648 protein-coding genes, 5 tRNA genes, 1 other RNA gene, 7 pseudogenes and 1 riboswitch are annotated in these 681,192 nt (G+C 60.6%); of the genes and pseudogenes, 319 read left to right on the forward strand and 342 right to left on the reverse strand.

All coding sequences use genetic code 11. The features are described from left to right. Positions 1-248: 248 nt before the first annotated feature. On the forward strand, positions 249-1,238 hold the full coding sequence (locus HGP12_RS03620) for a glutathione S-transferase family protein (RefSeq protein ID WP_168838575.1): 990 nt from the start codon (positions 249-251) through the stop codon (positions 1,236-1,238). A 15-nt stretch (positions 1,239-1,253) separates the two neighbouring features. Here the strand turns inward: HGP12_RS03620 and HGP12_RS03625 are convergent, their stop codons facing one another. Continuing rightward, a complete protein-coding gene (locus tag HGP12_RS03625; RefSeq protein ID WP_168838574.1) occupies positions 1,254-1,745 on the reverse strand; it encodes an NUDIX domain-containing protein in 492 nt (163 codons plus the stop codon). Between the two features lie 50 nt (positions 1,746-1,795). Here HGP12_RS03625 and HGP12_RS03630 point away from each other — a divergent pair, with 50 nt between their 5' ends. The 6 genes from HGP12_RS03630 (at position 1,796) to HGP12_RS03655 (ending at position 7,387) form a co-directional block, all read left to right on the forward strand. Continuing rightward, the gene (locus tag HGP12_RS03630; RefSeq protein ID WP_168838573.1) at positions 1,796-2,734 is read left to right on the forward strand and encodes a metallophosphoesterase family protein; all 939 of its coding nucleotides are present in this window, start codon (positions 1,796-1,798) and stop codon (positions 2,732-2,734) included. A 109-nt stretch (positions 2,735-2,843) separates the two neighbouring features. Beyond that, positions 2,844-3,392, forward strand: coding sequence for a tetratricopeptide repeat protein (locus HGP12_RS03635; RefSeq protein ID WP_409526806.1), 549 nt, complete (start codon positions 2,844-2,846; stop codon positions 3,390-3,392). Positions 3,393-3,601: 209 nt separating this feature from the next. Next, positions 3,602-4,117, forward strand: a complete 516-nt coding sequence (locus HGP12_RS03640; RefSeq protein WP_168838571.1) for an RNA polymerase sigma factor — start codon at positions 3,602-3,604, stop codon at positions 4,115-4,117. 3 nt (positions 4,118-4,120) lie between these two features. After that, positions 4,121-4,963 carry an anti-sigma factor gene (locus HGP12_RS03645; RefSeq protein ID WP_205926333.1) on the forward strand — a complete coding sequence of 281 codons (843 nt, stop codon included), beginning with the start codon at positions 4,121-4,123 and terminating at the stop codon, positions 4,961-4,963. A 101-nt stretch (positions 4,964-5,064) separates the two neighbouring features. Further along, a complete protein-coding gene (locus HGP12_RS03650; RefSeq protein ID WP_168838569.1) occupies positions 5,065-5,268 on the forward strand; it encodes a hypothetical protein in 204 nt (67 codons plus the stop codon). A gap of 274 nt (positions 5,269-5,542) precedes the next feature. Then, positions 5,543-7,387, forward strand: a complete 1,845-nt coding sequence (locus HGP12_RS03655) for an ABC transporter ATP-binding protein (protein ID WP_168838568.1) — start codon at positions 5,543-5,545, stop codon at positions 7,385-7,387. A gap of 120 nt (positions 7,388-7,507) precedes the next feature. Here HGP12_RS03655 and leuA read toward each other — a convergent pair whose 3' ends face one another. Both leuA and HGP12_RS03665 read right to left on the reverse strand, forming a co-directional pair. Then, on the reverse strand, positions 7,508-9,214 hold the full coding sequence (gene leuA / locus HGP12_RS03660; RefSeq protein ID WP_168838567.1) for a 2-isopropylmalate synthase: 1,707 nt from the start codon (positions 9,212-9,214) through the stop codon (positions 7,508-7,510). 327 nt (positions 9,215-9,541) lie between these two features. After that, the gene (locus tag HGP12_RS03665) at positions 9,542-10,726 is read right to left on the reverse strand and encodes a benzoate/H(+) symporter BenE family transporter (protein WP_168838566.1); all 1,185 of its coding nucleotides are present in this window, start codon (positions 10,724-10,726) and stop codon (positions 9,542-9,544) included. A 190-nt stretch (positions 10,727-10,916) separates the two neighbouring features. Here HGP12_RS03665 and HGP12_RS03670 point away from each other — a divergent pair, with 190 nt between their 5' ends. Genes HGP12_RS03670 through HGP12_RS03680 form a run of 3 tightly spaced genes read left to right on the forward strand, consistent with a single transcriptional unit; the run spans position 10,917 to position 13,258 of the window. Beyond that, complete coding sequence (locus HGP12_RS03670) at positions 10,917-11,702, forward strand: DeoR/GlpR family DNA-binding transcription regulator (protein WP_168838565.1); 786 nt, start codon at positions 10,917-10,919, stop codon at positions 11,700-11,702. A 22-nt stretch (positions 11,703-11,724) separates the two neighbouring features. Then, positions 11,725-12,909 (forward strand): MFS transporter, encoded by a 1,185-nt coding sequence (locus tag HGP12_RS03675; protein ID WP_168838608.1) that lies wholly within the window; start codon positions 11,725-11,727, stop codon positions 12,907-12,909. Continuing rightward, positions 12,875-13,258: a VOC family protein gene (locus tag HGP12_RS03680; RefSeq protein WP_168838564.1), complete on the forward strand. Its 384-nt coding sequence runs from the start codon at positions 12,875-12,877 to the stop codon at positions 13,256-13,258. The genes HGP12_RS03675 and HGP12_RS03680 overlap by 35 nt, the downstream gene beginning before the upstream one ends. A 147-nt stretch (positions 13,259-13,405) precedes the next feature. Here HGP12_RS03680 and HGP12_RS03685 read toward each other — a convergent pair whose 3' ends face one another. Beyond that, the gene (locus tag HGP12_RS03685; protein WP_168838563.1) at positions 13,406-13,981 is read right to left on the reverse strand and encodes a TetR/AcrR family transcriptional regulator; all 576 of its coding nucleotides are present in this window, start codon (positions 13,979-13,981) and stop codon (positions 13,406-13,408) included. Between the two features lie 66 nt (positions 13,982-14,047). Between HGP12_RS03685 and HGP12_RS03690 the strand changes: the two genes are divergently transcribed. Further along, positions 14,048-14,752: a DUF4336 domain-containing protein gene (locus HGP12_RS03690; RefSeq protein ID WP_168838562.1), complete on the forward strand. Its 705-nt coding sequence runs from the start codon at positions 14,048-14,050 to the stop codon at positions 14,750-14,752. Between the two features lie 89 nt (positions 14,753-14,841). On the opposite strand, the gene HGP12_RS03695 is transcribed toward HGP12_RS03690, so the two are convergent. Next, positions 14,842-15,429 (reverse strand): ATP-dependent Clp protease proteolytic subunit, encoded by a 588-nt coding sequence (locus HGP12_RS03695; protein WP_168838561.1) that lies wholly within the window; start codon positions 15,427-15,429, stop codon positions 14,842-14,844. A gap of 230 nt (positions 15,430-15,659) precedes the next feature. Here HGP12_RS03695 and HGP12_RS03700 point away from each other — a divergent pair, with 230 nt between their 5' ends. Next, complete coding sequence (locus HGP12_RS03700; protein ID WP_168838560.1) at positions 15,660-16,463, forward strand: DUF2076 domain-containing protein; 804 nt, start codon at positions 15,660-15,662, stop codon at positions 16,461-16,463. 59 nt (positions 16,464-16,522) lie between these two features. Here HGP12_RS03700 and queF read toward each other — a convergent pair whose 3' ends face one another. Both queF and HGP12_RS03710 read right to left on the reverse strand, forming a co-directional pair. Beyond that, complete coding sequence (gene queF, locus HGP12_RS03705; protein ID WP_168838559.1) at positions 16,523-16,987, reverse strand: preQ(1) synthase; 465 nt, start codon at positions 16,985-16,987, stop codon at positions 16,523-16,525. Position 16,988: 1 nt separating this feature from the next. After that, entirely contained in the window at positions 16,989-17,903 is a 915-nt protein-coding gene (locus tag HGP12_RS03710; protein ID WP_168838558.1) for a cation diffusion facilitator family transporter, read from the reverse strand. 404 nt (positions 17,904-18,307) lie between these two features. Here HGP12_RS03710 and bluB point away from each other — a divergent pair, with 404 nt between their 5' ends. Then, positions 18,308-19,048, forward strand: a complete 741-nt coding sequence (bluB, locus tag HGP12_RS03715; RefSeq protein ID WP_246703246.1) for a 5,6-dimethylbenzimidazole synthase — start codon at positions 18,308-18,310, stop codon at positions 19,046-19,048. A 39-nt stretch (positions 19,049-19,087) separates the two neighbouring features. On the opposite strand, the gene HGP12_RS03720 is transcribed toward bluB, so the two are convergent. From HGP12_RS03720 to HGP12_RS03735, 4 genes are all read right to left on the reverse strand, one after another. Then, on the reverse strand, positions 19,088-19,723 hold the full coding sequence (locus HGP12_RS03720; protein ID WP_168838557.1) for a glyoxalase superfamily protein: 636 nt from the start codon (positions 19,721-19,723) through the stop codon (positions 19,088-19,090). Between the two features lie 118 nt (positions 19,724-19,841). Continuing rightward, entirely contained in the window at positions 19,842-20,624 is a 783-nt protein-coding gene (locus HGP12_RS03725; protein ID WP_168838556.1) for a TIGR02117 family protein, read from the reverse strand. 54 nt (positions 20,625-20,678) lie between these two features. After that, positions 20,679-22,868: an anthranilate synthase gene (locus tag HGP12_RS03730; protein ID WP_168838555.1), complete on the reverse strand. Its 2,190-nt coding sequence runs from the start codon at positions 22,866-22,868 to the stop codon at positions 20,679-20,681. Positions 22,869-23,134: 266 nt separating this feature from the next. Then, positions 23,135-23,500, reverse strand: coding sequence for an antibiotic biosynthesis monooxygenase (locus tag HGP12_RS03735; RefSeq protein WP_168838554.1), 366 nt, complete (start codon positions 23,498-23,500; stop codon positions 23,135-23,137). Between the two features lie 124 nt (positions 23,501-23,624). On the opposite strand from HGP12_RS03735, the gene HGP12_RS03740 reads away from it, so the two are divergent. Beyond that, a complete protein-coding gene (locus HGP12_RS03740; protein ID WP_168838553.1) occupies positions 23,625-24,524 on the forward strand; it encodes a LysR family transcriptional regulator in 900 nt (299 codons plus the stop codon). A 15-nt stretch (positions 24,525-24,539) separates the two neighbouring features. Here the strand turns inward: HGP12_RS03740 and HGP12_RS03745 are convergent, their stop codons facing one another. Both HGP12_RS03745 and HGP12_RS03750 read right to left on the reverse strand, forming a co-directional pair. Then, a complete protein-coding gene (locus tag HGP12_RS03745; RefSeq protein ID WP_168838552.1) occupies positions 24,540-26,063 on the reverse strand; it encodes an ABC-F family ATP-binding cassette domain-containing protein in 1,524 nt (507 codons plus the stop codon). Between the two features lie 419 nt (positions 26,064-26,482). Continuing rightward, positions 26,483-28,708: a TonB-dependent hemoglobin/transferrin/lactoferrin family receptor gene (locus HGP12_RS03750; protein WP_168878679.1), complete on the reverse strand. Its 2,226-nt coding sequence runs from the start codon at positions 28,706-28,708 to the stop codon at positions 26,483-26,485. A 274-nt stretch (positions 28,709-28,982) separates the two neighbouring features. On the opposite strand from HGP12_RS03750, the gene HGP12_RS03755 reads away from it, so the two are divergent. After that, positions 28,983-29,825: an extensin family protein gene (locus HGP12_RS03755; protein WP_168838550.1), complete on the forward strand. Its 843-nt coding sequence runs from the start codon at positions 28,983-28,985 to the stop codon at positions 29,823-29,825. A 163-nt stretch (positions 29,826-29,988) separates the two neighbouring features. On the opposite strand, the gene HGP12_RS03760 is transcribed toward HGP12_RS03755, so the two are convergent. Next, entirely contained in the window at positions 29,989-30,834 is an 846-nt protein-coding gene (locus HGP12_RS03760) for a methyltransferase domain-containing protein (protein ID WP_312862852.1), read from the reverse strand. Positions 30,835-31,011: 177 nt separating this feature from the next. Then, positions 31,012-32,691, reverse strand: coding sequence for a formate--tetrahydrofolate ligase (locus HGP12_RS03765; protein ID WP_168838549.1), 1,680 nt, complete (start codon positions 32,689-32,691; stop codon positions 31,012-31,014). A gap of 167 nt (positions 32,692-32,858) precedes the next feature. Here HGP12_RS03765 and HGP12_RS03770 point away from each other — a divergent pair, with 167 nt between their 5' ends. Next, positions 32,859-33,368, forward strand: coding sequence for a TIGR00645 family protein (locus HGP12_RS03770; protein WP_168838548.1), 510 nt, complete (start codon positions 32,859-32,861; stop codon positions 33,366-33,368). 15 nt (positions 33,369-33,383) lie between these two features. Here HGP12_RS03770 and HGP12_RS03775 read toward each other — a convergent pair whose 3' ends face one another. Next, positions 33,384-34,331, reverse strand: coding sequence for a hypothetical protein (locus tag HGP12_RS03775; protein WP_168838547.1), 948 nt, complete (start codon positions 34,329-34,331; stop codon positions 33,384-33,386). A gap of 588 nt (positions 34,332-34,919) precedes the next feature. On the opposite strand from HGP12_RS03775, the gene HGP12_RS03780 reads away from it, so the two are divergent. Continuing rightward, complete coding sequence (locus HGP12_RS03780; RefSeq protein ID WP_168838605.1) at positions 34,920-35,651, forward strand: LuxR C-terminal-related transcriptional regulator; 732 nt, start codon at positions 34,920-34,922, stop codon at positions 35,649-35,651. A gap of 89 nt (positions 35,652-35,740) precedes the next feature. Here HGP12_RS03780 and HGP12_RS03785 read toward each other — a convergent pair whose 3' ends face one another. The 4 genes from HGP12_RS03785 to HGP12_RS03800 all read right to left on the reverse strand — a co-directional run bounded on the left by HGP12_RS03785 (position 35,741) and on the right by HGP12_RS03800 (position 39,277). Continuing rightward, positions 35,741-36,874, reverse strand: coding sequence for a DUF2333 family protein (locus HGP12_RS03785; protein ID WP_168838546.1), 1,134 nt, complete (start codon positions 36,872-36,874; stop codon positions 35,741-35,743). Between the two features lie 198 nt (positions 36,875-37,072). Then, positions 37,073-38,095, reverse strand: a complete 1,023-nt coding sequence (locus HGP12_RS03790) for a hypothetical protein (RefSeq protein ID WP_168838545.1) — start codon at positions 38,093-38,095, stop codon at positions 37,073-37,075. A gap of 159 nt (positions 38,096-38,254) precedes the next feature. Next, a complete protein-coding gene (locus HGP12_RS03795) occupies positions 38,255-38,641 on the reverse strand; it encodes a c-type cytochrome (RefSeq protein WP_168838544.1) in 387 nt (128 codons plus the stop codon). Between the two features lie 54 nt (positions 38,642-38,695). Next, the gene (locus tag HGP12_RS03800) at positions 38,696-39,277 is read right to left on the reverse strand and encodes a thymidine kinase (RefSeq protein ID WP_168838543.1); all 582 of its coding nucleotides are present in this window, start codon (positions 39,275-39,277) and stop codon (positions 38,696-38,698) included. A gap of 232 nt (positions 39,278-39,509) precedes the next feature. On the opposite strand from HGP12_RS03800, the gene HGP12_RS03805 reads away from it, so the two are divergent. From HGP12_RS03805 to HGP12_RS03845, 9 genes and pseudogenes are all read left to right on the forward strand, one after another. Next, on the forward strand, positions 39,510-40,466 hold the full coding sequence (locus tag HGP12_RS03805; RefSeq protein ID WP_168838542.1) for a choline ABC transporter substrate-binding protein: 957 nt from the start codon (positions 39,510-39,512) through the stop codon (positions 40,464-40,466). A gap of 180 nt (positions 40,467-40,646) precedes the next feature. Next, positions 40,647-41,492, forward strand: coding sequence for a choline ABC transporter permease subunit (choW, locus tag HGP12_RS03810; RefSeq protein WP_168838541.1), 846 nt, complete (start codon positions 40,647-40,649; stop codon positions 41,490-41,492). Then, positions 41,489-42,538, forward strand: a complete 1,050-nt coding sequence (gene choV / locus HGP12_RS03815) for a choline ABC transporter ATP-binding protein (protein WP_168838540.1) — start codon at positions 41,489-41,491, stop codon at positions 42,536-42,538. Before choW ends, choV begins: the two co-directional genes overlap by 4 nt. Positions 42,539-42,574: 36 nt before the next feature. After that, positions 42,575-43,162 (forward strand): annotated as a pseudogene (locus HGP12_RS03820) (HugZ family protein); the annotation flags it as partial. Between the two features lie 271 nt (positions 43,163-43,433). Next, positions 43,434-43,751, forward strand: a complete 318-nt coding sequence (locus tag HGP12_RS03825) for an ArsR/SmtB family transcription factor (RefSeq protein ID WP_004116664.1) — start codon at positions 43,434-43,436, stop codon at positions 43,749-43,751. Positions 43,752-44,117: 366 nt separating this feature from the next. Further along, complete coding sequence (locus tag HGP12_RS03830) at positions 44,118-45,446, forward strand: aspartate aminotransferase family protein (RefSeq protein ID WP_168838538.1); 1,329 nt, start codon at positions 44,118-44,120, stop codon at positions 45,444-45,446. 104 nt (positions 45,447-45,550) lie between these two features. Then, the gene (locus HGP12_RS03835) at positions 45,551-45,955 is read left to right on the forward strand and encodes an endonuclease domain-containing protein (protein ID WP_168838537.1); all 405 of its coding nucleotides are present in this window, start codon (positions 45,551-45,553) and stop codon (positions 45,953-45,955) included. A 163-nt stretch (positions 45,956-46,118) separates the two neighbouring features. After that, the gene (gene ade, locus HGP12_RS03840) at positions 46,119-47,816 is read left to right on the forward strand and encodes an adenine deaminase (protein ID WP_168838536.1); all 1,698 of its coding nucleotides are present in this window, start codon (positions 46,119-46,121) and stop codon (positions 47,814-47,816) included. A gap of 177 nt (positions 47,817-47,993) precedes the next feature. Further along, positions 47,994-48,722: a DUF2066 domain-containing protein gene (locus tag HGP12_RS03845; RefSeq protein ID WP_168838535.1), complete on the forward strand. Its 729-nt coding sequence runs from the start codon at positions 47,994-47,996 to the stop codon at positions 48,720-48,722. 18 nt (positions 48,723-48,740) lie between these two features. On the opposite strand, the gene HGP12_RS03850 is transcribed toward HGP12_RS03845, so the two are convergent. After that, positions 48,741-50,387 (reverse strand): alpha-glucosidase family protein, encoded by a 1,647-nt coding sequence (locus HGP12_RS03850; protein WP_168838534.1) that lies wholly within the window; start codon positions 50,385-50,387, stop codon positions 48,741-48,743. A gap of 292 nt (positions 50,388-50,679) precedes the next feature. Between HGP12_RS03850 and HGP12_RS03855 the strand changes: the two genes are divergently transcribed. The 8 genes from HGP12_RS03855 to HGP12_RS03890 all read left to right on the forward strand — a co-directional run bounded on the left by HGP12_RS03855 (position 50,680) and on the right by HGP12_RS03890 (position 59,069). Beyond that, the gene (locus HGP12_RS03855; RefSeq protein ID WP_168838533.1) at positions 50,680-52,260 is read left to right on the forward strand and encodes a peptide ABC transporter substrate-binding protein; all 1,581 of its coding nucleotides are present in this window, start codon (positions 50,680-50,682) and stop codon (positions 52,258-52,260) included. A gap of 51 nt (positions 52,261-52,311) precedes the next feature. Continuing rightward, on the forward strand, positions 52,312-53,235 hold the full coding sequence (locus HGP12_RS03860) for an ABC transporter permease subunit (protein ID WP_168838532.1): 924 nt from the start codon (positions 52,312-52,314) through the stop codon (positions 53,233-53,235). Continuing rightward, positions 53,232-54,149, forward strand: coding sequence for an ABC transporter permease (locus tag HGP12_RS03865; RefSeq protein WP_168838531.1), 918 nt, complete (start codon positions 53,232-53,234; stop codon positions 54,147-54,149). The genes HGP12_RS03860 and HGP12_RS03865 overlap by 4 nt, the downstream gene beginning before the upstream one ends. A 1-nt stretch (position 54,150) precedes the next feature. Continuing rightward, the gene (locus HGP12_RS03870) at positions 54,151-55,146 is read left to right on the forward strand and encodes an ABC transporter ATP-binding protein (protein ID WP_168838530.1); all 996 of its coding nucleotides are present in this window, start codon (positions 54,151-54,153) and stop codon (positions 55,144-55,146) included. Further along, a complete protein-coding gene (locus HGP12_RS03875) occupies positions 55,139-56,125 on the forward strand; it encodes an ABC transporter ATP-binding protein (protein WP_168838529.1) in 987 nt (328 codons plus the stop codon). The genes HGP12_RS03870 and HGP12_RS03875 overlap by 8 nt, the downstream gene beginning before the upstream one ends. Positions 56,126-56,218: 93 nt before the next feature. After that, positions 56,219-57,136 carry a sugar kinase gene (locus HGP12_RS03880; protein WP_168838528.1) on the forward strand — a complete coding sequence of 306 codons (918 nt, stop codon included), beginning with the start codon at positions 56,219-56,221 and terminating at the stop codon, positions 57,134-57,136. 123 nt (positions 57,137-57,259) lie between these two features. Then, positions 57,260-58,360 carry a glycosyltransferase family 1 protein gene (locus tag HGP12_RS03885; RefSeq protein WP_168838527.1) on the forward strand — a complete coding sequence of 367 codons (1,101 nt, stop codon included), beginning with the start codon at positions 57,260-57,262 and terminating at the stop codon, positions 58,358-58,360. Between the two features lie 268 nt (positions 58,361-58,628). Then, complete coding sequence (locus HGP12_RS03890; RefSeq protein ID WP_168838526.1) at positions 58,629-59,069, forward strand: MarR family winged helix-turn-helix transcriptional regulator; 441 nt, start codon at positions 58,629-58,631, stop codon at positions 59,067-59,069. 36 nt (positions 59,070-59,105) lie between these two features. On the opposite strand, the gene der is transcribed toward HGP12_RS03890, so the two are convergent. The 3 genes from der to HGP12_RS03905 all read right to left on the reverse strand — a co-directional run bounded on the left by der (position 59,106) and on the right by HGP12_RS03905 (position 62,023). Further along, positions 59,106-60,533: a ribosome biogenesis GTPase Der gene (gene der / locus HGP12_RS03895; protein WP_168838525.1), complete on the reverse strand. Its 1,428-nt coding sequence runs from the start codon at positions 60,531-60,533 to the stop codon at positions 59,106-59,108. Positions 60,534-60,544: 11 nt separating this feature from the next. After that, on the reverse strand, positions 60,545-61,228 hold the full coding sequence (locus HGP12_RS03900) for a tetratricopeptide repeat protein (RefSeq protein ID WP_168838524.1): 684 nt from the start codon (positions 61,226-61,228) through the stop codon (positions 60,545-60,547). A gap of 213 nt (positions 61,229-61,441) precedes the next feature. After that, positions 61,442-62,023 carry an NnrU family protein gene (locus tag HGP12_RS03905; RefSeq protein WP_168838523.1) on the reverse strand — a complete coding sequence of 194 codons (582 nt, stop codon included), beginning with the start codon at positions 62,021-62,023 and terminating at the stop codon, positions 61,442-61,444. A 180-nt stretch (positions 62,024-62,203) separates the two neighbouring features. On the opposite strand from HGP12_RS03905, the gene HGP12_RS03910 reads away from it, so the two are divergent. After that, entirely contained in the window at positions 62,204-63,184 is a 981-nt protein-coding gene (locus HGP12_RS03910; RefSeq protein WP_168838522.1) for a polysaccharide deacetylase, read from the forward strand. Between the two features lie 191 nt (positions 63,185-63,375). On the opposite strand, the gene sbmA is transcribed toward HGP12_RS03910, so the two are convergent. After that, positions 63,376-64,641, reverse strand: coding sequence for a peptide antibiotic transporter SbmA (gene sbmA / locus HGP12_RS03915; RefSeq protein ID WP_168838521.1), 1,266 nt, complete (start codon positions 64,639-64,641; stop codon positions 63,376-63,378). A 423-nt stretch (positions 64,642-65,064) separates the two neighbouring features. Here sbmA and HGP12_RS03920 point away from each other — a divergent pair, with 423 nt between their 5' ends. Beyond that, positions 65,065-65,649 carry a PadR family transcriptional regulator gene (locus HGP12_RS03920; protein WP_168838520.1) on the forward strand — a complete coding sequence of 195 codons (585 nt, stop codon included), beginning with the start codon at positions 65,065-65,067 and terminating at the stop codon, positions 65,647-65,649. Positions 65,650-65,658: 9 nt separating this feature from the next. Here the strand turns inward: HGP12_RS03920 and map are convergent, their stop codons facing one another. From map to glpK, 9 genes are all read right to left on the reverse strand, one after another. Further along, positions 65,659-66,411 carry a type I methionyl aminopeptidase gene (gene map / locus HGP12_RS03925; protein ID WP_168838519.1) on the reverse strand — a complete coding sequence of 251 codons (753 nt, stop codon included), beginning with the start codon at positions 66,409-66,411 and terminating at the stop codon, positions 65,659-65,661. A 148-nt stretch (positions 66,412-66,559) separates the two neighbouring features. Continuing rightward, complete coding sequence (locus tag HGP12_RS03930) at positions 66,560-67,072, reverse strand: GNAT family N-acetyltransferase (protein WP_168838518.1); 513 nt, start codon at positions 67,070-67,072, stop codon at positions 66,560-66,562. A gap of 149 nt (positions 67,073-67,221) precedes the next feature. Next, on the reverse strand, positions 67,222-67,650 hold the full coding sequence (locus tag HGP12_RS03935) for a DoxX family protein (protein ID WP_168838517.1): 429 nt from the start codon (positions 67,648-67,650) through the stop codon (positions 67,222-67,224). Between the two features lie 30 nt (positions 67,651-67,680). Next, positions 67,681-68,151 (reverse strand): SRPBCC family protein, encoded by a 471-nt coding sequence (locus HGP12_RS03940; RefSeq protein ID WP_168838516.1) that lies wholly within the window; start codon positions 68,149-68,151, stop codon positions 67,681-67,683. A 99-nt stretch (positions 68,152-68,250) separates the two neighbouring features. Further along, positions 68,251-69,507, reverse strand: coding sequence for an RNA polymerase sigma factor (locus tag HGP12_RS03945; RefSeq protein WP_168838515.1), 1,257 nt, complete (start codon positions 69,505-69,507; stop codon positions 68,251-68,253). After that, positions 69,504-69,878: a YciI family protein gene (locus HGP12_RS03950; protein ID WP_168838514.1), complete on the reverse strand. Its 375-nt coding sequence runs from the start codon at positions 69,876-69,878 to the stop codon at positions 69,504-69,506. The genes HGP12_RS03945 and HGP12_RS03950 overlap by 4 nt, the downstream gene beginning before the upstream one ends. An 81-nt stretch (positions 69,879-69,959) precedes the next feature. After that, positions 69,960-70,907 carry an LD-carboxypeptidase gene (locus tag HGP12_RS03955; protein WP_246703247.1) on the reverse strand — a complete coding sequence of 316 codons (948 nt, stop codon included), beginning with the start codon at positions 70,905-70,907 and terminating at the stop codon, positions 69,960-69,962. 50 nt (positions 70,908-70,957) lie between these two features. Next, positions 70,958-71,761 carry a membrane-anchored protein gene (locus HGP12_RS03960; protein WP_168838513.1) on the reverse strand — a complete coding sequence of 268 codons (804 nt, stop codon included), beginning with the start codon at positions 71,759-71,761 and terminating at the stop codon, positions 70,958-70,960. A 180-nt stretch (positions 71,762-71,941) separates the two neighbouring features. Beyond that, positions 71,942-73,438, reverse strand: coding sequence for a glycerol kinase GlpK (glpK, locus tag HGP12_RS03965; RefSeq protein WP_168838512.1), 1,497 nt, complete (start codon positions 73,436-73,438; stop codon positions 71,942-71,944). A 334-nt stretch (positions 73,439-73,772) separates the two neighbouring features. Between glpK and HGP12_RS03970 the strand changes: the two genes are divergently transcribed. The 3 genes from HGP12_RS03970 (at position 73,773) to xdhB (ending at position 78,431) form a co-directional block, all read left to right on the forward strand. Next, entirely contained in the window at positions 73,773-74,549 is a 777-nt protein-coding gene (locus HGP12_RS03970) for a 3-hydroxybutyrate dehydrogenase (protein WP_168838511.1), read from the forward strand. A 69-nt stretch (positions 74,550-74,618) separates the two neighbouring features. Further along, positions 74,619-76,088: a xanthine dehydrogenase small subunit gene (gene xdhA, locus HGP12_RS03975; RefSeq protein ID WP_168838510.1), complete on the forward strand. Its 1,470-nt coding sequence runs from the start codon at positions 74,619-74,621 to the stop codon at positions 76,086-76,088. Positions 76,089-76,091: 3 nt separating this feature from the next. Next, the gene (gene xdhB / locus HGP12_RS03980) at positions 76,092-78,431 is read left to right on the forward strand and encodes a xanthine dehydrogenase molybdopterin binding subunit (RefSeq protein ID WP_168838509.1); all 2,340 of its coding nucleotides are present in this window, start codon (positions 76,092-76,094) and stop codon (positions 78,429-78,431) included. Positions 78,432-78,462: 31 nt separating this feature from the next. Here xdhB and HGP12_RS03985 read toward each other — a convergent pair whose 3' ends face one another. After that, the gene (locus tag HGP12_RS03985) at positions 78,463-78,666 is read right to left on the reverse strand and encodes a hypothetical protein (protein ID WP_168838508.1); all 204 of its coding nucleotides are present in this window, start codon (positions 78,664-78,666) and stop codon (positions 78,463-78,465) included. 102 nt (positions 78,667-78,768) lie between these two features. On the opposite strand from HGP12_RS03985, the gene HGP12_RS03990 reads away from it, so the two are divergent. Next, positions 78,769-79,665 (forward strand): LysR substrate-binding domain-containing protein, encoded by an 897-nt coding sequence (locus HGP12_RS03990; RefSeq protein WP_205926335.1) that lies wholly within the window; start codon positions 78,769-78,771, stop codon positions 79,663-79,665. 78 nt (positions 79,666-79,743) lie between these two features. Here HGP12_RS03990 and HGP12_RS03995 read toward each other — a convergent pair whose 3' ends face one another. Beyond that, on the reverse strand, positions 79,744-80,079 hold the full coding sequence (locus HGP12_RS03995; protein WP_168838507.1) for a hypothetical protein: 336 nt from the start codon (positions 80,077-80,079) through the stop codon (positions 79,744-79,746). A gap of 217 nt (positions 80,080-80,296) precedes the next feature. On the opposite strand from HGP12_RS03995, the gene HGP12_RS04000 reads away from it, so the two are divergent. The 3 genes from HGP12_RS04000 to HGP12_RS04010 are packed head-to-tail and all read left to right on the forward strand — an operon-like array spanning position 80,297 to position 84,026. Beyond that, positions 80,297-81,535 carry a urate hydroxylase PuuD gene (locus HGP12_RS04000; RefSeq protein ID WP_168838506.1) on the forward strand — a complete coding sequence of 413 codons (1,239 nt, stop codon included), beginning with the start codon at positions 80,297-80,299 and terminating at the stop codon, positions 81,533-81,535. Further along, positions 81,532-82,839: a guanine deaminase gene (guaD, locus tag HGP12_RS04005; protein WP_168838505.1), complete on the forward strand. Its 1,308-nt coding sequence runs from the start codon at positions 81,532-81,534 to the stop codon at positions 82,837-82,839. Before HGP12_RS04000 ends, guaD begins: the two co-directional genes overlap by 4 nt. 47 nt (positions 82,840-82,886) lie before the next feature. Continuing rightward, complete coding sequence (locus HGP12_RS04010; protein ID WP_168838504.1) at positions 82,887-84,026, forward strand: alpha-hydroxy acid oxidase; 1,140 nt, start codon at positions 82,887-82,889, stop codon at positions 84,024-84,026. A gap of 48 nt (positions 84,027-84,074) precedes the next feature. On the opposite strand, the gene HGP12_RS04015 is transcribed toward HGP12_RS04010, so the two are convergent. From HGP12_RS04015 to HGP12_RS04050, 8 genes are all read right to left on the reverse strand, one after another. Beyond that, positions 84,075-84,815, reverse strand: a complete 741-nt coding sequence (locus tag HGP12_RS04015) for a metallophosphoesterase (protein WP_168838503.1) — start codon at positions 84,813-84,815, stop codon at positions 84,075-84,077. A gap of 3 nt (positions 84,816-84,818) precedes the next feature. After that, on the reverse strand, positions 84,819-85,175 hold the full coding sequence (gene uraH, locus HGP12_RS04020) for a hydroxyisourate hydrolase (RefSeq protein WP_168838502.1): 357 nt from the start codon (positions 85,173-85,175) through the stop codon (positions 84,819-84,821). Next, positions 85,172-85,672, reverse strand: a complete 501-nt coding sequence (locus HGP12_RS04025; RefSeq protein WP_168838501.1) for an ureidoglycolate lyase — start codon at positions 85,670-85,672, stop codon at positions 85,172-85,174. The genes uraH and HGP12_RS04025 overlap by 4 nt, the downstream gene beginning before the upstream one ends. A gap of 7 nt (positions 85,673-85,679) precedes the next feature. Further along, positions 85,680-86,042 carry a DUF86 domain-containing protein gene (locus HGP12_RS04030; RefSeq protein WP_168838500.1) on the reverse strand — a complete coding sequence of 121 codons (363 nt, stop codon included), beginning with the start codon at positions 86,040-86,042 and terminating at the stop codon, positions 85,680-85,682. Between the two features lie 59 nt (positions 86,043-86,101). Then, positions 86,102-86,599: a 2-oxo-4-hydroxy-4-carboxy-5-ureidoimidazoline decarboxylase gene (gene uraD, locus HGP12_RS04035; protein WP_168838499.1), complete on the reverse strand. Its 498-nt coding sequence runs from the start codon at positions 86,597-86,599 to the stop codon at positions 86,102-86,104. A gap of 1 nt (position 86,600) precedes the next feature. After that, entirely contained in the window at positions 86,601-87,524 is a 924-nt protein-coding gene (puuE, locus tag HGP12_RS04040; protein ID WP_168838498.1) for an allantoinase PuuE, read from the reverse strand. 105 nt (positions 87,525-87,629) lie between these two features. After that, a complete protein-coding gene (locus HGP12_RS04045) occupies positions 87,630-88,337 on the reverse strand; it encodes a DUF1045 domain-containing protein (RefSeq protein WP_168838497.1) in 708 nt (235 codons plus the stop codon). Between the two features lie 102 nt (positions 88,338-88,439). Continuing rightward, entirely contained in the window at positions 88,440-89,624 is a 1,185-nt protein-coding gene (locus HGP12_RS04050; protein ID WP_168838496.1) for an NAD(P)/FAD-dependent oxidoreductase, read from the reverse strand. Between HGP12_RS04050 and mnmD the strand changes: the two genes are divergently transcribed. Further along, the gene (gene mnmD / locus HGP12_RS04055; protein ID WP_168838495.1) at positions 89,623-90,357 is read left to right on the forward strand and encodes a tRNA (5-methylaminomethyl-2-thiouridine)(34)-methyltransferase MnmD; all 735 of its coding nucleotides are present in this window, start codon (positions 89,623-89,625) and stop codon (positions 90,355-90,357) included. The genes HGP12_RS04050 and mnmD overlap by 2 nt on opposite strands. Positions 90,358-90,399: 42 nt before the next feature. Here mnmD and HGP12_RS04060 read toward each other — a convergent pair whose 3' ends face one another. Further along, positions 90,400-91,329: an AraC family transcriptional regulator gene (locus tag HGP12_RS04060; RefSeq protein ID WP_168838494.1), complete on the reverse strand. Its 930-nt coding sequence runs from the start codon at positions 91,327-91,329 to the stop codon at positions 90,400-90,402. Between the two features lie 77 nt (positions 91,330-91,406). Here HGP12_RS04060 and HGP12_RS04065 point away from each other — a divergent pair, with 77 nt between their 5' ends. Next, the gene (locus HGP12_RS04065; RefSeq protein WP_168838493.1) at positions 91,407-92,234 is read left to right on the forward strand and encodes an oxidoreductase; all 828 of its coding nucleotides are present in this window, start codon (positions 91,407-91,409) and stop codon (positions 92,232-92,234) included. Positions 92,235-92,301: 67 nt separating this feature from the next. Here HGP12_RS04065 and HGP12_RS04070 read toward each other — a convergent pair whose 3' ends face one another. Continuing rightward, a complete protein-coding gene (locus HGP12_RS04070; protein ID WP_168838492.1) occupies positions 92,302-95,550 on the reverse strand; it encodes a response regulator in 3,249 nt (1,082 codons plus the stop codon). 216 nt (positions 95,551-95,766) lie between these two features. On the opposite strand from HGP12_RS04070, the gene HGP12_RS04075 reads away from it, so the two are divergent. The 4 genes from HGP12_RS04075 to HGP12_RS04090 all read left to right on the forward strand — a co-directional run bounded on the left by HGP12_RS04075 (position 95,767) and on the right by HGP12_RS04090 (position 100,902). Then, the gene (locus tag HGP12_RS04075) at positions 95,767-97,353 is read left to right on the forward strand and encodes a trimethylamine methyltransferase family protein (protein ID WP_168838491.1); all 1,587 of its coding nucleotides are present in this window, start codon (positions 95,767-95,769) and stop codon (positions 97,351-97,353) included. 231 nt (positions 97,354-97,584) lie between these two features. Further along, on the forward strand, positions 97,585-98,238 hold the full coding sequence (locus tag HGP12_RS04080) for a TetR/AcrR family transcriptional regulator (protein WP_168838490.1): 654 nt from the start codon (positions 97,585-97,587) through the stop codon (positions 98,236-98,238). After that, a complete protein-coding gene (locus HGP12_RS04085) occupies positions 98,235-98,738 on the forward strand; it encodes a DUF1772 domain-containing protein (protein ID WP_168838489.1) in 504 nt (167 codons plus the stop codon). Before HGP12_RS04080 ends, HGP12_RS04085 begins: the two co-directional genes overlap by 4 nt. A 511-nt stretch (positions 98,739-99,249) precedes the next feature. After that, positions 99,250-100,902, forward strand: coding sequence for a DEAD/DEAH box helicase (locus HGP12_RS04090; RefSeq protein ID WP_168838488.1), 1,653 nt, complete (start codon positions 99,250-99,252; stop codon positions 100,900-100,902). A 210-nt stretch (positions 100,903-101,112) separates the two neighbouring features. Here the strand turns inward: HGP12_RS04090 and HGP12_RS33910 are convergent, their stop codons facing one another. Together HGP12_RS33910 and HGP12_RS04100 are read right to left on the reverse strand one after the other, a co-directional pair. Beyond that, complete coding sequence (locus HGP12_RS33910) at positions 101,113-101,331, reverse strand: DUF6500 family protein (RefSeq protein WP_312862853.1); 219 nt, start codon at positions 101,329-101,331, stop codon at positions 101,113-101,115. A gap of 38 nt (positions 101,332-101,369) precedes the next feature. Then, positions 101,370-102,263 carry a DMT family transporter gene (locus tag HGP12_RS04100; RefSeq protein ID WP_168838486.1) on the reverse strand — a complete coding sequence of 298 codons (894 nt, stop codon included), beginning with the start codon at positions 102,261-102,263 and terminating at the stop codon, positions 101,370-101,372. Positions 102,264-102,661: 398 nt separating this feature from the next. Here HGP12_RS04100 and HGP12_RS04105 point away from each other — a divergent pair, with 398 nt between their 5' ends. The 3 genes from HGP12_RS04105 to HGP12_RS04115 are packed head-to-tail and all read left to right on the forward strand — an operon-like array spanning position 102,662 to position 105,850. Then, positions 102,662-104,071 (forward strand): circularly permuted type 2 ATP-grasp protein, encoded by a 1,410-nt coding sequence (locus HGP12_RS04105; protein ID WP_168838485.1) that lies wholly within the window; start codon positions 102,662-102,664, stop codon positions 104,069-104,071. 6 nt (positions 104,072-104,077) lie between these two features. Continuing rightward, complete coding sequence (locus HGP12_RS04110) at positions 104,078-105,019, forward strand: alpha-E domain-containing protein (protein WP_168838484.1); 942 nt, start codon at positions 104,078-104,080, stop codon at positions 105,017-105,019. A 12-nt stretch (positions 105,020-105,031) separates the two neighbouring features. Further along, positions 105,032-105,850, forward strand: coding sequence for a transglutaminase family protein (locus HGP12_RS04115; RefSeq protein ID WP_168838483.1), 819 nt, complete (start codon positions 105,032-105,034; stop codon positions 105,848-105,850). 65 nt (positions 105,851-105,915) lie between these two features. Here the strand turns inward: HGP12_RS04115 and araD are convergent, their stop codons facing one another. The 6 genes from araD to chvE all read right to left on the reverse strand — a co-directional run bounded on the left by araD (position 105,916) and on the right by chvE (position 114,253). After that, positions 105,916-107,661: an L-arabinonate dehydratase gene (gene araD / locus HGP12_RS04120; protein ID WP_015340744.1), complete on the reverse strand. Its 1,746-nt coding sequence runs from the start codon at positions 107,659-107,661 to the stop codon at positions 105,916-105,918. Positions 107,662-107,724: 63 nt separating this feature from the next. Further along, positions 107,725-109,158 carry an aldehyde dehydrogenase family protein gene (locus tag HGP12_RS04125; RefSeq protein WP_168838482.1) on the reverse strand — a complete coding sequence of 478 codons (1,434 nt, stop codon included), beginning with the start codon at positions 109,156-109,158 and terminating at the stop codon, positions 107,725-107,727. Positions 109,159-109,223: 65 nt separating this feature from the next. After that, positions 109,224-110,222, reverse strand: coding sequence for an AraD1 family protein (gene araD1, locus HGP12_RS04130; protein WP_168838481.1), 999 nt, complete (start codon positions 110,220-110,222; stop codon positions 109,224-109,226). Between the two features lie 117 nt (positions 110,223-110,339). After that, the gene (gene mmsB, locus HGP12_RS04135; protein WP_149634652.1) at positions 110,340-111,548 is read right to left on the reverse strand and encodes a multiple monosaccharide ABC transporter permease; all 1,209 of its coding nucleotides are present in this window, start codon (positions 111,546-111,548) and stop codon (positions 110,340-110,342) included. Beyond that, on the reverse strand, positions 111,545-113,083 hold the full coding sequence (gene mmsA / locus HGP12_RS04140) for a multiple monosaccharide ABC transporter ATP-binding protein (RefSeq protein ID WP_168838480.1): 1,539 nt from the start codon (positions 113,081-113,083) through the stop codon (positions 111,545-111,547). Before mmsA ends, mmsB begins: the two co-directional genes overlap by 4 nt. 105 nt (positions 113,084-113,188) lie before the next feature. Next, positions 113,189-114,253: a multiple monosaccharide ABC transporter substrate-binding protein gene (chvE, locus tag HGP12_RS04145; protein ID WP_168838479.1), complete on the reverse strand. Its 1,065-nt coding sequence runs from the start codon at positions 114,251-114,253 to the stop codon at positions 113,189-113,191. A gap of 274 nt (positions 114,254-114,527) precedes the next feature. Here chvE and HGP12_RS04150 point away from each other — a divergent pair, with 274 nt between their 5' ends. Together HGP12_RS04150 and HGP12_RS04155 are read left to right on the forward strand one after the other, a co-directional pair. Beyond that, on the forward strand, positions 114,528-115,535 hold the full coding sequence (locus tag HGP12_RS04150; RefSeq protein ID WP_168838478.1) for a LysR family transcriptional regulator: 1,008 nt from the start codon (positions 114,528-114,530) through the stop codon (positions 115,533-115,535). A 75-nt stretch (positions 115,536-115,610) separates the two neighbouring features. Then, a complete protein-coding gene (locus HGP12_RS04155) occupies positions 115,611-116,081 on the forward strand; it encodes a hypothetical protein (protein WP_168838477.1) in 471 nt (156 codons plus the stop codon). On the opposite strand, the gene HGP12_RS04160 is transcribed toward HGP12_RS04155, so the two are convergent. Next, the gene (locus HGP12_RS04160) at positions 116,082-116,342 is read right to left on the reverse strand and encodes a hypothetical protein (protein WP_168838476.1); all 261 of its coding nucleotides are present in this window, start codon (positions 116,340-116,342) and stop codon (positions 116,082-116,084) included. 231 nt (positions 116,343-116,573) lie between these two features. Between HGP12_RS04160 and iolG the strand changes: the two genes are divergently transcribed. From iolG to HGP12_RS04180, 4 genes are all read left to right on the forward strand, one after another. Continuing rightward, positions 116,574-117,566: an inositol 2-dehydrogenase gene (gene iolG / locus HGP12_RS04165; RefSeq protein ID WP_168838475.1), complete on the forward strand. Its 993-nt coding sequence runs from the start codon at positions 116,574-116,576 to the stop codon at positions 117,564-117,566. Between the two features lie 173 nt (positions 117,567-117,739). Next, on the forward strand, positions 117,740-118,054 hold the full coding sequence (locus tag HGP12_RS04170) for an ArsR/SmtB family transcription factor (RefSeq protein WP_112340583.1): 315 nt from the start codon (positions 117,740-117,742) through the stop codon (positions 118,052-118,054). Beyond that, a complete protein-coding gene (locus HGP12_RS04175; protein WP_168838474.1) occupies positions 118,051-118,410 on the forward strand; it encodes an SRPBCC domain-containing protein in 360 nt (119 codons plus the stop codon). The genes HGP12_RS04170 and HGP12_RS04175 overlap by 4 nt, the downstream gene beginning before the upstream one ends. A gap of 44 nt (positions 118,411-118,454) precedes the next feature. Then, entirely contained in the window at positions 118,455-119,078 is a 624-nt protein-coding gene (locus HGP12_RS04180; RefSeq protein WP_168838473.1) for an ATP-dependent Clp protease proteolytic subunit, read from the forward strand. Between the two features lie 54 nt (positions 119,079-119,132). Here the strand turns inward: HGP12_RS04180 and HGP12_RS04185 are convergent, their stop codons facing one another. After that, positions 119,133-120,374, reverse strand: a complete 1,242-nt coding sequence (locus HGP12_RS04185) for an ROK family transcriptional regulator (RefSeq protein WP_168838472.1) — start codon at positions 120,372-120,374, stop codon at positions 119,133-119,135. 222 nt (positions 120,375-120,596) lie between these two features. Between HGP12_RS04185 and xylF the strand changes: the two genes are divergently transcribed. From xylF to HGP12_RS04205, 4 genes are all read left to right on the forward strand, one after another. Next, positions 120,597-121,637, forward strand: a complete 1,041-nt coding sequence (gene xylF, locus HGP12_RS04190) for a D-xylose ABC transporter substrate-binding protein (RefSeq protein ID WP_168838471.1) — start codon at positions 120,597-120,599, stop codon at positions 121,635-121,637. 291 nt (positions 121,638-121,928) lie between these two features. Continuing rightward, the gene (locus tag HGP12_RS04195; RefSeq protein ID WP_168838602.1) at positions 121,929-123,242 is read left to right on the forward strand and encodes a sugar ABC transporter permease; all 1,314 of its coding nucleotides are present in this window, start codon (positions 121,929-121,931) and stop codon (positions 123,240-123,242) included. 15 nt (positions 123,243-123,257) lie between these two features. Further along, the gene (locus tag HGP12_RS04200) at positions 123,258-124,040 is read left to right on the forward strand and encodes an ATP-binding cassette domain-containing protein (protein ID WP_168838470.1); all 783 of its coding nucleotides are present in this window, start codon (positions 123,258-123,260) and stop codon (positions 124,038-124,040) included. Between the two features lie 161 nt (positions 124,041-124,201). Further along, positions 124,202-124,278: transfer RNA gene (locus tag HGP12_RS04205), tRNA-Arg, on the forward strand. Positions 124,279-124,426: 148 nt separating this feature from the next. Here HGP12_RS04205 and HGP12_RS04210 read toward each other — a convergent pair. The 3 genes from HGP12_RS04210 to HGP12_RS04220 form a co-directional block, all read right to left on the reverse strand. After that, on the reverse strand, positions 124,427-125,329 hold the full coding sequence (locus HGP12_RS04210) for a GNAT family N-acetyltransferase (RefSeq protein WP_168838469.1): 903 nt from the start codon (positions 125,327-125,329) through the stop codon (positions 124,427-124,429). A 360-nt stretch (positions 125,330-125,689) separates the two neighbouring features. After that, positions 125,690-126,001 carry a hypothetical protein gene (locus HGP12_RS04215; RefSeq protein ID WP_168838468.1) on the reverse strand — a complete coding sequence of 104 codons (312 nt, stop codon included), beginning with the start codon at positions 125,999-126,001 and terminating at the stop codon, positions 125,690-125,692. 285 nt (positions 126,002-126,286) lie between these two features. After that, positions 126,287-127,387 carry a porin gene (locus HGP12_RS04220; protein WP_168838467.1) on the reverse strand — a complete coding sequence of 367 codons (1,101 nt, stop codon included), beginning with the start codon at positions 127,385-127,387 and terminating at the stop codon, positions 126,287-126,289. Positions 127,388-127,764: 377 nt separating this feature from the next. On the opposite strand from HGP12_RS04220, the gene HGP12_RS04225 reads away from it, so the two are divergent. After that, on the forward strand, positions 127,765-128,226 hold the full coding sequence (locus HGP12_RS04225; protein ID WP_168838466.1) for a cupin domain-containing protein: 462 nt from the start codon (positions 127,765-127,767) through the stop codon (positions 128,224-128,226). A 60-nt stretch (positions 128,227-128,286) separates the two neighbouring features. Here the strand turns inward: HGP12_RS04225 and HGP12_RS04230 are convergent, their stop codons facing one another. Together HGP12_RS04230 and HGP12_RS04235 are read right to left on the reverse strand one after the other, a co-directional pair. After that, positions 128,287-128,802 (reverse strand): GNAT family N-acetyltransferase, encoded by a 516-nt coding sequence (locus HGP12_RS04230; protein ID WP_168838465.1) that lies wholly within the window; start codon positions 128,800-128,802, stop codon positions 128,287-128,289. A 19-nt stretch (positions 128,803-128,821) separates the two neighbouring features. Further along, entirely contained in the window at positions 128,822-129,817 is a 996-nt protein-coding gene (locus HGP12_RS04235; RefSeq protein ID WP_168838464.1) for a LysR family transcriptional regulator, read from the reverse strand. Positions 129,818-129,937: 120 nt separating this feature from the next. Between HGP12_RS04235 and HGP12_RS04240 the strand changes: the two genes are divergently transcribed. Continuing rightward, positions 129,938-131,338 carry an MFS transporter gene (locus HGP12_RS04240; RefSeq protein ID WP_168838463.1) on the forward strand — a complete coding sequence of 467 codons (1,401 nt, stop codon included), beginning with the start codon at positions 129,938-129,940 and terminating at the stop codon, positions 131,336-131,338. A 32-nt stretch (positions 131,339-131,370) separates the two neighbouring features. Here HGP12_RS04240 and HGP12_RS04245 read toward each other — a convergent pair whose 3' ends face one another. Both HGP12_RS04245 and HGP12_RS04250 read right to left on the reverse strand, forming a co-directional pair. Continuing rightward, a complete protein-coding gene (locus HGP12_RS04245; RefSeq protein ID WP_168838462.1) occupies positions 131,371-132,642 on the reverse strand; it encodes an RNA polymerase sigma factor in 1,272 nt (423 codons plus the stop codon). A 49-nt stretch (positions 132,643-132,691) separates the two neighbouring features. Then, positions 132,692-133,084: a YciI family protein gene (locus tag HGP12_RS04250; RefSeq protein WP_168838461.1), complete on the reverse strand. Its 393-nt coding sequence runs from the start codon at positions 133,082-133,084 to the stop codon at positions 132,692-132,694. On the opposite strand from HGP12_RS04250, the gene HGP12_RS04255 reads away from it, so the two are divergent. From HGP12_RS04255 to HGP12_RS04265, 3 genes are all read left to right on the forward strand, one after another. Then, positions 133,074-133,334: a hypothetical protein gene (locus HGP12_RS04255; protein ID WP_168838460.1), complete on the forward strand. Its 261-nt coding sequence runs from the start codon at positions 133,074-133,076 to the stop codon at positions 133,332-133,334. The two genes, HGP12_RS04250 and HGP12_RS04255, sit on opposite strands and share 11 nt — an antisense overlap. 109 nt (positions 133,335-133,443) lie before the next feature. After that, complete coding sequence (locus tag HGP12_RS04260) at positions 133,444-133,821, forward strand: VOC family protein (protein WP_168838459.1); 378 nt, start codon at positions 133,444-133,446, stop codon at positions 133,819-133,821. A gap of 212 nt (positions 133,822-134,033) precedes the next feature. Continuing rightward, the gene (locus tag HGP12_RS04265; RefSeq protein WP_168838458.1) at positions 134,034-134,819 is read left to right on the forward strand and encodes a phosphatase PAP2 family protein; all 786 of its coding nucleotides are present in this window, start codon (positions 134,034-134,036) and stop codon (positions 134,817-134,819) included. A gap of 11 nt (positions 134,820-134,830) precedes the next feature. On the opposite strand, the gene HGP12_RS04270 is transcribed toward HGP12_RS04265, so the two are convergent. Beyond that, entirely contained in the window at positions 134,831-135,217 is a 387-nt protein-coding gene (locus HGP12_RS04270) for a response regulator (RefSeq protein WP_168838457.1), read from the reverse strand. Positions 135,218-135,443: 226 nt separating this feature from the next. Here HGP12_RS04270 and HGP12_RS04275 point away from each other — a divergent pair, with 226 nt between their 5' ends. The 6 genes from HGP12_RS04275 (at position 135,444) to HGP12_RS04300 (ending at position 141,279) form a co-directional block, all read left to right on the forward strand. After that, positions 135,444-137,123, forward strand: a complete 1,680-nt coding sequence (locus tag HGP12_RS04275; protein WP_168838456.1) for a phosphoethanolamine transferase — start codon at positions 135,444-135,446, stop codon at positions 137,121-137,123. A gap of 264 nt (positions 137,124-137,387) precedes the next feature. Beyond that, the gene (locus HGP12_RS04280) at positions 137,388-138,425 is read left to right on the forward strand and encodes an LLM class flavin-dependent oxidoreductase (protein WP_168838455.1); all 1,038 of its coding nucleotides are present in this window, start codon (positions 137,388-137,390) and stop codon (positions 138,423-138,425) included. Between the two features lie 158 nt (positions 138,426-138,583). Next, the gene (locus HGP12_RS04285; protein WP_168838454.1) at positions 138,584-139,483 is read left to right on the forward strand and encodes a MurR/RpiR family transcriptional regulator; all 900 of its coding nucleotides are present in this window, start codon (positions 138,584-138,586) and stop codon (positions 139,481-139,483) included. Between the two features lie 133 nt (positions 139,484-139,616). Beyond that, the gene (locus tag HGP12_RS04290; protein WP_168878680.1) at positions 139,617-140,363 is read left to right on the forward strand and encodes a COG4280 domain-containing protein; all 747 of its coding nucleotides are present in this window, start codon (positions 139,617-139,619) and stop codon (positions 140,361-140,363) included. Continuing rightward, positions 140,360-140,566: a hypothetical protein gene (locus HGP12_RS04295; RefSeq protein ID WP_168838452.1), complete on the forward strand. Its 207-nt coding sequence runs from the start codon at positions 140,360-140,362 to the stop codon at positions 140,564-140,566. The genes HGP12_RS04290 and HGP12_RS04295 overlap by 4 nt, the downstream gene beginning before the upstream one ends. A gap of 131 nt (positions 140,567-140,697) precedes the next feature. After that, the gene (locus tag HGP12_RS04300) at positions 140,698-141,279 is read left to right on the forward strand and encodes a histidine phosphatase family protein (protein ID WP_168838451.1); all 582 of its coding nucleotides are present in this window, start codon (positions 140,698-140,700) and stop codon (positions 141,277-141,279) included. A 157-nt stretch (positions 141,280-141,436) separates the two neighbouring features. Here HGP12_RS04300 and HGP12_RS04305 read toward each other — a convergent pair whose 3' ends face one another. Continuing rightward, positions 141,437-142,372, reverse strand: a complete 936-nt coding sequence (locus HGP12_RS04305; RefSeq protein WP_168838450.1) for a phytanoyl-CoA dioxygenase family protein — start codon at positions 142,370-142,372, stop codon at positions 141,437-141,439. Between the two features lie 134 nt (positions 142,373-142,506). Between HGP12_RS04305 and HGP12_RS04310 the strand changes: the two genes are divergently transcribed. Continuing rightward, positions 142,507-143,370, forward strand: coding sequence for a helix-turn-helix domain-containing protein (locus HGP12_RS04310; protein WP_168838449.1), 864 nt, complete (start codon positions 142,507-142,509; stop codon positions 143,368-143,370). Here HGP12_RS04310 and HGP12_RS04315 read toward each other — a convergent pair. Further along, on the reverse strand, positions 143,360-144,787 hold the full coding sequence (locus tag HGP12_RS04315; RefSeq protein ID WP_168838448.1) for a PLP-dependent aminotransferase family protein: 1,428 nt from the start codon (positions 144,785-144,787) through the stop codon (positions 143,360-143,362). The genes HGP12_RS04310 and HGP12_RS04315 overlap by 11 nt on opposite strands. Positions 144,788-144,881: 94 nt before the next feature. Here HGP12_RS04315 and HGP12_RS04320 point away from each other — a divergent pair, with 94 nt between their 5' ends. Together HGP12_RS04320 and HGP12_RS04325 are read left to right on the forward strand one after the other, a co-directional pair. Beyond that, on the forward strand, positions 144,882-145,565 hold the full coding sequence (locus tag HGP12_RS04320; RefSeq protein ID WP_168838447.1) for a pyridoxamine 5'-phosphate oxidase family protein: 684 nt from the start codon (positions 144,882-144,884) through the stop codon (positions 145,563-145,565). A 29-nt stretch (positions 145,566-145,594) separates the two neighbouring features. Further along, positions 145,595-146,257 carry a GNAT family N-acetyltransferase gene (locus HGP12_RS04325; RefSeq protein ID WP_168838446.1) on the forward strand — a complete coding sequence of 221 codons (663 nt, stop codon included), beginning with the start codon at positions 145,595-145,597 and terminating at the stop codon, positions 146,255-146,257. 26 nt (positions 146,258-146,283) lie between these two features. Here the strand turns inward: HGP12_RS04325 and aac(6') are convergent, their stop codons facing one another. Beyond that, complete coding sequence (aac(6'), locus tag HGP12_RS04330) at positions 146,284-146,724, reverse strand: aminoglycoside 6'-N-acetyltransferase (protein ID WP_168838445.1); 441 nt, start codon at positions 146,722-146,724, stop codon at positions 146,284-146,286. Between the two features lie 131 nt (positions 146,725-146,855). Between aac(6') and HGP12_RS04335 the strand changes: the two genes are divergently transcribed. Then, on the forward strand, positions 146,856-147,851 hold the full coding sequence (locus HGP12_RS04335; protein WP_168838444.1) for a sterol desaturase family protein: 996 nt from the start codon (positions 146,856-146,858) through the stop codon (positions 147,849-147,851). 225 nt (positions 147,852-148,076) lie between these two features. Continuing rightward, complete coding sequence (locus HGP12_RS04340; RefSeq protein ID WP_168838443.1) at positions 148,077-151,400, forward strand: thiamine pyrophosphate-dependent enzyme; 3,324 nt, start codon at positions 148,077-148,079, stop codon at positions 151,398-151,400. Between the two features lie 187 nt (positions 151,401-151,587). On the opposite strand, the gene HGP12_RS04345 is transcribed toward HGP12_RS04340, so the two are convergent. From HGP12_RS04345 to HGP12_RS04410, 14 genes and pseudogenes are all read right to left on the reverse strand, one after another. Further along, the gene (locus HGP12_RS04345) at positions 151,588-152,433 is read right to left on the reverse strand and encodes an aspartyl/asparaginyl beta-hydroxylase domain-containing protein (RefSeq protein ID WP_168838442.1); all 846 of its coding nucleotides are present in this window, start codon (positions 152,431-152,433) and stop codon (positions 151,588-151,590) included. Between the two features lie 302 nt (positions 152,434-152,735). Then, a pseudogene (gene crcB / locus HGP12_RS04350) lies at positions 152,736-153,124 on the reverse strand (fluoride efflux transporter CrcB). Between the two features lie 24 nt (positions 153,125-153,148). Continuing rightward, on the reverse strand, positions 153,149-154,519 hold the full coding sequence (locus HGP12_RS04355; RefSeq protein ID WP_168838441.1) for a voltage-gated chloride channel family protein: 1,371 nt from the start codon (positions 154,517-154,519) through the stop codon (positions 153,149-153,151). 115 nt (positions 154,520-154,634) lie between these two features. Next, positions 154,635-154,722: riboswitch (Fluoride riboswitch) on the reverse strand. A 64-nt stretch (positions 154,723-154,786) separates the two neighbouring features. Further along, the gene (locus tag HGP12_RS04360; protein ID WP_168838440.1) at positions 154,787-155,614 is read right to left on the reverse strand and encodes a class I SAM-dependent methyltransferase; all 828 of its coding nucleotides are present in this window, start codon (positions 155,612-155,614) and stop codon (positions 154,787-154,789) included. 143 nt (positions 155,615-155,757) lie between these two features. Further along, positions 155,758-156,801: a Gfo/Idh/MocA family protein gene (locus HGP12_RS04365; RefSeq protein WP_168838439.1), complete on the reverse strand. Its 1,044-nt coding sequence runs from the start codon at positions 156,799-156,801 to the stop codon at positions 155,758-155,760. 8 nt (positions 156,802-156,809) lie between these two features. Beyond that, a complete protein-coding gene (locus tag HGP12_RS04370; protein ID WP_168838438.1) occupies positions 156,810-157,595 on the reverse strand; it encodes a ThuA domain-containing protein in 786 nt (261 codons plus the stop codon). 164 nt (positions 157,596-157,759) lie between these two features. After that, complete coding sequence (locus tag HGP12_RS04375; protein ID WP_168838437.1) at positions 157,760-158,101, reverse strand: SMR family transporter; 342 nt, start codon at positions 158,099-158,101, stop codon at positions 157,760-157,762. A gap of 19 nt (positions 158,102-158,120) precedes the next feature. Continuing rightward, on the reverse strand, positions 158,121-158,684 hold the full coding sequence (locus HGP12_RS04380; RefSeq protein ID WP_168838436.1) for a TetR/AcrR family transcriptional regulator: 564 nt from the start codon (positions 158,682-158,684) through the stop codon (positions 158,121-158,123). A gap of 96 nt (positions 158,685-158,780) precedes the next feature. After that, entirely contained in the window at positions 158,781-159,869 is a 1,089-nt protein-coding gene (locus HGP12_RS04385; RefSeq protein WP_168838435.1) for an ABC transporter ATP-binding protein, read from the reverse strand. Positions 159,870-159,961: 92 nt separating this feature from the next. Beyond that, positions 159,962-160,837, reverse strand: a complete 876-nt coding sequence (locus tag HGP12_RS04390; protein ID WP_168838434.1) for a carbohydrate ABC transporter permease — start codon at positions 160,835-160,837, stop codon at positions 159,962-159,964. 1 nt (position 160,838) lies between these two features. Further along, the gene (locus HGP12_RS04395; RefSeq protein ID WP_168838433.1) at positions 160,839-161,744 is read right to left on the reverse strand and encodes a carbohydrate ABC transporter permease; all 906 of its coding nucleotides are present in this window, start codon (positions 161,742-161,744) and stop codon (positions 160,839-160,841) included. A 71-nt stretch (positions 161,745-161,815) separates the two neighbouring features. Next, on the reverse strand, positions 161,816-163,084 hold the full coding sequence (locus HGP12_RS04400; RefSeq protein WP_168838432.1) for an ABC transporter substrate-binding protein: 1,269 nt from the start codon (positions 163,082-163,084) through the stop codon (positions 161,816-161,818). A gap of 234 nt (positions 163,085-163,318) precedes the next feature. Beyond that, positions 163,319-164,212, reverse strand: a complete 894-nt coding sequence (locus HGP12_RS04405; RefSeq protein WP_168838431.1) for a sugar phosphate isomerase/epimerase — start codon at positions 164,210-164,212, stop codon at positions 163,319-163,321. 4 nt (positions 164,213-164,216) lie between these two features. After that, the gene (locus tag HGP12_RS04410) at positions 164,217-165,260 is read right to left on the reverse strand and encodes a Gfo/Idh/MocA family protein (protein WP_168838430.1); all 1,044 of its coding nucleotides are present in this window, start codon (positions 165,258-165,260) and stop codon (positions 164,217-164,219) included. 136 nt (positions 165,261-165,396) lie between these two features. On the opposite strand from HGP12_RS04410, the gene HGP12_RS04415 reads away from it, so the two are divergent. The 3 genes from HGP12_RS04415 (at position 165,397) to HGP12_RS04425 (ending at position 167,304) form a co-directional block, all read left to right on the forward strand. Then, on the forward strand, positions 165,397-166,440 hold the full coding sequence (locus tag HGP12_RS04415; RefSeq protein ID WP_168838429.1) for a substrate-binding domain-containing protein: 1,044 nt from the start codon (positions 165,397-165,399) through the stop codon (positions 166,438-166,440). Between the two features lie 89 nt (positions 166,441-166,529). Then, positions 166,530-166,919, forward strand: a complete 390-nt coding sequence (locus tag HGP12_RS04420; protein WP_168838428.1) for a group II truncated hemoglobin — start codon at positions 166,530-166,532, stop codon at positions 166,917-166,919. A gap of 7 nt (positions 166,920-166,926) precedes the next feature. Continuing rightward, on the forward strand, positions 166,927-167,304 hold the full coding sequence (locus HGP12_RS04425; protein ID WP_168838427.1) for a DUF423 domain-containing protein: 378 nt from the start codon (positions 166,927-166,929) through the stop codon (positions 167,302-167,304). Positions 167,305-167,340: 36 nt separating this feature from the next. Here HGP12_RS04425 and HGP12_RS04430 read toward each other — a convergent pair whose 3' ends face one another. From HGP12_RS04430 to HGP12_RS04450, 5 genes are all read right to left on the reverse strand, one after another. Then, complete coding sequence (locus HGP12_RS04430; protein WP_168838426.1) at positions 167,341-167,655, reverse strand: antibiotic biosynthesis monooxygenase family protein; 315 nt, start codon at positions 167,653-167,655, stop codon at positions 167,341-167,343. A gap of 18 nt (positions 167,656-167,673) precedes the next feature. Then, the gene (locus HGP12_RS04435) at positions 167,674-167,949 is read right to left on the reverse strand and encodes a hypothetical protein (protein WP_168838425.1); all 276 of its coding nucleotides are present in this window, start codon (positions 167,947-167,949) and stop codon (positions 167,674-167,676) included. Then, complete coding sequence (locus HGP12_RS04440; protein ID WP_168838424.1) at positions 167,946-168,344, reverse strand: DUF2325 domain-containing protein; 399 nt, start codon at positions 168,342-168,344, stop codon at positions 167,946-167,948. Before HGP12_RS04440 ends, HGP12_RS04435 begins: the two co-directional genes overlap by 4 nt. 135 nt (positions 168,345-168,479) lie before the next feature. Continuing rightward, the gene (locus HGP12_RS04445) at positions 168,480-169,724 is read right to left on the reverse strand and encodes a cell envelope integrity protein TolA (RefSeq protein WP_168838423.1); all 1,245 of its coding nucleotides are present in this window, start codon (positions 169,722-169,724) and stop codon (positions 168,480-168,482) included. Positions 169,725-169,728: 4 nt separating this feature from the next. Then, on the reverse strand, positions 169,729-170,196 hold the full coding sequence (locus HGP12_RS04450) for a hypothetical protein (RefSeq protein WP_168838422.1): 468 nt from the start codon (positions 170,194-170,196) through the stop codon (positions 169,729-169,731). 192 nt (positions 170,197-170,388) lie between these two features. On the opposite strand from HGP12_RS04450, the gene hemP reads away from it, so the two are divergent. The 7 genes from hemP (at position 170,389) to HGP12_RS04485 (ending at position 175,416) form a co-directional block, all read left to right on the forward strand. After that, on the forward strand, positions 170,389-170,562 hold the full coding sequence (gene hemP, locus HGP12_RS04455; protein WP_168838601.1) for a hemin uptake protein HemP: 174 nt from the start codon (positions 170,389-170,391) through the stop codon (positions 170,560-170,562). 9 nt (positions 170,563-170,571) lie between these two features. Continuing rightward, positions 170,572-171,627 carry a hemin-degrading factor gene (locus tag HGP12_RS04460; protein ID WP_168838421.1) on the forward strand — a complete coding sequence of 352 codons (1,056 nt, stop codon included), beginning with the start codon at positions 170,572-170,574 and terminating at the stop codon, positions 171,625-171,627. A 10-nt stretch (positions 171,628-171,637) separates the two neighbouring features. After that, the gene (locus HGP12_RS04465) at positions 171,638-172,570 is read left to right on the forward strand and encodes a hemin ABC transporter substrate-binding protein (protein ID WP_168838420.1); all 933 of its coding nucleotides are present in this window, start codon (positions 171,638-171,640) and stop codon (positions 172,568-172,570) included. A 19-nt stretch (positions 172,571-172,589) separates the two neighbouring features. After that, the gene (locus HGP12_RS04470) at positions 172,590-173,681 is read left to right on the forward strand and encodes a FecCD family ABC transporter permease (protein WP_409526805.1); all 1,092 of its coding nucleotides are present in this window, start codon (positions 172,590-172,592) and stop codon (positions 173,679-173,681) included. A gap of 7 nt (positions 173,682-173,688) precedes the next feature. Next, positions 173,689-174,480: a heme ABC transporter ATP-binding protein gene (locus HGP12_RS04475; RefSeq protein ID WP_168838418.1), complete on the forward strand. Its 792-nt coding sequence runs from the start codon at positions 173,689-173,691 to the stop codon at positions 174,478-174,480. 171 nt (positions 174,481-174,651) lie between these two features. Further along, a complete protein-coding gene (locus HGP12_RS04480) occupies positions 174,652-175,002 on the forward strand; it encodes a glycine zipper domain-containing protein (protein ID WP_168838417.1) in 351 nt (116 codons plus the stop codon). 9 nt (positions 175,003-175,011) lie between these two features. Then, the gene (locus HGP12_RS04485) at positions 175,012-175,416 is read left to right on the forward strand and encodes a hypothetical protein (protein WP_168838416.1); all 405 of its coding nucleotides are present in this window, start codon (positions 175,012-175,014) and stop codon (positions 175,414-175,416) included. A 150-nt stretch (positions 175,417-175,566) separates the two neighbouring features. Here HGP12_RS04485 and HGP12_RS04490 read toward each other — a convergent pair whose 3' ends face one another. After that, positions 175,567-176,118 carry an RNA polymerase sigma factor gene (locus HGP12_RS04490; protein WP_168838415.1) on the reverse strand — a complete coding sequence of 184 codons (552 nt, stop codon included), beginning with the start codon at positions 176,116-176,118 and terminating at the stop codon, positions 175,567-175,569. A gap of 12 nt (positions 176,119-176,130) precedes the next feature. Beyond that, on the reverse strand, positions 176,131-176,337 hold the full coding sequence (locus HGP12_RS04495) for a NepR family anti-sigma factor (protein WP_168838414.1): 207 nt from the start codon (positions 176,335-176,337) through the stop codon (positions 176,131-176,133). Positions 176,338-176,596: 259 nt separating this feature from the next. Here HGP12_RS04495 and HGP12_RS04500 point away from each other — a divergent pair, with 259 nt between their 5' ends. The 4 genes from HGP12_RS04500 to preA all read left to right on the forward strand — a co-directional run bounded on the left by HGP12_RS04500 (position 176,597) and on the right by preA (position 181,754). Beyond that, positions 176,597-177,391 (forward strand): response regulator, encoded by a 795-nt coding sequence (locus HGP12_RS04500; protein ID WP_112340415.1) that lies wholly within the window; start codon positions 176,597-176,599, stop codon positions 177,389-177,391. Between the two features lie 147 nt (positions 177,392-177,538). After that, entirely contained in the window at positions 177,539-178,570 is a 1,032-nt protein-coding gene (locus HGP12_RS04505) for a sensor histidine kinase (RefSeq protein ID WP_168838413.1), read from the forward strand. 498 nt (positions 178,571-179,068) lie between these two features. Continuing rightward, on the forward strand, positions 179,069-180,427 hold the full coding sequence (locus HGP12_RS04510) for an NAD(P)-dependent oxidoreductase (RefSeq protein WP_168838412.1): 1,359 nt from the start codon (positions 179,069-179,071) through the stop codon (positions 180,425-180,427). Positions 180,428-180,440: 13 nt separating this feature from the next. Continuing rightward, positions 180,441-181,754, forward strand: coding sequence for an NAD-dependent dihydropyrimidine dehydrogenase subunit PreA (preA, locus tag HGP12_RS04515; protein ID WP_168838411.1), 1,314 nt, complete (start codon positions 180,441-180,443; stop codon positions 181,752-181,754). A 57-nt stretch (positions 181,755-181,811) separates the two neighbouring features. On the opposite strand, the gene HGP12_RS04520 is transcribed toward preA, so the two are convergent. The 3 genes from HGP12_RS04520 to HGP12_RS04530 form a co-directional block, all read right to left on the reverse strand. Then, a complete protein-coding gene (locus tag HGP12_RS04520) occupies positions 181,812-182,165 on the reverse strand; it encodes a helix-turn-helix domain-containing protein (RefSeq protein ID WP_246703248.1) in 354 nt (117 codons plus the stop codon). Positions 182,166-182,223: 58 nt separating this feature from the next. Further along, the gene (locus tag HGP12_RS04525; RefSeq protein WP_168838410.1) at positions 182,224-182,574 is read right to left on the reverse strand and encodes a hypothetical protein; all 351 of its coding nucleotides are present in this window, start codon (positions 182,572-182,574) and stop codon (positions 182,224-182,226) included. Between the two features lie 147 nt (positions 182,575-182,721). Beyond that, positions 182,722-183,372 (reverse strand): TetR family transcriptional regulator C-terminal domain-containing protein, encoded by a 651-nt coding sequence (locus tag HGP12_RS04530; RefSeq protein WP_168838409.1) that lies wholly within the window; start codon positions 183,370-183,372, stop codon positions 182,722-182,724. A 297-nt stretch (positions 183,373-183,669) separates the two neighbouring features. Here HGP12_RS04530 and HGP12_RS04535 point away from each other — a divergent pair, with 297 nt between their 5' ends. Next, the gene (locus tag HGP12_RS04535) at positions 183,670-184,923 is read left to right on the forward strand and encodes a Zn-dependent hydrolase (protein WP_168838408.1); all 1,254 of its coding nucleotides are present in this window, start codon (positions 183,670-183,672) and stop codon (positions 184,921-184,923) included. Between the two features lie 48 nt (positions 184,924-184,971). After that, positions 184,972-186,426 (forward strand): dihydropyrimidinase, encoded by a 1,455-nt coding sequence (gene hydA, locus HGP12_RS04540; protein WP_168838407.1) that lies wholly within the window; start codon positions 184,972-184,974, stop codon positions 186,424-186,426. Positions 186,427-186,561: 135 nt separating this feature from the next. On the opposite strand, the gene HGP12_RS04545 is transcribed toward hydA, so the two are convergent. After that, positions 186,562-186,975 carry a cupin domain-containing protein gene (locus tag HGP12_RS04545; protein ID WP_168838406.1) on the reverse strand — a complete coding sequence of 138 codons (414 nt, stop codon included), beginning with the start codon at positions 186,973-186,975 and terminating at the stop codon, positions 186,562-186,564. A gap of 121 nt (positions 186,976-187,096) precedes the next feature. Between HGP12_RS04545 and HGP12_RS04550 the strand changes: the two genes are divergently transcribed. The 7 genes from HGP12_RS04550 (at position 187,097) to HGP12_RS04580 (ending at position 196,393) form a co-directional block, all read left to right on the forward strand. After that, complete coding sequence (locus HGP12_RS04550) at positions 187,097-187,888, forward strand: ABC transporter ATP-binding protein (protein ID WP_168838405.1); 792 nt, start codon at positions 187,097-187,099, stop codon at positions 187,886-187,888. 204 nt (positions 187,889-188,092) lie between these two features. After that, positions 188,093-188,428 carry a hypothetical protein gene (locus HGP12_RS04555; protein WP_168838404.1) on the forward strand — a complete coding sequence of 112 codons (336 nt, stop codon included), beginning with the start codon at positions 188,093-188,095 and terminating at the stop codon, positions 188,426-188,428. Positions 188,429-188,430: 2 nt separating this feature from the next. Beyond that, positions 188,431-189,318: an ABC transporter permease gene (locus HGP12_RS04560; RefSeq protein WP_168838403.1), complete on the forward strand. Its 888-nt coding sequence runs from the start codon at positions 188,431-188,433 to the stop codon at positions 189,316-189,318. Continuing rightward, entirely contained in the window at positions 189,315-190,448 is a 1,134-nt protein-coding gene (locus HGP12_RS04565) for an ABC transporter permease (protein ID WP_168838402.1), read from the forward strand. Before HGP12_RS04560 ends, HGP12_RS04565 begins: the two co-directional genes overlap by 4 nt. Positions 190,449-190,504: 56 nt before the next feature. Beyond that, complete coding sequence (locus HGP12_RS04570; protein ID WP_168838401.1) at positions 190,505-191,473, forward strand: ABC transporter substrate-binding protein; 969 nt, start codon at positions 190,505-190,507, stop codon at positions 191,471-191,473. Positions 191,474-191,864: 391 nt separating this feature from the next. Next, complete coding sequence (locus tag HGP12_RS04575; protein WP_168838400.1) at positions 191,865-193,055, forward strand: efflux RND transporter periplasmic adaptor subunit; 1,191 nt, start codon at positions 191,865-191,867, stop codon at positions 193,053-193,055. 14 nt (positions 193,056-193,069) lie between these two features. Beyond that, positions 193,070-196,393, forward strand: a complete 3,324-nt coding sequence (locus HGP12_RS04580) for an efflux RND transporter permease subunit (RefSeq protein WP_168838399.1) — start codon at positions 193,070-193,072, stop codon at positions 196,391-196,393. Positions 196,394-196,434: 41 nt separating this feature from the next. Here HGP12_RS04580 and ureG read toward each other — a convergent pair whose 3' ends face one another. From ureG to urtA, 16 genes are all read right to left on the reverse strand, one after another. Further along, the gene (gene ureG / locus HGP12_RS04585; RefSeq protein WP_168838398.1) at positions 196,435-197,046 is read right to left on the reverse strand and encodes an urease accessory protein UreG; all 612 of its coding nucleotides are present in this window, start codon (positions 197,044-197,046) and stop codon (positions 196,435-196,437) included. A 208-nt stretch (positions 197,047-197,254) separates the two neighbouring features. Further along, positions 197,255-197,935, reverse strand: coding sequence for an urease accessory protein UreF (locus HGP12_RS04590; protein ID WP_168838397.1), 681 nt, complete (start codon positions 197,933-197,935; stop codon positions 197,255-197,257). A gap of 6 nt (positions 197,936-197,941) precedes the next feature. Further along, the gene (gene ureE / locus HGP12_RS04595; RefSeq protein ID WP_168838396.1) at positions 197,942-198,418 is read right to left on the reverse strand and encodes an urease accessory protein UreE; all 477 of its coding nucleotides are present in this window, start codon (positions 198,416-198,418) and stop codon (positions 197,942-197,944) included. A 78-nt stretch (positions 198,419-198,496) separates the two neighbouring features. Next, a complete protein-coding gene (locus tag HGP12_RS04600; RefSeq protein ID WP_168838395.1) occupies positions 198,497-199,357 on the reverse strand; it encodes a GGDEF domain-containing protein in 861 nt (286 codons plus the stop codon). Between the two features lie 276 nt (positions 199,358-199,633). Further along, complete coding sequence (gene ureC / locus HGP12_RS04605; RefSeq protein ID WP_168838394.1) at positions 199,634-201,346, reverse strand: urease subunit alpha; 1,713 nt, start codon at positions 201,344-201,346, stop codon at positions 199,634-199,636. A gap of 3 nt (positions 201,347-201,349) precedes the next feature. Further along, positions 201,350-201,973 carry a Urease operon accessory protein gene (locus HGP12_RS04610; RefSeq protein ID WP_168838599.1) on the reverse strand — a complete coding sequence of 208 codons (624 nt, stop codon included), beginning with the start codon at positions 201,971-201,973 and terminating at the stop codon, positions 201,350-201,352. Positions 201,974-201,990: 17 nt separating this feature from the next. Then, entirely contained in the window at positions 201,991-202,422 is a 432-nt protein-coding gene (locus HGP12_RS04615; protein ID WP_168838393.1) for a lysozyme inhibitor LprI family protein, read from the reverse strand. Positions 202,423-202,444: 22 nt separating this feature from the next. Further along, complete coding sequence (locus HGP12_RS04620) at positions 202,445-202,750, reverse strand: urease subunit beta (protein WP_168838392.1); 306 nt, start codon at positions 202,748-202,750, stop codon at positions 202,445-202,447. A gap of 10 nt (positions 202,751-202,760) precedes the next feature. Continuing rightward, the gene (locus HGP12_RS04625) at positions 202,761-203,015 is read right to left on the reverse strand and encodes a DUF1272 domain-containing protein (protein WP_168838391.1); all 255 of its coding nucleotides are present in this window, start codon (positions 203,013-203,015) and stop codon (positions 202,761-202,763) included. A 7-nt stretch (positions 203,016-203,022) separates the two neighbouring features. Beyond that, a complete protein-coding gene (locus tag HGP12_RS04630; RefSeq protein ID WP_168838390.1) occupies positions 203,023-203,325 on the reverse strand; it encodes an urease subunit gamma in 303 nt (100 codons plus the stop codon). 142 nt (positions 203,326-203,467) lie between these two features. Further along, positions 203,468-204,289: an urease accessory protein UreD gene (locus tag HGP12_RS04635; protein ID WP_168838389.1), complete on the reverse strand. Its 822-nt coding sequence runs from the start codon at positions 204,287-204,289 to the stop codon at positions 203,468-203,470. Between the two features lie 164 nt (positions 204,290-204,453). Next, positions 204,454-205,149: an urea ABC transporter ATP-binding subunit UrtE gene (gene urtE, locus HGP12_RS04640; RefSeq protein WP_168838388.1), complete on the reverse strand. Its 696-nt coding sequence runs from the start codon at positions 205,147-205,149 to the stop codon at positions 204,454-204,456. A 1-nt stretch (position 205,150) separates the two neighbouring features. Beyond that, the gene (gene urtD, locus HGP12_RS04645) at positions 205,151-205,906 is read right to left on the reverse strand and encodes an urea ABC transporter ATP-binding protein UrtD (RefSeq protein ID WP_069613981.1); all 756 of its coding nucleotides are present in this window, start codon (positions 205,904-205,906) and stop codon (positions 205,151-205,153) included. Between the two features lie 4 nt (positions 205,907-205,910). Next, complete coding sequence (gene urtC, locus HGP12_RS04650; protein ID WP_168838387.1) at positions 205,911-207,071, reverse strand: urea ABC transporter permease subunit UrtC; 1,161 nt, start codon at positions 207,069-207,071, stop codon at positions 205,911-205,913. Next, positions 207,068-208,693 carry an urea ABC transporter permease subunit UrtB gene (gene urtB / locus HGP12_RS04655; RefSeq protein ID WP_168838386.1) on the reverse strand — a complete coding sequence of 542 codons (1,626 nt, stop codon included), beginning with the start codon at positions 208,691-208,693 and terminating at the stop codon, positions 207,068-207,070. Before urtB ends, urtC begins: the two co-directional genes overlap by 4 nt. Positions 208,694-208,765: 72 nt before the next feature. After that, entirely contained in the window at positions 208,766-210,055 is a 1,290-nt protein-coding gene (gene urtA, locus HGP12_RS04660; RefSeq protein ID WP_168838385.1) for an urea ABC transporter substrate-binding protein, read from the reverse strand. 230 nt (positions 210,056-210,285) lie between these two features. On the opposite strand from urtA, the gene HGP12_RS04665 reads away from it, so the two are divergent. Together HGP12_RS04665 and HGP12_RS04670 are read left to right on the forward strand one after the other, a co-directional pair. After that, positions 210,286-213,675 (forward strand): ATP-binding protein, encoded by a 3,390-nt coding sequence (locus HGP12_RS04665; RefSeq protein ID WP_168838384.1) that lies wholly within the window; start codon positions 210,286-210,288, stop codon positions 213,673-213,675. Next, positions 213,668-214,591, forward strand: coding sequence for a response regulator transcription factor (locus HGP12_RS04670; protein WP_168838383.1), 924 nt, complete (start codon positions 213,668-213,670; stop codon positions 214,589-214,591). Before HGP12_RS04665 ends, HGP12_RS04670 begins: the two co-directional genes overlap by 8 nt. Positions 214,592-214,728: 137 nt before the next feature. On the opposite strand, the gene HGP12_RS04675 is transcribed toward HGP12_RS04670, so the two are convergent. The 13 genes from HGP12_RS04675 to HGP12_RS04735 form a co-directional block, all read right to left on the reverse strand. Beyond that, entirely contained in the window at positions 214,729-215,700 is a 972-nt protein-coding gene (locus tag HGP12_RS04675; RefSeq protein ID WP_168838382.1) for a 2-hydroxyacid dehydrogenase, read from the reverse strand. A 158-nt stretch (positions 215,701-215,858) separates the two neighbouring features. Continuing rightward, a complete protein-coding gene (locus HGP12_RS04680) occupies positions 215,859-216,980 on the reverse strand; it encodes a branched-chain amino acid ABC transporter substrate-binding protein (protein ID WP_168838381.1) in 1,122 nt (373 codons plus the stop codon). 183 nt (positions 216,981-217,163) lie between these two features. Further along, a complete protein-coding gene (locus tag HGP12_RS04685; RefSeq protein ID WP_168838380.1) occupies positions 217,164-217,517 on the reverse strand; it encodes a DUF6867 family protein in 354 nt (117 codons plus the stop codon). A 24-nt stretch (positions 217,518-217,541) separates the two neighbouring features. After that, positions 217,542-218,270: an ABC transporter ATP-binding protein gene (locus tag HGP12_RS04690; protein ID WP_168838379.1), complete on the reverse strand. Its 729-nt coding sequence runs from the start codon at positions 218,268-218,270 to the stop codon at positions 217,542-217,544. Continuing rightward, positions 218,270-219,145: an ABC transporter ATP-binding protein gene (locus HGP12_RS04695; protein ID WP_168838378.1), complete on the reverse strand. Its 876-nt coding sequence runs from the start codon at positions 219,143-219,145 to the stop codon at positions 218,270-218,272. The genes HGP12_RS04690 and HGP12_RS04695 overlap by 1 nt, the downstream gene beginning before the upstream one ends. Beyond that, positions 219,145-220,479, reverse strand: a complete 1,335-nt coding sequence (gene livM, locus HGP12_RS04700) for a high-affinity branched-chain amino acid ABC transporter permease LivM (RefSeq protein WP_409526804.1) — start codon at positions 220,477-220,479, stop codon at positions 219,145-219,147. Before livM ends, HGP12_RS04695 begins: the two co-directional genes overlap by 1 nt. Positions 220,480-220,540: 61 nt before the next feature. Next, on the reverse strand, positions 220,541-221,443 hold the full coding sequence (locus tag HGP12_RS04705) for a branched-chain amino acid ABC transporter permease (RefSeq protein ID WP_168838376.1): 903 nt from the start codon (positions 221,441-221,443) through the stop codon (positions 220,541-220,543). A gap of 309 nt (positions 221,444-221,752) precedes the next feature. Further along, the gene (locus tag HGP12_RS04710; RefSeq protein WP_168838375.1) at positions 221,753-224,179 is read right to left on the reverse strand and encodes an FAD-dependent oxidoreductase; all 2,427 of its coding nucleotides are present in this window, start codon (positions 224,177-224,179) and stop codon (positions 221,753-221,755) included. Between the two features lie 73 nt (positions 224,180-224,252). After that, a complete protein-coding gene (locus HGP12_RS04715) occupies positions 224,253-224,390 on the reverse strand; it encodes a hypothetical protein (protein WP_168838374.1) in 138 nt (45 codons plus the stop codon). An 8-nt stretch (positions 224,391-224,398) separates the two neighbouring features. Further along, the gene (locus tag HGP12_RS04720; RefSeq protein ID WP_168838373.1) at positions 224,399-224,953 is read right to left on the reverse strand and encodes a sarcosine oxidase subunit gamma; all 555 of its coding nucleotides are present in this window, start codon (positions 224,951-224,953) and stop codon (positions 224,399-224,401) included. Between the two features lie 7 nt (positions 224,954-224,960). Next, the gene (locus tag HGP12_RS04725) at positions 224,961-227,918 is read right to left on the reverse strand and encodes a sarcosine oxidase subunit alpha family protein (RefSeq protein ID WP_168838372.1); all 2,958 of its coding nucleotides are present in this window, start codon (positions 227,916-227,918) and stop codon (positions 224,961-224,963) included. Then, positions 227,915-228,193 (reverse strand): sarcosine oxidase subunit delta, encoded by a 279-nt coding sequence (locus tag HGP12_RS04730; RefSeq protein ID WP_168838371.1) that lies wholly within the window; start codon positions 228,191-228,193, stop codon positions 227,915-227,917. The genes HGP12_RS04725 and HGP12_RS04730 overlap by 4 nt, the downstream gene beginning before the upstream one ends. Positions 228,194-228,206: 13 nt before the next feature. Next, positions 228,207-229,457 (reverse strand): sarcosine oxidase subunit beta family protein, encoded by a 1,251-nt coding sequence (locus HGP12_RS04735; RefSeq protein WP_168838370.1) that lies wholly within the window; start codon positions 229,455-229,457, stop codon positions 228,207-228,209. A gap of 328 nt (positions 229,458-229,785) precedes the next feature. On the opposite strand from HGP12_RS04735, the gene cysQ reads away from it, so the two are divergent. The 3 genes from cysQ (at position 229,786) to HGP12_RS04750 (ending at position 231,673) form a co-directional block, all read left to right on the forward strand. Further along, on the forward strand, positions 229,786-230,580 hold the full coding sequence (cysQ, locus tag HGP12_RS04740) for a 3'(2'),5'-bisphosphate nucleotidase CysQ (protein WP_168838369.1): 795 nt from the start codon (positions 229,786-229,788) through the stop codon (positions 230,578-230,580). Positions 230,581-230,881: 301 nt separating this feature from the next. Continuing rightward, complete coding sequence (locus HGP12_RS04745; protein ID WP_004107124.1) at positions 230,882-231,157, forward strand: DUF1153 domain-containing protein; 276 nt, start codon at positions 230,882-230,884, stop codon at positions 231,155-231,157. Positions 231,158-231,391: 234 nt separating this feature from the next. Then, positions 231,392-231,673, forward strand: a complete 282-nt coding sequence (locus HGP12_RS04750; protein ID WP_168838368.1) for a GNAT family N-acetyltransferase — start codon at positions 231,392-231,394, stop codon at positions 231,671-231,673. Positions 231,674-232,009: 336 nt separating this feature from the next. On the opposite strand, the gene HGP12_RS04755 is transcribed toward HGP12_RS04750, so the two are convergent. After that, complete coding sequence (locus HGP12_RS04755) at positions 232,010-232,366, reverse strand: flagellar export protein FliJ (protein WP_149634533.1); 357 nt, start codon at positions 232,364-232,366, stop codon at positions 232,010-232,012. Between the two features lie 441 nt (positions 232,367-232,807). Here HGP12_RS04755 and ctrA point away from each other — a divergent pair, with 441 nt between their 5' ends. After that, positions 232,808-233,509 (forward strand): response regulator transcription factor CtrA, encoded by a 702-nt coding sequence (gene ctrA / locus HGP12_RS04760; protein ID WP_069611718.1) that lies wholly within the window; start codon positions 232,808-232,810, stop codon positions 233,507-233,509. Positions 233,510-233,701: 192 nt separating this feature from the next. Here the strand turns inward: ctrA and HGP12_RS04765 are convergent, their stop codons facing one another. After that, a complete protein-coding gene (locus tag HGP12_RS04765; protein ID WP_168838367.1) occupies positions 233,702-234,064 on the reverse strand; it encodes a PleD family two-component system response regulator in 363 nt (120 codons plus the stop codon). Between the two features lie 204 nt (positions 234,065-234,268). Continuing rightward, positions 234,269-234,916 (reverse strand): histidine phosphotransferase ChpT, encoded by a 648-nt coding sequence (gene chpT / locus HGP12_RS04770; protein ID WP_168838366.1) that lies wholly within the window; start codon positions 234,914-234,916, stop codon positions 234,269-234,271. Positions 234,917-235,219: 303 nt separating this feature from the next. Here chpT and HGP12_RS04775 point away from each other — a divergent pair, with 303 nt between their 5' ends. Both HGP12_RS04775 and HGP12_RS04780 read left to right on the forward strand, forming a co-directional pair. Beyond that, positions 235,220-235,831, forward strand: coding sequence for a DUF1134 domain-containing protein (locus HGP12_RS04775; RefSeq protein WP_168838365.1), 612 nt, complete (start codon positions 235,220-235,222; stop codon positions 235,829-235,831). A 185-nt stretch (positions 235,832-236,016) separates the two neighbouring features. Continuing rightward, positions 236,017-237,225, forward strand: a complete 1,209-nt coding sequence (locus HGP12_RS04780; RefSeq protein ID WP_168838364.1) for a hypothetical protein — start codon at positions 236,017-236,019, stop codon at positions 237,223-237,225. Positions 237,226-237,260: 35 nt separating this feature from the next. Here HGP12_RS04780 and HGP12_RS04785 read toward each other — a convergent pair whose 3' ends face one another. After that, positions 237,261-238,091 (reverse strand): RNA methyltransferase, encoded by an 831-nt coding sequence (locus HGP12_RS04785; protein WP_168838363.1) that lies wholly within the window; start codon positions 238,089-238,091, stop codon positions 237,261-237,263. A gap of 10 nt (positions 238,092-238,101) precedes the next feature. Beyond that, a complete protein-coding gene (locus HGP12_RS04790; protein ID WP_168838362.1) occupies positions 238,102-238,479 on the reverse strand; it encodes a hypothetical protein in 378 nt (125 codons plus the stop codon). Positions 238,480-238,529: 50 nt separating this feature from the next. On the opposite strand from HGP12_RS04790, the gene HGP12_RS04795 reads away from it, so the two are divergent. Then, positions 238,530-239,555, forward strand: a complete 1,026-nt coding sequence (locus HGP12_RS04795) for an RluA family pseudouridine synthase (RefSeq protein WP_168878681.1) — start codon at positions 238,530-238,532, stop codon at positions 239,553-239,555. Positions 239,556-239,927: 372 nt separating this feature from the next. After that, positions 239,928-240,836: an RNA polymerase sigma factor RpoH gene (gene rpoH / locus HGP12_RS04800; protein WP_168838360.1), complete on the forward strand. Its 909-nt coding sequence runs from the start codon at positions 239,928-239,930 to the stop codon at positions 240,834-240,836. An 88-nt stretch (positions 240,837-240,924) separates the two neighbouring features. On the opposite strand, the gene HGP12_RS04805 is transcribed toward rpoH, so the two are convergent. The 3 genes from HGP12_RS04805 to HGP12_RS04815 form a co-directional block, all read right to left on the reverse strand. After that, positions 240,925-243,306 (reverse strand): hypothetical protein, encoded by a 2,382-nt coding sequence (locus HGP12_RS04805; RefSeq protein WP_168838359.1) that lies wholly within the window; start codon positions 243,304-243,306, stop codon positions 240,925-240,927. A 61-nt stretch (positions 243,307-243,367) separates the two neighbouring features. Beyond that, positions 243,368-244,663: an adenylosuccinate synthase gene (locus tag HGP12_RS04810; RefSeq protein WP_168838358.1), complete on the reverse strand. Its 1,296-nt coding sequence runs from the start codon at positions 244,661-244,663 to the stop codon at positions 243,368-243,370. A 346-nt stretch (positions 244,664-245,009) separates the two neighbouring features. Then, positions 245,010-245,867, reverse strand: a complete 858-nt coding sequence (locus HGP12_RS04815; protein WP_168838357.1) for a GNAT family N-acetyltransferase — start codon at positions 245,865-245,867, stop codon at positions 245,010-245,012. Positions 245,868-246,205: 338 nt separating this feature from the next. On the opposite strand from HGP12_RS04815, the gene HGP12_RS04820 reads away from it, so the two are divergent. The 3 genes from HGP12_RS04820 to HGP12_RS04830 all read left to right on the forward strand — a co-directional run bounded on the left by HGP12_RS04820 (position 246,206) and on the right by HGP12_RS04830 (position 249,383). Next, a complete protein-coding gene (locus HGP12_RS04820) occupies positions 246,206-247,528 on the forward strand; it encodes a UDP-glucose/GDP-mannose dehydrogenase family protein (RefSeq protein ID WP_168838356.1) in 1,323 nt (440 codons plus the stop codon). Between the two features lie 71 nt (positions 247,529-247,599). Beyond that, positions 247,600-248,604 (forward strand): NAD-dependent epimerase, encoded by a 1,005-nt coding sequence (locus HGP12_RS04825; protein ID WP_168838355.1) that lies wholly within the window; start codon positions 247,600-247,602, stop codon positions 248,602-248,604. Between the two features lie 5 nt (positions 248,605-248,609). After that, positions 248,610-249,383, forward strand: coding sequence for an alpha/beta fold hydrolase (locus tag HGP12_RS04830; protein ID WP_168838598.1), 774 nt, complete (start codon positions 248,610-248,612; stop codon positions 249,381-249,383). A gap of 18 nt (positions 249,384-249,401) precedes the next feature. On the opposite strand, the gene rutF is transcribed toward HGP12_RS04830, so the two are convergent. The 4 genes from rutF to HGP12_RS04850 all read right to left on the reverse strand — a co-directional run bounded on the left by rutF (position 249,402) and on the right by HGP12_RS04850 (position 252,266). Beyond that, positions 249,402-249,941 carry an NADH-dependent FMN reductase RutF gene (rutF, locus tag HGP12_RS04835; RefSeq protein ID WP_168838354.1) on the reverse strand — a complete coding sequence of 180 codons (540 nt, stop codon included), beginning with the start codon at positions 249,939-249,941 and terminating at the stop codon, positions 249,402-249,404. A gap of 180 nt (positions 249,942-250,121) precedes the next feature. After that, entirely contained in the window at positions 250,122-250,850 is a 729-nt protein-coding gene (locus HGP12_RS04840; RefSeq protein WP_168838353.1) for a bifunctional 2-polyprenyl-6-hydroxyphenol methylase/3-demethylubiquinol 3-O-methyltransferase UbiG, read from the reverse strand. A 68-nt stretch (positions 250,851-250,918) separates the two neighbouring features. Beyond that, positions 250,919-251,308 (reverse strand): RidA family protein, encoded by a 390-nt coding sequence (locus HGP12_RS04845; RefSeq protein WP_168838352.1) that lies wholly within the window; start codon positions 251,306-251,308, stop codon positions 250,919-250,921. A 61-nt stretch (positions 251,309-251,369) separates the two neighbouring features. Further along, the gene (locus HGP12_RS04850) at positions 251,370-252,266 is read right to left on the reverse strand and encodes a DMT family transporter (protein ID WP_168838351.1); all 897 of its coding nucleotides are present in this window, start codon (positions 252,264-252,266) and stop codon (positions 251,370-251,372) included. 370 nt (positions 252,267-252,636) lie between these two features. Between HGP12_RS04850 and HGP12_RS04855 the strand changes: the two genes are divergently transcribed. Next, positions 252,637-253,062: a hypothetical protein gene (locus HGP12_RS04855; RefSeq protein ID WP_168838350.1), complete on the forward strand. Its 426-nt coding sequence runs from the start codon at positions 252,637-252,639 to the stop codon at positions 253,060-253,062. 48 nt (positions 253,063-253,110) lie between these two features. On the opposite strand, the gene HGP12_RS04860 is transcribed toward HGP12_RS04855, so the two are convergent. Together HGP12_RS04860 and HGP12_RS04865 are read right to left on the reverse strand one after the other, a co-directional pair. Further along, positions 253,111-253,722 (reverse strand): alpha/beta hydrolase, encoded by a 612-nt coding sequence (locus tag HGP12_RS04860; RefSeq protein ID WP_168838349.1) that lies wholly within the window; start codon positions 253,720-253,722, stop codon positions 253,111-253,113. A gap of 13 nt (positions 253,723-253,735) precedes the next feature. After that, positions 253,736-254,668, reverse strand: coding sequence for a VOC family protein (locus HGP12_RS04865; protein ID WP_168878682.1), 933 nt, complete (start codon positions 254,666-254,668; stop codon positions 253,736-253,738). A 219-nt stretch (positions 254,669-254,887) separates the two neighbouring features. Here HGP12_RS04865 and HGP12_RS04870 point away from each other — a divergent pair, with 219 nt between their 5' ends. Together HGP12_RS04870 and HGP12_RS04875 are read left to right on the forward strand one after the other, a co-directional pair. Next, positions 254,888-255,142 (forward strand): type II toxin-antitoxin system Phd/YefM family antitoxin, encoded by a 255-nt coding sequence (locus tag HGP12_RS04870; protein WP_168838347.1) that lies wholly within the window; start codon positions 254,888-254,890, stop codon positions 255,140-255,142. Then, positions 255,142-255,552: a type II toxin-antitoxin system VapC family toxin gene (locus HGP12_RS04875; protein WP_168838346.1), complete on the forward strand. Its 411-nt coding sequence runs from the start codon at positions 255,142-255,144 to the stop codon at positions 255,550-255,552. Before HGP12_RS04870 ends, HGP12_RS04875 begins: the two co-directional genes overlap by 1 nt. A gap of 64 nt (positions 255,553-255,616) precedes the next feature. On the opposite strand, the gene ung is transcribed toward HGP12_RS04875, so the two are convergent. After that, a complete protein-coding gene (ung, locus tag HGP12_RS04880) occupies positions 255,617-256,315 on the reverse strand; it encodes a uracil-DNA glycosylase (RefSeq protein ID WP_168838345.1) in 699 nt (232 codons plus the stop codon). A 300-nt stretch (positions 256,316-256,615) separates the two neighbouring features. Between ung and HGP12_RS04885 the strand changes: the two genes are divergently transcribed. Next, positions 256,616-257,086: an AAA family ATPase gene (locus HGP12_RS04885; protein WP_246703249.1), complete on the forward strand. Its 471-nt coding sequence runs from the start codon at positions 256,616-256,618 to the stop codon at positions 257,084-257,086. Between the two features lie 61 nt (positions 257,087-257,147). Here HGP12_RS04885 and HGP12_RS04890 read toward each other — a convergent pair whose 3' ends face one another. Both HGP12_RS04890 and HGP12_RS04895 read right to left on the reverse strand, forming a co-directional pair. After that, complete coding sequence (locus tag HGP12_RS04890; RefSeq protein WP_168838343.1) at positions 257,148-259,595, reverse strand: FAD-dependent oxidoreductase; 2,448 nt, start codon at positions 259,593-259,595, stop codon at positions 257,148-257,150. 9 nt (positions 259,596-259,604) lie between these two features. After that, positions 259,605-260,483 carry a choline/ethanolamine kinase family protein gene (locus HGP12_RS04895; RefSeq protein ID WP_168838342.1) on the reverse strand — a complete coding sequence of 293 codons (879 nt, stop codon included), beginning with the start codon at positions 260,481-260,483 and terminating at the stop codon, positions 259,605-259,607. Between the two features lie 313 nt (positions 260,484-260,796). Here HGP12_RS04895 and HGP12_RS04900 point away from each other — a divergent pair, with 313 nt between their 5' ends. Continuing rightward, complete coding sequence (locus tag HGP12_RS04900; RefSeq protein WP_168838341.1) at positions 260,797-261,606, forward strand: DeoR/GlpR family DNA-binding transcription regulator; 810 nt, start codon at positions 260,797-260,799, stop codon at positions 261,604-261,606. A 102-nt stretch (positions 261,607-261,708) separates the two neighbouring features. Here HGP12_RS04900 and HGP12_RS04905 read toward each other — a convergent pair whose 3' ends face one another. After that, positions 261,709-262,632 carry a LysR substrate-binding domain-containing protein gene (locus tag HGP12_RS04905; RefSeq protein ID WP_168838340.1) on the reverse strand — a complete coding sequence of 308 codons (924 nt, stop codon included), beginning with the start codon at positions 262,630-262,632 and terminating at the stop codon, positions 261,709-261,711. A 116-nt stretch (positions 262,633-262,748) separates the two neighbouring features. On the opposite strand from HGP12_RS04905, the gene HGP12_RS04910 reads away from it, so the two are divergent. Continuing rightward, positions 262,749-263,771, forward strand: a complete 1,023-nt coding sequence (locus HGP12_RS04910; protein WP_168838339.1) for a YeiH family protein — start codon at positions 262,749-262,751, stop codon at positions 263,769-263,771. On the opposite strand, the gene HGP12_RS04915 is transcribed toward HGP12_RS04910, so the two are convergent. The 6 genes from HGP12_RS04915 to HGP12_RS04940 all read right to left on the reverse strand — a co-directional run bounded on the left by HGP12_RS04915 (position 263,734) and on the right by HGP12_RS04940 (position 274,306). Further along, positions 263,734-265,560, reverse strand: a complete 1,827-nt coding sequence (locus tag HGP12_RS04915; RefSeq protein ID WP_168838338.1) for an EAL domain-containing protein — start codon at positions 265,558-265,560, stop codon at positions 263,734-263,736. The two genes, HGP12_RS04910 and HGP12_RS04915, sit on opposite strands and share 38 nt — an antisense overlap. Before the next feature lie 240 nt (positions 265,561-265,800). After that, positions 265,801-267,585 (reverse strand): IlvD/Edd family dehydratase, encoded by a 1,785-nt coding sequence (locus HGP12_RS04920; protein WP_168838597.1) that lies wholly within the window; start codon positions 267,583-267,585, stop codon positions 265,801-265,803. 7 nt (positions 267,586-267,592) lie between these two features. Beyond that, positions 267,593-268,477: an NAD(P)-dependent oxidoreductase gene (locus HGP12_RS04925; RefSeq protein ID WP_168838337.1), complete on the reverse strand. Its 885-nt coding sequence runs from the start codon at positions 268,475-268,477 to the stop codon at positions 267,593-267,595. A 333-nt stretch (positions 268,478-268,810) separates the two neighbouring features. After that, positions 268,811-272,008, reverse strand: coding sequence for an efflux RND transporter permease subunit (locus HGP12_RS04930; RefSeq protein WP_168838336.1), 3,198 nt, complete (start codon positions 272,006-272,008; stop codon positions 268,811-268,813). Positions 272,009-272,136: 128 nt separating this feature from the next. Continuing rightward, positions 272,137-273,324, reverse strand: coding sequence for an efflux RND transporter periplasmic adaptor subunit (locus HGP12_RS04935; protein ID WP_168838335.1), 1,188 nt, complete (start codon positions 273,322-273,324; stop codon positions 272,137-272,139). Positions 273,325-273,493: 169 nt separating this feature from the next. Beyond that, entirely contained in the window at positions 273,494-274,306 is an 813-nt protein-coding gene (locus HGP12_RS04940) for an alpha/beta hydrolase fold domain-containing protein (RefSeq protein WP_168838596.1), read from the reverse strand. A 232-nt stretch (positions 274,307-274,538) separates the two neighbouring features. Here HGP12_RS04940 and HGP12_RS04945 point away from each other — a divergent pair, with 232 nt between their 5' ends. Then, a complete protein-coding gene (locus HGP12_RS04945; protein WP_168838334.1) occupies positions 274,539-275,450 on the forward strand; it encodes a LysR family transcriptional regulator in 912 nt (303 codons plus the stop codon). Positions 275,451-275,509: 59 nt separating this feature from the next. Here the strand turns inward: HGP12_RS04945 and HGP12_RS04950 are convergent, their stop codons facing one another. Continuing rightward, positions 275,510-275,968, reverse strand: a complete 459-nt coding sequence (locus tag HGP12_RS04950; protein ID WP_168838333.1) for a carboxymuconolactone decarboxylase family protein — start codon at positions 275,966-275,968, stop codon at positions 275,510-275,512. A 134-nt stretch (positions 275,969-276,102) separates the two neighbouring features. On the opposite strand from HGP12_RS04950, the gene HGP12_RS04955 reads away from it, so the two are divergent. After that, positions 276,103-276,987 (forward strand): sigma-70 family RNA polymerase sigma factor, encoded by an 885-nt coding sequence (locus tag HGP12_RS04955; RefSeq protein WP_168838332.1) that lies wholly within the window; start codon positions 276,103-276,105, stop codon positions 276,985-276,987. A 3-nt stretch (positions 276,988-276,990) separates the two neighbouring features. On the opposite strand, the gene HGP12_RS04960 is transcribed toward HGP12_RS04955, so the two are convergent. Next, positions 276,991-277,752 carry a helix-turn-helix domain-containing protein gene (locus HGP12_RS04960; RefSeq protein ID WP_168838331.1) on the reverse strand — a complete coding sequence of 254 codons (762 nt, stop codon included), beginning with the start codon at positions 277,750-277,752 and terminating at the stop codon, positions 276,991-276,993. 137 nt (positions 277,753-277,889) lie between these two features. Between HGP12_RS04960 and HGP12_RS04965 the strand changes: the two genes are divergently transcribed. From HGP12_RS04965 to HGP12_RS04995, 7 genes are all read left to right on the forward strand, one after another. Further along, positions 277,890-278,849 (forward strand): DMT family transporter, encoded by a 960-nt coding sequence (locus HGP12_RS04965; protein WP_168838330.1) that lies wholly within the window; start codon positions 277,890-277,892, stop codon positions 278,847-278,849. Between the two features lie 82 nt (positions 278,850-278,931). Then, positions 278,932-279,654, forward strand: coding sequence for a GntR family transcriptional regulator (locus tag HGP12_RS04970; protein ID WP_168838329.1), 723 nt, complete (start codon positions 278,932-278,934; stop codon positions 279,652-279,654). Between the two features lie 102 nt (positions 279,655-279,756). Further along, a complete protein-coding gene (locus HGP12_RS04975; RefSeq protein ID WP_168838328.1) occupies positions 279,757-281,037 on the forward strand; it encodes a cysteine desulfurase-like protein in 1,281 nt (426 codons plus the stop codon). Between the two features lie 171 nt (positions 281,038-281,208). Beyond that, positions 281,209-281,991 carry an HpcH/HpaI aldolase/citrate lyase family protein gene (locus tag HGP12_RS04980; RefSeq protein ID WP_168838327.1) on the forward strand — a complete coding sequence of 261 codons (783 nt, stop codon included), beginning with the start codon at positions 281,209-281,211 and terminating at the stop codon, positions 281,989-281,991. Positions 281,992-282,179: 188 nt separating this feature from the next. After that, a complete protein-coding gene (locus tag HGP12_RS04985; RefSeq protein ID WP_168838326.1) occupies positions 282,180-283,388 on the forward strand; it encodes a pyridoxal phosphate-dependent aminotransferase in 1,209 nt (402 codons plus the stop codon). An 80-nt stretch (positions 283,389-283,468) separates the two neighbouring features. Then, positions 283,469-284,266: an ABC transporter substrate-binding protein gene (locus tag HGP12_RS04990; protein ID WP_168838325.1), complete on the forward strand. Its 798-nt coding sequence runs from the start codon at positions 283,469-283,471 to the stop codon at positions 284,264-284,266. A 92-nt stretch (positions 284,267-284,358) separates the two neighbouring features. After that, positions 284,359-285,033 (forward strand): amino acid ABC transporter permease, encoded by a 675-nt coding sequence (locus HGP12_RS04995; protein WP_168838324.1) that lies wholly within the window; start codon positions 284,359-284,361, stop codon positions 285,031-285,033. A gap of 71 nt (positions 285,034-285,104) precedes the next feature. On the opposite strand, the gene HGP12_RS05000 is transcribed toward HGP12_RS04995, so the two are convergent. Both HGP12_RS05000 and HGP12_RS05005 read right to left on the reverse strand, forming a co-directional pair. Beyond that, positions 285,105-285,620 (reverse strand): MarR family winged helix-turn-helix transcriptional regulator, encoded by a 516-nt coding sequence (locus tag HGP12_RS05000; protein ID WP_168838323.1) that lies wholly within the window; start codon positions 285,618-285,620, stop codon positions 285,105-285,107. Positions 285,621-285,718: 98 nt separating this feature from the next. Next, on the reverse strand, positions 285,719-287,287 hold the full coding sequence (locus tag HGP12_RS05005) for an NAD(P)/FAD-dependent oxidoreductase (protein ID WP_168838322.1): 1,569 nt from the start codon (positions 287,285-287,287) through the stop codon (positions 285,719-285,721). 394 nt (positions 287,288-287,681) lie between these two features. Between HGP12_RS05005 and HGP12_RS05010 the strand changes: the two genes are divergently transcribed. From HGP12_RS05010 to HGP12_RS05020, 3 genes are all read left to right on the forward strand, one after another. Continuing rightward, a complete protein-coding gene (locus HGP12_RS05010) occupies positions 287,682-288,464 on the forward strand; it encodes a cyclase family protein (protein ID WP_168838321.1) in 783 nt (260 codons plus the stop codon). Between the two features lie 74 nt (positions 288,465-288,538). Next, on the forward strand, positions 288,539-290,128 hold the full coding sequence (locus HGP12_RS05015; RefSeq protein ID WP_168838320.1) for an NAD(P)/FAD-dependent oxidoreductase: 1,590 nt from the start codon (positions 288,539-288,541) through the stop codon (positions 290,126-290,128). Between the two features lie 24 nt (positions 290,129-290,152). Further along, a complete protein-coding gene (locus HGP12_RS05020; RefSeq protein ID WP_168838319.1) occupies positions 290,153-290,659 on the forward strand; it encodes a MarR family winged helix-turn-helix transcriptional regulator in 507 nt (168 codons plus the stop codon). 173 nt (positions 290,660-290,832) lie between these two features. Here the strand turns inward: HGP12_RS05020 and HGP12_RS05025 are convergent, their stop codons facing one another. Both HGP12_RS05025 and HGP12_RS05030 read right to left on the reverse strand, forming a co-directional pair. Continuing rightward, positions 290,833-292,392 (reverse strand): indolepyruvate oxidoreductase subunit beta family protein, encoded by a 1,560-nt coding sequence (locus tag HGP12_RS05025; protein WP_205926340.1) that lies wholly within the window; start codon positions 292,390-292,392, stop codon positions 290,833-290,835. Between the two features lie 9 nt (positions 292,393-292,401). Then, on the reverse strand, positions 292,402-294,555 hold the full coding sequence (locus HGP12_RS05030; RefSeq protein ID WP_168838318.1) for an indolepyruvate ferredoxin oxidoreductase subunit alpha: 2,154 nt from the start codon (positions 294,553-294,555) through the stop codon (positions 292,402-292,404). Between the two features lie 376 nt (positions 294,556-294,931). Between HGP12_RS05030 and HGP12_RS05035 the strand changes: the two genes are divergently transcribed. The 6 genes from HGP12_RS05035 to HGP12_RS05060 all read left to right on the forward strand — a co-directional run bounded on the left by HGP12_RS05035 (position 294,932) and on the right by HGP12_RS05060 (position 300,954). Further along, complete coding sequence (locus tag HGP12_RS05035; RefSeq protein ID WP_168838317.1) at positions 294,932-296,467, forward strand: ABC transporter substrate-binding protein; 1,536 nt, start codon at positions 294,932-294,934, stop codon at positions 296,465-296,467. A gap of 226 nt (positions 296,468-296,693) precedes the next feature. After that, positions 296,694-297,701: an ABC transporter permease gene (locus tag HGP12_RS05040; protein ID WP_168838316.1), complete on the forward strand. Its 1,008-nt coding sequence runs from the start codon at positions 296,694-296,696 to the stop codon at positions 297,699-297,701. After that, positions 297,694-298,587 (forward strand): ABC transporter permease, encoded by an 894-nt coding sequence (locus HGP12_RS05045; protein ID WP_168838315.1) that lies wholly within the window; start codon positions 297,694-297,696, stop codon positions 298,585-298,587. Before HGP12_RS05040 ends, HGP12_RS05045 begins: the two co-directional genes overlap by 8 nt. Beyond that, a complete protein-coding gene (locus HGP12_RS05050) occupies positions 298,584-299,456 on the forward strand; it encodes an ABC transporter ATP-binding protein (RefSeq protein WP_168838314.1) in 873 nt (290 codons plus the stop codon). Before HGP12_RS05045 ends, HGP12_RS05050 begins: the two co-directional genes overlap by 4 nt. Beyond that, on the forward strand, positions 299,453-300,307 hold the full coding sequence (locus HGP12_RS05055; protein ID WP_168838313.1) for an ATP-binding cassette domain-containing protein: 855 nt from the start codon (positions 299,453-299,455) through the stop codon (positions 300,305-300,307). The genes HGP12_RS05050 and HGP12_RS05055 overlap by 4 nt, the downstream gene beginning before the upstream one ends. An 83-nt stretch (positions 300,308-300,390) precedes the next feature. Next, on the forward strand, positions 300,391-300,954 hold the full coding sequence (locus HGP12_RS05060; protein WP_168838312.1) for a VOC family protein: 564 nt from the start codon (positions 300,391-300,393) through the stop codon (positions 300,952-300,954). Between the two features lie 33 nt (positions 300,955-300,987). Here HGP12_RS05060 and HGP12_RS05065 read toward each other — a convergent pair whose 3' ends face one another. Next, the gene (locus HGP12_RS05065) at positions 300,988-302,601 is read right to left on the reverse strand and encodes an AMP-binding protein (RefSeq protein ID WP_168838311.1); all 1,614 of its coding nucleotides are present in this window, start codon (positions 302,599-302,601) and stop codon (positions 300,988-300,990) included. Positions 302,602-302,899: 298 nt separating this feature from the next. Between HGP12_RS05065 and HGP12_RS05070 the strand changes: the two genes are divergently transcribed. The 8 genes from HGP12_RS05070 (at position 302,900) to HGP12_RS05105 (ending at position 312,127) form a co-directional block, all read left to right on the forward strand. Beyond that, complete coding sequence (locus HGP12_RS05070) at positions 302,900-305,218, forward strand: bifunctional salicylyl-CoA 5-hydroxylase/oxidoreductase (RefSeq protein ID WP_168838310.1); 2,319 nt, start codon at positions 302,900-302,902, stop codon at positions 305,216-305,218. Between the two features lie 7 nt (positions 305,219-305,225). Then, on the forward strand, positions 305,226-306,005 hold the full coding sequence (locus HGP12_RS05075; RefSeq protein WP_168838309.1) for an SDR family NAD(P)-dependent oxidoreductase: 780 nt from the start codon (positions 305,226-305,228) through the stop codon (positions 306,003-306,005). Between the two features lie 3 nt (positions 306,006-306,008). Further along, a complete protein-coding gene (locus tag HGP12_RS05080) occupies positions 306,009-306,860 on the forward strand; it encodes an enoyl-CoA hydratase family protein (protein WP_168838308.1) in 852 nt (283 codons plus the stop codon). A gap of 4 nt (positions 306,861-306,864) precedes the next feature. Next, positions 306,865-308,043: an acyl-CoA dehydrogenase family protein gene (locus HGP12_RS05085; RefSeq protein ID WP_168838307.1), complete on the forward strand. Its 1,179-nt coding sequence runs from the start codon at positions 306,865-306,867 to the stop codon at positions 308,041-308,043. A gap of 112 nt (positions 308,044-308,155) precedes the next feature. After that, entirely contained in the window at positions 308,156-309,337 is a 1,182-nt protein-coding gene (locus HGP12_RS05090) for an acyl-CoA dehydrogenase (protein WP_168838306.1), read from the forward strand. Between the two features lie 8 nt (positions 309,338-309,345). Then, entirely contained in the window at positions 309,346-309,777 is a 432-nt protein-coding gene (locus HGP12_RS05095; protein WP_168838305.1) for a thioesterase family protein, read from the forward strand. Continuing rightward, on the forward strand, positions 309,755-310,150 hold the full coding sequence (locus tag HGP12_RS05100) for a RidA family protein (protein ID WP_120664857.1): 396 nt from the start codon (positions 309,755-309,757) through the stop codon (positions 310,148-310,150). The genes HGP12_RS05095 and HGP12_RS05100 overlap by 23 nt, the downstream gene beginning before the upstream one ends. A gap of 21 nt (positions 310,151-310,171) precedes the next feature. Then, positions 310,172-312,127, forward strand: coding sequence for a 3-hydroxyacyl-CoA dehydrogenase NAD-binding domain-containing protein (locus HGP12_RS05105; RefSeq protein ID WP_168838304.1), 1,956 nt, complete (start codon positions 310,172-310,174; stop codon positions 312,125-312,127). 19 nt (positions 312,128-312,146) lie between these two features. On the opposite strand, the gene HGP12_RS05110 is transcribed toward HGP12_RS05105, so the two are convergent. The 3 genes from HGP12_RS05110 to HGP12_RS05120 all read right to left on the reverse strand — a co-directional run bounded on the left by HGP12_RS05110 (position 312,147) and on the right by HGP12_RS05120 (position 315,242). Beyond that, entirely contained in the window at positions 312,147-313,358 is a 1,212-nt protein-coding gene (locus HGP12_RS05110) for an adenylate/guanylate cyclase domain-containing protein (protein ID WP_168838303.1), read from the reverse strand. 154 nt (positions 313,359-313,512) lie between these two features. Further along, positions 313,513-314,415 (reverse strand): SDR family oxidoreductase, encoded by a 903-nt coding sequence (locus HGP12_RS05115; protein WP_168838302.1) that lies wholly within the window; start codon positions 314,413-314,415, stop codon positions 313,513-313,515. 86 nt (positions 314,416-314,501) lie between these two features. Then, positions 314,502-315,242: an SDR family oxidoreductase gene (locus HGP12_RS05120; protein WP_168838301.1), complete on the reverse strand. Its 741-nt coding sequence runs from the start codon at positions 315,240-315,242 to the stop codon at positions 314,502-314,504. A gap of 122 nt (positions 315,243-315,364) precedes the next feature. Here HGP12_RS05120 and HGP12_RS05125 point away from each other — a divergent pair, with 122 nt between their 5' ends. From HGP12_RS05125 to HGP12_RS05135, 3 genes are all read left to right on the forward strand, one after another. Continuing rightward, the gene (locus HGP12_RS05125) at positions 315,365-316,276 is read left to right on the forward strand and encodes a LysR family transcriptional regulator (RefSeq protein WP_168838300.1); all 912 of its coding nucleotides are present in this window, start codon (positions 315,365-315,367) and stop codon (positions 316,274-316,276) included. A gap of 149 nt (positions 316,277-316,425) precedes the next feature. Beyond that, entirely contained in the window at positions 316,426-317,772 is a 1,347-nt protein-coding gene (locus HGP12_RS05130; RefSeq protein ID WP_168838299.1) for an LLM class flavin-dependent oxidoreductase, read from the forward strand. A 23-nt stretch (positions 317,773-317,795) separates the two neighbouring features. After that, a complete protein-coding gene (locus tag HGP12_RS05135; protein ID WP_168838298.1) occupies positions 317,796-318,359 on the forward strand; it encodes a carboxymuconolactone decarboxylase family protein in 564 nt (187 codons plus the stop codon). A 162-nt stretch (positions 318,360-318,521) separates the two neighbouring features. On the opposite strand, the gene HGP12_RS05140 is transcribed toward HGP12_RS05135, so the two are convergent. Further along, complete coding sequence (locus HGP12_RS05140) at positions 318,522-318,950, reverse strand: OsmC family protein (protein WP_168838297.1); 429 nt, start codon at positions 318,948-318,950, stop codon at positions 318,522-318,524. Between the two features lie 151 nt (positions 318,951-319,101). Between HGP12_RS05140 and HGP12_RS05145 the strand changes: the two genes are divergently transcribed. Further along, positions 319,102-320,367 carry a glycerate kinase gene (locus HGP12_RS05145; RefSeq protein ID WP_168838296.1) on the forward strand — a complete coding sequence of 422 codons (1,266 nt, stop codon included), beginning with the start codon at positions 319,102-319,104 and terminating at the stop codon, positions 320,365-320,367. 20 nt (positions 320,368-320,387) lie between these two features. On the opposite strand, the gene HGP12_RS05150 is transcribed toward HGP12_RS05145, so the two are convergent. Next, positions 320,388-320,570 carry a hypothetical protein gene (locus HGP12_RS05150; protein ID WP_168838295.1) on the reverse strand — a complete coding sequence of 61 codons (183 nt, stop codon included), beginning with the start codon at positions 320,568-320,570 and terminating at the stop codon, positions 320,388-320,390. Between the two features lie 339 nt (positions 320,571-320,909). Between HGP12_RS05150 and ggt the strand changes: the two genes are divergently transcribed. Beyond that, positions 320,910-322,652, forward strand: coding sequence for a gamma-glutamyltransferase (gene ggt / locus HGP12_RS05155; RefSeq protein ID WP_168838294.1), 1,743 nt, complete (start codon positions 320,910-320,912; stop codon positions 322,650-322,652). 194 nt (positions 322,653-322,846) lie between these two features. Here ggt and HGP12_RS34735 read toward each other — a convergent pair whose 3' ends face one another. The 3 genes from HGP12_RS34735 to HGP12_RS05165 are packed head-to-tail and all read right to left on the reverse strand — an operon-like array spanning position 322,847 to position 323,537. Then, positions 322,847-323,095, reverse strand: coding sequence for a GNAT family N-acetyltransferase (locus HGP12_RS34735; RefSeq protein WP_409526801.1), 249 nt, complete (start codon positions 323,093-323,095; stop codon positions 322,847-322,849). Next, entirely contained in the window at positions 323,008-323,328 is a 321-nt protein-coding gene (locus HGP12_RS05160; protein WP_246703250.1) for a hypothetical protein, read from the reverse strand. The genes HGP12_RS34735 and HGP12_RS05160 overlap by 88 nt, the downstream gene beginning before the upstream one ends. Then, entirely contained in the window at positions 323,325-323,537 is a 213-nt protein-coding gene (locus HGP12_RS05165; protein WP_168838293.1) for a hypothetical protein, read from the reverse strand. The genes HGP12_RS05160 and HGP12_RS05165 overlap by 4 nt, the downstream gene beginning before the upstream one ends. Positions 323,538-323,694: 157 nt before the next feature. Here HGP12_RS05165 and HGP12_RS05170 point away from each other — a divergent pair, with 157 nt between their 5' ends. Then, positions 323,695-325,149, forward strand: a complete 1,455-nt coding sequence (locus HGP12_RS05170; protein WP_168838292.1) for an MFS transporter — start codon at positions 323,695-323,697, stop codon at positions 325,147-325,149. A gap of 233 nt (positions 325,150-325,382) precedes the next feature. On the opposite strand, the gene HGP12_RS05175 is transcribed toward HGP12_RS05170, so the two are convergent. Continuing rightward, complete coding sequence (locus HGP12_RS05175; protein WP_034503699.1) at positions 325,383-325,592, reverse strand: cold-shock protein; 210 nt, start codon at positions 325,590-325,592, stop codon at positions 325,383-325,385. 425 nt (positions 325,593-326,017) lie between these two features. Here HGP12_RS05175 and HGP12_RS05180 point away from each other — a divergent pair, with 425 nt between their 5' ends. Then, on the forward strand, positions 326,018-326,257 hold the full coding sequence (locus tag HGP12_RS05180; RefSeq protein ID WP_168838291.1) for a hypothetical protein: 240 nt from the start codon (positions 326,018-326,020) through the stop codon (positions 326,255-326,257). A gap of 131 nt (positions 326,258-326,388) precedes the next feature. Next, positions 326,389-327,942 (forward strand): VOC family protein, encoded by a 1,554-nt coding sequence (locus HGP12_RS05185; protein WP_168838290.1) that lies wholly within the window; start codon positions 326,389-326,391, stop codon positions 327,940-327,942. A gap of 69 nt (positions 327,943-328,011) precedes the next feature. Here the strand turns inward: HGP12_RS05185 and HGP12_RS05190 are convergent, their stop codons facing one another. Both HGP12_RS05190 and HGP12_RS05195 read right to left on the reverse strand, forming a co-directional pair. Further along, positions 328,012-329,289, reverse strand: a complete 1,278-nt coding sequence (locus HGP12_RS05190; RefSeq protein WP_168838289.1) for an L-fuconate dehydratase — start codon at positions 329,287-329,289, stop codon at positions 328,012-328,014. 43 nt (positions 329,290-329,332) lie between these two features. Beyond that, on the reverse strand, positions 329,333-330,493 hold the full coding sequence (locus tag HGP12_RS05195; protein WP_168838288.1) for a CaiB/BaiF CoA-transferase family protein: 1,161 nt from the start codon (positions 330,491-330,493) through the stop codon (positions 329,333-329,335). A gap of 238 nt (positions 330,494-330,731) precedes the next feature. On the opposite strand from HGP12_RS05195, the gene HGP12_RS05200 reads away from it, so the two are divergent. After that, on the forward strand, positions 330,732-331,145 hold the full coding sequence (locus tag HGP12_RS05200) for a carboxymuconolactone decarboxylase family protein (protein WP_168838287.1): 414 nt from the start codon (positions 330,732-330,734) through the stop codon (positions 331,143-331,145). Between the two features lie 59 nt (positions 331,146-331,204). Here HGP12_RS05200 and HGP12_RS05205 read toward each other — a convergent pair whose 3' ends face one another. Beyond that, on the reverse strand, positions 331,205-331,594 hold the full coding sequence (locus tag HGP12_RS05205) for a hypothetical protein (protein WP_168838286.1): 390 nt from the start codon (positions 331,592-331,594) through the stop codon (positions 331,205-331,207). Between the two features lie 331 nt (positions 331,595-331,925). Between HGP12_RS05205 and HGP12_RS05210 the strand changes: the two genes are divergently transcribed. The 4 genes from HGP12_RS05210 to HGP12_RS05225 all read left to right on the forward strand — a co-directional run bounded on the left by HGP12_RS05210 (position 331,926) and on the right by HGP12_RS05225 (position 335,590). Beyond that, entirely contained in the window at positions 331,926-332,429 is a 504-nt protein-coding gene (locus tag HGP12_RS05210) for a cupin domain-containing protein (protein WP_168838285.1), read from the forward strand. 214 nt (positions 332,430-332,643) lie between these two features. Beyond that, positions 332,644-333,492, forward strand: coding sequence for a MetQ/NlpA family lipoprotein (locus HGP12_RS05215; RefSeq protein ID WP_168838284.1), 849 nt, complete (start codon positions 332,644-332,646; stop codon positions 333,490-333,492). 366 nt (positions 333,493-333,858) lie between these two features. Further along, a complete protein-coding gene (locus HGP12_RS05220; RefSeq protein WP_168838283.1) occupies positions 333,859-334,944 on the forward strand; it encodes a methionine ABC transporter ATP-binding protein in 1,086 nt (361 codons plus the stop codon). Then, entirely contained in the window at positions 334,934-335,590 is a 657-nt protein-coding gene (locus HGP12_RS05225; protein WP_168838282.1) for a methionine ABC transporter permease, read from the forward strand. The genes HGP12_RS05220 and HGP12_RS05225 overlap by 11 nt, the downstream gene beginning before the upstream one ends. Positions 335,591-335,652: 62 nt before the next feature. On the opposite strand, the gene HGP12_RS05230 is transcribed toward HGP12_RS05225, so the two are convergent. Together HGP12_RS05230 and HGP12_RS05235 are read right to left on the reverse strand one after the other, a co-directional pair. Further along, a complete protein-coding gene (locus HGP12_RS05230; protein ID WP_168838281.1) occupies positions 335,653-336,684 on the reverse strand; it encodes a hydroxyacid dehydrogenase in 1,032 nt (343 codons plus the stop codon). Between the two features lie 55 nt (positions 336,685-336,739). Further along, a complete protein-coding gene (locus tag HGP12_RS05235) occupies positions 336,740-337,435 on the reverse strand; it encodes a DNA-3-methyladenine glycosylase I (protein ID WP_168838280.1) in 696 nt (231 codons plus the stop codon). A 258-nt stretch (positions 337,436-337,693) separates the two neighbouring features. On the opposite strand from HGP12_RS05235, the gene HGP12_RS05240 reads away from it, so the two are divergent. The 4 genes from HGP12_RS05240 to HGP12_RS05255 all read left to right on the forward strand — a co-directional run bounded on the left by HGP12_RS05240 (position 337,694) and on the right by HGP12_RS05255 (position 339,404). Further along, complete coding sequence (locus HGP12_RS05240) at positions 337,694-337,954, forward strand: DUF982 domain-containing protein (protein WP_168838279.1); 261 nt, start codon at positions 337,694-337,696, stop codon at positions 337,952-337,954. 235 nt (positions 337,955-338,189) lie between these two features. Then, positions 338,190-338,441, forward strand: coding sequence for a DUF982 domain-containing protein (locus HGP12_RS34740; RefSeq protein ID WP_409527203.1), 252 nt, complete (start codon positions 338,190-338,192; stop codon positions 338,439-338,441). 332 nt (positions 338,442-338,773) lie between these two features. Then, positions 338,774-339,031 (forward strand): DUF982 domain-containing protein, encoded by a 258-nt coding sequence (locus tag HGP12_RS05250; RefSeq protein ID WP_312862855.1) that lies wholly within the window; start codon positions 338,774-338,776, stop codon positions 339,029-339,031. Positions 339,032-339,152: 121 nt separating this feature from the next. Continuing rightward, positions 339,153-339,404, forward strand: a complete 252-nt coding sequence (locus HGP12_RS05255) for a DUF6074 family protein (protein ID WP_168838277.1) — start codon at positions 339,153-339,155, stop codon at positions 339,402-339,404. Between the two features lie 4 nt (positions 339,405-339,408). Here HGP12_RS05255 and HGP12_RS05260 read toward each other — a convergent pair whose 3' ends face one another. Continuing rightward, on the reverse strand, positions 339,409-339,723 hold the full coding sequence (locus tag HGP12_RS05260) for a hypothetical protein (RefSeq protein WP_246703251.1): 315 nt from the start codon (positions 339,721-339,723) through the stop codon (positions 339,409-339,411). On the opposite strand from HGP12_RS05260, the gene HGP12_RS05265 reads away from it, so the two are divergent. From HGP12_RS05265 to HGP12_RS05275, 3 genes are all read left to right on the forward strand, one after another. Beyond that, a complete protein-coding gene (locus HGP12_RS05265; protein ID WP_168837992.1) occupies positions 339,629-340,045 on the forward strand; it encodes a hypothetical protein in 417 nt (138 codons plus the stop codon). The two genes, HGP12_RS05260 and HGP12_RS05265, sit on opposite strands and share 95 nt — an antisense overlap. Continuing rightward, the gene (locus HGP12_RS05270) at positions 340,042-340,296 is read left to right on the forward strand and encodes a PilZ domain-containing protein (RefSeq protein ID WP_168838592.1); all 255 of its coding nucleotides are present in this window, start codon (positions 340,042-340,044) and stop codon (positions 340,294-340,296) included. The genes HGP12_RS05265 and HGP12_RS05270 overlap by 4 nt, the downstream gene beginning before the upstream one ends. 522 nt (positions 340,297-340,818) lie before the next feature. Then, the gene (locus tag HGP12_RS05275) at positions 340,819-341,022 is read left to right on the forward strand and encodes a hypothetical protein (RefSeq protein WP_168838276.1); all 204 of its coding nucleotides are present in this window, start codon (positions 340,819-340,821) and stop codon (positions 341,020-341,022) included. Between the two features lie 98 nt (positions 341,023-341,120). Here HGP12_RS05275 and HGP12_RS05280 read toward each other — a convergent pair. From HGP12_RS05280 to HGP12_RS05315, 8 genes are all read right to left on the reverse strand, one after another. After that, a tRNA-Met gene (locus HGP12_RS05280) sits at positions 341,121-341,197 on the reverse strand. Between the two features lie 164 nt (positions 341,198-341,361). Next, complete coding sequence (gene mnmA / locus HGP12_RS05285; protein WP_168838275.1) at positions 341,362-342,561, reverse strand: tRNA 2-thiouridine(34) synthase MnmA; 1,200 nt, start codon at positions 342,559-342,561, stop codon at positions 341,362-341,364. Between the two features lie 274 nt (positions 342,562-342,835). Further along, entirely contained in the window at positions 342,836-343,489 is a 654-nt protein-coding gene (locus tag HGP12_RS05290) for a CDP-alcohol phosphatidyltransferase family protein (protein WP_168838274.1), read from the reverse strand. Positions 343,490-343,495: 6 nt separating this feature from the next. Next, the gene (locus HGP12_RS05295) at positions 343,496-343,897 is read right to left on the reverse strand and encodes a hypothetical protein (RefSeq protein ID WP_168838273.1); all 402 of its coding nucleotides are present in this window, start codon (positions 343,895-343,897) and stop codon (positions 343,496-343,498) included. Next, positions 343,894-344,844: a phosphatidate cytidylyltransferase gene (locus tag HGP12_RS05300; RefSeq protein WP_168838272.1), complete on the reverse strand. Its 951-nt coding sequence runs from the start codon at positions 344,842-344,844 to the stop codon at positions 343,894-343,896. Before HGP12_RS05300 ends, HGP12_RS05295 begins: the two co-directional genes overlap by 4 nt. 2 nt (positions 344,845-344,846) lie before the next feature. Then, positions 344,847-345,494 (reverse strand): lysophospholipid acyltransferase family protein, encoded by a 648-nt coding sequence (locus HGP12_RS05305; protein ID WP_168838271.1) that lies wholly within the window; start codon positions 345,492-345,494, stop codon positions 344,847-344,849. Positions 345,495-345,702: 208 nt separating this feature from the next. Then, positions 345,703-347,298 carry a phosphoglycerate dehydrogenase gene (serA, locus tag HGP12_RS05310; RefSeq protein WP_168838270.1) on the reverse strand — a complete coding sequence of 532 codons (1,596 nt, stop codon included), beginning with the start codon at positions 347,296-347,298 and terminating at the stop codon, positions 345,703-345,705. 144 nt (positions 347,299-347,442) lie between these two features. Continuing rightward, positions 347,443-348,621, reverse strand: a complete 1,179-nt coding sequence (locus HGP12_RS05315; protein WP_168838269.1) for a phosphoserine transaminase — start codon at positions 348,619-348,621, stop codon at positions 347,443-347,445. A gap of 265 nt (positions 348,622-348,886) precedes the next feature. Here HGP12_RS05315 and HGP12_RS05320 point away from each other — a divergent pair, with 265 nt between their 5' ends. Continuing rightward, positions 348,887-349,672 (forward strand): glycosyltransferase family 25 protein, encoded by a 786-nt coding sequence (locus HGP12_RS05320; protein ID WP_246703252.1) that lies wholly within the window; start codon positions 348,887-348,889, stop codon positions 349,670-349,672. Between the two features lie 111 nt (positions 349,673-349,783). On the opposite strand, the gene HGP12_RS05325 is transcribed toward HGP12_RS05320, so the two are convergent. Beyond that, positions 349,784-350,617 (reverse strand): outer membrane protein, encoded by an 834-nt coding sequence (locus tag HGP12_RS05325; RefSeq protein ID WP_168838268.1) that lies wholly within the window; start codon positions 350,615-350,617, stop codon positions 349,784-349,786. Between the two features lie 242 nt (positions 350,618-350,859). Beyond that, positions 350,860-351,708 (reverse strand): outer membrane protein, encoded by an 849-nt coding sequence (locus HGP12_RS05330; RefSeq protein ID WP_168838267.1) that lies wholly within the window; start codon positions 351,706-351,708, stop codon positions 350,860-350,862. Positions 351,709-352,026: 318 nt separating this feature from the next. Between HGP12_RS05330 and HGP12_RS05335 the strand changes: the two genes are divergently transcribed. Next, positions 352,027-352,581 carry an SH3 domain-containing protein gene (locus HGP12_RS05335; protein ID WP_205926341.1) on the forward strand — a complete coding sequence of 185 codons (555 nt, stop codon included), beginning with the start codon at positions 352,027-352,029 and terminating at the stop codon, positions 352,579-352,581. Positions 352,582-352,663: 82 nt separating this feature from the next. Here the strand turns inward: HGP12_RS05335 and glmM are convergent, their stop codons facing one another. The 12 genes from glmM to ybgC form a co-directional block, all read right to left on the reverse strand. After that, entirely contained in the window at positions 352,664-354,016 is a 1,353-nt protein-coding gene (gene glmM / locus HGP12_RS05340; protein WP_168838266.1) for a phosphoglucosamine mutase, read from the reverse strand. Between the two features lie 306 nt (positions 354,017-354,322). After that, positions 354,323-354,547, reverse strand: a complete 225-nt coding sequence (locus HGP12_RS33915; RefSeq protein ID WP_246703253.1) for a GDCCVxC domain-containing (seleno)protein — start codon at positions 354,545-354,547, stop codon at positions 354,323-354,325. Between the two features lie 286 nt (positions 354,548-354,833). Next, positions 354,834-356,777 (reverse strand): ATP-dependent zinc metalloprotease FtsH, encoded by a 1,944-nt coding sequence (gene ftsH / locus HGP12_RS05345; RefSeq protein WP_168838265.1) that lies wholly within the window; start codon positions 356,775-356,777, stop codon positions 354,834-354,836. Between the two features lie 116 nt (positions 356,778-356,893). Further along, positions 356,894-358,228, reverse strand: a complete 1,335-nt coding sequence (gene tilS / locus HGP12_RS05350) for a tRNA lysidine(34) synthetase TilS (RefSeq protein ID WP_168838264.1) — start codon at positions 358,226-358,228, stop codon at positions 356,894-356,896. A gap of 5 nt (positions 358,229-358,233) precedes the next feature. Next, positions 358,234-359,253: a tol-pal system protein YbgF gene (gene ybgF, locus HGP12_RS05355; RefSeq protein ID WP_168838263.1), complete on the reverse strand. Its 1,020-nt coding sequence runs from the start codon at positions 359,251-359,253 to the stop codon at positions 358,234-358,236. 160 nt (positions 359,254-359,413) lie between these two features. After that, positions 359,414-359,947: a peptidoglycan-associated lipoprotein Pal gene (gene pal, locus HGP12_RS05360; RefSeq protein ID WP_168838262.1), complete on the reverse strand. Its 534-nt coding sequence runs from the start codon at positions 359,945-359,947 to the stop codon at positions 359,414-359,416. A 153-nt stretch (positions 359,948-360,100) separates the two neighbouring features. Next, complete coding sequence (tolB, locus tag HGP12_RS05365) at positions 360,101-361,405, reverse strand: Tol-Pal system beta propeller repeat protein TolB (protein ID WP_168838261.1); 1,305 nt, start codon at positions 361,403-361,405, stop codon at positions 360,101-360,103. 20 nt (positions 361,406-361,425) lie between these two features. Next, complete coding sequence (locus tag HGP12_RS33770; protein WP_205926342.1) at positions 361,426-361,785, reverse strand: hypothetical protein; 360 nt, start codon at positions 361,783-361,785, stop codon at positions 361,426-361,428. Positions 361,786-361,856: 71 nt separating this feature from the next. Next, positions 361,857-363,041 (reverse strand): hypothetical protein, encoded by a 1,185-nt coding sequence (locus HGP12_RS05375; protein WP_168878683.1) that lies wholly within the window; start codon positions 363,039-363,041, stop codon positions 361,857-361,859. 9 nt (positions 363,042-363,050) lie between these two features. Next, positions 363,051-363,512: a protein TolR gene (gene tolR / locus HGP12_RS05380; protein WP_168838259.1), complete on the reverse strand. Its 462-nt coding sequence runs from the start codon at positions 363,510-363,512 to the stop codon at positions 363,051-363,053. A 27-nt stretch (positions 363,513-363,539) separates the two neighbouring features. After that, the gene (gene tolQ, locus HGP12_RS05385) at positions 363,540-364,262 is read right to left on the reverse strand and encodes a protein TolQ (RefSeq protein WP_168838258.1); all 723 of its coding nucleotides are present in this window, start codon (positions 364,260-364,262) and stop codon (positions 363,540-363,542) included. 417 nt (positions 364,263-364,679) lie between these two features. After that, positions 364,680-365,135 (reverse strand): tol-pal system-associated acyl-CoA thioesterase, encoded by a 456-nt coding sequence (gene ybgC / locus HGP12_RS05390; protein ID WP_168838257.1) that lies wholly within the window; start codon positions 365,133-365,135, stop codon positions 364,680-364,682. 136 nt (positions 365,136-365,271) lie between these two features. Between ybgC and HGP12_RS05395 the strand changes: the two genes are divergently transcribed. The 3 genes from HGP12_RS05395 to HGP12_RS05405 are packed head-to-tail and all read left to right on the forward strand — an operon-like array spanning position 365,272 to position 368,305. After that, the gene (locus HGP12_RS05395; protein ID WP_168838256.1) at positions 365,272-366,492 is read left to right on the forward strand and encodes an NAD-dependent epimerase/dehydratase family protein; all 1,221 of its coding nucleotides are present in this window, start codon (positions 365,272-365,274) and stop codon (positions 366,490-366,492) included. After that, entirely contained in the window at positions 366,492-367,355 is an 864-nt protein-coding gene (locus HGP12_RS05400; protein WP_246703269.1) for a glycosyltransferase, read from the forward strand. The genes HGP12_RS05395 and HGP12_RS05400 overlap by 1 nt, the downstream gene beginning before the upstream one ends. Next, a complete protein-coding gene (locus HGP12_RS05405) occupies positions 367,352-368,305 on the forward strand; it encodes an NAD(P)-dependent oxidoreductase (protein WP_168838255.1) in 954 nt (317 codons plus the stop codon). Before HGP12_RS05400 ends, HGP12_RS05405 begins: the two co-directional genes overlap by 4 nt. Here HGP12_RS05405 and HGP12_RS05410 read toward each other — a convergent pair. The 8 genes from HGP12_RS05410 to ruvC all read right to left on the reverse strand — a co-directional run bounded on the left by HGP12_RS05410 (position 368,250) and on the right by ruvC (position 373,292). Beyond that, positions 368,250-368,813, reverse strand: coding sequence for a DinB family protein (locus HGP12_RS05410; protein ID WP_168838254.1), 564 nt, complete (start codon positions 368,811-368,813; stop codon positions 368,250-368,252). The genes HGP12_RS05405 and HGP12_RS05410 overlap by 56 nt on opposite strands. Positions 368,814-368,822: 9 nt before the next feature. Further along, positions 368,823-369,335 carry an NUDIX hydrolase gene (locus HGP12_RS05415; protein ID WP_205926343.1) on the reverse strand — a complete coding sequence of 171 codons (513 nt, stop codon included), beginning with the start codon at positions 369,333-369,335 and terminating at the stop codon, positions 368,823-368,825. A gap of 3 nt (positions 369,336-369,338) precedes the next feature. Then, the gene (locus tag HGP12_RS05420) at positions 369,339-370,241 is read right to left on the reverse strand and encodes a metallophosphoesterase (RefSeq protein ID WP_168838253.1); all 903 of its coding nucleotides are present in this window, start codon (positions 370,239-370,241) and stop codon (positions 369,339-369,341) included. Further along, on the reverse strand, positions 370,242-371,282 hold the full coding sequence (gene ruvB / locus HGP12_RS05425; protein ID WP_168838252.1) for a Holliday junction branch migration DNA helicase RuvB: 1,041 nt from the start codon (positions 371,280-371,282) through the stop codon (positions 370,242-370,244). 154 nt (positions 371,283-371,436) lie between these two features. After that, a complete protein-coding gene (ruvA, locus tag HGP12_RS05430) occupies positions 371,437-372,051 on the reverse strand; it encodes a Holliday junction branch migration protein RuvA (RefSeq protein ID WP_168838251.1) in 615 nt (204 codons plus the stop codon). Between the two features lie 12 nt (positions 372,052-372,063). After that, positions 372,064-372,483: a type II toxin-antitoxin system VapC family toxin gene (locus HGP12_RS05435; protein ID WP_168838250.1), complete on the reverse strand. Its 420-nt coding sequence runs from the start codon at positions 372,481-372,483 to the stop codon at positions 372,064-372,066. Then, positions 372,461-372,724, reverse strand: coding sequence for an AbrB/MazE/SpoVT family DNA-binding domain-containing protein (locus HGP12_RS05440; RefSeq protein ID WP_168838249.1), 264 nt, complete (start codon positions 372,722-372,724; stop codon positions 372,461-372,463). Before HGP12_RS05440 ends, HGP12_RS05435 begins: the two co-directional genes overlap by 23 nt. A gap of 55 nt (positions 372,725-372,779) precedes the next feature. Next, on the reverse strand, positions 372,780-373,292 hold the full coding sequence (ruvC, locus tag HGP12_RS05445; protein WP_168838248.1) for a crossover junction endodeoxyribonuclease RuvC: 513 nt from the start codon (positions 373,290-373,292) through the stop codon (positions 372,780-372,782). A gap of 190 nt (positions 373,293-373,482) precedes the next feature. On the opposite strand from ruvC, the gene HGP12_RS05450 reads away from it, so the two are divergent. Continuing rightward, a complete protein-coding gene (locus HGP12_RS05450; protein WP_168838247.1) occupies positions 373,483-374,481 on the forward strand; it encodes an LLM class flavin-dependent oxidoreductase in 999 nt (332 codons plus the stop codon). Between the two features lie 60 nt (positions 374,482-374,541). On the opposite strand, the gene HGP12_RS05455 is transcribed toward HGP12_RS05450, so the two are convergent. The 3 genes from HGP12_RS05455 to HGP12_RS05465 form a co-directional block, all read right to left on the reverse strand. Continuing rightward, complete coding sequence (locus HGP12_RS05455) at positions 374,542-374,979, reverse strand: DoxX family protein (RefSeq protein ID WP_168838246.1); 438 nt, start codon at positions 374,977-374,979, stop codon at positions 374,542-374,544. 216 nt (positions 374,980-375,195) lie between these two features. Further along, complete coding sequence (locus tag HGP12_RS05460) at positions 375,196-375,657, reverse strand: tetratricopeptide repeat protein (protein WP_168838245.1); 462 nt, start codon at positions 375,655-375,657, stop codon at positions 375,196-375,198. 24 nt (positions 375,658-375,681) lie between these two features. Continuing rightward, positions 375,682-376,656: an MBL fold metallo-hydrolase gene (locus HGP12_RS05465; RefSeq protein WP_168838244.1), complete on the reverse strand. Its 975-nt coding sequence runs from the start codon at positions 376,654-376,656 to the stop codon at positions 375,682-375,684. A gap of 321 nt (positions 376,657-376,977) precedes the next feature. Between HGP12_RS05465 and HGP12_RS05470 the strand changes: the two genes are divergently transcribed. Then, positions 376,978-377,733, forward strand: coding sequence for a sigma-70 family RNA polymerase sigma factor (locus HGP12_RS05470; protein WP_168838587.1), 756 nt, complete (start codon positions 376,978-376,980; stop codon positions 377,731-377,733). Further along, positions 377,730-378,533 (forward strand): anti-sigma factor family protein, encoded by an 804-nt coding sequence (locus HGP12_RS05475; protein ID WP_168838243.1) that lies wholly within the window; start codon positions 377,730-377,732, stop codon positions 378,531-378,533. Before HGP12_RS05470 ends, HGP12_RS05475 begins: the two co-directional genes overlap by 4 nt. A gap of 151 nt (positions 378,534-378,684) precedes the next feature. On the opposite strand, the gene HGP12_RS05480 is transcribed toward HGP12_RS05475, so the two are convergent. The 8 genes from HGP12_RS05480 to HGP12_RS05515 form a co-directional block, all read right to left on the reverse strand. Beyond that, a complete protein-coding gene (locus HGP12_RS05480; RefSeq protein ID WP_168838242.1) occupies positions 378,685-379,431 on the reverse strand; it encodes a YebC/PmpR family DNA-binding transcriptional regulator in 747 nt (248 codons plus the stop codon). A 123-nt stretch (positions 379,432-379,554) separates the two neighbouring features. Beyond that, positions 379,555-380,397 carry an MBL fold metallo-hydrolase gene (locus tag HGP12_RS05485; RefSeq protein WP_168838241.1) on the reverse strand — a complete coding sequence of 281 codons (843 nt, stop codon included), beginning with the start codon at positions 380,395-380,397 and terminating at the stop codon, positions 379,555-379,557. Positions 380,398-380,620: 223 nt separating this feature from the next. After that, on the reverse strand, positions 380,621-381,445 hold the full coding sequence (locus HGP12_RS05490; protein ID WP_168838240.1) for a YmdB family metallophosphoesterase: 825 nt from the start codon (positions 381,443-381,445) through the stop codon (positions 380,621-380,623). 3 nt (positions 381,446-381,448) lie between these two features. Beyond that, positions 381,449-382,036: a 5-formyltetrahydrofolate cyclo-ligase gene (locus tag HGP12_RS05495; RefSeq protein WP_168838239.1), complete on the reverse strand. Its 588-nt coding sequence runs from the start codon at positions 382,034-382,036 to the stop codon at positions 381,449-381,451. 104 nt (positions 382,037-382,140) lie between these two features. Further along, positions 382,141-382,815, reverse strand: a complete 675-nt coding sequence (locus tag HGP12_RS05500; RefSeq protein ID WP_246703254.1) for an HAD family hydrolase — start codon at positions 382,813-382,815, stop codon at positions 382,141-382,143. A gap of 193 nt (positions 382,816-383,008) precedes the next feature. After that, positions 383,009-384,406, reverse strand: coding sequence for a virulence factor family protein (locus HGP12_RS05505; protein ID WP_168838238.1), 1,398 nt, complete (start codon positions 384,404-384,406; stop codon positions 383,009-383,011). Next, positions 384,403-387,012 (reverse strand): bifunctional lysylphosphatidylglycerol flippase/synthetase MprF, encoded by a 2,610-nt coding sequence (gene mprF / locus HGP12_RS05510; RefSeq protein ID WP_168838237.1) that lies wholly within the window; start codon positions 387,010-387,012, stop codon positions 384,403-384,405. The genes HGP12_RS05505 and mprF overlap by 4 nt, the downstream gene beginning before the upstream one ends. A gap of 439 nt (positions 387,013-387,451) precedes the next feature. Further along, positions 387,452-387,934 (reverse strand): SRPBCC domain-containing protein, encoded by a 483-nt coding sequence (locus HGP12_RS05515; RefSeq protein ID WP_168838236.1) that lies wholly within the window; start codon positions 387,932-387,934, stop codon positions 387,452-387,454. Between the two features lie 73 nt (positions 387,935-388,007). On the opposite strand from HGP12_RS05515, the gene HGP12_RS05520 reads away from it, so the two are divergent. Beyond that, positions 388,008-388,331: an ArsR/SmtB family transcription factor gene (locus tag HGP12_RS05520; RefSeq protein ID WP_168838235.1), complete on the forward strand. Its 324-nt coding sequence runs from the start codon at positions 388,008-388,010 to the stop codon at positions 388,329-388,331. A 36-nt stretch (positions 388,332-388,367) separates the two neighbouring features. On the opposite strand, the gene HGP12_RS05525 is transcribed toward HGP12_RS05520, so the two are convergent. Next, positions 388,368-389,231 carry a helix-turn-helix transcriptional regulator gene (locus HGP12_RS05525; RefSeq protein WP_168838234.1) on the reverse strand — a complete coding sequence of 288 codons (864 nt, stop codon included), beginning with the start codon at positions 389,229-389,231 and terminating at the stop codon, positions 388,368-388,370. A 102-nt stretch (positions 389,232-389,333) separates the two neighbouring features. Here HGP12_RS05525 and HGP12_RS05530 point away from each other — a divergent pair, with 102 nt between their 5' ends. After that, positions 389,334-390,152, forward strand: coding sequence for an SDR family NAD(P)-dependent oxidoreductase (locus HGP12_RS05530; RefSeq protein WP_168838233.1), 819 nt, complete (start codon positions 389,334-389,336; stop codon positions 390,150-390,152). 56 nt (positions 390,153-390,208) lie between these two features. Further along, entirely contained in the window at positions 390,209-390,925 is a 717-nt protein-coding gene (locus tag HGP12_RS05535) for an SDR family oxidoreductase (RefSeq protein ID WP_168838232.1), read from the forward strand. A 73-nt stretch (positions 390,926-390,998) separates the two neighbouring features. Here the strand turns inward: HGP12_RS05535 and HGP12_RS05540 are convergent, their stop codons facing one another. Beyond that, complete coding sequence (locus HGP12_RS05540) at positions 390,999-391,436, reverse strand: MarR family winged helix-turn-helix transcriptional regulator (RefSeq protein ID WP_168838231.1); 438 nt, start codon at positions 391,434-391,436, stop codon at positions 390,999-391,001. 324 nt (positions 391,437-391,760) lie between these two features. Here HGP12_RS05540 and HGP12_RS05545 point away from each other — a divergent pair, with 324 nt between their 5' ends. After that, positions 391,761-393,560, forward strand: a complete 1,800-nt coding sequence (locus HGP12_RS05545; protein WP_168838230.1) for a chloride channel protein — start codon at positions 391,761-391,763, stop codon at positions 393,558-393,560. A 93-nt stretch (positions 393,561-393,653) separates the two neighbouring features. On the opposite strand, the gene ssrS is transcribed toward HGP12_RS05545, so the two are convergent. The 3 genes from ssrS to HGP12_RS05560 all read right to left on the reverse strand — a co-directional run bounded on the left by ssrS (position 393,654) and on the right by HGP12_RS05560 (position 394,579). Beyond that, positions 393,654-393,812, reverse strand: a non-coding RNA gene (gene ssrS, locus HGP12_RS05550) — 6S RNA. Positions 393,813-393,878: 66 nt separating this feature from the next. Continuing rightward, complete coding sequence (locus HGP12_RS05555) at positions 393,879-394,256, reverse strand: cell division protein ZapA (protein WP_168838229.1); 378 nt, start codon at positions 394,254-394,256, stop codon at positions 393,879-393,881. A gap of 47 nt (positions 394,257-394,303) precedes the next feature. Then, complete coding sequence (locus HGP12_RS05560) at positions 394,304-394,579, reverse strand: DUF4164 domain-containing protein (protein ID WP_015341018.1); 276 nt, start codon at positions 394,577-394,579, stop codon at positions 394,304-394,306. A gap of 402 nt (positions 394,580-394,981) precedes the next feature. Here HGP12_RS05560 and tkt point away from each other — a divergent pair, with 402 nt between their 5' ends. From tkt to HGP12_RS05600, 8 genes are all read left to right on the forward strand, one after another. Then, positions 394,982-396,964 (forward strand): transketolase, encoded by a 1,983-nt coding sequence (gene tkt / locus HGP12_RS05565; protein ID WP_168838228.1) that lies wholly within the window; start codon positions 394,982-394,984, stop codon positions 396,962-396,964. Between the two features lie 64 nt (positions 396,965-397,028). After that, positions 397,029-398,039, forward strand: a complete 1,011-nt coding sequence (gene gap / locus HGP12_RS05570) for a type I glyceraldehyde-3-phosphate dehydrogenase (protein WP_168838227.1) — start codon at positions 397,029-397,031, stop codon at positions 398,037-398,039. A 2-nt stretch (positions 398,040-398,041) separates the two neighbouring features. Beyond that, a complete protein-coding gene (locus tag HGP12_RS05575) occupies positions 398,042-398,626 on the forward strand; it encodes a putative glycolipid-binding domain-containing protein (RefSeq protein WP_168838226.1) in 585 nt (194 codons plus the stop codon). Positions 398,627-399,113: 487 nt separating this feature from the next. Further along, positions 399,114-400,964 (forward strand): potassium/proton antiporter, encoded by a 1,851-nt coding sequence (locus tag HGP12_RS05580; protein ID WP_168838225.1) that lies wholly within the window; start codon positions 399,114-399,116, stop codon positions 400,962-400,964. A 72-nt stretch (positions 400,965-401,036) separates the two neighbouring features. Further along, complete coding sequence (locus HGP12_RS05585) at positions 401,037-402,239, forward strand: phosphoglycerate kinase (RefSeq protein WP_168838224.1); 1,203 nt, start codon at positions 401,037-401,039, stop codon at positions 402,237-402,239. A 213-nt stretch (positions 402,240-402,452) separates the two neighbouring features. After that, positions 402,453-403,478, forward strand: coding sequence for a class I fructose-bisphosphate aldolase (locus HGP12_RS05590; RefSeq protein ID WP_168838223.1), 1,026 nt, complete (start codon positions 402,453-402,455; stop codon positions 403,476-403,478). 306 nt (positions 403,479-403,784) lie between these two features. Further along, a complete protein-coding gene (locus HGP12_RS05595; RefSeq protein ID WP_246703255.1) occupies positions 403,785-404,969 on the forward strand; it encodes a serine hydrolase domain-containing protein in 1,185 nt (394 codons plus the stop codon). 160 nt (positions 404,970-405,129) lie between these two features. Continuing rightward, positions 405,130-406,047, forward strand: coding sequence for a PhzF family phenazine biosynthesis protein (locus tag HGP12_RS05600; RefSeq protein ID WP_168838221.1), 918 nt, complete (start codon positions 405,130-405,132; stop codon positions 406,045-406,047). Positions 406,048-406,095: 48 nt separating this feature from the next. On the opposite strand, the gene HGP12_RS05605 is transcribed toward HGP12_RS05600, so the two are convergent. Continuing rightward, on the reverse strand, positions 406,096-406,257 hold the full coding sequence (locus tag HGP12_RS05605; RefSeq protein ID WP_168838220.1) for a hypothetical protein: 162 nt from the start codon (positions 406,255-406,257) through the stop codon (positions 406,096-406,098). A gap of 226 nt (positions 406,258-406,483) precedes the next feature. On the opposite strand from HGP12_RS05605, the gene HGP12_RS05610 reads away from it, so the two are divergent. The 4 genes from HGP12_RS05610 to HGP12_RS05625 all read left to right on the forward strand — a co-directional run bounded on the left by HGP12_RS05610 (position 406,484) and on the right by HGP12_RS05625 (position 411,095). Next, positions 406,484-407,758: an MFS transporter gene (locus tag HGP12_RS05610; protein ID WP_168838219.1), complete on the forward strand. Its 1,275-nt coding sequence runs from the start codon at positions 406,484-406,486 to the stop codon at positions 407,756-407,758. 28 nt (positions 407,759-407,786) lie between these two features. Then, on the forward strand, positions 407,787-407,978 hold the full coding sequence (locus HGP12_RS05615) for a DUF1192 domain-containing protein (protein WP_168838218.1): 192 nt from the start codon (positions 407,787-407,789) through the stop codon (positions 407,976-407,978). A gap of 385 nt (positions 407,979-408,363) precedes the next feature. Further along, positions 408,364-408,879, forward strand: coding sequence for a DUF1465 family protein (locus HGP12_RS05620; protein ID WP_168838217.1), 516 nt, complete (start codon positions 408,364-408,366; stop codon positions 408,877-408,879). Between the two features lie 278 nt (positions 408,880-409,157). Then, positions 409,158-411,095 carry an elongation factor G gene (locus HGP12_RS05625; RefSeq protein WP_168838216.1) on the forward strand — a complete coding sequence of 646 codons (1,938 nt, stop codon included), beginning with the start codon at positions 409,158-409,160 and terminating at the stop codon, positions 411,093-411,095. A gap of 75 nt (positions 411,096-411,170) precedes the next feature. On the opposite strand, the gene rpmE is transcribed toward HGP12_RS05625, so the two are convergent. Continuing rightward, on the reverse strand, positions 411,171-411,392 hold the full coding sequence (rpmE, locus tag HGP12_RS05630) for a 50S ribosomal protein L31 (RefSeq protein ID WP_015341030.1): 222 nt from the start codon (positions 411,390-411,392) through the stop codon (positions 411,171-411,173). A gap of 175 nt (positions 411,393-411,567) precedes the next feature. Between rpmE and HGP12_RS05635 the strand changes: the two genes are divergently transcribed. The 4 genes from HGP12_RS05635 to HGP12_RS05650 all read left to right on the forward strand — a co-directional run bounded on the left by HGP12_RS05635 (position 411,568) and on the right by HGP12_RS05650 (position 415,526). After that, positions 411,568-413,388 (forward strand): ABC transporter transmembrane domain-containing protein, encoded by a 1,821-nt coding sequence (locus HGP12_RS05635; RefSeq protein ID WP_409526803.1) that lies wholly within the window; start codon positions 411,568-411,570, stop codon positions 413,386-413,388. Positions 413,389-413,497: 109 nt separating this feature from the next. Continuing rightward, the gene (locus tag HGP12_RS05640) at positions 413,498-413,686 is read left to right on the forward strand and encodes a YegP family protein (RefSeq protein ID WP_015341032.1); all 189 of its coding nucleotides are present in this window, start codon (positions 413,498-413,500) and stop codon (positions 413,684-413,686) included. A 248-nt stretch (positions 413,687-413,934) separates the two neighbouring features. After that, positions 413,935-414,273, forward strand: a complete 339-nt coding sequence (locus HGP12_RS05645) for a YciI family protein (protein ID WP_168838214.1) — start codon at positions 413,935-413,937, stop codon at positions 414,271-414,273. Between the two features lie 5 nt (positions 414,274-414,278). Further along, on the forward strand, positions 414,279-415,526 hold the full coding sequence (locus HGP12_RS05650) for an RNA polymerase sigma factor (RefSeq protein WP_168838213.1): 1,248 nt from the start codon (positions 414,279-414,281) through the stop codon (positions 415,524-415,526). A 4-nt stretch (positions 415,527-415,530) separates the two neighbouring features. Here the strand turns inward: HGP12_RS05650 and HGP12_RS05655 are convergent, their stop codons facing one another. From HGP12_RS05655 to HGP12_RS05675, 5 genes are all read right to left on the reverse strand, one after another. After that, the gene (locus tag HGP12_RS05655) at positions 415,531-416,562 is read right to left on the reverse strand and encodes a peptidoglycan -binding protein (RefSeq protein ID WP_168838212.1); all 1,032 of its coding nucleotides are present in this window, start codon (positions 416,560-416,562) and stop codon (positions 415,531-415,533) included. Positions 416,563-416,565: 3 nt separating this feature from the next. Further along, the gene (locus HGP12_RS05660) at positions 416,566-417,609 is read right to left on the reverse strand and encodes a MotA/TolQ/ExbB proton channel family protein (RefSeq protein ID WP_168838211.1); all 1,044 of its coding nucleotides are present in this window, start codon (positions 417,607-417,609) and stop codon (positions 416,566-416,568) included. 135 nt (positions 417,610-417,744) lie between these two features. Next, complete coding sequence (locus HGP12_RS05665) at positions 417,745-418,545, reverse strand: inositol monophosphatase family protein (RefSeq protein WP_168838210.1); 801 nt, start codon at positions 418,543-418,545, stop codon at positions 417,745-417,747. Positions 418,546-418,741: 196 nt separating this feature from the next. After that, positions 418,742-419,980 (reverse strand): tetratricopeptide repeat protein, encoded by a 1,239-nt coding sequence (locus tag HGP12_RS05670; protein ID WP_168838209.1) that lies wholly within the window; start codon positions 419,978-419,980, stop codon positions 418,742-418,744. A gap of 9 nt (positions 419,981-419,989) precedes the next feature. After that, complete coding sequence (locus HGP12_RS05675; RefSeq protein ID WP_168838208.1) at positions 419,990-420,643, reverse strand: thiamine phosphate synthase; 654 nt, start codon at positions 420,641-420,643, stop codon at positions 419,990-419,992. 222 nt (positions 420,644-420,865) lie between these two features. Between HGP12_RS05675 and HGP12_RS05680 the strand changes: the two genes are divergently transcribed. After that, positions 420,866-421,126, forward strand: coding sequence for an ArsR/SmtB family transcription factor (locus HGP12_RS05680; protein WP_168838207.1), 261 nt, complete (start codon positions 420,866-420,868; stop codon positions 421,124-421,126). Positions 421,127-421,297: 171 nt separating this feature from the next. On the opposite strand, the gene HGP12_RS05685 is transcribed toward HGP12_RS05680, so the two are convergent. Beyond that, on the reverse strand, positions 421,298-421,471 hold the full coding sequence (locus HGP12_RS05685) for a YdcH family protein (protein ID WP_168838206.1): 174 nt from the start codon (positions 421,469-421,471) through the stop codon (positions 421,298-421,300). Positions 421,472-421,702: 231 nt separating this feature from the next. Between HGP12_RS05685 and HGP12_RS05690 the strand changes: the two genes are divergently transcribed. The 6 genes from HGP12_RS05690 (at position 421,703) to HGP12_RS05715 (ending at position 425,631) form a co-directional block, all read left to right on the forward strand. Then, positions 421,703-421,906, forward strand: a complete 204-nt coding sequence (locus HGP12_RS05690) for a YdcH family protein (protein WP_075851912.1) — start codon at positions 421,703-421,705, stop codon at positions 421,904-421,906. A gap of 19 nt (positions 421,907-421,925) precedes the next feature. Further along, positions 421,926-422,420, forward strand: coding sequence for a 5-(carboxyamino)imidazole ribonucleotide mutase (gene purE / locus HGP12_RS05695; RefSeq protein WP_069613329.1), 495 nt, complete (start codon positions 421,926-421,928; stop codon positions 422,418-422,420). Then, a complete protein-coding gene (locus HGP12_RS05700; RefSeq protein ID WP_168838205.1) occupies positions 422,417-423,475 on the forward strand; it encodes a 5-(carboxyamino)imidazole ribonucleotide synthase in 1,059 nt (352 codons plus the stop codon). The genes purE and HGP12_RS05700 overlap by 4 nt, the downstream gene beginning before the upstream one ends. Before the next feature lie 152 nt (positions 423,476-423,627). Beyond that, positions 423,628-423,753 carry a type B 50S ribosomal protein L36 gene (gene ykgO, locus HGP12_RS05705; RefSeq protein WP_003582204.1) on the forward strand — a complete coding sequence of 42 codons (126 nt, stop codon included), beginning with the start codon at positions 423,628-423,630 and terminating at the stop codon, positions 423,751-423,753. A 90-nt stretch (positions 423,754-423,843) separates the two neighbouring features. Further along, positions 423,844-424,473, forward strand: a complete 630-nt coding sequence (locus HGP12_RS05710) for a hypothetical protein (protein WP_168838204.1) — start codon at positions 423,844-423,846, stop codon at positions 424,471-424,473. 108 nt (positions 424,474-424,581) lie between these two features. Further along, positions 424,582-425,631 carry an alpha/beta fold hydrolase gene (locus HGP12_RS05715; protein ID WP_168838203.1) on the forward strand — a complete coding sequence of 350 codons (1,050 nt, stop codon included), beginning with the start codon at positions 424,582-424,584 and terminating at the stop codon, positions 425,629-425,631. Here HGP12_RS05715 and HGP12_RS05720 read toward each other — a convergent pair. Next, positions 425,610-426,551 carry a LysR substrate-binding domain-containing protein gene (locus tag HGP12_RS05720; RefSeq protein WP_168838202.1) on the reverse strand — a complete coding sequence of 314 codons (942 nt, stop codon included), beginning with the start codon at positions 426,549-426,551 and terminating at the stop codon, positions 425,610-425,612. The genes HGP12_RS05715 and HGP12_RS05720 overlap by 22 nt on opposite strands. A gap of 111 nt (positions 426,552-426,662) precedes the next feature. Here HGP12_RS05720 and HGP12_RS05725 point away from each other — a divergent pair, with 111 nt between their 5' ends. From HGP12_RS05725 to HGP12_RS05740, 4 genes are all read left to right on the forward strand, one after another. Continuing rightward, the gene (locus HGP12_RS05725) at positions 426,663-427,055 is read left to right on the forward strand and encodes a tautomerase family protein (RefSeq protein ID WP_168838201.1); all 393 of its coding nucleotides are present in this window, start codon (positions 426,663-426,665) and stop codon (positions 427,053-427,055) included. Between the two features lie 5 nt (positions 427,056-427,060). Further along, positions 427,061-427,456, forward strand: coding sequence for a cupin domain-containing protein (locus tag HGP12_RS05730; RefSeq protein WP_168838200.1), 396 nt, complete (start codon positions 427,061-427,063; stop codon positions 427,454-427,456). Between the two features lie 3 nt (positions 427,457-427,459). Then, entirely contained in the window at positions 427,460-428,032 is a 573-nt protein-coding gene (locus HGP12_RS05735) for a DUF4865 family protein (RefSeq protein ID WP_168838199.1), read from the forward strand. Between the two features lie 89 nt (positions 428,033-428,121). After that, the gene (locus HGP12_RS05740; RefSeq protein WP_168838198.1) at positions 428,122-429,093 is read left to right on the forward strand and encodes a threonine/serine dehydratase; all 972 of its coding nucleotides are present in this window, start codon (positions 428,122-428,124) and stop codon (positions 429,091-429,093) included. A 1-nt stretch (position 429,094) separates the two neighbouring features. Here the strand turns inward: HGP12_RS05740 and HGP12_RS05745 are convergent, their stop codons facing one another. The 4 genes from HGP12_RS05745 to HGP12_RS05760 form a co-directional block, all read right to left on the reverse strand. After that, positions 429,095-429,730: a LysE family translocator gene (locus HGP12_RS05745; RefSeq protein WP_168838197.1), complete on the reverse strand. Its 636-nt coding sequence runs from the start codon at positions 429,728-429,730 to the stop codon at positions 429,095-429,097. A gap of 129 nt (positions 429,731-429,859) precedes the next feature. Next, positions 429,860-430,741, reverse strand: a complete 882-nt coding sequence (locus HGP12_RS05750) for an NAD(P)-dependent oxidoreductase (protein WP_168838196.1) — start codon at positions 430,739-430,741, stop codon at positions 429,860-429,862. A gap of 131 nt (positions 430,742-430,872) precedes the next feature. Continuing rightward, positions 430,873-432,312 (reverse strand): pyruvate kinase, encoded by a 1,440-nt coding sequence (pyk, locus tag HGP12_RS05755; protein WP_168838195.1) that lies wholly within the window; start codon positions 432,310-432,312, stop codon positions 430,873-430,875. Beyond that, positions 432,312-432,800 (reverse strand): DUF1036 domain-containing protein, encoded by a 489-nt coding sequence (locus HGP12_RS05760; RefSeq protein ID WP_112343349.1) that lies wholly within the window; start codon positions 432,798-432,800, stop codon positions 432,312-432,314. The genes pyk and HGP12_RS05760 overlap by 1 nt, the downstream gene beginning before the upstream one ends. A 202-nt stretch (positions 432,801-433,002) precedes the next feature. Here HGP12_RS05760 and HGP12_RS05765 point away from each other — a divergent pair, with 202 nt between their 5' ends. The 3 genes from HGP12_RS05765 (at position 433,003) to HGP12_RS05775 (ending at position 434,553) form a co-directional block, all read left to right on the forward strand. After that, positions 433,003-433,797, forward strand: coding sequence for an N-formylglutamate amidohydrolase (locus tag HGP12_RS05765; protein ID WP_168838194.1), 795 nt, complete (start codon positions 433,003-433,005; stop codon positions 433,795-433,797). 27 nt (positions 433,798-433,824) lie between these two features. Continuing rightward, positions 433,825-434,130, forward strand: coding sequence for a DUF1244 domain-containing protein (locus HGP12_RS05770; protein ID WP_168838193.1), 306 nt, complete (start codon positions 433,825-433,827; stop codon positions 434,128-434,130). 171 nt (positions 434,131-434,301) lie between these two features. Then, positions 434,302-434,553, forward strand: a complete 252-nt coding sequence (locus HGP12_RS05775) for a DUF2312 domain-containing protein (protein ID WP_015341059.1) — start codon at positions 434,302-434,304, stop codon at positions 434,551-434,553. A gap of 78 nt (positions 434,554-434,631) precedes the next feature. Here the strand turns inward: HGP12_RS05775 and HGP12_RS05780 are convergent, their stop codons facing one another. The 4 genes from HGP12_RS05780 to HGP12_RS05795 form a co-directional block, all read right to left on the reverse strand. Beyond that, positions 434,632-435,684, reverse strand: coding sequence for a nitronate monooxygenase family protein (locus tag HGP12_RS05780; RefSeq protein ID WP_168838192.1), 1,053 nt, complete (start codon positions 435,682-435,684; stop codon positions 434,632-434,634). Between the two features lie 67 nt (positions 435,685-435,751). After that, the gene (locus HGP12_RS05785; RefSeq protein WP_168838191.1) at positions 435,752-436,678 is read right to left on the reverse strand and encodes an NAD(P)-dependent oxidoreductase; all 927 of its coding nucleotides are present in this window, start codon (positions 436,676-436,678) and stop codon (positions 435,752-435,754) included. A 96-nt stretch (positions 436,679-436,774) separates the two neighbouring features. Further along, positions 436,775-437,872, reverse strand: coding sequence for a branched-chain amino acid aminotransferase (locus HGP12_RS05790; RefSeq protein ID WP_168838190.1), 1,098 nt, complete (start codon positions 437,870-437,872; stop codon positions 436,775-436,777). Between the two features lie 180 nt (positions 437,873-438,052). Next, entirely contained in the window at positions 438,053-439,315 is a 1,263-nt protein-coding gene (locus HGP12_RS05795) for an NAD(P)/FAD-dependent oxidoreductase (RefSeq protein ID WP_168838585.1), read from the reverse strand. A gap of 345 nt (positions 439,316-439,660) precedes the next feature. On the opposite strand from HGP12_RS05795, the gene HGP12_RS05800 reads away from it, so the two are divergent. After that, on the forward strand, positions 439,661-439,930 hold the full coding sequence (locus HGP12_RS05800; RefSeq protein WP_168838189.1) for a hypothetical protein: 270 nt from the start codon (positions 439,661-439,663) through the stop codon (positions 439,928-439,930). 127 nt (positions 439,931-440,057) lie between these two features. Here HGP12_RS05800 and HGP12_RS05805 read toward each other — a convergent pair whose 3' ends face one another. The 6 genes and pseudogenes from HGP12_RS05805 to HGP12_RS05825 all read right to left on the reverse strand — a co-directional run. Beyond that, positions 440,058-440,759 (reverse strand): polysaccharide deacetylase family protein, encoded by a 702-nt coding sequence (locus HGP12_RS05805; protein ID WP_168838188.1) that lies wholly within the window; start codon positions 440,757-440,759, stop codon positions 440,058-440,060. Next, a complete protein-coding gene (locus tag HGP12_RS05810; RefSeq protein ID WP_168838187.1) occupies positions 440,756-441,613 on the reverse strand; it encodes a glycosyltransferase family 25 protein in 858 nt (285 codons plus the stop codon). The genes HGP12_RS05805 and HGP12_RS05810 overlap by 4 nt, the downstream gene beginning before the upstream one ends. 120 nt (positions 441,614-441,733) lie before the next feature. Continuing rightward, a complete protein-coding gene (locus HGP12_RS05815; protein ID WP_168838186.1) occupies positions 441,734-442,351 on the reverse strand; it encodes a hypothetical protein in 618 nt (205 codons plus the stop codon). 252 nt (positions 442,352-442,603) lie between these two features. Further along, a complete protein-coding gene (locus tag HGP12_RS05820) occupies positions 442,604-444,556 on the reverse strand; it encodes a DUF882 domain-containing protein (protein ID WP_168838185.1) in 1,953 nt (650 codons plus the stop codon). A gap of 175 nt (positions 444,557-444,731) precedes the next feature. Further along, a pseudogene (locus tag HGP12_RS34745) lies at positions 444,732-444,944 on the reverse strand (helix-turn-helix domain-containing protein); the annotation flags it as partial. A 116-nt stretch (positions 444,945-445,060) separates the two neighbouring features. Continuing rightward, positions 445,061-446,312 (reverse strand): annotated as a pseudogene (locus tag HGP12_RS05825) (sigma-54-dependent transcriptional regulator); the annotation flags it as partial. Between the two features lie 220 nt (positions 446,313-446,532). On the opposite strand from HGP12_RS05825, the gene HGP12_RS05830 reads away from it, so the two are divergent. From HGP12_RS05830 to hemH, 9 genes are all read left to right on the forward strand, one after another. Further along, on the forward strand, positions 446,533-448,377 hold the full coding sequence (locus tag HGP12_RS05830; protein WP_168838183.1) for a M3 family oligoendopeptidase: 1,845 nt from the start codon (positions 446,533-446,535) through the stop codon (positions 448,375-448,377). A 276-nt stretch (positions 448,378-448,653) separates the two neighbouring features. Continuing rightward, the gene (locus tag HGP12_RS05835; RefSeq protein WP_168838182.1) at positions 448,654-449,814 is read left to right on the forward strand and encodes an aminodeoxychorismate synthase component I; all 1,161 of its coding nucleotides are present in this window, start codon (positions 448,654-448,656) and stop codon (positions 449,812-449,814) included. Continuing rightward, positions 449,799-450,440 (forward strand): aminotransferase class IV family protein, encoded by a 642-nt coding sequence (locus HGP12_RS05840; RefSeq protein ID WP_168878685.1) that lies wholly within the window; start codon positions 449,799-449,801, stop codon positions 450,438-450,440. Before HGP12_RS05835 ends, HGP12_RS05840 begins: the two co-directional genes overlap by 16 nt. A gap of 4 nt (positions 450,441-450,444) precedes the next feature. Then, positions 450,445-450,729, forward strand: a complete 285-nt coding sequence (locus HGP12_RS05845; RefSeq protein WP_168838180.1) for a YciI family protein — start codon at positions 450,445-450,447, stop codon at positions 450,727-450,729. Between the two features lie 238 nt (positions 450,730-450,967). Next, entirely contained in the window at positions 450,968-452,419 is a 1,452-nt protein-coding gene (locus tag HGP12_RS05850) for a homospermidine synthase (protein ID WP_168838179.1), read from the forward strand. Positions 452,420-452,600: 181 nt separating this feature from the next. Then, a complete protein-coding gene (locus HGP12_RS05855; RefSeq protein ID WP_168838178.1) occupies positions 452,601-452,987 on the forward strand; it encodes a hypothetical protein in 387 nt (128 codons plus the stop codon). A gap of 28 nt (positions 452,988-453,015) precedes the next feature. Beyond that, on the forward strand, positions 453,016-453,339 hold the full coding sequence (locus HGP12_RS05860) for a hypothetical protein (protein WP_168838177.1): 324 nt from the start codon (positions 453,016-453,018) through the stop codon (positions 453,337-453,339). 146 nt (positions 453,340-453,485) lie between these two features. Beyond that, positions 453,486-455,600: a 5'-nucleotidase C-terminal domain-containing protein gene (locus HGP12_RS05865; RefSeq protein ID WP_168838176.1), complete on the forward strand. Its 2,115-nt coding sequence runs from the start codon at positions 453,486-453,488 to the stop codon at positions 455,598-455,600. 97 nt (positions 455,601-455,697) lie between these two features. Next, the gene (hemH, locus tag HGP12_RS05870) at positions 455,698-456,732 is read left to right on the forward strand and encodes a ferrochelatase (RefSeq protein ID WP_168838175.1); all 1,035 of its coding nucleotides are present in this window, start codon (positions 455,698-455,700) and stop codon (positions 456,730-456,732) included. Positions 456,733-456,849: 117 nt separating this feature from the next. On the opposite strand, the gene HGP12_RS05875 is transcribed toward hemH, so the two are convergent. Then, a complete protein-coding gene (locus tag HGP12_RS05875) occupies positions 456,850-457,758 on the reverse strand; it encodes a S1C family serine protease (RefSeq protein ID WP_168838174.1) in 909 nt (302 codons plus the stop codon). A gap of 302 nt (positions 457,759-458,060) precedes the next feature. On the opposite strand from HGP12_RS05875, the gene HGP12_RS05880 reads away from it, so the two are divergent. Next, positions 458,061-459,077, forward strand: a complete 1,017-nt coding sequence (locus HGP12_RS05880) for an SPFH domain-containing protein (RefSeq protein ID WP_168838173.1) — start codon at positions 458,061-458,063, stop codon at positions 459,075-459,077. A 1-nt stretch (position 459,078) separates the two neighbouring features. After that, the gene (locus HGP12_RS05885; RefSeq protein ID WP_168838172.1) at positions 459,079-459,537 is read left to right on the forward strand and encodes an NfeD family protein; all 459 of its coding nucleotides are present in this window, start codon (positions 459,079-459,081) and stop codon (positions 459,535-459,537) included. Here HGP12_RS05885 and HGP12_RS05890 read toward each other — a convergent pair whose 3' ends face one another. Beyond that, positions 459,538-460,533 carry an SIS domain-containing protein gene (locus HGP12_RS05890; protein ID WP_168838171.1) on the reverse strand — a complete coding sequence of 332 codons (996 nt, stop codon included), beginning with the start codon at positions 460,531-460,533 and terminating at the stop codon, positions 459,538-459,540. It lies immediately after the preceding gene. A 197-nt stretch (positions 460,534-460,730) separates the two neighbouring features. On the opposite strand from HGP12_RS05890, the gene HGP12_RS05895 reads away from it, so the two are divergent. Next, complete coding sequence (locus HGP12_RS05895) at positions 460,731-462,257, forward strand: outer membrane beta-barrel protein (RefSeq protein WP_168838170.1); 1,527 nt, start codon at positions 460,731-460,733, stop codon at positions 462,255-462,257. A 202-nt stretch (positions 462,258-462,459) separates the two neighbouring features. Here HGP12_RS05895 and galU read toward each other — a convergent pair whose 3' ends face one another. Further along, positions 462,460-463,347, reverse strand: a complete 888-nt coding sequence (gene galU / locus HGP12_RS05900) for a UTP--glucose-1-phosphate uridylyltransferase GalU (protein WP_168838169.1) — start codon at positions 463,345-463,347, stop codon at positions 462,460-462,462. A gap of 202 nt (positions 463,348-463,549) precedes the next feature. Between galU and HGP12_RS05905 the strand changes: the two genes are divergently transcribed. From HGP12_RS05905 to HGP12_RS05915, 3 genes are all read left to right on the forward strand, one after another. Then, a complete protein-coding gene (locus tag HGP12_RS05905; RefSeq protein ID WP_168838168.1) occupies positions 463,550-464,773 on the forward strand; it encodes a lytic murein transglycosylase in 1,224 nt (407 codons plus the stop codon). 79 nt (positions 464,774-464,852) lie between these two features. Then, on the forward strand, positions 464,853-466,043 hold the full coding sequence (locus HGP12_RS05910; RefSeq protein WP_168838167.1) for a DUF459 domain-containing protein: 1,191 nt from the start codon (positions 464,853-464,855) through the stop codon (positions 466,041-466,043). A 237-nt stretch (positions 466,044-466,280) separates the two neighbouring features. Continuing rightward, a complete protein-coding gene (locus tag HGP12_RS05915) occupies positions 466,281-467,030 on the forward strand; it encodes an aminoacyl--tRNA ligase-related protein (protein WP_168838166.1) in 750 nt (249 codons plus the stop codon). A gap of 67 nt (positions 467,031-467,097) precedes the next feature. Here the strand turns inward: HGP12_RS05915 and HGP12_RS05920 are convergent, their stop codons facing one another. Further along, complete coding sequence (locus tag HGP12_RS05920) at positions 467,098-468,552, reverse strand: glutamate synthase subunit beta (protein ID WP_168838165.1); 1,455 nt, start codon at positions 468,550-468,552, stop codon at positions 467,098-467,100. Between the two features lie 176 nt (positions 468,553-468,728). Further along, positions 468,729-473,468: a glutamate synthase large subunit gene (gene gltB, locus HGP12_RS05925; RefSeq protein ID WP_168838164.1), complete on the reverse strand. Its 4,740-nt coding sequence runs from the start codon at positions 473,466-473,468 to the stop codon at positions 468,729-468,731. Positions 473,469-474,034: 566 nt separating this feature from the next. On the opposite strand from gltB, the gene HGP12_RS05930 reads away from it, so the two are divergent. Then, a complete protein-coding gene (locus HGP12_RS05930) occupies positions 474,035-475,081 on the forward strand; it encodes a low specificity L-threonine aldolase (RefSeq protein WP_168838163.1) in 1,047 nt (348 codons plus the stop codon). A 403-nt stretch (positions 475,082-475,484) separates the two neighbouring features. Here the strand turns inward: HGP12_RS05930 and HGP12_RS05935 are convergent, their stop codons facing one another. After that, positions 475,485-476,342 (reverse strand): LysR substrate-binding domain-containing protein, encoded by an 858-nt coding sequence (locus HGP12_RS05935; RefSeq protein WP_168838162.1) that lies wholly within the window; start codon positions 476,340-476,342, stop codon positions 475,485-475,487. A gap of 110 nt (positions 476,343-476,452) precedes the next feature. Here HGP12_RS05935 and HGP12_RS05940 point away from each other — a divergent pair, with 110 nt between their 5' ends. Continuing rightward, positions 476,453-477,472 carry a bile acid:sodium symporter family protein gene (locus HGP12_RS05940; RefSeq protein WP_168838161.1) on the forward strand — a complete coding sequence of 340 codons (1,020 nt, stop codon included), beginning with the start codon at positions 476,453-476,455 and terminating at the stop codon, positions 477,470-477,472. Between the two features lie 116 nt (positions 477,473-477,588). Here the strand turns inward: HGP12_RS05940 and HGP12_RS05945 are convergent, their stop codons facing one another. Then, complete coding sequence (locus HGP12_RS05945; protein WP_168838160.1) at positions 477,589-478,053, reverse strand: Hsp20 family protein; 465 nt, start codon at positions 478,051-478,053, stop codon at positions 477,589-477,591. Positions 478,054-478,467: 414 nt separating this feature from the next. Beyond that, positions 478,468-478,884, reverse strand: coding sequence for a DUF2000 domain-containing protein (locus HGP12_RS05950; RefSeq protein WP_168838584.1), 417 nt, complete (start codon positions 478,882-478,884; stop codon positions 478,468-478,470). A 136-nt stretch (positions 478,885-479,020) separates the two neighbouring features. Here HGP12_RS05950 and HGP12_RS05955 point away from each other — a divergent pair, with 136 nt between their 5' ends. The 3 genes from HGP12_RS05955 (at position 479,021) to HGP12_RS05965 (ending at position 481,858) form a co-directional block, all read left to right on the forward strand. Continuing rightward, complete coding sequence (locus tag HGP12_RS05955) at positions 479,021-479,500, forward strand: Lrp/AsnC family transcriptional regulator (RefSeq protein ID WP_168838159.1); 480 nt, start codon at positions 479,021-479,023, stop codon at positions 479,498-479,500. 114 nt (positions 479,501-479,614) lie between these two features. After that, on the forward strand, positions 479,615-480,682 hold the full coding sequence (locus HGP12_RS05960) for a cyclic nucleotide-gated ion channel (protein ID WP_168878686.1): 1,068 nt from the start codon (positions 479,615-479,617) through the stop codon (positions 480,680-480,682). Positions 480,683-480,883: 201 nt separating this feature from the next. Continuing rightward, positions 480,884-481,858, forward strand: coding sequence for an alpha/beta fold hydrolase (locus tag HGP12_RS05965; RefSeq protein ID WP_168838157.1), 975 nt, complete (start codon positions 480,884-480,886; stop codon positions 481,856-481,858). Between the two features lie 196 nt (positions 481,859-482,054). Here the strand turns inward: HGP12_RS05965 and hisN are convergent, their stop codons facing one another. Both hisN and HGP12_RS05975 read right to left on the reverse strand, forming a co-directional pair. Further along, a complete protein-coding gene (gene hisN / locus HGP12_RS05970; protein WP_168838156.1) occupies positions 482,055-482,828 on the reverse strand; it encodes a histidinol-phosphatase in 774 nt (257 codons plus the stop codon). A gap of 597 nt (positions 482,829-483,425) precedes the next feature. Then, positions 483,426-484,325 carry an N-formylglutamate amidohydrolase gene (locus HGP12_RS05975; protein ID WP_246703256.1) on the reverse strand — a complete coding sequence of 300 codons (900 nt, stop codon included), beginning with the start codon at positions 484,323-484,325 and terminating at the stop codon, positions 483,426-483,428. Between the two features lie 273 nt (positions 484,326-484,598). On the opposite strand from HGP12_RS05975, the gene cpdR1 reads away from it, so the two are divergent. Together cpdR1 and HGP12_RS05985 are read left to right on the forward strand one after the other, a co-directional pair. Continuing rightward, a complete protein-coding gene (gene cpdR1, locus HGP12_RS05980; protein ID WP_004117561.1) occupies positions 484,599-484,961 on the forward strand; it encodes a response regulator CpdR1 in 363 nt (120 codons plus the stop codon). Positions 484,962-485,045: 84 nt separating this feature from the next. Next, a tRNA-Val gene (locus HGP12_RS05985) sits at positions 485,046-485,120 on the forward strand. Positions 485,121-485,259: 139 nt separating this feature from the next. Here HGP12_RS05985 and HGP12_RS05990 read toward each other — a convergent pair. Continuing rightward, entirely contained in the window at positions 485,260-485,568 is a 309-nt protein-coding gene (locus HGP12_RS05990; RefSeq protein WP_168838155.1) for a hypothetical protein, read from the reverse strand. A gap of 212 nt (positions 485,569-485,780) precedes the next feature. Between HGP12_RS05990 and HGP12_RS05995 the strand changes: the two genes are divergently transcribed. Together HGP12_RS05995 and HGP12_RS06000 are read left to right on the forward strand one after the other, a co-directional pair. Beyond that, positions 485,781-486,023 (forward strand): hypothetical protein, encoded by a 243-nt coding sequence (locus HGP12_RS05995; protein ID WP_168838154.1) that lies wholly within the window; start codon positions 485,781-485,783, stop codon positions 486,021-486,023. 172 nt (positions 486,024-486,195) lie between these two features. Further along, positions 486,196-486,666 carry a hypothetical protein gene (locus HGP12_RS06000; protein ID WP_168838153.1) on the forward strand — a complete coding sequence of 157 codons (471 nt, stop codon included), beginning with the start codon at positions 486,196-486,198 and terminating at the stop codon, positions 486,664-486,666. A 47-nt stretch (positions 486,667-486,713) separates the two neighbouring features. Here HGP12_RS06000 and HGP12_RS06005 read toward each other — a convergent pair whose 3' ends face one another. Beyond that, on the reverse strand, positions 486,714-486,965 hold the full coding sequence (locus tag HGP12_RS06005) for a hypothetical protein (protein ID WP_168838152.1): 252 nt from the start codon (positions 486,963-486,965) through the stop codon (positions 486,714-486,716). Positions 486,966-487,384: 419 nt separating this feature from the next. Between HGP12_RS06005 and HGP12_RS06010 the strand changes: the two genes are divergently transcribed. The 13 genes from HGP12_RS06010 (at position 487,385) to HGP12_RS06070 (ending at position 510,455) form a co-directional block, all read left to right on the forward strand. Beyond that, entirely contained in the window at positions 487,385-488,497 is a 1,113-nt protein-coding gene (locus HGP12_RS06010; RefSeq protein WP_168838151.1) for a DUF475 domain-containing protein, read from the forward strand. Positions 488,498-488,789: 292 nt separating this feature from the next. Next, on the forward strand, positions 488,790-490,217 hold the full coding sequence (locus HGP12_RS06015) for a mannose-1-phosphate guanylyltransferase/mannose-6-phosphate isomerase (RefSeq protein ID WP_168838150.1): 1,428 nt from the start codon (positions 488,790-488,792) through the stop codon (positions 490,215-490,217). A gap of 182 nt (positions 490,218-490,399) precedes the next feature. Continuing rightward, positions 490,400-493,720 (forward strand): DUF2126 domain-containing protein, encoded by a 3,321-nt coding sequence (locus HGP12_RS06020; RefSeq protein WP_168838149.1) that lies wholly within the window; start codon positions 490,400-490,402, stop codon positions 493,718-493,720. A gap of 13 nt (positions 493,721-493,733) precedes the next feature. After that, positions 493,734-496,151 carry a circularly permuted type 2 ATP-grasp protein gene (locus tag HGP12_RS06025; protein ID WP_168838148.1) on the forward strand — a complete coding sequence of 806 codons (2,418 nt, stop codon included), beginning with the start codon at positions 493,734-493,736 and terminating at the stop codon, positions 496,149-496,151. 4 nt (positions 496,152-496,155) lie between these two features. Further along, positions 496,156-497,034, forward strand: a complete 879-nt coding sequence (locus HGP12_RS06030; protein ID WP_168838147.1) for a transglutaminase family protein — start codon at positions 496,156-496,158, stop codon at positions 497,032-497,034. Positions 497,035-497,181: 147 nt separating this feature from the next. Next, a complete protein-coding gene (locus HGP12_RS06035) occupies positions 497,182-498,384 on the forward strand; it encodes a vWA domain-containing protein (protein ID WP_246703257.1) in 1,203 nt (400 codons plus the stop codon). Positions 498,385-498,681: 297 nt separating this feature from the next. Further along, positions 498,682-501,144, forward strand: a complete 2,463-nt coding sequence (locus HGP12_RS06040; protein WP_168838146.1) for a glycogen/starch/alpha-glucan phosphorylase — start codon at positions 498,682-498,684, stop codon at positions 501,142-501,144. Then, positions 501,141-503,348 (forward strand): 1,4-alpha-glucan branching protein GlgB, encoded by a 2,208-nt coding sequence (glgB, locus tag HGP12_RS06045; protein ID WP_168838145.1) that lies wholly within the window; start codon positions 501,141-501,143, stop codon positions 503,346-503,348. The genes HGP12_RS06040 and glgB overlap by 4 nt, the downstream gene beginning before the upstream one ends. Before the next feature lie 26 nt (positions 503,349-503,374). Next, on the forward strand, positions 503,375-504,637 hold the full coding sequence (gene glgC / locus HGP12_RS06050; RefSeq protein ID WP_168838144.1) for a glucose-1-phosphate adenylyltransferase: 1,263 nt from the start codon (positions 503,375-503,377) through the stop codon (positions 504,635-504,637). A gap of 3 nt (positions 504,638-504,640) precedes the next feature. Further along, entirely contained in the window at positions 504,641-506,083 is a 1,443-nt protein-coding gene (glgA, locus tag HGP12_RS06055) for a glycogen synthase GlgA (RefSeq protein WP_168838143.1), read from the forward strand. A gap of 4 nt (positions 506,084-506,087) precedes the next feature. Continuing rightward, positions 506,088-507,716, forward strand: coding sequence for an alpha-D-glucose phosphate-specific phosphoglucomutase (locus HGP12_RS06060; protein WP_168838142.1), 1,629 nt, complete (start codon positions 506,088-506,090; stop codon positions 507,714-507,716). 212 nt (positions 507,717-507,928) lie between these two features. Beyond that, a complete protein-coding gene (glgX, locus tag HGP12_RS06065) occupies positions 507,929-509,899 on the forward strand; it encodes a glycogen debranching protein GlgX (RefSeq protein ID WP_168838141.1) in 1,971 nt (656 codons plus the stop codon). A gap of 67 nt (positions 509,900-509,966) precedes the next feature. Further along, positions 509,967-510,455 (forward strand): MaoC family dehydratase, encoded by a 489-nt coding sequence (locus HGP12_RS06070; protein ID WP_168838140.1) that lies wholly within the window; start codon positions 509,967-509,969, stop codon positions 510,453-510,455. Positions 510,456-510,465: 10 nt separating this feature from the next. Here the strand turns inward: HGP12_RS06070 and HGP12_RS06075 are convergent, their stop codons facing one another. The 6 genes from HGP12_RS06075 to HGP12_RS06100 all read right to left on the reverse strand — a co-directional run bounded on the left by HGP12_RS06075 (position 510,466) and on the right by HGP12_RS06100 (position 516,518). After that, positions 510,466-511,038, reverse strand: a complete 573-nt coding sequence (locus HGP12_RS06075; RefSeq protein WP_168838139.1) for a sarcosine oxidase subunit gamma — start codon at positions 511,036-511,038, stop codon at positions 510,466-510,468. Continuing rightward, positions 511,031-514,027 carry a sarcosine oxidase subunit alpha gene (locus tag HGP12_RS06080; RefSeq protein ID WP_168838138.1) on the reverse strand — a complete coding sequence of 999 codons (2,997 nt, stop codon included), beginning with the start codon at positions 514,025-514,027 and terminating at the stop codon, positions 511,031-511,033. Before HGP12_RS06080 ends, HGP12_RS06075 begins: the two co-directional genes overlap by 8 nt. Next, positions 514,024-514,389, reverse strand: coding sequence for a sarcosine oxidase subunit delta (locus HGP12_RS06085; protein WP_168838137.1), 366 nt, complete (start codon positions 514,387-514,389; stop codon positions 514,024-514,026). The genes HGP12_RS06080 and HGP12_RS06085 overlap by 4 nt, the downstream gene beginning before the upstream one ends. Before the next feature lie 15 nt (positions 514,390-514,404). Next, a complete protein-coding gene (locus tag HGP12_RS06090) occupies positions 514,405-514,824 on the reverse strand; it encodes a hypothetical protein (RefSeq protein WP_246703258.1) in 420 nt (139 codons plus the stop codon). Next, positions 514,824-516,077 carry a sarcosine oxidase subunit beta family protein gene (locus HGP12_RS06095; protein ID WP_168838136.1) on the reverse strand — a complete coding sequence of 418 codons (1,254 nt, stop codon included), beginning with the start codon at positions 516,075-516,077 and terminating at the stop codon, positions 514,824-514,826. Before HGP12_RS06095 ends, HGP12_RS06090 begins: the two co-directional genes overlap by 1 nt. A gap of 162 nt (positions 516,078-516,239) precedes the next feature. Next, the gene (locus HGP12_RS06100; protein ID WP_168838135.1) at positions 516,240-516,518 is read right to left on the reverse strand and encodes a hypothetical protein; all 279 of its coding nucleotides are present in this window, start codon (positions 516,516-516,518) and stop codon (positions 516,240-516,242) included. Between the two features lie 351 nt (positions 516,519-516,869). Here HGP12_RS06100 and rpsU point away from each other — a divergent pair, with 351 nt between their 5' ends. The 4 genes from rpsU (at position 516,870) to HGP12_RS06120 (ending at position 521,195) form a co-directional block, all read left to right on the forward strand. Next, positions 516,870-517,082 (forward strand): 30S ribosomal protein S21, encoded by a 213-nt coding sequence (gene rpsU, locus HGP12_RS06105; protein ID WP_004117638.1) that lies wholly within the window; start codon positions 516,870-516,872, stop codon positions 517,080-517,082. Between the two features lie 141 nt (positions 517,083-517,223). Then, entirely contained in the window at positions 517,224-518,099 is an 876-nt protein-coding gene (locus HGP12_RS06110) for a tetratricopeptide repeat protein (protein WP_168838134.1), read from the forward strand. A 116-nt stretch (positions 518,100-518,215) separates the two neighbouring features. Beyond that, complete coding sequence (locus HGP12_RS06115) at positions 518,216-519,286, forward strand: NAD(P)/FAD-dependent oxidoreductase (RefSeq protein WP_168878687.1); 1,071 nt, start codon at positions 518,216-518,218, stop codon at positions 519,284-519,286. Positions 519,287-519,539: 253 nt separating this feature from the next. Then, positions 519,540-521,195: a sensor histidine kinase gene (locus HGP12_RS06120; protein WP_168838132.1), complete on the forward strand. Its 1,656-nt coding sequence runs from the start codon at positions 519,540-519,542 to the stop codon at positions 521,193-521,195. A 142-nt stretch (positions 521,196-521,337) separates the two neighbouring features. Here HGP12_RS06120 and HGP12_RS06125 read toward each other — a convergent pair whose 3' ends face one another. The 7 genes from HGP12_RS06125 to HGP12_RS06155 all read right to left on the reverse strand — a co-directional run bounded on the left by HGP12_RS06125 (position 521,338) and on the right by HGP12_RS06155 (position 529,670). After that, positions 521,338-522,732 carry an NAD(P)(+) transhydrogenase (Re/Si-specific) subunit beta gene (locus HGP12_RS06125; protein ID WP_168838580.1) on the reverse strand — a complete coding sequence of 465 codons (1,395 nt, stop codon included), beginning with the start codon at positions 522,730-522,732 and terminating at the stop codon, positions 521,338-521,340. Between the two features lie 10 nt (positions 522,733-522,742). Then, positions 522,743-523,141, reverse strand: coding sequence for an NAD(P) transhydrogenase subunit alpha (locus HGP12_RS06130; RefSeq protein ID WP_168838131.1), 399 nt, complete (start codon positions 523,139-523,141; stop codon positions 522,743-522,745). A 1-nt stretch (position 523,142) separates the two neighbouring features. Beyond that, positions 523,143-524,306, reverse strand: a complete 1,164-nt coding sequence (locus tag HGP12_RS06135; protein ID WP_168838130.1) for a Re/Si-specific NAD(P)(+) transhydrogenase subunit alpha — start codon at positions 524,304-524,306, stop codon at positions 523,143-523,145. A 110-nt stretch (positions 524,307-524,416) separates the two neighbouring features. Next, positions 524,417-524,641: an aa3-type cytochrome c oxidase subunit IV gene (locus HGP12_RS06140; protein ID WP_149634285.1), complete on the reverse strand. Its 225-nt coding sequence runs from the start codon at positions 524,639-524,641 to the stop codon at positions 524,417-524,419. Positions 524,642-524,916: 275 nt separating this feature from the next. Continuing rightward, complete coding sequence (locus HGP12_RS06145) at positions 524,917-525,672, reverse strand: N-acyl amino acid synthase FeeM domain-containing protein (RefSeq protein WP_168838129.1); 756 nt, start codon at positions 525,670-525,672, stop codon at positions 524,917-524,919. Positions 525,673-526,029: 357 nt separating this feature from the next. Further along, positions 526,030-528,333 carry a putative bifunctional diguanylate cyclase/phosphodiesterase gene (locus HGP12_RS06150; RefSeq protein WP_168838128.1) on the reverse strand — a complete coding sequence of 768 codons (2,304 nt, stop codon included), beginning with the start codon at positions 528,331-528,333 and terminating at the stop codon, positions 526,030-526,032. A 230-nt stretch (positions 528,334-528,563) separates the two neighbouring features. Next, the gene (locus HGP12_RS06155; RefSeq protein WP_168838127.1) at positions 528,564-529,670 is read right to left on the reverse strand and encodes a TRAP transporter substrate-binding protein; all 1,107 of its coding nucleotides are present in this window, start codon (positions 529,668-529,670) and stop codon (positions 528,564-528,566) included. 298 nt (positions 529,671-529,968) lie between these two features. Between HGP12_RS06155 and HGP12_RS06160 the strand changes: the two genes are divergently transcribed. Next, a complete protein-coding gene (locus tag HGP12_RS06160; protein ID WP_168838126.1) occupies positions 529,969-530,757 on the forward strand; it encodes a gamma-glutamyl-gamma-aminobutyrate hydrolase family protein in 789 nt (262 codons plus the stop codon). On the opposite strand, the gene HGP12_RS06165 is transcribed toward HGP12_RS06160, so the two are convergent. The 3 genes from HGP12_RS06165 to HGP12_RS06175 all read right to left on the reverse strand — a co-directional run bounded on the left by HGP12_RS06165 (position 530,758) and on the right by HGP12_RS06175 (position 533,437). Next, positions 530,758-531,741, reverse strand: coding sequence for a 2-hydroxyacid dehydrogenase (locus HGP12_RS06165; protein WP_168838125.1), 984 nt, complete (start codon positions 531,739-531,741; stop codon positions 530,758-530,760). A 41-nt stretch (positions 531,742-531,782) separates the two neighbouring features. Next, a complete protein-coding gene (locus tag HGP12_RS06170; RefSeq protein WP_168838124.1) occupies positions 531,783-532,802 on the reverse strand; it encodes a LacI family DNA-binding transcriptional regulator in 1,020 nt (339 codons plus the stop codon). Positions 532,803-532,921: 119 nt separating this feature from the next. Next, entirely contained in the window at positions 532,922-533,437 is a 516-nt protein-coding gene (locus HGP12_RS06175; protein WP_168838123.1) for a MarR family winged helix-turn-helix transcriptional regulator, read from the reverse strand. A gap of 86 nt (positions 533,438-533,523) precedes the next feature. Between HGP12_RS06175 and HGP12_RS06180 the strand changes: the two genes are divergently transcribed. From HGP12_RS06180 to HGP12_RS06215, 8 genes are all read left to right on the forward strand, one after another. Further along, entirely contained in the window at positions 533,524-534,315 is a 792-nt protein-coding gene (locus HGP12_RS06180; RefSeq protein ID WP_168838122.1) for a creatininase family protein, read from the forward strand. 71 nt (positions 534,316-534,386) lie between these two features. After that, on the forward strand, positions 534,387-534,647 hold the full coding sequence (locus tag HGP12_RS06185) for a type II toxin-antitoxin system Phd/YefM family antitoxin (protein WP_168838121.1): 261 nt from the start codon (positions 534,387-534,389) through the stop codon (positions 534,645-534,647). Beyond that, positions 534,644-535,039: a type II toxin-antitoxin system VapC family toxin gene (locus HGP12_RS06190; RefSeq protein ID WP_168838120.1), complete on the forward strand. Its 396-nt coding sequence runs from the start codon at positions 534,644-534,646 to the stop codon at positions 535,037-535,039. The genes HGP12_RS06185 and HGP12_RS06190 overlap by 4 nt, the downstream gene beginning before the upstream one ends. 103 nt (positions 535,040-535,142) lie before the next feature. Further along, a complete protein-coding gene (locus tag HGP12_RS06195; protein WP_168838119.1) occupies positions 535,143-536,240 on the forward strand; it encodes a CobW family GTP-binding protein in 1,098 nt (365 codons plus the stop codon). Beyond that, positions 536,240-537,229, forward strand: a complete 990-nt coding sequence (locus HGP12_RS06200; protein WP_168838118.1) for a WD40 repeat domain-containing protein — start codon at positions 536,240-536,242, stop codon at positions 537,227-537,229. Before HGP12_RS06195 ends, HGP12_RS06200 begins: the two co-directional genes overlap by 1 nt. 119 nt (positions 537,230-537,348) lie before the next feature. After that, positions 537,349-538,164 (forward strand): serine O-acetyltransferase, encoded by an 816-nt coding sequence (cysE, locus tag HGP12_RS06205; protein ID WP_168838117.1) that lies wholly within the window; start codon positions 537,349-537,351, stop codon positions 538,162-538,164. Between the two features lie 321 nt (positions 538,165-538,485). After that, a complete protein-coding gene (locus HGP12_RS06210) occupies positions 538,486-540,114 on the forward strand; it encodes a phospholipase C (RefSeq protein ID WP_168838116.1) in 1,629 nt (542 codons plus the stop codon). A 19-nt stretch (positions 540,115-540,133) separates the two neighbouring features. Continuing rightward, complete coding sequence (locus HGP12_RS06215) at positions 540,134-541,492, forward strand: cytochrome-c peroxidase (RefSeq protein WP_168838115.1); 1,359 nt, start codon at positions 540,134-540,136, stop codon at positions 541,490-541,492. Positions 541,493-541,549: 57 nt separating this feature from the next. Here HGP12_RS06215 and HGP12_RS06220 read toward each other — a convergent pair whose 3' ends face one another. Together HGP12_RS06220 and odc2 are read right to left on the reverse strand one after the other, a co-directional pair. Next, the gene (locus HGP12_RS06220) at positions 541,550-542,140 is read right to left on the reverse strand and encodes a GNAT family N-acetyltransferase (protein ID WP_168838114.1); all 591 of its coding nucleotides are present in this window, start codon (positions 542,138-542,140) and stop codon (positions 541,550-541,552) included. A gap of 112 nt (positions 542,141-542,252) precedes the next feature. Next, the gene (gene odc2, locus HGP12_RS06225) at positions 542,253-543,386 is read right to left on the reverse strand and encodes an ornithine/lysine decarboxylase (protein WP_168838113.1); all 1,134 of its coding nucleotides are present in this window, start codon (positions 543,384-543,386) and stop codon (positions 542,253-542,255) included. A 529-nt stretch (positions 543,387-543,915) separates the two neighbouring features. On the opposite strand from odc2, the gene HGP12_RS06230 reads away from it, so the two are divergent. The 3 genes from HGP12_RS06230 to HGP12_RS06240 all read left to right on the forward strand — a co-directional run bounded on the left by HGP12_RS06230 (position 543,916) and on the right by HGP12_RS06240 (position 546,660). Then, entirely contained in the window at positions 543,916-544,809 is an 894-nt protein-coding gene (locus HGP12_RS06230) for a LysR family transcriptional regulator (RefSeq protein WP_168838112.1), read from the forward strand. 91 nt (positions 544,810-544,900) lie between these two features. Continuing rightward, positions 544,901-545,560, forward strand: a complete 660-nt coding sequence (locus HGP12_RS06235; RefSeq protein WP_168838111.1) for a DUF1007 family protein — start codon at positions 544,901-544,903, stop codon at positions 545,558-545,560. Then, on the forward strand, positions 545,554-546,660 hold the full coding sequence (locus HGP12_RS06240) for a nickel/cobalt transporter (RefSeq protein WP_168838110.1): 1,107 nt from the start codon (positions 545,554-545,556) through the stop codon (positions 546,658-546,660). Before HGP12_RS06235 ends, HGP12_RS06240 begins: the two co-directional genes overlap by 7 nt. Positions 546,661-546,702: 42 nt before the next feature. Here the strand turns inward: HGP12_RS06240 and HGP12_RS06245 are convergent, their stop codons facing one another. The 3 genes from HGP12_RS06245 to HGP12_RS06255 all read right to left on the reverse strand — a co-directional run bounded on the left by HGP12_RS06245 (position 546,703) and on the right by HGP12_RS06255 (position 548,481). Further along, on the reverse strand, positions 546,703-546,918 hold the full coding sequence (locus HGP12_RS06245; RefSeq protein WP_205926345.1) for a hypothetical protein: 216 nt from the start codon (positions 546,916-546,918) through the stop codon (positions 546,703-546,705). 81 nt (positions 546,919-546,999) lie between these two features. Then, complete coding sequence (locus HGP12_RS06250) at positions 547,000-547,713, reverse strand: tellurite resistance TerB family protein (protein ID WP_168838108.1); 714 nt, start codon at positions 547,711-547,713, stop codon at positions 547,000-547,002. 129 nt (positions 547,714-547,842) lie between these two features. Continuing rightward, positions 547,843-548,481, reverse strand: a complete 639-nt coding sequence (locus tag HGP12_RS06255) for a 2-dehydro-3-deoxy-phosphogluconate aldolase (RefSeq protein ID WP_168838107.1) — start codon at positions 548,479-548,481, stop codon at positions 547,843-547,845. Positions 548,482-548,639: 158 nt separating this feature from the next. On the opposite strand from HGP12_RS06255, the gene HGP12_RS06260 reads away from it, so the two are divergent. The 3 genes from HGP12_RS06260 to HGP12_RS06270 all read left to right on the forward strand — a co-directional run bounded on the left by HGP12_RS06260 (position 548,640) and on the right by HGP12_RS06270 (position 551,109). Then, the gene (locus HGP12_RS06260) at positions 548,640-549,125 is read left to right on the forward strand and encodes a CYTH domain-containing protein (protein WP_168838106.1); all 486 of its coding nucleotides are present in this window, start codon (positions 548,640-548,642) and stop codon (positions 549,123-549,125) included. Further along, positions 549,103-550,014: a CHAD domain-containing protein gene (locus tag HGP12_RS06265; protein WP_168838105.1), complete on the forward strand. Its 912-nt coding sequence runs from the start codon at positions 549,103-549,105 to the stop codon at positions 550,012-550,014. The genes HGP12_RS06260 and HGP12_RS06265 overlap by 23 nt, the downstream gene beginning before the upstream one ends. 162 nt (positions 550,015-550,176) lie before the next feature. Continuing rightward, on the forward strand, positions 550,177-551,109 hold the full coding sequence (locus HGP12_RS06270; protein ID WP_409526802.1) for a rhodanese-related sulfurtransferase: 933 nt from the start codon (positions 550,177-550,179) through the stop codon (positions 551,107-551,109). A 5-nt stretch (positions 551,110-551,114) separates the two neighbouring features. Here the strand turns inward: HGP12_RS06270 and HGP12_RS06275 are convergent, their stop codons facing one another. The 3 genes and pseudogenes from HGP12_RS06275 to HGP12_RS06285 form a co-directional block, all read right to left on the reverse strand. Continuing rightward, complete coding sequence (locus HGP12_RS06275; protein WP_168838103.1) at positions 551,115-553,328, reverse strand: putative bifunctional diguanylate cyclase/phosphodiesterase; 2,214 nt, start codon at positions 553,326-553,328, stop codon at positions 551,115-551,117. Positions 553,329-553,437: 109 nt separating this feature from the next. Next, a pseudogene (locus HGP12_RS06280) lies at positions 553,438-553,985 on the reverse strand (NADPH-dependent FMN reductase). Positions 553,986-554,054: 69 nt separating this feature from the next. Further along, positions 554,055-555,428: a GH1 family beta-glucosidase gene (locus HGP12_RS06285; RefSeq protein WP_168838102.1), complete on the reverse strand. Its 1,374-nt coding sequence runs from the start codon at positions 555,426-555,428 to the stop codon at positions 554,055-554,057. A gap of 249 nt (positions 555,429-555,677) precedes the next feature. On the opposite strand from HGP12_RS06285, the gene HGP12_RS06290 reads away from it, so the two are divergent. Then, positions 555,678-556,082: a DoxX family protein gene (locus HGP12_RS06290; RefSeq protein WP_168838101.1), complete on the forward strand. Its 405-nt coding sequence runs from the start codon at positions 555,678-555,680 to the stop codon at positions 556,080-556,082. Between the two features lie 60 nt (positions 556,083-556,142). Here the strand turns inward: HGP12_RS06290 and HGP12_RS06295 are convergent, their stop codons facing one another. From HGP12_RS06295 to HGP12_RS06315, 5 genes are all read right to left on the reverse strand, one after another. Then, on the reverse strand, positions 556,143-557,330 hold the full coding sequence (locus tag HGP12_RS06295; protein WP_168838100.1) for a Gfo/Idh/MocA family protein: 1,188 nt from the start codon (positions 557,328-557,330) through the stop codon (positions 556,143-556,145). Between the two features lie 220 nt (positions 557,331-557,550). Beyond that, positions 557,551-558,603, reverse strand: a complete 1,053-nt coding sequence (locus HGP12_RS06300; RefSeq protein WP_112343252.1) for a sugar phosphate isomerase/epimerase family protein — start codon at positions 558,601-558,603, stop codon at positions 557,551-557,553. 259 nt (positions 558,604-558,862) lie between these two features. Then, positions 558,863-559,810, reverse strand: a complete 948-nt coding sequence (locus tag HGP12_RS06305) for a substrate-binding domain-containing protein (RefSeq protein WP_168838099.1) — start codon at positions 559,808-559,810, stop codon at positions 558,863-558,865. A gap of 69 nt (positions 559,811-559,879) precedes the next feature. Continuing rightward, positions 559,880-560,890, reverse strand: a complete 1,011-nt coding sequence (locus HGP12_RS06310; protein ID WP_168838098.1) for an ABC transporter permease — start codon at positions 560,888-560,890, stop codon at positions 559,880-559,882. Positions 560,891-560,950: 60 nt separating this feature from the next. Beyond that, a complete protein-coding gene (locus HGP12_RS06315) occupies positions 560,951-562,474 on the reverse strand; it encodes a sugar ABC transporter ATP-binding protein (RefSeq protein WP_168878688.1) in 1,524 nt (507 codons plus the stop codon). A gap of 166 nt (positions 562,475-562,640) precedes the next feature. Here HGP12_RS06315 and HGP12_RS06320 point away from each other — a divergent pair, with 166 nt between their 5' ends. Together HGP12_RS06320 and HGP12_RS06325 are read left to right on the forward strand one after the other, a co-directional pair. Then, the gene (locus HGP12_RS06320; RefSeq protein WP_168838096.1) at positions 562,641-563,666 is read left to right on the forward strand and encodes a LacI family DNA-binding transcriptional regulator; all 1,026 of its coding nucleotides are present in this window, start codon (positions 562,641-562,643) and stop codon (positions 563,664-563,666) included. Positions 563,667-563,678: 12 nt separating this feature from the next. Then, entirely contained in the window at positions 563,679-564,035 is a 357-nt protein-coding gene (locus tag HGP12_RS06325) for a VOC family protein (protein WP_168838095.1), read from the forward strand. A 39-nt stretch (positions 564,036-564,074) separates the two neighbouring features. Here HGP12_RS06325 and xylA read toward each other — a convergent pair whose 3' ends face one another. The 5 genes from xylA to HGP12_RS06350 form a co-directional block, all read right to left on the reverse strand. Beyond that, positions 564,075-565,385, reverse strand: a complete 1,311-nt coding sequence (gene xylA, locus HGP12_RS06330) for a xylose isomerase (RefSeq protein WP_168838094.1) — start codon at positions 565,383-565,385, stop codon at positions 564,075-564,077. Positions 565,386-565,623: 238 nt separating this feature from the next. Next, entirely contained in the window at positions 565,624-567,081 is a 1,458-nt protein-coding gene (gene xylB / locus HGP12_RS06335) for a xylulokinase (protein ID WP_168838093.1), read from the reverse strand. Positions 567,082-567,118: 37 nt separating this feature from the next. Continuing rightward, positions 567,119-568,144, reverse strand: a complete 1,026-nt coding sequence (locus tag HGP12_RS06340; RefSeq protein WP_168838092.1) for a LacI family DNA-binding transcriptional regulator — start codon at positions 568,142-568,144, stop codon at positions 567,119-567,121. 151 nt (positions 568,145-568,295) lie between these two features. Then, entirely contained in the window at positions 568,296-569,897 is a 1,602-nt protein-coding gene (locus tag HGP12_RS06345; RefSeq protein ID WP_168838091.1) for a DHA2 family efflux MFS transporter permease subunit, read from the reverse strand. A 26-nt stretch (positions 569,898-569,923) separates the two neighbouring features. Next, the gene (locus tag HGP12_RS06350; protein ID WP_168838090.1) at positions 569,924-571,144 is read right to left on the reverse strand and encodes an HlyD family secretion protein; all 1,221 of its coding nucleotides are present in this window, start codon (positions 571,142-571,144) and stop codon (positions 569,924-569,926) included. A 174-nt stretch (positions 571,145-571,318) separates the two neighbouring features. On the opposite strand from HGP12_RS06350, the gene HGP12_RS06355 reads away from it, so the two are divergent. The 3 genes from HGP12_RS06355 to HGP12_RS06365 all read left to right on the forward strand — a co-directional run bounded on the left by HGP12_RS06355 (position 571,319) and on the right by HGP12_RS06365 (position 573,847). Beyond that, positions 571,319-571,999 carry a TetR/AcrR family transcriptional regulator gene (locus tag HGP12_RS06355; protein WP_168838089.1) on the forward strand — a complete coding sequence of 227 codons (681 nt, stop codon included), beginning with the start codon at positions 571,319-571,321 and terminating at the stop codon, positions 571,997-571,999. A 116-nt stretch (positions 572,000-572,115) separates the two neighbouring features. Beyond that, complete coding sequence (locus tag HGP12_RS06360; protein WP_168838088.1) at positions 572,116-572,955, forward strand: GyrI-like domain-containing protein; 840 nt, start codon at positions 572,116-572,118, stop codon at positions 572,953-572,955. A 148-nt stretch (positions 572,956-573,103) separates the two neighbouring features. Continuing rightward, on the forward strand, positions 573,104-573,847 hold the full coding sequence (locus HGP12_RS06365; RefSeq protein ID WP_168838087.1) for a TerC family protein: 744 nt from the start codon (positions 573,104-573,106) through the stop codon (positions 573,845-573,847). Positions 573,848-573,894: 47 nt separating this feature from the next. On the opposite strand, the gene HGP12_RS06370 is transcribed toward HGP12_RS06365, so the two are convergent. Next, entirely contained in the window at positions 573,895-574,305 is a 411-nt protein-coding gene (locus tag HGP12_RS06370; protein ID WP_168838086.1) for a hypothetical protein, read from the reverse strand. Between the two features lie 363 nt (positions 574,306-574,668). On the opposite strand from HGP12_RS06370, the gene gltX reads away from it, so the two are divergent. Continuing rightward, a complete protein-coding gene (gene gltX, locus HGP12_RS06375) occupies positions 574,669-576,126 on the forward strand; it encodes a glutamate--tRNA ligase (RefSeq protein WP_168838085.1) in 1,458 nt (485 codons plus the stop codon). 15 nt (positions 576,127-576,141) lie between these two features. Beyond that, complete coding sequence (gene lysS / locus HGP12_RS06380; protein ID WP_168838084.1) at positions 576,142-577,638, forward strand: lysine--tRNA ligase; 1,497 nt, start codon at positions 576,142-576,144, stop codon at positions 577,636-577,638. A gap of 181 nt (positions 577,639-577,819) precedes the next feature. On the opposite strand, the gene HGP12_RS06385 is transcribed toward lysS, so the two are convergent. Beyond that, complete coding sequence (locus tag HGP12_RS06385) at positions 577,820-578,653, reverse strand: hypothetical protein (protein WP_168838083.1); 834 nt, start codon at positions 578,651-578,653, stop codon at positions 577,820-577,822. Between the two features lie 195 nt (positions 578,654-578,848). Here HGP12_RS06385 and HGP12_RS06390 point away from each other — a divergent pair, with 195 nt between their 5' ends. The 8 genes and pseudogenes from HGP12_RS06390 to HGP12_RS06425 all read left to right on the forward strand — a co-directional run bounded on the left by HGP12_RS06390 (position 578,849) and on the right by HGP12_RS06425 (position 586,517). After that, complete coding sequence (locus HGP12_RS06390) at positions 578,849-579,757, forward strand: LysR family transcriptional regulator (protein WP_168838082.1); 909 nt, start codon at positions 578,849-578,851, stop codon at positions 579,755-579,757. A 42-nt stretch (positions 579,758-579,799) separates the two neighbouring features. After that, positions 579,800-580,413, forward strand: a pseudogene (locus tag HGP12_RS06395) (3'-5' exonuclease). Between the two features lie 200 nt (positions 580,414-580,613). Continuing rightward, a complete protein-coding gene (locus tag HGP12_RS06400) occupies positions 580,614-581,774 on the forward strand; it encodes an ABC transporter substrate-binding protein (protein ID WP_168838081.1) in 1,161 nt (386 codons plus the stop codon). A gap of 203 nt (positions 581,775-581,977) precedes the next feature. Then, a complete protein-coding gene (locus tag HGP12_RS06405; protein ID WP_168838080.1) occupies positions 581,978-582,964 on the forward strand; it encodes an ABC transporter ATP-binding protein in 987 nt (328 codons plus the stop codon). Further along, positions 582,961-583,935, forward strand: coding sequence for an ABC transporter permease (locus HGP12_RS06410; RefSeq protein ID WP_168838079.1), 975 nt, complete (start codon positions 582,961-582,963; stop codon positions 583,933-583,935). Before HGP12_RS06405 ends, HGP12_RS06410 begins: the two co-directional genes overlap by 4 nt. Then, complete coding sequence (locus tag HGP12_RS06415) at positions 583,925-584,740, forward strand: ABC transporter permease (RefSeq protein WP_168838078.1); 816 nt, start codon at positions 583,925-583,927, stop codon at positions 584,738-584,740. The genes HGP12_RS06410 and HGP12_RS06415 overlap by 11 nt, the downstream gene beginning before the upstream one ends. Positions 584,741-584,753: 13 nt before the next feature. Further along, positions 584,754-586,181 carry a gamma-aminobutyraldehyde dehydrogenase gene (locus tag HGP12_RS06420; RefSeq protein ID WP_168838077.1) on the forward strand — a complete coding sequence of 476 codons (1,428 nt, stop codon included), beginning with the start codon at positions 584,754-584,756 and terminating at the stop codon, positions 586,179-586,181. Between the two features lie 162 nt (positions 586,182-586,343). After that, a complete protein-coding gene (locus HGP12_RS06425; RefSeq protein WP_015341190.1) occupies positions 586,344-586,517 on the forward strand; it encodes a DUF1328 domain-containing protein in 174 nt (57 codons plus the stop codon). Positions 586,518-586,549: 32 nt separating this feature from the next. Here HGP12_RS06425 and HGP12_RS06430 read toward each other — a convergent pair whose 3' ends face one another. The 11 genes from HGP12_RS06430 to HGP12_RS06480 form a co-directional block, all read right to left on the reverse strand. After that, on the reverse strand, positions 586,550-587,224 hold the full coding sequence (locus HGP12_RS06430; RefSeq protein ID WP_168838076.1) for a DUF1345 domain-containing protein: 675 nt from the start codon (positions 587,222-587,224) through the stop codon (positions 586,550-586,552). 106 nt (positions 587,225-587,330) lie between these two features. After that, complete coding sequence (locus HGP12_RS06435) at positions 587,331-588,062, reverse strand: SDR family oxidoreductase (protein ID WP_168838075.1); 732 nt, start codon at positions 588,060-588,062, stop codon at positions 587,331-587,333. 106 nt (positions 588,063-588,168) lie between these two features. Then, entirely contained in the window at positions 588,169-589,302 is a 1,134-nt protein-coding gene (locus HGP12_RS06440; RefSeq protein ID WP_168838074.1) for an extracellular solute-binding protein, read from the reverse strand. After that, on the reverse strand, positions 589,299-589,760 hold the full coding sequence (locus tag HGP12_RS06445; protein WP_168838073.1) for a MaoC/PaaZ C-terminal domain-containing protein: 462 nt from the start codon (positions 589,758-589,760) through the stop codon (positions 589,299-589,301). The genes HGP12_RS06440 and HGP12_RS06445 overlap by 4 nt, the downstream gene beginning before the upstream one ends. A gap of 3 nt (positions 589,761-589,763) precedes the next feature. Further along, positions 589,764-590,837, reverse strand: coding sequence for a Gfo/Idh/MocA family protein (locus HGP12_RS06450; RefSeq protein WP_168838072.1), 1,074 nt, complete (start codon positions 590,835-590,837; stop codon positions 589,764-589,766). A gap of 339 nt (positions 590,838-591,176) precedes the next feature. Continuing rightward, the gene (locus HGP12_RS06455) at positions 591,177-591,506 is read right to left on the reverse strand and encodes an L-rhamnose mutarotase (protein ID WP_168838071.1); all 330 of its coding nucleotides are present in this window, start codon (positions 591,504-591,506) and stop codon (positions 591,177-591,179) included. A 13-nt stretch (positions 591,507-591,519) separates the two neighbouring features. Beyond that, complete coding sequence (locus tag HGP12_RS06460) at positions 591,520-592,632, reverse strand: mandelate racemase/muconate lactonizing enzyme family protein (protein ID WP_168838070.1); 1,113 nt, start codon at positions 592,630-592,632, stop codon at positions 591,520-591,522. Between the two features lie 11 nt (positions 592,633-592,643). Continuing rightward, on the reverse strand, positions 592,644-593,741 hold the full coding sequence (locus tag HGP12_RS06465; RefSeq protein WP_168838069.1) for an ABC transporter ATP-binding protein: 1,098 nt from the start codon (positions 593,739-593,741) through the stop codon (positions 592,644-592,646). Positions 593,742-593,746: 5 nt separating this feature from the next. Next, complete coding sequence (locus tag HGP12_RS06470; protein ID WP_168838068.1) at positions 593,747-594,613, reverse strand: carbohydrate ABC transporter permease; 867 nt, start codon at positions 594,611-594,613, stop codon at positions 593,747-593,749. A gap of 2 nt (positions 594,614-594,615) precedes the next feature. Continuing rightward, the gene (locus HGP12_RS06475; RefSeq protein ID WP_168838067.1) at positions 594,616-595,509 is read right to left on the reverse strand and encodes a carbohydrate ABC transporter permease; all 894 of its coding nucleotides are present in this window, start codon (positions 595,507-595,509) and stop codon (positions 594,616-594,618) included. A 189-nt stretch (positions 595,510-595,698) separates the two neighbouring features. Further along, on the reverse strand, positions 595,699-597,015 hold the full coding sequence (locus tag HGP12_RS06480; RefSeq protein WP_168838066.1) for an extracellular solute-binding protein: 1,317 nt from the start codon (positions 597,013-597,015) through the stop codon (positions 595,699-595,701). A gap of 179 nt (positions 597,016-597,194) precedes the next feature. Between HGP12_RS06480 and HGP12_RS06485 the strand changes: the two genes are divergently transcribed. The 4 genes from HGP12_RS06485 (at position 597,195) to HGP12_RS06500 (ending at position 600,630) form a co-directional block, all read left to right on the forward strand. Further along, positions 597,195-597,989, forward strand: a complete 795-nt coding sequence (locus HGP12_RS06485; RefSeq protein WP_168838065.1) for an IclR family transcriptional regulator — start codon at positions 597,195-597,197, stop codon at positions 597,987-597,989. A 64-nt stretch (positions 597,990-598,053) separates the two neighbouring features. Continuing rightward, positions 598,054-598,890 (forward strand): amidohydrolase family protein, encoded by an 837-nt coding sequence (locus HGP12_RS06490; RefSeq protein ID WP_168838064.1) that lies wholly within the window; start codon positions 598,054-598,056, stop codon positions 598,888-598,890. Positions 598,891-598,919: 29 nt separating this feature from the next. Then, positions 598,920-599,465, forward strand: coding sequence for a MaoC family dehydratase (locus tag HGP12_RS06495; RefSeq protein WP_168838063.1), 546 nt, complete (start codon positions 598,920-598,922; stop codon positions 599,463-599,465). 1 nt (position 599,466) lies between these two features. Continuing rightward, positions 599,467-600,630 (forward strand): CaiB/BaiF CoA transferase family protein, encoded by a 1,164-nt coding sequence (locus tag HGP12_RS06500; protein ID WP_168838062.1) that lies wholly within the window; start codon positions 599,467-599,469, stop codon positions 600,628-600,630. Positions 600,631-600,777: 147 nt separating this feature from the next. Here HGP12_RS06500 and tal read toward each other — a convergent pair whose 3' ends face one another. Next, positions 600,778-601,743, reverse strand: a complete 966-nt coding sequence (tal, locus tag HGP12_RS06505) for a transaldolase (protein WP_168838061.1) — start codon at positions 601,741-601,743, stop codon at positions 600,778-600,780. Positions 601,744-602,244: 501 nt separating this feature from the next. Here tal and HGP12_RS06510 point away from each other — a divergent pair. Next, positions 602,245-603,234: a sugar-binding transcriptional regulator gene (locus HGP12_RS06510; RefSeq protein ID WP_168838060.1), complete on the forward strand. Its 990-nt coding sequence runs from the start codon at positions 602,245-602,247 to the stop codon at positions 603,232-603,234. Between the two features lie 263 nt (positions 603,235-603,497). On the opposite strand, the gene HGP12_RS06515 is transcribed toward HGP12_RS06510, so the two are convergent. Further along, complete coding sequence (locus HGP12_RS06515) at positions 603,498-604,370, reverse strand: methylated-DNA--[protein]-cysteine S-methyltransferase (RefSeq protein WP_168838059.1); 873 nt, start codon at positions 604,368-604,370, stop codon at positions 603,498-603,500. 111 nt (positions 604,371-604,481) lie between these two features. Continuing rightward, on the reverse strand, positions 604,482-604,985 hold the full coding sequence (locus HGP12_RS06520; protein ID WP_168838579.1) for a DUF2244 domain-containing protein: 504 nt from the start codon (positions 604,983-604,985) through the stop codon (positions 604,482-604,484). Positions 604,986-605,007: 22 nt separating this feature from the next. On the opposite strand from HGP12_RS06520, the gene nth reads away from it, so the two are divergent. Continuing rightward, a complete protein-coding gene (gene nth / locus HGP12_RS06525; protein WP_168838058.1) occupies positions 605,008-605,787 on the forward strand; it encodes an endonuclease III in 780 nt (259 codons plus the stop codon). Here nth and HGP12_RS06530 read toward each other — a convergent pair. After that, positions 605,784-606,506, reverse strand: coding sequence for a sulfate transporter family protein (locus HGP12_RS06530; RefSeq protein WP_168838057.1), 723 nt, complete (start codon positions 606,504-606,506; stop codon positions 605,784-605,786). The two genes, nth and HGP12_RS06530, sit on opposite strands and share 4 nt — an antisense overlap. Positions 606,507-606,761: 255 nt before the next feature. Between HGP12_RS06530 and HGP12_RS06535 the strand changes: the two genes are divergently transcribed. Next, entirely contained in the window at positions 606,762-607,613 is an 852-nt protein-coding gene (locus tag HGP12_RS06535) for a MurR/RpiR family transcriptional regulator (protein ID WP_168838056.1), read from the forward strand. Positions 607,614-607,619: 6 nt separating this feature from the next. Here the strand turns inward: HGP12_RS06535 and HGP12_RS06540 are convergent, their stop codons facing one another. The 9 genes from HGP12_RS06540 to HGP12_RS06580 form a co-directional block, all read right to left on the reverse strand. Continuing rightward, positions 607,620-609,203 carry an FGGY-family carbohydrate kinase gene (locus HGP12_RS06540; RefSeq protein WP_168838055.1) on the reverse strand — a complete coding sequence of 528 codons (1,584 nt, stop codon included), beginning with the start codon at positions 609,201-609,203 and terminating at the stop codon, positions 607,620-607,622. A 20-nt stretch (positions 609,204-609,223) separates the two neighbouring features. Next, a complete protein-coding gene (locus tag HGP12_RS06545) occupies positions 609,224-609,898 on the reverse strand; it encodes an HAD family phosphatase (RefSeq protein WP_168838054.1) in 675 nt (224 codons plus the stop codon). A 97-nt stretch (positions 609,899-609,995) separates the two neighbouring features. After that, the gene (locus HGP12_RS06550) at positions 609,996-611,477 is read right to left on the reverse strand and encodes a mannitol dehydrogenase family protein (RefSeq protein WP_168838053.1); all 1,482 of its coding nucleotides are present in this window, start codon (positions 611,475-611,477) and stop codon (positions 609,996-609,998) included. A gap of 148 nt (positions 611,478-611,625) precedes the next feature. Further along, on the reverse strand, positions 611,626-612,624 hold the full coding sequence (locus HGP12_RS06555; RefSeq protein WP_168838052.1) for an ABC transporter ATP-binding protein: 999 nt from the start codon (positions 612,622-612,624) through the stop codon (positions 611,626-611,628). An 11-nt stretch (positions 612,625-612,635) separates the two neighbouring features. After that, positions 612,636-613,478 (reverse strand): carbohydrate ABC transporter permease, encoded by an 843-nt coding sequence (locus tag HGP12_RS06560; RefSeq protein ID WP_168838051.1) that lies wholly within the window; start codon positions 613,476-613,478, stop codon positions 612,636-612,638. Position 613,479: 1 nt separating this feature from the next. Continuing rightward, positions 613,480-614,352, reverse strand: coding sequence for a carbohydrate ABC transporter permease (locus tag HGP12_RS06565; protein WP_168838050.1), 873 nt, complete (start codon positions 614,350-614,352; stop codon positions 613,480-613,482). Between the two features lie 148 nt (positions 614,353-614,500). After that, positions 614,501-615,817: an ABC transporter substrate-binding protein gene (locus tag HGP12_RS06570; RefSeq protein WP_168838049.1), complete on the reverse strand. Its 1,317-nt coding sequence runs from the start codon at positions 615,815-615,817 to the stop codon at positions 614,501-614,503. 145 nt (positions 615,818-615,962) lie between these two features. Next, complete coding sequence (locus HGP12_RS06575; RefSeq protein WP_168838048.1) at positions 615,963-616,916, reverse strand: sugar-binding transcriptional regulator; 954 nt, start codon at positions 616,914-616,916, stop codon at positions 615,963-615,965. A gap of 42 nt (positions 616,917-616,958) precedes the next feature. After that, positions 616,959-617,414 carry an RbsD/FucU family protein gene (locus tag HGP12_RS06580; RefSeq protein WP_120665128.1) on the reverse strand — a complete coding sequence of 152 codons (456 nt, stop codon included), beginning with the start codon at positions 617,412-617,414 and terminating at the stop codon, positions 616,959-616,961. Between the two features lie 223 nt (positions 617,415-617,637). Here HGP12_RS06580 and HGP12_RS06585 point away from each other — a divergent pair, with 223 nt between their 5' ends. The 6 genes from HGP12_RS06585 to HGP12_RS06610 all read left to right on the forward strand — a co-directional run bounded on the left by HGP12_RS06585 (position 617,638) and on the right by HGP12_RS06610 (position 624,127). Continuing rightward, positions 617,638-618,297 carry a response regulator transcription factor gene (locus HGP12_RS06585; RefSeq protein WP_168838047.1) on the forward strand — a complete coding sequence of 220 codons (660 nt, stop codon included), beginning with the start codon at positions 617,638-617,640 and terminating at the stop codon, positions 618,295-618,297. Continuing rightward, positions 618,294-619,646, forward strand: coding sequence for an ATP-binding protein (locus HGP12_RS06590; protein WP_168838046.1), 1,353 nt, complete (start codon positions 618,294-618,296; stop codon positions 619,644-619,646). Before HGP12_RS06585 ends, HGP12_RS06590 begins: the two co-directional genes overlap by 4 nt. Before the next feature lie 86 nt (positions 619,647-619,732). Further along, complete coding sequence (locus HGP12_RS06595) at positions 619,733-620,659, forward strand: ROK family protein (protein ID WP_168838045.1); 927 nt, start codon at positions 619,733-619,735, stop codon at positions 620,657-620,659. Beyond that, the gene (locus HGP12_RS06600) at positions 620,649-621,359 is read left to right on the forward strand and encodes a copper homeostasis protein CutC (protein WP_168838044.1); all 711 of its coding nucleotides are present in this window, start codon (positions 620,649-620,651) and stop codon (positions 621,357-621,359) included. Before HGP12_RS06595 ends, HGP12_RS06600 begins: the two co-directional genes overlap by 11 nt. Before the next feature lie 238 nt (positions 621,360-621,597). Beyond that, the gene (locus HGP12_RS06605; protein ID WP_168838043.1) at positions 621,598-622,491 is read left to right on the forward strand and encodes a DUF6030 family protein; all 894 of its coding nucleotides are present in this window, start codon (positions 621,598-621,600) and stop codon (positions 622,489-622,491) included. Positions 622,492-622,675: 184 nt separating this feature from the next. Further along, positions 622,676-624,127 (forward strand): DHA2 family efflux MFS transporter permease subunit, encoded by a 1,452-nt coding sequence (locus tag HGP12_RS06610; RefSeq protein ID WP_168838578.1) that lies wholly within the window; start codon positions 622,676-622,678, stop codon positions 624,125-624,127. A gap of 11 nt (positions 624,128-624,138) precedes the next feature. Here HGP12_RS06610 and HGP12_RS06615 read toward each other — a convergent pair whose 3' ends face one another. The 13 genes from HGP12_RS06615 to HGP12_RS06675 all read right to left on the reverse strand — a co-directional run bounded on the left by HGP12_RS06615 (position 624,139) and on the right by HGP12_RS06675 (position 635,525). Beyond that, positions 624,139-625,686: a SpoVR family protein gene (locus HGP12_RS06615; RefSeq protein ID WP_168838042.1), complete on the reverse strand. Its 1,548-nt coding sequence runs from the start codon at positions 625,684-625,686 to the stop codon at positions 624,139-624,141. Further along, on the reverse strand, positions 625,686-626,957 hold the full coding sequence (locus HGP12_RS06620) for a YeaH/YhbH family protein (RefSeq protein WP_168838041.1): 1,272 nt from the start codon (positions 626,955-626,957) through the stop codon (positions 625,686-625,688). The genes HGP12_RS06615 and HGP12_RS06620 overlap by 1 nt, the downstream gene beginning before the upstream one ends. A gap of 18 nt (positions 626,958-626,975) precedes the next feature. After that, positions 626,976-628,922, reverse strand: coding sequence for a PrkA family serine protein kinase (locus HGP12_RS06625; protein ID WP_168838040.1), 1,947 nt, complete (start codon positions 628,920-628,922; stop codon positions 626,976-626,978). Positions 628,923-629,259: 337 nt separating this feature from the next. Next, positions 629,260-629,335: transfer RNA gene (locus tag HGP12_RS06630), tRNA-Phe, on the reverse strand. Between the two features lie 196 nt (positions 629,336-629,531). Further along, complete coding sequence (gene yacG / locus HGP12_RS06635; RefSeq protein WP_168838039.1) at positions 629,532-629,747, reverse strand: DNA gyrase inhibitor YacG; 216 nt, start codon at positions 629,745-629,747, stop codon at positions 629,532-629,534. Between the two features lie 5 nt (positions 629,748-629,752). Then, positions 629,753-630,373, reverse strand: coding sequence for a Maf-like protein (locus HGP12_RS06640; protein WP_168838038.1), 621 nt, complete (start codon positions 630,371-630,373; stop codon positions 629,753-629,755). Between the two features lie 91 nt (positions 630,374-630,464). Next, positions 630,465-630,683 (reverse strand): translation initiation factor IF-1, encoded by a 219-nt coding sequence (gene infA / locus HGP12_RS06645; RefSeq protein WP_004117876.1) that lies wholly within the window; start codon positions 630,681-630,683, stop codon positions 630,465-630,467. Between the two features lie 142 nt (positions 630,684-630,825). After that, positions 630,826-631,293, reverse strand: coding sequence for a low molecular weight phosphatase family protein (locus HGP12_RS06650; protein ID WP_168838037.1), 468 nt, complete (start codon positions 631,291-631,293; stop codon positions 630,826-630,828). A gap of 5 nt (positions 631,294-631,298) precedes the next feature. Continuing rightward, the gene (locus tag HGP12_RS06655) at positions 631,299-631,772 is read right to left on the reverse strand and encodes a UPF0262 family protein (protein ID WP_168838036.1); all 474 of its coding nucleotides are present in this window, start codon (positions 631,770-631,772) and stop codon (positions 631,299-631,301) included. A 3-nt stretch (positions 631,773-631,775) separates the two neighbouring features. After that, complete coding sequence (hisD, locus tag HGP12_RS06660) at positions 631,776-633,074, reverse strand: histidinol dehydrogenase (RefSeq protein WP_168838035.1); 1,299 nt, start codon at positions 633,072-633,074, stop codon at positions 631,776-631,778. A gap of 58 nt (positions 633,075-633,132) precedes the next feature. Continuing rightward, positions 633,133-633,576 carry a DUF2948 family protein gene (locus HGP12_RS06665; protein WP_168838034.1) on the reverse strand — a complete coding sequence of 148 codons (444 nt, stop codon included), beginning with the start codon at positions 633,574-633,576 and terminating at the stop codon, positions 633,133-633,135. Positions 633,577-633,814: 238 nt separating this feature from the next. Beyond that, complete coding sequence (gene murA / locus HGP12_RS06670; RefSeq protein WP_168838033.1) at positions 633,815-635,107, reverse strand: UDP-N-acetylglucosamine 1-carboxyvinyltransferase; 1,293 nt, start codon at positions 635,105-635,107, stop codon at positions 633,815-633,817. A gap of 145 nt (positions 635,108-635,252) precedes the next feature. Further along, positions 635,253-635,525, reverse strand: coding sequence for a hypothetical protein (locus HGP12_RS06675; RefSeq protein ID WP_246703259.1), 273 nt, complete (start codon positions 635,523-635,525; stop codon positions 635,253-635,255). Between the two features lie 156 nt (positions 635,526-635,681). Here HGP12_RS06675 and HGP12_RS06680 point away from each other — a divergent pair. The 4 genes from HGP12_RS06680 to HGP12_RS06695 all read left to right on the forward strand — a co-directional run bounded on the left by HGP12_RS06680 (position 635,682) and on the right by HGP12_RS06695 (position 638,736). Further along, positions 635,682-635,756, forward strand: a tRNA-Thr gene (locus tag HGP12_RS06680). 243 nt (positions 635,757-635,999) lie between these two features. Continuing rightward, positions 636,000-636,296: a helix-turn-helix domain-containing protein gene (locus HGP12_RS06685; protein ID WP_168838032.1), complete on the forward strand. Its 297-nt coding sequence runs from the start codon at positions 636,000-636,002 to the stop codon at positions 636,294-636,296. Beyond that, positions 636,293-637,483, forward strand: a complete 1,191-nt coding sequence (locus tag HGP12_RS34610) for an ATP-binding protein (RefSeq protein ID WP_168838031.1) — start codon at positions 636,293-636,295, stop codon at positions 637,481-637,483. The genes HGP12_RS06685 and HGP12_RS34610 overlap by 4 nt, the downstream gene beginning before the upstream one ends. A 176-nt stretch (positions 637,484-637,659) precedes the next feature. Beyond that, positions 637,660-638,736, forward strand: coding sequence for a D-alanine--D-alanine ligase family protein (locus tag HGP12_RS06695; RefSeq protein ID WP_168838030.1), 1,077 nt, complete (start codon positions 637,660-637,662; stop codon positions 638,734-638,736). A gap of 24 nt (positions 638,737-638,760) precedes the next feature. Here HGP12_RS06695 and HGP12_RS06700 read toward each other — a convergent pair whose 3' ends face one another. After that, on the reverse strand, positions 638,761-639,108 hold the full coding sequence (locus tag HGP12_RS06700; protein ID WP_168838029.1) for a CAP-Gly domain protein: 348 nt from the start codon (positions 639,106-639,108) through the stop codon (positions 638,761-638,763). Between the two features lie 492 nt (positions 639,109-639,600). On the opposite strand from HGP12_RS06700, the gene HGP12_RS06705 reads away from it, so the two are divergent. The 4 genes from HGP12_RS06705 to HGP12_RS06720 all read left to right on the forward strand — a co-directional run bounded on the left by HGP12_RS06705 (position 639,601) and on the right by HGP12_RS06720 (position 643,455). Beyond that, complete coding sequence (locus HGP12_RS06705) at positions 639,601-640,800, forward strand: four-carbon acid sugar kinase family protein (protein WP_168838028.1); 1,200 nt, start codon at positions 639,601-639,603, stop codon at positions 640,798-640,800. After that, on the forward strand, positions 640,797-641,810 hold the full coding sequence (gene pdxA, locus HGP12_RS06710; RefSeq protein ID WP_168838027.1) for a 4-hydroxythreonine-4-phosphate dehydrogenase PdxA: 1,014 nt from the start codon (positions 640,797-640,799) through the stop codon (positions 641,808-641,810). Before HGP12_RS06705 ends, pdxA begins: the two co-directional genes overlap by 4 nt. A gap of 173 nt (positions 641,811-641,983) precedes the next feature. Continuing rightward, positions 641,984-642,457, forward strand: coding sequence for a VOC family protein (locus HGP12_RS06715; protein ID WP_168838026.1), 474 nt, complete (start codon positions 641,984-641,986; stop codon positions 642,455-642,457). 227 nt (positions 642,458-642,684) lie between these two features. Next, entirely contained in the window at positions 642,685-643,455 is a 771-nt protein-coding gene (locus tag HGP12_RS06720; protein WP_168838025.1) for a metallophosphoesterase, read from the forward strand. 22 nt (positions 643,456-643,477) lie between these two features. Here HGP12_RS06720 and HGP12_RS06725 read toward each other — a convergent pair whose 3' ends face one another. From HGP12_RS06725 to HGP12_RS06745, 5 genes are all read right to left on the reverse strand, one after another. Then, positions 643,478-646,636: an efflux RND transporter permease subunit gene (locus tag HGP12_RS06725; RefSeq protein ID WP_168838024.1), complete on the reverse strand. Its 3,159-nt coding sequence runs from the start codon at positions 646,634-646,636 to the stop codon at positions 643,478-643,480. A 23-nt stretch (positions 646,637-646,659) separates the two neighbouring features. Next, entirely contained in the window at positions 646,660-647,808 is a 1,149-nt protein-coding gene (locus HGP12_RS06730) for an efflux RND transporter periplasmic adaptor subunit (RefSeq protein WP_168838023.1), read from the reverse strand. A gap of 61 nt (positions 647,809-647,869) precedes the next feature. Next, positions 647,870-648,478, reverse strand: a complete 609-nt coding sequence (locus HGP12_RS06735; RefSeq protein ID WP_168838576.1) for a TetR family transcriptional regulator — start codon at positions 648,476-648,478, stop codon at positions 647,870-647,872. A 229-nt stretch (positions 648,479-648,707) separates the two neighbouring features. Next, positions 648,708-649,187, reverse strand: a complete 480-nt coding sequence (locus HGP12_RS06740; protein ID WP_168838022.1) for a hypothetical protein — start codon at positions 649,185-649,187, stop codon at positions 648,708-648,710. A gap of 121 nt (positions 649,188-649,308) precedes the next feature. After that, on the reverse strand, positions 649,309-649,740 hold the full coding sequence (locus HGP12_RS06745; protein ID WP_104824404.1) for an OsmC family protein: 432 nt from the start codon (positions 649,738-649,740) through the stop codon (positions 649,309-649,311). A 332-nt stretch (positions 649,741-650,072) separates the two neighbouring features. Between HGP12_RS06745 and HGP12_RS06750 the strand changes: the two genes are divergently transcribed. Beyond that, the gene (locus HGP12_RS06750) at positions 650,073-650,882 is read left to right on the forward strand and encodes a FadR/GntR family transcriptional regulator (protein WP_168838021.1); all 810 of its coding nucleotides are present in this window, start codon (positions 650,073-650,075) and stop codon (positions 650,880-650,882) included. 30 nt (positions 650,883-650,912) lie between these two features. After that, positions 650,913-652,061 carry a galactonate dehydratase gene (gene dgoD / locus HGP12_RS06755; RefSeq protein WP_092712672.1) on the forward strand — a complete coding sequence of 383 codons (1,149 nt, stop codon included), beginning with the start codon at positions 650,913-650,915 and terminating at the stop codon, positions 652,059-652,061. 340 nt (positions 652,062-652,401) lie between these two features. Here the strand turns inward: dgoD and HGP12_RS06760 are convergent, their stop codons facing one another. From HGP12_RS06760 to HGP12_RS06785, 6 genes are all read right to left on the reverse strand, one after another. Continuing rightward, a complete protein-coding gene (locus HGP12_RS06760; RefSeq protein ID WP_168838020.1) occupies positions 652,402-653,118 on the reverse strand; it encodes a Bax inhibitor-1/YccA family protein in 717 nt (238 codons plus the stop codon). Positions 653,119-653,140: 22 nt separating this feature from the next. Further along, a complete protein-coding gene (locus HGP12_RS06765; RefSeq protein ID WP_168838019.1) occupies positions 653,141-653,908 on the reverse strand; it encodes an anti-sigma factor family protein in 768 nt (255 codons plus the stop codon). Beyond that, the gene (locus tag HGP12_RS06770) at positions 653,895-654,434 is read right to left on the reverse strand and encodes a sigma-70 family RNA polymerase sigma factor (protein ID WP_168838018.1); all 540 of its coding nucleotides are present in this window, start codon (positions 654,432-654,434) and stop codon (positions 653,895-653,897) included. Before HGP12_RS06770 ends, HGP12_RS06765 begins: the two co-directional genes overlap by 14 nt. Before the next feature lie 65 nt (positions 654,435-654,499). Beyond that, complete coding sequence (locus HGP12_RS06775) at positions 654,500-655,423, reverse strand: bestrophin family protein (RefSeq protein ID WP_168838017.1); 924 nt, start codon at positions 655,421-655,423, stop codon at positions 654,500-654,502. Between the two features lie 123 nt (positions 655,424-655,546). Next, positions 655,547-656,299 carry a peptide-methionine (S)-S-oxide reductase MsrA gene (gene msrA / locus HGP12_RS06780; protein ID WP_168838016.1) on the reverse strand — a complete coding sequence of 251 codons (753 nt, stop codon included), beginning with the start codon at positions 656,297-656,299 and terminating at the stop codon, positions 655,547-655,549. 118 nt (positions 656,300-656,417) lie between these two features. After that, a complete protein-coding gene (locus tag HGP12_RS06785; RefSeq protein ID WP_120665174.1) occupies positions 656,418-656,627 on the reverse strand; it encodes a SlyX family protein in 210 nt (69 codons plus the stop codon). A gap of 236 nt (positions 656,628-656,863) precedes the next feature. Here HGP12_RS06785 and HGP12_RS06790 point away from each other — a divergent pair, with 236 nt between their 5' ends. The 5 genes from HGP12_RS06790 (at position 656,864) to HGP12_RS06810 (ending at position 662,013) form a co-directional block, all read left to right on the forward strand. Further along, the gene (locus HGP12_RS06790) at positions 656,864-657,700 is read left to right on the forward strand and encodes a metallophosphoesterase (RefSeq protein ID WP_168838015.1); all 837 of its coding nucleotides are present in this window, start codon (positions 656,864-656,866) and stop codon (positions 657,698-657,700) included. After that, a complete protein-coding gene (locus tag HGP12_RS06795; protein WP_168838014.1) occupies positions 657,697-658,860 on the forward strand; it encodes an ABC transporter ATP-binding protein in 1,164 nt (387 codons plus the stop codon). Before HGP12_RS06790 ends, HGP12_RS06795 begins: the two co-directional genes overlap by 4 nt. Next, positions 658,853-659,776: a carbohydrate ABC transporter permease gene (locus HGP12_RS06800; protein WP_168838013.1), complete on the forward strand. Its 924-nt coding sequence runs from the start codon at positions 658,853-658,855 to the stop codon at positions 659,774-659,776. Before HGP12_RS06795 ends, HGP12_RS06800 begins: the two co-directional genes overlap by 8 nt. After that, positions 659,773-660,609 carry a carbohydrate ABC transporter permease gene (locus HGP12_RS06805; RefSeq protein ID WP_168838012.1) on the forward strand — a complete coding sequence of 279 codons (837 nt, stop codon included), beginning with the start codon at positions 659,773-659,775 and terminating at the stop codon, positions 660,607-660,609. Before HGP12_RS06800 ends, HGP12_RS06805 begins: the two co-directional genes overlap by 4 nt. A 138-nt stretch (positions 660,610-660,747) precedes the next feature. Further along, entirely contained in the window at positions 660,748-662,013 is a 1,266-nt protein-coding gene (locus HGP12_RS06810; protein WP_168838011.1) for an ABC transporter substrate-binding protein, read from the forward strand. Positions 662,014-662,079: 66 nt separating this feature from the next. On the opposite strand, the gene HGP12_RS06815 is transcribed toward HGP12_RS06810, so the two are convergent. Then, a complete protein-coding gene (locus tag HGP12_RS06815) occupies positions 662,080-663,069 on the reverse strand; it encodes a substrate-binding domain-containing protein (protein WP_168838010.1) in 990 nt (329 codons plus the stop codon). Here HGP12_RS06815 and HGP12_RS06820 point away from each other — a divergent pair. Both HGP12_RS06820 and HGP12_RS06825 read left to right on the forward strand, forming a co-directional pair. Further along, positions 663,068-663,250 (forward strand): hypothetical protein, encoded by a 183-nt coding sequence (locus HGP12_RS06820; protein ID WP_168838009.1) that lies wholly within the window; start codon positions 663,068-663,070, stop codon positions 663,248-663,250. The genes HGP12_RS06815 and HGP12_RS06820 overlap by 2 nt on opposite strands. A gap of 72 nt (positions 663,251-663,322) precedes the next feature. After that, a complete protein-coding gene (locus tag HGP12_RS06825) occupies positions 663,323-664,243 on the forward strand; it encodes a YncE family protein (protein ID WP_168838008.1) in 921 nt (306 codons plus the stop codon). Positions 664,244-664,456: 213 nt separating this feature from the next. Here the strand turns inward: HGP12_RS06825 and HGP12_RS06830 are convergent, their stop codons facing one another. Continuing rightward, on the reverse strand, positions 664,457-666,043 hold the full coding sequence (locus HGP12_RS06830; RefSeq protein ID WP_168838007.1) for an aldehyde dehydrogenase (NADP(+)): 1,587 nt from the start codon (positions 666,041-666,043) through the stop codon (positions 664,457-664,459). Between the two features lie 225 nt (positions 666,044-666,268). Between HGP12_RS06830 and HGP12_RS06835 the strand changes: the two genes are divergently transcribed. After that, positions 666,269-667,783 carry a mechanosensitive ion channel family protein gene (locus tag HGP12_RS06835; RefSeq protein ID WP_168838006.1) on the forward strand — a complete coding sequence of 505 codons (1,515 nt, stop codon included), beginning with the start codon at positions 666,269-666,271 and terminating at the stop codon, positions 667,781-667,783. Between the two features lie 109 nt (positions 667,784-667,892). Here HGP12_RS06835 and HGP12_RS06840 read toward each other — a convergent pair whose 3' ends face one another. Continuing rightward, positions 667,893-668,510, reverse strand: a complete 618-nt coding sequence (locus HGP12_RS06840; RefSeq protein ID WP_168838005.1) for an NAD(P)H-dependent oxidoreductase — start codon at positions 668,508-668,510, stop codon at positions 667,893-667,895. A 79-nt stretch (positions 668,511-668,589) separates the two neighbouring features. On the opposite strand from HGP12_RS06840, the gene HGP12_RS06845 reads away from it, so the two are divergent. Then, positions 668,590-669,195, forward strand: a complete 606-nt coding sequence (locus HGP12_RS06845) for a TetR/AcrR family transcriptional regulator (RefSeq protein ID WP_168838004.1) — start codon at positions 668,590-668,592, stop codon at positions 669,193-669,195. 54 nt (positions 669,196-669,249) lie between these two features. Here the strand turns inward: HGP12_RS06845 and HGP12_RS06850 are convergent, their stop codons facing one another. After that, the gene (locus HGP12_RS06850) at positions 669,250-670,779 is read right to left on the reverse strand and encodes a S10 family peptidase (protein ID WP_168838003.1); all 1,530 of its coding nucleotides are present in this window, start codon (positions 670,777-670,779) and stop codon (positions 669,250-669,252) included. 217 nt (positions 670,780-670,996) lie between these two features. Here HGP12_RS06850 and HGP12_RS06855 point away from each other — a divergent pair, with 217 nt between their 5' ends. Then, entirely contained in the window at positions 670,997-671,728 is a 732-nt protein-coding gene (locus HGP12_RS06855) for a dienelactone hydrolase family protein (RefSeq protein ID WP_168838002.1), read from the forward strand. Positions 671,729-671,811: 83 nt separating this feature from the next. On the opposite strand, the gene HGP12_RS06860 is transcribed toward HGP12_RS06855, so the two are convergent. Together HGP12_RS06860 and HGP12_RS06865 are read right to left on the reverse strand one after the other, a co-directional pair. Further along, positions 671,812-672,516 (reverse strand): cysteine hydrolase family protein, encoded by a 705-nt coding sequence (locus tag HGP12_RS06860; RefSeq protein WP_246703261.1) that lies wholly within the window; start codon positions 672,514-672,516, stop codon positions 671,812-671,814. Positions 672,517-672,637: 121 nt separating this feature from the next. Further along, on the reverse strand, positions 672,638-673,120 hold the full coding sequence (locus HGP12_RS06865; RefSeq protein WP_168838000.1) for a MarR family winged helix-turn-helix transcriptional regulator: 483 nt from the start codon (positions 673,118-673,120) through the stop codon (positions 672,638-672,640). A gap of 78 nt (positions 673,121-673,198) precedes the next feature. On the opposite strand from HGP12_RS06865, the gene HGP12_RS06870 reads away from it, so the two are divergent. The 3 genes from HGP12_RS06870 to HGP12_RS06880 all read left to right on the forward strand — a co-directional run bounded on the left by HGP12_RS06870 (position 673,199) and on the right by HGP12_RS06880 (position 677,843). Beyond that, positions 673,199-674,062: a haloalkane dehalogenase gene (locus tag HGP12_RS06870; protein ID WP_168878689.1), complete on the forward strand. Its 864-nt coding sequence runs from the start codon at positions 673,199-673,201 to the stop codon at positions 674,060-674,062. 147 nt (positions 674,063-674,209) lie between these two features. Continuing rightward, positions 674,210-675,100 carry an amino acid ABC transporter substrate-binding protein gene (locus HGP12_RS06875; RefSeq protein WP_168837998.1) on the forward strand — a complete coding sequence of 297 codons (891 nt, stop codon included), beginning with the start codon at positions 674,210-674,212 and terminating at the stop codon, positions 675,098-675,100. Between the two features lie 181 nt (positions 675,101-675,281). After that, positions 675,282-677,843 carry an FAD-dependent oxidoreductase gene (locus HGP12_RS06880; protein ID WP_168837997.1) on the forward strand — a complete coding sequence of 854 codons (2,562 nt, stop codon included), beginning with the start codon at positions 675,282-675,284 and terminating at the stop codon, positions 677,841-677,843. Positions 677,844-677,892: 49 nt separating this feature from the next. Here HGP12_RS06880 and HGP12_RS06885 read toward each other — a convergent pair whose 3' ends face one another. Further along, on the reverse strand, positions 677,893-678,756 hold the full coding sequence (locus HGP12_RS06885; protein ID WP_168837996.1) for an alpha/beta fold hydrolase: 864 nt from the start codon (positions 678,754-678,756) through the stop codon (positions 677,893-677,895). Between the two features lie 237 nt (positions 678,757-678,993). Here HGP12_RS06885 and HGP12_RS06890 point away from each other — a divergent pair, with 237 nt between their 5' ends. Continuing rightward, the gene (locus tag HGP12_RS06890) at positions 678,994-679,770 is read left to right on the forward strand and encodes a class I SAM-dependent methyltransferase (RefSeq protein ID WP_168837995.1); all 777 of its coding nucleotides are present in this window, start codon (positions 678,994-678,996) and stop codon (positions 679,768-679,770) included. A 234-nt stretch (positions 679,771-680,004) separates the two neighbouring features. Here the strand turns inward: HGP12_RS06890 and HGP12_RS06895 are convergent, their stop codons facing one another. Both HGP12_RS06895 and HGP12_RS06900 read right to left on the reverse strand, forming a co-directional pair. Next, entirely contained in the window at positions 680,005-680,367 is a 363-nt protein-coding gene (locus HGP12_RS06895; protein ID WP_168837994.1) for a type II toxin-antitoxin system RelE/ParE family toxin, read from the reverse strand. Between the two features lie 2 nt (positions 680,368-680,369). Beyond that, positions 680,370-680,621 (reverse strand): type II toxin-antitoxin system ParD family antitoxin, encoded by a 252-nt coding sequence (locus HGP12_RS06900; protein WP_168837993.1) that lies wholly within the window; start codon positions 680,619-680,621, stop codon positions 680,370-680,372. A gap of 378 nt (positions 680,622-680,999) precedes the next feature. Between HGP12_RS06900 and HGP12_RS06905 the strand changes: the two are divergent. After that, a pseudogene (locus HGP12_RS06905) lies at positions 681,000-681,192 on the forward strand (ABC transporter ATP-binding protein); the annotation flags it as partial.

A 681,192-nucleotide genomic window follows, 5' to 3' on the forward strand; every position in this document is an offset into this window, starting at 1 on the left:
ATGCGCTATCCGCGCCCACTGTTCGTCCCGAAGGATCAGACGATCCAAAACACCCATGACTGCCTCCAAAAGACAGTCTTGAATCTGATTCGCTCAGCCTTGGAAACCCAAGAGTCCACACCTCCTAGTCCGGCCCCTCCCGACCGTGTATGGGACGCAGTGTTCAGCATTTGCCGCCTCGAAATCTCCCGCGCATGCCGTATCTTTCCCTATAAGTTACTCGGCAGTTTCCCTGAAAGGATTGAGCAATGGGCATGTTGGTGGACGGCGTCTGGCATGACGTTTGGTATAATACGGAAGAAACAAAGGGCCATTTCAAGCGCGCCGCGTCGCAATTCCGCAACTGGGTGACCGCGGATGGCAGCCCCGGCCCGACCGGCACCGGCGGCTTCAAGGCAGAGGCCGGACGTTATCATCTCTACGTGTCGCTCGCCTGCCCCTGGGCGCATCGAACCCTCATCTTCCGCAAGCTGAAGAAGCTCGAGGAGCTGATCTCGGTCTCGATCGTCGATCCGCTGATGTTGGAAAACGGCTGGGAATTCAAAGGAAAGGACGGCGGCACCGTCGACCATCTCTTCGGCGCAAAGGCGCTTTGGGAAATCTACACCAAGGCCGATCCGCATTATTCCGGCCGGGTGACCGTTCCCGTTCTCTGGGACAAGCAGACCGGTATGATCGTCAATAACGAATCAGCCGAAATCATCCGCATGTTCAACAGCGCCTTCGATGGCCTGACCGGCTCCAAGGCGGATTTCTATCCCGCCGATCTCAGCGCCGATATCGATGCCTTGAACGAGCGCGTCTACGACACGGTCAACAATGGCGTCTACAAGGCCGGCTTTGCAACGGCCCAGGAGGCCTACGAGGAAAATGCCCGACGCCTCTTCGAAACCCTCGATATGCTGGACCAGCGGCTGGCGACAAAACGCTATCTGTTCGCAGACCGGTTGACGGAAGCCGACTGGCGGCTGTTCACGACGCTCGTTCGCTTCGACGCCGTCTATGTCGGCCATTTCAAATGCAACATCCGCCGCATCGCCGATTATGCCAACCTCTCGGCCTATCTGCGCGATCTCTATCAGGTTGCCGGCGTTGCTGAGACGGTGAACCTCGCGCATATCAAGAACCACTATTATCGTAGCCACAAGACGATCAATCCCACCGGCATCGTGCCGATCGGCCCAGATCTAGACCTCGGTCGCCCGCATGGCCGTGAGCAATTGGCAAAAGCCGCGTAATTCGAATGCCGGTCGCTACCAGTGGTTGGAAGGAGCCTCTGCTCCTTCCAATTCCTTCAGCCTGCGATAGGTTGCCTTCGTCGTTCCAGGCGGCAGCGCATCGATCGCAAAGAAACCGCTTTCGATGATCTCGCGATCCGGCTTGCGCGGCGCGGCCTGGGTGACCTCGACACGGTAGAAAACGACATGATCCCGCTTGCTGGTGCGATTGTTGAAATAGACGTGGAAGAGCTGCGGCCGGCCTAAGATCACCAGATTGCCCTCCTCCCGCAGCTCCTTGGCCAGCGCCTGCTCCACCGTCTCATGGCGCTCGACACCGCCGCCGGGCATGTGCCAGCCGGCGATGTAGGAGTGCCGCACCAGGAAAATTCGCCCCTCCCGGTCGAAACAGGCCGCGCGCACGCCAAGCGTCATGCTGCGGGTCAGGCCGAAATAGACATGCAGCGCCCGACCGAACAACCGCACCGCCAAACTCTGCTTTTCGTCCCTCGAAATCTCGTCGCTCATGCGTGAAACCCGATGCCCCGGTCTGCAATGAGGTCGGGGATGTATTTGTTTTGACAATAGACTGGGCTATGTCTCATCCCATGTTCAAGCTCGCGCATATTTCCGATGTTCATCTTGGTCCGCTGCCACGCCTTTCGATCAGAGAACTCGCCTCCAAACGCATTACCGGATTTGTGAACTGGCATCGGAACCGGCGCAAGCACCTTTTTGGCGGTACGCTCGATCTCCTTCTTGACGACATCAAGGCGAAGCAGGCCGATCATCTGGCCGTAACCGGCGATCTCGTCAATCTTGCGAGCGGCATGGAGATCCAGGCCGCAGCCGCATGGCTGAAGACGGTCGGCGATCCCCTTCATACTTCCGTCGTCCCCGGCAATCACGATGCCTATGTGCCCGGCGCATACGAAAAGGCCATGCGCGCCTGGTATCCCTATGTCAGCGGCGACAGCGCTCCCGCCGAGTGGCCGGAAAACCAGCGCATTTTTCCTTATCTGCGCATCCGGGGCCAGGTTGCATTGGTCGGCTGCTCGACCGCCGTCGCCACGCCACCCTTTGCCGCAAGCGGCTTCTTCTCCGCCCGCCAGGCGCGCGAGACGGTAAACATCCTGCGCGCGGCCGGGGATGCCGGGCTCTTTCGCGTCATCATGATCCACCACCCGCCGATTCGCGGCGCAACCAGCTTCTACAAGCGCATGATCGGCATTCGCCGCTTTGCGGCGGTCCTCTCGACGGGCGGCGCGGAGTTGGTCCTGCATGGACACACGCATCTTAACACCTTGCATTGGCTGCGCGGCCATATGGGTCCGGTGCCCATTGTCGGGATCGCCTCAGCCTCGCAAGGGGTTGGCGGCCTGAAGCCGCGCGCCGCCTATAATCTCTTCACGATCGACGGTCGTCCGGGCGCCTGGGAGTTGACGGCCGAACGCTACAGCCTCAATGACCAGGGCAATGGCGTCGATCCGGAAGGCGTCGATATTCTGGCGACATGATCGGCATTTTCGGATGCCGCACGCATCGTTTCGGTAGCGTTTTCTAGGATACGGAGCTACAATCGAACCATCGGAATCCCGGGAGGATAGGATGGGTTTCAAGGCCGCAATGAAAAGCTCCTCGACTGTGGCGCTCACCGTCGGATTCTTGTTTGCCGCCAGCCTGCAGGCCATCGCCGCCGGCTCCGAAAGTGACGAAACAGCCCCGCCGCCAAAGAGCAAGACCACGATCAAATGCACGGACGGCAAGGTTTGGGACAAAGACAAGAAGGAATGCGTGAAGCCGAAGCAAAGCGGCTTCAATGACGATCAGCTGTTCCAGGCGGCGCGCGAATTCGCCTATGCGGGCCAGTACGACAATGCCATCACCGTCCTGAAGCTCGCAAGGAACCAGGACGATCCCCGCATTCTCAACTATCTTGGTTACGCCAATCGCAAGGCGGGCCGCATGGAGCTCGGCATGAGCTACTATCGCAAGGCGCTGCAACGCGACGAGAACTATATCCTTGCGCGCTCCTACATGGGGCAGGCCCTTCTCGATCAGGGTGATGTTCAGGGCGCGCGCGTCCAGCTGGTCGAGATTCGCGATCGCGGCGGCGAAGACACCTGGGCTTACCGCTCGCTGCTGCAATCGCTGAAGGGCCAGGTCGCCTATTGAGGCGGCGCGGGTCAGGCATATGCCGATCGCCGCCCGGAGAAAGACAGTTGAGTGCGCGAGTGTTTTGAAGGCTTGCGAAACGGCACGGAAATGGTTCATACCAACACAGGACGATCATTCTGCTCGCGTCACCTTTTCCAAGGGAGGGGTCATTATTTGCGGAAGCATGTCGACCATGTGACAACCTCCAACGCTTCTTTGGAAAGACCATGCCAACGCCGGTAGCAGCCATCGATATCAGACGCGATCTGGTCGGCCTTCTTCCGAAGCTTCGACGCTTCGCGGTGACGCTGACCGGCGATCTGGCCGAGGCGGACGAGCTCGTCCAAAGCGTCTGTCAGCGTGGCATCGCCAAGTTCCATCTGTGGAACAGCGGCGGCAAATTGGAAAGCTGGCTTTACACCATGGCTCGGCATCAATGGGTCGACGAAGCACGGCGCCACAAGCTGCGCCCCACCGCCGGCAAGGGCAATGCCCTGGAACAGGGCGACCCTGCATCCGGAACACATTTAAATCCGGTGGAAGCCGGAGAAGCGCATCGCCTCGTCACATCTTTGCCCGAAGGACTGGCCAGTGTCTTCCTGCTGGTCGATGTCGAAGGACACAGCTACAAGCAGGCGGCCGATATCCTCGGCATTCCGCTATCGGCAGTGATGTCGCGGCTCTCCAGCGCACGTCTTTACCTTGCTTCTCAGGGTCATAGTCGCTCGCCTCGAAGGTTTTAAGCATTGCAAGACATGAAAAAAACGCCGCTCGAAGTCCGCTTGTCCGCTTTCATGGACGGCGAAACGAGCCGGGAAGAAAAGGAAGAGCTGGAAAAGCTCATTGCTTCCGATCCGAATGCGCAGCGCATATTCAATGAGCTGAAGCACGGTTCCGATGTCGGCCGCAAGGCTTTCGACGAGGTTTTGAAAGAGCCGGTGCCGCTTGCGCTCGTTCGTTCCATCAAGAGCGCCCAGCCTCCGAAGACTCGCGACCCTTCCCCCCGTCTTGCCCGGCCATCCCTGAAATTGGCGCCGAACGGCAGGCAGTCGCTGGCGGCAGCCCTGATCCTCTTCGCACTCGGCGGCGGCATAGGTTATCTCTTCGGCACTCAATCCGCCAATGCGCCGGAGGCGGCGCCCGTCACCCCGGCCCAGGTCGCGACGCGAAACTGGCTGGATGATATAGCCGCCTATCATCGCATCTATTCGCGCCAGCCACGTCATATGGTCGAGCTGCAGGCAAGCGAACTGGACGAAATCAGCAAGTGGCTGGCAAGCACGGTCGGCGTGAAATTCAATTTCCCGGATCTTGCCGCCGACGGCCTCGTCTTCCAGGGCGCGCGGATGTTCATCGCCGGCGGCAAGCCTGTCGGCCAGCTGATCTACAAGAACTTCGATGGAGAGGTCGTCGCCGTCTGTTTCACCAAAACCGACGGCGTCGCCAACGACAACGATTTCAACGAGACCATCAAGGACGATATCAGCATCGTGTCCTGGCATCGCAATGGCGCGACCTACGCTGTCGTCGGCCCTTCCTCGGATGCGATGCTCGACCAGATCGCCAACCGGGTATCGTCGGAGATCTGACCGCTCCTCCTCCCTTTTTGCAGCTTGCGGCCGAATGACGGTCGATGGATAATGATCCTGCGGCAATGGCACCGGTCCGCTAATCATGCTGGAGTTTCGACATGTCCGACATTCTGCTGACCATTCCAGAAATCGACAGGCGCATTGCGGTGATAAGGGGAAATCTTCGCGAATTGATCGAGCAGGCCGCCGCCTTTTCCGGCGCAGCCGACGAAGAACGGACATCGGAACGGATCGCCGAACAGGAAGAAGAGCTCGAGCGCCTGACGAAGCAGCGCGATGAACTTACCAAGGGCAAAGCCTGAACAAAACATACACCGAAGCACATGTCGTCGGCAGGTTTCGACGTCTGCCGCTTCGGCGCGGACAGCGTTCCACGCCCGCAACGCCGCACGATCATGGTACAATTGCTGCTGACATCGACCCCGATACACGCTATAGCTGTTGCAGCGACCTATGAGGAGAGCACTCGGATGAAAAATCACGGCACAGGAAATCACCGCTGAAAAGCAGTGCCGTGAAGGGCTGCTTTATCGGCCCGATCATCAGATTGTTATCTTTCGCCCGCGGAGGGCACTTATGTTTCGTCGCTTTGAAGAGCTTGTCGATCCGTTCCAGGATCATGACGGGCAGCAACCATCATCCGGGACCTGGCGCTATCTTCTAACCAACCTTCGTCCGTTTCGCACAGTCATGGCGATCAGCCTCGGCTTGACCATGATCGGCGCCATTATCGAGATCTGGCTCATCGGCTATTCCAGCCGGCTGGTGGACAATCTCGCCACCGCCCGCCGGGAGGATTTCTGGGCATCCGAAGGGCTGGGCTTGCTGGCGGCCGCAGCCCTTGTGCTGATCGGACGGCCTCTTGCCGGATATCTCCGCGAAAGTCTTGATGACATCGCATTCCGGCCCAATGCAGAGACCTTGTTCCGGTGGCAAGCCCATCGTCACATCCTTCGGCAATCGGTCGGCTGGTTTCGTCAGGATTTTTCCGGCCGCATCGCCAGCCAGGTGCGCGACATCGGCACGGAGGCAACGGGTGCCACCTATGCAATCCTGCACACGCTCTCCTTTGTCACGATCTACGTGGCCGGCTCGCTCTGGCTGATGGCCTCGATCGACCCGCGTCTGATCTGGCCTCTCATCGCCTGGCTCCTCTGCTATCTCGCCCTGATGGCCTATGTCATCCCTCGCCTGCAGAGAGCCTCCGCGTGGTATCAAGGAGCCTATGCCGAGCTGACGGGCATGTTGGTGGACAGCTATGCCAATATCGACCTCATCAAGCTTTTCGCCGATGCGAAGGCGGAAGACAAAGAAGCCCGGCATCGTTTCGCTCTAACGCGCGAAACATTCGTTCGGGTGCAGAGGCTGGAAGTGCTTGTCAATTCGAGCATGCTGTTCCTCGGCAGTTTCCTCATCGTCACGCTTGTCGGCTATGCGGTGGTCCTATGGCAGTCCGGCGGCGCGCCGCTCGGGCTCATCGCCGCATCTCTCGCGCTGAGCTTCCGCATAACCGGCATGGCCGAATGGATGCTGGACGCGGTTTCCTCGCTCTTTGCGCATCTCGGCGCCATGCGGCAATCCCTGTTGACCATCTCACAGCCGCTCACCATTACGGACGCGCCGGCAGCTCAGCCGCTTGCCGTTACAAGGGGCGAGATAGTCTTCCATCATGTAACGCATCACTACGGCAAGGGAGACGGCGGGCTGGATGGCGTTTCCCTGCGAATTGCGGCAGGCCAGAAGGTCGGCCTTGTCGGTCGCTCCGGCACCGGCAAATCGACCCTCGTCAACCTCCTGCTGCGCTTCTTCGATCCGGAAGCCGGCACCATCGAAATCGATGGGCAGGATATTCGGCAGGTGACGCAGGATAGTTTGCGCCGGCAGATTGCCGTGGTCAGCCAGGAGGCGTCGCTCCTTCACCGCTCCATTCGCGATAACATCGCGCACGCGAATCCCCGCTTCTCGGAAAATGCAATTATCGCCGCGGCCGAGAAGGCAGCCGCGAGCGACTTTATCGCAAAGCTAAGGGATCAGGAGGGACGTACGGGCTTCGACGCCCATGCGGGCGAACGTGGCGTTCAGCTCTCCGGCGGTCAGCGGCAACGTGTGGCGATCGCGCGCGCCGTCCTCAAGGACGCTCCGATCCTGGTGCTCGACGAGGCAACGTCGGCCCTCGATTCGGAGGTGGAAGCTGCCATCCAGGACACGCTCTATAGCATCATGGAGGACAAGACAGTCATCGCCATTGCGCATCGCCTGTCAACCATCGCGCGCATGGACCGTATCGTCGTGCTGGATCAGGGCCGCATCGTCGAGGACGGGACGCATTCAGAGCTGATCGCCCAAAACGGCATCTACGCAACGCTGTGGTCCCATCAATCCGGCGGCTTCATCGAAGGCGACGAGCCGGCAGCCGGCTGACGCGCAACAAAAAGCTCCCTCGAAAACTGAACTGACCCCCGAAGTTGTCGTCCAACTTTCGGGGGCCAGTTCAAACCGAGGGAGCTTTTTAAAATCAGCGCTGCAGAGACCGTCTCAGCCTTACGCCGCCCTGATCGCGAGAACACGGTTCGCGGCCGATACGATCGCCTCGAGAGACGCCGCGACGATGTTGGTGTTGATGCCGGCACCGAAGAGCTTGCCGCCCGGATGGGAGACTTCGACATAGGAGATCGCCGAAGCGTTGGAGCCGTGCTGCAGCGAGTGCTCGGAATAATCCTCGACCGACATCGGGATACCGAGATAGATCGAAAGCGCATTGATGAAACCGTCGATCGGGCCGTTGCCTCTGCCCTCGATGCGCTTCACCTCGCCATTGTCGGTGATCTCGGCCGCGACGATGCGCTGCCCCCTGTGCTCCGGGTCAGCGAAGGTGTGATGGTCGACGAAGCGGAGCCGCGCATCGGGCTGCGTCACGTAACGCTCGATGAAATGCTCATAGATGCGCTTGGACGGCAGTTCCTTGCCTTCTTCGTCGGTGATGCGCTGGATCTCCTCGCGATATTCCACCTGGAGATTGCGTGGCAGGTTCAGCCCGTAGTCCTGCTGCATGATATAGGCGATGCCGCCCTTGCCGGACTGCGAGTTGATGCGGATGATCGCCTCATAAGTGCGGCCGACATCCTGCGGGTCGATCGGCAGATAGGGCACTTCCCAGACCGGATCGTTGGCGACCTTGGCGGCCTTCATGCCCTTGTTGATCGCATCCTGATGCGAGCCGGAAAAGGCGGTGTAGACCAGCTCGCCGACGTAAGGATGACGCTCGCCAATCGCCATCTGGTTGGAATATTCGAAGACTTCCTTCATGCGCTCGATGTTCGAGCAATCCAGTTCCGGATCGACGCCCTGCGTGAACATGTTCAGCGCCATCGTGACCACGTCGACGTTGCCGGTGCGTTCGCCATTGCCGAAGAGCGTGCCTTCGACGCGGTCCGCGCCGGCCATCAGCGCCAGCTCGGCGGCTGCGATGCCCGTGCCGCGGTCATTGTGCGGATGCAGCGAGATGATCAGGTTTTCGCGGTTGTCGAGATTGCGGCACATCCATTCGATCTGGTCGGCATAGATGTTCGGCGTCGCCATTTCCACCGTCGACGGCAGGTTGATGATCAGCTTGTTGTCCGGCGTCGGCTTCATGACGTCGATCACCGCGTTGCAGATCTCCAGCGCCACGTCCAGCTCGGTGCCGGTGAAGCTCTCCGGCGAATATTCGAAACGATAGCCGCCGCCGGCCTTGGCCGCCATGTCGCTGATCATCTTGGCCGCATCGACGGCGATCTGCTTGATACCCTGCACATCCTTGGCAAACACTACGCGGCGCTGCAACTCGCTGGTGGAATTGTAGAAATGCACGATCGGCTTGTTGGCGCCTTCCAGCGCCTCGAAGGTCCGGGTGATCAATTCCGGACGGCACTGGACGAGAACCTGCAACGACACATCGGCCGATACGTTGCCCTGCTCGATGCACCAGCGGGCAAAGTCGAAGTCGGTCTGCGAAGCGGAGGGGAAACCGATCTCGATTTCCTTGAAGCCCATATCCAGCAACAGCTGAAACATGCGCGCCTTGCGGTCGTGACCCATCGGATCGACGAGCGCCTGGTTGCCGTCGCGCAGGTCGACTGAACACCAGATCGGCGCCTTGGTGATGACCTTGGACGGCCAGGTCCGGTCGGGAATGTTGATTTGCGGATAGGCGCGGTATTTCACCGCCGCTTCGGGCATGCCTTTGGGGGAATGGCTGTTCGCGTCCATGGTCTCGTCTCTTCCTTTCCCGTCATTTCGTCCCGCGTCTTAGCCGATCGGATGCGGCTTGGCGATGATAAATGCGGACCCTTGCGGGTGATCTGTCGATTTTAGGGTAAGTCGCGAGGAGCGATGGCCAGCGGGCTTTTCGGCCGCCGGGCGCTCCTCAAAGGACCCGGCAACCGCGCGTAAGGCCGAGGAGGAGAAGCGAGGTAAGGGCGCGCGTATTGTCACGCAGGGCAACGCGCCCACGTGCAATCTGTTCGGAAATCTTTGCGCCAGTCAACTTCATGGTGGCGCTTATAGCCGCCGGACCGAAAAGAAGCAACCCCTTGCTCACCTCTTCAGCATTTGCACGCCGCGCGACAGCGCCAGCATCAATCCGCCGGCAATCAGCCCCCAGAAGGCGCCGGAAATCCCGCCGAAGGAAACGCCCGATGCCGTCACGAGAAAAGTAATCGCGGCTGCCTCACGCGATTCCGGTTGCTGGAAGGCATTCAAGGCGGAGTTGGAGAATGCACCGACAAGAGCCAGGCCGGCCACCGCCTCGATGAGGATCGACGGCGCGAGCGCCACGAAAGCCGTAACCGCGCTCGCCAGCAATCCGAAGACGATATAGCCAAGTCCGGCGACGATCGCCGCCCAATAGCGCCTCCCTGGATCGGCATGCGCATCCTGTCCGGCGCACATGGCGGCCGTGATGGCCGCAAGATTGACGGCATGGCCGCCAAAGGGAACGGCAAGCAACGAGAATACGCCGGTCACGGCAAACAGAGGGCCGGGCTTGGGATCGTAATCATGCACCTTCAGCACCGCGATGCCGGGAATATTCTGTGACGCCATCGTCACGATGAACAGCGGCAGCGCGATGGAAACGATGCCGGCGAGCGTGAAGACCGGCTTGACGAATTCGACCGTCGGCAGCAGCGAATGTTCGAGCGAGGCAAACGCACCGTCCGGTATCTTCACGCCGAAGGCCAGCACCAGCGCGAAGGCTGCAAGTGCCGCCGGCACGGCCCATAGCCGCTTGAACGCGCCGACGACGATCCAGGCGAGGATGATGGGCAGGCCAAAGGCCGGATTGAAAGCAATCGCCTTCACAGGCGCAAAGCAAAGGCCGAGCAGAACGCCGGCCAGCATGGCATTGGCGAGCGGCGCCGGGATCGACGCGACCGCCCGTCCAAAAGGCCGGAACAGCCCGGCAATGACGATCAACAGGCCGCAAATGAAGAACGCCCCGACAGCTGCTGGAAAGCCACCCTCGATCGCCCCCGCACTTGCCAGCAACGCCGCGCCCGGCGTCGACCAGGCAATGCTGATGGGAAGCCTCGTCGCCACGCTGAGCACGATGGCGCAAACGCCCATCGCCACCGAAAGCGCTGTCAGCCCGGATGCCGCCTGAGCGTCCGTGGCACCCACGACCTGCAGGCCGTGGAAGACGACGGCGAAGGAACTGGCAAAGCCGACAAAAGCCGTGAGGCATCCCATGAACAGGCTTTGGATGGAAAAATCTTTGAGCATGGCGGCGGAGACTCGGGGGCGACGATCGATTGAGCTCGCATGGAGCATCACAAGCATCGGACGTGCAAGTGCAGTTTCCGGACGAAGTGACGGCGGCAAGGCGAACCGAGATCGCATATATCAAACGCGATTCAAATCGTGCATAAATGCGCAGATTGACTCTCTTATTTATGCACGTTATTACATGATTATGAGCAATTCACTTCCATTGTCCCGCCGGGATGTTATCGAATCGCGGCTTGCAGAGGGGCGGCAGATCATCGCCGCATCGCTCGCGGCCGAGTTCAACGTGTCTGAGGATGCCGTGCGCCGCGATCTGCGGGCGCTTGCAGCGGAAGGCAAATGCCGGCGCGTTTATGGCGGCGCGCTCCCTCTCCTGACGCCGTCGCAGCCCATGGCCGTACGCGTCGGACAGGAATCCGGTCGCAAGAGAGCCTTGGCGAAAGCCGCTGTCGCGATGATCGAGCCCGGCGAATTCCTGTTTTTCGACAGCGGCAGCACCAATCTCGCGATGGTGGATCTTCTGCCGAAGAACCTGGAAGCGACGATCGCGACGAATTCCATCGACATAGCGAGCGCCGTCATGAAACGCGGCGACATCCCGCTCGTCCTGATCGGCGGCGCGGTCGATCCCATCGTCGGCGGCAGCGTCGACGCGTCAGCGGTTGCGGCCATCGACGCCATGAACATCGACCGCTGTTTCCTGGGTGTCTGTGCCGTTTCGGCAAGAAACGGCATCAGCGTGTACGAACATGCGGATGCAATCTTCAAACGGATGCTCCTCAAGAGAAGCGCATCGCGCATCGCATTGATTACCTCGGAGAAATTCCACGAACGCGCGCCGCATCGCATCGGCGCCGCTGGCGATATCGATTGGCTTGTTGTCGAGGATGATCTGCCTGCCGACGACGAAAAAACAGCCGTCGAGGCCGGCTTCTCGCTCGTGAAGGCGAGCAACGTCACCTCATCCTCCTGATCTCGAAAGACAAGCAATGTCCATGCAATCCACCGATCGACCGGAAACCCGGCTGGCAACCCGACTTGCCTTTCTGGTTGGGGGATTTGCCCTCGCCTGCTGGGCTCCCCTCGTCCCCTTCGCCAAGGATCGCCTCGGGGTCGATGACGGCGTGCTGGGCATGCTGCTGCTTTGCCTCGGCCTGGGTTCGGTGGCGGCGATGCTGGCGACCGGAATGCTGAGCGCGCGATATGGCAGTAAGCCGATCATCATCGCCGGCGGCCTCGGTCTCGCATTGATTCTGCCGACGCTCGCGGTCGCCGGCACGCCGTTCACCCTCGGCCTTGCGCTGGCAGCCTTCGGCGCCTGCTTGGGATCACTCGACGTGGCCATGAACATCCACGCCGTCGAGGTCGAGAAAGGCGCGAACCGGCCGCTAATGTCCGGCTTCCATGCACTCTTCAGCATCGGCGGCTTCATCGGCTCCCTGCTCGTCACGCTGTTGCTGTCGATCAAAGCTGGTCCCCTCGCCGCGACGCTTCTAAGCTCGGCCGTGATGGTCGTCGCCATGATCGTCGCATGGCCACGGCTGCTGCGGACCGTCCCAGCAGAGGACGCGCCGCTTTTCGTCATGCCACGCGGCTTCGTGCTGCTGCTCGCCGCGCTGGCAGCAACCACCTTCCTTGTCGAAGGTGCGATCCTAGATTGGAGCGCTCTGCTTCTCACCACGCAAGGCCAGGTCGATACGAGCCATGGTGGCCTTGGCTACATGCTGTTCGCAATTGCGATGACGGCGGGCCGCCTGAGTGGCGATGCCATCACGGCAAGGGTTGGAGACAGGACCGTCATGCTGTGGGGCGGCATCGTCGCGGTGGCGGGCTTTGTCATCCTCCTCCTCAGCCCGATCGCGATCCTCGCCATGAGCGGTTTCCTGCTGATCGGTCTTGGCGCTGCCAACATCGTTCCAGTCCTCTTCCGCAAGGGCGGCGCGCAGAAAGCCATGCCGGCGGGCCTTGCCGTCGCGGCTATCACCATGACGGGATATGCCGGCGTGCTCGTCGGCCCCGCTGGAGTCGGTTTCGTCGCGGATCACATTGGCCTGCCCGGCGCTTTCTGGGGGCTCGCCCTGCTCCTCTGCGTCGCTCCTCTCTGCGCTGGGATCGTGACCCGCAATCGAGAACAGGGAGAGACCGATGCGCATCGCTCATACCGCTCTATGGACGCGTGATCTCGATGCCGCAGCCAATTTCTGGAAGACCTATTTCGGTGCAACCGTCGGCGAACCCTATCAAAGCCTTCGCCGCCCGGGCTTCATCTCCCGCTTCGTCCATCTGGCCGGGAGTGGCGATCAAATCGAGCTGATGACCGGCCCCTGGCTTGCCGCCGACAGGCAGGATGAGCGCATCGGCTGGGATCATATCGCCGTGTCGCTTGGGGATAGGGCATCCGTCGACGCGCTGGCCGAGCGATGCCGGACGGATGGCTGCCTGAAATCCGCGCCCCGCACGACAGGCGACGGTTTCTATGAGGCTGTCATCACCATGCCGGACGGAACGCCGGTCGAGATTACCGCTTAGGAAGAGCCATTCGCACCACAAGCGATTTTCAAGCTCGCTGCTCTTTGGAACGTTGCAACCTCCCGAGCAGCGAAAAGCTGGCGGCGGCGGCGTCCGTCGCCAGCACCCAACGTACGATTGGAAATCGTACGCAAGAGATATCGATATCTAGGACTGAGAGCCGATTCCCTCGACGACAATACGGATGATATGCCTGATCTCATCCGCACTGAACGATCCGACGGCCAGAGCCGTCAACATCGCCTGTCCGTAAATGCCGAGCAGCACCAACGACATGAAATTGGGATCCTCGTCGCTCCGAATAACGCCCTGCCGCTGGCCAAGCATGAGAAGGTCCCTAACCAGCCCTTGAAAAGACGGCCGATCCGATGGCGGCTCCAGCGACGGTCTTTCGGCAGGGGCAAGCGCCAGCTTTGCAAGCGACGGATTTGCCAGGCACCATCCCGCGCTATCGAGAAAAACCTGTTCGAGCAGAATAAAAACATCCTCGTTCGCGTCGATACGAGCCCGATAGATGGCATCGCCCGCTTCCACGCGAGCAATCAGCTGCAGAGCTATGTTTTCCTTCGAGTCGAACAGATTGTAGACCGTCTTGCGCGTAAGACCCGCCCGCAAGGCGATCTCCTCGACGGAGGTTTCGGCAAAGCCCAGTTCCCAAAATGCCCCGTCGGCAGCATCCAGAATAAGAGCACGGGATCGTTCCGTCCGCTTCAGTCTTGGCATTTTTATACATTAGTGTAAATTTACTCACATGTAAACTTTCGGCAACAAAATGGGGACGGTGTGAAAATGCCTGCAATCCTCAGGGAATTCGGTCCGGATATCTGGATCGCGGACGGCCCGATCGTCACGGCGGCGGGTGGCTTTCATTACCCCACGCGCATGGTTGTTATCCGACTGGTGGATGGAAACCTGTTTTTATGGTCGCCGACGCGGATGTCGGATGAACTTCGTGCTGACATCGATACCTTGGGCAGCGTGCGCTATTTGATCCCACCCAACTCGCTGCATCACGTTTTTCTCGGCGATTGGCAACGGACCTATCCGAACGCCAAGGCATACGCGCCGCCCGGTCTGATCCAGAAACGCGGCGATATTCGATTTGACGGCAATCTCGATGAAACTGCGCAAGAGGATTGGGCGGGCGAGATCGATCTGGTCGTCATGCGCGGCAACCTGATTACGACGGAGGTCGTCTTCTTTCATCAAATGAGCAAGACAGTGCTCTTCACCGACCTCATCCAGCACTTTAAGCCAAACTGGTTCAGAGGCTGGCGCGCATTGATCGCCAAGCTCGACCTTATGGTTGGCCCCGAGCCTTCCGTGCCGCGAAAATTTCGCGTTGGATTTACCAATCGCCGCGCGGCGCGCACATCCGTCGAGCGCATTTTGGACTGGCCATCGGAAAAGGTGCTGATGGCCCATGGCGATCCGATCACCGAAAATGGACAGGCCTTCATGGCCCGCGCTTTTCGCTGGCTCACGCGCGGCTGAAGGCTCTAACAAGGCGCCCGGAACGAAAAACGTCCTCGCCTGCCTATCGGCAAGCAAGGACGCTCAATCAGTAAGGCAGATCCGCTGGATCAAATATCCGTCTGCGAGGTCACGATGCGCGAGACCAAGCCGTAGGCCTTGGCTTCCTCGGCGGAGAGCCAGTAGTCACGGTCCGTATCCTTGGCGATCTTTTCGATCGGCTGGCCAGTGGCTTCCGAGAAAATCTTGTTCAGGCGCTCGTTCATCTTGATGATTTCGCGTGCCTGGATTTCGATGTCGGAGGCCATGCCGCGCGTGCCACCGGACGGTTGGTGCAGCAGGAAGCGCGTGTTCGGCAGGCAAATGCGGCGCTCCTTCGGAGCGGAGACATAGATCAGCGCACCGGCGGAAGCGACCCAGCCCGTGCCGATCATCCAGACCTTCGGCTTGATGAACTTGATCATGTCGTGAATGGAATCGCCTGACTCGACGTGGCCGCCGGGCGAATTCACATAGATGCGGATGTCCTCGTCGCTGGCGGCGGCAAGGGCAACGAGCTGCGAGCAGACCTTCTGCGCCAGCTCCTGCGTGATGCCGCCATAGATGAAGATCGAACGCGACTTGAAAAGATTCGCCTCCGCGTCCTTGCCCAAAGGCAACTCGGTCTTCTTGTCTTCCTGTTCGTCTTCGTCGTTCATTCAACTCTCCAGCAGATGCGTCGTTCACCGCACATAGTGCGACTCAATGCGTAAAACAATGCTGGAAAAAGACAAGGCGGGAATAGCACTGGAGAACATGGCGCATTGGTTGCGGATTACCGAAATGTAACTTGAATGGCTTTGAAAAGCCGAGATTGGATCCTACGTCAGGTCAGCGCGATGAGGATCGCGCCCCGAATTTGCAGCAACAGATAGCCAAGGAGGCCATCATGTCGCCTGAAGAACGTCAATTGCTTACTTCTCTCTTCGATCGCGTGCGCACGGCATCCAGTACCCAGCGCGACGCCGATGCTGAGACCTTCATCAACCAGTCGGTCCGCGACCAGCCCTATGCGCCCTATTTTCTGGCGCAGGCCGTCATCATGCAGGAACAAGGCATGAAGGCGGCGGCCGATCGCATCCAGCAGCTCGAAGCCCGCGTGCACGAGCTCGAGCAGCAGGGTGCCGACAATCACCAGCAAGGCCAGAGTGGCGGTTTCCTCGGCGGGATCGGCTCCCTCTTCGGCGGCGGCCAGCAACAGCAGCGCGCCGCCGCACCGCAGGGCGGCAATCCGCAGCAGCAGGGCCGCCTTTACGACGATTATGCCCGGAATGCGCCTCAGCCCGGCCCCTGGGCTGGCCAGCCGCAACCGCAGCCCTCAGGCCCTTGGAGCCAGCAGGCCGCAGCGCCTTCGGCTGGCGGCAGTTTTCTGCGCGGCGCGCTCGGCACGGCAGCCGGTGTCGCCGGCGGCGTGATGCTGGCGGAATCTCTCTCCAGCCTGTTCAGCCCGCATCTGGGCGGCACGGCGGCAGGCGCGGGTCTCGGCGGCCTCTTCGGCGGGACCGCGGCCAATGCAGCCGAACAGCCTGTTCAGGAAACGATCATCAACAACAATTATTTCGGCAACGACGACAATAGCGGCCAGAATGATCAGAGCGCGGCCGATTACGCCCAGGACGCTGCCCAAGACGCTCAGGACGATGATTATGACGACTCGTCCTATGACAATGGCGACGACAACTCGTTCGCCTGAGTCGCAGTCTCATCGAATCTATCAGAAAGCCGCCACCCCCGGATGGCGGCTTTTTTCATTCAGCCGCGGCCGCGATAGGGCTGAACGCCCTGGTCGGGCAGCCAGACACCCTCCGGCGGCTTGCCGGTCTGCCAGAAGACGTCGATCGGAATGCCACCGCGCGGATACCAGTAGGCGCCGATGCGCAGCCACTTCGGCTGCAGCAGATCCACCAGACGCTTGGCGATATAGATCGAGCAATCCTCATGGAACGCGCCGTGATTGCGGAAGGAATGCAGGAAAAGCTTGAGCGACTTCGATTCCACCAGCCACTCGTTCGGGATGTAGTCGATGACGATATGGGCGAAATCCGGCTGGCCCGTCATCGGGCAAAGCGATGTGAATTCGGGCGCGGTGAAGCGCACGACATAATCCGTGCCGGCATGGCCGGACGGCACTTTTTCGAGAACGGCCGCTTCGGGGTTTGCAGCGGTCTCTGTCTGGCTGCCGAGCATCGACAGGCCGGAAACATCGGTTTGGGGCATCTCAGGTCTCCTTGATCACTTTGACGCGGATGCCATGGGCCTTTTCGCCCTCCGGCTCCACGTGAATGGTTATTTCGGCGCCCGCATGGATCGCCCGTATGGCATCTTCAAGGCGGTCGCAGATGCGATGCGCATCGCGCACCGGCATGGCGGCGGGCACGACCATGTGAAAATCGACGAATGTCACAGCCCCTGCCCTGCGCGTCTTCAGATCGTGAACGCCAAGCGACCCGTCGGCATTCTTGGCGATCGCATCCTTGATGATCTCCTCCTCCTCCGGCAACACGGCCTTGTCCATCAACCCGTCGATGGAACTGGAGATGACCTTCCAGCCCTGATAGAGAATGTTGATGGCGACGAGAATGGCAAGCACGGGGTCGAAGATCGGCTGTCCGGTACCAAGTGCCAGCAGCAGGCCAATAAGCACGCCGATCGAGGTATAGACGTCGGACATGATGTGCTGACCGTCCGCCGTCAGTGCCGGCGAGCGGTGCGTCCGTCCGGCCCGGATCAAGGTCAGTGCCCAGGCGCCGTTGATGACGCCTGCGACGAAGTTGATTGCCAGGCCGAGCACCGGCGCCTGCATCGGCTGCGGATTGCCGAGATGCCCGACCGCCTCCTGCACGATCATCACCGCCGCAACGACGATCATCACGCCTTCGGTGACGGCGGAGAGATATTCCGCCTTGTGGTGGCCGAACGGATGATCGTGGTCTGCCGGCTTCTGCGCGTAGCGGATGACGAAGAAGGCGATGAAGGCTGCCACGACATTGACGAGCGATTCAAGCCCGTCGGACAGGAGTGCCACCGAGCCCGTCAGCCACCAGGCCAGCATCTTCAGCCCCATCACGCCGAGCGACAGCGGAATACCCCAGAGGGCGAGCCGCCTGATCGTATCGTTTCCCTGACTGTTCATGCCCTTCCCCAATGTCTTCCGCGCCTGCTCATGCGAATGAATTGCAAGAAAGGCGCCGTTGAAATGCAAAACCGCCCACGCGAATTTCGCGCAGGCGGCTCATTGGCGGTCCATATGGGACAGAATGCCGAGTTTGTCAAAGGAGGCGGCCATTTTCCGCGCGACAATTCGTCCTCAATATACGGCTTGAACGAAGCGCGGTCTTGGAATGCAAGCCGGAGCGCGAGCAAGATTTGCCGCAAACCGACGTTCCGCGACAACAGGAAGCCGATTACCCGCTCGCCTGTGGAAAATCCTGCTGGTAATTTCGTCCGTGATTGCGCACTAAGCTGGGCCTCAGCCTGATGTGCAAGACTCCGATATCGGCCGATGAACCGCCGCTCTTTATGAAACCATGGTTGAACATGCCCTCTTTTAAAAACGATGCCGATGCGGCGCCCGTCACTGCTGACACCCCTGCCGGCGCTTCGGAGCATCTGGTTGCCGCCGGCGCATTCTCCGAAGAAGAGCGCAACGCCGTTTATCGTGCCATCGAGACCCGTCGCGACGTGCGCGACCAGTTCCGCTCCGATCCCCTGCCCGACGATCTCGTCAGGCGCTTGCTCGAGGCGGCCCATTCGGCTCCGTCGGTTGGATTCATGCAGCCATGGAATTTCATCCTGATCCGTCAGCCCGAGACGCGCGAGCGCGTATGGCAGGCGTTTCACCAGGCAAACGAAGAAGCCTGCGCGATGTTCGAGGGCGATCGTCGCGCGCAATATCAGCGGCTGAAGCTCGAGGGCATCCGCAAGGCGCCGCTCAGCATCTGCATAACCTGCGACACCAAGCGCGGCGGCCCGGTCGTGCTCGGCCGCACGCATAATCCGGACACCGATGTCTATTCGACCGTCTGCGCCGTCCAGAATCTCTGGCTTGCCGCACGAGCCGAGGGCGTCGGCATCGGCTGGGTCAGCATCTTCCACGAGGAGGCCATCAAGGCGATCCTCGGCATACCCGAGCATGTGAAGATCGTCGCCTGGCTCTGCGTCGGCTATGTCGACGAGCTCTACGACATGCCGGAACTCGCCGTGAAAGGATGGCGCGACCGGCTCCCGCTCGACAAGCTCGTCTTCGAGGAAGGCTGGCAGGTCTGCGACGACATGTAAAGGCCGCCGTTCTTCAGCGGCCCACGACGGATGCAAACATCACGATCTGAACGCGACGAACGAGATCACATTACCATCCGGGTCGCGCACATGGAAATCCGTACCGCCCCATGCCTGCTTGGTGAGCGGCTGGGCGAACTCCACGCCTTTCGCCTTGAACTCCTCGAACAATCCCTGGACGTTCGAAACCTCGATCGACGCCAGGATCAGCGACCCCTCTTTCGCCGCAGCAGCTGCAAAATAGGGTTCATAGACGAGCCGCAAGTGGATCCAGATGCCATCACGCGACACCGCACCATAGAATGGCGGCAACCCATGCAGGAACTCCGGCGCGAAGCCAAGCTTCTCCCGGAAGAAGGCCGCGCTGGCCGTCACATCCCGCACGAAAAGAATCGGAACGACACTCTTGAAAACCGGCGGTTCCGCAGATGCCGCCGGCATCTTCGGCGCATCCGCCGCCATGGCCTTCAATTCGGCCCAATTCTTGTGGCCTGCTTCGACCGCGACGATCTCCTGCGCCAGCGTCAAAGGGAACTTCATCGCTAGGATCTCACGATCCGTCAAAGCCTTGAGACGATCGAGCGTTCGAACTCTCCCGCCGATGGAATAGTCGCGCTCGCGGTGCCAGCGCATCAAGAGCTTGGCTTGTTTGCGATAGGTATCGAGGGTGGGCATGGGCAGACTCCTGCTGAGGATAATCAGCGGGCGGGCCTAGCCCTTTCGGCCTCCATGCCGATGTGCCCCACAGGAACGCGAGAAGATTAATTTACAACCCACGGCAAGTCAAACCACCTCACGGCAGAGCCTGGCTTGCAACGAAACGCTCGTCCTCGTTGTGCAGGTTTAGAGACAAGCGCAGCATTATGGGCAACGCCGTCCAAAAGCCCGAGGTCAAACCCGCCTGTCTCAATGCCGCCGCCGTCCAGGTATTGCAGCCCACCAATGCGTTGAAATAACCCCGCGCTTCGAAGAACGTATCGTTCGGTCCGTAATTGCTGCCAGGCAGGGGCATCGGCCCATTGTCGGCCTGCTCGAAGCTACCGAGAATGAATTGCTTGAGCCCCTCAAGACCCGCAGCATCGATGTTGATGACCGTGACAGCCGGCGCATCAAGCGGAATATCGCCCGCCAGTTCCGCATGAATGACGGAGCGGTCGAGAGCAAAGCTTTTCAACACAGGACCTGCCTTCAAATCGGCCCAAGTCCGCGTCTCCGTATAAAAGCTCCGGCCGCCCCAGCCGAAGACGAGATAGCGCAAGTTCGGATTGTCGAGATTCAGCCCAGCCGACCGCAGGAATGCGAAACGAGTGATGAGATCACTATCAACGGGAATGGCAATGTCCGTATGGATAGGGTTGCTGAGCATGAGGATCTGCCGGGAGCGCCCGGTACGCGCGGGATCATCAAGCCAGAGCGGTCGCGGCACAACGATGCCAAGGCCGACGAGGAGCACGACAGCAAGAAGGGCGAAGAAGATGCCTTTGAATATCCCTGAGATCACCGACTGAAAGCCCCCGCCATCGATCAATCTCTTGAGTGGTTTGTTGGCTCTTTCAAGGCAGAAAAATAGCCCCATGCACTTTTTCCGAGTACATAGGGCTATCAAACTTCCGAGCTCTAAACGCTCGCCTCAGGCGGCCTTCGTCTTCACCCGCCGCGCCAGATGCGCCACGACGTTCTCGATCATCCGCATGCCGGCATCGCCGCCGAGCGTCATGATCGATTCCGGGTGGAACTGCACGGCCGCGATCGGCTCCTTCACATGCTCGATGCCCATGATCGTGCCGTCTTCACTTTCGGCCGTGATCATGAAGTCGCGCGGCAGGCTCGACGGATCAGCAAAGATCGAATGATAGCGGCCGACCGTCACTTCGCGGCCGAGGCCCGAGAAGACCAGACCCGGCTCCAGCACGCGGATGCGGGAGGGCTTGCCGTGCATCGGGATCGCCAGATGGCGCAACTCGCCGCCATAGGCCTCTGCCAGCGCCTGCAAGCCCAGGCAGACGCCGAAGATCGGCAGGTTGCGCGCCCTCGCCTTCTTGATGGTCGCCTTGCAATCGAAATCCTTCGGATTGCCGGGACCTGGCGACAGCACGACGAGATCCGGATCGAGCCGGTCGAAGACCTCTTCCGGCACCGGCGTACGCACGGTCGAAACCGTCGCGCCCGTCTGGCGGAAGTAGTTGGCAAGCGTATGGACGAAGCTGTCCTCGTGGTCGACGAGCAGGATCTTCACGCCCTTGCCGACGGAAGCGACGTCACGTTGTTGTTTGCCGGAATTGCCGGTCTTGGCGTCACGGATGGCGGAAAGCATGGCGGAGGCCTTCAGTTCGGTTTCGGCTTCTTCTTCCTCGGGGATCGAGTCGTTGAGCAGCGTCGCGCCGGCGCGCACTTCGGCAATGCCGTCCTTGATGCGGACGGTGCGCAGCGTCAGGCCGGTGTTCATGTCGCCATTGAAGCTGACCATGCCGATCGCCCCGCCATACCATGCGCGCGGGCTCTTCTCATGGCTCTCGATGAAGCGCATCGCCCAAAGCTTCGGCGCGCCGGTGACGGTGACGGCCCAGGCGTGGCTGAGGAAGCCGTCGAAAGCATCCATGTCATCGCGCAGGCGGCCTTCGATGTGGTCGACCGTGTGGATGAGGCGCGAATACATCTCGATCTGGCGGCGGCCGATGACTTTGACCGAGCCCGGCTCGCAGACGCGGCTCTTGTCGTTGCGGTCGACGTCGGAGCACATGGTCAGCTCGGATTCGTCCTTCTTGGAATTCAGCAGCTTCAGGATCTGTTCGCTGTCGGCGATCGGGTCATCGCCGCGCTTGATCGTGCCCGAGATTGGGCAAGTCTCGATGCGGCGGCCCGACACCCGCACGAACATTTCGGGCGATGCGCCGACGAGATACTCCTGATTGCCGAGATTGATGAAGAAGGAATAGGGCGAAGGATTGATCGCCTTCAGCCGCTTGGAGATATCGGACGGCTTGCTCTCGCAGCGCTCCATGAACTTCTGGCCGGGCACGACTTCGAAGAGATCGCCCTTGCGGAAGCTCTCCTTCGCCTTGACCACCAGTTCGGCATATTCGCCGGGGCGGTGATCGCTCTTCGGCGGAATGGCATCGGTGTGCCGGAACGGCTCGGGCGCGATCTCGCCCGACTTGCCTTCCGTCGATACGTCGCCCTTGGCGAAATCGTACCGGTCGATCCAGGCCTTGGCGGAATAATTATCGACCACCAGGATTTCGTCCGGCAGGTAAAGCACCATGTCGCGCTGGTCGTCCGGGCGCTTGAGCTTCAGGTTGATCGCGTCGAACTGGAAGGCGAGATCATAGCCGAAGGCACCGTAGAAGCCGATGCTGGCATCCGCCTGCGAATAGAAGAGATCGGTCACGGCGCGCAGCACGGTGAAGACCGTCGGCATTTTCGAGCGCTCTTCCTCGGTAAAGACGCGATCCGGCGTCTTTACGGCCAGATCGAGCCGGCGCGGCGTCGAAGCGCCAAGAACGACCTCTGAAACCGTCTTCAGCTTTTCCGCGATGAAGCCGAGAATGACTTCGCCGCGCTCGTTATAGGCTTCGATCCAGACATCGCGCCCATTGCAGGACAGGCCGAGCGGCGGATCGACGATGGCGGTATCCCAACGCGTGTAGCGGCCAGGATATTCGTAATTGGAGGAGAAGACAGCGCCACGGCGCTCGTCGAGCTTGTCGATATAGGACAAAACCGCATCCGCATAGGGCGTCGGCCGACGCTGCCGGGTGACGGTGATGCCGCCCTTCGTCTCGTAGATTTCCGCACCATCATCCCGAAGGATCGTTACCATTGTTCCTCACTCCGTTATCGGGCCCGGACGACAGGCGGCCAATATAACAAAAAAGCCGCCTCGAAATCTCGGGCGGCTCACTCGTCGTCTTTGAACACGATTGGTCGAGGCCGCCTCAGCGCGCCCACCACCAAACCGCAATGTTGTTCAAGGACATGTTCATGGCGGGAATTGTTAGCGTGAGATGCCACGATGCGCAAGCGGAAGATGGAAGGAAAGTTTCCGGCATGAGAAAGCACCGTCCGCTCGCGATCGATCAAGGTTCGTCAGACGCGACCACTTTCAGAATGGCCGAGCTTCGGCAAAACCAGATCACCAACGGTGTAGGTGTGGAATTCGCTCTTCGAAACCTGGTCGAGCCTGCGGAATTTCTCGACAAAGACCGGATCGGAGAAGAATTCGTCGACATTGCCAGCGCCTTTGATGGCTTCGATATTCACAACCGTCAGACCGTCCGTGCTTTTGGCGAGATTGCTCCAGAGGAACCCTTCTTTCCGTTCGGCGACATAGTGAACGACATCCTGGATCACTCGGAAAGCCTCCTCCTGCTTGCCGGGATGAACGTGGATGACATTGACGATGAAGGTGGTCGGCTGCGGTTGGGTGATGAAATGTGCGGAGTTCGTATTCATTGCGGTTCCTTTTGAAAAAGCGGCGTCATGTGCCGCGCCGACACTGGATATCGGGGTTGAGATAGCGGATAAATGATCCGGTATTCTCATGAGATCGGAATTATATTCCGCAATTGGAGCGACGATGGATAGGCTTGGAACGCTCGGCATCTTTGTGCAGACGGCAGAGGGCGGCAGCTTCGTCGCAGGCGCGCGACGGCTTGGCCTCTCCAGCTCCGCCGTCGGCAAGGCGATCGCCCGCCTCGAACAGGAGATGGGGGTTCGCCTCTTTTACCGCTCGACCCGCAGCATGACATTGACCGAAGAAGGCAGCTTCTTTCTCGACACCTGCCGGAGGATCATATCCGAGCTCGATACCGCTCAGGCGGAGCTTTCGAAATCGCGTACGGCTCCTCGCGGCCATCTTCGCGTCAGCCTTCCCTTGGCGGGGATGCTGTTGATGCCGGCCATATCGGCTTTCATGCGCGCCTATCCCGATATCACGCTGGATCTGGATTTTACCGATCGGCTGGTCGATGTGATCGAGGAAGGTTTCGATGCGGTCATCCGGACCGGCGACGTCAAGGATACGAGGCTGATGAGCCGCAAGCTCGGCACGTTCCGCTTCCAGATCGTCGCCTCACCGGACTATCTGGAGACGGAAGGCATGCCGCTTGCACCTGAAGACCTGCTTCAGCACAAATGCCTGCATCACCGCTACCCAAGCACGGGCAGGCTGGAGCCGTGGCCTCTGGTGCGCAATGGGGAGGAGTTGCGGCTCGCCTTGCCAACGACGACGATCGCCAGCACCATTGAGCCGCTCATCCACCTTGCCGAGAACGGCTTCGGCATAACATGTCTGCCGCCCTTTGCCGTCAGGACGCAAATCGCCGACGGCCGGCTTCTGCCATTGCTCGAAGACCACATCGCGAAGACAGGCATCTTCCGCGTATTGTGGCCCACAAGCCGCTATCTCTCTCCGAAAATACGGGTCTTCGTGGATTTCATGGCGGCCAATCTGTTTTCGGGTCAGTTGGCCGCCTGAGCATTCCGTGCTCGTCTACTCTTGCGCTCTGGCGGCTTCGAAGAACTCCTCGGGGCCGTCCACCTCGACCAGCCGCTTCCGGTCGATCAGCCAGAAGCGATTGCCGACCGATCGCACGAAACTGCGATCGTGCGAAACGAGAAGGCAGCTTGCCTCGTTCGCCGTCAGCTCGCCCTCCAATGCTTCCTGGCCGTCGATATCCAGATGGTTTGTCGGCTCGTCCAGGAGGTAGAAGTTCGGATTGGTCAGCCGCAGCAACAGCATCGCAAGCCGCGCCTTCTGCCCGCCGGACAGACGGCCGATCTCCCGACCCTGCATATCGATGCCGATACCGACACCGGCCAGCAGGGTGCGGGCGCGCTGTTCGCCGAGCTCGAACAGGCGCGTGATCATCCCGAGCGGCGTGTCTTTCTGACCGAGATTGGAGAGCGCCTGATCGCTGTAACCGAGCACGAGGGACGGCGTCGGCTTGATCGCGCCGCCGGCGGACGGATCGGCAATCGCCCTGAGGATCATCTCGACGAACCGCGTCTTGCCGGCTCCGTTCTGCCCGAGCAGCACGATGCGGTCGCCCTGGCAAATCCATTGCTGGCCGGTTTTGAACAGCAGCGTGCCGTCCGGCGTCGTCACCGAGGCATCCTCCAGCGTCAGAAGTACCTTGGCCTGGATGCCACGATTGGCGAGCTTGATCGAGCCGGAGGAGCGTTCGCGATAGCCCGGCTTTGCACCGTCCTCCAGCTTCTCGGCACGCGCCTTTAACTGCTTCGTCTTGACTGTCAGCAGATCGCTGCCCGAGTTGACGCCAAGATTGTAAAGCTTGGCCGCCTGCTTGCGCAGTTGCTGCGCCGTCTTCATCTCCTTCTGATAACGGCGCTCATCCGAGGCATCGACCTCGTCCAGCGCCGCCCGCGCGCGGCTATATGGCAGTGCATAGGCCTGCGACTGGTCTTGACGCAGGAACAGGGTCCGGCTGCAGACAGCATCGAGGAAAGCGCGGTCATGACTGGCGATGATGACGGGCACGTCACGCGGCAAGGCATTCAGCCAATCTTCCAGCAGCGCGATCTTGGCAAGATCGAGATGGTTGGTGGGTTCGTCCAGCAGCAGCACGTCCGGCTCGGTCACCCAGACGCGGGCAAGCATGGCAAGCCGCTGCCAGCCGCCGCTAAGCCGGGTAAGCGTCCTCTCCCGCATCGCCGCAGGTACGTCGAGGGAATCGAGGGTGACATCCACGCGCCAGCTTTCGCTCTCAACCAGGTCCTTGGGCAAGGCGCGCAGGACGGCATCGTAGAAGGAAACGTCCAGCAGTTCCGCCGGCACATTCTGCTCGACATAGCCGACGCGGAGGCCGCGAGCGCGGGTGATATTCCCCGATGTCGGCTCCTGCCTGCCCGCTATGCAGTTGAGCAGCGTGGTCTTTCCGCGCCCGTTCGCGGCGACGATGCCGACACGGTCACCGGCATCGACGGTGACGTTGAGATTGGAAAACAGCGGCGCACTCATGGTGACGCCCAGATTGCGGAGATTGATCAGAGTCATGGTCTCTTCCGGTCTCTATCGAGCATCCCGTGACATCGCCGACGGCTCCTTTTGCCGCGCTACGCCGATGTCGATGGCCACAAGCGGGCCAATGCTCGAAAACATGTCATGACGCGGCCGCGCAAATGCGCGGCTCACGTCGCCCAAAGGGCAGACCAGAAGGAATGAGTGAGTAACAGCCTCTGATCAGCCCTGCAAACGCATCTGCAGGGCACGAGTCGGACCGAACTGGCGAATATGCCAGACTATCTTGGTCATATGGTCCTCCTCTCTTTTCTCTTGGCGGGTGAAAGACTGCGAGCCTCGAATAACACCGAACGTTGCGATTTACAATTACGCAATTTTCCCGATGTTACGCCAGGTGCAAAAAAGAGGCGATACCGAAGCATCGCCCAAGTTTGCTGCATCGATGAGACGGCTTAGAAGCGTTGCGTCAGCGTCAGCTTGAAGGTCCGGCCGGGCTCGGAATAGTAGGATGCAGGCTGTGTCTGCGAAACACTGTAAGAAGGCGAGTTCAGCGCATCGTAGTAGGTCTTGTTGAAGATGTTGTAGACGCCGCCGCGAATGCTGAGGCCCTGCTCCGGCTCCCACCAGGCTGTGAGATCGAAGATGCCATAGGCAGGGGTCTGCAGCGTATCGCCCGTCTTCTTCGCCTCGCGAGCCGCGGTGATGAAGGTCAGGTCCGTTCCCCAGACTTCGGTCGCGTAGCCTACCGTGAAGGCAGCCTTTGCCGGAGCAACGGAGTTGATCCACTGGTCCGTATCGGAATCCTTGCCGTTCACATAGGCAAGTGCGCCCTTGATATGGATGCCGTTGTCGAACTTCTTGTGTGCGTTGACCTCGACGCCGAACATGCGGACGTTGGCGCGGTTGAAGTATTCGGTGATCCCGAGCGGATAGGTGCCTGTGGGATCGCGATAGTTCAGCGTGTCGATGAAGTTCTTGTACTTGTTGTAGAAGGCGCCGACATGGCCGCCGAAATCGTCATCACCGAGGTTGGTGCCGATTTCGATGCCGTTGCTGGTTTCCGGCTTCAGATTGGGATTGCCGTAGCTGACATAGCCACCGGGGACACCGTAGTTCACGTAGAGCTCGCTAACGTTGGGTGCACGGAAGGCCATCGCCCACTGGGCATAGATCTCGACATTGTCCTGCGGCTGATAGGAAGCACGCAGCTTCGGCGAGATACGGCTGTCGGACTGACCTGACGGCAGCCCATTGTAGTTGGCGCTATCGCGATAGGCGGCCGTGTTCTTCGGAGAATAGTCATACCAGTCGAAGCGCAGGCCCGGCGTCAGATAGAAATTGCTGGAGCCCAGTTCGATCTTGTCATCGATAAAGGCGCCGACGCGCTTGCCCTCGACATCGGGCATGTCGGACTGATTGGTGTGCAGGAATGCGCAAGTAGCGCGCCAGCGCGGGTTGCTGCAGCTATCCTTACCGGCCGAATACTGATGTACCTTGTCGAAGGCGACATCGAGACCGAACGTGACCTGGTGATGCAGGCTGCCGGTGTCGAAAGACTTCGACGCATCGCCGCTAAAGCCGATGCTGCGGTCTTCCATTTCGTTAAGGCGTGAATAGTCGCCGATAACGGACGTATACCGATAACCTGCGGTACCGGTTTCGCGCACAAGATTCTGCCAGTAGAAAACGGCATTGGCGGTATCGAGCAGCGAATCGGCGCTATCGGCTTCATATTTATAATCGAGCGACAGGCGATTGCGCTCGATATTGTCTGTCCCATCGTAGTTGCCGGGCCGGAAGTTTCCGGTCGGGCTTTGCAGGGTCATCAGGTCTGTGTCTTTATCCTTGTTGTAGTGCTCGGCCGTGATGCCGAAAGTGCCGATGTCGGTATATTGGCGGATCTTGAACAGGCCGCTTCTCTGATTGTAGTCGGCCGGGTTAGCCTCGCTACGCTTGGTCGAATAGCCGCCGACATCGCCATTGTTCTCAAGCTCGTGACCGTGAGTGTAGCCGCCCTGAAAGAGAACGGCCGTATTGTCGATGCGCTTGGCAACGGCGGCCGCACCGCCGACGCTCCGATCGTCACCATTATAACCGAACTTGAAGACGCCACCCCAGGTGGAGCCGGGCGTGATCAGATCTTCCGGTTCCAGCGTACGCAGCACGAAGGCGCCGCCGAGAGCCCCCGAACCGGCCCGGCTCGAATCTGCACCGCGCACAACGTCAACGCTTGAAAGCGCGTTGAAATCGAAGCTGTTAATACCACCATCAGAGTCGCGAGACGCATCGAGAAGAAAAGGAATCTGGATGCCGTCGACCGTCGTCAGCACCCGGTCGTCGCCGAGACCACGAATATTGACGCCGCCGGTAGTGCGGTTGAAACCGACGCCGACTTCCGTGCTGCGGCCGAGATCCTCGATGCGCGTGATCTGGTTGTCATCGATCTCCTTGGCCGTCGTCTCGCTGGCGGTCGGGGAGTCGGCAAGCACATCCTTGTTCGCCGTGCCCTTCCCCTTCACAACGATCGGTTTCAGGTTGGTAACGCGATCGCCCTTGGCGGCCTCGCCCGTCGCCTCATCATTCTGTGTTGCTGTTTGCGCAAGAGATGTCGTCGCCAGCCCGAGAGCCAGAAACGCAGTGCATGCCAAAAGAGCCGAACGGGAGCGCCGGACAACCATAACCATTCCTTTCGAAGGCTTCACCGGGCTGGCTGGTTGCTGCGTCGAGGCAGGCAAGGGGCTGGCTAGGTCAGTTTTGTTAATGAGACGGAAATATCCCGCCTTCTTTCTGCCGCATAAAAAACATGAGTATTATTGTCAATATATCCCATCCACGGAATCATGAATAAAATTATCATGTTTAAAGACAGAGGACGAACGTTGCTGAATTGCAACGAAATGGCGACCTCAAGCGTTCTAGTGACACCATCATTAGAATTGGCTGATTTACTTGATGTTGTTTAGAACCATTTCACTAACCTCTGCCGTCATCGTGCTCATGGCCGCTTCTCTTCCCCAGACCGGCCCGATACCAGAACAAAAACCGGATCAGGAACAGGCTGAGCCGAGCGGCGCGCCCCCAATCCCGGCAGAGAAGCCCGTGACATCTCCGGACAAACCCGTCGTTCCGGCGGAAAAGCCGAGTGTTGAACCAGAGGAAAAACCGGTAACCCAGCCAGAAGAGCAGACGACGGGCGAGATGCAAGGTCCCCCTCGCCCACCTCTGACCGTCGCCACCGAACCGGACGAGGAACACCAGGCATGCCTGAAGGAACTGACCGCGATGGGAGCGGCCTTCAAGGAAATTCCCCGCATTGACGACGGCAACGGCTGCGGCATCGACAAGCCGATCTCGCTTGCTTCGCCGTTGCCGGGGATCGAGTTCAAGCCTCAAGGGACGATGCGCTGCGAAGCGGCCCTGGCTCTGGCCCAATGGATGAAGGAGAGCGTGATTCCATCAGCCGCCGCATTGGACGACGGCAAGATCGTCACCGTCAATCAGGCTTCGACCTATATCTGTCGCCTGCGCAACAATGCCTCCGCCGGCAAGATCTCGGAGCATGCCCGCGGCAATGCCATCGATGTCGCAAGCTTCACGTTCGAAAACGGCAAGACCATCGCAATCGAGCCTCGGCGCGAAGATCCGACGCTGACGGGCGCGTTCCAGCGCGCAGCCAGTGCCTCCGCCTGCCTCTATTTCACCACTGTCCTCGACCCGGAGAGCGACGCCGCGCACGAAACGCATTTCCATCTCGATGTCATCGAAAGGAATGGCGGCTTTCGCTACTGCCACTAGAGCCGGATGATTTTAGGTCTGTTCGACCTAAAATCTGAATCCGCTCTAGAAACAAAGAAATGGAGCGTGATGTCGTCCGAAAACCGCCTACACTTTTCGGCATCACGCTCTAAAAGCACGTCGATCAATCGATGGTTCGACCATCGTTAAAATTCGGGGCCGATCATGCTCCAATGCCGGCATTCGAAAACCAGACCTCGCGGTAGATCGCAACGGCCGTTTCATCGGGCGCATGCTCCTCGGTCAGCCAGATGGACTGGATGGATCGAGCCTGGCCTCGATTTGGGATTCTAATAGATTGCGCCGGATCCGATGCACCGATGCATGGAATGAAATAAGCAGGCATCAAAACGTGAGCGCTGAACCCGATATCTCCGCGCGTGATCAGGACGGCAAGCCCGACCCTGTCGTTCGCCTGCCAGGGCACGATGAGCCGGCCTCCGGGCCGCAACGCCTGCAGCCATGACTTCGGCGGCGCCACCACGCCGGCACTCACATAGACCAGGTCCGCATCAGGAAGCTCGAACGAAGTCGCGTCGGCGCAGACGACGGAAACCTCTTTAAAGGCGGCGAGATTGTCGCGCGTGCGGCCGGCTAAAGCTTCATCGATCTCGATGGCATGGACATGACCGCCCGGCGTTACCAGCGTCGAGAGAATGGCGGTGTAGTACCCGGTCCCCGTCCCGATCTGAACGACGGTTTCGCCGGGCTTGGGTGCGACGGCGCCCAAGAAGGCGGCATGGAGAAATGGCTCGCCGTTGTTGATGCCCTTCGATCTGTCCAGGGAGACCAAAACATTCTGATAGAGAAAGGTTGGGTCGTCGCTCGGCGTTTCGATATAGCGTCCGTTGACCACGATCTCCCAGGGTCCCGGCCCCATGAAGGCTTCGCGTCGCACCAGACGAAAGGCGCGCTCCAGCCTTTCATCCGCCGAGTGGCTGGCGGCTGCCATCATTCTCGCATGGAAAGCGCGTATATCGTCCAGGCTGGCACGGCTATCTGCAGTCACGATCCGCCTCCGCTCTCGTATCCGATGATGCCGATGTCCGTTGTCGATCGTGTTGCCGGTGGCGTCAAGCGAATGGATGCCCTTTCTGCTTCGAACGGCATGGGAATCCGCGGCAGATCATGTCAGGCTGGCAGGGATCTTGAGTTCAAACGACATCACTTGAAGCGGATTCTGAACTTAAAACAGTCCCTCGATGTAGCCGTGATCATTGAGGAAAATTCTTTCGGCCGACGGTGATTTCGGCAGGCCTGGCATGGTCATGATCTCGCCGGTGATGACGACGACGAAGCCAGCACCGGCTGAGAGCCGCACTTCGCGAACGGGCACGATGTGCCCCTCCGGCGCGCCGCGAACGTTCGGATCGGTCGTGAAGGAATATTGCGTCTTCGCCATGCAGACCGGCAGGTGTCCATAACCCTGGTCCTCCCAGGATCGCAGTTGATCGCGCACGGATTTGTCGGCCGTGACTTCGCCGGCATGATAGATCTTCGAGGCAACGATCTCGATCTTCTCCAGCAGGGAAAGATTATCGGGATAGAGCGGCTGGAATTTTGCCTGGCCGGATTCGGCGAGCTCCACCACCTTGTGTGCGAGATCGACGATCCCCGCCGACCCCTCGGCCCAGTGCCGGCAGAGGATCGCCTCGGCGCCGAGCCGCGCCACATAATCCTTCAGTGCCTCGATTTCGGCGTCGGTATCGGAGACGAAATGATTGATGGCCACGACGACAGGCACGCCGAATTTGCGGACATTGGCGACGTGCCGGCCGAGATTGGCGCAGCCCTTGACGAGGGCATCGACATTCTCCTTGCCGAGATCGTCCTTCTTGATGCCGCCATTCATCTTCAGCGCCCGCACGGTCGCGACGATAACGGCTGCGGCTGGCGAGAGGCCGGCCTTTCGGCATTTGATGTCGAAGAATTTCTCAGCGCCGAGATCGGCGCCAAAGCCGGCTTCCGTCACCACATAATCGGCAAGCTTCAACGCCGTGCGCGTGGCGATCACCGAATTGCAGCCATGGGCGATGTTGGCAAAGGGGCCGCCATGAACCAGCGCCGGATTATTCTCCAGCGTCTGGACGAGGTTCGGCTGCATCGCATCCTTCAGAAGCACGGCCATCGCGCCGTCGGCCTTCAGATCGCGGGCATAGACGGGGGTCCGGTCGCGGCGATAACCGATGATGATGTTGCCGAGCCGCTTTTCCAGATCCTTGAGATCCGAGGAAAGACAGAGGATCGCCATGACTTCCGAAGCAACCGTGATGTCGAAGCCGCCTTCCCGCGGAAAGCCGTTGGCGACGCCACCGAGCGAGGAGACGATATCGCGCAATGCGCGGTCGTTCATATCCATCGCACGCCGCCAGGTGATGCGCCGAATATCGATATTCTGCTCGTTGCCCCAATAGATGTGGTTGTCGATCAGCGCCGCGAGCAGATTATGGGCCGAAGTGACCGCATGGAAATCGCCAGTGAAGTGGAGATTGATGTCTTCCATCGGAATGACCTGCGCGTAACCGCCGCCGGCCGCCCCGCCCTTCACGCCGAAGCAGGGGCCGAGCGATGCCTCGCGCACGCAGACGACAGCCCTCTTGCCGATACGGTTGAGGCCGTCGCCAAGGCCGACCGTCGTGGTGGTCTTTCCTTCGCCCGCGGGCGTTGGATTGATCGCCGTGACAAGGATCAGCTTGCCATCCTTCTTGTCGGCTTGCGCCGCGATGAACCCGGCACCGATTTTGGCCTTGTCGTAGCCGTAGGGCGCGAGATCTTCCGCGGGAATGCCGAGCTTGGCGCCAATCTCGATAATCGGCAGTTTCTTCGCCGCACGAGCGATTTCGATATCCGATGCCACCGCCGCCATTAGATTCGCCCCAAACACACGGTCATTTCCTTGTCGGGATAAACCAATAAGTATCAAGTGTGAATAGCAACTGCTGACTGTCTTCTGCGAAACACTCCGCCTTGTCGCGCGACAGGGACGTGCTTATTTTCGGCTTCCAAATGCGAATCGAGAAAGAAGGAAAAGATATGAAGTCCCTGGAATTGCTGGTCGAGCGCATCATTCTCTCCAGTCGCTGGCTTCTCGTGGTCTTCTATCTCGGCCTTGCCGCCTCGCTCGCCGTCTACGCCGTGTCATTTGCCTATAAGTTCTACAAGGTGGCGATCAACGTGCTGGCCTATGACGAAGCCGACATGATCCTGGCGATCCTCGGCCTTATCGACGCCGCCCTGGTGGCGAGCCTGATCGTCATGGTGATGATTTCCGGCTACGAGAACTTCGTCAGCCGTTTCGACGAAGCCGAAGACGAGGTTTCCTTCCTTGGCAAGCTCGATTCAGGCAGCCTCAAGATCAAGGTTGCCTCCTCGATCGTCGCCATTTCTTCGATCCATCTGCTGCAGATTTTCCTGAACGCCACTCAATACGACAATGCCAAGCTGATGTGGTTCACGATCATCCATCTGGCATTTGTCATCTCGGCGCTACTTTTGGGCTTCCTGGAAAAGATCATGGCGAAAGCCAAAGCCAAGGACGCCTGACGCTGGAAACCGCGCCTATTTGCCGGCCATGGCCGAGGCGCTGGTCATCGGCGGCGGCGGTGCGGCACAATCGGAGATCGATTGCCCGTCCTTGCAGTTGCGTGCGGAAACCAGCGCGTCCGCATCGGCAAGCTCCGTCGTCAGCTTCAGTCTCAGCGCCTCCATCTGCGACATCAGATGAATTCCGCTCGGATCGGTTCCAAGCATCACATCGACCAGTCCCTTGTCGACGCCCATCTTGTCGAGGAAGCGGACCAGCCGCGCCCGCTGCGCCTTGTCGAGCTTCGTCGTGTCGTATTTGCCGACGAATTTTCGCCCGATCTCCTTCTTGGAAAGCACCTTGCGCTTGCCATCCACCATTTCATATTCGGTGCGATATTGGACGCGCACTTCGCTGTAGGTCGTGGTGATCTGGTGAACGCCCAGCAATGCCAAGGGACTGGAAACACGCTGGACACCGCCCGCCAAAAACAGCGGGCAAGCCGAAAAGCAGATCGCGCCCGCGGAAAAGGCCTGTCCCTTGATCGAGCCGTCCGCGGCAAAGGCTGCCGGGCAGATCGGCTCGGCATAGGGGCATGCCCGCGAGCGGGTGCGGCCGACGGCGATCGAAAGCTTCTGTTTGCGGATGGTGCGCGCCATCTCCATCGCCGCCTTGACATCGCCGCCCGGCGAACTGACGACGATCGGCAATTGCCGATTGCCGAGCTGCTTCAGGAACTTCTGCAGCTTTCTCGGCGTGTCGGACATGATCTGCCCCTCGGCGGAGATCCAGTCCGGACACGTGTTGTCGGCGCGGCATTGACCCATTTCGCCATGGACAAGCAGGAAGCGCATCGGCGTGCCACCGGCGACGCCTGCTTCGGCAAAGGCGGGCGCAACGAGCAGAAGCGAAACGGCCGTGATAAACCACAACACCGTTCGGCAACACCGCACCGCAAGCTGCGGGAAAAAACGAAAATCCATGAGGTACACGCCTGGAAGCGATTGCTTTGGCAAGACCGATAGCAACCGCTTTGGGCCTTCGCAAGGCGTGCCGGCGCAATGCCGCATCATTTGCCGAAACGATCAGTCTTGCGTGGCGAGAGCCGCCCGCTGGAGAACGGCTGCGAGATGAAAGCAGACGGCCATGCGTGCATGTTGTGCAGGCACCATCTCAATTTGCTCTTCCATCTGTCGCAACACTTAAGGCGGCAACTATCGCGCTGCAGGACGCCACCTCCTGTATCAAATCGCAACCCTCAGACGGTTGCCATCGTGGCACCCGAAGCGTCGATTCAGATAGATTTTTGCTATCCCCATGCCCTCCTCAGCGCTCCGTCCTTGACACTGCGGCATCGGCATATGTACAGCGCCGTCGTAATAAGACCAGCTGAACGGCATTTTTTGCGTTTAATGCCCGTTTTGGGCGAAGATTTATGTAAATCTACATGTCTGAATATTAAAATATATGAAAATGAAATTATTTCTGGTCCTGTGATATTTTTGCGTCTAGCATTCACTCATAAATCCGGTATTTGATAACGATAACACGCTGTGGGCGCTTCAACCTATATGTCCTATATCATCACCGCCGAGAGACAATTGCTGCTTTCTGCCGAGCTCGCTTCCGCTCGGACACAAACAGCGTTTGCGCTGGCGCTGGAGCAGGCGGGGTTGGCTTTCGGCTTCAGCTATATGGCTTTCATGAATGCCCCGGTTCCCGACGATACGATGATGACGCCGCTGCTGATCGAAGGCACCGTGCCGGCGCAATTCGTGCGTGATTTCGATCGACAGCAGCTGGTGCGGCGCTGCCCAATGCTGCTGCGCACGCGGGACTCGGTGTTGCCGCGCTCCTGGCATCTGTTGGAAAAGGACATCGAGCTCGACAGCGATCTTCCGCGCGAGCTCCATACGCTTTTGATCAACCACAATTGCCCGACGAGCGTAATCGTCCCGGTCAATTCACCGGATGGACAGCGTCTTCTCTTCTGGTTCATGGGCAATCGCAACAGTCTCGGTCAGAGCGAAATCAACGAGCTCACCCTGATCATGCTGCAGGCGCTGGATTCCTATAATTGCCTGAAGCGCAGCGATAGCGCCGTGCCGCATTCGCTCTCGGCCCGCGAACTCGAAGTCGTTCGCTGGACGGCCCAGGGCAAGACCTCGGTCGAAATCGGGCAGATCCTTTCCCTCTCCGACCATACGGTCAACGCCTATATGATGAACGCGATCAAGAAGCTCGATTGCGTCAATCGCACGCAGCTGGTCGCCAAGGCCATCCGCCTCAAGTTGATCAGCTAGAGCATTTCGCTTTCTTCGAATAGCGAAAGCGCTCCACCTTCTCGTTTTGACGCATTCCCTATGCATCACGGCGAATGCCCGGCTGGCACTCAGCGGCCACCCAAAACCGTGCGGATTTCGACGAGATTGGAACGCACCCGCAGGATGTGAAAGCCCATCGTCGCAAGGTGGCTTGGCATGAACGAGCTGTCCTCGCGGCCGTTGGAGATGATCATCGGCTGAATGCGGAGTGCCGTCTGCAGCATCCCGAGCGTGTCGTTCCAGAGCCTGCCGACATTGCGCTCGGCGATCACCTGCTGAAAATCCGCGCCGGCCGCGCTCAGAATGCCGTAATTGGCATAAAGCTGGCCATAGGCAAACCAGAACCGATCGTCCGCGCGCATGTCGAACCAGCCGTAGCTGTAGTTTTGCGACCGGTCCGCCAATATATTTGCCGTGCTGCCAAGGTCGCCAGCGACATGGTCGAGAAACTGCAGGAGATTGTCCGCGCGTCCATCGAAAACCGCCTTGCAGTTGCTGAGATCAGTATTGAAGCTGCGCAGGTTGGTGATCGCGGCGCGATAATAGCTCGGGGTTGGCGTCTTCGGCCCGAACGGATGCAGACCGAAATACCAGCTCGATTCGTCGAACTGCAGGTTGCCGCGGGCCTTCTGCAGGTCGCCGTTGATGCCGGAGGTCCCGCGCACGCGGCCGATCGTGTCGACCAATTCCGCCGAGGTGCGGCGAACCACCGAGTTTATGCCTCTTTGAAAGGACGCCTTGTTGTCGAGGAAAGGCGTGTCGTCCCATGAAATGCTGAAGAACCCGAGCTTGTAAAGCAGCATCGAGGAGATCCAGGCATTCTGGTTGACGTTGAAATCGGTAAGATCCGCGGCGACATCCACGACTGCCGAGGTCTGGCAGGCCTTTGACGCCGCAGCCTGCTGCCCTTGCGCCGCCGGCAACTCTTCTCCGGCGGAGAATTTGCGTTCGGAGAACTTGTAGACGTCGGGATAGACCGGATTGAACCCGGACCAGATCTGCGTCTGCCAGATGAAATAGATGTAAAGCACCGCCAGCAGCGTCACGAAAGCGATGACCGGCAGCTTGATCAGCCAGTTGCTGTGGCGATACCAGCCGCGCGCGGCAAGAAACGGCCATGCGAGCCCGACGAAAACCAAGCCCAGCCATCGTATGATGGCGGCCCAGATCCGCTTCAAGAACGCCGTGATCGAGTCAAGCATGGACACGCCTCCTAAACCGCAACCGCGCATCCTGCCCACACGCGAAGGACGCACCACACTGAACCTGCGCACCGGCCCTTCCGAAAATCCCTTTCGATTTTCATAGGATAGGCCTTATCGCCATTCGCGTTCCAGCAAATATGTGTTCTTGAGAAAAACAACAACCGTCTGCGCCGAATTTTCGATGCTGGCCGGAATTCATCTCTCCGGTTGCGCGTCGCCGGCAGTTTCACCCGCATCCTCGGCCACGGGCAGCGGTCGAGGTTCCAGCCGTCTCGTGAACACGGCATCGGCATGCGCCTTGCGCGCAGCTAGGTCATGCCCGGCCAGCACGTTTGCCTCGAAGGCCTGGATCAAGTTCTCGACCGCGGCCGTTCGCGCAGCCACGACCGCAGGGCCATCCGCATTTGACGCCAATGCCTTGAGCAGGGCGATCCGTTGCTCGATATCGACGGCCGATTTGGCTGTCATGGCGCTGACGGCGGCAACCTGGACATTCAAGGAGGCAGCCATGCCCTCATAGATGTCGATCAGGCGCTGGCCTGCCGTTCGATCCGACTGAAGCCCGGCCTCCTGCCGCCGAATATCCTCCTGCTCGGCAAGCAGATCGCCATAATCCGTCTCCAGATCGGATTGCAAATCGGCATGGCGCGATGAGGGACGATTACGCCGCTGATACGTGAGTTTTGCCGTCAGGGCATCGGCTCGGCGCTGGACTTCCTCAATATCGAAATCGAGTTTCCGCCGGTGCTCGATCAAGCCTTCGAGATGGAGCTCGCAATCATGAAAGCATCGCGACAAGGCGGGCCTAGCCTGTTTGAAGAGGAGATCGAGTTCGGCCGAAACATCCAGAACCGCTTCGAGATCGGTGATGATAGCCTGAGGCTTCGCAGGCCCGCGCGCCATCCTCCTCGCGAGCAGGCTCGCATCTTCAAGGCCGATCTTCTCGTCAAACAATCGTCGATGCTGCAGATCGGCCTCTTGCGTTGCGCGATCGAGCTCCTTCACCAACGAAAGTGCGAGCGATTTCCAGCGGTCGAGCAGCTCGACGGCCTCGCGCACCAGCACTTCCTCCATGGGAAAGTTGATGGCGGCGCTGCGCCCCTCGCCCTTCGCGTGGCCGGCCAGCGTCGCGACGGCCGCGTTTACGCCATTGATGGCATCATCGAGTGTCGCGCTTGCCTTGTCGAGCATGCCATCGAAGGAATGAGGCCTGACCATGCATCTCTCTCCTGCCTTTGGAGTGAGACTAAAGCATGTCGCGCAAAAGTGTGTAGCGGTTTTGCGATAACGACATGCAAAAACCGGGAGCTTAAAGCGCACGGAGCGAACCTGAAAGCTCGCGCCGCGCTTTAAGCGCTTCCGGCTGTGAAGAAAACGCTATTGCGCAGCCGCGGGATTCTTCAGATAGGTGATGAGATTGTCGAGATCCCTGTCGCTCTTGAGGCCCGGAAACGTCATCCGGGTACCCTTGACCAGGAATTGCGGCCCCGGCAGGTATTTCCGCAACAGGGCCTCGTCCCAGACCTTGCCATCGGCGCCGAACGCCTTCATCGCCGGCGAATAGGCATAGTCGGGCGCACTTGCGACGGGCCGGCCGACAACGCCCATCAAGGAAGGGCCGATGCGATTTTCAGGCGCGGTCGCCGTATGACAGGCGCCGCATTTCCTGAAAACGATGGCACCCGCAACCGCACCTCCGTCAGCAAGCGCCGAAGACGCGGCGACAAGCATGATGACGGCCGGCGCCACGCAAAGCAGTTTCATCGTCCCTCCCGATCGAATTCCAACTCTTCCCACCGGCCACGCAGCGAAATGCCGTCACTCGCAGATGATCGCCTCTTCCCAATGATGTCGGCAGAGCGAAACATATTTGTCGCTGCCGCCGATCTCGATCTGCGCGCCTTCGCGCACGACCTCGCCGGCGGCATCCAGCCGCACCACCATCGTCGCCTTGCGGCCGCAATGGCAAATCGTCCGCACCTCGCGCAATTCGTCCGCGATGGCCAACAGCTCCTGCGACCCTGGAAACAAGCGTCCGTGGAAGTCCGTGCGCAACCCGTAGGCCATGACCGGCAGGCCGAGGCGATCGACGATATGGGCGAGCTGCCATACCTGCTCGCGCGTCAGGAACTGGGCTTCATCGACGAAGACGCAATTCAGAGGCTCGCTCGCATGCATTTCGCCGACCAGCGCATAAAGATCGTCGCCGATCTCGAAGGGTATGGCATCCATCGTCAGGCCGATGCGGGAGGCGATCGTGCCGCGGCCGGCGCGATCGTCGAGAGCTGCGATGAAGGCGGCGGTGCGCATGCCGCGCTCCTGATAGTTGTAGGCCGCCTGCAGCAGCATGGTCGATTTGCCTGCATTCATCGTCGAATAATGGAAATAGAGCTTGGCCATGACATTCTCCTTGAATGCTTCATGGGTGCTGCGAGATGATAAGAAAAGATATCCACGGCAAAAACCACAGGATTCAGGAGCGGTGGGTTTACGGCAAATGCTCTGAAAACGATCGGGCGGAAAAAGGCAGGCGTCGCAATCAGCCCCCTTAAACCGCCGCAAATACACTGTGGTCGCTTGAAAATGTCGGTTATTGATGGTTGCTTGGGAACGTTAGACTGGGAGTCACGCAATGATAAAAAAGACCCTTACTGTATTCGCTTTCGCATCAGCCCTTTCCACACTGACATTGGGCGCCACGCCCGCGGCGGCCGCTGAGCCGGCAAGCTGTAGCACCGTGCATTTCGCCGATGTGGGCTGGACCGACATCACCTCCACCACGGCTACCGCCTCCGTCCTCCTGAAGGCGCTTGGCTACGACACCGACGTCAAGGTGCTCGCCGTGCCGGTGACCTATCAATCCCTCAAGAACAAGGACATCGATGTCTTCCTCGGCAACTGGATGCCCTCCATGGCCGAGAACATCAAGCCGTTCGCCGCGGACAAGTCGGTCGAAACCGTCCGCGCCAATCTGGAAGGCGCCAAGTACACGCTGGCGACCAACGAAAAGGGTGCCGCGCTCGGCATCAAGGACTTCAAGGACATCGCCGCCCATAAGGATGACCTTGACGGCAAGATCTACGGCATCGAGCCGGGCAATGACGGCAACCGCCTGGTTATCGACATGCTTGACAAGAACACCTTCGGCCTCAAGGGCTTCGAAGTGGTCGAATCCTCCGAGCAGGGCATGCTTGCCCAGGTCTCGCGTGCCGACAAGGAAGGCAAGCCGATCGTTTTCCTCGGCTGGGCGCCGCATCCGATGAACACCACCTACAAGATGACCTATCTTACCGGCGGGGACGATGTCTTCGGACCGAATTTCGGCGGCGCAACCGTCTATACCAACGTCCGGGCCGGCTACCTGCAGGAATGCCCGAACGTCGGCGCCTTCGTCAAGAATCTCGTCTTCTCGCTGCCGATGGAAAACGAAATCATGGGCAAGATCCTGAATGACGGCAAGGATCCGGAAGTGGCTGCCACGGAATGGCTGAAGGCCAATCCGGCGGCGGTCACGCCGTGGCTTGCCGGCGTCACCACCAAGGACGGCGGTGACGGCCCGGCGGCGGTAAAGGCCAAGCTTGGCTTGTAACATGGGTGGACGGAGGGGCGGCTAAACCGCCCCTTTCTCTTCCTTGCATGGACTGCTTGCTTTCGCGTCCCGCCACCGCCCGGACAACGGCCCGTGTGGCGTGACAGACCGTATTCTTCGGCGGCACCTCCGGCATCCTAAGTAACAATCGGAAACGCCGCCCCAAACGTGGGCAAAGACGTGAACTGGTTAACCGATTACCGCATTCCCATCGGGCCGTGGGCCAAAGCCGTCGTCGATTGGCTGACGACCAACGTCACATGGTTCTTCGACGGTCTTTCCTTCGTCGTCGCGCATGTGATCAACGCGATGCTGTTCCTGCTGCAGAAACCGCACCCGCTGATCGTCGTCGTCGTCTTCGCCGTCATTGCCTATTGGATGCGCCGCAGCGTTGCGGTCACGGCCCTGACATTCATCGGCCTGCTCATTACCATCAACCAGGGTTACTGGAAGGAAACGACCGAAACGCTCGCGCTGGTGCTGGCCTCCACCTTCGTCAGCATGCTCGTCGGCGTGCCTCTCGGCATTGCAGCGGCGCGGCGCCCCTGGCTCTATGCTTTCATGCGCCCGATCCTTGATCTGATGCAGACCATCCCGACCTTCGTCTATCTGGTGCCGGCAATGATCCTGCTCGGCCTCGGCATGGTGCCGGGTCTGGTCGCCACCGTCGTCTTCGCCATTCCCGCTCCGATCCGCATGACGCGTCTCGGCATCATTTCCACACCGCCTTCTCTGGTGGAAGCGGCCGAATCCTTCGGCGCGACGCCGCGGCAGGTGCTTCGCAAGGTCGAGCTGCCCTTCGCCACGCCGCAGATCATGGCCGGCCTGACACAGACCATCATGCTGTCGCTCTCGATGGTGTCGATCGCGGCTCTCGTCGGCGCTCCCGGCCTTGGTGTGCCGGTTCTGCGCGCGCTGAACAGCGTTAACGTTGCAAAAAGCTTCGATTCCGGCGCCTGCATCGTCATTCTGGCGATCATTCTCGACCGCATGTTCCGTGCCCCCGGCGAAGGAGATCGCTCATGACCGTCGCTGTCGGCTTCAAGAATGTCAGCATCATCTTCGGCGATCGCCCCGACGCCGCGCTGAAACTCGTCGACGCAGGTAAATCCCGCGATGAGATCGGCAAGACAACGGGCATGGTGCTCGGCGTCGCCAACGCCTCGCTGGAGATCGAGGAAGGCGAAATTCTCGTGCTCATGGGTCTCTCGGGCTCGGGGAAATCGACCCTGCTGCGCGCCGTCAACGGCCTTGCGCCGGTCGTGCGCGGCGATGTCGTCGTCAACACCAAGAACGGTCCGATCAACCCTTACACCTGCAGCCCCAAGGCGCTGCGCGATCTGCGCATGCATACCGTCTCCATGGTATTCCAGCAGTTCGCGCTTCTGCCCTGGCGCACGGTCGCCGACAATGTCGGCTTCGGCCTCGAGCTTGCCGGCGTGCCGGACGCTGAGCGCAAGAAGCGCGTCGACGAACAGCTTCAGCTCGTCAATCTCGCGCAATGGGCCAATCGCAAGGTGAACGAGCTTTCAGGCGGCATGCAGCAGCGCGTCGGTCTCGCCCGCGCCTTTGCGACCGGCGCACCGATCCTGCTCATGGACGAGCCGTTCTCCGCGCTCGACCCCTTGATCCGTACCCGCCTGCAGGACGAGCTTCTGGAATTCCAGCGCCGCCTGAAACGCACCATCCTGTTCGTCAGCCACGATCTGGACGAGGCATTCCGCATCGGTAACCGCATCGCCATCATGGAAAGCGGACACATTATCCAGTGCGGTACGCCGCAGGAGATCGTCAAGAATCCGGCCGATCAGTATGTTGCCGATTTCGTGCAGCATATGAACCCGATCAGCATGCTGACGGCACGCGATGTCATGCAGCAAGGCGTCGGCCATTCCGCCAACGCCGGCTCCGTCACCGCCACGGCAACCGCCGCCACGCCGCTCGTCGATATCCTCGACGCCCTGACGCGCCAGCCGGGCAATATCGGCGTCGTTGACAACGGCACGATTATCGGAACGATCTCGGCGCAAGATGTGGTGGCCGGTCTCACCAGCCACCGGCGTAAGGAGTAGCCGTTCACGGCTGCTCCCCAATTCACGGAGCAGTTCATGAACGATAAGCCCTCAGTGATCAGGGAAACGGACGAGGAAGCGCGCAAACAGGCGCGCGACCTCATGCATACGGCCGCGCATGCGGCGCTGGCCGTCATCGACCCTGAAAACGGCTTTCCTTCAGTAAGCCGCGTTCTGATTGCGATGGATACCGACGGCGTTCCGGTCATTCTCGTCTCCGGCCTTTCCGCGCATACCAAGGCCCTGGGGAAGGACCCGCGTGCTTCGATGCTTTTCGGTGAAGCCGGCAAGGGTGATCCCCTCGCCCATCCTCGCTTGACCGTGCGATGCAACGCACAGCGCATCGACCGGCAAAGCGAAGCGCATGAACGCATTCGAGGTGGCTTTCTCGATCGTCACCCGAAGTCCAAGCTCTATATCGACTTTCCGGATTTCTGCTTCTTCCGCCTCGTTCCGCTTGACGCCAGCCTGAACGGCGGCTTCGGGAAGGCATATATTTTGTCATCAAGAGACCTGACGATGCCTCAAACCGAAAGCAAAATCGGCCGGCCATAAAATCATACAATAGTGCGAGAATTAGTAGGCGGCCACTCCGACGCGGCGTCGACCATTATTGGTAGGATACAGCCCTGTTTGACCAAAGTTGGCATATTTGCAGTCGGGAACGCCAATAATCGACCTATTTTGGGCTAATTCAGGCCGTGTAGGGCATATCAAGCGGCCTTTACGCCATTGCCGCAGCGTCATACATACATACCTAAAATAGCATACTCGATACCTTAAATTTAGGTATATACAATCTTCGACCGGTCTTGGTATTGTTAGATATCGGTTAGGTGCCGGTTTAAAAACAGCACAATTTCTGATGTACGCTCCGCATTGGGAAGATTAACACATGAAGACAAGAAATTTGGCCGAACACTCTAATGTTGCGGCAGCATTACTATCAGCAATGGCGAACCCAAAGCGTCTTTTGATCCTTTGCAGTCTTGTTAAAGGCGAAGTTCCCGTTGGCGTTTTGGCCAATCAGGTCGGATTAAGCCAGTCGGCACTGTCCCAGCATCTTTCGAAGCTGCGCGCTCAGAAGCTGGTGAAGACGCGTCGTGATGCGCAGACGATTTACTACTCCAGCACATCGGAATCCGTCATTCGGGTTCTTGAAACGCTGGAAGACATTTATTGTGAGCCGGAAAAAAGTAGATCGGCTGCTTAAGAGCTTTCAATAGCTCTGCGTCCGCCGACGAACGATCCGTAAGGGACACTTAAAGACCCCGAAAGATCGACTTCCTTTCATTACCAGGTGTTTTACCAATTTGGCTGGCAAGTCTTCGGACTTGCCAGTTTTTTCGTATTTGCACCAAGATGGGCCGCCCCAAGGCGGGCTTCAGCCTATGGGACGGGGGCGTGCCTTGGCGTCTATCGATCCCGCCTGTGATCCATGGCCTCTCCCCCGCTTTCGGCGCCATCTTTGCCTTGACGCAAAAAGGTCGGCTGATAATTTGACCAGCTAGTAAATATAATCACGCGGCGCGGCGCCGCGATCGGGAAAATGGCCCCCGAATGGCCGTTGGAGAACAGCATGTCGGACCGTTTGAATGCCACCCCTAATGATTTGCGTGCCTTCTGGATGCCGTTTACGGCCAACCGCCAGTTCAAGAAGGAACCGCGCCTGTTCGTCAGCGCCAAGGACATGTATTACACCACCCATGACGGCCGCCAGGTTCTGGATGGAACCGCGGGCCTGTGGTGCGTAAACGCCGGGCACTGCCGCCCGAAGATTACCGAAGCGATCAGCCAGCAGGCGGGCGAGCTCGATTATGCCCCCGCCTTTCAGCTCGGCCATCCCAAGGCTTTCGAGCTGGCGAACCGCCTGGTCGACATCGCGCCCGAAGGCCTGGGTCATGTCCTCTATACGAATTCCGGTTCGGAGTCGGTCGAGACGGCCTTGAAGGTAGCGCTTGCCTATCACCGCGTGAAGGGCAACGGCTCGCGCTTCCGCCTCATCGGCCGCGAGCGCGGCTATCACGGCGTCAATTTCGGTGGCATCTCCGTCGGCGGCATCGTCTCGAACCGCAAGATGTTCGGCACACTGCTGACCGGCGTCGATCACATGCCCCACACGCATGTTCCCGGCAAGAATGCCTTCACACGCGGCGAGCCCGAGCATGGCGGCGACATCGCAAGCGAACTCGAGCGCATCGTCACGCTGCATGACGCCTCCACGATCGCCGCCGTCATCGTCGAGCCGGTTGCCGGCTCCACCGGTGTGCTGATCCCGCCGAAGGGCTATCTGCAGAAGCTGCGCGAAATCTGCACCAAGCACGGCATCCTGCTGATCTTCGACGAAGTCATCACCGGTTTCGGCCGTCTCGGCACACCGTTTGCCGCGCAATATTATGATGTCAAACCGGACATGATCACGACCGCCAAGGGCCTGACCAACGGCGTCATTCCCATGGGCGCGGTCTTCGTTACCTCGGAAATCCATGACGCCTTCATGCAAGGACCCGAGCATATGATCGAGTTCTTCCACGGCTACACATATTCCGGCAATCCGATCGCCTCTGCCGCAGCCCTTGCGACGCTCGACACCTACAAGGAAGAGGGCCTCCTTACCCGCGCGGCGGAACTTTCCGACTACTGGGCCGATGCCGTGCATTCCCTCAAGGACTGCCCGAATGTCATCGACATCAGAAACACTGGCCTGATCGGCGCCATCGAGCTGGACCCCATCGCCGGCGAACCCACCAAACGCGCCTTCACCGCCTTCCTGAAGGCCTATGAGAAGGGCCTGCTGATCCGCACCACCGGCGACATCATCGCGCTTTCGCCGCCGCTGATCATCGAAAAGCATCACATCGACGAGCTGTTCGGCAAGCTGAGAGAGATCTTGCAGAACAATATCTAGTTCGCCTTTTATGGATCGCGATGCGATTCCCGAACTCGAAAAGTCCCCTCTCCCCGCCTGCGGGGAGAGGGTTAGGGTGAGGGGCCGATCACGAGGACGATAAGATGCGCGGCCCAGAGCCTAAGACCACACAGCGCGCACGCAGCCTCCGACGATCAGACAATGATGCGGAAGCAAAATTATGGTCGGAACTCCGAGACCGCCGCTTGAATGGCATTAAGTTCGTACGGCAATTTCCGATCGGACCTTATTTCGCAGACTTTGCGTGTCGCGGAAAACAGCTCATCCTCGAGGTTGATGGAAGCCAGCATGCCGATAGTCCGCGAGACGCAGCGCGTGATCGCTACATGCTCGACAACGGCTGGTCTGTCGCACGCTTCTGGAACGTTGACATCCTTACGGCCATGCCATCCGTTCTCGAAACCATCGTGGCCATCTGCGACGGCAGATTGACAGAAACTGTTATAGCTCGCGATTTTAGATTCTTTCCAGCGGCATCTATGAAATAGCCCCTCACCCCCAACCCTCTCCCCGCAGGCGGGGAGAGGGAGCCTATCGAGCCTAGAAACACAGCCCTATCAACAAATTCGGACAGATCCCCTCTCCCCGTAAAACGGGGAGAGGGCTAGGGTGAGGAGCTATACGGAATCACAGCGAACGCAGGAAAACACCATGACCACCAAACTCGAACGCTATATCGACCAGGGCGTCGGCCGGGAGCCTGCGGACATCGTTCTGAAAAATGGACGCTTCTTCGATCTGGTGACGGGCGAGCTGGTCGCGTCGGACATCGCCATCTGCGACGATCGCATCGTCGGAACCTGTGGCGATTATCAGGGTCGCGAAGAAATTGATATTTCCGGCCGCATCGTCGTGCCGGGCTTCATCGACACGCACCTCCACATCGAATCCTCGCTGGTGACGCCGCTCGAATTTGACCGCTGCGTCCTGCCCTATGGCGTCACCACCGTTATCTGCGACCCGCATGAGATCGCCAACGTGCTCGGCACGGACGGCATCCGCTATTTCCTGGATAGCTCGCTGGAAACCATCATGGACATCCGCGTCCAGCTTTCCTCCTGCGTGCCGGCAACACATCTGGAAACCTCCGGCGCCGATCTGCCGATCGAGAAGCTCCTGCCCTTCCGCAATCATCCGAAGGTGATCGGCCTTGCCGAATTCATGAATTTTCCCGGCGTGATCCACAAGGATCCTGTCTGCATGGCGAAGCTCGAAGCCTTCCAGGACGGCCATATCGACGGCCATGCCCCCCTGCTGCGCGGCAACGACCTCAATGGCTATCTCTCAGCCGGCATCCGCACGGAGCATGAATCGACGACATCAGAAGAGGCTCTGGAAAAGATCCGCAAGGGCATGCATATCCTGGTGCGGGAGGGCTCCGTCTCCAAGGACCTGCACGCGCTGATGCCCATCATCACGGAGCGCCTGTCGCCTTACCTCGCGCTCTGCACGGACGACCGCAACCCGCTCGACATCGCCGAACAGGGACATCTCGACTATATGATCCGCACGGCGATCGCGCATGGCGTCGAGCCGCTGGCTATCTACCGCGCCGCCTCCATCTCCGCCGCCCGCGCCTTCGGCCTGCGGGATCGCGGCCTGGTGGCGCCCGGCTGGCGCGCCGATCTCGTCGTCATCGATAGCCTAGAGAACTGCAAGGCCGACATTGTCTTCGCCGCAGGCAGGCAGGTGACGGCCGAGCTCTTCGCGACCCGCAATTCCGTTGCCCCGGTCGGCCTCGACAGCGTCAAGGCCCGCCCGATCAATGCCGCCGATTTCGGTGTGCCGGCCAACGAAGGAGAAAGCTCCGTCATCGGCGTGACTCCGGGCAAGATCATCACCCAACATCGCCGCTATCGTCTGCCCGCAAAGGGCAATCAAACCGATATCGACCTCGGCAACGATGTCATCAAGGTCGCCGTCATCGAGCGGCACGGCAAGAACGGCAATCATGCCAACGGCTTCGTCCAGGGTTTCGGGCTGAAGAAGGGCGCCATCGCCTCGACCGTCGGCCATGACAGCCACAATATCTGCGTCGTCGGCGTTAGCGAGGACGACATGGCGCTTGCCGCCAACCGCCTGAGCGAGATCAACGGCGGTTTCGTCGTCGTCGAGGATGGCACCGTCACAGGCGAGATCGCCCTCCCCATCGCTGGCCTGATGAGCCTGGAACCCTATGAAAGCGTCCGCGATACGCTGCACCACCTGCGCCAGGCGGCCTACGCCCTTGGCGCGACGCTGGAAGAACCCTTCCTGCAGCTCGCCTTCCTGCCCCTGCCCGTCATCCCGCATCTGAAGATATCGGACAAAGGCCTCGTCGATGTCGACAAGTTCATGCTGATCGGGTGACAGCGACAATTATTCGTCCATCCTTGTCTCGATCCCCGAGCCTGTCTTATCGTCTCTGCTTACAGGCTCGGAAGCCGCAGGGAGGGAATGGTGCGAAATCTCGCTTATGCGACGAGTTGGCAGCTACTTGCGTTGCTGTTGACCGCATCTCTTCCTGCATCTCAGGCCCAAGCCTTCATGCCTGACGATGTCTACACGAGCGTCTGTGTCGTTACCGGCCAGGGACCGGAAAATCGAGCCAAGGGCTTTGCCGATTGTCTGGATAAGGTTCTGCCCCGCGTTTCCGGCAATTCGCGATTGGCTGACGGCCCTCTCATGCGGACCGCTCGCGAGCATGCGGCCGACTACGTCGAGGAATTCACTTATCGCGACAGGCTCGCGGGCCGTCCTATCCATGATGAGCAAGGCACCCACGACCGACCCTTCGACCTCACATGCCGCTTTCGCAAGGAACGCATCGACGATCTGCTCAAGAGGCTCGGCACCCGCCCTTGGCTCGCCAAGCGGCCGGTGCTCGAAATCCTGTTGACAGTCCGTCGTGGTGACTTGAGCTATCAGGTAACGGCCGAGAGCGGTCGCGATTTGGCCATGCGCGAAGCATTCACGGCAGCGTCCGATCTCACCGGCATCGACGTCGTTTTCCCTGCTGAGGGGAAGTTCCAAGCCGGCTCAACAGCGGGCGCCATTCCCTTATCGGGCGATTTGGAGTGGAATGGGAGCGCTCTAGGCTGGGTCGCGACATGGACGCTAAGCGATCAACAAAGCGGCATTGAACCGCATGACGTGACATGGCAGGTGCGAGGCGTCAGTTTCGACGATGCGTTCCGTACGGCCCTTAGGGGTGCCGCGCAGATTCTATCGGTAAACGGCGAACCCGGCGGCGCCTTGGTCCCTGTCAAACAATAGGCCTTCGGCCAACTTCGATTATTCGACCCGGCCGCAATAGACGTCCAGTGCGGCAAGCGCCACCGCCGCTCCGGCATCCGCCGTGCCAAACCCCGGCATGGCGATCGTCCTGCCGAGTTTGATATCCTTGGGAAGTGCAACTTTCACCGGCTTGCGAGAGAGATTGAAGACGAACAGAAGCGTCTCGTCGCCCTTGGAGCGTGTGAAGGCGAGGACATCTTCTGCCGTGTCGAGGAAGGTCATGTCGCCGTCGCGCAAGGCCGAATGTTCGGCGCGGAAGGCCAGTGTCTGCCGATAGTGGTGCAGCACCGAATCTTCGTCGGCCTCCTGCTTGTCGACCGCGAGCGCCGCATGCTGATAGGGTACCGGCAGCCATGACTTGTCGGCGGTGGTGAAGCCGGCATGGGCGCGGCTCGCTTCCCAGGGCATCGGCGTGCGGCAGCCGTCGCGTCCCTTGAAGGCCGGCCAGAAGCGAATGCCGTAGGGATCGCGCAGATCCTCGAAGGCAAGCTCCGCCTCGGGCAGGCCGAGCTCTTCGCCCTGATAGAGGCAAATCGAGCCGCGCAGGGTTGATAGCAGCGAGATCGCGAGCTTCGCGACGCGTGGCTGCTCTTCCTCCGTCTCGGCAAAGCGGCTGACATGGCGCTGGACATCATGGTTGGAGAAGGCCCAACAAACCCAGCCGTCGACGACATTATCCTGAAAATCGCCGACACAACGGCGGAAATGCGCCGGGGTGAAATCCGGCCCCAGCAGGTCGAAGGTGTAGCACATATGCAGCTTGTCGCCGCCGCTGGTATAGGCGGCAACGGTCTGCAGCGACCGCGCACCATCCCCCACTTCGCCGACGGTCGCGCGATCCTCATATTGGTCGAGCAACGCCCGGAACCGCTTCAGGAAACCGATATTCTCCGGCTGCGTCTTGTCGTAGAGATGGTTTTGCATCCCGTAAGGGTTGCTCTCGGGGGCATCGAGCCCGCCAGTCGCGACGAGCGCCGGCGGGTTGTCGCGTAGCTTCTTATCGCAAAAATAATAGTTGACCGTATCTAGGCGGAAGCCGTCGACGCCGCGGTCGAGCCAGAATTTCACCGCCGCCAGCACCGCATCCTGAACCTCCGGATTGTGGAAGTTCAGGTCCGGCTGCGAGGTCAGGAAATTGTGCTGGTAATATTGCCGGCGTACGCCATCCCATTCCCAGCCGGGACCGCCGAAGATCGACAGCCAATTGTTCGGCGCCGTGCCGTCCGGCTTCGGATCGGCCCAGACATACCAATCCGCCTTGGGATTGTCGCGGCTTGCACGGCTCTCCACGAACCAGGAATGCCGGTCCGACGTATGCGAGATGACCTGATCGATAATGACCTTGAGCCCCAGCCCATGCGCCGCCGCCATCATCTCGTCGAAATCGGCAAGCGTGCCGAAGATCGGATCGACGTCGCAATACTCGGCGACGTCATAGCCCATATCGGCCATCGGCGAGGTGAAGAACGGCGCCAGCCAGATCGCATCGACCCCAAGTGCGGCAATGTGAGGCAGGCGTCGGGTAATTCCCTTGATGTCGCCGAGCCCGTTGGCATCCGTATCCTGAAACGACCGCGGATAGACCTGATAGATCACGGCCCCGCGCCACCAGTCGGCTCCCGCCGCTTTATTCGTCGATTTCATCAAACCGCCTCGATATCGCACCAGCCCGCTCAGTTTGCACACTCCGCCTCAAGCGGCAAGCCGCAAACAGCCATGCGGCAAACTCGACTACCTGGGCGGGTAAATTCGCGGTATCAATTTTAGAGAATTATCAATATGAAAGTTCACACATGAAGCTCCTGCGTCTTTTAGGGGCTTGAAAGCGACGTCGCTTTCGATAACTTCGCGCATTGACCTGCACGTACAGGTCACCTGCGGATCAAAAACACCCTTGTAAAACAAGGACAATAACTCCAGAAAGGTGGGAAAACATATGGCGCATATCACCAGAAAATTTATCGCTGCGGCTTTCGTCAGCACGATATTGAGCGTTTCCGCGCATGCCGCGACCCTCAATATCCACAACGGCGGCGACCCGACTTCGCTCGATCCGCAAAAAATTTCCGGCGATTGGGAGAACCGCATCGACGGCGATATCTTCGAAGGGCTGGTGACCGAAGATCCTAAGGACAACCCAATTCCCGGCCAGGCTGCAAGCTGGACCATTTCGCCCGACCAGAAGGTCTACACCTTCAAGCTTCGCGACGGCATCAAGTGGTCTGACGGTCAGCCGGTGACGGCTCAGGACTTCGTCTTTGCTTTCCAGCGCCTGATGGATCCGAAGACCGCCGCGCAGTACGCCTATCTGCAATACACGATCAGGAACGCGGAAAAGATCAACAAGGGTGAGATCAAGGATCTGACCCAGCTCGGCGTCAAGGCGATCGACGACAAGACTCTCGAAATCACGCTTGAGAACCCCACCCCCTACTTTCTCAACGCCTTGATGCACTACACGGCCTATCCGCTGCCGAAACACGTCGTCGAAGCCAAGGGCGACCAGTGGGTCAAGATCGGCAACATCGTCACCAACGGCGCCTACAAGCCAACCGAATGGGTGCCTGGTTCGCATGTCAGCATGGTCAAGAGCGACCAGTATTACGGCGCCAAGGACATCAAGATCGACAACGTCAACTATTACACGCTAGAAGATCAGGCTGCCGCCCTGAAGCGCTACCGTGCTGGCGAATTCGATATTCTGACCTCGTTCCCCGCCGATCAGTATGAGTGGATCCAGAAGAACCTCCCCGGTCAGGCGCATGTGGTGCCGTTCCTTGGCACCTATTACTACGTCATGAACGCCGCCAAGCCGCCCTTCAACGACAAGCGCGTCCGCCAGGCGCTCTCCATGGCCGTCAACCGCGAAGTCATCGGCCCGAAGATCCTCGGCACCGGCGAACTGCCGATGTATTCCTGGGTGCCGCCGGGCACGGCCAATTACGGCGAACCGGCCTATGTCAGCTGGAAGGACGAGCCCTATAAACAGAAGGTCGAAGAAGCAAAGAAGCTCTTGAAGGAAGCCGGCTTCGGCCCCGATCATCCACTGAAGGCACAACTTCGCTACAACACCAACGACAACCACAAGCGCATCGCCGTTGCGATCGCCGCCATGTGGAAGCCGCTCGGCGTCGATATCGAGCTCTACAACACCGAAACCAAGGTGCATTACGATGAAATGCAGCGCGGCGAGGTGCAGATCGGCCGTGCCGGCTGGCTTGCCGACTACAACGACCCGATCAACTTCCTGAACCTGCTCTCCACCGGCGTGGAAATGAACTACGGCCGCTGGAGCAACAAGGACTACGATGCTCTGATCAAGCAGGGCAACGAAGAAATCGACCTGAAGAAGCGCGCCGAAATCTACAAGAAGGCCGAGCAACTGGCCCTCGATGACAGCGCCGCGATCCCGATCTACTATTACGTTTCCCAGAACATCGTCGCCCCGAAGGTCCAGGGCTTCGTCGACAATATCCAGGACATCCATCGCACGCGCTGGCTGTCGGTCAAAGAATAATTGGGAACAGGCTCCCTCCCGGACACAACCGGGAGGGAGCCGTCTAAGATCATGTTTGGCTATGCTCTCCGTCGTTTGCTGTCGACAATCCCTGTCTTGTGGATTGCCGTGACAGTGTGTTTTTTCATTTTGCGCCTCGCTCCCGGCGGCCCCTTCGATGGCGAAAGGCCATTGCCGCCGGAAGTCAAAGCCAACCTCGCGGCTCACTACAACCTCGATAAGCCTCTGGTTGAGCAATACCTGATCTATGTCGGCGACGTCATGAAGGGCGACCTTGGCCCCTCCTTCGCCAATCAGGACTTCACCGTCACCCAGCAGATCATGTCCGGCTTTCCCTATACGCTGACCATCGGCGGCACCGCCTTCGTGCTCGCGACTGTCGTCGGCGTATTGATAGGCTGTCTTGGGGCGCTCTATCAAAACCGCAGCGCCGATTACTGGCTGGGCGGCGGCCTGCTGATCGGCCTCGTCATGCCGAACTTCCTTATTGCCCCGATCCTCCAGCTCGTCTTCGGCAATACGCTCGGATGGCTGCCAGTCGGCGGCTGGGGCGATGGCTCGATCAAGTTCCTGATCTTGCCTATCGTCGTCCTGACCCTGCCGCACGCTGCCCGTATTTCGCGCCTGATGCGCGGCTCAATGATAGAGGTGATGGGCCAGAACTTCATCCGCACGGCCAAGGCCAAGGGTATCGGTCCGCGGTTGACGGTTATGCGGCACGCATTGAAGCCGGCCTTGATGCCCGTCGTGTCCTATCTCGGACCGGCGGCCAGCTACCTGCTCACCGGTTCGCTGGTCGTCGAAAGCATTTTCGGCCTGCCCGGCGTCGGCCGCTATTTCGTCGGCGCGGCGCTCAACCGCGACTACGGCATGGTCCTCGGCACGGTCATTTTCTACATGGTCCTGATCGTGGTCCTCAACCTGCTGGTCGACATCGCGTATGCCTGGCTCGATCCGAAAGTGAGAATGCGATGATCCTCAATTCCGCCAAGAGAGAATTGCTGGAAGCGGAATTGCTTTCGGCAGAGGGGCTCGCACCCAAAGGGCGTTCCCTAACCGGCGATGCGATGCGTCGCCTGCTCCGCAACAAGGCCGCGGCACTGTCGTTGGTCGTACTGACAGTACTGGTTCTGGTCGCTATATTCGGCCCGTATTTCCTGCCGTTCAACTACGAGGATCCGGACTGGAATTCGTTTCGAGGTGCGCCGGACTTTGCTGCTGGCCACTATTTCGGCACCGACGGCAATGGTCGTGATCTATTGTCGCGTACCCTCTATGGCACGCGGGTCTCGCTGACCGTTGCCCTGGTGGCAACCCTCGTTTCGGTCATCATCGGTGTGCTCTATGGCGCCGTTGCCGGCTATTTCGGCGGCCGTGTCGATGCAATCATGATGCGCTTCGTCGATATCATGTACGCCCTGCCCTACGTCCTCTTCGTCATCCTGCTGATGGTGATCTTCGGCCGTAACGTCTATCTGCTGTTTGCGGCGATCGGCGCGCTCGAGTGGCTCACCATGGCCCGTATCGTGCGCGGCCAGACCCTCTCGATCAAGCAGCGGGAGTTCATCGAAGCCGCAAGGGCCTCCGGGCAACGATCGTTCAAGATCATCCTAAAGCACATCGTGCCGAACCTCGTCGGTCCGGTCGTCATCTACGCGACGCTCACCATCCCGGAAATCATCGCGACGGAAAGCTTCCTCTCCTATCTCGGCTTCGGCGTTCAGGAGCCGCTGACATCGCTCGGTACGCTGATTGCCGAAGGCTCCGCCGGCATGGAGACGACGCCCTGGCTGCTGTTCTTCCCGGCCGGATTCCTGGTCGCGCTGCTGATGAGCCTACTCTTCATCGGCGATGGCCTGCGCGACGCATTCGATCCGAAGGATCGCTGACATGACAGAAACACTTCTCGAACTCAAAGACTACTCCATCACCTTCCGCACGCCGGAAGGCGAGGTGGCGGCCGTCTCGAAAATGAACCTCAAGATCGGCCGCGGCGAGCGCATCGCCATCGTCGGCGAATCCGGCTCCGGCAAGAGCCAGACCTTCCTCGGCCTGATGGGCCTGCTCGCCAAGAACGGCCGCACCAGCGGCCAGGCGCTGCTCGACGGCAAGGACCTGCTGACGCTGAAACAGCGCGAACTCGACCATGTGCGCGGCAAGGACATGGCCATGGTCTTCCAGGACCCGATGACCGCGCTCAACCCGTCGCTGCGCATATCGCGGCAGTTGACGGAACAGCTCGAGGTTCACGGCGGGCTTTCGGCGCGCGCGGCTTCGGCTGCGGCGCTCGATATGCTGAAACGCGTCGGCATTCCCGACCCGACGCGCCGCTTCAATCTCTATCCGCACGAGCTTTCGGGCGGCATGCGCCAGCGCATCGTCATCGCCATGGCGCTGCTCACCAAGCCGAAACTCCTCATCGCCGACGAGCCGACAACCGCGCTGGACGTGACGATCCAGGCACAGATCCTCGATCTCTTCAACGAGCTGACGGCGGAAATGCACACGGCGCTCGTCATGATCACTCATGACCTTGGCGTCGTTGCCGGCCTCGCCGATCGCGTCGCCGTTATGTATGCCGGCCGCATCGTAGAGGAGGCGCCAGTCGAGGAGCTGTTCGAAAGCCCGGCCCATCCCTATACGGCAGCGCTTCACGCCGCGATCCCGCGGCCCGACCAGGATGTCGACGATCTCGCCGTCATCCCGGGACGGCCGCCGAACCTGATGCACCTGCCGCGCGGCTGCTCCTTCTCGCCGCGCTGCGCGCATGTCCAGGACGACTGTCTGGACGCGGCGCCACCGCTCGATCCGCTCGCGCCGCGTCGCTGCGCGGCCTGCTTCCACCCCCTTTCGGCTGACCAGGAACGGAGCCGCGTCCATGGCTGAACAAACCCTTCTGAAGGTCGAGCATCTGACCACCGAATTCGAACTGCCGTCGAAATCCCTCTTCAAGCCGCCGCTGGTACTGACGGCGGTCAACGACGTCAGCTTCGAGCTGAAGACCGGCCGCACGCTCGGCATCGTCGGCGAGTCCGGCTGCGGCAAGTCCACGCTCGGCCGCTCCATCCTGCGGCTGATCAGGGCGCAGAAAGGCCGCATCCTCTGGCAGGGCGGCAATCTCCTCGATCTCTCCGATGAGGAGATGCGTGCCGCCCGCCGCGACATGCAGATCATCTTCCAGGATCCAATCGCCTCGCTCGACCCGCGCATGACCGTCGGCGACATCATCGCCGAGCCGCTCACGGTCTTCGAACCGAAACTGACACGCGCGCAGCGGCAGGATCGCGTTCGCGAAATCATGGCCGCTGTCGGTCTCGTTCCCGAGATGATCAATCGTTACCCGCATGAGTTCTCAGGCGGACAGGCGCAGCGCATCGGCATTGCCCGCGCGGTCATCACCCGGCCGAAACTCATCATCTGCGACGAGCCGGTTTCGGCGCTCGACGTCTCGATCCAGGGGCAGGTCATCACGCTCCTGCGCCGCTTGCGCAAGGAATTCGGCCTGACCCTGATCTTCATCAGCCACGATCTTTCCGTCGTGCGCCTGATCTCGGACGATGTGCTGGTGCTCTATCTCGGCAAGGTGGTGGAAGCGGGCGAAGCCGCGACGGTCTTCGACCATCCGGCTCATCCCTATACGCAGGCATTGTTCTCTGCCGCCCCCATCCCCGACCCGAAGCTGGCGCGGGGCCGCGAGCGCATCCGCCTCCAGGGCGATCCGCCCTCGCCGCTCAATCCGCCGCCGGGCTGCGTCTTCTCGCCCCGCTGCTGGAAGGCGACGGATGTCTGCCGCACGAAGATGCCGCCGACCGAGCATGTGCGCCCGGGCCAGACGGCCGCCTGCTATCATATGGACCGGCCCTAACATCGCAAAAGTGGATGGCGGCTGCCGCCGTCCGCCTTGCTCCAGCCGCGGCTTGCGGGTATGCAGCACCAGGACAAAATGCAGGAGGAAGTCTTGGGCGGGCGTTTTCTATCGATCGGCGAATGCATGGTGGAATTGTCGCAGGCCGATGACGGACACCTGCGCAAGGGCTTTGCCGGCGATACCTTCAACACCGCCTGGTACGCCCGCGCCTGCCTGCCGAAAGACTGGTCGATCGACTATTTTACCGCGCTCGGCGACGACGCCATGTCGGACGAAATGATCGCTTTCATGTCCCGCGCCGGCATCGGCACGGCAAGCATCCGCCGCCTTCGCGGCAAGACGCCCGGCCTCTACATGATCAATCTGAAGGACGGCGAACGCTCTTTCAGCTATTGGCGCGACAGCTCCGCCGCCCGCCAGCTCGCCGCCGATGGCGACGCCTTGCGCACGGCAATCGAGGCATCCGACGTCCTTTATTTCTCTGGCATCACGCTGGCGATCCTCCAACGCGAAGACGCCTTCACCCTGCTGGCGGAACTGCGCCGTGCCAAGGCGGCCGGCAAGCTCGTCGCCTTTGATCCGAACCTGCGCCCGCGCCTGTGGTCGAGCCTGGACGCCATGCACACCATGATTGCGGAAGGCGCGCGCGCCGCAACACTCGTCATGCCGAGCTTTGACGACGAGGCCGTGCATTTCGGCGACGATTCCATTGCCACGACCATTCGCCGCTACCGGCAGCATGGTGCCAACATGATCGTCGTCAAGAACGGTGCGGAAGGTGCGACCATCGGCGAGGGTACCGACGAGACGCTTGTCCCCGCGGTCAAGGTCGCCAAGGTCGTCGATACCACCAGCGCCGGCGACAGCTTCAACGGTGCATTTCTGGCGCATTATCTGCAGCATCAGGATGCGGTTGCCGCCGCCGGCTTCGCCGCCGAAATCGCGGCAAAGGTCATTCGTGAATATGGCGCGCTCGTTTCTCCCCAGAAGCTGAAAGTCGCCAAATAAACACTGTAATATTTCCATCATGGACAGCCCCCACAATAAGGTGGGCGCGGGAATCATGTTTGAAGCACCGCAATCGCTGGCACCGTCATCATGAGGATGTGGTGCGGATGGACTGTTTTGGGCATGTTGCAACGCTTGTCGGACATCGATCAAACCACCTGGAACCAGGCGGCGACACCTGTCGCAGTACCTGAACGGCTGCTCATCGTCAGCGATGCCTGGCATCCGCAGGTCAACGGCGTCGTCCGCTCGATTGAGAACACCAATCGCGAACTGACCCGCATGGGGATCGAAGTCTCCATGATTACGCCCGACGGATTTCGCAACATTCCCTGCCCTACCTACCCCGAAATCCGGCTCTCGATTGCCAGCTATCGCAAGGTTGCCTCGAGAATAGAAGCGATACGGCCGACCTATGTGCATATCGCGACGGAAGGTCCCCTCGGGCTCACGGCGCGGCGCTGGTGCGTGCGAAACGCCATGCCCTTTTCCACGAGCTATCACACCCGCTTTCCCGAATATGTGTCCGCTCGCCTGCCGATACCGCAAAGCTGGCTCTATGCTTTCGTCAAATGGTTTCACAACGCCGGCTACGGCTGCATGGTGGCAACACCAAGTCTCGCAAACGAGCTCAGGCAGCGTGGTATCCACAATCTTCTGCCCTGGAGCCGCGGCATCGACTCCTCTCTCTTTCGGCCGCAACCTCAGGAAGACAATCCCTTCGGCCTGTCCCGCCCGATTTTCATGACCGTCGGCCGCGTGGCGCTCGAAAAAAACCTGCCCGCCTTTCTCGATCTCGACCTGCCGGGGTCCAAGGTGGTCGTTGGCGACGGGCCTGCGCGCGCGGAACTGCAGAAGCTCTATCCCGATGTGCATTTTCTGGGAGCGAAGTTCGGCGAGGAGCTGGCATACGCCTATTCCCAGGCCGACGTCTTTGTCTTTCCGTCAAAGACCGACACGTTCGGCAACGCCATTCTGGAAGCGCTTGCCAGCGCCGTTCCGGTCGCTGCCTATCCCGTCACCGGCCCTGCGGATATTCTCGCCGGCGACAGGGCAGCCGGCGTCGTGGATGCGGATCTGGCAACTGCCTGCCTTGCCGCCCTCTCCTGCTCGCGCGAGGCCGCCCGTTCCCTGGCGCTCAGCTATTCCTGGGAAGCCGCCACCACGCAGTTCATCGGCAACGTCCGGATCGCCAACCATCGGGGCCGGGCTCACAGGCATTGAGCCTTGGTTGCGCTCAAATTCGATGTTGAATTTCCTGTCACCTTGCGCCAGATAATTGATGACGTCCATATGCGGTCGCAACCCGGTCCTCTGGCCGGCGGTCCTCATTGTGCCTGCCATGGAGGAGAACATGGCGACAGGGCTTCGAAGAGCGCCTCCTCCGAGCTCGGCTTTTCAAAACCAGAAGAAATCCGTAGCCCTAGCGCCTTTTTAGGTGTACAATTATTTATCGCACGACTTACATAAGACTTCTCAGGGAGGACTTGAGATGACCGACGACCTGTTAAAGCTGGATAACTTCATCTGCTTCGCCCTCTATTCGGCGAACCACGCCATGAATCGGCTGTACAAGCCCATGCTTGATGCGCTGAACCTTACCTATCCGCAGTATCTCGTCATGGTGACGTTATGGGAAGAAGATGGCCAGACCGTCGGTGGTATCGGTGAAAAGCTGTTCCTTGAATCGAGCACGCTGACGCCGCTTTTGAAGCGCCTTGAGGCCGCCGGCTTCATTCATCGCATCCGCAGCAAGGAAGATGAGCGCCAAGTGCTGATCCACCTCACCACCGAAGGCAAGGCGCTGAAAAAAAAGGCGGCGACCGTCCCTCCATGCATTCTGGATGCTACGGAGCAGACGCCTGCCGAACTGGCTCGTCTGAAGGCGGAAATCACGATGCTGCGCGAGGCGCTCAGCAAGAACGCAGCCTGAGCGAAGCCACTCCGCCCGGCGGGGCGTTCAAGAAAATTACCGCTTCTTCTTGTTCTCGTAAGGATTTTCCGACGTACGGAAATGGATGCGAATGGGCACGCCGGGCATGGCGAAATCCGTGCGCAAGCCGTTGATCAGATAGCGGACATAGGATTCCGGCAGCGCATCGGAGCGCGTGCAGGAAATCATGAAGGCCGGAGGCCGTGCCTTCACCTGCGTCATGTACTTCAGTTTGATACGACGGCCGGAAACCGCCGGTGGCGGATGCTGGACCTGCTGCGTCTCCAGCCAGCGATTGAGACGGGCGGTCGACACGCGCTTGTTCCAGACCTTGTCGGTATCGACGATCGCCTGCATCAAACGGTCCAACCCTTCGCCGGTCTGGCCGGCAATCGGTATGGCGCGAATGCCGCGCGCCTGCGGCAGCAGCCGGTCGGTCTTTTCGCGCAGATCGGCAAGCACCGCCTGGCGATCCTCGATCATGTCCCACTTGTTGAAGGCAAGCACGGCGGCGCGGCCTTCGCGGATCACGAGATCGACGATCTGAAGATCCTGCTTCTCGAAGGGAATGGTCGCATCGAAGACGATGACGACGGTTTCGGCAAAACGGATGGCGCGCAGCGCATCGGCAACGGAGAGCTTCTCGAGCTTTTCGATGACCTTCGCCTTGCGGCGCATGCCGGCCGTGTCGAACATCTTCACGGTGCGGCCGCGCCAGCTCCAGTCGACGGAGATGGAATCGCGGGTAATCCCGGCTTCCGGGCCGGTCAGCAGCCTGTCCTCGCCAAGGAAGCGGTTGATGAGCGTCGACTTGCCGGCATTCGGGCGGCCGACGATCGCAACGCGCAGCGGACGCGTCTCGTCATAGACAGGCTCTTCGTCGATCTCCTCGCCATCCTCGCCGATGCCAGGACGCGGAATGCTGACATTCGTTTGCGCCTCGTCTTCTTCCGGCGGAAAGGCGCGTTCATGGCCGAGCGTCTCGACGATCGCGTCGCGCAGATCCATCATGCCCTGGCCGTGTTCGGCCGAGATCGGGCAAGGCTCGCCAAGACCGAGCGTATAGGCGTCATAGAAGCCGCTATCGGAACCGCGTGCTTCGGATTTGTTGGCGACGAGCACCACGGGCCGGCCGCGCTTGCGCAGCATTTCGGCGAGCGTCTTATCGACATGGGTCAGGCCCATCTTGGCATCGACGACGAATAGCGTCAGATCGGCCTCGTCGATCGCCGCTTCCGTCTGCGCGCGCATGCGGCCCTGAAGCGATTCATCCTGGGCCTCTTCAAGACCGGCGGTATCGACGATGTGGAAACGCAGATCGATCAGCTTGGCGTCACCGGGGCGGCGGTCACGCGTGACGCCCGGCGTATCGTCGACGAGCGCCAGCTTCTTGCCAACCAGGCGGTTGAACAGCGTGGACTTGCCGACATTCGGGCGACCGACGATCGCGACCGTGAAACTCATTGAGTGATCCTTCAGCCTTTTGCGACCGGAGCCTTGCCGGATGCCGTAATGAGATCGAGCAGCATCTGGGCACGGTTGGCAACGTTGCGCGGGCTCTGCGGATCGTCGACGATCGCCTGGAACCACTGGCGGGACTTGGCGAAATCGCCGGCCTTATAGGCAGCAAGGCCGAGAACGTCGCGCGCGGAATGGCGGAAAGCATCCGCCGGCACCGCCAGCTCCTGTGCCTCGGCGGCAACCTGATCGTAAGTGCCGGTGTCGACAAGAAGATAGGCGGCACGCAGGCGCGCTGCATCGCGGACGACGACGGGAATATCCGTCTGCTTGCCGATCGCGGAGAACGTGGCGATGGCGCCGGCCTTGTCGCCCTTTTGCGCCTGCAGCGTCGCCGCGCGCAGACGTGCGAGCAAGGGATAGGAACCAGGGCCGCTCTTTTCGATCGTTGCCAGCGCAGCGAGCGCTTCGTCCGTCTTGTTCTGATCGGCCAGCGTCAAAGCGGCGATAAACTGATCGCCGCCGCTACCGGCCTGATTGCCTGCCCAATAGCGATAGCCGCTATAGGCCGCGGTGCCGAGAACGATAAGCACGGCCCCGCCGATGATCAGCCTGCCAAAACGGCGCCATACGAACCGTAGCTGGTCCGAACGCAGTTCCTCGTTCACCTCGCGGATGAAGCTATCGTCATTGAATGCCATTCTCGTCTCCGGCCCAGGCCAAATTATACCAGAAGCTTAGAGCATGATGCCGAAAAGTGTCAGCGGTTTTCGGGCGATATCACGCTCTATCTATTAAATTCCGAGAGCAGCTTCAGATTTCAGGTCGATCTGACCTGAAATCATCCGGCTCTACCATTAGTGGGGCCTTCTACTCCATTTTGCGGCTGATGTAAGGGGGAACGGCAGAAATCGTCACATAACGAGCGGCGAAACCCCGATAATCCACGCATGAAGCTTCCAAATGATCAAAGCCCAGACAATGGCGCCGATGACAACAGCGTAGAGATCGTATTTCGCCGAGACGAACGGACGCAGGGTGATTTCGCCGGCGCGCTCGCGCCGCTTCAGCGAAATGCGAAGGATCACGCCCCAGGCGAGGAAAGCGGCAAAGAGCAGCATCGCTGCGCCGTCGCCATTGGAGAGCAGGTGCGCCAAGGCCCAGATCTTCACGGACAGCACCATCGGATGCTTCGTCCTGACGGCGATATGCCCCGCCGGCAGCAGCGAGGCGGTGAGACAGATCATCGCGAACAGCATCAGCAGGATGGTGATATGGCTCATCCAGAAAGGCGGCGACCAGATCGGCGTCATGTCGCGCGCCTGGCCGAAGCCGTAAACGAGGATAATCAGGGTTACGATGCTTGCGATCGAATAGGCGATTTTCCAGCCGGATTCACCGAGGCTTGCGATCATCGAGCTTCGCAAGCCTGGAGCGACGACGCGGATCAGATGGATGCCGAGAAAGAGAACAATACCAAGAATAAGCAATGCCATGAATGAAGTCCCCTACGGTCTTGTAAATGACATCCTTATCGGCTGTGGCAAAAAAATGCCAGCATCACCGCAGCTTCGCCTTATTTACACGAAAGGAAGGAGGCCATCTGGAGCACGCCATCCGATAGCGCGGATCGACCTTCGCAAACTCGTGCTCGATCAAATCAATATTCGGTGCCCATGTTTCGTTTAGCTACCTGTTTCTCCGTCGCGTTTTCTCTTGTTCTTCCCGCTGCAGCTTATGCGGATGGCAAGCCCAAGCAGCTCGTCATGATTTCCTTCGACGGCGCGCACGACAATGCGCTCTGGACCAGGAGCCGTGAGATCGCTTCGCGCAACGGCGCCCATTTCACCTATTTCCTGTCCTGCACATTCCTGATGAACAAGGCACAGGCCAAGGCCTATCAAGGGCCGAAGCAGCGTCCCGGCAAATCCAACGTCGGCTTCGCCAAGAGCGAAGACGATGTGCGCACCCGCATCGCCAATATCTGGGGCGCCCATCTGGAGGGTCACGATATTTCCAGCCATGCCTGCGGCCATTTCGACGGCAAGGGCTGGAGTGCGGCCGACTGGAGCCAGGAATTCACGAATGCGCGCATTGCGCTTCGCGATGCCTGGAAGAATGTCGGCCTTGCCGACAAGGAGCCGCAAGGCTGGGAAGATTTCGCCACGAACGGCGTCAAGGGGTTCCGCGCGCCCTACCTCTCCACTAGCGACGGTCTCGTGCCGGCGGAGAAGGAGACGGGCTTCCAGTATGATGCAAGCCTCGTCACCAAGGGGCCTGCCCTGCCGCAGGTGATCGACGGCATTTATCGTTTCGGCCTGCCCTTGATCCCCGAAGGTCCGGAACATCGCCTGGTCATCGGCATGGACTACAATCTCTACGTCCGCCATTCGAAGGGCGCCGAGGACAAGGCGAATGCCAAGACCTATGAGGACCGCACTTTCGACGCCTTCGAAGCCGCCTTCAACAAACAATATGATGGCGAACGCATCCCTTTGCAGCTCGGCTTCCATTTCGTCGAGATGAACGACGGCGCCTATTGGCGCGCGCTGGACCGCTTCGTCAGCGATGTCTGCCACAAGCAGGACGTCGCCTGCGTCAGCTATTCCGAAGCCATCCCGCTGATCGCCGCCAGAGGCAAGTCCCAGCAGGGGTGAGGAGCGGTCGGGCAGAGCCCGAGCAATCGACCCAGTGGGTCGATTGCAGCGACGAACGCCCTGAGCCAAGGCGAAGGGCCGGCGGTGCGGCAAACGGAAGTCCTTCCGTTACCCTACAAGCCACCGAATTGCTGCTTCCCTGCCATTATCGTGATTGAAAAGGCCCCGTTCCCGGGACCTTGTTTCTTTCATCAGCCGTCCGCGTGGATGACACCCGCTTCGCGCTCCAGATAGGTCTGGTCGATCGTCGGCAAAGGCTCGTCGTCAATGGCCGCCTCGAAGGCTTTCAGACGCTTATGGATCGACAGGAGCTCGATGATCGTTGTCCAGGAGCTGACGAGATACTGGAAGGAATTGCTGACCTGACCGAAAGCCGTAGCGATCTGCTGCCAGATGCCGAGCGTGATCTTGTGTGCGACGAAAGTCGGCACCAGCACGAAGTAGAGGAAGATCGCGTCGAGCTGACCGTAGGAATAGCGCGCCACATTGAAATACGCATAATGGAAATACATGCGGAAATAGTTGCGGCGGACGTTGGAGAAGAGTTCCTTCACAGTGGGGGGCTGCGCACGGTCGTCGCGATCCTCGCCGTAGACAAGTTCCTTTCGATAGGCCGCCTCGACACGCTGATTGCGGAAGTTCAGCCCCGGAAGCTTGATCCCGAAGAGTGCAAGCAGGAAGGTTCCGAACACCGACCAGATCAGCGCCAGCCAGACGAGCGAGTACGGAATTGCGCCAATGATTGGCAGATCAGTCACATATTTCGACAGTTCCAGCAGGATCGGCAGGAAGACAATGAGTGTCATGACAGAGCCGATCAGGCTGACGCCGAGCCCTTCTAGATTGGTCGCAAAGCGCATCGTGTCTTCCTGGACACGCTGCGATGCGCCTTCGATGTGTCGAAGCTTCTCCCATTTCGACATGTAGAAATTGTTCATCGCCCAACGCCAGCGGAAGAGATAGTGGCTCAGGAAAAACGATGAAACGACGCTGACAGCTACGCCCACCAGACCGAGCTGCGTGAACGCCCACAGCAATCCATAGAAATCCCCATCCGTAACGCCGGGCTTTCCGCCGAGCGCATTTTGCAGGAGATCAAAGAAAGGCCGGCGCCATACGTTTACCGCTACGTCGATCTGAACACCAAAATAGGTGATAAAGACGATGAAAGCAGAGCCCCACACGGACCAGGCGATCCAAGGGTTGCTCTTCGAAACCGCGTGCCAAAAGCCGCAAAAGACGGCGGCGCAGAGAATAAAGTAAAGGTAAAACACTAAATTAGTGGGAGCAACAAAGAAGGCCGCTCCGACCGGTTGCTGTTCTTCCGATAGCGGCGGATAGCCCATGGACGCCACGACATGCGCGCCGGCAAAATACCACAGGAACACACAGACGAGCGCCCAGATGACCGCTGAGGAAAAAAACAATCTCGGATTCGGGAAGAAAGAATGGAACACGACGGTTAGGCTTCCTATTGGTTCGGACGACCACGAATGACGTCAATTTGCGGGGAGCCTAGGACAGTTCGCCAATAGCGGCAACCGCCAGGGCCTATTCTTACGTAGATGTAATCGCTTATCCCATGATCGTGATGCAGTTGTTCAGCATCGAATTTTCACCCATTGGGTGAATTCCCTCCCCATATGGGCGTATTTTCCATCGAACCCTCCCATTTCGAAGCCACCCCTCTTGCAGAATACTATCTTACGATATATATCTTACGACATGACGAACGATATAAACTCTCACACTTCACAAGGAGAAACGATATGAGAGGTTTCAGAGATCGCATGTTTGGAGATAGCTTTGACATCGTCGAGGCATATATCCTACGACATGGTCGAGGCCGTGAATCACATGGCGAGCACAGGAGAGACTTCATGAGAGGCTTCAAGGGCGGCATGTTCGGCGGCGGGTTTCGCACCGGACGCAAGTTCGATGCGGCCGACCTGCAGCTCATCATCCTCGCCCTGCTTTCCGAGCAGCCGCGCCACGGCTATGAACTGATCAAGACCTTCGAAGAGCGCTCCGGCGGCTTCTACGTGCCGAGCCCGGGCGTCATCTATCCCGCCCTCACCTATCTCGAAGAGACCGGTCAGGCCGAAGTCGAGGCGGCTGGCACGAAGAAACTCTACCGCATCACCGAAAGCGGCCAGAAACGCGTCGATGATAACCATGATCTGGTGGAGGCAACGTTTGCCAAGCTTAGCGCCATCGGCGAGAAGATGGCCCGCGTCCGGCAGGTTTTCGGCGGCGAAGACGAGGACGAGCGTGACAATCCGTTCGACCGTCACGGCACCGGCGACGTGCATCGCGCCCGCCACCTGCTGCGCTCAGCGCTTCGCTCGAAATTCCCGTGGAGCAAGGCCGAAGGCGCGCGCATCGCGGCAATCCTCGAGCGGGCCGCCGCCGATATCATCCGCGGCGAAACAAAAACCCAGGAAGACCCGAAGTCCGGCGATTGAACCGCGGCGTCACTTGTCCGGCAATGTCAGGACGATGGGCCCGTTGCGGGTGGCGATGATCGTGTGTTCGTACTGGACCGTTGGCGCCTGCGGTTCGGCATAGAGCGTCCACGCATCGTCGCCCCCCTCCGCCCAGCTCGCGCCGAGCGAGAGAAACGGTTCAACGGTGAAGACCAGGCCATCATCTATGATCCGGGTCTCGTCGGGGTCCGCCCAGGTGGAAACCTCGGCGGGCTCTTCATGCAAAGAGCGGCCGATGCCATGGCTGGCGAGATTGGCGATCAGCGTGTAGCGGTTCTTCTGCGCGAAGGCACCGACCGCCTGCCCGATCTTCGCAAGCGGCGCGCCACTGCGCACCTGATTGAGGCCGACCCAGAGAGCCCGCTTGCCGTCGCGACAAAGGCGCTCGATCTTCGGCTTGACCGGCGGCACGGCAAAGGATGCGCCGGTATCGGAAAAGAAGCCGTCCTTCTCGGCCGAAACGTCGAGATTGACCAGGTCCCCCGCCTGGATCACGCGCGGGCCGGGAATGCCGTGCGCCACTTCCTCGTTGACGCTGATGCAGGTCGCGCCAGGAAACTTGTAGACCAATTCCGGTGCCGATTGCGCACCGGCATCCTCCAGCACCTTGCGGCCGATCGCGTCCAGCTCCAGCGTGGTGATGCCCGGTTCGAGCGCGGCGGCCATGGCCTGCAACGCATTGGCGCAGATGCGGCCGATATCTTTCAGCTTGGTCAGTTCTTCTTCGGTCGAAACGATCATTTGCGGCTTCCGGCACCCTCTCTCTCAGCAACGGTTTGGCGAGAGGCTCAAAGTCGCTTTCGCCCCTTCCCTTTGCGCAGTCAACGCTTTTCTGGGGTCTTTCCGAGGCTTTCTGGCAGATAGCGCAAATTTGGAGTTCCGAAAAAGGTCACGAGCGCGGCTCGTCCGACAGCAATGCCCAGCGCTCGTGATCGCACCAGACGCCGCCGATCTTCAGATATTTGGGCGAGAACCCTTCCTTCCGGAAGCCCAACCGCTCGACCAGCGCGATCGAGGGGTAGTTGCCCGGCTGGATATTGGCCTCCAGCCGATGCAGGCCGATAGCATCGAAACCATGCGCCACAGCCAGACGAACCGCCTCCGTCATGAAGCCCTTGCCGGCAAAACCGACCATGCCGTGATAGCCGAGAAAGGCACTGCGGAAACCGCCCCAAACCATCTGGCTGATATTGACGACGCCGACGATCCCGCCGGAGCTGGGATCGCGCGCCACCAGACCCAAATTCGGTCCCGTGACCGTCTGGCCGAACCATGCGTCGAAACCGTCACGATCGAGAAAGGGATAGGCCCAGGGTACATGATGGGCGCGGCTGGCGATGTTGGCGGCGATCAGCTCGTCCGCGTCCGATTGCCTGACCGGTGCGATGATCACTTGCGGCATGGCTCGCTCCCCTCTCCAAAGCAATTCCAGGAAAAGTGTGCAGCGGTTTTCCCGGAATTGCGCAGAAACAGACAGATAGAGCACCTCGGCATCTCCATGGAATACCGAGGTGCTCTGGATGAGCGAGCCTTAGCAAATCGAATCCGGAATCAAAAGCTTCGATCAAAGAACGGAATCATTTTGCGAACGCCTTCATAGCGAAGATAAAGTCCGCCCCAGGCGATCACGCCGAGATAGACGCCGAATAGCAGATGCGAGAAGATCGGACTGCCGACCCGTAGGTGCGTCGCGATTGCGCCGCCGAGCAGGCCTGTCAGTAGGATGGCGCCGAGAACCGAAGTTCTCGGGATCGCATAGAGAACGGCGCAGCCGAGCGTGATGACGCCGAGCAGCCGTGCGAGCGCCGGATCGGCCGAATAGCCGAGTGCCGCCATCGTCTCCGTGACGACAGGAAGCGGAACGAGCTTGATCACGCCGTCGAACAACAGGAAGGCAATGACCAGTCCGCTGAGGATCATGCCCGCCACGCGCTGAGCCCGCGTGACCGAAGGCATGGATGAATCGACTGCATAAGACATGTTCGTATCCCCCGGAATTGACTAGGAAATTCAGATCTTGGCCGCCAGCGCGGCGAGCTGATCGGCGCACTGGCTCCATCCCTGATGGAAACCCATCTTCTCATGCGCTTCTCGATCCTCGGCCGACCAGTGCAGGACAGTCGCGGTATAGCGCGTCTTGCCACCGCCGAGATCGTCGAGCTGGATCGTCACGACCATGAAAGGCTTGGCCGAGGGAACCCAGGCGCTGGTGAAGGCGTCCGTGAAAACGATCCGCTCGTTCGGAACGACTTCGAGATAAACGCCGTTGCCCGGATAATCCTCGCCTTCAGGACTGCGCATCGTGACCGAGCTCGAACCGCCCGCACGAGCATCGATGCTGGCGGCGGACACCGTCCACGGTCGCGGCGCGAACCACTGCTTTAACAGCTCCTCCTCCGTCCAGCAGCGGAAGATCTTGTCGCGCGGCGCATCGATGATGCGGGTCAGCGAAAGTTCATGGCGCTGGGTTTGCTCGGTCATGGTCCTCTTCCTCTTTTAGTTTGACGCGACCTGCGCGGCCTATACTCCAACGACGTTCGTAACCATCGTTTCCCGACAACGCAGACACAAATTTTCCGATTATTTTGCAGCCGCAAGAGCATCCGCGTTCAGACGATCGAGCTGATGGCGGATATGGGCTGCCTCGGCGGGCGAGCGGGCAAGCGCGATGGCCCTGTCGAAGGCGACACGTGCCTCCTGCGAACGGCCCAGCTGTGCAAGCAGGCCGCCCCTCACCCCATGAAAATAGAAATAGCTGTCGAGCTGCGCTTCCAGCGTCGCAATCAGCGCCAGAGCCGCCTCCGGCCCCTTCAGTTTGGAGAGCGCGACCGAGCGATTGAGCGTGACGACGGGAGACGGCGTCAGCCTCTCCAGCATTTGATAGAGAAGGTTGATCTCCTCCCAGTCCGTATCGACTTCCCGTTTTGCTCGGGAATGCAGCGCCGCGATTGCCGCCTGCACCTGGTAGGGACCAGGCCGACGATGACGGATCGCCTTGTCGAGCAGCGCCAGCGCCTCGTCGATCAGCGTCCGGTCCCAACGCAAGCGGTCCTGGTCTTCCAGCAAGATGATCTGTCCGTCCGCATCGAACCGCGCATCCTTGCGCGATTGCTGCAAGAGCATCAACGCCAGCAGCGCCATGGTCTCCGGTTCGGAGGGAAAGATCCGCAACAGCAGCCGGCCAAGCCGGATCGCCTCGTCGGCGAAGGCGGCAGCCTCGCGATGCGTACCGCCGGCCGAATAGCCTTCGTTATATATGAGGTAGATCATGGCGCTGACGAGCGCCAGCCGTTCGCTGCGCTCGACCGCGCCCGGTGTCTCGAAAGCAACGCCGGCGGCCGCCACACGCGCTTTCGCTCGCGTAATGCGCTGCTCCATCGCACTGTCACTAACGAGGAAGGCACGGGCGATCTGCTGCACCGAAAGGCCGGAGACGATGCGCAGCGCCAGGGCGATCTGCTGCGTCGCCGGCAAATCCGGATGGCAGCAGATGAACAGCAACCTCAAAATATCATCGCGATAGCCGGAGCCATCGAGCCGTTCGGCCAGATCGCTCTCGGCATCGCTCGTATCGGAGATCGCCTCCTCGTCCGGCAGGCTCTGCAATTTCGCCTGTTTGCGCACGGTATCGATGCCGCTGTTGCGGCCGACGAAGATCAGCCAGGCAATGGGATCACGCGGCGGCCCTTTGTCGGGCCAGGTCTTCAAAGCTCGGAGGCAGGACTCCTGAAAGGCCTCCTCGGCAATATCGAGATTGCGGAAATAGCGCAGCAGCGCCCCGAGCACCTGCGGCCGGGCATTGGTGAGCGCGATGTCGATCCAGGCAATATCCGTCATGTCGCAACCGCTCCTGGCCGGAAGACGTAAAGCGGGCGGATTTCATAGGAGCCGACACCGGGATTGGCCGCGGCAAGCTCCTTCGAGAAATCAATGGCTTCGTCGAGGGTTTCGAAATCGACCACATAGAAACCGAGCAACTGCTCTTTCGTTTCCGCAAAGGGACCGTCGATGACGATCGGTTCGTTCTTGCCCTTGCGCAAGGTCGTTGCCGCCGTCGTCGGCATCAGTCGCGCCACCGGGCCAAGCTTGCCGGCCTGTCTTAGCGGCTCCTGCACGGCAATCAGCCGCGCCATGGTTGTCTCCTCCTGCTCCTTGGACCAGGCGAATACGGTATCTTCGTCGTTGTAGCATAGGATCGCATAGAGCATGAGGATTCCCTTCTCCCTTTAAAGACGAAGGAATATCATCCGGACCGACAGGCTACGTCAAAAAAATATTGCAGCAGGCGGTCAGGCCTTGCCGCGCCGGATCACCAAGGTCCCGGCCCTCGCGTCGAGTTCCGCGACAGCGCCGATCAACGCACTTGCCGGACGATCGCCATGCCCAAGCGGCAAACCGCCGAGGATCGGCACATTCAGCGCCGTCAAATGCTCGCGCAGGATATCGATCACCGAATAAGGACGATCGAACTCGAAGTCGGTAAACTGGCCAATGGCGACACCTGTCAGACCATCCAGATGCCCCGCCTTGCGCAGCATCGTCATCTGCCGGTCCACCTGACCGGGATACAGGCCGATCGCTTCGAGCAATAGAATTTCGCCGTGCAGATCCGGCAACGCCCAGCCGGCGGATGTGGCCACCATATCGAGATTGCCGCCGATCAGCCGGCCTTTGGCCACACCGTCTGTCGTCAGCCGCGAGGTCGGCTCTTCCGGGCGCCCGGCAATGATGATGTCCTCGGTTGCCATCAACGCCTGCCGCAGCGAGTCATGCGTGTAAGGGCTGACACCGTCTTCATTTGGCCCGATAGAAAACGCGCCGTGAATGCCGACCTGATGACAATGCCTCAGCAAGCTCAAATGCAATGCGGTGATATCGCTGAAGCCGATGACGAATTTCGGGTTGCGCCGCGCCGCTTCAAAATCCAGCTGATCGGCAATTCGATAAGATCCTTTGCCGCCACGCGTGGCGAAGATCGCCCCAACACCGGGATCGCGAAGCGCGGCGTTGAGATCCGACAGCCGCTCTTCATCGGTGCCGGCAAGATAATTCCACTTGCGGAAGACGTGTTCGCCGAAGTCGACGCTCAATCCCCAGCCTTTCAGGATTTCGGCATGCTTCTGAACCCTGTCCCTATCGGGCGAGCTTGCGGGCGACACAAAGCGCACCTTGTCGCCCGGCCGCAATGGCGGCGGCATTGATATCCGACTGGTCTCTGTGCGATCGAGTGATTCCATGCTGCGATCTTGGCATGGAATCATCGCATGCGTCAGCCGCCGGCAGTCCTTTAGCTCAAGGATGGATTGACAGCCCCTGCCGTTATCGGCGCAGGCCGCTTGACATCGGCTTCGATCGCCCGACCGGTCCTCGCCTTGCCGGTCCACAGCGGCAGACCGATGGATTGCGAAACGCCCGGATCCGAGGTGAACACTGGATAGCCCCGTTGGATCAGCCGTTCGAGAACTTCGCGGTCCTTGCGGACATGGAGGCGGGCGAGATTTTCCGTGTTGTAGACATGCCCGCCGGAATCGGGATTGATGCCGGTGATGATCACTTCGGTTGCGCCGTTATAGAGCGCGAACAGGACGGCGTTGATGCCGTTGGAGCATTTGTCGTCAGCGCCGAGTTCGCTGCACTTCACCCCGCCGACCCGGTCCAGCAGCGCCATGCGCTTGTAGCGATCGACGATTTCAAGCTTGTCGTAGCCGTAATTGAAGGCTCTCAGCCCGTCTTCCAGCCGTCGACGTTCCTTCCGCCACAGCAGCACATAGAGCATCTTCGTTCGTTCGCCGTTCAGAACGCGGCGCACCTCGACGGCATTGGTGTTCGTGCCTTCGATCTGGTTGAACTGAACGAGCGTCACGTCGGGCGCCTCTATTCCCCAGCCCTTCGTCACCGTCTGCGATCCGTTGATGGTGATCACCCGGAAGCTCTTGTCGAAATCCGCCGGCTTGTTCGACACTGGCGCCGATCCGACGACAAGAACAGGCCCATCGAACCGCTCGGCCAGCACCGGGGGCCTCGGTCGGGTCAGATGATACTTGATCTGCCGGTAAAAGTGTTTCTTCAGTTCGCTAAATTGAGCAGCCATTATCCCGTCGTCGTCTCTCAGAAGGCATTCATTCCAAAGGGAAAAACTTTCAAAGATGGCTCGGAACATCCCCTCCGAACCACGAACGGCGTGAGTATCGCTGCGTGCCCTTATATAAGCAAAATAAAGAAATCTTACACGGCATAACCTAAGGTGAGCGGCGCATCATGGCGATCGCCTCTACCGTGCACTCAAAGTGCGCGACACCGCGTTCTTCCACCCCTTCATTTTCGTATTTCGCGTCTTGTCATCCATTTCAGGCTCGAACCGCCGGTCTCGCGCCCATGCCTTGGCGAAGCCGGTGCGATCCGGCCAGACGCCGGCGCGGCTGCCGGCAAGCCAGGCAGCACCGAGCGCGGTCGTTTCCAGAATGGTCGGACGGTCGACCGGCGCATTGAGCAGATCGGCAAGACGCTGCATCGTCCAGTCGGAAGCGACCATGCCGCCATCGACGCGCAGCACCGTGTCCTGCCCGCTGCCATTGCGCCAATCCTTGTGCATCGCATCCAGAAGGTCGCGCGACTGATAGCAGACGGCTTCCAGCGCTGCCCTGACAATTTCTTCCGGTCCGGTATTGCGCGTGAGGCCGAAGATCGCGCCGCGGGCATCCGGATCCCAGTAAGGCGCGCCAAGACCGGTGAAGGCCGGCACGAGATAGATCTCCTGCAGCGGATCGGCCTTGGCTGCGAGTTCGCCGGAATCCGAAGCGCGCTGGATGGCCTTCAGGCCATCGCGCAGCCACTGCACCGCGGCGCCCGCGATGAAGATCGATCCTTCGAGCGCATAAGTCGTCTCACCGTTCAGCCGGTAGGCGATGGTGGTCAGCAGGCGGTTCTTCGAGCGCACCATGTCCGCGCCGGTATTGAGCAACGCGAAGCAGCCCGTGCCATAGGTGGATTTCATCATGCCGCGTTCGAAGCAGGCCTGGCCGATCGTCGCCGCCTGCTGGTCGCCGGCAACGCCGAGGATCGGGATTTCGGCACCGAAGAGCGAGGGATCGGTCACGCCGAAATCGGCGGCGCAATCCTTCACCTCTGGCAGCATCGCAGCGGGGACCTGCAGAATATCCAGCAGCTCTTCGTCCCATTCGTTGGCGCCGATATTGTACATGAGCGTCCGCGAGGCGTTGGTGGCATCGGTAACGAAGCTTTTGCCCCCGGTCAGCCGCCAGATCAGGAACGTATCGACGGTGCCGAAGCAGAGGCCGCCCCTGGCAGCGCGGGCACGGGCGCCCTTCACATTGGTCAGCAGCCAGGAGAGCTTGGTGCCGGAGAAATAGGGATCGAGCAGCAGGCCGGTGCGGCGAGTGAAGAGCTTTTCCAGGTCCTGGCGCTTGAGCTTCTCGCAATAGCTTGCCGTGCGGCGATCCTGCCAGACGATGGCATTGTGGATCGGCTTGCCTGTCTCGCGATCCCAGACGACGACGGTCTCGCGCTGATTGGTGATGCCGAGGGCTGCAATATCCTTGGCGGTTATGCCTGCGGCCTCGATCGCCTTGCGGACGGTGACGAGGACAGACGACCAGATCTCCTCTGGATCGTGCTCGACCCAGCCGGGCTTCGGATAATACTGAGTGAATTCCTTTTGCCCGACACCGGCAACCTTCATCTTGCCGTCGAAAACGATAGCCCGCGTCGACGTCGTTCCCTGATCGATCGCCAAGACATAACCGCTCATGCGTTCCTCCCGCTAATGCATCCCGAAACAACAGATACGCGAGCAAAACGAATGTGAAAAGAAAGCAAAACGAAATTTTTCGCTGAAGGAAGCGCTTTCCTGTTCACAGCATCGTGGGTCAAGGTGCCGCAAAAGGGACTTGCAGCAATGCGATTGCCATATCCGCGGGTTTGGGACTACAGCGCCGCGCGTCACATGTGACGCGCAAAGGTCGCCGTAGCACTTTAGATGCTGCATAATTTTATCCTTAAATCGATCCCGATTTAAGGAATTATGCAGTAAGCTCAGTCCGTTTTGCACTGCAGCAGGAGCTGCGCTGTCTAAGGAGAAGATCATGGCAAGAACAGTTGTCGTCACCGGTTCCACGAGCGGTATCGGCCTCGCCATCGCGACCGCCTTCGCCGCCACGGGTGATAACGTCGTCATCAACGGCTTCGGGAAGCCCGAGGAAATCGACGCGATCAAGAACGAGCTCGAAGCCTCGGGCGGCGGCAAGGTGATCTACCATCCCGCCGACATGACGAAGCCCGCCGAAATTGCCGACCTGATCGCAACGGCCAATTCCACCTTCGGCAGCGTCGATGTCCTCGTCAACAATGCCGGCATCCAGCATGTCGAGAAGATCGAGGACTTCCCGATCGAGAAATGGGACCAGATCATCGCGATCAACCTCTCCAGCTCCTTCCATACCATCCGCGCCGCCATTCCGCTGATGAAGGCCAAAAAATACGGCCGCATCATCAACATCGCCTCGGCGCATGGCTTGGTCGCCTCACCCTTCAAGTCCGCCTATGTCGCGGCAAAACATGGTATATTGGGGCTGACCAAGACGGCAGCGCTTGAGCTTGCCGAATTCGGCGTCACGGTGAATGCCATTTGCCCGGGCTACGTCCTGACCCCGCTTGTCGAAAAGCAGATCCCGGACACGGCCAAGGCCCGCGGCATGACCGAGGAGCAGGTCAAGAACGAGGTCATCCTCAAGGCCCAGCCGACGCACGAGTTCGTCAAGGCCGAGGAGATCGGCGCCCTGTCGCTCTACCTTGCAAGCGACGAGGCGCGCCAGGTGACCGGCACGCACGTCTCGATTGACGGTGGCTGGACCGCGGAATAACCATAGACGGTTAGGGCCGGATTCGTCTGCGTATCCGGCCCGGCCAACAGATCGAAAAACGGGAACGACATGAGCGACTGCATTCGCTTCATCCTCAACGGTGAGGATATCACCCTATCCAGCCTGCGCCCCACCGAGACGCTGCTCGACTTCCTGCGCCTCAAGCAGCGCCTCACGGGCACGAAGGAAGGATGCGCGGAAGGCGACTGCGGCGCCTGCACAGTTCTCGTCGGCCGCCTGATCGATGGCGGACTGCACTACGAATCCATCAATGCCTGCATCCGCTTCGTCGGCTCGCTGCATGCGACCCATGTCGTGACAGTCGAGCATCTTGCCGCCCAGAACGGTACGCTTCATCCGGTGCAGCAGGCCATGGTCGATTGCCACGGCTCGCAATGCGGCTTCTGCACGCCGGGCTTCGTCATGTCGCTCTATGGCCTCTGGCTGACGACGGAAAAGCCGAGCCGGGCGCAGATCGAGAAGTCGCTGCAGGGCAATCTCTGTCGATGCACGGGCTACGAGCCGATCGTCAAGGCCGCCGAGCAGGTCAGCCAGAAACGGCCGAGCGCGCTCTTCGACCCGCTCGAAAAGACCAGGGCCGATATCATCGCCCGCCTCTGGGCAATGCAGGGTGGCGATACCATCGAGATTTCCGAGGGCGAGGATCGTCTCATCGTGCCCGGTTCTGTATCGGCACTGGCGCAGGTGCTTGCCGACGAGCCGACCGCGACCGTCGTCGCCGGCTCGACCGATGTCGGCCTCTGGGTCACCAAGCAGATGCGCCGGCTGAACCCGGTCGTCTTCATCAACCATCTGACCGATCTGCAGAAAATCACTGTTGAAGATGCGGGCCTCACCATCGGCGCCGGCCTCACCTATAGCCGCGCCTTTGCGGTGATCGGCGAAAAGATCCCGGCATTTGCCAACCTCATCAACCGCATCGGCGGCGAGCAGGTTCGCAACATGGGCACGATCGGCGGCAATATCGCCAACGGCTCGCCGATCGGCGACATGCCGCCGCCGCTGATCGCGCTCGGCACAACGGTGAAACTGCGCTCGACGGCAGGCACGCGCAGCCTGCCGCTGGAAGATTTCTTCATCGATTACGGTAAGCAGGATCGCAATCCCGGCGAGTTCGTCGAAAGCATCTTCGTGCCATACCCAGCCGACGATGCGCATTTCGCCGTCTACAAGATCTCCAAGCGTCGAGACGAGGATATTTCGGCCGCCTGTGGCGCCTTCCATCTGTCGTTGGACACCGCCGGTAACGTCGCCGATATCCGCATCGCCTTCGGCGGCATGGCCGGCACGCCGAAGCGCGCTCGTACCGTCGAGGCGGAATTGCTCGGCAAACCCTGGACGGACGCGACGGTCACCGCCGCACGCGATGCCTTCGACAGCGATTACACGCCGCTATCCGATTGGCGCGCTTCAGCCGAATACCGGCAGCTGACCGCCAAGAATCTTCTCATCCGCTTCTATCTTGAAACGTCGGGTGCGCCTCAGGAGCTGAAGCGTTTTGCGACGGCGGAGGCCTGAGCCATGGATAAATCCGCTTTCGAAGAGCCCAAAGTCGTCATCAACGGGTCCATGCATGGCTCGCTGCGCCATGATTCCGCACACAAGCACGTGACCGGAGCAGCCGATTACATCGACGATATTCCCGAACCCGCCGGCCTATTACACGGCGCACTCGGCCTTTCCGACCGCGCCCATGCCGAGATCGCCGGCATCGATCTTTCGGCTGTTCGGGCCTATCCCGGCGTTGTCTGGGTCTTCACCGGCGCCGATATCCCCGGCGTCAACGACACCAGCTCCAACGGCATGCACGACGAACCGCTGCTTGCCGAGACCAAGGTCGAATTCCACGGTCAGCCAATCTTCGCCGTCATCGCTGAAACCCGCGATGCGGCTCGTCGCGCCGCACGCCTCGCCAAAATCGACTATCGCGACCTGCCGCATTGGAGCGATATCGACGGTGCGCTCGCCAATGGCGCACCGCTCGTCTACGAACCGATGACCTTGAAGCGTGGCGAGCCCGAAACCGAGATGGCGAATGCCATCAATCGCATCAAGGCGCAGATGCGCATCGGCGGCCAGGAACATTTCTATCTCGAAAGCCATATCGCCATGGCGATCCCTGGCGAAGACGACGAAGTAGCCGTCTGGTCGTCGACGCAGCATCCGAGCGAAATCCAGCACATCGTCGGCCATGTCCTCGGCATTCCGTCCAATGCAGTGACGGTCAACGTGCGCCGCATGGGCGGCGGCTTCGGCGGCAAGGAAACGCAGGGCAACCAGTTTGCGGCGCTCGCGGCCATCGCTGCCAAGAAACTCGGCCACGCCGTGAAATTCCGGCCCGACCGCGATGAGGACATGAGCGCCACGGGCAAACGGCACGACTTCCTGGTGGACTATGAAGTCGGCTTCGACGACGAGGGCCGCATCCACGCCGTCGATGCCACCTATGCCGCACGTTGCGGCTTCTCCTCCGATCTTTCCGGCCCGGTCACTGACCGCGCGCTGTTTCACGCGGATTCGAGCTATTTCTACCCGCATGTGCATCTGGTCTCGAAGCCGCTGAAGACGCATACCGTCTCCAACACCGCCTTCCGCGGCTTCGGCGGCCCGCAGGGCATGGTCGGCGGCGAACGCATGATCGAAGAAATTGCCTATGCGCTCGGCAAGGACCCTCTGGAAGTCCGCCGCGCCAATTTCTACGGCCAGCCGGGCTCCGGCCGAACGCTGACCCCCTATCACCAGGAGGTCACCGACAACATCATCGACCGCGTCGTCGATGAGCTTGAACAGACGTCCGACTATCAGGCACGGCGCAGCGCCATCATCGAGTTCAACCGTTCCAGCCGCTTCATCCGCAAGGGCATCGCGCTGACGCCGGTGAAATTCGGCATCTCCTTCACCATGACTGCCTTCAACCAGGCTGGCGCGCTGGTGCACATCTATCAGGACGGCTCCATCCACCTTAACCATGGCGGCACCGAGATGGGCCAGGGCCTTTATACCAAGGTGGCGCAGGTGCTGGCCGACAGTTTCCAGGTCGATATCGATCAGGTGAAGATTACCGCGACGACGACCGGCAAGGTGCCGAACACCTCGGCAACGGCTGCGTCTTCCGGCTCCGACCTGAATGGCATGGCAGCCTATGACGCCGCGCGCCAGATCAAGGAGCGGCTCGTTGCCTTCGCGACGGAGAAATGGGGCGTGGGCACCGAGGAGGTACAGTTCCTGCCGAACCGCGTGCGCATCGGTGAAGTGGAAATCCCCTTCCCCGATTTCGTCAAGCAGGCTTATTTCGCCCGCGTCCAGCTTTCGGCCGCCGGCTTCTACAAGACGCCGAAGATCCATTGGGATCGCAAGGCCGGTCGGGGCACGCCCTTCTATTATTTCTCCTATGGTGCCGCCTGCTCGGAAGTGTCGATCGATACGCTGACCGGCGAGTATCTGATCGACCGCACCGACATCCTCCACGACGTCGGCCGCTCGCTCAATCCGGCCATCGATATCGGCCAGGTCGAAGGCGCTTTCGTACAGGGCATGGGCTGGCTGACGACCGAAGAGCTCTGGTGGGATGCAAAGGGCCGGCTGCGCACCCACGCGCCATCGACCTACAAGATCCCGCTCGCCTCCGACCGGCCGAAGATCTTCAACGTGCGGCTGGCGGAATGGTCCGAAAATACCGAGGCCACCATCGGCCGCTCAAAGGCGGTCGGCGAACCGCCCTTCATGCTCAGCATATCCGTGCTCGAAGCATTGTCGATGGCGGTTGCAAGCGTCGCGGACTATCGCATCTGCCCGCGCCTCGATGCCCCGGCAACGCCGGAGCGGGTGCTGATGGCGGTCGAGCGGCTCAAGGGGATGTGATTGTCCTTCCCGGGCTTGCGCCCATTGCCACTTAGAGCAGCCGGTTATCGTCATAACGCGGCTCGCGCCCGTCGAGAAATCCGAGGTCACGCTTCAGGCGGTCCGGCATCTCATCTAGATCGAGATGCGGCGACGGCTCCGCATGTTTGACGAAGGCCCGCGTCAACGATTCCAGAAGACGCTCCAGAACCGTGGGCCTGGCTGCTTGCACCTGTTCCACAACATAGCAATCCATGACAACACCTCAATCAGATCAGTGATATGGGTTGTAGTCTGGAGCGAAAAATGCTGAAATTCCAATCGAACTATCGTCTGCATACATAACGAGAACTTATCCATGAAATTGTCCATGCGCTTTCCGCTGAATGCGCTCCGCGTCTTCGAGGCCGCCGCCAGGCACGGCAGTTTCACGCGGGCTGGCGAAGAACTTGGCATGACGCAGACGGCGGTCAGCTATCAGATCAAGCTGCTAGAAGAGACTTTGGGCGAGCCGTTATTCCTACGTCGTCCGCGGCAGATCCTGTTGACCAAGGCCGGAGAGCAGCTTGCACCGAAAGTGGCGGAAGCCTTTGCCATGCTGCAGGAGGCCATGACCTCGATCCGCGGCGATGCCGAAGCGACGCTGTGCATCCATTCGACCCCCACCTTCGCCTCGCAGTGGCTAGCCCGCCATATCGGTTCGTTTCAGCTGAAGCATCCCAATATTGCCGTCCGGCTGGATACCTCGGGCTCGATCATAGACTTCGCCCGAGAGCCCTCCGATATCGCCATCCGCGCTGGGCGTGGCCAGTGGCCGGGACTGCGCGCCCACCTATTGATGAAGGTCTATTTCACGCCGATGCTGAGCCCGGCTCTTGCGGAGACGGTCGGCGGCATACACGAACCGGCCGATCTCCTGAAGCTCCGCATCATCGACGCAGGTGACCCATGGTGGGTCCAATGGTTTAAGGAGGCTGGCGTTCCCGACCCCGGCCTACAGGGCCGGCCGCGCAGCAGGCTAGGCGCCCAGTCCTTCGAGGCAAGCGCGGCATTGGCCGGTCAAGGCGTCGCCATCCTGACCCCGGAGTTCTATACGGATGATCTGGCTTCCGGCCGGCTGATTCAGCCCTTCGATATTCTTTCGTCCGACAATACGGACTACTGGATCGCCTATCCGGAAAACCGGCGTCATACGCCGCGAATCCGCGCCTTCAGGGATTGGCTCCTCTGCGAATTCGGCATGCCGCTGGAGTAGTTCCAGGAAAACTGCGCAGCAGCTCTCCGTCCGGAGCAATGAGATAAAGTCGTTCAGAGCTGCGCCACTCTCCGGTGTTCAGTAGGCCATGTCAGGGGCATAGAAACAGCGCGGTGTGTTTTCATCCGGAAACAGACAGAGATGGTAGGCTCCGTCAGGCGAACGCATCGTTTTCCGCTGCGGCAGATTGAAGATATGCGCGTGCGTTACGTAGCGATGGTCGCCAGGATTGAGCGTCACTCGATAGCCGCCCGGCACGATGGTGACGGTGCGCGACGGGATCATCTCGCAATCGCCTGTCTTGCTGTCGCCATTGCAGCAATAGGGGTCGTAGGACCAGCCGGAGGGCGCCTCATGCGCCAAAGCGAAGGCTGCGGAGGGAAGAAAAAATACGAACGCCAGAATACCACGCATGGGCAATTCTCCGTCGAAAAAAATAGACGGCCGCCGCGGACATGGCCCGCTCCAAGCAGCCAAGGGCATTTTATTAAAAAACTGCCATAATCTGATCTAATGCGTCCGGGGCGCTAGACAAGGCCGCGCTTTTTGCCCGCACATCAAACGCCCCCCTCTTCCATACGCTCTCAACATTCTGCAAGGTGTCGAGTCGGAGGAAGAAAAGGGGAACTGAATGTATGAATACGCCATAGCGTGGGAGTGGCTCACATTTGCTGCCCGCTGGTTCCACGTCATAACCGCCATTGCCTGGATCGGTTCGTCCTTCTACTTCATCGCGCTCGATCTCGGGCTGGTGAAGCGCCCCCATCTTCCGCCTGGCGCCTATGGCGAGGAATGGCAGGTTCACGGCGGCGGCTTCTATCATATCCAGAAATATCTCGTTGCCCCGGCGCAGATGCCGGAACATCTGACCTGGTTCAAATACGAGAGCTATTTCACCTGGCTTTCCGGCTTCCTGATGCTGTGCATCGTCTATTACGGCGGCGCCAATCTCTTCCTCATCGACCGGCATGTGCTCGACGTCGGCGTCCCCGTCGCCATTCTGATTTCGCTGGCCTCACTTGCCGGCGGCTGGATCGTCTATGACCTTCTCTGCAAATCCCCGCTCGGCAACAATACCTGGGGACTGATGATCGTGCTTTATGCCGTGCTGGTCTTCATGGCCTGGGGCTATACGCACCTCTTCACCGGCCGCGCCGCCTTCCTGCATCTCGGCGCCTTCACCGCGACGATCATGTCCGCCAACGTCTTCATGATCATCATTCCCAACCAGAAGATCGTCGTCGCCGATCTCATTGCCGGCCGCACGCCGGACCCCGAATACGGCCGCATCGCCAAGCAGCGCTCGCTGCACAACAACTATCTGACGCTGCCCGTCATCTTCTTCATGTTGTCGAATCATTATCCGCTGGCCTTCGGCACGGCCTATAACTGGGTGATCGCGGCGCTGGTGTTCCTGATGGGCGTCACCATCCGCCACTGGTTCAACACGACGCATGCCCGCAAGGGCCGCCCGACCTGGACCTGGATCGTCACCGTCGTCATCTTCATCGCCATTATGTGGCTTTCGACCGTTCCGAAGGTGCTGACCGGCGAGAAGGATGCGAATGCAGTCGCTCCCGCCTTCCAGCAGTTCGCCTCGGACGCGCATTTCCCAGCCGTCAAGCAGATGGTGTCGACGCGCTGTTCCATGTGTCATGCGGCAGAACCCGTCTATGAGGGAATTGTCCGCCCGCCGAAAGGCATGACGCTGGAAAATGACGCGGAAATCGCTATGCATGCCCGGGAGATCTATATCCAGGCTGGCCGCAGCCACGCCATGCCTCCCGGCAACGTCACGGACGTCACGCCAGAGGAGCGCAAGCTGCTGGTCGCCTGGTTCGAAAGCTCCATCGGAGAAAAGAGCCAATGACCACCCTTCTGCGCGGCCGCCTGCTTTCCTTCAAGCGCCTGCCGCAAAGCCTCGACGACACGGACAGCTACGCTTATGAAAGCGATGGCGGCCTGCTGGTCGAGAACGGCACGATCGCCGCAACCGGCCCCTATGCTGATATCAAGGCGCGGGCGCCGGAAGGCGTCACCGAAATCGACCACCGTCCGCACTTGATCCTGCCGGGTTTCATCGACATGCACCTGCATTTCCCGCAGATGCAGGTGATCGCCTCCTATGCCGCCAACCTCCTGGAATGGCTGAATACCTATACTTTCCCGGAGGAATGCCGCTTCGTCGAAAGCGCGCATGCGCAGCGTATCGCCACCCATTTCTATGACGAGATGATCCGCCACGGCACGACGACGGCGGTTGCCTATTGTTCGGTGCACAAGACCTCCGTCGACGCCTATTTTGCCGAAGCCATGCGGTGCAACATGCGCATGGTCGGCGGCAAGGTCATGATGGACCGCAACGCCCCGCAAGGCCTGCTCGACACGCCCGAAATGGGTTACGACGAGACCCGCGAAGTGATTGCACAATGGCACGGCAAGGGCCGCAACCATGTTGCCATCACGCCGCGCTTCGCCATCACCTCCACGCCCGCGCAGATGGAGGCGACCGCCACCCTCGCCCGCGAATTCCCGGATCTGCACATTCAGACGCATCTTTCCGAGAACCACGATGAGATCAAGTTCACCTGCGAACTCTATCCCGACGCGATCGACTATACCGATATCTATGCGCATTACGGTCTGCTTGGCCCAAAGAGCCTGTTCGGTCATGCGATCCATCTCTCGGAGCGTGAAGCCGACGCCATGAGCGAAGCAGGCGCAGTCGCGGTGCATTGCCCGACCTCGAACCTGTTTCTCGGCTCCGGCCTCTTTCCGCTGAAGGCGCTGGCGCGCCGCGAGAAACCCGTTCGCATCGGCGTCGCCACCGATATCGGCGGCGGCTCCAGCTATTCCATGCTGCGCACCATGGACGAGGCCTACAAGATCCAGCAGCTGCTGGGCGAGCGCCTGAACCCGCTGGAAAGCTATTATTACATGACGCGAGGCAATGCCGAGTCCCTCTCGCTCGTCGACAAGATCGGCACGCTCGACGCCGGCACCGAAGCCGACCTCATCGTCCTCAATGCCGCCGCAACGCCGGCCATGGCGCTGAAGATGGAAGTGACGAAGAGCCTCACCGAAGAGCTGTTCCTGCTGCAGACCATGGGCGACGACCGCGCCGTCGTCGAAACCTATGTCGCCGGAAAGCCGATGAAATCGACCCTGCAATAAGGCAATCCAACCCCATCGCCATGTAACCGTCCAGAGGGCAGACAGCCATGACCGCGCCGCTTACCATCGCAGAACTGAAGAAGCTCGCTCGGCGGCGCGTGCCGAAAATGTTCTTCCAATATGCCGATTCCGGTTCGTGGACGGAATCGACCTATCAGGCGAACGAGGCGGATTTCGCCAGGATCAAGCTGCGTCAGCGCGTTCTCGTCGACATGTCCGACCGGTCGCTGGCAACCAGCATGGTCGGCCAGAAAGTCTCCATGCCGGTCGCCCTGGCGCCGACCGGTCTCACCGGCATGCAGCATGCCGATGGCGAGATGCTGGCGGCGCGCGCGGCGGAGGAATTCGGTATTCCCTTCACGCTGTCGACGATGAGCATATGTTCGATCGAGGATATCGCCTCGGTAACGAAGCAACCCTTCTGGTTCCAGCTCTATGTCATGAAGGACCGCGATTTCGTCCTGAACCTGATCCACCGCGCCAAGGCGGCGAAATGCTCGGCGCTGGTGCTGACGGCCGACCTGCAGATCCTCGGCCAGCGCCACAACGACATCCGCAACGGATTGTCGGCACCGCCGAAAATGACCGTGAAAAATCTCTGGCAGATGGCTACGCGACCAGGCTGGTGTATGAATATGCTGAAGACGAAGCGCCATTCCTTCGGCAACATCATCGGTCACGCCAAGGATATTTCCGACATGACGACGCTGTCGCACTGGACGCATTCGCAATTCGACCCCAAGCTCTCCTGGAGCGATGTCGGCTGGATCAAGGAGCAATGGGGCGGCCCGCTGATCATCAAGGGCATTCTCGACGCTGAGGATGCGAAGGCGGCCGTCGATACCGGCGCCGACGCCATCATCGTCTCCAACCATGGCGGCCGCCAGCTCGACGGCGCTCATTCCTCCATCAGCATGCTGCCACGGATCGTCGATGCGGTGGGTGATAAGATCGAGGTGCATATGGATGGCGGCATCCGTTCCGGCCAGGACGTGCTCAAGGCCATTGCACTCGGCGCCAAGGGCACCTACATCGGCCGCCCTTTCCTTTATGGTCTGGGCGCCATGGGCAAGGAAGGCGTAACGCTCGCGCTCGAGATCATCCGTAAGGAGTTGGATATCTCCATGGCGCTGTGCGGCAAGCGGGATATCAAAGCGGTAGATCGATCGATCCTGGCTGATCTTTAAAGCGCAGTCGTTGCCGCAAAAGCGCTGCACATTTTTGCGCGACGTGCTCTAACGCAGCCAGCCCGTTGCCAAGCCGCTTGCCCACTCCGTACGGTCATTCTCAGCCGCGAGCTTCGCCATTGCCATGTGATCGTAGGCCACCTGCCGGAAGACCGGCAGCCAGTTATCGCCTGTCTTTTTCAGAATGGCGTAGGAGGCGAAGGGATGGCCGGCTTCCACCTTGTGATGATAGGGCAGAACATCGTCATAGGCCGGGCAGCCGACGCTGCCGGGATTGACGATTAGGCGGCCGCCTGAGAGACGGACGGCTCGCGGAATATGAGTATGCCCGCACAGGATCAGCCGAAAATCGACACCGACGGCAAGCGCTTCGATCTCCTCCAGCGGCTTCAGATAGACATAACCGTCCGGTGAGACGGATTCGAGCCAATAGACATTGTCGTCGGTCGGCGTGGCGTGGCAAAGATAGGCTTCGTTCCGATAGGTCGTACTGAACGGCAGGCGGCGCAGCCATTCCAGATGGCGTTCGGTCAATTCGTCGTAAGCCGCCTTGTCCGAAACATGCATGGCCTCCGGCGCCTGCTCGATCAGATACCGATCATGATTGCCGCACACCGTCAGCGCATTCAGTTCCAGCAACATATCGGCGGCCTTGCCAGCCGTCAGCGGCCCGCTGAAGCAATCGCCGAGATTGACGATCTCGGTGACGCCCTGCTTGCGGATATCGTCCAGTACCGCCTCGAGCGCCAGATGATTGCCGTGAATGTCCGCGATCGCAGCAAAACGCAAGTCTCAGCTCCCTCGATAGGTGGAATAGCCATAGGGCGAAATCAGCAGCGGCACATGGTAATGCGCCGTTGTATCGGCAATGCCGAAGCGGATCGGCACGAGGTCGAGAAACGCCGGCTCCGGCAGCTTGGCGCCGTTGGCACGAAGATAGTCTCCGGCCCGAAACAGCAGTTCGTAGGTGCCGGCAACGAAGCTGTCGCCGATCAGGATGGGGCCGCCGTCCACACGTCCGTCGGCATTGGTCGTGACCGTCTTCAGATGCGTGCGCGCATCGCCCTCGATCCTGAAAAGATCGATCACCAGGCCTTCGGCCGGCTTGCCGAGGGCGGTGTCGAGCACATGGGTGGTCAATCCGGTCATAGCGCTGGCGCTCCGATGATGTAGGGCGTTTCGAAGAAATATTCCTCTAGATTATTTCCCGGCCCATCACGATCGACAACAAGGAAATCGCTCTGCTCGCCGAGTGCCATCAGCGGATAATGCCAGGCATTGACCCGATAGTTCACGCCCTGATCGCCCCGGGCCAGGAAGACCTGCGGCCTGCCGGGCCTGCCGCCCTCATCCTGCGCGACGACCACGAGAAACGGCCGGCTTTTCAGCGGCACGAAACACTGGCTGCCGAAAGGGTGGCGCTCCATCATCTCGATCGAGAAGGGGAAGGCGCGCGGCTGACCGCGAAACAGGTTCAGGATAACCCGTGCCCCGTCGCCGATGGCTTCGGCAGCCGACAGCGCATGGAAGCGCTCCGTCGTGCCGCCATTGATGAACCGCATGGTTGCCGGATCGGCCTCGATCACATCGCCGAAAGGAGCGAACGCGGCCTTCGTTAGTGGGTGAATTTCAAGATGCTGTGTCATTCTATGATCATTCGCCTTCCGCCCGCCAACGGCGAATGGAATCCAGTTGTGAGAACAATTCCGGAAGAGATTTTTGCGCGATGTCCCACAGGACCGTCAGCTCGATGTCGAAATAACCCTGCGCAATTCTGCTCCTGAAGTCGTGCATCTCATGCCAAGGCAGCTCCGGATGGTCAACGACAAACTCCGGATATTCCTCCGCAATGCGCGCGGCCGCCTCGCCGATCATCAGGAGAGTCATACCGACGGCGCGCTGCTTCTCGACATTCTTGAAAAATGCGCCTTGATCAATTCCACGAAGGAACTGACCTGCCTCGGACACGGCCCGCTGCATGTAATCAAGGTGGGCGATTAGCCGATCCAAGCTCATATGACACAGCCCCAGTTTGTGAAATACTAAGTCATGAGCGGCGTGGAAACAGCTCGCTATCAGCCCTCGGGAAACATGGATTGCAGCCGCAGCAAAGCGATCTTTTCAACCTGGGCCGCGGCGGCCGCAAATTCCGCATCCCGGCCATTGTCGACCCGCGTTTCGAAGGCAGCGAGGATATCGTCCTTGCCAAGCCCTTTGACCGCAATGATGAAGGGAAAGCCGAATTTCGTCACATAGGCGGCATTGAGTTCGGTGAACCGCGCATGCTCCGCGGGGCTCAGCCGATCGAGCCCGGCGCCGGCCTGCTCCTTGCGGCTGTCCTCGGTCAATTCTCCGGCAACCGCCAGCCGGCCCGCAAGGTCCGGATGGGCTCGCAACACGCCAAGCCGCTCCTGCTCGCTGGCAGCGCGGAAGCCCCTCACCAAAGCGGCATGCACGCCGCCCGAGGTCAGCGGTTCGGCGATGGTACCAGCGTCGTAGGCGCGCTCGGCAATGAAGGGAGAATGCTCGAAGACGCCGCCGAAACGGCCGATAAAATCGGCTCGCGATATCATGTCAGCGCTCGCCCCCCGGCGTATGATTCTGATGCCAGTGGTTGGCGATCTCGATACGCTTCGGGATCCAGACCTTGTCGTGCTTCTGCACATATTCGATAAAGCGCCGCAGGGCCGCAGCCCGGCCCGGACGGCCGACCAGGCGGCAATGCAAGCCCACGGACATCATCTTCGGGCTACCCTGTTTGCCTTCTTCATAAAGCGTGTCGAAGGCATCCTTGAGATAGGTGAAGAACTGGTCGCCGGAATTGAAGCCCTGCGGTGTGGCAAAGCGCATATCGTTGGTTTCGAGCGTATAGGGGATGATCAGGAACGGCTTGCCGTTCAAGCCGTCGACCCAGAAGGGCAGATCGTCGGCATAGGAATCGGAGGAATAGAGGAAGCCGCCCTCCTCCATGACCAGCCGCAGCGTATTGTCCGATGGCTTGCCCTGATACATGCCGTAAGGCCGCTCGCCGGTCAGTTCGGTGTGCAGCCGCACGGCCTCGAGAATATGCTTGCGCTCCAGATCCTCCGAAAAATCCTTGTATTCCAGCCAGCGATAGCCGTGGCTGGCGATCTCCCAGCCGGCTTCCTTCATAGCCGCAACCGCTTCCGGATTGCGCGCCATCGCAAGCGTCACGCCATAGACGGTCGCCCGCACCTTGAGCTCTGTGAACATGCGCCACAGCCGCCAAAAGCCGGCACGCGCGCCGTATTCGTAGATCGATTCCATATTGAGATTGCGCTGGTTCGGCCAGGGTGCCGCCCCAACGATCTCGGAGAGCAGGTTTTCAGAGGCCGCATCACCATCGAGAATGCAGCTTTCCCCACCCTCTTCGTAGTTGATCACGAACTGCACCGCGATGCGTGCATCGCCGGGCCACTTCGGATCCGGTGTATTGCGGCCATAGCCGATGAGATTGCGGGAGTAGTTTTCCGACATTGAAGCACCTTCTCTGATCAGCGGACGGTAGCACCCACACAGCGAAAGTCGAGACGGAAAGTGGGAAAATCACTTTCTCTTCAATGGTAAGCCCGTCGCGCTATCCTAGGCGATCTTCCGGGCGCTGACCTTTCCCATCGGATGCAAGGAATGCACGCGGAAGGGGCCGCCGGAACCGTCTTCCATCATCAGCGCGATGTTGGATACGGGAACCGGCGCGGCAAGCGCCGGCTCGAAGAAGTCGCGCAATGCCCGCTCCATGCGCTGCAGATCAGCCGGGCCGACAGTGCCGGTCAGCATCATCTGAAAGCGGAATTCGTCCATCACGTGCGGATGGCCCCAGCGGTGCAAATTGGCGAACTGCGCCGCCGAAAGGCCGTCCGGATCGATGCGCTCGATCTCCGCTTCGGTCAATGGCGCGCGATATTGGTCGAAAGCCTGGACCAGGGATGCCGCCAGGAAATGCATCTGCTGGCTGGGTGCGGACGCGACGAGGCCCAGCGCACCGCCGAGGCGCGCGACCTCCAGCCGTGGAATTTCAAAAGGCGCGACCGAGCCGGAAAACCGCATGAGATCGCGCAACAGTGCGGCCTCGGACATATTCTCCGCCAGCCGGAAGGGCGCCTTCAGCAAGCCCATGAAACCATAGCGACGGGGAACGGCGGTATAGAAGGCGATCTCGTGGATGCCGAGCCCGCGGACCGCGGGCGGGTCGACCATCTCGCCGGAATAGACATTGCGGCCGAGCCAATTTGCCGCCACAAGCGTCAGCGGATCGCTCGCGGACGGCGTGAAGCAAATGGCGTAACGCATAAATTCCTCCAAGGCACGATAAACCGGCTGACCGGCAAGGGCTAACGGCCAAGGAGATAGGTGATTTGCGTGACAGATTGACGACCCGAAAGGGGCGTGAATTCACGTTTTATGTGATATGACTGAAATATGACTTGCTAAAGTGAAACTCTGCGGCAACTTGAAGCTACAAGGCATATCCGCCGCCTCCCGTACCGCCGCCTCGGCCAGCCGATGCGCCAGTCCAAAGCTCACCTTGAAGCCGCCGGTCAATGCAATCAGCGAGGGATGGTCGGGGTGTACGCCCACCATCGGATCGCGATCGACCGCCTTCGGCCGCAGTCCGGCCCAGCGTTCCATCACCTCCGCGCCGGCCAACATCGGCGCCAAGGCACGGGCCGCAGCCAGAAGATCGTCAAGCTGCCCATCGGTCGACAGCGGGTCGCCGAAACGATTCTCGCTCGTGCTGCCGACCGCGACCAATCCATTTTCATGCGGAACGATGTAGAGGCCATCCCGGAAGATAACCGGGAAGCCGCCGTCGATATCGGCCTTGAGCATAGCCGCCTGCCCCTTGACCGGTTGGCCAAGTGAGGATTTGCGGCCTTCCGTCAGCCCGTCGAGGATTGGAAACGACCGATAGCCGGCGGCAAGAATGCAGCGTCCAAACCGGATATCGCCCTCGTTCGTGGTCGCCACGGCCTTCTCAGGATCGATGCCTTCGACGCTCAGCCCCTCGGCAAGCCGCACATGCTGGGCTCCGGCAAGAAATCTCTGAAGCACATTCAGCAAGGCACGTGGAGCAACCCGCGCAGCAAGCGTATCGAAGACGAAACCGCTTTCGCCGGCGGTAGGATCGATCCAGCCTGGAATGGGCGCAGCGTCGAGCACATGCCAGTGAAATTCACGTTCATCCTTACGCCAATGCGCTTCAGCATCCCGCGAATGACCAAGCGCGATCTGCCTGAGATGCGGCTTCGGCAGCGGGATCAGCCGGCCGGCGCGACGGTAGCCCGCCGAAAGCCCGGTCCCCGCCTCCAATGCTGCGATTTCCTCCTCCAAGGAGACCAGCGCATCGAATTGAAACTGCTTCTTGTCAGACCATTTGTCCGGCATATGCGGCATCAGCGCGCCGAGCAGGCCGCCACTCGCCCCTTGCCCGAAATAGCCGGCTTCGACGAGCAGGGCCTGAATGCCGAGGCGCTCGGCATGGACGGCCGCCCACAGGCCCATGATCCCGCCGCCGACGATCAACAGATCGACGGATGATTGACCGACGGGCCGTGTGGGATTATCGGCTCTTTCCATGACAGATCCAGTTTCCGATCGGACTGAGGCGTCCGAAACCAGTGCGGCAAGCCCGGAGCTCGAATGGCGCGACGGCGATATGCCCTATTCGACGGCTTTTGGCGACCATTTTTATTGCCAGACCGACGGCCGGCTGGAATGCGGCCACGTCTTCCTGGCCGGCAATGGCCTGCCCGCCCGCTGGCAGAAGCAGCAAAACCTCCTCATCGGCGAGCTCGGTTTCGGCACCGGCCTGAACTTTTGCGAGACGTGGCGCCAATGGCGACAGCAGGCGACACCGGGCTCGGAACTGCATTTCATGTCGTTCGAACTTTATCCCATGCGTGCGGATGAGATCGACCGCGCGTTGTCGCACTGGCCCGAGATCGACATAGAACGTCAGGCCCTCGTCGCCGTCTGGCCGGACGATCCGCAAGGCTCGGTATCGCTGCGGCTTGACGCCCACACGCGCCTGACCATCGTTTGCGGCCAGGCGCTCGAAGGCGTGAGCGATGCGCAGCCAGGCTTCGATGCCTGGTATCTTGACGGCTTCGCACCCTCGCGCAATGCCGACATGTGGTCGTTGGAGCTGATGCAGGCGCTTTACGACAAGACGGTTCCGAACGGCACCTTCGCCACCTACGCGGCTGCCGGTTTCGTGCGCCGAAACCTGCAGGCCGCGGGCTTCGTCGTCGAGCGACGGCAGGGTTTTGCCGGCAAGCGTGAAATGCTCTGCGGAATCAAGCCGGACTGAGGCCGAGGCCCGTTTCTCAAACCGGACGATGACCGCGGGGGATCAAGCCAGCTCGCCAAGATGCCGGCGAACCCAATTGGCCTCTTCCGATGCCGTACGCCGAAAGTGTCGCTTGAAGTCGCGGCTGAACTGGGCGGGACTGGCGTAGCCGACCGATGTCGCGACCTCCGCGATCGTCTTGTCCTGGCGCGCGAGCATCAGCCGCGCCTCGTGCAGCCGCATCGCCTTCAGATACTGTATCGGACTGCTGCCCGTCAGGGCCTTGAAACGGGCGTGGTAGGAGGGAACGCTCATGCCTGCCTCGTGCGCCAGCGCGGCGACCGAAATCTCGGAGCTGTAGGTCTCGCGCAACCGGGCCAGGCTTCGCACGATCCTCCCAGAGGTGCCCCGCTGCTGCAGGGCTGAGATCATCGCGCCGCCCTGCAGGCCGACGAGCACCCGGTAATGCAGCTCGCGCAGGATGCCCGTCCCCATGACCGCGAGCTCGACGGGATCACACAGCGCGCGCAGCAAACGCAGCACGACATCCTCGATAACCGGCTCCATTCTGCTCGATACCAGACTTCGCACCTTGCCGGCTTTCGGCTCGGAACGTCTCATCCCCACTTCCGAGACGATCTCCGCAGCCAGAAGCATGTCGAACTCGACGTAGACCGCAAGCAGGGGACGTTCTGCGCTGGCCGAGGATTCCATGCGGAACGGAACGGGGACCGAAACAGCCAGATAATGCTCCTCATCATAGAGATAGACCTCGCCTTCAAGCATGCCCTGCTTTCGGCCTTGCAACACGAATACCGCACCCGGCTTGTAGAGCACCGGGACGTCGTGAAGGATCGCTTCGGTTCTGAGAATGCGCACGCCGGCAAGCCCGGTCGGATTGTATCCCTGGCGAGGGGAAAGAATCCCCGCCAACTCCACCAGCTCCCGGCGCCTCTCACTCTCCATCTTCATAGGATTTGGCAAGCTATTCATAGTTTTCACAATCGCTGGCGACACTTTTGAAGATTATTAGTCAGTGACACTCACCAATCAAGAAGAGAACGCCAATCATGTCACGAAAAACCTTCTTCATCACCGGCGCGAACTCCGGCTTCGGCTTCGCAATCGCAGCGGCCGCGAGCAGCCAAGGCCATAAAGTTATCGGCACCGTCCGCTCGGAACAGTCGCGGGCTGCTTTTGCGGAACGCCTGCCGGCGACGCGCTCCGTCCTGTGCGATGTGACGGACTTCGACCGGATAGCCGATATCGTTCAGCAAGCCGAAGAGGACCATGGGCCGGTCGACGTGCTGATCAACAATGCCGGCTACGGCCACGAGGGAATTCTCGAAGAGTCGTCCCTCGAGGAGATGCGGCGTCAATTCGACGTGAACGTCTTCGGCGCCGTCGCGGTCGCCAAAGCCTTCCTGCCGCGCTTTCGCGAAAGGCGGAGCGGGTTCATCGTCAACGTGACCTCGATGGGCGGCATGATCACCATGCCCGGCATCGCCTATTACTGCGGAAGCAAGTTCGCCCTTCAGGGCATTTCGGAAGTCATGGGCGCGGAGATGGCGCCGTTCGGCGTTCGAGTGACCGCTTTATGCCCCGGCTCCTTCCGGACGGACTGGGCGGGACGTTCGATGATCCGGACTAAGCGCTCGATCGCGGATTACGACGCGTTGTTCGATCCGATCCGGCAGGCTCGGCATGCCAAAAGCGGCAAGCAGCTCGGCGATCCGGACAAGCTTGCAGCCGCCGTATTGGACCTGCTCGAGTCCGACGCACCTCCACCGCAACTCCTGCTCGGCAGCGATGCCCTTGGATTTGTGACGGACAGGATCGAGCGCCTCAAACAGGAGATCAAGGCATGGAAATCCGTTACCGTTTCGACCGATGGCTGAGAGCGCCGACCAGCGCAATGGCTGTAAGCGTCATCCCGGCCTTGGGCTCAGTCCATCGATCTCAACTCTAGCTGTTGGAACGATCGGCCTGGAAAACGGCGTCACCGAGATAGCGCTGGATCTTCGCCTCGAGAAGTTCGGGGCTGATCGGTTTCGACAGGCAGTCGTCCATACCAGCCTGCATGCATGCGATGCGATCGACATCCAACGCCTGTGCCGTTACCCCGATGATGGGCACATGCCATCCCTGCTCGATTTGCGCCTCGAATTGCCGGATCATGCGCGTCGCCTGATGACCGTTCATGACTGGCATGGAAACATCCATCAGGATCAGCGACGGCCGCAATTGACGCCAAGCGTCCACCGCCGCCTGGCCGTTCTCCACGACAAGGAAGCGAAGTCCGGTCGCCTGCAGGATCTGCGTGAAGACGATCTGGTTCACCTCGTTATCCTCGGCGACGAGAACGTCGATGGCGTTACCAGGTCTAGCACGCGTCATCCGGTCGGCGGCTTCGATCGCGGCTGCGGCCTCAGCCTCTATCGGCAACGGCCGGGCGATGGAGCCCGGCTGCTCGCCCGCGTTCTTGCGCCGCGACGCGCGCACGACGTCGATGATCGTGTTGCGCAGCACATTGGCACGCACGGGTTTCATGAGATGCGCCTGGCCATTGACGGCGGTGAAATCCTTGTCGCGACCGGCGACGCCCATCGAGGTCAGAAATACGATCGGCAGCGCGTCGAAACGTGGATCGGCGCGCACGGCGCTTGCGATCTGATAACCGCTCATGGCGGGCATGCCGTAGTCGACGATGATCGCGTCGACCGATACGCCCATGTCGAAAGCGGCATCCAAAATGGCAAGCGCGGTCTTTCCGTCCTCTGCCGCGTGGCTGTCGAAACCCCATCGCGCCAATTGCTCAGTCAATATGCGCCGATGGATCTCGTCGTCTTCCACGATCAGGATCCCGGCTCGCTTTACGTTGGCCGGCAGCTCCGGAACCTTGCCACGCGACGCGACCAGCGGCATGGGCAGATGGACCGTGAAAACCGATCCCTTGCCCCATTCGCTTTCGACCGAGAGCGAACCGCCGAAAAGATCGACGAGACCCGCCGTAATGGCAAGGCCAAGGCCCGATCCATCGAGGCGCCGCGCAAAGGAAGAATCCGCCAACGAGAATTTGTCGAAGATCGTATCGAGCTTCTCGTCCGGTATGCCGATCCCGGTATCTTCGATGCGGAGCATGAGCAATATATTGTCGTCCGGCGCGGACTGGCTGTCCAGTTCCACCAGCACGTGGCCGCGTTCGGTGAACTTGATCGCATTGCCGACGAGATTGGTCACGATCTGGCGGAAACGGCCGGCATCGCCGAGCATCGCCGCCGGCACGCCGGGAGCGATGCGCACCATCAGCTCGATATTCTTCTCCGATGCGGCGGCGGCCAGCAGCGTCGCTATGTCTTCGACAGCTTCAGCGGGGTCGAATGCCATCTTGCGCAGATTCATATCGCCGGTGTCGATGCGCGAGAAATCGAGAATGTCGTTGATGATGGTCAGCAATGCATTGCCCGACTTGACGATGATATCGACGAAGGTCTTTTGCCTCGGATCGAGATCTGTTTTGCCCAGCAGCTCGGCCATGCCGAGCACCCCGTTCATCGGCGTGCGGATTTCGTGGCTCATATGGGTCAGGAATTCGGATTTCGCCCGGTCTGCCGCATTGCTGCGCGCCAGCAGCAGCTGTAGGTCCGCCTCGCGTTCCTTCATCTCGGTGACATCGGTGAACACCACCGTCCAGCGGCGCTGCTCGCCGATCGCGGCGCCAAGCTGTATCCAGCGGTCGCCGACGACCTGGAATACGCAGGAGATCGGCTTGCCCGCCGCAACGCTCTCCGCCCATGATTCCCGCAGACCCCCGGAACCATTGCCAAAGTCGCCGCGTTCCGCGCAATAGTCGAATGCCGCGGACCAGTCCCTGCCTACCTCTAGAAGCTCGGCCGGAAGTTTCAGCATGTCCTTCAGCCGATCGTTGGCCAGCAGGATCGCGCCATCCTGGACGATCAGCAGGCCTTGCGACATCGCCTGCATGGCATCAGCCATCAACTCGCCGAGATGCTCCAGCGCCAGCCGGGTCTCGGTAATCTCCCTGGATTGCTGCTTCACGGAAGAAATATCCGTGTAGGACATCAATGTCCGGCCATTGGAAATCTGGCGCGCGTCGATGATGACGGATTTGCCGTCGGCAAAATTTACTTCCGTCTGCAGATGCTCGCCGCCCTTGCGCAGCTTGGCCAGCCACGCCTGATATATATCGTCGATGCTGCGGCCATCGGCGCCGAAGCGTGCCAGCTCGTAGTGCTTGGCGATGATATCGCGATAGGGGCGGCCTCCGAAGCGCTCGTCCCTTGAATATTCCCAGATGTCGTAGAAGGCATCGTTGACGTATTCGACGATATGGTCGCCGTTATGGATAAGGACACCGATCGGCATCGAGCGGAGGATGTTGTCGAGATCCTGGTGCAGCGCTTCGGCACGAGCCTGCGCCTCAATAAGCTGCATCTCACGCTGCTTCAGCACAGATGTATCGGTGACCGAACCCACGGCATAATGCTTGCCCTCCGCCGTCGTCGTTCGGTTGAGGCAAATCTTTACCGGATGCTTCACCTGCTGTCGGTCGACGATTTCGCTTTCGAATTCATGCCTGCGCCCCTCCTGCAGCACGGCTTCGTTTTCCACGAAGAAGTCGTCGGCGCCGGCGTCGAACATTTCATGCTCGGTCTTTCCGAGCATTTCGTCACGATCGAGGCCGGTAATGTCGGCATGGGCCGTATTGGCATAAATCAGGCGATGGCCGGAATCGCGCACGAAGGTGGCAACCGGCAGGCCCTCCAGAATGCTGCGGAAAAAGCCGGCTTCATCGGCCTCCCTTCGCACTGCCCCGTCCGTGGAAGCATCGCGCACAACGGCTGGTGCGGCAAGGAACACCCCGAATATGTAGACACGGTCTTCCGATGGGGAAAAGCTCTCGATTTCCACGAGAGAACGTTGGCGGCCCGACGCATCGAAGCACAGCGCGACCTCTTCCGAACCGAAGACAAGGGCGCGACGCTCCTTGTCCTCCCTGTCGGCACTCTCGTTGGCATCGAGAAGATCCTGGCTGCGGTTGCCGATGAAATCGGAAATATCGCGGCCGAAAAAACGCGCATAGGCATCGTTGACGGCGACGTACCGAAGCTCGCTGTTCTTGATGTAGGCGGGCCTGTCCAGATTGGCGATCCGGCGGCACGCTATGTCAAGCAGTTCACCGTCCAGGGTCAAACGGAGCCCCTCTTCTCACCGCGCATGATAGTTCGTGAAACAACGCTCTAACACGGATCGATTTAATAAGGTGTTAACCATGTTTAACCAGTCGGGCGGCGTCGCGTTCAGACCACGCACTATCCTATAACGGCCATGTCTTGGTCGCAAACGACGGCGGCACGCCGAGGCAAACTCTGCCAAGAATCCGTCAACGGATCATTGGGAGCGAGCGCCATGAGCGACGAAGCAAGCCTGACCTTGAACGAAGCACAGGCCGCGACAGCGACGGGCGAACGGCGGCGGCGGGCCGGAGGGCGCGGGGCCGAGCGCAGCCGCAAGCCGAGCGGCACGAAGTACCTCAATCTGGTGAATAATCTCGCTCGCACGGAACTCCTGTCGCCCGAGGCCTTGGACGATATTCACGAGGCGTCGCTGACCATCCTTGAAGAGATCGGCATGGACATCATCCTGCCGGAAGCGCGCGAGCGCATGAAGGCCGCCGGCGCCGATGTCACGCCGGGAAAGGAGCGCGTCCGCTTCGACCGCGACTTGATCATGGAGCTGATTGCCTCCGCCCCCTCGACCTTCACCCTGCACGCCCGCAATCCGCTAAGAAACGTTGAGATCGGCGGCCGTAATCTCGTTTTCGCGCAGGTCGCGTCCGCCCCCTTCGTAGCCGACCGCGAAGGCGGCCGGAGAGCCGGAAATCAGGAGGATTTCCGCAAGCTCATCAAGCTCGCCCAGTCCTACGACGTCATCCATATGACCGGCGGCTATCCGGTCGAGCCCATCGATATCCATCCCTCGGTGCGCCATCTCGATTGCCTCTCCGATATCGTGAAGCTTACCGACAAGGCCTTCCACTGCTATTCGCTCGGCCAGCAGCGCAATCTCGACGCGATCGAGATCGCCCGCATCGGCCGCGGCATCAGCATGGCGCAAATGGACCACGAACCTTCGCTCTTCACCATCATCAACTCCTCGTCACCGTTGCGCCTTGACGGGCCGATGCTGCAGGGCATCATCGAAATGTCGTCGCGCGGCCAGGTGGTGGTGGTCACCCCGTTCACCCTGGCGGGCGCGATGGCGCCGGTGACGATTGCCGGCGCGGTGGTGCAGCAGAACGCCGAAGCGCTTTGCGGCATCGCCTTCACGCAGATGGTGCGCAAGGGCGCGCCGGTCATGTATGGCGGCTTTACCTCGAATGTCGACATGAAGACGGGTGCACCCGCTTTCGGCACGCCGGAATACATGAAGGCCGTGATCTGCGGCGGCCAACTCGCCCGCCGCTACGGCATCCCCTACCGCACCTCGAACACCAACGCCTCCAACACGCTCGACGCACAAGCCGCCTATGAATCGGCCCTTTCCCTCTGGGCCTTGACCCAGGGAGGCGGCAATTTCGTACTGCATGCGGCCGGCTGGAGCGAAGGCGGCCTCACCGCCTCCTTCGAGAAATTCATCCTCGACGTCGACATGCTGCAGATGGTCGCCGAATTCCTGACGCCGCTCGATGTCAGCAGCGACGCGCTGGCGCTCGACGCCGTGCGCGATGTCGGCCCCGGTGGCCACTATTTCGGCACCGCGCACACGCTCGCCCGCTATGAAACCGCATTCTATTCGCCGATCCTCTCCGACTGGCGCAACTACGAGACCTGGACGGAAGCAGGACGGCCCACGACCTACGATCACGCCAACCGCGTCTTCAAAGAAACGCTCGCCCGCTATGAAAAACCGCCGCTCGATCCGGCGGTGGAGGAAGAGCTCGACGCTTTCGTCGCCAAGCGCAAGGAGGAAGGTGGCGTTCCCACCGATTTCTAGTTGAAAATCAAAGGCTTTACGCCTGAAATCATGAACGAAATTTAATGTCGCGGACCTCATTCAGACCGTCCGAAAACCCAGGCGCAAGCTAACCTTCGGAATTACTGCTCGGGTTTTCGGATGGTCTGTAGGAGTTGCGCGACAGCCGCCGTTCCGCCGATCCTTCCTTCGACCATACCTCGTTGACAAAACCGTATATTTCTGTACGATTTTGTCAACGAGGTAGGTATAGTGGCTACACCCAAGCAGATCGCTCGGCGCGAACGGATAGAAGAAGCCGCTTATGCGGTGCTCAAGGAATCCGGGTACAAGGCCACGTCCCTGCTTGCGATCGCCCGGCGCGCATCGGTTTCCAATGAAACGCTCTACAACTGGTACGGCAACAAGCAGGCCCTGTTTCGATCGTTGATCGAATCCAACGCCAGAGAGGCCAAAGAGCTGCTGGCGGCCGCCCTTCAAGGGAAAAGCGATCCGCTCGATACGCTGGCCGCGCTCGGTCCCATCCTCCTGTCTCTCGTGACGGGCGACAAGGCCATTGTGCTAAATCGCGCGGCGGCCGGCGACGTCAGCGACACGAGGACGCTCGGCCCGGCGATCGCCCAATTCGGACGCGACGCCATAGCGCCTTTGCTTCGCGACCTACTGCAAGCCGCGAGCCGATCCGGCCTCATCGCCTGCGGCGACCCGACCGAGGCCGCCGACATCTATTTTCGCCTGCTGATCGGCGACCTTCAGGTTCGCCGCGTCATCTGCACCCTGGACGAGCTGCCGCGTTCGGAAATCGAGCGACGGGCGAGCGAGGCCATGGCCCTGTTCCTCCAGCTCCACGCGCCCGCCGACAGCGAACGTCCCCTGCCGTCCGCCGACAGGAAACCTTCGAGATGATTCCGGCTCTTTACGCGTTTTCCCTCCTGTCGCTGCTGTCGAGCGGCGCGATCTTCGGCTTCTTCTATGCGTGGATCTGTTCGACGATGTGGGGGCTCGATGCAGCCGATCCGGCGCTTGCGATCGGTGCGATGCAGGCCATGAACGCATCAGTGCGAAACACGGTGTTCGCGCCGGCGTTCTTCGCGACGCCCTTCGTCCTCATCGCGACCGCAATGTTCGCCTGGTTCTGCCGGTTGAAAGCCGCAAGCCTGATCTTCGCGATCGCCGGCCTGCTTTACCTGTCCGGCGGCGTGATCCTCACCATGACCGTAAACGTCCCGATGAACGAAGCGCTCGCTGCCGTCGTCATTCCGCAGGATGCAGCCGAGGCGCGACGCATCTGGGAAAACTATTCGGGGCCGTGGCAGTTCTGGAACACGGTCCGCACGATCGTCAGCGGCCTCACGCTGGCACTGACCGGCATCGCCATCTTTATATTGAACCCAAGGACGGCATGATCGTCTGTCGGGTAAATCCTAGAGAGATCGCCTCAAAACTCCAGTGAGAATTCCGGCGTATAGGCGGCTGTGGTATATTTTGGCATGGCCTATCTCTCTGAACAGACCGCTCGCAATTGCTAGTTCTGCCGGAAGCGGTTGACGATTACGTGGGGCTGGACAACCCGGTCCGCTTTATCGGTGCCGCCGGATTTCCGGCGGCATTTTCGGCCGCCTGTTGAAAAGCTTTTTGCCCATACCCCTTGACATTCGCGGCAATTAAGACCAAATCCGCGACAGCTTTCACCTTCCGGCCGCCGCGTGAGCGTGCCATGCGGGACAATTTGTACGCAGGAGAAGGACAAAAGCGCTTTTGTTAATGAGGCCGCGCCCAACGCTGCGGCCGGATGCGCTGGAAAGCTATTTCCAACTTACAAGTTCCCACTTCACGCGGGGTTCTTGACGCCAGAGACAGACCGGACCGCATGGTGCGACCCGGCCTATTTGCTTTGGCGCCCCGAAAGGTATTGAATTGACCGATTTTCACTCGCTTGGCCTCTCCAAGCAGATTGTCGATACGCTGTCGCAGAATAACTTCGCCATACCGACGCCGATTCAGGCGCAGGCGATCCCGCTCGTTCTTGAGGGCCGCGATCTCATCGGCCTCGCACAGACCGGCACCGGCAAGACGGCCGCCTTCGGCCTGCCGATCATCGAAATGCTGTTGAAGGACGCCAAGCGTCCGGACAACCGCACCGTCCGCACCTTGATTCTCGCCCCCACCCGCGAACTGGTCAACCAGATCGCCGACAACCTCAAGCTCTTCGTCCGCAAGACGGCGCTGAGGATCAATGTCGTGGTCGGCGGCGCTTCGATCAACAAGCAGCAGCTGCAGCTCGAGCGCGGCACCGACATTCTGGTTGCTACCCCCGGCCGCCTGCTTGATCTCATCAACCGCCGCGCCCTGTCGCTCGGCCAGGTCAGCTACCTCATCCTCGACGAAGCCGACCAGATGCTCGATCTCGGCTTCATCCACGATCTGCGCAAGATCTCGAAAATGGTCCCGGCCAAGCGCCAGACCATGCTGTTTTCAGCCACCATGCCGAAGGCGATCGCTGACCTCGCCGCCGACTATCTGACCAACCCGGTCAAGGTCGAAGTCTCGCCTCCGGGCAAAGCCGCCGACAAGGTGGAGCAGCATGTCCACTTCGTTTCCGGCCAGAACCATAAGACCGAGATCCTGAAAGAAACGATTTCCGCCAATCCGGATGGCCGCGCCATGGTCTTTCTGCGCACCAAGCATGGTGCCGAGAAGCTGATGAAGCATCTCGAACACGTCGGCTTTGCCGCCGCCTCCATCCACGGCAACAAGAGCCAGGGTCAGCGCGAGCGCGCCCTCAAGGGCTTCCGTGACGGCGAAATCCGCGTTCTCGTCGCGACAGACGTTGCCGCGCGCGGCATCGACATCCCCGGCGTTTCGCATGTCTACAATTACGACCTGCCGGAAGTGCCGGATGCCTATGTCCACCGTATCGGCCGCACCGCGCGCGCCGGTCGAGACGGCATTGCCATCGCCTTCTGCGCTCCGGACGAAATCCGCCTGCTGCGCGACATCGAGCGCCTGATGGGCATCGAGATTGCCGTTGCCAGCGGCGAGGCTCCGGCCGATCGCGGCCGTCCGGCCCGTGGCAACAACAACCGTGGCGGTGGTCAACCCCGTGGTGGTCAAGGCCAAGGTCGCGGTGGCGTAGGCCAGGGACGTGCCGAAGGCCGCCCTGCTCGCCCGGCCCGTCGCCCTCTTCGCGAAGGTGAAGCCGGCGAATCCCGCGCCCACAATGGCGAACGCCAGGAACGTCGTCCGCAGCGCGAAAACAATCGCAATGCCGACTTCCGTGGCCAGCGCCGCGACGAACGCACGCCGCGCCCGGAAGTGGACAATGATCTCGCTTCGACGTCCGATTTCCGTCCAGCCAAGAAGCCGCACCACAACGGCCCGGCAAACGCCAATGGCGCAGCCCACGAAGCCGGCGCCCATCGCGGTGGCCGTCATGCTCACGGCCGCCCCTCGGGTCGCCATGAAGACCGTGGCCAGAATGCTCAGGGCGAACAGCGCCACGACCGCGGCAACGGCGGCATGAAGCGCCGCGGTCCCGGCAACGGTGGTCAGCGTCGCGAACGCGCCTGATATAAAATCGGGATGGGGGCCGGTTTACCTGGCCCCCATCCCAAACTGAAATGTGGAATAATTATCGCCGCAAAAATCCGTCGCGAAACTCGACGTTATGTGATCGCTTTTAGCGGTAACAGCGCGTCAGCTTTTAAGAAAAAGTCGTTCCTCACAAAATTTTGCAGTTGTCGTCACCATTTCAGAGTTGCCTCAATTACCGACCACAGCCTACTTTCCGGATTGAATCATATCCCGAATTTTGACTGCTTTTTCGAAGTGATCCAAACAATGCGTTTTGATCCACCACTCGGTCGCTTCCATGAGCAGGGTAGGATCATCATTCCTGTTGGCGAAAAATGCATAGAACGACAGCCCGACGGCGTCTCCCTTCTTCTCGATCTTGTCATTGCAGACTGAGATCGCTTTCAACCTGAGACTTGGCCTCACGGGACTGATCCTCCTTTAACAATAGAAGTGCGCCGATATTATTCCGGCACCACATCCGCCGCGCGCCGGTTGGTGAGATAGACACCAATCACGACGATGACGGTGCCTATGATGATCGGCAGCGTCAACGGTTCGCCAAAGGCGATCGCCGCTTCGATGGCGACGGCTGGCGGCATCAGATAGATCAGCGATGCCGCGCGCGACACCTGCCCTCTCCGGATGAGATAGAGCAGCAGGCCGACGGCTCCCATCGACAGACCGAAGACCGACCAGAGCATTGCGAGAATGACCTCATGCGTGCCGTCGAAACGCAGACCTTCAAACAGGAAGGCAAGTGGCACGGTGACGATCAATGCGCCGACATATTGCAATGTTGCGATGGTGCGCAGATCGCCGGTCTGCAGGTGACGCTTCTGGTAGAGCGTGCCGTAAGTCACAGACACCATCGCGAGCAGATTGACCACCAGCGGCAGCGCAGACTGCCAGAGATTGGCCGTATCCGTCGTCAGGAGCTTCGGCGAAATCGCAATAGCAATGCCGAAGAAACCGAGCAGCAGGCCGACCTTCTGGATCGGCTGCAGCCGCTCGCTGACGAGGAACGGCGCGGCCATAGCGGTCATCAGCGGTTGCAGCGCCGCGATGACGCCGGAGATGCCGGCCGGCACGCCCTCGGCGATCGCCCACCAGAGACCGCCCAGATAGATGCCGTGCAGGAAAATACCGGAATAGATGGCCCGAAACACGCTGGACCAGTCGCGCGGCCAGCGGGCACCCGTGACCGAACAGACCAGCACGAAGGCAAGCGCCGACAGGCTGTAGCGGATCATCAGGAAGGTGAACGGGCCGGCATGCAGCGAGGCGTACTTGGCAACGATCCAGCCGGTGGACCAGAGAAAGACGAAAATCACCGGCGCGAGTTTATCGAGGGACATAGAAATCGGACCGATATGTTTGGCGCTTCGGAGCCGGAATCCTGGTCGAACTCGGAGTGTCGCGCGGAGAGGTTGAAGGCTGATAGCCGATGGCGGCGGAGCGGTCAAAATCGATCTGCTGAAAACAGCAATCAATTTTTCTTCACGTCCGGCGAGCCATCGCTCTGGTTTCAGGAACCTCAGTCACTACCCAGGCGTTCAGTCCGCAAAAGAAGCAGATGCTCAAATTTTGACCCGAGCGTTGCGGCGAAACCCGGCGAGTAACGGTCAGATTATTCTTAAATGCCTGTAACTCCGGCATTTTTCGACGTTGCGAAATTCGCAATGGCAACTGCGCATAGTTCTTGCATTGTAAAAACCATTGTATTCAAATGGGTGAAAACACGGGGACCGCACCTTTGGCATTTGATGAAATGATTACTGCGGATGAAAGTCCGCGCGCGCCTTACGAGAAATACTTCGAGTGGTACTCAGGCCAGGACAGGGGCCATCTCATTGCCAAATCCCGCGACGCGGAAACCATCTTCCGGAAGACGGGCATTACCTTCGCGGTCTACGGACACGCAGACTCCTCCGAAAAGCTCATCCCCTTCGACATCATCCCCCGCATCATATCCGGCCGTGAATGGCGCAAGCTTGCCCAGGGCATCGAACAGCGGGTCATCGCGCTCAATGCCTTCCTTCACGACATCTACCACAAGCAGGAAATCATCCGCGCCGGCCGTATCCCGCGCGAGCTGATCGAGAAGAACGACGCCTTCCTGCCTGAAATGATCGGCTTCCGCCCGCCAGGCGGCGTCTATACCCACATCGTCGGCACCGATATCGTCCGCACGGGCGAAGACCAGTTCTATGTGCTTGAGGACAATGCCCGCACGCCTTCCGGGGTCAGCTACATGCTGGAAAACCGCGAAACGATGATGCAGATGTTCCCCGAGCTGTTCCATCAGAACAAGGTGCAGCGCGTCGAAGACTATCCATTGCTGCTGCGCCAGAGCCTGGCGTCGCTCGCCCCTCCCGGCTGCAAGGGCAAGCCGCGCGTCGCGGTGCTGACGCCCGGAATCTACAACTCCGCCTATTACGAGCATTCTTTCCTCGCCGACATGATGGGCGTGGAGCTGGTCGAAGGTTCGGATCTGCGGGTCATCGACGGCAAGGTGAAGATGCGCACGACGCGAGGCTATGAGGCCATCGATGTGCTCTATCGCCGCGTCGACGACGATTTCCTTGATCCCCTCACCTTCCGCCCGGAATCCGCGCTCGGCATTCCCGGCATCATGGATGTCTACCGCGCTGGCAACATTACCATCGCCAATGCGCCCGGCACCGGCATTTCCGACGACAAGGCGATCTATTCCTACATGCCGGAGATCGTCGAATTCTATACCGGCCGCAAGCCGATCCTCGAAAACGTGCCGACCTGGCGCTGTTCGGAGCCGGACAGCCTGAAATATGTGCTCGACAACCTTGCCGATCTCGTCGTCAAGGAAGTCCATGGCTCCGGCGGCTACGGCATGCTTGTCGGACCGACGGCCACCAAAAAGGAACGGACGGCCTTTGCCGAAAAGCTCAAGAGCAAGCCGAACAACTACATCGCGCAGCCAACCCTTTCGCTGTCGACCGTGCCGATCCTGGTCAATAAGGGCATTGCGCCGCGGCATGTCGATCTGCGGCCCTACGTCCTCGTCTCCGACAAGGTACGGATCATCCCCGGCGGACTGACCCGCGTGGCGCTGAAGGAAGGCTCGTTGGTGGTCAACTCCAGCCAGGGCGGCGGCACCAAAGACACCTGGGTTCTGGAGGACTGAACGGACATGCTGGGAAGAACCGCAAATGGCCTCTACTGGATGTTCCGTTACATCGAGCGTGCCGAAAACATAGCCCGTCTGGTCGACGCCGGCCAGCGTATGTCGCTGACGCGCAGCGACGCCGTCGATGACGATTGGGACGGCGTCCTGCAAAGCGCAGGTGTGCGCGAAGCCTATAACGAAGTGCATGGCAAGCTGACCGGTGCCGACGCGATCGACTATCTGATGCGCGATCGCTCCAACCCGTCGAGTGTCATGTCCTGCATCGAATACGGCCGCAACAACGCCCGCATGGTGCGCACCGCGCTGACCCGCGACACCTGGGAAGCAACCAACGAATGCTGGATCGAGCTGAAGTCCATCCTCGGCAAGCGGCTGAAGACGGCCGAACTGCCCGAGATGATCGACGTCATCAAACAGCGTGCCGGATTGATCCGCGGCGCCTTTCACGGCTCGATGCTGCGCAACGAGCTTTATAACTTCGCCCGCATCGGCACCTTTATCGAACGTGCGGACAATACGGCCCGCATCCTTGACGTGAAATATTACGTCCTGCTGCCATCAGTCTCGCATGTCGGCTCCTCGCTCGACAACGCCCAATGGGAATCGATCCTGCGATCCGTTTCGGCGCACCGGGCCTATAAATGGGCCTACGACCCCGAATACAAGCCGGCCAACATTGCCGACTTCCTGATCTTGAACGGCCAGATGCCGCGTTCGCTCGCCTATTGCTACGACAAGATCGTCAGCAATATGAGCTACCTCAGCGCCGAATATGAAAAACGGCTGCCGGCCCACGACACGGCGGAAGCCATCCGCCAGTCACTGCAGCGCCTGACGATCAAGCGCATCATGGATCAGGGCCTGCATGAATTCCTCGAAGATTTCGTCGCGCACAGCAATAAACTCGGCGCCGAAATCTCCGACGGCTATCGGTTCTACGAGTAGGCGGGCGGTATCATGAGACTGACGATCAGCCATATTACGGAATATCGCTACGACGAGCCGGCGCAGTTTTCACTGCAGCGGCTGCGTCTGACCCCGCTGACAGGCATCGGGCAAACGGTCATCGACTGGAAGCTGACGGTTGAGGGCGCCAAACCCGAAGTGGAGTACGACGACCAGTTCGGCAATCGCATCACGCTCGTCTCGCTTGACGGCCAGCAGGACGCGACAAAAATCATCGCCTTGGGCGAAGTCGAAACACAAGATCTCAATGGGGTGCTAGGACAGCATCTCGGCTTTGCTCCGCTCTGGCTCTACTTGCGGGAATCGCCGCGCACCAAGGCCGGCAAGCTCACGAAGAATCTGCTGCGCGACGTTTCCGGCGACGACGAGCTTGCCAGGATGCATGTACTGATGAAGGCAATCCACGAGACCGTGGAATACAAGCCGGGCACCAGTGACACAGAGACAACGGCAGAACAGGCTCTGGAGGCGAAGAGCGGCGTTTGTCAGGACCATGCCCATATCTTCATCGCCGGCGCCCGCGCGCTGAATATCCCGGCGCGTTACGTCTCCGGCTACCTGATGATGGAGGGCAAGAACGAGCAAGCGGCCACGCATGCTTGGGCGGAGGCGCATATTCCCAGCCTCGGCTGGGTCGGCTTCGACCCGGCGAACGATGTCTGCCCCGACGCCCGCTACGTCCGCGTCGCAACCGGCCTCTGCTATCGTGACGCAGCCCCGGTCTCCGGCATGCGGGTCGGCACACCAGGCGAAACTCTTACGGTCAAGGTGACGGTGGCAAGCCAGGGGCAAAGTCAGAGCCAGAGTTAGCGGCTCACAGAAGAAAAAGGGCGGAGCTTTCGCCCCGCCCCCTTTCTTAATTCAAAACACAAATCTTAGTGACTGTCGCGATTGTTCGGGATTTCCGAGCCGCGCGGGCCGACGAGGAAGTCCAGGTCGGCGCCGGTGTCGGCCTGCATGACCGACTTTACATAGAGACCGCCATAACCGCCGGTGAGCGGCTTGACCGGGGAAACCCAGGCGGCGCGGCGCTTTGCCAGTTCCTCGTCCGAGACCTCGAGCTGGATGGTACGGGCGGGAACGTCGACCGCGATAATGTCACCGTTCTGGACCAGCGCCAGCGGGCCGCCATCGGCAGCTTCCGGAGCGGTGTGCAGGATGACGGTCCCGTAGGCCGTGCCGGACATGCGCGCATCCGAAATGCGGATCATGTCGGTAATGCCCTTCTTCAGCACCTTCGGCGGCAGGCCCATGTTGCCGACTTCTGCCATGCCCGGATAACCCTTCGGGCCGCAGTACTTCAGCACCATGACGCAGTTCTCGTCGATGTCGAGATCGTCGCGGTTGATGCGGGCGTGGTAGTCCTCGATGCTTTCGAAGACGACGGCGCGGCCCTTGTGCTGCATCAGATGCGGCGAAGCGGCCGACGGCTTCAGGACGGCGCCCTTGGGCGCGAGGTTGCCGCGCAGAACGGCAATGCCGCCCGACTGTGTCAGCGCCTTCTCTCTGGGAACGATGACGTCGTCGTTGTAGTTGACGACATCCTTGACGCCGGCCCAGATCGTATCGCCGGTGACGGTGATGGCGTCCTTGTGCAGCAGGCCCATCTCTCCCACAGCCTTGATGACGACGGGCAGGCCGCCGGCATAGTAGAACTCTTCCATCAGGTGCTTGCCCGACGGCTGCAGGTTGACGATCGTCGGCACTTCACGGCCCAAGCGATCCCAATCGTCCAGCGAGAGATCGACGCCGATACGGCCGGCAAGCGCCAGCAGGTGCAGCACCGCATTGGTCGAACCGCCAACGGCGCCATTGACACGGATAGCGTTCTCAAAGGCTTCCTTGGTCAGGATATCCGAAGGCTTCAGGTCTTCCTTGACCATGTCGACGATGCGGCGGCCTGACAGTTGCGAGATGACGCGGCGGCGGGCATCGACAGCCGGGATGGCCGCATTGCCTGGCAGCGTCATGCCGAGCGCTTCGGCCATCGACGCCATGGTCGAGGCCGTGCCCATGGTCATGCAGCTGCCGGCCGAGCGGGCCATGCCCTGCTCGGCATCCATGAACTCGTCCAGCGACATCTCGCCGGACTTCACCATTTCCGAGAACTGCCAGATCGCCGTGCCGGAACCGACATCCTTGCCGCGCCACTTGCCGTTCAGCATCGGACCGCCGGAAACGAGGATCACCGGGATGTCGACGGAGGCAGCACCCATCAGCAGGCTCGGCGTGGTCTTGTCGCAGCCGCCAAGCAGCACGACGCCATCGACCGGATTGCCACGGATCGCTTCTTCGACGTCCATGGCCGCCAGGTTGCGGAACATCATCGCCGTCGGGCGGAGCGTGCTTTCGCCGACGGAGAAGACCGGGAACTCCACGGGGAAACCGCCCGCTTCGTAAACACCACGCTTCACGCGCTCCGCAAGATCGCGCAAGTGCGCGTTGCAGGGCGTCAGCTCCGACCAGGTATTACAGATGCCGATGATCGGCCGGCCGTCGAAGGTGTCGGCCGGCAGGCCCTGGTTCTTCATCCAGGAGCGATGCATGATCGCATTCTTGCCGGTGCCGCCAAACCAGTCATAGGAGCGCAGCTTGCGCGGCCATTCAGCTTTCTTTTTCATTGTCTCAGTACCCTTTGCGTCGCCCAGGCCGCCTCGTCCGCGCCCAGGCTTTGGATTCGATCGTCAGGCGAGCGTGTAAGCGGTCTTGACGGTTGTGAAGAATTCGGCGGCATATTTGCCCTGCTCGCGCGAACCGAAGGACGAACCCTTGCGGCCGCCGAACGGCACGTGGAAGTCGACGCCCGCCGTTGGCAGGTTCACCATCACCATGCCCGCTTCGGCATTTCGCTTGAAATGCGTCGCATGCTTCAGGCTTGTCGTGGCAATGCCGGAGGACAATCCGAACGGCGTGTCGTTGGCCGTTGCCAGCGCCTCTTCGTAATCTTTCACCCGGATGACCGAGGCGACCGGCCCGAAGATCTCTTCGCGGCTGATGCGCATTTGGTTCGTCGCCTCGGTGAACAGCGTCGGCTGCAGGTAGAAGCCGGGCGTGTCGCGGTTGACGAGTTCGCCGCCGAAGGCAAGCTTGGCGCCTTCCTGCCTGCCGATCTCGATATAGTCGGTATCCGTCTTCAGCTGCTTGGCATCGACCACCGGGCCGATATGCGTGCCCGATTTCAGGGCATTATCGACGTTCAGCGTCTTCAGCTTCTCCGTCAGCGCCGCCACGAACCGGTCGTGAACGCCTTCGGTGACGATCAGCCGCGACGAGGCCGTGCAGCGCTGGCCGGTCGAGAAGAAGGCGGAATTGGCAGCCGCCTCGACGGCAACCGTCAGGTCGGCATCGTCAAGCACGACCATCGGGTTCTTGCCGCCCATTTCCAGCTGGTACTTGCGGCCATGCTCGACCGAAGACAGCGCCACGCGCTTGCCGGTACCGACCGAGCCAGTGAAGGTGATGCCGGACAGAACCGGGCTGTCGAGCATCGCCTGGCCGACGACCGAGCCCTTGCCCATGACAAGGTTCAGCACGCCCTTCGGCAGGCCGGCGCGGTGGAGGATATCGACGATTGCCCACGAGCAGCCGGGCACGAGATCGGCCGGCTTGAAGACGACGGTGTTGCCATAGCAGAGCGCCGGCGCGATCTTCCAGGCAGGAATGGCGATCGGGAAGTTCCAGGGGGTGATAACGCCGATGACGCCGAGCGGCTCGCGGGTGATCTCGACACCGATGTTCGGGCGCACGGAGGGCACCACCTCGCCTGCCAGGCGCAGCGCCTCGCCAGCGAAGAATTCGAAGATCTGCGCGGCGCGGATGGTCTCGCCGATCGCTTCCGGCAGCGTCTTGCCCTCTTCGCGAGCCAGCAGCGCGCCGAGCTCATCCTTGCGCGCCAGAATCTCCTCGCCGGCCTTCTTCAGGATCGTATGGCGTTCCAGAATGCCGGAGCGCGACCAGGCCGGGAACGCAGCCTTGGCAGCTGCGATCGCATCGGCAACATCCTGCGCATTCGCGCTGGCATAGAGGCCGACGACCTCGTTCGTGTCCGACGGGTTGATATTCTCGCTACCCGTCGTCCCGGTCCACTCGCCGGCGATCAAATTCTGATGAATGCTCATGGCGTCATGCCTTCCTGGATCGTATTGAAAATGCCCGGCCGAACCTTGCGGCCGGGCTCGACGAATTACAGCTGGCGAACAGCCACGTTTTCCTCGGCGTCAACCGCCAGCGGATTGCGCAGCGGCAGGCCGAATTCGGCAACCTCGATTTCAAAGACGTCACCGGCTTCCGGCTTGATACCTTCCGCAAACGAAAGCGTCGCCGTGCCGAACATGTGCACGTGCACATCGCCGGGAACGCGGAAGAGGCCGTACTTGAAGTGGTGATATTCAAGATTGGCAAAGGTATGCGACATGTTCGCTTCCCCGGAAAGGAAAGGCTTTTCGAAGATCACCTTGTCGCCGCGCTTGATGCGGGACGTTCCGCGGATATCCTCGGGCGCCGCACCAATACGGATCTCGGGGCCGAAGCTTGCCGGACGCAGCTTGGAATGGGCGAGGTAGAGATAGTTGATCCGCTCGGTGACGTGATCGGAAAACTCGTTCGAGAGCGCAAAGCCGATGCGAAACGGCGTGCCATCCTTGGCTATGACGTAGATGCCGGCCATCTCCGGCTCCTCGCCGCCGTCGAGCGCAAAGGAAGGCGACACCAGCGCGGCACCTGGGGCCGCGGCGCCATAGCCGTTGCCCTTGTAGAACCATTCGGGCTGAACGCCCTTCTCGCCCGCCTTCGGCTTACCGCCCTCGATGCCCATCTTGAACATCTTCATGGAGTCGGTCAGCGTCTCTTCAGCCGCTTCCGTCGTCTTCTTGTGCATGGAATCGCGCGTGGCGGCCGAGCCGAGATGCGTCAGGCCCGTGCCGGTCAGATGCAGATGGGCAGCATCTGGATGCGTGATCGGCGGCAGGAAGCGGCCTTCGGCATAGACCTTTTCGAGGTCGACCGTTTCGCCGAGACCATGTGCCTCGATGACCGACGCCAGCGATTTGCCGCTGTCGGCTGCTTCCATCGCAAGCTTATAGACGCTGCCGGCATTGACGACGGCCTTGGCAGCTTCGCCGGGTCCGTTGCGCACGACAACGACGATATCGCCGTTCGAACCCTTGATCTGCGAGATAAGCATGTCTTTCATCCTTTCCTAACAGACAGAGATCGGATGCAGTTTACCGTTCCGGCTCTCAGCGAGAGCCGGACTCTGTCATGGATTTGGTTTTAAAGTCTCGGCTGGTCGCTTAAGCGATCAGCCCTTGTTCTTGTTGTAGACGTCGATGAACACGGCGGCGAGCAGGACAGCGCCCTTGATCATCTTCTGCGAGTCCGTCTGGTATCCGAGGATCGACATGCCCTGGTTCAGCACGCCCATGATCAAGGCACCGATAACGGCACCCGTCACCTTGCCGACGCCGCCGGAGGCAGACGCGCCACCTATGAAGCAAGCCGCGATCACGTCGAGCTCAAGGCCGTCGCCGCCCTTGGCCGTTGCCGAATTCAGGCGCGTGGCGATGATGATGCCGGCGATGCTGGCAAGAATGCCCATGTTGATGAAGGTGTAGAACGTCAGGCGGCGGGTATCGATACCCGAAAGCTTCGTCGCCTTCTCATTGCCGCCCATGGCATAGATGCGGCGGCCGATCGTGGTGCGCTGGGTTGCGAAACCGTAGAGGGCGATCAACAGCAGCATGAGAACCAGAACGTTCGGCAGTCCTCTGTAGGAGGAGATCTGGTAGCCGATGAAAATGGTCGCTGCGGCGATCACCAGATTCTGGCCGATAAAGAAGCTGAAAGGCTCGACATCGATGCCATGCTTCTCGTTCACGCTGCGACCGCGCCACGCGAGGAGGAACATCACAATCGGGATGGCAATGGTCAGGAAGATCGATGTCGAATGGATGCCGCCCATATCGACGAAATCGGGAATGAAGCCGGTCGCGACGATCTGGAACGCCGGTGGGAAAGGACCGATGCTGCTGCCGTTGCCCGTGGTGTTGATGATCGTATAGGTCAGGCCGCGGAAGACCAGCATGCCGGAAAGCGTGACGATAAACGATGGGATGCGGTGGTAGGCGATGAAATATCCGTGCCAGGCGCCGACCGCGGCGCCCATCAGAAGACAAATGACCGTCGCAAGCGCCAGGTTCATATGCATCTGCACGACCAGCACGCCTGCAACCGCGCCGACGAAGCCGACAACGGAGCCCACGGAGAGATCGATATGGCCGGCCACGATGACCAGCAGCATGCCGAGCGCCATGATGACGATGAACGAATTCTGCAGCACGATGTTGGTCAGGTTCTGCGGCCTGAACAGAACGCCGTTGGTGAGATACTGGAACAGCAGCATGATGACGACGAGCGCGATCAACATGCCGTATTCGCGGATGTTGTTGCGGATGTGATCGCCGATGGAAACGACGTGGCTGCTTTCCGTGGCTGGGTTGGCCGAACTCATTGATGCTTCTCCCCTGAGCGCATGATAGCGCGCATGATACTCTCCTGGCTTGCCTCTGCCTTCGGCAGCTCGGCAACGATTCGACCCTCATTCATGACGTAGATGCGGTCGCAGGTACCGAGAAGCTCGGGCATTTCCGATGAGATCATCAGAACGCCCTTTCCGTCGGCGGCAAGCTGGTTGATGATGGAATAAATTTCGTATTTGGCGCCGACATCGATGCCGCGCGTCGGCTCGTCGAGGATCAGGACATCCGGATCCGAGAACAGCCACTTCGACAGCACCACCTTCTGCTGGTTGCCGCCGGACAGGTTGCCTGCCTCCTGGAAAACACCGGACGAACGGATGCGCAGCTTGGCGCGATAGTTCGTCGCCACCTGCAGCTCGCGTACGTCGTCGATGACCGTTGCCTTGGAGACGCCCATCAGGTTGGCAAGCGTCGTATTGTGCAGAATATTGTTCGTCAGAACGAGGCCGAGTTGCTTGCGGTCTTCCGTCACGTAGGCGAGACCGGCGTCGATCGCCCTGCGAACGGTGCTGGTATCGACCTGCTTGCCGTCGACGAAGACTTCACCGCTGATCTTGTGGCCGTAGGACTTGCCGAAGACGCTCATGGCGAATTCGGTGCGCCCCGCGCCCATCAGGCCGGCAATGCCGACCACTTCGCCCTTGCGCACATTGACGTTGATGTCGTGCAGGACCTGGCGGTCACGGTGCTGCTGATGGAACGCATTCCAGTTCTTGACTTCGAAGATCGTCTCGCCGATCGGCACCGAGCGCGGCGGATAGCGGTCGGCCAGCTCACGTCCGACCATGTTGCGAATGATGATGTCTTCGCTGATCTCTTCCTCGCGACAATTCAGTGCCTTCACCGTCATGCCGTCGCGCAATACCGTGATCTGATCGGCCACCTTGCGCACTTCGTTGAGCTTGTGCGTGATGATGATCGAGGTGATGCCCTGGTTGCGGAACTCCATGAGGAGATTGAGGAGAGCATCGGAATCGCTTTCGTTGAGCGATGCCGTCGGCTCGTCGAGAATGAGAAGCTTGACGCTCTTCGACAAGGCCTTGGCGATCTCGACGAGCTGCTGCTTGCCGACGCCGATGTCGGTCACGAGCGTATTCGGAGATTCCCTGAGACCGACCTTGGCAAGGAGTTGCTTGGTGCGGGTGAAGGTTTCCTGCCAATTGATCATCCCATTGGCGACGACCTCGTTGCCCAGGAAGATATTTTCGGCAATCGAAAGAAGCGGAACGAGCGCCAACTCCTGATGGATGATGATGATGCCGATTTCTTCGGAGTCCTTGATGGTCCTGAACTGGCGGACCGCGCCATCATAGTAGATGTCGCCGTCGTAGGTGCCGGCCGGGTAAACACCCGAGAGCACCTTCATGAGAGTGGACTTGCCGGCTCCATTTTCGCCGACCAAAGCATGAATCTCGCCCTGACGGACCTTTAAATTAACATTTTCCAGGGCGTTCACACCGGGGAACGACTTGGTAATGCTCCGCATTTCGAGGATGGTATTGTCCATTGTCCGTATCCAACGCCGCGACCGAGCATAGCAGACCGCGCGATCGTCTTAAATATCAAAGCCAGGGCTCGCGTTTCAGCGAGCCCTGACCGCTATGTTGGAAAATTACTTCAGCTGATCAGCCTTGTAGTAACCGCCTTCGACGAGGATCTTCTCGTAGTTGGTCTTGTCGACTGCGACCGGGGTCAGCAGGTAAGACGGAACAACCTTGACGCCGTTGTCGTAGGTCTTGCTGTCGTTGACTTCAGGCGTCTTGCCTTCCATCAGAGCGTTGACCATGCCGACGGTGACCTTAGCGAGGTCACGGGTGTCCTTGAAGATCGTGGAATGCTGCTCGCCGGCGATGATCGACTTGACCGACGGAATTTCGGAGTCCTGACCGGTAACGATCGGAAGCTTCACGCCGCCGGAACCGTAACCAACGCCCTTGAGCGAGGAGAGGATACCGATCGACAGGCCGTCATACGGAGACAGAACGGCATCGACGTGGGAGTCGGTGTAATAAGCCGACAGCAGGTTATCCATACGAGCCTGGGCCGTTGCCGGGTCCCAACGCAGCGTACCGACCTTGTCCATGCCCATCTGGCCGGACTTCACGACCAGCTTGCCGCTGTCGATGTAGGGCTTCAGAACCGACATTGCGCCGTCATAGAAGAAGAAGGCGTTGTTGTCGTCCGGAGAACCGCCGAAAAGCTCGATATTGAACGGACCCTTGCCGTCCTTGAGGCCGAGAGCGTCGACGATCGAGCCGGCCTGGAGAACGCCGACCTTGAAGTTGTCGAAGGTCGCATAGTAGTCGACGTTGCCGCTGTTGCGGATCAGGCGGTCGTAAGCGATGACCTTGATGCCGGCATCGTGTGCCTTCTGCAGAACGTCGGACAGCGTGGTGCCGTCGATCGAAGCGATGACGAGAACCTTGTCGCCCTTGGTGACCATGTTTTCGATCTGCGACAGCTGGTTCGGAATGTCGTCGTCGCCATACTGCAGGTCGGTGCCGTAACCGGCAGCCTGGAGCTGCTTGACGATGTTGTTGCCGTCGTCGATCCAGCGGGCCGAAGCCTTGGTCGGCATGGCAATGCCTACTGTGCCCTTGTCCGCCGCGAAGGCAGGTACCACCAGCGTGGCGACGCCGAATGCAGCGCCGGCCATCAATGAGATAATGGATTTCATTACTCTCTCCCTTGTTGTTTAATGTGGCGGACAAAAAATGCCCGCCCGAAACTGCGGCAGGTTCCGTAGAAGGAATGGTTTACTTCTAATTGTGAGAAACGAAGTAGGTCTCCTCCACGCTCTCACGGTCTATGAGCTGTACCCAGCGCACGATCGGCAAACTCGTACGATTTCGTATATCTGTCAAATAGAATAACTGGTAAAACATATACCAACTTTGATATAATGGTAAAAAATAGTACTTTTTTGCCGACGAATGGGAAATTTGGCCGTCATGGAGAAAATATATAACGATTATTTGAGCGATGGCATTGAGATTCATTCCGACAATTTTCGCGACGACACGTTGTTGAAAGCCGGTTTGAAGCTCAATCACCTGCGAATGATTGTCACAATCGAGGACCATGGGCAAATTTCGGCCGCCGCCGAGTCCATGAACATGTCACAACCAGCGGCTTCACGCATGCTCTCCGAAATGGAGTCAATTGTCAAAAGTCCGCTCTACGAGCGCGTCGCCCGGGGCGTCGTGCTGACCCCATTCGGCCTTGCGCTCGCCAAACGGGCGCGCAAGATCCTGCTCGAGTTGCGTGAGGCGGGCCGCGAGCTCGGCGCCTTGCGGACCGGCAAGGGCGGCTCCGTCTTTCTGGGCGCGGTAACCGCCCCGGCGATCAGCCTGGTGGTGCCGGCAATCCAGCGGGTAACGCGCACCTATCCGGGCATCGAGATCAATATCGAAGTGGAGAACAGCAATGTCCTAGCGCGCGAGCTGCTGACCGCCCGCCACGACTTCATCATCAGCCGCATTCCCGACGATCTCGATCCGCGCCTCTTCACCGCCCATGAAATCGGCGTCGAGAAAGCCTGCCTCGTGGTCCGCAACGGACATCCACTGCTCGAAAAGGGAGTGGCCAGCCTGCCGGACCTCGCCGGCTACGACTGGGTCTTCCAGCCACCCGGCACGTTGCTGCGGCGCAAGGTGGAGGACATCTTCCTTGCGGCAGGCGTGCCCCTGCCGGAAAATGTCATCAACACCTCGTCCCTGCTGTTGACGCTTGCCGTGGTCTGCAAGACGGATGCCGTTGCTCCCATTGCGCTGGACATGGCGCAATTCATCTGCGGGCAGACATCGCAGGCCGGCGAATCCTCCATCCTGCCGATCGACTTCGACATCGATGTCAGGCCCTACAGCCTGATCACAGCGCGCGAACGCGCCATGCCGCCGAGCGCCCGGCTGCTGCACGACATGATCCTGGAAGAGAGCAGGAATCTTGCGCTGACATAACGTTACGTTCGCGGATGCATGCCCATAAGCTCCACGCCAACTTCCGCTCCTATGAAACTTGGCGTGGAGGCTCGCATGTTGTTCAGGCAATCATTGTTTCAATCCGTGCTCGACCGCCTCGATACCGAGGAGGATGCGCCGGAAAAGGAAGAGGCGCACCGCATCCGCGGCCTCAATGTCAGCTTTGCCGCGACGGTGCTCGGCGGCGAGGCGCCGGAAACGCACCGGCCCGACGAAGCCTATCGCGACAATCTCGGCGATCCGATTATCCCGCCCGAACCGGAACCCGAACCTGCGCCGCAGGAGCCGGAGCCGGAGCCGCCGGTCATGCCGAAACATCTGGCACGAACGTCACGGGAAGAGATCGCCGCGGAGCTTGCAATCACCTCGGACCTTACGCGCGAAGCTCTGCAGGAAAAACGCCGCAGCTTCGCCAAGGCCAATCACCCGGACAGCATCGCCGCCCTCTTCCGCGAACAGGCGACGACCCGCATGACGCTTGCCAATCAGCTGATCGACGAAGCCATCCGCCGCCTAAGGCGATGATTATTTCTTATCTTCCGCAGGCCCGTCATCCTCGGCGACATCGTCCCGCGCGGGCGCATCATTGGTTGCCGCAGGCGGTTGAGGCTTGAAATTCAGAAGCAGCATCCAGGCCGAATAGACACCAAGCGCTCCTGACAGCATGGCCCAGAACGGCTGCGAGCCAAAGGTTTCGACGGCTGCCCAGCCAAAACAGACAGCCACGATGAGGATGCGCACCCAAAGCGGCTTATAGAGCGGGTGACTGGGATCGATCAGTTGCATGGGTCTCTTTTGCCTATTCAAGAAGACTTGTCTTTAGCGCATCATTGGGAAAATTGTGAAGCGGTCCGGATAAAATAAGGTTTTGCGGGCTGATTTCGGCTAGGCCGAGATCGAACAGCATTTTTGAGAATTGTGAAGTCCAGGCGGCTTGACGCCGTCGCCGGAAAATGGAATGAAAATTCCATAGAGGTAGATATTCGGTCCATTTATTCCGAATTCAGGGAGGTAAGAATGACTGTCAGATTTGGCCTGCTCGGCGCCGGACGCATCGGCAAGGTGCATGCGAAGGCCGTCAGCGGCGATGCCAACGCCAGGCTCGTTGCCGTCGCGGATGCCTTTCCGGCGGCAGCGGAAGCAATTTCAGCCGCCTATGGCTGCGAAGTGCGCACCATCGAGGCCATCGAAGCGGCAAACGATATCGATGCCGTCGTCATCTGCACGCCGACCGATACCCATGCCGATCTTATCGAGCGCTTCTCTCGCGCCGGCAAGGCCGTCTTCTGCGAGAAGCCGGTGGATCTCGACGTCGCCCGCGTCGAGGCCTGCATCAAGGTCGTCAAGGAAACCAAGGGCAAGCTGATGGTCGGCTTCAACCGCCGCTTCGACCCGCATTTCATGGCCGTCAAGAAGGCCATCGACGAAGGCCGCATCGGCACTGTGGAGATGGTGACGATCACCTCGCGCGATCCGGGCGCCCCGCCCGTCGATTACATCAAGCGCTCCGGCGGCATTTTCCGCGACATGACCATCCATGATTTCGACATGGCCCGCTTCCTGCTCGGCGAAGAGCCTGTGGCCGTGACCGCAACCGCGGCCGTGCTGGTCGACAAGGCGATCGGCGAAGCTGGCGATTACGACAGCGTTTCCGTCATCCTCCAGACGGCGTCGGGCAAGCAGGCGATCATCTCCAATTCCCGGCGCGCCACCTACGGCTACGATCAGCGCATCGAAATCCACGGCTCGAAGGGCATGGTAGCAGCCGAAAACCAGCGCCCCTTCTCGATCGAAGTCGCCAATGGCGATGGCTACACCCGCCCGCCGCTGCATGATTTCTTCATGACGCGCTACACGGAAGCCTATGCTAACGAGATCGCAAGCTTCATCGCCGCAGTCGAAAAGGGCGCCACCATCACTCCCTCGGGCACCGATGGCCTCGCCGCCCTGAAGCTGGCGGATGCCGCCCTGCAGTCGGTCAAGGAAGGCCGCCTGATAAAGGTCGGCTAAGCAGCCGCAATTCCTGCAAGAAATACGATCCTCCCAAAAGGTCCGCCGCGAATCGCTTCGCGGCGGACCTTTTCTTTGGCCGGAAGGCCCGTGCCAGCCTCGCCTTTCGAGGCTGCCGTTCTCCGTTGTCGAAACCTCTTGCGAATCGCATAAGTACGTGCTTATCTGTTCTCATGATAGAGAACGAGATATTCCGGGCTTTGGCGGATCCGACCCGCCGCGCCATTTTTGAAAAGCTCGCCGCCGGTGGCATGAATGCCAGCGCCCTTCGCGAAGGCATTGATATCAGCCAGCCGGCCATGTCCCAGCATCTCGCCGTTCTGCGCGGCGCCGGGCTGGTCAGGGAAGAACGACAGGGGCGGTTCGTGAATTACGAAGTCGATCCGGAGGGGCTTGCCCTCATTGCGCAATGGCTGGCGAAATACCGCGCCTACTGGCCCGCCCGCATCGAAGCTCTCAAGGTCTTGCTGAAGGATATGGACCAATGAACGACCGGAAAATCCCTGCCCGCAAACCCGGCATCGAACTTGAGTACGATCTCAACGAGCCCCCTCAGAAGGTGTGGCGCGCGGTCAGCACTCCCGAACTTCGCGAAAACTGGCTGCCGAAGGAAGCCTTGGCCGATCCCCAGGCAATATCCGTCACGCCAGGTGAAGAGGTGCGCTACCGCCTGCGCGACGACGCGCCGCCATTCCTCGAAAGCACCGTAACCTTCAGGATAGCTCCGAACGCAAACGGCGGCACGAGCCTGCGGATCATCCACGAACTTGATGATGTGCGGCTTCGCCAGGCTGAAAAGGCTGCGGCAAACAATAACAGCCTGACCGTCATGCGCGCCGCCTGACGCTCTGAATAGATCAACAATTTCAAGAATATTGGAGTTCGCCGATGCGCGAAGCGATGCAACTCGTCCCCATGGTCGTGGAACAATCCAGCAGAGGAGAGCGGTCTTTCGACATCTATTCCCGCTTGCTGCGCGAGAGGATCATCTTCCTGAATGGCGAGGTGAACGATACCGTCTCAGCCCTCGTCTGCGCCCAACTCTTATTTCTCGAGGCGGAAAGCCCGAAGAAACCGATCAGCCTTTATGTCAATTCGCCCGGAGGCGTCGTGACCAGCGGCCTCGCCATGTACGATACCATGCGCTACATCCGCGCGCCGGTGCATACGCTCTGCATGGGGACGGCTCGTTCAATGGGGTCTTTTCTGCTGATGGCCGGCGAACCGGGCCAGCGCACCGCGCTGCCCAATGCCAGCATCCATATCCATCAGCCCTTGGGCGGCTTCCAGGGGCAGGCATCGGACATCTTTATCCACGCTGAAGAAATGAGACGAACGAAACACCGCATGACACGGCTCTACGCCGAGCATTGCGGCCGCTCCTATGAGGAATTCGAGCGCGCCATGGATCGCGATCACTTCATGACGGCGGAAGAAGCGCTGGAATGGGGATTGATCGACCGCATCCTGCACATTCGCGAGGAAGAGCAACCCTTGGGCCTGACGGATTGAGTCCAACAGCGGCGCTGCAGCCAGTCGCAGTGCCGAACTTTCGCGTCGTGGCTCTCAACCGGCCCGGTCGCGCAATTCCACGACCGATCCGCTCCTTTTCACGATATCATTGTCGATGATCGAAAATGCACGGTTCAGATGCCCTTCGAAGACGAGCGTCGGCTCGTCGACGATGACGCGCAGCTCCGGCATGCCCTCCATGCGCACGACATGCGATTCCGCCAGTCCCTCGGTTATGCCCTCGATCAGCAGATCATAATAGCGTACGCCCGGACCGGTGATGACGATCGGCATCCGCTCGTGCAGGCTCAGGACGCGCGAAAGGCCATTGCCGAGCGCCAGGCCGGCCTGACGGAAGGCCAGCACATTGCGGCGCCCGCCATGGCGCGCGCTCGCTGCGATCTTGTCGAGTTCGGCGATAGGAACGAACTTCGCCGGGATCGTGTCGAGCGGCACGTCGAAAGCCGTGCGCAGCATGGCATAAAAGCCTGCATAGGCCTCAATGCAGCCGCGTGCGCCGCAGCGGCAAAGACCACCGCCCGGTACATGCATCATATGCCCGAAATTCGGCGCCGAGATATGATGATTACCCTCCTGATCTCGGCGCACGATGCCGAGCCCGATGCTGTGGCCAAGCGACAGCGCCGCCATTGCGCGGAAACCGCCACGCGTGCTGATTTCCTCCTGCCGCCCGAGGGCCGCGGCCACCAGCAGGGTCTCGTTGCCAAGAATGACTTGCGCTGTCCATTCGTCACGAAGCACGGCGGCGAAATCGATCTCGGCGCGCCCGAAGATCGGCGACCAGCGCAGCACTGGTTCGGACGCATCGACGAGCCCCTTGCTGCTGATCGAGATCATCAGCACCTTGTCGCGCGACAATTGCGAACGGGTGACGATCCGGTTCAAGGCATCGCGCAATCCGGCCACGAAGCGATCGACATCGACGACGTTCTGCTGCCTGTCCTCGGTGAAACGGTCGATCAGGCGGCCGGTATAATCGACAAGGGAATATTGCACGGCATCCGACGAGATGACAACGACGATGAGATAGCCGCAATCACGCCGCTGCGAAAACAGCACGCGCGGCCGCCCGCGGCCACTGGCGGCCTGCTGCTCCGCCTTTTCGATGATCTGCGCCCGTTCGAGATCGGCTGTGATGACCGACACGGTCGCGGAGGAGAGTTTCGTAAAGTCAGAAAGCTCGGTATGGGCAAGCGGGCCGTGCCGGCGCAGCGCCGACAAGACCAAAGCGCTGTTCTTTTGACGGACCAATTCGGTGCTCGATTTGGCCAGCATCGGCAAGCTCCCCGCTCATCAACCCTCCCCTTCCGCAGCCCTGATAGCCCATTTCGGATGACCGATGAAAGCCGGCAATGCGGGTGTTGACAGTTGAAAAAATCTCTGACACTAAATTTCTCGACTGTCGAGAAAAAAATCCAAAGCTTTTCTTGTCAGCATTTTCGCCGCGGCCGACGGGAGTTAAGGATACGTGCGGCCGCATTCAATCGGGAGGATCACATGAAAGCTTTCATCAAGCTGGCTGCGGGCGCAGCCATCGTTTTGACCATGCAGACGGCCGCCTTCGCCAAGGATCTCGTCGTCGGCGTTTCCTGGTCGAACTTCCAGGAAGAGCGTTGGAAGACCGATGAAGCCGCCATCAAGAAGGCGCTCGCGGCAGCCGGCGCCAAGTACATTTCCGCCGACGCCCAGTCGTCCGCTTCCAAGCAGCTGACCGACGTCGAGTCGCTGATTTCCCAGGGCGCCAACGCCCTCATCATTCTCGCGCAGGATTCCGACGCCATCGGCCCGGCCGTTGAAAAGGCCGCCGACGAGGGCATTCCAGTGGTCGGCTACGACCGCCTGATCGAAAATCCGGCCGCCTTCTACATCACCTTCGACAACAAGGAAGTGGGTCGCATGCAGGCTCGCGACGTGCTGAAGGCAAAGCCGGAAGGCAACTACGTCTTCATCAAGGGCTCGTCGTCCGACCCGAATGCCGACTTCCTCTTCGCGGGCCAGATGGAAGTGCTGAAGTCCGCCATCGACGCCGGCAAGATCAAGAATGTCGGCGAAGCCTACACGGATGGCTGGCTGCCGCAGAACGCGCAGCGCAACATGGAGCAGTTCCTGACCGCCAACAACAACAAGGTTGACGCGGTCGTCGCCTCCAACGACGGCACCGCCGGCGGCGCAGTCGCTGCACTCGACGCCCAGGGCCTCGCAGGTTCCGTGCCGGTTTCCGGCCAGGACGCCGACAAGGCCGCTCTGAACCGCATCGCGCTCGGCACGCAGACCGTTTCGGTCTGGAAGGACTCGCGCGAGCTCGGCAAGCGCGCCGCTGAAATCGCCCTCGCTCTTGCCGGCGGCAAGACCCAGGACCAGATCGATGGCGTACAGACCTTCAACGGTGGCCCGAAGCATGTTGCGATGAAGTCGGTCTTCCTGACCCCGATCCCGATCACCAAGGACAATCTGAACGTCGTCATCGACGCCGGCTGGATCTCCAAGGCTGAAGCCTGCCAGGGCGTCAAGGCCGGCAGCGTCGCTGCCTGCAAGTAAGCACTTGGCTGACGAGTTGACCCGAAGATAATGCCGACGCCGCAAGGGGCTCTCCGTTGCGGCGTCGAATGCGGATAAGAGGCCCGCAACTCCACCCAGAATGGAGACGCAAGGCTTCCCGCATGTGTTGCGTCATCGCATATCCGATCGGCCTGCCGGACGGCGGTCGTGGAACCGGCAGACGCCGGATGGGCGAGCGATGGCGTCTATTGTGACCAGCGCGGATACTGCCCAGCGATCAATGAAAAGCATTCGCGGGCCTGCGCCCAACAGTGGGAGAACGGCAAAGCGATGGCCGACCTGACGCATTCCACAACATCGAGCGGTCCGCGCAATGCAGAGGAAGGCGCAATCACGCGCTTTCTGCGTGCCACCGAAATCGATACCCGCCTGCTCGGCATGGTCGGCGCGCTGCTGATCATCTGGATCGGCTTCGATCTTTATACCGGCGGCCTGTTCCTGACACCCCGAAATCTCTGGAACCTTTCCGTCCAGACCTGTGAAATTGCGGTACTTGCCACCGGCATGGTGCTCGTAATCGTCACCCGCAATATCGATCTTTCCGTCGGCTCGATGCTCGGTTTCGTCGCCATGGTCATGGGCGTCGTCCAGGCGAAATATCTGCCGGCCTATCTCGGCTTCGACAGCTCCTGGACCTGGGTCATCACGCTGATCTGCGGCCTCGTCGTCGGCACGCTGCTCGGCACTTTCCAGGGCGTGATCATCGCTTTCTTCAATGTCCCCTCCTTCATCGTCACCCTCGGCGGCTTCCTCGCCTGGCGCGGCCTTGCCTGGTACGTCACCAGCGGCCAGACGGTTGCCCCGCTCGATGCCACCTTCCGCATCATGGGCGGCGGCGCCGAAGGCTCGATCGGCGCGACATGGAGCTGGATCCTCGGCGGTCTCGCCTGCCTCTTCATCGTTCTCGGCATCATCGGCGGACGCCATCAGCGCAAGCGCTTCAACTTCCCGCGCCGGCCGCTCTGGGCGGAATATTTCCTCGCCGTCCTCGGCTCCGCCCTCGTCCTCGTGACGATCTACGTTTTCAACATCTATTACTGGCCCATCGGCATCGCGAAGAAATACGCGACCGAGCACAATATTCCCTGGCCGGAAACCGGGCTCGATATCCCCTACGGCATCGCCGTGCCCGTGCTGATCGCCGTCGGCATCGGCATCGTCATGACCTTCATCGCCACCCGCCTGCGCTTCGGCCGCTATGTCTTCGCCATCGGCGGTAACCCGGAAGCAGCCGAACTCGCCGGCATCAAGACCCGCTGGGTGACGGTGCGCATCTTCGCGCTGATGGGCTTGCTTGCGGCGGTTGCCGCGGCGATCTCCACGGCGCGCCTCAACGCCGCCGCCAATTCGCAGGGCACGACCTACGAGCTTTTCACCATCGCTGCGGCGGTCATCGGCGGCACGTCGCTTGCCGGCGGCAGCGGCACGATCGCCGGCGCTATGATCGGCGCCCTGGTCATGCAGTCGCTGCAATCGGGCATGGGGCTCGCCAATGTCGACACGCCGATCCAGAACGTCGTCGTCGGCGTCGTCCTGGTCATCGCCGTCTGGCTCGACATCGTCTACCGCTCGCGCGCCAAGTAAAAGGAATTCGGAACCATGACGGATCAAACCACTCCGCTTGTGGAAATGAAGAACATTTCCATCTCCTTCGGCGGCATCCACGCGGTGGACAATGCCTCGGTGGATCTCTACCCCGGCGAAGTCGTCGCACTTCTCGGCCATAACGGCGCCGGCAAATCGACGCTGATCAAGATCCTCTCCGGCGCCTACAAGCGCGACAGCGGCGATATCCTGATCAACGGCGAACCCGCCGATATCCGCACCCCGCGCGACGCCAAGAAATACGGCATCGAGACGATCTACCAGACGCTCGCCGTCGCCGACAATGTCGACGCCGCCGCCAACCTCTATCTCGGCCGCGAGCTGCAGACCCGCTGGGGCACGCTGGACGACGTCGCGATGGAAGCAAAGGCCCGCGAAGTCATGGGGCGCCTCAACCCCAACTTCAAGCGCTTCAAGGAGCCGGTAAAGGCACTTTCCGGCGGCCAGCGCCAGTCGGTCGCGATCGCCCGCGCCATCCTCTTCGATGCCCGCATCCTGATCATGGACGAGCCGACCGCGGCACTCGGCCCGCAGGAGACGGCGCAGGTCGGCGAACTCATCAAGCAGCTGAAGAAGGAGGGCATCGGCATCTTCCTCATCAGCCACGACATCCACGACGTTTTCGACCTCGCCGACCGTGTCTCGGTCATGAAGAACGGCCAGGTCGTCGGCCACGCCCGCACCGAAGACGTCACCAAGGACGAAGTCCTCGGCATGATCATCCTCGGCAAGGTCCCCCCGAAAGCCACCCCCGGCCCCGGCGCCATGCGGGAATAAGCCGAAACGGCCAACAAAAACGAGGCCGCGCGCCAAAAGCCCGCGGCCTCAGTCCACCAAAACGTCCGATCTCACGCTTTCCTGAATTTTCCTCATTGAAGCCAAACGCTTCCTAGGCTAAGAACCAGCCATCGGACAGGCGATTCAAACCGCCACGGCATGCACCCGTAGCTCAGCTGGATAGAGTGTTGGATTCCGATTCCAAAGGTCACAGGTTCGAATCCTGTCGGGTGCGCCACCGTTTTCCCAAATGCCCATGCCAATACGGAATAAATTCGGAACCAATAGCCGAGGTGGCACGCAACCGTCATCTGCCGCATCCCGATGATCGAGAAGACTCGCAACCGAGCTAGCCATTCCGCTCTGCAACACCCGCAAACGTCTGATCACATAAAGCCTGGATTTCGCGGCAGATATTGCGTCCAGTCGCCATAGCCGGGCGATGCCATCAGCAGCATTGGGAAGGTGATCCGCATGCCTTGATTGATCGCAAGGCTCAAGGCGCTGTCGCATGTGCCTGGCAGGAATGCCGATATCTTCTCGGCGGAGCCGTCTGTCGCCAGCTTCAGCATGGTCGCAAAGGCATCACGGAGAAGGTCAGGCCGCGTGACCGCGAGGGGACCGATGTGTCCGTTGGAGCCGATATAGCCGTAGCCGACAATATCATTGCCAGCGTGGAGCAAAATCCCTGTGATCACGGGATCGTCGAGCAGATAGCGGTGATGCTTCTCCCGCGAGACGCCGATGGCGCGGGAATCGATATCGACGAGATTTTCCATGGTCGCGGCGCCGTTGTCGATCGCGATGGCGCGCAATTGCGGTTCCGGCAGGGTCTGCTTTATCCGTTCGCGCTCGACGTTGAAAAAGTAAATCGGCATCTTGGGAAAGAGGCCGTGCCGCATGTAAAGGCCCTGCGAGACACGATTGAAGGTGAAGGTAATCAATGCCTTGTGAGCCGCTCCCGATTTCCGGGCGTGCTCCATGGTTCGCTCCAGCAGTTCATTTCCGATGCCCTGCCCCTGTCGGGCGGGGTCGACGAACAGCTGGGCGAGGAACCAAACATCGCCGCAAACCCAACTCCAGGCAAAGCCGAGAATTTCGCCCTCGTCTTCCGCGACCCATAATCCATCAGGGTCGTCCTTCAGCGAAAACAGCTGAAAGCCAGGAGGGCTTGCCGTCGCCATCGCGCCGAAGCCATGGCGAACGGTAAGATCGTTGATGCTGGCAACCACCAGCGCATCGGTCGCGGCCAAATCATCCGCGCAAGCAGGTCTGTAAACAAGCGGCATTGGATAACCCCGCAAATTTTTCCGCGTCAAAGCGCAAGACCGCAACACCCGTCATATCGGCCATTCATGACCGCCGTCTAAGATACCGCCGCTTCGCTTTCTGCACTCCTGATCCAGATAAGAGGAACCCGATGCTTGATGCTCCCCCCGGGCATATCCCGCGATCCTGAGATTTCGATAATAACATACGCGTTTTCAATATCATCCTGCCGGATGCGCGGCGAGATACTCTTTGGCAGCCGGCTTCGGCCTGAAAGCCTAAAAAGAATATCGGACGGCAGGAGCTTTCCTGCCGTCCGATAGTGCTATTCGGGAAGGCCTGGCGGCTGATCTCTAATGATAATCGGCCCTGCTTTCGGCTTAGTGGTTCTTGTTCGGACCCTTGCCCGTCGCGAAGCTGCAGGTCTTGATCTTGCATTTCGGATCGTCGCTCGTGGGCACGCTGGCGCTGGCCATCGCACCCTGTCCGAGGCAAGACATCGAATTCAATACGGTCCGATGGTACATCATCAGGCCCGGATGGTGCGACGGGTATCTCAGCACGATCGACCCTTCCTGAGCCATCTTTTCGTGCACGGCCGCGCAGGTCATCGACTTGGAATTATAAGCCGACATTGCCATCGCATTCGTGGAGAACATTGCAATTGCGGCAAGTATGATGATCGTCTTCATGGGTCTTCCTTTGGTCGCGCCGAAAGGCGCTGTCGAAAATGAGATAGTCCTTGATTAGCATCGGATTTATGACAGTGAGCCGACTTCCCTTATCGGCTGTTCAACCACTGCCAGGGGTGACCGGAGCGCCCGTTTAGGTACGATTGCGCCAGGGTCACTTGCGCCTCATGCTGCCCATAGGCAGATGCGGGCCGAGCGGAGATTTTAGAAATCGTCCGGCAAGATATGAGGCCCGATATGAATACCGGGCCTATTCAAGATGAAGGTCAGATTAGACCGAAAGCGTCAGAACGTCCGTTCGAAGCGAAGGATACCCGAGAAGGTGTCGTCACCCGGCAGGTCATAGTGAACGTAAGTCACTTCCGGCTCGATGAGCAGGTTCTTCACCGGGTTGAACTTGATGTTGGTGGTGGCCTCGAAAATCTTCGAGTCGGTATAGGCGAGCTGCAGGTTCCACTTCAGCTTGTCGTTGAACGGAACGCCGACACCGCCCCAGACAGCCCAGTCACCCCAGCCGCAATCCGCGCCGTGAACAACGCCGTCGGACGTCGTGCAGGCCGAGACGTTCTGGTTCGAGCCGGCATACTGGTTGAGCTTGTCGCCGTCGGTGTTCCAGCCGCCCATCAGGAAGGCCGAGAAAGCGCCGAAGTCGGCATCGATACGGGCCTTGATGGCGCCTTCCTCGACAATCGAGTCATAGCCGCCGACAACACGGAACTGCCACGCACCGGCCTTGTAGCCGAGGCCGGCGACGACGTTCGGAGCATAGTGGTCGGTCTCGGACAGCTGCCAGCTGCCGCCATAGGCGCTGGTGGTCGATCCGGAATTGCTGTCTTCGACCGAGATGACGCCGGTGAAGCCGGTGCCGCTATCATAGTTGTAGGTGATCTGGTTCAGTTCGTACGGGCCGTCATAGATCACGTCGTCCTGGATGACATCGCCAGCATAGCCGGTGAATTGGTTGTACTGCGAGTCCGTCTTACCGACAGTAAAGCCGCCGAGAGTGATATAGGCCCACAACAGGTTGGTGGAGGTGGCGTTGCCGTCGTTCCAGTCCCAGCGAACGATGGTTTCGGTCTTCAACGGACCATACTCGGTATCGGTCGCGGTATTGAGGTCGAGCTCGGCGCGGGTATGCCACTTGGTACCGAAGTTGCTATCGCGATTATAGGGATCCTTCCACTGGCCCTCGGTGCGGACCTTGCCGCCGACCCGCAAGCAGGTCTCCGTGCCGGGAATGAAGAAGTAGCCAGCGCCGAACGCATCGCAGATGCGGACATATTCCAGCGGCTCCGGTTCTGCAGCAACGATAGCATCAGCCGCATGCGCGCCGGATACGACGCAGAGGGCAGCAGCGGAACCGATAAGCAAGCTCTTGATGTTCATGGTAACTCCATCCGTCAAATGAACTTGCGCGATGGACGAACCTGGGGGACCGCTCGACATCAAGTTCCAGTGCCTAGTTCGAAGCACAACGCTTCACTTCTGATTAGTAAGCTGCATTTACTATTTCATTTTTACAAGGATTTAAGGGGAGCCTAAACATATGTGACAGCACCGACATATGACGTGTTGCTCAAACGACGCACATGTGTACGAGCGATGACAACTAGATGACAGCCAAGTGACAACAACGGCAAATGGCCCTCGTCTGCCACGCACTCAAGCGACATACATTGCTGGACTGACAGTGATGAATCTTGATAGAGTTTGAAGCGGACAGACAGCGCATCCATCCATGGCAAATCGCAGGCAGGATCATCATGCCGAAGATCGATATTGCAGCCATACCCGAAGTCAAAGGCACGCGTTATCCCGCCCCATTCAATGCCCCCTGCGCCGAGCGTATACGCCAGCGGCTGGGCAATGCCGGCGGCCTCAGCGATTTCGGCGTCAATCTGATGCGGCTGCCGCCGGGCAACTGGTCGAGCCAGCGGCACTGGCATTCCGAGGAGGATGAATTCGTCTATGTGCTGGAAGGCGAACTGACGCTGATCGAGGATGATGGTGAAACCATCTTGCGCGCCGGCGATTGCGCCGCCTTCCCGAAAGGCTCGGGCAACGGCCATCACATGATCAACAAATCGAACACGACGGCAATCTATCTCGAGGCCGGCACGCGCTCACCAACGGACCTTATTACCTGTTCGGACGTCGACATGATGAGCTCCAGCACGGACGGACGTTTCGTGCACAAGGACGGCATGCCCTATCCGGACGGTTAAGGCAATTCCAGCGAAAGTACGCAGCGGTTTTCCGTCCGGAATTGCGTAAGACAAACCGTTCTATCCTCGTTCGTCCGTCGTCACAGCCAGCCGATAGGACAGGAGATGCGTCGGCGCGCCATGCAGCATGACTTCACGCTCGAAACCGAAGCCGCATTTCTCCAGTACGCGCCGCGAGGCGACATTGACGGGACGCACAAGCCCGACAACGCGCTCTGCATGCAGATCATTCTGGGCGAAAGCCAGCGCCTCCGTTACCAGCTCCGTCGCATAGCCGCTTCCCCAATCATCGGGATGCAGATGATAGGAGAGATTGAGGCCCTCGAACTCCGTCGAGACGGTAACGCCGCCGAAGCCGATCAGCCGCTCTTCTGTTTCGATCGCCCAGCGCCCGAACCCGTGCAAACGCCAGTGTGCCCGGTCACGCGCCAGCCGCCGGACACTCTCTTCGGGAGAATCCGGTCTCGGATCCGGCCGATGGGCGACCAACTCCTGCCGCGAAAACAGGGCCGTGAGGAAGTCGAGATCCCGCTCTTCCGGCATACGCAGGGAAAGGCGCGATGTATGCCGGATCATGGTCCATTCCCTTGAAAGATCAGACCGCTTCGGCAAGAACCGGCGGATCGTAGCAGCAGGCATCCGTGGAAACCCCCATGCGGCATCCACTCGCCTCAAGCGCTTCCGTCACCACCTCCACGAACAAGCGGCGGAACCATACCGAGCGGCTGTCGGCCTGATCGACGCGCCGATAGAGCATCGTCACCGGATCGGCAGACAGCTCGAACGGCGGCTCCGAAATCGTAAGATCATGCAGTTGCGCCATGCAGCGGGCAATGGCTTCCGGAACCGTCGCGATGGCGGGAATGGCCCGCAGCGTCGTCGGCAGGGCGGAGAAGCGGGGAACGGTCGCCACCACTTGCCGGCGATGGCCGAGGCGGGCGAGAGCGACGTCGACACTGGTGGATATGGCGCCTTCAAGCGAAACGGTCACATGCGGCGCGTTGGCAAAATGCTTCAGGCTCAGCGGCGTCGCGCATTTGAGATGCCGGCCATCGTAGATGCAGAGCGAAGCCTGTTCGAACAGCGGCGCGCGAACGTGCCAAGAGGCCGGCTCATCATGCACGGAGATGCTGAATTCAAAGGCGCCCTCGTCCAGCAGCCGCACGGCATCACGCCGGTCGAAGGCAACGCTGGTCAGCCGGGCATTGGGCGCGAGCTGGCGCAACCGCGCGGCCAGCAGCCCGAAGAAGGACGATTCGAGATTGTCGCAGAGCCCGATACGGAATTCTCCCTGCCAGCTTCCCGGATCGAAGGCGGCCGGCGGACGAATGGCGCGCTCGATGCCGGAGAGAGCATCCTCGATCGCCGGCGCAATGGAAAGCGCCCGCGGCGTCGGCTGCAGCCCGCGCCCGACACGCACGAACAACTCGTCATCCAGCGTCTCGCGCAGCCGGCGGAGCGCAGCGGAAAGACCCGGCTGGCCAAGCAACAGGCGCTCGGCGGCACGGCTCACATTCCGCTCCTGCATCAGCACGGAGAAGGCGAGCAGCAAGTTGAGATCTATTTTTCGCAGGGTCGCATCATTCATCATCGTCAGTAATACCTGACATGGTTACTATCAATTTGCAATAGGGTTTGAAGATGTACATTTTCTCGTTCCCTGCCGCTTTCAACCTCCCAAGAGGCGGCAGCCTAGAAAGGAACGATCCCGATGACTTCTTCCCAAACCCGAAGCGGGGCCGGATTGGCGTTGCTGCTGCTATGCGCTGCCAACTTCCTCGACGCCATGGACGTCTCCACCATTGGCGTGGCCCTGCCCGCAATCCAGAAAGAGCTCGGCATGCAGGCCACATCCCTGCAATGGGCGGTCAGCGCCTATGTGCTCGGCTATGGCGGCTTTCTGCTGCTTGGCGGCCGCGCTGCCGACCTTTTCGGCCATCGCCGCGTCTTTCTCTGGTCGCTCGCCGTCTTCGCCGCCGCCAGCATCGCCGGCGGTTTCGTCGATAGCGCTCCCACCCTGATCGCCGCGCGCCTGATCAAGGGCATTGCCGCCGCCTTCACCGCCCCCGCCGCGCTTGCCCTCCTGCTCTCCGTCTTCGGAGAAGGCAACGCCCGCGCCAAGGCGCTTGGCGTCTTCTCCTCCACCGGTGCCGCCGGCTTCGTGCTAGGCATGGTGCTTGGCGGTGCCGCGACCATCATCAGCTGGCGCGCGACCCTGGTCATAGGCGCTCCCATCGCCATCCTCGCGCTCATCGTCGCGCCGCTCGTCCTGCCCGCCGATCATAAGCGAAGCGGCCCACGCGCCCGCTTCGATTGGGCCGGAGCATTGACGATCACCCCCGGCCTGCTGCTCTTCGTCTTCGGTGTCACCAATGCCGCAGCCGATGGTTGGCAGGCATTTGCGACCTGGGGCTCCCTGGTGGCCGCGCTTGTTCTGATCCTGCTGTTCCTGGTCGTCGAGTCCCGCCATCGGGATCCGATGGTGCCGCTCGCCATGTTCCGGCGCGCCAAGCTCAGCCATGCCAATGCCATTGCCGCGCTATACCAGGGAGCCTATGTCGGCTTCCAGTTCATTGCGACACTCTACTATCAAACCGTCGTCGGCTGGTCGGCCTTCGCCACGGGTCTTGCTTTCGCCATCGGCGGGACCTGCGTCATGTTCCTCGCTCCACGCTTCGCCACGATCGGACAGAACCGCGGAACGACCCTGTTGATGACCGTCGGTGTCGGATTGCAGGCCATCAGCTATCTTTTCTGGGTGCTGTCGGCCGGCCAGATCGATACGATCGTGCTCGTCATCATCTCGCAGCTGTTGCTCGGCGTCGGCTATGCCATGACCTATCCGTCGATCCAGGTCGCCGCCCTGTCCGAAGTTGGAGATGACGAATCCGGACTGGCTTCGGGTATGCTGTTTGCCTCCTTCCAGATCGGCGGCGGCATCATCCTGGCGGCGGCATCGGCCGTCTTCAGCGCAGCACCGAGCTTCGGCTGGAACCCCTACATCGCCGGCATCGGTTTCGTGACGATCCTCGCGGCCGCCATCACGCTGCTTGCCGCCGTCGGTCCGCGCTCATCCACCGCGAGAGCCACGAATTATCAAGCTGCGGAATAGTTCAAGGCAAGACGACCCGTCCGGTGGACGGGTCAATCCTTCTCCACACCGGCAGCTTCGGCGGCACGGCGCAGCAGGAGATCACGCTCCCTCCGATTTTCGGCAAGCGCGGCGGCCATTTCGAAGACCTGCCGCGCTTCGTCGTATCGGCCAAGCTTGTAAAGAAGATCGCCGCGAACACTCGGCAGGAGATGATAGTCCCTCAAAGCAGGCTCGGCGCCAAGGCTTTCAACGATGCCCAATGCCGCCTCGGGACCTTCGACCATGCCGATGGCGACTGCGCGATTAAGTTCGACAATCGGCGAACGCGTAAGCCCGGCAAGTTCCGCATAGAGATCGGCAATCCGCCGCCAGTCTGTTTCTTCAGCCGTTCTTGCGCTGGCGTGGCATGCGATGATCGCGGCCTGCAAGGCGTAGACCCCACCAGCGCCGCCAAGCTCCTGTACCCTTATCAGGGCCTTCAAACCGCGCTGAATCTGCAATCGATCCCAGCGGCCGCGATTCTGTTCGAGCAGCAGGATCGGGTTGCCGTCGGCATCCGTCCGGGCCGCCGCGCGGGATGCATTCAGCTCCATCAGAGCCAGTAGCGCATGCGCCTCCGGCTCCAACGGGGCAACGGAGGTCAAGACCCGGCCAAGCCGCAGCGCCTCGTTGCACAATTGCAGCCGAAGCCAGTTCTCGCCGCGCGCGGCCGTATAACCCTCGTTGAAGATCAGATAGACGACCTCCAGCACCGCGGCCAGGCGCTCCGACAATTCCTCGCCATGCGGCGTCTCGTAGGTAAGCCGCGATTCCGACAATGTCCTCTTGGCGCGGACAATGCGCTGGGCGATCGTCGCTTCCGGCACCAGAAAGGCTCTGGCAATCTCTTCCGTCGTCAGGCCGCAGATCATCCGCAGGGCAAGCGCCACGCGTCCCTCGCGCGAGATCAGTGGGTGGCACGCCGTGAAGATCAGGCGCAGCATTTCATCGCCGATATCGTCATCCAGAGGTGTATCCAGGTCGGGCATGATCTGCTCGTCCTCTTCCATTTCCCGAACGATCATCTCGTGCTTCTGGTCGAGCATCCGGCGACGGCGCAAATGGTCCAGCGCCCGGCGCTTGGCAGTGGTCATCAGCCACGCGCCGGGGCGCTCGGGGATGCCCGTTTCCGGCCACCGCTCCAGGGCGACGATCAGAGCTTCCTGGGTCAGATCTTCCGCAAGCGGCACATCGCGCAGCAATCGGACCAGGCTGGTGATGAGCCGTGGCTGTTCGATCCGCCAGACGGCCATCATCGCCCGATGGGTACCGGCGGCCGTCACGGCCGCCCGCCCTTATGACAGGTTAAAACCATATGACAGGTTGAAACCATCACGCCCTTGCTTCGGCGAGCGGATCGCATATCCCCTCCGCACCCGGTTCAAAATAGGCACGCACTTCGCACGTGCCTTCCCAGCCGGGCATGAAATCCTTGTGCAGCTGCATGAACTCGACCGCCAGAGCCACGGCCTCTTCCTTGCTTTGCAGCTCGAAGATCGCATAGCCGCCGACGACCTCCTTGGCCTCCACGAAGGGGCCGTCGACGACGCTCAACTTACGGTCCTTGATCGTGACGCGGGCGCCGGTCGCAAGCGGCATCAGCCCCGCCGTATCGAGCATGCGGCCGGCCTTGATTTCCCGATCGGCAAGCTTGCCCATGGCTTCGATAAGCTCCGGCGTCGGATGCATGTGATCACTAGAGGTGACAATAGACATGAAACGCATGGAAGTTTCCTCCGGAAGCGGGACGCCGGCACCATTGCCGCTGAAAAAGCCCGCTCATATTGACGACGAAGCAGCCATTGGCAAATCGACAGCCGTCTTAAAAAAATTCGGATTGCAGCCGTACGCCGGCAGATCCTACGTCCGGCCCGCGCATCTCATCAAGATTGGCGGCATCGAGGCGATTTTACGACTGAAATTTTGGATCGAACGATGCCACAATCCATCGCTTCGCTTTGTTGACTTCCCATAACCATTGCAAGATGGTGAGGCGAAATTGAACCTGCGGGCTTCGAAAGCTGGCGTCTTCCAGGGACACGGCCTTCCGCAAAGCCCGCGAAACGTGGCGGGAGCTTGTTTTCATGTTCGACCATATCTCGATCGGCGTCAAAGACCTAACGCGGGCGCAGAAGTTCTATGACGCAGCGCTTTCGCCGCTTGGTTATGAGCGCCTGACCAATTTCGACGGCACGGTCGGATATGGCGCGGAACGCGCGCAATTCTGGGTCAGCGAGGTGGAGCGCCCGGTGCCCGCCGATCGCGGCTCCGGCCTGCATTTCTGTTTCGTCGCCCCGAGCCAGGCTGCCGTCGACGCCTTCTATGCCGCGGGCATCGCCAATGGCGGCGAGGACAATGGCAAGCCGGGCATCCGGCCGGACTACAGCCAGTTCTACTATGCCGCCTTCGTCATCGATCCCGACGGCTATCGGCTGGAAGCCTATTTCCAGACCGGCGAATAGAGCGCAACCAAAGGCAACATGAGGACCCATTGACCTATCGGGATCGACCTGACCGGCGTGGGTCCTGTCGCTTGATTTTCTTAAGCATTTTATCTTTCAGGCTGCTGTCAGCCTTCTGTCGTACTGGACGCTCGATGGTGGCCGTCCTGGCGTTTTGCAAAACGCGGACGGGCGCTCGTTTTGAACTTGTTCAGACCGTGGCCGGCTTCCCGATGTTCGATAATTCCATTGCCTACACAAAACGGACCGCGCCGGTAAGCAGATCTCTCGTCGCGTTTCTCGCGCTCTTCACGCTTTGGTGGCTGCTGCTGTTTGTCTTCTACCGGTTTCCCGGTATCGATCTCCTCGTCGCCAAGCGCGTCTTCACCGCGACACCCTGCGCGCCAGCCATCCTTCCCGGACCAGCCAGCTTTCCCGGAAAAGTGTGCGGGGTCTTTGCTCTCGCCAAGAATCCTCTTTTCGAGATCATGCGGGCTGTGACGCTTGCTCTGCCCTACATCGCTGCCGTCACCCTGGTCGCGACCGTGATTTCGTCCTGGCGCAAACGTGGCGCCGACTGGCGCACACTGAAAACGGATCGATATGTCGCCGCCTTGATATCGCTGACAATCGGCTGCGGGCTGATCGTGAACACGTTGCTCAAAAGCTATTCCGGCAGGCCGCGGCCGCGCAGCACTGATCTCTTCGGCGGTTCGCTCGATTTCGTCCAGGCAGGTTCGTTTGCCGGCCGGTGCCTTGGAAATTGCTCCTTCGTTTCCGGGGAAGCATCGTCAGGCGGCTGGCTGCTCTGTCTCATACTGCTGCTGCCGCCACAGCTGCGCCTCCGGCTCGGCATTCCGCTCGCGATCGTCTCGATCATGATGCCCGTCATGCGCGTGATGACCGGGGCGCATTACTTGTCCGATGCTGTCCTGGGTTGGCTGCTGTCGCTTGTCGTCTTTGCCGCAGTCATCGCGATGATCGACTTCCTGCGGTCGGCAAGATCGACTCAATCCTGAAAAACGCTCACTCAGCTGACATTGCGCATGCTGATCAGCCCGCTGCGCGAGGCTGCCTTCCGCACACGAACCGCCATCTCGGCGAGCGCAAAGGGCTTCACCAGATAGTCCACGGCGCCGATGCTCATGGCGGTCATCTGGTCCGATAGCTGATCATAGGCCGACATGACGACGACCGGTGTCGTATCGCCACGCGCCTCCATAAGCTTCAGCACGTCGAGGCCGCTTCCATCCGGCAATCGAAGGTCGAGAAGAACCACATCATGGTTTTTTACCGCGACCGCGGCGGTTGCGGATTCCAGATTGATCGACCAGTCGACCGACCAGCCGTCGGCATGCAGATGATCCTGCACGGCATTGCCTATGGCCGGATTGTCTTCGATCAATAAGAGCCGCACGATTGCCCCCGTTGCAATCAGGCAGCTATGATGCCTATTTCTGACGATGACCTGAACTGCGGGCGAGAGGCCGGCAAAAAGCAAAGATAATCCGAACAGGGCTCGAAACAGCCCTGCACAACAACTCGCCGTTCAGGTAGATGTCAGGATCGATCACCATGGTGGCCGGCTTTGGCAGCCAAAACGCACCCTGCAGTAGTGGCATTTCCGCCCCGACCGGCAGCAGATGCGCGGAGAAAGACTATTGACCAACAGAAACGCCACGCCCGGCCGGCAAATATTCAGGCCAGCCATCGGGAGCGTCACGCTTTGTTTCATAGCCGCTTCTTATGTACTCCTTGTGACAAACCGGATGTTTTGGATCAAGGCATACGGCTATTTCATTGCTGAACCTGCCGCTTTCGCCGCCTTCGTGATTGGCATTTCCGCCGGCATCATGGCGCTCTTCACGTTCTTTTCCGCCAAATATCTCACCAAGCCCGCCCTGATCTTCTTCGTGCTGGTGGCATCGGTATGTTCCTGGTTCAACGATCAGTTCGGTGTCATCATCGACAAAGAGATGATCCGCAATGCAGCGGTGTCGACGGGGGCGGAAAGTGCGCACCTGATCACGACACGCTTCGTGACATATGTTCTGCTGACGGGCATCTTGCCCTCGCTTGTCATCATGTGGATCCGGATCGTTCATCGCCCCATCCTCAAGAAGCTTGCCTACAATACCGCCGTCATTCTCGCCTGCTCGGCGATCCTTGTCGCTGCCGGCACCAGCTACTACAAGACCTATGCCGGCGTCGGCCGCGCTCATCGCGACCTGATGGATACGCTTAATCCGGTCGTCCCGATCACCAGCGCCGTGCGTTACGCAATCGATGCCCAAAAGAACGCAAACGTCGTCGCGCAGCCGCTGGGCACGGATGCTCGCAGGGTCGGCGTGGTCGATAGCGGCAAGCCGCGCGTCACGATCATCGTTGCCGGCGAAACCGCCCGCGCGCAGAGCTTCTCGCTCGGCGGCTACGCCAAGATGACCAATCCGGAACTGGCAAAGCGCAATGTCGTCTACTTCCCCAATACCAGCAGTTGCGGTACGGCGACGGCAACCTCCATACCCTGCCTGTTTTCGGTCTACACGCACGGGCAGTACACGCACCGCAAGGGGCTTGAGACGGAAAACCTGCTCGATGTGCTGACCCATGCGAAGGTCGATGTGACCTGGCTCGACAACGACACCGGCAGCTACAATGTGACCAATCGTGTCTCCTACACCTATCTGCCGCCCTCGGCCGATCCGCGCTTCTGCAAGGATGGCGAATGCAGGGACGAGATCCTCGTCGACAAGATCGACGGCTGGCTGGACAAGGTGAAGGGCGACAGCGTGCTGGTGTTGCATCAGCTCGGCAGCCATGGCCCGGCCTACTATCAGCGCTATCCCGAGGAATTCCGCCGCTTCCGCCCGGATTGCCGTTCCAACGATTTCAGCGCCTGCTCGCAAGAAGAAATCACCAATGCCTATGACAATACGATCCTCTATACGGATCACGTCGTCTCGATGGTCATCGACAAGCTGAAACAACGCTCGAATTCGGTATCCGGCTCCGTGCTCTATTTCTCCGATCACGGCGAATCTCTCGGCGAGAACGGCATCTACCTGCACGGCACACCCTATATCATCGCCCCGTCGCAGCAGACGCAGGTGCCGATGCTGGTGTGGATGGCAGACGATCTCGCCAAGGCAGCCGGTTTCGACATGGCCTGCCTCTCCAAGCGCGCTGCCGAGGGCACTTACTCCCACGACAACATCTTCCACAGCGTTCTTGGCATGATGGACGTGTCGACGAAAGTCTACGATCCCAAGCTGGACGTCTTCGCCGCCTGCCGCACGCCATCGAACAAGCTCGCGCTGAACTGACGGACTGCACAATAGCCGGCGGCCCCTGCTTCGATGGGGCCGCCGAGCTTTCAATATCCCTCAAAGCCGCTTCGGCTCGCGGATCGTCCGCTCGTTTTCCACATTGCCAATATTGACGCCGGCTTCGCCGAAGGCAACGCCAACCCGTATCCTGGCATATCGAATTCCTCGAAGGTTTCAGCCGAAACTTTCCGGGTAGTTGATGAGCAGCGACGGCACTACATGCTGTCTCAACATCATCTTCGACACATGACAGGAAAAATCATGCCGACACACAATGTCGAATTCGGACTCGATACTTTTGGCGACGTGACCTTTGACGACAAGGGTACGCCGCTGCCGCATGCGCAGGTGCTGCGCAATGTCGTCGAGGAAGGCGTCCTTGCCGATCAGCTTGGGATAGACTTCTTCGGCATCGGCGAGCATCACCGCGAGGATTTCGCGGTCTCCTCGCCCGAGACGATCCTGGCTGCCATTGCCAGCCGAACCTCGAAAATCCATCTGGGATCGGCCGTGACGGTGCTGAGCTCGGACGATCCGATCCGCGTGTTCCAGCGCTTCTCCAGCCTGAACGCGGTTTCGAACGGCCGCGCCGAAGTCATTCTCGGCCGCGGCTCCTTCACGGAGTCCTTCCCGCTATTCGGCTTCGAGCTGTCGCAGTATGAGCAGCTGTTCGAGGAAAAGCTCGATCTGTTCGCAGCCCTGCTCAAGAACGAGCCGGTGAACTGGGAGGGCAGCATTCGCCCGCCGCTGCGCAATCAGAAAGTCTTTCCGACCATCGAGAGCGGCCAGCTGAAGACCTGGATCGGCGTCGGCGGCAGCCCGGAATCGGTGGTGCGCGCGGCGCACTACGATCTGCCGCTGATGCTGGCGATTATCGGCGGCAGCCCCTACCGCTTCCAGCCCTATGTCGACCTCTATCACCGCGCCTTCGAGCAACTGGGCAAGCCTATCAAGCCGATCGGCATCCATTCGCCGGGCTATATAGCCGAGACAGACGAACAGGCCCGCGAGGAATTGTGGCCCTGCTTCAAGGCAATGCGCGACCGCATCGGCCGCGAGCGCGGCTGGCCGCCCATGACGCGGGCCGAATTCGACAGCGAGATCGAAAAGGGCTCGCTCTATGTCGGCTCGCCGGAAACGGTCGCCGCCAAGCTCGCCCCCGTCGTCAAGACGCTCGGCATCAGCCGCTTCCAGCTGAAATACAGCGCAGGCGCACTCCGTCATGACAAGATGCTGCGCTGTATCGAACTCTATGGCCAGAAGGTGATCCCGGCCGTGCGCGCCGCGCTGGCGGGATAGTCGCAGCCGGGTGCCTCACCCTCGCCTTTGATGATCGATCGGATCAGCGGGCGCTTCGCAATACAGCGAGGCGCCTGTTGTTTTTGCGCTGTCATTTTCATGCAGTAAATGCTACGGATAGTGTTATTGGTAGCATTTACTACGAGCCAAAGTCGCCGATGGAAGAGAAGACGCAGAAGCCTCACACGTTCGACGACCGCATTCTCGGCGTGATCGAAACGTTGGCGCCTGCGGAGCAACGCATTGCCCGCTTCTTCATTGACCAGAAGCAGGCAACCTTGCTGAACTCGGCTGCCCAGATCGCGCAGCTCGCCGGCGCCAGCGACGCAACCGTCGTACGCACAGCGCGCACCCTCGGCTTCGAAAGCCTGTCGGCGCTGCGGGCCGCCGTGCTTGCGGAGCTGACGGGAACGCCTTCACCCGGAACGCGGATGGAGCGTACGTTGGCTGAAACAGGCAATCAGGCGAACGACGCGCTTCGCCACGTTATCGGCATGCACGAACAGGCCCTGGACGTCCTGCGACATGAGGAATTTGCCGCAAGCTTCGAACGCAGCGTCGATATTCTGGCAGGCGCTGGGGGGCGCCATGTCTTCGGCATCGGTCCTTCGGGCGCGATGGCGGATTATGTCAGCCTGCAGTTCAACCGCATCGGCCTTCCGACCCACGCGCTTTCGGCGTCGGGCATCGCTCTGGCGGACCGCCTGCTCTGGATAGGCAAAGGTGACGTCGTGCTGATGATGGCCTACGCCCCGCTCTATCGCGAGGTCGAGGTGCTGCTGGAACACGCCGGCAAGCATGGCGTGCCGGTCATTCTTATCAGCGATGATCTTGGCCCGTTCACTGTCGATAAGGTCGCGGAAGTTCTCCCGGTCCCACGCGGCAATGCCGGCCACCTCGCCATGCATGCCGGCACGATGGTGCTGATCGAGGCATTGATCGTCGCGCTGGCGGCCAAGGGCAAGAAAGCAGCCATCGACAGTCTTGACCAGCTCAGCCAGTTGCGCGGCGCGATCGACAAGGCGTGGAGCAAGCGCGGCACGAGGAAACGCAAGTGAGCCGCGGACCAACCGCTGGGCTCGAAGCAGGTCGACCCTCTACCCTGTGCAAGCTGGTCCAGGACATCAAGAAGAACTTTCGGGGAAATATTTCGCAAATTCAAATCCCTAACCGCCATCCAGGATTCATTTCATGAACAGCCTAACACCTATTCTTTCCACCGTGACGGCATCCTTCCTTGCTTCGTTCGTCGAGGTCGTGGAGGCCTTCACCATCGTGCTTGCCGTCGGTGTCACGAGAAGCTGGCGTCCGGCTCTTACGGGTGCAGCGCTTGCCCTTGCCGTGCTGGCGGTCCTTGTTCTCATCTTCGGGCCGTTGCTGGCGCTGGTGCCGATCGAGATGCTGCAATTCGTCGTCGGCGTCCTCCTCATCCTCTTCGGCATGCGCTGGCTGCGCAAAGCCATCCTCCGCTCGCTCGGCGTCATCGCCTTGCATGACGAGGAAGCGGCCTTCTCCAAGGAAACCGCCGCATTACAGGCGCAGTCCACCGATCGCCGCGCCGATTATCTCGCCGGCCTCGCCGCCTTCAAGGCGGTGCTGCTGGAAGGCGTCGAAGTGGTGTTCATCGTCATCGCGGTCGGCGGCGCCCATGGCCTCACGCTCTATGCCGGCCTCGGCGCACTTGCCGCCTTCGTGCTTGTCATGCTGATAGGGCTGCTGGTCCACCGCCCGCTTGCCAGCGTGCCGGAAAATACCCTCAAATTCGTCGTCGGCCTCATGCTCACCAGCTTCGGCATCTTCTGGACCGGCGAAGGCATCGGCGCGCATTGGCCGGGAGAGGATCTGGCCTTGATCGCCATCTTCGCGATCGTCTCCCTCGCCTCCTACGCCATCATCCGCGGCCTGCGCGGCAACCCGACAGCAAAGGCAGCCCAATGACCATCCTCCGCATCGCCCTGTCCGAGCTCATCGGCATGTTCATCGACGACGGCAGCCTTGCAACGCTCTGCCTCATCCTTATCCTCGTCATTGCCGGAGCGGTGGAGTTTCTCGCCATGCCGCCGCTCGCGGGCGGCCTTCTCCTGCTGATCGGCTGCCTCGCCATCCTGCTCTACAGCATCCGGCGCGCCGTGAAACGATGAGATTCACATCCGCCTGCAAAGCCTTGGATTTGCAGGCGGATGTGATGTTTCGCGCCGATCGGCCTTAGTTCTCGACAGAAACTTTGGCAGATGCGAAGAATCCCGCACGTCAAGCGAAAAGGAGAAACGGCATGAGCAGCGCCTATCCCGAAGTCTACCTCGTACGGCACGGACAGACGGAGTGGAGCCTTTCCGGCAGGCACACCGGCCGGACCGATATTCCCCTGACCGCCGCCGGCGAGGAAGCTGCCCGCAAGCTTGTGGGTCGCCTACCCCTAATCGATTTCGCCGCCGTCTGGTCCAGCCCATCGCAACGCGCGCAAAACACCTGCGCGCTAGCCGGCTTCGGCGACCGGCGCGTCGTCAAGGAGGATCTGGCGGAATGGGATTACGGCGCCTATGAGGGCATCACCACCAAGGCGATCCTCGCCGAACGCCCCGGTTGGCAGATCTTTCGCGATGGTTGCCCGAATGGCGAAATGGCGGCCGATGTCGGCGCGCGCGCCGACCGGATCATCGGCGAACTTCGCGGCATCGGCGATTCCGTCCTGATCTTCTCCAGCGCCCATTTCCTGCGCGTCTTCGCCGCCCGCTGGGTCGGCCTGCCGCCGGAAGGCGGCGCGCATCTGGCCCTTGATACCACAAGCATCAGCGTGCTCGGCTACGAGCATGACCTGACCGAGCCGGTCATCCGCCGCTGGAACCAGATGTGACGGACGCACACCGACCCGCCGCATCTCCACAAACGTTTCGAGCGGCCCTGGAGGGGATTCTGGAAATTGGAGCATGATGTTGTCCGGAAATCGTTCACACTTTCCGGCATCATGCTCCAGGCCGCTCGATGTTTTCCAGACGTCATCTTGCAGCCGCTTACCAGGCCTTGAGCCCCAGCAGCTTCTCGCCCAGCGGCGTCAGTTGGGCCGTCGTCGCATTGTGCTTTTCCCATTCGCGGGGGTCGCCGGGAAAGGCATCGCGCTTCGGATGGTCGAGCTCGCGCCACAGACGGATGCGTTCCTCGCGCTCGGCGACGTTGTCGTATTCCGCCGGATGCATGGAGATGTACTGCGCCATGCGAACGCGATTGTCGGAATGGTTGGGACGGACCCCATGCGCGAGTAGCGAGTTGAAGATCATCAGATCGCCAGGCTCCATATCGATATTGACGACAGAAAGGCTCGTCGTATCGGGATGCATCGGATCACGATCTTCCGGCTGCGTCTTTTCCCATTCCTCGAAATGCTCGAAGAGCTCCGGCACGCACTGGAATCCGCCGACATCGCCATCCTGCTTCTTCAGGCTCAGAACACCCTGGACGCCGATCGGCAGCGGGCGGATCGAGGTGTCGACATCCCAGTGGATGAAGCCGTTCGGATTACCCTTCACCTTCTTCGGCGGATTGAGGTTGGCACGATCGATCGTGACCCAGAGATCTTCCCGATCCCATATATCGACGAAGACATCGTAGATCCGCTTTTCCATGCGATTGTCCCAGAGATACTGGTGATTGTAGATCTCCAGCATCCCGGTATTGTTGAGCTCCTTCATCTTGTGCTCGCGCCGCTGCGGCGCATACCAGGTGGAAGGGTCACTCGGGTCCTTCTCGTCAAAATGCCATAAAACGTCGGCAAGCCGCTCGACATTCACCGCCGGCACCGCCTGACGCACGATCACATAACCCCTGGTGATCCAATGCTGCCAATCGTCCTTCGACAGCACCCTGAGCGGCAAGGTCTTCCGGATATCCTTCAATTGCGCCGTGACCGCTGATGCGGTCGGGTGAGCGTCTCGTTTCAAGGCAGGCTGCATCGGTTTCCTCCATCTCGCTGGCCCCTTTGGTTTCGGGTGACGGAGAAAGTTGTAGCTGTAAGCGCCGCTTCGATGTTGCTTGGCTCTGGCCAATTCTGATACTATTCTGGCCTCTCTAGCGCTATGGACGCCCAATGAGGCCCTATCTCGAAGTTTTGCCCCGTTCGCCGGAAGCATCCTGGAGCATGCTCAATCGCCGGCTCGACGACTGCATCCCCTTCCAATGGCATCATCATCCGGAATTCGAGCTGACGCTGACGCTGAACTCCATCGGGCAGCGCTTCATCGGCGATCACAGTGGCGACTATGCCGACGGTGACCTCGTTCTTGTCGGACCTAATCTACCGCACAGCTGGGTTTCGCGCGCCAAGATCAAGGAACAGACGCCGCATATCGCGCTCGTGCTCTGGTTCAATCGCGAATGGCTGTTGCAGATGACGGACGGTGCCGTCGAATTCCGATCGATCGAGGCGATGCTGCAGCGTGGAGACAACGGCCTGCACTTTTCCGAGACGACCTCCGCCGCCGTCCGCCCCGCCTTCGAAACCATTTTCGAAAGGCCGCCCGTGGAGCGCCTTTTAGCGTTGCTCGGCATTCTGGTGAGGGTTGCGGAAGACCGGCAGGCAACGCCACTCGCCAGCGCGCCGGCACAGGCACCGGATCTCAAGGAAAGCCGTGAGCGCATCGACCGCGTACTGACGCATATGCATCTTCACTATGCCCGCGCAATCAGCCTTGATGAACTCGCCGATGTCGCGGCCCTCAGCGTCTCCGGCCTGCACCGCATGTTTCGCCGCCACACCGGCGGGACGATATCGGACTATCTCATGCGCATGCGCATCGGCGACGCCTGCGCTCGCCTCTCCTCCACCGATCAGGCGATCCACCACGTCAGCGATGCCGTCGGTTATGCCTCGCTTGCCAATTTCAACAGGCAGTTCAAGGCGCTGAAGGACATGACCCCGCGCGAATATCGGGCAATGTTTCTTAGGCGCTGACGGACACTGTCGCGAGCAACCTGCCAATTTTGGCAGCCGCCGTATCCGCAGCCTGCGCCTCCATGCGGGCGATGCCGAGCAGCAATCCAGGCCTTGCGGGGCCGAGGCACAGCGCCGATATAGGCCGCACAGCGAAACCGTTGGCGTTGATGGTCCGCGCGAGGGCGACATCATCGGTCTTTATATCGCGGAACCAGCTCGCCAGCTGCAACCCGCCGCCGCCTGCTCCCACCTCCAGCTGGGTGCCACAGTGACGCTTGAATGCCGAGACAGTCGCCGCCATGCGCTCCGCATAGATCGCGTTCATCTGCCTCAGATGCGCGCGAAACCGTCCCTCGCGCATGAAATCGGCAAGGGCCGCCTGGATATGAACAGGCACGACGGCGCCCCTCAGCCGCTGCGCCGCCTCGGTCGCCGCCACCAGACGGGAGGGCACGACGGCATAGGCAACACGCAAGCCTGGCGCGAGCGTCTTCGAGAAAGTGCCGACATAGACGACCACCTCGCCGCGATCGATGCCCTGCAAGGCGGCGATCGGGCGCGACGCATACTGGAACTCGCTGTCGTAATCATCCTCCAGCACGATCGCGCCGTTGGCCCGGGCAAATTCGAGCAGAGCGAGACGACGCGGCAGGCTCATGGTGACGCCGGTCGGATATTGATGCGAGGGCGTTACATAGATCAGCCGTGGAGACGGCCCGGCAGCTCGCGCGATATCGATGCCCTCGGCATCGCAGGGCACCGGCACGAGGCTGGCTCCAGCCATCCGCAGGATCGCCTGCGCAGTGGCATAGCCGGGATCCTCCATCCAGACCACGTCGCCGCCCGGCTCACGGGCGCGGATCAGCACGCTCGAAAGCAGCCCGATCGCAGCACCCGTCGACGGCACGATCAAAACCTGTTCGGGGCGGGCAACCACGCCGCGCGTCGCCGCAATATGATCGAGGATGGCTTCGCGCAACTCGCGAACGCCGCCATGATCGCTATAGCCGAGATCATGCACCCGGAGAGAACGGCCGCGAGCGCCGAGACAGCGCGCCCAGGCAGCGTGAGGAAAAGCCGACACATCCGGCACGCCGGGTTCGAACAATCCTCCGGTCTTGAATTCCGTAACGCGGGGCTGGTTCGGCGGCGGTGCGGCGACCTCTCCAGACAACGGTGCAGCCGGGAAGGCCGCGACGCGCGTTGCAGCACCCGTCGCCGAGAGCAGATAGCCCTCCGCTTTCAGGCGATCATAGGCGTTGACGACGGTCGAACGCGCAACGCCAAGCGAGATTGCCATTGCCCGCGTCGAAGGCACGCGCTGCCCTGTCGGGATCTGTCCGTGAAGGACACGATCGCGCATCAGGCGATAAACTTGGCCCTCCAAGTCACCCGAAGTCCGATCGAGTGCCGGCCATTGCGCCACCGATGCCATGAAACCTCAACTGGTCTGCTCAACATCAAGAAACTGGCTGTTTATAACCTACCTCTTTGCTGGCAGAGATCAACGGTCAATCGACGAGGAAGACATGACCGATCACTATCCGCTCGCATCCGACACCTATCCGACGACCGAGCGCACCCGCGTGCGGCGTAGCCCGAAGCGCGGCAGCCATGCCCATGCCGACGTTCACGCCATTCTGGATGCCGCCCCGCTCTGTCATGTGGGCTATGTCGTCAACGGCGCGCCCTATGTGACGCCGACCCTGCATTGGCGGGAGGACGATCACGTCTATTGGCATGGCTCCGCCGCCAGCCGCTTCCTGCGCGCTGCCGAAGATATGCCGGTCTGCCTGACCTGCAGTATCATGGACGGCTATGTGCTCGCCCGCTCCGCCTTCAACCATTCGGTCAACTATCGCTCTGCGATGGTCTTCGGCACGGCCCGCCTGGTCGACGACCTCGAGGAAAAGACCGATGCGCTGCGCCGTTTTGTCGAGGACCTGTTTCCTGGTCGCTGGGACAGCTTGAGGCCGATGACCAGGCAGGAAGTCAAGGCGACCTCGGTGCTGCGAATGAAAATCGACGAGGCCTCAGCCAAGATCCGCAACGGCCCGCCTGGCGATATGGACGAGGCCAATCATCCCGTCTGGGCCGGTGTCCTGCCCATCGAAAGCCGTCTGTTGCCGCCGCAACCGGCGCCTGGCTTGCCCGACGGGATGGAACTGCCACAATCCCTCGCGGACTTGATACAATCCGGCCGGCTCGGCTAGGCTGCATTTGATGACCAAAGGACTTTGACATGGATCTTGCAAACTGGAAGGGCGTTCCCCGCCCCGAACGGATTACCCTTGAAGGCCGCTATGTGCGGATCGAGCCGCTCGATCCGGCGCGTCATGGCGAGGATCTCTATGCCTCGGCTCGAGCCCACGGCGCGGAGGACCGTTTCCGTTATCTTTTCGAAGACGCGCCGGCCAATCACGCCGCCTTTTCTCCCTGGCTCGAAAAAGCCGCCTCCAGCGCCGACCCGCTCTTCTTCGCGTCCATCGACAAGCGCACGGGACGCGCGGAAGGCCGGCAGGCACTGATGCGCATTGATAATGCGCATGGCGTCATCGAGATCGGCAGCATCCTTTGGGGACCCGCGATCGCCCGCAGCCGCGTGACGACGGAAACCCTCTATCTGTTTGCATCCTACGTCTTCGATACGCTCGGCTATCGCCGCTTCGAATGGAAGTGCAACAATCTCAACGAACAGTCGAAGCAGGCGGCCGGACGCTTCGGTTTCGTCTTCGAAGGTATCTTCCGCCAGCACATGGTTGCCAAGGGCAAGAACCGCGACACCGCCTGGTTTGCCATCACCGACGCCGATTGGCCGCGCCTGAAGGCCGGCTACGAACGCTGGCTAGCCCCGGAGAATTTCGACGCGGCTGGACAGCAGAAGACCAAGCTGACATTCGCTTGAGTACAATTGCTCTCCGAGGCTCCCGACTATAGCAGCTTGCGGAAATAAACCACGCGCCTGGTTTCGACGAAGCCGAGCGCGGCGTGAAAAGCGTGGCTCGCGAGATTGTCGATCAGCGCATCCGAGGCAAATTCCACGCAGCCGGCATCTCGCCCCCAGGCGGCGATAGCCTGGCAAAGCGCCTGCGCCACGCCTTCGCGCCGATTTTCCGGGCGCACATAAATGCCCTCGAGGAACAGAACCGGAGATGTCTCGCAGCCGTTGACGTAATCGTGCCGCAATGTCGCTTCGGCAAAACCGACAATATGACCCGCAGCATCGATCGCCACGAAGGCAATACCGTTTTCATTGGAGCGAAACTGCGCGAGTTCCGCGCGGTGATGTTCAAGCGAATCGTCTGGCCAAAGCGCCGCGCGCAGGCCCACCCAACCCTCCAGATGCTCGTGTCCCGCCTTCTCTATCCGCATGCTTCGGCCTCCCTTCCAACTACCCGTCGCCAGCGAATGGAAAAATTTCGCTTTCGACTCCACAATCATCACGCTACATATCGCGCATACTCACGCGCAATTTTCGCTGATCATAATCTGAGGATGATGGAATGACATTTCAAAGCAGTTCGCGTCTCTACGCTGCTGTTTCAGCTCTGTTGTGGCCGGCAATCTTCTGCGCCGGATTGGTCGGCGCCTATTTCGCCTTCGAGTCGAACATGCATCTCCTCTGGTTCAACGTCGTCTATCTTGCGACCGTGGCGGTGATTGCGGTCTTCGAATGGCTCATGCCCTATGAAAAAACCTGGCTGAAACGCGACGGAGAAACCTTCAACGATGTCGCCCATACCCTGCTGAGCAAAGGGGGTGTGCAGATTGCAGCGGCAATCGGTACCTCGTTTCCCATGGCGGTGGCGACAGTCGCACAGCCTGTCCTCAGCTATCACTCGCATTTCTGGCCGGATCGATGGCCGCTGATATTCCAGGTAGCGCTTGGCCTCTTTATCGCCGAGTTAGGCCTCTACATGGCGCATCGTCTTGCCCACGAACATCTGTCGCTTTGGCGTTTCCATGCGCTGCATCACAGCGTCGAGCGCCTCTGGGTCATCAATACGGGCCGGTTCCATTTCATGGACTCGCTCTTCAAGATCGCGCTCAGCCAGATCCCGCTTTATCTGCTCGGCGCACCATTACCCGTCTTTCTATGGATTGGTGCCGTCACGGCCTTTATCGGCCTGCTCACGCATTGCAATGTCGATATGCGGACCGGCCCGCTCGATCTCATATTCTCGACGCCGCGCCTGCATCGTTGGCATCATTCGAAGGTGCTTGCCGAAGGCAATACGAATTATGGGGAAAACCTCGTGATCTGGGATCAGCTTCTCGGCACCTTTTACAATCCGACGCGTCCTTCCTCCACGGATATCGGCATCACCGGCAAGGTCGCCAAGGGCTTCCTCGCCCAGCTCGCGCAACCCTTCTCCAGGAAGGGCCGCAAGGAGATCATCGGCAAGAAGCCGAAGGAATTGATCCTTCAGGAAGAACAAGCCGCAAAGGCAGCTGCGGCAAGGCGGAACAGCAACGCTAAGATCCGCAAATCGAGCTAAGATCGCTTTCGATAAACGCACCAGCCGCTCAGCGCGCGGACGGGTGCGTTGATCGTTGCATGCCTGTGGATAGAAACATCACGAAAAACTCCAGCCCGGCAATCCACGTATTTCGATTTCAAACTGAGAAGATATTGTCATTTAACGTGTATTGAAAAAGGCAGCCTAGGGGTCTACCTAGGTCCCTGCAGTTGATTTAGACGAAAGATTAGGAAAATCATTAAGATGGAAGGGAGGCTTACGACAGAATACCTCAAGCAACTTCACAGAATATTTTTCGTCTCCAGAGAAATAGACCGGCTTGAGCGAGAATTCATCAAGCAGGGCATAGCACATTTCCATGTTTCCGGCGCCGGACACGAGTCCACGGCGCTGCTTAACGAGTTTCTCCAGGACGACGACTGGCTGCATCTCCATTATCGCGACAAGGCATTGATGCTGGCGCGCGGAATGCCCATTCGTGAGTTCTTCTCCAGCCTTCTCGCCACAGCCAGCTCTCACTCCGCCGGTCGGCAGATGAGCGCGCATCTTTCCTCCCGCGCTCTCAACATCACCTCCATCGTCGGCCCCGTCGGCAACAATGCGCTGCACGCCGCCGGCGTTGCCGCATCCCTGAAGCACAAGCCCGGCATGCCGATTGCCGTCTGTTGCGTCGGCGACGGCACCACCCAGCAGGGCGAATTCGTCGAAGCGGTCGCCGAGGCCGTGCGCGGCCAGTATCCCGTCGTCTTCGTCATCGAGGATAACAGCTTCTCCATTTCGACGAGAACGAACAAGCAGACTTTCTTCGACCTGCCCGGCGGCCCGGCCGCGAGCTTCTATGGCGTCGAGATCATCCGCACCGAGGGTGACGATCTGCGGGCGTCGCGCGAGGCCTTTCATAAGGCAGTCCGCCACAGCCGCAACAATCGCACACCGAGCATCGTGCTCCTCAATGTCGAGCGGCTGTCCGATCATACGAATGCCGACGATCAGAAGACCTATCGCACCCTGCTCGAAATCGAGGCCGGCTCCTCGCGCGACCCGCTGCCGAACTTGCGGGCCATGCTGCAGAAGGCGGGCATCGACGCCGACACGCTTCTGAAGATCGAACAGGACCTGACGGCCGAGGTCCAGGCGGAAGCCGCCCTCGCCCGCAAGGAAGACGCCCCCAAGGTCGAGCCGGACGCGAAGGCTCCCTATCCCGCTTCCTTCAAGGGAAAAGCGGAATATCGCGGCAATGAAAAAGTATCGACCTTGACGATGCGCGAAGCGCTGAATGTCGTTCTCGACAAGCAGCTTGCCGCCAACCCGGACGTCGTCCTGTTCGGACAGGATATCGAAGATCCGAAGGGCGATGTCTTTGGTGTCACCCGAGGCCTCAGCACGAAATATCCCGATCGCGTGCGCAACGCCGCGCTCAGCGAATCCACCATCGTCGGCACAGCCGTCGGCCGCGCGCTGGCCGGGCAACGCCCGGTCGCCTTCCTGCAGTTCGCCGATTTCCTGCCGCTTGCCTACAACCAGATCGTCTCGGAAATGGGCAGCATGTTCTGGCGCACCCGAGGCGCATGGGAAGCCCCCGTCATCCTGATGGTGAGCTGCGGCGGCTATAAGCCCGGCCTCGGCCCATTCCACGCCCAGAGCTTCGAGGGAATGCTGGCGCATACGCCGGGTATCGACGTCGTCATGCCCTCCAGCGCCGGCGATGCGGCCGGGCTTCTCAACGCCGCCTTCGAGTCGCGCCGCCCCACGGTGTTCCTCTATCCCAAGGCCGTTCTCAACAATTCCGACGGCCGCACCTCCGAGGATCTCGACAAGCACTTCGTCCATCCCGGCCTGTCGCGCCATGTCGCCAGAGGCCGAGACATCACGCTCGTCAGCTATGGCAATACGGTTTCGCTCTGCGCCAATGCCGCAAGCGCCTTCGAGGCTCAGGGCTTTTCCGTCGAGGTGATCGACCTCCGCTCGATCTCGCCTTGGGACGAGAAGGAAGTGCTGGCGAGCGCACGGCGCACCCGCCGCCTGATCGTCGTTCATGAGGACAATCGCACCGTCGGCATGGGCGCGGAAATCGTCGCCACTGTTACAGAAAAGACCGATGTGCCCGTTGTCGTGCGCAGGCTCGCCCGCTCGGACGCCCATATCCCCTTCAACTTCCGCAACCAGCTCGAGACCCTGCCCTCTTACCGCAAGCTGGTCGATCTGATGGCCGAAGTCCTCGAATGCGAGGTGACCTGGCATGAAGAGGACGATAGTGGCCCGACGGCCGCCATCAAGGCGATCGGCTCCGGCCCTGCCGACGAAAACGTCCTGGTGACGGATCTGCTCGTCAAGCCCGGCGACAAGATCGAAGTCGGCCAACTCGTTGCCGTCGTCGAGGCGACGAAAGCCTCTGTCGAGATTTGCGCCAACATAGGCGGCGTCGTGCAGGAGGTCTTCGCCAAGGTCGGCGACCAGATCGCCACGGACAGTCCGCTTCTGACCGTTGACGCCAATCGCGATCTGAGCGAGCAGAATTTCGCACTCGCCTCCGAAATCCAGAACAAATTCGTGCTGCGCCGTCTGAAGTCGCATGTCATCCCGGCGCTGCGCCGCCATACCGGTAGCTTCTCCGAAGTTGTCATCAACGGCATCGGTTTCGCGACAGGCGCCCGCCGTATCACCAATGAAGAGATCATCCACAACTGGCCGAACCGCCGCGCTGACGAGATTCTCGCGCTGACCGGCATCAAGAGTCGCTTCTGGGTCGGGCCTGAGGAAGGCACGCTGAGCCTCGCCACGAAGGCTGCGCGCGATCTCCTGCGGCAGAACCAGATCTCGATCCACGATATTGATCTGGTGATTGCCGCCACCGGCACGCCCGATATCGCCACGCCGTCGCTCGCAAGCCGCGTCGCGGTTGCCGTTGCCGAAGATGGCGTGCGGCCTTCGCTTGCCGCCTACGATATGGGCGCAGCCTGCTCCGGCTATCTCTACGCGCTGCAGCAGGCCTATGATTTCATTGCGCAGCAGAACGATGCCAAGGTGCTCATCATCACCTCGGAAGTCTTGTCGCCGCTGCTCGACATGAACGACTTCTCCACGGCGATCCTCTTCGGCGACGCCGCCACGGCCAGTCTCGTGACCAGCCGCGACATGGCGCGCAATCCGCTCTTCACCGCAAGCCGACCGATCGTCAGCGGCCGGCCGGAGCCGGGCGATCTGCTCTACGTTCCGCTGCCGGACGACGGCGTAATCGCGATGAACGGCCGCGCGGTCTTCACCGAAGCTGTGCATTCGATGACCCGCTCGATCGAAAACGCCTGCGTCGATGCGGGCATCGAGCTTGCCAATCTCGATCTGCTGGTGCCGCATCAGGCCAACCAGCGCATCATCGATACGATTGCCAAGCGCAGCGGCCGCCCGGCCCTGAGCGTCATCGAGACCTATGGCAACACCAGCTCATCCAGCATTCCGCTTGCCATGCTGCATGTCGCCAGCGAACACTCCGAGCCGCTCAATCTCGGCCTCGTTGCCTTCGGCGGCGGCATGACGGCGGGCGCTGCAATTGTGCGGACGGTGAAGTAGCCATTTCGGCGCTGCTTGGCAATCTCGACGGTAAAGCCGCTGCGGCTGAGCCGGAAGAAGAGTGCTACGAAGAAGAAGACACGAAGAGGCGAATAAGCCTGCTTAACCGCTGCGTCTGATCGACAAAATAAAACCCCGGAATCCTTACGGATTCCGGGGTTTTTACTAGAGTCATCAGCCGATGAAATTAGGGCTTCGGCCGATTCCTGAGCGCCTCTGCTTCGGCGTAGAACTTCTTTTCCCATTCCTTGTGATTGTCGAGACCTTCCTTGATGAAAGGCGTGAAGATCGCCAGGTTCATCAAAGCCCAGTTGACGATACGGGCCGGGAACTTCAGCGGCTTGACGAAATCGACGAAGAGCACGACGCGGGTCTTGTCGGAGTGGTTCCAGGCTTCATGCTCATAGGCGTCGTCGAAGATCAGCGCCTTGCCTTCCTGCCAATGGCAAACCTGCTTGTCGACGCGGATGGCGAGCTTCTCGTTCGGCTCCGGTACGATGAGGCCGAGATGCAGGCGAAGCACGCCGTTATAGGGGCCGCGATGGGCGGGAAGATGTTTGCCCGGCTCGAAGATCGAGAACATCGCCGTCGTCAGGCCGGGAATCTTCTGCACGGCTGCCCAGGTATTCGGGCATGCCTTGATGTTCTGCTCGGACTTAACCCCGAAACCGAGAAGGAAGAAGGTCTTCCAGCGCGTATCCGTCGAAATGGTCTTCACGTCGGTCGAGATGTCCTGGAAGGTCGGCAGCTCGCTCTGGCGCAGCAGCACCTTTTCCAGCTCGGCGCGGATGGCCGGATAATCCTTCTCGATCTCGGCCGCCCAGGGGAAGGTCGCGGTGTCATAGACCGGCGGATTGCCGAGCTTGGCATATTTCAGATTGAGGCTTTCGGCCCAGGCAACAATGCCCATGAAAAAGCGCGTCATGGCGCTCGCGCGCTCCATCGGCGCGATGCCGGCGGTGCCAAAGGTTTGTTCCGGAACAGGAGATTGGTTGGAAGTGGGAGCAGGTGCGCTCAAGGGACTCTCCGTCATGTCTGTCTTTTGGGGCGGTGCGGTCCGGGAGGAAATTTTGCCGGGGAATCCGCATGCGAATCCCGGAGCGAGAACAGGCTTGTCATTGGGAATGCTTGCCCGTCTTTATCCTGATCGACGCCCGACTCCTTGTGTTATGCGGTGATCTTAATAGGCGTTTATATGAGTTGATAAGTCGAATTTCGCAAGAGAGTCCGTTCGCGACGAGCGGTGGTTTGTCGTGGAATGAATCCCCGCGATTCTCGAGAGGGTTTCACCTCGGAATCGGCAAAAATGCGGCGAAATCTGCCGACCCCCAATCACTATGCCGTTTGAGCCTGAATTATTAGCCGGACAATTGCAAGTCCTGCCATCAGAGCCCCGATCGGCAGGAAAACGGACAGGCCGATATAGGCGATGGCGGCATCCATTGGCCGCGCCCCATGGAACGACGCTCTCCAGCGCAAAGGTCGAAAACGTCGTGAAGCCGCCGAGAACGCCCGTCGTCAGAAACAATCGCACCTCCTGCGACATACCGCCGCGAAAGGCGAAATATTCCGTCAGCAGCCCCCATGACGAAGGCTCCGAGGATATTGATGATGAGCGTGCCGAATGGAAATTCGACCCCGAGCAGGCGGGCGACGAGTTCGTTGATACCGAGACGGAATGCGCCGCCCAATCCGGCACCGAGAAACACGACAAGATAGAGCACGACAACTTCCAGCCGTCCTTGGCGTCAAACCTTTCCGGTCTTATGGGCATTTTCTCGCCGCGTCTCCAAACCGCGCTCCCGAATATGGCGAAGCGGCGTGTCGGCGGGGACATTACCGGCGGCGGCCCCCTTGGCGACGCCAAGCCGTTGCGACAGGTAGATGCTGGTATGACCGCTGCAGATATAGGCAAGGAAGCAGGCGACGGCGAGATAGACCGTGTGCGTCGCGCCGAAGAGCTCGATACCCATGATCATACAGGCAAGCGGCGTATTGGTGGCCCCGGCAAAGACGGCGACGAAGCCCAGCCCGGCAAAGAGATCGGCCGGCGCGCCGAGAATGGCGGCAAGCGCATTGCCAAGTGCAGCACCGATGAAGAACAAGGGCGTCACTTCGCCACCCTTGAAGCCGGCACTCAACGTCACGATCGTGAAGACGGCCTTCCAGAACCAGCTCCAGTAATCGGCATGGGCGGGATCGAAGAAACCTAGGATCGTCGCATCGCCAGGATTGGGCGACCAGACACCTAGTCCGAGATATTGCCGCGTGCCGAGCAGGTAGACGAGACTGATCAGGATTGCACTGGCGATGACAGGCCGCAGCGGCGCATAGGCGCACAACCGCTTGAACGCCGCGGACGCCCGATGCGAGACCTCGCTGAAGCAGCGCGCCATCAGGCCGAAGATCACGCCGGCGATGCTGACCTTGACGAGCAGCAAGGCATCGAGATGGAAGGTGCTGGCCGGTGTGCCGGCTAGGTAGCCGATCTGATACTGGATATGCTCGATACCCCAGGCATGGCAGGTCCAATCGGCTGTGATCGCCGCCGCAAGGCTCGGGATCAGCGCTTCATATTGCATGCGCCCGATCGTCAAGACTTCGAGAGCGAAGACTGCACCAGCGATCGGCGTGCCGAAGACCGCGCCGAAGCCGGCGGCGATGCCCGCCATGAGGAGAATGCGGATCTCGGCATGGCTGAGCCGGAAGACTTTGGCAAAGGCGCTGGCAATGCTGCCGCCGAGCTGCACCGCCGTCCCTTCGCGCCCGGCCGAACCGCCAACCAGATGCGTCAGGACCGTCGAAACCAAGATGAAGGGCGCCATGCGTAGCGGCACGCCACCACCGGGCTCGTGGATCTGGTCGACGATCAGATTGTTGCCGCCTTCCGACCCGCGGCCGAAGTGCTGATAGACCAGCACCATCAGGAAACCGGCAACCGGCATCAGGAAGATCAGCCAGGGATACTCGAAACGCGCCGTCGTCGCCTCGTCCAGGCTCCACAGAAACAGGGCGCAAAGCGAGCCGACGACGACCGCCATCGGCACGACGAGAAGGATCCATTTGAAGAGGCTGCGAAACTGCTGAAAGCGATGATGAAAATAGGCGGATGCGGACATCAGTTTGCCCCTCCCGCGAAGCCGACGGACGGTCTTCCGGGGACAGTGCATAAGAAACATAGGCGGGATAACGGCAGGAAGACAGGCATGACTCTACTCCTTCGCCTTTTAGGCGCGTTGAGTAGGAGTCATCAGCTTCCCTGGAAAATCAGAGCAGCGGTTCGGCCACCATGGCCCGGCAGAAATCCATTACCGTCGGAATTTCCATATAGAAATAGGCCCACCGCTGTCAATGTACCGTGACGAACTGCATTCGGCGCAATCGCCTCAAATGGCTCTGGAGATCATCTCGATCGGAGCAAGCAGGCCACCCTCCACCGACATATTGACGTTGCTCATGCGCTCACCAGCCCGCGGCCCCATCAGGATACGGCCCCCCTGGTTCCGCTCCTCGCCCGCCGCAGCCTTGGCGCGCGCTTCATGGGCCAGCCGGATTGCGAGAGCACTGCGATCCTGCTCCAGCTCCACCTTGAAGCCGGCTTCATCAAGCAGATTTCGATAGACATCGGGGCTGCAGACGAAACTCGTCTCCGGCTCCATCGCCCAGGGCATCGGATAGGGCAGCGCGCCTTCCCGCATCTGCATGATCTCATAGAGGCCAAAGCGGCCGCCCGGCTTGAGAATGCGCCTGACCTCGGAAAACAGCCTCGCCTTGTCCTCGATGTTCATGCCGACATGAATGAGCGTCGTCCGGTCGAAGCCGCCACTCTCGAAGGGCAGTGCCAAACCGCTCCCCTGCCGGAAGGAGACTTGATCCGCCAGACCGCAGCGGGCCGTCAGCGAATTGGCGACTTGGACGAACTCCTCGGTGAGATCGATGCCCGAGACGATGCATCCATAGGAATCGGCAAAATGGCGCGCAGGCCCGCCGAGCCCCGATCCGATATCGGCAAGCCGCAGGCCGGCGGAAAGATCGAGATCCCTCGCGAAATCCACCGTCGCCGCATGTCGCCCCAGATGGAACTCATCGACACCGGCCAGATCGCGAATGCGCAGGTTTTCGATGTCTTTGCCGTCGGCCGCAAGGGTTTGCAGGATCGCCGTTTCCAGCGATCCGTGCGTGTAGTGGCTGGCAACTTTTTCCTCGGTAGACATGCATCACTCCCAAGGCTTTGCCTGAAGGTGGCCTACTGCATATTTCCTTAAACCGGAATCGATTTAAGGATAAAATTATGCGGCAGATTTAAAATACTACAGCGACCTTTGCGCGTCACATGGGATGCGCGGCGCTGTAGCCATCAGACCTTCAGTTCGCGCCGCTCGGTTTCCGTTACCATGGCAAGATCCAGCACGCGCTGCAAGTTAGCCGCATGGCGGAAGCTCGGGTCCTGGCTGCTGCCGGTCGTGACAGCTTCGGCGAAGCGCTGGTAGTTGGTCAGGACCGGTGGCACCTCGAGCACCCTCCACGTCGCCGTTTCGGTGTCGTCGCCAAGGCAACCGCGCAATTCGGAGCCGTTCGGGCTGTGGGACACTTCCAGGCCGCCGCGCTCGCCGTAGATGCGCAGCTTCAGCTCGTTCAGATGCCCCGTCGCCCAGCGGCTCGCATGCACGACGCCGAGCGCACCGTTGGCGAAATCGACCGACATCGAGAAACTGTCGTTCGCGTCGAGCGTATATTCGCCGATGCGCTCGCCGGGCGCCTTGGCGAAGGTCTTGAGGCGGGCGAAGACGTGATCGATATCGGTCGCTGCGCCATAGGCGGCGAAATCGAGGATGTGGATACCGATGTCGCCCAGAACACCATTCGAACCGTGGCCGGTCGACAGGCGCCAGAGCCATTTGGATTCGCTGCGCCAATCGCCCCAGGCCTTGGAGACGAGCCAGCTCTGCAGGTAGGACGCCTCCACATGCTTGACCGTGCCGATCTCGCCTGAGATCACCATCTCGCGCGCCTTCTGCAGCTGCGCGACATTGCGATAGGTGAGGTTGACCATGTTGATGACCCCTGCCCTTTCGGCAGCTTCCGTCATCTCAAGTGCCTTTTCGTAATTCTCCGCGAGCGGCTTCTCGCAGAGAACATGCTTGCCGGCGGCAAGCAGCGGCAGGGTCGTCGGATGGTGAGCCTTGTCCGGCGTGACGTTGGTCGCCGCATCGAACTCGCCCCAGGCGATGGCCTCGTCCAACGACAAAAAGCGCTTCTTAATATCGAACGTATCGCAAAAGGCGGTGAGTCTTGTCGCGTCCGTATCGACGGCGCCCACGACTTCGACGCCAGGGATGCGGGCGAAATGCTCCACTTGGTTCTTCGCCATGCCGCCCGTGCCAACTACTATGAGACGCATATGATACCTCAGCGATAACCGGCTTCGCCGGCCTGGTGCAATTTCGGGCCGCGCTCGACGATCGGCTCCAGCGCCTTTTCGACGGGAACGTTCGGCGCATCATGGATGCTGGCCTGGGTGCCGAGCGGGTTATGAGCCCATTTCACGGAATTGATCAGAACCTTCTGAACGGTGCCGTTGTGATAGGTCGGATAGGTTTCGTGGCCAGGACGGAAATAGAAGATGTTGCCGGCACCACGGCGCCAAGTCATGCCCGAGCGGAAGACTTCGCCGCCCTGAAACCAGGAGATGAACACGGTTTCCAGCGGCTCGGGAACGGAGAACTGCTCGCCGTACATTTCCTCGTTCTCAAGCTCGAAATGCTCGCCGAGGCCGGCTGCGATCGGATGGCGGGGGTTGATGACCCACAGACGCTCGCGCTCACCGGCTTCGCGCCATTTCAGCGCGCAGGGCGTGCCCATCAGGCGCTTGAAGACCTTGGAGAAATGGCCGGAGTGCAGGACGATCAGGCCCATGCCTTCCCACACGCGCCTGGCGACGCGCTCGACGACCTCGTCCTTGACGGCGCCATGATCCTTGTGGCCCCACCACAAAAGGACATCGGTATCCTTCAGACGGGCTTCGCTGAGACCGTGTTCCGGCTCCTGCAACGTTGCGGTGGTCGCCTCGATACCGGCATCAGCATTCAGTGCCTTGGCGATGGTGTTGTGCATGCCCTCCGGATAGATCTCGGCGACGACCTTGTTTGTCTGCTCATGAATGTTCTCGCCCCAAACGACGGCACGAATAGTCATTACGGCACTCCTCTTATACCATTGAAATTGAATGGGTTATGCGATCCAAAGCGCTTTGGGAAAGCGCCGTACTTCAAGACTCCATCAGCCCAGTCGGGACAAGAGATAAAGCCTCCCCGTGAATTTGACAAAGACAAAAACGACCATAGACAACACCTGTGTTTTCAGTGCGACACGGACTTTGAAAAGAGATTGACGACCAGGACGCCGGCAATGATCAGACCCAGGCCGATGACGGCGGCAAGGTCGAGTTTCTGGCGGAAAAGCACGACGCCCACCATCGAAATCAGCACGATGCCGAGCGCGCTCCATATGGCATAAGCAATGCCCACAGGGATGACCCGCAACGTCACCGAGAGACAATAGAAGGCTGCGGTATAGCAGACCACCAGAACCACTGTCGGGCCGAGGCGGGTGAACTGCTGCGACATCTGCAATGCCGTCGTGCCGATCACCTCCAGCACGATCGCGACCAGCAGCATTGCATAGACCGATGCGTTCGCCATTCCATTTTCTCCGATAAGGTTAGAGCTGCGTCAGCTCGATCAGCCGGTCGATCAGCTTTTGACGGGCGCTCTCGTCCATGTCGTGGCTACCGAGCAAATCCGCGAGCCAGATTCCATCGGCTGCCAGCCTGACGATTGCCGCATCCACCGAGGAGTCCGTGCCGACATATTCCTCGCTGCGCTCGCGCACCCAGGCGTGCCACCGCTGCCGCAATTGCGGCTCGGTGAGCAACACCATCGTCACCTGCGCCCAGTCCTTCGTGCCCTCGGGCTGATCGCGCAGCGCCAGGCAGGCATGCAGGTAACCGCGGGTGAAGCGGCCATGCGGCAACGGATCGGCGCGCATCGCTTCCTCGATTGCCGCGTCCAGCCGCTCCAGCAGGCTTTCGAACAGTGCCTCCAGAAGCATGTTCTTGCTGGGAAAATGATGCAGCAAACCGCCCTTGCTGACGCCGGACGCGCCGGAAACGGCATCCAGGGTCACGGCCGTCATCCCTTTTTCGGAAGCAAGCCGCGCCGCCACCTCCAGCAATTGCTGGCGGACGAACAAGGGCTGCTTCTTCCTATGGTGCGCAGTGGACATGGCGACATAACATACCAGTTGGACGGTTTCGTCAACGACCTAGTTGATTGCCTCTGAACCTTATTGAGTGTGGCTGATCTTCGTGTTGCTCCCTTCTTAGTTTACCGAATGATAGGCTGCATCCTTCTCGTCGAAGATGCTCACCTTTGCTGCATCGACGGTGAAGGCGATCGGCGAGCCGGTCGCGATGGTCGTCATGCCAGGATCGGTGCCGATGATCTTCGAGCCGTCCTTGAGCCTGACATGAACGAGGGAACGGTCGCCCAGACGCTCCACCGTCTCGACCTGGCCGTCAATGTCGCCCTTTTCCGCCGCCGTGACAACCAGATGCTCAGGGCGAATGCCGAGCGTCAGCCCGGAGTTCGAAAGGCCGTCGAGCGCTATCGCCGTCCTGATGACCGATCCGTCCGGCAGCGCTGCCGTCGCCAGCCCGCCCGCCTCGCCGACACCGGCTATGTTGATGAAGTTCATGCCCGGCGATCCGACGAATTGCGCGACATAGCGCGTCGCGGGGCGCGTATAGATCTCGACGGGCGTGGCCACCTGCTCGATCTTCTTGTTGTTGAGCAGGACGATACGGTCTGCAAGCGTCATCGCCTCCACCTGGTCGTGGGTGACGAACACCATCGTCGCGCCCAGCCGCTCATGCAGCTGAGCCAGCTCGACGCGCGTGCGCGTGCGCAGGCCGGCATCGAGGTTGGAGAGCGGCTCGTCAAAGAGGAAGACGTCGGGCTCGCGCACGATGGCGCGGCCGATCGCGACACGCTGGCGCTGGCCGCCGGAGAGAGCCGAAGGCTTGCGATCCAGCAGATGCGGCATTTCAAGGATCTTCGCAGCCTCTTCGATGCGCCTGTTGATCTCGGCCTTTGGCGTTTTGATGTTGCGCAGGCCGAAGGACATGTTGTCGCGAACGGTCATGTGCGGATAGAGCGCATAGGATTGGAAGACCATCGACACACCGCGCTCGCCGGGCGGCAACTGGTCGACGCGCTTTCCGCCGATCCAGATCTCGCCGCTGGTGATCGACTCCAGACCCGCGATCATACGTAGCAATGTCGACTTTCCACAGCCCGAGCCGCCGAGAAAGACGACGAACTCGCCGCGTTCGATCGTCAGATCGATGTCGTTGAGAACCTGCACGGCACCGAAATGCTTAGTGAGGGACTTGATGTTGATTCCTGCCACTTTACGCCTCCTGCGGAAAATCGAAGTCGTCTGACTTGCCATTCATCGCGCCCCGCCCGACGACGACAGTCGGACCGGGACTTCCGCATTGGTTATTTGACGGCACCGACCGCAACACCGCGCGTCAGGGTCCGCTGGAAAATAAGGAAGAAGATCACCGTCGGCAGGATACCGAGCAACGACGCTGCTGCAATCGCGGTCGGCTCCTGCGTATTGGCTCCCGACAGCACGCCCATGGCGACGGAAACCGTCTGATTGTTGTTGGAGACCAGGAAGACCAACGGGATCAGGAACTCGTTCCAGGTCCAGATGAAAAAGAAGGTTGCGAGCACCGCAAGCGTCGGCCGCAGCACCGGCACGATCACCATCCAAAGGATCTGCCATCGGCTCGCATTGTCGATCTGCGCCGCCTCGATGATCTCGCGCGGGAAGGTCGCCATGACAGACGACAGCAGGTAAGTGCCGAATGCGGTATGCAGGACACCGATGATCAGGATGACCGAGAGCATCGAGTCGAACAGGCCGACCTGCTTGGACATATAGTAGAGCGGATAGACGAGCGCCTCCTGCGGCGCCATGATCGAAATCAGCAGGATGACGAGCATCACCTGTCCGCCGCGCACGCGGCCGATGCCGATGGCATAGGCGTTGAGCAGGCTGAGTACGACGGCCAGAATGGCGGCGCATCCGCTGATGACAATGCTGTTGAAGAGCTTGCGCGGGAAATCGACGGTCGCCCAGAAGTTCTTGAGCGCCGTCAGATCAAAGCTCTGCGGAAAGGCGAGCGGACCGTTGGCGGCATAATCGGACGGCGTCTTGATGGCATTGACGGCGGCCAGGAAGAACGGAAAGAGCGTACCTGCAAGGAAAACCAGCAGGATGGCCAGGACGACCCATCGGCCTATCCCTTTCTTCTGGCCATGATGCACCGAAACAGCCTGGGCGGAAAGCGAAGACGTGGCCGTCATATCAGTGACCTCCCTCGGTTTGCTTCGATTGCATGCGCAGAAACACGACGCCGAGTAAGATGGTCACGGCCGTCTGCAATGTTGCGATCGCCGCGGCATAGCCGACGCGATTTGTCGTGAAGAAGTGATAATAGGACAGATAGGACGGTACCGTCGTCGCATTGTCAGGACCGCCCGACGTCAGAACGTAGATGGGCGCGAAGACCTTGAGCGCCGCGATCAGCGTGGTCAGCGCAACTACGAAGATTTCAGGCATGAGCATCGGGATCGTGATGGAACGGAAGCGCCCGAACCAGCTTGCATTGTCGAGCTCAGCAGCCTCATAGAGCGAGGGGTCCACGCGCGCCAGCCCGGACATGAAGACCACGAGACAATAGCCGACCTGCACCCAGACGATGACGGCTGAAACCGCCCAAAGCGCATAACTTGCATCCCCCAGCCAGTTCTTGGCGAGGAAATCGAGCCCGATCGCCTTCAGCACCGCGTTGATGATGCCGATCGGATTGAGGATCCATGCCCAGAGAACACCGGCGGCGGTTAGCGGCAGGATCTGCGGCAGATAGAAGCCCGCGCGAAAGAAGCTCGACCATCTCTCGCTGAACTGCGCGCTGATATAGTCAAAAAGCACCGCCGCCAGCAGCAATCCCAACAGAATGGGCACGATGGTCATCGAAATGATGAACAGCAGCGTATGCTGGATCGACCCCCAAAAGAGGGTATCCTGAAGCAATCTTTGATAGTTCTCCAGGCCGACATAGCGCGGCGGAATAACGCCCCCCTTCCACGTCGTGAAGCTGATTGCGAGATTGGCAATCAGGGGAATGAGCACGATCAGAACAAAGCCCAACACACCGGGGATCATATAGAAATAATACCCCGCCTTGCCGGCGTTCTTCGACTTATCCATCGAAATCCTCCAGTCCGATACGGCAAGGCAGCATCAAAGCCGTCTTGCCGTTGTGATTGTCGCCGATGGTGTTACTGCGCTGCCTGCACGTCGTCATAGGCCTTCTTCAGGCGCGCCGCGAACTGATCAGGCGTGGTCGAACCGTTGACAAGACCCGTGGTCGCCTGGATCAGCAGTTCGTAGTAACCAGGCACCGGCCAGTCCGGATAGAAGCCGAGGCCGCCCTTGCTGGAGATCTGGTTGAAGAGCTCAACGTTGCGCTTGCCGACTTCGTCAGTGACTGAGGCCGGATCGGCGGCGATGGCAACACCACCGAGATTGGCCTGCTGGTTCTGGTTTTCCTTGCTCAGAACAAGATCGATGAACTCGTAGGAGAGATCCTTGTTCTTCGCGCTCTTCGGCACCATGAACAGGTTGCCGGTCGAACCCACGCTGTACTTTGTGGTCGGGAAGATGAACTGGCTCCACTTGAAGTTCTTGATCGAGCTCGCGAAGTTGCCGTTGTTCCAGGTGCCGCTGACAAACATCGGAGCTGTGCCCGACGAGAAGAGATTGTCGGCGCCGCCGGTACCCTTCAGGCCGGTCGAATCCTTCGAAATATAACCCTTACTCACCCAGTCGGCGATCTTCTGGGCGGCGAACAGGAAGGGTTTGGTATCAAGCGGTGCCTTCAGCCCCTGATAATTCTTGACCCAGGTATCGTCAGCCTGCGTCAGTGCAAGCGTATAGACCAGGTGCTGCGCGTTGGAATCCACCGTACCATAGGCAAGCGGCGTAATGCCTTTCTTCTTGAAAGTATCGAGCGCAGCTTCGAACTCGTCCAGCGTGGTCGGCACTTTCACGCCATTGGCTTGGAACATGTCGATATTGTAGAAAACCGAAACGAATTCGCCATAGACGGGAATACCGATAATTGGACCGGAACCGTAGATGCCGTTGCCATCGTATTTGCTGAGCTGGCTATTCGTTTCGTTGAGGATCTTATCCCATCCGCGCGATTTGAATTGATCGTCGAGCGGTGTCAGCAGGCCCTGCGAGGCGACGAGGCCAGCCGTGGCATTGCCCTTGTTGTACTCCAGAACATCCGGGGCCTGATCCGAATTGAGAATGAGGCTGCCTGCCTTCTGCAATTGCTCGAAGGTCTTCTGCTCGAAATTGATCGTAACGTCAGGATGCTTGGCTTTCAGCTCTTCGAGCGCCTTGGTCCATGCCTTGGCTTGCGAAGTATCCGGCAGTTCGAACCACCAGACGTTAAATGTCTTGCTCTGCGCTTGCGCCACACCGGCGGCAAGCAGAAGCGACATGCCGGCGGAGATCGCCAGCTTCGAAAAAATATTCATACATTCTCCTCCACCATGCGAACCGTGACGGTATCTGTCCGATAACATGGCCCGCGCTGCCATCGGCGTTTTCCTCTTACCTGCGCCAAGCGCCCGCCTGTCCCATAGGGCAAGGTGCAGACGCTCGGGTTCCTCCGTTCGGGTTTCCGTCATGCCCTAAGCGTCGATAACTTAGGGCATTTCATTAACGCACAACTTGCCTCCTAAATCGATGCAGTTCTGCAAATGCATGCGTTACTCGACGAAGTCCCCACCCCGGCTTGCCTTGAGATAGTTCAGACCGTGAACCTGGCCAGTCATCTCAAGCGCATCGCGGTAAACCGGGTCATGCCAGCCTTCGATGTCGATGGAGCCAGACCAGTCTGCAAGGCGCAGCTCGGAGATGATATCGGTCCAGTTGCTGTCGCCGAAGCCCGGCGTGCGCATGAACACGAACTTCTCCTTGCCGAAGATGCCGTGCTCCTTGATGACATCCCAGCGGATCGTCGCATCCTTGCCGTGAACGTGGAAGATCTTGCTTGCCCATTTGCGGATCTGCGGCAGCGGCTCGATCAGATAGACCATCTGATGGCACGGTTCCCATTCCAGGCCGATATTGTCGTCAGGCGTCTCGTTGAACATCAGCTCCCAGGCATCCGGGTTGTGAGCGATGTTCCAGTCGCCGGTCGCCCAGTTGCCATCCATGGCGCAATTCTCGAAGGCGATCTTGATGCCCTTGTCGGCGGCACGCTTGGCAAGCTCGCTCCAGATCTGCTTATAGCGCGGCAGACTGTCGGTGAGCGGCTTGTCGCGGATACGGCCAGTGAAACCGGCAACGCAAGTCGCGCCGAAATGATGGGCGTTGTCGATGCAATCCTTCCAGCCCTGCAGCGTCTGCAGGTCCATCTCGCGCTCTTCGAGCGGATTGCCGAACATGCCGAGGGTCGAGATGGTGATATCGCGATCGCCGATGGCGTCGAGGCAGCGCTTGCCGAGCTCCGCAAGGTTCTGGCCGTTGGTGGTCTGCCAGAAGAAGGGCTCGAAGCTTTCAAAGCCAAGATCGGCGATCTTCGCGATGCCCTTGGCGGCGTCCTCGTTCGCCGCCCTGATCATCGTGCCGATGCGGATGGCCTTTGCCGGATTTGTCATGATGTCACTGTCCTTGTGCTGAAATATCGACGCGCCGGCCCGTCTTGGCGCTTTCAATCGCGCCTAAAACCATGGCGAGGCTGCGAATGTTGTCACCGCTTGCAGTTTCGGGCGGCTTGCAGGTCTTGATCGCTTCGATGAAGGAGGCGATGACGCTGGCATGGCCATGCGTCTCTTCCTCATGCTTCGGTCCGGGAACCTCGATCGGCGTAAAGCCATGCAGCAGCCCCGGATCGTTGCCGGCGACACCAGCCTCGAAATTCTCCTCGCCGTCCCAGGTCAGCATGCCCTTGCTGCCGGTCAGCCGCCACTCACTTTCCCAGCTCGTGCGCTGGCCCTCGGCACACCAGGAGCCGCGATAGCTGAAAACGACGTCATCGGAAAAATCGAACAGCGCATGGGCCGATGCGCCATGCTTGTACCAGGACCCAACAGGATTCTTTTCGACGCAGTAGACCGAAAGCGGCACCTTGCCGGACACGAAGCGGGCGGCATCGAAGGTGTGGATCGCCATGTCGAGCAGCAGGACATTGTCCATCTCTTCGCGGAAGCCGCCAAAATGCGGACCAAGGAAGAAATCGCAATGAACGCCCGTGAGCTCGCCGATCGCCCCCTCTTCCACCAAGCGTCGCATGCGACGGATGCCGGAGATGAAGCGGCGGTTCTGGATGATGGCATGGACCTTGCCGGCCTCAGCTGCAAGATCGATGAGAGCGGCACCTTCGGCGAGCGACGTCGCCATCGGCTTTTCGCTCAAGACATGGCAGCCGGCCTTCAGCGCCGTCGAAACCACGCCGAAACGAGCGGCCGGAATGACGACGTCGAAGACCAGATCCGCCTTGGTCATCGCAATGACCTCGGCGAGATCGGAGCCGATGACGGCATGCTCGAGAGAAAACTCTTTCGCAAGGTTTTCAGCAGTGGCGCGATTGAGATCGACCAGACCGACGATCTGAATGGATTCGGCAAGGTCTGGCGTCGAGGCGATGGCCCTGAGCCAGCCCTTGGACATAGCTCCGCACCCACACAAAATGGCATTAAATTTCACGATGTCCTCCAGCGGGCGGTGCGTAAACCCCTCATGACACGCGCTCCGTAAACGTTTACGATACTATGCGAAAAGATTTTCCTGTGTCAATAGAGGAGGACAACGGAAAATGGCGCATGGAGGAAAACCGCGGCCGATGAAGGGAATTCGTCAGCTTGCCGAACATCTCGATATCTCGATCGGCACAGTATCACGGGCGTTGAACGGCAAACCTGATGTCAACGAGGAAACCCGCAAGCGCGTTCTCGCCGCCGCCGAGCAGCTGGGTTACGTGGCCAATCAATCGGGGCGCAGCCTGCGGCAGGGCACGACGAATGTCATCGGCCTGATGATCCAGTCCAGCCGGGAAACGGTCGAAAACAGCGACAATTTCTTTCTCACCGTGACCGGGGGGCTGCAGAGCGTATTTTCGCGCCACAAGCTCGATCTCATCATGCTGCCCTGCCCGCATGACGAAGATCCGTATGAATATCTGAAGCGCATGGTGGCAAGGCGCGTCGTCGACGCCCTCATCATTTCGGAGACGCAGCGCGTCGACAAGCGCTTCGACCTGCTCGCCAAGGCCAAGATCCCCTTCGCAGCACTCGGCCGCAGCCTTTCGGGCACGCAGCATCCCTGGGCCGACCTCGATTTCGACGGCGTCGTCAATTGCGCCGTCGACCGGCTCGTGGCGCATGGACATCGCCGCATCGCCGTCAGCGCGCCGTCGAGCGACATCAACCTCGGCTTTGTCTTCCTCGAGGGCTACCGCCGGGCGCTTGAGCGGCATGGCATCGCCTACGATCCTGCACTCGTCATTCGCGCCAAATCGAGCGAACAGGGAGGCTATCAGGTTGCCGACGAACTGCTGAGCCTCGAAAACCAGCCGACGGCCGTGATCCTGATCTACGAATTGATGGCGATCGGCTTCTATCGGCGCGTGATGGAAGCCGGCATCATTCCGGGACGTGACATTGCCGTCGTCAGCTTTCGCGAGGCGCCGCGTGCCAAGTTCCTGCAGCCGGCGCTGACCTGCTTTCGCACGTCCGTGCACGATCTCGGCGTCGAGCTGGCGGAGATCCTACTTTCCAGCATGCCCGCCTACAGCCAGGAATATCCCCGGAAGACACGCCAGACGGTCTGGCCGCTCGAGCTCATCCCGGGGGAAAGCGATGCTTTCCAGCTGAAGACCGCAAAATAAGCAGCGCCGAAACGCCGCAGCGACCGCTTCGACGGTTGCGGCAGCGCCCGTCAGTTGCCACGTAGGACATCGCAAACAGGGGCTTGGGCTTGAGCGAAGAAACCATCACACTTTACGAAGCGATCGGCGGCGACCGCACGGTGCGAGCGCTGACATCACGCTTTTACGAACTGATGGATACGCTGCCCGAGGCAGCCAATTGCCGCGCGGTGCACCCGCCAAGCCTCGCAGGCTCGCAGGAGAAATTCTACGAATATCTGACCGGCTATCTCGGTGGGCCGCAGCTCTATACCAAAAAGCGCGGCCACCCACGCTTGCGCAGCCGGCATTTCGTCGCCGCCATCGGTCCGATGGAGCGCGACGAGTGGCTACTTTGCTTCCGCCGCGCCATGGATGAAACCATCGAGAATGAAAAGCTGCGGGCCACTATCTGGGAGCCGGTCGAGCGCCTGGCCTTCCATATGCAAAATAGGGAATAAAGAAAACATGAGCATGAGCGCCGCAATCCGTCCGGCCACCCTGTTTATTGCCGGCATTCTCGGCGGTGGTGGTATCGCGCTTGCCGCGGCCGCCACCCACGGTGGTGATACGCATTTCCTCGGCGCGGCCTCTACCATGAGCCTCGCCCACGCCCCTGCCCTGCTTGCGCTTTATATCGGCTACGACCGCATCCGTACCGCGCCGATCGCCGCTATCCTGCTGGGATTGGGAGCGCTGATCTTCGCCGGCGATCTGATCAACAGGCATTACGGTGGCGGCTCGCTCTTTCCGATGGCCGCGCCGATAGGCGGAATGGGGATGATTGCCGGCTGGGCCGCGATAGCGCTCGGCGCTTTCTTCAGAACCACTGCGACCAAAGCCTAAGAGAGAATTACCGTACGCGAAACAGACCGCGCTGTCTCAAATCCCCGGAACGACAGCAAAGCCTTCGAATTGCGGCGGCCCCCAATAGAGCCGCTTGTTATCGCCCGCATTGCGGTGCGACGTGCGGAAATGTTCGGATTTCGTCCAATTGATGAAATCCTCTTCGCTACGCCAAATGGTGTGCGAGGAAAACAACGTATAGCCCTCTTCGACATCCGCCTTGCCGCGCAGGAGCCTGAACTCCAGGAAGCCGGGCACTTCCGACAGCCGCGAAGCGCGCCCTCTCCAAACCTCTTCGAATTCGCCCTCCAAACCGATGACGACCTTGAAGCGGTTCATGGCGATATACATGGCAACCTCGTTCGACGATTAGAACTTCTTGCGGCGCGCGACAGTCTTATCGACGTCAGGCGCAAAGGCAACGACATTCGCGCCATCACGGCTCGTCTCGTCCAGCGGCTGATCCGGCGCTTCCCCGGGCTGCCGCGCCTTCCATGCCGGGAAGGAGGCGATATTGGCCGCGCGCTGTTCTTCGGCACGACGCATCAACAATTCATAGAGTTCGGGCACGAGCCCGTCGCCATTCTGTGCGGCCAGCTTGTGCAGGCCGATCAGCAAAAACCCGTCAGGGCCGTTATCGATCATCTTGAAGCGTCTCGTTCGTTCATGGTCTGCAGTGCCCGCTCGAGGCTGGACTTGCTGCCGTTGCGCAAGGGAATGAAGGCCTTGCCGAATTTCTTGCAGCCCGTCTTTACCCGCAGGCAGGCATCATGGCTGATGCAATCGATCGGGCAGAAGACACAGTCGACGGAAGGAAGCACCGTATCGATACGTGATACCGCTTCGCGCAGGCCGCCATCGTGATGGATGAGCTCGGCGCCGAAGCTGCTGGCAATCTGGCGCAGATGCGCCACCTGGCAATCGCGACCGCCCACATAGAGGAAACTGCGCCCATCAAGCGTGGATTTTCCGGAAGCCTGTGCCATCGCCTGCGTTTCGCGGCTCTCGCGGCCAGAATCCTTCTTCCCCTTACGCGCCATGCATCACCCGTTTGCTGGTTGCTCCTATGCACTCGATTCCATCGAGCGCGAGGCGACCATATTAAACTTGATTTTTACAGTAAAGTATAAAGTTGATAATTTTTATCATATTTTAAAGCGACACTGGCCGGAAGGCTAGCGCCCGCCGACCTGAACCGCTTGCATGAACGGCCAGGTCGGCCTACCCCACTCCGAGGGCAGCGGTGGAAATGGCGCCGCATTCCGGATTTGCTCCATCACGGCTTGATCCAATGCAGAGTCTCCGGAGCTGCGCGTCAGGGAAAGAGATCGGAGCTCGCCGCCGGAACCAATTGTCAGATTTACAACGAGTATCAGGCCCTTCTCATATTTTGAGGAGACACGTTGAACGTAGCGGCGGATACGGGATTGTATTTTGCCCTTGTAGTTCGCGACGGCAGCATCGCCTGAACCCGTACGGCGAGCATTCACTTGCGAATTTGTGTCGGCCTGCGCCGCCTCAATACCGTCGGCGGCCCCTCGTTTGGTATCCTCCCGGCTCTCCCCTAGCGACCCCGACTTTGCCTTCGCAACCTTTGCAACCGGCCTCTTGACCTCCTTCGGCTTCTCGATTGGCTTCGGCTTTTCTACAGGCGTTGCTACTGCCGCGGGCGGCTCTACTGGTTGGGCTTCGACGACCTCGGTCTCCACGGGCTGCACCGGTTCGGCGGGCTGGACCACCGTCGTCTCGGCCGGTACCTGCGTCGCCAAAATCTGCGGCTGCTCCGGTACGACTGTCGTTGGTTGAGCCTGCTCGACGGGCTCGGCCGTTTGCGCCTGCTGCGTCTCGACTTCCTGTGGCTGAACGATATCCGGCTGCGGAGGCTGGGTCTCTTCCGGCGTTACCTCGGTCGGCTGAACCGTTTGCGGCTGCACGGCCTCGGCCGTCACCTGTTCCGGTTCGGTCTGCGGCGTCTCCTCGCCGGCGGCCATCTGATCCGCATCGGAATTGCCGATCATAATGACACTGACAGAGTCACCGGCTTCCTCCTGCGCATCTTCCGGGGTCGCGACGAAGGTCAGCAGCAACACGGCAACGATCACGGCATGGAACAGGCAGGACCCCATTCCGGAGAAAAGAAGCGATGTCTTGCGCCCTGCAATAGCCTCGCGCCGCCTTTCGGGCAGCGCGTCCATCGGCAGACGCTCCGCCGTCTCGACCGACGCGGCTTCACTTGGATTGTCCGGAAAAGAACTGATCTCAGTAACGCGACTGTAATGCGCGACCGCTTCGCCAACCGGCGGTCGCGGCACACCTTCAAGGCCGGCCAGTTCGTGGCCCGGCAGCACACTCGGATAATTGTCATTCAAGCCGCCGTTGGCGCGGCGCTCCATGGAAACCCTCGCCGAGCGCACCGCCATGGCTTCAACCCTCGAAGGGAACGGATATCTGCGAACGGGTCGTCAGAGCCGCCTTGCATTCGCCGGCGGCCGGGCCGTCGCAGACCGGCGTGTCATTGATGATGATGCGCGATACGGTCTCGCACTTCACGCCGGGCATGTCGAATTGCCGCACGCGCTTCTTGCCGAGCGGCAGATCGCGGAAGTCGAGAACGGTGACACGATCGACCGCGTTCTTATCGTTGAAGAAGGCGAGTTCGAAGGAAATCTTGTTGATCGCCGTCGCCATGTCGTTTTCGGCGACGAAGGTCATCATGCAGCCCTTCTGCGAAGGCGCCAATGCATTGAGTTCGATGTTGAGCTTATGTGCGGCGGCCGGAACTGCCGATGCGGGTGCCGCCGCTGCAGTCGCATCCTGGGCGAAGGCGGGAATGGAGGATGCCGCGGCAAACAGCCCCGAGGTAGCGAGCGCCAGGATCGTTTTCGTCAGCATCGGCATGCCTCCTGAATATGTTTGACACGTACCTTCCCGGCCAACGGCCCTGGCGTGTAGCGTCGAAATTTTTAAACTTGACTTTAACAGTCTCCTATTGCGTCTTTATGAAACCATGAGTATGAGAGTCAAGATAAATTTGGCCGGACGAGGGTTCGGCCCCCGATGAATTTTCAGGCAAAACTAAACAGGATGATTGCTGAGAAGACCCCAACGCCGCCGGTGCAATGCACGGCCGCACCGCAGATAAGAATTGTCGAGAGCACGGATATTTTCCGGGGCCAGACCGAAATCATGATCAAGCACGAGGGCGTCATCTACCGCATGAAGATTACGCGCCAAGGCAAACTCATACTCAACAAATAGGCATGACAGATGACTGAGACGACCCGACCGACCCCCGCCGAAATCCGCACCTTCCGCGCCGAAAACCCGAAAATGCGCGAGCGCGACATCGCTGCCCGCCTCGATATTTCCGAAGCTGCCCTGGTTGCGGCCGAAGTCGGCATCTCGGCCATCCGCATCGATGCCAGCGTCGATCGCTTCCTGGAGCGGATTGCCTCGCTCGGCGAGATCATGGCGCTGTCACGCAACGAAAGCGCCGTGCACGAGAAGATCGGCGTCTATGAAAACATGAAGTTCGGCGTGCAGGCGGCCATCGTGCTGGGCGAGAATATCGACCTGCGCATCTTCCCGAAGCGTTGGGTGTACGGCTTCGCCGTCACCAAGACCGATGGCGATCAGAAAAAGCTGAGCCTGCAGTTCTTCGACAAGGCCGGCGATGCCGTCCACAAGGTGCATCTGCGCCCCGACTCGAATGTCGATGCCTATCACGCCATGGTGGCCGAGCTGCGTATCGAAGACCAGGCGCAGGAATTCATCGAAGATCGCTCGGGCTATGACAATGGCGCGACGGATGGCGACGTCAGCCGCGACGAATTGCGCGACCGTTGGAGCCGCATGACGGACACGCACGAATTCTTCGGCATGCTGAAGAAGCTGAAGATCGGCCGCCAGGAAGCGATCCGCACCGTCGGCGATGATTATGCCTGGAAGCTGGAAACCGCCGCTGTCGCCGAGATGATGCATGCTTCCGTGCGCGAGGGCCTGCCGATCATGTGCTTCGTCGCCAACGAGGGCACCGTGCAGATCCACTCCGGCCCGATCCACAACGTGCAGGCCATGGGACCGTGGATCAATGTGATGGACCCGACCTTCCATCTGCATCTGCGGATGGACCACATCGCCGAGGCATGGGCCGTGCGCAAGCCGACCAAGGACGGCCATGTCACCTCGCTCGAAGCCTATAATGCCAAGGGCGAGATGATCATCCAGTTCTTCGGCAAGCGGAAGGAAGGCCTCGATGAGCGCCCCGATTGGCGCGCTATCGTGGAAAATCTGACAAGAGCCGGCACCAGCGTCGCCGCATGAGGGATGGTTCATGACGATGTTTAGGAACTTCAAGCGCATCAGGCCGTGGGAAGTCGCCCTGACCATGGTGGTGATGGCCTTGCCGCTCGTGCCGGCCAATCCGATTGCCGGTTTCGGCAGCCTCGTACGCCACGCGCATGCGGCCGAAACGCCCAAGCCGGATACGTCGCGCCTCGTCTCCATCGGCGGCGATGTCACCGAGATCGTCTATGCGCTGGGCGAGGAAAAGCGACTCATCGCCCGCGACTCCACGAGCCTCTATCCCAAGGAAGCAACCAAGCTTCCCGATGTCGGCTATATGCGCGCTTTGTCGCCAGAAGGCATCCTCGCCGTCAATCCGACAGCCATCATCGCCGTCGAGGGCTCCGGCCCGCCGGAGGCGCTTGCCGTGCTGCGCAACGCCAGCCTGCCCTTCGAAACCGTGCCGCAGCAGTATGACCGCGACGGCATTCTGAAGAAGATAGAGATCGTCGGCGCGCTGCTCGGCGTACCCGAAAAGGCAAAGGCACTGGAAGACAAGGTCGCGGCCGATCTCGATGCGGCAATTGCCGATTCCGCCAAGCGTCCGCAAACCGCGCGCAAGCGCGTGCTCTTCGTGCTCAGCAACCAGAACGGCAAGATCCTTGCATCGGGCAGCAACACGGCTGCTGACGGCATCATCAAGCTCACCGGCGCCGTCAATGCGATCAGTGGCTTTTCCGGTTACAAGTCGGTGACGGATGAAGCGATCATCGAAGCCAAGCCCGACGTCATCCTCATCATGGATCGCGAGGGACCGCTGTCGATATCGAACGAGGATCTGCTCAAGCAGCCGGCGATTTCGCTGACGCCGGCCGCCAGCCACAAGACGATCGTGCGCATGGACGGCCTGCACCTGCTCGGCTTCGGACCGCGCACCGCAAGCGCCATTCGCGAGTTGAACACGGCGATCTACGGAGGCTGACGTGGCATTCAACGATGCCATGGCAGGATTGAAGCAGATGTCGCAAACCACGGCACGCCGTCGCGAGGGGGATCGCACCACACTTGCGATCCTCGTCATCGCCGGCCTCGCTCTGGTTTCCGCCGCTGCATTTTTCTTCTCCATTACGACAGGCGCCTCGAATGCTTCGGTCGTCGACGTGATGACAGGCATGCTGGGCGGCGGCGCGGAAAGCGCGCTCAGCAATCGCGACCGTATCGTCATTTTCGACATCCGCCTGCCCCGCGCCATTCTCGGTTTCCTGATCGGCGGCGGATTGGCGGTATCGGGGGCGGTCATGCAGGGTCTCTTCCGCAACCCGCTGGCCGATCCGGGCCTGATCGGCGTGTCCGCCGGCTCCGGCCTCGGTGCCGTGTCCATGATCGCTCTCGGCGGCGGCATTCTTGGTCCGGTCGCGCATTTCTTCGGTATCTTCGCCCTGCCCCTCGCAGCCTTCATCGGCGGCCTGGTGACGACCATGTTGCTTTATAAAGTCGCAACCAGGCAGGGGCAGACGTCCATCGCGACCATGCTGCTTGCGGGCATTGCGCTCGGTTCCCTCGCTCTCGCGGCAACGGGAATCCTCATCTACATGGCCGACGACCGGCAATTGCGCGACCTCACCTTCTGGAGCATGGGCTCGTTGGCGGGCTCGACCTGGAGCAAGGTCGGCGGTGCCGGCCCCATCATCGTCCTTTCTCTCCTGCCGCTTCCCTTCATGGCACGCGGCTTGAACGCACTGACGCTTGGCGAGGCTGCCGCCTTTCACATGGGGATATCGGTGCAGCGGCTGAAGAATATCGCCGTGGTCAGCGTGGCCGCGGCCGTCGGCGCCTCTGTCGCCGTCAGCGGCGGCATCGGCTTCGTCGGCATCGTGGTGCCGCACATCCTGCGCATGGTCATCGGACCCGACCACCGCTTCCTCCTGCCGGCTTCCGCGCTGCTCGGCGGCGCATTGCTGATCATTGCCGATGTGGCGGCGCGCACCGTGGTTTCCCCGGCGGAATTGCCGATCGGCATCCTGACGGCGGGCGTCGGCGGTCCCTTCTTCCTGTGGATGCTGCTGCGGCAGCGCTCGCGCCTCAGCCTGTGAGCCTGCGATGATCGATGTCTCCAATCTGAGCGTCCGGCTTTCCGGCAAGGCCGTCGTGCAGGACATATCCTTCACGGCCGAGGCCGGGACGCTGACGGCGATCTGCGGCCCGAACGGCTCCGGCAAAACCACCACGATGAAAGCGGTCTCCGGCGAACTGGCCTATCGCGGCTCCGTGCAGATAAACGGCACCGAAATCGGCAAGCTGGAAGCCTGGCAGCTTGCCGAAATGCGGGGCGTCCTGCCACAGGCAAGCTCCATCTCCTTCCCCTTCACCGTCCGTGAAATCGTACGAATGGGCCTTACCAGCGGACGCAACCGTCAGCCGGAACAGGCAGACCGCACGGCCGCCGAGGCCCTTGCCGCCGTCGATCTTGGCGGCTTCGAAGGGCGCTTCTACCAGGAGCTTTCCGGCGGCGAACAGCAGCGCGTGCAGCTTGCCCGCGTGCTCTGCCAGATCCCGGAACCCGTCATCGACGGCATGCCCTGCTGGCTGCTTCTCGACGAGCCGGTCTCCAGCCTCGATATCAGCCACCAGCTCACCATCATGACGCTTGCCCGGCAATTCTGCCGGCGCGGCGGCGGCGTCATCGCCGTGATGCATGATCTCAACCTGACTGCGCTCTTTGCCGACCGGATGATTCTGCTCAAGAACGGCCGGCTGCAGGCCGAGGGCGCTGTCAAGGACGTGCTGACGGACCGGCATCTTCAGGACGTCTTCGGCTGCAACCTGCAGGTCAACCGCATTCCGGCCGATGGCGCCCCCTTCGTTCTAGCCCACAGCGCGCTGATCGACTGACCTTGCTTCCATCGCGCATTCTGGAACTTTTTGTTGCATCCGCGCGTTGAAACCATGCGATCGGAATCGATGTTTCGAACGCTCGATCGTCTGGTCCGTTGGATGACCTCCGATCACCGCGAACTATAGGTGTCCGACAGGGCGCCCAAGCAAAGCGAAAGGGAGCTGAACATGGCTACATCCATTCTCCATTCGGTGCGCGGCAAGCGCAATGGCAGCAGCCTGCAGGATGTCGAGGCAAGCATTGAGCAGCAGATCGAATCGCTGCGCGAGGAAGTTGCAGCTTTCGCCAAGCTGGTTAGTGACAACAGCGCCAAGCAGAGCAGGAAACTGCGCGCCAGCGCCGAGTCCGGTTTCGATGACCTGACGGTTCGTGGCGAGGAACTGCTGCGGGATCTCCAGCGCGGCTATGCAAGGGGCTCGCGCGAAATGCGCAGAACTGTGCGTCAGCATCCAGTCGCCACCATCGGCGCGGCTGCTGCATTCGGCCTTGCCGTCGCCCTGCTTCTGTCTCGCCGCTAGGGTGGCGGGATGATCGCTCCGATCCTTGGCCTGCTTCTGTCGGGCACCTTCAACCGCACCGTTGCGCGGACTAAGCGCAACGGTATTTTCATCGCCATTGCGGCCCTCCTGTTGTTGACGGCCTATGCCTTCGCGCTGATCTCCGCAGCCATCTGGCTTGCGACGATCTACGGCGCAGCCGTCTCGGCACTGCTGATTGCGGCGGGCGCATTGCTCCTCGGGCTCATCGTCCTTGTCATCATGGCCATCATCAACCAGCAGGAGCAGCGCCGGGCGCGCGAACGCCGGCTGGCAATGGAGTCGATGGCGGCAGCGGCCCTCGGCCTTGTGCGCAAGCAGCCGCTGCTGACAGCAGCCATCGCAGCAGCCCTCGTATTCGGCAACGTCTTCGCGACGAAAGACGACGAGGATTGATCCGCCGGCCTTCAAAGCCTGCCCTTCAAAGCCTGCAAGTAGGATTGAAGAAAATCGGGAGCAATACGCCTCGGTTGGGCAAAGGGAAGCACAAATCCCCGTGTGAAATGATTCAATGAAAGAAACCCGGTCGAGAGACCGGGTTTCTTGTCAGAAGGCGAATGCCTTGGAGGTCAGCGGCGCTGACGTGGCATCCGGACCGAAATCCGCCTCGCCGGAAATATCCAGCAGCTCCTGCAGGCGCTGGCGGGCGCGGTTGACGCGGCTCTTGATGGTACCGACCGCGCAGCCGCAAATTTCGGCGGCTTCCTCATAGGAGAATCCGGACGCACCCACCAAGATGATGGCTTCACGCTGATCCGGCGGCAACTGCTCCAGTGCCTTGCGAAAATCCTGCAGGTCGACCGCCCCATATTGAGAGGGGTGAGTTGCCATGGATTCGGTAAACACGCCGTCGGTATCCTGCACCTCGCGGCCGCTCTTGCGCATCTGGCTATAGAGCTCGTTTCGCAGGATGGTGAAGAGCCAGGCTTTCATATTCGTGCCCATCTCGAAATGATCCTGCTTGGCCCATGCCTTCATGATCGTGTCCTGGACAAGATCGTCGGCGCGATCGTGGCGGCCGGTCAGGGAAATAGCGAAGGCACGCAGGCTCGGAAGGGCCGCGAGAAGTTCGCGCTTGAAGCTCGATTGGGTTTCCATGACGCCCACCTCCTATTCGGAGACCTTTGCGGAAGCCAGGCGTTCGGCCTGATCAAGCTTCTCGAGCAGATCGAGAAAGCGATCGGGAATGGCTTCGTCCTGCATGGTAGCATAGAACGAACGCAGCCGGTTGCCGATTTGATTATTAGGGTCGAGGATATCTACCGCGCGCAGGTCGGATGCCTTCTTGTCTGCGTCCTCGTGATTTTGGATAGTCATTATAGCCCGCTCGCTTCTCAATTGTCTCGCGTTCATGGATAAGCGCACCTTTGTCTCCGTCAGGAGAGCGATTGACCTCATTCAAATCTGTTGCCTAACGAATCGTAAAGGATGAGGTCTACAGATTGTAAGCATTGTAATGCGACTGCCTAAAAAAAGTTCCGCCAAAGAGGAACTTTTTTACTCAACTGACGTTTATTAGTCATTGCAGCGTCCGCGCTGTATTTAATTAGAATTTGATAAAAGGCGGGAGCCATTGATGACACTTTCCACACGCATTGCGCCGCATCTTCCGTATTTGCGGCGTTATTCACGTGCTTTGACCGGAACGCAGACGTCGGGGGACGCCTATGTTGCTGCGGTTTTGGAAGCCATCATCGCTGACATCTCCATCTTTCCCGACACGGACAGCGACCGTGTCGCCCTATATAAACTGTTCACGAAGCTGTTCGGTTCCGTGACGCTTCAGATTCCCGAGCCAATGTCGCCCTTTGCCTGGGAACAGCGTGCCTCGGTGAACCTTTCCAAGGTGTCGCCGCTTGCCCGCCAGGCGTTCCTGCTTGCCTCCGTTGAAAGTTTCCGCCTCGGCGAGATCGCCGATATCCTTGACGTCTCGGAAAGCGAAGCCATGCATCTTCTCGACACGGCCTCCCAGGAAATCTCGCGCCAGGTGGCGACGGATATCATGATCATCGAGGACGAACCGCTGATCGCGATGGATATCGAGCAGATGGTGGAAAGCCTGGGGCATCGCGTCACCGGCATTGCCCGCACGCACGCCGAAGCCGTCGCTCTCTATAATGCGACAAAGCCGAACATGGTGCTTGCCGACATCCAGCTTGCCGACGGCAGTTCGGGTATCGACGCCGTCAACGACATTCTCAAGACGGCCAGCATACCGGTGATCTTCATCACCGCCTTCCCGGAGCGGCTGCTGACGGGCGAGCGGCCGGAGCCGACCTTCCTCGTAACCAAGCCGTTCAATCCCGATATGGTTAAGGCCCTGATCAGCCAGGCCCTTTTCTTTAACGAAACCACAAAGGTGGCTGCCTGATCGAAGTCCCCCCTCCGAAGCGGAACAAAGATAACGACCGGACGTTGGCGTACAGAACGGCCGGTTTACCGACTGTTATGCAGGGTCATTTTATAGGTCGGCTCGAGTTCTTGGGAATGAGAATGCCCTATCGGCGGGCTTCTCAAAATGCGAGTGAAAGGCAAGCCGGTGAATACGTCTGAACCATTACCCGGCGCGCCTTTGAGTTTGGAAGGCAAAGCGGCTCTGATGGAGCGGGCGCTTACAAGCGCCAACGTGTCGATCCTGTTTCAGGACGTGAATCTAGCAATCCGTTTCGCCGACAACCTGCCGGACCAGCTGCGGCCGTCCCTTGTCGTCGGAGGCAACGACTCGCATCTGTTCGGCGAAAAGGACGGCGAGCATCTTTTGCGCCTGAAGCAGGGCGTGCTCGAAAGCGGCAAGTCCGCGACCGCCGAAGTTGAGATGGCAAGCGGCGACGGCGCTCGCATCTACGAGCTGAAGATGGAGCGCATCGGCGGGCGAAAGCCGCAAGGCGTGCTCTCGGTCATTTCCGAAATCACCGAGAGCCGCCATCGCGAAAAAGTCCTGAAATCGCTGCTGCGCGAACTGTCGCATCGCTCCAAGAACCTGCTGGCGATCATACAGGGCATTGCCACGCAGACTGCGCGCCACACGCTTTCCGTCGACAATTTTCTCATCAAGTTCCGTGGGCGCCTGCAATCCCTCTCGAATTCGCAGGATCTCATCACGGATTCGAGCTGGCGCGGTGCATATTTGTTCGAACTCGCGGAAAAGCAGTTCGCTCCCTACTGGCCCGATGCCGGCGTGCCGTTGCCGATCTATGGCATCAATGCCCATCTGACGCCCAATGCCGCAGTGCACCTGGGACTGGCGCTGCATGAATTGATCGTCAATTCCGCCTCGCATGGCGCGATTTCGACGGGCGCCACCAGCATCACACTGAATTGCAAGGAGGCCGAACTCGACGGCAAGAAGGCAATCGAGGTGGCCTGGTCGGAGCGCTTCTATACGCCCTCCGATCATGAATTCGAAGATAACAGCTTCAGCCGCACCGTGCTCGAGCGCGTCGTGCCGACCTCGATGAACGGCCACGCCGATTTCGCCATCACGGACGGCAGCATCGGCTATCGCCTCACCATTCCTGAGACTGAATACGAGATCCTGCGACGCCGCTGAGGCGCTGTAACGCCTTGGAAATTATGCAGGAGACAAAGGAAAACAGCCAGTGCGAGGGCGGCGCACTGGCTGCTTTGCACTCATCGGGAGGGGACCGTGAGTATAATCCTGAGATGTTATTGGGCGTGCATCAGGAGATGCGATCATCGTCAGGATACGGTCATAACGACGCTGCGGACCCTTGGTTCCATGCCGCCGCGAAAAAATTCACCTGTTCTTCATATTCTCCGGAATGCCCGCGCGGCGAGGGTCGCACCTCGGTCGATGCCTGCTGTCGCAGCGACATGGCCGCCTCATCGGAATCCTCCTCCGGCAGCAGAATAAAATCCATTAAAAACATATAGTTGAACGACTGCGATCGATCGAAACCGCATGCTTCCTCGCGCGGCTCAGCACACGTTGGACACCTCGTGCGACGACAAAAATTTACCGTTTGATAAATTTTTTAACCTGAGTTACCGTTTCAGTACTAGCCGTTTACTATAAGAGGGAACTTCAATGGGACGACTGGAAACTGGGATTCATAAAGGCAGGCTCACGCCAGCCGAATATGATGCGAATTTTTCCGATCTTCATCCGCGCCTGAACAAACACGAGGCGCTGGTCGCATCCGACCGCTGTTATTTCTGCTACGACGCGCCGTGCATGACGGCCTGTCCCACCTCCATCGACATTCCGATGTTCATCCGCCAGATCTCGACGGGCAACCCGATCGGTTCGGCCAAGACGATCTTCGATCAGAATATCCTCGGCGGCATGTGCGCCCGCGTCTGTCCCACCGAGCAGCTCTGCGAGCAGGCTTGCGTGCGCAACACTGCCGAAGAGCGTCCGGTCGAGATTGGCCGGCTGCAGCGCTATGCGACCGACACGGCGATGGCCGAGAACAAGCAGTTCTATTCACGCGCCGAATCCACCGGCAAGAGGATCGCCGTCATCGGCGCCGGACCTGCCGGTCTCGCCTGCGCCCATCGTCTTGCCGTGAAGGGTCATGACGTCACCATCTTCGACGCCCGCGAAAAGGCCGGCGGTCTCAACGAATATGGCATCGCCACCTACAAGACGGTCGACGATTTCGCCCAGAAGGAAGTCGACTACGTTCTCGCCATCGGTGGCATCGAAGTTAAGAACGGCCAGGCGCTTGGCCGCGATTTCAGCCTTTCCGACCTCTCCCAGCAATATGACGCCATCTTCCTCGGCCTCGGCCTTGCCGGCGTCAACGCGCTGCGCGCCGAAGGCGAAGATCTCGATGGCGTTGCAGACGCCGTCGCCTATATCGCCGAGCTCCGCCAGGCAAGCAGCAAGGCCGATATCGCCATCGGCCGCCGCGTCGTCGTCCTCGGCGGCGGCATGACCGCGATCGACGCGGCCGTACAGGCCAAGCTGCTTGGCGCCGAAGAGGTGACGATCTGCTATCGCCGCGGCAAGGAGCATATGAACGCCTCCGAGTTCGAGCAGGATCTCGCCGCCTCGAAGGGCGTCATCATCCGCCATTGGCTGGCCCCGAAGCGCATCCTCGACAAGGACGGAAAGGTCGCCGGCATCGAGGTCGAATATACCGAGCTGCGCGACGGCAAGCTTGCCGGCACCGGCGATGTCGGTGTCATTGCCGCCGATCAGATCTTCAAGGCGATCGGCCAGACGTTCGAGGCATCAGGCCTTGGCGCCCTGCGCATGGAATCCGGCCGCATCGCCATCGATGGCGAGGGCCGGACCTCGATCGAAGGCGTATGGGCCGGCGGCGACTGCGTGCTCGGCGGCGATGACCTGACAGTCTCGGCCGTAGCGCAGGGTCGCGACGCGGCCGAATCCATCAACCGCGCGCTTGGCTCCGTGAAGCCGGCCGCTGCAGTCGCCTGAAAGGAGAACCGACATGGCTGATCTCCGCAATAATTTCGTTGGTATCAAATCCCCGAACCCGTTCTGGCTGGCCTCCGCGCCGCCGACCGACAAGGCCTACAATGTCGAGCGCGCCTTCAAGGCGGGCTGGGGCGGCGTGGTCTGGAAGACCTTGGGCGAAGAAGGACCGCCGGTCGTCAACGTCAACGGCCCGCGCTATGGCGCGATCTGGGGCGCCGACCGCCGCCTGCTCGGCCTCAACAATATCGAGCTGATCACCGACCGCGACCTTTACACCAACCTGCGCGAGATGAAGCAGGTGAAGATGAACTGGCCGGATCGCGCATTGATCGCCTCGATCATGGTTCCCTGCGAGGAAGAGGCCTGGAAAGCCATCCTGCCGCTGGTGGAAGAAACCGGAGCCGACGGCATCGAGCTCAATTTCGGCTGTCCGCACGGCATGTCCGAGCGCGGCATGGGCTCCGCTGTGGGACAGGTGCCCGAGTATATCGAAATGGTCGTGCGCTGGTGCAAGCAGTACACCCGCATGCCCGTCATCACCAAGCTGACGCCCAACATCACCGATATCCGCAAACCCGCCCGCGCCGCCAAGGCCGGCGGCACCGACGCGGTGTCGCTGATCAATACGATCAACTCGATCGTGTCGGTCGACCTCGACAATTTCGCCCCTAATCCGACGGTCGGCGGCAAGGGCAGCCATGGCGGCTATTGCGGTCCGGCGGTGAAGCCGATCGCACTCAACATGGTGGCCGAGATTGCTCGCGATCCTGATACCTACGGCCTGCCGATATCAGGCATCGGCGGCATCACGATCTGGCGCGATGCGGCGGAATTCCTGGTGCTCGGCGCCGGCAACGTGCAGGTCTGCACCGCTGCGATGACCTACGGCTTCAAGATCGTCGAGGAGATGATCACGGGCCTTTCCGACTGGATGGACGAAAAAGGGCACCGCACTCTGGACGATATTATCGCCCGCGCCGTGCCGAATGTCTCCGACTGGCAATATCTCAACCTCAACTACATCGCCAAGGCGAAGATCGATCAGGATGCCTGCATTAAGTGCGGCCGCTGTCACATCGCCTGCGAGGACACCTCGCACCAGGCAATCACCAACTTCGTCGATGGCGTCAGGCGCTTCGAGGTGATTGAAGAGGAATGCGTTGGCTGCAATCTCTGCGTCAACGTCTGCCCCGTCGAGAACTGCATCACCATGGAAGAACTGCCGGCCGGCGCCCTCGACAAGCGCACCGGCAAGATCGTCGACCCGAACTACGCCAACTGGACGACCCATCCGAACAATCCAATGGCGCGGCAGGCGGCGGAGTAATAGCGGCAGATGCGAAAAGCATACCCGTCCGGCACGTCCGGGCGGGTGTTTCCGTTGTTAAAACTTGAGAATACGGTCTTCCTGAGCCGCCTGGATTTCTTCCGGCATCCGTTCTATGGCGCGCAGATAGCTTTGCGCTGTTTTGTCCGGCGACCGTTTGCCCTGCTCCCAATTGCGGAGCGTTTCCAGATCGATGCCAAAGCGAAGCGCGAACTGCTCCTGGGTTAGACCGAGTTTCCGGCGAATTTCCCTGACATCGATCGGACGGAAGGCGACCGCCTTCACGACGAGCCCAGTCTCCTCCAGTTCGCGTGCAAGATCGGCCTGGCTGTCGACATGCGGGACGAGCATGGTCGCCTGTCCCTTTTCCATCGCTCGCTCGATAGCTTTCTTCGCCGCCAGCATGGACATTCCGCCTTTCACCAAGGCATGGACCGCGGAAATAGATCGGAAACCCTTTACGGGTTGGTCAAAATGCAGGGATATCGCGACGGGTGAACCGGATTGGCCGCAGCGTACGTCCTCGACCGGCCCCAGTCGTTCGAACCGCTCCTTCAACGACGAGTTCATGACACTCCATTTCCTCCATAGCGATCTCCGCCAGATTTCTGAGACGATGCGCTCCAAGGTCGTTCATTAAAATGTCCTCGCCTTGGATATGGAAGCCGCGAAGATAGAGCGCGTTCCCGACCATCTGAGGCTCAGCCATCACCGAAATCACACCATCCGGCGTTTGAATTTCGACCGTGCATACGGGATGAAATGTGGCTTCATTCACAAAACGAAAAGCAACATCCGTCTTGATCCCTATCTTTTTCATAGGCCAATGACCGACTAAAATCAATATCTATGTTATGCAGCAACCAGCCATATAGGGTGCGAATCGATACCACACCCTTAACGCGAGAAAAATTCTAAGAATTTGGAAAAATCCAATAAAATCAGCGCCGTTTGGACATGCGGCGCTCTAGCCGTGTGGTCCTCGAATGCGAAGCCCATCGACGAAAAGCTGCTCCAGATAGCGGGCGGCGTCCTCGAAACGCCCCTCGCCCGAATGTTCCGGCCCCAAGACCGCACGCACCTGCACGTCGAAATCCGCATAATGCTGCGTGGTCGACCAGATCGAGAAGATCAGGTGATAGGGATCGCATTTGGCGATCTTGCCGTTCCTGGCCCAGACACGGATGACCTCCGCCTTTTCGTCGACAAGGGCTTTCAACGGTCCACGCAGCTCGTCCTCCACATGCGGCGCGCCCTGCAGCATCTCATTGGCGAAGAGCCGGCTTTCGCGCGGGAAATCACGGGCCATCTCGAGCTTACGGCGGATATAGGAGCGAATCTCGCTTTCGGGATCGCCATTGGCGTCGAAGGCGCGCAGTGGTTCCAGCCAGGTAAACAGCACCCGGTCGATCAGAGCCCGATGCATGGCCTCCTTGGTGCGGAAATAATAAAGTAGATTGGGCTTCGACATGCCGGCGACTTCGGCGATCTGGTCGATGGTCGAGCCACGAAAGCCGCTGACAGAAAATACGTCCAGCGCGGCTTCCAGTATGATTTCCTCTTTCTCTTCCTGGATACGGGTGCGGCGCTGCGTCTTGGCGGCTCTCGGGATGGCCATGTGTGCTCTGTTTCTCCTTGAAATCCAAGCCTTTCGGCCGCGCCCTCATCCACCCTGCCGATGCATCGGATTTAAGCAATCGCCTGAAATTTTATCGGAAATTTTCGTGCTTTTCGTCTTGAGCCGCGCCACGGAAGTTGTAATGTTTACCAATCGGTCAAATTATCCGTCAGATGTTTCTTAAAGGCAACTGGGGATTTTCCGGGCGAGAAAAACAAGACACCGCTCTGAATAGACCACGGGAACAATCGGGCATGCGCCTTGCATGCTTCGGGACAAACAGGTGAGGATTGCATCATGGTGGCAGCGCCAGGAGAAAACATGCGTATCAATGGCGATCGCCTTTGGGATACGCTGATGGATATGGCAAAGATCGGTCCCGGCATTGCCGGCGGCAACAATCGTCAAACCCTGACGGATGCCGATGCCGAGGGACGCAGCCTTTTCAAGACATGGTGCGACAAGGCCGGCTTGACCGTCGGCGTCGACAAGATGGGCACGATGTTCGCAACCCGCGCCGGCACCGACCCGAACGCGCTGCCGGTTTATGTCGGCTCGCACCTCGATACCCAGCCGACGGGCGGCAAGTATGATGGTGTCCTCGGCGTGCTCGCCGCCCTCGAAGTCGTCCGCACGATGAACGACCTCGGCATCAAGACCAAGCACCCGATCGTGGTCACCAACTGGGCCAACGAAGAAGGTGCGCGCTTCGCGCCCGCCATGCTCGCCTCCGGCGTCTTCGCCGGCGTGCATTCGCTGGAATTCGCCTATGGCCGCAAGGATCCGGACGGCAAGACCTATGGCGAGGAGCTGAAGCGCATCGGCTGGCTGGGCGATGAAGAAGTCGGCGCCCGCAGGATGCACGCCTATTTCGAATATCATATCGAGCAGGGTCCGATCCTCGAAGCCGAAGACAAGACCATCGGCGTCGTCACGCACTGTCAGGGCCTGTGGTGGCTGGAATTCACGCTGACCGGCAAGGAAGCACATACCGGCTCGACGCCGATGAACCTGCGCGTGAATGCCGGTCTTGCCATGTCGCGGATCGTCGAGATGGTGCAGAGCGTGGCGATGGAAAGCCAGCCGGGCGCCGTCGGCGGCGTCGGCCAGGTCTTCTTCTCGCCGAATTCGCGCAACGTCCTGCCCGGCAAAGTGGTCTTCACCGTCGACATCCGCACGCCCGACAAGGAAAAGCTGGACCGCATGCGCGCCAGGATCGAAGCGGAAGCGAAAGAGATCTGTGACGCCCTCGGCGTCGGCTGCTCGGTGGAAGCCATCGGCCATTTCGAGCCGGTGACCTTCGATCCCAAGCTCGTCGCCTCCGTGCGCGACGCCGCCGAAAGGCTCGGCTACAGCCACATGAACCTCATCTCCGGTGCGGGCCACGATGCCTGCTGGGCTGCCAAGGTCGCTCCCGCCACGATGGTCATGTGCCCCTGCGTCGGCGGCCTCTCGCACAACGAAGCCGAAGAAATCTCCAAGGAATGGGCGACCGCCGGCGCGGATGTGCTGTTCCACGCAGTCGTCGAGACGGCGGAGATCGTGGCTTGACGGCCACGATTCCCAACATCGGAACCTCACACATCTGGAGCACGCACCATGAGCACAGTCATCAAGGGTGGAACCATCGTTACGGCCGACCTGACCTATAAGGCGGACGTCAAGGTCGAAGGCGGCAAGATCGTCGAGATCGGGCAGAATCTCGCGGGCAGCGAAGTGCTGGATGCCTCCGGCTGTTATGTCATGCCCGGCGGCATCGATCCGCATACGCATCTCGAAATGCCGTTCATGGGCACCTATTCTTCCGACGATTTTGAGAGCGGCACCCGCGCGGCTCTTGCCGGCGGCACGACGATGGTGGTGGATTTTGCGCTTCCCTCGCCCGGCCAGTCACTGCTCGAGGCGCTGACCATGTGGGACAACAAGTCGACGCGAGCAAACTGCGACTATTCCTTCCACATGGCGATTACTTGGTGGGGCGAGCAGGTCTTCAACGAGATGGAGGCCATCGTCCGCGACAAGGGCATCAACACCTTCAAGCATTTCATGGCCTATAAGGGCGCATTGATGGTGGATGACGACGAGATGTTCTCCTCCTTCCAGCGCTGCGCCGAGCTCGGTGCGTTGCCGCTCGTCCATGCGGAAAACGGCGACGTGGTCGCGCAGATGCAGGCGAAGCTGCTGGCCGAAGGCAATAACGGCCCGGAAGCGCATGCCTATTCCCGCCCGGCCGAGGTCGAAGGCGAAGCGACGAACCGCGCCATCATGATCGCCGACATGGCTGGCTCGCCGGTCTATATCGTCCATACCTCCTGCGAACAGGCGCATGAAGCCATCCGCCGCGCCCGCCAGAAGGGCATGCGCGTCTATGGCGAACCGCTGATCCAGCACCTGACGCTCGACGAAAGCGAATATGCCAATGCGGATTGGGATCATGCCGCCCGCCGCGTCATGTCACCGCCCTTCCGCAACAAGCAGCATCAGGACAGCCTCTGGGCCGGCCTCGCATCCGGCTCGCTGCAGGTGGTCGCGACCGACCATTGCGCTTTCACGACCGAGCAGAAGCGCTTCGGTCTTAACGATTTCACCAAGATCCCGAACGGCACCGGCGGACTTGAAGACCGCATGCCGATGCTCTGGACCCATGGCGTCAACACCGGCCGCCTGACGATGAACGAATTCGTCGCCGTCACGTCGACCAACATCGCCAAGATCCTCAACGTCTATCCGAAAAAGGGCGCCATCCTTGTAGGCGCCGATGCCGATATCGTCGTCTGGGATCCGAAGCGTTCGAAGACCATCGCCGCCAAGACACAGCAGTCGGCGATCGACTACAATGTCTTCGAAGGCAAGGAAGTGACCGGCCTGCCGCGCTATACGCTGACGCGGGGCGTCGTCGCCATCGAGGAAGGCACGGTGAAGACGAAGGAGGGCCATGGCGAGTTCGTCAGGCGCGATCCCTTCACCGCCGTCAACCGCGCGCTTTCGACTTGGAAAGAAGTCACAGCGCCGCGCAAGGTGCAGCGCAGCGGCATCCCCGCCAGCGGGGTATGACGCTTGGGCACGGCGCTTCGGCTCATCGGCCGCCTAGAGCAATACCAGGAAAAGTGCGAAGCGGTTTTCCATCCGGAATTGCGTAAAAACAAAGAGATAGATCATTTTCGCGATTCGAAGAAAAGCGAAACGGCTCTAGCGCGGCACGTACCGCTCCAGATCCGGCAGCAGGACGACGCCTTCCTGTTCGTTCGGATCAGTGCGGGCGATGACCGCTATCGCCGGCCGATCGCTGAGATTGGCTGGAAGATGCGGAACGCCGGCCGGAATATAGAACATCTCGCCTTCGCGAACGATGACGTGTTCTTCCAGTTCATCGCCGAACCAGCAATGTGTCTCGCCGGAAATCGCATAGATCGCCGTCTCGTGCGAGACGTGAAGATGCGCCTTGGCGCGAGCACCCGGCGGTATCGTCAGGAGATGCATGCAAATCCCCGTCGAGCCCACTGTCTCGGCAGCAATCCCTTCAAAATAGCTGAAGCCCTGTTTTCCGGCATAGGCGCCGCCGGGCCGCACGACACGGCAGGTGGGGTTCGATGAAACACTCATGGCATTGCTCCCCTGGATCCAGCAGCAAGGCACCCTCGCCCCTTCGAGCTGCAGCAATGCCAAGCAGGATAACACGCAATCCGCCCCAACCATGCGGCGAAATCAGGACTGGTAGGTGTTAATGACGTCATCCGCTTCCTCCGTCGTCTCCGCGCGGAATCTCTGTCTCACCTACGATACGAATGACGGGCCGGTGCATGCGCTGAGCAATGTCGATCTCGATGTCCGCAAGGGTGATTTCATCTCCTTCATCGGCCCGTCGGGCTGCGGCAAGACCACTTTCCTGCGTGTCATCGCCGATCTCGAGCGGAAGAGTTCAGGCGATATTACCGTCAACGGCATGTTGCCGGAGGAAGCACGCAAGGCCCGCGCCTATGGCTATGTCTTCCAGGCCGCCGCACTCTATCCCTGGCGCACCATCGAGAAAAACATTGCGCTGCCGCTCGAAATCATGGGTTACGACAGGCAAGAGCAGGCCAAGCGCATTGCCCGGACCCTGGAACTCGTCAATCTCAGCGGCTTCGAGAAGAAATTCCCCTGGCAGCTTTCGGGCGGCATGCAGCAGCGTGCCTCGATCGCTCGCGCGCTGGCTTTCGATGCCGACCTCTTGCTGATGGACGAACCCTTCGGCGCGCTTGACGAAATCGTCCGCGACCACCTCAACGAACAGCTGCTGAAACTGTGGAAGCAGACGAACAAGACCATCTGCTTCGTCACCCACTCCATCCCGGAGGCGGTCTATCTCTCCACCAAGATCGTGGTCATGTCGCCCCGTCCGGGCCGCGTCACCGATGTCATCGAATCGACGCTGCCGCTCGAACGCCCGCTCGGCATTCGCGAAACGCCGGAATTCCTGGAAATCGCCCATCGCGTCCGCGAAGGCTTGCGGGCCGGACATAGCTATGAGGAATAGGACCATGGATAGCTCCGTCGCACGGCAGCCCCTCACCCTAGCCCTCTCCCCGTGCACGGGGAGAGGGAACGACCTCGACACGACCGCCAATCTCGTTCGCTGGAGGGAAGGCTGTGGGCGCTACTATCCCCTTCTCCCCGTCATGACGGGGAGAAGGTGGCCAGCAGGCCGGATGAGGGGCTTTGCCACAACGGGAGGGGCATCATGAACCCGCAATTCCTCCTCTGGCTTACCGGCGCCATGGCGATCTTCATCAGTGGTGCCACAGCCTCGCGCGCCTATGTCATCAACAACAACGTTCTGGTGCTGATCCTGGCGCTTATCCTCTATTGCATCGGCAATCTGATGATGGTGCGGCTGATGCGCGAGGGCGGGCTTGGCTTGGCGATCTCCGCCTCCTCCATCGCCCAGCTCGTCGTCGTCAACGTCATCGCCTTCATTATTTTCGGCGAGCGACTAAGCCTGCAGCAGCTCGCCGGCGTGGGTCTCGGCATCGTCGCCATGGTCTTGATGCTGTTTCCTGCGCAAGGCAGGGCATGATCATGGAAAGGGAACAGTTCTTCAAGCACAAGTTCCTGCCCGTCACGACCATCGTCCTGGCAATCCTGGTTCTCTGGTATGTCTTCGCGGTCATCCTCAATTCGCCGTTCCAGCGCGATCTCGACAGGCGCGGCAATCTCTCCCCGACGGCGATGGAATTCATTGGCAAGACGCTGTCGCAGCCAAAGCCGATCCTGCCGGCACCGCACCAAGTGGCCCAGAATGTTTTCGAAAACACCTTCCTTCGCGCTCCCACAAGCAGCCGCAGCCTCGTCTACAATGCCTGGGTGACCCTGTCCTCGACCGCTGTCGGCTTCGCCTTCGGTACCGTTCTCGGCATCCTGATCGCGGTCGGCATCGTGCATGTGGTCGCTCTGGATCGCAGCCTGATGCCATGGATCATCGCTTCGCAGACCATACCGATCCTTGCGATCGCGCCGATGGTCGTTGTCGTATTGGGTTCGATCGGCGTTACCGGCCTCATTCCCAAGGCACTGGTCTCGACCTACCTCTCCTTCTTCCCCGTCGCCGTCGGCATGGTCAAGGGATTACGATCGCCGGAGGTCATGCATCTCGACCTGATGCGTACCTACAATGCCAGCGCCACGCAGACTTTCTGGAAACTGCGCGTGCCCGCCTCGATCCCTTTCCTCTTTACCTCGATGAAAGTCGCAATCGCCGCGAGCCTCACCGGCACGATCGTTGGTGAATTGCCGACAGGCGCAGTCGCCGGCATCGGCGCCAAACTTCTCGCAGGCTCGTATCAGAGCCTGACGATCGACATATGGGCGACGCTCGTCGCCGGCTCGATCCTGGCGGCCGCGCTGGTTGCCGCCGTCAGCATCGCGGCGCGCATCGTCGATCGTGCCATGGGAGGCCGTGCGGCATGAGGAATTTTCATTCGTCGTGGCAAGGTACGCTCTCCCTGCTTCTCTGCCTCGCTGCGCTTCCGATGCTGCCGCTGCTCGCCGCCGATGCCGCCACGCCCTTCAGTAGCGGCACCACCTTCGTCATTTTCATTCTTATTGCCGCCGCAGCCACGATTTCCTTCATGAACCTGCCTGCAACCCTCTGCGCGGCGATCCTCTTCTTCGCCGCGCACGCGGCCGCCTGGCTGTTGCTGGCTGGAATATCGGGCAACGAAGGCAGTGCGGCGGCCTCATTCTTTATCCTCCTCGCCGCGGCGTGGCTGCTTGCCTGGCGTTGCGTTTCCATCCTGTCGGCCATTCGGGTGAAATCGACCGCCGACAGCTATACATTACGGTTGCTGATCCCGGTGATCTTCGGGGTCTGGATCATCATCATCTGGGAAGCGGTGACACGCGGGGCCGGTATTCCATTCATCCTCCTGCCGCCGCCGAGCGCCATTGGCGCCCGCATTGCCGGCTCCATATCGATCCTCTGGACGGATGTTCAGCAGACGATCTTCCGATCGGTTCTGATCGGCTACATCATCGGCTGCTCCAGCGGCTTCATCGTCGCCATCCTTGCCGACCGCTTCGCCTTCCTGCGCCGCGGCCTGCTGCCGATCGGCAATCTGGTCTCCGCTCTGCCGATCATCGGCGTTGCGCCGATCATGGTCATGTGGTTCGGTTTCGATTGGCAATCGAAGGCGGCCGTCGTCGTCGTCATGACCTTTTTCCCGATGCTGGTGAACACTGTGGCGGGCCTTGCCGCGGCGGGCAACATGGAGCGTGACCTGATGCGCACCTATGCATCGAGCTACTGGCAGACGCTGTTCAAGCTGCGCCTGCCGGCCGCCGCTCCCTTTATTTTCAATGCGCTGAAGATCAACTCGACCTTGGCCCTCATCGGTGCCATCGTGGCGGAGTTCTTCGGCACTCCCATGTCGGGCATGGGCTTCCGCATCTCGACCGAAAATGGTCGGTTGAACCTCGACATGGTCTGGGCCGAGATCGCGATTGCAGCGGTTGCAGGTTCCGTCTTCTACGGTATCGTCGCCATTGTCGAGAGAATGGTGACGTTCTGGCATCCGTCTATCCGCGGTGGGCAGACGTAATCCGGGGTCTCCTCAAGGGATCAAGGCATAACTTCAGAGGGAAAAGGGTAAAGAACATGAAAAAACTGATGTTCGCATTGATGGCAAGTACGATGACGCTGGCTGCTACGCAGGCCGCGATGGCCGCCGACAAGGTGACCTTGCAGCTGAAATGGGTGGCCCAGGGTCAGTTCGGAGGCTATTTCGTCGCCAAGGACAAGGGGTTCTACAAGGAAGAAGGCCTTGACGTCGACATCAAGCCGGGCGGCCCGGATATCGCCCCGGAACAGGTGATCGCCGGCGGCGGCGCCGATGTCATCGTCGACTGGATGGGTGGCGCGCTGGTTGCCCGCGAAAAGGGCGTGCCGTTGGTCAACATCGCCCAGCCCTTCGAGAAATCCGGCCTCGAACTGATCTGCCCCAAGGATGGCTCGGTCAAGACGGAGAAGGATTTCAAGGGGCATACGCTCGGCGTTTGGTTCTACGGCAACGAATATCCCTTCTTCGCCTGGATGCACAAGATCGGCCTGAAGACCGATGGCGGCAAGGACGGCGTCACCGTGCTCAAGCAGAGCTTCGACGTGCAGCCGCTCGTCCAGAAGCAGGCCGACTGCATCTCTGTCATGACCTACAATGAATACTGGCAGGCAATCGATGCCGGTTTCAAGCAGGAAGACCTGACCGTCTTTAATTACACCAAGCTCGGTGTCGACCTTCTGGAAGACGGCCTCTATGTCAAGGAAGACAAGCTGAAGGATGCGAAGTTCAAGGCCGATATGGTCAAGTTCGTCCGCGCCTCGATGAAAGGCTGGAAATATGCCGTCGAGCATCCGGATGAGGCCGCCGGGATTGTGATGGACAATGGCGGCCAGGACGAAAACCACCAGAAGCGCATGATGGGCGAAGTCGCCAAGCTGATCGGCAACGGCAAGCTCGACACGAAGCTTTACGACCGCACGGTCGAAGCCCTGCTCGACCAGAAGATCATCAACAAGAAACCGTCCGGCGCCTATACGCATGAGGTCACGGACGCTGCTCTGAAATAAGCCCGGAGTACTCTTAGAGACTAAAACGCGCGGGGTTTCAGGCCCCGCGCGTTTTTTTCATTTTGTAACAGCGGCAACAAAAGGCTGGCTTTCGCGCAAAACTTGGCGGAAAAGCCCTCGGTTATCAACTATTCGAATGCTGACATCACAATGCCGTGATTGCTTCGCAAGGTTGCGAAGGATAGAAATACCCGCGAAATCATTTTCTCGTGATCTTGTGAGAATTGAAAAACGCTCCCATCTATAGGTGCGATTTTAGGATGAGGGACCTGCAAGGCATGACAGACGGATATTGATCCGCCGGAGAAGCCGGCACGCATGCATCGATCCCCGTGTTCGCGACGGAAAACAGCGAAATCCATTTTGCCAACGCTGAACTGGAACTGGACGCATGGCCCCCACGCCGTTTAGACTTCTAAGCACGACCGCCATCCTGCTTTCCCTGCTGGCGGCACCCGCCGCGCTGGCCGAGCAATCCGCCGTCACGACGCCGAAGCAGAACCTGCCGGCGATCGTCATCACCAAAGCTACGATGCGCCACCTGACCGACAAGGTCGTTGCGACCGGCACGGTCAAGGCCGTCGAGGAGGTTTACATCCAGCCGCAGGTGGATGGTCTCTCGATCCGCTCGCTCAATGCCGATGTCGGCGACAAAGTCGAGGCGAACAGCACGCTTGCCACGCTGAACGACGATGCATTGATCCTTCAGAAGAGCCAGATGCAAGCGACAAGAGCAAAGGGCGAGGCCAGTCTTGCACAATTGCGCGCGCAGCTGACCGAGGCGCACGCCAACGCTGAAGAAGCGGAACTACAGCGCGTCCGTGCCGTCGCAATGGGTGCCAAGGGCACAATGTCGACCTCCTCCGTCGAACAGGCGAATGCGTCCGCCGCCGCCAACAAGGCACGCGTGGTTTCAGCAGAGCAGGCAATCGCCGTTGCCGAAGCGGATCTCAAGGTCACCGACAGCCAGATCGCCGACACCGACCTGAAGCTTGCCCGCACCGGCATCAAGACGCCTGTCGCGGGCACCGTCGCCTCGCGCAACGCCCGCGTCGGCGCGATCGCCAACGGCAGCGGCGATCCGCTCTTCACCATCATCCGCGACAGCCGGCTCGAACTGGTGGTCGATGTGTCCGAAAGCGATATCACCAAGATCGTCATCGGCCAGAAGGCTCTCATCGCCCTTTCCGGCAGCCGCGAGAAGCTTACCGGAACCGTCCGCCTCGTCGCCCCCATCGTGGATTCCCTCACCCGCCTCGGCGCGGTGCACATCTCGATCGACGACGGCGAGAAGGCGCGCGCCGGCATGTATGGCAGCGCCGAGATCATCATTCGCCAGGAGGATGGCGTCGCCCTGCCGCTGACGGCAGTCAACAGCGAGGAAAACGGCTCCTCCGCCCGCAAGGTCGAGAACGGCGTGGTCAAGTTCGTGAATGTCGAGACCGGCATTCAGGACGCAGGTTATGTCGAGATTCTCAAGGGCCTGAAGGCCGGTGACGAGGTCGTCGCCAAGGCCGGTGCCTATGTTCGCGACGGCGACCATATCACGCCCGTCCGCGATGCGTCGCAAGCCTCCAACTGAGCGAGAACGGCAAGATGAACTTCTCCGCCTGGTCAATCCGAAATCCGGTCGCCCCGCTCCTCGGCTTCTTCCTGCTGATGGTGGTGGGCGCACACGCCTTCTTCAACCTGCCCATCACCCGGTTCCCGAATATCGACGTGCCTGTGGTCAATGTCACCGTGACGCAGAGCGGCGCCTCCCCGGCCGAACTCGAAATGCAGGTGACGAAGGAGATCGAAGACGCCGTCGCCAGCATCAACGGCATCGACGAGATCCAGTCGACCGTCACGGACGGCCAATCGCAGACCGTCGTCATCTTCCGCCTGGAAGTGCCGACGCAGCAGGCGGTTCAGGACACCAAGGACGCCATCGACCGCATCCGCGGCAACCTGCCGTCGACGATCGATGAACCTATCGTTTCCAAGGTCGATGTCGAAGGACAGGCGATCCAGAGCTTTGCCGTTTCCTCGCCGAACATGACGCTGGAAGAGCTGTCCTGGTTCGTGGACGATACGGTCAAGCGCGCCCTGCAGGGTCAGGCGGGCATCGGCCGCGTCGACCGCTATGGCGGCGCCGACCGCGAAGTGCGCATCGAACTCGACCCCAACAAGCTGAACGCCTACGGCATAACAGCGCTTTCGGTGAGCCAGCAGCTGCGCAGCACCAATATCGACCTTGGCTCCGGCCGTGGCCAGGTAGCCGGCAGCGAGCAGGCGATCCGTGTGCTCGGCGACGCCCGCGATGTCGCCCAGCTTACCGACACGACGATCGCGCTCACCAACGGCCGCTTCGTCAAGCTCTCCGCTCTCGGCGTGATCAAGGATACCTATCAGGAGCCGAAATCCTTCTCCCGCTTCAACAGCACGCCCGTCGTCACCTTTGGCGTATTCCGCGCCAAGGGCGCCAGCGAAGTGACCGTCGCAAAGACGGTGAGCGATACGCTCGACAAGGTGCGGACCGAAAACCCGAACGTCTCGATCGAGATGATCGACGATTCCGTCTATTACACCTATGGCAACTACGAGTCCGCGATGCATACGCTGCTCGAAGGCGCCATACTCGCCGTCATCGTGGTGTTCCTGTTCCTGCGGAACTGGCGCGCGACGCTGATATCAGCGGTTGCGCTGCCGCTGTCCGCGATCCCGACATTCTGGATCATGAGCCAGATCGGTTTCTCGCTGAACCTTATCAGCTTCCTGGCGCTGACGCTGGCGACCGGCATCCTCGTCGACGACGCCATCGTCGAGATCGAGAATATTGCCCGCCATATCAAGATGGGCAAGACGCCCTATCGCGCCTCCATCGACGCCGCCGATGAGATCGGCCTGGCCGTCATCGCGACGACCTTCACCATCATCGCGGTCTTCGTGCCGGTCTCCTTCATGCCTGGTATCCCGGGCCAGTACTTCATTCAGTTCGGCCTGACCGTCGCCTTCTCGGTGTTCTTCTCGCTGCTGGTGGCGCGTCTGATCACGCCGATGATGGCTGCCTATCTGATGCGTGCCGAAGACGGTGTCGACGATCATCACGACAATGACGGCCGCTTCATGCGCGGCTATAGCTGGCTGGTGCGGCAGACGACGAAGCGCTGGTACACGCGCTATCCGACGCTGCTTGCCGCCTTCGCCTTCTCGATCGCCTCCGTCGCCGCCCTAGTGATATTCGTTCCCGGCAGTTTCATTCCGCCTGACGATTCCTCGCGCATCGTGCTCTCGGCCGAACTGCCGCCGAACGCACGGCTCGACGATACCGAGCAGGCGACCAATGAGATCTACCGGCGCGTCAAGGGCATCGACGGCGTTGAAAATGTCTTCGTTCTTGGCGGCGCTTCGCCGAAGGGCGATCTGGAACTGCGCCGCGCCACCGTGACGCTGACGCTCGGCAAGCTCGATCAGTCGCTGACGAAGAAGTTGGTGAACGACGTCCTTGGCTCGCTGCCCGTCATCGGACCTTACCTGCCGAAGGTCACCGTGCATGGCCGCGAGCGCCCGCAATGGGACGTGGAAAAGGAAGTCTTCGCCAAGCTTCACTCGATCCCCGACGTCCGCATCACCAAACTGAACGACCGTGGCGACCGCGACCTGACCTATAACTTCCTCTCGCGCAGCGAGAAGGATCTGAACCGGGCAGTGGGCATTTTGGAGGCCAAGCTTCGCACCGATCCGGCGCTTGCCAATGTCAGCGCCGACGGTGCCCTGCCGCGTCCCGAACTACAGATCTATCCGCGCAAGGACGAGGCGGCACGCCTCGGCATCACGCCGCAGATGATTTCGGACACGATTCGCGTGGCAACCATCGGCGATATCGACGCTTCGCTTGCGAAGATCTCGCTCGACGATCGCCAGATCCCGATCCGCGTGCAGGCCTCGCTCGGCATGCGTCGCGATCTCTCGGCGATCCGGGCGCTTCGCATCAAGACCGCTTCGGGCATCACGGTGCCGCTGTCGAGCGTCGCCGACATCGACTATTCGGAAGGACTGTCGTCCATCAAGCGCAACAACCGTTACCGCGTCGTTTCCATCGGCGCTGACCTGCCGCAGGGCGTGGCGCTGGATACGGCATCGGAACATTTCCTCAATATCGTCAACAGCGCCAAGATCCCGGCAACCGTGCATCTGGCGGAAAGCGGCGACACCAAGATCCAGAAGGAAATGCAGCAAAGCTTCGGCAACGCTATGCTGCTCGGCCTTCTGCTCGTCCTGACCGTGCTGATCCTGCTGTTCAAGGACGTGATCCAGCCCTTCACCATTCTGCTGTCGCTGCCGCTGGCGATCGGCGGCGTGGCACTGGCCTTGATCATGACCGGCAATGCGCTTTCGATGCCCGTCATGATCGGCATCCTGATGCTGATGGGCATCGTGACGAAGAATGCCATTCTTCTCGTCGATTTCGCCATCGAGATGATGCATCAGGGTATGCCGCGCCTGGAGGCCGTCGTCGAGGCCGGTCGCAAGCGCGCCCGCCCGATCATCATGACCTCGATCGCCATGTCGGCCGGCATGCTGCCATCCGCTCTCGGTGTCGGCGAAGGCGGCTCCTTCCGCGCGCCGATGGCGATTGCCGTGATCGGCGGCATCATCGTTTCCACCGTGCTTAGCCTGGTGGTCGTCCCCTCCTTCTTCCTGATCATGGATGACCTGTCGCGCCTGCTCGGCTTCCTCTTCGGAAAGCTTGTCGGCCGGAAGGATGCGGATGACGAGGTGGTGACCAAGGAAGGCCTGGCAGCCGCCGTCAATGAAAACCGCCAATCGCTCGCCACCCTGGAAGAGCGTCTGGAAGCTATTGAAGACAGGAATGTCAGGGGCACAAAGTCTATAGGCACGAATGTGCTGAAACTGCCGCCCTTCGCGGCCGAATAGCGGTCCTCTTGACCGAGCAAAACCGATGATGACGGGGCGGCTTAAAGGCCGCCCTGTTCTTTTAGGAAACTGACGATCGCGCTGACGCCCTCGCCCCGCTTCATGTCGGAAAACACGAAGGGCCGCGCCTGGCGCATCCGGTTGGCGTCACGATCCATAACCTCGAGATCCACGTCGACGAAGGGCGCCAGATCCTTCTTGTTGATGACGAGGAGGTCGGACCTGGTGATGCCGGGACCGCCCTTACGCGGGATTTCCTCCCCCTGGCACACCGAAATCACATAGATGGTGATATCGGCAAGATCGGGCGAAAAGGTCGCCGCCAGATTGTCTCCACCGGATTCGATGAAGACCACGTCAAGATCGGGAAGCCGCTCGTTCAGGCCGGCAATGGCCTGCAGATTGATCGTCGCATCCTCGCGGATCGCGGTGTGCGGGCATCCGCCCGTTTCGACGCCGACGATGCGGTCCGAGGTCAGCGCCTGCATCCGCACCAGCGCTTCCGCATCCTCCGTCGTATAGATGTCGTTGGTAATGACGGCGACGGAATAGTCGTCGCGCATCGCCTTGCACAGCTTCTCGGTCAGCGCCGTCTTGCCGGATCCGACTGGGCCGCCGATGCCGACGCGCAAGGGTCCATGTCTCGATTTCATGCTTGCAACTCCGATAAAGCGCTAAAGCGGTTCGGCTTTTCGCAGAATCTGTGAACCGCTCTATCTCTTTGTTTTCTCGCAATTCCGGACGGAAAACCGCTGCGCACTTTTCCTGGAATTGCTCTAGCATAGCGAAGCGGTCGGCCGCCGCACAGCGGCGAATGACGTAGGTGAAGCCTCGATTGTGATATTTTCCCGATGGCGCGCATTACGAACGGAAAAGCCGCGTGCCCTGGGTTTCATGGCGCAGACTGGCGATATCCGCTTGCACACTCGCCGAACCGAGATCATCGAGGCTGGAGTGCGCCGCCCGCCGCGCCATAGCGGCAAAAAGACCCTCCAGTCGCGCGAGAATGGCGACGCCGTCCTTCTGTCCGCTGACACCGAGCCGGATGCCGGCTGACACCATCTGCGAGGCCAGCGCATGCAGGAAGGCAGCGGCCGCCTTTTCAGCTGGGATGCCATGGGCGCCAGCGATCGCCCCGACCGCAACCGGGTAGGCTGTCCTTGCCGGAAGCATGGAGAAGATCTCGTGCGGCCAGGCGGTAGCGGCCGAAAGAAAGGCATCGCCGAGCAGCATGGTCTCGTTGTGCCGCTCTTTCGAGCCGGCCAGCGCCTCCGCCAGTTCCGCAACTGCTGCAAGCCGCGGCATGTCCCCGTCTGCTCGATGAGCCTCGACCAGCAGGACCGCGTCATTCCACACCGAACCATTCTGGATCAAGGCGGAAATCCAATCTCCCAGCCCGGCGCTGTCACGCACCAGACCGTCGTGTACCGCACGCTCGAGACCGCCGGAATAGGCGAAGGACCCCACCGGAAAGGCCGGCGACAGCCAGGCCATCAGCCGCAGGAGTGCCTGCAGATCGCGATCTTCCGTCGTATCGGTCATCGATGCTCAATCATGCGAGTGATGATGGTCATGCCCATGCGAATGGCCGCCATGCGAGTGATAGGCACCCCGAGCCGGCTGAAAAGGCTCGCTCACCTCGGTCACGGCAGCCCCCAATCCTTCGAGCATGGAGCGGATCACGTGATCGCGCAGGATCAGGATGCGCTCTTCCTCGATCTGCGCGGACAGATGCCGGTTGCCGAGATGCCAGGCGAGCTCGATCAGATGCCTGCGGTCGCGCGGGCGGATTTCGAAGAGCTTTTCGTCGGCCGCGACGATTTCGATCAGCTCACCATCCTCGCGCACCAGCAGATCGCCGCTGGCAAACAGCACCGGCTCCTTGAGGTCGAGCATGACCATGTCACCATTTTCGAGATGCAGCAGCTTGCGGCGCAGATGCCGGAGATCATGCGGCAGGACGACACGATCGATCGGATTAGAAGAAGGGGTGCCGGCAGGTAGATAGGAAGTAACGCGTTGCATGGCGGTTCCAAATTATGACTTTGTCAGACCATGCAAAATAGTCACCTGCTGTGCAAGCATCAATGACGCGCCTATACGCTACATCCGCTGCACATAGCGCTGCAGTTCCCGGGGATCGGTCGTCGCTTCCTGTTCCTGCTCGGTGGCGCAGCGATGCCAGACCTGGGACAGCCGCTCGCGCTCGTGCATGACACGATTGCGGCCGAGCGTTTTGGCAAGATAAAGCGCCTTGTCGGCCGCGGCATAGACGATCTCCGTCTTGCGATCCCTGTCTATGTCGGCAATCCCCGCGGAAACGGTGATCTTCACCGAACCGCCGTCGACGGCGATCGAGTGCGCGGCGATCTGTTCCTTGATCTCCTCGATGCGGGCAATGCGTTCGGCGGTGTCACCCCCATAAACGATGGCGCCGAATTCCTCGCCGCCGAGCCGGGCAATCACGTCATCTCCCGTAAAGACGCCGGAAAATATCTGCGACACCGCAACGATCACGGCATCGCCGGATGCGTGTCCGAAGCGATCGTTGACTGTCTTGAACCGGTCGAGGTCGAAGATGACCAACGAGGCGCAGTCTCCGGCCGTATTCAGCGCTTCGGTGAAAGCGCGGCGATTGAGCAGGCCGGACAGCGTGTCGGTGCGGCTCAGCCGCTCGAACTCGGCGCGGGAGACGGCAAGCCGGTGAATCGAAAAGCCCGCCAGCACAGCCACCCCGCCGGAAACGGTGCCGCCGATGATCCACGCCAGGAGAACGCCGAAGCGCATCGCCTCCAGAATCGGTAACGGCAGGAGATCGAACCATTGCAGCAGGAAAAGCATCGCCACGATGATGCCAAGCGACATGATGACGGCGACAAAACTCATCTTAAGCGCGAAAATAAAAATCGCACGTCGCTGCTGAAAGTTACCGAGCTCGGCCTGCAGCGAAATCCATCGTCTCATGCGATTCACCTTCCTCAGCCTACCGTTTCGATCATGTGAGATAGGGGTGAAGGCGCTTCCAGGTCTTTAATGTAATGATTAAAATGCGTTGCATTTCCCAAGTTGTGAACAACCAAGGGCGCCCCATCCGCAAAATCAGGGTTGCGGATGGAAATGCGACGCGCGAGCACCGCCACACCACGCCTTCGACAAAACCGAACTCGGTGCGCAACATCGGAAAACCCCGGAAAACCGGGATTTTCTCATACCCACCGATGGTTAAGCTTGGAAGCGTCCTCAGAAGAGGAAATAGCGCTGCGCCATCGGCAGCACCGTCGCCGGCTCACAGGTCAGGAGCTCGCCATCGGCGCGCACTTCATAGGTTTCCGGATCCACCTCGATATGCGGCGTGAGGCTGTTATGGATCATCGATGCCTTGGAGATGCCACCGCGGGTGTTCCTGACCGGCAGCAGCGCCTTGGCGATACCGAGCTTGCCGGCAAGCCCGGCATCGAACGCGGCCTGGGAAACGAAAGTCACCGAGGAATTCGTCCGATTCTTGCCATAGGCGCCGAACATCGGCCGGTAATGCATCGGCTGCGGCGTCGGGATCGAGGCATTCGGATCGCCCATGGGAGCAGCAGCGATCGAGCCGCCAAGCACCACCATCTCCGGCTTCACACCGAAGAAGGCCGGATTCCAGAGTACCAGATCGGCACGCTTGCCAACCTCGATCGAGCCGACCTCATGGCTGACGCCGTGCGCAATCGCCGGGTTGATCGTATATTTGGCGATATAACGCTTTACGCGGAAATTGTCGTTGTTGCCGATCTCCTGTGCAAGGCGGCCACGCTGCCGCTTCATCTTGTCGGCGGTCTGCCAGGTGCGGATTGCCACTTCACCGACGCGGCCCATGGCCTGACTGTCGGATGAAATGATCGAGAAGGCGCCGATATCGTGAAGAATATCCTCCGCGGCGATCGTCTCCTTGCGGATTCGGCTCTCGGCAAAGGCGATATCCTCCGGGATTGACGGCGACAGATGATGGCAGACCATCAGCATGTCGAGATGCTCGGCGATCGTATTAACCGTATAGGGCCGCGTCGGATTGGTCGAAGAGGGAATGACGTTCGACTGACCGCAGATCTTGATGATATCGGGCGCGTGCCCGCCGCCCGCGCCTTCAGTGTGGAATGCATGGATCGTGCGACCCTTGATGGCGCCGATCGTATCCTCGACGAAGCCGCTTTCGTTCAAGGTATCCGTGTGGATCATCACCTGAACGTCGTATTCGTCGGCAACGCTGAGGCAGCAGTCGATCGCCGCCGGCGTCGTGCCCCAGTCCTCATGCAGCTTGAGTGAGCAGGCACCGCCGAGTACCATCTCCTCCAAGGCGGCGGGCAAGGACGCATTGCCCTTGGCCGACAGGCCGATATTCATCGGGAAGGCGTCGAAAGCCTCGATCATGCGCGCCAGATGCCAGGGGCCGGGCGTGCAGGTCGTTGCCAGCGTTCCATGGGCCGGCCCGGTGCCGCCGCCAAGCATGGTGGTGATGCCCGACATCAGGGCTTCCTCGATCTGCTGCGGGCAGATGAAATGGATATGGCTGTCCATGCCGCCGGCGGTGACGATCTTGCCCTCGCCCGCGATCGCTTCCGTGCCCGGTCCGACGATGATGTTGACATCAGGCTGCATATCCGGATTGCCGGCCTTGCCGATCGCGACGATGCGGCCGTCCTTCAAGCCGATATCCGCTTTCACGATCCCCCAATGGTCGAGGATCAGCGCATTGGTGATAACGGTGTCGACGGCACCGTTGGCGCGCGTCACCTGGCTCTGTCCCATGCCATCACGAATGACCTTGCCGCCGCCGAATTTCACTTCCTCGCCATAGGTGGTGAAATCCTTCTCCACCTCGATGAACAATTCGGTATCGGCCAGCCGAACCTTGTCGCCGACGGTCGGTCCGAACATGTTGGCGTAGGCGGCACGGGAAATCTTGTAGGGCATGGATCAGTCTCCTTGGGAGGCAGAGATGAGGTTCGTGTCGGCAAGGCGCCGCAGGCGGCCAAGGGATACGTAGGCGTCCACCAACCGTTTTTCGGCGGCAAAGGGATGTTCGTCCCAGCCCGTGTGGCTGAAACCGGTAATGGCGATGTCGTCGTCGGGATGGCGCAACAGCACATCGGCAATCACGATCATGCCGCTGCTCGGCACCACGAAGGAGCCGGGATCGTAACCCGCCAGCGCCGTGTCAACGCCTTCGTGAACGGATTGATCGATCACGACATGCCGCTTGCCCGTCGCACGGCAAAAGGCAGCAAACTGGTCGGTATAATCATCGCAGAAGTCGTCGAGTTCCGGATGCGAGGTCGCCAGTGGCGCGCGCAGTGCGGCGAATTTTCTTGGATCGCGCACGCTCCAGATTTCCGACGCGGAGGCAACGGCGGTGCTCTTGCGCCACTCGGCCGAGCCGAGCATTGCGCGCGCCGGCCGGCCCGTGTTGCAGACAGCGACAACATCGGTGCGGCTGCCGCCGGCCCCCATCGAGCGACAATCGTTGAAGCGGATCACGAGATCGGCGACATCGATGACATCCGCGGCGCCTGCCGCGATCTCACCATTGCCGACGATCATCACGGTGCGCCTCAGGCTCACTGATTGCCCTCCGGCCCAGCGGCGAGATCCTTCAATTCCTTCGTTCGCTTCTTAGTCAAATCAGCTTTGCAACCGGAAACAAGCATTGGTTCCATGGAGCCGCCGCGCGCCTGGAACCCCTGCGCCTCGCACTCGCCGTCGCGATAATCCACCCAAGCACGCTGTGCCTTGATGAGCGCCTTTTCCGCGCCCTTCATGTTGTTGTCGAGATCCGCATCGATGGCGACCATCGCGGCCCTGGTTTTCGTGCATTGCGCGTTCAACGCCTTGTCGGCCGTACCGAAATCGAGCACCGCGCAAACATTCAGGTCCGTCTGCGTCTGTGCATTGGCGCAGTCGGCCTTCGGCTCGCGCGTAGTTTTCAACGCAAAGGCAGGACCGCAGACCAGGATTGCGGCAAGAGCCGCGGCAGATGCAAGAAATTTCATCGACATTAAACTTCCCCGAGATCTAAAGCTTGCCCATGACCAATTGGCGGAAACCGTAGACTTCGCGCTTGCCCGACAGCGGGATCAGCGTCACCGAGCGTGTCTGCCCCGGCTCGAAACGCACGGCGGTTCCGGCGGGAATATCGAGCCGCATTCCCTTCGCCTTGTCGCGGTCGAAGGCAAGCCCGGCATTGGTCTCAGCAAAGTGATAGTGGCTTCCCACCTGCACCGGCCGGTCGCCGGTGTTGGAAACCTCGAGCGTCACGGTCGGCGCTCCGGCATTGAGTTCGATGTCGTCGCCTGCAGCGATGATTTCACCTGGGATCATGGTTCTCTCCTCATGCAGCCCGGACGGGCGCGCATCCCTCAGCTTTCAGAACACGCTTGGTCGAAGCGGGATATTTGGCAAGCAAGGCAGCTGGACGGATGGGACGCCGCGCGAAGTCACCGCCGCAATTCGGGCAGACGTCGCCCAATACCGTATCGACGCAATCGGCGCAGAACGTGCATTCGAAGGTGCAGATCATCGCTACCGTACTCTCCGGCGGCAAATTCCTGTCACAGCATTCGCAATTTGGCCTCAGCTCCAGCATGGCAGCCTCACCGGATCGGCTCGTGGACGGTCACGAGCTTGGTGCCGTCGGGAAATGTCGCCTCGACCTGAACGTCGTGGATCATCTCGGCGATGCCCTCCATCACCTGATCGCGGGTAATGACATGGGCACCGGCCTCCATGAGCTCGGCGACCGGGCGGCCGTCGCGCGCGCCTTCGACCACGAAATCGGTGATCAGCGCGATGGCTTCGGGATGGTTGAGCTTGACGCCGCGTTCGAGCCGCCGCCGCGCCACTATCGCCGCCATGGAAATCAGCAGCTTGTCTTTTTCTCTCGGAGTGAGGTTCATCGCCTACCTATGTGATTGCTGTTTCCAGAGCATGATGCCGAAAAGTATGAGCGGTTTTCGGAGGACATCATGCTCTACTTTTTTGATTTTGGAGCCGGGTGATTTTAGATCATGCAAGCCTAAAATCATCCGGCTCCAGGGACTACAGGTTCCAGACTTTCGGCACAGGCGCTCCATTGCGCAAGGCGGAAATGATCGGGATGAGGATTTTTCTGAGCGCGAAACCATCAGCGGCGGCGAGCCGCACAACGAGCTTCTCGCCCCAATGGCTGGCGCCTCCCATATGCGTTTCGAGGAGCGGCCTGATCCGGCCGAGATAGGTCTCGGCCTGCGGCCCGATATAAAGCAGGGTCGCGAAGGCAACCTGGCCGCTCAGGACCGCCGCCTTGGCCGTCAATGCGGCCACATCGCCATCCAGGCGCAGCTCCTCGGCATGAACCAGCCGTCCGCCGCGACGGATGCACCAGCGATCCCGGAACAGCCCCTGCGCCATAACCTCACCCATGGCTTTCCGTCCAAGCAGGATCGCTTCGACGGCGAGGAATTCGGCCGTGTCGTCAAGCTCGACATTCAACGCACGCGAAAGCGAGGCTCGGTCGAACAGGATCGTCTCCTGCGGCAGCCAATCGACCCGCGCGCCCGCGCCAATCCTTATGGATGTCTCCACCTCGGCCGTACCGGCCGAAGCCTTGTAGATTTTCTCGCAGGCCTGCGTCGTCACATCGATGCGCGTACCCGGCGCAGCGGCGACGCTCCAATCCATCCGGTCGCCACCGGTAAGGCCGCCGGCGGTGTTGATGATGACGGCTTCCATGGAATGATCGAAGGTCTCCGGCAGCCTGATCTTGGCCGCCCCTTCCTGAAAAAGCTCGGCGAGGCGCGTGCGGCCGCCAAGCGATTTGGCCGCAAGATGGCCGCGACCACGCGCTCTCTGCGGTCTTGTGCCTGCCGCCGCCATTACCATTCGCTTCTCCACACATCACACCATGCCGAAGTCAGATCATTGAAACCCGGCAAGGAATAAACGCAAGCAATTTCTGTGCCTTATGCGACGCCACGCGATATCGGCCCATTATCAGCCGCATCAGCCGCATTTTTCGTCAAACGCCGAAAAGAAAGGCAATCGTCTCAGACAGTCAGATGCCGGCGAGCCTCTGGAGTGTCCAGCGTCTCCGCCAGCCCCTCATGCACGATCTCGCCGCGATCCATGATGTAGACATAATCGGCAAGCTCGCGGCAGAAATCGAGATACTGTTCGACGAGCAGGATCGCCATGCCGGTGGAATCCCTGAGATAACGGATCGCGCGGCCGATATCCTTGATGATCGACGGCTGGATACCCTCGGTCGGTTCGTCCAGCACCAGGATCTTCGGCCGCGTCACCATAGCCCGCCCGATCGCCAATTGCTGCTGCTGGCCGCCCGAGAGATCGCCGCCGCGGCGCGACAGCATGGATTTCAGCACCGGAAACAGGCTGTAGATGTCATCGGGAATGCTGCGGTCGCGGCGGGAAAGCGGCGCGTAGCCGGTCTCGAGATTTTCCTTCACGGTCAGCAGCGGAAAGATCTCGCGTCCCTGCGGCACATAGCCGATCCCCTGCTTGGCGCGCGCGAACGGTGCCATGCCGTTCAGCGTCACGCCGTTGAAGGCAACCGTGCCGGCCGACAAGGCGTGCTGTCCGGTGACGGCGCGCAAGAGCGAGCTTTTGCCGACGCCGTTGCGCCCGAGGACACAGGTGATCTTGCCCATTTCCGCCTCGACGGAGATGCCGCGCAGCGCCTGTGCGGCGCCATAATGGAGATTTGCGTTTTCGACTGTCAGCATCTCACCGCCCCAGATAATTCTCGATCACCTTCGGATCGCTGCTGACGAAGTCGATCGACCCTTCCGCCAGAACCGATCCTTCCGCCAGGCACGTCACCTTGACGCCGAGGTCGCGGATGAAGCCCATGTCGTGTTCGACCACCACGACCGAGCGCGTCTTGGCGATCTCCTTCAGCAGCACGGCGGTTTCCGCCGTCTCCGCATCCGTCATGCCCGCCACCGGCTCGTCGACCAGCAAGAGCTTCGGCTCCTGCGCGAGCAGCATGCCGATCTCCAGCCACTGCTTTTGACCGTGGGAAAGATTGGCCGCCAGCTCGTCCCGCCGATGCGAGAGCCGTACCGTCTCCAGAATCTCCTCGATGCGATCGCGATCGGCAGGCGTCAGCCGGTAGAAGAGCGTCGCGAAGACCCCGCGATTGCGGTTGAGCGCCAGCTCGAGATTGTCCCAGACCGTATGGCTTTCGAAAACGGTCGGCTTCTGGAATTTTCGTCCGATGCCGAGCTGGGCGATATCAGCCTCGTCCTTCTTCGTCAGGTCGACCTGGCCGTTGAAGAATACCTCGCCCTCGTCGGGCCGCGTCTTGCCGGTGATGATGTCCATCATCGTCGTCTTGCCGGCGCCGTTGGGGCCGATGATGGCGCGAAGCTCGCCCGGCTCAATAACGATCGACAGCGAGTTCAAAGCCTTGAACCCGTCGAAGGATACCGAAACATTGTTGAGATAGAGCATGCTGTTGGGTTTGATGTCCGGGATCATGGTCCTACTCCGCAGCCTGCACGGACTGTTGGGCGTCATCCTTCGCAGCCTTCGGCGGCGGATTGTCCGGCCTACGCTTGCTGCCGAGATATTGCGCGATGGTGCCGACGATGCCCTTGGGCAGGAACAAGGTCACCGCGACGAACAGGCCGCCGAGCGCAAACAGCCAGAACTCGGGAAACAGGCCGGTAAAGACTGTTTTGCCGCCGTTGACGAGCACGGCGCCGATGATCGGGCCGATCAAGGTGGCGCGGCCGCCGACGGCCGTCCAGATGACCACTTCGATCGAATTGGCGGGCGCGAATTCGCCGGGATTGATGATGCCGATCTGCGGCACGTAGAGTGCACCGGCAATCCCTGCCATCATGGCCGAGACGACGAAAACGAAGAGCTTCATGTGCTCGACGCGATAGCCGAGGAAACGCGTGCGGCTTTCCGCATCCCGCACGCCCACCAGCACCTTGCCGAACTTCGAGCGCACGATCGCCGAGGACAGCATCAGCGCCAGCGCCAGGAACACCGCCGTGACAGCGAAAAGCACGGCGCGGGTGCCATCGGCCTGGATGTTGAAGCCGAGAATATCCTTGAAGTCGGTGAGGCCGTTATTGCCGCCGAAACCCATATCGTTGCGGAAGAAGGCAAGCAGCAGCGCATAGGTCATCGCCTGCGTGATGATCGACAGATAGACACCGTTGACGCGCGAGCGGAAGGCAAACCAGCCGAACACGAAGGCCAGCAGAGCGGGTGCCGCCAAAACCATGATCATGGCGAACCAGAAATGGTCAAAGCCATACCAGAACCACGGCAGCTCCTTCCAGTTCAGGAACACCATGAAGTCGGGCAGGATCGGATTGCCATAGGTGCCGCGCGAGCCGATCTGACGCATCAGATACATGCCCATCGCATAGCCGCCGAGCGCGAAGAACGCTCCGTGGCCAAGCGAGAGAATGCCGCAATAACCCCAGACGAGATCGAGCGCCAAGGCGAGCAGCGCATAGGTCAGATATTTGCCGAATAGCGACATCAGGTAGGTCGGCACATGCAGCGCGCTGGTTTCGGGCAACAGCAGGTTCGACAACGGCAGGAGAAAGGCGATGGCGATCAATATCGCGATGGCAATGCTGATACGCCGGTCGAGCGAGCGGAGGATAAAGGCCGTGATCATGCTTCCACCGCCCTGCCCTTGAGCGCGAAGAGGCCGCGCGGACGTTTCTGGATAAAGAGGATGATGAGGACGAGGACGAGGATCTTGCCGAGCACCGCTCCCGCATAGGGTTCGAGGAACTTGTTGAGAATGCCGAGCGAAAAGGCGCCGACGAGCGTCCCCCAAAGATTGCCGACACCACCGAACACCACGACCATGAAACTGTCGATGATGTAGCTCTGGCCGAGGTTCGGCGAGACGTTGTCGATCTGCGAGAGCGCCACACCCGCCATGCCGGCGATGCCCGACCCCAGCGCAAAGGTGAAGGCGTCGACCCAGGACGTGCGTATCCCCATCGAAGAGGCCATGCGCCGATTCTGCGTCACCGCCCGCATCTGCAGCCCAAACGCCGAGCGCTTGAGGAGAAGCAGGAGCGCCACGAAGACAGCGAGCGCAAAGACGATGATCCAGAGACGGTTCCAGGTGATCGAGAGATAGCCGAGGTCGAACGAACCCGACATCCACGAGGGATTGCCGACCTCCTGATTGGTCGGTCCGAAGATCGAGCGTACCGCCTGCTGCAGGATCAGCGAGATACCCCAGGTGGCGAGCAATGTTTCCAGCGGCCTGCCATAGAGAAAGCGGATAACGCCGCGCTCGATGACGAGACCGACGGCGCCGGTGACAATGAAGGCAACCGGCAGCGCGATCGCCAGCGACCAGTCGAACAGCACAGGATAGGAACTGCGGATGACACTCTGGACCATGAAGGTCGAATAGGCGCCGAGCATCACCATCTCGCCATGCGCCATGTTGATGATGCCCATGACGCCGAAGGTGATGGCAAGGCCGATGGCGGCCAGAAGCAGTACCGAGCCGAGCGACAGCCCGTACCAGACGTTCTGCACCGCATCCCAAAACTTCAACTGCTCCTGAATGCCGGCAATGGCGGCAGCGATATCAGGCTTGAGGCTATCGTCCACCGACACCGAAGATAGAATGCCGATCGCATCCCGACCGCCTTCGTTCTTGATCGTCTCGATCGCCGCCTTCTTGTCTTCCACCGGACGGTCAGAGCCAAGTATTGCAACGGCCCTTGCCCTTTCGAGCACGCCGCGAATTTCTCCGTCCTTCTCGCTCTTCAGCGCGGTCTCGACGGCTTCCAGCGAATCCGCGCTCGGCGCCTTCAGGATGGATTGCGCCGCCTCCAGCCGCGTCGCGCGATCCGGGCTCATCAGCGTCAGACCGCCGAGAGCCGCGCGAACCGTACGGCGCAGATTGTTGTTGATCTTGATCTTGCCGAGATTGTCCTTGGCTTCCTGGCCTGCGGCCTGCCCGGTCAGAGGGTCCGCCAGGTCCATCATTTCGCCTGAGGACTTGGCGATGAACACCTGGTTGTCTGATCTCCTTATATAAAGATCGCCGTCGGAAAAGGCCTGCAACGCCGGCACGACCTTGGGATCGCCTGTTTTTGCCAGATTTTGAACGATCTCTCCGGCCTTTTGGAAATTGGCCTGGCCGAGCGAATTGATCAGGCCATGCGCATCCTCCTGGGCACGCAGGCTCGTCGCCGTCAGCGCCAGCATCAGGCAGAAACCGGCGACGAGCGCCAGGGCTATGCGGTAAACGAATTTGTCGAACATTGGGCTTGTCCCCTCAAGCTGCCGCGGGCAGAAAAGCCTGCCCGCGGCGGTCTTGCGTCATTTCGGCTGATATCAGGAACCCTTGCCGCCGCACTTGCCGGTGGAAACGTTGAAGTTGCCGCAGTTCATCGGCATGCGCCAATCCGAGATCAGGTCCTTGCTGTCGGGCAGATAATTGGACCATTCCTTGCCGACCACGGCAGGGGTCTGCGACACGACGTCGAACTGGCCGTTCTCCTGCACTTCGCCAATCAGAACCGGCTTGGTGATGTAGTGGTTCGGCATCATGGTGGCGGTGCCGCCGGTGAGGTTCGGAACCGAAACGCCGACGAGCGCGTCGATCACCTTGTCCGGATCGGTGGTGCCGGCCTTCTCGACAGCCTTCACCCACATGTTGAAGCCGATATAGGCGGCTTCCATCGGGTCGTTGGTCACGCGCTTGTCGTTCTTGGTGTAGGCATGCCATTCCTTGATAAAGGCGGCGTTGGCGGGCGTATCGACGGACTGGAAGTAATTCCAGGCAGCGAGATGTCCCACAAGCGGCTTGGTATCGACGCCGGCAAGCTCTTCTTCGCCGACGGAGAAGGCGACGACCGGGATATCCTCGGCCTTGACGCCCTGGTTGCCCAGTTCCTTGTAGAAGGGCACGTTGGCATCGCCGTTGATGGTGGAGACGACGGCAGTCTTCTTGCCGCCAGCGCCAAAAGCCTTGATCTTCGAGACTTCCGTCTGCCAGTCGGAGAAGCCGAACGGCGTGTAGTTGATGATGATGTCTTCGTCCTTGACACCCTTGGACTTCAGATAGGCCTCGAGGATCTTGTTCGTCGTGCGCGGATAGACATAGTCCGTGCCTTCAAGCACCCAGCGCTGCACGCCTTCGTTCTTCATCAGGTAGTCGACGGCAGGGATGGCCTGCTGGTTGGGAGCGGCACCCGTATAGAAGACGTTGCGCTCGGATTCCTCGCCTTCGAACTGCACCGGATAGAACAGGATCGAATTCAGTTCCTTGAAGACGGGCAGAACCGACTTGCGCGACACCGAAGTCCAGCAGCCGAACACGGCGGAGACCTTGTCCTTCTGGATCAGCTCACGAGCCTTTTCGGCAAACAGCGGCCAGTCGGAGGCCGGATCGACGACAACGGGTTCGAGCTTCTTGCCGAGAACGCCGCCCTTCTTGTTCTGCTCGTCGATGAGCATCAGCATGGCGTCCTTCAGCGTCGTTTCCGAGATCGCCATGGTGCCGGAAAGCGAATGCAGCACGCCGACCTTGATGGTGTCGTCGGCTGCGAAAGCGCCGTGGAATGCGGTCGTGGACATGATGGCGCCAAGCAGCGCGCCGGAGACGATTGTCTTGAATTTCATCCGTGGTTCCCCTCTTTTTGTCTGCCGCAACGGCCGGTAAACGAAGATGAACCGTTGCCTTTCGCGACTATCCGGCAGCGCCTGGGGAAACCACATACGTAATATGACGTAGGCATCGGGGCGAAATGTGCAGCTTTGGGCACCCGCATGCCCTTAAGCACCGTATCGATCCATGTTACGACATCGCTGAACTGCCGGAATTACTATGGCAGGACCACTGAAGGGCAAGCATGGCTGCGCGGCAACGCATCATTCCGGTAAGACGCGAGTATAATCGCTGGGTCGCAAACCAGACGCTGGAAGACTATGCCCTGCGTTTCACCGCCAAGAGCGCGCGCCAATTTTCCTCGCAACGCATCTCGCAGACCGCGATTGGTGCCATTTCCTTCCTGGCGCTGGAGGCGATCGGCGGCTCGATCACGCTCTCCTATGGCACGACCAACGCCTTCTACGCCATCATCGTCGCGAGCCTTGTCATGCTCGGGATAGGGCTACCGATCAGCCGTTATGCTATTCGCCACGGCGTCGATATCGACCTGCTGACGCGCGGCGCGAGCTTCGGTTATATCGGCTCGACCATCACTTCGCTGATCTACGCCAGCTTCACCTTCATGCTGTTTGCGATCGAGGCGTCGATCATGTCCGGGGCGCTGGAGCTGACGCTCGGTATACCCGTGTGGATCGGCTATATCATCAGCGCCGTCATGGTGATCCCGCTCGTCACGCATGGCGTCCGTCTCATCAGCCGCTTCCAGCTGCTGACCCAGCCCTTCTGGATCGTTCTCAACATCTTGCCCTTCGTCTTCATCGCCTTTGCCGATTGGGGAAAATTCGATCTCTGGCGTGCCTTTGCCGGCATTCATCATGCAGCAAGCGCGCCGGGGAGCGCCGCCCCCTTCGATCTGGTGGAATTCGGCGCCGCCTCCGCCGTCATCCTCGCCTTGATGTCGCAGATCGGCGAGCAGGCCGACTTCCTGCGGTTCCTGCCGCCTGATGGTCACCGCAAATGGCGCCATCGCCTGGCCATCTTCCTTGCCGGACCGGGATGGGTCATCATCGGCGCGCCGAAGCTGCTGGCCGGTTCCTTTCTCGTCGTTCTGACGCTGACCTCGGGCGTGCCGGCCGATCGTGCCGCCGATCCCGCGCAGATGTATCTGACCGCCTTCGGTTACATGATCCCCTGGCACAATGCCGCGCTGCTGTTGATGGCGGCCTTCGTGATGATCTCGCAGTTGAAGATCAACGTCATGAATGCCTATGCCGGCTCGCTCGCATGGTCGAACTTCTTTTCGCGGCTGACACATAGCCATCCCGGCCGGGTGATCTGGCTCGTCTTCAATGTCGCCATCGCGCTGCTATTGATGGAGCTCGGGATCTACCGGCTGCTGGAGGAGACGCTCGGCATCTTCTCGATCATCGCCATGGCCTGGCTCTGCACCATCTCCGCCGATCTCTTCATCAACAAGCCGCTCGGGCTGGCACCACCCGGCATCGAATTCAAGCGCGCGCATCTTTACGACATCAATCCGGTCGGCCTCGGCGCCATGGCGCTTTCGGCAACCATCGCCCTGATTGCGCATTTCGGTGCTTTCGGCTCGATCGCGGCATCACTTGCGCCCTACATCACCCTGATCGTCGCGGTCATCGCCTCACCCGCCATCGCCTGGGCCACCGAGGGCAAATACTATCTCGCCCGCAAACCGCGCCAAAGCTGGAAGAACCTGACCACCATCACCTGCTCCGTCTGCGAGCACCCATTCGAGCCGGAGGACATGGCCTGGTGCCCGGCCTATGCCGCACCGATCTGCTCGCTCTGCTGTTCGCTCGACAGCCGCTGTCACGACATGTGCAAGCCGAAGGCGCGGCTCAATACGCAGGTCGCCACCGTCGCAAAGACCTTGCTGCCGGAAAGCATCGTCGCCAAGCTCGCCACGCGCCTCGGCCGCTACGGCATTGCCGTCGCCGTGGCATTGACTGCCGTGGGTGCGATCCTGGCAATGATCGCCCATCAGGTCGGCGCCGCCTCTCCCGAGACGGCCTCCGTGGTCAACCGCACGATCCTGATCGTCTTCTTCGTCTTTGCCGTCATCGCCGGTGTCGTCTGCTGGTTCTATGTACTGGCCCATGACAGCCGCGTGGTCGCGGAGGAGGAATCCTCGCGCCAGAACACGCTGCTCTTGAAGGAAATTGCCGCCCACAAGAAGACGGACGCCGCCCTGCAGGGCGCCAAGGAAGCCGCCGAAGCCGCCAACCGCGCCAAGAGCCGCTATGTTGTCGGCCTGAGCCACGAACTGCGCACGCCGCTCAATGCCGTGCTCGGTTACGCGCAGATCCTGGAGCGAGACGAGACCATTCCGGCACCCCGACAATCCTCGCTGAAGGTCATCCGCCGCAGTGCCGAGCATCTTTCTGGCCTTATCGATGGGCTGCTCGATATTTCGAAGATCGAGGCCGGCCGCCTGCAAGTCTATTCCAATGAGATCAACATTCGGGATTTCCTCGATCAGATCATCGACATGTTCCATCCCCAGGCGCAGGCCAAGGGGCTGACCTTCATCCATGAACGCTCCGGAGCCCTGCCCGACTATGTCCGCACCGACGAGAAGCGGCTGCGCCAGATCCTCGTCAACCTGCTGTCCAACGCCATCAAGTTCACGGATACCGGAACCGTTCGCTTCGAGGTGGGCTATCGCAACCAGGTCGCCACCTTCACTGTTTCCGACACCGGTCGCGGCATCGCCGCAAAGGACATCACCCGCATCTACGAGCCCTTCCAGCGTGGCGAAGCCGACAGCGTAAGGCCGATGCCCGGCCTCGGCCTCGGGCTGACGATCACACAACTGCTGACGAACACGCTCGGCGGCGAAATTTCCGTCGCGAGCGAGAAGGACCAAGGCTCGACGTTCAAGGTACGCCTGATGCTGTCGGCCGTGATCCGCCCGATGAAGCCGCCGGCGCAGGAACAGCGCATCGCCGGCTACGAGGGACCGCGTCGGACCGTCGTCGTCGTTGACGACAACGAAGATCATCGCGAGCTGATGCGCGAGATCCTGTCGCCGCTCGATTTCATCGTGCTGACCGCCGCCGGCGGCCCCGACTGCCTGACACTGATCGAAGGCATCAAGCCGGATCTGTTCCTCGTCGATATCTCCATGCCCGGCATGAACGGCTGGCAGCTCGTCTCGCGCCTCCGCGAAAACGGCCAGACGGCGCCCATCCTCATGCTGTCGGCCAATATAGGCGACGCCGCCGCCGCGACCGACAGCGACGACAGCCACAATGACGCCATTTCCAAACCGGTCGATATCCGCCAGCTTCGCGATAAACTTGCGCTGCATCTCGGGCTGAAATGGATCTATGCCGATGCCTCCGCTCCGGTGGCCCCGAAGCCGCCACCACCCCTGAAGAGCCCGGGGATAGAACATGTCCGGGAGCTGATGCGGCTTGGCGAAATCGGCTATATCAGGGGTATCGAGGCGAAGCTTGCGGATCTCGCCAAGCTCGACGAGAACAGGCCCTTCACCGAGGCTTTGCGCGCTCATGTCCAGGCCTTCAATCTCGACGGCTTCTTAGACATGCTGCATACCTTCGACACTGAAAAGGTAGAACAGATTGGCTGAGCCCACCCTTCCCCGCGACATAGTCTTGCTGGTGGACGATTCCCCCGAGGCACTCGGCTTCCTGACGGATGCGCTCGAGCAGTCCGGCTTCTCCGTGTTGATCGCCACCTCCGGATCGGCGGCGCTGAACATTGTCGAGCGCATCACGCCCGATCTCATCCTGCTCGATGCGGTCATGCCGGCGATGGATGGTTTCGAGACCTGCCGCCGGCTGAAGGCCAATGCCGGCATCGCCCAGATTCCCGTCGTCTTCATGACCGGGCTGACCGAGACGGAGCATGTGGTGCATGCGCTGGAATCGGGCGGCGTCGACTACCTGACCAAGCCGATCAATATCGACGAGCTACGCGCCCGCATCCGCGTTCACCTGCGCAATGCCCGCTCCGCCCAGAGCGCGCGGGTGGCGCTCGACGCCGCCGGCCGCCATCTCCTGGCGGTCAAGGGCAACGGCGCCATCCATTGGTCGACACCGCAGGCGACCCGCCTCATCAATGCCGCAACCGGCAGCGACGATGGCCTCGATCTCGCCTCGAAACATATCGCCGCCTTCATGTTGGAACGCGAGCGGCTCGGGCTGGCGCGCGACAATCTTCTTTCGATCAGCAATGGCGGCCAGGCGGCGTTGCAATTCACCTTCCTCGGCGCCATCGGCCCAGACGAATATCTCTTTCGCCTGACGGCGACCAGCCAGCGCGCCGACGACGAAGCCTTGCGCCAGCACTTTGCGCTGACGCAACGCGAATCCGAAGTGTTGCTGTGGCTCGCCAAGGGTAAATCGAACCGCGACATCGGCGAAATCCTCGGGCTATCGGCCCGCACGGTGAACAAGCATCTGGAACAGATCTATGTGAAGCTTGGCGTCGAGAACCGGGCATCAGCTGCCGTCAAGGCGGCGCATGTTCTGCACGAAGTGTAAGCGAAATTGTTCCCTCTCCCCGCTTGCGGGGTGAAGAATTCTAGAGCGGTTCAGCTTTTCACGGAATCGCTGAACCGCTCTAGCTCTTTGTTGTCCCGCAATTCCGGACGGAAAACCGCACTTTTCCTGGAATTGCTCTAGGCAACCCGATCCGGCGGCTGGCGCCCGGCAAAGAAGGCCGTGATATTGTCCACCACTTTCATGCCCATGGCCGTGCGCGTCTCTTCCGTGGCGCTGCCGAGATGCGGCACGAGCACGACATTGTTCATCGCCCGCAGGCGCTCGGGAACATGCGGCTCGGCCTCATAGACGTCGAGGCCGGCGCCGCGGATCGTCCCCTGCTCCAGCGCGGAAATCAACGCCTCCTCGTCGACGACATCTCCCCTTGCCGTATTGATCAGGAAAGCGCCGGGTTTCATGGCTGCGAAACGGGCCGCATTCATCAGATGGCGGTTTTCGGCGCCGCCCGGGCAATGCAGGGAGACGAAGTCCGAGACTTCGAGAACATCCTCCACCCTCTGCAATTGCACGGCGCCATAGCGCGCGGCTTCCATCGGATCGATGGCGGAGCGATTATGGAAGACGACATCCATGCCGAAGCCGAAATGACAGCGCTGCGCGAACGCCCTGCCGATGCGGCCGAAGCCGATGATGCCGACTGTCTTGCCGGTGACTTTGGTGCCGACCAGATGCGTCGGCCGCCAGCCGGTCCATGCCCCGGCTCTCAGCTCGCGCTCCCCTTCTCCGCCGCGTCGCGCAACGGAAAGCAGGAGCAGCATGGCGATATCCGCCGTGCAGTCCGTCAGCACGCCAGGCGTATTGGTAACGACGACGCCCTTTTCCTTGGCGGCGGCGATATCGATGTGATTGAAGCCGACACCGAAATTGCCGAGGATCCTCGTCCGGATCGCCTGACCTTCGAAGAGCGCGGCCGGAAGCTTGTCGGATACGGTCGGCAGAACCGCATCATAGGCCAGCAGCGCCTCGCGCAACTGCGCCAAATCGAGCGCGACGTCATCCTTGTTCAGCGTGACGTCGAAACGCTCCGAAAGCACCGCCTCGACCGCGGCCGGCCAGCGCCGGGTAACGAGAATACGGGGTTTGCTCATGCTGTCTTCCTCCTGCCGATACAAGGCAGATTTAAAGCAGCTCTTGCGCGAAGGGAACGGCGAACCGACTTTGCGGTTATGAAAACGACATGAGAAAAGCCCGGCCGATGGCCGGGCTCCTCAGATCACCAGCAATGCCTAAAAAGGCAGTGCAAAGATTACTTCGAGATTTCGTCGTAGTTGTACTTGCCGTCAGAACCCTTGGCCCACTTGTACATCACGTAGTCCGGGCGGGTGATATCGCCCTTGGCGTTGAAGCCAAGCTCGCCGATGGCGGTCTTGAACGGACCCTTTGCCTTCAGTGCGTCCGCTACAGCCATCGGATCGTTGGAGCCGGCAGCCTTGGCGGCGTCGGCGATAACCTGCAGAGCCGAATAGGAATAGAGCGTGTAACCTTCCGGCTCGTAGCCGGCAGCGCGGAACTTGGCAACCAGATCCTTGGAAGCCGGGTTCTTGCGCGGATCCGGCGCGAAGGTCATCAGCGTGCCGTCAACCGCATCGCCGGCGATCGAAGCCAGTTCGTTCGAGACGATACCGTCACCGGACATGAAGTGAGCCTTTACGCCCTGGTCGGCCATCTGACGCATGATGAGGCCGGCTTCGGTATGCAGACCGCCGTAATAGACGAAGTCGACGCCAGCCTGCTTCATCTTGGCGATGAGGGCGGAGTAGTCCTTGTCGCCGGGGGTGATGCCTTCGTAAAGAACTTCCTTTACGCCATCGGCGTTGAGGTTCTTCTTTGTTTCATCGGCCAGGCCCTGACCATACGGGGTCTTGTCGTGAACGACGGCAACCTTGGCGCTCTTGAAATTGTCGGCGATATACTTGCCGGCAACCTCGCCCTGCTGGTCATCACGACCGCAAGTGCGGAAAGTGTTCCACAGGCCGCGTTCAGTGAACTGCGGATTGGTCGAAGCGGGAGTGATCTGCAAGATGCCGTTTTCGGCGTAAACTTCCGAAGCCGGGATGGAAACGCCCGAGTTGAAGTGACCGATAACGAACTTCACGCCGTCAGCGACGAACTTGTTGGCGACCGAAACGCCCTGCTTGGCATCGGACACGTCGTCGCCGAGTTCGATCTTGACCTTTTCCCCGTTGATGCCGCCGGCCGCATTGATATCGGCAGCAGCCTGTTCCGCACCCTTCTGGAGCTGCGCGCCAAACGCAGCATTCGGGCCGGTCAACGGACCGCCAACGCCGATAATGATGTCGGCCTTGGCAACGCCGCCAAACGCGATCATCGCCGACAAAGCCACCGCCGACAGAAGATACTTCTTCATATTGTTACTCCCAATTTTTAAGCGGGTTCCGTTGATTTACCCTGCGCGATACCCACCAATCATCACGCCGGTAACGCTTATATTTCCGAACTCTGGAAGCATGATCCTGCCATTATCACTTACTTTTATGAGGCAGGATGACGCCTATGCTGCACGCAGACTGAGCCTAGTTTAAGCACACTGTCAATTCTTCTTCTTCCAAGAAAAGGCCGAGGTCTTTTCATAGAGCCAGTAATAATTATTCACCATCTGGTCGGTGCGCCGGTAGCGATATCCGGCCATCGAGAACACGAGCAGGAGAACGACGTCGATGATGTAGATCGTCGGATCGAACACCGGTCCGTTGAACAGCGCGTGGTGCAGGAATTGCAACCCAAGGCCGATCAGGAAGCTGTAGATGACCGCCAGCGGGTAGGAGTCCCAATTGGAAGCCACGGCACGGCCGGCGCGCCATGCGGTCCAGAGCCCAAGAATGACGATAACCGCGCGTATGACCATGCGTCCGCCGCTATCGCTGTCGAAGAAAAGTCCCTGCATATCAAATTCTCCGCGGAACGAGACTCAATGATGCCCACCTTCGAGATAGGCGGCGCGTACTTCCGGATTGGCAAGCAACTCCTTGCCCGAACCGGTCATCGTCACCCGGCCGTTGACCATCACATAGGCGCGATCGGAAAGCTTCAGCGCCGCAAAGGCATTCTGCTCGACCAGAAAGACCGTCAGCCCCTGGGTCTTGTTCAGATCCCTGATGGCCTCGAAGATACCTTTGACGATCAGGGGCGCAAGACCGAGCGAAGGCTCGTCCAGCAGCAGCAGCTTGGGACGCGCCATCAGTGCTCGGCCGATCGACAACATTTGCTGCTCGCCGCCCGAAAGCGTGCCGCCGCGCTGCGACTGGCGCTCTTTGAGGCGCGGGAAGAGCGTAAAGATCCTCTCGACGTCCTCGTTGAAATATTTGAGCTTGTCCAGGCTCGCGCCCATCTGCAGGTTTTCATGGACCGTCATGCGCGGAAAGATGCGCCGCCCTTCAGGCGACTGGGCGATGCGAAGCCTTGCGATCTCATGCGTCGGCATGCGGGTAATATCGCGGCCGTCGAACGTGACCGAACCGCTGCGTGCCTGCGGACTGCCGCAGATCGTCATCATCAGCGTCGACTTGCCAGCGCCGTTGGCACCGATCAGGCTGACGATCTCACCGCTGTTGACTTCGATATCGACACCGGCAAGAGCGCGGATATTGCCGTAATAGGTCTCGACACCCTGGACCTTCAGAAGCGGTTGCCCCGTCATCAATTTTCACCCTCTTGGAGGTGTTCGACTTCGGCAATCACCTCTTCCACTTCTTCATCCTCGACACCCAGATAGGCGGCGATCACCCGTGGATCATTCTTGACCTCATCCGGCGTGCCGTCGGCGATCTTCTGCCCGTACTCAAGCACGATGACATGGTCGGAGATTTCCATGACCACCGACATGTCATGTTCGATCAGAAGGATCGAGGTGCCGGTATCCTTGCGGATGCTGCGTAGAAACTCGTTAAGAACCAGGGACTCGCGAGGGTTGAGACCGGCAGCCGGCTCGTCCAGGCAAAGCAGTTCGGGGCCTGTGCACATGGCGCGGGCAATCTCCAGACGACGCTGGGCGCCGTAGGCAAGATCACCGGCGGGATCGTCGGCGCGATCGATGAGATCGGCCTTTTCGAGCCAGAAGCGCGCCAGCTCGATCGCGTTCTTCGCCTCTGAACGATAGCGGCCGACGCCAAGCAGGCCGAGGATCGTGTAGCCGGATGCCCGCATCAGCTTGTTGTGCTGCGCCACCAGCAGGTTCTCGAGCACGGTAAGGCCCGAAAACAGGCGGATGTTCTGGAAGGTGCGCGCCACCTTGGCTTCGCGCGTGATCCGGAAATCCGGAAGCCGTTCCAGCAGATAGTCCTTACCGCTTTTCTGGTTGAGCGTTATCATGCCCATCGTCGGCTTGTAGAAACCGGTTATGCAGTTGAACACCGTTGTCTTGCCGGCGCCGTTCGGTCCGATCAACGCTGTGATGTCGCCACGCTTCGCCTCGAAGGAGAAGTCGTTGATCGCCATCAGGCCACCGAACCTCATGGACAGGTGATCGACCTTCAGCAGGATGTCGTTGTCGGGGGTTGTGGTCACAGCGTTCATCAGCCGTGGCCCTCCTTGGTAAAGCTGCCGGAGACCGCTTTTCGCTCCTTGAGGAAGGCGGTCGGCTCGCGGGTGCCGACGAAGCCGCGCGGCTTGAAGATCATCACGACAACCATCGCAAGCCCGAAGATGAGCATGCGATAGAGTTCAGGGGTGAAATCGGCCCCGAAGAAAAGCTTGAGGAAACCCATGTTACGCAGCAGTTCGGTGCCGCCGATCATGGCGATCGCCGCGATCGCGATGCCCTTCAATGAGCCCATGCCGCCAAGGACGACGATCGCTAGGATCACAGCGGACTCGAGGAAGACGAAAGATTCCGGTGAAACGAAGCCCTGACGGGCCGCGAAGAAGGAGCCGGCAAATCCCCCGAACATCGCACCGGTGGCAAAAGCCGTCAGCTTCGTCGTCACCGTGTTGATGCCGAGCGAACGGCAGGCGATCTCGTCTTCACGCAGCGCTTCCCATGCACGGCCGATCGGCATGCGCCGCAGCCGGATCGTCACATAGGCCGTCAGCATGCAGAGCGCCAGGATGACGTAGAAGAGGAAGATCTTGTACCAGGCCGATGAGAACGGCAGACCGAAGGTGCGGATGAAGTTGTGCGGATCCTTGGTGTCGAAGGTATAGATGCCGAACAGCGATGCCTTGGTGATGTTGGAAATCCCGAAGCTGCCCTTCGTCACATCAGTCCAGTTGGTCAGAACGATGCGGATGATCTCACCGAAGGCCAGTGTCACGATCGCCAGATAGTCGCCGCGCAAACGCAGAACCGGGAAGCCGAGAATCATGCCCCAAAGACCGGCGAAGATACCGGAGAGCGGCAACAGGATCCAGAACGACAAGCCGAAATGCGTCGACAGCAGCGCGTAGGAATAGGCGCCGACCGCGTAGAAGGCGACGTAGCCAAGGTCCAGCAAGCCGGCGAGGCCGACGACGATGTTCAGGCCCCAGGCCAGCATCACGTAGATAAGAATCTGGATTCCGAAGTTGTCGACATAGGTCAGCGACCCCTGCGGACCGAAAAGCGCCAGCGCCAGCATCGGATAGATGAGCAGGAAAACCAGCGCCATCATATTGAAATTCTTGCCGACGAAGCCCTGTTCGGCGACAACGGGCGCAGCCTTGGCCTTCTCAGCCTTTCTCGCGTCCAAAAGGGGCTGCACGAACACCGTCATGACGAAGCGCCCGACCGCCGCGATGGCGACGATGGTGGCCAGCAAGCCCCAGCGCTGGACGATGACCAGCTTGTTGTCGATGTTTTGATCGGTCTTCAGGCCGATATAGAGGACGAACATGCCGAAGGCGATCAGCGCAGTCCAGAAGGCGTCGGTAATCCCTTTTTGGACAAGGCCGGGAGGGGTCTTGCCTGCAACGAAATTTGAATTTGCCATGACGTTATACCTTTTCGACTTCCGGCCGTCCGAGAATACCCGTCGGCTTGAAGATCAGCACGTAGGCCAGGATGCCATATGTTGCGACATCCTTATACGCGATGGCGAAATTGCCCGACCAGAACGACTCGATCAGGCCGATCATCAGCCCACCAAGGACCGCCCCCGGCAGCGAACCGATGCCGCCGAGAACCGCTGCGGTGAAGGCCTTGACGCCCGGCACGAAACCGTCCGAAAAGTTGGCGACACCATAATACATCAGATACATCGTTCCGGCGACGGCAGCCAATGCCGCACCCATGATGAAGGTGACGGAGATAGTGCGATCGACATTGATGCCGAGCAATGCCGCCATCTTGCGATCCTGCTCGGTGGCGCGCTGAGCGCGGCCGAGCGCCGTCTTGTTGACCAGATACCAGAAGGCCGCGAGCAGGACGACAGTGATGACGAAAACCATAATCTGCTTCAGCGACAGCGATACGGCCCCGAAATTGTAGACATCGCCTACCAGCGTCGGAATCGGCTTGTTACGCGGGCCTTGAGCGACCTGGATGAAGTTCGACAGCACAATCGACATGCCGATCGCGGTAATCAACGGCGCAAGGCGGAACGAACCGCGCAGCGGCCGGTAGGCGACACGCTCGATCACCCAGTTCCAAAGGCTCGTCATCAACATGGCGACGATGAGCATCACCAGAAGCAAGACCGCAACCGGCAAGCCGGCGACGAGCGATACGAGAACCAGATAGGTGATAAGAGCGGCAAAGCCACCGAGCATGAAGACATCGCCATGGGCAAAATTGATCATGCCGACGATGCCGTAAACCATTGTATAGCCAATGGCGATCAGGCCATAGATCGACCCGAGAGTCAGCCCGTTCAAGAGCTGCTGGATAAAATAATCCATATGTCATTTCCCCTGGATGCGGCGTCAGTCCACCGCATCTCTTATTACTTTTTTAGGTTCCTTCGCGAAGGCCCGCGGCCCCGATTCCATACCGCTTTCGAGGGAAATGTGAAGCCAAAAAGGCAAGAAATTGACAAATTCTTTTCAAATCGCTGTGCGCTGATGCGAATCCGACCAAAAATGACACAAAAGCGGCAGCTTCTGGCTCAAAAATAGCCAAAGCGATCAAGTTGGGAATGTCCGCTGAAAAGCTTTTATCAGCGGCAGACCCGAGATTGGGCCTGCCGTCCTTACTCTCGATAATGACTGCTAGGCGCGCATGCGGGCGCCGTCGGCGTCGAACAGCGGTTCAGCCTGCAACTTTGCCGGCAGAAGCTCGCCGAGCAATTCGATCGACCACCCCTGGGTCTCGTCGGCGATTTCCTTCGGCACATAGCCGACGGCAACCGAAAGGCCGGAGCCGTGGGCGTAGCCGCCCGACGTTACCCAGCCGCAGACGGCGCCGTTATGATAGATCGGCTCGTCGCCGATGACATCGGCATCCCTGGCGGTAAGGATGAAGGTGCGCAGCCGCAGCGTCCCGCCTTCCGCCTTCTCCTTGGCTGCAGCCGCCTTGCCGACGAAATCAGCCTCCTTGGACAGCGCTACGAAGCGGTTCAGTCCTGCTTCCAGCGGTCCGTAAAGCGGGCGATATTCGCGCGCCCAACTGCCGTAGGATTTGTCGAGACGCAGCGCATTCAATGCTCTCAGGCCAAAGAGTCGGATGCCGAATTCGGCCCCCTCCTCCATCAGGCGATCGAAGATATAGCGCTGATATTCCGGCTTCATCCAGATTTCATAGCCGAGATCGCCCGTATAGGAGACCCGGCCGACGATCGCCGGCGCCATGCCGAGATCCATGCGGCGGATCGACATGAAGGGGAAGGCAGCAGTCGACAGATCCTGATGGGTCAGCTTCTGCATGAGCTTGCGGGCGTTCGGACCGGCGATTGAAAGGCCGAGCAGCGAAAGACCGAGGGCCTGCAGTTCGACCGAGCCATCCTTCGGCAGCAGGCTTTCGAACCAGCGCATGTGATAGGATTCGGCAATACCCGAGCCGATAAGAAGAAAATCCCCTTCTCCCAGCTTCGCCAGCGTGAAATCGCCGATGAGCTTGCCGTCATGCTTCAGCATTGGCGCCAGCGTCATGCGGCCCACGGCCGGAATACGGCAGGCCAGCAGCCTATCGAGGAAAGCTTCCGCGCCTGGCCCCTTGACCAAATACTTGGCAAAACCCGAAGTCTCCATCAGGCCGACGCTCTCGCGCACCGCCTTGGCTTCGGCACCGACAACATCGAAATCGTTGGAGCGGCGCCAGGAGAATTGGTCGACCTCACCCTGCGGGGCGAACCACAGAGCCTGCTCCAGGCCATAATAAGCGCCGAAGACGCCGCCTGCTTGCTTCAGTCTGTCGTAGATTGGCGTCGTCAGCAGCGGACGCGCCGCCGGCAGCTCTTCATTCGGATAGCGAATCGAAAAGCGGCGGGCATAGTTCTCGCGCACCTTGGCATTCGTATAGGCGAGCGTCGCGTAGTCGCCGTAGCGGGAGACGTCCATCGCAAAGACGTCGAAACCCGGATCGCCGTAGATCATCCAGTTGGCGAGCGCGAGCCCCACGCCGCCGCCCTGGCTGAAGCCGGCCATGACGGCGCAGGCCGACCAGTAGTTGCGCAAGCCTCTGACCGGTCCGACGAGCGGGTTGCCATCCGGCGAGAAGGTGAAGGGGCCGTTGATGATCTTTTTGATGCCGGCATTGTTGAAGGCCGGGAAATGGCGGAAGCCGACCTCCAGTTCCGGCGTGATGCGCTCGATATCCTCGGCCAGCAGCTCGTGGCCGAAATCCCATGGCGTCGTTACCGGCGACCATGGGCGACATGCCTTCTCGTAGGTGCCCATCAGCATGCCTTGCCGCTCCTGACGCAGATAGATCTCGCCATCGAAGTCGACGCAGTGCATCAGCTCCCTGCCCGTCGTCTTGTTGAAGTCGATCACCTCGGGCATGTCCTCGGTGATCAGGTACATATGCTCCATGGCGAGTACCGGAAGCTCCAGCCCGACCATACGGCCGACTTCGCGCGCCCAAAGACCGGCGGCATTGACGACGTGCTCGGCGATGATCTCGCCCTGGTTGGTAATGACGCGCCAGGAACCGTCCTCGCGCTGCACCAGTTCTTCCACTTTGGTGTGCAGATAGATGTCGGCGCCGTTCTTCTTCGCCGAACGGGCATAGGCATGGGTGGTGCCATAGGGGTCAAGATGGCCTTCGACGGGGTCATAGAGCGCGCCGACGAACTGATCGGGATCGAGGAGCGGCATCATTTCATGCGCTTCCTTCGGCGTCAGCAACGTCGCCTCCAAGCCGTTGTAGCGGCCCTTGGCGAGAATGGACTTCAGCCAGTCGAAGCGCTGCGGGGTGGCCGCCAGCATCAGGCCGGAGGTCAGGTGGAGGCCGATGTCCTGACCTGAATATTCCTCGATTTCCTTGTAGAGTTCGACCGTATATTTCTGCAGCTTGGCGACATTCGGATCGCCGTTGATCGTATGCATGCCGCCCGCAGCATGCCAGGTCGATCCGGATGTCAACTCGGAGCGCTCGAGCAGCACCACATCCGTCCAACCGAATTTGGTGAGATGATAGAGCACCGAACATCCGACGACACCGCCACCGATGACGACGACCTTGGCATGGCTTTTCATCTGGGAATCCCCTGTTTTCGGCACGAAGCCGCCGGGTGTCTTCCCGCGCGACCGACCGCATTTGAGAGGAAACCTAGAGACTATCCGGTAGGCCAAATAGCCCGAACTGCGAAGCCGATATGTCTGTTTGCGCCATGGCGATTGTTCGGATCGCGCCATTGGCGATCGGCGGCACCGGCCAGCCAGTGAGGCACTCGATCTTCGCCGTCACGGGGCTTTTCAATCGGCAAACCCAGCTGTCAGCGCAAACTCCCGCCCCATCTCCATGACCTCTTCGAACACGTGGCCGGCATAGGAGCGCGGCACGATGATTTCGAAACGGTCGGGACCGGTGCGGGCGACATTGGCGGCGACATGGCAGCACAGCATGCTGGCAGACCGCCCCTCTGCAAAGACCTGCGGATGCAGATCGACGGCCACGCATTTGGCGAGAATACGGCGAACATTGGGGCCGGAAATGCGAAGCAGCACGCGGCCATCGCTCTGCTCGAAAAAGGAAAGCCGGGCCGGATCGAGCGCGAAGAGATCCCGCGCCACGCTATCGGCGCCAAGCGTGCCGGACACGACAAGCCATTCCCTCGGTCCGACATCGCGGACGGATACCACCTTGATCGCCTTCAGGCTCGCCAGAACGCCATCCTGATCCCCGGCCCTGCCGAGCACGGAAAAGATAGCGGGACGGCGCACGACGGCAAGGTGATTCGGATTGGCGGCAGCCTCGAAGCCGGAAATATGATCTTCCAGCACATGCCTGTTCTGAAACGCGACGCTCATAGATCCCTCACCCCAAAAGCTTCTTGTTATCAGGATCGACGAAGACGGGGCTGCAAACCTCGGCAGGCACTTCCTCGCCCCGCAACCCATCCCAGACGACCACGTGCTCGCCGATCCGCTCACGGCCCGATTTCAGGAAGGCCAGCGCGATGGAGTGACCCAGCACCGGTGAGAAGCAGGCCGAGGAGACATGCCCCTGGTCGTTTACGGTCGACGGCCTCGCGCCTTCCTTCAAAAGATGCGCGCCGGCATGGATTTCCTTCGTCGTATCGAGAGGCTTCAGGCCAACGAGCTGCCCACGATCAGCGGCCGTAAGACCAAAGCGGGTCGATAGCCTCTTGCCGATGAAATCCGGCTTCTGCGCCGCCATCATCCGGCCGAGCCCGACGTCGTCGGGCGTGGTGCGGCCATCCAGCTCATTATGGGTGACATCGCCTTTCTCGATGCGCAGCACGTTGAGCGCTTCGACGCCATAGGCGCAGATGCCGTGCACCTTGCCGGCTTCCATGATCGCGTCCGCCACCGCCTCGCCGTAGCCGGCGGGAACAGCAAGTTCATAGGCAAGCTCGCCCGAAAAGGAGATGCGGAACAAACGCGCCCGCAAGCCGCCCTTCAGCAGAACTTCGGCGGCAGCGAGGAACGGGAAGAACGCGTCAGAAATATCATCCTCGACGATCTGCTCAAGAACCAGCCGCGCCTTCGGGCCGGCAATCGCCATCTGCGCCCATTGATCGGAAGAGGAGACAAAGCGAACGTCAAGCTGCGGCCAAAGCGTCTGCGCTGCGAATTCCATATGGGTCATCACCTCGCCGGCCATCGCCGTCGTGGTCGTCATGAAAAAATGATCCGGAGTCAGCCGGCTCGTCGTGCCGTCATCGAAGACCATGCCGTCCTCGCGCAGCATCAAGCCATAGCGCGCCTTGCCGATCGGCAGTTTCAGGAAGGCATTGGAATAGAGCCGGTTGAGAAACTCCGCCGCATCCTTGCCGAAGATCTCGATCTTGCCGAGCGTCGACACATCGCACAGGCCGACATTGTTGCGGACGTTCAGGACTTCGCGGTCGACGCTGTCGTGCCAGCCCTTCTCACCCGGCCGGGCAAACCACGACGAGCGATACCAGAGACCTGCTTCGACGAAGGTCGCGCCATTCTTCTTCGCCCAGCCATGCAGCGGCGATTCCCTGACCGGCTGCGCGTGTTTGTCGCGTGCCGTGCCCGCCAGCGCACCGAAGGAGACCGGCGTGTAAAACGGCCTGAATGTCGTCGTTCCGACAGCGGCGGGGCTGACGCCGCGCATGCCGGCGATCATGCCGGCGGCATTCACATTGCCGAGCTTGCCCTGGTCCGTCGCCATGCCGCTGGTCGTATAGCGCTTGGCATGCTCCACATGGCCGAAGCCTTCGCGCAGCGCGAGACCCAGATCCTTGGCATGGACATCGTTCTGGAAGTCGACGAATGCCTTGTCCTTTGCACCCGGCACATGCCAGATCGCCGCGAAGGATGGATCATACTCCCCCTCGACTTCGGGCAGGTCAGCCGCATGAGCCGTGCGGCCCAGGCTTTCGACGACCCGCCGCGCCTTTTCCGTCCCATCGGCAAGGCAGCCGGAAACGCTCTCGATGCCGGCAGCAGAACCGGCAATCTCCAGTTCGCCGCCAATGAGCGGCGCCATGAAGGCCTGCTTTTCGTCCGACCATACCGGCTTTGCGCCGCGCTGGCAGGCAAGGTGGATGATCGGCGACCAGCCGCCCGACATGGCAAGCGCGTCGCAGGCAATCAGCTCATCCAGCCCGCCGCGATCGGCGATGACGCCGCCGATGCGATACTTGCCCTTGGTCGCGTGGACGCTGGCCGCATGAACCACGCGAACACCCTGCGGAGCAATGTCGGCCGATGCGGCTCGCGTATCGAGGATTGCCGAAATCTCGACGCCCGCGGCGGCCAGATCGGCGGCGGTGCGGTAGCCGGAACCGCCATTGGTGAAAACCGCCACCTTCTGCCCGGCAACGACGCCATAGCGGTTGAGGTAGCTGCGCATGGCGCCGGCCATCATCACGCCCGGACGATCGTTGCCACCGAACACCAGCGGCCGCTCCTCGGCGCCCGATGCAAGAATGGCGCGCTTGGCGGCGATGCGCCAGAGACGTTCGACCGGCAGGTCGGGCGATGGCATCGCCACATGCTTCTGCACTTTCTCGACCGCGCCGAAGACATTGCCGTCATACCAGCCGAATACGGTCGTGCGCGGCATCAACGTCACGTTGTCGAAACTCTGCAGCTCCTCCAACACCGCCTGGACGAAAACATCCGAGGAAGCGCCGCCGATCGTCAGCCGTTCCGAAAGCAGCGAGCCGCCGAACCGGAATCCTTCGTCTGCGAGGACAACGCGCAGGCCGGCGCGGGCAGCCGTCAGAGCAGCCATCAGGCCCGCAGGACCAGAGCCGATAACGAGCAGGTCGCAATGCGCCCAGGCTTTCTCATAACGATCCGGATCGGTCTGCATGACCGCCTTGCCGAGGCCGGCGGCGCGCCGGATGATCGGCTCGTAGACCTTCTCCCAGAAGGCGGCCGGCCACATGAAGGTCTTGTAGTAGAAGCCGGCACCGAGGAAGGGGGACAGCAAGCCGTTGATCGAGCCGAAATCGTACTTCAGCGATGGCCAGCGGTTCTGGCTCGTAGCCGTCATGCCTTGATAGAGCTCGGCAACGGTTGCGCGCGTATTCGGCTCGGTGCGACCATCCTTGCCTGTCGTAACAAGCGCGTTGGGCTCGGCCGAGCCCGCCGTCAGGATCCCGCGCGGCCGGTGATACTTGAAGCTGCGCCCGACGAGCAGCTGGTCATTGGCAAGAAGAGCGGCGGCGAGCGTATCGCCCTCCAGCCCCTTCATGTCCTTGCCGTCGAATTTGAAGGAAAGCGGACGGCTGCGATTGACGAGGCCGCCGGTAGACAGACGATAGGCGGTCATCGCGCCGCCTCCTTCGCCTTGTCTTCGGCATCGATAACGGAAAAGACCTCATGGGTGACATTGCTGCGGTCGACGACCAGCCAGCGGCGACACCCCGCGCCATGATGCCAATATTCCTGAATTCGGCCGCGCTCATTGTCGCGGATGAAGACATAGCGGTTCCAGTCCTCATCCGATGCGGTCGGCGCCGGACGAATGACGGAAGCAGTACCGCGAATGGAGAATTCTTCCTTGGGTCGCACGCCGCAATGCGGGCAGTTGATCAAGCTTGCCATTGGTTTCGTGCCCTCAATGCAGGTTCGGCTGCGGACCCTTGCCGCTCTCGTCGATCGCGAAGCCGCGCTCGAAGCGGTCAAGGCGCAGAAGACGGCTGACATCATGGCTTTCGCCCCTGGCGATCAGGTGCGCGAAGCAGAAGCCCGAGGCCGGCGTCGCTTTGAAGCCGCCATAGTTCCAGCCGCAATTCAGATAGAGATTTTCGATGGGCGTGCGATCGATGATCGGCGAGCCGTCCATGCTCATATCCATGACACCGCCCCAGGTGCGCAGCACGCGCACGCGCGACAGGCCGGGAATGAGCGACACGCCCTCCTCCATCGTATGTTCGACGGTGGCAAGGTTGCCGCGCTGCGCATAGGAGCTGTAGTAGTCGATATCCGCGCCGAAGACCAAGCCGCCCTTGTCGGACTGCGAGATATAGAAGTGTCCAGCGCCATAGGTGATGACGTTATCGATGACGGGCTTCAGTCCTTCGGAAACGAAGGCCTGCAGGACATGCGTTTCGATCGGTAGCTCCAGATCGGCCATGTTGCCCAGGATCGACGTATGGCCGGCGGCGGCGAGCGCCAGCCTGCTGCAGCCTATGAAGCCGCGATTGGTCTCAACGCCGGTGACAACGCCGTTCTCGCGGCGGATGCCGATCACCTCGCATTGCTGGATGAGATCGACGCCGCGGTTATCGGCGCCGCGCGCATAGCCCCAGGCGACCGCATCGTGTCGCGCCGTGCCGCCGCGTCGCTGCAGGAGACCGCCGAGGATCGGAAAGCGCGCATGGTCGAAATTCAGGTAAGGCATCATTCGCCGAACCTGCTCGCGATTGAGCAGTTCCGCATCGACGCCGTGCATGCGCATGGCATTGCCGCGCCGGGCATAAGCATCGCGCTGGCCGTCGGAATGGAACAGGTTGACGACGCCGCGCTGGGAGACCATAGCATTATAGTTGAAATCCTGCTCCAGCCCTTCCCAGAGCTTCATCGAGAACTCGTAGAAGGGCTCGTTGCCGGGCAGCAGATAGTTGGAGCGGATGATCGTGGTGTTACGGCCGACATTGCCAGAGCCGATGTAGCTTTTTTCCAGCACCGCGACATTGGTAATGCCGAATTCCTTGGCGAGGTAATAGGCCGTTGCCAGCCCGTGACCGCCACCGCCGACGATGATCACGTCATAATGTGGTTTCGGCTCCGGCGTCCGCCACACCGGCCGCCAATGGCGATTGCCCGAAAACGCCTGTTTTAGAAGCTGATAAGCCGAATAACGCATGCATTCATCCCGATCACGATCCGGCCGCACATTCGCACATGCAATAAAAACGACAAGTCCCGAAAGGACGAAAAAGCTTCGCAAACAGAACACATTCTTTCCCGATTGCGCAGGAGCGGCTGGGATTTATTTTCAGGCGAACACACTGCGGGCATGCCGAAAACGTCGGCGGCACTGAGAGTCTGACAAGTTTTGTTGCTAAACCTTCAGCCAGAGGTTAAGGCGAAAGAAACCGAGGCATCGGAAGTCTAAATTCTGTAAGCGCGACTTCTTATCTATAATGTCCAGAGACTTGAGGCGCACACGGCGCGGAAAGACGAACAGGCAGATGCTTGCAACATTCGAAAAGGCGGCGCTCGAGGCGGGACAGGCCATATTGGAGGTCTATCGCGCCGGCTATGCGGTTGCCTTAAAGCAGGACATGAGCCCGGTCACCCTCGCTGACGAGAAGGCCGAACGCATTATTCTCAGGCATCTCGAACGCGATTTCCCGCATATCCCGGCCATTGCCGAGGAGCAGGTCTCCGCCGGCCAGATCCCGGACGTTCGCGGCCGCGCCTTCTTTCTCGTCGATCCACTCGACGGCACCCGCGAATTCATCGAGCATCGCGACGAATTCACCGTCAACATCGCCTATGTCGAGAACGGCATTCCCGTGACCGGCATCGTCTACGCACCGGCACTCGGAATAGCTTTTACCGGCGAACCCGGCAGGGCGCGCAAGCTGATCGTCGACGAGCACTTTGCCGTCTCCGACCGTTTGACCATCGCCGTGCGTGAGCGCCCGGCCAAACTGACCGCGCTTGCAAGCCGCTGCAACAGCAACGCGAGGACCGAGGACTTTCTGACCGACAATGCAGTTTCCGCCTGCACGTCGATCGGTTCTTCCCTGAAATTCTGCCTCCTCGCCGAAGGCAAAGCCGATGTCTATCCCCGTTTCGGCCGTACCATGGAATGGGATACGGCCGCCGGCGACGCGGTCCTGCGCGCCGCCGGCGGCACGACCGTAACGGTTGCAGGCAGCCTTCTGACCTATGGCAAGACCGATCAGAATGAGGATGCCGATTTCGCCAATCCGCATTTCATCTGCTGGGGCGGACAGAAGCACGGCGTGTCGGCGTAAGTCTATTTTCGCAAGTAAAAAGCAATTCTTGCGCCTGCCCTGACCCTCAGGGCAGCAGGCCAAACTTCGCAATTTCGGTTCTGGAGCGTAAGTTTTTACTGACGAAAAATCATAGGACGAAAGCGATTTCCCCTGAAATAACAGAGTCTTTCTGGCATTTCACCCAGGCAGCACACACGCAAATCAGCCGCCCGCCACATTGATTAAAATTATTAGCAAAGTCTTACTAGGGGCTTAGGCAATTTTTAAATGTGGCAAGATAGAGTGCCTCTCGTGGTCTTGAGTGTGTGTAGAGAGTCCAATGACCGAAATGATACGTCCCCGAGTGAAGTATGTCATCGGCCCCGATGGCAGCCCGCTGACGATAGCAGACCTTCCGCCGCCGAATACGCGCCGCTGGGTCATTCGTCGTAAGGCAGAGGTTGTCGCCGCCGTGCGTGGTGGTCTGCTCAGCTTGGAAGAAGCCTGCGAACGTTATACGTTGACCGTCGAAGAGTTCCTCTCCTGGCAGTCGTCCATCAATACCCATGGCCTCGCCGGCCTTCGGACGACCCGGATACAGCAGTATCGCCACTGACAGCAGCGACAGCACCACCTTAATTTGCTTTTGTGTTCGGGCCTCTTTTCCAAGAAAGAGGCCCGAATTATTTGACGCGGCTGACGTCGAAGCGAACTGGTTATTGATTGCCGGGCAAGCGAACCGCTTGAAAACATTCGGCGACAGACTGATTTCTCCTAGATCATTCGGGAGTTGGCAGCGCGACGGGTGCATGCAATCTTCGCCGTCTACAACGCGATAAGGGAGAAAATCATGGATATCCGCAACGAAAACAATGCCTCCGGCGGCCGGTATGTCGCGACCGTCGAAGGCCACGAGGCGGAAATGACGTTTTCCCGCACCTCTCCCAAGCTGATCATCATCGATCATACCGGCGTGCCGGATGCCCTGCGCGGCAAGGGTGTCGGCCAGGCGCTGGCGCTTCACGCCGTCGAGGAAGCCCGGCGCGGCGGCTGGAAGATCATCCCGCTCTGCCCCTTCTTCAAGGCGCAGGCACAACGCCACGACGACTGGCGCGACGTCGTCAATCTCTAAGACACTTTCAGGAAAAGCGCGCGGCTGTTTTCCGTCCGGAATGCGTTGGGAAACAAGAGGATAGAGCGTTTTCGCGATTCAAAGAAAAGCGGAAATGCTCTAAGGACGCGTCAATACCAACCGTGCATATGCTTGCGGTAATCATTCAAGCGGAATTAATCCGTCCGGATAGACGGATTAATTTACAGAATGCAAAAGCTGCGCATGGCCGGCCCTGTCACGGCCAGTCATGCGCAGCTTTCAAACGCCTGCCGTCAAATCTTCTCCGCATTGCGAAGATTGCCCTTATATCGGGACGAAGCTAATCCGATCCCGAAAAGCAACGGGCTTGCATTGTCAGGCGCGTGCCCGCGCCGGACCCAAACCATCACGCTCCTCGAGCGCGGCAGCCTTGGCATATTCCGCCTGCATTTCCTCAAGCGAACTTTCCAGCGTTTCTTCCTGAACCTGCAGCTCACGGATCGACACCTGCAGATTGTCCGCGCGCTGGCGGGCCGCCTTGGCAAAAGTCGGGTAAGCAAAGTGGTTAGGATCGGAAATGCCGGACTTCTTCTCTTCCAGCACGATCTGGCTTTCCAGTTCCTTCGTCATGCGGTCAAATTCCGCCATCATCATCTGCAGTTGCTGCAGCTGACGGCGTTTTTCGTTCACCTGAAACTCTTTCAGGCGAACAAGGCTCTCACGTGACTTCATACGCATTACTCCCGTGATGCGAGACCCCGGCTCTCGATATTTCCGCCCGCCGAACCGCTTTGAGACGGCTTGGTTAAAAAAATTTCCAGCGATCTTAATAAAAGCCTACCGCTGGTAACCTTTCGTTTACGGGCATCGTTAATGATAGGCGCAATGATTTAAGGCTCGGTAAATGTTGTGGTCGGATTTCGACATGTTGGCATTGATGAGTCGGATGAATCACTTGGCGTAAGTTCTTAATGCGATACTTTAGGAGAAGATTTTACTGATTGTCGTTGGAAAACAGTGCAATGGAAAAATTATTTAATAAATTCGATACGACTTGCCAGAGTGAATCAGAATTTGTTAACCATTGCATGGCAGCTTCCAAATCAACCAGTGATTTGATCGGTATCGCGTAAGGGGGCTGACGACCTTTCGGCGGCGGTAAAGGGGACAATTATGCGGGTTCTACTCATTGAAGACGACAGCGCGACAGCGCAGAGCATCGAGTTGATGCTCAAATCCGAAAGTTTCAACGTCTATACCACCGATCTCGGTGAGGAAGGCGTCGATCTCGGAAAGCTTTACGACTACGACATCATTCTTCTCGATCTCAACCTTCCCGATATGTCCGGCTACGAAGTCCTGCGCACCCTGCGCCTTTCGAAGGTCAAGACGCCGATCCTCATCCTCTCCGGCATGGCCGGCATCGAGGACAAGGTTCGTGGCCTCGGTTTCGGCGCCGACGACTACATGACCAAGCCTTTCCACAAGGATGAGCTGGTCGCCCGCATTCACGCCATCGTTCGCCGTTCCAAGGGCCATGCCCAGTCGGTGATCATGACCGGCGAATTGATCGTCAACCTCGACGCCAAGACCGTCGAAGTCGGCGGCCAGCGCGTGCATCTGACCGGCAAGGAATACCAGATGCTGGAGCTGCTCTCGCTGCGCAAGGGCACGACGCTCACCAAGGAAATGTTCCTCAACCATCTCTATGGCGGCATGGACGAGCCGGAACTGAAGATCATCGACGTCTTCATCTGCAAGCTCCGCAAGAAACTGGCCAATGCCGCCGGCGGCGCCAACTATATCGAAACCGTCTGGGGCCGCGGCTATGTGCTGCGCGAGCCCGATAGCAGCGATTTCGCCGAGAGCGCCTGAGCCGCCCCGTCACACCCGCCGAAACATGGAAAATCCCGCCTCTCCAGGCGGGATTTTCTATTTCGCGCTTTACAGCGCCGCGTCTTTTAAGCCGCGCCAAGGACGCTGCAACACGTTGAAGTGCTGCGGTGAAAGTCAAAATAATAGCCGCCTCGATAGGGCGGCCATTATTGTTCGATAACTTCGATGAAATTACGCGGCCGCGGCGCGATTACCGAATATAGCCGTCAGGATCTTGCGGTCGAAAGGCTTCAGCAGAAAATCCGTGGCGCCGGCGCGCTTTCCGGCCATCAGCTTGCGAAGGTCGGCCTCGACAACGCAATAATAGATCTTCACATCCTTGCCATCAGGCATGGCGCGGATGCTGGCGATGAGATCGAGCGCCCCTTCCATGCCGGCATCGACGAGCAGGTAATCCGGGATTTCGGCCTGGCAACGCATCAGCGCCTCACGGGCGTCCCCGGCTTCGCTCACGAGAAAATCCAGCTCGGACAGGATTCGTTTGCCGACTTTTCTGACGACATCCGAACTATCCGTTATCATGAACCGCTGCATCTCTGAGCTCCCTGGCATCAGCCGCCATTGTCCAAACGACGACTTCAAATTGAAACGATAGGAGCAGCAAGCTAAGGATTCGTTACCGCTATATTGTTAATTGCGCAAACAACCATAAGATTGCACAGAATTTTCAATGCACGAAAAAATAAACCCGCAGCCGATGTTCGACCGCGGGCGAAGGACACGGGTGAACCGATCCGTTTATTGCGCCGCCATGGACGCGACGAAGGTCAATTCCTCCGGCGTCGCATTGTAGGAAAGCTCCATGCCACTCTCGTCGGCAAGAAGAACCGTGTAGTATGGCTGGATCGAATGTGCATCGATCGCCTCTTCCAGGGTGCCTGAGCAGATCTCGGCAAATTTCGGCGGCACGCGCATCAGCCGTCCCTTGACGGCGAGCGTGAACTTGGCGTCCGATTCCGGATTTTCGAGCGTTACGTCGATGTTGCCGCCGCGCGGAATCGCGCCATAGGCAACCAGGAAGAGATTGAGCAGCAACTTGACGCGGTTCTTGGCGATGATGGCGCGCGGGCCGATCCAATTGACCTCGGTCTTCTTCTCGGCGGCGGCGAAATCCTTGGCCGCCCGCTCCGCTTCGCCTGTGTCGATCGAGGCGCCGACCGAGCCCGAAGCGCCGAAGGCGAGGCGTGCGAATTTCAGGCGGACGGAGGCGTTGAGCGCGCTCGTGCGGATCAGATCCATGGCATCCGCGTCAGCACCACCCTCGTCGAGCAGCTCCAGGCCATTATTGATCGCCCCGACCGGAGAGATCACATCATGGCAGACGCGGCTGCACAGCAGCGCGGCCAGATCCGGTCCGGTCAAGGTGAGGTTCGGGTTCTTCGACATTCATTGTCTCCTGAATGCTGGCAAGGCAAAATGCAGTCGAGTCCACGTTGCCACGGTAAGGTTGCCCGAGGGTTGTCGCAGCCAGTGTACCGCGCGCCATAATGACACCATATTTGGTAAACCGATTGTTAAGACCATCGACGCAAAATGCATTCATCACCATCAGACTTTTTCGCACGCGAATCGGCCTGCGATAAATGAGCGGATTGGTCTGAGGATGGGGCGTGCCATGCGTGGCGCATTCAGGCGAATGCGTTGCTCGTTCACCCCTGTTGCACCGACCATGATGAACGGATGACTTTCATGCGCTATGAACTCCTCAAGAGAATGCCAAGCCCCGGCACCAGGACGCTCGGCCTCGGCCTGATCCTGGCCATTGTCGCATTCGTGAGCTTCGCCTTGCCGGTTCGCCAGGCCTCTGCCGCGCCCACAAATCAGTATTCGGCGCAGGAAATCGTCGATGCCGGCCATTCCTTCTTCGGCTCCACCAGCGGCGGCCTCGCCAAGGTGATCGAGCGGGCCTTCCAGCAATATGGTTTGCCGAACGGCTATATCCTCGGCCAGGAAGGCTCCGGCGCCTTTCTCGCCGGCCTGACTTACGGCGAGGGCCAGCTCAACACTAAGAATGCCGGCGAGCATCCGCTCTACTGGCAGGGTCCGTCGCTCGGCTTCGATTATGGCGGCCAGGGCACCCGCGTCATGATGCTGGTCTACGATCTGCCGAGCATCAACAGCGTCTATACCCGCTTTGGCGGCGTCAGCGGCCAGGCCTTCGTGGTTGCCGGCTTCGGCATGACCGTGCTGAAGAACAACAATATCGTCCTCGTGCCGATCCGAACCGGCCTTGGCGCCCGCCTCGGCGTCAACCTCGGCTATCTGAAGGTTACGCCCAGCCCGACCTGGAATCCTTTCTGATCCTCCACCTCATATGGTCTCCCAGGCAGCCCAGCCTTGGCCCGCGCAGATCGCGGGCCTTTTCTTTCCGTAAATTCGACCTCGTGCCGATAAACCATATCCGCGTTAAACGCTTGCCCGCATGGCTAACCCATGATTAATCCTTTTATCAAGATCGAACATAACTCCAGGATACTGGCCGCGTCGTGATTCAATTTGCTCTCTTGTTCGGATTGGGCTTTCTGACGGCCGCTCTTCTGGTCTTTCTCATCGCGCCGGCAATCCATCGCCGCATCGTCTGGTTCACCGAAAAGCGCCTGAAGGCGACCATGCCGCTGAGCCCGCAGGAAGTGCGCGCGCAGAAGGATATGGCGCGCGCCCTCTTTGCGGCCGAAAACGCCAGAACCGAGCACGCCTTGACGCAGGAGCGCGACAAGACCGTTAGCCTGCAGATCCATAATGGCAAGCTTCAGCAGGAAGCGAGCCGCCTCTCCGCCGGAAGTGCTGAGCTGCAGACGCGCATCGACGATCTGGAAGCGGAGGCGGGCGAACTGCGCTCGCGCCTGAGGCACGAGGAGAGCTATATCAGCCAGCTCAAATCGGGCATCCATACCGCCGAGCAGGCAAGTGCCGAAAAGGAAGCCGATATTGACGGATTGCGCAAGCGGATGACGAAGATGGCCGCCGACACGGACAATCTCAAGATCGACCTAGCAACCCGCGAAACCGAAATCGAGAGCCTGAAGCTGCGCATCAATACATTGCGGGACGAGCGTGATACGCTGCGCCAGGATCTGAGTGCGGCAAACCTGCGTGCCGCGGATGTTGGACAGTCGCTGCGACAGGAAAGCGACAAGAACAAGCGGCTCGAGGAGCGCCTCAATCGCGAAATCGCCGGCAGCGCCGACAAGGAAACCGCGATCGAGCGGCAGGCTCAGGATGTCATCCGCCTGAGGGAGCGGCTCGAGGCCGCCGTCAAGGAATCAAGGGAGGCCAGCAAGGCACTGCGTGCGGCCGGCCTCACGCCACCGAAAAAGCCGGCAAGAACACCGAAGCTTTCGGCTGCCTCGGTGATCGCGACGGCAGATGACCAGACAAAGACTGCAGAACCGCCGCAAGTGGCGGAACCGGGGCGCACAGTGGAAGACGAGATCGCCGAAATGACGGAAGAGGTCCGCAACCGGGCGGCGGCCCTTTCTGACCGCTTGGCGAAGACCCGCTCGCCCGCGCATGATGACGCCATGCGCGAGGAGATTGCAAAGATAGCTGCCAACATGGTGGCGCTGACGGCGCTCAAGGAGGGCGATAGCTCCCCGATCTTCGGTCTTTTACCGAAGAACAGGGAAGCCGCCGAACCGGGTGCACGCCTTAGCCTCGCCGATCGCGTCGCGGCCATGCTGCCGAAGCACTCCTGACCGCCACTGCATAATTCAAAGCCTCACAGCGCCGTTCAGATACGCCCGTTCTTCGCAGCCATCTCGAAAAGCGCGATGCCGCTGGCCGTCGCGACATTGAGGCTGTCCAGCCCCGGCGCCTGCGGGATGCGCACGCTGCCGAAGGCGGAAAGGATGCTTTCGGGCAGACCCTCCCCTTCCGTGCCGACGACAAGCGCCATGCGCTGCGAAGCCGCGACGTCACGAATATCGACCGTCCCGCGTGGCGAGAGGCTCCAGATCGCGAAGCCGCGCTCGGCCAGCGCCGTAAGCAGCTCCACGGCGCTCGATTGCCGTCGGTACGGTATGGTCAGGATCGAGCCGACCGAAACCCGCAGCGCCTTGCGATAGAGCGGATCGCAGCAGCTCTCGTCGAGCAGCACCGCATCGGCGCCGAAGGCCGCCGCATTGCGAAACATGGACCCCATATTGTCGTGATTGGAAATGCCGCAGCCGACGAGCACGAGCGACCGCTTCGGGAGGCGGTCGAGAAGGTCGTTCATCCCCTCTTCCGCCGTTCTGCGCCCCAACGCCAGAACGCCGCGATGCAGATGGAAGCCGACAATGCCATCGAGCACCTCGGCGGCCGCGACATAGATCGGGACATCCGATGGGAAGGTGTCGATGATATCGCTTAGGCCGGCAACGCGATTTTTGAGCAGCAGCACTTTCTCGGCGACGAAATCGCCACCAGTCGCATGCGCGCCGGCGAGAAGCCGCAGCACGACGGTCCCCTCCGCGATGAAACGGTTCTCTCGGCCTGTCAGATCGCGTTCGCGGATATTGCGGAATTCGGCGATACGCGGATCGTCGAGATAAGTGATCTCGATGAGCCGCTCGCTCGTCATCGTCAGCCCGTCAATTGGACAGCGATATGGTCGCCACGATGCGGCCGATACCGTAGTCGAACACGATGGCCTGGCGCTGGCCGCCGGCAAGCGTGCCGTAGAACAGCACCTGATTGCCCGACAGCGCGGTGGACTGAACCGTAAAGCCTGCCGGCAGCAGAGCCGTCGCGGCAACAGGAGCATCGGACGGGATGCCGGAGGCCGCTTGGCCTGCAGGCTTCGCCGCCGGCTTCATCGTCTTGTAGACAACGGCGCCGAAGACAGCCATAAGGCTCACCACCATGACGGCCGCAGAGACGATCTGCAGGCGGATCATCTTGCGTCGGACTTTCTCCAGGGCCGGATCGAGGGGCTTTTCCTCTTGATCGTCTGGCTCGAGATTCGTCATCGATGCGTCCTTGCTTCCAGTAGAGCGCTTTGTGCGCCGGAGAAATACGTTTGAGCGACCCCTTTAAAGAAGCCGCGAGCAATAGAAAAGTCCTTACCGCCGATGAAAATGCCGAAGGAAGGCTCGATTCATGGCTGACGGCCGAGATCGGCGAGGAATTTTCCCGCAGCCGCGTGCAGGCGCTGATCAAGGAAGGCGCCGTGATGCTCAACAATGCACCGATCACCGACGCCAAGCGCAAGGTGCGTCCAGGCGATGTCTATGAGATCACGCTGCCCGAGCCGGCGGATCCGACGCCGCAGGGCGAGGATATTCCACTCGATGTGCTCTATGAAGACGACGACGTCATCGTCATCTCCAAGCCCGCCGGCCTGGTCGTCCACCCCGCTGCCGGCAATTGGACCGGAACACTTGTCAATGCGCTGATCCATCATTGCGGCAACAGCCTTTCCGGCATCGGCGGCGTCCGTCGCCCGGGCATCGTCCATCGGCTGGACAAAGATACGACGGGCGTAATGGTCGTCGCCAAGAACGATGTCGCCCACCGGCATCTGTCGCAGCAATTTGCCGATCATGGCAGGACAACCTCGCTCGAGCGTGCTTATCAGGCAATCGTCTGGGGGCGCCCCCGCCAGCTTATCGGCACCATCGATGCGCCCCTCGGCCGGTCGAGCGGCGACCGCACGCGCCGGGCCGTCAAGCGCCCGGATTCGCAGGAAGCCGATGAGGCCATCACGCATTACGAAGTGCTGGAGCGCTTTCACGAGACGCCGGACTCGACTGCGCTTGCCTCGCTGATCGATTGCCATCTCGAAACCGGCCGCACCCACCAGATCCGCGTGCACATGGCGCATATCGGCCATCCGCTGCTGGGCGATGCCGTCTATGGCGGCGGCTTCAAGACCAAGGCGAACCTTCTGCCTGACGCAGCCAAGCAGGTCGTCAACCACTTCACCCGCCAGGCGCTGCATGCCTACATGCTGCAATTCGAACATCCGCGCACCGGCGACATCATGCACTTCGAAGCGCCCCTGCCGGACGATATGGAAGAGCTGGCGGCGGCGCTGAGGGGATAGGCGGTGAGGCTTCTCAGCCTGACCGCTGGACGCCCGCGACCTACCGCCCTATAATAGGAAACATGGAGGACCGAAGTCCGAGCGCTTGTGCCTGTCGGAAACGCGACCGCGTTTTCGGGGTCGATTTGGTCAAATCATCTGGCGCCGGAACATTCGGGAGGATAATCCCAAGGGCGACGTCACGGCGAGACCAGTGGTCACGCTGCGATAACACTTGCGTGACCATATCCTTGAATCACCGTTTCGCCGTACTTATCTTTACATTGGTTCAGTGCGGGGTTCTCGGACCCGTACGCCTTGGTCCGCTTCGCAGAAGGCGCGCAATTACGCCCCCAAGAAGGAACCAAATCTTGAATAGGAGGGTGCACAATCATGGCCCGTAATACCTTGCCGTCCATCGCCGCCGGAGAAGCCGGCCTTAATCGCTATCTCGACGAAATCCGCAAGTTCCCGATGCTGGAACCGCAGGAAGAGTACATGCTCGCCAAGCGCTATGCGGAACATGCCGACCGTCAGGCCGCGCATAAGCTCGTCACCAGCCATCTGCGTCTCGTGGCGAAGATCGCCATGGGCTATCGCGGCTACGGCCTGCCGATCGGCGAAGTCGTGTCGGAAGGCAATGTCGGCCTGATGCAGGCCGTGAAGAAGTTCGATCCGGAACGCGGTTTTCGTTTAGCCACCTATGCCATGTGGTGGATCAAGGCCTCGATCCAGGAATATATCCTGCGCTCGTGGTCGCTGGTGAAGATGGGCACGACCGCCAACCAGAAGCGTCTGTTCTTCAACCTGCGCCGTCTGAAGGGCCGTATCCAGGCTATCGACGACGGTGATCTGAAGCCGGAACACGTGACCGAGATCGCCACCAAGCTGAAGGTCTCGGAAGAGGAAGTCGTTTCGATGAACCGCCGCCTCTCCGGCGACGCGTCGCTGAACGCGCCGATCAAGGCTTCCGAAGGCGATTCCGGCCAGTGGCAGGATTGGCTCGTTGACGATCACGACAGTCAGGAAGACGTGCTGATCGAACAGGACGAGCTCGATACCCGCCGCCGCATGCTGGCGCGCGCCATGGGCGTGCTGAACGATCGTGAACGCCGCATCTTCGAGGCTCGCCGCCTCGCCGATGAGCCGGTGACGCTGGAGGATCTGTCGTCCGAATTCGACATCAGCCGCGAACGCGTCCGCCAGATCGAGGTCCGCGCCTTCGAAAAGGTTCAGGAAGCCGTGCAGAAGGATGCGCTGGAACGCGCCAAGGCGCTTCGCGTCGTCGAAGCGACAGCCTGAAACCTATCTTCGATAGATACCGAATGGGTAGAAATGAAAAGGCGGGCCGCAAGCCCGCCTTTTGCGTATTCATCGATTTCAGAAAGCCTTACTGACCGCTCGACGCAACACCGCCAAGTGCCTGCCATTCCGAAATTGCCTTGTTGAAGGCATCCGTGCCGGTCGGACCCTTTTCCATCGTCAGCAGGGCGCGTCGGCCGTTGCGATAGACGATCGGAATATCGATCCAGTTACGGCTTTTCAAAAGGTCGAGGTTGGTCTTGCGTGCATCCGGGAAATCGTTGAGCGCGATCATATAGACATCGTCGGTCACCTTGGCCGGCACCGCGATCAATGCATCGCCGCGATCCTGCTCAGTCGCCTTCAACGCAACGCGCTGGACATTATCGATCGCCCCGCCTTCGAATGTCGGGGGAACCTGGAATGCCAGCTCGATCAGATGGCTCGCCGGAAGCGAGGAATCCGAATTCCGCGAAACGGTGATCGTGGCGGTCAGGCCGCGATCCGGAACGGTGATAAGACCCTGTACCGAAGGCTCTGGCCGGCCATCGGCCCCCTTGCCTTCCTGGACGGACCAGGTGACGGTGCCCTGGAAGGCGGATGGCGACGTCTGACCGAGGCGCTCCTCATAGAGAAACACCTTCTGCCCGTCGGTAGCCGTTGCCGTCTGCTGTGTCACGGGCGGCGGCTGATTGGCGGGGGCCTGCTGCTGGCTGGCCGCGGGTGCCTGCTGGTCCGTGGAAGCGGATGGGCTCGGCGCGGCATTCGCCGGCGCCTGGGTCTGCGCGGCAGCCGAATTGTTCGCAGGCGGCGTCGCCGTCGCGGACGGAGCAGCGGAAGCAACATTCTGCTGCGCAACGGACTTGCCCTCGACGACACCCGGCTGACCGTTCGCGGCCGGTCCTTTATCCTCTTCGGTGCCATTGGCCAGAAGACGCTGCGTGAACTTCGTATTGACCGTATTCGGGTCGCTGGTCACCGTGGCGACATCCGTATTGCCGGCACCCGACGAAGGTTGAGCCGCCGGATTGTTCGGCTGCGGCGCAGCCGCCTGCTGCTGGGCAGGGGTGGAAGCGTTACCGTTCTTCGGGGCATTGTTGCCTGCCGTATCCGCAGCCGGTGGCGTCGCCCCGTTCTTCGTTGCCGAGCTGACGAGTTTCGTCACCATGCTGTTGAGCGCATCACGGTTCAGCCAGGCCGCGTAGCCACCTCCCCCGACGACCGCAAGTCCCACAAGCGTGACGATGATGCCGGTAACGTTGAGACGACGGCGCTTCGGCTCCATGCGGAAGCTGCGGCCCTGCAGTTTTGCCGCCATGGCCTGATCGAGATCGGGCGGAACGGAGGAACCACCGCCCCGCTCATCTTCCGCGCGCTTATCGAAGCCGGCAAGTTCCTTGAGCTCGCGCCAGCCGTCGTTGGCGGCATCGGCGTCCGGTGCCGTCTTGCTGGCGGGATGCACATCCGCAAAGAGATCGACATCGTCAAAGGCGTTTTCCGGCATCTGCCGAGCCGGCTGCTGGACCGGTATGGCCACCGTGGACGAAGACTGCAACTCCTCGAAGACATCGGCGTCCCAGGCAAAGCCCTTGTTGATGGCAGGCGTCTTCGCCGTCTCGGATGCCTCGACGGGATGGCCGAACGGAGCCTCCGCGAAAGCCGCGGCCGGCATGACGGGCTCGGGCTCGGAACGACGTGCCGGCGCATCCACCTCGGCCCAGATCTGCTCGACCTGGCTTATAACGTCGTCGACCGGCGCGGATTGCGCGCGCTGCCCGGGCGCGGCGTGGACAGGCTCGACGGCAATCGCCGGCGCTTCCTCCGCATGATGTTGCGGCTCGTCCGGATAAACCGGCTCGAGGGTGGGCTCCTCGTCGATCTCGGCATGGTGTTCGACGCCAGCATGTTCGGCAGCCGGAACATGGGGCTCCTCTTCGCGATGCGGCTCGCTCCATTCCTCGGCAGGCTGATGTCCATGTGCATGGTCCTGCTCGACATGCAAAGCCGGCTCCTCGGGAGCGGGCGCCTCATGGACAGGTTCTTCATGGACGGGTTCTTCATGGGCCGGATGAGTAACGTCCGGCTCCTCATGGGCATGCACCTCGGCCGGAGCGGCCACAGGCTCTTCCACATCCGCTTCGGCATGGACTTCTTCAGCCGGGTGTTGCTCGTGAACGGGCTCGGGGGCGACATCCTCATGCTCCGCAGGCTCGTGCACCGCAGGCGCTTCCGCGACCGGTTCCTCGGCTCCAGGAAGGGCCTCGGCATGCTCGGCCTCGACCTCGACGATTGCGGCCTCGAGCTTATCGAGCTGACGGCGCAGCATTTCCTCGGGGGGGCGCGGCTTCATGCTCTCGAGCTGCCGTTGCACGGCACCACGAGCTCGATCGTAAACCTTGACCCGCATTTCGGGAGTATTTTCGGCCAGGCCGTCAACGGCCCGTCGAATAACTGCTACAAAATCCGCCATCAGTACTTTCTCATGATGCCCGGCGGGCAGCCGGGCCGGGATTCATCATAGATACGCGACTTTAGCCCTCAAAGGGGTCAGTCACAAGTATGGTGTCCTCGCGCTCCGGACTGGTCGAAAGCATCGCCACCGGCGCTCCGATCAGCTCTTCCACCTGGCGAACATATTTGATCGCCTGCGCCGGAAGATCAGCCCATTTGCGCGCGCCAACGGTCGATTCCTTCCAGCCTTCGAGCGTGATGTAGATCGGCTCGACGCGGGCCTGCGCCGCCTGGCTTGCCGGCAGGTAGTCGATTTCCTTGCCGTCGAGCATGTAGCCGACGCAGATCTTCAGCTCGTCGAGGCCGTCGAGAACGTCCAGTTTGGTAAGCGCGATACCGGTGATGCCCGAGGTCTTCACGGTCTGGCGCACCAGCACGGCGTCGAACCAGCCGCAACGGCGCGGACGGCCGGTATTGACGCCGACTTCGCGGCCGACGGTCGACAGATGCTTGCCGATCTCGTCATGCAGTTCGCAGGGGAATGGTCCCTCGCCGACGCGGGTCGTATAGGCCTTGGTGATACCGAGTACATAGCCCAGCGCCGTCGGACCAAGTCCCGAACCGGCCGCTGCCTGCCCGGCCACCGTGTTGGACGAGGTCACGAATGGATAAGTGCCGTGGTCGTTATCCAGCAGCGCGCCCTGCGCGCCTTCGAAAAGAATGCGGGCGCCAGCCTTGCGCTGTTCGTCGAGCAGCCGCCAGACCTGATCGATATAGGGAAGAATATGTTCCGCGACGGAGCTGAGCTCGTCGTGCAGGGAATCGAAGGAGATCTCGTCGACGCCCATGCCGCGGCGGAGGGCATTGTGATGGGTCAGAAGCCGGTCGATCTTGGCCGGCAGCGTTTCCGGCTCGGCAAGATCGATAACGCGAATGGCCCGGCGACCGACCTTGTCTTCATAGGCAGGACCGATGCCACGACGCGTCGTGCCGATCTTCGTGCCGCTATTGGAGGCTGCATCTTCACGCATGGCGTCCAGATCACGGTGCAGCGACAGGATCAGTGGTGCATTCTCGGCAATGCGCAGCACATCGGGAGTAACCGCGATGCCCTGGGCGCGCAGCTTTTCCACTTCCGCAACGAAATGGTGGGGATCGACGACAACGCCGTTGCCGATGACGCTGAGCTTGCCGCGCACCAGCCCGGAAGGCAGCAGCGCCAGCTTGTAGCTGACACCGTCGACGACAAGCGTATGACCGGCATTATGACCGCCCTGAAAGCGCACAATCACATCGGCGCGTTCCGAAAGCCAGTCGACAATCTTGCCCTTGCCTTCGTCACCCCACTGTGAGCCGATCACTACAACATTCGTCATTTATCCATTCCCGCTTCCTGCACGCAGCCGCGTGCCTTGCTCAAACCCGCGCATCTATAAAGCTTTGTTTTTGGGAAAGCGACCCTGTTGTCTCAGGAGATTCGGCTTTTTGCATGACGAATCAGCACCTCCAACAGGATTTTTCCCGGCTACCGGCTGGGCGACGCCTGCGAACAGCTCTCATCCAGCTGACGGTCCTCCTCATCAAAGGCCAGGCTTGTACGCAAAGACATGGAGATATTCATGCTCGGCCGAGATCATCGCACCGGTTATACTCCGATACCGCGATTACTCTTCCATCGAAGATCAGCTGCTCTCGTTCCTGGCTGGCGCAAGCGAACTGCGGCTAGCCAAGCTCGAGCGTGGTCACGCCAAAAACGCGATCGAGCGGGATTGCCGGCGCGGAGCCGCGGTACATGCGAGCCGTTTCGAAAACCGGCGAGAGGCCGCAATCTTCCGCAAGCCTGATGGCCCGAGCATTGTCCACCGGCACATCCAGATAGACCGGCGCTCCCTTGGCTTTCGCAAGCAGCCTGCTCAACAAGGCAAGCGCCACGTCCGGCTTGTTGGCGAACAGCGGGCCGACCTTGTAGCCCTCGAAACAGCGCCGGATCGTGCCATAGCCGCGAACCCTGCTGCCACCGCCGACGATGAAGGAGGTGCGCCTTTCCGGAGCACCGCACCAGGCACGAATAAAGGAATGGCGCAGGCCTGGGAAGATTTCCGCATCATAATGCAACAGCCCGTCAAGCTTGCTGTCGGTTACCGGCACCACCTGCCTTGCCTGCTGATCCTCCACATCGGGTACCTTGGGGATGCCACCATAGCGCATAGTCCGATAAGCGGTCTCGAAGCCGTGCCGGCGGTAGTTTTCCTGTTGCGCGACGACGCCGTCCAGTCCGACGGTGCGATTGCCGGCAAGCGCCATGCCCTTGTTCCAAAGCTGCTTGCCGTATCCCCGCCCACGAAACTCCGGATGGAGAATGTAAAGGCCGAGAAACGCGAAAGTCTCGCCGTATCGAACAACGGAGATGCAGCCGACCGGCACCTCTCCGATCGCGCCGATCAGAAAGCCGGATGGATCCGCTTCCCAGAAGGCCGGAGCATCATCGACACCGGGATTCCATCCCTCTTGCCGGGCCCATTCCAGAGCAAGCTCCAGCTCGCCAGCCCGCATTGTACGCACGGCAAAAGTCGACTTCATGCAATAGTCCCGAACCGCCCATTACACAGCCGTTCCCAACGGAACGATTGCGCCCAATTCATCATGCGGCAACATGATGCCAATCACAAGCGACAGCGATGATAAGCTGGAAATACAAAGGCTTCGTTTCACTCTGAGCACAAAGAACAACGCCAATGGAACGAAAGCAAAGCAAAAGCCTTTTGTGACACTTCTTTTGCAATTCCTCCGGCCGGGCCGTCGCATATAGGCGTCCCCCGCGATCCTGTGTATAAGAACATTCAATCGCCAATGCCTGCTTCGTGCTCTGACGCGGGATCCGGCGCCAGCAAAAGGCCAGCAAAAAGGAATGAAGTTTCATGCGCATCACGATGATCGGCTCGGGTTATGTGGGGCTGGTGTCCGGCGTCTGCTTTGCCGATTTCGGCCATGACGTCATCTGTGTCGACAAGGACGCAGGCAAGATCGAGGCGCTGCGACGCGGTGAAATACCGATCTTCGAACCGGGCCTGGAGCAGCTCGTTGCAGACAACGTCCGCGCCGGTCGCCTCTCCTTCACCACGGACGTCGAAACCAGCGTCGCCGACAGCGACGTCGTCTTCATCGCCGTCGGCACGCCGTCCCGGCGCGGCGACGGCCATGCCGACCTCTCCTACGTCCATGCCGCCGCCCGCGAGATTGCCCAACATATCAACGGCTTCACCGTCATCGTCACCAAATCGACCGTGCCTGTTGGTACTGGCGACGAGGTCGAGCGCATCGTCCGCGAAACCAATCCGCAAGCCGATGTCGCCGTCGTCTCCAATCCGGAATTCCTGCGCGAAGGTGCGGCCATCGAGGATTTCAAGCGTCCCGACCGCATCGTCATCGGTCTCAATGACGAGCGCGCCCGTGGCGTCATGACCGAAGTCTACCGCCCCCTCTATCTCAACCAGGCGCCGCTGCTCTTTACCTCCCGCCGCACGTCGGAGCTGATCAAATACGCAGCGAACGCCTTCCTTGCTATGAAGATCACCTTCATCAACGAGATGGCCGATCTCTGTGAAAAGGTCGGCGCCAATGTGCAGGAGGTCTCGCGCGGCATCGGGCTTGACGGCCGCATCGGCTCGAAATTCCTGCATGCCGGCCCGGGCTATGGCGGCTCCTGTTTCCCGAAGGATACGCTGGCGCTCGCCAAGACGGCGCAGGATTACGACAGCCCCGTGCGCCTGATCGAAACAACCGTGTCGATCAACGACAACCGCAAGCGCGCCATGGGCCGCAAGGTGATCGCGGCCATGGGCGGCGATATCAGGGGCAAGGCGATCGCAGTCCTCGGCCTGACCTTCAAGCCGAATACCGACGACATGCGCGACAGCCCTTCGATCTCGATCATCCAGACGCTGCAGGATGCCGGCGCCACGGTAACCGGCTATGATCCGGAAGGCATGGACAATGCCCGCCTGGTGATCGACAATATTGCCTATGCGGACGATGCCTACAGCGCCGCGCGCGACGCCGACGCGCTCGTCATCGTCACCGAATGGAACCAGTTCCGCGCGCTCGATTTCGCCCGGCTGAAATCCGTGATGAAGGCGCCGGTCCTCGTCGACCTTCGAAACATCTATCGCCATGACGAGGTCACAAAGCACGGCTTTGCCTATACAAGCGTCGGCAGACCCTCGAACGACGCCACACTTTAGAGCGCTTACGCATTCCGAACGGAAAACCGCTAAGCACTTTTCCTGGAAATGCTTTAAGCAAAGGCCGACCCATGCGCTATCTCATCACCGGCACCGCCGGCTTCATCGGATTCCACCTTGCCAAGCGTCTGCTCGACGAGGGTCATTTCGTGGTCGGCTTCGACGGCATGACGCCCTATTACGATGTCAGGCTCAAGGAGAAGCGCACGGCCATCCTCGCCCGCTCCAACGGCTTCAAGGCCGTTACCGGCATGCTGGAGGACAAGGCGGCGCTCGAGCATGCAGCCGAGCTCGCCGAGCCTGATGTGATCGTCCATCTCGCCGCCCAGGCCGGCGTGCGCTACAGCCTCGAAAATCCACGCTCCTACGTCGATTCCAACCTCGTCGGCTCGTTCAACATCCTGGAACTGGCGAGAGACCTGCAGCCGAAGCACCTGCTGCTGGCCTCCACCTCCTCCGTCTATGGCGCCAACGAAAAGATCCCCTTTGCCGAAAGCGACAAGGCCGACGAGCAGATGACGATCTACGCGGCGACCAAGAAGAGCATGGAACTGATGGCGCACAGCTACGCTCATCTCTTCAACGTGCCCACCACTGCTTTCCGCTTCTTCACGGTCTATGGCCCGTGGGGCCGCCCGGACATGGCACTGTTCAAATTCGTCGATGCCATCCGCAACGACAGGCCGATCGAAATCTACGGCGAAGGCAAGATGAGCCGCGATTTCACCTATATCGACGATCTCGTCGAAGGCATCGTTCGCCTCATCGGCGTGGTGCCTTCGGAGGAAAACCGCGTGGTGTCGGAGACGGTCATCGACACCTTGTCGAAGAACGCCCCCTTCCGCGTCGTCAATATCGGCGGCGGCCAGCCGGTGGGATTGATGACCTTTGTCGAGACGATCGAGACGATGCTCGGCAAGCAGGCGATCCGCAAGATGCTGCCCATGCAGCCTGGCGACGTCCACAATACCTATGCCGTGCCGGACCTGCTGGTGGCGCTGACAGGCTTCAAGCCGCAGATCGAAGTCGATGAGGGCGTGCGCCGCTTCGTGGAATGGTATCAGGAAAACTATTGAGCGAAATGGCAGGCATCGTCGAAACGGAACATTGGATCGAGAGCGCCGCCGGACGCCTCTATGCCAAATCCTGGGCACCGGATGCCAAGATTTCCCTGCCGCCGATAATCCTCTTTCACGATTCCCTCGGGTGCATCGCGCTCTGGAGAGATTTCCCGGAGCCGCTCGCCCATTCCCTCGGCCGTCAGGTGATCGCTTATGATCGATTGGGCTTCGGGCGGTCAGATGCCCGCATAGACCTTCTGCAGCAGAACTTCGTGGCCCTGGAGGCTGAGGAGGCGGTGCCGCTGCTGTGCGAACAATTCTCCATCCGAAAGTTCGTCGCCTGCGGGCACAGTGTCGGTGGCGGCATGGCTGTGGAAACGGCAGCGAGCTTTGGCGAGCGCTGTGATGCCGTAATCTCCATTGCCGCTCAGGCTTTCGTGGAGGAGAGAACCCTGCAGGGTATCAGGGTCGCGGAACAGGAATTCAGATCGGCGGAGACCCTCGCCCGGCTTGCCAGATATCACGGCAGCAAGACCGATTGGGTGCTGCATGCATGGATCGACACCTGGCTTGCTCCCGAACGCGCCGGGTGGAGCCTCGATCCGGCACTTGAAAAGCTCCGATGCCCGGTGCTCGCCATTCACGGAGACCGTGACGAATACGGCTCGGAAGCCCATCCGCGCCGGATCGCGGCCGGACGCGGGTCGCTCCATATCCTGTCGGACACGGGGCATTCGCCGCATCGCGAACGCCCTGGCCTTGTCATAAAGACGATCAAAGATTTTCTGGCGTGAAACGACGAGAAGGCCGGCTTACCCGGCCTGACCCGCGGAATGATAGGCCCGGTCGAAATAGATGAGCCCCTGCCCGCTATCGCGCTGGCGGATGGCATCGACCTCGCAGAACAGGATGTCATGCGTGCCGCCATCGGCCCAACGCACGATCCGGCAATCGAACGACACAAGAGCATCTTCCAGCACCGGCGCACCAGTGGATAATTCCGACCAGGAGGCGGCCGCGAACCGCTCGGCGACCGGGGTCTTGCCACCAAAGAGACGCGACAGATCCTCATGCGCTTCCGACAAGACGTTGACGCAGAGCACGCCGTTTTGCGTCACGGCGGGATGAACGGAAGCGCCGCGATTGAGGCAGACGAGCAAGGTCGGCGGGCTGTCGGTGACGCTGCAGACCGCGGTCGCCGCAAAGCCGGCCAGCCCGGCCGGGCCATCGGTCGTGACGATGTTCACGGCTGCCGCCATCCGGGCCATGGCGTTGCGAAACTCGGTGCGCGCGATATCCGGATCGGCGACGGGTACCGCCCTCTCGATTGCCACGGAGGTTTTCATGTTCATTCCCACTATCCCCTAACTCGCGCCAGATAACTCACACTATCGGGAGGACCGATGCGCCTCAAGAAACGACATTTTACGGAAACGGCCCGCGGCGAGCAATAAATTCCCCATAAAATCTATCGACAAAAGGAAAATCATTCACCCACAGGAGCAAAGCTGCAGAATCATACCGAACCGATCTCAGGTCCGGGTCGAAATCAGCAGAAACATCGGCCGCTCGCGCTCGATTGCCCAATCCGGATGGGCGGCGAGGTCCTCATCGCTCGGCGACCATTCCTCGACATGCGCGATGGTGAGGCCTGATTTGATCAGCAGGTTCAACGTCGTGCCCATCGTCCGGTGCTGCTTGACGACGCCTTCGGCAAGCCAGTTCGTCACCCGCGGCCCTTCGATCTGATAGGCGCTGAGCGGCCAGATCTTGTGACCCCCAGCATCGACCTGCCATTCCGGCTGCCGTGGCGCCATATAGATTGGATGTTCGATCGAAAAGATCAGCCGGCCACCGGGCTTCAACGCCTGACGAATGGTCGCCAGAAGCCCGGCAAAGCCTTCGATATAGTGGAAGGCCAGGGAACTATAGACGAGATCGAAGGCGGCCTCGGGCAGCTGAAGCTTTTCGAGATCGGCCAGATCATAGCGAACACGCCCGTCCGCCGTCTCGGCGCGGGCGCGCTCGAGCATCTTTTCGGAAACATCGAGGCCCAGAATACTCGCGGCCCCCTGCTCTGCCGCCCAGCGGCAGAACCATCCGAAGCCGCAGCCGAGATCCACGACATCGAGGCCCTTCATCTCAGGCATCAGAGCGCGGATGGCGGGCCACTCGGCCGCGCCCGCCAGCCCGTCGACCGAACGCTGCAGGCGGCTGTAGCCTTCGAAGAAAGCCTGATCGTCGTAGATATTCTGGGTCATGCTCGTCTCCTGCAGATCGACAATTTCGATCCGGCAGCCTGATTTAGAAGCTCGCATTGCTACTGAGGTTACATCACCTTCGCCGCCGTGACCTCGACTTCCACCAGAAATTCGGCGCGCGTAAATCCGCCAATAATCAGCAGGGTCGAGACCGGCTTGGGATCCAGGATATAGCGATCACGCACGGCCATATAGGCGGGAAAATCCTCGCGCGTGGTGACGAAGCCGGAAATGCGGATGATGTCGGCAAAACTCATGCCGGCCTCATCCAGAATGGCATTGATCGCCTTGAAACATAGCTCGGCCTGCGCCGTAACGTCAGCCGGGATGCGGTCGTCGAGACCGATGCCGAGCTGGCCTGAGGTGACCAGTAGGCTGGCGCCGGGCGGCACCAGAAGGCCGTGATTATAATTGCCGAAAGGGCGGCGGACGGATGGGGGGTTGAATACCTTTTTCATCGATATCGACTCCTCGTGATCGGAGCGATTTCAGCATTTTGACGCTACGCGGACAAGCCGTTCAATGCACTTGTGCTGAAATAACCGCCCGGTTTCGGCGCACTTCCAACAGGATATGGCCGAAAAGCGCCGCAAGCACGATCGGCCCGCCGATCAGCGTCGCCGTCGACGGACGCTCGGCAAAGACCATCCAGACCCACAGCGGCGTCAGAGGCACCTCAAGCGCCGTCAGCAACGCGGCATCCGAAGCCGGAACTAGCCGCGAGCCGAATGTGTAGAGACTGAGGCCCATCGCATTCTGGATGATACCGAAGGCGATGATCAGGCCGAGATCCTGTCCGGACAGGGAGAGCGGTGAGGCGAACCAGAAGGTGATGAAAGAGCAAAGCCAGGCGGACAGGGCCATCGCAGGCAGCATCGGCACATTACGATGCTGGCGCATGACGACGGCAAGGGCAGCGACTGTCAGCGTCATGATGGCGGCCAGCCCCTTGCCGAACCAGCTGCCGCCGTCGCTCGCATGCCCGGAAAGCATGACGAGCACGCCGATGAAGGCAATGCCGCTGGCAATCAGCGTCCTCAAATTCGGGCGCTCGCCGATGAAGAGGAAAGCGACGCCCGCGGTGACGAAGGGCACGGTCGCGTAGATGACCATGGCGTCGGCAACCGATGTATAATAGATCGAGCCGATGCCGCTGATCATCGATGCGGTGGAAAAGATCGTCGCCGCCAGCGATGGGCCGCGCATGGAGCGCAGGACGCGAAAGGCGTTGCGGCGCTCGATATAGAAGAACAGCGCGAACACGCCGAGGCCCGATACGATTCCGCGGCAGAACAGGATCGTCATCAGGTCGGCATGAATCGCGCGCATGAAGAGGCCTGATGTCGACCAGGCGAGCGCCGAGAGCGCAACATACATCACGCCGAGCCTATATTGCTGCTGTTCCGCCAGCGTCACGATGGAATCCCCCCGCCCTGTCGAGGCAGATCATTAGCGGGAGGCCATGATGCCTACAAGCTAAGCTTGCGTCGTTGCGCGTCGCGGCTGCCGGAAGATGATGAGGGTTGCAGGAAGATGATGAGGGTTGCAGGAAGGTCACGCCACACATTGCTACGAGTAGTCAAGGGAGCGCCGTCTCGTCGCCGCTGTTGGCAAGATCATATTGATCTTGCATATCTTTACGATCGCTTTAAGCGCGTCGCGATCTTTCAGATTCGCTCCCTGCGCTTTAAACTCTTGATTTTTTGCATATCGCCATCGCAAAACCGCTGCACACTTTTGCGCGACATGCTCTACGGTTCTGGCAACCTCGCCGAAGGAGAATCAATTGCGCCTGCTGTCAGCCACCTTGTTCGCGTGCGGCTGCGTCAGCCTGGTCGACGGCCCATTGTGGCCGCCGGCGCAAACCTATGTTGACAAGACCGTGCAATGCAGCCAGAGCAGCAATCCCGCCCGTTGCGAACATACGCGCGATAGCTGGACGGCCGATTACGAAGAAGCCATCGCAGGCGGATATCGCGCGCAGAAACACGTCGCCCTGTGCCTCAGCACCGGCTGCGACGAGGCGATCCAACCGGACAAGATACTCGGCTGCGCCTGGCGCATGGTCATTGCCGAGACGAAACACGCCCAGCCGGACAGCATGGATGCGGCGAACCTCAACCGTTTCTGCGGAACGGACTACATCGATGAGAGGGCAAAGCTCGCAGCCGCCTCGCAAGCGAAGGCGATGCTGCGTCTGATCGGCAAATAGCGGGCCACGCGGCAGAGGTTTTCCGCCGCGTGGCCCGGTTGCTCCAGTTCACGCGTAGGGCACAAGGAATTTGCTGATGGCCTCGATCTCGTTGGAGCGAATATCGTGGCCGCCCGGATGCCATTCGAGCGTGACCTCAGCATCCTGCCGCGCGAAATAATCGGCCAGCGCCTGGGTCATCGGCGCAGGCGCGATCGGATCGCGCTCGCCGGCCGTGATCAGCACGCGCCTCCCTTTCAGCCTTGAATTGTCCTTCGGCTGGAACGGGATCAGCGGATGCATCAGTACGGCCGCATCGAAAAGATCGCCATGCTCGATCAAGACGTTGGCGAGGATATTGGCGCCGTTGGAAAAGCCGAGGCCCAGCACCTGCGATGCACCGTATTGAACCGCCAACTCCGAGACATAGGCCGCCATCTTTCCCGTCGCCCGCGCAAGGTCGGCCATGTCATAGACCCCCTCGCCCGTGCGGCGGAAGAAACGCGCCGCGCCATATTCCGAAACGTCACCGCGCGGCGAGACGATGGTTGCATCCGGCAATAGGCGGCCAGCGAAATCGAAGAACTGATTCTCGTCGCCGCCGGTGCCATGGAAGGTGAAGAAAATAGGCTTTCCGGGTGCACCGGCCTTCAGCCGGTGCACATAAGTCATATCCGTCATGATGTCCTCCCGATCAACCTTCCAGCGGCTCAAGATGCTGCTCGATCAGGCCGCGCAGATGCGCATGCTGCTCGGGCAGTTTCAGCGCCTCGCCGAGATGAGCCGTATCCTCGTCGCGGTCGAAGCCGGGTTCGTTGGTGGCGATTTCGAACAGCACGCCGCCCGGCGTGCGGAAATAGATCGCCCAGAAATAGTCGCGGTCGATGACCGGAGTGACCTGATAGCCCGTATCCATCAGCGCCTTGCGCACCTCGAGCTGCTTTGCGCGGTTCTCGACGGCAAAGGCGACGTGGTGGACGGAGCCGGCTCCCGGCAGCGCGCGGTTGATATTCGGCATGGTTTCGAGGTCGACATAATCGGCCCCGTTGCCGCCGGGAATGGCAAGACGCTTGACGCCTTCATGCGTGTCGACAACCTCATAGCCCATGTACTTCAATAGCTCGGCCGTGGCGCCTTCGTCCCGGAGCCACATGGCGACCGAATGGAAGCCCCTGATGGCATGCTCGGCATCGACGCCGCCATGCGTCCAGGGCAGACGCTTGTCGTCCTTGACCTCGACGAGAGCAAAGCCGTCGCCATCGGGGCCGGAAAAATGCAGGCGCTTCTGGCCGAAGGATTCGTCCGTCTTCAGGCCCTCGACGCCGTGCTTGCCGAGCCGATCGGCCCAATAGCCGATCGCGCCTTCCGGAACGGAGTAAACCGTGTTGCCGACTTCGCCGGTGCCAGGGCGACCGCGCGCCATCTTCGCAAACGGGAAGTAGGTCATGATCGTGCCCGGCGTACCGATCTCGTCACCGTAGTAGAGGTGATAGACATCGGGCGCGTCGAAATTCACCGTCTTCTTGACGCGGCGCAGGCCGAGCGTATCCGTGAAGAACTTGTTGTTGGTCCTGGCGTCTTCCGCCATCGAGGTAACGTGGTGAAGACCTTTGATCTGGTTGAGCATCTCTAACCCCTTTGCTCGCCTGCACTGGCAGGCGTTTCTCATGGGCAGAAGATGGTCTTGTGGCCCGTGTTTCGATAGCCCTCAAGTGCCAAACGGATTGTCTTCATCGAGTGAACGATAAATTCGGATCGTTCATCTTGAAGCAATATCGCTCATCTCTTGATTCCCAGCAGGTGCCGCATTAGGTTAAGCTAGACAGTCTAGCTAGAGAGGATTGCGATGAGTTGGCCATTGCAGGATGCAAAGAACCAATTTTCAAAAGTCGTACAGAAAGCACGCAGCGAGGGACCGCAAATCGTCACCTTGCGCGGCGAACCTGCAGCCGTCGTCCTCTCTGCCGAAGACTACGATGCTCTCCTAGCCGGCAAACCAAGCCTTGCCGATGACCTGCTGTCCGGACCTGCTTGGGACGACGAAATGGCCGAGGCCGTATCTAAACGGGATAAAACGCCAAGCCGGGATGTCCTTTTCTGATGTATCTGGTCGACACCAACGTCATCTCGGAAATTCGCCGCGGCAATTCCCAGGCGATTACGTGGCTGCGCTCGGTCAATCCCTCCACTATCTATCTGAGTGTCATCACACTTGGAGAGATCATGCGCGGGATTGCGCTGAAGCGAAAAACGGACCCGCGTAGCGCAGCACATCTGGAAGAATGGATGCGCAAGATCCGGCACGACCATCGCAATCGCATCCTTGCCGTTACCGATCAGATTGCGGTCGAATGGGGGCGTATCGCAGCACAGCGCCCACGCGTTGACGCCGATGGATTGATCGCGGCAACGGCGATCGTTCATGACCTCATCGTCGTCACTCGCAACGTCGGCGATTTCGACGACACCGGCGCTTCAATCATCAACCCCTGGGAACAGGCGCCTTACTAAGGCATGTCGCGCAAAATCTAGAGTTTAAAGCGCAACAAGCGACTCTGAAAGATCGCTTCGCGCTTTAAGCATCAGGATTGCTCGGCAGCGCCCAATCGATCGGCTCTCGACCATGCTCGGCAAGATAAGCATTGGCCTTGGAGAAATGCCGGCAGCCGAGGAAGCCGTTATGGGCCGATAGCGGCGACGGGTGCGCCGCCTTCAGCACCAGATGGCGCTCGGTATCGACGAAAGCGGCCTTCTTCTGGGCATAGGAGCCCCAGAGCATGAAGACCACGCCGTCGCATTCATCGTTGACCCTGCGGATCACCGCGTCGGTGAAGCGCTCCCACCCTTTGCCCTGATGCGACGCGGCCTGTGATTCCTCGACCGTCAGCACGCTGTTGAGCAGGAGCACGCCCTGCTTCGCCCAGCTTTCCAGAAAGCCGTGGCGCGCCGGCGGAATGCCGAGATCGGTCTCCAGCTCCTTGTAGATGTTGACAAGCGACGGCGGAATGCGCACGCCGGGACGGACGCTGAAGCAGAGCCCATGCGCCTGGCCGAAGCCATGATAGGGGTCCTGCCCGAGAATGACGACCTGCACCTCGTCGAGCGGCGTTAGGTCCAGCGCGCGGAAATACTCGCTGCCACGCGGAAAGATTACCTTGCCGCGCTGCTTCTCCTCGACAAGAAAGGATTTGAGCTGCTGCATGTAGGGGCTTTCGAACTCCGGAGACAGCGCCTCTTTCCAGCTCTCCTCTAGCTTGATGCTCGCTTCCGCCATCGTCTCGGGCCTCCATCTGTTGTCAGCATGTCGATTGAGGATGAAAGTGCCGGCGTGTCAAGAAAATGGCAGATGTGGCGACGGGGAGATCACAGTTTTTGAGGAGCAAATAGTTTGATCTCACTCTTATTCGATCAACGCCACCGATGACTGAAGATAGGTCCCCATATCATTGACAATTCCGTTTACTTCAGCCAATGGAAGCCATCCCAATTTCCCGACCGGTGCCCTATGCTTCCCTTGCATTCCCTTGGCGAGCGCATCGTCGTGCTCGGCCCTTCCAATGCCGGCAAGTCGACCTTGGCGGTCGCACTCTCCAAAAAGCTTGGTTTTCCAACGGTCCATCTCGACCAGCTTCACCATCTGCCCCATACGGATTGGCAACAGCGCCCCGAAGCGGAATTCGCCGCGCTTCACGATACGGCAATTCTTGACGAGCAGTGGATCATGGAAGGCAACTACTCGCGCCTGATGCCGCAGCGTTTGGCGCGCGCTACCGGCGCCATCCTCATAACCTCAAACCATTGGCTACGCTTTTCCCGCTATCTCAAGCGCACACTCATCAACCGCTCGGGCCGCGCGGGACATCTGGAAGGCGCCAAGGACAGTATCAAATGGGAGATGATGCATTGGATACTCGTGAAGACCCGCGACAGCGGCGCCAAATACGCGAGAATTCTTCAGGAATCCGGTTTGCCAATCGTGGAATGCCATACGGCAGAGGCGCTCAAGAACCTCTACCGGGTTTGGGATTTACCAAACAGACGGTAGGAGAGTGTGGGAATGTTCGCGTGATGTCTCCAATCGGCGCGCTGCTTTGCACCCTTGCTAGTCACCCCTTGATCCGCTCCATCTGCGGATCATAGAGCGGCTTCAGCGACACCCGGCACGGCACGCGGCTTTGCGCGACATCGAGCTCATAGCGGCCGTAAAGCACGAAATCTTCCGTCACCCCACCGGGATCGCGGACATAGCCGTAGCCGATGGCCTTGCCGATCGTATAGCCATAACCGCCGCTCGACAGCCAGCCGACGCGTTGCCCGTCGCGATAGATCGTCTCGCGGCCGAGAAGCACGATCTCGGGATCGTCCGGCACAAAGCAGGCAAGCATCTTCTTCACGCCCGAGGCGAGCTGCCGCTCGATCGCCTCCCGGCCGCGGAATGCGACCTGCTTCTTCATCTTCACCGCCCAGGCCAGCCCGGCCTCGATCGGCGTATGATCCGGCCCGATGTCGGAGCCCCAGGCGCGGTAGCCCTTCTCCAGCCGGCAGCTTTCGATGGCGCGATAGCCGGCGTTGACGAGGCCATGCTCGCGGCCGGCCGCCATCAGAACGTCATAGACGGTCGCGGCATATTCCACCAGGACATGCAGCTCATAACCGAGTTCGCCGACATAGGTGATGCGCAGTGCCCTGACGGGGCAGCCGGCGATACCGACCGTCCGAACCTTGCCGAAGGGAAATGCGGCATTCGAAACGTCGGCGGAGGTTACGGCCTGCAATATCTCCCGCGACTTCGGCCCCATCAGCGACAAGACGGAATAGGCCGAGGTCACGTCCACCAGCTCGGCATGCATCTCGGGCGGAATATTCCGGGCGATCCAATCGAAATCATGGGTGGCGAAGCCGGTGCCTGTCGTGATGTAGAACTCGTTCTCGGCGATGCGGGCGACGGTGACATCGCATTCGATGCCGCCCCGGTCGTTCAGCATCTGCGTATAGGTCAAGGCACCCACGGGTTTGGCGACATCATTGGAGGCGATCCAGGAGATTGCCGCCTCGGCATCCCGGCCCTTCAGCACGAATTTGGCGAAGGACGTCTGGTCGAAGATCACGGCCGCCTCGCGCACCGCCTTGTGCTCGCGGCCGACGGCATCGAACCAGTTCTGCCTGTTATAGGTATAGACATCTTTCGGTTCCTCGCCGGCAAAGAGATCGGCAAACCAGTTCGGCCGCTCCCAGCCGAGCTTTTCACCGAAGCAGGCACCCTGTGCTTTCAGGCGATCATAGAGCGGTGACTTGCGGCAGGGCCGGCCGCTGGAATGCTCCTCGAAAGGCCAGGCCATGGTGTAGTGCTTGCCATAGGCTTCCAGCGTGCGGGTCCGCACCCAGTCGGTGTCGAAATGCGGACGGCCGAAACGCCTGATATCGACAGGCCAGAGATCGTAGGGCGGCTCGCCCTTGGCGACCCATTCGGCCAGCGCCATGCCGGCCCCGCCGGCGGAGGCGATGCCGAAGGCATTGAAGCCGGCGCCGATGAAGAAGTTCCTCAACTCCGGCGCTTCGCCGAGAATGAAATTGCCATCGGGCGTGAAGCTCTCCGGGCCACATAGCAGCTGTTTGACGCCGGCCGTCTGCAGCGCCGGCACGCGCACCAGCGCCAGTTCCATAATCTGCTCGAAATGGTCGAAATTGCTGTCGAGCAGCGTATAGTGGAAATCCCTGGGGATACCATCAGGCGCCCAGGGGATGGGATTAGGCTCATAGCCGCCCATGACCAACCCGCCGACCTCCTCCTTGTAATAAGTCAGCCTGTCCGGATCGCGCAGCGTCGGCAGGTTGGACGGCACGCCGAAGGATTCGGTGATGAGATATTGATGCTCGACCGAGACCAACGGCACGTTGACGCCGAAACGGGCGGCAAAGGTCCGCGTCCATTGCCCCGCGCAGACGACGACGCGCTCGCATTCGATACGGCCCTTCTCGGTGATGACGGCGCGGATCCGGCCCTTGTCTATCTCCAGATCGAGAACCTCGGTATCCTCGAAGATCGACACACCGCTCATGCGGGCGCCCTTCGCCAGCGCCTGGGTAATGTCGGAAGGATTGGCCTGCCCATCGGTCGGCAGGAAGGCAGCGCCGACCAGGTCGTCGACATCCATCAGCGGCCAGAGATCGAAAGCCTCCTTGGGCGTCAGCAGATGCATCTGCAGGCCGAAGGATTGTGCCGTCGTCGCCTGCCGCTTCACTTCCGTCCACCGCTCTTCGTTGCAGGCGAGACGCAGGCCGCCATTCATCTTCCAGCCGGTGGCAAGGCCAGTCTCCGCCTCGAGTTTCTTGTAGAGATCGACGGAATAGCCGAGCATCTGGGTGATGTTGGCGCTGGTGCGCAACTGGCCGACGAGGCCGGCGGCGTGAAACGTCGTGCCCGAGGTCAGCTTCTTGCGCTCCAGCAGCACGGTATCGGTGAAGCCGAGCTTGCCGAGATGGTAGGCGGTCGAGCAGCCGATGATACCGCCGCCGATGACGACGGTCTTTGCTGTAGCCGGCAGTTCCTTCATTGCATCACCTCAAGAGTCGCGAAAGCCCTGCCAGGCGCTCTCGAACCGCCGCAGATTTTCAGCCGTGTAGGAAGAATAATCGAAATCGATGTCGGAATGGATTTCCGAAACCATGCTCCACATCGTCTCGCGCAGGAGAGAGGCGCATTTCATCGCCTGATAGCGCCGGCGCAGATCGTCGCTCACGGGGGCCTCGAAATAGGCTTCCAGCATCGCCTCTTCCAGCGCTTCGGAGAATTCATTGTTGGAGGCAAGACCGCCGAGATCGAAAAGCGGCGTGTTGAACCCGGCATAGTCCCAATCGATCAGCCAGAGCCGCTTGCCGTCGTCGAGGAAATTCGCGGCCAGCAGATCATTGTGGCCGAAGGCGATCTCGAAGGGACCAGCCTCGCGTTCGAGCCGCTCGGCGATCTCCAGAAAGGAAGGGAGCAGCGACTTGTGCCGGCTATCGCCAGCCTTCAGAACGGCCGCGTAGTCCCTGACCACATGGAAAACCCAGAAGATTACGGCCGGACCGCGAAAATGCTTGCCGACATCGCGATGACAGGACCGGACAAGCGCCACGACACGGGCCATCATTGCGGGGTCACCTATATCATCGGCCACCAGCGGCTTTGCGTCGATATAGTCAAGCACCAGTATGCCGGGCTCGTGATGGATGACGGCGGGCGAAAGACCGGCTGCATGGGCAGCCCTGCTCGCCGCCAGCTCATTGACCCGGCTGATGTGGTGAACGGGAATATCCGCCCCGAGCCGGACGACGAAACGCCGGCCTGCATTGCCAACCAGATAGTTGCGATTGGTGATGCCGCCGACCAGCGGGGCGATCTCGATCGACCCGTGCCAGATGCCGAGAGAATGGATCCTGTCTTCCGGCGTCGCAGTCATTCCCCCTCCGGTACCACTGCTGAGCATCCTTCGGATGAGAAAGGTTCCTTACAAACGCGAAGCTGTCAAGGGGCATCCCACAAAATGAAACGAATACTTGGCTTTTTGTTGGTTTTGAGATGTCATTCGAACTCGATGAGCTATGGATATCGCAAACACGACGCTTCACCATAGGTGAGATTTGCCTTAAAAACTCAAGCGCGAGGCAATCGGATCAAGCCTGTGCGCGTTGACGCCTCTGGCGGCGACAGGGTCAGTCATTCCAGATGCCAAGCACATTTCGGGATCAATACCCTCAATAGGATCAGCAACCATGTCGGGCATATCCCAGCCACCGCTTCACTCCAATCATCGCGAACGCGAGATTCTGGAGGAACTGCGCCTGGCCGGCGGCGCAAGCCGCATCCAGTTCCTGGCCGAACGGCTCGGCGTTTCCGAAGAAACCATCCGCCGCAACATCCGTAGCCTCGAAGCCAACGGGCTGGTCACCAAGGTGCATGGCGGGGTCCACATCAAGGACTCGATGATCGAGCCGCCGCTGCATCTGCGCATGAACGAGAATGCGGAGGCCAAGCGGATGATCGCCGCCTCCGTCGCATCGATGATCGAGGACGGTGATACGCTCTTCCTCGATGTCGGCTCGACCACCGCCTTCATCGCCGTCGCGCTGCAGAAGCACCAGAACCTCTTCGTCGTCACCAATGCCGTCGCGGTCGCTCACGCGCTCGCGACCCGCAACGGCAACCGCGTCTTCTTCGCCGGCGGCGAGCTGCGTGGCCATGACGGCGGCGCCTTCGGCATGGAAGCGGCCAATTTCCTGCGCCGCTTCAACATACGCCATGCCATCCTGTCGGTCGGCGCCATCAACGCCACCTCCGGCTTCATGCTGCACGATCTCGAAGAAGCGGAATATTCCCGGGAAGCGGCCGGCCGCGCCGAGAACTGCATCATCGTCGCCGACAGCGCCAAATTCGGACGCAGCGCACCCATCGTCCTGAGCGAGCCGGCAACCTTCGACGTGCTGGTCACCGACGACACGCCACCATCAGACATTCGCGCCATGCTTGAGCGCAACAACATCGAACTCGTGGTCGCCAACCGCCAACGGGCTGAGCGGCGATAGACGGTGGCAACTCTTTCGAGCCGCCTGGAAAAATGGTCGGCGATATCTGCCGACAAACGCACGAAAGAGATATCGAAGCTACAGGCGATCGCCCACGTCAGGCTATTGACCGCGCTCATCCGTATCGAAGGCGATGGACTCACGGTAATTCTTACACATGCCTTCCAGCGTCTGGGCCGCCTTGCTGGCATGGCGCTCCTTGTGGCGCAGCAGCCGGAAGCTGCGGGCCGGGAGATCGAACGTTGCCTGAACCAGCAGTCCTTGCCCGAGATAGGCTCTGGCCGCCGCGCTGGAAATGGCAGCGGCACTTTCTCCCACGCAGACCGCCGACAGTACGGCTTCATTCGATGGCAGGACGAGCGCCACTTTGAGATCGCGCGGCAAAGCGCCGAGCTTGGCAACCGCATTCTCGAATTCCGAACGGGTGCCCGAGCCTTCTTCACGCATTACCCAGGAGGTCGCGGCGACAAGGTCAGCAACCGTCAGCTGACGCCCGTCCGCCCAGGGATGATGTGGCGGCACGACGATGACGAGCGCATCCTGTGCGACGATCTTCATCGACAGCGCCGGCGCGTCCACCTCGCCCTCGACGAAACCCAGCTCGGCCGCGCCGTCGATAACGGCCTCGGTGACGGTTCGCGTGTTACCGATCGTCAGATCCAGTTCGATACCGGGGTAATCGCGATGAAACCGCATCAGCAGCGGCGGCAGCCAGTAGCTGGCGATGGTCTGGCTCGCATAGAGGCTGAGCCGCCCACGCTGCAGGCCGCCTAGCTCGGACAGCATGAGTTCGGCCGAGCGTACGCGTGCGAGCGTCGCCTTGGCTTCACCCAGGAAGGAGCGTCCCGTCTCCGTCAGTTCGATCCGCCGGCCGACGCGATGAAATAGCTCCACGCCGTAGTAAGCCTCGAGGTTCTTGATCGCCGAGCTGACGGCCGAAGGCGTCAGGTGGATGGCTTCTGCTGCATTGGTCAGATGTTCTCGTTCGGCGACGGCGACAAAAATTGCAAGCTGCTCGAAGGTCATGGGAAATCATTCTAATTTATCGAACGATACATAGGATAATATTCGATGGATGTCGACATCGACAGATGAGACTTTCCGCCCGTCACCAAAGCATACCAAACGAATGACGGCACCATATGTCTCTTGCTCAACGCGCAAACACGATCCTCCCCGGCCTCGCACTCACCTGTGCCGTCGCCCTTCTCGCCTACGCCGGCGAGCATATTGAAATCGGCCTGTTCGGAGGCCGATGGATCGAAAGCCTGGTGCTTGCCATCGCGCTCGGCATCGCCGTCTGCACTCTCAAGCCGCTGAAGCCAGCGATGAAGCCGGGCATCGATTTCAGCGCCAAGATCCTGCTGGAAATTGCCATCGTGCTTCTCGGCGCCTCAATCAGCCTCTCCGCCATTCGCGGCGCAGGCGTTTGGCTCATCGCCGGCATCGCCATCGTCGTGATTTTGTCGATCGCCGCCACTTACGTCATCGGACGGGCGCTTGGCCTGCCGCCGAAGCTGGCAACGCTGATCGCCTGCGGCAATTCGATATGCGGCAACTCGGCGATCGTGGCCGTTGCTCCCGTAATCGAGGCGGATTCGCAGGAGATTGCCGCGGCACTCGCCTTCACCGCCGTCCTTGGCATTGCGGCTGTGTTTCTGCTGCCGCTACTCTATTTCCACCTCGGCATGAGCGTGCCGCAATACGGGACCCTGGCAGGACTGACCGTCTATGCGGTGCCGCAGGTGCTGGCCGCGACCGCGCCCGTCGGCCTGCTCGCCGTCCAGACCGGCACGCTCGTCAAGCTCGTCCGCGTCCTGATGCTGGGTCCCGTGATCTTTCTGTTCGGCATCATCACCAAGGCTGAGGCAGTTGGCGCCGACGCGCGCGGCAATCATCATTATTCGCTTGTTCCCTGGTTCATCTGCGGCTTTCTCGGGCTGATGGCATTGCGTTCCTTCGGCCTCATTCCGGATGCGCTGGTTGCCCCGATGGAGGTGGTGTCAGGCATCCTGACCGTCATCGCCATGGCGGCACTCGGCTTGTCCGTGAATATCCGCTCCGTCGCGCATGCCGGCGGCCGGGTCATTGCCGCCGCGACATTGTCGCTGCTGATGCTCGGCGTCATCAGCTACGGCTTGATCGCCGCCTTGCAGATCCAGTAGCGCCCGCGCCCGCCGTCGGCCGGCTCTTATCCACGACAACAGCCGATTTCAGCAACGCGACAACCTCGCTTTCCGAGGCGGGATAGCCGATGGCATAACCTTGGAGTTCGTCGCAGCCGACCTCGGCCAGGATGCGCGCATGTTCTTCGGTCTCGACTCCTTCGGCAACGACCTCGACATTCAAGGCCCGCGCAATATCGACGATGGAGCCGACAAGCCGGCGCTGCTCATCGGACACCGTTACCGCCGTCACCAGTTGCCGGTCGATCTTCAACCGCTTCGGCTTCAGCGTAACCAGGCCGATCAGCGACGCGTGGCCCGAGCCGAAATCATCGATCTCGATATCGATTCCCATCTCCTTGATGCCGGCGATGTTGGCAAGCACCTGGTCGTCGGGAGCATCGAGAAAGATAGTTTCGACCAGTTCGAAAGCGATGGCATTGCGGGGTATCCTGAGCGCCAACAACCCTTCGATCAGATCTGGATCGGCAAGCCGGCGCCCGGAGATATTGACGGCAATGCGCGGCGGCGAGAGACCCAGCGACGCCCAGTCCGACCGATCAGCAAGCGCGCGCCTCAGGACCGCCGCATCGATCTCGGCGGTGAGCCCGTATTCGTCAGCCACCTTCAGGAACGCGATCGGGCTCAACAATCCCCTTTCCGGATGTCGCCAGCGTGCCAGTGCCTCCAGCCCGACAATGCGGCGGCTGTGGGCATCCACTTGAATCTGATAGAAGGGCTCGATCTGACGCAGCACCGGCGCCAAGCGCAATTCGTCGGCCAATTGGCGTTCCGCCTGCAGGTCGGATTGCAGCTTCGGCGTGAAGAACTCCACCCGGTTGCGGCCGAGCTTCTTGGCCTGGAAAAGGGCGACGTCGGATTCGGCCAGCAGATTGCCGGCGCTCCCGGCCTCGCTCATGGCCACACCGATGGAGGCGCCGAACCGCAGCATCTCATTGCCGAAACGCACCTCGCGTCGCAATCGCCCGAAGATATCATTCGCGATCGCTTCCAGCCTCTCGGCGCTGCCGACATTCACCAGGACAGCGACGAATTCATCGCCGCCGATACGCGCGACGATGTCGTTGGCGGTTATGGCTCCCGATACGCGCGCGGCCGCACTCTGCAATGTCGCGTCGCCGGCCGCATGACCCCATTTGTCGTTGATCTCCTTGAACCCGTCGAGATCGATATGGAGCACGGCCAACGTCTCGATAGACGCGTCATTGCGCAATTCGGCCAATCGCCGATCGAAATAGCGCCGGTTGGGAAGGCCGGTGAGATAATCGTGATCGGCGGCATGCTCGATTCGCGCGCGGCTCTGCTCCAGCGCGACGGCGCGGGCCTCCGCAATGGCCTTCTGGCTGGTCAGCTCGCGATTGAGCAGTACGTCGGCGGTTACATCCCATTCGGCACCGATGAAGGAAGGCGCACCATGCGCATCTTCATAATAATGCGCGCGCGAGCGCAGATGGCGCACCTCGCCATCGGGCAAAATGATGCGGAACTGCGAGTTGTAGAAGCCCTTCCCTTCAAGCGCGACCTGGAAGTCGTTGACCGCCCCTTCCTGATCCTCGGGATGCAGGGCCTTAAACCAGACATTCGAGGAAACCCGGCGATTGTGGCGCCCGGTCCCGTAGAGCTTGTGCATCTGCTGGTCCCAGAGCAGCTCCTGTTCGTTGACGTTATGCTGCCAAACGCCGATTTGAGACGCCTCCAGCGCCAGCTCCAGCCTTCTCAAAAGGTCCTGGAACTCTTCTTCGCTTCGCCCTGATATCGTCTCTGCCAAAGAGTTCCACCCCCCTTCGGAAACTGAAGAGACCGCATAACTGCTGCTAAGTATATATGCACCACTCCCTTTCACGAACTTTAACGGCAGCGCATTGGCGTTCGGTCAGCAGTTTTTTGATATCCCAACTGGAGCATGATGCCGAAAAGTGTAAGCGGCTTACGACGACATCATGCCCTACTCATTTGATTCCAGCGCGGATTCAGATTTTAAGTTGCTTCGACCTAAAATCGTCCGGCGCTAATGGTTATGCCTCGGCGGTATTGCGGCGATATTGCGGAACTCGGCCGCGCCATCGAGGACGGCACCATCGGAAAGCTGCGTGACCGAACGGCGATAGATCCGCTGCCATGGCGTCGCATCCGCCGGAACGGCCGGAATACCGTCGCCCTTGCGGCGCTCGATTTCCGCCTCGTCCACCAGCATGTCGCAGCGGCCGTGATTGAAATCGATGCGAATGACGTCGCCGGTCCTGAGCCAGGCAAGGCCGCCGCCGGCAGCACTTTCCGGCGATGCATTGAGGATGGATGGGCTGTCGGCCGTACCCGACTGGCGGCCGTCACCGATCGTGGGAAGGCTGCGGATGCCCCGCTTCAGAAGAGCATCCGGAGGCTGCATGTTGACGACCTCGGCCGACCCCGGCCAGCCGATCGGCCCGGCTCCGCGGATTACCAGGATGGTCCTCTCGTCGATGCCGAGCCCGGGATCGTTGATGCGCTTGTGATAATCCTCCGATCCATCGAAGACCACAGCCCTGCCCTCGAACACACCTTCATGGCCCGGCTCCTGCAGGTAACGGCTGCGGAACTCCTCCGAAACGACGCTCATCTTCATGATGGCGAAATCGAACAGATTGCCCTTGAGGACGAGGAAGCCGGCGCGCTCCTTCAGCGGCTCGGCGAAGGGGCGGATGACCTCGCGATCGGTCGCCTCCCGGCCGTTTAGATTCTCCGCCATCGTTCTGCCTGTAACCGTCGGACAGCTTCCGTCCAGCTTGCCGGCCTGCAGTAGCTCCCACATGACAGCCGGAACGCCGCCGGCGCGATGGAAGCGCTCGCCGAGATAGGCGCCCGCCGGCTGCATATTGGTGAGCAGCGGAATGTCGAAGCCATGCACCTGCCAGTCGCCGGGGTAGAGTTCGACCCCCGCATGCTTGGCCATGGCAGCCAGATGCGGCTGCGCATTGGTCGAGCCGCCGATGGCCGAGTTGACGCGGATGGCATTGAGGAAAGCCTCGCGCGTCAGCACGTCCGAAGGCTTGATATCGGCGAGAACCAACTCCACCGCACGCTTTCCTGTGCGATAGGCCATCTGGCCGCGCTCGCGATAGGCGCCGGGGATGGCGGCGCACCCGGTCAGCGACATACCGAGGGCTTCCGCCATGGCATTCATGGTCGAGGCCGTACCCATGGTGTTGCAATGGCCGATCGAGGGCGCCGAGGCGAGCGACGCCTCCATGAACTCCTCCTCGTCGATCTCTCCGGCCGCCAGCTTGCGGCGCGAACGCCAGATCACCGTTCCCGATCCGGCAAGCTCTCCCTCATGCCAGCCATCGAGCATCGGGCCGCCGGACAGAACGATTGCCGGAATATTGACGGTCGAGGCCGCCATCAGTGCCGACGGCGTGGTCTTGTCGCAGCCGGTTGTCAGCACGACGCCATCGAGCGGATAGCCATAGAGCACTTCCACCAGACCGAGATAGGCAAGATTGCGGTCGAGCGCCGCCGTCGGACGCTTGCAGTTCTCGAAGATCGGATGGGTCGGGAATTCGATCGGAATGCCGCCGGCATCACGGATGCCATCGCGCACGCGCTTGGCAAGATCGAGGTGATGACGATTGCAGGGCGTGAGGTCGCTACCGCTCTGGGCTATGCCGATGATCGGCTTGCCGGATCGCAGCTCTTCCGGCGTGATGCCGTAATTCATGAAACGCTCGAGATAGAGCGCCGTCATATCGATATGATCGGGATTGTCGAACCAGTCCTGCGAACGCAGGCGACGCTTGGATGCACCCTTATCGCTCATCTCTTCCTCAAGCCTTTCCTCGGGCATTCTTGTCTTCCAGATGCTGCAGCAAACCGCTGTGATCCTGCTCGCCGCCGCCATTCTCGACGAATTCGGCAAATTCGGCTCTCACAGCTTCCGTCAAGGGGAGATGAAGGGCGAGACCCTCCGCCGTCGCCAGAACGGTATCGAGATCCTTCAGCTGATTGCGAGCGGTTCCGCCCGGCTCGAAATTGCGCTCGATCATGCGCTGACCATGCAGTTCCAGGATGCGGCTTTCAGCGAAACCGCCGCGGATGGCGGCACGGAATGCCTCGCGCGAACCGCCGCCGGCCTCGACAAGGAGCATCGCCTCCGCGACGGCGCCGATGGTGACGGCAACGATCTGCTGGTTGCCGAGCTTTGCGAGCTGGCCCGTACCGCTGGGGCCGACGCGGGTCACGCGTCCGAGAGGCGCCATGATATCGCGAACGCTGTCTATCACGTCGGCATCACCGCCGGCCATGATTGCAAGCGTTCCGGCCTCGGCACCCACGACGCCGCCGGAGACCGGAGCATCGATATGCCGAATGCCGCGCTCGGCAAGCTTGCCCGCATGTTCGCGGCCAACCGCGGGCGATATGGAGCTATGGTCGATCACGATCGCACCGGCTTCCAGCACTTCGGCCACACCGCTGCCGAACAGGACCTCGCCGACGGCACCGCCGTTGGTCAGCATGGTGAAAAGAACGGATACTCCCCGCGCCGCCTCGACCGCCGTATCCGCGACAGTCGCGCCATCGGCAGCCAAAGGCTCCGCCTTGCTGCGGTCGCGATTCCAGACGGTCACCGCGAAACCGGTGGCGAGCAGCCGCCGCGCCATCGGCGCGCCCATCAATCCCGTACCAAGAAACGCGATCTTTCTGCCCTGCATGAAATATCCTCCGAATTGGAACGCATCGGATACCGGATAGCGGAGCGCCCTTCGTCATGCCGATGGATTCGGCGACGATCTTCCGCCCATTCTCGCCCTCAAGCCCCCAAGAGACGCAGGCGACTCCTCACGCCCGACGTACGTCAATCAACTCATCCAAGAGCTTGATAAACCTCTGGTGCCAGCATGCAAAGGAAATCGGCGGTCATGCGGCAAATTCTTCGAAAGAAGGGTAAATTAGCTAAAACGAAAATATTAATGCATGAAAAAAGCGGGACCTTTCGGTCCCGCCCGTGGCATGTCGAGCACTGGAGTACCGCTCGGCACGGCCCTCTATTCGGCGGCGATCGGGAGTATGTGCGCCGACTGGTCGTTGTCGTTGTGAGGATGCTGCTTCAGCGGACGATTGCCCGTCACGCTGCGGATCAGCACGTAGAAGACCGGCGTCATGAAGATGCCGAAGAAGGTGACGCCGATCATGCCGGCAAACACCGCGACACCCATGGCGGCGCGCATCTCGGCACCCGCGCCGGTCGAGGTGACCAATGGCACGACACCCATGATGAAAGCCATGGAGGTCATGAGGATCGGGCGCAGGCGCAGGCGGCTGGCCTCGATCGCGGCCTGGACCGGCTTGCGGCCGTCGAACTCCAGCTCGCGGGCGAATTCCACGATCAGGATCGCGTTCTTCGCCGACAAGCCCACCAACACCATCAAGCCGATCTGCGTGAAGATGTTGTTGTCGCCACCCGTCAGCCAGACGCCCGTCAAGGCGGCCAGCACACCCATCGGCACGATCATGACGATCGCAAGCGGCAGGCTCACGCTCTCATACTGGGCGGCCAGCACGAGATAGACGAGCAGCAGGGCGAGCGGGAAGATGATGACGCCCGAGCTGCCGGCCAGGATCTGCTGATAGGTCAGATCCGTCCATTCGAAGCCGATGCCCGGAGGCAGCGTCTCGCTGGCGATCCGCTCGACGGCGGCCTGTGCCTGGCCGGACGAGAAGCCCTGGGCCGGACCGCCGTTGATATCGGCGGCAAGGAAGCCGTTATAGCGTGTCGTCCGTTCCGGCCCGGTGCTCGCCTCGACCTTCAGCAATGCCGACAGCGGGATCATCTGGCCCGACGCCGAGCGAACCTTCAACTGGCCGATATCGCTTGCATGCGAGCGGAATTGGGCGTCCGCCTGCACACGCACGCTGTAGGTACGGCCGAATGCGTTGAAGTCGTTGACGTAGAGCGAACCCAGATAGATCTGCAGCGTATCGAAGACATCGGTCACCGAGACGCCGAGCTGTTCGGCCTTGGCGCGATCGAGATCGGCAAAAAGCTGCGGCACGTTGATCTGATAGCTCGAGAAGATGCCCGAGAGCTCCGGCGTCTGGTAGGCCTTGGCGAGGAACGCCTTGTTGGCCTCGTCGAGCGCCTGGTAACCGAGACCGGCACGGTCCTCGATCTGCAGCTTGAAGCCGCCGGTCGTGCCGAGACCCTGGACGGGCGGCGGCGGGAACATGGCGATGAAGGCATCCTGGATCGCGCCGAACTTCTGGTTCAGCTGCATGGCGATCGCCCCACCCGACAGATTGGGCGTCGTGCGCTCCTCGAATGCCTTCAGCGTCACGAAGACGATACCGGCGTTGGAGGAGTTGGTGAAGCCGTTGATCGACAGGCCCGGGAAGGCGATCGCATGTTCGACGCCAGGCTGTTCCAGCGCGATCTTGCTCATCCGCTGGATGACGTCATCTGTGCGGTCGAGGGTTGCACCATCAGGCAGCTGGGCAAAGCCGATCAGATACTGCTTGTCCTGCTGCGGCACGAAACCGCCGGGGACGGCCTGGAACAGGTAGTAGGTCGCGCCGATCAAGGCGAGGTAGACGACCATGACCAGGCTCTTCACCGACAGGATGCCGCCGACGCCCTTGCCGTATGCAGACGAGCCGCGATGGAAGACCTTGTTGAAGCCGCGGAAGAACCAGCCGAACGCCACATCCATCACGCGCGTCAGCAGATCCTTCGGCGCATGGTGATCCTTCAACAGCATCGCCGCCAGGGCCGGAGACAAGGTCAACGAGTTGAAGGCGGAAATGACGGTCGAGATCGCGATCGTCAGCGCGAACTGGCGATAGAACTGGCCCGACAGGCCGGAGATGAAGGCCAGCGGCACGAAGACGGCGACCAGCACCAGCGCGATCGCGATGATCGGGCCGGAGACCTCCTTCATGGCGCGATAGGTCGCGTCACGCGGGCTGAGGCCGTTCTCGATGTTGCGCTCGACGTTCTCGACGACCACGATGGCGTCGTCCACGACGATACCGATCGCCAGCACCAGGCCGAAGAGGCTGAGCGCGTTGATCGAGAAGCCGCAGACATACATGACAGCGAAGGTACCGATGATCGAGACCGGAACCGCGATCAGCGGGATGATCGAGGCGCGCCATGTCTGCAGGAACAGGATGACGACAATGACGACGAGCACGATGGCTTCGAGGAGCGTGTGCACGACCTTATCGATCGACGCGCGCACGAATTGCGTGGTGTCGTAGACGATCTCATACTTCACGCCATCGGGCATAGCGGTCTGCAGCTCGTTCATGGTCTTGACGACGTTGTCCGAGATGGTGATCGCGTTGGAGCCCGGCGACTGGAAGACCGGAACAGCGACTGCCGGCTTGCCGTCGAGCAGCGAACGCAGCGAATAATCGGCCGCGCCGAGTTCGATGCGGGCGACATCGCGCAAGCGCGTGATCTCGCCGTTGGTGCCGCTCTTGACGATGATGTTGCCGAATTCCTCCGGCGTCGTCAGGCGGCCCTGAGCATTGACGTTCAGCTGGACGTCGATGCCGGGAACGCTCGGCGACTGGCCGATGATGCCGGCGGCCGCCTGGATGTTCTGCGCGCGAATGGCATTGGCGATGTCGCTTGCGGCGAGACCACGTTCGGCCGCCTTCTGCGGATCGACCCAGACGCGCATGGAATAATCGCCCGATCCGAACACGCGAACCTGGCCGACACCGTCGATACGGGCGAGCCGGTCCTTGATGTTCAGGGTGGCGTAGTTGCGCAGATAGGTGATGTCGTAGCGATTGTCCGGCGAGATGAGGTTGACCACCATCATCAGGTCGGGCGAGCTTTTGACCGTGGTGATACCGAGATCGCGCACGTTCTGCGGCAGGCGGGGCTCTGCCTGCGAGACGCGGTTCTGCACGAGCTGCTGCGCCTTGTCCGGGTCGGTGCCGAGCTTGAAGGTGACCGTCAGCGTGAGCAGACCGTCAGACGTCGCCTGGCTGCTCATGTAGAGCATGCCTTCGACGCCGTTGATCTGCTCCTCGATCGGCGTTGCCACCGTTTCGGCAATGACCTTCGGGTTGGCGCCCGGATATTGCGCGGTGACGACGATCGACGGCGGCACGACTTCCGGATATTCGGAGATCGGCAGCAGCTTGAGACCGATCAGGCCGGCAACCACGATGAGGATCGATAGCACGCCGGCGAACACCGGACGGTCGACGAAAAATCTTGAGATGTTCATGGCAGAACCCTCTCCACGAGTGAATCAAGGGACACGAGGCCCAGGCCCGCGGCCCAAGAGGCGCCACGAGCATTGCAAAATCGAGACTTGGAATGGCGGCCGGAAAGCTAAGCCTCCCGGCCGGATAATTACTTGGCGGCGACCTTCTCTTCCAGCTTCGGATCGACCACGGCGCCGGGGCGAACCCGCTGCAGGCCGTTGACGATGATCCGGTCACCGGCATTCAAGCCCGAAGTGACGATGCGCATGCCGTCGGAGCTGTCACCAAGGTTGATCGGACGATATTCGACCTTGTTGTCCGCCCCGACTACGAAGACGAACTTCTTGTCCTGGTCGGTGCCGATCGCACGCTCGCTGATGAGCAGCTTCGTCTCGGCCTTCGGCTGGCCCATGCGGACCCGCACGAACTGACCTGGGATAAGACGGCCGCCCGGATTGTCGAATACGGCGCGAACGCTGACGGTGCCGCTCGCCGCATCGACTTCATTGTCGATCAACTGCAACTTGCCCGTGATCGGCGTGCCGTTGTCGCTCGCCGTCCCGATCTGAACCGGGATCTGCTCCACCGGCGGAGCCACACCATTGCTGGTGGACAGCTCGGACAGCGCCCTGGTGACCGTCTGCTCGTTCGCATTGAAGCTTGCATAGATCGGATCGACCGAAACAAGCGTCGTCAATGCCGGCGAAGAAGAGCCGGCGGCCACGAGATTGCCGACTGTGACGGCGATCTTGCCGACGCGGCCGGCGATCGGAGCGCGGACTTGCGTATAGTCGAGGTTCAATTGCGCTGTCTGCAAGGCCGCTTGCGCCGCCTTCAGATTGGCCTCGGCCTCGGCATAATTGCTTGTGCGCGTGTCCATGTCGCTCTGCGAAATGGTCTTGTTGTCGAAGAGCTTCTGCCCACGGCCGACTTCGACCTTGGCGAGATCGAGCTTGGCTTTTGCTGCTCCGACCTGGGCCTGAGCCTGGGCGACGGCCGCCTCATAGGGTGCGGGATCGATCGTCACCAGCAGGTCGCCCTGCTTGACCAAAGTGCCTTCACGGAAATGCATAGACTGAATTGCGCCGGCGACACGCGGCCGGATTTCGACCCGGTCGATGGCTTCGAGCCGGCCGGAAAATTCCTGCCAGGAGGTGACGTCGCGCGGCTCGACAGCGGCAACCGTGACGGGGACCGCCGGCGGTGCCGCCTTGCTGGCCGCCTCCGTTGCCTGAGCGCCGCGCGGCAGCTCCAGATAGAAAGCCGCGCCTGCAACAGCCGCAGCAACACCCACGCCGGCGCCCCACAGGGCCCAGCTCTTACGGTTGGACTTCATGTTGGTCTCTCCTTTGGTCCCGTCTTGGGACACGGGACCGAAAATTCCTATCGTCTCAATAAAATCAGGGGCCGAAGCGCCGCGCATTCGCGCGACCACCGCTTCGGTCGTGCCTTCGACGCCTCATCCAGTTCGCGCTTGTCTCTCGCGGACGGGATAGCCTAGTCGATCAAGCCTGCACGTCTTCGACAAAACCCTTGAAACAGCAACAGATATCCTGTCGCCACGAAGGCCTGTCTTTCGACTGCCCGCCATAGAGGGTGGGCCAGCCTGTCCCGGCGGGAAGGACTTGCTGGCGAACACGGACGCCAGCCGCTTTCAGCCGACTGCCGTATTCCATGCTCTCGTCGCGGAGCGGGTCGTCCTCGGCCGTGAGCACCAATGCCGGCGCGAGGCCCGAAAGCCGCGAACAGTATCGAGGCGCTGCATAAGGGTGGCAGACACCGCCCAGAAAGCCCAGGTATCGGTTCCAGCCGTCCGTCCAGCGCTCGCGCATGCCGCTTTCCTCCGCCTGGAGGAAAGATTTCGATCCCATGAAGGGATCAAGCAAAGGCGAAATCAGCACCTGTCCGTCCAGCGAACCGGGCATCTGATCGCGCGCCTTTAAAGCGACACCCGCCGCAACATTGCCACCCGATTCCTCTCCGGCGACAAACAGCAGCGATTTTTTCGCTCCACCCAGCGCAAGCATGTTCCGCTTGTTGCCGAGGTAGGCGAGAATTCCGTAGGCGCATTCGAGCACCTTCGGAAAAGCATTCTGATTGCCGCTCGTATAATCCGCGGCAACCACGATGGCACCAGCCTCTGCCAGACTTGCCGCCACCGGCCTGTCAGTCGCGTGATCGGTGTCGAGGAAAGCGCCGCCGTGCAGATAAAGCACGAGAGGTGCCGCCTTCTTCAAACCTTCGCCGTTGTAGATCCGGGCTTCCACGGGCCCCGTAGGCACGTTTTCCAGCACAACATCTTTCCACGGCGCACTCATCGACCCAAATCCTTGTCTGTTCGAGCGAATATGATCCAATTCAGAAGCGGTCTGCCACGCTTTGCAATCATATTCTCGAATGCGGTCTTTGGCGCCCCCATGCCGCATTGCAACAATCACGAGAAAAACATATTGTTATTCCGCTTCGAGAATAAGTAGCTTATATTCGATCAGACTGTTCACGATTACAAACAATCGGCACCTTTTCTTTACGGTGCAGGGACATCATAGAATGGATCAGTTATCAGCAATGCGGGCATTCGCGCGTGTGGTGGAAACGGGTAATTTCACCCGCGCCGCAGCCGCCCTTTCCATGCCGAAGGCGACGGTGACGACGCTCATCCAGTCGCTTGAGGCGCATCTGCATGCCAAGCTCCTCAACCGTACGACCCGGCGCGTCATGGTGACGACGGACGGTGCGCTCTATTACGAACGCGCGGTTCAGCTCCTTTCGGAGATAGAGGAGCTGGACGGCAGCATCAGCAATTCGCAGAGCCTGCCGAGCGGGCGCCTGCGCGTCGAAATGGCCGGCGCCTTCGCCGAGAAGATCGTCATGCCGGCGCTGTGCGATTTCCATCAGCGTTATCCCGATATCCATATCGATCTCGGTGTCGGCGACCGTCTGGTGGATTATCTGGCCGAGAATGTCGATTGCGCGCTGCGCGCCGGCATGCCGAGCGACCAGTCGCTGATTGCCCGCCGCGTCGGTGAAATTCACCTCGTCACCTGCGCGGCGCCGCTTTACATCGACAAGCATGGCTTCCCGGAACGGCCGGAGGATCTGGAAACCAGCCATTATGCGGTCAGCTATTTTCGCGCGCAAACCGGCCGTACGATTCCGTTCCTGTTCGAACACGGCAACGAGGCACTGGAAATCAGCCCGCGCTATATCCTTTCGGTGAATGACAGCCGCAGCTATCTCCAGGCGGCGTTGATGGGGCTCGGCATTGCGCAAGTTCCGAGCTTCATGGCTCGGGACGCGCTTGCCAGCGGCAAACTCGTTCCCATTCTTTCCGACTGGACCCGGCCGTCGTTGCCCCTGCATATCGTTTACCCGCCCAACCGGCACCTCAGCAACAAGGTGCGTGTCTTCGTGGATTGGATGGCGAAATTGCTGGTGACCTCGCGAGTAGGCGAGGCTTAAAAATGCGGGCCACCTTCTTCCACATGCTGTGAGAAGAAGGTGGCGCTCATTGCGAACGATCAGTTCCAGGATGCGCCTGCCTGCTGGCGGACCGTTGCATTCAGCCGGTTCCAGACATTGTCGATCGCGATCGCGACAATCAGCGCCGCCAGTGCCTTTTCGTCGAAATGCTTTGCTGCGTCGTTCCAGATCTCGTCGCTGACGGCATCCGGCCGGTCGGCAAGCCGGGTGGCCGCTTCGCCGAGGGCCAGAGCCGCGCGCTCGGCCTCCGAAAAATAAGGCATTTCGCGCCAGGCGGAGACGCCGACGATTCGCTCCAGCGTCTCGCCGGCCTTCTGGAGCTTGCGAAAGCCCATATCCGTGCAGACGCTGCAACCGTTGATCTGGCTGACGCGCAGATGCACGAGGTCCATGATATTTTCCGAAAGACCCTGATCCTTGATCGAATTGCTGACAGCCAGAAGCGCTTGCAGCGTTTCGGGCAGAACGAGGGCGGGGTTCTTCATACGAGCTTGCATATCTATTTCCTCTGATTGTGAGAGCACGGTTGCGGCTCATGTCCTGACGATGCACTTTCCTGCCGATCCGCTGTCACACCGGCTGGATTTCACTCGTCATGGGTCTGACGAAACGCGATGAGGGAATGTGACCGATGGACGAAAAAAAGTGGCAAGCTGAAAAATTCGAGGCGAACCGGCCGCATCTGCGCGCCGTTGCCTATCGCATGCTCGGCTCGCGCACCGAGGCCGAAGATGCGGTGCAGGAAACATGGCTGCGCCTCGTCAGGAGCGATACCTCGGACGTCGAAAATCTCAGCGGATGGCTGACGACGGTCACGGCACGCATCTGCCTCGACCTGCTGCGCGCCCGCAAATCCCGCCGCGAGGAGCCGCTGACGGTTCAGATCCCCGAACCGATGGTCACGCATGAAGCCGGAAACGGCACCGATCCGGAACAGGATGCATTGCTGGCCGATTCAGTCGGTCTCGCCCTTCTGGTCGTTCTGGAAAAGCTGAACCCGGCCGAACGGCTCGCCTTTGTCCTGCATGATATGTTCGACGTATCTTTCGACGACATCGCCCCGATTGTCGGCCGCACGACGGTCGCGACGCGCCAGCTTGCGAGCCGCGCCCGCCGCCGCGTGCAGGACACGCCGTCGGCGACAGAGGCCGATCTCACCCGCCAGCGCCACGTCGTCGAGGCCTTCTTCACCGCCTCGCGTCATGGCGACATGCAGGCATTGCTCGCCGTCCTCGACCCAGACGCGGTCTTCCGGCCGGACGCCGTTGCGGCACGCATGGGATCGGTCAGCGAAATCCGCGGGCGCGCCGACGTCGCCAAGACCTTCCACGGCCGCGCGCAGGCAGCCCGGCTCGCCGTCATCAACGGCGCGGTCGGTGCCATCGTGGTGATCGGCGGACAGTTACGCATCGCACTTCTGTGCGCCGTCAACGAGGGCGGCATGATTACGAACATCAACGTGGTCGCCGATCCGCAGGGGCTGCGCGAGCTGGAAATCGTTCTAGTCGAGCCATAGGATCTAGCGCATCTGTGTCGGGCTCGCGCCCGTCAGCCTGCGAAACATCGCGATGAAAGCGGAAGCGTTGCTGTAGCCCAATCGCGATGCGATCCGGTGCACGGGCTGGCCGGCCTCGATCAGCGAAAGCGCGGCGACGAGCTTCAACCGCTGTCGCCATTCGTTGAAGGAAAGGCCGAGATCGTCCTGGCATCGGCGCGATAAAGTACGCTCCGTCGTCCCCATCCTGCGCGCCCATTCCGAGAGAGAGTGCCTGTCGCCGGGATCGGCCTGCAGGGCGCTCAGCACCGGACCGAGCAGCGGATCGTCGGAAAGCGGCAGATAGCTTTCGCAGCGTGGCGCCAGGCGAATCTGATCGACCAGCACCTGCGCAAGCCGCAGATCCTCGGCAGTTTCGGGTATGGTGACATCACGCGCCGCGAAATCCGCCAGGATCGCCTTCAGCAGCGGACTGATGCTGAGCGTGGAAGGCTTCTCCGGCAGATCGTGGCAGAGCGCGCGTTCGACGTAGACGGTCACATAGCGCAAGTCATGCTGGCTATAGGCGCCATGCATCGTATCCGGCGGCAGCCAGATGGCATAATGGGGCGGCGACAGATAGCGCACGCCCTCAATGTCGAACTCGCAGACACCGATAAGCGCATAGTTGAGCTCGCCCCAAGGCTGGCTCTTTCTGGGAAAAACCGTACCTGCCCTATAGTTTTCGGTTCGGAAGGAAACCGGGTGCGGCGGATCACCCTCGATGCGTGGAGACTTGAAAGTCATGTCCTCATTTCACTCCCGTTGTCTTGATTTCGCTATATACCAGAATTCGGACAGACGATAGAAAAGCTTCGGGATGGCGAACTATGTCCGCTTTCCTTCATTTTGCCCAAGCCAGAAGACGACGAGAGATCATTCCCATGAGCACCCAGCCGAACGCTTCCGCATCCATCGTCAGTGCGGCCGGACTTGCGCCCCTGCTGACGGTGCTGATCTGGTCCGGCAATACCGTCGTCACCAAAGCGTCCGCCGGCGTGATCTCCCCGGGCTCCATCTCTTTTTATCGCTGGCTGCTTGCCTTCGTCGTACTGCTGCCCTTCGTCGGCCGCGCGGCATGGCGCAATCGCGCCCTGCTCCGGCAGCACTGGCTGAAGCTCGCTACCCTCGCCGCTCTTGGCATGGTGATCTACCAGAGCCTCGCTTATGAGGCGGCCAAGACCACCTCTGCCGTCAATATGGGTGTGATGGTTGCGCTGATGCCTCTGATGTCGACGTTCTTTGCCAGTCTGCTCGCCGGAGAGAAACTGAGCATCGCGAGTATTGCCGGTGGCGGAATTTCCCTGGTCGGCCTTATCTATCTGACGTCTCAAGGCGACCCGATGCGGCTGGCGAATGGCGGCTTTCATATCGGCGACGGCCTAATGATCATCGCCGTCCTCTCGAACGCGCTCTATGGCGTGATGCTGAGACGCTGGGCGATGCCAATTCCGATGTGGCAGCAGCTTTTCTGGCAGATCGGTTTTTCGACCTTGCTGCTGATCCCGATCTTCCTGATGGGCGACATTTCGCCGGTCACCGCGGCCAATCTGCCGCTGATCCTTTATGCCGCGATCCCGACCTCTCTCGTCGCGCCGCTATGCTGGATGATCGGCATTCAGAGGCTCGGCGCGAGCCGAACCTCGCTGCTGATCAATCTCCTGCCCATTATCGTCGCGGCATTGGCCTGGGCGTTGCTTGGAGAGCAGCTGCATGCCTATCACGCCATCGGCGGCGCGCTTGCCCTCATCGGCGTCGGTCTCGGCCTGCGAAAGACCCGAGTGAAGAACGGTCAAATAGCATCCACGACAGATGCGGCGGACTGGAAGGCCGAGGAAGCCTGAGCACTGCTCTGGGAAACCCTTTCCTTTCGCCCGCCCTTCGTTCTACCATGAACGAGTCCCGAGAAGCGAAAAGGAAGCGAGCGTGCGCATAGCCCTGGAACCGGTGTCCTCCAGAACGACGATCCAGGAGAGCGTCTATCAGCAGCTCAGGAACGCGCTGATGGCCGGCAATTTCGATCCGGGCCAGACCCTGACCATCGCCTCGCTTGCCGAAACCTTCGGAACCAGCAACATGCCGGTGCGCGAGGCGCTGCGCCGGCTGGCGGCGGAAAATGCGCTGGAGGTCGCGGCCAACGGCTCGGCCCGTATTCCGATCGTCACCCTTGCCCGGTTGGGCGATCTGTGCCGCGCCCGCATTGCCGTGGAGGGTCTGGCGGCCGAACTCGGCATGCCGAACCTCACCCCCACCGACATTGAAACGCTCGAGCGCATCGCCGGGGAACAGCATGTGATCGGCCTCGGTGCCAATGTCTACGACCTGATGGCCAAGAACCAGCAATTCCACTTCACCATCTATCGCGCCTCCGGCTCCGAGGTGCTGCTGCAGCTCATCGAGACATTGTGGCTACGTTTCGGCCCCTACATGCGCATGCTATCCGCCTCGGTCGAACCCCTGATGCGCAGCGGCGAACTCGATCCCGCCGGCGAGCATGTTGCCATCGTCAAGGCGCTGAAGGCGGGCAACTTTGCCGGCGCCCGCGACGGTGTCGTCGCCGATATCAGACGCACCCACGAAATCCTCCAGGATTATTGCCCGGCCACGCAGGACGAACCGCGCAAGGGCTCCGGCTCGGCTCGTCGCTAAGCCTATCAAAAGAGATCGAGAAATTTGGTTGAACCTTAAAGTACTTTGTGATCAAATGATCAAAATTGAGGTTTCAGTCCCAACGTCCAGAGCGAGATCCCCATGAGCTCCGCCGCTTCCGCATCGCAATTCGCCGGCCACAACAGCTTCCCGGTCGACGAGGTCCGCGCCATGTTCCCGGCCATCCAGAAGGCCGGCGATTTCGTCTTCCTCGACAATGCGGGCGGTGCGCAGGTGCCGCAGGCGGTCGTCGACGCGGTTGCCAATCACCTCATCGATTTCAACGTCCAGCGCATGGCGAAATACCAGCATAGTCAGGGCGTCGACCGCAATCTGGACGAAGCGCGCGAAAGCGTCGCTATGCTGGTCAATGCCTATCGTCCCGAGGAAATCTCCTTCGGCCAGAACGCCACCTCCTTCATCCGCCTTGTCAGCCTCGGCGTTGCCAAGCTGCTCGGCGAGCGCAACGAGATCGTCGTCACCGACATGGATCACGATGCCAACATCGCCACCTGGATGGCGCTGGAAGCCGATGGCGCGAAGATCGTCTGGTGGCGCATGCGCGAGGATGGCACGTTGCACGTGGAAGACCTGAAGCCGCTTCTGAACGACAAGACCCGCCTTGTCGCCTGCACCGTCACGGCGCATTCCATCGGCACGATCGTCGACGTCGCCGCGGTCTGCAAACTGGCACAGGCCGCCGGTGCCGAGACCTTTCTCGATAGCGTCCATTACGGCCCGCACGGCCTGATCGACGTTCAGGCCTGGGGCTGCGACTATCTCGTCTGCTCCGGCTACAAGAATTTCTCGCCGCATATGGGCTTCCTCTGGGGCCGCTACGACGCGCTGGTCAAGCTGCCGACGTTCAAGGAAGACTTCATCCCGGACGTGCCGCCTTACAAGATCGAAGTCGGCACCTTCACCTATGAGAACGTCGCCGGCATGAACGCGGCGGTCAAATATCTCGAAGGCCTCGGCCGTCGCTTCCTGCCTGCCGGCGATCATAGCCGCCGTCAGGCGTTAGCCGCCGCCATGGGTGCGATCCGCCAATACGAACTGATACTGTCGCGCGAGATGATCGCGGTGCTGAAGCGCCACGGCGCCACCATCTACGGCATCTCCGACGAGGCTCGCCTGGAGCAGCGCGTTCCCACAATCTGCTTCAACATGCCAGGCATCACGCCGCAGGAATTCGCCGACGAGATGGGCAAGCGGCGCATCGGCCTGCGCGACGGGCACATGTTCGCACCGCGCCTGATGAAGCGCCTCGGCCTGTCCATGGAAACGGGTGCCATCCGCGTGTCGCTGGTGCATTATAACAAGGTTGAAGAGATCGCGCGGTTCGATGCGGTCCTGACCGAGATCATGGCGCGGCGCAAGTAAGCCGTGCCTGTGAGCGGTGGCGGCGCCCGAACAACTCCGCCACTGTAATGCCTCCGTGCCGGTGCGTGATCGGCACGGAAGGTGCCCTGAGTTCAGGGCTATTGCCGCTTCGCAGTTGTATCTTTTCGGTCTATCCCTCGTTGAGAGGACCGCTGAAATATGAGGATGCCGATGAGCGATTTCCGCCGGAATTGTATGGAGCAGAAGCTGCTCGTCGGTACGTTTGCGGCCATTCCGCATCCGGTCGCCATCGAAGTTACCGCAGCCTCCGGCGTCGATTTCCTCTGCATCGACTGGGAGCATTCGCAGATCGGCCGCGAGCGCATCGAGGATCTGATCCGCGCCGCCGATGTCCATCGCGTTCCCGCCATAGTCCGTGTACCTGGGCATGCGGCTGAGGATATCGCGGCCGTTCTGGATGCGGGTGCCGCGGGCGTGCTGGTACCGCGCGTTTCGACGGCGGAGCAAGCCCGCGCCGCCGTTAAGGCCACCCGCTATCCCCCGCTCGGCACACGCGGCGTCGGCCCGGGTCGCGCTGCTGCCTATGGCTACCGCATTCCGGATTACCTCACCAAGGCCAATGCGGAGCTACTGCTTGCCATCCAGGTCGAAACGGCCGAGGGGCTTACCAATGTCGCCGAGATCGCGGCCGTCGACGGTATCGATCTGATCTTCATCGGCCCCGGCGATCTCTCGGTCTCGATCGACGCCATGGGACCGGCAGGCAAAGACAGGCTCGACGCGGCGATCGGCACTATCGCAAAAACGGCTTTATCCGCCGGTCGCGCGGTCGGCATCTTCCGCCCTTCGCCTGATGATGTCGGCGCATGGTCGGAAGACGGTATCAGCTTCTTTGTACTGGCAAGCGACACGATGTTTTTAGGCGCCAGCCTGGCCGCCGGCGTCGATGCCGCAAGAGCGGCCGGTCAGCGCGAGAACAAGAAGGAAAGTTGATTTCTATCAGGGTGTTACCACTTTGAAAGGCAAAATGAAATCCAGCAAGGAGGCAGACTTTTTAAGCTTAAAATTTGTCCTTGAAATGCATTGGTTTTTGGATAACCATTCGAAATCGAGGGGTGGCGAGAGCGAGAGCTTCCGCAGCCGTTTGAACCCTCCAATACCGGATTCCCAGGGGAAACTCCTTGTCTCTTCGACCGCAGCATAATTTGCCGAACGCAATATCAGGCCGCGATGCCCTCGAAGGCATCCGCGCTCAGATCCGCGACATGCGCACCGACAACATCGCCGTGCTTGCCAAGCGCGCACGCGAACTCGGCGGCGTCATTCCGCTTTGGTTCGGCGAAGGCGATGTGGTGACACCCGGCTTCATCCGCGACGCGGCAAAGAAAGCGCTCGACGATGGTGCGACTTTCTATGTTCCAAATATGCGCGGGCTGGCGACGCTCAACGAAGCATTGTCGGACTATCAGACTCACTGGCATCAGCGCCCTATCCCCATCGAGCGTACGACGGTCGCGCCTGGCGGCATGCAGGCGCTCTATATGGCCCTCGAGCTGCTCGTCGACGTCGGCACCAATGTCGTCTACGTCGCGCCGCAATGGCCGAATATTCATAACGCCATCCACCTGATCGGCGGCGAGCCACGCGCCGTATCGCTCGATTTCGATACCGATTGGCGCCTCGATCTCGACAAGCTTTTCGCTCGCTGCGATGCCCGCACCCGCGCCATCTTCCTGTCGACCCCTTGCAACCCAACGGGCTGGACGGCGTCGCGCGAGGAGATGCAGGCGCTGCTCGATTTCAGCCGCCGCACCGGCATCTGGATCATCTCCGACGAGGTTTATGCCCGCCTCTATTTCGATCGCGAAATCGCCCCTTCGATCCTGCAGGTGGCCGAGGACGGCGATCGCGTGATCGCGATCAACAGCTTCTCCAAGGCGTGGGCGATGACCGGATGGCGCGTCGGCTGGCTGACGCACCCGTCTGCCGTTGCCGATCAGCTCGGCGCCATGACGCAATATATCAACAGCGGCACCTCGGCCATGATTCAGGCCGGTGCCGCAGCCGCCTTGCGCGAAGGCGAGCCGCTGGTCGCTGAAATCCGCGGACGCATCAAGGCCGGCCTCGATCTGGCCTATGAGAAGCTGCCGAAGATACCGGGCATGATCCTGCCGGAGAAACCGCGCGGCGGCATGTATGCCTTCTTCGCGCTGCAGGGCGAACCCGATGCGACGGCGCTGTGCGAGCGTATCCTCGAAACAGCCCGCGTCGGCCTGGCGCCGGGATACCACTTCGGCGAATCGTCCCGCGCCTTCCTGCGCATGTGCACCTTCCGCGAAACCGAACAGATGCGCATCGCGCTCGATCGCATGGTCAACGCGATGACATGAGACGGCCGCCGGTCAGGCGGACGGGAATACCGCGGGTGAGAGGAAAAGCCCGCAGCCATAACCAGAGGGAGACCAAGAAAATGCCCATTACTCGTCGCAGTCTGCTGGTCCTTGCGACCGCCGTCGGCCTAGCCGGCGGAAGCCATTTTGCCTATGCCGCCGACGTGCTGAACGTCGGCTCCTATCCGAACAATCCGCCCTTCGAATACAAGACCGCCAATGGCGGCTTCGAAGGCTTCGAGGTCGATGTCGTCAACGAGGCGGCCAAGCGCGCCGGCATGACGACTAACATCGCCGATTATGGCTTCCAGGCGCTGTTCGCGGCAACCAGCTCCAAGCGCATCGACGTCGCGATCTCGTCCATCACGATTACGCCGGAGCGCCTGAAATCGCAGTCCTTCACGCAGCCCTATTACGACTCCGACATGGGCGTGGCCGCCAAGGACAGCAGCTCGATCAAAAGCCTTACCGATCTCAAGGGCAAAACCGTCGGCGTGCTGTCGGGTTCGACGGGTGAAAAATGGGTCAATGACAACAAGGCAGCGCAGGGCTTTGCCGACGTCAAGGGCTACAACTCGCAGCAGGACATGTTCCTCGATCTCGGCGCCAGCCGCATTGATGCCGTCGTCAGCGATATTCCAGGCATGCAGTATCTCTTCGTCAAGACCAAGGGCTTCGCCATCAAGGATCGCATCAAGACCGGCGAACAATACGGCCTGATGATGACCAAGGATTCGCCGTTGCTCGGGAAGATCAACGATGCCATCACCGCGATGAAGAAGGACGGCACGCTGGAGAAGATCCACGAAAAGTGGTTCGGCGGCAAAGCGCCGACAGGCTCCTCTACCGTCACCGAATTGCCTATCCCCAAGGCGTGATCAAAAGATCATCACTGAAATGAGCTACGCCGGTCGCAGCAACCGGCGTAGATGTAAGAAATCATATCTTCGTTTTGCGCGCGGGAGTGCCAATGTCTTTCGTCGACACCTTCTTCAATTCCGACGTCATGATCTCGGCTTTCCCCCAACTGCTGCGCGGGCTTTGGATGACCATCGCGCTCGGCGTGGTCAGCATTCTGATCGGCGTGACCGGCGGCCTCGTCGTCAGCCTGATCCGCCTCTACGCTCCTAAACCGCTGCAGTTATTGATGATCGCCTATATCGACATCATGCGCGCCATGCCGATGCTGGTCGTGCTGATCCTGATCTATTACGCCCTGCCTTTCGTCGGCATCAGCTTTTCCGCCTGGTGGTCGGCGATCCTTGGATTTTCCATCGTGCTGGCTGCCTATTCGGCCGAGGTCTTTCGCTCAGGGATCGAAAGCGTGCCGCGCGGCCAGTTCGAGGCCGCCGCCGCCCTTGGTATTCCCTTCCTGATCACGCTTTACAAGGTCGTACTGCCGCAGGCGGTCCGCATCGTGATCCCGCCGACGACAAGCAACTGCGTGTCGATGTTCAAGGATACATCGCTTGCCTCGACCGTGGCCTTGCCGGAATTGCTGAAAGAAGGGCAGAACGCCCAGGGCCTTTATGCCAACCCCTCGCCCCTGATCATGGCCGCGGTGATTTACGTCATCCTGCTCTGGCCGATGGTGCGCCTCGTCAGCGTGCTCGAGAAGAAATTCAAGGGCGAGCAGGCCAGATAGAGCAATTCAAGGAAAAGTGCGTAGCGGTTTTCCGCATGGAATTGCGCGGAAACAAACAGACAGAGCGGCCATCAATCGAAGTCGGCGCCCGAAAGATGGTTGCTTACCGACGACTTCACCGCGCCGATATCCCGCCACAACTCGCTGACAACAGCGGGATCCACATCCGCCATCATGTCGCGCAGCCAGCCTTCATGCGCTGCGGCCATGGCGCTGAACGATGTTTCTCCCTTCGCCGTCAGCTTCGCGACCGTCACGCGCCGGTCGCCATCGGGCGTGACGCGCAGCACGAGGCCATCCGCTTCCAGCCGTTCGACAAGCCCGGTGACATTGCCGTTGGTAACCATGGTTCGCTTCGACAGCTCCCCAAGCCGCAGACCCTCGCGTTCGCGATAGAGCTGCGCCATCAGATCGAATTGCGGCAGGGTCGCACCGAACTCGTTGCGCAGTCGGCGACGAATTTCCTGCGAGATCAGCTTCGTGGTCGACAGCATGCGCAACCAGAGTCGCAACTCCAGCTTTTTGCCTTCCTGCGCCCCCTGAACGATAATCTCCAGGTCAACGGTTGCACTTTCCGGTTCTGCCATCGCGTCAGCTCAATTCAATGCTCTACATTCATTCATGTGGACGATCTAGGGAGCAACATTTGAAATGTCAAAGGTTTACGCGTCAAGCCAAATGGTGCTCACCTGGCCAGCATTTTCCCCAACATGAAACCGGAACCGGCCCCCGTTCCCGCACCCGGCCATGTCGAAGCTCCGCACATGAACAGCGAAGCCACCGGTGTCCTATAGCGCGAATAGCCGGCAACGGGGCGGAATAGGAAATTCTGGTCGAGATGATGGCTGCCGGAAAGGTTGTCGCCGCCGACAAGATTCGGGTTCTCGCGTTCGAGATCGATGGGTGAAAACACCGATTGGCCCAATATTTTGCTACGCAAGCCGGGCGCATGGCATTCGACGATATCGAGAACGCGCTCGGCATAGGTACTTTTGATCTCATCCCAGCTTGCGCCGATGATTTCGCCCGCCGCATCGCCGTGAAATTCCGCCGGCAGGACACGCACCTGGATCCAGAGCACATGCTGCCCCGCAGGCGCGCGCGTCGGGTCGATCGCCGTTGGCTGCCCGATCACCAAAGCGGGCTCGGCCGGCAGAAGCCCGCCCATCGCCTCGGCATAGACACGCGACATCATTTCGAGATCCGGCGCGATATGCACATAGGCAAAATTCTGGAGCGCCTTGCCTGCGGTCCAGTCCGGCAGACCCGACAAGGCCAGATGGATCATCATCGTGCCGGGTCCGGCCCGAAAGCGCGAAACCTTGCCGTCGAACTCGCGACGCGACGCATCCTGGTCGAGAAGCTTGCCGAACAGGATCTGCGGGTGGACATTGGCGATGACGGCCCGCTTCGCGTCAAAGTGGCGTCCATCGGCGAGAACGACGCCCGTTGCCTTGCCGCCTGACGTGACGATCTTGTCGACACGCGTACCCAGCATCAGTTCCCCACCCTTGCTTTTCAGCACGGCGGCCATCGCCTTGATGATGGTATCGGCGCCACCCTTGCCGATCACCATGCCGAAGGCCTGATTGGCCATGGATTCGAGATAGGGAAACAGCGCACCGCCAGCAACATCCGGCGCAAAGTCGAGATGCAATCCCCAAGCGGCCATCATCGTCTTGAGCTTCGCATTCTGGAAGCGGGCGTCGAGAAAATCGCGTGGCGAAGCAAACAGCATGCGCGCCGTATCGTAGATCCAGCCCATTCCCTTTTGACGCCAGGCTTTCCAGATGACCTTGGCGGCAGTCATGGAGGGCATCGGCGAGCCGAGCAGGCCGAAGATGTGCGGGGCATCCGTCCCGAATTGCGAGAGCATGTTGCGCCAGGCGGCGGCATCCTGGGGCGATATGTCGGCGATGGCGCCTGCGGTCTTCTCGAGATCGGTGCTGACGCCGAGATAGGTGCCGTCGCGAAAAACGCTGGCGAAGCAATCCGCGGCGGGCACGAAGCTCAGGCCTTCAGCCGACAGCTCGTTCTTATATTGAGCAAAGAAGGCCGAGCCGGCGAACATGGAGAGGTTCATGGCACAGAGATCGTGCCGGAAACCCGGCAGCGTCACTTCGCGCGTCTTCACCGCACCGCCAGGCTCCGCATTGCCCTCGATGACGACGACCTTCCAGCCTTTGGAAGCCAAATGCACCGCCGCCGCCAGGCCATTATGGCCGGCCCCCACTATGATCGAATCATAGCTCATCGCTTGCCCCTCTTCGAATTGTGATTATTATTATCACATGCATACATCCTGAGTTTTAAGCTTCAAGTATATGCCGACGCGAATTGCTTGACATCATTGCAATCTAAAATGGCACACTTGAAAATACCCCAGAGATTAGCGTTTTATTTCAGTGATTTACCAATCCGGTCCGCACGCGAATTGAGGCCAAATTTTGCCCTCTGGAAGCAGGTCGGAATGCTTGCAATATCATATATTGTGACATAGGCTCCCTCCATTCCGCCGCCGCGCGGACCGGTGCCGGGAGGAAACGCACCCGCGCTTGGCGACACTGACTTCAAGCCTGATCCGAATAAAAGACCCACAAAAACGGCTCCTCGCATGGGATCATGCGACAACAAGGGGAACTCAAAATATGACCGCTACCGCACTCGCCAGCCTCGCTTCGGCCCTGCTTTCGGGCTCCGTCAAGGTCGTTGATCTCACCGCGCCGCTCGGCCCGGACACCCCGGTGCTCTACCTGCCGCCACAGTTCGGCAAGAACACCCCCAAGGTCAAGGTCCATACGATCTCGGAATACAATCAGGACGGCCCCTTCTGGGCCTGGAACTGGCTGGAACTCGGCGAGCACACCGGCACGCATTTCGACGCGCCCTGTCACTGGATCACCGGCAAAGACCATCCGAACAACACGACGGACACCATCCCGCCGCAGAATTTCGTAGCTCCGGTCAATGTCATCGACCGCTCCAAGGAAGCCACGGCCGATCCCGATTACCTGCTAACGGTCGACAGCATCAAGGAATGGGAAGCTGAGAACGGCGCGATCGAGCCCGGCAGCTGGGTGCTGCTGCGCACCGACTGGTACAAGCGCAACGGCTCGACCGAGACCTTCCTGAACGCCGATGAAAACGGCCCGCATTCTCCAGGCCCGACCGCCGAGGCGATCGAATATCTATTGACCAAGGGCATCATCGGCTGGGGTTCGGAAACGATCGGCACCGATGCCGGTTCCGCCGGCGGCATGAACCCGCCCTTCCCGGCGCACAACCTTATGCACAAGGCCAACCGCTACGGCCTTGCCAGCCTTTCCAATCTCGATCAGCTTCCGGCCAAGGGCGCCGTGCTGATCGCCGCTCCGCTGAAATTCGTCAAGGGCACCGGCTCGCCGGTTCGTGCACTGGCATTGATTGCATGATAGGCTGGAGAGGCCGGGACCCGAGGGGCGGGCTCCGGCCTTTCCGTTCATCTTGCCTATGAGGGGCAACGGCAATGGGCGATCGTGATTACATCATCGTCGGCAGCGGCATCAATGCGCTCGTCGCAGCCGCGATGCTCGGCAAAAAGGGCCACAAGGTGCTCGTCCTCGAGCGCAACGACCGCATCGGCGGTTGCCTGCGCACCGAGGAGATCACCGAGCACGGCTTCATCCACGACGTCATGGCAACGACCATGGTGCTGTTCCTCACCTCGCCGGCCTATGGCGCTATCGGCGGGGACCTTGAGGCGCGGGGTCTGGAATTTGCCCATGCCGACTTTCCCACAGGCGTTCTGCGACCTAACGGTTCGCATGTGATCTTTTCCAAGGACAGGCAGCGAAATATCGCCACCTTCGACGAGTTGTCGCTCGGCGACGGGCAGACTTTCTCCCGCGAGATGGCGGCCCTTGCCGCCGACGCGCCGTTCCTGTTTTCCTTGCTCGGCGGCGCATTATGGTCGGGATCGACCCTGAAAGCCGTTGCCGGGCAAGGCTGGAACCGTGGCCTGCGCAAGCTCGCCGCCTGGTTCGGCGAGGCCTTGACGCCGGCGCGCGGCTACCTCGAAACTGCCTATCGCTCGGATGATATCCATGCGCTCTGGGCACCCTGGGTGCTTCATTGCGGCCTCGGGCCGGAAAGCGCCTATTCGGCCGAGATGCTGAAGGTCATCGGCTTTGCGCTGGAACTGGGCGGCGCGCCGATCGTCAAGGGCGGCGCGGGGAAACTGCTGGCCGCCTTCGAACGGCTGATTGCCGACAATGGCGGCGAAATCCGCGTGGGCGCCGATGTCGAGGCTATCATTCCAGGCCCCAATCGCCGCGCCGACGGCGTGCGACTTGCAAGCGGCGAAATTTTGAGAGCCAAATCCGGCGTAATTTGCTCGGTCACGCCCAATCAACTCTACGAGCGGCTGATGGGGGATTGGCCGGATCCGCTGCCGGCCGAAGTCAAATCCGGCGTTGCCAGCTATCGGTACGGCAAGGGCGACATGCAGATCCATTACGCGCTCTCCGAACCGCCGCGCTGGAAGGCCGATGCAGAGCTCGGCAAGGTGGCGCTGCTGCATCTGACCTCCGGCCTCGACGGCGTCTCGCGCGCCGCCAACGAATGCGAGCGTGGGCTCTTGCCTGCGGAGCCCACCGTCTGCGTCGGGCAACCGGTCGCGCTCGATCCCAGCCGCGCGCCGGAAGGTAAGTCGATCCTCTGGCTGCAGCTTCCCGAAGCGCCGCGCCATATCAAGGGCGATGCCGCCGGCGAGATCGCAACGCCGGAGGACGGCCGCTGGACGGAAGAGGTGCGCGAGCGCTATGCCGACCGCATCGAGGCGCTGCTTGCCAGCCACATCGAGAACTTCTCGGGCATAAAGCTCGCACGCCGCGCCTACTCTCCGGGTGATCTGGAAGCGATGAACATGAACCTCGTCGGCGGTGACCCTTATGGCGGCTATTGCGGCCTCGACCAGCTTTTCATCTGGCGTCCCTTCAAGTCATCTGTTAACCACCGCACCCACATAACGGGCCTCTACCACATCGGCGCTTCGGCGCATCCCGGTGCGGGCCTTGGTGGGGGCTCCGGCTTCCTGCTCGCATCATCGCTGAAGTAACACGTTTCCTAGGGAGGATCGTCGATGGAGGAACGGTTTTCAGGCACCGTTTTGAGGCGCAAGCGAGATGAGAACGCGAAGCGTCCGACCATGGGCGAAATCGGCCTCAATCACTTCGCACCCTATCTGATGAACCGGCTGATGGCGCGCTGGAACGCCAACCTGTCCGAAGAGCTGCGCGAATACGACATGACGACCGCAAAGATGCGTGCGCTCGCCGTTCTCAGCGTATCCTCCAGCGTGACGATCAACGAGCTCTCCGTCTTCGCCGTGACCGAGCAATCGACGATGAGCCGCACCTTGGACTCCCTCGAACAGCAGGGCTATATCCGCCGCCAGCCGCGCGCCGAAGACATGCGCATCCGCGACGTATCGATCACCGAGGAAGGCCGCGCGGCCTTCGAGAAGGTGTGGCCGACCATGTACGACCTGTTCTTGCAGATGTTCGACGGCGTCGAAGAGGCCGAATACCGCACCTTCATCTCGACACTGCACAAGGTGCTGCACAACATCCGCAAGCATGAGATTTGAAGAGGTTGGGGCGCCTATGGCCGCCCGTCCTTCGAGGCATCTTTCCGCTGCGCGTCAAGACGCACCTCAGGATGAGGCGGAGAGATTTTCGCAATCGGCATGAAGGATTAGCCCTCACGATGAGGTGGTGCGCAAGCGCCCTCGAACCGCGAGGGCGGGTGGCCGACCCTGCCTCACAGCGTCTCCACAGTCTTCAACGCACCATCGAGCGCCGCGCCCTTCTCATCCAGAAGGGCCGCCTGTCGCAGCCGCCGCATCCAGGCGGCGCCATCGTCGCGATCGCGCAGCAGCGGCAGGGCCGACATGACGCGATCGAACTTGGAAAGCCCCCGCGCATGCGTATCGGAATAGCCTTTAACGAGGCGGCGGTTACCGAGCACCTCAACCGCGAGATCGTAATTCACGGCCAGCAGATTGGATGCTGCCGCAAGCCAGGCCTCGCGATGCTCCACCTCGCGTAAATGCCGCAAAGTGCCACGTCGGATACGCCGTAGCGCCGAGACCATGTAGAGACCGAAGAACCAGAAGAGCGTGCCGGTCTGAACACGACGGCCCTTGTTGACGAAGCGGTCGAGCCGCGAAAACAGGCGGGGTCTATTCTCGATCCACAAGCCCATGGCCTTCGGCATCGTACCGCAGACCTCATCCATGCGCGGATGCATGTATTCGGTCATGTAGACGACCTGGTCGTCCTTGGCGCCGACCTCCTTGCGAACGCGCTCGAAGCGCGAGCCGCGCACCTTCAGATCGGCAACACGAATGACATCGTCGTAAGCCATGGCAACGGCGACATATTTGGCAGCCTGGACGGTGAAGGCGAAGTCCTTATCCCCGCCGCCGGCCTTGCGGTCGAGCGTATGAAGGGTGGCGACGCGGCTCAGATATTCATCGGCATAGACCGGATCCTGATAGTCGGTCAGTTTCTTGACGCCGGCAAACAGCAGCGGCCAGGCGGCTTCCAGAAATTCTGACCGGATACGATTGACCAGCCGATCGAGCGCCGGATGGCCAGCCGTCTCCGGCAGGGCATCGAAATGCTTCGGCGGCGTTGCGGAAACCGCATCGCGCGGCTTCTCCTTGACGCGGTCGAAAGCGGCATTGAACGCTTTCAGGCTGGGCTCGATACCCTTGCCGCCGGCGCGGATCATCGCCTCGAAAGCCTGCTTACCGAAAGGCAGCGCACCGGAGCCGGCCAGTGCGCCGAACATGGAAGCGGATATCACGCTACCGTTCCGGACGGCCATCGTTTCCATGTCGAAAGCGATGGTGCGTTTGGCGGCGAAATCCGTGGCGTCGACCACCACCTCGGCATTGCCGATACCATCGCCCGGCTTCTCTTTTTCCGCGACCGCAAAGGAGCGATGCGTCGAGGCGATCAGCAGCGTTTTGTCCGGTGTGACCAGACCGCGCAGCACCGAGCGGCCGGCCTCCATCAGCTCGGCCGCCATGACGACATCGACATCACCCGGCGTCGGCATCAGCGAAAAAATCGGCTCGTGACCGTCGCGGGCCGGCAGCATCTCGATATAGTAGATCGTCGCGCCCGTTCGCTGCGCCACGCCGGGCACAGACGTCGTCTGCGCCATCCATCCCTCAGCCTCGGCAAGACCGACGATCCAGTCGGCCAGCACGCCGCCGCCCTGCCCACCCATGGCGAGGATGGCAAGCGACAGCGGCTTGTCCGTCGAAAGCCTGGTAGCGCCAAGATCGCTCATGCTCATATGCTCGTTCATATCGCCCTCTCAATCCGAAAAGACGATACGGCCGGCGCGGCGGCGCGCCTGCAGCCAGCCGATGATGCCGGAACGCATGCGGGCGACGAAGCGATCCCAGCCCGTCGGGTTGTGAATGATGTCGGCACGATAGAAGGAGGGACAGAGCACCGCCGCTTCCGCAACCTCGCCGCAATTACCGCAGCCGACGCAATTATTGTCGATCGCTGCCACAGGATCGTCCTTCAGCGGATCGTCGGTATGCTTGACCGAAAGCGAGGGACAGCCGGAAAGGCGGATGCAGGCGTGATCGCCGGTGCAGACGTCTTCGTCGACGCCAAAGCGCTCCTTGACCATGCGCTTGCCGTCCTTGACCGCCTTGGCGAATTGCGGCTTCACGCGGCGCTGCTTATTGAGCATGCATTCCGAGGAAGCGACGATGATCTTCGGCCCCGGCTCCTTCGAGGTCAGAGCCTCGCGCAACGTGTCGCGCATCTTGCCGACATCATAGGTCCTGTCGATCTGACGCACCCATGTCGCGCCGATGCCCTTCACCGCATTGACGATGGAATTATTGGTCTTGCGGCGCGGATTCAGCGCGCGCGACGACGGTATGTCCTGGCCGCCGGTCGCCGCCGAATAATAATTGTCGACGACGAGGATGACGCCGTCCTGCTTGTTGAAGACGGCATTGCCGACCGAGGTCGCAAGGCCGTTGTGCCAGAAGCCGCCGTCGCCCATGACCGAAATTACGCGCTTGTCGGCCTCGACGTTGAAGGCCGAGGCAGCCGCCGGCCCGAGCCCATAGCCCATGGTCGTGCTGCCCAGATTGAAGGGCGGCAGGATCGAGAAGAGGTGACAGCCGATATCGCCTGATATGTGGTGCTGGCCGAGTTCGCCCTCCACCATCTTCATGGCGGCGAAGATCGGCCGCTCGGGACAGCCGATGCAGAAACCGGGCGGCCGCGGCGGTACGACTTCGGCGAGCGCCTTGATCTTCGGATCGTTGAGGATCGGCGTCGGATCCGGCAGCGGCGGCTGATTGCCGAGCAGCACGCGCTGATGGATTTCCAGGAAGTTCTTGATGCCCTTCATCAGCACCGGCGCGGTATATTCGCCGCCCATCGGCAGCACGTCCTTGCCCGCCACCTTGGTCTGGATATCGCGGCGACGCAGAATGGTGTTGAGGGATTGCTCGATATATTCGGGCGCGCCCTCTTCCACCATCAGCACCGCTTTCTTGCTGGCGCAGAACTCGGCGATCTGATCGTCGACCAGCGGATAGGCGACATTCAGGACATAGAGCGGCACCGCGGAATTGCCGTAGACATCGGCGAGCCCTAGCTGCTGCAGAGCGCGCATGACGCCGTTGTAAGCGCCGCCGAGCAGGATGATGCCGACCTCACCTTCGGAGGGGCCGAAATATTCGTTGAGCTGGCGTTTCCTAATGAAATCGACCGCAGCCGGCCAGCGCTTCTCCAGCTTCTCCTTCTCATGCATGAAGGAAGCCGGCGGCAGCACGATGCGGTTGACGTCGCGAACCGGATTTTCAAGCGCCTGCTTCAGCGTATAGGCGGGACGCTTGTTGTCCTTGGCGACGAACTGGCCATGCACATGACAGCTGCGGATGCCGACCTGCAGCATGACGGGCGTATTCGATACTTCCGACAGTTCGAACCCTTCCTCGACCGCCTGTACGATCGACGGCAGGTTCGGGCGCGGATTGAGCAGCCACATCTGCGATTTCATCGCATAGGCGTGGCTGCGCTCCTGCATGATCGAGGAGCCCTCGCCATAATCCTCGCCGATGATGATGAGCGCGCCGCCGGTGACGCCACCGGAAGACAGGTTGGAAAGCGCATCGGAGGCGACGTTCGTGCCGGCAGTCGATTTCCAGGTAACGGCGCCGCGCACCGGATACATCACGGAGGCGGAGAGCATGGCAGCGGCCGCCGCTTCCGAGGCGGATGTCTCGAAGTGGACGCCCAGGTCCTGCATCACGTCCTTGGCGTCGGCCAGCACGTCCATGAGATGCGAGATCGGCGATCCCTGATAGCCGCCGACATAGGAAACACCGGATTGCAGAAGCGCCTTGGTGATCGCGAGAATACCCTCGCCGCGGAAGATGTCGCCTTCCCCGAGCTTCAGATCCTCGACCTCGCGCGCAAATGATCGCTCGGCCATCGTGTTACCCCTTTGCCCTATGGGCTTCTTTAAATCATTTGCAAAATCATATTTTGAACTTCCTTGAACTGTCAACGAACAATTATCGGATGTCGCTACTGCAATTTGCGATATCGGCTGCGTAACAATAGCGCGCGGCGATGCAGAGCCGTTGGTCAAAGCATCGGTCCAGCATCCAAATATATGCATATGCATAAAATTTATACGGACATACGAAGCCGGCCAAGGAATGAAGGCCGGGATTCTGCGGAAGCACCAGAGAAAGCACTTGCCGCTCCGAAATACATATTTTAAGATTAAAACATTCCGACAATAAATCGCCAGCGGCAGTCGGGCGTCATGCTTTTCTGTCGCTTAACAGGGGAACGGAGTGACCATGACAACGCTTACTCGGCGCGAGGCCCTGAGCCTCGGCGCAGCCGCATTCTTGACTGGGATTTTTGCAGGCAGGACACAGGTGGAAGCCGCCGAAGCCGGCACGCTGACCATCGCCTTCAACGTCAACCTGCCATCCTTCGATCCGACGACCGGCCCGTCCGCCGTCAACCCGACGATCCAGGCGATCTATCGCTCGATCTTCGATCAGTATATCGGCCAGGGACCTGACCTCAAGTTCCAGCCGGGCCTTTTGACCGCCTGGGGCTGGAACGACGACAAGACCAAGGTCTGGATGGACGTCCGCGAGGGCGTGACCTGGCATGACGGCTCCAAGTTCACGCCGGACGATGTCGTCTGGTCGCTCGAGCGCGCCGCCAAGCAGGACACCGGCAACCCGATCCAGTTCATCTGGTCGACGGCCAACAATTACAAGGTGGAAGGCAACCGCATCACCGGCGACGTCGTCCGCTTCGAACCGACCTTCTTCAAATGGATGGCCTTCCTCACCGGCTATGTCCTGCCGAAGGACTATTATACCAAGGTGGGTGCCGAAGGTTTCGAAAAGAAGCCGATCGGCACCGGCCCCTATATGGTCGATGCCTATGAGGGCAATTCCTATCTGCGCCTGAAGGCGAACCCAAACTATTTCGGCGGCAAGCCGGCTTTCGATACCGTCATCTTCAAGTTCGTGCCGGATACGACGAGCCGCGTCGCCGAAATCGAATCCGGCTCCTCCGACGTGACGCTGGAAATCCCCTATGAGGATTTCGACCGGCTGAAGAAGAAGTCAGGGCTATCAGGCGTCACCACCCCGATCTCCGACATCGGCATGATCTTCATCAGCAATGTCGATCCGATGCTCGACAAGAATGTCCGCCTTGCCGCCAATATGGCAATCGACAAGGAAGCGATCATCAAGCGTCTGCTGCGCGGATACGGCAAGCCGCTGTCGACACTGGAGGCGCCGGAATACGAGGCCTACGACGCCTCGATCAAGATCCCCTACGATCCGGAACAGGCCAAGAAGCTTCTGGCCGCCAGCGGTTATTCACCGGAAAAGCCGGTGAAGTTCGGCATCAAGACCACCCGCGGCTTCAAGCCGAAGGATTACGAGATGATCCAGGCGATCGTCGGCATGTGGCGCAAGGTCGGCATCCAGGCTGAAATCGAAGTCTACGAAATCGCCAAGCACTACGAACTGCGCGCCGCCCACCAGCTCGGCCCGACCGCCTTCTATAACTGGGGCAATGCCATCGGCGACCCGACGACCTCGACCGGTTTCGCCATGTTCGGCCCGTCGCCGCACTCGGCCTGGAAAACCAAGGATGTCGACGACATGCTGGGGCCGCTCTGGGTGGAAAAGGACGAGGCAAAGCGCATTGCCGGCTGGAAGGCGGCGATCAAATACATCGCCGAGCAGGGCTATGTGATCCCGCTGCTGCAATATGCCCAGCCGATCGTCTACAAATCGAGCCTGAAGGTCACACCGAACGTCTCCGGCGCCCTGCAGCCGACGTTGGTTTCGAAGGCTTGATGGCTCGGGCTTGAGTATGTGGCTGCCCCTCACCCTAGCCTCTCCCCGTTTTGACGGGGAGAGGGGACGACCTCTGTACCCTCGTCTGGAAAGGCGCTCGGAAGGAAGGCTGTGGGTGTCTATCCCCTTCTCCCCGTCAAAACGGGGAGAAGGTGGCCGATAGGCCGGATGAGGGGCCGGCACGTTCCATGTTATAGTCAGCACATGCGATCGGAACTCATAACGCATGATAGCAGTCTCCATTCTCAACCGGCTGATCATGGCCGCGATTACCCTCTTCGGCGTGGCGGTGATCGTCTTCGTCCTGCTGCGCGTCGTGCCGGGCGATCCCATCGCCATGATGATCTCACCGGGCGCAAGCCCTGCCGACATCGCCGCGCTCCGCGCCCATTACGGGCTCGATGCAAGCCTCACGACCCAATTCTGGCTCTGGCTGAAATCGGTTCTGACCGGTGACTTTGGGACATCGATCTCCTTGAAGCGTGATGTATTATCTCTCTTGGGAGAACGCCTCCCGGCGACGCTGGAACTCGCCTTCGCAGCCCTCGCACTCGCGGTTCTTCTCGGCGGCACGGTCGCCATCGTCGGTACGCTTGCCCGCCGCACGATTTTCGAGCCTGTAATCGATAGCCTGAACGGCCTTTTCCTCGCCGTGCCGGATTTCGTCTGGGCGCTGGCGCTTGTTCTTGTCCTCGGCGTTCTTTTTCCGCTTTTCCCGCTCTCCGGCCGCATCGATCCAAGCATCGACGCGCAATTCGCGACGCCCTTCTATCTCCTTGAAAGCCTGGTGACGCTTCGCTTCGGCATTTTCGCCGACATCAGTGCGCATATGGTCATGCCGGTCCTGGCCCTTGGCCTGCCGCTGGCGGCCATCATTGCCCGCGTGCTGAAGGCCGCACTCTCCGAGGCCATGGTGCAGGATTATATCCTGCTCGCCAAGCTCAAGGGCATGTCCGAGCTGCGGCTCGTGCTGCAGGAGGCGCTGCGCAATGCCGTCGGTCCGACGATTGCGCTGACCGGCGTGCAATTCACCTTCCTGATCGGCGGCACCGTCATTGTCGAGCGCATCTTCGCCTATCCCGGTATCGGCAACATGGCGATCGATGCGGTCATCAATCGCGACCTGCCGCTGATCCAGGGGCTGGTGCTGGTCTTCGGCGCCCTCTTCATTCTCGTCAATCTGGCGGTCGATCTTCTGGTCGCAGCCTTCAATCCGAGGCTCGCCCATGGCTGACGTCACCTTGCCCGCCATGCCACGACCACCATCCAGGATGGCGAAGCGCGTCCGGGCGTTGCTCTCCGAGCCGAAGGTGATCTTCGGCGGCGGTTTCATTCTCATTCTCATTATCCTCGCAATCTTTGCCCCTTATATCGCGCCGAAAGACCCGCTGGAGCAGGACCTCATGTCCGGCACCTTGCCGCCGGCGTGGATCGACGGCTCCGATCCCGGCTTCCTGCTTGGCACGGACGATCTTGGCCGCGATGTGCTGTCCCGCGCCATCTTCGGCACGCGCATCGCTCTGACAGTCGCCTTCGTCGCGGCCGGGCTCGCGGCCTTCATCGGCACGCTGCTCGGCCTTCTCGCCGGCTGGTACGGCGGCTGGATCGACAAGGTGATCTCCCGCCTCGTCGATATCTGGATGGCCTTCCCGCCGGTGCTGCTGTCGATCCTGCTCGTGGCCGTGTTCGGCTCCGGCGTCCATTCGGTGATCGCCGCCATCGTCATCATCGACTGGACGCGCTTCTGTCGTGTCGTGCGCTCGGAAACCCAGGCACAGGCGCGGATGGATTATGTGACCGCAGCCCATACGATCGGCTTTTCGCGGGAGAGAATCCTCTTCAGCGAAATCCTGCCCAATGTGACGCCGGTGCTGATCGCCCTCGTCAGCCTGGAAATGGGCATCGCCGTCATTGTCGAAGCCATCCTGTCCTTCGTCGGCCTATCCGTTGCATCCGATACGCCAACCTGGGGCGGCATGATCGCCGAGGGACGGCAGATGATCTATCAGGGATGGTGGGTGCTGGTCGTGCCGCTGATCGCGCTCTTTGCGACGGTGCTTGCTTTCAATCAGCTTGGCGACGGCCTGCGCCGCGCCCTCGATCCGGTGATGCGCCGATGACATCTCCACTTCTCTCGATTATCGGCCTCAACGCCGCATCCGACCGCGACGGCGGCGCGCCCATCCTGCGCGATGTCTCCGTCACACTGGAGCGCGGCGAGGTACGCGGCCTCGTCGGCGAAAGCGGTGCCGGCAAGTCGACCATCGCCAAGGCCCTGCTCGGCATCCTGCCGCGCGGCGTCCGCATCACCGGCGGCTCGATCCTCTTCGAGAACCGCAACCTATTGGCTCTCTCCAGTAAAGAGCTGCGCGACATCATGGGTAGCGACATCTCGCTGATCCCGCAGGACCCACAAACGGCGCTCAATCCCGGCAGGCGCATTGAGGCGCAACTGACCGACGGCCTGCGATTGAAGCGAGGCCTGTCGTCAAGCGGTGCCCGGCAGCGCGCGCTGAAACTGCTGGAGGAAGTACATATCCGCGATCCCGAACGCGTGCTGCGCGCCTATCCCCATGAATTGTCCGGCGGCATGCGCCAGCGCATCCTGATCGCCGCCGCCTTCGCACTGGAGCCGAAACTGGTCGTCGCCGACGAGCCGACCACGGCGCTCGACGTCACCGTGCAGAAGCAGATTCTGCGGCTAATCCGCGGCCTGCAGGAAGCGCACGGCACCGCCGTCATCTTCGTCACACACGATCTCGGCGTCGTCGCCCAGATCTGCGACAGCGTGACCCTGCTCTATGCCGGCAAGGTGATCGAAGAGGGGCGCACGGGCGACGTGCTTGCGCATCCCCAACATATCTACACCAAATCTTTGATATCGGCCGGGCCGCGCTACGACCGGCCGGATGCCGGGCTGACACCGGTGCCGCAGGCCGTCTTCGAGCAATTGCGCCGCGAAATCGGCATTCCGGAGGGCGGCCGATGAGTGGTTCCGATAATCTCCTGTCCGCCAGGGGCATCGAGATCACCTATGGTGCCAAGCCGCATCTCTTTGGACCTCCGGGCCACGGCATCAAAGTGCTGCGCGGCGTCGACATCGATATCCGTCGAGGCGAGACCGTGGGAATCGTCGGCGAAAGCGGTTCTGGCAAGACGACGCTCGGCCGTGCGCTGCTGCGGCTGGTCGACGTCACCGCGGGCAGCATCCATTTCGACGGCAGGGACATCACCCGTCTGCCTGATACCGACATGCGGCCACTGCGCCGCCGCATGCAGATGATCTTCCAGGATCCGATGGCCTCGCTCAATCCGCGCCACACGATCCGCCGCATCCTGGTCGAGCCGTTGCTGTTGCATCGGCTGGCTTCAGACCGGAAAGAGGCCGAACGCCACGTCGCTGAAATCCTCGAGCGGGTGATGCTGCCGCAGGCCTGCCTCGATCGCAATCCGCATGAGCTTTCCGGGGGCCAGCGCCAGCGCATCGGCATCGCTCGCGCCGCGCTGCTCAGGCCGGACTTCGTGCTCGCCGACGAGATCGTCTCGGGCCTCGACGTATCGACCCAGGCACAGGTGCTCAATCTGCTGAAGGAGCTTTCGCGCGACCTCGGCCTGTCCATGGCCTTCATCAGCCATGACCTCTCGGTCATCCGCGCCATCTGCGACCGCGTCTACGTGATGCGCCGCGGCCGAGTGGAAGAGGAAGGTAACTGTGAGCGCGTCTTCACCGCACCTGCCTCCGCCTATACGCGCATGCTGCTCGACGCCATTCCTCTGCCGGAGATCGACCCGCGCTGGCTCGGACGCGAGAGCCTGATTGAAGAAGTATCCGATGCCTGAATAGCCGCCCGAAGGGGGCGTAAAGCTGTCACTTAAACCGCAGTAAGAACGCAACAGCATCGGCATACAGAAAGGGAGCCACTATGAAATACCCTGTGTCAACAGCGACAAAAGCCGGCGGGCTTCCAGGTCTTCGTGGTCACGACCATACGGGGCTTACCGTGCCGGACATGAAGCAGGCGGTCGATTTCTTCGAGAACGTTCTCGGCTGCGAGGTCATCATGTCGTTCGGACCGTTTGCCGACGATAAGGGTACCTTCATGACCGATCTGCTCGGCGTCGATCCCAGGGCTGAAATAAAGCAGATAACGCAAGTTCGGTGCGGTTTCGGATCGAACATAGAACTGTTCGAATACTCAGCTCCGGATCAGCGGGACCTCAAGCAGAAGAACAGCGACATCGGTGCGTTTCATATCTCGCTTTACGTTGACGATATTGATGCGGCAAAGGCTCATCTGGACAGCAAGAACATTGAAACGCGGTTGGGGCCGTTGCCAATCACAGAAGGCCCGGCAGCTGGCCAGTCGATCCTTTACTTCCAGGCACCGTGGGGTCTGCAATTGGAGGCAATCAGCTATCCCAAGGGCATGGCCTACGAAAAAGATGCCGAAACCGTGCTGTGGAATCCGAAAGATCCCGGTAAGTGATCTCGAGCGGGAAAACGTCGCCTGGCGGTATCCTTAGCTACGCAGGCGGAAGCGCTGTATCTTGCCCGATTCCGTCTTCGGCAGAGCCTCGACGAAGACGATGGAGCGCGGATATTTGTAGGGCGCGATGACGGCCTTCACATGATCCTGCAGCGCCTTGACCAGCAGATCCGATCCGGTGACACCTGACACCAGCACGACATGCGCCTGCACGATGTGACCTCGCTCCTCGTCCGGCTTGCCGATGACGGCGCATTCGAGCACATCGGCATGCGAAAGAAGCGCTGCCTCGACTTCCGGTCCGGCAATATTGTAGCCGGCGGAAAGAATGATGTCGTCCGAACGCGCGGCGAAGTGGAAATAGCCTTCCTCGTCCTGAACGAAACTGTCGCCCGTCAGGTTCCAGCCATCGCGCACATAGTCGGCCTGCCTGTGGTCGGCGAGATAGCGGCAGCCGATCGGCCCGCGAACGACGAGCTTGCCGATCGTGCCGCTGGGAACCTCGTTCATCTCGTCATCGACGACACGGGCCTCATAGCCGGTCAGCGGCTTGCCCGTGCAATTCGGCCGGACGTCGGAAAGACGGTTGGAGATGAAGATGTGCAGCAACTCGGTCGAGCCGATTCCGTCGAGGATCGGCTTGCCGGTCTTGCGCGTCCACTCTTCGAAGATCGGTCCCGGCAGCGTTTCGCCGGCGGAAACCGCAATCCGCAGCGATGAAAGATCGGCCCCCTCGTCCATTGCCGCCAGCATGGCGCGATAGGCCGTCGGCGCGGTGAAGCTGATGGTCGCGCCATATTCCTGGATGATCTCGACCATGTTCTTCGGCGACGCGTTTTCCAGCAAGGCCGTCGACGCGCCGAAACGCAAGGGGAAGACGACCAGGCCGCCAAGCCCGAAGGTGAAGGCGATCGGCGGCGAACCGATGAAGACGTCATCCGGCGTGACCTGCAGCACTTCCCTGGCATAGGCATCGGCGATGATCAGGATATCCCGATGAAAATGCATGGTCGCCTTGGGCACACCCGTCGATCCCGAGGTGAAACCGAGCAGCGCCACATCGTCCCGCCCGGTTTTGACCGGTTCGAAGCGCACCGGCTTGTTGAGCGCGATCCTGTCGAGTTCGGCATCGTGATTGGCGGTGCCATCGAAGCCGACCACCTGCTTCAGGAAACGGCTGTCCTTGGCGGCAGCGACGAGTTCCTCCACCAGCCTGGTATCGCAGAGCGCGAACGAGATTTCCGCCTTGTCGATGATCTTCGAAAGCTCGCCCGCCCGTAGCATCGGCATGGTGTTGACCGCGACGGCTCCGACCTTCGTCACCGCCAGCCAGCAGGCGATCATGGCGGGATTGTTTCCGGAGCGGATGAGCACGCGATTGCCGGGCTTGACGCCGAAATTCTCGATGAGCGCGTGGGCGATGCGATTGGTCCAGTCCGCCAGTTCCTTATAGGTGCGGCGACGGCCGTTGCCGATCAGCGCGACGTTGTCGCCAAAACCCTTCTCGACCATGCGGTCGCTGAGCTCGAAACCGGCATTCAGCCATTCCGGATAGTCGAAACCATCCATCCGCAGCTCGGGCCATTCGTCAAAAGGCGGCAGATTGTCTCGCGTGAATGTATCGGTATGGCCGGTCGGTCCCAGCATTGCCTTGCTCCCGCATTCCTATCGTTCAAAGCCACCGTCGCCGCTTTCCCCAGCGGCACATGCAGCGTTGTCAAAAAGGATCGCACCGAAGCCCGCAATGTTCAAGCAAGAAATTTTAAGCCTAAACTATTTTTGGATTTCCATTGATTTAAAATAACAATTTTCAGTTTTTACGATATTGTGATCATCTGCTATCCGCATATCCCGGCAGGAAAAGCCTTGACGAATGACGGCGACGAGATATTTTAAACTTAAATGATTTTGAAATCGGCTCCGGCCGGACGAGGAGGGAAAAGCGATGCGCATCGTCTGTATCGGCGGCGGCCCCGCAGGGCTCTACTTCGCGCTTCTGATGAAGAAGCTCCATCCCGAGCATTCGATCCACGTCGTCGAGCGCAACCGCCCCTATGATACTTTCGGCTGGGGCGTCGTCTTCTCCGACGCGACCATGATTTCGATGCGGGAATGGGATCCCGAAAGTGCTGCCGAAATCGAGGACGCCTTCAACCATTGGGACGATATCGAGGTTCTGTTCAAGGGTACGCGCCAGCGTACATCGGGCCACGGCTTCGTCGGCATCGGCCGCAAGAAACTTTTGAATATCCTGCAGAAGCGCTGCGAGGCGCTCGACGTCGAGCTGATCTTCGAAACCGACGTCAATTCCGATCTGGATTACCCGGACGCCGATCTGATCATCGGCTCGGACGGCCTCAATTCCAGGATTCGCAATCATTATCCCGAAGTCTTCCAGCCGGATATGATCACACGGCCGAACCGCTATATCTGGCTCGGCACGAACAAGCTTTTCGACGCCTTCACCTTCGATTTCCGCCGTACGGATCACGGCTGGTTCCAGGCGCATATCTACAAGTTCGACGACAAGACCTCGACCTTCATCGTCGAGACGACGGAAGAGGCCTATCTCGCCCACGGCCTCGACAAGATCGACCAGGACGGCTCCATAGCCTTCTGCGAAAACCTGTTCTCCGAAGTGCTCGAAGGCGCTTCGCTCATGACCAATGCGCGCCATATCCGCGGCTCGGCCTGGCTGAACTTCAACCGCTTGATCTGCGGCAAGTGGAGCCATTTCAACGGCGATTCCCATGTCGTGCTGATGGGCGATGCCGCGCACACCGCGCATTTCGCCATCGGCTCCGGCACCAAGCTCGCCATCGACGATGCGATCGAACTCACCCGGCAGTTCCAGATCCACGGGCACGAGAAGGATAAGATTCCGGCCGTCCTTGAGACCTACGAGGAAATCCGCCGCGTCGACGTCGCCCGCATTCAGAACGCCGCTCGCAATGCGATGGAATGGTTCGAAGTCGTCGGACGCCGCTATGCCGATACGCTCGAGCCGCCGCAATTCATGTATTCGATGCTGACCCGCTCACAGCGTATCAGCCACGAAAATCTGAGGCTCCGCGACAAGACCTGGCTCGAGGGCTATGAGCGCTGGTTCGCCGAGAAATCCGGCCTTGCCGTCGGCAACGACCGGTGCCTGCCGCCGATGTTCACGCCCTATCGCCTGCGTGATGTCCAGCTCGTCAACCGCATCGTCATGTCGCCGATGGCGATGTATTCGGCCGCGGACGGTGTGATGAACGATTTCCACATCGTCCATCTCGGCTCGCGCGCGCTTGGGGGCGCCGGTTTGATCTTCGCGGAAATGACCTGCGTCACCCCGGATGCCCGTATCACGCCCGGCTGCCTCGGCCTCTGGAACGAGGCGCAGGTCGCTCAGTGGAAGCGCCTCGTCGACTTCGTTCACATGAACAGCGCCGCCAAGGTCGGCGTCCAGATCGGCCATGCCGGCCGCAAGGGCGCGACGAAGCTCGCCTGGGAAGGCATCGACCAGCCGCTTGCCGAAGGCGACTGGCCGCTAATCTCCGCATCGGCAATCCCTTACCTCAAGAACAGCCAGGTGCCGAAGGCCATGGACCGCGCCGACATGGAGCGCGTCAAGGCCGACTTCATCCGATCGACGCGGCTCGCGATCGAGACCGGCGCGGACTGGCTGGAACTGCATTGCGCCCATGGCTATCTGCTATCGAGTTTCCTGTCGCCCTTGACCAACTTGCGCGACGACGAGTACGGCGGGAGCCATGAAAACCGCGCCCGCTATCCGCTGGAAATCTTCAAGGCGATGCGCGCAATCTGGCCGGCGGACAAGCCGATCTCCGTACGCCTCTCCTGTCATGACTGGACCGATGGCGGCAATACGCCGGAAGATGCGGCGATCTTCGCCCGCATGTTCAAGGAAGCCGGCGCCGACCTGATCGATTGCTCATCGGGCCAGGTATCGAAAGAAGAAAAACCGGTTTATGGCCGCCTGTTCCAGACGCCCTTCTCCGACAAGATCCGCAACGAAATCGGCATCCCCACCATCGCCGTCGGTGCGATCTCGGAGGCCGATCATGCCAATTCGATCATCGCCGCCGGCCGCGCCGATCTTTGCGCCGTCGCCCGCCCGCATCTGGCGGATCCGGCCTGGGCGCTGCATGAAGCCGCCAAGATCGGCCTGACTTCCATTCCCTGGCCGAAGCAATATGTTTCCGGCAAGACGCAGTATGAAACCAACCTCGCCCGCGCGGCCACCGCTGCACCGGCGAAATGAGGATGAGATGACGACTTCGGGCAAACTCGCCGGCCGTCACGCGCTTGTCACCGGGGCCGGCAGCGGCATTGGGGCCGCGATCGCCAAGGCGCTGGCCGCCGAGGGCGCGCGCGTCAGCCTGGCCGGTCGCCGCAGGGAGCCATTGGAGGCGGTCGTGGCCGAGATCGGCGCCCATGGGTTCGTTATCGACGGCTTCGATGTCACCAGCCCCGACGCCGTGGCGCAAGGCCTCGCCAAAGCACGCGAAAAATTCGGCCCGGTCGATATCCTCGTCAACAATGCCGGCGAAGCACCGAGCGCGCCCTTCGAGAAGACGACGCTGGAGGCCTGGAACCATGTCCTTACGGTCGACCTGACCGGTGTTTTTGTGGTGACGCAGGCAGTCCTCCCCGACCTGAAAGCTCGTGGCACCGGCGCGCGCATCATCAATATCGCCTCGACGGCCGGTCTGAAGGGTTATGGCTACGTCTCAGCCTACGTGGCCGCCAAGCATGGCGTCGTCGGCCTCACCCGCTCGCTGGCGCTGGAACTGGCGAAGACCGGCATCACAGTGAATGCCGTCTGCCCCGGCTTTACCGATACGCCGATCATCCAGCGCTCGATCGAGACGATCATCGCCAAGTCAGGGCGCACCGCCGAGCAGGCGCTTGGCGAATTCACAAAATCCAATCCGCAGGGACGGCTGATAAAGCCGGAAGAGGTTGCCGACACCGTGCTGTGGCTGGCCTCGCCGGCTGCGGCGTCGATCAATGGACAGGCAATCGCGGTTGCTGGTGGGGAGATTTGAGGGATGAGCGAACGCGACATGACGATGAAGGGCCATCTGAAGCCCTTTAAGGATTTGAAGCCGGAGCACTTCCTCTGGGAGGTCAGCGAAGACGGCCGCGTCGCCACCATCCGCCTGAACCGCCCGGAACGTAAGAATCCACTAACCTTCGACAGCTATGCCGAACTGCGCGATCTCTTCCGCGATCTCGCCTATGCCTCCGATATCCGCGCCATCGTGCTGACGGGCGCGGGCGGCAATTTCTCCTCCGGCGGCGATGTCTTCGAAATCATCGAGCCGCTGACCCGCATGGCCATGCCCGAGCTTCTGGCTTTCACGCGCATGACCGGCGATCTCGTCAAGGCGATGCGCAAATGCCCGCAACCGATCATTTCAGCAGTCGACGGCATCTGCGCCGGCGCCGGCGCCATCCTTGCCATGGCCTCCGATCTGAGGCTGGCGACGCCGGAGGCCAAGACGGCTTTTCTCTTCACCCGCGTCGGCCTTGCCGGTGCCGACATGGGCGCTTGCGGCATCCTGCCCCGCATCATCGGCCAGGGCCGCGCCGCCGAGCTTCTCTTTACCGGCCGCGCGATGACAGGAGCGGAAGGACAAGCCTGGGGCTTTTACAACGGCCTGCACGCCAGTGCCGATCTGGAGCAGGAAGCGGTCAAGCTCGCCCGCTCGCTGGCCGACGGCCCCTGGTTCGCCCATGGCATGACCAAGACCATGCTGAACCAGGAATGGGCGATGGGCATCGATGAGCTGATCGAATCCGAGGCGCAGGCCCAGGCGATCTGCATGGCGACGCAGGATTTCCGCCGCGCCTTCGAGGCTTTCGCCGCCAAGCGCCGGCCGGAATTCCAGGGGGATTGAACGGATGTCCAAGGCAAGCAGCCTCCCCGGCCCGACACGCGATCATCTGGACTGGCCCTTCTTCGGGGAGCGCCATCACCGCTTCACAGCCGAGGTCGATGCCTTCGCAAAGTCCGGCGTTATGGCGTCGATCGATCATGCCGATGTCGATGGCGCATGCCGGAAGCTGGTCAAGGCACTGGGCGAAGCCGGACTCCTGACCGCCGCTACAGGCTCGTCCGACAGCGAACCGCTGATCGATTCCCGTATGGTCTGCCTCGCCCGCGAAACGCTAGCCTGGCATGACGGCCTTGCCGATTTCGCCTTTGCCATGCAGGGCCTCGGCACCGGCGCGATCGGCCTCTCCGGCTCGCCGGAATTGCGCTCGGCCGTTTTGCCCAAGGTGCGCTCCGGCGATTGGCTCGCCGCCTTCGCGCTGTCGGAGAAGTATGCCGGCTCCGATGTGGCCGCGATGAGCTGCGCTGCTCGTCTCGACGGCGATCACTATGTTCTCGATGGCGAGAAGACTTGGATTTCCAATGGCGGCATCGCCGATGTCTACACCGTCTTCGCCCGCACCGGCGAAGCGCCGGGAACCCGCGGCATTTCCGCCTTCGTCGTCTACGCCGACGATCCCGGCTTCTCGATTGCCGAACGCATCGAGGTGATTGCGCCGCATCCGCTGGCGACGATCCGCTTCGACAATTGCCGCATCCCCGCATCGCGCCGTCTCGGCACACCCGGCGAAGGCTTCAAGATCGCCATGCGCACGCTCGATATCTTCCGCGCTTCGGTCGCCGCTGCCGGCCTCGGCTTTGCCCGCCGCGCGCTGGACGAGTCGTTAGCGCATGTCCGCACGCGGCCGATGTTCGGCGCGGCACTCGCCGACCTTCAGTTGACGCAGGCCGCCCTCGGCGATATGGCGACCGGCATCGACGCGGCGGCATTGCTCACCTATCGGGCAGCCTGGCGTCGCGACGTGCAGCGCTTGCCGACGACACGCGAGGCGGCCATGGCCAAGATGACGGCGACGGAAACCGCGCAGAGCGTCATCGACCGCGCCGTCCAGCTCTTTGGCGGACGCGGCGTGAAATCAGGCGAGATAACGGAAAAACTCTATCGGGAGATCCGCGCGCTTCGCATCTATGAAGGTGCGACGGAGGTTCAGAAACTCATCGTCGCGCGCGAACTTTTGAAGGCCTAGAGCAATTCCAGGAAAAGTGCGAAGCGGTTTTCCTGGAATTGCGTGAACAAAGAGATTGAGCGGTTCAGTGCTAACTGGAAACACTGAACCGCTCTAATGGGAGATTGAGAGCATGAGCCGCGAGATTTTCGACTGGGCCGACCCGTTCCGGCTGCCCGAGCAACTGAGCGACGACGAACGCATGGTGCTGGATACCGCGCATTCCTACGCGCAGGAAAAGCTCAGCCCCCGCGTCCTCGAAGCCTTCCGCCACGAAAAGACCGATCCGGCGATCTTCCGCGAAATGGGCGAGCTCGGCCTTCTCGGCCCGACGATTTCTCCGGAATACGGCGGCGCCGGCCTCAGCTATGTCGCCTACGGCCTGATCGCCCGCGAAGTCGAACGCGTCGACAGCGGCTATCGCTCGATGATGAGCGTTCAGTCCTCGCTTGTCATGGTACCGATCGAGACCTTCGGCTCGGACGCGCAGAAGCAGAAATATCTGCCGAAGCTCGCGACGGGCGAATGGATCGGCTGCTTTGGCCTCACCGAACCGAACCACGGCTCCGATCCCGGCTCGATGGTCACGCGGGCGAAGAAGGTCGACGGCGGCTACAGCCTGACGGGCGCCAAGACCTGGATCTCGAACGCACCGATCGCCGATGTCTTCGTCGTCTGGGCAAAGACCGAGGATGGCCTCATCCGTGGCTTCATTCTCGAAAAGGGCTGGAAAGGCCTGTCGGCGCCCGCGATCCACGGCAAGGTCGGACTTCGCGCGTCGATCACCGGCGAAGTCGTGATGGACAATGTCTTCGTGCCCGAAGAAAACCTGATGCCGAACGTCTCCGGCCTCAAAGGCCCCTTCACCTGCCTCAACTCGGCGCGCTTCGGCATCGCCTGGGGTGCGCTTGGTGCCGCCGAGGATTGCTATGCCAGGGCACGCCAATATGTGCTCGACCGCAAGCAGTTCGGCCGTCCCCTTGCCGCCAACCAACTCATCCAGAAGAAGCTTGCCGATATGGTGACCGAGATCACGCTCGGCCTGCAGGGCTGCCTGCGTCTCGGCCGCATGAAGGAAGAAGGCCATCCGCCTGTCGAACTCACCTCCATCCTCAAGCGCAATAGCTGCGGCAAGGCGCTGGATATCGCCCGCGCGGCGCGCGACATGCTCGGTGGCAATGGTATTTCCGATGAGTTCGGCATCGCGCGTCATCTCGTCAACCTCGAAGTGGTCAACACCTATGAGGGCACGCACGATATCCACGCCCTCATCCTCGGCCGTGCCATCACCGGCATCGCCGCCTTTTCGAACTGAGGCCCGCCTTGGCGTTCAAAACCACCAGACCCCTGCGTTTCGGAGATTGCGATCCCTCCGGGATCGCCTATTTCCCCTCCTACCTGAACATCCTCGTCGGGGTGCTGGAAGACTATTTCGCTTCGATTGGTTTTTCCTGGCGAAAGCTGATCGACGACCGCGGCATCGGTGTCCCCACCGTGCGGCTCGATCTGACCTTCATGAAGCCGGGCTTGCAGGGTGACGAACTCGAATTCGTGCTGACGGTGCGCGGCATCGGTCGCTCCTCGCTCGACCTGGAACATCAGGTCTCGGCGAATGGCCATGTGTTGTGGACGGCTACGCATCGCGTCGTCGCCACCTCCCTCGACAACAATAAATCCATTGCATGGCCGGATGATATCCGCGCCGTGCTGACCTCTCATCTGGAGACGACCGATGCACACCATCCTGCAACCTGAAGGCTGGGCCAAGCCGATCGGCTATGCCAATGGCATGGCGGCGACGGGCCGCATGGTGTTCGTCGGCGGCCAGGTCGGCTGGAATGCCGCCTGCCAATTCGAAAGCGATGATTTCGTGGAGCAGGTGCGCCAGACATTGAAGAATGTCGTTGCCATCCTGGCCGAAGGCGGTGCTGAACCGAAGCATATCACCTCGATGACCTGGTATTTCACCGACAAGCAGGAATATCTCGGCAATCTGAAGGGTCTCGGCCAGGCCTATCGCGAGATTATCGGCCGGCACTTCCCGGCCATGGCCGCCGTACAGGTCGTCGCCCTCGTCGAGGATCGCGCCAAGATCGAAATCCAGGCAACCGCCGTCATCCCGGAATAATATCGGAAGGCTGATAAGATCATGTCGGCATTGCGCTTTTCGGATACCATCTCGGCGGAATTGACCGACGGGATCCTCGTTGTCACCATAGACAATGCGCCCGTCAACACTCTTTCCGCCGATGTCAGGGCCGGTCTGATGGCGGTGCTTGATCACGCCGAGAAAGACGGCGCGGTCACCAGCGTCGTTCTCACTGGCGCGGGCAGCACCTTCATCGGTGGCGCCGACATCAAGGAATTCGGCAAGCCATCGGTCGAGCCATTGCTGCCCGATATCATCACTCGTATCGAAGCCTTTCCGAAGCGCGTTATCGCAGCGATCAATGGTGCAGCCCTCGGCGGCGGCCTGGAAGTGGCGCTTGCCTGCCATCGCCGCCTTGCCGCGCCGGCTGCGAAGCTGGGCCTGCCGGAAGTCAAGCTTGGCATCGTGCCCGGTGCCGGCGGCACGCAGCGCCTGCCGCGGCTCATCGGCATCGCCGCCGCCATCGACATGATCGCCAACGGCCGCGTCGTCTCCGCCGCCGAAGCGCTCAAGCTCGGCATCGTCGATGACATACCCAACGGCGAGCTGATCGCCGAGGCCAGAACCACCGTCACCGCCCCCATGCGCCGCACGGGATTGCTGGCGGTTCCTTCGGAGGCCTCGGAAACAATCGCCAAAGCAGCGGCGGACGCATTAAGCAAGGCCCGCGGCCAGCGTGCACCCGCCGAAGCTGTCCGCCTCGTACGCTTGGCGGCTACCGCCCCCCTTTCGGAAGGGCTTGCCGAAGAGCGCCGCACATTCGTCGAACTCCGTGACAGCGACGAGGCCGCCGCCTTGCGCCATGTCTTTTTCGCCGAACGTGCCGCCGGCAAGGTCGCGGGGCTTGAGACCGTCGCTCCACGCAAGATCGAAACCGTCGGCATCGTCGGCACCGGCCTGATGGGGTCGGGTATCGCCGTCTCCGCACTCAACGGCGGCTATCGCGTCATCGGCATCGAGCAGAATGCCGCGGCAGCCGAAAAGGGCCGCGAACGGATCGCCGAGCTGCTCGACAAGGCAGTGCAAACCGGACGCCTCGATACGGCCGGCCGAGAGGACCGTCTCGGCCGGTTGACGGTCACCGCCGATACGCAGCAGCTAGTGCAGGCCGATATCGTCATCGAAGCCGTCTTCGATGATCTCGCCGTCAAGACCGAGCTGTTCCAACGCCTTGACGGCATCGTCCGCGCCGATACGATTCTCGCAACCAATACGAGCTATCTCGATCCCGAAGCCATTGCCGCTGCCACAGAGCTGCCGGAGCGTGTCGTCGGGCTGCATTTCTTCTCGCCGGCCAATATTATGCGACTGCTGGAAGTGGTGAACTGCAAGGAGACGGCGCCCGACGTGCTGGCGACAGCCCTTGCCCTCGCAAAACGGCTGGGTAAGCTGCCTATCATCTCAGGCGTCACCGAAGGCTTCATCGGCAATCGCGTCTTTTCCGCCTATCGCCGCGAAGCGGAATACATGGTGGAGGATGGCGCCTCGCCGCAGGAGATCGATACGGCTCTGGAAGCCTACGGCTTCCCGATGGGGCCATTTGCCGTCTTTGACATGGCGGGACTGGAAATTGCCTGGGCACGCCGCAAGCGGCAAGCGGCAATCCGTGATCCGGCGGAGCGTTACGTCGTCATCGCCGACCGGCTCTGCGAAGCCGGACGCTTCGGCCAGAAGACCGGGCGTGGCTGGTATGCCTATCCCGACGGCAAACGGACTGTCGATCCCGAGGTAACAGCCATGATCGAAGCCGCGCGCGCGGAGAAAGACATCGTGCCGAAACACTTCACGGCGGACGAGATCGCCGCCCGGCTCCTGAAAGCCATGGCCGACGAAGGCGAACTGCTGCTCTCGGAAGGCATCGCCGCGCGCGCAAGCGATATCGACCTCGTCATGATCAACGGCTACGGCTTTCCCGCCAGCAAGGGTGGCCCGATGTTTGCCGCCGATCGCCGCTGAGAGCGCTTCCGGTGGACGGTCAGGCGGCCGAAGACAGCAGCGTGAACAGTTCCTGCGGCCGCTTGACACCGCGCAGCGCATAGCGGCCGACGGAAACGAGATCGTTGCTCTCCTGGCCCGACAGCGCCTCAACGAAATTTGCCGACATCAGGATGTTGCGGTCGGCCGATCGGCACATCGAGGCGATGCGGCTGACTTCATTGACGGCCGGGCCGATGACGGTGAAATCAAGCCGGTCCATGCTGCCGATATTGCCGTAGAAGACGTCGCCGATGTGCAGGCCGAGATAGACCTCCGTCACGGGCCGGCCCTCGATCTGCCGCTGCGAGTTGAGGTCGCGCAGCCGCTGGCGCAGTAGCGATTCCGCCATCAGCGCGGCGGCGCAAGCGTCGGCGGAATTCCTGGCCTTGAAAATCGCCAGCGTGCCGTCACCGATCAGCTTCAGCACATTGCCGCCAGCTTCATGGATCGAGGAAATGACCGCATCGGCGTAAGCATTCAGCATCGGGATGATTTCATCCGGCTCGGCTGTATCCGAGATGCGCGTGTAGTTGGCGAGATCGGAAAACCAGAGCGCCGCCGAAATCCGCTCCGTCTTGCCGCGCGTGATCTTGCCCTCAAGGACATGCCGGGCCGCATCTTCGCCGAGATAGACCTCGGCAATGGTACGGGCGATGCGGCTCATGCCCGTGCACTTGATCGCCAGCGCCAGGGCCGGCGTCAGCTTGCGCAGCACGCGCAGATCTTCGTCCGGAAAGCCCATTTCCGCAGCCGTGGCGAAGTTGGAATAGAAGCAATCCATCTCGCCGATCGTGCCGCCCTCTTCGAAGCGGTGCACCATCGCGATATAGTCGGTGTGGCCATCTGCCAACAGCGTATCGAGCCCGTAGAAATCCGTCGGTTCGCCAAAGCCGATCCGTCGGCGCACTTCGTCCTCACCGGTCGTCAACATGTGATAGAAGGCGGAACGCTGCCAGTTTTCGGAGGCGATCCCCTGATGTGTCGGGCCGTATTCGAACTCACGTTCGATCACCTGATTGCCATCCCAGCGGAAGGCACGCCCTTCATAGACCGGATGCAGCGTATCCATCAGCGCCATGGCCCGATCAAGGTTCAGGCCATGCAGACGGCACTGCTCGCAGAAACCCGAGAGGATATCGACTTCAGTCATCCCCTTGAGACCGGCCTGCATGAGCCAGCTGGCAATTTCGCCAATGTCCTTCGCGTCCATGGATATCTCCCGACCCTCTGAAGGATTCGCTTTAGTACGAAACGTGTACACTTGGAATGCCGTACTGCACAAATAGTCTCGACGAACGTAAGTCATCGCCGCTCCTGTGGCACAGAAGCGGCGATTTGACACGCTGGAAGGTGACGGCGAAGCTTCAACCCTGGATATGGGGCTTCAGCAAATCCTCCAGCCCGATCCGCCGGAAGAGTTCCGCGCGAACCCGGTCGGCAACACCATTGACGATCTCAGCACCATCCTCGGAAGGATCTATATGGGTACGGAAGGGGCGCGTGCCAAACGGCATGTCGACGACTTCGACGATCGTGGTCGCGACCGAGGCGGCATCGGCATCCGCCGGCTCCAGCGAGGCAAGCCCCTTCAGCGCCTGATCGGGAACGCCGGCATAAGGGCCGTTGTCATATTCAGCGGCACGGGCCTTGTCGGCCGGGGAGCCGGAATGGGCGAAGTGGTTCGTGCCTTTCGTGAAGGCGCCGGGCACGATGATCGCGGTTTCGATGCCCCAGCGCGCCAGCTCCGAAGCATAGGAAACGGCAAGCGAGTCCATGGCGGCCTTGGCTGCGAAGTAAGGCGACAGATAGGGCGGCGTGCCGCCGCGCGTGCTGGACGAGGAGACCCAGACGACTAGCCCCTCGCCTTCCTTGCGCATGTGTGGCAGGACGGCGCGATTGACGCGCTGGGTGCTGAGTACGTTGATATCGTATAACTCGGCGAACTGCTCGGGCGTGAAGGCCTCGGCCGGGCCGAAGGACATGTGACCCGCATTATGGATGACGGTATCGATGCGACCCTGCTCAGCGATAACAGCGGCAATGCCGGCTTCTACGGAAGCATCCGATGCGACATCGAGTTCGACGGTTCTGAGATCGACGCCGTTTTCCTCGGCAAATGCCGCCGCTGCGGCAACCTGCACCGCGTTGCGCCCCTTGGTTTCGCGGATGCCGGCATAGACCGTGTGGCCTGCCTCGGCGAGAGCGCGTGCCGTCAGAGCGCCGAAGCCGCTCGATGCACCGGTAATAACGATGACTTGCTTGCTCATGATCCTGTTCCTTTGCTGGATCGGCCGTTGTTGACGATCGATGGGCTGGGGGGTCGGCGACAGGCACTACCCTGCGCCTCATTGGCTCAGATCATGCCGCCATTGGCGCGCAGCGTCTGGCCGTTGATCCAGCCGCCGTCCGGGCCGACAAGGAAGGAAACGGCAGCGGCAATATCCTGCGGTGTGCCGAGCCGTTCCAGCGGGTTCATCCTGGCCATGCGGTCGATGAGTTCGTCGCTCTTGCCGTTCAGGAAGAGATCTGTGGACGTCGGGCCGGGAGCAACCGCATTGACCGTGATCGAGCGACCGCGCATCTCCTTCGCCATGATGCCGGTCATAAGCTCGACCGCTGCCTTCGTCGCGGCATAGACGCCATAGGTTTCGAGCTTGAGGCCGACGATGCTGGTCGAGAAGTTGACGATGCGGCCGCCGTCACGCAGGCGCTTGCCGGCTTCGCGCAGCGCATTGAACGTGCCCTTGAGATTGATGGCGATATGGCGGTCGAAATGCGCGTCGTCGGCATCGGTAATCTTGGCGAGCTGCATGATGCCGGCATTGTTGACGAGGACATCGACACCGCCGAAGGCTGCCTCGGCCGCATCGAACATGCGGCGCACTGCATCCACATCAGAGACATCGGCTTTCGCGGTCAGCGCCTTGCCGCCCTTTTCCTCGATCTTGCGAGCGAGTTCCTCGGCGGCGGCTTCGCTGCCGGAATAGTTGATGACAACAGTGAGGCCGTCTTCGGCCAGACGCTCGGCGATCGCGGCGCCGATGCCGCGGGATGCGCCGGTAACGATTGCTACCTTGTTGGAATTGCTGCTCATTTTCCTCATCCTTTCGTTGCTCTGCGCCGTAGCGCGTTTCGATGAGGAGAAGATGTCCCTTTTCATCGGGCGGATAATCAGCCATTAATCGGCATCACTATCCGAAATTGGCGAACAAATAGATGGACAGATTCGATGCCATGCGGGTGTTTTGCCGGGTCGTGGAACGACGCAGTTTCACATTGGCGGCCGAGGACACCGGCCTGCCCCGCTCGACGGTGACCGATGCGGTCAAGCAGCTTGAGGCGCGGCTCGGCGTGCGCTTGCTGCGGCGCACGACGCGGCATGTGAGCCCGACGCTCGACGGAGAAGCCTATTACCAGCGCTGCCTGCGCATCCTCTCCGATATCGAGGATGCGGAAGGCGCCTTTGCCGGTGCCAAGCCGAAGGGCGTGCTACGAGTTGATGTGCACGGCACGCTTGCGCGGCACTTCGTCCTGCCGAACCTGCTTTCCTTCCTCGAAACCTATCCCGATATCGAACTGCAGATCACCGAAGGCGACCGGTTCGTCGATTTGATCCGTGAAGGGATCGACTGCGTGCTGCGCGTCGGCACGCTGCAGGATAGCGATATGATCGGCCGCCGCGTCGCGATGCTCGAAGAGGTGACGCTTGCGGCACCCACCTATGTCGAACGTTTCGGCATGCCGGCCCATCCGGACAGGCTCGACGGTCACCGCATGGTCGGCTTCCGCTCCTCCGCGACGGGCGGGCTGCTGCCACTGGAATTCCAGATCGATGGCGCCGTGCGCGAAATTACCCTGCCGGCCACCATCTCGGTCAATGCGGCTGAGAGTTACTTCGCGGCGGCCAAACTCGGCCTCGGCCTGATCCAGGTCCCGCGCTACCACGCAGAGGAAGCCTTACGATCGGGCGAGCTGCTGCATGTCCTTGAGGACTATCCACCGACTCGAACGCCCGTCTCGATGCTCTATCCGCGCAGCCGCCAGCTTTCGCCGCGGGTCCGCGTCTTCATAGATTGGCTTGTGAAGGTTTTTGCCGGACAGAACGTGGCTGAAAGCCCGGCCGGATGAATATTCCGCGAAAGCGATCAAATAAATGAAATCGGCTCTTTGAATGCGCGGCAGGCACGCCTACGTCGTAGTGCATTACCTCGCTGACGGTACTGTCGCGACCTCATGACAGCCTGGCGATTTTCGAGAGAGAGCCCGAGAGAGAGCCAATGACCGAACAGAAGCAATTGAAGCTTGGCGCCTTCATGCGCCCCGTCAGCCTGCATACCGGAGCCTGGCGCTATCCCGGTTCTTATCCGGATGCCAATTTCAATTTCCAGCATATCAAGAGCTTCGCGCAGGAGCTGGAAAAGGCAAAATTCGATGCCTTCTTCATGGCGGATCACCTCGCGGTTCTCAACATGCCGATCGAGGCCCTGAAGCGCAGCCAGACGGTCACCTCTTTCGAGCCTTTCACCCTGCTTTCGGCGCTCGCTGCCGTCACCGAGCGGATCGGTCTCGTCGCCACCGCCTCCACCACCTTCGACCTGCCCTATCATATCGCCCGCCGCTTCGCCTCTCTTGATCATATCAGCGGCGGCCGCGCCGGCTGGAACATCGTCACCACGTCCAATCCCGATGCCGCCCTTAATTTTGGCCTCGAAGAGCATATGGAACATGGCGAGCGCTACCATCGCGCCCGCGAATTCTATGATGTGGTCACCGGCCTCTGGGACAGCTTCGCCGATGACGCCTTCATCCACGACGCCGAAAGCGGCATCTTCTTCGATCCCGAACGGATGCATGTGCTTGGGCATAAGGGCGAAGAGCTCAGTGTCCGCGGTCCCCTTAACATCGCCCGCCCGCCGCAGGGCTGGCCTGTCATCGTCCAGGCGGGTCAATCCGATGTCGGCCGCCAGCTCGCCGCCGAGACGGCGGAAGCGGTCTTCGCTGCCCCACGCAATCTTGCCGACGGCAAGGCGATCTTCGCCGATATCAAGGGACGGATGAGAGAGATCGGCCGCAACCCGGATCACCTGAAAATCCTGCCCGCCGCATTCATCGTCGTCGGGGATACAATCGAGGAGGCAAAGGCCAAACGCGCCAAGCTTGATAGCCTCGTCCATTACGACAGCGCGATTGCGTCGCTATCGATCGCGCTTGGGCACGATGCCTCCGGCTTCGATCCAGACGGACCGCTGCCGGCAACTCCGGAGACCAATGCCAGCAAGAGTGGCCGCGAACGTGTTATCGCGCTTGCCGAAGCGGAAAAGCTGACCGTGCGCCAGCTTGCCCAGCGTCTCGGCGGCTATGCCGGCCTCGCCTTCGTCGGCACGCCGCAGAGCATCGCCGACGAGATGGAGCAATGGCTGCATGAAGAAGGCTCGGATGGCTTCAACGTCGTCTTCCCCTTCCTGCCGCAGGGACTGCTTGACGTGACGACCCGCGTTGTTCCGGAGCTCCACCGCCGTGGCATCTTCCGCCGCGACTACGAAGGCACGACATTGCGCGAACACCTTGGCCTGCCGCGCCCGGAAAACCGTTTCTTCAAGGCAACGCCTGTGGCAGCGCGGTAAGAGAGTCCAGCAAAGAGAGTGAAATGAGCCATATCACGCCGATCGATTACGAGACCGCTTCAGACGCCGTACGTGCCGAGCATGATCGAGAGATGCAGCTGCGCGGCCGCATGACGAACATGAAGCGGACGCTACTGCATTCGCCGGTGGCGCATCGCATCTATGCGGAATGGTTTCCCCTGCGCGAAGAACTGCGTCCGTCACTGGACGACCGCGCCGTCTGGCTGCTTTGCCATGTCATCGCGCTCGAATGCCGCTCGATCATCCCGGTCGGCTTCTTCCGGCGCGCGCTGATCAATGCCGGCCTGACGCCGGAAACGATCGTGCCGAGCAAGGACGAAGCGTTGCTGATCGAGTTCGGCAGGGCGATCGTCAGGGATTCCAACGCGATTCCTGAAGACGTCTGGGCGCGGCTAAAAGCCCGCTATGACGAGCCGACGCTCGCCAACCTCGTCGCCTTCGCCGGCATCATGATCGCAACGGCGATCTACAACAATGCCGTGAAGGTCGATATCGACCCGGAGCTTGGACCTTATCTTGAAGGGTTCGAGCTGCCGGCGAGGCAAGAGAAAGGCCCCTCACCCTAACCCTCTCCCCGCACGCGGGGAGAGGGGACGATCAGCGTATCCTCGCTTAACTCAGTGCTAAGGGAGGGACGGCGATGGCACGGCTGTCCCCTTCGCCCCGTCAAAACGGGGAGAAGGTGCCCGACAGGGCGGATGAGGGGCCTTCGCCACCTGCTCCCAACCTCACCCCGAAATGACAGTCGAAAACTGAGGATTGCCGCGGATCGTATTGCTCACGGTGCAGATTTCATCTTCGGCGGCGTGCGCGATCGCGTTACGGACCTCATCGCCGAAATCGCCCTTGATGGTGAAGGCAATGTTGAATTTCTCGACGCGGGAAAGGCCTTCGGTGGCTTTTTCGCCGGTTACGACGGCGGTCACTTCGGTCAGCTTGTCGAGCACGCCGAGGCTGCTTGCCGCCATGCGGGCGCTGAGGACCAGGCAGGCCGAGAGTGATGAATAGAGCAGATCGAGCGGGTTGAAACCAGGCTGCGACGGCGAGGTAACGATGTCGATCTCGCCGCCCGTCACCGAGGTCACATGCGGAAGGCCGGTGCGGCCGACGGTGGCGGTGGCGCCGGTCTGCCTCGTCTTCACTTTCAGTTCGGCCATGTCGAAAATCCTTGAAATAAAAGCGTGAAACCCTTTCCCTCTACATAGGAATTCATCGCGCAGGACACAATTGCAGTTCCCGCCCCTTGCGTCTCCCAGCCAGTTAAGCCACCAAATGGTTACAAGCTCATCGCAAGACAGGCAGATTGACATGACCGTTACCGACCCCCGCGCCTTCCTGACCTCGCTGTTCGATGCCGCCGTTCGCGCCGCTGATCCGCTGACCGGCATTCGCGCGCATCTGCCGGCCAAGCCCAAGGGCCGGACGATCGTCATCGGCGCCGGCAAGGGTTCGGCGCAGATGGCCGCCGCGCTGGAACAATGCTGGGATGGCCCGCTGGAGGGCCTGGTGGTGACGCGATACGGCTTCTTCGCTCCTTGCCGCCAGATCGAGATCATCGAAGCGGCCCACCCGGTGCCGGATGACGCGGGCCTCATCGCCTCCCGCCGGCTTCTGAAACTTGTCGAGGGCCTGACGGAAGACGATCTGGTGATCGCGCTGATATCAGGCGGCGGCTCGGCGCTGCTGCCGTCGCCGGCCGGTTCGCTGAGCCTTGCCGACGAGATCGCTGTCAACAAGGCGCTGCTGGCCTCCGGCGCGCCGATCTCGGCGATGAATGTCATTCGCAAGCACCTGTCGACCATCAAGGGCGGCCGGCTGGCCGCCGCCGCCCATCCAGCCAAGGTCGTCTCCCTCGTGGTCTCGGACATTCCCGGCGACGATCCGGCGCTGGTCGCTTCCGGCCCGACCGTGCCGGGTGCCGGCACGCGCGCGGAAGCGCTCGACCTCATCCGCCTCTACCGCATCGAACTGCCGCCGGCCGTTCTCGCCCATATCGAGAAAGCCGATGCCGATGCGCCGCGTCCGGGCGATCCGCGCTTTGCCGGTCATGAAGTCCATATCATCGCCTCCGCCGGCGTCTCCCTGAAGGCAGCTGCCGAAGTGGCGCGCGCCGCCGGCATCGAAACCGCCATTCTCTCCGACGCCATAGAGGGTGAGGCCCGCGAGGCAGCGCATGTCCACGCCGCCATCGCCCGCGAGGTGCTTCACCGCAATCGCCCCTTCGCCAAGCCGATCGTTCTGCTATCGGGCGGCGAGACGACGGTGACGCTGAAAGGCAAGGGCAAGGGCGGACGAAACTCCGAATTCCTGCTGTCGCTGGCGATCGATATCGGCGGCCATGACGGCATTCATGCCATGGCCGCCGATACTGATGGCATAGACGGCAGCGAAGATAATGCCGGCGCCTTCGCCGACGCGAGCACGGTGGCGCGGCTGCGCGAAGCCGGAATGGTTCCCGCCGACTTGCTTGCGAACAACGATGCCTGGACAGCTTTCAACGCAATCGGCGATCTCTTCGTACCCGGGCCGACCGGGACGAACGTCAACGACTTCCGCGCTATCCTCATCGTGTAACTGTTGAGAGGAGATGCAGATCAGACGATGGCGGTGCAATCGTCGCAGCGCCAGTAGACGGTCGCCATCGATGACCATCGGAAGAAGTGCCTGCTGCAATGGGCGCATTCGATTTCAACGATGTGCATCTTTTCAGCAATGACGAGTGGCTTTGCCTTGATCTTGCGCTCGCTCTTCCACTGCTCAAGTTTCGTGACGGGCATCATCATCCTCCACGCAATACTTCGGTCGCGATAGATTACCTAACTAAAGTAGACGTAACTAATAAAGGAAATATTGCAAGCGCGAAGCAGGTTTCCACGCGGAAGGAAGAACGAAATTATCCGTTGTTGTGCAAATACAACATAGTTTGGATCGCTTCCGCCTAACGCCGGATGATTTTAGGTCTATTCGACCTAAAATCTGAATCCGCGCTGGCATCAAAGAGGTGGAGCATGATGGCTTCATTAAAAAAATGTGACAGCGGATATCGCCATTTCCTCGTCAGGCTCCATTTCACTTGCGGGCCATCTTCCACAGATACGACAGCGAAAGGCATCATTATGCGCCAATTCCGCCAACGGGCGATATCCTCGGTGATCCTTGTCACGTTCGCCCTCTTTTCCGTCACCGCCAGAGCCGCCGCGCCGCCTCCGGTCGAGGCTGAACATGGCATGGTGGTCACGGCGCAGCATCTCGCCACCGATGTCGGCGTGCAGGTGTTGAAAAATGGCGGCAATGCCGTCGACGCAGCCGTTGCCGTCGGCTACACGCTCGCGGTGGTCTATCCGACCGCCGGTAATATCGGCGGCGGCGGCTTCATGACCATCCGCATGCGCGACGGCAAGACGGACTTCCTCGATTTCCGCGAGAGGGCGCCGCTGGCGGCCACCAAGGGCATGTATCTCGACGACAAGGGCAATATCGTCAAAGGGGCCAGCACCAACGGTTATCTCGCTGTCGGCGTTCCGGGCTCGGTCATGGGCTTCGAGACCGCCCGCGAGAAATACGGCACGAAATCCCGCCAGGATCTGATGGCGCCGGCCATCCGCTACGCCAGGGAAGGTTTCGCGCTGAACCAGGCCGATGCCGCCGAACTCAACGAGAGCAAGGATCGGCTCGCGCGCGATCCGGCCACCGCGGCGATCTTCACCAAGGCGGACGGCAAGCCTTTCGCGACGGGCGACAAGCTGACGCAGCCGGATCTCGCCAATGCCCTTTCCGGCATTTCGGACCAAGGGCCTGATGGATTCTACAAGGGTCCGGTCGCCAACGCCATCGTCAAGGCGAGCCAGGACAAGGGCGGCATTCTCGCCGCCCAGGATTTCGAGCAATACAAGGTCCGTGAACTCGACCCCGTGAAGTGCGACTATCGCGGCTACGAGATCATCTCGTCTCCGCCGCCCTCTTCCGGCGGCGTCATCATCTGCGAAATTCTCAACGTGCTGGAAGGCTATCCGCTCTCCTATACCGGCTACGGCTCGGCCGATACCGTGCATGTCATGGTCGAGGCCATGCGCCATGCCTATGTCGACCGCAACTCAACCCTCGGCGATCCCGATTTCGTCGACAATCCCGTCACCAAGCTGCTGGACAAGGATTATGCCAAAAAGATCCGCGACGGCATCGATCCGTACAAGGCCGGCGTTTCCAAGGATCTGATGCCGAAGGGCCTGGGCGAAAGCCACGAGACCACGCATTATTCGATCATCGACAACGACGGTAACGCCGTTGCCGTCACCTATACGCTGAACGGCTCCTTCGGCGCCGGCGTCGTCGCACCCGGCACGGGCATCCTTTTGAACAACGAGATGGACGACTTCACTTCCAAGCCCGGCGTGCCCAATCTTTACGGGCTGGTGCAGGGCGAAGCCAATGCCATCCAGCCGAAGAAGACGCCGCTGTCGTCGATGAGCCCGACGATCATCGCCAAGGACGGCAAGCCCTTCATGGTGATCGGCAGCCCCGGCGGCTCGCGCATCATCACCATCACGCTCGAAGCAATCATCAACGTCATCGATTTCGGCATGAATATTCAGGAAGCGATCGATGCGCCGCGCATCCATCACCAATGGCTGCCCGACAAGGTCTACACCGAACCTCATGCGCTTTCGCCTGACACGGTCAAGCTTCTGAGCGGCATGGGCTACACGGTTCAGGTCGACAACGACTGGCCAATCTGGGGCCAGGCGGCCGGCATCCTCGTAGGCGGCAAGAGCCTCGGTGACATCGCCAAGGGCGGAGGCGCCCGCTATAACGGCGCCATGGACAGCCGCGCCGGCTCGGGGCTTGCCGAAGGCTATTGATTGCTCATCGCCTAGGAACGACAACGAGGCCGGTACCGCCACGGCGGTACCGGCATTTTTGCGCGCAACCCTGGACAGGAAGACGGCAGAGAAAACACACTCGCTTGCGTAAAAAACGAATTGTGAGCGAAGCAACCGCTACCAACGCCCTGCTTGGGGTCGGTTCCGGTAAGGGTGAAATGACACCTCAGGGTTCACTTCGACACGAGTGGCTTGCTCATGTTGATCCCGGTTACCCGAAAGCCCATGACTTCATAAACATGCCTAGCGCGTTTGTTGTCGTCGGCCACTCGGAGTTTTATTTGCTGAAACCCATTGCGTTTCAGCTCGTTTTCGAGAACGTCTAAGGCCCTGCTTACCGAAGCCGCGACCTTGATAGGCAGGAAAGATGTGAAAATCGCTGATAAATGCCGCGCCGCATCGTCAAATCCTGCTTGTACCATAGATACCCGATAGCCTTTTCAGGGCTTTCGGTCGGATCGACCAGGCACAGCAAGACATGCCCGATCGTATTGACGCCATCAGGTAGATCAGATGCGATTTCCCTTTTCGCTTGTGCAAGAGACTCACTATTGGAAAGCCGGTAGTTGGAGGCGATTTCGGATGCATAATCAGGAATAAAATATTCGAGATAACCTGGAAACTCGCTGTCTCGCATCCGTCTTAAGGAAATCATTGAATAACTCCTTTATCGAATTTTATTTGAGATGTAATTGTATTGCTTAGAGCGGTACAACTTTTCACGGGATCTCTATCTCTTTGTTGTCTCGCAATTCCAGGAAAACCGCTGCGCACTTTTCCAGAAATTGCTTCCCAGCCTTCCAATTCGCGAAGCGGGTCGCAGAGATCGACCGTCGATGTTGCATCCCCGCTCGCCTGCGTCATTTTTTCCATTCCGATCAATAGGATTTGCGATTTCTGATATGGTAATCGCGCTCGAGCGGGAGTATACAAGCCGCCGTTCAAATAGGCCTTCGAGCCGTGACCAGACTTGCGGTTCTGTCTTCGGACCCCACCGCACCATCGAGAGCGATCCCCGACAATGTCGGATCAGATATTCCAGGCCGCCCATACCCGGCGGGCCGCACCGAATTTTCGTGTAGTAGCGCTTATCGTAGCAAGCGCGATGTTCATGGAACAGCTTGACGCGACCGTGCTCGCGACTGCCCTTCCGACCATGGCGAGAGACTTCGGCGTCAGCGCGCCGGCCATGAGTATCTCGCTGACCTCATACCTTCTCAGCCTCGCGATCTTCATTCCCGCCAGCGGCGCGATCGCCGACCGCTTCGGCTCGCGCACCGTCTTCCGATCCGCCATCGCGGTTTTCGTTGTCGGCTCGCTTCTCTGCGCGCAGGCGCCGAACCTGTTCTTCCTCGTGATCGCGCGATTGCTGCAGGGCCTCGGTGGCGCGATGATGCTGCCTGTGGGGCGTCTCGTGCTGATGCGCAGCGTCGCTCGCAAGGATATGGTCAACGCCATGTCCTGGCTGCTGATCCCGGCGCTCGTCGGCCCCATTCTCGGGCCGCCGGTCGGCGGCATGTTCGTCACCTATCTCGACTGGCGCTGGATCTTCTACATCAACGTGCCGATCGGCGTCGTCGGCTTTATCCTGGTGACCATGTTCATCGAGGAGGTAAAAGGCCCGCGCACCGGCCGTTTCGACCTCTCGGGCTTCATCCTGTCGGGCATCTCGCTCGGCTCTCTGCTCTTCGGCTTCGAAATGTCGAGCCGCGAGGGCGAAGGCTATCTAGCCGTCTTCCTGATCTCTATCGGTCTGCTGTTCGGCATCGCCTATCTGCGCCATGCGCGCAAGCACCCCTCGCCGATCATGGATTTCTCCTTGATGAAGGTTCCGACGTTCCGCACCTCTGTTATCGCCGGCTCGCTGACACGCATCAGCCAGGGCGCCCATCCCTTCCTGATCCCCTTGATGCTGCAGCTCGGCTTTGGCCTTTCGGCTGCCGCGGCCGGCCAGATCGCCATTGCGACCGCACTCGGCTCCATGGCCATGAAGCCGCTGCAGGTGCGCATTCTGCGGACGCTGGGCTTCCGCACGGCCCTCATTATCTTCGGCCTGATCGGCACGCTCGGCTATGGCATGTGCGCCATCTTCCAGCCGGATTGGCCGCTGCCCGTCATCTTCGTGATCCTGTTCTTCTGCGGCTTCTTCATGTCGTTCCAGTTCACGGCCTACAACACGATCGCCTATGACGAGATCGAGCGTGACCGCATGAGCATTGCGACCAGCTTCTACTCGACCTTCCAGCAGCTGATGCTCTCGCTTGGCATCTGCGTCGCCGCCCTTGCCCTGCACGGCTCGACGCAACTGCGTGGACACGCAAAGGCCGAAATGAGCGACTTCTCCGCCGCCTTCATCGTCGTGACGACCATTGCGCTGCTCGCGGTGATCTGGAATGCCAGCTTCTCGCGCACCGCCGGCTCCGAGATCAGCGGCCATCGCCGCAAATCGCCGGAAGACAGCCTCGGCGAGCATTGAGTTGGCGAGAGCAAGATGTTGAAAAGCGTAAGCGGCCTTAGGACGAAATAATCCTCCGGCGCTAAGCCTGCTGGGCGCAAAGTCGCAACGCGCATCGATCATGCATCAGTGCTTCGACCTTGCGGAAGCAAGGGATGAATGAAAACAAAAAGGCCGGGCTAACCCGACCTTTTCCTTCATTGCCTAACGATCTATGCCAGCGCATTCGTGGTCAAAGACCGGAAATAAATGGCTTACATGGCTTCAAGCTGATCGGCCGACATCTTGCCCGAACGCTTGTCCTTGACAAGCTCGTAGGAGATTTTCTGGCCGTCACGCAGTGTGCTCATTCCAGCGCGCTCAACGGCTGAAATATGCACGAAAACATCCGTCGCCCCGTCATCAGGCTGAATAAAACCAAAACCCTTGGCGGCATTGAACCACTTTACAGTACCTGTGCTCATAACGATGACCTTTCAATCACTCACATAAAGACGCCAACCCAGGAAACACTCGGTTGACAGTAGACCGATTTTGACAAAGAAGTTCGTCATTGTCGCGCAGAGTGCGTCGAGGCAAAGCGTCATTCACAAAGATCGATGACGCATCTTGTATCCGATAGGTATATTCTTCACAAGCAGAAACATCTAAAATATCAAAATGTTGGATAGCGCATCAAATGATGGCGCTTGATAAAATTGCTTCTGAATAGAATGGAAAACCTTGTCCTTTGGGCTCCGCTCGCCTGCTTCTGCGAAGGACTGCGGAATTGTATCGTTGATGCGGGCATCTTCTGCTACAGCATGATACCATCTCCATTGTGCCTACAGTCGATCAGCTTGGGCTATTTGCGACCAGCATCAACACGATACAACCCAAGGAGGCTGATATGACACCACCGAATAAAGACAGCCTATTCGGCTCCAAGAGACAGGCGCCAGCAGACAAGGCCAATCAGCTCGATTCGGCGGTTAAAGAAATTCTCGCCAGCGAGCATGCAATCCGTGAGCGAAAAACGGCCCGTCTGCGCGAACTCCGGCTCGAGAAGGAAGCCTTGCAACCACCGCCGGAGCCAAAGACAAAGTCCAGACGCAAGACTCCCAAAAAATCTGGAACGGCTGAAACCTGACCTGACGGCCGATGTAGCGCGACAAAACATTGCGTTTTTTGTGAACACTGCCTCCACAGACCGCAGATTGAATTGAACAGTGGCCCCGGCCTAAATAGCGACCAGAACAAAACAATAGTCTGGAGCATCCCATGGTCGCCGGCATTCATCACATCACGCTGATCACCCGCAAGGTACAGGCGAATGTCGATTTCTACGTCGGCTTCCTCGGCCTGCGTCTCGTCAAGCGCACCGGCGGCTTCGAGGACGCCACGCAGCTTCATCTCATCTATGGCGACGCCAAGGGCTCGCCCGGCTCGCTGATCACGTTTCTCGTATGGGAAGACGGCTCTCCCGGCCGTGCGGGCGTCGGCCAGATCGGCGAGATTTCGGTCGCGATCGATCCGGCGAGCATCGGCTTCTGGCTTACACGCGCCTTGAGCGCCGGTCTCAAGCCGGAAGGCCCCTCCGAGGAATTCGGTGAGCCGGTCCTGCGATTGAAGGATCCAGACGGGGTCATCGTCAAGCTTGTCGGGACCAATGCTCTGCAGGCAACGGCTCCATGGACGAGCGACACCATTCCGCAAGAGCACGCCATCCGCCGCATCCGTGGCGCGACGCTGTTCAGCGAAACGCCCGAGGAAACGCAGGCGATTTTGGTCGATCACTTCAATTACCAACCGCTCGCAACCAGCGGAGCGATCAGCCGGCTCATCTCAGTATCGGGCGATATCCTCGATATCCGCGATGCACGCGGCTTCTGGGCCAGTGCTCCGGGCACGGGCACGGTCGATCATGTCGCCTTTCGCGCTAGCAACGATGCGGAATTACAATCAGTCCACACCGCACTGCAGGCAATCAACTCCGGGCCGACGACGATGCATGACCGCAAGTATTTCCGCTCGCTCTACGTCCGCGAACCTGGCCGCATCCTATTCGAACTGGCAACGGACGCACCGGGCATGCTTATTGACGAGGACGAGGCAACGCTTGGCACGCGCCTCTTTGCTCCCGGCGACAGCCCGAAGCTTTTGGCCGAACTGAACGTGGTCCTGCCGCAGTTCTCCATGCCCGGCGAACCGCGCGTCATCTATCGCGATCTGCCCTTCATCCATCGCTTCTTCACGCCCGAGCAGCCGAACGGCAATATCTTCATTCTGCTGCACGGCTCCGGCGCCAACGAAACGACAATGCTGCCGCTCGGCCACAAGATCGACGCCAATGCGACATTGCTCAGCGTGCGCGGCCGCGCGCTTGAGGAAGGAACACCGCGCTGGTTTCGCCGGACAGGACCGATGTCCCTCGATCAGGCCGACATCGCCAGCGAGGCCGAAGCCTTCGCCGCCTTCATCGATGGCGCCATCCATGCTTATGGGCTCGATCCGGACCGCATCGTCTATATCGGCTATTCGAACGGCGCCAATCTGCTGAACGCCATGCTGTCGCTGCACCCGCATCTTATCCGCCGCGCCGTGCTGCTGCGCTCGATGGCCGCGCTCGAAAATCCGCCGGCGGTGGATATGTCGGACGCCGAGGTGCTCGTCATCGCAGGTGAGAAGGATCTGTATGGCCCATACGCCCAGCCTCTCGCCGAACGGCTGCGCGATGGCGGCGCCAAGGTCGAACTCGCGGCGGTGCCCGCCGGTCACGAGTTTGACGATGCCGACGTGCCGGTCATTCAGGCGTGGTTGAACAAGTCCGCCTGACGCCGATTTGCTTAGCTCGAACGACAAAAGCCCGCCAAATGGCGGACTTTTGCTCAGATTGGGCTGGACTCACCCCTTGAACGTATAGTCCGCGATCGATTCCGGCTTCATCTCGATCGAGAAGCCCGGAAGGCTCGGCGGCATGTAGGCTGCATCGCGAATGATGCAGGGGTCGATGAAATGCTCGTGCAGATGGTCGACATATTCGATGACGCGTCCGTCCTTGGTGCCGGATACTGCGATATAGTCGATCATCGACAGGTGCTGCACATATTCGCAAAGCCCGACGCCGCCGGCATGCGGCCAGACCGGCAATCCATATTTGGCGGCGATCAGCAGCACCGCCAGCACTTCGTTGAGACCGCCCATACGGCAGGAATCGATCTGCACGATGTCGATCGCGCCCTCGGCGATGAACTGCTTGAACATGATGCGGTTCTGGCACATCTCGCCGGTCGCGACTTTTACGGGACCGATGGCTTGGCGGATCTTGCGATGTCCGGCGACATCGTCCGGGCTGGTCGGCTCCTCGATGAAGAAGGGCTTGGCGAAGGCGAGCTTGCGTACCCAGTCGATCGCCTGATTGACTTCCCATACCTGATTGGCATCGATCATCAGGTAGCGGTCGGGGCCGATCACCTCGCGGGCGATGGTGAGGCGGCGAATATCGTCCTCGAGATCGCGGCCGACCTTCATCTTCACATGGTTGAAGCCGGCGTCGATCGCCTCCTGGCAGAGCCGACGCAGCTTGTCATCGTCATAGCCGAGCCAGCCGGCCGAGGTCGTATAGCAGGCATAGCCCTCGCGCTCGAGCGTGGCGATACGGTCCGCCTTGCCGGCTTCCGCCTTCTTCAGGATGGCAACCGCCTCGTCGCGGGTGAGCACGTCGGTCAGATAACGATAATCGACGATATCGGCGATATGCTCGGCATCCATCTCCGAAACCAGCCGCCAGACCGGCTTGCCGGCTTCCTTGGCAAGCAGATCCCAGACGGCATTGACGACCGCGCCCGTCGCCAGATGCATCGCGCCTTTTTCCGGGCCGATCCAGCGCAGCTGGCTGTCACTGGTCAGATGCCGCCAATATTTGCCGGGGTTTTCCAGAACCTTTGCGAGATCCGTGCCGACGACCAGATGTCGCATCGCCTCGATCGCCATGCAGCAGATGTCGTTGCCGCGACCGATGGTGAAGGTCAGGCCGTGGCCGGCAAGACCAGGCTTGTCGGTATCGAGAATGACATAGGCTGCCGAATAGTCCGGATCCGGATTCATCGCATCCGAACCGTCGAGGCTCTGCGATGTCGGGAAGCGCAAATCGAAAACGCGAAGATTGGTGATGCGCGTCATTGGAAAACTCCTTCTAAATCCATCGGCGACCTCTCGACCTCTTTTAACCGAGGCCGAACTCCTCCCAGAGTGCCGCATTATGCTCGCCAACGTGCGGGGCCGCACGCTCGAATTTCGGCCGCTGCCCGTCGATGCGGATGGGCGAGCGGGTGGTATGCAGGCTGACGCCGTCATCGCGCCCGACCGTCTGCAGCATGTCGAGAACGCGGAAGCCCTCGCTACCAAGAAGCTCCGGCCAGTTCAGCACCCTGGCGCACCAGATGTCTGCGGGTTCGAGGATCGCAAGCCAGTCGTCGACGTTGCGCGTCGCAATGCGCGCGGCGATCAGCGCCTTGATGTCATCGCGAGACGTGAACCAGCTTTTCGGGTTCTCCCGATAGGGCGCCAATTCCTCCATGTCGAGCAGATCGGCAAGCTTCGAGATCGGCGTCATGGCGATGGCGAGATAACCGTCGGCGGCGGGATAGACGCCATAGGGCGCCGAAAGATAGGCGTGGGCGCTGCGAAGATGGGAGCGCTCGGGCAGCTTGTTGCCGCTGTTCATGTGAACGCTCAGCACCTCGACCTGCAGATCGACCAGCGCCTCGAGCAGGCTGGTCTCCACCAGCCCGCCCTCGCCTGTCACGCCGCGTCGCACCAGCGCCGCAAGAATGCCCTGGGCCGCGGCCGCACCCGCCAGCATATCGCCGATCGCAAGACCGAAGGGCACCGGACCCTGTCCCTCGTCGCCGTTCAACCACATGACGCCGGAGCGCGATTGCGCCAGAAGATCCTGCCCCGGCCGCGAGACCCATAGCCCCTCTTCGCCATAACCGCTGATCGAGCAATAGACGAGGCGCGAATTGAGCTTGCGGGCAGCTTCGTAATCCAGCCCCAGCCGTTCGATCACGCCGGGGCGAAAATTCTGCACGAGAACATCGGCCTTTGAGACGAGCTTGCGCAGCGCGCTCATGTCGCGCTCGTTCTTCAGGTCGATCGCCAGACTCTCCTTGGAGCGGTTGATCGCATGGAAAATCGTCGAATCGCCGATCTCATGATCGCTGAGGTAAAGCCCGCGCGAGAGGTCGCCGCCGCCTGGCCGCTCGATCTTGATGACCCTGGCGCCAAGATCCATCAGCCGAAGGGTGCAATAGGGACCCGACAGGAACTGGCTCATGTCGACGACAACAAGCCCGGCCAGCGGCAAGTCCTTCTTCAGCGTCATCGATATTCCCGCTCCTCTGACATCGCTCCGGCTCAAAGCGCCCCTCCGCCCCGAGGAATATCCTCGTCACCGGTTTCCGCGTCAGCCTTATTCTTCTTATGTGAATAGTATTTTCACATATGGATAAATTTTGCAAACGAAAAGAGGGAGGATAATGGAAGCCCTGCGCACCCACGTCGTGGGGAAATGCATTATGCTCCCACATAATGAGAGTTGCTGACATAAAAGGAGATAGGGAATGGCGACGGTCAAATTGCTTGACGATGCGGAAGCAGACACAATCCCGACAGTCAAGGCTGTGTTCGACGATATTCGCGCGGTGAGAAAGTCCGACTTCGTCAATAATTTCTGGCGCGGCCTGGCCAATGACCCCGCTCTGCTGAAGCGGACGTGGGAGGGACTGAAAGCGGTCATGATGACGGAAGGAGCGCTCGACCCGCTGGTGCGCGAGATGATCTATATCGCCGTCTCCACCGCCAATGGCTGCACCTATTGCGTCCATTCCCATACGGCAGCCGCCAAAGCAAAGGGCATGACCGATGCGCAGCATGGGGAGTTGCTCGCCGTCATCGGGCTTGCCGGCCAGACCAATCACCTGGTCACGGCAATGCAGATCCCCGTCGACCCGCAATTTGATTTAACAGGCCGATGAAATGCAGAAGACCCGCCGGCATGTGCTGGCGGGTCTTCGATAGACTGTCTTCGCTACCTTTAGCGATCCGAGGTTTCCGATGCCTGACCATCTGCCGCAATGGCAACGACGCTGACGCCGTTGTTCACCGCGAGCAGCCTTTTGCGGACCAGAACGCCCATGACACGGGCGGCCGTCGAAAAGGTCATCGTGTCAAGCGGACCTTCGCCCTCCCAGGGCTTGGTCAGCCGCTCGGTCACGGCCGAGACGATATTGTTCGGCACGATGTCCGTGCATTCGCGCATGGTTTCGAAAACGACGCTGATGGGATGAATACGTCCCTCGAACGTCACGATCGGTTCGGTGACTTCGCTGTCCCACTCCTCGAAGGCGTAGAGCGCCTCACGGAAGAGTTGCTGCAGGGTGATGGGGGCATGACCCTCATGAAGGGGCGGCAAGGCATTCGACATGTCTGTCTCCTTTCAATTGGAAGTCCGGCGCATGTATGAAAGTCGATGGTCTCCTTCGAGACCCAAGCGCTGCTTCTGCAGTTTGGCGCACCTGAAAATGAGGGACTTCGGCGCGGCAAACCATTTCGCGACCGGCGCAACGCGGGAACCACACGAAATGTTCCCACCGGTCATGTAACTTGATCAAGTCTATAGATTAATCACGACTTGAAAAGCCTCATTGATAACTTTCTGCAATTCCCTTTATTTTTGAATGGCTTCGCGTAGAGTGGAACAACAGCGTTCCTGTGGACTACAGGCGAATCTCCTTCCAAAAGCCGAAAGGACGACCATGTGCGGCGATCATGAACATGGGCATCAGGACGGGCACGATCATGACCATCAATCGGTCGATTGGCGTGAACATGGCGTCAAAATCATCCCCGGTAATGCCCTCGACCCGAATACGGCGCAGACGCCTGGCATGAACCGCGCAACCGCGATCAACCATGCGCGCGCCGGCGCGGAAAAAATCTGGGCAGGAACCGTGACGATCCACGCCAATGCCAAGACCGGTGCCCACCATCACGGCGATCTCGAAAGCATCATTTATGTCGTCAAAGGCAGGGCGCGGATGCGCTGGGGCGACAATTTGGAATTCGTTGCCGAAGCCGGCCCCGGCGATTTCATCTTCGTGCCGCCCTACGTGCCGCACCAGGAGATCAATGCCAGCCGCGATGAAACGCTGGAATGCGTTCTGGTCCGCTCCGGCCAGGAGCCGGTCGTCGTCAATCTCGATATAGATCCCATCGAAAAGCCGGAAGAAGTTCTCTGGAAGGATCCGATTCACCGGTGATACGCTCAATTTTTAGGCAAATGCTTATTTTGCCGCACTAATAATCTACTGTATTTGTAGAAAAATTAGTTGGCTCTTTTGCACTGCACTGAAAAGAGTTTTTCAGAACCGCACCGCACAGCGCATAATCCTGCTTCGCGGCGCCAATACGCATCTGAGATGATAAGTCCGTCAACGAGAAAAACGATCTCGATCATCTGGAACAGGATTTCCCATGACTGAAAAGCTTCCTAAAGGTTTCGACGCGCTGCGCCTTTCCCGCCGCGCCGGCCTTGCCGCCATCTTTGCTTCCGCTGTCGCCATATTCGGCCTGACGGCAACCGCGCCGCAGACCTTCGCTGCAGACAAGACGATCAAGGTCGGCATCATGAGCGGTGAGGATGAAGACGTCTGGCGCGTCGTGGTCGCCGAAGCCGCCAAGAAGGGCTTGAAGGTCGAGCCTGTCGTCTTCAACGACTATACCCAGCCGAACGAGGCCCTGGAGCGCGGCGAAATCGACGCCAACGCCTTCCAGCACAAGCCCTACCTCGACAACCAGGTCAAGCAGCATGGCTATCACATGGTCATTGCCGGCTACACGGGCATTTGGCCGATCGGCCTCTACACGAAGAAGTACAAGACAGTGGCCGAGCTCCCGAAGGGCGCCGCCATCGGCGTGCCGAACGACCCTTCCAATGAAGGACGCGCGCTTCTCGTGCTGCAGCATGAAGGCATCATCAAGCTCAAGGACGGCACCGGCATCCTCGCCACGGTCGCCGACATTGCTGAGAACCCGAAGAACGTCGACATCAAGGAACTGGACGCCGGGATCGTCGGCCGCTCGATCGACGACCTTGACGCCGCCGTCGTCAACACCGACTGGGCGCTGAAAGCGGGGCTCTCTGCGAAAGACCGTATTGCGCAGGAGCAGACCAACGACAACCCCTACCGCAACTTCATCGCCGTAAAGAAAGGCAACGAGAACGAGACCTGGGTGAAGACCCTGGTCGCCTCCTACCAGAACGACACCGTCAAGGCCGAATTCGACAAGGTCTATAAGGGCACCGGCCAGAGCGCCTATTGATATCAGGACGAGGTGGGAACAGCGCTGAGCGGCAGGCGGCCGGGGCATCTCGCCCGGGTCGCCTTTGGCGTTTCTCCGATCTTGGGATGCGATGAAGTTTATAGTTGGTTTTGGAATTCGCGGAAGGTACATACCCCCTCCGTCACTTTCGTGACATCTCCCCACAAGGGGGGAGATCGGAAACTCGTGGCAGGCCATCGCCGGAAACGAGCATCGCATCCGCTGACACCTGGCTGATTTATTTCGCAGAGTGCGCGACATACTCCCAACGATCTCCCCTTGTAGGGGAGATGTCACGGCAGTGACAGTGGGGGGGATAATACGCTCGGCAAACTCGAAAGCCGCCTTTACACAAAGAGACACATAATGAATTCCTTCACCCCAGCCACATCAATCGACGGACAGGCGCCGCCCGAACGATCGCCCGGCGATGAGATCGTCCGTCTGGTCGATGTCCGCCGCCGGTTCGGTTCGACGCCGGCGCTGGACGGCATATCGCTGATCGCGCGTCGTGGCGAAATTGTCGGCATCATCGGCCGCAGCGGCGCCGGCAAATCGACGCTGATCCGCTGCCTGAACGGGCTGGAACGTGCCGATAGCGGCGAGATCCACATCGAGGGCCGCGATATCGCCCGCCTATCGGAAAAGGAGCTGCAGCCGCTACGCCGCCGCATCGGCATGGTGTTCCAGCATTTCAACCTGCTGTCCTCCAGGACGGTCGAGGAAAATATCGCACTGCCGCTGAAGATCGAGGGCGTCGCCAAGGCGGAAAGATTGCAGCGCGCCCGCGAGTTGCTCGAGCTTGTCGGCCTTGCCGACAAGGCCAAGGCCTATCCCTCCGCCCTGTCCGGCGGCCAGAAGCAGCGCGTCGGCATTGCCCGCGCCCTTGCCGCGCGGCCCGCCATTCTTCTCTCTGACGAAGCGACGTCGGCGCTTGATCCGGAAACCACCCGATCCATCCTGGCCCTTCTCAAGGACATCAACCGCAAGCTCGGCCTGACGATCCTGCTCATTACCCACGAGATGGAGGTGATCCGCTCGATCGCCGACCGCGTTGCGGTCATCGACGCCGGCCGCATCGTCGAAGAAGGTTCGGTGTGGACGGTCTTCGCCAATCCGCAAACGGAGATCGCCGCAAGCCTGCTCAGCGGCGCCCGCCCGCAGCTTCCGGAGCATATCGCTGCCCGCCTCTCCCCGGCATCGGGTACCGAGGCCATTCTCAGCGTCGATCTTGCCGGCCCGGCCGCGCAAGGTGCGCTCTTTGCCGAGCTTTCGGCCGCCCTACCCCACTCATTCCGGCTGGTCCACGGCGGCATCGACCATATCCAGAACCAACCCGTCGCCCGCTTCTTCGTCGCGGTGCCGACGCGCGATGCGACCTTGCCGACCCAGGTCAGCGATTTTCTGAAAGCCCGTTCCGCCCGGGTGGAGGTTCTAGGCTATGACGACTGATGTAATCCTCGGCCTGCTTTGGCACTCCTTCTGGCAAACCGTGTGGATGACGGGCGCATCCGGCTTTCTTTCCCTGATCATCGGCCTGCCGCTCGGCCTCGCTCTCGTCGTCACCAGCCGCGGCGGCATTGCCGAGCAGGGTGCGATCAACCGCGTTCTGGGCGTCTTGGTCGACGGCTTCCGCGCCGTGCCTTTCATCATCCTGCTTATCGCGCTCATTCCGCTGACGCGCCTGATCGTCGGCACGGCGCTCGGCACAACGGCTGCGATCGTGCCGCTGACCATCGCCGCAATCCCCTATTACGCGCGCGTTGCCGAGGTCTCCCTGCGTGATGTCGATCGCGGCCTGATCGATGCTGTGCGCGCCATGGGCGGCAATCGCTGGACCATTGTCCGCGAGGTATTGATACCGGAAGCCATGCCCGGCATCGTCGCCGGCTTCACGGTAACCATGGTGACGCTGATCGGCGCATCCGCCATGGCCGGCACGATCGGCGGCGGCGGCCTCGGCGACCTGGCCATCCGCTATGGCTATCAACGCTACGAAACGAACGTCATGATCGCCGTCGTCATCATCCTGATCATTCTGGTCTGGGGCATGCAATGGCTGGGCGATCGCTTCGCCGACCGGCTCGATCGCCGCTAGTTCCGCCGGCACAAATCCATTCCCGGCGCAGGGAGATGCTGCGCCGGGAGTAAAACTAAAGATCAGTTCCGCGTCACCGGCTTAGAGCGCATGCGTGATACCGTTTCCCGCTCGGCGCGCTTGCAACGCATCGGCGGTAGGCCGCGATCCATCAGATCCATATCCTCCAGCACCATGTCGCCCATTTTCTTGAAGGCGCTGTCGAGCGCGCCGGCGCGGTGGGCCGAGCGAAGGAAACCCTTGAGCTTGCGCACCGGGTGATCGAAGCCGAGCGGCTCCTCCGGATAGACATCGCTTGCCGCCACGATGTGGCCGGAGGCAACCGCCGCCATCAGCGCGTCGAAATCCACCACATCCGCGCGGCTGAGCAGTATGAAGGCCGCCCCCTTGCGCATTTTCGCGAAAGCTTCAGCCCCGAGAAAGCCCTTGTTTTCGCTGGTGACCAACGCGACTACGAAAACGAAATCGCTGCCTGACAACACCTCGTCCAGCCCGGCGGGCTGCACGCCGTGTTCTCTCAGGATCGAAGGCGGCATCCAGGGGTCGAACACCCTGATATTGGCACGGAAGCCGGAGAGCACCCGGTTCAGCGCCTTGCCGAGATCACCGAAGCCGACGATGCCGATATCACTGCCGGAAAGCAGCCGCGCCTTCGCATTGCCATCGCCGCCCCAGAGCTCCCTGCCCTCGCGAAAATCCAGATCGGCATCAACGATGCCGCGCGCCAGGCTCAAGGCAAATCCGAGGCCGATCTCGGCGACCGGCTCGGCGAAGACGAGGCCCGTGGTGACCACATGGATGCCGCGTTCGAAAAGCACCTCATAGGGCATGTTGTTGATGAGGTTGCTCTCGACATTCAGGATGCAGCGCAGTTGCGGCATTCGGTCGAGCGTTTCCTTCGACAGCGGCGGCTGGCCGATGATGTAGCGTGCCTCGCTGAGCACCTCGTCGCCCAGTCCGGCGATATCGTCCGGATCCGCCTCGACGAGGCGATAGTTCGAGTGAAGAAGCGACAGTGCGTCGTTGGTGAAGATAAGCTCGAGCGAGCGTGGCTCCGGCGCGCTAATGGCCAAGGGCCTGCTGTCGATCGTCATTCTGTTCCTCCCTGTCTAAAGACGCGATCCAATAGCATTCGACGGATCAGATCAATCAGGCTTCGTCCTCTTCGCCGGGCATTCCGACGGAGAAGGCGCAGATGCGCGAGAGATAGGTGAGCGGCAGGTCCGTCTCCGTATGCCAGGCATTGAACTGATCCTGGATCAACCGCAGATCCTTCTTGGTGGGCTTGCTTTCCGAGATAGGGAGGCCGGCAAGCCGCAGGCAGACGAGAACGTCATGGCTCATGACGAAACTGTCGCGGCCGATCGCCCGCAGGAGATATTGGCCGGTCATGCCGCCGAGCCGGTTCGCTTGCTTGGCGAGAACAGCAAGCAGGCCGACCTGATCCTCCAGCGGCCAGTCGGCGAAAAAGCGGCCGACGCTGCCATGCTCGTCGGCAAGCCGGCGGACGAACTGCGCATTGGCCCGCACCGACATGATCTTGGCGCCGTTGCGGATGACCCGCGCATCGGACGTCAGATCGTGCCAGTAATCATCAGGCGCGAGGTTGAGGAAGGCAGGATCGAAACCGGAAAATGCGGCCTCGAAGCCCGGCCACTTGGAATCGATGATGTTGCGGACAAAGCCCGCGTAGAAGATGTAGCGCGTCATCTCCGAGAGGATGCGGTCATCAGGCAGGGCGCGCAGGACGTCATGGTTCGGCACCTTCGGCATCAACGCCTTCAGCCCCGCGGCTCCGCCCTTGCGCTTCTCCGCCCGTTCCTGGATCTCCACAAAGCTCACCATCGCTTTCTCCCATCAACTGCGCTGTACGCTCAAGTCTTTTATGATCTTCCGCCGCCGCGCAAGTAATCTCCCGCAATGATCGGCTGCGAAACACGGCATCGAAAGACATGACTCGAAAGTTGATCAGATTGGCGGGTGAATTGATTTTCGCGGTGATTGAAACAGTTCCAGGCTGCTCCAGATATCGTCTTGAAATTAACTTGAGATTTCGCGCGGCGTAGCGTTAATTTCGGCGGCATCGGATCGGAGCCTCGTACCATGAATAATAAAGACTGGAATTATCCCATCATGGTCATCTGCAAGCGTACCGGAAAAATCTATACGGTCGCCAATACCAAGGAAGCATTGGACATGTTGCTGAATGCGTGGCCCGTGGCGGAAGGCAAGGCATTCATGATGGCCCTGCAGATCTGTGCCGACGTGGAGAGGGGTCAGGGGCAACCGCTGGAGGCCCGCAGCAGCTTTGTCATAGCGGCGGCGGAGGCCGGCGTCCCCCTCGAAATTCCCGTGATTCAATAGAATTTACCGCAATCTTCCGCACGCATTCGTGCACAAAACGGCCGCCCTCTCTCCATGCGATAGGGGCATCAACTGGTCTATGCGACTTCACGCTGGCCCTGCCCCGCCCGGCTGTTCGCGTCACACTAGGCCGCAGCGGCTCTGCAGAACAACGCGATCGATTTTTCGTAAATTGCGAAACTTTTTGCCGCGACGGGAGTTTCGATCACAATGTCGGAGCACCATTGAAATGACCATGATATTTAATAGGGCTGGGGTCCGCTGGCCTGAGCCCGTTTATCTCCGTATCGGCTATGGCATGCCGGAAGCAATTCGAAGTCCAGAAGAAGCCTACAACTACCTCCTTTTCTGTTGGCCGGCCATCAGAGGCGAGAGATATAATTCGGCCCGGAACCTTTGCCTTGCCGCCAACAGCGATCCCCTTCTCAGCGAGAAGGCCAGGAAAATCTTCGTCGAAGCCTGCATCGAAGCCGACGTATTGGATTAGGGCCATATAACCTGTCGCCGACTCTGCGACGCAAGGCGTCCACGGGCTCGCCTAAGTTTTTCGACGGTGCCCATCCCGATCGGTCAGACATAGTGTGCCAATACTTAGTGCCAATAGAGGGAACTCAGCCGCACGACGCGGCGGTGGAGGCCCGTTGCGGGCCTGCGCCGCCGCGTCAGGAACCAGCCAATGCGTAAAACCCCGAAGATAGTCGGCGTCCACGCCGCTCTCGGTGGACAAACGAAACCAGCTCAATGACACCGGCCAAAAGCCGTTCGATCCGGAATGCTTTTTGCAACATTACCAAAGCATGTACGTTTCGGAGGTAATGCGTGTTGAAACGAAACACTTTACGACCATTTCCAGCTGTCACGCTTGTCATGGAAGAAAGCGGCGGACACCGCCGCGTCAATTCGGTGCATCAGGTTGCGGAACTGCTGTTGCAGCATTGGCCGGTCGAGAATGGCGAGGAATATGTCGCCGCGGTACGCATCTGCCTTGAAGCGATGCTCGGCGCCGTCCCGCCCGAGGCTGTGAGGGAGGCCTTGATCAAGGCGGCCCGGGAAGCAGGCATATCCGTATTGCAATGAAATCGCCCCGCCCTTCCCGCCGCGTACGGGATCTCTCTGAGATAATTCACTTTTTATGAACGAGTGCCGGCGATCTTGCCAACAGAGGCAGGCGATTCGCGCTGCCAATGACGGAGAGAATATGTCGCTTCTACCATTCCCAGCCGACAGGCGTACCAGTGATGTCAGGCGGTGTGCCAAAGCCCTGCAACAGCTTCACGGAGAGGCGGCAAACCGCTTCTGGCGTTCGGAAATGGCGAGCTTTGCCGCCATCCTGCGGGAACAGGGAATGGAAGACGACGAGATCTCCCGGCAAGCCGGTCTCTACATGCACGCGGTCCAGATGGAGCTGCAGCTCGCCTTTGCCGAAGAAGAGCTGAACGCGTCGGCCTGACCCGCTATTTCGGCAATCTGCAGAATGCTATCGATTTGTCGCCGCTGGTCGGCGACTTGATCTGCACGGTCCATTCGCCGCCGGGGAAATGAAATCCCTTGGAGGAGACCACGCCGGCAATCTGCACGCATGCCTTCCGGGCGTCGGCGCTCGGCAAATCTATCGTCGCCACAACGGCGTTTTTCCGGCTGGAAACCTGACACGGCGCAGTAAACAAGCCGGTATTGTCGATCATTTTACAAACCCGGAACGCATTGTTCGCGGCATCATCGGCAGCCGTTGCAGAATTGGCGACCACCAATGCAGTGGTCACCGCCAAAAACAGTCTCATTGAAAACCCCGATCCCCTATGGCGGCACGGTGCCAGAGCATGTTTCTTCTTGCAAGACATGTTGCACGGATTTGCGATGACTGTTTGGAAATACAACGTCATTGACGACAACTTGTTCGCCGGAGAATTAAATTATCCGGATTTGCCGGGAAATATTCGGCCGCAAACGAGCCGGGAGGCCAACCTCCTCACCCGTCGCTTCATCGACCCGACAGGTGAAAAGCGTGCAATTCACAGCTTCCCGTTAACATGTCAGATATTAGAACATGGCATATTAGAAAAAATGGAGATCACGGAGCCAACGCGATGACGGCACTCTCGCCCGAAGGTCGAGCATCCCTCCGAAAGCGTACGCTTCTCGGCGCAAAGATCATATTCAACGACGGCCGTTCGGTTTTTGATTGCATCGTCAGAAATCTGTCCGATACCGGCGCCATGATCCAAATCGAAAACCCGCTCGCAGTACCAAACAGCTTCAATCTGCAATTTCCAGACGACAGGCTGGTCGCCTGTGAGATGCGCTGGCGAAAAATCAACGGCATAGGCGTTGAGTTCGTATGAGACTGCTTCTCGCCGCAAGCACACATCGCGCCGCCCCTTCGGAAAGATAGGATAAAAACTCGCTTGCTTCATCCTGGATGATTTCACTGATGCAGCGAAAGCAGGCCGACCACAATCATGCAGGTCAGCAGGCCGGCGGACAGAAAGAACATAAGAAGAAGCTTATAGCTCGACATCATGGGCTCCCTTCGAAGTTGCTCTTGGTGTCGTCATGAAAAGCCGCACCTCTACCCGGAATTCGCGAGGCTCAAGGCGCTTGGTTCCACATGAGGATCGAGTAAAGCTCGTTACTTGTCTTTACGCAGGCAGCCGCTCTTGGTTCCGACAATCATTCGGAAGCGCGGCAAGAATTTCGATGCCGCCATATCGGCGCGTGGGAAACACCGCGACCTCGCAACCAGGATACCGGTCCCTTGTATCCCACACCAATTGGACGGAAGCCCACCACCGGAACAAATGTCGCGCGCGGAGCATTCCCGAAGACAGGGGGTTCTGTTCGATTTGTTTGCAAAGGAGATGGCTATGAACCAGGATACGATCGACAGGCTTGACTCGATTAACCAACAGCTTCACGCCCGAACTCTTGCTCTATCCCAGTCCCGGGAAGACCCTGATCACGCGCTCATGATGTCGGCATTGAGCGCCATGATAGAGGCTGTGCGATCTTTGGACGAGAACATGACCCGTCTCGATGGCCCAAAGGGGATCGGCTCGGCAGGCTCCTGAGCTCAGCCTCGTCTATCTAGGGCTGGTAGCGAGGATCGAAAAATCGCGGCAAGCGCGCCTCGAAAAATCAATAAAATCTTGATTTTACTTGGGAATTTTGGTAGCGGAGGAGGGATTTGAACCCCCGACACAAGGATTATGATTCCTCTGCTCTGACCTACTGAGCTACTCCGCCACGTCAACGCATGATCTTTAGGATCACACGCAAAGGTCAAACGAACCGCCGCTCGAAAAGCGCTGGCTCGTCGGTTGAGCGGCTTATAAGGTGCGGTTCGGCTCGGTGTCAAGCGGATGATTTGGAAAAATCGGTGGTTTCTCTTGCACCGATGCCGTCTGCGCTCAGGCGGCCACCGGGCTCGCCAGCAGCGCCTTCAGCGAAGCCTCCGCCATCGGCTCGCGTTCCGAGCGTTCGATGAAGCCGCCGCCATAGACGCGGGCATCGTCGCCCGGCGCGGAATAGAGCGCGCAGGCCTGGCCGGGAGCCACGCCGGCTTCGCCGACTGTGAGGTCGACATAGATGCCGCTGGCGTCGGCATGCAGTACGGCCGGGGACGGCGCGCGGGTGGAGCGAACCTTGGCGAAACAGGCAAAACCGTCGTCAGAAGCCGCCTGGGTAAGCGGCTCGTCACCCAGCCAGTTCACGTCGCGCAGATAGACGCGATGCGTTTCCAGCGCTTCCTTCGGGCCGACGATGACGCGGCGCGAGCGGGCATCGAGATAGACGACATAGAGCGGCTCGCCGGTGGCAACGCCGATGCCGCGGCGCTGGCCGATCGTATAGTGCAGGATGCCTTCGTGCTGGCCGAGCACGCGGCCGTCGAGATGGACGATCTCGCCGGCCAGCGCCGCATTCGGCTTCAGCTTGGCGATCACGTCGGAATATTTGCCTTGCGGCACGAAACAGATGTCCTGGCTGTCGGCCTTCTTGGCAACGACGAGGCCCATTTCCTCTGCCAGCGCGCGGGTTTCGGCCTTCGGCATGCCGCCAAGCGGAAAGCGCAGATAATCGATCTGGTCCTGCGTCGTCGCGAAGAGGAAATAGCTCTGGTCGCGATCGGCATCGGCCGGGCGATAGAGCGCGCGACGATGCGGGTGCTCCGAGGATGGATTCGGACGCGAGCGGATATAATGGCCGGTCGCCAGCGCATCGGCGCCGAGTTCCTTGGCGGTCAGCAGAAGATCGGCGAACTTGACGGTCTGGTTGCAGGCAACACAGGGGATCGGCGTTTCGCCGGCCACATAGCTTTCGGCGAAGGGATTGATGACCGTCTCGCGGAAGCGCTTTTCATAGTCGAGCACGTAATGCGGGATGCCGAGCGTTTCGCAGACGCGGCGCGCATCGTCGATATCCTGGCCGGCGCAACAGGAGCCGGCGCGATGCACGGCCGCGCCATGATCATAGAGCTGCAGCGTGATGCCGAGCACATCATAGCCCTGCCGCTTCAAAATGCCGGCGACGACGGAGCTGTCGACACCGCCCGACATGGCGACGACGACGCGGGTATCTTCCGGCCTCTTGTCAAAATCCAGTGTATTCACGGTCGTTGCCGCCAGTCTTGAACGATCTTCGATGCTGCCAAGCGGGATGACTTTTTTCGAGAAGTCTTCACGCTATCACGATTTGATTTCGCATGATCTGATCCAAAAAACGCTGCACACTTTTTCGGGATCATGCTTCTGATCGCCGCATGCCATGCAAAAGCGGCGAATTTTCATCATGCGGGGCCTTCGGCCGCTGTTTGCGGCCAGCCTCAATTGTGGACGGATATAGAAAGGATTGCCATCCCATGCAAGGGGCGGGCGAAATCGCGAATCACCCCTTTGCCTTCAAATGTCCGATCAGATTGCCGGCGCGCCGTAAGACCGTGACAGCCGATCCGATGGCGACGATCCAGAGCGCGATCGTCAAAACCCAGCTGCCACCACTCCATAGCGCCTCGACGATCGAGAGCAAAGCCGCAGCCGTGGCGACCGCCATGCGATGCTGCTTGGCCATTGGCCCGCCGAAATCGCTGGGATTGCCCGTGGCCCGTCCAAGCTCGCGGACATAGGCTGTGAGCACTGCAAAGGCGGCAGCGGCCCAGCCGAGTCCCGGTATTGCGACGCCATAGCCAATGCCGGCAAAAATGAGGATATCGGCAACACGATCCGGGAACTCGTTCCAGAACGGCCCGTCGGCCTCGCCCTTTCCGCCCTCGACCGCCACCATGCCGTCAAGCAGGTTGCAGAGCAGACGCAGCTGGCAGAACAAGGCAGCGAAGATCAGCGGGGCCACCCGCATCTCAGCGCTGCCGACGGCGCCGGAGAGCCAGAACGAGGCTCCCGCCAGCGCTGCCATCAGCATGCTTGCCTGCGAGATCCGGTTCGGCGTCACCGAAAGCGCGGTCATGCGCCGCGCCAGTGCCTGTGCCCACCGCGTGTTGCGGCTCGCCAGCGGCCGCCTGTCGCCTGTTCCCTCGCCGGTCATATGCCCTTATCCCTCATGATTTCGCGGCCTTCCGCCCGATATCGAATAATTGTAGATCGCCGCATAACTGGAGGAGACCAGCAGCGGCACCGCAATGGTTTTCAGGATCTCCGGCGTGCCGCTCAGCGCGTGGATGACGATCAGGATGGTCGCCGAGCCCAGGCAGGCGATCAGCGGCGGCGCCCAAAGACGCGTAGAGCCGCCGAACCGCCGCGACAAAGCTTCGACCACGGATTTCAGGAACAGCGTCAGGCAGCCCGAAAGCACACCCTGCACGAAGCCCGCGATCAGTGGCCTCGGCATCGGGTGCATGCGGTTGGCGAAGAAAGCCCAGCCGCCCATGGCGAGGAAGGCGAAAAGCACATGCACGATGCTGCTGCCGGCAAGTGCTTTCAGCTTTCCGTTCATGACAGCGACCACCAGTAGCGCACGAGATGGAAGAAGATCGGCGCGGAGAAGACGACCGAATCCAGCCGGTCGATCAGCCCGCCATGCCCCTCGATGAGATGGCCCCAATCCTTGACGCCGCGATCCCGCTTGATCGCCGACATGACAAGCCCGCCGAAGAAACCCATGATCGTGATGACGAAGGCGAGAAGCCCAGCCTGCAGCGGCGTGAACGGCGTCACCCACCAGAGCGCCGCCCCGATCAGCGAGGCGCTGATGACGCCGCCGACGAAACCCTCCACCGTCTTCGATGGCGACAGCCGCGGCGCGATCTTCGTTTTCCCGAACAGCTTGCCCCAGACATATTGCAGGACGTCACTGAGCTGCACGACGATCACCAGAAAAGCGATCAGCAGCACATTGCGGCCTTCATAGCCCGGAATATGCAGCGTCAGCAGCGCCGGCACATGCGAGGCGCAGAAGACGCAGATCATCAGCGCCCATTGCACCTCGGCGATCCGCACCAGAAACCGCTCCGTGTCGCCGCGCAGCACCGCGATGATCGGCATGAAGAGGAAGGCGTAAACGGGGATGAAGATCGAATAGATGCCATATTGCTCGGCCCAGAGCAGATAATATTGCACCGGCAGGGCCACAAAGAAGGCCGCGGCAAGTGCCCAATGATCCGCCCGCTTCGTGTTGATCAGCGTCATGAATTCGCGCAGCGCCGCAAAGGAGCAGAAGGCGAAGAGCAGGATGACGCCGGCGCGCCCGGCAATGAAGGCGATGCCGATCAGCACCACCATCACCCACCAAGCCTTGATGCGTGCATTCAGGTTTTCGATCGCGGCGTTCGATCCGTCGGGCGACAGGCGCCGCTGCAGCACATAGCCGACGACGGAGGCGACGATCAGGACGCCGAAAATGCCGAAAACAAGATGGATCAGATCGGCGCTTGCCGCACTCATGCTCAGTCTCCCGCCCGCTTGGGCGCCAGCGCCAGCAGCGCCGCTTCTGCTCTCGCCAGGAACTCCGTCTTCTCTTCGGCCTCGTCGATATGCAGCGCCTCGCCGAAGGTGACGGTGCAGATCAGCGGAATGGGCACGAACTCGCCCTTGGGCATGACGCGATTGAGATTGTCGATCCAGACCGGAATGAGATCGATATCCGGGCGCGCCTGGGCAAGATGAAAGAGCCCGCTCTTGAAGGGCTGCAGCGGCTGCTCGGTCAAATTGCGGGTGCCCTCCGGAAACAGGATCAGCGAGGAACCGGCATCGAGCGCCTGCGTCATCTGCGTGACCGGATCTTCCTTACGCGCCTCACGATCCCGTTCGATCAGCACGGCATTGAAGACATCGCGGCCGATAAAGCTGTTCAGCGGCGATTTCAGCCAATAGTCAGCACCCGCCACGGGGCGCACGCGTCGGCGCAATCGCGGCGGCAGGACAGTCCAGATCAGGATGAAATCGCCATGGCTGGAGTGATTGGCGAAATAGACGCAGCGGCGGGTTTGCATGCCGCTCTCGGGCCAGATCGCCCGGACGGCGGTGATGGCGCGTGCAAAGAGCACGATCGCCACGGAGACGGGCCTGGCCAGCCATTCGATCGGCGTGCCCATCCTTTCCCCGAAAATACTCTTCCGCAATGCCTCCATGGCAAAAGAGATAGGCGCGTTTCGGCGGCCTAGATAGTCCACAGCTTCAGCTTATCCACAACCCAAGCAATCATGAAGAAAGCCCGGCGCAACTCGCGTCGCGCCGGGCTTCCGGATTGGCTCTTGGGAGGAGCAAACTCTCTGGCTGCCGCCCCTTAGCGGGCGGGCGGGCTCAATCGACGTTGAACACCAGCGGCTTTGCCTGGCGGATCGCCTGATGCGCCGTCAGCTTGGCAAGCACGTCATCGCTGATCGGACCGTCGACATAGAGAAGCGCGATGGCATCGCCGCCCTGCTTGTCGCGGCCGAGCTGGAAGTTGGCGATGTTGACACCGGCGGAGCCGAGCGTCGTGCCGATGAAGCCGATCATGCCGGGAACGTCGGTATTGGCGATATAGACCATGTGGTTGCCGACATCGGCATCGAGGTTGATGCCCTTGATCTGGATGAAGCGCGGCTTGCCGTCCGAGAAGACGGTGCCGGCAACGGAGCGCGTCATGCTGTCGGTGGTAACCGTCAGCTTGATGTAGCCATCATAGACGCCGGTCTTATCGCGCTTGACTTCAGCAAGCACGATACCCTTTTCCTTGATCATGATCGGCGCCGAAACCATGTTGACGTCGGCAACCTGGTTGCGGATCAAGCCGGCAAGCAGCGCGCTCGTCAAAGCCTTGGTGTTCATGTTGGCGGTCACGCCGTCATAGAGGATCTCGATTTCCTTGATCGGATCTTCCGTGACCTGGCCGACAAAGGCACCGAGAACATCGGCAAGCTTGATGAACGGCTTCAGGATCGGCGCTTCCTCGGCAGTGATCGAGGGCATGTTGATGGCATTCGAGACGGCACCCTTGACGAGGTAGTCGGCCATCTGCTCCGCAACCTGGAGCGCGACGTTTTCCTGCGCTTCCGTGGTCGACGCGCCGAGATGCGGCGTGCAGACGACGTTCGGAAGGCCGAAGAGCGGGCTTTCCTTCGCGGGCTCGACCTCGAAGACGTCGAAAGCGGCGCCGGCGACATGGCCTGATTTGATGGCGGCGGCAAGGGCTGCCTCATCGACGAGACCGCCGCGGGCGCAGTTAATGATGCGCACGCCCTGCTTCATCTTGGCAATGGCGCTCGCGTCGATGATATTGCGGGTCTTGTCGGTCAGCGGCACGTGCAGCGTGATGAAATCGGCGCGCGCGAACAGCTCATCGAGCTCGACTTTGGTCACGCCCATTTCCTCGGCGCGCTCCTTGGAAAGGAACGGGTCGTAGGCAACGACGTGCATCTTCAGGCCGATGGCGCGGGAGATCACGATGGAGCCGATATTGCCGGCACCGATGATGCCGAGCGTCTTGCCGGTGATTTCGACACCCATGAACTTCGACTTTTCCCACTTGCCGGCCTGGGTCGAGGCATCGGCAGACGGAAGCTGGCGGGCGACGGCGAACATCAGCGCGATGGCATGTTCGGCTGTTGTGATCGAGTTGCCGAACGGGGTGTTCATGACGATGATACCGCGGCGCGAGGCGGCTGGAATATCGACATTGTCGACACCGATACCGGCGCGGCCGACAACCTTGAGGTTCTTGGCCCCTTCGATGATCTTTTCGGTCACCTTGGTGGCGGAACGGATGGCAAGACCATCATACTTGCCGATGATTTCGAACAGCTTGTCCTTGTCCTTGCCAAGCTGCGGCTGGAAATCGACTTCGACGCCACGATCGCGGAAGATCTGGACGGCGGTTTCCGACAGTTCGTCGGATACGAGAACGCGAGGTGCCATTGAGGCCTCCTGAAAAGGGTCAGCTAAGACGAGCAATTCCGGGAAACGTGTAAAGCGGCTTTCCGTATGGAATTGCAGGATACAACGAGAATTTCGGGATGCTGGGCTCCGCCGATCGTGGCGGAGCCATAAACGCTTCAAACCTCAGGCAGCGGCCTGGGAGAGCGTCGCCTTCTGCGTTTCGAAAGCCCAGGCGAGCCAGGGCATCAGCTTCTGCATGTCGGCAGCTTCGATCGTCGCACCGGCCCAGATGCGCAGGCCGGACGGTGCGTCGCGGTAATGGCCCACGTCAAAAGCAACCGCTTCCTTTTCGAGGAGTGCGACCAGACCCTTGGCGAAATTCGCCTGGCCGTCGGCATCGAGAGCGACGACATCCTTGTCGACGATCTTCAGGCAGACGGACGTGTTGGATTCCGTCCCGGCCTTGACGGCGAGATTGGCGATCCAGCCATTGGCGGCAACGAAATCGTGGATGACCTTGGCGTTGGCATCGGCACGGCCGATCAGCGCCTTCAGGCCGCCGAGATCCTTCGCCCAGAGGAGAGCGTCGATATAGTCTTCAACGCAGAGCATCGAAGGCGTATTGATCGTCTCTCCGGTGAAGATGCCTTCAATCAGCTTGCCGCCGCTGGTCATGCGGAAGATCTTCGGCAGCGGCCAGGCCGGCTGATAGGTCGTCAGGCGCTCGACGGCGCGCGGCGACAGGATAATGACGCCATGTGCGCCCTCGCCGCCCAAAACCTTCTGCCAGGAGAAGGTGACGACATCGAGCTTGGCAAAATCGAGGTTCTGAGCGAAAGCGGCCGAGGTGGCATCGCAGATCGTCAGGCCCTTGCGGTCGGCCGGGATGAAATCGGCGTTCGGAACGCGCACGCCCGAGGTGGTGCCGTTCCAGGTGAAGACCACGTCGCGGTCGAAATCGACAGCGGAAAGATCGGGCAGCTCGCCATAGGCGGCTTCAAGCTTGCGGACGTTCTTGAGCTTCAGCTGCTTGACGACATCGGTAACCCAGCCGGCACCGAAGCTTTCCCAGGCGAGCATGTCGACGCCGCGTTCGCCGAGCAGCGACCAAAGCGCCATCTCTACGGCGCCGGTATCGGAGGCCGGGACGATGCCGATGCGGTAATCTGCCGGCACTTCCAGAATTTCGCGGGTAAGATCGATGGCCTGCTTCAGCTTTGTCTTGCCGACCTTCGCGCGGTGCGAACGGCCAAGGGCCGCATCGGAAAGAGCATTAAGTGTCCAACCTGGACGTTTCGAGCATGGACCAGAAGAAAAATGGGTATTATTCGGACGGATGTCCGGCTTGGCGAGCTTAGTCATGATGCTATCCTCTCAGATAGAAAGCTCCTCGTTGGGGAGGAGTGTCCCGCCGCCGGGTATATTGGAAGCCGAGCACGAGCACAATAGTAAAATTTGCGGATGGCGCTCGATCACAAAGTCGTGCGAAAAGTTTGACGGTGCGTAAGTTACGCACAATGAAATTCAGCCAAATTTGGCCACATAAAAACTGGTTTTTGTGCCGAAGCACAATCATATAAGGCCTAGCGTCCCATGGCCGCGCCGATAGAAATAACAAGTGTGCCCAATGTTACTAACTGCGCTCGCCGAAAGCCCCTTCATGCCGGCACAGACCGTGCCGGTCTATCTGATCAATATTGACCGCGCGACGGAGAGGTTGGCGGAGATCCGCCGGCAGAGCGATGAATTCGGCTTCCGATTTGAACGCATCGACGGCGTCGACGGCGCCCTCGTCCCGCGTGATCAATGGATCGACGTGGACCACGACCGTTTCCAGCGCCGGCACGGTCGGACGATCCTGCCTGGTGAATATGGCTGCTATCGCAGCCATCTGCTTGCATTGCGCCAGTTTCTTGCGAGCAGCGACGCAATGGCCATCATCATCGAGGATGATGTCGCCCTGGATGCCGATTTCCTGGCGCGCGCTATAGCCGCCAAGGAAGCGGCGCCGACCGCCGACCTGATCAAGCTTGTCAACCATCGCTGGAACGGCTTCCGTGCCATGATGCGCAGCAGGAAGGGAGATGTCGTCGGTCGTTGCCTTTTCGGCCCACAGGGTTCGACGGCCTGCTATCTCGTCACGCGCCGCGGCGCCGAGAGAATCGTCAAATCGCTAGAGGTCATGTCATTGCCTTGGGACGTGGCGGTGGAGCGTGGCTGGGACATGCATATATCGATCTTCAGCACACGCGCCAATATCGCCGGCTTCAGCCGGCTGCAGCGAACCACCATGATCGGCTGGCGCCGCGATTATCGCGCCGCCAAGTCTTCTGCGTGGCGGCGCGTACCCGCCCACATCTTCCGAACTTTGGATTTCTTTCGGCGTATCAACTATGTGCTGACGACGCCATAGAGCAATTCCAGGAAAAGTGCGCAGCGGTTTTCCGTCCGGAATTGCAAGGAAACAAAGAGATAGAGCGGCTCAGAGGCTCATTGAAAAGCTGAACCGCTCTAAGCCTCGATCCTACCAGGTCGTGATCCTGAGACCGATCCGGATTTCGTGCCGCGAGAGCGCACCGTCACGACCCACAGTGCCGCCTGCGCTCGCCACCGATTCGCCGAACATGTCTCCGCCGGCAACGTGGGAGAAGCGATAGCCAAGGTCGACCTTGATATTCGGCGCAACCTCGTAGGCGACACCCGCCATCAGAGCATAGGTCATGCGCCAGTCGCTATCGCCCGGATAGCGCGCGCTGATCGAAGCCACGCCACCACAGCCGGAAGCACCGTCCACGCAGGAGCCCATGGCATTGACGCTGCTCCACGAGACACGCGTCGCACCCAGTCCCGCACCGACATAGGGCGTAAAGCCGGCAAGCGTTCCGAGATCGACGTAGCCGTTGACCATCAGGCTGCCGGCCCTGAAGGAAGAATGCGCCTTTGTGGAGCAACCTGTGCCTGCGGCTCCGCTGGCGCAAGGCGAATTGCTGGAGATTCGGCCGTCGAAATCGCCGCTGAAGAAATCCCCAGTGACATCGGCGCGAAATAGATCGTTGAATTGATAGCCGACGCCCAGGCCGCCGGAAAAATCGCCGCCAAAGCGGGTCGAATCGAAGCGGCTCGAACTGTAGTCGCCACCAGCTGGATCGTAAGCGCGGAACGTCGTGTTGTTGCGGCTGGCATTGACGGCATAACCGACATCACCGCGAACGTACCATCCCTTCGCATCCTTGACGCTGACCTCTGGGACACTGACTTCGGGCACCTTGATTTCCGGCGGCGCATCGCCCGCAAGAGCAACGCCCGCCGATGCGCCTGCCATCGCTGCGGCCAGCGCCAAAGCGTCAAAACGGATCATTACCCCTCGCCTTCCATCCTCGGGCGAATGCCCGCGCGTCGAACCGGTCGGCCTTTGCTTGCCCGCGAGCCCGTCAGAGAAGAGACCCTGCGGGAAAGCCGCCATTCTCATTTCATTAACCATAGGGAATTCATGGTTAATGAAGCTTTAAAGCACGGAAGAATTGCTTAACGGCAGGGAGAAAAGACAAAAGCCGCCCGGAGGAAACCGGACGGCTTTTCAATGGCTTGCGTGAGGTATGCTTATTTGTAGACCGGCTGGGCCGGAATATCGGCCGGCGGCATGTAGCTTGCCGTCTGGCAGCCGCCGAAGGTGTAACGGGCACCGATGCGAGCTTCGTGCAGGTTCAGGCCCTTATCGTAGCCGGGGCCGCCGTTTTCAGCGAAGCCGAACATATCGCCGCCCTGGATATGCCGATAGCGATAGCCGACGTCAGCCTTGAGATTGCAGCTCAGATCGATGGACGTACCGGCCATCAGCGCGTAGGTGAAGCGCCAGCTGCCGCGACCATTATGCGTAACCGATCCGTCGCAGGAGTCCGGATTGGCGTCCGAGCAAGAGGTGTTCTTCAGATTGCTCCACTTGACGTAGGTACCACCGAGACCACCACCGACATAAGGCGTGAAGATGCCGTACGTGCCGAGATCGACGTAAGCGTTGGCGAGCAAGCTGAAGGCCGTCAGGGATGCCAGGTCGCGGGACGTTGCCGGGACGGACGTGAAGTCCGGACCGCAGCCGCCGCAATTGCCCTTCGTCGAACCCTTGAAGTCGGACTTGAAGAGATAATCGAACGTCAAGTCCGTGCGCAGGTAGTTATTGATCTGATAACCGATACCGCCGCCGAGCGTGAGGTTGTCATCGAGCGACGCCCTATCGAAATCGACCAGGCTGGAATTGGAGCCCTGGAAATAGTTGGCGCCGCGCAGGTTCGTGAAGGCATAGCCGACATCGCCGCGCAGGTACCAGCCGCTGGATTGGGCGACAGTCACTTCCGGCGCCGACTGCGCGGGTTCCGGTGTATAAAGATCAGCAGAAAAGGCCGACGTGCCGACAAGCAAAGTGGCAAGTGCTCCTATTAGGGATTTCATCATGGCTTTGGCTCCAAATTTCTTGCCTTGGCGCAGCAGACGCTTGCCAATCGAAAAGACATGACAGGGATAATGATGAAAATGAGTTAAAGCCTGATTAACTACGAATATTTACCCTGTTTATTCAGAGACTATACTTTATTTAATATATTAGAAACTTGTGATTTTATAATAAAGAGAACGAGATGCGGCCGTTTCACCTCCTCCCTTCTTCGCGAGGACATGCGCCACCAGGTGTCGTGGAGGTCTGGATTTTAAACGAATTGGCAAGAATAGAGCCACTACAGTGCGGTGGCCGGAAGCTAACTCAGGAGGAAGTCTTTGACTTGCCATCGAAAGCTATGGACCTGCCTGGGGCTCCTTATCCTCTTCCTGAGCCCTGCCGCTCTGGCCGGCACGAAGCCGATAAAACCCGTCGCGGCCACGGCATGGAACAAGGGTCGCGAAACGGGATTGCCGATCCCTCGTTATGTTTCCCTGCGGGCTCAGAAGGCACGCATGCGCGTGGGTCCATCGACCATCTACGCAACCAAATGGATCTATACGAAACCGGGCCTGCCCCTGGAGATCATCGACGAATATGGCCATTGGCGGCAGGTCCGCGACGACACCGGCGTGACCGGCTGGATGCATAGTGCCCTGCTCTCCGGCACACGTATGGCGGTGATCGCGCCCTGGCTGACCAAGAATGCCATGCTGCGCGCCGATCCCAATCCGGCCGCTCGGGCGGTCGCGGAGCTGCAGCCTCGCGTACTGGTTTCGCTGCAGTCCTGCACGGGAACATGGTGCCGTGTTTCCGTAGGGGAGCATTCGGCAAGAGGCTATGTCAGGCAGGAAAAACTCTGGGGCGCCTATCCCGGCGAAATGTTCCAGTAAGCCGCCTTTGCCTCACCGGCGGAAAACAAAACGGCCGCCTCGATGAGGCGGCCATAGATTTGGATATCCAGTATTTCCAGTCTCAGGCTGCCGAGCGGACGCTCGAAATTACGTCGATCAATCCGCCGACGATACGCTCGATCTGGCCGCGATCGTCGCCCTCGGCCATGACCCGGATCAAGGGCTCGGTGCCGGAAGGACGGATGACCAGGCGGCCGCTGCGGGCAAGCTCGCTTTCCGCATCGGCGATCGCCTGCCGCACCTGAATATCCTCCAGCGGCTTGCCGCCAGCTATGCGGACATTGCGCAAGAGCTGCGGCACGGGCTCGAAACGCCGGCAGACTTCGCTGACCGTCCTGCCGGTGCGTTTTACCGAGGCAAGGATTTGCAGCGCGGCCACGAGCCCATCGCCTGTCGTGCCGTAATCGGACAGCACGATATGACCCGATTGCTCGCCGCCGACATTGTAATTATGCTGACGCATATGCTCGACGACATAGCGGTCGCCGACGGCGGTCCGGGCAAGCGACATGCCGCGCTCTTCCAGGAAACGCTCGAGGCCGAGATTGGACATGACGGTCGCCACGATGCCGTTGCCGCGCAATGTCTGGCTCTCGGCCCAGCTCTCTGCGATGACAGCCATCAGCTGATCGCCATCGATGATCGTGCCGGTCTCATCGACGATGATGACGCGGTCGGCGTCGCCATCCAGCGCGATGCCGATATCGGCGCGCACTTCATCCACCTTCTTCTGCAGGGCGACAGGGCTGGTGGAACCGCAATTCAGGTTGATATTCGTACCGTTCGGCTCATTGCCGATGGTCACGACGTCGGCGCCGAGTTCCCAAAGGGCGGCCGGGGCAACCTTATAGGCGGCCCCATTGGCGCAGTCGATGGCAATGCGCAGTCCCTGCAGCGTGACGTCACGCGGCAGGGTGCGCTTGGCATGCTCGATGTAGCGGTCATGCACGCCGTCGATGCGCTTGGCACGGCCGATATTCTCAGCCTTGGCAAGATGCTCGGTAACGTCCTTGTCGAGCAGATCCTCGATCTTCATTTCAAGATCGTCGGACAGCTTGTAGCCGTCCGGCCCGAAAAGCTTGATGCCGTTGTCCTCGTAAGGGTTATGCGAAGCGGAAATCATGACGCCGATGTCGGCACGCAGCGAGCGAGTCAGCATGGCGACGGCCGGCGTCGGAATAGGGCCGAGAACGAAGGCATCGACGCCGGCCGCAGTAAAGCCTGCGACCATCGCGTTTTCCAGCATATAACCGGAAAGACGTGTGTCCTTGCCGATAACGACGCGGTGACGGTGACTACCCCGATGGAAGATCGTGCCGGCGGCGATACCCACGCGCATGGCAAGATCCGGCGTCATCGGATAGATGTTGGATTGACCGCGAATTCCGTCAGTTCCGAAATAGCGACGTTTCATATGCACTCCTGTCGTTGCTGCATTTTCGCGAAACATGCAGCGGCATCGAAAACACTGCTCTGAATCCAGAGACGCTTTGAGCATCGATGCCTGTGGCTCATGCCACAGATTGTAAAACTCGGCACTTAAATTACCGAGACCGCCTATTACAACGCGTTACCATTAATAAGCACTAAAAAACCGCATCGGGTGGAGGCGGACAATATTCCAATTCACAACATAAGCTGCCCATATTACTTCCCCCGGCTACGACGATTGTGCATTCAAGGCTGTACTTGCAGCCTCATCATCGTGGTGTCACGCTAGTCAACAGCAACGGCCTTGCCCGCCCTGAGCCTGGATCGGTGGGCAAGGAACGGTTCCGAACGAGCAAAACACACAACAAGCACCGGCCTTTGGCTGAAGGCTGGCGCCACAGCCTTTGCAATCATAGAAATACTGGCAGGCGTCGGTTGGCATCGTTTCCCTCGCCTTGAAACCGCAAATCGGACAGGTAATCGTTGAGCTGAGAATCACGGATGCTGTACGCATGGAGATATTCGATCATCAGTAGGGCGATGCCGGCGACGAGACCGGCGAACGCCGATTTACGATTGCGGCCCTCGACGACATGAATGCAGACAAGCCCGCTGCCCTGATCGCCATCGACATCGCTAGCCGCAGGTAACGACCCACTCTCCCGTCAATTCCGATGTTCGGACCATCATCAGTACCGACCTCGGCTTCTGTTCGTTCCGCACAGCCTCAAGAAAAAGGCCGGTTCCCTATTCAAAGGAGAACCGGCCTCTTCGTCTACATGGTCAATCGGCTCCGTGCGTCAGCGCGGCTGCGGTTCGAAGCCGCCTTCGGGCTCGTCGCCCTTGGCACCGAGCGAACCATCCTTCTTGGCGCCGGTCTTCGGCACGGCTGAGCCGCGGCTCGGCGGCGTGTCGTCGCCGAGATCGCGCGCCGGCTTTTCACCGCGAATGAGCGCCTTGATCTCCTCGCCCGTCAGCGTCTCGTATTCGAGCAGGCCTTCGGCGATCGCCACGAAGCCGTCATGCTGTTCGGTGAGGATATCCTTGGCCTGATGATAGGCTTGGTCGATCAGGCGGCGGACCTCGGTGTCGATTGTCTGCGCGGTCGCCTCCGAAACGTTCTTCGACTGCGAGACGGAGTGGCCGAGGAAGACTTCCTGCTGGTTCTCGCCGTAGGCAACCAGGCCGAGCTCGTCGGAAAAGCCCCATTGGGTCACCATCGCGCGGGCAAGCTTGGTCGCCTGCTCGATATCGGAAGACGCACCCGAGGTGATGTTTTCCTTGCCGAAGGTTAGCTCTTCGGCAACGCGGCCGCCCATCATGATGCAGAGGCGCGACACCATCCACTTGTAGCTCATCGAATAGCGGTCGCCCTCGGGAAGCTGCATGACCATGCCGAGCGCGCGGCCGCGCGGAATAATGGTCGCCTTGTGCAGCGGATCGGCGACGGCGACATAGAGCGCCGTGATCGCGTGACCGGCCTCGTGATAGGCGGTGAGCTTCTTTTCCGCTTCGGTCATTGCCGAAGAGCGGCGCTCGGCGCCCATCATGATCTTGTCCTTGGCGTCTTCGAACTCCTGCATGGTTACCAGACGCTTGTTGCGGCGGGCGGCCATCAAGGCGGCTTCGTTGACGAGGTTCATCAGATCGGCGCCGGAGAAGCCGGGCGTACCGCGGGCAAGCGTCTTCAGATCGACATTCGGAGCCAGCGGCACGTTACGGGCATGAACCTTGAGGATGCGCTCGCGACCGACGATATCCGGGTTCGGAACCACGACCTGACGGTCGAAGCGGCCCGGACGCAGCAGCGCGGGGTCGAGGACGTCAGGACGGTTGGTGGCGGCGATCAGGATGATGCCTTCGTTGGCCTCGAAGCCGTCCATCTCGACCAGCAACTGGTTGAGCGTCTGTTCGCGCTCGTCGTTACCACCGCCGAGACCGGCGCCACGATGGCGGCCGACGGCGTCGATTTCGTCGATGAAGATGATGCAGGGTGCATTCTTCTTTGCCTGCTCGAACATGTCGCGAACGCGGCTTGCGCCGACACCGACGAACATTTCGACGAAGTCGGAACCGGAGATGGTGAAGAACGGCACATTGGCTTCGCCGGCAATGGCGCGCGCCAGTAGCGTCTTACCCGTACCCGGAGGGCCTACAAGCAGAACACCGCGCGGAATGCGGCCGCCGAGGCGCTGGAATTTCTGCGGATCGCGCAGGAACTCGACGATTTCCTCCAGATCCTGCTTGGCTTCATCGACGCCGGCGACGTCATCGAAGGTGACGCGGCCATGCGCTTCCGTCAGAAGCTTCGCCTTTGACTTGCCGAAGCCCATGGCGCCGCGCGAGCCGCCTTGCATCTGCCGCATGAAGAACAGCCAGACGCCAAGGATCAGGAGCATCGGCAGCAGCGTGCCGAGATAGCTCAGGAAGCTCGAGGAACCGTCCGATTCCGGGCGGCCGGCAACGATGACATTCTTGGACTGCAGGCGTTCAAGCAGGCTGTCATCGATGACCGGAGCATAGGTCTGGAAGGCCGCGCCGTTTTCGACATAGCTGCCGATGACGCGGTTGCCCGTAACGGTCACGTCACGGACGCGGCCGGAATCAACTTCCCGGAGGAACTGCGAATACGGTATTTCCCTGGAGCCTGTTTGTGCCGGCGCGTTCTGAAACATGCTGAACAGGGCAATCAACAGCAGAGCTATGATTGCCCACAGAGCGAAATTACGAAAATTAGGGTTCATCGAACTCCCCAGCACTGAAACTTCCGCCGCTTAAGCGACGGCATTACTTGATCCCTAACATAGGGTTGCGCCAAGCCGTTGCCAAGGCAAACCGCATCGCCGCATGTTTTTTCCGTCTATAAGACCGAAAGCGGTGGCCGCATATAGGCTTCACGGCCAAAAGCGATTGAAAGCCGATCTGCGAATGTGAGGTCGAATCGTGTCAAAAAGCGGTCGAAAGGCGCAAGACGGGGCATAACCGCAATCGATCCCGCCTTTATCCCCGCTTCCGTCACAATCAGCGGCATCGCTGCCGTAGCACGCCGCACGGCCCCTTTCGGCAGGTTCGGCGGAAAAAACGTCGCATTCTCTGTCCCGGCGGCGCGCACGCTGATCGGCGTCCGACCCGAATTGCTTATCTCGAAGCGACCATCCCAATTGCCCTTTTCGCCTGATGGAACCGACAGCCGCGCGATATTGCGGCTTTCCCGCATGAGGTAGAGCCCATCGCGACGCAGATCGAAGACCACGCCGCCGGCGGTGCGCCGGCCGGAATCCGCGCCGTTCACAAATTCGAGAACACGCTCCATTTGCACGCGCCCCGGCGCGTAAGGCCTGCCGCCGAAGACCGCGGCAAGATAGGACAGGACATAGGCGACGACCGCTTTATCCGCCGAAAGGCCGGATCGGTCGATGGCACAAAGCGCATTCGCATGGATCGTGACGTGGTCGTCCAGCCACCTGGCCGCCTTCGCGGAGAGCACGGCGCGACCGGAACCGCCATTCCCCGGTGGCGATGAGCTCGGCGGATCCGTTCCAAGTTCCATGCGCGTACGCACGCGCTCATATCTCGAATCCTCGTTGCTGGGGTCGTCGAGCCAGGATATGCCATGCATCTCGAGATAGGTTCTGATATCCATCCGCCGGCAGGCCAGAAACGGCCTGACAATCCAGCTACGCCGGTCAAACAGCACCGCGTCGGCAATGCCGGTGCCAATGCCGTCCACATCCTCCAGCCGGCGCTTGCCGCGCATGACCATGGTCTCGCGCTGATCATCCATGGTGTGTGCTGTGACGATGAGATTGGCCGAAATCTCCTCGGCGAGATCGGCGAGCAATTCATAGCGTGCCTCGCGGGCCGCGGCCATGATGCCGGCCTTGGGTTTTTCACCTTCCCAGCGGCAGATAAAATGGGAAATGCCGCGCAAAGCGCAGAGTGCGGCGACCTCTCGCGCTTCGTCGGCCGCGGCGGCGCGCAAGCCATGGTCGATGGTCGCGGCGCTCAGGGTGATATCTCTGTAGGAATGGGATTTCAGCTGCTCGTCAAGGGCAATCAGAAGCCCGGTGGAATCGCTGCCGCCGGAAACGGCAACCAGAATATGAGCAGGCGTCGATAGGGACTGGAGGAATTCGGCCGCGGCGGCTTCTGGCATGAGGGCTGTGGCACCGCCGGTCACAGCGTCAGTAGACATGGCGCTCAGCAGGCAAGCCGCTTCTCTTCGCTGGCAACCTTGCCGGTCACGGCTTTCGATGCCTTCGGGTAGCGCTTGCTCACTTCGCGAAGCGTGGCGCAGGCAGTGTCCTTGTTATCAAGGGCGGCGAGCGACATGCCGAGCTTCAGCAGCATTTCAGGTGCCTTCTCGGAGCCGCTATATTTCTGATGCGCATTGAGGAAGGTCTTGGCGGCATCGTTGTACTTGCCCTGCGAATAAAGCGCCTCTCCGAGCCAGAAATTCGCGTCCGCGGCCCGCGTGCTGCTCGGATAGCTGTCAAGATACTGGCGGAACTCCTGTTCGGCGACACTATAGTCGCCAGACAGGACGTGGCCGTAGGCAGCCTTGTACTGATCGTTCTCATTGCCAAGCGAAGCGGTCTGTGTCCCGGAGCCAGCGCTCGGCGGCGCGCCCGAGCCATTCTTGGCGCCGGTAGAAGAGCTTCCCACCTGTTTGCCGCCCTGGTCGAACTGGATCGAACCAAGCTGGCTCGGCGGCTTGCCCGCGCCGCTCCCCTGTTGGGAAGCGACATCATTGTTTTGCGAATCGCCGATGACGCCAGCAATGTCGTCCTGCTGCTGACCGCCGGAGCCCTGCGCCGGAACATCGGCCTCGCTCTTCTTCATCGTGCCGCCCGCTGCCGTCGGCGCGCTGCCGCCACGCTTCTCAAGCTGCTGGAAGCGGAATTCGTTGTCTTCCTGCGCCTTGCGGATGGTCTCCTGCATCTGCAGCAGCTGATAGCTCATTTCCTCGACGCGACCGTTCAACTGACGCATCTGGTCTTCGAGTTGCTGCAGGCGAACTTCGGCGTCGCTGTTTTGAACATTGATGACCGGTGCCTGGCCGTATTGTGCTTGTCTCTGATACGCATTGTTGGAAGCCGACTGCGCGGAAGCATCGCGGCCTCCGAGGTGGATTCCAAACAGCGACAAGGCAGAAGCATCGCGCTCACTACCTGCAAAGGCAGCGAGACAAAGCATGCTCGCCACGACAAGTTTTCTCATATGGATCGTCCTGTCTCATTGATTCTTCGGGCCTGGGGCTCGAAAATGAGATTTTTACAATTGCTTTCAAAAAGCAACGGAGTTCGGCCAAAGTGTGGTCAAAAAAGTAAAGGCGACCGCAGGGGCCGCCTTTATACAATTCGACCGGTCGTTCGACCTATCAGGAACCGGCGCCGTTGAGCACGGTGACCGCGCGGCGGTTCTGCGACCAGCAGGAAATATCGTCGCAGGTCGCGACCGGACGTTCCTTGCCGTAGGAGATCGTCTTCATGCGCTTGGCCGGAACGCCGCGCGAAGCGAGATAGTCCTTGGTGGCAGCCGCACGGCGCGCGCCGAGGGCAAGGTTGTATTCGCGCGTGCCGCGTTCGTCGGCATGGCCTTCAACGGTGATCGCGTAGTTCGGGTAGCGAGCAAGCCACTGAGCCTGACGGTCGAGGGTCTGGGCGGCGTCGGTGCGGATCGAGGTGCTGTCGGTGTCAAAGAAGATGCGGTCGCCGACATTGACCGTGAAGTCCTGCGGCGAACCCGGAGTAGCGTTGCCGGCACCGTTCAAGCCAAGACCGTTGGCATCGTTCGGCAGACCCTTCTTGGAGGCGCAGCCGGCCAGAGAAAGGCCAACGAAAAGCGCGATCATGATCGGGTTGCGGGCGAGGTTCTGCATGTGGCCAACGGCCGGGGTTGCGGTGCGGCTCATAGCCGGTCTCTCCTTAAGTCTCTATCAGGGTTGCCAGACTGTAACCGGGTTCGGTTAATCCGATTCCAACAAGTATGGTTAATGATGTCCTAAAATCGTCCGGAAACGGTCCACTCACAGGACTTTGCGGCGATAACGTGGCAAGTCCATCTACTACTCGAGAAGCGGCGACCATGCCGGATCGGAAGCGAAGCCCGGAGTCGGGATCTTCTGTTCGTTATAGCCGGTCAGATCGATGGAATAGAGCTGCGGCCCACCCGAACCAGCCGGCTGGCGGAAGAACATGATGACGCGGCCGTTCGGTGCCCAGGTCGGGCCTTCGTTGTGGAAGCCCGTGGTCAGCAGGCGTTCCCCCGAACCGTCCGTCTTCATGACACCGATCGAGAAGCTTCCGCCGGACTGCTTGGTGAAGGCGATGAGATCGCCACGCGGCGACCAGACCGGCGTGGAGTACGAACCGTCGCCGAAGGAAATGCGGCGCTGGTTGGAGCCATCGGCGCCCATCACGTAGATCTGCGGCTTTCCGCCGCGGTCGCTTTCGAAGGCGATCTGACTGCCGTCAGGCGAATAGGACGGCGACGTGTCGATCGCAGCCGTCGAGGTCAGGCGCGTCGTGGTGCGCGAACGCAGGTCCATTGTATAGATGTTGGCGTTGCCTTCCTGCTGCAGGCTCATGATCACGCGCTGGCCGTCCGGCGAGAAGCGCGGCGAAAAGGTCATGCCGGGGAAATTACCGACCAGCTCGCGCTGGCCCGTCTGCAGCTGCAGCAGATAGACGCGCGGCTGCTGGTTGGCGAAGGACATGTAGGTCACTTCCTGACGGCTTGGCGAGAAGCGCGGCGTCAGCACGAGATCGCTGCCGTCGGTCAGCATGCGCACATTGGCGCCATCCTGGTCCATGATGCCGAGCTGCGTCTTGCGAGCCGTCTTCGGGCCGCTTTCGGCAACGAAAACGACGCGGGTATCGAAATAGCCCTTCTCGCCGGTGATCTTCTGATAAATCGCGTCAGCGATAATATGCGCGACGCGGCGCCAGTTGTCCGGCTGGGCAAAGAACTGCTGGCCGATCATCTGGCTGTTGCCGAACGTATCCCACAGGCGGAACTCGGCACGAAGGCGGCCGCCTTCCTGCGTGACGCGGCCGGTCACCAGCGCCTGCGCGTTGATCGACGTCCAGTCCTGGAAGCGCGGGGTCGAATCCGGATTGGTGATCTTCTCGATGAAGGCCTGCTTGTTGATCGGAGCGAACAGACCGGAGCGCTGCAGATCGGCGGCAATCACGCTTGAGATCTGCGGGCCGAGCGTATCATTCGACAGAAGGTCGGTGATAGCGATCGGCATCGGCTGGACGTTGCCCTTGTTGATGTTCAGTTCCACCACGGCGTAGGCCGGAGTGGCAAACGCTGCGGTCAGACCTGCCAGCACCAGCAGGAGACGAACGAGGGAGTTTCTGATCATATGTGTCAAGCCTTTCAGCATTAATGCCCGAGATCGTCCGCTTTGAAGTTGATGATTACTTCTTTCCAGACGTCATATTGATCCATCGGCAGATTTTTGAATGGAGCAGCCCTAAGCACGGCTCGCAGCGCACTTGCCGCAACAGCTTTTTGGGTCTTTTGAGGGCCGCCAGTCATCGTCACTTTCGGCTTGCCAACGATCTTTCCGGCACGATCAAGCGTAAACCGGATTTGGACGTGAACTTCTTTCACGTCAGTCAGATCGGCAGGCGGGGGCCAGTTCGCGATGATGCTATTGCGAATGTTTTCACCGGCGGGCTGCCCTAGGCGATTCTCGCCGGTGGCATGTGCAGGCAGCACCGATACGGAAGCTGCCAGCATGATCCCAAGAGCCGCAACCAAAGGCAGGCCAAGACGAGGACAGTGTTTCAACGAAAGCCACCCCCCCCGCATCACATCCCCAAATCCGCTGCGCTGAAGTTGACGACGACTTCCTGCCAATCTTCATATTTGTCCGCCGGAAGAATCGTCATGAACTCCGATTGCGCCCGAAGGACCGCGCGTACAGCGGCGGACTGCATGGCACTTTGTGTCGAAGCCGGTCCACCGTTGGTCGTCGCTTCCGGCTGACCGACGATCTGACCGGATTTGTCGAGCTTGAAGTGCACCTTGATTCGCACGTCGCCGCCGCCCTCAAGACCGGGAGGGAGGTTCCAGTACTTCTGGATCAGATCACGCAAGCCGTCCTGCTGGCTCTGGCTGAGCTTGCCAGCGCCGAGCGACTTCATGCCACCGCGCGAGGCGACCTGCGTATCCGCGCCGGCGGAAGCCTGCTGGGACGAGCGCTTCGCGCCGCCTTTTGACGAAGTGTTGTTCAGAAGGTCGTTGATCTGATCGGCGAGACCATCGTCAAGGCCCTTGCTGGAGGACTTTGGAGTCTGGCGCTTCTTGTCGGCGTCCTTCTTGCCGTCATCGGCCGACGTGGTTTTGCTGGTGCTCTGTGTCGTCGTCTTGTCCGTCGGCTTGGCGTCAGCGACCTTCACGTCCGGCTTCGGCGTCGGCTGCGGCTTGACATCAGGCACCGGAACATTGTTCGGCACCGGGATCTCGGCCTGCTGGGTCGGCTGTTCGGTCGGCGGCGGGGTGGGCGTCGCATCGGCCTTCGGGGTCGGTGGGGTGACATCCGGCTTCGGCGTCGGCGTCACGTCAGGCTTCTGCTGCGGAACGGCGGCCACTTCCTTCGGCGCGGCCTCCGTTTCCTTCTGCTCGATCGTCTTGACGTCGTTCGGCCGCGGATCGTCTTGCGGAACGGGCGTATCCACCTTCTTCGGCGCCAACGCCGCCGTATCGCTCTCGGGCCGTTGGGTCGGCACGACCAGGTTCTTGATGTCGACCTTGTTCTCGCCGACATTCTGGGCGTTGGCGACCTGATCCTGCTTCGTCGTCTGTTTCCGCGAGACGTGATCCGTCACTGGCGCCTTCTTCTCGCCTTGCTGGAGCTGGTCCGCCTGGACAATGTCCACATCCATCGCCGTGCTTTCCGGCGTCTCCAGCGGCGCGGGCGCACTCAGCGTCACCATGGCGCCGATCAGCACCAGGATGTGAATGACAGCAGAAGTGGCGAGACTGCGCTTCATGTCGGTTCGTCAGTGATCCGTTGTCTGCTGCTGCGTGACCAGGCCGATGTTCTTGTAACCGGCCTCCTGAATGCGTGACATAACGTCGGCGATGACGCCGTAAGGCGCTTTCGCATCGCCCTTTACGAAGATGCGTTCGCTATAGCCAGTCGTGGCGATCGCCTTCAGCTTGTCCGCGATTTCGGTGGCCTGGATCTGCGATTCCCCGATGAACACTTGGCCATCGGCCTTGATCGAGATCGTGATGGGCTGCGTCTGGGCGTTCAGCGCGCCGGCCTGCGTCTGCGGCAGGTCGATCGGCACACCCGAGGTCATCATCGGCGCCGCCACCATGAAGATGATAAGCAGCACGAGCATGACGTCAACCAGCGGCGTCACGTTGATCTCGGAAATCGGGCCGCCTCGGCCTCCGCCGCGACGACTACCCCGGCGGCCACCGCCGCCACTCTTGCCTCCAACAGACATTGCCATGTGAAATACTCCGGTCCTGTCCGCTACTTACTGTGCTGCCTGACGCGGCTGCAGCTTCTCATCGATCTGGCGCGAAAGGATGGCGGAGAATTCGTCCGCGAAACCTTCCATGCGGCCCGAGAGCTTGCCGGCATCGCCGGAGAACTTGTTGTAGGCGATAACGGCCGGGATGGCCGCGACCAGACCGATGGCGGTCGCCAGCAGCGCCTCGGCGATACCGGGCGCAACAACCGCAAGGTTGGTCGACTTCGAACCGGCGATCGCCTGGAATGAGGTCATGATACCGACGACCGTACCGAACAGGCCGATGAACGGACCGGCAGAACCGATGGTCGCGAGCGATCCGAGGCGAGCGGTCAGATGTTCCGATTCGCGTGCCAGGGTGACGTCCATGGCGCGGTCGATACGCATCTGCAGGCCGATCGGCGAGCGGGCGCCGCGCTCGAAGGACTTCTTCCATTCGCGCATGGCGGCGACGAAGATGGCGCTGAGGCCGGTATTGTTGCGCTCCGAAAGCGTGCGGTACAGCTCTTCGAGCGACTGGCCGGACCAGAAGATCTGTTCGAAATGATCGAACTGCCGGCGCGCCCGCGCGTAGCTCAGATATTTGTCGATGACGATCGCCCAGGTCCAGACGGACGCTGCCAGCAGGCCGATCATGACGAGCTTGACGACCAAACCCGCCTGCATGAAAAGCGACCAGAGCGTGATGTCCGGTGTGGTCGCCGCCGCCAATGCTACTTGTTCCATTGATCCAAAATCCCCGAATCCAAACGCCCGGCGCTAGACCGGGCGGCTAAAAGTGATCTCACAAGAATTGTTTGGCAGCCGCCGCTGAACGCCCTGGTCAAGCCTTCCAAGCTTACAATTGCCTTCTTGCCGTCAAATTTGGTCAAAGGAAGGCGTGCACCGCACAAACTCCGACATAACCAGTAAGACACTATTATGGTTAAAAGAATGTTAGCGTCGAAACATGAAGAATTTAACGGCGGTGATGGCTATTCTAGCTCCTGGGAAGAACTGACCGGATGAAACCGGCGACAGACGCAGACAAATCTTGCGCGGCGAATTCCTTCACACAAAACTCAAGTTATTGCAAGGCGCACATTGGCAAGCACGGTATCCTTGCATGCAGCCGACCGTCGCCATAGGCACGCGAAACCCGGCTTAGCCGACGGTTTCCGATGCCGCCAGCATCTGCACCGCGAGCTTTTCCGGCAGCCGGCGCGGGCGTCCCTTCGCGTTGATCACCGCGATGATGACCTTGGCTGCGATCAGCAATGTATCGCCGCGCCGTATCTCCTGGGACAGCACCATCTTGGCGCCGCCGGCCTTTTCCGTGACCGTGCGGATCGTCAGCACGTCGTCCATGCGCGCCGGCCCCTTGAAATCGATCTCCATGCGGTGAACGACGAAAACCAGCCCCTCCTCGTCGGCATTCAGGAGCTCGCGCTGTTCCACACCGAGACAGCGCAGATAGTCCGTGCGCCCGCGCTCGAGGAAATGCAGATAGCGCGCGTGATAGACGAGGCCGGAAAAATCCGTATCCTCGTAGTAGACTCGCTGCACCAGCCGGTGGCTTCCGGCTTCCAGTTCCCCAGCAATCAGAAAGGGGCTGTTCATCGTTGCCGCATCTCCTTGAATGTCCGGCATCTCTTTGGCCGAAGTTCTGCCATCAAGCAAGCTTTGAACAATTGTCATAAACACCGACTATCCGGAATAGAGCCGGACAGCGGATCGGCGCAGAAGGAAAAATCTCATGAAAATAGCGGTTATGGGCGGAGACGGATTCATCGGTTGGCCAACCTCGCTCCATCTCTCCGACGCCGGTCATGAGATCCATATCCTCGATAATCTGTCTCGCCGATGGATCGATACGGAGCTTGGCGTCCAGTCGCTGACGCCCATGGATTCGATCCAGGAACGTACCCGCATCTGGCACGCCGAAACCGGCCGCCGCATCCATTTCAACCTCATCGATCTCGCCAAGGACTATGAGCTTCTGAAGAAGTGGCTGGCCGAGCATCGCCCCGATGCCATCGTGCATTTCGCCGAGCAGCGTGCCGCCCCCTATTCGATGAAGAGCGATCGTCACAAGAACTACACGGTCAACAACAACGTCAACGCCACGCACAATCTCCTGAACGCGCTTGTCGAACTCAATCTCGACGCACATCTTTTGCATCTCGGCACGATGGGCGTCTATGGCTATTCCACGATCGGCGCCGCCATCCCCGAAGGCTATCTGCCCGTCGGCATCGACACGACCGACGGCCGCACCGTCAGCCAGGAGATCCTTTACCCCGCCAATCCCGGCTCGATCTACCATATGACGAAATGCCTCGATCAGCTGCTCTTCCAGTTCTATGCCAAGAATGACGGGCTCAGGATCACCGATCTGCATCAGGGCATCGTCTGGGGCACCCATACGGAACAGACCCGCCGGCATGAGCAGCTGATCAACCGTTTCGACTATGACGGCGACTACGGCACGGTGCTGAACCGTTTTCTCATTCAGGCGGCTATCGGCTATCCCCTGACCGTGCACGGCACGGGCGGCCAGACCCGCGCCTTCATCCATCTCCAGGACTCCGTGCGCTGCATCGAGCTGGCGCTGAAGAACCCGCCGGCCCGCGGCGCCCGCGTGGAAATCTTCAACCAGATGACGGAAACGCATCGCATCCGCGATCTCGCCGACATGATCGCCAAGATGAGCGGCACAGAAGTCGTCCGTCTGCCCAACCCGCGCAAGGAAGCCCCGGAGAACGACCTGATCGTCAAGAACGACAAATTCCTCGACCTCGGGCTGGCGCCGATCACGCTCGAAGCCGGCCTTCTGAGCGAAATCGTCGATGTAGCCAAGAAATATGCCTACCGCGTCGATCGCTCGCGCGTTCCGGCCATCTCCGCCTGGACCAAGGATCTCGCCGCGACGGTCAACCATGATCCCGAGGGCAAGAGGTTGAAATCCGTGTCATGATGCTCGGAAGCGAAATGCTGCAGGGGTTGCGGCCTCACAGCCGCCCCCGTGCCGGGCAGGCATTCGTGACGCTCGTCACGAATGCCGACTACGCCATGGGGGCCGTGGCCTTGGCGCGCTCCATCATTCACAGCGGCACGAAGGCTGACATCGTCGTGCTCCATACGGCGGGGGTCAATGAAGACGACCTTGCCCCGCTTATCGCACTCGACTGCCGGCTGGTCGAAGTCGAACACCTTCCCCTGTCGGACGCTTTCAACGAGCGACACGCCCGTGGCAATCTCCATGCCGCCGCCCCTTTCACCAAGGGCCGCAAGCCTTCCTTTCACACGCCGCTCGACAATTTCTGCAAGCTCCGGCTCTGGCAATTGATCGAATACGACACCTGCGTCTTCATCGACGCCGACGCTTTGGTGCTGAAGAATGTCGACCGGCTCTTCGATTATCCGGAATTTTCCGCCGCGCCGAACGTCTACGAGAACCTTGCCGATTTCCATCGGCTGAATTCGGGCGTCTTCGTCGCCAAGCCTTCGCTTGCAACCTTCCGGCATATGCTCGAGCAACTCGACCGCCCCGACGTCTTCTGGCGGCGCACGGATCAGACCTTTCTCGAGACATTCTTCCCAGATTGGCACGGATTGCCTGTATTCATGAACATGCTGCAATATGTCTGGTTCAGCATGCCCGCGCTCTGGGACTGGAACAGCATCTCGATCCTGCATTACCAGTATGAGAAACCCTGGGAAGAAAACCATCCCAAGGCTGAACAGCTCAGACCGTTGATCGAGCTGTGGCACAGCTTCCACACCGGCCGGAATATGCCCGATATCGCCGCGCTCGCAAACCCGAAAGCGGCGGCATGAAAGTTCTCATCTCAGGCGGAACAGGCCTCGTCGGCCGATACATCGCCGAGGAGCTGCTGTCGGCCGGATACAAGGTTGCGATCGGTGGGCGCAATCCGCCGCCAGCCGGCCTCTTTCCGCAACCGGTCTCCTTCGTCCCCTTGAGCCTCGACCCAACGGAAAATCAGAGCGGCGCTTTCGACGACGCCTATTTCTTCGTGCATGCGGCCTTCAGCCATGTCGCCGGCAAATATCGCGGCGGCGAAGGCGAGGATCCGGACGGCTTTCGGCGCCTCAATCTCGACGGCTCGGCCAAGCTGTTCGAAACCGCCCGAAAGGCCGGCATTCGCCGTTGCATCTTTCTCTCCTCCCGCGCCATCTATGGCGATGGCATCGCTGGAGAGAAGCTGACCGAGGCGGCAAAGCCGATGCCGAACACGCTCTATGGTGAGGTGAAACGAGATGCGGAGCGTGCCCTGTTTTCACTCTCCGCGCCCGGCTTCGCTGCCGCGAGCCTGAGAGCGACAGGCGTCTATGGCGACCTGCGGCCCAATAAGTGGGACGGCCTGTTCGACGACTATCTCAACGGCAAGCCGGTTCCTTCGCGCGCGGGAACCGAAGTTCATGGCCGCGATCTCGGCCGCTCTGTCCGGCTCTTGCTGGAGACGGAAGCCGGCCGGATCGATGGCGAGGCCTTCAATCTCTCGGATATTCTGACCGATACACGCGAGATCCTGGGGCATCTTCAAAGCGTGACGAGCTGTCCGCACACGCTGCCGGCGCAGGCACCTCATGACACGATCAGCGTCATGAATACGTCGAAAATCCGCGCGCTCGGATGGCAAGTCGGCGGAAAGGCATTGCTGCGGCGGACAATCGAAACGCTGGCGAAAACGATGCCGCAACAGGCCGGCATCAGCGCATCAGCTTCGTTTCGTCCCAACCAAGCACAGCCAATTCCTCGCCCCTGAACCGTGCATCGTCCGAAACGATGAACTCGTCGAGCTGCGGTGGCGCGACGCTGGTTCTGGCAAGCATGGCATGCACCTGCCCACGGTGATGCGTCTGATGCTGGAACAGGTGGTTCAGCACATCGTCGGCGCGCTCCCGCTGGATGCGGCCGTCGCGTTGGATATCGATGACCCGCATGCCGGCCTCCGGCGTCAACGACTCGCAGAAGGTCACCAGCCGGCGATCGACATCTGCCTGCTGCCCGGTCAATTCGTCCAGGCGGTCGTACGGCTCCTCGATGTCAAAAGCCTTCAGGCCCAGCGTACCGCCTTCCAGCGCATCGACATAGAACCAGTCCACCGTCAGGATATGATTGAGGGTCGCCTTGATCGACGGAAAGAAGCTGACCCGCTTGGCGTCGAATTCGCCGGGTTGCAAGGCTGCGCAGGCGCGATGCAGCCGGACATTCGCCAATGCATTGTTATAGGCAAGCTTGCGAAAACTGCGAACTGGATCGAAAGCGGCCATCAACTCCCCCTAAGTCCTGTCGAGATTGCCGTCCCGCCAGACGACATGACGCGGCGTCAGCGGCAAGGCCTCGATTTCATCGGCGATGAAATAGGGCGGGATATCGAGCGCCGCCAGCGCCTCTCGCGTGGCCCGCACCCATTTGAACTCCAAATCGTTGTCGCCATCCTGAATGCGATGCACGATCTCCTGGGGATCGAAGGGAAATTCGGCGGGAATATCCATCAGGTAGTAGAGGCCGAGCTCGTGCCAGTCGAGCTGCTCGTAATGGAAGAAATTCTCGACAGACCACAGCAGGCGCCTGACCGTAACGTCAACGCCGATCTCTTCCATCATTTCCCGCCGCAAGGTTTCTTCCGAAGTCTCGCCAATCTCCGCGCGGCCGCCGGGAAACGTCCAGAAGTGTTCGTGCACGGCGCGATGCACCAGGACATGGCCGTCCCGAAATCCGAGTCCGGCAACGCGCACCTGAAAGCGAGCGCGGCCGGAATTCAATCTGATATGCTTGCGTTTCGGTGTCATCCCCTACCCCACATCGATTACGACGATCTCCGGCGGAACGCCGAAGCGTACTGGCGCGATAGAGCAGCCGAGGCCGCCCGACACAATGATATGGCGCTCCTCCTTGACGATATGGCCATAGACATACCGGTCACCATAGCGCGAGGGCGAATAGGGCGACCAGCCGAAAATCCTCACCTGTCCGCCATGCGTATGTCCCGACAGGGTGAGCGAAACGCGCTGGGGAACGGCGGGAAAGATATCGGGCTCATGGGCAAGGAGGATCACCGGCGCATCGTCGCCAACTTGCGCCAGCGTGCCACCGAGATCGTCCAGCCCCTTGGTGAACGGCCGCTTCCAGCGCATGCTCCGTCGCAAAGCCAGCTGATCCTCGACGCCGGCAAGCCAGAAGCCTTGTCCGTCTTTCTCCAAGCGCGCGGCGCGGTTGGAATAGACCTCGATGCCGACAGCCTCCAATGCCCGATGGCTGAACGTCGGTCCGTGGCCGGTTCTTTGCGCACTCGAATCATGCCACCAATCATGATTGCCGACGATGGCGTGAACACCGAGTGGCGCCTGCAGCTTTGCCAGTTCCGCCGACCATATACGATGATCGACGCGCGAGGTAATGAGGTCCGTTCCCGACGTATAGTCCCCAAGCAGCAAAATAATGTCGCCGCCAAGTTGGTTTGCGCGGGCGCAGATCGAAGCGATGCGCTCTGCCGTCATCCAGGGCTCGCAGGCATGGAAATCGGCAAGCGCCACGATCCGGAGCTTCAGCCCGGGCGTCCAACCCGGCGGGGTCAAGGCGTAACGGGTGACATTGAGACGGACGACCGGCTCATACCCGAAGGCATATCCCCCAAGTGCCATCAATCCGAATATGCTGCCGCCGAAAAGCTTCAGGAAGGCACGACGGCCGAGCATTCAATCTTCCTCCCGGAACAACCCGAACTGTGCGGCCTCCAGATCCTTTGGCGGCTGCATGCCGAGATGTTTCCAGGCAATCGCGGTCAAAACGCGGCCGCGCGGCGTACGCTGAATGAAGCCCTGCTGGATCATATAGGGCTCGATGATATCCTCGATCGCATCACGCGGCTCGGAAAGGCCAGCGGCGATGGTCTCGATACCGACAGGGCCGCCGCCGAAATTGACCGCGATCATGTTCAGATAGCGCTTGTCGAGCTGATCGAAGCCGACATTGTCGACGAGAAGCCGCGTCAGAGCCTCGTCGGCAACTTCGCGCGTCACCGCTTCGGCCTTGGCGACCTCGGCGAAATCGCGCACGCGCCGCAGCAGCCGGCCGGCGATACGCGGTGTGCCGCGCGCACGGCGCGCGATCTCGCGCGCACCCTCGTCAGTCATGCCGAGACCCATCAGCCTCGCGCCGCGCCGGACGATCAGCTCCAGCTCCTCGACCGTATAGAAACTCAGCCGCACCGGGATGCCGAAACGGTCGCGCAGCGGCGTCGTCAGCAGGCCGAGACGGGTCGTCGCGGCAACCAGCGTGAACTTGGCGAGATCGATCTTGACCGAACGCGCCGCCGGCCCCTCGCCGATGATGAGATCGAGCTGGAAATCCTCCATGGCGGGATAGAGGATTTCCTCGACGGCCGGATTGAGACGATGGATTTCGTCGATGAAGAGCACGTCGCGCTCCTCGAGATTGGTCAGCAGCGCCGCAAGATCGCCCGCCTTGGCGATGACAGGGCCGGAGGTCGAGCGGAAATTGACCCCGAGTTCTTTCGCCATGATCTGCGCCAGCGTCGTCTTGCCGAGGCCGGGCGGACCGACGAACAGCACATGATCAAGCGCCTCGCCGCGCGCCTTGGCCGCCTCGATGAAGACCTTCAGGTTGGCGCGCGCTTCCGCCTGCCCGGTAAATTCATCCAGCGATTGCGGCCTGAGCGTCGCATCGATGTCTTCGCCCCGCTTTTCCGGCGATATCAGACGTGCGGCTTCACTCATGTCAGAGGTTCCATTCCCGGTATGCGTTTTGCGGCTCTCGCACCGAGGACGGCATTTGTTCTGCCGCACTCAAACATAGTCTTCGCCGAAAGAGCACTACAACTCGATCTCTCGACTTTGCGACAATAGTAAGGATTGCGGAAGGTGCAAAGCCTCACCGCGACAGTTCCTTGAGACCAAGCCGGATCAGCTTGGCGCTGTCCGCACCCTCGCCGGCCGCCTTCATCGCAGCTGCAACGGCATTGGCCGCCTGATCGCGGGAATAACCGAGATTGGTGAGCGCGGAGACGGCATCGGCAACGGGTGCTGCGGCGACCCCTTCCCCCAGCTCTTGCTTGAGCCCGATATTGATCGCATCTCCGGCCAGGGCCGGCGCCTTGTTCTTGAGTTCGGTCACGATACGCATGGCCACCTTCGGGCCAACACCGGGAGCTCGCGAAACGGCAGCACGGTCCTGCAAGGCGATCGCATTGGCAAGCTCGGCCGGGGTCAGCGTCGACAACAGGGCGAGCGCCACTTTCGCTCCGACACCCTGAACCGTCTGCACGATATTGAACCATTCGCGTTCCATGGCTGTCATGAAGCCGAAAAGGCGGATCTGGTCTTCGCGCACATAGGTCTCGATGAAGAGAATACAGGCCTCGCCGACGGAACCGACCTTCGACAGCGTACGGGCCGAGCAATAGGCGACGTAACAGACGCCGTGCACGTCCACGAGCACATAGTCCTCGCCGATCTCTTCAATTGTGCCTTTCAGCTTACCGATCATGGATGATGTCCGTCAGGGATGGGTTTCGGGAGAGATGAGGTCAAGTGAGGGAAAGTAGGAGCGATAGCGCGAGGCATCGCGCGTCAGCAGCCTATGCCTTCGCCATTCGGCATGTGCCCCGATCAGAAAATCCGGAAGTGTTCTTTCCCGTTGCCCTCCAGCAAGCAGATAGAGGCGATGCGCTTTTCCGGCTCGAAACGCCGCCTCGAAAGGTATCGCCTCCCGCTTCATATCGAGCCAGGACAAGGCGATCGTCAATTCCTCTTCGCTCAAAGGCGAGGCAGCGAGTTCCGACCACACCACAGGACTGATGACGAGATCGCCTTCGCCGACACATCGTTTCAAGAATTTGGCCGACCATTGCCGTTGGACTGAATCCGGGCCGAGAATATCGATGAAAATGTTGGTATCAATGAGGGTCGATGTCGTCACGCGGCCCTCTCAGAAACTCCATGAATTCGTCCGTTGTCATGCCGCCGAGGTCAATTGTGCCCCTGACGCGCTCGAGCCAATCGTCAAAATCGCGAATGGGTGTATCCGACGCTTCCCCGATCTTGACGAGCATCGCACCGCTGCCGGAGGCGATGAAATCAACCTCTGAACCTGGGGCGATGCCCAGCCTGTCTCGAATTTCCTTCGGGATGGTCACCTGACCTTTTTCCGTCACGCGCATAGTAATACCTCTTCAGTAATACCTAGCGACCCACCGAGAACAAGTCAAGAACAAACTATCCCGCCAACGCAGCCTGCCGCAGCCGGCTGGCGCCACGGTTATGGGCATGGCAGATGGCAATGGCAAGCGCATCGGCCGCGTCGTTGCCCTTGAACTCGACCTTGGGCATTAGGATCTTCAGCATCATGTGGATCTGCTGTTTCTCGCCGTGGCCGACGCCGATCACGGCTTTCTTGACCGCATTCGGTGCATATTCCGACACCGGCAAGCCGGCGCGGGCCGGCACCAGCATGACGACGCCGCGCGCCTGCCCGAGCTTCAGCGTCGCCACCGCATCCTTGTTGACGAAAGTCTGCTCGACGGCAGCCTCATCCGGCTGATAGCTGTGAACGATATCCGCAAGCCCGTCATGCAGCTGGCAAAGGCGGGATGCGAGATCCATGTCGCCATCCGAGGTCACGGTTCCCGACGCCACGAAGCGCAAGGAATTGCCAAGCGTATCGATGACACCCCAGCCGGTGCGGCGCAGGCCCGGATCGATGCCGATGATGCGAATCGTATTTTGCATGGGTCAACCTATCTTTCAGGCCTGACATGTGCCAGCAAAATGTGAACAAAACAAAAACAAGGCACAGTTTGCGCTTCTGAGTGAGACGCCGAAAACATCGTGACGAAATTGCGGCACAGGGTTTGGAATGCGCGGCCGGCACTCCTACATGTGCAAGCGACCCTCCCTTCCACCACGCAGGTTTCTTGCCATGGTTCCCTTTTCCATCCTCGATCTTTCGCCCGTTGCCGAAGGCAGCACCATCCGCCAGTCCTTCGATAGTTCGAAGCGCATGGCGCAGAAGGCGGAAGAGTTGGGCTACAACAGGTTCTGGCTCGCCGAGCATCACGGCATGCCGGGCGTTGCCAGCGCCGCGACATCGGTCGTCATCGGCCATATCGGCGCGGCAACCTCGCGCATCCGCATCGGTTCGGGCGGCGTCATGCTGCCGAACCATTCGCCGCTCGTCATTGCCGAGCAGTTCGGTACGCTGGAAGCCCTGTTTCCCGGCCGCGTCGATCTCGGCCTTGGCCGCGCGCCGGGTACCGACATGCGCACCGCACAGGCCCTGCGGCGCAATATCGAAGCCGGTGCGCAAAGCTTCCCCAACGATATCATCGAGCTGCAGCATCTCTTCAGCCCTGCCGACGACAACCAGATCATTCTGGCCGTTCCCGGCCATGGCGCCAACGTGCCGATCTGGCTTCTCGGCTCCAGCCTCTACAGCGCCCATCTCGCCGGCGTGCTCGGCCTGCCCTACGCCTTCGCTTCGCATTTCGCGCCGGAATCGCTGTTCGATGCCATCGGCATATACCGCGAGCGCTTCACACCATCGGCCACGCTCGACAAGCCCTATGTCATGGTCGGTGCCATGGGCGCGATAGCGGAGACGGATGAGGAGGCGCAGTATCACTTCACCTCGGCGCAACAGCAATTCGTCAATCTGCGCCGCAACGTGCGCGGCCCCTTCGCGCGCCCGCGCAGCGACATGGACGATTTCTGGACGCCGATGGAAAAGCTGAATGTGGAAAATACGCTGCGCTACGCCGTGGTCGGCTCCCCGGAAACGGCCGAAACGAAGCTGTCGCAATTCATCAAGGATACCGAGGCTGATGAAGTCATCATTTCGATGCCGATCCACGATATCGAGGCGCGTTTGAAATCGGTCGAGCTGTTCGCGACGCTTCCGAGCTTCAAGAAAGTGTCCTGATTTTCGCGGGCGGGTAAATTATCCGGTGAGCCAACATGGCTCACCGGGTGACCGACGAGCTCAAGCCACGAGCCTCGTCTTCCAATGGCGTCGGATGAACATGTCGAGCGACAGCTTGCCGGCGCCGGCGACGATCAGCGCGAACATGCCGCCTGAGATCGCCAGATCCTTTTCGAAATGCAGCAACTCGTTATGGCTGGCGAAGTTGGTGTGAAAGAGCAGCGCCGTCAGCAGGCAGAACAGGCCGAGACCAAATGCGGCCAAGCGCGTCATCAGGCCAAGCGCAATGGCGAGACCCGCACCAAGCTGCAGCACGATGGTTGCAATAGCGATGGGGGCCGTGACGCCAAGCCTCGCCATAGCATCCAACGCGTTGTCGAGATTGCTGGCGAGTTCGATGCCCTCTTCCAGGAAGAGCAGCGACAATAGTATGCGGCCGAACAGCAATGCCATATCGGTCATGTTCACGAGAACGGCATTCTCTTCTTCGAATTCCATGACCATCTCCTTCTCGTCAAGATCCATAGGTTTCCGATCCTGTCCGGCGGCATCCCCACGACCTGATCGAATGGAATGCCGCCGGATCGGTTGAGGCCGAGCGTTAGAGCGTGATGCCGAAAAGTGTAGGCGGTTTTCGAACGACATCACGCTCTACTTCTTTGATTCTAGGGCGGATTCGGCTTTTAGGTCGAACAGACCTGAAATCATCCGGCTCTAGTTGGTTGCCTTGGCGGCGATCGTTTTGGTGAGATCCTCAAGCTCCTCGCATCCCGCCGGGCAAAGCTTGGTGAGTGCGGCAAGCTGCTCGCGGGCCTTGGGCATATCGCCGGTCTCGACATAGAGTTCGCCGAGATATTCATGCGCACCCTTGTGGTCCGGCTGCAGCTCCAGGGCCTTGGTGTAGTAGGTCAGCGACGTCTTGAAGTCGCCGGTCTTGCGCAGGGTGAAGCCCATCAGGTTGTAGACATCGGCCTGCTGGTGCTCCTCGGCAATATCACGAAGCTCGGCGAGCGCGCCGGCATAATCCTTCGCGTCGATCTTGGAGCGCACCGACGTCAGGTCCGGCGCGTCGGTCGATTCCATATTGTCGACGGCAAAGGCGATGCCTGCCGTTGCCGCCGGGAGGATGGTGACGGCGCACAGGCCGGCGATCCCGAAAATGGCATATTTGAACATGGTTTTGCTCCTCTTTCTGGCCGCTCAGGCCTGGATGGTGGGGGTGAATCCGTAGGCATTACCGTCCTTGACGAAGGTGCCGGAGCCCGGAAACGGGAAATGCGAACCGCAAATCCTGATCTTGTCGGCAATAATGCGATCGATCAGCCTGCGGCGGGTGGCGACGGCCATCGGGCCGTCCTGGTCGTAGGCGCCTTGCCATTCCGGATGGGGTGCAAGCAGCGCCGGCACATACATGATGTCGGCCGAGACCATCAGCTGCTCGCTGCCGCCATCGATGAGGAAGACCGAATGGCCGGGCGTGTGGCCATAGGCGGCCAGCATGTGCACGCCGGGCACCGCTTCGGCATTATCCTCGACCAGCTTCCAGTTCTTCCAGGTCGGGAAGACGGAGGCGATGCGCCGGCCGGCCTCCTTGCGGCCCTCCGCCAGCTTGTCGACACGGCCGGGATCGGTCCACCAATTGTATTCGGCGGCGTTGACGATCAGCTCCGCATTCGGGAAGACGGGCGTATTGGTTCCCTTTTCCATCAGACCCCAGACGTGGTCCGGATGGAAATGCGAGATCATGATCGTATCGATCTTCTTGTAGTCGATGCCGGCGGCGGCCATGTTGGCCGGCAGATGCGTCGCATTGGCCTGCCATTGGCCGACACCGGAGCCGGCATCCATCATGATCTTGCGTCCGCCGATATCGAGGACGACGACGGTCAGCGGAATGGGCATGAAGTCGGTGGTAAGGCCGGCATTTGAGAGCGCTTCCTTGGTGTCGTCGACGGAGGCGTTCTTGATAAAGGCCGGATCATGCGGCTTGCGCCAGATGCCGTCATAAATGGCCGTCACCTCGATCGAGCCGACCTTGTACTTGTAGAAGCCGACCGTCGGCTCCAGCGGCGTGGCGGCAAAGGCTTGCGGAATGAATTCGAGCTTCGACGACAGTCCGAAGGCTGCCGCGGCTGCAGCCGTGCCGAGCACGGTGCGGCGGGTCATAGCAAACATAGCAATATCTCCTCAGGGTTATGGCTTTTGGGGTCAGGCGGAGGTCGCAACAGATCGCGGCCGTCCACTGAGGAAGAAGATCGATAGCCGTGGGTGGTTATTCCCCGCCACGCGAAGAATTCTCATAAGCTGTTGAAGTTTATCCGATTATTTTAGCCAAGCGGCCATCCGAATTCCGCATCTGCGATTTTTTGCATCCGATCGGGAATAAAACCCGCGCGGGCGCGATCTAGCCTTTTAGGCAACATTGCAAGCGCCTTATCCGAGGCTTACAGTCGGTATCGGCGTTTTGCGGGGATTATGATGACAGACGCCCGAATTATGAGTTCGATGACGCTTGGCGAGCCACTCCACGCATGGACCTGGCGCTGGCCGCAAAACACCGCGATAAGCAGGCTGGCGCGGTTCCTGACCCGCCTGCGCGCCCTCGTCGCGGCACAAAACACGATCAACCGCGCCGTCCTCATGGCGGTGGCGGAACCATCAGCACATGCCGCGCCATTGCAGCATTCGATCTCCTCTCCCGACGAGACCATGCGCCGCTTCCAGCACATGATCATCCCGCATCTGGACGCCGCCTATAATTTCGCGCGCTTCCTGAGCAGGGATGCAGATGCCGCGGAGGATATCGTGCAGGAAGCGTTTCTGCGCGCCTATCGCGGCTTTGGAGGCTTTCGCGATGGCGATGCGCGAGCCTGGACCTTCACCATCGTCCGCAACTGCTATCATGCCTGGCTGCAGGAGCGCCGGCGCAAGAGCCGTTACGAACAGCCGATGACCGACGAAAGAGACCTGGAGCAAGGCTCGCCCTCCCCCGATCCCGCCTCCGAGGAAGATACGCCGGAAGCAGCCTTCATCCGCAAGACGGAAACGCTGCGGGTGCGCGAGGTCATCAATAGGCTGCCCGACACCATGCGCGAAGTTCTGGTCCTGCGCGAATTGGAGGATCTGTCCTACAAAGAAATCGCCGAGATCATCGATGCGCCGATCGGCACCGTCATGTCACGCCTCGCCCGCGCCCGCCGCGATTTCGGCGAACTCTGGCGCCGCCTCGATGAGAAGGGCGCCGCACGATGAGCGGCGGGGAACACAATGATCACGGCGAGTGGAACGACCTGCTGCACGGCTTCATCGACGGAGAACTCGACGCAGCCAACGCCGCGCGTTTCGAGGCGCATCTGGCGACCTGCCGGGAATGTGCCGGCGAGATGGAGAATGCGTTGATGGTCAAGCGCCTTTCCGCACGCGAAGGCGTGAAATGGCAGGCACCGGACACCGTCCATGCCCGCGTGCGGGCGGCGCTTTCGCTGGAACAATCCATGATGGCGCACGCGACGACAGTCACGCACCGGGCTGAAAGCCCGTGGCAGCGCGTCTGGCGCTTCCTCCGCGAATGGAGCTTCGTGCCGTCGCTCGCGGTGCTCGCCGCAAGCCTTATGCTGGTGCTGAACGTGCCGCAGCAAAGCCAGACCATCGAGGATCAGCTTCTTGCAAGCCATGTGCGTTCGATGCTTGCCGATCATCTGACGGACGTGCTCACCTCCGACCAGCACACCGTCAAACCATGGTTCAACGGCAAGATCGATTTTTCACCGCCCGTGGTCGATCTAGCGGCCCAGGGCTTCCCTCTCGTGGGCGGCAGGGTGGATTATCTCGACGGCCGCGTAGTGGCGGCGCTGATCTATCGTCGGCACGGCCATATCATCAATCTCTTCATCTGGCCGGGCGCTGCGGGAGCCAAAACCAATGCCGAGAAAGAGGGCTACAATTTCGTCGAATGGCATGCGGACGGACTGGTCTTCTGGGCTATCTCCGATGTCGCAGCGCCCGATCTGGCTGCCTTCCGCGACGATTTCACCCGCGCGACGGCGCTATAAAGCAATTCCAGAAAAAGCGCTCAGCGGTTTTCCGCCCGGAATTGCGCAACGCGATAGCGCATTCTCGCAATTCGAAGAAAAGCGGAACCGCTCGGAAGCAGAAAAGCCGGCCGCATCGCTGCAGCCGGCTTTTCTGAATGATTGGAAGGGATCAGGCCGAGAGCTTGGCCAGCACTTCTTCAGAGACCTCGAAGTTCGAATAGACATTCTGAACGTCGTCGTCATCTTCAAGGCTGTCGATGAGCTTCATCAGCGACTGGGCCTTTTCTTCGTCGACCGGCACGTTGTTCTGCGCGCGCCAGATCGCCTTGACCGTTTCGGCTTCGCCGAGCGTCGCTTCAAGCGCCTTGGCGACTTCGCCGAGGGATTCGAAGGCGCAGATGATCACATGGCCTTCCTCGTCGCTCTCGACATCGTCGGCACCGGCTTCGATCGCCGCTTCCATGACCTTGTCGGCATCGCCGGCAGTCGGCTTATAGGTGATCTCGCCGACATGATCGAAGGAGAAGGAAACCGAACCGGTTTCGCCAAGCGCTCCGCCGGCCTTGGTGAAGATCGAGCGGACGTTGGAAGCCGTGCGGTTGCGGTTATCGGTCAGTGCTTCGACGATGATCGCCGTGCCGCCGGGCCCGTAGCCCTCATAGCGGACCGCATCGTAATTCTCGGTATCGGCGCCGGAGGCCTTCTTGATGGCGCGGTCGATATTGTCCTTCGGCATCGACTGCGCCTTGGCATTCTGGATCGCCAGGCGCAGACTCGCGTTCATGGTCGGGTCGGGCAGGCCCGTCTTCGCAGCGACGGTGATTTCACGCGCCAGCTTCGAGAACATTTTCGAACGCACCGAGTCCTGACGACCCTTGCGGTGCATGATGTTTTTAAACTGTGAATGGCCAGCCATGGCACCCCTGTTCACGTCTTTTGTTGGGAATGGGCCGCCTTATAAAAGCGAAGCGGCCTTCATTCAAGTAAAAAGCCGGATAATGGGGATGCGGGACACTGCGCTTCAAGGCGATCGCGACGATCAAAGCCCCTTGAGCACATAGATCAGCGGCTTGCGCGGCAGGGTCTTCACCGACACTGTCACGCTTGGCGTCGGCGCGTAGCCGACGTCGAAATCGGGACCGAACAGAGCCAGAAACTGATCGACCGGCGGACCCCAGCGATGCATGGGCAGGATCAGCGACGAACGCAGCCGCTTGACCACGCGGCTCATGCTGTCGGCGCCCATGGTCAGGCCACCGTCGACCGGCACCATCACGACATCGAGCCGGCCGATCTCGGCATATTGCTGGTCGGTAAGTTCGAAATGCAGGTGCCCGAGATGGCCGATGCAAAGGCCCGCTACCTCGAAGATGAAGATCGAATTGCCATTGGCTTCGAGGCCGCCGCCCCAGGAGCGGATATCGGTGACGACATTGCGGATCAGCGTGTCGCCCACGGTCAGATGGATCTTCGCCGGCTCTCCGGGCGTATCGCTCCAGCCATGCAGCACATATTTGATCGCCGGATCCGGCGTTAGCGTATAGTGGCTCGGATGCGCCTTGTTCATCGTCACGACTTCGGGCGTATAGGGCGGCGGATATGCGCCGCTATAATCCGTGGCGATGGAGACGCCGCCGGGTGTTTCAATGAAGAGCGTCGCATGGCCGAGGAAGGTAATCTTCACCTCGCCATCGACGGGGTCATTGACACGCGTCGGAGCGGGCGGAGAAAAGCTGGCGAATGTCGCCTTGGGCAGAGATTGCGCGATCGCCTGGCATTGGCTGGGTTGCGGACGCGCCGGGCTTTGCTGGGCATGCGCCGCGCTCCAGCCGAGAATGATCGATAGGAAAAACACGGCAAGGACAGGAAATCGCGGCATCATGCCATCCCCTCAAGCCCGATACAGCGCCGCGCGTCTTTAAGACGCGCCAAAGGCGCTGTAACACTTTGAAATGCTGCATAATTCCTCAATCAATTCCGATTTGAGGGAATTATGCAGTGGTGGCGAGAGGATGCGGCATGAGCGGAAGTAGGTCCAGCAACAATCAGGCGCGATTGCTCACAATCGCGTCATCGTATAGCGATGATGAATTATCGTGCAGCGATCAGCGCCAGAAGTCCGGAATGGTTTCCGCAAGCCGCGGCCCGAGCCGCAATGGCGCGATCTTCTCGGCCAGTCCCGTCACATCGGAAATCTCGACGCCGACGCCGCAGATAGTGGCAGGCCCCGAAGCCGCTTCGAAGCGTCCCTTCGGCATCTTCGAAATAAAGCGGTTCAGCGGCTCCTCCTTCTCCATGCCGAGCGAGGAATCATAATCGCCGCACATGCCGGCATCGGACATATAGGCCGTGCCGCCATTCAGGATCTGCGCGTCCGCGGTCGGCACATGCGTATGCGTGCCGACGACGAAGCTCGCGCGGCCATCGACGAAATGACCGAAGCACTGCTTTTCGCTCGTGGCCTCCGCGTGAAAGTCGAAGACAATCGCATCGGCCTGTTCCTTCAGCGGGCAGGCATCGAGAATGGCTTCGGCCGACTTGAAGGGATCGTCGAGTTCCGGATGCATGAAGACGCGGCCCATGATGTTGGCAACAAGGACGCGCGCGCCGTTGCGGGCATAATAGAGGCCGGAGCCGCGACCGGGGGTGCCGGCCGGATAGTTGGCGGGGCGGAGGAACTGGTCGTGGCGCTCGGAGAAGACGACGGCTTCCTTCTGGTCCCAGACATGGTTGCCCGTCGTCACGACATCGGCGCCGGCATTGATCGTTTCGAGAAAGATATCCTCGGTGATGCCGAAACCGCCGGCCGCATTCTCGCCGTTGACGATGACGAAATCGAGCTTCAGGTCGGATACGAGCCCCGGCAGGCGTTCCCACACCGCGGTTCGTCCCGTCTTGCCGACCATGTCACCCAGAAAAAGCAGCCGCATTCGCTATCCAATCACTTCCGAAACGAAATTGAGTCCGCTCTCGGTCAAAATCGCGTCAAGACGGACATCATGCGGCTCAGCCGGTACTGATGGCACTTCTTGGCAATCGAATGCAATGCCGATCAGCTGGGGATTCAAGCCTTTTTGGTGCAACCGCTCGATGGCACGGTCGTAATGGCCTGCTCCATAACCGATGCGATGCCCGCTTCTGTCAAAGGCCGAAAGCGGCACGAGCATGACATCGGGATCGAACACCGCCGCATCAGGGCCAGGGCCGAACGTCCCGAATCCGACAGGAACCAACGGCGCTCCCGCAACGAGTTCCCGGAAGACGATCGTGCTGCGGTCGAGGATGACGGGCACGCAAAGCCGTGCACCCCGCTCCCGCAGCCGCGTCATCAACGGCCTTATATCCACTTCGGAGCGGATCGGCAGGAAACCGGAGACAATCGTCCCCGGTTCGACATCGATGACATCGCCGCCATGGGCAAGCATGGCAAGGCCCTTTTCGATGCGCTCGTCGGCTGGAATGGCATCCCGCGCCGCCAGGCATTCGTTGCGATATCGGGCTTTCAGCTCTTTGGGTGTCATCGGCTCCTAGCGAATTTTATAAGATCACGAAAAAATAATGAGCCGGCGGCCTATTGCAATGCGCGAAAGCGACATGCAAGCCAGCCGGTGAATGCGCTATAACCTCAGTCCTTGCGAAGGATCGACAACAGACCTTCGCCGGCCACATGTGCTCGGACGTTTTCATAATTCTGCAGCATCGTGTGATTGGTCTCGATCGGATGCGAATGCGTGGCGGTGATGATGAGCACATCGGCACCGGCCGCCTCGCCCGCCTTGACACCGGCCAAGACGTCTTCAAACACCAGGCATTCCGAAGGGCTGAGGCCAAGGCGCTGCGCGCCGAGGATATAGCCCTGTGGATCAGGCTTGCCGACCTTCACGTCCTCGGCCGTGACGATGAAGCGCGGCACCGGGATCCCGGCAGCATCCAGCCGCGCCAGCGCCAGACGATAGGGCGACGAGGTAACGATCGCCCAGCGCTCCGGCGGCAGTGACGCGAGAAAATCGACCGCGCCCGGCAGTGCGACCACACCCTCGACATCGGCAATCTCGGCTTCAGTGATCTCCAGCGCCTCCGCGACCGGATCGACGCCAGGCAGATTCAACTGACCAATCGTATCAACACCGCGTTTGCCATGCATGGTCGGCATGAATTTTTCGACATCGAGACCCTTGCCGCGAGCCCAGTTGCCCCAGACACGCTCGGCGGCGGCAATCGAATTGATGATCGTGCCGTCCATGTCGAACAGGAAACCGGAATAGGTCTTGGTGAAGGCGGAAGACAATGCATCGGACAAGGCTGGACCTTTCTGGATGTGACGGCAAGCGGCGGCGTAAACCGGTGCTCATGCTATGTACCTTCCCGACTAGCGGCAGCTGCCGCAAGAAGCAAACGAATGCTGCGCCGGACATCCAGAAAAGGCATCTACCTGCGGTAACGGGGAAGGACGGAAGAAACGCGCGGCAAGCAAGGATGCTGCGCCATGGGTTCTATTCGCCGAGACGGCTCTTTAGGCCATTGATGATATGGTTCGCCAAGGCCTCGTAGTCGTCGTCGAAATGGTGACCGCCATCCATGGCGATGACTTCGGCGCCGGTGCCCTTCAACAGCGGGCATGCGACATCCTCGTCATCGTCCTTGCCGTAAACGCACTGCACCATCTTCGGATTGATGGACTTGAGATCGCTGACGGGATCGCCGCCCTTGCCCTCGCTCGAAGCGCCGAGCCAACCCATGACCGAGATCACATAATCGACCTTCTGCGACAGCGACAGCAGCGACATCTGGACGATCTTGTCCTTTTCGGCCTGCTTCAAGCGGTTATAGCTCGCCGGCAACACATCGGCGCCAAAGGAATAACCCACCAGCACCACATGCTTGACCTTGAAGCGCTTGGTGTAGAAATCGATCATCCGGGCAAGGTCGTCGGCCGTCTGCTGCGGGTCACGCTCCGACCAGAAATAGTGCAGCGAGTCGACGCCCACGACGGGGATGCCTTGATCCTGCAGATAGCTGCCGACTTCCTTGTCGATATCGCGCCAGCCGCCATCGCCCGAATAGACGATCGCAAGCGTATCCTCGGTCGGCTTCGTTTCCATGACATCGACGGGAAGGCCGAGCGGCGACTTGGAGCTGTCGATCGACTTCATCAGATCGGCGAGCGAAGCCTCGAGCGTTGCATAGGCATCGGCATTGTCGGAATCCGTCGACTGGACCTCGGGATGTTCCTTCCGGATCTCTTCGACATGGTCGCGCCCGTCCTTCGGTGCATTCGGCGTGAAGGTCACCAGGATCGGATTGGGCAACGCGCCTTCCTGAAGTCCGAAGGACACCATATCGCCATCGGTCTTCTTCTCGGCCGGCGTGCAGAGCTCCTGCTTCAGACCGATACCGGCGGCCGGATCGACGGCCAGCGTCCCGGCAACCGTGGCATCCGGCGTCTGGGCGGTAATGGTCAGCGCCATGGCGCCGCCTGCGCCGACGCCGGCAATGACGGGTTGCTGATAGGTGCTGTCGGCAAAGGAGCGCTGCACCTGCTGGCTCAGCGATTCCAGATCCGCGACGATATAGATGCAGCCGTCGTTCTGGCTGACGTCGTATTTGTTGAGCGAAGCCAGGAAGGACGGGTAATCGATGCCGATAACCAGCGTGCCGTTGGCGACGAGTTTATCGGCAACCGCCTTTTCCTTGTCGCTCCAGCCGGCAAGATCGGAAATCAGAACGACTTCGCTCGTCACCTTGCCCTGCGGGCGCATGATATGCGGCGCGGGGATCATGCCCAGATCGTATTTGGCATCGTCGGCTTCAGCCCGGGCCGGGCCTGATGCGAAAAGGCCCAGCGACACCATGCCTGCGAAAGCCAACGACATTGCGTATTTCAAGATCATTTCCTCACGACCCCCTTAAGTCCGCCTCCGATGAGGAATGTGGCATCCATCAACGCGATCATTGGACTAACACCTCCCGAAACAGCCAGGTAGCGCGGCTGCCATTCGGGATGGAACTTGGATTTGAAGGCACGAAGCCCCTTGAAGTTGTAGAAGCGTTCGCCGTGCTCGAAGACAGTTCCTCCGACCCTGTCCCAAACCGGCGCCGATTCCCGTCTCGACATGCCCGACAATGGCGCCATGCCGAGGTTGAAACGCTGAAAGCCCTGTCCCTTGAGGTATTCGAGGATCTGCACGAACAGAAAATCCATCGACCCCTTCGGGGCATCGGGCGAAAAACGCATCAGGTCGACGGACCCCTCCTCCTTGGTCTCCGTCATCAGGATATTCGCAAATGCGACGATCTTACCATCCTTTTTCAACACGCCGACCGGCTGCGAGCACACATAATCCGGATCGAACGCGCCAAGCGAAAAGCCCTTTTCCTTGGCATTGTGATCGGCGAGCCATGTGTCCGACACATGGGTAAGTTCATCCATGGCTGCGGGTATATCTTGAGGCTCGATAACGGCAAATTCTAGTCCGTCGCGAACCGCACGGCTCGCGGTCTGCCTGAGGTTGGCCCATTTGCCGCCCTTCAATTCGAAATTGGCGAGGTTGACCACGGCCAATTCGCCGAGCTTGAAGGCGCGCAACCCGGCATCCGCGCAATAGGACAGAAGCGCCGGCGAAATCTGGTAGAACACCGAGCGGCAGCCCGCGGCTCGCGCAGCCTCGACGAAGCGCCAGATGAGGTCGGGGAGCGCCTGGCGCGGGCCAACCGGATCGAACAGCGCAATCCAGGAACGGCCCTGCTTGCCATACATGATGAAGGCATCGCCCTTTTCCGAGAACATGATGCTCTTGTCGCCCATGCGCACCAGATTGGCGTCGGCAATGCCTTGCTTGCGGACGATTTCCACGGCACGCGTCACCGCATCGTCGGTCACGGGCTCCAGCCGCTTTGTCGCGGGACGCAACAGACTGAAGATCGCGATCGCCGAGGACAGGATGGAAATGCCGAGCGCTGCGCGAAGGCCGCGCGGCGCCTCGTCGGCAAATTCGAACTGCCACCAGAGCTCGTTGCTGTATCCAACATCGCGGTAGACGAAGAACAGGACCACGATAGCGCCGATGCAGACGACGGCAATCGCCGTCAGCCAACCCGCGGTCAGCGTCTGGTTGAGCAGCGAGGCCGGCCGCTTGAACAGGCGACGGCTGACGACGAGGCTGAAGACGAAGAAGGCGAGCAGCCCGGCTTCGACGATGGCGATGGCCTTCAGCAGCGAGAAGAACAGCGCCAGCAGCGCCGAGAAGGTAGAGACCCACCAGGCACCATCGAGACGCTGGCTGAGACCGCGCGCCGCGACGATGATCGCAAGGCCGAGAAGGCTCGACAGGAAATGCGCGCTTTCGACGAGCGACAGCGGCAGATAGCCGGAAAGCACGATCAGGTTCTGGTCCGGCGTCGGCGTCACGCTCGAAAAGACCAGCATCATGCCGAGCAGCAGCGCAAAGGCCGACAGCAGCTGCGGCATGAGACGCGCGCCGATGCGGCGCATGCTCGAAGCGACGGGATGATCGACGAAACGGCGCAGCTCCGCCACCGAGATCGCGGCAATCGCGATGACGAGCGGGATGACGTTGTAGATGACGCGATAGAGGACCAGCGAACTCAGAACCGCATCTTCGTTCACGGAGCTGCCGAGCCAGGCGATGATAATCGTTTCGAAGACGCCGAAGCCAGCCGGGACATGGCTGAGCACGCCAAGACCGACGGCGATGGCATAGATGGCGAAGAAGCCCGGCCAGCCGATCGAGGATTCCGGCAGCAGCACGTAGAGCACGGAGGCCGATGCGGCGATATCGAAGGCGGTTACGAGGAATTGCCGTGACCAGGTGCGCGAATCCGGCAGGCGAACGGCGACCGGCCCGATGCGCACCTCGCGGCCGTTGCGGCCGGCATAGACGACGAAAGCAAGTGCGGCGAGGATGAGGATGGCGATCAGCCGCAGCCACAATCCATTGACATTGATCAGCGGGCCGATCTCATCGGCGATAACAAGCAGCGCAATGGCACCGACGGCCGCCAGCCCGAGACCGAAGGCGAGCGTGACGAAGGCGATGACGCGGGTGATGTCATCGGGCGACAGGCCGAGCCGGGTATAGGCGCGATAGCGGATCGCGCCCGCGCTGAGCGCACCGAAGCCGGCGGTATTGCCGACCGCATAGGCGCTGAAGGAGGTCAGCGCCACATGCGGGAATGGCAGCCGCTTGCCGATATATTCAAGCGCGTTCTGGTCGTAGAAGATCAGGGAAGCGAAACTCAGGCCGGTGAACAGCAGCGCGAGCAGCACCGAAGAGATCTTCGTCGTCGTCAAGGCGTGAACGACATCGTCATAGCGCACTTCATTGGTCAGGTCGTAGATCGCATAGGCAGCAATGCAGAAGACGGCGACGGTGAGAACGGCGATGATCAGCGCGCGATAGCGGTTCAGCAAACCGACGAAACCGCCACGCTCTTCCAATTCCTCATCGGCATTTTCGAGATCGATTGGGCTCGACATGTTCTACCTGTTTATAGTGACCTTCGCCGGTCCCGATTGCTGAGAATGTCCAGTAACACCGACGATGTGTCTTCGTGTTGCCGCATACACTTCTTTCGACAGGCCCGTTATGACGCGCGCTCCCATCCTTCTGAATTTAGGCAATTTTGGCGCAGGCCCCGTTCCACCACCAATGAATCTGTTATTATTTAAAGGATTTTGTCATTCAGCCGGCTTTTGAGCTTATCCACACACAAAAGTGATCTTCCCATTCCCCACGGAATGTTGCTCCCTATCAGGAATCCGCGGCCTGGTCACCTCCCGGGGCGGCCGTGCGGTCGAGCATCGCCGCACACACCGGCAAACTATCCGAAACAAATCGTTCAGCAAAATGAAAGCGGCCGCAGGTACGGTTGGTGCGGGCGAGCCGGAAGCATGTTTTGACGATGTTGGAATTCCTTCAACGATCCGGCGCTTCCGCCGGCTCGCCACGCATTTCGCTGAGGAAGAAGCCTTCGCGCAGGTTGATACCATATTCGACAAAGGCCTTCATGCAGCAAAGCATCTGCGTCCAGCCCTCGCAATTCAGATAGGTGCCGCGACGGCCGGCTTCATCCTCGCGCCAGCCGGATTCCTCGATGACGACGAGCGTGCCGCCATCGTCCAAGGCATCAAACGTCATCTCGACTTTCGTCCTGTAGCGGACACAGTCCTCACCGGTACCGCCTTCCCAGTGAAAGACGACGCGCTTGTTTTCCTCCACTTCATTGACCTCGACGGGCGCATTCTTCCACCAGATGACCGTCGTTCCCGCCACAAGCGGGGCGCTGGCGCCGCCGACTGTCGTGAAATAGCTCGAAAGCTTCTTCGGATTGACGACCGCATCGAAGACCTCGTCGACCCTGCGGCCAATCCGTCCTGATATCCGAACGTTCAATGCCATGACATCTCCTCCGTTATCTGTCAGTCGCTATCGCTCCATTGCGAGCAGCCTCATTATGTTATAAAAATATAACATGTCAAACGAATCGGATAGCGACCTCATCTTCAAGGCACTCGCCCATCGTCGCCGGCGCGAAATCCTGGATATGCTCAAGGATGCGCCGCGAACGACGGGAATGCTCTGCGAGGCCTTCACGGATATGGACCGGTGTACTGTCATGCAGCATCTGAAAGTGCTGGAGGAAGCAGACCTCGTGATCGCCAAAAAGGACGGACGCGAGCGCTGGAACCATCTGAACAGCCTGCCGATCAAGCAGGTCCACGATCGCTGGATCAGCGCCTATGCCGGCCACGCTCTATCGATCCTCGACCGGCTGAAAAGCGATTTGGAAGGCTGAAACGAGAAATGATGGCTGCGGTCGACGAAAGAGGGACTATGCCGCGCCCGCCCTCCGTAACAGTTGCTCCAGCCTGTCACTCGTTCCATCCCCGTCGAGCGGGGTATAGACCACGAGCTTCATATCAGCGCGATCCATGACGGCAAGCGCGGTATACTCGAACGTCATGAGGCCACCTTCGGGATGGCGGAGGCGCTTATGACCGGTCAGCGGCCGCAACACGTCCTGCCTCGGCCACCAAGCGCGAAATTCCGGACTTGCCTGCGTCAAACTGGTGATCAGCCGCTCGAAATCCTGATCGCCGGCATAACGGGCACTATCGGCACGAAACATCGCCAGCGAATTCGCCGCCACGATCTCCCAATCGACCAATAGTTGCCGATGGGCGGGATCGGTGAAGACCCGGTGGATGCTGTTTCGCGCATCGCCCTGCAGCCGACTGTAATCGCCGAATATCGCGACTGCCGCTGCGTTCCAGGCCAGCACATCCCAGCGCCGGCCGAGAACGTAAGCGGGTTGGCCTTTGAGGCTCGCAAGCATGCGCAGCAACGCGTCCGGCACATCCTCGGGTCCGCGCGACGGAACCTCGGCCGTTGGCCGGTCGCTGAGTGTAAAGAGATGCCGTCGCTCGGCCGGATCGAGGCGCAGCGCATCGGCCAGCGCCGAAAGAACCTCCGCTGAGGCGCGCACGTCCCGGCCCTGCTCCAGCCATGTGTACCAGGTGGTGCCGACGCCGGCGAGCAGCGCCACCTCCTCGCGCCTGAGCCCCGGCGTGCGGCGGCGAAACCCCACCGGAAGCCCGACGCTTGCCGGGGTCAGTTTCTCTCGGCGAGAACGCAGGAAGGCAGCGAATTCGCGACGCCTCGCTTCGAGGATGGTCTGGTTTTGATTGATGGTCATCGCCCATCATAGCAGGATTAATACTAGGATAAAGTCGGAACTGTTTGTCGCCTCTGCAAGCTGCCAAAGTATTGGACGTAGGCTATATGGAGGCTGTTTTCGATGGACATGAGCGGTAAGACGATCCTGATCACGGGTTCGACCGATGGCGTCGGCCGGCGGGTTGCGGAAAGACTGGCGGAGACAGGTGCCAAGGTACTGGTCCACGGCCGCAACCGGGCACGGGCCGACGAGGTGGTCTCCGGCATTCGCGATAAAGGCGGCAATGCGGCCATCTATCTTGCCGACTTCTCCTCGCTGGACGAGGTCCGCACACTTGCCGATGCCGTCGAACGCGACCATGAGCGCCTTGACGTCCTGATCAACAATGCCGGCATCGGCACTAGCGGCGGCGGCACAGGACGCCAGGAAAGCCGCGATGGATATGAACTGCGCTTTGCGGTGAACTATCTCGCCGGCTTTCTGCTGACGCGCCGGCTCCTGCCGCTGTTGAAGGCAAGCGCTCCCGCCCGCATCGTCAATGTTTCCTCGGCCGGTCAACAGGCCATCGACTTCTCCGATGTCATGCTGACCCGCGGTTATAGTGGCGTGCGCGCCTATTGCCAGAGCAAGCTGGCGCAGATCATCTTAACCTTTGATCTTGCCGAAGAGCTGGCCGGCTCCGGCGTCACCGTCAACTGCCTGCATCCGGCAACCTATATGAACACGACCATGGTGCGCCAGGCAGGTGTCGCACCGCTGAGCTCCGTCGATCAGGGCGCCGATGCCATCCTCAATCTGGTTATCGGCAACGCCTTGGAAGGGCGTACGGGCCTTTATTACGACGGATTGCGCCCGTCCCGCGCCACCGCTCAGGCCTATGATGCGACCGCGCGACAGAAGCTGCGGACACTCAGCCAAAGTCTCACCCGCCTCGCCTGACCGGCCACCTCCCTGCAACTTCCTCAGCCTAGACTCAGCCCAGAAAGGTGAGATCCATGTCGTCTCAACACGCAGTTATTATCGGCGGTTCCTCCGGCATCGGCCTTGCGGCCGCCGCCCATCTTCTCGAAAAAGGATATCGGGTCACGATCACGGGTCGTGACGCGGCGAAGCTTCAGGCCGCCGCACAAAGCCTGAATGGCGATGTCACCGCCACCGTCATGGATGCGGCCGACTTTGCCGGCCTTGTCGAAACCTTCCAGGCAATCGGGCCGCTGGATCATCTTGTCCTGGCACTGGGCGGCGGAAATGGGGCTGGTCCCTTCGCCTCCGTCGACCTTGCCGATGTCAAAAAAGGTTTCGAGCAGAAGACGTTGGCGCACTTCGCCTGTGCCCAGGCTTGCCTTCCTCATCTTTCGAAACAGGGCAGCATCACCTTCGTCTCCGCTGTCTCGGCGCAGGCCGCCATGCCCGGAACCGCCGGACTCGGAGCCATCAATGCCGCCATTGCCGCTTTGGCACCGATCCTCGCCGTCGAACTCAAACCCATCCGGGTGAACTGCGTTTCCCCGGGCGTCGTCGATACGCCCTGGTGGGATTTCCTATCCGCGGAGCAGAAAGAGCCGACCTTTGCCGGCTTCGCAGCGCGCACGCCGGTTGGCCGCGTCGGCAGCCCACGGGAGATCGCCGAAGCCATCGCCTTCCTGATCGGCAACGGCTTCACAAGCGGTCACACGCTGATCTGCGACGGCGGCATCCGCCTCGGCCAGTAATCCCGCAAGCCTTTCCGCTTTTCTTCGAAGCGCGAAAACGCGTCATCGCCAGCCAGCGGCAGCGATGGCGTCCTCAGCTGTTGCGAGCATCCGCCTGAAGCTGTGTGAGGATTTCGATCAGTCTCGGTGCCATTTCCCGGATTTCGACCAGATGGATCGAGCTCAGCGCTTGAAGAACCTCCTCGGATTTCTCCGTCAATTGCAGGGTCTGGCGACGCTTGTCCGAGGGATCGGGATGACGGGTGACATAGCCGCCATCGATCAGCCGCCCCACGAGCTCAGTCGCCGTATGCGGCGCAATCAGCAGCTTTTCCGCCAGCATGCCGATGGTCATCGCCTCGCCGGCGCCGTTCCCCTTGATGGCGAGCAATGCCTGATGCTGCTGCGGCGGCAAGCCTGCCTCATACGCCGCCGAGGTGCTGAAGTCCATGAATTTGCGCAGGGTATGGCGCAGCGTCGCCAGCGCCTCGTAATCCGCCTGAGAAAGGGTTTTGTCCAAACGTCGCACCATCAAATCGTCCCTGTTGCCGCAGTTCGCGGTCCTAAAGCATGCCGCGCAAAATGTTCAGCAGTTTTGCAGCAACGGCATGCTCAAGATCAAGGACCGAAAGTGCCGAAGCGAATCTTGGAGATCGCGATGCGCTCTGGTTGATTTATATCGCATTACGATATATTTGCCATCTCGAAGCGGGGAGCGGCTGAAGGCCGGCCGCGCGCTCAGAGCATTCCGAGGAACAGTGCGCAGCGGTTTTCCGTCCGGAATGCGTAAAACAGGAAAATAGAGCGCTTTCGCTTTTCTTCGAATAGCGAAAGCGCTCTGGCACAGAAGGCCCCAATGCAGAACACCCCCACCCCACAAAATCACAGTCACGATTTCTCCGGCTGGGCCTCCCGCAAGGACAATGGCGATTTCACCACGGACAAGCGCGTCCTGGTGCTGATTGCCATGGCGCTGGTGGTCGGCACCGGAGGCGCGTTCGCCGCCTGGGTGCTCATCAATCTCATCGCACTCGTCAGCAATGCCGTCTGGCTGTTCAAGATCAGCACGGAGCCGCTCTCCTTTACCATGGTGGCACGCTCGCCCTGGATGGTGGCCGCGCCCATTCTCGGCGGCATCGTCATCGGCCTGATGGCGCGTTACGGCTCGGAGAAGATCCGCGGCCACGGTATTCCCGAAGCCATCGAGGCGATCCTGATCGGCGGCAGCCGCATGTCGCCGAAGGTGGCGGTGCTGAAGCCCCTGTCATCGGCGATCTCGATCGGCTCCGGCGGCCCCTTCGGTGCGGAAGGCCCGATCATCATGACGGGCGGCGCCATCGGCTCGCTCTTCGCACAGCTCTTTCATATGAGCGCGGCCGAGAGAAAGACCCTGCTCGTCGCCGGCGCCGCAGCCGGCATGACGGCGGTGTTCGGCACACCGATCGCGGCCGTCATGCTCGCCGTCGAATTGCTGCTGTTCGAATGGAAGCCGCGCAGCTTCATTCCGGTCGCCGTCGCCGCCTGCGTTTCGGTGGTCTGGCGTCCGTTGCTGATCGGCAGCGGTGCGCTCTTCCCCGCTCATTTCGATATGTCGCTCTCCTGGTGGGGCGTCGTGCTCGCCGCCGGCCTCGGCATCGTCTCGGGACTGCAATCCGGCCTGCTGACCACCCTGCTCTACAAGATCGAGGATGCCTTCGAAAAGCTGCCGATCCACTGGATGTGGTGGCCGGCACTCGGCGGCCTCATCGTCGGGCTTGGCGGATTGATCGAGCCGCGCGCGCTCGGCGTCGGTTACGATATCATCGCCGATCTCTTGCACAGCCACATCGCCGCCGGCGCGGTGCTGGCGATCCTGCTGGTCAAGGCCGGCATCTGGCTGGTGGCACTTTCCTCGGGCACCTCGGGCGGCGTTCTGGCGCCACTGCTCATCCTCGGCGGCGCGCTTGGCTGGCTCGTCGGCCTCATCCTGCCCGGCGATCCCGGCTTCTGGGCGCTGCTCGGCATGGCGGCAATGATGGGCGGCACGATGCGCGCACCCCTCACCGGCACCTTCTTCGCCGTCGAACTGACGGGGGACACCGGTGCGATGGTGCCTCTGCTTGCGGCAACTGTCGCGGCCTATGCCGTCACCGTCCTGCTGCTGAAACGATCAATCCTAACGGAAAAGATCGCCCGTCGCGGCCAGCACATCACCCGCGAATACGGCATCGACCCGTTCGAGCTCACCCGCGCCCGCGACATCATGATCGCCAAGGTGGATACCCTGCCTGCCTCCATGCGCCTGTCGGAAGCGCTGGCGCGGATGACGGAACAACCGGATGCCCACCGCTTCTATCCGGTCGTCGGGGATAACGAACGCCTGGTCGGCATGATCTCGCGCGCCGATGCCCTGCGTTGGCAAAGCGAGCCGGATCTGATGGATCAATCGCTGTTCGACGTGATCTCGGATGCCTCCATTCCCGTCGCTCATGCCGAGGACACCGTCGGACGCGTCGCGGATATCATGATCCAGGCTGATACGGGACGCGTTCCCGTCGTCGAGGCCCAGACCGGCCGCCTCATGGGCCTGATCGCCCGCAAGGACCTGCTGCGGCTGCGCAGCGCGACGAACCGCGCGGAACTCGAGCGCGGTGCCTACCTGCGGTCGAAAGGTTAAGGGGGAGGAGGAGCGGCGTCAGCGCGGCGGAAGAACTGCGCGGCGCCATCCTTTGCCATAGGCCGGAAAATTCGCCATAAGCCGGAAATTTGAGAGCGATCCACGACGACCGATGGATGTTTACGATCCTGGGTGCCTACAAACGTAGGTGGGCGCCGTGTGTCCAGGCCCACAGGCCTAGTCAGGGACAGCTCCCTTTGGATCGAGTATGGCCCCAGGGATTGTGGTTCCTGTCGGGAAGCGCAGACCGCCCAAGCTATATAGAGCGGATTAAGTCAACGCACCAGAGGCCCGTAGCTGGCATCCGCAGAAATAAACTTAAGCCTCCTCGACACTCGGCCGTGCCAGAAGCTTCTCGGTGATGCCGTGAATGCGTGTCGTCACCTCGTCGATGACGCTCGCCAGTGTTTCCTCCGCGCGCGCATTGGCGGCCAGCGTCGTATCGCGATTGCTGGTCAGGGATTCCAGTTCCGTTTCGAGCGCGGAGACCCGGCGCGTCAGTTCCGACACCTCGTCCATGATCATGATACCGGCCATGACGGTGACCCGAAGATCGCCGATTTCGCCGAACTGGCTTTTCAAATGCATGACGTAGCGATCGAAGCGATTGGCGAGATCCGTCAGATGGTCTTCCTGCCCCTCTTCGCAGGCCATCCGGTAGGCTTTGCCGTCGATCGTTACCGTTACTTGCGCCATTCGACTTTCCGATCACTGCCGCGCTGCGACGGCTGCCTCCCGAGGGATCAGCGGTCCAACACGGCTCTTATGGTTTCCATCGCCGTAACCAGCCGGCGCGACACTTCACGATTGACCTCCTCGAGCCGGTTCGCACGGAACTCGGCCTGGTCCAATTCCTGGGCAAGCCGGGAGCGATCGGCGTGAACCCTGCGGACCTCGCCTTCTATATCGCTCTGTGCCCGTTCCCGCTCGAACCGTCCATCGACGGCGCTCTCCAAAGTCGAGAGTGCCTGGCGCAATTGGGCGAGCGCCGCGTCCACCGTTTTGCCTGAAGGTGTCATACCCTTCGCTTCTCCGCGCAAGGCCCGAATCAAAACATCCGGCCACTTGTCTGATTTCGCAACAATATTCAACTCAGCAACAGCACGTCAATAAAGGCTGTCATGTGGCACCCCCCCTATTCTGTGGATGAAGGCCGCCTTTGCCGACTACACAGGCCTTGTCGCATCATTGTCGTCTTTTGTAAAAGTGAACGGGCAAATGTTAAAAAATTGCCGCGGAAGGGCCGGATTGAGCCCTCGATTTGTTGACTTGCTCGTCCCAACTGCTATGTCTCAGCCGCCTGAGGCGACGTTGGAAATGACGTTCGGAAGAGCGTCGCCCCTTCAGCTGCCTTTCAACCGATGGCCCTCCCTCCCCGGCGTGCGGCCATCCCCCGAACCCGGAACACTGCGGAAAAACCCATGAACTCTCGCGAACAACACGACCGGATGGCGAATGCGATCCGTTTCCTTGCCATGGATGCTGTCGAGAAGGCCAATTCCGGTCACCCCGGTTTGCCGATGGGGATGGCTGATGTCGCCACCGTTCTCTTTGGCAAATATCTGCGCTTCGACCCGAAGAACCCCCGTTGGCCGGACCGCGACCGTTTCGTCCTGTCGGCCGGCCACGGCTCGATGCTGCTTTATTCGGTTCTTTACCTCACCGGCTATCCGGACATGACGATCGATGAGCTGCAGCGCTTCCGCCAGCTCGGTTCCAAGACCGCCGGCCACCCGGAATATGGTCACGCCACCGGCATCGAAACCACGACCGGCCCGCTCGGCCAGGGCATTGCCAATGCCGTCGGCATGGCGATCGCCGAACGCAAGCTGCGCGAGGAATTCGGCGCCGACCTGCAGGATCACTACACCTATGCCATGTGCGGCGACGGCTGCCTGATGGAAGGCATCAGCCATGAGGCGATCGCGCTTGCCGGCCACCTCAAGCTCAACAAGCTGATCCTCTTCTGGGACAATAACTCCATCACCATCGACGGCGCCGTATCGCTTTCGGATTCGACCGACCAGGTCGCCCGCTTCAAGGCCGTTCACTGGAATACGATCGAAATCGACGGTCACGACCAGGCCGCCATCAGCGCCGCCATCGAAGCGGCTCACAAGTCCGACCGCCCGACGTTCATCGCCTGCAAGACGATCATCGGCTTCGGCGCTCCGAACAAGCAGGGCACCCACAAGGTTCACGGCTCGCCGCTCGGCGCCGAGGAAATCGCCGCCACCCGCGTCGCACTGGACTGGCCCTACGAGCCCTTCGTCATCCCGAACGACATCCTCGGTGAATGGCGCGCCGCCGGCGAGCGCTCCATCGGCACCCGCGAAGCCTGGGAAGGCCGCCTTGCCGCCGCCGATGCGGCCAGGAAAGCCGAATTCAACCGCCGCTTCGCCCATGAGCTGCCCGCCGGCTTCGATACCGCCATCAGCGACTACAAGAAGAAGCTTGCCGAAACCAAGCCGACACTTGCGACCCGCAAGGCCTCGGAAGACGCTCTCGAAATCATCAACGGCTTCATTCCGGAAACGCTTGGCGGTTCCGCCGACCTGACGCCGTCGAACAACACCAAGACCAGCCAGATGAAGTCGATTACCCCGACCGATTTCTCCGGCCGCTACATGCACTGGGGTATCCGCGAGCACGGCATGGCCGCCGCGATGAACGGTATCTCCCTGCATGGCGGTCTCATCCCCTACAGCGGCGGCTTTTTGATCTTCTCGGATTATTGCCGCCCGCCCCTCCGCCTCGCAGCCCTGATGGGCATCCGCGCCATCCACGTCCTGACGCATGATTCCATCGGCGTCGGCGAAGACGGCCCGACCCACCAGCCGGTCGAGCAGGTCGCCAGCCTGCGCGCCATCCCGAACTTCCAGCTGTTCCGCCCGGCGGACGCCACGGAAACGGCCGAATGCTGGCAGATCGCCATCAAGACCACCAACCGTCCGTCCGGCCTCGCGCTGACCCGTCAGAACCTGCTGGCCGCTCGCACGGAATATAGCGAGAAGAACCTCTGCGAACTCGGCGCCTACACGCTGGCAGGCAATGCCGACGCCAAGGTAACGATCTTCGCTTCGGGTTCCGAAGTCGAACTCGCCGTCGCCGCTCGCGCCGTTCTGGAAGGCAAGGGCGTCTCCACGCGCGTCGTTTCCGTCCCCTGCACCGAACTCTTCTTCGAGCAGCCGGACGCCTACCGCAAGGATGTCATCGGCAATTCGCCGGTCAAGGTCGCTGTCGAAGCCGGCGTTCGCGAGGGCTGGGATGCCTTCATCGGCCCGGAAGGCGCCTTCATCGGCATGAAGAGCTTCGGCGCTTCGGCTCCGTACAAGGACGTCTACAAGCACTTCGGCATCACGACGGAGGCCGTTGTTGCTGCCGCCGAGGCAAAGCTTTCCTGAGGGCGCTGACAAGCGCTCTCAAATCCAATAGATAAACACCCTGAGTGAACGGGAGTGAATTTCAATGACTGTAAAAGTTGCTATCAACGGCTTTGGCCGCATCGGCCGTAACGTTCTGCGTGCAATCGTCGAATCCGGCCGCACCGATATCGAAGTCGTTGCCATCAACGACCTCGGCCCGGTCGAGACCAATGCTCACCTGCTGCGTTACGATTCCATCCACGGCAAGTTCCCCGCCGAAGTGAAGGTCGAAGGCGACACGATCATCGTTGGCGGCGGCAAGCCGATCAAGGTCACGGCGATCAAGGACCCGGCAACCCTGCCGCACCGCGATCTCGGCGTCGACATCGCGATGGAATGCACGGGCATCTTCACCGCCCGCGACAAGGCCGCCGCCCACCTGACGGCCGGTGCCAAGCGCGTCATCGTTTCGGCTCCTGCCGACGGCGCCGACCTGACCGTCGTTTTCGGCGTCAACCACGACCAGCTCACCAAGGAGCACCTGGTCATCTCCAACGCTTCCTGCACCACGAACTGCCTGGTGCCAGTTGTGAAGGTTCTCGACGACGCCGTCGGTATCGACCACGGCTTCATGACAACAATCCACTCCTACACCGGCGACCAGCCGACGCTCGACACCATGCACAAGGACCTGTACCGCGCCCGCGCCGCAGCCCTGTCCATGATCCCGACGTCGACGGGCGCCGCAAAAGCCGTTGGTCTCGTTCTGCCGCACCTGAAGGGCAAGCTCGACGGCACGTCGATCCGCGTTCCGACCCCGAACGTCTCGGTTGTCGACTTCAAGTTCGTGGCCAAGAAGGCAACGACGGTCGGCGAAATCAACGAAGCCATCAAGGCTGCAGCGAACGGCAAGCTGAAGGGCATCCTCGGCTACACCGACGAGCCGCTGGTTTCCCGCGACTTCAACCATGACAGCCACTCGTCGATCTTCGCGACCGACCAGACCAAGGTCATGGAAGGCAGCTTCGTGCGCGTCCTGTCGTGGTACGACAACGAATGGGGCTTCTCCAGCCGCATGTCCGACACGGCCGTCGCGCTTGCCAAGCTGATCTGATCATGGCCTTCCGCCCGCTCCTTCCGACGACGGTCCGCTGGCGTCCCATGGAAGGAGACGGGCTGGAGCATCTCACGATCGTTCCTATCGACAATGCCGGCGTCGCGGCCATCCGCGCCGCCGGCATTATTATTGGTGGCCGTGGCGGCACACCCTACGGCGTCTCCTACCGCATCGACTGTTCCGCCGATTGGGCCGTTCTTTCCTTCTCCGTCGAAACCACCGATGGGCGCCGTCTCGCCCTGATATCCGACGGCAAGGGACATTGGCGCACCGAGGACGGCGCGGCTCTGCCGCAATTCGATGGCTGCGTCGATATCGATCTCTACGGCTCGCCCTTCACCAACAGCCTGCCGATCCGCCGGCTGGAGATGACGCCGGAAAGCGGAACCGCCAAGCTCTCCATGCTCTATATCCCATTCGACACGTTCGAGCCGGTGCGCGACGGTCAGCACTATACCTGCATCGTGCCGGAGAAACTCTATCGCTACGCCGCCGAAGATAGGGATTTCACCGTCGATCTCCCGGTCGACGAGGATGGGTTGGTGATCGACTATCCGATCTATTTCACGCGCGCGGATGTTTGAGCGGCCGTATCGGCATCGAGCTCGACATCGGCATGGGCGCCGTTGAAGTCCACGCACAAGCCTTTCGGTGTGGCCCAAGGCATCATGAGCACGTCATTCGCTATTCATCAATTTAACCGTTTCGGGCGGTAAGGTGATTTATTGTAGATTTCGAAATGCATTCCGGGGTTTCAGTAGCCCAATCGCAATTGCCCCTAAAAACGCCCCAATCTTTGCTCCCTCTGCCCTGCTATGGTCCAGATTTACCAATAAATTTTGAGTCGGAAAGTTTCCCAGGGCATTCCAAGCCGCTTCGCCGTTCTGGCAAAAGCGCATCACACCATGACGTCGCAATCGTCGGAGCGAAGCTTCACTTATAAGGCTCTCCTCTGAACGAGGCCATATTTGCCAATATGGCCGGCAAGACTGCATGATGGGACGACGAAGGGATTTCCGTATTCCGGGCTTTAGGCCCTGACAGCGGCGCGCGGAAAAGGGGAAGAAAAAGGTGGAGGCATTTTACGTCATCGTGCTGGTCAGCACGGTCCTCATTCTCATTGCGGCTTTCTCCAGCCTTATTGCTTTCCGTTTCGGCGCACCCTTGCTGCTGCTGTTCCTCATGATCGGGCTTGCCGCCGGCACCGACGGGCTCGGCATCGAATTCTCTAACAATTATCTCGCCTATATCTTAGGCTCGTTGGCTCTTGCCATCATCCTCTTCGATTCGGGCTACGGCACGCCGATCCAGGCCTTCAAGCTTGCCGCGGCACCGGCGTTGACCATTGCCTCGGTCGGCGTCATCGTCACGGCGTCGCTCTTCGGTCTCGCTTCCACCTGGCTGCTCGGCTTCACCTGGCTGCAGGGCCTGCTGCTCGGCTCGATCGTCGCCTCGACGGATGCGGCCGCCGTCTTCTTCCTGCTGCGCATCGGCGGCATCAATATCCGCGACAAGGTGCGCTCGACGCTGGAAGTCGAATCCGGCACCAACGACCCGATGGCGATCTTCCTGACGCTCGCCTTGGTCGAGCTGCTGGCAAGCGGCGAAGGCTATGCCGGCATCAACCTCGCCATGCTCGCTACCTTCGTCCAGCAGATGGGGCTTGGCGTCATTCTTGGTCTGCTCGGCGGCATGATGATCGTCCTCATCGTCAGCCGGCTGGAGACCGACCGGGGCCTGACACCGATCTTCGTGCTGGCGCTGGCGCTTCTCGTTTTCTCGTTCACCGGCGCCGTCGGCGGCAGCGGTTTCCTCGCGGTCTATGTTGCCGGCATCTATGCCGGAAATCGCAAGATGCCGGCCTCCGCCTCGATCAAGCGCTTCCAGGACGGCATGACCTGGCTGGCGCAGATCGTCATGTTCCTCGTCCTCGGCCTGCTCGCCACGCCGTCGCAATTCCCGGCCATTGCCATTCCCGCCGTGGCATTGGCTCTTTTCCTGATCTTCATTGCCCGACCGATCGCCGTGTGGCTCTGCCTGCTGCCTTTCGATTACACCCAGCGCGAGACCGGCTTCGTCGCCTGGGTGGGCTTACGCGGCGCAGTCTCCATCCTTCTGGCGATCATGCCCATCCTCGGCAACCTGCAGGCCGGCCAGACCTATTTCAACGTCGCCTTCATCGTCGTGCTGGTGTCGCTGCTCGTCCAGGGCTGGACCATCAAGCCGATGGCGCGCCGCCTCGGCCTCATCGTTCCCCCGCGCATGGGAGCGATCGACAAGGTCGAAGTCGACCTGCCCGGCACGGTCAACCACGAACTTCTGTCCTATCGTGTTGTCAAGGATAGTCCGGTTCTGCGCGGCGAGCGCATACCGCGCTGGGCCATGCCCTCGCTCGTCGTGCGCGACGGCAAATCCATGCGTTATCAATATGCCGGCCGCCTGCGCGAAAACGATATCGTCTATCTCTTCATCTCGCCCAACTACTCCCGGCTTCTCGACCGGCTTTTCGCCAGCCGCGCCCCGGTCGATCCCGATGATGCCGAATTCTTCGGCGCCTTCTCGATCTCGCCGCTGCGCCCCGCCGCCGATCTCGATGCGGCCTATGGGCCAGGCCTTCTGAGCGAACAGGAAAAAGGGCTCACCATCGCCGAACTTATGCGCCATCGCCTGGGTGGCAAGGCCGATTATGCGGATCGCGTTCGCCTGGGCGAGATCATCCTCATCGTTCGCGACCTCGACGAGAACGATCACATCCAATCGGTCGGCATGTCGCTCGAAGCGGTGGAGCCGCCCGTCATCCTTCCGATCTTCATCAATCTCCACGATATTTTTAAGAGCATTCGCGCTCATCTGCAAAAGCGCAGGGAACGCCCGGAAGACGGCGTTTCAAACGATTCAAATGCCGGAAAAAACGACGCCTGAATGGCCTTGCGTCTCCGATCATCCGTAGTATGGTCGGCGCACTTTTCGCCACCAACAACATTGGATCCTCCCATGGCAGCCTTCAAAACTCTCGACGATCTCACCGACATCACCGGCAAGCGCGTACTCGTGCGCGTCGACCTCAACGTGCCGGTCAAGGATGGCAAGGTCACCGATGCGACGCGCATCGAACGTGTCGTCCCGACGATTCTCGAGCTGTCCGAAAAGGGTGCCAAGGTCATTCTGCTTGCCCATTTCGGCCGCCCGAAGGATGGCCCTTCCCCGGACCTTTCGCTCGGTCTGATCGTGCCCGCCGTCGAAGAGGTTCTGGACCATGCCGTTCTTTTCGCCTCGGACTGCATCGGTACTCCGGCAGCCGACGCGGTTGCCAAGATGAACAACGGCGACATCCTGCTGCTGGAAAACACCCGCTTCCACAAGGAAGAGGAGAAGAACGACGCAGCCTTCACCAATGCGCTCGCCGTCAATGGCGATATCTATGTCAATGACGCCTTTTCGGCTGCCCACCGCGCCCACTCTTCGACCGAAGGCCTCGCCCACTTGCTGCCTGCCTATGCGGGCCGCACGATGCAGGTGGAGCTCGAAGCCCTGGAGAAGGGTCTTGGCAATCCGGTCCGCCCGGTTGTCGCCATCGTCGGCGGTGCCAAGGTCTCCACCAAGATCGACCTGCTGATGAACCTCGTGAAGAAGGTCGATGCGCTTGTCATCGGCGGCGGCATGGCCAACACTTTCCTCGCCGCGCGCGGCACCAATGTCGGCAAATCGCTCTGCGAACACGATCTCGCCGACACCGCCAAGCAGATCATGATCGAAGCGGCCACGGCCGGCTGCGCGATCGTCTTGCCGGAAGACGGCGTCATCGCGCGTGAATTCAAAGCCGGCGCCGATAACGAGGTCGTGGCGATCGACGCCATCCCGGCCGATGCCATGGTGCTCGATGTCGGCCCGAAGTCTGTTGAAGCCGTCAACAGCTGGATCGGCCGCGCCACGACGCTGGTCTGGAACGGACCTCTCGGCGCCTTCGAAATCGCTCCCTTCGATGCCGCCACCGTCGCGGTCGCCAAATATGCCGCCGAGTGCACCAAGGCCGGCAAGCTGACCTCGGTCGCCGGCGGCGGTGACACGGTTTCGGCGCTCAATCACGCCGGCGTTGCCGACGACTTCACCTATGTCTCGACGGCCGGTGGCGCCTTCCTCGAATGGATGGAAGGCAAGGTTCTTCCCGGCGTCGCCGTTCTGCAGTCTGCCAAGTAAACGAGCCTCTGCGCCATGATTGACGGAAGCCGCGAAAGCCAAGACTTTCGCGGCTTTTCCATGAGTGCTAGGATGACATCCAAAACATTCAAACGGTTGAAATCATTTCAATCGTTTCAATTAGTTAGCCAGCCATTTCCCTCCTTCTACACTTCTGTTATCGCCGATCTATATTGATCCTGTTGCCGACTGAAATCGCCTTGGAGAAACAAAATGAGCGAACGAATTGAAGACATTGCCGTAAAGATGGTTGCTGGTGGCAAGGGCCTCCTGGCGGCGGATGAATCCACTGCCACGAACAAGAAGCGCTTCGACACCATCTCTCTCGTTTCCACAGAAGAGAGCCGCCGCGACTATCGCGAGATGCTCTTCCGCTCCGACGACGCCATGAGGAAGTACATCTCCGGCGTCATCCTCTATGAGGAAACCCTCTTCCAGAAGGCCGCGGACGGCACCCCCTTCGTCGATATCATCAAGGCTGCAGACAGCATCCCCGGCATCAAGGTCGATGTCGGCGCCAAGCCGCTGGCCGGTTTCCCCGGCGAAACCAATACCGAGGGTCTCGACGGCCTCGCCGATCGCCTGGCGAAATATTATGAAGCCGGCGCCCGCTTCGCCAAGTGGCGCGGCGTAATCGCCATTTCCGACACGCTGCCGACCTATGGCGCCGTCAAGGCCAACGCCCACGCACTCGCCCGCTACGCCGCCCTTTGCCAGCAGGCGAAGATCGTCCCGATCGTCGAGCCGGAAGTGCTGATGGATGGCGAGCCCGGCACGCAGAGCCTCGACCGCAGCGAGGAAGTCACTCGCTGGACGCTGCAGATCGTCTTCCAGGAGCTCGCGGAAGCCCGCGTCAAGCTTGAAGGCATGATCCTCAAGCCGAGCATGGTCATCGACGGCAAGAAGGTCCGCAAAGCCTCCGTCGAACAGGTTGCCGAGCGCACCGTCAAGGTTCTGAAGGAAACCGTTCCGTCCGCCGTGCCGGGCATCGCCTTCCTCTCCGGCGGCCAGTCGACCGAAGAGGCGACCGCGCATCTCTCCGCCATCAACTCCGGCTACGATCTGCCCTGGAAAGTAACCTTCTCCTATGGCCGCGCCCTGCAGGACGCCGCGCTGAAGGCCTGGGGCGGCAAGCCGGAAAATGTCGCCGCCGGCCAACGCGCCTTCAGTCACCGCGCCGAGATGAACTATCTCGCCGCCAAGGGCAGCTGGACGAAGGACCGCGAACAGGCTGCTTGATCTGACGCAGCTGTTCGAATGAACAGAGCCTCGGTCGCGATGCGACCGGGGCTTTTTTAGTTTCGGGCAATATCAGTCGGATATTTGACGCTGGGCAAAACATATCTTCTGCAATAAGAAAATGGAGTTGCTTCGACATCGGAAAATAATCATGTCAAACGCATATTATGGAAGCACGGCACAAGCTTGTCCCACTTATAATAGAGGGCTCAATAGAAAGGTTGTCGTATGCTTCCCTGGCGCGGTTTTGTTGCTGTTCTTGCTGTAATCTTCGTTATTCAAATAGATATTGCTCACGCCCAACAGTTGCAGACGGCTGTTCCCGTCTTTTCCCCGACCGGACCGGACGCAGAGGCTTACGGTGAGAAGCTCGGTTATCCCATCGGTCTGCCGCTTAGCGAACAACGGAACATGATCGGCAACTTCAGCCATGCCGACCAGCTTGCGCCAACACACACGATTGCCGCCGCCGAGCATCCGTTACCGTTCTTACGCGCCCCATCCGAGGTTTCGGTCAAGTTCACGTTCGGCACGGAAACTTCCTCCTTGTCGAAATATCTCGACACCAATCCCACAACGGGCTTGCTGATTGCCCACAACGACACGATCCTGTTCGAACATTACCAATACGGCCGCACCGATCGCGACCGCCTTGTCTCGCAATCCCTGGCGAAAACCTTGACCGGCATGATGATCGGCATTGCGATTTCCGAAGGCTCCATTCATTCGATCGACGATACCGTAGAGACCTATGTGCCGGAGCTGAAAGGCACCGAGATGGGCAGCACGCCGATCCGCGCATTGCTGCATATGGCCTCCGGCATTGCCTTCACCGAGAACTTCGGCAATCCCGACGACAACATTCGGCTCAGCAATTCATTGCTCGGCCCGGAAAAACTCGACCCGATTACCGCCGTGTCGCGATTTGACAAGCGGGTCGCCGCTCCCGACACGGTCTGGCACTACAGCAATCTCGACACCGAAGGGCTGAGCCTGGTCCTGACCCACGCTACCCACATGACGATGTCGGACTATCTCCAATCCCGGATGTGGCAGCCGATGGGCGCGGAAGCCAGCGCGAATTGGCAGGTCGACAGCACGGGCCAGGAGGTCGGCTATTGCTGCTTTAGCGCGACACTTCGCGACTACGCCCGCTTCGGCATGCTGCTCGCCCATGACGGTGCCTTGAACGGCCGGCAGATCATACCGCGCCAATGGCTGCTCGATGCGACGCAGCCGGTTAAGCAAGGCTCGTTCCTCGCAGTCAATCATGAGACGAACCCCTGGGGCTACGGCTATCAAACCTGGCTGATGCCCGGCCCCCGGCGAACGTTCTTTCTGGACGGTCGAGCCGGCCAGCGTATCCTCGTCGATCCGACGACCCATCTGGTCCTGGTCCACACTGCCGTACGTGCCAAGCCCGGCGATATAGGCAGTGCCGAGTTGGTCGAGCTCTGGTCCAGCGTGCTCAAGCAGTTCCAGAACAATTGAAGCAATCCCGATGCGTGCCACAAGCTTGGAACGTCGGGGTAAAGGGCTCTTCTCTTGAAGAGGCCCCTGGCGAACTTGTCACTGGCACAAGTTCTCGCTTCCAGGTTCGGCAGAGCAACGGCTAAATCCTTGCAGATCTACCGAAGCTCTGGAGGCCGCCATGAACACCGTCGCCTATGTCACTGTCGACGTCTTCACATCGGAGCGCTTTGTCGGCAATCCGCTGGCCGTGATCCCGGATGCCCGCGGCCTTGGCGGCGACGCCATGCAGAAGATCGCAGCCGAGTTTTGTTATTCAGAAACCACCTTCGTGCTGCCGCCGGAAAATCCCGATCATACCGCCCGCGTCCGCATCTTCACGCCGACGGCCGAAATCCCCTTTGCCGGCCATCCCAATGTCGGCACCGCTTTCGTTCTCGGGCAACAGCGGGAAATCTTCGGAAAGCCCGCAGGCGACGGGTTGACCTTCGAGGAGGATGCCGGGCTGGTGGAGGTAACGCTGCTGCGCACTGATGGCGCCGTCACCGGCGCTAGCATACGTGCTCCGGCGAGCCTGACGATCGGCGAAACCATTGCCGACGAATTGATTGCGCGTTGCGTGCAGATCGACCCGCAATCGATCCGCAAAGCCACGCATGCCCCGACCTTCGCCTCGGTCGGCTTGCCCTTTGCCTTGGCGGAGCTGGATAGCCTCGAAACGCTCGGAAAGGCATGGCCGAATGCGGCTGTTTTTGCCGAAGCGGCTACGCGCCACAAGGAAGACGAGACTGGCTTTTCGCTCTTTCTCTACGTGCGCTCGGCCGACAATCCGTGGCATATCCGCGCCCGCATGTTCGCGCCCCTGGACAACGTCACGGAAGACCCGGCGACCGGCAGCGCTTCCGCGGCCCTCGGCGCTTATCTGACCTCCCTGCTGCCGGCACCGGATGCGGAGGTGAAAATCACCATCGAGCAGGGCGTGGAGATGGGAAGACGCAGCGTCATCGGCATCGAGGTCAAGAAAACCGCCGGCACGGTAAATGAAGTCTTGCTGTCGGGCAGCAGCATCCATGTCATGCGCGGCGAAATCCGGCTTTAGGCAACCTCAAGCGAGCTTCTAAAAGCCTGAACCCAGCCCCACAACGCCCTAAAACGCCTCGTTGATGACCAGCGCCACCGTCCAGATGGCAAAGGCGAAAATCGCGATCTTCCAGAAATCGGCACGGCGCTTCAGTCCCGGCAATCCCAGGGGCTTGATGATGTGCACCGCCATAGCGAGCAGAAGCAGCACCGCGATGGCTTTTGTCACGCTCTTTTTCCCCATTTTCGCAAGAGTGAGAGCCGCCGCGACCAAAAACCGCTGCATAGCTTTCGCGTTCATGCTGTAATCGCCACAGGACGGACATCTTTCCGCGCCAACAGACTGTTTCTACAGGCCGATAGCGGCAATCCGGGACACAATCAATAGTGAAAACAGGCAGGGCGGGATCCTGTCTTATCGGTTCCTTAAGCGGAGCCGCATGAAGGTGGGGAGCATGAAAAGAAATATTTTGCCCGTACTCGCTCTGCTGTTCGGCACGCTCTTCCTCTTTACGGGAAACGGCCTGCATAGCTTGCTGCTGCCCGTACGCGGCACGGCCGAAGGCTATGCGACGACGACGCTCGGCCTGCTCGGCACCACATGGGCCACCGGCTTCGTGCTCGGCTGCCTGACTGCGCCGAAGCTGGTGAGGCGCATCGGCCATGTCCGCGCCTTTTCAGGCTTCATTTCCGTCATCGCCATCATCGCGCTTTTGACCGGCATCGTCGTCGACCCGATCTGGTGGGTGGCGCTGCGCGCCGTCACCGGCTTCTGCACCGCCGGCACCTCGATGATCATCGAGAGCTGGCTCAACGAGCGCGCCACCAATGAGAGCCGCGGCGCAATCTTTTCGCTCTATATCGGCATCACCCTCATCGGCGCGGTTGCCGGCCAGATGATGGTTCCCTTTGCCGACATCCACACGCCCATCCTCTTCATGATGTGCGGCATCTGCTATTGCGTCGCCATGCTGCCAACCACGCTATCGACCGCCGCCTCCCCGCAGCCGCTCAAGGCCGTCAGCCTCGACCTGAAGGCGCTCTACCGCAATTCGCCGGTCGCCTCGATCGGCATCCTGCTCGTCGGCATAGCCAACGGCGCCTACGGCACGCTCGGCGCCGTCTTCGGCGCCAATGCCGGCCTTTCCCAAAGTGATATCGCGCTGATGATGAGCTTGACGATCTTTGCGGGTGCCGTCATGCAGCTGCCGGCAGGCCGCCTTTCCGATCGCATCGACCGCCGCTATGTGCTGGCGGGCATGGCCGCCGTTGCAGCGCTCGACGGCCTGCTGCTCTTCCTGGTGAAGCCCGGCAATCCCGCCTTCCTTATCGGCATGGTGGTGATCTATGGCGCGGTCGCCAACACCCTCTATCCGATCGCGGTTGCCCATGCCAATGACTTCGCCGCATCGGAAGATTTCGTCAAGGTTTCCGGCGGCCTGCTGCTGCTCTATGGCATCGGCACCATCATCGGCCCGACGCTCGGCGGACCGGTCATGTCCTCTATCGGCCCCTACTCGCTGTTCTTCGTGACGGCCATCGCTCATGTGCTGATCACGGCCTATTCGATCTTCCGCAGCCGCATGCGAGCCGCCAAGCCGGCGGGCGATCGCGACGCCTATACGACCATGCCTTCAGCCAATGCGCAGATGATCACGCCGGAGAGTATGGCGCTCGCGCGGAGTGAGACTTCAAAAAAGGACGATATAACTGTAAATTACGGCACCTGATCCCCCAAAAGGGAAAGGAGGAGCCGAAATGAGCTTATTCGACGATGATCGTCCGCAGCAGCCGTCAGCCCATGAAATAGGCAGCGATCTGTCGCTGCTATCCGTGGACGAGCTGAAAAACCGCATCGCATTGCTCCAGGGCGAGATCGCCCGGCTGCAAGAGGAAATGGAAACCAAGGCATCCGGACGCAAGGCGGCGGAGAGCCTCTTCCGTTTCTGAAGCACTGCTCCAAGGCGCTTGGCGGCGGCACGAGATCCGTGCGGCGCAGCTCGCGATCAAGGCATGCTCAACCGAATATTAAGCTTTACGACATATTACTATAATTATCCAGATTCGCTCTGGACTCAGACAGTTCCTCCACTTGGCGAATTGGTCTGATTTTTCTCCCTGTTTTACCTTGAGAGCCGCTTTTGCGGCTCTTCTTTTTTCATCCTGTGACACCACCTCCATCGAAACTGTGGAGATTAACCCTTTCTTAAGAATCGCCTTGCGGATTTCAGTTAAAACCAGCATCCTAAAGTCATAAAAGCGGATGCCGAAAGCTCTTAGGGACTTGACCGGCTTTTCCTGAACAAAAGTGTTGCGTGAAGCAGGGATTTATTCAATGTCGGAACTTGGGTTGAACACGATCAGCTTTGCTGGCCATGCCGCGTCTTCGGCGCAGTTCAGGGCACTGTATTCTGAAGGCATGTCGCTGGTCGAGGAAACCGCGGGCTATCTCGACGGCCAGGGCCGCGCTGCCTCCAAGGTTCTGCCGCGCATGGCTTCCGTGCTCTACGCCGCCGAATCCATGCGGCTGACGACCCGCCTCATGCAGATGGCGTCCTGGCTGCTTTTGCAGCGCGCCGTCAACAATGGCGAAATGTCGCGTGACCAGGTGCTGGCCGAAAAGAACAAGGTTCGTCTCGACGGCTTCAACGTCGATCGCAGCGCGCCGGGCTGGAACGATCTGCCGGAAGCGTTCCGAGATCTGGTCGAGCGCTCGTTGCGCCTGCAGAATCGCGTCGCCATTCTCGATCGCGAAATCTATCGTCCGACCGAGGCCGCCATCGTTCCCGACAACCAGAATAGCGTCAAGGCACAGCTGACCCTGTTGCAGACAGCCTTTGGCAGCAACTGAGCCGTTCTAATCATCTGCTATGAATTTGAACCGGTCGCGCCTGGCGCGGCCGGTTTTCTTTTGGACAGCCATCCCGCACTTGGAAAAGCGACACGCGAAGTTAAGCTCAGAGTAGAAACCGGGCCAAGCTTGACGGTTTGCGCGAAACATCTGTAAAAAAGAGTACCCCGCCTCTCTCAAGGGATGGGCAAGCCGATATCGAATGTGCGTGGAGGACCCAATGCGCCGACTCACTTCTCACGAAAATCAAATCCGAAATTCTGAGAAGATGATGGACCATGCGCACATTGAATCTGGGCATTCTCGCCCATGTAGACGCGGGCAAGACTAGCCTAACGGAACGACTCCTTTTCGACACCGGTGTTATCGACAGGCTCGGCAGCGTCGACGCCGGCAATACGCAGACCGATAGTCTCGAACTCGAAAGACAGCGCGGCATCACCATCGCTGCGGCGGTGGCTTCCTTTACCATTGGCGATGTGGCGGTGAACCTCGTCGACACGCCAGGCCACCCGGACTTCATCGCCGAGATAGAACGGGTCCTGCAATTGCTCGATGCGGCCGTCGTCGTCGTTTCGGCAGTCGAGGGCGTGCAGCCGCAGACCCGTGTACTTGTCCGGGCCTTGCGGCGCCTCGGCATCCCCTTCGTGTTCTTCATCAACAAGGTCGATCGCCTCGGCGCGCGTTATGATGACGTTCTCGATGATATTGCGACCCAGCTGGCGGTCCGCCCGGTTGCGATGTCGACCGTGCGCGATGCCGGCAGCAGGCTCGCCGCTGTGGAAGCAGCCGATATCGGAGCCGATCCTCATTTCTCGCGCCTATGCGAGGTGCTTACGGTCAACGATGAGGCCCTGCTGGCCGATTATGTGCTTCATCCGGAGCGTCTGACGCGACAAAGACTGGAGCCCCTCCTTGTCGATCAGGTGGCGAGAGCTCTCATTCACCCGGCATTTGCCGGTGCGGCCACAAGGGGCCTCGGTATCCCTACCCTGATCTCGGCGATCGAGACCCTGCTTCCCAGCCGCCTCCCGAATCCTGATGGTCCGGTCTCCGGGAAAATCTTCAAGATCGAGCGAGGATGGGGCGGGGAGAAGCTCGCCTATCTCTATCTGGCGTCAGGCACGATCGGACTTCGTGACGATCTCGAACTCCCGAACGGCTTGGCAAAGATCAGCAGCCTTCAGCTTTTCCGGGACGGCCGAGCGGACAAGGTCACGCAGGTCAGCGCGGGACAGATCGCCAAGGTCGGCGGGCTCGCGAATGCCCGCATCGGCGATTGGGTCGGCACCGAGACGTCACCCGGCACTCTTCGTCATTTTGCGCCCCCCACTCTGGAAACCCACATCCGTCCGATGCGGCCCTCCGAAAACGCGGCACTGTGGCTGGCTCTTGGCCAGCTCGCAGAGCAGGATCCGCTCATCAACCTGCGCGCCAATGAAGAAACCGGCGACATATACGTCTCGCTTTACGGCGAGGTGCAGAAGGAAGTCATCCAGGCAACGCTGTCGAGCGAGTTCGGCCTGGATATCGTCTTCGAAGAAAGCACCGTCATCTATGCCGAGAGGCTGGTCGGAACCGGAAGCGCAATTGAGCTGATATTCAAGGAGCCCAATCCGTTTCTCGCAACGGTCGGATTGCGCGTCGAGCCGCGGCCGGAAGGCGCCGGCAACAGCTTTGCTCTGGAAGTGGACGTCGGCCAGATGCCCGCAAGCTTCTATCGAGCGGTCGAGGAGGCCACTTTCGAAACACTGAAGGAAGGTCTTTTCGGTTGGCAGGTCATCGATTGCCACGTCGCCATGACATCGGCGCGCCAAAGCTCGCCAGCCACGACCGCTGTGGATTTTCGCAAGCTGACGCCGCTGGTGCTGGCATCGGCGCTTTCGTCCGCGCGCACGGTCCTGTGCCAGCCTATCGAGCATTTTCATATCGAGATACCGGCAATGGCACTCGCCGGCATGCACAGCCTGCTGGCAAAATCCGGCGCATCGATGAGAAAATCGCTGATCGACGAGGGACTGGCCCGGCTGGAAGGCACGGTGGCATCGGCGATGATCCAGAATATTCAAAGGCAGTTGCCGGGATTGTCGGGCGGAGCGGGCGCTTTGGATCACGCCTTCGACCACTATGCCCCGCTGGCCGGTCCGCCACACTTACGGGAGCGCGCGGGTGCCAACCCGTTCGATCGCGCCGACTACCTGCGGCGCGTGCGATGAGCGCCGAGGCGACATACCCAACACAAAAAAGCCCGGCAAAACCGGGCTCTTTTCAAGCGGCAAATCGCAATGCGATTAGATGCCGAGACCACCGAAGCGCTTGTTGAACTTCGAAACACGGCCGGCACGGTCCATCAGCTGCTGGTTGCCGCCGGTCCAAGCCGGATGGGACTTGGAGTCGATTTCGAGGTTCATGACAGCGCCTTCAGAACCCCAGGTCGAGCGGGTTTCATATTCGGTACCGTCGGTCATGACTACCTTGATCGTGTGGTAGTCGGGATGAATGTTGGCCTTCATAACAATCTTCCTGTCATGCCAGGGTCCATTTGTCGCAAGCCATTGCGGCAACCGAACCGATTGAATAAATGAAGCCGCAGTCCGTTAAAGGCCACGGCTTCCAATTAAGATGGCGTGCCTATACATGAAGGCAGCGGCGATAACAAGGGGCGAAACGTCAAGTCCCTTTGCTGATATGGGGATAGGAGACGACTTGTCAGAGACTGGCCAGGCAGAGGAAAAGAAAACCCGTTCGATCCGTCCCCTTGGACGATTGACGCCATACCTCAGGCGATATCGCGGCATGGTGGCCGGAGCGCTTGTCTCGCTCGTCCTTGCAGCCGTCACCTCGCTTGCTCTGCCGGTCGCTGTGCGCCGCATGATCGATCACGGTTTCGATGAGGCCGACTGCGGACTGATCGACAGCTATTTCATCGCGATCATGGGCATGGCCCTGGTGCTCGCCGCGGCGAGCGCGCTGCGCTACTATTTCGTCATCTCCATCGGCGAACGCATCGTCTCGGATATGCGCCGCGAGGTCTTTGACCACGTCACGCGGCTGTCGCCCTCCTTCTTCGACGTCAACCAGTCCGGCGAGATCGTCTCGCGGCTGACGGCCGACACGACCCAGATCAAGTCCGCGGTCGGCGCTACTGCCTCCGTCGCGCTGCGCAACCTCATCCTCTGTCTGGGCGCCGTGATCATGATGATCATCACCAGCCCGAAGCTTTCGAGCATCGTCCTGATCGCCATCCCGATCATCGTGCTGCCGCTGGTCAGCTTCGGCCGCTCCGTGCGCAAGCGCTCGCGTGCCGCGCAGGATACGCTGGCGCAGGCATCGGCCTATGCCAATGAAACCATCGCGGCCAACCGCACCATCCAAGCCTATAACGGCGAAATCGCCGCCTCGCAGCGCTATGGCAATACGGTCGAGGATGCCTATCAGGCGGCGCGTGCGGCGATCAAATCCCGCTCGCTGCTGACGGGCTTCGCCATTGCCATGATCTTCGGCAGCATCGTCGCCGTTCTTTGGGTCGGGGCGCAGAATGTGCTTGCCGGCACCCTGTCGGCCGGCACGCTCGGCCAGTTCCTGCTTTACTCCGTCATCGCCGGTTCCTCGCTCGGTTCGCTGTCGGAAGTCTGGGGCGAGCTGTCGCAGGCCGCGGGCGCTGCCGATCGCCTGGGCGAGCTGCTTGCCGAGGTTTCGCCCATTGCCGCTCCGGCCAATCCCCTGCCCTTACCGCAGCCGCCGCAGGGCCGCGTGGATTTCTCCGATGTCCACTTCTCTTATCCATCACGACCCGGGCGATCGGCGCTGCATGGGCTCTCCTTCTCGGTGAAGCCGGGCGAGACGGTCGCGATCGTCGGGGCGTCCGGCGCCGGGAAGAGCACCATCTTCTCGCTGCTGCTGCGCTTCTACGATCCGCAGAAGGGCCAAGTCGCCATAGATGGCGTCGACGCTCGCGATGTTCTGCCGGATGCCTTGCGTGAGCGCGTCGCCATCGTGCCTCAAGACACTACGATCTTCGCCGCTTCCATCCACGACAACATCGCCTTCGGCCGCCCGGATGCCTCTCGCGACGAAGTGCGCGCCGCCGCCATCGCCGCACAGGCGGACGAATTCGTCTCGCGCCTGGAAAAGGGATATGACACGCAAGTCGGCGAGCGCGGCGTAACCCTCTCCGGCGGCCAGCGACAGCGCGTTGCCATTGCCCGCGCCATCCTGAAGAATGCGCCGATCCTGCTGCTCGACGAGGCAACGTCCGCCCTCGATGCGGAAAGCGAAACCCTGGTGCAGAAAGCCCTGGAAGGCCTCATGGAAACACGCACCACTCTCGTCATTGCCCATCGCCTGGCGACCGTGCTGAAGGCCGACCGCATTCTGGTGCTGGATCAGGGCCGTATCGTCGAGGAAGGCACGCATCAAAGCCTGATCCGCCACGGCGGCATCTACGCGAAGCTTGCACGCCTGCAGTTCGATGCCGGCATAGAGGAACACATGCTTATCGCGAAATAGCATGTGCAGTATCCCGTTGCCGCAAATACAACCATATGGAAATAACTTTGAAGTTGAGCTAGATTTTCCGCGTTATCCCGCGCTGACGCGATTCTAGGAGACGTGAACCATGTATAAATTTGAAGTCTACAAGGACAAGGCTGGCGAGTTTCGCTTTCGCTTCAAAGCCTCGAACGGCGAAACCATGTTCGGTTCCGAAGGCTACAAGGCGAAGGCTTCGGCTCTGCATGCCATCGAATCGATCAAGGCTCATGTCGGCGGCGCCGTCATCGACGACCAGACCACCGCAACCGCCTAAGACTTCGCGTCAAGCATCTGCTGTGAAGCCATGTCCGGCCGGCTGCCCCTTGGGCATGCCGGCCGTTTTGATTTTTCGGTCATGAATTTCAAAAATCTTTCCGCGAGTGTCGAATTCGCCCGGGCTCACGGCTCATTATATCGAAGCGGCAGGAAGCCGTTTCGCCAGCGGTGTTGTATATTCCGGCATTGAGCTTTGCAGGTACGCCGTCCGGCCATCGTCAAAACTGCCAATCGGAGACTTATCTCATGCAATATGCTTTGATCATCCGTGAATCAGCCGAGGATTTCGAGCGTCGCGCCGATCCGACCTATAAGAACGGCTGGGTTGCCTACACGCAGGCGCTTATCCAGGCCGGCATCATGACAGGAGGCGCGGGGTTGACCGCGCCGGAGACCGCAACGGTCGTCCGTCGCCAGGGCGAGGACCATGAGGTAAAGGACGGTCCCTTCCCTGACGGCAAGGAGCAGCTTGGCGGCTTCTACCTGATCGACGTGCCGGATCTCGATGCCGCGCTGGAATGGGCTCTGCGCATACCGATCTCCCAGCAAGGCTCGGTCGAGATACGGCCGCGATTGCAGATGTAGCCATCATGGCATTGGATGCCCGACGCGCTGCCGAGCAAGCGGCGCGTCAATCCTACGGCAAGCTGATTGCTTTTCTCGCCGCGCGTTTCCGCGACGTGCCGGCGGCCGAGGATGCTTTGTCCGATGCGATCGCGGCAGCGCTAAGTACCTGGCCGGAACGCGGCATCCCCGACAATCCGGAAGCCTGGCTGCTGGTTGCAGCCAAGCGCAATCTCCTTCGCCGGGTCAGGCACGAGAACGTCAGGGCCGGAGCGCGCGACAGGATCATGATGGCCTTCGAAGAAGCGGAGGAACGCATGAATACCGACAACTCCGCCTTTCCAGATGAGCGCTTGAAGCTTCTCTTCGTCTGCGCCCATCCGGCTTTGGATCGCTCGGCTCACACCCCGCTGATGCTGCAATCCGTACTGGCGGTCGATGCCGCAACCATCGCCCGGGCCTTCCTCGTTTCGCCGCAAGCCATGAGCCAGCGGCTGGTGCGTGCAAAAATCAAGATCCGCGACGCGCATATTCCTTTTATCGTTCCCGAGCGGTCCATGTTGCCGGACCGACTGGAGAGCGTGCTCTCGGCGATATATGCCGCCTATGGCCTCGGCTGGGACGGGGTCGACGGAGAGATCGGCAAGCAAGGCTCGCTCGCGGAAGAAGCCATCTGGCTCGGCCGCACTCTGCTTGCGACCCTGCCCCAGGAACCGGAGGCGGCGGGCTTGTTGTCGCTGATGCTCTACAGTCAATCCCGTCGGGAAGCACGGCGCGACGCGAATGGACACTATGTCCCTCTCGACCAACAGGAAATGGCCCTTTGGGATACCGGAATGATCGCGGAAGCCGACGATCTGCTGCGAAAGGCTGGTGCATTCGGGCGTTTCGGTCCGTTCCAGTGCCAGGCCGCGATCCAGTCCGTGCATGCCGACCGGCGACGTTCCGGCGCGACGGACTGGGCCGCACTGGCCAAGCTCTATGAGGCGCTTGTGATCATGAAGCCGACAGCCGGCGCCCGCGTCAGCCACGCGGCGGTGACAGGCAGGGTGGATGGTCCGGCCGCCGGGCTGGCGCTCCTTGACCGGATAGCCGAGCGCGAAATCGTCAACTATCAACCCTATTGGGCCGTGCGCGCCCACCTCTTGACGGAGGCGGGAGATATGAAAAACGCCTCCAGCGCATATCGCAGCGCGATCGGCCTCAGCGATAGCGAAGCCGTGCGGCAATTCCTGCAGGCACGCCTCGATAGCGTCGCATCGCCGGAGCGATGATCGATTATTTTTCCGTCAGCTTCAGCTCGATGCGCCGGTTGGTCGCGCGTGCGTCCGGCGTATCGCCGGGTGCGATCGGCTGGAATTCGCCGAAGCCGGCCGCAACAAGCCTGTCGGCGGGGACGCCCTGCGCGATCAGGAACTTGACGACGGCGATGGCGCGCGCCGACGACAGCGCCCAGTTGTCCGCATAGCGGCCATTGCCCGAAAGCGGCGCATTGTCGGTGTGGCCATCGACGCGCAGCACCCAATTGATCTCGGGCGGAATTTCCTTGGAAAGATCGATGAGAGCCGCCGCAAGCTTGGTCATCTCCGTCTGGCCGGCCGGATTGAGATCGGCCGAGCCCGATGGGAACAGCACTTCGGACTGGAACACGAAACGGTCGCCGACAATGCGGATATTGTCACGATCGGAGAGGATTTCGCGCAAGCGGCCGAAGAAATCCGAGCGGTAGCGGTTCAGTTCCTGCACACGCTGCGCCAGCGCCACGTTGAGGCGCCGTCCAAGATCGGCAATCTTCACCTGCGACGACTGGTCCTTGGACTCGGACGCCTGAAGCGCTGCCTCGACGGCGGCGATCTGGCTGCGCAGGGCGGCAATCTGCTGATTGAGGAGATCGACCTGGGTGAGAGCCCGCGCACTCAACTGCTTCTGATCATCGAGCTGCTGCGACAGCGTACCGGCCCGCTGCTCGGCGGCCTGGCTGTTGCCGGAACCTGCAGCAAGCATGGACTGCAGGCGCGAACGCTCGCTTTCCGCCGATGAAAGGGAGGCCTGCAGATTGGCGACGGTATCTTCCAGATCCTGCTTGCCGTTCTTTTCCAGCGCCAGCTGTTCCACAAGATCGTTGATGCGGCTGTTGAGGCGGTTGAGGACCTCGTCACGCCCGGAGATTTCACGACTGAGGATGAATTGGCCGACGACGAATACCGTCAGCAGGAACATGATGGCCATCAGCAGCGTGGACAGCGCGTCGACGAAGCCGGGCCAGTAGTCGACGCTTCTCTGGTGGCGTCGGTTGCGGGCGAGCGCCATGGCTTACTTGCTCCCGGTCTTCTCGGTGTGGCCGATGCGGTCCGCAAGGCGATCCAGCGTGCGGCGCATCGATTTCGCCTCTTCCTGCTGCGCCTCGATCCAGTCACGCAGCATCTGCTGTTCGTTGCGCATGTTCTTGACCAGGCCCTGAATGCCTTCGGCGAGGTTGGCCATGGCGGTTACCGAGCGCTGACCACCACCTTCCTCGGCGATCTTGCGCAGATAGTCCGACAGTGCCCGCACATCCTCCGAAGAGGCACCAGCCGCGCCTTCGATGACGGGGGCGATATCGGAGCCAACATCGGTGACCGACGAGAGCCAGTTTTCAAGCTCGGTATAGAAACGGTTCTGCGCGCGGCCGGCCTGCAGGTCGAGGAAGCCGAGGATCAGCGAGCCGGAAAGGCCGAGCAGTGACGACGAGAAGGCCGTGCCCATGCCGACCAGCGGGCCGGAAAGGCCGCTCTTCAGGGCGCTTAGAATATCGCCGGTGCCGCCGGTGCCGACATCGAGGCTCTGGATGACGTCGTTGATCGAGCCGATCGTGCCGATCAAACCCCAGAAGGTGCCGAGCAGACCCAAAAAGACCAGCAGGCCGATGAGATAGCGCGAAGTATCGCGCGATTCGTCGAGGCGCGTGGCGATCGAATCGAGAATGGAGCGCAGTGTCGCCGTCGACAGCTGCATCGCGCGGCGGTTGCCGAGCAGCGCCCGCATCGGCGCGAGAAGCCGTGGATTGCGGCCGACCTTGTCCGCATTGCCGACGGCGCGGAAATGATTGAACCAGCGAACCTCCGGCCTCAGCATCAGCACATGATTGAAGACCAGCAGGATGCCGACGGCCAGAACGCCCAGGATCAAGCCGTTGAGACCGGGATTGTGCAGGAAGGCGACCTGGGCCTGACGGAAGAGGATCGCCACGATGAAGCCGACGATGATCAGGAAAAGAACCATCGTCCAGAAGAAGGCCATCGGGCTTGAGAGCTTGTAGGTGTAATTGCCCGATACGTTGTCGGTCGATCCCAGGTCCGACAGATTCACATTTTCCATCACACGCTCCGCCACCGCATTTTCCGCAGGCGGAGACTAGAGCAACATTGTGCCGAATTGAAGAGACGGAAAGCACAAAACAGTCCGTTGGCAACAGACTGTTTTGTCATTCGAAAAAGCGAATGGGGGAATGGCTTACTTCGTCGGGATCGGACGCTTGACCACTTCGGCGAGCGCCTTCTGGATGTGCTCGTTGCCGCAGATGATCGAACTGGTGCCGAGCATGTCGTTGCCGCCATGGAAATCCGAGACGAAACCGCCGGCTTCACGGATCAGCAGAATGCCTGCCGCAACATCCCAGGGAGACAGGCCGGCTTCCCAGAAACCGTCGAAACGGCCGGCGGCGACATAGGCGAGATCAAGCGATGCGGAGCCGAGGCGGCGCACACCGGCGACTTCGCCCATGACGTGGCGAAGCTCCACCAGGAATTTGCCGTGATTGCCGCGGCCGAGATGCGGAACGCCGCAGCCGATGACGCTGTCCGACAGCACGCGGCGCGAAGCGACGCGCAGGCGACGATCGTTAAGGAATGCGCCGCCGCCGCGCTCGGTCGTATAGAGTTCGTCGGTCGCCGGATTGAAGATGACGCCGGCGACGATCTCGTCATTGCGCTCAAGGGCGATCGAAACGGCGAACATCGGAATGCCGTGCAGGAAGTTGGTGGTGCCGTCGAGCGGATCGACGATCCAGCGATGCGCGCCGTCCGTACCCTTGACCTCTTCGCTTTCTTCGCCGAGGAAACCGTAAGTTGGACGCGCCTTCATTAGCTCATCGCGGATGATCTTCTGCGCCTTCAAATCCGCCTGGCTGACGAAATCGCCCGGTCCCTTCACAGAAACCTGCAGGTTCTGCACTTCGCCGAAATCGCGGCTGAGCGACTTACCTGCCTTGAGGGCAGCCTGAACCATGACATTGAGAAGAGCAGAACGGGCCATCGGGTTTCCTTGGATAATACAGAAAGCGCTGACCGGGCGGCCCTAAAGCAGGCCCCGACGGAGCGGGAGCGTCAGCGGAAATAAAGATTGGCGGCCTCAAGACCATAAAATCGGGGGAATTTCAAGTGGTGAGGCTATGGCACGCGCAAACTGACGTCACATCAGGCCCCGTTTCAGCCGGTTTCAGCCTCGGCTGCTATCGCGCGCGACGATACTTGTTCGCGGCGTCGATGGCGGCCTTCTGCTGATAGTCCTCGATACCCTGATAGAAATCCTCGAGCTCCGTGTCCTTCAGACCGGCGCGGCGAGAAATGACGTACCATGTGGCCGCAGCCACCGGATCCTGCTTCGTGCCGATGGCGTTGATATAAAGGTGCGCCAGCTTGTTCTGAGCGACGACATTGCCGCGATAGGCGGCAACCCGCATCCAGTTGAAGCCGTTTTCCAGATCCTGTTTGCCGCCGATGCCGTTGATCAGCCAGAGGCCCATGTCGAGCTGTGCGGTGTCGAAGCCTGAATTGGCGGCGCGCGACAGCCACTCCCGCGCGCGGGCCTTCTTCTCCGGCGGCAGGTCGGGAAGATTGAAATAGAGCTGCGAGACGGCATATTGCGCGTCGGCAATGCCCTGCTCGGCGGATTTCTCGTAATAGGGAAGCGCCATTTGCAGGCCCTTCACGCCCGGATTTTCGGCCGTCAGCATCTGCGCCACGTTGAATTCGGCCGAAGGCTGCCCGGCTTCGGCAGCCTTCTTCATCCATTCATCCGCCTTCTTCTGATCGCGAGGCACGTCGCGACCTTCCATCAGGATCAAGGCGTATTTGAACATCGAGGTCGCATCGCCGCCGTCGGCGGCCTTGCTGTACCAGAAAGCGGCGTCCTTGGTGTCGCGCTTGACGCCCAATCCCTGCGACATCAGCTCGGCAATGAGGGTCTGGGCGGCCGGGTCGCCGAGCTGCGCCCGCGGCAGCGCCCGCTGAAAAGCGGTCAGATAATAGCCGCGCTGGAACGCGCCATAGGCGTCGTCGACCTTGCCCTTGAAGGGTTTTTCCGGCGGCAGGGCAGGCAGGTTGGCGCCCATGCGCTCGAAGACGCCGACGCCTTCCGAAGGCTTGATGTCGCCGTCGGCCTTCGGCTCGGTACCCGGCTGAATCTTCTCGGTCTTGAAGGTGCCGGCATCGGCACCCAGCGGCCGCGTCACGATGCTTTCGTTGGCCGCCGGCGCATCCGGCACGGTGGCTGCGTCATCGGACTGCGCCTGGTCACCGCCCTGACCCTTGTCGTCTGGCCGCGCGCCCTTCTCCGCCGGCGCCGTAACGCCCGGCAGCGACGCAGCGCCATTATCCGATTGCGCTGCAGCCAGCAGTGGAAATACCGCCAGCCCGGCCGTGAGCGCGACGAGTAAAGGTCTGTGGCGGAATCGAGGCTTAGACGACATGAATCGCTATCAATCCTCAAACCGTGGCGCTTTTTCGTCCAGAAGCGCATTCACCTCGGCAACGATGGATGGAGCCGCCGTGGGGTCGGCAAAGACCGCTGCGCGCAGCGCCACGAACTCCGCACCCGTCAAGGCCACTTCCAGCGCCGATTGCGGATCGGTGCCACCCATGATGACACAGGGGATTTCGATCATCGAGGCCCACCATTCGCCGAGCGCCAGGTTCTTCGGATGCGCCTCCGGCTTGATGTCGCCTTCCAGCTTGCCGAAGAAGATATAATCCGGTCGCAGCTCGCCGATCTCCAGGGCGCCGTGCCGGTCGGCGGCGCTTCCGCCCCCGACGATCAGCTTCGGCACGAACTTTTCGACGGCTTCGGTAAGCTCGGTAATATTGCCGGCAATATGCAGCCCGTCGGCCTTGGCCCGGCCGGCCACACGGCTGTCGCCTGCAATCAACGCCGCAGCTCCCGCCGCCTGCACCACCGGCACCAGCTTTTCAGCATGTTTCTGGAAAGTGCCGTCATCCAGCCCGTATTGGGGGATGATCACCGAGGCGACATCCCCGCCCCTAAGCGCATCGGCCACGACCTTCGCCTGCTGTTCGATATCGGCAATGTCGGGAACGATGAGAACGAGGCGGCAACGATCTTCGGGCACGGTCATGCGAGCTTCCATGGTTTCGGCTTCCATCGTCAGCGATGGCGCACCGGTTCGATAGTCGTGAGTAAATCCGTTAGCTCTCTCTGACAAGGGGCAGCGGCTGAAACGGCGATCTGCGGCGCAACTCCAGGACATTCTCGCCGCCGCCGGTAAGCCTATCGCACAATATATCATGCAGCGCACAATTAACTTGCCGCCTTTTAGCGTTTGACGTAGCTTTCCGCCATGTCGATCATGGACCCTTTCGCAGCCATCGCGGATCCGAACCGGCGCTACCTGCTGGAGGAATTGCGCCGCGCACCCAAAACGGTCAACGAACTGGCGCACGGCCTGCCGATCAGCCGCCCGGCCGTTTCGCAGCATCTCAAGGCGTTGCTCGACAGCAATCTCGTTTCCGTCACCAATGAAGGCACGAAACGCATATACGCGGTCAACAGCCGCGGTTTCGACAAGCTAAATTTATGGCTGGATCAGTTCTGGTCCTGAAATCCTTGGCTTTCGCGGCTTCAGGAAAATTGCGCCAACTTCTACCTCTGACACTATGATGCTGGCGCATCCGTTTTGACGGAAATGCTCATCGATCCTGGCTGGAAAATTTTCGATCTGCCTCTGGTGCCCCCAAGATCGATGGCTTTTTTGAACTTTAAAACCGTTATGTCAGTGAACTGACGAACGCAGACGTTGGATTTCGTCCTTGACGCGCAGTTTCCTGCGTTTGATGTCGGCTATTTCCGTATCATTCATAGAGGGAGATGATAGTGCCAGATGCAGCGCCTCCTCGAGAGCGACATGTTTCTTTTCCAGCGATTCAAGATGAGCTTGAACAGTCATATGACCCTTCCTTCCTCTTTAAGGGCCCTGACCATCCATTCGCCAAGGCCCTAGGTGTCAACCCTCCCACTGTGCCATAATATCGAACCTTTGTCGAAGGCGAAAACGTGGCCTATAGGCGGCAAATTCGTGATGAAGGAGAACTTCCCGTTATCGCCGTTTGGTGATAGGAGCTTGCGGAATTCAGGAGACGGAACGAATGCGATTCCGCTATAGGCTGGGGAAATGAACATGGCCGATCAGGAACAGGCGGAAATCAGGCTGATCGTGGCGCGGCTGCGCCAGGAGCACGAGGATTATGACGCCGCAATCAATGCCATGATCCAGACGGGCTGCGATGCCCTTCGAATCCAGCGCATGAAGAAAAAGAAGCTCGTCATCAAGGACAAGCTGACCAAGCTGGAAGACCAGATCATCCCCGATATCATAGCCTGAGGAGCATAAAGCAACGATGATGACCGAAAGACCGCCTGTCGCCATCATCATGGGAAGCCAGTCCGACTGGGAAACCATGAAGAATGCCGCGGACACTCTGGAAGCGCTTGAAATCACCTATGATGCGCGCATCATCTCCGCTCATCGTACGCCCGACAGGCTGGTGAATTTCGCCAAGGGCGCGAAGGACGAAGGCTTCAAGGTCATCATCGCCGGCGCCGGCGGCGCGGCGCATCTTCCGGGTATGGCGGCATCCATGACGCCGTTGCCGGTCTTCGGCGTACCGGTGCAGTCCCGCGCGCTGTCCGGGCAGGACAGCCTTCTCTCCATCGTCCAGATGCCCGCGGGCATTCCCGTCGGGACGCTGGCGATCGGCAAGGCCGGCGCGGTCAATGCCGCCCTTCTTGCCGCCGCCGTCCTGGCGCTCGGCGATGAAGAGATCGCCGACCGTCTCGACGAATGGCGCGCCCGCCAAAGCGCTGCGGTCGCCGAATATCCGATGGACGACCTATGAGCGCGAAGACGATCGGCATCATCGGCGGCGGCCAGCTCGGCCGCATGCTGGCCATGGCGGCCGCGCGCCTGAATTTCCGCACCGTCATCATCGAGCCGCAGATGGATTGTCCCGCAGCCCAGGTCGCCAACGAACAGATTGCCGCCGCCTATGATGATCCGGCCGCTCTCGCCGAGCTGGCGAGACGCTGCGATGTCGTGACCTATGAGTTCGAGAACGTCCCGGTTTCCGCCGCCGAGGAGCTTGCCTCGCGAGTAACGGTCTATCCGCCGCCGAAGGCGCTGGAGATGGCGCAGGACCGGCTGACCGAGAAGCGGTTCATCAATGGTTGCGGCATTCCGACCGCCCGTTTCCACGCCGTCGACAGCCAGGCCGATCTTGAAAAGGCGCTGGCGGATTTCGGCGGACAAGGCGTGCTGAAAACCCGCCGCCTCGGTTACGATGGCAAGGGGCAACGCGTCTATCGCTCCGCCGCCGACTGCCCGGAAGGCGGCTATGCGGCTTTAGGCAACGTGCCGCTCATCCTCGAGAGCTTCGTATCCTTCGAGCGCGAGATTTCCATCATCGCGGCGCGCGGGGTCGATGGAACGGTCGCCTGCTACGATCCAGCCGAAAACATCCATCGCAGCGGTATCCTTCATACCTCCACGCTGCCGGCCAAAATTTCCGCGCAAACGGCGATCGCCGCGCGCGAGGCGGCAGAGAAGATTTTGACGGCGCTCGGCTATGTCGGCGTCATCGGCATCGAATTCTTTGCGCTCGCCGACGGCAGCCTGATCGCCAATGAGATGGCGCCGCGCGTACATAATTCAGGTCACTGGACGGAGGCCGCCTGCGTCATCTCGCAGTTCGAGCAGCATATCCGCGCCGTCGCCGGCCTGCCGCTCGGAAATCCCACGCGTCATTCGGATTGCGTCATGACGAATCTGATCGGTGACGACATCGAGGCATTGCCGGAATGGCTTCGCCTTGACGATACGCTGGTGCACCTCTATGGCAAGACCGAAGCACGGCCGGGCCGCAAGATGGGCCATGTCACACAGCTTCTACGCTGAGAGGCGTGGGAAAAAGCCCCTGACATGGTTGACAGGCCCGGTATGACAGGGTATTTGCTCCCCACCCTAAAGAGCGCGCCCCGAGCGCGCTTTTGATTGTTAAAGATACGGGCGAATGTGACATTCCCCCTCGAACATCGCGGATCAGAAAAATGAAGATCAAGAATTCGCTCAAGTCGCTCAAGGCGCGTCACCGTGACAACCGTCTGGTCCGCCGCAAGGGCCGCATCTACATCATCAACAAGCTGAACCCGCGCTACAAGGCTCGTCAGGGCTGATATAGCGCGCGGCTCGATCCCATGGATCGAGCACTCAGTTTTAGTTGATCGCATCAAATTTGGTTTGATCTTCGACATTGGCGGGCTACTATGCCCGCCATGCGCGTTTTTGCTTTGTCATATCTAGCTCTGCCGATTCTGCTTGCTCTGACGGCCTCCGCGCCCCCTGCGGCGTTGGCGGATGAACCGGGCATAGTGGAGAAGAAGGATCCCGGTAATCCCTCCGGCAGCCTGTCGCCGAAGCAGCAGCTCGACAATCTCTTCACGGCGCTGAAGCGCCAGCGCGATCCCGATCAGGCAAGCCTGATCGCAGATCAGATCAACACTGAGCTCAGCGATTCCGGCAGTGCCACGATCAATCTCCTGATGCAATGGGCCGACAAGGCCATTCAGGACAAGCGCAATGCCGCCGCCATGGATTATCTCGATCAGGTGATCTCGCTGAAACCCGACTATGTCGAAGGCTGGAACAGGCGCGCGACGCTGAATTTCGCCATCGGCGACTATCGCAAGTCCATGGAGGATATCAATCAGGTCCTCCGGATAGAGCCGCGCCATTTCGGCGCGCTGGCCGGCATGGCGGCGATCCTGACCGAACGCGGCAATGATGCGCTCGCCCTCAGGGCATGGGAGCGCTTTCTGGAAGTATATCCGGCGAATCGGTCGGCTCAGGAAGAAGCCGCCAAGCTCTCGGAAAAGGTTGCCGGCAGCCGCACCTGATATCACGGCCGCAAACGCTCTTCCTTTCGTCGAAGCCGAGTTGGAGGGGATGAAAAAGCCGCGAAACTGCGCTAGATTAGTGTCTTACGATATTTGATCCGTGCTGCAATGTTCGATTCTCTTCTCGCTGCCATTGTCATGCTTCTTGTCGTTGCCGCGGGCTTTTCCGCCTACAAAACGCGTGCCATCGAGCAGACCTATCCCAATATCGGCGAACTTACTGATATCGGCGGCTACCGCCTGAACGCCGTGCATCTGCCGCGACCGACGACGGCGGACTTGCCGGCTCTTGTCTTCATCCACGGCGCCAGCGGCAATCTGCGCGATCAGTTCGAAGCCTTTGCGGCACCTTTAAGCGGCCGCGCTGAAATGCTGTTCGTCGATCGGCCCGGTCACGGCTATTCCGAGCGCGGGACGGCCGAAAATGCCCTCCCCTCCGGCCAAGCCGACGCCATCGCCAAACTGATGGACGGGCGCGGCATCAAGAGTGCCATCATCATCGGTCATTCCTTCGGCGGCGCGATAGCTGCGGCCTTCGGCATGCGTCATCCCGAAAAGACGGAAGGGCTGCTCTTCCTCGCTCCGGCGACTCACCCCTGGCCCGGCGGCGTCGACTGGTACTATACGCTCGCCGCCATGCCGGTCTTCGGCTGGCTCTTCACCCAGCTCTTCGTCATTCCGATCGGCCTGCGCCGGGTTGATACCGGTACGCTCAACATCTTCCATCCGAATGCGCGGCCGGCGGACTATATCATGAAGACAGCGCCGGAACTCGTGTTGCGGCCACAGACCTTCCGCAACAATGCAATCGACGTGGTCAATCTCTTTGCCTATGTCTCGACCCATGCGACGCGCTACAGCGAGATCACGGCGCCCACCATCATCATTACCGGCGACAGCGACGATATCGTCCTGGAGAAATTGCATTCGCGCGGGCTTGCGCGGGATATCGCGGGTGCGGAACTCATCACAATCCGCAATCTCGGCCACAAGCCCGATTATGTGACCACGGATGTTGCGATCGCAGCCATCGAACGGCTGGCGGGCCAGCCGCGCGATTTACGGATACTGGCAACCCAGGCTGAAATCCGTATCGCCGGCCTGACGGGAGAATCTTCCGAATCCAGCGCCGGATCTCAGGCCGTGACGACATCATGAGCCGGCGCATCCTCGAATATCCGGCTCTGCGGTACGGCGCCGACGGTCTGTCGCACGGCCTGCAGCATGATCGATGCCAGTCGTTCCGTCGCCGGGCTCGACTCGGCCTCGGCGCGATGCAGCACCAGATCCAGCTTCGGCAAGGCTGGCAAACCGGCCTCCCCCGGCGCCAGTTGCCGCACTTTACCCGGCAAGCCCAGCGGGGTGCGCAGCGCCAGGCCGAGGCCCGCCGCTGTTGCTGCCCAAAGGCCTCCCAGGCTCGGGCTGACGAAGGATATCCGCCAGCCGATGCCTGCGCGATCGAGCGTCTTCGTGGCGATCGTCCGCAGCAGACAGGGTGCCTCCAGCGAGGCCAGCGGCATAACCTCGCCGCTGCCGGCATGCCAATTCACCGCACCATTCGCCGGACCAACCCAGCAGACCGGCACTTCCGCAATGCGATCACAATGAGCAGTACGAAAGCCGTCGCTCCAGGCAAGCGCCAGATCGAGCTTGCCTGACGTCACTCGCTCCACAAGCTCCGCATTGCGCACGACACGCGCCTCGATGCGCACCTTTGGATGGGCGCGCGCGAAACGTCCAAGCACTTCGGGCAGCAGCGTTTCCCCGAAATCCTCCTGCAACCCCAACCGCACCCATCCCTCGAGCTCCGTCCCATGCAGCGCCGTGGCTGCCTCATCGTTCAGATCCAGCAGCCGTCGCGCATAGCCGAGCATCGTTTCGCCGGCCTCCGTCAGCGCCAGTCCTCGCCCTGCCTTGCGGAAGATCGGCATTCCCGCCTGCTCCTCCAGCTTCTTGAGCTGGGCGCTGATTGCCGAGGTCGAACGCCCGAGCCTGTCAGCCGCCTTGGCGTAACTGCCGAGATCCATGCCGGTGACGAAGCTGCGCAGTACATCGAGATCGAAGATAATCTTCCGCATGGATAACTGTCCATATTTTTAGGACTATAAATCCTGAATTATCTGATTTTCGGGATGATTATCTGCTGGCATTCTATGCTCGTCAAGTGACACGGAAACAGGAGCAATCCCATGCCATTCACCCGCATCACCCTTCAGCGCGGCAAGTCGCCGGAATATCTCAAGGCACTGTCGGACAATTTCCACCGCGCCATGGTAGAGGCCTTCGATGTGCCGCCAACCGATCGTTTCCAGGCCATTCATCAGCTGGAGCCGTATGAGCTCGTCTTCGATCGAACCTATTTCGCCAGCACTCCACGCTCGGACGATTACGTCTTCTTTGATGTCACGATCGGCAAGCCGCGCGGCACGGAGGTCAAGAAGGCCTTTTATCGCCGCGTCGCCGAGCTGCTTGGAGACGCGCCTGGTGTCCGCCCGGAGGACATCATGATCACCATCACGACGGCAGCGCGCGAGGACTGGTCCTTTTCCGATGGCCGCGCGCAGATGATCGAGCAGGCCTGAGAGCGATGCCTCAAACGACGTCCCGAGAATCACCCGTCATCCACCGTGCCGGCACGAATATGCGTCTCTCGCCCGAGGGCATCGCCACCGCTTCGTTCTGGGTCGAGTCGCTCGTGGAGAACAGTGAGAATGGCGGCCTGACCGCCATGCGCTGCGCCCTTGAGCCTGGCGTCATGACGCGCTGGCATAAGCATCCGCACGGACAGATCCTCTATGTCCTGTCCGGCATCGGGCTTGCCGAACGGTTCGGCGGCCCGGCTGAGGAACTTCGGGCTGGCGACTGCATCAGCTTCGCGCCGAACGAGCGCCATCGGCACGGCGCGGCAGCGAAAAGCACCTTTTCCTATATCAGTATCCAGGCGGCGCAGGATGGCAGCGCCGTGACCTGGCTGGAGGAATGAGCAATGATCGCCATGCAGTATAATTTCCCCCTGCCCGCGGATTACGACATGGCGATCATCGATCGCCGCATCCGCGACAAGGGTCCCCTGCTCGACAATCTCCCGGGCCTGAAGTTCAAGGCCTATCTCACCGCAAGAAAGGGCGATGCGGTGACGGCAAGCTGGGAAAATCTCTATGCGCCGTTCTACGTCTGGCAGCAGGAAGAAGGCCTGAGCGACTTCGTCTGCGGCCCCGGCTTCGTGGCCCTGACCGAGAGCTTCGGCCGTCCCCAGGTCAATACTTGGGTCGTCTGGCGCGCCGATACCTCGGCGGATATTCGCAACGCCAGCTTCGCCACGCGTGAGGTGGCCGCAATCGATCCCAACGCATCGCTCGCCGAACTCCGGAAAGAAGAGAGCGAAGCCGCAACACAAGCCATATCGAATGGCGGCGCCCTCGCCTCGGTCGTTGCCTTCGAACCGACCCACTGGACGCTGGTGCGCTTCCGCCTGCTGGCCGAGCCGCCGAAAGATCCGACTCGATCCGGTGTGCAGACCTACAATGTCGGGCATCTCTCGCTGCCCGGTATTGCCTGAAGTGTCATGGGGACAATCTCCTTGTTTCAAAGGGAAGCCGGTCGCTTTATGGATGGAAAGCCTCTCGAAATCAAAAGAGTGATCCCTCCATGGTCGATATTGCAATGATCGAAGCCGCCCGCACCCGCCTCGGCGGCCGGGCACGGCGCACGCCGCTTCTCTCCTCGCCCTTTCTCGATGAGATTGCCGGGCGCCGCCTGTTCGTGAAGGCCGAGTGCCTGCAGCATTCCGGTTCCTTCAAGTTTCGCGGCGGCTGGTCGGCGGTCTCTGCGCTGGAGCCGTCCGTCCGCGCCAGGGGCGTCATCGCCTTCTCGTCCGGCAACCATGCGCAGGGCGTGGCGCTGGCCGCAAAGCTGCACGGCATCCCCTCGGTCATCGTCATGCCGGTGGATGCTCCGAAGCTGAAGATTGCCAATACCCGCGCCTTCGGCGCCGAGGTCGTGCTCTACGATCGCGTCAAGGAAGATCGCGACGAGATTGGCGCACACATTTCAAAGGAGCGTGGGCTGACGCTCATCAAGCCCTTCGACGAGCCGCAGGTGATCGCCGGCCAGGGAACGACGGGACTGGAAATCGCCGAACAGGCTGCCGAGGAAGGCATCGATGCCGCAAGCGTGCTCGTCCCCTGCGGCGGTGGCGGCCTGACCTCGGGCATTGCACTGGCGCTCGAATCCCGCGCGCCGGGTTTCAAGGTGCGCCCGTGCGAACCGGAAAATTTCGACGATACCGCCCGTTCGCTGGTCACGGGCAAGATCGAACGCAATGCCGCGCTGCAGGGCTCGATCTGCGACGCCATCATCAGCCCGCAGCCCGGCGACATCACTTTTCCGATCCTGAAACGCCTCTGCGGCCCCGGCCTCGTCGTCACCGATGAGGAAGCGCAAAGGGCCATGGCGCTCGCCTTCACCCGTCTGAAGATCGCGGTGGAACCGGGCGGCGCCGTCGCCCTGGCCGCAGCACTCTTCCATGGCGGGGATATCGACGGCGATACGGTGATCGCCGTCACGTCAGGCGGCAATGTCGACCAGGATGTCTTCGAAGCGGCGTTGAGCCGTCGTTAAATCAATTGACGGCGCGACGGTAGAGCGCCAGCGATCCGGCAAGAGCCAGTAGCGCGCCGCCACAGACGCGCTCGAGCCATTTCGCCCCTTCCGATTTCAGGACGCGGACGGCCTGGGAGCCGAACACCGCGTAGCCGAACATGATCGTGAAATCGAGCGCGGCGAAGATGGTGCCCAGAACGACGTATTGCTGCAGCTGCGGCGCGGCCGGTTCGATGAACTGCGGCAGGAAGGCCGAGAAGAAGAGATAGCCTTTGGGATTGGTCACGGCGACCATGAAGCTCTTCAGGCCGATGGCAAAGGCTGTTCCCTTCGGCTGGTTCGCGCTCGCCTGCAAGGCGCCATCGATGCTTCCCTTCGAGCGCAGCATCATGATGCCGAGAAAAGCGAGATAGGCAGCCCCCACCCATTTCAGCGCCGAGAACCAGAATTCCGACGCCGCAAGCAGAGCGCCAAGGCCGATGGCGACGGCACTGATCAGAACGGCATCGGACAGAACAGCACCGACCATGCCCGGCAAGGCACGCCGGACGCCGAAGCGCGAGCCGTTGGTCAACGCCAGAAGCACGGTCGGCCCCGGCGTCGCGATACCGATAAAGGAAACGGCGGCAAAGGCGAGCAGTGTGGTGAGATGCATGGGTCCCTCCTCTTGGCGAGAGGAAGGTTGCATGCGGTGGGGTACTTAGCAAGGGGTTGCTTGATGGAGGCTTTGAGTATGCCGCACTTCTGATACCCCCCTCGCACTCAGTCACCGATGGTTACATAGTTACCTCACCAACCCGGCATCCTTAGCGGCCAATGCGCCGATGGCCGACCAGTCCAGCTCCTCGCCGCCATGGGCGAGCAACGTCAGGAACCGGTCGCGCAGTAGGCTGGCAAGCGGCAACGGCACGTTGAGCGCCTCGCCGGCGGCGAGCGCCAGTCGGATATCCTTTTGGCCGAGCGGCGCGGTGAAGCCTGCCGGTTGGAACTTGCGATCGGCGATCAGCCCGCCATAGGTCTTGTAGACCGGCGCATTGAAGAGCGTCGACGTCAGCAGATCGAGATAGGCGTGCCGGTCGACGCCGCCCTTTTCCACCAGCGCCATGGCCTCGCCGAGCGACTCGATGACGGCGGCGATGAGGAAATTGCCGCTGAGCTTGACGAGATTGGCGGCCTTCGGCTCCTCGCCGAGCACGAAAGTACGCTGACCAATCGCCTCGAAGAGCGGTGCGACCGACTGGACGGCATCGGGCGCACCCGCTGCGGCAACGAACAGCTTCGCCGCGGCAGCAGCTTCCGGACGGCCGAAAACGGGTGCTGCCACGAAGCGCTGGCCTGCGGCGGTGTGTTCCTTTGTCAGTCGTTCGGACATCGCCACGCTGATCGTGCTTGCGGAGATATGGACCGCACCCTTGCCAAGGCTCTTGAGAACGCCGCCATCGCCGTGAACGACGGCGGACAGCGCCTCGTCATGGGCAAGCATGGTGAAGACGGCCTCGCCGCCGCAGGCTTCCGCCACGTTCACGGCAACCTTAGCACCTTCGCCGGCCAAAGCCTCGGCCTTGTCCCGTGAGCGATTGTAGACCGTCACCTCATGCCTGGCCTTGACGAGATTGACCGCCATGGCGCTGCCCATGTGACCCAATCCGATAAATCCGACTTTCATTGGCATATCTCCTTCTCAATCCGCCTGCCCTGGGGGTGATCGCAGGCGCTTCGGCTACAAGAAAAAACCCGCCGTCTTGCGACAGCGGGTTTCGGATATTTCAGGGTGCTGCCGTGACCGGATGTCGGCAATCACACGCCGGACTGGCCGTCCGAACCGATATACGCAATGCGCAGCATGTTGGTGGCGCCGGGCGTACCGAGCGGCACGCCTGCCGAAATGATGATGCGGTCGCCCGGCTTGCCGAAGCCTTCTTCGGCGACGATGCGGCAGGCATTGTTGACCATGTCGTCGAGGTCGGTCGCATCGTGCGTGACCACACAGTGCATGCCCCATACGACGGAAAGGCGACGCGCCGTCTGGATGATCGGCGACAGCGCCAGGATCGGAACCTGCGGGCGCTCGCGCGAGGCGCGCAGGCCTGTCGTGCCCGACGAGGTGTAGCAAACAATCGCGGCGAGCTTCAGTGTTTCGGCGATCTGGCGGGCGGCCAGCGAGATCGCATCGGCGCCGGTCGCTTCTGGAAGCGCGCGCTGGGCGTAGATGATGCCCGGATAATGCGGCTCGCGCTCGATGGTGCCGGCGATCGAGGCCATCATGGAGACAGATTCGACCGGATAGTCGCCGGATGCGGATTCTGCCGAGAGCATAACGGCATCGGCGCCTTCGAAGACGGCGGTTGCGACGTCGGAGACTTCGGCGCGGGTCGGAACCGGCGCGGAGATCATCGATTCCAGCATCTGCGTGGCGACGACCACCGGCTTGCCGGAGCGACGGCAGGCGCGGATCAGCTGCTTCTGAATGCCGGGAACGGCTTCCAGCGGCATTTCCACGCCGAGGTCGCCGCGGGCCACCATCAGCGCATCCGAAAGCTCGATGATTTCCTCGATGCGCTCGACGGCCTGCGGCTTCTCGATCTTCGACATCAGGCCGACACGGCCATGGGAGATCTTGCGGACCTCAATCAGGTCTTCGGGGCGCTGAATGAAGGAGAGCGCCACCCAGTCGACTTCGTTGGTGGCGAGAACAGCATCGAGGTCGACGCGGTCCTTGTCGGTCAGCGCGCCGACACCGAGCAGCGTATCGGGCAGGCTGACGCCCTTGCGGTCCGAAATCTTCGTGCCCGAAATGACCGTCGTGACGATGCTCTTGCCGTCGCACTTCTCGGCGCGCAGAGCCAGCTTGCCGTCGTCGATCAACAGGCGATGGCCGGGCTGGACCGATTCCAGAATTTCCGGATGCGGCAGGAACACCCGCGTGTTGTCGCCGGGCGTATCCTGATTGTCGAGCGTAAACGTCTGGCCGGGCTTGAGATCGACCTTGCCTTCGGCAAACTTGCCGACGCGCAGCTTGGGACCCTGCAAGTCGGCGAGAATACCGATCGGACGACCACAGCGGGCTTCGACGGCGCGAATGCGCTGGATCAACGTGCGCATCAGATCATGGCTGGCATGGCTCATGTTGATGCGGAACAGATCTGCTCCGGCCTCATGGAGCTTCTGGATCATTTCCTCCGAAGAGGAGGCCGGACCGAGCGTTGCGAGGATTTTGACTTTGCGGTTGCGTCTCATCAATTCTGGCTTTCCTGGCTGCCCGAGGTATCGGAGAGCTGAACCATCCAGCTCGCCTGACGCCCCGTGTCGTATTCCTTGAACCCCATCTTTTGGTAGCCACGAGCGTAGCAGTCCTTCACGCCTGGGATTTTGAATTCATTTTCCGCCACGCACATTTCGACGTCGCCCGTCCAGCGGCCGCCGCGAGCCGCATCTTCTGCGTAGAGATAATAATAGCGGGATTGAAGCGGCCCCTCGATCAGCGTGGCGCAGGTGGTCGCCGGAACCTGCCACCATCCCTCCGTCACCCAGCCATCCTTTGCGCGATAGCCGATCGCGACACCGACGAGATTCTGCGTGCCGTTGCAAACGCGGAAGTCGGCATGAGCCGCATTTGGCATGAAGAAGAACGGCGCGGCAGCGGCGAGAATGAGGAAGGCGATTCGGGCGAGCGGACCTGACCGCTTAACGAAACGTGGCGCGACTTGGCTGGACACGGCTTCCAATTGGCTCCCGGTTATTCGTTGTTGCGTCTTCTTGCGCCGCCATCCCATGAATGTCAACGCAACTCTAATCGATTATATTTTCTTCACGGATGGTGACGGCGCCTCGCACCGCTCCCATCCGATCGAAGCTGCAAACCTTGCACCTTCCATCCTCACATGCAATCAAACAAAGAGTTGAAAATTTCGATAACCGACAATCCGCATGATCGACTTCAGACCGTTCGAAATTATATCCGGCAATCGTGACAAAGGCATGGTCATTCTCGGCGATCATGCCATGCGGCATCTGCCCGAGCGCTATGGCAGCCTCGGCCTGCCGGAAACCGCCTTCTCCCGCCACATTGCCTATGATATCGGCATCGAAAACCTGTGCCGCCATCTCTGCGAGCGCTTGGGCGTGCCGGGTGTGCTCGGCGGTTTCTCCCGCCTGCTGATCGACCCGAACCGCGGCGAGGACGACCCGACCCTGATCATGAAGATCTCGGACGGGGCGATCATCCCGGGCAATCACCCGATCACGGACCAAGAGTGGAACCACCGCATCGAAGCCTTCCATCGTCCGTACCACAATGCCGTTGACGGGACGATTTCCGCTGTGGCTGCAATAACGGGCAAGGCACCTCTGGTATTCTCGATGCACTCCTTCACGCCGGCATGGAAGGGCGTTCCTCGGCCCTGGCATGCGAGCGTGCTCTGGGATAGCGACGATCGCGCCGTCGTGCCGCTTCTTGCAAAACTCGGCGCCGATACCAATCTCGTTATCGGAGACAATGAACCTTACGACGGCGCCCTGCGTAACGACACCATGTTCCGGCATTGCATGATGAAAGGCATTCCGCACGCGCTGCTGGAGGTCCGGCAGGATCTGATCGGCGACGAGGCCGGCATTGCCGAATGGGTCGACCGGCTGACGCCGATCTTCGCCGAGATCAATGCCGATCCGGCCCTGCACCACTATAAACGCTATGCTTCGCGCACCGGTCCTTACGAGGCATGAGGCCGCGAGCGAACCGAGGAGAAAAACATGTCCACGCTTACCAGGGAACAAGAGACCGAGCTCGAGGCCGCCGCCTTCCGCCGTCTCGTGGCGCACCTGCGCGAACGCGGCGACGTTCAGAACATTGACCTGATGAACCTCGCCGGCTTCTGCCGCAACTGTCTCTCCAATTGGTATCGCGAAGCGGCCGAGGAAGCGGGCCTGGCCGTCAGCAAGGACGAGTCGCGCGAAATCATCTACGGCATGCCCTATGAGGATTGGAAAAACCTGCACCAGAAAGAAGCTTCGCCTGTGCAAAAAGCCGCTTTCGAGCAGAACAAGCCAAAAGATTAACTCTCCCTTCACCAATCCGGCTTGACCTTACGCGCCATTCGCGGCACGTCAACTGCCCGATCGAATTCGAAATACCCCGCAGGCCCCGAAGCGATTTACCGTATCGGTGATCCACCGATCTTAGTTGCGACCGGCCGCAAGCGATCCTTTGAGACCCTTTAGGAGAAGTGCATGGAAGAGAACAGCGTCGAGAACGTGGCCGCGGCGGAACTGCGTCAATTCATCGAGCGGATCGAGCGCCTGGAAGAAGAAAAGGCCGCGATCGGTAGCGACATCAAGGATGTGATGGGCGAGGCCAAGGGCCGCGGTTACGACACCAAGGCGATCCGCACCATCATCCGCCTTCGCAAGAAGGACGCGAATGAACGTCTGGAAGAAGAATCCATCCTGCAGACCTACATGGCCGCACTCGGCATGGAATAATAAAGGCAGTCATCAGCCTTGCAAGACGATCGGGAGCCGGCTTGCCGGCTCCCTTCTTTTATCTCCGGAAAGAAGGCCTCACTCGCCAAACAGCCGGTCGATCAAGGCGGCAGTACTGCCTTGCCAGAGTTCGCCCTTGCCGGTTCCCGACCAGAGAGACAGGAAATCCGGCAACCCCTTTGCCGTCGATGCGCCACGCATATCGCGCGTGAACTTATTCTGCGCCGGGAAGGGAAGAATGGCGTCCGGTTTGCCATCCATCTCATCCATGAAGCGATTTTCGATGCCGCGTGCAAAACGGCCCGAAAAGGCGCGTGTCGTCCGCGTCCTGCGCTCCGACGCTTCGAGAAGCTTCCTGCGATAGGGTGCCGATGTTCCGGCTTCCGCGCAGGCGAGAAACGCCGTGCCCATCTGGACGGCCTGCGCTCCCGCCTGCAACGCCGCGCGAATATCGCCTGAGGTCATGATGCCGCCGGCTGCGATCAGCGGCACGCGAATGGTGCCGGCGCATTGCGCCAGGAGATCGCGCATCCCGATTTCCGGATCCGCTGCCCCGGCATCGAAAATGCCGCGATGGCCGCCCGCTTCGAAGCCCTGCAGCACGATTGCATCCACGCCGCCGTCTTCCAGCGCCCTCGCCTCCTCGAGCGTCGTCGCCGTTCCGATCAGCGGGATACCGACCTTTTTCGCCTCGCGGACATGCTCGGCGGAGAGCAGACCGAAGACGAAGCTGAAGCACGCCGGCTTGACGCGCAGAACGGCTTCGAACTGCACGTCGAAATCCTCCTCATAAGGGGCCCCAAGCCGCGGCGGAGGCAGCTCCAATTCCTGTCGATAGCGAGCAGTCGCCTCGGCTGCGCGCGCGAGCCGGTCTGCTGCAACGTCGGGGATCGAATGCGGAATGAAAAGATTGATCGAAAACGGCTTGTCGGTTCGCTGGCGCACCTGATCCGCAAAAGCCTCGATGGCCGCGGCATTGGAATAGGCGCCTCCCATGGCGCCGAGCGCGCCCGCGGCCGACGCAGCCGCCGTGAGCTCCACCGATGAAGGGCCGCCGGCCATCGGCGCGACGATCAGCGGGTGCTTCAAACCGAGTTGGCGAAAGAGATTGCTGTCCGTGGCAGCCGGCATATCCGTCTTCCTTTCCGGAGTGTCTGTTTCCGTCTCAATGCAACATAGGTGCGGGCGCGACGCTTGCCTAGGATTGGTCGAGAGCCGATGTACGGGCCTCGATGGCTACAACCACGGACATCATGTCAAGCCGTCCGTTGCCAAGTTCCACACTCTCTCCATAAAGCATGCGGCAGAGGTCGAGAACCGGCGACGCCATGCCGGCGGCGCGTGCCGCCTCGGCGATCAGGCTTGTGCTGTTGAATGCGTCGGCGGTTGCGGCCTGCACTGAAAAATCCCTGGCGATGAGCTTCGGAATTTTCACGCGCGTCAGGTCGCTCGCCATGGGGCCGGAATCGATGGCAGCCTGGAAGGTTGTGAGATCGAGCCCGTTTCTCTCGGCAAAATGCGCCGCCTCGGCGAGCCCCGCCAACATCGTGCAAAGATAGAGATTGACGGTCAGCTTCATCAGCAGCGCATTGCCGACGGGACCGCAGACAATCGTTTCACGGCACATGAGCGCAAGCAGCGGCCGCACCTCCGCGACCGTCTCGGCGTCGCCGCCGAGCAGCGCGACGAGCTGTGCCGTCTCCGCAGGCTTCCGCGAGCCCGAAACCGGCGCCTCGACATAGCGCCCGCCTGCAGCAAGAATATCGGCGGCAAGGCCACGCGAATAGTCGGGTGGATTGCTTCCCATCGAAACCACGATGTGCCCGGCAAGCAGCCTGGCAAAGCCCGGCGTCCCGCGTTGCAGAACCTCATCCAGCACCGTTTCGTTGACGAGCATTAGGATGACGATGCGCGTGCGCGTAAACACCCCCTCGACGCTCGCCGCCACGGCCGCACCGGCTTCGCGCAGCGGATCGGCCGCTGCCGGCGAGCGGTTCCAGACCACGAGTTTCGCGCCGGCTTTTGCAAGATTGAGGGCCATTGGCTGCCCCATGACTCCGAGACCGACAAAACCGATCTCCTCGCCCGGCTCGTCGCCGGGGCGTTCACTGACGTTGGTCATCATAACGACTCCGATATTCCGGGTGACGATGCGATCTCGTGTCAGAGCCGGCGGGAGAGCTTACGTGCCTTTCCCGCCGGATATCGGTCTATCATCCGCTCAGAACAGGCGGTCCAGCCACTCATGCTTGTCGGGCGCGCGGCCGAACTGGATGTCGGTCAGTGCGGCCTTCAGGCGCAGGGTCGTTGGGCCGGCATTGCCGTCGCCGATGGTGAAGCCGTAGTTGCGGCCCTTCAGCTTGCCGATCGGCGTCACGACAGCCGCCGTGCCGCAGGCAAAAGCTTCGCTCAGGCGCCCGCTCTCGACATCTGCCTGCCACTGCTCGATGGAATAGGGCTCTTCGCGCACGGTGAGGCCCACGTCGCGCCCGAGCTTGATCAGCGAGTCGCGGGTGATGCCCGGCAGGATCGTGCCGCCGAGCGGTGGCGTCTGCAGCGAACCGTCCTTGAAGACGAAGAAGATGTTCATGCCGCCAAGCTCTTCGATCCAGCGCTTTTCGACGGCATCGAGGAACACGACCTGATCGCAACCTTCACGCTGGCCTTCGGCAAGCGCGGAAAGGCTTGCGGCATAATTGCCGCCGCACTTGGCAGCACCGGTACCGCCCGGGGCCGCACGCGTGAAATTCTCGGACAGCCAAAGCGTAACAGCCGACGCACCGCCCTTGAAATAGGAAGCGACGGGAGAGGCGATGACGCAATAGAGGTAGTCGGTGGCCGGTCGCGTACCGAGCGCGGCTTCCGAGCCGATCATGAACGGCCGGAGATAGAGCGATGCGCCCTCGGCGGTCGGGATCCATTCGCGATCGATCTTGACCAGCTCGCGGACGGACTCGACAAACAGATCCTCAGGCAAGGTCGGCATCGCCAGCCGCTCGGCCGAATTGTGGAAGCGCCGTGCGTTGGCGCTCGGGCGGAAGAGCGCAGCGCCGCCGTCGGGCAGGTGATAGGCCTTCATGCCTTCGAAGATTTCCTGCGCGTAGTGCAGCACTACAGTCGCCGGATCGAGAGCCAGCGCCTTGCGCGGCTCGATCTTGGCGCCATGCCAGCCGCGGTCCTGCGAATAGCGGATCGTCACCATGTGATCGGTGAATACGCGGCCGAAACCCGGATTTTGCAGCAGCGCTTCGCGCTCGCTGGCCGTTGCGGGGTTCGGATTTTTCTCGATGGCGAAGGTTAACGTGTCGCCGTTGCTCATGGCTCCTCCAATGCTTCATTTATTGCGGCTTTCGCCGCCCATCTCCCGAAGGATGGTTTAAATCAAATCGGGTGGTATTTGATTGCGTTTACGCCTGTTCCTGCGCAAGTTTAAGAGTGATTTTCAGAAATTTATGAGGCAAACCGTCATTTCCCGCCCGCCCCTCCTCTCAGCTTCCCGTCACAGTGCTTTCGCGACGGCTTTAGCGGCAGCGGCGCCGGTCTCATAGGCACCATGAGCGGTCGAATATCGCGGCCTCGAACAGGCTTCTCCAGCAAAGAACAACCGATCGTCGCGGGCGGCGGCCAGTACCCCACGGAGATCGGATGCGCCGGGTGTCGCATAGGAATAGGATCCGCCGACAAAGGGCTCACCAGCCCAGGCAGACATGATGAGGGGCGACAGTTTCGCGCCGGCATCCGAACCGAAGACACGCTTTAGCTGCTCCACCGAAAAAGCAAACATCGCCTCCATGCCTTGCCGTTCCAGATCAAGCGCGAGATCGCCGGCAAAATAGGCTTCGATGACAGGCGCGCCGAACGGCTTCAACTGATAGGCGCCTGTCCGGTGGCTGTGCTGCGATCCCATGACATGCGTATCGTCGGGAAACATATCCGGCTCGGCAATGCGAATGAAAAGCTTGTTTGCCAGCCCGAGCGGCAGGCGCGACGCGGCCTCGATCTTCTCCGGCAGCGGCGGCCAGAAGGCGATGCGTTCGGCAGCGAGCACATTGGTGGAAGCGGTGACGATAACGGCCCTTGCCCGCAGATCGCCCTTGCTCGTGGAAAGCACGACATGGCCGGCGCCGCTATGGTCGATGCGACGGACCTCGACGCCAACGACGGTCGGCACCGGCAGGCCATAGGTCGCAACCAGCGTTCCGTAGCCCTGCCGCACCCGCCAATCCGGGCCAGGACCGGGATCATAGCGGCCAAGATCGATCACCGAGGACTTGTCGAGCTCTCCTCCGGTCATGAACGCCCCGACGGCATGAATCCGTTCACTCCACGGATCGTCAGGCGCAACCAGGGTCGAAAGATCCGCATCATCCGCGCCTTCATAGGCGTAGGCGCGTTCGAAAAATCGGTTCACAGCTGCCCCGGCAGCCTTTACCTCGGGATCGTCTTGTTCGAGCCGATGTCCGCCATCGCTCCAGGGCGCGGGCGTGCGATCGACGGTCAGGCCGATCTCTTCAGCGATCCTGGTCCAGGCATTGGTTCGCGCGCCATGCAGCCAGCCGCAGCCGAGATCGAGCGCGACCCCATCCGCACCGAACGGATGGATTGTGCGAGCACGACCGCCGACCCGATCAGAGGCTTCCAGCAATAGGATGGAGAGATCCGGGCGAAGCAGCTGCAATTGCCGGGCAGCGCCCACACCGGCGGCTCCCGCACCGATGACGGCAACGTCGACCTCGCCGCCTTTCCAGGACACGATGGGCATTCCAATTCCTTTTCGCGCAAGCGCCGGAAAGCGACCCAGCCGCGCGACGGTGGACGATACGAGGCCCGCCAATCCGCCAGCGCGAGCCATCACCTTCATCTGTAGCTGACCTCGAAGTGGCGTGTAAACGGGCGCGGCGCCAGCGATACCAAGACGGCGATACCAAATTGCCGCATTGAGCTGAAACGGCGAATGTCGTACGTGCTTCATCCAGACAGACATGGAGAGGGATCGTGCGCAAGCGGGTCTTCGCAACAACGCAATGGCCGGTGCGTATTCTATGCGCCGTTGCGCTGATATCCCTCGGCCCCTGCTCTGCCTGGACACCTAGTTTTGGAGGCACCGATGCCGACACAGCTCAATAAGACGGCGGCAGGCCGCCGTGCCACGTTCAAGCCTCGCCGGCAGATGCCGATGTTCACGAAAGAATGGTCCATTCCGGCGATTCTCACCGTTTTTCTGCTCGGTGTCTGCGGCCTGATCGCCTATTTCACATGGACCCTCATGCCGCCGGCAACGACGGTGCGGAACCATCTCGGCGGCCCCATCACGCTCAGCGACATCAATGGCCACCCCCTCGCGGATCCCGCTCCCGTATCGAAAAAGCAGCCATAACCGGTGCTGCCGCGATTCACCGCATTTCCAGGAAAAGTGCGGTTTTCCGTCCGGAATGCGTTCGGAATAAGAAGATGGAGCGTTTTCGCGATTCGAAGAAAAGCGAAAAACCTCTAGTGGCAGCCTGCTATCCGACGATGCACTTCTTGACGAAATGCATCCAGCTGTCGTTGCGCCGGATCGTTGCGCGCGGCAAGCCGAACGGGTCGTTGCCCGGCCGCGCCCGGCCGCGCCGGGTCGTCGTCGCGGCACTATAGCCCGCCTCATAGGTCAACACGCGATCAAGCGGCGTTTCGTCGCCATAGGGGAAGCAAAAAGACGAGATACCCTCGTCGAGCAAATCTTCCAGCAGCTCGCGCGAATGCGTGATCTGGCGGCGCGCTTCCTCCATCGGCAATCGCGGGAGCCGCACATGATCGAGCGTGTGCGATCCCACCTCGTGCCCCAGACTGTGCCAGTGGCGCAGCTGCTCCACCGACATGCAGGGCGCATGCCCTAGACCGATGGGCGTATCCCAAACGTTGCTGCCGCCGATCTGGTTCACCACCACGAAATTCGTGGCCGTGAAGCCGAACTCCTGCAACACAGGCAAGGCATTCTCATAGACATTGGCATAGCTGTCATCGAAGGTGATAGCGGCGACCTTGCCGGCCTTTTCGCCCCGGATGTAGGGCATTGCCTCACGCAGCGTCATGCCCTGGATGCCAAGCCGTTTCAGCCACGCCATCTGGCGATGGAAGGCTTCGGGATGAACGACCATGCTTCTGAACGGCGCCTGGCGCGAGGGCGGCACCGCAATCTGATGATAGGCGAGGATTGGAATGGTCACGATATGGCGTCTCGGATGAAGCGGCGCGAATGGAAGACGATTTTCGCGCGATAGAGTGGCCGCAACACCTCTCTCGAAAGCCGCTCGGCCAATGTCTTGTGGCTCTTGATGGTACTGCCGCCAAGTTGCGGCGAAATTTCATGCACACCGCCCGGCAGGACCGCCAGCGGGGATACGCGGGTGAACCAGCTCATCTGCACGGTCGTATCCACGGGCCGATCAAAAATCGATGTCGCCTCCAGCAGACGGATGGCAGCATCTCGACTGACGAGCTGCGCCACCATGCCGAGACCGATCCGGGTCGGCTGGATGACATTGGTCTCCCCCTCGGACAGAACGCACTTGCCATGCTCCTTACCCATGCGGAATGGGAAACGAATGAACGAACCCGGCTTCAGGCAAGCCTTGGCTGCGGCAAAGGCAACCCGGAACGCATCATCGATTTCGACGTCATCCTCGAAGACAAGGCCGGCATCGATACCCTGCTCGACAATAGCGGCCCATGCCTTGCGGTGCGACAGGAAACAAGCGATTTCGCCAATGCTCATTGCAAAGGGATAGTACGGCTTCTGCAGTCGGCGGCGATAGACGCGCTCGACCTCGCCGACCGACAGGACGCGTCCGTCAACCGCTTCGATGATTTCGCTTGGCACCGGAAGCCTGGCGGCAAGCCGCTCGACCTGGGGCATGCGGTCGCGAGCCCGCTCCAGATGAATGATGAAGCCGCGAATGACGGGTTGCCTCGGCTCGTCCAGTCTGGTGCCGACGGGATTGGATGCATGATCGAACTCGAATCCCGCATGAGATCTTTCGAGCGGCATCGCCGAAGACGGGTTGAATTCGTAGGTTTGCATTGAGAATACCTCGGTCAATTTCGCGAGGCTCTAGCAACCGTGAATGAAAGCGGGCTTAGGCAAACCTGAGCCGAAACTGAAAACGGTTGTTTTCAACCGATCTGAACAACTGAAAGGAGGTTAGGCAAGCAGACTGATGCGCCCGCTCGCCATCTTGTCGTCGATCCAGCGGCGCTCATCCAGCCAGGCATGACGCTTCCATCCTTCCCAGCTGAAGCCGCACAGCTTCACGTCCCACTCGTCGGCGGGCAACCGCGACAGGGCATAGCGGATGCCGAAAAAGCCGGTGCTCGGAAAAAGTTGGCGCATCCGGCATTCGGTCACGCCAAGCTCCGCACAGCCTTCGATATAGAATTGCGGCGGCATGATGCGGATCTCCTTGCCGGCGGCGCCGACGAGTTCGATCGTCCGCATCGTCCAGTCGCTTCTCCTGCCTTTCAGTCGCGAAAGGAAATTGGGCTTGGGGTGATACTTGCTGATGATGACGGGATGGTAGGCAAGCACGACCTCCTTTGCGGCCTTGAAGGTAGCGCTGGTCAGGAAAGTCGGATCCGTCAGTCGGCGTTGCATCGGCTTGCTGGAGGCTGCAAGCATGAGAATATCGGTGCGCGATCCGCTCATGCCGATCGACGCCTTCGGCTCGTTGAAGCGCATCGTAAAATCCGCCCCGTCCACGATCTCCGAGAGATCGCGCTGCAGCTTGCCATTGCCGATGATGATTGCCGTCTTTCGGTTCAAACGCGGATATCCAGCCTTGCAAAGACTGCCGCCCTAATCGCACTCAATGAGGCCAAGATGAATAAAATCTGACGTGAACCTGAAAGCAGATGCGGTGTCACCGGCAAGCAACAGCCACGGGCCGTCATCGACATTTCAGCCAGAACGCGCAGATCCCATGACGAATAGTTCCAGACCGCGTCTCAGCCCCGCCCGCCATATGCAAAGGGAGCCTAAACGGCTCCCGCAAACTGCATAGAACAGGAACTCAGCCTATTCGACCGAATTGAACTTCTTCACCTGAAGGAAATTCACGGCGGATCCGCTGAAACGTTCCGGATCGATCGATGCCGTCTGCATCTTGAAGCCATCCGTGTAGACGGCGGTCGGCTGGGCACGCAGCGTCGGGCTGACGAAACGCGGCGCCTTGACCGGGCGATTGACGATCTCGACACGGGCCTTTGCGATCGCCCACTGCGAAATCATCTTCTCCGTCAGGCTCGGCGCGGTCGTCACCGTAGCCCGGCCGGCATCGGCCTCGGCCGCATCCTGCCTGCTCGGCCGCGAGCCCTTGGTCGCGATGCCAGCGGCAATCGGACGCTCCTGCGGGGTCGCAGTATCGAAACTATCGTTGAAACGACGGCTGCTGGCTTTGAGCTCGTTGCGGATCGGCGCGAGCGCCGCCACCTGCATCGGCATCTGCTGCGCCGGTCTCTGCTGTGGCAGAACCGAAGCAATCGCCTGGGCGGCACCGTTCCCGCCCGCAGCCCCCTCGTTGACGGGCGCGATCTGGTCTTTCGACGCAACATCGTTAAGCGGCGGCGCGACCGCAGCATTCGCATCGGATCGATCGGGACGGCTTTGCTCGAGAGCAGCAACGACCGAGGGCGAAAGCGCGGCGACATCGGCCTGATCGTCGAGCGCTTCCTGGTCCGCATCACTGGATGCCAAAAGATTCTCGGCGAGTTCGGGGCGTTGTGCCGGCACGGGTACGGAAGCGACCTGGCCCTTCATGTCAGCCTCGGCAGAGGCCAGTTCGGCATCGCCAGGCGCACGCCGATCGAGCAAGGCCGGAACGGGTACGTGATAGGAACGAAGATCGGCATATTGGGGCTGATCGTCGGTATCAGGCATTGCGGCGGCAAGCGCGTCCTGCGCGGCGTTACGCGACGGCGAGACAAGCGCGGACGCAACATCGCTGCCCGCAGGCTGATTGCCGAAGGCCGGACGAACCTGCGGAACCGGAGCGTTTACGCTTGCAACCTGAACCTGGGCCGGAGCTTGAACCGGAGCGGCGCTATCGTCACCCTCGTCGCTTGCGGGCAGAGCCGGCTGACCCTTACGGGCAGCCGAAGCGACGGCCACCGGTGCTGCCGCTGTGCCGCTTTCCGCATTATCCTCTTCCTCATCCGCACCGCCGCCGCCAAACAGGCGGGCAAAGAAGCCACGCCGCGGCGACGAGGAACTGGCGATCTGGATATCGTCTGACGACATGCGGCGCTTGTAATCGGCAACTGCCTGCTGGTAGCCCGGCAGCGGCCGGCCATCAGCCGGAATATGCATGGTCTTGCCGTCCGGGAACAGGCGGACGAGATCCTGGCGATCCATGCGCGGCCAGGCGCGCACGCCGCCGACATCCATATGGACAAAGGGGGAGCCGGAGGTCGGATAGTAGCCGACGCCGCCCACCTGCAGCTTCATGCCGATTTCGCGCAACTTGGAAAGCTTGACGTCCGGAAGATAGAAATCCATCGCGTTGCCGAGCATGTGCTGGCTCTTCTTGGCAACGCCCGTATGGGCCGTGCGTGTGCGCAGCATCTCGTTGGTGCCTGGAGACCGGAAACCGCAGATCACGTAGATGAATTCGTGCGATCCGCTTTCGCGGTAGGCTTCCCAGATGAGGTCGAACAGGCGCGGATTCATCTTGGTCGGCTGATTCTTGCGCCAGTCGCGCAGGATGCGATTCAGCTTCTCCAGACCGTCCGGATCGAACTTGCCGTTGCGCTTGTAGGTGATGACGGCCTTTTCGCCGGTATGGACGTAGTAGATCTTGAGGCTGCGGGTTTCGCCGCCGGCCTGCGAGGGAGTGCCGACGAAAACTGGGGTGGAAACGGCCAAAGCAAGGAGGCCAACGGCTGCAACCTTGGCCACCTTGCGAAATAAGTCAGAGCACGCAGAATGCCAGCTCAAGCTTTTAGGCTTGGTATTTCCACTCAAATTCGGCAATTCGATCCCCGTCCGACAGACAATGTCGCATCGTGTTCCAAATGGCTGTCAATTGCGGTGACACGATGGCAAAAATGCCACACATGGTCGCCCTCTTCATACATGGTGAACGATGCACTAACAAGTGCTTTACGACGGGTAACAAAATATGCTTGCCTAAACGTTAAATCACCATTCATGCGGCGTTTTTTTGCGGGTCATCCGGGTCTATGCCGTAGTCCTTCAACTTCCGGTAGAGAGTTGAGCGGCCGATTCCGAGCTTTCTTGCCACTTGGCTCATCTGCCCGCGATAGAATTTCAGGGCAAATCGGATGAGTTCTTCCTCGACATCCGCCAGTTTTCTGACGTCGCCCGATATATTGGTGCTGACGATGACATTGTCGGAAGCGCTCTCTGAAGCATCCCCGCCCGCAAGAGAAGAGGTTGCAGCCGCGCCTTGAAGAAGGGGGCGTGCGGCCCGGTCCGCTCTCTCGGTTGCAATGGCTTCCGCGGCGTGCGCGTGCGAATTATCCACAACTAAGGTCGGATGCTCGGCCGCGAAATAGCCCGGCAACTGCGCGGAGATCTGCGGGAAATCCCTATCGAGCAACTCCGGTCCTTCGGACAGGACGACCGCGCGGAAGATCGCATTTTCGAGCTGGCGGATATTGCCCGGCCAGTCATAGGCCGTCAACAGCGCAAGGGCATCGTTGCTGATCCCGAGCGGATGATCGAGCTTCTGCTCCAGAGCGAACCGGTCCGCGAAGGCGCGTGCCAGGTGCGGAATATCTTCCTTGCGGCGGCGCAGGGCCGGCATGGTGATCGGGAAGACGTTGAGGCGATAGTAAAGGTCCTCGCGGAACCGCCCTGCCTTGACCTCTTCGATCAGATCCTTGTTGGTCGCCGAGATCAGCCGGACATTGACCTTCTGCGCGACGCGCGCGCCGACGGTCTCGATTTCGCCCTGCTGGACGGCGCGAAGCAGCTTGACCTGGACATCAAGCGGCAGGTCGCCGATCTCGTCGAGGAACAGCGTGCCGCCATCGGCTTCCATGAACTTGCCGACATGGCGCTCGGCAGCACCCGTAAAGGCGCCCTTCTCGTGACCGAAAAGAATGCTTTCGACCAGATTATGCGGAATGGCGCCGCAGTTGACCGTCACGAACGGCTTGCCGGCACGGTCGCTGGCGGCCTGGATGGCACGCGCGACCAATTCCTTGCCGACGCCGGATTCGCCTTCCAGCACGACCGGAATATTCGATTGCGCCGCACGATGGGCAAGGTCGATCACACGCATCATCGCCGGGCTTGCCGAGACGATGTCGTCGAAGGTGATGCTGCTCGAGCGCGACTTACGCCCGGCACGAGCCTTGGCCTCGCGCTGGTCGAGCTTCAGGGCGTTGGCGATCGATGCCGCGATACGCTCGGGCGATACCGGCTTGACGACGAAATCGAAGGCACCGGCCCGCATGGCCTGCACCACGGTGTCGATGCCGCCCTGCCCCGTCTGTACGATCACGGGCAGATCGATACCCATATCGTTCAGGGCGCCCAGGAACTCGATGCCGTTCATTTCCGGCATCATGAGATCAAGCACGATCACGCTGATCTGATCGCTGCTGCGCTTCAAAACTTCAAGGCCGAGACGGCCATTCTCTGCCAAATGGGCAACGTGTCCGTGCCGCTCGATGGCATTTTTCAGCAGACGTCGTTGAATCGGATCATCCTCGACAACGAGAATCTGCGCGCCCACCTTGGCGCTATTGTAAACGGTCATTGGTGCCTCACTTCATGCGAAACCTGAAGCGAACACTCGCAGAAAGGCTTGAACATGAAGTTTTGCCAAATCATTGCATTTTAATCATTATGACGAATGTAACATCGCTTATGTTTCAAGCGCCAACGCAGGAAAATCAGGCCTTGCAGCAGGCTTTCCAGCCGAATAGACACGAACGGACCGGACGGTCCGAACAAGAAAAGCAGAGGAAATATCGCCCATGAGCCCGACCTCTCTCCATCAATCCCTTAACTTCTCCGCGAGCCCGGCCGCCGGCCAGACGCTTGGTGACCTGCCAGCCTGGAAGCTCAGCGATCTCTATCCGTCCGCCACCTCGCAAGCCTTCCTCGATGATATGGAAAAGGCCGGCAGGATGGCGGTTGCCTTCGAGGAAAAGTGGAAGGGAAAGCTTACCGACGCCGCCGCCAAATCGGGCGATGCCGGTATCGGCGCTGCCATCAAGGAGTATGAGGCGCTTGACGACGTCATGGGCCGTCTCGGCTCGTTCGCCGGGCTCACCTACTTTTCCAATACGATCGATCCGAACAACGGCAAGCTCTATGGCGACGTCCAGACAAAGCTCACGGACTACTCCTCTCACCTGCTGTTCTTTGCGCTGGAACTGAACCGCATCGACGATGCTGTCATGGACGCCTGCATGGCTAACGACCCCGCCGCAGGCCACTATCGCCCGTGGATCGTCGACCTGCGCAAGGACAAGCCGCATCAGCTCGACGACAGGCTGGAGCAGCTGTTCCTGGAAAAATCCATGACGAGTGCCGCCGCCTTCAACCGTCTGTTCGACGAGACGATGGCTGAGCTGCGTTTCGACATCGACGGCGAGAAGCAGCCACTGGAAGTCGCCTTGAACATGTTGCAGGAACAGGATCCGGACGTGCGCCGCAAGGCGGCAATGGCGCTTGCCGAAACCTTCAAGGCCAATCTGCGCACCTTCACGCTCATCACCAATACGCTGGCCAAGGACAAGGAAATCGCCGACCGCTGGCGCGGCTTCGAGGATATCGCCGACAGCAGGCACCTGGCCAATCGCGTCGAGCGCGAGGTGGTGGATGCGCTGGCGGCTGCCGTGCGGGAGGCCTATCCGCGCCTCTCGCACCGCTATTACAAGATGAAAGCCAAGTGGCTCGGCATGGACCAGATGAATTTCTGGGACCGCAACGCGCCGCTGCCGGAAACGCCCAATGCACTGATCCCCTGGAGCGAGGCGAAAGACACGGTTCTTTCCGCCTACGGTAACTTCGCACCGGAAATGGCCGATATCGCCAAGCGCTTCTTCGATGAGGAATGGATCGATGCGCCGGTGCGCCCGGGCAAGGCGCCGGGCGCCTTCGCGCATCCGACCGTCCCGTCGGCCCACCCTTACGTTCTCGTCAACTATATGGGCAAGCCGCGCGATGTCATGACACTGGCGCACGAGCTCGGCCATGGCGTGCATCAGGTGCTGGCCGGCGGTCAGGGCGCGCTGATGTGCCAGACGCCGCTGACATTAGCTGAAACCGCCTCGGTCTTCGGCGAGATGCTGACCTTCCGCGCCCTGCTCGACAAGACCACCGACAAGCGCGAGCGCAAGGCCATGCTTGCCCAGAAGGTCGAGGACATGATCAATACGGTCGTGCGCCAGATCGCCTTCTATGAATTCGAGCGCAAGGTGCATACCGCCCGCAAGAATGGCGAGCTGACATCGGATAATATCGGCGAGCTGTGGCTCTCGGTACAGACGGACAGCTTGGGGCCGGCGATCAAGATCTCCGAGGGCTATGAGACCTATTGGGCCTATATCCCCCATTTCATCCACTCGCCTTTCTACGTCTATGCCTATGCCTTCGGCGATTGCCTCGTGAACTCGCTCTATGCGGTCTATCGCAATGCCGAAAAGGGTTTCCAGGACAAGTATTTCGAGCTGCTGAAGGCCGGCGGCACCAAGCATCACTCCGAACTCCTGAAGCCTTTCGGCCTCGACGCCACCGATCCGTCGTTCTGGAGCAAGGGACTGTCGATGATCGAAGGGCTGATCGACGAGCTGGAAGCGCTAGATAAGAACTGAAATTCCGCCTGCTGACAGGAGCAGCGGGCCAGGCACCTTCGCCATTGCAATGCCATCGGGCGTAGCCCCTCACCCTAGCCTCTCCCCGCTTGCGGGGAGAGGGAACCTATTCGGCATCAGCCGCACTGTTCCCGTTGAAATCATGGGGAAGTGGCTGCGGTAACTCCATCTCCCCGCTAGGGGGGGAGGGTTGGGGTGAGGGGCCATGCGCGAAGACGCGTCAGGCGCATTCATGCCTGAGATCGACTGAACAAAAGACTGGATAGAAATCCGCCCATGGCCGACGCCATACCCTACGTCCTCTTCAGGGACGACAGCACAGGACAGGTGATGATCTTTGCCGAACCGGCCGAGATCATCGTGGCCCATACGCGCGCGCAGTTCTTCGATGCCCTCGATAGGATGGAAGAAGCCAAGCGGCAGGGAAAGTGGCTTGCCGGATATGTGGCCTATGAAGCCGGCCATCTCTTCGAGGAAAAACTCGCATCTTTCGCCGAGGAGAACAGGGAAACGCCGCTTCTCTGCTTTGGCGTTTTCGATGCCCCCGCCGCCGATGATCATCCGCTTGGCCGGCCGGCACAGCGCCCGGAAAACCGGGAGTTCCTCACGGAGCCGAAAGCCGGCTGGAATTTCGAGATATATAAGGAGCGCTTCGACAGGCTGCATTGGCATCTGCGCCAGGGCGATTGCTATCAGGCGAACCTCACAATGCCGATCCATGCCCGCTGGAACGGCAATCCACGCGCCGCCTTCTGGTCGCTGATCGAACGGCAGCCGGTGAAATACGGCGCGCTTGTCGATCTCGGCGGACCGATCATCCTGTCGCGCTCGCCGGAGCTTTTCTTCCGTACGGACGAGGACGGCTGGATCGAGACGCATCCGATGAAGGGGACGGCCAAGCGCGGCAAGGATGCCGCCGAGGATAACGAGATCATCGCCGCCATGCTGGCCGACGAAAAGACGCAAGCCGAAAACCGCATGATCGTCGACCTGCTGCGCAACGATATCTCGCGCATCACCGAGGTCGGCACGCTCGCCGTCCCCAGGCTCTTCGAGATCGAGACCTATCCCACCCTGCATCAGATGGTCAGCCATGTGCAGGCCAAGCTGCTTTCCGGCATATCAATCCGCGATATCCTCGCAGCGCTCTTCCCCTGCGGCTCGATCACCGGCGCGCCGAAGATGCGGGCGATGGAAATCCTGCACGAACTCGAAGACACACCCCGCGACGCCTATTGCGGCGCGATCGGCATGATCTCGCCGACCGGCGCCATGCGCTTTTCCGTGGCGATCCGCACGATCACGCTTTTCGAAGACGGCCGCGCGGTGTTCAATGTCGGCGGAGGCATCGTCTTCGATTCGACGGCGGAAGCGGAATATGAGGAATGCCTCCTCAAGGCGCGTTTCGCCGTGGGGGACCGATGGATCAACCGATAGAGGATTTTTCCCTGATCGAGACGCTGCGCTACGAGCCGGAAACCGGCTTCGTCCGCCTGCGCCTGCATCTCGCCCGGCTGCAGCGCTCCGCCCGCCGGCTCAGCTTTTCAGCGCCGAAGAACGTGCTTGGAAAACTCGAGCAGGCTGTTGCCGGCGCAGCCGCACCCTTGCGAGTTCGGCTGACGCTGGATCGCGAAGGGCAGACGGCGGTGACGACGGCCCCCTTTGTCCCACTGCCGCCCGACACTGTCTGGCGGGTGCGCATCGCCGCGACCCGGCTCGATTCCGCCGACAAGCTGCTACGCGTCAAGACCACGCGCCGTGGCGTCTATGAAGCGGCTCGCGCCGAGTATCGACCCGATGAAGCAGACGAGGTGCTGCTGCTCAATGAGAAGGACGAGGTATGCGAGGGGACGATCACCTCGGTTTTCATCGAAGACGGTCCGGACGCATTGCGCACTCCACCGATTTCCGCCGGCCTGCTGGCGGGCGTCCTGCGCACGGAACTTATCTGCCAGCGCAAAGCTCGCGTCGGCCGCATCCGGCTCGACGATCTCAAAGACCGCACCCTTTACGTCGGAAACTCCCTGCGCGGCCTGATCCGCGCACAACTCCTATGGAATTGATTGAATGTTCATCCTCTCGCTCACCTATCTCAAGGGCAATGACGAAGCCGACAAGCATATGGAGCCGCACATGGCCTGGGTGAAGGAAGGCTATGCCAAGGGCTGGTTTCTGGCCTCCGGCCGCAAGGTGCCGCGCACCGGCGGCGTCATCCTCGCCCGCGGCGAGCGGACCGAGCTGGAAGCCTATGTTGCCGCCGACCCCTTTACCATTCATGGCGTCGCTGCTTACGAGGTTCAGGAAATCGCTTTCACCACCGTCGCCGATGGTTTCGAAGGCTTGAAAGCCTGATCGATGAGGGCGGCCACCGCAGCCCTATTCCCCTACGTCAGTGAAAACAAACCTTGAAGGCAACAAACTCGTCGCATATGGCGTGTATGTTGGTCTTCTTGACTTTGCCCGGCTAACCCTGAACAGCTCTTTATTGTGACATCAAATTATGATTAGAGCCGCTCATCTCGCGTTTTCGCGCCAACTCTGATTGAATTTCGCAAACCGAACGGCGTCCTGCCTTTCGAAGGAGAAAAGAATGACGGAAAAGAACTATCCGGTATATGCCGAAATTACCGGTCCGATCGTGATGATCGGCTTTGGCTCCATCGGTCGCGGCACCCTGCCCCTGATCGAGCGCCATTTCAAATTCGACAAAAGCCGGATGGTCGTCATCGACCCGCAGATGGACGCCGAGCACCTGGCGATCCTGGAAAAGCATGGCGTCCGTCACATCAAGGAATATGTCACCAGGGACAATTACAAGGATCTCTTGAAGCCGCTCCTGACGGAAGGCGGCGGCCAGGGCTTCTGCGTCAATCTTTCTGTCGACACCGGCTCGCTCGATTTGGTCAAGCTCTGCCGCAAGCTCGATGTGCTCTACATCGACACCGTCGTCGAACCCTGGCTCGGCTTCTATTTCGACAAAAGCCTGAAGAACGCCGACCGCACGAACTATGCGCTGCGTGAAACCATGCGCAAGGAAAAGGCGAAGAACCCCGGCGGCGCGACGGCCGTTTCCACCTGTGGCGCCAATCCGGGCATGGTCTCGTGGTTCGTCAAGCAGGCGCTTGTCAACCTCGCCAAAGATATCGACCTGAAGTTCGACGAGCCGGACCAGCATGACCGCGAAGGCTGGGCCAAGCTGATGAAGAAGGTCGGCGTCAAGGGCGTCCATATCGCCGAGCGCGACACGCAGCGCACCAAGCATCCGAAGCCGCTCAACGTCTTCTGGAACACTTGGTCGGTCGAAGGCTTCATCTCCGAAGGCCTGCAGCCGGCCGAACTCGGCTGGGGCACCCATGAAGAATGGATGCCGAAGAACGCCAAGAAGCACAAGAAGGGCTGCCAGGCCGCCATCTATCTGGAACAGCCGGGCGCCAACACCCGCGTCCGCACCTGGTGCCCGACCCCCGGCCCGCAATATGGCTTCCTCGTCACGCACAACGAGTCGATCTCGATCGCCGACTATTTCACCGTGCGCGACAAGGACGGCGAAGTGACCTTCCGCCCGACCTGCCATTACGCCTATCATCCGGCCAATGACGCCGTGCTTTCGCTGCACGAAATGTTCGGCAACGGCGGCACCGCGCAACCGGTCCATCACGTTCTCGACGAGGACGAGCTTGAGGACGGCATCGACGAACTCGGCGTGCTGCTCTACGGCCATGCCAAGAATGCCTACTGGTACGGCTCGCGCCTGTCTCTCGAAGAGACCCGCCGCATCGCCCCCTATCAGAACGCCACCGGCCTGCAGGTAACCTCGGCAGTGCTCGCCGGCATGGTCTGGGCGCTGGAAAACCCGACGGCCGGCGTCGTCGAGGCCGACGAAGTCGATTACAAGCGCTGCCTCGAAGTGCAGCTGCCCTACCTTGGTCCGGTCGAAGGCCACTACACGGACTGGACGCCGCTCGAAGGCCGTCCGGGCCTGTTCCCGGAAGACATCGACACCAAGGACCCCTGGCAGTTCCGCAACATTCTGGTTCGCTGAGAGTAACAGCGTTCGTCCAATACAATGCTTCAATGCCCGCACAGGTCGTGCGGGCATTTTTGTAACGCAAGCCAGATAAATCAAGCAGATCGGCGGCGAAGCCTTGCTTTAGCCCGATGGCCGCGTCATCTTCCTTGCAACCGATGCGCCTTTGGTCCGCCCTTATTCGCGGGAGACATTTATGAAGATAAGAACCTTGCTTGCCCTTGTTGCTGCCGCGTCAGCCCTGTCCGCCTGCGTCGATTTCGGCGGATCGAGGCCGCCGCCGATGGGAATGAACACCGGCGCCCAGCCGCGGATGAACGCGGTGGAAGGCAGCTGGGCCGATTCGAACGGCCTGAACTCGACCTTCAACGCCGGCCGCTTCGAAACGCACACCACGGACGGCACGAACCAGCAGATGGCCTCGGGAACCTACACGACCGATCCGTCGGGCACGATCCAAATCAATCTTTATTCGAACATCAAGCGCACGTCGTCGAAGGTGAATTGCTTCCTGGCCAATCCGAGCCAGCTCAATTGCACCTCCGAAACCGGTGGGCATTTCTCGCTCAATCGCCAAGGCTGACATGAGCCGGCTGGACGGATAAGGCATCATGCGCGGCGTGCTGATCCTTTATCTCGCTCTTATCGCAGCCTTCCCCGTCGCTGTTATGGCGACGGTTCTCCCCGTCAACACCTATCGGGCTCAGGGCTTCGCGGCGCTCGATTGCGACGGGCCGATCAGCGTCCTCTTCTTCGCCTTGCCGGCCTTGCTGATCTATGGTGCCGGCGCGATCCTCCTCTACCGGAAGCGGAAATGGCGCTTTCACCTCGCAGCTTCCCTTTGCTGCCTGCTCGTCTTCTGCGCCGTCGGCTGGAATGTCGCTGCGGCATTGCGGGAATCCTACGGCCCCGCCTCCGTCGAGGCATGCGCCTGATCCGGCGCCCCATTTCGCGCTTGTAAAAATCCTAATGAAGCCAACAGCTTTTGCTTGCACTCGCTTGCCCGTGATGAAAACATCGGCACGGGGGACCGCCACGGGGCACAGGCGGGCCGGATTGCGATGACCAACAGGAGAGACAGATGAAGCAGCCCTTCGGAGTGGGCCTTTTGGCCGCCACGCTGCTGGCGCTCAGCACCAGCGCCGCCTTCGCGGACTATCAGCTCAACATCCTGCATTTCAATGATTTCCATTCGCGCGTGGAATCGATCAACAAATTCGACGCGACCTGCTCGGCAGCCGAGGAGGCCAAGAACGAGTGTTTAGGCGGCGCAGCCCGGCTGAAGACTATCATCGACCAGCGCCGCGCCGCACTTGCCGGTCAAAATGTGCTTGTTCTCGATGCCGGCGACAATTTCCAGGGCTCGCTGTTCTACACCACTTACAAGGGTGCGGCCGAAGTCGAATTCCTCAACGACATGAAGATCGACGCCATGACGGTCGGCAATCACGAGTTCGACGATGGCGAAGGCCCGCTTGCAGCCTTCCTCGACAAGGCGCAGTTCCCGGTCGTAACCGCCAATCTGGTCGTCGCCGACCAGTCGAAGCTCGGCGAACGCATCAAGAAATCCATCGTGCTCGATGTCGGCGGCCAGAAGATCGGCATCGTCGGCGCCGTGACGAGCGAAACGCCGGAACTGGCCTCGCCCGGCCCGCATGTGAAGATCACCGACGATGCCGCCGCCATCAGCGCCGAGGTGGATGCGCTGAAGTCTCAGGGCATCAACAAGATCATCGCTCTCACCCATGTCGGCTATCCCCGCGATGTCGAGAAGATCGCCAAGATCGCCGGCGTCAGCGTCGTCGTCGGCGGCCATTCGCATACGCTCCTGTCGAATACCGACCCGAAGGCGGCCGGCCCCTATCCGACCATGGTCGACAATCCGGCGGGCTACAAGGTGCCTGTGGTACAGGCCGCCTCCTATGGCAAGTATCTCGGCGATCTCGTCGTCACCTTCGACGACAACGGCATCGTTAAGGATGCCAAGGGTGACCCGATCCTGCTCGATGCCTCCATCAAGCCCGATCCGGCGATCGCCGCCCGCGTGCAGGAGATGGCAAAGCCGATCGAGGAGCTGCGCAAGAAGATTATCGGCAGCTCGCAAGGGCCTATCGAAGGCGCGCGGGAAGTCTGCCGCGTTCAGGAATGCTCGATGGGCAATCTCGTCGCCGACGCAATGCTCGACCGCACCAGGACGCAAGGCATTACCATCGCCATCCAGAACGGCGGCGGCCTGCGTGCCTCCATCGGCGCCGGCGATGTCAGCATGGGCGACGTCCTGACCGTGCTGCCCTTCCAGAACACGGTCGCGACCTTCCAGCTGACCGGCGCGGAGGTAAAGGCGGCGCTGGAAAACGGCCTCAGCCAGATCGATGACGGCGCCGGCCGGTTTCCGCAGGTTGCCGGCCTCAAATACAGCTTCGACAAGTCGAAGCCGGCCGGTAGCCGCCTGCTGTCCGTCGACGTGCAGGAGGGCACGGAATTCAAGCCGATCGATCCCGAAAAAGCCTATGGTGTCGTCAGCAACAATTATATGCGCGCCGGCGGCGACGGCTATGCTGTTTTCGCCAAGGACGGCAAGAATGCCTATGATTTCGGCCCCAATCTGGAATCGGTGGTTGCCGACTATCTTGGCGCGCACAATCCCTACAAGCCCTATACGGACGGCCGCATAAGCCAGGTCGGCACTCCGGCCGTGGTGGCGCAGCCCGCGCCGGCAAAGCCCGCCGATGCGACACAGCAGGCCGCGCCCGAGCAAAAGCCGGCACCGGCCACCGATGGCGGCGCAGCCTCTTCCACGACGCCGCCGTCTGCCTCTTCGGCTCCTACCGTCACCGTGCCCAATACGACGATGCCGGCAAATTCGACGCCGATGCCATCCGCTCCGGCAAAGTCGGATCCGGCAGCGTCGACGCCCGCCACGGCGGCACCCACGGCCGAAACTCCGGCGGCTTCGACGCCCGCGGCGAGCGCTCCCGCGGTAACCGCTCAGGAGGCACCCGCGCCGGCAACTGCGGCCAGTGAACCGCCGAAGACACCGACGACGCATGTCGTCGTCGCCGGCGATACGCTCTGGGATATTGCCAAGAGCTACTATGGCAATGCCAATCACTGGCACAAGCTTCTGGCCGCCAATCGCAATATCAAGCCGCACCATCTCCCGGTCGGCGAAAAGTTGAGGATTCCGTCCAAGTAAGGACGATTTGTCTCGCATGAGAGAGCCGGTCCGGACTTCCGCGGGCCGGCTTTTTTTCCTATGTGAAGGGCTTCGTTTCTTGAGAGGGATTCAATCGATGACAGCAGACCTGACCACGCTTTCGCCCGGTCACCCCAGCGTGAAATACGGCAAGGTCGGCGTGCTGCTCGTTAATCTCGGAACGCCCGACGGCACCGACTACTCTTCCATGCGCCGCTACCTGCGCGAATTCCTGACCGACCGCCGCGTCATCGAGTGGTCGCGCTGGAAATGGTACCCGATCCTGTTCGGTATCGTGCTCAACACCCGGCCGCAGAAGGTCGGCAAGGCCTATGAGACGATCTGGAACAAGGAAAAGAACGAGAGCTTCCTGCGCACCTATACCCGCAACCAGTCGGACCTCATGGCGGCACGGCTGGCGGACCTGCCTGATGTCATCGTCGACTGGGCGATGCGCTACGGTACGCCATCGATCGGTGAGCGCATTCAAGCGTTGCAGGACAGCGGCTGCGACCGCATCGTGCTCTTCCCTCTCTATCCGCAATATGCGGCGGCAACGACCGCCACCGTCAACGACAAGGCTTTCGAGAAACTGGTGAAGATGCGCTGGCAGCCGGCCCTGCGCACCGTCCCGCAATATCACGACGACGAGACATATATCGAGGCGCTCGCCAATTCCGTGACCCGGCACCTGTCGGCTCTGGATTGGCAGCCGGAAAAGCTTATCGCATCCTTCCACGGCATTCCCATGTCCTATTTCAAGCTGGGTGATCCCTATTACTGTTTCTGTCAGAAGACCGGCCGTCTGCTGCGCGAGAAGCTAGGTCTTTCCGAAGATCAGTTCATGGTCACCTTCCAGTCACGCTTCGGCCCGGAGGAGTGGCTGCAGCCCTATACCGACAAGACCGTGGAAGAGCTTGCCAAAAGCGGCACCAGGCGCATCGCCGTTCTCAATCCGGGTTTCGTCTCCGACTGCCTGGAGACGCTGGAGGAAATCGCCGAGCAGGCGGCCGAATCCTTCCATCACAATGGCGGCGAGAAATTCACCCATATTCCCTGTCTCAACGACAGCGAAGACGGCATGAAAGTGCTGGAAAAGGTCGTGCGGCGTGAGCTGCTCGGCTGGGTGTAAGAGAGCCGCCGGGAGCAATTCCAGGAAAAGTGCTGAGCGGTTTCCCGTCCGGAATTGCGAGAAAACAAAGCGATAAAGCGGTTCAGAAATTGCGTGAAAAGCTGAACCGCTCGAAGCCTATTGCAGCTGTGGCTTCTTGAGGAAGCTGCTGCGATCGGCCGACTTGATGCGCAGCCAGGCCTCGCGGCCATCGCGCAGCACCCGCATGGGAATCTCGGCGCCGGCCGGCCCGCTCTCCCATATCTTGCGATAGAAATCGGCGAGCCCATCGACTTCCCCGTCGCGGATCTCCGAAATGACGTCGCCCCGGCGCAATCCCGCCTTGGCCGCCGGGCCGCCCTCGGTGACGCTCATGACAACGACCTCGCCGTTGCTTTCGGCCGAGAAGGCACCGAGCCAGGGCCGTGGCGGCTTGCTGACCCGCCCGCGCTTGATGAGATCCTCCAGGATCGGCAAAAGCAGGTTGATCGGCACGATCATGTTGATGTCGGCGCTATCGCCGTTCTCTGTTGCCATCTGCAAATGCAGCGAGCCGACACCGAGAAGCTTGCCATCTTCGCTGAGAAGGGCTGCGCCACCCCATGAGGGATGCGCCGGCGCAACGAAGATCGCCTCATCGACCAAATATTCCCAATAGCCGGCAAACTCCTGCTTGGCGACGATCTTCGCCTCGACGAATTGGCCGATTCCGTCAGCCACGACGACCGCATCGCCGATCTCGGCCTTGTCCGCGTCGCCGAATTCCAGGGCGGGCACGTCGAGCGGGCCGAGCGCCTGCACCAGACCGAATCCGGTTTCCTGATCGTAAGCCAGGGCATGACCAGGCACGACGCGGCCGCTATTGGTCGTCAGCCAGACATTATCGGCTTCCGTAATCAGATAGCCGATGGTCAAGACGAGCCCGTTGCCCCGGATGACCACGCCGCTGCCTTCCCTGCGGGTGCCAAGTGTTGCCGCTGTGAAAGCATCTTCCGGAATTGAGGCGTGTACGGCCACGACCGACCGCAAGGTCCTATCGATATTCATAGCTCCACCCTGATGATGCGCGATGACTTGGCTCGAAAGGCTGCGGAGCAGCGGAGCCAGAAATTTCTACAATAAAGTATGAAGATCAACCGCCGGAAGCAAGACCCGGTCGCGATTGATTGATGGGGGCTCGCTAAAACCTTCCCCTTCGACGCCCATTCCTCACTTGCCGAGAACATGCTAACCCACCACATCTGATTGAGCTGCCGCCTCGTATGCTCGACCGAGCTATTGGAGGCAGAACGGCGGCGATTGACGCGACGCGGTTCCGCTGCAGACGGGCGCGCCCATGGAGGAATTTGATGGTAGTCGGTGGTTTCAGCATCGTTGTGATTGCCCTGATCGTCCTGGTCATCCTGGTGCTGTTCGCAGGGATCAAGACTGTGCCGCAGGGCTATCGGTACACGGTCCAGCGTTTCGGCCGCTATATCCGCACGCTGGAGCCGGGGCTCAATCTGATCGTGCCCTTCATCGAAACGATCGGTATGCGGATGAACGTGATGGAGCAGGTGTTGGCCGTGCCCACGCAAGAGGTCATCACCAAGGACAATGCCAGCATCTCCGCCGATGCGGTGGCCTTCTTCCAGGTTCTGAACGCAGCGCAGGCCGCCTATCAGATCACCAATCTCGAAAGCGCGATCCTCAATCTCACGAAGACCAACATCCGTTCGGTCATGGGCTCGATGGATCTGGACGAACTTCTGTCCAATCGCGATGCCATCAACGAGCGGCTGCTGCGGGTGGTTGACGAGGCCGTAGAACCTTGGGGCATCAAGGTAACGCGCGTGGAAATCAAGGATATCCAGCCGCCGAAGGATCTCGTGGACGCCATGGGCCGGCAGATGAAGGCCGAGCGCGAAAAGCGCGCTCAGGTCCTGGAGGCGGAGGGCCTTCGCAATGCGCAGATCCTGCGCGCCGAGGGCGCCAAGCAGGCAGCCGTGCTGCAGGCGGAGGGCCAGCGCGAGGCGGCGTTCCGCAATGCCGAGGCGCGCGAGCGTCTCGCCGAGGCCGAAGCGAAAGCGACCCGCGTGGTGTCCGAGGCCATCGCCGAGGGCAATGTGCAGGCGATCAATTACTTCATCGCGCAGAAGTACACCGAAGCCCTGACCGCAATCGGTTCCGCCGGCAATTCGAAGATCGTCCTGATGCCGATGGAGGCCAGCTCCATCATCGGTTCGCTCGGCGGCATCGGCGCCATCGCCCGCGAAGTCTTCGGCGACAACGGCGACGGCAATGGCGCTCCGCAACCTTCCCGGCCGCGGTCGGGCACGGTTCGCACCACGCCTTCCGTCAATCCGCTGCCACCTCGGGAGAGCTGAGATGTTCGACAATCTTGTCGTGGAACTCGGCCCCTGGAGCTGGTGGCTGTTCGGATTGGTGCTGCTCGCCGCCGAGCTGGTCCTGCCGGGTTTCTTCCTGGTGTGGGTCGGCCTGGCGGGCATCATCGTCGGCGCCTTGTCCCTGCTCTTCTGGGATAGCGCCTTCTGGGCCTGGCAGGTGCAGGGGCTCGTCTTCGCGGCCACGGCGGTGATCGTCACCCTGATTGGGCGACGCTATCTCTACAACAACAACCAGGTTACGGACGAGCCGTTCCTGAACCAGCGCGGCGCCAGCCTGGTTGGGCGCACGGCAACCCTCGACCAGCCGATCACCGAAGGCCGGGGACGCATTCGCTTGAACGATACGTATTGGACGGTCAGCGGGCCGGACTTGCCTATCGGCACCCGCGTCAAGGTCGTCGCCAGCAACGGCCGCGACCTCACGGTCGAACCCGTCTGATCAGGCGACACCGATCCGCAGTAGATCGTGGAAATGCACGATCCCGACCGGGTGGCGCGTATCGTCAATCACGATGAGCGCCGAAATATTGTGACGATTGAGCACGGCCATGGCGCTTGTGGCCAGCGTCGTTTCTTTGACGGTCTTCGGATTGCGGGTCATCACCTCGTCCACGCGCATTTCGGCAAGGCTGGTGCCGAGATTGCGGGCGATGTCGCCGTCGGTGACGATACCGCACAGGCAACCGTTGTCATCGATCACGCCGACACAGCCGAAGCGCATTCGCGAAAGGGTCATCGCCGCTTCCGGCATGCCGGTGCCGAGCTTGACCAGGGGCACACGATCGCCCTTGTGCATGATATCGGCGACATGCGACAGGCTCGCGCCCAGCTTGCCGCCCGGATGGAAGGTGCGGAAATCCTCGGCTGTGAAGCCCCTCGCTTCCAGCAGCGCCACGGTCAACGCATCGCCGATAGCGAGCTGCAGCAGCGTCGATGTCGTCGGCGCCAGCCCATGCGGGCAGGCTTCCTGCTCCTTCGGCAGCAGGAGGACCACGTCCGACTCGCGTGCAAGGGTGGAGGTCTCGCCTGATGTAATGGCGATCATCGGGATCGAGAAGCGGCGGGAATAGCTGATGATGCCGCGCAACTCCGCGCTTTCGCCACCCCAGGAGATCGCGATGATGACATCATCCTGCGTGATCATGCCGAGATCGCCGTGATTGGCCTCGACCGGATGCACGAAGAAAGCCGGGGTTCCGGTGGAGGCCAGGCTGGCGGCGAGCTTGTTGCCGATATGGCCGCTCTTGCCGACGCCGGTGATGACGACACGGCCGGTGATATCGCCGATGATCTCCACCGCGCGGCTGAAGGGCTCGGCCAGGCCATTGGTCAGCGCGCGTTCTAGCGCCTCCATGCCCCGCCTCTCGGTCTCGATCGTTCGTATGGCGGATTCGATCGCGCCGTTCTCGATGAGTCTTACAGCTCTCTTATTCATGAGGGAGGCCTAACGCTTTTCTCCAAATCTGTCCACAGAAGATCGACTTATGGCCATGGCGCCGGCCGCCATGCCATATCGATAATATTGCCGATCCGCATCCGCGCGCGGCCCTTTGGCAACCAAGCGTTAACCACGCGGCTTTACACTTGGGTAAGAATTTTAAGACATTTCCAGCAGGGTCAGACATAAATAAAATGAACATCGGCAAGGATAAGGCGGGTCATGATGCCCTCCGGCTGACGGCACGGGCGACCTCCGCCGTGCTCGGCTGGGGTATCGCATTCGCCGCGCCGATGTCGGTCTACGCGCAATCGCTCTCGCCCGGCCAGAACCTCGACGATACCCTGCCTGCATCGACATTGGCATCCCCGACTGATCCGACGACCACCTCCACAGGCGGTGCGCAAGCGGTCCAACCGACGAACCCGGCGTCCGCCGGCACGTCGAATAGCGACGCACCGCCGAACATGCGCCTCCGCCTTGACGGCGTCGATCCCATCACCACGGGCTCCACGCTCGATAACGACCTGCGCCGCGTCAACCTGGCGGAACCAACCGTCGACGGATTGAAGGCACGTCAGTATCCGGATCGCGCCGATGTCCAGGGCATACCGCTCGGCACCTTCACCCTGCGCCCTTCCGTCAATCAGTCGATCAATGTCGAGCGGGATCGCACCGGCTCCACTGAGAACAACCGCACTTTCCTGCAGACGGATCTGCGCAGCACCGTGACCTCGGATTGGGACCGTCATGCCCTGACCGTTACCGGCGAGGGCGTCTGGCAAAAGAATCTCAGCGGCACGAGTGAAGAAAAGCCGACCATCAACCTGAACGCCGACCTGCGGCTCGATCTCCCCGCCGATACCACCGCGCATATCACCGCCGGCTATCAGTTCTACCGCGAGGACACGAGCGACCCGAACGCGATCGCCGGCGCCTCGAAGCAATCGGCCGTCAACCAGTTTACAACAGGACTTTCGCTGGAACGCGACTTCGGCCTGCTGCGCGGCACGACGGCACTGGCACTGACGCGCACGGTCTATTCCGATGCCGTACTTTCCGACGGAACCAAGGTCACGCTCAGCGACCGCGACCAGACGGCCGGCACCTGGCGCGGGCGTATCGGCTACGAGCTCTCGCCCGCCATCATTCCCTTCGTGGAAGTCGATCTCGGCCGAGCTGTCTACGACCAGACCCGCGACAGCAACGGCTATGCCCGCTCGAACCAGAGCTATGGCGGCAAGGGTGGCGTCGAATTCGACCTCGGCGAAAAGTTCAAGGGCGAACTCGGCTTCGGCTATCAGCACACCCAATTCGACGATTCGCGCCTGGCGTCCGTGGACTCGCCGACGATCGACGGCAATCTCGCCTGGTCGCCGCAGCGCGGTACGGATATCAGCATCGGCCTTTCGACCACGGTCCAGCCCTCCACCACGGCCGGCCTCAGTGGCTATACCGCCTACCAGCTCACGAGCACCGTAAGCCGTCAGCTGCGCGACGACTTGACCGCCAAGGTGACGAGCGGAACGATCTGGCGCAACTATCCTTCCAACGGCAACGCCTCCGACGAAACCGAATACGGCACGGCTTTCGGCCTAACCTGGGGGATCAACCGCTACCTCGATCTGACCAGCAATATCGGCTATCAACTGACCACAAGAGATGTTGGCGACAGCACCCACCAACTCCAGGCCGGTGTCGGCCTGACGGTAAAGCGCTGACCCAGAGCATTTCCGCTTTTCTTCGAATCGCAAAAACGCTCCATCTTCTTATTTCCGAACGCATTCCGGACGGAAAACCGCTGCGCACTTTTCCTGGAAATGCTCCAAAGCTCCATTCCGGACCGTGAAGTTTTGTCAGCGCAAACGAAATGAGGCCCGGAAGACCGGGCCTCGATGCTTTGCCTGCGAAGATCGCAAGCGCCTATTTCAGGGCTTCGACCAGCGCCTTCAGCTCATTTTCTATGGTCGGGCGGATATCCGCGCGCGCCAGCGAGAAGGCGACGTTGGCGAGGATGAAGCCATCCTTTGCGCCGCAGTCGAAGGTCTGGCCCTCAAAGTGATAGCCGGCGAAATCCTGCGTCTGCGCGAGCTTCAGCATGCCGTCGGTCAGCTGGATCTCGTTGCCGGCGCCGCGCTCCTGGCTTTCAAGGATACGGAAAATCTCCGGCTGCAGGATATAGCGGCCGTTGATGAAGAAGTTGGACGGAGCCGTTCCCTTGGCCGGCTTTTCGACCATCTCGGTGATGCGGAAGCCGTTGCCGATCGTCTCGCCGACACCGACGATACCGTATTTATGGGTCTGATCCGGCGCGCATTCCTCGACGGCGATGACGTTGCCGCCGCTATGCTCGTAAAGCTCGATCATGCCCTTCATGCAGCCCTTTTCGCCGCGCATGACCATGTCGGGCAATAGCAGCGCGAAGGGTTCGTCGCCGACGATCTCGCGGGCGCACCAGACGGCGTGACCAAGGCCGAGCGGCTCCTGCTGACGCGTGAAGCTCGCCGTGCCTGCCTTCGGCAGCAGGCCGTTCAGCAGCGACAGTTCGGCATTCTTGTTGCGCTGGCGCAGCGTATGCTCGAGCTCGAACTGGATATCGAAATAATCTTCGATGACGTGCTTGCTGCGCCCCGTCACGAACACGAAATGCTCGATGCCCGCTTCCATCGCCTCGTCGACGACGTATTGGATCACAGGCTTGTCCACGACAGTCAGCATTTCCTTCGGCACCGCCTTGGTCGCCGGCAAGAACCGCGTCCCTAATCCGGCAACCGGAAATACCGCCTTACGCACCTTCTTATGCTGTCCCACTCATACCTCCTGGGCATTAAAATGCTGGCGCCAAGCCATTCGAAACGTCAGTAGATTAAATTTGCTACTGTTTTGCAAATAATGACTGGCCCTCACTTCCATGGTAAAGAATTTGTTGACTTCGTTCCTTTAGTGTCACGCTTGGGCGAACGCTATTTGCTTCGCCGCACCGAAATCCAACGCTTGATGGACCAGGCTGTAGATGACCGCAAACCGCAAACACTCCCTTCGTGGTCTCGCTTTGGCGCTCGCGCTCGGCGCCTTTGCGGGATTCTTCCCCGTTAACGCCAATGCCGACCCTGGGTTCCAGAAATGGATCGCGGGCTTCTACGCTACCGCTGCAAAGAGCGGCATTACACAATCGACCTATCGCGATGCATTTGCCGGCGTGACGGACCCAGACCCCACGGTCCTCGAAAAAGCGCAGTACCAACCGGAATTCAAGTCCCAAATCTGGGACTACCTCGACTCCCGTGTCAATCCCTATACCGTGGATATTGGCCGGAAGATGGCGGTCAAATACGCATCCACGCTGCGCGCGCTCGAGCAGCGCTTCGGCGTCGACAGAAACATCATGCTGGCGATCTGGTCGATGGAATCGAACTATGGCGCCGTGCTGGCCAAGAACGACCGGCTGCATTATGTACCCCGCGCGCTGGCGACGCTCGCCTATGCCGATCCCAAGCGGGCCAATTATGCCAAGAAGCAGCTCGTCGCCGCGCTGAAAATCCTGCAGAAGGGCGATATCTCGCGCAAGGAGCTGAACGGCTCCTGGGCCGGCGCCATGGGCCACACGCAATTCATCCCGAGCAGCTACCTGCTCTATGCCGTGGACGCCGACGGCAGCGGCCATCCAGACATCTGGAACTCCATTCCGGATGCCTTGGCGACCACGGCCAATCTGCTTGCCAAAAACGGCTGGGATACCGGGCGCACATGGGGCTATGAAGTTGTCGTACCGCCAGGCGGCAACTCACAGGCCGGCAAGACCCATACGATTGCGCAATGGGCCGCCCTCGGCTTCGTCCGTCCCAATGGCAAGGGTTTCCGCCAGACCTCCGACCGCGCCCAGCTGAAGATGCCGGGCGGCCCGGATGGCCCCGGTTTCCTGATGACCGGCAACTTCTTCACCGTCAAGCGCTACAACGCCTCCGACAGCTATGCACTGGCCGTCGGCTTGCTTGCGGATCAGATCGCCGGCTTTGGCGGCATGCAGCAATCCTGGCCGCGCCCGAGCGGTACGCTCGACGTCAAGCAGAAATTCGAGCTGCAGACGCGCCTGAAGGAGCTCGGCTATTATGACGGCGTCGTCGACGGCAATTTCGGATCGGGCTCCAAGGCTGCGATATCCGCCGTTCAGGAACGCATGGGCATGGATGCGGATGGCGAGCCCTCGATGGGCCTGCTGAAGGCATTGCGCAAGTAGGCCGCATAGAACGAATCCGCGATCGCCGGACGAGAAAATTGTCCTCATGCGACAGCGGGGCGTGAGCGGAAAAGAAGCTATGATAAAACGACCTGCCCGCGCGACCATGGCAACAATAAGGGTTGTCCTTACGGCATTTCTTGCGGCCGTCATCATGTTTGGCTGCCTGTCGAGCGCAGCCGAAGCGCAGGAGCGACCGCGCAGAAACCTGCTCGATATGCTGTTCGGCACCCGCGAGCCCGACTATCCCGATCAGTCCGCCGAGCAGCCGCCTCCACGGCGAAAGGTCCAGCCGCGCAAGCGGCCGACCCCGCCACCCCGCCAGGCGGTCGTGCAGCCGGAAACGCCGGCCCCGGCGGAAAAACTTACCGATGCCAAAACCATCCTCGTTGTCGGAGACTTCCTGGCAAGTGGCTTGGCGGCCGGACTGGAGGATGCTTTCTCCACCTCCCCCGGCGTCCTCATCCAGGCGCGCGGCAACGTCGCTTCCGGCCTCGTCCGGCAGGATTATTACAACTGGCCGCAGCAACTGCCCGGGATGATCGATCAGTTGAAGCCTGCCATGGTCGTCGTCATGATCGGCGCCAACGACCGCCAGCAAATGATCGGCGACGGGCTCAACGAAAAATATGGCACCGATCCGTGGTTCCTCGCCTACGAAGAGCGCGTGCAGCAATTCGCCAAGCTGGTGACGAGCCGGCATATCCCGCTGCTCTGGGTAGGGCTGCCCTCTTTCGGATCGGACCAGTTGAGCGCCGGTGCGGTCAAACTCAATCAGATCTACCAGAGCCAGATGACCAGCGTCGGCGGCGAGTTCATCGACATATGGGACGGATTTACCGACCAGAACGGCGAGTTCATCGTCACCGGCTCCGACATGAACGGCCAGCAGGTTCGATTGAGAACGGCAGATGGCGTCAACCTGACGGTGGCCGGCAAGCGCAAGGTCGCCTTCTATGTCGAGAAGCCGGCGCGCCGGATATTGGGAGATCAGGCGAGCCCAGACATCACCCGCCTCGACACGGGCAATCCGCTGCCGGCACAGCAAGCGAACCTGCCCGCAACGGAGATGGAAAAAATAACCCGGACGCAGCCGATAAGCCTTTCCGATCCCGATCTCGACGGCGGCTCGCAGCTTCTAGGCGGCGCACCCGCTCCCGCCGTGACGACGCCCTCGCCACGCGATCTGCTTGTCGACAAGGGCCGAATGGATCCGGCGCCGGCCGGCCGCGTGGACGACTACCGGTTGCCTGGATCGGTGGCGCGATAGATGCGCGGGAGCGGTTTGACAAGCTCGCAGGCCGCCAATAGAAGAACCGCATGAGCACGAACAGCGCAGATCATATCGATCGTAACCGCACCTGCCCGCAGGCTGTGGTTTTGCGCGCTTTCTCCGGCCGAGGTCTCGGCGTCCAGTCGTGACGGCCGGAGCGATCAGCATGTCCGGCGGCTGCTGGACGTAAAGCCCTCGCCTCAAAACATCAACGTTGCCCATGGAGAATGGCACGTGCTCAATATCTATAACGTCAATTCGCTCGTTCATTGGGAAGAGCGGGACATCAAGTTGCGCGACGACTTCATCCGGTTCTTTTCCGATGAGGTCGCACGATTTCTGCGATCCGAAAACCAAGCCTGGGATATCCGCAGGGTCGAGGCGCCGACCCTCATGCCTCGAAGCCTCGTCTCGGATGCCTATTCCAACTCAGACATATGGGTGCAGGAGCTGGTATCGAAGACCGAGGCCGAACTTGTGCTTCGGCCCGAAACGACACCGTCGACCTATGTCTATATGCAGCACCTTCTCAGAAATCATTCGAGAACGCGGTTGCCCCTATGCGTCTGGCAGGCCGGAAAATCCTATCGCCGCGAACAGGACCAGCCGAGCAAGCATGTGCGCCTCAAGGAATTCTGGCAGCTTGAATTCCAATGCGCGTTTGCCGCCGACAGCGGCAATGATTATCACAGCGCCTCGCTGGAACCGGTCCGCCGGATGATCGCTTCCGTGATCCATCTGCCGACGCGGATCGTGCCGTCCGATCGCCTCCCGGCCTATTCGGAGATCACCATGGATATCGAGGTCGACAACGGCGACAAATGGATGGAGGTCTGCTCGATTTCGAGACGCACGGACTTTCCACAGCGCTACCGCAGTCAGCCGAAGAAGGGACCGGCTGCAGACCACGACGTCGCAGTGCTGGAAATCGCCATCGGTCTCGACCGCTGCGTCTACAACTGGAATATCGCCGCAAACCGATGAAAACAAAGGAGGCCGGGTTCATCGCGAACCCGGCCTCGGATAGTTTGCACCAAGATGGCAGCGAAACTTAGTTCGGCAGAACCGTCGAGCCCATCAAGGCCTCGTCGATGGCGCGGGCGGCCTGGCGGCCCTCGCGGATGGCCCAGACCACCAGCGACTGGCCACGGCGAACGTCGCCGGCGGTCCAGAGCTTGTCGACCGAGGTCTTGTAGTTCTTGTCGTCGGCCACGACATTGGTCGAGCCGCGCCTGTCGGTGTTGAGCGTCAGCTTGCCGTCGAGTTCCTTGAGCACGCTGTCGGTGAACGGGCCGCGGAAACCGATGGCGATGAAGGCGAGATCGGCGCGGATGACGAATTCCGTGCCGGCGATCGGCTTGCGGCGCTCATCGACTTCGCAGCATTTCACGCCCGTCAGCACGCCGTCTTCGCCGATGAACTCCAGCGTCGCGACCTGAAATTCACGAACCGCACCTTCGGCCTGGGAGGAAGAGGTGCGCATCTTCGTCGCCCAGAACGGCCATACGGCGAGCTTGTCTTCCTTCTCCGGCGGCTGCGGACGAATGTCGAGCTGCGTCACCTTCACGGCGCCCTGGCGGAATGCCGTGCCGACGCAGTCCGACGCCGTATCGCCACCGCCGACGACGACGATATGCTTGCCACCGGCCAGGATCGGATCGGCGGGCCAGCCGGCGCTGTCGATGTTTTCGCGGCCGACGCGGCGGTTCTGCTGCACGAGATAGGGCATGGCATCATGGACGCCGGCCAGCTCGACGCCGGGGATGCCGGCTTCGCGCGGGGTTTCCGAGCCACCGCAATAGAGCACGGCATCATAGTCTGCCAGAAGCTGCTCGACTTTGATGTCGACGCCGACATTGACGCTGCAATGGAAGGTGACGCCCTCGCCCTTCATCTGCTCGACGCGGCGGTCGATGAAGTTCTTCTCCATCTTGAAATCCGGGATGCCGTAGCGCAGCAGGCCGCCCGGCTTGCTTTCGCGCTCATAGAGATGAACCTCGTGCCCGGCGCGGCCGAGCTGCTGGGCGGCCGCCATGCCGGCGGGGCCGGAACCGATGACGGCGACCTTCTTGCCCGTATGGACTGTTGCCGGCTGCGGGCGGATGAAGCCGAGCTCATAGGCCTTGTCGGCAATCGCCTGCTCGACGGTCTTGATGGCGACGGGCGCGTCTTCCAGGTTCAGCGTGCAGGCCTCCTCGCAGGGTGCGGGGCAGACGCGGCCGGTGAATTCCGGGAAGTTGTTGGTCGAATGCAGGTTGTGGATCGCCTGTTCCCAATTGTTGTTGTAAACGAGGTCGTTCCAATCGGGGATCTGGTTGTGCACCGGGCAGCCGGTCGGGCCGTGGCAATAGGGAATGCCACAATCCATGCAGCGCGCTGCCTGTTTCTGCACTTCCTGGTCCGACATGGGGATCGTGAATTCACGGAAATGCCGGATGCGATCCGACGCCGGCTGATACTTCGCCACCTGCCGGTCGATTTCCAAGAAGCCTGTTACCTTGCCCATGCTTTCGTTTCCTCACTCTAAAAGAGGAGCTCATGGCTCCCGTGCCCGAGGGTCATCCAAGTTTCCCTGTCCGGCACTTTAATTCAAATCCGATTCCGCCGTTCGACAGTCGCGATCGCCATGGCGGCGACAGCAATGCGAGGCGAAACCCTCGACTGGCTTTGAGCCGGGGCGGATTACTCCGCCGCCACGCTCATCCGGCTGCGCTCCATTTCCTCAAGGGCGCGACGGTATTCGACCGGCATGACCTTGCGGAATTTCGGGCGGTAGTCGGCCCAGTGATCGAGGATATTCTTGCCCCGCGTCGAGCCCGTATAGTGGACGTGGTTCGAAATCAGCTGGAAGAGACGCTCTTCGTCATGCCGCGTCATGTCATCGGAGACGTCGACGCGTCCCTTGTGCATGATGTCGCCGCCGTGATGATGCAGCTTCTCCAGGAGCTCGTCCTCTTCGGGAACCGGTTCCAGTTCGACCATGGCCATGTTGCAGCGGCGGGCGAAATCGCCCTTCTCGTCGAGCACATAGGCTACGCCGCCCGACATGCCGGCCGCGAAGTTGCGCCCGGTTTCGCCGAGCACGACGACGACGCCGCCGGTCATGTATTCGCAGCCATGGTCGCCGACGCCTTCGACGACGGTGATCGCGCCGGAGTTTCTGACCGCGAACCGCTCACCCGCGACACCGCGGAAGTAGCACTCGCCCTCGGTTGCGCCATAGAGCACGGTGTTGCCGACAATGATCGAGTTCTCGGCAACGATCTTCGAATTCTCCGGCGGACGGATGATGATGCGGCCCCCCGAAAGGCTCTTGCCGACATAGTCGTTGCCATCGCCGATGAGGTTGAAGGTCACGCCGCGCGCCAGAAACGCGCCGAAGGACTGACCGGCGGTGCCTCTAAGCGTGACGTTGATCGTGTCGTCCTTCAGGCCGCGATGGCCGTAGCGCTTGGCGACCGCGCCCGACAGCATGGCACCGGCGGATCGGTCGACGTTCCTGATGTCGACCTCGAAGGCAACCGGCGTCTTGGAGGCGAGCGCCGGCTCGGCCTTTTCGATCATCTTGCGGTCGAGAATATCGTCGATCGGATGCTTCTGCACCGTCGTCCAATAGGTCTCCTCCTTCGGAGCATCGACCTTGTGGAAGATGCGGCTGAAGTCGAGGCCCCTGGCTTTCCAGTGAGCGAGCATATCGTCTTTTTCCAGAAGCTCGGAAGCGCCGATGATGTCGTCCAGCTTGGCAACGCCGAGCGAGGCGAGGATCTCGCGCACTTCCTCGGCGACGAAGAAGAAGTAGTTGATGACATGCTCCGGCGCGCCCTTGAAGCGCTTGCGCAGGACCGGATCCTGGGTGGCGACGCCAACCGGACAGGTGTTGAGGTGGCACTTGCGCATCATGATGCAGCCAGCCGCGATCAGCGGCGCGGTGGCGAAGCCAAATTCGTCGGCGCCAAGCAGCGCGCCGACGATGACGTCGCGGCCGGTCTTCAGACCGCCATCCACCTGCAGGGCAATACGCGAACGCAGCCCGTTCAGGACAAGCGTCTGCTGGGTCTCGGCAAGGCCGATTTCCCAAGGCGAGCCCGCATGCTTCAGCGAGGTCAGCGGCGAAGCGCCGGTGCCGCCATCATAGCCCGAGACGGTGATGTGATCGGCGCGCGCCTTGGCGACGCCGGCGGCAACCGTGCCAACGCCGACTTCCGAGACGAGCTTGACCGACACATCCGAGGTCGGGTTGACGTTCTTCAGGTCGAAGATGAGCTGCGCCAGATCTTCGATGGAGTAGATGTCATGGTGCGGCGGCGGCGAGATCAGGCCGACGCCCGGCGTCGAATGCCGGGTCTTGGCAACCGTGGCATCGACCTTGTGGCCGGGCAGCTGGCCGCCCTCGCCGGGCTTGGCACCCTGTGCCACCTTGATCTGCAGCACATCGGCATTGACCAGATATTCGGTCGTCACGCCGAAGCGGCCGGAGGCGATCTGCTTGATGGCGGAACGTTCCGGGTTCGGCGAGCCGTCGAAGAGCGGCATGTAGCGGTCGGACTCTTCGCCGCCTTCACCGGTGTTCGACTTGCCGCCGATGCGGTTCATGGCGATGGCCAGCGTCGTATGCGCCTCGCGGCTGATGGAGCCGAAGGACATGGCGCCCGTCGAGAAGCGCTTGACGATATCGGCGGCCGGTTCGACCTCGTCGATCGAGATCGGCTTGCGGCCGAGCGCTTCCGCGCCCTTGATCTTGAAGAGGCCGCGGATGGTGTTCATCCGGAGCGTCGACTCATTGACCATTTCGGAGAATTCGCGGTAGCGGTCCTCGGCATTGCCGCGCACAGCATGCTGCAGGGCAGCCACGGCATCCGGCGTCCAGGCGTGGCTTTCGCCGCGCATGCGGTAGGCATATTCGCCGCCGATGTCGAGCGTGCTTGCCAGCAGCGGATCGCGCCCGAAAGCAGCCTTATGGCGGGAGACGGTTTCCTCGGCGATCGTTTCGAGGCCGATGCCCTCGATCATGGTCGCCGTGCCGAAGAAGTACTGGTCGACCAGCTCCTGCTGCAGGCCGATCGCATCGAAGATCTGCGCGCCGCAATAGGACTGATAGGTCGAGATGCCCATCTTCGACATGACCTTGAGGATGCCTTTGCCGACAGCCTTGATGTAGCGGTAAACGACCTCGGTCGCGTCCACTTCCTTCGGGAATTCGCCGCGCTGATGCATGTCGAGCAGCGTGTCGAAGGCGAGGTAGGGGTTGATCGCTTCCGCACCATAGCCGGCCAGCAGGCAGAAATGATGCACTTCGCGCGGCTCGCCGGTCTCGACGACGATGCCGACGGAGGTGCGCAGACCCTTGCGGATCAGGTGATGGTGGACGGCCGCGGTCGCCAGCAGCGCCGGGATCGCGATACGGTCCGGGCCGATCTGGCGGTCGGAAAGCACGATGATGTTGTAGCCGCCGCGAACGGCCGCTTCCGCCCGCTCGCAGAGACGATCGAGCATCTCGGGCATGCCTTCGGCGCCACGTTCGACATCATAGGTGAAGTCGAGCGTCTTGGTGTCGAAGCGATCCTCGGTGTGACCGATCGAGCGGATCTTTTCGAGATCGCCGTTGGTCAGGATCGGCTGGCGGACTTCCAGGCGCTTGGCGTTGGCCATGCCGGTATGATCGAGCAGGTTCGGGCGCGGGCCGATGAAGGAGACGAGGCTCATGACAAGCTCCTCGCGGATCGGGTCGATCGGCGGGTTCGTCACCTGCGCGAAGTTCTGCTTGAAATAGGTGTAAAGCAGCTTCGGCTTGTCGGACATGGCCGAGATCGGCGTATCCGTACCCATGGAGCCGACGGCCTCCTGCCCCGTCGTCGCCATCGGCGACATCAGCAGCTTGGTGTCCTCCGTCGTGTAGCCGAAGGCCTGCTGGCGGTCGAGCAGCGACACGTCGCGACGCAGCGCCCGCGGCTCCACCGGCTTCAGGTCTTCGAGGATCAGCTGCGTACGGCTCAGCCAGCTGCGATAGGGATGCTTGGTCGCGAGTTCGGACTTCACCTCGTCGTCGGAGACGATGCAGCCCTTCTCCATGTCGATCAGCAGCATCTTGCCCGGCTGCAGGCGCCACTTCTGGATGATCTTCTCTTCTTCGACCGGCAGAACACCCGCCTCGGAGGCCATGATGATGCGGTCGTCGTTGGTGACGAGGTAGCGGGCCGGACGCAGGCCGTTACGGTCGAGCGTCGCGCCGATCTGCTTGCCATCGGTGAAGGCGACGGCGGCCGGGCCATCCCACGGCTCCATCAGGGCGGCGTGATATTCGTAGAATGCCTTGCGTTCGGCAGCCATCAGCTGGTTGCCGGCCCATGCCTCGGGGATGAGCATCATCATGGCATGCGCCATGGAATAGCCGCCGCGCACGAGGAATTCGAGCGCGTTGTCGAAACATGCCGTGTCCGACTGTCCCTCATAGGAAATCGGCCAGAGCTTGGAGATATCGTCGCCGAACAGCGGCGAAGAGACCGATGCCTGGCGGGCAGCCATCCAGTTGACGTTGCCGCGCAGGGTGTTGATTTCGCCGTTGTGCGCGACCATACGGTAGGGATGCGCGAGCTTCCACGACGGGAAGGTATTGGTCGAGAAACGCTGGTGCACCAGAGCGACAGCCGTCTCGAAACGCGGGTCGGACAGGTCCTTGTAATAGGCGCCGACCTGATAGGCCAGGAACATGCCCTTGTAGACGATGGTCGAGCTCGACAGCGATACGGGGTAGAAGCTGCTCTCCTCGCCCTCATATTCCGCATAGATGCGGTTGGAGATCACCTTGCGCAGGGTAAAGAGGCGGCGCTCGAACTCCTCGTTCGTGCCGGCATCGCGGCCGGCGCCGATGAAGACCTGCACGTGATGCGGCTCCGTGGCGGCAATGTCAGGCGCCTTCGACAGCGAGGAATTATCGACCGGCACGTCGCGGAAGCCGAGCAGCACCTGGCCTTCTTCGGCAACGACCTGCGTGATGGCGGTCTTGAAGTGCTCGATCAGCGCCTCTTCGCGTGGCAGGAAGAAATGACCGACGCCATATTCGCCCGCCTTCGGCAGGACGACGCCCTGCTTGGCCATCTCCTCGCGGAAGAAGCGGTCGGGAATCTGCACGAGAATGCCCGCGCCGTCACCCATCAGCGGATCGGCGCCGACGGCACCGCGATGCGTCAGATTTTCCAGAATGAACAAGCCGTCGCGCACGATCTGGTGCGACTTCTGGCCCTTCATGTGCGCGACGAAGCCGACGCCACAGGCGTCATGCTCGTTGCGCGGATCATAGAGGCCCTGCTTCGGCGGGATGCCGACCGACGGCAAACGATCGGCGCGTTTCGACGTTTTGGCCGTAGCGGCAGCGTTCACTGCAGCGGTCTGGTCAAAACTCGTGGACGTCGTCCTGTTCGTCATCGTCTTCCCTCCGGTAAGGCCCGCGTCGCGGGCGCTCCTTCGTCCCGCGCGGTCCGTTTCCGGGGCCGACGCGCGACAGCGCTGTTGCATTATGAAGATCCGGCCGCGACCCGTGACCCCGCGAGTGGAGCCCGTCGTCAGCGTTCCGCGCCTTGCTATTCCACCGCCGCATTGCCCGCCGCCTGAAAGGCTTGAAAGGGCATGCTCCGGATAACTATAGCTCGAAATCCCGACATCGTCAGGACCCTCTAGCGCATCTTCGGCCTCGGCGGCCAAAATAGGACAGCAACCCTGTCCTAATTCATCAGCTCTATGCCAGAAAGCGAACGCCTTCGCAAGAGCAAAATGGCAAAATTTCCTCAATGAAAGACGGAAGATTGCCAATGCCGCATAAATCAAGCAATAAAGTTTCGCTGCAGCGCATCATTTTATTTGTTGATTGCGTAGATCAATTTCTGTGATGCATTCTTCAAATTCATACTCTTGATAGGTTTTTGCATTGGCGTAAGGTCCCGCCGAGCCTATTTAACCTTCCCGCAATTCAATCCTTCAACTGGTGCATTTCCATGTTCTTTGCTTCCGATAACTGGGCCGGCGCCCATTCCAAGATCGCGCAACGCCTGCTCGCCGAGTCGGGAGGCTTTGCGACCGCATACGGCCTGAGCGACCTGGATCAGCACGTCGAGGCCAGGTTCGCCGAAATCTTCGAGCGCGAAGTCGCCGTCTTCTTCGTCGCGACCGGCTCCGCCGCCAATTCATTGTCGCTTGCCAGCGTCCAGAAGCCCGGTGGCATCACCTTCTGCCACAGCGAGGCGCATGTTGCCGAGGACGAATGCGGTTCGCCGGACTTTTTCAGCAGCGCGCGCCTGGCAACAGTCAAGGGTAATGTCGGCAAGATCGACCCAAAGGCCCTTGCCGCGAAAATTGCCCGCTTCCCGCAGGATGCCGTCCATCATGGCCGCGCCGCCGCCGTGACGATCACTCAGGCAACGGAGATCGGCACGGTCTATTCGCTCGACGAGATCGATGCCATCGCCGCCGTCGCCAAGGCGGACCGCTTGCCGCTGCACATGGATGGCGCGCGTTTTGCCAATGCCCTGGTCGCGCTCGGCGCCAGCCCGGCTGAGATGACCTGGAAGCGCGGCGTCGACATCCTCTCCTTCGGCGGCACCAAGAATGGCTGCTGGTGCGCCGAGGCGATCGTCGTCTTCGATCCCGAGAAGGCAAAGGAGATGCACTTCATCCGCAAGCGCGCCGCCCAGCTGTTCTCCAAGTCGCGTTTCATCGCCGCCCAGTTCGACGGTTATTTCCAGGATGGTCTCTGGCTCGATCTGGCCCGCCATTCCAACGGCATGGCCGATCGTCTGCGCGCCGGCATCGAAAGGGCACGGGGCGCCCGCCTCGCCTGGCCGACCGTTTCGAACGAGGTTTTCGCGGTCATACCGAAATCCTCCGCCAGGGCAGCCGAGGACAAGGGGGCGAAGTTCTACGAATGGCCGATCCCGGAATCGCAGCCGGATCTCGTCAACAATGATGAAACCCTGATCCGCCTCGTGACGAGCTTCGCCACGACCGAGGCCGATGTTGGGAACTTCCTCGCCTGCCTGGCCTGACCCACATAAAAAGAGCGCCGGAGCCGGGTTAGAGCCGGACGGCGCTCAAAATGGCGACAACGAGGGTTAGTTTTGATTCCGATGGGCGAACATTGCAAAGTTCGATAAATCATCGCGATCGGACGCGGGCTTATGATGAACGATCATCGTCATTGCCACGACGCAGGCTACAAGTCCGGAAATGAAGATGGCACCATATATCAACGAGACGGATATCCTCCCCTAGTTCACCCATCGCCACCTAAGATAGCAGCGGAAGCTGACTTTGAGCTGAATCTTGGGCGTCGCAAGGCGCGGCGCATGAAAGAAAAACGGCAGCCGGCAAAGGAAATCCCGGAAAACTCCCCGCGCTATCAGCATGATCCGCATTGCTTTTATCGCGAGGCCGCGGGCGGTATCGTTCTCAGTTCGATCTCGGGCCTCGGACCTTTGTCAGTATGTCTTCAGACAACGCGTTGATGAGGAGTTGATTGGCGCCCTTGCGTGGCACCAGCACGAATTCGACATCCTCCAGCGCCGGCAGCCAGCCCGGCGCAATTTCGCTCAGGCCGGCGGGTGCCATGCTCTGCGGCTGGACGAGAACGCCCATGCCCGCCCGGGCAGCAGCCGTCAGCCCGCTGAGGCTGCCGCAGGTACAGACGATTCGCCATGGCACCTGCTGCCGGCGTAGTGCCTCCAGCGCCACCGCGCGGGTGACGCTGGGCGCGGGAAAGGCAATCAATGGCAAGGGTGCCGCAAGCCTGCGAATGCGCTCGGGATCGCGCGCCAGCCAGACCAGCGGTTCGCGATAGACGAGCTTGCCCCTCGCATCGCCGAGCCGGCGCTTGGCAAGCACCAGATCGAGATCGCCATTGTCCTGCATTTCATAGAGCGTGCCGCTGAGTGCGACCGTCAGTTCGAGATCGACGGACGGATGCGAACGCACGAACTCCTCCAGCACGTCCGGGAGCTGGCTGGTGACGAAATCCTCGGAAACGCCAAGCCGTAGATTGCCGCGCAGGCTGTTGCCGGCAAAAAGCTGCCGCACCTCTCCTTCAATCGACAGCATCTGACGTGCATGTCCGAGCAACGCCTCACCGTCATCGGTCAAAACGACGCGATGGGTGTCCCGCGCCAGCAATTTGCGTCCGATCTCCGTTTCCAGCCGCTGTATATGCTGGCTGACCGTCGATTGCCCGAGACCGAGCCGCTCCGCCGCCAGCGTGAAGCTGCCCATCTGCTCGACAGCCACGAAACTGCGCAACTGGGTGAGATCTAGCATCGCGCTTATCCTATGTCACGATAACTGTTATTCCTTGCATCGTGGATCAGGATAGGTCTATCTGCAAGGGTTATCATTAAGACTTGTAACTGCGATTTTGGGGTAGGCAGATGCGCCGCTTTCTTCCAGACACCTTCACCATGCTGTTGGTGCTCACCGTTCTGACGGCATCTTTCTTTCCGGTGCAGGGCGCAAGCGCTCACTATTTCGGCATCGCCACCAACTTCGCCATCGGCCTGCTGTTTTTCCTGCACGGCGCGCGCTTGTCGCGCGATGTCGTCATTGCCGGCCTGCTGCACTGGCGGCTGCATCTCGTGATCCTGTTGACGACCTTCGGCATCTTCCCGCTGCTGGTGCTTGCCATGGGTCACATCGTCCCGAACAGCATCCTGCCCGTATCGCTCTATACCGGCATGCTGTTCCTGAGCGTGCTGCCCTCGACGGTGCAATCCTCCATCGCCTTCACGTCGATCGCCGGCGGCAACGTGCCGGCGGCGATCTGCGCCGCTTCGGCCTCGAACATCTTCGGCATGTTCCTGACGCCGCTGCTCGTCGGCATCCTGTTTTCGGTCGGCGGCCAGGGTGGTTTTTCCTGGGATGTCCTGTGGCAGATCATGCTGCAGCTGCTCGCCCCCTTCATCGCCGGCCAGGTGCTGCAGCCATGGATCGGCGACTGGATCCGCTCGAAGAAGAAGATCCTGATGCCGGTCGATCGCGGCTCGATCCTGATGGTCGTCTACTCGGCCTTCAGCGAGGCCGTGGTCGAGGGTCTCTGGCACACCTTCTCGGTGATCGATATCGCGACCGTGATCGTCGCCAATATGGTGCTGCTGGCGATGGTAATCTGCATCACCATGTTCGGCAGCCGCGCCCTCGGTTTTGAAAAGGCTGACGAGATCACCATTACCTTCTGCGGCTCGAAGAAGTCGCTGGCAAGCGGCGTGCCGATGGCCAACGTCATTTTCGCCGGCCAGGGCATCGGCGCCATCGTGCTGCCCCTCATGCTGTTCCATCAGATTCAGCTGATGACTTGCGCCGTGCTTGCCCAGAAATATGCCGATGCGGCCAAACGCCGTGAAGCGGCAAAAGCGGCGGCAAAGCCGCCGGGCGAAGCAACCAACGCCGCCTGAGAGATCCGGCCGATCCGCCAAAACAAACGCGGCGCCCATCCGGACGCCGCTCTTGTTTTGATCTTGGGAGGATCAGGATCAATGGCGATCAGGAGCCGCCATCGATCGCTATTTTCTTAGTTTACATGTGCCTCGATGGCCTTGGCGGTGTCCACCGTCTCGGCCGCGATGGAGATACGGCGGGGCTTCATGGCTTCCGGAATGTTGCGCAGCAGATCGATGTGCAGCAAACCATTCTTCAGGGAAGCAGCTTGAACCTCGACATGATCGGCAAGCTGGAAACGGCGCTCGAAGGCACGCTTGGCGATACCCCGATAGAGATATTCGCTGGCTTCAGCCGGCTCTTCGCTCTTCTCGCCCTTAACCTGAAGGACGTGGGCGTGAGCCTCGATGCTCAGTTCCTTTTCATCGAAACCGGCAACGGCCATGGTGATGCGATAGGTGTTTTCACCGGTGCGCTCGATGTTGTAGGGCGGATAGGTCTGTGCCTGATCCGGCTGGGCAAGGCTGTCGAGCATGGTGAACAGACGGTCGAAACCGACGGTGGAACGATAAAGGGGAGAGAAGTCTACGTGACGCATGGAGTCCTCCTGTGAGCGACAATTGCGATTTCAAGTTTTGCCCCACGGCCCCACTCAGGGCGGCCTCGGGACGGTTCTGCGAGCCCGTTTGGCACCCGCAGAAAAGAGATGGGGATCGCTTTTGCGGAGTTCAAGACCCCTGCGCGGTTCGGGAAATTCCTAGGAAAACCCTGCGTGAACCGCAGATGAACGCATGGTTCGGAACCCATTCAGGCAGGCGGACCTATCTTCAAATTATCGGAAGACCATCGTCCGATGACTGAAGTGTATCGTCCCTTCTTCTTCAGTCCTTGCTCGGCCGGCGAAGCGGATCTCTCTATCTCCGCAAGCCGGCCTTTTTTCTTTCAGGCACCCAAGCAATTCCAGAAAAAGTGTGAGGCTGATTTCCGTCCGGAATTGCGTCAAAGCACACAGCTACCGCAGCAATTTCAGCGAGCCGGTCAGCGACTTCACCCATTTCGAAGGCCCCGCCAGCCCTAGGCCGTCGATCGTCTCGCCGGCGAGGTCGCGATCGGGAAACGTCGCCTCATATTCCCTGTAATCGTGCAGCGAGCGGGCAAAGGCAGGAAACGGAACGATCGCGCGGTCGTTTTCCACCGGCAAGGTCTTCAACAACAGAGATCGTATGGTTTCCGCATCCGCCTGCAGTATCGGAACGGGCATGTTCGAGCTGATGTCGATGGTACGCGCCTCCCTGTCGGTCAATTGCCTGGCCGCGAGCGCGGGAAACTTTGCGCCCAACCCGATCGAGATGGCGCCGGCGGTGTTGGCGATCAGCCCGAGCGGCAGGTTCGGATTGACGACGATGGCAAGACGAATATCGGGAAGCATGAAGACCTGGTGTGCTGTTGATGATGACATTTCCTTGCAGGATATCTCCGATATGGTGGATAATCTTGCCTATCATTGTCGGCTGCACGGCAATTATGGTAGACCTTACCTAAATTATGCAGCACCGAGGTCAAGTATGCCGGAACCCCTCGAACCCATCGATCTGCGGATCCTCGGAGCGCTCCAGAGGGATGGGCGCCTGACGAATCAAGCGCTTTCCTCCGAAGTCGGGCTCTCGACGTCGCCATGCTGGCGGCGCGTGCGCCAGCTGGAGGAAACAGGCGTGATCCAGGGTTATGCGGCAACCCTGGACAGACGCCGGATCGGCCTCGGCGTTCTCGCCTTCATCAGGGTGAAGATCGACAGCCACAGCGAGGCGGAGGCCGAGGAATTCTCGCGCGATGTCCTGAAGCTGAGCGAAGTCGTGGCCTGTTACAGCATCGCCGGCGACGCGGATTTCCTGTTGCAAGTAGTCGCGACCGATCTCGACAGCTATGCGGATTTCGCCATGGCGGTGGTTCGCCGGTTGCCGCGCATCAAGGAAATGCAGACGACCTTCGTGCTCAAGGAAATCAAACCTTTCAAGGGCCTTCCGCTTGAGGTCGGGCAGCGATAACACATAGCGCTTGGCTGCTGGGCATACCCTGCGAGCCCTTTACGTTTGGATCGAAGCCATCCTATTCTAGGCGATACTATTCTAGGTAAGTGGCAGCCCACCCCGGGGTATTGAATGTCGGCGCTTCCTTTTTCGAAGATTTCCGCATCGCTGAACGCGGTGCTCGCTGCAATCGGTCTGTTGACCGTGGCGGCGCTCACGACGCCTGATATAACTGGACAGACCAGGCTCATCCTGCACGTTCTGTTCGCCGGCATCTGGGCTGCCTACGGTCTACAACTGATCGAGACACTGAGGGCGCAGCGGACGAAAGACGTTCGCGGCAGCGCACCGGAAATCGCCGTCGACGTACTGGCTGTTTTAGTCCCTCTGGCCGCCTTCTTTCTCGTTAGCGGCCGCGACCAAAGCCTCTATTGTGCTATATGGCTCTTAAAGCCGCTGCGCGGCTCGACCTTCTTCCGGCTGCTGGGCAGGGTCCTCACCAAGGAAGCGCGCAACCTGATCGGCGTCACCTCGATCTTCGGCATCGTCCTGTTCGGCGCGGCGCTCGTAGCCTATATCATCGAGCGCGACGTCCAGCCTGACAAGTTCGGCAGCATTCCGCTAGCGATGTGGTGGGCGGTCGTGACGCTGTCGACCACGGGCTACGGCGACGAGATTCCGCAAAGTTTCGCCGGCCGCGTCCTTGCCGGGCTAGTCATGATGAGCGGAATCGGCATCTTTGCGCTCTGGGCCGGCATCCTCGCCACCGGCTTCTACGAAGAAGTTCGTCGCCAGGATTTTGTGCGCAATTGGCAGCTGGTTGCCGCGGTGCCGCTGTTCCAGAAGCTTGGTTCGGCCGCGCTCATCGAGATCGTTAGAGCGCTGAGACCGCGTGTCGTGCCGGCCGGCGGCATCATCTGCCGCAAGGGCGAGGCCGGTGACCAGATGTACTTCATCGTCGAGGGCCGCGTCAGCGTCGCCACGCCGAACCCTGTGGAGCTCGGCTCCGGCAGCTTCTTCGGCGAGATGGCGCTGATCAGCGGCGAACCCCGCTCGGCGACCGTCAGCGCAACAACGGAAGTCTCGCTGCTGTCGCTCTATTCGTCGGATTTTCAGATGCTGTCGAGCAGCAGCCCGGAGATCGCCGATATCATCCGCAAGACCGCGCTCGAACGGCGTGGTGCAACTCCGAAGACCTGATGCGCACGATCTTCGTGTTGAAGGAGATCAAGCCTTTCAAGGGCCTCACCCTCGAGGTCGAATAGCACTCGGCAGGCGAAACGCGGCTTTCGCGTCACCCCGCGCGCGTCATTCGGAGAAAAGCCACAAACCTGTTGCAATTCCCCCAAGCTGCGCTATCCCCTTGAGATGAGCCATTTGTCAGCGAGGCGCGACATCGCCATGGATTCGATCCTCTATTCCACAGCAGACAATCCGGTGCCCGAGAACCGCACCGAGGGTTTTTTCGAGAGCTTTGACGGGCGCAAGCTGCGCTATGCCGTGTTCCGCTGCGAGCAGCCGGTCGCCAAAGGGACCGTGGTTCTGCTGCAGGGCCGCAACGAATTCATCGAGAAATATTTCGAGACGATCCGCGATCTCACGGCCAAGGGCCTCTGGGTTGCGACCTTCGATCTTCGCGGCCAGGGCGGATCGGAACGGCTGCTGAAGGATCCCCTGCGCGGCCATATCCGACACTTTTCCGACTATGAACGCGATCTCACGGCCTTCCTCGACAAGATCGTCCTGCCGGATACGCGCCTGCCCTTCTTCCTTCTCGCCCATTCGACGGGCGCGCTGATCGCGCTCTCGGCAGCACCGGGGCTAGCAACGCGCATCGACCGCATGGTGCTGTCCGCCCCCTTCATCGGTCTGACCGGTCACGGCGTATCGCCGGCCTTCATCCGCTTTCTTTCCGGCACCCTCAGCGGCATCGGCCTTAGCCGAATGCAATTCAGCAAGAAATTCAAGGAAAGACCTTTCGCCGAAAACCCATTGACCACGGACGAACAGCGCTACCGGCGCAACATCGGCATTGGCACCACTTATCCGCAGGTTTGCCTGGGGCCACCGACGGCGCGCTGGCTGTCGCAAGCCTTGCGGGCAATCGAACGGGTCAACAGGCCTGAACACCTGTTTTCAATTCCCATCCCCACTGTCCTGCTCGCGCCGACGCGGGACGGCGTGGTGCCCTATGCCGATCAGGAGCGGCTGTCGCGCTATTTCCGCGCCGCCCAGCTCGTGCCCATTCACGGCGCCAAGCATGAGATCCTGCAAGAGCGCGATATCTACCGAAATCAGGCTCTCGCCGCGATCCATGCCTTCATTCCCGGCAGCGATGCCGAAACCAACGCCTACGAGATAGAAGCGGAAGCCTGACGCCAAGTGATTTGGCGTTTTAGATCCTTGAATTTGCGCATGTCGTTATCGCAAAACCACTGCACACTTTTGCGCGACATGCGCTAGAGCCGGATGATTTAAGGTCTGTTCGACCTAAAATCTGAATCCGCTCTAGGATCAAAGAAGTAGAGCATGATGTCGTCCGAAAACCGATCACACTTTTCGGCATCATGCGCTAGCGCGACAGGACAGCCAAAGCCTGTTCATAAACGGCGCGGCTGCCTGCGGCGATGATCGTTCCGCCCATCTCCGGCCGGCCGCCATCCCAAGTCGTCATGATGCCGCCGGCCTGCTCGACGACGGGAATGATGCCACCGACATCATAGGGTTTCAGCGAATTCTCGATGACGAGATCGATATGGCCTGCGGCCAGCAGCGCATAGGCATAGCAATCCGTGCCATAACGGAAGAGCCGGACCTGGCTTTCGATCTCGCGATATCTTGCAAGTTCCTCGCCGGCAAAGAGATGCGGCGACGTGGTGAAGAGGATTGCATTCGAAAGAGCGCCGCAATCGCGGACCCGCAGCCGCTTTTCACCATCCGGCCCCGAATAGGTGGAACCGTTGCCGTCGGCAAAATAGCGCTCGCCCGTAAAGGGCTGGTCGATCATGCCCATGATGGCGCGGCCGTTCTTCTGCAGGCCGATCAGCGTTCCCCAGACCGGAACACCCGAGATGAAGGCGCGCGTGCCGTCGATCGGATCGATCACCCAGACATGCTCACGGTCGAGCCCGACGCTGCCGTGCTCCTCGCCCAGAATGCCGTGATCGGGAAACTCGGCCTCGATCAAGGCGCGAATCGCCTCTTCGGCGGCGCGGTCTCCTTCCGTCACCGGATCGAAGCCGCTGGCTTCCTTGTTGACCACATCGACGCCGGCGCGGAAGCGCGGCAGAGTTTCAGCCTTGGCCGCCTCGGCCAGACGATAGAAAAACGAGCGATCGGGAAGCATGGTCAATCCGCGTAAGTGACAGGATGGGCGATGTCATATCCCATATAGGCCCTGAAGCAAACCGCATGATGACGCGGCGCGCAGGATGCCTGCCGATCAGGCAGGATTTTCGAATCTGCCTAAATATTTTGCAGCGCAATAAAGTGCTTGACATTTGTGCAGTGCGATATCAATATCCAGCTACAGTCTTCTGACTGTAAATACCCTCCTTGGGTGTTTCCTCCCTAGACTTAGCCGCGCCACGAGCGCGGTTCTTTTTTGGTGGAGTGATCCCCCTCGCCCCGCTTGCGGCGAGAGGGCTAGAGCAATTCCAGGAAAAGTGCGCAGCGGTTTTCTGTCCGGAATTGCGAGAAAACAAAGAGCTAGAGCGGTCCTGCGATTCCGTGAAAAGCTGAACCGCTCTAGGGTGAGGGGCTAGGCGCAAGTGCGCGGCAACAACAAACACGCCTGACCATCACCATAGCCAAACGCTTGGACAGATTCTGTTCGCTCTGAAAGTTTCCGAGACAGCCCCTCATCCGAGGCGTCGACATTTCGCCCTGCTCAATGTCTCCGCCCCACCTTCTCCCCGCCTTTGCGGGGCGAAGGGGCTTTGCTTTATTCCGCTGCCAGCGCCGGATCGCCCGTGTAGGATTCCACATGCTCGGCCATGCGCTTCATGAAAAGCGTAATGGCGGTGGCAACCTCGTTGAAATCCGCGCGCTTTTCCAGTGTCGTCTCGTCGACATAGAGCGAACGATTGACTTCGATCTGCAGGGCATGCAGCCCGCGCGAGGGACGGCCGTAATGTTCGGTGATGAAGCCGCCGGCATAGGGCTTGTTGCGCACGGCGTTGAAGCCGAGCTCCTCGAGGATCTGCATGGCGGCGCGCGAAAGCTCCGCCGAAGCACTCGTGCCGTAACGGTCGCCGAGGATGAAATCCGGGCGCATGTTGCTGCCGGCGATCCGGATATTGCCCGGCATGGAATGGCAATCGACCAGCACGCCGAAGCCGAATTTGACATGGGTGCGCGCAATCAGCCGCCGAAGCGTCGCATGATAGGGCTTATAGATCGTGTCGATGCGCTTCAGCGCATCCTCGACCGGCACGCGCCGCGCATAGATTTCCATGTTTTCGGCGACGATCCGGGGGATCGTACCGAGCCCGCCGGCAACCCGCAGGGAATTGATGTTCGCGTAAGGCGGCAAGGCGCCATCGAACATGCGCGGATCGAGCTCATAGGGCTCGCGATTGACATCGATATAGGCGCGCGGAAAATTGGCAAGCAGCAGCGGCGCGCCGAGGGAGCTCGCCGCCGAAAAAAGCTCGTCGACGTAATGATCTTCCGAGCGGCGGATGGCGATGCCCTGCAGGCGGGACTGGGCGATGAAATCGGGGGGATAGATGCGACCGCTATGAGGCGAGCTGTAGACAAACGGTATCGTCTGGGAGGCGGGCTCCAATACCTCGAAAATCTCGAAACTACGCATTTCCGCGGACATCAACGTCTTTACCATGTCAACAACTTGTCGCGGTAGTCATGTTGCCAGTTGCATGACTGCAAGTCCATAGTAACTTGAGCGAAATGGCCTTAATCCAAAGTGCCGTATTCGAAATTTCCGGATGCTCGGCCAGCGGAAACGCGAGACGTTTTCGCAGAACGAAGCTATGCTTTGAACAAAAGCAGGATTGGCGCGTTTTGGCCGACTATTCACGGCTTGTTTACGGCGTGGCGCTAACCTAAAAGCTGGACAAGTCCAACAAGACAAAGTTGATTAGCGATAGAGATGATGACCCAGAAGATACTTCTTGCCGAAGACGACAACGACATGCGTCGCTTTCTCGTGAAGGCACTCGAAAAAGCCGGCTACAAGGTCTTGTCCTTTGACAATGGAGCCAGTGCTTACGATCGGCTGCGCGAAGAGCCGTTCTCGCTGCTTTTGACTGACATCGTCATGCCCGAGATGGACGGCATCGAGCTGGCGCGCCGCGCCACCGAACTCGATCCGGACCTGAAAGTGATGTTCATCACCGGCTTTGCCGCCGTCGCGCTGAACCCCGATTCGAAGGCGCCGAAGGATGCCAAGGTCCTTTCCAAGCCTTTCCACCTCCGCGAACTCGTCGACGAAGTCAACAAACTCCTTGCCGCGTAAGGCTTTCGGCGGCTACGTCACAAAACCGAAAAAAAGCCTATTGACGGCCACTGAGGTTTTGTGATCTATGCGCCGCCATCGGATGGGCGTGTAGCTCAGCGGGAGAGCACTACGTTGACATCGTAGGGGTCACAGGTTCAATCCCTGTCACGCCCACCATCCTAATTCGCTGAAAAGCAAAGGCCTTTCGAGAAATCGAAAGGCCTTTTTAGTTTTGCGACGATCTGCTGAATTTCAAGTTTGCCTTGGAGCGGATCGGCCAAAGAGTTCGCCGGGAGCCAAGGCGAACGGAGGACGGTCAGCGATCCAGAAAATGCCGGAAGACCGCCGTCGTCGGGTATGCGTAGGCGCCGCGATCGATAAAGCCCTGACGGTAGAGGCAGGCTCTCAGTGCCAGCCAATAAAGCGTGCTGTTCGGATCCGGCGAGCCGCGGTACCACGAATAGGCCTCGGGTTCGCAGCGATTGAGAGCCCTGTCGTATTTTGCCAGCACCACCGGATCGCTGTCGGCGCGAATGCCGTGATAGGTCTGATAGTTTGAAGGCGCCTCACCTGCGGAGACGCATGCCAGGCTCAAAATCGCTCCCAGCGCTAACATCATTCTCATGTGCTTCGATCTCCAACTTGCTACGTCTCGAAAATTCGAGCGCAGGTCGAGAATAGTAGTCTTTTGGAAGATAGCCAATCACATGCTGATGTTCGTGACGATTGCGAATTGCACCCAGCCTGCGACACAAGTTCCCGCGAGAAGCCGCTTGACTTCCGGCCGCGCCGTCATCCTACTGTCATATCAGCGCATCGATCATACGGGAGGATGAGATGACGGTGATGAAGCGGCAGTTCTACAAGAACCACAAGGCCAATGGCGACGAATACATGTTCCATCTCGCCCGCGACACCGACAGCGGCGAGGTCTACGTCATTCGCCAGGCGGATTACGTCGTCGACGGCGGCAGCGAGAAAACCATGACCCTCTACGAATTCCTGGCTGGCGGCGGCAACCGCCAGAATGCCTTGCTGCAGCTGATCGGCTCGCTCGTTCAGGAAGCAGCCCCACACTGAGATCCTCACAACCCTAAGCGGTCGTTTTGCGATAGCGAGGTGCTCTGCTCACCAGCCTAAAGCGCGATGAGCAATGGGATCGACGCCGGTCGCCTGGGGCTTGCGCCGCGCCTTGGGTTGACTGCCACATTTTGATCGGCGAACCTGCGTGGGCTTGAAAGGAGCCCTTCTTATGCGATTCGCAGGCATTGCTTTTGGATTGACCGTCTTGGCCGCCACGTCGGCCGGCGCCGTGGAAAATTTTCCGTCGCAAGGCGTCACCGTCGTCAGTGGAAAATGTTCCAAACTCATGGTCGGCAAGCTCGATGCCTCCAAGGGGTGCAAGGCTGAGGTCGCCAGCGTGACGGGTCCCGACGGCTCGGTGACCTTCATCTTCACGTCAGGCGGCAAGATGCTGGGCTTCCAGGGCAACGGCAAGAGCATCAAGCCCGGCAACGAGAAGGGAACCGCGCAGCTGCCGATCGATGTCATCTCGACGGGGGCCGGCAGCAAAATATCCGGCCAGGTCGAAGCAAAGGGCACCTGCACCTTTGCCAATCCTTATGCGGGCAAGCCGGTTGCCATCCAATGCTCGGCAAAATCGACGGAGATGAGCTTCAACGGCAACTTCACCTCCGACGGCAAGGCGCCCCAGCACAAATAAACCCGGCACAAATAAATAAGCATTTTGCCGCAGCGGGCGCGGCCCGGCTAATGCTGCGGGCCGCTCTTCCGTTTGTGACCATGGTTGGCGTCGGCCGGCGCTTCGCGCGAGAGGTCCGCGCCGTTGACATGGGCGGGCACGTGCACATCCTCATGGGTCACGGGATGCAGCGTCAGGTCTACCTGATGTGGCGGCAGGACCTGGGCCTGGCGAAGCGCGTTCGGCCGCGCCTTCTTCTGCCGCTCCGTCAATTCAGGCTTCTGCGATTGTCCGTTGCGGTGAATGGGATCGGGGCTCATGGGAGCTTCTCCTATCGATGGCTGTTTTGAAGGTAACAGATCCGCCTGAGGGATCCGCTTGGCGGGCGGCGCAAACATGCCTGAGGGCCAAACGCAGCCTTTTCCGTTTGGTTCCCAAATTCGCAATTATTGGGAGCAACGTGGGCATGTCCTAATTCAACTCTTGACCTGTGTCGCGACTTCACTAGATATTGACTATCTCCGCGCCTTCCTGACATCGGCGACGGATTGAACTTTGGTGCCGGGCCCCTCTGGCGAGAGTTTTCACGGCGCTCTCGCGATGTCGGTACCGCCTGCAGATGAGCCGGCGGACTTCTTTTCATGAACAGCTCGACCATGCCTCGCCCGCATGCCGTCTTCGGCATACGGCTGCTCGCCCCATCCGGAAATCGTCACTCCATTTGTGGCAAGGTGCGCCCATGACGCCGCCCGCCACCTCCAAATCCGTGCTCGGCTATTTCGGCTGGGCCTTCGTCGTCACCGTCGGCGGCCTTGCTCTCGGCGCCTTCCTGGGCTGGAACACCACCGGCACGATGGGCGGCCTCGCCACGGCTTTCTTCATCTGCGCGGTCCTCGCCGTATTGGAAATTTCGCTCTCCTTCGACAATGCCATCGTCAATGCCAACAAGCTGAAGGAGATGACGCCGGTCTGGCAGCATCGCTTCCTGACATGGGGCATCATCATCGCCGTCTTCGGCATGCGCATCGTCTTTCCGCTGGCAATCGTCGCGATCGCCGCATGGATCGATCCGTGGGAGGCGCTAAAGCTCGCCGCCACCAGGCCTGAGCAATATGCGCAGATCATGCAGAATGCGCATCTGCCGATCGCCGCCTTCGGCGGCACATTCCTGATGATGGTCGGCCTGACCTATTTCTTCAATCACGAAAAGGATGTGCACTGGATCGGCTTCATAGAGAAGCGCATGGCGCATTTCGCCACTGTCAAGGGTGTTGAAATCGCCTTCGTGCTGATTCTCGTCCTCATCTTCAGTTCCTTGCTGGACAGCGACGATTCGACGACCTTCCTGCATGCCTCCATCTATGGTCTCCTGACCTTTCTCCTGGTGGAAGTCCTGGCCGGTTTCCTGGACGCTTCACAAAAGACGATGAGCGCTGCCGCAAGGGGCGGTTTCGGCGCATTTCTCTATCTCGAAATCCTCGATGCCAGCTTCTCCTTCGACGGCGTCATCGGCGCATTCGCCTTGACGCAGAACCTGTTCATCATCGCCATCGGCCTCGGCATCGGCGCCATGTATGTCCGCTCCATGACGATCATGCTGGTGGAAAAGGGCACGCTCGCCCATTACCGCTACCTCGAGCACGGCGCCTTCTACGCCATCCTGATCCTCTCCGTGATCATGTATGTGCAGACGCTGATACACATTCCGGAAGTCGTCACCGGCCTCGGCGGCGCGGCCCTGATCGGCATCTCGCTCTGGTCGTCCATCCGCTACAACAGGCGCACCGGCCTTCACCATGTGCCAGTGCCCGACAAACAGCACGAAGAACAGCACGATAGGGCGGAAGCATAGACAGTAACGCACTGAAGGCCGCCGCCTGCGGGCGAGTCGTGATGCATCGATGGCGGAGACCGTTTCACGACGGCCTCCACCTTTTCACTCAGGACAGCGCCTTGAACGGATTTTCCGTAGAGTTTCCGAGCCGAGATCGCCGAATGTTTACGCTGCTGACATATTAGCGCTAGCGTTTTGCCGAAAAATATCGCAATGGCGATTGACGTTGTCGAAGGAGCATGGCGGAAAGCGCAGCGGTTGCGCTTCTTGACGGCCGGCTCTCGAATGAAGTGTCTAGGAGAGGCAGAGTATGGCAGCAAAGATCGTTCCGGTGATTATGGCAGGCGGCAAGGGTACGCGGCTATGGCCGCTATCGCGCGCATCCGCCCCGAAGCAATTTATCCAGTTCATCGGCGACAGGACGCTGTTTCAGAACACGCTGGAGCGCGTTGCCGATGCCGAGCTCTACGAAGCGCCGATTGTCCTGACCAACGAGGAATTCCGCTTCCTCGTTGCGGAACAGGCCCGCGAGCTCGACCTGAAACTGGCCGCCGTGCTGCTGGAGCCGGTCGCCCGCAATACCGCTGCCGCCGTTGCGGCCGCCGCTGCGCTCGTCACCGAGCTTTTCGGCAAGGACGCGATCATGCACGTCCTCGGCTCCGACTATGAGATCGACGCCAACGCGACCTATTATGATTGCGTGCGCCAGGCGCGCGACACAGCCCTTCAGGGCAAGCTCGTCACCTTTGGCATCAAGCCGACGGAACCGGCCACCGGCTATGGCTATATCGAAAGCGGCAAGGCGCTTTCGACCGGCGCCCATGCCGTCAAGCGCTTCGTCGAAAAGCCAGCGCTGGACAAGGCTGAGGAGATGGTGGCAAGCGGCAGCTTCTACTGGAACTCCGGCATGTTCATGTTCTCGGCCGCTCAGCTTCTGGACGAAATGAAGGAATATGCGTCCGACGTCGAGAAGACCGCCAGCAAGGCCGTTTCCAAGGCGACCCGCGACCTCGATTTCACCCGTCTGGATGCCGACGCCTTCTCCAAGAGCCCCAATATTTCCATCGACTACGCGCTGATGGAAAAGACGGCAAACGCCGCCGTCGTCCCCTCGCCCTTCACCTGGTCCGACCTCGGCAGCTGGGACGCCGTCTGGAAAGTCGGCAATCGCGATGAAAGCGGCAACGTCTCCGCCGGCGCCACGACACTGGTCAACACGAAGAATTCGCTCGTGATGACGCACAGCCTTCATGTGGCCGTACAGGGTCTTGAAGACGTCGCCGTCATCGCCAGCGAGGACGCCGTCTATGTCGGCCATCTCAAGGACAGCCAGGAAGTCGGCAAGCTCGTCAAGCTGCTCGCAAGCGAAAAGAAGACGGCCAAGCTCACCGAGACGCATCCGACCTCCTATCGCCCGTGGGGCGGCTATACGTCGGTGCTGAACGGCGAGCGCTTCCAGGTCAAGCGCATCTTCGTCCTTCCCGGCAAGAAGCTGTCGCTGCAGAAGCATCACCACCGCTCCGAGCACTGGATCGTCGTCAAGGGCACGGCCGAAGTAACCGTCGGCGAAAATGTGCAGATGCTGCGCGAAAACGAGTCGATCTATATCCCGCTCGGCGAAGTGCATCGCCTGTCGAACCCGGGCAAGATCCTGCTGGAGCTCATCGAAGTGCAGACCGGCTCCTATCTCGGCGAGGACGACATCATCCGCCTCGTCGACGAGTTCGGCCGAAGCTGATCGCAAGCAGCAAAACAGGGATTTCAGAACGGCGGGCGAAAACCCGCCGTTTTTGTTTTGGCGTTATACGGTAGGAGTTTCCGAAGCGCCGACAGACGCCTTGCTTTCTTTCGCTGCATTGCACACACTGTCTGTGGGAACAGCAATCACCGCACAACGATGCGGGCTAGGCGAAGAGACATATGGCGATCAAGGCAAGCATCTATCATCTCACCCATTATAAATACGACAATCCGGTTCGCCTCGGCCCCCAGATCATCCGTCTGAAACCCGCCTCGCATTCCAAGACGCGCGTGCTGAGCCACTCGCTGAAGGTCACGCCGTCAAATCATTTCGTGAACCTGCAACAGGATCCCTACGGCAATTATCTCGCCCGCTTCGTCTTTCCCGATCCGGTGACCGAGCTGAAGATCGAAGTCGATCTCGTCGCCGATATGACGGTCTACAATCCCTTCGACTTTTTCGTCGAAGAGGAAGCGACCAAATGGCCCTTCGACTATCCCGAGACCATCCGCGAGGATTTGTCGATCTATATGACGCCGGAGGAGCCTGGTCCCCGGCTGAAAGCCTTCCTCGCCACACTCGACCGCTCGGAACAAAAGACCGTCGACATGATCGTCGGCCTCAATGCACGGCTGCAGCGGGAGATCGGCTATGTCATTCGCATGGAAGCCGGCGTGCAGGCGCCTGAGGAGACTCTGGAAAAAGCCAGGGGGTCCTGCCGCGACACCAGCTGGCTGCTGGCACAGGTGCTGCGTCACCTTGGCCTCGCCGCCCGCTTCGTCTCCGGCTATCTCATCCAGCTTACGCCGGATCTGAAAGCGCTCGACGGCCCCTCTGGCACCGAGGTCGATTTCACCGATCTGCATGCCTGGGCCGAAGTCTACCTTCCCGGCGCCGGCTGGGTCGGCCTCGATCCGACCTCCGGACTTCTGACCGGCGAGAGCCACATTCCGCTTGCGGCCACGCCGCATTACCGCAATGCCGCGCCGATCTCGGGCGGCTATTTCGGTGAGGCGAGGACCGAATTCGATTTCGATATGAAGGTGGCCCGTGTCGCCGAACACCCGCGCATCACCAAGCCCTTCTCCGACGAAAGCTGGGATGCGCTGAACGCGCTCGGCGAGGAGGTCGATCGTGTCCTGCAAGCCAACGACGTACGCCTGACCATGGGCGGGGAGCCGACCTTCATCTCGATCGACGACTTTCAGTCGGAAGAATGGAACACCGCCGCGGTCGGCCCGACCAAGCGCGACATGGCCGATCAGCTGATCCGCCGCCTGCGCGAGCGCTTCGCGCCTGGCGGCTTCCTGCATTATGGTCAGGGCAAATGGTATCCGGGCGAAAGCCTGCCGCGCTGGACCTTCTCGCTTTACTGGCGCAAGGACGGCAAGCCCGTCTGGCAGAACCCCGCCTTGATTGCGCAGGAGACCGTCAAGACCGGCGCAAGTGCGGACGATGCCGGAAAGCTTCTGAGCGCAATTGCCAAGGAGCTGGCGATCGAGCCCGACATGGTGCTGCCGGCCTACGAAGACCCGGCCGAATGGATCATCAAGGAAGGCAGCCTGCCGGAAAATGTCGACCCGTCCAATTCGAAGCTGAAGGACCCGGAGGAACGCAGCCGCATTGCCCGCGTCTTCGAGCGTGGCCTGACAACGGCGACCGGCTATGTCCTTCCCGTGCAGGCCTGGAATGCACGAGCCTCGGGCACGCGCTGGGTCAGTGAAAAATGGAGTACGCGCCGCGGCAAGATTTACCTGATGCCGGGAGACTCGCCGATCGGCTACCGTCTGCCGCTCGGCACCCTGCCCTATGTACCCCCGTCGCGGTATCCCTATATCCATACCGTCGATCCCTCCATTCCGCGTACGCCATTGCCTGAAGTCATCGTGCCCGCCGGCCGCGCCATGCCGGAAGCCTCGTTCCAGGCCGATGAAGGCGCGCAATCACGCGTAGAACAGACGCTTGGCGATATCCGTGGCGTGGTGCGCACGGCCATCTCGGTCGAGCCGCGCGATGGCCGGCTCTGTGTCTTCATGCCGCCGACCGAAGGGATCGAGCAGTATCTCGAACTTTTGGCTGCAGCGGAAAATGCAGCGGCGGAGCTTGGACTACCGGTGCATATCGAGGGCTATTCGCCGCCGCAGGACGAGCGCATCAACGTCATCCGCGTCGCACCCGATCCCGGCGTGATCGAGGTCAACGTCCATCCCGCATCGAACTGGCAGGAATGCGTTGACATTACCACGGCGGTTTACGAAGAGGCGCGGCAAACGCGTCTCGGCACCGACAAGTTCCTGATCGACGGCCGTCACACCGGCACCGGCGGCGGCAACCATGTCGTCGTCGGCGGGGCCAATCCGAACGACAGCCCCTTCCTGCGCCGTCCCGACCTGCTGAAGAGCCTGGTGCTGCACTGGCAGCGCCACCCTTCCCTATCCTATCTCTTTTCCGGCCTGTTCATCGGCCCTACCAGCCAGGCACCCCGCATCGACGAGGCGCGCCACGACAGCCTTTACGAGCTGGAAATCGCGATAGCCCAGGTGCCCGCGCCCGGCCGTGGCAACCCGCCTCTGCCCTGGCTTGTGGATCGCCTGTTCCGCAACCTTCTGACCGATTCCAGCGGCAACACCCACCGCTCGGAAATCTGCATCGACAAGCTATTCTCGCCGGATGGCCCGACGGGACGCCTCGGCCTCGTCGAATTCCGCGGTTTCGAAATGCCGCCGAATGCCCGCATGAGCCTTGCCCAGCAATTGCTGGTGCGCGCGCTGATCGCCCGCTTCTGGCGCAACCCGATCGATGGCCGATTCGTGCGCTGGGGCACGATGCTGCATGATCGCTTCATGCTGCCGCACTATGTCTGGCAGGATTTCCTCGACGTTCTCGCCGATCTCCGCGAAAACGGTTTCGACCTGCGGCCGGAATGGTTCCAGGCACAACTTGAATTCCGGTTCCCCTTCTGCGGGGAAGTCGAATATGAAGGCAACAAGCTGGAGCTGCGCCAGGCGCTGGAGCCATGGCATGTGCTCGGCGAAGAGGGTGCGGTCGGCGGCACCGTGCGTTACGTCGATTCGTCGGTCGAACGCCTGCAGCTTCGGTTCGAAACCTCCAATCCATCGCGCTATACCGTGACCTGCAACGGCCGTCCCGTGCCGCTGACGCCGACGGGAACTTCAGGCGTTTCGGTTGCCGGCGTGCGCTATAAGGCATGGCATCCCGCCTCCGGTCTGCATCCGGTCCTGCCTATCGATACGCCGCTGACCTTCGATATCTACGACACGTGGTCGGGGCGTTCGATCGGCGGCTGCATCTACCATGTTGCTCACCCGGGCGGCCGGAACTACGACACATTCCCCGTCAACGGCAACGAGGCTGAGGCGCGACGACTTGCGCGTTTCGAACCTTGGGGGCATACAGCGGGTGGCTACGCCTTGAGACCGGAGACTGCGTCGGTGGAATTCCCGCTGACGCTCGACCTCAGGCGGCCTGCAGGAATTTGAGACGGAACTGTGCATGGCTAGAAAACCGGCGACGGAACGGCGGGACGAAGTAAAGACCGGAACCGGCAAGGATCCGGCCTTTGCCTATCGTCCCTTGCCCGGCGTCGCCGACGAAATGGTCGACAACAAAGGCGCTGTCCGCCCGGTCTGGCAGAACCTCCTGTCGGCGCTGTCGCGCATGTCGGAACAGGAGCTGACGGAGCGCTTCGCCCGCGCCGACCGCTATCTGCGCGATGCGGGCGTTTTCTATCGCGCCTACGGGGCGGCGGGTGTCAGCGAACGCGGCTGGCCGATATCTCATATTCCCGTGCTCATCGATGAGCGCGAGTGGCAAGTGCTTTCGGAAGGGCTGCGCCAGCGCGCCGATCTGCTCGAAGAGGTCATAGCCGACATCTATGGCGACGGCCGGCTGGTCAGCGAAGGCCTGCTGCCGCCGGCCTTGATCGCGGCCAATTCGGAATTCCTGCGTCCGCTCGTCGGCGTCAAGCCGGCGAACGGTCACTATCTGCATTTCCTGGCGTTCGAGGTCGGCCGCGGCCCTGATGGTAACTGGTGGGTGCTGGCCGACCGCGCGCAGGCTCCGTCAGGTGCCGGCTTTGCGTTGGAAACCCGCGTCGCAACCACCCGTGCCTTCTCCGATATCTATGCGGAAACCAAGGTCCACCGCCTCGCCTCCTTCTTCGGCGCTTTTCGGGATGCCCTGCTTGGCGGCAAGCGCCGCGCCGAGGGTCGCGTCGCCGTCCTGACGCCGGGACCTGCCAACGAGACCTATTACGAACACGCCTACATCGCCCGCTATCTCGGCTTCATGCTGCTCGAGGGCGAGGACATCACCGTCGTCAACGATCAGCTGATGGTGCGCACCGTCGCGGGGCTGCGGCCGATCAGCGTGCTCTGGCGCCGCCTCGATGCCGCCTATGCCGATCCCCTGGAGCTCAACCAGCACTCTCATATCGGCACGCCGGGCATGATCGAAGCCTTGCGGGCGCAGACGGTGACCATCGTTAATGCGCTCGGCTCCGGCGTCCTCGAAACACGCGCCCTGCTCGCCTTCATGCCGACCATCTGTCGGCATCTGCGCGGCGAGGAATTGAAGCTGCCGTCGATCGCCACCTGGTGGTGCGGCCAGAAGACCGAGCGCGAGCATGTCGCCGCCGATATCGAGAAGATGGTCATAGGCCCGGCCTATTCCTGCATGCCCTTCTTCGATGACAACGGCCAGTCCGTGCTGGGCTCGACTTTGCGCAGCACCGCCCGCGATTCGATCGCGGACTGGCTGGCGACCGAAGGTCACAAGCTGGTCGGCCAGGAGGTCGTCACGCTTTCGACCACGCCGGCCTGGGTCAACGGCAGGCTGACGCCGCGGCCGATGAGCCTGCGCGTCTTCGCCGCCCGCACGGAAAGCGGCTGGCAGATCATGCCCGGCGGCTTTGCCCGCATCGGCAGCGGCGATGACGTTGCGGCCATCGCCATGCAGGCGGGCGGTTCGGCCGCCGATGTCTGGATCGTCTCCGACAAGCCGGTCGAAGCGCATACGCTGCTGCCGGCCGAAGAAACCTTTACCCGCAACATGCCGGGCAGCCTGCCGAGCCGTGCCGCCGACAATCTCTTCTGGCTTGGCCGCTATATCGAGCGCGCCGAAGGCGCCTTGCGCATCCTGCGCGCCTGGCACGGCCGTTTCGCCGAGGCGGCGGATCCGAAGCAGCCGCTGCTTGCCGACGTCAGCGCCTATCTCGCCGCCATCGACATCGACACTGAGGAGGCGGTGCCCGAAAGCCTGCTGCTGAACATAGACAGCGCCGTCTACTCAGCCAGCAACATCCGCGACCGGTTTTCCCCGGACGGCTGGCTCGCGCTGAACGACCTCGCCAAGACCGCGCGCCGCTTCAAGGAAAGAGTGAAGCATGGCGATGACGCCAGCCATGCCATGACGATCCTGTTGCGCAAGCTTGCGGGTTTCGCCGGCCTCGTGCACGAAAACATGTATCGCTTCACCGGCTGGCGCTTTCTGTCGCTCGGCCGCTACATCGAGCGCGGCCTGCATATGACACGGCTGCTCGGCCATTTGTCCGGCCCCGATGCGCCCGATGGAGCGCTCGACATGCTGCTCGAAATCGGCGATAGCGTCATGACCCACCGCCGTCGTTACAACGTCAATACCGCCCGCCTGACGGTGACCGATCTCCTGGCGCTCGACCCCCTCAATCCGCGCTCGATCCTCTTTCAGATGAACGAGATCCATCGCGAAGTGGAACAGCTGCCGAATGCCTTCGTCAACGGCCAGATGTCGCCCTTCTATCGGGAGGCCATGCGACTGCATTCGGGTCTCGCCGTGATGACGCCCGAAACGATGACCGTCGAAGTCTATCAGCAGCTAGCGCGCGAATTGGAACGGCTTTCCGACCTGCTGGCACGCACCTATCTCGGATGACGTGATGCTCTACGACCTCTCGCTTCACATGGGCTACATATACGACGTGCCGGCAAGCGGTGCCCGGCACATATTGCGCGTCATGCCGCTATCCCTGCCCCATCGGCAGCGGCTGATCGCCGGCTCGGTGAAAATAACTCCAGGCCCGGACGAGCAATCGAACTTCACGGATTTCTTCCAGCATCCGGCAACCTCGATCCTGGTGCGCGATCCGCATGAAAGGCTCGACATCCGCATGCAGGCGCGTGTGCAGGTGGAAAGCCAGCCCGTCGCCGTGGATTTTTCGCCCCTGCTCGCCAAATTGCCCGAGGAAATCGACGATTGCTGGTCGGTTGATCCTTCCTCGCCCCACCATTTCCTCGGCAGCAGCCCGCGTCTACCGGAAACGGGTGAAATCACCGATTACAGCAGGCAGTGGCGGTCGACCAATCTGACGACCCTGCAGATCGCTCATGCGGTCTGTGCCCAGATACACAAGGATTTCACCTACGACGCGAAGGCGACGACGGTCGACACCACGCCGAAAGAGGCCTTCCGTCTCCGGCGCGGCGTCTGCCAGGATTTCTCGCATGTGATGATCATTGCGCTTCGCAGCCTCGGCATCCCCGCCGGCTATGTCAGCGGCTTTCTGCGCACCATCCCGCCGCCCGGCAAGGAACGGCTCGAGGGCGCCGATGCGATGCACGCCTGGGTGCGCGTCTGGTGCGGGGAGACGGCAGGCTGGATCGAGCTTGATCCGACCAACAATATTCCCGCCGGCACCGATCATATCGTCGTCGCTTATGGCCGCGATTATTCCGATGTCGCACCCGTCATCGGGGTGCTCAAAGGCTATGGCAGCCAGAAGGCCGTTCAGGCAGTAGATGTCATTCCACTAAAATAGAATATACTTAACGTAGTAAAAATCTGAAGCAAATCGCGCCAGATTAGGCAATTTGTTAAAAATCAACCTGCCGCTTAAACGTTCAACTAATATCTGTATTTGATAGTTCCGCCGTTCTTGAGGACTCAACTTTTTCGATAGGCGGACATGATGGTTGCCAGCTCTGATTTACTTTGCGCATTAAAACAACTTCTACGCGATAGAGCTGGAAATTTCGGCATCCTGACGGCGATTTCGATACCCGTACTGGTAGCGGCGGGTGGCATGGCGGTAGACATCACCAACATGTCGCTGTCACACAGCGAGCTTCAGGAAGCAACGGACTCCGCCGCGCTTGCGGCGGCGACAGCGATTGCCGATGGCAGCGCGACCACGACATCAGCCAAGGATCTCGCCAACAATTTCGTCCTCGGCCAGATGTCGAACTACCTACCGGGAGATGCCACGACGGCGAATGCGTTGAAGTCAGGAACATTAACCACCGTAACATCGAGCAGCAATTCATCCGGCGGCACGAGCTATACTGTTACGGTCGACGCTTCCTACGGCATGCCGGTCAACAGCATGAGCCGCCTGCTCGGCATGACATCGATGACAATTTCGTCGTCGAGTTCAAGCACGAGCGGAACGGCCGTTCAGAAAACCGCCCTGTCGATGGAAATTGCACTCGATAAGTCCGGATCGATGCTGCTGAACACGAATGTCATCGACAAGACAAAAACCAGCTGCACGCAATATTATACCAACGGCAACCGTCTGTATCAGTATCCAAATCCGATAAGCCCTTGCTACATCAAGAAAATAGATGCGCTAAAGACAGCAGTTGGCAATCTTCTCGATCAGTTGGACGCTGCCGATCCCCAGTCACAATATGTTCGCACAGCAGCCATTGCCTGGAGCAGCCAGGTCGACAGCTTCAGCAATCTCGATTGGGGAACGAAAACGACCCGTACCAATGTGGTGAGCGGACTGAACGCCGAAGGGGGCACCGAATCGAACGTCCCGATGAAAAAGGCCTATAACAGTGTTACCGCTACTGCCGAGGCAACTGCACAAAGCAACAACGGCAATAAGACTTTTCAGAAATATATCGTTTTGATGACAGACGGCGAAAACAACGACGCAAGTTCCGATCAAAAAACGCTGAATACGTGCAAAACCGCAAAAGACGCTGGCGTGCAGATCTACACCGTCGCCTTCATGGCTCCGACACGCGGACAGACCCTGCTCGCCGCCTGTGCCTCGAGCCCATCCAACTATTTCGACGCGCAGCAAATGTCCGATCTGGTTGCCGCCTTCAAAACCATCGGCGCCCAGGCAGCCAAGCAGATGACGCTCCTGACCAAGTGATCGCGCCTCTCCTCCGCGCCGAGCAACCGGAGATGGATGACAAAGAAAAAGCCGCGCGATGCGAGTATCGCGCGGCTTTTCGTTTGATCGATGCGCGAATAAGAGCCCGAAACATCATCGGAATCAAGTCTTTTCCCGCAAAGGTGAAATCTTTCGCGGCTATTTTGGCATCCGCCCAACTCGCATGTTGCAACTGCTTTACATCAGTGCGTAAACTGATAGTGAAACGGAAAGGCAATTTGATTTACACAGGCGTAACACCCTGAATATAAATCACAAATGGCGAGAGTTGATAATATGAATAACTTGACGACGGCCGATCTCCCCGTTCCCGCCCCACGCAGTTCCCGCCCCGAAATCCTTGCCGAAGAAATCATCGAGCGCCTGACCTATCGCATCGGCAAGGACGCCAAGGTCGCCAAGCCGCATGACTGGCTGACGGCAACGATCTTGGTCATTCGTGACCGCGTCATCGACAAGTGGATTGAATCGACCCGCAACGTTTACGAGACGGGCGCCAAGCGCGTCTATTATCTATCGCTCGAATTCCTGATCGGCCGCCTGATGCGTGATGCCATCTCCAACCTCGGCTTGATGGAAGAAATCACCAACGCGCTTTCCTCGCTCGGCGTCGACATCCGCGTCATCGCCGGCATCGAGCCCGACGCAGCTCTCGGCAATGGCGGCCTCGGCCGTCTCGCCGCCTGTTTCATGGAATCCATGGCGACGGTCGATGTGCCGGCCTATGGCTATGGCATTCGCTACGTGCACGGCCTGTTCCGCCAGCAGATGGCTGATGGCTGGCAGGTGGAACTGCCCGAAACCTGGCTGGCGCACGGCAACCCTTGGGAATTCGAACGTCAGGAAAGCTCCTATGAAATAGGCTTCGGCGGCGCCGTCGAGACCGTCAACGGCCATGACGATCAGCCGCGCTACGTCTGGAAGCCGGCCGAGCGCGTTATTGCCACGGCTTTCGATACGCCCGTCGTCGGCTGGCGCGGCAAGCGCGTCAACACGCTGCGCCTCTGGTCGGCGCAACCGATCGATCCGATCCTGCTCGATGCCTTCAACGCCGGCGACCATATCGGCGCGCTGCGCGAGAGCAACAAGGCCGAGAGCCTGACGCGCGTTCTCTATCCGGCCGATGCAACGCCCGCCGGCCAGGAGCTGCGCCTGCGCCAGGAGTTCTTCTTCTCCTCCGCATCGCTGCAGGACATTCTGCGCCGCCATCTGCAGCAATATGACGATCTGACCAATCTCGCCGACAAGGTTGCGATCCAGCTGAACGATACGCATCCGGCCGTTTCCGTCACGGAGATGATGCGCCTGCTCGTCGATGTCCACGGCTTCGAATTCGACAAGGCCTGGGATATCACCAGAAACACCTTCGGCTATACCAACCATACCCTGCTGCCGGAGGCGTTGGAAAGCTGGCCGGTTCCGCTGTTTGAGCGGCTTTTGCCGCGCCATATGCAGATCATCTACGCCATCAATGCCAAGATTCTTGTCGAGGCGCGCAAGCTGCGTAACTTCAGCGATACGGAAATTCGCTCGATCTCGCTCATCGACGAGAACGGCGATCGCCGTGTGCGCATGGGCAACCTCGCCTTTGTCGGCTCGCATTCGATCAACGGCGTTTCCGCGCTCCACACCGACCTGATGAAGGTCACGGTCTTTGCCGACCTGCACAAGCTTTATCCCGACCGCATCAACAATAAGACGAACGGCATTACGCCGCGGCGCTGGCTGATGCAGTGCAATCCGGGCCTTACCGGCCTCGTGCGCGAAGCCATCGGCGACGCCTTCCTCGACGATGCCGAGCAGCTGAAGCCGCTGGATCAATTCGCTCGCGACAGCGCCTTCCAGGAGAAGTTCGCCGCCGTCAAGCGTGCCAACAAGGTGCAGCTGTCCAATCTCGTCGCCAGCCGCATGGGCATCAAGCTCGATCCGGCTGCGATGTTCGACATCCAGATCAAACGCATTCACGAATACAAGCGCCAGCTTCTCAATGTCATCGAAGCCGTGGCGCTTTACGATCAGATCCGCTCGCATCCCGAGCTCGACTGGCAGCCGCGCGTCAAGCTCTTCGCCGGCAAGGCGGCGCCGAGCTATCACAACGCCAAGCTCATCATCAAGCTGATCAACGACGTCGCCCGCGTCGTCAACAATGACCCGTCGGTGCGAGGCCTGCTGAAGATCGTCTTCGTGCCGAACTACAATGTGTCACTCGCGGAAGTCATGGTTCCCGCAGCCGACCTCTCCGAGCAGATCTCGACCGCCGGCATGGAAGCCTCCGGCACCGGCAACATGAAATTCGGTCTCAACGGCGCGCTGACCATCGGCACGCTCGATGGCGCCAATGTTGAAATGCGCGACAATGTCGGCGAGGACAATATCGTCATCTTCGGGCTGCGGGCCGACGAGGTCGCCAACCTGCGCAGCGACGGTCACGATCCCCGCGCCATTATCGAGCGTTCACGCGAGCTCGCGCAGGCGCTGTCGGCCATCGCCTCCGGCGTCTTCTCTCCCGATGACCGCAACCGCTATGCCAGCCTGATCGAAGGCATCTACAGCCACGACTGGTTCATGGTCGCCGCCGATTTCGATGCCTATGCCTCGGCGCAGCGCGAAGTCGATATTCTCTGGGCCAATCCGTCGGAATGGTACGCCAAGACGATCAACAACACTGCTCGCATGGGCTGGTTCTCTTCCGACCGCACGATCCGCCAATACGCCAAGGAAATCTGGAGAGCCGGATGAAGAAGCCTAAAAAGAACGGTGATGGCACCGGGTCGAGGGATATTTCGGCCGACGAGATCGCTGCAATTCTCAAAGGCACCCATTCCGATCCGTTTGCCGTCCTCGGCGTCCACAAGACGGATGACGGCTATGTGGCGCGTTGTTTCATCTCCGGCGCGGAAGCTGTCACCGCCTTGACGCTGGACGGCACAGTCGCCGGCGAATTGGACTGCCTCGATCCGGCGGGTTTCTTTTCGGGTGATGTGAAACTCGGCAAGCAGCAGCCGGTCCGTTATCGCGCTAGGCGCGGCGACGCGGAATGGGCAGTGACCGATCCCTATAGCTTCGGCCCGATCCTCGGGCCGATGGATGACTATTTCGCCCGTCAGGGCACGCATCTGCGCCTGTTCGACAGGATGGGTGCCCACCCGATGAAGCACGAAGGCGTCCAAGGCTTCCATTTCGCCGTCTGGGCGCCGAATGCGCAGCGCGTTTCAGTCGTCGGCGATTTCAACAATTGGGATGGCCGCCGCCATGTCATGCGCTTTCGCTCCGACTCAGGCATCTGGGAGATCTTTGCTCCGGACGTGCCGGCCGGCGTTGCCTACAAGTTCGAGATCCGCGGCCATGACGGCGTGGTGCTGCCGCTGAAGGCCGATCCCTTCGCCCGCCGCAGCGAACTGCGCCCCAAGACCGCCTCGATCACGGCCATTGAGCTGAGCCAGGTCTGGGAGGATTCGGCTCACCGCGAGCATTGGGCAAGCGTCGACCAGCGCCGCCAGCCCATCAGCATCTACGAGGTGCATGCAGGCTCCTGGCAACGCCGCGACGATGGCTCGATGCTGTCATGGGACGAGCTTGCCTCGCGGCTCATCCCCTATTGCGTCGACATGGGCTTCACCCACATCGAATTCTTGCCGATCACCGAGCATCCCTATGACCCGTCCTGGGGCTATCAGACCACGGGCCTCTATGCCCCGACCGCCCGCTTCGGCGAGCCGGAAGGCTTTGCCCGCTTCGTCAATGGCTGCCACAAGGTCGGCATCGGCGTCATCCTGGATTGGGTGCCTGCGCATTTCCCGACCGACGAACACGGCCTGCGCTGGTTCGACGGCACGGCGCTCTATGAGCATGAAGACCCGCGCAAGGGCTTTCACCCTGACTGGAACACAGCGATCTACAATTTCGGCCGTACCGAGGTGCTCGCCTACCTTTTGAACAATGCGCTCTACTGGGCCGAAAAATTCCATCTGGACGGTTTGCGCGTCGACGCCGTCGCCTCCATGCTTTACCTCGACTATTCCCGCAAGCATGGCGAATGGATTCCAAACGAATATGGCGGCAACGAGAACCTCGAGGCGGTCCGCTTCCTGCAGTCGATGAACACGCGGATCTATGGGGCTCATCCCGGCGTGATGACGATCGCCGAGGAATCGACATCCTGGCCGAAAGTATCGCAGCCGGTGCACGAAGGCGGCCTCGGCTTCGGCTTCAAGTGGAACATGGGCTTCATGCACGATACGCTGAGCTATCTCTCCCGCGAGGCCGTGCATCGCAGGTATCACCACAACGAACTGACCTTCGGGCTGATCTACGCCTTCTCGGAAAACTTCGTCCTGCCGCTCTCGCATGACGAGGTCGTTCACGGAAAGGGATCGCTGATCGCCAAGATGGCGGGTGACGACTGGCAGAAATTCGCCAACCTGCGCGCCTATTACGCCTTCATGTGGGGCTATCCCGGCAAGAAGCTGCTGTTCATGGGTCAGGAATTCGCCCAATGGAGCGAGTGGAGCGAAGAGCGCGCGCTCGACTGGAACCTGCTGCAATACCGCATGCACGAAGGCATGCGGCGTCTCGTGCGCGATCTCAACTTCACCTATCGCAGCAAGCCGGCACTCCATGCCCGCGACTGCGAGGGCGATGGCTTCGAATGGCTTGTCGTCGATGATTTCGAAAACTCGGTCTTCGCATGGCTCCGCAAGGCGCCGGGCGAAAAGCCGGTTGCCGTCATCACCAATTTTACGCCAGTCTATCGTGAGAACTACACCTTGCGCTTGCCAGCTGAGGGGCGGTGGCGCGAGATATTGAATACCGATGCCGACATCTACGGCGGCAGCGGCAAGGGAAATGGTGGGCGCGTGCAGGCCGTCAGCGCAGGAGGGGGCGTACAAGCGATCATAACGCTGCCGCCGCTGGCGACCATCATGCTCGAACCGGAATTTTGAGATCACTACGGACAGGGAGGAATAAAATGGTAGAAAAACGTTTCCAGCCGCTGGCGCGCGATGCCATGGCCTACGTTCTTGCCGGCGGGCGCGGGAGCCGCCTGAAAGAGCTGACCGACCGCCGTGCCAAGCCGGCCGTCTACTTCGGCGGCAAGACGCGAATTATCGATTTCGCGCTGTCCAATGCCCTCAATTCCGGTATCCGCCGCATCGGCGTCGCCACGCAATACAAGGCACACTCGCTGATCCGCCACATGCAGCGCGGCTGGAACTTCTTCCGGCCCGAGCGAAACGAAAGTTTCGACATCCTGCCGGCCTCGCAGCGCGTCTCGGAGACGCAATGGTACGAAGGCACAGCCGACGCCGTCTACCAGAACATCGACATCATCGAGCCCTATGGTCCGGAATACATGGTCATCCTCGCCGGCGACCATATCTATAAGATGGACTATGAATGGATGCTGCAGCAGCACGTCGATTCCGGCGCCGAAGTCACCATCGGCTGCCTCGAAGTGCCGCGCATGGAGGCTGTCGGCTTCGGCGTCATGCATGTCGATGAAAAGGACCAGATCATCGATTTCGTCGAGAAGCCGGCCGATCCGCCTGGCATTCCCGGCAATCCTGATTTCGCCCTCGCCTCGATGGGCATCTACGTGTTCCACACGAAATTCCTGATCGAATGCCTGCGGCGCGACGCAGCCGATCCGAACTCCAGCCGCGACTTCGGCAAGGACATCATTCCCTACATCGTCAAGAACGGCAAAGCCGTCGCGCACCGCTTCGCGCAATCCTGCGTTCGCTCCGATTTCGAGCGCGAGGCATACTGGCGCGACGTCGGCACGATCGATGCCTACTGGCAGGCCAATATCGACCTGACCGCCGTCGTGCCGGAACTCGATATCTACGACAAATCCTGGCCGATCTGGACCTACGCGGAAATCAGCCCCCCCGCCAAGTTCGTCCATGACGACGAGGATCGCCGCGGCTCGGCCGTCTCCTCCGTGGTTGCCGGCGATTGCATCATCTCAGGCGCAAGTCTTTCCAACAGCCTCCTGTTCACGGGCGTGCGCGCCAACTCCTATTCCAAGCTGGAGGGAGCCGTCGTGTTGCCGAGCGTCAAGGTCGGTCGCCGCGCACAGCTCAAGAATGTCGTCATCGACCATGGCGTCACCATTCCGGAAGGGTTGATCGTCGGTGAGGATCCGGAACTGGATGCCAAGCGCTGGCGCCGCACGGAAAGCGGCATCTGCCTGATCACGCAATCGATGATCGACAAGCTGGATTTGTAACCTATGAAGGTTCTCTCGGTTTCGTCCGAAGTCTTCCCCTTGATCAAGACAGGGGGCCTGGCCGATGTGGCCGGCGCCCTGCCCTCCGCACTGAAGCCCTACGGCGTCGAGACCAAGACACTCATTCCGGGCTATCCGGCGGTCATGAAGGCCGTCCGCGATCCGGTCGTCCGTCTCGAATTCCCCGATCTGCTCGGCGAGCCGGCCACCGTTCTCGAGGTCGAGCATGCGGGCATTTCCTTCCTCGTGCTCGACGCGCCGGCCTATTACAGCCGCACCGGCGGCCCCTATGTCGATGCGACGGGCAAGGATTATCCCGATAACTGGCGGCGTTTCGCCGCGCTGTCGCTGGCCGGCGCGGAAATTGCCGCAGGCCTCCTGCCGGGCTGGCGGCCGGATCTCGTGCATGCGCATGACTGGCAATCGGCCATGGTGCCGGTCTACATGCGCTACAATCCTACGCCGGAGCTGCCGAGTGTCCTCACCATCCACAACATCGCTTTCCAGGGCCAGTTCGGCTCCGATATCTTCCCGGGCTTGCGCCTGCCGGCGCATGCCTTTTCGATGGAGGGCGTGGAATATTACGGCGATGTCGGGTTTCTCAAGGGCGGGCTGCAGACCGCCCATGCACTGACCACGGTCAGCCCTTCCTATGCCGAAGAAATCCTGACGCCGGAATTCGGCATGGGTCTCGAAGGCGTCATCGCCAGCAGGGCCTATAACCTCTACGGCATCGTCAACGGCATCGACGACGATATCTGGAACCCGGCGACCGATCCGATGATCGCACAGACCTATAGCGCGGCGACGCTGAAGGATCGCGCCGTCAACCGCCACCGGGTCATCGAACATTTCGGCCTCGACGACGATGATGGTCCGATCTTCTGCGTCGTCAGCCGGCTCACATGGCAGAAGGGCATGGATCTTCTGGCAAGTGTTGCCAGCGAGATTGTCCACATGGGCGGCAAGCTCGCCATTCTGGGCGCGGGCGATGCGGCGCTGGAGGGCGCGCTGTTTGCCGCAGCCGGCCGTCATCGCGGCCGTGTCGGCGTTTCCGCGGGCTATAACGAGCCCATGTCGCATCTGATGCAGGCCGGGTGTGACGCGATTATCATTCCCTCGCGCTTCGAACCCTGTGGCCTCACGCAGCTTTATGGCTTACGCTATGGTTGCCTGCCGATCGTTGCGCGGACAGGGGGGCTCAACGACACGATTATCGACGCCAACCACGCCGCGCTGCAGGCAAAAGCCGCGACCGGCATCCAATTTTCGCCCGTCACCCCCGAAGGGCTGCTGCAGGCCATACGCCGTGCCATGCATCTCTTCCAGGATCGAAAGGTCTGGACGCAGATGCAAAAGCAGGGCATGAAATCCGACGTATCCTGGGGCAGGAGCGCAGAACGCTACGCCGCTCTCTACTCCAGTCTAGTCTCGAGAGGCGCTTAACCCGATGATTAAAACCGTACCCACCACCCCCTACGCGGATCAGAAGCCCGGCACCTCGGGCTTGCGAAAGAAGGTTCCCGTATTCCAGCAGCCGAACTATGCGGAAAACTTCATCCAGTCGATTTTTGATTCGCTCGAAGGCTATCAGGGCAAGTGCCTGGTCATCGGCGGCGACGGCCGCTACTACAATCGCGAAGTCATCCAGAAGGCCATCAAGATGGCCGCCGCGAATGGCTTCGGCAAGGTGATGGTCGGCAAGGGCGGCATCCTCTCCACGCCCGCCGCCTCCAACATCATCCGCAAATACAAGGCCTTCGGCGGCATCATCCTGTCCGCGAGCCACAATCCTGGCGGCCCAACCGAAGACTTCGGCATCAAGTATAATATCAGCAATGGCGGCCCCGCGCCGGAGAAGATCACCGACGCGATCTATGAGCGCTCGAAGGTCATCGACAGCTACAAGATATCAGACTTCCCGGACATCAACCTCGATCGCATCGCCCGCGAAGATGTGGGCGGCATGATCGTTTCCGTCATCGATCCCGTCGAAGACTATGCGACCCTGATGGAGGAGCTGTTCGATTTCGGCGCGATCCGCAATCTGATCAGCCTCGGCTTCCGCCTGAGCTTCGACGCGATGAGCGCCGTCACCGGCCCCTACGCCAAGGAAATCTTCGAGATCCGCCTCGGCGCGCCGGACGGTTCGGTTCGCAACTTCCTGCCTCTGCCGGATTTCGGCGGTCATCATCCGGATCCGAACCTTGTCTACTGCAAGGAGCTTTACGACGACATGATGAGCGACGATGCCCCCGATTTCGGCGCGGCATCGGATGGCGACGGCGATCGCAATCTCATCATCGGCAAGGGCATCTACGTCACCCCGTCCGACAGCCTGGCGATTCTGGCGGCCAACGCCAATCTCGCTCCCGGCTATTCGCACGGCATCGCCGGCATAGCCCGCTCCATGCCAACAAGCGGCGCCGCCGACCGCGTTGCCGAAAAGCGTGGCGTCGGCATCTACGAAACGCCGACCGGCTGGAAATTCTTCGGCAATCTGCTCGATGCCGGCATGGCGACCATCTGCGGCGAAGAAAGCTCGGGCACCGGCTCCAACCACGTTCGCGAGAAGGACGGCCTCTGGGCTGTGCTGCTCTGGCTGAACATTCTGGCCGTTCGCGGCGAGAGCGTCATCGATATCGTGACGCAGCACTGGGCCACCTATGGCCGCAACTATTATTCCCGCCACGATTATGAGGGCGTCGACACCGATGCAGCCAATGGCCTGATCTCGGCGCTGCGCGAAGAGCTGCCGACCCTGCCGGGCACGAAGTTCGGCGATCTCACCGTTTCCGCCGCCGACGACTTCGCCTATCACGATCCGGTCGACAAGTCGGTCAGCCAGCATCAGGGCATCCGCATCCTCTTTGAAGGCGGCTCCCGCGTGGTCTTCCGTCTCTCCGGCACCGGCACGACGGGCGCGACGCTGCGCGTTTACATCGAGCGCTACGAGCCAGATCCGACCCGCCACAATATTGAAACCCAGCAAGCGCTGGCCGACCTCATCGTCGCCGCCCAGGATATCGCCGATATCAAGGGTCGCACCGGCCGTGACGCGCCGACCGTCATTACCTGAATTTACGACCTAAGCCCCTTCTCCCCGCGGATGCGTGGAGAAGGTGGCCAGGAGCCGCCCAACAATGTGGGGCGGCGACTGGCCGGATGAGGGGCATTCTCAAAATTCGCCGCGACTGCACAATTTGCCGAACGCTCCGCCCCTCACCCTAACCCGCTCCTCGCAAGCGGGGAGAGGGAACAATCTCCAGCGATCCGGAAAGCCCGCAAGACATGTCAGAACCGACAACCCGCTGCCTTGGAGCAACCCTTACCGATTCTGGCGGCGAATTTATCGTCGCATCCAAACATGCCGAGCGCATCGAGCTCTGCCTGTTCGATGCCGAGGGCCACAAGGAAATTGCGCGCCTGCCGCTCACCCGCGACGGCGACGAACATCGTCTTTTCGTCAAGGATGCAAGGGAAGGCGCGCGCTACGGCCTGCGCGCCCATGGCTCCTATGATCCCGATCGCGGCCTCTGGTTCGACCCGTCCAAGCTCTTGGTCGATCCCTACGCCAAGGAGATCGACCGGCCGTTTCGCTATGATCCGCGCCTCGGGGTCTTCGGTGCCGATACGCAGGATCTCATGCCGAAGGCGATCGTCTCGCGCGATGTCGCCGTCAAGCCGGCCAAGCCCTTGTTTCAGCCCGGCGGCCTGATCTACGAGATCGCCGTAAAGCCCTTCACGATGTTGCATCCGGATGTGCCGGCTGAGATACGCGGCACGCTTGGCGCCCTCGCCCACCCCTCCGTCATCGCGCATCTCAAGCGCCTGCAGATCGACGCCGTCGAGCTGATGCCGATCACCGCATGGATCGACGAACGGCATCTGCCGCCGCTCGGCCTTACCAATGGTTGGGGCTACAACCCGGTCGCCTTCATGGCGCTCGATCCGCGCCTCGTGCCCGGCGGCATGAGGGAGTTGCGCGAGACGGTCGCCACCCTTCACGCCGAAGGGATCGCCGTCATCCTCGATCTCGTCTTCAACCATACGGGCGAAAGCGACCGACAGGGACCTACCTTGTCATTGCGAGGCCTCGACAATTCAAGCTATTTCCGCCATCTGCCCGACCAACCCGGCACGCTGGTCAACGATACCGGCACGGGCAACACCATTGCCTGCGACCAGCCGGCAACACGCAGGCTCATCATCGACAGCCTGCGCCATTTCGTCCGGAATGCCGGCATCGACGGTTTCCGTTTCGATCTCGCCACCGTGCTCGGCCGCAACGGCAAGGGCTTCGATCCGGACAGCATGACGCTGCGCACCATGCTGGCGGATGAGGTGCTGCAGGATCGGATCATGATCGCCGAGCCCTGGGACATCGGCGCCGGCGGCTACCAGCTGGGGAATTTTCCCGCGCCTTTTCTTGAATGGAACGACCGCGCCCGCGATGATTTACGCCGCTTCTGGCGAGGCGATGCGGGCATCGGCGATCTCGCGACCGTGCTTGCCGGCTCCTCCTCTATCTTCGGCCGTGACGGACGCACGCAGACGCGCAGCGTCAATTTCCTCGCCGCCCATGACGGCTTCACACTGATGGATCTCGTTTCCTACGAGAACAAGCACAATGAGGCCAATGGCGAGAACAATCGCGACGGCCACAACGAGAACTTCTCGTGGAACAATGGCATCGAAGGCAAGACGGACGACCAATCGATCCAGCGCAAGCGCCGCGCCGATATCGAAGCCATGCTGTCGACGCTCTTTGCCACGCGCGGCACGATCATGCTGACATCGGGCGACGAAGCCGGACGCAGCCAGCAGGGCAATAACAACGCCTATTGCCAGGATAATGCCATCACCTGGATGGACTGGAAGACACTGGACGAGGAGTTGATCGGCCATACGGCATGGCTCGCCGGCCTACGCCGCCGCTTCGCTGCCTTCGGCGATATGGACTTCTTCCATGGCGATGGCGACGTGCTCTGGTTCTCAGGCGCGGGAACACCGATGGCGGCGCCGGATTGGGAAGCGCCAAGCGCAAGCGTGCTCGGCATGGCGCTCCGCACGCAGGATCGCGCCACCGGCCGGTCGGCGCGGCTTGCCATGTTGTTCAACCGCGCAACCGAGGAGCTCCATGCCACATTGCCTGCCTCGGAAAATGGTGGTTGGTCGCTGCTGACGACGGCAGGCGAAACGGCAGCCGGTGAGCAGCTCACTATTCCCGCCCGTTCCGTCGCCTTCCTTGTCGAAAAATGATCGCGGTTGCACTTTCGGTCTCGATTCGCCAGAAAGGATTCTGACGACACAGACTGACGAGGATGGAATGCCCGGCGAAATTTCGCTTGTCGAGATCATGAAACTGGCGGGAACGGAGATCGGCGTTTCTGACTGGATCATCGTCGAGCAGACGATGATCGACACCTTTGCCGATGCGACGCTCGATCACCAATTCATCCATGTCGATTCAGAGCGCGCCAAGGCGGAAACGCCCTATGGCGGCACTATCGCCCACGGCTTCCTGACGCTCTCGCTGCTCTCGGCGATGAACTACAGCGGTCTGCCAAAGATCCGCGAGCAGACGATGGGCATCAACTACGGCTTCGAAAAGATCCGCTTTATGTCACCAGTCAAGTGCGGCGCGCGGGTGCGTGGCCGTTTCGTGCTCGCCGAAACCCGCCTGCGCGGCGCCAGCATGCTGATGCTGACTTATGACGTGACGGTCGAGATCGAAAATGAGCGCAAACCGGCGCTCACCGCGACATGGACGACCATATCGCAGTTCGATCCGAAGGATCGGCCGGAAGAGGGTTAAAGTCTCTTTTCTACCTTCTTCCCGCCGGGGAGAAGGTATTTTCCGCATCCTCCGCGCCCTCGGCCAAAAGACCAAAGACATAGTCGGAGAAGGAGCGCCAGACTTCAACGCGGAATGTCTCTTCATCGAGGCGCAAGACCACCACCTCAGCCTTGCCATAAAGCGTGCGCGAGCAGGCGCCGGCAGGGAATGCGTTCAGCGAAAGGTCCTGCGAGCAGCCGGCGGCAAGCGTTGCTTCCGCCCCGGAACCTGACACAATCACAGCGGTATTGCGATGCGAGACATCGGTCGCCGAATGCAACGCTCCGGACGATGCGGCCAGACCGACGAGTTCTGCGCCGTTCTCATCGATGACGAGCCATTCGTCCGGGCCAAGCCACAGGGCATGACGCCCATTGGCGCTGGTCGAGGTCTTCGGCCGGGTCGGCAGCTGCAGGCCGAGCGCCTGCGAAAGACCGCCGATCGAGTCGGCCGGCGCGCGCAGCGAAATACGGCTTGCGGGAGCGGCGGGCGTCAGTCGAACGATAGAAGAGCCACCATGGCGACCGGCGAGCGGCAGTTTACGGGTTGCGAGATCAACCATTGATCCGGCCTCCTTCCTTGTCAAAGAACACCAGATCCGCCACCTCGACGGCAATCGTCTTGTCCGGCATCGGCACGTAGAGCGTCTTGCCCATGCGTTCGCGTCCGCCGGCAACCAGCGCGAAGGCGATGGAGCGGCCGAGATTTTCGGACCAGTAGGAAGAGGTGACATGGCCGAGCATGGTCATCGGCTTCTGTTCGTTGGGGTCGGCGACGATCTGCGCGCCTTCCTCCAGCACCACTTTCGGATCGCGGGTGGTAAGACCGACAAGCTGCTTGCGCCCTTCCTTCATGATATCCGGCCGCTTCAGGCCGCGAATACCGACGAAATCGGTCTTCTTCTTGGAAACCGCCCAGGAGAGCCCGGCATCGTCTGGCGTAACAGTCCCGTCGGTATCCTGCCCGACGATGATGTAGCCCTTCTCGGCGCGCAGCACGTGCATGGTCTCGGTGCCGTAAGCGCAGGCACCCAGCGGCTCGGCGCGCGCCCAGACGGCTTCCAGAACGGACTGACCATAATCGGCTGGCACGTTGATTTCGTAGCCGGCCTCACCGGTGAAGGAGACGCGGAACAGCCGCGCCGGCACGCCGCAGACTTTGCACTCGGCCACACTCATATGTGGGAAGGCCTCGTTGGACAGATCCTGCCCCTCGACGAGCGGCTCGATGATCTCGCGCGCCTTCGGACCCTGCACGGCAATGACGGCCCATTGCTCCGTCGTCGACGTCAGCCACACCTTCAGATGCGGGAACTCTGTCTGCAGATAGTCTTCCATGTGATGCAGCACGCGCGGCGCACCGCCTGTTGTCGTCGTCACATGGAAACGATCTTCGGCCAAGCGCCCGACGACACCGTCGTCATAGACGAAGCCGTCTTCGCGCGTCATGATGCCGTAGCGGCAGCGGCCGGGCTTCAGCGTATCCCAGGCATTGGTGTAGAGGAGATTCAGGAATTCCGCCGCATCCGGCCCGACCACTTCGATCTTGCCGAGCGTCGAGGCATCGAACACGCCGGCCACGTCACGCGCCGTACGGCATTCGCGATTGACGGCCTGGTGCATGGTCTCGCCGGCGCGCGGATAGAACCAGGCACGCTTCCAGTTGCCGACATCTTCGAAGATGGCGCCATGTGCCTCTTCCCAGGCATGCATCGGCGTCTTGCGGGCGGGATCAAAAAGAGGTCCACGCGAATGGCTGATCAGCGTGCCGTAGGTGACAGGCGTATAGGGCGCGCGGAAGGTGGTAAGACCGACCTGCGGAATATCCTTGCCGAGCATTTCGGCGGCGATCGCCAGCCCGTGCATGTTGGAAAGCTTGCCCTGGTCGGACGCCATCCCGTTGGTGGTGAAGCGCTTGATGTGCTCGATGGAGTGCATGCCCTCGCGCACGGCAAGGCGGATATCCTTGGCGCAGACATCATGCTGGAAATCGACGAAAGCCTTGGCATTCGTGTCCGGCCCGGCACCTTCGGCGGCACCGATCATGCCGCCGGTCCATTCGAAGGCCTGCTCGGCATGAAGCTGGATCTTTTCGCCGCCATTGGTGGCGCCGGTAGCGCGCGCCATCAGCTCGCCGGCGGCCAACGATTCCTCGATCGCGGCCTGCAGACCATCCGTACCGTTGCAGGCGCCAACCGAGAGACAATCCTGAACATAGGTGCCCGGCAGGAAGCGCTGCTTCTCGGTATCGAATTTCAGCTTGCCGCGCGACTGCGAGAAGAGATGAACGGAGGGCGTCCAGCCGGCGGAAACCAGCAGGGCGTCGATCGCGATCTTGCGCTTGGCGGAGCTGCCGTTGCGCGCGACGGTCATGGAGGAGACGCGAAGCTTGCCGGCGGTGTCGACGACGGCGTAATCCGTCATCACTTCTATGCCCAGCCGCTTCGCCTCAGCCAGAACCGCCTCGCCCGGCCGCGCGCGGCTGTCGACGATGGCGGCAACGGAAACGCCGGCGCGCTTGAGGTCGAAGGCGGCTTCATAGGCCGAATCGTGCGCAGTGTAGACGCCGATTTTCGCACCAACGGCGACGCCATAGTGGTTGAGATAGGCGCGCGCCGCCGAGGCGAGCATAATGCCCGGACGGTCGTTGTTCGGAAACACCATGTGACGTTCGATGGCGCCAGTCGCCAGGATGGCCCGCTTGGCGCGGACCTGCCACAGGCGCTCGCGCGGCAGGTCGCGGCCCGGTCGCGCCAGATGATCGGTCACCCGTTCGGCAAGCCCGAAGAAATTGTGATTGTAGTAGCCGAAGGCCGTCGTGCGGGTCAGCACCTGGACGTTCGGCATCACCTGGAGCTTGGCGACGATAGCCTGCGCCCAGTCATAGCCCTCGACGCCGTCGATCTTGATGCCGGTGTCGAAGCGCAGCGCACCGCCGGCTTCCGGCTGCTCGTCGCAGAGGATAACTTTAGCGCCGGTTTCGGCGGCGGCCAGCGCCGCGGAAAGACCGGCAGCGCCGGCACCGACGACAAGCACGTCGCAATGCGCATAGCGGCTGGCATAATGATCCGGATCTTCTTCCGTCGGCGCAACGCCGAGGCCGGCGGCGCGGCGGATGAAGGGCTCGTAGAGATGCTTCCAGGCCGACTTCGGCCACATGAAGGTCTTGTAGTAGAAGCCGGCGGCAAAGAACGGCGACATCAAATTGTTGACGCCGCCGACATCGAAGGCGAGCGACGGCCAGCGGTTCTGCGACTGCGCCTTCATGCCGTCGAAGACTTCCTGCACGCTGGCGCGCACGTTCGGCTGCCGCCGCGCCGCATCGCGGGAAATATCGAGCAGCGCGTTCGGCTCCTCGGCTCCGGCGGAAAGAATGCCGCGCGGGCGGTGATACTTGAAGGACCGGCCGACGAGATGGACGCCGTTGGCAAGCAGCGCCGAGGCGACGGTATCGCCTTCGAGCGCAGTGTAGCTCTTGCCGTCAAAAGTGAAGCGAGCGGTTCTGGCCGGCGTCAGACGTCCCTTGCCCGCGATACGATTGGCGCCGCTCATTCAACAAATCCCTCTGTTTGTGCCGTCTGTTCTTGTTCGTTTTTATGCTGCGCAGCCGGCTCGGACGCGCCTGGCAGGAGCGTCGCGGGATCCGGCTTTGGCTCGCCGGCCTTGTAGGTACGGTAGAAATGATCGCTCACCGTGTCGCGCGCCGCGTTGAAGAAGCGGCCGCAGCCATGGATATGCCGCCAGCGCTCGAATATCAGGCCCTTCGGATTGTCGCGCAGGAAGAAATATTCCTCGAACTCCTCGTTCGAAATTCCGGCGATATTGGCCGGCCGTACGATATGGGCGTCGCCGGCGTTGCGGAATTCGAGTTCCGAACGCTCTTCCTCGCAATAGGGGCAGTAAATCAGCAGCATCGGTTTCTACCTGTGTTAAAGCTCGGAGCCCGTAAGGCTTGTGCCGGGAGGCTGGGCGCAAAGCCGCCGTCCCATGGTGACGAAAGGTGTTATGCGCTTCAAAAGCGCCTCTAGCGATCCATAGGGTTTCAGCACGTCCGTCATCCCCATATTGACCAGGCTCATGCCCAGCAGATCCGTATCGAGCACGAAAGCGCGCGTCGCCTCGGGTTTCTGCTCCGGCACGAAATAAACGGCGGGCTTGTTCAGCACCTTGGCGCAGGCAAGCACCCCGCTTTCGGCCACGAAGGGCCATTCGGCCTCATCCTTCGCCTTGTGGATCACCTGCATGCGAAAATCCTCGGCCCCCGGAATAAGATCGCTGGCTTCGGCCGCGATCGTTCCGGCCAGCAAGGAAAGCCCCGCCGCAAGAACGATCCCGACCGCCGCCGGCATCAGTGCGCCACGGCGGCCGCTGCCGCCTCGTCGATCAGGCGGCCGGTGCGGAAGCGATCCAGCGTCAGACCGGCATTGAACTTGTGCGGCTCATCGCGGGCGATGAGATGGGCAAAGAGATTGGCCGAACCCGGCGTCGCCTTGAAACCGCCCGTACCCCAGCCGCAGTTGACGTAGAGCCCTGGCACTGGCGTCTTCGACTGGATCGCCGAACGATCCGGCGTATTGTCGACGATACCGCCCCAGGAGCGCATCATCTTCACGCGACGGAACATCGGGAAGAGCTCGCAGATCGCATCCAGCGTATGGGTGATGATCTGCAACCCGCCGGTCTGGCTGTAGGAATTATACTGGTCCGTGCCCGCGCCGATCACGAGCTCGCCCTTGTCGGACTGCGAGATATAGGCGTGCACCGTGTTCGACATGACGACGCAGGGGAAGATCGGCTTCAGCGGCTCGGAGACGAGCGCCTGCAGCGGGCTCGATTGCAGCGGCACGCGCACGCCCGCCATCTGCATGACGACAGTGGTGTGACCGGCCGCGGAAACGCCGACCTTCTTGGCGCCGATGAAGCCCTTGGAGGTGTCGACGCCGGTCACGCGGCCATCCGGCCCACGGCGAATGCCGGTCACTTCGCAATTCTGGATGATATGCACGCCGCGATCGGAAGCAGCGCGGGCAAAGCCCCAGGCAACCGCATCGTGGCGCGCCGTGCCGCCGCGACGCTGCAGGGCGGCGCCATTGATCGGATAACGCGCCATCTTCGAAATATCGAGCGGCGGACAGTAAGCCTTGGCCTGCTCCGGCGTCAGCCATTCATTATCGATGCCATAGAGGCGATTGGCATGAATATGCCGCTTGAAGGACTGCTGGTCGTGCACATTGTGCGACAGCATCATCACGCCGCGCGGCGAATACATGACATTGTAATTGAGATCCTGTGACAGCCCCTCCCAGAGCTTCATCGAATGCTCGTAGATGTGCATGCTCTCTTCATAGAGATAGTTCGAGCGGATGATGGTCGTGTTGCGGCCGGTATTGCCGCCGCCGAGCCAGCCCTTCTCGATCACCGCGACATTGGTGATGCCGTGCTCCTTGGCGAGATAGTAGGCGGCGCCCAGGCCATGACCGCCGGCGCCGACGATGATGACGTCATACTCCTTGCGCGGCTCCGGCGAGGTCCATTGAGCCTCCCAGCCCTTGTGAGCCCGCATCGCTTCCCTTGCCACGGCAAAAACCGAGTATTTACGCATTCGCCCTCAACTCCTTCAGGCAAGACGCCCTTTTTATGGGTCATACAAATCGCAAATCAAAAACCGACACAACGGCTCTTTTGCGACGCATTCAGGACCGTCTTTCGACACGGTTAAAATTGCCGCGCTCCCGGATGAGCTGCTTATGACCTTTTAGCAGCTCTATTTGCGCTGCAGATGGCAGACTTTCATTCGCCCGCCGTGACCGTCCTTACGCCAGACACATCCCTCTTTGCGCGGCTTCCCATTGTAAAGATAGATCTTCGCGCGATGCTTGCTGTCGAAGGTCTGATTGGAAAAGTCGTGACCGCCGATGCGGACGTTCTTTCCGAGCCGCACTTCGCCTGCCGCGGCAGGCGCAAGCGCTGCGGCGAGAACAACGAGGGCAAGCATGGGCGCTGCGAGCAACCTTCCAACGGCAACCAAGTCGAGTGACTTCATAAGACGATTCCTTTTTGCCTCGGACAATTGCGCGAATGGTGCAATTGCCGCGGCGTACGAATGAGTGTGATCCGAAATACTCATAGAACATGTCAATGTCGCAAATGCACCGGGGCCGCCAGCCCCGTATTCAAACAGCTTCGATGAAGCGCCGCAGGCATTGCCGGCTGAATTCGGTACTCGACAAACCGCTTTTTCCTCTGCAAACTCACGATCTGGCTAGACTTTGACAAACCGATCTGTTATCTCGCCTAACCAATCGCAAGGCTGCGGCTTCGCGAACGTTATATTTTTGCCTCCTGGCGCTGCCGTCGCCGCTGGCATCAACCAAACCAAAGGAACGTGATTCTCGTGCAGGTACTTGTCCGCGATAACAATGTTGACCAGGCTCTCCGCGCTCTCAAGAAGAAGATGCAGCGCGAAGGTATTTTCCGCGAAATGAAGATGCGCGACTATTATGAAAAGCCGTCGCAGAAGCGTGCTCGCGAAAAGGCCGAAGCTGTTCGTCGCGTTCGCAAGCTTGCTCGCAAGCGCGCTCAGCGCGAAGGCCTTGTTGCCAAGTAATCGCCGTTTTTTCGACGTTTTCAGATGCATGTGTGGCGGGGGCGAGTCGTTCGCCGCCGCCTTTTTTTTGATTTCTTCTCCGAGCAAATCGGATTAAATCAGAATAGCCTGATATGACGCATGGGGAAAGCGAACCCGATAATGGCAATGACGACTTTCGTAAAGTTCCGCACTTCGAACCTTTCCTTACCCGTTTCGAAGCGCGTTGCGGTGCTGCCTGCTTTGGCGATGCTCGCCGCGATCAGCCTTTCCGGCTGCCAGACCGCCTCCACCGATAACGTGATCCAGATCGACAAGGCGCAAGGCTCCTCGGAAAATATCGCTTCGCTGACTTCGGTCATCAATTCCAATCCGCAGGATCCGGAAGGCTACAATGTTCGCGGCACGGCCTATGGCCGCGGCGGCGATTTCAGCCGCGCGCTTGCCGATTTCAACCAGGCGATCCAGCTCAATCCGAAGTTCTACCAGGCATACGCCAACCGCGCGCTCATCTACCGCAACATGGGCAAGCTGCCGGAAGCGATTGCAGATTATAGTGCCGCGCTGCAGATCAACTCGAACTACGATGTCGCCTATATCGGCCGAGGCAATCTCTACCGCCAGGCCGGCCGCGACAACGAGGCCTTCAATGACTATTCCAAGGCGATCAGCCTCGGCACGACTGATGGACGCGCTTATAATGGCCGCGGCGTGATCTATCAGAAGCGCAATCAGCAGGACAAGGCGATCGACGACTTCTCGAAGGCGATCTCGCTGTCGCCGAACTCGCCGGAGCCATACAACAGCCGCGGTATCTCCTATCTCGCGCAGAACGACGACGACAACGCTTTCGCCGATTTCAACCATGCCATCGATCTCAATAACAAGGTTGCCGAATCCTGGGCGAACCAGGCCTTCGTCTATGAGCGCCGCGGCGACAAGGTGAAAGCACGCCGCTCCTATCAGCATGCGGTCAACCTCGATTCGAACTACCAGCCGGCCAGGGACGGCCTGGCGCGTGTCGGCGCCGGCGCCTGATACGACATCCCACCGCGATAAGACATCCGGCCGCCGGCGCTCCTTCGCCCGGCGGCTTTTCTTTGCAGCACTGAACGCTTAGTCTCGAAGCATTCCTATCCGAACGAGACAGCGACATGCCCTCCCCGCAGAAAATCATCGTCATCGGCGCCGGCATCATCGGCGCTTCCATCGCCTGGCATCTCCAGCGCAAGGGTGCGGCCGTCACCGTGGCCGCGGAGCAGACCGGCGGAGTGGCGACACCGAATTCCTTCGCCTGGATCAATGCGAGCTGGGGCAATACGGAATTCTACTTCCATTTCCGCCACCGCTCGATGCGCGAATGGTCGAGGCTTGCGGCCGAGCTTCCCGGCCTGCCGCTATCCTGGCGCGGCGGCCTGCGCTGGGATCTCCCGGAGGCGGAACTGGATGCTTATGCGGCCCAGCATCACGGTTGGGGCTATGGCATACAGCCGGTCAATCGAGCCACCAGCGCGATGATCGAGCCGAACCTCGCCAATCCGCCGGACTATGCGCTGCACGTCGCCGAGGAAGGCGCCGTCGAGCCCGTTGCCGCAGCCGAACTGCTGCTGAAAGAAGCCGCGCGCCATGGCGCGATCCTGCTGTCCGGCGTCGAAGCCAGACGCCTGCTGAAGGAAGGCGAGCGGGTCATCGGCGTCGAAACGAGCGAAGGGGCAATGCGTGCCGATCATATCGTTCTTGCCGCCGGCGCAGGCACGGCAGCACTTGCGGCATCGGCCGATATCCACGTGCCACTGGAAACGCCACCGGGACTCATCGTTCATTCCCGCCCTGCCCAAAAGCTGCTGAACGGTCTGGTGATGATGCCGGAATTGCATCTGCGCCAGACGGCGGAAGGACGAATCATCGCCGGCGGCGACTTCGGCGGCACCGATCCTGGCGATAATCCGCAAGCGGCCGCCCGCGAACTTTTCGCCAAGGTCAAGGCAACCTTGAAAGGAGCCGAGGCGCTAGAGCTCGATTTCCACACCGTCGGCTATCGTCCAACGCCGAAGGATGGCCTGCCCATTCTGGGCGGCGTCGATGGCGCGCCGGGCCTCTATCTCGCGGTGTTGCATTCGGGCGTCACGCTGGCGCCGCTGGTCGGCCTGCTTGCCGCCGAGGCGATCGTCGATGGCAAAGACGATGATCAGCTTGTCCCCTTCCGCCTTTCACGCTTTGCCTGACCCTAGCAAAAAGCCGGTGCGGCGCAACTCAGGGGATGCATTACCATAGTCGTAAATACCCGAGATCGCTTATGATTTCGAAACAATGACTTTTCAGATGTTGCAAGGCAATTTCCCCAGCCCTAACATGGAGACTTCGAGAGCATGTAGCTCGAGACTGGGCACGGGGCGCTTGGCATGATGACCAAAACCATTCTATTCGCGTTTGCCAGCGCTTTGGATCGTCATGGAGGCACGATCGGTTGATCGCCCCATGAGGAAACCGCATTTCCCGAAAGCGTCGATTGGGGCCTATCTGATCGCCATAGCCTTGGCGATTGCCTTGCCTATTCTGGCCTTCGTCGCTCTCCTTCTCGTCCAGCTGGAAAACAATGAACGCGATGCGCTGAAAGGCGATACGGTTCAGGACGCCCAGGCTTTGGCGCGCGTCATCGACCGCCAGCTGCAGGATATGGCGACGACGTTGCGGCTGCTCTCCTCGTCGCCTGAACTCGAGCGCAACGATATCGCCACTTTCTTCGCACGGACGGAAACGGTCCTGCGCACTGATTCCCTCTTTGTCCTGCTCATGGAAAAGGATGGCCAGCTAAGGTTGAACACCCGCTGGCCGCTCGGCAAGCCGCTCGGCAAGACCGGCAACATGGCCGCGCTGCAATCAGCGCTGACCTCCGGGCGAATCGAGGCGTCCGATGTCTTCATCGGTACGAATGCCCGCCGCTGGGTCTATAACGTCACCCTGCCGCTCGAGCATTCCCCCGCCGGTGCTGCCTTGGCGGTAACCCAGGATGCGGACGAACTCGCCAAGCTCGTGACCACGGAGGCCTTACCGCCCGGCTGGTCGGCCGCCGTTTTGGACAAATCCGGCCATGTCGTTGCAGCCGGCGGCCCCACGACCCTCGCGCCAGGCGACGCGTTCAAAAAGGACATCCTGCCGAAGCTGATCACATCCAGCGGCGTTTATCAGGACGAAAAGATCCTGCCGAACGCGGTGCTCGGCTATGCGCAAATCTCAGGCTGGTCCTGGAAGGCCGTCGTCTGGGGGCCGATCGCGTCGGCGCAGGAATCACTGATGAGCACCTGGCGCTTTCTGATCTATGGCGGCGTGACGCTGCTGCTGATCGCGCTGATTGCCGTCTATGCCCTGGCGCGGCAGGTGCGCATCACCATTCAAAGCATTGCCGACATGGCCGATCGCATGGGGCGGGGCGAGATTGTCTCGCCGATCGATACCAGTGTTATCGAGGCGAACCAGGTGGCCGTGGCGCTTTCCAACGCATCCTTCGACCGCAGCGTGACGGAAGACCGGCTGCATTTCGTCATGCACGAACTCGTCCACCGCACCAAGAATCTGCTGGCGCTCGCCCAGGCGATGACCCGGCAGCTTGCGCGGCAGACGGACAGCGTCGACAGCTTCCAGCGCGCCGTCGCCGATCGGCTGGAAGGGTTGGCACGTTCGATCGAAGTCCTGACCAGCGAACAATGGTCCGGCGTTTCGCTGCGCCGCGTGATCGACATCCACCTTGCGACCTTCCTGCAGGGACCGCAGCAGCTCGATGTCCTCGGCAACGATTTCCTGCTGAAGCCGGAAGCGGTGCAGAATCTCGGCCTGGTTCTACATGAGCTCGCGACCAATTCCGTGAAATATGGCGCGCTTTCGGCTCCCGAAGGCAGGATCACCATCGAATGGACGACGGAGGCCGGCGAAAGCGGGCCGATGATCCACTTCGTGTGGACGGAAAGCGATGGCCCCCCGGTCAAGCCGCCAAAAGAAACCGGCTTCGGCACCACCGTGACGAAAACGCATGCCGCGGCATCCTTCGGCGGCAGTGTCGAGGTCGATTTCCGCTTAACCGGCCTCGTCTGGAAATTGACTGCCCTGCGCAGCACGATGGAGCGCGAGCGGAGCTGAAGCACATCGCGATCTTCCGGTTTCGCTTCTTGCGCTTGGGACATCTCACGAAAAGCGCGCAACGGCCTTCTGTCTGGGGCACGTGAAAGAAGATGGAACGCTGCGTGATTCGAAGAATCTTTCACATACCGTTTTCCAAAACCTACTCGTTCATCGCCTTGACGATCTCGTCGGTCACTTTCTTGGCGTCGCCAAGCAGCATCATCGTGCCGTCCTTGTAGAACAGCGTGTTGTCGATGCCGGCATAGCCGGAGCCGAGCGAACGCTTGACGAAAAGGCAGGTCTTGGCCTTGTCGACGTCGAGGATCGGCATGCCGTAGATCGGTGAGGTCTTGTCGTCGCGCGCAGCCGGATTGGTGACGTCGTTCGCACCGATGACATAGGCGACATCGGCCTGGGCGAATTCCGAATTGATATCCTCGAGCTCGAAGACCTCGTCATAGGGGACGGTGGCCTCCGCCAGCAGCACGTTCATATGGCCGGGCATGCGGCCGGCAACCGGATGGATGGCATATTTCACCTCGACGCCATGCGCCTTCAGCCTGTCGGCCATTTCGCGCAGCGCGTGCTGCGCCTGGGCGACTGCCATGCCGTAACCCGGAACGATGATGACCTTGGAGGCGTTCGCCATCAGATAGGCGGCATCCTCGGCCGAACCGAGCTTCACGGTCTTGTCGGAATTATCGGCCCCGCCCGATGCCGTCTCGCCGCCGAAGCCGCCGAGAATGACCGAGATGAAGGAGCGGTTCATGCCCTTGCACATGATGTAGGACAGGATCGCGCCCGAGGATCCGACAAGCGCGCCGGTGACGATGAGCGCGAGATTGCCGAGTGTGAAGCCGATGCCGGCTGCTGCCCAGCCGGAATAGGAATTCAGCATCGACACGACGACCGGCATGTCGGCGCCGCCGATCGGCACGATCAGCAGCACGCCGAGTGCCAGCGACAGCAGGACGACGGCCCAAAAGGCGAAATGGCTCTCGCTTGCCGCCAGGCTGATGATGAAGAACACGATCAGGACAAGCAGGGCTGTATTGATGATGTGGCGGTTCGGCAGCAGGATCGGCTTGCCGGACATGCGCCCGTCAAGCTTCAGGAAGGCGATGATCGAGCCGGTGAAGGTCAAGGCGCCGATAGCGACGCCGATCGCCATTTCGATGCGGGCTTCCGTGTGGATATGGCCGATTTCGCCAATGCCGAATGAGGATGGCGTATAGAGCGCTGAAGCGGCCACGAGGACGGCCGCCAGGCCGACCAGCGAGTGGAAACCGGCCACCAGCTGCGGCATCGACGTCATCGGAATGACGCGGGCGATATAGGCGCCTGCCCCACCGCCGATGGCAAGGCCGAGAATAATCAGCACGAAGCCGCCGAAGGACGGCGTCGCCAGCACAAGCGTCGTGACGATGGCAATGCCCATGCCGACCATGCCGTAGAGATTGCCGCGCCGGCTGGTCGCCGGATGCGACAGGCCGCGCAATGCCAGGATGAACAGCACGCCGGAGACGAGATAGAGGAAAGCCGCCATATTGCTCAGCATGCCGCTCTCACTTGTCCTTCTTCTTGTACATCGCCAGCATGCGCTGGGTGACAAGGAAACCGCCGACGATATTGACCGAGACCAGCACCAGCGCCACGAAGCCGAAGCCCGTCGCGAGACCGCTCGCCGAGATGCCGACGGCCAACAACGCGCCGACGACGATGACCGAAGAGATGGCGTTCGTCACCGCCATCAGCGGCGTGTGCAGGGCCGGCGTTACCGACCAGACGACGTAATAGCCGACGAAGATCGCCAGCACGAAGATGGCAAGCTGGAAGACGAAGGGATCGATCGCTCCGCCCGCTGCGGCGCTGACGGTCTCCGGTGCCTGTGCGGCGGCAGCCGTGACGGCGGCAACGGCATCGTTCAGTTGCTGGAGTGCCTGGTCCATTGCTTGGCTGGCCATATCAGAGATCTCCCTTGCTGACCGTCGGCTGGTCTGGATCGACGAAACTCGGGTGCACGACTTCGCCGTCATCGGTCAGCATCGTCGCCTTGATCAGTTCGTCGACGCGGTTGAGGCCGAGGCTCTTGCTATCCTTGTCGACCATCGTTTCCAGGAAGGTGACGAGGTTCTTGGCGTAGAGGGCTGAGGCGCTGGCCGCGATCCGGCCGGCCATGTTCGGATAGCCGATCACGCGAACGCCTTCGACTTCCGCGACCTTGCCGTATTCGGCACCCTCGATATTGCCGCCGCGCTCGACCGCGAGGTCAACGGCAACGGCACCCGGGCGCATGGCCTTCAGCATGTCGCGGCTGACCAGCCGCGGCGCCGGCCGGCCGGGGATCAGCGCCGTCGTGATGATGATATCCTGCTTGGCGATATGATCGGCGACGAGAACGGCCTGTTTGACCTGATATTCCCTGGACATTTCCTTGGCATAGCCGCCGGCGGTCTCCGTCGCCTTGAACTCTTCGTCCTCGACGGCGATGAATTTCGCACCGAGCGAGGCCACCTGTTCCTTCGCCGCCGGTCGCACGTCGGTCGCCGATACCAGCGCGCCCAAACGCCGCGCCGTGGCGATCGCCTGCAGGCCGGCAACGCCGGCACCCATGACGAACACCTTTGCCGCCGGCACCGTGCCCGCCGCCGTCATCATCATCGGAAGCGCCCGATCGTAGACGGCCGCGGCCTCGATGACGGCTTGATAACCGGCGAGATTGGCTTGCGACGACAGCACGTCCATCGACTGTGCCCTGGTGATGCGCGGCATCAACTCCATGGCGAAGCTCGTAAGCCCCGCTCGCGCCATCTCGGCAAGTGCGGCCTCGTTGCCATAGGGATCCATGATGGCAATAACGATCGCGCCGCTCTTGTAGCCGGCGATTTCCTTGGTCGTCGGGCGCCTGACTTTGAGGATGACATCCGCCGCCTTCGCATCCCTAATGGAGCCGATCCGCGTGCCGGCGGCTTCGTATTCCGCGTCTGGAATACGCGATGAAGCCCCCGCACCGGCTTCGATCACGACATCGAAGCCGAGCCCCCTCATCTTCTTCACCGTCTCCACGGAGGCGGCAACACGCGTCTCTTCCGTCACGCTTTCCTTGGCCACGAAAACCAAATTGCTCAACAGCACCACCCCACATCAAACGGCGGCCCTGCTGGATACAGCTGGGCAAACACCTGCGAAATCAGGTCATAATTTTCAGCAAAGGCTGGGGCCGGACGGCCCCGCGTCGGTCAACGTGACAATAGGAAGCCAAGGAACGAGAGGACGACGAAAATGATGAAGCCGCCCAGCAAGCCGGCATGACCGAAAAAACCCGCCGCCATCGCAATCAGCAAAGCAGCGACGATCGCCGATCCCAGCCTGGCCACAAACAGGAACCCGTTATAGGTTTTCTGATGTTCCTTGTAGTCCATGGCGGCGCCAGTCTCGACGGGTCCGGTATGATGTTCGGCCATTCAGAAGTCTCCCCTCAATTCTCTCCCCGACCGGCCCTGCAGGCCGGCGGCTGGAGCTAATCCTCAAAGGCTGCGGCATCGCAGATGCCATAGCCGAATTTCCTCTATCGAGGGGTTACACAAAGCGAGGAAAAATGCAATGCACGAGAAGGTCGCACAGGCGCGCAGTCCAAGGCATGATGCCGAAAAGCCGTTTCGGACGGCATCATGCTCCGCCTGTTTGATGCTGGCGCGAGTTCAGATTTTAGGTTCATTCAACCTAAAATCAGCCGGCGCTAGCCGAATTGCCCGCTAATTTCGCGGCGACCGCCAATTGCCAGCCGCGCGGTCGGCAGGATGGTCAAAGGAGGCGAACCGTTATCCTCGTTGCGGGAAAACATCATACGCCTTTCATAGGGCTCTGAATCGAAGAACGGATATCGTTGCATCAGCTTGCCCCGAATTTCCCTCGAGCGCGAGGCCAGCAGCGTCAGCTCGAAACCGTAGGTCTTGGTCATCCGCGGCGGCACGATCGTATCGGCGTAGAAGACGCGCTTGTAGAAGGCCGCATGCGCCGGGCGGATGTGCTGTATCACACGATCCGTGTTGAAATAGACGGCGCCGACGATCGCGGGCCGCAACGTCAGATAGGGCAGAGCAGGCAGTTCCATTTCGAAATCGGGATCGACGGCAAAGCGTGCGGGGTCGATCAACGTCATGCCGGCATCGAGAAAAGCGTGAATTTCCTCGGGGAAAATACCGGTCGACTGACATACGCGATGATCCGGCGTGACATGGTGTATCCGCACCGTGCTCACCAGCTCCTCGTCATAATAGACCCCGAAAATATAGGCATGATCGTCGAAGTCGATGTCGTCGATCAAGTTCTTGGCGGCCACAGGCAAGACGTCGCGCGCCTTGTAGGCCTTGTAGCGTAGCCGCGCGACACCCTCCATGTCTTCGCTGCTTTCGATCCGGCGGTATTCCACGTGATCGAGCACCTCCATCAGCTTGCCGGCAAAGCTGTCTTTCCAAGCACTCATATGAGTCATGATTAATGTTCCATGATGGTTAACGGAACATTATTGGTATTAACTCATGGCTTGATCAATATTTGATTTAATTTTTATTAACTATTCGTTCCATTAAGGTTAATTTTTTTAACGAATACCGGTATAGGTTCAGCGGCGCGAGGCAACCAAGTTTTTCGTTGTTTGGCGTGGGAAATAAGCAGCTCTATCCGCCCGATCTCACACGAACACAACGAACGCGAAACTTCGACTTACAGTTCCGGCGTGCAGCCTGGAATGAAATGATCGATTGGGCCGGATCACTATGGTGGCGCGATACGATCGTCCGTTTCCTGATTATTTTAGCGTCAGCGCAATGATATGCGGCCGCTTCTCGCATCAAGCGATATGACCCTCGCGCAGACCGGGCAGCCTGTGATTGAGGCTATCCACCATCTCAACCACCTGTTCCCGTGTCACGGGCGCGGAGAATACATAACCCTGGATGATATCGGCCAGGTTCTTCTCGACAACGAGCGCCAGCTGTTCCAGCGTCTCGACGCCCTCGATCACGATGTGGAGGCTGAGCGCGCGGGAAAGATCGACGATGCCGCACAACAGCTTGAAACGGCGGCTGTCCGTCGTGATGTCGCGGACGAAGGACCGGTCGATCTTGACGACATCCACCGGCAGGGAATCGAGGTAGCTGAGGCTGGAAAAGCCCGTTCCGAAATCATCGATCGCGATCGTGATGCCTTTGGCACGCAGATCGGCAAGGATGGAGCGAACGGTTGCCACCTCATCCATCAGGCAGCTTTCCGTCACCTCGAGATGCAGCCGCGACGGCGCCAATCCTGACGCATCGAGCGCCTCCATGACGATAGTGACAATATCGTCGTTGCGCAGATCCTGCGCCGACAGGTTGACCGAGACCGCGAGCGGCGCCGGCCAGGAAACGCAATCCCGGCAGGCCTGGTTGACCATGAAGCGGGTGATGCCGGCAACGATACCCATTTCCTCGGCAATCTGCACGAAGATGTTGGGCGGGATCGAGCCCTTTTCCGGATGAACCCAGCGCGCCAGCGCCTCGCAGCAAACGATGCGGGAACCGTCCGGCGTAAACATCGGCTGATAGACGGCCTGAAGCCTGCCCGCCTCGATGGCTTCGCGCAGGTCTTCCTTCAGCTTCTGGCGCTCGACGTAGCGCGCATCCATCTCCTCTTCGAAGGCGCTGCATCCGCCCTTCAGGCGCGACTTGGCGTCGAACAAAGCCAGATCGACCTTGACCTGCCATTCCTCCGAGCGGAACTCCCGGCTCGGCATGGTCACATATCCGCCGCTGAAAGAAATGCGGAAGCTGTTGCCGTCGACATTGTAAAGGCCTGTCATCGCCGCGTGCAGCGCACGAATGTGGCCATCGATCTCCGGAGCGTTGTCCTCGTTTGGAAAGAACAGGACGAATTGATCGCCCACCAGCCGTGCCGCAAGCGCCGCCGTGCCCGCGAGCTCCTTCAGGCGCTCGGCTATGGCAACCAGAAGCCGGTCGCCGGCCAGATGTCCCTTCGTATCGTTGACATGTTTGAAGTCGTCGACATCGAGAACCAGGATTCCGATCCGGCCGTCCCGCATGCGCGCCGCAAGCTTTTCCTTGACCAGCTCGATGAAATATTCGCGGTTCGGCAGCCCCGTTAGAGGATCATAGCGGACCATATGCAGGATCTTGCGCTCCGCCCGGATGCGCACGGTGACGTCTTCGAAGATCAGAATGACGATGCCGTCGGCGCGACGGCTGGCCGAGAATTCCAGAAACAGATCCTCGTTGAACTGAATAAGCGTGCGGGAAAGCGTACCGCTGACGAGCTGCGCCATTTGCCGGTGGATGAGCCCCGGCAAGGATCCGTCGATGAAGGCGTGGCGCGCGCCATAACGCAGAACGACGTCGAATTCGCAGTCCTTGAGCTGCTCCGGATGCGCGAAATTCAGGAGTTCGCAAGCCTTGCGGTTGACGACGAGGATACGGTTCTGGGCGTCCAGCATGAAGAGCCCGTGCGTCATGTTGTTGAGCGCGGTATCGAACCGGTCGGCGATCAGGGATATCTCGCGCGAGGCGATGACGTTCTTGTAGAGAAATTCGCGCACGCCGTTCGCCATCGCCCGCGTCGTCAGCCCGAAGGGGACAAGCATGATGGAGACGATCGCCTTGTAGAGCTGCTGCGACATCAGGCAGGCGATGATGATCGGCAGACAGCAGGCCAGCGTCTGCAGGTCGATCGCCTTCTGGGAACCGTAGTTGCGGCCGACGATCGACACCATCGACGCCATCGTCACGGCGATGCAGATGAATTCCGCCAGCGGATCCTGCACGATCAGGATGGCATAGCCGCTGCCGATGCCAAGGATGGCTGCCGTTGCGGCGGCGCCGATCACATAGCGCGTTTCCCATTTGGCGATATCGGCCCGCGTGAAACTATGCTTGTCCGCCGCGTCGAATTGCCGGAACGAATACATCCGCAAGGCAAACACGGCACCGAAGGCCAGGCAAAGCGTGAGATAGATATTTGCGCGCGTGCTTAGGTAAACGATGACATAAGTGAGGATATGAACGAACACGCCCGTAAACAGCGTTTTACGGTTTCCGAAAAGCGAACTGACGAACGACAGATAAACATCCGTCGGCACGGTGTCCGGGCTTGGAGGCTTCATTCAGACTTCCCCTGATGCGGCGGACACCCTAAGTGGAAACGTTTTAAAATTTGATTGCCCAATGGCACCCATCTAAACAGATTTATCAATCATGCCGGTAACTTACATCGAAGTTAGGCTGCGCTCCGCATCGTATTGGTGCAATTACTCCCGGCTCACTCTACCTCGAATATAATATTTAAGTCACTAATAAATAAAACAAGACATCACTAAAGACTTATGGAATACGATCACAACTTGCCCGCCCGCTGCTGGATCATCATAAAAGTATCGAAAGTATACTCCGAAAGCTGCATCCAAAGATACGCATCCTTTTTATAGGAAACCTGATCCTCGTAGATGCGCTTGAAATAATCATTGGATTTGGAGAGATCCGCATAGAGCGCGCCGGCTGCCTGGAAGCAGGCCTCCATGATCTCCTGGCTGAACGGACGCAGCGTCACCCCCTGCTGCACGATATCCTTCAGCGCCTGCGGGTTCTTGACATCGTATTTCGCCAGCATATTGGTATTGGCGAAGGCACAGGCATCCGTAAGGATCGCCTGGTAATTTTTCGGCAAGGCGTTCCATTTCTCCAGATTGAAGAATGCATGCACCACGGCACCGCCTTCCCACCATCCGGGATAGTAGTAGTATTTGGCGATCTGCTGCAGCCCTAGCTTCAGGTCGTCATAAGGGCCAACCCATTCGGCCGCATCGATTACGCCCTTGCTCAGCGCGTCGTAGACCCCGTTGACAGCGATATCCTGCTGCGGCACCACGCCGATCTTTTCGATCACCTTGCCGGCCAGGCCGGCAATGCGCATCTTCAAGCCCTTGAGATCGTCGAGCGTATTGATTTCCTTACGAAACCAGCCGCCCATCTGCGCGCCGGTATTGCCCGCTGGCAGGCCCAATATGCCCTGTGTGGCGTAGAACTCGTTCATCAGCTTGTTGCCGTTGCCCTGGTAGAACCAGGCATTGGTCAGCCGTGCATTGAGGCCGAACGGCAGCGCCGTGCCGATGGCGTAGGTCGGGTCCTTGTTCCAGAAATAGTAGGAGCAGGTGTGCGCCGCATCGACGGAACCGGCGCTCACCGCATCGGCGGCCTGGGCGCCAGGCACGATTTCGCCGGCTTCGTAAGTCTGGATGACGAAATTGCCGTTCGTCGCATCGGAAACATGCGCGGCAATGTCTTCCGCACCGCCATAGATCGTATCCAGGCTCTTCGGAAACGACGACGTCATTTTCCAGGTGATCTTCGGATATTCCTGGGCCAGGGCCGGGCTTACGAGCGTGGAGGCTGCAGCGCCTGCGCCAACGGCCCCTACCCGCCTGATGAAGGAACGGCGATCCATCGAATTCTCCCATACGGACGGCATTGCTGGGAAACGGCGCGTTCCCCGTCACGGCGCAAGCGATGGAACTAACCATGCCGCACACAGTCTTTCAAGTTCGCTCTCTCGCACCGCATTATGGCGATTCCTGTACAACCGCATGACGAAAGGAAACAAAGCCTTATGGAAGCTGCCGCGCGTTGCCGCTTGCGCCGTCTTCGCGTAAATTCATGGCGTGGACAATAGCCTCTGGATTGACATCATGATTATCCAGAGGTCTTGCAGCCGCCCAATTATTTCGCATCCTTCGGAGCTCTGAATGTCCAGACCGATCATCGCCATTCCCGCCGATATCCGCGAGTTCGACGGCACGCGCTGGCACGCGGTGCAACTGCAATATGTCCGCGCCGCCGTGAAGGCCGCCGGATTGATGGCGCTGATCGTACCAGCGCTCGAAGACGGCAATGACGCGGATGCCCTTCTGGACCGGGTCGACGGCCTGCTCGTCTCCGGTTCGGCCACCAACGTGCATCCATCACTCTACGGAAAAGAAGCGCAAGATGGCGATGGCCCCTTCGACCCGGCGCGCGACGCGACGTCGCTGCCGCTCATCCGCCGCGCCATCGAGCGCGCCATTCCGATGCTCGCCATCTGCCGCGGCATTCAGGAACTGAACGTCGCGCTCGGCGGCACGCTCGCGAGCGAAATCCAGGACCAGTCCGGCATCTGGGACCATCGTAAGCCGCAGGATGTCGATCGCGACACGATGTATGCGATCCGCCAGAGCGTTTTCGTCAAGGAAGGCTCCTGCATCGCCCGTGTCGTCGGGCCGGGCGAGGTGCGCGTCAACTCACTGCATCGCCAGGCGATCGCCGATACCGCGCCGAGGCTGCAGGTCGAGGCGCTGGCCGAGGATGGCACGATCGAAGCCGTCTCCGTCATCGATGCGAAGGCCTTTGCGGTCGGCGTGCAATGGCATCCGGAGTATTGGGCGGAAACGGATTCGTCGTCGCGCAAGCTTTTCATGGCCTTCGGCGATGCCGTACGCGACTATGCGGCGGGCAAGGAGCGGCTCAAGGCCGCTCCCTTTGAGCAGAAAGCCTTGTGATCAGCCGCGCGGCCTGACCCTCGTTTCCGACACCGGCGTTTCCGGCACCGGTGTGACCGGCCTGCCCTTTGCGAACCATTCGATGATATTGTCGGAGACGAGATCGGCCATGGCATTGCGCGTCGGCACGGAAGCGGATGCCACATGCGGCAGCAGCGACACATTCGGCAGCGAAAGATAACCGGCCGGTACATTGGGTTCGTCATAAAAGACGTCGAGGCCGGCGGCGCCTAGCGTTCCATTGCCAAGGGCTGCTATCAGCGCGTCGTCATCGACGGACCAGCCGCGGCCGACATTGATGAACACGCCCTGCGGCCCAAGCGCCGATAGGATCTCGGCATTGATCACCTTGTGCGTTTCCGGCGTCTTCGGCACGATGGAGATCAGCGTATCCACCGACTGCGCCATCTCCTTCAGGGTCGGATAGTAGTCGTAAGGCAAAGAGTCGCGCGGCGAGCGGGTGTGATAGCCGATCTTCACCTTGAACGGCTCCAGCCTTCTTGCGATCTCCAGACCGATGCGACCGAGCCCGTAAATGCCGACGCGGCGCCCTTTTATGGAAAAAGGCGAGAGCGGAAAGGCTCCTTCTTTCGTCCAGCGCCCCTCGCGCAGCCAAGTCTCCGCCTTCGGAAACTGCCGCAGCGTATTCAAGAGCAGGGCGATCGCGGTATCGGCGACCTCGTCGTTCAGGACGTCAGGCGTGTTGGTGACGACGATCCCCTTCGAGGCGGCATGCGTGACGTCGATCCCGTCATAGCCGACGCCGAAATTGGCGATGACCTCGACATTCGGAAAGGCATCGATCCAGGCAGCATCGAACCCGCCTGAGACAGCAACGCCGCGGATGCAGGCCGCGATTTCCACATCGACCTTCGGGCCGCCATCGCGTTCGACGGAAACGATATCGAACTGTTTTCCGAGCCTTTCGAGAACACGCGGGTGTATCTTCCCCGGAACGAGGACGGCGATGCGACTGTCGGACATGGATCTTTCCTCTTGAGAGACGGTTCGGCGCCGAACCGCTGCTAGCGAGCTTTGTAAGGCGCCGTGGATTGGCGGATGCGCATTTCCGGCTTGATAAGATGAATACCATCCGGCTCATGGCTTCCTGCCAACCTATCCAAAAGCGCCCGCGCTGCAAGCCTTCCGACTTCCGCCTGACCGTTCCAGACGGTCGTCAGCGCCGGCGTCGCAATCGCCGCTTCTTCCAGATCGTCATAGCCGGTAACCGAAATGTCCCGCCCCGGCACGAGGCCGGCGCGTGAAATGCCGTTCATGAGGCCGATGGCGACCAGATCGTTCCAGCAGACGGCCGCCGTCGGCTTCTGCGGTAGCGACAGGAAATGCACGGCAGCCTCGAAGCCGCCCTGCTTGGAGCGCGCGCCGGGAATACGCAGATTGGGATCGACCTCGATGGCAGCCTTGCGCAACGCATTGACATAGCCCTGGTAACGGTCGCGCCCCGTCGACGTCTGGTCGGTGCCGCCGATCATCGCGATGGAGCGGTGGCCAAGGCTGATCAGGTGGTTGGTCGCAAGCGAGATGCCGTAGCTGTCGTCGCCGCGAAAGGTCGGCAGATCCAGTGCCTCGATCTGTCGTGCCACAAGGATGGCCGGCATGCCGTTTGCCTCGGCCAGCTCGAAATCCTCCGGCGGAGTCCCGATCGCCGGCGACATGATGACGCCGTCGCCGCCGAGCTGCAGCAGCGTCTCGATGAAGGTCCGCTGTTTCTCGACCGAATCATAGTGATTGGAGAGAATGAAGGTGTGGCGGCTGCGGTCGAGCTCGCTTTCGATCGCCTTCAGGATTTCTCCGTAGAAAGGGTTCATGATGTCGTGCACGACGACGCCGATGATGCCCGACCGTGATGTCCTGAGGCTCGCCGCGCGGCGATTGTAGATATAGCCTAGCGCGCGCGCCTGGTCCTTGATCTTCTCGCGGGTATTGACCGCGACCAATGGGCTGTCGCGTAAGGCCAGGGATACAGTTGCCGTTGAAATACCGAGTGTTTCCGCAATCGTAGAAAGCTTTATCTTTTGCGCCACGCACTCCCTCCCCCGTGAAACGCAGCCGTCAATATATTCCGTCGTTTTACGATTCCGGAATTTAAATTCTTTAATTAAAAGCTTTAATCACATCGCGCAACACGAATTCGCGGGAATTCTCAGAATTCCTCGTCGTCTTCTTCGTCGTCGTCGCCGGCCTGAAGATTGCTCTCGATCGTCTTGAGGAGGCGTACGAGCGAACGGATTTCCTTTTCGGAAAAGCCGCGGGTGGCCAGCTCGTCGCAGGTAGCGGCGGAACTTTCGATCTCGCTGACGCTATTGCGGCCCGTCTCGGTAAGATAGACCTTCGTCAGCCGGGCATCCTCGGCATCCGGCCGCCGTTCGACGAAGCCTTGCGCCTCCATCCGGCCGATCGTCCTCGTCATGGTCGGCGCCTTGACGCCGAGCTTCTGCGCCAGCGAGCCGGCCGGAAGCCCGTCATTTGCCGCCAGTGCCAGAATGACGCCGTCCTGCCCGGCATAGAGACCGCTCGCCGTCAGGCTGCGCGTCATCACCGTGCGCATGGACCGCGCCGCCTGCGTCAATGCCGGCGACAAATCGGCAAGCGTGTAGTCCCGGTGATCCTTCTTTTTACCTGACTTACTTTTCTTCCCGACCTTGTTCTTCTTGCCCATCGTGATTCCATTGACCTTTTCGCCGCTAAGTCATCACGCTATGACATTGCGCAGGTTATTGACATAAACAAGAGGCACATCCTCAGATGGCGTATCCTTTGCCATGTTTCGATGACAATGATGAAACATTGACACCGCAGGAGCGATCAAAATGGATCGCCGTGCTGCCACTTGGCGCCTATGAGCAACACGGGCCGCATCTGCCGTTCGAAACCGATACGCTCATTGCCGAGGGAATCGTTTCACGTCTCAAGGTTGCTTTGCCGGCCAAACTGCCGGTTACCTTCCTTTCCGTCGAGGCCGTCGGCTACTCGATCGAGCATATGGATGTCGCCGGTACGAAGACGCTGACCTTCGACGAGGCTATCCGGCGCTGGCTCGGTATCGCCGAGCGGCTAAGCGGGCTCGGCATCCGCAAATTCGTCATGCTGAACGCTCATGGCGGCAATTCTCCACTGCTGACTATCGTCGCGACGGAGGCGCGCGTGCGCTTCGACATGCTGGCGGTCGCCACCAGCTGGACCCGCTTCGGCGTTCCGGATGGGCTGATTGCGCCCGACGACAAGGCCATCGACATTCACGGTGGCGATATCGAGACATCGGTCATGCTCGCCCTCCATCCGGAGAAGGTTGATATGTCGAAGGCGGAAAACTTCCCGTCGCGCCAGTCGGAGTTCATCAAGGGCTTCAAGCATCTGCGCGCCTACGGCCCCCACGCCTTCGGCTGGAAGATGTCCGATCTGAGCACGCAGGGCGTTGCAGGCAATGCAGGCATGGCGACGGCTGAAAAGGGCGAGCGGCTGATTGCGCATGCGGTGCAAGGATTGTTGGAACTCTTGCAGGATGTCGATGAGTTTGATGTGAAGGCGCTCAGATAGCTGATCGCTTGTATCAAGCGGCACAATCCATCATATTATCAACAATTCTCTTTATCCGCCGGGAGGCAGATATGCGTATTTCCCTCGATGATGCTGAGGGCCAACTCAAAGAATTGGTGCGACTTGCAAAGCAAGGCGAGGAAGTTGTGCTGACACAGGATGGTATGCCGGCTGCGCGCATACAGCCGATGAAAAAGCCCATGACATCAGCAGAAAAGGGAAATCTCATCAAAAAGCTGCAAGATGAGGTCAGGAGGAAAAACTTACCTCCAGGCCCCGATGCCGCCAGGAGCCAAGACTTCTTATATGATGAGCATGGCTTGCCCAAGTGATTGTCGTCGATACTTCGGCTCTTGTTGCGATGCTTGCAAATGAGCTGCATGCTTCCGCATGCGAAATCGTGTTTCAGAGTGAAAATCGCGTTCTTATTTCAGCGGGAACAATGCTTGAAGCACTCATCGTTGCGACACGGCGGGGCTTCGACAAACAAATGCGAGAACTTCTGACTTCGCCTGCGATCGAAGTGATCGAAGTCACGTCGGAACGCTCGCAGCTTGCGGCTGATGCGTATTTACGCTGGGGTAAGGGAATTCACCCGGCCGCCCTAAATTACGGCGATTGCTTTGCCTATGCGACCGCCAAGGAATTTGGATGCCCTCTTCTCTTTGTCGGCAATGATTTCTCGCAAACCGATATTCAGCCAGCCATCCCAAACCTAATGTGATCTTATAACATATAAAAGCCTTTGAACTGACGTCCCCAACTCCTTATATGGAACCCGACCAATATCTGCTCCTCGGGGCAACCTTCCATATTTCGAGGCTCCCATGACCGAAACAGCCACGCAAAAGCCCGTTCCCGTCACCGTTCTCACCGGCTATCTCGGCGCCGGCAAGACGACGCTGCTCAATCGCATCCTTTCTGAAAACCACGGCAAGAAATACGCCGTCATCGTCAACGAATTCGGCGAGATCGGCATCGACAACGATCTCATCGTCGAATCGGACGAAGAAATCTACGAAATGAACAATGGCTGCGTCTGCTGCACCGTTCGCGGCGACCTCATCCGCGTCGTCGAGGGCCTGATGCGCCGCCCCGGCCGCTTTGACGGCATCATCGTCGAAACGACAGGCCTTGCCGACCCGGTTCCCGTTGCCCAAACCTTCTTCATGGACGACGATGTCCGCGCCAAGACCGAACTTGATGCCGTCGTCGCACTGGTCGACGCCAAGCACCTGCCGCTGCGCCTGAAGGACAGCCGCGAGGCCGAAGACCAGATCGCCTTTGCCGACGTCGTCGTCATCAACAAGTCCGATCTCGTGTCACACGACGAGCTGGCCCAGATCGAGGATATCGTCCGCGCCATCAATCCGGACGCCCGCGTCTACAAGACTACCCGCTCCGGCGTCGATCTCGCCCGCGTGCTGAACCAGGGCGCCTTCAACCTGGAACGCGCGCTCGAAAACGATCCGCATTTCCTCGAGCATGGCCATGAGGATCATGTCTGCGGCCCGGATTGCGATCATGATCATGACCACGATCACCACCATCATGACCACGATCATGATCATCACCACCATGATCACGATCATCATCACCACCACGCTCCTTCGCCGATCCATGACGTGACCGTTCAGTCGGTTTCGCTGCGTGGCGGCGAGATGAATGCCGAGCGTTTCTTCCCATGGATCCAGAAGATCACCCAGACGCAGGGACCGAATATCCTGCGCCTCAAGGGCATCGTCGCCTTCAAGGACGATCCGGAACGCTATGTCGTCCAGGGCGTGCACATGATCATCGAAGGCGATCATCAGCGTCCGTGGAAGGATGGCGAAAAGCATGAGAGCCGGCTCGTCTTCATCGGCCGCGAGCTCGACCGCGAAAAGCTGGAAGCAAGCTTCAAGGCGTGCGAGGCATCCGCCTGATGCCGACTGTTGCTCCGCTTGATATCGACGGCCATGTTCTGGCCGTCGAATTTTTAGGTGATACCCCTTTCTTCGCCAGCGCCGCCGGCGCGATCCATCGCCTCGAAGGTGGAGACAAGGTGACGGAAGCCCATCAGGGCATGCTCACCTGCATCCGCGATCCGAACAGCGAGAGCCTGATTTCGGGCGGCGAGGACGGCAAGGTTCTCCGGATTGCCGCGGACGGCAGCGTGACGACCCTTGCCGAAGCACCGCGCAAATGGATCGGCCAGGTTGCCGCCGGCCCGCAAGGCGCGGTCGCCTATTCCTATGGCAAGAGCACTTTCGTGCGCCTCGCCGACGGCACGACGAAGGAATTTCCGGAGGAACGCACCGTCGAAGGCATCGCCTTTGCTCACAAGGGCATGCGGATCGCTGTCGCCCGGTATAACGGCGTATCGCTGCACTGGGTCGGAATGAGCGCCCCGCCGGTCAATCTGGAATGGAAGGGCGCCCATACCAGCGTCACGTTTTCACCGGATGGCCAGTTCATCGTGACAACCATGCAGGAAAATGCCCTGCACGGCTGGAAGCTCGACGCCAAGCCGGGTGCCGAGGCCCGGCACATGCGCATGACCGGCTATCCCGCCAAGGTGAAGTCCCTGTCGTGGTCGGCAAAGGGCAAATGGCTCGCCTCGTCGGGCGCGCCGGCGGCCATCGTCTGGCCCTTCCAGGGCAAGGACGGCCCGATGGGTAAGGCGCCGCTCGAGCTCGGCACCCGTGCTAACATCATGGCGACTTCGGTGAAATTCCATCCTGCGGAAGATATCCTCGCCATCGGCTTCATCGATGGTATGATCCTTGCGGTGCGCATCGGCGACGCCAAGGAGGCGCTTCTGCGCCGGCCCGGCAAGGGTGCGATCACGTCGATGAGCTGGAGCAAATCCGGCAAGCTGCTCGCCTTCGCCTCCGAAGCCGGCGATTGCGGCGTCGTCGACATTTCCGCCTAAGAGCAATTCCAGGAAAAGCGCGTAGCGGTTTTCCGTCCGGAATTGCGCAAAAGCAAACACCTAGAGTGGTTGAGCAATACGGTGAAGCGCCCAACCACTCTAAACAGAAAGTCAGGATCATGCCCCAGTCAGGAACGGCTACCGCCGGAAATAACCCTGCCTCCGTCGAGAACGTCTGGGACGTGATCCGTTGCGAAGCCGCCGAGCTTGCGGCGCGCGAGCCGACGCTCGCCCCGCTGCTGCAGGCGCAATTGCTCGCCAGCCGCTCCGATGCGGAAAGCCTTGCCAGTGTGCTGGCCGCGCGGCTCTGCGTCGTCAGGATCGAGCATGGTGACCTGCTTTCCCTGCTGTCCGACGTGCTGGCGCGGCATCCCGCAATCCTGCAGGCGACGGAAGCCGACCTCGTCGCGGTGCGAACGCGCGACCCCGCCTGCACCACCTATCTGCATGCGCTTCTGAACCTGAAGGGTTTCCACGCCCTGCAGGCGCATCGCATCGCCCATGCGCTCTGGACCGAAGGCCGCCCGGAAATTGCCAGCTGGCTTTCCAATCTCGTCTCGCTCGTCTTCGGCCCGGATATTCATCCCGCCGCGAAGATCGGTACGTCGATCATGCTCGATCACGGCTCCGGCATCGTCATCGGCGAAACCGCCGTGATCGAGGACGAGGTGTCCATCCTGCAGAACGTCACGCTTGGCGGCACCGGCAAGGAGAGCGGCGACCGTCACCCGAAGATCCGCCACGGCGTGATGATCGGCGCCGGCGCCAAGATCCTCGGCAACATCGAAGTCGGCGCCTTCAGCAAGGTTGCGGCCGGCAGTGTCGTGGTGAAGCCCGTTCCCGCGCATTGCACCGTCGCCGGCGTACCGGCAACAGTCATCCGCATCCATCGCGCCGATGAGATACCGGCCGAGACGATGGATCAGAACATCTAATTTCATTCGCGGCTATCCCGTGGCCGACCCTCATGGTGAGGAAGCCCAAAGGGCCGTCTCGAACCACGAGGGCGGGTGGGAAAACCTCGTCCGTGACATAAGGTAGCATCGCAAACACACAAGGCGGATACCTCCCGCATGCTTTCTGCCCAACACAGCAGAATCAATTGCTTGCCAGAAATGCGATAGCAAAAGCAGAATCGCCTCCCCTCACCCTTCATGGGACTGTCATACTCCGTTGATAGCTCGAAAGGGTTCTCTATGCCCGGCGTGGCGCAACATGCGCCGGAGCAATGCCCCCCACTCGAAGAGGATATGACGATGACCAGCCTTTCACGTCGCGCCGCCCTCGCAAGCGGCAGCGCGCTCACTTTTGCTTTGCTCTGTTCCCCCGCCGGCGCCGCCGACGTGGCGCCGGCGCCGAATACCGCAACGCCGATCAAGCATCTTGTTGTTATCTTCCAGGAAAACGTCTCCTTCGACCATTATTTCGCGACCTATCCCAAGGCCGCAAACGTCGCCGGAGAGCCGGAATTCAAGGCGGCCGACAACACGCCGACCGATATCAACACGCTGGCAAATGCCGGTCTTCTCGACACCAATCCGAACAAGACCAACGCGGCGAACGGCGCCGATGCCGCCGCGCCCTTCCGGCTCGACCGCACGCAGGCCGCAACCCAGTCGCAGAACCACGGCTATACCGCCGAACAGGCGGCCTATGACAACTTCGCCATGGACCTTTTCCCGGCCAATACCGGCCGTGGCACCAAGGGTGCCGCCGGTGCATTCGGCACCAAGGGTCAGGTCATGGGCTATTATGACGGCAACACCGTCACCGCGCTTTGGAATTACGCCCAGCACTATGCGCTGAACGACAATTCCTTCTCCACCAATTTCGGTCCCTCGACCCCAGGCGCGCTGAACCTGATTTCCGGCCAGACCAATGGCGCCATCCTGCCGCCGGGCTACACGCTGGAAAGCGACGGCACCTATTCCAAGGGCCGCATCGTGCCTGACGGCAATGGCGGCTGGACCGCGATCAGTGATTTCGATCCGACGGGCGACGTCTGCTCGGTCGGCCAGACGGCGCTGATGTACGGCAAGAACATCGGCGACATGCTGAACGAGCACAAGATCAGCTGGGGCTTCTTCGAAGGCGGCTTCGATCTGACGCTGACCAACCCCGACGGCACGACGGGCTGCAAGCGCGCGACGACTTCGGCCGTCACCAAGGTCAATTACGGTGACTACATCCCGCATCACCAGCCATTCCAATACTATGCCTCGACGGCCAACCCGACGCATGCGCGCCCATCCTCCGTGGCAACGATCGGCACGACGGATGCGGCCAATCACCAGTACGACATGACCGACTTCTATGCGGCCCTGAAGAACGGCAACATGCCCACGATCAGCTTCCTGAAGGCGCCCGCCTATCAGGACGGTCACGCCGGCTATTCCGATCCGCTTGACGAGCAGGAATTCGTCACTCAGGTGGTCAACACCGTGCAGAATTCCCCGGATTGGAAGGACACCGCCATCATCCTCCTCTACGACGATTCCGATGGCTGGTATGACCATGCCCATGCGGTCGTCAATCCGTCGAAACTCCCGGTCAAGGGTTACGACGTGCTGAGCGGTGACGGCTGTTCCACCGGCACGCCGCTGCCCGGCGTCAACGGCCAGCCGGCCCAGGGACGCTGCGGTTATGGCACACGCCAGCCGCTGATCGTCGTCTCGCCCTACGCCAAGGTCAACTTCGTCGACCACACGCTGACCGACCAGACCTCCGTCATGCGCTTCATCGAGGATAACTGGATGGCCGGTGCCCGTCTCGGCGGCGGCTCCTTCGATGTGCTCTCGGGCTCGCTGAACAGCATGTTCGATTGGTCCAAGGGTGATGCGCCGAAGCTGATCCTCGATCCGAAGACCGGCAATCAGGCATCGTAAAACCATAAGGGTGACGGAAATGCCCTCGATCAACCGTCGTCTCCTGCCGCTCCTCGCACTCGCGGGCCTTTCGCTCGCGGGTGCGGCCGTCGGCATGGCAAGCGAACCGGCCGGCTATGACGACCGGGCGCCGCTGAGCGCGGTAGCGCAGCTCGGCAAGAGGCTGTTCTTCGATCCGTCGCTCTCGGGCGGCGGCCAGATGTCCTGCGCGACCTGCCACGATCCCGCCAACCACTACGCGCCCGCCAACGACCGCGCCGTCCAGTTCGGCGGCCCGCATCTCGATCAGCCTGGTATCCGCGCAGTGCCCAGCCTCGCCTACAAGATGTCGACGCCTTCCTTCTCGATCGGGGAGGAAAGCGCTGCGGACGAGGCTGCGGAAGCCTCACCGATGACGGAAGCATCGGGCGTGGCTCTGGCCAATGCTCCTGCCGCGGTCGCTGGCTCGCTGACAGCCCAGGCCGTCGCCAAGGCCGATGCGGCCGTCGCGAACCTCGTGCCGCAGGGCGGCATGTTCTGGGATGGGCGCGTCGATTCGCTGGAAGAGCAGGCCTTGCAGCCGATGATCTCGCCCTTCGAAATGGCGAATGCCGATGCGGCAACTGTCTATGCCAAGCTGAAGAAGGGGTATGGCAAGGATATTTCAGCGCTCTTCGGCGACAACGTCGCCAACGATCAGGACATGACGATTTCGGAAATTGGCTTTGCACTTGCCCGCTACCAGATCGAGGAACTCTCCTTCCATCCCTATACGAGCAAGTACGACGACTATCTGCGGGGCAAGGCAGTGCTGACGGATGCAGAAGCCCGGGGATTGAAGCTGTTCGACGATGCGAACAAGGGCAATTGCGCCTCCTGCCATCTCGACAAGATGACCGGTGACGGGCAGATGCCGAATTTCACCGATTTCGAGTTCGAGGCCCTGGGCGCGCCGCGCAATCCAGCCATTCCGGCCAATGCCGATGCGCACTATTACGACACCGGCATCTGCGGCCCGCTACGCAACGATACCTATTCCGCCCAGCAGCAGAATTGCGGGCTGTTCAAGACGCCGACACTTCGCAACGTCGCCACCCGCCATGTCTTCTTCCACAATGGCGTCTACCGGACCCTTGAGGATGTGACCCGTTTCTACGTCGAGCGCGACACCAATCCCGAGGAGATCTATCCGAAGGATGCGAGCGGCAAGGCGCTGAAATACGATGATCTGCCGGTGCAGTACCAAGCCAACATCGACGTTATCGACGCGCCGATGAACCGCAAGCTCGGCGAAGCTCCTGCCCTGAACGACAGGGAGATCGCCGATGTCGTCGCCTTTCTGAAGACGCTGACGGATGGCTACGACCCGGCAAAGGACAGCGTGAAGGCCGCCAATTAGAAGCGCCTCCGCCCGGATGGGCGAAGGCGTATGAAACCTCAAAGCTGTTCGGGCGTTTTACGCAGCCTTTGATATCGGCGGCTGTGCAAGCTTGCGGCCGCTGGCGACAACCATGCCTGCTGTACTGTCCAGCCAGCCGTCCTTGAGCTCGAGAGCAAGGAAGCGCTCGCGCTGGAACGGGCCGGGCATGACGAGATGGCGGGTCTTTGCGGCAAAGAAGCCGAAGCGCTCGTAGTAGGGCGCATCGCCGACGAGCAGGATCGCGCCGTGACCGCGCTTCTTGGCTTCCATGATGGCTGCGCGCATCAGTGCCGAGCCCATGCCCTTGCCTTCATAGGCAGGATCGACGGCCAGCGGGCCGAGCAGCAGCGCATCGACGGGACGAGTCTCGCGATCGACGCCGGCTTCGACGTTCCACAAACGGACCGTGCCGACGACATGACCGGCACGATCGCGCGCGACCAGTGCCAGGCCTTCGGCCGGCACGCGGCCCTGGCGCAGCTTTTCCGACGACTTCTTGCGGCGGCCGGGACCCATGGCGCGATCCAGCAGGTTTTCGCGCGCGACGACATCGCCTGCATTTTCCAGGTCGAGGGTGAAAGTTGTGGGCGCAAAGAATGCGCGGACAGAATCAAGAACAGCGGCCATTTTGGCCTCCCGTGCCCAATACCGTTATCAGCGGCGGTGACAGACTATTGTGAGGGTGCCGCCCCGGCTGGCTACGGGGGCGGCTTTATCGAACTTTAGACCCTTAGGGACCTTAGATAATGTAGGCCTTGAGCGGATCGAAGCCGTTGAACGCCACAGCCGAGTAGGTCGTGGTGTAGGCGCCGGTGCCTTCGATCAGGACCTCGTCGCCGATGGTGAGCGACACCGGCAGCGGATAGAGGTTCTTCTCATAGAGCACGTCGGCCGAATCGCAGGTCGGGCCGGCAATGACGCAGGGCTCCATTTCGTCGCCGTCGCGCACCGTGCGGATCGGGTAGCGGATCGCCTCATCCATGGTTTCGGCGAGACCACCGAACTTGCCGATGTCGAGGAAAACCCACCGAGCGGCGTCATTGTCCGACTTCTTCGAAATCAGGACGACTTCAGCCTTGATCACGCCGGCATTGCCGACCATGCCGCGGCCCGGCTCGATGATCGTGTGCGGGATCTGGTTGCCGAAATGGGCGCGCAGGGACGCAAAGATCGCCTTGCCATAGGCTTCGGCCGAGGGAACGTCGCGCAGGTACTTGGTCGGGAAACCGCCGCCCATGTTGACCATCTGCAGGTGGATGCCCTGCTTGGCGAGCGAAACGAAGACGCGCTTGGCATCGGCCAGAGCAGCATCCCAGGCATCGACCTTGGTCATCTGCGAGCCGACGTGGAAAGACACGCCATAAGATTCCAGACCCAGCTGATGGGCGTAGACGAGAACGTCGACGGCCATCTGCGGGACGCAGCCGAACTTGCGCGACAGCGGCCATTCAGCCCCCTCGCCATCCGTCAGGACGCGGCAGAACACGCGGGCGCCGGGGGCGGCACGGGAAATCTTCTCGACTTCCTCGTGGCTGTCGACGGCGAAGAGGTTGATACCGAGTGCATGCGCACGGGCGATATCGCGCTCCTTCTTGATTGTGTTGCCATAGGAAATGCGCTCAGCGGTCGCACCGGCATCAAGCGCCATTTCGATTTCAGCGACACCAGCGCAATCGAAGTTGGAACCGAGGCTTGCGAGCAGGCGCAGCACTTCCGGAGCCGGGTTGGCCTTGACGGCATAGTAGATGGCGCTGTCCGGCATGGCATGACGGAAGGCGTGAAAATTGTCGCGGACGACATCGAGATCAACCACCAGGCAGGGACCGTCCGGACGTCGGGTAGCGAGAAAGTCGCGAATACGTTGCGTGGTCATGTCAATTCCCTTTTCAATTCCAAAGGCTCCGGGAGAAAGACCCAGAGGACAAAGGGCGACGCTCATTCGCTCAGGAACCAGCCGGTGGAGACCCCGGTACCGTGCAAATGCGCGAAGCGCGGATAATGAACGAGTGCCGCAAGCGGCGCTAATTCGCTTTGTCTGCCATGGATTGGAGGGATGATCCCAACCGCACTTCCGGCAATGAAGGTGTGCCTCTTCAGTAACCCCGGCTGATGGAAAGCCGGGAGAGAACAAAAAGGCCCGCACCGTCGTTGCTTCAGATGTCCTCGCATTTTCCGGTTGGCCGGAATAGCGACTGGAGGGGTTAATTCCAGGTACCTTACCGATTTTCTCACCACATCGAGGATCGGCGGACACCCACGGGCACGTGCGACTTTGGGCTGACCCCGAAATAGGTGCATTCGCGGTCATAATCAAGAAATTTTTTCGCCGCGGTCCAAAAAAATAATTGAACAAATCGACGCGTTTTGTTCAACATCCGGAAACAGTTAACGGGGGCTACATCATGGATACTTTGACCCGGATTCGCGCCTTCATCGACGTGGTGGAAGCCGAGGGATTTTCGGCCGCCGCGCGCAAGACCGGGCGTTCCAAGGCGCTGCTGTCGAAATATGTCCGCGAGCTGGAGGACGAGCTCGGCGCGCTCCTGCTCAACCGCACGACCCGCCAGTTCTCCATGACGGAAGCGGGCCATACCTATTATCGTACCGCCTCCGACATATTGAAGGAGATCGACAATCTTGCCGACCTTGTGCGCGAGAACAACCAGCAGCTTAAAGGTCGGCTGCGCGTTTCAGTGCCGCGCACCTTCGTCGACGCCGATGTCGGGCAATCGCTGATCGACTTCGCCAAGGAGAACCCCGATCTCGCGCTGGAAATCTCCGCCGACGACCGTTTCGTGGATCTGATCGAGGAAGGCTTCGATGTCGCGGTGCGCATCACCAAGCTCGAGGATTCCGGCATGATTGCCCGCAAGATCTCGGACTTCCGAATCCATCTCTGCGCAACCCAGGCGTTCCTCGACCGCTATCCGACGCTGGAGCGCCCGAGCGATCTTGCGCGCGTGCCTTTCATCATCGATACCAACACCCGCTCGCAAGGCAATATTCGCTTCGTCGATGCCGACAGCACCACCTTCAACGTCGCCATCAACGGCACGCTCGAAGTCAACAGCCCGCATGCGACGCTGCGCGCCGCGCTTTCCGATCTCGGCGTTGCCGTCGTCCCGGATTTCATCGGCCGCAAGGCGATCGAAAGCGGGCAATTGCTGACCTTGTTCAACGACTACCTTCCCACCGATCGCGGCATCTATGCGGTCTATCCGCACCGGCGCTATCTCCCGGCCAAGGTGCGCATCTTTGTGGACTACCTGCACAACTGGTTCCGCAAGCACGGCTGAACGACGCAAGGCTGGCGAGCCGGTCCCAATTCCGTCTCATTTCCTGACCAGAAAACGAAGTGAATCGATGCTCACGAAACCTATCGGACGCATGAAAAAATCCACGACCGCCTATGCTCTTGCCCTGACCGGCGGCCTGCTCCTTGCGCCCGCCGCGGCATCCGCGCATCCGCATATTTTCGTGGAAGCCCGCCTGGAAGTGCTGGCAGGCCCGGACGGCAATGTGCAGGAGCTGCGCAACGTCTGGCGCTTCGACGAGGTATTCTCCTCTTCCGTACTGATGGATTTCGACAAGAACACCAATCTGAAGCTCGACCCGGACGAGCTGAAGGAGGTCGGCAAGACAGTGCGCGAGTCGCTTGCCGACTACGACTACTACACGAACCTGACGCTGAACGGCAAAACGATCAAGGTGAACAAGCCTGATGTCATCAATGTCGATTACCGCGACGGCCAGCTCCTGATGTTCTTCGCCGTCAAGCCGTCGGAGCCAATGCCGCTCGCCAAGGGCAACAAGCTGAGCTTCGGCATTTACGACCCGACGCTCTACACTTCCATCGATTTCCCGGGCGACAATGAGCTGGTGACGGAGGGCGATGCCTTCAAAAGCTGTAGGCAGAAGGTCGTCCGCCCCAATCCGGACGAGGTTATCGCCGAGAACAGATCGACATTGACGGATGCCTTCTTCAACGATCCGACGGGAACGACCATGTCGAAACTCTTCGCAACGCGGATAGACGTCGAATGCTGATTTCGAGACTAAGGAAGCTCGCGCCGACCGCAGCGCTCGCCCTTTTGGCGGCCGCCGGCCTGGCGCATGCCGCAGGCTCGCCGCTCGGTATCGGCACGGCGGAACCGAGCTTCCAGCCGATCGGCGGCCCGCTTGCGCCGATCTTTCTCTACGTGAACTACGAGCAGCAGGCTTTCTATCGGGCGCTCACCAAGTCCATCGAAGCCATGCGTGAGGATCCCTGGCAGCTCTGGACGCTGATCGGGCTTTCCTTCGCCTATGGCATTTTTCACGCCGCCGGCCCAGGCCACGGCAAGGCTGTCATCTCCTCCTACATGGTTGCCAACGAGATCGAGCTGAAACGCGGCATCGGCATCTCGTTCGTCTCCGCCCTCATCCAGGGCCTTGTCGCCGTCCTTGTCGTGGGCGCCGCCTATTTCGTGCTGCGCGGCTCCGGCATCACCATGACGATGGCGACAAACGCCATGGAAATTACCAGCTTCGTCATGGTCATCCTGTTCGGCAGCTGGCTGCTGTTCCGCAAGCTGCGGGCGATGCTGCAGAGCCAGGCGCAGCGTCAAGAGATGTTGCTGGCGACATCGGCCGGCCCAATCGGCCTCTCGCTGTTCGAAGGGGCGGCGACGGGCACGGATTCGGCAAGAGGTTTTGCCCGCGCGACGATGCCGGCGGCCAGCGGCTATCAATGCTATGATCCCGCCCATGCGACCGGCGATGGCGCCTATTGCGAAGCATGCGGCCACGCCCATCTTCCCGATCCGAAGATGTTGTCGAACGAGAAATTCAGTGTCCGCGAAGCCTGGTCGGCCATCATTGCCGTCGGGCTGCGCCCATGTTCCGGCGCACTGCTGGTCATGACCTTTTCGATGTTGAACGGGCTCTATCTCGGCGGGCTTCTGTCCGTGCTGGCCATGTCCATCGGCACGGCGCTGACCGTCTCGCTGCTTGCCATCATCGCCGTCTTCGCGAAAAGCACCGCCGTCCGCTTCACTGGCAGCGGCTCGAGGCTTTCGGCCTGGGTCGGCAACGGCATCGAGATTCTCGGCGCGCTGCTGGTCATCGGCACCGGAGTCATCCTGTTGGGTGCTTCGCTTCAGAACTGAAGCAATTTCCGGAAGACTTCAGGGGTAGCCCCGCATCAGGATTTACGACCCTTTGCGTCTCTGATAGCGGGCTCTCAGCCAGAACACCAGGAAGAAGGCCAGGATGACCAAAACGCCGAAGCCGGTGCCGAGCCACGGCGAGATGGTTCCGAGCCAGACGATGACGTTCGGCATCAGGTAAAGTGCGACCGTTGCAACCACCAAAATAATGCCGGCGGCGATCGCCGCCGAGCGGGTTTCGCTTTTTTTGTCCGTCAAATCGCCGATCCCCAGCATGCCATGAAATGTTTCGGCGAAGGCTTAGGCCAGCCGCCGCCGAAAGGCAACCGACCCTATCCGTCAGAGCTGGACTTTGGCGCCCGCAACCGTCGCCTCGATATGATCGACCAGGGCGTCGGCCAAACCGAGCCTGCCGGCCAGCAGATCGAGATAGCCGCGCTCGGCCCGGGAATCCGGCTCAATCGCCAGCCGTGAGGCCGTATAGACCTGCACGCGCTGCTCCTCGGTCTGAGCCGAAGCGACGATGGCATCGAGATCGACGGAATTGGTAAGCTCGCGCTGGAAAAAGCTCTCCGCCTCCGACCCGACACCGGCTTCCTGTACCTTGCCGAGAATGCGTTGACGCTCAGCATCATCGATGTGCCCATCGGCTCGGGCGGCCGCGATCATGGCCCGCACGAGCGAAAGCGTAAAATCATTGCTGGCGACGGCCGGCGCGGTGCTGAAGCCGGAATCGGATGGCGGCGGCAGGAACTGCGGCTCGGCCTGCTGCGTCGATTGCGGTGCCGGCTGCGGCTGATTGCCATCGCGATAATTCTTGTAGGCTTGATAGCCAAGTCCGGCGATTGCTGCGAGGCCGCCGAGCGCCAGCGCATTGCCGGCAACCTGACGCCCGGTCTTCGTCCCGAGCAGCACGCCGGCGATGGCGCTTGTCGCCATCGGATTATCCCTGGCGAGATTGATGGCCTGCGTTGCCCTGTCTTTCACCGTTCCTTGCATTCCCGGAACCTGTGATCCCAGGAACTGGTCAAGAAGCTTGCGGGCGTCGATCATATGGATGGTCCTCCGTCCTTGTGATGGTGAAGGGGAGATAGGAAGCGCAACCGCAAATACCAATCCGCATCATACAAAAAGGCGCGCAGAAAATCCTGCGCGCCTTGAAATCAAATAGGAGCGAGCTTCTCAGCCCTTGAGGGCTGCGGCCTCTGCGGCAAGCTTGGTGATGCCGGCCCAGTCGCCTGATGCAACCAGCTCCTTCGGCGCAACCCAGGAGCCGCCGACGCAGATGACGTTCGGCAGCGAAAGATAATCATGCGCATTCTTCAGCGAGATACCGCCGGTCGGGCAGAAGATCGTACCGGCGAGTGGCGAGGACAGCGCCTTGAGATAGGAGGCGCCGCCGGCCTGTTCGGCCGGGAAGAACTTGAGCACCGTATAGCCCTCTTCCCGTAGCGCCATGACTTCGCTTGCGGTTGCGGCACCCGGCAGCAGCGGCACATGCGAGGAGCGCGCAACATCAAGCAGTTCCTGCGTCGTGCCGGGGCTGACGATGAACTTGGAACCGGCTTCGACGGCCGCATCCCACTGGCTGACATTGAGGATCGTACCGGCGCCGACTTCGGCCCCTTCCACCTCCTCGGCGACCGCCCTGATGGCATCGAGCGCGCCGGCCGTGCGCAGCGTGATCTCGATGGCCTTCAGACCGCCGGCAACGAGCGCCCGTGCGAGCGGAACGGCCGATTTCGCATCATCGACGATCAGCACCGGAACGACGGGCTGCAGTTTCAGAATGGAAAGAAGCTTTTCGGTTTTCTCGCCCATGGTCGGTGCGCTCCTTTAAAACGATTGAAACCGGCTCTCGAATAACCTCCCCGAGAATGCTTGTCGAGACAAAAGCACGCTTTGGACAGGACGGGTAGGAATTCGTCACGACATACTATAGTCTGCCGCGGTCTGTGCCGGTGGAGCATGTTAAACGCATGGCAAAAGAGATCGAGCGAAAGTTTCTGGTGCGCGGCGATCATTGGCGTGATTTCGCTTCGGAGAAGCTGATCCTGCGACAGGGATATATCGCCTCCATGAACGACCGCTCCGTGCGGATAAGGCTGACGAACGAGACCACGGCGACCTTGACGATCAAGATCGGCAAGGCGATGACGAGGGATGAGTTCGAATACGAGATCCCGGTTGCCGAGGCCGAGGAGCTGCTGGGAACGGCGATCGGCCTCGTCATTGAGAAGACCCGCCACAAGGTGCCCTTCAAGGGATTTGTCTGGGAAGTGGATGTCTTTCGCGGCGCCCATCGCGGTCTTGTGATCGCCGAAGTGGAGATGGAAGACGAAAGCGATGATCCGGAACTGCCGGACTGGATCGGCCGCGAAGTGACCGGCGAATACCGCTATTCCAATCAGGCTCTCGCGACGCAGTTCGAACAGGAGTACGATGAGCTATCGCGTACGGCCTGACCGGGCTCTTGATGACGAGGTGCATAAAGCCGCCGCGCATCAACTCGGCAGAGCGATGGCCGTTCTGACGGACAGGCCACAAGGCTTGCACGAAGCCATCCACGCTGCGCGCAAGAACATCAAGCGCGTGCGCGGCCTTTATCGGTTGATCGCCCCGCTTGCCCGGGAATTTCAGCAGCGGGAGAATGATAAGCTCCGCGCCGTGGCGCTTACACTTTCGGGTGTGCGAGACGCCACAGCGCTGATTGAGGTCAGCCGCTACCTGCAGGAAACTGCGACCTCCGAGGATGAGCGGCATGCATTGGCTCGCGTCTGCGATGTACTGACAATCCGGCGCGACCGCTTGTCCAAAGAGGAAACTGATCTGGAAGACAAGGCGCGGGCGGCAATCGTCACCTGCGGTGAAGCGATCGAGGCGTTGAAGGACGCATCATTCGAGGGAGGGCGACGCGATACGGCCCGTCTTTTCCAAAAGAGCTGGCGCAAGAACGTCCGCAAGGCAATGCAGGCGCTGGCCGAATGCTGCGGCGAGGCGGCTCATGCCGAGTGCTTTCACGATCTGCGCAAGCGCAGCCAGGACTACTGGATGCATCACATGCTGCTGCGCGACGTCTGGCCGGCCGCCATGCATGCCAAGCAGCTTGAGGCCAAGCTATTGGTCGATGTGCTCGGCCGCTATCTCGACATGTCGATATTGGCTGACGTCGCGGATCGCGAGCCGCATCTCTTCAACGGGAGCGACGATCACGCCCGTCTGCTGGAGGCGATCATTTCCCGGCAGCAGACGGCCCGCGAGGAAGCATTGAACCGGGCACGCTGGGTCTTTGCCGACAAGCCGGAGCGCGAGGCACGGACCATGAAGCGCCTCTGGCTGGAAGCCGCGGATTGAGGCAGCCACAGGCCGCGCGCAGGCGCTTCAATCGGCTTTTCAGCCTGTCGGCCCGACATTTATAGCCATCTTGCCCGGCCGATGCGCCGGCCGCTCGGGGTTGCGGTGTAAATCCCGATTGCCTGAAAGCCCACAAAATTGTATTTCCCCGCCATGACCAACATGCTTTCAGATCCACGGCGCGACGCGACCGGCGCATTCCTCGTTGCCGCGCTCTATCATTTCGTTTCCTTTCCGCGCTTCGAAAGCCTGCGCGAGCCTTTGCTTGCGCTCTGCGAGGAAAATGGCGTCAAGGGCACGCTGCTGCTTGCCCATGAAGGGATCAACGGCACCATCGCGGGCACGAACGCCGGCATCGGGGCGGTGCTTGCCTTCCTGCGCGCCCAGCCGGAATTTGCCGGCCTGGAGCACAAGGAAAGCCGTGCCACGAAAATGCCTTTCGTGCGCATGAAGGTGAAGCTGAAGAAAGAGATCGTTACCATGGGCGTCGAGGATATCGACCCCACTAGGGTCGTCGGCACCTATGTCGCGCCGAAGGACTGGAACGCGCTGATCTCCGATCCGGATACGATCGTCATCGACACCCGCAACGATTATGAGACCGCCATCGGCCTTTTCAAGGGTGCGGTCGATCCGAAGACGAAGACCTTCCGCGAGTTTCCCGAATGGGTGCGTGAGAATACCGGCCTGCACAACAAGCCGAAGATCGCCATGTATTGCACCGGCGGCATCCGCTGCGAAAAGGCGACCGCCTTCATGAAGCAGCAGGGCTTCGACGAGGTCTACCATCTCAAGGGCGGCATCCTGAAATATCTGGAGGAAGTGCCGGCGGAAGAAAGCCTCTGGGAAGGCGCCTGCTTCGTCTTCGACGAGCGCGTTTCCGTCGAGCATGGGTTGAAGGAGGGCAATCACAAGCTTTGCCATGCCTGCCGCAATCCCATTACGGCCGAGGAAGTGACCTCACCCTTCTACGAGGCCGGTGTCTCCTGCAGCCATTGCTATCACGAGCGCGGCGAAGAGGATCGCGAACGTTACCGTGAGAGACAGCGGCAGATCACGCTCGCGCGCAAGCGCGGCCACGAGCATATCGGCTAAAAATATCAGGCGGCGGCGCCTTGCTCTTCATTCAGCGCCGCAGCCACCTGAATGGCGAGCCGCTTGCTGATCTCGGCTTCCGGCATGGGTTTGCCATAGAAATAACCCTGCAGCTCGTCGCAGCCGAAGCCCTCCAGCGCCCTTCCCTGTGCCTCGCTTTCGATGCCTTCGGCCGTGACGGGAATATCGAGCGAACGGGCCAATGCCACCGTCGCCTGCAGCATTTCGCGGGCGCGGTCGTCTTCCAGCACGTTCATGGTCAGCGAACGATCGATCTTGATGCGATCGAAGCCGAACTGGCGCAAATAGCCGATAGAAGAAAAACCGGAGCCGAAATCGTCCAGTGCCACCTTGACCCCGAGCCTCTTCAGCCGCTCGATCGACTGACGGGTACGCTCCGGATTCTGGATGATATAGCCTTCGGTGATTTCCAGCGTTACGCGCTCAGCCTCTATCTCCGTCCTGTTCAGCACACTGCGGACGTAGTCGGCGAAGGCGGGATTGCGGAACTGACCCGGCGACACGTTGACGGCGATGCGAAGATCCGGCCATTGCCGCGCGGCTTCACAGGCCTTGCGCAGGACGAGCAAGCCCAATGCCTCGATCAACCCGCTGGTTTCCGCGATGGGAATGAAGGCCTCGGGTGAAATCGGACCATGACCGGGACGGTTCCAGCGCACGAGCGCCTCGACGCCGATCATTTCGCAGCTCGACGCATCGACCAGAGGCTGATAGGCGAGTGTCAGCTCTTCCATCTCGATGGCGCGGCGCAGGTCGAGCTCCAGTGCGTTGCGCTCCTCGCGATCGGCATCCATGGCAGTGTCGTAGCAGGTCATGCGGGCACGGCCCGCCTCCTTGGCCTTGTACATGGCAAGATCGGCCCGGCGCACCAGTTCCTCTCTGTCGATACGGCCTTCCGGCGAACTGGCGATGCCGATGCTCGTGCCGACGACGACCACTCGCCGACCGATTTCCAACGGCTCGGAGAGAAAATCCAAAATCTGTTCCGCCAGCTGCAATGCAGGTGCATCGTTGAGTTCCCTGGTCGGAAAAACGATGGCGAATTCGTCTCCCCCAACCCTGGCCAGCGCTGCCTGTGGCGGAACGAGTACGCTGAGGCCCGCCGCCACGGCGCGAATGAGCTGATCGCCCGTGCCATGCCCATAGGAATCGTTGATTTCCTTGAAGCCATCGAGATCGAGATAGAGAAGCAGGACGTTGGTTCCGTCGCCCCGCGCCCGTTCCACCAGCCGGTCCACATCCAGCCGCAGCCCCTCCCGATTGAGGAGACCGCTCAACCTGTCGCGCAGCGAAACCTGACGCGCCTGAACCTCCTCGGACCGCAACCGGCGCCCGGCCAATGATCCCAGGATCAGCAGCACGACGAAGAACAGGCCGACAAGGCCGAGCGCACCGAGAACCAGCGGGCGGACCTTTTGGTAGCTCATGTCGCCCGGTTCGCGCGAGCTCCAGACCAGCCGCCCCAGCGACTTGCCCAGCGGATCGACGATGGAGACGGCGTAGCGAGCCACGGTTTCCGGCGGCATCAGCGTCAGGCCGCTGATAACATAGGTGTTGGAAAGCATCTTGATCCGGGCGGCGTCGAGATAGCGCACGAGGATCAGATAACGCCGCTGGCCTTCCGGCGCAGGAATGCGGCCGGATCTTTCGCGGATCGTCGCAGCGCCGGCGGCGGCGATGCCATCCCTGGTCATGATGTAGCCCGAGGCTTCCGGCACCCCGGTCACGCGCATTGTGCGCGCCTGATCGACCAGCGCCCATATGGCGGTACCGAGGACGTCTTCGATATTCTCCGTCAACGGCGTGCCGTCGTGATAGGCGATGATCGGCTTGTTGCGGTCGTCGACGATGACGGCCGTATCGAACAGCGCGCCATCGGAAGAGATGTCGCCATAATTGCCCGCAATCCAGCCCTGATTATCCGTCCCATAGACGCTTCGCGCCGCGTCGTTGCGTGCGGAATGGTCATGCAGCGTCGCTTCCAGCTGCCCCTGGAAGGTTTTCAGGGCGCCGACGGTCGTCTCCCAGGAGCGCTCGTCATCCAGCTTGTTGGAGTAATCGGCGACGCGACCGATCGCGGACAATACCATCAGGGTCACAACGGCAACGACGAGAGCAAAGGAAATCAAAACGGCCGTCACAATGGAATGACGACCGATTTTCGTCGCTTGCCGCAATGAATTGAAAGCTGCTCCCACGCCTTTTCTCCTTGGCACGGAAGTCTGCCGTCAGGTCTTCAACAAACGGTTAAGGCGTACCGCAGATTCCTACAGGAAAGGGTTGCATATTTGCCGAAGCCGCAAAAATTCACGCCCTGGCGGCAATCGTTTGCGCGAAACGGCCGAGACTCGCGGACAGGAGACCATTTTCACGCGCCTCCAGCAGCATGGCCGCCTGCACATCGTCACTCTTGCCCGCAATCGGCAGGCGCAGGAAGGCATCCGCTACGATGTCCAGCGACATGGTCTGCAGGACCTCAATCAGCTGTGCCAAGACGAGATCGCCGCGATGCGAGGCATGGGCAAACATCAGCGGCTTGAACGGCACTTCGTCCCGTGACACCAGCCAGTCCAGCGCATTCTTGAAGCCGCCGGGTATGCCGTGGGCGTATTCAGGCAGGACACGATCAACCCGTCGGCTTTGCGGATTTCGTCCGCAAATTTCTCGACCACGGGCGGCGTCCTCTCGCCCTCATTGTCGGGATTGAAGATCGGCAAAGCGCCGATCAGATCGCTGATGGTAATGGTGACGCCGTCAGGGCAGGCAAGCTGCAACCCCTCCAGCAGCCTGCGACTGGCCGAGGCCTGCCGCTGGCTGCCGCAAAGCGCGTAAAGGGAAATCGCTCGCTGGATCATGCTTGATGTCTATCAGGCCCCACCGATTCTGGCGACAACCTGAAATCCCGCCGCAAAGACGCAGATCGATCAATCCGCCTTGTGATTACCCTTCGGAAATTGCGCGGCAAGTTCCTTGTACCACTTGCCGCTCTTCTTGATCGTACGCACCTGCGTTTCGTAATCGACATGCACGAGGCCGAAGCGCATGCGATAGCCTTCCGCCCATTCGAAATTGTCCATCAGGCTCCAGGCGAAATAGCCGCGCATCGGGTAGCCGTCCTTGATGAGATCGGCGACGACGTCGAGATGATCGACGTAGTAATCAAGACGCGGCTGGTCATCGACCTCGCCATTGACGACACCCATATTGTAGCAGGCGCCGTTCTCGGTGATGTAGCATTCCGGCAGCTCGTAGCGCTTGTTGAGATCCTCGACGACGTGCTTCAGGCCCGGTGCATAGATTTCCCAGCCGATATCGGTCTTCACGTCGCTTGCCGGCGGAGCGTCCTTCGTCCATGGGAAATCGCCGCTTTTCGACGCGTCATCAAGGACGCGGCTCGGCATATAGTAGTTCAGGCCCCACCAATCGAGCTTCTGATTGATGGTCTTCAGATCCCCGTCCTCGATGACAGGCATGCGATCGCCCAGAGCTTCGACGAATTCCTTCGGATATTCGCCCTTGAAGATCGGATCGAAGAAAGCGCCGTTATGGAACTGATGGGCGCGCTCGACGGCGGCCAGATCTTCCGGGCGTTCCGAGCCCGGCAGGATCGAGGCAGCGTTGAGCACGATGCCGACAGGCACCTTCGGCGCGACGGAGCGGATCGCCTCGACGCCGAGACCATGGGCGAGGTTCATATAGTGCATGGCATAAAGCGCCGCCTGCATGTTGCGCTCGCCGGGCGCATGGACGCCATAGAGATGGCTCAGCCAGACGATGCACCAGGGCTCGTTGAAAGTGGCAACGGAATCCAGACGGTCACCGAGGCGGCTCATGACAGTCTTGGTATAGCGCTGGAAGGCATGTGCCGTCGATCGCGCCGTCCAGCCGCCGTCGCCGGCGAGCGCCAGCGGCAGATCCCAGTGATAGAGGGTGGCGAAGGTCTTGATCGCTCGCGCCTTGCAGCCATCGACCAGGCGGTCGTAGAAATCGAGGCCGGCTTCGTTCACGGGGCCGGTGCCTTCGGGAATGATGCGCGGCCAGGCGATCGAGAAGCGATAGGCCTCGACGCCCATCTCCTTGATGAGATCGAGGTCCTGCTCCAGCCGATTATAGTGATCGCAGGCGACATCGCCATTATCGCGCTGATAGACCCGGCCGGGCATGTTGGCGAAGGCATCCCATATGGACGGTTTGCGGCCATCGGCCTTGGTGGCGCCTTCGATCTGGAAGGCGGCGGTGGCAACACCGAACGTGAAATCGCCGGGGAAGCGATCGGCAAGAAGCTTCGGATCGATCATGATGAAAATCCCGTCTGTTGTGGCTTCGTTGGCTGCGGTTTAGCCAACGCGGTTGGCAAAGTACAGTGCCGATTTGAGAAGCTGCAACGTTGCAGATGCCTGGAACCGCAGCCGGCTAACGGCTTTGTTAACGGCTTTGTCGGGCGGCTTCCCCGCGGCGCGATAACATCAATGTCAACAGTCGTGACTTGTGTTTTCGATGCGGATCAATTGATGGTGGCATTCAAACTTGACAACGAAAGGATAGAAATGCTCCCTGCGCTCCACATCCTCCACCCCTATCTGCTGAGCCTCCTGCGCATCGTCGCCTCGCTTGTGCTGTTCAGCTACGGAACGCAGAAAGTGCTGCATTTCCCGGCGGCCGAGAAGGTGCCTGATGTCGGATCGCTCCCGTGGATCGCCGGCCTGCTTGAGTTGACCCTCGGCTTCCTCGTTTTGATCGGCTTCCAGACGCGGCTCGCCTCCTTCGTCCTGTCAGGCCTGATGGCGTTCGCCTATTTCCTGCGCCATGCGCCGCAGAGCTTTTATCCCGCGCAGAACGGCGGCGTCTCCGCCATCCTCTTCTGCTTCATCTTCCTGTTTCTCGTCGGTGCCGGTGGTGGACCCCTGAGCGTCGATGCGCTGACGAAGCGCAAGCAGGATGCCGCTGCCTGATTAGCAGTGGTTTAAAGGTTCGAGGCGGCGCTCGCCGCCTCGAACGAAATGAGACCAGCCTTATAGTTTGACCCAGGCGCCATTGCGCTTCGAGGAAGCGACGCAGGCCTCGACGAAAGCCACGCCCTTCACGCCATCATCGACGGTCGGATAGACCACGGCGGGATCGATCGCCACGCCCTTCTTGCGGGCATTGATGGCGCGCGCAGCCTCGGTATAGATCGTGGCGAATGCTTCCAGGTAGCCTTCCGGATGACCGGATGGGATGCGCGAAATACGCGCCGCGGCAGCCCCCGAGCCGGCACCGTTGCGGGTAATCAGCCGCTTCTGATCGCCGAACGGCGTGTACCACAGATAGTTCGGATCGGCCTGCGTCCACTCGATGCCGCCCTTGGTGCCATAGACGCGGAGCTTCAGGCCATTCTCATGGCCGGGCGCCACTTGGCTGCACCAGAGCATGCCCTTGGCCGGCCTTTCCTTGCCCTTCGCCTTGAAGCGCAGCAGCACATGACCGTTATCGTCGAGGCGACGTCCCTCAACGAAGCTGTCGAGATCGGCGGCAAGGCTATCGAGTTCCAAGCCCGTCACAAAGGAAGCGAGGTTATAGGCATGCGTGCCGATATCGCCGGTGGAGCCGCCGGCGCCGGACTGCGAGGGATCGGTGCGCCATGCGGCCTGCTTCTGGCCGGACTGCTCGATATTCTCCGTCAGCCAGTCCTGCGGATATTCCGTCTGCACGATGCGGATATCGCCGAGTTCGCCATTTTCGATCATCTCTCGCGCCTGGCGGATCATCGGATAGCCGGTGTAGTTATGCGTGAGGATGAAGAGCGCGCCGCTCTCGTCGGCCACTTTCTTCAGCTTCTTGGCGTCGGCGAGATTGGAGGTCAGCGGCTTGTCGCAGATGACATGGATGCCGCGACGCAGGAATTCCTTGGCCGCGTCATAGTGGACATGGTTCGGCGTGACGATCGAAACGGCTTCAATGCCGTTCTTCAGCTTGGCTTCGCGGATCGCCATGTCGCGATAGCTGGAATAGGTGCGCGAGGGATCGAGACCGAGATCGCGGCCGGAAGCCACGGCCTTTTCCGGCGAAGACGAGAGCGCGCCGGCGACAAGATCGAACTGGTCGTCAATGCGTGCAGCGATGCGATGCACCGCCCCGATGAAGGCGCCGGCACCGCCGCCCACCATGCCAAGCCGAATGCGCGGCTCCCGCGTCTGTTCCGATGATCCTTCGATTGCCATTTTGTCCTCCTGAGAATGGAATTGTTTGAACGCGATTGCCTGCCGCAATCGTCCTCTCTCCCGCCTGCGGGGAGAGGGCTAGGGTGAGGGGCCGAGCCTTCTGCAAGCTCCGAATTGGTGAAAATAGCGAGAAGGCCCCTCATCCGTCCTCAAACGATTTCGCTCCGCTCAATCGTTTGAGTCCACCTTCTCCCCGCATCTGCGGGGCGAAGGGGCTTGATCAAAGCCCCAGCATGCGCCGGTTCGCCGCCTGGTCCGTGCCGCTGCCGGCGAAGTCGTCGAAGGCCTTTTCCGTGACGCGAATGATGTGAGCCTTGACGAACTCGGAGCCTTCGCGGGCGCCGTCTTCGGGGTGCTTCAGCGCGCATTCCCATTCGACCACGGCCCAGCCGTCGAAATTGTTGGCGGTCATCTTCGAGAAGACGGCGCCGAAATCGACCTGGCCGTCGCCGAGCGAACGGAAGCGGCCGGCACGCTCGACCCAGCCCTGGTAGCCGCCATAGACACCCTGACGTCCGGTCGGATTGAACTCCGCATCCTTGACGTGGAACATCTTGATGCGGTCCTTGTAGATGTCGATGTTCTCGAGATAGTCGAGGCACTGCAGGACGTAGTGCGAGGGATCGTAGAGCATGTTGGCGCGCGGATGGTTCTTCACGCGCTCCAGGAACATCTCGAAGGTGATGCCGTCATGCAGGTCTTCGCCGGGATGAATTTCATAGCAGACGTCGACGCCGTTTTCGTCGGCATGGTTGAGGATCGGCGTCCAGCGGCGGGCAAGCTCTTCGAAGGCGGTTTCGACGAGGCCGGCCGGGCGCTGCGGCCAGGGATAGATAAAGGGCCAGGCGAGCGCGCCGGAAAAGGTCGCATGCGCCTTGATGCCGAGATGCTTGGACGCCGTCAGCGCCATCTTCACTTGCTCGACGGCCCATTCTTGGCGCGCCTTCGGATTGCCGCGCACTTCCGGCGCCGCAAAGCCGTCGAAGGCTTCGTCATAGGCGGGATGCACGGCGACGAGCTGGCCCTGAAGATGGGTGGAAAGCTCGGTGACCTCGACACCGTTGGCGCGGGCGACACCGGCGAATTCGTCGCAATAATCCTTCGAGGAGGCCGCCTTCTTCAGGTCGATGAGCTGGCTTGCCCAGGTCGGAACCTGCACGCCGATATAGCCGGCATCGGCAGCCCATTTCGTGATCGAATCCCAGGAGTTGAACGGTGCCGCGTCACCGGCGAACTGGCCAAGAAACAAGCCTGGCCCCTTGATCGTCTTCATCAGTAATTCCTCCCTAATCGCGTTCTGTAAACGTTTCCGATGCCTTTCAAACCAGCATTCGAGGCGGCTGGATGCCGTAACCTCAAAAAACTATAGGGTCGTCGGGCTGAAAGTCGAATGCCCCGTGACCTAATCACGGCCGGCCGCTGACGGCAAGAGGTACGTGCAGCAAAAAATCGCTAGGCAATGCGAAGCGAGGTGGCGGCTGCATAAAAAACGCCCGCCGGAACCGGCGGGCGCATCTGTCCGGATCAACCGATCAGAACGGTGAATCAGGGAAGTAGAAGTCCTTGGCGTTGTCCTTGGTCACGAGCGTCGCATCCAGGATGTAATTGCCACGAACTGGAACCTGATCGTAGAAATTGGCGGCGGTCAGCTCCATGGCGGTTCCGACCATTGCCGGCGGATATAGCACGTCGACGGGGATCAGCTTGTCGCCGTCCATGACCTTCTTGATCATGTCCTTCGAACCGGCGCCGGCGACGACATATTTGATGTCGGTGCGCTTGGCCTGGTCGATCGCCTGCAGAACGCCGACGGCCATGTCGTCATCCTGGCACCAGACGACATCGATCTTCGGAAACTTGGTCAGGTAATCCTGCATGACCTTGAAGGCGTCGTCACGGTTCCAGTTGCCGTATTGGCGGTCGAGAACCTTGACGTTCGAGCCCGCGATGCCCTTGTCGAAGCCATCCTGGCGCTGCTGGTCGATCGGGATCGGCAGACCGCGGATGATGACAACCTGGGCATCCGGCGTATTGGCCTTGATATATTCGCCTGCGGTCTGGCCAAGCGCCGGATTGTTGCCGGCGACATAGAGGTCACGGACGGAATTGTCGTTGTTGCTCGGCGCACGATCGACGAGCGCCACGAACTTGCCCTTGTCCTTGACTTCCTTGATGGCGTTGACGAGCGGATCCGGATCCGAAGGCAGGATCACAAGAGCATCGATGCCCTGTGTCTCGAGGTCCTGCACCGCATTGGCCTGGCTCGCAGCGTCAGGCGAAGTCTTGACGATCACGTTGAGCCCCGGATGCTCCGCCATCAAGAGCTTGGCAACGCGCTCGGCGTGGAACACCACGCCCGAGGTCCAGCCGTGGTCGGCGGCCGGAATGGAAACGCCGATCGTCACCTTCTTGTCCGCGGCATGGACCGTGCCGGCCAGAGCCGCCATCACGACAGCCATGCCCAATAGTCTTTTTCGCATGTTTCTTCCTCCCAGATAGAGACAGGGCCTTGCCATTAAGGACCGGGCGCCCTCTGACCCGGTTATTCGCTATTTGCGAGCAAGCGAGCGCTGAACCAGCATGGCGATGATGATGATCGCGCCCTGGATGGCACTCAGCAGATACTCGCTGATAAAATTGGAAAGCAGCATGATGTTGCCGACCAGCTCAAGGATGAAGGCGCCGCAGATCGTGCCCCATACCCTGCCCGCTCCGCCCTTCAGCGCCGTGCCGCCAACGACGACGGCGGTGATTGCCTGCAGCTCCCACAAGCTGCCCGTCGTTGCCGAGGTCGAACCCAGCCGCGGCACATAGAGAAGCACGGCGATCGCAACGCACAGGCCCTGAATGACAAAGGCGATGGTGCGGACGCGATTGACCGCCACGCCGGAGTAGCGCGCGACGTCGCGATTGGAGCCGACGGCGATGACGTGCCGCCCATAGCGGGTACGGTAAAGAATGAAGGCCGCAATGCCGGTGACGACAAGGATAATCACGATCGGTACCGGCACGCCGAGTACAGAGCCATAATAGGCGGGCTTGTAGAGTGCCTGCAGATTCGCCGGCCGCAAGGTGATTGCGCCGCCCTGCGACAGCCAGGTCGTCAAGCCGCGGTAGACGCCCATCGTGCCGAGGGTCGCAATGAACGGTTCGATTTTGCCCATGGTCGTGATCAGGCCATTAGCCAGGCCGCACAAGGTACCCGCGACGATCGAGAACAGCACGGCGGCCGCCAGCATCAGCGCGGGATCGGCGATAACACCCGAATTCATCAGGAGGATCATTAGGCTTGCGACGAAGGCAACCATCGCGCCGACGGACAAATCGAGATCACCCGCCGAGATGACGAAAGTGGCACCGACTGCAATGATCGCAATATAGGCGCATCTCGTCGCGACATTGGTGAGATTGGTGATGCCGATGAAGTTCGGATTGACCAATGCGCCCACGATCAGAAGCAGCACCAGCGCTGCAAACGGTGCAACGGCCCTGAGATCGACATCCCGCCAGGAACGGCCCCGCCGACCGGTTTTCCCGCTGCTGTCTTCGCCTACGCTCATAACCAAAACCAACCTCCGTCCCATGACTGCTGGGAATTCGCCCTGTCCTGTGCCGCCCGTTCAGGCAGCGGTCTTTCTCTTCAGGCCCGCCGCATAACGCATGATTTCCTGCTCGGAGATCTCTTCCCCTTCGAGCACACCGACGATCCGCCCCTCGCGCATGACCGCGATCCGCGTGCACAGCCCGATCACCTCGGGCATTTCCGAGGAGATCACGATGATCGAATGACCATCACGCGCCAGCGCTGAAATGAAATGATAGATCTGCTGCTTCGTGCCGACATCGATGCCGCGGGTCGGCTCGTCGATGATGATGATCTGCGGCTCGGTCTCCATGACCTTTGCCAGCAGCAGCTTCTGCTGGTTGCCGCCGGACATGCGGCCGGCAACGATATTCCCGTCCCGAACCCGGATGTCGAAGCGCCGACGCGCCCGCGCCAGCGCATCCGCCTCGCTGGAGGCGCTCAGATAACCGAACTTGCCGTGCCGGTCGAGCGACTGGAGGGTCAAATTGACGACCATGCCCGAATTCAGAAGCAGGCCCTTCGACTTGCGGTCCTTGGTCATATAGGCAAGCCCGGCGTCGATGGCGGCATGCACGTCATGCGCCGGCACCGCTTGGCCGTTTGCGACGACATCGCCGGAGGCGCGCGAGCGCAGGCCGACGATCGCTTCCATCAGTTCGGTGCGGCCCGAGCCGATCATGCCGGAAAAACCGAGAATCTCGCCCTTGCGCAGCTCGAAGCTCGCATCATGCACGTAGCCCGTCGAAAGCGAGCTGACGCTGAGCACTACCTTCTCGTCGACATCCGGCTCGTTCTTGGCGGGATAGAGGCTGGAGAGTTCGCGCCCGACCATCAGCTGGGCGATCGATTCGCCGTCGAGCAGCGAGGTCGGCGATGTCTTCACCCATTGGCCGTCGCGCAGCACAGTGACCCGATCCGTCAACTCCATGACCTCATCGAGCTTGTGGGAGACGAAGACGAAACTCGTTCCCTGATCCCGCAGCTTACGCACCTGCTTGAACAGGAAAGTGGTCTCCTCGCGCGAAAGAACAGCGGTCGGCTCGTCCATGAAGACGATGCGCGCATCGCGGCTGATCGCCTTGGCGATCTCCACCATCTGCTTGTCGGCGATTGAGAGCGAGCTGATTATGGCGTTCTCGTCGACATGCGAGCCGAGGAGATCGAGCACACGCCGCGTCTCGGCACGCATATGCTTGCGGTCGAGCACACCCAACCGCGTGACTTCGCGACCGAGAAACAGGCTCTCAGTGACGGTCAGATGTTCCGCGAGATTGAATTCCTGGTGGATGATGACGATGCCGAGCGCCTCGGCGGCACCGTTCGGCGGCAGCTTCACCGGCTTGCCATCGAGCAGGATTTCGCCCGACGTCGGCTGCTCGAAACCGGACAGAACCTTGACGAGCGTCGACTTGCCGGCGCCGTTTTCGCCCATGAGCGCATGGATCTCGCCGGCCTTCAGATCGAAGTTGACGCTGAACAGCACCTGCACGCCACTGAAGGATTTCGATATCCCCCTCGCAGACAGCACGACCGTACCGTCGACGGCTTCCGAACTCATTGAATCCTCCCTGCGGTCCCACCCGCTTTCTATGCTGTGTAAACCTTTACATAATCTGTGTAAAGGTTTACATCATGGGATATCGCATAATTTTTCGCGGTCACCTTTGACCTCCACCGAAGTCTGTGTAGTCTCCAGCCCCAGACGAGACCCAAGGCAGAGCGCAGTGTCGAATTCCACGCCCGCAACTATCGAAGACGTCGCCCGAATTGCCAATGTTTCGATAGCAACGGTTTCGCGGGCCATCCATATGCCGGAGAAAGTCGCCAATTCGACGCGGCTGAAAGTCAATCAGGCGATTGCCATCACCGGTTATACCACCAATGCCATGGCGCGCAGCCTCCGGCTCGGCCGATCGAACATGATTCTCGTGGTGGCGCCCGATATCGGCGACCCCAATTTCTCCAATATCCTTATCGGCCTGGAGAATGAGGCGCGCTCGCACGGCTATGGGATCCTCATCGGCCACACGCAGAACGATGCGCAGCGCGGGCTCGAATATCTGAAGTTCCTGAATTCCAACCAGGCGGCGGGATTGATCCTCTTCACCGGCATCCTGCCCTTCGGCCACCAGACGATGACGGCCCGGCTGCCGCCGAGCGTCGGCGTCTTCGAGCCGGTCTTCAACGGCGGCATTCCCTATGTCGGCGTCGACGATGTCGCTGGCGCGCGCAAGGCCATTGATCTCTTGATTGCCGAGGGTCATCGCAAGATCGCCTTCGTCGGAGATTCCCGTACCCGCCTCGCCTACAGCCGCCGGCGAATGGGATATGAAGCCGGGCTGGACGCCGCCGGCATCGGACACGATCTGCGCATCGTGCTCGAAGGCGACGGCACCATCGAGAGCGGACGGCTCGCCATCGAGCAGCTCTTCATGCGTGACACCCTGCCGACAGCCTTCATGTGCGTCAACGATCAGACCGCGATCGGCGTGATGATCGGCCTGAAGGCGCGCGGCTACGACATTCCCGAGGATTTTTCCGTGACCGGCTTCGACGATGTGCCGCAGGCCGTCTTCATGACACCGTCGCTGACGACGATCCGGCAGCCGCGAACTTTGATCGGCAAGCATGCCATGGCACTGCTGCTCGAACTGCTGTCAGATGGCGAGCCTGCCGAAACGGAAATCCTGCTGCGGCCGGACCTCGTGGTGCGAAACTCGGTTGCGGCGCCGGCGCGCAGCCGGCGATAGGAGCACGTGGCCATGCCGCTTGGTCGTCTCGTCCTCTATGTCCGCGACGTGGAAGCGACGGTCAGCTTTTACGAGAAACATTTCGGATTCAAGCCGCACCGAGAGGACGGCGACCGGATTATCGAACTGCAGGCACCCGATGGCGGCGCCAATCTGATGATCCATCCGGCAGGAAAGGCCCAGAAAATGGGTCAGGTGCTGGTGAAACTGGTTTTCGACGTTGAACACGTCGAAGCTTTCCGCGCGAAATGCGCCGAACAGGGACTTGAGTTCGGTCCGCTGCGTCAGGCCGACGGCTATCTCTACGCCAATGTCAAGGACCCCTCGGGAAACTCCATCTCCATTTCCAGCCGCGCCTTCCGGCGGTAGCTCGGGAGGCGATGAACCACCGCCTCCCGAACATATCGATCAAACGTAACGATTGACGATGTTTTCCAGGAGTTCCTGCTTGCCTGATTTCGGCTGCGGATTGACGTCCTTGGTCTCGACCCACTGGGCGATCTGGTCGAGCGAATATTCGCCGCGCAGCAGCTTCTGGCCCTCGGCAGAGTCCCAGCCGGCATAGCGATCGGCGAGCGGCTTGGAGAGCGCCTTGTCCTCGATCATCTTGGCGGCAGCCTTGAGGCCACGGGCGCAGCAATCCATGCCGCCGATGTGGCCAATCAACAGGTCTGCCGGGTCGAGCGACTGACGGCGCAGCTTGGCGTCGAAGTTCGTGCCACCCGTCTTGAAGCCGCCACCTGCCAAAACCTGGTAATAGGCCAGCGTCATTTCCGGAACATTGTTCGGGAACTGGTCGGTATCCCAGCCGGACTGGTAGTCGTTGCGGTTCATGTCGATCGAACCGAAGACGCCGAGCGCGTTGGCAAGCGCCAGCTCGTGCTCGAAGGAATGGCCGGCGAGGATCGCATGGCCTTGCTCGATATTGAGCTTCACTTCGTTTTCCAGGCCGTATTTCTTGAGGAAGCCGTAGACCGTGGCGACGTCGTAGTCATACTGGTGCTTGGTCGGCTCCTGCGGCTTCGGCTCGATCAGGATCGTGCCCTTGTAGCCGATCTTGTGCTTGTACTCGACGACGAGGTTGAGGAAGCGCCCCATCTGGTCCAGCTCACGCTTCAGGTCGGTGTTGAGCAGCGTCTCGTAGCCTTCGCGGCCGCCCCAGAGCACGTAGTTTTCACCGCCGAGCTTGTGCGTGGCGTCCATGCAGGTCTTCACGGTCGCAGCCGAGAAGGCGAAGACATCAGGATCTGGATTGGTCGCAGCGCCCGACATGAAGCGGCGGTTGGAGAAGAGGTTCGCCGTGCCCCAAAGCAGCTTCACGCCCGTCTCGGCCTGCTTCTGGGCGAAGTAGTCGACGATCTCGTTGAGGTTCTTGGTGTTTTCGGCGAAATTCTTGCCTTCCGGGCGCACGTCGGCATCGTGGAAGCAGTAGTAGGGAGCGCCGAGCAGGGTAAAGAATTCGAAGGCGACGTCCGCCTTCAGCTTGGCGGCTTCCATGGTTTCATGGAACCAGGGACGCAGGAAAGTCTGGCCGCCGAAGGGATCGCCGCCCGGCCAGGTGAAGGTGTGCCAGTAGGCAACGGCGAAACGCAGATGCTCTTCCATGCGCTTGCCGGCAACAACTTCGTCCTTGTTGTAATAACGGAAGGCCAGCGGGTTGGTGCTGTCGGGACCTTCGTATTTTACCTTGCTGATATCACCAAAAAATCCGGTGCTCATATCTCATCTCCTTGGGTTGGTATTCGGTATTGTTATTCATGCCGTGTCGCGTTGCCCCTCACCCTAGCCCTCTCCCCGCTTGCGGGGAGAGGGGACGACCTCTGTATCCTCGCCGAGCAAATCGTTAGGGGTGGGCAGTGGCTGCCGCTTTCCCCTTCTCCCCGTTAAAAAACGGGGAGAAGGGGCCCGCCCTTCGACAAGCTCAGAAGGGCGGATGAGGGGCCTGACGCACAGTACTTCAATGCGCCGACAGCGGCTTGATCGCCGGATAAACCGCCCGGTAGCGCTTGTAGGCATCCGCATAGGCATCCGTCAGCGACACCACGGGATCGATCGTACCCGCCGTCTGCGGCGGTGTGCAGACAGCGACCGGATCAGCACCTGTGGCAGCGATCAGGCCCAGACGCGCGGCACCGAAGGCCGCGCCGAAATCGCCGTCGGCCGGCAGGTCGACAGGCACGCCGAGCGCGGTGGCAATCGAGGCCAGCCAGTAGCGGGAGCGCGAGCCGCCGCCGATGGCGGTCACGCGTGCGATGTCGGTGCCGGCCGAGCGCAGCGCTTCCAGATTGTCGCGAATGGCGAAGGACACGCCTTCGAGCACGGCTTGCGTCAGCGCGGCGCGGCCGCTTTCATGGCCGAGGCCGATGAAGGCACCGCGGATCGTCGCGTCGTTATGCGGCGTGCGTTCGCCCGAGAGATAGGGAAGGAAAGTGACGCTGGTCGGTGCCTTCAGTGTCTCGCCAAGCTCGTTGGTGAGGTCGGCGGCGGACTTGCCCGTCACATGCGAATGCCAGTTGAGCGCATCGGTTGCCGAGAGGATGACGCCCATCTGGTGCCAGGTGTTGGGCAGCGCGTGACAGAAGGCATGCACGGCGCTTTCCGGCTTCGGCAGATAGGAGCCGTTGGCGGCAAAGAGAACGCCCGAGGTCCCGAGCGAAACGAAGGCGGCGCCATGGCTCACCGTGCCCATGCCGCAGGCTGAGGCCGCATTGTCCCCTGCCCCGCCGGCGACGACGGCATCGCCGGCAATGCCCCATTTCGAGGCCAGCTCGCCGCGCAGCTTGCCGGCAACGTCGGTGCCTTCGACCAGCGTCGGCATCTGCTTCTCGTCGAGATTGGTCGCCGCCAAAAGCTCGGAAGACCATTTGCGCTTGCCGGTATCGAGCCAGGACGTGCCGGCAGAGTCAGACATTTCCGACATGTGCTCGCCGGTCAGCCAAAGACGCAGATAGTCCTTCGGCAGCAGCACCCAACGAACCCTCGCGAAAATCTCCGGCTCATGCTTGGCAACCCAGGCAAGCTTCGGGGCGGTAAAGCCCGGAAAGACGATATTGCCGGTCAATGCCCGGAAACGCGGGTCAGCATCGAGCGCGGCAGCCTCATGATAGCTGCGGGTATCGTTCCAGAGAATGCAGGGGCGCAGCACCTTGTCGTCGGCATCGAGCAGCGTCGCGCCGTGCATCTGGCCGGAAAGGCCGATGCCGCGCACGGCCGCCAGCTCTTTCGGATGCGCCGCCTTCAGGCCGGCAACGGCTTCCTCCGTCGCCCGAATCCAGTGGGCCGGATCCTGCTCCGACCAGCCGGGATGCGGGCGTGAGACGTCAAGCCCGCCATTGGCCGAGCCGATGATCTTCTGATTGCCGTCGATCAGCATCGCTTTGACGCCGGACGTTCCGAGATCGAGACCCAAATACATCAGATGTAACTCCCTATGCTCTGCCGCGTTCGAATGCTCAGGGCAGATTGTCCTTCAAGAAAATATCGAGGCGGATGCGCTCCTGATCGGCGATGACGGCCTGGCCGTCGGCGGTCGCCTTCATGACGCGGATGGCGCTGCGCACCTCATGGCCGGCATCCTGGTTGAGAACGGCATCGATCGTGCCGTCCACCAGCGCTGCGCGCGTGTGCTGCGTCAGCTCATGCACGACGACGGTCAGTTCGCGCTCGGGCCTGACGGCTTTCAGGGCCGCAATCAGGCCCCTGTTGCCGGCACCGAGATTGTAGATGCCGACAATGTCCCTGCTTTCGGACAATGCCCTGGAAACGAGCGATCCGGCGAGTTCCGGATCGTCACGCCCTTCCAATACGGGCAGCAGCCGCAGCTTGGGAAACTCCTCGGCCATGACAGCCGAGAAACCCTGCAGACGCTCGCGATGGTCGCGCACCAGCATGGAACCGGCGAGAACGGTAATTTCACCCTTGCGATCGCCAAGGAATCGCCCGAGCAGCCGGGCGGCTGTGCGGCCGGCGGCGATGTTGTCTATGCCGGCATAGTGATGCCGGGCGGAATCGGTCAAATCGGAAACAAGCGTAACGACGGGGATGCGCTCCGCGACCAGCCGGCCGACCGCAGCCCGCACCTCGGGCGCATCGGTCGCCACCAAGGCGACACCGGCGATATCCTGTCCCTGAAAAGCGTCAAGCGCCGCCACCAGCGCCGGCACATCGAAAGGCGGCACCTCGGCGATGCGGATATCCGTGCGCTCTATGCTCGCCCGTATGGTCGCATGATGCACCTCTGAACGCAGCCCGTGCATAAAGGAGTTGTCGCCTGTCGGCACGATAAAAACGAGAGGATAGATGCGGCCCTTGGCCAGATTGGCGGCCGCGACGTCGCGGATATAGCCGATCTCTCGAATAGCGGTCTCCACCTTCTCCCGCGTCACCAGCCGCACGCCCGGCCGCTGGTTCAAGACGCGGTCCACGGTGGCCAGGCTGACGCCCGCGGCGGCGGCGATATCATGCACGGTCGGTCTCATCGGCTCCTCCTACCGGAATCCTTTACCGCCATTTCTGATGTACGTAAATCAAAAATTTTCGGCCGCTCGATTTTCCGCTGATGGCCATACATAAAAAAGGCCCCTCACGAGGAGGGGCCATGTGCCTTGGGAGCATTCTTTAAGGGCTGGATCAATGACCGCCGCCACCGCCACCTGTCGGACTCGGTTTGCTCAACATGAGAACGCCGAGGATCATCGCCAGGAACAGTATGGTCAGCATCAGGAAAATATCCCCGAAGGACATCACGATCGCCTGCCGCGTCGCCATGTTCACCATCTGCTTCAATGCGGCCTGCTCGCCGTCGAGGCCGGATGCGTTGAAATTGGCGGCCATGTTGTTCAATTGGGTGACGGCGGCGTGGCTGCCCCAATGAATATGGTCGCGCAGACTGAAATAATGCTGGTCCTGCCGGTTCGTCAGCAGTGTATTGATAATGGCAAGACCGACGGCACCGCCCAGATTTCGGGTCAGGTTGAACAGGCCGGATGCGCCGCGCATGCGCGCGGGCGGCATGGTCCCGAGCGCGATGTTGTTGATCGGCACCATGCAGAGCATCAGGCCGAAGCCGCGCAGGATCTGCGGAATCATCAATTCCCAGAAATCCCAGTCCACCGTCAGGTGCATCATGATGTAGGTACCGGCCGAGAAGCTGGTGAAGCCGATGATCATCAGGATGCGAAGATCGACCCTGCCTGCAAGGAAGCCGGCCAGCGGCGCCGTGAAGAACATGGCCAGGCCGGACACGAACATCGTCTCGCCGATCTGCAGGGAGTCGTAGCCACGGATACGAGCAAGGAAAAGCGGATAGATATAGGTCAGGCCATAGAGGCCGATACCCATCACGAAGGAGAACATCGAGCCGAAAGCGAAATTCTTATTGGTAAAGGCTCTTAGATCGACGACCGGGAATTCTACCGTAAAGGCACGATAGAAGAAGATGACCGCTCCGATCGCCGAGGCTATTGCGCCTGCAACGATGAAATTGTCGTTGAACCAATCGTTGGTATTGCCCTCTTCGAGAACATATTCCAGCGCGCCCAGAAAAACGCCCATGGAGAAAAGTCCCCACCAATCGAATTTCTTCATCAACGACAATTCCGGCTTGTCGAAGTCGATGAAGTTCCAGGTCACGATGGTGACGACAATGCCGGGCGGAATGTTGACCAAGAACAGCCAGTGCCAGGAAAAGGCGTTGGAGAGGTAACCGCCCACGGTCGGGCCGATGGTGGGCGCGAGCGTCGCGATCAGACCGATAATCGGCGAGACGACATTGCGCTTGGACGGCGGGAAGATCGTGAACGCCGCCGCAAAGACCGAGGGGATCATGCCGCCGCCGATGAAACCCTGCAGGGCACGATAGATGATCATCTGGTCGATGTTGGTGGCGGTCGCGGCGAGCGCGCTCGCGGCGGTAAAGCCGGCCGCCGAAATCGCGAAGAGATAACGCGTGGAAATGATGCGCGCCAACGTTCCCGATAGCGGGATCATGATGACCTCGGCGATCAGATAGGCCGTCTGCACCCAGGGGATTTCATCCGAGCCGGCACTAAGGCCCGCCTGGATTTCGCTGAGCGAGGCGGAGACGATCTGAATGTCGAGGATCGACATGAACATGCCGAGCACCATCGCCAGAAAGGCGATAAGTTTTTTCGTGTCGATGTGATCCGCCGCTGGTGCGGCAGGTCCAGCCGCGCGTGGAGGCGACCCGGCTGTAGTGCTGGCGGACGACATGCTGCGTCTCTCCCGAGCTTGATCGCTTACCTGTCCGGCGCCGTGCGGGTATCGACGTCGACGACGACGCTGAGGCCCGCGCGCAGGCGGCCGGTATTGAGCGCATCCTGCGGCAATGCGATGCGGACAGGCACACGTTGGATGATCTTGGTGAAATTACCCGTCGCATTCTCCGGCGGCAGCAGCGAGAAGACCGAGCCGGAAGCCGGCGAGATCGATTCGACGGTGCCGACGATCGGATGGTCGCTATAGGCATCGACGTGAACATTGACCTTGGAACCGGGAACCAGATGCTGGATCTGCGTTTCCTTGAAATTCGCGTCGATATAGAGCTGGCGGATCGGCACGATCGCCATCAGCTTCTGGCCGGGAGAGACAAGATCGCCCTCCTGCACCGAACGATTGCCGACGATGCCGTCATAAGGCGCCTTCAGCACGGTGAACGACAGGTCGCGGGAAGCCTTGTCACGAGCGGCCTCCAGTCCCTTGATCGTGCTCTCGGCCTGCCGGCGCTGGGCCTGCAGCAGGTTGATGTTTGCCTGCGCCGAGGCAATCGCGGCATCGCCGCCGACCAGGTTGGCCTTGGCTTGGTCGAGCGCGATGTTGGCGCTATCCAAGGCGGCCGTGGTGCCGACCGACTTCGACTGCAGTTCGGCAGCGCGTGTCTGGGTGATCTGGGCGCCACGGACAGTGGCTTGCAGAGCAACCTTCTGCGCTTCCGACTGCGCAAGAGCGGCCTGGCCGGCTGCGATCTGTGCATCGATGGTATGGAGCGAAAGCTGCTCGGTATCGAGCGAGGCCTGGGCCTGCTCCAGCGCCAGCTTGTAGTCGCCGTCGTCGAGCGTGGCGAGAACGTCGCCGGCCTTGACCTGCTGGTTGGCAACGACGTTCACCTTGGAAACGTAGCCGGTCACCTTCGGCTGTATAGTCGCGATGTCGCCGCCAATATAGGCGTCGTCGGTGGAGACCATGAAGCGGCCGTTCGTCCACCAGTCATAGCCGTACCAGCCACCGGCCGCGAGAGCGACGACAAGGATAATTGGAAAAGCCAGGCTGCGCCGCTTCTTCTCCGGCGGCGGTGGGGCCGCAGGGACCGGAGCAGTGGGCGCAGCCTGGGCGGGGGCAGGTTTGCCGCGCGTTTCAGCCGCGGGAGCCTCAGCAGACACGCCGGCTTCGCGGGTTTCCACCTCAGCATCTGCAGGCTCGTCCACGATGCGCGCTACATTGTTTCCATGACTTGACGACATTGCCCTACCACCGAAATTCTGTCTAAATTAATCGAACCGAACGGTTCAGTTCAATTGACATAAAGCCTTTTTCACTCCATATCAAGAGATATCGAACTGAGCGGTTCGATTTATTTGGCGAATCTGTTTAAGATTCAGAAAAATGATCAAGTGAATGATCGAGTGAAGGAGACGATGAAACACGAACCGCAAAATGCCGCTGTGTTGAACGCGCCCGCGCCTGCATCCGGTGGACGTTGGGCGGCCGGCGAAGATCCGGTCAAGCGCCAGCAAATTCTTGAAGGCGCCAAGCGCGTCTTCATGAAGATGGGCTTCGACGCGGCGAGTATGAACGACGTCACCCGTGAGGCCGGCGTTTCCAAGGGCACGCTCTACGTCTATTTCGCCAACAAGGAAGACTTGTTCGCCGCCATGATGGAGAGCGAGCGCACCTATTTCGTCAACCTCGTGCGCAACGCACTTGCAGACGAAGCAGATGTCACGACGTCTCTTTATGACTTCGGCATCGTATTCGTGACGCATGTCACGTCGGACAAGACCATCAGTGCCATGCGCACGGTCATCGGCGTGCGCGAACGCATGCCGTCGCTCTGTCAACGCTTCTTCACCGGCCCGGAAAACCTGCGCACGGTGCTGCGCGGCTTTCTTGAACGCCAGGTGGCAGCCGGCCACCTCAAGATCGACGATTTCGACATGGCGGCCCGCCATTTTCTCGAAATGGCCAGCGGCGGCTATTTCAAGCTGCGGCTGTTCGGCGACATGGACGAGCCTCCATCGAAGGATGAGATCGACTACGTCGTGCGCGGCGCCGTGCGCGTCTTCCTCGCGGGCTACGGCCCCGACCGCAGGGATTGACGCCAGAAGCCTTCCCTTGTTGCCGATGAGCAGCTAGCGATCCAACTCCGCAATTGCGATCAAGCGTCGCGACCGCCGGGCGCTTATGACTGGCCCGGCAACCAGGGGAGTTAGGCATGAGCGCGATCGGACGAGCGATATGGTTTATCGAAAGCCATTTCACCTCTGATATCTCTTTGGATGAGATTGCCGAGACGGCCGGACTTTCACGCTATCATCTGTCGCGCGTCTTCGGCATGACGACAGGCCATTCGATCAGGAGCTACATCCGCAGCCGCCGTCTCAGTGAGGCGGCCCTCACACTGATCGACGGCTCTTCCACCATTCTCCAGGTTGCCTTCGATGCCGGCTACGGCTCGCACGAGGCTTTCACCCGTGCCTTCCGCGAGCAATTCGGCATGACGCCGGAAAGCCTGCGCAAGCAGGGGCACGTTCGCAACCTCGCTCTACAGGAGCCGATCAGAATGGACGACACCCGCCTTCCCAAACTCGATGCCCCGCGCTTCGAAACCCACCCCGCAATGCTGCTTGCCGGCCTTGCGGAAACCTATGCCTATGAGTCCACCCAGGCGATTCCCTCGCTCTGGCAGAAATTCAACCAGCATTTCGACCATATCCCGGGCCAGGTCGGCAATGTTGCCTATGGCGTCTGTACCCAGGCGGAAGAAGGCAGTGAAGGCTTTCGCTACATGGCCGCTGCGGAGGTGGCCAGCAACGACGACCTGCCCGAAGGCTTCGTCGTCACGAGACTGCCGCAGCAGCGTTATGCGATCTTCACGCATCGCGGCCATATCTCCGGCATCTCCGCCACCGTGCACCAGATCTTCGGCGAATGGCTCCCGCAATCAGGCCAGCAGCACGGCGGCTCCCCCGACATGATGGAACGCTATGACGAGCGCTTCGATCCGCGTACGGGCACGGGCGTGACGGAGATATGGATCCCCCTGAAAGCCTAGAGGCAAAGCCTGAAAACAAGGCCGCCGCCGCCCCGAAATTGGCGGCGGCGCTTGTACGGAGAACGGCGCTCCTTACATTACGGCCATTCTGGAGAGGCCGGAGCTGGGGGTCAGCATCGGCGAATGCTGACAAAAGGGGAAATCGTCTATGGATATTGTTGGGCTGCTACAGGATCCCGCCGCATGGGTCGCGCTCATCACGCTCGTGGTCATGGAGGTCGTCCTCGGCATCGACAACCTCATCTTCATCTCGATCCTGACCAACAAGCTGCCGGCCGAACATCGCGACAGAGCGCGCAAGATCGGTATCGGCCTTGCCCTCGTCATGCGCCTTGCCCTGCTCGGCACGGTCGCCTGGATCGTGCAGCTCACGCAGCCCGTCTTCGAAATCTTCGGCCAGGGTTTCTCCTGGAAGGACATGATTTTGATCGGCGGCGGCCTTTTCCTCGTCTGGAAGGCGACGAAGGAGATCCATCACAATGTCGACCCTCAGGAACAGGGTGAGGATTTCATCGCCAAGTCGACGACCTCAAGCTTTGCCTCGGCCATCGGCCAGATCCTGCTGCTCGACCTGGTCTTCTCGATCGACAGCATCATTACCGCCGTCGGCATGACGCCGCATTTGCCGATCATGTTCGTCGCCGTGATCGCCGCCGTCACGGTGATGCTGGTGGCCGCAAACCCGCTCGCCAACTTCATCGAGAAGAACCCGAGCATCGTCATGCTCGCGCTCGCCTTCCTGCTGATGATCGGCACGACGCTGATTGCCGAAGGCATGGGCGTACACGTGCCCAAGGGCTATATCTACGCCGCAATGGCCTTCTCCGCCCTGGTGGAAGTGCTCAACATGCTGGCGCGCAACCGGCGGAAAAAGGCATCCAGCGGCCATTGATCGCGAAAACCGCACCCCAAAACGGGTGCGGCTTTCATGACGCCTGGTCAGTCCTGGACAGTGACGTCGACCCACTGGCCGATGTCCCCGTGTCCATAGATGTCGACCTTGATCCAGACGTTGCCGCGAACGATGATGTTCCCGGCATCGTCGGCGATATTGCCATCTGCCAGCATGGCTTCCAGCTTCTGGCGATTGGACGCCTGCGAGAAGAAGCTGTCGCCCTGGTCGCCACGGTCGCGGCGACGGTAGGCATGATAGTTCGCGCGGTCCTGGCGAATGATCTGCCAGGGCGCCGTCAGGCGCTCTCCCTTGGAATTGTAGAGATCGTCGCTGCCGATATAGGCGCGGTAGGATTCGATCAGACGCGCCGAACCGTCGCGCTTAATTGTCGATTGTGCCGCCGCTGTGTCGAACATGGCGAACGTCAATAAAAAGCTCAAAACCAATTTCTTCATTGTTTCCTCGCGGTGAACGATTGAGGACCTATTTCGCCACTGCCGCGAAAATTGCAAATCAAATTCGACGGGCAGCCTGTTTTTATTCCCGTAGCCCTGTGAAGAGTAAAGAGACCTTGTGAAATCGGGAGATCGGCTCAAATCGATGCGAGATGCACTGCCGGCAATCCGGTCCAGGCAGCCTCGCGGCGCAGTTTCCCTTGACGCCACCCCTTGAATATGGCCTAAGGCCAGCCATACGGAAAACGCTGATAGAAGCGGCAAGACGCCCTTTTCCGGCCGGTTTTCTGATCCAGATACACATTTTCGGCTGGACGGCGCTTGCCCCAAGCGCGATCCGGCCTTTTATGATGGGCAAACAAGATGACCACTTCAGGCGTTCGCGTCCGCATTGCACCCTCCCCCACCGGCGAGCCGCATGTCGGCACCGCTTACATCGCGCTGTTCAACTATCTCTTCGCCAAGAAACATGGCGGCGAGTTCATCCTGCGCATCGAGGATACCGACGCGACCCGCTCCACCCCGGAATTCGAGACCAAGGTGCTCGATGCGCTGAAATGGTGCGGCCTGAAATGGTCCGAAGGTCCCGATATCGGCGGCCCCTACGGCCCTTACCGCCAGAGCGACCGCAAAGAACTCTACAAGCCCTATGTCGAGCAGATCGTCACAAACGGACACGGCTTCCGCTGCTTCTGCACGCCGGAGCGTCTGGAAAAGATGCGCGAGGCTCAGCGCGCCGCAGGCCTGCCGCCGAGGTATGACGGCCACTGTCTGAACCTTTCGGCCGAGGAAGTCACCACGCGAGTCGCGGCAGGCGAGCCGCATGTCGTGCGCATGAAGATCCCGACCGAAGGCTCCTGCAAGTTCCATGACGGCGTCTACGGCGACGTCGAAATCCCGTGGGATGCCGTCGACATGCAGGTTCTCCTGAAGGCCGACGGCATGCCGACCTATCACATGGCCAACGTCGTCGACGACCATCTGATGAAGATCACCCATGTCGCGCGCGGCGAGGAATGGCTCGCCTCGGTGCCGAAGCACATCCTGATCTATCGGTACCTCGGATGGGAAGCGCCTGTTTTCATGCACCTGTCGCTGATGCGCAATGCCGACAAATCGAAACTGTCGAAGCGCAAGAACCCGACCTCGATCTCCTATTATACGGCCCTCGGCTATATCCCCGAAGCGCTGATGAACTTCCTCGGCCTGTTCTTCATCCAGATCGCCGAAGGTGAAGAACTTCTGAGCATGGACGAGCTTGCGGAAAAGTTCGACCCGGAAAACCTTTCCAAGGCCGGCGCGATCTTCGACATCCAGAAGCTCGATTGGCTGAACGGCCGCTGGATCCGCGAAAAGCTCTCGGAAGAAGAATTCCAGCATCGCGTTCTGACCTGGGCGATGGAAAACAGTCGCCTGCAGGAAGGCCTGAAGCTGTCGCAGTCGCGCATCACCAAGCTCGGCGAGCTGCCCGACCTCACCGGTTTCCTGTTCAAGTCCGACCTCAACCTCGATCCCTCGGCCTTCGCCAGGATCAAGTCGACACCGGAAGAACTGCTGGAAATCCTGAACACCGTGCAGCCTGATCTCGAAAAGATCCTCGAATGGAATGTCGAGACGATCGAAGCCGAGCTGCGCGCCATCGCCGACCGCATGGGCAAGAAGCTGAAGGTCATCGTCGCCCCGCTTTTCGTCGCCGTATCGGGCTCCTCGCGCTCGCTGCCGCTTTTCGATAGCATGGCCATCCTCGGCCGCTCCGTCGTGCGCCAGCGGCTGAAACTTGCCGCGCAGACCGTTGCGACCCTCGTCGGCCCGAAGAATTGAACCGGACGTAGAACCATGAACGACAAGACCGAAACCGCCACCCTCTCCTCCGACGCAACGGAAGTTCGCGCGCAGAAGCTGAAGCTGCTGCGCGAGCAGATCGGCGACGTCTATCCGGCGCATTTCCACCGGACCATGACCAATGCCGAACTGGCTGCGAAATATGAGGGTCTGGAGCCGGACACGGAAACCGCCGACGTCGTCACCGTCGCCGGCCGCGTCTATTCCTCGCGCAACTCCGGCATGTTCATGGATCTCCATGATGCCTCGGCCAAGATCCAGATCTTCAGCCACAAGGACGTAACTTCGGAAGGGGCCCGCAGCCTGCTGCCGATGATCGACATCGGCGACATCATCGGCGTGACCGGCGTCGTGCGCCGCACCAAGCGCGGTGAGCTGACGATCAATGCGCGTGAGATCACCATGCTGACCAAGTCTCTGCTGCCGATGCCGGAAAAGTGGCACGGCCTGTCCGATATCGAGCTACGCTACCGCAAGCGTCATCTCGACATCATGACCAACGAGGAATCGAAGCTCCGCTTCCAGCAGCGCAGCCGCATCGTTTCCGGCATCCGCCGCTTCATGGAAAATGACGGCTTCATGGAAGTCGAGACGCCGATGCTGCATTCGGTCTATGGCGGTGCCACCGCCGAGCCGTTCAAGACGCATCACAACACGCTGAAGCTCGACATGTACCTGCGCATCGCGCCGGAACTGTTCCTGAAGCGCACGCTGGTGTCCGGCCTCACCGACAAGGTCTTCGAGATCAACCGCAACTTCCGCAACGAAGGCGTCTCCACCCGGCACAATCCCGAATTCACGATGATGGAGTGCTACTGGGCCTATGCCGACTACGAGGACATCATGGACCTCGTCGAGCGACTGTTCTCGACGCTCGCCATGTCGATCCACGGCAGCACTGAATTCGCCTTCGGCGACAAGCAGATCTCCTTCAAGGGTCCGTTCCGCCGCGTGCCGATGCCCGACGCCGTCAAGGAAGCGACCGGCATCGACTTCCTGGCGATCAAGACCGATGAGGAAGCGCGCGACGCCGCCAAGGCCGCCGGCTTCGCCGTTGAGAAGGACGCGACCTGGGGCGAATGCCTGGCCTTCATCTTCGAAGAGAAGGTCGAGGGCACGCTGATCCAGCCGGCGCACGTCACGCATTTCCCGAAGGACATCTCGCCCTTCGCCAAGGAAGTGCCGGGCGAACCGCGCCTCGTCGAGCGCTTCGAGACCTATTGCAACGCGTGGGAACTCGGCAACGCCTTTTCGGAACTCAACGATCCGGAAGAGCAACGCGCCCGCATGGTCGAACAGCTCGAGCAGGCGCATGCGCGCGGCGAAAAGCAGAAGGAACTGGACGAGGAATTCCTCGACGCCATCGATCAGGGCATGCCGCCGGCAGGCGGTCTCGGCATCGGCGTCGACCGCCTCATCATGCTTTTGACCAACTCGCCGTCGATCCGCGACATCATTCTCTTCCCGGCTCGCCGCAGCAAGGCCGACTGATCAAGCCAGCAATTTCAGGCGCCAGGCAAGCGAAGGAAACGACGCTGCCTGGCGCTTTTCTTTTGGCGCAAATTCCAGGAAAAGCGCATGGCGGTTTTCCATCTGGAATTGCGTAAGAGCAAGCGGATTGGGCGTTTCAGCATTTCGCGGAACCGCCCCATCTGGAATAGCGGCGGTAGCGTCAATTCGTAATCGGCGACCGACGGTCGGCGGCACCCGTCATGGTCGGGTCCAGTCGCGGGGACGGGGTCCCCTCCTTGCCGCGGGCGTCGGCACCGATGAATTCGCCGTTCTCGTCATAGCCGGGCTGCACATTGCCGGTCGATTTCGGCTCCGGCAGCAGCTTGGCATCTTGCCCGTCTTCCTTCGCCGTTGCCTTTTCTTCCGCGGCAATCGCCGCTTTCATCTTGTCCTTCTTCGCACTCCCGGCACCATTGTCGGCCGAAAGGGCATTGCCGCAATCGCTATAGTCCTTCAACTCCGCAAGCGCGGCATTGATATCCTGCGGCAACATGGTGATCTGCTCGCCAAAGAACAGGCCGGCATTGCTGGCACCGCCATCATAGTAGCGTGCCGTCAGCGGTGCCTCCGAGCTGCCGTCGACAAGCTTGTCCGGATGCGGCACGTAGACCACATCGGCCCCCAGCGCCCGGCCGCGTATGTCGGAGCGCAGCGTCGGGCCGTTCTTGTCGAGAACCACAACCTGGACGAGATCCGGCTTCTGCTCCTGATACACCGCCTTGGCGACCCTAAGCGCGGTCTTCACCCGCGTCAGGCCATCGGTCGGTTCCGTGCGGATATATTTACGTACCCAAAAGCGGTTTTCCTTGCGGATGGTGACGAGATTGACATCCATGCACTGAAGCCCGTTGGGGGAAGCGGATGCAAAGCCGAGCAATCTGTCCTTGCCGATACAAAGCGCCAAAACGCCGGAGGAGCCCACGAGAAGGGCCACTCCGCCGAATATGACGACAAACTTCCGGTGTGCCCGGAAAATATGCAGTAAGGCGCTCACGCCAACTGCTCCAGCATAGACCACTCCAAGCCGACAAAGATGATCAACCCTCACGTTAGGCAGAGGGCGTTTCGGAATACTTAAAACGGACGTAAAACTTGCAACTCTGACGGCATAGCTACCAAAAAAGGTCCAAACTTTCACAGCAATGACGCATGCTTGCCTTTCGCGCCGCGAACGTGCTCTAACCAAAGCATGGCTTTCACCTTGAGACAGCTGCAATACTTCGTCGCCGTGGCGGAACAAGGTTCCGTGACGCGGGCCGCGCAGAACCTGTCCATCTCGCAATCGTCCGTCACGGAAGCCCTCAAGGAACTTGAAAGCGATCTTGGCGTCGAACTGTTCGAGCGCCATCCGCGCGGTCTCTCCATCACACATAATGGTCACCAGTTCCTGCGCCACGCAACGAAGATCCTGGCGACGGTTTCCGATGCCCGCACAAGCTTTTCCGGCCAGCGGAACGAGGCTGGCGGCACGCTGAACATTGGAGTGACCTCGCTCGTCGCCGGCTATGTTCTGTCAGATCTTCTGGCCCGCTACCGCCGTGCCTGCCCCGGTGTCGAGGTCAGCGCCATCGAGGACAATGGCGGCTATCTGGAGCACCTTCTGGTTGGTGGCGAGCTCGACGTCGCCGTCATGGTCATTTCCAACCTGCGGGATCGCATGGCCCTGCAGGCGGAAATCCTCGAAACCTCGCCCTATCGCCTCTGGCTGCCGATGGGTCATCCCCTCGTCTCGGCCGATATCATCAGCGTCGCCGACATCAGCCGCGAACCGCTGATCATGCTGACCATCGACGAAATCGAGGAAAACACCGGCAAGCTGCTGAGCGCACTCGGCGCCCGCCCCCATGTCGCCTTCCGCACGCGCTCGGTCGAGGCGGTGCGCAGCCTTGTCGCGACAGGCGCGGGCGTGGCGCTGCTGCCCGATCTCGTCTATCGCCCCTGGTCGCTGGAAGGCGATCGCATCGAGAGCCGCGACGTCTCCGGCTCGCTGCCGGTCGTTCAGGTCGGCATGGTCTGGCGCAAAGGATCGAGCCTTCCGCAAGCGGCTCGCGACTTCGTCGGCGTTGCCGAAAGCATGCGCTCGGGGAGGCAGCGATAGCAGAGAGCTGCTCCACGAGCATCAAGGGAGTGGAGGATCATTGTGAAGAGCGCCATCATATTCGACTGTGAATTTCTTTGCCTCGAAGGCTCGCAACGCAGATTCTGGTGCGCGGCCCATGATCCGGACCCGGTAATCGCCGAGATCGGAGCGGTTAAGCTGGGCCTGGAAGGCGATTTCCCCATTCTGGACAACTATAAAGCCTATGTTCGCCCCCTCGACAGATTGGCAACCAGTATGCGCTCGACCCGTTCTTCACCGCACTGACCGGCATTACCGAAGAGAATATCAAGACTGAGGGAATTGCCTTACAGGAGGCGCTTGCCGGCCTCGATAGCTTCTCTGACGGCGCCCGCTTCTGGTCCTGGGGCAAGGACGAGCTGAATATGGTGGCGATCAGCTGTTATGTCGCCGGAATTCAGCCGCCAATTCCGGCCCGCCGCTTCGACAACGCCGTCAAGCTGCTGATCGCGGCGGGAATGCCGATCGAGGATCTGGCAAGGACGCCGAGCAACAAGCTCGCCGACTATTATGGTGTGGAGCATCCGCTCCTGCAGAGCCATAACGCGCTCGACGACGCACTTTCAGTGTCCTATACGCTGCAACATCTTATGAAGGCTGGGAAATTACAGCCGAAGGCCTTCGACCGCAACTAGCATCGCCGAGCATCAAATCGACGCCCATCGCAGGCTTCCCTTACCGCACATGGCCTGCCTGGGAAGGAATCGGAATTTCCGATATCGCCTTTCTGATAAATGAATTTGCGAATACGGCGAAATCGCGTCACCTTTTCTTCCGGGAACAAAAAGCCAGCCACTGGCTCCAAGAGCAAGACTCAAAAAACCGGGAGAGTCCGATGAAGCATCTGCTGAAATCATGCACGGCTGCACTCGCATGCCTAAGTTTCGCAACGCAGGTCATTGCCGCGGAGCCATTGAAGACGCTCGGCAAGGGCGAAGGCGCTGTCAGCATCGTCGCATGGGCCGGCTATATCGAGCGCGGCGAAAGCGACAAGAATTACGATTGGGTCACCGGCTTCGAGAAGGAAACTGGCTGCAAGGTCAGCGTCAAGACTGCGGCGACCTCGGACGAAATGGTCGCGCTGATGAACGAAGGCGGCTTCGATCTCGTCACCGCCTCCGGTGACGCGTCGCTCAGGCTCGTTGCCGGTAAGCGCGTCCAGCCGATCAATACCGATCTGATCCCGAGCTGGAAGAACCTCGACGACCGCCTGAAGAATGCCCCCTGGCATACGGTCAACGGCGTCCACTATGGCGTCCCCTATCTCTGGGGGCCGAACGTGCTGATGTACAACACCGACGCCTTCAAGGGCCAGGCGCCGAAGAGCTGGAATATCGTCTTCGAAGAAATGAACCTGCCTGACGGCAAATCCAACAAGGGCCGCGTCCAGGCCTATGACGGCCCGATCTATATCGCCGATGCCGCCCTCTACCTCATGGCCCACAAGCCTGAGCTGGGCATCAAGGACCCATACGAGCTCAACGAAGACCAGTACAAGGCCGCCCTCGAACTGCTGCGCGGCCAGCGCAAGATCGTCAGCCGCTATTGGCACGACGCCATGATCCAGACCGACGATTTCAAGAACGAAGGCGTCGTCGCTTCCGGCTCCTGGCCGTTCCAGGTCAACCTCCTGCAGGCCGACAAGCAGAAGATCGCTTCGACTTTCCCGGATGAGGGAACGACGGGCTGGGCCGATACGACCATGCTGCATGCCGACAGCGAGCATCCGAACTGCGCCTATATGTGGATGGAACATTCGCTCCAGGCCAAGGTTCAGGGCGATGCGGCCGCCTGGTTCGGCGCCGTCCCCTCGGTTCCGGCCGCCTGCAAGGGCGACGAACTCCTGACCGACAGCGGCTGCGCCACCAATGGCTACGATCACTTCGACAAGATCAAGTTCTGGAAAACCCCTGTCGCCAAGTGCACGACGCAGAGCGAATGCGTGCCCTATCATCGCTGGGTTTCCGATTATATCGGCGTGATCGGCGGTCGGTGACCTTCACTCTTCTCCCCTCGGGGAGAAGATGCCCGCCCTTCGGAAAACTCAGGAGGGCAAATGAGGGGGATGAGGAGTTAAGCGACGAATGTCCTGAGCGAAAAGCGAAGGACTGCTTATGCCGCCCCACCCCCTCATCCGACCCTCCGGGTCACCTTCTCCCCGCTGGGGAGAAGGAGTAAACAACATACTCGGAGAAACCAATGAGCGCCGTTCGTTTCCAGCAGGTGTCGCGGCATTTCGGCCAAGTCCGCGCTGTGGACCGCGTCGACCTGGAGATCGCGGCCGGCGAATTTTTCGCCATGCTCGGCCCTTCCGGTTCCGGCAAAACCACTTGCCTGAGATTGATTGCCGGCTTCGAACAGCCGACCGGCGGCCATATCGAGATCTTCGGCGAAACCGCCGAAGGCGTGCCGCCCTATCGGCGCAACGTCAACACGGTCTTCCAGGACTATGCCCTGTTTCCGCATCTCAACATCCTCGACAACGTCGCCTACGGGCTGATGGTCAAGGGCGTCGGCAAGGCCGAGCGGCTGCGTGCCGCCGAACAAGCCTTGGAACTGGTGAAACTGCCTGACTATGGCGCCCGCCGCCCCGGCCAGCTCTCCGGCGGCCAGCGCCAGCGCGTGGCGCTCGCCCGGGCGCTGGTCAACAAGCCGAAAGTTCTTCTGCTCGACGAGCCGCTCGGCGCGCTGGACCTGAAGCTGCGCGAGCAGATGCAGGAAGAGCTGAAGAGCCTGCAGCGGGCGCTCGGCATCACCTTCGTCTTCGTCACCCACGATCAGGGCGAAGCGCTTTCGATGGCCGACCGCGTCGCCGTCTTCAACGATGGCCGCATCGTGCAACATGGCACGCCGCACGATATCTATCAGCGGCCGAAGACCCGTTTCGTCGCCGATTTCGTCGGCTCCTCCAATGTCATTGCCCCGGAAGTCATGTCGTCGCTCGGCGGCGAGCGGCGCTGGGCCAGCCTGCGCCCGGAAGCCATACGGTTGACAGAGGAGAGCGGCGTGGCGGCGACCGTGAAAGCGACGAGCTTTCTCGGTGCCGCTACCCGCCTCTCGGTCGAGGCGAATGGCGCACGCCTGCATGTGACGGTGCCGGCCGGCCAGTCGGCCCCGGATACCGGTGCCGCCATCCGCCTCGCCTGGCTGCCGGCGGACGTTCATTACATGGATGACGCCGCATGAACGCCGCCGCCTTCCCCGCCTCGTCGAGCCAAGCGCCGGCCTCGATCCTGCCGCGCCGCGGCGGCGTCTTCGGCCGCCTCTCCGATCTCTTCTGGCGACGTCCGAAGCTGCTGCTGTTCCTGATGCTGACGCCGCCGCTCCTCTGGCTCGGCATCATCTATATCGGCTCGCTGATCGCGCTTTTGCTGCAGAGCTTCTTCTCGATCGACGACTTCTCGGGAATGGTGAACTACGAGTTCACCCTCTCGACCTATGCCCAGCTGTTGAACACAGCTAATTTTGACATCATCGTGCGCACGGTGGTTATGGCCGCCCTCGTCACGCTGGCCTCCGCCTTCGTCGCCTTCCCGATCGCCTATTTTGCCGCGCGCCATGCGCAGGGCAAATGGAAGGCGCTGTTCTATCTCGGCGTCATGCTGCCGCTCTGGTCGAGCTATCTGGTGAAGGTCTATGCCTGGAAGCTGATCCTCGCCAAGGAAGGCATCCTCACCTGGATCTTCGACAAGCTGCATCTCGGCTGGCTGCTCGACGGCGTGCTCGCTTTGCCCATTATCGGCGGCAATTCGCTGTCGGTCAGCTACATCGGCACCTTCCTCGTCTTCGTCTATATCTGGCTGCCCTACATGATCTTGCCGACGCAGGCCGCTCTCGAGCGCGTGCCGGCGAACTTGCTGGAAGCCTCGTCCGACCTCGGCGCGACGCCGAAGCAGACCTTGCGCACGGTGCTGCTGCCGCTCGCTCTGCCGGGTGTCGTCGCCGGTTCCATCTTCACCTTCTCGCTGACATTGGGCGATTACATCATTCCGCAGATCATCGGCTCCTCGCGCCTCTTCATCGGCCAGGCCGTCTATGCGCAACAAGGAACCGCCGGCAACGTGCCGCTCGCCGCCGCCTTCTCGGTCGTGCCGATCGTCATCATGGCGATCTATCTCTGGATCGCCAAAAAGCAGGGAGCCTTCGATGCGCTCTGATCGTGGCCAACGCGCCTCCCTCCCCTTGAAGATCGCAGCAGCCGGTGGCCTGCTCTTCCTGCATCTGCCGATCCTTCTGATCTTCGTTTATGCCTTCACGACGGAGGAAAAGAGCTATCAGTGGCCGCCGCCAGGGCTCACCCTGCAATGGTTCGGCATTGCCTGGAACAGGCCGGATGTCTGGTCGGCGCTGGCGCTGTCGGTTCAGGTCGCGACCATCGCAACCATCGTCGCCTTGCTGCTCGGTACGCTCTGCGCCGCCGCCGTCAGCCAGACCAAGTTCTTCGGCCGCGAGGCGATCTCACTGCTGGTCATTTTGCCGATCGCGCTTCCCGGCATCATCACCGGCATCGCACTGCGCTCCGCCTTCAGCCTGTTCGATATCCCCTTCTCGGTCTGGACGATCGTTCTCGGCCATGCCACCTTCTGCGTCGTCGTTGTTTATAACAATGCCGTCGCCCGTTTCCGCCGCAACTCCGGCTCGCTGATCGAGGCGTCGATGGATCTTGGCGCCGACGGTTTCCAGACCTTCCGCCATGTCGTCCTGCCGAATATCGGCACGGCGCTGCTCGCCGGCGGCATGCTCGCCTTCGCGCTGTCCTTCGACGAAGTCATCGTCACCACGTTTACCGGCGGTCAGCAGATGACCTTGCCAATCTGGATGCTGGAGGAACTGATCCGCCCGCGCCAGCGACCCGTGACCAATGTCGTCGCCATGGTCGTCGTGCTTGTCACCTTCCTGCCGATCCTGGCAGCCTACTATCTTACCCGCGACGGCGACCAGATCGCCGGCGGCGGCAAATGAAAGGGAGAAAAATATGGATACCCAGATGCTGATCGGCTCCCGCTTCGAAGCCGGCACGGAAACGGAAGAGCGCGTGCTGAACCCGAAGACGGGCGAGACCGTACTCAACCTGCCTGAGGCGTCACTCGGCCAGATCGATGCCGCCGTCGACGCCGCCGAAAAGGCTTTCACGAGCTGGTCGCAGACGACCCCGAGCCAGCGCTCGGCCTATCTCCTCAAAATCGCCGACGCCATCGAGCGAGATGCCGAAGGTTTCGCAGCGCTGGAGGCGCTGAACTGCGGCAAGCCGATCAACGCCGTGCTCAATGACGAAATTCCGGCGATCGTCGACTGCTATCGTTTCTTCGCCGGCGCGGTGCGCAACCTGCACGGCCCTGTCGCCGGTGAGTATCTCCCCGGCCACACCTCGATGATCCGCCGTGACCCGATCGGCATCGTCGGCTCGATCGCACCCTGGAACTATCCGCTGATGATGATGGCCTGGAAGCTGGCACCGGCCATTGCCGGCGGCAACACCGTCGTCTTCAAGCCTTCCGAGCAGACGCCGCTGACGGCGCTGAAGATGGCGAAGCTGCTTTCGGATATCCTTCCTGAGGGCGTCGTCAACGTCATCCTCGGACGTGGCGAAAGCGTCGGCAATGCGCTGATCAACCACTCGAAGATCGGCATGGTCTCGATCACCGGCGACGTCGCCACCGGCAAGAAGGTGCTTCAGGCCGCCGCCAAAACGGTGAAGCGTACCCATCTCGAACTTGGCGGCAAGGCGCCCGTCATCATCTTCGACGACGCCGATATCGACGCCGTCGTCGCCGGCATCCGCACCTTCGGCTATTACAATGCCGGCCAGGACTGCACCGCCGCCTGCCGCATCTATGCCGACGCCAAGGTCTACGACAATTTCGTCGCCGACCTCACTTCGGCAGTCTCCAGCATCAAGTTCAACCAGGCCGACGACACGGAAAACGAAATCGGCCCGCTGATCTCCAAGCGTCAGCGCGACCGCGTCGAGAGCTTCGTCACCCGCGCCGCCGAACACAAGCACATGGAGATCACCACCGGCGGCAGGATCTCCGGCGACCACGGCTTCTTCTACGCGCCGACGGTCGTCGCCGGCGCCACGCAGGATGACGAGATCGTCCGCCGCGAGGTCTTCGGCCCTGTCATCTCGGTGACGCGCTTCACCAATGCCGATGATGCCGTCGCCTGGGCCAACGACAGCGACTATGGCCTCGCCTCCTCAGTCTGGACCAAGGACATCAGCCGCGGCATGCAGACGGCCGCACGGCTGCAATATGGCTGCACCTGGATCAACACCCATTTCATGCTGGTCAACGAAATGCCGCATGGCGGCCTGAAGCAATCCGGCTACGGCAAGGATATGTCAGTCTACGCTATCGAAGACTACACGGCTGTGCGGCATGTGATGATCAATCATGGGTGAGAGGCGGCTGAGATAAGACTCTCGGTCAAACCAGCTCTCTTGAGTTTGGGGCAACGCTGTACCCCCCGCCGAAGACAACCATGTGCCTTTAACCGAAACGCCTTCGGAACAATTTACCCTCCTCCGGCGTCTTTAAGAGGTACAACGCAGAGGAGATTGCTAATGCTGAAATGGGCTCTCATTTTCTTTGTGATTTCGCTGATCAGCGGCTTTTTCGGCTTCTCAGGAGTATCGGCGGCAACCGCAACCATTGCGCGCGTTCTCTTCGCTATCTTCCTGATCATCTTCCTGGTGTTCCTGATCCTGGCCGTTATGGCCGGCAACGCCGTCGTCTGACGATATCGGCCGTCACAACCTTCGGGGCGGGCCTAAATCAGGCTCGCCCCCACGTTTATCGCGAGCGCCAGGATGGTCGTGTTGAACAGGAACGACAGGATGGCATGCAGCAGCACCAGCTTACGCATGCCGACCGTGGAAACGCCGATATCGGCCGTCTGCGCTGCAACGCCGATGGTGAAGGAGAAATAGAGGAAATCCCAATAGATCGGCTCTTCCACCGGTTCGGCGAATTTGAGCCCCTGCCCCTTGCCCGGACTACTATAAAATTTATGCGCATAGTGGATGGTGAACAGGGTGTGCAGGAATGTCCATGAAATCAGGATCGTCACGATCGCCGTCATCACGCGGATGAAGGCGATTTCGGGCGATGCGTCCTTGATGCCGATGAGATCGAGCGCAATGCCGCCGACGCTGGCGATCGCCGCCGCGATCGACAGGAACAGCAGCAAGCCATCCGAAAAATCGAGGTCGGCCGAGCGCTTGCGGATGCGAAGCGCATTGGCTGTCAGCATCCGATAGAGGCTGTAGACGATGAAGACGACGGCGGTCGTATCCCAGGCAATCAGCAGGTTGCCGGCATTGAGATCACGTGATGTCAGAAGCAGGAAGACGGCAATACCGGCAAGCACGGAAATCAGGATGACATGGTGCTTGCGCCACAGCACGAGACCTCTGGAACGATGCATAAGTTCGTTCGCATCCATGCCGCTCTCCTGATCGCAAATCGCCGTTACAAACCGATTCGCAAACGAGAGTGGCAAATAAAAGGAGGCCTCGCAACACGAAGCCCCCGATTGCGAAAATGAAGCCTCAGCCTGTCCAGCCGCCGTCGACGACGTGAGTCTGGCCGGTCGTGAAGCCCGCTTCGTCGCCGGCCAGATAGGTCACCAGCGCGGCAATCTCTTCCGCAGTCGCGATGCGGCCCATCGGCTGGCGGGCGATGAAATCCTTCATCGCCTTGTCGTAGTCGCCGGTTGCCCGCAGCCGCTCATGCAGCGAGGGGCTGTCGACCGTGCCGGGGCATATGGCGTTGGCTCGGATGCCCTTGGAAACAAAATCGGCAGCGATCGACTTGGTAAGTCCGATGACGGCCGCCTTGGAGGCGCAATAGGCGAAGCGGTTCGGCACGCCCTTCACGCTGGAAGCGACCGAAGCCATGTTGACGATCGAGCCCTTGCCCTTTTCCAGCATGCCGGGCAGGAAGGTCCGGCAGGTCGTGTACATCGCCTTTGCATTGAGGTTGAAGGAGAAATCCCAATCCTTCTCGTCGCAGTCGAGGATGGTTCCGGCATGGACGAAGCCGGCGCAGTTGAAGAGCACATCGATCGGGCCAATCTCTTCCGCGTAGGCCTTGACGGCGGCGCTGTCGAGCACGTTCAGCACATGCTTGCTGGCGCCTTCCAGCGTTGAAAGCGTCTGCTCGTTGATGTCGGTGGCGTAGACATGCGCGCCGAGCGAGATGAAGCGCTCCGCCGAAGCCCGGCCGATGCCCTGCCCCGCCGCCGTGATGACGACCTTCTTGCCTTCCAACCCGTGACCCATAATCCTAATCCTTTCCTCGGAACTATGATCTCACCCATTCCGCCGGGCCCACGGCCGATAGCCTGGATAAGATCATGCAATAACAATCGGTTGGCCCAGCCATCCATCAAACGTCGAAGGACTGCGCGAAGCGGCGGTTCAGCTTGTCGATGAGGACTGTATGTCTTTCGCCGGTTCGCAGTCCATTGCTAATCATCTCGGATGTATCGCTTTGAAATGCCATGTAGCCGTCATGCCGCGGCCGCACATAGGCGCCATCCAGAGTCGCACGCGTATTGCGGTAAAAATCGAGCGCCAGCGCATTGACCGCATCGCTGACCCAGGCATCGGCGTGACCCGGCTGACCGTTCCCGCCTGCATAAATGCCGGCCTGCACCGGGCCGCTGGCGATCCAGCGCGCGAAAGCCTTCGCCTCCTCGGGAGCTTGCGTGTGCGCCGAGACGGCAATGCCCGTACCGCCAAGCGCCGAGCCATTCGGCGCGCGGCCGTCGATGACGGGCATATCCGCAAAGGCGATCCGTGCCGGCCTGAAACCGGCAAAGGAATAATTGACGTAACCGTAAATGAAGGGCGTCGCCACATAGGGACTGTCGACCTGGCTCATCAGGTCGAACACCGCGATCGGGTCCATCTCGTAGCAGCCGATATCCATCCCGGCGACGATCCGCGCCATCCAGTCGAGCACCGCTTCACCATCGGCTTTCGCGATGAAGTCTGGTCCCTCGATGCTGCAGGGCGTGCCGAGATGCGCCGCCAGCGAGATGAAGGTCATCAGCGAATGCGGCGGCCGCATCGGCAGGATCGCCCTACCTTCCTGGGCGAGCGTCACGAACTCGGCAAGATCCCTGACCGGCGCGCTCAGGCGATCCGGCCGGTAGGCTTGCACCTGCGTCGCCGCATCGAGCGGAAAGGCCCACTGGCGTCCCTGCCAATTGTAGCTCGGATAGGAGCGCCCGACGGTGCCGGCGGCGATCGCGGCGATTTCCTCCGAATGAGCCGCATCGTCGAGCGGCAGCAGGCAGTTTTCGCGCGTGATCTGGCCGACATGCGGGTGATCGATGACGATGAGATCGTATTGGGCGGCAAGTTCTTCCACCGGAAAGGTCTCGAAATCCTGCAGCGACCGCTTTTCCCAGCTAATCTCGACGCCGGTCCTTTCCTGCCACTCTTTGGAACAAGCGAGCATCGGATCATAGCCGCGCGGATGCGACCAGGTCATCCCCTTTAGCTTCACCATCATACCTTCTCCGCCGCCGGTTTGCGCTCGACGACCAGGATGTGATCGGCGGCCAGCACGACTTCGTCGCGCTGGTTCAGCACCTCGCAGCGCTCGGTGACGCGACCGGCCGCCGGCCGCTTCGGATCGTCCTCTTTCGCCGAAATGGTAACGCGGGTGCGGATCGTATCGCCGATATGCACCGGACGAACGAAGCGGAGCCGATCATAGCCATAGGAAAAGGCGACGGGATTGACGAGTGATGCCGTGAGACCGACACCGATCGCAAAGATCATCGTGCCGTGTGCGATGCGCTGGCCGCCGGGCAAGGTCTTGGCGAATTCCGCATCCATGTGATGCGGGAAGAAATCGCCGGTATGGCCGGCATGGACGACGAAATCGGTCTCGGTGATCGTCCGTCCGGTCGTCAATCGGACATGGCCAAGTTCGTAGTCTTCGAAGTAGAGGGTTTGTTCTGCCATTCCTCAAGCCTTTGGAAGTTCAGCAATCGGCGTCGCCGGCGCGGCGCTCGACTGATAGGCGGCCTCGACGAGAGCCATGGTCTGCCAGGCATCCTCGACCGAGCCGATCAGCTCCTGATCTTCGCCAGATGCGAAGCGCTGCAGGTTGGCCATGCGATTGACGAAAGCGTCCGGGAACCAGGCCCCTTCCAGCTTGACCTCGACCCAATCGCTGCCATCGGCGGGGCGGATCCATAGCTCGTCCGGCTCGCCGCGCGGATAGTCGAGATTGACGCCAAGCTTGATGTAGGCCGCACCCTTGGTGCCTGAAATGCGAAACTCGCAGGCCTGGAACTTGCGGCCGAAATCATGGTCATGATTGACCGAGAGCACGCAGCGGACCTTGTCGCCATAGTCGAGGATCGCGGCCGTCCGCGTCTGCGCGACATCATGGTTGGGATGGCCGATGGTCTTGGCATGGATCCCTTGAGGATTGCCGAGCAGCCCGCGAATGAAATCGAGATAGTGGATCGAGTGCATGGCAATCTCGATCCGCGGCAGACCCTTAAGGAACGGCCAAAGGCCCCAGGGCGTGGCGAGCGCCAGCCAGGCATCGAAATCGACGACCTCGCCAAGATAACCCTTCTTCACGGCATCATAGAGCGCCAGCATCATCGGCGCGAACCGAAGCTGGAAATTGACGGCCGCCTTGATGTCGCGTTCGCGGCAAACCCGCAGAATTTCGGAGCCGCCGGCAAGATCGCTGCCCATCGGCTTCTGGATCAACGCGAAGGAGCCGTGCGGCAATTTCGAAAGGATCGTCGCATGCGCGGCCGGCGGCGTTGCTAGATCGAAAATAGCGCCTTCGACGGCAAGCGCCTCTGCCTCGGAGACGAGAGCGCGAATGCCCCATTGCGCGGCAAGCGCCGCCGCTTTCTCGACGTTGGGATCGTAGAGACCAGCGACCGGAAAGCCGCCCTGCTTGTACGCCGGCAAATGCGCATCGCCGACGATGCTACCGGCGCCGAAGATAACGATTGGACGCGGATTCGACGGCTTCGGCCGCCATTGGCGGAGGGATTGGGGATCGAAGGTCATTGAAGTACTCCCGAAGCATCAGCTTTGGAGTTTGTTGAAGCTAGATGCCCCCCTCTGTCACTTCGTGACATCTCCCCCACAAGGGGGGAGATCGTTGAGTGCGTTTCGCACCGCTTCGGGAAACGAATAACTGTACCGTCTGCAGATTCGATGTCCGTTGATAGCGAAAAATAGCCGCGAGTTACCAATCTCCCCCCTCGTGAGGGAGATGTCAGCAAAGCTGACAGAGGGGGGTATGCCCTCAACGACTTCATGGAAAGCCAGGGATCGCGAACTGAAAGATCGTCCCCTCTCCCCGCCTGCGGGGAGAGGGCTAGGGTGAGGGGCTTTTCTGGAAAGTTACTCATGATGAAACACCTCCTCCATCATGGCCCACCACTCACCCTCCTTGCGGGTCTCGAGCGGCTTCTGGCATGGAATACACACCGACCACCATTCCTGGTTCTTCGGGCTCGCGGCCATCTTGCGCATGTCGGCCTCGAAATCCGTGCCGACATATTCCCAATAGCCGAAGAGCAGGTTTTCCGGCTCTTTCAGGAAGATCGAATAGTTGGTGATGTTGCATTCGGAGATCAGCGCCAGGATTTCGGGCCAGACGGCCGCGTGAAGCGCCTTGTATTCCGCGACCTTGGCCGGCTCCAGACCGATCACCATTCCCATTCGCTGCATGGCCAGTTCCTCCTCAGCCGTGGATTTCCCGGGTGAATTCGCCGATCGAGCGGGCCTTCACCGCTTCCCAATCCCACTCGATGCCGATACCGGGTTCGGAGGGCGCCAGCGCCTTGCCGTCGACGATTTCCATGCCCTTCGTCGTCAAGTCATCGAGTTGCGGGATATATTCGACATATCTACCGTTCGGCACCGCGCAGGTGAGGCTGACATGCAGCTCCATCAGAAAGTGCGGGCAGACCGGAATATCGAAGGCCTCAGCGGCATGCGCCACCTTCAGCCAGGGCGTGATGCCGCCGATGCGGGCAACGTCCACCTGCACGATCGAGCAGGCACCCTTCTGCATATATTCGCGGAAATGCCGGATCGAATACATGGATTCACCGACCGCGATCGGCGTCGTTGTCGACCGGGTCAGCCGGATATGGCCGTCAAGATCATCGGCCGGCAACGGCTCCTCGATCCAGGCAAGATCCAGCTCCTTCAGGCGTGCCGCCCGGCGGATCGCCTCATCGACGGTAAAACCCTGATTACAGTCGGTCATGATCTCGAAGCCGGAGCCGAGCGCCAGGCGCATTGCGGCCAATCGGTCGTAATCTTCCGAGCCATGCGGCTTGCCGATCTTCACTTTCGAGCCGGAGAAGCCCTTGGCCTTCGCCTGCAGCGCATCTTCGACCAAGGCTTCCTTCTCGATATGCAGCCAACCGCCTTCCGTCGTGTAGAGCGGGCAGCGATCCCTAGCACCCCCGGCGAGCTTCCAGAGCGGCAGGCTTTGCTTCTTCGCCCGCAGGTCCCAAAGCGCCGTGTCGACAGCTGCGAGTGCCAACGCCGTAATAGGTCCTATGGTCGTTGCATGTGTCGCGAATTCTAGTCTGTGCCAGATCGCCTCGATGCAGTCGGCATCCTCGCCGATCAGCAGCGGCACCAGATGATCTGAAAGCAGCCGCATGACGGAGGAACCGCCGGTGCCGATCGTATAGCTGTAGCCGGTGCCGACAGCCCCGTCGCTGTCGGTGATGGTGACGATCGGCGTCTCCTGGCTGACGAAGCTCTGGATCGCATCCGTCCGTTTCACCTTCGGCGGCAGGTCGACCATGCGCAGCTCAATTTTCTCGATACGTGCCATGGGTCGGCTCCTCAGCTTGCCAGGCTCTTGCCGGTTTCAACGGAGAAGAGGTGCGCCTGGCTGAGATCGAAGCTCATCTTCAGCTGTTCGCCGCTCTTCAGCGAGCGCGGGTTGAGCATGCGCGTCACCCATTCGCGCCCGGCAAATTCGACGAAGACGAGCGTTTCATTGCCGAGCGGTTCGGTGATGGCGACGGGCAAAGTCAGTTCATAGACAGCCGATTCCACGCCGGAATGCAGGCCATGTCCCGTCGGGAAGATATCGTCGGGCCTAAGGCCAAAGGCGACCTTCTCGCCCTCCTTGACCTTGCCGGCAAACTGGCCGGGCAGCGGCAGCCGATCGCCATTCTTGAAGGTGAGTTCGCCCGCCTTCAACGTCGCCTCCTCGATATTCATCGGCGGCGAGCCGATGAAGCCGGCAACGAAGCGCGTGGCCGGCCGCTTGAACACCTCGTCCGGCGTGCCGACCTGCTCGATATAGCCGTCGCGCATGATGACGATGCGGTCCGCCAGCGTCATGGCCTCGACCTGGTCGTGCGTGACATAGACCACCGTCGATTGCACCTTGGCATGCAGTTTCTTGATCTCGGTGCGCATCTGCGTGCGCAGCTTGGCATCGAGGTTCGACAGCGGCTCGTCGAAGAGGAAGACTTCCGGCTGACGGACAATGGCGCGGCCCATGGCGACGCGCTGGCGCTGGCCGCCGGAAAGCTGGGCCGGGCGGCGGTCCATCAGCACATCCAGGCCGAGAATGGCGGCGGCTTCATCGACGCGACGGTCTATCTCCGTCTGCGGTTGCTTGGCGATCTTCAACGAGAAGCCCATATTTTCGCGCACCGTCATATGCGGATAAAGCGCATAGGACTGGAACACCATGGAGATGTTGCGATCACGAGGCGGCAGGTCGTTGACGACGGTGTCGCCTATCTCGATCACGCCGTCTGAGACATCCTCCAGGCCGGCGATCATGCGCAGCGTCGTCGACTTGCCACAGCCGGACGGGCCGACGAGCGCGATGAACTCCTTGTCCGCGATGTCGAGATCGATCCCGTGGACGATTTCCAGCGCGCCGTAGCGCTTGACGAGTTTTTTGAGGGAAACCTGAGCCATGGAAATCAACCTTTGACCGCACCGAATGTCAGACCCGACACCAGATGCTTCTGAATGATGAAAGTGAGAGCGAGCGCCGGAATGATCATCACGACCGCGAGCGCGCACATGCCGCGCCAGTCGATGGTGAACTCGGCCGTGTAATCCAGCAGACCGACAGGCAGCGTCTTGGAATCGACGGAGCGTGTCAGCTGCGAGGCCAGTGCATATTCATTCCAGCAGGTGAGGAAGGCGAAAATGCCGGCGGACGCGATACCGGGGCCGGCAAGCGGGAATTCCACCTGCCAGAAGGCCTGCCAGCGCGTGCAGCCGTCGATCTGCGCGGCTTCGGCGAGATCCTTCGGCACCTGCCGGAAGAAGCCGTCGATCAGCCAGATCGTGAAGGGCACGTTCAGCGCGACGTAGGTGAGGATCAGGCCGAAATGCGTGTCGATGATCCCGAGCCGGGCATAGACCATGAAGAGCGGCAGCGACAGCGCCACGCCAGGCACCGAGCGGGTCAGCATCAGCCCGAGGAACACGGCCGATTTGCCTGCGAAACGGAAGCGGGCGAAGGCATAGCCGCCGGACATGCCGATGACGAGCGCAATGGCGGTCGAGGTGACGGAGATGATAAGCGAATTGCGGAAATAGTCCCAGACAGGAATGCCGCCCTGCCCCACGCCGCCGAACATGGCGCGATAGGCTTCCAGCGAAAGTTCCTGCGGGATCCAGACCGCTGGCTTCGCCATGATTTCCACGGTGGGGCGCAGCGAGCTGATGACAATCCAGAAGCCGGGCAGGCAGATGACGAGCATCGCTAGGAAAAGGCCGATGAGATAGGCGACCTTCCAAAGGCGGCGCTGCAGGCGTTGTTGGGCATTGCGATCCATGATTACCACTCCGCTCCGATCTGGGTGCGGGCAAGCGCCAGCTTACGGAAGAAATAGACTGTGAAGACGATCGAAAGGATGATTGAGACATAGGCCATGGCGTTGGCGAGGCCCATCTGCGCGTCGGCATAGGCGGTACGCCCGACCAGCGTCCAGATGAGCTCCGTGCGCCGCGCCGGCCCGCCATCCGTCATGATCTTGACGATGTCGTAGGCGCGCGCGACGTCGAGCGAGCGGATCGTCATGGCGATGAAGGCAAACGGCATCAGGAACGGCCAGGTGACATAACGGAAGGTCTGCCAGCTGGTGCAGCCATCAACCTTCGCGGCTTCGACCGGCTCCTGCGGCATGGCAAGCAGTCCGGCGAGAATGAGGATCGCGAAGACCGAGGTCGAAGACCAGACTTCCGCAATGACGATGGAGAGCAGCGCCAGATTGCCGTCGATCAGCCAGGGAATGGCCGTCTCCGTAATGCCCAGGGATTGCAGCGCATTATTGATGATGCCGACATTGTCGTTGAACATGAATTTGAACTGGAAGCCGACGAGCACGGGCGAAAACATCATCGGGAACATCATCAGCGTGCGCAGCACGCGCTTGCCATGGGTCGCCTTGTTGACCAGGATAGCCAATCCCAGGCCCAGCAGCATTTCCAGATTGAGCGCGATCGTCAGCAGCACCACGGTGCGCACGAAGGCGGCCAGAAACACCGGGTCGGTCAGGATACGCGCATAGTTGCGCAGGCCAATAAAGGTGAAGAGCGTCGCCGGCCGCGTCAGTCGAAACGGCGTGAAACTGGAATAGAAGGAGAGGAGCAGCGGAAACAGAACCACCGCCACAAGGACGATGATCGCCGGAAGAAGAAGCAGGACCGGTGGGGATATTCTTTTGAGCATGGTTTGCACCTGTCGGCATTCCTCGGCAGCGTGGCCCGGACTGCGTGGAATGAATTGCCTGGGACCGAGAAGCCGGTGCGACACCGGCGGCACACGCCGGCCCTTCACGGTGCCGATCGAAAGCCATTCTCGAAGTCAGATTGCGGAAGTCCCGCGCACCATGAGCACGCGGGATTTCGATTGCATCGCTCAGAGCGCGCCGGCGTCCTTCAGGACGTCGGTTGCCTTCTGGGCAGCAGCATCGAGCGCCTCCTTCGAGCTCTTGTCGCCGAGGATTGCGGCCTGAAGCTCGGGATAGACGACGTTGGAAATCTCGATCCATTGCGGCGTGCGCGGAACCGGGAAGGCATATTTCATGGCTTCCTGGAAGGTGCTCAGCACTTCCTTCTTGTAAGGATCGGAAGCCGCCTGCTGGATATCCCAATCCCAGACAGCCTTGCGGGTCGGAAGCGTGCCGTTGGCGGCCTCGAGCTTCTGCGAGTCGTCGTTCGTCAGGAACCAGACGAGCGAAGCGGCGGCATCCTTGTGAGCGCAGGATTCGGTCACCGAGAAGCCGTGGTGACCGGACCAGCCGGTGTGCTTGCCGGAGGAACCGGCGGGCTGTACGACGACGCCGACATTGCCGGCGATCTTCGACGACTTCGGATCGTTGAAATAGGTCGCCCAGCCCGGCCAGTCGAGATCGAGCGCGATGGAACCGGAAGCAAAGCCGGCGCCGAGATCATCCCACAGATAATTGGTCACGCCGGCAGGAACGGCCTTCGCCTTGTACATGTTGACGAACCAGTCGAGCGCACGCACGCCTGCTTCGGAATTGAAGGCCGGCTTGCCGTCCTTGCCGAGATATTCGCCGCCCTCGGCGACCAGCATCTCGTAGAAGCGGCCGTTGATGGCCTCTTCCTTGCCGGGGAACTGCGTGCCGAAGAAGTTCGGCGGGTTGGAGAAGAAGATCGACTGATCGGACACTTCCTTCCAGGTCTTCGGCGGCGCGAGATCGTAGCCGTACTTTGCCTTGAAGGCCGTCTTCTTGGCATCGTCGTTGTAGAGGCTCTTCTGATAGTAGAGGGCCGAAACGTCGAACTGGGCGCGCGGCAGCATGATCAGGCGGCCGTCGATGGTCGAGGCCTGAATGGTGGAATCGACAAACTGGCCGATTTCTTCCTTGGGCAGAAGCTTCGAAAGATCGGTGTATAGATCGGGATATTGCGGCGCGAAGGACGAATGGTTCGAGCCGACGCACCAGGAGATGCTGCCCGATGCCATGTCCGACTTGATTTCCTTGTCGAGCTCGAAGTGGTTCTTCTTGGAGAGAATGTTGACCTTGGCCCCCGTCTCCTTCTCCCACTCGGCAATGCGCGCATACAGCGGCTCGTATTGCTGACCGCCGATGAGCTTGGCGTCGATCGTCACACCCGGAAATTTGCCCGGCAGATCGGCGGCGAAGACCGCTGTGCCGGCAAGCAATGCCATCGTGCCGGCAACGAGACCGGCCTTCCAATTCCTCATCGAAGTTCCTCCCTAAGACCGGACCCCTTGTCCGATTGTTCTCCCGACCCAAATATGGATCAATGATTTATAAGTAAACATCTTATTCATTGGCCGTCAAGCTGCGATCGCGTGCTTGTAAAATGCCTTCATTCATATATGAATGACGATTCATGTTTCGTCGCATGGGGGATTTGTTGATGAGTGTAGAAGACGACAGCGATCGCTATCGCGCGCCGGCCCTGGACAAGGGGCTCGATATTTTGGAATTGCTGGCAACGATCGATGGTGGCCTGACGCAGGCGGAAATCGCCAAGGCGCTCAACAAGAGCCCCAACGAATTCTATCGCATGCTCGATCGCCTCGTGCGGCGCGGCTATGTGCAGAGGCAGGACGGCGATCGCTTCTATCTGACGCTGAAGCTGTTCGGGCTGGCGCATTATCACGCACCAGTGCGCCGACTGGTGTCCTTCGCAACGCCGCTGATGCGTGAATTCTCCAACCGCGCAGAGCAGGCCTGCCATCTGGCGATCTACGACCGCGGCTCGGTCGTCGTCATCGCCCAGCAGGATTCGCCGACCTATTGGGGCATCTCCATCCGCGTCGGCGCGCAGATCAACCTCTACAATACCGGCTCTGGTCACATTCTCCTGGCATTCCGGGATGACAAGCAGCGCCAGATGATGATCAACGAGCAAAGGCGCCAGCAGGATCAGGAGGCCGAAGAGCCGCCGGCCGATCTCGAAGAGAAGCTGCGGGCAATCCGCGAAAAGGGCTATGAGACCATGGACAGCCTGCAGACGAGCGGCGTGCGCAATATTTCCGCGCCGATCCTGGCCATGGACGGCAATGGACTTGCCGCTCTCACCTGCCCCTATATCGAGCCCGTCAACACCAAGGCGCCGACTTACGATCAAGTCATCGAATATGTGCGGGAAGCGGCAAAGGAGATCTCTGAAACCGTGGCCGGTATAGTCGACAAGGCCGAGTTATAATTTTTATTTGAATAAATTATTCTTATGTGAGTATATGTTGAGCAAGCAGTATGGGAGGAAAACCATGCTTTTCGACAGCCATTTGCACATCGTCGACCGAAAAAAGCTCGCCTATCCCTGGCTGGCCGAGGCCGGTGCGCTCAATCGCGACAGCCTCTATGGGGACTATGCGCGCGAGGCCAAGCGCCTCGGGATCACCGATACGCTTCACATGGAAGTCGATGTCGCCGAAGAAGATATCGAACGCGAGACCGACTACGTCAAAGGCCTGAGCCGTGAGCCCGGTAGCCTTCTTCGCGGCGCCATCGCCGCCTGCCGCCCCGAAAGCGCTGGCTTTCCCGCCTATCTCGAACGCGTACTCGCCGACCCCTTCGTCAAGGGCTTTCGCCGTGTGCTGCATGTCGTGCCCGACAATGTCTCCGAAGGCGCATTGTTTCGCGAGAACCTGAAGCGGCTTGCCGGCACCCGCCTGACCTTCGATCTCTGCGTGCTGCCTCATCAGATTTCCAAGGCAATCGCGCTCGTCGACCTCAATCCTGACGTCCGGTTCATTCTCGACCATTGCGGCGTGCCCGCCGTCAAGAAACAGCTCAGCGAGGTCTGGTCGGCCGGAATATCAGCCATTGCCAAGCGTCCGAATGTCGTCGTCAAGATTTCCGGCGTCGTTGCCTATGCCGATCCCGAGAGCTGGACGCCGGAAACGCTGCGCCCCTTCGTCGAACACTGCATCACGAGCTTCGGCTGGGATCGCGTCATCTGGGGCAGCGACTGGCCGGTCTGCACGCTTGGCGGCAATCTCTCCACCTGGGTCGCAGCCACCCACGCGCTGATGCAAGGCGTAAGCGCCGACGAACGCAACAGCCTCTACCAGCTCAATGCCAAGCGCCTCTGGTCTCTTTGAGGCCGGAGGTTCCATCGAAAGACAATGCCATGACCGCCACCGTCGGCGTATCCAGCACCCATCCGAAAACCATGCCGGCAGACCACGCCGATATTCCAGTCTGGAATGCGGAAAACTGGTTCTACGAGGATTTCGAGATCGGCCACCGGATCCGCTCGCTGCGCCGCACGATCTCCGAAGGCGAGTCCCAGCAGTTCAACGCGCTGGTGCTCGACATGCACCCTTACGTCAGCGACCAGATCTTTGCCGAGACCGAGGGCCTGTTCGGCAAGCGGCTCGTCGCCGGCGCCTTCGTCTTTTCCGCCGGCCTAGGCCTCGTCGCCACCAATTGCGTCAACGCCTTTTCCTATGGCTACGACAAGCTGCGCTTCATCAAGCCCACCTTCATCGGCGATACGATCTACACCATCCGCACCAATCTGGATAAGCAGCCGAAATATGCCGAACTCGGCCTGATCCGCTCCTCCTACGAAGTCTTCAAGGGCGAAGGCGAACTGGTGCTTTATTGCGAGCATATCCAGACCGTGCGCTATAAGAACGGCCGGCCTGCGGACGCGCCGCCGCTGAAAGCCTGACATGAACGAGGACAACGAAGAGGGTCTGCTCTCCGGCATCATCGTGCTGGACATGAGCCAGTTTCTTGCCGGCCCGATGGCCGCCCTGCGGCTCGGCGATCTCGGCGCGCGCATCATCAAGATCGAGCGGCCCGATGGCGGCGACCTCTGCCGCCGGCTCTATCTCAGCGACACCGAGATCGGCGGCGATTCCACACTCTTTCATGCCATCAACCGCGGCAAGGAGAGCTTTGCGATCAACATGAAGGACGAGAGCGATCTTCGGGAACTGCGCGCGCTGATCGCCAAGGCCGACGTCGTCATCCAGAATTTCCGCCCCGGCGTCATCGAAAGGCTTGGTCTCGACTATGCCGCCGTTGCGGCGATCAATCCGCGCATCGTCTATGGCAGCATCACCGGATACGGTCCCGACAATGAATGGCGTCTTTTTCCCGGGCAGGATCTGCTGGCCCAGGCTCGCTCCGGTGCCATGTGGCTGAACGGCGAGGCCGATGACGGGCCTGTGCCCTTCGGGCTCGCCGTCGCCGATATGCTGGCAGGCAACCTCCTCGTCCAGGCAATCCTCGCCGGCCTCGTGCGGCGCGGCGTGACCGGGCGTGGCGTGCATGTGGAAACGAGCCTTTTGGAAGCGATGGTCGATTTCCAGTTCGAAGTGCTGACCACGCACCTGAACGACGGCGGACGACTGCCGCAGAAATCCGCCGTGCGCAATGCCCACGCCTATCTCGCCGCCCCCTACGGCGTCTATCGCTGCGCCGATGGCTGGCTGGCGCTGGCGATGATGCCGCTGGCGCAGCTCGCACCGCTGCTCGATCTGCCTGAACTTGCCGTCTGCACGCCCGATGATGCTTTCCAACGCCGCGATGAGATCAAGAGCATGATCGCAGGCCGCCTGAAGGAAGAGACGGCTCAGCAATGGCTCGCCATCCTGGAACCGGCCGATATCTGGGCGGCGGAAGTGCTGGACTGGCCGAAACTGCTGCAAAGCGCCGCCTTCCGCCAGCTCGACATGCTGCAGACGGTGACCCGTGACGACGGCACCTCCGTGCGCACGACGGCAAGCCCTATCCGGGTCAATGGTGTCAGAAGCAAGAACAGCCTGGCGGCACCGACGATCGGTGGGCAGTCAGATAAAGTCAGGGCGGAGTTTATTGGGGATCGGTAGGTTATAGCGCGCCTCGCATCCGCGGTACCGTGACAGAGGGGGTGCCGCAGGAGCAGCGAACGCAAAACTCTACTCGAAACAAAAAGAGGCACCGCATCCCTGCGGCACCCTCCTAAATAACGTGTCTCCCAACGGGAGCGGATCGCCTCAAGCCGCAGCGAGCTGCAGTTCCTTGCTGACCATGGTGCGCAGCGCGATCAGGTCCTTGGCGAAGGCGCGAATGCCCTCGGAGAGCTTTTCGGTCGCCATTGCGTCTTCATTCATCATCCAGCGGAAGGTCTTTTCGTCGACGGCGATCTTCTCGACGGAAGTCTTGCTTTCCGGCGAAAGCTTGCGCTCCAGCTTGCCTTCGTCCTTGGAAAGCTCGTCCAGCAGGTTCGGGCTGATCGTCAAACGGTCGCAGCCCGCCAGCGCTTCGATTTCGCCGGTATTGCGGAAGGAGGCGCCCATGACGATCGTCTGGATATCGTTGGCCTTGTAGTAATTGTAGATATCGCGGACGGAAACGACGCCCGGATCTTCCTCGGCCGTGTAATCCTTGCCAGTCGACTTCTTGTACCAATCAAGGATGCGGCCGACGAAGGGCGAGATCAGGAATGCCTTGGCGTCGGCGCAGGCAATGGCCTGAGCCTTGCTGAAGAGCAGCGTCAGATTGCAGTCGATGCCTTCCTTCTGCAGCACTTCGGCGGCGCGAATGCCTTCCCAGGTGGAAGCGAGCTTGATCAGGATACGGTCACGCTCGATGCCGCGCTCCTTATAGGCGGCGATGATGGCGCGGGCCTTGGCAAGAGAAGCTTCGGTGTTGAAGGACAGGTCGGCGTCGACTTCGGTCGACACGCGGCCCGGAACGAGACCGGAGAGCGCAGCACCGACGGAGATCGCCAGGCGGTCGGCAACGGCAGCGGCAACGGCTTCGGAGGCGCCGCCCTGCTTCTTGCCCCAGGCGACGGCTTCCTTGATCGCATCGGCGAACATCGGCGTGCCGAGCGCCTTCAGCACGATGGTCGGGTTGGTGGTGCAATCCACCGGCTTCAGGCGAGCGACTGCCTCGATATCGCCGGTATCGGCCACGACCGTCGTCATGGCGCGGAGTTGATCAAGCTTGGAAGTCATAACAGGTATCCTTGTTTGAATGAGGCCCATTTGGATGGGAGATGTCGGGCAGCAGATCCGGTCTTTTCGCCGGAGGGACTTGAAGGCGTCAGGGGTGCAGCCTTCCTTCTCCTATGTTTCAGTAACGGGATAAAAAGCGCTAGAGTTCCATTTTCGGTGAACGGCCGAACGATGAGGAGGCAACCTTCCGAAAACAGGCTTTTCGCCGGCATCGGGCGCCCTATATGGCTCCCTGTCCGGCCCGGCACTTGCTCGGAACAGCATTTGCACATTGTCCTCCTCGATTGGACAAGACCGAATTCCTCAGCGCTGACTATCTGCAATCTCGCACGGAAAAGTCAAGAACATTTGTGCAATTCGATTGACATAAGTTTCACGTCATAGAATATCGACAGCAGAAGAGCCGATCTTGCCCGCTCCCGTCATCCGCCACAGCCACAACCCTTGTCCTGGCGGATCATGACGTTAAACGGCGCATGCGACAATCCTGCCGGAGGACCTGTGGCCAAACTGAGACGCGGAACCCATACCGCCTATTCGGAGACCTCCTCCCTGAGGCTTCGCGCCGCCTGGCTCTATTACAATCAGGGCCTGACGCAGAAGGACGTTGCCGAACAGCTCGGCATCAGCCGTACCACCGTCATCCGTTTGCTGGACGAGGCCATGCGCCGCGCCGAGGTGCAGATCTGGATCACGGAAGGCATCGATGATTGCGTCGAACTGGCGATCAAGCTCGAGCGCATCTACGGGCTCGATGAAGCGATCGTGGTTCCCGAGCCTGCCGGCGGCAATGTGAACGCGCAGGCTAAGAGCGTCGGTCTGGCGCTCGGGCAGTTCCTGACGGAGGCCATCCCCGACGATTATACGATCGGCGTCGGCTGGGGCCGGACGATGACGGCCTCGCTCGCAAGCTTCCGCCCTCCTCGCCGCGACAATTGCAAGGTGGTCTCCCTGCTCGGCGGCATCGTCGCCGTGCACCAGACCAATCCGATCGATTATACATGGCGCCTGGCGAGCCAGCTCGGGGCGGAATGCTACATGTTCCTGGCGCCGCTTCTCGTCGATTCCGTCGAGACCAAGCGTAACCTCATCGAAAAATGCGGCCTCGAAGCGATCTACAGGCTGGCGGAGAACCTCGATCTCGCCATTGTCAGCTGCGGCGACATCGGCCCGCACTCGACGTCGCTGTCGGAAGGCTTCATTTCGAAGCGCGAGCTGGAAGAGCTAATCGAGGCCGGCTGCGTTTGCGACACCATGTTCAACTTCCTCGACGCCGAGGGCAATTCCGTCGATCATCCGATTAACAAGCGGGTGATGTCCGTCGATCTCGATACGCTGAAAAAGGCAAAGCACATCGTGATCTCCTCCGGCGGCGCCCACCGCGCCCAGGCGATCAGCGCCACCATCAAGCGCATCGGCTGCAACACCCTGATAACAGACGAAAGTGCCGCGAAGGCACTGCTGCGGATGGCTATGGCGAAGGCGGCGTGAGCAACTCCGTTTGAGCTTGCGGAGAGCACATACCCCCTCTGTCACTTCGTGACATCTCCCCCACAAGGGGGGAGATTGGTAACCAGCATCGAGCTCTCGCCTCAAAGCAAACATCGCAACTGCGGAAACCGCAGTCGCTGAGCATTCGGTAGAATGGGCCACAAACTCCCAACGCTCTCCCCCTTGTGGGGGAGATGTCGCGACAGCGACAGAGGGGGGTACCGCACTTTCAGCGTGCTCGGGGCCTACGATCGAGCGAACCCTCAAGCATCCCCCGCCTCCCATCCCAGCATTGCCCGCTTGCGCGTCAGCCCCCAGTGATAGCCCGTAAGCTGCCCATTCTTCCCAAGCGCACGATGGCACGGTACGACGAAGGAAATCGGGTTGCGGCCGACAGCGGCACCCACGGCCCGCATCGCCGTCGGCTGGCCGATATCCTTGGCGATGTCGGAATAGGTCACGGCGCGGCCCATCGGGATCTTCAAAAGGCTTTCCCAGACACGAAGCTGGAAATCCGAACCGATCAGCACGACCCGCAGCGGCTCGTCGCTCGACCAGTTGGAGCGCTCGAAGATGCGCGCCGCATAAGACGCGGTCGCATGCGGATCCTCGATGAACTCAGCATTCGGCCAGCGGCAGGTCATGTCGGCGAGGCACGCCTTTTCATTGCCGGAATCGCTGAAGGCAAGGCCGGCAAGGCCGCGATCCGTGACCATGATCAGCGCAAGGCCGAAAGGGGAGATGTGAAACGCATAGCGCATCACCAGACCGCCGCCTCTGGCCTTCCATTCGCCCGGGGACATCGCCTCATGCGTGACGAAGAGATCGTGCAGCCGGCTGGGGCCGGAAAGGCCGACTTCGAAGGAGGTCTCCAAGAGCGGCAGATCCTCCTTGCGCAGAAGCCTCTTGGCATGATCCAGCGTGACGGCCTGAAGGAACGCCTTGGGTGACAATCCGGCCCAGCGCGTGAACGTCTTCTGCAATTGGGTCGGCGATTGGCCGAGCCGCCCGGCAAGCATCTCCAGCGACGGCTGGTCGCGATATTCCTCGGAGATGAGTTCGATGACCTCCCGCACGGTCTCGTAATCCTGACCTTCCGGGGTGATGTCTTTCTTCAGCTGTGCAATCGCATTCATGATCTTTCTCCTTGGAAAGGAGAAAACCACGGCAAGAGGGCTAAAACCACCCGTTTCTTGCGCAAGTGGCCTCTCTGCGGAAATGTGATGCGGCGTGTTCGAACGATCAGTTCATATCCTCTGCGTGACCGTCGCCAGCGCCCGCTTGAAGGCCTTGGCGAAGCTCTCGCGATCCTCCGGATTGAGGAAGGAGCCGACATCGGTGTCATGGCTTCTGTCGCCGACATGCATCGACACGACCCCGATCTCACGGTGGCGGCGAACGAGGAAGCGCGTCCAGAACGGGTTGAAATCATGTTCCACCATCCGCCCCGTTGGCGAGAACTTGCGGATGGAAACATTGGTGCGCGACACGGTGACCTCTTCCCGCACACGGCCAGAGCGGTAATTCAGCCGGAAGGCGCCATAGAGCAGGAGGAAATCAGCGCCGAAGAAGATGCCGATTGGCCACGCTCCACTGGTGATGAACAGGACGCTGTAGACGAGACAGAAGCCACCCGCCAAGGCCAGCATGACCCTGAACCCCTTTCGCCCCAGCGAGCGATGAGGGAACAATTCGGCAGCGAAGACCGGCCTGTTGCCGTCTGCCGCCGTATCGGCATTGCGTTCCGTCATAGGAGTTGAGTATAGGTCGTTCATGGCAAATCCCAAGACCAAATCCAGCGCCCAAACCGCGAAAAAGTCAAATGCGACCGCAGGCCGCAAGCCGAGCGGAAAGAGCCTCTATTCCAAGACCGATCTGGAAGAGATCTTCCGCCGCTTCTCAATCCAGCGGCCGGAGCCGAAGGGTGAGCTGGAGCACGTCAATCCTTTCACGCTTGTCGTCGCGGTGGCGCTTTCAGCGCAGGCGACCGATGCCGGCGTCAACAAGGCGACGCGCGCCCTCTTCGCCATCGCCGACACCCCGCAGAAGATGCTCGACCTCGGCGAGGAGCGCATCCGCGAATACATCAAGACAATCGGCCTATATCGCAACAAGGCGAAGAACGTCGTCGCCCTGTCCGAAAAGCTGATCACGGATTTCGGCGGCGAAGTACCGCGAACGCGCGAAGAGCTGATGACCTTGCCGGGCGTCGGCCGCAAGACCGCGAATGTCGTGCTCTCCATGGCTTTCGGCCAGGCGACGCTCGCCGTCGACACCCACATCTTCCGCATCGCCAACCGGCTGCTGCTGGCGCCGGGCAAGACGCCGGATGAAGTGGAGCAGCGGCTGATGAAGATCATCCCCGATCAATATCTCTACCATGCGCATCATTGGCTGATCCTGCACGGGCGCTATTGCTGCAAGGCGCGCAAACCGGAATGCGAACGCTGCGTCATAGCCGATCTCTGTCGCTCGCCGGAAAAGACCTGGGATATCCCCGCCCCTCTGGTCGAACTGCCAGCGCAGATTATCGGGGCGGAAGCGGCAGGCTAAGCCTGCCTTAACCGCAGGCCAATCTCCTTGTGCGAGATCAGCTTGTGCAGATGCACCATCATGCCTGCCGCAAACAGAGGCGTCAGCAGGTTGAGAAACGGGATCGCCAGAAAGGCCGCGATCACCAGGCCGGCGAGGAAGACCGTGAGCGCGTGCTTGACGCGGAATTCACGCGCTTCATCCGGCGAGTGGAAACGCATGGCGGCGAATTCGAAGAACTCCCGGCCGAGCAGATAGCCGTTCACCAGAAAGAAGGCGACCAAGTTGACGCCTGGAATGAACAGCAGAAACAGCGCCACGATATTGCCGACGATGACCACGCCGAGAAACCGCACGGAGCTTTTCATCGCCGCTGCGATCGGCATCGCCGTTCCGGGCGCATCGCCGGGATAGTCGCGCTGTTCCACCACCTCGGCGACATCATCGAGAAAAAGGCCCGCGATCAATGCCGTCACCGGCGAGATCAACAGCGCCATCGCCAGGGCCAGGACAATGCCGGCAAAGATAGCAAGAAAGAGCGTAACCCAGCCCGTCCAGTCCGCCGTCGATGGCATGAAGCCCTGCAGCCAGGGCAGGACGAAAGAGTTGAACACACCGCGCAGCGCAAACCACAGCGCAACCAGCGCCAGCAAAGTCAGCCCCAGAACTTTCCAGAAAACCTTGCGCGTCTCCGGCGCAAAAAGATTGGTAAGGGAGAGACGTGCAGCAAGAACAATCATTCGGTCGACCTCTTTTGATGGCAAATGAACACCTAGGAAGTGGTTGTACCGATATCAATATCTCGCGCCACTGTATGAAATACGTTCAATTAAAAATTTGAATTATTGTAATATATTTTGCACTAATATATCCTGTTCGCCACATTAAGAACAACAATCGAAACAAGACCAGCCGCTCAATTAGATTTGAATGAGCGATTGAACCAGGAATTGGCGCAACCGAACATCGGAAAGACCATCGACGAGGCGTAAAAATTGGAAGACCTTAGCCAGAAACTTAGACAATATATCAAGATCGGCACGCCGGCTGAGCGAAGAATTGCTAAGTATTTCTCAGAGCATCTGAATGAACTACCGTTTGAGACGGCATCCTCAGTCGCCGACAGGCTGGAATTGAGCCCTATGACGGTCGGACGGTTCCTACGATCTCTCGGCTATCACGGCCTGGACGGGATCAAGGTGCATCTCAAGGAAAATGCACCCACGCTTACGTCATCATTGCCTAACATTCTCGAGCAGCTTCAGAAAGATGCCAGCGAAGGTCGTCCGCTTGCGACGCAGATTGCCGAACAGGTCGAAATGCTGCGGCATATCTACAACCTCGCAAGCCAGCCGCAGTGGCAGGAAGCGACCATGGCCATCCTGTCCTCTAGCAATGTCTTTGTCGCCGCCCACCCCAGCCTTGCGGGGATCGGCCGCCATTTCTGCGACCGCCTGACCTTTGCCCGCGATCAGGTCCTGTTTCTCGACGGAGCCAATGGCAGCTATATCGAACTGTTCGGCGAGCGATCCGAAGAAGGGCTGCTTGTCATCATCGATTCGCCGCGCTTCGTTTCGTCTCGCCTGCTGGCCCGCTCCGCGCGCCGGTCCGGATGCAAGGTTCTGCTGGTAACAGGCCAATTCACCGAATGGGCGCATGAATTCGCAAACATCACGCTGTCCCTGCCGCCGCAGCGGGCCAATAACCGCGAAAACCTTGCGGCCATAATGTCGCTGCTTGAATATCTGGCCGTGGCCGTCGTTCAGGCCGCCGGCGAGACCGCCGAAACCAGAATTCGCCGCATAGAAGAGCTTCAGGGCATATTTGCCCACGCCCCGCTCCGGTAAGCCGTCCTATTCCATGGCATCCAGTTCCGCCCGGTGGCGGTACATGGCGAGGAAGCGTCGGTAATCGCGGTCGTAGAATGCCTTCTTTCCCGCGTTTGGGAGTCGTTCGTGACCGCCCGGATGCATGGCAGCGCCGGCCGCACCCAGGCTTTCATGCAGACCGCAGGAGACGGAAGCGGCGATCGCCGTGCCCAGAAGCACCGTCTCGTTCATCTTCGGGATCACGACCTTGCAGCCGGTCACGTCGGAATAGAGCTCCATGAGCAGCGAATTCTTCACGTGGCCGCCGGCCACATGCAGCGTGTCGGGTACATAGCCGTAATCCCGCATTCGCTCCAGGATGTGACGGATACCGAGCGCAATGCCGACGCTCGTACGCCAGTAAAGCCGGCAGAGGCCATCGAAGGACGCATCCAGCGTCATGCCGCTGATGACGCCCAGCGCATGCGGATCGGCAAGCGGCGAGCGGTTGCCGTGAAAATCGGGCAGAATATGGATGCGTCCGCCGAGAGAATCGCCTTCGGCAAGCCGCAGCTCCGCGATCCGCCGGACGATGCGATCATGCAACGCCGCCGTCGGAGACCCGCCGGCCGCATGCATGCTGACGATATGATCAAGCAGCGCACCCGTTGCCGACTGTCCGGCCTCGGCAAGCCACATGCCCGGAAAGACAGCCTCGTAATAAGGCCCCCACATGCCGGTGCTGCGCTTGCGCTCGCGCGCAAAGGAAACGACGCAGCTCGAGGTTCCGGCAATCAGCGCCAGTTGATGTTCCAGCATGTCGGCATCGCCGGCATGGGCGGCAAGCGCACCCAGCGCGCCGGCATAGGCGTCGATCATGCCCGCGCCGACATGGCAGACGCGATCGAGCCCTAGCGCTTCGGCCGCCTCGGCCGTCAATGTGCCGATGCTCCCGCCGACGGCGACACTCTCTTCAGGCAGGCCACCGCGCTCGCGCAGGTCGCCGAGCCCGATCACGTTGAGGAAATCGGCCTGCCAGCCCGGCTCGCGATGTGCAAGATAGTTCCATTTCGCCACCAGCGTCGAGCGCGAGCGGGCGAGCGAGCCGGTCGCCTTCCACGTCATGAAATCGGCGAGATCGAAGAAATAACCGGCCTCGGCCCAGCTTTCCGGCAGATTCTCCTTCAGCCACATCAGTTTGGGCATTTCCATTTCCGGCGACATGAACTCGCCGGAATAATCCAGGACCTCGTGCTTCGTCGCCGTGCAATAATCCGCCTCGGCAAGCGCGCGGTGATCGAGCCAGACGATGGTGTCGAACCTCTTCTCGCCGCCGGTGGAAACGGTGAGCTGCTTGCCGTCGCGGTCACGCACGACCAGCGAGCAGGTCGCATCGAAGCCGATTGCGCCGATGACGGATGCATCGGCGCCGGATACCTTCACGGCCGCGCGAACGGCGGCACAGACGGCAGTCCAGATATCTTCGGAATCATGCTCGGCGTGGTTTTCACGCGGGCGATTCATCAGGATCGGATGTTCGCTTTTTCCCAGCAGTGAGCCGCTCGCCGTGAAGACACCGGCGCGTGCGCTGCCTGTGCCGATATCGACCGCAACCACGTGATCACGCATGCAAAAGAGGTCCCGACCACTTATCTCATGTTGCGGACAAGTTGTATCAATTCCGGCATCGCGTCAAACACGACTTCCGGCGAAAGCTGCTCCAACTCAGCCCGATAGCTCGGCGAATGGGCATGCGAACCGCCGGTGAAGGCAAAGACCGTCATGCCGGCCGCGCGCGCCGCTGTAATGCCCGCCGGGCTGTCTTCAACGACAATGCAATCCTTCGGCGGCACACCCATCTTTTCGGCCGCATAAAGGAAAAGATCCGGCGCGGGCTTGCCGCGCTTGACCATGCTGGCGCTGAAAATATTCGGCTGCAGCTTGTCGAGAAGGCCGGTCACGCCGAGCGAGAGGCGGATGCGCTCCAGCTGGCTCGACGAGGCGACACAGCGCGGCAGCAAAAGCGCATCCAGCGTCGCGGCAATGCCGTCGATCGGCTTCAGCTCATGCTTGAAGCGTTCGTAGAGATTATTGCGAACCCGATCCAGAAACGCCTGGTCGATGAAGACATCGAACTCCGTCTGCATCGTATCGACAAGCGTTGCCAGGCTCTTGCCGAGGAAGCGGCTGTAGACATCCTCTTCGCTCATCTCGACGCCGATATCGTGCATCGCCTGGATGAGCACGTCGACCGACAGCGGCTCGCTATCAACAAGCACGCCATCGCAATCGAAGATTACGAGCCCTGTTCCCTCACCCGCCATCACAGATCCAACCTGAATTCTGTTGTTGTCCCGCCAGCCCGAAAACCGGCATGGCAATGGAAAACGGCCGGAACAGGAGAAGTCCGGCCGCTTGAAATTATTCCGCGAGTTTGTTGTCCAAGTATAGCTGCAGGGTGACGCGGGTACCCTTTTCCCACAGCGTTTTCAGTGCATGCGCGAAGCGCTTGCGGAAGAGATCGGACTTTGCGACATCGCCGAAAATATCGTCGAAGGCCAGGAAGGCATTCGGATCGTCCTTCGCCTTGAGGGCGGCTTCATACAGCCGGTCAGCGCTGGCGTCATTGAAAACGATCTCCTTGCCGCTGTCGCTCTTGCCGGCGAAGTAGCGGCACCAGAGAGCGGAAACGAGTGCGAGGCCGACGATATCCTCGCCGCGGCTAAGCCGATCGGCCGTGGACGGCAGGATGAACTTCGGCTGGCGGTTGGAGCCGTCCTGCGCCAGACGCGGGATGGTATCGGCGATCTTCGGATTGGCGAAGCGCCGCTCGATCAGCTTGAAGTAGTCGGCAAGCACCGTGTTCGGCACCGGCGGGATCACGGGGATGATCTCGTCGTTTTCGAGCTTGGCGAGGAAGGCGCGGATCAGCGGCTCTTCCATGGCTTCATGCACGAAATGGATATCCATCAGCGCGGCCGGATAGGCGATCGCCGCGTGGCCGCCATTGAGGATGCGGATCTTCATATGCTCGTAAGGGGTCACGTCGGGCACGAAGGTCACGCCGACCTTCTCGAGCGCCGGCCGGCCTGCGGGGAAATTGTCCTCCAGCACCCATTGCTTGAACTCTTCGCAATAGACGGGCCAGTTGTCCTCGATATCGAAGGCTTCTTTCAGCAGGTCGATTTCGCGCGCGCCCGTTGCCGGCGTGATGCGGTCGACCATGCCGTTCGGGAAGGCGACGTTTGCCGCGATCCAGTCGGCGAAGGCCGGGTCGGACAACCGCGCCGTACCGACGACGGCGGCTTTGGTGACGCCGCCATTATGGGGAATGTTGTCGCAGGACATGACCGTGAAAGGCTGTAGACCGAAGGCACGCCGTGCCTTGAGGCCGGCGACGATCAGGCCGAACACCGTCTTCGGCGCATCCGGGTTCTGCCCGTCGGTGACAATCGCCGGATGAGCAGGGTTGAACTTGCCCGAGGCGTCGATGAAGTAGCCACCTTCGGTGATCGTCATCGAAACGATGCGGATCGTCGGGTCGGCGAGCTTGGCGATGGTGGCCTTTGCATCGCCGACCGGCAGGATATCGATCATCGGCGCGGTCACGCGCGCGGCCGTGCGATTATTGTCCTGCTCGACGACGGTCGTTAGAAAATCCTGGGCTGCAAGCTTTTCCCGCATGGTCACGTCGGACGGCAGCACGCCGGCACCGATAATCGCCCAGTCATGGGCCTCTCCGGCGTTGAAAAGATCGTCGAGATAAACAGCCTGGTGGGCGCGATGGAAATTACCGACACCGAAATGCACGATGCCCGCCGAAAGCGATTTCGGATCGTAAGCAGGAATGGCCGCCTTTGCAGCCGCCTGCTGAAGAGTTACGAGCGATAATTTGCACGTCATGTCTCTCGTCCTTCTGAAGGGTCTCTGGCGCCGGGCGGTTGGGGAAGACCACACCGGCTGGTATGCTTGCCATCCGCGGAGATCGATGCGGCGCGGCAGAGATGCGCTGGCCGTGCCCGCTCAAGCGCGCACGGCCTCGGCCTTTGGCTCAGATCGACAGCCCCTCGGCATTGAACCGGTGAATATGCGCCTTGTCGGGGGTCAGGTAGACGGTATCGCCGGCCCGGGCCGGAAAATCGCCCGAACCGCGCGCGGTCACCGTGCCGATTCCCTCGACGTCGATGTGCAGGAAGGTGTCGGAGCCGAGATGCTCGGCAACGAGCACCTTGCCCTGCCAATCACCGGAGCTGGTCGACAACAGGACGTGCTCCGGACGAACGCCAATGGTGTCGCCGCCGAGGCTCTGTGCATAAGCGCCCTTGACGAAATTCATCTTCGGCGAGCCGATGAAACCGGCGACGAAGAGATTGCGCGGGCTGCGATAGAGTTCCAGCGGCGAACCCACCTGCTCGATGTTGCCACGATTGAGCACGACGATCTTGTCGGCCATGGTCATGGCTTCCACCTGATCGTGCGTCACATAGACCATCGTCGTCTTTAGCTGTTGGTGCAGCTCGCTGATCTCGAGGCGCATGTTGACGCGCAGTGCCGCATCCAGGTTCGACAAGGGCTCGTCAAAGAGGAAGGCTGCCGGCTGGCGCACGATGGCGCGGCCGATGGCGACGCGCTGGCGCTGGCCCCCAGAAAGCTGGCGCGGCTTGCGCTCCAGATAGTCAGTCAGGTTGAGGACGCGCGCGGCATCCGCGACCTTCTTGTCGATTTCCGCCTGCGGCATGTTCGCCATTTTCAGCGGAAATGCGATGTTCTTGCGGACGCTCATATGCGGATAGAGCGCGTAGGACTGGAACACCATGGCAAGGCCGCGGTCGGACGGCTTCAGATTGGTGCCGTCCTTGCCATCGATGAGGATCTGGCCGCCGGAGACGTCTTCGAGGCCGGCGATCAGGCGCAGCAGCGTCGACTTGCCACAGCCGGACGGGCCGACGAAGACGACGAACTCGCCATTATCGATTTCCAGGTCGATGGAAGGGATGACCTTGGCTTCGCCGAAGACCTTGGAAACTTGCTTGAGAACAATGCTACCCATGCTTGTCTTCCTTACTTAACCGCGCCGAAGGTGAGGCCGCGAACGAGTTGTTTCTGGCTGAACCAGCCGAGGATCAGGATCGGAGCGATCGCCATGGTCGATGCCGCCGAAAGCTTGGCATAGAACAGGCCCTCCGGACTGGAATAGGAGGCGATGAACGTGCTCAACGGCGCCGCGTCGACGGCGGAGAGGTTGAGCGTCCAGAAGGCCTCGTTCCATGCGAGGATGATGTTGAGCAACATCGTCGAGGCAAGGCCGGGGATCGCCATCGGCGTCAGGACGTAGATGATCTCTTTTGCCAGCGTCGCACCGTCCATGCGGGCCGCTTCGAGAATTTCGCCGGGGATTTCCTTGAAGTAGGTATAGAGCATCCAGACGATGATCGGCAGGTTGATGAGCATCAGGACGACGACCATGCCCAGCCGGCTGGCGAACTGGTTGTTCAGGAGACCGAAGCTCTGGAACAGCAGGTAGATCGGGATGAAGGCGCCGACCGGCGGCATCATCTTCGTCGACAGCATCCACATCAGGACGTCCTTGGTCCGCTTGGTCGGCGAGAAAGCCATGGCCCAGGCGGCAGGTACCGCGACGAGCAGGCCGAGAATGGTCGAACCGAAGGCGATGATGACCGAATTGCCGAAGTGGAGGAAGTAATTGGAGCGCGACTGCACCTCGAAGTAATTCTCCAGCGTCCAGTGGAAAAAGAGGAACTGTGGCGGCGAGGCGATGGCATCGCCCTCCGTCTTGAAGCTCGTCAGGATCGTCCACAGGATGGGGAAGAAGATGAGGATTGCCACGACCCAGGCGGCGACCGATACGACGATCTTGCGTTGCGTGCTGATCTTGCGTGCCATCTCAAGCCTCCAGATTCTTGCCGACTGCGCGCATCAGGAAGATCGCGACGATATTGGCGAGGATGACGGCGATGATACCGCCCGCCGATGCGCCGCCGACGTCCTGCGACAGAACGATCTGCGAATAGACCAGATAGGTCAGGTTGGTCGTGGCCGTGCCCGGTCCGCCGTTGGTGGTGACAAGGATCTCGGCGAAGGCGGACAACAGGAAGATCGTCTCGATCAGGATCACGACGGTGATCGCGCGTGCCAGATGCGGCAGGGTGATGTAGATGAACTTCGAAACCGGCCCGGCGCCGTCCATCTCGGCGGCTTCTTTCTGCTCCTCATCCAGCGACTGCAATGCGGTCAACAGGATGAGCGTCGCGAAAGGCAGCCATTGCCAGGCGACGATGATAATGATCGACAGCAGCGGAACCGTCTCCAGCCAGGTCAGCGGATCAAGCCCGAAAAATTTGAACAGATGCGCCAGAAGCCCGTTCACCGGGTTCATGAACATGTGCTTCCAGATGAGGGCGGCAACCGTCGGCATCACGAAGAAGGGCGCGAGCACCAGCATGCGCACAATGCCCTGGCCGAAGATCGGCTGATCAAGAAGGAGAGCCAGTGCGATACCGCCGACCACGGTAATCAGCAACGCCCCGCCGACGAGCAGCAGCGTCACGACCAGCGAGCTTATGAAAGCGGGATCGGTGATGAAGTATTCGTAGTTGAGCCAGCCGATGAAATCATGCGTGCCGGGGTTCAGCAGATTGTAGTTCAGCGTCGAGAAATAGATCGTCATCACCAGCGGGACGATCATCCACGCGAAGAGGAGCAGAACCGAAGGCGCCATCATGACGCGGGCGGTGGAACGGGTGTGCAACGTTGCCATGGCAAGTACCGACCTATCTTTGATCAGGAAGGGGTGGCCGCGGGCCGGCGGAAACGAAAAGGGCCGCCAAGGGCAATTCGGGCGCTCGGCGGCCTAGGGGAAAGCAGCACTCGAGAGGGTGTGCCGCTTTCCTTAGCTTCAAAGGCCCTTACTTCGGGTAGCCGGCCTTCTTCATTTCGCGTTCCGTCAGCTGCTGGGCAGCCTTGAGCGCTTGATCGACGGAGATCTGGCCGGCAAGAGCAGCGGAGAACTGCTGGCCGACAGCGGTGCCGATGCCCTGGAACTCCGGGATAGCGACGAACTGGACGCCGACATAGGGAACCGGCTTGACAGTCGGATGGGTCGGATCAGCCGAGTTGATCGAGTCGAGCGTCATCTTCGCGAAAGGTGCTGCCTTCTGGTAGTCCGCATTCGCGTAGAGCGACGTGCGGGTGCCGGGAGGTGCGTTCAGCCAACCTTCCTTCTGTGCGACAAGGTTGGTGTATTCCTTGCTGGTTGCCCAGGAGATGAACTTCTCGGCAGCTTCGGTCTTCTTCGAGGAAGCCGGGATGGCGAGGTTCCATGCCCAGAGCCAATTGCCGCGCTTGCCGAGGCCCTTGTCCGGCGCCAGAGCGAAGCCGACCTTGTCGGCGACCTTCGATTCCTTCGGATCGGAGACGAAGGATGCTGCAACCGTCGCGTCGATCCACATCCCGCACTTGCCGGATTGGAACAGCGCCAGGTTTTCGTTGAAGCCGTTGGAAGAAGCGCCCGGAGGGCCGGCATCCTTCATCAGCTTGACGTAGAAGCTCAGCGTATCCTTCCATTCCGGCTGGTCGAACTGTGCCTTCCACTTCTCGTCGAACCAGCGGGCGCCGAACGAATTCGACATCGCCGTCAGAAATGCCATGTTCTCGCCCCAGCCTGCCTTGCCGCGAAGGCAAATGCCGTAGACTTCATGGTCCTTGTCGGTGATCTTGCGGGCTGCATCGGCGACGAAGTCCCAGGTCGGCGCATCCGGCATCTTCAGGCCGGCCTTCTCAAACAGGTCCTTGCGATACATCACCATCGAGCTTTCGCCGTAGAACGGTGCCGCATAGAGCTTGCCGTCGGTGGTCAGACCGCTGCGGATAGCCGGGAGAAGGTCATCCGCCGCATAGTCCTTGTCGGCGGAAAGCTTGTCGAGCGAGGCAAGCCAGCCAAGCTTGCTCCAGATCGGCACTTCGTAGGTGCCGATGGTCAGCACGTCGTACTGGCCGGCCTTGGTAGCGATGTCGGTCGTAACCTTCTGGCGCAATACGTTTTCTTCAAGCGTGACCCATTGCAGGTCGATACCCGGGTTCTTCGCTTTGAAATCGTCCGTAAGCTTCTGCATACGAACCATGTCGCCGTTATTGACCGTCGCAATCGTGAGGGTTTCTGCGGACGCCAGGCCGGCAAACATCAGCGCCGAGCAGGCGCTCAGCAATAAAGTTTTCAATTTCATATCTTCCTCCCAGAAGATTAAAAATGAGCATTCGCTTTGCTCGTGGGCAATTACTCGCTTATTGCGACAAAATGTCAATGCGGATTCGTTGCTGCATTGCCGAGCAAGCATCCCATCTCTTTGTTTTTACGGAAAAATTTTTTGCTCAATCCCTGAGCAAAAATTCAGCAACTGCCTCGTCGGTGATCAAACCGTTGATTTGCCGGCCGGCAACTGCCGCCTTGATCGCCTCGAATTTGCGTCTTCCCTTGGCGATTCCGATGACCGAACAGGTGTCCCGTGACGGTATCGGCGCGCTGGCGACGCGATCATTGACGTCATCAGGCATGAGCTTGCCATCGCCATCGAAAAGCCAGCCGCAGATCTCGCCGGCAGCACCGCGGCTCATCAACGCCAGCATCTCCTCTCTCTCGAGGAAGCCATCGAGGCAGAGCGGCGCTTCGATGCCCATCTCGCCGATGCCGACGAAAGTCACGTCGGCCTGGGCGCTGATATCCAGCGTCGAGCGCACCAGCGCCTGCGCATGCAAGAGTTCGCGTTCTTCGGCCGACGATACCAGCACCGGCAGCGGCATCGGAAAATGCCGCGCCTTGATGACGTCGGCCATGCTGAAGATAACGTTATAATAGGCGGCTGAACCGTCCGGACCGATATTGCCGGTCAGCGACACCACCCGGTGCTGCAGACATTCGATGGCCGGCAGCTGATCGACCGCGGCCTTCAGCGTGCGGCCCGTGCCGATCGCCAGCACGATCGGGTCGCTGCGCCGCAGCCAGCGTTCGATTTCGGCGGCCCCGGCTTCGGCAATGCCGATGGTGGAGGAGGTGCTGTCCGGATCGCTCGGCACGACATCGACATGGCGGAGATTGAATTTCGCTTTCAGCGCCGCGGCATATTCCAGACAGGCGGCGATCGGGTGATCCAGCCGCACCTTGATCAGCCGCTCCGCAACGGCAAGCGATACCAGCCTCTGCGCCGACTGGCGGGAGATTCCCATTGCGACCGCGATCTCGTCCTGCGTCCGGCCGGCGACGTAATAGAGCCAGCCGGCCCGCGCCGCATCGTCAAGCCGCCCCTGGGAATCCAGCTTTCTCGCCATCGCCTTCCTTTATCGAAACAGCACTGTTGTCCGAATATCGGATCATTCAGTTTCCGGCGGGATGACGCCCTTGGTCAAGGTGAAACAACCATAGAAGCGGCGCTCGCCGGTCTGAATGACGCAGTAGGCGTCCTTGGCGCGCTCATAGAAAGCGTAGCGCTCGACCGGCGACAGCGGCCAATGCTTTCCCTCGGCCTTATCGATCGCTGCCTGAACCTCGCGCTGAACCTGCGGTACCTCGTCGGGCGCGCCGACCACTTCCATGCGCGTTGCCGCATCGTCGATGAACGTATCGAGCGGCATCAATGACAATATCGCGGCAACCGCGTCGGCGGCCGGCACGTTATCGATGCGCAGCAGCTCGCCCAGGACCGTCTGGCTTGCAATGGCTTCCGCCGGGAAATTCGTATCGACGACGACGAGCATGTCGCCATGTCCCATAGATTTCAGCGCGTAGAGCACGTCCGCATTCAACAGCGGCGAAATTCCCTTCAGCATGACCGGGCATCCTCCAATAGCCTATGGCGGCCACCCTCGGCCGCTTGGTTCTCCGCGCAAACAAGTAACCATCGCGTTCCTGTCTGTCCATAGGCGCCGGGAACGTTTTCGGCAGGCGGATGCCCCAAGACCTGTGCATCCGGGCGTGGCTTATTTCGGCCCTTATTGACCCGATAGGTTCGTCGGCATTAACTAAAACGCGTTCAATGGTTGAGAGGTGCAGGTGCGCATTCTTCTGGTAGAGGACGACGACACGATCGGCGGCGCGGTTCGCGACCATATCGCGGCAGGCCCGCACGCCGTTGATTGGGTCAGGAATCTCGCCGATGCCGATGAAGTTACCAGCGCCGTACAGTATGGCCTTGTCCTTTTGGATCTGCAGCTTCCCGACGGCAGCGGCATCGATTTTTTGAAGCGGCTGCGCCGCAGGCCCGACGAAACACCCGTCATCATTCTCACGGCGCGCGACCAGATTTCCGATCGCATCGAGGGATTGAACAGCGGCGCCGACGACTATCTCGTCAAGCCGTTCAATCTCGGCGAGCTCACGGCCCGCATCCTGGCGGTAGCCCGCCGTTATACCGGCAGTCCGCAGCCGACAATCCGCTTTGCCGATCTTGAAATCGACCAGCCGCAACGGCGTGTCCGGCTGGAGGGCAAGGATGTGGTGCTGACGGGGCGCGAGTGGGCCGTGCTCGACCTGCTGGTTGCAAGGCCTGGCGCCATCGTCTCGAAAGACAAGATAGAGGAAGCCCTCTACGCCTTCGGCTCCGAGATAGAGAGCAATACGGTGGAAGTCTATGTCAGCCGCCTGCGCAAGAAGATCGGCAGGGACCGGATCCGGACGGCACGCGGCGTCGGCTATTGCCTGGGTGAGCGATGACGCAGCCGCAAAGCCCAAGCCGCGGCAGCATCACCCGTCGCCTGATCGCGGCACTCACGGGTACTGTCGTCGTCTTCTGGCTGATTGCAGTCGGTATCGGCGTCTATGTCGTCAACAAGGAGCTCTCCGAGACCTTCGACGGCGCGCTGCAGGAAACCGCCGAACGGCTGATGCCGCTGGTGCTCGACGATCTCGCCAATCGCGACCATTCGGGCGATCCGCAAAGCCTGGAAGAGCTGAACAAGGGGCTGAACCGCGAATATCTGATCTATCAGGTGCTGGATGCGAACGGCAAGGTCATCCTGCATTCCCACGATGCGCCGGCGACAGCCTATGACGTGCCGCTGAAGATCGGCTTCCACAATACGCCGCGATACCGGATCTATACGGAATCATCGGCTGATGGCACGATCTTCCTGCATGTCGCGGATGCCTTCAAAAATCGCCGCGAAGCATCGCGCGAAAGCGGTGTCGCGTTGCTATGGCCGCTGCTTGCCCTCATTCCCGCCAGCATCGTCGCCATCGGCTTCGTCGTCGGTCGTTCGCTCAGGCCGATCGACCGCCTGCGATCGCAGATTGCCACCAAGGACAGCGGCAATATGGCGCCATTGGACAGCGAGACGCTGCCGCGCGAGCTGCAGCCGATTGCGCGCTCCGTCAATCTGCTGCTCGACCGCCTGCGCCTGGCCCTTGAAGCCGAGCGGGAATTCACCGCCAACAGCGCCCATGAGCTGCGCACCCCGATCGCGGGCGCGCTCGCCCAGACCCAGCGCCTGATCGCCGAACTGCCGCAAGGGCCTCTGACGGACCGCGCTGACCGCATCGAGACATCGCTTTCCAATCTGGGGCGGTTGGCGGAGAAACTGCTGCAGCTCTCCCGCGCTCAAGCCGGCATCGGCGCGGGCGACAAACCGGCCGATTTGATCGCCGTCATCGAAACCGTCATCGGCGACTATGACCGCGACACCGGCACGGCCGGCCGCGTCCAGCTGGAAAATGACGCAAAGGCGAAACTGATCCGCAATGTCGATATCGACGCCTTTGCCATCGTCATGCGCAATCTTATCGAAAATGCGTTGATCCACGGCCCGGACGATGACGAAGTAACGGTCCAGGTCGATGATCGCACCATCCGCGTCATCAATGGCGGCATCGTGCTTTCCGCAAATGAACTTGCCGGTCTGAAGAAGCGTTTTCGGCGTGGCAAAACGAAAGCGGCAGGCTCCGGCCTGGGCCTTTCGATCGTCGAGCGCATCGTCGAGCAGATCGGCGGACATCTCGATCTGCTGTCACCCGCGACGGGCAAGACCGACGGCTTCGAAGCCAGGGTCACGCTGCCGGCCGATTGACGATGGCGCGGCCCAGCAAGGATTGATCTTGCAAAGACCGGTAAAGGGTGCGAGCAAGGCCGCATGTTTCCAGCGGGTCGATATTCATGATCGTTTCCTTCGACATCGGCGGCAGCGCCATCAAAGGCGGCATCGCCCGCTCCATGACGGATATCGTGCCGCTGGCCCGGCGCCCTACGCCCAAGCATGATTTTGCCGAATTCGTCGCGGTCCTGCGCGATGTCATCGCGGAAACAGACGAAAAGCCGGACTGCCTCTCCTTCTCCATTGCCGGCGTGGTCGATCCCGATACGCAGGCGCTGACCTGCGCCAATATTCCCTGCATCCACGCCCGGCACCTTGCAGCCGATCTGGAAGCGGAACTCGGCTATCCCGTGCTGATCGCCAACGACGCCGATTGCTTCGCCATGGCCGAAGCCATGTCCGGCGCCGGCCGCGGCCATCGCATCGTGTTCGGCGCCATTCTCGGCACCGGCGTCGGCGGCGGCCTGGTGGCAGACGGCCGGCTGGTCAACGCCGCTGGCGGCTTTGCCGGGGAATGGGGCCACGGTCCCATCATCGCGTCCTTCGCCGGCCATCCGCCGGTCGCCATCCCCGCCTATCCCTGCGGCTGCGGCCAGAAGGGCTGCGTCGATACGGTCGGCGGCGCCCGCGGCATCGAACGTCTGCACAAGACGCTTCACGGCCTGGAACTATCCAGCGAAGAGATCATCGACCAATGGCGGAAGGGCGATGAGCGCGCGGAACGCACGATCGACATCATGGTCGATCTGGTCGCTTCGCCGCTCGCATTGACGGTCAACATAACAGGCGCGACCATCGTGCCGGTCGGCGGCGGTCTTTCCAACGTCGAAGCGCTGCTGGCGCGCCTGGATGAAGCGGTGCGCGCCCGCATCCTGCGCAAGTTCGGCCGGCCGCTCGTCGTGCCCAGCCAGTGCAAGCCGGAGCCGGGCCTCATCGGCGCCGCCCTGCTGGGCCTGCAATATGCCGGGGAGCGCGGCCATGCTGCTTGAGGTCTGCGTCGAGGATATTGCCGGCCTGAAAGCCGCCGTCGAGGGCGGCGGCGACCGTATCGAGCTTTGCAGCGCGCTCGCTGTCGGCGGCTTGACGCCCAGTGCCGGGCTGATGGCTGCCGCGGCGAATATTCCTGTTCCAGCGTACGCCATCATCCGCCCGCGCGCCGGCAGCTTCGTCTATTCTGCCGATGAGCTCGACGTCATGAAGCGCGACATCGACGCGGCCCGCAATTCCCGGCTGCCGGGCGTCGTGCTTGGAGCCTCCCTTCCGGACGGGCGATTGGATTTTGACGCGCTTGCCACCCTCAGCGCCCACGCGGAAGGTCTCGGCACGACGCTGCATCGCGCCTTCGATCTTGTCCCCGACATCGAGGAGGCCGTCGACATGGCCATTTCCCTCGGTTTCGAACGCATCCTGACGTCGGGCGGCGCAAAGACCGCCGCGGAGGGCGTCACCGTGCTCGAACAGGCGATCGCCGCCGCAGCCGGCCGGATTTCCATCATGCCCGGTTCCGGCGTCACGCTCGCGACGGTCGATCAACTATGGCCGCGCCTGCGGATCGGCGAGATACATGCCTCCTGCTCCGCAGCTGTTGCCGAGACGGACGAGCGCGTCGTCGCCCTCGGCTTCTCGGCGCCGTCGGCGCGCCGCACGGACGCCGCGACCGTCAAGGCGCTCAAGACGTATTTCGCCTGAAGTAATGTTTTCGAACGCGTGCAGCGTTTGCTGGCAGCGATATGCGAAAACCAAAGCGCCGAAGCACAAGACGCAACGGGCAGATGGCCACGCACTTTAGGCAAGGCCATGAATTGACAAAGAAACATTAGAATGATCAATCGTTCATAAACGCATATGCTGTAGCCATGGACAGGCTGCACAACATACAGTCGCTGCAGCAAGATTGGGTTCCTAGGGAGCAGCTGTGATCTGAACCATGTCGGTGGCGCCACCTAGCAAGAAAAGCAGGGCTGTCTTCTGGATTGCGACGATCGTCATCGGCTCGATCATCCTGGCGACCGCGCTCATTGCCAACGACATGCGTAACCTCAGGGCGCTGGACAGCCGCTATCATCTCAACCTGTTTCCTCAACCGGAACAGCAGGCCGCACCCTCTCCGCCGAAGCCCGACCAAGCGCAGCAGCCGGCACATCTCGCTACGGCAAACACTCCAGCCGAACATGCGCCGGCGACAGCACCCGAGGCGCCGAGGCACGACCGCATAAAGCCGACGGGCAATGCCGCCACTCGACAATTTCAGGCAAAGAGATCCCATCTGCTGGACGCTCCCGTCGACGCCTTGCTGAGCGCCTTCGTGCGCAGCTGGCGGATATCGGGTCCAACACTTTGCGCCGATCTTGAAAAGTTCGGCTTGTCCGTAGGCGAATGGCGGCAAAGCGAATTGGGAGTCGGCACATCGGAATGCAGCTATGCCGTCCAGAAGGGCGCCTATGGCAACGCGAACGCGGCTTCCTTCTTCATCATCGCGCGCGGCAAGCCGACCGGCGAAATCGAGACCATCCGTATCAAGGTGATCATGCCCGACAATAACGATGGCAAGGCCGTTGCCGGCACCTTCATCGACACTGTGGTCCTGCTGCTGAACGAGACCCATTGGCTGGACTTCCAGGTGGCGCTGAATGCGATCGGCACGCTTCAGGACGTGACGCTGGAGGCCTTCGGCGCCAAGCTCGCCTTTTTCAAGGAATTCCAGAGCAACAACAATTTCAACCTTCAGCTCGAATTGCGCAGAACGGCACCCGAGCAGATCCGAACCGCCATTGTCTTCGACAAGACGCGCTGGACCCTTCCCTCTCCCTCTTCCCCCTAACTAGCCTGGTTTTTGTTGCACCGCGCCATGGATGGTGCTCATATAGGCAACGATTCCGATGGCCGGCGGATCACCGGCCGCCAGCACCATGTTTCCCGAGAGCACGAGGCGGTTTCCGAAGGGATCCATGCAAATCGTCAAACGCGCCGGTCCCCAGCCGGGCGTTGGAAAGCCACTACATTCCATGGATTCGACAGACCCCAATCCGCAGGGCCAGACTTTCGCGGTCGAACGTAACCCTCGTCTGCGCTACATCATTCCCGCCGTCGTTGCCGTTGCCTTCCTGATGGAACAGCTCGACTCGACCATCCTCATCACCGCCGTCCCCGATATCGCCAAGAGCCTCGGTACGACGCCGGTACGAATGAACCTCGCCGTCACGACCTATATCCTGACGCTCGCCATGTTCATCCCGGTGAGCGGCTGGTTTGCGGATCGCTTCGGCGCGCGCCGCATTTTCGCACTCTCGCTCTTCATCTTCACGCTCGGCTCGATCTTGTGCGGCCTGGCGACCAGCCTGCCGATGCTGATCGCCACCCGCGCGCTGCAGGGTTTCGGCGGCGCGATGATGACGCCGGTCGGGCGTCTCATTCTCATCCGCAGCTTCCCACGCAGCCAACTCGTGACTGCCATGACCTATATGACCCTGCCAGCCGTCATCGGGCCGGTGATCGGCCCCGTGCTCGGCGGCTTCCTGACGACCTATCTTTCCTGGCGCTGGATCTTCTGGGTGAACCTGCCCTTCGGCCTGATCGGCATGTTCATGGCGCTGCGCTACGTCGAGGACACGGACTGCGACGAGACGATCAAATTCGATTTTCCCGGCTTCGTCATGGTCGGCCTCGGCTGCGTGCTCCTGCAATACGGTATCGAGAATATCGGCCGTCCAGCCATTCCGGTCTGGGGCATCTTCCTCGTTCTCGCTGCCGCCGCCCTTCTGCTGGTCGGCTTCGTCCGCTATGCGAGAACGGCGAAATGGCCGGCCGTGGATCTGACCTTGTTCAAGCTGCGCACCTTTCGCATCGGCACGCTTGCCGGCGGCATCTGTCGCGTCGGGTTGAACGGCGTGCCCTTCCTGCTGCCGCTGATGCTGCAGATCGGCTTCGGGCTGAGCCCGATCGTCTCGGGCACGCTGACCTTCGTCAGCGCTCTCAGCGCGCTCGCCGTTCGGCCGGTTTCGGCAAAACTGCTGAAGCTCTACGGCTTCGATCGCATGCTGACCTGGAGCGCCGTGTTCGGTGCCGCCGTCGTCGCCGGCTTCGCGCTGATCACGCCGGATACGCCGCACTGGTTCATCATCGTCTACGTCTTCATCTTCGGGCTGGCGCGGGCCGGACAGTTCATGACCTCCAACACCCTGTCCTATTCCGACACGCCAGCCGCCCAGCTCAGCCGTGCGACCAGTCTCGGCGGCGTCCTGCAGCAACTGAGCGTCAGCTTCGGCATCTCCGTTGCCGCGATGCTGCTCGGTCTCGTCACGCTGGACGGATCGGCGCTGACGCCGGAAAAATTCCACACGGTATTCCTGCTGATGGCAGTCATTCCCCTTCTTGGCATACCCGGCTTCCTCAAGCTGCAGCCGGAAGACGGCGCGCAGGTGAGCGGCCATCGGCGCCCGCCGAAAAACCGGCCATAGCGATTGGAATTTTATGCCGCGAGCGCCGAAGCGCGAGGATGGACGAGATGCTCGCGAAGCACCGCCCCCGAGCGGTCGACCTCCTGCATCAGCACGTCGTAACTCCACAGATCGGCCAGGTGCTGCAGCACGCGCTTGGCATCCATATCGTCAAGCAGCGCGCCGTTCAGCACGGTATGCCTGACCAGAAGCCGTCTATCGCCGGCAAGATCGACATCGGTGATCTCGATATGCGGATCGATCCAGCCGACATCATACTGCCGCGACAGTTCCCGCCGGATGCGCCGGTAGCCACGCTCGTCGTGAATGGCGGCAACCCTCAGCCCCTCGTCCTCTTCCGGGTCGTCGGTCAGTTGGAACATGCGCATCTGGCGCATCAGGTGCGGGCTTAGAAATTGCGCCACGAAACTCTCGTCGCGATAGTTTGCCCAGAGATCCCGCAGCACCGCCATGGCATCGCCGGTGCCGGCAATCTCGGGGAACCACTGACGATCCTCTTCCTTCGGCCTCGTCACGATGCGCTCGATATCCTGCATCATGGCAAAGCCGATTGCATAGGGGTTGAGGCCGGAATAGCGCTGATCGTTGAAGGTCGGCTGGAAAACCACATTGGTATGCGATTTCAGGAACTCCAGGAAATCGCCGTCGCCAATGCCGCCGAGCTCGTGCAGCCGCGTCATGATGCGATAGTGCACGTAGGTCGCCGTGCCCTCGTTCATCACCTTGGTCTGGCTCTGCGGATAGAAGTATTGGGCCACGTGCCGCACGATGCGGATGATCTCGCGTTGCCAGGGTTTCAGGCGCGGCGCCATCTTTTCCAGGAAATAGAGGATATTCTCCTGCGGCAGGCCTGCCAGCGAGCGTCGCCGCTCCAGATCGAGGTCATGGATCTTCTTGCCTGACCCGGCTGGAACCGTGCGCCAGAGGTCGTTGAAGATCTTCTCGTCATATTCGCGCCGTTCGCGCTCGCGTTTCTCCTCGTCGCGCAGGTCGGGCGTCTTCCTGCCGGCATAGCGATGCACACCATGCGACATCAGCGCATGCGCGGCATCCAGCGTGCGCTCGACGGCGGCGTGGCCATAGCGCTCCTCGCAGCGCGCGACATAGCTCTTGGCGAAATTGAGATAGTCGAGAATGCCTTCGGCATCGGTCCAGAGCTTGAAGAGATAGTTGTTCTTGAAGAAGTGGTTGTGGCCGAAGGCAGCATGCGCGATGACAAGAGCCTGCATCGTCGCCGTGTTCTCTTCCATCAGATAGGAGATGCAAGGGGAACTGTTGATGACGATCTCATAGGCGAGCCCGCGCAGGCCTTTGCGATAGAAGGCCTCGTGGTGGGCGAAGTGCTTGCCGAAGGACCAGTGCTTATAGAACAGCGGCATGCCGATCGAGGAATAGACGTCGAGCATCTGCTCGGCGGTGATGATCTCGATCTGGTTGGGATAGACGTTGAGACCAAGCTCGTTGACGGCGATCTTTTCGCAGGCATTGTGGATCCGCTGGATGGTGGCGAAATCCCAGTCCGCACCCTCGAAAAGCCGTTCCATCGATGCCTTTGCCATTATCCGCTCCTTGTTTCCGCCGTCCGGCGCTGGAAGAGATCGTGGAAGACCGGGTAGATCTGGCTGCGATCGCTGACACGCCGCATGGACAGCACCGGCCATCCCGCCTGCATCCGCTCGTAGAGCGACCAGATCGCCGAGCCGGACGAAATCGCGACACTGCGCGATTCACCCACTTCGAGATAGGCAAAATACTGGCAGACGGGCAGGATCTCGCTCGTCATCAGCGCCGCCGTCGTCGCATTATCGGAATAGGCATTGTCGCCGTCCGAGGCCTGCGCCGCGTAGATGTTCCAGTCCGAGGCGGGGAAACGATCGCGCACGATCCGCCGCATGGCTTCGAGAGCACTCGAAACCTGCGTGCCGCCGGTTGCCGGGCTGCGGAAGAAGGTCTCCTCGTCCACTTCCTCGGCGACGTCCGTATGACGGATGAAAACGATCTCGACGCGGCGGTACTGCCTTGTCAGGAAGATGTAGAGCATCATGTAAAAGCGCTTGGCGAGATCCTTCATGTGCTCGGTCATCGAGCCGGATACGTCCATCAGGCAGAACATGACGGCCTGTGCCACCGGCTTCGGCTCGTTCTCGAAACGGCGATAGCGGATATCGATCGGATCGATGTAGGGAATGCGCCGAACCTTCGATTCCAGCCTCTTGATTTCGGCTTCGAGCTGCGCGCGGCGCGTCTCGTCCTGGCACTCTTCCGCCTCTTCGATGAGCTTTTCGACTGTTTCCGGCTTCGGTCGATGCAGCGCCACACGGCGCATCATCGCGAGCCGCATCGTGCGGTTGATGGCAAGATTGGCGGGCGATCCCGTCACCGAATAGCCCGCGCGTACCGGGTTGATCTGGTCCGCCGACATCAGCCGCCGCTTGGCGAGATCCGGAAGTTCGAGATCGTCTAGGAAGAGATCGAGGAATTCATCCCGCGTCAGGATGAAGCGGAAGGCGTCCTCGCCCGTGCCGTCACCGCCGGCGCGGGGCCTGCCGCCGCCGCTTTCCGGCCGCGGCAGGATATCGCCTTCAATGAAGTCCTTGTTACCGGGAAGAATATGCTCCTTGAGGCCCTCCGGGCCGCGATGGAACCGAGGCTCCTCGGTTCCATCAAGGGGAATGCTGATTTCGCCACCCTTCAGAATGTCCTGAATGTCGCGATTTTGAGAGGATTCATAGACCGCTCTCTGCACCAGCGCTTTTGCTCTACGCAAAAACCGTTGACGATTTTCCAGACTTTTACCGCCTGGGTTCAGGCGTCTGTCAACAATGTGCATTCCTTCTTCCTTGGTGGCTCATCCCGCCTGTTTCACACGCATGTACCATTCCACAAGCCGCCGAACCTGGCGCTCGGTATACCCCCGCGCCATCATGCGCTCGACGAATTCGCCATGCTTCTTTTCCGTCTCGCCGTCCTTTTTGGAACCGAACGAGATGACCGGCAAAAGATCTTCGACCTGGGAGAACATCCGCTTTTCGATGACTTCGCGGATCTTCTCGTAGCTGGTCCAGGACGGGTTCTTGCCGCCGTGGCTCGCTCGTGCCCGCAGGCAGAACTTGACGACCTCGTTGCGGAAATCCTTCGGGTTGGCGATACCCGCCGGTTTTTCGATCTTGGTCAACTCCTGGTTCAGAAGTTCGCGATCGAGAAGCTGGCCCGTATCGGGATCCTTGAAATCCACATCCTCGATCCAGGCGTCGGCATAGTCGACATAGCGATCGAAAAGGTTCTGGCCGTAATCCGCATAGGATTCCAGATAGGCCTTCTGAATCTCGTTGCCGATGAACTCCGCATAGCGTGGTCCGAGTTCGCTCTTGATGAACTCGATATAGAGCTTCTCGGTTTCAAGCGGCAGCTGTTCCCGGCGGATCGCCTGTTCCAGCATGTACATCAGATGCACCGGATCGGCGCCGACCTCGATCGTGTCATAGTTGAAGGTCGCCGCCAGCACCTTGAAAGCAAAACGGGTGGAAGCCCCGTCCATACCTTCGTCGACACCGGCCGAATCGCGATATTCCTGCACGCTGCGTGCTCTCGGATCGGTCTCCTTCAGACTTTCGCCGTCATAGACCCGAAGCTTGGAGAAGGCCGTCGAGTTCTCGTGCTTGGAAAGCCGCGTCAGAACCGTGAAGCGGGCGAGCGTCTCCAATGTCGACGGCGCGCAGGGCGCGTCGCTGAGCTCGGATTCCTCGATCAGCTTCTCGTAGATCTTCTGCTCTTCGGTGACCCGCAGGCAATAAGGCACCTTCACGACACAGATACGGTCGATGAAGGCTTCATTGTTCTTGTTGGCCTTGAATGTCTGCCATTCCGACTCGTTTGAGTGGGCCAGGATGATGCCGGAGAAGGGTATCGCACCGATGTTTTCCGTGCCGATATAGTTGCCTTCCTGGGTTGCCGTCAGCAGCGGGTGCAGCATCTTGATCGGCGCCTTGAACATCTCGACGAATTCGAGAATGCCCTGGTTGGCGCGGTTCAATGCACCGGAATAGCTGTAGGCGTCGGGGTCGTTCTGCGCGAGACTTTCGAGCTTGCGGATATCCACCTTGCCGACCAGCGAGGAGATATCCTGGTTGTTCTCGTCGCCCGGCTCCGTCTTGGCGACGGCGATCTGGCGCAGCCGCGAAGGCTGGATCCGAACCACCCTGAAGCGGGAAATATCGCCCTCGAATTCCTCAAGGCGCTTGAGGCACCAGGGACTCATGAGCCCGGTCAGGCGCCGGCGCGGAATGCCGTAGCGTTCCTCCATCATCGGCCCCATGGTGACGGGGTCGAACAGGCTGAGCGGGCTCTCGAAGACAGGGCTCAGCTCGTTTCCGGCCTTGAGCACATGGATCGGATGCACCTCCATCAGCGACTTCAGCCGCTCGGCGAGCGATGATTTGCCGCCGCCGACAGGCCCGAGCAGGTAGAGGATCTGTTTGCGTTCTTCCAGGCCTTGAGCCGCATGGCGGAAGAAGGCGACGATCCGTTCGATCGTCTCTTCCATGCCGAAAAAACCAGAGAAGGCCGGATAGGTCCGGATGGTCCGGTTCATGAAAATACGCCCAAGCCTTGTATCCTTGGCCGTATCGATCAGCAGTGGTTCACCCATGGCTGCCAGAAGCCGCTCTGCCGCATTTGCGTACATGAGCGGATCATCCCGGCACGCTTCCAGGTATTCTGAGAATGACATCTCGACTTCGCGCCGTGCTTCGAAAGAACGGGCGAACGTGTTAAATAGCACATCGTTGTTTAACATGGCGCCTCGGTAGCTTGCTATTGCAATAAACGCCGGCTTTTACGAGATCACTTTATCCCGCTGTATCTAAGGTGCGGTATGAATCGCTTCGAATCAATAGGTGATCTGTCAATAATTCGTACGCTTGATTCCGAATGTCATCAATATCTTGATGGGATCATGCACCGAATTAATGAAACGCAACCATAAGATGGTTGCAATCAAATCTCCACACGCAAAACGTCGCAGTTGCATGACAGACATTCTCGCCGGGCATTCGTGCGAAAACCCGATCTGAACGAGGAATTGGTCGAAGCCGACGTCGAGCTTCATTGTCAGCATGATTGGGGAGAAAAGATGGTGCCCAGAGCCGGAATCGAACCAGCGACACGCGGATTTTCAATCCGCTGCTCTACCAACTGAGCTATCTGGGCATCCGTGCTTCGCGTCGAAGAAAGAGCCTTGAAGGGCGCCGGGCGGTTGGTTCGCCCCGGAAGCGAGCGGGGTTATAGCATCTTGTTCGCCCATGTCCAGCCGCAAATGACTCTTTTTTAACAGGAAATCGAGTTTTGGCAATTCGCGAACAAAATGAAGGAGTTCGTAAGGTCGAGTGGCGTTGGAAAGCCGCGTTCAGTCCTGATCGGAACCTTCGGCCTTCGTCTCGTCTTCGGTCACGGGGATGGCATAGGAGCCGTTGAGCCAACGCGAAAGATCGACGGAACGGCAGCGATCCGAGCAGAAGGGATAGTGTTCGCGCACCGAAGGGCGGCCACATTCCGCGCAAGCACGCGTCTTGCGCAGCGGCTCGACCTTCGCACCAACCTTGATATCCTCACCCTTTGTCATGACTGCTATCCTTCCTGCCATCCGGCGTGGACGTCGAATCCCTCGCCTGTGAGCAGCAGCATGGTCTCATAAAGCGGCAATCCGACGACATTGGTGTAGGAACCGACAAGCTTCTGCACAAAGGAGCCGGCAAGCCCCTGAATGCCGTAGGCTCCAGCCTTGCCCCGCCATTGTCCGGAGGCGAGATACATTTCGATGTCGCGGCCGGAGAGCCGCTTGAAGCGCACCTTGGTCTCGATAACTTTCTGGCGCAGCTTGCGGTCCGGCGTGATCAGGCAGATGCCGGTATAGACGACATGGCCGCGCCCAGAGAGCAGATGCAGCGCCGCGGACGCTTCATCGACGAACTCCGCCTTGGGCAGCATGCGCCGTCCGACGGCGACGACCGTATCGGCCGAGAGAATATAACTGCCCTGCCAGGCGGCGTCGCTCTTGATCGCGGCATACGCCGCCTCGCCCTTCTCGGTCGAAAGCCGCCGCGCCAGCGAGCGCGGATGCTCCGACTTCTTCGGGGTCTCATCGATGTCCATGGGCATGAGACGCGCGGGCTCGATGCCTGACTGATGCAGGAGCTCGACGCGACGCGGCGATCCGGAAGCCAGTATCAGCTTGTGTTTCAACGCCATCAGATCTCGACCTGTCGTGCGGGAATGAGAGCCGGCTCCGGAGCATGATGCCGAAAAGTGTCGACGGCATCCGGCTCCAGCGAGCGGCGGACTACTTGAAACGGTAGGTGATGCGGCCCTTGGTCAGGTCGTAGGGGGTCATTTCCACCAGCACCTTGTCGCCGGCCAGAACGCGGATGCGGTTCTTGCGCATGCGGCCCGCGGTGTGGGCGATGATCTCATGCTCGTTTTCCAGCTTCACGCGAAACGTCGCGTTCGGCAGGAGTTCGGTGACGACACCGGGAAATTCGAGGACTTCTTCTTTCGGCATTAAAGCTTCTTTTCCTGTCGGTTGAGGCCGGTGCCCGTGATAAAAAGGCTGGGTCGCCGGAAATTTGCGCGGAAACTACACAATCGCCGCGGTTTTGTGAACCACGTTGATAAGGGTTTCTGCATTTGTTTCATTTGCAGCTCTAAAGCGAGCCGCGATGTTCCACAAGCCTGCTCTCGATGAGACCAAGAAGATAGTCCCGCACGCCGCGATAGGCATCCAGAACCTGATCGCGGGTTCCGTCCGTCGCGGAGGGGTCCATGGTCGGCCAATAGATGACGTCGATCGCATTGGCCCGCGTCAATTCCAGCGCGGCATGATGCGCCTCGGGAGACAGCGTGATGATGACATCGAAGAAATCATCCTCCAGCTCCTCCATGGTCTGCGGCTGCCGCCGGCCGAGCGAAAGCCCCATCTCGGAAAGCACGACATCGACGAAGGGATTGCGCTCGCCGGCCCGCACTCCCGCTGAGGCGATATAGGTGCCCTGCGGCAGCATCTGCCGGGCGATCGCTTCGGCCATGGGCGAACGAATGGTATTCAGGCCGCACATGAAGAGGATGGCGCCGGGGGATTTGCCGATATGCTCGATCGCCTGCGGCTCCTCCATGGCCTTCACCCGCGCCAGTAGAGCACGCAGACGAGCGTGAACAGCCGGCGAGCCGTGTCGAAATCCACGGTGATCTTGCCGTTCAGCCGGTCCATCAGCGTCTGCGAGCCTTCGTTGTGGATGCCCCGCCGGCCCATGTCGATCGCCTCGATGCGGCTGGGGGTCGCGGAGCGGATCGCCTCGTAATAGCTCTCGCAGATCATGAAATAATCCTTCACGATCCGGCGAAATGGGGTGAGCGACAGGATATGGGTGGCGACGACGACACCATCTTCCATGCGGATGTCGAAGACCAGCTTCTGGTCGACCAGCGACAGCTTGAGCAGATAAGGCCCGCCCTTGTGCCCGGCCGGCTCGAAACTGTTTTCCTCGATCAGGTCGAAAATGGCGACGGCGCGCTCATGCTCGACATCGGGCGTCGAGCGGCCGATCGTGTCGTCCAGGACCACATCGCTCAGCCGGAAGACGCCCTTGGCCATGCCTTACCCCTCGAGATTGAGGCGGATCGCGACCGATCGCGCATGTGCATCCAGCCCCTCGGAATTGGCAAGCGCGATCGCCGCCGGCCCAAGTGCGCGAAGCTGCTCCGACCCAAGCCGCAGGATCGAGGTGCGCTTGACGAAATCCAGCACGGAAAGTCCGGAGGAAAACCGCGCGGAGCGGGCCGTCGGCAGCACATGGTTCGAGCCGCCAACATAATCGCCGATCACCTCGGGCGTATGACGGCCGACGAAGATCGCACCGGCATTGCGCACACCGGCAAGCAGCGGCTCGGGATCGTCGACCGCAAGTTCCAGATGCTCGGCCGCAATGCGGTTGGCAAGCGGAATGGCCTTCTTCAGGTCGGCGACCAGGATGACCGCGCCGAAATCCCGCCAGCTCGCCGCCGCCGTCTGCGAGCGGCTGAGCCGCTTCAGCTGCCGTTCGACCGCCGCCTCCACGGCCCTGCCGAATTCGGCATCGTCGGTAATCAGGATCGATTGGGCGCTTTCGTCATGCTCGGCCTGCGCCAGAAGATCGGCGGCGATCCAATCCGGATCGTTGTTCTTGTCGGCAATGACGAGCACTTCCGAAGGCCCGGCGATCATGTCGATGCCGACGGTGCCGAACACCTGGCGCTTGGCGGCCGCCACATAGGCGTTGCCGGGACCGGTGATCTTATAGACCGGCTCGATCGTCTCGGTGCCATAGGCGAGCGCCGCGATCGCCTGCGCGCCGCCGATGCGGTAGATTTCCTCGACGCCGGCCATGCGGGCCGCAGCAAGCACGGCCGGATTGACGGCACCGTCCTTGGTCGGCACGGCGATGACGACGCGATCGACGCCGGCGACCTTCGCCGGCACGGCATTCATCAGCACCGAGCTCGGATAGCTCGCCGTGCCACCGGGCACATAGAGACCGACAGCCTCGATCGCCGTCCAGCGCGACCCCAAGCCGACGCCGAGATCGTCCTCATAGATATCGTCCTTCGGCAGCTGCCGGCGGTGATGCGATTCGATGCGGATGGCGGCGACCTTCAGCGCTCCAAGCACCTCGGCCGGAACGGCGGCAACGGCGGCATCGATCTCCGCTTCGCCGACGCGCATCGGCGTCGTGGCGAAATCGATGCCCTCGAATTTCTTGGAATAGTGAGCAAGGGCCGCATCGCCGCGCGCGCGCACATCATCGATGATGCCGCGCACCACGGCATTCACATCCTCGGACACTTCCCGCTTGGTCGTCAGGAAAGCGGCGAACTGCTGCTCGAACCCTTCCGACGCCTGATCCAGCCAGATAGCCAATGCTGATATTCCCTTCCATCGAGACCGCCTTCAGCGGCCGTATCCAACGGTTACAAGCCTATATGCCCGCATCCGGATGCCGGGGCTTATGCGCCGTTTCCCACGCGCCGCCGATATCCGCGAGCTGGGCCTCGATGCATTCGACATCGAGCGCAATCGTGGCCTTGCCGGCAAGGGCAAGCTCGATCGTGCCGTCAGGCCCGTCGCCCCGCTGATCGAAGCGGATGGCGAGCAGCGACAGCACCTCGTCGCCGTTGCGCCGGTCGATGCCGTTGGAGCGCACGGCCTGCACGCGCTTGAACACCAGCGCGGAACGATGGCGTTCGTAAGGCTTGCGGCGCTGATCCGATTGCTCCCAGCCGAAGCGGTTGGCCGCGAGCGAAAACTGCTCCTGCTTCGGCGCATAGGACATGTCGCCGACCTTGAAGACGCTATCCTGCATATAGGCAGAAATGACATCCAGGTCCTCGGTGTCGAGTGCCATTAGCTTGAGATCGCTCATTCGTCCTTTATCCCCGATCACGCCACCAGAAAAATGCGCCGGCGAAACGCCGTTTCCAGCGCTTCCCTTCTGTGGACATAGGATGCGAGCGCAAAAGACGCAACCGAAGAAAACGGGCTTGCCCGCTCTCTTGGCGCCATCGGATGGAATTAAGGCACGCCGCGCAAACCCATGTCGCGGTTTTGCGACAGCGACAGGCACAAAAGCGGGAAACTGTTCCGCAAGGCCGCGATAGGACTTAGTCGCTGATGCGCTCGACGACGGCGCCGCAGCGCGTCAGCTTGTCTTCCAGCCGCTCGAAGCCGCGATCGAGATGATAGATGCGCGACACCAGCGTCTCGCCTTCGGCGGCAAGGCCGGCGATGACCAGCGAGACGGAAGCACGAAGGTCCGTTGCCATGACGGGCGCGCCCTTCAGCTTCTCGACGCCCTCGATGCGGGCGGTCTGGCCTGACAGAGAGATCTTCGCGCCGAGGCGGGCAAGCTCCTGCACATGCATGAAGCGGTTTTCGAAGATGGTCTCGGTGATGTGAGAAATGCCGCCGGAGCGGGTCATCAGCGCCATGAACTGCGCCTGCAGGTCGGTCGGGAAGCCCGGGAACGGATCGGTGACGACGTCGACCGGCTTGATGCCGCCGCCATTGCGCATGACGCGGATACCGCTGTTGGTCGGCGAAATCGTAGCACCGGCGCGGCGCAGGCTTTCGAGCGCCGTGTCGAGCAGCGCCATATCGGTATTTTCAAGCGTGACGTCACCGCCGGCCATGGCGACGGCCATGGCATAGGTGCCTGTCTCGATCCGGTCGGGCAGCACGCGGTGACGGGCGCCGGAGAGCGAGGTGACGCCCTCGATGGTAATCGTGCTGGTGCCGGCGCCGGAAATCTTGGCGCCCATGGCGATCAGGCAGTTGGCGAGATCGACGATCTCGGGCTCGCGGGCCGCATTGCCGATGACCGTGGTGCCGCGGGCCAGCGTGGCCGCCATCATCATCACATGCGTCGCGCCGACGGAAACCTTCGGGAAGACATAGCGGGCGCCGATGAGGCCGCCCTTGGGCGCGATGGCATTGATATAGCCGGCATCGATTTCCATCGTGGCGCCGAGCGCCTCAAGACCTTCGATGAACAAATCGACCGGACGCGTGCCGATGGCGCAGCCGCCCGGCAGCGACACGCGCGCCTGTCCCTCGCGGGCGAGCAGCGGCCCGATGACCCAGAAGCTCGCGCGCATCTTGGCGACGAGTTCATAGGGCGCGGTCGTATCGACGATGGTGCGGCAGGTAAAATGGATCGTGCGGGAATAACCGTCTTCCTGGCGCTCGCGCCGGCCGTTGACGGCGACATCGACGCCGTGATTGCCGAGGATGCGCATCAAGAGCTCGACATCGGCCAGATGCGGCACGTTTTCGAGCGTCAGCGTATCGCTTGTCAGAAGCGAGGCGATCATCAGCGGCAGGGCGGCATTCTTGGCGCCGGAGATCGGAATGATACCGTTAAGCTCGTTGCCGCCGACAATCCTGATACGATCCATATAAGCAATACGGGCGAGGCCCGCCTTTCCTGATAGTTCCGAGCGCCTTGAAGTCGCGGGCGCCAGGTTTCGTGCACCTGGTAAAACGCGCTCTTTAGACGAAATAGATTAACGCATCAATTCGTTTGATGATGGGTGACATCAATCATTGCGATTCGTCCCTTTTTGCGGCGGAATCAGCATTATCCCCAGCCTTTGCAGCCGGCAGCCCATCCGTCTCGTCGGCCTGGCCGGCGCGCCGCGCCCGCACCTGCTGCTTGCGCCGCGCCAGATTCTCGCGCAGCTTCTGCGCCGCACGCTCGCGCCGCCGATCCGCTTCCGTGACCTGCTTGCCGCACACGGGCTCGCCCGCCTCGCCGGAGACCGAACCGCCCTGCAAAGCCTGCCCTTCATCGATTTTCGTCTTGTCCGCACCCATGGCTTCCTCATAGCGGAAAACCTTAGGCGCCAAAAGACCGACACATTTTTTCCAGCTATCTTTCACAGAACTTGCAATTTGCGGCTTGCACTCCGCCCCGACCTATGGCAATAGCCGCCTCGCCCAATACGGCGCACTCAAGCGGCGCCACGGAATGCTGCTATAGCTCAGGGGTAGAGCACTCCCTTGGTAAGGGAGAGGCCGAGAGTTCAAATCTCTCTAGCAGCACCAGTTTTGCCCAATTCATCAACCTACGTCCACCATCTTGGCCTTTACATAGATAAGGTCCTTCCAGTTGCGCCCATTAAAGGCTAGCTTCTTAGTATCGACTGATAGGTGCGGATGATAGCCGATGCAGAACGCGCGAACTGCGAGTCATTTGAGGAATCATCTCAAGGGTGAGATGATAGAATCTCAATTTCCAAGCAATAAACAAGAAGCTCGGGACGCCTCGAGCATTTCAATTATTTCACAATGACGCAACTTAGTTTCCTTGAGATCCTAGAAAGATCAACGGTCGATGCTTTAATTAAGCCAGATCAGATTTTTGATAGCGAAGATTGGAAGTTCATAACGGAACAGCCTGAGAATACGCGATTCGAACGGAAGTCTGCGCGAGCCAAAGCGGAGGTTTTTGCTATCTGCCTGTCTGCTTTTGGCAACGGTCCCGCGGTCGAGGGCGGCGTTGTAGCCATCGGAATAGAAAACGATGGTGCCGTGACCGCGATCATTGTGCCGGCGGTCGCTTCAAAACACGAAGGGTGGCTGTGAGAAACAAGAACGGTGAAGAGGACTTCATCATTCTTGTTAGAGTCTATTTTGTTGACGACAAACTCGTAGAACTTACAAATGGCGATGCTTATTGTCGCGAGTCTGATCGACCTAGGAAGCTAACAGACGCGGAAAAACAAGAAGTCCGGATCAACAAGGGCGAACGTGCATTTGAGCTTGAGCCTTGTCCTCTCGAATGGCCAGATGACTTCCGACAAAATATCATCGACAGGTTTGTTAAAACCGTTCGCGATGCACGTGATGGTTCTGACGAAATTGACCGTATCGATATTCTTGAAGCAATGCGGCTTGGGAAAGTTAGAGAAGGAAAATTCGTTCCAAATAACGTTTGCGCATTAATGTTTGCAAAGGATCCTCAACAGGTTTTCCCGGGCTCGTATGTTCATTTCCTTCGTTATGTTGGAAATGAGGAGAAATCAGGCAAGGAATACAATGTAATTAAGGATCGTATGATCCAAGGATCCCTGTTGGATGTCATTAAAGATGCAGCTGCAACAATTGACGCAAATCTTCGCGAATTTACTGAGTTCAGGCATGGCAAATTCTACAGCGTGCCGGAATATCCACACGACGCTTGGTATGAATTGCTGGTAAACGCATGCGTGCACCGATCCTACCACGCAAAGACGCAGCCCATCTTCGTCAAACTCTTTGATGATCGTCTAGTAATATCAAATCCGGGAACGTTTATGCCGTCAATAAACCCGGATAACTTTATCCATAAGCCTCGAAATCCATTCTTGATGTTCGTACTCCGTGAATACGGGGAGGTTCGCTGCATTAGCGAAGGAACAAAGCGGATAAGACGCGAACTGCAAAATGCGAAGCTGCCACCAATATCTTATCTTGAATCGCCGTCTAGCGTAACAGCTACAATGTACAACGATATTGTAAATCGAACAAATACACTGGATAGCGAAGCTTACAAGATCCTTGGAGAAGCAATTTCTTTTTCCATTGACCTCGAAGAGCGAAAAATTATCAACTATCTTGCGGAAAATCATAAAATTAACGTGAGCCAGGCCCTTAGAATACTAAGTACCGCTGATTGGCATACAGCAAAAAATAGACTCCATAGGCTTGCGAAACGCGGAATTCTTGACTTTGTTACCCCCAAGGACCGTGATCCCAATGCGCACTATCGGCTAGCTCAAAAAAAGCAGTAATAAATCAATATATTGGCTAGTCACTTCTAACTAGAATTGAAGCCTTTGGATGGTCTCTAGCACGAGGCGTACCTCTTTGCACCATCGCAACGCAGCCCCCACCCCAATTCCGCTGCAATCCCCCGTTTAAACCCTTCTCCCATCACATCCTTCTTGGCCCGGGAGAGCAACCCTCAATGTCGAAACTACGCGTCGCCGTTCTGTTTGGCGGTCAGTCCAGCGAGCATGAGGTTTCCGTCATGTCGGCCCGCAATGTCGTCAAGGCGATCGATGGCGCGAGATATGAGATCGTTCCGATCCTGATCGATCGCGCCGGGCGCTGGCTGCTGGTGGAGGAAAAGGGCGGCGTGCTGCCGGAGCCGATTGCCTATGAGGGCACGGAAGTCTGCCTGGTTCCGGGCGGCAAGGGGCGGCTGATGGCGCTGGAGGGCGCTGGCGCGCACGAGCTGCCCGTGGTCGATGTGCTGTTTCCGGTGCTGCATGGGCTGAACGGCGAGGATGGCTCCATTCAGGGCCTTGCCCAGATCGTCGGCCTGCCCCTCGTCGGCTGCGGCATTCTGGGCTCGGCCAACGCGATCGACAAGGACATGGCAAAGCGCCTGCTGCGCGAGGCCGGCCTGCCGGTGGCCCGCTCCGTCACGCTGACGCGCGGCGACAAGCCTGATTTCGATGCGATCGCAGCCACGCTCGGTTCGCCCGTCTTCGTCAAGCCGACGCGCCAGGGATCATCGGTCGGGGTCAGCAAGGTGCAGGATGCCGCAGCATTTGAAGCAGCACTTGCCGAGGCCTTCCGGCATGACCGCAAGGTGCTGGTGGAAGAATTCGTGCGCGCCCGCGAGATCGAATGCGCCGTTCTGGAAGAGCCTGACGGTACGCTCTTCGTTTCCGTGCCGGGCGAGATCGCCACGGCGGCGACGCACGGCTTCTATTCCTACGAGGCGAAATATCTCGATCAGGATGGCGCCGTCGTCACCGTGCCCGCGGATATTCCGGCCGGGACGGCCGACGTGCTGAAGCGCATGGCGGCGGATGGTTTTCGCGCGCTCGGATGCGAGGGCTTGGCGCGCGTCGATTTCTTTGTGCGGCCGGATCAGAGCCCGGATCAAAGCATTGTCATCAACGAGATCAACACCATGCCCGGCTTCACCAATATCAGCATGTATCCCAAGGCCATGGGCGCCTCGGGCATTTCCTATCCGGAGCTGATCAGCCGGCTGATCGAGCACGGGCTTGCGCGGGCGCGACGAGCCTAATTCAGCTCGCCATGCCCTCGAGCGTCAAACCTTTTCCGTCTTCTTGGTCTTGACCTTCGGCTCGACAGGCGCATCCGGCGTCGGTGCCAGCAGCTTTCTGAGCGAGGCGATCTTGTCCTTCACCAGCGGGCGGAAGCGGCTGGCGCGGTAGGGCATGTCGGCGGCGCCATAGCCTTCCGGGCCGTCATCGTTGCCGCGATGGATCTCCTCCAGCTTCACGCCGATGAATGTGCCGTCGATATAATGGGTGTATTCGCCGACCCAGCGGATCGTATAGATCGTCCCCTTGCGGATCAGCTGATCGATGCTGACATGCTTGAACTTGTCATCGATACAGACGACCTTCTGACCCACATGGAAACCGTAACTCACACTGCCCTCCTTGAAGCGGCCGAAGCAACCGGCTGCATCGTTGCGATACAAGCATAGCCGCATATGCGCTGCCGAGTAAACGCGGGCAGACGTCGCAGCCCGGCTGGATGAAATGGCAGGCAGTTGCATAGGGACAGGTTGGCCCCTCATCCGTCCTCTCACAGTTTCGCTTCGCTCAACTGTTCTAGTCCACCTTCTCCCCGCACGCGGGGCGAAGGGGCTTGGCGGGATCGCCCCCTCTCCCCGTCAAAACGGGGAGAGGGTTGGGGTGAGGGGCGCTTTTTGTTTCATATGCTATCGCCTGCTCCAATGGCGGAAGGGGTTGTGCGACAGCGATCTCATCGGCGACGGGCCGACATGACTCAGTGACAAAGCAACCCGTTGACATCCTTCATGGAAGGCTGAAGATTGCGCGCCAGAAGAGCAACCGCAAGGCCTCACGTCCATTTCCTTATCCGATACCCGCAAGGCCCGCTGAAGGCTTCTCCGCCAATGCCCACCCTCCGCCTTATCGCTGATGATTTGACCGGCGCGCTCGATACGGCTGTCGAATTCGTCGGCGTCTATGGGCCGATCGAGGTGGAGCGCGGCGATGCACTTCCGGCGAGCCTGCCGGATTGCCTTGCGATCGACAGCGGCACCCGCGAGAAAACGGCTGCCGAAGCGGCAGCCATCCTCAGTGGCATTGCGCCGCTGCTGCAGGGCGCCGATCTCGCCTTCAAGAAGGTGGACAGCCTGTTTCGCGGCCCCTGGGCGGCGGAACTCGCGGCCTGCTTTCGGCTCGGCCACTGGCGGCACTGCATTCTCGCGCCGGCCTTTCCGCATCATGGGCGGCACACAAGGGGCGGACGGCAGGTGCTGTTTGCCGGGAAGGATGCCTGGCGCGACGTCAGTGGCGATCTCGCCGCTCATTTACGGGCAGAGGGATTGCCGGCCTTCAACACGGCTCTCGACCGGACCTCCGTCGATGGCGTTGAAAACCAGCCCATTCCGGATGGCATCCATGTTTTCGATGCCCATTCGGACGACGATCTGGACGCTGTCATCGCCTGGGTATCATCGCGCCTGGAGGGACCGGTCCTCTGGAGCGGCACCGGCGGGCTAGCCCGAGCACTAGCGCGCAATATCGATCTCGTGAGGCATCGTCGCACTCAGGCCGAAAGAGACGCAGGTGAACAGCTGCCCTCACCCACTGTCCCCATCTCACGCAGGCTGCAAAGGCCGGTGCTTGGCCTGTTCGGCTCGGACCAGCCGATTACGCTCGCGCAGCTCCAGGCCTGCGGCCCCAACTGGCTGAAGCTTGCCGAAGGCGCTGATGCCGATGCCGTCGATCATCAAATCCAGCAAAGCGGCGTCGCGATGGTCAGCATCGATCTGCCGGCGGGGCTCGCGCGCGACGATGCGGCAAGACGGATCGAGGCGACCTTCGGCGGCATGGCCAAGGCACTGCCCGCTCCAGGCACATTGATTGTCGCTGGCGGCGAAACCCTGCGAAACCTATGCTCGGCGCTCGACGTGACAGCCCTCAGCATCACCGGCCAGGCAGCGCCGGGCCTGCCCCGCTCCACCATCGTCGGCGGCCCCTGGCAAGGCACCACGGTGATCTCCAAATCAGGCGCATTCGGCGGCCCTACCCTATGGCGCGATCTCTTGAGTGAAAACGGGCTGATTGCCGGAGGAGAAGAACCATGACGCGACACCTGGCAATCACCATGGGCGACCCCGCCGGCATCGGCCCGGAAATCATCGTCAAGGCCGCAGCCCGGCTGAAGGACAGGATTGACGAAGGTAAGTTAAAGATTACAATTATCGGCAGCGGCCCAGCCCTGCGCCTCGCCGAACGGCAGCTCGGCCCCGATATCGAAATCCCGGAAGCCGAGATGGAGGGCGATTGGCCGAACCTCTGCTTCATCCAGGCCGATGCCGAGGGAGAGCCGATCCTGCCGGGCCGGCTTTCTGCAGATGGTGGACGCATGGCCTATAAGGCGATCGAGAAGGGCGTTCAGCTTGCCATGTCTGGCAAGGTCGGCGGCATCGTCACCGCGCCACTCAACAAGGAAGCGCTGAACAAGGCCGGCTTCCATTATGCCGGCCATACCGAGCTTTTGGCCGAGCTGACAGGCGCGCGCGGCTCGGTGATGATGCTGGCCCATGGCAACATGCGCGTCAGCCACGTCACCACGCATGTCGCGCTGGAGGATGTGCCGAAGCGCCTGACGCCCGAGCGGCTGCGGCTCGTCATCGACCTCACGCATAAGGCGCTCAAAAATCTTGGCATCGCCAAGCCGAAGATCGCGGTGGCGGCGCTCAATCCGCATGCCGGCGAAGGCGGCCTCTTCGGCAGGCAGGATATCGATATTTCCGCGCCCACCATCGCCAAGGCCGTATCCGAGGGCCTCGACATCGTCGGCCCCGTCCCCGGCGATACCGTCTTCGTCAAGCTGCGCGCCGGCCAATATGACGCTGTTGTCGCCATGTATCACGATCAGGGACATATCCCGGTCAAGCTCTTGGGTTTCGAAATCGACCCGGCGACGGGAAAATGGATTGACCTTTCCGGCGTCAACATCACGCTCGGCCTGCCGATCGTGCGCACCTCCGTCGACCACGGCACCGCCTTCGACATCGCCGGCAAGGGCATCGCCAATGAGCGCAGCCTGATCGAGGCGATCGAATTCGCCGAAAGGCTCGCGGGCGGTTGAGATAGATTTGCTGCGTCTCCGCGTATGCCGGACCTCTGACACCTTCCTCTGCCGCTCCGCTTACCTACGGCGACTTGAAAAGCACTTTTTCAAATCCACCTGTCGGCATCCCGCTCTATCGAACGTCCTCTGGCAGCTTAGCTAAAGAAAGCTATCCGAGAGAGGAGCACATTATGTCCAAGATTGCCCCGTGCCTGTGGTTTGCGCGCGAAGCGGAGGAAGCAGCGAATTTCTACGTTTCGCTCTTCCCGGACTCCAGAATCGATCATGTTCAGAGGAATATCGTCGACACGCCGGCCGGAAAGTCCGATCAGGTTCTGGTCGTCAGCTTTACGCTTGCCGGACAGCGCTTCATGGCGATGAACGGCGGCAGCCACGTCGAGTTCACCCATGCGATCTCGCTCGAGGTCGATTGCGCCGACCAAGCTGAAGTCGACAGGCTCTGGAACGGGCTGACTGATGGGGGAGCGGCCGTTCAATGCGGCTGGCTCAAGGATCGCTACGGCATTTCCTGGCAGATCGTGCCGAGTGTGCTCGGCAAATATATCGCCGATCCGGACCCGGCCAAGGCGGCCCGCGTCATGCAGGCGATGATGGAGATGGTGAAGCTCGATATTGCCGAGCTTGAGGCCGCCTATCGCGACTGAGCGACCATTCGGGGGATTGTGCCATGCGTGCGATCCCCCGAAGACATTCTGAAATTCCCTGCAATTTCAGCGGTTCAGACCAATGCCGCTGCCCGTAAGACTTGCGGCAGGTCGATGCTTGGAATACCGTCCGATACAGACTCGCCGAAAGCGGGTTTCGACACCATTTCAAGCAATTGGACTGCCGCGGCCGTTCAAGCACGACCCGGCGGGAAACGGCCGATTTCATGCAGCAGCAACGGGACCGCATTGATCTCACCGGACGCGATTATACCGCGATCTATGCACTGAGCGACATCCATGGCTGCCACGACGAGATGGCGGAGGCTGAAAGACGCATCGTTGCCGATGCCCGCTCCCTTCCCGGCCGCAAGCTTTTGATGTTTCTCGGCGATTATGTCGATCGCGGCCCGCGCTCCAGCGACGTGCTGGCGCATCTCAGCGCGCCGCCACCGGAAGGCTTCGACCGCTACGCGCTTTGCGGCAATCACGACGATGTCTTCCTGCATTTTCTCGATGATCCCGATACCAATGTCCATTGGCTCGAATTCGGCGCGCTGCCGACGCTCGCCTCCTATGGCATCGACGCCAGGCACATACTTTTCGACCTTGGCTATAGCATCCGGCAATTGCGCGACATGACGCTGAAGGCGATGCCGCCAGCGCATGTCGATCTGCTGCGGTCGCTCGCCGCAGCCGTCACATTCGGCTCGACGCTCTTTGTTCATGCCGGCGTCAGGCCCGGTATTCCCTTCAGGGATCAGACGGACGAGGATTTGATGTGGATCCGTGAGCCCTTCCTGTCGGAAGGACCGCGACTGCCGATTTTGGTGGTCCACGGGCATACGCCTGACTCCCATCCGACTTTCGGCATAGGCCGCATCGGCATCGATACGGCCGTTTCCATGGGCGGAAGCCTGACGATCCTCAAGATCGCCGATGGCAGGCAGACCACCCTGCCGCCGATCCGAACAACCCAAACGAAAACCCCGGCCTGAGACCGGGGTTTCTTAAGATGCCCTATTCCGCCGCCACAGCCGGCGGCAGATGGATGGTATTCTGCTCCTCCTCGTCGGCCTGCTCCTTGGCCGGCGGTTCCGCCGACTTGCTCTTCGGCTCGCGGCCGAAGAACAGGGCGTAGCCGGCGGGCAAAACGAAGATCGTCAGCACGGTCGCGACCAGAATGCCGCCCATCATGGCGTAGGCGAGCGGCCCCCAGAAGACGCCGCGCGAGATCGGGATCAGCGCGAGTACGGCCGTCAGCGCCGTCAGCATGATCGGCCGGAAACGACGCACGGCCGAGCCGATGATTGCTTCCTTCCGATCCATGCCCGCCGCGATATCCTGGTCGATCTGGTCGACGAGGATGATCGAGTTGCGGATGATGATGCCGAGCAGCGCGATGACGCCGAGGATCGCCACGAAGCCGAAGGGCGCACCGCTGATCAAGAGGGCGCCTGCCGCACCGATGATGCCGAGCGGGCCAGTGGCGAGCACCAGCATCGCCTTGCCGAAGTGCTGCAGCTGCGCCATCAAAAGCACGACGATGATGACGAGCATGATCGGCGCCTTGGCGGCGATCGAGGCCTGGCTTTCGGCGCTGTCTTCGGCGCCGCCCTGGATCTCGATCTTGTAGCCGGCCGGCAGGCTGTTCCTGAGATCGGCCATGTCGTTGTAGAGCTTGGCCGTCACATCGTTCGACTGCACATTGTCGGGCAGGGTCGCCCGCACGCTGATGGTCGGCAGGCGGTCACGGCGCCATTCTATGCTCTGCTCCATCACGGGCACGATCTTGGCAACCTGCGACAGCGGCACGAATCCGCCGCTATCGGTGGGGATATAGACCGAGTTCACCGAGGTCAGCAGATGACGGCTTGCGTCCGGCTCGCGGGCGACGATCCCGACGGTTTCTTCGCCCTCGCGATAATTGTCGAGGGTGACGCCGGACATCGAGGCCTGCAGCATCTGGCGGATGCGCTGCGAGGTAACACCGAGAGCGCGGGCGCGATCCTGATCGATCACCAGCTTCATCGCCGGCACCGGCTCGAGCCAGTCGTCATGGATGGCGCCGAGCAACGGATTCTGAGAGAAGCGCTGCTTCACCTCGTCGGCAATGTGGCGAACCTCCTGCCGGTCGGGACCCATGACGCGCAGCTGCACGGGCCAGCCTGTCGGCGGACCGAGGAACAGGCGGTCGACCTTGCCGCGGACCGACGGGAAATCCGCCGCCAGGATGCCGCGCATCTTGGTGATCAGCCGCTCGCGGGCCGGCTCGTCCTTGGCCATGACAAGCATCTGGGCATAGTTCGGGTTGGTGAGCTGCTGATCGAGCGGCAGGAAGAAGCGCGGCGCGCCCTGGCCGACATAGGTGGCGATGAAGCGCTTGTCCGGATCATCGGCCATGCGGGCTTCCAGCGCCTGTGCCTGCCGTTCGACTTCCTTGATGCTGGTGCCCTCGGGCAGCCAAAGATCGACGAGGATTTCCGGACGCGACGACTGCGGGAAGAAATTCTGCGGAATGAACTGGAAGGACCACAGGCTGCCGACGAAGGCGGCAAGCGTCAGGAGCAGTACGATGACGCGGTGACGCACGGCCCAGGTGACCGACGCCCGCAGGCGGCGATAGAAGCGCGTATCGAAAACGTCATGATGCTCGCCCGCATGGTGACGCTGCTTGAGGATCATGTAGCCGAGCCATGGCGTGAAATAGACGGCCACGAACCAGGAGACGACGAGCGCGATACCAACGACGTAGAAGAGCGTGCGGACATATTCGCCGGCCGTCGATGCCGCAAAACCCACCGGAATGAAGCCTGCGGTCGTGATCAACGTGCCCGTCAGCATCGGGAAGGCGGTCGAGGAATAGGCGAAGCTGGCGGCATCGAGCTTCACGAGCCCCTCCTCCAGCTTGCGCTCCATGAGCTCGACCACGATCATGGCGTCGTCGACCAGCAGGCCGAGCGCGATGATGAGCGCGCCGAGCGAAATGCGCTGCAGGTCGATGCCGAACTCGTACATGATGGCGAAGGTCGCGGCCAGCACCAGCGGAATGGCGATGGCAATGACGAGGCCGGAACGCCAGCCGATCGACAGGAACGAGACGATCAGCACGATGACGAGAGCTTCGCCGAGCGCATGCATGAATTCGCTGATTGCGTCGGTGACGACGTCAGGCTGGTTGGCGATCTGGTCGACCTGAACGCCGACCGGCAGCGAGGCTTCGAACCGCTTGTAGGTTTCCTCGACGGACGTACCGACATCGGTCACCTTGTAGCCGTTGGCCATGACGACGCCCAGCTGCACGCTCGGATGGCCGTTATACAGGAACTTGGCCGTGTAGGGGTCCTGCAGACCGGCGGTGACGATGGCGATATCACCGAGACGGGTCACCTGGCCGCCCGCATTGAGCCGGAGGTTCTTGATGTCCTCGATCTTGTTGACATCGCCCTCGACCGAGATGCGCACCGAGCGCGTGCTGGTATCGACGGTGCCCGCCGGATCAACATTGTTCTGGCCGACAATGGCGTTCTTCAGGTCGTTGAGCGTCAACCCGCGCTCGGCCAGAACCTTGGAGGAGACATCGATATAGATCTGCTCCGCCTGGTCGCCGATGATGGTGGCCTTCTCGACACCCGGCGTCGAAAGCAGCATGTCGCGGGCCTGGATGGCGAATTTCTTCAGCTCCGGATAGGTGTAGCCGTCGCCGCTGATCGAATGCAGCGTGATGAAAGTATCGCCGAATTCATCGTTGAAATACGGACCGAGCAGGCCGGACGGCAGCTCGTTGCCGATATCGCCGATCTTCTTGCGGATCTGGTAGAAGGCGTCCTTCACCTCAGCGGTGTTGGTGTCGCCCTTGATCTGGATGGTGGTGATGGCAAAGCCGGCGCGGGTATAGGATTTGACCCAATCGAGATGCGGCGTTTCCTGCAGCTTGCGCTCGATCTTGTTGACCACCTGGTCTTCCATGTCCTGCAGCGAAGCGCCGGGCCACACGGTCTGCACGACCATGACGCGGAAGGTGAAATCCGGATCTTCCTTCTGGCCCATATGGGTCAGGCCGAGCGCGCCGGCGATGATGATGAGCCCGAACAGGAACCGCGCGATGCTTGGATGGGCGATCGCCCAGCGCGACAGGTTGAAACGCTTCCTCTCGCCGGAGGTGCTATTGATGGACATGATGTCGTCCCCTTCGATCCGGGTCAGCGTACGATATCCGCCGAAGCGGCTTTGGTTTCCGCGGAGGCCTGCTGAGCGCCAGCGCTCGGGACCTTGACCTTCATGTTCTCGGTCATGAATTGCGTACCGGCGGCAATGACGACATCGCCGGTTTTCAGGCCATCGGCGACGCGCACGCCATCATCGGCGAAATCGGCGATCTTGACGGCGCGGGAATGGACGGTGCCGGCATTGCGGTCGACGAGCCAGACGATCTGTTGCCCGTCCTTCTGCGCAAGGGCGCTCAGCGGAATGGAAACGTACGGTTTCGTATTGCCGGCGAGCGCTTCGATGGTCGCGGTCATGCCGAGCAGCACGCGCGGATCATTCGGCAGGCTCACGCGCACCGCAAACGTGCGCGACTGATCGGCACTGCCCGATACTTCCCGCACCTTTCCATCCAGAACGAGAGCTGAGTCGGACCAGAAGCGCGCCTTGACGTCCTTGCCGGTCTTGAATTGGGCGATGTCCATTTCCGGCACGGCGACCTGCACTTCCTTCTCGCCATCGACAGCAACGGTAATGACCGGCGTGCCGGAACTGACCACCTGGCCGACATCGGCATTGATTGCAGTCACGATGCCGTTCATGTCCGAGGTCAGGTCGGCATAGGCGACCTGGTTCTTGGCCTCGGTCAGCGCCGAAGCCGCGGAATCACGCGTCGAAACGGCTTGTTCATAGGAGAGTTCGGCCTGTTCGAGCTGCGACTTGGAGGTGACGTTCTTATCGAACAGCGTCTGCGCACGTGTGCGGGCAAGCTCGGTCGTCTGCACCTGCTTTTCCGCCGAATCCAGATCAGCCTGCGAACGGCGCACGGCAAGGACATAATCGGTCGCATCCATGCGGGCGAGCACATCACCGGGCTTCACCCTCTGGCCGATATCCACCTTGCGTTCGACGATCTTGCCATTGACGCGGAAGCCGAGGTTCATCTCGGTGCGGGCGCGCACGGCACCCGAATAATCGAGCTTGCGTGTCGTGTCCGCCTGGGCGATCTCGACCACCTTCACCGGCCGGATCACCTCCGCCGCCTCTTCCTTCTTCTCGTTGCAGCCGGAGAGCGTCAGCGCAAATGCGGCAAAAAGCGCCGCGCCGGCTACGGTCCGTAGGGTGTTGGTCGTCAGCGAAACCATGTCGCTCTCCTAAAGTCGAACAAAAGAGTGGAAGCACGCCGGCCATCCGGTGCGCGCATTGCTATTTCTTCAAGGCCCTGATGGCGAATTCGATGAGATCCTCGGGCTCGGCCCGGTTTGTCTTGGCGAGGCACTGGGCCACCATCTGCGGGTGACAGAGATTGATGGTCGCCGCGCCGAAACATTTGGACGCGACATAGGGGTCCTGCTCGACGAACTCACCGGCGGCAATGCCCTCCGCAATGATCTCGGCGATCAGATCGTGGATGCTGTCGATATGTTTTTCGATGACGTGCCAATCGCGCTCGATGGCGACAACGACCATCTCGTGAACCTTCTGCTCGTCGAGCATGGCCTCCATCGTCATCCTGTACTGGGCCATGGTATAGGCCCGCAGCCGATCGGCGGCGCTGATGGGCTGATTGCGGATGGCAAGCGCCATCTGGTAGCTCTGGCCGAGCATGCGCCCACAGATAGCCTGATGGATTTCCGTCTTGGAGCCAAAAAACCGGTAGATATTCGCCGTCGACATGCCGAGATCGCGCGCGATGTCGGCCACGTTCGTCTTGCTGTAGCCATAGTGGCGAAACAGCTTTTCGGCGGCATCGAGAATACGCGTGACGTTTTCCTGGCGGGCAGGATCGGCGCTAACGTCGGAAAGATCGAGCATGAGCAGGCCTGATGGTTTACGAGTGACGATTTTCAATTTTCGTCACTCGTAAACCATCAGAGCGCCGATGTCAATGAAGCCGCCCGCAACCTGGGCGGCTTTTAGATGCTATTGAATAAACCGAGGATGCGCCGAACAACTTGAAACAAGAGTTAAATCATCGACAACGCTCCTCGCGGAACGCAGCGAAAGTGTCCGGCATTTTGTCGCAGCAGCGAAAGTCGCCCGCTCAGGCGCTCATAAGCGTTGGATGAAAGCGTCGAAGGCTGAAAAAGCCGACGAACACAATCACCACCAGCAGCGCCACCTGCGCAGCTAATATCGGCGGCTCGTTGCCATTCGGCGCCAGCGCATTGAGGACCGATATCTTCTGGAACGACTGAACGATCAGCACGAGACAGTTGAAGAAGAGCAGCACCAGGGCGCCGATCACGAAGACGGGACGCCAGATGCCGGAAAGACGAAACCTGTAGCGTGCCAGCGCCGTCGGGATGAAGATCAGAAGACAGACGGTGCCGACGATGATCGCCGGCGTGACACTGTGAAACGGGAGCAGAAAGCCCGTCAGGCTGGTAAGAACGGTGGTCAGCATATAGACGAGCGTCGATCGATTATGACGGTTGCCCGCGAGAAACCCCTGGGCCACGACGACGCCGCTGACGATGGCAATCAAGCTTATGACGACATGAATTAAGAGAATTCCAGACATTCGCCCCTCCCCTTAAAGCACCGCATTTCAGTGAAAATGACAGCGCAAAGCCCACGGTGGAGGGACCATACACTAAACGCGCCGCGCCAGCCAGCGCGACGCGAAAGGCTGAAACGGCCGCTTAGGCGGCGTGAACTTCCAGAGAGATCGGAACGGAAGCAAGCGCCTTGGAAACCGGGCAACCCGCCTTCGCCTTGTTGGCAAGCTCGGTGAAAGTTGCCTCGTCGGCGCCGGGAACCTTGCCCGTCAGCGTCAGATGGATCGCGGTGATGGCGAAACCGCCTTCGACGCTTTCAAGCGTGACCTTGGCCGTCGTCTCCATGCTTTCGGCGGTGAAGCCTGCCTCATTCAGGATCAGCGACAGGGCCATGGTGAAGCAACCGGCATGCGCAGCGCCGATCAACTCTTCCGGATTGGTGCCGGGAACGCCTTCGAACCGGCTGGCAAAGCCGTAAGGATAATGATTGAGCGCGCCGCTCTGCGTCGAGATCTGACCCTTGCCGTCCTTCAAACCGCCGGACCATTGGGCCGAACCTGTACGATTGATCTGCATGTCGTCCTCCTTATCGTTGAATGAACTTAGGGAAGCGAAACCCGCCTCCCCCTGATGATCGACGGCAAGCGGCCTGGCCGCCTGCACCGACACCATATTCCTTCTATCCGTTGAAGACGACGCCGCCGTAACAGAAGCGGCGTCGATCCGGAAAAGGCAATCGCACCCTCTCAATCATCATACAAGAATGTTGCCAATGTATGATGATTATCGTATCATGATTTCAATACGGTCACGAAACATGGCCGGGCATCGCCTGCATGAAAGACCCGCCTGCCTCTGGCCGAGAGAGATATTCGGGCGAGCATGCGAAACGGTGTAGAGGAGATAGGGTGGAATCGCTCGAAAGACAGGGGCTTGCAAAACAGGGGCATGGCTCCTCAACGCGGCCGGCGCGCCGCCCGCGCGTGCGCAAAAACGTGACCGCCGCGATCGCCGAAGACATCTGCGCCGAACGCTATCCCTCCGGCTCGACCCTGCCGCGCGAAAACGACCTCTGTGAAATGTACGGCGTCAGCCGCACGGTTATCCGCGAATCTCTCAAAGTGTTGGAATCCAAGGGCCTCGTGCGCGGTAAGCCGCGCATCGGCACCACGGTCTGCGACAAGGACGACTGGAACATTCTCGACCAGGATGTCCTGCAATGGATGGGTCCCTTCATCGCCGATTTCGACATTCTCGGCTCCATTCTCGAGGCGCGCCGCACCATCGAGCCCGCCGCCGCCGAATATGCGGCCGAGCGCGCCACCGCCCGCGAGATTGCCGATCTGGAGAATGCATGGCAGCGGATGCGCCACAGCGGCGATGATCCGGAAGGTTTTACGGAGGCCGACGTGACCTTCCACAACGTACTCCTGAGCGCCAGCCACAATCAGGTATTCCGACGCCTGTCCAGCGCCATGCATGCCGGCCTCAAATATGCGCTCCATGCCTCCAACGTCGCCGCCCATAGCCGCGACGAGGCGATTGCGGTTCACGGCGAACTTGTCGAGGCGCTGCGCCTTCGCGACCGGAACGCCGCGCGCGACTGCGCTCATCGCATGCTCGATCTTGCGGCGCGCGATCTTGCCGTCGAACGACGACTGGACGAAGGCCGGAAAACAAATCCCGAAACCCCGAGATCCGCGGCCTCGCGCCGCTGACGCAACCCAAAGCCAAACGGAATCATTCCCATGAAAATCACCAAGCTGACGACCTATATCGTTCCCCCGCGCTGGCTGTTCCTGAAGATCGAGACCGACGAAGGCATCGTCGGCTGGGGCGAGCCCGTGGTCGAGGGTCGCGCGCTTACGGTTCAGGCGGCTGTGCACGAGCTGGAAGACTATCTGATCGGTAAGGATCCCTTCCTGATCGAGGATCACTGGAACGTCATGTACCGCGCCGGCTTCTATCGCGGCGGCGCCGTCCACATGTCGGCCCTTGCCGGCATCGACCAGGCGCTGTGGGACATCAAGGGCAAGGCGCTCGGGCAGCCGATCCACTCGCTGCTCGGCGGCCAGGTACGCGACAAGATCAAAGTCTATTCATGGATCGGCGGCGATCGTCCCTCCGACGTCGCCAACAACGCCAAGGACGTGGTTGCCCGCGGCTTCAAGGCAATCAAGCTCAACGGCTGCGAGGAGATGCAGATCGTCGACACCTACGACAAGGTGGAGAAGGCTGTCGAAACCATCGCCACCATCCGCGAGGCGATTGGCCCTTATATCGGCATCGGCGTCGATTTCCACGGCCGCGTCCACCGGCCGATGGCCAAGGTCCTGGCCAAGGAGCTGGAGCCCTACAAGCTGCTCTTCATCGAGGAGCCGGTGCTGTCGGAAAACCGCGAAGCGTTGAAGGAAATCGCCAACCATTGCTCGACGCCGATCGCGCTCGGCGAACGCCTCTATTCGCGCTGGGATTTCAAGTCGGTTCTGTCGGACGGCTATGTCGACATTCTGCAGCCCGACCTCAGCCACGCCGGGGGCATCACCGAATGCCGCAAGATCGCGGCCATGGCCGAAGCCTATGACGTGGCGCTCGCCCCGCATTGCCCACTCGGCCCAATCGCGCTCGCCGCCTGCCTGCAGGTCGACGCCGTCAGCTATAATGCCTTCATCCAGGAGCAAAGCCTCGGCATCCACTACAACAAGGGCAACGACATCCTCGACTACATCTCCAACAAGGAGGTGTTCCAATATGCCGACGGCTTCGTCAGCATTCCGCAGGGTCCCGGCCTCGGCATCGAAGTCGACGAAGCCTATGTCATCGAACGCGCCAAGGAAGGCCATCGCTGGCGCAACCCGGTCTGGCGCCATGAGGACGGCAGCGTCGCCGAATGGTAAGAGTCCGGCCCTCACCTCAGAGGCCGAAGATTTTCTACCCCGAATGATTGAAGGCCCGACAGCAGCAGATCTGCGCTGTCGGGCTTTTCTTTAAACCGGTGCTCTCTGAAATCCGGCACCTTTCCCCTTGCCGCGCTGCGGCGAAGATGACGACGAAACTGGCTCCATCGTAGGCCCGGTTTCCGTTGTTGAAAAAGGTTGCGCCTGCAGTATCGGCGCAGATACTGCAGGCGCGTCATGCGTCTCAACAAGCCCCCAGGGAGACGCATTCCTGGAGCATGATCACCAAAGGGGTGGAGTGCCCTTCAGCTCAGATCATGCTCAAGCGAGTAATTCCAAACTATTCCCGTTCGCCGGTGAAATTCAGCAGCAGCTGGAAGATGTTGACGAAGTTCAGGTAGAGCGACAGGGCGCCGAAGACGGCGAGCTTCTGCTGCGATTCCTGATCGTAGTTTTCGGCATACTGTTCCTTGATGTTCTGCGTATCCCAGGCGGTGAGACCGACGAAGACGACGATACCGATCACCGAGATTGCGAACTGCAGCGCGCTGGACCCCAGGAAGATATTGACGACGCTGGCGATGATCACACCGAACAGACCCATCATCAGGAATGAACCGATGTTGGCAAGATCACGCTTGGTCGTATAGCCGTAGAGGCTGGTCGCGCCGAACATGGTGGCGGCGATGAAGAAGGTGCGTGCGATGCTCGTGCCGGTGAAGACCAGGAAGACCGAAGCCAGCGACAGGCCCATGACCGCACAGAACGCCCAGAACATCATCTGCGCCGTGCTCGCCGACATCGACTGGATGCGGAACGAGAAGAAGAAGACGAAGGCGAGCGGCGCCAGCATGACGACCCACTTCAGCGGCGTCTGGAAGATCGGCACATAAAGCGCCGGCGTGGTGCCGACGATCAGCGCGACGATACCCGTCACGACAAGGCCGATACCCATGTAGTTGTAGACGCGCAGCATATGCTTGCGCAGTCCCTCGTCGAAGAGCGCCTGCGAGCCGGCGGCGGCGCCGTAGCCGTATCGCGGATTGGTCGGGTTCATGGTCGTTCTCCTTTAATTCAAACTAGTACAGGCTGCGGGCAAGCTGTTCGGCATCGCTGTCGAGCTGGTCCGCCTGGCCATTGCCGATCAGCGCATAGGCGACTTCGCCGATCTGCCAATAGGCAGCCTGGACATCGTCACGCTTGACGTGACTGACGTCCTTGACGGCGAATGTGCCCGGACGGACGGCGAAAAGTGACAAATGCCCGTCCTTGCCGGCATCAACCATCATTTCGACGCTCGGACCGAACTCCGACGGATAGATCTGCGCATCGGTGACGCGCCAGCCACCCGGCAGCTCCGGCAGGACGATCGCCGTCGAAGCGCGGATTTCCTCGGGATTGTAATTCACGACCGACGGCTGCTTGATTTCTTCGCGCACCGCCGTTGTCTTATAAGCGCGCACCGCATCGTCGACGAAAGCCGGCGGCCGTGTGGACGCGCTGACCTCGCTCGCCGTAAAGGCGCCGAAGGATGTATGCGCGACCCAGCCGGTCGTCACCAGCACGGCAATGGCCGCGACGCGCTGGAAAGAGCCCAGCATGCGTCCATAGACCAGCCCGCGCTCCAGCCGCCGCGCGGCTTCGCGCGTTTCGGCCCGGACCACATGGCCTTCTCCGGCCAGCGCCATGCGCAGCTCGCCGCGAATGCTCATGTCAGCCATCACCTTGGCCGCGATCTCGGGATGCTCCGAGAGATAGGATTCCACCTCGACACGGCGCCCGAGGGTCAGCTCGCCATCGACATAGGCGTCGAGATCGGTATCGATGATCGGATCAACGATTTTCATTGCCGCCTCCGTCGATGAGCCTGAGATGGGAAACCTTGGAGGTAGCCTCCTCGAAATTGCGCAGCGTCGCGCGAGCCCGCGCAATGCGCGACATCAGCGTGCCGACTGGAATGCCAAGCGCGGATGCCGCCTCCTGATAGGAGAGGTCCTCGATCGCCACGAGATGTAGCGCCTCACGCTGCTCCTCGGGCAGACTGAAGAAAGCTTCGCGGACCTGGCTCAAACGGACCGTATGATCCTGCGATGCCGGCAATGCCGGCTCGAGCTCGGCTGCAGCCTCCTCGTGGCGACGGTTCTGCGATTTCGTCTGGCGCAGGCGGTCGATATGCACATTGTGCAGGATCGACAATAGCCAGGTGCGTAGATTGCCGTCGCGCCGGAACGATGCCTTGCGCTCGTATGCCTTGACCAGTGCGTCATGCACCAGATCTTCGGCCTCGTCCGCATTGCGCACGAGCGAGCGGGCATAACGTCTCAGCGAACCGAGCTGCCCCAAAACGTCGAATGTGCGTCCTTTGCGTTCCATACCCCTATATACGGAAGCACTCCGGATTCTATTCCATCGCCCGACGAATATTTTTTGCTGATTTCTTACATCAGCACGAAATCCTTCGGCTGCGGCAGTGGCGGCAGGTCGGTTTCGCCAAGCGCTTCGCGCAGATTGATCTCGATCGTATCGGCAAGGGCACCGATGGCGAGCGCATTGGGGCGACGGCCGAAAGGGTCCTCCAATTCGTCGCCGAGCGCATCGAGACCGAAGAAGGTATAGGCGATCAGGGCCGTCACGAATGGCGAGCCCCAGCCGAGCGTATCGACGAAGCCGAAGGGCAGCAGAAAACAGAAGAGATAGGCGGTGCGATGCAGAAGCAGCGTATAGCCGAAGGGCAGCGGCGTGTTGCGCAGCCGCTCGCAGGCCGCCTGGGCCGCCCCCATCTGGCCGATCGTGATATCCAGCATCTGGTATTGGATATCCAAAATCGCGCCCGATGCCTTCAATCGCGCGAGGTCGGCGGACATAAGGCGCAGAATGAGATCCGGCCGATTCTGTGCCGCGTGATAGAATTCCGCCTCGCTCGCCGTCAGAAGGCGCAGCACCTTGCCCTCGTCGCTGCCGGGCCGCAGAAGACAGACCAGCGCCTGCGCGAAGGCCATGGTCAGGCGCAGCAGGTGCTTGCGCGCCTCGATGCCCGCCTCGCCCGCACCCTCCAGCACCAGCGTCTGCCGGGCGAAGCCGCGCGCAAGATAGACGAGTTGTCCCCAGTCACGCCGCCCCTCCCACCAGCGGTCGTAAGCGGCATTGTTGCGGAAACCGAGGAAGATCGAAAGGGCAATGCCGAGCAGAGAAAGCGATGAGCCGTTGAAGGAAACGACCAGGTTCGGCCGCTCTTCATGTCCCCAGACGATGAGGGCCGACATCAGGAAGATGACGATGATCTGCGGCAGGATGCGCAGGACGATCGAGCCGCGAAGGATGAAGAAAAGCTGGAAGAGATTCGGCCGGTCGCGGACGATCATAAGGAACTGCACTCTCGATGAATGTCTGATGGCGCAGCAATACACCAGACGAGCCAGGAGTAACGAGCATTTCTTGCAAGGCGGCCCTGACCGGCTGATATCGCTCGTCGGTCAGGCAGGCGGTCAGTTCGCGCTGGCGCTTGCCGTCACCAGGACCGGATCGGCGCGATAATCCGTGGGGAAAAGATGCTGCAGGTTCTTGATCTTCGGCAGGTCGTTGATGACGATGTAGGGATAGGTGGGGTGCGTCGTCAGGAAATCCTGATGATAGGTCTCGGCGGCATAGAATTGCCTGGACGGCTCGATCTTGGTGACGATCCCGGCATCGAAGACCTTGGCGTGGTTGAGCTGATCGATATAGGCCTTGGCAATGTCGGCCTGCGACTGGCTTGTCGGGAAGATCGCCGAACGATATTGCGTGCCACTGTCCGGCCCCTGATAGTTCAGCTCTGTCGGATCATGCGCGACCGAGAAATAAATCTGCAGCAGGTGCCCGTAGCTGATCTTGTGCGGATCGAAGACGATGCGCACGGATTCGGCATGACCGGTGTCGCCCGCACTTACCATTTCATAATGGGCCGCATCCTTGCCGCCGCCGGTATAACCTGACGTCGCGCTGATCACGCCGTTGACATGCTGGAAGACGCCCTGGACGCCCCAGAAGCAGCCGCCGGCGAGCACGGCCGTCTCCGTGCCCGATGAACCTGCCTTTTCATCCATACCCGGCGGCGGGATGACACGCGCATCCTCGGCTGATGCGCGGCCGACAAATTGCAGTGCGATGGCGCCGACCAGCACTGCGGCCGCAGTGAGTCCGGCAAGGCGCGCAACCCGCGCTGAACCGATGCGGATCATATCTGTCGATGAAGTCTTCATGACACTCTCCTCTCGACCGCCATTCTAAACTCTTCGGTCACAAGGAGATACGGGAAGGCGAGGCTCAATGTTACACACGCCCGCGTGTAACACCGAAACGTGAACGCGTTGGCAGACCTCAGTAATGCGGCGGCTTGGTGATGGCTGGTGCGTCCAGCGATTGCTCCTCCAGCGTCAGAAAGCGCTCGGTCAACCGGTCAAGCTTCTGCCTGGTCTGTTCCACTACCTTCCATTGCTCGGCAATCTGGTCGGAAAGCTCCTCGATCGTCTTCGCCTGATGGGCGACCGTCTCCTCGAGTTTGGTGATGCGGCTCTGTTCGTCTGACATGTCTGATCCCTTTCGCAACGATCTATAACATCGGGGCAGCTGCGTACAGTCCCGGAAGTCAGTGTGAAGCGGACGCCGGCTCCGTTTGACGGCGATGTGACAAAACTGAAAAACGGCTGAAAAGAGCCGTTACCTAACTGACATGGGAGCCTTCTAAAGAGAGCGCAGAGACGCGCCGGTTTGAAGGCATTTCCTTCCACAGGCGCACCCTTTCTAGAAGACTGCGGAGAAGCGCCTTGAAGATCATCCAGATCACCGACACCCATTTGAGCCCCAACAAGCCGCATTTCAACGGCAATTGGGAGCCGCTGGCGAAATGGATCGAGGCAAGCGGCGCCGATCTCGTCGTTCACACCGGCGACCTCAGCGTCGATGGCGCCGACAAGGACGAAGATCTCACCTTCTCCATGGAATTGATGCGCCAGATTTCCGTGCCGATGCTGATCGTGCCCGGCAACCACGATGTCGGCCATCTGCCCGGTTCGTATCAGCCCGTCAATCCCGAGCGGCTGGAGCGCTGGCGTCGTCTTGTCGGTCCGGACTATTGGGCGAAGGATGTCGACAACTGGCGGCTGATCGGCCTCAACAGCCTGTTGATGGGCTTCGAGGATGCCGAAGAGCAGAAGCAGTTCGATTGGCTGCGGGACATGCTCGAAAGCCGCGGCGACCGCCGCCTTGCCCTCTTCGCCCACAAGCCGCTCTTTGTCGATGCGCCCGACGAGGGCGATACCGGCTACTGGAGCGTGCGCCCGGCCCAGCGCCGCCGGCTTTATGATCTGATCGCAGTGCATGACGTCGCTCTCTTCGGCAGCGGCCACCTGCACTGGACCTGGGAAGGCCGTTTCAACGACACGAACCTCGTCTGGGCGCCGCCCGGCGCCTTTATCCTCGACAAGATGGAACGCGAAATGCCGGGCGAACGGCTGATCGGCGCCGCAATCCACGAGCTTGGCGAAACGGTATCGACCGAGCTCGTCGCCGTGCCGGGCATGATCGCCTACTTCCTCGATGACGTCGTCATGGAAGTTTATCCGCAAGCCGCCCCCAAGGCACAGAAGGAGCCGACCGAATGAGCGCGCTCTCGCTTCGCGGCATCGCCAAATCCTTCGGTGGCAACGCCATCCTCAAGGGCGTCGATCTCGATGTCCAGCCCGGCGAGTTCATCGCCCTTGTCGGTCCGTCCGGTTGCGGCAAGAGCACGCTGCTGCGCATCCTCGCCGGCCTCGATCATGCCGATAGCGGCGAAATCATCCTTGGAGGCAACGACGTTTCCGGCGTCGCGGCGGCGGACCGCAACATCGCCATGGTCTTCCAGTCCTATGCGCTCTATCCGCATCTGACGGCCTCGGAAAACATCGCCGTGCCGCTCGCCATGCGCCGCCTCTCGCGCGTCCAGCGTCTGCCCTTCATCGGCTCGCTGATCCCCGGCCAGCGTGCGGTGCGCACCGGCATAATCCGCGATGTCCGCGAAATGGCAACATCGCTGAAGATCGACCACCTGCTCGACCGCAAGCCCGGTCAGATGTCCGGCGGCCAGCGCCAGCGCGTGGCGCTCGCCCGCGCCATGGTGCGTCGCCCGGCTGTCTTTCTCATGGACGAGCCGCTTTCCAATCTCGATGCCAACCTGCGCGTCCATGCTCGCGGCGAGATCGTCGATCTGCACCGCCGTGCCGGCGTTCCCACAGTTTATGTCACGCATGATCAGGCCGAGGCGCTGTCGATGGCGGATCGCGTCGCGGTCATGATCGGCGGCCAGTTGCTGCAGTTCGCCTCGCCGCAGGTGATCTATGACGACCCGAGCCATATCGAAGTCGCCCGCTTCGTCGGCCAGCCGCGCATCAACCTGCTACCAGCGCTGGCTGAAAACGGCATCGTCGCCTTCGGCGGCATCCGTCTCGCGCTGGAAGACGGAAGCCTTGCCGGCAACAATGTCACACTCGGCATCCGCCCAGAATTCGTGCGGCTCACCCAGGGCCGTCAGGATGCGCTGGCCGCCCATATCGAGCGCATGGAATTCCTCGGCTCCGAAGTCATCCTCTATGCCAAACTCGACGCCATCGGCGAAACCATGGTCGTCAAGCTCGCACCGGCCGAAGTCGCGGGTCTTTCCACCGGCATGCCCGTTGCGCTGAGCCTTTCGGCGGAACAGGCCATGGTCTTCGCCGAAGACGGCCGACGCCTGCGCGCCATGCCCACGACCGTCGACGCCACGCGGGAGAAGGCGCATGGCTAGCATCGCCGCCACCTCCCTGCCGATGCAGACGGCCGCGGCGCGCGAACGCAGCGAGGCCCGCACGGCGCTGCTCTTTGCCCTGCCCGCCATCATCCTGATCGTGCTCTTCATCATTGTGCCGATCATCGCCGTCGTGGTGCTCGGCTTCACGGACTTCCAGCTCGGCGACAAGAGCCTGCGGTTCGTCGCCTTCGAAAACTACGCGCATCTGCTCAAAGATCGCGCCTTCATGAAATCGCTCTGGAACACGACTATCTATACGGCGATCGTTGCGCCGATCTCGATCGCGCTTGGCCTCGGCGTCGCGCTGCTGATCGAGAGCGAAGGCATCGGCCGCAGCTTCTTCCGCACGGCCTACTTCCTGCCCGTCGCTTCGCTGATCGTCGCGATGGCGACTGTCTGGCAATACCTCTTCCACCCGACGATCGGCCCGATCAACGCGCTTCTGGCCGAGATCGGCCTGCACGGCCCGAACTGGCTCGGCTCTTCAGCGACCGCCCTCTACAGCCTGTCGATCATCGGCGTCTGGCAGTCGGTCGGCTTCAACATGGTGCTGTTCCTGGCCGGCCTCACCACCATCCCGCGCGAGCTCTATGCCGCAGCCGAAGTCGACGGCGCGAAATCGGCCTGGGACCGCTTCTGGCTGGTCACCTGGCCGATGCTCGGGCCGACGACGCTCTTCGTCACGACCATCAGCATCATCAATGCGGTGAAGGTGTTCGACACCGTGAAGGCCCTGACCGACGGCGGCCCGAACCATGCCTCGGAAGTCCTGCTCTTCACTATCTACCAGGAAGGCTTCGTCTATCTCCGGGTCGGCTATGCCTCGGCGATGACCACTGTCTTTCTCGCCATCCTCGTGGTGCTGACCTTCCTGCAATATCGCGTCCAAGACCGGCAGGTGCATTACACATGACCTCGACAGGCTTCACTCCCGGCCGCATCCTGCGCCTCTCGCTGCTGATCTTCGGCGCGCTCGTCTTCCTGGCGCCCTACATCTTCATGATCTCGACCGCCGGCAAGGTGCAGGACGATATCTTCACCTCGGCGCTGAGGCTGATCCCGACGCATTTCTTCTATATCGAGAACATCGCCAAGGCGCTCAGCAAGGTTGATATGGGCAGGCTGCTGTTCAACGGCGTCCTCGTCTGCGGCCTGATCTTCTTCTTCCAGGTGCTGATCGCCATTCCCTGCGCCTATGCCATGGCGAAGCTGAAATTTCCGGCGGCGCGCACCATGATGGTGCTGGTCATGCTCGGTCTGCTGATCCCGATCCACGCGACGGCGCTGCCGCTCTATGTCGGCTTCAACAGCCTGTCGCTGCTGAATAGCTACATGGCTCTCGTCGCGCCTTTCTCGATCTCGGTCTTCGCGATCTTCATGTTCCTGCAGTTCTTCCGCGCCATGCCGGACGATCTGATCCATGCCGCGCGTCTCGACGGCATGTCGGAACTCGGCATCGTCGCCCGCGTCATCGTGCCGAACGCCTGGCCGGCGGTTACCGCCTTCGCGATCTTCTCGGTCGTCGCGCACTGGAATGACCTCTACTGGCCGCTGATCGTCATCAGCAAGCCGGACTATGCCACACCGCCGCTGGGCCTCATGTACTTCCGCGCCGCCGAAGCCGGCGACGACTACGGCGCGCTGATGGCGGCAACCCTGATCATTACCCTTCCCCTCGTCGTCGCATTCCTTCTCGCGCAGAAACGCTTCGTCGAGGGCATCACCATGACCGGTCTCAAAGGCTGATCGGTTCCCTAGAGCGGATGATTTTAGATCGCATCGATCTAAAATCTGAATCCGCTCTAGAATCAAAGAAGTAGAGCATGATGTCGTCCGAAATCCCCTCACACTTTTCGGCATCATGCTCGAACAGGAGAACGAGCGATGAAGCATATCACCCAGATTCTCGCCGCCGCGGCCATTTCCATGGTCGTGTCGGTCCCGGCTTACGCCGAAACCACCCTGACGGTTCATTATCCCATGCCGGGTTTCTTCAAGAACGTGATGGACACGATCTCGAAGAAGTTCATGGAAGAAAATCCCGACATCAAGATCCAGTTCGCCGCCCCTTCGGCCACCTATGAGGAAGGCATCCAGACCATCCTGCGCCAGGCCGGCACCAGCGAAATGCCGGATGTCACCTTCATCGGCCTCAACCGCCTGCGCATGATCGACGAGCGCAACGTCGCCGTCGACCTCGGCCCCTTCGTCAAGAAAGAGAGCAACATGGCCGAGAAAGGTTTCTCGGACACGATCCTGAAGCTCGCCCAGGTCAAGGGCAAGCAGGTCGGCCTCGCCTTCGCGACATCCAACCCGATCATGTACTACAACGCCGACCTGGTGAAGGCTGCCGGCGGCAACCCGGACAACCCGCCGAAGACCTGGGACGAAGTCATTGCGCTCGCCGGCAAGATCAAGGCGCTCGGCAACGGCGTCGACGGCATGGACTTCCGCTGGCAGGGCGACGACTGGATGTTCTCCGCCCTCCTCTTCGGCGCCGGCGGCAAGATGCTGAGCGACGACGAGACGAAGGTCGCCTTCAACGGTCCCGAGGGGCAGAAGGCGGTCGAACTGATCCAGCGCTTCGTCAAGGAAGGCGGCATGCCGGTCTTCACCAAGGCTGCCGGCGAGCAGGCCTTCGCTGCCGGCAAGGTCGGTTTCGAATTCCAGACGACCGGCGCTCTCGTCAACACCATCAAGAATGTCGGTGCGAAGTTCGATCTGCGCACCGCCAAGCTGCCGCTGATCGACCCGGTCAACGGCCGCCTGCCGACAGGCGGCAACGCCGTCGTCATCCTGACTCATGATCCGGTCAAGGAAGAAGCCGCCTGGAAATTCGCCAAGTTCGCCGCCGGCCCCTATGGCGCCTCGGTCGTCGTTCCCGGCACCGGCTATGTTCCGAACAACGAGCTTGCCGCCAAGTCGGCCGAATATCTCGGTGACTTCTACAAGAAGAACCCGCTGTTCCAGGCTGGCCTCAGCCAGATGTCGCTCATGATCCCCTGGTATGCCTTCCCGGGCGGCAACGGCGTCAAGGTCACGCAGACCATCGTCGACAACCTCTCGCGCATCGTCGATGGCTCGGCCACGCCGAAGGAAGCACTCGACGACGCCGCTTCCGACGTCGAAGGCCTGCTGCCGCGCAGCTGATCTTTCGATCCAGTCTGAAGAAATTGCGCCGCCTCTCGCGAAGAGGCGGCGTTTTCGTATGCAAAGCTACGTCAAGGATTGAATGGTGAGATCGCCCACCGTTCCACCCGGACGCAGCCGATAGGGCACGGTCAGATGACGCGGCGGTGCGGCATTCTCCGCCATATCGAGCAGCAGCGAGGCAGCCGCCGCCCCCATCGTCCCGTCCGGAATCTCGACAGTCGTCAGGGAAACCTCCGCGAGAAAACCGAGGGAAATTCCGTCGAAGCCGGCGACCGAAATATCGCGCGGGATCGAAAGGCCTTGGCGCCGAAGCGCACCCATGACACCAAGAGCCAGCAGATCGTTGGAAGCAATAATCGCCGTCGGATTCAGCTTCGAAACCACATCCGAAAGATCGAGCTGCTCCAGGCTGTTCACGAAGGAAATCTCCAGGGCATCGAGGGGCTGCCGGCCTGCCGTTTCCATCGCCCTGATATAGCCGAGATAACGCAGTTTTGCCCGATCCGATGCCGAGAAATGGCCTGATATGAATAGGATACGGCGATGCCCCTTGCGCAGGAGATGCTCGGTCAGATCCCGGCCCGCGCCGAAATTGTCGGTGGCGACGGCCGCGGTGAAGCGGGCGGTCGGCAGGTTGCCGAGCAGCACCGTTGGCGGCAGGGCAGATGACAGGACCAGACTGCGTTCGGGATTGCAAAGCGTGAGGATTAGCCCGGTCGGCTGCTGCTGAAGGAGCGAGGCGACGGCATCGGTCTCCTGCGCCGGATCATAGTTCGATTGCGCGATCAGCACGCTGTGTCCGGCATGCAGCGCCCTGTTCTGGATGCTGGAAAGCGATGCTGCAAAGACGGGATTGGTGATGCTGGGAATGAGCACGCCGATCGCCGGCCGACCGTTGCCGCTGCGACTGCCGGCGCGATAGCCGAGCTCCGCCGCCGCCCGGCGCACGCGCCGCACCATCTCGTCACTGACCGGACCGGTGCGATTCATCACGCGGCTGGCGGTCGCAACCGAACAACCTGCACGAAAGGCGATCTGCTGGAGCGTCGACATGATATCAATCACCTCCGGCTTCGGGTTTCAGCCCTCGACTGGCGCAGCCGACGGGAATGAAGCGGATTTATATCAGGCCGATGACACTTATTTGACGGCCACGAATGCGCGCTGCGACAACCCTGCCCTTGATCTTTGCTGCAATGCAACAGATGTTCAACATGATCACAGCGGCGAATGATGCTGTCATCAACCGATGCCATGATTGCCGCGCTGTGATCCGCAGATCCGCTCCCTTTGAAAGGATGCTCTCATGTCAGAAGCAGAAGCACGGACGCCTGCCGCCTCCGCCGACAAATCCGAAAGATTGTTCTTCCTCGACATCAACGACGGACGAATTCTCTCCTCCGCCATCGACGGCACCGATCTCAAGCTCATCGTCCAGCGGCCGGGCCGCAGCCCGGACGGCATTCTCGTCGACAGCGAGAACGGCTGGATTTACTGGACGGAAATGGGCACGGACTACAACGCCCATGACGGCTCCATCGAGCGCATGGACCTCGACGGCGGCAATCACATCACGCTGATCCCGCCCGGCAGCACGCTGGTCACGCCGAAGCAGATCCAGCTCGATCGCGATAATGGCAAGCTCTATTGGTGCGACCGCGAAGGCATGCGCGTCATGCGCGCCAATATCGACGGCAGCGACATCGAAACCCTGGTGCAGAACGGCGATAGTCCGGAAGATAGCGCCGATATCGAACGCTGGTGCGTCGGCATCGCGCTGGACCTTCCGCTCGGGCAGATCTACTGGACCCAGAAGGGCCCGCCGGATGCCGGCCTCGGCCGCATTTTCCGCGCCGGTATCAACATCCCCGCCGGCGAAACCGCGACGAGCCGTAGCGACATCGAAACCCTGCTGGACAAGCTGCCGGAACCGATCGATCTCGAACTCGATCTCGCCACCCGCACGATCTACTGGACCGACCGCGGCAATCTTCCGCGCGGCAATACCGTCAACCGCGCCCAGATTGACGATCTCGCCGCAACATCGCAAGTCGTCCTCGAAGGCCTGGACGAAGGCATCGGCCTCTCGCTCGACCTGCCTGGTAACCGCATGTTCTTCACCGACATCGGCGGCAATCTCTATTCCGCAAGCCTCGACGGCTCGGGCGAACGCGAACTGCTGCACCATGCCGGCTCGTTCACGGGGATTGTTTACGCGGAGGTTTGAGGCTTCCCAACCAACCTCGAGTCGCGAAACTGCCCCTCACCCTAGCCCTCTCCCCGTTTTGACGGGAAGAGGGAACGATCTCTGTACCCTCGCCTGGGAAGGTGGTCGGAAGGAAGGCTGTGGGTGCGTCTATCCCCTTCTCCCCGTCAGAACGGGGAGAAGGTGGCCGCCCTTCGACAAGCTCAGGAGGCCGGATGAGGGGCACTTTGCCACTCAGTTGCCCCCGCGCACGCCATCCAGCAGATGCGGCAACGACTTGACGCCATCATCCCGCAATTCCCTAGGCAGCAGCCCTTCCGGCAGGTCCTGATAGGAGACCGGACGCAGGAAGCGGCGGATGGCCAGCGTGCCGACCGAGGTCGTCCGGCTGTCCGAAGTCGCCGGGAAAGGTCCGCCATGCACCATGGCATGGGAGACTTCCACGCCGGTCGGCCAGCCGTTGGCAAGAATGCGCCCAACCTTGCGCTCCAGCACCGGCACCAGCTTGGCGGCCGTGGCGTAGTCATCCGCTTCGATCTGCAGCGTCGCGGTCAGCTGACCCTCGAGCTTTTCCGCAACCGCGATCATCTGATCGATGTTCTTGCAGCGCACGAGAAGGCTTGCCGCGCCGAAAACCTCATGCCCCAGGCGCTCGTCCGCTAGGAACTGCTCGACATCTGTCTCGAAGAAGATGCCGGGGCTACGATTGACGCCTTCGGCCGGCGCGCCATGAGCGACGGTCTTGACCGCCTCATGATCCGCCAGTGCCGCAACACCCTTGTCGAAGGCGGCGTGAATGCCCGGTGTCAGCATCGGTGCCGGTGCGCGGCCGGTCAGGGCATCGCCGGCAGCCTGGACGAAACGGTCGAGATCAGGGCTCTCGATCGCAAAAAGCAGGCCCGGATTGGTGCAGAACTGGCCGGCACCGAGCGTCAGGGAATCGATGAAGCCTGTCCCGATCGCCTCGGCGCGCGCGGCAAGGGCTGCCGGAAAGAGGAAGACGGGGTTGACGCTGCTCATTTCGGCATAGACCGGGATCGGTTCCGGACGGGTCGCGGCAATGGCGCCGAGCGCCAGGCCACCGCCACGCGAGCCGGTGAAGCCGACGGCCTTGATGCGGGGATCGCGCACCAGCGCGGCACCGGTCTCGTTGGCGCCGGTCAGCAGCGAGAAGGTGCCTTCCGGCAGCCCGCAGGTGGCGACGGCTGCGCGGATGGCGCGGCCGACAAGCTCGCCCGTGCCCGGATGGGCAAGATGTCCCTTGACGACGACCGGGCAGCCGGCAGCAAGTGCCGAAGCCGTATCACCACCGGCAACCGAGAAAGCGAGCGGAAAATTGCTGGCGCCGAAGACGGCGACCGGGCCGAGCGGAATCTGGCGCAGGCGCAGGTCCGGCCGCGGCAGCGGCTTGCGTTCCGGCAATGCCGGATCGACGCGCAGATCGAGCCACTCGCCCGAACGAACCACCTGGGCGAACAGCCGGAGCTGCCCGACGGTACGGCCGCGCTCGCCCTGCAGGCGCGCGACAGGCAGGCCGGTCTCTTCCGTTGCCCGCTCGATCAGCGCATCGCCGATGCCAATGATATTGTCGGCAATCTTTTCGAGAAAGGCAGCGCGCTGTTCGGGGCTGGTCGCACGGTAGACGTCAAATGCCTGGGCGGCCAATTCGCACGCTTTGGCAACGTCGCTTTCGCTGGCGATCGCAAAGGCCGGTTCCAGGTTTGCGCCGGTTGCCGGGTTGACGGCACGCGCGGTTCTGTTGTCGCCGGTGGAATCTGAGCCGATCAGCAGATCGCCGCGAATCTCGAAAGACTGTGTCATGGATATTCCTTGATGATGTCGGAGCGCGAAGCTCTGCGCTCTCTAAGGCAGATAGCAGGATGGGATGACAGATATAAGATGATAATCGTCATCTAATTATCAAGGTACAAGCCTTGAGATCAAGGCGTCGGCGCCAATTAATCATACTTTATCTGCATATGGCGCTGCCGTCCCTTTCGTGCCAATTTAGCGGCCATCCGAAAGACCGAGAACGGCCAAACCCCTATGTCCATTGCGCTTCTTGGTGATCCGATCGTCCAGTTCTGTATCCTGGTTGTCGTCGGCACATTCGTCAGCCGCATCGCGCTGCGTCACCAGCGGGCGGGCCGCCTGATCGGCCAGATCGTCTTCTTCGTCAGCCTGACCGTGCTTTTGCTCTATCACGGCATCGTCCCCTACGAGCCGAGCCCGCCGCAGGATTCGGTGACGCTGCGCACCTTCACCGGCTTTGCCAAGATCGTCTGGTGGATCAACGGCGCCTGGGTGCTGATCGCCTTCGTGCGGCTCTTCCTGATCTTCGAGCGCAAGCCGCGCGAAGGCCGGCTGCTGCAGGACCTGGTCGTCGGCATCATCTATCTTGGCGCCATTCTCTCTATCGTCGGCGATGTCTTCAGCGTCCCGATCGGCACGTTGATCGCAACATCGGGCGTCTTCGCCATCATTCTCGGTCTCGCCCTGCAGAGCACGTTGAGCGACGTCTTCTCCGGCATCGCCCTCAATCTCGGCCGCCCCTATACCGTCGGCGACTGGATCGTCGTCAACAACGATATTCAAGGCCGTGTTGTCGAAACGAACTGGCGGGCGACGCATCTCCTGAGCGGCACCAACGATCTGGTCGTCATTCCGAATAGCGTCCTCGCAAAGACACGGCTCACCAACCTTTCGTCACCAGATGAGAGTCACGGCGCCACCGTCGTCGTGAGAATCCAGCCGACCACCCAGCCGAACGTCGTTGCCAACGTGATGCAGAATGTGCTGATCAGCTGCAATTCCATCCAGAAGACACCCGAGCCCTCGGTCGCCATCAGCTCGATCGATGAACAGGCCATCGAATTGCAGCTTTCCTTCCGCGTGCGCGAGGTATCCCTGGCGACCACAGCCAAGAACGAGATCTACGATCTCCTCTACCGGCATACGAAAGCAGCAGGCCTGAAGCTCGCCGGCCCTCCCGGCACGTTCACCATTGCGGCGGAACATAAGACGGACACGGCCGCCGGAGGACAGCAGAACCCCAGCACGCCATGGCGATTGCTCAACAACATCCCGCTTTTCGCTTCGCTGACGGAGGACGAAAAAGAGCATCTGGCGACAAACATGCAGCGCCGCACCTATCACAAGGATGCGGTGATCGCCGAACAGGATGCCCGGCTTCGCTCGCTGACAATCGTCCGCTCGGGCGTCATCAGCATTACCCGTCGCGAAGGACATCGGCAGATTGAGCTGACGAGGCTCGCTCCAGGCGACTATTTCGGTGAAAACGGCTTGCTGATGGGCACGGGGGAAGTCGGAACCATCCGCGCCCTGACCTTTGTCGTCACCTATGAAATCGGCGAGGATTGCCTGGCGCCCTTGCTGCATGACAGGCCCGCGCTCGCCGAGGAGCTCGGCGCCATCATGGCGAAGCGCATCGATGCCGAGCGTCACCTGTTTGCCAATGCCGATATGCTTGTCCATGGCGCTCCCGTCAGCTCGCTGAGCTCACGCATCAAGCACCTGTTCCAGCTGCAGCAGCATGATTAGAGCGTGATGCCGAAAAGTGTAGGCGGTTTTCGGACGACATCACGCTCTACTTCTCTGATTCTAGAGCGGATTCAGATTTTAGGTCGAGCAGACCTAAAATCATCCGGCTCTAGGCCGCATCGGCCGTCGTCTCCGATGACGAACCGGCAAAGAGGTTTTGCCCGATGGCACGGACCGTATCGAGATGGGATGCCATATCCTGCGTTTCCGTCAGAAGCAGTTCGGAGGTCGCGACAGGCGCGCCGCAATAGCCGAAAATTCCATGGTCGATTTGTTTTGTCATAGAGCCGAAATAGCCATGTCGCGCATAGGTGCGCATGGTCGCTCCGCCAATGGCGACGAGATGGATGCGAAGATGTCGCAGCCTTTTGACCGGCCTGTCGCCGGGCATGTCCTCATAGGCCCAGCCATTGGTAAATACCCGATCGATCCATCCCTTGAGGAGACCCGGCATCGACCACCAATAGACGGGATAGACAAGCACCAGCGCATCGGCGCGATCGATCCTCGCCTGCTCGACCAACACATCGGCGGGCGCCGGCCCTTCCCTGAGGTGGGCGGCGATATCGGCAGCGGTGAACCGCGGATCGAAAGCTTCCGCCGTAAGATCGGCGATTTCGAGCGTATCTCCCTGACCAGACAACCTCACGCCTTCGGCGACATGGGCTGCAACGCTGTGGCTGAACGAATCGGGATTTGGGTGGGCAACGACGATAAGTGCGTGCATGCGAAAAACTCCTGCTGACGCATTGTGAAAGGTGGTTCAGTCTTATATACTTTTAGTAAGTTACTTTTGGTATATAGCGATGTCAAGCATGCAGACGAAGAAACCGGAGTCCCGCAACCGGCTGACGCGGCAGGAGCGCTACCGGCAGCTCATCGAGGTTGCCTGGCAAATCGCGGGAGAAGAGGGAACGGAAGCTCTGACGCTGGGGCGGCTGTCGGAGCGTGCCGGCGTGACGAAACCCGTGGTCTACGACCATTTTATCACCCGTTCCGGCCTGCTGGCCGCACTCTATCGCGAGTTCGACAACAGGCAGACGGAGGCGATGGATAAGGCGCTTGATGCAAGCACCCCGACGCTGGCAGGCCGGGCGGAGGTGATCGCCGCCTCCTATGTCGATTGCGTTCTCCTGCAGGGGCGCGAAATACCCGGCATCATCGCCGCACTCGCGGGCTCGCCGGAGCTTGAAAAGATCAAGCGTGAATATGAGACTGTTTTCATCGAAAAGTGCCGCGCGCTGCTCATTCCCTTCGCCAAAACCGGCTCGATTGCATCGGCCGGCCTCTGGGCCATGCTGGGTGCGGCCGAGGCGCTTTCCTATGCCGCCACGACGGGTGACATCAGTCCGCAGCAGGCGAAGGATGAACTCTTCGAAACCATCAAGGCCATGGTCGCGAGAAGCGCGTGAGACGAGCCTCGCAATGCTGTCGGATTCCAGGCCGAACCCGGTGAATCGGCTCCGTCAGTTCGACTGCGTTGCCGGCGCTGCCTGAACCCGCACGGCATAAAACGCCCTGGCATCGCCCGTGAACTGCTCCCGCGAAGCCGGGCGCGTGTAGAACATGTGACCACCGCGATAGAGCTTCAATGCCACACGATCGGCAAGGGCCTGCGGCATGTGGTCGAGCACATATTTGTTGACGCCGAAGGGGATGACGAGATCGCTGTATCCCTGCCCCACCAGAACCCGGAAGGACGGCGACAGCGACAGCAGCTCCTTGAGATCGTCGGTGACACCGGCGGTCGCGCGCGAGCCGCCGCTTCCGCCGCCCCATTTCCATTCCCTGTTCACGGATCCCGATAGCAGCGTGTAGGTCATGTCCGTGTGAAAGCCCAGCTCATCGCGGGCATAGCTCGAAAAGGCGCCGCCATAGGCGCGGACGAAACCGTCCAGAACCGGGTCGCCGCCATGCTCCGCCTCCGATTGCGGATAGGGATCCGGCGCCAGGAAGGAGGCGTCGTAGGCACTTGCCACATCCGTCCCGCCCCCATCGGAATGCTTGCGGTAGACCTGACTGAGAAAGCCCTGGTTCTTGGCAACCACATCTTCGGGAATGCCGGTCAGTTTTGCCACGCGACCGTAGAAGGCCCGGCCGGCGTCGCCCGACGGCGGCAGCCCGGCAAGAGCGGGCAGATATTCGTTCAAGGCAAAGGTCTGGGCGTCCTGGATCGCTTTCTCGCTGAAGGCATTTTGCCGTTCCAGCTCGGCCGCCGCCAGCGAAGGCAGCTCCATGGCAGCGGCGAGAGCATCTCCGCTGTCGCCGAAGACGAAGCGGCCCTCCAGCAAGGGCGAGAGCATGACGATGCCGGAAACCAGAATGCCCTGATCCTCGCGCAGGCTGTTGGCGACCTTGACCGAGCGAAATCCGCCATAGCTTTCGCCGAGAATATATTTCGGCGATGAGGCGCGGCCGTTATGGCTAACGTAGAGAGTGATCGCTTTGGCCAGGCTTTCGGCATCGCTGTCCACGCTATAGAAATCATTCTGGTCATCAGGCTTCACCGTCCGGCTCCAGCCGGTGCCGATCGGATCGATCAGCACGAGATCGGTGAATTCGAGCCAGCTTTGCGGGTTGTCGACCAGCTTGGCATTGGCGCCATCACGCCCATCCGCGCCGAAATCGACGATGCGCGGGCCGACGAGACCGAGATTGAGAAAAGCCGAGGCAGCACCCGGTCCGCCGTTGAACACGAAGGTCACAGGCCGGTTTGCATCCCGGTTCTTCGCGACATAGGCGGTGTAGAAAATCGCCGCACTGCGCTGGCCATCCTGACCGAAGAGATCGAGGGTCCCGGCCGTTGCCGTGTAGGGAATGGTCTTGCCATCCGCATTCAGCACGTGATCGCTCACCGCATCCGGCGGCAGGAGCGAGAGCACGCCACCGCCACCGGCAGGCGCGTTATGGTTCTGCTCCGGCGGTGCGGCGGATGCGACAGTCGATAGCAGCGAAAAAGCCAGCACCAGGCCGGGAACCATCTGGCGAAAAGACATGAAATCGTATCCTCCGAAGGTTCATCGCATAGAGCCTGTTGCCGGCGATACTATGTCATGGAACATGCTTACCGAAACTCAAGAGATGTTGATCGATGGATCATCGATCTCCGCTTTTTTGCGGCAAGACGCTCTTGAGGGCCTATCGGCCATTTGCCAAGGTGCCCTGCAGCACCGGGAGTTACAAGCCGCCAGAAAATTCGCAAGGGATTCGACGATGAAACAGAATATCGAAATCAAGACGGCCGACGGGACTGCCAAGGCCGCCCTCTTCCGCGCCGACAATGGCGCTTCCTCCGGACACGGCGTGATCCTTTACATGGATGCCATGGGCCCTCGCCCGTCGCTTGACGGCATGGCGCAGCGGCTGGCGGATGCCGGCTATGTCGTGCTGCTTCCCGATCTCTTCTATCGTTTCGGCACCTATGGCCCCTTCGACGGCGGCGCCTTCGGCAATCCGGCAAGCCGCGAAACAATTATGACGATGCTGCGCGGCACGACACAGGAAATGACCAAGAACGACAGCGCCGCCTTCCTCGATGCACTGTCAGCCGCCGGCGCCAAGGGTCCGGCCGGCGTGGTCGGATATTGCATGGGCGGAGGACGCGCCCTGACCGCCGCTGCCGCCTATCCCGACCGCATCGCCGCTGCGGCGAGCTTCCATGGGGGCAATCTCGCCAGCGACGCGGAAGACAGCCCGCATCGCCTCGCCGCCAATCTCAAGGCGCGCGTCTATGTCGGTGTTGCCGGCGTCGACAACAGCTTTCCGCCGGAACAATCTGCTCGCCTCGCCGAGGCGCTCCGCACAGGTGGGGTCGATCACACCATCGAAAATTATGTCGGCATGGCGCATGGATGGACGGTGCCGGATCATGGCGTCTATGACGAGATCGGCGCCGAAAGGCATTGGAAACGGCTGCTGAACCTGTTCGACGAGGCCTTCGCCTAAACAACTCTCATGCCGACATCCGCTGCCGCGCAGGAGAGCGGGATGTTTTTCTTCCGATCGGCTGCAGGGCAAACTGCAGCGGATCAGAACTTGATCCTGTCTATGCTGGTCAGCGTCGTCTTCTGCGAGACGCCAGGCGCATTGACCATGTGCCATGCCACATATTGCTCGCCATAGAGCTCGGTGGACGACATGCCGTCGACCGGTAGCACGATGTTCATGCCATTGAGCGCTGCGTCCGTTGCGGTATCGAGCACCGCCCCCTCAGAGGCCGTGCCGGTCACGATGAGGGTCTTGATGCCCTTGTCGGAGAGAATGCTGCGCAGGTTGGTGCCGATGAACTTGTCCGGCCCGGATTTGACGATCGGCTCGCTCGCCAAAGGCGCCAGCGCCGTCGCGATATCCGGTGCCTGGCCGGCCCCCGCCAGACTGAAGACGACGAGCATCTCCTTGGCGCGGGCCTGATCGAGCAGGGTTTTGACCTTGGGCACGGAGGCAAGGCACCGAGGCTTGGTCTTCTCGTTGCACGGCCCCTTGGTCGGGTCCTGCGCGCCGTTGAAATCGAGGATCAGCAGCGCCGTCGTCTTCGGATCGACGGTAACCTGCTTCAGCTCCGGCGGCGCCGGCGGCTTCACATTCTGCCAGTCGTCGATGATCGTCTGCGCTGCCGCCGGTGACGGGAAAGCGGCGCTGAAGCCCGCACAAAGAACCGCAAGACCGGCACACAAAGCAAAGCCTGCCTTGCTTATCGCGCTGCCTTCATATCGAAGTCCATTGCTCTTCCGCATCAGCGTCCCCATGGGTTTGACGATGGTGCAGGATTGATAGGCCAGAAACTACGAGAGGGTAACGAAACTCTTCGTGATAGTCTCGCAGCGCTCGGACGATGCCATGACCGGCGGGAACCGCCTATGCGCCTGCCTCGCCCATCGGATCTTCGTCGTTCTTGTCGCTACCGCGCAGTTTTCCCAGCAGGGTCTGCAGGGCCTGCTTGAGCGCATCGATCTCTTCCGAACCAGCCATGTCTGACCAGCGCTGGTCCACGAGCCGCCCGGCTGACATTGCGACGGGCCGCACTCCCTTGCCGCGCTCCGTCAGGAAGACCAGCCGCGCACGCCGGTCATTGGGGTCGGGGCGTCGTTCGACGTAACCCAACCGCTCCAGTTCTTCCACCGCCTGCGTCATCGTCTGCTTGCGCACATGCGCAAGCCGGGTGAGTTCGCTCACCTGGATTCCGTCCGGCCGCATAAAGGTGAAGACATTGGCATGCGACGGTCGGATATCGTCGAAGCCCGCCTTTTCGAGAGCGGCATCGACATCCTGTGCCCAATGCTGGTGAACGAGCCGCAGCAGCAAGCCCAGTGACAGATGTGTCGGAACGCGTTTTTCCATGAGATATAGACAGGTACCTGACTATTATGATAAATGGTCAGGTACCTTACCATTTCCAATAAGGAAGGGATACTCGGCATGCCTTCGGTTAACGTGTTGGACTCGACAATTTACTACGAGGATGCCGGAACGGGGACGCCCTTCGTCTTCCTGCACGGCAATCCCACCTCTTCCTACCTCTGGCGGCATGTGTCGCCCGCTATCACCACGCCTGGCCGTCGCCTTGCCCCCGATCTCATCGGCATGGGCCAGTCCGGCAAACCCGATATTGCCTATCGTTTCGATGACCACGCGCGCTATCTCGACGACTGGTTCGACAGGTTGGAGCTCGATGGCGTCGTGCTTGTCGGCCACGATTGGGGCGGCGCTCTCGCCTTCGACTGGGCTGCCCGCCATGCCGAACGTGTGTGCGCCATCGCCTTCATGGAAACGATCGTGAGACCGATGACCTGGGAGGATTTCCCGAACGCCCGTCCTCGTTATGAGGCTCTGCGGGCATCCGGTGTCGGCGAAACGAAAGTGCTGGACGAGAATTTCTTCATCGAACAGGCTCTGCGGGCCACCGTTCTCAAGGGGCTTAGCGAAGAAGATCATGCCGTTTATGCAGCCCCTTATCCGACACGCGAAAGCCGCCGCCCGCTGCTGGCCTGGCCGCGGGCCATGCCGATCGAAGGCGAGCCGGCCGATGTGACCAGGCGCATCGAAACCTACGATGCCTGGCTTGCCGCGAGTGCCGATGTCCCCAAGCTGCTGCTGACCTTCGATGGACCTCCGGAGACACTTTTGATCGGGGAGACAATGGCAGCCTGGTGCCGCGCGAACATGGCCAATCTCGAAGTCAGGAATTGTGGACCGGCCAGGCACAACGCACCGGAAGATCAACCTGAAGCCATTGCAGCTGCGATTTCCGACTGGGCAGATCGTCACGCCTTGTCCAAATGAACTCCCGGCCTTCGGGTACGAAGGTTTCCGTCACTCCCGCTCGATAGGAAGTCGTCGAGGACAATCCGCCGTTGACAAAACCCTGTCAGCCCATAGTCTGCGCCTAAGCCCTTGCGATTGCCCAATTTTCTTTTGGAGATCAGGATCATGCCGGCGAATTGCATAAGACGACTGGTTCTGGCAGGCCTTGTGCTCGGCATATCCGCCTATACGGCCGTTGCCGCGCAGACCCTCGACCTCATTGCCCAGAAAGGCACCATCCGTATCGGCTATATCAGCGACGAAGAGCCATTCTCCTTCAAGAAGAAGGACGGCAGCCCGGCAGGCTATGCGATCGATCTTTGCGGCAAAATCGCCGATGCTGTGGGGAGCAAGATCGCCAATCTGAAGCGCGATTATGTGCAAACCACGCTCGCCGACGGCTTCGATGCAGTGAAGAGCGGCCAGGTCGACCTTCTCTGCGGCGCCTTGACCATCAGTCTTGGCCGGCGCCAAAACGTCGATTTCTCGCAGCCGATCTTCATTACCGGCGCAAGCGCCCTGCTGCGCAAGGATTCACCCGATTATTTGATGGCTCTGTTCCTCGACAAGCGGCTGGCGCAGGTCTCCGCCAAGCCGGCGCCCGCGACGAGCACGATCGGCGTTCGCGCCGACACGACGACGGGCGCAACGCTGCGCGATGCGCTGGGCTCCGATGTGCCGAAGACGCGGGTTGCCGATTTCGCCACGCATCAGGACGGCCTGATCGCGCTCGAAAACCATAAGATCGACGCTTATTTCGCCGATCGCGCTCTGCTCTTCGATCTCGCATCGCATGCCCGCAACCCCTCCGCGCTCGCCATCGGCAACCGCCTCTTCACGCACGAGCCCTATGGGATCGCACTCCGGCAGAATGACTCCGCCTTCCGCCTGCTCGTCGATCAGACGCTGACCGAGACCTACCAATCGGATGAATTCGCCAAATTGCTGACCACCTATTTTGGCCAGGAAGGCCCGGTCCTGCGTCGCGAGATCATGATGCAATCGATCCCGCAATAGACACATCGAAGCGATACCGTCGCCTTTGCGACATGGCTGCTGACGACAATCAACGCGGCTTCTCGATAGGGGACGGCCTTGCAGTCGTCGTGCAAGCATCTTGAATATGTCGTAGACAGGCTCTGGTCGGCGTCGCACACATCATAAAATCCGTCTCCAGTATCAATCAGGGTCGCACGAAATGGCAGTATTTCCTCAAAAGGCGAAGGTCGTAATCATCGGGCTTGGCGGCATCGTCGGCGCATCGATCGCCCACCATCTGATCGAACGCGGCTGGGACGATATTGTCGGCATCGACAAATCAGGCATCCCAACGGATATCGGCTCGACCGCCCATGCCTCCGACTTCTGCTACACGACCAGCCATGACTTCCTCTCCTGCTGGACGACCCTCTACTCCATCGATTTCTACGACAAGCTCGGTCACTATGCCCGTGTCGGCGGCCTGGAAGTCGCCCGCGTCGGCGACGACGACCGCATGGCGGAAATCAAGCGTAAGGTCACCTCGGGTAAGGCCTTCGGTACGCGCGTGAGCCTGATCGATCCCGCCGAGATCAAGGAGAAATTCCCGCTGATCGAGGAAAGCATGGTGCAGGGCGGCATGTGGGACCCCGATGCCGGCCTCGTTATTCCCCGTTCGCAGACGGTTGCCGGCAAGCTGATCGATCAGGGCGAAAAGAGCGGCAAGCTTCTCTCCTTCGCCAATACGCCGGCCCAGTCGCTGATCGTCAAGGACGGCCGCATCACCGGCGTCGTCACCCATCGCGGCACGATCGAGGCCGAATACGTCATCGTCTGCGCCGGCCTGTGGGGTCGCCTGATCGCCGAGATGGTCGGCGAAGACCTGCCGGTCATGCCGGTCGACCACCCGCTGACCTTCTTCGGCCCCTACAACGAGTTTGCCAACACGGGCAAGGAAATCGGCTTCCCTTTGATGCGCGACCAGGGCAACTCCGCCTATATGCGCGACACCGGCGATCCGAAGACCGCCGAGGGTGGCCAGATCGAATGGGGCTACTACGAAGAGAAGAACCCGCGCCTCTGCCATCCCCGCGATCTCCTCGAAAAGCACGAGGCTCGCCTCTCGCCCTCGCAGCGCGACCTCGACATGGAGCAGATCATCGAGCCGCTCGAACGCGCCATGGAACTGACGCCGATCCTCGGCGAGCTCGGCTACAATGAAGGCCATTCCTTCAACGGCCTCTTGCAAGTCACGACCGATGGCGGCCCATCCGTCGGCGAAAGCCAGAAGGTCCGCGGTCTCTGGTATTGCGTCGCCATCTGGGTGAAGGACGGCCCCGGCTTCGGCAAGCTCGTTGCCGACTGGATGACCGACGGCCGCACGCCGATCGACCATAACAGGATCGACTATTCCCGCTTCTACCCTCATATGCTGGAAGAGGCATTCATCGAAAGCCGCTGCACCGAAGCTGCCCAGAAGATCTACAACCCCGCCGTTCATCCGCGCGAACCCTATGCGACCGGCCGCAGTGTCCGCCGCTCGCCCTTCTGGGAGCGCGAAAAGGAACTCGGCGGCTACTTCATGGAACTCGGCGGCTGGGAGCGTGCGCACGGCTATGCCGCAAACGAGCACCTGCTCGAAAAATACGGCGACCGCATACCGGTGCGCGAAAACGAATGGGACAACCGCCATTTCTGGCGCGTCTCCAATGCCGAGCATCTGGCCTTGAGCGAAGATTGCGGCATCATCAACCTTTCGCATTTCGCCATGTACGACATCGAAGGCCCTGACCATGTCGAGCTGCTGGAATGGCTCTGCGCCGCCAAGATCGGCGGCGACGCCAATATCGGTAAGGGCATCTATACCCACTTCCTCGATGACGAGGGCATGGTGCGCGCCGATTTCACCGTGATCCGCATGGCCGACCGCTGCCGCCTGATCGACGGCGCCGATGCCGGCCCGCGCGATTTCCACTACATGCGCCGCGTTGCCCAGGATAAGGGTTTCGACGTCACCATTACCGACGTTACCGAACGCTATGTCACGATCGGCATCTGGGGACCGAATGCCCGCACCAACCTGCAGAAGGTGGTCGAAAGCCCGGAAAACCTCTCGCACGAGAACTTCCCCTTCGCGGCGATCAGGCAGATCCGCATCGCTGGCAAGAACGTCACGGCGTTCCGCATCTCCTATGTCGGCGAACAGGGCTGGGAACTGCACATGGCCTATAGTGACGCGCTGGCCGTCTGGGATGCGCTGCGCTCGACGGGCGCCATCGCCGTCGGCGTCGAAACCTATGCCAACAGCCGCCGTATGGAAAAGAGCCTCCGCCTGCAGAATGCCGACCTGTTGACGGAATATAATCTTCTCGAAGCCGATCTCGCCCGCCCAAAGGTCAAGGAAGCTGATTTCCGCGGCAAGGCGAAGCACCTGGAATATCGCGCCCGCGAGCATCAGCCGGCCATGCTCTGCACGCTCATCGTCACCGATAATGTGGATTCCAACGGCGTGGCACGCTACCTCGTCGGCATCCTGCCGGTCATGGACCCCGAAACCGGCGAAACCCTCGTCGACGAGCTCGGCCGCCGCTCCTTTACCACCTCGATCGCTTACGGCCCGACCATCGGCAAGAATATTGCGCTCGCCTACCTGCCCTGGTCCTATGCCCAGGAAGGCCGCAAGCTGAAGGTCGAATATTTCGGCGAGACTTACCCGGTGGAAGTCGCAGGCGTCGGCTACAAGCCGCTCTACGACGCGGAGAACCTGAAGCCGAGAAGCTGATCTCCAACAGACCGGAAAGCGAGGTCATGCCTGGCTTTCCGGACGTCCGTCAGGCCGTGTGATTGACGATGGCCTGCGCGATCTCATCAATGTCGCGCTCGTGGATTTCATGCCCTCCACCGTCGACCCGGTGCAGCCGCGCATCTCGCACGACCTGGGTGAAGGCCTCCCCATGCTCTATGGGAAACAGCGGATCGGCTGTGCCGTGGATCGCAAGGACCGGCAGCTTGATATCCGATGCCTGAAGTCTTGCGAGCCCCTCCTCACTCACGAGCGTGAAATGGTTCGTGGCGCTGGCAAATGACGGCGCCCGCGCCATGTCGCGGGCGATCAAGGTGTTTGCAGCATCAGCATCATGCGGATGCCTGGTGCCGGCAAGCATGGCCGTCTCGCTACGCAGGAAATCGGCGATGGATTCAAGATTGGACCAGTCGGTCGCTTCGGCCGACCTGGAATGCTCCTGATAGGTTTTTGTCGAGGAGGGCAAGCCCTCGACTGCAAGCGGTGATGTGCTGATCAGCGTGAGCGTCCGCACACGCCGGGGATGGCGCAACGCTACTTCTTGCGCGACGGCGCCGCCCATCGACATGCCCACCACATGTGCCGTTTCCAATCCGTAGCCGTCGAGAATAGCGATGACATCGTCGGCCAGGTCGCTGAATGAATAACGGGGTTCGCCTTGCGGATAGTGTGTCGAGAGGCCGGTGTCGCGCTGGTCGTATCGGATCACATAGCGCCGCCGGGCGGCGAGCGCCTCGCAGAACCTATCCGGCCACCACAGCATCGAAGCCATCATCCCCATGATCAATATTATGGGCGGGCTGGAGGGATCACCGAAAGCCTGGGTCTGCAGGCTCGCTCCCTTGGTCTCGACTGAGCTCTCGGTGACGGCGAATGATCTCGTTCGTTCCATGACAAATCCATCCGATTGCGAATTGCAACTGGAATCCATATTGCATAACTGATCTTATTATGCAATCAGTTTATGAGAAGGTGCAATACGGGACCCGACTTCCATGAGAGTAATTCCAGAACAAGCACCCAGCGGTTTTCTATCCGGAATTGTACGAGAATAATGAGTTAGAGCTGTTCCGAGATTTCGCGAGAACTGAACCGCGATGGCGATTAAACGAGATGAGGGAGGTTTGTAGTGTTGCAATGTGCCGATTTTTACGACGCTGAACTCTCACGGCATAACCGGCATTTGCGGGCCGTCGCCGATGTCAGGAGGCGCGACCGGGTACTCGATATCGGCTGCGGCGCCGGACAAACCACCCGGGAAGCAGCTCTTGCCGCGATGGAAGGCGGCGCGGTCGGTGTGGATACTTCCGCCGAGATGCTTGAGATTGCGCGGCAACGTTGCGCTGAAGCGGGATTGCGCAACGTCGGCTTCGAACTGGGTGACGCACAAAGCCACAACTTTCCAGCTGCCGGTTTCGATCTCTGTATCAGCCGGTTCGGCGCTATGTTCTTTGCTGATCCGCCGGCGGCATTTGCCAATATCGCCCACGCAATGCGCCCTGGTGGACGCCTCGCCTGGATGGTGTGGCAAAACCAGGAGCGCAACGAATGGTCTGGCGCCATCAGGCAAGCTTTGGCTCCGGGAAGCCCAATTTCGGAAAACGCCGGCAAGCCGTTTTCGCTTGGCGATCCCGCCATGGCCAAAGAGCTGCTGAGCGCCGGCGGCTTCACCTCGATCGACTTCATCGAGGTGGAAGAACCTGTCTTTTATGGAACGAATGTCGACACCGCCCTTGATGCTCTTAGCGGCCTCTATATGGTCAAGGACGCGCTCACGCACACCGATGAGACGCCCGACCAACCACTGCAGCGGCTGCGTGATGTGCTGGATGCGCATATGACCCCCGAAGGTGTGCTCTTCGACTCCCGAGCATGGATCATCACCGCTGATCGGGCCAGTGCCTGAGGAAGCCTAGCTCGCCGGAGTTGGGGCATCGCTAGACGATGCTTGCCCGGTTACCAGATACAAGAAAGCCCGCGCGACGGCGGACCTTTTGGAATTGGTTGCGGGTTCAGGCTTCTCGCCATTGGTTGCTTGGAACAGTCCGCTGGACTGTCCGGTCGAGCTGAAGCTCGATCGCCTCACCATTCAAGTTAGGGAAATATATCCTCACCCAACTTTGTTTCGGAGCTACCAACCCTATGCCTTGAAAGGCTCCGCTTTCTCTGAAAGCGCCGCCAAGTCCTCGGCAAGACGCACGGGCACATCCATGCGCTCATGCAAAATGCTCATCACACCGAGATCGCCGTTATCTAGTTCGCGGAAGAAGACATAGTGATGCTCGTAGCGGCTGAAATACGCCTCGCGCTTCACATCGGCGGGAATAGCAAGACGTTGCGGAAGCTTCCGCCAGATTGCCTTTTCCTCGCATAACCGCTGCAAATGCGTATGCAGGCCGGTGATGTAGGTCACCGCCTGCTTCTCACCCCACTTCTCAACGGTATCCCGCCAAATCTTGTCCTGCGCCGCGTCGGCGCGCGGATAAAAGCGAGACGCCACCATGATCAGCGGCGCTTATTGCGGCGGATAACATCTTCGGCGGAAACGGCGACAAACTCGCTGTCATCCGCGCGCATGGCCGGTGCAAGCTCCTTTTGGAGCGAGTCCCATGCCTCATCACGGGTTTGCAGGTCGCGACGGATCAAGGCACGAATGTATTCGCTGGCGTTCTCGTAGAGGCCATCGTCGCCAATCTGCTGCTGGATGTGGTCTTGCAGCGCACCGCTGACCTTCACATGAATGCTACCCGACGCCATCGGAATATCCTTTTATTATAGCTAATTGCGGGGTGTGTAGCATATATTGTCAATATTCATCACAAAATGAAGGTACTGCTCACGGAAATGCAGCACCTTCAAGCCGGCTTCGGAAGGCATCTAACATGCCGACATCCGTGGCGACGTGTAACTACCAACAGAACACGTCAATCATCGCGTGTACTTTTGGAATTGATTGCGGGTTCAGGCTTTTCGCGGTTGGCTGCTTGGAACGGCGCCACTGGACTGTGCAATCGAGCTGAAGCTCGATCGCGCCTCACCCTTCAGGTTCTGCGCCTGAGGCGCTAGCGGTCTTGGCGATATTTGCTTTTGGAAAGCTTGGTTTCGTGTGGAGGCTTTGTTGATTTGTGTCCCCCTGCGTCGGCTTTGCCTCCTTCGCAGGAGGATTTCGGGCCGATTCCGGATAGCTTCATTCTCGGCTGTCGTGCGGACGGGCTTTCCGTTCGACGCGAGGGCAATGGACTGCCGGCCATTTTGGGGACACGAACCTATCTCGGCCGCGCCTATCAATATCAATGCGAAACGGCGGCTGGCGCTATCGTCGCCAATG

The organism is Rhizobium sp. P28RR-XV, from assembly GCF_012641385.1.
Taxonomy (GTDB): Bacteria; Pseudomonadota; Alphaproteobacteria; order Rhizobiales; family Rhizobiaceae; genus Rhizobium.

Coding starts and splice junctions, on each gene's coding strand:
- HGP12_RS04230 (WP_168838465.1), bottom strand. CDS start 128,802: ATGATCCGGCATACATCGCGCCTTTCCCTGCGTATGCCGGAAGAGCGG.
- HGP12_RS06290 (WP_168838101.1), top strand. CDS start 555,678: ATGCTCCCTGCGCTCCACATCCTCCACCCCTATCTGCTGAGCCTCCTG.
- HGP12_RS04370 (WP_168838438.1), bottom strand. CDS start 157,595: ATGACTATTCGTGCCGTCGTTTGGGGCGAGAACATTCATGAGCAGACA.
- HGP12_RS04290 (WP_168878680.1), top strand. CDS start 139,617: ATGAACAGCCTAACACCTATTCTTTCCACCGTGACGGCATCCTTCCTT.
- HGP12_RS06840 (WP_168838005.1), bottom strand. CDS start 668,510: ATGCACGCACTTATCGTCGTTGCCCACCCAAATCCCGATTCGTTCAGC.
- HGP12_RS06480 (WP_168838066.1), bottom strand. CDS start 597,015: ATGAGGAATTGGAAGGCCGGTCTCGTTGCCGGCACGATGGCATTGCTT.
- HGP12_RS06415 (WP_168838078.1), top strand. CDS start 583,925: ATGCGCTCTGATCGTGGCCAACGCGCCTCCCTCCCCTTGAAGATCGCA.
- gltB (WP_168838164.1), bottom strand. CDS start 473,468: ATGACGAACAGGACGACGTCCACGAGTTTTGACCAGACCGCTGCAGTG.
- HGP12_RS03625 (WP_168838574.1), bottom strand. CDS start 1,745: ATGAGCGACGAGATTTCGAGGGACGAAAAGCAGAGTTTGGCGGTGCGG.
- HGP12_RS06365 (WP_168838087.1), top strand. CDS start 573,104: ATGGATATTGTTGGGCTGCTACAGGATCCCGCCGCATGGGTCGCGCTC.
- HGP12_RS06600 (WP_168838044.1), top strand. CDS start 620,649: ATGCTGCTTGAGGTCTGCGTCGAGGATATTGCCGGCCTGAAAGCCGCC.
- HGP12_RS04990 (WP_168838325.1), top strand. CDS start 283,469: ATGCCCATTACTCGTCGCAGTCTGCTGGTCCTTGCGACCGCCGTCGGC.
- HGP12_RS06115 (WP_168878687.1), top strand. CDS start 518,216: ATGCCCTCCCCGCAGAAAATCATCGTCATCGGCGCCGGCATCATCGGC.
- HGP12_RS03680 (WP_168838564.1), top strand. CDS start 12,875: ATGCGCATCGCTCATACCGCTCTATGGACGCGTGATCTCGATGCCGCA.
- HGP12_RS05785 (WP_168838191.1), bottom strand. CDS start 436,678: ATGATGACCAACGTCAGTGAACGCCCCGGCGACGAGCCGGGCGAGGAG.
- HGP12_RS04745 (WP_004107124.1), top strand. CDS start 230,882: ATGACCGAAATGATACGTCCCCGAGTGAAGTATGTCATCGGCCCCGAT.
- gap (WP_168838227.1), top strand. CDS start 397,029: ATGACTGTAAAAGTTGCTATCAACGGCTTTGGCCGCATCGGCCGTAAC.
- HGP12_RS06825 (WP_168838008.1), top strand. CDS start 663,323: ATGTCAGAAGCAGAAGCACGGACGCCTGCCGCCTCCGCCGACAAATCC.
- HGP12_RS06620 (WP_168838041.1), bottom strand. CDS start 626,957: ATGCACATTGTTGACAGACGCCTGAACCCAGGCGGTAAAAGTCTGGAA.
- ureE (WP_168838396.1), bottom strand. CDS start 198,418: ATGCAACGCGTTACTTCCTATCTACCTGCCGGCACCCCTTCTTCTAAT.
- ung (WP_168838345.1), bottom strand. CDS start 256,315: ATGGCGGAAGCGAGCATCAAGCTAGAGGAGAGCTGGAAAGAGGCGCTG.
- HGP12_RS04210 (WP_168838469.1), bottom strand. CDS start 125,329: ATGCCGCTTGTTTACAGACCTGCTTGCGCGGATGATTTGGCCGCGACC.
- HGP12_RS04825 (WP_168838355.1), top strand. CDS start 247,600: ATGCGCTATCTCATCACCGGCACCGCCGGCTTCATCGGATTCCACCTT.
- HGP12_RS06650 (WP_168838037.1), bottom strand. CDS start 631,293: ATGGAGGAGCCGCAGGCGATCGAGCATATCGGCAAATCCCCCGGCGCC.
- HGP12_RS06080 (WP_168838138.1), bottom strand. CDS start 514,027: ATGAGCGGCGCCAATCGTATCGCGGGCAAGGGACGTCTGACGCCGGCC.
- HGP12_RS06440 (WP_168838074.1), bottom strand. CDS start 589,302: ATGATGGTGAAGCTAAAGGGGATGACCTGGTCGCATCCGCGCGGCTAT.
- HGP12_RS03900 (WP_168838524.1), bottom strand. CDS start 61,228: ATGGCATTCAATGACGATAGCTTCATCCGCGAGGTGAACGAGGAACTG.
- HGP12_RS05555 (WP_168838229.1), bottom strand. CDS start 394,256: ATGGCGCAAGTAACGGTAACGATCGACGGCAAAGCCTACCGGATGGCC.
- HGP12_RS06565 (WP_168838050.1), bottom strand. CDS start 614,352: ATGGCAACGTTGCACACCCGTTCCACCGCCCGCGTCATGATGGCGCCT.
- HGP12_RS04355 (WP_168838441.1), bottom strand. CDS start 154,519: ATGTCCGCATCCGCCTATTTTCATCATCGCTTTCAGCAGTTTCGCAGC.
- HGP12_RS03690 (WP_168838562.1), top strand. CDS start 14,048: ATGCCTGCAATCCTCAGGGAATTCGGTCCGGATATCTGGATCGCGGAC.
- HGP12_RS05910 (WP_168838167.1), top strand. CDS start 464,853: ATGATAAAACGACCTGCCCGCGCGACCATGGCAACAATAAGGGTTGTC.
- HGP12_RS04085 (WP_168838489.1), top strand. CDS start 98,235: ATGATTCCGGCTCTTTACGCGTTTTCCCTCCTGTCGCTGCTGTCGAGC.
- glgC (WP_168838144.1), top strand. CDS start 503,375: ATGGTAGAAAAACGTTTCCAGCCGCTGGCGCGCGATGCCATGGCCTAC.
- murA (WP_168838033.1), bottom strand. CDS start 635,107: ATGGATCGTATCAGGATTGTCGGCGGCAACGAGCTTAACGGTATCATT.
- HGP12_RS04250 (WP_168838461.1), bottom strand. CDS start 133,084: ATGCGTTTCATGTCTATTGTCACCTCTAGTGATCACATGCATCCGACG.
- HGP12_RS03960 (WP_168838513.1), bottom strand. CDS start 71,761: ATGGCTGCTCAATTTAGCGAACTGAAGAAACACTTTTACCGGCAGATC.
- HGP12_RS04160 (WP_168838476.1), bottom strand. CDS start 116,342: ATGCAACTGATCGATCCCAGTCACCCGCTCTATAAGCCGCTTTGGGTG.
- HGP12_RS04320 (WP_168838447.1), top strand. CDS start 144,882: ATGACCGATCACTATCCGCTCGCATCCGACACCTATCCGACGACCGAG.
- xylA (WP_168838094.1), bottom strand. CDS start 565,385: ATGAGCACCGGATTTTTTGGTGATATCAGCAAGGTAAAATACGAAGGT.
- cysQ (WP_168838369.1), top strand. CDS start 229,786: ATGCTTGCAACATTCGAAAAGGCGGCGCTCGAGGCGGGACAGGCCATA.
- HGP12_RS04185 (WP_168838472.1), bottom strand. CDS start 120,374: ATGCTGGCCAAATCGAGCACCGAATTGGTCCGTCAAAAGAACAGCGCT.
- HGP12_RS05135 (WP_168838298.1), top strand. CDS start 317,796: ATGAGCCATATCACGCCGATCGATTACGAGACCGCTTCAGACGCCGTA.
- map (WP_168838519.1), bottom strand. CDS start 66,411: ATGATCGTTTCGACCGAAGAAGAACTGACCAAGCTGAAAGATATCGGC.
- HGP12_RS04775 (WP_168838365.1), top strand. CDS start 235,220: ATGCGCTATGAACTCCTCAAGAGAATGCCAAGCCCCGGCACCAGGACG.
- HGP12_RS04475 (WP_168838418.1), top strand. CDS start 173,689: ATGATCGATGTCTCCAATCTGAGCGTCCGGCTTTCCGGCAAGGCCGTC.
- HGP12_RS05840 (WP_168878685.1), top strand. CDS start 449,799: ATGGATCAACCGATAGAGGATTTTTCCCTGATCGAGACGCTGCGCTAC.
- HGP12_RS04735 (WP_168838370.1), bottom strand. CDS start 229,457: ATGCGTTATTCGGCTTATCAGCTTCTAAAACAGGCGTTTTCGGGCAAT.
- HGP12_RS04360 (WP_168838440.1), bottom strand. CDS start 155,614: ATGTCTACCGAGGAAAAAGTTGCCAGCCACTACACGCACGGATCGCTG.
- HGP12_RS05015 (WP_168838320.1), top strand. CDS start 288,539: ATGGGCGATCGTGATTACATCATCGTCGGCAGCGGCATCAATGCGCTC.
- HGP12_RS05895 (WP_168838170.1), top strand. CDS start 460,731: ATGAACATCGGCAAGGATAAGGCGGGTCATGATGCCCTCCGGCTGACG.
- HGP12_RS05585 (WP_168838224.1), top strand. CDS start 401,037: ATGGCAGCCTTCAAAACTCTCGACGATCTCACCGACATCACCGGCAAG.
- HGP12_RS04535 (WP_168838408.1), top strand. CDS start 183,670: ATGGTGGCAGCGCCAGGAGAAAACATGCGTATCAATGGCGATCGCCTT.
- HGP12_RS04550 (WP_168838405.1), top strand. CDS start 187,097: ATGACGTCATCCGCTTCCTCCGTCGTCTCCGCGCGGAATCTCTGTCTC.
- HGP12_RS04510 (WP_168838412.1), top strand. CDS start 179,069: ATGGGACGACTGGAAACTGGGATTCATAAAGGCAGGCTCACGCCAGCC.
- mprF (WP_168838237.1), bottom strand. CDS start 387,012: ATGTCGAGCCCAATCGATCTCGAAAATGCCGATGAGGAATTGGAAGAG.
- HGP12_RS05145 (WP_168838296.1), top strand. CDS start 319,102: ATGACCGTTACCGACCCCCGCGCCTTCCTGACCTCGCTGTTCGATGCC.
- HGP12_RS04380 (WP_168838436.1), bottom strand. CDS start 158,684: ATGTCCACTGCGCACCATAGGAAGAAGCAGCCCTTGTTCGTCCGCCAG.
- HGP12_RS04905 (WP_168838340.1), bottom strand. CDS start 262,632: ATGACCTTCGAGCAGCTTGCAATTTTTGTCGCCGTCGCCGAACGAGAA.
- pyk (WP_168838195.1), bottom strand. CDS start 432,312: ATGAGACGCAACCGCAAAGTCAAAATCCTCGCAACGCTCGGTCCGGCC.
- HGP12_RS04505 (WP_168838413.1), top strand. CDS start 177,539: ATGCGAGTGAAAGGCAAGCCGGTGAATACGTCTGAACCATTACCCGGC.
- HGP12_RS05535 (WP_168838232.1), top strand. CDS start 390,209: ATGTCGTCTCAACACGCAGTTATTATCGGCGGTTCCTCCGGCATCGGC.
- HGP12_RS05740 (WP_168838198.1), top strand. CDS start 428,122: ATGGTCGATATTGCAATGATCGAAGCCGCCCGCACCCGCCTCGGCGGC.
- HGP12_RS06175 (WP_168838123.1), bottom strand. CDS start 533,437: ATGGGCAAGAAGAACAAGGTCGGGAAGAAAAGTAAGTCAGGTAAAAAG.
- chvE (WP_168838479.1), bottom strand. CDS start 114,253: ATGAAATCCATTATCTCATTGATGGCCGGCGCTGCATTCGGCGTCGCC.
- HGP12_RS05220 (WP_168838283.1), top strand. CDS start 333,859: ATGAATTCCTTCACCCCAGCCACATCAATCGACGGACAGGCGCCGCCC.
- HGP12_RS04260 (WP_168838459.1), top strand. CDS start 133,444: ATGTTCGACCATATCTCGATCGGCGTCAAAGACCTAACGCGGGCGCAG.
- HGP12_RS05330 (WP_168838267.1), bottom strand. CDS start 351,708: ATGATGAAATCCCTAATAGGAGCACTTGCCACTTTGCTTGTCGGCACG.
- iolG (WP_168838475.1), top strand. CDS start 116,574: ATGACTGTCAGATTTGGCCTGCTCGGCGCCGGACGCATCGGCAAGGTG.
- HGP12_RS05885 (WP_168838172.1), top strand. CDS start 459,079: ATGTTCGACAATCTTGTCGTGGAACTCGGCCCCTGGAGCTGGTGGCTG.
- HGP12_RS05100 (WP_120664857.1), top strand. CDS start 309,755: ATGCACACCATCCTGCAACCTGAAGGCTGGGCCAAGCCGATCGGCTAT.
- HGP12_RS04875 (WP_168838346.1), top strand. CDS start 255,142: ATGTATCTGGTCGACACCAACGTCATCTCGGAAATTCGCCGCGGCAAT.
- HGP12_RS05185 (WP_168838290.1), top strand. CDS start 326,389: ATGGTCGCCGGCATTCATCACATCACGCTGATCACCCGCAAGGTACAG.
- HGP12_RS06070 (WP_168838140.1), top strand. CDS start 509,967: ATGCCCGGCGAAATTTCGCTTGTCGAGATCATGAAACTGGCGGGAACG.
- HGP12_RS03655 (WP_168838568.1), top strand. CDS start 5,543: ATGTTTCGTCGCTTTGAAGAGCTTGTCGATCCGTTCCAGGATCATGAC.
- HGP12_RS03685 (WP_168838563.1), bottom strand. CDS start 13,981: ATGCCAAGACTGAAGCGGACGGAACGATCCCGTGCTCTTATTCTGGAT.
- HGP12_RS05205 (WP_168838286.1), bottom strand. CDS start 331,594: ATGTCGAATGCCTTGCCGCCCCTTCATGAGGGTCATGCCCCCATCACC.
- HGP12_RS05845 (WP_168838180.1), top strand. CDS start 450,445: ATGTTCATCCTCTCGCTCACCTATCTCAAGGGCAATGACGAAGCCGAC.
- pdxA (WP_168838027.1), top strand. CDS start 640,797: ATGACGCGACACCTGGCAATCACCATGGGCGACCCCGCCGGCATCGGC.
- HGP12_RS05770 (WP_168838193.1), top strand. CDS start 433,825: ATGTCCACGCTTACCAGGGAACAAGAGACCGAGCTCGAGGCCGCCGCC.
- HGP12_RS06820 (WP_168838009.1), top strand. CDS start 663,068: ATGATATCAATCACCTCCGGCTTCGGGTTTCAGCCCTCGACTGGCGCA.
- HGP12_RS03790 (WP_168838545.1), bottom strand. CDS start 38,095: ATGGTCAGGCCTCATTCCTTCGATGGCATGCTCGACAAGGCAAGCGCG.
- HGP12_RS06410 (WP_168838079.1), top strand. CDS start 582,961: ATGAACGCCGCCGCCTTCCCCGCCTCGTCGAGCCAAGCGCCGGCCTCG.
- HGP12_RS03850 (WP_168838534.1), bottom strand. CDS start 50,387: ATGAAATCGACGAATAAAGCGGCGGGAGCCGACTGGTGGCGCGGGGCC.
- araD (WP_015340744.1), bottom strand. CDS start 107,661: ATGAAAAAGAAAGCTGAATGGCCGCGCAAGCTGCGCTCCTATGACTGG.
- guaD (WP_168838505.1), top strand. CDS start 81,532: ATGACCACCCTTCTGCGCGGCCGCCTGCTTTCCTTCAAGCGCCTGCCG.
- HGP12_RS04435 (WP_168838425.1), bottom strand. CDS start 167,949: ATGATCGATAACGGCCCTGACGGGTTTTTGCTGATCGGCCTGCACAAG.
- HGP12_RS06035 (WP_246703257.1), top strand. CDS start 497,182: ATGATGGTTGCCAGCTCTGATTTACTTTGCGCATTAAAACAACTTCTA.
- HGP12_RS06145 (WP_168838129.1), bottom strand. CDS start 525,672: ATGACTCATATGAGTGCTTGGAAAGACAGCTTTGCCGGCAAGCTGATG.
- HGP12_RS06900 (WP_168837993.1), bottom strand. CDS start 680,621: ATGGCGTCGGGTAGCATTCATGTGAAGGTCAGCGGTGCGCTGCAAGAC.
- HGP12_RS06000 (WP_168838153.1), top strand. CDS start 486,196: ATGCGATTCGCAGGCATTGCTTTTGGATTGACCGTCTTGGCCGCCACG.
- HGP12_RS03755 (WP_168838550.1), top strand. CDS start 28,983: ATGTTGTTTAGAACCATTTCACTAACCTCTGCCGTCATCGTGCTCATG.
- HGP12_RS05865 (WP_168838176.1), top strand. CDS start 453,486: ATGAAGCAGCCCTTCGGAGTGGGCCTTTTGGCCGCCACGCTGCTGGCG.
- HGP12_RS04610 (WP_168838599.1), bottom strand. CDS start 201,973: ATGATCGTCGGCAATGGTGAGATCGCGGCAGGCGCCGCGGATGTCATC.
- HGP12_RS03995 (WP_168838507.1), bottom strand. CDS start 80,079: ATGCGTGGTATTCTGGCGTTCGTATTTTTTCTTCCCTCCGCAGCCTTC.
- HGP12_RS05965 (WP_168838157.1), top strand. CDS start 480,884: ATGGATTCGATCCTCTATTCCACAGCAGACAATCCGGTGCCCGAGAAC.
- HGP12_RS04295 (WP_168838452.1), top strand. CDS start 140,360: ATGACCATCCTCCGCATCGCCCTGTCCGAGCTCATCGGCATGTTCATC.
- HGP12_RS05750 (WP_168838196.1), bottom strand. CDS start 430,741: ATGAAAGTCGGATTTATCGGATTGGGTCACATGGGCAGCGCCATGGCG.
- HGP12_RS04060 (WP_168838494.1), bottom strand. CDS start 91,329: ATGAATAGCTTGCCAAATCCTATGAAGATGGAGAGTGAGAGGCGCCGG.
- HGP12_RS05030 (WP_168838318.1), bottom strand. CDS start 294,555: ATGGCCGAGCGATCATTTGCGCGCGAGGTCGAGGATCTGAAGCTCGGG.
- HGP12_RS05320 (WP_246703252.1), top strand. CDS start 348,887: ATGTTACTAACTGCGCTCGCCGAAAGCCCCTTCATGCCGGCACAGACC.
- HGP12_RS04485 (WP_168838416.1), top strand. CDS start 175,012: ATGATCGCTCCGATCCTTGGCCTGCTTCTGTCGGGCACCTTCAACCGC.
- HGP12_RS05415 (WP_205926343.1), bottom strand. CDS start 369,335: ATGACACCGAAACGCAAGCATATCAGATTGAATTCCGGCCGCGCTCGC.
- HGP12_RS06455 (WP_168838071.1), bottom strand. CDS start 591,506: ATGCAGCGAATGGGAATGGTGATCGGTCTGGAGCCGGCCAAGGTCGCG.
- HGP12_RS05725 (WP_168838201.1), top strand. CDS start 426,663: ATGCCATTCACCCGCATCACCCTTCAGCGCGGCAAGTCGCCGGAATAT.
- bluB (WP_246703246.1), top strand. CDS start 18,308: ATGCCCTCTTTTAAAAACGATGCCGATGCGGCGCCCGTCACTGCTGAC.
- HGP12_RS05070 (WP_168838310.1), top strand. CDS start 302,900: ATGCGCATCGTCTGTATCGGCGGCGGCCCCGCAGGGCTCTACTTCGCG.
- HGP12_RS06580 (WP_120665128.1), bottom strand. CDS start 617,414: ATGCTGAAGGGAATTTCGCCGCTGTTGAATGCGGACGTGCTCTACGCG.
- HGP12_RS05995 (WP_168838154.1), top strand. CDS start 485,781: ATGACGGTGATGAAGCGGCAGTTCTACAAGAACCACAAGGCCAATGGC.
- HGP12_RS04895 (WP_168838342.1), bottom strand. CDS start 260,483: ATGACTGCGACGCCGGAAGACAGGATCCATTCTCTCGGCATCTGGCAC.
- HGP12_RS04965 (WP_168838330.1), top strand. CDS start 277,890: ATGAGCACCCAGCCGAACGCTTCCGCATCCATCGTCAGTGCGGCCGGA.
- HGP12_RS03620 (WP_168838575.1), top strand. CDS start 249: ATGGGCATGTTGGTGGACGGCGTCTGGCATGACGTTTGGTATAATACG.
- HGP12_RS03675 (WP_168838608.1), top strand. CDS start 11,725: ATGCAATCCACCGATCGACCGGAAACCCGGCTGGCAACCCGACTTGCC.
- HGP12_RS04560 (WP_168838403.1), top strand. CDS start 188,431: ATGGAAAGGGAACAGTTCTTCAAGCACAAGTTCCTGCCCGTCACGACC.
- HGP12_RS04615 (WP_168838393.1), bottom strand. CDS start 202,422: ATGAAATTTCTTGCATCTGCCGCGGCTCTTGCCGCAATCCTGGTCTGC.
- HGP12_RS05045 (WP_168838315.1), top strand. CDS start 297,694: ATGGCTGACGTCACCTTGCCCGCCATGCCACGACCACCATCCAGGATG.
- HGP12_RS05945 (WP_168838160.1), bottom strand. CDS start 478,053: ATGCGTCACGTAGACTTCTCTCCCCTTTATCGTTCCACCGTCGGTTTC.
- ggt (WP_168838294.1), top strand. CDS start 320,910: ATGCGCCAATTCCGCCAACGGGCGATATCCTCGGTGATCCTTGTCACG.
- HGP12_RS06675 (WP_246703259.1), bottom strand. CDS start 635,525: ATGGGTGCGGACAAGACGAAAATCGATGAAGGGCAGGCTTTGCAGGGC.
- rpmE (WP_015341030.1), bottom strand. CDS start 411,392: ATGAAGGCCAACATTCATCCCGACTACCACACGATCAAGGTAGTCATG.
- HGP12_RS03695 (WP_168838561.1), bottom strand. CDS start 15,429: ATGAACGACGAAGACGAACAGGAAGACAAGAAGACCGAGTTGCCTTTG.
- HGP12_RS03720 (WP_168838557.1), bottom strand. CDS start 19,723: ATGCCCACCCTCGATACCTATCGCAAACAAGCCAAGCTCTTGATGCGC.
- HGP12_RS05645 (WP_168838214.1), top strand. CDS start 413,935: ATGCAATATGCTTTGATCATCCGTGAATCAGCCGAGGATTTCGAGCGT.
- HGP12_RS04525 (WP_168838410.1), bottom strand. CDS start 182,574: ATGAAAAAGATAGGGATCAAGACGGATGTTGCTTTTCGTTTTGTGAAT.
- HGP12_RS04155 (WP_168838477.1), top strand. CDS start 115,611: ATGTTGTTCAGGCAATCATTGTTTCAATCCGTGCTCGACCGCCTCGAT.
- HGP12_RS04810 (WP_168838358.1), bottom strand. CDS start 244,663: ATGACGAATGTTGTAGTGATCGGCTCACAGTGGGGTGACGAAGGCAAG.
- HGP12_RS06765 (WP_168838019.1), bottom strand. CDS start 653,908: ATGAAAATCGTTGATCCGATCATCGATACCGATCTCGACGCCTATGTC.
- HGP12_RS04705 (WP_168838376.1), bottom strand. CDS start 221,443: ATGGATTATTTTATCCAGCAGCTCTTGAACGGGCTGACTCTCGGGTCG.
- HGP12_RS05480 (WP_168838242.1), bottom strand. CDS start 379,431: ATGGCTGGCCATTCACAGTTTAAAAACATCATGCACCGCAAGGGTCGT.
- HGP12_RS06640 (WP_168838038.1), bottom strand. CDS start 630,373: ATGGCGTTGAAACACAAGCTGATACTGGCTTCCGGATCGCCGCGTCGC.
- HGP12_RS05130 (WP_168838299.1), top strand. CDS start 316,426: ATGACCGAACAGAAGCAATTGAAGCTTGGCGCCTTCATGCGCCCCGTC.
- HGP12_RS05440 (WP_168838249.1), bottom strand. CDS start 372,724: ATGCGCGTGACGGAAAAAGGTCAGGTGACCATCCCGAAGGAAATTCGA.
- HGP12_RS06595 (WP_168838045.1), top strand. CDS start 619,733: ATGATCGTTTCCTTCGACATCGGCGGCAGCGCCATCAAAGGCGGCATC.
- msrA (WP_168838016.1), bottom strand. CDS start 656,299: ATGAAGACTTCATCGACAGATATGATCCGCATCGGTTCAGCGCGGGTT.
- HGP12_RS05735 (WP_168838199.1), top strand. CDS start 427,460: ATGATCGCCATGCAGTATAATTTCCCCCTGCCCGCGGATTACGACATG.
- HGP12_RS04750 (WP_168838368.1), top strand. CDS start 231,392: ATGGATATCCGCAACGAAAACAATGCCTCCGGCGGCCGGTATGTCGCG.
- urtC (WP_168838387.1), bottom strand. CDS start 207,071: ATGATCACGGCCTTTATCCTCCGCTCGCTCGACCGGCGTATCAGCATT.
- HGP12_RS05745 (WP_168838197.1), bottom strand. CDS start 429,730: ATGCATCTCACCACACTGCTCGCCTTTGCCGCCGTTTCCTTTATCGGT.
- HGP12_RS04425 (WP_168838427.1), top strand. CDS start 166,927: ATGAGCATGAGCGCCGCAATCCGTCCGGCCACCCTGTTTATTGCCGGC.
- HGP12_RS06085 (WP_168838137.1), bottom strand. CDS start 514,389: ATGCTGCTGATTTACTGCCCCTATTGCGAGGAAGAGCGTTCGGAACTC.
- HGP12_RS04865 (WP_168878682.1), bottom strand. CDS start 254,668: ATGCTCAACCAGATCAAAGGTCTTCACCACGTTACCTCGATGGCGGAA.
- HGP12_RS03700 (WP_168838560.1), top strand. CDS start 15,660: ATGTCGCCTGAAGAACGTCAATTGCTTACTTCTCTCTTCGATCGCGTG.
- cysE (WP_168838117.1), top strand. CDS start 537,349: ATGCCCCAGTCAGGAACGGCTACCGCCGGAAATAACCCTGCCTCCGTC.
- HGP12_RS04430 (WP_168838426.1), bottom strand. CDS start 167,655: ATGTATATCGCCATGAACCGCTTCAAGGTCGTCATCGGTTTGGAGGGC.
- HGP12_RS04690 (WP_168838379.1), bottom strand. CDS start 218,270: ATGACGGGGCAACCGCTTCTGAAGGTCCAGGGTGTCGAGACCTATTAC.
- HGP12_RS05255 (WP_168838277.1), top strand. CDS start 339,153: ATGTCGCTTCTACCATTCCCAGCCGACAGGCGTACCAGTGATGTCAGG.
- hemP (WP_168838601.1), top strand. CDS start 170,389: ATGATTGCTGAGAAGACCCCAACGCCGCCGGTGCAATGCACGGCCGCA.
- HGP12_RS04625 (WP_168838391.1), bottom strand. CDS start 203,015: ATGCTGGAGCTGAGGCCAAATTGCGAATGCTGTGACAGGAATTTGCCG.
- HGP12_RS06860 (WP_246703261.1), bottom strand. CDS start 672,516: ATGCGGAAGAGCAATGGACTTCGATATGAAGGCAGCGCGATAAGCAAG.
- HGP12_RS03725 (WP_168838556.1), bottom strand. CDS start 20,624: ATGGGGCTATTTTTCTGCCTTGAAAGAGCCAACAAACCACTCAAGAGA.
- urtE (WP_168838388.1), bottom strand. CDS start 205,149: ATGCTGACAGTCGAAAACGCAAATCTCCATTATGGCGCCGCACAGGCG.
- HGP12_RS05715 (WP_168838203.1), top strand. CDS start 424,582: ATGTTCGATTCTCTTCTCGCTGCCATTGTCATGCTTCTTGTCGTTGCC.
- HGP12_RS04100 (WP_168838486.1), bottom strand. CDS start 102,263: ATGTCCCTCGATAAACTCGCGCCGGTGATTTTCGTCTTTCTCTGGTCC.
- HGP12_RS05110 (WP_168838303.1), bottom strand. CDS start 313,358: ATGGACGCGAAGGACATTGGCGAAATTGCCAGCTGGCTCATGCAGGCC.
- HGP12_RS03970 (WP_168838511.1), top strand. CDS start 73,773: ATGGCAAGAACAGTTGTCGTCACCGGTTCCACGAGCGGTATCGGCCTC.
- xylB (WP_168838093.1), bottom strand. CDS start 567,081: ATGTATTTGGGTCTCGATCTCGGAACGTCCGGCGTCAAAGCGATGCTG.
- HGP12_RS06570 (WP_168838049.1), bottom strand. CDS start 615,817: ATGAAATTGAAAACTTTATTGCTGAGCGCCTGCTCGGCGCTGATGTTT.
- hisN (WP_168838156.1), bottom strand. CDS start 482,828: ATGCTTCCCGATCGCTCGTTTTTCTATCGTCTGGCCGAGGCGGCCAAG.
- HGP12_RS06120 (WP_168838132.1), top strand. CDS start 519,540: ATGAGGAAACCGCATTTCCCGAAAGCGTCGATTGGGGCCTATCTGATC.
- HGP12_RS05420 (WP_168838253.1), bottom strand. CDS start 370,241: ATGCTCGGCCGTCGTGCCTTCCTGAAGCTTTTCGGCGGCAGCATATTC.
- HGP12_RS06615 (WP_168838042.1), bottom strand. CDS start 625,686: ATGGCAAAGGCATCGATGGAACGGCTTTTCGAGGGTGCGGACTGGGAT.
- odc2 (WP_168838113.1), bottom strand. CDS start 543,386: ATGACCACGCAACGTATTCGCGACTTTCTCGCTACCCGACGTCCGGAC.
- HGP12_RS06835 (WP_168838006.1), top strand. CDS start 666,269: ATGTCCATTGCGCTTCTTGGTGATCCGATCGTCCAGTTCTGTATCCTG.
- hemH (WP_168838175.1), top strand. CDS start 455,698: ATGACAGCAGACCTGACCACGCTTTCGCCCGGTCACCCCAGCGTGAAA.
- HGP12_RS06405 (WP_168838080.1), top strand. CDS start 581,978: ATGAGCGCCGTTCGTTTCCAGCAGGTGTCGCGGCATTTCGGCCAAGTC.
- HGP12_RS04115 (WP_168838483.1), top strand. CDS start 105,032: ATGAGACTGACGATCAGCCATATTACGGAATATCGCTACGACGAGCCG.
- HGP12_RS05930 (WP_168838163.1), top strand. CDS start 474,035: ATGTTCTTTGCTTCCGATAACTGGGCCGGCGCCCATTCCAAGATCGCG.
- HGP12_RS05235 (WP_168838280.1), bottom strand. CDS start 337,435: ATGGTGAGCTTTGTGGAGATCCAGGAACGGGCGGAGAAGCGCAAGGGC.
- HGP12_RS05940 (WP_168838161.1), top strand. CDS start 476,453: ATGCGCCGCTTTCTTCCAGACACCTTCACCATGCTGTTGGTGCTCACC.
- HGP12_RS04620 (WP_168838392.1), bottom strand. CDS start 202,750: ATGATCCCAGGTGAAATCATCGCTGCAGGCGACGACATCGAACTCAAT.
- ctrA (WP_069611718.1), top strand. CDS start 232,808: ATGCGGGTTCTACTCATTGAAGACGACAGCGCGACAGCGCAGAGCATC.
- HGP12_RS06255 (WP_168838107.1), bottom strand. CDS start 548,481: ATGGGCGAGAAAACCGAAAAGCTTCTTTCCATTCTGAAACTGCAGCCC.
- HGP12_RS05530 (WP_168838233.1), top strand. CDS start 389,334: ATGGACATGAGCGGTAAGACGATCCTGATCACGGGTTCGACCGATGGC.
- HGP12_RS06685 (WP_168838032.1), top strand. CDS start 636,000: ATGACGCAACTTAGTTTCCTTGAGATCCTAGAAAGATCAACGGTCGAT.
- HGP12_RS05830 (WP_168838183.1), top strand. CDS start 446,533: ATGAGCCCGACCTCTCTCCATCAATCCCTTAACTTCTCCGCGAGCCCG.
- HGP12_RS05090 (WP_168838306.1), top strand. CDS start 308,156: ATGAGCCGCGAGATTTTCGACTGGGCCGACCCGTTCCGGCTGCCCGAG.
- HGP12_RS04530 (WP_168838409.1), bottom strand. CDS start 183,372: ATGGCCATCCCGAGAGCCGCCAAGACGCAGCGCCGCACCCGTATCCAG.
- chpT (WP_168838366.1), bottom strand. CDS start 234,916: ATGTCGAAGAACCCGAACCTCACCTTGACCGGACCGGATCTGGCCGCG.
- HGP12_RS05540 (WP_168838231.1), bottom strand. CDS start 391,436: ATGGTGCGACGTTTGGACAAAACCCTTTCTCAGGCGGATTACGAGGCG.
- HGP12_RS04065 (WP_168838493.1), top strand. CDS start 91,407: ATGTCACGAAAAACCTTCTTCATCACCGGCGCGAACTCCGGCTTCGGC.
- HGP12_RS04565 (WP_168838402.1), top strand. CDS start 189,315: ATGAGGAATTTTCATTCGTCGTGGCAAGGTACGCTCTCCCTGCTTCTC.
- HGP12_RS06150 (WP_168838128.1), bottom strand. CDS start 528,333: ATGAAGCCTCCAAGCCCGGACACCGTGCCGACGGATGTTTATCTGTCG.
- HGP12_RS05525 (WP_168838234.1), bottom strand. CDS start 389,231: ATGACCATCAATCAAAACCAGACCATCCTCGAAGCGAGGCGTCGCGAA.
- mmsB (WP_149634652.1), bottom strand. CDS start 111,548: ATGAGTTCGGCCAACCCAGCCACGGAAAGCAGCCACGTCGTTTCCATC.
- hydA (WP_168838407.1), top strand. CDS start 184,972: ATGAGCACAGTCATCAAGGGTGGAACCATCGTTACGGCCGACCTGACC.
- tolQ (WP_168838258.1), bottom strand. CDS start 364,262: ATGGAACAAGTAGCATTGGCGGCGGCGACCACACCGGACATCACGCTC.
- HGP12_RS03940 (WP_168838516.1), bottom strand. CDS start 68,151: ATGACCGAGCAAACCCAGCGCCATGAACTTTCGCTGACCCGCATCATC.
- HGP12_RS06060 (WP_168838142.1), top strand. CDS start 506,088: ATGATTAAAACCGTACCCACCACCCCCTACGCGGATCAGAAGCCCGGC.
- urtA (WP_168838385.1), bottom strand. CDS start 210,055: ATGAAATTCAAGACAATCGTCTCCGGCGCGCTGCTTGGCGCCATCATG.
- HGP12_RS06545 (WP_168838054.1), bottom strand. CDS start 609,898: ATGGCGGGTGAGGGAACAGGGCTCGTAATCTTCGATTGCGATGGCGTG.
- glpK (WP_168838512.1), bottom strand. CDS start 73,438: ATGAGCGGTTATGTCTTGGCGATCGATCAGGGAACGACGTCGACGCGG.
- HGP12_RS05195 (WP_168838288.1), bottom strand. CDS start 330,493: ATGACGCTGAAGAAGGACTTGCCGCTGGCCGGGCTTGTTGTCGTCGAC.
- HGP12_RS03775 (WP_168838547.1), bottom strand. CDS start 34,331: ATGGATTTTCGTTTTTTCCCGCAGCTTGCGGTGCGGTGTTGCCGAACG.
- HGP12_RS04790 (WP_168838362.1), bottom strand. CDS start 238,479: ATGACGAATCTCGAGCCAGACGATCAAGAGGAAAAGCCCCTCGATCCG.
- HGP12_RS04980 (WP_168838327.1), top strand. CDS start 281,209: ATGAGCGATTTCCGCCGGAATTGTATGGAGCAGAAGCTGCTCGTCGGT.
- gltX (WP_168838085.1), top strand. CDS start 574,669: ATGACCACTTCAGGCGTTCGCGTCCGCATTGCACCCTCCCCCACCGGC.
- HGP12_RS06005 (WP_168838152.1), bottom strand. CDS start 486,965: ATGAGCCCCGATCCCATTCACCGCAACGGACAATCGCAGAAGCCTGAA.
- HGP12_RS06155 (WP_168838127.1), bottom strand. CDS start 529,670: ATGGATCGCCGTTCCTTCATCAGGCGGGTAGGGGCCGTTGGCGCAGGC.
- HGP12_RS06025 (WP_168838148.1), top strand. CDS start 493,734: ATGGCTAGAAAACCGGCGACGGAACGGCGGGACGAAGTAAAGACCGGA.
- HGP12_RS05720 (WP_168838202.1), bottom strand. CDS start 426,551: ATGCGGAAGATTATCTTCGATCTCGATGTACTGCGCAGCTTCGTCACC.
- HGP12_RS04450 (WP_168838422.1), bottom strand. CDS start 170,196: ATGCTGACGAAAACGATCCTGGCGCTCGCTACCTCGGGGCTGTTTGCC.
- HGP12_RS06520 (WP_168838579.1), bottom strand. CDS start 604,985: ATGACGGAACGCAATGCCGATACGGCGGCAGACGGCAACAGGCCGGTC.
- HGP12_RS05665 (WP_168838210.1), bottom strand. CDS start 418,545: ATGGCCCGTTCTGCTCTTCTCAATGTCATGGTTCAGGCTGCCCTCAAG.
- HGP12_RS04840 (WP_168838353.1), bottom strand. CDS start 250,850: ATGACCCAGAATATCTACGACGATCAGGCTTTCTTCGAAGGCTACAGC.
- HGP12_RS05405 (WP_168838255.1), top strand. CDS start 367,352: ATGAAAGTTCTCATCTCAGGCGGAACAGGCCTCGTCGGCCGATACATC.
- tkt (WP_168838228.1), top strand. CDS start 394,982: ATGAACTCTCGCGAACAACACGACCGGATGGCGAATGCGATCCGTTTC.
- HGP12_RS03635 (WP_409526806.1), top strand. CDS start 2,844: ATGAAAAGCTCCTCGACTGTGGCGCTCACCGTCGGATTCTTGTTTGCC.
- HGP12_RS05850 (WP_168838179.1), top strand. CDS start 450,968: ATGACGGAAAAGAACTATCCGGTATATGCCGAAATTACCGGTCCGATC.
- HGP12_RS04200 (WP_168838470.1), top strand. CDS start 123,258: ATGACGGATCAAACCACTCCGCTTGTGGAAATGAAGAACATTTCCATC.
- HGP12_RS05485 (WP_168838241.1), bottom strand. CDS start 380,397: ATGATGCCGCGATTTCCTGTCCTTGCCGTGTTTTTCCTATCGATCATT.
- HGP12_RS06885 (WP_168837996.1), bottom strand. CDS start 678,756: ATGGAACGAACGAGATCATTCGCCGTCACCGAGAGCTCAGTCGAGACC.
- HGP12_RS04325 (WP_168838446.1), top strand. CDS start 145,595: ATGGATCTTGCAAACTGGAAGGGCGTTCCCCGCCCCGAACGGATTACC.
- HGP12_RS06250 (WP_168838108.1), bottom strand. CDS start 547,713: ATGATCGACGCCCGCAAGCTTCTTGACCAGTTCCTGGGATCACAGGTT.
- HGP12_RS04925 (WP_168838337.1), bottom strand. CDS start 268,477: ATGCAGGGCAGAAAGATCGCGTTTCTTGGTACGGGATTGATGGGCGCG.
- HGP12_RS06465 (WP_168838069.1), bottom strand. CDS start 593,741: ATGGCTCAGGTTTCCCTCAAAAAACTCGTCAAGCGCTACGGCGCGCTG.
- HGP12_RS06500 (WP_168838062.1), top strand. CDS start 599,467: ATGAACGAGGACAACGAAGAGGGTCTGCTCTCCGGCATCATCGTGCTG.
- HGP12_RS05775 (WP_015341059.1), top strand. CDS start 434,302: ATGGAAGAGAACAGCGTCGAGAACGTGGCCGCGGCGGAACTGCGTCAA.
- HGP12_RS04335 (WP_168838444.1), top strand. CDS start 146,856: ATGACATTTCAAAGCAGTTCGCGTCTCTACGCTGCTGTTTCAGCTCTG.
- xylF (WP_168838471.1), top strand. CDS start 120,597: ATGAAAGCTTTCATCAAGCTGGCTGCGGGCGCAGCCATCGTTTTGACC.
- HGP12_RS06575 (WP_168838048.1), bottom strand. CDS start 616,916: ATGGCGAGAAAGCTGGATTCCCAGGGGCGGCTTGACGATGCGGCGCGG.
- HGP12_RS34735 (WP_409526801.1), bottom strand. CDS start 323,095: ATGGTACAAGCAGGATTTGACGATGCGGCGCGGCATTTATCAGCGATT.
- HGP12_RS05295 (WP_168838273.1), bottom strand. CDS start 343,897: ATGAACGGAAAGCTGAAAGCACTTGCCGGCAGCAGCATCGTGCATGTG.
- HGP12_RS06165 (WP_168838125.1), bottom strand. CDS start 531,741: ATGTCCGACAGTCGCATCGCCGTCCTCGTTCCGGGGAAGATACACCCG.
- HGP12_RS03730 (WP_168838555.1), bottom strand. CDS start 22,868: ATGGTAACGATCCTTCGGGATGATGGTGCGGAAATCTACGAGACGAAG.
- HGP12_RS06020 (WP_168838149.1), top strand. CDS start 490,400: ATGGCGATCAAGGCAAGCATCTATCATCTCACCCATTATAAATACGAC.
- tolR (WP_168838259.1), bottom strand. CDS start 363,512: ATGGCAATGTCTGTTGGAGGCAAGAGTGGCGGCGGTGGCCGCCGGGGT.
- HGP12_RS05990 (WP_168838155.1), bottom strand. CDS start 485,568: ATGAGAATGATGTTAGCGCTGGGAGCGATTTTGAGCCTGGCATGCGTC.
- HGP12_RS05055 (WP_168838313.1), top strand. CDS start 299,453: ATGAGTGGTTCCGATAATCTCCTGTCCGCCAGGGGCATCGAGATCACC.
- HGP12_RS05780 (WP_168838192.1), bottom strand. CDS start 435,684: ATGCCGGCTGCCACGGACAGCAATCTCTTTCGCCAACTCGGTTTGAAG.
- HGP12_RS04495 (WP_168838414.1), bottom strand. CDS start 176,337: ATGACTATCCAAAATCACGAGGACGCAGACAAGAAGGCATCCGACCTG.
- HGP12_RS05625 (WP_168838216.1), top strand. CDS start 409,158: ATGCGCACATTGAATCTGGGCATTCTCGCCCATGTAGACGCGGGCAAG.
- HGP12_RS06425 (WP_015341190.1), top strand. CDS start 586,344: ATGCTGAAATGGGCTCTCATTTTCTTTGTGATTTCGCTGATCAGCGGC.
- HGP12_RS04400 (WP_168838432.1), bottom strand. CDS start 163,084: ATGAATATTTTTTCGAAGCTGGCGATCTCCGCCGGCATGTCGCTTCTG.
- HGP12_RS03870 (WP_168838530.1), top strand. CDS start 54,151: ATGACAGAAACACTTCTCGAACTCAAAGACTACTCCATCACCTTCCGC.
- HGP12_RS05955 (WP_168838159.1), top strand. CDS start 479,021: ATGCCGGAACCCCTCGAACCCATCGATCTGCGGATCCTCGGAGCGCTC.
- HGP12_RS05875 (WP_168838174.1), bottom strand. CDS start 457,758: ATGAATATCGATAGGACCTTGCGGTCGGTCGTGGCCGTACACGCCTCA.
- preA (WP_168838411.1), top strand. CDS start 180,441: ATGGCTGATCTCCGCAATAATTTCGTTGGTATCAAATCCCCGAACCCG.
- HGP12_RS05730 (WP_168838200.1), top strand. CDS start 427,061: ATGCCTCAAACGACGTCCCGAGAATCACCCGTCATCCACCGTGCCGGC.
- HGP12_RS05150 (WP_168838295.1), bottom strand. CDS start 320,570: ATGCCCGTCACGAAACTTGAGCAGTGGAAGAGCGAGCGCAAGATCAAG.
- HGP12_RS05600 (WP_168838221.1), top strand. CDS start 405,130: ATGAACACCGTCGCCTATGTCACTGTCGACGTCTTCACATCGGAGCGC.
- HGP12_RS04195 (WP_168838602.1), top strand. CDS start 121,929: ATGGCCGACCTGACGCATTCCACAACATCGAGCGGTCCGCGCAATGCA.
- HGP12_RS04045 (WP_168838497.1), bottom strand. CDS start 88,337: ATGCGTTACGCCATTTGCTTCACGCCGTCCGCGAGCGATCCGCTGACG.
- HGP12_RS05650 (WP_168838213.1), top strand. CDS start 414,279: ATGGCATTGGATGCCCGACGCGCTGCCGAGCAAGCGGCGCGTCAATCC.
- HGP12_RS06400 (WP_168838081.1), top strand. CDS start 580,614: ATGAAGCATCTGCTGAAATCATGCACGGCTGCACTCGCATGCCTAAGT.
- HGP12_RS04175 (WP_168838474.1), top strand. CDS start 118,051: ATGAACGACCGGAAAATCCCTGCCCGCAAACCCGGCATCGAACTTGAG.
- HGP12_RS05890 (WP_168838171.1), bottom strand. CDS start 460,533: ATGAATAAGAGAGCTGTAAGACTCATCGAGAACGGCGCGATCGAATCC.
- HGP12_RS05950 (WP_168838584.1), bottom strand. CDS start 478,884: ATGCTTCCCGATATTCGTCTTGCCATCGTCGTCAATCCGAACCTGCCG.
- HGP12_RS06315 (WP_168878688.1), bottom strand. CDS start 562,474: ATGAGTTCGGAAGCCGTCGACGGTACGGTCGTGCTGTCTGCGAGGGGG.
- HGP12_RS04240 (WP_168838463.1), top strand. CDS start 129,938: ATGACTTCTTCCCAAACCCGAAGCGGGGCCGGATTGGCGTTGCTGCTG.
- HGP12_RS06340 (WP_168838092.1), bottom strand. CDS start 568,144: ATGAGACCGACCGTGCATGATATCGCCGCCGCCGCGGGCGTCAGCCTG.
- araD1 (WP_168838481.1), bottom strand. CDS start 110,222: ATGCTTATCTCGCAGATCAAGGGTTCGAACGGCGATATCGTCGTTGTC.
- HGP12_RS04025 (WP_168838501.1), bottom strand. CDS start 85,672: ATGACACAGCATCTTGAAATTCACCCACTAACGAAGGCCGCGTTCGCT.
- HGP12_RS05490 (WP_168838240.1), bottom strand. CDS start 381,445: ATGCGGCTGCTTTTTCTGGGTGACATGGTCGGCAAGACGGGACGAACC.
- HGP12_RS05690 (WP_075851912.1), top strand. CDS start 421,703: ATGGCCGATCAGGAACAGGCGGAAATCAGGCTGATCGTGGCGCGGCTG.
- HGP12_RS06490 (WP_168838064.1), top strand. CDS start 598,054: ATGCTTTTCGACAGCCATTTGCACATCGTCGACCGAAAAAAGCTCGCC.
- HGP12_RS06295 (WP_168838100.1), bottom strand. CDS start 557,330: ATGGCAATCGAAGGATCATCGGAACAGACGCGGGAGCCGCGCATTCGG.
- HGP12_RS06495 (WP_168838063.1), top strand. CDS start 598,920: ATGACCGCCACCGTCGGCGTATCCAGCACCCATCCGAAAACCATGCCG.
- HGP12_RS05935 (WP_168838162.1), bottom strand. CDS start 476,342: ATGCTAGATCTCACCCAGTTGCGCAGTTTCGTGGCTGTCGAGCAGATG.
- HGP12_RS05305 (WP_168838271.1), bottom strand. CDS start 345,494: ATGGGCACGCCGATCGAATGGCTGGCCAGGCCCGTCTCCGTGGCGATC.
- ureC (WP_168838394.1), bottom strand. CDS start 201,346: ATGCCCTACAAGATTTCCCGTGCCGCCTACGCCAACATGTTCGGACCG.
- ybgC (WP_168838257.1), bottom strand. CDS start 365,135: ATGAACAGCCCCTTTCTGATTGCTGGGGAACTGGAAGCCGGAAGCCAC.
- HGP12_RS05790 (WP_168838190.1), bottom strand. CDS start 437,872: ATGAGCAACGGCGACACGTTAACCTTCGCCATCGAGAAAAATCCGAAC.
- HGP12_RS04340 (WP_168838443.1), top strand. CDS start 148,077: ATGGAAGGGAGGCTTACGACAGAATACCTCAAGCAACTTCACAGAATA.
- HGP12_RS06720 (WP_168838025.1), top strand. CDS start 642,685: ATGCAGCAGCAACGGGACCGCATTGATCTCACCGGACGCGATTATACC.
- HGP12_RS04870 (WP_168838347.1), top strand. CDS start 254,888: ATGAGTTGGCCATTGCAGGATGCAAAGAACCAATTTTCAAAAGTCGTA.
- HGP12_RS05215 (WP_168838284.1), top strand. CDS start 332,644: ATGACTGAAAAGCTTCCTAAAGGTTTCGACGCGCTGCGCCTTTCCCGC.
- HGP12_RS03825 (WP_004116664.1), top strand. CDS start 43,434: ATGAAGACAAGAAATTTGGCCGAACACTCTAATGTTGCGGCAGCATTA.
- HGP12_RS06230 (WP_168838112.1), top strand. CDS start 543,916: ATGGATACTTTGACCCGGATTCGCGCCTTCATCGACGTGGTGGAAGCC.
- HGP12_RS04110 (WP_168838484.1), top strand. CDS start 104,078: ATGCTGGGAAGAACCGCAAATGGCCTCTACTGGATGTTCCGTTACATC.
- HGP12_RS05475 (WP_168838243.1), top strand. CDS start 377,730: ATGAGCGGCGGGGAACACAATGATCACGGCGAGTGGAACGACCTGCTG.
- HGP12_RS04265 (WP_168838458.1), top strand. CDS start 134,034: ATGTTCGATAATTCCATTGCCTACACAAAACGGACCGCGCCGGTAAGC.
- HGP12_RS05115 (WP_168838302.1), bottom strand. CDS start 314,415: ATGAGCAAGCAAGTCATCGTTATTACCGGTGCATCGAGCGGCTTCGGC.
- HGP12_RS05005 (WP_168838322.1), bottom strand. CDS start 287,287: ATGAGCTATGATTCGATCATAGTGGGGGCCGGCCATAATGGCCTGGCG.
- HGP12_RS06420 (WP_168838077.1), top strand. CDS start 584,754: ATGGATACCCAGATGCTGATCGGCTCCCGCTTCGAAGCCGGCACGGAA.
- ruvB (WP_168838252.1), bottom strand. CDS start 371,282: ATGAGTGAAGCCGCACGTCTGATATCGCCGGAAAAGCGGGGCGAAGAC.
- HGP12_RS06140 (WP_149634285.1), bottom strand. CDS start 524,641: ATGGCCGAACATCATACCGGACCCGTCGAGACTGGCGCCGCCATGGAC.
- HGP12_RS06445 (WP_168838073.1), bottom strand. CDS start 589,760: ATGGCAGAACAAACCCTCTACTTCGAAGACTACGAACTTGGCCATGTC.
- HGP12_RS05515 (WP_168838236.1), bottom strand. CDS start 387,934: ATGGCATTGAACGTTCGGATATCAGGACGGATTGGCCGCAGGGTCGAC.
- HGP12_RS06800 (WP_168838013.1), top strand. CDS start 658,853: ATGGCTAGCATCGCCGCCACCTCCCTGCCGATGCAGACGGCCGCGGCG.
- HGP12_RS04765 (WP_168838367.1), bottom strand. CDS start 234,064: ATGCAGCGGTTCATGATAACGGATAGTTCGGATGTCGTCAGAAAAGTC.
- HGP12_RS05010 (WP_168838321.1), top strand. CDS start 287,682: ATGACCGCTACCGCACTCGCCAGCCTCGCTTCGGCCCTGCTTTCGGGC.
- HGP12_RS03785 (WP_168838546.1), bottom strand. CDS start 36,874: ATGCTTGACTCGATCACGGCGTTCTTGAAGCGGATCTGGGCCGCCATC.
- xdhB (WP_168838509.1), top strand. CDS start 76,092: ATGGATAAATCCGCTTTCGAAGAGCCCAAAGTCGTCATCAACGGGTCC.
- HGP12_RS06875 (WP_168837998.1), top strand. CDS start 674,210: ATGCCGGCGAATTGCATAAGACGACTGGTTCTGGCAGGCCTTGTGCTC.
- HGP12_RS06515 (WP_168838059.1), bottom strand. CDS start 604,370: ATGAATGCGATTGCACAGCTGAAGAAAGACATCACCCCGGAAGGTCAG.
- HGP12_RS05975 (WP_246703256.1), bottom strand. CDS start 484,325: ATGGTAAAGACGTTGATGTCCGCGGAAATGCGTAGTTTCGAGATTTTC.
- HGP12_RS05125 (WP_168838300.1), top strand. CDS start 315,365: ATGGACAGATTCGATGCCATGCGGGTGTTTTGCCGGGTCGTGGAACGA.
- HGP12_RS33770 (WP_205926342.1), bottom strand. CDS start 361,785: ATGCTGGCAGCTTCCGTATCGGTGCTGCCTGCACATGCCACCGGCGAG.
- HGP12_RS06100 (WP_168838135.1), bottom strand. CDS start 516,518: ATGAAGTCACTCGACTTGGTTGCCGTTGGAAGGTTGCTCGCAGCGCCC.
- glgB (WP_168838145.1), top strand. CDS start 501,141: ATGAAGAAGCCTAAAAAGAACGGTGATGGCACCGGGTCGAGGGATATT.
- HGP12_RS05675 (WP_168838208.1), bottom strand. CDS start 420,643: ATGACCGTGCCCGAAGATCGTTGCCGCCTCGTTCTCATCGTTCCCGAC.
- HGP12_RS03945 (WP_168838515.1), bottom strand. CDS start 69,507: ATGACGGATATTGCCTGGATCGACATCGCGCTCACCAATGCCCGGCCG.
- serA (WP_168838270.1), bottom strand. CDS start 347,298: ATGGCACCTCGCGTTCTCGTATCCGACGAACTGTCGGAAACCGCCGTC.
- HGP12_RS06705 (WP_168838028.1), top strand. CDS start 639,601: ATGCCCACCCTCCGCCTTATCGCTGATGATTTGACCGGCGCGCTCGAT.
- HGP12_RS05075 (WP_168838309.1), top strand. CDS start 305,226: ATGACGACTTCGGGCAAACTCGCCGGCCGTCACGCGCTTGTCACCGGG.
- HGP12_RS04920 (WP_168838597.1), bottom strand. CDS start 267,585: ATGAGCGATAAGGGTGCATCCAAGCGTCGCCTGCGTTCGCAGGACTGG.
- HGP12_RS06865 (WP_168838000.1), bottom strand. CDS start 673,120: ATGGAAAAACGCGTTCCGACACATCTGTCACTGGGCTTGCTGCTGCGG.
- HGP12_RS04755 (WP_149634533.1), bottom strand. CDS start 232,366: ATGAAGTCACGTGAGAGCCTTGTTCGCCTGAAAGAGTTTCAGGTGAAC.
- tilS (WP_168838264.1), bottom strand. CDS start 358,228: ATGTCTACTGACGCTGTGACCGGCGGTGCCACAGCCCTCATGCCAGAA.
- HGP12_RS03750 (WP_168878679.1), bottom strand. CDS start 28,708: ATGGTTGTCCGGCGCTCCCGTTCGGCTCTTTTGGCATGCACTGCGTTT.
- HGP12_RS03875 (WP_168838529.1), top strand. CDS start 55,139: ATGGCTGAACAAACCCTTCTGAAGGTCGAGCATCTGACCACCGAATTC.
- HGP12_RS05400 (WP_246703269.1), top strand. CDS start 366,492: ATGCTCGGAAGCGAAATGCTGCAGGGGTTGCGGCCTCACAGCCGCCCC.
- ruvC (WP_168838248.1), bottom strand. CDS start 373,292: ATGCAAAATACGATTCGCATCATCGGCATCGATCCGGGCCTGCGCCGC.
- HGP12_RS03795 (WP_168838544.1), bottom strand. CDS start 38,641: ATGAAACTGCTTTGCGTGGCGCCGGCCGTCATCATGCTTGTCGCCGCG.
- HGP12_RS06665 (WP_168838034.1), bottom strand. CDS start 633,576: ATGAGCGATCTCAAGCTAATGGCACTCGACACCGAGGACCTGGATGTC.
- HGP12_RS06590 (WP_168838046.1), top strand. CDS start 618,294: ATGACGCAGCCGCAAAGCCCAAGCCGCGGCAGCATCACCCGTCGCCTG.
- HGP12_RS04805 (WP_168838359.1), bottom strand. CDS start 243,306: ATGGCGGATTTTGTAGCAGTTATTCGACGGGCCGTTGACGGCCTGGCC.
- HGP12_RS06735 (WP_168838576.1), bottom strand. CDS start 648,478: ATGCTCGATCTTTCCGACGTTAGCGCCGATCCTGCCCGCCAGGAAAAC.
- HGP12_RS04470 (WP_409526805.1), top strand. CDS start 172,590: ATGGCAGGATTGAAGCAGATGTCGCAAACCACGGCACGCCGTCGCGAG.
- HGP12_RS04555 (WP_168838404.1), top strand. CDS start 188,093: ATGAACCCGCAATTCCTCCTCTGGCTTACCGGCGCCATGGCGATCTTC.
- HGP12_RS04695 (WP_168838378.1), bottom strand. CDS start 219,145: ATGAACGCTGTGACCACAACCCCCGACAACGACATCCTGCTGAAGGTC.
- HGP12_RS04910 (WP_168838339.1), top strand. CDS start 262,749: ATGTCTCTTGCTCAACGCGCAAACACGATCCTCCCCGGCCTCGCACTC.
- HGP12_RS06625 (WP_168838040.1), bottom strand. CDS start 628,922: ATGTTAAACAACGATGTGCTATTTAACACGTTCGCCCGTTCTTTCGAA.
- HGP12_RS05315 (WP_168838269.1), bottom strand. CDS start 348,621: ATGACTAAGCTCGCCAAGCCGGACATCCGTCCGAATAATACCCATTTT.
- HGP12_RS05855 (WP_168838178.1), top strand. CDS start 452,601: ATGAAGATAAGAACCTTGCTTGCCCTTGTTGCTGCCGCGTCAGCCCTG.
- HGP12_RS03865 (WP_168838531.1), top strand. CDS start 53,232: ATGATCCTCAATTCCGCCAAGAGAGAATTGCTGGAAGCGGAATTGCTT.
- HGP12_RS04630 (WP_168838390.1), bottom strand. CDS start 203,325: ATGAACCTCACTCCGAGAGAAAAAGACAAGCTGCTGATTTCCATGGCG.
- HGP12_RS03955 (WP_246703247.1), bottom strand. CDS start 70,907: ATGGAATCACTCGATCGCACAGAGACCAGTCGGATATCAATGCCGCCG.
- HGP12_RS06430 (WP_168838076.1), bottom strand. CDS start 587,224: ATGGATGCGAACGAACTTATGCATCGTTCCAGAGGTCTCGTGCTGTGG.
- nth (WP_168838058.1), top strand. CDS start 605,008: ATGGCAAATCCCAAGACCAAATCCAGCGCCCAAACCGCGAAAAAGTCA.
- rpoH (WP_168838360.1), top strand. CDS start 239,928: ATGGCCCGTAATACCTTGCCGTCCATCGCCGCCGGAGAAGCCGGCCTT.
- HGP12_RS33915 (WP_246703253.1), bottom strand. CDS start 354,547: ATGCGTACAGCATCCGTGATTCTCAGCTCAACGATTACCTGTCCGATT.
- HGP12_RS03950 (WP_168838514.1), bottom strand. CDS start 69,878: ATGCTCTATGCGATCCTATGCTACAACGACGAAGATACCGTATTCGCC.
- HGP12_RS04935 (WP_168838335.1), bottom strand. CDS start 273,324: ATGAAGTCCAACCGTAAGAGCTGGGCCCTGTGGGGCGCCGGCGTGGGT.
- tal (WP_168838061.1), bottom strand. CDS start 601,743: ATGACTTCCAAGCTTGATCAACTCCGCGCCATGACGACGGTCGTGGCC.
- HGP12_RS04000 (WP_168838506.1), top strand. CDS start 80,297: ATGTATGAATACGCCATAGCGTGGGAGTGGCTCACATTTGCTGCCCGC.
- HGP12_RS05165 (WP_168838293.1), bottom strand. CDS start 323,537: ATGACGCAGGCGAGCGGGGATGCAACATCGACGGTCGATCTCTGCGAC.
- HGP12_RS03830 (WP_168838538.1), top strand. CDS start 44,118: ATGTCGGACCGTTTGAATGCCACCCCTAATGATTTGCGTGCCTTCTGG.
- HGP12_RS03805 (WP_168838542.1), top strand. CDS start 39,510: ATGATAAAAAAGACCCTTACTGTATTCGCTTTCGCATCAGCCCTTTCC.
- HGP12_RS04310 (WP_168838449.1), top strand. CDS start 142,507: ATGAGGCCCTATCTCGAAGTTTTGCCCCGTTCGCCGGAAGCATCCTGG.
- HGP12_RS06475 (WP_168838067.1), bottom strand. CDS start 595,509: ATGCTCAAAAGAATATCCCCACCGGTCCTGCTTCTTCTTCCGGCGATC.
- HGP12_RS05520 (WP_168838235.1), top strand. CDS start 388,008: ATGTCAAACGAATCGGATAGCGACCTCATCTTCAAGGCACTCGCCCAT.
- HGP12_RS06895 (WP_168837994.1), bottom strand. CDS start 680,367: ATGGTGGCGTCTCGCTTTTATCCGCGCGCCGACGCGGCGCAGGACAAG.
- HGP12_RS06815 (WP_168838010.1), bottom strand. CDS start 663,069: ATGTCGACGCTCCAGCAGATCGCCTTTCGTGCAGGTTGTTCGGTTGCG.
- HGP12_RS06745 (WP_104824404.1), bottom strand. CDS start 649,740: ATGCAGATCAATCGTACAGGTTCGGCCCAATGGTCCGGCGGTTTGAAG.
- HGP12_RS05240 (WP_168838279.1), top strand. CDS start 337,694: ATGAATAATAAAGACTGGAATTATCCCATCATGGTCATCTGCAAGCGT.
- queF (WP_168838559.1), bottom strand. CDS start 16,987: ATGCCCCAAACCGATGTTTCCGGCCTGTCGATGCTCGGCAGCCAGACA.
- HGP12_RS06390 (WP_168838082.1), top strand. CDS start 578,849: ATGGCTTTCACCTTGAGACAGCTGCAATACTTCGTCGCCGTGGCGGAA.
- purE (WP_069613329.1), top strand. CDS start 421,926: ATGACCGAAAGACCGCCTGTCGCCATCATCATGGGAAGCCAGTCCGAC.
- HGP12_RS05670 (WP_168838209.1), bottom strand. CDS start 419,980: ATGTCGTCTAAGCCTCGATTCCGCCACAGACCTTTACTCGTCGCGCTC.
- HGP12_RS04785 (WP_168838363.1), bottom strand. CDS start 238,091: ATGACGAGCGAGCGGCTCATCGAGATCACTTATCTCGACGATCCGCGT.
- HGP12_RS04570 (WP_168838401.1), top strand. CDS start 190,505: ATGAAAAAACTGATGTTCGCATTGATGGCAAGTACGATGACGCTGGCT.
- HGP12_RS05410 (WP_168838254.1), bottom strand. CDS start 368,813: ATGGCCGCTTTCGATCCAGTTCGCAGTTTTCGCAAGCTTGCCTATAAC.
- HGP12_RS06360 (WP_168838088.1), top strand. CDS start 572,116: ATGAGCGCGATCGGACGAGCGATATGGTTTATCGAAAGCCATTTCACC.
- HGP12_RS06355 (WP_168838089.1), top strand. CDS start 571,319: ATGAAACACGAACCGCAAAATGCCGCTGTGTTGAACGCGCCCGCGCCT.
- HGP12_RS06555 (WP_168838052.1), bottom strand. CDS start 612,624: ATGGGTAGCATTGTTCTCAAGCAAGTTTCCAAGGTCTTCGGCGAAGCC.
- HGP12_RS05470 (WP_168838587.1), top strand. CDS start 376,978: ATGAGTTCGATGACGCTTGGCGAGCCACTCCACGCATGGACCTGGCGC.
- mmsA (WP_168838480.1), bottom strand. CDS start 113,083: ATGGACAATACCATCCTCGAAATGCGGAGCATTACCAAGTCGTTCCCC.
- ureG (WP_168838398.1), bottom strand. CDS start 197,046: ATGAAATCGAGACATGGACCCTTGCGCGTCGGCATCGGCGGCCCAGTC.
- HGP12_RS06075 (WP_168838139.1), bottom strand. CDS start 511,038: ATGGTTGATCTCGCAACCCGTAAACTGCCGCTCGCCGGTCGCCATGGT.
- HGP12_RS06810 (WP_168838011.1), top strand. CDS start 660,748: ATGAAGCATATCACCCAGATTCTCGCCGCCGCGGCCATTTCCATGGTC.
- HGP12_RS06715 (WP_168838026.1), top strand. CDS start 641,984: ATGTCCAAGATTGCCCCGTGCCTGTGGTTTGCGCGCGAAGCGGAGGAA.
- HGP12_RS05190 (WP_168838289.1), bottom strand. CDS start 329,289: ATGACGCGCATCACCAATCTTCGCGTTTTCGATTTGCGCTTCCCGACA.
- HGP12_RS04950 (WP_168838333.1), bottom strand. CDS start 275,968: ATGCAAGCTCGTATGAAGAACCCCGCCCTCGTTCTGCCCGAAACGCTG.
- HGP12_RS06855 (WP_168838002.1), top strand. CDS start 670,997: ATGAAACAGAATATCGAAATCAAGACGGCCGACGGGACTGCCAAGGCC.
- HGP12_RS05395 (WP_168838256.1), top strand. CDS start 365,272: ATGAAAATAGCGGTTATGGGCGGAGACGGATTCATCGGTTGGCCAACC.
- leuA (WP_168838567.1), bottom strand. CDS start 9,214: ATGGACGCGAACAGCCATTCCCCCAAAGGCATGCCCGAAGCGGCGGTG.
- der (WP_168838525.1), bottom strand. CDS start 60,533: ATGAGTTTCACGGTCGCGATCGTCGGTCGCCCGAATGTCGGCAAGTCC.
- HGP12_RS06470 (WP_168838068.1), bottom strand. CDS start 594,613: ATGGATCGCAATGCCCAACAACGCCTGCAGCGCCGCCTTTGGAAGGTC.
- HGP12_RS06610 (WP_168838578.1), top strand. CDS start 622,676: ATGGATTCGACAGACCCCAATCCGCAGGGCCAGACTTTCGCGGTCGAA.
- HGP12_RS04815 (WP_168838357.1), bottom strand. CDS start 245,867: ATGAAGTCGACTTTTGCCGTGCGTACAATGCGGGCTGGCGAGCTGGAG.
- HGP12_RS04255 (WP_168838460.1), top strand. CDS start 133,074: ATGAAACGCATGGAAGTTTCCTCCGGAAGCGGGACGCCGGCACCATTG.
- HGP12_RS06775 (WP_168838017.1), bottom strand. CDS start 655,423: ATGATCGTCCGCGACCGGCCGAATCTCTTCCAGCTTTTCTTCATCCTT.
- HGP12_RS06040 (WP_168838146.1), top strand. CDS start 498,682: ATGAATAACTTGACGACGGCCGATCTCCCCGTTCCCGCCCCACGCAGT.
- HGP12_RS03770 (WP_168838548.1), top strand. CDS start 32,859: ATGAAGTCCCTGGAATTGCTGGTCGAGCGCATCATTCTCTCCAGTCGC.
- HGP12_RS03800 (WP_168838543.1), bottom strand. CDS start 39,277: ATGGCCAAGCTCTATTTCCATTATTCGACGATGAATGCAGGCAAATCG.
- HGP12_RS05325 (WP_168838268.1), bottom strand. CDS start 350,617: ATGATCCGTTTTGACGCTTTGGCGCTGGCCGCAGCGATGGCAGGCGCA.
- HGP12_RS06830 (WP_168838007.1), bottom strand. CDS start 666,043: ATGACACAGTCTTTCGAGATTCGCGGCGATCTGCTGATCGGCTCAGAT.
- HGP12_RS06760 (WP_168838020.1), bottom strand. CDS start 653,118: ATGAACCCGACCAATCCGCGATACGGCTACGGCGCCGCCGCCGGCTCG.
- HGP12_RS06220 (WP_168838114.1), bottom strand. CDS start 542,140: ATGGCCGCTGTTCTTGATTCTGTCCGCGCATTCTTTGCGCCCACAACT.
- HGP12_RS03765 (WP_168838549.1), bottom strand. CDS start 32,691: ATGGCGGCGGTGGCATCGGATATCGAAATCGCTCGTGCGGCGAAGAAA.
- HGP12_RS06805 (WP_168838012.1), top strand. CDS start 659,773: ATGACCTCGACAGGCTTCACTCCCGGCCGCATCCTGCGCCTCTCGCTG.
- HGP12_RS05810 (WP_168838187.1), bottom strand. CDS start 441,613: ATGCAAACCTACGAATTCAACCCGTCTTCGGCGATGCCGCTCGAAAGA.
- HGP12_RS03920 (WP_168838520.1), top strand. CDS start 65,065: ATGAGAGGCTTCAAGGGCGGCATGTTCGGCGGCGGGTTTCGCACCGGA.
- HGP12_RS05835 (WP_168838182.1), top strand. CDS start 448,654: ATGGCCGACGCCATACCCTACGTCCTCTTCAGGGACGACAGCACAGGA.
- HGP12_RS04445 (WP_168838423.1), bottom strand. CDS start 169,724: ATGGCGGTGCGCTCGGCGAGGGTTTCCATGGAGCGCCGCGCCAACGGC.
- HGP12_RS03935 (WP_168838517.1), bottom strand. CDS start 67,650: ATGTCTTATGCAGTCGATTCATCCATGCCTTCGGTCACGCGGGCTCAG.
- urtD (WP_069613981.1), bottom strand. CDS start 205,906: ATGATCCCGGACATCAAACCCAACAGCATGCTCTATCTCAACAATGTT.
- HGP12_RS03905 (WP_168838523.1), bottom strand. CDS start 62,023: ATGGCATTGCTTATTCTTGGTATTGTTCTCTTTCTCGGCATCCATCTG.
- ade (WP_168838536.1), top strand. CDS start 46,119: ATGACCACCAAACTCGAACGCTATATCGACCAGGGCGTCGGCCGGGAG.
- HGP12_RS05620 (WP_168838217.1), top strand. CDS start 408,364: ATGTCGGAACTTGGGTTGAACACGATCAGCTTTGCTGGCCATGCCGCG.
- HGP12_RS05460 (WP_168838245.1), bottom strand. CDS start 375,657: ATGTTCAAATATGCCATTTTCGGGATCGCCGGCCTGTGCGCCGTCACC.
- HGP12_RS06285 (WP_168838102.1), bottom strand. CDS start 555,428: ATGATCGATCCGAAGCTTCTTGCCGATCGCTTCCCCGGCGATTTCACG.
- HGP12_RS03990 (WP_205926335.1), top strand. CDS start 78,769: ATGAAATTGTCCATGCGCTTTCCGCTGAATGCGCTCCGCGTCTTCGAG.
- HGP12_RS05450 (WP_168838247.1), top strand. CDS start 373,483: ATGGTTCCCTTTTCCATCCTCGATCTTTCGCCCGTTGCCGAAGGCAGC.
- HGP12_RS04860 (WP_168838349.1), bottom strand. CDS start 253,722: ATGACGGATATGACTTATGTGCACCGGCTGAAGGCCGGTGCACCCGGA.
- HGP12_RS03710 (WP_168838558.1), bottom strand. CDS start 17,903: ATGAACAGTCAGGGAAACGATACGATCAGGCGGCTCGCCCTCTGGGGT.
- choV (WP_168838540.1), top strand. CDS start 41,489: ATGACCGTCGCTGTCGGCTTCAAGAATGTCAGCATCATCTTCGGCGAT.
- HGP12_RS04575 (WP_168838400.1), top strand. CDS start 191,865: ATGGCCCCCACGCCGTTTAGACTTCTAAGCACGACCGCCATCCTGCTT.
- yacG (WP_168838039.1), bottom strand. CDS start 629,747: ATGACAAAGGGTGAGGATATCAAGGTTGGTGCGAAGGTCGAGCCGCTG.
- tolB (WP_168838261.1), bottom strand. CDS start 361,405: ATGATCAGAAACTCCCTCGTTCGTCTCCTGCTGGTGCTGGCAGGTCTG.
- HGP12_RS04375 (WP_168838437.1), bottom strand. CDS start 158,101: ATGGCGAACGCATCGGTCTATGCAATGCTGCTGGTCGCGATCGTGCTG.
- HGP12_RS04415 (WP_168838429.1), top strand. CDS start 165,397: ATGAAGGGAATTCGTCAGCTTGCCGAACATCTCGATATCTCGATCGGC.
- HGP12_RS04710 (WP_168838375.1), bottom strand. CDS start 224,179: ATGAAAAGCCATGCCAAGGTCGTCGTCATCGGTGGCGGTGTCGTCGGA.
- ykgO (WP_003582204.1), top strand. CDS start 423,628: ATGAAGATCAAGAATTCGCTCAAGTCGCTCAAGGCGCGTCACCGTGAC.
- HGP12_RS06530 (WP_168838057.1), bottom strand. CDS start 606,506: ATGATTGTTCTTGCTGCACGTCTCTCCCTTACCAATCTTTTTGCGCCG.
- HGP12_RS06450 (WP_168838072.1), bottom strand. CDS start 590,837: ATGACCTTCGATCCCCAATCCCTCCGCCAATGGCGGCCGAAGCCGTCG.
- HGP12_RS05060 (WP_168838312.1), top strand. CDS start 300,391: ATGAAATACCCTGTGTCAACAGCGACAAAAGCCGGCGGGCTTCCAGGT.
- HGP12_RS04150 (WP_168838478.1), top strand. CDS start 114,528: ATGGAGAAAATATATAACGATTATTTGAGCGATGGCATTGAGATTCAT.
- HGP12_RS03745 (WP_168838552.1), bottom strand. CDS start 26,063: ATGACTCTGATCAATCTCCGCAATCTGGGCGTCACCATGAGTGCGCCG.
- HGP12_RS06850 (WP_168838003.1), bottom strand. CDS start 670,779: ATGTCTTTTCGCCAGATGGTTCCCGGCCTGGTGCTGGCTTTTTCGCTG.
- HGP12_RS05880 (WP_168838173.1), top strand. CDS start 458,061: ATGGTAGTCGGTGGTTTCAGCATCGTTGTGATTGCCCTGATCGTCCTG.
- HGP12_RS04225 (WP_168838466.1), top strand. CDS start 127,765: ATGCCGAAGATCGATATTGCAGCCATACCCGAAGTCAAAGGCACGCGT.
- HGP12_RS04170 (WP_112340583.1), top strand. CDS start 117,740: ATGATAGAGAACGAGATATTCCGGGCTTTGGCGGATCCGACCCGCCGC.
- HGP12_RS05680 (WP_168838207.1), top strand. CDS start 420,866: ATGTCGATCATGGACCCTTTCGCAGCCATCGCGGATCCGAACCGGCGC.
- HGP12_RS06195 (WP_168838119.1), top strand. CDS start 535,143: ATGACCGAAACAGCCACGCAAAAGCCCGTTCCCGTCACCGTTCTCACC.
- HGP12_RS06345 (WP_168838091.1), bottom strand. CDS start 569,897: ATGTCGTCCGCCAGCACTACAGCCGGGTCGCCTCCACGCGCGGCTGGA.
- HGP12_RS05635 (WP_409526803.1), top strand. CDS start 411,568: ATGGGGATAGGAGACGACTTGTCAGAGACTGGCCAGGCAGAGGAAAAG.
- HGP12_RS05225 (WP_168838282.1), top strand. CDS start 334,934: ATGACGACTGATGTAATCCTCGGCCTGCTTTGGCACTCCTTCTGGCAA.
- HGP12_RS04215 (WP_168838468.1), bottom strand. CDS start 126,001: ATGAAGACGATCATCATACTTGCCGCAATTGCAATGTTCTCCACGAAT.
- HGP12_RS06695 (WP_168838030.1), top strand. CDS start 637,660: ATGTCGAAACTACGCGTCGCCGTTCTGTTTGGCGGTCAGTCCAGCGAG.
- HGP12_RS04220 (WP_168838467.1), bottom strand. CDS start 127,387: ATGAACATCAAGAGCTTGCTTATCGGTTCCGCTGCTGCCCTCTGCGTC.
- HGP12_RS06130 (WP_168838131.1), bottom strand. CDS start 523,141: ATGGCCAGCCAAGCAATGGACCAGGCACTCCAGCAACTGAACGATGCC.
- HGP12_RS05020 (WP_168838319.1), top strand. CDS start 290,153: ATGGAGGAACGGTTTTCAGGCACCGTTTTGAGGCGCAAGCGAGATGAG.
- HGP12_RS04315 (WP_168838448.1), bottom strand. CDS start 144,787: ATGGCATCGGTGGCGCAATGGCCGGCACTCGATCGGACTTCGGGTGAC.
- cpdR1 (WP_004117561.1), top strand. CDS start 484,599: ATGACCCAGAAGATACTTCTTGCCGAAGACGACAACGACATGCGTCGC.
- HGP12_RS04590 (WP_168838397.1), bottom strand. CDS start 197,935: ATGACCGATACGACGGAAGATCGCGATCTGCAGGCACTCCTGCGGCTG.
- HGP12_RS06235 (WP_168838111.1), top strand. CDS start 544,901: ATGAAAAAATCCACGACCGCCTATGCTCTTGCCCTGACCGGCGGCCTG.
- HGP12_RS05230 (WP_168838281.1), bottom strand. CDS start 336,684: ATGACGATCGACAGCAGGCCCTTGGCCATTAGCGCGCCGGAGCCACGC.
- HGP12_RS06160 (WP_168838126.1), top strand. CDS start 529,969: ATGTCCAGACCGATCATCGCCATTCCCGCCGATATCCGCGAGTTCGAC.
- HGP12_RS06880 (WP_168837997.1), top strand. CDS start 675,282: ATGGCAGTATTTCCTCAAAAGGCGAAGGTCGTAATCATCGGGCTTGGC.
- HGP12_RS04345 (WP_168838442.1), bottom strand. CDS start 152,433: ATGACGGAGAGTCCCTTGAGCGCACCTGCTCCCACTTCCAACCAATCT.
- HGP12_RS04030 (WP_168838500.1), bottom strand. CDS start 86,042: ATGAGCTTGGATCGGCTAATCGCCCACCTTGATTACATGCAGCGGGCC.
- HGP12_RS03665 (WP_168838566.1), bottom strand. CDS start 10,726: ATGCTCAAAGATTTTTCCATCCAAAGCCTGTTCATGGGATGCCTCACG.
- HGP12_RS04440 (WP_168838424.1), bottom strand. CDS start 168,344: ATGGCGCGTAAGGGGAAGAAGGATTCTGGCCGCGAGAGCCGCGAAACG.
- HGP12_RS04125 (WP_168838482.1), bottom strand. CDS start 109,158: ATGAGCATTCATCAGAATTTGATCGCCGGCGAGTGGACCGGGACGACG.
- HGP12_RS03735 (WP_168838554.1), bottom strand. CDS start 23,500: ATGAATACGAACTCCGCACATTTCATCACCCAACCGCAGCCGACCACC.
- HGP12_RS06560 (WP_168838051.1), bottom strand. CDS start 613,478: ATGGCACGCAAGATCAGCACGCAACGCAAGATCGTCGTATCGGTCGCC.
- HGP12_RS03855 (WP_168838533.1), top strand. CDS start 50,680: ATGGCGCATATCACCAGAAAATTTATCGCTGCGGCTTTCGTCAGCACG.
- HGP12_RS04720 (WP_168838373.1), bottom strand. CDS start 224,953: ATGAGCGTCGCGTTTCAGAACAGGCATGTGCTGGAAGATCATATTTCC.
- HGP12_RS05275 (WP_168838276.1), top strand. CDS start 340,819: ATGAACCAGGATACGATCGACAGGCTTGACTCGATTAACCAACAGCTT.
- HGP12_RS04945 (WP_168838334.1), top strand. CDS start 274,539: ATGGATCAGTTATCAGCAATGCGGGCATTCGCGCGTGTGGTGGAAACG.
- HGP12_RS06870 (WP_168878689.1), top strand. CDS start 673,199: ATGCCTTCGGTTAACGTGTTGGACTCGACAATTTACTACGAGGATGCC.
- HGP12_RS04545 (WP_168838406.1), bottom strand. CDS start 186,975: ATGAGTGTTTCATCGAACCCCACCTGCCGTGTCGTGCGGCCCGGCGGC.
- HGP12_RS04390 (WP_168838434.1), bottom strand. CDS start 160,837: ATGACGGCCACGTCTTCGCTTTCCGCCCAGGCTGTTTCGGTGCATCAT.
- HGP12_RS04050 (WP_168838496.1), bottom strand. CDS start 89,624: ATGGAAAGAGCCGATAATCCCACACGGCCCGTCGGTCAATCATCCGTC.
- uraH (WP_168838502.1), bottom strand. CDS start 85,175: ATGACCGGATTGACCACCCATGTGCTCGACACCGCCCTCGGCAAGCCG.
- HGP12_RS05685 (WP_168838206.1), bottom strand. CDS start 421,471: ATGACTGTTCAAGCTCATCTTGAATCGCTGGAAAAGAAACATGTCGCT.
- HGP12_RS05105 (WP_168838304.1), top strand. CDS start 310,172: ATGTCGGCATTGCGCTTTTCGGATACCATCTCGGCGGAATTGACCGAC.
- HGP12_RS06485 (WP_168838065.1), top strand. CDS start 597,195: ATGAGTGTAGAAGACGACAGCGATCGCTATCGCGCGCCGGCCCTGGAC.
- HGP12_RS05920 (WP_168838165.1), bottom strand. CDS start 468,552: ATGGGCAAGGTAACAGGCTTCTTGGAAATCGACCGGCAGGTGGCGAAG.
- HGP12_RS04405 (WP_168838431.1), bottom strand. CDS start 164,212: ATGACAAATCCGGCAAAGGCCATCCGCATCGGCACGATGATCAGGGCG.
- HGP12_RS06185 (WP_168838121.1), top strand. CDS start 534,387: ATGCGTATTTCCCTCGATGATGCTGAGGGCCAACTCAAAGAATTGGTG.
- HGP12_RS06200 (WP_168838118.1), top strand. CDS start 536,240: ATGCCGACTGTTGCTCCGCTTGATATCGACGGCCATGTTCTGGCCGTC.
- HGP12_RS04830 (WP_168838598.1), top strand. CDS start 248,610: ATGGCAGGCATCGTCGAAACGGAACATTGGATCGAGAGCGCCGCCGGA.
- HGP12_RS04995 (WP_168838324.1), top strand. CDS start 284,359: ATGTCTTTCGTCGACACCTTCTTCAATTCCGACGTCATGATCTCGGCT.
- dgoD (WP_092712672.1), top strand. CDS start 650,913: ATGAAAATCACCAAGCTGACGACCTATATCGTTCCCCCGCGCTGGCTG.
- HGP12_RS34740 (WP_409527203.1), top strand. CDS start 338,190: ATGATATTTAATAGGGCTGGGGTCCGCTGGCCTGAGCCCGTTTATCTC.
- HGP12_RS03890 (WP_168838526.1), top strand. CDS start 58,629: ATGACCGACGACCTGTTAAAGCTGGATAACTTCATCTGCTTCGCCCTC.
- glmM (WP_168838266.1), bottom strand. CDS start 354,016: ATGAAACGTCGCTATTTCGGAACTGACGGAATTCGCGGTCAATCCAAC.
- HGP12_RS05465 (WP_168838244.1), bottom strand. CDS start 376,656: ATGTTTGCTATGACCCGCCGCACCGTGCTCGGCACGGCTGCAGCCGCG.
- HGP12_RS04955 (WP_168838332.1), top strand. CDS start 276,103: ATGGACGAAAAAAAGTGGCAAGCTGAAAAATTCGAGGCGAACCGGCCG.
- HGP12_RS03930 (WP_168838518.1), bottom strand. CDS start 67,072: ATGCCGCAAGTGATCATCGCACCGGTCAGGCAATCGGACGCGGACGAG.
- HGP12_RS04500 (WP_112340415.1), top strand. CDS start 176,597: ATGACACTTTCCACACGCATTGCGCCGCATCTTCCGTATTTGCGGCGT.
- HGP12_RS05040 (WP_168838316.1), top strand. CDS start 296,694: ATGATAGCAGTCTCCATTCTCAACCGGCTGATCATGGCCGCGATTACC.
- HGP12_RS06095 (WP_168838136.1), bottom strand. CDS start 516,077: ATGCGTAAATACTCGGTTTTTGCCGTGGCAAGGGAAGCGATGCGGGCT.
- HGP12_RS05170 (WP_168838292.1), top strand. CDS start 323,695: ATGTCGGATCAGATATTCCAGGCCGCCCATACCCGGCGGGCCGCACCG.
- HGP12_RS04890 (WP_168838343.1), bottom strand. CDS start 259,595: ATGAAGGAACTGCCGGCTACAGCAAAGACCGTCGTCATCGGCGGCGGT.
- HGP12_RS05270 (WP_168838592.1), top strand. CDS start 340,042: ATGACGGCACTCTCGCCCGAAGGTCGAGCATCCCTCCGAAAGCGTACG.
- HGP12_RS06015 (WP_168838150.1), top strand. CDS start 488,790: ATGGCAGCAAAGATCGTTCCGGTGATTATGGCAGGCGGCAAGGGTACG.
- urtB (WP_168838386.1), bottom strand. CDS start 208,693: ATGTTCGACAAATTCGTTTACCGCATAGCCCTGGCGCTCGTCGCCGGT.
- HGP12_RS05035 (WP_168838317.1), top strand. CDS start 294,932: ATGACAACGCTTACTCGGCGCGAGGCCCTGAGCCTCGGCGCAGCCGCA.
- HGP12_RS04275 (WP_168838456.1), top strand. CDS start 135,444: ATGCGCGGAGAAAGACTATTGACCAACAGAAACGCCACGCCCGGCCGG.
- HGP12_RS04930 (WP_168838336.1), bottom strand. CDS start 272,008: ATGAACATCTCAAGATTTTTCGTCGACCGTCCGGTGTTCGCCGGCGTG.
- HGP12_RS04725 (WP_168838372.1), bottom strand. CDS start 227,918: ATGACCGCCTATCGTCTGTCTACCGGCGGCCTCGTCAATCGCAGCCGT.
- HGP12_RS03885 (WP_168838527.1), top strand. CDS start 57,260: ATGTTGCAACGCTTGTCGGACATCGATCAAACCACCTGGAACCAGGCG.
- HGP12_RS03740 (WP_168838553.1), top strand. CDS start 23,625: ATGGATAGGCTTGGAACGCTCGGCATCTTTGTGCAGACGGCAGAGGGC.
- HGP12_RS05000 (WP_168838323.1), bottom strand. CDS start 285,620: ATGGCAGAACCGGAAAGTGCAACCGTTGACCTGGAGATTATCGTTCAG.
- HGP12_RS06110 (WP_168838134.1), top strand. CDS start 517,224: ATGGCAATGACGACTTTCGTAAAGTTCCGCACTTCGAACCTTTCCTTA.
- HGP12_RS06180 (WP_168838122.1), top strand. CDS start 533,524: ATGGCGTATCCTTTGCCATGTTTCGATGACAATGATGAAACATTGACA.
- HGP12_RS04520 (WP_246703248.1), bottom strand. CDS start 182,165: ATGTCCATGCTGGCGGCGAAGAAAGCTATCGAGCGAGCGATGGAAAAG.
- HGP12_RS04180 (WP_168838473.1), top strand. CDS start 118,455: ATGCGCGAAGCGATGCAACTCGTCCCCATGGTCGTGGAACAATCCAGC.
- HGP12_RS05495 (WP_168838239.1), bottom strand. CDS start 382,036: ATGACACCCAAAGAGCTGAAAGCCCGATATCGCAACGAATGCCTGGCG.
- HGP12_RS04235 (WP_168838464.1), bottom strand. CDS start 129,817: ATGATGAATGATGCGACCCTGCGAAAAATAGATCTCAACTTGCTGCTC.
- HGP12_RS05610 (WP_168838219.1), top strand. CDS start 406,484: ATGAAAAGAAATATTTTGCCCGTACTCGCTCTGCTGTTCGGCACGCTC.
- HGP12_RS05960 (WP_168878686.1), top strand. CDS start 479,615: ATGTCGGCGCTTCCTTTTTCGAAGATTTCCGCATCGCTGAACGCGGTG.
- HGP12_RS04075 (WP_168838491.1), top strand. CDS start 95,767: ATGAGCGACGAAGCAAGCCTGACCTTGAACGAAGCACAGGCCGCGACA.
- HGP12_RS03640 (WP_168838571.1), top strand. CDS start 3,602: ATGCCAACGCCGGTAGCAGCCATCGATATCAGACGCGATCTGGTCGGC.
- HGP12_RS05160 (WP_246703250.1), bottom strand. CDS start 323,328: ATGATTTCCTTAAGACGGATGCGAGACAGCGAGTTTCCAGGTTATCTC.
- HGP12_RS06540 (WP_168838055.1), bottom strand. CDS start 609,203: ATGCGTGATCACGTGGTTGCGGTCGATATCGGCACAGGCAGCGCACGC.
- HGP12_RS03670 (WP_168838565.1), top strand. CDS start 10,917: ATGAGCAATTCACTTCCATTGTCCCGCCGGGATGTTATCGAATCGCGG.
- HGP12_RS04845 (WP_168838352.1), bottom strand. CDS start 251,308: ATGAAAAAGGTATTCAACCCCCCATCCGTCCGCCGCCCTTTCGGCAAT.
- HGP12_RS03845 (WP_168838535.1), top strand. CDS start 47,994: ATGCCTGACGATGTCTACACGAGCGTCTGTGTCGTTACCGGCCAGGGA.
- HGP12_RS06550 (WP_168838053.1), bottom strand. CDS start 611,477: ATGACGTGCAAATTATCGCTCGTAACTCTTCAGCAGGCGGCTGCAAAG.
- HGP12_RS06785 (WP_120665174.1), bottom strand. CDS start 656,627: ATGTCAGACGAACAGAGCCGCATCACCAAACTCGAGGAGACGGTCGCC.
- ybgF (WP_168838263.1), bottom strand. CDS start 359,253: ATGAGAAAACTTGTCGTGGCGAGCATGCTTTGTCTCGCTGCCTTTGCA.
- xdhA (WP_168838510.1), top strand. CDS start 74,619: ATGAGCGACTGCATTCGCTTCATCCTCAACGGTGAGGATATCACCCTA.
- HGP12_RS05085 (WP_168838307.1), top strand. CDS start 306,865: ATGTCCAAGGCAAGCAGCCTCCCCGGCCCGACACGCGATCATCTGGAC.
- HGP12_RS05795 (WP_168838585.1), bottom strand. CDS start 439,315: ATGCCCATCGTGTCCTGGAAAGGCGGCGAGGTCGACGTTGCCGTCATC.
- HGP12_RS04600 (WP_168838395.1), bottom strand. CDS start 199,357: ATGAGACGATGGATTTCGCTGCAGGCCGAGCTCGGTAACTTTCAGCAG.
- HGP12_RS05300 (WP_168838272.1), bottom strand. CDS start 344,844: ATGAGTGCGGCAAGCGCCGATCTGATCCATCTTGTTTTCGGCATTTTC.
- HGP12_RS05290 (WP_168838274.1), bottom strand. CDS start 343,489: ATGACCGGCGAGGGAACAGGCGACAGGCGGCCGCTGGCGAGCCGCAAC.
- HGP12_RS05560 (WP_015341018.1), bottom strand. CDS start 394,579: ATGACACCTTCAGGCAAAACGGTGGACGCGGCGCTCGCCCAATTGCGC.
- HGP12_RS05180 (WP_168838291.1), top strand. CDS start 326,018: ATGACACCACCGAATAAAGACAGCCTATTCGGCTCCAAGAGACAGGCG.
- HGP12_RS04365 (WP_168838439.1), bottom strand. CDS start 156,801: ATGCGTCTCATAGTAGTTGGCACGGGCGGCATGGCGAAGAACCAAGTG.
- infA (WP_004117876.1), bottom strand. CDS start 630,683: ATGCCGAAAGAAGAAGTCCTCGAATTTCCCGGTGTCGTCACCGAACTC.
- HGP12_RS04940 (WP_168838596.1), bottom strand. CDS start 274,306: ATGAGTGCGCCGTGGAAAGATGTTGTGCTGGAAAACGTGCCTACGGGG.
- mnmD (WP_168838495.1), top strand. CDS start 89,623: ATGACAGATCCAGTTTCCGATCGGACTGAGGCGTCCGAAACCAGTGCG.
- HGP12_RS03780 (WP_168838605.1), top strand. CDS start 34,920: ATGTCCTATATCATCACCGCCGAGAGACAATTGCTGCTTTCTGCCGAG.
- HGP12_RS05765 (WP_168838194.1), top strand. CDS start 433,003: ATGATCGACTTCAGACCGTTCGAAATTATATCCGGCAATCGTGACAAA.
- HGP12_RS03910 (WP_168838522.1), top strand. CDS start 62,204: ATGTTTCGTTTAGCTACCTGTTTCTCCGTCGCGTTTTCTCTTGTTCTT.
- HGP12_RS06435 (WP_168838075.1), bottom strand. CDS start 588,062: ATGGGTCACGGGTTGGAAGGCAAGAAGGTCGTCATCACGGCGGCGGGG.
- HGP12_RS05025 (WP_205926340.1), bottom strand. CDS start 292,392: ATGAACGAGCATATGAGCATGAGCGATCTTGGCGCTACCAGGCTTTCG.
- HGP12_RS05640 (WP_015341032.1), top strand. CDS start 413,498: ATGTATAAATTTGAAGTCTACAAGGACAAGGCTGGCGAGTTTCGCTTT.
- HGP12_RS05455 (WP_168838246.1), bottom strand. CDS start 374,979: ATGGAATTCGAAGAAGAGAATGCCGTTCTCGTGAACATGACCGATATG.
- glgA (WP_168838143.1), top strand. CDS start 504,641: ATGAAGGTTCTCTCGGTTTCGTCCGAAGTCTTCCCCTTGATCAAGACA.
- HGP12_RS04730 (WP_168838371.1), bottom strand. CDS start 228,193: ATGGCAAGCTTGATCAACTGCCCGCATTGCGGCGTGCGACCCAAGGAA.
- HGP12_RS05800 (WP_168838189.1), top strand. CDS start 439,661: ATGCCGACACAGCTCAATAAGACGGCGGCAGGCCGCCGTGCCACGTTC.
- HGP12_RS03985 (WP_168838508.1), bottom strand. CDS start 78,666: ATGGATTGCTATGTTGTGGAACAGGTGCAAGCAGCCAGGCCCACGGTT.
- HGP12_RS04580 (WP_168838399.1), top strand. CDS start 193,070: ATGAACTTCTCCGCCTGGTCAATCCGAAATCCGGTCGCCCCGCTCCTC.
- HGP12_RS05905 (WP_168838168.1), top strand. CDS start 463,550: ATGACCGCAAACCGCAAACACTCCCTTCGTGGTCTCGCTTTGGCGCTC.
- HGP12_RS05175 (WP_034503699.1), bottom strand. CDS start 325,592: ATGAGCACAGGTACTGTAAAGTGGTTCAATGCCGCCAAGGGTTTTGGT.
- HGP12_RS03860 (WP_168838532.1), top strand. CDS start 52,312: ATGTTTGGCTATGCTCTCCGTCGTTTGCTGTCGACAATCCCTGTCTTG.
- ftsH (WP_168838265.1), bottom strand. CDS start 356,777: ATGAACCCTAATTTTCGTAATTTCGCTCTGTGGGCAATCATAGCTCTG.
- HGP12_RS04285 (WP_168838454.1), top strand. CDS start 138,584: ATGGAAGAGAAGACGCAGAAGCCTCACACGTTCGACGACCGCATTCTC.
- HGP12_RS06270 (WP_409526802.1), top strand. CDS start 550,177: ATGCTTTCAGATCCACGGCGCGACGCGACCGGCGCATTCCTCGTTGCC.
- lysS (WP_168838084.1), top strand. CDS start 576,142: ATGAACGACAAGACCGAAACCGCCACCCTCTCCTCCGACGCAACGGAA.
- HGP12_RS05065 (WP_168838311.1), bottom strand. CDS start 302,601: ATGCTGGGACCGACCGGCCATACCGATACATTCACGCGAGACAATCTG.
- HGP12_RS04010 (WP_168838504.1), top strand. CDS start 82,887: ATGACCGCGCCGCTTACCATCGCAGAACTGAAGAAGCTCGCTCGGCGG.
- HGP12_RS05545 (WP_168838230.1), top strand. CDS start 391,761: ATGCAGAACACCCCCACCCCACAAAATCACAGTCACGATTTCTCCGGC.
- HGP12_RS04490 (WP_168838415.1), bottom strand. CDS start 176,118: ATGGAAACCCAATCGAGCTTCAAGCGCGAACTTCTCGCGGCCCTTCCG.
- HGP12_RS06265 (WP_168838105.1), top strand. CDS start 549,103: ATGAGCTATCGCGTACGGCCTGACCGGGCTCTTGATGACGAGGTGCAT.
- HGP12_RS04480 (WP_168838417.1), top strand. CDS start 174,652: ATGGCTACATCCATTCTCCATTCGGTGCGCGGCAAGCGCAATGGCAGC.
- HGP12_RS04665 (WP_168838384.1), top strand. CDS start 210,286: ATGGCTGCGCGGCAACGCATCATTCCGGTAAGACGCGAGTATAATCGC.
- HGP12_RS05575 (WP_168838226.1), top strand. CDS start 398,042: ATGGCCTTCCGCCCGCTCCTTCCGACGACGGTCCGCTGGCGTCCCATG.
- HGP12_RS06730 (WP_168838023.1), bottom strand. CDS start 647,808: ATGGTTTCGCTGACGACCAACACCCTACGGACCGTAGCCGGCGCGGCG.
- HGP12_RS06215 (WP_168838115.1), top strand. CDS start 540,134: ATGCCCTCGATCAACCGTCGTCTCCTGCCGCTCCTCGCACTCGCGGGC.
- HGP12_RS04675 (WP_168838382.1), bottom strand. CDS start 215,700: ATGAGCAAACCCCGTATTCTCGTTACCCGGCGCTGGCCGGCCGCGGTC.
- HGP12_RS05120 (WP_168838301.1), bottom strand. CDS start 315,242: ATGAGCAGCAATTCCAACAAGGTAGCAATCGTTACCGGCGCATCCCGC.
- HGP12_RS04685 (WP_168838380.1), bottom strand. CDS start 217,517: ATGCAGGGACTTTTCTTCGACAGCGATAGCGGCGGACGCATGGTCATA.
- HGP12_RS05710 (WP_168838204.1), top strand. CDS start 423,844: ATGCCCGCCATGCGCGTTTTTGCTTTGTCATATCTAGCTCTGCCGATT.
- HGP12_RS05080 (WP_168838308.1), top strand. CDS start 306,009: ATGAGCGAACGCGACATGACGATGAAGGGCCATCTGAAGCCCTTTAAG.
- HGP12_RS05700 (WP_168838205.1), top strand. CDS start 422,417: ATGAGCGCGAAGACGATCGGCATCATCGGCGGCGGCCAGCTCGGCCGC.
- HGP12_RS06370 (WP_168838086.1), bottom strand. CDS start 574,305: ATGAAGAAATTGGTTTTGAGCTTTTTATTGACGTTCGCCATGTTCGAC.
- HGP12_RS04460 (WP_168838421.1), top strand. CDS start 170,572: ATGACTGAGACGACCCGACCGACCCCCGCCGAAATCCGCACCTTCCGC.
- HGP12_RS06845 (WP_168838004.1), top strand. CDS start 668,590: ATGTCAAGCATGCAGACGAAGAAACCGGAGTCCCGCAACCGGCTGACG.
- HGP12_RS06740 (WP_168838022.1), bottom strand. CDS start 649,187: ATGTCTGGAATTCTCTTAATTCATGTCGTCATAAGCTTGATTGCCATC.
- HGP12_RS04465 (WP_168838420.1), top strand. CDS start 171,638: ATGACGATGTTTAGGAACTTCAAGCGCATCAGGCCGTGGGAAGTCGCC.
- HGP12_RS05590 (WP_168838223.1), top strand. CDS start 402,453: ATGAGCGAACGAATTGAAGACATTGCCGTAAAGATGGTTGCTGGTGGC.
- HGP12_RS06350 (WP_168838090.1), bottom strand. CDS start 571,144: ATGTCGTCAAGTCATGGAAACAATGTAGCGCGCATCGTGGACGAGCCT.
- HGP12_RS05050 (WP_168838314.1), top strand. CDS start 298,584: ATGACATCTCCACTTCTCTCGATTATCGGCCTCAACGCCGCATCCGAC.
- HGP12_RS06210 (WP_168838116.1), top strand. CDS start 538,486: ATGACCAGCCTTTCACGTCGCGCCGCCCTCGCAAGCGGCAGCGCGCTC.
- HGP12_RS05655 (WP_168838212.1), bottom strand. CDS start 416,562: ATGGCGCTCGCCCGCAACCGACGCCACCAGAGAAGCGTCGACTACTGG.
- HGP12_RS06010 (WP_168838151.1), top strand. CDS start 487,385: ATGACGCCGCCCGCCACCTCCAAATCCGTGCTCGGCTATTTCGGCTGG.
- HGP12_RS04960 (WP_168838331.1), bottom strand. CDS start 277,752: ATGACTTTCAAGTCTCCACGCATCGAGGGTGATCCGCCGCACCCGGTT.
- HGP12_RS03835 (WP_168838537.1), top strand. CDS start 45,551: ATGCGCGGCCCAGAGCCTAAGACCACACAGCGCGCACGCAGCCTCCGA.
- HGP12_RS05860 (WP_168838177.1), top strand. CDS start 453,016: ATGCGCGGCGTGCTGATCCTTTATCTCGCTCTTATCGCAGCCTTCCCC.
- HGP12_RS06300 (WP_112343252.1), bottom strand. CDS start 558,603: ATGAAGACGATCAAGGGGCCAGGCTTGTTTCTTGGCCAGTTCGCCGGT.
- HGP12_RS04975 (WP_168838328.1), top strand. CDS start 279,757: ATGAGCTCCGCCGCTTCCGCATCGCAATTCGCCGGCCACAACAGCTTC.
- HGP12_RS04280 (WP_168838455.1), top strand. CDS start 137,388: ATGCCGACACACAATGTCGAATTCGGACTCGATACTTTTGGCGACGTG.
- HGP12_RS06605 (WP_168838043.1), top strand. CDS start 621,598: ATGTCGGTGGCGCCACCTAGCAAGAAAAGCAGGGCTGTCTTCTGGATT.
- HGP12_RS05615 (WP_168838218.1), top strand. CDS start 407,787: ATGAGCTTATTCGACGATGATCGTCCGCAGCAGCCGTCAGCCCATGAA.
- HGP12_RS05375 (WP_168878683.1), bottom strand. CDS start 363,041: ATGAAGCGCAGTCTCGCCACTTCTGCTGTCATTCACATCCTGGTGCTG.
- puuE (WP_168838498.1), bottom strand. CDS start 87,524: ATGTCGGAAAACTACTCCCGCAATCTCATCGGCTATGGCCGCAATACA.
- HGP12_RS06460 (WP_168838070.1), bottom strand. CDS start 592,632: ATGGCACGTATCGAGAAAATTGAGCTGCGCATGGTCGACCTGCCGCCG.
- HGP12_RS05210 (WP_168838285.1), top strand. CDS start 331,926: ATGTGCGGCGATCATGAACATGGGCATCAGGACGGGCACGATCATGAC.
- HGP12_RS06795 (WP_168838014.1), top strand. CDS start 657,697: ATGAGCGCGCTCTCGCTTCGCGGCATCGCCAAATCCTTCGGTGGCAAC.
- HGP12_RS06240 (WP_168838110.1), top strand. CDS start 545,554: ATGCTGATTTCGAGACTAAGGAAGCTCGCGCCGACCGCAGCGCTCGCC.
- HGP12_RS06310 (WP_168838098.1), bottom strand. CDS start 560,890: ATGAGCGTAGGCGAAGACAGCAGCGGGAAAACCGGTCGGCGGGGCCGT.
- HGP12_RS04680 (WP_168838381.1), bottom strand. CDS start 216,980: ATGAAGAAGTATCTTCTGTCGGCGGTGGCTTTGTCGGCGATGATCGCG.
- HGP12_RS06260 (WP_168838106.1), top strand. CDS start 548,640: ATGGCAAAAGAGATCGAGCGAAAGTTTCTGGTGCGCGGCGATCATTGG.
- HGP12_RS05200 (WP_168838287.1), top strand. CDS start 330,732: ATGGCGACGGTCAAATTGCTTGACGATGCGGAAGCAGACACAATCCCG.
- HGP12_RS06325 (WP_168838095.1), top strand. CDS start 563,679: ATGCCGCTTGGTCGTCTCGTCCTCTATGTCCGCGACGTGGAAGCGACG.
- HGP12_RS05140 (WP_168838297.1), bottom strand. CDS start 318,950: ATGGCCGAACTGAAAGTGAAGACGAGGCAGACCGGCGCCACCGCCACC.
- HGP12_RS04900 (WP_168838341.1), top strand. CDS start 260,797: ATGTCGGGCATATCCCAGCCACCGCTTCACTCCAATCATCGCGAACGC.
- HGP12_RS06305 (WP_168838099.1), bottom strand. CDS start 559,810: ATGCGAAAAAGACTATTGGGCATGGCTGTCGTGATGGCGGCTCTGGCC.
- HGP12_RS04635 (WP_168838389.1), bottom strand. CDS start 204,289: ATGGTAATGGCGGCGGCAGGCACAAGACCGCAGAGAGCGCGTGGTCGC.
- pal (WP_168838262.1), bottom strand. CDS start 359,947: ATGAGCCGCACCGCAACCCCGGCCGTTGGCCACATGCAGAACCTCGCC.
- uraD (WP_168838499.1), bottom strand. CDS start 86,599: ATGATATCGCGAGCCGATTTTATCGGCCGTTTCGGCGGCGTCTTCGAG.
- HGP12_RS06090 (WP_246703258.1), bottom strand. CDS start 514,824: ATGCCGGCGGCGGTCGGGATCGTTCTTGCGGCGGGGCTTTCCTTGCTG.
- HGP12_RS06725 (WP_168838024.1), bottom strand. CDS start 646,636: ATGTCCATCAATAGCACCTCCGGCGAGAGGAAGCGTTTCAACCTGTCG.
- HGP12_RS03650 (WP_168838569.1), top strand. CDS start 5,065: ATGTCCGACATTCTGCTGACCATTCCAGAAATCGACAGGCGCATTGCG.
- glgX (WP_168838141.1), top strand. CDS start 507,929: ATGTCAGAACCGACAACCCGCTGCCTTGGAGCAACCCTTACCGATTCT.
- HGP12_RS04395 (WP_168838433.1), bottom strand. CDS start 161,744: ATGGATAAGTCGAAGAACGCCGGCAAGGCGGGGTATTATTTCTATATG.
- HGP12_RS06030 (WP_168838147.1), top strand. CDS start 496,156: ATGCTCTACGACCTCTCGCTTCACATGGGCTACATATACGACGTGCCG.
- HGP12_RS06655 (WP_168838036.1), bottom strand. CDS start 631,772: ATGGCCAAGGGCGTCTTCCGGCTGAGCGATGTGGTCCTGGACGACACG.
- ruvA (WP_168838251.1), bottom strand. CDS start 372,051: ATGATCGGTAAGCTGAAAGGCACAATTGAAGAGATCGGCGAGGACTAT.
- HGP12_RS06770 (WP_168838018.1), bottom strand. CDS start 654,434: ATGGAACGCAAAGGACGCACATTCGACGTTTTGGGGCAGCTCGGTTCG.
- HGP12_RS05660 (WP_168838211.1), bottom strand. CDS start 417,609: ATGGAAAATGTGAATCTGTCGGACCTGGGATCGACCGACAACGTATCG.
- HGP12_RS04300 (WP_168838451.1), top strand. CDS start 140,698: ATGAGCAGCGCCTATCCCGAAGTCTACCTCGTACGGCACGGACAGACG.
- HGP12_RS04305 (WP_168838450.1), bottom strand. CDS start 142,372: ATGCAGCCTGCCTTGAAACGAGACGCTCACCCGACCGCATCAGCGGTC.
- HGP12_RS04820 (WP_168838356.1), top strand. CDS start 246,206: ATGCGCATCACGATGATCGGCTCGGGTTATGTGGGGCTGGTGTCCGGC.
- HGP12_RS05505 (WP_168838238.1), bottom strand. CDS start 384,406: ATGATCTTGAAATACGCAATGTCGTTGGCTTTCGCAGGCATGGTGTCG.
- rutF (WP_168838354.1), bottom strand. CDS start 249,941: ATGAACATGAAAACCTCCGTGGCAATCGAGAGGGCGGTACCCGTCGCC.